We start from the raw sequence: 922746 nt of genomic DNA on the forward strand, positions 1-922746 counted from the left end.
AGAAGTCTTCGTTGACGCCCGCCTATTTGGCGCTGCGGTCGGCGATGCGCGCTTTGGCGGTGGGCAACCAGCGCGCCAGTGACGCGTACAGTTGCTGGATATTGAAAGGTTTGGCGAGGAAGTCGTCCATCCCGGAATCCATGCAGCGTTGCTGGTCGCCGGGCAGGGCGTTGGCGGTCAGCGCCACTATCGGCAAGCGTCGGCTGCCGGGATGGGATTGCTCCGCGGCGCGAATGGCCATGGCGGTTTCGTAGCCGTCCATAACCGGCATCTGGCAATCCATCAACACCATGTCGTAGTGGTTCTTGGCCAGGCGCGTCAGCGCTTCGCGACCATTCTCGGCGATGTCCGCGGTGATGCCGATCATATTCAGCAGCTCCACCGCATATTCCTGGTTGATGGGGTGATCCTCCACCAATAAAACGCGGCCGCTAAGCGGTGGATTCTGAGTGCGGCCAGTTGCGCCGCCGCCGGTTTTGGTGGTCAAGGTGGAGACGCCGCTGGTGGTGGGATCTTTTTCCAGCCATACGGAAAACCAGAACGTGGAGCCTTCGCCGGGACGACTTTCCACGCCCAGCTCGCCGCCCATCAGTTCCACCAGGCTCTTGGAGATGCTCAAGCCAAGTCCGGTGCCGCCGTAGGTGCGGGTGGTGGAGCCGTCCGCCTGAGAGAAGGATTCGAAGATCTTTTCCTGTTTCTCCAGGGGAATGCCAATGCCAGTGTCGCTGACCGATATTTTCAGCTTCATGTTGCGGGCGTCTTCATCGCTGATTTCCACAATGATCTGAATGCTGCCCTGCTGAGTGAATTTAAGGGCGTTGCCCACCAGGTTGGTGAGGATCTGCCGCAGGCGGCCGCTGTCGCCGATCAGGGTTTCAGGAATGCCGTCGCTGAGGGCGCAACCCAGTTCAATGTCCTTGCTGTGCGCCCTGGGTGAGAAGATATCCACGAGGTAGTTGAGCAACTCCGGCAGCTTGAACGCGTGATTATCCAGCTCCAGCTTGCCGGCTTCGATTTTGGAGAAGTCCAGAATGTCGTTGATGATATTCAGCAGCGACTCCCCGGAACTGACGATGGTGTCCAGGTATTTGCGCTGTTTCTCCGATAATGGCGTATCCGCAAGTATGCTCGCCATGCCCAGCACGCCATTCATCGGCGTACGGATTTCGTGACTCATTCTGGCCAGGAACTCGCTTTTCGCCTGATTGGCCTGTTCCGCCGCTTCTTTCTCGCGACAGGCTTCCTTGATGTTCTTTTTCAGCTCCACTTCCATGAAGATGAACGACTCCGCCAGACGTCCCACCTCATCGCGGGAGCGCACCGCCAACGATTGAATCGTGCTGTTCGGCTGGTCGTCCTTGAGGAAATCCTGCGACGGCAGTTGTTTGGCGTAATTGGTGAGAAAGTCCAATGGCCGGGAAATACGCGACACCCAGATGAAGGCCACGAGAATGCTGCCAATGAAGAAAAAGGCGATGACCAGACTCTGGCTCTTCACCAGATTCTCCGCCGGTGCGGAGATTTCCTCAACTGGCACCACCACGGAGAGATACCAGTCGAAAGGTTTGAAATAGCTGACGTAGGCTACGACTTGACGTTCTTCATCGCGTTTGGAGCCGGCCACAAAGGGGTCGTGGTAGTGATACACCACCTGGCCGATTTGCTCCTGCGCCCCAATTTGCCCGATCAATTCGGCCAGCAGATCCCGTTGCTCACCATTCAATGGCTTGGGCGCTTCGCCTTCTCCGCTGGCGCCTGGAGGCGGCACCAGCACTTCGCTCTGGCCGTCAAACAGGTAGGCGTAGCCGGTGTTGGCGACTTTGATGTCAGGGAACGTCTTACGCAGACTGTCGATAATAGCGCTCATTTTCTTGCGGCTTTCCGCTTCGACGTATTCGAAGTCCACCATGGCGACGAGGGTCAGTTTCCAGTCGGGCAGGGGAAGAAAGTAGCCGATATGGCGGCTGTCGCGGTCACTGCCGGGTTTGCGCCAGTTGAAGATGGCTTTGTCGCCGGAAGAGTCCAGATTGTCGTCCGACATGGTCTGGTAGATGACGCGGCCTTTAAAATCCCGCAGTGAAGTGATGTACGTCGCTTCCACGCTGGGGTCCGGGTGCGCCATGACGCCGCCCTGGCGATTGAACACAAAGACTTCCACTTCGCCGAAGCGTACGTCCCGCAGCCACTTGAACGCCATGGCCTCGGCCTCTTCCTGGGAGACCTTGCCTGACTTGTACAAATCCCCGTACACCTTGAAGGAGGACTGCGCGATCTCCGAGACGCTCTGCAAGTCGCTTTGCAGATTGGAGAGGATTTCTATTTTGTCGCCGGTCAACTGATCGTAACCGGCTTTGATATTCAGCTCGACCAGCTTCAATACGTTTTGCGCGGAGGATTCTTCAGCATGAAGCATCGCGCGTCCCACGTCACGATGCGTGAAATAAAGAATCGACAGCGCCGCTATGGACATGATCAACAGAATGAGAGAGATGATCCTGGTTCTTAGCGAGTAAAAACGGTAGCGGCTGAAAAAACGGCTGTTAGCTCGAACCATGTTTAATCGGGAACCTGTATTTCTCGAAAGATTTCGTCTGCAGCGGCAAGCCAGTCTGCGCGCAGGTAGATGCCAATGACTTCCGCCGTCTTAAGGTTAAGGGATATATTGGTCTTCTCCTCAAACAATTGTTTCAGGGCTCTGGGGCTCGCCCCGTTTATAACCTGACCCAGGCAGGAAGCCAGGTAATTACCGACGGATTCGAAGTCCGGCCGCGACATACTCATCAAAACGCCATATTTTACTTCTTCCGAGCCCAGTTGGGAAAAAGTGGGCAATTTATGCTTATTGGCGATCTTAACTATTTTCGGAATGCTGCGCTCATTTACGCCGCCTTGCATGGTAATGTACAGCGCGTCCACCTCCGGCGCCAGCTTGTCGATGCATGAAAGTACGCTTTCCACCGCTTTGCTGTTGTCCGGAATATCGCTTAGGGTATAACAACTTACCACTTTGAAGCGATTCTCCTTGGCGACTTTTTCGATATTCTCCAGCGCCGCATAGGCGCGCCCATCCACGGAGTTTTCGTAGGCCACCCCGAGGCGCTTGAAGCCCACCGCTTCGTGAAACACCCGCAGTTGCTTCTCGTAGCGCTGAGGCGACACCCGGGCGAACACGTGATCATAGCCGGAATCTTCGGCGCTTTTGATGATGCCGGACTGAATCGGATCGCTGGCGGAAATCACGAAAATGGGGGTGTGGTGGCGATTATTGGCCAAATCCTGACCTGCCCAGGTGCCCATGGCGAAGACCAGATCGATATCTTTCTGCCGGTTCATCCTGTCGATAATATCCGCACGAATTTTCTCCCTGGAATCCTGTTCCCAGTCTGCGGAGTAGTAGGCGTCGTCCAGAAACGTCAGGTACTGACTTTTGGCGTTATGCGCCAGCCAGGTCCAGAGCGTGCGGGCGTCGGCTTCGCTGCTTGGCAACTCCACCGGTTCGATCCACCCCAGCGCTATCAGGCCGCGGATGGTGGCTTCAAGGTAGTCGTGATAGTTGCCATGGGGGCCGCCTTCGTAATAAGCCAGACGCCATGGGGCGTGAGCGGGCGGATTTTGCGCCTGTGGCGTATCAGGCGGGTGCGAAGCGGCGGCAGGAGGCGTCATGGCGAGCAGGAGAGTGAGTCCCAGCACGCCTGTGAAGCGGAAGACAATCCTGATGATCGAATTGCGCATGAGATGCTCCATCTTGCTGGCGCCCGCTCTGCTCTGAGAGCGGGCGGTTACGCTTATTGGGGCGTTTCGACCTCTCTGTAAATCTCGTCGCTGGCGCCGAGTAACAACAGGGAGGGGTTGAACCCGATGATCTCTGCGGTCTTCAGGTTAAGCGCCATTCTCGCCGGTTCTTCAAACAACTGGGGCAGTTCGTTGGGCTTGGCGCCATTGAATATCCTGGCCATGGTCTGCGCGTGGAACTCGCCAAAATACTTGAAGTTGAACTGCGACAGACTGGCCAGCACGCCATAGCGAACTTCTTCGGAGCCGGACTGGGAGAACGTGGGCACATTGTATTTCTGGGCCGTTTTCACGATCACCGGCAAGGTCTTGCGGGTGACGCCGCCCTGTTCGGTGATGTAAATGGCGTCCACTTTCGGCGCCAGCTTCTGGAAGCAGTCGATGACGCTGTGCTCCGCCATGCTGACGTCGGCGATGTCGCTCTTGGTGTAGCAGGGCACGATGGTGAATTTAAGCTCTTTGCTCAACGCCTCAATGGTGTCCACCGCGGCGTAACTGCGGCCGTTCTGGGTGTTTTCGTAGGCGATGCCGAGCTTTTTGAATCCGGTGATGTCATGGAACACCCGGATATGGCGGTCATAACGGAAGGGGTCCATGGTGGCGTGCAAATGATCATAACCGGAATCATCGATGCTTTTGATGATGCCGGCGGAAAGAGGATCGCTCGCGGAAAACACCAAGGTCGGCGTGCTGTGCTCGTTGTTAGCCAGATCCAGCCCCGCCCAGGTGCCCATGGCGATCATCAGGTCGATGTCTTTCTTTTCGCTGAGCCGTTTGATGATGTCCGTCTTCATCTGGGCGCGCAGGTTGTCGTCCCAATTGGCGTTGTAGTGGGCGTCTTTGACGAACTCGATATAGTCGCTCTGGGCCGACTCAGAGAGCCAGCGCCATAGATCGCTGGTCTGATCGCCCTTTTGGGGAGGGATGTCCGCCTTTTTGATCCAGCCCATATCCATCAACGAGCGCACCGTGACGATCAGCTCCCGTTGATAATCCGGGTACTCGCCCCCTTCGTAATAGCCTATTCGCCAACGTTGCCCATTATTGGTCGTCGGCTCCATGCTGAACTTCGAGGCGGCTTCAGCCTTGGCGGATGTGGCCGCAGTGGCGACGCTGGTGAACAGCGTCAAGGTCAGTGATATCAGAGCGACCAGATAAAGTTTTATCCTCATTCGCTGTTCTCCTTATGCTCCCCAAACTCGTTTTCGCAATTATAGTTCCCTAACACCTCACTCGCTTTGACTGCTTTACTGCGCTACTGCAACTTTTCCATATAACCCTTTGTTTCTATTGCGCTCTTAATGGCGCACTATCAGGCATTCTCAGACCTTTAGGCGTTCTCAAGCCTCAATGGTCACCGGGACGCCCGCCAGGCGATGTCGGCATTCGCCCGCCAGGGTGGCGGCCCAGCCTTCCGGCATGGCCCCCTGACCGGTCATCACGTCCGCCGTCGTTTCCAGCAACGAGGCGATATGCGCCTGCTCCACCGTCATGGCGCGAATACGCGCCACGGCGCTGGCGTCCAGTCCGCCGGCGGCGATGATCTCAACCGGACCCGCCGGCACGTAGCCATCGTCGCGAGTGCGGGTGACTACGGTTTGCATGCCTGACAGATAGAATCCTGTGAAGGCCTGGGCGATGGCTTGAAAGCGGGCGTCTTCGCCAAAATGGCGTTGTAGTGCGTTCAGCACGCCGCGTTGCATCCGGGGCAGATAGGAAGCCTGATAGTAACCGCCGGCGCAGGTTACGCCGCGGGCCAGGGCGATGACAAGAAAATTCGTGAATAATGAGGGCAATAGACGACCTGAGCGCAGTTCCTGCAGTAACGGGCCGGCCGTCAAGGGAACTGCATAATCGCTTTGTTGTCCGTCCACTGCACGCAATGTCGCCGCGCCTCCGTCTTCAGCCGTCAGGCCGAGTGATACTCTGCGCCCGGCGTCGTCAACGCCCCAGAACAGAAAGGTGCCGGAACCGTTGACTCCCTTAAGTTCAGCGTCCAGAGCCCGCAACAAAGGCTGCTCGAAAAAGAGAATGGAAGCGAGACTATCCGGGTTAGCCAAGTCATATTCCAGAAGCATAGTCGCTATTTTTTCCATTTCCAGATAGACCAGCGTCGGCGCGGATACGTTGGCGGCGAACAGACGGCTCCAGACACGCTGGTTCAGCATCACCGCCTGATCCGAGTAATCCGCGGCGGCCATCACCGCTTCCGCCTCGTATTCCTCTTGCAGCAGGCTGAGAGCGGTCTCGGCCAGTCGGGGGGCGTCGTTGCTGACGGCGCGCAGGCGTTTCCGGGCGTTTTGCAGCATGGTTGCGTCCAGGGCGGGGGCGCGGGCGACGATGGTGCGCTTCAGGCGGTCGGGAAACAAGGGGATTTTCAGCGGAAAAGCGCCATTGGCGGCGCTTTCGGCGAAATTCGCCTCAGGATACAGCAACATTCCCCGGGGATAGGTGAGATTGTTGAGAGGAATATTGGCGCAGGCGAACACGGGCAGGGTGGTCGCCCCCGTGGAGAGTCCAAACAGCAGTGTGCCTTGCACGGATTGGGCGAAATAGTCCACACCGTGATGATTGGCGGTCAGGGCGACGGGATGACTAAGAATATCCGCACTGACCGCCGTGGCCACCGCTTCGCCAAGCAGGGGCGAGACATAGCGTTGCAATACGTCTGCCAGATCCTGGCGAGGCTGAAAACTGCTGGGGGCGATGCGAAATCCGCTACGGGTATAGTCACAGACCGGAGAGCGGGCATGCGCCTGCAGTGCGTCGTCGACGACGGGAAGACGCGCGCGAATCTGGGTCAGCAGCGAATCGGTCAGGCTGCTTTCCGACAGGAGTGATTCCATGATGAAGAGATCCTTATGCGGTTTTGCTGCGGCTGGAAATAGCGCTCTGGCTTTGACGGGAGGGCGACTGTTGCGACTTGGACTGCGCCGGCGCGGCGCTTTCCTCGGTCTTGCCGCTGTCGCCAGCGGGCGTCTCCCGCGCGGCCAGTAATTGGAACAGAATGACAGTGATCAGATATGCGCCCCCCAATACCGCCACGCCGTGACGGATATCGGACAACCCCACTAGCCCGGCGAACAACATCGGGCCAAGCATCTGACCGATACGGCTGGAGGCTCGGAACAGGCCGAGCGCTTTGCCTTCCCCCAGTTTTTTGCTGACGTCCAGATGCAGGACGTAGGCGCTCTGGGAGGACAGCACAAAGCAGTTGGATAATCCCAACAGAATGACGGCGCAAGAGGTCGCAGCGACGCCCTGCAGGCCGATAAAAGACAGAAACGCGACACTGCCAAGCAATCCCCCAATAAAAATGGGAATTTTCTTGCTTGGCATGCGATCCGCCAGTCGTCCGACCAGGGGACCGAGAAACGTCATGCAAAGCCCGAACAGCATCAGTATCTGCCCGATCTTGGCTTCCGGCGCGCCAATACGGCTCAGGTAGACCGGCGTGAAGTAGTGCATGAAGCCAATGGCGGCGATGGCGGCGGGCAGGCTGCTGAGCAGACTGACGGCGATCACATTGCGGTCGCCCAGGAAGCGCCAGATGCTGATCTGTCCGCCATGAGCGCCAGGAGCGCCTGAACCGGTTGCGGCGGCTTTGGGCGCGGCGGGACCGGATACGCCCCGGCGCAAGTAGATGACCGCATAGGCGACGACAGTGAACACCAGCAACGCGCCAGTAAGGAACACCGCCTCGTAGCCAAAGCGCTCGGCGATCAGGGCCCCGGTGGCGGCGCCGCAGATACTGCCTGAATAAAGGCCGGCGAACAGATGCGCCAGCCCCTGGGTTTTAGTGCGGGTGTCGGTGTGACGCACGACGAAGCCCTGCGCCGCCAGCAAGGTCAGGCCGTAACCGAAGCCCAGAATGGCGCGGGACAATACGAACTGCAGCGCATCCGGCGCCTGCCAGGAGTACAGACCTCCCGCCAGCGTCAGCAACAGCCCCACTGCGAAGGGCGGAACCCAGCCTTTGCGGTCCAGCCAGGCGCCGGAAACAAAGATGGCGACGCCAACGCATAAAAACTCCACCGCAACAGGCAACCCGAGCGCAAATTCTCTGGACACGCCGGGAATGACGTCATACAGCCGCTCCATGTGCAAAGGCAGTATCGACATGGACAGGTCCACGCCGAACAGAAACAGGAAAATCGCCGGCCGCATGGCTTTGTACAGCTCAGATGCCGCGGGTTGGGGCGCAGAAGGCGCAGTGTCAGGGGGATGTGAGGGCTCCGCCGGCGTGCGCCCGGCGAACAAAACCACAGACATTTCCACTGCGATCAGCAAGGCGATCAACATGATGGTGGCGTTATCCGCCACCAGCGCAATGAACTCCGCGCCGCTGTAGGCGGCGTCGCCCTGCGCCGAGGTCAGGTCAGCCTGAATGGAGAGCCAGGCGGTGACGAACAGGGCTCCATGGGCGCTGGCGGCGGTGAGAACGCCGGCCCCGGCGCGTGCGAGTCGGGCGAAACGACGGGCGCCTTTACTGTCGCCTTCCTCAATCGAGGTGTTGGCGACGCGATTCAGCAAAACCAGCAGCAGCGTCATGCCCGCCAGTACGGCGAACCCCGCTGCGAATCCTCGCGCCAGACTTTCCCACACCTGACGTGCGCGCTGTTCGCCATTGGCGGCGGTAACGGCCTTGTCCAGGGTCACCATGAGGGTGACGTCAGAATTTGGCTGCGTCGGAGAAAGAATGATTTCGAATCGATCCTGGGTGGTTGCGTACTTCAGTTCGTCGCCAGGAAGCCGCTTTAAGCGGTAAGCATTGGGAAGGTCGGCGCCGATCTGGCTGGCGTCAGTGCTCAGGGTGACGACGCCGTTCCGGGCCAGAGCAAGCTCCGGCCCGGCGAAGGAGGACGCATCGCCGGTTTGTCGGCCCAGATTCTGGACGGCGGCCTTGAACACAGCGGAGGTGCGCAGTTTTTCCGACAACTCGGTTTGACGTTGACTCAGATCCTCAAGATCTGTCGTATTTTGGATACGGATCTCTTTGATTCCCGCGTCAAACAGCGACGCGGACAGAAAGTGCTGCTCGTGCAAACGCTCGAACACAACATAAGAAAGGAAAGCGCTGAGGGGCAGTGTGAGAATCAGCAATAACGTCATTCTTGCGGAAAACCGCATCGGGTTTAGCGCGTCCATTTAGTGACGGTCCTCATAGCTAAGTGTGGCGATCGTAACTCATTGAAATACCTCCAGGCTACTACGGAAAAATCAGATTACTGCTTAGTCATCAAACGCTTACGGATGATTGACGAATTCGCCGCCTCCAGGGTGAGCTGCTGTTTGTATAAGCGCGCTTCGCTTTCCGCCATCAGGTACTCGTTGGCGGTTGGCGCCACCACATTGATCGGCTGCATACGGTATTGGCCTTCAAACAACATGTAAGGCTTGGTCGTCAGCACCCAACCGTTTTCCGTCTGCTGAATATTGATCACCGCATCGGGATCTTCCTCCCGGCAGCGGATAGGCAGCAGGTTGATGTTGGTGATCGGCATGGAGAACAACTGTTGCACCACGTAGGCCACCGCCAGAGCGCCGGTGCTGCAGGCCAGGGTCTCACGATTGATGCCGCGTTCGAAGCAACGGTTGGAGACGGAGTCCAGGTTGTGGATACGGGCGAAGTTGACGCTGACGCCTTCAGGGAAAATGTGTCGGCAGCGGCTGTTAATAAAAGAACCGATGCGATGCACCAGCCAGGCGCCCAGACCGCGGCGTCTGTCTTCCGGCGCATGACCTTCAGGCGTGGCGCCGAAAATGAAGTTGGCCAGCTCAGGCACTGAGAAGTCATGATCCGGGAAAATCACCAGATGGGGTTCACCGGTGAACACCAGATAGCCTTTAATGGTCAGCGTGGATTCATCCGTATAGGGCTTCAGATCGTCGCGACGGAACTGAATGGTGAGTTCCTCGATAACGTCGATCGTGTCGTCCAGCGGATGCAGGCTGTCGCGGTTGACCAACTGGGTTGGCGTATGACGGGGCATGCCCAGGTTGACCCAACTGCCGTCGTAGCCGAGGCTGCCGATGGAAATAATGTTGGGCGTGGACAACGGGATTTCAGTGGCGATATTGGACACTGTCACGCCGTGCTTGCGGCGCAAAAAGTCAGCGATGCATATCAAGCCATTGCCGCAGCAGGCGGCTTCTTCGCCGTTGGGCTCAAACATTCTGAAAACATAGTCCGCAGCGGATAAATCCGGCTTTGCGTCCCAGTAGTTTCTATCCTTAGCGATCGCGTCCAGCGTCCGTGCATTTGATCGTTGCACTACCAGCAGATTGTCGCAACCAATGCCAAAAGTCGTGCTTGTGGCCTTGGGAGCGAAAGCCGACCATTCCATTTCTGCCAATACGCTGTCCTCGGTAGCGTCAACAATAACGAAGTTATTGCCGCAGGAAGTGTATTTGACGAAGGGAACAGTTTTCGCGGCTACGTCTGCTGTTTCGTTCTTATCTATGAACATCTGGAGTGACCTCACTTGGTGACAAACAGTACAAATCCGCCATAGAAAATAGCATGGTCTAAATTCTTCGCCATTGCATAACGGCGATAATTGGAAATGATTGGTAAACTTAGATTATTAACTGTGATCGCGAAGGGCGCGAGGAAGTGATGGAAGTTTTGTGAGACATGTATTGTCAAATTCTGATACATAAGACGATTCAGCTCCCTATCTGTGTATCCGGACGGGGGATATCGCTTGCAAATTTCCACACAGGCTTACAGTCATTTGCGTTCGCTCTGCTATATCTTAGCGGCCTGCTGACATTCTGCAGTTGTGAGCGGTAAGCTAATTTTTATTATGATTATCGGCGACGCCCGCATAGCCGAAGGAGTCTGACATGCTGAGCTTGTACGCTAAAGATTCAATGGTGGATTTTTTAGTACAGAAATTGGACTACAAAATTCGTTGCGCGCTTTCCCCCTTTCCGGTGGCGAAGGAGTACAAAGCGCATCTGGATACCTTGAACAGGGACGGTTGTGTGGTATTCGAGGAATACTTTTCGCCGGAGCAGGTGGACGAGTTCCTGGAGGATATAGAGGCCGCCAAGAGACGTCAGGATCTTACCCTGGTCGCCAATGGCCACATCGATACGGGTATTTCGCGGGTTTATGATGTCGCCACTGTGGCGCCAATGACCCGTAAGATTTTTGAGGACCCGATGATCCTCAGCCTGATCAAAGGCTATTGCTCCAGTAAGTGTGAGCTGCTGAAAACGTTCTATGAAGAGAAGAGGGAAGTGGGGACATCCTCCCAGTCCAACCACCACCACTTTGACGACTGGCGTCATCGCATTAAAGTGTGGGTGTACCTGACTGATGTAACAGAAAACCAGGCGCCGACTACGATTACCCTGGGCAGCCACAAGAACCATCTGTGGCGTTACTGGCCGGAATACAATTATTTTCTGCACTTCCGCACCGACGAAAATAACCGCTACACAGAAATGACCGACTATTCCGGCATGTTCTGGCCCCATGAAGCGGCGACGATTCGAAAACTTTGGAAATATAAAGAAAAGACCATTACTGGCAAGAAAGGGACGATGTTTATCTTCGACTCCCGCGCTTTACACCGCTCAACCGTATTAAAAGAAGGCGAACGCAAGATTATTACCGGTTATTACACTTATAAAGGTTTGGGCCTGTAGTCGAGCCGAACCGCCTAAAAGACATATTCAAGATAAAGCGACGCGACGTAACACAGGAACGCGAAGCGGATAAAACGGGTAACTAAGACCAGGCGCTGAAAAAAAGCCGCTCCCGACAATGAATAAGTAGCAAACCGTAATGCGTCGGGAGCGGTCGATCGAAATCGTTGAAAGGGGCTATTGTGCGGAGACAATGTCTCCTTTGCGGCGTTGAACTTTGAATTCGCCTCTAATGTCGCCTTGCGCGTATCTGACCCAGCCGGTGTCGATGGCGTCGACAGTCGGCAGCTCCCGCACGAAAAGGTCCGCAGAGTCTTGTGCGCCAGCCAGCACGGCGAAATCGCCTTTTCCCACTACGTTCAGCCAGATCCCGCCATCGGGATTAACTTTCATCAGGTTGGGCGAATTCTTTTGCGGCCGGATGTAATCATGAGACGCCTCGCCACTGAGGTGATAGGCGGTTCCGTCCACGGTCATCGTCATGCCCGGCAACAGGTCGATACGCAAGTCCAGTGGATACTGATCCTGCGTCAATGTACCGACAGACATGCGCAGCTTGCCGGAGAAGTTGAACGCCTTGCCGTCGATATTGAGCGCGACATTGTCATAGGTGGCGCTCACCTCGTCAGTGCTGGGCGTCCAAAAGGTTTCCGACCACATTTCCAGGTCGCGGACGCCGCTGACGAACTCAACGAGGCCATCCACTCCGACGTTCAGCACACAGCCGTGAAAGCTCTGGCTGTAGAGTTTTTTCACCCTGCGACCGTCGTTGCGTTCGCCTTTGTAAGCGATGTCGTAATAGCCGCCGTTGGGGCAGTTGGTGGTAACCTCTGTCTGTATCCCGTCGGGGAGATCCGCGAATGCGTTCTGCATGGCGGAGAAGCTATACAGACGACTCTCGGCGATGGTCACATAGGATACGTGATACGCCTTGCGCGCCAGGGACGCCAGTTCGTTGCGTTGACTGTCTTCGGAAGAGGAGGGGGAGCCCCCTCCGCCGCAGCCGGAGAGCATGGCCATGCCTGCAACGAGACTTATTGTGCGTAGGAATAATCTCATGCCTCACCGCCTCAAATTTTAATTAGAAGTCATTGAAATGATCATTGAGACGAGAGACGACAGAGCGCCCGCCCAGGCCTTTATTGGTGGTGAAAATCACTCTTCCTTTATCCATCTCGAATAGAGTGTCGCGTTCAACGCCAAATACGCCGGTTTCTCCCTCTTTAACGCCTGGATAGACCAGCACTTGTTTAAGTGAAAGACTTTCCAGCAGGATGCTGCCGTCGGTTTTCACTTTCATGAGGTTTGGCAAAACACCATTTGGCTTGATAGTGAATTGGACTGGAGAAATGCTTTTATGCATATCGTTCAAAGTGAAAAACGCTTCAGAAAGGAGCGTGACGTTACCGCCAAGAGTAACTTCCATCTTGAATGGATAGTTACCGTCTTCATTGGTGCGAGAGACTTTGGTCGTAATAGTGCCCGAGTACTCCAGCGGCAAACCATCGATAGTGACGTTGACGTCGTTGTTGACGGACTCTGTCGTCAGTTCAAGGACGTCGCCCTCTGGCAGTATGAACGAAATGTCGCGGGAGCCGCTGACGTAAGTGATGGTGTCCATGAGGCCATAGTCCATAGAGCAGCTGTAAAACTTCTGCGTAAATGTGCTCGTTTTATCCTTAAGCGACTTGAACTCCGCCGTGTAATAACCGCCTTTGGGGCAGGTGACGGTTTTCGCGCCATCTAACAGACCAGGCAGCTTGTTATCTCTTAGCTCAACTGCGTGGAAGCTGTACAGTCTCGCATCCGCCAGGGGCACGTAAGTGATAGCGTACGCCTGTCTGGCGAGTGAGAATTCATACGCACTGATTGTGTTATTTGCTGTTGATCCATTACCCGATGAGGAGCCGCCGCCCCCACCGCCACATCCTGTGAGCAAAGCCAAAACCGATACCAAAGCAATGCTACGTGTTTTCATTCGTTATAATTTCCAGAGAACCAAAATAGAGATGTATACCGCGCACTAACCGCGCAGCCCTTGTTAGCAGGGAGTTGAACTTTAATTACCTTTCTGTAACACATCCCATACGTAAAATTACTAAAACGTTTAAGCTGGTATGCGCTATGCTTATTGAAAGAAACGAGAGGTGGAAAGGCTTCCGAGTTATGAAAGCGTTTCCTTTTTTATAAATTTACACTGTTAAGTTTTCTATTAAAAATGTGACCTGTGTCGCAAAAAGTGATGGACGGGATTCAACCAAAGGATTAATAATCTAATCATATGGAGTAATGCCGTTCGAAGATCTTGGAACAACCAGGAAGCGCTTTTGCGGTTTACAAGGAAAGGACACCATGAAAACAATATCGCTATGGCTCTTATTGTTATTGGCGTGGGACGCGGAAGCGGCTTATGTCACCTCTACGGACTCTGCGGAGTACGATCTAAAACGCCCCCTCGAAAGCATGAATATCAAGTATGCCTATGAAGAGCCGCAGCTTGATCGCTTGCCAGCAGGCAAGTGCGGAATCGGCGGTGGGCTATACGTGAACACAGATTTCTGCAAAACCTCCGACCTTGGGTCGACTGGCGCTGCGATCACGGCGACAGAGTCGGTGGCAGGCGCCTCGGCGTCCGCCAATCCGACCGTGGCGGCGGTGTTCGGGCTTAGCCTTATCGGCTTGGGATTATTGGGTTTGGGAGCGCTGCAAATACGGTCATAAGAGATAACAAACCGTTTCCCTAATTTACCAAATCCTCGCTTACTATCCGGGGACTGAGGCCTAGACTTGAATCACAATCAGGTGAAAGAGGGTGATTCTATGAACGGCGCAGTCCTTTTGGTTGATGATGAACCCGGGGTGACTCAATCCCTGACCCGTCTACTCCACCGACGAGGTTACCGCACTCATTCCGCTCATGATGGCGTGGCTGCGCTGCGGCTTATGCAGCAGCACGATTTTGACGTGGTGATCACTGACTTCAACATGCCCTACATGAACGGCGTAGAGTTTCTGCAAAAAGTCGGTCACAAGTACCCACGCATCGAGAGAGTGTTGATGAGCGGGTTAAGTGAATTCTCCATGTTGCGGGACGCCGTCAACAGCGCCCGCGTCAGCACTTTTATAACCAAACCCTGGGACGACGAAGATCTGGTGCGCGTGGTGACCCAGTCGTTGCGTTCCGCGGCGGGACGGGAGGATGCGCAGACGTTTCGCGATATTCTCGACAACGCCAGGGAAGGGGTGGTGGTGATCGATCGCAGCGGCGTGGTGACCGATATCAATGAGAAGCTGTGCTTCTGGCTGGGGTATGAAGCCCATGAGCTGATTGGCGTGGCCTCTTCCACCATGCGGTCGGACCAGCAGCCGCGCGAAGCCTATCAGGCGCTCTACGCCGATGTGGTGGACCGGGGATGTTGGGAAGGTGAGTTGCATCTGCGTCGCAAGGACGGCGGTTCACTGAAAACCGAGACTCTGATCAAGCCTTTCCGGGACGGAGACGGCTGCATCGAACGCATTGTCTTCTACGTCTTCCCGTCGGAATTTCAGTAAAAGTCACACAGGACAATAACCAAAACCGGGACAGTAAGTCCCGGTTTTGTCCATAGCAGCCAGTAGGAGCGTCATTTTAGTATCTAGGCTCAGTTGCAATTAACGCCTGGTAACTTCTATGACGATACAAGCGCCGCGTAAGAAATTCATTTGGGTTTGGCTGTTATGGCTGGTTGGTTTTTATAGCATCTGGGCGTTCCTGGTGTTCGGCCTCGATCAATGGGGAGCGGTGACGGAACACTGGCCTATCGCTCTGGCGATGGCGCTGGGGAGTTACGCCGCTGGTTCTACGCCCATGGGCGGCGGCACTGTTGGGTTTCCTGTGTTGGTGTTGTTGTTTGATATGCCGGCGACCTTGGGGCGGGACTTCAGTTTCGCCGTACAGGCGATCGGGATGACCAGCGCCAGCATTTTCATACTGGCTCGTCGCCAGCCTCTCGCCTGGTCCATGCTGTTCGGCGCTATGTTTGGCGCACTGATTGGCACGCCTTTGGGAATTTTCTTCATCGCCCCTTATGTTCCTGGCTTGTTGATAAAAGTCGTGTTTGCAGTGATCTGGGCCAGCTTTGGCATTCTGCATCTGTATCGTATTCGTGAGATCGCCGGCCATAGTGGCATGACCGAGTTCGACGAGAACTGGGATTTCCGTGTCGGCGCCATGCTTGGCCTGTGCGCTGGCGCATCGGTCGCTTCCGTCACTGGCGTTGGCATCGACATGGTGATTTATAGCGCGCTGGTGTTGCTGTGCCGCGCGGACCTCAAGATCGCGATTCCGACCTCCGTTGTGATTATGGCGTTCACTTCCGTGCTGGGCGTGGTGGTGAAAAATCTATCTACCGGCATGCAGCCGGGCGTGTATGAAAACTGGCTGGCGGCGGCTCCGATTGTCGCACTGGGTGCGCCTTTGGGCGCCTACATCGTAGATTTGATTGGGCGTAAACCGACGCTGTTATTCGTGGCGGTGCTGTGTGTGGGGCAGTTTATCTGGACCTGCTCGGTAGAGCGTCACACCCTTGGCGTGGCTGGCGTTCTGATGGCGGTGGGCGCAGTGGGCGTATGCCTGTATGGCTTTGAGCGTCTGCGCGCCTGGGGAGCGGTTCTGGTAGGAGAAGCCAAGGAGAAGCAGGCTGCGAAGACTCGTTTGGCGTATCTGGCGGAAATGTCTGGGCAGTCATTGTCTCAGAACCCTTATCCGCCACAGGGGTGCCCGGTGAAACAGGTGGAAGCGGCTGACGTAAGCTGAGGCGACTTTTCGTAGACGGCCATCATTGATAATCTCGTGGACGCACATCATCGACAATTCAGTTCTACATAATAGAGCAAACAAGCGGCCGGAAAGTCTCCCGCCGCTTTTCCCTGTTTCCATCAATGAAATCGCTGGATTGTTTAGACCGCATATTTTGACTTGGCGTTATTGCGCTCCTACCTTTAGTTAATCAGGGCCATAGATTTTGCCTGTTACAGGGTGATCTCCGGCTCCGTTTCAATTGCAAAAATCAGATCGCCCGGGATTGGCGCATTACCCTGGTTAGGGGAACCTTCGATGCGTTACAGGCTGTTGTTGTCGATTTTTATGCTTGCCTTGATGACCTCTCCACTACAGGCTGAACCGCGCCTGATCGCTGGCGAAGCGCCATTATTTTGCTATATGGAAAGGGGTAAAGTGCGCGGCGTGGCCTGTGACCTGTTGCGTGAGATGGCGCAGCGAGTGGGGCACTCCGGGGAAATTGAGTTGATGCCTTTCAAGCGGGCGTTGCATGAGACCAAAAATACCCAGGATGCGCTGATGGTTCCGGTGGCCCGCACAGACGAACGAGCGCGGGATTACCAATGGCTGACGGAAATACTGCAGGAAGAGTTTCTGCTGGCGGCCTTGCGTGAAAGTCAGGCGGACATTTCCAATTTCGATGCGGCCAGGAAGTTGAATATCGGCGTATTGATTGGCGGCGCTTCCGCACAGATCATCAAGGCTCAGCATTTGGTTCATGTGCAGGAAGTCTACACGGAAGAGCTGAACGTGCGGAAACTGGCGGCGGGGCGCATAGACGCCTGGCTGGGTTCCTGGAACGTCATGCGGCAGGCGCAGCGGGATCTGGGATATCCTGACGATGCACTACGCCGCGGCGCCGTGGGCATTCGGGTGCGCATTTATCTGGCGGGCTCGCCAGGGTTGGGGCCGTTGGAAGCGGCGAAGTGGCTCACCGCCTTCAAATCCATGCAGGACGACGGCGTGTACGCCCGTATTCTGGAACGCTATCGCTACCAACAGCCCTCGCAGCAGTAAGCTCGCGGCGATCTCACATGTGAGACTGCAGGTAATTCTGCTCGCCCACTTTGTCCATCAGTTCCAGCTGAGTCTCCAGCCAGTCGATGTGTTCTTCCTCATCTTCAAGAATGTCCTGGAACAGGTCCCGGCTCACATAATCCGCATGTTTTTCACAGTAAGCGATGGCGGCGCGCAGGTCTTTGGCGGCGTCCATTTCCAGGCTGAGATCGCAGGACAGCATTTCGCGCACGTTTTCACCGATGCGCAACTTGCCGAGTTTTTGTAGATTGGGCAGGCCTTCCAGAAACAGGATGCGGTTAACCAGATTGTCCGCATGCTTCATTTCATCGATGGACTCTTTGTATTCGTGCTCATTCAGTTCTTCCAGCCCCCAGTTCTTGTACATGCGGGCGTGCAGGAAATATTGATTGATGGCGATTAATTCATTGCCCAAGACAGTATTCAGATGAGTGATGACTTTAGGATCGCTTTTCATCGTCGTAACCTCCCTCCCATTGATCCTCAGGGGATAAAAGTCGACGCCCCTGAGGGATATGTCTCGTTGATCACGGTTTGATCATTATAGGCTAGTTGTCGCCATGCATAAAATGTAACCAGCTGATATATAAACAAAAACAGTGGTATATTTGATTCTCATTCGTGTTATGTTTCTCTTTTGTCGAAATCCGAGTTGGAGAGAGGAGTAAGAGGTTTCAGGGATATGAAGATATGGCTGTTTGTCTGTCAGGTCATGACACTGGCGCATACCTCGCAAGCCGTTGCTGCACCGCCAGCCATGGGCGAACTGACGCTGGATAAACAGGTGACATTGTCTGAGCAGACGATGCTGGATGAACTGACACTGGCAGCAGCGCTGTCCAACCAAAAGACGCGACCATTTAGCGGCGTTGTGGTGATCGCGCAAGGAGAGCGTATTCTGTTCAGCTACGCCCATGGCGCGAGTACGCCAATCACTCTAAACAGCCGCTTCCTTATCGGGTCGTTGAGTAAGCAAATCACCGCCGTTCTGGCGCTGCAGCAGGCGCAAGCCGGAGCGCTCCGATTAAATGCGTCTCCCTCAGACTATGACTTGTCGCTATCTGAACCCTGGTTTAAGCAAGTGCGGGTAGGCGAGTTGCTTAATCATACGTCCGGCGTCACTCGTCTTGGCGCGCCTCTGAAATTTCAGCCCGGCGACGGCTTCGCGTATTCCAATTATGGATATGAGATTGTGGGAGAACTGATTGCGCGGGTCTCCGGGCGTTCTTATCGCGAGTTGGCGACGAAATTGTTTGAGCGTTGCGGCATGACGGAAAGCGTCGTTCCAGAGGCGAATAATGCGACCTATCCAGACAGATTGGCGCAGGGCTATAGCGAGGACGAGCAAGGCGGTTTGGCTGCGGCGGATATAAAAGGCTCTTTTCAGCATGCGCCGTCTTCGGGCGTCGTCTCCACGGCGATGGATTTGGTCCGCTGGAATCAGTGCTTGCATGAAGGCGTCGCTTTGGCGCCGGAGTGGTATGGGAGGATGACGCAAGCGTCAGCCACGCGCAGCCACCGCTGGGGAGAGCTGGGATACGGGTATGGCGTGCAAGTGTCGCGACAGGGTCCGCGTGAATACAGTCATAGCGGTTATGTGCCGGGCTATATCTCAACCTTGTCTTACTTCCCGGAACGCAAAATCAGTTTGATGGTGTTGGAGAATATCTCCTGGTCGATACGGGATATGGGCAGGGTATTTCATCACCATGACCAAGTGCACAGCCTGTTAATGCGGGCGTTGCAAGCGTCTCCAGCTACCGTGGCCACCCAGGAGTGGCAGTAAACCTCGTGCCTGTTTGGTCTCGGACACAAGTGTGAGCTACTCTTTGATTTAAGTGGAAAATTTGTGGATCTGTTGTGTTTAGGGAGGTGAGCGGCGCGAAAGTGGGAATGTAGGGATAGGTATCAGAAAATGTCAGTCAACAGGAGTGATAAGGATGATGTGTCAAATCATGTTAATCGCAGCCGCGCTTATACTGTCCGGGTGTGAGTCCATCGCCAAAAATTATCTGCCCGGTGAGTTGATTCTGCCGGCGAAAAATTCCTCATCCCATCCCTATATCACCGATGAAGGGATGATCGACTTGTCTCAGTTGAACCTGAAAAGCAACAGTAAAACCTATCGCAATCAGGTGATGTCCCAGGCGATCGCGCTATCCGATAGAAAATGCACCCTGCACAAGGCCGGCATTATCTCAAACGCCAACGCCTGGAACGTGGGCACGGGCTCGGCGGCCATGCTGTTTTCCGGAACCGCCTCCGTGCTGTCTCACGCCAAAACCGCCGGCAATCTGGCCGCAGCCGCCACCGCCACGTCCGGCATTCAATCTTTAGTGAACAAAGAAGTCTACGCAGACGCCCTGGGCACGACCATACTGCGCTCCATCGACGTGGCCCGCTCCAAACACAAAGCGGTACTGGAAGCCGGTATGAAAAACACCACCGAGGACTATCCACTGTCCCTGGCCGTCCTGGACATGCAAGCCTACCACGACAGCTGCTCCCTCATGGCGGGCCTGGTGGAAGTCACCAAAGCCTTCGAAAACCGCAGCCCCTCGCGTAATGAGTTGAAAAGGGACATCAATTACCTCGGCGAAAGAATCGCCTCAATCAGGGAAGCGCAGCGCAGCGGCGTCACCCTGACAAAAGACGAACAAGACAGCCTCGACGAATTCACCCGCGTGCTTAAGATGAAGGAACTACAGTATGTCGGGGAGGGGGGGGCTTCTAAGGATTAAGGGCCCTATGTTAGTAAGAATCAAAATGACTATTGGATGGAATTGAAAATGAGCGCCAGACACCACGGCTCTTGCCTATGCGGTGAAGTACGATTTGAGATAGAGGGCGATTTTGAAAGTTTCTATCTCTGCCACTGCGAGCATTGCCGCAAAGACACCGGGTCGGCGCATGCTTCAAACTTATTCTCTACCACGGCGCAATTGGTGTGGCTGAGCGGTGAAGTGCAGGTCAAAACGTTCATGCTGCCAGGAACCCTACACTGCAAAAGCTTTTGTTCACACTGCGGTTCAGCGTTGCCGAATATTCAGATGAATGGCCAACTCCTGGCCGTTCCCGCCGGCAGCCTTGATAGCAAAGTCACGATAAGACCGAATGCGCATATCTTTGTCGAGAGTAGGGCTGAGTGGGATACAGAGTTGGAGAAGGCGCCGATGCTTGAGAGGGGGCCGCAGTGATGACATAAGCTTTAAAAAATAGTTTGCGATAGCATTGTATGTTTTGATTATTTAAAAATTGAAAAGTCTTCTGGTTGAACGCTAGTTGGCGCAACAACTGCATCGCTTAGAGTAACCTTATTGTTTAACAGGGCATTAAGCTGAATGTCGAATGAACTTAAGTTTGGGTGAAGCGCCATAGGCAGGTAAACATTAACGTTCTTTTTTTGGCCAATTCTATATACGCGATCAGTTGCCTGGGCTTCCTTGGCGGGATTCCAGTGACGCTCAAGGTGGATTACATTGTTGGCCCCTACTACAGTCAACCCAACGCCTGCTGCGACTGGAGACATAATTAAGACACGGAATCCTTTCTCTGCTTGAAAGCGGTCTATGATAGCCTTTCTGGTCAGGTCATCTTTGGGTGTCGCTACTGCTTTGGTATCGCCGTTGACGATTGGCGCTTGAATCTTGAACAACGTTGTAATTAATGCACTGGTATAAGCCTGTACGGCTTTCGAAGTGGCGAAAACTAGCACCTTCTCTTGCCGCTTCTCTATGTCTTTTAGGACATCTAGCATTGCTTGTATTTTTATAGAGTTTTCTGCATGTCTCAGAAACTCTTTAGGTGAATTTGATGGAGTGTAGCCTGAGCCAATATCATGATGAATACATGCTATTTTAAGTTTCAGTAAGCTAGGCAGAACTATCCTTCTTTTATCTTCAATTTTGCTGACATGTACGCTGGCAATTACCTCGTCGTAATACTTAAGTTGAGCGCCGCTCATCATGCCGCTTAATGTAGGGAGGTAGCTATCCGTGAGGTCGTTTGGGTCCCCAGAATAGATGGTTTTCTCTGGCATTCCAGGCAGTTTTTCTTCTTTTGTTCTACGCAACATAAAGTCGCCAACTCTATCTCGGAGCGCTTTGCCAATTCTCAATTTCTCATTGTTGATGCAATCCGGATCTGCGGAGGTTATTGGACTTATATATTCTTCCCGAAAAGTCTGCCATGCCCCCAATAACCCTGGAACTGCAGTGTCCATAAGGCACCAAAAGTCCTTCAAAGTATTTTCCACCGGAGTGCCAGTAGCTAATAGTTTAAAATCCGCCTTTAGTCCTTTGGCAGCCCTAGTAGCCAGAGCATTTGGGTTTTTTATGTTTTGAGCTTCGTCAAAGACAATTGCGCTCCAGTCTACTCTGCTCAATGAAAACTGATAGTCACGCAGTGTTTGGTAAGTCGTAAGAACAAGGCGACGAGGCATGTCCAGGCGATCTGATCCGTATAGTCCTCCCACTTTTAGGGAATAACGAATCTGTTCATAGTCTTCAATAATGTCTTTGTCTTCAAATACTTGCTGTGTCTCGCGACTAGCTCCTTTTATCTTAAAGCGCGATAACTCGCTCCCAGATTGAAGTATAACGATGTCACTAAATGGTGATTTTATGAAGGTGTCATTTACCTCCGCCTGCCAGTTTTCCAAGAGGCTCAATGGCGCTACGATCAACACCGGCTTATCGTATTTCCCTTCAGGCTTTTGGCGCCGAAGCCATTCTGAAATAGCAACTAGAGCCATATACGTCTTGCCTAGGCCCATGTCATCAGCCAGCAAAGCTCCTTTAGGCGCATCATGCTCTATGGCAATATCCATATGAGCAAGTAGCCATTTAATGCCTTCACTTTGATGTGGATAAGGAGAGCGCTTCAAGTTGTCGGTTGCGAAGCTCTGGATCGTTGCGTTGATGCCGCCAAGAGGAATATTGCTTACAAACTCTTCTTTTTCATCGTTGCTGTCAATTGATACAACGGCTTGCTCTTTTACCGATGTATCTGATTCTTTTTCATCTGTCAGTGCGGGAGGAGCTTTATCCAAATCGCCGCTGGCTAGGGCTTCTCGTATGCGCTCTATTGTCTGACTGACATTTTCTGTATCTGATATATCAAATTTTTTATCGGCGTACTCAATGAGCTCTGCGCCACCATTTTTTGCATCTGAGATGAGTTCATTAAGCTCCGCTAAATTGTCCTCAGAGACCACCAGGTCTTTTATCCTTTCAAATGGTTCTGGTATTGATTTATCTACGGCAAACCAATCAATACCAGACTTCTCAACATCACCGAAGTAACGGTGTGAAAACCTCTCTGCGCCATGCACGCGCAATGAAAAGCCAGTATCCAGGTCGATAAGGGCTGCATTAAGGTAAGCTGTCGGGGATCTTAGAAATGTGGCGACTTGCTCTTTCGGAATATGCCTGCTTGTTAGAATTTCACGGGCGGCTTCAAGTCTTTTGCTATCCAGTAATACAAACCTATTTTTGATTCGCAATATACAGTGATCGCCGTTCGTTGGTAGCTGGTCCAAGCGGGTCTTGATATCGTCTATAGCGATGTCCGCCCCGAATGTTGGTGTTAGGGATAAGTCTCCGTTAGGAAGCTCATCTACAGCAATACCAATGGAAGTTGGAAGTGAGATCTCTAACTTATTGAAGTGCGCTAAATTAAGCGGAACGCCAGCTTTTTTTGCTAACTGCAGCTGAAATATAAGCCAGTTATTTTCATATTCGTTCCTACTATCTGCAGGAAGTTCAGCATGTTTTTTTAGCGCGCTTAAAGCTTGCCATTCCGGAGGTGATAGCCGGTAGAGTTCTTCGTCAGCAAATTTCAAAAATGGGCCAAACAGTGCAATGTCGGTTATTACACAGCCATCAGGAAGCTCAGCATCCATAGACACATGAAACGCGGCTTGTCCCGTATTTCCTTCTATTCTGCATCGATACAAGCCCGGGTAAGGTCGCGGCAATTGAAAGAGCTCACAGAAGTCATCATCAAGCTCGGCGACAAACTGTGCTGGAATCGTATAGCCGTTAGCATTATTCCTTGCTACTCCTTCTTCATGCAGCCCTTTAAGGTAGGCGTATTGAATGCCAAACATTGGGTTATTGACGGCTTGGTTTTCGATATCTGTGAGGACATGGTGACTTATTATGAAGTCCAGCCCTTCATCAAGATCCACTTTCCAGGTGATGTCGGCATTTTTACCAGAAGTTATAAGCTTGCTGATGAATTCCCGAATACTCATTTAATCGCTACCAAACTTTTCTTTATAAGCACGATAAGACTCTGATCGTATTACTTTGGCTGCTCTAATTAAGACACCATTACTCTTCATAAATTGAAGTACACTGTTTTGCCAAATTAAGTCTCGATGTGTCTGACTTAGGCAACCGTTGAGTCCGTAAGCTCTGTGAAAGCGTTCCATTTCGCCATTTCGTAATTGTTCGTCAGTGACCTCATCAATATTATAGTTAGGCAAACGGCTTTCAGGAGCTAATTTGTTGAAAATCTTAATAGGAAAGCTGTGGCTACCTTCAACTAAATAGACTTTGTTTTTTATATTTAGGTAAATCATTGAAGTTCTAGAGGAACGAACTCTCGCATATGCTGGAAGGTCTTCCTTCTTATACCGCTGCTTTAAATATCGTGTAGCGTAAGTACTCAAAAATAAACGAGACTCGACTATAACGCCTTCTTCCAGTAAACCTTCCATGAATTTTTTACGGGGCGCGAACATGCGCTCCATATCCCTTTCCCCACTGTCTCTGGCGCTTTGTTCTAGGATGCTAAGAAACAGTTTGAGGTCGAAACGGCTCAGCCACCCCCGCATTAATGCAACTCTTTCTTCACCCAGTAACGACCACCATCGTTGATAGTTTTCTGCGCTTTTCGGTACGCGTGGATCTCCGGCAATCGCTAATATGGCATTGCGCCAATCGGTATGAATTACACTTCCTTTGGAGCGGTCAATGATGATCTCCAAAACGCCATGTCCAACTAGCCGATTTTCGTCCAAGGGAGTCGTGAAAACTTCCTTTTTACAGATTTCAGACAGGATTGAATGGCTTTGGTTGATTGGTAGGGTTTCCAGGGTTCGAAGATAGTATTGGCAGCGAGCCAGGGTGAGGTATCGACTTTCACCAAGTCCTGTGAGAGAGAGGCGCTTAAAAAGAACATCAAGGTCGATAGCTTCCTTTTGTGCTTTTTCTGCTAGCTTAGCAGGCCCTTTTTCGGAGAATACGAGAGAGGAGGCGCTTGCATAGGTGGATAGTCCTCCTTGTTTGCCTGTGCTGATAGTTCTGAGTTGGTCTTGTATTAGCGTAATCAGTGCTCTTAGGTCGGGAGGGGAAGCTAGATTATCGAAACGAAAAAAGAAAGCTCGGATTAACTGCATTAGAGAAAGTCGGCTCATTGGATTTTTTATTTCTCCCATGCGCTTAATTATTATCTCTGTTAGCATAATTGCCGTATGTTTTTCAGCTGGGACCGAGAGAATATATGTCAGTGCTCGGATTTCGATGGGCTCATTTATATTGGCTAAGAGAGCTGACTCACCCTGGTTGGCGGCCCGTCCTAATCTGCTGCAAGTATCTTGGAATCTCGTCGAGCCTTTCCCCGCGCTGCCCGCTATATCCGTCAGCTTTTTCTCTGCTTCACGGATGCCATTAAAAGCCTTGTCTGACCAGTCGGGTAAAGTAAATTCAATAAATCTTAGTTTAAGCGTCACTTTAGAGCCTGCTTAACTGCTTGATAATCCTCAAGCGCAGGACGGCGGACAGTAAAACGAATGTCTATGCGCCTGTTTTTCTGTTGAGACTCAGTTTCCTCAAGTAATCCAGCAGGACAAACTTCAGTGTTCATTACATCCGGATCGACGTTGGTGCAGGGGACTGGACGAGTATCTGCGTAACCACTGACGGAGAAGAGTGTTTTTCCCATATGGTTTCTCAGTAGCTCAAGTCGCTCGTTTTCTTCCAACATGGTATTCCAGTAGTTCCAGACGGATATCGCCCTAAAGGTCGATAACCCCCAGTTGCCTTTAATTGATGAGTTTCGATAAGGAACTTTATCGGTGTGCCCTTCAACAAAAATAGTATCCAAATACTGCCAACGACTGTCTTTACTGATTGTATGGAACAGGACTTTGCCAATCTCCAGCGCAATATCTTGATGTAGCTGGTCCTTGGGGATATCGAAGCGACCTTGGCGAAATGTCAGAACATCCTCGGGAATTCTCAGAACAGTGTCGTTGTCGCTGATTCTGACTGGAATATTCTTTTCGTTTAGTTCTTGCTCAATCTCCCTGAGAATATCTTTTCTGACTTGCTCCGCTTTAGCGATCTCTTTTATAGCGTCGTCCCATTGTTCACTCTTTTGAGTAAGCTCGAGAATCAAAGCAACCGCCGCCAGAACAAAGATCACTAATAAACCGGCCATGATGTCAGAGAAAGAAATCCAGTAAGGGTTTTCTTCATCTACTTGAGCGTTGGGGTATCGCTTGCTAACTGTTCTCATCCGTGACTTCCAGTGCGAATGCTAACTTTACTGTCTACCTCATCCACCACTTCACTGAGTGTACGAACGGCATCCGTCATGACTCCTAGATAGCTGTTTGTTTGCTCATTCCAGACGCTTAAGCGCTCTGAGGTTTGTGCTTGTACACGGTCGGCATAGTCAGCTAGCAATTCAGCAATCTGTTTTTCTAGGTCTTCAATATGAGCTTTTAGTGAGGTCGCCAAACGATCAAAGTGTGAGCCAACAATGGACATACCTTGGCTTGCTGTTTGTGCCGCCTTGTCCAAGTTGATGGCGGTGTCTTCCATCTGCATATTTGTAAGTTGGAGCTTGTCAGAAAGGTCTTTATAAGCCTGAAGGAGGGCTTGAGACTGTTCGGAAATGGATGCTGAAAGGGACACTGCATTCTGTATTTTGTCTGTCATAGCGTCAGTAGCGCTTTTGATATTTACGGAAAGTAGCCCTAGCTGATTTGATGAGGCTTTCATATCTGCTCCAGCTTGGAGAATCCCCTGTGTGGATTCTCTATGACTTTTAGAGAGATCTTTGAAATCCTCAAGTAAGGTCGATAATGCGCTTTGCAAAGACGCGTGTTGTTGCTCCTGGCGCGCCAATAGTTTCTCCACAGATTCAGTTAAAGCGACCTGACTGCTGTTAAAGCTACCTAGCTGGTCATGTAAAATTCTTTGTCTGGCGATTTCTCTCTTCTGTTGCTCTTCAACTTGTTGGCCCAAGGTTGCTTGAACGCCTTCGAGCATTTGAGCACTTTGCTGTGAGAGATTTCGCATCTGTTCTTCCATTGAAACAAGAAAGCCGCCGAATTCTTGTTGCAGTTGCTGTTGGCGAGAAGCATCAAGTTCTCTCTGTTGGGATAGTTGATGTGTCAACTGCGCTTCTATATCAGCGGTTACTGTTGCGCTTTGAGTGATAAGGCTTTTGACTTGCTGCTCAAGATTATTAGTGAACTGGCTCAGACCTTGAGTCATGCCGCCAGAAGCGTTAGATATTTCTTGCGCAGCCTGCTCCATCATGGCCCTTTGGCTTTCTCCAGCGGAACCAATACCAGTAAGAAATCGCTCTAGCAGGGATTCAAGCGCCTTCTCCGACCCAGAGTGCGCGCTATCAACCAATTTAGAAATTGCTGGGGCAAGAATGCTGTTTAAGCTTTGTGCAACGCTTGCACTGATAGCCCCTGATGCTTCCCGCATCGCTTCTTGCATTTTGTGCCCAATCTTTTCGTCCAGCTCAGCTAGCTTTTCCAAGCTTTGTCGAGAAGAGTCCTCAATGTTAGAGAGACTTTGTTCCGCTGTAATGCGAGGATATAAATAATCAACTTCATTTTGAAATTGGCTTATTTTCCCCCGAATGTTCCGCTCAAGGAGCTTTTCGTAAATATTAAAAATCACACTGGTTAACACGCCCCACACGGATGTCATGAAGGCGATAGATGCCCCTCCAATAAGTCCGGCTATCCCTGTTTTTAGCTCGTTGAAGTCTTCTGACGTAACATTAAGTTCAGCCAACCCCATCTGGAGACCGGCAAAGGTTCCAATTACACCAATGGCCGTTAGAAAACCTGGTACCGCTGCAATTAGCCGGTTTTCCGTTAAGCCACTTGCCAGCGTATGAGTATTGAAAAAGTGGGCTGCATCTAATGTATTGCACAAACGCCGCTTCTGAGGGATGTGAACAAGAGATTCGTCAAACTCACGCCAGAGCTTACCGTACTTAGTACTTTTCAGCGCATGATTGAGGATCTCGCGCTGTTTTTCGAGTAGTTCTTCTGGATCTAAACCAGCAAGTAATTTCGTATAAAACTGAAGGCGCCGAATAGCTCTGTCATAATTTATTAGGGACCAAACTCCCAGAGTTAGAGCAATGATAATTAATGCCAAAACTACCAGTGCGCTTAAGCCCTCTGGTGAAGTTATGTCCCATTGCAGAATTCTTCCAAATTCTGGCCATAAATTTCCTAAACTGTACTCAGTATTTTTCATACAGTCCCTCGCACGTGAGTCACTTGCTTACACTGAGATAAAGTAAAGTCTGTGAATCGCTTCACGCCCAATGAATTTGAAAGAAGAAGTGTAAAACTTTGTGATAGGTCGTAGGGAGGGGGGAGCTATTTGAAGCCTGTAATCGGAGTAAAACTAGCTTTCAATCAAAAGTCGGATCTTTAAATTTCTTAAAAAGAACAGACAGCTGGCCACTCTCCATCAAACGATCCATCTCCCTGTCCCATATCTCTGCGAATTTTCGTCCTTCGTCGTCGTATCTGAATCCGAGGTAGAATTTTGCGCCTGGGATGACGTCTTTCTGGATGACGACGCGGTGGGCCAGGCGGGTGTCGATGACGGCGTCGACGAGGCGTTCTTCGTAGTCGAGGATGTAGTCGATGCGTCTGAGGTCGAGCATTTTCAGGGCGGCGTCTATGTCGACGAATTCGTGGACCTGGACGGGAACGGTCAGGATGCCGCTTTGGTCGAATCCAGAGTTGGGTTCCCAGGAAACGCGTTGTCCTCTCAATTGCTCCTGGCCGATCCAGTGATCTATTTTGCCCTTGAGATGAGCTACGGAGAGGCTGCCCACATAGATGTGCCAGCGAGGCAGGTAGATGTCCCGCATGCCTTTGTAAGCGCCGGGAAAGGCGTCGAAGTTGAGTTTTGCGGTTTGTACGTTGGCCTGGCATCGTTTGGGAGGCATATAACTCACTTCCACAGAGACGCCGTTGTCCTCGTAAATAAGCTTCCACAGTTCGTGATATAACCCCGTGCCATCCGGGTTGGTGTAGCCCTCCCAGATGGGGGTGCAGATGCGAATGGTGGAGTCGGCGGCGAAGGCGGGTCGCCATAAGCTGCATGCCAGCAGGATGACGAAGGCGCAGAGTCCGCGCAAGGGTGTAATGGATCGCATGAGAGGCATGGACGTACTCGATTTGCGCGCTCTAACAAACGCCGAAAATATCGGACAAACTGGGTTCGGTAGAAGTATAGCAGTCGGTCGCTTGAGGAAGGCTACGACGTTGAAATTGGCGCCAGAGAAAGTGTGATTGAGAAAACGTGACAGAGAAAGGGCGGACAAAAAAACGCCCCCGACAGGCGAGTGCGGAAGGGCCCGGTCGGGGACGAAGGGTTAAATCGGTCAGTCGCGTCGTCTTTCGGTTAAGCCGGCGAGGTAGTTCATGACGAAGTGGGCGGCGACTTCTGCGGTGTTGGAGGCGTCGTCCAGGGGCGGGCTGACTTCCACAATATCCAGCCCGATGGTTTTGGTTTTGCGGGCGATTTCATAGAGCGCGTCGGCCACCTCGTACGCCATCAGGCCGCAGCCGTTAGGGACGCTGGTGCCCTGGGCGAAGGCGCGGTCGAGGCAGTCGATGTCCACGGACACGTATACGCCGTCGGTATCGCGGGAGGCGTGGGCGATGGCTTCCTCCAGCGTGTTACGCCAGCCGTCGCGGCGTATCTCATAGGGCGTGCGCACCATGACGCCGGCCTGTTCCGCCCGCTCCATATATTCCCGCGAATAAATCGGCGCGTTGACGCCCAGCTGTACGCTGCTGGCGTGGCTGTACACGTCTTGCACCGTATACATCCAATGCCCCGAATGCTCCTGACCTTTCACCGGGGGACGGGAGTCGAAATGGGCGTCAAACACGATCAGACCGAAACGCTGACCGCCGGAACGTTTAAGAAGTCCGCGCAGTATCGGATCAGTGACGGAATGATCGCCGCCCAGGAATACCGGCATGGTCGAAGGCGGCAGGGCTGTGACGGCTTCTTCGATGCGGGAATAGGTCTGGTGAATGTCATTGCTGACGGGCACCGGCGCGCCGCGACGAAAACGCAGGGACGAAAGGTCCGCGCGCTTGTCCGTGCAATAAAGACTGAAACCGTTCAGCGCCTCCAAAATGGCTGCGGGTCCGAATCGGGTTCCGGGTCGATGGCTCACGGCGAAATCGAAAGGAATCTCCACAAAGGTGATCAAGTCTGAACCGAAGTCGGCGCCGGCGGCGTCCTCTACATCCTTGACCCAGGCCTCGGACACCCATTTCAGCGACTGATCGTTGACAACTCTCTCGTACATGGCGGCTTCCTCATCACACCGGTTGCGTTGTTTGCGTTTTCACCATGGCCCCCTTGCGCGTCAGCTCCACGTGGCCAATGCCGACCGCCTGTTTGGCCCTTTCCACCACTGCGTCGTCGCCGTGTTTGGCGCGCCAGCGTTCGTATTCTTCAACCTTGCGGTTCATGGCGGACAGGTCGCGGCCTTGCCATTGGCGCTCCCGCACCAGACAAAAGCCGTTTTGATCCGGCGTGCGGATTTTTTCCGCATAGGCGGAGCTCCATACATTTTCCAGCGAATCCTGACGCAAATGGCCGACCAATCGGGATAGACCGTTGCAGTCGTACACTTCGCCAAACAGATTCACGAACAGGCCGCAGTTAACCTGCCGGCAGCGATATCCGCCGCCCATGGGACGACTGGGGGAATAGATCAGCCCGTATTCCTCTTCGTCGATTTTGCGCATCATCTCAATCAGGTCATTGGCGCGCTCTTTCTCCAACAACAGGGATTTATGATCCGCCATGCCTTCGGGGATCAGCGTCATGATGTAGCTGTGCACGTTGTTATCCCGGCACCAGCGAAACAGGTCCGCCACATCGTTCAGATCATGGAACTTGGGCGTCGTCACCACATCAATGGCGAGGCGGGTAGGTATTGATTTGTTAAAGCCTCGCTCCAGCAACAGACCCATGGCGCTGCGTGCTTTGTCCCCATAGCCGCGTACGCCCACCATGCGATCCTGCACGGCGGTGTCGATGTTGTTGTACTTGAGGAAAACGGATGCGCCCAGTTCATAGAGGCGATCCGCTCCAGCGGCGTCCAGATGATAGCCGCTGGTGAACAGCACGGTGGTCATGCCCAGACTATGAATGTATTCGACGATCTCCCAGAAGCCGGGATCGATCATCGGCTCGCCGGCGCCGGGAAACTCCACTGTTGTGGCGCCGAGGCGGCGCGCCTGCAGAATAATGTCCTTGCGCTCCTCCGTGCTCAGCTCTATCCGGTCCGGCACATCGCTGTAGCGGTCTGGAGTGCGGTCGCAATAGAAACACTTCAGCTTGCACTCGCCGGTCATATCAATGTCCAGGTGCAACAGACGATTCTCCGCCTGAGCCCGGCGAATCGTTTCCTGGCAGTAATCCGTACCCACCGCCCACAGATTCTCCAGCCGGCTCTGCGCAGCCTGGATATGCGGGAGGGATTTGCGGTCTACATCGGGGGAGAGACGCAGACTCGGAAGATTATCAGTCCGCTCTTCGGCGGCGTCGATCAGATGTACGTTCAACAGCGTTGAGTGATTCTTATCCATGACTGAATTCCTTTTTGATCCGTTTGCGTTACCGCTATTCCATGAGGCGTATCCCTTTCGTCTTCACCGCCGTGAGCCTTAGGTGGGCTTTGGCGGCTGTGGATTTAGTAGGCGTTCTGAGTGGGTTCTTGCAGTGTCCCTGAGGACTCGTCCAGTTCCTTTTTCGCTTTGTTTTTCTGGGACGAGGACTGGGCGTTTTTTTCTTTTATTGTGATGAGGCAGACGGCGACGATGATGACGCCGATACCGACCATATTGACGACGGTCAGGCGTTCTCCCACCAGCGCGTAAGCGACCAGCCCGGCCACCAGAGGATCGAACATGCCGATGATAGTGGCGGGTAGGGCGTCTACGTGACGCAATCCGTACATCAACAGCCAGTACGGAATGATGGTGGCGATAATCGCGATGAACGCGATGTAGAGGACAACGTCCCCGGAGTAATCAATGGTATGAACGGTGAGCGTGGGCAGCGCAGCGAGCCACAGCAGGGAGCTGACCAGAAACGCATAGAGCGTTACCGTGCTGGCGCCGACGCCCCGTTGCTTACAGGCGTTGCCGAGCATATTGAAGATGGCGAACGCCAGACCGCAGGCCAACCCCACCAGCACTCCCGCGTTGAGGGAGAACAACTCCGCTTCGCCGCCGGTGAGCAGGAAGCAGCCCGCCACGCTCAAAGCGACGATGCCTGCGTCGCGGAGGTCAACGCGGCGTGAGGCGAAAGCGACGCTGATCAACAGCACGAAAAATGGCGCGGTGTATTCCAGAGTGATGGCCGCCGCCACGCTGATCATGCTGATGGCGTAGTAAAAAGTGATGTTCACGGCGGTGAAAGCCAGGCCGGTGGCGATCAGCAGGGGAATCGCCGATTTGCTGACCCGAAAGGTGGCGGGCTGCGTCAGCAGCATGGCCAGCGAAAATACTGCGCAGGCGACCAGCGAACGCACCGCCGTTAGATCCAGAGGCGAGATATTCGCATGGAACAGTACTTTGGCGAGAGCGCCGGCGACGCCGAACAAAATCGCCGCGACGGTGATCGCGGTAATGCCGAGAGCAAAAGGGTGATTTCGCCACATATCGAGTTCCTTCCGTTGCAATCCATGTTTCTGGCAGCGATATACGGGCTTCGTAAGCCGCCCCGCCTGTTACGCCACACGCGCCGAACCCTATCGACGACGTTGCAGCGACCCTGTCAGGCGACGCTATCGTTGCGCGACAAGGCGAATAAAAAGGGGGACGAATTCATACTACGCCTGTTTCCAGCTCGCTGGCAACAGGCAAAGTTGTCACTAAAAACAAACGCTTAGGATCTTAGTTAGAGGCGTTTTCAGAGCGCCATGGCCTCCTGCAGACATTCCTCTATCACTGTCATCAGCCAGCGCAGGGCCGGGTCTTTATCGCGGGTGGCGCGCCATACCAAATCCACGCTGGTGTCCGCCAACGCCAGTGGCGGCTCCGTCGCCCGCAGCCCTGACGCAGCGCACATACAGCTGGCGACGACCTTGGGCACGGTGGCGAGCGCGGGAATCCGCTTAAGGATTGGGGGCAGGGTGGAAAAGCGCGGCAACGCGAACTGAACGGTGCGCCGCAGACCCATTTCCGCCAGAGCGACGTCCACATTGCTTTCAAACGCGCCTTTGTAAGTCACCATCAAATGCGGGTGACTGACATATTGCTCCAGTGTGAGGGGCTCTGTGATGGCGACCTGGGCGGGATCGTAAACGGAAAGAAAGCCCATGGAGCACAGGCGTTTGCGCAGCATCCAGGCGGGTCCGCCGTCCATGAAGCAGGAAACCCCCAGGTCCATACCATTCTGCTCCAGCATGGCGGGTCCCTGAAAAGGGTCGACGGATTTAATGGCGAGGCGGATCGACGGCGCCATCTGATGCAGCTTGGCGATCAAGCGCGGCCCCAGCCAGACTTCCACCCAGTCCGACATGCCCACGGTGAAGACGCCTTCGCTGGTGACGGGGTCGAAGGTCGACGGCTCGAACAGGGCGGAATGGATTTTCCCCAGTGCAGGCAGCAACTCTGCTTCCAGTTGCAGCGCTTTCACCGTAGGGGACATGCCCTGTGCGGTGCGCACCAGAATCGGATCGTCAAACAGCTCGCGCAGTCGCGACAGCGCTCCACTTACCGCAGGTTGCCCCAGATGCAGTTTTTCCGCCGCACGGGTGACGCTGCGCTCACGCAGCAAAACCAGCAGGGTGACCAGTAAATTAAGGTCGACGCCCCTAAAATCTCTTTCGGTGATATTCATTATTGTAACAATCGATTTGAGTGATAACTGCGAATATTGAATCATTGCATCCGGTCAAAGGCAATGGCGAAAGCGCCGCGCCGCAGTAAAAATTTTTTAAGGAACTACTATGTCTACCTCTTCTTTCCGCACCGCTTTCCATACTTCCCACACCACCCAAAAAACACCCCTGGCGCGCAGCCTGTTTCTGGGCGCTGCGTTACTGACCGCCGGAGTATCTATGACGACGCTATCCGCTTACGCTGAATCCGCCACGAACGCCAAATCCACCCAGGCTGTTGCGGCGGCGCAAAGCAACCCTGGCTATTACGGCATGAAGCTGGGCGACTTCAAAATTACGGCGGTTTCCGACGGCTCCGTGATGGTCGACTTCACCAAACTGATGAACAACACCACGCCGGAAGAAGTGACGCGGCTGCTGGCCCGCCATTATCTGGGGCCGCAGGTGGAAACCTCCATTAACACCTTCGTGATCGACACCGGCGACCATGTGGCCATAGTGGACACCGGCGCAGGAGATATCTTCGGCGACAAGGGCGGCCACTTGCTGGACAACCTGAAAGCCGCCGGATACCAGCCGGAGCAGATCGACGCCGTACTGCTGACCCACATTCACGGCGATCACTCATCCGGGCTGACTCGCAATGGCAAGATGGCGTTCCCCAATGCGACGGTCTATGTGGATCAGCACGATGTGGATTTCTGGATGAATCCAGCCAATAAAGCCAAGGTGAATGACACCCTGAAACGCGGCTTCGACTGGGCGGAACAATCCGTCAGGCCCTATATGAACGCCAATAAAGTGAAAACCTTTAACAGCGATGGAGAGTTGTTCCCTGGCGTAAGAACCGTCGCCACGCATGGCCATACGCCCGGACATACAGTGTACGAAGTGGAAAGCCAGGGACAGCGCATCCGTTTCCTGGGAGACCTGCTGCATATCCGGGACATCCAGTTCGCCAGACCGGAAATCACCATCGATTTCGACGTCGACTCGCCAGAAGCCGCCCGTCAACGACTCGCCGCCTTCAACGATGCGGTGGAAGACGGTTACCTGGTGGGCGCAGCGCACATTCCATTCCCTGGCGTCGGCCATGTGCAGCGAGACGGCGGCGCGTTTGAGTGGATTCCGGTGAACTATAGCGCGCAAGTGAAGTAACACCCGTTTTATCTCTTAACAGGGTCTGAGCGTTTCAGGCCCTGTCTTGCCTGCGCCTGCTCCCCGGCATGGGGGAATCCCCCCCTCACAAAACAACTTCTTCATCTATACTAAAACTAACGCCTTTCCTGGGCGCCGGATGTATTTGCGGGCTGTAGGCGATGGACGCGAAGGGAATTTCAGCCATCGATGCGGGATGAACCTTCGCCGTTATGGAAGGCGGCTTCTGAGAACATGTCATGGCAGGGTCAGCTTGAAGGAGGTGCGCATGTTCATTTCCAAAAACCATATCATCCACTTGGCGGACGGGCGATTACAGCCTGCATCCACCACCTCTGCGGCGGACGTGCGCCATATTGTGCGTCAGGCGCTGCAACAGAACCCGGCGGCGGGAATCGTCATCCACTTTCACGGTGGACTGGTCAATAAAAACAGAGCCCGGGAAACGGCCGAGCAGCGACTGTATCCCTTATATGCCGATAAAGCCGGCGCTTATCCCATATTCTTCGTGTGGGAGTCCGGCTTTTTCGAGGCGCCGCTGAACAACCTGAAGGAAATCGCCAACGAAAAAATCTTCAGGGAATTCGTGAAAAAAATCTCCGAATGGGTGCTGAAGAAGCTTCCCGCAAGCGTTGGTATAAAAGGCGCAGGGGGAGTAGGGGTTAATGAAATCAAGCTGCGGCAGGAATTCGACGACTGGTTCGCCGGGCGCAGAGACACACCGCCTGACGCCCTGCATAAATCCGCCAGCCTGTCTGACGCTGTGATCGCCGCCAATACCCGCAGCGCAGCGCTGGATGTGGACGAACTGAACGCGGATATTACCGATAGCATAGAGGGTGATCCGGTCTTTCAGGAGGCGGTGACGGAAGTCTATAACGGCCTGCAGCCGCGAAATGGTCTGCAATCGGCCACGCGGTCAGAGGGGACAAGGGTGGCCTCCAATTCGCAGATCAGCAAGGAAGCGGCGGATCGCCTGTTCGAGCCTCAGCCGGCAGAAACCACCAAAGGGTTTGGCGCTATCGCATGGTGGAAAGTCGCCAAGGTGGTCGCCGCTATAGTACTGCGCGTTATTCGGCGTTTTCGCGCCGGGCGGGCGCACGGGCCCTACGTTACTCTGGTGGAAGAGGCGTTGCGGGAACTGTATATCGACAAAATCGGACGTTCGCTCTGGTGGGACCGAATGAAGAAAGACACCGCCGACGCCTTTACCGAAGGGAATGAATATGGCGGCCATGTCTTTCTGTCTGCGCTGAAGGAAGAACTGGAGGGCGTGCAGACGCCGCCCAGAATTACTCTGGTGGGGCACAGCACCGGCGCGATCTATATCTGTCATCTGCTGAGAAGCGCCGCCCGTCTGTTGCCCAATCAGCAGTTTGACGTCCTATTCGAAGCGCCAGCCGCCACCCATGCGCTGATGGCGGCGACGGTCGCTGAACATGGCGGCAGGATCAGTCATTTCCGCCAGTTCGCCATGTGCGATGAGCGTGAGGCGGGAGATACTCTGGTTCCCATACTGTATTGCAGCTCATTGCTGTACTTCGTCTCAGGCATGCTGGAGAACGAACCGGACGAGCCGCTGGTCGGCATGCAGCGCTATCTGAGCGAGAGCGACGTCTACAACGCCGACGCCTTCCCGAATATCCAGGCCTGTCGCGAGTTTTACGCCAAATACCCCAACAGCCTGGTGTGGTCGCCCAGCGTTGCAGGGGATGGCCGCAATAGCGACGGCCGTAAACATGGGGACTTCGATGACGCCGACGCCGGCACCATGGGGAGCGTGGCGTACATTCTTCAACATGGGTACTAAGCGTCATGGCCACTAATGATTACGCTATTCTGGTGGGCATCAGCCGATATGCGGACCCTGATCGCCTGCCTGACCTGAAAGGCCCGGTTCGTGACGTTGAGCTGATGCGCAACTGGCTGACGTCGCCTGCCGGCGGGGATGTGCCGGCGGCTCAGGTCATAGAAATCGTATCCGACGAAACCGGCATGACGCTGGCTGATCTGACAGCGAGGGATGACGGTGACGACAGCGCCATGCCGCCGCTGTTCCAGGATTTCTTCAAGAAGTTCCTCAAGTTGATCAGCAAGCCGGATCGCAGCGGCTACGTTTATCGCCAAGGTCGGCTTTATCTGTATTTCTCCGGGCACGGCTTTTGTGAGAAATATCGCCGTGAAGCCCATGCAGCGTTATTCGTAGGTAATAGCAGCCCGATAGAAAACTGGAATATCTACGGCACCTATTTTGCGCAATGGACCAAGGATCAGGGGCTGTTTTCTGAGATCGTGCTGATCATGGACTGCTGCCGTGACGCGAAATTAACGCAACGTCCTATGCCGCCGCCACTGCCGCAACCCACCAATATTGGCGTCAGCGTCGCGCCAAAGCTGTTTGAACTGTATGGGGCGCCGCGAGGAGGCAAGGCGCAGGAGCGCGCCATCGCCGCTCGCAATGGCGAGGTGCACGGGCTGCTGACACACGCTTTTCTGGATGCGCTGGAGCATGCGGAGTGGGGAAAAACGGAGGTGCCTTCCCAGGCGGTGAAGAATTATCTGGAAAGTCAGTGGAGCATACTTTGCGAGGGAAGTCCGGCGGACCCGCCGGAGGTGGTGGTTCCCACCATTGGCGAAATCTATTTCCAGCGCAAGGCCGGTAAGTTGAAGCCGCAGCGCTTCAAAGTGAAGAGCTGGAGCGATGGCGAGAAAGTCCGAATCGTGAACGGCCAGTTTGAAGTGGTCGCCGAACTGATACTTAACGGGGATCAGGTAAAAGTTAAGCGTGAGGCCCAGTTTGGAGGCGACGACAGCGAGGAGTTGGTTATTGCCGTCGTCGATGGCGAGTTTGAACTGCCGTTGCCGGTTTCTCTATTGATGGCGACCGGCGGCGCTTCGATTCAACAGAAATTTGAAACCGGAGGTGACGATGTCGAACTCTAAAGCATCCGTTACCGTCAATATCGCCGACCGCCAGGGTGAAATCGAAGTGGTGGACAGCGCTTTTCAGGTGGTGGCTAACGGGTTTGGCGCATTGACGGTGGACCTGGCGCCGGGACTGTATAAAGCGCGCGCGCAGGCTGGCGGTGGTCGCACCGAATCGTTGTTCCTGGTTGAGCCGCAAGCAAAGACGCTGACAGTGCCTCTGAACGCTATCGACTTCGCCAACCCTGCACCGGTGCAGGAGGGCGAGGATTGGACCAGGCGTCAACAATCGGCGTTGTTTGATCTGGTTGCAAGTGAACCAGAGGACGTGGGACTGGGATGGGACGGCGGACTGTTACTGAGCCTGCGTCAGGATAGGGTTCCCGATCACAACGAGGGGCGAAGCGCGGACCGTTTGCGCATCGTCATGGATCGACTGCAGCTGCGGGACGCCATGGGTAATCAGCTCGCTGACTTTCGCCGCAAGGAAGTCCATTTGCCGGAGGTGGGGCTGTCCGCCGTCAACCTTAAGCTGAAGGCCGGATACTATCTGCTGGGCTATCAGGATGAGCAGGGCGAAACGGTTTTGACGCCTTTTTATGTTGTGACGGGGTGGCGTAGTCAGATCTATTTTCAGCTTCCTGACGAAGGACCTTTTGGTTATCAGGACTTCAGCGATCGGGCCATGTTGATGACGCCTTCGGGAATGGGTCTGCCACATTACGAACTGCGACGGTATTTAAGGCTTACCGAGATTGCCCGTTATGCATTGTTGCAGGGGCGGCAGGCCATTACCCGGGAGGAAATGAACGCGCTGTTGCAAGACAAGTTCTTTAACCCGCTGTTTGGACTGTTCGCCGCCCACTTGCTGCTTTTGAGTCCGCGCCCCAATCAGGACCTGCTAGAGACGGTGATACACAACACCGCAGGAATGATCGGCGTTGATAATCCGGATATCCAGGCGTTGAGGTTGGCCTTGGCCGGGCTCAAAGGGGAATCGCCGCTCGCCTCACAAGGCGTGAGCTTTCCACCTATGCTTAGCGCCAGTTGGAGAGCGCTGCTGGATTGTCCTGCCATGGTGGTCGCTAATCCCGTTTTGCGTGAAGTGGCGGCCAGGCAAGTCGCTCAGGGCCCTTGGCTGGCCTGGAAGCTGGAAGAGGAGGTGGGTGGTCGCATTGTGTCTCGCTCTGGCGATTCTGTGCTGTCGCCCAAAATATTGGAGCTGACCTTAAATGTCCCTTCCAAGGTATTGGAAAAACTGAATATTTTTACCAAAATCTATAATTTTACTACCCTGGCCAGTCCGTCATGGGAGCTGCCGGACACGACTCCCGCGTCAGAGGAAGATGTGCTGCAAGCCATCAAGGATCTTGCCTGCAATAATCCCTGGAACGAGATTATTCGGGCGCACAAGAAGGCGGTTCGCGAAGGGCAGGGAGGGCTTCATCTGACCAATCTGCAATTCTCTCTGCTGCCTATGCTGCAACTGATCAAGGAACAATTGGAAGAAGGAGACGATTTCACTGTGGAGGAGTTCAGGTTGATGATGTCAGGGTTGCATGTGCCCCTTGTCGTCGCAGCCGAGGCGTTGCAGGATTTGACCGAAAAGCTGGCGACCATTGCAGCGCCGTCCGGCGGCTAGTCGCCTGGCGCTCAAAAAAAGGGGGCTGGGAAGCCCCCGACTGAGTGGACATCTCAGGTGGAACCGTTGTGTGATGTCTGATCGTCCTAAATGCTAAGGGTGTTGGAAAAAGTATTAAGACTGGGTGTCGTTGCTGGGCGCGTCGTCAAATATAAAGCGCTTGTGCTGAACCGCAGTGTGGCCCATTTGATTGGCGACGGAGCTGCCGGACTTCGCTGTGGAATGCGTCTTTTGCTCCGCTTTCTTTTCCCACAGGTAACCGCCGCCTTCTTCGCTGGCGCTTGCAGTCATGGCGTAGCTGGTCGCCATCAGTGTCGCTAAAATCATTGCTTTGGTTTTCATCGTTTCAATTCTCCAGTTACAGGGTGTGTATCTCGTTAAACCTTTACGGACAGTATTTTTCGCTACGGGTTTGGCCCGGCTTAATCCGAATCCTTTTGGTTTCCGCCGCTAGCAACTCCCTCGCAACAGGCCGGCTGCGCCGGTAATTCGAAAAGGATGGCGACACTATGTCGCGTCGGCGCTGACGGAGGCATGACGCATGGATTACAGGGTCGTAATGCGGCCGTCATCTTTACGCACGGCGTCACGGGTTATCTTTGCGCCGCCGCGCCCGCACGCGCGGCTCGATTCCCCTCACATGTCCCTTATGCGACAACCCCATGCAGCCCGGAGGCGCAACATGAAACTGCTGGTCGTGGAAGACGAAGCGAAAACCAGGGAATACCTGCGGAAAGGCCTGACAGAAGCGGGCTTTGTCGTCGATACCGCCGCCAATGGTCTGGATGGCCGGCATTTGGCCATGACGGAGCAGTTCGACCTGATCGTGATGGATATCATGTTGCCCGATCTGGACGGCTGGCGTCTGCTCGCCTCTTTGCGGGAAGCGGGCAACGCCACCCCGGTTTTGTTTCTGACCGCCCGCGACAGCGTGTCGGACCGGGTGCAGGGGCTTGAATCCGGCGCCGATGATTACCTGGTGAAGCCGTTCGCCTTCTCCGAACTGCTGGCGCGCGTGCGTAATATTCTGCGACGAGGCCTGGCGCCGTTAAGCGGAAACCAGTTGAGCGTGGGCGATCTGACGTTGGATATTTCCCGCCGCAGCGCCCGTCGCGGCGACGCGGATATTCAGCTGACCACGAAAGAATTCACTTTGCTGGAGCTGTTCGTGCGGCGTCAGGGGGAGGTGTTGCCGCGGTCGCTGATCGCCTCCCAGGTCTGGGATATGAATTTCGACAGCGACACCAATGTCATTGATGTGGCGGTGCGTCGCCTGCGCATGAAAGTGGACGATGGTCATGATATTAAATTGATCCAGACCGTACGGGGCATGGGCTATCGGCTGGACGTGCGTAATGAGCTCCACTAAACGGCCATTGCCTCTCGCGGTCCGCATCACCGCGCTGGTGGGGATCGCCATCCTGGCGGTGTTTCTGGTATTCGGCTGGCTGATCGAGCGCACCATCGACCAGCACTTCATGGAGCAGGACAGCGCGGTGCTGAAAGAAGCCGCGGCGGTGGTAGAGGACATCCTGTTCCAGCACTGGCCCGCTGAAGATATCGATATGTTGCAGCGCAAGCTGGATCGCGCGCTGCCTGGCCGCCTTGGCGTTATCTGCAAACTCAGCAAGCCCTCCAGTGAAGTCATCTATGCGTCCCCTGAGTTTCGCGGCAGAGGGTCGCCAGGGGATCTGGAAGTGCTCACGGTCATCACCGCGGACAACCTGCGCATGTGGCGGGACGGCCAGAATCTGTACCGAGGCATTCGGCTCAAATTGAGCGCGCCGGAAGCCGCGCCGTCTTCCTACTATCTGGTGACGCTGGCGCTTGAAATCAGCGCTCACCGTAAATTCATGAAGAGCTATCGCCATACCTTATGGGCGTCCACTTTATTGGCGGCGCTGGTGGGGATCTGCGGCGTTTGGGTCGGCGTGGGCAGGGGGCTGGCGCCGCTGCGGCGGGTCAGTAATCGTATCCGCGGTGTCTCTTCGGATAGGCTGCACGTTCGTTTGGAGCTGGATGCCGCGCCAATCGAACTGGTGGAGCTGGCCGCTTCTTTCAATGACATGATGCAGCGTGTGGAAACCTCCTATCAGCGCCTGTCCAATTTCGCGGCGGATATCGCCCATGAATTGCGCACCCCCGTGACCAACCTGATGACGCAAACTCAGGTGGCGTTGAGCAAAGGGCGGGGCGTGGAGGAATATCGAGAGGTGCTTTATTCCGGACTGGAGGAGTTCGAGCGCATTTCCAAAATGATTGACGACATGCTGTTGCTGGCGCGCACCGAAAGCGGCCTGGGTCGTCTGTCGCTGGAAAAAGTCAGCTTACGCCAGGAAGTGCAGGACCTGTTAGACTACTTCGAAGCTTGGGCGGAAGCCCAGGGCGTATCGCTGACCCTCAAGGGACGCTGTCGCAAAGTGCGGGGAGACCGCATGATGCTGCGCCGCGCGGTCAGCAACCTGCTATCCAACGCCATACGCCACACTCCCGAAGGCGGAACCGTCTCAGTATCCCTGTGCGACACCCCCGGCTTCGCCGTGGTCAGCGTCGCCAACCCCGGCCCCGGCATACCGCCGGAACACCTGTCCCGCGTGTTCGACCGCTTCTACCGCGTCGACGACTCCCGCTGCCGCACCGACGAAGGCGCCGGCCTGGGACTGGCCATCGTCAAATCCATCGTAGAAGCCCACGGCGGCTGCATCGCCGCCAACTCAGAACAAAACCACACGCAATTTGTGATGAAAATGCCGGGTAAGTAAAGCGCGCCCTCAGGGCGCAAGAGTCTTATCCTCCGTGCGCCGTGGCGAACTCCGGGTAGAGAATAAAGTTATGGATGAGTAATGGAATCAGCCCGCCAAACATAATGACGGTGCTGACAACCAAAACATAACAGAGACAGATTTGAAATCTTGAAGCGTGAGCGCGAAAGTTAATGGTCTTCCTGTAAACGCTTTTCTGGTAATTAAAGCGCCCATCCACAAACCTTTTGGCAAGCCCTTTAAGAGGCCTGCCTTTGTAAGGCTGCAGCAAAATGCCTGATACATAGTTGAATAGTCGAATCAGGAAACTGACATAGAAGATGCCTTTCTCCAGCGTGAACTGCTGAATCTCAAACTTCTTATCGAAAGGCCTGACGATGGAGAAATAAGCCACAGGCAACTGAATAAGCAAAATTGAGAACATGACCAGCGCCCAGATAAGCAGCCCGTAATGCCAATAAATGTTCGGGCTTAACAAGAACTCTGGGGGCGACGTGGGCAATTTCTGTGACTCAAAACGGTAAAGAGGTTAGCTATTTCGCGCTGCGGCGAAGTCAGGGTAGAGAATAAAGTCATGTATGAGCAAGGGGATTGTTCCTACAAACAATATGACTGTGCTGACCAGCATGATATAGCACAATGCGATTTGAAACCTGGAGGCATCGGCGCGAAAGTTAACCGTCTTCTTGTAGACACGTTCCTGATAGCTGAGGCGCCCACTGACAAATCGTTGCGCGAGACCTTTCAAAGGCCTGTCTTTATAGGGCTGAACCAATATCCCCGCCACGTAATTGAAAAGCCGCAGCAAAAAGCTGACATAGAAAATTCCTTTTTCCAGCGTGTAATGTTTAATCTCAAACTTTTTATCGAAGGGCCTGACGAGCGTGAAATAGGCGACGGGAAGCTGGACTAATAATATTGAAAATAAAACCAGCCCCCAAAATACCCAATAGTAATGCCATAGTGGATTTGGACTGAGAAACATCTCAGGTGGGGCGTCAGCCAAGTGATTACTCCTATCAAACATGTCTCAGCTTGGCGTGTTCGGTGACGCCAAAACCGCCAATTAGCAGAGTCGAACTCTACCGACTAACAGCCTTTCTATCAAGCCGCCCGCACGCCGGTGCATTTCGGAGAGGCGCTGCAGCTGAAGAATTCGCGGCCGGCGCTGGGGCCTTTTTTGATTCGGCGGCTGACCATCTGTGCGCCGCATTGGGGGCATATTCTGATTCTGTTTGCGGGCTTGCGTTCGTTGGTCTCGGCGATGCGCATGACGGGTAGTGGCGTGGAGGTCGGCGTTTCCTCTTGCTGGATTAGGCGTTGTATCACGCTGTTGAACCAGGATGTTTGTAATAGGGCGATAATGACCGCCAATGGGGCTAAAAACCAGAATTTGAGCACCAGCTCAAGCGCTAATGAAGTGTCCATGTTGCTTCCTGCTTTTATCTTTCCGGATTGTTCTTGTTTTGGAGAAAGTATAGTCCATCGGCGTGGGGCCGGGCGGCGTTGGCAAGGCGAATCGTAGTTATTACGGTATGGAGAAGAGGGTTGTGCAAAATATGATCTTTCCTTGAAGGCTTCGCTTACTCATTCACGCCTATATTGATAATCGGCTCATGCAGTTTTTTGGCGCCGAAGGAGCTACCTTTCTTACTGCAAGGAGTGTGTCCCATGGCTAAAACCCACAAGCAAATCATCGAAGCGATCGCCCAGCGTATGTATAGACGTCGTCTGCGGGAGGCGAACACCAGCAGAAGCGGTTTCACGATGTGTTACGCGGTATCTGCAGTTACGGGCCGCTGCTATGTCGGCTACAACATGGCGGAATTGAATACAACAGACTGGGGAACTGGCGGGTGCGCGGAAAACCGCGCGGCTTATCTGGCGATGGCCTATGGCGAGGCGCTGGATGATATGGTGTTTTTCGCCATGAACGACAACAGCGAGTATTTTAACGCCTGCACCGATTGCCAGCGCTGGCTTTGCGGGGCCCATCAAGGGCGGGGATTTCTGAAGAACCAGAGTCAGGAATGGATGATCTGTACGACTCGATTTCATTCCGCATCAAGCGCTTATGTTGAGGCCCCGCTGACAGACGAAGAACAGGAAACGCTGTTCGCAGCGGGGGACGAGATTGATGAGGATTCCCGCGAATTCTACAGAGATATCCGCTACAGACAGGGCTGATCCGCCAGGGAATCTCTGAAAAACTATCTGTGGCCTCGCCAACATTTTTCAGGGCGGCTAGTTTTTCTAGTTTTTCGGATCATATTTCCCGGCCAGCAGATCCGCCATGTAGCGATCATAGATCCCCTCTGCGCGGATCTGCTTGAGTCCCTCATTGAACATCAGCATCAGACGTACGGAATCCTTGTGGACTTTGGGGAACAGCAAGCTCAGGCGGGTGGTGGCGAGGGGCTTTGGATTGTAGGTGATGGACTCTCTGATCGCCTTGGGAAACTTCTGGCGCAGCAATGTCAGGCCTGCGACCGGGCCCATCAGGCACAAGTCGATGCGATTCAACGCCAGCATATTGAAGTTCTGTTCGTCCTCGGGGACTGTGCTTACCCGCAACATGCCAGACTCCGCCGCCGCCCAAAACTCCTTTGTGTAGGTATAACCAATGGTGGCTCCGATACTGTATAGGCGAAGGTCGTCGAGAGAGTTCCAATCGTCTAACGGTGTGGTTTTTTGGTGGAAAAAGACAATGTCTTCCTCCGCCACGGGATCGCTGCAGAAGAAATCTCTCTGGCGTTCTTCGCTGCATATCCAGTACGAAGCGGCGTTGTGCAGCCCTTGGCGCGCCTGTTCATAACTGCGCGCCCACAGATAATACTCAAACGTGACGTCGATGCCCTGACGTTTAAAGGCCTCGGTAATGATGTGTCCGATAAAGCCGTTATGGGGACCTTTCTGAGAGGCCCAGGGAATATATTCGCCAGTGGCGATGGAAATGGTTTCCCGGGCCTGAGCGACATTGGATAGCGCCGCCTGTGCTATCCCCAACATGACAAAAAAGGCGCATAAAACGTGTTTAACGCAATGACGGTGCGTCTGTTTTGGAAGTACGGGGATATCCATGTGGCGCTTGCTGGCTTCGGCTGCGTGAGCGAGTCTAAATGCTTGTAAGAAAAGTCTAGTTGAATTTAAGGTCGCCGTGGTCGCGCATAGGATGCTTATCTCCTGACTTACTGATTTGTACAAGATACTGCAGATAGTTAGCTCCCAACTCCGGGCTAAAGTGATTGGCGTCCTGCCATAATCGAGGTTCATTAAGAAATTCGCGATCATATATTTTTGAATAAGACACCAGACTTTTATGTTCTCCCAATTCCCTGTCAATCTCTGCAATCAACTGGTCGACCTCTTCCGGGTTAACAAGATCTGGATGCACCGGAGGGATGAAAAGAATCACGTTGGTCTTGGGGCTGGCCTTGCTTTGTATACGCTTAATCGCCAGCGCTATGTCTGTCGCATATCGTGAAATATCGCGATATTGCCGGTACACCCTTTTGTCGAATGTGCTTACTTCCGTGAAGTAGGGGCCTGCGGCGCTGGAATGGCCGCAGTCAAACTTAGTCTGAGATTTGGGCTTGAACTGATCCAATAGGGCCCGTGAAGAAATGAAGAATGTCCTCAGGCTGATCAGTTTGGCGATAAGGTCTTTTTGCGCGGACAGGATCTTCTCTGGCGGCGTGTATGGCAAAGCCTCCACAAGAATGGCGTCAAACTTGTTCAGGTTTACCGCGTAGTCGACCAGGTATTCAGTTTGCGCGGAAGTAATACTGCTTACGCCAATGTTGAGTACTGTGTTAAGAGCGCAGGTGTCAAAGCCTCTCATGACGCGAGAGGACCCTATCAGCACCTTGGTGGCGGATGTTTCCGCAAGCGCTGTTTTTATCTCTTCAAAGTCAAGGCGCGTATTAATCTCATCGTATATCGCAGGTTCGTCTGCGATCTCCGTGGCCCATCCCAGACCCAGTGGGTCCATTAAAATATTCACCGGAAGAACCACGGCGTAACAGAGGAAGACGACACAGGCGATACACCTAATATAGCGGGTCACTGGTTACCCGCCATAGCTGAAGCTGGAGCCGTTATTGGCGAAGGATAGTGAGATGCACAGCAATACCCCCGCGGCGATGGCTGCGCGCATACGATTGCTCCAACGCGCTTTCATATTGTCCTCTTCGTTTTTCTCCAACAGACCGAAAATCTGCATTGAGTTTGGGCAGTAAAACGTAATCAGGGTGACGAGCAATATATGAAGCATGCTGAGGTCCGGCGAAAGCGTCGGTTGTGCTATTTCATAACGATTGACTGTGGTGAGAGTTGGAAAAAAACTGTAGTACTCGATCCATGCTCCATGGAGATACCCTGACAGGAAATCGAGTCTGTCGGACACGAAAAGAGTAGGGTTGTGAGTAAGCATATTGGTGAAGGACTGCACTATCTCAAAGTCAGGGTGGGTGAACTTCATGGCGCAGAGGCAGATAAATATCAGCAAAATAGCTCTTGATAGAAGGCTTGGCGTGCGAGCTGAGGCGGGTTTACGTCTTCTAAATACAAGCGATGAGGACTCTACGCCCACGATCGTAATGGCGACGCCCAGGCTGATGGCGACTGTAACGATATCCGGCGCATGCCAGACGCCCACCACGCCGAAGGAGCAGAATACGGCCCCGGCCCAGGCGAGCAGGTAACGCGTATTCAAGTCCTTTATCGGTGTCCTTTTCAGCATTAGATAGACGGGCTGAAATACATATTGCCTGACAAACGCCATGAAGCTCATATGCCAGGACATTACATATTGCTGGGGCGTTCTGGCTTTGAGAGGCGAATTGAAATTGACGGGCAGACGCACCCCGAATAGCAGAGCGATGCCAATGGCCATGTCAGAGTAGGCGGAAAACACATAGTAAAAACTTAGCATGCCGCCCCAGAAAATGTATAAAAGTTCTGAGATGGAATAGTAGGTTTCCGGATTGATATTGCTCACCTGCAATAGTGCGCCTGTCATGCTCTCAATAGGGTCTGCGATCAGAGTTTTCTTCGCGAAGCCGAGAATGAAAAGGCTGACGCCAAGGTCAATGTTATAGGAAGAAATGGACGACGAATCGTCCTGCTGCAACTGTCCCATCATGTCCTTGTAGGTAATGATCGGGCCCGAGGTCAGCGTGGCGAAGAAAAAGGAGAAGAACAGGTAATCGCTGATCTGAATTGGTTTTACCTGCCCGCTGGCGGAATCGACTATCGCTGTGACCTGCTGCAGCGAATAGAACGCCAGACCCAGTGGAAGCAGGAGAGACTGAGCCAGATCTCCATCAAAGTAGACCGTTCCGCCAAACAGTTTATAAAAGATAAGTGGCGTTAGGCTGAGCGAGACCCCGATCAGCTTATACAGGCGTTTCCGATGAGGGGCGACTTCCATGCCTCGAATCAAGTGGTAGTTGATTAATACCACGCCCAGCAAAATGCCAAATGAAACCCGATCTGCGATGGCGAGGAACAGCATCGAAGCCAGGGCGACGCAGAGTCTGGCGTATCTTGGGGCGACTCTTCTACACAGTGAGAAGAGGCAGAGGATCGCCGGAAACACCAGAAGGTAAAAGGTCAGGTAGGAGATTTTCATCCCTTCCGCGTTACCTCTTTTTCTGAATGTAATGAGCGTCCAGAAGAATCGCATCCAGGTCTGTGGACATCAGTACCGAAACGGCGTCGTGAGCCGAGTGGATAATGGGCTTTCCCATTACGTTGAAACTGGTGTTCAAGAGGACCGGCGCGTTGGTTATTTCGCCAAAAGCGTTTAGCAGACTATGGAACCAGGGCGATACGCTGGCGGAGACGCTTTGCAATCGTCCTGTCCCATCGTGGTGCACGACAGCGGGAACCAGAGAGCGCTTTTCTTCTTTCCACGGAAGCGCGAAAGACATATAGGGAGAAGGCTGTGCGTCATCAAACCAATCCTGAACCAGTTCTTCTGGTAAGGCGGGGGCGAAAGGGCGATATGACTCTCTACCTTTAATGATCCCGTTAATTCTGTCTTTCATCTCAGGCGCTCTTGGGTCCGCCAGAATGGATCGGTTTCCCAGCGCGCGTGGACCGAACTCCGCGCGCCCACGGGCCACCCCTATGACTTTTCCTGCGGCAAGCTCATGGGCGATCAAGTCCTCGCTTCCTTCAGGCAGCGGAGTGACTGTAAGCCCGGAATAACGCACTACGGCGTCAATCTCTGTGGCGGCGATTGACGAACCGAGGTAAGGCGATAGATGGCCATGTGGCAATTGGGTAGTTTTGTTATCCTCGGCCCAGGCGAGGATGGCTGCGCCTAGAGAGTTGCCATCATCCGCCGGCGCTGACGGAGCATGGACTTGCTCGAAACCATGTTGTCGTTTGACGCCGCCATTGTAGAGGGAGTTCAGCGCACACCCCCCGGAGAGCAGCAGGTTGCATGCGTCTGGGTATTGATCCTTTATGTCGTCGAGGATGTGGTCGACGAGTTCCTTATAGGCCTGTTGTGCGGACATCGCGAGGTGGGCTTGGCTTAAGATCGGATCTTCAGGCTTTCTGGCGAGCCGCTGCAAGGCGCTTACGACTGTCTTGATCCGGTCTTTGTCTGATAGCAGCAGCCGACCTGCGTCGACTTGCATGATTGATTTGATTTCCTCGACAAGTTTCTCATCCGCTTGGCCGTAGGCGGCTAATCCCATTACTTTCCATTCTTCGCCGTGACGGGTGCTAAACCCGCACAGCTCTGTCAGCCAACCATAAAGCGCGCCTAAACTACCGGGTCCCCACGAGCGCCAAGCCCTTCTCAGCACGCTATCGTTCAATTCGAATAAGCTGGCGGCGCCCACTTCTCCTTCGCCATCCAACACCAGGCAAAGACCGTCTGAAAATGGCGAGGAGTACAACGCGTTGGCGGCGTGACACATATGATGATCATAGTGGCGCACCTCGCCCAACATGCGTTCTCCCAAAATTATTCGACAATGATTTCCCGCTCTGGCCTGAATATAGCCCTGCTGGCGCCGAATCCATTCACCGAGCGAGGCGGGCAACAGCGCATCGGATATCTGTACGGGTAGTTCCTCCTTGATGGATTTCCAGCTGGTGGCGACTAGAAACTCTGCTCGGGGGTCGGAAGCTATTAAGGGTTTCAGGACGCTCTCAATGTGTCCTATATGGTCCGGCATGACGCCCCAGGCTCTCTTGTCCTGCAGAAAGCGTTCAGTCGCCTCGGCGAAAATCACCAGCCCATCGCTATTTACAATGCTGAAAGAAGGATCATGGCCGGAGGTGGACAGTCCAATGTAATAACGACTCATACAGGCTGCGCCATCTTCAGCAGCGCGTCGGCGACTTCATTGGCGGTGCGGTATTCGAACATGACGATGGGCTCAATCTCGATTCCGAAATGATCTTCAAGACGTCCGCAAATCAACACCGCATATAATGAGTCTACGCCAATCGAAGCCAGCGGCGTATCGCCAAATAGTTGTTCCCGGGACGTCTTGGTCAGTTCAGATGCGCGATCAAGGATAAAACTCACGATATATTCTTTTTCCAGTTTCATTGATCAGGGCTCACAGTTAATAAAGTTAATGCTCTGGCGATGTGATTACTCTCGTCGTACTGCTTATTGAGGACGCGCAAGCGAGGGAACTGCTTTAAAAACCTTGGAATAAATTCACTGGTAATGCGTTTGGAAAGCGGCGCGCCAATGCAGAAGTGCGCGCCATGTCCGAAGCTGTAGTGTCTCAAGCGCGACTCAGGTACATCAGATTCCGTCAGGGCCGCTTTGGCGATATTAATCATGACGGTATCGCCCTGACGAATAACGATGTTTCCTAATCTGCGTGGTTCCGCCGCCACTCGATGAATAAATCGCGGCGCGGCGCTTTGGTGAAGTAAGAGCGGCAGGCTTTCGAGAATATGCGCTGGTTCAGAAGGGGGAGGTGGGCCATCCCGGTACAGGATCTCAATCATATTGCAAAGCGTCTGCGCCAGAGGCGCTACCGCAGCATAGAGCGTGATGACGAGAGCGATTTTCTCCTCATGAGACAGCGGCGCGTCGTCATCCGCTAATAAGCTCGCCAAAACGCCGCTGGCTGGTGTTTCCAACTGAAGTTGTTGCTGGATCTGTTGGGTTAACCATTCCAGTTCGTTATTGATACGCGCCAGATTGTTCAGTGACAGCATAGGTTCGATCAAACGCTGCAGAACCATGGCCAAGCGGTCGAACTTTTCGGCTTCGAGGGGCGCTAATCCAAGCAGTGGCTTGATGATCAGGGTAAATATGGGTTTCCCGACAAGCGCGACAACATCAAAGGACGTATTGGGTAGTTTTTCCAGAATAAGGCCGGTTTGAGTGACGATGACGTCATCCATCTCTTTCAAAGCCTGCCCGCTGAGGTAGCGAAGGCAGATCTCTCTTAGCCGTTTATGTTTTGGACCTTCCAGGAAAAACGGCGAGTTATCGACGTACATTTTCAGAAAGCGCAAGTCCACAGGGGCGTGCGCTTCCAATTTGCGCAGGAAACCGGGGAGATCCGGGACCCTGAATGCCTTATCTGATAAAACGGTCGCGGCGTCATGATAATCGTCAAGAATGACGATGCCGTTCTTCTCTTCAAATTTGCTTCTGCGCGCCTGGATTTCTTCTTCAGCAAACATAGGCCGGGATACTCGCAGGTCGTTTGGCGAAGGTGGATTTCTTGTACTGCACTGCTTCGGGATCGATGTCGATAAGCTCCAGAGTTGAGTAGATGATGGGTATCACTGCGCTAAGAACGACCTTGGCCAGATTAGCCCCAGGACAGCGGTGGCTGCCGCCGCCAAAGGCGATGTGGCGGCATTGACGGCTGTGCTCCAGCCCCGAAAAGCGGTTGTCGGGATAATAATCGGGGTCACGGTTGGCGGAGGGGACATGGATGAGAATTTGCTCCTCCGCTGCGACGGCTAGGTCATCCAAATTGACTGGCTGTTTGGCGACGCGGGTCAAATACTCTGTAGAAGCGCAAAGCCTTACCATTCCCTCGATATGCTCTTCAACCCATTGAGGATTGCTTAGCAACACATGACGAATACCGGGTTCCTTACTGTTTTCCAGCATGATTCCCGCCAGCGTCTCCGTTGTGGTGCGAGACGCTATCACCAGCGTCGCCATGAGTATCAGCAGCTCTTCCTGATCCAGGTGGTCCCCCTGCTGTTGCATTGCGAGAAGGATTCCGGGGCTGAGCGTCCGCCATTGGCCGTTGATTATGTCCCTCAGTGATAAAAAGGCGTTTTGTAGCGCTTTCAAACGCCTTATTGGCAACAGTGGCTCGGTAATCGCGGCGGTTGCGTCGATCAACGCCAGAAATTTTTCTCGGTCAGGGATATCAAGACCAAACAGCTTGCTGATCATTGCAATAAACAGCGGGTCGCACAGGTCGCTGACCAAATCCACCTGCGGCCTGTGCTTTAGGCCCTGCAACAGCTCTCGCGTGACGGCCAGCAGACTTTGTTTATCCATCATCACAAGTCCCTGCTGCAGCGAGGACAGAACGACTTTCTTCAACGCGATATGCGCAGGGCCTTCCATAAAAGACAACATGGCGCGAACGACGCGGAGGAGGTAAGAGAAGTCCTCTCCGCTTTTCTTGTTCAGTTTTTCCACATAGTCTTCGATGGAAAATGCGGCCATCTTCTTATGGCTTAAAAGCTTGAGAGCTAACTCCTGGCTTTGTATCGCCTCTGGCCTCATACGACCTGTTCCGCGTAGCTGCGACGCACAAGTTCCGCCTGCACCTTACCGCTCGACGTTCTGGGCATTGAGCCTCTCGGAAGTATGGATACGTCGATAAGGCTGACGCCAAACTCATCAAATACCTGGCGTTTGATTAAGGCGACCTTCTCTTCATCAAACTCGGCGGTTTTGTTTTTGGTTTCAATTAACATTGTCAGACGATGGTCGGGCTCACGTTTGTAAAGCACGCAGGCGTTGGGGTTTAGTGTGTGGATTATGTTGGCTGCGTTTAGCGCCAGATCATTGGTGAATATGTTTTTGCCATGGATGACTACCATGTCTTTTTCACGTCCGGTGATGAACAGGTAGTTGTCTTTGATGAAACCGATATCTCCTGTGTCCAGCCAGGTTCTTCCATTCTCCACGAATGATGGCAATGGCGCGTTGACGTAACCTTCCGTCACGCTGTCGCTGCTGATGAAAATTTTGCCGGCTTCTCCTGCCTCCTTGTCGCTGCCTCCCTCGGTCGACAAAATTCTTATGTGATCAAACGTACGTCCAAGGTAGCAGCCTTCGCAAGTGGTGAGTTCGTTGCTGCGTTGGGCGAATACCTCAGGCAGATCTTCCCAGACCTTTTCTCCTCCCACATAAAGCGTACTCTCCGCGAGTCCATAACAAGCCAACACAGAACGGGGATGCAGCCCGGCTGCGCTGAACCGCTTCCTGACATTCTCCAGTAGCTGATGCGGCACATAATCAGCGCCGCAATACGCCGCTTGCCAGCAGGAAAGATCCAGTCCGTTGATAAACTCATCCGGTGCGATATCCAGACATAGTTGATAAGCGAAGGCGGGCCCGCCGCTGATGGCTGCGCGGTACTTGCTGACGGCGGCCAGCCAGCGCAACGGCTGCTTGATAAAATCAACGGGGCTCATCAAGACACACTGCATGCCCGACATGAGCGGGTAAATGATGCTCCCAAACAGTCCCATGTCATGGTAGTGAGGCAGCCAAGACAACATGTTCTTCTCGGGCGCGAAGCGCCACTTTTCAGCGGAAATACGCTGGTTTGCGAGGATATTTTTCTCTGTGACTTTGACGCCTCTTGGCGCTTTGGTTGAGCCGGACGTGTACTGAATAATGACGGGTTCGTGAGGAAAGGCGAACGGCGTTATCATCGGCTCTTGAACCGACGCGTTTTGCTGACCGTCGACGTCATCGCCGCTAGTGGGGATATGGATTAACTGAAGACCCTCGGCGCTTGCGGCATTCTCCTGAAAATACGCCAGAGTGTTTGCGTCGCAGATGACATGGCGCGTACGACTGTCCTCCATGATCGCCTGCAGTCGGCTCATCTCCTTGGTTGATCGGGGCGCTGGCACAGGAATAGCCGTTGTGCCGGAAAACAGACATCCCAGCAACGCCACTACAAAGTCGCAGCCTGGCTCCATGGAGAGTAAGGCCACGTGAGCGCCATTCATAGCGCGGCGCAAGCGTTCTGCATAGGCGGCGCTTGCGGAGAGCAGCTGACTTGGTGAATAGCGGGTTTCGCCAAGCTCTCCGCCTTTGTTCAGATAGGTCAGAATGTATTCTTGTGGGCTGCTCTTCAGCCCCTCGACAAGTAATGCGGCAACAGATTTTTCTTGGTTGTTATGACGTATTTTGTCGTCCATGAAGTTCCCTTGAAAAAGTTTATTGTTATACCTGACTGCACTCTTATGACTTCTGTTAATAAATCTAGCGCCCCTTCCTGGGATCTTCCACTTGGTACATGAAAAAAACGCGGCAGGATGCGGCTCGTTCTGCTTGCCTCATTAGACGCTTAAAAATTGCTCAGGTCTTCCGTAAGGTGTTGAATGGGCATATTAATAGCCCGGCGTAGCCTTTAATGATGGCGGGGTGTATAGGAAAGTTGATTGCGTACGCCAAAGCTGCGTGAAGGAAGCTAATCGCTTCCTGTTACGGACCGTGAAACCTAACGGCGGGTTCTCCTTTTCAGCTTTTGGAAGTCCTTCTTCAACTTCATTTCAATCAGTTCACTAATGGTGACGCCTTCGGCTTTGGCGAGGGCGCTGACGATCTGGTGGGCCATGACGTTCAAGTCGACGCCGCGGGTGGGGACGGCGGTTCCTCTTTGCTTTTCTCTACGCAGGCGGGCTGCGCGGATGGCGTTTTTCATTGAGTTCCATTCTGGTGACGTCATCCACTTTTCGCACCAGGCGTTCAGAGAGCCGTGGCTGGCGGCCCGGGTCAGCGCCTTGGCGGCGCGTCTGCGACGATCGGGTGAGGCATCGGCTCCGCCAGGGAAGGCGGCGTCGCGGAATTTATTGTCGATCCAGCGTTTGGCGTACTCATAGTCCAGCGCTTGAATGTCGTACTTCTTTCGCATTGTGGCAACCTGCTTGAGTTTTGCTCATTTTCCAATATGTTACCGGGTAACGCAATTGATTTAACTTAATACTTTAAACTACAACAATAATCCCCATTTATATCTCTGATATGCTTAGGGTATATTGCCGTTTCGATAGCAGCGGCGACGCCGAGACAACAATGAAGCTTAAGGATGCATCTCTTTTTTAGATCCAGGTGGTAATCGCTCCCATGACAGAAGAACAATTCCGGATCGCCATCTCCGGCATGGAACTGGCCGAATCCAATCGTATTATCGCGCACGACTTATTGGTCAAACGCGTTCGCAGGAAATTGATCGTGCGACGCACAGGGTTGTCGAACACCCGTATTGGCCAGATTGAAAAGAACGTACTGGCCAACTACGCCAAGCGTCTTGAAGCGCTGGGGCTGGTGCGTGTAGAGGTGTTGGTGAGTCCCGAAAACGTCGCCCAGGTGAGGGCGATGGAAGAACTGGATCGTTTCCCGATCCACTCGGAACAGGGCGCGGAGGAAGAGGCGCTGGAAGCGGCGACCAGCTGACGCATTGACCCGCTCAAAGCTCTTATTGACGTGCAACTATTGACACCCAGCCGGGTTATGATGAAATGAGTCGCCCCCGCTGCTCTCTGCGGCGCGGGCTAAGCCGTTCCGGCTTGTCTTTCTCGTTGTCATCCATCTTCTTTATATCGCTGGTTGTCTATGTGGCCGACTATTTCTCCTGTTGTGGTGAGCGTGTCTCTGCTGCTCGTCAGTAATGTTTTTATGACCTTCGCCTGGTACGCGCATCTGAAAGAGCTGAACAACAAGCCCTGGATTATTGCGGCGCTGGTGAGTTGGGGCATCGCCTTGTTCGAGTACCTGCTGCAGGTCCCCGCCAACCGTATTGGTTACGGCGAACTCAGCCTGGGGCAACTTAAGATATTACAGGAAGTTATTACGCTAAGTGTGTTCATTCCATTTGCTTTTTTCTACATGAAGGAGCCGCTTAGACTGGATTTTCTGTGGGCGGGATTGTGTATCCTGGGCGCCGTATTTTTTATCTTCAGGCCCACCATTATGCAGGCGCTGCAAAGCTAAAAAGTTATACTGGACCGGCGCGCCGATGTTTCAGGGCGCGCTTGGAATCTTCACTGACTCATCAAATGAAGGTCGCAGGGAACCTCGCCTTTTATGAAACTATTTACCTGTCCGGCATGCGGTAATCTCGTCTATTTTGAAAACGTCGCCTGCACCCGTTGCGGCGCCGCCTTGGGTTTCGTTCCTGGTGAGATGGTTATGGCGGCGTTTACTCCTGATGGAGACCGGTTGTGGCGGCGCGTTGGGGACACTCATGGGCAGTACAAAAAGTGTTCCAATTACGCCGTTCACGCCGCGTGCAACTGGATGCTGAACGCAAACGAGCCGGTGGAGTTATGCGCCGCCTGTCAGCTCAACCGGACCATTCCTGACCTGAGCATTGCGGAGAATCTCCCTTTGTGGCGGACGCTGGAGACGGAAAAGCGCCGTCTGGCGTTCACCATAATGCGTCTGGGACTGCCATTGACGCCCCGCAGTCAGGATGACGCCGGGCTGGCCTTTGATTTTCTGGCGGACCCTGACCCCAGTTTCAATGAGCGCGACCGAGTCATGACCGGCCATGCCCAGGGCGTTATCACCCTGAATATTGCGGAGGCGGACCCGGCGCTGCGGGTAAGCATGCGTGAGCAGATGGGCGAGCCATATCGTACGATTCTGGGGCACTTTCGCCATGAGTCCGGGCATTATTACTGGGACCGCTTGATACGGGACAGCCACCGATTAACGGAATTCCGCCGCCAGTTTGGCGATGAAACGCAGAATTACAGCGAGGCGCTGGAGCGTCACTATCAGTCCGCGCCGCCGCAAGACTGGTCGCAGCGTTTCGTCAGCGCCTACGCCAGCAGTCATCCCTGGGAAGATTGGGCGGAAACCTGGGCGCATTACCTGCATATGATCGACACCCTGGAGACGGCCTATCAGTTTGGCCTGATGATTCATCCCCGCGCCGGCGATGACGCCACCCTGGACGTAAGCCATGACTTCGATCCCTACAATCAGCAGGCGTTTTCCGTATTGCTGGACCATTGGCTGCCCCTGACCTTCGCGCTCAACAGCCTGAACCGCAGTATGGGCCACGCCCATGCGTATCCTTTCATGCTGGGGCCGCAGGTGTTGCAGAAACTGGAGTTTGTGCACCTGACCGTGCGCGAGGCCAGCTCGACGAATGCGCCAGGGATAAGCTGACGGATTGTTAACAGAGCCGTGTCGACATGAGTGATAGACTGCCAAAAAATGTAATCTATTACTTTAAAAACATGGCTTAACCATATGTTATTAAATATAAATAAACTGCTTTTCATGCTCGCGTTCTCCCTGGTGTCAGCGGCGGCCGTCGCGCAGGAAGCGTGCTCCTCGGAGGTCACGCCGACCTCCCAGTTCGTACTGAAGGGCGCAGAAGTCTATGATACGAAAACCGGGTTGACCTGGAGCCGCTGCAGCATGGGGCTGACCTGGCGGGAGGGTTCAGGCTGCGTCGGCAAAGTGAAAATCTCCACCCTGGAAGGCGCGCGTCACTTTGCGCAACTGCAGGGCCACGGCTGGCGCATTCCGACTATCGAGGAGTTATACAGCCTGGTGCGACGGGGCTGCTCGGAACCGGCGATCAACGCTGAGGTTTTTCCGGATGTGCAGGACCTGGGTGAAGGCAGTCCCTACTGGAGCCAGACTCCGGTCGAAGAGGTTCCAACCCTGTATTACTTCGTCGATTTTATGACCGGCGACATAGATGGACACACGGAAAGGTTTCCGTTGGCGTTGCGACTGGTGAGGGAGCAAGAGACGCCTAAAAATTAGTATTTTGTCTTATAAACAATAAGTTGGAACTGTTTCTTAAAGCATGGATAAGGAGCGTAAGATGCAAGCACAGACGCTTATCGCCGTCCGCGATGTGGCCGCCAGCAGCCGTTGGTATCAGACATTGCTGGATTGCCGAAGCGGGCATGGCGGCCCGGAATATGAACAGCTGGTGCAGGGTGAGGAGATGTTTATGCAACTGCACGCCTGGCATGCCCACGACCATCCTAATCTGGGCGACCCGGACGCCGCGCCCCATGGCTACGGCGTACTGTTATGGTTTCAGGTGGATGAGTTTGATGCGGCGGTGACGCGGGCAAGGGAGTTACAGGCGGACATTCTTGAAGGGCCAAAACTGAACTCCCGCGCCCAGCATCGGGAAATCTGGCTGCGCGACCCAGATGGCTACGTGGTGGTCCTGGCCAGCGCTTATGGGGATGTTGAATAGGGCGAACGACGCTGAATAGGCGCGGTCATGCGCCTTGTGGTGAACGAGCAACCCCAACGGGAGAACTTTGTGAATGCAACGCCAACGCCCACAGAAAGTCTGAATACAATCGACACGCCGTTTTTGGCGGTGGACAAAACCCGTTTCCAAGCCAACATTTCGCGCATGCGCGCTTATTTGCAGCCGTTTAAGGTGCGCTTGCGGCCGCACTTGAAGACGGTCAAGTCCGTCCCCGCTGCGGAGCTGGTGATGGCGAGCAAGCAGGACCCGGCGACCGTGTCCACCCTGAAAGAGGCGGAAGCCTTTGCGGAAGCGGGGTATACGGATTTGCTCTATGCCGTCGGCATCTCCCCGCAAAAACTGCCTCGCGTGCTGGCGCTACAGCGTACAGGCGTCAATATCTCTATTCTGCTGGACAGCCGCGAGCAGGCCGAAATGGTCATCGCCTTTTGTCGGGAAAACGACGCCAATATTCCTGTGTATATCGAGGTGGATTGCGACGGCCACCGCGCTGGATTGCCCGCGGATGATCCCGAACTGGTCGCCATCGGACGCCTGTTGCATGAAGCGGACGTGGAGGTGCGCGGTGTGATGAGTCATTCCGGCGGAGCCTATGACTGCGACACGCCGGAACAGTTGGCGACGGCCGCAGAGCAGGAACGCAGGGCGGCGGTGGCCGCGGCGCAGGCGTTGCGCAATGCGGGCGTGGCCTGTCCCGAGGTGAGCGTCGGCTCGACGCCGGCGGCGTTGTCTTACACTCACTTGGAGGGCGTGACGGAAGTGCGGGCCGGGGTGTATACCTTCTTTGATCTGGTGATGGCGGGCATCGGGGTCTGCAAGCTGAACGACATTGCGTTGTCGGTGGTGACCACTGTGACTGGACACAACAAAGCCAAAGGCTGGCTTTTTGTGGATGCGGGCTGGTCGGCCTTATCCCGGGATCGCGGCACGGCGGAGCAGAAAGTGGATCAGCTTTACGGCGTGGTGTGCGATGAACAGGGGCGGGTCATTGACGGCTTGTTAGTGAGCGCCGTCAACCAGGAACACGGCGTCCTTAGCATGCGAGAAGGGGGGAGCATGCGTGAAGGATGCAGGGAGGCGCTCCCGGAACTGCCCATTGGAACGCGCCTGCGCATTCTTCCCAACCACGCCTGCGCCACGGCGGGACAGTTTCTGCACTATCACGTGCTGGATGGCGCCAACCAACTGCTGGCAATCTGGCCCCGCATTCAGGGCTGGTAAACGCCTTTGCTTGTCAGGGGACAGTGCGACGCGCAATATGACGTAGCATCACCCTAAGTACAACTCACTAAGTCGAACAGGGCCCCAATTAATGGCGGTTCCTGACTTTCTTGACTACTCTGTGCTGTGACCCTCCAAGGATGTTCAGGAGAATCGAACAAAAATAAATCTATGTTGTATCTACTTACCGTATAACTGATTTCAGGCTGTAGAAAAATCAGTCAACACGATGTAAGTATCCAACCATCGTAAGGAGACTTCAGAATGAAAGGAGTAGACGCCTATCTCGCCGCAGTAATCACCGCCGTAACGCTCACTGGCTGCGCTTCGCAGACCGCGCTCACTGAGCAGGCCGCCTACCAGCAATATCCCGCCCTGGAAGAACTGAGAGATCAGGTCGAGCAGGGGAAATCACAGAATCTCAACGTATTGTCGCCGCAGCGCTACAGCCAGGCCAGAAAGTCCTATCAGGATGCGCTGCAGTGGGCTCAGGCCGATAACGCCAAAGCCACCGGCATCGCCAGACAGGGACTGGCCTCTATCAGTGAAGCCCGCACCAATGCGGAGGTCGCCGCCTATAATCTGGAAGATGTGCTCAACGCACGGCAGAAAGCCCTGGCGGCTAATGCGGACAAAGTTATCCCCGGCGAGTTTATGAAAGCGGAGGACAATCTCGTCAAACTCACCGGCATGATTGAAAAAGGCAGCGTCGAAGACGCCAAAGCCGGTCGTGCGGAAGTGGCGCGCCTGTATTCTCAGGCGGAGCTGAACGCGCTCAAGGGCAATATTGTGGACCGCGCCCGTGACGCGCTGGAATCAGCCAGAAGCCGCGACATTGACGACCTGGCCCCCAAAACCATGGAAATGGCGCAGGAAGAATATCAACTGGCTCTGAAAACCCTGGATGCGGACAGAACCGATACCGAAAGGGCGCAGACCCACGCGCAAAAATCCCTGTGGAACGTGATGCGCGCGGAGTACATCGCCGATACCGTCAAATACTTCGATGAGTCCGACTTCAACGAAGAAGACAAAGTGCTGTGGTATCAGCAGCAACTGGCGACAGCCGCCCGTCCGATTAACCAGCAGTTGCCTTTCGATCAGCCCAACAAGGAAGTGGTGCGTCAAGTCAGCGCCAATATTCAAGGCCTGATGACGGATCGCGATTCCGCGTTGCTGGCGCTGGAAAACGCCAAGACCCGTGAGATGAGAGCGGCGTCGGAAAAAGACGAACTGATGGCGCAACAGCAGCGGGAAGATCAGCGCAAGCAGGCCATCACCGCGAAATTCGCCGTAGTGCAGTCTCTGTTTACGGAGAAAGAAGCGGATGTGTACAGACAGAAAGACAACGTGCTGATTCGCGCCCACGGGTTTAACTTCCCCTCCGGCAAAAGCGAGATTCAGGGAGAAAACTTCGCCCTGGTGAACAAAATCATCGAAGCGGTGAAAGAGTTCCCCAATGCCCGGGTTGTGGTGTCCGGCCATACGGATAATCGCGGCTCCACTGAGCTGAACCAGGGCCTGTCGCAACAACGGGCGGAGGAAGTAGCCAAGATGCTGAAAGAAATCGGTCGCATCCCTTCCAATAAAATCACTGCGATGGGGTACGGCGAGCAACGTCCGGTCTCCACCAATGACACCACGGAAGGCCGCGCTGACAACCGTCGAGTGGAAGTACTGATCGTCAATGAAGGCGGCGTAGAACAGGTCTATTGATCTTTCCGTCAACGATGCGCGCCCTGTCCGGGCGCGTGTCGCCGGGGTTTTGCATGGATTAAACCGCCTTCGCCGGGGTGGCCTCCTGCGGCGGACGCTCGCTCAACAGCCAAAGCCGAAAGCGGGCGCCCTGTCCCGGCGTACTGTCCACCTCAATGCGGCCGCCATGGCGTTCAATGATGCTGTGAGAGATGGCCAGTCCCAATCCGGTGCCTTTGCCGACGGGTTTGGTAGTGAAGAACGGATCGAAGATGCGTTTGCGGGTTTCCTCCGGGATGCCGGCGCCGTTGTCCTGCACTTCCACCCATACGCCTTGCTCCCAGAATCCGGTGCGCAGCCAGATTTTTCCTGAACTCTCGATCGCCTGCGCGGCGTTGACCAGCAGATTCAACAGCACCTGGTTCAATTGCCCGGGCAGGCATTCGATTTCCCCCACGTCGCCATACTCTTTGATCACCTCAGCCTTGTATTTGATTTCATTCCAGGCGATAGCCAGGGCGCTTTCCAGTTGGGCTTCAATGGGGGAGTGACGCCATTCTTCTCCCTCGCCGGCGCGGGTGAAGTCGCGCAAATCCTGTACGATCTTGCGCACCCGCTCAAGGCCATTGCGTGTTTCGGCGATGACGTCGGGAATATCCTGGCGTAAATAGTCCAGCTCCAGATCGCTGATGATGGTTTTGAATTCATTCCAGCGCGGGTTTTCGTCATCGCTGTTTTGTCGCACGGCTTCCGCTGCGTCAATAATGCTCATCAGATCTTTAACGTAATTCTCCAGGGAGCCCAGGTTGGAGCTGACGAAGCCGATGGGGTTATTTATTTCATGGGCGACGCCCGCCGCCAATTGTCCGATAGAAGCTAACTTTTCACTTTGCAGAAGCTGCAGGTGGGTTTGCTCCAGTTCCTGGGTGCGGGCGACGACTTTTTCCTCCAGGGTGGCGTTGGCGTCCGCCAATTGGTTATGCAGACGCATATTGTGAAGACTGATAGCGGCTTTGGCGTCGAATACTTCCAGAAGATTGCGCGCCAGCCCATCAGGAGTATGTCCGTCCAGGTAAGCGACGAGACCGGGTTCGTCGTGACGGCCAATAAAAAGCACCGTTTCAGTCGAGGAGAACTGGCTTTCACCGGTTTGGAAGGCTGCTTTGATGGCTGCCCGTGCGGGGGCGGGTATGGGCGCCTGCGACCAGGGCGCGCCTGCGGTGATATCCTCTGAGCCGCACAGGATGGTGTAGGCGTCTGGGGGCTCGGATGGCGGTGGTGGGCTCAGCATCAGGCCCGTTCCTTCAAAGCCGGTGATGCGTAATAGTTGCGACAGAATGTCCTTCGCGAAATCCTGCAGTGTAGTTCCTGGCTGCAGGTAATCCGGCGCTTCAATGATTTGTCGCAGCCCCCGATGATGGGTCTCCAGGGCGCACAGGCTTTCATAAGCGCGCAGAGCGCTGATGACCGAGGTGTAGAGCTTTTGCGCGTCCAGCTCGGTCTTGTTTTTGTAGTCATTAATGTCGTAACGCAGAATCACGTCCCGTTCCGGCGCCATGCCCGGCTGTCCCGTTCGCAGGATAATGCGGACATTGTGGTCGCCCAGTTCTTCGCGGATATAGCGGGCCAGCTCCAGGCCGGCGTCGTCGCTTTCCATTACCACGTCGAGCAGGATAACGGCGACGCCCGCGTTTTCCTGTAGAGCTTTCCGCGCTTCCTCCGCACTGTAGGCGCTGGCGAGTTGCAGCTTGCGGTTGTGGAACTCCACATTGCGCAAAGCCAGGCGGGTGATAGAGTGCAGGTCTTCATCGTCGTCGACGATTAATATTAGCCAGCAAGGCGGCGGCTCTGGGAGAGCGCCATCGATGTCGCCGGAATGGCTGGAGCGTAGTTTTAGTCTCGTCATTCCAAATTCTGTCAGGCTGTAAAGTCACCGTCATGGCGACGCTTATCGCCGCCGTCCCTGGGGAATTCGATTGCGAAAGCGACGCCCTGTTCGGCGCCGGTATCGGCGATTCTTACTTTCCCATTCAGGACGTTGGTCACCAGGTTGTGAAGAATATGCAGGCCAAGGCCGCTACCTCCTTCATTACGTTTGCTGGTGAAAAATGGCTCAAAAACTTTGTCTCGTAAGGACTCGGGAATTCCCACGCCGTTATCGCACACCAGCAGCTCTACCTGATCGTCCACCACGTCAAAACGAATATCCACGATCCCCGGGCCTCCTGCGAAGCCATGAGTGAGGGAGTTCAATATAAGGTTAGTCAACACTTGCGACAGTGCGCCAGGATGGCTGTAAACCTCCAGCTCTTGCGGACCATGGATGCTGACGCTGGAGGAGGCTTTTTTCAGCGCCGGAGACAGGCTGGTGACGATCTCATGGAGATATTGAGAGAGATTGAAGCGCCGCTCCTCGCCTGCGGACTGATCGACTGCGACCTGTTTGAAAGACTGGATCAGGTTGGCGGCGCGGCTGGCGTTGGCCGCGATCAGGCGGGTAGAGTCTCTGGCGGCGTTGATATAGTCCGTCAGTTCTTCTTCTGACAATGACTCGCTGGCGTAGGTTTTCTGCAAGCGCTCGGTTTCCTCTGTCAGCAATGTGGAGGCGGTGACGATGACGCCGATGGGCGTGTTGATCTCATGCGCCACTCCCGCCACCAGGCGTCCCAGGGCGGCCATCTTTTCTCGTTGCATGAGTTGGTGTTGCGTTTCTTCCAGCTTGCGATTGGTCGCCATTAGTTCTTCATTGGAGCGCTGCAACTCCTGATTGATCCGGGACAGTTGCGCCTGACTGGGAATGGAGAGGGCGGCGGGAATCAGCTTCACCAGCAGCAGGGCGGTTATCACAGAAGCCGCCGCGGTGACGGCTTTCACCCCCCCGATCAGCCAGTAAGCGGGATACCAGGTCACCCAGATATTCATCACATGGGTGGCTCCGCAGGCCAGGATAAAGACGCCGAAGGACATAAACATCCAGTTGAACGGCACGTCCTGGCGTTTACGGATGAAGTAGATCAGCGTGATCGGGATGGTCATGTACGCCAGGGCGATGAGCGCGTCGGAGCTGATGTTCAGCCAGAGAATGCCGGGCTTCCAGAGGTAACAGTGTCCATGAGGCATGTACCCTTTGCCGGTGAAAAAATCGATGATGGATTCCATGGCCGCATCCTTTCTTCCCTTAACCTGTTAAACAACGTATAGCACGCTCCCGCGCTATCGCAAGATAACGGGATGTCTGCTTGGCGGCGCAGAAAGAGCGTTTCCGTTGATCTGGGTCAAAGCTGACCCGGGCTGCGCCTTAACCCCCCTAATCACTTGATCCAAATCATAATTATTCGCCGGCAAAGGCATAGACTCCCGCCCCGTCATCAATTCTTAATTTTGCAGTTGAATGTGAAGAGTAGGGGTATGTTATGCATAAGCTAAGTAAATCTATGTTGGCTCTGGGACTGCTGGCCTGCGCGGGCTCCGCGATGGCGCACCAGCCGGGAGATATGGTGCTGCGCGTCGGCGCCGCGATGGTGGACCCCCAGGATGACAGCTCAACCCTGCGTTTGAACGGCGCCTCCTTGGACGGCTCCAGCGTATCAGTGGACAGCAATACCCAGTTGGGTCTGACCTTCACCTATATGTTGCGTGAGCATATCGGTCTGGAAGTACTGGCGGCGACGCCGTTTTCCCATGAAGTCAGCGCTCATGGCTCAGTCGCAGGCGACAATCTGAAAACGGCGGAGGTTAAACACCTTCCTCCCACCGTCAGCCTACAGTACTACCCGATGGAAGCTGGCTCCGCCTTCCAGCCCTATGTGGGCGTTGGCGTGAACTACACCTTGTTCTTTGATGAAGAACTGACCACGGATTTTAAAGACGCCATGGGCGACGGCAAAATCAAGCTGGACAACTCCTTCGGCGCGGCGTTCCAGTTGGGCGTTGACTATCAATTGACCGATAACCTGGTGGTTAACGCGGCGGTCTGGAAGATCGGCATCGACACCACCGCCACCATCGACCTGGATTCCGGCGCGCAGATCAAAACCGACGTGGACATCGATCCGCTGGTGTACATGGTCGGCGTTGGCTACAAATTTTAATTCCAGCGACTTGCAATCGGCTTCGTGGCTAAGACTGCGGAGCCAACCGCCAATGAATTCTGCAGCCTGCGCTCAGGGATGAGAACAGGCCAGCTTCACCTCGCTTCATCCCCGCATGCGGCTCTACATTCGCCCATGCGGTTTTTTTGTTTCCGCATCCTTGCCTGCCGCTTAGATGAGACGGGTAGAAGTAGGTAGAGCCTGATCGCCGCCGTTTCACTTCTTTTCCCTGATCTATACTTATTGCTCAAGCTTCACCATTCGTTGACTGGGTTTAACTGATATGGGGGATGGCATGGGACGTTCTTTGACTTCCGCTGTCTTTGGGTTGTTTTGCATTGTGTTCGGCGCGCTGGTTCAGGCCGCGACCACGGTGCAGGTGTGGACCTACTATGATTCGCCGCCGTTTGCGATTGATCCCCAGGGCGATGATCTCACATCGACCCTGTGCCGGGTGCTGACGGAAAAAAGCGGAGGCGAATGGGTTTTTAAACCTCAGTATCTTCCCCGCAAACGCATTAATCACTACCTGGAAAGCGGCGCTGAGCAAGGGCTGGTGCTGTGGGCGAACCCCCTGTGGTTTCAGGATAAGGAAGAAACCAAATACGCCTGGAGTGATCGCGTCGTCTGGGGCGCCAATGAGATCGTGTCCCTGCGGGAAAGTCCGGTGGAGTATACCGGCCCTGAGTCCCTGGAAGGCAAACGCTTTGGCGGCGTGGCGGGGCATCATTATGTGGGGATCGACGATCTCGCGCAGTCCGGCCGCATCAAGCGGGAGGACACCACCTCGTTTTCCAAGAATCTCGACAAACTATTGAGCAACCGCCTCGACGCCATACTGATACCTCGCGGCGAGCTGTTTTACATGGTCTCGCAAGGCAATCTGGGCGACAAACTTTTCATCTCCTCAAAACCCCATCAGCAGTATGAGCGCAAGATCCTGGCGACGCAGAAGCTGGAGGCGGTGCGGGATTTCATCAACGCGCAACTGCCAGCGTTGAATGAGGACGCGGAATGGCGGGCGCTACTGGATAAATACGGCTTGAAGCCCTGAGGCGTAGAGTGCTGAGGGTTTTGTGACGCGGAACGATAGATTTGACGCTAAGGACTGACTGGCTATGTGGAGACTGTTCGGACTGACGCTGTGGATAGGCTTGACGACGAGCGTGAACAGCCGCGCGGAAATCGTTGTGCCGGTGTGGACCTACTACACCTCGCCGCCATACGGCCTGCACAGCGACGGCTATGATCTGACCAGCATTATGTGTGCTGAACTCAGCAAACTCAGCGGCGGCAAATGGCGCTTTGAGCCCCAGAGTTTGCCCAGAAAACGCATAGACAGCTATCTGGAGCGAGGCGATCAGGCGGTGGTGGCCTGGGTGAATCCTTCCTGGTTCGGCGATAAACAGGAGGAACATTACGATTGGACCCACGGCGTGGTAACGGGGCGCAATGAAATTGTGTCTCTTAAACTGCATCCGGTGGAATACCACGGCCCGGAGTCCCTGGTCGGCAAAAGCTTCGGCGGCGTGCTGGGGCATCGCTATGTCGGCATAGATGAGCTGGTGGAGGAAGGGCGCATCCAGCGGGAGAACGCCTCCTCATTCTCCAGCAACTTCGGCAAGCTCCTGCTGCGTCGTATCGAGGTCACCATGATTCCCCGGGAGGAATTGTTTTACCTGATGGCGAATGAACAGGTGGGCGCGCAGCTTTATATCTCCAAACAACCGCACCAGGAATATCAGCGTAAGATGCTGGTGACGAAAGGGCTCAAGGGCGTGAGGGATTTTATGGAAGCTCAGTGGTCGACGCTCAATGACCATCCTGACTGGCGTCACCTGCTGCAGCGCTACGGGCTGAATCAGTGAGGCCGTTAACGTCGGCGGCGGGAAGCATATTGGCTTCGGTAGCGAAATCGCCAGCTTGATCCTGTGTGCTCAGCAGATTGCGGACGGTCATTCGCAGCTTGGCGTTATCCGCCACCGTCTTGGTCAGCGTGGCCTGAACTTTACTCGATAGTTGCGGCGTGGCGGGGTAAGAGGAAAAAATCACCACGGGGGTTTCATCGGTATTGATTTCGTCCACCAGTTCGGCTCCGGAGCCGTCCGGCAACTCCAGATCCAAAAGCACCAGATCATAACTCTTTTCCTGCAGCATACGTCGCGCCTGCTCCAATGCGCCGGCCTGATGTATATCGGCGATCTCTTCCAGAACGGAGCGGGCGATTTGCACCAGATCGGGGTCATCTTCCACATGCAGGATACTAGGGCGTGTCTGCTTCAATAACACCCGATGAAGGATAGCCCTGAACTCATTTAGTTTGGGGTGAGTGCTGCTCAGCCAGGCAAGGGGAGCGACGCCGTCGATTTCCAGTCTGGAATCCGCTTCTGAGTGGTAGTTGTCCTCTGCTATCGCCACCAGCGGCAGTTGAGAGGCTGGATCAACATGGCGCAGGGATCTTAAAAAGGTGAAGCCGCCATCATCGGTCATCGTGCTGTCCACAACCAGCAGGCAGTATGAATTTTCCGAGAGAAGGCGTACTGCGCTCGCTGCGTCGGATGCAACATCGCAGCAAAGCCCCTCTGCCTGTACCGCTTTCGCTAACAGATCCGCCAGATCTTTATCCATTTCGCAAACCAACGCGCAGGGGTGTGGCGACGTTTTGAGCGGCTTTGGCGTCAGTCGAACGGGAAGGTCGAAAAAGAATTCCGTACCCTTGTTAGCCTTGGAAGTAAAACCGATTTCGCCGCCGTGTTGCTCCACGATGGCTTTGGCGATGCTAAGCCCGAGCCCGGTGCCGCCTTGTGCGCGGGTGTCGGAGCTGTCCGCCTGCGAGAATCGATCGAAGACGCGACATTGAAACTCCTCAGGAATGCCTTTGCCCTGATCTTTGACGTGAACGCGCAGCTTGCTCTTTAGACAGGAGATGGCTACGTCGACCTGTCCGCCTCGCGGCGAGTATTTGACTGCGTTGGAGATCAGGTTGGACATGACCTGATGAATGCGTCGTTCATCTACATGTACGCAGGATTTTGGCAAGGGATTGGCGAAGTGCAGGTCAACCTGATACTTGCCTGCGAACTCCTTGTGGTCTTCCAGGCTGCGCTGAATCAGTGTTGTCAGATCCTGGTCCTCCAGCTCAAACTTGAGCGAGCCGGACTCCAGTTTTTCAATTTCCAGAATATCGTTGATGAGCAGGGTGAGTCGGTCGCAATTACGGTAGGCGACTTTTAGCATTTTATGCACGACTTCCGGCAGTTCGCCGCCGTGCTTGCCCAGCACAAGCCCCAGTGCGCCGCCAATAGCGGTCAGCGGCGTGCGTAGTTCATGACTGACCGTGGCGATGAACTCATCTTTTTGCCGTTCCATGCGTTTGCGTTCCGTGATGTCGCGCACCACCCCGGTGAACATGCGGCGGCCGTCGACGGTCATTTCACTCACCGCCAGTTCCATGGGAAACGTCGATCCATTTTTACGGCGACCGGTGACTTCCCGGCCAATGCCGATGACCTTGGCCACGCCGGTGTGCATGAACTTGGCGAGATAGCCATCGTGTTCGCTGTGATAAGGCTCCGGCATCAGGACGCTGACATTGGACCCGATCACGTCGCTGGCGGCGTAGCCAAAGATGCGTTCCGCCGCCGGATTGAAGGTGTCGATCAAGCCTTTGCCGTCAATGGTGATAATGCCGTCGACGACTGTGTCGACAATGGCGCGGACGCGGGCTTCCCGGTCCTGCAGCGCCAGTTCGGAGGCTTTGCGTTCGCTGATATCGCGCACCACGCCGGTGAACATGCGACGGCCTTCCACCTGCATTTCCGTCACCGCCAGATCGAGAGGAAACAGGCTGCCGTCCTTGCGCTGGCCCAGCACTTCGCGGCCAATGCCGATGATTTGCGCCTTGCCGGTTTGCAGATAATTGTTGAGATAGTCGTCGTGATGTTCGCGGAAGGGGGAGGGCATCAGCATATGCACGTTGCAGCCGATGACCTCTTCTTCGTCATAGCCGAAGATGCGCTCCGCTGCGGGATTGAAGGTTTCAATAACGCCCTGGCTATCAATGGTGATGATGCCATCCACCACCGCTTCGACAATCGCGCGCACCCGACTGTCTGACTCTGGCGTAAAACCGTTCCTCACAGTCTTTGGTTTGGGCTTCTTGCTCACATAAATTCCCTTACATGAACGCCAAAACGTTCGTTTAATAAATATAGGCGGGGTCCAAGCTATTACAAATTTAAGGGACTAAATGGACAAGGAGGAACGGCAGCGGGAGCAACGGGAAAGTATGAAACGACAGGATAAATGGACCGGATGGACGGAAAGAGCGAATGGAAAGGGAGTAACCGAAATGAGGCAATGGAACACGGAGTAATAGATCACAGAGTAATGAAACACAGAGAAATGTGATACTGAGTAATCGAAATAGATGAAATCGAAAAAGGTTCAGTCGAAAAAGGTGAAATCACAAAAGGTATAACGGAAAAAAATGTAATCGAAAAAGGTGTAACCGAAAAATGGATGAATGTAAGAAGACTGTAATGGAAGAATTAAAAAATGAGGAGCGGAAAAGAGAAATGGAAAGCCACGCGTCCCTGCGAGGCCAAGATCACACCAACGCCATCACCTCTTCCACTGGGCGACGCACCTTCTGCGGCCAATTGCCTTCAGTCGGATAACCCACCGTCACTAACATCACCGGCACCTCCCGCTCCGACAGCCCAAACTCCTGCGCCAGCGCCTGTGGATCGAAACCACTCATGGCGCCAGTAGACAGCCCCATGCCTTGCGCCGCGAACATCAGCGTCATGGCGGCGAGGGAAGCGGAACGGAAAGCTTCGTCCCGTTGCAGCATAGGGTTGTTCTCATGAGAAGAACTGGCCTGTGCAACCCAGCCGTCACTGAACGCCTGCGGCAGAAAACCCGCAGCGACGGAAGGCTGCAACGCACTGGCCAGACCTTCATGCGCCGCCAGTGTTCCACAGATGATAAAGGTCACAGCGGCGTCCACCACCTGCTTCTGCCCATAAGACACCGCCTGCAAACGGGCCTTCGCTTCGGGCGAACGCACCGCGATGAACTTCCAGTTCTGAAAGTTGTAAGCGGAGGGCGCGCGGGTGGCCAGTCTCACCAACTCGGTGATCTGCTCTTCAGACAGGGATTTCTCGGCGTCGTAACGGCCAGTGGATACGCGGTTTTCGATAAGGTCTTTTACAGTCTCGTACATATCAGGTTCCTTGATTTACGGCTAAGCAATGCATTTATCTTCAATTCAAGATAAAATCAGTTTTGCACAGATAAATCTTGATATCAAGATAAAATAAATGGAGCCTCTGATGACTGAAAAACGACCGCCCGACGCCGTAGATAAGATTCTGGAACAATGGAACGCAGAACGCCCCGACCTGGACGTCACCCCCATGGCCGCCATCGGACGCCTGAAACGCTGCGCCGCCCTCATGCAACGCAGACTGGACGCCACCTTCAGTCAATTCGACATGACCGGCTGGGAATTCGACGTCCTCGCCACCCTGAGACGCTCCGGCAAACCCTACTGCCTGGCCCCCACAACCCTGTTCTCAACCCTCATGATCACCTCCGGCACCATGACCCACCGCCTGCAACGCCTGGAAGCCAGCGGCCTCATCGAACGCACCGCCAACAAAGACGACGCCCGCAGCAAACTCGTCCAACTCACCCCCAAAGGCCTCGAACTCATCGACCGCGCCGTCGACGCCCACGTACAAAACGAACACAACATCCTGCAACCCCTGAACCCAGAAGAACGCCAACAACTGGATGAGTGTATGAGGAGGTTACTAAGATTGTTGGAGGGGGAGGGTGGTTGAGTCTTTGTCCTTTGACGGTTTGGCGAAGAATGCATGGACTCACTGAAAGCAACCCCTTGTTCTGACGCCCAAAAACTACAGGCCCATCCGCAGACTTTACTAATACGAACGAGTATTAGTCCTGGGAGACCCTTTAGCCGCCACATAGTGTCCAGCGGATTTGCCGAAATGAGAGTAATAACTCCTGAAAACTGGACGGCTTTACGGGGAAAAGTGATTTAACGCTATAGTCTCAAGGAGTTTGTGTTTTGAAAGGCCTTTGAATAGGGGGGGGCTCTGGCTACAACGAGTCCATTTTTATATGGGATCATGGAAAGAGTAGACCACTCTTCTTCCATTGTACTCATCGAGCATAGCAAGACCTTTACTCCTAAAATTGCACCCGGCCGTATGTGCAATCCCATTTCCCATGCTGCCTAGCCGTATCGCTGTACCACTTAAAAAGGATGCCTTTAGCTTTTCCAGAGAATATATCTGACTTTCTCTAGAAACAAATAAGCCAGTTGTCTTTGTTGGTTTAAGCTCAAGAGTGAGCGTCGCTTCTTTGCAGTCGTATAGAAAGTGATCTTCAGGGATGACTTTTATGATGGCGCTTGTTTCCGATACCGTTTCATACGCTGACACTTTAAAGCTCCAACTTGTGCCGCCCGACACTGCGTATTGAGGTACAGCTAGTAGCGCTATTGATAATACGAGTTTTTTCACCCATTAACTCCTCATGATCTATTTTTGGTGTGTGGGGGCATGCCTGTATACATTGCCGCTAAACGTCCTTTCTGAAGCCGCTAGCGCCTGTGTCATTTGCTAATCGTAACCCAGCATAAATAGGCGAACATAACATTGCTAGTAGCCTCATCAAACTATACCGTGACCAGTGTAGGGGGGCTGAACATGTATGCGTAATAGACGGCCAGTGGACTCCTTAACCCGTTTGCCCTGAGCCCGTCGAAGGGCCTCCCAGAGCGCCAAAACAAACCCCGTGCGCTCCAAGCTATACGAGGCAGGACCAAATATTGGAAATAAAAAAAGCCATCGCCAAACTCAAACAATGGGACCAAGCCGCAGGTAACGTCGCAGTCACAATCATCCGACTACTCCTCCTGGGCTACGGCTTCTTCATTCTGGCAAGAAGCGCGTCGAGGTCGTTTGATCGCCTTAGCTTCCTGGAGTCCTATATGGAAACCATCGCTGCGCATTTCACTGAATACATTCTGCTTGTGTACTGGGTTTTTCCAATATTCACCGCACTATGCCTGACATACCTATTCAGAAAAACATCATTCAAAGGCGTAGCTCTCGTGTATTTGATTGCAGTAACAATGTTCATCATCACCGCATAGCCGCGGAAGCCTACTCAGCTAGACGACCAACTCAACACCACCAAACACTAAAGCCCCATCCCCAAAAACAAACCCCACCCCCGTTCGCCCTGAGCCTGTCGAAGGGCCTCCCAGAGCGTATGAGCGAGAAGCGCTTGAGCCGCACTGTCGCTGCATGAAGCAGACATTGGAGGGTGTGCTATCTTTTGCTCATAACTAGACATGTTATCGAAGTTTATGGCGATTGAACGCTGACGAGGGGCGGAAGCATGTTCAAACTATTTGATTTATTACAATTGCTTAGTCCCACATTGTCGCCAGCCGATTGTAAGTTACATATGGCTGTGTGGAATGGAAAAGAGCATCCCCTTGATGTCTTTCTTGCGGGAGATTTCGAGGAGTGGCAGCGATGGCAAACAAAACGAAATTTTGAACGCCGGTTTGTAGTCTCTCTTATTAACATTCATGGCACGGACAACTGGCTTTTTAGCGGTCTATACGAACAAATAGGGGTTGAGTTCAAGAGCGAAGAAAACTGTTTCTATTATGACTTAGGGCAAGTGCGAGACTGTGCCGAGCTCTCCGGCCGCTTGGTTATTAGATTTAGCCGAAATTTTCGGGCGACATATTTGTTGGCTGAACGGTGGAGTGAAGATCTATTTGTATCGGAACTCAAACCTGAGCGACTCACCTTATCGGAGTTTCCAGGCTTTAAATCTGTGAATTTGTCTAAGCGGGAATTAGATTGTGTTATTCGTCAGAACATCCCATCTTGGAAAGGCGCGCTCTCCTCAGTCTCAGGAGTTTATGTAATATCAGATACGATGTCGGGGAAACTCTATGTTGGTAGTGCATATGGAGAAGGCGGTATATGGAGCCGCTGGTCACAGTATTCGTCCTCGGGACATGGCAACAATGTAGAACTCCGGGCGCTCTTGAACAACTTTGGCGCCAAAAGTGCTGAAGCCTTCCGTTTTTCAATTCTTGAAGTGGCGGATGTGCACGCCAATAAAAATGAAGTTATTACGCGCGAAACTCATTGGAAGGAAGTCTTGTTGTCCCGCACACATGGCTACAACTCGAATTAACAGAAATGGTTAGAACCTATGGAGTCGATTGAAAGTAGAGTTCTATTTCCTTGAAATTCAGAAATACCAATTCTAGGAAATTCTAATCAGCCGTTCGCCTTGAGTTGAGAGCGAAGACGCTGTGTGTTGTAGTCGCCGCTGGCTGATGAAATATGAGCGGGACTACTATATTTGTAATCAGAGGGGTGCAAAAAAGCTGTTTCGTGTCAGGGGTGAACTTTGAGAACTTAAGTAGTTTCGTGTAAATTTTCTCCTAATGGACCTCGGTATGGCGATAGTAAACATGGCTTTGATTTATCCACTGTAAGAATAATTTTCGTTCTTGTTAAGAATGAAATAAATTTATAGAAGTCAACTCCATAGTTTGTTTTTTTGTGTTGATTTTATAAATTATTCTCTGGAGAATACTGCTGGAGGAGTGGACTGGGAAGTTTTTCCGATTAAAGTGGTTTATGAGGAAATAGAGTTTAGCGATAGGATAAGCAATGGACTTAGAAGAGTTTAGTGTAGAGCTTGCAGGCAAAAATGACGAAGATGATGTCCTCGATTTTTGCCGTAAGCATGTTTTACATGGCACACCCTATATATTTAGCTCACGGGATGAGGAGTTCTATGAATTTAGAAAAAGGGTAGCTAAGAAGTTTGGCATTCCCTTTTATGAAATATTTATTACAGGTTCCGCAAAGCTAGGTTTTAGTCCATTCAAGAAAAAAAGTTTTGACTATGACTCTGATATTGATGTGGCTATTGTGTCACCGATATTATTTGAGCAGTTGATGTCGAATATCGCTGAATATCAAATGATGGTCAGAAATAATAGAGACGTAATCCGAGATTCAGAATTAAAAATGTATCATTCTTTTTTAGAGTATGTGGCGCTTGGTTGGATTAGGCCAGATAAACTACCTGTATCTTTTCAGATGAAAGCAATTAAAGATGATTGGTTTGACTTTTTTAGAAGCATATCTAACGGAAAGTCTGAAGTCGGTAACTACCGGGTAAATGCAGGCGTTTTTAAAAGCTACGAGCATCTAGAAAATTATACCTTGTTAGGCATGAAAGATTTAAAGCGATCGAAATATCTGAGGAAGAAATAATGTCAGCGCAGATTAAGCCATCTGTTACCAATCCTACAATAGCGGACATCTATGAGAAGATTGATAGTAATAGATTGAATTTAAGTCCGGATTTTCAAAGGAAGTTTGTCTGGACACATGAACATCAAGAAGAGTTTTTGGATACAATACTTCATGGTTTTCCATTTCCTGAAATATATGTTTGCCAAGGGGCTACGGATACTAAGAAGCTACGGACTACTCAGAAGGTTATAGATGGTCAACAACGCCTGACTACAATTAAGAAATATATTGAAAATGATTTTAAAAAAGAACTTAAAATCGTACCTAGCTTTGATAATTTGACCGAAGGGCAGCGTGAGGACTTTCTTTCTTATCAGATTGTGGTGCGTGATATAGGTAAGGTTGAAGAAGGTTTGATTAGAGAGATATTTAGAAGAATAAACTTAACTAAATTCAAGCTTGATGATATCGAGATACATAACGCCATCTATGATGGGAAATTTATCCAAGTTGCTAAAGAGCTTGCAGACGAGGTCGCTCTTGATGAGTTTGGTGTATTTCATGAATCTGAGTTCACACGAATGGCAGATGTTCACTTCTTCTTGCAGGTCATGTCGACATTGGTAAGAGGAGGATACTTCCCCCGAGACAACGAGGTAGAAAAGTGCGTGGCAGAATTTAATGAGGAATTTCCTGAGTCGCATAGAGTAAAGTCACAAGTACTTAAAGCAATATCTATAATTCAAGGTTTAGGTTTAGAACTTGATTCCATCTGGTTTAGGAAATCTTGCTTTTTTACGCTTGTAGTTGAGCTTTGTTTGGCAGGCAATATTCCCCCAGATTTTACAAGACGGTTAAACGACTTTGACGAAGAAGTTCTTAAAAGCAAGAACATGAAAGAAACAGATCATGGGCTTTTCTATCACTCTATGTACTCTGGGACAAATGACAGAAAGGCGCGCGTTAATCGCTCTGAATTATTTAGGAAATATATGCTGGTGTAGCAGGTTGTAAAATAGGCTCGTATAGACAGGGGGCTCATATGATAGTTTGTCTAGGATGGGGGGCTGTAGTTTGGAATCAAGGTGCTCTACATACGAAGGGCCATTGGAATAATAATGGCCCGAATATATCTGTGGAATATTTGCGTCAATCTAAGGATAGTCGAATAACACTTGTTGTTGATAAAGAAGGTGCTCGTTCTCAGGTCTTATGGGCTGAGATTGTAGTGGTCTAATTATCCCGGACACCGAATTAGGTGGTACGATCGCCACCATATATAGAGAGGTGTACAATGACCAGAAAGCGACGCTCCTTTTCACCGGAGTGCAAGCAAGAAGCCGCCAAGCTTGTACCTGACCAAGGAGATACCTTATCCCAAGCCAGCACCTCACTCGATGTGGGAGAGAACGCCCTTCGGCGCTGGTTCTCACTGAAACACCATGCGTGACCAAATGATTGCTGACCCGTCCAAACCCGGCGAACAACTCAAGCGTTGCATGCCCTCTGCAAAAGTCCAGATAGTAATCCAGGTCGTCTGAGAACTCGCACGAATGCGCTTGATACAACTGATAGGGGTCCATCTTCCGGCGTAAATCCTTTCTCTATTAGATTAGTCGTCTAAAATCACTGAAACGTCGCCATTTTACCCAAAGCACCTTTGAAATTAGAAGGTTATGTTATCCAGAGATGCGGAGATAAAGCGCCACCACCGCCGGCTAGCATTCAGAATGAAATCCCTATATGGTGATTAATCTGCTACTACTTCACTGATTTATCTCGTTATTCGAAAACGAACCAGAAATCAGGCGAATACGGATTTGAGGAGGAATGATGGCGATCGTGTTGATGACGCTGATTGGCTTAACGGTGGTCGCGTGGCTTTGGCTGGCCCTAATGGCCATTCTGGCGGTGAAGAACGATGACACGCTGGAAACGAGCCAAAAAGCGCTACAGTTTTTTATCATACTCGTGGCCCCACTTTTCGGCTCCTTGATGGCGCTCTATCTGGTAAACCAGTACTCGCCGGAAGCCATACCGCACCGGCTGATTCCATGGCCGTTCAAAAGCTTCTTAAGCAGTTCGGCTCAAGCTTACAGCGGCGGCGTAGACAACTCAGCAGGCACTGCATATGACTTCGCCATCAGCGCGCGTCATGATAGTGGCATGTTCGATATGGGGTCTGATGGCGGCGGTGGTGGCGATGGAGGAGGCGGAGACTAACCCTTCTCTGATAACCACCTGGGTTCCTTCTCATCACCCCAAAATACGCCAATACGCACTCAGTTTCTTCCTGTAGCAAAAGCCAACCAAACATAACAACTTTCCGGGCTTGCAGCCCTTGCCAATTCCTCTTTCTAGCCTAGTTTTTAAACACGATGGTAATACTGGCTGAGGGAGGTTTTATGCGTTTGTATAGCTACAAAATGACCCACGATTCAGGCTTTGCGCCCAATCCTTTTGGTGAGTGCTTAACCTTGGCGACTTGCAAACCCTACATACGAAAAAATAAAAATGTTAAGAGCAGGGAAGAGAACAAGGATAAGGTCAAAGACGAAGACAAGTTCGGAACGTGGATTGCTGGCTTCTCATCCGCTACCTTGAACGGCGACGCAGTTGGTCACGAGCGACTTGTCTATTTGATGGAAGTGTCGGAGAAGCTACCAATCGGGGATTACTATAAAGACGCTCGCTTTCAGAATAAGATTCCAGATATTTCGGCGAAGAGCGCGATAGAGCGAGCCGGAGATAATATTTACGAATTACTGCCGTCAGGCGACCCAAAAGATTACACACACTATCGGCAGGTCAAGAATCCTAGCCACTGGGATATAAAGCAGGATAAGCCTCATATGGGGTGTCAGAAGGAAGATATCTCTGGTGAGAATGTGTTGATTGCGAAGACGTTTTATTACTTCGGCCGCGAACCGCTGGTGATTCCAGATGATATTCGCCCCTCAGTCCCAAAGGGTTCATCAGTCTATGGCAACCTAACGGAAGACGACAGGATTGAAAAGCTTATTTCCTTCATTGAAGAGAAGTACAAAAAAGGCCTGATTCATCTCCCCCACACATTCGACGCCGACGAAAAAATATGTAGTAGCTGCGCCCCCAAACCTACGAAAAAAGCGCCAAAAACGACCTGCGCGCCCCCTAATCAAAATCCCGCTCGCCGGGCAGCCACTCAATCACATTAAAACGTTCGGCGATCTCCCGGTATGCCGGTTGCTGGCGGAATTGTTTGTAGGCGATAGCGAATTCATAGGCGAGTTTCGTGTCGCTTTGGCGGCTGAAGCCAATGTACATGGGTTCGGAGGGGAATAGGGCGCCTTGCAGCGGTTGTACGACGTCTTCCAGGTTTTCGATGGCGGTTTTGCTGCGCAGCATGGCGTTGGAGCCGCCCAGTATGGCGTCGTAGCGGTCGTTGACCAGCATGAGAAAGAGTTGCGCCATGGTGACGGTGCGTTGTTGCAGCGGGTAATTGTTGCGGATTAACGCCACCGCCTCGTCATTGATGTGATAGCCGGTAGGGACGGCGACGCGCCAGCGGGTGACGAAATGCTCCAGCGGCGGATCGTAGAGAATTTCATTGGCGCGGGACTTTTTGATGTAGATCGTGCTCTGTGAAATGTGCAGAAGATTGTCGGGCAGATAAAGGGCGAACTTCTCGCGCTCAATGGACTTCGCCATGTAGGTCACGGCGTTCACTTCACCGCTTTCCAGCATCTTGATGACGCGGGTCCAGGGCAGACGCACGAACTCGACCTTCCATCCCAGACTGGCCGTCACCTGCTTGACGACCTCAGTATGAAAGCCAGTCAGCTCACCGGAATCCGTCACATACTCAAATGGCTTGTTGTTGGCGTCCTCCATGCCGATGATTAAGGTCTGCGCGAGCACCCCCTGCGAAAACAGCGCAAACCAGAGCCACAGACCATAACGCATTACTTTCCCTCCCAGGCAATAGTGACAGTATAGTTACGATCTCCCTGGCGCTCGATAAATCTGCATGAATCTGTCCGGGAACACCTTTTTGTATACAAAGACCGTGGGTTGAGATCGGCGGCTCCGTTTGGAAAACAGAAAAAAAACCGGCGCCGCTGCAAATTCAGCCTGGGCTATTTCTGTTCACCCAACCGGCCTAGCTCAAAAATCCCTGCGACATTTTGCCGCATCCATCTCCCGTAAAGGCTTCATTACTATGCCCTTTTTCTAACATTCAGAGTAAGGGGACATTATGCGCCTGAACCGCGCGATTGGAGCTGTAGCAAGCCTTGCGCTGCCATTGGGGGCCGCGGCGGAAGAGGCCACTGTATTACAAGCGGTGGAAGTGGTGGGAGAACGGCCCGCGTTGGTGACTGAGCCGACGGCTTTACAAACGGAAGTCATGGCGGAGAAACTGGAGAGCATCAACAGTCCAGAGGTATCCGATGCGCTTAAATACGAGCCTAACCTGATCGTGCGCAAACGCTATATCGGCGACCGTAACGCCACCTTATCCTTCCGTGAGACGCACACCACCCAGACTGCGCGCGCCGTGGTGATGGGGGATGGCATCATGCTGAGCAACTTCCTGGGCTCCAGCTTCAACTTCGCGCCGCGGTGGAGCCTGATGCAGCCGGAGGAAATCGAGTGGATCGAAGTGCTGTATGGACCTTACTCCGCGGAATATAGCGGCAACGCCATGGGCGGCGCGGTGATCATGCACGGCCGCATGCCGGAACAGCGTGAGGCGCAGGTGAGCGCGGGCGCGTTCCTGCAGGATTTCAGCGCTTACGGCACAGATGAAACCTACTTTGGCTACAAGACCCACGCCTCCTTTGGCGACAGAAAGGGACCCTGGAGTTACTTTCTGGCGACGGACTGGCTGCAGAACGAAGGACATCCACAAAGCTTCGGCATCGCCTCTGGCGCCGGCGGGGCCCCGGTGGGCAATCCTGTCGAAGGCGCTCATGACTATCCGGCCGGGGGCTATCTGTATAACTCCGCCGGGCGCAGCGACATCGGCGAAAGCGTCAGCAAAATCAAGCTGGGCTACGACATCAACGAGCGCCTGCAAGCCAGAGTGACGCTGGCGTATCTCGACCGTAACGAAGACAGCCTCAACCCGGAAACCTATCTGCGCGACGCCGCCGGCCAGCCCGTGTATAACGGCGACGTGGATATCGACGGCGCCAGTTACAAAGTCAGCAGTCAGCGCCTGGGCGAATCCGAAGCGAAAGACCTGATCTACGGCGCAGAACTGGAAGGCGCGCTGGGAGACGGATGGGAAATCAAGTCCGCCGCGTCCCTGTATGACGTGCTGGAGCAAAAGCAACGCCGTTCTGGAACCAACTATGAAGACGCGCAAGCCAACGGCGCGGGAACCCTGACGGAAGACCAGGGTACGGGCTGGGAGACCGCCGACGTCAAATTCGGCCATCGTCACGACGGCGGCTGGTTGGGCGACCGCGTTTTGTTTGGCTATCACTTTGATCGCTATCGCCTGGATCAGGCCAACTATAACACCACTCACTGGCGCAGCGACGACATCGCCAGCTTGAGCGGCGACACGGAAGGGTCCACCCGCACCCATGCGCTGTTCGTGGAAAACGAATGGACGCTGGCCCCGGCCTGGGGAATGACGCTGGGCGCCCGCCAAGAGTGGTGGCGCGCCTATGACGGCAAGCTGGCGCGGGATTTCGGCGCTGATCGGGTGAGCGCGGCCTATCCGGAAAGAAGCGAATCTGATCTGTCCCCCAAAGCCAGTTTCAGCTATCGCCCCAATGCGGACTGGAGCGCCACTTTGTCTCTGGCGCTTGCTTATCGTTATCCCACCGTGGGCGAGCTGTATCAGGGCTCCATCGACAATACCGGCGCCTTCAACGCCAGCTTCGATCCTGATTTGAAGAAAGAAAAAAGCTTCGCCAAGAACCTGACGGTCAAACGCAGTTTCGACAGCGCCTCGGTGACCGTCAGTCTGTGGGAAAACGACGTGGATGACGCCATCTATCGGCAGACCAATGTGCTCACCGGCGTCACCAATTATCAGAATGTCGATCGTGTGCGCTCTCGCGGCGTGGAGCTGGTGACCGACTTTCAGAACGTGCTGACGCCCGGGCTGGATCTGGACTTCAACCTGTCCTTCACCGATGCGGAAATCCTCAAGAACAGCGGCGCCCCGGAGTCTGAGGGCAAACAGTTTCCCCGCGTTCCCAAATGGCGCGCCAACGCGCTGGCGGGCTATCAGGCGACAGAGCAGTTGCGTCTGGGCGGCGGCGTTCGTTACGCCAGCGATCCCTATGACAGCCTGGACAACAGCGATGGCGACCGTAGCGGCTTTGGCTACACCGACAGCTTCCTGGTGTTCGACGCTCGCGCGGTTTACGCATTGGATGAGCATTTCTCTGTGGCCGGCGGAGTGGATAACTTCACCGACGAACGTTATTACGTCTATCACCCGTATCCGGGTCGAACCTATTATGCGGAGGTCAAATGGAAATATTGAATCTGCGCCTGTTGCGCGTCGCTGTGATGGCGGCTGCGGCGGGTCTTGCAAGCGGCGGCGTATACGCGCACGGCGACAAGCATGCCGCGCACAATGACAAGAGCGGCGGCCATCATGGCGCGGCGGCGCCCGCAGGCCCTTGCGCCGATCCCACCGCGCTGCCGTCATTAAACTGCGCCAAGTCGCCCACGCCGGCGTTCAGCCACGATGGGCGACTATGGATCACCTGGTATTCCCGCGGACATATCTACATCCAGCATTCCGACGATAACGGCGCCACATTCAGCGCCCCTCAGGCGGTGAACCCGATCCCGGAGCCAGTGGACGACCAGGGCGAGGATCGACCGCAAGTGGCGCTGGGGCCGCGTAACGAAATCTACCTGTTGTGGACCCGCAAGCTGGAAAAGCCCTACACCGGGCATATCCGTTTCAGCCGCTCCCTGGACGGCGGCCGCACCTTCAGTGCGCCGATCAATGTGAACGACGATAAAGACGTCATTGCCCATCGCTTTCCTACCTTCCGGGTGAATGACCGCGGCGAGATCTTTGTGGTGTGGGTGGATAAGCGGGATCTGGAAGCGGCCAAGGCCGCCAACAAGGAATATGCCGGCGCTGCGCTCTATTACGGCGTCTCCACGGATAACGGCGCGTCTTTCCAGACCAGCCGCAAACTGTCGGACAACTCCTGCGAATGCTGTCGCATCGCCATGGAGCTGGACGAGCAGGGGCTGCCGGTGATTCTGTATCGACAGGTGTTCGACGGCGGCGTGCGCGACCATGCGGTGATCACATTCAGCGATCTGACCACGCACTCCACGCCGCAACGGGTGAGCGACGACCAGTGGAAGCTGGATGGCTGTCCTCATCACGGCCCGGCGCTGGCGGCGAGTGGCGACCGACAACATCTGGCTTGGTTCACCGCGGGAGAGAACCGTCAGGGGCTGTTCTACGCCCATTCCTCTAAAGACGGCTTCAGCCAACCCATGGCCTTTGGTGGTCCTGGGGCGGAGCGTCCCATGATCGAAGCGCTGGGCGATCACGTTGTCCTCACCTGGAAAGCCTTCGCCGACGACCGCACCCGCACCTTCATGCAGATATCTGAGGACGGCGGCGATTCCTGGAGCGCCGCCACGGAAGTGGTCAATACCGAAGGCGCGTCGGATCATCCGTTGCTGGTTAACGATGGCGACAAGATTTATCTGTCCTGGCAGACGGCGCAGGAGGGCTATCGTTTGACGCCGTTGCCGGAATCCAATGCGGAAGTAGCGGCCAACGCCTCGATCAAGAACGCGGAGAGTCACCATGAACACAAGGAGTCGTTGTGATGGGACGAGTGTTGCTGACCCTGGCGGCGCTGCTGTTCGCCGCCGTCGCCAGCGCCGAGGTTAAGCCGTTCACGGCGGATAGCGTCAAAGCGGTGCAGCAACAGTGGGACGGCGAACCTTACCTGATGGTGTTGTGGTCCATTGACTGCCCGCCTTGTCACAAAGAACTGGAGACCTTGGGCGGACTGTTAAAGGACAACCCGGATCTGGCGGTGACCCTAGTGTCCACGGATCAGGACATGCCTGAAACTCAGGTTATGGAAACCCTGGCCCGTTATAAGATCGAATCCGCCGATAACTGGCGCTTCGCTGATCCAGTGCCAGCGCGTCTGCGACAGGCGATTGATCCCTCCTGGTATGGGGAATTGCCGCGCAGCTATTTCGTTTCCGCCAACGGCGAGCGCAAAGGCCGCAGCGGCCTGTTGTCCGAGGACGCCATTCGCGGCTGGCTGCAGAACGATTAAGTCCTTCTGCGGCGGGCCCGCCATCGTCGCCCATCGCCGCAACTTCTCCCTCCATCCGGTTACTGAGTCTGGGTGGAGGGCGCTCCAAGATTCCGATCGCCTGAACGCCTCAAACTGATTGATTCCAGTCGGTCGGAATTGTCGCCCATCCCGCATTTTGCAACCGCTAATCAAAATCAGTCAAAGAGGAAAGGCGATGGATATAAAAGAGTTTAATTCCTACCTGGATGACGTGAGCCAACGAAGTCCCGATTCGCAGGTGTCCGCGCTGGCGGAAATCTACCGCGATGAGTTCAACCGTCAGTACGACCAGCTGAAAAGCAACGGCGGCAATCTGGGAGCGATGCAGGAGCTGCTGGATATGATCATGCAGCAACTGCGGTCGATCCTGAAAATGGACGGCTCCCAGGATTCTAACCCGTCCAAGCATGATAAAACTGGCGGCATTGACGGCGTCTGTGGCGTCAGCGATCCGCCTGCATTGAACCTGGGCGTGCATAAGTCCAATAAAATCGCTGACGTTGATCTGAAAGATACGTCGGTCAGCTTCGACTCCACCCTGAGCAAAGCCATGCCGAAAGGGCGTCTGTCCGAGTCGGAAGGCAAGGATGTGGCGATGCAGGTCATGGATAACCTGATCAAGGATTTCGGCCTCACTCCAGAGCAGGCGGCGGGGGTAGTCGGCAACCTGTATATGGAAAGCGACGGCATGAATCCGCACATCAACCAATACTCCCAGTTCGGCCAGGGCGCTTCCGACCCTCGCGCATTTGGTTCACCCACGAATGACCGGGTGCAGGACAGCACGGGGTATGGCTGGGCGCAGTGGGGCGAGTCCCGCAAAGACGGACTCATCTCCTTCGCGGAGAATAACGGCATGGACCCTGGCAGCGCCGCCGCCAACTACGGCTTCCTGAAGCACGAGTTGTCGTCCACCTCGGAAAGTGCGGTGATCGACAAATTGAAGAAGACGGATTCCGTTTCCGACGCCATGGTGGTGTTCAGACAGGATTTTGAACGAGCGGCGGTAGGATCGTCGGCGGATCAGGAGCGCCTCAACAAAGCTAACGAAATATACGAGGCGTACAAGAGCAGAACCGCTTAAAACTTAACGAAGACGGACGGGCGCCGGCTCGCCGTCTTTTTTACTTTAGTCTCGCATTTACAATATGTTACATTCCTGTCGCTTCCCGTTGGCCATCGTAGGGGGGCGCGACAGTTCTCCGTTGTCGCCTTCCCAGATCAATGGTCATTTCACGCCGTCGGAACCGGGATTCCGATCATGTCCGTAATCATTGATGAGTAGAGAAGGGGCGACGATGCCGTTCATAGAAGGAATAAAACAAAGCCTGATTTATCCATTTGAGGACCGGGACTGGGTCAGCAAACTCTGGCCATTACCGTTGATCGCCGCCATTCCCGTGCTGGGTCTGATCAGCGTCATTCTTCTGAAAGGCTGGCGCTTCGAGATGGTGAAACGCATCGCGCAGGGCTCCCATGAACTTCCTCCCTTTCGTCCCATTCCCATGCTGAAAAACCGGCGCTTTGTTATGGGTGGTCATGATGGGACACATGTTCATTCCCGGCGTGCTGTGCTCAATTTTAGGGATCGGCGGACCTTTAGGTTTCGCGGCGGATATTTACGACATTCTCACCGACGGATTCAGCGCCTGGGCCAAATCGCAGCCGTCGGACTGGTTGTTGACCTTGTTGGTCTACTTCGTCTGGGGCGTGATTTCCTTTCCGGTATTTCAATCCGGCATGATCCGTTACGCCCTGAGTGGAGATTGGAAAACCTTGCTCAATGCGCCGGCGAATTTTCTGCTGTTTGTCCGGCATGCGCACTACTTTCTGAAGTTCTATATTTACTGGGTGCTGCTGTCACTGGGCATCTTTCTGGCGGATTCCGTACTGGCTTTTACCGGGATTGGCCTGTTGCTGGTTCCTGTCTTCACCGTATGCGCCTATTACATCACTACCGCTCACGAGCTGGGCCTGCTGGCGAGAAAGGTGAATAACGCAAAGGCGGCAAGCGAGATCGCTCCAACAGCATCATGAAGCCCCTCGTCGCAGTGTTTTCAAACTAACTCGGCAAGGAACAATCCCACTCTGCGCCAGCGTATTAGTGCCTTTGCGACGCCGGCGACCACTGCTAGGGTCAACCTACGCCTGCTGATAAAGCGCGGATGTCAGCCCGTTTGGAGCCGCGTTAAGCAGGCGCAGGCCGCCAGCCTGACGATAATGGGGCAGGGGTTGCGCCCCGGAGGTGCATCGACCAGCTTGCGGCGTTCATCCTCTCAACACACTCAGAAGGAGTCTGCGTTATGTTGAAGAAACTCATCGCCCTAATGTCCTTAATCGCCATGTTCAGTGTCGTGGCGCCGGTCAACGCTCAGTCCACGACTGCGACGAATGCAGTCAGCGCCGCCGCGACTATTGACGAAATTGGCGTCAGCCAACATCACTACTACCTCATCTGCATCGCTTATACCTGCTATAAGATCCCCATTCCTCACTGAGATGGTGGGCCGGGTGTGTAAGGCACCGGTGGCGCATTTATGTTGATCGTTAAGGATGGGAAACCATCCTTAACTTTTGTATGGTGAGGACGCCCGATTCAACCTGGCGCGGAGAGCAAATGTCCAAGGTGATTCTCAAGGGATATATCATTGTCCCCCATGAAGATTTAAGCGCTGTAGAGCAGGCGTTGCCCATCCATACGCAACTGACCCTTGAAGAGGAAGGCTGTCTGATCTTCGAAGTCACGAAGCATGACGGCGACCCTCGCCGATTCGACGTCTATGAAGAGTTCGTGGATCGGGCCGCCTTCAATGCGCATCAAGCCAGAGTGAAAAACTCCCATTGGGGCGGAGTGAGCCTCAACGTCGCAAGGCATTACGAAATCTGCGAGGAATGAAATTCTGCGCAATCTTTTTCGAGGCGATAGTCTATTTCGAGGCGATAGCGATCAGCATCTGACGAAGCCATAAATTTCCAGGGTCGGCGTCGTCCCGGGGATGCCAGGCCATGACAACCTCGAAGCAAGACTGTTTAAACGGCGCCTCGAACATATCCAGGTCTTCCGCAAATCGAGCCAGAAAACGGCGGGGCAGGGTCGCAATATAGTCTGTTTGCGCGAGAATCAGGGGCGCCAGACTGTAGTGCTGGACGGAAATAGCGACGCGCCTTTGCGCGCCCAGCCCATTCAATATGTCATCTATCTTGCTCTGAAATCCGCCTCCCATGCCGGACACCATGAGGTGGCCCCAGCGGCAATAGTCGTCCACATCGATGGCGCCCAGCCCCCTCGGGTGACCTTTTCGTTGCGCGACGCAAAACTGGTCTGTGAGCAGGGTTTGGCGCACTAACGATCCAGGTATGGACGCAGGCGTGGCCAGCATGAGGTCAATTTGGCGCCCCTCATGGCTGTCTTGTATAAGCTCTGGTCCCATCTGACGAATAGCAACTTTTATCCCCGGCCCGGCCTCACGACTGACCTGGGCGATGAGATCAACGCAGAGCATGACCGCAAGGTTGTCATTCGCGACAAGAGTAAAAGTGCGTTGAGCGGTTTGCGGATCGAAAGCCGGCGCACGCTCGACGAGTTCAGTCAATGCCCGAATCTCTCGATTCAGCGGCTCTTTTAATGCCAGAGCCCTGGCGGTCAACACCATGCCCCGGCCACTGCTCGCGGGGATGAGCAGCGGGTCATCGAATAACTTCCGCAGCCGCGCGAGTTGGGCTGATAGTGCGGGTTGCGTCATAAACAGCCGCTGAGCCGCTCGCGTGACATTCGCTTCTTCCAGAAGCACAGACAGAGATACCAATAACCCCAAATCCGACGGCCTCATATAATGATCTCTTATAGGTACTAGTCAAACAATCTATTTCAAGCATACCTCAATACCTCCTAAATTGGCTCCACATCAACCTAATCAGGAGAGTTTGAGATGACTACCTTGGATCAAAAAATCGCTATCGGCCGGCAGTTTCATGAAGCGCTGACCACACAGAACTGGTCGCTGCTGGAGGCTGTGCTAACCGATGACGCCACCTGGACATTGCCAGGCTCGAATGAGGCTTCTGGTTCAGGAATGATTGATGGTCGCGAAGCCATACTTGATCAATGTCGATTGATTGTCAGCTATGGCGTTAATTTCGACCTCAAACCCATCCTTGTCAGCCGCGATAATTTAGCCCTGCAGTTACACAACACCGCTGTGAACGGGTCCCGCCGGCTGGATGAGCATCTCGCAACGGTTTGCGTGCTAAGAGGCGACAAGATTGCAGCCATTGAGACATTTCTATCGGATGTGCCGGGGATGAACGCCTTTTTCTCAAAGGACTGATATGGACGCAGAAACCTTTGGAGTGATGGTAACGAGGGTAATGGTAGTAACGATGGAAATGGTAGTAACGAGGGTAACGGTGGGCAATGTTCAACAATGGCGGAGACGGGTATGAAAGCGGAAGAGTACGTCAAATATGACGGTATCGGGCTGGCGGAGTTGATTAAAAAAGGCGAAGTCAGCCTGTCGGAAGTCACGGAGGCGGCGACGGCCGCCATTAACGCAACCAACCCTGAAATTCTTGCGGTGGTGGAAAACTGGGAGGGCGTCACGCCGGCGGAAGCGCGCAAAGACTCGCTGTTATATGGGGTCCCATTTTTAATCAAGGATCTCGGGGTTGTCATGAATGGCAAGAAAAACGAGCTGGGCAGCAAGTTGGCGGAAGGCTTCACGCCAGACTTCGACAGCACCCTGATGACGCATTTCAAACATGCGGGTCTGGTGACGCTGGGACGGACTGCTACACCTGAGTTTGCGATCAGTACGACAACGGAAGCGCGCGCCGTCGGTCCAAGCCGTAATCCGTGGAATACGGACTACAACTGTGGCGGTTCAACAGGCGGATCAGCGTCGGCCGTGGCCGCTGGCATGGTTCCACTCTCTCACGCTACCGACGGCGGAGGCTCCATCCGCGTACCCGCGTCCGTAAACGGTATTTTTGGCCTGAAGCCCACACGCGGGCGGGTCTCTAATGGCCCTCATCTTGATGAGGTATGGAGCGGACTGGTCTCTCAGCTTGGCGTCAGTCGCACCGTGCGTGACAGCGCGGCGATGCTCGACGCGATCAGCATCCCCGGAGTAGGCGAACCCTATTACACTGCGCCGCCGGCGGAAAGCTTTTTAACCTCCGTGGACAAAGACCCAAAGCCGCTTCGTATCGGTCTGATGATGGACCCCGCCAACGGAGCGAAAACCTGCGCTGTCGTAGCGGAATCAGTCGCCAGGACCGCACGGCTGCTTGAAGGCCTCGGTCATCAGGTGGAGGCAGTCAAATTCGACCTTGGCGTGAGTTGGGAAGCGTTTGTACATGCTAACGCCCAGTTCTGGACTCTGAATACCGCCTCCTGGGTGGAACTGATTGCGGAACTCACTGGTCGCCCAATCAATGTAGAAACCCTGGAACAGGCGACGCTCGCGGTGCATGAATACGGCAAGAACGTCAGCGGAATGGATGTACTAGGTGCTTTGGGGACGCGCAACATTGTTTCGCGTAGTCTGGGCGCTTACTTCCAAAACTTCGACATTCTGATGACGCCCACCATGCCAGAGCTTCCGCTCAAGATCGGAGAGTACAACAAGGTTCAGAATCAGGTGGATGGCCTCGGCTGGATCGAACACGTCTTCAAACAATCGCCGTTCACGGCGCTGGCCAACCTCACTGGCGTCCCCTCAATGTCCGTGCCCTCAGGCTACGACAAACAGACGCAACTGCCGATCGGCGCCATGTACACCGCCCAGTTTGGCGATGACAGCGCCTTGTTCAGCCTGGCGGGCCAGATCGAAAGGGCGGCGCCGTGGAACACGAGAACTCCCAAGGTGTGGGCGGGAAGATCGTAGGAAGCTGTTTTCACGCTAATCGTATTAATCGCCGCGTTGACGTTACAGCGCGGCGATTTAATTTCATTGGGTTACAGTCTGGGCGGACAACGCCCCGGAAGGGACAAAACTGTTGAAAAGCCATACAAACTGTGGGTGGGGAGAAAGCGCTCAGGTTTGTAAGGTCTATGAGGTCGAGAGACGGCTCTGGCGTTTAAAAGGCTCCAGACGTATCTTCTCCCGATTTGATAAGCTGGATGTCGTGTTTAAATTTTTCATCCAGTTTGCATTAATTGCTGGTAAGTTAATGAGTGCGAACAGTCCCTGGAAGTAACAAGGTAATCGATGAACATCGTAGATAAAGTAAAAAGAAAAGACGCCATTCGCAAATATATCGGCGTATTGGGTCCAGAGCTGAGAAAGCGGCACGACAAAAAAAAATTCTACAGCGGCGACGAAGTAAAACAGGCCCTGGCCGCCCTGGAGTTGTCCGACAAATTCATCCCTTTTGCATTGGCGCTCTATTGCAGCAAAGACGAATACGAAAAAGCCACCCCGCAACCCGGCGGCAAGGTCATGAACTACGCCGAAGCCAAGACCATCGCGCTGAATATCGCCCTGGCGGGGAGCGCCTTGGGGAGTGGTAGTGACGAGCAAGAAGCCTAGGCGAAACCATTGAAGTAGATAGGTGCAATACAGCGCGGGCTTCTTTATAGCGTAAGAATCCGCTTGCCGCTCACAAGGCCGAATATGACTCAAACAATCACAAAATTTAAGGACGCCTTTGTTCAAGAGCAGGGCAATGGGCGTTTGAACGACGAGGCGAAGCTGGTCGTCGAATATCTGGAGTCTAACGACGTCGAGATCACGTTTTTTACGGATAAGTTTATCCGCCGTCGCAGCTTGGATCTGACGCCGCAATCCTTGGTCATGGCGGATATTCCTTGTATGCATGGCGCCATGAAACAGTTGGGAATCAATATCCCGGTTGCAAACTCCTATCCTGCATCGTTGAAACAATATCTGCGCCGCAATATATGGGAATCGGAGCTGTCACAGCTGCTCGCTGAAATAATGAACGGTCTGTCAGCGCCAGTTTTCGCAAAGCCTGGCGATACTCAAAAGAAGTTTACTGGCAGAGTCTTTGAATCGATGGCCGATTTGTATTTCGTTTCAGGATGCTCGAAGAAGACGCGTATCGTATGTAGCGACGTCGTGCATTGGATATCTGAATATCGAGTCTATGTTGTGAATTCTGAAATAGTCGATATTTCTCATTATGCAGGGAAGACCGACGTCGCTCTCGACGAGGCGGTTGTGAGCGCCGCCATCCAGGCGTTGGACAGAGCCGGTGAATCCTACGCGGGCTATGGCATTGATTTCGGCGTACTGGGTACTGGCGAAACGGCATTGATAGAGATGAACGATGGATACGGTTTGGGCGCTTACAATATCTCCGCCCAGGATTATGGGCGGTTAGTGAGTGCACGTTGGGCCGAAATCGTCGCAACCCTTTAAGGTTGAAACCTACGGCGATAACGTCAGGAGAGACAGTGTTGGCAGAGTAGTAACCTCAGCGTCAACACTCTTGCTCAGCGCGACTTCATAAGATATATCTGTTGTCTGAGGCGATGTTGAATGGAGATTAAGAATGATTTCATGGGCGGTCATTGTAATAGGACTGTTAACGTCCTTCTGTTTCACGGACTTGGGGTCATCATCAGTGATCGAAAGCGAAGTGTGCCCGGCGCTATTCCTACTTTTTGTATTCTATCTCATAGTCAAAATCACTTTTAGTCTTGACCGGCGTGAGGGGGGGCGGCGGATTGGTTCCGGGAGTCTATGTGTTAGGGGATTCGAGCCATGCCGGCGGTGGAGCGGACTCCTGCGGTAGTAGTGATGGCGGATGCAGTGGGTCATAGTGGTTGCGCCGTGTTATTAGCGATATTGAGGCGATAGATATGATTTCATGGGTCGTTAACATAGGCGGATTATGTCTGTCTTACTATTTCACCGATTTGACGTCTCAGTCGGTGTTCGCAAGCGTTATTTGTCCCATTCTGGTCACGTTGTTTTTGATCTCCACTGCGGTAAAAATCGCCTTATCCACCTCGGGTTATTCCGGCGGCCGCTACTCCGGTGATGGCGGAGGCGGCTTCTGTGGCGGAGACGGGGGATGCGGCGGCGATGGAGGGGGCGGGGACTGCTAGGCTCTCTAGAAACCCCCTCTGGCTTATCTTTGTTTCGGCGAATAACCGTAATACTTGCGAAAGGCCGCGCTGAAGTTCTCCGGGTGTCGATAGCCCAGGGTATAGGCGGTCCAGGCGACTTGTTTGCCGGCTTCCAGCAGGCGCTTGGCGCGTTGCATCTTCAACTCCAGTAATTTCCTTCCCGGCGAGACGCCGAAGTAGCGGCGGAAACCGGTTTTAAACCGATACTCGCTCATTCCCACCTGTGCGCTCAAAAAGGCGATGGACAATGGCTGCTCCATTGCGCTTTGCATGAGGTCCACTGCGCGCTCCAGTTTACGGATATCTTCGGCCTGCATGTCACATACGTCATCGATCAGTGCGGTTTGCCGCAGTGTTTCCGCCAGCAGTGTGAGCGCCTGAATACGCTGGCTGAGTGGATCGGCCTGAGATGCGCGTAAGGCATGTAGGTTGGCCAACTCCGCTTTGCTCGTCCGGCGATGCAGCAGGACAGACGTATCTTTAGTCCTGCACAACAAGTGGGCGATGCGCTGCATTCGCGGCGTTCCCAGATACTGCTCTAAACGATCCGCGGAGAAGGCGAGCCTGACTTGCTCTAGATTTTTCGTCGCATTGAACTGACGGAGCCCTTGGGCATCCTGATAAGAAGCAAAAGTAACGCAGCCTGTTTTGAACGGCGCCGTCACTGAACCGCAGCGACTGTGATAGGCGGACTCACCGGCCAGCCCAAAAGTGATGACATACAGCCGCGCGCCGCCCTCTCGTTGTTGGTGTTCTGAATAAGGGGCAGGGAAGCGCTGGCGTAGATGAATCAGACTGAATCCATCCTCCATGTCGGTAATGCGCGCGTTCAGGTTGGGACCGACGCGATCGCGCCAATCAGGGTCTGAACAGGGCTCACCTTCTATCACAGTGATTGCTCCTAATGGCACAGGCATTAAAATGATAATAATTATCATTAGCTGATAGGGTATGTCTACTATCTATCAGGAGACATGATAACTATGACGTTCAATCCTCCCCATCCCATGCAGGCATACTGGAATATTGCGGCGACGCCGGTACAGGGACAGTCGTTGAAACTGGCTATCGAAATGGACGTGTTCCGGTTGCTGCAGCATCCTGCTACCGCGTCTGAACTGGCGCGGAAAACTTCCACTCGCCCGGAGAAACTGGGGTTATTGCTGGAAATGTTGTGGAGCATGGGATTACTGCATCGCTGTGGCGAGGCGCCTGTAGGCGACTTCGAGTACAGTCTTACCTCAGTGGCGCGTGAGTACTTCGCTCCAGACGTTGAAGACAGTCTCGCTTCCGCTTGGCGCTTTCGTTTTGACGTGTTGAAAACCGCCGATGACGCGATGACGCGGGACCGGATAAGTGCAGATGAGATGCTGGAAAATGCTTCCCACGCCACCGACGCCGGATGGGCGGCAGCGGCGCAGGCGCAGATCGCCCACGAGCAAGCCAGCATCAGCGCGCCGGCCCTGGCGGAACTGCTGACGCAAATTCCGGCGCTTCCAAATACAGGACGTCTCATCGACCTGGGGGGCGGGCCAGGGATAATGACGCAAACGCTCGCCCGGGCTTTTCCGGATATGAAGGCATACCTGTTTGAAGGTCCCATGACGGCCGCCGTCGCCAGAGATTCTATCGGCGCCGCAGGTATGGCGGACAGAATTGACGTGCTGGAGGGCGACCTGGAGACAGACCCGTTCGGTGACGGTTACGCTCTGATTTGGTGTTCCTCCGTTCTGCACTTTATTCATAACCGAGTCGCCTTTCTCAAGAGAGTGAAAGACGCTTTGGCGCCGGGAGGCGTGTTTATCTGCGCCCACGGCGAGCGTTCCAACGATCCCGGTCGCAACGCAGAGATGCTGCCTTTTTATCTGCCCATGTTGCTGCGCGGCTGTTTTGTCCCTCGGCAGGGGGAAGTCGGGGAGTTGTTGGTTGAGGCGGGTTTCTCCGTGGTTCAGTCTGCTGGGCGCCGCCATTTCGCCCTGGCGCCGGTTCAAGTGATGGTGGCGCGCAAGGAGCCGAGGGCCTGACGGATTTTTTGGCCGCTGTGAAGGCGGCCTCATGTTTTCTCTTTTCAGTTCTTTCTATTTTCCTTTCTCTCCATGACCCCCTCCCTGAATTTCTCTTCGACTAAAGTGAAATTTAATCATTTTATCGCCGCCGCTTTCCTTTCATTTTTATTGTTTGGATCAATAAATGAACGACTTCCGGTTGGGTTACAAAATGAAACAAGTTATATGTTGTTATGAAATGCTTTTCATAGCGAGTCAGACAACGCTGTGTGATTGATAATTTAAATTTTAATGTTCGTTCTGTGGGTAGGGTGAATGAACATAATCTGTCTATCTGGACAAGTTTTATTGAACGTCGATTAATTAATTCTTATGAATATTCAATAAGTTAAATATTTCGACTTGTAATAGTTATCTGGATGGTAAATTAGATTCGGCTTAATTAGGTTTTTTGAATGTCAATAGGCATTAGACTAAAGGCTAATTTTCTGATTATTTTTTGATTGATTAACTGAATTCGCGTTTATTTGTTTGGATGCAATGATTACTGAAATAAACCATATGTATTAATCAATTAAACCACAGCATAGGCCTAATGATAGATATATAGAAACGTTTTGGTGAATCGTTCTCTAAATGAGTAAAAGGACGATAAATAAATATAAGGACCTAATTATGCATTACCTGTCGAAATCTTTTGTTCCTTCAGCGCTCGCAGCCAGCATCCTATCACTGTTAGCGCCCGTCTCGACCGCTCAGGCGAATGACGATATACCGAAGTATCAAGATAAAGTATACGCCGCCCAGGATCTCGCCTCCCTGAAGGATACTATCGTTCGCGATCCGGACTTCTATGTCCCTCTGGCTTATCTATCGCACTACTTGGGCTACGGCTGGTGCGGCGGAACCGCCTCTCAGAATGTGGGTGAAGATTTCAGTATTACCCGCAATGGCGACGAACAATATACATTACAGGCTAATTATAATAGCAGTGATCCCTACACTGACGGATACTGGGCGGATAAACGCTTAAAAATGTCGTTATCCGGACTTAAGTTTTATACCAACCCCGGCTCACTTAAACTGGGCGATCCCCAGGTCTATGACCGCGAGCCGTTAAAAACCATTACTGCGGTGGTATATAACCGTGGCAATACGGAAGATACCGCCGTCGCCACTTTACAATATGACGAAACCAAAAGTTGGTCGAAACAGGAAGATTATTCTTTCTCCGAATCAATAAGCATCAAAAATACATATAAATTTGATCTTAAGATTTTCGGAGGAAGTACGGAAATTACCGCAGGCTTTACCGCCAATCAGGGCTGGAGCGAATCCAACGGCAACAGTGAGACAGTCACCCAGTCCGCGCAGTATCGCGCGCTGATGCCGGCGAACTCCAAGCGCATCATCACTCTCACGGTCTTCAAACAGAAAGCCGATATTCCCTATGAGTCGGAAATGGTCCTGGGGTACAACGTCGCGTTGGAGAACTTCCTGCGCTGGGGCGGCAACGCCAGAAACGACCACCCGACAGATCGTCCCTGGGAGAATTTCACCTTCGGTGGTCGCAATAACCTGAACGGCGCGGAAGATATCCTGGATCAGTACGCGCATCGCGGTATCCAGAACTACGGGCAGTGGGATTGGAACTGGATGCTGAACCAGTATGGCGCCGACAACGTGAAGTGGGCGGTGGGCAATATCAGCAAGCGTCGTTTTATCGCGCCGCTGACTGGTAAATTCACCACAGTCGATGGCAGTCAGTTCAACATCGACGCCAGTGCGCCTATTTCTCTGGATAGTTCTGAAATGCAGATGGCGCAGCAGTCCGCTCGCACCAAACGCAGCCTGGGCGGCAATCTGGAGATGGAAATCGTGCGCGTGGATGACTACAGCTACGACGATACGGTCACCAATCTTACCTTCACTTTGGATGACGGCTTGAAATCCATGTAATTCAAGCGAGTTCGCACGCTGATTCTGATCAGCTCCCCTTTGGCGCGTCACTGCTCGGTGGCGCGTCGTTTTCGTTTTACTGCTTAAATTGCTTACGCTCTTGAAATGATTCGCCCGATCCAGATGAAAGCGTGCTATTTTGGAGGAATCAGGGCTTCCTAAGAGTCCATAAACTAAATGGACGCGAATTATGAAGTACTTTTCGATCTGGCGTAGCGTGGCAAGCAGCCTATTGTTGTTACTCTGCATTGTCGGCGGCGCCAATGCTAAAGAAGGGCATCCCGCCAACTCTCATCCTCTCCCATATGGCGACAACTGGGAATGCGATCGCGGCTATCGCCAGAAGAATAAATCCTGTATCGCCGTCGAAGTTCCTGCACATGCTTACTTGAGTGCTTACGGCCGTTCCTGGGACTGCGACAGAGGGTTTCGCAAAGAAAGCGAAAGCTGCGTGGCGATTACTGTTCCAACCAATGGCTATTTGGACAAAAGCGCCTTTCAGGGCTGGCGCTGTGAGATCGGTTTTAGAAAGCAGGACGATCAGTGTGCGGCTGTGCTAGTGCCGACTAATGCGTACCCCACCTATGAGACCCATGGCAGAGGCTGGAAATGTGAACGCGGCTTCAGGGAAGTCGATAACGCTTGTCTGGCGGTAAAGGTTCCTGCCAATGGCCATCCTGTCTATGAACTGTATGGAAATGGCTGGGCCTGCCTGCGGGGATTCAAGGAGGACGGTGATAGCTGTGTGGCGGTAAATATGCCCGCAAACGCTTTTCTGACGGAGAAAGGCGACGGTTGGGAATGCGCTCGCGGCTATAAGGCGGATAGAGACGCATGCGACCCCATTAAAATTCCCCAGCATGCCCATCTTGATAATTCCGGCAACGGTTGGGAGTGCAACAGCGGCTATCGTGAGAAAAGCGGTCGTTGCGATCAAAGCTGGTGATTTGAGTTTTTTATGACCGGAGACATTGAGATTTCTCTATTGGGTATTAGATTAATAATCTAAGAGAAATAGTCTGATAGGAGCTCTGAATGCATGCCGAGACATTAAGAAACGTTCTGCACTGGACCAAGGAATTTCATCAACAGCTTTCAAAATCCCTTTCGCAGTCCGCAGGGCTCCATGAGAATGAAGGGTCCCGTTTGCTGCTGGATTATCTGGCTCGGCACGAAACGCTGCTCTCCAGCGTCATCGACGGTTTTGAACATACCGGCGAGTTAAAGGCGCTCAATACCTGGTGCTACGAATACCTTGAGATGCATCCTACGCACCCGCTGGCGGACGGTCAGATTCACTATGAGTCGCTGAACTCCCAACAGATCATTGAAACCGTCATGGAGAAGCACCAGCACATTATCGAGCTGTATCGCTATCTGCACGCCAAAGCGGCGACGCCTTCCACCCAGGAGCTTCTGGAGAATCTGATGAAGCTGGAAGAGCACGAGGCGATGTTGATGTCGCAAAACGGCAATCGCCTGGACGAAATGTGATAAGCGTAATGAATGTGATGTAAACAAAGAGCGGCGCATTTTGGCGCTAGCGCAAGCCGCGCCGCTCTCCCTCCGACTTTTTCTCCTTCCACTGAAGACCCCCTCCACCTGAAGACTTCTGAGACACCATTTCCAGGTGTGCGCCAGTACGCTAAGAGAGCGGCCTAAGCGTTAGTTTAGCCCTAATGTCCCCGGTGACAGGTCTGGCGTTTACGCCGTAGACTGAACAAAAAGAAGTCAATGATAAAGGCTGTACATCGATTTCCTTGAGCTTTCGCCGCTTGCCTCAAAACATCGGACAAGGAGTGAAGGAATTATGCGATATACAGGCTTGGTACTGGCGTTGATGGTCTCTACCGTCGCATGGTCGACGGAACCTTCCAAAGTGGAGGCCAATCGCGCTTATTCATTGTCCGCGCCCGCCAATCTACGTGATTCACCGCCCAGCACTTTTTTCTACATCCTCGGAGATAAAAAAGGCTCCGTAGCGAAAGACGACAGCGTCGTCGTAAAAGAAGTCAAAAAGATCAATACCCTGACGGGAACTCAGTATTGGATCAACGTTGAGCAGGCACAGCCCGGAACTGCCAGCGACAGGAGCGGCTGGGTTTATATCGGCAAGGATGGCGGCGAATCCATTTTGATGGAGGAACGGCAGTGAACGAATTTACCCCTTTTATCACCCAGATTTTCTTTCTGGGCGTCATTCCTTTCGCCGCCTACTTTCTCGGCGTGTATATCCGCAAAACCGTTTTTCCATCCCCGCAAAGCCCGGTTATGAAACACCAGTTTCTAGTGGCGATTCCTTTGAGCGTCATGGTGATCGCCCCGCTGATTGCGACCCTGGGGCAGGCCATCAGCGACGCGGAAAGTATGTCCGCTTATCTGATCACCATCGGCGTGATCATCGAGCACGGCCTGTTCATGAACGAAGCCGTCTGTGAACGCTTCAAGGCCAAACTGCAACCTGCATAAGACGGCGCGCAAAACCTGTAAAAAAATCCAAAGAAAAGGAGACAACAATGAATAAGGCATTGGCGACCTTCGTTTTGGCGCTGTTTTTAAGCGCTTGCTCAGGAGTCACGCTGGTCAGTGATTATGACGAGGTTATCGATAAGGGCAGTATGGAGTTTTCCGAGCAATTAAATACCCACGTGAAGAACATGGCGGACCTGGCGGGTACGCCGGAAGGAACCTATGAGAAGAACAGACCCGCCTATAACGCGCTGGAATCCAAGCTGGATGCAATGATCGCCCGCGCCTCCGCCGCCTCGGAAGGCAAAGCCTGCAAGCTGGAGAAAAAGCTCTACAAGCGGGTGACCACGATGATGAACGAGAAGATTCCCACAGAGATCGCCCAGAGCGGCATGGAGGCAGACGGCAATGCGGACGGCTGTAATGAAAAGCTGTTGTCGTTAGTGAAAGACCAACTGCTGTTCATTGAAGAGATTCATCGCGAAAGCGATAAGTGCGGTCCCCAAAAGCTTTCCTGCCTGAGACCCGCCACCTCCAAATCAGCGATGGCTATCGCCAATCAGTCGATTAACGCCGTATCCGTCGTCGAAAACGCGAAGAAGAACTAGCACTTTAAATAACTAAGCTTTGAAGAACCAAGCCTTGGAAGAGCTAACTCTTGATAGAAAAGGAGACTGCTATGGAGATCAATGCGAACGATATCTACGAAAAAATCATCCAGGCGGCGGAAGCCTCATTCAAAGAAGGCTGGCTGGCCGTAAAGTCATACGCCCCCGCTGAGTTCAAGAAAATGTCCGTACAACTGGCGGACGTGGCGCAGAACGTGGCGCTGTATCAGATCGACAAAAACCAGGGTTACTCGCCGAAAACCGGCAAGATACTGGTCAGGATGCAAAAGACCTCCTGCGAATCAGTGCTGGTCGCCATTACCCAGCTCACCCTGATCACAGTGCAAAAAGCGCTGAACGCCATCCTGAAAGTGCTGAAGGACGCTTTTGGCGGCGTGTTGGCGGCGGTGGTTTAACCTGGCTGTTTTATAATTCACTCTTTTTGCGCGTCAATACAATGGTTCCATGACGCGCAACACTTTCCTCCAAAAAACAGATAAAAAGTCACAAAATCGCCGTCCAGTATTTAACTGCCCGCCAAACCGCCCATCCCTACACTCGTAATACATCCTGAAAGAGACCACCGCCGCAGGTTGGGATTTGCGTTAGCAGGCGCGGCGTCGGCTCTGTGAGATGGAACTCGGCGGGACGGCATGACGACATTTTTCTGCGCGCTCGCCGAATAATATCGACCTCCATGGATATAGGGGTTCTTTATGAAAACAACACTCATTTCTCTCGCCATGGGCGCGGCGATCACCGTTGCTTCGTCCGCCAGTTATGCAGACGTGGAAGGCTCCACCTCCTATCTGAATCATGTAATCACCGCCAACGGGGCGGCGCATTATTTGCCGATAAACCTGTCGTTTTATGCGAGCACAACCGGCACAAGAGCGATTTTCTTCAATGGCGAATGCGCGGTGCAGTCCAACGACAACTTCACCTGGTATGACGTCAATATCGAAGTCACCAGCCCCAGCGGCGTAGTGACCATTATCGCGCCGTCCAACAGCGACAACGCCTTCTGCACCGGCAAAGGCAATGGCGTGCTCGGCAACTGGTCCAGCAACGAAACCCACGGAACCTACTACGCCTCCGCAGTAGGCTGGTACCGCGTGCGAGTGCAGGGACAACTGATCGGATACGGCGCAGGGGAGAGCGTCGATATGGATGACATGTCTTTGATCGTGATGGATTGATCAAGGCGGTTGTACAGAAGCGCTGAGCAACGCCGACCTGCCTAAATAAGTTCGCCGCCCACGCTGGTTGTAGTGCGTGGGCGGTTTCTTGTTTATGAGCCGAAATAGTTTTACCGCTAGTTACCTGCAAGCAATCACCTTCCAAAGACTCCAAATAACTTGTGCTGACATTCAACGCCGTGGACAGTAGGCTGTTGCCGAGGATCTTATGCCGCAGAAGGGGAAATTAAGACGTTATGAACGTTAATAATGTGTTGGGCAACTTGGATGACTATTCTGGCCGAGCATTAAGGGTATCCGGCGTTTTGTTCGCGAACAAAACGTTGATGTTGCAGTGTGGTGCGGAGGAGAGTGCGGTAGATGACTGCATTACATTGGAGTCAGCTAAGGTATATGACGTTCTGTCTGAATACATTGAGCCCAGAACTGGCGGCGAATGGGAGTATGTCGATTTTTGTGAAGTCAGCGGAACCCTCCTGATATGCGATGGAAAAACGACGTTATCTGACATAAAACACATGACGCTGAAAACAAAGTGGATTAGCTATGATCTCTACTTTGATGGTCGCGAGAGAGATCTGAAAGCTGATGTGTCAGAGGCGATGCGGCGATTAGTGGTTGAAAAAGAAGGAAAAACATGGATAAGCGGCTATCTTATTGACGTAAAGGAGGGTGTTTATCTGTCAGATAGAATCGACGCCAATATTAGTGATGCTGACGTTATTAAAATCGTTCAACCTGATATTCACGAGGTGGTTGAGAATAACTTTAACCCGACGGTTGACTGGCCCGAAATTCGTGAGAAGGTGATGGTTCTGGCGGAGCTTGCGGAAAAAGATGGATCTGTTGAAGTCACTAATATTGAACGCTTTAAGGTTGATTACGGGGCGTTGGTCATAACCTTTGACGGGAAGGGCGAGTACACTTGGGGGGAATAATTGTTGTCATCTTTTGAAGACGCATACCAGGAAATGCTCACTGAAGGCATTATCTCTGGAGCGAACATTGGTTGCTCAAGCACTGAAATCGCTGCAATTGAACACAAGTACGGCATAACCTTGCCTCAGTCCTATAAAGAATTTCTGAGACGGTGTGGACGCTCCTGTGAAGCGCTTGACGATAATGAGTTCAATTATCAGTATGAGCATGTCAAAGACATGACGGAACTCCTGATAAAAGGTCGCCAGAGATTACTTGTTGAAGAAGATGAACTGACGGACCCTTTTCCTGACAGCATCTTTTTCATAATGGAACGGTATGGGGATGAGTTTAATTACATTATCGCCAATAGCGAGGCTGACTCTCCTGTGTACTATTACAATTACCCATTGGATACTGTCAAAAAAGTCTTTGACTCCGTAGGCGACTGGTTTAAGGCCCACGCAGCAGATATGAATAGCTTTAAAGAGCAAGGTTTGTAGCCTCTGCGTTGATGGCTGGCCGAATGCTGTAGTGAATAAGGGGGAGACGTGAATGAGTGTTCAGACGAAAGATAAGACGAGGATTCAGGGCGTGTTGGCGGTTCTGGGCGCCAGGACTCTTCGGCCCTTTTTGATTGAGGGCGGCGATGATGTGATTGAGTATCTGGGGTCTACAATCGATGCGGAATTTGAAAAGCATATCTCAGCAGTCAAACTAAATTTTATTAGAATTGCCGACGATAAATTCATCCGGAAACTCGGAGATACAGTTTTTCCTCTCTGTGGGAACTGCTATTCATATATAAATAAAGCCGTCCTGGAAGGAAGCTATAGCTATGAAGAGGACGGTGAAAGAGACTTTGGTAATATAGTTTATGCCCAAATCTTTAATGACCAAGGTGAAAATGTGGAGTTTCAGCCATAGGCTTTTAGTTGGCGGGAGTGGTTGATATGGCTTTGTCATTTTCTCATGATATTGACTATTCATATACTGAAAACCTATGTCATCAGGCGGCTGGCGCTTGAAGGGAGCCAAGAAGACTATGATCGTGTTCCCTCTTGGTTAAGGGATGAAATAAATAGAGATATAAAGAAATTTCACGAGACTGGAGTGTGGATGATCGTCTCAAATGAGGGCGTTGAAAATTTTGAAGTGATTGCGAAGAGATTTTCGACTAAATCCGGGGATTGTTAGCATGGCTAACATTGATGAAGTTGTTATCAAACTGAAGGAAAAAGAAAAGTTCTGCGTCGAGTATTATCAGCCAGAATGGATGTTGGCTGATGCGGTAGTCGTTGAATTGAGTCAGTTTGATGTCTCGGAATACAATATTTTTGATATTTTCTCCAGAGACGTGATTGAGAATTACATCCTTGCCCCAGCTGAACCATTTTTGAGTGTTAAAGAGGGTAGTGTTAAAGTTGAGAGATTTATTAAAGCCAGTGGGGCGGAGCTTAAAAATTCGATCATTCAAGCTTGGCTCCCTTGTATCAAAAACTGATTCACGAGTGGGAGAAGGCTGGTTGGATAACGATCATTAAAGATGCGGATAGCAATAACTCTCTAACCATATGCATTAATGAAAAATAAGACGAATATACCTTTTATTTTAACTTTACTCGTAAATTAAGAAGAGTGATCATGCCAGATGGGATGTTTGATAAAATTGGTGGCCTTGATGATCCCGAGTGGATTCTCAAACACTGCCTTTATAAACTGTTCACTTCACCCAGAGCACTCGAAAAAGTCGACAGATTTATCAAAGAAGGCTATGTAGCAGGCGAACTGAACTGGTCAATCCAAAAATGGTCAGATGAAGTGGGTGAAGAGTTTGAAGTCGAGCCATACGAGGGCTTTATGGCTTTTGTAGGAGGCGATGAGCATGGCTATTACGAAAATGATGAGTACTCGATTTTTCATAACGATGAAGTGTTTTACTCCAGACTAGCATCCGCTTTGGACTGGTATGCATCAAAGCATCCTGAGAAAAGCGACGTTGTTGACAGCCTTAAAGTCGCCATGGCGGTAGGGTTGTAAAAGGACGTCTGATATTGGTGGATATGACGATATAATCGGATAAAGCAGAATGTCAGTCTTAGCCTCAGAAATTAAAATTAATAAACTCCGTTACATTGACACGTTTCAAACCGTCAAAGGGTGTTTTTCAGGGCCGCCATTTAGTCTGGATAACACTATAAAACTTAATGTAGAGAGCTTTGAAGACTCTTTTTTCGAATTCTTGTCTGTTACAGTCGGTGGAGGATCTCTCCTTCACTATGATGTTAAATTGCACGGTAAGATTGCAGAGGACAGGAGCGATTTATACATAGACGAAGTTGGCTATATTAAATTCTGCGTGAGAATAGGAACTGCAGTTTTTATATATTCACCAGATAATATTCGCTCGCTTGAATCAGTTTTAACTGACTTTGAAAGTGATAGTGTGATTTGCGGTGATATAAGTCTGGATGGAGAAGATCTGTGCTTTCGTGCAGTAGATGAGGGTAAAGTGAGCTTTGATGAAAACCCTCGTCGTTTTCTGGAAAACTTCCTTAAACGTAGAGACTTTTTTGATAAGACAGTGACTGTCGTTGCGGATGTAGAGTCAGAAGAACATGATGGAGTGCGCCACATCACGGATATTCATAAAGCCAAAGCTGTTGTAGGAAATGCAGTGTTTGAATGGAGCGAAGAAGCTATTCATGCCTGATTCAGGGCAGGCAGGCTCCTTGGTCTATTTCTATAAGTATTTTGTTTTATTGGTTTTTTTTGGTTGAGCCTCAGATTATAAAGGACTATCAATGATAGATATTCGACTCACTTCAATGGATGATTTCGACGCTATGTGGAATATCTTCCAGTCAGTCATCGAAACCGGTGATACGCTTCCATTTGGCGAAAGCTTTGATCGGGAAGCATTTCATCAGAACTGGTTTGCTTCAAAACCGGCATATGTCGCAACAAATGAGTCAGGCGTTATCGGTATGTATAGTATGGGAGCGAACTATCCTGACCTGGGTGCTCATATTTCAAGCGCGACATATCTTGTGCGCCCAGATGCTCAAGGAAAGGGAGTGGGGCGGGCGTTAGTTCGCCATAGCCTCGAAAGAGCGCGTTCAGAAGGCTTTTCCGCCATGCAGTTTAACTATGTGGTCAGCACCAATGTCCCCGCGGTTGAGCTGTATAAGTCGTTAGGTTTTTTCATTGCAGGCACTCTGCCAAAAGCGTTCAAGCACAAGCGACTTGGGCTTGTCGATGCTTATGTTATGTATTGCTTCTTGTAAGCCGAGTGGAATGGACAAGCCCGTATCCTGTCTGTGGTTGTGACGCTCAGTTTAGTGAGGGGCTTTCTTCTGATGAGTGAAACAGTTTGGCAGAGGGGAGCGAACTCCCCCCTTGGAATTACAATTAGAACTCAACTCAAAATGACGCTGCGTCGTTCACTTGTATTTCCACTGACGCCAATACGTCGCGGAAGTGTTTGCAGCGTTCCAGTCGAAGGTTGTACACCACGCCTTCATCTGGGTAGTAGACTTTCCATTCGCCTTTTTCGATGGGAGTGAATGATACTTTGCTTCCTGATCTTCCCATGCTGACCGAGGTAGTAGACGCCAGCACCGGCAGGCCGATGGCGTTGCCGACGTCTATGTAAAGCCCTTCGCGATTGGTATGCGCGCCGCGACAGCCGGCCAGGAAGACAAATCCGAATTTTGAAGGGGCTAACTTGCGCGTGGCCACCAGGTGATTAACGACTTCGGCCCCGGTTTTGCGTTCGTTTGCGGTGGCTTTGAATCTGAGTTCATTGGCGTGGCCGAGTAGCACCAGAGGGAGCTTGCCGTCGCCGTTGCGTTCATTCAGGAGGGAGGAGCTTCGCCATGTCGTCCGATCCAGTGCGCCTTCAAGCGCTGAGAAGATATCGCCGATTTGACTGTCTCCGCTTGTTACCAAAACACCTAATCCGCTCGCCATCTTTCTTCTCCTTTTGACAGATGCATAGAGGGCTCGCTCTCTTAGCCAGAGCGCTGCGGGAGCGAGGCTGTGTAAGCAGAATATAAGGCGCTTTTGGAGGGTTAATTCCTTCATGCTGCGAGCTATATTTTTATCGCCCACCCGACAGGGATAGACGTTCCGTCAGGTACTTTAGGGAAGCCTGTTTGATATGAGCAAAGCAGCATAAAAAGCTAATCAGTGATCAGGAGCGCCATAGAACATGAAACGTCTAAGTAGAACCATTGTTTCCATCATCCTTGTCCTTGCTTCAATACAAAGCGCGTTTGCGGCTGAGGCCATTGTGATCGTCGCATCAGGTCAATCCAACGTATTAGGGCGAATCAGCGAGGGGCCCTTTGTCCATAACGAAAATCTGTACGTTTATAACAACGACTGGAATCAGTTCGAAGTCGCAGACCTTCAACACAAAAGTTATCGGACCGTGCTGGGCGATAGCTTTGGCGGCGGCAAGGCCAACGCTGCGATCGCTTTCGCTAATCGGATACAGCATGAAAAGCGCGTTCCGGTTTACGTCGTCATTGAAGGAAAAGGCGGCGCGAGTATCGAAAATTGGGTGACTGGCGACTATACGGCAAAAGTGAACAAAGTCGTTGATCAGGCGATTGCATCGGAGCCTGGGCTGAGTCGGGATAATGTCCAATACTTTGTGTGGTTGCAGGGAGAGGTGGATTTGCGCACTGGCATGGATGAAACCGAATACGCACAGGCGTTTTATCAAGTGGCGAACCAGATCGGCGCGCCCATGACCGTTACGGCGCCGATTTCACAAGGTTATATCGATAATAATGTGGGCCACGACAACCTGGGCGTACAGGATTTTTTCCACTCGCTCGGCAGACCTTATCGCGTCGCCAATGTTGATGGTTTAACGCTTGGCGATACTGCGCACTACGACGGTCGCTCCGTCTGGGAATTAGGTTATTTTCGGTTGTATGAAGCCTTGCCGCACTAAGCTTAGTTGGCGTTGAAGGGGCAATTAACGCCCCTTAAATCGTCCCCCCGGGAGAAATCACATACCCGAGATCCATTACTGGTTCGAAGTCGGCTTGCCCTTCCAGGCGGGCGAGGAGGGCTTCGGCGGCGAGGGCGCCCATTTCGTGACGAGGGGTGAGCACGCTGGCCAGTTGTGGAGTCATCACCTGACCGACGTCGTGGCCATGGAAGCCGGCAATGGCCATTTCCTGGGGGACTTTGATGCCGCGCCGCAGGCATTCGAAGTACGCGCCGATGGCCACGTCGTCATTGGTGCAGAAGATGGCGTCAGTTTCCGGCATTTCATCCAGAATGCGGGTCATCAAATGCGCCCCCACGCTGAAAGACGAACGCGCCGCATATTGCATGGTGCGCGGCTCCAGCCCCGCGTCGCGCATGGCCTGTTGATAGCCTTCCTGACGCTGAAGGGTTCGCGTGTCCAGTCGCACGGAGAGATACGCCGTGCGGCGATATCCCCGTTGAATCAACGTGCGGGTCATGTCGTAGGCGGCCTGCACGTTATCAAAACCAATGGCCTGATCCAGCGCGGGACTGCGGGTATCCATGATTTCCACTGTTGGCGTCCCGGCGGTTCTGATCATTTGCAGGGCGCGCTCAGTATGGCGGCTCTCTGACATGATCAATCCATCCACGTTATAGGCGAGCAAATTGGCGAGGTTCTGTTCCTCCAGTTCCGGGCTATAGCCGTAATGAGTGAACATCAAATGATAACCGCGGCTTTCCGTGACCTGTTCAATTCCCCGGATCACATCGGAAAACACCTGATTGGTCAGGGACGGAATCAATACGCCAATGGCGTGGCTGCGTGATTTGGACAATATGTCCGGCGCCCGGTTGGGGATATAGCCCAGTTCCCGCACCGCCGTCTGGATTTTGTGTCGCAAAGGCTCGGAAACCAGCTCTGGTTGTCGCAGGCAACGACTTACCGTCATTTTGGTGGCGCCGACCTGGTCGGCGATGTCCTGTAGCGTAGGTCTTCTTTTTTTCACTGGGTTCCCTTTCAATCTGATGCGGGGCGACTGCGCGATGCGTCACAATAATCCAGCGCCTGTAAACACGCCGTTAAAACCTCTTCCGCTGACTGACGAATATCAATAACGATGGCTTCGTTCTCATGAGGTTCCTCCAGTGCGGCGAACTGGCTCAGCAGCATTTCCGGTCCCTTGAAATAATGGCCGCGACGCTGGGTCAGGCGCTGCAGGATCGTATCAAAATCCCCCTGTAAATAAACATACCGCAAACCGGGCGTACCTGCCCGAAGAAGAGCGCGATACTCCGATTTCAAGGCGGAACAGGCTAACACCAGGCTGGGCTCATGCCGGATCAGGGCGGACAGGTCCGCCAGCCATTGTGCGCGGTCAGCGTCAGTGAGAGGCTCGCCGCGGGACATTTTCTCCACATTGGCGGCGCAGTGAAAATCGTCTGCGTCGAAGAACGGCAGCGCCAAGCGGTGCGCCAGGGCGGCCCCGATGCGACTTTTGCCGCAACCGGAGACGCCCATCACGATAATTTTCAAACCGTTTTTTCTCTCTACTGAACAGGTTTCACGGGTTTTTGAGCTGGCTTCATGAGCCTCTAAGTTGGCTTCCATCGAGTTGGGTTTCCTTTCCATCAGGCCCACCATAACGCCAGTTGCGGGAAGGCGATGAGTAGCGCCAGGGCGATCAACTGCAATCCGATAAACGGCAGCAGGGAGATAAATATTTCGCCAAGAGAAATATCCTTCGGCGCTACGGATTTAAGGTAAAACGCGGCGGGCCCAAAGGGCGGTGACAGAAACGACACCTGCATATTCATGCAGAACACCACGCCGAACCAGATAGGGTTGTAGCCCAGCTCCACCACGATAGGCACGAATATGGGCATGGTCAGCAACGCCACGCCCACCCAGTCGAGAAACATACCCAGCACCAATAGGATGGCCATCATCAGCAGAATCGTAGTGAGACCATCGCTGCCGCTGAAAGAGAGAATGGTCTCGCGCACAAAATCGATGCCCCCCATCAGGTTATAGACTCCCACCAGGGCGGTAGCGCCAATGCCGATCCAGATGATCATGCCGCAACTACGCAAGGTAGTGACGCAGCTTTGCTTCAGCATGGTTCGGTTCAGCTCGCCGCGAATCAACGCGCTGATGGCGATGCCGACCACGCCCAACGCGGACGCCTCAGTAATCGATGCGACGCCGGTGTAAATACTGCCCAGCACCACGGCGACGGTGAGGATAGGAAATACCAGCGCTTTCGCTAGGTTGGGCGTATCCGCCTGCGGCTCAAGATCTGGCGAGTTATCGGCGTTATCCGAAGGCAATGGCGCCCAGTGAGGGCGCAACCTGGCGGCGATGAGCACATAAGCGATATACAGCGCCGCCAGGATCAACGCCGGCGCAAAGGCGCCTTTGAACAGGTCGCCAATGGACACATTCGCGGTCAAACCATAAATGATCAGGACGATACTGGGCGGCAGCATGGTGCCCAGCGCGCCGCCAGCGCAGGTGACGCCGATGGCCAGACGACGGTGATAGCGCAGACGCAACATTTGCGGCAGCGCCAGCAGGCCCAGCAGGACGGTTTCACCGCCGATGACGCCGGACATGGAAGCAAGGATAACCGCCACTAACAGCGTCTGCACCGCCACCCCGCCGCGCACCTTGCGGCCAAGTCGATTCATGGCGTCGAACAGGTCCCGGGCGATGCCCGAATGATCGAGCAGGGCGGCCATTAACACGAACATGGGCACCGCCAGAAAAACGTAACTGCCGACAAAGCTATACATGCGGCTGCTGACCAGGGGCAGCGCCTGGGGGCCGAACCAGCCCAGAGCGAAGGTCAGCGCCACCAGCCCGGTGGCGAAGGCGAGTTGCATGCCGGTGAGCAGCAGAACGATCAACATAAACAGCATCAACAGACTGCCATAGGCGATGCCGATGGAAGATAAATCAAACATCCTCGGACGACTCCTTGGCGGACGAATTGTGAGTGGCGAACAGTCGTCTGATATCGCGAATCAGGTGCAGGATCATTTGCACCGCCAGTATGCAGAACGCGACGAATATCAGACCTTTCAGGTAAGCGGGAAAATGTGGGTTCCAGGCGGAGCCGGAGGACTCCAGACGCAGGTCGCCCCAGGGCGCGAACCAGGCTTTTTGCGCCATGAACCAGGAGCCGTAAATCATCATGCCGCAGAAACTCAGCCCTAGCAGATGATGCAGCAGTTTCAGCCAGGCGCGAACCTTGGGAGCGACGGCGTCATAGAGCACCACCACCCGCACATGCTGGTCATTGGCGAAGGCGTAAAGACCGCCGATGACGAACAGCGCCGCGCCGATAAAGGTGGCGGTTTCGTGCACCCAGATAGTGGGGGAATCGAACACATAGCGCATCGCCACTTCGTAAAAAGATATCGCTACAACCAGAATGAACAGCAAGCTGAGTTGGCGGCCCACCCAGTTGATGCAGCGGTCGAGCAGGTTGGCGGGAGCGGGAGTTTTCGCATCCTCCAGCTCTTGCATCAGATCGGACATGACAGAAGCTCCTGAGTCAGGGCGAAACAATACGGCGTTCGCCCAGGCTTGGTTTAGGACATATCAGAGCGCTTACAGCAGCCCTTGTTGCTGTAGATAGGCGGTCACAGACTCGTAGACCTTCTTGGCGTTGGGAGATTGCTTGGCGAACTCCTCCCATTGGCTACGGGCGATCTCGCGGAACTTCTTACGCTCTTCCGCCGGCCAGTCGTGAATGGTGATTTTGGGATTGGCGCGGGCGGTTTTGACCGCTTCGATATCCGCCATTCTGAGCTGCGTGCTGATGTCGTGGGCGAAATCCCGGGCGGAAGTGGTGAGAATTTCCTGGATGTCCGCCGGCAGTTTGTCCCACTGTTTCATGCCCATGGCGATTTCCAGCAAGGGCAGGGAGTGGAAGCCGGGGTACACCGGATGCGGCGCGATGTCATTCATGCCCGCCTCCTGATTGGTGGAGAACACGGTGTAATCCGCCGCGTCGATGACGCCTTTGCTCAAGGCGGTGAATACCTCAGAGCTGGGCAGGTTTACTGGCGCGGCTCCGGCGGCGGCGAATACCGACTGCACCAGACCTTCCGGCGCCCGCAGTTTCAGCCCTTTCAGATCCGCCACGCCATTCAATGGCTTCTTGGAAACGAAGGCCTCCAGTCCGGTAGCGCCGCCTCCGACGAATTTGACGCCGTAAGGTTTGTACAGCTCGTTCATGAGCTGATAACCGCCGCCGTAATTGATGTAGGTAATCAGTTGATCCGGCGACGACCAGGCGCCCACGGTGTTGCCGATCAGGCCGAATGCGGGATCTTTACCGGAGAAGTAACCGGTAACGGAAATATGCCCGTCAAGAATGCCCATGCCCATGGCGTCCAGGGTTTCCGTGTGGCTCACCACACTGCCCACAGGCAGCAATTCGATATGCAGGCGTCCGCCGCTCATACGCTCAACGCGCTCGGCCCATTCCTGCTGCACTTTGAAATTCTTTACCCCGGAAGGGTCGGAGGACTGAAACTTGAAATTGAAATCCGCTGCGCCAGCGGTTCCGAAGGACAGAGCAGTCGCCAAAGCGCCCGCTGCGAGAGAGGTCGATAACTTCATATGATCGCTCCAATTCTTATTTTTAACGGAGTATCGCCGCCGCGAGTTGCAGGCGGCTTCAGGGTTAACGCAATTCATGCTAGGCGTGTTACCGGTAACATTCTAATAAATTTGTTACCGGTAACTTTTTTAAATCAATAACTATTAACTATCGACTGAGTCGGAATAAAATCTCCGGCATTTTCGTCAAAAATAGAGCAAATTGTGATCAATATGCTAAAGTTAGGGTACTTATAGAACCGGGTTTTATGCGTTAATTCAGAGTTATAGCAGGAGCAGGGAATATAGGAAAAATGATTAGGGAATGTCGACGATGGAAAGTTATTACAAGACCATACTGAACTTAATAGCGCAATCTCCTAACTCAGACTCGTTATTCCAGTCTTTTTTGAAGCTGATTACTGAGATCGCCAGCTGCGACAGCGCAGTATTTCTGATCACCGACCTGAATAACCTGGGCGACTCTCACAGCGACTACATCTATAACGTTCCCCAAGAACATCAAAATATCTATGAAAGTTACTACAACCAGATAGACACGACGAACGAGACCATCTCAAAAAGCCAGCAGGATCTGGTGTTTGTGCAGGATCTCCCTGATGAACTGACCAGCCGGGAAGTGGAGTCGGAATTTATGGCGCCCAATGGCTACAAAGGGCGCGCCGTCTTTGCATTCCCACGCAGTAATAATTATGTGACGAATCTTTATCTGTGCCGGGATGGTTTCTTTTCGGAAAACGATAAGACAATGCTGATCCGCTCAACCCAATCCATTCGCTTAACGGTGCAGGAAATACTGAATAATGAGCGTCGCCGGAATTTTGCGCGCTCACTGCTCAACGCCACAGGGAGCCTGGGTGGTTTGCTTGGCTATGTCATCGTGGACGACAGGATGAATCTGGTGGATATGGATTCCGACCTGGTTTTCCTGTTCGTCAAAAAGCAGATAAAAATCGAGAACAAAAAGGTGCATATCTATGAGCCAGAACTGGCGAATATCATCGATATGTCCATCCGCTTCGGCGCTGCATTGACATACTCTGCGATAGATTCAGACTTCTCTTATGACATTGCGGTGGCGCCTACGTCGTTGTTGAAAGGGCTTCTTCCCTGGGAGATGCCGCCCAACGGCCTGGTGATCGCCGTTTATGACTGCCACCGCTGCGTGATTCATTTAAAGAAACTGATGGATTGCTATGGGCTCACCAAAACGGAAGCGGAAACCACGCTGCACTTTTCTCAAAAGCCCCATAACAAGCTGTTGGCCTCTGAGTTATCGAAGGCGCCGGAAACCGTCCGAACCCACGTCAAAAGAGCTATGCAGAAGATGGGCGTGCACTCGCAGTCGGAGTTGGTGCGTCTGGTGTTGACCATCACCATGCCATGATTTTGTGAAGGCCTACTCCTGAGGGGAAAGCGCCCCCAATTGGGGTATTTCCAGGCATTCGCATTCCTTCTAATCTTGTCATGACGACATCAAATGGCGGCATTGAAAACACAACAAGAGGGACCTAACAGTGACCAACTGGGAAGTGTGGCCGAATTGGGCTGATGAGAGTTCAGTCTGCCCGGTCGCAAGGCATGAAGACCTGTTGTCTTCGCGCCCTGGCGGTACAGACTCCACGTCAGCGCCCAAACATAATTCACAGACGTTGGAGCACTCGATAGAAAAATATAAGAAATTTCTGAGATCCGAAGCCGACAAGCTGAACACGCATAAAAACGAAATCGGAAAGAAGAGACAAGGCGACCAAGCCTGACCACTAACAGGCTGGGCAGTGACGATAAATGTCGGATTACTCACAGTGATACGCCGCGCTAACCGCCAATACCACTCGACAGCGCGGCTGGTTCTATAACCTTTTCAATCCTCAGGCGCCGCTTGGTCGATACATATCAGTCGCTGACGCTTCACGCTTGCTGCGGAAGCGTCAGCAGGGCTGGATCAGGTCACGTCTTCGATGCTGAGCCGGGTCGCCACAAGCCGCAAAAATTCCGGCAGGGGCACATAGCGGTCATACCCCGTGACATGTTCTTCACGGGTGGGAAAGGTCCACTCACCATCACCGCCGTCTTCCTCCCAGCTCAGTATGTTGTAGTGAGAGGGTAGGGAGACGACGTAGCCGATGGTCTTGTCCTCCGGCTCGCCGCTGCGCCATTGCAATCTCTCAGGGGCGCCGGAGTCGATATCCTGCTGGCATTCGACGCCAGTGGCCCACTCAACCGCGCGCGTCAGATCAATATAACCCACCACCTTCGCCGCCACGCTCTCCAGACCGCGCCAGAAATAGTAATCCGGCGGATCAAAAGCCCAGGGCGACACGTCATACACCAAACCGGCAGGGTATTGGATGGCGACGAGGTAGTGGACGCTGTGGGCTTTTCCTGGGAAAGCGCCTTGGTTCCATGTGGGTAACGAGGTCGTCATTGTAAAAATCACCGGATTAATAACAGGTCAGTATCATCGCCATATTAATAATGGCTGAGCACTTACAGGTATTGGGGCTGCGCAGATGGTTTTTTGTCCGCGTACTCGGTCGCTTCCGCGTTTGCGGGCATCAAGTCACGCCACCAATAGGTTTGCTGCGCGGGCTCAGACAGCACCAGAGGCGCGCCGATCATGGGTGTGCGCAATGTCACCTGATGTTCTCGCGCCAGCGCCGCAATGCGTTCAAGGGGGTCATACCAGGCGTGCATCGCCAGGTCGAAAGTGCTGTTGTGAATCGGCATCATCTGCTTGCCCTGCAGGTCGATATGGGCCTGCATGCTTTCTTCCGGCTGCATATGCACGCCGGGCCAGTTCTGATTGTAAGCGCCGGTTTCGATCATGGTCAGATCGAAGGGGCCGTACTTGTCGCCAATATCTTTGAAGCCGGGGAAATAGCCGCTGTCGCCGCTGAAAAACAGCCGTTCTTTGCTTCCCAGCATCACCCAGGACGCCCACAGAGTTTTATCGCCGTCGAACAGGCCGCGACCGGAAAAATGTTGCGCAGGCGTCGCCGCCAGGGTAACGGGTCCAACCTTCACGGATGACCACCAGTCCAGCTCGGTGATTTTTTCCGCTGGGACGCCCCAGGCTTTTAGCTGTCGTCCCACGCCAAGCGGGGTATAGAAATGCTCGACGCGGGAATGCAGCGCCTTGATGGAGCCTTCGTCCAGATGATCGTAATGATTGTGTGAAATCAACACGCCCTTGATCGGCGGCAGTTGCTCCATCTCAATGGGGGCAGGGTGGAAACGCTTGGGGCCGGCCCACTGTACTGGGGAGGCCCGCTCTGAAAATACCGGATCAGTCAGCCAGAAGTCGCCTTCAAAGCGAATGAGCACGGTGGAATGTCCCAAACGATAAACGGCGCTGCGCTCATCGCCAAGCAGTTGTTCCGTTTGCAATGGCTGCAGTGGAATCGCCTTATCGGGACGGGTGGCGGCGTTATTATCAAACAGGAAGCTTTTCAGTATTTTTCCCATGCCTGCGTTCGCCCGGGTCGGAATGGAATTATGAAATTTGCCTTCGCGGAAGTTGTCGCTGTAAGCGTCGGACGGTGATGGCGCGCCCAGGCCGGTCAAGGTGGCGAGAGTATCGTTGTTGTGCATGGCTAAAGCTCCCAATGTGATAACAACCAAGCCGAATAGCAGGCGTTTTTTCATGATGTGTATCCAACCGGTCCATTCAACTAATTTGTAAACTACACAGACATTTTTAAATTACACGGATATTTGTAAACTACACCGAGCAGTTTACTAGTAAATTTTTAAAAGTAAACTGGAGAGTGTAAACTTGTCCGCATTGTTCACTTCAATACGACCTGGATAAGGCAATGGAAAAGAAAAAAAGTCTGAGCGAGCGTAAACGGGAAGCGATTCTGGACGCGGCGATCAGTGTGTTTCAGGAGTCCGGCTTTCAGGGCGCCAGTATGGATCGCATCGCCGAGCGGGCGGAGGTGTCCAAACGCACGGTGTACAACCACTTCATCAGCAAAGAAGCCTTATTTATTGAAATTACCGATCAGGTTTGGCGCAAGGCGATGGACGCCACGGAGTTTCCTTACCAAAGCGACGCCCCCCTGGCTCCGCAACTGACCGCCATTGCGGAACAGGAACTGGAACTGCTGGGATCGGAAGGCTATATCGGCATGGCGCGCATGGTGCTGGCGGAATATATGCTGTCACCCGATTTGGCGCGGCAGGCGATGCAGAAAATGCAGGAGAACGAGGGCGGTATCAAACGCTGGTTAAAGGCCGCCATGGCGGATAAGAGAGTGATCAAAGTCGATCCGGAATTCGCCGCCACGCAATTCATGAGTCTGATAAAAGCGTTCTCCTTCTGGCCGCAAATCGTCGGCCACGCGCCTAACCCCACGCAGGCGGAGCGACGTGAGATCGTCGCCGCTGCGGTGGAGATGTTTTTGGGGCGTTATGCTGCGCCGAAGAAATCGTAGTAGGCCATTCTGACCCGGGTTAAGAAATCCTGCTCAACCGGTTTGGAAAGTGCCCCCGGTATTTTATCCGCCAAGGTCATGAGGTCATGTTTGATCTCAGGCGTTGCCAGATCATGTTTGCCTCTGATTTGTTGAATGGCCATCACTTCGACTGGGACAATATCAAATGGAGCGAACTTGAATTCCGGTATGGCTACCTGTTTTGAACGGTCGATATGGGATAAATGATAGTCACAAACGCCCGTGATGGCCGTTGTCAGAGCATCTGTTTTATCCCAGGCGTCGATGACCTGTTGGTACACGCTCAAGCTATTGTGTACAAGTTCTTTAGGGGCGCTGTCTCCAGTATGCATCCCATGAAGCCAGAGCATGAATGGCTCAAACGTCCGTTGCGCCCAGAAACCTGGGTCAATCGCATCGCTGGCGGCCATCCGGGTTAACAGTTGACTGGCCTCTGTGGCTTGGGAAGCCTGGCCTGTGGCGATAAACCAAGCCAGGACACAGGCGGTGTCTCCCGTGTAATTGGTCAGGTTTGGTCCGGCTTTCAGCGATTTCAGAAATTGGATTTTGAAAAAACTCTCTGAGCGGAGCTTTAAAGACCAAAAGAAATAATCGACCGCCGTATCAATGTCATCCCAACCGACGGACTCGCCATCAGCGACTCTGACGCATCCTCTGGCTCCATAGTAATTGGCCAACACGTCGAGGGTGTCGGACAGGTCTATAAAAGACTCGAGAGAGACTTCTTCGAAGCAATCCTCAGCGTCTTCTATTTCTTCGTCGATGAGATCATCTCGTTCGGAAAGCCATTTCCGCTTGTTCTTTAAAATTGTTTCTACTTTGCTCATAAGCTGCTCAATATCTGAAAAATCATTGGGAAATCATGCGTAACCACTTGGCTGTCCTGCTATCCATCGGGACATCTGGGCCAGGGAGAAACTCTGATCGCCCTCAACACAACAGGGTGCCCCTTTGAATTTCTATCCAGCTCAACGCCAATCAACAAGCCTGAAACACTTAACGGATCTTTCCTGAATTCTTTAAGAACCGATCTGGCCTGTCTCTGAAATTGTCTTGATGTGTTCTGGTAAGCGCCGGTTCCCGTTGAAGCCTCTCTTAACACCAACTCGACAAAGTTGTGAAAGTACTCCTGGCGGTTAGACGGCTTACCTACCGTATCTTTAACAGTGGCTTTAACTTCTGCGAATGTAAGGCGTCCCGCCGGCGAGCGGGCGACAATATCAATACCGTTGTTGCTGCTGTTCTGTATAGGAAATATTTCTGTGTACCCACTGTCCTCCAGCAATTTTACGGCGAACTCTTCGCCTTTATCCCCAACAATTTTGTTGAAGTTCACCAGACCGAATGGGTCCAGTTGCGAGAGGGGATCTTTTACATAGCCCTGTAGCCTCAGGCCGCCCATGAGTCCTGATGGGTCCTGGGCGACGTACTGTCCGCTCTGCGGATCGTAGTAGCGGAAGCGGTTGTAATATAGCCCCGTTTCCACATCTTCATACTGCCCCTCCCACCGGAAGGGACAGTCGGACTTACTTCCGCTGAGGTTTTTGAGATCGCCCCATACGCTGACATCCGCCGACCACACAGATTGACCGGTCTCGTCATACATGGCGCAGGGCGTACCCAAATAATCGGCGACGATGGAAAAATAGTCGTCTCCGACCTGTTTGGCCATTGGCGTAAAGCCTTCAGGTTCAAATAACCAGGTGATCAGTTTGCTCTCATTCGCCTCTGTTCCCTGCGGAGGGGCCTGGGCCTGAATCGGTTGGCTCGAAATATCCGGGCGTCCAGAGACGGTCTCCCTTGGCGAAGAGGATAAATCAAAAGCCGTGCGTGGCATGCTGGCATTAGGCGTTTCCACCCATTCATGCAGCGGCGTATCGCCGTCCCAGACCCATCGGGTGATGCGGCCGTTGAAAGTCTTGCTGAGGCGTCGGCCGAGGGCGTCGTAGGTAAATGCAACCTCGCGTCCATCTGGCCGCGAGACTTTCATCAACCTGCCTGAGACGCTCCATGTATAGCGCCAGACTTTGCCGCCAGGCTCGGATTTGGTGATCAGATTGCCTTCCAGGTCATACTCGTAGTGGACGACACCCTGATTAGTGCGCATCCACAGCAGTTGGCCGCCGGCGCCATACTCCCTGTCTTTGCGATTGTACGTCTGGAATAGATTCCCCACGGCATCCGGCATACGCAGGTCCATCTCGCCATCGCCATAGCGAGCTGAAACCAGATGACCCAGCTCGTCATTGCTAAATACGGTGACGCCGCGCTGGGAGTCGTGAATCTTTTCCAGGCGCGCATTCATACCCCAGAAGTAGGTTCTGGCAAGCTGATTCTTGTCGCCTTGAGACAGGGTGAGCTGGTGAGGACGTCCGAATTTGTCTCTTTTCCAGCGGCTTGATACGCCGCCAGGCAGATGGCGGGCCAGCTCGCTTCCCAAACTGTCCCGATCAATGGCAATCGTGAAGGCGTCCTCGCCCATGACGATCAGCGAAGGGTTGTTAAACTTGTCGCGCTGGATGCTTTGCGCAGCGCCCAGTGAGGAAGTGAGTCGAGTGCGTTTGTCCTCGCGATTAAACTCTGAAAGCACCCAGTGTTCGCCGTTGCTTTCTTTAATGATTCTTCCAATGACATCACGCTCAAACTCCAGGGACGCATCGACGTTTACCGCCTTCATGAGCTTGCCGTCTGCGCGATACTGATAACGTTCTTCTTCGCCATCGCTGTGCAGTACGCGCACAATTCTCCCCACCGCATCATAGGCGTAATCAGAATAGCGACCGCTGGAGCGCGTCACCCGTCGGATCTGTCCTGCGGGGTTGTATTCACAGCGGCGCAGCAAGCCGTCGAAGCCTGACTCGGTTAGTATTTCCCCTGAAGCACCAAGTTCGAAACGATAGGCGTGGCCGTGCTCGTTGATGATGCCGATCAGCTGCTCTTCCGTGTCGTATTCAAACTGCAGCGTGGTTCCCGCCTGGGTGCGAGACGCCATTTTGCCCAATCCCTGGTAACTGAAATGCACGTCTAAGTGGGCGTCAGTGGCGCGAACCACATTGCCTTCCGGGTCATACTGAAAGGTCTTAACATTGCCGTTCGCTTCAGCTATTTCAGTAACGCGGCCGAGCAAGTCGTATTGGACGCGCTTCTGATTTCCCTGCGGATTAGTGGAGATGGTGGTGCGTCCATGATTGTCATAAACCCACTCCTGCTTGACTCCTTTAGCCGACGACACAACGCAGGGATTGCCATAACCATCGTATTGAAGAGTGGTTTCGTAGCCTGATACGTTGATGACGGAGGTCAGTTTTCCATTCTGGTAGGCATAGCGGGTGCGACGATTGAGAGGGTCAGACTTCGCCACAAGCTGATCGTTCTCATCATATTCCCAGCGCCATTCGCCGTCGTTCAGATCTTTAGCCTTGATGAAGTTATCCCGCTCATCAAACTCCATCTGCAGCGTGGAGCCGTCCGGCTGGGTGATCTGGGTGAGGTTGCCGCGGGGGTCGTAGTCGTAGCGCGTCGACAGGCCCAGTTCGTTGGTTTCGCAGGTGACTTGGTAATACTCGTTGTATTCGTTGACGATCACGCCGCCGGAAGCGGTTTCGATTCTATGGGGCAGGGCGCCGTCGTGGTGGTAAACGGTCTGATAGCCGAGGGAGTTCTGTACGATGGTGAGGCTTTTCTCATCGTCGTAGACGAGCTGGTGGTTATAAATGCCGCCGTCGCCCCAGGTGTGAATACAGCGGGCGTTGTGGTCAGCGCCGTCATATTTGAAATAGAAGCTCAGTCCGTTGTAGCCGGTTTCCTGGCATAACAGGTGGTTCTGGTATTGATAGCTAAACTCGCTGCCCAGGGCGTCGCGGGTCGCCACCAGATCGCCGCCGTCGTATTCGTACTTCACGGCGCAGTAAAACTCGCCGGCGTTATCCGGGTGCGGCAGCAGAATGCGACGGATACGGTTGTCCGCATCGCTTTCGAACTGAATGCGCCGTCCGCCGCTGTCGATGATCCGGCTCAGACAGCCGCCAGCGGTGTAGTGAAACTGAATGCGGGCGTTTTCCGTGGGGTCGGTGATGGCGCTCAGATAATGCACCGCCGTTGCCTGCGGATGAGCGGAGGGCGCCGCCGGGGTGAACCGGTACCAGTTACCGTCGAGATGTTTGAGACGATAGCCCTGATCGTCCCGGTGCAAGGTCATGCGCTCCTGGCGGTTAAAGCTCTCTTCACCTGCCTTCAAGGCTGGAAACGCCATGTGCCGGCCGTCCTGCATCATCACAGCGACGGCGCCGTCTTCTTCGATCAGTTTCCAGTCATAGTTGTGATGCCAGCCGTGACCGAGGGAGCCCTGATAAGTCGAGGAGCTGAACCAGGTACGTTCCCAGGACAGAGGGATCGGGCCGGGCAACTGGAAGTCGATCCAATCCGTAAAAACCTTGCCGGAGGCGACATCCACTGGGTGTCCGGTGACCGCGCAGACGCCTTTGTGAACGCGGTTGCGGACGCTGGGTGGAGCGCCCAGTTTGTCCATGAGCTTGTCGGCTTTCTTATGGATAGCGTCGGAGATCTTTTTGACGCGCTTACTGCTTTTCTGCATCTTGCGTATCTTTTTGAATGCGGCGCCCAATCCCGCCAGTCCGGCGGTGGTGGCCACGCCCATGGCGTCCACGGTGGGAGGCCCGCCGATCATGACCGGCGCGCCAATGGGAATGGGCAATACGGTGGTGGTGGGCAGCACCATGCCATAGGACTTTTTGGGTTTCTTGGCGCGAATGGGCGCCAGCATGCCCACGCTCTGACAGCTCAGCACCGGCAGCGCGGTGAAACTGAAGGGGGCTCCGTCCGCCACTACAGTGGCGCCGCCCATGAAGATCTCGTCTTCGTTCCCCGGCGGCATGACGAACGGGCCGCCCATGGGAATGTGCGGGATGGGCTTGCCCGCCGTGCCTGCCGTCGCGCGGGGAACGCCGTTGACTTTCACCGTACCGCCAAAGATCGGCAGGTAATCCAGGACATCGAAAATAATGCCGATGTGCGGATGGGGAATAGGAATGGGCGTTCCTGGCGGCAGCGCCAGCAGGTGAATATCGATCCCCAGTATCGGGTCAAAATGTTTGGCCGCCAGCATCAGACTGTCTCCGCCCTGGCGGCGTGCGCTTCCCGCCAGCCTTCGCCCAGCAAGGCCGCCATGGCTTCATGGACGTAATCTTTATCCTCCCGGGTCGGCGCCACGCGCAACAGCGTTTCTCCCAGGTAAGGCAGGGTGGTGTATTGGCGCTGCTCAGGCTCGATCAGCCCCGCCGCCTTAAGTCCCCGTAAGGCGCTCTCCCAGGCGTAGCCTTTGAGCTTCAGGCGCTCCAGGCAATAACACTGCAAGCGCCAGCTCTCCATGCACATCATGGCGTCCTCCTGAGCCTCGGCGATATCCGCGCTGCGGCGATAACTCTTGGCGGCCTCTTCATAGCGCTTCTCGCTCAAATAGGCGCTGGCTTCACTTATGTGGGCCTGAAACAGTAATTTGTCGCAGCCGGGACGCTCAGCTTCGATGCCCTGCAACGCGCACTGCTGAGCCTGTTGATAATCCTGTAGCGCTTTCTCGGCTTGTTTCGCGTTCAGATAGCCGGAGGCGCGCAGCAGCAATACGGAGCATTGCATGTCGAACCATGCCTGCTCGCCGGCGATCGCCAGCGCGCGCTCGGAACGGCTTTGCAAAGCGGGGATATCGTTGTTCTGTACAGCGTAATTCATGTCCACGAAACACTGGCGAAACGCCGCGCCGGGCGAGCCGTCGTCCGCTTCCTCCATGATCTTGTTCATGGCCTCGCGCAGATTCAGAGGCGGCGTCTGGTTGAAAATCTGTGTGGGGTAATCCTGCGCCAGCTTGGCGAACGCAGGGCGCTGGGCGTTATCGATGATGATCCACTTCAGATTGCCGCCCCAGAGCTTGTAATCGCGATGAATCTCGCAGGCCAGTTGCAACCAGCGTCGCCACGCTTTGAGGTCTTTGACCTCGTGAGGCCAGATGGCGATCACCAGAGTGGAGAAGTAATCGGCGAACGCTTCCAGAATCTGGTGACAGCTTTTGTACAGCGCGTCGTGGCCGCTCAGCGCTTTTTTCGGGTCAGGGGCGCGCCAGGTGAAAGCGTCCTCCGGATTATTATCGTCCTCGTCTTCCGCACTGGCGGCGACGCCCGCTGCGATCTCCCGATTCAGCTCATCCGACAGGTCAAAGCCGAAACGCTCCAGGGAGGAAAACTCCGAATGCAGAGCGACGAAGAATTCGCCTGAGGTTTCGTCGAATTGCTCCCGCATCTTCAGAAATCCCGACATCAGCTGGTTGGCGTCCGGGTCGATATTCCAGCGCAGAATAGGGCGCCCGCTCTCCACGAACGTTTCCCATTGCGCGTCGAGTTTTTCCAGCTCTTTTTCGATTGGATTTTTCTCTGTCATGAGGCTCAGTTCAATTTAATCATCGGACCGGACACGGACACCCCGGCGCCATCGACTTTGATAGAGCTGCCGCCAATGGTGATGGTGACGCCGCCGTCGTTGATCTGGATGCTGGTTCCGCCCACCCGCAGGGAAATATTGCCTCCCGCCGCCAGATCGATTTCCGTGGCGGTGGTTGTGGTCTTGCCGGTGACGGTGACCGTCTGCGCGTCCGCCTGTGTGGTTTGCAGGCCGCTGATGGTGAACTTCTGGCTGGAGGCGCTGACCTCATGCGCCGCTCCCAGATTGATCTTCTGATTAGTGGCGCTGATAGTGTGGTCCGCTGACAGATTCAATGTCTGGTTGGTGGCGGTCTGGGTGATATTGCCGGAAACGCTCTCGGTCTGATCCGCGCCCACATTCAAGGTTTGCGCGCCAGTCACGGAATGCGTTTGCGCGCCGGTGATCGACACGTTCTGTTTGCCGGTCACGGCGACGGAATGATCGCCGCCGACGCTGAGGGAACTGTTTCCCGCCACCGAATCCGACGCATTGCCGCCAACGTTGCTGGTGGAATGGCCTTTGGCGTTGGCGCCGATGTTGTTTTTCACCTCCATGTTGAAGTCTTTTTCAGCATGGATATTGAGAGATTCCTCGCCTTTTTTATCGTCGAAGGAGATCTCGTTATAGTTGGATGTCTGTCCGCCTTTGGTGGACTGCGACTTCACGCCGAATCGGGATTTGTTGTCCGGCAGGGAGTAGGGAGGCATGTTGCCTTTGTTGTAGACGCCGCCAATCACCAGCGGGCGGTCTGGATCGCCTTCCAGAAAGGTGGTCACCACTTCCTGGCCAACGCGGGGTATGCCCATGCTGCCCCATTTCTTGCCTGCCCAGGGCGTGGCTACCCGCACCCAGCAGGAGCTGTTTTCGTTGCGTTCGCCGTAGCGGTCCCAATGGAACTGGACTTTAATGCGGCCGTATTCGTCGGTGTAAATCTCGTCGCCGCTTTTGCCGCAAACGATGGCGGTCTGGACGCCGTCTATGCGCGGCTTGGGCGTGTTCAGGGCGGGCCGGAAACTGACGTTGTCCGGCAGGCATTCGAAGCGGTTGAAGTACACGCTGTTTTCTTTGTCCGCGCTGTCTGGACTGTCGGCGCTGGTGTAGCCGCCTTCGTAGGCGTAGTGACGCACCGCTGTGACGACAAAGTTCTTACGGTTGTCCGTGACGCATTCTTCCGACTCCAGCGCGAACTTTCTGCCTACCAGCAAATGGGGCAGGTTGCTTCTGCCGCTCACCCGGGTGAACCGGCTTTCTTCTTCCTCCATGCGCAGTTTGGTCAGACGTCGGCCGCGGTCCTGGTCGCCAAAAGCGCCGGGATAGTCAAAGCGTTCGTAAGACGCGGCGCCTCGCAACTCAGTCAGCGCGGAGCATTCCGCCAGCAGGGACTGATCGGATTTTTCAAAGTTGAAGTCGCTCAGGCTCCATTTGCCGGAGAAATATTGATAACTGCGGCGCCACTCCTGGATATAGTCGCCATTGCGCGGCCGGGAGCTGTGTTCAATCTTGCGGGGCTCCATAAAAGCGTTGGTGGACTTATCGTCCGCCAGAATCAGCATGTGCCGCTTCTGCGCCTGTTCGAAATAGAAATAGATGCCTTCCTGCTCCATCAGACGCAGAGCGAAATTCAGGTCGGACTCCCGGTACTGTACGCAATACTCCAGTTCTGGATACTCGTTATACAGACCACTGAAACGAAAATCGGAAAAGCCCGCTTCCGTGAACACCGCTTCCAGAATTTTGGGGGCGGTCATGTTTTGAAACACCCGGCAGTCGGTATTCTTGTTCAGGAACCATAACCAGGGAACAAGAACGGCCTTGTAACCGTACAGCCCCCGTTTTTCCAGGCCGGTGGACTCGAAATAGCTCACATGCCCGCTGAATACGCGAGGCGCGCCGCCGTCGGCGCCAATGGTGACCTGCGCCAATTCGCCGATGATGTCTTCCGCGCGAATATCACGCTTGTGGGACAGCAGGTCCACGTCATACTGGAACAGCTGCGAATACCCTTCCTGACCCCGAAAATGGCGCAGCAGAAACACGTCTTTACCTAGAGGCGTGTCGATGCGGATGGGGCGGGTGTCCTGGGTATAGCGTCCCTCTTCGATAAATAAGGCGTCCATAAGGAACTCCATGTTGGCGAGAATGGCGTGGAGTTCCTCGCCATTCCTGCCGGAAATAGTGTGATAACCAAGGTTGCGCGCTGGCGGCCCGGACGGCTTATAAGGAAGCCTTGGCCATGGTGTGGGCGGGGATAGCGAAACAACTCTCCCGGCCAGACTGCAGCGGAAACGCAGTGGTTTGCTGAATTCATTAGATCATAAAGCCTCATAACGACGCTACGGGGCGAAACGCTACAAGTTGTTGTTATTTAACGATAAAGTGAGCGGCGAATTGAGTGAACCCCTGACGTGGCGGCGCTTGCGGGGCGGCGTTAAAATACAAAGGGAAGCGTGGCGAAGAAGAGATTGCCTACTCGTAATGCTTCAATGCGAGCGTCAAGGGCTGAACTTGCGTTTTGCACCCTAAAATACAATACTGCGCCCGTAGCCCTTGAGATAAGCGGCTTACGCCAGATTTCACTGATGACGAAGGTTAATACCGTGCCTACATCCACCCGTTTCGCCGTAGCGATTCATATTCTCGCCGACCTGGCTCTACACAAAGACAAGGCGGTGCGTTCGGAGGATATCGCTTGTAGCGTGAACACCAATGCGGCGGTGGTGAGGCGGCTTTTGGGCGTGTTGGCGGAGGCTGGCATGACCCGCTCGCAATTGGGCGTGGGCGGCGGCGCTTTGCTGGCCAGGCCGGCTCATGAAATTACGCTGCTGGATGTTTATCAGGCGGTGGAAGAGCCCAACTATTTCGTCCTGCACCGCTCCAAACCCAACCCCAAATGCTATATCGGCTGCAACATCACCTCGGTGCTGGAAGAAGAGTTTCAACGCATTTCCGCCACCATGGACGCCTCACTGGCGCAGACCACCATTGCGGATGTGGCGCGACAGGTCGCCGATAACGCGGGCGTGCATTATTACTGCGCCAAGCAGGAGATGTCTGAAGACGTCGATTAAGCGAGAAAAAATTTCTTGCTATGTGTAACCGTGTTGGTTACATTGTTTCCCATTGTCGGGGCGGCGACCAGTTTCTGTCAGCGGCCTCTTATTATTTTCATCGCTATCCAGGGAGACTGAATGATGGCTTCATTGTTTGATCCGATCCGCATCGGCGATTTTGAGCTTTCCAACCGTATCGTCATGGCCCCGTTGACCCGCAGCCGCGCAGGCGGGGAAGGGCGCGTTCCCAATGAACTCATGGCGCAGTATTACGCACAGCGCGCTTCTGCGGGTCTGATCGTCAGCGAGGCGACCGCGGTGATTCCACAAGGCGTGGGCTACGCCAACACTCCGGGCATCTGGTCTGCGGAGCAGGTGCAGGGGTGGCGGAAAGTCACTGACGCGGTGCACGCCGCCGGCGGCAAAATCATTCTGCAGCTCTGGCATGTGGGCAGAATCTCCGACCCGGTTTTCCTGGATGGCGAATTGCCCGTCGCTCCCAGCGCCATTGCGGCGGAAGGGCACGTCAGTCTGCTGCGTCCCATGCGTCCTTTTGTAACCCCCAGAGCGCTGGAGAGGGATGAAATTCCCGCTATCGTGGAAGGTTTCCGCAAAGGCGCGGAAAACGCCAAAGAGGCAGGCTTTGACGGAGTGGAAATCCACGCGGCCAATGGCTACTTACTGGACCAGTTTCTTCAGGATGGCGTGAACAAGCGCACCGATGATTACGGCGGCTCTGTGGAAAACCGCGCACGCCTGCTGTTGGAAGTCGCTGACGCCTGTATCTCTGTCTGGGGCGCTGGGCGCGTCGGAGTGCATCTGGCGCCGCGCAGTCCTTCGCACTCCATGTCCGACTCCAATCCGGTCGCCACTTTCGGCTATGTCGCGCAACAACTGGGCGAGCGCGGAATCGCCTTCATCTTCTCTCGCGACCCTATCGTCGATGACGAGCTGGGCGGAACCCTGCGAAAGAACTTCGGCGGCGCGATTATCGCCAATGAAGAGATGTCCAAGGAGCGTGCGGAGCAGTTGATCGCGGATAACAAGGCGGAGGCGGTGGCCTTTGGTCGTCTGTTCATCGCCAACCCGGATTTGCCGGCGCGCTTTAAAGCCGACGCTGACTTTAATGATCCGCACCCTGAGACATTCATGCAGCTCGGCGCGGAAGGCTACGTGGATTACCCCAGCCTGAGCGAGGCGATGGCTTAAAGCGATGCGCCCACAGGCATTCTGAGGATGTACTGTGGGCCGGCCTTGCCGCCTAGATATTGCTCGCCGGTATCGGTGAAACCGCCGCCGATATAGCAGTGGTAGGCGGCCGGGTTCCGGCAATTCACGGTGAGGGCGATGGACGATCTGTCGCTGTACGCCTTATCCAGATAGGGCTTTAACGCCCGCGTAGCGTTCTTGCCAAGGCCCTGTCCCTGTCTGCCTGCGTCGATCAGGAAGGCGCGCAACCCTAATTCGTCGGCCAGGGTGAAGTCGAATTTCTGATGATAGGCGACATCGATAATGAAAAAGCCGACCACGTCTTCGCCCAGCGTCAGCACATGACAGTGATGGTTGGGGCTCGCCACTTGCAGAATGTCCCGCGTGTGTCCGACATAGGGGACTTGCTCTTCGTGAACCTGTAGCGCCAGCACCGCAGGTCTGTCTTCGTCCCGCATTCTGCGGATCTCTAAATGCTTTACGATTACGTCCATACAGCAACCCTGTTTGCAGAGGTTCCTTAACTATTGAGCGATGAATTCGGCGGGCGCGTCAGCGGCCCTGTCCTGAGCACGCCAGTGATAGCGTGACTGGATTCAGCGATAAAAGCTCAAATATAACAATAAAGTAGCTTATCATGTTAAACGCCTTCATCATTCCGTCTCAAACCGATTTTATTAAATAGGCGCTCTCATGGATCAACCTGCCGCTACCTCCTATTGTCACGCCAGATGTTACCTGTTTATTCCCGCCAACCGGCCTGAGTTTGTCGTCAAGGCGGGCGGTCTGGACGCGGACGTGATTATCATCGACCTGGAAGACAGCGTGCCTCGCGACGATAAACCCCAGGCCCGAGCGGCGCTGCCGCAGATCGTGACGGCGCTGCGGGAGAAAGGTAAACGCGTGGCGGTGCGCATCAATGGCGATCTTGAGCATATGGCTGCGGACCTGCAGGCGCTGCCGCTGGCGGATCTGCATTCGGTGCTACTGCCCAAAACTCAGGAAGCCGGCGTGATCCGTTTGATCTGTCAGTATCTGAGCGTCCTGGAAGCGCGGCAGTCGCTGGAGCCGGGCTCCACGGCGCTGACGCCGCAGATTGAAAGCTGCAAAGGCGTACTGGAGCTACGCGACATTGCAGCGGCGTCGCCGCGGATAAAGGCCTTGGCGATGGGCTCAGAAGATCTGGCGGCGGAGTTGGGAGCGATGGCCTCGCCCGATAGTCTGCTGGCGGCCTGCCAGCAAATAGCGCTGGTGGCGGGAGAGCGGCGCATCGACGCCCTGGGGCTGCCCGGATCCATGGGCGAATTCAAAGATCTGGACAGCTATGCCGCCAATCTCGCCAAGGCCAAAGCCTTAGGCTTCAGCGGCGCTTTGTGCGTCCATCCCAATCAGATTCCCTGCGTCAATCACGCCTTCGCCTACACCGAGGAGCAGAAGCAATGGGCGCAGCGGGTTATCGCCACCCTGGCGCAGGCGGAGCAGCAAGGCCTGGGGGCGGCGAATCTGGACGGCCGTATGCTGGATGCGCCGGTGGCGGCGCTAGCCCGACGAATATTGGCGCAGGACTAGCGCAGATTTCACTGACATTGAACCCATCAAGATTGCCGCAAGATGAAACGTTACGAGCAGTTGGCGAATGAGATCGCGGACCTGATCCGCTCTGGCGTGCTGCCGGCGGGAAGCCGCGTGCCGTCGGTGCGTAACGCCAGTAAGACCTATGGCGTCAGCGCTTCCACCGTGTTTGAAGCCTATTACCTGTTGGAAAACCGCGGCCTGATCCGCTCCAGACCGCGCTCTGGTTATTTTGTCTGCAATCAGGCCAAGCAAGCGGCGCCGGCGGCGCAAAAACGTCCTCGGCAGACATTGGCCTCCACCTCGGTGGACGTCAGCGAACTGGTGTTTTCTGTACTGGGCTCCGTACGCGATCCCGCCATTACCCCACTGGGCTCCGCCTTTCCCAGCCCAACCTTGTTTCCCATGCAACGATTGGCGCGCTCCATGGCCAAGGCCACACGATTGATGGATTTACGCTCCGTGGTCGCAGATCTGCCCCCGGGAAACCGGGATCTGCGCCGTCAGATTGCGTTGCGATATGTCATGGAGGGCGTCTCCGCGCCGATGGAGGAGCTGGTCATCACCAGCGGGGCCATGGAGGCGCTGAATCTGTGTCTGCAGGCGGTGACGCAGCCGGGGGATCTGGTGGCCATTGAATCCCCCGCGTTCTACGCCAGCCTGCAAGTGCTGGAGCGTCTGCAGCTGAAAGCGGTGGAGATTCCCGTGGACGCCGGTTCAGGCATGGACCTGGACGTATTGGAGCAGGCGCTGGGCAATCACCCGATCAAAGCCTGCTGGCTGATGTCTAATTTTCAGAATCCGGTGGGCGTCACCCTGGCGGAGGAGAAGAAGCGTCGGCTGGTCGCCCTGTTGCGACGGCATCAGGTTCCGCTGATCGAGGATGATGTCTACGGCGAGCTTTATTTCAGCGCCCATGCGCCCAAACCCGCCAAAGCCTTTGATGAAGACGGCTGGGTGATGCACTGCGGCTCGTTCTCGAAGAGTCTTGCTCCCGGTTATCGTGTTGGTTGGACCTCCGCCGGTCGCTTCGCCCAGCAGGTGGAGCGTTTGCGTCTGATGACGACGATTTCCGCATCTATTCCCGCCCAGGCGGCTATCGCGGATTACCTGCAATTCGGCGGCTACGACCGGCATTTGCGCAAGCTGCGCCATAATCTGGAAGTGCAGCAGAACCAGATGCTGGCGGCGATAGATCGCTACTTCCCGTCGCAAACCCGGGTGACGCGGCCAGACGGCGGTTATTTTCTTTGGCTGGAACTGCCTGCCGCCGTGGATTCGCTGGCCTTGTTTAAGCTGGCGTTGGAGCAGGGCGTCAGCATTGCGCCGGGGCCAATATTCTCCGCTACGCGCCGCTTTCGCAATTTTATCCGGCTCAACTATGGCCACCCCTGGGGGCCGGAGTTTGAGCAGGCCATGGAGGTACTGGGTCGTCTGGTCCGTTCCTTTTAAAAAAAGTCATGTCTGTCAGCGATAAATCGCCATCTGATATGGTTTTTTAAATCTTTTCTGAAACTGTTTGTTTGCCGCGTACGCCTGAATAATCCCGCCTGACTTTTGGATGTAAAAAGGAAGGTGGCGGCGAATGAGCGAACATATCCCGGTTCACAATATCGAGGCGGTGACGGTTGATCTGTATGAGTCCCGCACCAAGGTTCATACCCGCAGTTTCAGCGGTCGCTTCAGGCGTTTGCGTCTGCTGGGCGGTTTTCTGCTGTTCGCCCTGTACTTCGGGGTGGCCTGGCTGAACTGGGAAGGTCGACAGGCGGTGCTGTGGGATATCGCTTCCCGCAAGTTTCATATCTTTGGCGGCACATTCTGGCCCCAGGACTTTATTCTGCTTTCCGGTATTCTCATCATTGCCGCCTTTGGCCTGTTTTTCCTGACCGTGTTCGCCGGGCGCGCATGGTGCGGCTACGCCTGTCCGCAGAGCATGTGGACCTGGGTGTTCATGTGGGCGGAAAAGGTCACGGAAGGCGACCGCAATCAACGCATCAAGCTGGACAAAGCGCCCTTGAGCCTGGAGAAAGCGACGCGACGCGGACTCAAACACGGGCTGTGGCTGTTGGTCAGCCTGGCGACGGCGGTGACTTTTGTCGGCTATTTCACCCCCATCCGCACTCTGGTTACGGAAATGGCGACCTTGGACGTTGGCGGCTGGAGTCTGTTCTGGATCGGGTTTTTCACCGTCGCCACCTATCTGAACGCCGGCTGGCTGCGCGAGCAGGTGTGTTTTCATATGTGTCCCTATGGGCGGTTCCAGTCTTCCATGCTGGATGAAGACTCTTTGGTGGTGACCTATGACGCCGCGAGAGGCGAATCCCGTGGACCGCGCAAGAAAAACGTCCCATATCGCGCGCAAGGCCTGGGGGATTGCGTGGACTGCAGCATGTGCGTGCAGGTGTGTCCCACTGGCATTGATATTCGTGACGGGCTGCAAATGGAGTGCATCGGATGCGCCGCCTGTATTGACGCCTGTGACGCGGTTATGGCGAAGATGGGATATGACGCGGGTCTGGTGCGCTACACCGGCGAGCGCGCATTGAAAGGCGGCGAGGCGCGCATACTTCGGCCGCGACTACTGGGATACGGCGCTGTGTTGCTGCTGATGATCAGCGTGTTCGCCTGGGTTATGGCGTCCCGTCCGCTGTTATCTCTGGATGTGGCCAAAGACCGCGGACTGTTTCGGTACAACTCGGAAAACCGTATAGAAAACGGCTACATACTGGATATTCTGAATAAAGAAAATGAGCCGAAAACCTTCCTGATCAGCGCATCGGGTCTGGAAGGCCTGGAGATGGGCGGCGAACGCAGAATACAGGTTGGGCCGGAGAGCGCCGTCAGCGTTCCTGTGACCCTGTCGATGCGGCCAGGCCAGATTCTGCAGCGCTCCAGCGATGTGTTTTTTGAAGTGAAGGACGCCTACCTGCCTGAGCGGAAAGTGGTCAAGCCCAGTCGCTTCACCGGGCCCACCGCAAAATAATGACGCGACGCAATGGCGAGGTCCAAGCGCCGTTGAGGGTCTATACTGGCAAGTAAGCACGGAAGTTCACCACGGCGACTTGCGCCCCCTCGTCGCCGCTCTGGATGAAACCAGCTTGGGGTATATCGTCGTCGACATGCGGGGGATGCCTGTGCAGTATCTGATTCTTCTTTTGCTTGCTTTGCTCCTGGGCGCGCCTTTTTCCTGGGCGAAAGATCATTTTCATCAACCTGGCGCGGATAAGCTGGTGAGGGTCGCCACCCTGACCAACAATCCGCCATTCACATTCGACAGGCGCTACGCTGAAGCCGTCCAGCAGGAAATCATCCCGCCCGGCCTGGATTCAGAGCGCCTGCAAGGCTATAGCTGGGATGTTCTGAGGGAGAGTTATCATGAAATGGGCTACACCATTCAGCTCTATATCTATCCCTGGATTCGCGCGTTTGATCAGGTGAAGGCCGGCAAGCTGGATATCCTGTTTCCTACGGGCTTCAATCAGGAGCGCGCCAGCTACTTCAATTACTCTAAAGAGCCCATCGATCATGTGGATTTTCTGGTTTACGTCAGTCCTGACGTCAAACTGAGCTGGAACGGACTGGCGTCTTTGGAAGGCAAAACCATTGGCGTGCTGCGTGGCTGGAATTACGGTCTGGAATGGGAACGTCAGTCCCGCATCGTCAAATATGACGTAGGGGAGATTCTGCAGGGCTTCGCCATGCTGGACAAAGGTCACCTGGATGGCCTCGCCGGGTATGAACTGAGCTTTGACTACGCCTTGCAGCAGGCGAACTGGCGCAATCACTACAAAAAGCTTCCCGTGTTCGACTCCACGGACGAATTCGCCGTCAGCGCCAAAAGAAATCCTAACGGTCAGAAACTGCTGGACATATTCGACGCGGGTAAACGACGTATCGTAGAGAAGGGGATCTTCTACAAGATCAATGCAAAGTGGCAGGGCGCCGGGGTGCAGGAGACCAACGCGGAGCGCGAGTAAGGCTTGGTGAAGTACACGATCGAGTTTCATGACGAAATTCGCTACGAACATGATGTCGCTATCTTTACCGCCATCGCGGAGATTGGAAACGCCTCGTTTACGGTCACCCAGCGCATTATGCAAAACGACCGGCTGCGCGCCACGGGGCGAACCACACTGGTCCACTTTGACTACCGCAACAGGAAAGCGGCGCCAATTCCTGAAGACATTCGGGCCAGGCTGCAAGAGATGGCCGAGGCATAGACGTCTGCAGTGCGGGCGTTTTTCTCCGACATAGTTGATCGCGCTATTGGCACAGAGACTTTTCTTTCGTGAATAAAGACTCAAGCCCTTGCATATAATCCTCTGATTTCTTCTCTGCTATGTTAGCGCAATTGTCGACGCTGAAGGCGCTGTTGAATGAGCGGTTTTCTGCGTTCCCCATAATAATGGGCGCGACCGCCGCCAGCTTTTCGCGTTCGACGCCGCAGTCGCCGTTAAGGGGGTTAAAGCAGGCCCGCGGGTCCATGTTATCCAGTTGCTTGAAAGGGAATGCATGCTTATGGGTAAATAAAGTCAAAATGCATCGTTTGACTTCTTCCCGGGTTGACCTGTTCAGGGAATCGATCCATCCGTTAAATGCAATGGATCTTATCCGCTTGGCGGCGTCTGCTTTGAAAAGGCTATAAAGGGTGATGAGGGAAACCTGACGAATCGTATTGCTATATAAATGCCTGCTTTCGGCAGCAGATAGATGCGTCTCTTCCAGGGTATCGTTAGCTGATGAATAAGCCACGCTTTTGACGCTGGGTAATGATTCTATATCTGGCAGAGAGTAATCAATGACGAGCGTCATGGATTCCGGGTTATAGCGCAGCTCCCAGCATTGTGGGAAGTATTCGGGATAATGTATGGAGCCTAAAACAACATCGCAATAATCAACGATTGCATGAGGGGCCCCTTCAAAGTAAGCCTCTTTGGTGCGGGATATATTGATGCCTATCTCCCGTTGAATTTTCTCATGCTTTAGCTTTCTCCAGCACCAGGCTTCTCTTTTAAGCGCAAATGAACTCAAGGAGGCTCTGTTGCTGCTTGTTGCGACTTTCTTTTGTCGCGCCCAGCACTCCTTGTCTGCCAGATATCTTTTCTCGGCCTCTTGCTCTTTTTTATATTTCCGATTGGGAAACAGCACATGCCAGAAGCTATGTGGAATCTGATAAATAGCGTCAGTTCTGGCCGGCTCTGGAGGAATATCCTGCAATTCAGGGAGGTCGGGCTCGGCGATAGCAAAAGCCTCATTGTCCAGAAGCCGGCACCAGGTGGACGTGTAGTTATCTGAGAGTTTCGTGTGTAAGAGATTCACCAGGTTGGCTATCTCTTTTTTCGTATCAATACTTATGCTATTGGCGAGCGCTATTTTTTCTTGCTGTGCGCGAGCTACCTTCATTTGTTTCTTCTTATCAGCAAGAGCGGCTTTCTTTCTCCACATCTCGTTCCATATCTGCTGCTGTATCGTTATTTTTTTATTAACCAGATATTTATCATGCCCCCTGATTATTCTGAACTTATCTAACTTTTGGTGTCTGACTTCAACCTCCCAAACATCCATAGTGTCCATGCGCTAGCTCTCCATCAAGTTGTCCTTTCGTAATAAAGATGAATTTCATTGGCGCATAATTTTGTCGATCTTATTATGGTTTTTTATTTGCTTCTTTAGAGATGCAATTATTTAAGCAATGGAGGAATCTTACTTTGGGGGCTGGCGATGCTGTTCATACTTTAGTACCACAGACATTAAAAATATAAGGGGACGTTCTGAAAAACGTTGGCGAGGCCGTCAGTGCAAGGGAAAAGTCGTATGAGTTATAGTTCCTGCTTGTCTTCGCCGTGCTTTTTCAGTATTCGCGCTTCGGTTCCGTCTTTGCGGATGATATCCAGGCCCAGGTTGAAGTCGTGAATGATTTTCTGGTAGTCGGGATTCACTTTTGACACGCAATTATGGAAGTAATTAGTGTGCAGGGGAGGGTTCACAAACGCCAGTTTGTGGGCCTCGGAGGCGAACACGGTATTCACCAGTTGTACGATCCGCTGTTTCTTCTCCACCACCAGATCAAGTCGTCCCGCCAGCAGCTTACGAATGTTGGTTTCCGCGTCGAACGCGTATTCCATGTTCAGATACTCCGCTTCCGCCTTGTCGAACTCAGGGCTGACTTTGGAGTTGCTGATGTGCCCGATGCGGTAGGGTTTGAGGTCTTCAATATTGTGATAAGAGATAGCGCTGTCTTTGCGCTTCAACAGGACGACTTGCGCGACGCCGATGGGTTTGGAGTACGCCAGTTTTTCCGCCCGCTCCTTGGTGTAGTAGGCGGCCAGCAGTACATCGTATTCCCCGGCGATGCTTTTGGTGAGCGCCCTGGACCAGGGAACAAAGCGAAAATCCGTGGCGTAACCGACGCGGCTGAACGCAGCTTCGGTAATCTCAACCAGATAGCCGCCTTTCTTTTCTTCATCGCCGGCGACTACGAGCGCTCTTTTTTCCGCGAAGACCGACCCGGAAAGGAAGAATACGCCAATGATCAGGGCGATAAGTCCTTCGGTTTTCCAGGTTCTATGATTCATAAAGGTTTACCCTTTGCAGTTAGAGCATAGTGTGGCGTGAGCGTCGCTGAGGAATATTTTCGGGTTGCAGAAAAAGTATAGCTTACCGGGTATAGGACGTTATTATTTATGAATTTTTCGGGTTCCGTAAAGGGAGGAGTCATAGGGTGATTAACGTTGTTGAATCAGGAGAGAAATGATGGAAATAGTGTCCGCCTGGCTGCTTTATCATCGGGCTTCCATGGAGCCGATGACGCCAGCTAATTTCGATGGTTCAGACTACATGGTCGGTGTCGCCGTTGTTCCCGCCACCTCCATGAAAGAGGCGCTGGAACTGTTTGATCAGTATCTGGCTGACAACAGGATGAAACTGATGGACCTTTGGAAGTGCGAACAGTATCGCGGCCCTATCGGGATAGGCGGACCTATTCATGTGCCGTCGTTGACAGAGCCTGAGCTGGGCGTCGCCGCGTCACAGGCGTTGGAAAATGAACGCATCTATTGTGTTGGCGGCATTTCCTCTGAAGCGTTGGCGTATGAAGAACAGTTTGGCCGTGATGAAGATTAGAGGCGCACTGACCCTCGCTGAAGGGCGCTATGACTGCAAAACCGATGTATCTCGCGCGCTGGATAACGAGGAGCAGGAAAAACAGGTTGTGTTAAGAACCTGCCTGCACTCCTATGAGGAATGGCGGGCGACCTGCCATGTTTACGGCTTTCCATTTCCGTTTCTCGCCTGGATACGCGGTGAAACCGTTGAGGCCGCTGTCGTGGACTGCCGCGAAGTCTGGGTTTTCAGTGTGAATGCAACGCGAACGCAAGATATCGTTCAGGCCGTTCGCGTGGGTATGTTCTTTTTCAGCGTGACGGCGGATGTTCTGCTGCGCGACGTCTACGCCAAGAATCTGGATGTGGGAGATGAGCCGTGTGCGTCCCTGGTCAACGTCAATAAAAGGTTATACGAAAACACATGCATTGCTCTCAGAGAAGCCGCTCACGCTTTGGCATACGAGGGGGATGTTAATTTCTGGACATACAGTCACCACAATAATCCGAGAATGCCGCAGAAAGCCTTGCATGAGGCTTTTTCCAATGCGGGAGCAAGGTCTGTCATAACCGATAGCATCAAGACCCACTGGACACGGGTCGGCAATAATCAGGGCGATCCCGGGTTAATCTGTAAATCGGACTTACATCGGGCGATTTTATAAAAGCGCCAGCGACATTCGCACTCATAGACGGCGAAACAGCCAGTCAGGCCGCAGCGAAATTTCAAAAAGAAGAGAGCGACAATGCAGGATAAATGGAATGTCTATCCCCGATTCACCGACGAGGGGCAAGCCTGGGTGTTGGTAAACCTGGGGTATGAGGAGATTGCGCGGTCGGACGCTCGTGACTCTCTATTGGCGGTAAAGCTGGAATTGCAGCGCGCCAACGCCCATGGGCTGCCAACCTCTGAGGAGTTTGCGGCGCTGGATAATATTGAAGAGGCGCTCCTTCAAGGCTTGGAGGCGCAAAACGCCGCCTATGCGGGACGCATCACCGTAAACAGCCAACGGTATTTCTTTTATTACATGAACTGCGATGAGGAGATCGCCGCCGCGATTATCCGCAACGTTGGTCGCCAATTCGGTTATATCCTGGAATTCGACGTGAGCGCAGATCCAGAAAAGCAGTCCTATTGGCGGGATCTCTATCCGTCAGAAGACGACTGGCAAGTCATTCAGGACCTGGAGGTGCTGCAAACGCTGGCGAAAAGCGGCGATGAACCGGACATTCAAAGAGAAGTCATGCACTGGGCGCACTTCCCGACGCAGGCTCAGGCGCAGCAGTTTGCGGATTGGGCGGCCGCCGAGCATTACGTGGTGAGTGACTGCGCCTGGGAAGAGGATGGAGACCGGTTTCAGGTGACATTCAGCCATAACGGCAGCATGCGGTTGGACGACATATCGTTTCATACGATGCGCTCTAATCGTAAGGCGCATGAATTCGGCGGCGAATACGACGGTTGGGAGACCAGCGTGGAAAAGGACGTGCCTTCCGCACCAGCGAAAACGCCGCTGTATACCGGGCGGCCTACGCATATTATCGGCAGCGTGGCCATCGCCAGTCTGGCGGCGGGCGGCATTGGCGGCGCAGCGCTGTTTGGCGCGGTAGGGATCGCTTCTCCTGTTGTGTTTTCTCTGGGTGACTGGTTTCCCAAATTGGCGGAAGGCGCATTGATGGGGATATTTATCCTGTTCGGAATGGGAATATTCGTGCTGACGCCCTTGCTGTTGATATTGCGATTTTTCGGCTATGCAGGGCCGTTCTTTGTGTATGCAATCAGCCTGTTTTTCTGTGTCCTGTTTATGTTGGACGAGCCTATCCTTGGCGTTGTCGGACTGACCTTATCTTTACCCGCCGCCTATGTTTTTTGCCGCTACGCTTATAGTCGCGGTCAAACGTATTAGTTGGAAGCAGTGCGTCAGCGGCTTGTGCAGACCGCAAAAGTTACAGCCGGATTGCACAAGCTACAAAGCCTCGCCGTCTAAGAGCCTGATCCGCATCAGCGGGACGGGCTGTGATCAAGCCCCTGCTGCGCTTTGTCGGATGGCTGGCATAGACTTTGATTGATAACTCCTGAAGTGAATGAAGCCTGTGGTGAATGCGGGCTTCTTCCGTTGCATTCGAACAGGAGGATACACAATGCATAAACTGGCCATTACCGCCGCGGCTGCAACCCTGGCGCTGAGCGGCGCCTTAAGCGTCCAGGCGCAAGACGCCACACGGGTTTCCATTAACAAAATCAGCGAGGAGGGCGTTGGCGACAAAATAGGCTCAATCATTCTGGAGCCCACTCCCAATGGCGTATTAATCCGTCCTATTCTGGAAGGGCTGGAGCCGGGAATGCATGGCTTTCACCTGCATGAAAAAGGGAGCTGCGAAGCGGCGGAAAAGAGCGGCGAGATGACCGCGGGCGCAGCAGCCGGAGGGCATTACGACCCTGACAAAGAGGGCGGACATACCGGTCCGTTCCGTCCGGGACACCAGGGTGATTTGCCAGCGCTATTCGTCGATGAAGATGGAAACGCCAACCAGCAGGTGCTGGCGCCCAAACTCAAAGTCGAGGACATGCGCGGACACGCCCTGATCATCCACGAAGGCGGCGACAACTACTCCGACAAACCTGATCTCGGTGGCGGCGGCGCGCGCATCGCCTGTGGCGTCGTCATCGACGAGGACTTCCAGTCGCAGTCCGCCGTACAGCAGAAAAAGCAGCAGAAACTACAACAGAAGGATGACAGCGCCAGTTAACGCGTAAGCGTTGATCACGAAAACCTCGAAACCGCCAGTCGTTTACCAGGAAGAAAAAGTACGTAAAAGGAAAGAAAGAGGGAAAAGAAAAGGCCTGCATTACGCAGGCCCTGTTGTAGAAGAGTAACAGCTTGTTTGATTAGCCAGCAGCCGGCTGAGCATGTCCAGATTCGATCTCGTCACCGACGGGATCGTCCTTATGCTGCCGCGCCAGCAACACATACAACGCCGGGGTCACAAACAGCGTAAACAGGGTGCCGATGGCCATACCGCCCACCAGCACCAGGCCGATGGAGTTACGGGCTGCGGCGCCGGGGCCTTCCACCAAAGTCAGCGGGAAGTGGCCCGCCACGGTGGCGACGGAAGTCATGAGCACCGGTCGCAAACGGGTCATGGCGGCTTCATGCACCGCGTTGAGCTTATCCATGCCCTGCATTTGCAGTTTGTTGGCGAACTCTACGATCAGGATGCCGTTTTTGGAGATCAGTCCTACCAGAGTCACCAGTCCCACCTGGGCGTAGATGTTCATGGTGGTGGTCCAGCCGTTGGTCCAATAGGGCATATTCGGGTCCGGCATCTTCAACGTGGTGAAGATCAGAGCGCCGAACATAGCCAATGGCGCGGAGCCCAACAGAATCACGAACGGGTCGCGGAAGGAGTTGAACTGCACCGAAAGCACCAGGAAGATCATCAGAATCGCCAGTCCCAATGCAGGCAGGAACTTGCCTCCTTCGGTACGCAGCTGACGGGACTCGCCCGTGTAGTTGATGGTGTAGCCTGGCGGCAGAACTTCTTCCGCCGCTTTTTCCAGCACCTTCAAGCCTTCGTCCAACTGGGCGGTCATGCCGGACAGTTTCACCGCATTAAGCTGTTGAAAGCGGTTCAGTGAACGCGGCACCGTGCTGTCGGTGATCGTGGCCACGGCGCTGAGGGGCATGAGTTGTCCCTCTGGGCCTGAGACATAGATGTCTTTGAGCTGATCCGGGTTCAAACGCTCCACTCGGGACACTTGCGGAATCACCTTGTAAGCGCGTCCGTCCATGTTGAGACGATTGACATAGTTGCCGCCCAGGGCCGCGCTCAGGTCCGCGCCGATTTGCGCGTTATTGAGTCCGAGGGCCGCCACTTTGCGATGGTCGATCACCACTTCAGACTGCGGCTGGTCGTACTTCAGGTCGATATCCGGCGGAAAGTAGAACAAGCCGCTTTCCATCGCCTTCATCTGCAGTTGTTGCGCGAGTTGCAGCATCTGTTCAGGTTCAGCGGTGGACGCGATGACGAACTCCACCGGGAAGTTGCTGCCGCCGGGCAGGGCGGGGGGCTGCGCCGCGAACACCTGTAGACCGGGAATCTGGCTCAACTGGTACTGCATGTCCTGCACGATTTCCGAGATGGAGCGGTCGCGCTGATTCCAGGGCTTCACCACCATGCCGCTGAAACCGCCGACGCCCAGCGCCGCGGCAAACGGATCGGAAGGCGACAGTAGTATCTGGAAGGTCAGATCCCGCTCCGGCGCGTTCAGGAAGATTTGCTCTGCGGCGTGACCGAAATGCGCCTTCTGGTCCGCCGAAGCGTTCGCGGCGTTATTGATGATGCCGAACATAAAGCCCTGATCTTCCAGCGGCGCCAGTTCTTTGGGGGAGAACATGTACATGGGAATCACCATGAGGCTGAGCCCCGCCCAGATGGTGTACACCGCCGGACGCGCATGCAGCACTTTCTCCAGCACAGAGCCGTACAGGTCGCGTAAACGGTCGAAGCGGTGATTCACCCAGCCGGTGAAGCCTTTTTCCTCGCTTTCGGCGCTGCGCAACAGCTTGGCGCTCATCATCGGCGACAAGGTCAGCGCGACGATGCCGGAGATGGTTACCGCTCCCGCCAGAGTCAGGGCGAATTCGCGGAACAAGGCGCCTGTCAGACCGCCTTGCAGGCCGATAGGGGTGTACACCGCCGCCAGGGTGATGGTCATGGCGATGACCGGACCAATCAACTCCCGCGCGCCGATGCGGGCGGCTTCAACCGGACTGCGGCCTTCGCGCAAGTGCCGCTCGACATTCTCCACCACGACAATGGCGTCATCCACCACCAGTCCCACAGAGAGGACTATCGCCAGCAGGGTGAGCAGGTTCAACGTGAACCCGAACATCTGCATCAGAAAGATTGCGCCGATCAGGGATACGGGGATCGCCACAATCGGCACCAGCACAGAGCGGAAAGACCCCAGGAACAGGAAGATCACCACCACCACGATCAGCAGGGTGTCAGTGAGGGTGCCCACCACTTCATGAATGGCGTTATTGATGTATTCCGACGCGTCATAACCGATGCCACCCTGCAGGCCGGGAGGCAGGTCTTCCTTGATCGCTTCCAGGTCCTTGCGCACTCGCTCCACTACTTCGATGGTATTGGCGCTGGGAAGCGGGAAGATGCCCATGAACACGGCGGTCTGACCGTTGAAGCTGACTTCGGTGTCGTACTCCTCCGCGCCCAGCTCCACGTCGGCGATGTCCTGCAGACGGATGATGGTGTCGTTCTCCTGGCGAATGACCAGTTCCTTGAACTGCTCCACGGTATGCAGGTCGGTGTTGGCGGTCAGATAGGTCTGAACAAAACTGCCCTTGGTGCTGCCCACCGGCGCCAGATAGTTGTTAGCGGCGAGGGCGGCATTGACTTGCGCGGGGCTGATGTTCAGCGCAGCCATGTGATCCGGCTTCAACCAGATGCGCATGGCGAAAGTGCGGGCGCCGAAAATATCCGCCCGCTGTACGCCGGACAGCGCCGCCAGACGTGGCTGCACCACGCGCACCAGATAGTCGGTGATTTCGCTCTGCGACAGCGATTCCGACCAGAAGCTGAGGTAGGCGGCGGCGAATTCCGAGTCGGCGGATTGCACGCTGATGGCGGGCAGCTCCGAGCCGGCGGGCAATTCGTTGCGCACCTGATTCACCTTGGCGGTAATGTCCGCCAGCGCTTTGGTGGGATCGTAGTTAAGCTTGAGCCGGGCGGTTACCAGAGACAGCCCCAGCATGCTCTTGGACTCGATGTAATCCACACCGTCGGCGGAAGCGATGGCGCGCTCAATCGCCGTGGTGACAAACCCCCGCACCACGTCCGCGCTGGCGCCCACGTAGGTGGTGGCCACTGTGACGGAGGCGTTCTCGCTCTGCGGATACTGCCGAACGCTGAGTGAGTTCCAGGCCTGCACGCCGGCGATGATAATCACGATGTTGACCACCAGGGCCAGCACCGGACGCCGCACGAAGATATCAGTAAAAGCTTTCATAATCGGCGGCCCTATCAGGTGTTCTTGGGTTGCGGATCAAGTTTGAAATCCGGCGCCAATTTGTTGTCGATGAGCACGGACATGCCGGGCATCAACTTGAAGGAGCCGGTGGATACCACACGGTCGCCGGATTTCACGCCTTCGACTACGATGACGAAGTCGCCCTGGGTTTCTCCCAGCCGCACCAGCTGCTGCCGCAATACCAGCGGCGCATCGCCGCCGTCTTTGGCTTCGCCTTCATCGACGATATAGACGGAAGAGCCGTAAGGGCCGTGCAACACTGCCGTAGAGGGGATAAACAGCACGTCGCGCGCCTGCGCGAGAATCATCTCAATCGCCACGAACATGCCCGGACGCAGTTTGCCTTCGGGATTGTCCAGGGTCGCCTGCACCCGTACGTTACGGGTGTTGGGGTCGACGTCCGGGTTGAACGCGGTGATTTTGCCGACAAACTTCTGCTCCGGGTAGGCGTCAGTGACGACTTCCACTTTCAAACCTTCCGCCAGCTCGCCCAGACGACGCTGCGACAGCGAAAACTCCACATACACCGGATTCAACGCTTGCAGGGACACGACGGGCGTACCCCTGTCCAGGAACTGGCCGACGCTGATCTGGCGAATCCCCAGTTTGCCGTCGAAGGGGGCGCGTAAGGTCTTCTTGGCGATCACGGCGCGATTGTAGTTCAGCCGCGCTTGCGCCTGTTTCACGTCGTTCTCCGCGTTGTCGAATTCGAGCTGGGAGATATTGCGCGTTTTGCTCAGTTCTTTGGCGCGGGTCAGGCTTAACTGGGCGCGGTCAAGGGCCACTTCAGCCTCCCGTAACTCGGCGCGTTCGATTTGATCATCGAACAGAACCAGAACATCGCCGGCTTTCACGTCCGCGCCGGCGGAGAATTTGATTTCTTTCACCGTCCCATCAATTTCCGTGTTGATCACCGTTCCCTGTACAGGTTTGACGGAACCCACCAGGGAGACGCGCGGTCGCCATTGCGACTGTTCGACGGTATAGGTGTTGACCGGCGTCGGCGGCATGGTCATCTGCGCGGCGGCGGCCCCCATGGTGTCGAACTGCTGCATCTTGACCTGGATGATCCCTCCAACGATGAGCGCCACGACAACCAGGCCAGCGAACACCCATAGGAGCTTTTTAAGCATATGCACTTCCTCTGCAAAGTGAGTTAAAGCGTTGGATCACATTCGCCAAATAGCCAGTGAAGTGGTGAAAATATGATCATAAACCTGTCAAATCCCTGTGTCCCGGCTGTCATCAATGGACTCCGGCAGGCAAGTGGAAGCCTGGAATAGAGTGGGGATTTACACCTTGTCGAACGGCGAGTGCGAATTTCGACAAAGTGAAATGAAAAAATTTTAATTGAGAATATGCTAAGGAAATCAAGTTATTGTGATAATTGCAAGAGGGCGTTTAATAGAATTTCACCCTATTAAGTAACAGCTGCAGGGGAAAAGTTACTAAGTAGGGAGCGCCTAATGCGCTTTTACGTTTTAAATCGCCGAGTGATACACGAACGGAGGCTTATCCAGAACCGGTTTCAAAGGATTGAATCATGAATTAAATGCGCAAAAATGCGAAAGACGGGAACGGTCCCTAATCGTAGATCCCACACAAGAAAGGCGTTACTCTTTGGGTCTTTGATATGGCTTCCGACAGAGTGAAAAGCATCGGTACTTAATTGGCCTGCAACGGAATACTACAAAGGATGACGGTGTGACTGAGTATTTAAGCAAAGAGTTGGCGAACCCGGAGTCAGTAAAGCGCTTGCGGCTGCACTGTGCTGATCTAACTGAACTGCCGGATGAGCTTTCGTGGCTAACCAATTTAGAATATCTGGAACTCTCGTTTAATAACTTTGAAGCGCTTCCATCGGTAGTATGCAAATTAAGACAGCTCAAAAAACTGCACATTCGACATAACAAGCTGCGACATTTAAACGACGAACTCGGAGAGTTACAAAATCTAAAGATGATTCACATGCCAAACAACGCGGATATTGACTCTGCAACGGTCTTTATACAACTGGCGAAAATTCCCAATCTGGAAAGATTAAGCCTGGGGAATTGTGGGATTCACAAAATTGATGCGTCGATTGGCGATTTCACCCAATTGAAAGTTCTCAATCTTTACGGCAATCAGATTGCTGATCTTCCTTGTGAAATGTTCGGGTTGAAAAAACTGCAATTCTTGAACCTGCAAGGTAACCCGATAGATATTTCCAACTATCGTAATAAATTCGCTTCCAAGTCATTGACTATAGTGTGCTAAATAAGCGCTTATTGGCGATATTCCTCAAAAAGTTTTATAACGCTATCCTGCCATATTGATAGGACCGAAGAATGAAGGAAGTCCATAAATCCGCCCTGTGGGCGCTAATCTGTATTCCAATCACCCTTTTTGCAGGCTATTTCAGCTATGCAATGGCGCATGGCTCTTTCACTTTTCTTGTTATCTTTTTAGCGCCAGGAGGGTTATTTATTTCGCTAATGGAAGGCGTTCTTGACTCTAACTGGTCATTGATTACTGTAGGAATACTCGGACAGTATCTGGGCTATTTCGCCATTATCCACGGAATTAGAAAGCTGGTGAGCTGGTTTCGGTTCCGAGCGCGTAAGGAAGAGCCGGCTAACTAAGCGTCCAGAACTTTCATACAACGAAGAGCATCACCATGGAATTGGACCATATTTTTATCTGCGTATCGGAAGAAGCTCCGGAAGGGGATTTGTTGACCGCCTTTGGTTTGACGGAAGGCTCCGCGAATACTCACCCTGGTCAGGGTACGGCTAATCGTCGTTTTTTCTTCCACAACGCTTTTATCGAGTTGTTGTATTTAAACGATCCTGAAGAAGCTGACAGTGCGCTGACTCGGCCGACGATGCTGCTGGAAAGACTCACCCAAAGAGGCGCCGCCGTTTCGCCATTTGGCTTTTGCTTTCGACCTGAGACAGGCAAGGAGCGAAGCCCCGCGCCGTTCAAAAGCTGGGACTACCGGCCTAAATACCTGCCGGAAACCCTGCGTGTGGAAGTCGGCGAATCGCCATTAAGCGAACCCATGTGGTTTTACCTGGAGTTTGCCGGCAGACCAGACCAAGCCGCCCCAGAGCGCGCACAACCACTAACGCACGCCACCGGCTTCAAAGAAGTCACGCGTGTTTGCGTCACATCCCCCAATAGAGAAACGCTCTCCGACGCCGCCATTAAGGCGACCACTGCGAGCGGATTTGAGATGGCGGCGGGGGATGAGAGCCTATTGGAAATAAGCTTTGATCACGAAAAAGAGGGAAAGCATCACGACTTCCGGCCTCATTTGCCGTTGGTGTTTCGGTGGTGATAGAAGCGACGGCTGGGCTTAGTCGAACAGTATGATTTCAAGGTCGGCGTCCAGCTGATCGCACAGCTTTCGTTGCTCTTCTTCAGGGATGTGGTTGCTATGAAGGCTCAATTCTTCCAGCTGCTTCAGATTCAGAATTTCTGATGGCAGCTCAGTGAGCTGGTTGTCATTCAGACGCAGGCGCGTTAACTGGGTGATCTCGCCAATTTCGGCAGGCAGCGTCTCGAGTTTATTGAAACTAAGATCTATCTCTTCCAGCTTGGGAAGCTGTTTCAGGCAACCGATTTCCTTTGGTAATTGCTTTAGTTTATTCCAACTAAGGTTTATCGCGGCAAGGTTGGGGAGGTTTCTTAAAACACCAATTGCTGGTGGTAGTGACTCCATGTTGTGTGTGTTCAGGGACAGGCGCGTTATATTTTCCAGATTCCGCAAATTTTTCAGCGCTGTTTCAATGTCGTCCGTATCGAGGTTGAGACGTAAGTGAGAGACATGGCGAACTCCATCGCTCGAAGCGTTTAGGCAACTGATATCAATCGCTAGATATTTCAGTTGGTCTAGCTCTGAAAGAACCATCGGGACGGATTTGAATCGGTTACCGATGAGAGACAACGACCTCAGTGAAGCAAGACGGGGGAGCCAAGGCGGCAGGTCGTCGAATTGGTTGTCATTTAGACCCAACGCGTAAAGGGAGTGCATATACTCCATTGTGACAGGCAGAACCGACAGTTTATTAAAGCCTAAGTCGAGATCATGAACGTTGGTTAAATTGCCAATCTCAATTGGGAGATCGGCAATCTGATTCCCATACAAATAGAGACGCTGAAGTTCTCTCAAATTTCCAATTTCTTCAGGCAAAGTGCTGAGTTGGTTATAGGAGAGGTAAAAACCTGTTAATTGAGAAAGGTCTCCAATCGAAGCTGGCAGGCTTGTGAGCCTGTTGTCACTTGCTTCGAGGCGAGTCAGCCTGGATAGCTTACCTATCGTCTTCGGCAGTTGTTGCAGTAGATTGCTGGACAGAGAGAGATGCACTAACTTTTCGAAAACACTGATAGCGGGGGACAACTCCTCTAGCGAACGATCCGCCAGATAAAGATCGGAAATCAATTTAAGCTCTCTAAGTGTGTAGGGAAGGCGCGGCGGTTGATTATCCGGAACATAATCCCTTAAAAAATCGAGCGCTCTTTGGTAATTATCACTGCTATTGATCAAGTCTAACTCCCCTCTAATTGAGGCCTATTATTTGAATTCGGAAAAGGCCTTGCTCATTCCTCAACGAGTTTTTGTTCGTGGATTATCTCGTGGACTATATAGGAGCAAACGTGGCGGTATTGCCGCGATGAACTTACAAAAGATAATCACGAGCTTGGAACAGAGAATGAACGGTTTAATCAAACAATATGATCCCCAGCTCGGCGTCCAGTTGATCGCACAGCTTTCGTTGTTGTTCTTCAGGAATGTTGTTGCTGTAAAGGTTTATTTCTTTCAGCTGCTTCAGGTTCAGAATTTCTGATGGCGCTTCGGTGAGCTGGTTGTCATTCAGGTGCAGGCGCTTTAACTGAGTAATCTCCCCAATTTCTGGAGGTACTTTCTTGAGTTTGTTGAAGCTTAGGTCTAATTCCTCAAGGTTAGGCATATTCTTCAGTAGCCCAATCGCCGGCGGCAGTGTCTCCATATTATGGGTTTTCAGCGCTAGAGATCTAACGCCAGCGAATTTTTCCAGGCATCGTAGCGCTTGGTCTATGTTATCCGTGTCAAGACTGAGGCATAAATGAGAGACACTGCGGGGCAGAACTGTTGAGGCGGTGATACAGCTGATATCCATAGACAGATAGGCCAGCTTTTCCAGTTGCAAAAGCACCTCAGGAACAGATCTGAATTGGTTGCCAATCAGAGATAGAGAACTTAATGAGGACAGGTTTTCAATACTCTGAGGAAGGCGCTCCAGTTTGTTGTCGTTCAGCTCCAGCGTGCTGAATGAATGCATGCGCCCAATAGTTTCGGGCAGCGCTACCAGGCGGTTGTTATGTAAGTAGAGCTGGCTCAATTTGGACAGCCCGCCTATTTCGTTGGGGAGCGCACTAAGGGCGTTCTGACTCAGGGAGAGAAGCTCAAGCTCCGCCAGATCACCCATCTCTTCTGGCAGGCTCTCTAGGCTATTATCCAAGAGAGTCAGGCTTTTTAGCCGAGATAGACTTCCGATCGAAGATGGCAGGCTTGTTAGTTTGTTGTTATCTAAATACAGATGATTGAGTCTGGATAACTTACCTATCGTTTCTGGCAGTTGTCGCAGCTGATTACCTGACAGGCTGAGTCGCTCTAACTTCTGGAAAGCGCTGATGGCGGGGGAAAGCTCCTCCAGCATTCGATCCGACAGATAAAGCTCGGAAAGCTGTTTAAGCTCTCCAAGTGCATGGGGAAGACTTGGCGGCTGATTATTTGGAACATAGTCTCTTAGAAACTCGAATGCTCTCTGGTAATTTTCACTGCTATTGATCACGTCTAACCCCTGCGGCCGGCCTGCAAGTATAGAATGCGGGAAAAGCCTTTATCATTTCAAAACTAGCGCATTGGTGGCGAACTATATAAGAAAAAACGTCTAATTTGTTTATCTTTTCAATGACTTTTGATATGAGTGCGAGATAAGCCACGTACCTGAGGACCCGGTTGATGACCATAGAAACAGAGCAAGATTTACTACACCTGAAACATATCGGCGGCATTGTCGCGACGATTTTGCAGGAGATGATAGCGCGCACCGAACCGGGGATGACGACCTCAGAGCTGGACGCTATTGGCAAGGCGTTGTTTGAAAAATATGAGGCTCAATCGGCTCCGTTACTCTCCTATAACTTTCCCGGTTACACCTGCATCAGCGTGAACGAAGAAGCGGCGCACGGCATTCCTCGCGATCGTGTTATTCGTCCCGGAGATATCGTCAATATTGATGTTTCGGGCGAAAAGAACGGTTATTTCGCGGACACTGGGGGCACCTTTATCGTGCCGCCATCCACGCCGCAAAAAGACCGGTTGTTACACGCGACCAAGTTGGCGTTGCGCAACGCCGCGGCGAAAGCAAGGGCGGGAGAGAATCTGAATGTCATCGGCAAGGAAATCCAGAAAGTCGCCAAGGACAAAGGCTTCAAAATTATCAGAAATCTGTGCAGCCATGGCGTAGGGCGCAGTCTGCACGAAGACCCGAAGGAGATTCTGGGCTATTACGATCCTCGCGAAGAACGGCGTTTGCACAAAGGGCTGGTCATCACCATCGAACCCTTCCTGTCCACCAAGAGCAAACACGTAACGGAAGCCCGCGACGGCTGGACCCTGATTGGCGCCGCAGGGAATTTATCCGCACAATTTGAACATACGATGGTAATCACCAACGGACAGCCCATATTGGTGACCGTGCCACATAGCGCTTAGCGCCTTTTTTGCCTCACGGTTGTGACTCTCCGAACTATCTAACCGTAGGTTGGATAAGCAAAGCGCCATCCAACGTGGGCGTCACAATTAGCTCAGGGGAAAGCGTATAAGCTACGGGACATTGCCCCATAGTTGGCGACAAAAAGCAAAACATGATCTGCTGATTTGGCGTGTCGGAAGGCGCTGCGCTTTTCCAACCTACAGGGTCTCATTCACAGAGTTATATACCGGCCATCTGCCGCCGATTAAGAATGAGATGTGTATACGGGCTGTTCCTGTGTGACGGCGATTGATTCTTCCAGGCGGATGGATTCTGTCAGGCCGTCGCAGCTTTCCGCCCAGATGGTGACCCATTCAGGTAAAAGGGGAGACATGGACGGTACGCCCAGATATTCGGCCAGGTCTTCCGGTTTTATGGCGCCTTGCGCCCCTTTGAAGAATCCACGCATGAACACGACGCCCGCCACGCGACCTTTGCGAACAAAGCGATGCTCCATATAGGACCACTTATCATCCCAGCCCACCAGGCGGGAGTGGATCTCGAAACGTTCGAAGAGCCGGAGTTCCTTGCGGAATTTGGCGGTTGCTTCCGCGACAATCGGCAGCGCCCGGTGTTTCAGCGCGACTTTGCCAACGCCGCTGCGCAGTATGTAATCTATGCGCCCAACATCCGCCATGGTGAAGTAACGGCCGTTATTAACATGAAGGTTGAGGTCCAGGTCATTGGGCCAGACGCGCATCTTAACTACGGTCGTATCGAACGGTTGCGCAGGCTTTCTCAGCATTGCCATGAATAACGCTTTAATCAGACGAAACCACAAATTCATTGTCTAACTCCATCGGGAATAAAAGGGCTGCCGGTCGATAGCTACGATAGTGGGAGATGGTTTTTGGCGATACATGCAGAAATGACATTTTTCATGCGAAAAGCGCAAATGGCGATAGCTCTCGCCATATTTTTGAAATGATTAACATGTTAGGCGCAAGCCCTTGACGACAGCGTTGCGTCAGTGCGCAAATGGCGCTAATAATGCGGTTTGAGTAATGGCTGATAAACGCTTTTGCAGGCTGAAATATCTCAAAATAAAATCAAATAAGCTCTGTAGTTATCGGATAAATAAGAGAATGATATGCATGTAACAGTTCTGATGGTGAATCAATGCTCATCCGCCAGTATTGCGATTACCTTGGAAACACTGGCGTGCGCGAATCAATTTCGTGCTTATCGGAATCGGTCGCAGGAGCCTCTTTTCAATATTCAGACCGCCTCGCTGGATGGTCACCCTGTCTCCTGTTCAGGCGGCCTCACGCTGACGCCGAATGTCTCGTTAGAGCAGATTACAGGCACAGACCTGATCGTCATTCCAGGGTTCTTATTCAACCTAAAGCCGGCGCTGCCGACCTTTAAGGATTTCGCCCCCTGGCTCAGAGCGCGGTTTGCAGAGCAGGCGGCTATCGCCACGATCTGCACGGGCGCTTTTTTACTGGCGGAGTCGGGCTTACTGGATGACATGGCGGCGACCACCCACTGGTATTACGTCAATGCGTTCGCCCAACGCTATCCCAAAGTGAAAGTGAGCAAGCAGCACATCATTACTGAGGATAACCGCATCATCTGTTCAGGCGGGGCTTCCGCCGCCATCGACCTGCTGCTTCATATCATTCGTCGCTATGCGGCCCCGGAGATTGCCGCCGAGTGCTCCAAAAAACTGCTCATCGACACCACCCGCAGAGAACAAACGCCCTATGTGATGTTGTCCTTCAACAAGAACCATGAAGACAGGGAAATACTCAAGGTTCAGGACTGGCTGGATCACCATTACGCCAGCGCTATCAATATTGAAGAGCTGGCCAAACAATTCGGCTTCGGCGTGCGTAACTTCAAACGGCGCTTCAAGGACGCCACCGGGCAAACTCCGATCAACTATTTGCAGAACTTACGCATTGAGAACGCGAAAAGGCTGATCGAAACCACTCGCATGAGCATTGAAAGCATTACCTTTGAGGTTGGGTATGAGGACAGTAACTCCTTTCGTCGTCTGTTCAGTGAGCGGGTAGGGACGACGCCCAGCAGCTATCGCAAGAAGTTTCAGGTTCCGCCTCCCGGGGGACAGACCAACCGCGCATAACCTTCGTAAGAGCCATGATCCGACCACAGCCACTGGAAGTTCGGCGGATTCTGACCAATTCTTATACATAGTCAGTCACAGGGATGAGCGGACAGGGATCTTGGACTTTCACCACGAAATTGAGACGCTGAGCCCTGGTCGCTGGCGGCCGGAAGGAGGGTCCTTTGTATAAAACCGTGGATTTGAGTCGTTTGCCGGTGCTGGCGTCTCACGCTGACGTTGCATTGTTTGACTTGCACCCTGACGTCATCTTCATCCTGGACCTGGATGTGCACGCTTTCTGGTGGGCCAATGCGGCGGGCGTGGCGTTCTGGGGCCTGGATAATGTCCAGCAGGTGATTGAAAAGGATATGTCGGGGGATACCGCCAGCGCGCGTCGCCGCATGCAGCAGACCTTCGAAAAGGCGCTGCGCTTTTCCGGCCTACCGGGCGTTAGTTCAATCAAGCTGCAGGTAAGGATGCAAATCCATATCTGGGCAGTCCCAGGAAGGGTCGTTCAACACTTCCCGGATTTTCGCTTTATTGAAGCGATGGATGTTGCCGCCGTATAGTTTTTTGAAGTCGTCATAACTTAACTCAACAATTTCCGAGAGCTTTTCACGCAACTCGTCCGTCAAAATGGCCTTGTTAAGCTTCTCACTCAAGGCATTGTTGTACTCAATAAAATTAATGTTTTCTAAGTCCCAATACTTAGAGTTATATACCTCGCAAATCGCCTCTGCTTCTACTTGATGTAAGTCTAGTCCTGGCGGGGGGGGGGAGTCCGAACATGAAGTAATAACTAAAAAAGTCGAAAAAAAAGCGAAATTTATAAGTTTATGCATGCCTAGTTTACTCTGTGCTTGAACTCTTTGAAAGCAGTAGTCAATCTCTCAAAAGAAGAATAGAATTCGCTGGGGTGGGATATTAACTCATTTAGCATAGTAAAAGCATCTCTCTCGTCAATATTAATGCCTGCTTCAAGGAAAAGTTTGACGACTTTTTGGGCTGCAGCTTTTTTATCGCTGGGGTTGGCCATGTTCAGGCTTTTGAGCTCACTTATTAGTCCCATGTATTTTTTGTCAATGGCAATTTTTAGGGCCTTTGGAGACTGAAGAAAAGAATTTATTATTCCCTGTGTTAATATAGTCAGGACTATTCCCATCATTGTGAATGTTTTTGGCTGATTTATATACTTTCCGTATAGAATCCCAACCACTTTACCTCTAACTGCTTCGTCCTTCACCACCGCGCCGGGGGTCTCAGAAATAGTTCTTTTCAGAATTAAGCTGCGCTCGTTTACCATGAAGTTAAGAAGAACTATTCTTGTGGTCGGTGCGTAGGATATCATCAGATCAGTTTCTTTCGTAATTGCTTTCGCAAGCTCATAATATGCAAATATGATGTTCTGGTTTTCTGCGATTCCGTATATAGATGAAGAACCTATTACGGCAAGAAATGCACCTATTCCTGCAGTTGAAATAAATCCCATCATGATGTTCATTTCATATTTGACAATTGTCTTTAGTGGAGATGTTAATTCATGAACCCTTTTGTATACTCGTTTATTGGTAATATCGTTGGCGAAGTTTGATATATTCTGAATAAATATTCTATTGTGTATTTTTTTGTTGTCTGGAGCAGATTGAAGGAAAATTATGGTAGTGCATCCAATTTCCAATATTAATCTCTCTCCGTCATAAGAAGGCCAAAGTTCGCCACTTTTAAAGTATATAGTGCCTTTGGCAAAACTATTCCTCCAACTAATTCCCGTTGAAAAAGTAGAGTCTAGCGGCAAAAAATTTTGAATCATTAATGTGATGTCGATCTTTTCATCAACAGGTGAAAGCTTGTCGTTACAGGCAAAAATACTCTCTTCTGGCATAACGTTCTCTTATTTGTTGGGAGAGATAAGGATGTGTAATGTTTTGATGAAATACAGTGTGGTGTATTGCGGGGAGATTTTTATGATTTTCATCCTTGATTGACACTCCTAAACAGGGACAGTAATAAATATATGAGTATTATACTGTTAATTCGGATGTTGATATAAATCGGACAAATGGATTAACCCTATGAGTAAGAATACAATAAAGGAAATTGGAACAGTTGCAGGCGCTTCAATGCAAAGTGATATTTTGATACTGATCTTTTCGTAAAAAATACTGGACATCAATAAAACTTTCTACATCTTCGCTCACCAACTAGATGTTGGCTATAGACTTGAAACGTTCATCTGTCCACGACTGGCGCTTACAGCTTTTTTGACCAATTCTTATACATAGTCAGTCACAGGGATGAGCGGACAGGGATTTTTGGACTTTCACCACGAAATTGAGACGCTGAGCCCTGGTCGCTGGCGGCCGGAAGGAGGGTCCTTTGTATAAAACCGTGGATTTGAGTCGTTTGCCGGTGCTGGCGTCTCACGCTGACGTTGCTTTGTTTGACTTGCACCCTGACGTTATTTTCATCCTGGACCTGGATGTGCACGCTTTCTGGTGGGCCAATGCGGCGGGCGTGGCGTTCTGGGGTCTGGATAATGTCCAGCAGGTGATCGACAAGGATATGTCGGGGGATACCGCCAGCGCGCGTCGCCGCATGCAGCAGACCTTCGAAAAGGCGGCGCTGGAAGGCGTGTCCGTCGATCCCTGGACCGCTTATCCCAACGAGCAACCCACACGCCTGCACATTCGCCACAAAGCGGTGTTATTGGGGCCTGAGCGCCATCGCGGCACCATCGCCTTTATTTCCGACGGCGGCCCTTCGGGGGACAACCCGGAGCAATGCCTGTTCGCGGAAGCGATTCATTACACCTCGGTTGCGGTGACCAGCTTCTCCCTGGAAGGACTGCCGCTGTTTGAAAATCCCATCGCCACCGAACTCTACGGGTATGCGGTGAGAGATGACGCGCCGGCGGGCGTATCCGTGTTCGAAAGTCGTTTTCATGATCTGCAAGAAGGTAGAGAAAGGTTGCGACAGGGGCAGGCGCTGCTGGACAGCTCTCAGGATCACTTGATGATCACCCGGCGCGGTGTTCGCAAGCATACCCTGGATATGCGCGCCAGCCGGCATCCGGTGAGCGGCGAATACGTGATACTGGTGTCCGAATACGATATCAGCGCCCTACAGCAGGCGCTGGATGAGTCGGAAAGAGCCAAGGCGGAACTGAAAAAGCTGGCCCACTACGATGCGCTGACTGGCGTGCCTACGGTGCGTTTGTGCAAGGACCGGCTCGACCGCATGATCGCTGTCGCCAGGCGCAATGAGGCGATTGCGGCGTTGTTGTTTATCGATCTGGACGGCTTCAAGGCGGTGAATGACCAGCATGGCCATGACGCCGGCGATTGTCTGTTGAAGGAAGTGGCGGTGCGTCTGCAATCCTCCGTACGCGCCTCGGACACGGTGGGCAGAATCGGCGGCGATGAATTTATCGTGTTGATCCCGGACCTGCAGCAGCGCGAGCATGCCGGCGTAGTCGCCCATCAGATCATCAAGACGCTCTCCATGCCGGTGACCGTGACGTCAAACGACGGCAGTGAAGTGGAAGTGTATATCGGCGCCAGTATCGGGGTGGCGTCGTTTCCTCATAACGGAGACGACCCGGAAGCGCTGCTGCGCAATGCGGACGCGGCGATGTATCAGATCAAACGTCAGGGCAAGAATAATTACGGCTACGCATAAAGATTGCAGTAATTGCAAGAGAAGGCGAGCGGTTCAAAAAACACGCGGCCGGGAAGGCGCGGCCGCGTGAAAAATACAGCAATTACACTTGATTACTGCATAGCATCTGTCTCGAACACTCTATTCATCTACGACACAACTTCCGTTGCGTCGATAGACGTTATTGACTGCACAAGAGGTTCACTTCTTTTCTCAGTTTCGGCAAAAAGATATCCGTAAAGAAGTTGTACAGCCCCATCTGGTCATGCTCATGGGTATAGATCGCCCATGGGTCCAGAATGACGGAACGGATACAGGGAATCGCGTTCACTTGCTGGGGATTTTCAAACAGGCGCTCGCCCAGGGCGTTCATGAAGTCGTCGCCGTAATCATCCCGATTGAACGTGGTCATCGATACGAACACCTGGTCTGGGGAGACAGGTTGTCCTGGCGGCACGCTGAGCTTGTCGAACAGGGCGTTGTTCAGCTGCAGCGTCCGCTCGACTGAGCGGTCATTCTTATCGACGAACACATAGTCCACGATATTCTGGTCGCCGGAGACTTTACGCAGGAACGCGCTGATTTCCCGATGTTGCAGCAGGTCACGCTTGGAAACCTGACGTTTCCACAACATTTCCGCGATAGCTTTACGCTGCATTTCCTGATCCTTGGGCATCGGGTTCAGCAGCGCCAGATCGAACTTGTCGTCCGGGAAGGCGATGTCCATGGTGGCCAGATACAGGTAGAACAACTTCGAGTTCAACATGCTCTGGTTGATGATATGGCCATAGCCGCGCTTGTCTGGACGAATGGTTTGATGGCTGAGGTAAACCGCGGTGGCCGCCGCGCCAGGCTTGGAGCCTTCCAGACCGGACTCGCCGATATTGCGGGTGTTGATGCTGTCGCTGTCGCCTTCAGAACTGATGTAAGGCGCGCTGAAGCTGAGCAGGTTGATGATCTTCTCGTTGCGGTAAGTCAGGCTGCCCGCCGGGTAGGGGATGTAGCCCATTTTGTGCGGATCGATTGTGGCGCTGTCGCAACGGTGGACATGAGCCATGCTGTCGTAGACGGACTGGCGGAACCAGGAGTCGCTGTTGTCGAACTGATCCGTCGGCAAATTGCCCTGCTGCGGCTCGGAACCCATCTCAAAGGGCTTGCGAATACAGGCCATGAAATAGCCGCCCCAGGCGCCGTCGGTATGCACCGCATACTCGAAGGGTTCTGCATCGCGACGGAAGTCCTCGCGGATCTGCAGTATTTTTTCCACTGGGTCCACGGCGCCTTCTTCGGTGGAGCCGAAGACAGCGACGTTCAGCAGGATGGGCTTTTTGTTCTGCTTACAGGTGTTCAATACGGTCTGCAGCAGATCGGTTTTCACTCTGCCTTCTTCGTCCACATAAACATTCAACACGGCGTCGTCGCCAATCACGTTGATGTCCGTCATCTGTGCTTCGGTCAGGCCTTTCTGACCGCCGCCCAGGCCGAGCACGGCGGCTGACTTCACCCAGGAGTAATGCTTGGTGGAGGGCACAATGATCGCCGGCGCTTTGATGTTTTCCGCCGCCAGGTATTTGTTCTGGAAGAAGGTCATGCCTCTGGCGTTGAGAGAGTAGTTTTCTCCCAGGGTTTTCCAGACAGTCGCTTCGTCCACCTTGAGCAAGCTGGCTATTTTGCCTGGCAGATTCAACGCGTCGTCCTGTATCAGGTTGAGCAGACGCCAGGCGCTGGCGTCGGCGACCCGCTGGCCGTCAGACAGGGTGAGGCTGCTGCGGATGGAGGCGTAGGGCTGTCCGTCCTCCAGCGCGTATTTAATGCCCAGAGGCATGTACTTGAGTTCACGGGCGGCCCACACGCTTTCGATGTTGGCGACCGTGCCGCCGCTGGTGATATGCGACCAGGAGCGAGGCACGGTGGACTCACTGTCATTCTCCAGCGGACGCACGTTGAAGCCGGCCATTTGCGCCACGTCATTGGCCGCGACGATTTCCAGCAATGTGGTTGCCGGCGCCGCCTGCGGCGTGACGTTATTCTGGTTCTGCAACATGCCGGACAGGTAGCCGATAATCGCCGGCAACGTGATGTCCCAGGTCATATGCCCCTGATAGCGCAGGCTGGAGAAGGGCACGGAGTATTGCGTCAACAGACTGAGCAGGTCGTCGCTGCGCTGCTCGATATTCTGCAGCGCCTGCACGTAGGCATCGGAAGACTTCACTTTATCTGTGATATATCCGGGATCTTCCGGAAACTGATTGGTGCGTCCTTCCAGGGTTTTCTCGACGACGGCGCTCAATAACTTCTTCACTACGTCAAGATTTTCGCCTTTTGTGCCCATAAACCAGCCGGCGATAGAGGTGTCGTCCAATAGGGGCGCACTGACTAGGCCTTGTTTTAAATGGGATTTAACTTGTTTTAGAACATCGCGTGAGACAAATTTCCTTCTTGGGGAAGTCATTTCCATTACGGGATCTCCGTTTATTGTGCTTTACATGCAATGTTGGGGAATCGCGATATTTAAGGCGGGTGTTTCCTAATCAGAAACAAGCTTGATCAGTACGGCGTGAAATCGTCCACTCAGAGACAGCGGTCGCGAGATGGCTATCTTAGTACAGTCAGGGGAATTAGCAACCGGAGAAAACTAGGTGGCGGCGCAGGCCTAAGCGGCGCTGTACGTCCGGTTTTGACGGGAGCGGGGAATGGCGCGAGACAGGCGGCGGATTGACTAACGGATGACGATAGATACCACTTATCAGTTTATTTTTGGCAGCGCTTTACTGGCGTTGCTGTGCGTGTTCACAAGCGTGCTGTCGCGTCGACTTGGAGCGCCATTGTTATTGGTGTTCCTGGTGCTTGGCATGCTGGCGGGGGAGGACGGGCCCGGAGGCATTAAGTTTGACGACTTCGGACTGGCGTTTCTGGTGGGCAACCTGGCGTTGGCGGTGATCATTTTCGACGGCGGCCTGGGGGCGCGCCGGGATACTTTCCGCGTCAGTCTGCGCCCGGCGTTGTCGCTGGCTACCGTAGGCGTTCTGGTGACCGCGGGTTTGACCGGGCTGGCCGCCCACTGGATTCTCGACCTGACCTGGCGGGAAGGCCTGCTGATCGGCGCCATTGTCGGCTCCACGGACGCGGCGGCGGTGTTCGGCCTGTTGCGCAGCGCAGGCCTGGAATTGAAAGAGCGAACCGGGGCGACGCTGGAAATTGAGTCCGGCTCCAATGATCCGATGGCGATATTTCTGACCATCACCCTGGTGCAGTTAATAAGCGCGCCCACAGGCAATCCCGGCTGGTCCCTGTTGAGCGAGCTGGCGATTCAAATGGGCCTGGGACTCGCGGCGGGGGGTGCGGGCGGCTATCTGTTGTCGTGGCTGCTGAGTCGTTTGCAGTTGTCCGCTTCGCTGTATCCGTTGTTGGCGTTGACCGGCGCGCTGAGTCTGTTCGGCGTGACCAACTTAATGGGCGGCAGCGGCTTTCTTGCGATCTATATTGTGGGCGTGATGATCGGCTCCAAATCGCTGCCTTATGGCGGGGACATCCATCGCTTCCATGACGGGCTGGCCTGGCTGAGTCAGATCATCATGTTTTTGATGCTGGGACTGTTGATCACGCCCAGCAAAATGACGTCGATTATCGCGCCGGCGATCGCCATCGCCTTTGTACTGATCTTTTTCGCCCGGCCTCTGGCGGTGTTGTTGTCTCTGGCGCCTTTCCACTTCCCGTGGCGAGAGCAGGTCTTTATCAGTTGGTGCGGGCTGCGCGGCGCCGTGCCGATCATTCTTGCGCTGTTCCCTTCTTTGGCGGGGCTGGAGCAAACCCGCATCTACTTTGACCTGGTGTTCTTCGTCGTGCTGATTTCGTTGATTCTGCAAGGCTGGACCATTGCGCCCATCGCCCGATGGCTAAGGGTGGAGCTGCCGCCGCCGGTGCGGGAACCGGAGCATCTGACCCTGAAAATTCCCGACTCTCAGGACAAAGAACTATTGCTGTATCAGGTGACGCCGAGCTGCCGCGCCCTGGGAATACAAGGCAAGCAACTGCCAATGGCGGAAGGCGCGCAGTTGGTCGGTGTGATGCGTCTGGGCGTCCTGTTGGCGGCGCCGGCGGAGCAAAAGTTGGCGGTAGATGATTATGTGATGGCGCTGGCGACAGAGGGAAGCAGTAGCGCTTTGGGGCGGTTCTTCGCCCCGGAACAGTCGCTCAATTTGGAGACCAGTCTGTTTTTCGGCGAGTTCGCCATCAACCCCGACGCCAGGCTGGCTGATCTGGCGCAGCTGTATTGTTTTGACGTGCGGGATAAAGATAGCGCGCTAAGCGTCGCCGACTTTGTGCTCACTCAATTTCACGGCAAGCCGGTGGTGGGGGACCGGGTCCAACTCGGACCCGTGCAGTTTGTGGTGAAGGAAGTCAAAGAAGGCGTAATCACCGCAATCGGGCTGAAGCTGGGGCGGAAGTGATCCGCCCACATGGCTGAGTAGATTTCAACCGCCTTTCTGATTTCTGGCCGGAATCAGACCAACACTATTCCTCTGCAAGTTTAGACGCTGCCTGTAATCTAGGCCATGTCGCCTTTTGCGGTGCTGAAACAGACGGCGTGACGGCGACACTATGAGGGAACGCCAGGCGGTAGCCGCCCAAAGCGACGAACCAGCAGATAGCGAGGGTCGAGATATCGTGGGAAATAAAGTGAGCGCCTCGCAGTTGTTGCGCGACGCCGAAGCTTGCCCCCAGGGCTAACGCAAACCCCAGCGCCCTGAAGCGCCAACGAGGCAAGTGAACCAGCGCGACAAAGTAAAGGCCGATCCAGGCGTAGCCGCCGCTGGCGTGGCCGGCGGGGAAACATTGTCCATCCTGGCTGGCGGCGTCAAAGGAGATCGCGCCGCCGTAGCGCAGCAAATCCCAGGGGCAGTTTACCTGGGTGAGGCGTTTGAGCAGGGAGACGCTGAGCAGGGAAATCGCCACGCTCGCAAACAGATAGACCAGGGCGCGTCGATAGGGGCGGAGTCGTCGCACGAAGAAGGAGCCTGACAGCAACGCCAACAGCAATATGGCCATAACGGCGACCAGACGTCGCCCGTCGTTGTGCAGGAGGTCGCTGGTGACCCAGGCGTCCCGTAAAAACCATTGATGTCCCTCCCAGCTATAGATTGCATCCGCCAGCGACAAATCCAGATGCAGGTCGTTGATCAGCATTATCAGAGCCAGAAAAGCCAGGAGCGGATACCAGAAGTGAGTTCGATAAAAATCCGTTGAATCGTCTTGCCAGTTTTTCAAAATCGTATCGTCCGTCTAACAGCTTGTATGGAGGCATTCTAGGAAAGGGCGGACCAAGCAAGTCTCAAGAAAATATCAAGCAATGATCAAGAGTCTCCAACTTTGATGTTTGCTTGATGTCACGTTGATAATTGGTTGCTCCCCGCCTGATTAGGATGAGGCTGTCATCTACTAATCGGCGTGTGACGTTAACCGTGAATAACCCGGCGGAAGGCGCAAACAAGACAAGCCCGCGCATGGGCGCAAACAGAAAGCTGCGAACCTTGGGCGTGAGCCTGTGCTGGTTGGCGACGCTGTGCGGCGCGCAGGCTGTTGCGCAGGAGAAAAAGGATCATTCTGACGCAGACTGCGAACCCATTTACGATGCGGAGAAAACCTCGAAATTCGATTTTGTCGGGCTAAGCGGCGCTTATTCACTGGAGGAGTACGCTGGCGCCGAGATAGGACAAATCTGGGTGGAGCCGCTGCCAGTGTTTGACGAGTCCGATCCAGAGGAAAATAACTTCCTGTATCGCCTGCTGAACAAGATTCATATCCTGACGCGCACGGATGTGGTTTCCGGACAACTCCTGTTTAAAAGCGGCGATCGACTGGATGTGGACCAGCTGCGGGAGTCGGAGAGGATTCTCAGGAAAAACAGTTATCTCATCGACGCGCGCATCGTGCCGTTTCGTCAGTGCAACGGCAAAATTGACCTGCTGGTGGTGACGCGGGATATCTGGACGCTGGAGCCGGGGGTGAAGTTCAGTCACTCGGATGGCGCCAGCAAGGTGGGTCTGGAGCTGAGCGATAACAATATCTTCGGGACGGGCAATCAAGTTTCCGTCGCCTACAACAAAGATGACGACCGCAGCAGCGTCGACTACATGTTCGGCTCCAATCATCTGTTCGGAACCCGTCTGAAAACCCAGATGCAATACGGCGACACCAGCGATGGGGAAACCAAACTGTTTTCTCTGGAGCGACCGTTCTACGCGCTCGACAGTCGCTGGGCCGCCGGCGGCGATCTGCATGAAGACTCTGTGGTGGACAAGATCAAAGATGAAGGCGAGGAGGTCAACGCTTATCGTCACGAGAGCAATCTCTACAATCTCTACTTTGGTCTTTCAGACGGTTTGCGGCGCGACTTCGCCAACCGCTGGTATGTAGGGATCACCCGCGAGGAAGATAACTTTTCCGCCGTGGACGCCACCCGCAGCGGCACGCCGCAAGACCGCGCCTTAACCTATCCCTGGGTGGCGTACGAAAGGGTCGAAAACCTGTTCGCCACCTATCGCAACCTGGACTTTATTGAGACCACGGAAGACGTGTCTCTGGGGAAAAATATCTACTTGAAATTGGGCTACGGCGGCGACTTTCTGGGCAATGATCGCACCCAATGGCGCTTCAATGGCCAGTACAGCGACGCCTACAGTTTTGGCGAGCATCACCTGTTCTTTGTCGGCGCCCATATGGACGGCTATTGGGATACGGAAGACAGCGCATTGGAAAACACCCAGGTTGGCGCTGACTTATCCTACGTACACCTTACCGATGACCAGCACCGCTGGTTTTTCGGTTTCAAGGCGGACCTTGGCGACAATCTGGATCAGGACAAAGAACTGACCCTGGATGATGAATTCGGCTTGAGAGGCTACCCGGGCGGCTTTGAACGAGGCGACCGCCGCTTCCTGGCCAGTATCGAACGGCGTTTCTATTCCACCACCCACGTATTCAACCTGTTCCGCTTGGGCAACGTCGCCTTTATCGACATGGGCCGCGCCTGGGAATCCGGCGACAGCGAGGCGCCGCCAGTCCTGTTCGACATCGGCCTCGGCATGCGCCTCATCTCCAGCAAAGCCCGCACCGGCAATGTCATCCACCTGGACTTCGCCATCCCCATCAACGAACGCAACAAAGTCGACGCCTTCCAATGGACGTTGAAGGTTTATGATAGTTTTTAACGTGGATTTTGCGCTCAGGGACGCGGGTTAGGGAGAGGCGTTAAAGAAAAATTTTCGACTTCATGTAAACGAAAAAGGCCTTCCGTTGTATTGGAAGGCCTTTCGGTTATCGCATCAGGGTGGACGCTTTCAGTCCGCTGCTGATTGTTACTGCCCCTGCGTCTCAACCTTCAGATAAGGTCCTGGCAGCAGGCCGTTGCTGGGCGAGTTGATGGTTCTGTAGTTGGCGTTGGCGGAGAGTTCCGGCGTTTTATCGCTTACGGAATTCACTACCTGCTCAATCACTGCGGCCACCAGCATGCCCGCCAGGCCATTGTTGCCGCCGTCGGAGGATTGCTGCGCGTAGGCGCGGCCTTGCCACAGGGTTTCGCCGGACCGGGCGTCAACCAGGCGCCAGGATGAAGACACTACCGCGACGGAGGAGATGATCTGGTATTGCTGTCCCCAATCGTCAATGGTGACGTACAGCACCGCGTCGGGACCGATATGCTCACGCAGTTTGTCCAGAGGGACGCTGTTCATTTCCGCGGGGGTGGGCAGGCCGTTGTCTTTCATGAACTGATCAATCACCGCAACCGGGAAGATGTAGTAGCCTTTTTCCGCTAATGGCGCGGTGATAGTGGACAGGAAGATGTAGGGCGCATTCACTTCCACCGTGTTGTTTTGCGGCGGAATCACCAGAATCGAGCGCGGTTTGCTCGCCAACAGCGCGGAGTAGTCATAGGGCTGTTGCGTGGCGCAGCCGGTGCTCAACACAACGGTCAGCGACAACAGGCCGAGAAGCTTCCAAAGTTGCAAAGATCTCATTTAGTCGCCCCCTTTTTGGCTCTCTCCAGAATACCGTCGATAAACTGCGCGGATTCAGGGTAGAGCGCTTTCTCCTGATTGAACGCCTCTACCGCCATGCCGGGCTCTCCGGCGCTGGCGTAGATCATGCCCAGATGCGCGTACAGTCCGGGAGGGACTTGCTGGCCGTGGTTGTTGGCCTGCTCAATGGTGACCGTCAACTTCTCGATCTGCGTATTGTTGTCCGCTTCGCCGGGCTTGGTGTACATGTCCAGCAAAACGTCCTGATAAGACCCCCAATAATAGAGGCTGCGCGGTTGGTTGGCGCACCCGGCCAATAAGGCGAGGGCCAAAGCCGGCGCAATAAGGCGCAAAGTATTCTTCATTCCAGAATTACCTGACAGCGAATGTAAGCGGTTATTTCAGTCTCAGTGAGCCTGAATCCAGGTCACGAACCAGGTTGTTGACCACCTCGGTAATGGCGAAGTTCAGTACCTTGCCGTTCAACGTGGCGTCATAGCCGGCAGTGCCGCCGAAGCCAATGATTTCCCGATTGCTCAGTTCATATTCGCCTGCGCCCTGGGTGGAATAAATGATGGCGGAGGTTTCTACGTCAACCACAGACAAGGCGACTTTCGCATAAGCCACTTGTTGCTTGCCGCGGCCCAGGAGACCGAACAATTGTCTGTCGCCCACTTCCTTACGGCCGAATTCGGTGACGCTGCCGGAGATAACGTAACGCGCGCCGGCGATCTTCTGTTTAACGCCTGCGATCTGCGCTTCTTGTTGCAGCTCCTGCATATTGTCGCGATCCACCAGATTGAAACGCTGAGTCTGCTGCATGTGGGTTTTCAGGATGGATTTGGCCTGATTGCCCAAGCGGTCTGTATCCGATGAAAACAGCCCTTGCATATAGTTGGAGCGGTTCTGGAAATTGCCGACCACCATAGTGGTGCGTTCGCCGTTGTAGGAGGTGCCGTAAGAGGCGACTTTCTGGGGTTCGATGGCGCGGTGGCTTTCAGTGGCGCAAGCGGAAACCATAATGGTCAGCGCAACCAGCGCTGCATTTTTCAAGGCCTTCATGGAAAAGTTACTCCTTAAGGGGGGATAGTCTCGAAGTGTAGTTGAGCGCGCTCAGTCGCTCAAAAGGTGACTTATACTTTTTACAATTAGCTTATGCAACCCCTATTCATGGCGCTAAGGGTTCTCCCTTATTAGATGCCGGCATGGAGGCGTACGGCCTGTCTAATAAATCACCATTACCTTCCCGCCGCTTAGCCCAAAATGTGAAAGACGCGAACCTTTCCGGCCCGGCGTATGTCAGCGCCAGATGCTTGAGATAGCGTTCCGCCACGCGCAGCATTTCACCGCGATAGGCCTGCCAGGCGCCAGCTTGAATGGGGAAACCTTCTTTAATGGCGTTGGCGGCGCTGACGGCGCTCGCCAGACAATGAAACAGCCCTTGAGAGGAGATTGGATCGAACGAAATCAGGGCGTCGCCGATAGCCAGAAACCCATGCTGCGCCAGCGCCTGCGTCTTGGAAGCGGTCAGTTCCAGTGTTGCGGCGCCGGCGGGATGATAGCGCAGGGGAGCTGGTTCTGACTCGGTAATGACTTCCCGCAGAATGGGATGGCGGCGAGCACGGGCCAGAAAAGCGCCTGCTTCCCGCCACTGATGTCGCAATGGATCATGGGCGTCAAAATGATAGCCGAGCACCCGTTTCCCGTGAGGAATGCGTGCGCTGTACCACCAGCCGTTTTCGTCCGCGCAGGTGCGCAGCGTCGCTTCCTGATCGTTGGGAAGACAAGGCAAAAACGTGAAGGCGCAAAGCAGATCGTCGTCAGCCTGTCGAGGCAGCCCTAAACGACGGGCAATGGCGCCGGAGCGACCGGTGGCGTCCACCAGCACGGGCGCAGTATGCACGAGGTTGTCTTGAGGCTGTCGTATTGACCAGACGTCATTGCTGCGATCAATGTCGTACTGGCGGAGGCCCTCCAGAATGCAGGCTCCGGATTCGAGCGCGCCCTCATATAACAGACGGTCGAATCCGCGTCGGTCCAACAGCCAGCCGGGCCCAGCCGGGTCAAATAACGCATCGCGCCACACAGGAGTCTCTGTGTCCCAAACCGATAACGCGGAGCCCCGTTGCAAATGGGGCCCTTCCAGGAAGCGCTCCCACAGACCCAGCTTGCGCAACAGTACGCTGGCGGCGCCGGGTAGCGATTCGCCAATGCGTGGACCTGTTTCTCCGGCCGCGCGTCGCTCAATCACCAGTACGTTATGAGACGGACGCAAGAGCCTCGCCAGCGCAGAACCGGCGGGGCCAGCGCCCAGAATAATGACGTTCCAGCGGCGCTCATCCTGAGCGCTTGTCGTTGTGGCCATGAACCACTATCGCCGTGGCGCCTTCTGCCGCATGAGTTCACGGCGCATGGCGTGGTCGGTGAGTCGACGTTCTTCTTTCGTCATATCGGGACCGCCGCGATCCTCGACCTGCATGACCGGCGGGAAATCCGGGTCATTAGGCACGCCGGGACGGACTTCCACAATGCCCATTTCCGGGAAGCGATCAATCATGTTCGCCAACTGGTTGTCGTAACCGACGCCAAGGGTGCGATCCCAATCCGAGCGCTCTTGATAGGCGGCGATACGCTCCTGGCGGGTCAGGCCGGTATCCATCACCTTGCTGTAGTTCTCTTCGCTCAACACCTGATTCGGCACCCGCGCAGGCCAGAAGGTGGGCAAGTAAGGATCATATTGCGAGTCATAGCCGGACCGGCAGCTCGCGGTGTCGGTTTGCCAGGGGATCGCCATCCAGCGGGTGATGGAGCCAGGGAACTGGGCGTAGAGCGGCCCGTTATAGGACAAGGCTTCCGCCGAGGTGAGCGTACTGCCGTAGTTCGGCTCTGGATTGTTGGCCGCGCGGTGACGCCACCGATAGGGTTCGCTATACATGGTGGCGTGACGCACTGGCCAGGTCATTTCACAGCCGGGGTGAAAGGCGTCCGCCAGACAGAATTCCAACGCGGCTTTGTCCAGACAGGCGGGCTGCTCGCTGATCGGCACGTCGTCGATGGAGCGGGGCGGGTTGGCGTCCGGATCGTAATCTGACTCAAACTGTCCCTGCGCCCAGTATCCCAGCATGGCCAACTGGGTTTCCGTCAACGCGTTCATGGCGTTGCTGACCGGCGGCATGGGGACGTTCATGGCGTCGCCATATACCCAGGGCCAGAGGTTCATTGATATGTCATTGCGGCCGGGATGGCGAAATGCGTTGGCGACGGTTCGCCGCAGCTCGGCATAGTCGTCGCCGGGCATGGAAAGCTTGCGCAGATAGTCAGGGTCGAGAAAATGTTGCGGCATGCCGAATCCGAAACCTGCCGCAAATCCTGCGTTCATCCACTGCAAGTCGCACATGGCTTTCAGGACAGGCAGGATGTCATTCTGAAAGGAAGGGCAGGTGGGAGCGGGCGCCATGCCGGCGTTGATCGCCAAGTCCGTCATCAATGCGTACATGGTGCGCACGGATTTTTGCTGCGGCCCGTAATTGGGAGGCGCGACCACCACCCAGGCTGGCGCCACATCCAGTTTTCTACCGTTGAAAACGACCGTAGCGGTGACCGGACCATCGCTGGTGTCGTCATACCAGCCGTCATTATTGGCGAAGGTAGTGGGCGGTTTGCCATCGTATGAAGCGGACTTGCCATGACCGCCGAACACCATCAGACGACCGGTCGAGTCCGTGCGTAATTCTCCCAAGGGCACATCTATGCCCATGAACTTGCCGCCGCGAAACTGGTACTCCGGGCCGTAGCTGGAGGTGGTGTTGATAGAACGGGGGCCAGGAGTAATGGATAGCTCGCTACGGTCTTTAACGCTGGCGTTACGCAAGGTGCTGGGCGTCGCCGCTGCGGCTTCCGGGATATCCAGCGCCAGTTCAAAGTTGTACCAGGCCGCCTTATGGTTGGCCAGCTCCACCGTCCACTCGATCTGGGTGACATCGTCAATCGACAACTCCCGCACCACTTGGCCGTTGCCGTCATAACCATAGATGCGGAACTCCGCCACTTCACGCTTCAAAGCGCCAGTGGCGTCACGATACTCACCGGGTTCCTTGGGAGGCGGGTTCGACACCTGCGGCCCAATATAAAAACCGTCTTCTGCGAGGGAATTACCAACACGAGCGATGCCGATGGAGGGATGAATCCTGGCGTAAACAATCTGGTCGTCGGATTTGCTGCTGTTCGTCATAACACACTCCCTTTGGTTAATCAGATACCCGCCATGCCATATCAGATGGCTGTTAAAGGAGTGTAGATGGTGGTTGGGGATTAACAAGCAAGGGAAATAACATTATTGAGGTCTGGCGAAACCCGGTTAGGATGTCAGACCGCCTAAAGTATTTTTTATCGCCATCTAGGGTCTTCCCTATCAGCCATATAGCCCCCGCCAGTTTGCCGATTGAGACAAGTGCTTATCTATCGTTAGGATAAAAATACTTTTGTCTCATTCTTTCGGAACACAACATGCAAGAAGGCATTCAAACAATATCCCTCCCAGATTCATGCCTTTTATGTGCTTTAGATTCCAGAAGCAAACTCAACTTGGTAAGCCGGCTTGTTTATACGAATAGGTTATAGGCCGTTGTTCTATGAAGGATTATGCTGAAGCAATCATGAGTGATAACATCCATCACCTTTGGCGCTCGCGGAGAGAAGAATTCCGCCGATTATCGTCTCAATTTATATAAACACTGTTAAACAAGGCCTTTCTATGCTTCAGCGCACTCTTGCTCTAATGATATTTACTCTGCTTGCCGGATGCGGACAATCCGAACCTCAAAAAGCTGAGCCTGAGGCTAATACTGCTCCTCAGTATTCTGAGGCTCAACTGAGGGAGCTTTCTAAACTATGTGATGCGGATGAGCCTTCAGAAACCAGCGCTATTTCCTGTATCGCACTAAATAGAATAAATAAGAATATAATTCTAGATTTGGAAGGCATGAGTATAAAAAAACTGCCGGAAGATATCTTCATGGGAATGGAGCATGTTCGAATATTAAGATTGGGAAATAACTCTCTTTCTGAATTGCCAAAGTCAATAGCTTCTCTAAATAAATTGAGACAAATATATATTGATGATAATGATTTTTCTGAGTTTCCTGCCGTTTTGCTCTCATTGAGTGGCCTGAAAGATATATTCGCGTCTAACAATCATATTGGCTCGATTCCTAAAGAAATAGAAAGGCTGAAGTCCCTAAGAAGAATAATAATTTCCTTGAATGATTTTAGAGAGTTTCCTGTTCAGCTAGAAAACAATAAAGAACTCAAGTTATTGGATTTGTCAATGAATAAAATATCCGTTATTCCGAAAGAGATCGGAAATTTTGATGCTCTTGTAGGTCTTTCTTTGTCGGGCAATAAGGTTAGGGATATATCTATAGAAATAGGAAAGGTGACAAAGTTAACCATGTTGGATCTGAGTGCGAATGATTTGAAAGAGTTGCCGGTGGATATAGCTGCATTGCCTGAGCTAAGAAGGTCTGTGGAAGGCCATCGCGGATTTGTCAGAGCATTTGTAAGTATTAGCTTTAATGAGGATGTTAAAGATATATATGGAAATGATGCCGCTAAAGAACATGATGTTTATGATAAGCCTGAAAAATTCTCAGGAATAAATATTCTCTTTAATAATATTGAAAAGTTGGATCCGGAGTTTTGCAATGTGTTCTTTGTCAAAAAGGACTCCGAAACTATTCTTAACTGTGACTAAGGAGTAGTGCAATGAGCAGTACTGAAGGTTTGAGCCTGGCTCAAGTTCAATATCAAGTAATTAAAATATCACAGGCTGTAACTAACGCAACTGCACATTGGGAGGCGGCCACCTGGGAGTTTGCATCAAATTATGACAGAGCTTTGATTAGATTTAAGTCGGTTATTGATAATCAGAAAGAGCTCGAGAAGAAAGCTGTTGACTACGCTTTTACAGCTATGTCTCTAGTCGGTGGCAGCGTTTTGACCGCAACTATAGCAAAATCCATTAAAGGATATCTATATGATAAATCGCTAAGTTTTGTCTGCAACAACAATCTCGAGAAGACCTTTAATAACGTTTACACAAATGAAAAAGTCCGTAGTATTGTTGGCGGGCTATACTCTGAAGCTGAAAGGGCTGTCGGACAAAGAATGGTAAGCTCTATCAAAGACTCTATTAAACGATACGAGCACATGTCTAAAGCTCCCGAAAACTCATCATTTTCAGCACTTTCTGGAATGATGAGCTATATCAAGCATAGGCAGGCGGACCTTGATGATGCACTTAATAACTCGGCTGAAAGCTATTTAAATTCTATAGGTACAAAATTTGAGAAGGCAAGGTTTGATGGTTACAATAAGATTGTAAGTGAGATTTTAAACTGTAAGTTTATGTATCCGCCGAAGAGAGCTTCTGCATCTCATGAATTTGAAATATCTGACTCCTCGCAGGGAGCAATTAGTAAAATTCAAGAGAGAATAGAGTTGTCAATGTATATTGCTAAACTGCTAGATACAGACTCTGTTGTCCGCTGTTATGCTCCTGATCCGAAAAGAAAAGTATTTCGAGAAGAAAAACCAATTCATTCTGCTCCGTCTGAAGTGAGATATCCTAATAATATACCATATCGCGGACAGGGACATAATGGAGAATTAACCATGCAATATATTAAGTATTCTGACTATGGGAGAAAAGTTGGAGAAGAACTTAATAGACTTGCGGACAAGCTCTATAATAGAGGGCAAATTATAAAGACAGGATGGATATTGCCATCGGCTGTTCCAGATAGGTATGCGTTAAGGAAAGCTGAAAGTCTTGCTAATATATTGGGTCAGCCATATAGTCAGTCGTTTATACCAAGTGACAAACCAGTAATTTCTACAGATTCCTATCTGTTGAATCTAACTGAGTATCAAAAGAGCGTAATCAAGAAGAATAGTAGATACTAATTTGAGAGCCGCTGATACGAGCACCAAATATGAATTTTTGAAAGAGTTACTTTATTGTTCGGACGGCGTTCTTTCTGTTATTAATTCGGCGGAAAAATAGCCTCTAGCCTCTCTCTTGCGGCGCAGCTTATCCACAAACACAGAGCAGAAAAAATAGATCCACAGACCGATACCTGCCTGTTCCCGCCCCGATTACTTTGCCTTTATGGCCCGCAGTTTTCTCGACTGCGGCGCCATATCAGTCATTTTCTTTAAGGTCGATAAGGCGAGGTATTTATTATGACTATTGGTGACGGCGGTGGCGTAGGGCCAATCGCCCCTCAAAATCATGTTCAGGCTGGCGGCGGCGTTGTTCATCAACCCGGCGCTCTTGCGTTGGCGCGTAACCCCAATCCTGTTGCCCATCAGGATCAGAACGCCCGTTCTATGTTTAGCGGCTTTTTTGAAGGCGTCGCAAATTTAAAGTCGGCGGTGTACAACCGACTGCCGAACAATCCACTGCGGGATATGTCCGTCAGGGAGCAGAACTACAGGGTTCCGCTATCTCGTATGGAAGGCAATGCGGAGACGCTTTTTAACGATATGGATCGATCCAAACACCATGAACGGCTCAAGGAACAGGCCTTGACCTCTTTCAGCGGGACGCATCACGCTACGGGCGACGCGGCGCAGGTGGCGGCGCAGTTTCAGGAATTTCTGGCGTTTGATGTTGATAATTTAAGCGCGGAGGAAGTCCAGCAAGCTGAAGATAATGCGCGGCAGCGGACTGACAATTGGTCTGATGGCGTACCTGGGACTGAGCATGATTTCAATATCAGGCTGCAGCAGGAGAAAGAAATCATCGCACTGGAGAAACTGGCGCAGTTCGATGATCTTCCGCCTCTGGATGAGTCCCAGGAGCATAATCAGATGTGGGGAGAGCTGAGTGTGGGCGCGTCTCTGCAAAGAAACGTCACCATGCAGGAAACCCGCGATCAGCTGTCCTTTTTCGGCCGTCAGCTTTCAGTCTTTATGAAGAAAGAAGGATTGGGATTCGATGGTTTGATAGACAGGAAGACGGCGCAGCTGGTGAGAGATCAGGAGTTGGACGCGAATACTCAATTCGATGACCTAAACAATGATCAGCAGATCGACGTTTATAAGGCGGTGTTGAAATCCGCGTCCACCGCTAACCCGAACCTTATGGATAAATTTCAGAAAACCATAAGCAACAACCTGCAAGCAGGCGCGACTAACTTTATGTCGTTGTTAAATCGCATCAATATTTTTTCCGGTTAAGGGGCGGTGATTGAGCGTCATCCTGGTTCGCTGGTGGTGAGACACATTGGCGAGACTTGATGGCGCTCGCTTCTTGTTTTTCCGCCATGTTGCACAAATACATCGGTAGGCTGATATGGCCAAACCGGCCGGACCTCTAATCTGAACTCAGTTTGAATCCGCAAGGCTGCCGCCTGCACAGACCAGAGGAATAGAAGATGAGGCCGCTACTGTCATTAATCGTATTGTTATTGTGCCTGTCGAGTGCGGCGGTGCGCGCCGAAGGATGGCCGTGGGCCAAACTTAGCTACGCCCATTATGCGGAAAATGAGCCCATCCAGGAGTTGTTGCAGCAGTTCGCCGCCGCGATCAACACGCCGGTTGTGGTCAGCGATAAAATTCAGGGCGTGGTCAACGGCCGCTTCGAAAAAGCGCCAGCCCGAGACTTTATCGACAGACTGGCCAAGCTGCACAGCCTGCTGTGGTACTACGACGGCCAGGTGCTCTACGTCTACGGCGCCAGCGAAGTGGAGACAGATCTGATTCATCTGCAGGACGTCTCATCTCAACGCCTGATCAAAACCCTGACGAATCTGGGCGTGCTGGACCGACGCTATACTCTCAGGGCCATCCCCGGGGAAGGAATCGTGATGGTGTCCGGGCCGCCCCGTTATACCCAGTTGGTCAAGGAAGTAGCGGATATTCTGAGCTCTGGACAACAGGGCAAGCCCAAAACCGGCGACGCCTTTGTGGTGCAGGTGTTTGAACTCAAGCACGCCTGGGCGGATGATCGCTCCATGGTGATTGGCGGGCAAAGAATAGCGGTTCCCGGCGTGGCCTCTTCGTTGCAGGCGATTTTAGGTCGGCGCATATCTGAACCGACCGTCAACGGGATTGCGCCGAGACCCCTTCCCAAACTGAAAGGACAAGGGCTGGCTCAGGGACGTTACGGGCCGACGGACATCACGCCCTCTCAGGAGACCAACCGAGAGATCGTCTCCGTGCGAAGCGAGGAGGGCGGCGTCAACTCGGAAACGGCGGGATACATCATCGCCAACGAGCGTCTGAATGCGGTCATCGTGCATGATCGCCAGTCGAAAATGCCCCTCTATCAGGAACTCATCGACTCCTTGGACCAACCTAGAAGCCAGGTGGAGATTGAAGTCTCGATTATCGACGTGAGTACGGATCGTCTGAACGAAATGGGATTTGAGTGGCAGATCAATGGACGTAACGGTAGTTTCACCAACGCGGATTTCTCTCAAGGCGCTTTGCCGCGCAGTGCCAACGAGCTGTCTTTCGTGGTGGGCGACGGCGCTAACTTCTCCACCTTGCTGACCAACACGCAAGACTTGTTTCTCTCGCGCATTCGCGCCTTATCGGAAGATGGCGACGCCAGCGTGCTGTCCCAGCCGACGATTCTGACCCTGGATAACATCGAAGCGGTGTTGGATCACAGCACCACCTTTTTCGTGCGGCTTGTGGGCGATCGGGAAGTGGACCTGTTTCCGGTGTCCGTCGGCTCAGTGGTCAGAGTGACGCCGCACATCGTGAAAGGCGATCTCAGCGATAAAATTCATCTGAATATCAATATTGAAGATGGCCAGCAGACCGGACAGGCCGTGGATGACATACCCGCCGTCAGCAAAAGCATCATCACCACCGAAGCCCTGGTGAACGACAACGGCAGCCTGCTTGTCGGCGGTTATTACTTCAATCAGGACTCCACCACCAGCAGCAAGATTCCCGTACTGGGCGATATCCCGCTATTGGGGCGCCTGTTCCGTACCGACGGCAGCCAGCTGCAGAAACGAGCCAGACTGTTTCTGATATCACCCCGCATCGTTGGCTCCAACACGGCTGAAATTAAATACAACCGCCGGCTGGAATCCCTGATCAACAAGTATCTGAGCACGGCCCCGGAACTCTTTACGCCATAGAAGCCAATTAGGCCTGTGGATATATGGTTGCAGGCGCCTTCCTAAGGCATTGTTAACACAAGCTACGGCACTGTTAACACAAGCGCGGCGACTTCCATACAACTCCGCCGCAACCCAAATGCTTCACTCACAAACCGGACACAAGTACAGCAATGACTAGCGCACAATGGATGATCAAGTTGCTCTCCGGGCCTCACGCAGGCGCGGAAATGCGCCTCGAAAACCGCGCCTACCGGGTCGGTTCTGCAGACGATGGCGACATTGTGTTGCACGACAAACTGCTGCCCGAGCTGGCGTTTACGCTGGATGTTGGAGTGGACGGCGTGCGCCTGCTACGGGAAGAAGCAAATGAGACGGGCAATGAGACAAGCGTGGCGTTGCTGTGCGAATGGCGGGAGGTCGACGAGCTGGATGTAAAAGTCGACGCATTCTCGATTTATTCCCTGGGGATGCTGCATTTTTGTTTTGGCCCGACCAACCAGCGCTGGCCGGACATTTCACCGCCCACGCCTCGTCACGCGGCGGAATCCAACGCGTCTAATCTTCCCGCAGCAGCAGAGTCGGAGCATGCGAAAGATCCCGTGGACAAGCGTCGGGACAACGTTCGCAGGGGACTGCCACGAAGCTCCAAACTCATGCTGCCGGTGTTTCTGTGTTTCATCGCCGGCGGCGTGATCTTCAACAGCCGCTTTCTCGATGCTGGCGTTATCCAACCGGAAGCGTCCCTGGATCTCGCCGGTATTGTTGCTCAGGACTGGCGTTTCGAAGGACTCGCCGTCAATCCTCAGACCCTGAGTAACGGCGCGAACAAATGGCTGATCAGTGGTTACGTCGACACCGCTGCGCAAGCGGCGGACCTAAAGCGGCGTCTGCAAGCGCTGAATGCGCCGTTTGAGCTGGATATCCGCGTCATGGAGAGCGTCAAACGCTCAACGGAAACCCTGCTACAACAGTTTCAGTTATCGCATCTGACGGTCAGTCTCGGAACTCAGCCCGGCGAGCTGGTGATCAGCGGCGTCGAAACAAACCTGGACAACTGGTTACGGCATAAAGAGCTGCTGCTCGCCGACATTCCCGGTCTGACTCACATTCAGGACCGCGTAGAGAGGCCGGAAAGCCGACTGAATCAACTGAAACAGTGGTTGCAGGAGGAAGGGCTCGATAAAGAAGTGCTGGTCAATGCGCAAGACGGGCGTTTGTCCATCACATCCGATATTCGTCTGGAGGACTCCGAGGCGTGGCGGCGGGTTCAACGCAAGTTTCAGGAACGTTTCGGCGGAACGCTGGACTTGGCTGTCATCGCCGACGCTCGGCCCACGCTTGCGATTCGTAGCGTCAGCCTGGGCGCGGTTCCCCATCTTGTGCTGGCGAACGGACGCCGTTACGGGCTGGGAGCTCACGTCAGCGATGGCTATTTTTTGGAGCAGGTCGTCAAGGACGCTGTCGTTCTGCGACGGGGCGAGGAATTGATCAAGTATCGCGTCGGTTCCGGCGCGGACGTATCCGGCGAAAATTAATCAGACCAATATCACTGCCGTGTTAACAACAACGGAACCACAGGAGAAGCAAATGGGAGACAACTTTAGCGAACGTACGCCCCAGGAGTGGCTGCAGCTGCTGGTGGATTATCAGCGGCAGTTACAAGCGCGCCTGAAGGTGGGATGTCAGCCGTCAGAGTATTACCTGCTGGCGGATCTGGATGCGGCGGTGGATCTGGTGATCCGCCGATTTAACCGCCCTCAATTTAACAACGCGTTATTTAACGATGCTCGAATAGACAACACTGACGATGGAGGAAGCCGATATGGCGTTCAATTTTGATGCAATCAACGATGCGATGGGTCGCCAGGCGACATTGAAGGAGGAGGAGTTGCGCTCCTTCGCCAACAGCATGGACCCCAATAACTCCTCGGACCTGATCAAATTTCAGCAGAAGGTCCAGGAGTGGGGGCTGATCACCAACCTGCAAAGCACGACGATCAAGTCCCTCAAGGACACCATCGCCAGCATCGTGCAGAAAATGCAGTGAGCGCAGACATGGACGCCAGCATCGACGACCTGATTCTACATAGAATAGTTCTGCGCAAACTGGCTCTGGAAGCCTTCGACATGCTGCTCGAAGGCGCTGTCGATGACGCTCGCAAAGTGCTCACGACGGTGAACCGGATCAAACCGGGCAACCCCGCGTCGACCCTGGGGCTGGCGTTGGCGGAGCGACTGCAGGAACCAGGGCGCGGCCGCGGACATAGCGTCGAAGGCGGCCACAACAGCGACCCGGTGTTGAGCTGTTTCCAGGGTTTGATCTGGTTGCAACAGGGGCGCGAAGAGGAGGCGAGGGCGCTGCTGGCCAAGACCTCCCAGTCGCCGGACGCCACCGCCGCCAAATTGGCCCAAGACATCATCCAGTATGAAATAGAAGGCAGGTAACCATGGACCCTATCAATATTCAATACAGCCTGAATTTTCTCAATTCAGATCAACTCGCCGCCCCGGAACTGACGGCGGACCCGGCGGCGTTGGAGCGTTTTCAGCAAAGTCTTCAGCCACAATCGGACATGTCTGCGCATTCAACATCAGACGGGTCGCCAGTCACTTTGGGCGTAGAGGCGTCGGATAACACGCTGGGAGATAAAGTGCTGCAGGGCATGCAGAACGTGAAGTCCGGCTATGACCAGCAAATGGAGGCGATGCAGCTCACCTTGAACAGCGCCGACCCACTCAATATGGGCGATATGCTCAAGCTGCAGATGGACCTCGCCCAACTGACGCTGCAGGGCGAGCTGATCAGTAAAACCGTCAGCAAGAGCACGCAGAACCTGGATACATTGCTCAAGAGTCAGTAGCCATGAAAAACACATCCACACCATACCGGTTCTCTCGTCGAATGCGGCTTTTGCTGGGCTTTCTGCTTGTCTTCGCCCTGAGCGGCTGTAAAGAGACGCTGTACAGCGATCTGACTGAGAAAGAAGGCGCGGAGATGCTGTCGATTCTGCTGGAGGAAGGCCTGGAGGCGGAAAAAGTCCCGGGCCAGAAAGGGCAGACTGTCGCTCTCAGCGTTGAGCGCGCGCAGTTGTCCCAGGCGATCCGCCTGCTCAAAAGCCGGGGTTATCCCCGCGATGACTTCACCAGCGTTGGCGAGCTGTTCAAGAAAGACGGCTTGATTTCATCGCCTTTGGAAGAGCGGGCGCGCTACATATACGGCCTGTCTCAGGAGATTGCCGCGACCCTGTCGCAACTGGACGGGGTGATTACCGCCCGCGTGCATGTGGTGATGCCGGAGGTGGAGAACAAAAAAGCGCCGTTGAAAGTGTCCTCCGCCTCGGTGTTCATCAAGTATGAAAGCACCGTCAATCTGGATGATTTCGTGCCGCAGATTAAGTTGCTGGTGAACAACAGCATTGAAGGGCTCAGCTATGACAATATCGCCGTCGCGCTGTTTCCGACTCAGGCAGCGCCGGTCGCTGGCGGCGCTGCGATGGAGAGTGTGTTTTCCGTGAATGTCGCCGCGGGATCGATCGATCGCCTTTACGGATTGCTCTCCGTTGGCGGGTTGCTGTTGATCTGCGCTCTCGGCGGCAATCTGCTGCTGTATCGACGTATGAAACAACGCAGTACTCACACACTGGCCTTAGAGCAGGCTTAATGTCCACGGTGACCTCAAGGTGAGTTCGTCAATGCGAGCAGAACTTCTTATTCAGGCGGCCCGTTTTAACGGCGCCCCGGGCATTTACGCCGACGCCAGCTGGTTCACCCCCTGGCTGACGCCAACGCGTTTAGCCGCCATGCGAGGTCGGACTGACGCAGCAAGAACCCTGAACCGCTTCTTACTGGAGCAGTCCGAGCCTTTAGAGCCGGTCGCCCCGGAGGCGTTTTCCGATCCGTTGCTGCAGTTGCTGACGCAAACCTCGCTGAACATCCCCCAACTCGCCATGTGGGCGGGACTGGCGCTCCATCATTTGAGCTTGAAGCGAATCATTTGCGGACGTCGTCAGCGCGAATTAAAAGTCGCATTGGGGGAGGAGGGTTATTGTTTCGCGCTGGAGCGGGCGCAGTTTATGGTGGGCGCCGCTTGGGATCATATCCCCGTGCTGGCCGACGAAGATACGCCGACTGTCTACAAAATGATCCAAAGTGCGGGAGTAACGTTGTTGGCGGCAGCGTCAGCGAATCTGCCGCTATCTGCGCAAAAACGCCTGCCGTTTTTCTTCCCCAAGCAACGGTCCCATTGCTTCACGCATTGTTCTACGAATGATGAAATGCCCAACATGACGTTGGACGTTAATCACCCTGACGTCGTGGAAAAGGCGAGGGGATTACTCTTTAAAATTGCTCAGGAGATCATGCCGTCATGGAAGCCAATTTCATTTTAATCAGAAACATACAAGAGAAAATTAAAGTTAGAAATAGCCTTGTTAAGGCGTCTGATTACCAGTCCTGGCATGATGCGGACAGGCTCCTCGACGCCGCTCGCGCCGAAGCGGATGCAATCCTGGCTGACGCGAAAAGACAGGCGCAGGCGGCGTTACAAAACGGCTATCAGGATGGCCTGGCGAAAGCCAAAGAGGAAAGCGCCGAGCGCCTGATCACCACCAGTATGCGGGCTCATCAGATGCTGCAGATGGCGGAATCGGATTTGATTGAGCTGGTGAAACTCAGCGTGGAGAAACTGTTTGGCGATATCGGCGATGAAGTGAAAATCGCGAGCCTCATTCAAACCGGCCTGGCGTCCTTGCGCGAGGACTATCGCGTCACCGTCCATGTCGCGCCCGAAATGGAAGCTCAAGTGAAAGCGGCGTTACCCGATGTCCTGTCTCATTTTCCGGGCATTGAATACTTCGACATCATCGCAGACCCGCGACTTCCCCGCGACGCCTACGTACTGCAAGGGGACGCCGGCATTATCAAAGGCTCCATCTCCGACCGCTTCGCCAAGCTGAATACGCTGGTGGAGCAAGCCTTGTCCGCTCCCCAAAACTAAACACTTCCCTGGGAGCGCGGGCGGCCCGCCCGCACTCTTATCAAACTATTTGTCTGCCGTGGCTAAACGCTCCAGAAAGCGGACACTCTTGCACTTCCCGAACACTTACCCTACAGGGCATTTATCTGCAGGACTGCACCTACGGCATATGCCGAATGGTGGATTGGGACAGCGGCAGGCCAAACGTACAATGTAGCGCGCCCGGTCGCCAATGCGGCCAGATTTTGTCGCTTTTCCAATTATCATTTGTCCGTCTCCGCCCCAGTGGCCTTTAACAAGGGATGTTTCCTGCATGCATTACCCCCGTCGCTTCCAAGTCAAACATCACTTGGATATCGTCGCCGATGAACTGACGCGCATTGAGTCGCCCACCACCGCCATTGGCTATATCGAGAAGTGTCTGAACGATGGGGACGGGCGCGGCAAAGATTTCGACGCCTTTATCGCCTCGCTGCAGGGAAGTCATTTTCAGTCCACCTCAAACAAGTTTCCCGGCCGCACCGCAGCGGCGTTTAATAGCTGGCGCAATACCCTGATTTGTGAAGCGCGCCATGGCAATGTGCTTCTGGTGGTGGATGCAAGCGAAAAACCTTTCCATCCACTGATTATTGAGAAAGACAAAAAGCTGACGCCAGGACAGTCGAACACCCACGCCGCCACCCAGTTGCTGAATCGCCTGAAGCCGGTGAAAACGCCCTCGCCGAAACGTCCGGCGGGGACTGCTGCGGGCGGCGCGGCCGCCTCCAATCCCATGGCGGAAAGCCATCCGTCGTTCAACGGCAATGTGGGCTGGGCCAGTGAAAAGAGCCCAAAAACCAGTTATGGAGCGCCGCCGCCTCCTGCTTCGTCAGCGCCCAGTGTTGAAGAGACGTCCGTCAGCGACGCCAGCGGCCATAACGACAACGGCGACACGCAAACCGCCAACGACGAAGCCTGCGTCAGCGGCGATCCAGTGAGCATGATCACCGGCGAGGAGCTGCTGGACCTGGTGGATTTCACCTTGCCCGGTCCCATGCCGTTGGTGTGGAAACGCACCTACAAGTCGTCCAACAACCATCAACGCGGCCTGGGCGTCGGCTGGACGCACCTGTTGTGTCAGACCCTGGAAGAGGACAACGGCCGCATCCCCTTCACCACCGACGAAGGCCGTTATATCGAATTCCCGCGTCCCCTGATCGAACAGTCCAGCCGCAACGCGGCGGAGCGCATGACCCTGCATCGGGTGGACGAGAACACCTACGCGCTGCAGCAGATGGGACAACCGGACAAGGTCTTTGTCGGCGGCAACGGCGCTTACCGCCTGGAAGCCCTGGTGGACGCCCTGGGCAATCGCATCGACATCGCTTACTGGCAGGACGTGGAAGGTTATGCGCGTCCCATCACTATCCTGCAAGCCAACTGGGGACCGCGTTTGCATATCCTGCACAACGCCCAGGGGCTAATGTGCGAAATCCAGTCGATCCAAACTAACGGCGCCGTCGCGACCTTGGCCACCTACGACTATGACGAACAGCAGGACCTGATCCGCGCCGCAGACCGGGCGGGCGCCAGCGAAACCTACGCCTACCGCCATCACGTCATCACCCGCCGCACCCTGAAAACCGGCTTCAGCTTCTATTTCGAGTGGAGTCAGTACAGCCCGAGCGGCAAGTGTCTGCGCCAGTGGGGCGATCGCGGCATTTACGATTACCGTTTTGAATGGGATATCGCCAATAAAGTCTCCCACGCCTTCGACAGCAACGGCGGCAAAACCACTTACTACTACGACCACCGCGGCAAGATCATCAAGGAAATCGATCCCGAAGGCGGGGTCACGCGTATGGCCTACAACAAACAAGGCCAGCTGATCGAACATATCGACCCGGAAGGCGGCGTCACCCGTTACGCTTACGACGAGCAGGGATTACTGACGCAACTGACCGACGCCACTGGCGCGTCTTACAAAATCCGCTACAACCACCGCGGCCAGCCGGTGGAGATGATCAATCCCCTGGGCCACAGCTGGCGTCGCGAGTACAACGGCCAAGGGCTGCTGACCTGCGTCACCGATCCGCTCGGCAACCAAACCCGCTACGCCTATAACGAACGCGGCCTGCCGCAGACCATCACCGACGCCGCCGGCAATGAAAAAACCTTCGTCTGGAATGCGCTGGCGCAATTAGTCAGCGAAAGCGTCAACGGCCGCCGCACCGAGTACCTGCTGAACGAAGACGGCGATATCGGCGCGGTTGTGGACGCGGAGCAGCGCACAACCGAATACGAATACGACCTGCTCGGCAACGTCACCCGCGTACAGCATCCGGACGGCTCCGCCGTGCAGTTGCGCTACAACGCCAACAGTCAACTGACCCACTTTATCGACGCCGCCGGCCGCTGCACGGAATACGTGTACGACGGCCTGTCCCAGGTGCGCAAAAAGATCGACCCCAACGGACAGGTGTTTGAATACCTGTACGACAAAGAACGCAACCTGATCGGTCTGATCAATGAAAAGGGCGAGCGCTATAAACTGGGCTACGATCGCAATGAACGCCTGATCAGGGAAATTGGCTTCGACGGCCGCATTCAGGAGTACCAGTACAACCGCGCGGGTCATTTGGTCTCTCATCTGGAAGGCGTTCACATCGACCTGCCGTCGGAACAGGCCAACACCACTCGCTTCCGCCGCGATCCGCTGGGCCGGCTGCGGGAAAAACACAGCCCGGACGGCGGGGTCAGCCAGTTCCACTACGATGCGGCGGGACGGCTCACTGAAGCCAGCAACCCTCACCGACAATTGCGCTTCGCCTACAACGCCCTGGGCCAGTTAACGGAAGAACGTCAGGACCAGCATGTGCTGCGCCATGATTACGATCCCCTGGGCCTGCGCACGCAAACCCAGTTAGCGGATGGAACCCGGCTTAACTTCGCCTACGATCAGCATGGCCTGTTCTGCGAAGCCCTCTACAATGACAACCTGCTGACGCAAATCACCCGAGATGAGCAGGGCCGCGAAGTCGCTCGCCAGCAGGGCGCGCTGCAATCCCAGTACGAATACGACCTGATGGGCCGCCTGAGCCGTCATCGCGTCAACCATGAAGCCAACAAGACGCAACTGATCGACCGTCGTTATCACTACGATCACCATGGCAATCTGGCGCTGATCGACGATCTGCAAAAAGGCGCGACCCGCTACCATTACGACGCCCTGGACCGTCTCAAGCAGGTGGAGAGCTACTGCAACGAGCAGTTCGACTTCGACCCGGCGGGCAATATCCTGAGCGGAGAAAGCGATAGCGCGGTGAAAAAAGGCAACCGCCTGCAATTCCATGGCGACCGCCACTTTGACTATGACGACGCCGGCAACCTGATCCGCGAACGTCGCGGCAAAGGCGGCAAACTGGAAACCCGCTACCTCTACAACAAGCAGAACCAGCTGATTGCGGTGGAGAAAGACGGCCAGCGCACCGAGTATCGTTACGACGCCTTGGGCCGCCGTATCTCAAAACAGGACGCCTTCGGGCAGACGGAATTCCTGTGGAACGGCGACGTGCTGCTGTCCGAACAACGCCAGCACCTGCGCAAGCTCTACGTCTACGAACCCGACTCCTTCCGTCCGCTGGCGTTCATCCAGGACGAAAAAGTCTACCACTACCACCTGGATCACCTGGGCACGCCCCAGGAAATGACCGACGCCGAAGGAACCCTGGTCTGGTCCGCCCGCTACAAAGCCTACGGCGCCCTGGCCCTGCAAGACGTAGAAAGCGTCCACAACCCGCTACGCTTCCAAGGTCAGTATTACGACGAAGAAACCGGCTTCCATTACAACCGCCACCGGTACTATGATCCCCAAAGCGGCCGCTTCATCAATCAAGACCCCATCGGCCTCCTGGGCGGCGCCAATGCCTACCAATATGCGCCAAATCCGGTGGGATGGGTTGACCCGTTTGGGTTGACGGCGAAGAAGGAAGATCCGGCTCGGCAAGCTAAGGCAATAACAAATGCCAATAGTTACCCCATTCCTTCTTATCGGGAACACGGCGACTTTGTCGGCGAGTTTAGTCCTGTTACCATCAAGCAGCTAAAAATGGCTCTTGGTAAAGCAGGGTTAAGTGTTAGAGATTACAATATCCGGCTAAATGATAAACTTCCTCCAGGTGTAAGTGGCAATATGCCGAATACGTTAGAGATGTTAAGGAACCTCTGAATAACTCCCAGAATCAGTCATAATACGGCAGTCCAACTCAGCAGGAACACTTTTCATGGATCAGATGACTTTCTCCGAAGCCGAATACCAGAATAAAAAGCGTAAGACCCGCCGGGAAATCTTTCTGGAGCGGATGGATAAGCTGATTCCCTGGGAACGGTTGGAGAAGAAGGTCGCCCGTCATTATCCCAAGGGTGAGAATGGCCGGCCGCCGTATCCGTTATCCGCCATGCTTCGCGTTCACTGCATGCAACTGTTCTATAACCTCAGCGATCCCGCGATGGAAGATGCGCTGTATGAGATTGAGTCCATGCGTCGCTTTGCTGGTCTGCGCCTGTCAGACCGATTGCCGGATGAAAGCACGATCCTCCATTTTCGTCACCTGCTGGAGCGTCACGGTTTAGGCAAGACGCTTTTCAAGGAAGTGAACAAACAACTACAGAAGCAAGGGCTGATGATGCGGGAAGGCAGCATTGTGGACGCGACGATTATTTCCGCCCCGAGCTCCACTAAAAACCAGAGCGGCCAACGCGACCCGGAGATGCGCCAGACCAAGAAAGGCAATGAGTGGCGCTTTGGTATGAAAATGCACATTGGCGTAGACAGCGCCCGGGGACTGATTCACAGCCTTGAAGCGACGGGAGCGAATGTCCATGACATCACAGTTGCGGGCAAATTGCTGCATGGAGAAGAAAGCGTCGTGTTCGGCGATGCCGGTTACCAAGGCATTCATAAGCGGGAGGAACACCAGAAGCGGGCGGGTGTCGCCTGGTTTATCGCGAGACGTCCAGGCGTGCGCCGCACACTGAGCAAAGAGCATCAGAGAATGGAGATGCTGAAAGCGAGCATCCGAGCCAAAGTGGAGCATCCATTCCGCTACATTAAGCAGGTGTTTGGTTATGGCAAAGTCCGCTATCGAGGCCTGGCGAAGAACAGGAATCGATTATATCTACTGGCGGCCTTCAGCAATCTTCTTACGGTGTGGAAAGAGCTGCGGATATAGGGCGATAGGCCCACTTCCGTCCTGAAAGGGGCGAAAGTTGTTGGAAAAAGCAGTATATGGTTGGGCCAAATGCACAATGGAGAGGGATATTGGGATAACTATGGGTTATTCAGAGGTTCCTTAGAGATACCCAGTACAGCTGATGCAGGCTTTCGGATTAAAACCTCTTACCTGCAACCTCCTAACTCTCCAACCCAGCCACCCACTTCAACACTTCCGCCACCGGCTCAATCAACTCTGAAGGGATGTAGTTCTCCAGTTCGGCTTGGGCGTATAAAGCGCGGGCGAGGGGGATGTTTTCCATGATGGGAATGCCTTCTTTGGCGGCGATTTTCTTTACTCTTTGGGCGGTGGTGTTTTTGGCTTTGAGGATGACAGTTGGCAGGCTGCGTTTGTCGCCGTCGTAGTAGATACCGATGGCGATGTGGGTGGGGTTGGTGACGATGACGGAGGCTTTTTTGATTTGGCTGATCATGCCGCCGTCCAGCATTTCTCGGTGAATCTGTTTGCGTTGGCCGATGACTTCCGGGTTGCCTTCGGCGTCTTTGTATTCCCGTTTCACTTCATCTTTGGTCATGCGCAGTTGCTTTTGGTGTTCATGCTTCTGATAAAGAAAATCCAGCACCGCTACGATCACAAACGCGAACATGGACACCATCGCCAGTTGCAGCATCAGGTGGCCGATAAAGGGCATGACGCAGTCTGAGCCGCAGTGGGGGAGTTTGCTGATGTCGTTGAGATTGGATGTGATCACCCAGTAGATCAGGATGGACAGGAACAGGATTTTTACGATGGACTTGAGCAACTCCACCAGGCTCCGTACTGAAAACAGCTTCTTAACGCCTTCCACCGGGTCGATTTTCTTCAGATCGAACTTGATCGATTCCATGGCGAACAACGGGCCGACATGCCCGACATTAGCGACCACCGCAGTGACGATCACCAGCAGGATAAAAGGGAGCAGGATGTCCAGACTCTTCTCGAACACGCCATTCAGCACCGCCTGTAATGCTTCCCTGAAAGGCTGACCGTAAAAGCGTGGGGGCAAATCGATCAGGCTTTGCAGCGCTTCCACCAAACCATAACCGGAAGCGAACAGGAGTCCGTACATGGCGATCATCATGGCGGTGGACACCAGCTCCTTACTGTGCGCCACCTGACCCTTTTTACGGGCGTCGCGGAGCTTCTTCGGGGTGGGCTTTTCGGTCTTTTCACTCATTGCTTTGGTCTTCTTACATTTTATCCGTATGGGGGGGCGTGAAGGTTTACGCTAATTGACGGTCGTTCAAGACAAGAGGTTAAACAGCGGTTGTAGCAGACCGTCGATATCCGCCAGCAACTCGCTGAAATAACGGATTACAAAGCCTGCGTAGACACACAACAGCGCCAGTCCCACTGCGCTTTTCAGCGGCATCGCCAGGATGAACACGTTCAGTTGCGGCGCGAAGCGGCTGATCAGCGCCAGGCCAAACTCGGTCAGAAACATCACAATCACCACCGGCGCGCCCAGCAGCACGGTAAGTCGCATCAAGGTGTCCAGTTGCGCCAGGAAGAAGCCAGGGCCGTCCAGTGAGAGAGAAGGGAAAAATGCAAATACAGGCCAGACCGCGTAGCTCTTGTACAGCACATAGAGCATCAGCAGAAAAGAACCGCTGATAAAGAACAGGGTAACCAGGGACTGCGTCAACAGAATGCCCAGTGGTGACGTTTGCGATCCAGACAGCGGGTTTAACGCACTCGCCATTGTCGCGCCGCGCTGGTTATCAATAAAAAAGCCCACCGACTCAATCGCCCAAAACGGCATTACCAATACAAATCCCATCGCCAGGCCAATACCGACTTCTTTGACGATGATCAGCAGCAGATGCAGTCCGTCCAAAGCTTGGGTGTCCAGACCATGCTCGACAAGCGGATAGGTAATGAGGGAAAAACTGGCGACCACGCCGTTGCGGATCATTGCGTTGCCCAAAGACTGTTTGGACAGAAACGGCAGCATCATAAACATCGCCAGCATGCGCGCGGACGACATAAAGAACACAAACAACGTGTGGGAGATCAGTTCAATATTCATCAGTCGTTCTTCGCTTGCATCGGCTCTTCATTTGCATCAACCGGCCACATCGGGAATGGCGTCGAACACCAGCACCGTGTACTGGTACATCTCGATGCCGAGCCAGCGCGCAGTCAGGTAAAGGGTGGCGACGATGGCCACCAGTTTTACGGCGAACCCCAGGGTCTGCTCCTGGATCTGCGTCACCGCCTGCAACAGGCTGACCAGCACGCCGGTAAAGGTCGCCACCAGGATCGGCGGCATGGAAAGGATCAGCACCAGCATCAGCGCTTCCGTGGTGTATTGAATAACGTCGGCTTCGGTCATAGCTTCACTCTCTGTCATCCGGTTTTATCGGTCTCTACTCAAACGCTTGTCCGTACTTGAGTCCGTTCTGCGCCTGTTCTGCGTATGGGATGAATGGCTGTCGGCTATTGATAGGCGAGCACCAGCCCATGGATAAGGCGCGTCCATCCGTCCATCAGCACGAATAACAACAGCTTGAAGGGCAGGGAGATGGTCATGGGGGAGACCATCATCATGCCCATGGCCAACAGGATGTTGGAGATGATCAGGTCAATCGCCAGGAAGGGCAGATAAATCAGAAACCCGATTTCAAAGGCGCTGGTGAGTTCGCTGGCGGTGAATGCGGGAATCAGCACGAAAAAGCTGTCTTTTTCCAGGCCTTTCGCGACGTCTTCCGGCCAGATTTCCGCCGCCGTTTCATGAAAGAACGTCTGCTCATCCTCCGAGCCGTGCCGTTGCAGAAACGCCTTGTAAGGTTGCGAGGCGGTGTCCACGAGCGCTTTCAACTCCTGCGTATTCTCCAGGGAGATCGGCTGGCTGCTGAGTTCGTTGTAGGCGCTGATGCCCACCGGCGCCATGATGTAGGCGGTCAGGATGATGGACAGCCCGTAGAGCGCCATGTTCGGCGGGATCTGCTGAATGCCTAAAGCGTTACGCAGTAACCCCAAGACTACGGCGATCTTCACGAAGGACGTAGCCATCACCGCAAAGAACGGGATCAGAGCGATGCCCGCCAACCCGAGGGTCAGGTAAAAAGGATCAGGCAACGTCATGCTCATTCTCCTGTTCTTTCTGTTGTTCGCTCTCCTGTATAGGCCCAGTCTCAGCAGAGACGGCAGGCGTGAGCGACAAACGTGTGATACGGGCGCCGATCTGATCGCCCACCTGCACCAGTTCGGCTTCCGCGATGGGCTGACCCTGAACCAGCAGCGTGACGGCGCCGGATAAAGGCTTGTCGAGGGTGAGCGTTTGCCCGGGCGCCAGAGACTGAATCTGGCTAAGGGTGGCGGTGCGTCGGGCGACCTCAAAGACCACCTCAACAGGAAGGTCATGCAGCGGCTGCAACGGCGCGTCGTTGTTGGGAGTCGTTGTGTGTGTCATAGGTTGATCCGTGTTGATATGGGTGAGAGTGATGTCCTGACGCTGCAATGTCCCGTAGCCCAAACGCCTGCCGCAAACGCTGAGTGCGACGGAAAAAACGCCAACGGCGGGTGAATCGCCGCTTGAATTGATCGAAGCCGGCGGAAGCAGAACTATGTCGTTCAACTGCAATTGGCGGAGTTCGTCATAGGTGAGTGTGGGACCATCGATGCACGCGCTGAGCGTCAGAGGCAGATGAGTGATGGCCAGCGTCGAAGACGATTGCGACCCGTGGCGTGGCCACCTTTCCTGCACCAAACCGAAAGCGCCTTGCACCAGGTCGAGAGTCTCATGAGAAAGGGCGACCGACGCCCAGCCTGTTTGGCGACCATAAACGCACCGGCAAAACAGGCTGTCGGAATCCTGCTCCTGAACAGGCGCGGGTAGCATCGCCTCGACCTCTATGTGCAAACCGCCGGCTGCGGATATCTGATCGATCAATGGCGCCAGCGCAGCCTGCAGCAACGCCAGTTGCAGCATTTCCGGGATTTTCTCAAACGGCAGCGACGCCAATGCTCCGTCATCGGGCTGGCCTGCACGCTCGTCTAACGCTGAAAGCAGGGCGTTCAGAAGGCGTTGGTCGAAGCGTAACAACGCTGAAGATTGCTCAAGTCGAAGTCGTACGCCGAAGGCGAGAGAACGAGTTTCTTTTGCTGCGGCGAACTGCACTTCAAGCGGCGTCGCCGCCAGTTCAAATATGGTTCCTGCGCCAATAGGAAATAACGACTGCAATCGCAGCGCTACCGGGTCTACCTGGGGGAGCGCCAACCGCTGCATGGCGACGCAAGCTGCATGTATACGCAAGGCGGTCATAGCGGCCTCCCGATAGATTTAGCAGACTGGGAAGAGGCGTCGACCATCGAATCCGTATCGCGTCCATGCACAATGTCCACTTTGACCTTGACGCCGTCTTGTCCGTAACGACGTTGCAATGATTGCAGCAGGCTCGCCCGACTCTGATGCAGTTGCTGATAACTGGCGGCCGCGGCGGTGGCGAACTGTACCGTCAAAACGCCGTCCACTTTGGCGATGCTGAGCGTGGTATCCGGCAGTTGCGGGCTTTTCAGGTCCATCCTGACTTCTTGCAGCCCAGGCGTTTCAGCGCGCTTCACGTACATCTGGTCAACCAGCTTCGCCACCAGATCCGCGAGCTCCTCCGTCGGCGAAGTTGGCGTCGCTGCGTTTGTCGTGGCGGGTTGATAGCGGGGATCATGCAATGGCGAGAGATACCCGCCTTGCAGTGGGTGAAGGGCTTCGTCGCCCGGATCGGAAATTTCCTGTTCCCCTTGTTCAAACTGACGCTGAAAACGCGCTAACGCTTCTTCATCCACCGTTGGTTTTCTGTGCTCATTGCCGCAGTATTCGGACGCGCCATGTTGCTCTTTTGCTGCGCTCCTGATTTCCCCTTGCGGGCGCTGCGCATTCATATCGACGCCTCCCTCCCCAAACCGAAACTAGTCGTAGCCCCGGCGGGAAATCGAAGGCTGTCCGTCGCCATTTCTTCCGCCTGCTGCTCCTCAAGGCGAATGCGGTCTTGCTGCAGCGCTCCCTGAAATTCCTCGGCCAGAATGGCGAACTTTTCCTGCGCTTTTTGCGCGGCTTTCAATTGATCCAGTGCGGCTTGCAGTTTTTGTTCGGCGGCGGCTTCTTCCGCTTGAATCTGTTTGAGCTGGACCGCCAGGTCGTTACTTTGAACTTTGAAATACGCCACCCGACTGTTGTAGTCGTCCACCTCTTGCAGGCTGGCGGGTTTACCGGCCAATTCCGCGAACAGGCGGTCGCTTTCGCGGCGACGCCATTGCTGGAAATCGGTGAATGCGTGAGCGGATTGACTTCTGCGCTCGCACAGGTCTGACAGTGCGATTTCGAGGCTTTTGACTTGTCTGGCCTGACGGTTTGTCCGGTGTTGTTTGATTTCGGCGATGCTGGCGATCATGGCTGAGTCTCCGTTAGTGTTGGGCCAGGGATTGCAGTTGAGCCAACGTGTCCGCCATGGAGCAGGGGGCGCCGTCATGCTGTCTCAGGAACTGGTTAATGGGTTCGATGGCCTTGATCGCGGCGTCGGCGAGCGGGTCCGTCCCTGGCTGGTATTCTCCGATCCTGACCAGCAGTTCGATTTCCTTGTAGCGGGCCAATAGCTGCCGCAGCCGCCGCGCATGTTGCCGTTGCTCCGGCGTGGCGATGTCATTCATCAGGCGGCTGCTGCTGGCGAGAATATCCACGGCGGGAAAGTGGCCGGATTCCGCCAAGGCGCGGGACAGCACGATGTGGCCGTCCAGAATGGAGCGCACTTCGTCCGCCACCGGCTCGGTCATGTCGTCGCCTTCCACCAACACGGTGTAGAGCGCGCTGATCGCGCCTTTGGCCCCAGGACCGGCGCGTTCCAGCAGTTTGGGCAGGGTGGCGAATACAGTGGGCGGAAAGCCTCTGCGCGCCGGCGGTTCTCCCGCCGCCAGGCCGATTTCCCGCAGCGCCCGGGCGAAGCGGGTGACTGAGTCCATGAGCAGCAGCACCCGTTTGCCTTGATCGCGGAAGTATTCGGCGATAGCGGTGGCCACGTAACCCGCCTTCACCCGCTCCATGGCGGGCCGGTCGGAGGTGGCGGCCACCACCACGGCGCGCTGCATGCCTTCCGCGCCCAGATCCCGCTCGATAAATCCCCTGACTTCGCGACCGCGTTCGCCGATCAAGCCGATGACGACGATGTCGGCGTCCGTATGGCGGGTGATCATGGAGAGCAGGGTGCTTTTACCCACCCCCGCCGCCGCGAACACGCCCATGCGTTGCCCCTCGCCACAGGTGAGCATGCCGTCAATCGCGCGCACCCCGGTGGTCATGGGCGCTTCCACCAGCCTGCGGGTCAATGGGTTAGGGGAGGCGCTGATAATGGGATAAGGGACGCCGCCCGTCAGGGGCTCGCCGTCATCAATGGGCGCGCCCAGGCCGTCCAGCACCCGCCCCAAAATACCTTCGCTGATCTGGATCTCATGACTGCGGCCGGTAGGAATCACTTCGGTATGAGCGGACAGACCTTCCATCTCACTCAACGGCGTCAACAACGCCTCCTGCCTGGAAAACCCGATCACCTCCGCAAGAATGGAACGCTGCGACTCCGGGTCCACCAACTCACAAATCTCACCAATCCGCACCCCATTCACAGACGCCTTAACAATCGTCCCCACCGCCTGCGTCACCCGCCCCCGCACCTGCGCAAAATCCGCCTGCTCCACCAACGACCGCAACAACCTGGTCCTCGACGCAGAAAACGCGCTATCACTGAAGACTGTCTGATCCATAGCATCCACACCCTGAAAAAACACCGCGAAAGCGGATTGATATTTGGTTTAGGGGCAGATTAAAGGGGGAGAGGGAGGGGCTGTATCGGCCGGGGGATCTAATTTTTGGGGGGCCGGTTAGGGTGCGGGGTGAAATAGCTTAGAGAGGGGGCAACCAGTGGGTTTAAAAGCGGCTAACGTTGTAAAGCACTGTCTTCCATTCGGTAATAAGCAAAAGCAAACACGGAACGCGCGCCATTTGTATTGGCGTTGCTAATAATCTCTTTTCAAATGAGGACGAATCATTATCTCAATTTCCTCAATAGCTGAATCTATTGCAGGGCTTAAAGAGTCACCTTTCAAGCCAGATGCATTTAAGTCTGATCTTACACGAACATCAAAATCGCTATTTGCTAAATCTTGGTTTCCTGAGTATTCGTTTCTAAGGAATGAATCAATAGCAACTCTGAGACGCATGGCCAATTGACGCAATGCTTGAGTTTTCTCCTTTGCATCACGGCCCCAGAGAGCTTCCACTTCCAGAGTGGACACGTCAAATTCTTGGATTGCATTAAAAACAGGATTCCAGCGATTGTTATAGACATAAAGCCAAGCATCGCCTTTTTCTCTGTTTGTAAGGCCAGCCATTCCATTTCTGTAGCCTTCAGGAAACTCTCCAGCAGACACAAATAGGGAGCGACAGCTCTGAATTTCATTTCTGAGTTTATATACTGACCTGATAAGATTTCTCGCGACGTCAAAATCTGCTTTGCCCGCAAGTTCCGACTTCCACTTCTCAAGTCCTCTGTAAGCAACATAAGCCATGGTCACAGCTGAACCAGCTAGAAATATATCTTTAAAAATGGTGAATAATTCTACTATGGACATTTTTAATATCAGTAATAATATCGCGATCTAAGGAAAGTATTCCCGACAAAGATGTACCGTCAGCCTGACATATATCAATACTCAACTCTTGCTTCTGAAAGTTTTCGGAAGGAACGCTGGTTTTCACGTAATATATCATTTTCCAGTTGCTCCAACTCTTGTGTTAGCTGATTTAGCCCTAACACGCTAGCATGCCCGTTAGTGAATATTTTTCTGTGTCCATCCGGAACCTCGATAGATTCACGAAAAGCTGAGTTAGACTGTAGCTCTTTGCAATAATCCAAGCATGAAGATAGGATTATCAACTCCCCTCCTCGAGGATAAAAAAGACTCGCATCAGGAATGTTAAAGGCAATGGATACTATGTCATAGCTAGATATATCAATTTTTTCTGAGTCATACTTTAACGACTTCATTAGGCGACAAGCTTTCCTCATGCCACCTTTTGTAATTGTATCTTTATTTTCTATATGGTAATTATGTAAGAATGGAGTATTTGCTAACCTTGCAGGAATGGATTTGTCTAGAATTTGAACGCCTCGATAGATGTCGTCTTCCGTTTCTGCATATTTGTTAGTGTTGTACCAGTTAGAAGGTACAATATCGACCTTCCTTGTTAATGATCCACCTTCTATGGATATTGACTTGCTGCCTCTCTTATCTACATCTGCCTGCGGAAAAGCTGTTTCTAGAGCGTACTCCGCTTCTCTTCTTAAATTCAATAAGTCCTCTATTGGATTACCTTTGTATGGTGACGTCGGTACTTGTGGTTTTTCCAAGGAGAAAAATTTTTCAATTATAACTAATAAATCTATATCACTTTTCGCCTTAATATGGGTGTCATTTGTTACGGAGCCTTGGTACTTAAATTCGCAAGAGTCTGTTAATCGACTCTCTAATTGTCCTCTAACTCGCTCAGCCTGTTTGTAAGTGTTATTTGTGTACTCCGGATCTATAGGTTGCATTGCTCCGATTACATACTTGACTGAATCTGACTGAGCAATTCTTCGATATACTTCGTTGATTAACTTAGCTTCAGTTATGCTATCGTCCGTTCTACGAGCATTTAACTTCTCTAATCTCGACATAACTACTTCTCCTTGTGAAGGGTCATTGTACCCACGGTCGTACGATGTCTGTCAGTATAGTATGAGCCAGTTGCAGACGTAGTATCTTCTGAAAATAGTAATTCAGCTGAGCCAGAATGATTTCTCAAGTCCAATTCGTTAGCATTTGGTTTGTTGTTATATTGATACAGAAGTCGATAACCGACTCCGGCCTCGTGAAATATACTTGCTGATATGCTTTTGGATTCTGATTGCTCAGTCTTAAGGTGGATAAGAATTTTTGACCATGACTGAGTTATTGATATTTTTGCATTCCAAGCGAAGTCTACGGGCTCTGCATTTTTTAAGCTCGTATGTCCATCACAAATCCATTTTCCATTTAGGTCTGGAACTAATAGAAATTTTCTTAACGATGAAATCTTCCAAAGATATTTGTCAAACAAAAAATAAAGCCCTGCGAATAGTCCAAATACTGGAATGGCGACAACAGGGGGAGAACTCCACCCCGTGCTGACTTTAAGAAATGATACAATGATTTCTGCAAGCTCTTTAATTATTGGTGCGGTAGTAATAGCAATAAAAGCTAGAGAGAATAGCACTGTTTGCTTTGGGTGTTTGTCAATTGAATAGTCGTGCATTCTTTCTCCTTTTGACTAATTTCTTGGCGTTATAAGTACTCAGATTTTTTAAGGGCTGTATAAAGCATAAATAGGAAGATCTTTTTTTCACTTTAAATATTGATGTGAAGATATCATCAACTAACTGGCGCAAAAATAAAAGGTAGCAGTCCTAAAGTTTTCGTTTTGAATTTGTCTTGTTACAGCACGATTGTGATGCTGACTTAAAGATAGCACACCTTTCAAAGTCCACCGCAGATGCTTAGTATAGGTTTTGTTCAAATATTGTTTCAGTTTTTTCCGGGCGAGCTGCCTGCGCTCCCAGTGTGGAAATGTGTTGGGAGAATTGCGGATTTTTGGTGTACTTTTATCGGATAGCTGAGTTTTATTTTTGAACAGCGTTTTGTTTATCCGACCTGTTTGATCATCAGGTCGTGGGTGGGATTCAACACAACAATACAAGTGAGAGCAAATATGAATCTGGATAAAGATATTGTGACGGTGAGGCCGGAGGGGACGATTGATACGATTCAGAAGTTGCCTAATTATTTGGGAATTTCCGGGAAAACGGCGGGTTCTACCGGGATTTCGATGAATATTGTGGTGATTCCGCCTTCGGCGCGGGCGGAGCCGCATTTTCATGATGGGTTTGAGACGGCGATTTATTTGTTGAAGGGGAATGTTAAGACCCTGTATGGCGAGAATTTGTCGAAGTCGGTGGTGAACAAGGAAGGGGATTTTATTTTTATACCTGACGGGGTGCCGCATCAGCCGATCAATTTGAGTGATACGGAGGAGGCCATTGCCTTGGTGTCCCGTAATGATCCGAATGAGCAGGAGAGCGTTCAGGTGTATCGGCCGGATCAGTCGGCTTGATGGGTAATGATTGATATGGCGACTGGGGATATGGAACAGGGCCTGAGATAGGCAGACCCTGTTGTCGTCAGGCCAGATCAGACCAGCAGAAAGAAATTGTCTGTCCGTTGCCTTAATAGCTCAGCGCGATTCTACCCAGCGGCTGAATGGTGATTTCCGGCGTCAGGTCCTGGTAGGAAAGGATGGGCAGTTGGCGCATGTCTCTTTCCAGTAGTTTGCGCAGGTAGCGGCGCACGTCCATGGAGGTGATCACCACGACTTTTTGCGCGCCGGGATTCAAGTCGCCCACAGTGCGTTTAGCGATGTCCACGATCTTGCGGGTGGTGTCCGGCTCCAGGGCGAGGTAGGCTCCGGAGGAGGTCTGGCGCACGCCGCCGCGAATGGCGTCTTCCAGAGACTGATCCAGCATATACGCCGGCAGGATATTCTGCCCGTTGCTGTATTTGTAGCTGATATAGCGGCGCAGGCTGTTGCGTACGTACTCCGTTAGCAGCACGGTTTCCTTCTCTTTTTGACCCCATTCCGCCAAGGCCTCCAGAATGCTGCGCAGGTTGCGGATGGAAATGTCCTCGGACACCAGACGCTGCAGTATCTCGGTGATCTTCTGAATCGGCAGCAGACGCTGCACTTCCTTCACCAGCTCGCCATAGCGTCCTTCCATTTTCTCCAGCAGGAAGCGGGTTTCCTGAATGCCGATGAACTCCTGCGCATACTTTTTCAGGATGATCGACAGGTGATAACTCAACACCCGGGGCGGGGTCAGATAGGCGACTTCCATCTTGTCCAGTGAGGTCTGATGACGTTGCTCCACCCAATAGGCGGGCGCGTCGGGCAGCAGTTCCACTTCGCTGTTATGCTCGATGGCCAGCAGATCCAGTTGCTCCTTCTGATCGCGCACCAATAACTGCCTGGGCTTGATAAAGCCTTCCGCAATTGGTGTCTCCTGCAGATGAATCTTATAGCGGCCGTCGCTCAAACCGTGATTGATGCGCAGATGAATACCCGGAAACGGCACGCCCAGATCGAGATACAGAGAGCGGCGGATTTTGAGAATTTCCTCATTCAACGCATTCGGGTCCAGGGCGTCTTCCGCGTCGGCGGCGATGTCCACCAACAGCGGAACGGTAAAGGTAAACTCTTCCGCTTCGTTGAGCTGCGCCTTGCTGGGAGGCTGGCCGGCGGCCGCCATGGCGGATAGAGGCGGATGTTTGTCCGCGCCGGCGTTTTTGGATTGTCGTAGAGTGAACACGCCAATGCCCGTCAAGGTTAACGCCAGCACGATAAAGGTGAGGGTGGGAAAGCCTGGAATCAGCGCGAAGGCGAACAGCAAGCCGCCGCCGATCAGGATCGCCTGGGGTTTGCTGACGATCTGATTGGCGATGTCCGCGCCCAGGTTTTCCGACTCGTCCGTGGTGACCCGGGTGACGATGACGCCAGCGGTGATGGCGATAAACAACGCGGGAATCTGCGCCACCAGTCCGTCGCCGATGGTGAGAATGGCGTATAACTCCAGCGCCTCGCCGGAGGTCATGCCGTTTTGCAGCGTGCCGATGGCGATACCGCCGAGGATATTCACCGCAATGATGATCAAACCGGCGATGGCGTCGCCTTTGACGAACTTCATGGCGCCGTCCATGGAGCCGTACAACTGGCTTTCTTTCTGTACCTGAGAACGGCGGTGGCGGGCTTCGTCCACATCGATCACGCCTGCGCGCATATCGCCGTCGATGCTCATTTGTTTGCCGGGCATGGCGTCCAAAGAGAAACGGGCGCTGACCTCCGCCACGCGCTCTGAGCCCTTGGTGATCACCAGAAACTGCACCACAGTGATGATCAGGAAAATAACCAGCCCCACCACCAGATTGCCGCCCACCACAAATCCGCCGAAGGCCTCGATGATGGAGCCCGCGTCCGCCTGCAGCAGAATCAGTCGCGTGGTGGTGATGGACAACGACAGACGAAACAGGGTGGTGATCAGCAGCACCGAGGGAAAGGCGACGAACTCCAGCGGCGAACGCAGATACACCCCCACCATCAGCAACACCACCGCCAGGCCCATATTGACGCCGATGAGGATGTCCACCAAAGCGGTGGGCAACGGCAGAATCATCATGAAAATAATCGCCACCAACATGGCCGCGAACAGAATGTCTTTGCGCCCGGCGATCACTTGCAGGGTCTGGTTCAGGCGTGCGAGGGTCATGACGGAGTCCTTGTGGCTAAAAATTGCAGATAGTGAGTCAGCGCGGGCTCTCTTTGTCCCAGCTTGAGATGGCAATGGCTGCGCAGCAGCGACAAACGCGCTTCCGAAGAGTCCTGCAATCGTTTCTCGCAGGCCTTACAGTATTTCAGCGCCAGTTCGTAGCGGCCGAGCTGATAGCACAGATAAGCCATCTGCCGCAGCGGCGCGGGGTCGTCCGGCGCCAGTCTGATCAGCAGCCGCAGCAGCGGTTGCGCCTTGGCGTACTGACGGCATTGCAGAAACACGGTGGTCACCTCCTGTAGCCAGGCCGCCTGTTGCGGCTGCAGGCTGCTCGTGGCGCTGGCGAGTGGAAGCGGGGCGATGGATTGAATTGGTCTCATGGTTTTTCCAGGGCGCTCAGATTGCTGCGCAGCAATTGCCGGTCTTCATACAGCGCGTTGAGAATGGCGACGGCGCTTTGCAGAGTTTGCCGGAATTCGGGATCGCTGCTGGCTTCTGCCTCTTGCTCCAGCGCCGCCAGTGCGGACTGGGTGGACGCGGCCACGTCGTCAAAATCCTGAGGGTCGACGCCAGTGGCGCCGGACGGCCCAATCAAGGTGCGCAGCATCTCCTGACTGGTCGCATGACGCAGAAACAGCTTTTCCGTGTGCTGGACGACGGATTCCCCTCGTGGCACAAAAGGCCGTGAAGGGGCGTTGGCGGTCGTACTGGCGTCCTGTCCGTCGTTGTCGTGAACGCGAATGCTTTGCACGCCTTCGGTGAAAGTCACCAGATCCATGGATCACCTGCCTATTGATTCAGTTGTTGATGAAGGTAATCGAGCACGCCCAGCGACTCGTTGAGACCGGCGATGGACAACTGCTGACGGGACAGCGCGACGATGAAGGCCAGTTGACTAGCGCCTTTCATCCCGGTGTGCGCCCGTAACGGCAAGGGTTGGTCGTAATGCACCGCGCGCAACGCTTTGGGGATCAAATCCGCACAGTCGTAGTCGCTGATTTCCTGCAGCCGCACCAGTAGCAAACCCTGTTCGTGAGGCTCGATCATCAGCGTTCCCGAGCGCTCAAACGCCAGCGTCAGCGGCTCGCCGCGCCAGATAAAATCGGCAAATCCCAATTGTTGCAGGAACTCGGTAATCGTTAGGTGAACGGCGGCGTCCTGCATCATGAGCGCGACTCCTTGGCGAATGGGAAAATGGCTTTCACTTTGGGCCTCGTTAAGGTTGTTCGGCTTCTTGCTCAATGCTGAGATCCAGACGCTCCTGGATAACGGTCAGCAGCTTTTCCCGCTCAAACGGGTCGCGGTACGCTTTCAGCGGAATGGCCCGCAACAGCTCCTTGAAGCCGCGCCAGAAGTAGATGGTCATGGCGGGCGGAATGTTTAACGCCTTCAGTACGCCGCCCAGTTGCTCGACGCCGACCCATTTCTTTTCCAGCAGGGCGAGCAGTTGCTCCATCAGCGTGTATTTATTGAGCGGGGCCTGAGAGCGGTAGATTCTCTCCAGTTGCGCGAGAAAATCCCGACACTCTGCGTCCAGTCCTTCCAGCGCCTGCAGCGCGTAGAGATCTTCGATAATCATGCGCAGGCGTTCTTTGGGCAGCGAAGGGCCTTCCGATCCGAGGTCAGCGCCCAATGCGGAAATCAGGTAGGCGACGGATTCAGAAAAACGCTCCTCGCCGTACTGGGCCAGGATCTTACGGAAGGTGTCGGTGAGACTGCCGTAGTCCAGCACGGCGTCACGGTAGAGTTGGCGCAGTTCATTCAGCGCGCCGAGCTGGCGGTCGCTGAACTGGGTGGCCACTTCCGCCACATTGACGCCCGCGAGAATGGCGGCGGCGTTTTCCTCCAGCATGTCATCCACTGCGGCTTCCACTGACGCCAACAGAGTATCCACGCTGGCGTCCCCCGCTTTGCGTTTGCGTCGCAACTGATCGCGGACGAACACTAGCGCCAGATACTGTTGGGAAATATCCGCAAACTGTTGCGCAGCGCGCTGACGCATCTCCGCTTTAGCGGGATCGCTCAGAGTTAACAGCTGATGCAGAAAGGGCTTGAGCTGCTTTTCCTTATCCAGCTCCCTGGCTTTCTCCACGTAGGCCAACGCCTTTTCCAGCGCCTGGGTTTTATGTAGAGGCCGTTCGCCAATCTTGCGTTTGCTAAGGTCCTCGCTCTTTTTCTCCGAGCGCAGAAAAGACATCTCCTCCGCCGCAGAAGCGAACAGCGACTTGTCATTGCTCGCCAGACTCACCCCCTCGCCACGCCAGTTCCCAGCCGCGACCGACGCGCTCAATGCGTCGGTGCGATAGCTCCTGTCCGTCTGAAATGAAACGCCGCCTGTGAGGTTGGACATAGACAAAACCTGTGTGATACCGAAAAACGACAGGGAGCGGGATCGCCGCCAAGCCCGTTTAAGTTGTTGCTAGTGTTGCGTTCAGAGTTAGGAAGAGAAATAGATCGGTGGATCTAAACGGAGGTCTTCCCATAGATATGAAGAAATATTGAGAAGAATGAATAGACATGAAGAGCAGAAAAGGTTGGCAATGTAACGATTTATAATTTTCATCCTATGCCGTACTAAAGTATGAACGCCTTCTTTAAATATTAAGACAAACTATCCATGAAATTTGAATTGCAGGAGAGATTGAGTGTCGTGATTCGTGGTTGCTCATGGTGTTGATCGTTGAGCGATTTAGCTCAACCTTATATAGCAAAAAGGATTAAGTTATATGAATATCATCTATCAGGAAAAAGAAGTGGAACTGGCCCCCTCCAAAGTGACTGCAACGGAGTTTTTGTTTACAAAATCTTACGATGTAAAAGTCTCGGCCTTAGCCATAGCGGTGGAAGGTTTTTATAACGGCTCTATCAGTCAAACCAGGCTTGTTGCAGTCGATCTGGCGCAGAAATCGCCTCTTTTCAAGGTGATAGGAAGAACAGTGGTGGATGAGCCTATCGTCGAGCAGTACAAGGTCAAGCATATATTTCATGGCGTCGCCCCTGACATTCAGGAAATCCGCATACAGTCGCAGTATGGAATAAAGTCCTACTGTGTTAACCATATTGGCGATGCCAGAGCGTTGGATCTAACGCCCCCATCGATACGCGCGCTTAATGACAAACAGGCCGTTGGATATGCGCCCGATAAATCCAGTATAGACATCGCTTTTAATAAGGCGGTCATGGAACTATATAATAAATTCCCGGGCCATATATCTACCAAAGTGGTTGATTCTGGAATTGTCGCCTCCGCAGATTTCGGGATTGCATTCACCTATGTGGTTCTTGAGAAAGAGTGGGGATAATAGAGGGTTTCTCTATTATATTTTTAGTGCGCAGTTTGAAATATATGCTAATACGGAGAGGCCCTGACGCGCCGAGTCCGGGCTTTTTGCCAATATTGCCAAGATAAACCGGCTCCTGTAGTCTTTGGCCGTCGCGAAAAACGACTGCTTGATTGCAAAACAGGCAGTCGCACATACGCCGCCCATCTTCCTTAAGCATGGTCCGCCAGCGTTTCCAATAAGTCGCCCGATATCCTCGGGTTTAATCCTAAGCAAGCCGTCGACCACGGTGTTGCGACTTGCACTAAACGGAACGCGCCATGCACAGATCACTCTTGGTTATTTACCTCGCTATTACTCTTGACGCCGTGGGCGTCGGCCTCGTTTTTCCTATTTTGCCCGCGCTGTTGCAGGACGTGGCAGGCGCTGACTCTGTCGCGCCTCTCATGGGCGTGATGGCGGCGCTTTACGCTGCGATGCAGTTTGTCTTCGCCCCGGTGTTGGGGGCGCTCAGCGACCGCCTGGGCCGACGTCCGGTATTACTGATTTCCATCGCCGGGGCTGTCGTCAACTATCTGATATTGGCGTATGCGTCCAGCTTCTGGCTGCTGTTGCTGGGCCGCGCCATGGCCGGTCTTACCAGCGCCAATACCTCCGTGGCGTACGCCTATATCACCGATATTTCCGCCGAAGCGCAGCGAGCGCGTCGCTTTGGTCTGCTCAACGCCATGTTCGGCGCTGGCTTTATTTTCGGACCCGTCCTTGGCGGCGTATTGGGCGACATCGGCGTGCGGCTGCCTTTCCTGGCTGCGGCAGGCCTTAACGCCATCAATCTGGTTCTCGCGTTATGCATGCTGTCGGAAACGCGTGCGCCCGGTGGAGAGACTACCCGCAGAGAACCCATTCGCGTGTCTGATTTGAATCCGGTTCGCCCTTTGGTTTGGGCGTTCTCCACTCGGGAGCTGCCGCTTCTTGTCCTGATCTTTTTTCTGCTCAGCGCGACGGGCGAGGCCTACGGCGTTTGCTGGGCCATGTGGGGCGCGGATGCGTTCCATTGGAGCAGCTTGGGAATTGGTCTTTCCCTGGGAACCTTTGGCGTCTGCCAGACGTTGGCGCAGGCTTTTTTACCGGGTCCGGCAAGTCGGCAGCTCGGCGAGCGCGGTGCGGTGTGCGTTGGGATCGCCTGCGCCAGCATGGCGCTTATCGCCATGGCCTTCATCCAGCAGGGCTGGCTGGTGTTCGTCATCATGCCCCTTTTTGCGTTGGGCGGCATAGGCACGCCCGCGCTACAGGCTTTAGCGACGCGACAGGTTGACACGGATCACCAAGGGCGGCTGCAAGGCGTGCTGGCCTCAGTGGTGAGCCTGGCGTCCGTGATCGCTCCATTGGTTTTCTCCAGCTTTTACTTTGTGATGCGGGATGCCTGGCCCGGCGCTATCTGGCTGTTGGTGATGACCATCTACGCGATGGCTTTCCCGGTGGTGATTCTGTCCACGCGGGGTTCTCAGAGGGCGCGAGTCTGAATCACGCGCATCAAAGATGAGTATTGCAATCGACTGCTCGAAAAGAAAAAAAGCCGGCGCAACAGGCCGCCGGCTAAGTCATGGCTAATCAACGTGGGACAACAAAAGGCGAGCGCTTTATCAGGCCATGATTTTGCTGTTGACCTGGGCGCGGGAGGTAATGAATTGATCCAGGAAGTCCTGGATGGCTTTGGCTCCTTCGCTGGCGGAGCGTACGAACTCCACTTCGCTTTCCACATCCGCCTGGGCTTTGGTGGCTTGCGCGTCCTGTTGCTCTTTCTCCGCCCGATCCAGTTCTGCGGAGTAGCTCAACGGCGCGGCGATCAGGCCGCCAAAGCCGGTAAAGAACTGGCCGACAACCATACCGATGCTGCTGTAGTTTTGCGCGTCGGACATCAACTCCTGGTGTTTCACTTCTGCAGATTTTGTCGGCGTATCAGGCCCGTCGGCGTGCTCTTTGGGCTTGTCCTCCGCCTTTTGGGGTTTGTTGGCGTTACCGGCGTCCGGGGCTTTCTCCGCATCCGCATGAGTTGTGGGTTTGTTGGGCGTCTCCGCGTTCACGGCAGGCTTGCTCTGACTGCTTTGAGTAGAGCCGCTGGCTGGCGTTTTGGACCCCGGAGCGGCGTTGGCGGTAGGAGGCGTTTGTCCGGCATTGCCTTTGCTGGCGGTCGTCGCGGAGGGGCCTGTATTGCCCGGAGTGGGCGGTTTAACCACAGGCGTAGGCATCTCCAGTTCCAGCGTTTTTGATGGCGCCGGAGCGTCCAGCTTGGGCTTGGCGATGTCCAGTTTCATAGCCTTGTTGGTCTGACTGATCGCTCTGGCTCCGCCGTACATGCCAAGAGCGCCGCCCACCATGGCCATGGAGCTGTTCACCACCGACGCGGCCAGGTCTTTCTTGGCGGCGCTTTTGATCTCTTCCGCTTTCGCTTCCAGGGCGGTCCACTGGGACAGATAGGCGTCCTGTCTGGACTCGGCGGCCTGACGGCGCATTTCGATAAAAATCTTATGGATCGCCTCCATGATTTTGAAGGTGTCAGCGCCGTGGTTGGTGCCGTTCAGCTTAAAACTGAGGGCGCCAGCGTCAAACTCTGATTCGAAGGTGGACGGTTCGTCCAGCAGTCTTGTCGCAGGCGGGAAGGGCGTCTCCGTGCCAGGCTGTCTTGACGCCGTGAGGGCGGGCGTTTGCGCTGAGCGGGTAGCCGATGTGGGCGCGCTTTGCGCCGAATACAGGGACGCCAGAGCCAGTTCGTTGGGCTCCAGACTATTGGTGATGTTCATGGTATTTCCTCAATCGTTATAGGTAAGGACAGTTTGTGCGCTGACAGGCTGTCGAGCCTGGGGGCTGGCCTCAGGCCATATCCCTGATCAACGCCTGATTGGTCTGCTGTTCCTGATTGATGTAATTGACCATCTGACTCAGGGTGCTTTCGCTGTTTGAAGTCAGACTCTTGATATGCTCAATCGCCTGCTCGATGCCGGCCTGATTCTGCATGATCACCTTGCGCACCAGGGCTTCCTCGGCTTTGGCGTCATTCGCCTCTTTCGTGTGTACGGCCGCATCGACGCCCGCCGCGCCGCCGCCCACTTGCGCGCCACTGGATACGAACAGAGACATGTTGCGGGCCTGATGCATCAGCGGCCATTCCCTGAGGGACTGCGCCAGCTTACTGAGGCTGTTCATTGTCGCCTGACTGGAGGACGAAGCGGTCGAACCCGCTTGGGTGGCCGCGCCAGCGGTCTTGCCTGTGGAAGCGGCGGTGGTGGCCGTTTTGCTGGAGTTAGAGGCGACCGAGGCGGCTTTGCCTGCGGAGGCGCCAGCGGAGGCGTACATGCCCGCTCCCGCCGTGCCGATGATCAATACGGCGGCCACAATCACCGAGGCGACGATGGCGTTAGCCGGTTCTCCCATGACGTTGGCCAGGCCTTTGGCGATGGCGTTGGTCAGTTCGGATACTGCGCTTTTGCCGGTGGCCATGCCGACCATTTGATCCACCGCCAACGCCATCATGACGCCGCCGGCGATGGCTCCAGCGCCGGTAGCGATCATCGCTGCGCCGGCGATCAGGGTGGCGGCCGCGGCGATCCAGCCGAATACTTTGGCGAACATGCCGGACTTCTTGGCCTTTTCCATCTCGTTGATGGATTTCTGCAGGGCTTCCATCACTTCCTTGTGGCGCGCCTCGTTTTCCTGGGCGAGAAACTTGGCGTCTTCTTTACCGCTTTTGACGCCTTCCTCGTCCAGTTTCACCTGCAGACTTTGCATGGCCAGCAACAGATCGACGGTGTTGTTGGGGGGCGTCAGCGCCACCAGGGACGGCGCGCTGCTGCTGTTGTCGGCGTTAACCGCTGGTAATTGGGTGAAGGAATCAGCCGCGCGAGACGTCCGCGTGGCGTTATGGGTGTCCTGACTGGCCAGAAACAGCTCCGCCAGATCGGCGTTCAGGACGTCTGTCGGCAATGCGCCTATCGTGCTCATAGGGTCTCTCCTTGATGGTTTTGAGTGCTGGATGGATGAGTGGTTTGAGAGCTGGACTGAGAGGGCGTTTTATTATCGATCGCGCCCAGCAGCTCCTGCGCCTTGTTGTACGTCGCCTGATGCTGGGGGCGGCCCTTAGACCAGTGCAGCGCCGCGGTGAGGCCGTTGCGGGCCTGCCGCCGATTGTTGAGCGCCAGATAGCACTTGGCGGCCTGCAGCGGCGGCATCGGATTGTCGTGCTGGAGCAGGGCGGAGTAGGAGTAGGCTTCAATCGCCTCCGCATACTTGCCCAGAGACTCGCGGCAGGCGCCCAGTCCGGTCCAGAAGCGCACGTCCAGGTGACTGTAGAGGCACAGAAAAGCGAAGGTCTTTTCCGACGGCTCGAACTTGCGTTGTTGGTAAAGGTTGTAGCTGATGGTATAGATCGCCTCAATCTCCGCCTGGGTGATGCCGCGGGCGATCGCCAGAGCCCCGCCGCCTTGCAGAATCTGCTCCAGCAAGGCGGGGATGTCGGCGTCAGTGAGTGTGTCGGGTTGCGTCACAATGAGTCTCCTTGTGATGTCAGATGCGGTTGATCAACCCCAGTTGAATGCGCGCCCGTTTAAGACTGGGCGGGGGTGGGGCGGAGTCGTCGGATCGCTCGAAGCGGTCGCGCCAATCCTGCTCCCGGCGTGCGAGTTCCACACGTTCGGCTTCGGACAATTGGCGCTTGCTGCGCTCGATCAAGGGCGCCAGGGTGTCCCGGTTCACGCCCCATTTCACCATCAGCGCGTCGGTGTCGGCGAACGAGGCGGTTACCGACGCGTGCAGCCGCTCCATCTCGTAAATAAGTTGGTAAGAGAGATTTTCCGTCGCGGTGGACATGGTTCCTCCTGTTTTCGTTTATTAAGTCTTTCAGGTATGCAGTCTCTCAGGCATACAATCCTCAATGACCAGGCAAGCCCGATCCGGGACCGGGCCTGACAACAGAGAGATCCCTAGATCTTGCCGAGGATGCCCTGATTGGTCTGGTGGATATTGCTGTTGGTGTTGGACGGCAGCGTCAGGGACTCATCCCTTTTCTTCATCAATGAGCTGATGCGGATCATCTCCAACTGACTGCGGCTGTTGAGGCCATCGATAAAGGCCTTCAGGTTCTCGATGGAGGTTTCCCACTCATCGCTGTTCTGACAGAAATCGTAGCCGTCGCTGTCCAGATACAAGCCGCTGTGAGGCACGCCTTTGTGCTCCTTGTCGTACTTGCTGAGACCCTGCTGGATGTCATTCTTCTCGAAGAAATCGATCATTTCCGGGGGCATGGTGCTATGGCCTTCGCCCTCCAGCTTGCCTTTCTCGGTGCGGGCGATGGATAGCATCGCGTTGGCCTGCTTGAGCAGGTTGTTCAGCGCGGCCATGCTTTGCAGCTCGTCCGCCAGTTGTTGCTCCAGGTTATTGGCGCGTTCGATCTCCAGAAACATGATCAGTTCCGCCAGGCTCATAACCTGTCCGTTGATTTGAAATTTGTCTCCGCCAAGGGAAGCAATGCCGCCGATATTTTCCATGGTGTTTCCTCTTTTGAATTTGTCATTAGCCCCTCCCGGCGATCGGGCGGGGCGCTGTGCTCACAGGGCAAGGGTTTAGATCTTGCCGAGGATGCCCTGGTTGGTCTGGTGGATGTTGCTGTTGGTGTTGGAAGGCAGCGTCAGCGACTCATCCCGTTTCTTCATCAATGAGCTGATGCGGATCATCTCCAACTGGCTGCGACTGTTGAGGCCGTCGATAAAGGCCTTCAGGTTTTCGATGGAGGTTTCCCATTCATCGCTGCTTTGAATGAAGTCATAGCCTTCGTCGTCCAGGCGCTGGCCGCTGGGGGCTGTGCCTTTGATGCGTTCATCGTTCTTGCTGAGCCCTTGCTGGATGTCGTGCTCTTCGAAGAAGTCGATCATTTCCGGCGGCATGGGGCTGGCGCCTTTGCCTTCCAGCTTGCCTTTTTCCGTTCTGGCGATGGACAGCATGGCATTGGCTTCTTTGAGCAGATTGTTCAGCGCCGCCATGCTTTGCAGCTCATCAGCCAGTTGCAGTTCCAGGTTATTGGCGCGCTCGATCTCCAGAAACATGATGAGCTCCGCCAGGCTCATCACCTGATTGTTGATTTGAAATTTATCTCCCCCCAGGGAGGAAATTCCGCCGATATTTTCCATTGCGTTTCCTCTTTCAAAGTAAGCGGCGAGTCGCCGGGTAATGCGCGGTTCGCCTGACCAGTTAGCTGAATGGCGGGGTGACTGATATAGGACGCACAGGACGTCGCCGCCGCAGTCTGACCCGCCGACAGGGCCAGTATTTTTGAAACCGGGGGCAGGGAGACATATATCGACCGGCTGATTTTGCCGCAGAAAAATTTTCGCGAGGCCCTGTAACTTTTTCTGAAGCGACGGCGTAAATGAGATAAATGGCCGCTGAGCAGCGGTCTGAAAACGCGCCACGCAACGATGGCCGATAACAAGACGAACAGATAACGACACAGGTAAACGACATGGACACAGGGCAGTTTTTGAAGGGAAAGTTTTCCTTCCCTTTGGCATCACAGATCGTTATTTCCCGCAGCCGTTTGACGCGGAAGCTGGATGCGGCCAGACAGGCGCAGATTCATTGTCTGACGGCGCCCGCCGGGTTTGGTAAAACCACCCTGATGCAGGATTGGGCCGCTCCGCAGAAAAGCCGCGTTATCTGGTTCACGGTGGAGCGCAGCGATAATCGCCTCTTGCGCCTGGGCGGCGGACTGTTGGCCGCTTTCGCCAACGCCGGTTATGGTTTTCTGGGCTGCAGGGAAGAGCTGGGCCTGTTGAATGAGCCGGGCGGCGTCGCGCGTTGGAGCAGCCTATTTATCGCTGAACTGGAGACCGCCGCCCGTCGGACTGACGCCTCATTGACGCTGGTGCTGGATAATCTGCATTTACTGGACGCCCCCGAGGCCATCGCTTTGCTTTCCTGTCTGGTGCGCGACCTGCCGGCTCCGCACCGCTTATGTCTGATATCCAGAAATCCGCTTGCTCCTGCGTTGTTCGCGTCCACGTCCTGGAATCGGATTCATCACCTTAACGCCGACGAACTGGCGTTTACGCTGGAGGAAGGCAAACAATATCTGCGGGCGTTGCAGGCGGAAGGTTGTCTGGGGCGTTATGCCGTTCCCGGTTCTCCCGGCATGCAGACGCAGCTCAGTGAACTGTGGCGACAAACCGATGGCTGGCCGATCTTCTTCTGCGCCATGGCGAACCGTATGGCTAACAGAACCACGCCGTTCGCCGCCAAAGATGAACTCAACGCGCTGCCTGATTTTCATCGCTACATGGAAGAGCAGGTGATGCAGCCGTTGCAGCTAATGCAAAAGGACATGGCGATGCGCTTACGAGAGCTGGCGCCGATTAGTGAGTTCAATCGGGATCTGCTGAGTCAGTGTCTGCTGCCCGGCGAATCGCCCGCCTTGATTCAGGCGATGATTCATCACACTGGCCTGATCGTCAAAGTGGCGCATTCAAACGGCGAGTATCGTCTGCGTCGCCCTTTGCGGGAGCATTTGCGCCAAGATAACGCTTTATCGAACAGAACGGCGTCAAACACAGCGGAAGCCTCCTCTCTGTTCGACAAGGCGTTTAGATGGCGTTTGGCCAATAACCAGGGCATGGCGGCGGTCACCCTGTGTATTGATAACGGTTATTGGCGGGCCGCCGTGCATATGCTGGAAAAGCTGTATCCCTCCCTTGTCAGCGCTGGATGCTGGACGCAGGTAGCCCAGTGGCTAGCGGCCATTCCGACCCATATCGTCGAGCAACGTCCGCTTTTGCAGATGTTGCTGGGGCGAAAGGCGTTGTTTGAGTCGGCCCCTGCGTCAGCCCTTAAACACTTCAAACAGGCGCAGACGCTATTGGCGTCAGATCAGGAACTGGAGCACCCCGACGCGGTGTATGACGCGGCATCCAGAGCGCGGCAATTGCAGGAGACGTCCGCATTGATCGCGTCCACTCAAGCGCTGTACGTCCCCCGTCAGGCTCTCCCTGTTGCTGAGCTTGAGCCGACTTGTCCAGTGACGCGCTATCACCAGGGGCTGCATGCACTGCATCAGGGGCGTTTGCATGAGGCCAGGCGGCAGCTTACGCAGGTTATGGACGCGGCGTTGGCGGATAATCCGGGGATGTTGATTCAGGTGATCCCGGTGTTGGGTTGGTTGCATTATCTGATCGGAGAAACGGACCTGTGGCGCAGTGGACTGGCCTCGCTGCGGGAGCGCGTCGCGCCAGGGTGCGACCTGCCGCACGGGTTCGCCTGGACCAGCGCATCGACCTTGTTCGGCCTGCTGGAAAACGCCTCGGCGGACGAAGTGACGCAAGGATTGCAAGACGCATCTGTGTTGCACGGCCTATGCGCGCCGGCGGAGCTGCGCTTCAATCTGGCGGCGGCGCAGGCGTTGCTGGCGATCCGTGAGGCCCGCTGGGATGACGCGGGAGAAGCGTTGCAGGAAGCGGAAGTGCTGCATCACTCAATACCCGATCCTGTGCGGCGGACGCTGTTTTCGTTGCCTGCGCTCAAGGCGCAAAGACTGCTGGCGCAAGGCGGCAAGAGCGAGGCGCTGCACCTGTTGCAAGCCTGGGGGGGGCGCTATGACCAAGCCTGTTTCGCCAGCCAGCACGAGCAATTAATACTGAGCGAGATTCTGTTCGCTCTGAACCGTCCCGAAGAAAGTCTGGACCCAGCGCGTCAGGTGAAAGTTTGGGCGGAGCAAGGTCGTTGCGGTCTGTTGTTGACGCGGGCGCTGGCGATCGAGGCGTTGGCGCTGCAAAAGCTGGGGCGAGAGGAAAAAGCGCAGCAGGTGTTTCACGATGCGTTGCATGTCGGTCGCATGACCAGCAGCGTGCATTCCCTGATGAGAAAAGACGCGCCGGAAATGAAATGCCTGTTGGCGGCGGCCAAACAGCAAGGGCGTTATCCCGCCTATGTCGGCAAGTTGATCGAGCATTATGGCCAGGATATCGCGCTGGATGACGATGACAGCGCCAATCTCGCCGCACTGAGCAAACGCGAGAAGCAAGTGCTGGATCTGCTGGTGACCGGCATGTCCAACCCCGAAATCGCCGACGCCCTGTGCCGCTCTCTGGGCACAATCAAAATTCACGTCCACAACATTTACCGGAAGCTCGGCGCCGCCAATCGGGTCGCGGCGATCAATAAATACAACGTCGCTATCGCCTGACGCCTTCCGGGAAAAACAGAACCAAATCTGAACAACCTCCGACGCCTCAAGGCGTCTGGAGCAGGATACTTACGTCTTAAATTCAAGGAGACGCCCATGCACACCTACAATCAGTTCGAAAGCCTGTTATTCCGCTTCTGTCAGCGCCACCAGATCGCCATGATCCGGCCGGACGCCAATCTGCATTATGTGGTGTATATCGATAATCTGGCGGTGCGCTGCTTTTCCCAAAGCGGGCGCATCTATCTGCAAATTGATCTGGAAGAACTGCCGGGAGCAGGCCCGGACCACTCCCAAACCGGCAAACACCTGATGCAACAGTCGCTACTGGACAGCCTGCAAACCTCCAGCGTAGTCGCACTGGACGAACAAAACCGCGTCATCCTGTTCCAGACACTCCCCCTGGACGACTGCCAGCTACACGACTTCGAAACCGCCATGGAAACCCTCGCCAATCAGGCAGAAGCTTATGGGGAGATACTGGGGAGTTGATGAGTATGGGTGCGATGACGAGAGCTGTGCTATAACGGAATTCAGTAGTAAGAGTCTTGGTCTCAGCAACTCACCCTGGACCAATAATTATGAGCTCAGGATTTCCCTTAATGCTCATACCGAAGATTCAGCATCTGAAAGTTTAGCCCTCAAGGTTTGTGAAGCAACAGCAATCCCGATGAAGCTTGCGAAAATATACTCAAGTGGCGGGTCCAAAGGCATAAATATCAGTGCCACAGCACAAACTGTCGAGCACAGAAAGGCCAGGGTTAACAGAAGCCGCGACCGAACCTTTAAAAGCAAGAGAGTGGGTAGAAGGAACGTAATGGTTGCTATCACGAGACTCATTAGAACAGCTCTCCAAGTGGATCATAAGCTTGACGCCTAACAACAACAGATGTGCCAGAATGTTGAGGGCCAATCCCGCCCTTAACCTCAGCTTCTAATTGGATCAAGATATCCCCTTCATTATATTCGCGAATGTTATCAAGGACGAAATTCCTCGCAACGACCGCGGCGCCTGCGCCAGTAGCTCCCTTTGCGACGGCTTCCTTTGCTTCAGTTTTCCCAACTTCCTTCACCCCGCGGGTTGGTTGGCCTCCTTTACCTTTACTAAATGGAAGCAAGCGCTGACTTGCGAAACCCACAACTCCACCTACTCCATTCGCGATTTTATTTCTTTGGCGGTTCAATATACTGACCTCTTCCGCTGTTAAAGGGCGATAGACAATAATGGTCATTGAACAACGAAAGTTTTTTGCCAGCATTCTGTCGTACAGCTTGGCGGCTTTGATCTTGATTACATAGTTCAACACGTCATTATGGGTATATTGCGTTTGAAAAATTTCTGAAGTTTCATTGGTAATATCAAATTGATATCGCTTAAGTATCTAAATAAAATTAATCTTATATTCCTGTCCAAACTTTGACAGGGTGTCGATGACTGACTCCTTCAGTCTCTCGAACGTCTCATACGAACCTAGCGGCAGCCAGTTGTACTTCACTTTTCGCCACAAAATCTCTATCAGGTTTAGCTCCGGTGAATATTTCGGCAAATAGATCGGCCATATGCCTTTGTCCATCCAGTCCCACCTGTGCCGACGAAACTCTGCTGAACGGTGCATGGGCGCGTTGTCCAGGAGCACGACGGCATTCTTAAGCGGATCTTTACTCTCCGCCAGCTTATTAAAAAGCGCCACTACTTGAGCGGAATCCACCCGCTCCTCTGTTGTGTGGAATATCAGCTTCTGGCGGCGGTTCATAAACCCCAGAACGTTCAGCCTCTTGCTGTGCGAGTATGATTTCAGCCGCGTCGACTGGCCCACGGGACTCCAGCCATAAGGCAGGTTGGAACGCTGGCTGAAGCCTGATTCATCAAAGTAGTAAAGGTCGATTTCGCCCGCATCCTCCCAGGATTGAAGCTCTTTCGCAAAACCCTGAAACTGGTGGAAGGCGTCTTCATCTCGCAGAGCGCTCAGCGAAAATCGAAATCGCTTGAAGCTATATTCTGATTTTTTTTAAGTTCCGTTTAACGGTCTCCAGACAGGCGCTTTTTCCAGTTTCTTTTTCCAGGCGCGCGTGGATGTCTCGTAGCTGGTGTGGCTGCTTATCAATCCAGTCACAGAGAAGCTTCTGTTCCCGCTCTGTGTAAATGGGCGGTCTTCCTGGGGACGCGTCGCTAATGAGGCCGCATATTCCCATCTTTTCCCACTGCTCAATCCAAATCGAAATAGTGTTGCGGTGGAAGTCGATAATCTCGGCAATGTTATCGATTTTATACCCTTTATTACTCAGCAATATGGCGTGACAGCGAATACGGAAACGTGAATTCGGGCTATAACGGAATCCATCGGTTAGCGTTTTGATTTCAGCAGGTTTAAGGTGATTAACGTACTTCACTGTGCGGGATTTAACCAGATCGAGGGTTTGTAAGTAGCCTATTTTATTAGGAAATTTTTATTTAGCTACTTAGCTATCTTATGGTGTCGGAAAACGTTTATACGTATCAATTGAGAATAAAGAGGAAAAGTCCATCGGTCACATCCTGGTAACAAAATAGACGAAATGGTTATTAATTAAGACAAGATTATCAATAGTCTTTCTAGACTAGCACAAGAGTTGAGAGGGGAGTCTATCTGACAATACTAACCCAGTAAAGTCGATCAGTAGTTGCCATAACTTGCTGAATTGATAAGAGGAGGGGCCGCCTAATGGTTAAACCATGTAAGCGGCAACTTCGATAAATTAATTGGACAAGCCAGCTTTCGACTTTATCTTTACCGAAATATTCTTTCCACTCTTTCATCTGATATTCTGCTTCGGAGAAATTCATCTGTTCCATGAAGGACTTCCTTATGGAGAAAACTATTTTTATAAGCAACACAAGGTGGTTAATAATTCGCCTACAATGTTGGGCGAGTGTTGGAGTGAGTGACAATGAATGATAGAGAAAGCGTGCTGATTTCGTTTTCAAATAATACTTATTCAGAAATTCATATTCTCAAAGACTTCATTGAAGAGCTGTTTGACAAGCGAGAGGTTCTTCTGACGCATGACTGTTTTGTCTCACATAACATGTTCTGTGTCCATAAGAGTGATGGCGGATACAGCCCTAGAATAGAGATTGTCCAGCTGAATGTAGATAAGTATGTGTTAGTGGGAAAAGTGATTGTAATTAAAAAGAAGGAGGATGGGATTGTGTATAAGCAAATAGAAGAGCTTGTCGCGCCAGTGGAAAAGGGGCTCGATATGTTTGACTATTTAATGGCGGTTTTTAAAAGATACGGCTAATTCTCAGTTGTCGATGAGCGGCTAGACGATCATATCGATCCGTGACTTGGTTGACACAGAGTTTTGAATACCCACTTTTTAGGACATCTATCCCTTCCACTCAACTACCCAATGAGACTCTTCGAAGTACTTTTTCAGCGAAGCCATGTTTTCCACCCAACCGTCGTGACCATCTTCAAATGACTCTTTCGCTGAGGTGATGATCAGGTAGCCGCCTGTATTCTCAGTATCATCAAGCACCTTCACGAATAAGCCCGCGTCATCTCCCGCTAATATCTTTCCTACAGTACTTAGCTTGATCGTTTCCATAGAGCTATCAGCCCACAAAAGGTATGTCATTATTGAGTGTAGGTGGGTTAAACCCGGTTTATAGGTTTCAGGATGTGGTGCGTGCGATTTGGTTGGCGCATGGCTACCAGATAAAGAACCCGTGTTGCGTTAGTGTACGCTGGGGAACGCCAGAAGAATATGCCCCTGTTTAGGGAACATGGATGGGCCGATACAAACTCCTTTCGCCCAAAATCAACCCTCCCAGCTCCACCTTGCACGCGCGTGCACTAAAAACCTTCAATCTGCCTTCACCTTGTTGTCATCTGGCGGACGCACACTGCATTTCGTGAGCGCCGCCACGTCTTATCAGCCTGTTACGGGTTCTGCGCCCGCAGTGAAAAAACTCTGCACGCGAGTGCAAGCTGCGGGGCGGCCGCCGGGAAAAACTGACATACATCGTTATAACAAGGGGTCCATCATGTTGAGTAGAAGTGCATTATCGCTGGCGCTGACTGCGTCTCTGACACTGAGCGCCGCCGGGGCGACTGCGGCGGATCTGGTGATCGCCGGACGCGACGGTATCTACGGTCAGGCACTGGAGGCCACCGTTGCGCGTTATAAGGACACCCACCCCGACACGGATATCGAATTACTGAAGCTGCCTTATGGCAGTCTCTATGAAAAGCTGGTGATCTCACTGCGCGAGAAGTCTGGCGCTTACGATCTGGTGTTGCTGGACGATACCTGGGCCACAGAGTTCATGGGTAACGGCTGGCTGGCGAATCTGGAAGAGCAGGGCAAGATCACCGGCGATTTCATCGCCGCCACTTTGGACATTTCCCGCTATCCCGTGGCGCAGGGCCCGGCTTATTCACTGCCCATCGTCGGCAACGTGGCCATGTTCGCCTACAACCAGGCGCTGTTTGATCAATACGGCCTGAGCAAACCCGCCAACTGGGATGCGGTGAAAGTCGCCGCCAAAACTATTTCCGCCAAAAACCCGGACACCAGCGGCGTGGTGTTTCGCGGCCAGAAAGGCAATCCCATCGTCACCGGTTTTCTGCCTCTGTTCTGGGCCCATGGCGGCGTCATCGTCGATGACAGCGGTCAGCCCCAGGTGAACTCCACCCAGGGCGTGCAGGCGCTGGAGTCGTTTCTGGAGCTGAAGCAGTACGCGCCCAAGGGCATCGAGGTCTATAACTCCACGGAAGTCCGCGACGCCATCCAGCAGCGCAAGGCGGCCATCGCCATTGAAGTCTGGCCTTCCTGGGCGCCGTCCATGGATGACCCCAGCCAGTCCAAAGTGGTGCAGGAAATGCAGGTCATGGCGGCGCCGGGTCAGGTGAATGGCTCTTCTCCCATGCTGGGCGTCTGGCAGATGGGCGTGACCGCAGACGCCAAACATGACAAGGCCGCCAGAGACTTTCTCGACTACCTGACCAGCGCGGAAAACCAGAAAACCCTGGCGCTGGAGCTGGGCCTGCCGCCGACCCGTCGCAGCGTGTACACCGACAAAGACGTCGTAGCGAAATACCGCTGGTATCCCAATCAATTGGAAGCGTTGGAGCACGGCAAAGCGCGTCCCCGCATCAAACAGTGGAACGAAGTGGAGAGCATCCTGGGCGATTACCTGCAACTGGCGATGATCGGACAGATGGACGCCCGCACCGCGCTGGATCAGGCTAATCGCAAGATCGACCGGGCGCTGAAGCGGTAACTCATCCAGTTCTGACTTTTCACTATTAACCAGGCAGACAAATAGCTTCCTTCTATTTGTCTGCAACGACATGGCCTGCACATGTCAGAACATAACACCGGGCGGCGCGGGATCTGACTGCGCCGCCGCTTTCACGGAGAGATGAATGCTGTTTCGTTCCCGCCTGCAGTTACTCCTGCTGATGTCGCCCGCCACGCTTTTGTTGGCGATGTTGACCCTGTATCCCATCAGTCAGATTCTGATCAATGCGTTTTCCTATGTGGATTATGTCGGCGCCGAGCGTCAGTTCGTCGGTCTGGACAACTTCGTGGAGTTGTCGGAAGACTGGTTTTTCGCCGGAGCGATAAAGAACTCCTTGAGTTTCTCGGTGCTGGCGTCGCTGCTGCAGGTCGGCCTCGGACTAGCTCTGGCGGTGTTGTTCGACCGTCAGTTCGCCGGACGGCGTTTTGCGCTGCCGGTGATCATCTATCCGATGATGCTGTCGACCCTGGTGTGTTCCGCCATCTGGCGCGCCTGGTATCACTATGACTTCGGCTTTTTGAACAATGCGCTGCTCAGCCTGGGGCTGGAGCCTGTGCAATGGCTGTTCGACCCGGACATGGCGCTGTTTTCCGTGATGCTGGTGGATATCTGGCAATGGACGCCGATGGCGTTCCTCATCATTCTCGCCGGCCTGCAATCCATTCCGGCGGATATCAAGGACGCAGCGTTGACCGACGGCGCGCGCGGCTGGCGACGGTTTCGTCATATCACCTTGCCGCTGATCATGCCGCAGGTGCTGCTGGCGTTGCTGCTCAGATCCATCGACACCTTCAAGCTGTTCGATAAAGTCTACGCCCTGACCGGCGGCGGGCCGGGGAACAGCACGGAAACCCTGTCGCTGTTTATCTACAAACAAGGCTTCAAGTTTTTCAATCTCGGTCTGGCGTCCGCCGCGGCGCTGCTGATGCTGACCATCGCCTGCGCGTTGAGTGCGGTGTATGCGTGGCGCTATGTGGGAGCTAAGTCATGAGTGCGATCAAGCAAACCTCCGTCCCGGTTTTTTCTGATTCCGTTGCGGCGCCTTTCTCCGGCGTCTCGCGACTGTCTGCGCGAACCCTGGGGTTTTACCTTGTTCTGGGCGCAGCGTTGACGTTTTTTGCGCTGCCGATAGTGTGGATGACCGGCATCGCCTTCACGCCGTCCGGGGAGTACGTTAGCGACAGCCTGAGTCTGCTGCCTGCGCATCCGACCCTGGCGCACTTTGAAGCCTTATGGCGCGACGGGTTTCCAGGACGTCTGGCGAATACGCTGATCGTCGCCGTGAGCGCCACGCTGCTGGCGTTGTCGCTGGGCTTTCTGGCCAGTTACGCGTTAGTGCGTTTTCGTTTTCCCCGCCGTCTGGATCACGCTTTTCTCCTGTTGGTGCTGGTGATCAAGATGATGCCGCCGATTGTGGTGGCGATCCCGCTGTTTCAATTGCTGAAAGGCCTGGGATTGCTGGACAGCAAGCTGGGTCTGATTCTGGTGTATCAGGTCTACACCCTGCCGTTTTGCATCTGGATGCTGCTGAGTTTTGTGCGCGACGTGCCCCTGAGTCTGGAAGAAGCGGCCAGTCTGGAAGGCGCCGGTTTACTGCGCCGTCTGTGGCATATCGTGCTGCCCCTGTGCGGTCCGGGACTGGCGGCGACCTTTATTTTCACCCTGATCATGGCCTGGAACGAGTTCCTGTTCGCCTTGCTGTATCTGTCTACGCCCAGTCACTTCACCTTGCCCCTGTATGTGTCCAATTTCATCACCGAAAACGAGACTTTCTGGGGGCAACTGATGGGGATTGGCCTGCTGTCTTCTTTACCCATGCTGTTGATGGCGGGGTATGTTCAACGTTACTTACTGCGTGGCTTCGCCATGCAAATGAAATAGGAATTTCGCTGATGGCTTCCGTCACATTGCAAAACCTGGGCAAGCAATACAAAAACCAGACCGTGCTGCGGGATATCAACTTACAGGTCAGAGACGGCGAGTTTCTGGTATTAGTGGGACCTTCGGGCTGCGGCAAATCCACGCTGCTGCGCATGATCGCAGGGCTGGAGACCGTCTCCGGCGGCGATATCCGGATCGGAGGCCGTCGGGTCAATCAACTGGACCCGGTGGACCGGGGCATCGCCATGGTGTTTCAGTCCTATGCGCTGTATCCCCATATGACCGTGTGGGACAACATGGCGTTCGGCCTGAAGATGGCCGGCGTCGCCAAACCGGAGCGGGAACAGCGCATTCAGCAGGCGGTGGAATTGCTGCAATTGCAGGCGTTGACGCAACGTAAACCGGCGGAGCTGTCCGGCGGTCAGCGTCAGCGCGTGGCCATTGGGCGCGCGATCGTGCGCAAGCCGGAGGTATTCCTGTTTGATGAACCGCTTTCCAACCTGGACGCCAAGCTGCGGGACCAGATGCGGGTGCAACTGTCCGAACTGCACCACCGTCTGGGCTCCACCATGATCTATGTCACCCATGACCAGAAAGAAGCCATGACCATGGCGGACCGCATCGTGGTGATGCGCAATGGCGTTATTGAACAGGTGGGCACGCCGCTGGAGTTGTACCATCAGCCCGCCAACCGTTTTGTCGCAGAGTTTATCGGCTCTCCGGCCATGAACTTTCTGCCTGTGCGCGTGGCGGCGCTGAACGCCCGCCATCTGTCTTTAGAATTGCCCTGGGGGCAGACGATGCAGACTGACGCGTCCAGGTTTGTTCCAAAAACCGGGATGTCTGGCCTGAATGACGACGCGCAACTGGCGCTGGGCATACGTGCTCAGGGCCTGGTCATCGACGACAGCAGCGACCTGCGCATGCAGGTGGACGTAGTGGAGGAGTTGGGCAATATCGCCTATGTGCACGGGCGTATTCAAAGCCATCGCCTGATCATGGAAACCCCTTGCGCGCCCCGCGCAGGAACCGAAGTGGGCGTCAGATTAAAGCCGGATATGCTGCATCTGTTTGACGAGCAGGGGATGAGTCTGGCCTCGCAGATGGAGCGCGCCCATGCTGCTTGAGATTATTGGAACCGGCGAAGCCTACGACCGTTTTCGGGTGAACGCCGCGGTACTGGTGCAGGAACAGGACTTCCGCCTGCTGATCGATTGCGGACCTACCGTGCCCCAGGCGCTGTGGCGGCGTCAGTTGGCGGCGGACGCCATCGACGCGATCTATCTGACCCACATTCATCCGGATCACGCCTCTGGCCTGACCGCGCTGTTGAATCAATGGGCTTCCGCCGGTCGGCGTCGGGACTTGCAGATACTCTGTCAGCCTGAGCAGCAGGCTCATCTGGAATGGATGTCCGCTTACGCCGCCTGGCCGCAGCGACTGCCATTCATTATTCACTGGCGCGACGCTGGCCAAACTGCGGAAATAGGTCCCTGGACGCTGCAAACGGCGCCGACCCAGCACAGCATCAGCAATCTGGCGTTGCGCCTGGAGCAAAAAGGGCCCGTTTCCCATCCTACGGGCTCTCTGTTTTACAGCGGAGACGGTCGTCCGACCGCCGCAAGCGCCAGCTTGATGCGGGGATGCGTGATGGCCATGCAGGAGTGTTTTTCTCCTTTGGAGCAGGGCGAGGGCAGCCATCATGGCGACTTGCCCGGCTGCCTGCGCCAATTGCAAAGCGCCCGTCCTCGCCACTTGTTGCTGTATCACATTGAAGACGGCCAGCATAACGCAGTGGCCGAAGCCATCCGACCTCGCGTCGATGTGTCGGTGGCGGAGGACGGGGAGCGCTGGTGTTGCATCACCGGCGCGCCACTGAACGCGCGATTAGATCAGCAAGGAGAACGCTATGCAGCGGGAGCAGGCTGAAGCCATATTGCGGGAGGCCGGCGATCTGGCGCTGGCCTTTTTCCGCCGCCGCGAATCTCTGCGGGTGGAGCGAAAAGCCCGTCAGGATCTGGTCTCGGAGGCGGACCGGGAAGTGGAAAGCCTTATTCGGCGACGTATTCAGGCGGCCTGTCCCCGAGACCGGCTGCTCGGCGAGGAATTTGGTCTGACGACATCCCCTCAGGACGCGGACGCCAGTACTTGGGTGATCGATCCCATCGACGGCACCACCAATTTTCTGCGCGGCATCCCGGATTTCGCCATCACCCTGTGCCGAGTGCGTGACGGCGCGCCAGATATCGGATTGATTTACCACCCGGTGCAACAGGAAATGCTCTTCGCCGCCCCCGGTCAGGGCGCCTGGCGCAACGGCGTGCGTCACCAGATCGAATCGACGCCGGTAACCTTGGATAGCGCCCTGCTGGGTCTGGGCTACAACCTCAGGCCAGGCAACGCGCAGCGGGCCATCGCCATGATGCGCAGCTGGACCGAGGCGGGTTGCGTTACGCGGCAGACGGGCTCGGCGGCGGTAGGCATCAGTCAGGCGATATTGGGAAGAACTGACGGCTTCTACGAGCCTCAGCTGAACAGTTGGGACGCCCTGGCGGGACAGTTGATCGCAACCGAGGCGGGCTTACGCAGTTCCACGTTTCTGTGCGGAGAACGTTTGACCCGGGGCGGACCAGTATGGATCGCCCGACCGGAACTGTTTGGTCTGGTCAGGGAAGAGGAGACCGCCTGGTGATGCAGGACAAACGCATTACATCCGATGATGTGGCGAGATTGGCGGGGGTGTCACGCTCCGCCGTCTCCCGCACCTTTACCCCTGGCGCCAGCGTGTCGGAAACGACGCGCAATAGCGTCATCGCCGCCGCCAGGAAACTTGGGTACCGTCCCAACGCCCTGGCGCGCTCACTCACCGGACAACAGAGCGGTCTGGTGGCAGTGGTGATGGCGGAATTCGCCAATCCCTATGAATCCCAGGTGTTTTACGCGCTGACTCAGGCGCTGCAAAAGCTGGATAAGGTTTCCATGCTGGTGACGCCGGATGAATCCGGCGACATCAACAACTCATTGCAGTTGGTGGGCGCCTATCAGGTGGACAGCGCGATAATCGCCGCGGGTTCTTTGTCGTTACAGGCCACGCAGATCTGTCTGACTATGGGGATTCCCTCAGTGCTGATGGGGCGCGACGATCCTTTCGGCAAAATCTGCTCGGTGCAGACCGATAACCGTATGGCAGGCCGTCTGGCGGCGGAGCATCTGACGGCCTGCGGCGCCCGTCGTCCCGCTTATATCGGCGGACGCCCGGACGGACAAGCCTCGCAGGAACGCAAAGACGGCTTCTTTGACAGCCTGCGCAGCCAGGGGGTTGAGCCGCTGGGCCATTGCGACAACCCGGATTACAGCTATCAAAGCGGTTATCAGAGCGCCCTGACGTTAATGCAACGACGCCCCGATATCGACAGCCTCTTTTGCGCCTGTGACGCCTTGGCTTTTGGGGCTATGGACGCCGTACGCCAGCAATTGGGCCGCAAGACGCCGCAAGATATCCAGTTTGTCGGCGCGGATAACGTGCCCATGGCGGAATGGCCGGGGTATCAACTGACCACTATCAGCCAGCCGGTGGACTTATTGGCGCAGGCGGTGATGGAAAACCTGGAGATTATTCTGACCCAGGGCCAGGCCATGGCCCGCTCCCGCCGCGTCGCCCCCTGGCTGGTGTCGCGGGCGACCACTAAATGTGGTTGATATCTTCATAAGGCGAAAACTTTAAAGCTCTAGCATATATTGAAAAAACATTAAGTATTTGCTGTTTATACTCCGACTAAATAACAATCCTAACTGCAAAAAAATAGATTAAAACCAAAAAAGCACTGCCTAAATTTCTAAGCCTAGTATTTAACTGAAAGGAGTGCTATGTTCTTGTGGCTTCCATGTTGGATATAGTAATGGCTCTCGCTAGAATCCCTTAAAGATGACAATTGATCTTAAACTCGTTTCTGAGCGGCTGCAGAAGGCTAGAACTCTTCAGTCGTTAGACATACAAAGAGTAAGTGATGACACTGGCATAAGTTTCGATCGTATAACGTTGATAGAATCGGGAAATCAAGCTCCATCTGGTGATGAGTTGTTGATACTTGCTAGCTACTATACTCGCGACTTTAGAGACTTTATTGACCCATCAAGACCTGAGCCATTTAAGCAGACCGACATCTTATATCGTAAGCATGGTAATGCATTCAAGGAAAATGATAGGCGAGCTATCCAAGAGTTTCTGTTTCTCTGTGAAATTGAGTCCCAACTTGTAAAAGAGCTGAAAATCACTTCCACTCCTTTCAAATTTTTCCCTTCAGGTAGCTTTTTCAAGGGTCATGGCGAGCAAGCAGCAGCAGCCTTACGTAAAGAGTTAGGTTACCAGTCTCGAGAGATAAAGTTGGATATATATTCCGACTTTCGAAGAATTGGGCTTCATATCTTTCGTAGGAAATTAGTTAGTTCAGATATCTCTGGTCTATATATAGAGCATCCAATTGCGGGGCATTGTATTTTGGTTAACTATGAAGAAGATATCTATCGACAACGATTTTCTGTGAGCCATGAAGTGGCGCATGCAATATTCGACTCCTCAGAGGCCGTAAGTGTAACTTACCGGCCCAGTAGCTCAAAGTATGAGTCTAAAGACCTTAAAGAAATTCGGGCTAATCGTTTCGCTTCTTGTTATTTAATGCCTCCTGAGATGCTACAAGGTTCAGTGAAGTGGACAAAAGAAACGGCGTTAGAATGGGCGAAAAAGCTAAAAGTAAGCACAGAAGCCTTGTCATATGCCCTTTTAGAGGCAAATGAAATCGATAAAATTACTGCAAATGAAATACGGAAAGTTCGCGTTTCTATTAAAGAAAAGATCGACCCTGAAGCCCCAGAAAACCTAACTAGAACCCAAATAAATATGAGGAATAATCTGCTTCAGCGAGGCTTGTCAGACTATTATGTTGGGCTTTGTTTTGAGGCCCACTATCAGGGGCTAATTTCAGCCGGGAGATTGGCTGAAGCTTTGTTGGTTGACAGCATTGAGCTAAAGGAAGTTTCTACTTTATACGGTCGGAGTATTAACCATGGACTTTGATCCCGCTGTGTTTCCAACTGCATCAGTGGCGGATACTTGCTCAGTTTGGAGTATGCTCTCATCGCAACTTTTAAGCAGAGCAATAGTTCAGGCCCAGCTTTATGTATGTATTACGCCAGTAGTGCTTTATGAGTGCCTACATAAACCACGCACTATTACTTCAGAGCAACAAGAACTAATGGGGCGCTTAAAAAAGGCACAATCTGATGGACGCTTTTCGATACAGGAATGTAGTCTGGAGGACCTACTTGCAGTTTCTGCTCAAGCTCCGGGACGTTTGGGGGCCGGTGAGCTATCGTGCATTGCTACATCCTATAGCATTCGTAGTATTGCTTTTATAACGGAGGAGCAGTTGGCGAAGAAGTATGCAAAAAGACTTAATATACGGGTTGAAAGCACGCCACGCCTCTATGGCTATCTACATTTCCATCGATATTTAACTGATGCAGATCATCCAGACGTAATTTCCGAGCATGAAAAATTTGAACGCCGTCCATTAACAAACTTTCTAGAGAAAACATATTATGAAGCCCTTCGTTGTCGTTTGATGAGCCAGCAAAGTACTGACATAAAGCCAAATCACTCGGCTAGCTCATCAGATAGGTCTGCTTAAACCCTATATTTCTCGAAGTTTCAAAAAGACGTCTGCGGCCAGTCGGATACGGATTCCAGATAGAATTTCTGGTTGTCTCCGCCGCTGCAGCGCCAGATTTGCCACTGTTCTGAGGATTCCGCAGTTCCGCCGGGGATATCCATGCAATGGCTGCCGTTGTTGTTCAGGTTCTGGAAGGCGCCGGATTCGGTGATGCGCCATTTCTCGGAACTACCGCCGTCGCAATCCCACAGGTGCACTTTGTCGCCGTTGTCCGCCGAGCCGGTATTGAAGTCAACGCAGTAGCGGTTGTCGCCTTTGGGGCGTAACTGGCCTTCCGCGGTGTACACGAACTTCTGGTTATCTCCGCCGCCGCAGGCCCAGGACAGCAGGTCGCTGCCATTGCCGTACTGCGCTTTATCGACATCCATACAGTATTCCGGTCTCACCTTGGGTTTGATTTTGAAGTATCCCGGCAAGCCTCGGCGCTGGCCAACCAGGGGAATCGAGCTGGCGGTCCAGGTTGGCGTGGAGGAGGGAGCTGCGAGGTCCCAGCTGATCACGGAGACGCCATGGGCCACCGCCAGCCAGGCGCTTTCGTAGGAAGTGTTGGCGAAATCGCCGGCGGCGCCCCACAGGTGAATGATCTGTTTATATTGAGCCGCGCGGTTGGCGGTGAGCTGATAATGGTCGCCAGCTTTCACGTTGCCGCAGAAAAAGTAGGCGGAATGCTCGGCGGACATGGAGTCAATGGCGCCGGAGAATTCGTCCGCGTCGGCGGTGTCGATGTCTGGACACAGAAAAGTGGACTGAGCGCCGAAACGGTTCATCAGCGCCGTCTCCATACGTCCGTTAACGTCGCCGATAAAGCCCCCGGTCAACACCACGATCAGTTTGCCTTTCAGCTCTGAGACCTTCGGCCAGCCCACGTTTTTCAAGGTGTTGCGATAGTTGGACTGAAAATGCGGATTAAGGCGGTTGATCAGGTCCTGATACTGGTAAAAACGTCCGCCGAGGCGGCTGTTCAGATAATTGCCGATGAACTCGTCGAGCTGCTCCACTTCCGAGGCGTACCAAGCGTTCAGCGGGTCCCAACTGGCCTTCATGTCGACGAACAGAACCAGCGGCATGGCGTTGGGGTGGCCGTTCATCCAGCTCACTACGTCGTCCAGGCAATGGCCAAGCTGGTCGTCGCTGCCTGCGCTGCAGTTCTGATTTCCAGGTGAGGCGCTGTGGGAGACGTAGGGGCCTTTATCCCAGCTTTCCCAGTCGCCGCGGTCGATGACATCCAGCTCCAGGGTGCGATAACCGCGCTCAAGCCATTCGCTCAAACGACTGCCGTGTTCGAAGCTGTTGTGAGGTTGCACGTAGTACAGCTCGTCGAAGCGATGATTGTCATTGGCGGTTTTCGCCTGAAAAGGCGGATAAAAGGTTTCGCCGGCGTTGGCGCCTGTGCTGAATCCGAATGACAGCATGGCGGAGCAAACGGCGGCCAGGACAGCGGGCGTTTTCCATTTGAATAACATGCGATATCTCAACTCTGCTCAAATTCCGGCCGAGCGCCGCCCAGGCTTGCAGTGGATAGACTGAAAACCTCGTCAGCGCGAAACGCGGAATGTGGGTGATATCCGGAGTCGGGAAGCGGACGCCTCTCGACTCCGGCGTTTGCAGTGGCCGCCACGGTTTCATCTTGGAAAAAACAAATGACAGCGCAGTGAAGCGGAGTTGAAGGTTATTCGTGCATGGGCGTGCAACGGGATGGCGGTCGACGTCGCCGGGATGGCTAGGCGGCGGCGCGACCTCTTTCCTGACGACGGCGCAGATCGGCCTGAGTAAGCGCTGGCGGCGTGTAGGGCGCATGCAGTGGCCCAATGTCGGTTCCCGGCGCGACGATGGCGTCAATCTGATCAAGAATGTCATTGCTCAAGGTCACTTCCGCTCCAGCGAGCAGGTCGTCAAGTTGCGCCATGGTGCGTGGCCCGAGATTCGCCGCGGTGACGCCGGGATGGGCGATGGCGAAGGCCATGGCGAGATGCGTCAGGGATAGCCCCGCCTCCTGGGCCAGAGCGGCAAGGCGCTCAATAGCGTCGAGCTTGCCCGTATCCGCGAAGTAGGCCGGGTTAAATTTCACGCGCTCGCTCTCGGTCTGCGCGCCCTTGCGGTAGCGCCCGGTGAGCATGCCCATAGCCAGGGGACTCCAGACCATGACGCCCATGCCGTATTTTTCGCAGACAGGCAGTACTTCCCGTTCAATACTGCGGTTGAGAATCGAGTAGGAAGGCTGCTCCACGCGAAAACGGGCCAGTCCGCGGCGTTCCGCCACCCATTGCGCCTCGACGATTTCTGCGGCGGGAAAGGTGGATGTCCCGATAGCGCGGATCTTGCCGGCGCGCATCAGGTCGGTCAGGGTGGCCAGGGTTTCCTCAATATCGGTGTCCGGGGCGGGGCGGTGAATCATGTAGAGGTCGACATGGTCCGTTTGCAGACGGCGCAGGGAGTCTTCCAGAGCGCGGGTCAGCCAGCGTCGGGAATTGCCTTGTTGATTGGGGTCCTGTCCCATCGGCAGATGCGCTTTGGTGGCCAGCACCACATCGTCGCGTCGTCCTTTAAGCGCCTTGCCGACAATCTCCTCGGATTCGCCCTGGCTGTAAAAGTCCGCCGTATCGACAAAATTGACGCCGGCGTCCAGGGCCTTGTGGATGATGCGGATCGCTTCGTCATGATCGGCGTTGCCCACCGCGCCGAACATCATCGCCCCCAGACAATAAGGGCTCACTTTAATGCCGGTTCTTCCTAAGGTGCGGTATTTCATGTGCTTTTCTCCTGGTTAGTCATCAAGACGATCGCCTTTCGGCGGTTGTTTACTCCCTCTATGCGGAATAAAATGGAGCAATGTTCCGGATAATACGGAACGATGTTCCGCTTATCAAGAGATAAATGGAGCATTGTTCCGTTTTTGAATTAAGTCGACGGCGTTCCGTTTAAAATTGAAACGGCAGTGTTCCAGTAAACGCTGAAACGTTGAAACGCTGGAAAAGATAGAAACCAAGGCTTCCCCTGAGGACTGACATTGAGTAAACAGACAAAAACAGAAAGCGCCGGCGGCGGGAAAAGCAAAGCGCGCCCCGTACGGGCGGACGCCCAACGCAATCTAGACGCCTTGCTGAACGCGGCGCTGGAAGTATTCGCCACCTCGGGCGTAGACGCGCCGGTGCGGGAAATCGCCGCCAAAGCGGGCGTCGGCATGGGCACGGTATATCGACACTTTCCGCAACGTTCAGACCTGATCGTGGCGGTTTTTCGCCAACAGGTAGACGCCTGCGCCGCAGCCGCCGATACGCTGGCGGCGCAACATACGCCGGGAGACGCGCTGGCGTGTTGGATTCAACGCTACGCCGACTTCATCGTCACCAAACGGGGACTGGCCACCGCACTGCATTCCGGCGACCCGGCCTACAGCACACTGCCAGGGTACTTCGACAAGCAACTGAAACCCCAGTTACAACGCCTACTCGACGCCGCCATCGCCACCGGCGAAGTACGCAAAGACGTTGACCCGGACGACCTGCTGAGAGCCGTAGGCAGCCTATGCATGTCCGCCCATGACGACCGCATCGACTACGCACGAAGAATGGTCGCGCTGCTTGTAGACGGCCTGCGTTACAACCCCGATTCACGGTAGGACGGTAGGTCGGAAAAGCGCAGCGCCTTCCGACGCTATGCTTTCATGTGAATATATGCGTTTTATATCAGAGGGATATGGTGGCTTTCTAAACCAAATTGTTGGATGGCGCTGCGCTTATCCAACCTACGTTTTATCTCTGTCATGCGCTGACCTGCGGGTACGAAAATGGATAAATCCGAGGCTTGCAACAACATGCTGTACATCGGCTGGGATGTTGGCGGTTGGAATTGCGATAACAACAGCAAAAGCCGTGACGCCTTGGTGGTGCTGGACGATCAGCGCAACCTGCTGGGCAAACCCTGGCGGGGTAATTTGCGGACGGTTATCAATCAGGCGGCCACCACGGCGGAGTGGATTCAGGCGCTGCTTGATGGCTGCAAGGTGACATGGCCGTCCCGGAAGCTTCCTGCTGTGATCCTGGCCATTGATACGCCTTTGGGATTCTCCCAGGCGTTGCAGCAACTGATCACGGGAGGGGCTCCTGTTGATCGACTGGATGAGTCCGCGGCTAATCCTTATCTGTTCCGCCTGACCGAGCGCTTTCTGTTTCGACATGGCTTGACGCCACTCTCTGCGGTCAAAGATATGATCGGCAGTCAGGCTACGAAAGGCATGCACGCGCTCGCCAAGTTCGCGCCGCGACGAAAGTCCATCGGCGTTTGGGAAGGGGATGGGTTGTTCCAGGCTATCGAAGCCTATCCATCTTCCTGCAAACGCTCCGATTGTATGGCGACGCTGCTGGCGCCATTTTTCTCTGAACGGACCAGTAAAACGCACCCCGTAGGTCCTCACTGGCGAGACGCCGCTTTTGTCGCGAATATCGACCATGACGACAAACGGGGCGCACTGATCTGCGCCCTGATCGCCTGGCTGTTCGCGAACCAGCCCGAACAACTACAACCGCCGGAACCAGATACCCCGATATCGGAAGGCTGGATTTTCGTCCCCAAAGACGGCTTGGACGCAGAGAAAAAAGGCGACAAAACCAAGTAGGCCGGAAAAGCGAAGCGCCTTCCGACGCTATGTTTTTGTGCCAATAAATACCTTTTATATCAACAGATTGCAGTGGCTTTCTTAGGCTGGTTGTTGGATGGCGCTTTGCTTATCCAACCTACAATTAATACCTCCTCCCAATACTTCCTTCCAAAGGTAGGTCGGAAAAGCGCAGCGCCTTCCGACGTCATGCTTCTATGTTAATAAATGATTTTAATTCAATGGATTGAGAAGGTTTATTAAACTTGTTTGTTGGATGGCGCTGCGCTTATCCAACCTACTTTGAGGTGTGAAATATGTCGGGAAGTGCGGGCGGGTCGCCCGCGCTTCCGGGTAGGGTTAGTTCTGCAGTTGTTTTTCTGCGTCGGTTTTCCAGGGGGAGGCCAGGCCTAGTCGCAGGGAGGATTTGAACAGGCTTTGCGCTTCCGCCGCTTGGCCGCTCTTCTGTTTCACTTTGGCGTAATGGTAATTGATCGTCGGGTTGTTGGCGGCCAGTTGGTAGGCTTTGCCGATGTTGGTTTCCGCTTCGGTGACTTTGCCCAGACGGAATTGTATCCAGCCCAGCGTGTCCAGAACCGTGGGGTTGATGGGGGCGAGTTTTGCGGCTTGTAGCGCCAGTTTCTCTCCTTCGCTGAGTTTGTCCGTTTCGCCCAGCAGGTACGCCAGATTATTCAGCGCGCCCAGGTGGGAGTCGTTCAGACGCAGGACGCGACGATAGGCGTCTATCGCCTGATCGGTTTTCTTGCCTTCCTCATACAGAGAGCCCAACAGGAACAACCCTTCGTGAGATTCTGGATTATTTTTGACCAGGATTTCCATTTCCTGCTGGGCCTTGTCCAGTGTTCCCAGTTGTTTCAGCGCCACGGCTTTGGCCATGCGCAAGGAACTGGAGTCCGGCGCCAGTTGCAACCCTTTGTCGAACAGGTCCGCGGCGGCGGCGTAATCCCGGGTGAAGGCGTGAAACGAGCCTGCGTACAGATAACTCTGCGGGTTGTCCGGGTAAGTCTTTAACAGGTCGCTGTATACCGCTTTGGCCTTAGTCGGGTCGTTCTGCACCTGATAGAGGCTGCCCAGGCGCTGATAGTAGGGGAAAGGCGCCTTGGACTGTTTGATGAGATCTTTGTAGACCTTCTCCGCCAGCTCATGTTTGCCGGATTGCGCGAAATAATCGCCCGCCTGCACCGCCAGATTTTCCGGCAGCTCTTTGTCTTTCAACGCCTTTTGATAGTCACTGACGGCTTTATCGTGATCGTCTTTCTTCGCGTAGGTCAGCGCGCGCTGGAAATACGCCAGTCCCCAGTCCGACTTCAATTTCAGCAACTGGTTGAAGCTGTCGAGGGATTTATCCAACTGACCGGCGTCGCGCTGGGCGATGCCCAGGGCCAACAGAGGCGCAGGTTGTTTCGGGGAGAGTTTCAGCGCTTTCTGGAACAGGGGGATGGCCGCTTCCGGGCTTTGATTGGCCACATAGGCGTTAGCGAGCAGCACCAGGGCGACGGCGTTGTCGCTGGTGGCGTCAATGATCGGGGAGAGCAGCTTGATGGCTTTGCCTGACTCGCCATTTCTGACGTATTGCTCCGCCAGATTAAGCTTTACTCCTACATAGTCCTCGGGGGTGTTGGCCAGGCCTTTCTCCAGATGCTCTATGGACTTGGCGACCTCGCCTTGTTCCTGATAGATCAAACCCAGCCGTTGATGCGCGCGGGAATCGTTGTCGTTGTAGCCGACGGCGGTTTTATATGCGTTAAACGCCTTCTTGGGTTCTTTCAAAGCGGTGTGAACATCGCCTTGCTTGGTCCAGGCGGAGCTTTGCGTGGGCGCTAATTGTGTGGCTTTTTGCAGTAGCTTGAGGCCGTCCTTGAGTTTTCCCTGTAACGCCAGCACCGTTCCTTTCAGTTCCAGCGCCAGTGAGTTGTTTGGCTCTTTGGCGAGAATCTGGTCCAGCAGTTTCTGGCTCTGCATAAATTTTTGTTGTCGGATCAGGTCCAGCGCAGTGGCGAGATCCTGATTGGCGGGTTGTAGCTCGCCGCCGGCGGGAGGCGCGTCAAGAAAGAAAAGGCTGGTGTCGGACTGAGCGGAGCTGGGTTGCGTAATGGCCGCGTGACCGCCGCCAACGGCGAAAAAGAGGGCCAGCGCTAAAGAGAGGCGTTTGTTCATCGATCGGGACCTTATAGTTCTCAGACATTTGGGAGCATCATGCTGTTGTCAGAGTGTAATCCAATATGAGGGATAAAAAAAAAGGGCGTTAAACAACGCCCTTTATTAGTAGCGGATTACTTAGCTTTTTCTGCGACGAGCCAGCAAGCCAACCAGACCCAGACCCATCAACGCCAGGCTGGCGGGTTCTGGAACAGTTGAGCTGACAACGATATGGTCGCGCTCGGTAGCGACTCTGCCGCCGTCAACAGTGGCGTAGATGTCGAAGTCGTAGGTGCCGGGAGTTGTGCCGGTGAAGGTGACTTCGAAATCATAGGTCGCAGCGCTGTCGCGGGTGTAGGAGCCGTTATAAGACGCAGGAGACACGGATACCATGCCGGGAGGCGCGCCAGAGATGTCGAGCGCCACTTCAGTATAGGAAGAAATAGCGGTCGAAATGGCGTCATTGATAGTGTCTACCAATGTGGTGGTGTCGATGCCTGCGTGATAGGTGCCGCCGGTCGCCGCAGTGATGCGGGAGGCCTGGCCAGTGCCATCTAAACAGAAGCCGAATGAGCAGTTGGCGACGTCAATCGCTTCTACCTGGATGCTGGCTGCCTGCAAAGCGGCGGTTGCGCTGGCTTCGGTTGAACCCAAAGAGGGGTCATGGCCCGTTGCGTCGCCGAACCACAGCAGGATGCGCTCAGCGTCTGGACGCCAGGAAATGGTGGTTGCGACCTGTTCCAAAGCGTAAATGTTCGCTTCAGGGAAATCGCCACCGCCGCCGGCGGTCCAGGTGTTGATCGCTGCTTGCGCCGCGGAGGTGTCGCTGGTCATATCGGTCAGGGTGCGATAAGCGAAGAAATCGGTGGCGTCACGATAGCCGCCTACGCCGAAGTTAATGTCGCCAAAGCCCGCTGCTGTGCCCAAGATAGAGCTGGCGGCGGCTTTAACCGCTGCAATCTCTCCACTCATACTGCCGGTTTCATCCATCAGGAAGAATACGTCTACCTTGGATGTGCTCGCTTCGGCGTCAACGGTGACTGTCTTGGTGATGGTCACGCTTTCGCCGACATCAAGCGTCGCAGAGAAAGTAGTGGGAGAGATGGAGTCCGCCATCGCCGTAAACGGCAGGAAAGCGGTAAAGGCGAGTGAGCACGCTAGTCTTTTCATTGTTACCTCCTGGTGTGGGTTGTAGTTAGATTTAGTACTGCAATGAAAAATTTCTTGAGATTGCTCAGGGAACCTATAAGGCACAAAACAGGCCAATCTCTTTAAAACCCCGCTTATTGGGGTGTTTCTTAACTCTTTTAGGAAGTGGCCAATCGGGAACTGTAAATTCGTTATATAAGTATTTCCACTAAAGGCCAAAAGGCTTATTCCATTAAGGGTAATTTCGCAAAAACCGAGGGTTTTGTATACAAAGCTAAGCGCCTGTTTTGTATCGTTTTTGTGTGATCTAACGATAGGCCTAAACGCCCCTGGCGCAAGGGTTAGATTGAATTTTAAACAACCTGAAATTTAAGAAGGTGTAAATTCTTTGAACGCTGTCGAAGGATCTACAGGAAACGCAGGTGAAGCGTTAACCGTTTGTGTGAGGGAGGAAAAAATAGCGCTGACGGCTTGGCCGCTATCAGCGCTCAAATATGGCTATTTAACCAGCAAAGGGAGAGGCTTTCTGTCTAACTATCTGACTAATTATCTCACTATATCTATCTGTCTGGCTGATTAACTTAAGGCTGAGCGGCGTACCACACGTTGCCTACGCCATGGCCCGTCGCGTCACCTTGCTGACGGTCGCCAACCCACAGATACAGAGGCTGGTTTTTGTAAGCCCACTGATAAGTCCCGTCTTTACGTTCGACGATCGTAAAGTCGCCCCAGGTTTTAGCTTCTTTCTTGGCGAAAAACGGAGGCCAGCTGTCTGCGCAGGAGTCGTAGCAGACAGACGCGCCATTGCTGTCTTTGGTGAAGGTGTACAGCGTCATGCCTTGTGCGTTGGCGAATACTTCACCGACAGAGGTAGAAACTTTAGTGACGACCTTAGAGGAGCTGGGGCTGGCTGAAGAAGTTTTCAGCAGTCCGCCGGTGTTGTCGTAGGCGTTGTTATAGCCGTCAGCGCTGGCGTAGCTGTTGGCGCTGTAGCTCTTGCTGGAGCTGGAATACTTTTCATCGCAATAACGATCCGCTTTGCCTTCCGCGAATACGGCGGAGGTGAAACCAGCGGCGGCGATCATCAGAGTGGTCAGTGCGGCGAACTTTTTCATCTTTCTATCCTTTATCTATCTAAGTGTGGCTAGCGGGTCTCGGACCTTGAATTTGAAACTCGTAGATAAAGACGACAGGGATGGGGCGTTTGGATGCAAAGAAATTAAAAAAATTTCTGATTTCTGAATTTCACTTTAAAAACAACTCTTAAGGTTCCGTTAAGAATGCGCCGTTAATCTGCGTACATGAAACAAGGAGAGGGCGCTAACCCGCCGCGGAAGTACGGCGGCTCTCTCTAAAAATCATAAAAGAACGAAACACCCTCAATAATGCATAAAAGGAACCTTAATCATGGCTAGTTACATCTATCTTCCCGTTGTCGGCCCGGAAATGATCGCACTGTCCGCGCAACTCGCCGGTGTATTGAACGCCACAGTGATTCAAAAACCGCGACTCAGATTGCCCACGTCGCCTGGCTGTCTGTCGCGTCTACACGCCACTGACACGCTGTATATTTTCACTCATGGCGCGGGCAGGGGCGATACGGCCACCATCGCCGCCAAAGAGAACGGCTGGTTGCCGAGAAACCGTCAGCACTACGATAGAGAGACGAAGCATTGGGTAGGCGGGGTGTTCAAAGCGTTCACCACGGAGCAGATGGCGGACGACTTGCGTGAGGAAGGTCTGCCCCTGAACTTCATCGATGTGCACGTACTGGCCTGCGGCGGCGGATACGCCGGCGCGTTGTCCCCCTGGGTGGAGCGTTTCTGCACCAAACTTTCCAGAACCCATGTCTTTGTTGAAGTCACCGGATATCAAGGGTTCGTGCATATCTCCACCGGCTCTATCCGCGTCGAAGACCGCAACGATCGCGGCGCCCGCAGCTTCTACAGCCTGGAGGAAAAAGCCGTGGTTTACCGCTCCGGTTATGCGGAAATGACCGCCGGCCGCGGCAGATCCTCCTTCGCCCGTCCCATCAATACGCGGGACCGGTCGCACCATAATACCTAAGGGCGATTGCACCAAATATGTAAGGGAAGTTGCAAAGGGGAGAGCGCCCTCTCCCCAGGCGCAATAAACGGATAAGCTGATCCTTGAGCGCCTGTTTCCTCACAACACCCCAATAAGATGCGAAGCCTTGCCCCAATAAGACACTGTCCATTCATTGTTCGAATACGTGATTTCGGAATAGGCGCAATTGAAGTGGGTGTATTGGCTGGCGCTGGTTTTATCTTGGGCATGTATCAACCAGATCAGCGCCTTTAAAAAGTTGCCGTGGGTGATCGCCAGGAGGGTGTCATCTTGATGATGGGTTGCAAGCCGATTCAGAAACTGACTTGCTCTTTGCGCGACTTCCGCCAGGCTCTCGGAGTTTTCGCCGGCTTTTTGGTGGGGGTGTTCTCCCCGGATAATGGCCCTGGCGGAAGGGTCTCTTCGGTCTATGTCATGCAGGGGCAGGCCTTCATAGGAGCCGAAGTTCTGTTCTTGCAGCAAGTCGCATACTTCAAAGTCCGGCGAAATGACCTTGCATGTTTCCATGCAGCGTAAAGCGGGCGATGAGTAAACCTTGGCGAAGCGGTAGTGCTTCACTTCCGTCGCCAGCCTGTCTGCTTGCGCTTTGCCCTGGTCCGTCAGGTCGGAGTTGAGGCGGCCTTGCAGGCGACCTTGTTGATTCCAGATCGTCTGGCCGTGCCGGGCAAGGATGACTTTCATGCTATCCATTCCATCTCGTTCCATTCCACTACTTCACTGATTCTCTATTCTGAACGACTGAAAGATTGGCACTGTATGGCTAACCTGGATTATTGTCGAGGGTAAGCAATTTCTTATTTCTTTTTGGGGGGAGAAAGAAAATGAACTTCGATAAGTTTAAAGAAGAGACGTTAAAGGGCCTGCGCGCTTCGGCGGAATCTTATGCGGAGATGATTCTGTCCGAACCGGAAACCATGGCGGAATTAACCGACGCCAGCGATGAGGCCACGCGGGAGGAACTCATTGACGAAATCGTCGACACCGCCTGGGAGCGCAACGGCGAAGCCTGGTTCGAACGCTTTGTTATCGAGCCGGGACTACCCGACGACATTGAGCCCGGCGATTTAATGAAAATGCTGAGGCCCAGCGCCAAATACCGGGAATGGGTGCAGGCGGTGATTGAGGAGAGGTGTTCTGGTCAAATCCCACCGGACACTTTCTTTAGAGAGTTTTCATAATTAACCGGCGACATATCATTGTTCGCCGTATGCAGTCTTTCGAGGTTGTAATACCTCATGTAGGCTGCGACATCCTGCTTCATGTGTTCCCGGGTGGGCTGGGGGATTTTTAATATCCAGTCATGCTTAAGGCTACCAAAAAAGCGTTCAACCACCGCATTGTCCCAACAGGCTCCTACATCGCCCATACTTGCCCTGATTTCATACTTTTCCAGCAGTTTTCGATAATGTCCGCTGGTGTACTGAGAGCCCCGGTCACTATGGAATACCAGGCCCTTGGGCGGCTTCCGCAAATTGTAGGCCTTGATCAGCGCCTGGCTGACCAGGCTCGTTGTCATGCGCTTATCGATGCGCCACCCGACGATCCTTCGGGAATATAAATCCATGACAATGGCCAGATATATCCAGCCTTCTCCTGTTTTCAGATAGGTCACGTCGCCAGCCCAAACCTGATTGGGCGCGGTAGGATTAAAATTCTGATTCAACAAGTTATCCGCCACCGCATGATGGTGTTTGCGCCTTGTAGTGGCTTTGTAAGCAACGCGTTGCGTGACCTGAAGACCAAGCCGCCTCATGAGCTTGCGAACCCGGTAGCGTCCCACCTGAAAGCCTTCTTCGCGTAGCTTCTTCATCATCTCTCGACTGCCCAGACTGCTTCGAGAAGCGTTAAACAGTCGCTTCATTCGCCGATGCAGATGCAGCTCATCAAACCGGATCACCGGCGCGGAGCGCCGTCGCCAGGCATAGAATGCTGATCGACTTGCACGCAGAGCCCGGCAAAGCACTTTCACAGGGAAGCGATTCGACTCTGCCTGAATGAAGGCGAACTTTATTTCATTTCTTTCGCGAAGAAGGCCGAAGCCTTTTTTAGAATTTCCTTTTCCATGCGCAGCTCTTTGTTTTCTTTGCGAAGCCGTTTTAACTCGGCGCGCTCGTCTTCAGCCAGAACCTGATTTTCAAGCTGAGCTTCAATCTTTTCCTTCCACTTGTAGAGCATATTGGCGCTAATGCCGAGGGATTTAGCCGCTTCTGGGACGGAATAACCTTGGTCGCGCACCAAGGAAACGGCCTCTTCTTTAAACTCTTTTGTATACTGCTTATACGACTTTTTCTGACTCATGCTGACACCTTAATCGTTGACGGGTATTGTCTCTTATTAATGTGTCCGGGACTATTAGACCACTACAAGGGTCTCGGAAAGTTGAAAGGCGGCGATTCGACTAGAAGGTGATATGTGTTAGAGTCCCGCCCCCAATTTAGTAAGGCAATGTCAATCAGACAACACATGCTGGTAGCAATATTAAAAGGTGCTCTCTTTTAGGTATTTTCCTAAAGGAGAGAAGAGTGAAGAAACGTGAAGTTCGTCTTATCAAGGCGTTTGGGCGCAATGAAGCAGGGCTGGCGGATTTACCTAAAAAGGTGTCGGGCACAGCGGTTTCGAGAGTAGTTCTGGGGGAAGAGTCCGGCTGCTCGCGCTGCTTTCCCCACGGTTTTGAAACCGTCAACGCCACAAGGCCTCAGCGCAGTTGGAAGACGCATCGTAAAACCAGATGGAAATAAACGGTGATAAGGGCGCCAAAGTGCGCTCAACATCGCTGCTTGCAAAAGAGAACGGGGCTTTACGCCCCGTTTTTTAATTCAACGCCGCCTTCAGCACTTTGTGTTCATCTTCGCTGACGCCGAGTTTCCAGTAGCTGGAGATGTACAGGTCGCTTTTTTCCAGTCCTTCCTGGGCGCGGAAGTGGTCCCGCAACTGGCGCATGCTGTTTAGTTCGCAGGCGCACCAGACGGAAGGACGTCCTTGCAGCCATGGCAGGTCGCGGACTTTGTTCAGCAGCAGGTTGCTGTCGACGCCGGGATGGGGATTAACCAGCCAGTGCACGTCGAGGTTGGCGGAGGTCTTGAGGGGCTGGATATCCGCCTCGCTGATCACCTCAATCACTGCATAGCCCCTCGCATTGGAGGGAAGCTGTTCCAGGTTGACGCTGATGGCGGGCAGGGCGGTCATGTCGCCGACTACCAGAAACCAGTCTGCTTCCACATCCACCAGTTTCTTCGGACCAGGGCCGCCGATCAGGATCTGCGAGCCGATTTCCGCCTGGATCGCCCAGGTGGAGGCGGGGCCGCCGTCTTCATGAATGACGAAATCTATGTCGATCTCATCCTCTCTTTGCGCGCGCACGGTGTAGGTGCGCATCAGCGGGCGCTGCTCGCCGTCGCGGGGGAACATCAGTTTGACGTATGCGCTTTCCTGATCGGCGGGAAAGCTGGCGATGCCGTCGCCGCCCAGGGTGACGCGCAACATGTTGGGAGTAATCGATTGTCTGCGAACCAGTGTCAGTTCGCGGGGCGCAGGTCTGCTCATTTCATCCTCTTGAATTCAGTAACAATAGGGCTCCGTCGTGAGGAGCGGCTGTATTCAGTGTTTGAGGTTTTCCGCCATCGCATTCGCGAGTTTGACGAACTCCCGGATCTCATCAGCATTGAGGCCTTGCGCCATGCGGCTTCCCGCCAGCGCTTCCACCTCTTTTATTGTCTTGTACGCGTCAACGCCTTTCTGGGTTAAATGCAGTAGTTGGCTGCGTCGATCTTCAGGGTTGTCCCGTTTTTCAATCAGCCCTTCCTCCAGCAGATCTTTCACCACCCGCGTGATCTGCGCCTTATCCCGCTGCAGGCGTTCTGCAATCACCTGGGCGGTACAAAGAGTGTTTTTTTCACGGGCATGGTTGATCACTTTCAGCGAGCGTATGTGGGAAACCGCCAAAGTCAGATTGACCTCCTGATACGCCTGACGCATCGCGCGTTTATAAGCATGAAGCAGGCGATGCAGGGACTCTCCGACGCTGGTTTCCGGGACGTTGTTTTCTGGCATGATTCACAGTTCAGGTTAGTTGACTATGTCAACCATAATGACATTAGTTGATACTGTCAACTAAAAAGGCTGTCAATGAAACAGTAAGCTTAAGCTGTTGGGAAATGAGCCCAAGGGCGTTGATTTACAGGACGTGCTTTAACAGTAGTTCAGTCAGATCCGCATGGGGCATGGGGCGGTAAAAGAAAAAGCCCTGCACCAGCGCGCAGTTATCCGTTTTTCCCCGCACGAATTCCAGGGTTTCAGCATCCTCGATGCCTTCCGCCACCAGTTCCAGATTCAGGTTTTTGCCGATATCGATAATGGTTTGCACAATGGCGGCTTTTTTCGCGTCTTGCAGCGCGCCCAGTAAGAATGAGCGGTCAATTTTCAGGTAGGAAAAGGGAAGTTCCTGCAGGTAGCTGAGGGAGGAGTAACCGGTGCCAAAATCGTCCAGGGCGAACCTGACGCCCTGGCTCTCCAACTGCAGCATGGCGTTTCTCACCAGGTCTTTATTCGCCATGAACAATGATTCCGTGACTTCCAGAATCAGTCTGGAAGGCGACACATTGAAGCGCTCAAGCTCGCCCATGATATCGTTAACCAGAGCGACATCATTAAAGTCGGCGATGGAAAGGTTCACGGAAATCGTGGTGTCCGTAATGCCCTGACTGCTCCACTGCGCCAGAATCTTGCAGGCTTCATGGACCACCAGGCGACCAATGTCTCTTATCATGCCGGTATTTTCGGCGATAGGGATGAACACTCCGGGAGGAATCACGCCGCCATCCGGCTTTATCCAGCGAATCAGTCCTTCAGACCCCTTAATGGCGCCGGTTCTAATATCCACCTTGGGCTGCAGATAGAGCGTCAGCTCAAGGTTTTCGATAGCTTTGCGCAACTGGTTTTCCACCGTCTGTTTGCGCACTTCCTCCTCGGCGATGCTGAAGCTGAAGAACTGAATGGCCGAACCATGATTAAAGCCATGGTATTTGGCCAGATCCGCGTGACGGACCAGATCATTGACGGTCTCGCCGTCTTCCGGGTAAATGCTGACGCCGATATGACAGGAAATGAAGTAAAGGTGATTGCTGAACTCAATGGGCTGACTAATATCTCGCTCTATGTTTTGGCAGATCGACATCACCTCATCGCTGCCGGGGATATCCCGCAAGATTGCGATCAGATCATCGCCGCCGAAACGGGCGACGATGTCCTGATCCCGCAGACGCAGCATGATGCGGTGCACGGAGTCGATCAGTATGGCGTCGCCGACTTCAAAGCCCTGGGTGTCATTGATTTTCTTAAGGCCGGATAAGTCGATGAAAAGGACCGCCAGCTTCATCAGGTGGAAGCTATGAAACCTGAGCTGCTTTTCAAGAAGCTGGTTGAGGCAGTTGCGATTGGGAAGCCCCGTCATGGTGTCATGCAAGGCTTGAAAACGGATGATGTCATCGGTGATTTTCTGCGAGGTGATGTCCTTGAAGCTCCAGACCCGGCCTTGCAGTTGGCCGTCCACTACTTTTGGAGACGAGTAAAATTCATAATAGCGCCGGCGTTTGAATTCGATGACGCCATTCACGTTGATAAAGGGGTCTTTGCGTATGGCCTCAAAGGTTTCCTCAAGCTCCGTGGGGTTCTTGCATATCAGAAGCAGCTGCTCCTCAAATATCATGTCCGCCTGTAACTGGTTGATGAAATCCTTGCCCTGCCGATTCAGGAGGGACAGCTCGCCGTTACTATCAAAGGAAATGATGGCTTCTCCGGTGGCGTCCAGAATGGCGGTTAATTCGGCGCCGGAGCGGCTGATCTGCGTATTGGCCTGGCTTAACTCGTTAACCTGCCGGGAAAGCAGCGTATTTTGCTCGTTCAATTCATTGGATACGACGAACAGGGAGTGCTCGATGAAGCGTATTTCATCCTCATGCTGGGTATAGGCGTCCGATATGCTCTCCAGAAAGCGGGGATGCGCCGCCAGGAGTTCGGCCAAGCCCGCTCGCTTCAGTTGGCGGTGTAACAGCTTGTGCATTATCCGACCTCTTCGAAAAGCGTCACCGTCATCGTCTGGTTCAGCAGGCCGCAGCGTCCGTCGCTGCAGATCACTGAGGAAATCTCCCCGTAAGAATAAAATCCCGCCATATGACATCCCTCGGATATCATCTCTTTGACCTCTTCCAGTTCTTCCTCGGTTCTGACGCCCAACACCATCCGCCGCCCGACGCAGCTGACCAGGATCGCCAGTTGTGACGGCGCGCCTTTTATGTCGTTGATGGCTTTCTCTGTGGCGTAGCCCGCGCCCGATATGAGGTTTTCGTAGTTGGCGTGCATAATCTGACAACTGGCGCCCTCCGGCACGTTGCCGGCGAACACCATGCTTTGATCTTCTTCATTGATGGAGAGAATGGTGCGAACGACCAGTTCCGTGGCGACGGGATGTTTGAGGCCGATAGGAAAGCGCAGGGCGGACGCCGGCAGCTCATTGGCGTACTCGCCGAGATAGGTCTTGTAGATTTCCAGGGCGGGCTTGTTATCCAGTTCGTACAGCACGTTTTTCTGCGATCTGGTGACCTTTCTGTTGGGACCAAACGGCTTCCAGCCGCCGAAGTTGCCTTTGCCGACCTTGAGGTTCGGCCCATAAAAACAGATAAGCGCCACCAAGCCGCCTTGATACTGATCGTTCAGCCAGACTTTGGTCTCTTTGAAATCCATGCCGTCCCCCGCCAGACCGCCCGTCATGTAGATATTGTCCGGTAACTTCTTGCAGACGGAGCGGATCAGATCGGAGCCGTTGACCACGTGCCCGTCCGACATGACGAAAATGTGCACCAGACCTTCGGTGTTCAACTGCTCCGCCAAATGCGCCCCCAGGGCGCCGCTGTCGCCAAAATCATGGAAGTCGGCGGACAGGGTCTCTATCCGAGAGGAAGCGAAGGTTGCTGCGGTCAGGCAGATACAGCTGTCGTACAGTTTGGTTCCCTCAATCGCCCCGCTGGTGGTGCAGCCGGTAATCTGCGCCTGTGGGAATGCCTGTCTGACCTGATCGCGAACGCCGGGATCGTCCATGATGTCTTTGGAGCCAAAAGCGATGACCCATTGGGCGGAGCTGGCCGAGGGCAGGGGCTGGCTCCAGGCGCCATTCTGGTATGTCGATTGATAAATCTCCGCCACTGCAACCTCCCTTTTGCCGCTATTACTGTCTGGTCTTCTTTCTCTTCTTTCTTTTCATGCTCGACTTTGCTACTTCACCACTGCTCTCGACTTTTACTTTTTTTGTAAAAAGTCCTCCTCAAAGAATAGACCCAGATCCGCGATACGCATCGCCGACAGGCAGAATTGGCGCGTTTCAGGCGTCTCTATCGCCGCATCGACAAAGGAAACGACAGTGTCGCCGTTAGGCCTGCGATTTTATGGCTATACTTCACAGCAAAGCGGCGTGAAGGTCTGAGCCATCAGCGAGGCGTGAAGTAATGGTGTGGCTGCGCAGAATGTTCTGGTCCGGCATCCTGATAAGCATCATGGCGACACTGCATGCGCGCGCCGAGGACAAAGTCTGGCTGTCCATCGGTGAGTTCCCGCCGTATTTCTCCTCGAAGCTGAGTCACTATGGCGTTTTCCCTCACATTGTCGAAGAAGCGTTCGCTGTCGAACACATCCAGGTCGAGTACATTTTTCTGCCCTGGAAGCGAGCGCTGCAGATGGCCGCAGAAGGAGACTATGACGGCACGCCGGGATGGGTTTACTCCAAGGAGCGGGCGCAGCAGTTTTCGTACAGCGATCCGGTTCTCAACGAAACCAAAGTGTTCTTCCATCTAAAAAGCCTGAACTTTGACTGGAACAGCATTGAAGACCTTAAGCCTTACAAAATTGGACTGACGCTGGGGTATTTCTATGGTCCAACTCTCGCCAAAGCTGAGGAGCGCGGTGATTTTTTATTTGAGCGCGTGTCGACGGACCTGCTGAATATGAGAAAACTGGCGGCAGGAAGAATTCAGTTGTTTGTCGTCAATCGTGAGGTCGGCTTGCAGATCGCCCGCAGCGAAATGCCCGCCCAGGACGCCGCCAATATCACTTATCACCCCAAACCGATCTCCGTGGACGCCCAGCACCTGCTGATCTCCAAGAACATTGACCCTGTCCGCGCGCAGTTTCTGTTGGATTCATTCAACCGGGGATTGCGGAAACTAAGGGAAAACGGCCGCTACGATTCGCTATGGAAAGAAGATATTGGAGGACCAGGCCCATGAGGCCTCCCACCAATTATTATGCCTGAACTAAACTTGATAGAACCCTGTCCGATACGCCAAGCGCTCAGGAGGCTCTGATGAAACAGCTGCTGATGCCCCTCATTTATTGCGCGTTACTTTGTCCATGTCTGGCGTCAGCGGAAGACCTGAGTTTGACCAATGGCGAGTGGCCACCATTCACTTCGGAAAACTACCAGGATTATGGGTTTATTTCCCATGTCGTCGCGGAGGCGTACAAGCTGGAGGGAATCGACGTCAAATATACCTTTCTGCCTTGGAAAAGAGCCTTACAGGAAGCGCAGGAAGGGGATATCTGGGTGGGGTCTGTCGCCTGGTCCAAGGCCGACGGCAGACCTGATCATTTTGTGTTCTCCGAGCCGATCATTGTGCTGACGGACGTCTTCTTCCATCGCAAAGATCTTCCTTTTGACTGGAACACGTTTGAGGATCTCAAGCCTTATCGCATTGGCGCCACGATTGGGTACTCTTATGGCAAAGCGTTCAGTGAAGCCGAAGCAAAGGGGCTGATCACCGTCGAAAGAATCTCTACCGATGAAAGCAACTTCAAAAAGCTGGCGCAGGGGCGCATCAATCTGTTTCCCTGCGTGCTTGAGGTGGGCTACGAAATTCTCGCCCATAATCTGCCGTCAGGCATCGCCACCAGCATCACCAACAATCCGAAACCGCTGCGCAGCGTCGGCTATCACGTCATCATCACCAAGAAAAATCCCCAGGCCGAGCGCTATATCGCCGCGTTTAACCGTGGACTGCAAAAACTGAAAGATTCCGGACGTTACGAGCAGTATTTGGAAGGCATCGTGGAAGGCCATTACCACAGGGAGTCAGAGAAAGCGGCGCAATAAAACGGTGAGATGAAACAATGATGCGAAACGATGGCGTCACTGCGCCGGATGTTCAGGGGGAATGAGGCTGGGGTCTATTTGCAGACGATTCAATCCACCAGAGGCAATCAGCTGCTGCATCCCTTTATCAAACTGCGCTTTCAACCAGGCATGCCGTGGTGATTTCTTCGAAAATATCAGATAAAGCTTGGCGGTATACAATTGCTCCGGCAGGTATCTGATTTGCTGACGTTCCGCCGCGTCAAAGTGCTTTCTTAAGACTTCCAGTCCCACTACCAGATCACTGGGAAACAGGTCGATATGGCCTTTGATCAATTGTTTGAAGTTGGTTGCTTCCGAGTCGCTGCGACGGACCGTGAATAATCCCGTCCGTTCCGCCTCATCCAGCTTATTCCCGTAGTTATAGCCCAGTATGGCGCCGACGCGCAGCCTGCTGGCGTCTTCTGGTGGCGTCCAGATTTCTTCCCATGACAAAGCGTGGCGCCTAGAGTAAAAGAACACCGTGCGTTCAATGATGATCGGCATCTCGCTGAAAACGAAATCCCGCTCCCGCTCTGCGGTTCTTTCCCACGCAATGGTGGCGTCCAAGTCTCCTTGCTGGCAGAGAACGAAACTGCGATTCCAGGGATGAAAGCGGTACTCTACATCGATATTCGCCAACGCAAACGCCTCGGAGACAATTTGCGAGGTGGGACCAAAATGAGGCGCTTCTTCGGAAATATACGGCGGCCACTCGCCGCTGCCGATAAGAATCGCCTCCTGCGCCAACAATGAAGCGCTCCAAAGCAACCCCAGGCACAGGAAAAGCCGAATCGGAAACATCTGTAAACGCCAACGGCGCATCGTCATCACCTAAAGTCATCATGCGTGGCTTCTAAAAGCGTAGCAGATTGGCAAGTTGGGCGGGGCCAGGCCTGAGGTTATTACTTCTTTTGACAGATTGCGTTTAACTGATAATTAGAGCGCAAAGACTCTGAACGAGGCGTTGGATGGCGCTTTGCTTATCCAACCTACGACAGGCCGGCATATTTTCGACCTGACTTTAACTCTGGATAGAGTCTGCCCTTCAAAATAGATCGGTCGATGGATAACCCGTCCCTTGCTTCCTCCATATTCTGACTCACGGAAACAACCACTTTTTAGATACCCGGTAATTCAGCATATGGAGCATCTACATGAACGGAAGAGAAAAGTTCTCCCTTCTCTTGGCGGATCTCGGCAGTTCCATTGGGCTGCCTGACTTTCATCTTAAGGATGAGCCGCCCGCCCAGCTTGTCTTTGACGACAATATCGTTGTCAATTTTGAGCTCTGCCCGAATGAAACGTTTTTGATTATCTACAGCAGTCTCGGTGAGATCGTCGACGCTTTCAGCCATTCGCTTGAACCCCTTAACGCCAGATACAAGCTGCTGTTGGCGGCCAATCTGTTCTGGCGAAAAACAGGCGGCGCTACGGTGGGGCTGAGCGACGACGGCCTCGCCATCATGAGCTACCAGCATCCCGTCGACGGGTTGGACGCCCGCGCGCTGGAGTCGCTGCTGGTGACTTTTGTGGACTGCGCGGAGTCGTTGCAGCGCGCTCTACAGGAGTTAGTCGAAAAAACTGAGGAACTGCCTGATCCACGCCAGACGTCCACCATTCACTCAACTGACCATTTAGTTAAAGTTTAAACCTCAGGAGTCCATCTCATGACCAATCCAATTACTCTATCCAGCTTTGTGACCGCCGCCCGTCAGAACGAGGGAAGGTTGGTGGTTAATAGCGATAACACTGTGACCGCTCCAGGAAATATGGGCGCGCGCCATGTCATGTCCTCCAGCGCAGACAAGAGAGTAAATAGTGAGAACCAAAACGCCAATAACCAATTTGAAAAAGTCGTGCGACAAGCCTTTGGAGCAAAGATAGCGGGGCAGGCGATAGGGACCGCTCTTCAAAACGGAACGCAGGCCTTAACCGGTAGAACGGTTTTAGCGGTCTTTCAGCACGCCAAACAGTTGCAAGACGACAAGGGGCTCTTAGGGAATATGTACGCGTCTCTGATGGACAGGATTGGCCTGGCGCCGAGCAGAAGTCATATCAGAGAAACCTGGCATGACTTAAAACCCCATGTGAATGTTGAACAAAGGGGCCGCGGCGAGAGCGACGCCACCGTCGAGTCTCTTGACCTGCATGACATACATTCTTTTGCGACCTTTGCCCCTAAAGGCGTATCAGAAGCGGAAGCGATGGAATTTCTGATGACCCATGACGACGGTAAGTTGCTGATGGCGAACATAGCTCGTAATACCGCCGATTGGGATGATTCAACCGCGGAGAAGAAAGCGAGCAATACTCAGACCCGGCTTAATATCGCCATGCAACAGGTCATGTCGGGGGAAAGACTCCCCACGCGATTACAGCTTAATGTAGGCGACGAACTGGTTAAGATTACTAAACGTGGAGATACGCCCAGCGCCTATTCGCCATACTTCACCACGCGGACCGCGCTCGAACAGGCGATCGGTACGGTGGACAATGAAGACCCGAACCGCTCCATCGCCGCCGTCTTCGGGTTGCCGCTTGGAAGCATGGATACTAAAGACGTGTATGACGTTCATGTGATCAGAGTGACCCAAGCGACGTCGGTTCTCACCTCCACTGTTGCGCCGACAGAAGAGCTGGGCGGTCATGTGAAGACCCCGGGAGGCGCCATGCAGATATTGATGAGCCGGGCGGACGCTGAGTCGGTAACCAGCACACTGAAAGAAAGAGCGGATACCAGCGGGGTTGGGGTCAGCGCCAAACGTACGCTAAGCGAAAATGTGGGCGCGGCGGTGAAAACAGCTTCCGATGGTATCAGCGCGGTCGTGAGCTCTATGAAAGACCTCGCGGGCTTCGTCAGTAACTTGAGGGCTTAGGAGTAATCTATTCAAGCCTGCTGTAGTAATCCGGCGGACGAATAGCGCTTCATCATTCGTCCGCCGGGTTTATAACGGCCTGTTTTATAGCAACTAAAATTCCTTAGATCACTGACCGTGATCATCTTGCAGAAAAGCAGCCAAAACGTCGCGCATGGTTTTGGCGGGCCGACTCAACAGATTCTCCAGTGCAGGGTGAGTGGTTGCGAAGTCGCCTCGACGGGAGGCTTGGAAGCTACCTAGAAGCAGTTCGGCGTAGATCTTTGGCATACCGGCAGCCATTTTTGCGTCAAGCCACTCCTGATCAGGCACCACTACATGGCGTATCCGACGCCCGGTGATGTCAGAAGCAAGCGCCGCAATGTCGGCCATTGTCCAGGCTTGCGACGCGGTGAGGGGCGGGGTGGAGCCATTCCAGTTCTCCGAGTCAATAATAATCTCGGCGTCAGCCTGCGCCAGGTCTGAACGAGCCGTCCAGCTAACGGGACCATCTTCGGGCGTGCGTAAGTCACCGCTTTTCAGACCGTCGCCGATCATGTTGAGGCAGCTCTCGGCATAAAACCCATGTCGCAACGACGTGTAAGCGACACCGCTTTTCGCAAGGTACGCTTCAGTGCCGGCATGCTGATCAGCGGGCGCAAATAGTGATCCCTCCCTGGCGCCCATGTGGCTGGTGTACAAAATTCGCTTAACGCCTGCCTGCTTGGCGGCGTCTATTGCATTACGATGAAGCCGCAGCGCCTCTTCACCCAGCGTGTTAGCTGAAACAATCAGCACTTGGCTGGCGCCTTCGAACGCTGTTTTCAGGTCGTCGATGCAATCGAAACTCCCCTTACGGACGCTAACGCTTTTTTCCTGATAGAAACTCGCCTTTTGTAAATCTCGAACACTAGCTATGAGCTGATGGGGGCCGCATTTTTGAATGAGGTTATCTATAACGCCTTTTCCAAGGTTTCCAGTTGCGCCAGTAATTACAATCATCCTATTGTCCTCACAGTTAAATTTGATGCTTGCCATACAAGTTATCATTGATATCATTATTTAGTTAACATTGATATAGGCAAACTCTAGAGATGCAAAATCAAGATACTTCGGAAGACACACTGACCACGCAGGAACGAATAATCGCGGCCGCGACTGAGCTTGTCGCCAGTGGCGGAATTTCCGCTTTAACTACGCGCGCAGTGGCGTCGGCGGCCTCTGTGCAGGCTCCGACGATATACAGGCTATTTGGTGATAAAAGAGGCTTGCTTGATGCTGTAGCCGAATTCGGCCTTACACAATTCATCGCGCAGAAGTTGGCGGCGGAGCCAAACCCCGACCCTGTTCAAGACCTCCGAGACGCTTGGGACGCCTACGTGGCCTTTGGCGTGAGCAATCCGGCTGTTTTTGCGATTATGAATGACATCGGTTCCTCCCATTCGCAATCAATGTCAGCAAAGACGGGCATTGGGGTATTGAGAACGCGCATTCAGCGTATCGCCCATGCAGGCCTGCTTTTAAAACCCGTTGAAAGCGCAGTGGCGCTCGTACACGCGGCCGGTGTCGGAACCGTGACGACGCTACTCTCGACGCCTGAAAACGAGCGCTGCTCGGCCTTGTCCATTGACGCGCGTGAAGCTGTTTTTTCTTCACTAATCGCAGACGCCCGGCCAGTGCGAAATAACAATCTGATCACGTTAGCGAATGGTTTACGTGAACGCCTGCACGAAGTGGACGAGTTGACTCCCGGAGAGCGGCTGTTATTAAGCGAGTTATTGGAAAAAATTGCGAAGTAACGAGAGCCCTATGTTCTCAGTTGGCGAACACTGGCGATGGCGTTTATTCCTGTTTACAGTGTCAGGCCTCTTTAAACTCTCAATCTCCAATTCGCCTGGTTACTGAGGAGATAACACATGGAACAATTCACCGGCGGCTGCCTTTGCGGCGCTGTGCGTTTGGTGGCGACGGGGCGTCCTTATCGGGTGGGGCTTTGTCATTGTCTGGATTGTCGTAAGCATCATGGCGCGTTGTTTCATGCGTCGGCGATTTTTCCTCTGGACGCGGTGACGGTGACAGGAGAGGTGGGCGACTATGAGGGTCGCTGTTTCTGTCCTCGTTGCGGCTCTTCGGTTTTCTCACGCACTGGCGACGAAATCGAGGTTAACCTGGGCGTGTTGGACGCGCCGGATCAACTCACGCCTACCTATGAACTTTGGACCTGCCGTCGCGAGTCCTGGTTGCCGCCGTTTCCAACCGTCCGACATTACGAGCGTGATCGCGACAACGCCAGTCGCGCTGAAGAATAGACGACGCGTGAATTACGATTGCTTGGCCTATTACGATTCCAGCGATTGAATGTAGCAACAAAACATGTCCGCCATGGAGTTAGTGTAGCCGGTGATTTCCTGCTTGCTCCAGTACGGAATTTCTGTTGAAAGAGCGCTCGCCGGAATGAGCGACCGGCTGATCAAGGATATCCCTATGGGACGTCTCGGCGAGTCGGATGACATTGCGAAGGTCGTTTCGTTACTGGCGAGCCCAGGGAGCGGGCAGGTCATTAAAGCGAAGGCGGACGCAACTAAGCTCCGGCGTCCACATTGCTGCCACAATAAACTCCCATTCCTAACTGCTCTGGCAGGACTGGCCAATGACAACCGTCCGCATTCAGTACAACAAGCCTTTCACCATCATTTGTAGTATGGGCTTGTTATAGATTCGCTCTTGCAGCATGATCTCTTTTAGCTTCGACCAAAGCTCATCACTGAGCATCAATCGGGGCATCGAAAACTCGTCTTGTTGTTGGTGTGGGAACCGCAATATGACGAGTTTGCGCCTATCTATCACCTATGACGAAACGTCAACACGCCTTAGGGTGAGCTAGCTGATGAGTATTTTAAAAAATGCCATAGACTCGATTGCGATCGGCCTTGAGGATTATGAATCGGCGGGTGCGGATGACCGGAGGATTGTTTCGTCTGCCAGAAATATATTTGCTGGAATTCTTCTGCTATTCAAACACAAGCTCTGTGAGCTCAGTCCTAATGATTCCGATGAGGCATTAATCAAGCAAAAGATCTTGCCTGAAATCGAGGAGTCTGGAGCTGTAAAGTGGGTGGGCAAGGGAAAGAAGACTGTTGATGTCCAGAATATCAAAGAACGCTTTGAATCGTTGGGGATCACCGTCGATTGGAAACGAATCGATAAAATCAATAAATATCGTAATGATATCGAACACTACTTTAGTACGTTGAATACTGACTCCGTCCACCAGCTAATATCTGACTCTTTCATCATAGTACGGGACTTTATTTCGGAGGAATTGAAGGACAACCCCAAAACGTTACTGGGAGATGATTGTTGGAATATTCTCGTTGAAATCAACGAAGTCCACGAAAAAGAGAAACAGGAGTGTGTTCAGTCCATTGATAAACTGAACTTTCTCAGTGATGAAATTGGACAGGCATTTAAGGAAGCTCAATGTGTTGATTGTGGATCAGACCTTATCGAAGCTGTCCTCGGAAAATCCAGAGATGCCATAAGTTCTAGTTTTCGCTGTCGTTCCTGTGATCATGAAGAAAGCTACGATAATTTAGTCAATGGCGTCGTCTCAAACTACTATGTCGACAAGGTCTATCTTTCCTATACAGACGGCGATGATGCTCCATACGTCGACTGCCCATCCTGCGTCAGCGGACTTTACATTTTTCATGAAGGTATATGTGCGGCCTGCGGTTACTCAGCAGCGCATATATGCCAACGATGTGGCGGCAACATTCCTCCAAGCGAAATAAGTGATACAAATTTCTGTGGCTATTGCTCGTATATGTTGGAAAAACTGAAGCGTGAATGAAGTCACCTCAGTACCTCTAGATTAATCTACACACCCAATTTTCGGAGGGACTGAAGCTGATCAAAGATGATGACTCTCCCGGTCATTGCACCTTGGTGCCGATTCGAAAACAGCTTCAGGCATCGCTCAGTCTCTGAATAGCTTGCTTGACTAAGCAATGATTAACCGTCTGCTTCAGTCAAGACTCGTCGTCCGGGCGAGCGCCGACAACGAGCCGCTTTTCCGTGAAGCCACTGCCATCGCCTGGATCAGCCATATAGGAAACTGTCCAAGACCTCGCGCCCGGCTGCCAGGTGATCCAGTTGTACGACAATGGCTTGCCCTCTATACCGAACGATGACCCACAACCGATAGCGCGAACCAGTCGGGCACGGCCATCGAATTCGACTTCGCGCCCAACAAAGCGAGGTCTGTGCTTGTGTCCGTGCAGGATCAGAGGGACATTACGCGAGGCGCACCATTTCACCAAGTCATCACCATTCTCCATACGGAGAAAGGGCTCTTCCTTGATTCGAAGAAAAGGTAATGTGTCGACCTCGTCTTCCTGTGTCGAGAATGGATGGTGATGGACGAGCGTTATGCAAATATGGTCGTCATACTTGCCTTGCCTCTTCATTACATCGAGTTTGGTTGCCACATCGATGAATTGGTCTTTTGTGATTTTTCCTTGCGCTAATTTCGCTTCCTTTGAGGTATCAAAGCAAACGAAAATAGTCTTGCAAACGTCGCTCGAGATTACGTTCTGCCATTCTAGTGATGAGACGTATTGCCAGTTCTTCCACAAAAAACCTTTCTTTCGCATGTCGTGATTACCAGGAATGCAGATCGTCTTGGTCTTGGCGGTGTCCTCAAGTCGATTTCGGAACGCTTCAAACTCAACGAGATTTTCCTTGGTTGGTGTGTCCATTAGATCGCCAGTAATGATGGGTTGGATGATGCCACCACCTCGATGGGTCTCTTCAATACGGCTACGAAGATGTTGCTCAACGTATGACATCTGCCTGGCTGAGACGGCTCTCGCACCGATATGTAGGTCACTCATGTGAAGAAGGTTAAACCCAGTCTGTGCGTCGTCGGAACGACTTGAAATCTCCCGCCAAAGATATTCGGCTGGAACGCTAGTTGTCAGGTGGAGGAGCTCATCCACAGACGCTTGACTTTGTGGAATCACCACGGTTTCCCCCGCCCAGTTCCAGCAAAGAGTTACCCCTCGCGAATTAGCGTCTCCCCCGGTTCGAGAAAGAATCGTCTGAATGCCGGGAAATGGGTCGAGGAGATCTCGGTTTGGCTGCCATCGGCGATCGTCAGAGCAAAGGAGCCAGAGTGTGAATCCCGGCGACTGACGCACTGAATCACGTGAAGTATTTGTGCCAAACGGCATAAAATAGAACGGCATGTCGAACCACAGGCGAAGAGGTGCCAGTACGCGCGCGACGTCAGTTGACGACAATGGCTCGACCTCAGATTCGCCATCATGCGACAAACCTCTGAGTACCTCTTTGCTACGCGCGACAAGGGACCTAAGTGTTTCTATGTTGGCTTTATCATGAGTGATGACAGCCTTCGGTAATGCGTGAAGGAATGAATTCAGTATACTCTGTGTGGCGCGAGGGGCACGCCAGGGCGGCAGCTGGCCAACCTCGGGGTCCAAGTGGCGAAGCCGACGGTAACGATGCTTGTTCCAGTACATTTCCCAGGGGGCTGGAAATCGGGCATGAGCTGAGAAAGGTGCAGGGAAATCTCGCCGCGTCAACCATCCGACGAGGCTTGCATGCTCGATATTGAACTCCATACCCATTGTCCTTCTCCTCAACGTGTCAAAATTGTCGTGGTTACTCTCCCTAACTGCGGCTTTTCGTGTCCGGCTTCTTACCAGTATAGGTCAGCTTCTTGCTAGCAACTCAACGCCACCCGGGTGCAACTTGCCCTAGTTGAATATGTTGAGGGGCCGGTACGGACGGCCAATCAGTCGCGCTCGTCCACCACGATCAGGTCGGTGAGTGTGTGGTAGATTTGTACCTGCTCCAGCGGTGCAGAGACGGGAAAGCACCACCAACAATGTGCGAGGTGCGGGACGCACCCTGACTTTCCCGAAGACGAGTGACCTTGAGCGAGTAGAGGCAGGCAATTCGCATGAGCGCCAGCACACTGCTTGGCTGCGCTTCGCTCAGATATCACGGCATAAAAAGAAACGGATTCTCCCGCAGCGTTTGCGTGGCCAGGTCGATGAAACAGCGGGTCTTGGCGTTGGTGCGGCGGCCTTCCATATGAATGATGCTGACCGGCAATGGCTCTTCCTCAAATTCAGTGAGCACTCGTTGCAGGCGTTTGTTTTTCAGCTCTTCCGCCGCCTGATAAGTCATCAAGGTGGTTATACCGTGACCCAGTAACGCCGCTTTTAGCGCCGCGCCGTTGTGATTGCAGCGTAGTCTGGGATTAAGCCGAACCAGTTCTTTTTTGCCTTGAATCTGAAAGTACCAGCCATTGGTGTGCTCGAAGCGGGCCGGGAAAATAATGCTGTGATTGGCCAGGTCTTGCGGCGTTTCAGGGTAACCGTGCTGCTCAAAATACGCCGGCGCGCCGCACACGATCTTCTTCACGTGGCCCACCGTGGTGGCGTACAGGCTGGAATCTTTGAGGTGGCCGATGCGTATCGCCACGTCAAAGTCTTCTTCCAGAAGATTGGTGACCCGATCCAGCAGGATGATCTTTACGGTGACGTCCGGATGCTTCCCCAGATAGTCCGTCACAATAGGCATGACGTACTTTTCGCCGAACAGCACCGGCGCAGTGATGGCGAGCGTCCCGGTGGGTGTTGCGTAGGTGCCTGAGGCGGCGGCTTCCGCCTCTTCCAGATCCTCTAGGATGCGTTTTGCATCCTGTAAAAAGCGGGCGCCGGGTTCGGTCAGCCTCACCAACCTGGTGGTGCGATTAAATAGCTTCACCCCCAGCCTTTCCTCCAGCGCGGCGATAGCACGACTGGCCGCCGGCGCGGAAAGCCCCAGCACCTCACTGGCGACACTGAAGCTCTGTTGTTTCGCCACCTCAATAAACACCTGCATGGTTTGCAGTTTATCCACGGCGTCACCCTGATTTTCGTTTTCTGATTATTGCGCTGAGTGTAAGAGTGAATTGTAAATTGCGTCAATTACTTCGGTATTTGCATGAATAATAATGCTTAACGACGACTCACTCAGCTCAACAGGAGAACACCGTGAACGCCCATTTTTCCAATACACAAGCGCCGATCAAACTCTATCGCAATCCCATGTCAGGTCACTGCCACCGCGTTGAGCTGATGCTTTCATTCCTGGATTTGCCTTATGAAACGATTGACCTGGATATGGCGAACGGCGCGCACAAGGCGCCGGAGTATCTGAAAATCAACCCGTTTGGACAGGTTCCCACCATTGATGACAATGGCTTCGTGCTGGCGGATTCCAACGCCATCATTACGTATCTGGCGCTGAAATATAGCAATGGCGATGAGTGGTCGCCGAAACAACCGGAGCAGGCGGCGCAAGTGCAGCGCTGGCTTTCTGTCGCGGCGGGAGAAATCGCGCAGGGACCTTGTGCGGTGCGCCTGGTGAAGCTTTTTGGCATGAAGCTGGATTATGACAGAGCCAAAACCATTACTGAGTCACTGTTTGGAGCCCTGGAGCCCCAGCTGTCCGGCCGTGACTATCTTGCCGGCGATCGCATCACCCTGGCGGATGTGGCGGGTTATAGCTACATCGCTCATGCGCCGGAGGGCGGCGTCAGTTTGCAGCCATATCCCGCCATTCGCGCCTGGCTGGAGAGAATTGAAGCGCATCCCGGATTTGTTGGCATGACGCGTTCTCCCTTGCCGACAGCGTAGATCTCTTAGACTTAATCCAATCGAGGAGCAGGTTATGACTCGGCAAGAAAACTCTCCGTTTCACGCGGCGGAAATCGCGGTGCAAAAGCGGCTTGGCGTTGCGGACCAGGTAGCGCAGTACAGCGGGGGAATCCGTAAGGCGATGCCGATGCAGCATCGGGAGTTTTTCTGCGAGCTGCCCTTTGTCATCCTGGGCCTTGTCGACCAGCAAGGCTTTCCCTGGTGCATGCCGTTGTTTCCGGGGGCGGCGGCGCTCTCCGGTCACTCCGGGTTTATCACTTCTCCCATTGATACTCGTCTGGAGCTGCAGGCATTGCCAGTCCTGACCCGTCTATTGAATCTGGATTTCGCGCCAGGCAGGAAAGTGGGGATGCTGGGCATTCAGCTGCATACCCGTCGTCGTAATCGTATGAATGGGGTGATTGCGGAAGTGACTGCGACAGGTTTCGGCATTGATGTGGAGCTTAGCTTCGGTAATTGCCCCAAGTACATACAAACCCGTGAACTGCGGTGGATAAAGGGGGAATCCGCCGCCCTGTCCGTTGATAGCGCAGCAGTTGTCGCCGGCATTGCTGAACAGGCAAAGTCGCTGATAGCGCAATCAGATACTTTCTTTATCGCCTCCCGCAGCAAATTAATGGACAGCGATCCTCGCCATGGCGTCGACGCCTCTCACCGTGGCGGCAAACCGGGTTTTGTGAAAGTGGAGGGCGATACCCTGTTGTTTCCGGACTTCAGCGGCAACCGCTTTTTCAATACGTTGGGCAATATCGAGTCTGACGGTCGAGTCGGTCTGTTTTTCCCCGACTTCTCGACAGGAAATGTGCTGTTGGCGGCGGGGCGCGCCGAAGTGTTATGGGATCATCCCTCTGTGAATGAGTTCGAAGGCGCGCAGCGCATCATTGCGGTCACAGTGGAAAAGTCTACCTACCTCGACCAGTTCATGCCGGTGACCGGTGAACTGCAAGAGTTTTCCCCGGCTCTCGACGGCACTGGCGTATGGAAAGATCGCAAGCCATCCGCCACAAGTACATCCAGCACAAGTACAACTCAGACGCTAAAGCTGGTGGAAAAACGTAGAGAGAGCGACAGGGTGATGTCGTTTTATCTGGCTCCAGACAACGGCGAAACGATCAAAGACTACATTCCCGGGCAGTTTCTGCCCGTCGAAATACGCCTTCCTGGCCATAAACAGCCGTTAAAACGTCACTATACCTTGTCCTCCGGCCGCGCTGACGGCCGTTATCGCATCACGGTGAAGCGGGAAGAAAACGGTGTGGTTTCCAAGGCGCTGCATGATCATATTCAGGTTGGCGATGTGATTCATGCAGGCGCGCCCGCTGGCCAGTTCACGCTCAAGCGAAACGACCATGCCGTCGTACTGATCTCGGCGGGCGTCGGTATAACCCCGATGATCGCCATGTTGGAGGGGCTTGTTCATGAGGTGAACCAGGGCGCAGCCGCCAGACCGGTCTGGTTTATCCATGCCACGCAAAACAGTCAGACTCATCTCTTCGCAGATGAGTTGGCGCAACTGGCGGCGCAGCACGATTGGCTGCATCTTCATACGATTTATTCCAGACCATTACAGCAAGATAAGATCAATAAACATCATGACTCGGAAGGACATCTCTCTATTGAACTGCTGAAACGCATATTGCCTTTTGATCACTATGATTTCTATTTATGCGGCTCTGAAGGGTTTATGAGAAGTATCTATAAAGCGTTGGTTTCAACAGGCGTTCAAACGGCCAATATATATTATGAATTCTTCGGTGAAGGAACTATCGAGGAAATCAGTCCCTCTATCCCTTCAATCAATATCGCCACAAAATCGCAAGTTAGTTTTTCCCAAAGCAGAGTATCGGGCGAATGGTCCCCTGATGACGGCAGTCTATTAGCGTTCGCGGAAAAACTGGGCGTCACGGCGCCATTCAGTTGTCGGTCGGGTAACTGCGGCGCCTGCATGACGCCCATTAAGAAGGGAAGTGTGGCCTATCAAACGCCCACAAGCTTTTCCGCGGAAGCAGGAAATGCGCTTCTTTGTTGCGCCAAACCCGCCGAAGGTAGCGCAGAGGTAGTGATTGATATTTAGCCTTTCAGGGGCATGGATGCTGTTCTTGGCGCGTTGCCAGCAGGCGGCCTGTAAGTAATCCTATTTCTAGATAAACAATTTATCTATCTGATATATAACATGCTGTTCTCTTTTATTTTCGTATTTTATAGATCTCTAAGCTCTCCTGGGCGTGAGCAAAATTTATGCATTCGTATATTGTATACAATATACAGTGGTAGTATATTGGCGTTGGTTGTTTGTTGATCGTCATGGCGCCAATGCCATACCTGAAGTGTTTGGTCGGGCGTCCACTCACTAACGCAAAACGAAGGAGAAGCCTATCGAAGAACGACTCTGTCACCACCCAAAGACGGCATGAATAGATTGAGAGTTAACCACTGCGGCCAGCAAAAACGCATAACGAATGATCTATCTGTCACTCATAGACTTTCATTTTGGCTTCACCATTAAATACAACTAAAAGCCGAAATGAATCATAGATTGACGGTTACTTTATTATGAAAAAGTATTCGACGTTATTTAATTTCGTTGCGGCAGCTGTTTGTTTCACCGGTTCCATTGCGCAGGCATCGACCCTGATGCCGGATCAGCCCAAAGATGTCCAATATTGTACGGCCAGTGGCGTATCCCAGGATGAATGGATTGAGAGTATTAATATTGATGGCGTAGTGAAAAAGTCTGGCCAGCCCGGTGAATTAAATCATCGCAACGGCTATTCAGATTTTTCAAATCAAGTTATCGAACTCACTTCAGGCTACATTACCCTGACTCCCGGATATCGTCTAAACCGCTATCCTGAACACTGGCGTATCTGGCTGGATTTGAATCAAAACGGCGTTTTCGAGGATGACGAAATGCTGCTTGATGATCTGTCAGGGGAGGGGGAAGTTAAAGGGAAATTAGCCATTCCTCAGGTTACTGAGCCCCTGCTGACCCGTATGCGGGTGTCGATGACTTATGAGGGCGCATCGGAATCCGCCTGCGGCGACGTGGGATATGGCGAGACGGAAGACTACACCGTTTTGTTGGGCGGTTCGGCTGAAGCCGACATTCCAAATGTTTGCAGCCAGGAAGCGCCATACACCGGCAGAACGCTGACAAACGGCAAGGCGGTCTGTATGCCGGATTCCGCGCCCAATTACCTCAGCATCGGTAACTCCGACAAATATCAAAGTATCGCCATCTCCACCGGACACGGCAGCGGCAATTTAAGCCTGTACGCCAAGAACGGCGGCTGGCCGAAAACGGACGGTTCTGATCCCAGCTCCACCAAGAGCGGCAACGGCGAGTGCGTGATCATCAAGACTCCCTCCAGCTATTGGACCTACATCACCGTAACGGGGGCCAAGTCCGCCGCCTCGGTCGTCGTGGACCTTGGCGCTACGTCATGTCGCGGCTCAACGGATACCCCTGATCCGACGGGCAATAACGGCTATCAGTATGACTCCGTGAATATTCTGGTCTATCGCTTTGAGTTCACGGACGCGCCCTTCAAGTGGGACACCCTGGAGCAGGATCTGCAAAAAGTGAACGAGTACTACAAGGAGCAGTCCTACGGCCGGTTTAATGTGACCTATGACTTGTCGCAGCCCGTCATCCGCATCAACGAGAGCAAGTCCAAATACGACAATGACTTTCACGCCTGGAGGAATTTGTACGAAAGTAAAATTCGTCAGACCGGCGTTGATCCCAGCAATCCCGGAGCCGCCAACATCATTATGATGACGGCCCCGCAGGTGGGTAACTTTAACTCCAGCGCCGGGCCGCCATTAATGTCCATCTACCATCACACACCGGGTGTCGTGGCTCATGAAATGGGGCACGCCATGGGGCTGAGACACGCCAAAGCCGTCGAGGCCGGTCCCGGAAAGGTTATCGGCACAGGCGATATCGACAAAGAAAGCCTCAATTACGGCAACGTGTACAGCATGATGGGCATGGGCGCGCATACGCTCGAAGAGTACAACCTGATGTACAAAAGCTACTTCGGATGGCTCACCGACAGCGAAGTTCCCCTGATCAACAGCTCAGGCGTGTATCGCATTTACGCGTTTGATTACGGAACCCGCAGCGGAACCAACGCGCCAGGCTACATCGGCCTCAAACTCAAATCCGGCAACGGCGCTTACACCTACTGGGTTGAGTACCGCACCACCCACTACCGCTACAAAAACACCAAAAACGGCGTGCTGCTCAACCTGCAGGGGTATATGGAAAACGAAAAGGACCCGGATTTCTGGAAACACACCTCCCACCTGCTGGACATGACCCCCGGCTCTCTGACTCCCGGCAAAGACTCCCCCTGGGCCCTGATCGACCAAACCGACTCAGAACTGGTGATCGGAAAAACCTACACCGACCACTGGGGCGGCTTCCGCATCACCCCCATCGCCAAAGGCGGCGTGGAAGACAGCGCCCAAGCCTGGATCGACGTGAAAGTGGAAATGCTGTAGCTGTAGACTTTGTTCCTTGATGTTGAAAACCTGGCTCCGTTTGGGGTCAGGTTTTTCTTTTCCGAAACACCTCTTAATTTACTCTTTCTAGCCTAAACTCAATGAGATATCCCATCCGTTTGAAGAGGGTGATCCGTTGAGAAGCGTGACGAGTATTGCTTTCCTGTTGTGTCTGACGCTTACGGCGTCGTGGAGTTACGGTAAAGAGCGTCTGATCATTCGTGTGGGGGAGTCTTTCCCCAATTATTACCAGGATGAGAACGGAGATTGGCAGGGCGTTGATGTGGAGTTGGCCCGGGCGCTGGTGTTGCGGGCGGGTTTTGATTATGAGTTTCGCTCTATTCCCTGGTCTCGCGCTCTGGTGATGGCGAAAGAGGGCCAGATAGACATTCTGGCGAACGCCAACATCACTGCGGAGCGCTCGGAATATATGTACTGGATTGGGCCTGAGCGCTATACCCAGCTAAATCTGGTTGTTCGGAAAGAGCTGCTGGACATGCCGATTAACAGTCTGGATGATCTGGTCACCCAGTGTAAGAAAAACCGCGGCCTGTTTGGTTATCAGCGCAACGTGAAATACACGCCGGAATTTCACCGGCGCTTAGAAACCGATCCAGAGTTCGCCGCCTGTTTGGAGTCCGTTGTGCAACCGCTTAACGACGACAAGGTGCTGCATCAACGGCTGCTGGGATATTTCGACGAGCCGTTCGACATCGTGCTCGAACGCAAACGCGACCCGCAATATGCATTAGTGGTGCATCCGTTTGTCTTGCTCAAAGAGCCTGTCTTTATTGGCGTGAGTAAAAAAGGCGTGAATGTGGATAGCTTGATCAAACTTTTTGAAGCCTATGAGTCCTTGTTGTTGGACGGAACTTTGGAGAAAATCCGAAGCCAATGGATGCAGGAAGGATAAACCGCCCCATGTTAACGACAGCAGAAATATTAAACCTGATTCGCCTTACCGAACTGGAAATCAGACGGCTCCAGGAGCAAATCGACGGCGATGACGAAGACAAGAGCAATGAGGCCGGCGAAGTGATCCTGCAGTTTGACGCGATGGCGCTCAAGCTTGAGCAGATGTATCTCGAATCGCAGCCTGATTACGATATTTACCCGCAGTATGACGACTATATTAAGCTTATAAACGGATAGCGTATGGGCTTGAGGGGGGGATTTGTCGGATGGCGCTTTGCTTATCCGACCTACGTTCTTTTCGCGGAGGGACACGGCGGCGCCAAGCAGGCATTGTGACTGCCGGGTGTCTCAATCATCAGGTAAAAAATAGAGTTGGTAGAGTTTTTCATACTCGCCAGAGTCCTTTAGGCGATCAAGGGCTTGTTGCCACTTATCAACGGTTTCGTCAGGAATGTTGTTGGAAAAAGCAATATATCCTTCTGATACTAACAGCACCACTGGCGTTCGCTGAATTTGATCTGGCGATATTTCCGCTTCTTTTAGCTTGCTTAATACCGTACTTGAGGCTGAAACCGTTAAATCAACCCTGCCTTTCTTCAGCATATTGAAACAACCAACATAGCTTACGTTGGTATAGATGTTATTAAATTTATAGCTGTTAAGGATTTTGTGGTGTATTGCGCCATTTAGAACGCATATTGAGGAAACATTTCTGGCGTCTTCTAATTTTGATATGCCTGTTGGAGCCGATTTCATTTCATAAAAATAATCTTCTTCTTTCTGAATGGGGCCAACCCATTTAACCATGTTTTCCCTATCTGGAGTTCTGCTGACATTAAACATCGCCAGGTCATTGTTTTTCGTGACCATCTGCATGCCTCTGGCAAAGGGGACTTCTTGAAACTTAGTGGGATGCTTCATTGCAAGCATCAATTCTCTAACGACTTCGATATTGAAAGCCCTTTTGCCGGAATGCTTTATGCCTCTAAGTTCACCAGCCTGGTCGGTATAAACCTGTCCTTCCACGTTATGAGTCAGGAAAAAAATTTCATCAGCCGTTACATTAGTGGTTATTAGAAGTGCGCCTAGCAACGCTAGTCTTATTCGCTTCATGGGAGCCTCCAAAGGGCGCGAAACACTGGGTCAGGGGTGTTTGGTTCGCCCAACGGCCGAGCTATGTTGCGCTGTAACGTCCATAGGGAGATAAAAACGGTTAGTGTTACAGGCCTGGATGTTGGAAGAGCAATCGATGAAGGTAATTATAGCAGTGATTGAGTATGGACGACCGCGTTATATTGTTGATTTCATAGCCCCCCATGCAGCGTTCGCTCCTAACCACTAGGCAACTAACTCCAGCGTCTGTTGATAGGGGAGGCGCAAGGCGGAGAGGGCGTCTTCTTTGGATTTGATATTGGTGTAGCCAATGACCAGTCCGTATTTCCTGTCTTTCTTCTGGGCGTACCACATTGAAAGCGGCAGCACCTGCAGATTATGCGACTGCCATAGGTTGCAAAGCTCTCTGTCTTTGGCGCTGTGTTTCAGGAAGGCGACAATATGCATGCCGCCATTCTGAAGCGGCATATCGAAGTAGTCGCCGTAGATTTCCATAAAGGCGTCATGCACCACTCTTCTTCTGGATTCATACAGAGATCGCATGCGCTTAAGGTGCTTGTAGAAAGCGCCGGAGGATATAAATGACTCCAGAATTTTCTGTGGAAGCAGCGGCAGTCCTGTCTCAACCATTTCCGCCGTTTCGTAGAACTGTGGCAGCACGGCTTTGGGGATCACTACATAGGCGGTACGCAATGACGGCATGATGGTCTTGCTGAAGGTTCCCACGTAGATCACCCGATCAAAGACATCCAGGCTTTTCAACGAGGGGATATTCTTGCGGGCAAAGTGGAACTCCCCGTCGTAGTCATCTTCGATGATCCACGCCTGATTCTCTTGCGCCCAGTTCAGTAACTGATGCCGTCTCGGTAAAGACAGGCTGACGGTAAGGGGGCTTTGATGGGAGGGCGTGGTGACGACAAATTTCGCATCGTTATGATGGGCGACCAGAAAGTCGACGTTGAGACCGTCCGAATCCACGGGCGCATAGAAGAGGTTTGGGACACGTCTCTCTAACAGCTTTTGACCAAAGAAATAGCCAGGCTCTTCAAAAACGACTTTATCGTGGTTTGACGCTATCGCCTCAAAGATAAGTCTAAGACTGGAATTATAGCCATTGGTGATGAAGATCTGGTCTGCGGAGCAGTCTATGCCCCGTGAAATATTCAGGTAGTTTGCGATCGCCTGCCGAAGGGGGAGGTGTCCCATCACAGACGGATGGTTCATGTCCTCATAGGTCATGGAACGGGCCACTTTTCCAGATAGAAGCAGCCACTTTTTATATGGAAACTCATCCAGCGACGGAATGCCGAGCTGAAAGAATCCCCGCGCATCCCGAAAATCCACGATCTTTCTTAAATCCGGGTCATCAAGCTTGTTTGGCGCATGATTCCGGTAAGCGGCATCAATGACCAAATCCGGATTAACGAGGGTTCCCCTGGGCCCTCGACTGACAAGGTAGCCCTCGCCAATCAAAATATCATACGCCGACTCGACGGTTTTTTTGGCGACGCCGAGCTCCTGCGCCAGGTTCCGTATGGATGGCGCCCGCTCGCCGGGCTTCAGATCGCCTCGATGTATGGAGTTTATAAAGCGATCATAGATATCTTTGTAGCCCACCCTATGTCCTACTTAAAAATACGAATTTTGTACCCTTAAAATACGTCATTTTTCCCCATAATTCATCACCAGTCCCCCAGGTTGATTGGCGTCTGCAGACCCGTAAAAAGAGACGCCATATCGTTGTCTGGCCACTAGCTGTCATAGATATCCTGATCCCGAAGGTGAGTAGTATGAATCTCTTGCACATCAAAGTGAGTCCAAATCTATATGGTTCCGCGTCGAGGGAAGTGTCCGACTACCTTGTCGACCGCCTGAAAATGAAATACCCGGATATCAATGAACATGTGCTCGACCTGTCGCAAGAACCCTTGCCGCATCTGGACGGATTCACGATTGAAGCCTTCTTTACCAGGCCTGAAGAACGGACCGAGCAGCAACAAAACGCCGTCAAACTCTCAGACAAAATGATCGACATGCTCTTCGCCAGCGACGTGATCGTCCTGTCGTCACCCATGTGGAATCTGGGATTGCCCTCTGTGTTAAAGGCCTGGTTTGACCATGTCACCAGAGCAGGGCGGACCTTCAAGTTTACGGAAGCGGGCGGCAAGGTAGGGTTGGTTCAGGATAAAAAAGTGTACGTCGTCATGGCGAGCGGAAGCGCCTTTTCAAGCGGCCCCTTTGTCAGTCATGACCAGTTTACCCCCTATGTAAAAGTGGCGTTTGAGTACATCGGCGTCACCGATGTGAATATCGTGCGGGTTGATGGCACGCACGATCCGCTGACCCGCAAATCCGCCGTTCCCAACGCGATTTCCAGCGTTGATGAAATGCATATCTAGTCACCCGGATTCCGATCTCCAAACTTTTACGTTTAATCATCAGGCGCATGCCTGATTAATCAATACCAGGAAAATTACCATGCGAGTACAACTTAAAGGCTTGATGAAAATACCGTTGATTGCGCTATATCTGAGTGTGATTTCCCAAGCCGGCTATGCGGAAGACGCGGATTATGCCGCCGAAGGCGAGCGACGGGCTAAGGTTGCCGGCGAATCGCTGTTGGGCGCGGCGGCGCCGACATTCAAGATCAAGGATATTGACGGCGGAACGATCGATCTTGCTCAAATTTACGGCGAAAAACCCGTTTATCTCAAATTCTGGGCGACCTGGTGCGGACCTTGTCGTGAACAGATGCAAGGGTTTGAAGAGATCTACAAAAAGTACGGCGATAAAGTTCAAGTGATCGCAATTAATACGGGGATCAGCGACACCCTGGAATCCGTTACTGAGTTTCGTAAAAAGGTGGGATTGACCATGCCAATTACCATCGACAATGGAGAATTGGCGCGCGCCTTTCAATTACGCGTTACTCCTCAGCACGTGTTAATTGATAAAAAAGGCGAGTTCGCCTATTTCGGGCATAAAGATGATCAGGCGTTCCATCAGGCGCTGGAGAGCGTCGTCGCTGAAAAGTCTGCCGGAAAACCACTCAACAACCCTGACCTGGCGCTCAACAATGAAGGCTATAAAAAAGGAGATACGGCGCAGGATGTGTCTTTCTCAACTATTGATGAGCAAGCGCTTAATTTTCGCTTTAACACGTCAAACAGCAAAAAAGTGGCCGTCGTGTTCTTCGCGCCATGGTGTGAATGGTATCTAGAGGAAACGGAACCCAAGACCTCAAAAGCCTGCACTCAGGTTCGCGAACTGCTGGAAAGCAAATCCAAATCGACCGATGTGCAGTGGGTGACCGTTTCGAGCAACCTATGGACGTCGGCTGCCGACCTTAAAGATTATCGCAAGAGCTATGCCGCCATCCCGCCAATCGTATTCGATGACGACGGAGAGCTGTTTAAGCAATTTGGCGTCAATCAAATACCCACTATCACCGTCATTGAGCCTAATGGCGTTATAAGCCTGAAATCTTCGATCCAAGACGAGGACTTTGATACCGCCTTACAAACTATTTCGTCCTTCAAATAAGCTGAATTAACCAGAAATAGCTGAACTAACGGGAAGCTGAACTAACGGGAAATAGCTGATCTAACAGAAAGTATAGGAAGCAGGCGCTGAATGAAACTCTTCATGCAATTAGTGACGACCTGGTTGGTTGTCTTGCTATGTTCGCAACAAGCCATAGCGAATGAACCACTGGAAAATCAGCGCCTGCTTTCGATCGCTATTGCGCTGGAATCAGATCACCCTGCCGCTGGCGGCACGCTGGAGCTGGCGTTAACAATGACGCCCCAACAAGGCTGGCATGGCTATTGGCTTAACCCTGGCGACGCAGGTTTTCCAACCAAGTTTAGCTGGCAGCTTCCGGATGGCGTGACAGTAGGGGAGATGCAGTACCCGGCCCCAAGCCAGCTCTTAACCGCTGACATCATGAACTACGTTTATCCCGGCGAGTTCACGCTGCTGACACGGGTAGAGATTGATAGCAGCGTTGCGGTGGGGAGTTCGCTACCTATTAAGCTCGATATCAGTTATCTGGTTTGCAGTCCCTCTGTGTGCCTGCCTGAACAGCAACGGGTTGAAACCACGCTGATTGTCGGTGACGGGCGCGTTTCCGAAGATCGCGCACAAAAATTCGCTCAATGGCGGCAAAAGTTAGCCAGACCACTGGACGCCAAAGGACGGTTTTCTGTTGAAAACGGCGAGTTTACTCTGGCCTTGCCGTTACCGGGCTCAATCGAGAGTGATAACGCTCATATCTATCCCGTCATTAATCATACGATTGCAAATAACGCCAAGCAGACTCTCTCCCATGACGGCGATGTTCTTCGCATGCAAACGCAAGCGGGCGATGAGCTGGGTGAACGATTTCAGGGCGTCCTGGTGCTGGATAACGGCGTGGCGCTGAGTTTTGAGGCGGATAAATCCGAGCGCGCGGCATTATTATCTGAAGCGAAAAACAACCGCAGCGATTCATCGATTAAAAATACGTGGCTGCTTGGAGCTACAGCCTTTTTCGGCGCAATCCTGGGCGGTTTATTGCTCAACATCATGCCCTGCGTATTTCCTATATTAAGTTTGAAGATATTAAGCCTCACGCATCAGGAATCTGAAAAAGACGCCAGGTCCGGCGCTGTAGCGTATACCTCTGGCGCTGTACTGGTATGTGTGTTATTGGGCGGCGTGATACTGGGACTGCGAGCGCTGGGGCATCAAATCGGCTGGGCGTTTCAGCTGCAGAGCCCAGCGGTGATCGCAGCGTTGATTGTCTTAATGAGCGCCATTGGATTCAATCTGGCTGGCCTCTTTGAAATCGGAACCATGACTTCCGGGTCGCGACTGCAAGATAAAAAAGGCCCGATTGGCGACTTTTGGACCGGGGTTTTAGCCGCTTTTATCGCCACGCCTTGCACGGGCCCTTTTATGGCGACTGCTTTGGGGGCGGCCTTGGTGTTGCCCGCCGGCATCGCATTTACGATCTTTGCGGGCCTGGGTTTTGGCATGGCTTTACCGCTGTTGCTGGTGAGTTTTATTCCCGCATTACGCGCACACTTACCGAAGCCCGGCGCCTGGATGACGACAGCCAGACGCGTACTTTCTCTGCCAATGTTTGTGACAGTCACTGGCCTAATCTGGGTTTTGATGCGGCAATCAAACAACGATTATGTTTTGTCCGTGCTTGCAGCCGCGATGTTGTCGGCGTTTGGTTTATGGATGACCGGCTTATGGCAACAATCGCAACGCCGAGGTGAATGGTGGCCCGCTATCTCATTAACGCTATTGCCTTTATTAGCTGTGATCAGCTGGATACCGCCCACTCATGCCTCTTCACAACTTGAGCAGAAGGAAGTCTCAGAAGCGGTTGCGTTTAATCAGGATCAGCTAAGCGCATTGCGTGAAAAACAAGACGTGTTTCTGTATTTCACCGCCGATTGGTGCCTGACCTGCAAGGTAAATGAAAAGACCTCCATCGATCAAAAAGACGTAAAAGAAGCATTTAAGCAAAGTAACGTCGTCACCATGGTTGGCGACTGGACCAGCGGCGATAGCAAGATAACCGAATTCCTGTCCCAACATGGCCGATCAGGCGTGCCTCTCTATCTATGGTATAAAAAAGGGGCAAGCAGACCGTTGACCTTGCCTCAGGTTTTGACTCCGTCGGTGTTGATTAATCAGGCCGGTGGGTAGGCGCTTCATGGTTAGAGCAGGGGAAGTGACAGAGGCCGGGGGGCTTGTCTCTGTTTTCACGACGGTGATTAATTTGGCTGACGGATACTGCATCTGCCCCCCCTGGTTCTGCAAACACTCCGCCAGCCACTATTCCTTATTTATGGATAAATAAGGTTACTATCAGACCGCCAGACCTTCTAAACCTACTGAGGTTCGTGACACTGGTCATTCACCCAGATGGTGCAGCCCTGTCCCGGACCTGGCGTGCCGGTTCCTCCGCCTACGGAACATCCCAAGGCGCCGTTTTGTGTGACGCTGCCGCCGTCGCTCAAAGTCGCCATGAAATAGTAACGGCCGTCTGACGTACTGGATGTGCAGCGCGCCACCATATAGCCGACGCCCTGATCTTCAATGACTGCGCCATATTCCGCGCGCCACGTTTGAGACGTTAAATAGGCGCCGCTATCGGAAACAAAGGTGTCGCAGGCTACTCGGCCTGAACCGAGGAACTCGCAGATGGTGTTGGTTCCAGCCGCCAGAGCGGCGTTGGTTCCCAGCAACAAAGCTGTAGCGGTCAGAAGTTTGTAGTTCATGATGTTTCGCTCCTATCCAAGTTATTTTTCCTGCCGCTTTCTGCGGCGAAATCAGTATCCCGGTTCGCGTTTATTGGGACCATGACCGCCTGTTTTGTTGTATTGATCTTCTGTTTTGACTGTTGAGGAACTCCATATCGATAAGAGGGTCTGAATAAGATTGGCAATTACCCATGATCCAAAGAAGGAGCGAAAATCATATGGATAGCGTGGGGCGTGAAGGGCTCGATGCGCATGCATCCCCCCTAGAGCAGTTGTTGCGTCAGGTGTTTTTCAATCTCAGGGTCGATGGGAGCTTATACTTTGATAGCCACTTACACGGCGATTGGGGAATGGCGGTCGGCGCTTCTCCATATATACAGTTTCATTGCGTCGCATCAGGCGTTTGCTGGTTAACCACCGCAACGGAGCAGGTTCGTTTGTCGCCTGGCGATATCGCCCTGTGCATGCGAGGACAAGTTCACACCCTTTCTTATACTCCTGATGTGGCGTTGGCGACGGATCAGGAGTATTTACAGAGTCTGCGACAAGGCGCGCCGCTATTCCGCGAAGGCGTGTTGAATAATCGGCTGCTGTGCGGTCACTTCGCCATTGCGGATCGAGATACAATTCCTTTTCTTACAGGACTGCCCGACTTGGTTGTTGTCCGCCAGCAACGTAAATCTGTGGAATGGGCAAGCGCGCTGAGAGGTCTCACGGAAAGCAACGAACTTGAAAACCATGGAAACCCAGTCAGCAATCGTTTGGCGGAAGCACTAATGATCCGTTTCCTGGAAGGGTATTTTCAGCAGCAGTCAAAGCAAGGCGAGTCGGCGATTGTCATTCAGGATAAGAGAATTGCCCGGGCGCTGAGTATTTTCCATCGTCGATACCACGAACCCCTTACCGTAGAGCAAGTCGCCGGCTCTGTGGGGATGTCTCGTTCTGCGTTTAGCGTTCTTTTTAAACGAAACTTGCAACAGGGTCCGATGGAGTACCTGAATAGCTGGCGTTTTTATCAGGCGCGCCAGATTCTTCGGCAGAGTCATCGTACTCTATTACAGGTTTCTCTTGAGGTGGGATACGCTTCCGAAGCCGCATTTATCCGCGCCTTCAAGCGCCGCTACGATATCACTCCCGGCGAATATCGGCTTGCGATGTTTGAGGCGTAGCGTCTTGCCGGTGGGCGAAGGGCGCAATTCTCTCTTTGCGGCACTGTTAGTTACTATGTCTACAATATAAGTCATAACCGACCCACTCATATAAAGGACAAAGAGGTAACTGATATGAAGGGCGAGTTAATATCGCGGCGGTTGCCTGACTTGTCACGGAGAAAACAGGGAAGGGGGCGTCACCCGTGCAGGCTATTACCATTCCAAGGTAAACCCCTCTCATCATTTTTAATGGATGCCTAATGCTGAATTCGCCACTTACCGATCCGAGATATCAGCGCTTATTTTGTGCTCAGGTCACGTCGCTATTTGGAACCGGATTAACAACAATAGCGCTGGCTTTATTGGCGCATGAAATTGCGGGGGGAGAGGCAGGGGCCGTTTTGGGAACCGCGCTGGCCCTCAAAATGCTTGCCTATGTGGCCATCGCTCCAGTGATTGGCGCGTATATTCAGCGATTCCCAAGGAGAAAACTGTTAGTCGCCCTGGATATTCTCAGGGCCGCCGTGGTCTGTGTGTTACCGTTTGTCGATCAGGTATGGCAAATATACTTGCTGGTGTTTCTCCTGAATGTATTTTCTGCAGGCTTTACCCCTGTATTTCAGGCGACTATTCCAGACATCATTAAAGACAAAGATCGCTATACGAAGGCGCTTTCATATTCCCGTTTAGCGTATGACCTGGAAAATCTGCTAAGTCCAATACTCGCTGCGGCTTTGATTTCGGTAACGAGCTTTGGCGTTCTATTCCAGCTTAATGCGCTGACATTCATGGCGTCAGCGTTACTGGTTCTTTCCATTAGGCTCCCTGACCAAAAGCTGCAAAATGCGGTTACAGGCTTTTGGCGACGGTTGACCTACGGAGTGGCTATATACCTGAAAACGCCGCGCCTGCGAGCGATGTTTGCGTTGTGTATGGCTGTGGCGGCGGCGGGCTCTATGCAGATTGTGAACACCGTTGTTTATGTGCGCACTGTTCTGCAATTGGATGAGGTCTGGGTAGCGTTGGCGTTTGCTGCGGCTGGAGCAGGCTCGATGCTGGTGGCGTTGACGCTTCCCCACGTGCTGTTAAAGGTTGCCGAGCGCAACCTGATGGTATGCGGCGGCTTTTTAATGAGCGCAGGGTTATTCCTTGGATTGCTGGAGCCATCAATAACTGGGCTGCTGTGCTTGTGGTTTCTGCTGGGCGTCGGCTCCTCGGCCGTTTTAACGCCTGTTGGTCGACTACTCACCGCGTCATGCCGGGAGACCGACAGGCCCGCTGTATTCGCCGCCCAATTTGCGTTGTCGCATGCCTGTTGGTTGATCGCATATCCGTTATCTGGCTGGCTGGGCGGCTTGAGTGGAATACAGAGCGCTTTCTTTGTTCTAGGCGTGATTACGTTACTCTCAACAGTCACGGCTGTTCTGATATGGCCGCGATTGGACGAATCTGAATTAGTGCATTATCACGCAGCGCACGCCCACCAACACATGCATTTCCATGACGAGCATCACCAGCATCAGCATGAGGGATGGGAGGGACCAGAGCCGCATAGCCATCCCCATCAACATTCCGGTGTAAAGCACAGGCACGTATTTGTAATCGATGATCATCATTTACAATGGCCAAAGTAGAGAAGAAACCGCACAAGGAAATGACGCCGCCTGTGAAATCCGCCCCCAAACCTCACATTTTGCTGGTAACGGCTATTGCAGCCAATGAGCTGGAGTCATGCGACTTTTCCTTCGAAATCACACATGAGATTGACTTTCCATATGATGACATAGAGAAAATCCGTTCTATCAACAGACGTCGCAAAAATTACGGCTTTGATCCTGCAAGTGCTGTCGATGAATCCTCAGGTAAGTCCGCATTGTTCGCCGCTCGCGTAGACAAACGTTTAGTCGGTTTCGCTCTGATCGTTGAGAGTTGGAATGGCATGGCGGAAATTGCAGAGATAGCCGTCGACCGTAACGCACGCGGCCAAGGCGTAGGTATGATTCTACTTGGCGCTACAGAAGAATGGGCGCAAGAACAGGGTTTCCATTTCATTCGCCTCGAAACTCAATCGACCAATCCAGCGGCGTGCAAGCTATATGCTCGTGCAGGATACAGGCTGGAAGGTTTTGATCGGATGCTTTATGCAAACAGCGAAAACGCGGGAGAAACGGCTTTGTTTTGGTATCGCAATCTAAAGGCGTGATCAACGAGTTTGGAAATTGGAAATCAGATGTGGCTTGTTGTGAACGACGAACAGCCTTTAACAGAAGAGCGATTCGAAAGGGCCAAAGCCTGTGGGGTTGTCATGACAAACAGAAACGCCGACACGCCATTCGTAATCCCAATATCCAATTTAACATAATATATATTATGCGCACTCATGGATGTGCATAGCGAGACAGAGGCGTCTGTGGATATAGCGCCTCAGTTATTAAGATCCCTCATGTCGACTCTTTAAGACTAAGCCTCGGGCTCATGGCAAACCGCTTCGATGTTGTGTCCGTCCGGATCAATAACAAATGCTGCGTAATAACTCGCGTGATATTGAGGACGCAAACCAGGAGCCCCATTGTCCTTACCGCCAGCTTCCAGGGCCGCCTGATAAAAATCCGCGACTGTGCAGGTTTTTCCTTGGCTTCGAATAGACACAGTGAGACTTACCGTCTGTGCTGAGCTCAATGCCAAGCGGACCTTCCTGAACAACAGTGACGCCGAGTGGCGTCAGCGCCTGGAGGTAAAATGCTTTGCTGACAGCATAATTACTGACTCCAAATACGACATGATCAAACACGAATAATTTCTCCTTTATGTGCGTGTTGGCCTCAATCACCATCGCTGGTGCGGGCGTGAATCATGTGAGGGATCTTAATAACTTTTGCTGGTGAAAGATAATTCGCCTAAGTCGGCTCACTCAGAACAGTTCTAATTGAACCTTGCACCTGCAAGCAGTGGCTTTGCGGTCGGTGATTTTTTGGATGGTGAATTTTGGATTTTGTGTGATGAGCGTAAATAAGGCGCAGTGCGAGCAGCAATATTCGTCATACACGCAATGTCCACTAATTGACATTAGTGGACATAAGAGCCGCAAAAGACACTATTTCATTTAACTCAAATGCTTAATTTCCAACTAAAGCACTTAATTCCGTGACCACTACATCATGGCAGCCTTATGTGATTGGAATTTTTTCAGCTGCTTTTTCTTCGAGCTGGGTTTGGGTTAAGTTAGTTGGTTAAGCAAAGCTTACTTTGTTTCTAACAACGTTGCGTACAACAGCGGCAGCTCCCGCGGCAGACGCTTGATATTGTTGACCAGCACATAGCCTTTGTCGCCAAACAAGTACGGCAGGTATTCCTCCGCCTCCTTATCCACCGTAATACAGAATGGAATCAGCCCTTCTCTTCTCGCTTCCATCACTGCCTGACGGGTGTCCTCCAGTCCATAGCGGCCTTCATAGAGGTCGAGGTCGTTGGGTTTGCCATCGGTAAGAATCAACAACAGTCTTCGTGATGCTTTCTGTTCCCGTAGAATCTTTGTGGATTGACGAAGCGCAGCGCCAATGCGGGTGTAAAATCCCGGTCGCAGTGCGACTATCCGGCCTCGCACCGCATCCGTGTAAGGCTCTGCAAAGTTTTTAATGACGTGAAAGCGAACATGCTGGCGTTTGCAGGAAGAAAATCCGTATAGAGCAAAGCGATCGCCAACGGCGTCCAAGGCTTCGGAAAACAGCAGTAACGCATCGCTGATGACGTCAATCACACGCCTGTCGTTATCCACATAGGCGTCCGTGGACATAGACAGATCCGCCAACAACAGACAGTCCAGATCCCGTAATCGTCCGTTAAAACTCTTGAACATGGGCTGCTCAACGGCGCCGCCAGCGATTCTGTCAGCGCAGAATTCGTTCCAGCGCTCCATTTCGATCTCTTCGCCATCCGCCTGATTGCGACGCCAAACCCGCATGGGGCGCATCATCTCGAAGCGAGCGCGCACCTCTCGCACCCCTCCGCGCAGACGGGATGGCGGCGCACAGGGCGGCGCGCGGTGATCCAACATCGGCTGTAACAGACAATGATCAGGAAGCAGTCGTCGGCTGCGGTAGTCCCATTCAGGCAGACGCAAACCGGGTCCCAATGGCGTGTCGTCTTCACTGGCGGAAGGCAGGTCCAGATTCAGCTTGATGCGCTGACCGCCGCCGAACTCCTGTGTGGACAAACTGAGATGGTCCAAATCTTCAGCGACGCGCGCCGCATCCTCATCAGGGCTATCATCTGCGGTGCGATCCAGCTTCAGGTATTCAGACCAGCTAAACAGATTCTCCAGACGAAACACCAATAGCCCTTTGTCGCCGTCGTGATCCTGCACATATTCTCCCCTCGCCTTCTTTTCCACTTTCTCTTCTGGCGCAGCCGGTGGCCGCTGCATCTGTGCGTCCGACGCCACATCTCGCCGCACCGACATATCAGAAGCCCGCAGGGAGGAATACAGCCAAAATGGAGGCGGCTGCAGGCCGTCAATGTCCGTATCCTGGATCAATGCTGTTTCGGGAGACAGCATTGCCGCACGCAAACGTGACTCTTTTTCCTGCAGCGTCGGCGGCAGGCTTTCAAGTGTCGCGCGTAAGGGGATATACGCAGACACCATGGCGTCATACCGCGCGCGCATCGCTGGATAGGCGGCGCGCAGAGCGGCATATCGAAGGCAGGCGTTTTGCGCCCAACCGGTAACATTCGGAAGCGACTGCGCCGCCATCGCCGCCAGCATCCTGTAGACTTCCCGATTCAGTTCAGCCTTGGGAAACAGGGCTATCTCCTCCGGCAGCGCCAGCACTTCCTCATCCAGATAAGCCAGCGCCAGACGTCGATGACTGCCCGCCACACGCTGCCATAATGTACGCGGCAGCGTAACGAGCCGCTCAGCGGCCGCCTCAATGCGCACAGCGCGTTCACCGCCCAGGGCGCGGTACAGGACGCCCACTTCCTTGCGCATCTGCGTCAAGGTTACCGCCGCCCCGGCGTAACGGTCGTCCGCATACCCGGTTACCACCCGATGCCAGAGACCGCCGACCCACTCTTCCACTTCAAACATAACGACTGGCTCAGGCAGACTGAGTTTGCGGGCCTTTTACGAAGAAACTGGCGAAGTAACAGACCAGTCCCACCAGAAACACCACTCCCGCGCCTTCCCGCAACCAGTAGAAAACGGCGATTTTTTCCTGGGTCACCATAAACGGCAAGGCTCCCGCCGCCTCCGGCAGACGCTGCAGCCACACCTGTAGAATGCCGGCCCCCGTCAAAAACAGCGTGATGAACACCATGGCGACAGTCATTAACCAGAATCCCCACATTTCCACCACCTGGGAGCGATTGCTGTTGCCCTCGGTGCGCCCGCTCAATACCGGCATTGCGTAGGAAATAATAGTGAGCACGATCATCGCGTAGGCGCCATAGAACGCCATGTGGCCATGGGCGGCGGTGATCTGCGAGCCATGGGTGTAATAGTTGACCGGCGCCAGTGTATGCAAAAAGCCCCAGACGCCCGCGCCCAGAAACGCCATCACCGCTGTGCCCATAGCCCAAAGCGTGGCGGCCTTGTTGGGATGAACCCGACGCCGACGGTTGACCATGTTAAAAGCGAAAATGGTCATAGCGAAGAAGGGCAAGGGCTCCAGTGCGGAGAAAAAGCCACCCAGCCAATGCCAATAAGGCTCTGGACCAATCCAGTAATAATGGTGCCCCGTGCCGATAATACCGGTAATCAGCGCCATGCCGATGATCACATACAGCCACTTTTCAATCACCTCGCGGTCCACGCCAGTCACCCGAATCAGTACAAACGCGAGAATCGAGCCCATGATCAGTTCCCACACGCCTTCCACCCATAGATGCACCACCCACCACCAGAAATACTTGTCTAAAGCCAGATTGCTGGGATTGTAGAAAGAGAATAGAAACATCACCGCCAGCCCAACCAAGCCCGTCATCAACACCACATTGATCACCGTTTTGCGGCCCTTGAGAATGGTCATGCCCACGTTATAGAGAAAGCCGAGGCACACGATCACGATACCCACTTTGGTCAGCGTGGGCTGCTCCAGAAACTCCCGCCCCATGGTCGGGAAAAACTTGTTGCCGGTGATCTCCGCCAGCTTGGCGTATGGAACCATGAGATAGCCCAGAATCGTCAGCACGCCGGCCGCGGCGAAGACCCAGAATAAGATCAACGCCAGTTTGGGACTGTGCAGTTCCGTTTCGCACTCTTCCGGGACCAGAAAATAAGTCGCCCCCATAAAGCCGAACAGCAGCCACACAATGAGCAGGTTAGTGTGCACCATGCGGGCGACGTTAAAGGGAATCTCAGGAAATAAAAAATCCCCGATCACATATTGCAGGCCCAGGATCAATCCAAACAGGATCTGCCCGGCGAACAGGATCAGGGCGAAAACAAAATAGGGTTTGGCTACCGCCTGTGACTGGTATTTCATGCCTTTTTCTCCGTGCTGTCCCGCTTAGCCTTCAATATTGGGCGGCCAATTGTTGTCATCGATTTTGGAGGTCCATTTGAGGAACTCCGCCAGATCTTCCACCTGCTCGTCGGTCAGGTTGAATTGCGGCATTTTCCGGCGCCCGGGCACATCCAGTGGCTGCGCCGCCATCCAGGCTTTCAGAAACGCAGTGAAAGCCTGGTCGCCGCCGCGGCGGTCAAACACATTGGCCAGCTCCGGCGCAAAATACGCGCCCTCGCCCATTAACGTATGGCATCCGATACAATTGTTTTCTTCCCAGATTTCCTTCCCTCTGGCCACCGCCTCAGTCAGTTGATCCCGGTGATCACGCTGCGGTAGAGCCTGGGTGGTTTGATAGGTCAATGCGAGAAACAGCAGAATAAAAAACAGACTGCCGCCGTAATAGATATTACGGGCGGCGCTCTTACTGAATTTTTCCGGCATGGCTTGCTCCCTGACGAAGTTGATGATGAGGTGGAAGCCCGGTACATCCGGACTTCGAGATAAACTTGGCTTTGTTACGGCGGCAATGAACGGCTCCTCACTTCCGCCCCCAAATAGACAGCGGACGACCGGCGTTTTCGCGGGTCAGCGCATATACGCCCCAGATTACGCAGGCGCCGTGCGTCGCCACCCAATAGACCAGGACCAAGGTGACAGTGATCGGCTCTCGGTCGCTCAACCACAACACGAGCAACGGAAAGACCACCAGCAGGACGCCATTGATAAGTCCGCCAATCAGCGCAATCCTCTGCGCCGCCAACAACGCGGCAGGCGCGCTCCGACGACTGCGCCAAAACCAGCCGAGCAAGATCAAAAACGACGCTCCCGGCAGCGCCAGCAGGTTCATCAGATACAAAATGTGCGGCCATAAATACGCTCGTTGCGGCATGGGATCTCCCATCCGGAGTTCCGGTCAGTCAATCTCTGCCGAAGTGAATATCGACCACCTGCGACAAGGCGCGCAGCGTCTCTTTGTCGTCGGTCAACGGCTCCACCAGACAGGCCTGGCAGGCCCGCGTCGGTTCGACCCCGCTGGCCATCAATCGCGCGGCGTAAATCAGCAAACGGGTGGACGCCGCTTCTTCCAGATCATGTTGCTCAAGACGCCGCAAAGCCGTTCCCACGTCGACAATCCGCCGCGCCAACGAGGGGCTGACGCCTCCCTCTTTTTCCACGATCCGGGCTTCCAGTTCCGGCGCGGGATAACTCAGACTGACGCCGACAAAACGCTGTCGAGTGCTGGGTTTCATCCCTTTAAGCGCGTTCTGATAGCCGGGGTTGTAGGAGACCACCAGCATGAAGCCCGGCGCGGCCTGCAATTGTTCCCCTGTGCGGTCGATGGGCAGGATGCGGCGGTCATCGGCCAGTGGATGCAAGACCACAGTGGTGTCCTTGCGCGCCTCCACCACTTCGTCCAGATAACACAACCCGCCTTCCCGCACCGCCCGGGTCAAAGGGCCGTCCTGCCAAAAGGCCCCGTCTCCGCCGATCAAATGACGCCCCACCAAGTCCGAAGCGGTCAGGTCGTCGTGACAGGCGACAGTGTATAAACGCCGACTCAAACGATGGGCCATATGCTGCACAAAGCGGGTTTTGCCACACCCGGTCGGCCCCTTGATCAGCACTGGCAAGCCATGGCTGTAGGCTTTTTCAAACAGCTCGATTTCACCGCCTTGGGGAAGGTAGAAAGGGGCGTCCTGAGTGGCGTTCATAGGCTGACGATCCTGTGCTGGGTCATGTCCGGTCTCTGTTTTTTTACCCTACCCGAAACCTGTTTTCGCTCATGTACCTACGATGGGGTATTTGCCCTTGCCGCTCGCAAAACATTGACCCTCATCAACTTTGCCCAGCCGCCGCTGACCTACTCTCGTTGCGCTCAAGGACATTCACCCAGCAGCAAAAAGGGGACAGCCATGGGAATATTCAAACCTGCAACACTCGTGTATTTACTCTCCGCCGCACTCTCAGGAAACGCCCTCGCCGGCGACCCGGCAGTCGGTAAGGCGAAGGCCGCCACCTGCGCCGGTTGCCACGGCGCGGAAGGAGTCAGCAACAACGGCGTATGGCCGAATCTGGCCGGACAGAAAGAGGGATACCTGGTCAAGCAACTGAAGGATTTTCGCGACGGCAAACGCAACGACCCGATGATGTCCAGCATGGCCAAGCCATTGTCGGACGATGACATCGCCAACCTCGCCGCCTACTACAGCCAACTCAAATAGGAGTCCTCGCCACCTGAATCGTCGTTAAAAAAAGCGCCGTAGTTTCGCAAGGCGCGTCCGGGATCGGACGGTTTTGCGTCAGTAAAGAATCGAAATAGCAAGACTCTGATGAGAAGGACAGTGCTATGCATACAGACAGCGCTCCAAAACGCAGCCAACGCTCGCCGTCCAGGCCACTGCGCCTGCGTTACTCCACCCTTTCACTCGCCCTGGTCGCCGGCTTGTCGAGCCATGCCTGGGCGGACACTAAAAGCGACCTTGTTAATTCCCCACCCGGACAATACGAAGGCGCCCCCACGGCGATGACCGGGGAAGGTCTGCGCGTTGTGCGCTCTCCCGGCGCTCCGGACCTGACGGAGGATGAGTTCCAGAAGGCGACGCGCATTTATTTTGAACGTTGCGCTGGCTGCCATGGCGTACTGCGCAAAGGAGCCACAGGCAAGCCTCTGACGCCGGACATTACTCAGGCCAAAGGATCGGACTATCTGGAAGCCTTCATTAACTACGGCTCCCCCGCCGGCATGCCGAACTGGGGAACTTCCGGCGATCTCACCGCCGATGAGGTCAAACTCATGGCGAAATTTGTGCAGCATGAACCGCCACAGCCGCCGGAATGGGGCATGGCGGAAATGAAGAACAGCTGGAAAGTGTTAGTTAAACCGGAAGATCGTCCCACCAAACAGCTCAACAAGCTCAACCTGAAAAACCTGTTCTCCGTTACCCTGCGTGACGCCGGCCAAATAGCGTTGATCGATGGCGACAGCAAGAACATCGTAACGATTATAAAAACCGGCTACGCCGTACACATTTCACGTTTATCTTCCTCTGGTCGCTACCTGTTCGTCATCGGCCGCGACGCCAAGGTCAATATGATTGATCTATGGATGAAAACCCCGGCCACGGTGGCGGAAATCAAAGTCGGCCTGGAAGCGCGCTCTGTGGAGACGTCCAAATACAAGGGGTTCGAAGACACCTACGCCATCGCCGGCGCGTACTGGCCACCGCAATATGTGATCATGGACGGCGAGACCATGGAGCCGCTGAAAATCGTCTCCACCCGCGGCATGACGGTGGACACTCAGGAGTATCATCCCGAGCCGAGGGTCGCCGCCATTGTGGCGTCCCATGAGAAGCCCGAGTTCATTATTAACGTCAAGGAAACCGGCAAAATCCTGCTGGTTAACTATGAAGACATCAACGCTCTGAAAGTCACCACCATCGACGCCGCGCGCTTCCTGCACGACGGCGGCTGGGACAGCACCCATCGCTACTTCCTCACCGCCGCCAACCAGTCCAACAAAGTGGCGGTCATCGATTCCAAAGATGGCGCGCTGGAGGCGTTGGTCGATGTCGGCGCGATTCCCCATCCTGGCCGCGGAGCCAACTTCACGGACGCCAAATTCGGGCCGGTCTGGGCCACCAGCCACCTGGGCGACGGCAGTATCGCCGTAATCGGCACAGACCCGGACAAACATGGCGATTACGCTTGGAAACAAGTGCGCTCGCTGTCCGCCCAAGGCGGCGGATCGTTGTTCATCAAGACGCATCCCAACTCCAGACACCTGTACGTGGACACGCCCCTGAATCCGGACGCCAATATCAGTCAGTCTGTGGCGGTATTCGACCTCAGCGATATCGAGGCCAAATATAAGGTGCTGCCTATCGCCCAATGGGCGGAGCTGGGCGATGGCCCCAAACGCGTTGTGCAACCGGAGTTCAACGAAGCTGGCGATGAAGTCTGGTTCTCGGTATGGAACGGCAAGGAACAGGAATCCGCCATCGTCGTGGTGGATGACAAAACGCTGGCCCTGAAAACCGTCATCAAGGACCCACGGCTGGTGACGCCGACAGGTAAGTTCAACGTGTACAACACCCAACACGATATTTACTGATTCATGACCAGGAGAACGCGCTCGCGACGAGACCCTCTCGCGCGAGCGGCGTCGGGATGCATCCATCATGAGAAAACCGGTAACCCTCATCACAGGCGCATTGGCGATGCTAATCGTCTGCGCTTCGCCATCCGTCCACGCCGCAGACGCCAATCACAGCGCAGCGCAATTACGCAATCTGGTGCGTCAGGACTGCGGCTCCTGCCATGGCCTTAGTTTGAAAGGCGGCCTGGGACCTTCATTACGCCCTGAGCGCATGCAGGCGTTAGGCGGCGAAGCCATTCGCCTCATCATCGCCGACGGTAAACCGGACACCGCCATGCCGCCCTGGCGCGATCTGCTGACGGAGCAGGACATTCGCCACATCGCTCAAGACCTGTTGAGCGGCGCCTACATCAGCGACAACACTAGCACTCAGGAAAGCCCATGAAAGCGAGTATCCCCCATCTGCGGTTATTCCAACGCCTTACCCTGCTGCTGATCAGCATAGGCCTCTGCGCTTGTACGCACCTCGACGCACGCGATGATGTGAGGTATCAGGGCGGTACGGGAGACCTTGGCCTGATCATCGAACGCACCGAGGGCAGCGTCCTGCTGGTCAACACCAGCCAGCGCCAGGTGATCAAACGCATCCAGGGCCTTGGCGATCTGTCCCACGCCTCCATCGTCTACTCCCGCGATCAACGTTATGGTTACGTGTTTGGTCGCGACGGCGGCCTTAGCAAAGTAGATCTGCTGCGCGGCGAAGTAGTCAAACGCATCATTCAGGCCGGCAATAGCATCGGCGGCGCCATCAGTCAGGACGGAGCCTATGTGGCGGTGTCCAACTACGACCCCGGTGGCGTGAATATTTTTAACAGCGAAGACCTGGCGCTCGTGGCGACTATTCCAGCCACATCGGTCATAAAAGACGGCGTCGCCAAAGGATCGAAAACCGTCGGCCTGGTGGACGCGCCCCAAAACCGCTTTGTCGTCAGCCTGTTCGACAGCGACGAAATATGGGTATTGGATATGGCGGATAGCGACCCCACGCCAGGTCTGCAACCGCAAATTACCAAGTTCACTCAGATCGGCCGTGAACCCTACGACGCGCTGATTACCCCCGAAGGCCGCTACTACCTCGCCGGATTATTTGGCGATAGCGGCATGGCCAAGCTCGACTTATGGCGACCGCAGGAAGGAGTGAAGCGCATCATGCCGACCTATGGTCCAGGCGAGCAACGCCTGCCGGTCTACAAAATGCCTCACCTGGAAGGATGGACTCAAGCTGGGCGCTACCTGTTCGCTCCCGGCGTGGGCCACCACGAAGTCATCGTGATTGATTCCTACGACTGGCGCATCCTGCGTCGCATCCCCACTTACAGTCAGCCGGTATTTGTGATGGCGCAGCCGGATGCCCGCAGAGTCTGGGTCAACTTCGCCCATCCGGATAACGACCAGGTGCAAGTCATCGATGTGGACAGTCTGCAGGTCATTAACACAATAGAAGCCGGAAAAGCCGTGTTGCATATGGCCTTTACGCCGAAAGGCGACCAACTCTGGATTTCACTGCGCGACGATAACCGGGTGGATATTTACGACCCGTACAGTATGCAGCGGACCGACAGCTTGCCCGCCATACACCCCAGCGGCATCTTTTTCACCGACAGAGCTAACAGGATCGGCTTATGAGCGCCCTCACCTCTCCGACTTCCACCCATACGCCATCAACAAACACTATTGAACTCAGTGGGCTGGAGAAAGCTATTCTGAGCGACTATCAAAAAGGTTTCCCGCTGACGCCGCGTCCCTTCTACACCCTGGCGAGCCAGCTTGGCTGCACCGAAGCCGAGGTGCTGGCCTGCCTGCAACGCTTGCAACAACTAGGCGTCATCACCCGCATCGGCCCGGTATTTAACCATCGACGCGCCGGCGCCAGCACCCTGGCGGCGCTGCGCGCGCCTGTCGGGCAGTTGCAGGACATCGCCGAGCTGATTAACGCCTATGACGAGGTGAATCATAACTATCTGCGCGAGCACGACCTGAACCTGTGGTTCGTCGTCACCGCGCCGGATGCGGATCATCTGGACGCCGTGATACGCAATATGGAGACGGCGACGGGGCTGAAGGTCCGGCGGTTTCCCATGGTCAGGCCTTACCACATCGACCTGGGCTTTCGTCCGGACTTTGATTGAAACACAGATGATGCAGGAGACGTCGACATGCATGTAATTTCGAGCCCTCCCCCTGATCAAACCTCAGCGCAGGAGCGATTGCGAATAGCGCTACAGGATGGACTGCCTCTGTCGCCACGCCCTTACCAGGCGCTGGCGCAGCAGTGCGGGCTCAGCGAGCAGGACGTAATCGAAGCGCTGCTAACCTGGGAGCAGTCGCGCCTGACGCGTCGTTTCGGCATCGTCATCAATCATCACAAAATCGGTTACACCAGTAACGCCATGGTGGTGTGGGAAGTCGCCGACAGCGAGGTGAACCGTCTCGGCGCCGCCATCAGCCGCACGGGATTGGTGTCGCTCTGTTATCAGCGCAGGCCGGACGGCCCTGACTGGCCCTACAACCTGTACTGCATGCTGCACGGTAAATCCCGGGAGGAAGTGCTGCAACGACTGCAGCGTCTGAAGACGCAGTGCGGACTGCAGGACACGCCCTGCGCAGTGCTGTTCAGCTTGCGGCAATACAAACAGTGCGGCGGCCGCTACGCCCATAAAAGACCGTCCGCACCGGTGAAGGAGGCACTATGACCGCCCAGCCAATACATCCCCACGCCACAGGGCGCATTACCCATGACTCCAGCGATTATCAACTGGACTCTGTGGATCGTCGCCTTATCAATACACTGCAGATCGGTTTTCCCATTTGCGACGAGCCTTACGCCGCAGTCGCCAGCGAATTGGATATCAGCGAAACGGATTTACTGGAGCGCCTGCAACGTTTGCTGCACACCGGTTACCTGACCCGGTTCGGACCGTTCTACCACGCCGAACGTCTCGGAGGCGGACTGACCCTCGCGGCGATGGAGATCCCGGCGCACGATGTCGAACGCGTAACGGCGGCGATCAACCGCCACGCCGAAGTCGCCCATAACTACGAGCGCGACCATGCCCTCAACCTTTGGTTTGTCGTCGCCACGGAAAAACCGGAACACATTGACGCCGTGCTCACCGCCATCGCGCTGGAGTCTGGATATCCTGTTCACAATCTACCGAAACAGAGGGAGTTTTATGTTGGCCTTCACTTCCATGCCTGACCCCGGCCAGACCGAGACCCCAGTTACGCTCGCGCAGCTGGATCGTCAACTGATTCTGTTGACCCAGGACGGCCTGCCACTGGTTCCACGCCCATTTGACGCCCTGGCGACCACGCTGGGCGTTTCAGCAGATGAAGTCAAAGCCCGTTTCGAACGCATGCTCGCCAACGGCTGCATTCGCCGAATCGGCGCCGCGCCTAATCATTACCGCCTGGGATATCGCGCCAACGCCATGACGGTCTGGGACGTGGATGACGCCCGCGTTATGGAGTTGGGCGAGCGTATCGGCGCGCTGCCCTATGTCAGCCATTGTTATCTGCGCCCCAGAATACCGTCGCAGTGGCCATATAACCTGTTCGCCATGATTCACGGTAAGAACCGTGCGGATCTGGATGGCTATCTGACGGAGATGACCGCCCTGCTGGGAAACGCACGCCGCGCCAGCGACCTGCTGCTCAGCACTCGAATCCTGAAAAAAACCGGCATGCGCTTCAGTGGAGGACAATGATGTTCAGGATCAGTCACTACATGCGCGCCCTCGTACATGAAGAAGCTTTCAATCCACGCCCGAAACCGTCAGCTCCCGTGGTGATCTGGAATCTGATTCGGCGTTGCAATCTGACCTGCCGCCACTGCTATTCCATCTCCGCCGATATCGACTTTCCCGGCGAGCTGACGACCGCGCAAGTGTTCGACACTCTTGAGGATCTCAAACAGATGGGCGCGCCGGCGGTGATTCTGTCTGGCGGCGAGCCTTTGCTGCGCAAGGACATATTTCTGATTGGCGCCTACGCCAAATCGCTGGGTCTCTACGTAGGGTTATCCAGCAACGGCACGCTGATGAATCGCGACACCGCCGCGGCGATCAGCGACACCGGCTTCGACTATGTCGGCGTCAGCATCGATGGAACGGAGGCCACTCACGATGAGTTCCGGCAGATGCCGGGGGGCTTCAAAGCCGCGCTGGCTGGGGTGGAGCACTGTAAGTCCGCAGGAGTGAAAGTGGGCCTGCGTTTCACCCTGACGGAGAACAACGCAATGCAACTGCCCGCTATGTTGGACCTGATGCGAGAGCGGGATATCGATAAGTTTTATCTGTCTCACCTCAATTACGCCGGACGCGGTCTTCGCCACCGCAAACGCGATGCGTTCCACCAAACCACCCGAAACGCCATGTTGCTGTTATTCGAACGCGCTCATGAAGACGCTCTCGCCGGGAGGAATAACGAATACGTCACTGGCAACAACGACGCCGACGGTCCGTTCCTGTTGAATTGGGCGGCGCAGCGCTACCCGCACAGACTGCAGGACCTGCAAACGCGACTGACGCACTGGGGCGGCAACGCCTCGGGAGTGAGCATCGCCAATATCGATAACACGGGAGAAGTACACCCGGATACGTTCTGGTGGAGTCACAACCTGGGCAATGTCAAAGAGCGGCCTTTCTCCGCAATCTGGCGGGACACTCAAGACGCCTTCATGCTGGGGTTGCGCGCCCGCCCCCGTCCGCTCCATGGCCGTTGCGGAGACTGCGCCGTTCGTCATCTATGCAATGGCAACACCCGCGTGCGCGCCTATACGCATAGCGGCGGCGACTTCTGGGCGGAGGACCCGGGCTGTTACCTGACAGATGCGGAAATCCGATCAAGCTCAGACGCACATTGATTATCACGGGAAGTCTTAATGAAATTATCCCCCATACACCTATTCGCCACACTGACTTTGAGCGCTTTCGTCACACCAGCCTCAGCAGCGGACAGCACCTCAAACAACGCCGCCAGCGACACGGAAGCGCTGTATCAAACGCATTGCGCCGCCTGCCATCACCCCCAACGCCTCGGCGGCGTCGGCCCGGCGCTATTGCCTGAAAGCCTGGGGCGCTTACGTCCACAACAGGCGCAGGATGTCATATTACATGGCAGGGTGGCCACGCAGATGCCCGCTTTCCAGGACCGCATAACGGAGAGTCAGGCGACGCAATTGGCCGCTTATCTGTTTCAGCCCGCGCCGACGCCGCCGCAATGGACGCAAGACGATATTCGCGCTTCGCATATCATTCATTTCCCCAAGTCCAGCCTGAGCGACAAACCCGTTTTCGAGGCGGATCTGATGAATCTGTTTATCGTGGTGGAAAGCGGCGACCATCACGCCACCTTGCTGGACGGCGACGCCTTCAAGCCCATCCACCGCTTTAAAACCCGCTACGCCTTGCATGGCGGGCCCAAGTTCTCACCGGACGGGCGCTATGTTTACTTTGCATCCCGAGACGGGTGGATTAGCCAGTTCGATATTTACAACCTGAAAACCGTGGCGGAGATTCGGGTCGGGCTGAATACCCGCAACCTGGCGCTCTCCGCCGACGGACGTTGGGTGATGGTCGCCAATTACCTGCCGCACAATCTGGTGCTGCTGAATGCGGACCGGCTCAGCCCGGTAAAAACCTTCCCCGTCAGCAACGACGAACAAGGCTCAAGAGTGAGCGCCGTGTACACAGCGCCCCAGCGTCACAGCTTTATCGCCGCCATGAAGGACATCCGGGAGTGGTGGGAGATCGATTACAATCAGCCGGATTTTCCCGTGCGCAAAGTCGCCACCGAAGACTATCTGGATGATTTCTTTTTTGATCAGGAATACCGTCATCTGATCGGCGCTTCCCGCAGTGGGGAAAGCGGTCTGGTTATTGAGCTGAACTCCGGCGCAACCATCGCCACGCTTAACCTTCCCGGCATGCCGCACCTGGGATCGGGCATCAGTTGGGAAACAGAGCAAGGCCCGCTGATGATGACGCCGCACCTCAAAGAGGGCGCATTGTCTGTGATCAATATGAAAGACTGGAGTCTGGTGAAAACCATTTCCACCCTGGGCCCGGGATTTTTTACCCGTAGCCATGACGGCTCGCCCTACATTTGGGTAGATGTGTTCTTTGGGCCCAACAAAGATAAACTCCATGTTATCGACAAAAATACGTTGGAAATTATCGCCACCCTCACCCCGGAGCCCGGTAAAACCGCCGCCCACGTAGAGTTCACCAAAGATGGCCGCTTCGCGCTGGTAAGCTTATGGGAGAACGATGGCGCTTTAATCGTCTATGACGCGCTAACGCTGAAGGAAGTTACCCGACTGCCCATGTCCAAGCCGTCGGGCAAATATAATGTGTACAACAAAACCCACTATGTGCGCGGGACGAGTCATTAACGAGTCAAAGGCCCGAATTACTGCGACCAAAAGATCAGATGGAAGCGCTCCCCACAAGAAATGGATAGAACTCCCCCACGAGAATTAGCCGGTCAGGCGGTTGGCTCAAGTGAGCGCGGTTTCGACGGCTCACTTTGCGAGAGAACTCAATCAAGCCTTCGGCGCGCCCGAATCCGCTATTGCCGAGCCGAAAATACAAGATAGTATCGACTTGGCTATAGCGACTCACTTGGCTTTGAGCACCACCCTTACCTTGCCACTGTTTCCTCCGCCGCAATAAAACCGGTCCCGGCCATTGGATTCAAGTCCGGAAACGCCGATATCAGGCGGCATACTTATACTCTCCAGCACGTTACCGTTATGGTGATCGACACGCCTGAGTTCGCTTTCCTCCCCCTCCCAGGTCCCGTGCCAGAGTTCCCCGTCAAGCCAGGTGACGCCGGTGACAAATCTATTGGATTCGATAGTGCTGAGTATCTCTCCGGTATCCGGATCGAGCTGGTGAATGCGGCGGTTTTTGTATTGTCCGACCCAAAGACGTCCCTCCGCCCAGGCAAGCCCGGAACAACAGCCGCCATCGGGCGCCGGGATGGTAGCAAGCCTGTGACCGTTGTCCGGATCGATTTTGCAGATGCTGTCATCGGTAATCTGGTACAGGTGCTTGCCGTCAAAGGCGGTACCGGCGTTGGCGATAACATCAAGCGCCTTTACCCGCTCGCCGCTGGTGGGATCGAGGGCATTGAGTCGGTCACCCGAGGCAAACCAGATCCGGCGGCCGTCATAACTGACGCCGTGCACGGCGTCAACGTCTGGAAACGGGCCATATTCATCAATGATTTGGGCGGTCTTCGGTTTAATTGCTGCGGAATCCATGGCGATATCCTCATTGCGTTAAATTGAGGTTTTTATGTTAATGACCCGGCAGTGCATTAGGGAGTAACAAGGTTGTCGCGAATCCTGGCAGTGGCGGCGACAACCAGCGGCGGGCGCGACCACGGCCGAAGAACTGTACTTTATCAGCCGCGGCCAGGGTGTCGAGGGCGCGTTGCACAGTGCGCTGGCTCATACCCAGGGCAAGAGCAATAGAGGCGCTCGACCACACCTCGCCATCGGCTAGCAGAGCGAGTAAGTTGGCGTGTTTGTCCTCAACGGGTTGCGCCAATACCGCCACATCACTCATATCGTTAGGTTCTATCATAAACCCCCGAGAGGTTGCGGTGATATTCGCCAGCGCCCCCAGTTTCGCACGTAAGCGTCCAATCTCCACACGCAGACGCGCGCGCAGTGGTTCATCCACGGTTTTTAATCGAAAAGCGCGGACCGCCAGGGCGTCTCTCGGCGCGTCTTCGGGCCAGGCTTCGGCCAGCGCCCTTGCCAGAGTAAAGAGTATCGGGCGGGTAGTCAGCGAAATAGTCTGGTCTTTGCGGCGCACTGTCATTCGGCAGGCATCAATGATCAATGTATTCGACGCCAGTAGCGCTTCGACAGCATCAAGCAACACCGGGCGATCCTCACCGTCGGCCAGCAAACGCGCGACGGGGCTTTCCAACCTCCGCAACGCGGTTTCGACTTCGGCCACCAGTGCTGGAATCCGCGCCTCCCGGGCGGCTACTCCGGCGCGGGTCAATGCGGCGCGCGACGCCTTTGCCTGCTGGCGGCGCATGGCAATACCAGCGACAGCCAGTTCGTGGACTGTTTTAAATACCGGCGGCAGCGTAGTGGAGTCAAATTCCACGAGTGCGGCCTCCGCCGCGTCGATATGTCCGGTTAATAGCAAATAGCGCACGTCGAGATAGCGCGCATGAATGGCGTTTATCCTGTCACCGTGGGCCAACAACGTCGCCCGCGCTGTTTCAAGTCTTGTACTTGGCTTACCGAGATCCCGCGAGGCGAGCGCAATCTCGGCGTCAGCGACAATACAGCGGGCTCTGGCCACCGCTTCCTTAGGTCCAAATGCGCGAGCCGCGTTTTTCAGCAGCACCCTTGCTCTGCTGAAATCGCCGAGCTGCGCCATAGCGATACCGCGCAAGGCCAGCGCCGACGCATCGTCACGCAACGCAACCCGATTCAGCGCCGCCAGGGGATCGCCTGCCGCCAGCGCCTGCGCCGCCTCGGTGATCAATGAGTCCATCGAAATTTCACCATTGGGTTGGTCAATTCACTATAAAGTTACTTACTCGTAACGAGCGGCCATTCACCGGATGTTTCCTCATAGTCGCTACATCATGCCGCCTAAACAGTGAATATTCACCGCAACCATTACACCGTTATTTGCACCCTTGGGATGCAGCTCATCCATCCGCTCCAGAAAGATTTCCCGGCGGGCCTTACATTTTTTTCTGGTATTCGACAGAGAGTTATTCGCCCTTTCTTATCCACAAACGCTTATAAATAGGCGGCGATCCTATGCCGCCTTGTTCGTTTTTTGCGACTATGCAAGCACTCTGGAGCTTATATCCCGCAAAGAAAGATATTCAACGAATTCTCCTTCCGCTGATACAGGAATGATCTTTACGGCGCAGGTTTTGTTGCCTTTTTCACTTGTTCCGCGTTCAAACTCAAGCTGACACCCGCTTTTTGCAATAGTTGTCATCTCAGAGTTCGTGGGGCGAGTTCCTCCTGAAAACCGGACATGTGATACATGAAAAAAGAGATCGCTCGTTTTTCCGGATTCATCTTTAACTGTTAAGAAACCAAACCCTTTGTCTTCTCTCCAGGAGCCAGCCTTGATGGTGGCGATCTCACGAACAGGCGTGGCGACCTTCTCTTTCTTTTCCGTCTTGGTTGGTTGTTTGAGGGCGGCTTGATTTTTTTTCAGAAAACCGTGGATCTTATGGCCATGTTCGCCATCCGGGCGGTAAAAGGTATCCACGCCTTGGCTCAGTTCAGTGGAAATATTGTCGAAAGCAAAGGCTTCCACCTTTTTGCCCTTGTGCTGTAATGCAGACACCACGCGGCAGAAATCACCGTCTCCACTTCCCAGTAGCACATAGTCAAGATTGTCGGTCTGGAGCAAGGCGTCTACGGCCAGTTCCAGGTCTACATTGCCTTTTGCGTATACGGTTCCGTCTTCTTGCTGGTACTTTTTCAAGGGTTTCTCGAACACCCTGAAGCCAGCATTACGGATATCACTGCGGTGTTTCCGTTGCTCCTGCCGATATTTAGCGTCTTTCTGTTCTCTGTCTTCATCAACCGCCATGTACGTATTGGCTCGAATGACAAGCATCCCCAGGTCTTCCACAAACTTTATGATGGCGTTGTAGTCCAGCCCCTCGCGATCCTGTCCATAGATCAAATTGTCATTGTCGATGAATATTCCGGCTTTTAGCCCATCGTATTTCATGTATCACTTCCGCTCAGAGTCACTTATAACCTTTTTACTCATTATATCTGGCGGAATCTCAGTCGCCCCCCCTAAATTCGTAACATTTAAGTTGGTGGCCTTGGGCTGTTGTGAGAGTTGCTCCCTAAATCGTTTTCTACGTAGACCCGCGTTCACCATGAGAGGCGTTGATATAGCCAATCGACTTAAACCATAAGAGCGTCCGCTTCACGGCGTCATCCAGTGAGACGGATGCTTCAAAGCCGAGTTCTCTCTTCGCCTTGTCTCCTGATAAAAACTGTCCGGATGACATGACTGCGATTGCGGTATCCGTAATTTTTGGCGTGGCCCCATTAAAGTAGCGGTATCTAAGCCTCTGAATTTTCGCCAAAGCCTTCACCACCGTTAACGGGATGATTTTAGGTCTGGTAATTTTTCTGTCTTGCGGGTTTACGCTGAAGAACAATGAATTACCGATATCCACGACTTTCGAAGCCAGATTCGACATGGCGATGTTTTCATTGGTCAATAGATAGCGCTCCCCGACCCTGCCTTTTTCGCATACCAGGGCGATGCCCAAACCCGCATCGCCCGCGTAGATGCAATTGCGATTTCCCTCCACATAGGCAGGCAGCGTCTGATTGACAATCCCGAGCAGAAACTGTCCGGTGCTGGGTCCATAGTCATACTCGCCGAAGGTCATTGACGGAATGGCGATATAAATCGGCAGTCCTTCCGCCGCCATTTGTAGCGCCAAATCATCCATCGCCCATTTCGCCTGTACATAGGCGTTTTTATTTTGCGGTTGGCCGGGGTAACTCTGGTCTTCGCCAGCAGGTTCGCCTGTGGGATTCTTTGGCAGGGCGATGGAGCCTCCCACATAAACGATCCTTTTCACCCTGGAAACTTTGCAGGCCTGATAAAACACCTTTTCCTGAGCCAAGGCCAATTCCACATCCCGCCGCCAGGGCTTTGGCGTTGTAGGATAATAGCCGGCGCAATTAATCACCGCATCGAGCCCGTGCATGGCGCCCGCCAGGGTCTCTACATCGCGAAGATCGCCGACTCTCGCCTCAAAATGCAGATCTTCGATCTTGCTGAGATCTGAGTCTTTGCGGTGAATGACAACGACTTCATGTCCTCTAGCGCGCAACGCGGCGGCTGTATGGTGACCTAGCATGCCTGTTGCGCCAATTACACCTACCTTCATCTTGGTTTTACCTGCTTGATACCTGGCTATGAAGCTCCCTCACCCGATCTGGCGCTTTTCATCCATTCATTCCTTCATCCTTCCACTACTTCACTGCGTCACTTCAATAAAGCCATTAAAGCCTTGGCTGTGCCTTCAGAGCTGGCGGGGTTTTGTCCGGTGACCAGGAGGCCGTCGGTGACAACGTGAGACTGCCAGTCCGCGCCTTTCTCATAATGGCCTCCCAGGCGTTGGAACTCGTCTTCAATCAAGAACGGTACGACAGAAGTTAATCCTACGGCGTCCTCTTCACTGTTAGAGAAGCCTGTGACTTTACGGCCGGCGATCAAAGGATTTCCTTTTTCGTCGCGTACTTTGATCAGCGCGCCTGGGGCATGACAAACCAGCCCGACTGGCTTGCCAGCTTGAGCAAATGTTTCGATGAGAGAAATGGAGTTTGCATCATTAGCCAGATCCCAAAGAGGACCATGTCCGCCCGGATAGAAAACAGCGTCAAAGTCTGCGCTGTCGACAGACGCCAGAGGGACGGTCGCCGCCAGCAGTTGCTGGGCTTCCTGGTCTTGATGAAAGCGTTCCGTCGCAGCGGTTTGGGCGCCTGGCTCATCGCTTTTGGGATCGATGGGCGGTTGACCGCCGGCTGGAGACGCCAGAGTTATCCTGGCGCCAGCATCCTTAAACGCATAATAAGGAGCCGCGAACTCCTCCAGCCAGAATCCCGTCTTGTGGCCTGTCTCTCCAAGCCGGTCATGTGAGGTCAACACTAATAAAATTTTCATAATTATCTCTCTGTTTGAGTTCATGAGGGTTTCTAACCATCCTAGGTCAAACCCATCTGCCGCAGAACAGGTTGAATGCTGAAATGACTTTTGTCTTAATGACAATAATCACAGTATGAGAACATGCGATGGACAAGCTAAGAGCCATGCAGTACCTGCTCAAGGTAGCGGATACCCTGAGTTTTTCACGGGCGGCGAAGTCATTCGGCGTACCCGCGTCTTCCATTTCCCGCCGCATCGCTGACCTGGAAGCGGATTTGGGAGTGGAGTTGCTTCACCGCACAACCCGTACTGTGCGGCTGACGGAGATTGGCTTGATTTATGTTGAAAAAGTGCGCAAGGGAGTGGCTCAGCTTGATGACGCCGAGGAAATGGTCAGTCTGCACAGCAGAACGCCAAGCGGCACATTACGTATTAGCGCCATGCCAAGCTTTAGCCAGTTGCTGCTGCCTGCCGTTATCGCTTTCAATGAACGTTATCCAGATATTCTTCTGGACCTGCATTTCAGTGACGCCGTGGTGGAAATGGGGCGCGATAGTATTGATATCGCCATTCGTAGCAGTCTTTTAACTCAAGAGCGGGTGGTCGCTCGCAAAATCCACAGTCACAATTATCTTCTTGCCGCGTCTCCAGAGTATTTAAAAAGAAATGGAACGCCTCGTACACTGGAGGATCTGCAGGATCACCCCGCCCTGCTCTACCGTGGACCAAGTTCCGTTCTGAAATGGTACGGCCAGGACGCTGACGGCTGGTATGAACTGCCAATTTCACCACTCATGATCAGTAACGATGGCGCCACGCTGGTGGCGATGGCCTGCCAGCATCGAGGTCTTGTATTGCTGCCTGAATGGGGACTTGAGAGGTACGTCAATCGAGGCGAGCTCATTCCTATCGATCTGAATCGGCCCATATCGGTGCGTCGTGGAACTGAGGCAAGCCTCTACCTGATGTACTTACATGCCAGATATCAGATACCCAAAGTTAAACTGGCGGTGGATTTTCTGTTTGAACATTTGACTCAGAATTCGACAGATCTGTGATTTCCGCTTTATGTGGAACGCGGCTGCAAAATCTAACCATTATCCCGATCATACTCCCGCCGAGCGCTGCGTATTTCATCATGGTGTGTGTTGGCCCATGAAACCAGTTTCCAGAGTGACTTGGCCAGGCCTTCTCCCAGCGGAGTCAGTTCATACTCCACCTTTACCGGGACTTCCGGGTAAACCGTGCGGTTAACGTATCCATCCCGCTCCAGATCTCTCAAGGTTTGCGTCAGCATGCGCTGAGAAATACCTTCGATTCTGGTTTTCAGCGAATTGAAGCGATCAGGCCCTTCAACGAGGCTGAATAAGATCAGCATCGACCATTTATCCCCTACCTGACTGACCACATTTCGAATCGGACAGTCTTCATTTTGCAGAAAAACTCGCTTGCCGTTTTTGGTCTTGGTGCTCATTGCTCTTCACTCACAGGTTATCAAAAGGTAACTAGGGCAGATTTTAGTGCCTAATTGTTGTCCAAAATTCTTTTCTGTATGTTAGTACACATTAGTAACCTAATTGAAGACAATTTTATGACTCAATCTCTACTTAATCTCGCGCTAAATGAATATGCAACACGCCGCGCAGAATCTGGAATCGATTTTTTTACCCCCAAATACGTAGCTGTCGGCAAGTTTAACGTTCGGTATGTACGTCACGTTAAAGAGAATGCCCCAACGTTGGTGCTGCTTAACGGCTTGCCTCAAAGCATCCGCATCTGGGAGAGTTTTTGGGAAAGGCTCTCCCATGACTTTGACCTGCTTGCCTTCGACATTCCTGGATTCGGGCTTACCAAAGCGGAAGAGAGCGATATGTCGCCGAGAAAACTGGGGCAAGCCGTCATCGACATAATGGACCACTTTGGCATTCAGAAAGCGCACCTGATTGGCCCCGATGTGGGTGTACCCACTACGCTTGCGGCCGTTATTGGTCATCCTGAGCGCTTCGAGAGTATTAATATTTTTGACGGCCCTGGCAGTTATCCGCCCAAGATGTCCCCCATTTTGACGGCGGTCATCAAATCAGGTTTCGTCAGATGGCTTGCGAAAGGGCTAAATAGAAAGGCGGTTATGAAGACTAACTTTATGGTCGCAGTGAAAGAAGGCTACAAGCGCTATCGGCCAACAAAAAATGCAATTCGAGAGTATTACCAGATAACCCATGACCTGCAGAGTCATCGTTGCGCCATGAGCTTCTTTGGCGTCTACGCTCAGGATCTTCCCTGGATTCAGGAACGCCTGCGGAGCATTGCGGTTCCTACTTTGGTTACCTGGGGAAAACTCGACCCGTTCGTTGACGTCAGCAACGCCGACTATCTTGCATCGCACATCCCCTTGAGCAAACTCGTCATCTTTGAAAACGCCTCCCACTTTTCATCTGAAGATGCGGGAGAAGAGTATTTAAAAACCCTAACGAACTGGTGTCTGGGTGAATACAAGGGGATACGGGGGAAAGCTTGATCCCCCTACTCCTTTATTTCCCATTCCTTCTCTTTTATTTGTGTCGACTATTTGTGTCTGCGTTGCCGAGACTCCGCCGTGCCTTTCCATCAGGTTGGCGGAGTCTCATCGGGCGCTCAGGAGATATCCGCCACTGCCGCGTCGAGTGTGGCGATATCGATCTTCTTCATAGTCATCATCGCTTCGAACGCGCGCTTGGCCTCGATCGGGTTGGAGCTTGTGGTCAGATCAAGCAGTCGTCTCGGCGTGATTTGCCATGAATACCCCCAACGGTCTTTGCACCAGCCGCAGGCGCTTTCCGCGCCGCCATTTTCAAGTATGGCATTCCAATAGCGATCCGTTTCTTCCTGATTCTCCGTCACGACCATGAAGCTGACGGATTCATTGGGAGTGAACACCGGACCGCCGTTCAGACCAACAAACTGTCGCCCAAGCACCGTGAACTCGACGGTTAACTCTGTCCCTTCCCGACCGCCGGGAAAATCACCAGGGGCCATGTTGACTCGGCCGACATGACTGTCGGGAAAAGTGGCGGCATAGAACTCAGCCGCCTTGCTGGCTTCACCGTGGTCAAACCACAGACAGGTAATGAGGTTGGTCATCTCTGCTCTCCTTATTTGTTGGGCGAAAACCCTTTGTTGCAATCACAGAGTAGTCGTTCAGCGACATCCCAATTCGACAGTCGTGCGTAAATAATTTATGCGGGAGACAATGCAGCTAAGTCACGACGCCAGTGGCGTTGTGACTATGTCTATTGAAGATAATCAATCCGCCCTCTCCCAGCTCAACTTACTTTCTACTGCAAAATCACTAAATGTTCTTGGCGGGCGATCAGTAACGTCTTCAACTTCGCAAGTAAGGCGTTCTTCAGCGCCTCCCGCTATAGCGGTATCCAGTGAGGATAGAAGACTGGCGTATTCAGGCGTCATCCCTATACGTTCATATCTTTCCTTCAACTGCCGCTCCGTCAACATCACATGTTTGACAGGACGACCAATAGCTGTGGAAATTATTCTCGCTGCATCAGTGTAGGTCATGAGCTGAGGTCCCGTCAGAATTAAGTCTCTATTCATCGGCTCCCGTTGAGTTAGCGCTGCAGCGGCTACTGATGCGATATCTCCCGCATCTATAAAAGGTATGCGGCCGTTTCCTGTTGCTGAATATATCGCCCCTTCGTCCCTGATTGTCAGTAGATGTTGTTGCTCGGAAAAGTTCTGCATAAACCAGGAAGGACGTAATACTGCCCATTCCGGTGCGTTTTCCGCCAGATATTGATGGACGGCTCCAAGCATTGGGCCGCCCCTAGGCAATGACGATGCGCTAAGTAACACGAAACGACGCACGCCGTTCTTAATCGCAAGGTCGATAAAGAGGCGCATCGCTTCCAAAGGCTCACTGACATTTGAGGGGGCGAGCAGGTAGACTGCATCGACTTGGGAAAGCGCCGCCTCAAAAGTGCTGGCGTCGCTCCAATCAAACAATGTGCTATCGCAAGACTCTACAACGGTTATAGAACGCGCCGCCAATCTAACTCTGACATCGGCGGAGGCCAGTCTGGAAGCAATGCGTCTACCGGTCTTTCCCGTACCTCCAGTTAAAAGCACTGTCCTCATAGCTTGTTCTCCACTTCGCCTTGCAGAGGTGCGAGGTTCCCCAACGCGTCGAGCGCCACAAGAGGATTCCAGTAATCAACATAGCGTTCAATCATCCCATCGCGAACTGTAATCACGGAGATATATCGTTGATAGTAAGGACGCTGGGTCTTGAGTGCGCGTCCTGCACATTCGAACTCCAGAATCACCACATTTGGAGTCAATGTGTGATGTATCTGGGGCTCGCTCAGTCTGTCGACGGCAAGAATATCACCCAGCCTGGATAAGTATGAGGAAAGCGCCATACGTCCCTTTATTTCTCGCACGCTGTCGGGCGGCGCATAGGGGAACTCCATAACGCCGTCAGGGGCCATCATCGCCACAAAATCCTCTGCGGTCTGGTCCACAAGCGAACCGAGAGAATGTTTGAGCATATCTGAGAAGCGAGCGAAACCTGCGGGGTGATCAACCATTATCTGTAACTCCTTGCTCATCGTTGGAACGGTATCGTATCATCGACAAAACCTTACTAGAGATATTCAATGGAACGCAACCGTGTCGACGAAAATAAAAACCGCCGCCGCCCTTCCGGGGCGGCAGTGAAGCAGGAGGCAGTTACTCAGGCGATTGAACGTGCTCTATTCCAGGTGTGGGCGAAAACAGGCTATGCGGCCCTGACCATGGAAGCGGTGGCGAAGCAAGCAGGAGTGGGCAAGGCTGCAATCTATCGGCGCTGGCCATCGAAACTGGCGATGGTGAATGATGTACTTACCCGTGTAGGAACCAGCCTGGCGGTAGCACCAGACACGGGTAACTTGCGCGGTGATATCCTGGCGCTTTTAAAGAGTTTACGGCGGCTTCTGAGGCACTCTATTGTCTCTCGCATACTTCCAGACCTTCACGCAGAGATGCCGCGAACGCCAGAACTCGCCGCCGCCATCCGATCAGAGTTGCAGGTGCAACGGAGAGCGCGAGCCAAGGAAATACTGAAACGCGCCAGCGCTCGCAATGAGCTATCTGCGGATACTGATTTTGATATCGCGGCGGACATGTTTGGCGCACTCATCTACTGGCGCATGATTATTACTCGACAGAAGGCCGATAACGCTTACTTGGAAAGGCTGTCCGATGTAATGATGAAAGCGTTGGGACCTTCTTGAGTACAAGCAACATCGCGGCGCTTTGATGTGCCGCCAAATAACTCAACGGTATTTATTTCAACTTTCAACGGAAATATAAGTCACCTGACCTGCTAAGTTAAAAACGACCGCCAGCAAATAGTGAGTGATGTCTGCTGAAAACTGGACATCAAAGACTGCGAAAGCTTCTTCGTCCTCTGGATACAGGCCGATCCTATGAAGCGATAGCGCCTTCATGAAAGACTCTTTATTAATCGGCGTGCCGCCAAAAACAGCTTTAGTCTCTTCTTCTGAAAATGCATCAAGATGATGTTGTAGATAAAATCTCGCCGCCTCTGACTCTTCTCCTTGGTCAAAATCATTTGATATGGCTGCAAAAGCACGGTCTGCATAGCTCTCCAGAGAATCTACAAACGTCGAGATGACTTCAAAATCACCTTTTTCCAATTCGTCGGACTCTAAGTTGAGATCAACCTCTACTTCTACGCCATTAATAACAACCGTTCCCTCGTAGTATTTCTCAAGGTTGTTTGGGTCAATTTGTCCGAAAATATCAATTCCCATCAGCATCAATTCCTTAGATAACAATACATTTCCATGGAGAGAAAGAGTTATAAACTATTCCTCACAAAAACCGAGCATCCACAAACTCCGGCGACTGCCAGCGATCAGCCTGGTTGTTACTGATGAAGTCGCCATACCAGGATTCGAGGTCTTTGTAGTTGGCGGTAATTTTCTTCTCATCAAGCCCCGCTGCCTTGAGCTGCGTCATGTCGGCGAACTGGCTTGTCTGGGGGTTCACCAGGGCCACTGACAGCATGCCTTCAAAGTCGATTACTCCGCTCAGTTCGGGCCAGTATAGAACCACATCCGGCGTATTAACGGTTTTAAACGCAGAGGAGGATCTTAGCAGCGCCATTAGTTTTTCCGCTAAGCGTTCATCCGGTCCCATCACCGACATTACAAAAAAGCGAAATGCTTCTGCATCAGCCTCGTATTTCAACAGGACAAAGTAAGGACCGCCCATGGCCAGTTTAAGCACATTAGACAGAGCCTGTTCCGTGGTCCCAGAAGCAGGCTCCCAGTCGATCCGGGGCGTCTTGTCACTCCAATACCAATTGCGATACATCGCATCCCAGTCCGATACAGAGTCGACGCCTACGGCGGGCGAGGCCAACCACGCCTCATACTCGGATTCAGACAGGTGTAACTTACCGGCGATAATAAATGCATCACTCATTGGAGCTGTCTCGCTAATCACTATTGGGGAAAAAATAGTAAGCGCTACAGCCTGATCTGCAAAGTGATTTATCGGTCCCTTCGCCTACGGTTGCGTCGTTCGCGACCAGATCAAACCGCCAGTGACGCCCCCACCAACAGCTCCTCCACCAGTGCACTGCGAAATGCTTCGCCGTCTTCATCGAGTTCCGAGTTGATCAGAACAAAGACGCCGTGGCTCAGGTCTTCGGTCAGAATCAGGATATTGGCGGCGCCCAGGTCTCGGCCGCTGTGTCCTACGAATTGGCGTTCATTGACGCCTTCCAAGATCCAGCCAAGGCCTTGATAGGGATAAACCGTGGATTTTACCTGTCGCCGCAGCATTTTCCTGGGAGCTCTTGACGACAGGATGTCTCTGCTGTTTTCGCCGCCGATCATGGCGCGCACGGCTTTACTAAGATCCGCCACCGAACAGCGCAGCATGCCGGCGGGCACATCCGGATAGCCTTGTTGCGGCAATTCAACCAGGTCGCCGTTCTGATAATCATAAGGTTTGGCGAGTATGTCAGGGTCGAACTGTCGCAGATACCAATGGGCGTTCCAGATTCCAAGAGGTTCAAGCACGTTTCTTTCCACGTATGAAGCAAAGGGCTGGCCGCTGACGCACTCGATCACATATCCCGCCAGCGCCATCGCCACATTGCAGTAATCCCACTTTTGTCCCGGCCGCGCCCGGCTATAAGACCCTTCAGGCGTGTAAGCGTCCCCACCTTTCACCAGATAATTTTTCAGAAAACTGTCCAGACTTTGTCTGGGATCGCCCTCGTAGGAAGGATCGCCATGCCCTTCATCGGAAATGCTGGACGTGTGCGTGAGGAGGTGACGCGGCGTGATGGGATCATGTGGACGATGTGGGTTTCTGACTGCAAAGTCGATGTACTCGTTCACATCACAGTCCAGATCTAGCCTTTCACGCTCAAATAATTGCACCAGCGCGGTGGCGGTGAATAACTTGCTGATTGACGCCAGATGCATGGGCGTGTCGACAGTGAGCTTGCGCCCCTTGCCGATATCGGCGTAACCAAAGGACGAGGAATAAAGCGTGCCGCGGTCTCTGGACATGATCGCCACGGAAGTTCCCGCCACATGAGCGGCATGCATGCGCGGTTGAATGCTTGATTCAAATTTCTCCCGCCACGCATCGAAAGAACGCGAAGCGTCTTGAGTCGATTTCGCGAAGGCGATTTGTGGAGCGATCAGGCCTGCTATTCCCATTTTGAGCAAAGAACGTCTAATTAAAATCATGGATAGTTCCCTTATATAAGTTGTCATATCAGCCGTCGTACGGTGGTCGTGCATTTGAGCAACTAGCGGCTCTTTGCCTGAGTCAGCTCATGATCCAGAAAGTTCACGGCATTCATTAATGCCTGCGCGGCTTCAGGCATGAATCCTGAAAAGAGATGCCACACATGGAACATACCGGGCCAGACTTCCAGATTGACCCGCACCCGGTTTTCTCCCAGATGTGACGCCAGACGGATGGCGTCGCTTAACATCACTTCGTTTTCACCAATTTGAATCAGTGTCGGCGCGATTCCGCGAACATCGGCGAATACCGGTGAGGCGTCTGGATCTGTCGCCAGCGCGTCACCCAAAAACGTACGTGCAAGTCGCTTTAACATCGCTACCGTCACCAGCGGGTCCAGGCCATCCCGATCTTGCGCTGATGCGCCGCTGTGGGTCAGGTTGGCCCAGGGTGAAAGCGCCGCGCCTGCGACGGGTTGCGGCAACCCGGCATTGCGCGCCTTGATCATCGTGGTAATGACCATGGCGCCGCCGGCGGAGTCGCCGGAAAGCGCCAGTGATTGAGGAGCGACGCCAGATTCCAGTAGATATCTGTATGCGGTAAATACGTCGTTAACGGGGGTAGGAAACACATGTTCCGGGGCCTGCCGATAATCCGGCACATACACTCTGGCGCCCAGCCAGGTGGCGTATCTCGCGGCAAGTCCCTCGTATCCCTTTATTCCGCCATGAACATAGCCGCCTCCGTGTATGTACAAGAGTGTGCGGTTATCCAACACCTTTTCAGGCGTAACAACTATTCCCGCAACGCCCCCCATGTTCACCGGCTCTATGTCGACCTTTTCCGTGACGGGGAAGAGCTTGTTCAAGGCGTTCATATAGTGGCTACGCACTTCCGCCCAGCTTGCTTCCGACACCCCCAGTAATTTATCGCCAATGGGCCCCGCCGCGTTTGTCCATCCATCAAGCGCCGCCTGCGTCTTATCATTTAACATAATCGCTCCTGACATAAGCCTGCGCACTATTACGCAGGGTTTTAAGGGGCTTTCATTAGAGAGTTCGGAGCTATTAAAAACAAATATACAACCTGTCTTTATTAATACTTTTTTGCACTTGTACAAACTGATACACAAGAACAGCATCTATCAACTTTCAAAATACTATGCGCAGGCATTTCTCGACTGAATTTAAATCAAATTAAACATTTAAAAAAACTGCAACCAATAGGTAGAGCCATTTCGAAATAATGTTATGATAAAGTCCTGTGTCATTGTGATAACAAAATAAGATATAGAGGTTCTCGCCAATGGAATATCCAATTAATGGTTCCTGTCAATGCGGACAGGTTACCTACACGCTATCCAAGCCGCCTATTGCGATAGCGGCCTGTCACTGCAAGCAATGCCAAAAGCTGTCGACCAGCGCGTTCAGCCTCACTGCCATGATTGAGTCAGACGCCCTTGATATTCGTGGTGAAATGAACGAGTGGAGCCGAGTCGCGGCCAGTGGAAACACCAGCTCAGCCAAGTTCTGTGCGGTATGCGCCAATCATATATACCATTACAACCCGAGCAATCCCTCGCATATAATGCTGAAACCATCCACCCTCTCTGACACCAGCATTATTAACCCGACCATTCACGTCTGGGTCAGTGAAAAACAAGACTGGTTTCAAATACCGGAAGGCGTTTTGGTTTTTGATACGCAACCATAAACACTGAAAAGTTATTTACGCCGCCCGCAAGCCACTGTCTATCCGAAAACCAATGGCTATTATGCGGGCGCTCAATGTATATATATGAAAAGAAGTTCGCCGACAGTTCATTAATTGTGCTGGTAATGCGACATCAAGCCTAAAGGGTCATACCAAAGCGCTTTATTTTCCAATGGGGTTTCCGTTGGCAAAAACGGATTATCTAACAGGAAGGTCCTCCGCTCAGTCAATCTGGCGTCCTTAATCGCTTTGCCATGATGTTTGAAGAATATTTCGTCAAACGATTTGTCGGCGATCATCAGAGTTAATCCGACTTCGATGCGCTGGGCAAGCTCCGGCGCGTACCTGGAAACAAAAAAGTAATAGGGCCAGGGGTAATAAATCAGAGTCTGCTGTTCTATCGCCAAATGCGGCAGGTCGTCACGCCGCGTTTTATATTCGGGGAAAACCTCATTAATGCCTCGTGGAAAGTGATCAAAGCGCCGCTGCACTAGCATTTTAAAAAGCCCGTCGTAGCTGCTGGCGGTTATGACATGGAAGCCGTTTTTCTCATACAGCGCCACATCCCCCCACCCCAATCCCTGACCAACGGTTAAACCGCGCAGGTCATCAAGCGTCTTCAGGTTATCAAATTTCGACTGCGAGTCCTTGGCGATAAGACTGATACGATAGCCAAGCAATCCCTTTCGCAAGGGGATGCGGATGGGGATAAAATCCGCCTCTTTGTCTTTGCTGGTGGAGCTCCAGATAACATTCACAACGGAGTCTTTACGCCTCAGTTCCACAATATAGCGCGCCTCCGACATCACAAAGGGCGCTTCCGACAAGCTATAGGCGCCAAATCTTGCGGTGGTTTTATCCAGCGCAACGGTTAACAGTTCCATTAAGTCGGTGTAGCGGGTGTCGTGAATGGACTGTGAGGCGGGAACCACAACCCTGATGGCCTCAGAGCCATGAGCCCTGAATGTCAGAAGAACAAAGAGAAAAACCGCCAGCAACTTCATATCTGAAACCTATCTGGACGCTGTCTTTAGCTCAAGTGTAGCAATTCAACTCTCAGACATGCTGAGAAGCCTCTATATAAATAAAGTATTAAAGTATTACGGAAAAAGGCCAGCATGAGACTGGCCTTTGTTTCATTTTTCAATGAATAAAATGTGGGTTAAATACTCCTATGGAGTCCCCTATAGTGAATTGTCCAACTTCACCATTTTGGCTTCCGAAGGCACGCCGTTCTCATTGAGCGCAAACAACATATAGTAGCCTGGAGGCGCAATATTGGAGTTCAACGGCGTAGTCAGTCGGTAATAGTTATTGCCCATGGCGTCCAGTTCCAATTCGATGCGTCGTTGATCGGTATTGGAAGAGTGGGTGACCGCAGACAAACGGATCAGCGCAACAGAGCTGATGGTTTGTTTAGAGCTAATGTCGAAAGCCTTGTTATAGCCGATTTCGCCGTTATATCCCGTCGGCCCATTGTCGACCAGGGAAATTTCAGGACGATCACCTTTGAACAGGTACGGAGGGCTGTAGATTTCCGCTGTGGTGTAGTTGAATTTACAACCTGCGCCACACGCGCCGCCGCCAGCGACCCAGATTCTGCCGTCAGGAAGCAGCACTGCGGTAGAGTGGTAGTCCCTGGGGTCCTGATGCTGAGCGACCTCCGTCCATTCATCGTTGACTGGATCGTATATTTCCGGCGTATACACCGCTTCGCTGGTATCGAACAAGTGGCTGTCCCGGGAACCGCCCACCGTGAAAACGCCGCCATCCGGCATCACCACCGAGTTGGCGTAGTACCTGGGATGGTGCATGTTTTCCTTACGCACGGACTCACCGGTTTTCAGGTCGATCTCGTAGACGGAATACAGTGACTCACTGACATTAATTTCCGCCTGATCGTCTTTATAGTCTTCAACACCGAACCGGGCGTTTCCGCCCATTAACAGCAGCTTATCCGCGCTGTACTGAACATTGGTGGCGCCCTGAATGTACTTCGGTCCATCCTCACGTCCCAGGCCGGTCAGCGTGGAGCTGCCCTCGCCTTCGACAGTGTGACGCACGAAGTTCTTGTAGGGCGCGTACTCCAGAATGCTACCGTCATGCATAACGGCGAGTTTACGGTAATACTGCCCACGGGCCAGGCCGTAATCACTGTTTTGTCTGCCGTCGATATCAATCACAGTGGATATCTTCTCGTAACCAATATCCCTGGTATTGCTCAAATACCTGAAACTGCGAGTGTCTGGATTCCAGATTTCTCCCTTCATATTTTCAAAGAAAGAATTTGGGTTGATAGAACCGTCCCCGTCGCCACCGGTTGTGAAGACAGAGCCGTCGCCCAGGATAACGGCGCTGTTATACCAACGCGCTTTCACCAGATCGTTTTCCCGGTTCCATTTGTTGGTGTCTGAGTTGTAGGTCACCACATATTTACGTTTGGACTGGTCGCCTCCGCCGCCCATAATCAGCAGGGAGCCATCCCGATCCATGACCGTGGCCGGGCAGAACATCTCGTAGGTATCTTTCACCAAATACTGAGAAAGTTCTCCGCCTTTAGGGTTGAACGTGCCGGTGTAGGTGACGTCATCGCCATGAAAACTGATCGGCGTGGACCCCGACCAGAACACCAGCTGCCCGTTGGGCAGAATCGCCGAGGCAATCGCCACCAGGCCCAGCTCGAAAGTGTCGCTCCATTCACCAACCACTGTTTTCGCGGCCGGTTTGAGGTCGAACTTTTCGTTGTCCCCGGTCGTGCAGCCGAACTGCATCAGTTTCGCCCCGTCAGTGAATCGATTGCCTGCGATATTCAGGCAAAGCTCCGTCCCCGCCTGAGTTATCCGGTAACCGTCCCTTAAAGGCGCGATATTCAGCGGTCTTGCGGTCTGGCAATCGCCCAGCTTGACGTCCGCTCCGGCGACGCCCGGCACGTTAATGCAGTACTCCCGGTTCTCTACCGTAGTAGTCAGTTGGTAACTCCCATCAGGATTCTGACGAGCGTTCCATAACAGGGAGTCCGCTGAGCAGGCCAACTGCACCAATCCCATCGTTGCGTTGCTTTGAAAGCACAGTCCGCTGTCCTTGCCGGCAAGGTTAAACAAGCCGGCCGGTATGTCAGCAAACGCCATCTGGGAGGTCACAGCTATGCCCGTACCTACAATTATTTCACGTATTTTCACGTGTACATCTCCAAATAATTAACTTCTTAGGTTTCTCATGCAGCTTGTTGTTTTTATTGACTAACATGAGCACCTGTTAGAAGGGCGTCTGGAGAAATGGTTCAATTATTTCGATTAAGTTAATCGATTATTTTGAAAAGTCGAATAAACGAAGCGACCCTGACCGCTCTGTTTATGCGATGGCTTTGCACGCCATTCACAGCCAGTGCGCCAGACAATCTGCAGAATTTACGCGCTGAACCTAAGTCGCGCTCAAGGCTTCCCGCAGACGTTGCGGAAGCGGCACAGGTCTTTTGCTTTCGGGAGATATGGCGACCTGGGTTAAAGTCGCGCGAAAGCTGATTTCATCGGCATGGTTGCGGGCTTCAACCAGAAAGCTGAATGAGGTCGTGGTCAGTTCTTTGCAGCTGACGCTAATGTCGATGACGTCATCCCAGGCCATGGGCGCCAGAAACTCAATGGAAAGCGCCCGCGCCGGCGGCAGAATCCCCATGTCCAATATCTCGCGGATTCCCGGCGCGCCGAGTTTATGGGACAGGAATTCGTGCACCGCCTCTATCACGAAATACGAGATACGGGGCGTATAGACAATCCCGGCCGGGTCACAGTCGCCAAACAGGATTGTCCGCTTTGTCATAAAACTCATCGCGTTCACTCGCTAATCATTTCTTTTCCGTTAATTTTTCGCCGCGCCAACCTTGGTCACGCGTCCCCTACTCGAAATCCTGAACTTTCGGCCTCATCTCTATGCCGAACAAGCATAGAATACTCGCTATCACGAAGATTTCAGGAGACCGCTGGACATGTATATCGGCAAGTTGGCGAAATTGACAGGAACCACGCCGAAGGCCATTCGCCACTATGAAACGTTGGGACTGTTGCCTGAGCCCCAGCGCAGAGAGAAATACCGCGTCTACTCTGACGACGATGTGGAAGCGGTCACGCTGATCAAGCAGGCCCAGGCTCTCGGATTTAAATTGTCGGAACTGAAAAAGCTGGTTGCAGGCATTAATGTATCCGACGGCTTTCCCTTCGATGCGGCGATAGCCATGGTCAAGATGAAACGGCAAACGCTACACGAAGAAATGCAGGCGATGCAAAGTCTGGACAAGCGCCTCAGGCAGCTTCAGGAAGATCTGCAAAACTCATCCTGTCGTTGTTGACTCTGCCCCTAAGGACAGGGTTTAGCATCTGCGCCATCAAACGGATATCTGATTAAGTGTTTGGAGGTAGTAGATGAAGAAAATACTGGTGCTCAATGGCAGCCCTAAAAACGACGGCTTCGCTTGCGCTTTATCTCAGCATTACGCGGCGGCGGCTGATGAGGCGGGTTTTCCCGTCACGCAGGTGAATCTGCGGGAGTTGGAGTTCGATCTCAATCTGGCGGCGGGATATGACGCCATCATGCCGCTGGAACCGGACTTATTGCGACTGCAGGAGCAGGTTCTGGATGCGGATCATCTGGTATTCGCCTATCCGGTTTGGTGGGGGTCGGTCCCGGCATTGATGAAAGGCGTGCTGGACCGCATTCTGTTGCCGGGCTTCGCATTCCGGTTTGAAAAAGGCGCCTCCTTTCCTCAGCAACTACTGGCGGGCAAAACCGCACGCCTGCTGGTCACGATGGATACGCCGCCCTGGTACTACAAGCTTGTTTATGGCGCGCCCAGTCATAAGATGATGAAGAAAACCGTGTTGGAATTCTGCGGCGTCAAACCAGTGAAAATCAGCGAATTCGGACCGATCGTCAAATCCACTCACGACATCCGCCGCCGCTGGCTGGAGCAGACATTACAGCTGGCGGCGGCGGGGAGCTGAGGTTTATTCAGCGTATTACGTAAGCCTTACTGCTCAAAAAGACGCACCCTGTTGCGACACAAAATGGATGAATTCCGCTTTGTTGAGCTTGTTATTTGGATATTGATTGGATGCGTTCTTGTAAGCCTTACAAAAGTCATTGCAAGTCTGACGGCGACAATCCCGTCAATCAGGCGAATCGCTCCTCGTCTCGCGCCAGATTCTCGCTTACCGACAGCCCATCATAATCGTCCCGTCCGCCATAACAAGGTTGCGGCAGCCGGGGCATGTTTCTTGCCCCTGTCACCAGTCAATGGAATGCAATAGCTGAAGCGAGGAAACCTATGTCTATACAGGAATCTCAACCCTCCGAGCCCGTCTATGTGGTGGACGGCGCCCGCTCCCCCTTCATTAAAGCCGGCGACAGACCTGGTCCTTTTCACGCCGGCGATCTCGCGGCGCAGACCGGCGCTGCGTTGCTGCTGCGCCAGCCGTTTAACGCGGAGGCGATTGATGAAGTCATACTCGGCAACACCATGGCCGGTCCGGACGAAGCCAACATTGGTCGCGTGGCGGCCTTGAGAAATGGGGTGCGGCGAGGCGACGCCCGGCTACACGGTGCATCGTAACTGCGCGTCCGGCATGCAGGCGTTGGACAACGCCGCCGCCAGCATCGCCGACGGGCGCTCCGATCTGATTCTGGCCGGGGGAGTTGAAGCCATGAGCCACGCTCCGGTACTGCTGCGCGAGGATATGCTCAACTGGCTGGCGGACTGGCGTAAAGCGGACTCTCCGCTGGAAAAAATCAAACTGATTCCCGAGTTCGAAACCCGATACGTAGAACCGGTTATCGGCCTGTTACGCGGCCTGACCGACCCCATTGTCGGCCTCAATATGGGCCAGACCACAGAAAAAGAGGCGGAACATTTCGGCGTATCGCGACAGGCCATGGACGAATACGCCGCACTTAGTCAGCAACGTCTGGCCCACGCCGACGAGGCCGATTACTTTAAGGAAGAGCGCACGCCGCTATACGCCCCGAATGGAACCTTTTACGGCAAGGATAACGGCATGCGTCCGGACACCACGCCAGAGTCCCTGGCGCGACTTAAACCCGCCTTTGACCCCTTTGGTCGCGTCACCGCCGGCAACAGCTCGCAAATCACCGACGGCGCCTGCTGGCTGTTGCTGGCCAGTGAACGGGGCCTGAAGAAGCATGGCCTTACCCCTATCGCCCGTCTCTCTCATACCGCCTGGGCGGCGCTTGATCCCTCCATGATGGGACTCGGCGTCACCCTCTCCGCAACCGCCATTCTCAAGCAACGCGGATGGGGCCTGAGCGATATCGACTACTGGGAAATTAACGAAGCTTTCGCCGGGCAGGTGTTGGCCTGCCTGAACGCCTGGGCCGACGACGCCTATTGTCGAGAGCAGCTGGGGCTGGAGCAGGCCCTGGGAGAGCTGGATATGACACGCCTGAACGTAGACGGCGGCGCCATCGGACTTGGCCACCCTATCGGCGCCAGCGGGGCCCGCATTGTCCTTCACCTGATCCACGTCCTGCGCCGTCATCAGGCGCGACGCGGCATCGCTTCATTGTGCATCGGCGGCGGACAAGGCGGCGCGATGTTGGTGGAAAATATTGAATCGTAAAGGGAGAACCTAACCATGGAGCAGACTCAAGAAACCCACCCTATCAGCGAACTGGAACGGTCCGCCTTTATGCACTGGCGTCTACAGCGGGACGCTGACAACATTCTCTGGTTGCGTCTGGATCAACAGGGCGCTTCCGCCAACCTGCTGGGGACGGAAGTGCTTGGGGAACTGGCCCGCATTGTCGACTTGCTGGAGCAACAGGCCGCAAGCTCCGGCGCACCAAGCGCCCTGGCTTTTATCTCCGACAAGGATGCGGGCTTTATCGCCGGCGCCGACATCAACCTGATCGAGCAACTGCAAAGTCTTGAACGACCTGTTGATCGTCTTCTGTCCATCCAACAGATTTTCAATCGTATCGAAGCGCTGCCCTATCCCACGGTGGCGGCGATTCATGGCTATTGCCTCGGCGGCGGATTGGAACTGGCTTTAGCGTGCCGGTTCCGCATCGCCGCGGCTGACGCTAAGCTCGGCTTTCCCGAAGTGAAGCTGGGCCTTCATCCCGGCTGGGGCGGCACGGTGCGTCTGCCCCGATTGATCGGCGTCACCGACGCCATGGACATGATTCTCAGTGGTAAACCGGTTTCCGGCGAACGCGCTCAGGAACTGGGGTTGGTGGACCACATCGCGCCCCGCCGTCAGTTCGCCAACGCCGTACTCGCCATCCTGCGAGACAATCCCAAGCCTCATGAACCCAGCCTCGGCGGCAAGATCCTGAACGCTTCGGTGCTGAGCGGCCCGGTGGCGTCGGAACTGGAGCGGCGACTGCGTAAACGCGCGGACCGTCGCCATTATCCCGCGCCTTACGCCGTGGTCGACCTTTGGGACCATCATGGCCGGGACACGGAAAGAATGCTGCATAAAGAAGCAGAGTCCTTTGTCGCCATGAGCCGCACCCCCGCCTCGCAAAACCTGCGGCGCATTTTCTTGCTGCAACAGGAACTGAAAGGCATGGGTAACAAGGCGCGGGATCAGATTCGTCATGTGCATGTCATTGGCGCAGGCGCTATGGGAGGCGATATCGCCGCCTGGTGCGCGCTCCAAGGGCTGCGCGTCACCTTGCAGGATCAAGACCCCGAAAGCATCGCTACAGCGTACAGGCATGCGGATACGCTGTTCCAGCATAAGCTTGAGGACAAGCGGCTGGCGATGGTCGCGCGGGATCGCCTGACGCCGGACCCCGAAGGTATCGGCCTGACCCGGGCGGATCTGGTGCTGGAGGCGATTCCGGAAAAACGGGAAGCCAAACTGCAGCTATACAAAGACATAGAGCCGCGCATGCAAGAAGACGCGATTCTGGCCACCAATACCTCCAGCATTCCTATTGATGAATTGGCGCGCGGACTTGCCCGTCCCGAGCGTCTGGTGGGCTGCCATTTCTTCAACCCGGTCGACAAAATGCAGCTGGTGGAGGTGATTAAAGGCGACCAAACCTCTCAACAGGCGTTTGAACGCGCTATGGCTTTCGCCTCTCTTATCAAACGCGTTCCCACTCCCGTTAACAGCACCCCTGGATTTTTCGTGAACCGGGTGCTGACCCCGTATCTGCTGGAGGCGATGATGATGTATGACGAGGGCATCCCTGCAGAGACGCTGGACGCGGCGGCGGAAGAGTTCGGCATGGCCATGGGACCGGCGGAAACCGTGGACCTGGTGGGTGTCGATATTTGTCTGGATGTTGCAGAGCACATGAGCGGATTGATTCGTGGCGACGCGCCGGAAATGTTCAAAAGCTGGATATCGAAAGGCCGTCTCGGTCGCAAAACCGGTCAGGGATTTTATGAGTACAAGGATGGCGAGCCGCAAAAAAACCGGGTTTCGCGACCAGAGGACCCGGAAATGGAAGCCATCCGTCAGCGCATGATCTACCGCATGTTGAACGAAGCCGTGGCCTGTTTGAGAGAAAAAGTCATTGAACACCCAGACCATGGCGATCTGGCGATGGTGTTGGGGGCGGGTTTTGCGCCGTTCAGAGGCGGTCCCTTTCGCTATATCGAGGCTCGCGGCCCTACGCAAATCAAGCGCCAGCTTATCTTAATGACGCAGGACTATGGCGACCGTTTCACTCCGGATAAAGGATGGGACATCTTCGCCCTGGGGACGAACGAGAGCGAAGAAATCTGATGCGGCTATAGGGTTCTCTGACTGCCAATATATATTCTAGGGCTGATGGGAGTTTGCGCGTTGTTCCCCGGCGTAGGCCTTCAGGCTCTCCAACGTTTCCGCTGATGGCGGGCCATTGTCATAAGGCCGCGATGAGAGCGCTTCGAAACTGTCGCTATAGTTGTAGTGGTTATATCGGTTGTAGTCGTCATCAGTCACGTCGTCTTCCATGGGGACAGTGGTAGTCTGGTTAGAATGCTGGAAAGACTGCAGGGGAACCGGCTCAGGCATGACAATCAACAGTCCGATCAGTGCGGCGCTCGCCATTCCCGCCACCCATGCTAGACTGGCTGGATGAAGTTGGCGGGCGTCGCGGGGAATCAGCAGGGCTCCCAGAATCAGTCCGGTAATGAGCCCTCCCCCGTGAGCGGCGTTGTCGATGCCGTCCACCAGGAAACCAAAGACAATGGTGAGCAGGGAAAAAATAGCGGCGCCGAAGAAAATCCAGCGGAACTCAATCAAAGGCACGCGGGTTCTATTCAGCCAGAGGTAACTGAGTAACGCTCCATACACGCCGAATATGCCTCCCGAAACGCCTGCGGAGATGACGCTGACGATATGGAAAGTGAGGGAAAACAAGTTGCCGACGAGTCCCGACGTTATAAAGATGAGTAAAAAACGCGTATGTCCGTACATGCGCTCCACCCACTGCCCCCCGTCCCACAGCGCCCAGACGTTCAGCGTCAGGTGGATAATGCCGAAGTGGAGAAAAACCGCCGTACCCAGCCGCCACCATTGTCCGTTCTGCGTCGCCGGGCTGAAGTTGGCGCCCCACTGCAGCATGACATGACTTGAGACATGCCAAAATTCACCGTTTTTTAACCATATAGAGACAAAAACGAGTATAATCCCGAGAATGATTATCATTGAAGTGTAAGTAACGGCGACTCTTTCTTTTAGCTGTTCATAGAAAGAAGGCATGGACGCGCTGGATTCCCTGCGAAAGTTTTTAACTTGTTGAAATTAAAAGGACATATTGGCTCGGTATAAATGGAAACTATCATACCCCGGGCGCAGACGCACGTTAACACGATGAACAGACACAGACTTTCACTGCGACGCCTGACGCCGCCTTTTTGGGGCCCGCGAACATTTGTTCCCAGCCCTCCCACCTCCGGACCCTAGAGGAGACTGACGCTCTTTCGATAGGACAAAGAACCAAGGAGTAAAGGATTAGATGTACACAAGGATTAGAGGTACACATGGACAACCTGCAACGATCAATGAAGATCGGCTTTGGCCGTAAAAATCTGCATCAGTTTTGCGAGGCGCTGTTAGACCCCCTCGCCCTGTTCATCAGCATATTGCTGGTGAGTTATCTATTCGAAGACGCGATTGAAGCGCCCGCGATGATCTCCGCGCTATTTGCATTCTGCGTCGCCTTCCCCGGGCAATCACGACTACACCAACCTTTGAGCCGTTGTCTCGTCGACATACTGTTGAGCTGGTTCGTCATCGCCTTTTTGATTCTGTCTTTAGGCTACGCCACGCGATCGATCGACTTATTCTCGCTGTCCACCATTCTTCACTGGCTGTGGATTGGCCCCGCTTTACAAGTCAGCGCGCATCTCGCGTTCCGCTACTTCACAGTATTGCTGCAACTGCGCGGCGATCGACAGAAAGTGGTCATCGTGGGCATGAACGAACAAGGACTGGAACTCGCCAAGCGCCTGTCCCGCAGCCCCTATTACAACGTCGAAATACTGGGCTTTTTCGATGACCGAACGGCGGACCGACTGCCCAAAGGCGCCGACTGGCCGGTGCTGGGGGATTTTTCTGAGCTATATGACTACTGCAAGGAGCAGCGCATAAACAGTATTTATCTGTCGCTGCCCATGACGACGCAGCCTCGCATTCTGGCGATTCTCGATAGCCTGGGCGACACCACCGCATCGATATCGTTCATTCCCGATATGTTCGTGACCAAGCTGATCCAGGGCAACGTCTATCAGGTCACCGGCATGCCGGTCGTCTCTGTTTGCGATACGCCGTTCCGGGGCGTCAATGGCTTGATCAAGCGTTGGAGCGACATTGTGCTTTCCGCATTGATATTAGTGATGATCGCGCCGGTGTTGGCGGTGATCGCGGTGATGGTGAAAGTCAGTTCGCCCGGTCCCGTGATTTTCAAGCAGCGTCGTTACGGTTTGGATGGCGAAGAAATCATCGTCTACAAATTCCGCTCCATGACCGTCTGTGAAGACGGCGATGTCATCAAACAAGCGCAAAACGGCGATAAGCGGCTCACGCCTATCGGTGGTTTCCTGCGCAAAACCTCATTGGATGAGCTTCCCCAGTTCATCAATGTGCTGCAAGGCAGGATGAGCATTGTTGGGCCCCGTCCCCACGCGGTGGCGCACAACGAGCAATATCGCAAGCTCATCAAAGGCTACATGGTTCGCCACAAAGTTCGGCCGGGCATCACCGGTTGGGCTCAGGTCAACGGTTTGCGGGGCGAAACACAAACCCTGGAGCGCATGCAGGCGCGGATCGAGTTCGATCTCGACTACCTGCGCAACTGGTCGCTGGCGTTGGACCTGAAAATCATCCTGATGACTGTTGGCATGGTCTACAAGGACGAATATGCATACTGAATCCGGACCTGGAACATCATCCGGGCGCCGCGCAATGGATATGACCTCCCACTTATTTGAGAGATATTTGCAATGAAAGGCCTGTACATTAACGTTACCAACGTGAAAGCCGAGGTAGAGTTATTTTCTTCTTCGATCGGCGCCCCCTCGGACATACATGAGTTCGACTCTCCTCTTGGCGCCCACATTTTAGTGGATGTGCATCGCGCCAATTGGCCAGAGGGCGTCGCCTACGCCGATGAAGCGTCGCGCTCGCTGGCGGTGGGCTGCGGACACTTCGTCTTCAACGGACGTTTAGGCAATATCAGCGAGTTCGCCCGCGCTTTCTTCCGGGCGGAGACGGAAGAGGAACGCACCGCGGTGTGCTCCCTGATCGAAGCCGGCAGCTACCTGTTCTATATCGAAACCGGCGGCGAGTACTATCTGGTGACCGATCCCTTCGCGCTGGTTCCGCACTTTCAGGATGTGCAATCCGAAACGCTGCGTGTCGCGCCGGCGCCTTGCTACATCGCGGACGGCAAGGACGTGGACCCGGTGCTGCAAAACATCCTGAACATCAAACGGCACCTGTTTGGCGGCTATACCTTGTTCAAAGGCGTCGAGCGGCTGGAAGTGGGCGCGATTATGTCGCGCGACCGCACGTCGTTCTATTTCGATTACCTGAACGGCTCCGGCGACCTGCACAACGTCAATGAAAAGATGCGCAAAGGCATGGGGATCTTTGGCGATCGCAAAAAGATTCTGCCTTTAAGCGGCGGACTGGATTCGCGATATTTGCTGTCTCTCGGCAAGACTCATTACGGGTACACCTACGGACCGGCGAATACCGGCGACCGCCCCGTCGCCCGCAAGTTCGCCGGCTTCTTCGATGACTACCGTGAGTTTTCTCTGCTCGATCTCAGCTATCCAAAACTCTCGCAACAGCTGGGCGAGAAAATGTTCAAAGGGTTGGTGTCGCGCCCGCTCTCCGAGCTGCTGGTGGTGTACCGTCACTTCTATGAAGCATGGGGCGACGGCAACCTGTTCGTCGACGGCTACCTGGGGGGCACCTTGCAAAGGGGGTATTACTTTAATATCGAGTCCACCTGGGGGACGTTGTTCCGTATCTTCCCTTCCCTGATGTTCCGTTTCATCACACCGGAAGACCTGATCCGTTACCGCTACCGTCAGTTGGACGCCGCCGGCAAAGAATTGTTGTTGAACAACTTCCATGCCGCCACGGCGCGTTTCAACTGCGACGGCTGGAAGAAAATATTCCTGTATGAAGCGCTGTACGGGCGCAGCGGGCGCTGGATCACTCACGGCGGCTGTGTAATGGCGAGCCAGTTCTTCACGCCGGTGCAGCCCTTCGTCTTCTTCGACGTCTTCCGCACTTTCATGTCTCTGGACGTGCGCAAGTTCAACAGTTTTTCCCTGCTCTCGCCCCTATGGAAAACACTGCCGAAAGGCCTGAGCGATGTGGCCACCCTCGATTTATATCGCCCGCTCTGGCCCGCCATGCTGAATCGCTGCCTGCACGTGGCGTCAAGGACAACCGACAAACTTTCCCTCAGCAATCGCTTTGATAACTACAAGGAAGAATTGCCCAAGGTGCAGTGGGAGTGAATTTGTCCGCAGCTGCAGTCCAGACGTAGATGACGCAGGCAAATTTTGTAAAGTAGGAAAAAAGTAAAGCAAGCAAAGTGAAGTGAAGTGAGAGAAGCGAAACAATAAAGAAGATAATAAAGACGTTACTGAATGGGTTCGCCGAGTCTGCCGTGACAGGCTCGGCGAACCGCTATTGAATCCTTCCGTTAATCCAACTCCAGACTGGGTCTTTTGGGAATCGCCATCCTGACTTTTTCCGGAATGGACGGATCGGGCTCGCAATCCGCAAGCGAGTTGCAGCCGATCATCTTCATATCATCCCACTGAATCGTCAGCAGCCCACCGTTGGCGGTGACGTAATCAATCAACTCCGCAGAAGTATAGAGTTTCATGGGGCTGATAATACTGATGCCATCCGGAGAGGGATCGAGAGGATGGCGGGTGTAGTTGTGAATGTCGAAAATAGTCTGGGGTTCCTGATTGTCCAGCGCCGCGGTCATCTGGAAACGACCGGTCTCCGCATCCCCCTCAATAAAGGTGTACTCAAGAGATATCCACTGTCCCACGGGGACTTCAAAAGTCTGGTTGACTTCACGCCATAGCGCGTCGTCCCACTTCTGTGTGGTCTGATTAAACGTGCGCGCCCGTATGGCGAAACGTAGCTGGTTCTGCCCCTCCTTTATGCTGGGTTTGTTGATATTCACGCTGACGACGAACGGATAAGGATTTCCATCCCAATGGGGATTGTTCCACCAGGAAGACAGAGACAGCCAGTCAATGGTTTTCGGGTAGGTCCGCAGCATGCTGAAGCTGTTGCTCAGATACATGCGCACCTTCAGCTTTAACTCTTTAAAGCCGGTCTTGCCAGTGACGTCTAACTGCACTCTGCCTTTCTCGTTATTGACGTTGGGTTTTTTCAACGCGAAAGCGAGCACCTTGTTGCTGGGATCATCCAGCGCCGGCTGCACCTGCGCCCAGCGTTCAGTGAGGTCGCCGCCTTCATAGTTAATGAATGCGCCGCCAAATCCCATGGTGGTTTTCTGTTCATTGATCCAATTGCGCACGCAGGAAAACTGATTGGTGCCTAGTTTGGGTTCTGCAGTTTTGCCCGGCTGGATGTCCTGGAAATATAAGCCTTCGTTGAAGTCTGAGCTGAAAACGACCCGATTTCCGTCGTTACATGACCAAAACCAGTCCAGTTGCGGCGTTTCCGCCTGGACCGAATCAAGGGGCGGAAGTAAACACCCCAGAGCGGTAAGTAGAAGCGCCCGTCGTTTCGTAACGTCGGGCGACTTGGTCGAGTTGGCTGTCGGCCTGTCCATAAGCACTCTGACTCCTGTTGGTTAGACTGACTAAAAAAATGGCGCTGCTCCGCAGCGACCGAGTACGGCTTGGCAGTGTATTAACCAAAGGTTCATCCGCGACCACGGATAGAAAAGGGCCCGATTGCAATGACGGGGACCTCCACCAATGCTTGGATAAGTCGAAGTCGTTCAGGCCCGATAATGCTTTTCCGGTTGGCCAGCCACTTCGCGGCGGACAACTGATGCTCTAAACAGCGCTCGCCGGAACACGCTTACGCGGCTGCTCGATGTCCGGCGCTGCGTCGCGCCGGCAAGCGGATTATGTTGAGGTGGCTGTAGGTTTCTCCTAGCGGAATGACTCCTGTTAGTTAGTCTGACCTTATTAATAGTAGTCGTCATTGCAGGGACTGAATGTAACGTGACAGCTTTTTAACCAAAGCGCCATCCGCCACTTCGGAGATCGCAGGGCCGGATTCCAGTTGCGCGCGCCGGTCCAGAATGCGCGCCAGATCCGACGCCTCCCAAGCCACAATGATGCCTTTGCGGTTGGCCAGCCATTTCGCGGTGGCCATTTGATGCTCATTGCGGTGTTCGCCCAGAGACGCTTTGCGCGGCATGATGATCACTGGCTTGCGCAAATACATGGCGGTAATGATGGAGCCCATGCCCGCGTGCGAGACGATCAGCTCCGCCTCGCGCATGTAGTCGGTCACCTTGCCCGGAGCGAGAAAGTCCGCAAATCCCATGTGTTGCGGCATGTATTCGGCCGGTCCGGTTTGCGCATAGACCACTACGTCCTGATTGCGCCCCGCCCAGTCGTCCAGCGCGCTGATCATGCGATCAAACGCAAGTTGAGTGCCTACGGTTGCGAAAATCACAGCACAGCCCCCCAGTAATGTGGCCCGCTGGGCTTGCTCAGGTGCTCCCATTGGGTCAGCCAGACATGCGCCCATCTGCCGACTTTGGCGCCGGACTGGGACAACGCCTCGCCGTTGGCGATGCTGTCTATCCAGATCGTGCGCGCCCCCAAAAGCCGACCATACAGAATGGCGGCGAACCCGGGCGCCGCGCCGGTGGTGACGACAATATCCGGTCGGGTCTTGAGCATTACCCACGCCACCTGCAGGAACATTTTCAGCAGCGCCAGTTTGTTCCACATATTGGCGTCCTGCACGATAAAACAGGGCTCGTTGTGAGGCGAACTGTAGTCCTTTACGGTGGTCATCCATAACAGTTTGTGGTCCTCAAACGCGCCGCGCAGTCTTTGTAGTTGCACCCAGTGTCCCCCACCTGAGGCGACTAAAAGTATTTTTTTCATTTTTATTCTCCTGTCATTCCCTGAAAGTTCCTTTTTTGAGACAGATTTCCGGCCCTGGGCCGGTTGACGATGCTCAACCACAGCGTCGCCAGTTTGGGGTACACCACCTTTGCGGAAAAAGTATCCGCAAAGCTGGCGTGTCCCCTTGCCGCCAGTTCCGCGCGCGCGTCATCATCGCTGATCGCGTAGCGCAAAGCCCGGCGCAATTCCTGAATATCCCCCGCCGGCGCCAGCAGGCCCCGGCCATCGCTCAATACATTTGCGATGCCGCCCACCGGCGTCGAGATCACACAACAATGCCGCGCCAGCGCCTCCAGAATAAACATCGGCATCGCCTCGTCTCTGGAAGGCAGCACCGCAATGGCGGCGCGGTCCAGTAGATCCATGAGCGCCTGATGGGACAGGCCCCCCACGAATTCAGCGTTGCGCAGCGTCTCGGGAACCACGCCCGCATCAATGATCGGCCCGGCGATGACCAGCTTCCAGGCGCCGACGTTAAGCGTCGGATCGACATCGCCCTCAGCCTGCAATTCTTCCCAGGCCTGCGCCAGCACATCCACGCCTTTGCGATAGGTGACGCCGCCGCCGAACACCGCCAGCTTCTCCTTGTCGCCCGGCCTGCCGGTGGCCACTGCATTGGGGATATACACAATGCGCTCCGGCGCCAGGGTTTGGGCCACGATAGCGCGAGTCTCTTCACTCAGAACATGAACATAATTCGCCCTCGAAAGGACGAAACGCACCAGTTTCGGATAACGCCGACTGAACTCGGCGAAACGGCTGCCGTGTAACTGTGCGACCACCCCAAAGCCCAGCAGTTGCGCCAGGGTTAGCAAACTGCCCTCACGCACGAAAGAACCGTCCTGGGACAGATGCACCACTATGGCGTCCTTGGTTCTGCGTCCACGCAGGCGCAGAATTCTCCACATGGCGCTGAAATACAGTCCCAGCGCTTTGACGCCTTTGGAGCCGTCCCGGGACGGGATTACCTCCACTTTGAGGTTTTCAAACGGCCAGTTCAGGTAGGCGTTGATCACCTGGGTCATACCGCCCGCCACCTCGCCATGTCGCCCTACGTGCCATACCACGGGCGTCGACTTGTTTAAGCTCATGCTTCACGCCTCCGCACCGCCTCCACGAAAGACACCAGCTCTTTGCGGATACCGTCCAGGGACACCCTGGCCTGCCCCAGCGTATTCAGATAACTTTCCCGCTGTCGCAGCGTATCCTCCAGAAACTGGCCTATGCGTTCCGCAGACCAGGTCGCGGCGCTTTGCCCCACGCCTTTCAATCCGATGGCCTCAAAATGTCGGTCCACTTTGCTGGAATTATCCGTGGTCAGACCCGCTGGCGCGGCGCCTTCCGTATAGGCGGCGATGAGTACATGGAGGCGGTCGCTGACCACCAGCGCCGCGCGCCGATAGACATCCCGCAAACGCATCTCCTGCTGCATATGGTCATGGCCGTCCCAGTCCAGAACCTGCCCGCCCAGGCTGCCGGCCAGCTCGCGGGAGCGCGCGGAGTCCATCAGCACCTGAGTCACCGCCATGATTTCCAGATGATGTTTCTGCGCGAAATCACGGACGGCCTTCCGCCAGGCGTCGTTGGGCGCCGGCCGGTCGCCGCGCATGGACACAATCAGATAGCGACGGTTCTCCATGGAGGAAATACGGCTGAGTTCGCCGCCTTCCGCAAACGCCAGATCCGGCATCACGCCGCCGTGTCCCAAGTATTGGAAAGAACCCTGATCGCGCCAATAGGTGAGATCGGACACTTTCAGCGAAGGCGTTATCAGGCGGCGATAGAAGCTGGAGAAATTACGTACGCCAGAGCCCAGACGCGCGACGCTGCCGCCGCGCGCCTTGAAGCGTTTCGCCATGGGCAGCACGCCAAGGTGCTCCTTCATGCCTTTCAGACTCAACTGGATTTCTCCGGGCTTGAACAGATAAATGCTTTTCTGGCGCCGACTGGCTTCCATACCGGCGCGATACCAGGACAGAAACGAAGTATAGACATGATCGTCCGGGCGCAGCTGCAGCGCCTCGGTATAGCCGGCGGGAGCGTCGCCGGTGAACACATGCAATCGCGAATCGCCCTGCAGCCACTTGGCTAACGGGCGTCTCAGGATGATGTCGCCGATGTTCTGGTATTGACCGATAAGAGGTAAAAAAATCGGGGTCATGATTTCAACTTCCTTGCTTCAGAGCCTCGTGACAGGCTTTCTCATGGATGGCGAAGTAGGTTCCAGCCAATTTCCTTGCAATGACTGGATAGTCCCTGTGGGTTCTTAGGTAGCGAATGGCGTTCTCCATTCTTTGCCGGCGCGTTTCCGTCGCTTCTTTGAGCAGCGTTTCCGCTGCGTTCGCAAAGTCTTCCGCGGTATAAGGAACGCAAAGTCCGGCGCCGGATTGCTCGATCACCATTTGCTGGTCCGGGTTGTCGTTACAGACGACGGGCACGCCCAGCGCCATGTATTCGATCAGTTTGGTCGGCGAGGAGCAGTCAAGCAGCTCGCCCCGGGGAATGGGCGACAAGCCCACTTCCGCCTGGCGAATGTAGCGCCAGGCTTCCTGAATCGGCAGCCAGCCGGTCCAGATCAGAATATCGTCGACGCCCAACTGGCGCGCCCGCTCCTGCAGCCACGCTTTGTGCTGTTGATCATGGGTGTCGCCGACGATCAGCAGCACAATATTGGGAAGGCGCCAGCGCAGCAGCGACGCCATTTCAAACAGGGTTTCGATATTGCGGACGTAATCCAGGCTGCCCAGATAAATCAGCGCGCGTCGGCCCCGCATGCGTTTATCGACGCTGACATCGTCTGTGGCGTCCGCATCAAAAGCCGCTACGGAAGCCTGCATGCGTTCCAGATCCACGCCCATGGGAACCGGGGTCATACGCTCGGCGGGCGCGCCCCGGCCCGCCATGTCCTGTTTCATTCGCTCCGACTGCACAAAGATATGATCCGCCCGACTCAGCACGAGTCGGTACAGAACAAAGCGTCCCAGCAGTCCGCGCAACAGCAAAGGCAGCGAAGCGAGCTTCTTCAAACCTGTGGCCCGGCGGGCGCGGTCTATCTGGCCTTCCGGATAGGGATAAGAGCACCAGTACAGGAACGGCATGCCTTTGAGACGGGCGAGTATCAGCGCCATTAACGCGATAAAGGGCATATCCCGCACCTGTACGCCGTCATGCCGGTCGCGTCGGGACTGCGCCAGCGCCATGAACATATGCATGAATACGGCGAGATGTTTGAGTCGGCGCGGCGGGTCCGCCAGAATCGCCTCGCCGCCGCCCCAGGCCTCCTCCTGTTCCTGCGCGCCGGGTTTGCGAAACGCGACAATGTCGGAATACACCCCATGGCGGGGTAAACCGTCGCCAAAAAGCAGGCCCACATCCACTCGTCGGGCGGGAAATAACCCTGGCGTCAGATAAAGCAGTCTCATCGTTCTCATGCCGCGCGCGCGCCTCTCTTAACTAGCGATTTCAACAATCCTGTCTCCTCTACGGTGAAAGGCCGGAGCAACCACACTGACACCACGAAAGCGCCGACGATCAGCAGTGAATAACCCAGCAATGGAATAAGGCCGGCGCCGAGCGCCGCGACGGAAACGTCCGGGCTGATCGCGCCGGGAATGATCGCCACCGCCATGGCCAGAATGAGTTTGGTCTGATTGAGCCAGTCGAAGGCGTAGTCGCACCGCTGCTTGAGCCCCGCGATGATGAAGCTGTTAAACAGCACATGTCCCAGCCCGATGGCGATCACCGCCGCCCACACGCCGATGCCCAAGTGCAGCAGCGCCCACAGGCTGGGCAACGTGATCAAGCCCAGGGCTGCGCCCCATTTACACAGGTTGGCCTGATCCATCGTCACGGCGGCGGTTTCCAGTAAAAGCCGCTGGCTGTATGGGATCAGGCACAACAGGAATCCGAAGAACAGGTAACCGGAGTCGCTGAATTTGCCGCCGGAAATAAGCTGGATGAGTTCGTCGCCGAATACCGCCGCCACAGACACCAACGGCAGCAGTATCACCAGACTGACTTTGCCGGCGGAATTGGTCAGGCGACTCAGCTCAGGGGCGCCGCCGCCGTTGACGTAGACCGCCACCAGTTTCGGCCGGATCAGGCTGAACAGCAGCGACGCCGGCAGGTAACGCGCAATCTGGTCATTCAAGGTGCGCAGAAAGCCGAACACCGCGGAGGCCTCCGGCCCCAGGTATTTCTGCAGCAGATTAACCAGCGCCTGCGGGCTGTAAAGCAAGGTCAGCAAGTGCGCGAAATACATGTGCAGGGATAGCCACCATTGCTGGCGAATGGACGGCTCCGTCCAGCCCGCCTCCCCCTGTAATCCGCGCATCGAGCGACAGAATTTGATCAGGCACGCCAGAGCGACGGCGGTTCCAAACCCGGACGCCGCCAGTTCGATCAGCACCACTGTGTACAGCCCCATCCCAGGCTGCGCCAAGGTTTGCGCTGATGGCAAAAGTATTGGCAGGGTAAGGTTGGAACCGGAAAGCCGCCACAGGACGAGTAACCCAGCCAGATAAAGCAGCTGCCGCCCCACCATGCTGGCCCGAATGCCGCCCTGCAACAGCAGCGGCCCGAGCACCGCCTCCCGCAGGAAACGGCCAACGCCCTCTACCAGAAAGACGCCCAGAAACACCAGTGCGGCGGGCCGGAACGCTTCCAGCCCCGCCCAGCTGAGATAGGCATCCATCAGCCCTGCGAATAGCAAGGCGCAGGCGATAAGCGCCGCGCTTTGCCATGCCACGACGCGGCGGCAGAACCCGATTAAACGGGGCCCGTCCGCCTTAAGGCGATACTCGGGAAGCTGCCGCGCGGTGAGCCAGGCCAGCCCCAGTTGCGCCAGGGAGCGGCCAATTTCCGTCATAGCCAGCAGAGTGACGTAGGCGCCGTATTCCGTCACCGGCAGCAAACGCACCGTCACCAACAGAATGCCGAGGGTCAGCAAGGCGGAGATAACTTTGCCGGACAGGAACTTCTTCGTGCCGGAAATCAGCGCCTGACGTGAATAAGGATGACTCATGCCGCCGCCTCCGCATGTCGGGATTCACGGTAAAGCCACGCCAGATACCCCAGCATGCCCCAGAACAGAATCTGAAAGGGCAAACCCTCCAGCAAGGTGCTGCGATAAACCGGATAGATCATGCAAAGACTCAGCGCCGCCTGAATGCCGGCGGCGTCCGCCATGATCCGGCGACCAAATCGCGCGGCGCGCAACCTGCCGGCGGTCAGCCAGGCCGACACTAATACGCCGTAGAACAGCAGAGAGCCCAACAGCCCCTGCTCCCACAACAAGGAAGACAATGCCGTGAGGCTGACTCCGAAGCCCGGATAACGCAGCGCAATGGTTCCGCCGGTGGCGTCGTGGGCGGAGCCGATGCCGCAGCCGAAGAAGAAAGAGACGGGGTCATGCAGGCCTTGCTGATGGAACCAGAACAGCAACCCGGTGAGACGATTCAAGTAGTAGCCGCCGTAACCCTTGTCGCCCATGTTGTACGCCATGGTGTCGGACAGCATTTCCGACAGGCTCTGCGCCTTCACCAGTTGCAGATAGGCGTAGGCGGCGCCCAGTGTCAGCAACGCGCCGACGATCAACGCCAGCACCGCCAGATGAGGTTTTCTCAACAACTCCCGGCCATACAGGGTGACGAACATCACCGGCAGAAAAATCACCACGACCTTGGTTTCACCGAGGAACAGCGGCGTCAGAGCGAACAGTCCCAGGACTGCAAAGTGGCGCGGCGTTATCAGCTTTTCGCTGCGTCTGGCCAGCAGGAAGCCCAGAGCGATCACCAGAAAACTCGCCATTTCGGCGTTGGCGCCGCCGGCGTAACGGGTTGCGCCGAAAGTGCCGGCCACCACGTCGATGGGGATCATACCGGGATAGGCGTATTGCAGGCTTTCCCTGACAGGCACGAGCTTGAGCAGCTCATAGAGCGCGAACGGCAATTGCACGATCACCAGCGCCGCGAACAGCCGCACCCAGCGGTCCATGTCCGCGCGGGAAAAACTTAGCCAGGCCAGTGCGAAACAGACGCCCATGACCTGAAAGTAGCGTTTGAATCCGCTGGCGAGTTCAAAGAGCGTCGATTGCGCCGCGCCGTTCAATAAGGCGTAGCCGACAAACACCAGCGCCAGCCAGATAAACAGCGGCTGCTTTTCGGCGCTGGCGGGATTGAGCAGGCGGCGCGAGGCGGCGCTGAGGAACAGGATCAGCCCCAGCACGGAAATGCCCCACACTGCTTTCTTGCTCAGGCCTTCCGCCCAGATGGGCGCCAAGCCGGCTACGAACAGGCCTAAAAACAGGATCAACCACAGGGTGATGGCGGCGTTGGCGAACGCCAGCAGGCCGACGATCATGCCCGCCGCCAGACCCGCCAGCAACAGGTTGCCGGTGGAGGCGACCACGCCGAATACAACGGCGGCGCCCAGCGCCCCCAGAATGATCAGCGCTTCCACCCCGTATCGCTCAAAAAATACCAACGCGCTGCCTGCGCCGGCTTGCAACTGCTGACTGAAAATCATCGAACATCCTTTCGATTAAAAGTAAGAGTCCTTCCGGTTATTTACTGCGTCAACCTGTTATGTGAATCCTTACTGAGTCAAACCCGCCAGACGCTGCCGCGACGCTGGCGATATTTCCGTTAAAAGCGCGTCCACCAGCTCCCGCTGTTTCTGAAACGCGCGCAGGGAATCTTTATCCACGGAGGACACGCGAAACAGCAGTCCATCCGGAATGTAACCACGGAAGCCGTAACTGACCTCCTTCAATTTCTTGTCCACCTTGTTGGCGATCACCTTCTCGCCCACCGTCGCCCAATAAGTCACCGGTTCATGGCGCTGCCCCTGTGACGTCAGCAGACGGGTGATGCGAATCTGGCCATAATCGGTCTGCAACAGCCCGGTGGTCTTGTCCGCCAAAGTGAACCCCTGGGCCGGATAGCAGACTTCCGGGTAGTGCATCTGAATGGCGTCGCGCTGGTCTTCGCCGTAAGCAATGGAAACCATTACTCGGTAACCCGATTCGTCCACATAGGTACGGGACAGCGTCTGGTTATAAATGCGATCGATCGTCTCCCGGGTCTGCGGATCGACGATCTGGTTAGCGGAGTGCGTGACTTCGCGCCACCCGCCGAACACCTCAGGAATCATCGCATCCAGCTTCACTTTGGCGATGTGATCCGAGAGCATTTCCCTTGGCGTCAGGGCATACGCCGACACCGCGGAAATCACCATGGCCGCGCAGGCGATCAGACTGGTCTTGTGATTACGCATTGGCCTGTCTCCTCCTTGTCGCCGGTTTCAGCGCCAGATGCAGGATTGAGTCGACGCCAATAATGAGCAACAACGCGCTGACAAACAGCACGATGCCGGCGAATCCATGCAGAAAGCCCTGCCCCGCCTCATCGCCGTAGTGATAGGTGATCAAGGTCAGCGCCAGCACCCTGATGAAATTGGCGACAAATGAAATCGGAACAATGGCGATGGCAAGGGCGACGTTACGCCAGATCGATTCGTGACGCACGATGTGCAGATAGAACAGCCCCATCGCCTCCAGCGTAAACAAGGTATGCAATCCCGCGCAGGCGTCGGCGATCAGCAGGCGGTATTGGCCGACCTGCAGAATCACTCCTGATCGGGATACCGGATAGCCCGCCCAGTAAAGCACCTGATCCACGGACCAGGACACCGCGGTTTTCATGGGCAGCGTCAGCGCGCTCACCAGCGGTCCCGGCAAGGGCGCCATAAAAATCATGAACAGCAGTGGAAACCACATCATTTTCACGGCTTCGCGACCTCGCAGCAGCAAAAGCAGCCCTGCGACCACCGGAATCTGCGAGCCCACTTCGAACAGCAAAATGTCCTGCGACCGCCCCAATACATATAGAACCAGGCCGCCGCCCAGGGCGACACAACCTTCCAGGGAGGCGGGAGCAAACTCAAGCCGGTGAATGTCCTGGCGTTTTTTCCAGAAAAACCACAGCACCAGAGTGAGAATAATCGGCTCATGCCCCTGCTCACCCGACGCCCACGAAGAACCGGCCAGATCGTAGTAGGTGGGCAGATAAAGCACGACAACGCCTAATAGTACGGGCGACCATTCGCTAATCGCCGGAATATGGGGTCGGGTGATCGTCTGCTGCATGATGTTTCAGTGCTTCGCGCGCGTGAGTGTCAGGTTTTGTTTAATAGACTCCCGGCGATGGCGACGCCGTTTTGCTCTAGATTCGCCACCAGGGATTTAAGGCCTCTGACGTCAGTTTTGTGCTGGCTCGCCACCACCAGCGCCCCGCCCGCCTGGGCGGATATCGGCTGCGCGTCGGAGACCGACGCTCCTGGCGGAGTGTCGAAGATGACGATGTCGTAGTGCTCCGTCAATTCCTCCATCAGACTGGGGAAACGCGGCCGGCTGAGCAGCTCCTGGGGATTGGGCGGAATCGCCCCGGCGGTCATCAGAAACAACCCCTGCAGGCCTTCGATCCGTCTCACCGCTTCCCGCCAGGGAATGCGATCAGCCAGCACCGTAGAAAAACCAAATTTATTGGCGCGCTTGAACAGCTCATGCTGCCGCGGCGTACGCAGATCGGCGTCCACAATCAACGTGCGCTCTCCCAGTTGCGAGAACACCACCGCCAGATTGGCGGCGACAAAACTACGGCCTTCGCCATGATTTGCGCTGACCACGGACAAGGCTTTGCGCCCGTTTTGCGCGTCAAACCAGCGCAGCAGCAATTGGCTGCGCAAAGCCCGCAGTTGTTCGACGATATGACTGAACGGGTTGAACGCGGCGACCACTTCCTGACTGATGCGGTCGTCGGACGCCTGCAAATAGGAGTAAACAAACTGCTGCGACAACGCGAACTGAATATCCTGGTCGTCCAACAAACCCAGTTGCATGGCGGCGTCGCCAAAACGCAGACCGGGCTTGCTTTGCTGCAAACGCAGAATCTGCTCCGCGGCGGCGGGCTCCAGACGCCCGCTGTCGATCAATATGGCGCCAATGGATGGCGAATGACTGCTGAGGTTTAGAGCTTCCATGTTCATCAGGCTTCTCCCGCCAATGGATAAGAGCCGCCCGCCATCGCGCCGTTCTTCAGTCCCGACGGTCTGGCGGTATCGGTCTTCCCTTCTTTTTTCTTCGTCATGGATACCGGCGCTTTACTCAATTGCGCCAATACGGGAACGCCAAGTGCGGATTGCAGATCTTCTACAGAGCGCACCCTAGGGTTGCGTAATTCCAGAATCAGCGCCGCGCCGACAGACAATAGTCCTCCCAGCATCACCGCGATAACAAGATTGAGAAACAACATGGGTTTGCTGTGCTTGAGGGGCGGCGACGCCGGCGTCAATACGGAGACATTGGTCTGCACCGTTTGCGCCTCCAGCTGACTTTGCGTGAGACGCTGGCTGATGGCGTCGAAATCCCGCTGCGCGGTTTCCACCTGATGGGACAGAATCTGAATCTGGTCGTGCTGACTTTTCAGCTCCAGCATTTTCTTTTTCTGTTCTTCGATGGCTTCTTTCAGTTCCGCCTGTTTGGCTTTGCTGACGCGTCCAACTGTAGAAATGGATTCCGCGATCTTGGCGGTTTCCATGCGCAGACGGGATTTCATGCTGGCCAGTTCGGACGCGGCGCTTTTGTATTGCGGGTGGTTGACGCCATAGTCTTCGGACAACTCCTGCAGCCGCGACTCCATGCGCGCAATGTCGGTTTTGAGCTGGATGATCAGCGGATTGCGCATGATTTCCGGCAGCGTGTCGCTACCCTGGTTGAAGCCCTGCTTGCTGGAGGAATCCGTGCCTTCCGCCAGGGCCAGACTCAGCTGCGCGGTCAGCTCGCCCAGTTTCTGGTTTTCGAAATCCAGGCGGTCATTGGTCACTACGATGCCGGTTTCCTGTTGAAAATTAGACAGCGCCTTTTGCGCTCTTTGCAGGCGCTCGCGCTGGGTTTCGTATTGCTGCTCAAACCAGGCGGCGTATTTTCTCGCCGGCTCCGCCCGCAGATCGATCGTGGTGTCGATATAGGCTTGTGCGAACGCGTTGGCGGCGGTGGCGGCGAAGCGGGGGTCCGTGGCGCTGAACTCCACGCTGATGACATTGCTTTCCCGGGCGGGACTGACTTCCAGATTTTTCTTCAGACCCGGCGCCATCCACACGGCGATGGTTCCCTGGCCGCCGGTTTCCTCCAGCCACTTGTCGCGGGTTTCAGGGTTTTCGTCCAGTTTCAGCAGGCGCACTACGCCCTGTGCGACGCGATCGCTGGTGATGATATCCATCTGCGTCGCCATATAACCCGGCGACATCATGCCCGGCAGCACCATGCCGACAATGCGGTCGGGGGTCTGCACGTCCAGCACCACAGTGGTGGAGGCGGTGTATTCTTTGGGAATGAGCAGGCTGACCACGGCGGTGGTCGTTATCGTGGCCAGCAGGACGCTCAGCACTACCCAGCGCCGCGCCCACAGAACCAGTAATACATGTTTCAAGGTCATTACTTATCTTTCCTGGAACAGATCTTTCCTAGAACAAACTTTCGCGAATGTAGATAACGTCATCGGCGCGCACGAGGTCGTACAGCTCCGATTCTTTCAACTCCACATCGCCTTTGGCGTCCTTGCGATACACCTTGATGCCATTGTCGGTGCCGCGCAGGCTGACTCCCCCGCCCTGGGCCAGAGCCTGTTGTACGGTCATGTTGCGTTCGACCCGATAGACGCCGGGACGCTGCACCTCGCCGTAGATGTAATACACCGGGGCCTTATCCACAAAGATCACATCGCCGCCAGCCACCAGGATGTTAGCGTTGCGTTCCCCCTGGGCGAAGATGGCGGGGAAATCCACCTCTCTGTGGAACGGCCTGCCTTCGCGAATCCCTGACACCACGACAATGTCAGAGCCTGAATCGGTGACGCCGCCGGCCATCGCCAATACGTCGGAAAGCCGGGTCTTTTGCGTCTCCAATGGAAAGCGGCCGGGGCGGCTCACCTGCCCCAACACCGACACCTGATTGCCGCGAATTTCCAGCAGCGTAATGGTGACCTGAGGGTCCTTCACGTACTTGCCTTGACGCAAACCTGCGGCGATTTGCTGTTCCGCCGCCGCCAGGGTTTCTCCACCCAGTTGCAGGCTGCCGATCAGCGGGTAAGTAATACTTCCGTTTTCGGAAATACGGGTATCCAGAGTCAGGTCCGGTTGTTGAAATACGTTGATGCGAATCGCGTCCCCGGGGGCCAGGCGGTAATTCAGGCCGGCGACCTCCGCCCGGACTGGCGTAAACAGGATCAGCGTCAACAGACCCAGCACTATCTTTGTTCGCATTTGCGTCAATTGCATGACGTAAGAAAATAAAGCTTCCATGTTTTTAGTCGCCGTTACGCATCACTTCCCAGTTGTAAAGAAACGGCGTCGGCATTGCGGATATCCTCTCCGCCCTCGACGCCGCTGTTTTCAGTTCCTATCTCCACGCCTGCCTCCCCGCCTGCGGCAGGGATGGCAAGCCGCTTGAAGTCGCCGACATACTCGATGGCGGCGCTGTGTTTTAAGCGCTCGACTTCTTCGGTAACGGTTTTTTGTACCTTCAGATTATGAAGATATTGTGTAATGCGGGGCTTGGCGTCTTCTTCGGACACTGGTCTTTCCTGCGAGGCCGCCACTCTGACGACCAAATAATTGTTGGGACCCTGGAACAAGGTCATCGCGCCGTCTTCCAGTCTTGCCACCTGGGTCAACAATTCCAGACCGATCTGCTCCGCGGAGCGGTTCGCCGCATTGACGCGGTATTGCACGCCCTCTGATTTCAGCCAGGAAACGATGTCTTCCAGTTGTTTGGCGTTATTAACTTTTTCATTAAGCGGCGCAAGCAGTTCCTGCCGCGGCTCAATGGCGACTTCCTGCAGGCTGTACAGCTTGCGCTCAGCGAATAACGCGGGATGTTCTTCGTAATATTGGTGAATGTCTTCCTGAGAAGGCTGCGACAGCGCGCCAATCACCTGTTGCAGGTACGCGCGGGCGATGATGCTTTTCTTCATGGATTCAATCGCCATGACCACATCGGGACTGCGGTCCAGCTTAAGCTCCACCGCTTTGTCGTAAGCGACTTGCTGCTCCACCAGCTCATCCAACGCCTGCGCCCGCGCCGTGTCGGAACTGACGCCCTGAGAAGGCTGCTTGGCGAGTATGGCGTTAAGCTGATGAATAGAAATTTCCGAACCGTTGACTTTGGCGACTACCTGGGTTGCGTCCGTCGCCTCGCCTGCGCCGCCGCACCCGGCCAAAGAACCCGTCAGGGCGGCCAGAAAGACAAACTTCGGATAGGAAGTTCTATGGAGAAACATTGCTAAATCCTTTAGTTAATATGTGCGGCGCGATTGACCACACAGTTACACATTCCTACATGTGGGCTACATACTAAACCTAAAAAATTTCCAGTGATAGTGATTCTCACTAAAAAGTAAAGGTTAACGACAGGGTCGCCATATCGCTGTTGAAATCTGCGTTCGCCTGGTTCGAAGCACGCCTCTCCCGCTGCAACGCCGCGCCTATCAGGACGCAGTTGGCGGGGCTCCAATCGCCCCCTAAAACCAGCGTTTGCAAGCGGTCTTTTCGCCCATCCAGTCCGGTCAGCAAACCGCCCTGGTAGTCCCTTTCTTCATAGCGCCAGCGGGCATGCAGACTCACTTTGGCGGAGTAACGCCACAGCGGCCCGATAGAGACCAAACGTCGCCGATAATAACTGCTGTTATAGTAAGCCTGACTGGCTATCACTTTACCGACATCCGTAACCGGCGAACTTTGATAGGACACCAGATTTTGTTCGACCGCCGCGGTCACACGGGTTGATCCTGTCCATTGATAATCCAGACTCAGCCCGCCAATGGCGCCTTGATAGTCCCGCTCGCCGTAGTGATCGTGTTCGCGTTCGACATAGCCAAGGTTGCCGCGGATTTTTGATTTACCGCTGAACATCCACAGGAAACGCATTTCCGCAAGACTCTGTTCGAAACCGGAATCCACACGATCCGTCGTGCTGATGACGCGATTGGCGTAATCGCCGTCTGTCTTGCGCAGCGAGACGGAAACATTACTGCCGGAAGGCGCCTCATATCCCATGCCCAGTTCGAGAGAATCAGATTGATAGTCCCCTTCAACGCGATACAGGGAGCTGTTTTCCTGTTGATAGTGGGCGCCGCCGGCCAGTAGCTTCCAGCCCCCGGCGACACGCCAGTCCGCGTCCAGGTAATAGCGACGAAGGGTGCGGATATTCTGCTCGGTTCCGGAAAAGTCGGCGAAGCTGTTGATGGATTCGTTGTAGTCGGCGCCGAGTACGCCCTGCAGTCGGCTGGTGGCCAGCCAGTCCCAGGCTGCTTCGGCTTCCCAGGCGGAGTAATCCAGGTAGTCGTAATGATGGTAGCGGTTATCGGAAAACCGGGCGTCCAGTTTCAGGTTCTGGCGGGAGATCGCCTGCTCGCCGCTGACCGCCGCGAAGGTGGAAACAATCTGCTCATTTCTTTCGTTATCGGAGGTCGACCGGAACAGGTTGTCTTCATGACGCAAAAGGCTGCCTGCGCTGAATTCCCAGGCGTCGCCGACTTTACCCTGCGCCGCCGTGCAGTAAAACAATGACAAGCCCGCTGTAATCCATGCGGTAGGTTTGATCGGACAGAACATTTGAATTCGTCACTCACATTAAGAACGCGATCCTGCGCTCCAAAGAATTTTAAGGCAGACGCCGAACACCCTGCGCTGAAGTCGTGAATGACCTGAATAAAAAGAGTCGAAGCCATGACGCACGCTTCAAGCGACGGAAAATCCAAGATCCCTGGATGGCGTCTGTGTAGCACAAAGCGAAGGCCATTCTAGAGGAGATTCCGTTTCCTTACTATTACGAAATAGGATGCTTATATTACGAAATCAGGATAAATCGGCGGAGTTGGTTGCAAGCCCGCAGCCTCTTCGTGGCGGGCCGCGTTGAGAATAGAGGTTTGCGTAATGACTCCACATCGGAGCGAGATGAGCTAGACTGGTTAGGTTAAGCAGTTGAACAACAAAACAGGCCATTAGGGACCACAAAGAGCTGTGATTAGGGAGAACAAAAAGGATGACTCAATCTTTGATTGACGGCGACTGGCGCCAGCTGCTCATTGACGACAACGTGTGCGACGCCCCCAAGCATCAGGTTATCGACGCCAAGCACAAGCAACTGCAGGACCTCAAAGCACGACCGGACACCCCCGTCCAGGTTCGGCGGCTGATTATCTCCGCCTGTGATGCACTGGAGCGTTTGAAGGGACATGTCGGCGCGGAGGAGTTTTATGTTTATTACGGGCGTCTGACTGACTTGCTCAGAGTCATTGGCAAGGAACTGGAGGTCTGCGGCATCGCCGTTGACTAGCCCTATTGCGCACGAGCCGTCGCCTTAATATTTGGATATTGGGTCGGCGACGCGCGGGCGTCTATGAGAGCGGGAGTATTGGTCGCCCATGTCTCCCGCTTAGGTTTCAGACTATCAATCCGTCAGACAAATAACGTCCGTCTATTTGTCTGCAAGCGACCTATCTGTCAGTGAACGACAAATTGTCTGCAAACTACAAAGTGAAAGCTTACGCTTTCTGGCTGCGTCGACGGGCCACGTAGCCCACGATGCCCAGGCCGGCCATCCACATGGCGTAGGCGTCGGCTTCGGGAACCATGGTTACAGCGGCTGCGCCGAACTGATTGGAAGCGAAGTAAACGTCACCGATCAAGATAGAATCCGTGGCGCCATTCAGGTTGAGGTTGATCTCGCCCAGCTTGGTTTTCCATCCATCAAAAACGCTGCTGTTATAAGCGCCGATAATGCCTTCGTTCGCCGGGCCCGCATACCATTGAAAGCTGGTGATGTTGCCGTCTACGATGGTCAATACGCCGCTGTCGCCGTCCTGGGTGCTGTCGGGAGTCCAGGTGACGCCATCCGGCGCCTCTTGACGAGTCCCTTCAATACCGCCAAGCATGCCGCTCACAATCGCCAGATTCAGGCCATTGGAGTTGAGGCTCACCTGGTGCGTACCAGTCAGGTAATTATCGAAGTTGGGAAGAATAATCTGACCGAGGAACGTCGCGTAGGATGCATCCTCCATGAATATGTCAGTGTATTCGTCAATCGTTTGCTGGCTGTGATAATTCGGGTCAAAAGTCAGGTCGACGCTTCCGGAAAAATCAAAAACCAGTGTGCTGGCGCTAACGCCCATACTCACTGCCGAAAGCGTTGTCGCCAGGACTGCCCCTCTAAAAGGATTCATGTTTAACTCCTTGTTTTATTGGGTTGAGGTCCATTTCCATAGGCGATACAAAGTTTCTAACTAATACGACTCATAATAGAAATACGACGTCGCCGACATGAATAATACTCATTCGTATAAAAAGAAAACAACTGTTGACACAATAAAAGTCCAACAACCGTTACGCGATTTTCCATTGGGTGATCAAGATATCGAGCGATGTGATAAAGCGTTCCGAATCCAGCCGGCATCCTTTGAATCGCCTGCCTGGACAGGGTCTACCACTGCTCGGACAACGTCATCAGTACTTAATACCATCGCCCCCGAAACCACCGAATAATCCGCGCTGTATTTGACTTTAAGCAGGCCAGCGCGCCTTTGTTTTTACCGCTTTATTCCATTTTCTTTATGGACGTTACAATCGCTTATATATGCAGCGTTCTCTTTTTATCTTTTAAAAACACAATAAATCAGATATGTATCAATTAGATTACGGATACATAATTATTTTTTAACTTTTTGCAGGTCTTTTCATACATAGCGCCTCATAACAATTGGTTATAAATTCGCCTTATCAGTGCGCGCCTTATATAAATATCTAATAAAAATAATCTGTTGCAAATTACGCAGTCACAGGAGCAATAACGGCTCTCCTGCCGGGGCGATGGATTTGGACTAAGCTGATGGAGTCGGGTTGTTTTGTTCTATCACTGGAATAAGGAAATTGCTATGAGCGACTATGTGATTGGCGGCTGGACGCAAAACCCTGCAGACTCTTCTCCTCAGTCTTTTTCTTACACCATGTACGGCATGGTGACCAACCTTTCCGGGCTAACGACCGGCACGCCTCAGTCTCCGGGGTGGAGTCCGGACACGACTGCTGCGCCTGGCGGATCAGGCAAAGTGCTTTGGACCTACGGCGGCGGTGGCTGTACGCCGAACAACATGCCCCAGAACGCGACGGAAGTGAGCGCCATCGTCAATGCCACCCAAACCAAAAACTGGGCCGGCGTGGATTTTGATGACGAGTGCTACATGAACGTGGACATGCTGGTTGAGACGATGAGCAAGCTGAAATCGCTCAGCAAAGAATGCAGCTACACCTTCCTGGCCGGTTGGGATTACAACAACCCCAGCGCCTCCAGCGAGGGAACCAAGATCAATCAGGCCGTGCAAACCATGGCGCAATCCGGCGCGGTCAACCGCTTCTGCCTGATGTGCTACGCCGAAGCCATGTGGAGCATGAGCGACATTGAAGCCAACGTGGGCCCGGCCATCAAACGCACCATATCCAACGGCGTTCCCGCCAAGCAGGTGATACTGGCGCTGACGCCCGCCGGATTGAATCAGCAGAACCTGACCTACTTCCTTGATCAGGTGACGCAAAACGGCATTGGCGGTCTTTTCATCTGGGACTACCCCGCTATGCCCAGCAGCTACCTGCAGCAGATTGAGCAGACGCTGTTGGGCTCCTGAATTTCAGGTTAAGCGACGGGACCTGCGCGGGGCAGGCTCCGTCTTTCATGGCTTGTCGTGTTAGTTAAAATAATAGCTAGTGAGGATCATAATTAGTAAGAGTAAAACCCCTTGCCGGTCTTGCGACCCAAATGGCCCGCATCCACCATGCTGCGCATTAACGGACAGACCCGGTATTTCGAATCCTGAAAAGTCTGATAAAGCACATCCAGCGAGTTCACCACGGTGTCGACGCCGATCAGGTCCGCCGTCTCCAACGGCCCCATTTTATGACCGAAGCACTCTTTGAAAATGGCGTCCACATCTGCAGGTTGCGCGATGCCGTCCTGAATGGCGAACGCCGCTTCATTCATAAAAAGGTGGGAGATGCGGTTGGAGACAAAACCAGGGCCGTCTTTCACCACCACCGCTTTTTTGCCCAGCATCGCCAGCATTTCCAGACAGCGGTCTTTGGTTTGCTCTGAGGTATTCAGGCCCAGTATCACTTCCACGGTATGCTTCAGGTAAACCGGGTTCATGAAGTGAACGCCGATGACCTGCGCTGAGGTTTTATGAAAAGACCCCAGCTTGGTGATGGGAATACAGGAGGTGTTGGCCGCCAGAACGGCGTTGGGCGCAATAAACTCGGCCATGCGAGTATACAGCGCCTGTTTAAGTTCAATGTTTTCCGGGATATTCTCGACCACGAAGGCGCAATCAGAGATCGCGCTCAGCTCATTCGTCCAGCGAATGTTGTCCAGAATATCCTGAGGTTTCTTCCCTTTCGCCAGTGGGCTGAACAACGGCGCGTAACCCGCCGTCTCCAGCACGCGCGCCCGACTTTGCTCGCAGGACGACTCGTCTTTTTCAACGACGACGACGTTATGGCCGCGCAGTGCGCAATCAAACGCCAGACTGGAGCCGATATTACCGCCGCCAATCACGGCAATGTTTAGTTTTGACATACAAACTTCTTCCTTGTTGTGCTTTAAAAATCTGTTTTCCGTTGACTCATCTGTTTTGGTTTACTCACCAGTTCGTCGCCCTTGATCAGTCGGCGGAATCCGGCGAGATAACTTCCCACTTTCCAAACCAGGTCAGCCCAACCGCCTTCGCCAATGACGCCGACGCCAGGTTATCGAACTGACAACGGTATTGCGGTTCATACCCCCTCTCACTGGCGCGTCTGCAAATCGCGCGCACGACTCTGCGGGCGTAGCCTTTTCCTCTGAAAGGCGGCAGCGTCAGCACGCCCAGGTCGGCGATGCGCGCGTCGTCGCCGGGATAGCTGTCCCAGGGATACATGCTGGCGGCGCAAACCAGGCTGTCGCCGATAAAAGCGCCGCAGACCTCCCAGTGATCCAGTTCAACGTAAGCGTCATCCAGGTCCTGCTCTGTTGCGGACGCCTGAAATTCAGCGAAAACGGCCTCATCCTTAATGTTTAACGAGCGGATGTCGCCTTCTGCGGCTTCCTGCATCAGTGTTTCTTTATCCTGCGCAGAGAAATAGAAAATCTCATCGGCGCCATGCAGAACCACTCCCGCGTCCTGCAGCATTTGACGCAGGTCGGCCGCCGACAGGCCGTCAAGCTGATAGACGCCCAGCTTATCCGCCATCGCCGGCGTCATGACCGCCATGACGCGCCCGTCCGACAATTCCAACACCATCAGCCGTCGTTCCTCCGGCAACGTCGCATTGGCGATCACCGTCAGGCTCCCGGTTTGCAGCAGAACTTCCCCATTTGTAAAAGGGGTCATCCAAAAATCCATTATCGTTGATGAAAATACAGACATACTTCTCTCTCGACTTCGTTGTCATTAATTCGGCGGACAGGTCGCTTCCGTCTGGTCCGCCAATCACTCAATCACAATACCTGTGATGTCAGGTCCTGTTTCTCACTGCTCGGCGCCGCGTGGGCGCGACTGTCCTGCAAGCCCGCTAATTCGCTGACCCGCGCTTCAATCCATGGCGCCACCTGATTATCGGAGAACAGATAAAAATGGCCGCCGGTGAACACCCGCTGCGTCACGGGCGCAGCGAACGCCCGCCGCCATCCCGCCAGGCGGGACACCAGCACGCGATTATCGCTGTCTCCTCCCGCGATAAACCCATGAACGTCCAGCGGCGGCTTCGGCATGCCGGCCAGGGCCGCCAACAGCGTTAGATCATTGCGCATCACGCCAATCACATAAGACCGCAACTCAGGGTCCGCCAGCACCTCCGGCGGCGTCCCTTCGTACTGCTCCAGCAAACGCAGGATCTCGTCGTCCGATAGAGACTCCCGAGGTTTTCCGCGCAGATCAACAGGATTGATGTAGCCGCGGGCGGAGAGCATCACTCCCAGGCGCATTTCCGGCGCTTCGCGTCTGAGTCTGTGCGCGGTCTGGTAAGCCAGCTCCGCGCCCAGGCTGTGACCGCATATCATCAACGGCTTATCGCGCCCCAGTTGCAATCGGCCGATGGCGTCGAGAATCTCCTCAAGGACTGCCTCGGCGTCGGCGTTAAGAGGCTCCAGAAAACGCGCGCCTCTTCCCGCCAGCTCCAGGCAATAGACTTCAATCGAATCGGACAGATTCTGCGCCAGTTGCATATAGGTGTAACTGGAGCCCCCCGCATGATGCATAAACAGCAATTGCGCGGCGGCGTCCGGCCTGTTTTTCGCAGCAAACAAGACTGAATCAGACAAGGCTCACTTCCTCCCTGGCGTCAATCCCGGAAACGGCGCGCTTCTGATATACCGACTTGAACGCCGACGCTGCCGCAATAGGAGCGCTGGCGATCCATCCCGGACCGCGCGCACTTTTGAATTGAAAGTAATCGTCGTACTCTGGGCTGGTGACGAAGTTATAGGTCAGGGAAATGCTGGGCGAGAGGGTGTGCACCTCATGGGGCAGCCCTTTAGGAATCAGCATGATCTCCCCTGGCTCCAGATCGAAGCGCCAAATCCTGTCCGCTTGTCCGCCAGGCTCATTGGCGGCGGCGGGCGAATGGGAGAAAGATCGTCCTTCCGCAAGGGTTCTGGCGGAGCCTTCCAGCGATGAAGAAAAAATCCATCCCGCCTTTTTGCCCACCACCTGACTCAACACCGCATTCGTGCGCATGCCGTCTACATGCAGACGGGTGCAGGCGCCAGGCGCAGAGAAATAGAGTCCCCAGTCCTGACACATGCGCTTGTTCGGCTCTAAGGAGCCCATCTGCACCCAGGGAATCCGGTAGCCGCTCTGTGGTAGAAAATAAGGTCGGCTCCAGTGCCGCTGAATGCGCTGAAACGCGAGGAAGCTGAACGACTGCGTTTTCACGCGATGGCCAAATCCCCAGGTAAACAACAGGTGCTTGAGGAAGGAGTCATAGGTATAGCGCAGGTAGTCCAGCTCATTGCTCATACACCCTAGCTCCACCTCAGGAAGCGTAGCAATCTGCTTCAGGTAGGCGCGCAACTCGACATTGTCTTTTGGTTTGAATCCCGCGTCCTGCAAGCGGACCGACAGGTCGCCGAACTCTTCACAAAAGAAGTCGAAGTTCCAAAGTTGCTGCGCCGGCCAGTCCTGCAATCCATCTGCGACAATCACGGGTTCATTGCGCATCAGATAGCGCTCACTGAACGCCGCCGAGTCAATACCCGACACTTTTTCCACCTGACGGTAATCCGCCCCTTGCAGGCGCGACGCCGCCTCGCTCTCTTCAATCAACGGCTGCGTTTCCCGTTTGCGCCGATAGATGCTGGCTTCTTCATAAGCCCATAACGCCACATCGCCCAGCGCATTGCATACATCGCCAATAAAACTCATAACCGCCCTTCCCTAAAAATCAAACTCTAAGTCCACATCCCTGTCCGCCGTTTGCACAGCGTCAGATTGGACGGGTTGGTAATCGAGGTTTTGCAATAAGTCCTGCACTTCCGTTTCCGGGTCCGCGAGGATGGCCCCCACCAGTTCGAAGTAGTATTGGAACATCGCTTGTATCGTCGTCTGGTCAAACATGTGATTGCGATATTGGATAGTGCAATCGAAGCCCTCCCGGGTTTCAGACACTTCCAGCACCAGATCAAACTTCGCCGTATCCGAGCCGATATCCAGTCGCGACAATCCTGCACTCTGGCTATCTTCCGCTGCGCCGTTGAGGCTTTGCGGCAAATACCCGAAAACCACATCGAACAGAGGGTGTTTACCCTGGCGATGCTGACAATAGGATTCCGCGCTCAAGTCCTGTAGAAGCGCACTCATTGTATAGGTTTGATAAGGCGCGCACTCAGACCATTGTTCGTTTAGATCCAGCAGATAATCCGCCACCGGGAACTCCGCCTCCGGCTCAAGCTTGAGGGCGAGCATGTTGACCAGATACCCGACCAGTTGCATTTCTTCCGGCTGCGTGCGTCCAGTGACTGGTACGCCAAGCAGGAAAGAATCCGCCCGCGCTATCTTGCTCATCAGCACGCCAAATGCGCCCATGAAGAACGTAAAGGTCGGCAGACCCAGGTCCTCACACAGCTGTTTGACGTCCTCGCTGATCTGCCGGGGCAGCGACTGGATCAGCGTCGCGCCCTGATTGCGCCCGGATTCATCACCGTCATCGCAGCTTTCCACCCGCGGCAACGCCAGCGGCGCCGGCAAGGGTAATAAGTTGGCGAGCCAGAACGCTTTGTCCTTGCGGATTTTCGCCTCGTCTTCAGCCGCCTGTCGCACCTGACGGAATGCGGCGTAGCTGTATTCCAAAGGCGCCGGCGAACGCCCGGCGAGGAAGTTCTGCAAATCGTCTGCGAGAATGCCGAGGGACACCGCATCGCAAACAATATGATGGACGACGATCAACACTTGATGCGGCCGCCCGGTCCCGGGGCTGGTTATCATCATGGCGCGAATAGGCAGCGTGGCGTGCAGATCGAACGGCATGGCGGCGAACTGCTCCAGGCGAGCCCGATTCTCCGTTTCCGCCGCGGCGGGTTCGAATACCGCCAAACTGGTTTTGGCCTGGACCTGGGGTTCCATCATCAGGTTGGCGCCCTGTCGCTTGAACAGGCACTTCAACACCAGATGCCGGGCAGCCACCAGCTCAATCGCCGCCGCAATATCTGTAGGGCTGTATGATGCGGGACATTCAAAGGCCACCGGCATGTTATAGCTGGCGTCCTGAAAAGTGGTCTGGTGTATGTAAAGCAGTTCCTGATCCGCGCTCGCCAATATGGGCGCGGCGGGATCAATGTCCAGCGCAGGGACTTTGACGTCCTCCTGCTCCAGCAGGCATTGGCGCTCGATCTCACGAATAGTCGGCTGCGCGAAAAAGTCCTGGATAGCAATCCGTTTACCCAGCTTTTTATACACTTTTTCCGCCATCACGATAGTTTTGAGACTGTCGCCGCCCAGCTCCATGAAACGATCGTCGATCCCTACGCCTTCCACGCCGAGGATGCCGCTCCAGATGGCCGCAATCTCTTCCTGCAATGTATTGCCGGGCGCGGTAAACGCCGCCGCCACGGTCGCTGGCCGCGGCTTCAGCTTAATGCTGTTGACCGAGGACGAAGCCTGTCCCTCGCCGTTCGCCGGGCGCCGACCGCCCCAGGCGTATAAACGATCGCTAAACTGTCCGGCGGAGAAGATCTTTTGATCCTCACGGTCGAACTCGCGCAAACTGCGTTCGAACAAGGCGGGAAACTCCGCTCCCAGCAACGCCGTTTCGTTGGCGCCCCAGGCGTTGGCGTCTTTTGGCGACGCTTCCTCGAAGTGGATGGTCTCCCAGTTCACCGTCACCCAGCGGGTCGCCGCCAGCCGGTTGTTGCGCCGTTGGCTCCAGCCATCCAGAAACAGGTTTGCGGCCGCATAAGGCGCGTGGGCGATTCCACCGAAAAACGCAGACATGGAAGAGGTGACAAAACAGGTCTCCACAGGCACGCTTTCGAACACCCGCGCCAGCGTCTGCGCAACCTGCGCTTTCGGCCTAAGCTGAGCCAGATAACGGTCTGCGTCGAGCTGGGCGAGCGGCGCAAAGGAATCGCCATCCGTCACCCCGGCGGCGTGAATCACTACCTGTATTTCGCCCAGACGCTGGCGAATGCTCTCAAACAGCGCCAGGGCGTCGCTTTCTGATTCCAGCGCATAGGGAAACACCTCCACCGCGCCAGCGCCGGCCGCCGTCAGTTCCTGCCGCAGGTCTTGCATGGCGGGCGAGTCCGCTGGCTGACGGCTGATCAGAGCCAGTCGCCCCTGAAAGCGCTGGGCGAGGGTTTTCGCCATCGCTCTGGCCATTCTGCCCCCCGCGCCGGTAATCACGAAGGTCCCGCCAGTAAAATGCGACGCCTCCAGCACCTCATTTTCGTCTGCGTCAGGACAGCGAAAACCCTCGACAAACAATCCTTCTTCGCTCAGCTTCAGAGGTCCATGCATGGGAGACGCCAACACGCTGGCGAGCGCCGCCGGCGTCCATCTCTCACTGGGATTGCAAATCTCCACACAGGCGCACGCGATGCCGGGGATCTCCTGAGGCGCCACTAACGCCAGGGATTTCAGCGCGGCGGCCGTCAGCACCTGATCGGCTTCCTGCTGCGGGTCGTCCACGGCTAAAAAGGAAGGCGCCAGCAAATAAATATGTACGGACGCATACCCTGAGAAATCCGCGTCCGTCAGCGCCCTGCCCAGTTCAGCCAGCGCCTGCAGGGATTCCGTATTCATTGACAGGCCGTCCGCGGGAATCGCCAGCGCCAAGGTCAGGGATTGCTCGCTGGGCGCGCCTGCGGCCAACTCCGTCAGTGCGCTGCGCAATTGCACTGAACATAAGGGGTTACAGTCCAGCACTTCGATATCATGCCGGGAGAGCCCTGCGGTAAGCGCCTCAGTCGAAGCCGGGGTGAGCATCACGCGCCGGGACCCGGGTTGCGCCCGGGTTTTGCGAAGACGTACGGGTTTCCAGAATGGCGTCAGCATGCCCGCCGCGTTTTTGGAGAGATTGCCGCCTTCCGGCGCCGACAGAACGTCCGCGATGCGCCCCCAGGTTTTATCCGAGACATGGCCTGCGCCGTGATCTTCGCGGGCGAAAGCGTAACCCGGAACATCCTTCAGGGGCGCTATGGATTGATCGCCGAATAGTGACGACGGCAACGCCTTTGTAGCGCCTGTGAGCCACTTTTCGATGCCTTCGTTATCAAGGGAAGCCTGTTTCCCATTCAAGGTCTCCGGCGCCAGTGACGCCAGGGTCGAACGGATCAGAGACGGTGCATCGCCATCCTCTGCAAGCGCCAGATAGCGCTCGATTTCCCGCATTAAGGCGAATTGGGAGTCCGCCGCCAGCAGCGCCCGACAGGGAAAGCTGTGACGTTTGCGCAGCGTAAGGGAGAGCGCGCGAAGATCAGGATTCTCCTGCGTCACCAGCCACTGGGACACGGCTTCCAGATGCTGCGTCAACGACGCTGAGTTGATAGCGGAAAAAGGGAAAAACAGCGGTTCGCCCTGCTCTTTTTCGACAGGTTTCTTCGTCGGCGCGGGCGCATATTCCTGCAGCACGATATGGGCGTTGGTTCCGCCAATGCCGAAACTGCTGACGCCGCCGGTGCGCAGCTTGCCGTCCTGTGATGGCCAGAGCTCCGCCTCAGTGTTGACATAGAAGGACGACTTTTCAAAATCCAGTTGCGGATTGGGACGCTGGAAATGCAACGTCGGCGGTATCACGCCGTGTTTGAGCGCCAGCACCGTCTTGATGAATCCGGCGACCCCGGCGGCGGAGTCCAGGTGGCCGATATTGCTTTTAACTGCGCCCAGCGCGCACTGGTTCGGCGTATCGCTGTCGGCGCCGCTCTCAGCGAACACCTCGCGCAAGGCCATAAACTCAATGCTGTCCCCCAATCCGGTGGCGGTGCCGTGACACTCGATGAAATCCACGTCGGCGGCGTCCACTTCCGCCAATTGCAGTGCGGCGCGAATCACCTCCGCCTGCCCTTTCACGCTGGGGGCGGTGTAGCCCACTTTGCGGGCGCCGTCGTTGTTAATGGCGGAGCCTTTGAGAATCGCCCAGATGGGGTCGTTGTCGGCGATGGCGTCCCCCGCCCGGCGCAACACCACCGCGCCCAGGCCGCTGCCGAACACGCTGCCGCTGGCGTCGGCGTCAAACGCGCGGGTTTTGCCGTCTTTGGAGAACAGCATGCCCTCCTGATAGAGATGTCCATTCTGTTGCGGCAACAACAGGCTGACGCCGCCGGCCACGGCGAAATCGCACTCGCCGTTCAACAGACTCTGCACCGCCTGATGGATGCTGACCAGACTCGTCGAACAGGCGGTCTGCATGGTGAAGCTCGGCCCTTGCAGCCCCAGTTTCCAGGAGATCAGCGTGCTCATGGCGTCTTTATTGGCCAATTGCGACGCCAGAAAGCCGCCTACGTTATCCACTTGTTCGGACAGCATCGCCTGCATGGTCCACTGCACGGTGCTGCGCGCCCCCAAAAACAGACCGATGCTGCGTCCGCGTTTGTCGGGGTCGACGCCGGCGTTCTCCAGCGCATGCCACACGCACTCCAGCATCAGCCGGGTTTGCGGGTCCATCAGCGCGGCTTCCGCCTGACTGTATCCGAAGAATTCCGCATCGAAATACTGCGCGCCGCCCAGCACGCCGTTGGCGGCCACGAAGTCCTTGTTGCGTATCTTGTTGGCGTCGTGCCCGGCCTTGAGCAGTTCTTCGTCGGTAAAATGAGAAATGCCGTCCACGCCCATGAGCAGGTTGCGCCAATACTCATGACAGTTATCGGAACCGGGAAAGCGACCCGCCAGGCCGATAACGGCGATATCCAGATCTTCTCTAATCTCTACAACACTCATAATTCCATACCTTGTTAAACTCTCAGACGAGGTCGTCTGATATAAATCCTTGTGGTCCTTGCGGCGCCCCTGATTACTAAACCGGCTCGGGCTGACTTGCCGAAACGGGCTGCGCCTGGGAGAAATCTGCGGGCGACACGTCATCGGCGCCCAACCTGCGCAAAAACTCAACGTGATCCCCATGCAGGCGGCGTATCAGCGCGTTCGCCGGCGCAGAACGCTGCAACGCGGCGGCGCTTTTCTCATCGGCGTCGTCGGAGAGAAACACCCGCGTCGGGATACAATTCAACGGGGACGCCGACAAACGCTCAGGGAAGCGCGCGGGCTGGATGAGCTGATGCTGCAACCGGTAGTAACGCCATTCCATAAACAGGGATGGCGAGGCTTCCCGCAACGCGGCTTCGTCTTCGATCGCCGCCAGCGCCCTTGCTGTCTCACTGTCTTCAGCGGACGCGGCGATGTCCTGGAACAACGCCAGGAACTCCGCATACAGCGCCGGCCCGTCGAACACGCTGGTTTGCAGATTGGGGTCAAGAAACACCAGCTGCTCAACGTCCTGGCCTAATTCCGGACGCTGCGTCAGCAACGCCGCCAGCATCTCCGCCCCTAGGGAATAGCCGCCCAGCCACAGGGGACGCGCGGACGTTTCTCGATGCGCTGCGGCCAGCGCCGACAATGCGTCCGCCAGCGCCATCTGCAACGCCTCTGCAGAAAGATCGACGGCCGCGCCGGGCTCCAGGGCCAGCACCGATAGCGTCACGGAACCCGCCAACGCATCCGCCAGCCCTTGCAGCTCAACCAATCCACCCAACGCGGGAGGCAGCAGCACCCACTTGGGAAGTCTGGCGTCGTCCGCATTCAGCAAGCGCTCCTGCAGACATCCCTCCGCCATGGGCCGGGACTGGCGACGGTTTTCGATCAGGGCCCGCTGGGCGTCCAGGGTGGCGTGGCGAAACACATCCACCGGACTGAACGGGACGCCGAACCGCCTCTCGATCTGGCTGGCCAGACGCACTGCACTCAAAGACGACCCGGACACCTGGAAAAAGTCCGAATCCGGCGTCAACGCGCCCTGGAAACCCAGACATTCGCGCCAGCACGCCGCCAGTTCCCCCAGCTCTCCGTCCCAGGCCGGGTCCGTGGCGTCCGGGGCTGCCTGCGCGCGTTCACGCCACGCCTGAAACAGGGCGACGATTTGCGCCCGATCCAGTTTGCCGGTTTCGGTGCGAGGCAAACGCGCAACCGGGAATATCGCGGAAGGCAGATGCGAGCGCGGGTAATGCCGGGCCAGATGGGCCTGTAGCCCCGCCCCGCCGCCCTCCTCGCCTTCTATTGCCAGCACCAGGCAGGCCTCCGGCGTTCCCGCCAGCGCCACCGCCGCCCCCGCCGCGATCACGCCGGGATGTTGTCCCGCCCGGCTCTCCAGCTCGCCAAGACCGATAAAATTGCCTCGCACCTTGCAGCTGTCGTCCATACGTCCTTTCAGGAAACACTGGCCACTGGCGTCCACCATGGCCATATCGCCGGTACGGAAATACGCGCCCTGATCATCGCTCCCGAACTTCTGCGCAGTCAGTTCCGCCTCATTCAGGTAGCCATGCTGCGCAAAGTCTCCGTAGATCAACAGCTCGCCCCATTGACCTGGGCGCAGGCGACGCCCTTGGGGGTCGATCACGGCGAAGGCGACGTGATCCAGAGGCGCGCCGATGGACAGCATCGGCGCCGAATCCATATCCGCGCAGTTCGCCATGGAGACGGCGATACAGGTTTCCGTCGGGCCATAGCTGTTCCAGATCTGGGTGCGCTCTAACAGGCGGTCGATATCGCCGAGGGTGAGAAAATCACCGCCGCTGATGCACACTTTGGGGAACGGCTCCAGGTTCTCCATACGGTTCCAGGCGGAAAACAGCGCCGGCGCCGCAGAAATCACATCGGGACGACGCTGCGCCAGAAACGCTTTCGCCCTGCGTTCGTCGAGCAGGCTGTAGCGGTCCGTCACCAGACTGGTTCCCTGCAGCGCCCAGGCCAGCAGCACTTCTTCCAGATAGCCGTCAAAGCTGGGGGAAAACTGCTGGGTCACACGCGCCCCGGGTTGCAGGTTCAGCGTGCGGACCAGCGAGTCCAGATATTGCGCGACGGTCTGCGCCGCAACGCAAATGCCTTTGGGGCGACCTGTGGTGCCTGAGCTGTACAGTATCCATGCGACAGGGTTGGCGTCGAGGGACTTCACACTCTTGAACTGGCCCCAATCGAAGTCCGGGTTAATGCCCTGGTCGGCGACAATTGCATCATCCGCGCGCACCACTATGTCCGGCTGCGCATGACGCATTACTTCCTCTACGCGGGCTTCCGGCGTTCCCTCTTCTAGGGCGAGATAAGTGGTTCGCGTCAGGAAACACGCCGCCAGAAACGCCTGCAACCGGCGTCCGGGACGGCCTTGGATCAGTGCGCGCCGAATTTCTGAGCGGTTCAGGCGCTCTGCATAGCTCCCGGTCAGTGACGCGAACTCGGCCCAACTCAGCTCGCCTTCGTCGTCAATCACGGCGGGGCGATCGCCCAGGGTCAGAAAACCATCGCGTAAAATATCTTCAATGGAGCGATACGCTTCACGCCGTTGCGCAGGCCGGAACGCCTGGGCGGCGGTTACGGCGGATACAAGCAGGTCCTGCAGCGACGGGGCTGAGTCGGCGCCCAACGTTTGTCGCAGAATATCGCGATAGCTCGCAGCAAGTTTCTCCATGCGCTCTTCCGGCAAAGCGGACGCCTGATACTCCAACGTCAGCCGGCAACTCTCCTCGGCGTGCAGCACCGTGAGATTCAACGGTCCGTGAGCTTCCTTGCCGACATCGTCGCCTTCTGCAGTCACATCGCTGGCCTCAACGGAGTCGAAATAGGAATAGGCGACATTCAGCAGCGGATTGGAGCCAAACATTCTGGGGTCGTGACGCAGTAACGCAAATACTTCCTCCACCGGGAAAAACAGACGTTCCGTCGCCCGCCACTGCGCTTCCGCCAGAGATTTGAGGTAAGCATCAAACCCCTCCGCGTCGCGATCAAAGCGAAACGCGCAAGGCGCCAGAGACACGAACATGCCTACGGTGTTTTGCGCCTGCGGTGGACGAAAGGCGTTCGCCACGGAAATAGAAAACGCGTCGCTACGGCCTTCCCGCGCTACGGCCAGCCCCCATATCCCCAGAAAGAACACGGACGGCGTGACGTTGTAGCGGGCGCATAGACGCTTAACCGCCGCCAACTCGGTTGCAGCCAGAGACCAGGAGTTATATTTCACCCCGTCATCGTCATCCACCGCGCCATGACCGAAGGGATCAAAATCGAGACCCTCAAGATAATCTTTCCAGAACGTCTGCGCTTCTTCCCAGAGCGGTTGCTGACGGGCTTCCGCCAACGCCTGCGCATAGTTGCGGTAGTTCAGGCCGGGTAAAGACGGCTGCTCCCCGCGCAAACGCTGCTCGAACTCAAGCTTGAGTATCTCCAGGGACGGCTTGTCCAGCAGAATGTGGTGGACTTGCAAACGTAAACAAGCCCGCAGCGTTTGCGGCTCCAGCAGGCGGGCGCGCAGTAACGGCCCCTGCTCCAAAGCAAACGCCTGCGTCCATGCCTCGTCAGAGGCGTTCAATATTTGCTCGGCGTGAAGCTGGGGAAGCGCTTCCGCGAAGGGCGACCCCCGTCCATCAAGAGGATAACGCGTGCGCAACATATCATGGCGGTCAATCAAGGCCTGTAGTGCTTGCGTCACGGCCTCGCTTCGGACTTCCCGAGGTATGGGAATATCCATCTCCAATACATAAGCCATTGAGTCGGGATGCAGACGGTACTGCGCGTACAAGCGGGCTTCCTGAGGGGACAGTTCGCCCCGAACCACCTCGCCGGATTCCGCCGCTTTATCCAACAGCCTGGAAAAAGTATCCGCAGCGTTGCCCTGCTGTCCGCCTGAGCGGGCGTCTATCAGCGCCGCCAGGCTGGCGATAGCGTCGTGCTTAAAGAACTCCAACAGTGAGACTACCTGACCGAATTCCTGCTGTATTTCCGCCAGCACTCTGCCTGCGCGCAAAGAGTGTCCGCCTAAAGCGAAAAAGCTTTTATCCGCGCCAATAGCCGTGGCGTCCAACTCAAGATGGCGGGCCCAGCACCCCGCCAGCCACTCTTGAGTCGGCCCCTGCGGACGCGGGCCCGCGTCGCTGGCGGCGGCGTCACTGAGCGTCTGTTTCAGTTTTTGACGATCAAGCTTGCCGTTGCGGTTCATGGGCAGTTCCGACGTCAGAATAATCTGACTGGGAATCATGTAAGCAGGCATCCGCAAGAGCAGCGCTTCACGCAGATTGCGCTCGGATAGCTTCTCTTCTCCAGCCACGATGAACGCGCCCAGGCGCGCATGACCACGGCTGTCGGCCATGCCGATCACCGCCGCCTGAGAGACGCCCGGCAGGCCCAATACGGCTTTTTCAATGGCGTCCAGCTCTACGCGGAAGCCATTTACCTTCAACTGACGGTCTTTGCGTCCCAGAATCTCCAGTTCGCCGTCCGCATTCCAGCAACACAGATCGCCGCTGCGGTAGTAACGTCCTTGCAAACGCCCTGTATTCAGCTGTAAAAACGCTTTTTCGCTCAGATCAGGCCGACTCAGATAACCCAGCCCCACCCCCGCGCCGCCGATTAACAGCTCTCCTGGGGCACCTATAGGACAGGGCTGCATCGTATCGGGAAACACCACCACGCATTGGTAACCATTAAATGGCTTGCCGATGGTTATCTTCTGACCATCGTCCTGGATTTGCTGACAGGTCGTGAGTACGCCGGTCTCGCTCGGCCCATAGACATTAAACAGCGCATAGTTGTGCTTCTGAAAAGCGCGGAGACTCTCACCGCCGAAATACAATTGTCGCAGGCCAGGAATATCGCCCAACGCCATGATGTCTTCCGCCAGCACGGTTGTGGTGAACATCAGGTCGATGTGTTTTTCACGCAGAAATTCAGCGCACTTCGTCGCATCCGCGCGCACCGCCTCTGGAGCGATAACGATCACCACGTCTTCGGTCAACGCCAGCACGCACTCCAGGACAAAATAATCAAACGTATGGTTGGCCAGAGAAGCGACCCGGGAGTTTTGGGTTGGGTAAAGCGCCCGTTTTTCCTGGCAGATATTGAGCAACGCCCTGTGCGTGTTGAGGCAGCCTTTGGGCTTACCTTCGCTGCCGGAGGTGAACACCACGCACAGCGCGTCGTCCGATTGTGCGGCCAACCCCTTGCTCAACGCCTCTTCTGTATTGAGAGTTCGCGCTGACGCCATGGTCTCCCCGGCATACTCCGGCAATAACAGTGTCCGACAACCCAGGGCGAGGAAACCCGCCTGCAGATTTTCACAGCCGGCATCCAGCAGTACAGTTTGTGTCTGATGCGTCCTGGCGATATCGAGCAGCTGTTCGACAGGAGTGATATGTGACTGCAGACAAAACGGCTTGCCAACTTGCATACAGGCCATCGCCGCCAGCGTGGTTTCCACCCCTTTCGCGCCGACGATCAGCACACAGTCTCCCAACGCATCCCACTGGGACCACTTGGGACTTTGGAGCAATGTCTCCGTGTAGGCCCGCAGCTGGTGAAAGTTAACCGTCCGTTCGTCGCATTCCAGAAACACCCAGTCACCTCTATCGCGGGTCGCCGCCACAACGGCTTCGGCGACATTGCGATAGCGCAGCGGCCGGGCCGGCGCGGGGGTAGACAGCGCGTCAATGCGCGCCTGTTCCGCAGGCGGAATCCAGGGCATGGACGCGAGCACGCCGCCCGGGTCGAACGCCATCGCCTCCATCAGCGTTCGCAGGCGCTCAAGCAACAGCGCCGCCAGCGCCGGGTCCACTTGATCCGGGTTGAAACGCAGATGCAGCCGGGTCGCTTCGGGGCGCGCCTCAACGCCAATACAAAGCCTGTACTGAGAAGCGTCCATGCCGGCGCAGGGGACGCCCGTTTCCGAATATCCCACCAGCACCTGCGGCCCCGCCGACATATCGGTGGACGCGCTTTGCGGCGACAGGCCAGCGACCAATCCGGCAACCTGCTTCCACTGCCTCAGCTCCGCGCCGATCAGTTGTTTGACCGGCTGCGCCAATTCTGTTTCCGTCAGCCGCCACTGGGCGGGAATGACGTAAAGGCCGTCATTCGGGCCTTGCCCCAGCTCTCCGGCGCCTATCGCCCAGTTCAGTGCGCCCAGGGGCTCGCGACTGTGCACAAACGCAAGATGCTTGATACAGGCGGAGAACAGCGATAACCGATGCATCGGAGAGGCGGACGCCATCGCGTAAATCCGGCGGTTAAGCGCCTCAGGAAGCGCGCAGGTAATGGTCGTCGTCGCGTCCGCCTCAGGCGTCGCCTGCGCCATCACAAAAAACGGGCACTCCTGATAGTCCGCCGCCAATTGCTGGCGGACATAGGCTTTGAACGCCTGTTTCCTTGCATTTATTGCAATGGGATCATTCGTGAGCATTTCCATGTTTTACTGCTTCTCCATTTCTTTCTGCTTATCCGTGGTTGCCTGCTAGTACGTGATTTTTTATCAGAACCCGTTTCATCGTTCCGTAGACTCGCCTTCCAGGGTGCGTCGCAATGCCTGCTGGAAGCGGGCGCCCCAGTCTTCCTGCGCCGCCTCGGCGCGATACGCCAACGCTTCAAGCCGGATGTCAAAGCCGGCGTCATGTTCCGCCACCTCGCAGGTCAGGCTCCACTGCGACTGCGCTCCCGCCACGCCGGCCAGCTCAAGCTGGCGACAGGGGACTCCGGCGATGCGGCCGGTAAAGCCGTCTTTATTGAAGTAGCCGAAAAAGGCGGAGGGATACAGCGCCTCTCTGGACAGGTCAAGATGACGGGCGCCGAGGTCTTCCGCATCGTACAGGTAATGGCGACAGGCCTCGCGAACCGCCGCGGACACCTCTTGCAACAAGGCGCTCCCCTGCTCCGACGCTATGGCCACCCGCACAGGCAACAGGGTCATCAGCGGCGCGATGACCGTCTGTTGCGCCAGATTGTCGCGGCCGTGGAAAATCATGGAGACCAGTTGCTCCGTCTGCTGGTCGAGTCCGCTCTTGAACTGGGTGAACACCGCCATGAAGTATTCCGGAACGCTGATTTTCAGTCTGGCGGTCAGCGCTTCAATGCGCGCCTTGCAGTCGGCGTCCAGAACGACCAGCCAGGCGCCGGTGCGCGGTTGGGACGCGACCGCTGGCGAGGTCGGCGCCCAGCCCTGCAGTTGCGCCAGCCAGTAATCCGCGTGCGTGCGTCGCTGAGCGGCGAAAGTCGGGCTGTAGAACAACTCGGAGTACGCGCTCAGATCGCCGCCGACGTCGGACTGAGGGGCGTCCGTCGTCAGCTCATGCAGAACCTGGGTCAGTCCCGAGCCGTCAATGCAGGCATGAGAGAAATCCAGCAACAACACGCCGCCCTGTGCATCGGACACCCAGCGACCGCGTACGTTTACGCCATCTTCCAGAGAAAACGGCCGCACAAAATCGCGCACGTCCTCTTCCAGACTCCCCAGGGTTTGCCGTTTTTCCAGACGAAACAGGAAGCGTTTGGCGGGGCGCAGGAAAAGCTCACCTTCCGCCAGCGTAAACTGCGCGCTGAGACTCTCATGGCGTGAAAACGCCGTTTGCAGCAGGTTGCGCAGTTGTTTCAGATCCGGCTCCACATCAAACGCCAGCGCAACGAAACTGTTGTTGCTGAGATCGCCGGGATGCAGTTTCACCGCCTTGTAAATCGCCCTTTGCGCAGGTAGCGCCCGGATGCCCTGGGTTGGCGACTGAGTCGAAGCAGGCGGCTTAGTTGACGCTGACATGAGTGTCGCTGATTGCGCGTCCGCAGTCTGTTCCGCCTGAGAACGGACCAATTCGGCTTCGATCAATTTAGCCTGACTCTCCAGATCCAGATGCGCCACGATCGCGCTCAGGGATAAAGCGAGATTGAACTCCCGCTGAATGCCCGCCATCAGCGCCACCGCCAACAAGGAGTGTCCGCCGGCTTCGAAAAAGTGCGTTTGACGGCCAATGGCGTCGGTGTTGAGCAGAGCGCGCCACAGTTGCGCCAGCCTCGCCTCCACGCCGTCCCTGGGCGCTTGCGCCTCAGAAGGAGCCGCGGCGCTGAAAGACGGCGCCGGCAACGCTTTGCGATCCAGTTTGCCATTGCTGGTGACGGGCATGGTCGCCAGCCAGACAAAGTTGGAAGGAATCATAAACGCCGGCAGGCGGTCTTGCAGATGTTCCCGCAGCGCAAGATTCAAAGCGTCTGCCTGGGCGCCCATGTCTTCGGCTCTCGTCAGGGCCAGTGCCGCCGCCGTGATATAGGCGACCAGACGGGCGTCTCCCGGCGCATCTTCGCGCACCAGCGCCACGCACTCCTTGACGTTGCCGTGGGATGCAATCGCCGCCTCCACCTCGCCCAGCTCAATGCGAAAACCACGCAGCTTGACCTGAAAGTCATTGCGTCCCAGGTACTCAATATCGCCATCAGCCAGGAAACGGGCCAGGTCGCCCGTGCGATACATGGCGCGCCCCGCATCAGCGCAGAACGGTTCGGCGACGAATTTTTCGGCGGTCAGCTCGGGTTGATTCAGATAACCCCGCGCCACGCCCACGCCGGCGATATACAGCTCGCCAACGACCCCGACGGGACAGGGTTGACGGTGCGGGTCAAGAATATAAAGGCGGATGTTGTCGATCGGGCGACCGATGGGAACCGTTGCGCCGACCTCATTGCCCACGCAATCCCAAACCGTCACGTCAATGGCGGCCTCGGTCGGTCCATACAGGTTATAGAGTTCAACGCCGGGGAATCGCTCCCGAAACCGGCGCACGCTTTGAGCAGGCAAGGCTTCGCCGCTGCAAAACACATGGCGCAGGCTGTCGCTGACACTGGCCGCCGCCTGATCCAGGAACGGCGACAGCATGGATGGCACGAAATGCAGAGTGGTGACGCGACGGGCGCGAATCAGGTCACTCAGATACACCGGGTCCTTGTGCCCCTCCGGCTTCGCCACCACCAGGCGCGCGCCGTACATCAACGGCCAGAAGAATTCCCACACGGAAACATCGAAGCTGAACGGCGTTTTTTGCAGCACCGCATCCTCCGCCGTCAAAGCGTGGGCCTTCTGCATCCAGGTCAAACGGTTCACCACGCCGCGATGTTCGTTCATCACGCCTTTCGGGCGCCCGGTGGACCCGGATGTGTAAATGACATACGCCAGATGAGAGGCGTTCACCGCCGTTTCTTCCCTGCTCAGATCTACGTTGCGCTTTTGCTCCCAGGCCGCCGTTGCGTTGAGATCAATCAGGCGCGCGTCGCGTTCTACGGCATAGGCCGTCAGCAGCGCATTAACGTCCGCAGGTACTTGAGCGTGAGTCAGCACCGCCTTCGGAGCAGCGTCGCGCAGCATGTAGTCGAGACGGTCGCCGGGATAATGGGGGTCCAGAGGCGCGTAGGCGGCGCCGGCTTTCAACACCGCCAGCAAGGCCACCACCATCTCCAGGCTGCGCTCCACGCAGACGCCAACGATGGCGTCCGGCCCAACGCCCGCATCTTCCCTCAGATAGCGCGCCAGTTGGTTGGCCCGGCGGTTCAATTGCGCATAGGTCAGCGTTTCCTCGCCGAATTCCACCGCGACGGCGTCCGGCGTGCGCGCTGCCTGCGCTTCGATCAGCCAGTGCAGACAGGCCTCACTGGGAAAGTCGGCCTGAGTCTGATTCCAGCGTCGCAGCACCTGATCACGTTCCGGCTCTGGCATAGCGCTCAGGCGGCCAAGTCGGGTTTCCGACGCCGATTCCAGGGCGTCGACGATTTCCCGCAGCGCCATCTCAAAAAAGTCGCACACCCGCTCCGGATCATGTCCCTGCGCCACCTGCGCGTTGACCACAAAATCAACGCCAAAATCGTCCACATTCACCGACACCGGATAGGTGGTGCGCTCCATTACGCCGGAGTAGCTGACGCCCGGCACGGCGGAGAGATTGAGGGCCTGAAACGGGTCCGCCGACGGAACGTTGCGCACGTCACTGTGACGGTAGTTCAACATGGTCGTGAACAATGGCGTCTCGCCCTGAATCTGCGCGGACTTTTGCGCCTGCGCCAGGGAGGCCTGTTCATGTTTCACCAGTTGCATCAGCCTGTCCTGGGCGTTCCACAATCCTTCCAGCACCGGCAGCGAACCCAGGCGCAGACGAATCGGCAGCGTGTTGATGAACTGCCCCATGGCGCTTTCCGCTTCCTCGCCGGCGAACATGCGACCCAGCAGCACCGTTCCGAACACCACGTCATCGCGCCCGCTCAGGCTGCCCACTACCTGCGCCCAGGCCAGATGAATAATCGCCGCGACGCTGACGCCGTGCGCCCTGGCCTGCCGCCGTATCTGCGCGGATTGCGCCGGAGAAAGCGAGCGCCAGGCTTCCGTGACCGCATCCTCGCCGGTCAGATACTGTTCCAGGCCAAGGGGCGCAGGCCCCGGTTCATAGTCCTGCAGCATGTCGTCGAAGAAGGCTTTGCGCCCCTCAACGTCGACATCGGAATACAGGCCGGACCGGGTTTCGGAGAACGACACGGCGGACGCCGGCGCAAGCGGTTGCCCCAGCAGTTGCGCTTCTATCTCCTGCTGCATTTTTTCTACAGTGGCGTGGTCCACGGCCAAGTGGTGCAGCAGGTGCAGCAACACCCATTGCCCGTTCTGCGCGTCATAGCAGTAATAACAACGCTGCAGGGGCGCCCTGGCGATATCGAAGCGTTGCGCGGACGCAGCGCAGCGTCGCTTCAGGGCGGTAACAGCGTCTTCGCCCTCGCGCTCCGCATGCACTTCCTCTACGGCCAACGGCGCCTCTCGCCAAACCACCTGCAACGGTTGCGTCAGCCCTTCATAGGCAATACTGACGCGGAAAGCGTCATGCCGGGAGATAGTGTTGCGCAACGCGTCCAGATAGCCATGCAACAGATCGGCGCTGGCGAACCGGGTCGCCTGCCATAACACATAAGGGTCCGCCGCCGGATTGGCGAGAGCATGATAGAACATGCCCTGCTGCAGCGGCCCCAAAGGACAGACGTCCTTGATATTGGCGGGTCCGCCAGTGACGGCGGCGATGGCGGCCTGTTCCTCCTGGCTCAGTTGCGACCACAACATCGGCCGGGTTTCGTTCGCCGCCGAAGTCGCTGCCCCCTGCTGCGGATCAAACCGTCGCAACTGCGTCGCCAGATCCGCCAGGACCGGGTGCTGATACAGGGTGTGCGCATCCACGATGAAGCCGCGACGACGCAGCGCCAGCATCATTTTTACGATAAGCAGGGAGTGGCCGCCCAGGTTGAAAAAGTGCGCATTGCGGCCGATGTCCTGAACCCTCAGCAGTTCGCTCCAGACCTCCGCCAGCAGGCGCTCCAGCGCAGTTTCGGGAGGCGTGGCGTCGCCGTTGTTCGTAGCCCTGTGGGCGATGATCGGAAAGGCTTTACGATCGACCTTGCCGCTGGCGGATAACGGAAAACGCTCCATGATGACCACCGCAGCGGGTCTCATGTAGTCCGGCGCCTGCTCCTGCATATAACGGCGAATGCTTTCCTGAACGCCTTCTGACGTCTGGCGTTGCTGCGCACGCTCCGAAACCAGCACGAAGGCCGCCAGACATTTGCTGTCCGCATCCTCTCCCTGCGCCACCACGACCGCATCGCGCACCGCCGGATGCCGCATCAGCATGGCTTCGACTTCACCCAGTTCAACCCGGTAGCCGCGTATTTTGACCTGAAAGTCGATGCGACCCAGAATGTCCAGCAGCCCGTCCGGCCGCCATCGCGCCAGATCCCCCGTGCGATACAGACGCCTCGGCCCGCCGCCGTCCACATCGATATCGACAAACCGGGCGGCGGTCTCCTGCGGGCGCTGATGGTAACCATAGGCGAGTTGCAGCCCGCCGATGCACAGCTCTCCCGGCGCTTCGTCCTGAAGCGGACGGTTGTTCTCGTCCAGCACATACAGCTCAACCTGATCGATGGCCGCCCCCACTGAGGGCAGATCCGGCCATTGCCGGGGATGTCCGCTCAGGGTGTGCGCCGTCACCACATGGCTTTCCGACGGACCGTAGTGGTTATGCAGACGGCAGTTCGGTAAAGCGCTGAAGAATTGCCTGATGGCGGGGGTGATCACCAGCTGCTCGCCGGCGGTCACCACATCAAGCAGCCCGCCGGGATAACGATCCTCCGCCACCGCCGCTAGCGCCAGGCTGTTCAGCGCCACATAGGGCAGGAATATCCGTTGCGCCTGCTGCGACTCGATCAGTGACAACAGCGCCAGCGGGTCCAGACGCAGTTCATTAGCCATCAACACCAGCTCACCGCCGCTGGCCAGCGTGGCGAATATTTCCTGAAACGACACATCAAAACTCAGCGGGGAAAACTGCAGGGTTTTCTTGCCCGCGTAATCGCCCTGCTCTCGAATCTGCCAGGCCAGCAGATTCACCAGCGCTTTATGGGGCATGCACACGCCTTTAGGCGCGCCCGTGGAGCCGGAGGTATAGATCAGATAGGCCAGATCATCCGGCGTGCAGGCGCGGGGCGGATTCTGCGTCCCGTCGTCGTTTGCGTCGCCGGAAAAGTCATAGGCGTCCATATCCAGGAAGGCGAAGGTATCGGGCAGCGTGCGGATAATCTCTGCGCTGGAAATCACCACCGAGACATTGGAGTCGCGCAGAATATAGGCCTGACGCTCAAGCGGATAACTCATATCCACCGGCGCATAGGCGGCGCCGGCTTTGAGCGCGCCCAGCACCGCCACGATAGCGTCTATGCCGCGATCCAGGCAGACGCCAACTACCGCGAGTTCGTCGCCATAACGCCGGCGCAGTTCATGCGCCAGTCTGTTGGCTCTGCGATTCAGGGAGTCATAGGTCAGGGTTTCCGCGCCAAAACGCAGCGCAACGGCGTCCGGGGTGCGCGCCGCCTGACGCTCGAACAGGTCGTGCACGCAATCGTCCGCGACGGCGTTTGCACCCGGGTCGGTTTGTTTGAGATGGCCAGAATTACTGTCTAACAACGATTTAGTAAACATAACTATCTTCTTTGAACTCGATAAGTTGACCGTTTTTCATGGTGATCAGGGCGTCCGCCTCGGAAAAATACTCATCATCATGGGTCACGACAAAAACGATGCGTCCCTGGGCTTTCAACATAGGGACCCATTCCTTGTAGAACCGGGATTTTGAGCGCGGGTCCTGGTCCGCGGCCCATTCATCCAGCACCACCACCGGACTGGGGTCCGCCAGCAGCATGGCCAACGAGAGACGTTTACGCTGCCCGGTGGACAGTTTGATATTGTCGAAGGCGCCGTCGTCCAGCAGCGTAGACTTATCCGCCATGCCCAGCAGCGCAATGTTGCGGTTGATGGCGTCCCGCGCCGTGATCAGGGCGGGATCGTATACCCGCTTGAACAGCCAGTTGTCGCTGAATATGGCGCGGGTGTGCTCCAGCAACTGGCTTTGCGACACCTCGACGCCGTCTATCCTGAGCGCGCCCTGGGCGGGGGCGTAGAGGCCCGCCAGAATCATCGCCAGGGTGCTCTTGCCGGAACCGTTGCCGCCTGTCAGGAAGTAGGCCTTGCCGCTTTCCGCCGTCATGGAGACCGGCCCGACCCCGAAGCTTTCGCTTTCCCCGCCCGGCGCGGGATAGTTGAAACGAACGCCGTCCAGTTGCAGGGTTTTGACCGATTGCAGGGTTTTGGCCTGTTGCAAAGTCGCGCCCGCCGAGCCGGACTCGGCGCTCTGAATGGACTGACTGAACGCCACCATGTTGCGCATCAGACTGCGCAGCCGCACCAGTTCGGGCATCGCCGACATGACTGCGTTCAGGGGGCCGATCAGATACAGCAGGATGATCAGATACTCTTTCGATGCTGCGCCGTCGAACCGGGGAATCAGCAACGGAAACAGCAAGGCCACCGCCACCAGCAGCACCGTCAGCAATGACTCGCCGATGAAGAATGCGCTCAGGAAGCCGCGGTCATACTGAATTCGCAACGCCTTGAAGCGGTCCGACACCGCCTGGGCATGGCGGTAAAAACTGCGCTTCACCGCTTCACGACGCAAACCTTTGTAGCCCTTCTGCAGGTCTTCGACGGTGTCCATGAACTCACTGCGGGTCTGCAACGCCTGCGGCATGATGCGGTTGGCGCGCTCGGACACATAGTAGTACAGGCCAATCATGGGAACCGCGCAGGCCAGCAGAATGGAGGTCGCCATCGCGGATTTGAACGCCATCAGATAGGCGAACAGAAACACAATCGTCAGCAGGTTGGCGAAGAACGGCACAAAGGCGAGCACGCTTTTGGCCAGCTCCTGGGAATCTTCACCCACCACAGACTGGATTTTGCCGGGGGACAGGCGTTCGACGCTTTTATAATCCGACGCCAGCAGCTTACGGATGATCTCCATGCGCCAGCCTTGCACGAAAGCGTGGCCGAACCGCATGATCTGCAGTTCCGCGGCCTTGCGGGCGGAAATATAGAAATAGATGCAGTTGAACAACAGCGCTGCGCTGTAGGCCAGATTAGCCGCCGGGCTGTCTATCGCCTGGATGATGCACAGCACCAGCGCCGAATTGAGCAGGCCGGAAACCACCGTCAGGCCGACCACTTTGGCGATCATCAGGGACGAAAAGGTTTTGCTGTCGAACTGTTCGCTGTGACGGGACGCCTGGAAAAAGAACAGGCTCAGAGCGTTAACGCAGACAACCAGTCCCGCCGCCGCCGCCAGCAGACTCGTTGGGCCCCACACCAGCAGGTTGGCCCATCCCAGTCCCAGGGTAAGAGGGGGCGCGATTATCAGCACCGACGCCAGCGCGACGTTCAGCACCAGCAGGCGTCCCAGGAATGCGCGCCAGCTCACCCTTTCCGCAGACTGCACGAAACTTTCCTGCACAATGGCCGCGTCCACCTGGGAGCCCTTGGCTTCGCCATCCACCGGCTCCGCAGAACGCGTTTGCAGACGCCGCAGTACAGGCAGCGTCAGCAGCGCGCACAACCAGAAAACCACCGCGGCGACGGTCGCGCCCCAGTCTCCCGTATCTGCGGCGAAGCGCTCCGGTAGAGGCTGCGGCGACGCGCCGCGCAGGTGTTCGAAGACCGCCCGGCCCAGCTGAATCACTTGCGGGCTGTTGCTGTTGCCCAGCAACGCAACGCCGACTCCGGTTTGCGGGTCGAACGCCACATAAGCGCCAGCGTTGGGGTTCTGTCCCGGATGACTCCAACTGGTGGTGGCGCCCGCCTCGACATCCCACCCGTAGGCGTAGCCAGAGTCGCTGTCGCCGCCATAGGGACGTTTCGCCTGCTGCAACGCCCATTGCAGGACGTCCAGACGCGCGTCGCTTTGTTTTGGCGGCGGCTGCAGCAGAAACTGCAACCACCGCGCCATGTCCTCCGGCGTACTGAGGATATATCCCGCCGGAGTGTTTTGCAGATAGCGCGGCGCCTCATACGGTCTGGCGACGGTAAAGCTGAGCTTATAGCCCGGTATGCGCGGCGCGGTGGCGGCGGGGTCGCCTTCCACGAAGGTGTCCTTCATGCCCAGGGGTAGAAAGATTTTCTCCCGTAACAGAGCCGCGAAGGATTTCCCCGTCGCCCGTTCCGCCGCCAGCCCCAACAGGCTGTAGTTCAGCGTGGCGTACTCCTCTTTGGCGCCAACCGGATAAGTCAGCGGCGTGTCCCGCAACAAGCCCGGCAATTGCTCCAGAGCGTTGGCGGCGTCGCTGGGGCGCAGCAGGTCCAGGGTATCCCCGGACAGACCGCTGCTATGGAACAGCAGATTATTCAGGCGAATGGCGGAATATCCCAATTCCGGACGCTTATTCAGCTCCGGAATCCAGCGTGTGATCGCATCCTGCCGGCTCAACGCGCCTTCCTGCTCCAGCACGGCGATCAACAGGCCGGTAAAGGCTTTCGAACAGGAGGCCAGCTCGAATACGCCGGCCTCCTGCTCCCCCAGACGCAGCGTGTGCGCCTGGCCATTGACGACCACGCTCAGTCCCCCGGTGGGGATCTGCGACGCGTCCCAGCGCCGGATCAGCTCGCTGACCGTCTGCGCCAGGTCCGCTGTGGGCTTGACGCTCGCCATGTCGGCGAACGCGCGCCCCGTCAACGCAAACAGGAGGCTGATCAGAAGAACGCCAATGCGGATTAAGCCGACATTATTCATTGACTTCGCTCTCCTGACGCTGGGTCGCGCCCCGCAACTTACGGCGAGCCTGCAGCGCCCGTCGCTTGTCGCCCAGATCCGCCTGCGCGGTCGGCGCGGGATCCACCGGCGCAGACTCCGCTGGCGCCAGTTCCTTGCTCAGCTCACGCAGGGAGGCGGCTTTAAACAACAAGGCCACCGGAATCTCACGGGCCAGCCTTTGCTCCAGCCGCTTGGCGAACTGGATCAGATCCAGTGAGGTCGCTCCCAGGTTGAAGAAGCTGGCGTCCACATCCAGCCCGTCCGTGCCCAGGAAGCTTTCCAGCATGGCGCGCATCGCCTGCAGCAGCGTCTCCGCGTCCGCGCCCGCCAGAGATTCCGCCTCATCCGCGGCGTCCGGCGCGCCCTGAGAAGCGCTGGCGCTGAACAGCATCTGCTGAGTGCTCAGTTGTTTCTCCAGCACCACGCCGATCGGCAGTTTGGATACAGCAGCAAAAGACGATGAGGTCTGCCGCGCCAGGGTCGCCATCGCCAGGGCGATTTGCGTACCTTCCCGATTCGACAGGCCCTCTTCCCGCAGTTTGGCGGCGAAGCTTCGCTCCTCCGAACGCGACTCCATCGCAATGACGATCTTTCCGATGTGCCTGCCCTGAGCCATAAACTGAAACGCGTCGGCGATGTCTCTGGCGGCGTAGGCTTTGGTGGGCAATGGTCTCAGCGCCTCCCGCTCCAGCAGCGCCACGACCTCGGCCCAGGCTTCTTTGTAAGCAGGGTGCTCAGCGCCAGCCTGCACGGCGTGGAAACTGCCGCCCTCCGCAAAAATCGACAATCCCAGCTTCCAATCCTGCAAGATGTCCCGCAGGCCAAGCTCCAGAAAACGACCTTGCGGCGCTAACAGAGACACGCTTTCTTCCAGAAGTTCTCCCGCCAGCGCGTTGAGTATCACCTGAAACGGCCTGTCACCGAGCTGACGTCGGAACGCCTCGCCAAACTCCCGCGTGCGGGAATTGGCGGCGCCCTTGGCGCCCATACTCATGAGCAGATTACGTTTCTCTTCCGTACCGGCGGTGACCCAGACTTCCGCCCCCAGATGCAGCGCGATCTGCATGGCCGCCATGCCCACACCGCCAGCGGCGGAATGGATCAGTATGCGTTCGCCCCGTTTGAGATTGGCGGCATGCTTCAGAGCGATCCAGGCGGTGGTGAACGCGACAGGGACGCCGGCGGCCTGCTGATATCCGAGCACAGGGGGGATAAGAGCCACGACTCTCTCCGGCATGATGACGTGCTCCGCCAGGCAGCTATGCCCCGCGCACATCACGCGGTCGCCGACGCGAACGTTGGTCACCTCCGCGCCAACCCGGGTGACGACCCCCGCCGCTTCCTGGCCGAAGGTCATGCTCGGGTCGGACGGCGCGGGTAAAACTCCCAGGGCGATCAAGACATCCTTGAAGTTAAGTCCCGCCGCCCTGACTTGAATCTCCACCTCCAGCGGGCCGGGCTCCCGGCGCGGCTCCTGGCGGGATTCGAAGGCGAAATTGCCGTCGCGGGCGTCGCCATTGCGTAAACGCATGACGGCATGACGGGCCGAGTCATTACTGCGTAACGCCTCCGACGCATCCACCAGCAGCAGATCGTCGATCGCCACCAACAAGGCGTTCGCATCCGAATAGATTTTCACCTGCAGCAATTTGCCGGCGCCCAGATCGCTGACCTGCACCCAGCTTCTGACCCGGTCGCCCATGGGCGCATACTGCGTGAACGCGCCGATGGACACCGGCGCATATTGCGCGTCCTCCTGTTCCGGAGAGGCGATCAGGGTGGCGGTGTCCAGCAACGCGACATGCAGCCCCTCCGTCGCCGCCTCGCCCTGATAAGCCGCCGGCAACTGCAATTGCACGGCGACGGCGTCGGGGGCGACGCGATCCACCGCGATCACATTGCGCCAGCGCGGTCCGAAGGCCAGCGCGCCGTTGGGGCTGACGCCGACGCCATCGCGAGCGCGGAACAGAGGCTCCCTCTGCCCAACGGGCTCCTCGTCACCCACTGACTCCTTGCTCCCGACTGGCTCCGGGCCGGCCAGTTGCGATGATATCGCGCTGTCGCCAAGGCGGATTTTGCCGGTTGCGTGGCGGGTCCAGGACTCGGTGGAGAATGCGCCAACACCGGAGAAAATCGTGAAAGCCGCGCGGTCGTCGGAGAACGCCACCGCCACGTCTAACTCTACTCCGTCCTGCACCACCAGCGGCCTTTCAATGGCGACGCCGTGCAGAGAAAACCGTTGCGCCAGCCCTTGCTCGGCGATGGCGCGATAGGCCAAGGTCACCATGCCCATGGCCGGCATCACTGTCGTGGCGGCGTCCATGCGGTGCTCGTCCAGCCACCACTCCCGCCTGGCGTCCAGAGGGCGTCGCCACAGCGAGGCATGCTCCGCTTCGGACCGCACAGGCTGTTTGAGGGCGTCATCCAGTTGCTGCGCCGAGCGCGTCGCCATGCCGGACTCCGCCCAGTCGTCCCAGGCGATGGCCAGGGCGCGCCCGCCACGGCGGCGCACCTGCTCTGCGTAAGCCTCCAGACAGGCATTGGCCGCCACATAGGCGACCTGCCCGACCTTTTCCTTCGGCAGTAAATTGCCCAGACTGGAGAACAGCAAAAGGGTCGGTTTCCCCAACCGCTCCACGTTGTCGCACAGGAAACGGGTTCCCGTGACTTTGGGCGCCAGGGTGGCGAGGGATTCCGCCTCCGAGCGCATCTGCATCATGGCCCCTTCGCCGCGACCGGCGGTATGGAACACATAGTCGACGCCAACGCCTTGCGCTGCGAGCTGGAACACCGGCGCGAAAGCCTTGCTCAGGGTCGCTTCGTCGCCAAGATCTCCCTGCAGCAAGGTGACGCGGCCGCCTTTGGATTCAAGGTTCAGCACCCATTGCAGAAACTCAGCGTTGGCGCTCTGACCGGCGATCTCCGCCGCCCAGTCCCGTCGCGGCGGTAAAGACTTGCGCACCAGCAACAGCAGATGACAGTGGTAGACCTCCGCCAGATGCTCCGCAATCGCCGCGCCCATGCCGCCATTGGCGCCGGTGATGAGCACCCAGCTGTTACGGCTGATGTCTGGGAGCGCGCGCGCCAGAGGTTGCTCCTGTATCCGTGCGCTCACACGTCGACGCCAAAACGCATCGTGTCGCAAGCAATAGAACTGGCCGCCGCGCCAGCCGTGCTCCAGCCAGGGTTTGAGAGCCTGGGCGACGCTTTCCCCGTCCGCCTGTCCACTCGTCAGGTCTATGCACAGGGCTGACAGATCCGTGTACTCTTCCGGCGCAATCAGCAATGGGCCCAACAACTGGCTTTTTTCCGCGCTCAGGGTTTCCGTTCCCTCCCAGGCCGCCATGCCGACGGCGGGAAATATCAGTCTTAATTTTGGCGAGGACGGCTGCGCCGCGCTCCACCTGGCCAGCGCCACCGGGAGCCAGAACGTCCAGAATTGCGCCTGTGTGGCGTCCAGGTCATCCAGCAACCCGGTGATAATCACGTCCATCGCCGCAGACGCCCGCAACTCCTGCTGCGTCAGCCAGTCCTGCAACTCAGCATGGATCTTGCTGAAATCGCCTCGCCACTCCCCGCACTCGATCACTCCGCAGCGCTGATCGCGGGTTTCCAGCGCCTGCGCCAGATCCCGTTCTCGTTGCGTCAATTGACGACAGATAATCCAGGTATCCGGGGTTTCATCCATCGGCAAACGTTCGGGCGGTTGCGCGCCAATGCTTTCCCATTCCTGCCCATAAAAATGCGAGCCAAAGAACAATGAGGCCACCGTGTCGGCGTTCTGCCTGGGAGCCGCCGCAACAGCGCTCGTCAACGGCGCGCAGACGCGACGCTCAAAGGCGTGGCCGGGCAGATGGCTGCGCAGGCTTTCTTGATCCCGCTCCTGCTGTGGATACAGCCGCGACCAGGCGATGCGCGCGCCCTGGGACCAGGTTTTGGCGATGAACTGGCGTAGCGCCGTCGCCTCTTGCTCCACGCCGGCGGCGCCCAGACTTGGCGTCAATCTTGACGCCTGCAGACGCAGCCATTTACGCGCATGCTGCAGCAAATCCACGCCGGTTCCGATTTGTGTATAGAGCACATCAGGAAACGCCGCATTCACTTCCGCCAGCGCCGCGCCCCACTGCACCGGCGACAGCATTTGCCGCACCCAGTATTGCGGATCGCACATGTCGCTCTCGTCGAGCTTGCGTCCCGTGGCGGTCGAAAAAATGGCGCATTGCGCCGGTTGTAGCGCGCAGGATTGCAGCAATTCGCCGAACGCCCGCGCCGCCGGTTCGATCAACGGCGTATGGAAGGCGTGGGACACCGCTACGCGCTTGAACGTCAATCCCTGGCGCGTCAGCCAGGCTTCCGCCGCCGCAGCGCCCTCCTCCGAGGTCGCCAACGTCCAGGTTCCCGGACTCAGTTCCGCAACCCGCCACAGCTCAGCCGGCAACGGGTCGTCAAAGCCTTGCTTGCAGCTCACGGCGAACACCGCGCCTTTGGGCGTGGCGTCCATCAGCCTCGCGCGGGCGACCACCAGGGCCATCCCCTCTTCCGGGGTGAAAACGCCTGCGACCGCCGCCGCGGCGAATTCACCCAGACTGAAACCGCACAAAGCTGCCGGTTGACAGCCCATCTCGCGCAACCAGACGCCCAGGGCGGTTTGCAGCGCATAAATCAGCGGTTGCAGATACAGCGTCGACAGGGATTCCGGCTGCTTGAGGCGCTCGATCAGGACATCCCGCTCAGCGCCGGGCTGTGCGCCCAATTCTGTGATCAGCAATTGCGCCGCCTGCTCCAGCAGACGGAAATACAGTTCGCCGAATTCGGGAAATTCCGCCGCCAGACGCAGCCCCATTTGCGCGGATTGCGATCCCTGCCCCGGGAACAGCCAGACCTGCTCGTCTCTGGGCTTCTCGGCGCCGTCCGTCCATTCCCATGCGTCCAGTTGCTGCGTCCAGTCCGCGCCGTCGGTGGCGACAAAGGCCGCACGACAGGCATACTCGCTGCGGTTGTCCTGCAACTGCCGGGCGATAAGCGACAGATCCGCGCCGCCCTCTGCAAGCTCCAGGTCCAGATGCAAGGCGTAGGCTTGCGCCAAACGGGCCAGCGCCGCCGGAGACGACGCCGACAACGGCAGAATATGCCCCTGCGCCGCTGTCTGTGTCTCAGCGGTCTTCACCGCTGTCTCCATGGAGTTGGCAGCGTCCAGATCCTCGATGCGCGGCGGTTGCTCTAGCAATACATGCACATTGGTGCCGCCGATGCCGAATGAACTGACTCCCGCCCGACGAATGGGCTGTTCTGCGGGCCAGTCCGCCGCCTGGGTCGGGGCCCAGAAAGGGGTTTTATCCAGTTCCAGATGGGGATTAGGCTTGTCGAAATGCAGCGTGGGGGGAATTTTGCCGTAGCGAACGCTGAGGGCCGCCTTGATCAGACCTGCGACGCCCGCCGCCGCATCCAGATGCCCCATGTTGGATTTTACGCTGCCGATGGCGCAACGAAACTGCGCCAGTTGCTCCGGCGGCGTCAACGCTTGCGCCGCTTTGTTCAACGCCTGGATTTCTATGGGGTCGCCAAGCACCGTGGCGGTGCCGTGGGCTTCGATCATGCCCAGACTGGAGAACGGAATATCCGCCAGTTGGTACACCTGAGAAATGACATCCGCCTGCCCCTGCACGCTGGGGGCTTCAAAGCTCACCTTGCGAGCGCCGTCGTTGTTCATGGCGGACTCCAGGATCACCGCATGAATCGGATCACCGTCCGCCAAAGCGTCTTCCAGAAGCTTCAGCAACACCACCCCCACGCCATTGCCGTTGACCGTGCCCTGGCCCTGATCCGAGAAAGTCTTACAGTGACCGTCCGGCGACAGGATCATGCCGTTCTGGTACAGATAGCCCCCCGCCACCGGGTCCGTAATGCAGGCGCCGCCGGCCAGCGCCATGTCGCACTCTCCCGCCAGCAAGGACTTGCAGGCAAAGTGCACGGCGGAAAGCGAGGTCGAACAGGCGGTCTGCACATGCACCGCCGGCCCCTGCAGTTTCATACGATAGGCGATCTGCGTGGCGAAGGCGGCGGGGTCGTTGTAGTTGCCGACGTCGAACATTTCCGCGATGTCCTGACTGGCGCCCGCGAACTGCTCCAACCGCTCCATGTTCAGCGTCGAACCGATGAACACGCCGGCGTTGAGAGAGGACGCGCCAGGATTCAGCCCGGCGTCGAGAAAGGCGTTGTAGCTGACTTCGTGCAGCACCCGCAATTGCGGGTCCATTTTCTGGGCTTCCCGCTGCGAATAGCCGAAGAACTCATAGTCAAAGCACTCCGCATCCTCAAGCGCGGCTTTGGCCGGCACGTAGTTGGGCAGGTCGATGAGGTCGGATGGCGCGCCGGCGGCCAACAGTTCGTCCCTGGAAAAAAACGACACCAGCTCGCGCCCCGCCAGAAGATTGCGCCAGAACGCGCGCCAGTCGGGGCTTTGGGGGAATCGGCAGGAAATACCAATTATGGCGACTTCGTTACCGCTAAATTCTCGCTTCATGATACTGAACTTCCTTTTACTTTACGCCGTCTGTCGGCCAGCCGGTTCTTGCCGGAACGGGCGGACGACAGGATATGTGCCTGGGTGGACGCAGCGCCGGCGTCAGCCGGGTCCGTCTGCGCGCCGGTATGCTCTGCGGACGCTTCGCTGCGCCTGATCCAGGCGGCGAAGGAGGCGATGGTCGGATGCTCAAAAATAACCGCCACGCCAATGTCCCGGGCGAATCGTTGCTGCAGTTGCGATTGCAGGGTAATAATTTTGATGGAGTCGCCGCCGGCGTCGAAAAAGTTGATGTCCGACGCCACTACCGGGGTCTCCAGAATGTCACGCCAGACCGCCTGCACCTGCGCCTCCACCGGGTCTGTCAGCGGCGCCTGCGCAGCCGCCGTCTGGGCGTCTTCCCGGGCCTGTCGGTCGGCGATATCGAGTAGCCGCCGGCGGTCGATCTTGCCGGTGAGCGTACGCGCAAAACCATTCACCGCCAGAATTCGCGACGGGGTCCATGACTCCGGCAGATGCCGGCGAATGTGCTCGCGAACACGGGGCTCCAGTTGCGCCGCTGGCGCAGCGCTGTCGACGAACAGCCGCCATTGCCGCTTCCCGCCCGGGTCGCGGACCGGCAACAGACAACTGGCCTGCACCTCCGCCATGGTTTCCACCACCCGCTCCAGCTCACGGGGTTCGATACGCACGCCGTTGATTTTCACCTGATCGTCGATGCGTCCCAAATAGTTGAATCCGCTCGCGGGAGAAAGAGTCACCGCATCTCCAGTGCGATAGAACCTTTGATCCTGGTAGTTGACGAAGGCTCTGGCGGTCTCAACCGCGTTCGTGGCGTACCCTCGGGCCACTGCGCGCCCCGCCACCCAGAGTTCACCGCGTACGCCGGGTGGCAGCGGCTTGCCGAATATATCCGCGCAATAGGCGACGACGTTCTGAATAGGCCAGCCGATGGCGACCGCCGTATCCGGCGTTTGTCTGGCGCTCAGGCAGTCCACGGTCGTCTCGCTGGGACCATAATGGTTGCTCACCGCATATCCCTGGCCCAGCAGCTGATCCCGCAAGCGCAACGGCAGTTCCTCCCCGCCGAAGATCCACAACCGCATGGCGGGCAGTCTGGGGGCGTCTTCCAGCAGCGGCGCAATGGCGCCAGGGATGAAATTGACCAGGGTCGTTTCTGTCTCCTGCATCATGCAGATAAACGCCGTGCGGTCCTGTAAAACCAGTGGCGCGGGGTATATCAGCGTAGCGCCCACGCAGAGGCTGCCGAACAGGTCTTCCACGCTGGGATCGAAATTCAGATCCGTCAGTCCCAGCACCCGGTCCGCCTGGGTGAGGCCGGTTTCACCAATGAACCAGTCCAGCAGATTCGCGACGGACTCGTTGCGAATGGAGATGCCTTTGGGCGCGCCGGTGGTGCCGGAGGTGAAAATGAAATAAAACTCGTCTTCGGGACGCCGTTGCGACCACAACGCCGGCAGTGGGAACGGGACATTGCTGTCCGTTTGCGTCGCCAGAGACGCCTCTATTTCCAATAGAAGACAACCGCTATCCGCGCCTAATTCGGCGATCAGCGCGCCATCGCACAGCACAATGCCGCAACCCGCCAGTTCCAATAAGGTCTGCTTGCGCGACGTCGGGTCTTTCGGGTTGAGATAAAAGTAGCTGCCGCCGCTGAACAGGATCGCCAGAATCGCCACCGTCGATCCTTCGCCTTTCGGCGCATGCACGCCTACCCGGTCGCCGACCACAAAGCCCGCCCGTTGTAATTGCGCCTGCACGCCGGCGATGCGTTGCGCCAGTTCGCGGTGGCTGATGCGGCGTTCGCCGTCGATCAGTCCGACGTGATGCGGCGCCTCAATCAGACGCTGACGAATGCCTTGCAAGGCGGCGTTGATGTCCGCCGTTGCCGTGGTCGCTCCCGCCACCAGATGGCTCGCCTGCGCCTGATCCGGGACCAGCTGTAACAGGCAATCCGCAATCGGCGCGTTGTCCGCCTGCGCGACCAGATCCGCCGCCAGACTGTCGAAGGCGTGAAACGCTGCGGTCACTGCGGCGGGATCGCCGCTGAAGGTTTCGCCCGCGCTTAACTCGACCTTCCAGGTGTCCGCACCGGAAACTGTGAGGGTCAGGCCGAAATGGGTGGTTTCCTCGGTATGCAGATCGGTCAGGCTGGTTGCATAGGACGCGTCCTGCAAACTGGGGTCGATAGGATAGTTGTCGAACACGACCAGCGAGTCATACAACTCTTCTCTCTGACCCGCGACTTCACGGATCAGCAGCGGCGGCGTTTTTTCGTGGGCCTGAGTGCGCTGCAAGGTCTCGAACATCGCGCGCAGCGCCTTTTCCAGGGTCCAGGCCCCGTCCAGGGTCAGCAACAGCGGCGTCGTGTTGGTGAACAGTCCCAACGGCTGCTGCTCGGCGTTCTGCGCCAGCGCCGCCTCGCGACCGGAAAACGCGCAGCCGAACGCCACGGTTTTCTGAAAGGTAAGCTTGCTTAAGGTCAGCGCCCAACACAGGTACACAAAACTCGCTGGCGTCACGCCGGCGCGACGGCACAGCGCCTCAATCTCCGCCTTACGCTCTTGCGGCCACAAACGCCCGGCTTTTGCGGTAGTCTCTGCGAGCGGCTCGTCGTCAGGGTTTGATTTTGATGTCGCACGACGGAACAGGGGTTCATCCAGTAATTTTGTGGTGACGGCCACATCCCTGTCGTCAGCGTCCTGCAACGCATCGCGCCAATACTCCCGACTGCGTTGCAACGCTTCCGGGTCAAGCCCTTTCCAAAGCTGCTGCGAATACAGCCGCGACGCCAGCGGCGGGATAGCCTGGCCGCGCAGGCCCTGCACCCACAGGGAGACCAGCAATGAGCTGCTCCAGCCATCCATCAGTATGTGATGGAAACAGAAAGCGATGCTCAGCGTCCCCGCTGCAACGTCATGCAGGCAGGCGATGCGGAACACTTCGGCGTCCAGCTCAAACGGCCGCGCCTTGGACTGCGCCAGCCAGTCGAGACAGCGGGCTTTGTGGTCTGACGCAGCGAGAGGCGAATAGTCCAAAGCAATGCGGGGCGCCGCGTACACCGCCTGATGCGGCGTGCGCAGGCCACGCCACAGGAAAACGGATCGCAGGGCGGGCTGCGCCGCCTGGATTCGCCGCCACAGGTCGCCAATCTCCGTCTGGCTCGCCAGCGTATTCAGAGTAAAGGACACGCCAATGTGATAGGCGCTGTTGCCGTCCTTCAACGCATGAAACAGCAAACCACTCGCTTGCGGAGTCGCCTGCAGCAACTCTTCAATGTAGTTTGACGACTTCATGCGCAGCGCTCCGCCGCGTCATAAAGGTGCTGCAGCCTGCGCTTGTCGATGGCCAGAGAGACGGCGCCAGCGTCTTCGATAATGTTCAGCCACTGCTGAGTGCGGGCGTGGATGAAGGCGGCCTGTCTGTCGTTTTGATCCTGATGGCGGTCCGCATCAGCCAGCGTCTCCTTTACCTCGTTTCTGATGCGACGCAGCTGTTGCAGGGCGCCGGGATCATCCAGAACCGGCAGTTTCGCGCTGTACAGGTGATAACAGCAGCGTTGCAGAAACTGCTCGCGGCGATTCTGCGGCGCGCTCATCGTTTGCGCGAAGGCGAACAGGTCCTGAGGTTCGCAAACCGATTGCATCGGCAGGTTCGCGCGCTGGGTCAGATAACTCAGGACGGATTTGGGGGAAATTTCCAGATAACGGGTGACGCCGTTTTGCGCCACATACTGCAAACTCCGCAACCACTGCACCGGCGACGTCAGGTGTTGCAAGATGGACGTTTTTATCTCCGCCGCCGGCGTTTCCGCGCCGCTCACATTACAGACCAGGCGGGACAGCTGTTCGACCGGTTGCGCGGTCGGCAGGAAGTCCAGCTGGCGCTCCAGTTGCGCACGCGCTTCCGCCATCAGCGGAGAGTGGAAAGGTCCGCCGATCTTCAGGGGATACAGCAGACCGCCCATGGCCTCCATCCGCGGCGCAAAACGTCGAATCTCCGCCATTTCTCCAGAGACCGTCGCCTGATCGAAGGCGTCTATGGCGGAGATGTAGATATTCACCCCGTCCTCTGCTCTCGCCTTCTCCACTTCCTGTGCGACGGTCGCGGCGGGGGCGTGCAGCACCCAGCACATTTCACCTTGCTCAAACTGACGCGCGCAGGCCTCGACGATTTCGGAACGCAGATTGACCACCTGAGTGAGCGTAGCCAGATCCAGATAGCCGGCGGCGCACATGGCGGGATATTGGCCCAGGCTGTGTCCCATCACGAAATCGGGAACCAGCCCGCAGTGCTTGCGCAATATATCGGCGATGGCGACGGTGGTCGCCGTCAGCGCCAACTGAGCGATGCGCACCTGTTTCAGCACGTCGCGGCGCTCGCCGTGAATCACGTCCTGCAGGTTGACCTGGGACAGCTCCGACACTTCCTGCAGGCGCTCCCGATACTCGGGATAAACCAGGAATTCGGCGAACATATCCGGCTGCTGGGCGCCCACTCCGGGAAAAAGAAAGACGGTTTTAGCTGAATCCATAGCGGTTCTCATACTGCGGCTCCGTTAATGATGAGATCCAGCTCCGTCTGTGAGAGCTGGCAAAAGGGAAAATCCGAGGGAAGCAGGACGGACGGCGCGGCAGAAATCGCGTCGCCCTCGCCCGCCAGTGCATCGCGCCAGGCTGACAGTCCGGCGTTCAGTTGCGTCAGGTACTGGATGGCGCGCGCCTCGCTGGCGCCGGGAACGCCTAGACGCAATTCCACGCTAACCGCGCCGGACTCGCGCTCGTCAAACACCAGCAGGTCAAAGTCGGCCACACTGCGTTCCTGCGGATGGCGGAAGCCCCCGGACAACGCCGGCGTCAGGGTGAAGTGACGCCACTGCCCGCTTAGCCCACCGCCAATATCGTTGATACAGAGCAAAGGTCTGACCCGCTGAGTCTGCGCGCCCAGGTGACGGAGCCAGTTCTGGCGTCCGTCGCAACAACGGGACTTGATCTCTCGCAACTGCGCCGACGCGCCTTGCGCAAGCGGATCCAGGCTCACCTGATGGAAGCCGGTGAACCAGCCCACCGCATTGGCCAGCGCGCCGTCCCATTCGTGGGGAACGTTCGCTTCCGAAAAAACGCGACCGTGATGTTCAAACAGCGCCACAGGCTGCGCCGGCGTGGCGTTGTCTTCATTCAGCGCCGCCATCAGCGCGGCGGCGAGCAACTGGGTGCGCTCCGCCTTAAGCCGCCGCTCCATGTCCTGAATGTCCGCGCCCGACAGCGTCAGCGTCAATCTGACTGGCTCCGCCGTCGCCGTTGCATCCCCGGAGTGCGCCGTTTGCGCCGCACCGCCGTGATCGCGCAACCATTTCCCCCACAGGAACGCGCCAGCCTCTACTTCTCCGCCAGCGGTAGTCGCATCGCCCAGGGCCTGATCCAGTTCGTCCAGTAAATAGATCCAGGAATGCACGTCGCAAATCAGGTGATGGCACACCCAGATCAGATAGTTCTGGTCCGACGCAGGGTCGTAAACAATTTCATGAACGCTGGGCTGATGTTGCAGGCTGACTGCGCCCTGCAACTCACGCAACCGCGCCATGAGCGACTCCCCTGTCGCCAGTTCATGTACGGCCAGCGAGGTTGAGGCGGACTCAAAATGACAGGCGCTAAGGTCGGCGTTGGTTCTTAGCGCAAAGATTTTATGACGCCCCTGCACCGCCTGAACGGCGGCGTGAATGCGCTCCGGCGCCAGCGACGACGGCGCCGCCAGGGTCACCCCCTGTTGCAGGCGATTCGGATAGTGAAAGCCTTGCTCCCGCATCCAGCGCACGCTGGGCAGATGGGTGATCCAGTTCGCATCGATATCCTCAATGGCGATGGCCTCGCCGGCATTCAGCGTCTGACTGTTCGCGCAGGCTTTCTCCAGCACGGCGCCCAGGGCGGCCATGGACAGCAGCTCCCCCGCGCCGACGCGGACGCCCTGCTTCGCAAGCAGCGCCGCCAGACGGATGGCTTTGATCGAGTCGCCCCCCAGCGCCAGGAACGACGCCTTCAGGTCCACGCCCTGGGGCCAGATCGGCGCGAAAAAGTCGTCATTCAACCACTCAGGCAGCGAATAGGTTTGTGCGGCGTCGGCGTCCTGCCCGCCGATGCTGCGCGAGGGCGTTAGCGTCGCCGCCAGGGCGCTGTGAGCCGCCGCCGTCAGCGCCTTCATATCCACTTTGCCGTTGGCGTTGACCGGCCAGGGCGACACCGTGCAATACAGGCCGGGCAGCCAGGCGTCGGGCAGTCTGTCCTGCAGGCGCGCCTGAAAATCCGGGTCGTCGTAAGAGATCGGCGCACTGCTGCACAGCGCCACCAGCTCGCGACTCTCGCCTGCCCCGTCCGACGCATGCGAGGCGTTGGCGGCCGCCAGCTTCAACGCTTTTATCTTGCCCTGGCGACCCTCCGCACCCAGCGCCGCCAGCGCGCTTTCCACCGCTTTTTCGATTTCCGTGGGATGAATGCGATAACCGCGCACTTTGAATTCTTCATCAATGCGCCCGAGACAGTGCAGCTGGCCCTGGGCGTCTTTTACGCCCAGGTCGCCGGAGCGATACCAGCGATGTCCGTCCCGACGACTGCGCACGAATTTGGCGTCAGTCTGCATGGGGTTGTTGAGGTAACCCTCCGCCAGCACCGGGCCGCCGATCCATAACTCGCCCTGAAATCCTTGCGGCATGGGTTCTCCTCTGGCGTCGCGCACCGACATCAGCGCAGCGCCAAGCGGCGCGCCAATGGGCGTGACGCCTCCGCTGTCTTCGGCGGCTACAGTCGAACTGTGACGGGTATGAATGCAGCAGCCCACCGTCGCTTCGGTAGGACCGTATTCATTCACCACGCAGCTGCCGGCGGGAAAAACGCGCAACGCCTGTCGCACCAGCCCCTCGGACAGGTTTTCGCCGCCGACCACAAAGGTCAGCGGGTGGCGCCGCGGAACGCTGTGCTCCGTGAGCAGAGACAAATGGGAAGGCGTGCATTTCACCCCGGACAAGCGCTCATCGGCCAGCAGCGTCCGCAGCAACTCGGGGTTATCGCGAATATCCTGTTCATGAGGCTGCATAAACCCGCCGGACAGAACAGGAACCAGAATGCTGGTCTGGGTAAGGTCGAATCCAAAGGAGGTGAACAACGGCGTATTGAACGGCTGCTCTCCCGCGTAAGCCTTGGCGGCCGCCACGGCGTAATGCGCCAGCGCCACAGGAGAGATCGCCACGCCTTTGGGCTCTCCCGTCGAGCCTGAGGTGTACAGGATATAAGCGGGTTTATCCTGGACTGCGTCCGTTAAGGCGTCCGGCGCCGTTGTTGCGGACCAAACCGATGACTCTGACGCCTGGTGAGTGGACCATTCCAGCAGCGCCAACGGCAGTTCCAGGCTTTCCGCCAGACTCTGATCAGGCGCTACGTACAGGCACAGAGACGCCCCGGAATTTTGGGCGATAGTTAACAGCCTGGCCGCAGGCGTCGTGGGACAAACGGGAACCACGGTGATGTTATCGATCAGACAGGCCAGATACGCCAACACTGTCGCCGGCGTGCGGCGCCCAAGGATCATGACGGGTCGATCATCGCCGCCGCGCTGCTGACGAAAGTGTTCGCGCAGCCCGCGCATCCAGTCCCAGCCCTGGCGGTAGTGAATAGGAGCGTCATCCGGGCCTGCGCTGAATAACAAGTGGTCGGAGTAACGCTGGAAAGCGTCCCGAATGCGCGCGCCGATAGGCGTCATGGTTTCTGCAACGGACTGCGAAGCTTCCTTCTCATGGGTTTTATGGGTTTTACGCGTTTTATGCGTTTTACATATTGTTTCCGCGGCGGTCATCACATCCGCAGCCGCTTCTATGGCGTAGTCCGCTACCGTCTGCAGAAAGGCGCGGCATTGAGGCTCCGACCACTGGCGACGAAAATCCGCTTCCAGCTTGATGCTTCCATCCTCGAAGCGATCATGAATATGTACGGTGGCGAACAGCGCTTCCACCGCCTGCAAATGGTCGATTTCCACTTGCGCGCCAGAGACGGAAGGCTGAAACGCGCCAGTCTGATAGGACACGCCGAACGCAGGAATGACCCGTTTCCAGTCTTGTGAGGCGAAGTCGCCCCAACGCGCGCCGGGGGCGTATCGGGAATGCGCCAGGGCTTTTTGCAGCCCCTTGCGCAGGACGCGATAGCAGTCCGCCACTGTCTCACCCGCAGCACGGGATACCGGAACCAGCACTGGCGCCACGGCCATCGCAATGGCGCGTTTTTCATCCTCGCTCCAGCGGTTCAACATCGGCGCCTGCACCAGGACCGCGTCGCCGTCTTCCACCACCATTTGCGCATAGGCGACCGCGGCGAAAAACAAACGGAACACGGAACCGCCATCCGCTCTGAACTGACCCAGCAACGCATTCTGATCGGCGCGCAGGGACAGGCGCACGCGTCTGCTGCGCGCTTCCCCGCCCCGATAGTCGCCAATGGGCTGGCGGCTGGTTTGCAGAGCGGCGGGAGCGGATTCGCCGAACAGGCTGCGCCAGTATTCCGCATCCCTGCTCCTCCGTGGAGACGCTTCGTACTCCTGCTCCCGCTCCGCCACGACGGAAAAAGCAGGGCTCCCGACCTGCCCACAGGCGTCGCCTTCCAGCGCCGCCGCCAGACGCTCCATTAATAACGCCAGCGCGGCGCCGTCTGCGGCGGCGTGGTGGGCCTTCACAAACCAGCCGGATCGCTGGTCGCGATACTGGACGGCGAAGACGCGGATCGGCGTTCGCGCCAGATCCTCTTCCAGCAGCAGCTGACGCTCGGCCCACTGGGAGAACGCCTGTTCCGGATCAGGATGCTGGCTGAAATCCACCTTTTGCACGTCCGACAGTGGCGCCTCATGACGCACGCCCCGCCACAGCGTGTCGGACGCATCGGCGACAAAGCCAATGCGGAAGACATCCTCGGCGTGAACGACCGCTTCAGCGGCCTGCGCCAGGCGCTCCAGCGACAGACCGCCATGCATGCGCGCCACGCCGCCCAGATAAAAGCGCCGCCCGGACAAATGAAAGGCTTCCATCTTGAAAACGGCCTGCTGCGACCGGGACAACTCAAATGTCAGCTTAGTCATAAGTTACGCCACCGCCTCCGCAAAGAAGTGGTCTCGCATGCTGTCCGCAATGGATTTACGGTTGAGTTTGCCGGAGCTGGATCTGGGCAACTTACCGGCCTGCCAGAATCGGGTCGGCAACATATAGGCAGGCATTTGCGCTGCGAGGAATTGGCGCAGCTCCTGGGCTTCCAGGGTTTCTCCCGTTGTAACGATGGCGGCGACCAGCCATTGTTCGCCTTCTTCATCGTCCACCACACAGGCGACCGCTTCCGTAATCGTTGGATGATTAAGCAGGTGATGTTCTATCTCGCCTAATTCGATGCGCAGCCCGCGTAGTTTCACCTGGGTGTCCTTGCGCCCCTGACAGAAAAACACATCTCCGTCTTCACGCCATCCCAGGTCGCCGGTCAGATAGATACGTTGTTGCAGCTCTGGATGAAAAACAAAGGCTTTGTCCGTCAAGTCCTGACGGTTGTAGTAACCTTCAGCCAGACAAATTCCGCCAATGGCGATTTCTCCCTGCTCCAGATCACCTTTCAGCGCTAATGTTTCCGGGTCGACAATGTATAACTCGCAACCGGTAAGCGCCTGTCCGATGGGCACGTTTTTGGGCGCAGGTGCGACGCAATCGTAGTAACTGACGTCGATAGCCGCTTCCGTCGGACCATACAGGTTAGTCAGCAGACAGCTAGAGCCGAGCTGCGCCTGGAACTGTTCGACCAGACTGGCCTGCAACGATTCGCCGCTGACATAGACATTGCGCAGCGTCGTTGCGTCATGCTGCAACTCCTGCAGCACCGGTTTGAGCAGGCTGGGAACGAAGTGCGCCACGGTGATATTTTCACTTTGCAGCGCCGCCACGATGCCTCTGGGAAAAGACTCCAGACCTGGGCGCAGCAAATAGTGACTGGCGCCGTTCAACGCAGGCAGGAAAAGCTCCCACAGTGACACGTCAAAGGTCAGCGCGGTGCGTTGCAGAATGATGTCCGACGCCGTCATCGCACTGTGTTGTTGATGCCATTGCAGACGGTTGATAAACGCGCCGTGATTGACCAGCACCCCTTTCGGGGTTCCTGTCGTGCCGGACGTAAAGATCAGATAAGCCGGGTCCGACGCCTGCAATTGCGGCGCATTCCGCATCGCGTCTATTTCAGGTTTGCATACATAAATATCCTCCAGCCGCTCCGCCAGAATCAGCGCCAGATCCGGTCCCGCCTGGGAAATCTGGCCAGCCTGGGCGGCGCTGCAAAACGCAACGCGACACTGCGCCGTCTGCAGCATGGAAGCCATGCGCGCAACGGGCGTTTTCGCATCCAGCGGAAAGTAAACGCCGCCTGCGAGCAGCACGGCGTAAGCCGCCACCACAAACGCCGGACTTCGCTCCAGACCAATGGCGACGCATTCGCCCTGGCGCAGGTCACGCTCATCAATCAGATATTGAGCCAGTAGCCGCGCGCGCTCATGCAGTTCGCGCCAGGATAGAGCCTCCCCCTTGCCCCAGCGTATCGCCGGGTTGGGGTTGTCTCGCGCCGTGTCCTCGAAAAAATCAGTAATAAGTCGCCCAGTGTCCATAGAGCCGGAGTCCTTTGATTGCTGGCTGTGTCGCTCCTGAGCCATAGCGCGCCCAGGGTTACAGACGAACCCGGGGCGACAGGCATCCGTCAGCCGAGACCTTGGGTCTCAAGCCTGGAGGATAGAAATGGTGAGAAGCGGATTATGAAATAGTCTATACAGCGCTATAGCTGTATCGATTACATACTTCCTTGCCGATCAGCATTTTTTGCAGTTCATTGCTGCCTTCGACGACCTGCAAAATTTTCGCATCCCGATAGAGACGGCTGACGCCGTTACTCTCATCGCAGCCATGGCCGCCGTGAATCTGGACGGCTTTGGCCGCCGCCGTACCGGCTTCATGTGATGCAAAAAACTTGGCCTGAAGAATCTGCTCCAGAGCGTCTTCGTCCCGGGATTCCTTGGCTTTTGTCGCTGACAGGCAAATGAGTTGGGAGGCAAGCAGACTACTGGACATTTCCGCCAGATAGCCGCGAATGATGCCTTGGTCCGCTAGCAGCGCACCAAAGGTGGAGCGGGCGTTGGCTCTGCGCGCAGAGGCCGCCAGCGCCGCTTGTTGAACGCCCAGCGCCGCCCAGGCCACGCTGATGCGGCCGTAGTCCAGAGCGCTGTTGGAAATGAGGTTCTGGCCGAAGCCCGGTTTCCCGATGATGTGCGATTTGGGAATCCGCACGTCGACGAAGTCGAGCACCGCCAGATAGGCGCTCTTGAAACCCAGCATGTTTTTCTTGGCGGTGATGGTGAATCCTGGCGTTTCTTTAGGAATCAGAGCGGCGGTGTCCAGCCCCTGATATTTACCGAACACCAGAAACAGGTCTGCGATCTGGGCGAACGTGATCCAGGTCTTTTGTCCGTTGACCAGCAAGGCGTCGCCGTCGTCGACAAACTGTGTCGACAGGTTCTTGGAATCGCCTCCGGCGCCGATCTCGGTTTGCGCGAACGCGCCAATGATCTCGCCTTTAACCAGCGGCGTCAGATACTGTTGCTTTTGCTCCGGCGTTCCCCAGTCCTCAATGGTTTTCAACACCATTGAATGGACGTTCAGCAAGCCCGTCAGTGAGCCGCTTCCCGCCCCGATCGCCATGTTGAGAAGTCCGAAAGTGGTGGCGTCGAAGCCAAGGCCGCCGCTTTCCTCTTTCGCCAGGCCGCCCAGCCAGCCGTTATGGGCGAGCTTTTTCACTACCGAGGCGGGGGTCGCCTCGTGTAGATCCCACTCATCGGCATAAGGCGCGACTTCATCGGCGGAAAACTGTTCGAAGGCGTGCAGCCACTGGTTTTGAGAAGGCGATAGAAAACGGTTAAGCATTTACCACCGCCTTTCTCTCCAAGAAATTACAGACAGCCTGAATACTACAAAAGTTGGCGTTATCAAGGTCGTCAATCTCTACCTTGATTCTGAAGTTTTTTTCGAGAAAGGAGATTAATTGGATAGCGGCCAGGGAGTTAACCAGACCTGTTTCGAAGATGTCGACTGAGTCGTCCAAATCCTGTTTTCCAGCGAGTTTGCTCAGGTATTCAGACACTAATTTTTTACGCGCAGATACGTCCATTACTACTTTCCTTTGCGAGCTAAAATTCCATTGGTCTTTCCATTGATAAATCGATTCGGCTTTTTATGAAAAGGCTTTCTTTTTCAAGCCCCATCTTGGGGCGCCGAACCAATCTGCAGCAATCATATATCAACCCTATCGATAGGCGCAATCTTCCAGTCAGCTGTTTTTATTGACAAATATTAATCATGTTTGGCTTCGCTGATAACACGGCGGAACGCTTCCAAAGGCAAGCTTTTAAGGATCGTGCGACATAGCAGCAAGCGACCGCATTGATCTTTTCCCACTCTGAAACGCTTCAGATGCAAACGCTTGCAGAACAAAAATGGGACAAGATTGGGAATTTGATAATACGGCTTCTGAGTGAAAGCCGCAGTGGCGACCGCAGCATCCGGTTCGGCGAAAATGAGATCGCCGATATGTTTCATTGCGGCGATATTCGCCCGCTGATAAACAGGCTAATGGGCGATCATCGCAAACGTTAATGAGAATGCTTCTTATTGATATTATTAGTCCCCCCAGCTAGACTGCGCGTATCCTTTCGTACGATAGAAACGCATACCGATGTTACCCAAATTCCGGCTAAGTCTATGGCCTTTCAAGGCTTCCTCATCGCGCCGCGGCCTCGTCGCGCTCACTGCATGTCTGATCGGTCTTGGCGCACTTCTGCTTGGACCTGGCTCCGCTCACGCCAATGATGAACCTATGCGTCGCATTGAGCATTCTATGGGGGTGACTGAGGTATCCGGTACACCGGTCAGAGTCGTCACGCTGTTTCAGGGAGCGACGGATACCGCCATCGCTTTGGGCGTTATTCCCGTGGGCGTGGTGGATTCCTGGGCGGAGAAGCCCACCTACAAATATCTGCGTCCTCATCTCCAGGGCGTTCCTCATGTGGGGCTGGAGACCCAGCCCAATCTGGAGGTGGTCGCCGGTCTCAAGCCGGACTTGATTATCGCCTCAAAGCGACGCCATGAGAAAATCTACGGCCACCTCACCCAAATCGCCCCGACTATTGCGCTGGAAACCGTGTTTGATTTCAAAGACACCGTAACCATGATGGGATTGGCGATGAACCGTCAGGCGCAGGCGGAGACGCTGCTGCGAAACTGGAACGACCGCGTGGCGGATTTTCAGCAGCGAATTCAGCTCAAGCTCGGCGACCAGTGGCCGCAGGAAGTATCCGCCATTAACTTCCGGGCGGATCATGCCCGTCTTTATCTTCAGGGCAGCTATACCGGCTCCATTCTGCATGAGCTGGGTTTCGCCAGTCCTCCCAATCATCCGCAAGACCAATGGATGCAGAAGCTGGCTACCAAGGAAAGCATTCCCGCGATGAACGCGGATGTCTTTTTTGTGTTTATGAACACCGAAGACCCCGCTGTGCTGCAGGGATATGCGGACTGGACCCGTCACCCGCTGTGGAAGAACCTGGACTCCGTGCGTAAGCATCAGGTTTTTCAGGTCGACCAGATAGCCTGGCATTTATCCGGCAGCATCCTTGGGGCGAATCTGATGCTGGATCAGATCTACGACCATTTCGGCCTCACCGGTTCGTCTCAATAAATGTCGTTCAAGCATTTACGGGCGGGACGGAATTCCGGTCGCGTCCTGCAACTTCTCCTCGCGTTGCTGATACTGGCTGTAGCCTTCAGCGCCAGCATCGCCCTGGGCCAGATCTCCATGCCGTTGAGCGTCGTGCTGAACGCTTTCACCGCTTTCGATCCGGGCTCCACGGAACATATCATCGTCACGACCACCCGCCTGTCCCGGGCGTTGACGGCGCTGTGCGTCGGCTCCGCGCTGGCGGTGGCGGGAGCGCTGATGCAGGCGCTGACCCGTAATCCCCTGGCCTCACCGGGAATCTTCGGCGTCAACGCCGGCGCCTTGTTCGCCATTGCGCTGTCGACCACGCTTTTCTCCGTCCCGTCCCTGCAACACTATATCTGGATCGCTTTCGCCGGCGCCGCCGTCGCGGGAACCCTGGTCTACTGCCTGAGCGCCCTCGGTCGCGATGGCCTGACGCCGGTCAGAACCGTGCTGGCGGGCGCCGCCATCACCGCCTTGTTCGTCTCCTTCACCCAGGGTCTGCTGGTGATCAATCAGGAAGGGCTGGACAGCATCCTGTTCTGGCTGGCGGGCTCGGTGGCGGGACGCAGTCTGGATCTGGTGGCGCCGGTAGCCCCCTGCATTCTGTTGGCCATCATCGCCAGCATGGCTCTGGGCCGTCATATCAATGTTCTGATGTCCGGCGATGAAGTAGCAAAGGGCCTGGGACAACGCACCGGGATGCTGCGGTTTTTGATGGGAGTTTTGATCATCGGTCTGGCCGGGGCTGCGGTGGCGATCGCCGGCAATATCGTCTTTGTCGGATTGATCGTTCCTCACATGGTCCGCGCCTGGCTCGGCGCGGATTACCGTTGGGTGCTACCGGGCTGCGCGGTGTTGGGCGCTGTCCTGCTACTGAGCGCCGACGTAGCCGCGCGGTTTTTGATACCGCCCCAGGAAGTCCCCATCGGCGTGATAACCGCATTGTTGGGAACGCCCTTTTTCATCTATCTGGCGCGGCGGGGCGTGCAGCATGCATAGGCTCATCACTCTGCGCTTTAACCGGTGGTCGGTGCAGGTTAACCCACGCTCGGCGACTCTCACTTTGGCGGTGCTGGCGGCGTCTTTGACGCTGGCGCTTATCGCTATCGCGACAGGCAGCCTCTGGATTTCCCCGCTGGAAGTGATCAAAGAATTGATCGCCAGTGAGCCGGGCGATCACGCCTTTATTATCGAAACCCTGCGACTGCCCAGAGTACTGATGGCGTTTCTGGCAGGTTCCGCGCTGGCGCTGTCCGGCCTGATCCTGCAGAGCGTTATCAGGAATCCCCTGGCCTCTCCCGACATTATCGGCATCACCAGCGGCGCGTCTGCGGCGGCGGTGTTTTTTCTGTCGTTTCTGGCGGGCGCCGTCAGCATCCACTGGCTGCCGGTAGCGGCCATTCTCGGCGCGGCCTGCACGTCCTTGTTGATCTATGCGCTGGCGTGGCGGCAGGGCGTATCCCCCATTCGTCTAGTGTTGATTGGCATCGGACTGTCCGCCGGACTCAGCGCGCTCACCACGCTGATGATCGTCATCAGCCCCATCGCCACCAGCATGAGCGCTTATGTGTGGCTGACCGGCAGCGTGTACGGCTCGGAATGGAGCGACGTGCAGGCTTTGGCGCCCTGGCTGCTGATCCTGGGCCCACTGTCGCTGCTGCTGGCGCGGACCATTGATATTCAGGAGATGGGCGACGCTATCGCCATCAACCTCGGCGTTCCGGTGCAGCGTAACCGCTTTATCCTGTTATTGATCAGCGTCGCCCTGGCCGGCTCCGCCGTCGCCTATACCGGCGCTATTGGCTTTGTCGGCCTGATTGCGCCGCATATGGCGCGCCATCTGGTGGATCGCTCCTTCTCCAGTCTGGCGCCGGTGGCGGCTATGATCGGCGGCGGCATGGTGGCGCTGGCCGACACCATTGGCCGCACCGTCTTTCTGCCGCTGGACATTCCCGCCGGGGTATTCGTTTCCAGTGTGGGAGCGCCGTTTTTTATCTATCTGCTGTATCGACAGCGTCATTATTAACATGGCGATGATACTGACATGTTAATGAACAGGCGCATGGCGGCGCCTAGCTGCAGGAAACAGGGCCTGACATGCACAGGCCTGTCGTTGCAGACAAATAGAAGGACGCATTTGTCCGCCTGATTAATAGTGAGATCGTCATGAGCATTACGACAACGACCGAACACCCGCTGGAAAGCCGCGACCTGACGCTGGGCTATGAGCAGAAGGTCATCATTGAAGCGCTGAACCTGAGAATTCCCCGGGCCAAGGTGACTGTGTTCGTCGGCAGTAACGGCTGCGGCAAGTCCACGCTGCTGAAATCTTTCGCCAGAGTGCTTAAACCCCAGCAAGGGTGCGTATTGCTGGACGGCCAGGAAATACAGCGAAGCCCTACCCGGCAGGTAGCGCAGAAGCTCTCCATGCTGCCCCAAGGGCCATTAGCGCCGGAGGGGCTGACCGTACATCAACTGGTCAGACAGGGCCGCTACCCCCATCAAGGCTTGCTGCGGCAATGGTCGCAGGAAGACGAACGGTTGGTTGAAAAAGCGCTGCATGATACCGGCCTCACCGCCCTACAGCATCAACCCGTGGATTCACTGTCTGGAGGCCAGCGACAGCGCGCCTGGATCGCCATGACCCTGGCGCAGAACACGGAGATTCTGCTGCTGGACGAACCCACCACCTACCTGGACCTCACCCATCAGATTGAAATTCTCGACTTGTTGCGCGACCTGAATGACCGCGAGCAAAAGACCATCGTCATGGTCCTGCACGATCTCAATCTGGCCTGTCGCTACGCGGACCACATCGTGGCGATCCAGCATCGCAACGTCTACGCCCAGGGCAGTCCGGAGGAGATCATCACCGAGGAAACCGTCAGTGCGGTGTTCGACCTGGGCTGCCGCATTATCCGCGATCCCCTGTTCGGCTCGCCGTTATGCATCCCCTTCGGCAAAACCACACGCATACCGACGCAAACTCAAGAGCATGACAAACGGAGCGAAGCATGCGTCTAGGCGCCGCCACGCCAAAGTTCTGCGCCCAGGCCAGTCAGGACGCCGATGAGCCTCTGGCGGGAACGGGCTTTCATCCGCAAAGCAATCTATTGCTGAGCTGGCCCATCGCCGGTTGGACGCGCACTTACCATCAGGCTAAGGATATGAGCGAAACCGAGTCCGGGCTTGTCGCAGAACTGGTCGCCCAAGGCCGCCGGGTGAACCTGATGCATCGGGCGGATCAGTCCAAGTCCCTGCGTCGCGCCTATCTGATGCCCGAACGGGAGGCGTACGATATTCCCTGCGAACAACTGGCGGCGTTTCTGCTGGCGTTGCAGCAGGGGCGCTCGTTGGCGGCATGGCGTAGCGGCCCGGCGCCCGCCAAGGTCGTGCTTTGCTGCACCCATGGCGTCAAGGACAAGTGTTGCGCCAAGTTCGGCGTCGCGGGCTTCAAGGCGCTGGAGCTGGCCGCGCAGAATTTCCCAGGCGTTGAAGTCTGGCAAAGCTCTCACCTGGGAGGCTGTCGTTTCGCGGCCACCGCCCTGGTGTTTCCCGACATGCGCAAATACGGGCGTATCGAGCCTGAGCGCGCCCAGCCCCTGCTGGAAAGCGAGATGAGCAACCTTCCTTATCTGCCCTGCTTTCGTGGAAACAGCGCTTTGACGCCAGTCCAGCAAATTGCCGAGATCGAAGCGCGCAAGCGTCTTGGCGCGGAGGGACATCAGCCGACTCAGTTGGAAATTGTCGCTGAACACAGCGACGGCGAAAACCAGGCGGAGATCGCGTTTTTCTGGCGATCCGATACTGCGGACGGACGTCTGATTATCCATCTGAAGGCCACGTCTTTCCTGCGCTACGACATGTGTTCGGATATTGACGCGGGCGGCGGCCCCTCAGATCGCCGCACATGGCGAGCAAGCGAAACGCAGGGAAACGCCTGAGTCAGGAGTTAATTCGTCAGTCGCCGCTTAATGCGATTGATAATAATTATCATTTTTATTACATTGCACTTCTGGCTATTTTTCTCCTTCATTCATGTCCCAAGACAATCATTAAGGAATTGTCCATGCTGTCAAAACCTTCCCTGCACGCCCTGGCGCTCACACCGCTGGCGGCGTTTTTCCTCTCCGCGCAGGCTCAGGCCGCGCAGCCGACTACGGTGCTGGATGAGGTCGTGATTACCTCCACTCGGTCCGCTACAGGGGAGAAGGACTCCCCTCAAGTCGTCACTATAATCACCAGGGAAGAGATCGAAGAACAGTTGGCGTTGACGTCCGATTCGTCGCAAATTCTGAGCAACCTGCTGCCGGCCTACTCGCCTAATCGACAAAAGCTGACCAGCAGCGGGGAAACCTTCCGTGGCCGCGCGGTGCTGTTCATGATCGATGGCGTGCCGCAGTCCAACCCGCTTAGAAACGCGTCCCGTTCTGGCCATACCATTGACCTGTCCATGGTGGAGCGCATCGAAGTGATTCACGGCGCCAACGCCATTCACGGCCTGGGCGCCACCGGCGGCATTATTAACTTCATCACGCGCCGTCCCAGCGGGGTTGAACTCAAGCAGCATGCAGGGGTTCAGGTCACCACTCCCGCCCGCAAGCTGGACTCCGACACACTGGGCTATAAGTTGGACTACCGGGTGGAAGGCGCGCAACAGGATTTTGAGTATCTGGCCGGCCTCAGCTACGAAACGCAAGGGTTGTATCTGGACGCCGACGGCTCCCCGGTAGGGGTCGACAACACTCAGGGCGACCTGATGGATTCACAAGCCTATGACCTGTTCCTCAAGCTGGGCTACTGGCTGGACGACGACCAGAATATCGAACTGGAAGTCAATCACTACCAAGCCAAAGGCGACATGAATTACGTGAGCGTCACGGGCGACCGCAGCGAGGGCGTTCCCACCACCTCTGAGAAAGGCGAGCCAGAAGGCGGAGCGCCCCGCAACAGGGTGCTCACCGCCAGCCTGAAATACGAGCATCACGATCTCAACGGCATGGTCTTTACCGCACAGGGATATAGCCAGCAGTTCGAAGGCCGCTTCGGCGCCACCCTCACCTCAACGTTCCAGGACGAGGACATTGCCCCGGTCGGCACGCTGTATGACCAGTCGCAGAATGAGTCGGATAAACTCGGCGCCAAATTCACACTGAGCAAGCAGGATCTGTTCGATAAAAAGTTGAAGCTGACCGGTGGACTGGATCTGCTGCGGGACACCACCCAGCAAAGACTGGTGCTGACCAACCGCAGTTGGGTGCCGGAAACGTCCTACAACAACTACGCTCCGTTCCTGCAGGCTCAAGTGCAGCCCATGGACAGTTTAGTTTTGCACGCCGGTGTGCGTTACGAGCACGCGGAGCTGGATGTAGACTCTTTCCAGACCCTGGCGTCCGCCAATGGCGTTACGGTGGAAGGCGGCAATCCCGACTTCAGCGAAACCTTGTATAACGCCGGCGTCGTGGTGACGCCATTGACCTGGCTCAGCGTGTTCGCCAACTATTCGGAAGGCTTTGGAATGCCTGACGTGGGCCGCGTGCTGCGGGGCATCAACAAGCCGGATCAGGATGTGGACGACTTCCTCAATCTGCAACCGATCTTGACCGACAATCGTGAAATCGGGGTGCGGATCGATTTCAAACCCGTGGATTTCGAGTTGAGCTATTACCAGTCCGACTCCGACCTGGGCTCACGCTTGGAAAATATCGACGGCGTTTATTTTGTGAAACGGGAAAGAACGGAAATCGATGGATGGGAAGCCACACTTGGCGTTCAGGTTCACGAACGGCACCGGGTGAAACTGGCCTACTCGCGCATCAACGGTGAGTACGACAGCGACGCCGATGGCGTGCTGGACAGCAAACTGGACGGACTCAACATCCCGCCGAACAGACTGACAGCAGGCTGGAATGCGCGCTGGACAGATGAGCTCAGCACCGCCCTGCAAGCCAGCCACGCCTTCGATCGCAGCTTCGATGATCCGGCAAAGGAGTTTGACGGCTACACCCTGGTGGACGCCACCCTCGACTATCAATTGAACGCCGGCAAGGTCTCTCTGGCCGTGGCCAACCTGTTCAATGAGGACTACTTCACCTACTACTCACAAAGCGCCCTGATAAACGACGACCGCTACTTCAAAGGCCGCGGCCGCACCTTCACCCTGGGCTATAGCGTGGACTTTTAAACCGTCTCGCTAACAGCCCCCTGCAAGAAGACCAGCGTTTGGCTGGTCTTCTTGTTTGGCTGCATACCGCCGCGCTGTTAGAAACCAGCTTTTACTATGCCGGCTCACTTAATTTGAATGACCTTTACGTAATTATCATAATCCTTGATCTCGCCGGAGAAGCCCGGCAGAAGCAGAATTGCTGGCCTGTGGGTCTGGTTCGTATTCTCGATGATTTCAACAGTATGGTTCCCCTGTCTTTCAGGATTCCATCCGGCTTGAATGCTAGCGCGAACAATCTCTGAAACGAGTTTGGGCTTAATGCTCACCAATTGGTCTATACCCAGAAAACCATCTACCACCAAACCAAAATAATTGACTGAAATGACCGAGACCGGGTCGTTTCTGAGTTCGACCGTTATTTTAAACACCACATCAGCAACTTGGCCCAATCCATACCTTTCCGCCGCCTTTAAGTATCTTTCATCCAATACCTCCGTCTCTTTCCGCCAGTCAGAAATAATTCTGTACCTGGAAACCCTCCATCGGTAATCAATACCGTCGACAGATATTTCTCTTGAGCCTTTTTTAGGCATCGCCATGGTATAAACCTATTTGTAAATGGCTAAACGAACTCTCAGTGTATTCCAATTCCCCCCTGTGAGACTCAGGATTTATGCGGCCTCTTGCTGGGTTTCATTACACAGCATTTTCGACCAGCGGCTAGCTATACGATTAAAGAGGTATTGAGGGGGAGTCAAAGTGTTGGATGGCGCTGCGCTTATCCAACCTACGGTTTATAGACTGTTCGCTACTTGTAGGTTGGAAAAGCGCAGCGCCTTCCAATAACTGAGTTACAGGCTGCGGCGGCTTCGTTATCCCTTGCTATACACGCAAACCGAGCGATTTCACATGACCGGTAACGACGAAATCGCTCTTTTTTATTTAAGGAATATCAGAAGGTATGCATCTTTCCCGAATAATTTGGGACAAAGTTGGGACTCCGCATATAGCAACCTCCGGGCAATGAAAACGCGCCTCAAAACGCGCCTGTTAAATCATCTGCCTAAACCTCAATGAAGACTAGGTCAACTTACCTTACCGAAAGGTTATGATGCGCTTCAGATCCCCTCCCCGCCCCAACGCTTTAGTTTAAGATAACCGGAGCATGACCGGGCGCAGTTTCATCATTGACTACCGCCTCAACTACCAGCCTGACCTTCGCCGTCGCCAGCGCCGACACATGTTCTGCTTCCGCCGGAGTTGCGCCCACGGTCATCAAATATCCGGCGCGGTCATTGCTGTCGTTCAGAGAGCTAACTCCGTCACCGATGCGGGGATAGATTTTTATATCCCTGACGCCATCCAGCGACTGAGCCTCCTCCAGGCCTGAGATGCTTTTTAATACGCCGTTTTCGGTGGTGAAAAACCTGAGCAGCACGGCGTTATTCCCGTCGGCGTCCACCAGGTCGTCGACGTTGAACTCCCTGCCCAAAGACGCCAGCAGGGTTGCTTTGGCGAGGTTAAATCCGGTTGCGGCGCGAACGAATCTGGCTTCTTCGCCGCCGCCGATTCTGGGCATGACTTCGATGATGCGATATTGCTTTGCGTGGGAGGACGTGACGATCACCTGGGCGAAAAACGGCGCAGTGTCGACGCCCATTTGTTGCAGCGCGGTTTCCATGTCGGCTCTGAGTTGATCGAGTAACTCAGCCGGAAGATCCGTCGGATATTGCTTGGTTAATGCGACGCCAAATCCCGCTTCCGTCCGCGATGGGCTGCCTCGGTATGAGGCGATGAAGGGCGCGACTCGCCCGCGATAGATAAAGCCGCTCAGACTGTATTCAACGCCTTCCACAAACTCCTGAATGATCGCCCGCGATTTCACGGAAGCATTCAGGGCGGACTGAACTACCAATTTCAACTGCTCGGGATCGGCGGCGGCTCCCACGCCCTCCTGTCCCGTACCGTCAACTGGCTTAACCACCACGGGATAACCCAAGGCTTCCGCCAGCGAGGCGGCCTGCTCATAGGACTCGACAAAATCATAGCGGGGTGTAGGCAAATCAGCGGCTCTCAACAACTCAGCCATACGCAATTTATCCAGCGGCAGCGCGGCGGACGCCTCCGACACATAAGTGCTGATTCCGCATTGGGCGGCGCACTCCGCCATCAACTTGATCGAGCGATCACTGCCGGCGGACACGATCCCGTCGAATGCATGCGTAGACGCGTACTCGACAATGCTTTTCTTATCATGACGGTTAAAGGGAACCCGCTGAATGCGCTCAACAAGCGCCGGATCAATCATCCCATCCCTGTCATCCACCACAAACACTTCAAACCCCAACTCCACGCCTTCCTCGATCAGCGGGAGCTGTATATGCCCTCCCCCAATCACCAGCACCTTGGCTTTCTTCACGCAAAACTCCTTAACTCACCACTCAGTCGGCGTTCCCCTGTGAAACAACCTCGACTCGCCTTTGCGAAGTTCAATATTAATGTGGTCTTTCATAGTGATTCCCAAGTGTTGCAATACACGGGATGCATTTCAGTGACATTGGGCAAGAGTATTGAGTAATTGCGTTGAGTAAGAATATTGAATAAGAGTGTTGGATGGCACTGCGCTTATCCAACCTACGGTTTATAGATTGTTCGCTACTTGTAGGTTGGAAAAGCGCAGCGCCTTCCAACAACTGAGTCTGAATCAAACCAGACAGGCCTGATCACCGAAATCAAAACTTCCCATTGTCATTTTTCCATTGCGACCTGGGAGGGATGGGTTCTATGGTGTCCCAGTGTTCGACTAGTTTGCCTTCTTGCACTCGGAACAGGTCGTAGAATGAGCTGTGCGTATCGCGCCACAGGCCTTCGCTGACGCTGAGTACAAAGTCGCCTTCCGCCAGGACTCGGTGCAAGGTGGTATAGGTCAAGGCGTAACGATCATTTTCTCCTAAGGACAGAGCTTCGTGGAGGGATGCAACGCCATCGCGCATCTCGGGATTGTGCTGGATAAAGTCTGTGCTGGAGACGAAGTCCTCCAGCCGTTGCAGTTGTCGATTTATCAGTACTTCGTTCACGTATTCCCGCACCAACGTTCTATTGGTCTCCGTCAAATGCAAGTCACTGGATTGTTGCGGGCCATCCAGCATGCCGTGCCCGGAAGGGTTTGGGCCCGCCAGTGGCTGGAGATTGTCCCAGTGCTCCACCGCCAGGCCGTCTTCGAAACGAAACACCTCAAACGCCGCCTTAACTGAGGAGAACTCGTATTTCATGTGGGCGAACACAAAATCCTGATCTTCAAACGCCCGCACCATCGTCACTTTAGGTCCGGTCTTGGCGATTTGCTTGAACAGCTCCGCCAGTCCCAGGCTGCCCTCGCCGGTATGAGGATTGTGCTGCACATATCGCTTCTCGTTGACGACGCTGGCGGCGTCCGGGTCGCCGGTTTCTATGCCTTTCAGCAGTTTGAAGACTTTCTCTTTGTTGCTCAGTTCACTCAACATGATGCGACTCCTTTTTTGGTTTTGATGCAGCCCCAGCTATACCCGGTTATAGCAGTTATATCAGTTTTACCAGCTGTAGAAGCCAGGCCCGACCTACGCAGACCTGGCTTTTTCGGAAGCACGTCTGCGGGATGATCAATCCTGCGCAGGACGCCAGGGGAACGGCCCCATGAATTCATCCGCCAGGATGCGCCAGACGTTCATCGACAGCCATTCATCATAGCCGACCCAATCTTTGTATTTGGGCAACCGCAATGTGGAGGCGATGGCCATGGGCGGCGCGCCTTTCTTAAGTTCAGCATAAAACTCGGCGCGCAGGTCCTGCAGGTAGGTCAGTTGCGCTTTGACATCCTCTTTGTCGCCGCCTTTTAGAGGCTCGGCTTTTTCGTTGTGAGAGAAAATGACGGTGTCGAAGTTGAGTTTAAGCACCTCATTCAGGGTTCTCTCCCACTCCCGCAGATTGAAGTCCGGCACGACGGAGAAGATAACCCGGTTCGGCGTCACGATATCCGCCAGATAGGCGGTTTTGCTTTGCGGCAGATAGAAAACGGTCATGCCCAGGCCGTGATTCATGCCGAAATAATGCAGGTCGATTTTCAGGCCATCCACATCGAACTGCTTGTAGTCGCCCTTCCAGGTTAATGTCGGCGCCGTCATGTCCGGATAGGGATTGGCCCGCATCCAGGCCGCCGCTTCTTCATGAGCGACAGTTTCCGCGCCGGCTTGAATAAACACCTGACCGCCGCTGGCGTGATCCCAGTGATTGTGGCTGTGAAAGGCGTATTTGACGGGCTTGGCGGTTATCTTTCTGATAGCGGTCAGCATGGCTTGCGCATGTTGTGAGTTCATCGTCTCGAAAACGACGACGCTTTTGTCCGTGATGGCGAACATGGAGATATAACCGCCGTCCAGGCTGAAGGAATACAGGTTGTCGGCGACTTTATAGACGGTTTCCTGCAGCGCCGCCTTGGCGGGCGCGCCAGTCAGAATGGTCGCTAGTGAAACGACGAGGGATGCAAAAATGCGTTTAAGTGAATGTTTCATACCAGATACCCAACTGCGAATTAATGTGAACCTGCATCCAGTATATTTAGTTGCACTTATTGATATGAATACCTAGGATTGCAAAACCTAAATGCAAAAAGTGCAATAAGATGAGCTCTCCTGAAGCGATCTTTATTCGCGTCGTCGAAGCCGGCGGCTTCAAACAGGCGGCGCAGCAACTGAACATGGAGCCTTCGACGGTGAGTCGCAAGGTCGCCAAACTTGAGCAACGCCTGAAGGCGAAACTGCTGAACCGCTCCACCGCCCAAACCACGCCTACCGAACTGGGCAAAGCCTACTATCAGGGCCTGCGCAGGCTGTTGGACGAGCAGGACGCTCTGGAAGAAGAGATTTTCAGCAACAGCAAAGACGTCAAAGGACATCTTCGAATCGCCACTACCGTGGATCTGGGTGACACCTTCATCGCTCCCATTGTCGAGCAGATGCTGAAGCTCGCACCCGAGCTAAGCGTCGAGCTGATCCTGGGGGCGGACATCGCTGATCTGCCAAGAAGCAATATCGACGTCGCCATCCGCCTCGGCCGCATCGAAGACTCGGAAATGTACGCCAAGTATCTGGGAGAAATCCCCCGAGTGCTGACGGCCAGCCCGGAATACCTGAAAGCCCACGGAACCCCGAAAAAGATCAGCGATCTGGCGCAACACCACTTCGTGCTCTACTCCCAACTGCAAGCCAAATCCGACATCCAATTCCAGGACGGCAGCCACTTCCCCGCCGCAAAAATCCGCAGCGCCATCATGGCCAACAGCCTCAAATCCATCGCCTACTTCGTAAAAAGCGGCATGGGCGTCAACTGGGGCCCAAGATGGCTCTACGAACAAGACCTGCAAGAAGGAAAACTAATCGAACTCCTCCCCGCCACCCCCACCGAAAACTTCACCGTCACCGCCCTCTACACCACCCGACAATTTCTGCCCTATCGGGTAAGGTGGTTTTTGGAGTTGTTGGGGGAGCGGTTGGAGTTGGGTTAGGGGAGAGTTTTGTATTCGTTGTAATAATATATATCTTTGCTAAAGGTTGAAGCACTCGTAAGCGCTGGACACTCATTTTATGCTTTCACCACCAACTACTTTTGGCTAGTTTGTCTGTCATTTTTTGTTGTTTTTTAACTCGAAAAATTAATGGCATCGGCTTACGTCAGATATCGTCTGCACCAATTTGTCGCTCAAATGCTTGTGTAACTAAAGCCAAGATATGAGGAATATCATTTAAGTTGTCGAGACCTACTTCGACATCACCGTTCCCCCAGCGCCCTAAGTTCGTGACATCTTTGCACAGTCCACGAGGGTCATCGATTTCGGCGAAAGGCATGTTGAGCGACAAGCGGAGTCTCTTCGCCTGAGGCACCACATCGACAAAATTGGTTTCGGCTTTAAAGGCGACATAAAGTTTTTTCACCTCCTCTGTCACACATGGGTCCAGCTCCAACACAGCTTTACGGAATGCCTGATAAATATCAGCCATTTTCCCAGTCACTAGCTGAGGGTGGTCCGCCAAACTATATTCCGTTGATTGCTCAATTTGTGGTTTATATGCATCGAAAATATCCTTAGGCAACTCAACCTTTACCCATACCTCGATCGCTTTATTTGCTAGCTTATTGGCACGCTTTTGAATAGCAGCTTCATCCCACTTGGCTTCAACAGCAATCCCTTCATTCATCTTAAGTGGACTGAATTTAAAACCATACTCATGTTCACACTTAGCGATGAACGCACTGTTGCTATATTCTGTGTTGTATCCTGTTAAAGTTAAGTTTCCTAGAGTATGGCGATAAATCTCCCAAACACGCTCCCACTCATCTCCTAACTCAGAGCGCCATACCAAAGGTAGCTTTTCTGCTTTATTGTCGGCTTGAGGCATGATGTGCTCAATTGTGTACTCATCGACCAAAATGCGCTCTTTACGACCAAAGTTTTCCATGCGCCTCAACCAGTAACTTTTACTGCGGAAGTTATAAATGTCTTTGGTTTGAATTTTTCTATGGAACTCTTCATCGCCAGGAAAACGTCGATAGGATGGTAACAGCATGAAAGCGGCTTTTATGCTTTCAAGATAACGATCCTTTTTAAGGCCTATACCCATTCGAGCAAAGGTTTTGTTCATGGAGTTTGTTGGGATCTCACAGATAGCGCGCCTGAATACATAGCTTTCGATGATACGCACAGCGGACAAAAACTCACTGTGGCTCAACAGGTCACCTGAGAAGTCTGAATACAACTCAAGTAACAATGGGTAGGCAACATCAACTTTGAGTTCTCGCAAATCTTTAAAGGCTAGCTTTAACTCCTCATCCTTTTCTTTACCCAAGGCGAAAGCGCAGAAGAAAACTGCATAGTTCCTAATATCTTTAACCAGTTCATCTACGCCTTTGGTTGCGATAAACGGTCGTCTCGAATACTCCTTGAACACCTCATATACTTCACCAATCTTAGGAATTTCACGAGTCTTTACGGTGAGGAAATGACGCATAAAGCTGTCAAAGTAATCGCTATATGCTTGCTGCCCAAATGTCAGCTCCATTGGTCGCCAATATTGTTCGTAGAGATGGGTTTGATGCTCAGGCTCTAGCCCCATGAGAATATAATTGCGGATCAAATCCGCTTGGCTCAACTCCCTTCCCGTTGAGTTCATACTCTCAAATATAAGTTGAGGGTTGTCTTGCTCCCGGTTAAGCGAAATATCAACAACCATCAGTTTTGCCAGTCCACTGCAAACTGGTTTCAGATCAATAAGCTTTTGCAGCTTCGACTTGAAGAACTCATAGTTTTCAACCACACGAATAGATCTATTATCTGGCTGCTCAAGCCCCTTTATAATAGCTTTTAATGACTTATCGTCGGCTTGAGACAACACCAGCTTGTAGAACTTCTCACCGCTTTCCAAAGGATTAGTTAAATAATAGCCCTTTAATTTGGTACAACTGAAATCTTCTAAAGGCTCTTGCTCACCAATCACCTCCGTTAACGCTGAAATTAAAAGGGTAATAGTTGTTAAACGTTGCTGACCGTCGATTACTAAGAGTGGTGTTTGAGACGATACAGAGTAGAGGCCTTTCTCGACATAAACAACAGACCCCATGAAATGGGCATTGATATCAACATTATTGCCGCTGCGAATGATATCATCCCACAACTGCTGGCATTCTTTTTCTTTCCAAGAGTACGTTCGTTGATAAATTGGAATGACAAATTGCGGTGACTTTTTCAAAAACTCCAACAGTTTCGCTTCAGTTGCTTTCATATCACATCAAGCTCCATCTAACATTGAACACACCTGCTCAGTTGTATTCAAAAGTATTCTCAGTAATCTGCATACCGCGTTTCCTGTCCTTAGGGCTTAATTCACTGAGACTGCAGATTGGACCAACAACAGATCACGAATGCCGCAGCCGAACAACAGCAGAGATAGTTTCTTGATTTACCCTCTGCGCCGCTTCTTTATAGCGCAATACCACTGTGGCGCGGCCATGTCCGGTTTCTCTGACGATGTACTCTTGTGTTCACTCCATACAGACAAGATGGCAGCAGCTTATGGGCTGCTGCTTCAAGTAATCAGGCTTTAGGAATTAAAGGAAGCATAACAGGACTTTTAAATTTTCCCAGCATTTCGTTAAAAGAAAGGCCCTATTCCTCCGTGTCCCACTCTGGCCATTCGCCGCGAAAGCGGGCGACTATTTCTGTAGTCGAGATGAATCCGACAATGATATGCGTATCAGGTACTTTTTCTTCGCCGGGCAGGTCATACCAGCAGTTGTCTTTCCACCGCAGTAGCTGGTTTTCTCCGAGCCCGTTGGGAAACTTTGTTGACGCTAGAAAAATCCCCTCCCATTTTGGAGAGCCTTTTTGCCATTTTACTTATCTATTCATTGATACCCGTCTTTAAGTTCGTTCATTGCTTGAGCAGGTTTTTTAGTTGGGGTGGGCGTTGCCCGACTTGGGCGTCCGGCAGGAAAATCATAACACTATTCAGTCAGCATCTTTTCTATTGCTTTAACGCTCCTGTTATTACCGATACCGCCCCCAAATCCCCTCAATCTCTCCACTATCAACCAACGCCTTAATCGCCGCATTCAACCGGTCCAGCGCCGCGGCTTTGTTGGGGTGGATGCGCAGCATGACGTCTACGCCGCCGACTTCGAAGCCGGGTTCGAGGCCTCGGTAGACGGGGTTTTCGCGCATTCGGTAGAGGACGAGGTCTTTGTTGATGATGACCTGGTCCAGGCGGCCGGCGAGTAGCATGGTGAGGAGTTGGGATTCGCCGTTGACGTCGTAGCGTTCGATGGCGCCGCTTTGGAATAGTTTGGTGAAGGTTGGATATTGGTAGCCGCGCACGACGCCGATGCGTTTGCCGATTAAGTCTGAGGGCGCTTCGACGGGCAGGCTTTTATTGCGGCCGAACAGCAGGATGTCGACGGATTGCGCATAGGGAATGGTAAACAGCCCCAGGGTTTTCTCCCCTGCCCGCCATGCGGGATTCACCCCCGACTCGATATCCACCAGATTTTCATTGAACATCATCAAGCCGCGGGCCAAGGGGTGTGTTTGAGAGATGAAGGTGTCGCCCGTGATGCGACTGATGGCGTCGAAAAAGTCTTTGTAGAAGCCGGTTGGGACTCCATCCTGGTAGAAATAATAGGGAGGGAATTCCGTGTTATGAGCCAGCACTCTGAACTCTTCCGCGTGCGCCCCTCCCTTCGGCGGCCATATCCCGATCAGGAGAACGACGAGGCTTCTCAGAAAGATACCCGCCAACAGCTTTCGTAGGGTCATTCTTGCTCTAACTTCTTTGACAAAGGCATGTGAAAAAGCGTGGCTTTCCCTGCGTCCGTTTGACGCCGCCTTAGCGTAACGCGCTTGCTGCCGGTAGACGCCTCGTACGTTAGGTGGCTACCGGTTAAAGCAGTCTGCTCTGATCATCTCCTTTTTGGCATGACACATTTGTAAATCAATGCAAATTCAGCCGCCAGATAGCCCCGCCCGTTCGCACGAGACCGGCTTGTCTGGCGGCCGATATGACAGTAGGCGGATTATTTGACTCCGTAATCCGCCAGGATCTTGTCGTAGGTTCCGTCCGCTTTGATGGCGGCGAGCCCCCGATTGTAAGCCTCGATGATTTTCTGGCCCTGAGAGTTGGCCTTGCCGGTGGCGACATGCAGGTCGTTCACAGACAGGGCGTTACTGGTGAACTCCACCGAGCCCAGGTCGATGCCGGCGTCCTTCATGACAGACTTGGCGACGATCTCATCTTCCAGAGTCAGGTCCACGCGATCGCTCAACAGCTTTTTAACGTTGGCCTCAATCGTGCCCGCTTCCGGTCTGGAGAAATTAGTGGCGTGGGTGAATTCGTCGCCATAGCCGTAGCCACTGACGATGCCGACTTTCTTCCCGCTGAGACTATCCAGCCCATTGAACTCAAACGGGTCGCCTTTGCGCTTGATAAACTTGATGCTGTTTTGCGCGTAATAGTTGCTGTAATTCAGCACCTTGGCGCGCTCCTCCGTGAACCAGGCGCCGGGCAATATGTCGATATTGCCGTTGATCACATCATTCAACGCCCGTTTCCATGGCAGGATTTTGAAATCCACCGTGTAGCCCTCTTTCTCCATCGCCGCTTTCAGCAGCGCAATGGAAATTCCGGGATCACTCCCCTCCTGTATAAACGGCGGCCAAGGGTCCTGCGCAGCTGTGACGGTCTCCGCCTGCGCGGAGAACGCAACGAGCATGGTCAGAATCAAGGTAGAAAGAGCCTTCATGCTTATACCTCTCTGTTTGAGATAGATCATTGGCGTAGGCCGATAAACCTCGGGGAGAAAGTTCATCAGGCGAAGGTCAAACGGCGTTGTTTACAAATCCCCAGGGTGGCGTGGCGCAGCGGCCAGTAACCGTAATAAGGTTAGTTTATAAACAGACCGCCAACAAATTGGAGCGCAGCAGTGTGTGGGCTTCTTGGGAGACAATTTTGGGGGTGGCGGTAGTTTTAAACGTGGGAGTCGCCTTGAACGTTTGGATGTTGGAAGGCGCTGCGCTTTTCCAACCTACCTTTGGGAGGCGGCGTTAATTGTAGGTTGGATAAGCAAAGCGCCATCCAACTGTTTTCGTGGAGCGAAAATACAGCGCGGTTCTTTGCAGGGCTTATTGAGAAGAAAGTTTGAACGCGGTGGTAGTTTTGAACGTTTGGATGTTGGAAGGCGCTGCGCTTTTCCAACCTACTTTGGGAGGCGGGGTTTATTGAGAAGAAAGTTTGAACGCGGCGGTAATCTTGTACGTTCGATGTCGGAAGGCGCTGCGCTTTTCCAACCTACTTTGGGAGGCGGCGTTAATTGTAGGTTGGATAAGCGAAGCGCCATCCAACAGTTTTCGTGAAACGAAAATACAGCGCGGATCTTGGCGGGGTTTATGGAGAAGAAAAGTCGAACGCGGCGGTAGTTTTGAACGTTTGATGTTGGAAGGCGCTGCGCTTTTCCAACCTACTTTGGGAGGCGGCGTTAGTTGTAGGTTGGAGAAGCAAAGCGCCATCCAACTGTTTTCGTGGAATGAGCGCCGGAGTTCAGTTCGACTCCGGCGCATGAGAAAGGCTAGCGATCGCTAATCAGATAGACGTTGTCGGCGGAGCCTTTGGGCAGTTCGGTGGCGCTTTGGAACAGGAAGTTCTGGAAGTTGTTTGCGCCGTTGAGCACATGAATTTCCGTACTGTTCACGCCATTGCGTTTAAAACCGATCAGGTCCGGCGCGCCGTCGCCATTGAAGTCAGACACGCGGAAGCTCCAGTTGTCATCGGTGGCGTGCAGCGCTGTGGCGGAGTGGACGATGAAGTTATCGTAGCCGCTTTGCGCGCTCAGGATGTGCACTTCCGTTCTGTTGGAGCCGCCTCGTTTGGCGATGTACCAGAGGTCGGGCCTGCCGTCGCGGTCATAATCGCTGATCAGGAACTCATCCGACGAGTTCGGTCGCAACCCCAGCCCTGTGGCGTCATGCAACAGGAAGTTCTGCGGGTTTCTACCGTCCAGCACATGCACCTCCGTGCGGCCGCTGCCCGTCGTGTTATGCAGGATGGCCCAGATATCCGGCTGGCCGTCGCCGTTGTAGTCCCGTATCGCCATGTGATCGTTGACGTTCATGTAGCCCAGCGCCGTGCCGGACTGGAAGATAAAACGCTGCAGCCCGCTCTTGCCGTCCATGATATGCACCTCCGTCGTTCCCGTGCCGGTGTTGCGCTTTTTGAAGCCGGCGATATCCATGTAGCCGTCGCGATCCCAGTCCGTCATATCGAACTGCCAGGCCTCGTTGGCGGCTTCCAGCGCGCTGTTCTGCGCGGCGGTGGAGATGAAACTCTTGCTGCGCAACAGCTTCTGGAACGTGGTTCTGGCGCCGCCTTGCTTGTTCAACACATAGACATTGGGAGCCAAAGGACGATTGGCGCCCGGCGCGCACCCGGGATTCAAGCACACGAAGATAGAGCCCAGCTCGCCGGGATTTCTGAAATCCGCGCCAGCAGGCGCTTTGAAGCGTACAAACAAGCTGCCGTTTTCATAAGCCCAGGCGTTGCCGTCAAACGCGCGCAACGCCGCCCAGGCGCCGACCGAACCCAACTGAATCAGCGGACCGGAGAAACCGTATTGCCCCGCCGGCGTTCCCAGATAGACATACACGTTGGGCGTCACGCCCGGCAGCTCCAAAGTCACATACTCGCCGCTGCTCATGCTGTGATAATCGAAGCGGGTGATGCTGGGAATCTGGTCGTGATAGATGTAGGCGTAGTTATAAGCGCCGTCGACCATGGGCAACAGACTGACGCCTTCGATTTCCTTGCGGGATTCGGTATAACGGGCGCCGTCGCTACGGAAAAAGGTGCTGTCCTGACGTCTGCGGCTGACCAGCGGCGCCGGCGGCAGCCAGATTTCATCAGAAGGACGCACCTCCACGTAGGCGAAACGATGGCGACTTTCCATGCCGCTCAGCCCTTCTTTGATGCGGCGGCTGTTACCGTCGACCAGCATGGGATGGTCCTGGGTGATGGCGGTCATGGGCTGGCCGGTGAATGTCCCGTCCACATCGTAAATCGCCCCGTTGAACCAGACCGGGCCAATGTAGTCGTTGCGATAGCGCACCTGATAACTGCCCGGAGATACCGTGGTGTTGTGCAGGGAGTGCCCGGAGTATTTGATGTTGGCGCCCCATTGGTCGAACAGGGTGAAATTATCCCGCTCAAAGCCGGTGAAATGGGAATCGCGAATACGCACTGGGCCGTCATACAGAATATGCCCGATCGCCAGACCGATCACGCCACTGGACGCGGATAGACCCAGCGGCGCCACAGGTTCGTAGTTTTCCGAAGCGCCCACCCAGAGCACGCGGTTGTAGTCCGTCACCCAAGTGCTGGCTTCGCCTTCATAGTTATCCGCCACGATCAGGTCGTTGTAGGTGCTTTTGCCGCGATTGCCGCCTACGCGGGAATACATCCCCAGGTAGTTTTTGTACACCGTCAGCCCATTGATGACCGGCTCCTGCTGGGGCATGTAGTCATTGTTCAGGTTAGGCGTTTGCGAAGCGTCATTGGGGGTGGGCGCCATGCCCAGCAGCCAGCCGTGGAAACTGGAATGCGCGGTGTTATTGTCAATAGCGCCGGCGGGCAGGTTCTGCACATTGGGGTTCAACCCCTGCTGAAAAACCGGGCTGTTCGGATTCTGATGAAAAGCGAACCAGAAACCGGAGCCGTCGGAACCGGCGGCGTGATTATTTTGCACGATGTTATTGGGATTGGTGATCCAGAAGGTGGACGGACCGCTGGCGTTTCTCAATCTGCCATTGGTGAAATCGCTGGGCAACAGCGCGTATTCCGGCGCGGGCTTGCGAGTCACCATGCCCAGATTGCCGACGATACGGTTGCCGGTCTCGTTGCCGTCCTCCATGAACAAGGCATGCCCCAAGTTGTCGTAGCAGACGTTGTTTTCCACTGCCGCGTTGTTCGTGCCATGAACGGTAATCGCGCGATTGTAGGTGTGGTGGATACTGGAGTTGCGAATGTACTGTCCGGCGGCGTTGCCGGCCAAATGCCAGTGGAAAGGATAACGTCCCAGCTTGCGGCGCTGCCCCATGCGGGTCAACTCGACATTGGAAAGACGACCGAAAGCGCCGCGCATCACCATGATGTTGCCGCCATAGGCGATGCGGCCGCTGTCTGCGTCCCCCTGAATCCGGAGATTACGGGACAACAGGCCTACTTCCGCGCGCTCGTCCAGCGTCCAGCTTTGTCCGTTGTCGCTGTATTGCTGCAGTTTGCCGAAGTGGTTATAGGCAAGGCGGTCATTGAGCGTGAGCGTCTTTCTGTCGCCGCTCAGGCTGACGATGGTGAATTCTTCCGCGTGATTCATGTCGAAATCGCTGGAGGCGATGACAATGCGATCTCCCGCGCGCCAGTTCACGGTCTCTTTCAGCGTGATGCTGTTGTCGCCAATCGCAGCGGATGCGCCCAGTTGCGTCCAGGACCGCTGGGGCTGGCCATGCATTTCGATGCGTCCGCCGTTCATGGCGTGAATCAGCTTGGATTCCGCCGCCGGATTATCTCCCAGCAAGGTAATCACGCCCTGGCCATTGAACGGCGCCTCTTCCCGGCCCAGCTCCAATAAGCCGCCCGCCATGACGTGGATTTCCGCCACATCCAGCGTAAAGTCGCGGTTGACGGGCGCGGTGAGAATCCCCTCGTTGATGATCACATTCGCCGCGTTAAGATTATCCAGCACCATGGTGGAGCCGGCGGGAATGTAGACTTCTTCGCCAGGCCCGGGAACCGAGTTCTCCAGCCAGGACGACGCCTCCGACCACATCGGCAGCTTCTCCAACTGCACGTCGTCGACAAAGGCGGTGTTATCGCCGCTTGCGCTCAGGCCGCTCAATAGTAATTGGTATTTGCCTGGCTCCAGCCACATCGTGGTGGAATGATACAGGCGATAGTTAGTGTCCTGCGGGCGGATTCGGCCAACCTGGCTGCCGGCGAGCGATACCCGCAGCGTTTGCCCTTGAGAAGAGTTGATGCAGCCCCGTTGCGCTCCACGCAGATTGACGCGATAAGCGCCTGCGCGAGAGATGGTAATGGTTTTCTGCACCTGCCCCGTCTGCTGGATAAACAGCGCCTGCTGACCCTGAGGCGTGATGGGATTGCATGAAGTAAACGCAGAGCCGTTTTCGGTAATGCCCGCGCTATCGGCGAAGGCCCATTCGCCGCCTTTGGGAAGATATTGATAGCCTCCCGAGGGAACATCCGGCGTCTCAAAACCGGAATCGCCAATGGGCGTCATCTCGCCCTCGCCGACCGCCGTCACCGCCATGGCGCTCTGATAAAACGTCAGCGCCGCGACGGTCGTCAGGATGGAAAGCGCCCTCTTGCGTTTTAAGACTGAGCCGCGCGCCGGCTCGTCAGTATGATTATTCGTGTCACCCAAGTTCATTTTATAGTCTTCCACAGTGCATTGATTCTTAGCTCTGGCTCGCCTGAACCCCGTTTAAAGGCGTTAGGAATCTATGCTTCAAACAGACATAGAAATCCCACATCCAAAATCACCCTTAAACGTTTCAGATTCGACATAGATAAATTAAGTAAAAAGTTCGGCATTGCTATCTTTGTCGCCGAAACCAGAACCTCATCCTTTAAGGCGAATAACTGAAATGCATCAAGCCAATAACCGCTGGCGCGGCAATCAAATTAATGCGGTGTTTCCGTTATCCGTATCCCAGGCGAACATTAACATAAGTTCACAGTCAATCCATTAGGGCAATGTTTATAACCCATACGGGATAACGATGAATGAAGAATTATCCGAATTAATATGCAACTTAATCTGCATCAACAATGATAGGTTTTCATGTTTTAATTATGCGTCTTGCAACCTGTTTCGTATGATCCCACAGTCCTGCTGACAGGCCCTGCAAGCCTGATTTAGGCTATTCAGCGACATAGCGACATAGCGACATAATATAGAAAGGGAGAGCTTTTCGTGTCAGAACTCATTAGTGAAAAGAAGAAATTCGACGAAACCTGGGAAAAGGAAGCGCTCAAGGCTTTTTCTCGTCTGTTTTCATCCCAGCAAATAACGGAGTTTGATCAGGCTTTGTTCGGCGATCAATTTGATAACTTTCGTCAGGGAATGAGCGTCATGTTTCCTGATTCGGATGATATTAATTTTAAAAGAATAAGGTCCAACAGATTAAAGCTTCTCGGTTATAGCTGGCAGGCGGATATAAAGACATGGATCAAAGTGTCGGGTTGATTACATCATGATGCATAAGCCGCCTGCTTTTCGTTTAAACAACCCGACAATCAGGCAGCGAGATTCAAACGCTGACCGTTGACGGGACAGCGTTGTTTATTGACTAATCCGCGTATTTCACCTGCCGCGCCAGACTCAATTGTTCTTTACAGCAAACCAGAATCGCCAGGCAGACGCAGAGCAGCGCGGAGACGATGGGGGCGCTGACGCTGATATTGGCTACAAAGCCAAAGGCGAAGCCGGAGAATCCTGCGCTGAAGGCGGCGATGGCGGCGGCCATTCCCATGATGGAGCCTTGCCTGCTCGCATCGACGCTCATGGATAACTGCGCCATCAAGCCGCTGTATGACAGGCCAAAGCCCACCGCACCCAATACCGCCAGCAGATACAGCACATAGGGATGGGTGTTAAGCAGAGTTCCGCCGATGCAAAGCGCCATCAGCGCCAACGCCAGTCCAACCATGCCAAGCGGCTTCAGCATTTTCATGGCGGCGCCCACCAGAAACAGGAAAGCCGCCGCCAGACCAAAGCCGACCCAGGAGACGAAACTGCTCACCTCCTGCTGGCCGAAACCGAGCCCGCCAGTCAGATACAGACCGATAAACTGGAAGAAGGTATTCCAGCCCACCAGCATCAACAGCAGGAGCAAGGCGTAAGTGCGGATATCCTTGATTCTGACTGCGTCTAGCAGGTTCGCAATGGGATTGGGCAGCGTCATCGCGCGGCTGTCGGCGTCCGCTTGCTGGTCCTGAAACACCAGCAGCAGGATCAGCAAGTTCACCACGGACAGCGCCGCCACAAAGATAAAAGGCGTCTGCAGATTGAACCAGGGAACTAGCGCAGGATCGCTCAGATAACCACCGATCAACGGGCCGACGACATAACCCAGGGAGACAAAGAACATGATGTAGCCAATGTACCTGGCCCGTTGTTTCTCCTCAGTGACATCGATAATGGAGGCCTGGGCGACGGGCAGACTGCCGGAAAAGAAACCGCCAATAAGCCGCCCGGTCATGAACAGCCACAGGCTCTTGAACGCCAGGGCGAGCGCCAGCAAGACATAGCTCATCGCCAGACCGCTGAGACACAGCAACAGCGTCTTCTTCCTACCCAGGCCATCAGACAAAGCGCCCAGCAAGGGCGCGCCAAAAAACATGGCGATGGAGAACGCACCCAGCGCCACGCCGTATACGCCGTTGCGGAAACCTTCCGATCCTTCGCTGATCAGCCCGGCCACGGGATCGTGGGCGATGGGCGTCAACATGGGAATAATCAGGCTGGCGCCCAGATTATCAATGAAGATAACCAGATAAATGCCGATTAAACTCAACATCCTTATGTTTGTCATAAAACCTCTCGTACTGGAGCGCCCTGCAAGGACGCCCTTTATTTTTCCCATTATTTGCTATTTGATTTGGCGCTTTATTGGCTTCTTAATCCTGGTCACTGCGCCGAAACGTCTTCGCCTTAACCGATAACCTCCCCATTGAGAAAGCGGAGTAATTGCGTATTAAAAAACCGGCTCGCAGTCAGGGGGATAAAATGTCCGTGTCCCTTCACGACCAGTTCGGCGGCTTGAGGAATGCGGCGTAACTGATCGAATGTGGCTTCATCGATAACGCAGTCGTTTTGTCCGTGCGTCAACAACACCGGCATGGCGATCCCGCCAAGGCGCGCATTGACGTCGAAGCGCATCAGCGCGTCGTAGTAATAGCGCAGCACGCTCATTGGCGCGCCAGCGCCCAGACTGGCGACAATATCCTCCGCGCCGTCAAACACGATCTCCAGCATGTCGCGATGCGCCTTCAGTTCATCATGCAGGTCCAGCGTGTTGCCGAATACGTCCTCGCCGAAGCTCGGCGCGGTGCTGATCAGGGTCAGCGAACGCACTAGATCCGGGTGATGAATGGCGATCAGACAGGACAGGCAGCCCCCCAGAGACCAGCCCACCAGATCGACAGCGCCGCTGTTTAACTCCTGTTGAATAAAAAACGCCATGTCTTCCGCCAGTCTCTCTAGCGAGAAAGCGGCGGCGTCGAAAGGACAGTCCTTGTGGCCGGGATAGATCGGAATTAACACCCGTCGCCCGGACTGAGTCAGGGCGTTGATCTGCTGTGTCCAGGCCTCTGCGCTGGTGTTCAGAGGCGGCGCCAGGATAACGGGCCGCCCTTCCCCATAGCTCAGCCATTGCGCCATGGGGCCGGAAGCGGTCGGAGACGCGCTTTCTTTCGGCGCTTCCGTTATCACTTTCTCCTCCACGACAGCCGCGCTATCAACTCCTGACGCAGCAATGGCGGCGGCGAGATCCGCCAGGGTTGCATACTTGAACAAGTCGTGAGCCTGCAATCCGGGGCCGCGCTGTTGATAGGGGGCCAGCAGTTTCAGGGCGGACAGGGAGTCCAGCCCCAGATCTTCAATTAAGACGTCCCTGGGCAGCTCATCCGGCGCAAACCCCAGCAGGTCTGACACCGCGGCGCGCAGCTCTTCTACTATCGCTTCGGTGGAAAGCGCCGAATCAGCCTGGGTGGACACAGAAGCGTCGGCAACTTGCTCGTCTTCCCGGTCATCAATCCAATAACGCTTGCCGTCAAACGGATATGCCGGCGCGTTGACGTCTGGATTCAGTGAGACGACCGCGTCCAATCGCCGCCGCACTTCCCCCTGCTCCCCCGACCGCCACAGCGTCATCAGGGCCAGTTTTTCCGTCGACAGGGTAAGTTCACGCACGGCCAAAGGCGCATTTCGCAACGCTTCTCCTGCGTCCAACTCCTGCGTCAGTTGCGCCAGTGCGGATAGCAAATCTGACTTATTCGCGGCGATAACAACGCAGTGCTGTCCATAGCGGGGGCGGCGCAACAGCAATTGGCTGAGGTCATAAAGCGCAACCTCGGCCATTGTCCCGACTACCTGACGAAGCCCCGCGATACTGGCGATCAGGCTGTGGCGACTCTGCGCCGAGAGGCAAAACGGCAGCGCCTCCCCTGTCCAGCGGTCATTCGATTCCCGCCTTACAGAGGGCATTTTTTGTAGTAATACGTGGCCATTGGAGCCAGTAAAACCAAAGGCGCTGACTGCGCACAAGGTTTTATCCTGCGGCCATGGCTGGGGGTCAAAATTCATGCGAAAGCCGGCGAAATCGATCAGCGCATTGGTTTTGCGCAGAGGCGGAAACGGCGGAATCGTCTCGTGCCTGAAACTCAGCAGCACCTTGATGACGCCGGCGAGCCCGGAGCACACCAGAGTGTGGCCGATAATCGGCTTCACCGCGCCTAATAGACAGTCGTAGTCCTTGCCGCTGTGTTTGAAAGCCTCGGTCAATCCGCGCATCTCAATAGGATCGCCCAAATGGGTGCCGGTGCCGTGGGTCTCCACATAAGCCAGCCGCTCGACATCCACCTCGTGACGACGATAGAGGTCGCGGATCAGCTTGCTTTGCGACAGGGCGTTGGGAGCCATTAAACCGTTGCTTTTGCCGTCATGATTCAAGCCCGTCGCGACAATCGCGCCGTAGACGCGCAGCCCCCGCGCCTTGGCTTCTCCGTAGCGCATCAGGATAACTGAGGCGCATCCTTCCGCTGGCGTGAAACCGTCCGCATCGTCGCTGAACGCCGCACAGCGCCCACTCGGCGACGACATGTTGGAGCGTTGCGCAAACTCAAACAGCTCCGGCGTGCTGAACACGGACGCCGCCGCCACGATCGCCGCGCCGCAATGGCCCGCCTGAATATTGAGGCAGGCTTCATGCAAGGCGCTCAGCGAAGAGGAGCAGGCGGTATCAAGGGTCAGCGACGGCCCGTTAAAGTCATAGAAATAGGAGATCCTGCCGGACAGGGTCGAGGTGGCATTGCCAAGAAAGCTGTGGGTGCTGAACGCCTGTTCAGGACGTCCCGCCACCACGAATTTATAGTCGCCGGGAAGACTGACTGCGAATACGCCGCAGTGCAGCTCCCGTAGTTCGTCCAATCCCAGGTAGCTGTCGTCAATGGCGTGCTGCGCGGACTGCATCAACAGGCGTTGCTGCGGGTCCATGCATTTGGCTTCATTGGGAGAGATTTTGAAAAAGCCCGCGTCGAAGTGATCGTAGTCGGGCAGAAAACCTCCCACAAACTCCCCTGCTCCCTGACAAGGCCAACGCTCTGTCGCCGCGAGTTGGGAAGTCCCCTGCATGATCGCCCGCCAATATTCATCCAGGCCGTCGCAACCGGCGAACTGGGCCGCCATGCCCACGACGACAATGGCGTCATCCTGGATAATGGCGTCATCCTGGATGTCGTCTTGCGGATCTTCGCCCCGGGCCTCATGTGTGGCCTCACTCGATAGGCCCGCCTGCGTGGCCTCATTCAATGGCTCCAATGCCCCTGTTTGCGGCTTGTCCGCCAGCGCCTTGCTGACGCGCACAGCGAGCCCGTCGATGCTGATGCACTCGTAGATATCCGTCGGCGTCATCGCAGTATCGAAATGGCGGTTGATCAGCTTGCTCAGTTGCGCCGCCAGAATGGAGTCCACGCCGAGGGAGGCGACTTCCGTCGCCGTCTCAATATCGCCTGGGTCCGCCAATAGAGCCTCTGCAAACAGCGCGACAAGGCGCTCTTTAACTTCCATGATTCACCTCTTTCATCGCGGCGCTGTCCGCCGCCTGTTCAAACCAATAAGGCTTCGTATCGAAGACATATCCGGGCAAATGCAAACGACGATAATCGCCGTCCGCAAACAAGGGCGTCCAATCAATCAGAGCGCCCTGTTGATATTGCGCCTGAGCCTCCCGTATCACGGTCGTCCAGTCGCTTTGCGACAGGTCCGGCGTCCAGTGCGAAGTTTTGCCTGCGCACTTTTGCTGATGGGCGGCGTCAGTTCCGCGAATCTGCTCCGCCAGATCCGCAGTGGAGTGCGCGATCCAACTCAGGCGGTAAGGAAACACTTCACGCCCGGTGTTCAGAGTAAAAGCAATGTCCGCCAACCCGTGATCGGAGGTTTGCAGACGTTCCAGTAATTGCGCCGCCATGCCCGCCAGGGAGTACGGCGTTTTGGCGCTGAGGGTCACCAGCCAGCAAGGCTTCTCCGACCGTTTGACGACCGGCGCAGGCTGACCCTCTGACACAATGACATGCGCATTGGAGCCGCCAAATCCGAACGAACTGATCCCAGCCACCCTCGGGACCGCCGTCTCCCAGGCGCAATTCTCGGTCAACAGGCGGAAGGGGCCTTCGCTGAGGCGAATCATGGGGTTCAGGCGATGGAAATGGATATTCGCCGGCAGTCGCTGATGTTGAAGACACAACAGCACCTTCAGCAGCGACGCAATGCCCGCCGCAGGCTCCAGGTGACCGATATTGGATTTCACCGCCCCCAACGCAATGCTCTCCTCGCGCCGGTTCGGGGCCAGCGCCCGGAACGCCTGATGCAGGGCGTCAATTTCAATGGGATCGCCCAGTTGTGTGCCGGTGCCATGGGTCTCGATGTAACTGACCCGCTGCGCCAGTTCCGGCGTGTAAGCCTTCTGCAACAGCGCTGACTGCGCCTGTGGATTTGGCGCAGTCAACGAGTTTGCGCGCCCGCCGTGGTTTTCCGCAGAGGCTTCAATCACCCCGTAAATGCTGTCGCCATCCCGTTGCGCATCCGCCAGACGCTTGATCACCACACACCCTACGCCTTCCGCCCGTACATAGCCGTTGGCGCTGTCGTCAAAGGTCGCACAGCGGTAGTCAGGGGAAAGCACGCCCATGCTTTGCGCCGCGTCGCTGATGGCGGGGTCGATCAGCAGACTCACCGCGCCTACCAAGGCCACATCGCATTCGTTGCGCTGCAATGACATCACTCCGCGATTCACCGCCACCAGCGCGCTGGAGCAGGCGGTGTCGATGGTCTGGCTGGGTCCATTAAAGTTGAGCAGATACGACACCCGGTTAGCCAGCATGGCGTGGGCGTTGCCGGTGGCGGCGTATGGGTGCGAGCTTTGCCCCCAAGTCTGCAGCAGGGTCTGGTAATCGTTGAACTGCACCCCGGCGAACACGCCTACATTACTCAGTAATGCCGGCGCGTACCCGGCGTCGGTCAGGGCGTTATAGCTGGTCTGCAAAAACAGACGGTGTTGCGGGTCCATCAACATTGCTTCGCGGGCGGACAAACCGAAGAAGCGGGCGTCAAAACGCTCGATATCGTCAATGGTTCCTGCGTAATAGGATTTTTCTCCCCAACGCGCCACAGGGCGGATAGCGCTGCGGTTTTCCGTCAACAGCTCCCAGAATGCGTCCAGATCCGCCGCCCCCGGCAGGACGCCGCTCATGCCAATGATGGCGAAGCGTTGCTCTGATAATGTCTCCTCGGAATGCGCTTCTGAGGACATCTGCTTTGTCGGCGCAACAACGCCTGTTTGGGAAGACTCGCCGGACAATGCCGTTTCAGTCTGCGCAGCAGCGCCGTCCGATTCGTTGGCGTCCGCCAGCGTGGCGCCCTGTTGCTGCAGATATTCCGCCAGTCGCTGGATGTTGTTGTAGCTGAACAAGGCGTTAGGCGGAACCTGAGCGCCAAAGGTCTTGCCAATATCCTGCGCCAGGGTCTGCATCATGACGGAATTCAGACCCAGGTCGCCCCAGCTCTTGTCCGCGCTGATATCCTCCTCCGAAAGTTTGGTTAAGACTTGCACCAGACGAGTCAGTCCCGCCCGGATCTGCGCTTCGGAAGCGGTCTGTGAGACATTTTGACTGGCGTTTTTCGCCTGACGTCCGGAGTCCTGTTGCATGGAATCCTGGACTGCAGACGAGGTAAAACGCTCGCGAATCTTCTCCTGATCACCCACCAGCCCCATGACCTGGTCATACTGATCGGCGACGCCGTTGATCCAGGTGATGAAAAGCCCTGCGCCCTGAGCCAGCGTCAACGGAACAAACCCGTAATGACGCCGCAGATAATCCGCCAGAGAGCGATACTGATCCATCAGGTTTTCGCTATCCTGATCATCGATCCACAGAGGCCAGTTGATGGACAGCGTATGGCCCTTGCGCGCCCCTTGCTTGACCGAACGATTGCGCTCCGCCGCAAACTCGTCAAGGAAACGATTGGCGGCGACATAATCGCACTGCCCCACGTTGCCCATGATGCTGGACATGGAAGAAAACAGGCAGAAGAAATCCAGTTCCAGATGGGCTGTGCAGCGATCCAGTTGCCGGGTTCCTTCCACCTTCGCCGCCATGACCGCGGAAAAGTCCGCCAGCGACTTGTTCTGCACCTGGGCGTCTTTTAATACGCCCGCGGACTGTATAACGCCATTTAAGCGACCGTACTTTTGCAGGACCTCGGCAATCAGCCGCTCCGCCTGAACCGGGTCGGCGATATCCGCCCGCAGGTAACTGATTTCGCCTTGCGGCCATTGCTGCAACCAGGCTTCCCGCTCTGGCGACAGGGCGGATCGTCCGACCAGAATCACTTTGGCGTTGTAGTCCGCGTGCAGACGTTGGGCGATTTCTCTGCCGATCATGCCCATGCCGCCGCTGATCAGATACACGCCATCCTGACGCAAACGCGTTCCTTGAGCCGGATCAATGCAGGTCAGGCTACGCTCACTTTGTTCACCTTCCCGGCGTTCCACTTCCTTGAATTCGTCCCCGGTTTCGGCCTGTTCCGCCAACAGCCAGCGCCAGTCCTCCAATTCCCAGGAACCAGCGGGTTTGGCGATCTGCGCCTGTCTGTAACGAACCGGGGTATTTTCCAGCGCCAGCACTCTGAAAACCCCGCCCATGGCGATGTTCTCCGGGGTCTGTCGGCTATCGTTGACGTTCAATATCACGCAGGGGCGCGAACAGGCCTGCATCGCCTTCGCCAGGTTCAGCGCCGACGCGTCGCTCCAGGAGACGTTACCGTTAATCCAATAAATCTCTTGCTGATTCAGTTCATGGGCGATGTAATCCAGCGCCTGGGTGAAATCCTCCAGGTGATCAGGCCGCAGGGTCAGGACGTCGTGTTGGAAACTCAACGCCGTTCCTGGACTGACGCGCAGAACCTGTGCGCCGTCGATCATCGGCGGCAACGCCTGCTCTGACGGCGCCATCACCGCCACCAGCGGGATTGGCTTCGACAATGCTGGAGGGTCCCTGTGTCGCCATACCGGCGTCAACAATACCGCGGGCGTCGAGTCCGGCGTCGGCGCTAAAGTTGGCGCGACGGGTTGAACAGGATTAATCGCCGCCGAAACGACTTCCGCCTGCAGCGTCGGCGCCCAGTAAACATCACGGGCGAACGGATACTTAGGAGCCCCTCGCAGCAGGGATTTCACTGGAAAGCTGCCGGCGAAGTCCACGCTGTCCCCTTGCAGGTAGGCGCGCATTAACGATGCAAATGCCCCGCTCGTCGGCCTGTTCGTTTCGGGCGTATCTACGCCTTCCAGTCTGCCAATCAATGCGGGGACTGACGCCACGACATAACACTCCCGCTCGGCGTGGTGTTGTCGGGCGCAACACAGGGTGTAGCTCAGACTGTATAAGCTGACTTGCGGTTGATCGCGCAAATACGCCGCCAGTTGCTGTTTCACCCGTCGCAGGCCGCTGCGATTGGGCGCCGACAAGGCGATAAGAGACTCCGATTGCGCCGGTATGGTTCCGGCGGACTCACTCGCAAGATATTGCTGCAGAATAACGTGTCCGTTAGCGCCCCCTGCTCCAAACGAGCTGAGCCCGGCGAAGCGGGTGGCCGCTCCCGCCAAAGGCCAGGGCTGCTTTTCCCGCACCAGTTGAAAGCGGGTTTGTTCGATATTCAGATAGGGATTCTCAATGGCGCAATGCAGCGTGGGAGCAAGCTGTTCATGGGCGAACTGCTGGACCACCTTGAAGAGTCCCGCCATCGCGGCGGCGGACTCCAGATGCCCGATATTGCTTTTCACCGAGCCGAGGTAACAAGGCGCGCCCGCACCCTCCAGATCAGCGCCGTATGCGTTTTGCAACGCCTGCAGTTCAATAGGGTCGCCCAGGCTGGTGCCGGTGCCGTGGGCCTCGATGTAGTTAACCTGGGCGGGATTCACGCCGGACTTACGCAAAGCGTCCTGAATCACCCGTTGTTGCGCCCGCGCTGACGGAACCGTAAAGCTGCTGGTTTTGCCGCCGGAATTAATCGCCGTGGCGCGTACGATGGCGTAAATCACGTCCTGATCGCGTATGGCGTCAGCGACAGTCTTCAACACCACTGCCGCCGCGCCTTCGCCGGGAACATAACCGTCCGCCTCCACGCCGAAAGCGTGACAATGTCCGCTGGCGCTGAGGAACTTGCCTTGCGACAGCAGCCGGTATTTGCCCGGGTGCGCCATGATATTCACGCCCCCGGCCAGGGCCATGCGGCACTCGCCCAGACGCAGGCTGTTGCACGCCATATGCAACGCGGTCAGAGATCCCGAGCACATGGTGTCCACGGTCAGGCTGGGGCCTTGCAGATCGAATGCATAAGACACGCGATTGGCGATGGCGGCGAAGGAACTGCTCACGACCCTGCCGGGGGCGTTCATGTCCTGATAATGGCCGAACATGGCGGCGGCGAACACGCCCACCTCCTGGCTGGGGGAAACAAAGTACCCCGCGTCTTCCAGGGCATGGTAGCTGACTTGCAGAAAACGTCTTTCCTGCGGATCAAGCAGCTCAGCGTCCACCGGCGCAATGTTGAAAAAAGCCGGATCGAACTCCGCGACGCCCGACATAAAACCGCCATGACGGCCATAGGCGGCGTCCGCCTGCGCCGCGGAGGCGGAGTAATCCCGCCGCCAATCCCAGCGATCTTGCGGGATGACGCGCACCGCGTCTTCGCCGTCCGCCAGAGACCGCCAGAACGCTTCCGGCGTCGCGCCATTGGGGAACTCCCCCGCCATGCCGATGATGGCGATGTCGTCGTCCCGATAAGCGTCCGTCGAGAGTTTGGGTTGGTTGGTCAACGTTGGTGTAGCGCCGCCGCCATGAGGTTTGACATGCTCAGAGTTAGCTTCTTTGGCGTCAGACGTTTTGTCTGTGGCGGCGATTTGCGCTTGTTCGGCAGGTGCTGTTTCCGCTTGCCGGGACGCCGCAGCGCCGTCCGTGTCCGCCAGACAGGCGCATAGCAGCGGCTGCGCCCGCTCCATCAAATGCTCCGCCAGTTGCCTGATGGTGGAGCACTCAAACAAGATAGCGCGGCTGAGTTTGAACTCGCATTGAGGCGACAACTGCGCCGCAATGTCCGTGCTGATCTGAATGCTGGCGACGCTGTCGAGGCCTTTGTCCAGCAGGTTGTCATCATCCTTCAGCGTTTTCAGCCCGCTATGGCGACGGACGATTGCTTTCAGCCAACGGCGCGTTTTTTCTTCCAATGCGCCCTGATCCATTGTCGATACAGGAGAGTCTGCGGACGCCTGAGATTGCGTCTCGCTCGCCGGCACCACAATGTCCGCGCGCAACGCCCCCATTCCTTCCGCCGCGCCTTCATAGATAACCAAATGGCGTTCTCCCGCGGCCAGGGCGGACAGCATGCGTTCACAGGCCGGCTGCGGCTCCATGGGGCGCAGCGCTGATTCGTCCGTCATTTGCATGCCCTGGGAGCGCCACAGGCCCCAGGCGAAACTGTACCAGTTGGGTAGCTGCTCCGACGCCAGTTCGACGAACTCATTGGCCGCCCCATAGGCGCATTGCCCCACATTGCCGATGGTCGCGGTCAGGGAACTGAAGTTGACCACGTACTGCGGCCGGTAGTCCTGCTGCAACGCCGCCAGATTCAACACCACGCCGACTTTGGCGAGCAGCGTCCTGTGCAGGCGCTCCGCATTCAGGTTGTGAAACAGACAGTCGTCCAGGGTTCCGGCCAGGTTAAACACCGCCTTGATAGCGCCGAATCCCTGCTCGATATGGGTGAAAGCCGCTTTCAGCACGCCATAGTCCGTGGCGTCGACGCGCAGGTAGCTTCTCACGCCATACGCCTTCAAGGTCTGCGTTAATTCGGCGTCAGGCGCTTTACGGCCCAATACGAAGACATTCAGACGACGGGAGGATTGCAGTACGCGGATCAGTTCCTGACCCACGCCGCCGGCGCCGCCGATCAGCACGATATTGTCGCCATGATTGAACGGGACGCCTCCGGCGTCACCCTGTCCGGCGGCGATCCAGGATTCTAAAGACAGGCCGGTCTCGTCAAAACACAGGCGGCGTCCCGGCCAGGCTAGCGCAGCGGCAATACGACCAGATAAAGAAGCGCCAATGGGTCCCGAGGGAATCCGTGCGGAAGTGAAAACACAACGGGGCATTTCCAGACAGGCGGAGCGCGCCAGCCCGTCGAATAACGCGGTGAGCGCATCTTCCTGAGCATGAAATGACAGCAGATGCATTGGACGGTTTTGCGCGAATACCCAGCGCAGCAGCTCAAGGCTGCGACGACTGCAGGACATCCAGCTCGCCTGAGTCAGCGACGCCAGGGGCTGATTGCGACCGACAATGACTGCAACGACGTCCCGACCGCCGTCGATGCCAGCCAGCTCCGCCCGCATCGCCGCCTCATCCGCAACCTGATCCAGGCGCAGAACCGCCGCGCCCATATGGCGTGCAGCCTCCGCCGCCTCGGCGCTGTCCGTCGCCACCAGCACTCGCTCCGCCTGAATTTCGCCGTAGGGAGGCGCGGCGACCTCCGTCAATTGCCGTTTTAATATTTCCATTCAAACACCACTGTAAATATGCGTTGAGTCTTCCGTGTTGCTGCGCCGAAGCCTTCTACAGCCAAACCATCCCCATAGCGCCGCCAGCGACGCTATGTTTTCGCCCACAGCCAGGCGCGATTAACGAATGTAGCGCCCATCCAGATATTTCATCGCCAGATCCAGATAATTGGGGTATTCGGAATGCCGGATCAGCTCGAAGAAGAACATTTCCCGGGTGATCAGTTGCACGCCGTTTTGCTCAAGACGTCGCAGCGCCGCCTGATGGTCGGTTTGCGAGCGCGCTGAGCAGGTGTCCGCCAGCAGAAAGACTTCTTTGCCCTGGGCTTTCAAACGCAGCGCGGATTGCAGGATGCAGACGTGGGTTTCCGCCCCCGCCAGCACGTAATGGTCGCGTCTGGCGGCTTCCACAGAATGGGCGACGGCCTGTTCCTGCATGAAATCGAAGTGGGTTTTCTCCAAATATTCCGCTTCTTTGGCCACTTCGGTCAGAGACTGCGACAGCTTGCCGAGCTTCTTGTGCTCGATGATCTGGGTAGGAACCTGCAGATCGCAACACATGTCAGCCAGCCAGCGGCAGTCGTTCAATAACTGGGTGCCGTTTTGCAGCAGCGGAATCAGTTCCAACTGCATATTGAAAATAACCACAGACGCTTTTTCTTTTTGTAACAACATTATCCGACTCCTTTAAACCATTAAGTCCTTGATGAATTTGTGAGATTGTTCTTTGTGCAGGGATAGCGCCTTGGCCACCTTGAAGATCGCGTCGCCGACCCAGGAGGCGAATTTTTCCCCCGGCTTGTTGACGCCCATGATTTCCTTGATGACTTTGAACTGTACGTAGGCCAGCGTGTTGTCCCGATAGGGATAGGCGGCGCCCAGCCGATCCGCGATCACCATCGCCGAGACAATGGCGCCTTCGTGCCCGGTCAGGCTGGTGTCTGTGCCGCAGAACCAAAGATTATTGACGCCCTGAATCTCTTTGATGCGGGTCTTGCGATAGAAGTCCACGGGCCTGAGCTTGGGCAGCTTCCACGACCTTTCGCAGGCAATGCGCTCTGGCCTGATCTCCGCCTTTGGATCGAACGTGACCAACAGCGGCTTGTCCACGCCCCGGTATGGCGGCAGCACGTTGTTGACCCGGGTCAGCGTGCCGAATTGCGCCTCCGGCGCCGAGATGTCGAAACTGTCCGGCATTTTGAACTGGCAATAGAGCCCCTCTCCCTGAGCGCTGATCCAACGTTCGTCATGATGCAGGTAGCTCTTCACGGGAACATGTTCGAAGCCGCCTAAAATCTCCTGATAGACGGTTTCCGTGGCGCCCAGCATGGAGAGCGTCACATCCGCGTGGGTGGCGAATATCACCTGGTCGAAGCGCTGGCTTTTCCCGTTGAACTCCACGGTGACGCCCGAAGCGGACGGAGTGACGCGCTGTACCGGCGTACTCAATTTCACCCGATCGCCCAGTTCCTGCTCGATGCGTTTCAGGTAGCCGTTTATCCCCCCCTTGGCCTTGCGCCAGTAGCCCGGCGAAAAGAACGACAACAGATTCATGTTGAAGGAAATGGCGACGTACATCAGCGTGTAGTCCAGGGACGGCGCGTTACAGCCGGAATAGACCGTCATCAACGGCGCCAGCGCCTGATGTTTGAACGCCTCCGAATAACCGTTTGCGTCCAGATACTGGCCGATGCTCATTTTCTTGTAGCGCTCGTCCCCGGAACTCAGCACGGCGGCCATGTCCAGATGAAAGCGGTCAAATTCCTGCAGCAGCTCTTCGCCCAACTCACCTTTGCCGTTGAGATTGTTCCAGAATCGCCCTTCCCCGGGAAAATCCACATGCATGGTCAGCGGCGCCACATAACTGTCGACGCCGAAATGCGTCAACAATGCGCACAAGTTAGGAGACAGGCGCTCGTTGAAATACTCCACGCCCATGTCGATATACTGCGTTCCCGTCTCGGTTTCGACAGGATGACTGTAGGCGTGGCCGCCCAGATAGTCGGCGGCTTCGAACAAGGTGACCTGATTGTCTTTACTGAGCAGCCACGCGGCCATTGCGCCGGCGCCGCCCCCGCCGATCACGGCGATGTTGCTTCCTTTCATTTTGATTACCTCTATGGGTTAAGCCTGTGCGTGCGTCGCAACCGCATGCTGAATTTTTCCCTGCAGATTGGTAAGCACCCGTCCCGGCCCCAGTTCGACAAAACGCGCCTGCGGGTAGCGCCGCAACAGGCTCTGAATGGTCAGCGACCAGCGCACGGGTTTTACCAGCTGAAACGCCATTTCCTCGATGAGATGCTCGCCGCCTATGGCGCCGCCGCTGGTGCTGGAAATCATGGTTTTCTGCGGCGCTTTCAACTCAAGGCCCAGCAAAAAGTCGGTGAACTGCACCCGGCAGGGCTCCATATAACGAGAATGAAACGCCCCACTGACCGGCAACGGCACACAGCGAAGCCCCTCCTTTTCCAGCAGCGGAGATAGCCGCCGTATGCGCTCTTCCTGGCCGCTCAACACCACCTGGCCCGGCGCGTTATCATTCGCCACATCGACATCAAAACAATCGAGCTGAATCAGCTTTTCTCTTAACCTGTCGGCGCTGACGCCCAACACCGCCAACATGCCGCCGCCACGGATGGCCTGCATCAGCTCTCCGCGTTTGGCGACGATGCGAAGCCCGGTCATCAGATCGAACACTCCTGCTGCGAACAGCGCCGGAAACAGCCCCAGGCTATGCCCGAGCAGGCGCCCGTCAAATGAGTCATGAAAGCGGCGGCCGGACTGACTCAGGTAGTCCAGGTAGGTCAGGCAGCACACAAAGTACAGCGCCGGCTGCGTATAGGCGGTCTGATTCAAACGCCCTTCCCGATCATGCAGACACAGGTCGACGAGGGAATAACCCAGGACCGCTTCCGCCTCCTGGCGCTGCGTCAGGTAGCGCTCGAACAAATCTTTTCCCATGCCCGGATGCTGCGATCCCTGGCCGGGAAACATCAGTATTTCCATGATTTCAACACTTCCATCATTGTGATTTATCAGGCGGTTTCACTGCCGTTTGGAGCGGCCTCAGCTAAGGTCAAACACTTCAAATCGAGGCTCCGGCCGCACCTGTCGGGGGCGCGTATCGACCTCGTCTTCCGCGTGCGGACGCACCACGACGGACACCATGTCTTCCAGCATGATCAGCACCTCTCCCCGCCTGTCGGTGAAGTAGAAATCAAAGCGTCTGGCTTTGCTGGGCTGGGCAGTGGTTTTCTCCAGGCAATAGCCGTACACCGCTTCGTTGTCCGGCAGCCGGTTCACCACCAGACGCCCCAGGTGATAAGGCATAAAGACCGCCGTTTCGCCATCGCCGCTGCTCTCTGCCGCGCCCGCCGGCGCCAGAATCGCCAGTTGCAGGCCAGCGTCCAGCAGCGCCGGAGACACCAATTGCCCCCAGTCGTGGTCGACCTGTAGAAACGCCCTGACCAGACCCGGTCTGATCTGCGCCCAGCGAATGCCCTGCAGGGGCGCGCCATAGTCATAACCGCGTTGCTGGAATTCCCCATAGATTTCCGCCTGAGAGCGGCGGGGAGCGTTATCTATGTCTATCGCCTGCAATGGGCTTTCCCTGCCCAGGCGCGCCAATACGGTCGAGATATGTTGTGGAGCGTTCTCGTCGCGGGTCCGCTCCGCGCTGCAATACTCGGTGAAGCCGCCGCGTCCGACGAAAAGCGTGCGACCGCCCTCCTCGATCACCTCCACGTTGTGGGGGTCAGTGATCATGTCTTTCCACATAATGTTGGCGAAGCCGCCGTCATCGGCGCGTTCACACAGGGTCGACAAGGTCCAGGCGGCGGGCGCCATGGCGCGGCCGTTGATGCGGTGCGCCTGCGTCAACGAGTGGAAGCCCTTGAAGTTGGATTCAACCGAGTCAATCCAGTGACGATGGCGAATGAACACATACTCCGGGACCGCCGCCAGCCGGCGCTGCGGATAGAAGTCGCGCCAGGGCAAATCGTTTCCGGCTTCATACATGGCGGCGACGTTTTCAGCATTATCGGTGGTCAGACGTTGTGGGGACGCCTGTGGCGCTTGTCCCGATGTCCCTTTCCGTGACGCGACGTCTGTCATTTGCAGATCCCGTCCCAGTTGTTGAATCAGATCAGCCTGATCGCTACACACCAGCGCCCGGCGGAAGCGCTCGTGATCCCGCGCGCAGGCCAGCGTGTACGCCAGCGCATCCATATCCACCGGCCCCTTCTGCAACCAATCGCGCAGGCCGTCCAGGGTCTGTTGCAGTCCCGCGCTGCTGTGATGGGACACCGGAATGACATAAATCTCTCGCCTGGTTGCGCCTTGTGCGGTGTCGGTGATCATCCCCGGGGAAGCTAGCGCCTGCGCCACGCCCTGTATCACCACATGGGCGTTGCCGCCGCCGGCGCCGAAAGAACTGATGGCGGAAACTCTGGGGGCCGCCGCGTCCCATTCTCTCCGCTCTCTGTTCAGCAGGAACGGAGTCTGAGTGAAATCCAGATGGGGATTGAGCTGCTCAGCGTGCAGTGAGGGAACCCACTCGCCGTGGTGCATTTGCAGAACGGCCTTTAGCACGCCGCAAAGTCCCGCCGCCGATTCCAGGTGGCCCACGTTCGACTTCACCGAGCCCAGACGAATACTCTGGGGCGCGGCCGCCCCGTAGCTTTTGCTTAACGCGCGCAGTTCAATGGGGTCGCCCAGCTCCGTACCAGTGCCATGCGCCTCCACATAGCCCACCTCTTGTGGGCTTACGCTGGCGGCTCGCAGCGCTTTGCCGATCAGCGCCGCCTGAGCCTCAGGATTAGGCGCGGTATAGCCGTTGGAGCGACCGCCGGCGTTGATGGCGGAGCCCTTGATGAAGGCGTACACGCGATCATTATCGCGAATGGCGTCCTCCGCCCGTTTCATCACCAGGCAGATCACGCCTTCGCCATCCACAAAACCGTCCGCATTGGCGCCGAATGGCTTGCACTGTTCGCTGCGGGACAGCATGTGCAGGCCGCACAGTTGCTCGTAATGACGTGGATGAGTAATGAGATTCACGCCGCCCACTACCGCCTGTTCGCAGTCGCCGTTTTTCAGCGCCTGACAGGCCAGATGCAATGCGGTGAGCGAGGCGGAGCACGCCGTATCCACCGCCATGCTGGGGCCGCGCCAGTCAAAAAAGTAGGACGCGCGATTCGCCATCGACCAGAACAAAGAGGTCGCTGGCGCTGTGGACGTTTCTACCGGGGTGTGCCAGGCGTAATCGCCGTTCATCACCCCCACGAACACCGCCGTGTCGCTGCCCGCCCATTGTTTGCGGGTATAACCCGCGTCCAGCATTGAGCGGTAAGTCTGCTCCAGCATAATCCGCTCTTGCGGGTCCATTCTGGCGGCTTCGTTGGGCGTCAGATTGAAAAACACATGATCGAAGGCGTCTACGTCGTCAATAAATGCGCCGCGATTGGTGTAGCTGCCGCGGCCATTAAGAGGAGCGTCCGTGAGGAATCCTTCCTGCTTCCAGCGTTCCGCCGGAATCACATCGGTGCAGTCGCGCCCCTGGCGCAGATTCTCCCAAAAACGCCCCACATCCCGCGCCTTCGGCAATCGCGCCGACATGCCGATAATGGCGATATCGCCGGGACGCCATAGCGATTTTTCTGGCGCGTCAGAGGGTGGCTGCGCATCCCGTTCAGGTTCATCGACACTACGGTTGCCTGCATGCTGGCCTGTCTCAGAAGACAGGTTTGGCGTGCTATCGGGTGTGGCCTCGTCTGAGGACGAAGTCGCCACCGTGGTCGCCAGATATTCCGCCAGCTGGCGCAGGCTGGGATATTCAAACAGCACCGTGGCGGGCAGATAGCCGAATATTTCCTTCAATGGACGAATCAGCTCCAGCGAAATAATGGAATCGACGCCGTATTCCTGAAACGGCGTATCCGCCTCCACATCCTCCGGCTCCATCATCATGGTGTCCGCAATGACCGTGCGAACCTGGTTCATGATTTCCGCCAAACTGTCCCGGCTCGGCAGCGTATCCTCCACCACTGGGGCCGCAGTCGGCGCTGCGCTCGACTCCCCTTCACGCCAGGCCAGCCCGGAGGTCAATATATGCTCCGCCAGCTGTCGGATAGTGGGATACTCGAACAGGATGGTGGCGGGCAAATATCCCGTTTTCTCTTTGATCGGCTTCAACAGCTCCATAGAGATCAACGAGTCGACGCCCATTTCACTGAAAGGCATATCGCGCTCGATTTCACTGGGATCAAATTGCAGCACCTCGGCGATAACCTGCTGCAAAAACGCTTCAATAGACGCCTGACTGGCGACCCCAACCTGAGACGTAGTTTGCGCCGCCTCACTGTCATGAGACGACTCGATGGGGACAGCTTCCGCCTGGGGCGCAGTGTTTTCGGACACAGCGCCTTGCTGCGCGTCGGCTCCGGCGAAGCCGACGATAACCTGCTGATCTTCGCCGCCATGGGCGTCCACGCCCTGGAACCCCGCCTGCACAATCAAACGCCGCCAGCTATCGCCGGACAGCAAAGGACTGTTGGGAATGCGATACGCGTCCTGACTCAGCCACCAGCCGTCCGTCAGGCCGAAGGTCAACGTCGCGTAATCCTGGCAGGAAGTGATTTCGTTGAGCACGAATACGCCGTCGTCACGCAGCAGGCGACGCACCTGGCGCAAGGTTTCCGGCAGGTCCGAGGTGGCGTGGATGACGTTGGTGGCGATGACCACATCAAAGAGTTCTTCGAACGCAGGCGGCTTCTCGATATTGCAGATTTTGTATTCCACAAAGGGATAGTCAGCGAACCGGCGTCTGGCTTTGTTCAAAAACGCGAAAGACAGATCAGTAAAGGTGTAGCTAACATGGTCCGGGGCCAGTTCCGGCAGCACAAACTGGGTGGTGCTGCCGGTGCCGGCGCCGATTTCGATAATGCGCAGAGGGCGTCCCGCGCGGGCCTTTTGCAAGTTGGCGACGATCCTCGCCACGACCTGGTTAAAGTAATCCGCAATGGGATTGTCCCGGTATACCGGTTCAACCAGCTCAAAGCCGCCATCGGGGAAAATCACGCTCAGCGGGTTGGTCTCCCCGCGCAAAATAGCGGGCAGATTCTCAATACATTGATCCAGCAGGCGGATATGCCCTTGCAGCTCTGGATAACGGCGTATTACTTCCTCGCGTTGCGGGGAATGTCCCGCCCTGATGCTACGGAGCGCCGCCGCCAGCTTGCCGAACTTCGGCGCAATGGTTTCCGGCATGGACGTTTGGCTCAAGCGCCAGCGCGCATAATCCTGCAAGGCGGCTGACATCGCCTCGTTGCGGGCGACTAACGGGTCCTGCGTGCGATACGCCGGGATCAAGTTGGCGTCGGAGCCGCTTGCGGGCGTTGTATTTTGATTTATTACATGAGGCGTAATATGCAGGCGTTTCAACGCCAGATCTGACGCCTTCACCACCGTAATTTGCCTGCCCTCCGTCACCAGAAAACGTTCAATAACGGCGAGGCCCTCTTCCACTTCGATAGAGCCGATTTGCAGCTTTTTCATGCGCTCGCGATAGTGCTCCGAGGCCACGACGCCCACCGAGCCCCAAAAGCCCCAGTTGATGACCTTGCTGTTGATCATCAGTCCGTTGTGCAATAAATCCGCAAAGGCGTCTTTGGCCACGCAGGCGGCGGTGTAGTTGCCCTGACCCGGATTGGCGATATAGGACTGAATGGAAGAGAAAAACAGGCAGAAATCCAGCGTCCGTCCCTTCAGCGCCCGAGCGAGATTGTAGGCGCCGTGAACCTTCGGCCGCAGCACATTGAACAGGGTCTGCTCAGACATCGCCGCCAGGGAGGCGTCCTCCAGCACCAGAGCGGAATGCACCACGCCATGAATCACGGCGTACTGGTCCAACACGGCCTGCAATGCAGTGCGGTCGCTGAGATCGACAGAGTGATAATGCGCCTCGGCGGCGCCCAGATCGCGCAGCCGCATCAGCAGGTCGTTCGCCTCAGACCGACGTCCGAGGATAACCAGTTTCGCCTGATAGCGGGCGGCCAGATATTCCGCCAGCTTGCCGCCCAACCCGCCGGCGCCGCCGAGAATCACATAGGTTCCCTGCTGACGAAAAGCGGATTGCGCCGGCCATGGACTCAATGTCGTCGGCTGCATCTCGGCGACGCCGTAGCGTCCGTCTGCGATACAGACCGGCGTTCCGGGGTGCGTCGGAAGCGATGCGCACAACAGGTCCTGCAGTGCGTCCGCCGTCAGCTTTTGCAGCGAGAAACTGCGCACGGTCCATTCCGGACGCTCCTTGGCCAGCGTCTGCGCCAGCCCTACGTAGACGCCGTCCACAGGATGGGTGACGCTCTCAAACAATGGACTGGCGACGGCTTTGTCCGTGAATACGTCCAGCTTGACTGCAGGCTTGTCGCCCAGCGCTTTCAGCAGATGGAAAAAGGCGCTGACGTCTTCATCCGGCACGGCGGCGCGCCAGGGAGTACGGGTTACGAAACATAGACGCAAAGCAGCGGAGCCCGCGACGGCCCGCGCCAGATCATCGATGGACTGAGGGGTTAGCAGACGCACGTCAGCCTGGGGCAAACGGTCAGCGATTTCCTGGCGCAACGCCGCTTGCGACAGTGGAACAATAATGATCCGGGGCTCCTTTTCTTGCTCCGTCTCTTGCTCCGCCGTGGACACCGCCGGTAAAGGCAGAATTTTCCATGCGGGAGAAAATACCAGCGAATCGATAGCCGTTTGAGAAATTCCGGCAAACTCCATATCCCTCATACTCCTTTATTGTAAATGTGATGGTTTGACGCCCAGGTCAAAAACAGACAGCAAGGGGGTGTAGGTTTCGTCAAAAATAGTGAGGTTGGTGCGAAACGGAGACAGTTTTTCCGTCAGCACGAAGGCGCTGCCCAGGGCCTGATCGGGCAGCGCGCGATGTAAGGTCAGTCGCCCCAGGGAATACGGCATCAGACTCTCCCGACGCTCGCCGATGGATATCGCCATACCCGCCTGAAACGCGCAATCCAGCAGGCTCGCCCAGCCCAAAAAAACGCCGTCGTAATTACTGAGCCAGGACAACGCCTTGTTGGACAGGCGTTGTACGTAGCTGATGCGTTGAAAGTAAGGGCCGTAGACGATCCCCATGTCGGCGAAGGCGGCGTAGACCTCGCTTCGCGGAAAGTGATCCCGGGTTTCCGCGCCGACCTGACTGCGTACGCACAACGGCGTCGCCAGAGGATCAGCGCGCCCAGATACCGCCTGCGCATTTAAAACACCGCCGCCGCACATCTCTCCCCCATGCTCTATGCGGAACTCAATGCGCGTCGGGCTGATCGGCGCCAGTTGCACGTCGATCTCCGTCTCAGGCGTATTGGCGAGAACTGGCCGCAGCCAGACCACTTCGTCGACAAATCCGGTTGTGAAATCCGGCCGCGACTTGGCGACGGCGCTCAGGGCCAGCTCCAGATACACCACACCGGGCAGGACTTTCCAGCCGCGCACGCGATGGTGTGAAAAGTAAGGGTGATCGTCTCTCAGGCTGACGCGGAATCCATCACCGGTTGGCAGGCTGCGCCAATGTCCTTCTGTATCGAAAAAAGAGTCTCTGGCTCTAATACTTGCGCTCATAATCTGTCTCGCCATCCTTAGCTGTTGTCGTTACCTGCGCCAATCCTGTTTGCTGTTTGGCGTACCGCCCGGTCTGGTTTTTGGCGTACCAATAGTCGCGTTCGTCGAACGCATAGGTCGGCAGCCTCATTTTGGCGGCGCCGGCGCACTCATACAGACGCAGCCAGTCGATATGGCGTCCTTGTAGAAAATTCGATCGCACCTGCGCCAGATAGTCTGGATCGCCCAGTTTTCCAGGATAGGTCGCCTCGTCCGCAGCCAGGCCTTGATTATCCTGGCTTTGTTCATTCAGGGATTGACCGTGTCGAGGCGCATGTACGCCAACGTGGCCTGAACGGAGTTGCGTCAGTAATTCATCCGCGCCGCTTACCAGCCAGGCGTGTCGATACTCGAAATGTTCGCGCCCGCAGCTCAACGTGAAGGCCAGATCAAGCAAGCCGCTCTCCCCGAGTTCTGCGCGACGTTCGGCCACGAAACGCGCCAGCGCCGCCATACTTTTCTGCAACGCGCTTTCAGTGCGGGCGGAAACGGGAATCAGGTATTGGTCAGGGTGATTCGCCGACCGCCGCTCCCGCCGCGGAGGCGCGGACAGAACGACATGAGCGTTGGCTCCGCCAAAACCAAAGGAACTGACGCCCGCCGTCAATGGCTGTTCGCTGCGCCAGGGAATACTGTCCGCCAACACCTGATACGGTGATGATGACAAATCGATTTCCGGGTTCAGTTGCTGGAAATGCAGATTGGCGGGCAGTTGTTCGTGCTCGAAGGCTTTGATGACTTTCACCACTGACGCCACGCCCGCCGCCGGCTCCAGATGGCCGATGTTGGATTTGACCGCGCCCAGCCAGACGGTTTGAGTCGCTTCGCCATCGGTGCGTTCCTGCAAGGCGCGTTTCAACGCCGCCACTTCAATGGGATCGCCCAGGCGGGTGCCTGTGCCGTGGGTTTCGATATAGCTGACCCGCTGCGCCAGTTCCGGCGTGTAAGCGTCCAGCAACAGGCGATATTGCGCGTTGGGATTCGGCGCCGTCAGCGAGTTGGCTTTGCCGCCGTGATTTTCCGCCACACTTTCAATGACGGCGCGAATGAGGTCTCCGTCCGCCTGCGCGTCCTGCAAGCGTTTCACCATAAAACAGCCCACGCCTTCCCCTCTTACGTAGCCATTGGCGCTGGCGTCGAAAGTGGCGCAGCGGCTGTCCGGGGACATAAAACGCCCCGCCTCCAATCCTTCGTTGATCTGCGCATCCAGAATCAGATTGACGCCTCCCACCATGGCGGCGTCGCAGACCTGCGCTTGCAGATCCCGACAGGCCTTCACTAGCGCCGTCAGCGCGCCGGAGCAGGCCGTATCCAGGGTAAACGACGGGCCATTCCAGTCAAAAAAGGCGGAAATACGATTGGCCAGGATGCTCAGTGAGTGTCCCGACAAGGAGTACGGCGTCTGTTTTTCGCCGTCGCGAGCCTGCAGTAAGGCATAGTCGCTGCCGGTGGCCGCCATATAGCATCCGATGCGGCCGCCAGCCAATTGAGATGGCGCATAGCCTGCGTCTTCCAATGTTCTCCAGGCGGCCTGCAGCAATAACCGCTGGCGCGGGTCCATCCTGGTGGCTTCCAGGGGAGAAATGGAGAAAAAGCGCGCGTCAAATCCTCTGACCGAAGAAATGAAACCGGCGCGGTAGCCAAGCAAAGACCGGTCCGCCGGAGCCTCGGAGATACAATCCTTACGGTCCAATAAGGCGCGCCAGAAACTTTCCGCATCGTCCCCGCCCGGCAAGGTGGCCGCCATGCCGACAATCGCCAGTCGGTCGTCTCCGTTGCCGTCACGACGACGGTCAACGCTACGCTCCTGCGACCTGGCGATCCGCTCCGGGGATTGACGTTGACGGATAGCTCCGGCCACCTCATTGATGGTGTTGAACTGATAGAACTCGTAGCTGCGAAACGCAATGTCGAAATGCTGCTGAATCGCGGCGGCCAGCAGGTTGTAACTGATGGAGTTCAGACCCAGCCACCCAAGAGGCTGATCAAGATCGAGGGCGGAAACATCCAGCGTATCCAGCAGAATGCGCTGGATCTCCGGCTGAATCCCCTGCTCCTGCGGAGCTGCGGCAGATTGCGCTGGTGAGGCAAACGACGGCTGCGTCCTAAGGGGTAAATCCGTCAACGCGGCTTCACTCAGGAGTTTGACGTCCGCTTTGCCGTTGGCGGTTAACGGAATACGGCTCAAACGATGCAGCGCTTTCGGCGTCATGTAATACGGCAAAGCGCGTCGACACCATTGCATCGCTGCGTCAACGTTGAATGCGCTGCTCTCTGGGGCCCAGACAAAGCAGCACAAATGCGCTTCCGGCGTGCGCCTGACCACGGTGAAAACAGCGGCGTCCGGGGCGAATTCTTTCAGGCGGTGACTCACCTCGCCGGTATCGACCCGATAGCCATTCACTTTGTACTGACTGTCCCGGCGACCAACGTACTCTATTTCCTGGTGGGACAGGTAATGCACGATGTCGCCGGTTTTGTAGGCGCGCACGCCATTCGGCAAGGTGACAAAAGCCTGCTCTGAGGGCGCGTTCAAATAGCCTTTGCCAACGCATTCGCCCGCGATCGTCAGTTCGCCCTGCATTCCCGGCGCTACGGAGTCGCCCTGGGCATCCAGTATGTAGTAGTCAGTGTTGAACACCGGTTGCCCCAAAGGAATCCGGTCCGCTTCCGTCACCCGGCGGCAGCTGGCCCAGATCGTCGCCTCAGTGGGACCATACATGTTGTATAGCTGTCCGGTCTGTTGCAGCAGGTATTGCGCCAGCTTTTTATCCAAAACTTCGCCGCCGCACAGAATGGTCATTTCGCCGGCGGCGCACCAACCCGCCTGCTGCAGCATACGCCAGGTTGACGGGGTCGCCTGCGCAACGTCCGCCCGCCGTTGATTGAGCGCATCCCCTAACAGCTCCGCGCTCACACGTGTCTGATCGGAGACGATATGCAGCTCGCCGCCGCACATCAGCGGCAATAGCAACTCAAGGATGGAAATGTCGAAACTGACAGGCGTCAGGGCGAGCATCCGTTCGCCAGCCTGAAACCCCGGCGAGGCCTGCATCGACAGGAGAAAGTTCGCCAGATTGCGTTCACTGATCGCCACGCCTTTGGGCCTGCCGGTGGACCCGGAGGTGAACATCACATAGGCGGTGGCGTCTGGGTTCGCGTCCTCCGCGAGCGCTTGTTCAATATCCTCGTCACCCTTGTCCTCACTGGTCGACGCCGTGGTCGCCAAAGCGAGTGAAGCGTCGACATTGATGATCGTCGCGCCGGGATACAGTGTTTCCGCTCTGGCGCGCGTGCGCTCATCCACCAATATGACACCGACATTGGCCACATCCATCATGTAGCTGAGCCGTTCATCCGGCAGCAGCGGGTCCATGGGCGTGAAGGCGCGCTGAGACGCCAGGGCGCTGAGATAGGCCACCGGCAACGCCACCGACCGCTCCAGAAATACGCCTATGCTGACGCGCCCAACAAAGACATTCGTCGAGGCATTCGTAGAAACATCCAGATGCGTCTTGATTTCGCTATACAGAAGACCGACGGCGGCGCAGGTTTGACGATAAGTCAGACTCGTCCCCTCATCGCTGATTGCAGGCGCATTGGCGTGCTGTTTGCCGGCCTGGGCCACCCTCGCCAGAATACGCGCATGCGGCGCAGCCTCGTTGCGTTCGCCGCAGATAACCGGCGTCAAAGGCTGACTGATACGGCATTCACGCAGTGGACGCTCTGGCGATGCGGCGATAAAAGTCGCGACCTTGATAAAGTTATCCGCCAGCGTCGTCAGGGTTTCCCGCGCAAGAAAGCGGGATGATGAATCGAAAGACAAAAACAGCTGATCGCCGTCGCTGCTGAAGTTGATGGCGAGATCATTCTGACCTCCGGTATCCGGGCGTTCGGTCAGCTCCAGGTCGCATCCCGTCAACACCGGAGCGGCATAAGGCACGAGTCCGTCAGAGGCGTTCACCACCAGATTAAACAAACGACCGCCATGATTGGCGCGCGGGTCCGCCCATTCAACCAACTGCAGCGCGGGCGTATGTTGATGCGGGCGTACAGCCTGTCGCGCCTGTTTGACGCAAGAGAGCAATGCCGCGCCGGCTTGATCGGGGTTAACCTTGACGAACAGCGGAATCAGGTTGGTGAAGCAGCCATAGGCTTGCGGCTCGCTCCGACAATTGACCGTATGAGCGACAGTAACAGGCGCTTCATCCTGATCTTCCGTCGCTGAATACAGTCTTATGACAGCGGCGGTAACCGCGACGACGAACTGAAACAAGGTGAGGTCACGCTGTTCCAATAGGGCGCCGATTGCAGCGACGCCCTCTCCCTCCGATGTCGTTTTCTCAGTCAGCGTATGCTTGATAGACAGCGTACGCTTGACCGAAAGATACACGCCTTTCTCTTTTGGCGTTTTGAAACAGAACGGCAGCGGTTGCGACAGACGCGCGCCTTGCAAGCCCGCTTTCCAATAATCAACGGACGTCTCTTTAACCGGCGACTCGCCGATTTGCAGGAACGATATGTCCGCGTCTTCCCTGGCCTCGCCATTCAGGCTTTCCCGACGATTCCAACAGTCAGACAATGTATTTATAAAGGGTTGATAACACTCGCCGTCAAAGACTAAATGGCTAAACTCTAATTTCAGACCAGTGATCTTTTCGTCTTCAATAAAGCAAGTAAATCTGAATAGCTTATCGCCGGCCGGATCAATAGGCTCTGATTGCGTCCATTGCGATTTATCAGTGACGATATCCACCACTTTATCCGGCAACCTATTGTCGCCAACTAAAAGCGCATCGCCCCTTTCTAAAAAGTAACTTAACAGGCCGTTAAATCCTTTTAAAAGCGTCGCTTTTAAAATGGCATTCAATACCTGAAACTCAATATTTCCGGCTACTTTAAACTGGTACTTTAGTGTCAGACCGGGGTCGTCAGGGTTACGTCGATAGCGCAGCCACTGAAACTGTTCATAACGGGTTGCCTTACGTAATTTCATGAAACTTTCTCAAGCATTAAAATCCCTAATTTCACTTGATACGATGCCGACGCAAAGTTGCAGGGAACAACTAGCGATAAAACAACAGCCGAAGGAAACAGCACGCAGTCGCCGTTCCTCTCAGAAGCGTTGGAAATGTTTGAATGGCCCGCGCCATCTGCGAAAAATAAGCCAAAAGTCGCTCAGATAGAGTTTCTAAGCACCTGTTTTTAAATGGCTATTTTTCTGAATTAAAGTGCGGGCGGACGAGTGCGTCCTGGTGAAAGTCGGAAAAGTACATCCATCACTTATTTACTCCTCGCGGGGAAACCCCAGCTTGATACCCTTCAAGTCACAATATTGATATGAGACTGCATGCAAAAAAAGAAAGTATGCTTTCCTTTATGTACATAACACCTGAAGACATCCTCATTCTGCTATGTCTTCAGTGAAAAGTTTATGAATTTAACATTAAAAAATGTTAGGAATTGGATGCATCAATGCACTCTATAAGCGCTACAGACACCGTGTGCAATGTATGTCACATCAGTCAATATACAGCCAACTTCCATAGACCATTTGCAGCCAATTGTTCACAAATGGCCAGCTCACGTTAGCGCATTATTTAAAACAGTTCAACCGGTAAAGAACAAGGTTATTAATACTTGGGAACGTTTACTTAAATTGATCTGATATTAATTTGATTTTGCGCATTCTTTTAAATTTTATCGTTGTCAACCGTAGAAAATAACGTTGCGCAGTATGAATTGTCAGCCAATAGCGGATTACCTATAAATATAGTAGCTCTATTTATAATCAATATTAAAAATTAGTTAACAAATACACGCCATTCGAGTCACAACATTGCCTCATCTTTTCAACGCTCCAGCGCCACGGCGCCCACTCCCTGACAGAGGCGGAACCTCACCGGCCCGCACACACAGGATCGCCAGCAAGTCCAACCAGACGAAGTACGAAAGAAACGGCAAAGCGCCATAGGCATATCGTGGTGAAGTATTGCGACCGCAGTCGCAATAACTGGCCTGGGTTCTGGCGGGCTTTCGATACAGGCCCAGGCTTACGCTTTTTTGCTAGCATCGAATGATAAAGACGTCTGGTATGATCCGAAGGTGTTAAACGCCTCTTGGGTGAGCATCCTAACAACAAAAATCACGGAGTCTGACGAGATGCATATCGGTCCGAAGTTTTTACTTGCCGCCATCAGAAGAAGAATTAAAGACGAGGGGCTGAGTTACGGTTATTTGTCCGAGAAGACCGGTATTCCCCTCTCCAGCATCAAACGTCACCTGCATAACCCGTCTCTGGGGCTGGACAAGATCCTCATGTACGTCAGCTTTCTCAATACCGATCTGGTGGAGCTGACCAAACTCGCCAACAAGCTGCAGCACGAAAACGAGCTGTTTATTTCCGACAAACAGAGCGAGCTGTTTCTGGAGCACCCCTACCTGCTCGACTTCATCAATATGGTGACCTCTCATAACATGACGCCGGACGCAGTGGCGGAGAAACATGGACTCAGCGAAACCAGCCTGCGCTTTTACCTGCGCATCGCTGAAATACTTGGCTATATCGATGACTTTGGCGACGGCTCCTTTTATCAGTCCGGACGTCGCTATCTATTAGAGGAAGGCTCCGCCCTGGACAGCCTGTTTCGCCGCCGCTTTCAGGAAGAATCCCTGTCCCACCCCATCCACCCCGGCGTCTGCGTCGGCCGCATCAGAATGACGGAAGCACAGAGAACCCAACTCGAAGACGACCTCTACGACAAACTGGTCGAACTCAACGCCGTGAACACCTCCAACGACGAAGGCGAACCCACCAACGTACTCATGCGCTGCACCCCAGGCAAACTGACCCAGTTTTCCGACGGCCTGCCGGATATCGATGGGCAACTGCTGAAGTATGTGTCGGAGATGTTTGCTAAGGCTTAGGGGGGGATTGGGCGTGATTGTGCAGGGAGGGTGTGGTTATGGATCTATTTGATCCTGACTGACCGTATCAATGCCAGGAATTCTGCATAGCGCTTACCGCCATATATTTATAATTGCGCTGATAAGCAGCCCAAAAACTAACACTGCAAATGTTTGCCATCCATAATCCCATATGCTTTTTTGGCGCCTCATTGAAATAAGCTGACATTTAACCAGACAGGTATCTTTTGGAATGTCCAACTCAAAAGATATAGGATATGGCGAGTACGCCAAGAACTCTTCAGCCCAAGTAGAGCCTTTATCCACGCCAAGAAAGTTATCGTCTTTATCGTAGTATGAGAACGAGGCATGAAAGTCGTCGCCTTCAAGAAGGCTTGGAGCCTCTATCCTCGCCTGAAAAAATGCTCTCAATTTTTCTTCATCACCGTCGATAAACGAGCGGTCTCGTACTACGTATTCAAGAATTTTGATTTCAGCACCGACTTTTTCTAGTTCAATGTTCAATTTAACGCCTCCAAAAACCATTTTTTGATATAACTTATTACCATTTCTGCATCCTCACAATTTACCATCCAGATTAAGATATAGACTTGATAAATGAGCAGCCCCCAAGCCTTAGGTTATGCCAAATTAGTACATTCAAATACTCTGAGAAAGCAATTTATTTTTATAGACAACCAACTTCACACTCATTCTTTTAAGTTGAAAGTAAACTTAATCCCATCAGGCAGAACGATAAATCTACCTTCTTGAAACCCTAAATATATAGCCCCTCCCTTTATGTTGGGGTTCCAGCCATTATTCAGACCAAAAATTATAGCTTCTCGAACAGTCTTTGGCCTAACCTCCATCCCCCAAGCGTATGGGTCTATATATAGAATTTGTCCGCTCGACTTTTTAAAAAATACAGTAATATGGCTAGCCCTGCTTTCTAAGCATCCACCTCGGATACACCAGCTATACTCAACTCCATTTACAACTATTTTCCGAATGTTTGTGCTAGTCATTTTAATCACTATGCCCTTTAACACCACAACCAAATATAAAGCTCAAACACTTAGCCAAACACTCACCTGGGTCATCCTGAGGCGATTGGACATTTATCAAATCAGAAACAAAGTAAATGGTTTCACTCTTCATTTTTGTCCACCAACCAGTTTTAAGTTCTAACTACGGCAATGATTTGTTCACAGTTTTGATGCTAATAACTGCTGACTATCATATGCCAATGAACCTGAAGACCTTGTCAGATTCAGTGTAGTCGCCAATGGATTGAGCAGTATGAATCCGACTTCCCACCGATATAAAGTTATAGCCGAGCGCTTCGGACGCCTTCCAATCCCAAGGCCCATCACCAAAGTAAGTTTTAGAGTCGTAACTCCCCTTGCTTGCACGCATTTCAGCCACCCTCATGATCTCCGTCCTGCAGTAATGGTCTGAAGATGAAGCCATCGCTATCCCTGGAAGGCTGATGCCAGCCGCGTCCAGCTTCATCCTGGCGGTTTCGGCCCAACCACCTGTCGCAAAAGCGATCGCCACATCCTGACGTTTTACGAGCCGTGACAAAAATTCAACCGCCCCACAAATGGGAGACAGTTCATGGTGCGAAATATATTCTTCTACGCGCCTAACAAATTGTGCTTTTACATCGAAAAAAATACGCTCCCGTTCCCTCTGAAGACCGGCTTTTTCAATTATCTCGGAAAGAATTCCTGCGTCAGTGACATGACGATACCGCCCCCAGTCAGAGCCAATCGAAATACCCATCACATCTTTTACGGCAGCCTGAAAGCACTCTGCATCGAAATCGTAGGATTCGACCAACGTTCCGTCTATGTCAAACATGACTAGATGCACGTCCTCTCCCCTAACCATCAAATTGCTGTCTGATTACCTGCCACTGCTCCCATGCCTTCTCGGGATCGATATCTGAGTACCCCCTCGATTCCTCAAGCGCTCTTACCTGATGAATCGTACCCATCTGGCATGTGGCGCTATCTCTTATTGCGATAACTTCATCTTCTGTAAGAGGTTCGCCTTTTTCACGCTCTTTATTGAGGAGCACCGCCACCAATGCCGGAATCGGTATTGGAATTAGATTATCAGCCATCTGTCACCTACCATTTTTAGCTATTTAGCCCTATAAACCCGATCATCCACTCGCTAAATACGATTTCAAGGAAATACTCTGTAGAAGAGAATCCCCGGAAACCATGGCATAGTGAGTAAAGTAGCGAATTTGAGATATTGAGCGCCATTTTCACCTCTCATGGCGGAAAATATGCACAATTATTCACCACATAGTGCGACTTGCCTGGATTAGGCCCCTTTCCTCAAGCCCTTTTTTTAGTAAACATTTCTTTCGCAGTTTTATCTTTGAAAGGGTTACCGAGGCCTTTACTCCTTGTAACATCAAATTATTGAGTAAATGTAATAGCACTGCACTTTTCCGCAATATCTCGCTGCTTGATTTCTGAACCGAGAGCAACCAGTTGTACTATTACTGAGCGAGATTCAGTACTTTTCGCAAATTCAAGCTGAATTCCATCAAAGTAGCCTTGCTGATTATGAAGCACCCAAGACCATAGCAGCGGATTTCCAATTGCTAATGACCAAGGCCGTCTTTTCATAAATGATATGGATTTCCATTTAGGGTCACTGCACCAATCGTTTGCATACAGCACAAAACTGTCATCCTCTTGGACCACAATGTAAAATTTTGACTCCTCGAAAATGAATCCCATCGCGCATAAAACACACTCGGTACTGCTCTCTTCAGAATTCTCAAAATACCCAATAACATCTACTAACTTTTGCTCAGAATTTGCGTAGTATGATAATATTTTTTGATTTACGCTCATGCCTAATATTTCTGCCCTTTATTCCCGCCGGTTTGATAGTCTTGATAACAACTGGGGAACGACCGCTAAGAGTCTTCTTTAAGGAATTTTAGCGGCTTGTTATGAGCGCTCGCCAGGTTGCCTCTACTCAGATTCTTTACAGTTTTAAATTTCGTATGTCTCAATAATAGGATCGCAGGGAGATAGAAGACTATCCTTCATTTTAACAACCTTCCCTCTCGCCATTCGCCACACTTGAAATTCATTATCGTAATCTGAATTTTCCTGGTCTCTAATATACAAAAGCCCATGCGAGCCTTTGGCTATTTCGCCGATACGAATGAACAGCTCTAAAACCCATGACTTGTAATGATTTCTATCCCCATCAAACCTTACATATGGCGAGCCATTTTGATAAAAGAGTTCGACTCTTGACATATTGTCTTTGTGTTTCACAATTTCCAACTGAATTTCACGGCAGTTTTCCTCACGAAGAACTGTGTCGTCTTCAGCCTCACAAGAGCCCTCCCAGACAGTAACCCAGCCGTGATATTCGAACATTTTTACACCTCATTCCGCATACACTGTGTGCTCAGATTTAGTCGCCCCTATGTCTAGGCGGTTTATAGAAAAGGCCTTGTATACGCCCAGGCCTGTAAACAGCAAAATACCAAAACACAACGGCTGACACAGCGCCAACGAAGCTGCAGAAAAGCGCTTGGATCAATAAGGATGGCTCAGCATCCTGACCGAAAGGCTTTAGCCAGTATACAAACACAAAACCAGGAAGAAGCGCGGGCGCGATATACCAAATCAGCTTGTCTTTCTTCAGTTTGTTTAGAAGCAAATGGCCGGGAATCGCCCAGACTACCAGAACCACTAGCGCCACCAATGTGGCCACGCCAGCGATCACGGCGGAAATTCGGAAATCAGAGAACTCATTATTAATGGAGTCAATCACTGCTGTGAGAAATACCAGCAAAAATACCGTGAGCAGCATGGCCAAGCTGGCTATTAGTGTGTTCTTCATAATATGTACGCCAACACTTACAACTGATGATACGCCCACCAATCATTGCTTCCGTTCAAATCTTAGTGGACGAATTAATACCCGATGAAGAAAGTAGACTACGTTGTCTTATAGACATACCAGTTCCCAACGACATGCTCTATGTAAATATAGTTATCATCTGACATGCTGGGGGCATTTGATCCAGCTGGCACGAATAGGTAACCAACTGAGTTGTCGAGCATTCCGCCTATGTTCACATCAACTATTCCGCTTTCCTTCTCGTAGCGCACAAGATTCAAATAAAGCGCTTTGGCCGCTACCGTGGCTTTATCTGTATCAGTTTGTGCTTCTGAGGCAATGGCGCTCAGGCTGTCAATGTTGCTACGTAAAAACTCTTTCAGCTCAGAGTCTAACCGCAAAGTAAGCAGCATATTCTGATACTGACGCTCTTCTTCTTTTGTTCTTTCGGATTTACTTTGCGCCTCATGTAAAGCCATAAAAAATAGGCCGGGTAAGGCGAGGTTTCTTACTGCGGAAATCTTCCATTTTTCCTGGTCATTTATTAAATAGATATACCAGTCCTGGGATTTCCCATCTTTTGAAAGCAATACCGCGTAGATTTCCCTCTCGGGCGTTTTCTCAAGCGCTCTTAAGCTAATTTCTATGCCTGTTGGCAGACTTTCACCTAAAGTGGGGCGATCTAAATAGTGCTCCAGCATTTCACCGGCATACACTTCCTTTTTATTCTTTATTCCATCCTGACTAAAAAATTGCTTCACAAGTTGCTGCTCATCCGCAAAAGCAACCAGTGGCAAAAACAAAAGAATGCTCAAAATTCGCACAGTATTTCCTCAGTAACCCTAACGAGCTATTCAACCACAGCCAATCCCAACTCCCCAACCGCTTTTTCACCCGACTTCAACACCCTGCAACGACACAAAATCCAGAATGAACCGATGACCGGGCGCTGTTTCTTGAGACGCAACTCAAGCTTCTAATGTTTCAACAATCGACTCGTCATCCTCCAGCCAGTCTCACTTTTTGAGACCGCCAAGCTCTGATTCTGATCCTTCATATTGAGGTTTTCAAAGGGTGTTGAGAACGAATTGTATACAATATACATTCCCTCGTTGCATAACGAAAATAATACGACGAGGTAGTCATGAAGATAAGCAAACTACTGATGCTGGGCGCTATTTCTCTGATAAGCAGCGTGTGTACGGTAAGCGCAGTGGCGAAGCCCTACCCTCCAGGAACTCAACTCGCAGCCCGACAGGAAATTACGTTGAACAATGGCGGCGAGGTCACGTCTGTCGATCCCGCCAAGTATGCGGCGGAGCCCGCTTTTAATCTGGGTCGCGATCTGTTTGAAGGCCTCGCGATTCAGGACAAGACCGGTAAAACCATTCCCGGAGTGGCGGAGAGCTGGTCGGTCAATGACGACAACACCGTCTACACATTCAAATTACGTCGCTCACAATGGTCAAACGGCGAGCCGGTGACCGCTCACGACTTTGTTTATAGCTGGCGTCGCCTGCTTGATCCCAAAACCGCCTCTCCTTACGCCTGGTTCGCCGCCATGCCGAAAATCAAGAACTCGGCGCAGATCATGAAAGGCGAAGCGGACCCCGCGACCCTCGGCGTGCGCGCGGTGGATGATTACACCTTTGAAGTCACCCTGGAGCAATCCGTTCCTTTCTTCCTCAAGCTCATCACCCATCCGGTGCTGGTCCCTCTGCATGAGGCTACCGTTGAGAAATACGGCGCTGCGTGGACGCAGCCGGCGAATATCGTCACCAACGGCGCTTTTACCGTGTCCGAGTGGAAAGTGAACGAAAAAATGGTGCTGAAGAAAAACCCTCATTACTGGGATGCGGATAATGTGGTGCTGGAAAAAATCACCTGGCTGCCCATCGGCGACGCCAATGTGGCCCTGAATCGCTATCTGGCTGGTGAGATTGATCAGGCGCTATCCATTCCTTCCGCGCAGAAGAAGCAACTGCTGAAGAAGTTCCCAGAAGAAGTGGCTAACACCAGCGCGTCCCTGGGCTCCGTTTACTACTACATGAACACCGTCGCCGGGCCCACCCAGGATGTACGCGTGCGCACCGCCCTGTCCTACGCCATTGACCGCGACATCATGACCAAGGCGATTCTGAATAACGGCGGCGTGCCTATGTACACCCTGGTGCCGCCGCAGACCGACGGCTACAAGCCTTACACGCCCGAGTACGCCACCTGGACGCAGAAACAGCGCAACGAAAAAGCCAAACATCTGCTGACGGAAGCAGGCTATGGCAAAGACAAGCCGTTGAAGCTGACCTTCACCGTGCCCACGTTCTCCAATGACGTGAAGATCGCCACCGCCATGGCTGGCATGTGGAAGAGCGTGCTGGGCGTGCAGGTGGAGATCAAGCAGCTGGAGCCGAAAGTGTTCTACGCCCTCAAAGAAACCGGCGACATTCACCGCGGCGGCTGGGTCGCCGATTACAATGAAGCCTCCTCCTGGCTGGACGTCTTCGTCTCCTCCGGCGAATTCAACGACTCCAAATACAGCAACCCGCGCTACGACCAACTCATGCAAGCCTCCAAGGTGCTGAGCGATCCCTCCAAGGAATACCGTGAGGCGGAGACGCTGTTGATCAACGATATGGCGATCATCCCGGTGTACCGCTACGGCAATGATCAGTACCTGATCAAACCCTATATCGGCGGCTATGAACGCACCAATCCGGAAGCCTCCTACTACCGCAAGAACGTGTATGTGAAAGCCCATTAAGTGGGCGATCTCTTGGCCTGGATGTCGGAAGTACAGAGCCGGTGCGTCCAGGCCCTTTTTAACGGATTCCTGAGAGCGTCATTATGTTGCTATACATTTTGCGTCGCCTGTTGATCGCCATTCCGACGCTGCTGTTCATCGCCCTGGTGTCGTTCTGGCTGATGCACGTCGCTCCCGGCGGCCCTTTCGACATGGAGCGTCCCATGCCGGAAATCGTGCGCGCCAATATCGAAGCCAAATACCATCTGAACGAGCCGTTTTTCACCCAGTTTTTCATCTATGTTCGCGACTTCATACAAGGCGATCTGGGACCCAGTTTCGTGTACCAGGACTTCACCGTGACGCAGCTGGTGGCTCAGTCCTGGCCAGTGTCGGCGACGCTGGGCGTGTTGTCCTTCTGTATTTCCGTGCCGGTGGGCATGCTGCTGGGAACCCTGGCGGCGTTCAATCGCAACAGCAAGCTCGACTACTTTCTGATGTCGTTGTCCATGACTGGCGTGGTGGTGCCCGCTTTCGTGCTGGCGCCAGTGCTGGTCACGATCTTCGCTATTCAACTGGACTGGCTGCCCGCCGGCGGCTGGGAAGGCGGCAAAACGGCCTTTCTGATTTTGCCTGTATTGAGCCTCGCCATCGGCTCCGTCGCCAGCATCGCCCGGGTCATGCGCGGCGCCATGATTGAGACGTTAAACCAGCCTTATATCCGCACCGCCATCGCCAAAGGCCTCTCCACGCCCTACTTGCTGTTTCATCATGCCCTGCGGCCCTCGTTGATCCCTGTGGTGGCGATGTTAGGCCCTGCGTTTGTCGCGGTGGTCACAGGATCAGTGATTATCGATATCTTCTTCGGCACCGGCGGCATGGGGCAGCACTTCGTCTCCGGTGCGCTGAATCGGGACTATGGCCTGGTGATGGGCATCACCCTGATCGTGGCCTCGCTGACCATCTTTTTCAATCTGGTGGTGGACCTGCTGTACACCGTCATCGACCCGCGCATTCGCATTTAGGAGGCCGTCGTGCTGACAACCAGAAAACTCGATCCGCAATGGTTCTCCGATCAAGTTACGGCTCCTGTCGAAGCGGTGGCGGGACGCAGTCTGTGGCAGGACGCCTGGATGCGTTTCCGCAAGAACCGCGCCGCCATGGCGTCGGTGTACGTGTTGCTGTTTATCGTCGTTTGCATCGTCATCGGGCCCCATGTCGCGCCTTTCAGCCACGATGAAATCGATTGGAACGTGGTGGCCGATCCTTACGAGCTGGGCAAGCCCTCCCTGGAAACCGGGCATTACTTCGGCACCGACGATCTGGGTCAGGATCTGTTCGCCCGCACCATGCAAGGGGGGCGTCTCTCCATCATGGTGGGCTTTATGGGCGCCCTCGTCGCCGTAGTGATCGGAACGGTCTGGGGCGCTATTTCCGGTTATGTGGGCGGGCTGGTGGACAGCGTCATGATGCGGGTCATCGAAGTGCTGGACTCCGTGCCGTTCATGTTCATGGTGATCCTGTTCGTCACGCTCTTCGGCAACAATATCTATCTCATATTTATCGTCATCGGCATGGTGTCCTGGCTCAACATCGCCCGCGTAGTGCGCGGCGTCACCTTCAGCATCAAGCGGCGCGAGTTTATCGAAGCGGCGCACTCCATCGGCGTGTCCAAACTCACTATCGTGCGTCGCCATGTGCTGCCCAACGTGCTGGGCATTGTGATGGTGTATTCGTCGCTGATGGTGCCTGGCTTCATCATGTTCGAATCCTTCCTCAGCTTTTTGGGTCTGGGCGTGCAGCCGCCGGACACCAGTTGGGGAATTCTTATCGCCGAAGGGGCGAAAACCATCGATGTGGCGCTCTGGCTGCTGATGTTTCCGTCTCTGTTTCTGGTCGCCACCCTGTTCTGTTTCAACTTCATCGGCGACGGCCTGCGCGACGCCCTTGATCCGAAGGACCGTTAACTCTCATGCGCCCCGGACCTCTCATGCATCTAATAAAAAAGCAATCAGCCAGCAAGCGCCAGGAGCTCTCATGACCATATTGTCCATCGAAAACATGAATGTTCGCTTCGAAACGCCGGACGGACTGGTGCAGGCGGTCAGCGATCTTTCCTTCACCGTGCGCGCCGGCGAAACCCTCGGCATTGTCGGGGAGTCAGGCTCCGGCAAAAGCCAGTCGGTGTTCGCCCTGATGGGACTCACCGCCGATAACGGCCGCGTGTCCGGCGTCGCCAATTTTCATGGCGAAAATCTGCTGGCCATGAGCAAACGACAACTCAACCGCATTCGCGCGGAGAAAATCGGCATGATCTTTCAGGACCCGATGACCTCTCTGCATCCATTCCTGAAGATCGACAAGCAGCTCACCGAAGTGCTGATGATTCATAAGGGCATGAGCAAAGCGGCGGCGCGGGCGGAATCCATCCGCATGCTGGACGCGGTGCGCATTCCCTCGCCGCAGGCGCGTATGGGCCAGTATCCTCACGAGCTGTCCGGCGGCATGCGGCAGCGCATCATGATCGCCATGGCGTTGCTGTGTCATCCAGAACTGTTGATCGCCGACGAGCCCACCACCGCCCTGGACGTGACCGTACAGGCGCAGATTCTGTCGCTATTGTGGGAGCTGCAGGGGGAATTCAATACCGCCATCCTGCTGATCACCCACGACATGGGCGTGGTCGCGGAAATGTGCGACCGGGTGCTGGTGATGTACGGCGGGCGCAAGATGGAAGAGGCGGACACGGAAACCCTGTTTGAGCGTCCGGCCCACCCTTACACCCAGGCCCTGCTGAAGGCGATTCCGTCGATCACCGAAGATATGCCGCGCCTGCCCACCATTCCCGGCAATCCGCCCAACGCGCTGATCAACAGCAAAGGCTGTCCGTTCCGGGAGCGCTGCGACTTGCAAAAGCCCACCTGCGAGACCGCCCTTCCGCCCCTGACGCGACTCGGCGCCACGCAACTGGCCGCCTGCCACGCACTGGCGCAGAACAAAACCACGCCCCTGGCGCGCACCGCCTGACGCCATCGACACAGGATCTGCTGGATGAACGCAAAAGAAGTCTTACTCTCCGCCCGAAACCTGGAAGTGCACTTTGCCATCGGCAAGCACATTCTGCCCAGCCGACGCCCGCGTCTGAAGGCGGTCAACGGCATTGACGTGGATGTCTATCGCGGCGAAACCCTGGGCATTGTGGGCGAATCCGGCTGCGGCAAGTCCACCCTGGCGCGCGCCCTGTTGCGGCTGATCGAGCCCACTCGGGGCGAGTTGCGCTGGAAAGGCGAAGACATGCGCGGTTTCGACAAAAAAGCTCTGGTGCGTCGTCGCCGTGAGTTCCAGATGGTGTTTCAGGACCCCACCGCCAGTCTCAATCCCCGTTTGACGGTATCGGAATGCATCGCCGAGCCTCTGTTGACCCATGAGCCGGGTCTGCAACGCCGGGAAATCGAGCGCCGGGTGATCGCCATGATGGACAAGGTTGGTCTGTCTGCGAGTCAGCGCAACCGCTATCCCCACGAGTTTTCCGGCGGCCAGTGTCAGCGCGTCGGCATCGCCCGCGCCCTGATTCTCAACCCGGATCTGGTGGTGTGCGATGAACCGGTCAGCGCGCTGGATGTGTCGATCCAGGCGCAGGTGATCAATCTGCTGGACGACCTTAAGCAGGAAATGGGACTGACCCTGGTGATGATCGCCCACGACCTGAGCGTGGTGCGTCATATCAGCGATAGAGTCATGGTCATGTATCTGGGCAAGCCTATGGAAGTGGGCCTGTATGACCGGGTTTTCGATCAGGCGCAGCACCCCTACACCAAGGCGCTGTTGTCCGCGGTCCCGATCGCCAATCCCAGACTGGCGCGGCAACGGGAGGTGCAGCTTTTGCCCGGCGATCTGCCCTCGCCGCTCAACCCGCCCAGCGGCTGCGTCTTTCGCACCAGATGCCCGGAGGCCACCGATCTCTGCGGGAGCCAGCCGCCCACTCAGAGCGGCTCTGACGAGCATCATATTTTCTGTTCCAACACCTTGTTATTGGCGGGCCAATGAGATCGCTCGCCAACATGCCGGCGCCGGGATGCGCTTATCGTGGGAGACAGCACCTGACACGCGCAGGGTCTGTCGTTTTCAGTTTTTCCGCCGATTTAATCGTCTGTCATTAGGAAGTTTTAAACTATGAACACGCCCTCAGTCACGCAACGACTCGAACACCTTCGCAAGGCGATGGACAAGCAGGCGTTCGCCGCCTATATCGTCACCAACAACGACCCGCATTCCAGTGAGTATTCGGCTGATCATTGGCTGACGCGGACCTGGATTTCTGGTTTCAACGGTTCGGCGGGCAATGTGGTCGTCACCGGCGATGGCGGCGGCCTGTGGACGGACGGTCGTTACTTTATTCAGGCGGAGGAGCAACTGGCGGGATCTGGCCTCAAGCTCTTCAAGGCCAGGCTGCCGGAGACGCCTACGATTCCCCAGTGGCTGGCCGCCACGCTGCCGGAAAACGCCCGCGTGGGCGTGGACGGTCGCTCGATCAGCCGCGCATTTTATCAGGAGCTGTTGGAAGCCTTCGCGCCCAAGTCGATTCAGTTGGTTCTGGATCAGGACCTGATCACGCCGCTCTGGTATGACCGCCCCGCCCGTCCCAAAGCGCCAGTGTTCAACCATGAGTTACGTTACGCCGGCGTGGACGCCCAGGAAAAAATGCAGCGCATTCGCGACTGGATGACGGAGCAACAGGTGGACGGTTTGCTGGTCTCCACGCTGGACGATGTGATGTGGGCGCTGAATATTCGCGGCGGCGATACGCCCTATTGCCCGATTTCCGAGTCCTATCTGCTGGTCACCGCGCAGCAAAGTCAGGTCTTCATCGATCGCGACAAATTGCCTGAAGCGGTGGAGTGCACCCTGGCGGAATATGGCGTGACGGCGCACAGCTATGAGCTTGTCGTCGAGGCGGTGAATCAATTGCCGGAAGGCTGCAAGCTGTCCATCAATCCCGCCAGCGCCAACAGCCTGTTGGTCAACCAGATCAAGCCTGAGATCACGCTGATGGAAACACCCTGCCCGGTCACCGACATGAAGGCGCAGAAGAATCCCACGGAAATGGAGAACTTCGAGCAGGCGCTGCGTCTGGACGGCGTGGCCATGGTGAATTTCATGTACTGGCTGCAGGTGCAGGTTCCCGGCGGCAAGGTCACCGAGTTGTCTGCGGAGAAGCAGTTGCGGGAGTATCGCCGCGCCACGTCCAGCTATATCAGCGACAGTTTCCGCACCATCGCCGGGTTTGGCCCTCACGCGGCGAAGATGCACTATTCCGCCGGCGCCGACAGCAACGCCACCGTGGATGAGAGCAACTTCTTCCTGGTGGATTCCGGCGGCCAATATCCGGGCGGCACTACCGACATCACCCGCACCTTTCATTTTGGAACGCCCACCGCGCAGCAATGCAAGGACTACACGCTAGTGCTCAAGGCGGTGATACGGCTGACGCAGACCGTGTTTCTGAAAGGGGCCACCGGCGCCAATCTGGATATCATGGCGCGGGGCATGCTGTGGCGTCATCGCATCGACTACAAGTGCGGCACCGGCCATGGCGTCGGTCTGTGTCTGAACGTGCATGAAGGCCCGCAAAATTTCTCGCAGAATCCCAAAGAAGTCGCCCTCAAACCTGGCATGGTCATCACCAATGAACCCGGCGTGTATCGCGAAGGCGAGTATGGCGTGCGCATCGAAAACATCATGAAAGTGGTGGAGCTGGAGGAAAACGAGTTTGGCGTCTTCTATGGATTCGAAACCATCACCCTGGCGCCCATCGCGGTCAACGCTCTGGATATGTCCATGCTCAGCACGGAGGAAACCGATTGGCTCAACGCCTATCACTGGCGCGTGTACGAAGCGCTCAGCCCCTATCTGGAAGCGGCGCAAACCGCCTGGTTGAGGAACGCCACCAAGCCGGTTTAACCGCGCAGATCAAACAAACACGCCGTTTTTAGCTTTACCCGTTTATCTGAAATTGACAGGGCCTGTTCATGTTCGGGCCCTGCCTCTCGCGGCGTATCGCCGCACCTGCGCATCCGTGCGCCCGGTTATTAACCTGTCAATGTTGGCGCCAGGTTAATAACAAGCAGTACAGGTAGTAGAAGTACAAGAAGGTCCATCCATGTATTGCCCGGCGTTCGCCGGGCTTTTTTTTGCGGGATTCGAAGCGCTTACTGCCCCCGCACAAACTCGGTCCGCCAGTTTTGGATATGGGTGAGATAACGCTGACAGGCGACATCCAGTTCCGCATCCGTCAGGTAGTCGGCCTGATACACCACAAACGGATCGCCCCAGGGCAGGCGGCAGCGATTGGCGGTCGCTTGCAGCGGTGTCAGCAGGGTTTCCATGGTGAAACGATTCTGCCCGCGAGGTTGATAAGCCGCCTCGGTATTGCCGGCGGTGGTGGCGATCATGATAGGCGCGCCTTCGAAGCGGCGCCCGGTGTTTTCGTAGTCCAGGTAGTACATGTGGGTCAGCACGAGGTCCTGCCAGCGCTGCAACAATGGCGGCGTGGAGTACCACTGAACAGGAAATTGCAGAATCAGACGCTCGCTTTGCAGCAGTCGGTCGATCTCAGTGGCGACATCAATGCGCTCATCCGGATACAGCCGATTCATATCCACCACTTCCAGGTTGTCGAGGGTTTGCGCCGCCGCCATCAGTGCAGCGTTGATGCGTGAAGGGCGATAGCGGGAGTGGAACATCAGCAGTGTGGTTTTCATCGTTGGCAGTCCTATTCAGTTGGTTTTCAGCGCGTTGCTGCGCTGTGTGTCGATAGGTGCTAGATTGCGCCACGGGCTTATATTAATCTAATCGATAGTTTATATATTTGATTATTCGTTTTATGAATTTACGCGGCGTCGATTTAAATCTGTTAGTGATTCTGGATGCGTTAATGGACGAGCGTCATGTCACGCGCGCAGCGAAGCGCCTGCACTTGTCGCAGCCAGCCACTTCCAGCGCCCTGGAACGCTGTCGCCACCTGTTTGGCGATCCTCTGCTGATTCGCGGTCGTGGCGAGATGCGCCTCAGCGCCAAAGCGGAATCCCTGCGCGAGCCCATCAAGGCCTTATTGACGCAGGCGGAGCGCGTGATTAATCAGGCTGATACGCCTCTGGCTGAACTGCGCCAGACCATACGCATCCTGATGGCGGACTTTCCCGTTTCCGCGCTGCTGGGGCCGTTACATCAACGCCTGCTGACCAGCGCCCCCAATCTGGATCTGATCGTGCAGCCCTGGCATGGCGCCAAGTCCGCCCTGGAGCAGCTCGCAAAAGGTGAAGCCGATCTGGCCGTATCGGTGTTCCCCAATGTCGGCGCCTCATTCCGCTGCGTTGAACTGTTGTATGAAGACTATTGCGTGCTGATGCGCAAAGACCATCCCGCCGCCCAGGACTTCAACCTGCAGCAATGGCTCGCCTATCCCCATGTCCTGGTCTCCGGCCGCGGCGACGCCGACAGCCCCGTCGACCAAACCCTGCAAGCCCACGGACTACGCCGCCGCGTCGCCCTCGTCGTCCCTTACTTCCAAATGGCCCCCGACCTCGTCGCCCAATCCGACTACATCGCCCTCCTCCCCATCCACTGCGTCCCCCAAGACACCACAAAATTCACCGTCTTCCCACCCCCCATACCAGTAGAAGGCTTCCCACTGCACCTGGCGTGGCATGTGAGACGCCAAGGGGATCAGGCGGTGAATCATGTGGCTGGGGTGATTCGGGAGGTTACTGGGGGGTGAATTGTGTAATTATCCCCCATACACTTAGGGAACCTCTGAAAAACTACCTGCGTTGCCATTGCGGCGTCAAAATTCGGCTCAAAATGCTCATTTATTCACGATAAACTGCGCTTTTTCGCCGACTTTTTCCTTGCACTGGCGGCCTCGCCGACGTTTTACAGAGGCTCCTTAGTTCCACAGAGCCTAACTCGTTATGTTTATTAAAAATATAAATATACCCATTAAATGTAGAAGCAAGAAAAGTTAAAACTTTTATACTTTAATGAGCTCAACCATAGACATGATACGTTTGGCATCTTCGTACATACGTTGATAACTCAACTTCTTATCACCGGCTTCTGACGTCATCCGAAAGTTAAATGTCAGATAATAATTATTGGTTAATGGGTAAGCCCAATAATAAGTAATACCAGTCCCCGGAATTCCTTCTCCGTCAATGCAATATTTCAACCACTGCACTCCATTGAGAGACAATCTTTCATATGTTTCAGGCAACTTTACGAGCAAAGGAGATAGTCCGTACCCATGAGGGTTTTCTTCACGCTTGTTACGTTTTTCCCAGTTGACTCCTACATTGCCATCATTGTTGCGCTCAGTTTCGTAGTACTCCCAATAGTCCCTTTTTAAATATGATTCAAGGCTATCAAGGCAACCCTCTTGAAGCGGGGTATGGTGCTCTACACGGTTTACGTCAATGTATAAGCACACACGGCTAAGTTGACCGAAATAGCCTTGTAGGAACGAGCCTTTATAGGCCCACCATTCAAATTCCATCCGTACGAATGTGCGATTGTATTCTTTTTCGCAACCATAAGAATTGAATATGTCGCTCCCCAGATTGACTTGTGCGGGTCTTGGTTTCTTGGGTCTGCCGATATCAATAGCGTTCCCCGGCAACTTATACCCTAGCCTGTAGTCACCTATACCGCACTCCTTTGCGGTCAGATTTGAAAAGTTCGGCCCTTTACCGGTTATAAGCGGCCTTACTAATTGCTTGATCATGATATGCCAAATTCCTTCATAGTAAGCTTCGCCAGCTTTTCCGCTCTCTTGTGATAACCGTTCATCTGTAAGTGGCGAATGGCTGACTCTCTACTGAGATAGGGTAATGTGTGTGGGCTGGCCTCAACAGGGCGCTTATCACCAAATACTAAATCCATGTTACTTAAACTACGCCAAAACGAACGAGGAGATAGGTCATTGAATCCCGCAAGGTTCGGCACCAAGTCGTTGGGATGATCCCGTTTAATCTCATCTATGATCATACCCGCTTTCATAAAGGCATTCTCTGCACGTGTCTTTTCATTTCCACCCGCATGTATAGATACCCTTTGCCCTTTCAGGCTAATGCCACGCATATTTACTAGTTCTACAGCGCGAGTCAGAATAATGCCGCCCTGACTGTGAGCGGTCCACTTCCGCGTTATGCCTTTCTGCTGAGTCTCTATCATCGTAACCGCCAAGAATTCAGCCACTTTTGTGGTTGAAACTTTGTCCTGAATGCACTCGAAAAAGTCGAAAACCGCGCCTCGGGTTGGGTTATACACTAACGTATAAGATTTCGCGTAGTCTTCCCAGTAAGCTGTGTCCACATGAACACCCATTAACCATCTGGCTTTGCCCAGGTCATTTGACATTCCATTAACGGCGACATGTTCTGTGTTAATTGTTCTAACTAGCTGAGGCTCACCCCATGCTCTTTCTAGTTCAGGGATGCTATCGGGGCCTAACTCTTCATGCCAGCGAACACCAGAAGTACGCTGTACCTCGAACAACCCCATTTGCTGCATTTTCTTTGGCGTCTCAAGATTTGTAGCGCCTCGCTCCAACCTCATCCGGTTAATAACTATCATTTCTGGGTTCACGTTGTACATGAAGCTGATTCCACCCGGACACCTCTTTTCACGCATGAACATAGGCTCTTTCTTGAACCCTTTACTATTCCATCCATAGCCACCGTCACTGGTCAGTTTGAGCGCCTCATTGTAAACCTTCGTTCTATCATACATGTTCAGAGTGCGCATGAAGGTATCGGCTTCTTTGGTGATCATCAATTTCTTGCCAGCCTTCTTTTGTTTTAGATTCCATGAAGGCAGAGGGTTTTCCAAGTCGATAAGCTGGTGTTGGGCGGGGAGATTGCTTTCTTGCATGGAGCTTTCCTTAGTTGAGTAGAAAAGCAAGAATGCTAGCAATATTCACCACCATGCCAATTACCCGCTTGACCGAGGCCGATTGACTGATAGGGCAAACCCTAAGTTAGTTCAGTAGGAGGGCTTCGCCAATTGAGTATCAGAATCCGTGGCGCCATGCTCCCAATCTCTCAACGCAGTTTTGGGCATCCATTCAGAAAGCGGGTATTCACATTAAAGACATTCAATCTAAGTTCAATAAAATCAAACACATAAACACTAAGAACTTATAATGATTGATAACTGCGGCGCGTTTAAATGCTGTTATTAACCCGAACAACACTTCCCGCTATATCTGGCGCGGCGCGAACGTTCTTTGAGTTTGTACAACATCACAAATCATTACGTTCAATATCCTCAAGAAAGTCACTGACATCGTAGTTCACACTAAAACCCTTTTTGGCCAGTAGGCCGTGAAATTCGAACTCGGAAATTCCCGCGACTTTTCCAGCTAATGCGCCGTGAATGCCACGGTCTTTGTACAAGGCGATTGCCAGTAGTTCCAGCGCTTCTTTCTCTGTGAGTTGCAGCTTTTGGGCTATTTCGTCATCTATTTCGATTTTCACGTTTCATCCTTCACGAGTTTCTGAAAGTTGGCCGGCATGGATACGTTAAGGCGGATAAGGAAGTGTTTAAGCTGAGCATCTTAGCATCTGCCCAGCCGCGTCCCCATCAGCCTTTTGCTCCTCTGTACTCCACCCTTGATATTTAATTGATATCTCCTTGATTTTTGCTTGGTCCCTGCTTTTCTACAATTCCTTAAAAGGCTTATCAAACAAGGCGGTTTGGCTATACGAGGGGGTTGGAGGCGGTCGGATGTGGGTGTTGTTTCGTTATCTTAATCGTCAGATCCTGACGTCGCTTTTTGGATTGACGTTTCTGCTGCTGTTTGTGTTCACCAGTACGCGTTTCGCTCAGTACCTGACTGAGGCGGCGACGGGGCAGATTTCTGCGGATGTGCTGGCGCCGATCATGGCTTATCGTCTTCCCGGTTTTCTGCAGTTGATATTGCCGTTGGCGCTTTTCCTGTCGATTTTGCTGAGCTACGGGCGCATGTATCTGGATGCGGAGATGACCGCTATATTCGCCAGCGGGGTGAGCAAGTCCAGGCTTGTCGCCGTGACCATGGGGTCAGGGTTTGCAATCGCCCTGATAGTGGGGTCGATGAGCCTTTATCTGAACCCGCTCGGGCGGCAACAGACGGAACGGATTTTACTGGAGCAAGCCAAGCGCTCCCGCTTTGAACTCGTTACTCCCGGACGTTTTCAACGTTTCTCCGAGGGAGAGGATGGCCGGGTGTCTTATGTGGAGTCGCTCAGCAACGATGACCGCGAGATGCGCAACGTTTTTATGGCGGAAACCGACAAGGAGAAAGGACAAACCGCAGTGCTGACCGGCGAGTCCGGGCATTTGTTTTATGACGCCTCCACAGGTAACCGCTTTCTGGTGATCAATAACGGGGCTCGCTATGTGGGAACGCCAGGACAGGCGGATTATCGCTCGGTCACGTTCGATACCTACGGCATCCGGCTTGATGAGCCGAACCTGGAGCGCGAAGCCTTCGACGAGACCATCCCCACCGCCACGCTATGGCGGAGCGATTCGCCCAAAGCGTCGGCGCTGCTGCAATGGCGTCTGTCGCTGCCGATGCTCGCGCCTATCGTCGCCCTGCTGGCGGTGTCCTTGAGCCGAGTGAACCCCAGACAGGGACGCTTCCACCGCCTCCTTACGGCATTGCTGGTGTACGTCAGTTATCTGGGATTACTGATCTACTGCAAAAAGGCCGTCGCGAAGCAGTCACTGCCGGAGTGGCTTGGCCTATGGTCCGTGCATGTCGCCTATTTTTGCTTCGGACTGCTGCTGTTGTACGGACAGGAGATCCGCTTGCGGCTGCAGCCGCGAAGCTCAACGCCGTCGGTTTGAATGCGAGCGGCACGCGTCGTCGACATCTTCTGATTCAACGTCGATTTGAAACCTCTGCTTACGCATAAATCACGCTAATGGTCGATCCTGCGTCTGAGTGATTCTCCGCGGTCAACCGCCAGCCAAGACGACTGCACATGATGGAGACGATATACAGCCCGAAGCCGTTCAAGCCAGAGCGATAGTGGGTGAGTTCGCGACCGTTGGACAGCGCGTCGAGCAGCTCCGGCGCCAGCCCTGAACCCGCGTCCGTCACCGCTATTTTTTCAGGTGTGATGTGGATGACGATGTTGTCGTCGGTGTGCTGCAAGGCGTTCTGCACAATATTGCGGATGATCATCTTGGCCATGACGCTATTGGTGGAAAGCGTGACTTTCCGGGTGATTTCCAGATCCACGCGGGTATAGACGGGATAGTCTTCATACAAGTCCTCCAGCACCTCTTCCACCAGTCCGGGAATGGACACGACCTGTCGACCCTCCCCTTCCTCGGACTTTTGCGCCATCATCAACAGCACCTTAACGTTGCGCTCCATTTCCTTATTGGCCTGACGAATGCGCATCAAGGTGGCGGCGTCTTTCTCCTGCAATTGCGCCCGCCTTTCCAGCACATCAAGCGCGCCGGTGATGACGGCTATCGGGGTGCGCAGTTCATGACTAGCCAGGTTCACGAACGCCTGCTCCCGCTTGATAAAGGTTTCCAGTTCATTCAGGAATTGATTGAAGACATCGGCGATCGCCTGTAGTTCGCAGTCTGAATATTGGGTCTGCAGACGCGGCATATTTTCTTTCACCGCCGTGCCTTTGATGCTTCTGGCCAAGTCCCGCAGCGGACGGATGATGCGACGACTGCTGACTTGCGACAGAATCAGACTGCCGCCCAGGGTCAGCAAGCTGACCAGCAATAAAACGCCGTCGAATATCATCTCCCTCGCTTCCAGTCGGGAGATATCCTTAGCGATATAGAACTTGCCGGCGGACTCGCCGCCAATATTCACCAGATAGGTATGATCGTTCTTTTCCACTTCCCCCATATACGGAAAGCCCAGGCCGTCAAAGATGCTGGGCAGCGCGACGCTGTCGCTGTAATTGGCGGGCACAAACACAATATCGATATCCCCCGCTTCCCATGCGTAAGGGCTTTCTAAACCATAGTGGCTGGCGACAAACTCCTTCTCTTCAGAAAAGTTTCGGTCCAGCGTCGCTTTCTCCAGCTCCTCGTTTAACAGCAACACGATAGCGACCATCACACTGATGGTGTAAAAGCTCATTAATATGTAGGTTTTTCTGATCCTGTTCGCGATAGATGTCATACCGGTTTATTTAAAAATCCTGATTCCATTTCCAACGTACAAATTCATTTTTATATCGGCACAAGCACGAGCAACACCCCCGGCGGGGAGACAAATGCATAAGTCGCGACAATAAAGACGCCTCACGCCGCGCCTGCAATGCCGGCGATCATATTGCTGACGCTCCCGAAGACAGTGTCCGTCGACAACCATCATCGAGCGCTGTGTGACAGGGGTTCGTTCACGATAGGACTGCGATCCGATTTTTTTTCCTTACATACTAATCAGGGTCGCAACAATGGATTATCAAAATTACGTCAAGAAAATATCAATTTGGGGAATTGGAGGTTTGAATGTCTTCGGGTTTCTTAGTTTCTTGTTTCCTTCAAGTAACCCGAGTTGATCATCTGATGTTTAATGAGCGCCTGGGACTGCTTCAGGGCTTCGTCGACGCTCATTTTGTTTTCCAGCACATTGGCGAAGTTGAGGCTGATTTGCGCGCCAAATGAGGAGAACTCGTTGATGCTGACGTATTGCGCGCCGGTGTATGGAACCGGGAGTGCGGAGACATTGCTGGCGTCCGAACGCTCAATGGCGTTCAGCACCAGATCAGAGAACGGCGCCGCCTGATGGTAGGCCGGGTTTTCATAGGTGGAGCGGCGGGTTCCCGGCGGAACCGCCACCCAGCCTTTGGTTTTCGCTACGAGGTCAATGTATTCCTTCGAAGTGGCCCAGGTGATAAATTTCTTCGCCGCCGCTTTGTGTTTGGACGCGGCGGGAATCGCCAGCGACCAGGCCCACAGCCAGCTTTGATCCACCTTGCCTCTCGGCGCGGGCGCAAACCCTGTTTTATCGCTCACCTGGGAGAACTCTGGATTATAGAGAAAACTCGCCGCTACGGTGGCGTCGATCCAGACGGCGCAATGGCCTTGCGCGAACAAATCCAGGCTTTCCCGATATCCCAGACTGGTGGGGTTCGGCGGGCCTTGAGTGGTAATCAGATCCACATAATAATCCAGGGTCTGACGCCACTCTTTTGAATCCAGTTGCGGCGCCCAGTTCATATCAAACCAGCGCGCGCCAAAGGCATGCGACAGAGAAGATAACAGCGCTACGTTTTCTCCCCACCCAGGCTTCCCTCTCAGACATAGCCCGTAAACCTGATTTTCAGGATCATGCAGAGTTCGCGCAATCAGCTCAATATTCGCGAAAGTTGGGTGCTCGGGCATCTCCAGTCCGGCTTTTTTCAGCAGATCCTTGCGGTAATAGGTCATGATGCTCTCGCCATAAAACGGCAGCGCATAGAGCTGATCTTTGTAGGCAAGCGATTGCCTGACCGTTGGTAAGATGTCATCAAGACGATAGGCCGTCGGCAGCGGATCGAGAGGAGATATCCACCCATTGCCCGCCCATAGGGGGATTTCATAGATGCCGATGGTCATCACATCAAACTGGCCGTCGGAAATGGCGAGATCGCCCAGCAGACGCCGTCGTAAAGTGCTTTCGTTGATGATTCGCCAGTCGAGTTCGATATCCGGATTTTGCGCTTCAAACGCCTTCGCCAGCCCCTGCATGATCACCATGTCGGGATTATTCACGGTGCCGATAACCAGTCTGATTTTGTCATCGCCGCGATCCACATTGGGCAGCAGGCCGTATTCAAAGCGCAGCCGGTCCAGCGTCCCATCCTCGCGCATTTTTCTGAGGCCTTGATTGAACGCAGTCACCCACTTGTCAGCGGACGCGCGATTGTTTGCAAAGGCGATATGAAACTGTTTGTCGGCGAGGGGCGGATAGACAAAATCCAGCTTCCCGATGTAGTGCGGCCGGTAACCGACGATCAGATCCGCCGCCGTGAACTTATCGATCAGCACGAACTGGATGCGGTTGATCGCCAGCTTGTCGATGTTTTGCAGTTCGCTGGTGACTTCCTCGATTTGAATGCCGGGAATGTTGCGCAACTCCTGCAACGTAGATTCGCCCCGGACTTGCCCGATAACGCCGCCGGACAAGCCGCTTAGCGCCTGCATTAAATTCACGGAGGGCGGCACGGAATACTGAAAGTAATTGTCCTTGCGTTTCAGAATCCCGATGGAGTCTCCCGGGAAAGGGTCGCTCAGCCGAAACTCCTGCTGCGAAAAGGCGCCCGCATAAACCGGCACAATGCCATCGACCTTGCCGCGCTGCGCCATCGCATTGGCTCTCGCCCAGGGATGAAACGAGATATGAACGGTCACGCCAGAGCGCTTGAACGCCTCCGTCACCACCTCATGGGCATAGCCGTTCTTCCATAGATTCACGCCAATGTAGGGCTCTTTCTCCCCGCTCACCAGCTCGACCACCGGCTCCGCTCCCTGCGTCGACATCCAGCCGCAAAGAAGCAGGCATAAACAGCGCTTTATTACCCTATGCAAGGCCATAGCTGATTCCTCCGGCGTCGCGTCTAACGACATTGCCCAACATTCCTTATTACTCCCTATCCACTACGCCATTTTTCATCAATACGCGTCAACGCCTTTCTGACGCAACCTTTCCGCAATATTGTGCGACGCCTGCACGAACTCAGACATATGAGACAATTCCTGCTCCAGATTAATCGGCTTGCCAGTGAGTTTTCGCTCCAGCAGGACGGACAGCTTTTTACCGATGAAGTCGCCAATCTGCTGGAATTCCTCCATCTGGATAAACTGAATGCCCCGGTATGGCGCGGGCTGAATGCTGGGGCGTTCGAAATCCGCGCTTTTGATGGCCTTCAGCGTAATATCCGCAAAGCTGGCGTACTCGCGGTACGACGGGTTTTCATACAAAGCGTGGCGGGCGCCCGGCGGCGTCTGCGAGATACCGAAATTACTTTCCACCAGACGATGATAGTCATCCGAGGTCGCCCAGCTCACGAAACGCCAGGCCGCGTCTTTGTGGAGAGAACCTTTCGGCACGGCGAAACCCCATGACCACAGCCAGTTGGTTCCCCTGTCGGTGACCTGCGAAGGCGCGGCGGCGTAACCCACCTGAGCGTAGAAGGACGCCTGGGCGATGGCGCCGCCAGCGGCGGTGGAATCCACCCAGATGTCACATTGGCCCGCGACAAAGGCCTGCAGATTTTCGGAATAGCCGTTGTTCCAGGAAGACGCCAGACCGTACTCCGCCATCATCGATAAGTAGAACTCGATGGTCTGATTCCAGGCCGGCTCCGCCAGCGCCGAACGCCAATTTTCATCGAACCAGCGACCGCCAAAACCGTTCAACATGGTCGCCAGGATAACGACGTTCTCCCCCCACCCCGGTTTGCCGCGTAGACACAATCGCCCATGCTCCCCTTGCGACTTCTGCCGCAACTGCGCCAGGGTTGACTCAATACCGCGCCAAGTCGGCTGCGGCGGCATCTGCAGGCCATAGCGACTCAGTACATCCTTGCGGTAATAGGTTATGGAACTTTCACCATAATACGGCAAGGCGTAATACTCGCCGTCGTAGCGAAACCCTTCGATAATCTCGGGAATCCACTTCTTCATTTCGCCATCGGTTTGATAGGCCGCCGGCAACGGCGACAAACGCCCTTTGCTTCCCCATATGGGCGCTTCAAACAAGCCCAGGGTGTAGACATCGTACTGGGCGCGTTTTTGTTTACTGTCGCTGGCCTGCATACGTCGCAACACGGACTCATCCACGATTTTCCAGCTAATTTGAATGTCCTGATTCTGCTCTTCGAAATGGTGCGACAGCGTCTTCATGTTCAACATATCCGCATTGTCGACGGTGGCGACGACAATCTCGACCGCCTGACTTGGAACGCTTGCGAACAGCGTCGCCAGACTCAACATCAACAAGGTTACAAACGAATAGTTACTGCGATGCTTCATGGCGTTTCTCTCTGGTTAAAGCAGTTCCTCGCCGCTGCGGCGACTGACTTCCACAGCGACGCGACCTTTCTGCAGGCGACAAGAAGCCCTGGCCCAAAAACGCGACAGCTTTGGGCGGGTTAACTTGTCAGATAGAAGATTCAGGTATCAGGAAAACAGGGAGCGTCGTCAGTTCGGTTTTTGACGTCGCAAAGTTTGGCCCATTGCTATTACAACAAAGGGAAACGGGCTTATCCGTGATGATGACAGGGACTGAACGCCAAGATGGAAACTGAAGACAAAGAAAACGTCTGTTTTGACTTTCATGACAGCGCCTTTGTTGTAGTTATTCTGTTAACAACCAGCCTGCCCCTTACATCAAGCGCCGATACTGACGCTCGCGGGAGAGCCTGAGAGTGTAATCATTAGACAACGGACGCCTATCTGGCTCAAATACTAACCAAGGGAATTACCTGTACATTTTTGTGCATTGTTTTTATCTGTTTTCCGGGTTGAGTCGCAGAAAAACCAAACCGGTTAATTCACGCTACACTAACTGTGCAGAAAGATTTTCCTTATCAACCCGACACAACAAATCGGCATTCCAGCGGCCCCCTTATGAAAGCAATCGGCATCATCAGCATCCTACTGGCGCTCCTCTACGTCGCTTACCTGTCCGTCGAACACAGCGAAGAAGCGGAGCGCCAGAAAGAGAAAGCCGAACAGCAGATCGATCAAGCCCAGAAGCAGATTGAAGAAGCCATGGAGAAGAACCGGGAGCGATTGGAGCAAGGGGCGCAGTAAGCCAACTGATCCTGGTCTCAGCATACCCAGACTAGCTAGACAGCCCTCTGTTTCCCTAATTACTCCGTGTCCCCTCGGCAAACGTGTGTGAGTGCTGTATAAACCCTGGCAGCCTAACCTCAACAGTTTTAACCCTTGTTGAGGATACTCATGAACGAGGAAGCCACTCCCTCCGAACCACCACTAACACTAGAGTCTGTGAAAGCCAAGTTTAATGCTTGGCGGCAACGACCAGGTACACGACGGCCATTTCCTAAAACCTTTTGGCGGGATGTCATTGCACTACAGGAACAATATAAACTCTCCAAAATTTTAACAACACTAAAAATCAGTCGTGCTCAGTTAAAAAGTAAAGAACGACAATTGGCAGGTAAAGCGAAGCCTGTTAAAAAAGCGAAGGCTCCAGCGAATGAATTCATTGTGGTTGATGTTGATATGTACAGCAAGTGCCGCTACCTGAGGTCACCGAACTCAATCTAGCCGAGGGTTTATCTATCGAAATAACACGTCCCGATGGTACAGTATTGAAGGTGAGTCAATTATCTGCCCAAGCCGTTGAGACATTAATTACTCAGTTTATTGCCTAATATTATTATGCTACAACTGACACCACTGTATGAGATTTAAACCACATCTAATTACAAAGATACTTATCTTTTACAAACTATCTAAAAAATGATGAAAAATGGAAGCGTATTGCGTAGATTGTTATTGAGCACAAGCTAATTAGCTTGCTTATATTATTATTTATTTCAACCAGGGTTTCACATGAAAAAAACTATCTTTATTTTGTCTTTTCTGAACAGTCTTTATTCTGTTCATGCAGTTGGGGAAGAGGTAATTTGCTATGCATATTCTCAGCAATCACTAAGTAATTGTGTTGCAAGTGTTCTTGAGGGGTCGGTTGAGAAAATTGAAATTGCTCAAGATATATACTGCGATGTGTCTGACCAAGAATGTACTTATAGACTTAACGACTTGAATTCTAATTCTAGGGAAATTGAAATATATGGCGCTCATGCAGATGTGACGATTTACAGAAACCCATCTGTTAATCTATTTAAAATTGAAAACTCTTCAAATATAACAATAAGAGATTTAAATATCGTTGACCGAGAGAAAAGGAGTCACGACTACCAAAGCTGCTCATATACTGCAACTGAATCTACACCAATATCAATTGGGATGGATATTTCTGGTGGATATGGACTATCTAGTAACATAACTCTAAAAAATTTACATATAGATACCAGGGAACCTCGTATTATTGATATAGATCGTGCTGATAATGTAAATATTTCAAACTCTTCATTTACTGGTAGTGGTCATTTTGGTATATGGATGTCAAATCAGCACCTTAAAAGTAGAATCAGGATATTCGACAATACCTTCTCTGATATTGGAACAAATGCGATTCTAACCGCAAATGTAGATAAAGCATGGATTAATGGAAATACTTTACATAATAACCATGATGACAATCCATTTTGCATGCCGGACGGAAAACATACAGGAGGCGGTCAGTTACTCATAGAGCAAGGAACAAGGGATCTTACTTTACAAAGCAATAAGATCTATGACGGTGGAAATTCTGCAGTAAGTGGTATTGAGTTTGCCAATGGATCTGTTGCCAGCATTACAAATGTCACCATATATGCTAATCATATTTACAACAACCCAGCTGGTGGTATTGTTTTTAACTCAGCAGTTTATGAAAATGGCATTCAAAAGGTTGTTATTAAAGATAATGCTCTCTATAACAATTTATCACCTCAAATTAAAATTGAAGGTCATATAGATGTAGATGTGTACGATAACTACTATACTCAGGACCTGTCGTCATCGCCCAGGGCCAACTTTAAAGGCACACCAAAAACATGCAAATTAAATGGTAATTCTATATGCTCCATCCCTGTAAAGTGGTCAACATATAATGCTAGTGACGTTAATGTAATAGTTGAGGATAAGGTATTCTCTTCAAACCCTTCTGGTAAACAAACAGCTCCCTGGATTGGAAGAGCCGGTGCTTCTTTTGAAATTATCAAAGAGGACAGTAGCAAAGAACTAATAGCTAGAATTTATGTGGAAGGTGAGTGAGTCCACGTAGTGTCTTTAGTCTGATAGTGCAACCTGTATTTGAGAGCCGCTTTAGCGGCTCTTTTCTTCAAACCGCCTCCTTCTGCTGCTCCAAAATCCTACCAGCTGCATATTCTGTGCAGGCTGTGACCCACATGACACTAGAGTGATGCACTGTGAAGTCATCTTCAGGCCAGCCTATTTTTTCAGGAATATCATTTTCGCTCATCAATCTAAAAAGCTCTGTGTCCCCTCTGCAAACGTGCAAAATGCAAAAAATTTAATTCTGCGCACGCCCACTAAGGAGACACATTACTCCAAAATCAAGTTACACCAGTCGGCGGTTGAACTCCCCTCGCCCAGTTCCTTGGCGAGGAAGAGATCAGGGAATTTTCTTCTTAGCCTGTTTATAACCTGGACGCATTCAGTGAAGAAACATATTTCTCTATAGCGTCGAGTATCTTTATGGATTTAACCGTTTTCGCCTTGTCGATAAGGGAAATAAGGTTGTGCAGGATTTCCTGATTTGGCTTAACGAACCAATAAGATTGATAGTGAAGTTCGAACCATTCTCTTAGCGCACTTTCTGGCAGATCGGACTCAGGATTCTTTAGATGGACATTTAGAAGAATGACCAGATAGTCCCATTTGCTTTTCTTCCTGGCTATCTTGACGATACGTCTAAGCCGCCCAGTTTCATTGCTCCTCCACAACAAGCTAACAAGATCCTGGGCGCTGTAGTTTTCATCCGCCGCCAAAATCTCACTCGCTATGCGCGCCTCTGATTCTGAGCCGGCAATCATCTTGTCTTCAAACCAGGCGGGAGGCATGCAACCAAGGTTCCCCGCCGCCCTGACGACGGCGCTGCGAACTCGCGGATCATTTGAGCTTTCGAAGTGGCTCACGTGCGCCCAATCGCCAGCATTGCCGACTTCAGACAAACCTAGTATTGCCGAAACGAGTTTTCTGGGGTTATCAGATTGCAGATGATTTATGTAGAAATCCGCGAAATTAACGGCTGACAAACGCTGAAGATAATACTTGCAGGTATTTCGGATGCCTTTGCTTTGATGGAGCAGGTTGGCGAGCAGGAGCGGTTCGGCATCATTTGGAAAAGCCTCCACAACTGCGTACAACGCCCTTTTACATATTAAAGGCTGTCGATCCGCGGCTAAGGTTTCCAGAAGCGCATATTGAGACTGTGGACTCTCCAGTCTGTGAATGAGATTAAACGACTTGCCCCGGATCACCACGTCTTTGCTGGCTGTCGAGATCTGTAGCAATGCGCCTGGATCGTATGAAAATTCCGTTAATACCTTGAAGGCCAACCGCGCCAGTTTGTAATCCGCGTTTTTGACGGCTGTGGCCAGCGCCTCGTGTCCTTTATCTGAATCAAGGCGGTCTTTCACCGCGCGTTGGATAGCGCTCAAATCACGTCGTGTCTTGTTGGTGAGCTGATCCACGAGGTGCAAATACTGGATGAGCTGACTTTCCTGAAGCCGCGGAAGATTTACGGCAGTGACGTCAAACGCAATCTGGCTGACCTGTGACACCCAGTCGTTGGCTCGCACAAAGGAGACTCTTATCGCAGTCTCCATGTCCACCGACGCCAGTCGCTCAAGCGCCTGCATACGGACATAACCGTTATTGTGACAACAGAAAAGCGTGAGCGCTGTGACGAGGAGTCTTCCCTCAAAGGGGAGATTATCTACCGTTGATACGGTTGCCTGGAACCAGTTTTCCAGCCAGCTTTTACAATCAGGGTCGTAATAAACCGAGCGAATGCTTTGATCCAGCCAATGCAGGTTTAGACTGTCATGGCCGTCCAGAATGCGGGCCATTTGCTCAAGCGCCATAGTGCTTATTGTGATATCGGGATGCGCCACGAATGGCGCCAGTGCAGCTATAGCTCCAGGGCTCTCCAGTTGACTAAACAGGGCCGAATTGATTTCAGCGGGCGGTGTGTTATTCCCGGTGAAGAATGTTCTCAGCTTCCTTTTTGGTTGGGTTGGTTGAGTTGGTTGGGCTGCGGCGTAGATCTGGTGGACTATCGTTCTCTCGGCGGGCGTCAGGTTTCTCATGTATAGCTAATCTCTGCGAAGTGAGCATTACACCCTACGTAATGCTACCAGCCGTTTTTTGGCCAGTCGGCCAGACTAAGGGAAGTTCATTCGCCAGGTCAATCTCTTATTCATATCACCAGATCGACCACTTTCCAGCTCCATCTTAAGACGGTCTTAATGCCCAGTGGCGTTTAATGCCGTTTACTGAACCAGATATCGATCACCTCACCCACACTCAGCAACAAAAGAACGATCGGGGCATAACGTTGAAAAAGTTCTCTCTGCTAACCAGTGTTCTCATGTTTTTAACCGCATGCGCCGATTCTCTTGGCTGGTTATCCAGACCACAAGATCCTAAAGACAGGAACTATCGAGTTGAGCAGGTGCGATTTCAGGGCGGCGACGCGGATGTCACGCTTGCGGGGGAGTTAACCATGCCTCTAGGGCAAGGGCCGTTCCCGGCGATTATATTGATTACAGGCTCAGGCCCTCAGGATCGCAATGAGGCGATCGCCGGCCATAAGCCCTTTCTGGTTTTGTCGGATTACCTTACCCGCAATGGATTCGCGGTGCTTCGTTATGATGACAGAGGCGTTGGCGAAAGCACCGGCGCCTTCTCAAGTGAGAACAGGTGGAAGCCCACCCTATCGGATTTTGCACAAGACGCCGCCGCTGCCTACCGGTTCATGCAGAACATCCCTGCAATCGACGTGCAGAAGATCGGTTTTCTTGGTCATTCGGAAGGCGGCTATATCGCTTCTGCGGCCGCGGAGTTTGTTCCCGCCGCATTCATGATTTTTCTCGCCGCACCCGCCCTTCCCCTTCTTCCCGATGTGATGGCCACGCAAGTAGTAGATATCGCGCGCTCGCAGGGTAAATCTCAACAGGACATAGAACGGGAGCAGGCTTTATGCAGGGACCTTACGGAGATACTGAGAACAAGCCCTTCCGTAGCGGATGCAAGAAACCAAATAGAGAAACGCTTGCAGTCCCATGGTCTCACGCGAGCGGAAATAAAAGCCAACATGGAAGTATGGGGTTCGGATTGGGGACGTCATTACGCAAGTTACGACCCGCTTCCTGCATTCAGGCGCTTTAAAAACCCCGTTCTGGCGCTGTTTGGCGGCAGCGACTTGCAAGTATCAGCGGCTGAAAATGCGCCCATCATGAAGTCTGTCCTGACTAATCCTGAATCTGAAGTGCTCGTATTAGACAAGCTCAATCACTTGTTTCAACCTTCGGAAACAGGACGAATAGAAGACTACATATTGATCGATACAACGATTGATCCCAGGGCGTTGAATGCGATCAGCGAATGGCTTTCTGGAATCTTGTAAGCATGGTTTTTAACTTAACTTTTTGATCTCGTTGATATCAGTTGACTCCAGTACTAACAGCGCCTCGCTATATCCTTCGATATCGTCGGACAACCACTCTTCTCCAACGCGGTCAACATGAAACCTGACAGTGCCGCCATCGTCGTCAATGCCCACGATAGTCTTCAGGTTGTATCTTTCAATATCCGCTTTCAAGCTACTTACAACAAATAGCGAATATGCCAGGAAATCTTTGTCCACGTAGTCATCAATATGAAAACTATTAACGAAGCACTCGAATCCAGTCTTATCAGGAAAATAACCGGGGCTGGTGTTGCTTCTCCTCTTAGCAAAATACGCAAGGAGAACGCCGTCGTTAGTTTCCACAAAACGCTTAGCGACTATATCGTCGAGAGTCTGGGGTGGGTTTATCCTAGCTTCCCCTAGCCCATCAAAAAGGGCCCTCATCCTCTTATTTAATTTCATAGCTGACAACCTTACATTTCGGCTCGTTCAAGGAAGGAGCATAAGTATCTTTCAGGGAGAAGGTCCAATAGTCCACCACTTCTCACTTACTTCTGCTACTTCTCCGTCTTCATATTCGTCTTCCCACGACACAAGCACGCCTCTTTGATCATAGCCATCAGGTATCTGGACATTAAATAACGTCCCTGGAGACTCATTGTCAGACCGGAGTGATTCGTCGGTGTAGAAAAAAGTCCGATAATATTCTTCGTCAAAAAAAGCCGTTCCAGTGCGCGCAATCGTCACTTCAATCCTCGGATTTTCTCGTCAGGCCGATGTATTGAAAGTTTTCTTATAGAGGTTAAGTCCTATCGCTTGCCGCTTAGACAAAATCATCGTTTTACTAAATACAGGCCCACACCACGAACCTGACCTGTTCCGGCTGATAACGGCCGCTGTCGATCAGCGCTTCAATCAACTTAATAACAGGTCCCCACTGAGTCCCGGCGAGGCGCCCGTATTCCTCAGCGAATGCTGGCCTCAGTAGTTCCGAGTAATACAAATGTGTGTAGCCAAAGTGTTCGTTAGCGCAGCCTTTCTCTTCATCTTCAAACGTTTTGATGTCCTGAATATCTCTGAGGGTTTGATAGCTGGGGTTCGCGGGCAGCCCTCTTTCTATTGCAATGGGACAGTCGTCTTTCCAACCATTTCCGATGCCGAAAAGTAAAACAGACCCTCTGTCACACACGTCGATTAACGGCGAGAGGTTCAGGAGTCCAGACCAGTGCTCACTACTGTCCGCGCTATGGGTAACTTCCACCCAACCATCGATATCAATACCCATGTCAGTCTCCCAGATCTTTGTCAGACTTGTTCTCCATACCCTCCCCACGCAACACCTCCTCCAACTCCTTCCGCACCGGCATGGGCGTAAACGCGTTGACGTTGGCGCCGCCGGTGTTGCCGATGGGGAGGCGGCCGGTCAGGTGGCCGAGTGGGGTTAGGAGCAGGCGCCATAGTTGGCCGAGGATTTCGCGTTGGTCTCGTTTCGCCCACCCTACCCGCAGCATCCAGAGGTGGACGTGAAAGTGCCAGCCCAGGCGGCGTTGTCCCAGAACGTGGGCGTTTTCCAGATGTGCAAACGCGACGTCGAGACGGCCCTGGCGCCAGTTATCCCGCGCGGCGTTCATTTCTGCGGAGAAGGCTTGTCGCAACGTCGTCGTCATAAGCCTGAAACCTATTGCGTCATAAGGGGTTTACACGCATAGGATAGGTCTCTGAAGTAAAAATTTCATAATTCGCTGACGGCCAGCTTCACTAATCTGGCCACTTCGTTTACTTCGTCCTGGGTATGAAACCTGAGCTCGATCCATTGCGAATTCAGCGATCTTTTGGGATGAACGGTCGAGTCTTGCGGATGCATGAGTTTTTCTTTTTTGATGTGCTTTTTCGTCAGTTTCAGATCCAGCTCATGATCGTGATGAAAATGCGCGAATTCTTTGCCGTTGTAGTGCAGCGCCGAGCCGCCCGCCACCGGCGAGGGCTGATCTTTTACGCCTGATATTTTTTCAACCTCTTCTATCAATATCTCTCTCAGCGAACGCATCTCATTGAATCCTTTTTAACTTCCAGTACATAACAATCTATTTGTGCGACTTTGAATAATCAACAACCGCCTCATCTAGTTCCAGAAAGGCTACGCCAGCCACTGGCGCGGGACTCCCGCCGTGCTAGACTTTACCGTTACACGGCAGTTTCTTCCGTTCTTCTCTCCGGGTATATCCATTGTTCGAAGTAGAGAGCGCTGCGACTAATGATCAAGCCTCGAAAGGAGTTGTCAAAGACCAACACGTCTGAACGTCTGCGCCATTCCGCCCGCGTCGATCTGGGGATAAGCGTCGCGATAGTCACCGGGTTGACCGCCATGACCAGCGTCTTTCAGATTGATCTCCTCGAAGGCCTTTATGAATACTCCCGCGCCCACGAGGACTGGGAACTGGATGAAATCATCATTGCGCTGGGCTGGGTCGGGATCGTCGCCGTGGTGTATGGCGTACGCCGCCTGCTCGATATCAGAACCCTGAACCACGAAATCGCTTCTCACGCCTACTACGACATAGTGACCGGCCTGCCCAATCGCGTGCTCGCCGTCGACAGGCTCAATCAAATGCTCGCCAGCGCCCAGCGTCGTGATTCGCAGGTGGCGGTGCTGTTTCTGGATTTCGATAATTTCAAAGCCATCAACGATAATCACGGTCACGCCAAAGGCGACATGTTGATCAAAAGCGTTGGCGAGCGTCTGGCGCTGCAAGTTCGCCAGGGCGACACTGTGGCGCGTCTGGGCGGCGATGAGTTTCTGATCTTGATTGACCTCGATATCTCAGATAGAGATATCCTCCCCACCGTATCGCGCATCGTCAAAACGCAGAAACAGCCTCACCTGCTGGGAGGCATTGAGGTCACTGTCGGCTTCAGCGTCGGCGTGGCGCTGTTCCCTAAGGACGCCAATACGCCGGAGAGTCTGTTGAAAGCGGCGGATATGGCCATGTACCAGTCCAAAAGCGACGGCAAGGGGCAAGTGCAGTTTTACTGCGACGACATCGGCATCCGCCTCTCCGAACGGTATAAGTTGGAAAAAGGTCTGAAACACGCAATCCAGAAGAAGGAGCTCTACCTCGTCTATCAGCCGCAAATCGATCTGCGGCAGCGGCGAGTGATCGGATATGAAGCCCTCTGTCGCTGGCGTCATCAAGGTGATCATATTCCCCCGGATATCTTTATCAAAATAGCGGAAGAAACCGGATTCATTCATGAGCTGGGACGCTGGGTCATGCAAACGGCGCTGGCGGAAAGCAAAGCCTGGACCGCCAGAAAGGACGCGGTGATCGCCGTCAACGTTTCCGCCCGCCAGCTTCAGCGGGACGACTTTGTCGACGAGGTGCGCCAGATTTTGGAGGAAGCGCAAATCCCCCCACAGCGTCTGGAGCTGGAAATCACAGAGACCGTCGCCTCCTCTGAGCATTCGTCCAATCGCAGGAAACTGCAGGAGCTGCACTATTTGGGCGTCAAAATTTCTCTGGATGACTTCGGCACGGGTTACTCTTCGCTGGTGAGATTGCGCGAACTTCAGGTCAACCAGCTCAAGATCGACCGCAGCTTTGTGTCCGGCACGGACGACCTGGACGTCAACAGGCAGATCATCAAGGCGATTATTTCCCTTGCGGAAAGCCTGGACCTGGCCGTCATCGCAGAGGGCGTGGAAACGGCCGAACAAATGGAGATGTTGCAGCAATTCGGTTGTGACTATGTGCAAGGCTATTTCTTTAGTCGCCCGGTGCGCGCAGAAGAAATAAGCGACACCACGCGCACGATCGAATATACCTCAGCCAGCGGCGCCAAAGTGGAAAAGTAACGCGGTTAACTACGTAGCGCTACGTAGTTTCCAGCAAAAAATTCCGTAGCGCTCCTAACCTCCCAAAATCTGAATACAGGCATATACTTAATTGTCGCGCTCAACTCATGCTGAACGAGGAAGATTCATTATGCGGGTCAACCAGCCTGTCACAGGTCGCAACCTGGAGCTGCCGCCGGACGCTAACATCCTGTCCACCACTACGCCGGACAGCCACATTACCTACGTCAATCCGGATTTCATCAAGATCAGTGGATTCTCAAAAGAAGAATTGGTTGGCCAGCCCCATAACATTGTTCGCCACCCCGACATGCCGCCCATGGCGTTCCAGCACATGTGGCAGACGTTGAAAAGCGGCCGCTCGTGGATGGGACTAGTGAAGAATCGCTGCAAGAACGGCGATCATTACTGGGTCAGCGCCTACGCCACGCCCATCACTAAAGACGGGCGCACTGTGGAATACCAATCCGTACGCACCAAGCCCACCAGAAAGCAGGTGGACGCAGCGGAAGAGCTGTACGCCAGCATCCGCGCCGGCAAAACGCCTTTGGCCTGGAAACTGCCGCGATTGGATGTGCGCCTGAAAATTTCCATATTTTCCACGCTCAGCCTGATCCCGGTGCTGCTGTTCCTCTCGCATATGCTGACGATCAGCGCCGCCGACACCGCCATCATGGGCGCCTCACTGGGCTTGATGAACGTATTATTTATCTATTTGTGGCTGTCGCCATTGCACAAGCTGGTGTTAAAAGCGCGCACTATTTCCGATAACCCGTTAAGCCAGGTGCTTTACACTGGTCGTCACGACGAGTTTGGCGAAATTGAGTTCGCTATGGCCATGGCGCAGGCGGAGACTACCGCTGTCATCGGACGCATGGCCAACGCGGCGGACCAGCTGGAATCCCTGACGGACGAGCTGGTGTCGGAAATCGAGGACTGCAATAACAAAACCAATGGCCAGCAGTCGGAAACCGATCAGGTGGCGGCAGCCATCAACGAAATGACGGCGACCATTCAGCAAGTGGCCGCCACCACACAGGAAGCCGCAAGCGCAGCGGACCACGCAGACCAGGAAACAGCCCAGGGGCAGGAACTGGTCACCAGCACCAAACGCATCATCAGTTCGCTGGCGGATGAGATTCATCAGGCGGCGGAAGTGATTCACGATCTGGACAAACACAGCAAAGACATCTCCACCATCCTCAACGCTATTCAGGACATCGCAGAGCAAACCAATCTGCTGGCCCTGAACGCCGCCATTGAAGCCGCCCGCGCGGGAGAAATGGGACGCGGCTTTGCGGTGGTCGCAGATGAAGTAAGACAACTTGCGTCTCGTACGCAGCAATCCACTACGGACACCCAAAAGATGATCAACTCTCTGCAGGATGGCGCCCGCTCAGCGGTGGCCGCCATGGAGAAAAGCCGGGAGAAAGCCAATAACAGCGTCGACCACGCCCATCAGGCGGCGGAGAAATTGACCGCCATCGGCCGCCGCGTCAATCAGATTTCGGATATCAGCACCCAGATCGCCAGCGCGGTGGAGCAGCAAGGCGCCGTCAGTGAAGGCATCAATAACAGCGTCGTCGCCATCCGGGATACCGCCAGCGCCAACGCCACCGTCGGCCAATACAACCGCAAGCGGGCGGAGGACGTGGCGCAACTCACCTCTGCATTGCAGGAGCTCGCCAAACAGTTCTGGAGTAAACGGCGCCAGTCATAAATTTTGCCTTGTTTTGCTTTATAGCGCTTCTGTTCAAACACTTAGGACGCAAGCCTAAACCAGCGACAATCACCGACATCCGTTCCTCTAACAGATGTCGGCCTTTTACAATCCCTCAGAATTCATCCGCGTTACCTTAACGGCGAGTCGCCTGTTCAACTCAGGCTATACGATATCTGACCGTCACTCATCGCGGAGGAAACACTGTGAAAACATCTCTTATAACAACCGCCCTCAGCTATGCCCAGCTCGGCGAAAACGAAGCCCGACAGTGGATGCTGTTGTCTCTGTTAGACGTCATCCGCGCCGACGCCATTACTGCGGAGCCCGCGGTACAACTGGCGCTGGGCGCCCTGTTGGGCCGTTTTAATGGAGAGATCGACGCCAGACGATACAACGAAGCACAACAGTTTTTCCTGGATTGGATGCGAGACAGCCAAAGCGAACTCGACGAACCGGCTTTGATGTTCGCTAATGCTGTCCGTGTTTGCCTGGAACGTGAGGAACCGTCAGATGGGCTGGAAGATGGACTGGAAGATGCGCTGTTTATGTTCGCTCACTATCTGGATCAAGGGGAGTTCAGCCAGTTCATCGAGGCGTAGATTTACCCTGCGGACGCAGTCAGTTTGCCAAGCGCGCCCTCAATAGACTCTCCAGCTAATCGCGAGACTTCAACGCGCAAGGCGGCCTCCAGCTCAGGAACCGCCTGCTTGACCTGATGCTCGCCCAGTCCAAAGGCGGCGATATCCCTTACAGTTGGGTCCTTATCCTGAAGACGGGCGATCAGCGCGCTTTCGAATAATCCCAACGCCAACTCCGGTATGCTCTCTCGCGGCAATCCCGCCAGGGTTTTGGTCGCTTCCTGGCGCACTTCCGCCTCCTTGTCTTCCATCAGCGGAGCCAGCATCGCCACGATGGCTTCGTCCGGCCAGCGTCCCACTACGCCGCAGGCGACACGGCGCACCGTTTTATTTCCGTTACTCAGTAGCGGAACAAAAGCGGCGCGAGCGCGATAGTCGGCGAAGTAGCGGTGCACGATGTGCGCTAACGCCAGAGCGGTTTCTTTAACAAGTCTGGCTTTGCCTTGGCTGAGCGCGTTAATCAATACGTCGGTGACGCGCGGGTCGCGAATCCAGGCGTAAGTCGCTTTATTCGTCGCCCTCGCCGCTTCTTTGGCGACGGCGGCGACCGCTTTGACGGCGCTGTCGTCAAAAGGCGGCTGTAGCGCCGATTTGAGTGGGCTGAGCTTTGCTTTCAGCGCTTCGTCTATCGGGATCAGCTCATAGTAGGCGTTTTGCAGCAATGGGTTGTCGCCCTGGACGAATCCCTCATGCAGCAGCAGTTCCCGGGCTTCTTCCAATGCGCCCTGCTGCAGCAGGGTTTGGGCTTTTGCGATGAGTTGCGTTTGCTCTGACGCATCCCGTCTTAGCATCAACGTCCTCCTGACGATCTATTCAATGAGTGTTGCGGCGTCTGCGCCTCAGGCGGAATCGATTTTCTTAACCACATGAATCAGGCGCTCCACCTCGGTATATCCCAGAGCGGTGTGCGCTTTCAGGCTGATTTCATTGTTGACCAGCATATCACTGCCGATTTCCCGCAGGCCGCGATCCAGGGCCCATTCTTCGGCGGCGTCCATCAGGCGGCGACCGACGCCCTGGCGGCGATGGGAAGGGAGCACATACCAGCCCTCCACATAGGCGACCGGATGACTGGCGCAGCCTTCGCCGTATGAGCGCAGACCAGCTTCCAAAAAGCCCAGCATGTCGCCGTTATCGTCGATGGCGACAAAGGTAGCGAGGTCCGGCATGCTGAAGTAGGCGTGAATTTCCCCTTCATGTTCCTGCGGCGGGGTTTCCGGCCAGAGTTCCTGACGTAAGGCCAGCCAGTTGGCTTTGTCGGCCTCCATGACGTATCGGATTTTCAAAGGTTTATCTCCCGTGTTCCGCAAGCGTACAAGCAGAGTTTTTCAGGAGCGGCTTTGTTTTGTCAAAGTAATTTTTATCATTTGTTCCCAGGCCGACACGCATCCGCCTGGGAACGGTTGTACAAGAGAGGTCTCAAGCCCTTTCACCGCGCTTCAGTCGCAGCTGCATTCTCCGTCCACGTCCACATCTTTGCAGGAGATGGTTGCGCCGTCTTTGCAGTGCAGTTTTCTCAGCTTCACCGTGCATACGTCGGCGTATTTGCAGTTCAGATCAATTTCGCCGCCATGCACCGATATTTTCTTGTAGGTGACGTTTTCAATGCTGGAACGGGCGTTTTTATCGCACTTGCTGCTGCCAGGGTCGTCACAGTGATCGTTGTGGTAGTCCGTTTTGATCTGGATCGGATTGCTGGAAATACGCTTCACCAGACTGTCTTTGAATTTGATGTTTTCCACTTTGCCGTTAGCGTATTTCTGCATTTTAATGCGCAAGCCGAAGTGTGAGTCCATCACCGTTACATTCTCGACTTCCACATCTTTGACCACGCCGTTCATCGCAATGGAGCCGATTGAAAGCCCATGGCCGTTGTGACAGGTCACGTTGGAGATGCGCACATTGGACGAGTTGGCCTTGACGGCGATGCAATCGTCGCGACTACGGACTTCCGAGTCTTTGATGCTGATGTCGTCCCCGCTGATATCCATGCCGTCCAGGTTGCAGGAGCTTTTTGAGCCGTTATGGTGCGTGTTGACCGTGACGTCCTCAATCTCGATGCCTCCGCGGGAGTGTTCGACATGCAGGTTGAATCCAGGCCCGTGGGATAAAGTAATGGACTTCACTAACAGATTCTTGGAGCCTTGCAGATCCATCATGATGGGCCTGACTTTGCCGTCATAGTCGCCACAGTCCTTGTCGCCCATCCAGGTATTATTGCGACCGTCGATCTCGCCATCCCCGGCAATGACCACGTTTTCCAGATTTTCCCCTTTAAACAGAGGCGGAAACCGCTTCTCGCCTTTGGGTATTGGCGGCCAGTCATCCTTGGAGGGCGCTTTCAGCTTATGCAGAATATACAGATTCAGGTTGCTGCAAAGCTGAATCGGCACATCCTGGCCATCCACTTTGGAGTCCTGATTGTCCATGAAGACGAACTTCTTCACCGAATCTCCCACCGCGCAGCAATTAGCGATAGCGGAAGGCAAGTTGTAGTTATAGTCCGACGCATAACAACACATGTTTCCCTGCTCCGAGCAAACTGGATTTTCATCCGCCTGCGCGAGACCGCTCCACAAGAAAACAACAACAGCGAGTAGTTTTATCCCTATCATCCTGTTCATGATGACTCCCTCTTCCTGCCATTGAGTGTTTGAGGTTGTATCCTTGGAAATGGCGTGTCGTCCTGGGCGACGCGCTCTGTTTCACCTCCTTTCATAGATGGATGAACAAGGCTCTATTATCTCCTCCCCATCTTCGCCACGTCACACATCGATTAGACGCATTGCGCATAAAACGCCCAAGGCTATAGCGGGATTTTCTATGGGGCCAGTCGTAGCCATAAAAACCAAACGGGGAAACACTGCGGCCAAGCTGGCTTGCCAAACCGCAGTGTTTTTAAGGAGAGGTCGCCCCCTCCAAAAGCGTGACTAGAGCGAATTCAGGAAGTGTTTCAGGGCGTCCCGGTCAGCCGAACTTAGCGCCTCATAAGTCTGTCGGCTGCCGGCGGCTTCGCCGTCATGCCAGAGAATCGCTTCGTCCAGGGTTCTCGCGCGGCCGTCATGCAGGTAGCGCACGTTTTCCTGGCCGCCTTGCACAAACTTGAGGCTGCCCAGCCCCCACAACGGCGGCGTGCGCCACATGGACGCCACAGCGTCGCCCTGCGGCAGGGTATCGGCCAGGCCGGCGCCCATATCGTGCAACAGCAGATCCGTATAAGGGTGAATCGTCTGGTTGCGCAGTTCCGCCATCGGATGCGTGTTCCCGGTCTTCAGGGTCGCGGTGTGACAGGCGACGCAGCCCGATTGCGCAAATACGTCTTTGCCCTGACTGATGCGCTCTGGATCAACGTCATGCTCTGGCGAGACCCGAATCCCGTCGGGATAACCACTGCGCAGACTGCGCTGTGCCGGCACGCCTAACAACGCCAGATACTGACCGACGCGATCCATCTCAGCGTTGTCGATATGGGTGTCGGCGGCGTTGTCATGGCAGTCCGTTTCGGTCTTCTGACAGGAGCGCGATGGGTAGGTCGGCGTGGTGACGCCCATGTCCTGCAGAAACGCAGTCCCCACCTGATGACGCAGGCTCAGTTTGGAAGCCTTCCAGCCAAAGCGTCCCAGCTGCACCGCGCCAGTCTCGGGGTTCTTGATCCAGTTGGGCTGACCGCGCACGCCATCGCCGTCCGCGTCATTTTCATCCACGCCCGCGAGAATCGTCGCTTCCGAAACAGCTTCCAGCAGCCCCATGCCGATGACCTGGGGCGCCTGCCGCACGGAATACAGCTCTGGCGTCGGCCCCTGGAAGGCGTAGTAAGGTTTGCGCAATTCAACCACTTCACCGCCATTCAGTTCCTTTGTGGTCACTTCATAGTGGCTGAGATTGACGGCGTAATTCTCCTGCCCGGCGTCTTTGGATTTCTGCAGCACATTGAAGCCATAGAATGGATCAGGCGCTGCGCCGTCTTGAGAGCCAAACGCAGCCGTCAGCACCGAATAGCCTTCCAACGCCTGTCCCGCCTGAGCGGGTTGGCTGCGGCCATTGCTCTGGTGACAGCCGATGCAGCTCTCGTTGTTGTAACGGGGTCCCAACTGGCCGACATGCGCGCTGAACACCGGGTTGGTGTCGGAGAATTCAGAGTGTTTGCCAGATGAGAATGAGGTGTGGAACAGGCGTCGTCCTTCAACAAAGCGCTGGCTGTTCTCGATGCCGATGTTGTTGGCCATCTGCTGGAACATCCGATGGGGTTCTTCTGAGTAGTTGTAGGACACGCTCGCCTGACCGCCCAACAGGGTGTCCGGCGGCAGCGGTTCGGAATCCAGATTAGGAGCGATTCCGTACCAGGGATGCATGCCCTTGCCCACCACATAAAGCTGCTCGAAGGAGTAATAGCGCTCTCCGCCGCCGTCGATCACGGGCGTCAGCAAGCGCGGCGCCGGAGCCAGCTCGATCTTATCACCGACTCGCAAGGGGCTATGCGGCGAGGTGCGCCAGTTGGAATTAAAATCCATCATGCATTCGCGCTTACCTGCATGACAGATAGGCTGTCCGCCCTCATTGGGATTGTTGAAGCCGTAGTTGAGGGACCAGCCGAAGTCTTTCACGTTCGGATTTTCGATGTTGCGGAACAAGCTGAAGGTCGTGCCGCGGAAGGTATTGGCGTTCACATGCAGCCAGACTTCAATCTTATCGCCGCCGGCGGGAACCGAGTCGTGAATCTCCAATCCGAAGGTGCGGTTCTGGAAGTAGAAAGGCGGGAACGTGAGATAACGCCCCGGCCCCTGATCCGGCGCATCCCAGGGCTCGCCCCGTTCACGGGCGTGGCGCTCGGTGGGTCGGGCTCCCATCAGGGTGACCAGCGTACCGTCCGCATCCACATACTGAATCCGTTCCAGCACCTCTGTGCCTTTGGGATACAGCGGTGCGAAGGCGGCGGGCAGGTTATCTGGCAAATCGGGTTCATCCGGCTCGTCGGGACCGTTTGGATCACCAGGGCCATCAGGTTCATCTGGATCGTCCGGCCCTGACAGCGGCGTTCCGTAGACCTCCAGGTCGAAAATGGAATATCCCCAGGCATTGCCGCGGCTGCGCTGGGTGGCGAAGATTCGCACGTAGCGATAGTCCCCGCTGACATCCACCGTATCGGTGCGATCACCGAATACGCCGCCGCTCTGGGCGGAAAGCCTGGTCCAGTTTTCGTTATCGTTAGAGCCCTGGATTTCGTAGGTTTCCGGGTTCGCCGCCTCCCAGTCGATGACGACCTGCTCCAGGCTGGTCGCTTGCCCCAGATCCACGGTCAGCCAACTGGGCGACACGCCATGATTGGATTCCCAGCGGGACCGGCTGTCCGCATCCACGGCCAACCTCGCCTGGCGCAGCTCCGTGCTGGCGAACGTGTTTTTACCCGCCGCCAGATTGACGGCGGCCTGCGCGGCGGGAAATGACGACGCCGCAGCGGCGACGCCGATAAGTGTTCTGGCGAGCTTGCGCCGAAGCGCATTGTGGCACGAATCATTCGTATACATATTGACCTCCTTTTAACGCTCCCGTTCTTTGTTTTTTTCTAAGTTGTCTGAGTCTGGGCATAAAAAATTCACAGCGGTAGTTAAGTGATAGCCGAACAAATGACAACGCTTTCATTTAGATCTCAAGCGCTACAAAAAACAAATACAATACCGGCTTAAATTAATATATTTTTGGCATCTCTTGTGTCGCCAGTCAGTATTTGAACGCTTTCAAAATGTAAACGCTTACACAAGACAAAGCTAACAACCCGCCATATCTCAAACAATCGCCCGAACGGACGAGAAAGCGGAAGTCTCACGGCCAATAAGCCACTGATCTTAAAAGGACAAATAACACTCACTCAGATATTGCATTCTTCATCACCCTACAAAAATGCAATGCGAAGAACTGGCCGGCGAACGGTTTATAAATCGCATTATTTAAAGCTGAAATTAATCGCCATGAGAAATTAACTAGACCCAACAAAACAGGACAAAATGTTTCGTTGATAGGTACAAGGAAAAGAAAGGAAGAAATATGTGGAATGAACTGGAAAGAGTGATGGCCTCACTTAGAAATACAACGCCTCTGTATACCACGCCCTACTTTGTAGATATCCCCGGCTCTACGTCGAAGGGCCAACGCGCCATCAAAATTGAGGCCTCGGAATCGCCGCTTCGTTTCAATTTTGTGCTCGGCGATGGAGCCAACTCCAGAACCGTAAAGTGGTTGCCATGGGAGGAAGGCGGCGTCACCAAATTGAAGCTGAACCGGGAAGGCGCCGACTATTGGTTCGTCACCGCCGCGTTGTCCGGTTGCTCTGTTGGTTTTGATCGTAACAAAGGCGAAGTCTTTCACCTCAACGGCGGCTACAGCGACATACCCGCCGACTTACGCCAGACCAGCGATTTCCTGTGTCCCCTGCAAAGCGCCACCGGATTAACCCTGGACGCCTGGGCGCAAGGCGCCGGCGTGCGCTCCAATGCGAACAGCAATATCACCCAATACGGCTCCATAAGACGCAAAGACGCCGTCCCCGCCCGCCCGGCAAAAACCACGGGTCCCGCATTCTTGCGCAGAGCCCGCCCAGCCGAACCCGCCAAATACATGACCGACATCGCCCGCGCCACCGTCATCGGCCGGGTAAGCGGCGGAACCCTCACCCTCGCCTACCAGGACATCTCCGAACAAGGCAAACAACTTTACCCCTGGTATGAAATTACAACGGCTGTGTTGGCCTAACGGAGAGAACGACAGGAGCATTTGAGCAAGTCGGATAAGCAAAGCGTTATCCGGCTTCTTGCTCTCCCAACGCTCAGAATTGTCGGAAGGCGCATCGCCGCCCGAAAATTCTACTTCTCCTTTATAGTAAAGGCTTATTACGAATGTTCATTTTATAAACATAATGTCCAACTGCAGGTAAGTCACGCGCTCCGAGGTGCCTCTCTCCACTCCCAGTTGTCTCCGTATGCCAACGAAATAGTATTAAGGCGGCGACAGGTTTAGGAATACCAGTCCAGGAAGCTGGCTTGGATGCTAAATGTTCAAAAATATTCAAGGCCTCAATCATACTTGTCTCAGTATCAAGGGCATTATTAAGAGGCGCTGGAATATGGGTTTGAGGATACAAAATGAGCTGTTGGCCTGCATGCATCTTGCTTGATAACTTCATTATATAGCTATCCTCTCTTCCGTAAATTGGCGCCCCATTACAACTCAAAAACTGGCCATAACAATTAAACCCAACCCAGTCCAAGGAAGCAGGCACAATATAGGTTTCTCTTTTTATAGTATCAAAAGAATAATTTAGAGCCACATTTACACCTGGCCACATAAGGTGAATACGAAGCGCACCCTTATTTATATATTCAACAATTTGACCACCAGATCCAAACCCTTTTGCTTTATATTGCACATACGGCTCATCCAATGGAAACATAGCGACAACCGTATCATTTAGATCATACTTGTTCATCTGATCTTTCAAACGCCACAGGCATCTGTCTAGCTCCAAGTCTGAAAATAGGCCTTTCACCTCATCAAACATAATATTAGTTAAGTGCAAAGCAACTTTCTTTCCCTTTACTTTCGCTTCAACCACCTTAGCCAGATAACCTGTCCATATCGCCTCATCGTAAATATCTGAATAGCATTTAGAACCACCATCCCCAACGCCGTGGTCGACAACTATCAAATCTGACTGATCATCAACCTCATCAATAAAGGATTGTCCAATTGCCGAGTCAAAATATCCTAGATAATAGTTTCTTCTTTCCGGATTGGAATATAGCCTCTCGTATATTTTCGAAACATGTTCCTTAACTATAGGTAAGTCTTTCACACCAACGTGACTAAATCCATTCAGACTATTTTCCGAATTCCAACGAAATAGAATCAAAGCTGCTACTGGCTTTGAAAGGCCATTTGAGAGCATTGGTTTAGAAGCCAGGAGTTCAAACGCAGATAGCGAGTTGACAATGCTTCCCTGAGTGCTTAGTGCGCCAGAATGAGGTGTTGGAATGTATGCTTGCGGATAAAAAACAAACTTTTGCCCGACGTGCATTCTCTTAGATAATATACCAGCATAGCTGTCTTCCCCACCATAAATTGGTCTGCCATGACAGTCTGAAATGGGGCCATAACAGCTAAACCCAACCCAATCAACTGAGCTGGGAATGAAGAAGTCACCCGTGTTGATTGTTTCAAATGAATAATTTATAGCGACATTAACCTTATTCCACATCAACTGTATACGAAGCGCTGCCTTATCAATATATCCGATAATTTCACTTCCAGAAGAGAATCCTTTTTCGGAAAATCTCAAATAAGGTTGATCAAGCGGAAACATCGCAACAACAGTATCATTTAGATCATATCGATTAAGCTGATCCTTTAATCGCCACAGACACCTATCAAGCTCCAAGTCCGAAAAACGTCCTTTAGCACCATCAAAAATAATATTCGTCAAATATATGGCAACCTTTTTTCCAAGACTTTTAGCTTTCACAATTTTACTTACATAACCAGACCAAATCTTAGTATCATAAAACTCCGAATAACATCTACTTTCATCGCCACCCACACCATGATCGATTACAATCAAGTTTGTTTGGCCACTTAGTTCTTCGATATCATTTTCACCAATTGCGGAGTCAAAGTAGCCTAGATAATAGGGTTCAGCCATAACTGAACGGGTCATAAAAAAAAGGAAAGCCAGATAAAAAACTACTGAAACTCGCAACTTGAAGCTCCTGATCAATAAGCCTAAAACTGTCCATTCTAATAGAAAGGCGCAAACTCCCAGCTTTACGCAGGGGCGCGGGAGTCTAACATATCGGATGATTAGGTCTAGCAGGATATGAAGCCCGCTCTAGGTTATTGAAGTTAACTTACAGATTAGACACTTGGCCTACCTAACAGGTTACTGATATGCCCCCGGATCGCCCAGGCTTTTGCTTTTAAGGGGATGGTTCCATCTGGTTGTATGGGGATTGTTTCTCTTAATTTGTCCGCTATGGCGTTTCTTAGGTCGGCCGAGAGGGAAGCGATGTAGGCCGGGGCGGGTCCGGTTGCGCCGAGGAAGGGGAGCCAGTAGTCGTCGAAGTGGGTGAAAAGGGTGGGAATTTCCACGGCTTCACATTGGATGTCATCAAGGCCGGCTTTGGTGAACAGTTCGATGAGTTTCTCGGGATGACAGAGAGGGAAACGGTAGCCTTCGTCCAGTTCTTTCGCGGCGTGATCTTGCGCTGTCGCCGCATCCCAGAAGTAGCGTAGAAACTCCATTCCCTGCGCGTAGTCCCATACGCAGGCGGAGACGATAGCGCCGGCGGCGGCGATGGTCTGCATTTCGCGAATAGCGGCGTCGGTATCCGGGAAAAAGTTCAGTGCGAACATGGAAGCGACGCAGTCAAATCCTTCAGGACGATGTGGCAGATTCCCTACTCCCGCCGCTATAAATGACGCCGGCGCCTCCAACGTCTGTTCTCGGGCGAAAGCGATAAAGGGTTCTGCGGGATCGCAGCCGAGGACAGAGGCAGGTTGGGCGACATTGCAAATCGTACGGGTCAGGGCTCCCGTACCGCAGCCTACATCCAGCCAGTGCAGTCCAGGCGGCGCATTCAGCCAGGACACGTATTCTAAGGCGATGCGTCGGCTCCAACGCCCCATGAATGCTTCATAACTCGACGCCGCCGCCCATTTGTCATCCGTATTCGCCATGGCTTTTCACGCCTCACGCAGCACTTCAAGGTCGCTCCAAAGATGTCCCCGCAACGAAGCAGGACGTTTCACTTATGACTCGCTGGAGTTGTCCACCAGATCACCCACTACTTGGGAGACGTATTCCGCGCCTTTGAAAATTTCCTCGATGATTCGGGAGGCTTCCGCGATCAGGTCCGCGTTCTTGCCGGCCTGTTTCGTCACTTCGACCATGCTGTCGCCCGCCTGCAGCACCAGTTGGTTATTGCGATCCACCATCTGGTTGATTTCCTCCGTCGATTTGGTCGTTCTGCCCGCCAGAGAGCGCACTTCATCCGCCACCACGGCGAAGCCCCGGCCATGCTCCCCTGCTCGCGCGGCTTCGATAGCGGCGTTGAGGGCCAGCAGGTTGGTCTGTTCCGCGATGGATTTGATGGTGGTGACAATGTTGGAAATTTGATTGGATTGCTCGTTCAGCTCCTCCACGAGTTTGGCTGAACGTCCGATATCCGTGGATATCTTCTCGGAGTTGGCCAGATTTTCCCTGAGGATACGCGCGCCTTTCTGGGAAACCTGCGCGGTTTCCACGGAAGTGCTGTGGGCGACTTCAGCGGCCTTCTGAACCGCTAACTGGCGTTCAATTCTTTCCGTCACGTCGCTGGCGACCTTGGTGATTTTGACCACCTTGCCCCTATGATCGAATACGGGGTTATAGGTCGCTTCTATCCAGACGGAACGCCCCTGCTTGCTGATGCGGAGAAACAAGCCGTTTTTGATTTCGCCGTTCGCCAGCTCGCGCCAGAAATTGGGATTTTCTCTGTAGAAGTCCTCCGGGCAGAATATCTCGTGATGTTTGCCCTTGATTTCCTTCAGGTCGCCATAGCCGAGCGCTCTGATGAAGTTTTTATTGGCGTTCAAGATGGTCCCGTCCGGCTTGAACTCAATAACTGCATTGGAGCGATCGATGGCCTTGATCAAGGCCTGATTATCCGCAGACTGCTGATGATCTTTGGTGACATCGTTGGCCACCTTCATGACGCGCATTACCTGTCCGTCCTGAACAATGGGGATATAGGTCGCCTCCAGCCACACATCCGAACCGTTTTTGTGTCGACGTCTGAATGTCCCCCGCTTGGTAACGCCCTTGGCCAGATCGGCCCAGAACTGGCGATATTCCGGGCTATCGACAACGTCCTCTGCGCAGAAAATGCGATGATGTCGCCCAATGATCTCGTCCAGCTTATATCCAACACTCGCCAGAAACAGTTCGCTGGCGTCAAGAACCTCCCCGGCGGGCGTGAAATAGATGGTGGCGCAGGACTTCGCAATACTGCCCAGTTCAGCTTGCAACGCTTTGGCCAGATTGTGGGCGTCGTGTTGTTGCTGTTTGTTTTTCTTGGTTGAGAACATATAACGCCATACCTCAAATAATTGACCTAACGTTCAGTTTGTATGCAACGGCGGACACTTCAATCATAGAACAAACCGTCATCTTTGGTAGGCCGCCCATTCGCGCAGGCCGGATGAGCGGGGCCAACGGCGAAACTCTTTCCGTGAGCCGTACAGTATTTATACGAGGCGCTGCGGTGAGCGGACCTTCGCCGTCGGAAGGCGCTGCGCTTTTCCAACCTACCTGGCTATAGGTCGTTTCTTCTTTGTAGGTTGGATAAGCGCAGCGCCATCCAACAAGCGACTATCCAACAAGCAGTCCCCCAACAAACCGCCACCCAACAAGCCGCCGTCCATCTGCGTCCCGCATTCGCAATTGCCGGCGGGTTCGGCGTACACTCCCTGTCATATTGTCCGTGGCCGATCAATGGCTTGCAGCCGGAAACCGAGGAGAATCAGGTATGTACGTAGGCGTGGATTGTGGGACTCAGGGAACCAAGGTGGTGGTGCTGGACCCGGAGCGGGAAGTCATCCTGGGAGAGGGTTACGCGCCTCATGCGCTGATCAGCGACGCCAATGGCCGCCGCGAGCAACATCCCGACTGGTGGACGCAGGCCTTCATCGACAGTTACCGGCAGGCGCTTGAGCGCTCTGGCGTCAACAGTCGTCATATTCGCGCTATCGGCGTATCCGGACAGCAGCACGGACTGGTGGCCTTGGACTCTCGTGGTGAGGTGATTCGGCCAGCGAAGCTCTGGTGCGATACAGAAACCGCGCCACAAAACGCGGCGTTGCTGGAGCAGATGGGTGGGGAGCAAGGCTCTCTCGAACTGCTGGGTTTGACGCTCGCTACCGGCTACACCCTCTCCAAGCTGCTCTGGCTGCGTCAACATGAGCCGGACGCCTTTCAACGCATCGCCCATATTCTGCTGCCTCATGACTACCTCAACTACTGGCTGACCGGCGAGATCGCCGCCGAGTATGGCGACAGCTCGGGGACCGGGTATTTCGATATCCGCACTCGACGCTGGGTCCCGGAAGCCCTCGAACTCATCGCCCCCGATGGACGCCTGGCCAGCGCCTTACCGCCGTTACTGCAGGCGCAGCAGCCCGTAGGCAGGGTCAGCCCCGCCATCGCCCGCTTGCTGGGTCTGTCGGATAACGTGTTGGTGGCCAGCGGAGGCGGCGACAACATGATGGGCGCCATTGGCACAGGCAATATAGATGAAGGCGTGGTGACCCTCAGCCTGGGTACTTCCGGCGCGCTTTACGCCCATTCAAACCGGCCGCCAAAACAAGGACACCCATCCCTGGCGGTATTCTGCTCCTCCAGCGACGGCTGGCTGCCCCTGATATGCACCATGAATCTGACGGCGGTGGTTAACCAGGTGCGAGGTCTGTTCGGCTACGATCTGGACCGCTTCAACCAGGAAGCGGCGCAAGCGCCCATCGGGGCTCAGGGCGTCACCCTGCTGCCGTTTCTCAATGGCGAGCGCGTGCCGCCGCTTCCCGATGCGACAGGCAGCTTATTGGGCCTGAACATGCAGAACCTGCAACCCGCCAATGTTTGCCGCGCCGCGCTGGAAGGGGTCACCTTTGGGCTGCGTTACGGCCTGGACCTTTTGCGGACATCCGGCATCCATTGCCAGGAAATCAGATTGATCGGGGGCGGCTCGAAAAGCCGGTTATGGCGTCAAATGGTGGCGGACATGATGAACGCCCGCGTCATTTGCCCCCAGGTTGGCGAAAGTGCGGCACTGGGCGGAGCGATTCAGGCGGCCTGGTGTGACGCGCACGCCCATGGCGACGGCATCCGTCTGCATGACCTGTGCCGGCGCTTTGTGAAACTGGATGAAGACGCCGCCGTGTCGCCAACACGGGAAGCCGTGGAGACATACGAGAGCGCCTATAAGTTGTACAGAACAAGATTGGCGACTATACACCCAATCGCCTAACCACCAGTTTCATTCATACTTTAAGTTTCCAGCTTATCTATATGTTTATAAAGCAGTTATCTTTCAACTTTGAATTGTCGCCGTTTCATCATTCCGCTATGCTTGCTCTTTCCCTATTGCAAAGGCAAGCATAGCCATTGGGGCGCTTAACCCCGCCCAATCACCGTTCCCGCGCATGGATAAGGAGTATTTATGCCATTTGATGAAAAATCGTACTGAGAGCCTTGGGCGTCATAGCGCTTTTCTCTCACTCAGAACTTTACATAAAACATTAAATATCAATCTTATATTATTGTTTTTAAATACAAACAAAACATAACCGTTACCCAAAGCCATGTCCGCTCCCGACTTTCCAGCTTTCCCCCTCTTTGACGCCCACCGCGAGTTCGTCAAGCTGCCTCTTGGCCTCGCCATGCTGGACGACTACCCGGACAGCAGACAATTTCTCGCTCGGCTTAAGGAAACCATTCCCGGCGTCAACGAGGACTTCATCAGCGCCCAGCGTTTTCTGAAGAGTTACTCCCGCAAAAGCGAGAAGACTTTCACCAGTTTCCGCAATGAGGTGGAGCGTTATCTGTTGTGGGCCTGGACGGTGGAAGGCAAAGCGGTGTCTCAGCTCCGCCGCTCTCATATTGAGAATTACTTCGACTTTCTGCACGCCCCGCCAACAGGCTGGATTGGCTCCGGCAGCGTGCGCCGTTTTGAGTTTATTGGCGGACAGGGCCTGTTTCGCAGCAATCCGCTGTGGCGGCCTTTCGTGATACGGGAGGCGGCGCGTTCGACCAACGACCCCAGGCCGGACAGCAAAGACGCCGCCTCTTCGGCGAAGAACGATAAGAAGGACAAAAAAGACATTCTGCAGCCGGAAAAGAAAGGCTATCGCCTGAGCAACAGCGCCACCGCCCTGGCCTATTCCGCCATCAGCGTGTTTTATGATCATCTGGTGCAGGAGGACATCGTTCTCGGCAACCCTATCCCTGGTATCCGCAAAGCCTCACCCTACCTGATCAAGGACGCGCAAGTGAAACAGATCAAGCGCCTGTCCGAGCTGCAGTGGGAGTATGTGCTGGAGACCCTGAAGGAAAAAGCCGAGGAGCAGCCGAGCTATGAGCGCACTATCTTCATTATCGCCTGCCTGAAATCTCTGTACCTGCGTATCTCCGAACTCTCCGACCGCCCTAAATGGACACCCATGTGGGAGCATGTGTGGAAGGACCATGACGGTAACTGGTGGTTCAAAGCCTTCGGCAAAGGCCTAAAGATTCGCGACGTCTCTGTTTCCAGCGCCATGTGGGAGTACATCCGTCGCTACCGCGAGCATCGCGGCCTCACTGCGTCGCCTTCGCCCGGCGACAAGGAGCCGTTGTTACAGAAAATGCGCGGCGGCGGCGGGCTCACCAGTCGACAGATCGCCCGTTTGGTGCGGGAGGCCTTTGAACTGGCCTATCACCGTATGATGAAAGACGGTTTCGAGAATGACGCCAAGGAGCTGCGCAAAGCCACCACCCACTGGCTGCGCCACACTGGCGCGTCCCAGGACATCGCCAACCGTCCGCTCAAGCACATGGCGGACGACCTCGGTCACGCCAGCATGGGCACGACCGACCGCGTGTATATTCAGTCTGATATGAAAGAGCGAGCCGCCACCGGCCGCTCGCGCAAGGTTTAGAGGCCTTTATTTCAAGGCCTCAGGACAACTCAGGCTTAATTGCTCTTGCTGACCTTGAACCAGTTGATGTTCCAGCCCCCGGACAGCGCCTTGATACCGAATTGCAATTGTCCGGCGGGCAGGTTCACTTTGTGCTGCACCGTACGCCAGTTCTGCCAGGCTCCGGTGGCGGGAATCGACAGGCTGCCATAGACCGGACTGCCTCCGGCTTTCTCCAGTTGCAGTCTGCCGCCGCCATTCAGGCTGGCTACCCGGTATTCCACAGTGTAAGTCCCCGCCTGGGGAATGTTCACCGCCGCGTAGGACATCCAGTCATTGGCGTCGATATAACCGACATTCTGGCCGCCGCCCGCGTCGGTGGTGGGCTCCACCTGCACGCCGCTCATATAGGTGTAGTTCTCCGCCTGAACGGTGATGCCGCCAGGGGTCGGGGGGTTACCGCCGTCGACAGTCTCCCAGATGGTTTTCATCAAAGAGGTATCGTCACGGGTATCCTGGGAAATTTCCCAGAACATGACGCCGCCCGCTTCGGATAGCGCCAGCTCGGTCTTCGCCCGGATAGTCGGCTGCCCGTTATAGTCGAGGCCGCCAGCGTCGTCCCGTTGCGCCGCGCCGGCGCCGTAGCGGGCGATCACGTCTTTATAGGCCACCCAGTCTTTATGGGAATAAAACGGCACGCCCAGCACCGCTTTGTGCTGAGGCAGGCCTTCGTTGAATTTCCAGTGAGTCAGCGCGTTCTGTGCGTGTTGATAGGTGGAATGCGGATACCCCAGGTCGTACACCATCAGGTTGAGGAAATCCACGCTGTTGATAACGTCTGCGTCCACGCTGCCGGGAAAGTCCGACGCAGTGACCGCCGCAGTCAGAATCTTGTTGCGGCTGTGCAGCGCCGCGCCCAGCTCCCGCATCAGAGTTTTGAAGTTATTGGCTTCGGCGCCAGCTTCCGGGTATTCCCAGTCCAGATCCACGCCATCCAGGCCGTAGGCGTCCACCATGTTCATCAGGTTGCGGATAAAGTTGGCGCGACTGCCGCTGTTGCCGGACAGCGCGGCGAAAGCGGAATCATCGCCGTTATTCCATCCGCCCACGGCGATCTGCACTTTCACCCCGGCGCCATGGGCGCGCTGCACCAGCGTGCGCAAGCGCTGCTCCCCGCCTTCGAGAGGCTGCAAGCCGCCATTGGCGGTGGGTATGGCGAAGGAATAGTTGATGTGGGTGACTTTATCGTAGGGGATGCTGTTTACGTCCCCCTGCCAGGTTGGAAAGTATCCCACAACTTTGAATTCAGCCATCGCCGGCGCGGCGATCATGGCGGTGGTCAGCGCGACTGCCGATGCAATGTGTTTGAGCTTGATAGCCATAATTATCACCTGTCCTTTTAAGGTCATGTTTGTCGTGCTGGTCGGATGGAAGGCGCTTGCGGCGTATTTTTCGGTTTTAGTATTAGCTTTTGATTTCTGCTGATCGCCCGAGTTTATTGAGAGAGCGACAATGCAAGCGCTTTCATAACATACTCAATCATTACGGATAAGGTAATCACTCAAAAAGCCTATAACCGGCATAAGTCAGGCTCGTTTCACCGGTATTTGCAGATCCCCTTCTGACAAATAAAAGACGCTTAAAGCATCAAAAGATCCAGCGGGAAAAATGCGTAATTCTTTCAACAGTTTTTGCAAGGCTTACGCTCGGACCTTTTGTAACCGGTTCTTTTTACTGACAAAAAAAATACCCTGTGCGGCCCTCGCCCCTTTGAATTCAAGGTTTGTAAGAGGTTGGCCCAGCGATTGCTCAAGCCTTATTGACAGTATGAGTAGTAAACCTTCAAACAGGATATTGATTAGAGGAAATGACCATGAGCGACGTAATTACAGGTATGTTTAAAGTTCCCACTAACGCCAGCGCGGCGATTCATATGTTGGAATACAAAGGGATCAAGTCAGATGACATCTCACTGGTGACCAACAGCAACTTCACCAAAGACAGCTTCGCCCTGACCGAGCACAGCAAACTGCCGGAAGGCGTGGCGGTTGGCGCAACCACCGGCGGCGTACTGGCGGCGGTGGCAGGCGGCCTGACCGCAGTGGGCGCAGTCGCTACAGCGGGCGCAGGCCTGTTGGCGGCAGGCCCCTTCGTCGCAGCCCTGGCGGCGGGCGGAGCTGGCGGCGCTGTAGGCGGTCTGATCGGCGGAGCCATCGGCCTGGCGATCCCTGAGCACGAGATCAAATACTACGAAGACGCCATCAAAAAAGGCGCTGTCCTGGTCGGCGTCCGCTACACCAGCGACACCAAGGACATGATCAAAGACGTGTTCAAACAATTTGATGCGGACAAAATAGCCACCGCATAAGCGCACGGCACACAGGCTTTTGGGAATTTCTTGAAGTCTGTGTGCGCTTTTTTTTCTTTTCGGAATCGATCATTCCCGCGTAACCATCATAGGCTTCATCGGAAATCGCCAACCATTCAATTGGGTTTGGTATGTCACCGTACCCCAGTTTTTCACCACACTTACAGTTAATTGAAGGCATTTAACCTACCTATAACGACCACTGGACTATTTCTCCGCTCTCTGGTCCATACATTAACTAATCGCTTGTTTTGTAACAAAGTACTTTCCCCGTTCTACGCATTACTTGGGGACAAGCGGCCGTCATCATCACGTATTAAAAAAGCCTGGCCCATTGCTGCGACCAGGCTAAACGCCTTCTCCCCGTATGTTTATCCGTCGTTCCTGTCCCAATAACGCAAGGCTCTGGCGCTGGTGAGGAAGTTTTCTATATCCGCTTTTTTTGACAGGCAGAACATGGCCTGGTCGCATTCGCGGCCGTTTAGCAATTGTTCCACGGTCTCTTGCAGATTGCTGGAGTACGCTATGTATTTGCTGTGCCGGTACGCATCTTCGATGAAATGTCTGGCTGCTGGCGTCGTGGTGAACAGGCCCCGTTGTTCGTCGCTGACAATCACTACGACGACGTCGTATAAAGCTGAGGGGCCACCTTCGTAGGTTTCGTCGCCGTTGATGACTTCACCATCGCTTAATGTCGTTCCCTGAATGGCGGGAGTGATCAAATCGTAATCCGCGCCCTCTTTTTTAAGCAGACGCTTTAAGTTTTTCAGCAGCTTGTTATCGGCGCCGTTGGACAGAAACACGCCGAACGTGCGCCCAGCCAGCGTCGGCTGTGAGCTTTTATTGATGCTCAACGCATCTGAAACAGGTAAGTCCATCATGGGTTTCCTGGCCGCCGGGGCCGGTTTAGGCATAGTACTGATCCCTAATTTGCTGGCGACGTTTTTCGCCAGTCCCCGGTCAATATTAAGCAAGTGTGAGACCACTCTTTCCCGAATGTCGCTACGCTCCACCTTGCTTAATTCAAACACCAGGGCGTCAGCGATATGGGCCTGCTCTACGTCGGTTTGACTGCGGTAAAACTGGTTGGCCTGGCTGTAATGGTCACTGAAAGTTTCGCTGCGCTGTCGGACTTTCTCCCCCGTCATCGGTTCCGGATAGCTGACGTAGCCCGTCTCGCTGTCCTCGCGCGGCCCGCCCTGCTCGCCTCCCCAGCTATTCGGCTCATAGTTGGCGCGCCCCGCGCGGTTGTGCATGGCCATATGTCCATCCTGCATGAAGTTGTGCACCGGACACTTGGGCGCATTAATAGGGATATGGGTGAAGTTGGGACCGCCCAGGCGTTTAAGTTGGGTGTCCAGATAAGAAAAATTGCGCCCCTGCAGTAGCGGATCGTTGCTTTGATCAATGCCGGGGATCAAATTCTGGGTGCAGAAGGCGACCTGTTCAGTTTCCGCAAAGAAGTTGTCGACCACCTTATTGAGCACCATTCTGCCGACAATTTTCACCGGAACCTGTTCTTCAGGAATCAGTTTGGTGGCGTCCAGCACGTCAAACTCAAACTGTTCGGCGAACGCCTCATCAAACAGCTGAACGCCCAGTTCCCAGGTCGGATAGTCGCCTGACTGAATCGCATTCCACATGTCGCGACGATGGTAATCCGGGTCGGCTCCGTTGATGCGCAGCGCTTCGTCCCAGGTTACAGACTGCATGCCCTGCGCCGGTTTCCAGTGAAACTTAACAAAGGTGGATTTGCCTGCGGCGTTGATAAAACGGAAGGTGTGCACGCCAAAGCCTTCCATAAAGCGCAGGGATCGGGGAATGGTGCGGTCGGACATGATCCACATCACCATGTGCATACTTTCCGGGGTCAGCGAAATAAAGTCCCAGAAATTGTCATGCGCTGTTTGCGCCTGCGGAAAGCCCCGGTCCGGCTCCGCTTTCGCCGCGTGAATGAGGTCGGGGAATTTCATCGCATCCTGAATGAAAAATACGGGAATATTGTTCCCCACCAAATCCCAGTTGCCTTCCTGGGTATAAAACTTCACGGCGAAGCCGCGCACATCGCGGGCCAGATCGGCGGAGCCTTTGTTGCCCGCCACCGTGGAGAAACGCGCGAACACCGGCGTCTTGAGCCCTTTGCGTTTGAACAGGCTCGCGCAGGTCACACCTTCAAGCGTGTCCAGCGTTTCAAAGTAACCGTGAGCGCCGAAACCCCGCGCATGCACGACACGTTCGGGGATGCGTTCATGATCGAAATGAAACAGCTTTTCTCGCAGTTGCCGATCTTCCAGCAAGCCCGGTCCACGCGCGCCGGCGCGCAGAGAGTTCTGATTGTCGGCAATGGGCGTCCCTTGGGGTGACCTGAGCACAGGCGCGCTCCGGGACTCCTGATGTATTTCTCCGCCCTTCCCTACATTTTCTTTGTAACTTTTACTTGCTTTAACGGATGTGGATTTTTTTATCGCCATGATCATTTTCCTGAAGTCTGTCCCTAAGTACTGGAGTTGTAAGAAGTACGGGGGGTTGCAAGAACTTGGCGGTAACCTGTTGGAATGGTTAAACAAAACCGCCCTTAACTCACCATGAACAGGGCAAGAACCGCACCAGGTCAGAAAATGCCTGGGCGGCGCAGGGAAATTGGCGCGGGAAGCTTGATAAAAATGCGCCGCTAACACAGCGGCGCAAAAAGTGAGGTTCAATTCAACGCGGGATCAGACCGGCAGCCCGGCGCTGGCCACCCAGCCTGGGATGGTGGTGTGGTCAATGAGTCGTTTCACTTCGCGGTTCTTGGTGGCGAAGGCGAACACGTCGATGGTGTCGCGGCTGACGCAGGCCAGCACCGCGCCAGTCTGGTAACTCATCAGTTCGTCCTGCGTCAACTTGCCCAGGCTGTCCCATTTATAAAGCAGCTTACCGCCTCGGGCCTTGAAGTATTCGGTGGGGTCCGCCAGCCTGCCGCCGCCCCGGTAGGCGTGCACCGCGTGCAGGTATCCCAGCGGTCCCCGAAACAGATAGAACACACAGCCGGAGAAGCTGTCGGAATAGATATAGCCGGGAGCCTCCAGGTCGGCGAAGGTCGCCTGGCGGTCGCGATATTTGATGTTCACCGCATCCGCCCCTTCCGGTCCCGGCACAGACTTCAGAAGCACCTCATTGTCGCCAAACTCCACTTTCGCGTGGGTGAAGTTGTCCATCATGCCGTCCCGTTGCGGGGCCTGAATGATTTGCTTGGACACCAGTTTTTCGTTGGCTGCGTTGTACCAGACCAGCCCGCCGTTGCGGATCACCTGGCCCACTCGTTCTGCATTAACAGTCATGCGTTATTTCCTTGAAAATTAAAACGTTCCACTTGGAGTTACCGCGTCTTGGGAACGACGCTGAGACTTCCGACAGGCGTCAGCGCCGCTAGTTCCCTTACCGCCTTCTGATCGTTCTTTTCCGGTTGCGACGATAGCCCGTGGTTTCTGCTAAGCTTCGCAAACAAAGTCAAAAAGCGACGGAAACGCTGAATTCGGAAAGGAGCGACGTCGACTCACCGGTTAGCGCCGTTGACCTTCGGCGGACCGTCATAGAATCGTCATATAGCTTCAATAGCCTTGTCGTATTTTTGGAATAGACCAGAAGAATCTTTGATGGAAAAGCAGATCGACAACCATTACCGCTACCTGCAACAGCACTTCAGCTATCTGATCCGCCAGCAAGCGCTCCTGCCTGGAGAGAAGCTGCCCTCTGAACGGGATATCGGGGAACGCTTCAATCTCACTCGCATGACCGTACGCCAGGGATTGCAGACGCTGGAGGCCGAGGGATTGATCTATCGCCAGAATCGCCGCGGCTGGTTCGTCTCGCCGCCGGCGGTGGTGTACAACCCGGCGCGGCGGCAGAGTTTTATTGAGTACGTGTCCAGTCAGGGCTTTGAACCCAGCACCGACCTGATCGGCGTCACCGTCAATCCTGCGGACGCGCGCATGGCGGAGCTGATGAAAGTCGACAAAGGCGCGCGCCTGTTGTTCTTGCAACGCCGTCGCTCCATTGATGGACGTCCCGTGTTGATCGAGCACATCTATATCAACACGGCGCTGCTGCCCGGAATAGAAAAAGAAGACATGTCACAGTCTCTGACCCATCTGCTACGCAGCAAGTATGGGCAGGCCTATCACAGCATGAACCTGACGTTTAAATCCACCGCGCTGCAGGAAGACGCCGCCCGCGAACTGGGTGCGGCGGCGGGTCTGCCTGGCCTCCATATCGAGCGCACCAACTACGACGCCTCCGGCCGGGTATTGGAGCTGGACTACGAGTACTGGCGCCATGACGCTGTGACGATCCAAATTGACGTAATCGACTAAAAATTCTGAAAAGCCAGCCGCCTCGCTATGGTGGCCAATCCCTGCTCTGGCGCACCCATACGCCGGTTAATCACAAAGTTCTTCAAAACGTCACCTTTCTGCAACATTCAGTCGCTACCGTTGCCTCTGGTATAGACCAGAAGCAACCTCCAACCCTCACCAAGGAGACTGAAAATGACGTTGAAGTATCTGTTGAAGCGTGTGAGCGTCCTGGCCGGCGCAGCTCTGTGTTCCCTGGCGGCCCAGGCGGCGACCACTGAATTGACCGTATATACCGCAATCGAAGCGGAAGATTTAAAGAAATACGCGGCGCGCTTCAATGAAGAGCATCCGGACATCAAAATCAACTGGGTGAGGGATTCCACCGGCATCATCACCGCCAAACTGCTGGCGGAGAAAGAAAACCCGCAGGCGGACGTAGTCTGGGGCCTGGCCGCCACCAGCCTGATGCTGCTCAACGACGAAGGCATGCTGCAATCCTACAAGCCCAAAGGCTATGACGCCCTTTCTCCGAAATTCCGCGATAACAATGCGGCGCCGGTATGGACCGGCATGGACGCCTGGATGGCGGCAGTGTGTTTCAACACCGTGGAAGCGGAGAAACTCAATCTGCCCAAGCCCACTTCCTGGAAAGACCTGACCAAGCCGGAATATCAGGGCCATATCATCATGCCTAACCCCAATTCCTCCGGCACCGGCTTCCTGGACGTGAGCAGCTGGCTGCAGATGTTCGGCGAGGAAAGAGGCTGGCAGTATATGAGCGACCTGCACCAGAACATCAGCCGCTATACCCACTCCGGCTCCAAGCCTTGCAAAATGGCCGCCGCCGGCGAAACGCCCATCGGCATCTCCTTCGCCTTCCGCGCCGCAAAGTCCAAGAAAGACGGCGCGCCCCTGGACATCATCTTCCCACAGGAAGGCTTGGGCTGGGACATGGAAGCCACCGCCATCGTGAAAGGCTCCAAAAAAATGGACGCCGCCCAAACCCTGGTGGACTGGACCGTCTCCCGCAAAGCCAATGAGACCTACAACGAAGGCTACGCCGTCGTCGCCATGCCCGGCGTCGCCAAGCCAGTGCAGTACTTCCCGGAAAACGCCGAAGCCCTGATGATCGACAATAACTTCACCTGGGCCGCCGCCAACCGCGAACGCATCCTGGCCGAATGGCAAAAACGCTTCGACGGCAAGAGCGAAGCCAAGTAGTCAGGGCTAACAGCTAACAGGACACCCACTTTAAGCACCAATACCGTTCGTCCTGAGCCTGTCGAAGGACGGCCGACAAACCCGGCCTAAAGTGGGTGTCCGATTAATGACTTTGATGATGACCGGAAGTTAGCAGGACACCCATAAGAGCGCTTCGACAAGCTCAGCGCGAACGGGTGGGTTTGGGATTGAGTTTTAGGGATAAAAGGCTGCTTGAAGCAGTGTTTTTGGTCGGACACCACCGTTCGTCCTGAGCCTGTCGAAGGACGGCCGACAATCCCGGCCTAAAGTGGGTGTCCGTTTAATGATTTTGATGATGACTGCAGTTAGCAGGACACCCATAAGAGCGCTTCGACAGGCTCAGCGCGAACGGGTGGGTTTGGGATTAAAAGTGGGTGTCCATTTAGTTTCAGCGGACACCGGTTAAATTTTGATAGACAGAACAAGAGTAATTAAAGATGTCCAAGTCCCCCGCACCTTATCTGCAGTTGACCGATATCGATCAGTACTTCGGCGATTTCCAGGCGTTGAAATCTGTTTCGCTGTCCGTGAATGAAGGCGAATTCGTCTGTTTTCTGGGGCCTTCTGGCTGCGGTAAGACCAGTTTGCTGCGCATTATCGCTGGACTGGATGTCCTCAGTGCGGGACAAGTGACGCAGGGCGGACGGGACATCACTCACGCGCCGGTGAAAGCGCGTGATTTTGGCATTGTATTTCAATCCTATGCCCTGTTTCCCAATCTATCTGTGGCGGATAACGTCGGCTACGGCCTGAAGTCCCAAGGCGTGAAAGCGGATGAGCGTCGCCAGCGGGTGCGGGAGCTGCTGAGCGTAGTGGGCCTGGACGGCAGTGAAGAGAAATATCCTTCGCAACTGTCTGGCGGACAGCAGCAACGGGTCGCCCTCGCGCGGGCGTTGGCCACTTCTCCGGGTTTGCTGCTGCTTGATGAGCCCCTGTCTGCGCTGGACGCCCGCGTGCGAGCGCATTTGCGTCAGGAGATCAAACAGCTGCAGGCGCGGCTCGGCGTGACCACCATTATGGTCACCCATGATCAGGAGGAAGCGTTGACTATGGCGGACCGCATTGTGGTGATGAACCATGGCCGCATTGAGCAGGTCGGCTCCCCTCAGGATATCTATACTCATCCCCGCACGCCTTTTGTGGCGGAGTTTGTGGGAGAAATGAACTTTTTGCCGGGCCGCGTCGGCCCCAATCACTCACTACAGGCGGGCCCAGTGACATTGCAGTGCGCCCGCGCCGTGGATATGTCGGAGTCCTCCTCGGTCAAAATCGCTGTGCGTCCCGAGGATATCCGTCTGCGTCTGAACAGCGACCGCCACAACGTACTCAGCGGCAGCGTGCTGGACATCCAGTTTCTCGGTTCCCGCGTCCGTTCGCGCCTCGCCCTGGACAGCCAGAACGCCGTATTGGTGGCGGATATTTCCATGAATGAGATGGCGGAGTTGGGATTGCGCCAGGGGCAGTCCGTGGAGTTTCAATTGCCTCGTGATCGCCTGCGCCTGTTCGCGGAGGCGTCATGAGTAGAGCGACCATGAGCCTGCCAGCCCGCCCCCGCGTCATCCTGCCGTCCATCACACTACGTCGCAGCCGCGACGAATGGGCGCTTGGCGGCGCGATGCTGATTGGTCTGCTGGCATTGCTGGCGGCGGTAGCCGCCCCCTTGTACGCCCTGCTGTCGAAAAGTCTGCAAAACCGGGCGGGAGATTTTATCGGCCTGGAAAACTTCATCGCCTACGCAAACACCCCCTCGCTGGTGGCGTCTATCGGCAACTCGCTGACGATCGCCTTATTGAGCACTGTCATCGTAATCACTTTGGCGTTCGTGGCCGCCTATTCGCTGACCCGCACCCGACTGCCCGGCAAAGGCGCGTTCCGTATGGCGCTGGCGGCGCCGATTCTGGCCCCTTCGTTATTGCCCGCCATTAGTCTGGTGTATCTGTTCGGCAATCAGGGCGTCATCAAAACATGGCTACTCGGAGAAAGCATCTATGGTCCGATCGGCATTGTCATCGGCTCCTGTTTCTGGACCTTTCCCCACGCCCTGATGATTCTGGTAACGGCGCTGTCCAATACCGACGGACGCCTGTATGAATCCGCCTCCGCACTGGGCGCGTCGCCCATTCGCACGTTTTTTACTGTTACCCTGCCCGGCGCAAAATACGGTCTGATCAGCGCCGCCTTCGTGGTGTTCACCCTGGTCATCACGGATTTCGGGGTGCCCAAGGTCATTGGCGGCCAATACAACATGCTCGCCACGGATATTTATAAGCAGGTGATCGGTCAGCAGAACTTTCAGATGGGCGCGGTGGTGAGCGTGATTTTATTGCTGCCCGCGATTCTTACTTTCCTGGCGGACCGCTGGGCGCAGCGACGCCAATCCGCAGCGCTGACCTCCAAAGCCGCGCCCTGGACGCCGCCTCGCCGTCCTTGGGCGGATAAGGGCTGCACGCTTTTTATGCTGCTGCTGACGGCGACGATCCTAGGGGTCATCGCTATGGCGATCTACGCCTCACTGGTGACATTCTGGCCCTATAACCTGAGTCTGTCGTTGAAGAACTATCAGTTCGACCTGATGGACGGCGGCGGTTGGGAGGCCTACTGGAACTCCATACGAATGGCGACCTATACCGCATTTTTCGGCGCTATTTTCATCTTTTTCAATGCCTATCTGGTGGAGAAGTTGCAAGGCTTCCGCCCCTTGCGCGCCCTGTTTCACTTTATCGCCATCCTGCCGCTGGCGGTGCCTGGCATGGCGCTGGGGCTGGCGTACATCTTTTTCTTCAACGCGCCGTCCAATCCTTTGAATGGTCTGTACGCCACCATGGCGATCCTGGTGATCTGCACCATCGCGCACTTTTACACCGTCTGTCATCTCACCGCGGTGACCGCCCTGAAACAAATCGATCCGGAGTTCGAGGCCGTGTCCGCCTCGTTGAAGGCGCCGCAATTATTGACGTTCTGGCGCGTGTCTTTGCCGGTATGCCTGCCGGCGGTATTGGAGATAGGCGGTTATTTGTTCGTCAACGCCATGACCACCGTGTCCGCCGTCATCTTTCTGTATTCCCACAACACCATGCTGGCGTCCGTGTCCGTTCTGAACATGGACGACGCCGGGGACATTGCTCCTGCGGCGGCGATGGCGGTCATGATCATGCTGACCTGTCTGGTCGCCAAGCTTCTGCAATGGCTGCTGGGCGGCCTGTTACTGCGACGCACCCAGAAATGGCGCTGCGCCTGAAGACTCCAATGGCGTCCCCAGGATTTTCTCTTTCGTTTTTTGAGGGCTCATTAATGAACCAACCCAATTATTACCTGCTCACCCCCGGGCCGATCACCACCTCACGCACGGTAAAAGAAGCCATGCTGACGGACTGGGGCTCCTGGGATCAGGACTTCAATCAGGTCACCCAGACGGTGCGGGATAAGTTGCTGGCCGTCGCCAATTCCCAGGACACCCATGTTTGCGTACCTTTGCAGGGCAGCGGCACTTTCGCCGTGGAAGCGACTTTGGGCGCCCTGCTTGGTCCGCAGGACAAGCTGCTGGTGCTGATGAACGGCGCCTATGGGCAGCGCATCGCCAAAATCTGCGACTACCTCAAGCGCCCCTACGTCTGCATCGACACCGGCGACTACCTGCCTCCCGACCCGAACGCCGTGGCGGAATTGCTGCGTCAGGACGCCAGCATCACCACCGTGGCGGTGGTGCACTGCGAGACCAGCTCCGGGATTTTGAATCCCATTGAGGCCATCGCGGAAGTGGTCAACGCCGCCGGCCGCAGGTTGATCATCGACTCCATGAGCGCCTTTGGCGCCCTGCCCGCTGACGCCAAGCGACTGGGCTACGCTGCGCTGATTTCCTCCGCCAACAAGTGTTTCGAAGGAGTTCCCGGCTTTGGCTTCGCGCTGATTCGCCAGGACCTGCTGGAGCAGGCCAAAGGCAACGCTCACTCGCTGAGCATGGACCTGTATGACCAGTGGGCTTATATGGAGAAGACCGGCCAATGGCGTTACACCCCGCCGACCCATACGGTGGCGGCGTTCGCTCAGGCGTTGCGGGAATATGAGGCGGAAGGCGACGCCCCCGGACGTCTGGCCCGCTATACCCGTAACCGCGATCAACTCGTCGCCGGCATGCGCCAACTGGGCTTCCAGACCCTGCTGGAGGAACGCTGGCTGTCGCCCATCATCGTCACCTTTTTATCGCCTGACGATCCCAACTTTGATTTCAAACGCTTCTATCAGGAACTGAAGCAGCGGGGCTTCGTGATCTATCCGGGCAAACTGACCCAGACCGAAAGCTTCCGCATCGGCTGCATCGGCAAAATCGACACGCCGGAAGTGGCGCGTCTGCTGGAAGCCGTCAAAGACACCCTTATCGCTATGGAGATCTCACTGTCATGAGTTACGCCTATCAACGTTTTTACCGCGGCCCCATTGAAGCCGTCATTTTCGACTGGGCCGGCACCACCTACGATTTCGGCTCGATGGCGCCGATTCGCGCCTTTCAGAATCTGTTCGCCGAGCAAGAGATTCCCATCACTCTGGCGGAAGCCCGTGAGCCGATGGGGACGGAGAAGCGTGAGCACATCACGCGAATCCTGACCATGCCGCGAGTGCGCGAAGCCTGGAGAGAAAAATACGGCGCGCTGGCGAGCGAGGCGGACATTGATCGCCTGTATCACGCCTTCGTGCCCATGCAGATCGAGGCCATTCGCGAATGCGCCCGCCCTATCCCCGGCCTGATGGAAACCGTCGCCTGGCTGGAGCGACGCAATATCAAAATCGGCGCGAATACCGGCTATAACCGCGACATGCTGGACGTTCTGGCGGACATCGCCGCAGCCCAGGGCTATCGTCCCGCCAGCAATGTGTGCGCAACGGGCGTCCCCAGAGGACGCCCTTATCCTCACATGAGCCTGAAGAACGCGTTGGAGCTGGGCGTCGGCGACGTGCGCGCCTGCATCAAAGTCGACGACACCCTGCCCGGCATCGAAGAAGGCCTGGCCGCAGGCATGTGGACCGTCGGCGTCACCACCTCCGGCAATGAAGTCGGCTTAAGCCAGGAAGACTGGATCGCCTTGGACAGCGCCAGCAAAACCGTCCTGCGGGAACAGGCGCAAGAGCGTTTTCGTCGCGGCGGCGCCCACGTCATTATCGGCAGCGTGGCGGATCTGCCCGCCGCAGTAGAGTATATCGAACGCTGGCTGGCGCAAGGCCACGGCCCGGACACGACCGGTCTGGCGGGCGTCACCTTAACCGCAGCGGGAGTTTCCCTAAGGTGACATGGACGGCTTTGGTTTTGGTGCTGATTTCCGCTGTCGCCCATGCGGGCTGGAACTTCTACGGCAAGAAGTCCAGCCCCACCATCGCCTTCTTCTTTCTGGTGACCCTGTTCGGTTTTCTGCTGTTCGCGCCGATTCTGTTCGCGCATACACAGCTGATCGCCGCCTTTGACGCCCGGATTCTGCTGCTGTTGCTGGCGACTGGCTTGTTTCAGGCCGTGTATTTGAGCGCCCTGGCGGCGGCTTATCAGGCAGGGGATATGTCCATTGCGTACCCCATTGCGCGCTCGTCGCCGCTGATTATCGTCTGCCTGACCGCCTTCTCTCTCGGTCAACGCGACAGCATCAGCGCGCAGGCGATAGTCGGCGTGGCGTTGATTGTAGGTGGGTGTCTGTTTATCCCCATGACCCGCTTCAGCGACCTGCGCTGGTCCAATTACGGCAACCGCACCACCGCCTTCGCCCTGCTGGCGGCGTTGGCCACCGCCGGATACTCCATTGTCGACGACGCCGCCACCAGTCAGATGCGAGGACTGCTCGATCCCATCAGCGGACGGCCCTGGGCGGACCCGCTTCAGGTATCTCTGGTCTACGTCACCTTGCAGTGCTTAAGCGCTGCGCTGTGGATGTCCTTGTTAATCGCTGTGGTCAGCAAAGAACGAGAACGCCTCAAGCCGTTACTGCGTCACTCTTTGATGCGTTGCGCGGGTACCGGCGCCTTTATGACGGGGGCCTATGCGTTGGTGATTCTGGCTATGGCGTTCGCCAGCAACGTCAGCTACGTGGTGGCGTTTCGTCAGGTCAGCATTCCCTTGGGCGTGCTAATGGCGGTAGTGGGGTTCAAGGAAAAACTCTATCCCCCCAAAGTCGCGGGGGTCTTCACCACCGTATGCGGGCTGGTCGCCGTGGCGCTTGGGTAGGGTCTGTTAACGTGATCGATGAAAAATGATGAGTACCACAAACCGACATTTTGACGTCATTGTCATCGGCGCCGGCATCCTCGGATGCGCCAGCGCCGACTATTTAAGCGCGCAAGGACAGAAAGTCCTGTTGCTGGATCGACGCGCGCCCGCCAGCGCCACTACCAGCCAGGCCGCCGCCTTGTTGGGACGCGCACGCGGCGACGCCACCGGGCTGGATATGGTCGACGAAACCTGGCGTGCGATTGAACGTCTGCAAACCAACCTGAAGGAAGACCTGGACGTGCGCGCGTGCGGCAGTCTGCACGCAGGCGTCAGCGCCGCCGCCAGCGCCAAAATTCACGCCCTGGCGGACGAGACGACCAAGCGTCACCGCGCCGCCCGCTATTTGGACACCCATGATTTGCAGGCGCGCCTCCCCTGGTTACAGGCGCCCAGGGACGCCGTAGCGGTATTCGTCGCCGAAGACGGCTATATCGACCCCTATCAACTGGCCAGCGCGTATCTGCGCCATGCTCGTCGCTGCGGTGCCAGGTTACAGCTCAATGCCGAGGTCGCGGAAATTCTGACGGGCAGTCAAGGCGTCTGCGGCGTAAGGTGCGCGGATGGCGTCAGCTATTATTCTCGACAGATTGTGGTGACGGGCGGTCCCTGGAGCGCACTGCTATTGCGCCCTTTAGGACTGGCGCCCGCCATGGCGCCGGTGCGCAGTCAATATTGGATCTCAGCCCCAGACGCACACATCCAGGCGGATACGCCAGTTCTGGTTCTACCAGACGCCAACGCCTATGCGCGCCCGGAAGTTGGCGGACTCTTATTCGGACTGCGTGACCGCCAGCGTGTGAATTGTTCGCCGGAGCAACTGCCGGAGGACATCCATCGCTTTAGTTTTGATCAGGACAGCGATGGTCTCGCCTCATTGGAAGACGGCTATGAAAGCCTCCAGCGCTGGCTGCCCATGCTGGACGAGTTAAGGGTCGCCGCCTATGTCAGCGGCGTATCCAGCTACACCCCGGACGGACGTTTCCTGATCGGCGCCTTGGAAATCCCTGGATTGTGGCTGGCGTCCGGATGCTGCGGCGGCGGTGTTGGCGCATCCGGCGGCTATGGACGTCTGATCGCCGAACTCGTCAGCGGCGTCAGGCCCTTTACCAACGCCAGCCTGTATGACCCGAATCGTTTTGACGCCCACGACGTCAATCCATTTGATCCCGCCTTTCGACTGCGTTGCGCTTTAGCCCGTGAAGGCAAAGTATCAGGCTAATATTTGTTCTTTTTATGACTTACGATTTTAGGTTTTTCTATGCCCTTAGCGCTTTTTGATCTTGATAACACCCTGCTCGCCGGCGACAGCGCGCAAGCCTTTTCCGAATTTCTCGCCGCCCGGGACGACATCGTCACGCCGCCCAACTTCCTGGAGCGCAATCAGGCTTTTATGGATGACTACGAAGCCGGGGCCCTGGATTTCAACGCCTACATGTCCTACACCCTCGCGCCCCTGGTGGGGCTGCCGCCAACGCAGCTGCAAACGCTGATCCACGCTTATCTGGACACCCACATTAACGCCATGATCCCCTCACGCGCCCGCACTCTTCTGGAAGAGCACCGCCGCGCCGGCGACCCTATCGCCATCGTTTCCGCCACCGGCGCGCATCTGGTGGAGCCAATCGCCGCGCGCCTTGGCGTGGAGCATGTGCTGGCGGTGGACATTGAGACTCGGGACGGTGTCATTACCGGAGCCCTTATTGGGACACCCACTTTTAGAGAAGGCAAAGTCACCCGGGTGCAGGCATGGGCGGCGCAGCAGGGTTGGGAGTATCACAGCGCCGCGTTTTACAGCGATTCCCATAACGACCTGCCGCTGCTGGAGGCTGTCCGCCGCCCGGTGGCGGTTGATCCCGACCCGGTGCTACGACGCATCGCCGCTGAGCGGAGCTGGGAAATCCTGTCGCTAAGAGATGACAAGGCGCATTCATGATAAGCCATCAATTTCTGACTGAACTGGAACGCCTGTTCAGGCTCTACGGAAACAGAAGCTACGGCGAACACTGCACCCAATACGAACACATGGCGCAATGCGGCTGGTGGGCGCAGCGTCAAGGCGGCTCAAACGCGCTAATAGGAGCCGCCTTTCTACACGACATCGGACACCTGCTGGCGGAAGATCGCGACCTGCCCGGCCGGGATCAGTGGGGCTATGTCCATCACGATAGTCTCGCTGAGTCCTGGCTGCGGGAACACGGGCTGCCGAACAGCCTGATCAGGCCTATCGGTATGCATGTGCAGGCGAAACGTTATCTGGTGGCGACTCGGCCTGAGTACGCCAAAGGACTATCCATCGCCAGCCAGACCACCCTGGCGCAACAGGGCGGACCGTTCACCGAAGAACAATGCCGCAAGTTTGAGGCTGACCCCGCCTTTCATGACGCCATTCGCCTGCGGGAACTGGATGAGTTAGGCAAGGCGGAAGAATTTGAATTGCCGCCGCTGAAAGAATGGGTGTCCTGGTTAGAGCGGCATTTTATCCACCAGACTCAATGAGTCATATCAAACAGCTTAAATTATTTGTATTCAATATATTAAAGGCATAACCTCAACCAATTTATAACTATAGATAAGACCCCTTTATTTGGTTAATCGCTGGTATGCCTCGACTAGTCACCGCCACTTTAAGATGGGTGTCCTGATAAGCTGGGGTTACATATTGAGACCCGCCACCGTTCGATTTTTGAACACGTCATCCTCCACCAGTTTGCAGATCTTGCCCGACTGGACATTGAAATTGACGTAACCAACGGACTCCAGCGGCATTTTGATCCACCAGGCGATAACGAAAGTGGCGGCGTAAGCGTGGGTGGAGATGATAGTTTTGTCCCCCAGGGTCAGGCCGTCGAGAAAGTCATAGATGCGGGAGACGAATTCTCGTTTGGTTTCGCCGCCGTCGATGACGGCATGATCCAGGCGATTGTCTCTTGCCAGAGGAACAATTCGCTCATCCAGCCACTGTTGCGGTCGCCCTTCGGCCACGCCGTAGGACATTTCTCTCAGCTGTGGCGTCAGCTCAACGATTGAGTTGATCGCTGCTGCGATCCGATCTGCGGTTTGCGCCGCTCGTTTCAGATCCGATGAATAGATATCCGCCTTGTGCGCATCCAAGAGTTGCAGGCGCTGTCCTAACTCGTCTGCATCCTTGCGGCCCTTTTCTGTCAGCTCAGAGTCGTACCAGCCTCCCACCCGTTTGTCGACATGATGTTGGGATTCGGTGTGAGTGACGACATACAGTTCTTTCATATGGAGTCCATATATATCATAGAGTTAGAAGGGAAAGTAAAAACCAGACTACGATAGTCCTTTGCTCTTTGGTAGTGCTTAAATATGGAAAAATAAGGATTGTAATCGCTAACTGGCTTTCTTAAGCCCAGACCTGTTTATCTAAATCATGGCGATTCAGGGGGTTGTGATGTAGCCATGGGATTGAACTGTGCGGTCAGACCTTCTTCCCGCATCGCCGTCAACGTCGCCTCCAGAGCGGGCGTCAGGTCCTGATTACGCTTGTGCACATACAAATAGGTCGGGACGCTTTCCAGCACACCGGCTTTGTGAATGCTGGCGTGAGAAAACTCCTCCGCGTGCAGCAACGGATCGACCACAAAGTCGAGATCGATGTACAGATCCGTCCGCCTCGCCTGCAGGCGGCGCAAGCCCAGGTTGGCGTTGGCGACGAATTCCACCGGGCCCAGCTGCTTGATTTTAGGAAGTTCCTCCTCACAGTTCCTGACGCCTAAGCGGCAATCCACACGCAAACCCTGTCCAGCGAGGCTACGCCAGCCGTTCACCCGCAAACCGGGAGACAACGCATAAGCGGTAAAGCTCACCTCCCACAAAGGCGCGTTGATTCTTATCAGGTTCGGGTGCGCCGCTTCATACCCCGCCACGCGGCTGGGCAAACCGTCCACCAGGCCAGAGTTAGCCAGCGCGCCACAGCGCTTGGAGGGGAAGGTTTTCATCTCAAACTCCAAGTTGAGGCGGCGAAACACTTCGGTATAGAACAGCTTGTACTGGCGACCCTGTTCGGTTTCCGCCACTTGAGAAGACACCACCAGCACCATTTTGCGGGCGGCATGAGTGGGCGTTGTACTGAGAGCGAGAACACAACCAAGCAGCATCAGGCGCAACGCCAACAGACGGGGTGCGCGGCTTCCAGATATGAGCATGAGGCAGAACGGCATAAATCGGCGGACAAACATACTTCAAGCATAGTTGGAAAACGTCAGGACGCCATGCTCGCGCAAGCCTCAAGCGATATCCCGCTTGAAACGGCTCATGGGAAAGCGAGAGCCAGGGCATTGCGTCGATTCCCCCGGAGTCATGCCATGGCCCGTGACATTCGCGGTAGGAATGTCGTAGCGGGTCATCAATGTCCGGGTCAGCTTGACTAAAGCCTGGTACTGAGGCTCAGGCACGTCGCGTTTTTCAAAGTCGCCGATCAGACATACGCCAATGCCGAGAAAATTACGCGTCAGATTATGCAGCGTCAGATGCCCGCCCCAGATGTCATATTCCTGTCGCCAGTCGCTGGCCACTTCTCCCATAGCGAGTCCATGACCGTTGCCGATGACGTAGTGATAAGGAATGGCATGAATGGGATCGTGAGGCTGACGCTCTCGATGCACCCGTTGCAGAAGCGCGATATCTCCAGAAGCGCCGCCGCTGTGGTGAATGACGATATAGCGCCAGCGACGCGGCCAGCTCCAGACTCCCAGCCCCGCCGCCGCAAGCAGCGACGAGGCGAGAATAAACTTGCGGCGATTCATAAGGTTCGTAGCGGCCTCGTCCTTCCCGGTGTTCCTGGCGCCTGGGATTGATACAGCGGCTTACTATAACTCGCTTACTAATGCTTACCAGCACTTACCAGGACACCCATATTAGTCGAAGCGTTCAGTACTACCTTCTCCTCTATCGCCGCGCAAGTTAAACGTCATTCAGCCGCTTGTTCTACGCTTTCGTGTGACGGTTCAGGCTGCGCTCAAATTGCGGCTTGCTTCGGGCGCTTCAAAGACGTGATACGCTTCAGGTCCAAAGGGGTCGAGCGCTGTATCAAGGTGGCAGTAGTTCTCCGGCACCGGCTCGCCTGACATCACCACGTAAAACAGCCGGGGTTGCGAAGGTATTTCCACCGCCAGGGGTTCCTCTACCCAGATAAACACCGCTTTCTCCGTCACCAGATATTCGGAGCGAACAATCCGGCTGCCTTCTCGCAGCATGATACGATTGGCGGTTTGCGGTCCTTCAAGACGATATTTGTGGATAGCTTTCATCATAACGTTTACCTGTTGCTTGCTTCGGTTTCAGTCTGGCAAAGCTAACAGATCGAGAAAAGCAGTTTTAAACGTCCTTTTAATACGGTTTTTTCGATCTCAAAGCCTTTTTAGATACTCAAGACGCCGAACGACGCAAACAAATCGCCTCCACCGCCGGATTACCTGAGCGGGCGCTACGTGTGACGGCATATAGCCGTTCAGTCACCGCTTCGATGCTGCCCACCAGCTCCACCTGATACTGCCGCAATACTTCCTCACAAATGACGGTCGGAGCGGCGAATACGCCCAGGCCGCGAGCGCCGAACACTTTGACCAATGCGCTGTCGTCAATTTCCGCTTTGATGACCGGCTTGACCCCATGATCCCCCAGCCATCGCATCAATTGCTGAAAATACGGAGACTCCAGAGTCATTGCTAATAGTGGCTGTCCATCTAAGCTAAGGGGGAAATTTTTGCGCAAGGTGCGCGCCAGATCAGGCCTGGCGAACAGGCTGATGCTGGAGCTTTCCAGCTCGCACCAGTGGGTCTGGCTGTCGCGTTGCAGGGGCGGTAAGCGGTCCGCCAGCACAATATCCAGGCGATAACTCAGCAGCTCCTGCACCAAATGCTCGACGGTCCCTGAGCGGCAAGATAGTTTGACCTCCCGATCCAGATGCAAGGCCGGCTCCAACATGCGATAGGCGAACAGTTTATGGATCGAAGCGGAAATACCCACCGCCAGACTGATGGAGCGTCCGCTGGTCACCAGCAACGCAACCTGTTGCAGCTCGCCAGCCACCCGGAACATATCGTCGGCGTAACTGAGGACCAGTCGGCCAAGCTGGGTCAGCGTCATGCGCCGTCCCTTGCGATTGAATAACAGGCCGCCCAGCGACTCCTCAAGGGAGGATAATTGCCCACTAAGAGTCTGCGGCGCCAGATTGAGTTCCTTGCTGGCGGCCACCAGCGAGCCCTCCCGCGCAATCACCCAGAAATAATAAAGATGTTTAAAGTTCAGCGATTTCAGCATCAATGCGGCTCTCCCTACCTGTCTGCTACCTCTCTGTTTAGCAGAAGCAAGGGGGATGTTGAAACCCGAAGAACATTAAAGCGCCCGCCTGTTGGCGCCATGATGTTTTCGCGCACAAAAAGTGGGTGTCCGTTTAGTGATTTTGATGATGACCGGAAGGTAGTAGAGTTAGTAGGAGTTAGTAAGAGATAGTAGGACACCCAGTAAAAGCGCTTCGACAAGCTCAGCGCGAACGGGTGGGTTTGGGATTGAGTTTTTAGGGATAGACAATTAGCTGGATTGGAGGCAAGCCTTGGGGAAACCGGATCGGACGGGGTTTACGATGGGTGTCTTGCTAACGTTGCGTTATTGGCGTTGAGACAGGAACCCCATCAAAAACCTGGGGTTCCGCCACACTCAAATTGTGGGTGTCCTGTTAAAAACACCACGGTTGAGCCCCGCAAGCATGGGGGCCCATCGCACCTTAGTGGTGGGTGTCCTACTAGTGCGATGGGTGTAAAAGTGGGTGTCCTGTTAACGAGGCGACTAGAAACTAACCGCTGCTTCCAGGGCGATTTCCACCATGTCGTTAAAGCTGGTGCGTCTTTCTTCCGGACTCAGTCTTTCACCGCTTAACAAATGGTCGCTGACGGTGCAAAGCGCCAGGGCTTTGCCGCCGCACGCGGCGGCCACGCCATAGAGTCCGGCGGCTTCCATCTCCACCGCCTTGACGCCATGTGCGGAGAGACGTTCTGTTAAGCCAGGATCGGCTGCGTAGAACAGGTCTGTGGTGAACAAAGCGCCAACATGATACCGCGTCTCCCGACGTCGGGCGGCGGTTACCACTGGCTCCAGCAAATCGTAGTCGGCTATGGCGGCGAAATCGTAATGATTGAGGCGCACGCGGTTCACCAAAGAGTCCGTTCCCGCGCCCATTCCGATAACTATGTCGCGCACTTTCACTTCATCGCGAATAGAGCCGCAGGAGCCGATGCGAACGATATTTTTCACGTTGAACTGGGTATACAGCTCATGGGCGTATATGGAGATGGAGGGCACCCCCATGCCTGACCCCATGACGGAAAGTCTGCGTCCACGGTACTCACCGGTGTACCCCAGCATGCCGCGTACATCGTTCACCAACACCGGTTTCGCCAGATAAGTCTCCGCGATGTGTTTGGCTCGAAGCGGATCGCCCGGCATCAGAACGGTATCTGCAAAGTCGCCAGGATTAGCGGCGATATGAGGAGTGGCCATAATCGTCTTCCTTATGTGATGAGGTGAAACAGATGGGCGCGCATCCCGGCGCCCGGGGATAATTTATTGGGCCGCTGGCGCGAGAAAGGATTCACCGAAGTCCAGTTGGCCAAGATGAAAGTATTCCGCCAGCGTCTGACCGATGTCGGCGAACGTCTTTCTGGCGCCGATAAAGCCATGTGGCGCGCGTTTACCGTACATCAGGATGGGAATATGTTCCCGTGTATGATCGCTGCCAGGCCAGGTAGGATCACAGCCGTGATCCGCCGTCAGAATCAGCAGGTCGTCATCTTTCATGGCGCCCAGGATGTCCGGCAACATGGTGTCGAAATCTTCCAGCGCCTTCGCATAGCCAGTGACGTCGCGACGGTGGCCGTAAAGCATGTCGAAGTCCACCAGATTGGTGAAAATCATTGTGTCTTGCTCATTTGTCGCGCCGTCAGTCTCGTTCATCGCTGTCAGGGTCGCCTCCACCAGCGCGCATAACCCGTCCGCCTTGACCGCACGACTGACGCCTTTGCCGGCATAGATATCGGAGATTTTGCCAATGGCGACCACCTCCCCTCCGGCAAGGCTCAGCTTATCCAGCAGCGTCGGCTTATGGGGCGGCGTGGCGAAATCACGGCGAGCGCCGGTGCGACGAAAATCTTCCGGCGAAGCGCCCACAAAGGGACGCGCGATGACGCGGGCGATATTATAGGGATCGATGTGCTTGCGGGTGATTCGGCACAGCTCATACAAGCGTTGCAGGCCAAAGGATTCTTCATGACAGGCGATCTGAACCACGCTATCCGCGCTGGTATAAAAAATCGGCTTGCCCGTCGCCATATGCTCCTTTCCCAGATCCACAATAATCTGGGTGCCGGAGGCATGAACGTTGCCCAGCACGCCAGGCAGCCCGGCTTCTGCGACAATGGCGTCAAGCAACTCCAGAGGGAAACTTTGCTGCTTATCGGTGAAATAGCCCCAATCGAAAAGCACGGGAACGCCGGCGATTTCCCAATGTCCGGAAGGAGTGTCTTTGCCGGAGCTCAGCTCTTCCGCAAAGCCATAGGCGCCAAGTATGGCGGGCGTCGACTCCAACCCCGGCGCCGCGACGCCGCAACTGGCTTCTCCCGCCTTGCCCAGGCCCAGCCGATTCATGTTGGGAAGCCGCAATGGCCCTGCTCTGCCTTGACTATCGCAAACGCCAGCGGCGCAGGCTTCGGCGATATGCAATAAGGTGTTGGCGCCGGTGTCGCCGAAACGCTCAGCATCGGCTGTGGCGCCAATGCCAAAGCTGTCCAGTACGATCAATATTGCCCTGCTCACACTCTCTCCTTAAAAGTAACTTCTGTCTCCATGACGGTTCGTTGTTATTGTGCTATCGGCGCTCGTTGGCGCGATCTGCGTCTTGCAGTGTAGATCAATATTCCAATGTGGCGTGGTCGGAACCGTGTCCCAACAACACCAGCAGGTTATGCAACAAGCTGCTGGCGCCAAAGCGGAAGTTGTCTGGAGACACCCAGTCGTCGCCCATGATATTCATCGCCAGACTGAGGTAGAGCCGCGCCTGTTCAGGCGTGCCGACTCCGCCTGCGGCTTTAAAACCGACTGAGGCGCGAGACTCGCGTATGCAGTTGAGCATGACTTCCGCCGCGTCCAGCGTGGCATTGACCTTTACTTTTCCAGTGGATGTCTTCAGAAAATCCGCGCCGGCGGCGATCGCCAGTTCACTGGCTCGCTGCACGTAATTCGGGGTTTTTAACTCGCCGGATTCAATGATGACCTTCAACGGCACAGCTTCGCCGCAGGCGGCTTTCACCGCGGCCACTAATTTACGCCCGGTGTTTTCATCTCCCGCCAACAAGGCTTTATAGGGAAACACAAGGTCGATCTCATCCGCCCCCGCGCGGATCGCTTCGGTGGTTTCCACAATCACCGCGTCGGCCGGCGATTCGCCGTGAGGGAAGTTCACCACGGTCGCCACTTTCACCGGCGCATCGCTCAAACTTTGCTTCGCCAACGCGACAAAACGGGGATATACGCACACTGCCGCCACCCAGCCTTCCGGGGTGCGGGCTTTCTGACAAAGTGCGGTGATGCTGGCGTCCGTGTCCGCTTCGTTAAGCGAAGTCAGGTCCAACAATGGGATAGATAATCGGGCGGCCTCTTGTAGTGTCAAACGTCTCATTCCTGGTTCCTTGGTCACATATAAAAATCCTAAAAGCGCATTATTATGCGCAGATACCCACGCTTCAAAACGGATATAAGTCAAATTGCATCGCCATACCGCAATTCTCCGCCTCAATTGCAAAAGCCGTCTACAGCCACCCCTTGCGCTTGAAATACAAATAGGGCGTCACCGCAGACACAATCATCAGACCGATCGCCCAGGGATATCCCAACAGCCATTTCAGCTCAGGAATATAGTTGAAGTTCATGCCGTAGATACTGGCGATCAAAGTAGGCGGTAGCAAAACCACAGAGACGATGGAGAAAATTTTAATAATCTGGTTCTGGTGAATATTGATGAAACCTTGTGTGTAGTCCATCAAGTAGTTGATCTTCTCAAACAAAAATGTGGTGTGAGACATCAACGTCTCCACATCGCGCATAATTTCCTGGCAGGTCTGCTGCATCTCCGGCCAGGGCTTGGCGTGGCGCTGCAGAAAGGAGATCGCGCGTTCCGTGTCCATCAGGCAAAGACGCACCTTGCCGTTTAAATTCTCCACTCTCGCCAGGCCGCCGATAGCAGCCTGCAAGTCCCCGCCCTGCTCCAGCACCTGATGGCTGATATGGTCGAGTTTACGATGGGTGTCCTCTATCACATCCGCCAGATTCCCCACTTTTTGCTCCAGCAGCGCCACCAACAGTTGGGCGGGGCCAGCCACTTCCACCTGACCTTTCTCCGCCCGCGTCCGGAACAATCCAAAATCGGCGCAATCGCTCTGCCGCAGGGTAATCAGCCGCTGTGTCTGCAATATAAAAGCAACCGTGACCGTTCTGGGTCGGCCGTCCCCATTCGACAAAAACAGCGAGTGCACGTGCACGCCGTTAGCGTCAGTGAAAAACCGCGCAGAAGACTCAATCTCCTCCACCGCCGATGACTCCGGCAAATCCTCAGGCAACAAAGCATTCAGCAGTTCGCGCTCCGCCGCATCCGGCGCCTGCGCATCAATCCAGGATGCCGCCTGCAGCGTCTCTTGGGACACAGAAGACGAAACCTCATGAACTCCGTTATCCCTGATCGTAAACAACTTCAGCATGCTGATTCCTTAATGTTGTGCAGGTTGGTTTGTGGCGAGGGCGTCTGGGGGGCGTCGATTAACAGCTGTCGCGTAACTCAGCTCTTGTTAAGGCACCCACGCTTATCACTTATCAGCACTTATCAGGACACCCATAATTAGCGCTGTATTTAAACCTCGACTTAGTAGGACACCCACTTTTGCCGGCAGAAAAACATTCGCCGCCGTGCAGGCTCTCATAATCAGCGAGCGCATCGCCGCCGTACAAATTACTGGGACACCCACAATTAGCCAGTTAAACAGATGTAATAAATCCCTGCATCTGAGCAGTAGGTTGCGCACCTTTGGACTAGATCCCTTTTAGCCCCTTTGGGTAATCGTTTGGGAACGGTTCCCAACCTAGACTCGAAAACGTATCACGTTAATAACAGGCATCGCCAAGCCTGACCGCCAATGAACCTAATTAAAGCAATAAGGAAGGACACCCATGATTTCATCCCACTGGCGCAGACATGCGCTCGCCCTCTCTATCGCAGCGGGAGCTGGCTTCGGCCATTGCGCTTTCGCTGCGGAAAATCTGGCGCACATGCGGCCTGTCACCACCTCTTCTGTCGAATCCAGCGATCTCAGCGGCTACATGGCCGTCGACGGAGACGCCAGCACTCGCTGGGGTAGCGCCTACGGAAATTCAGCCTGGATCTATGTGGACCTGGGTGAAAAGCGATCCATATCCCGCGTCCGGCTTACGTGGGAGGCGGCATACGCTAAAGCCTATGACATACAGGTCTCCAACGACGCCTCATCCTGGACGACAGTTCGCTCCGTCACTAATGCAGACGGGGATATTGACGATCTGAGCAACCTGAACGCAACCGGCAGATACCTCCGCATCAAAGGTAAAAAGCGCGGAACCGAATACGGCTATTCATTGTGGGAAATAGAAGTTTATGGCGCGGATTCAAACAACGGCGGAGAAAAATCCGTCATGCTTTACGAGGACACCCACTTTAAGGGCTATGCCGTTGAGCTCCCTGTTGGCGACTACAACTTAACCAGCCTGATTTCCCGTGGCGCATTGAATGACGACCTGTCTTCCGCGCGAGTTCCCAATGGTCTAAAGCTGGAAGTGTTTCAGCACAACAACTTCAAAGGCGTGCGTGACCTCTACACGTCTGACGCAGCGGAGTTAAACCGCGACGACGATGCCTCCTCAGTACGCGTCTCCAAAACGGAGACAACGGACGGTGGCTCCGATGAGCGCCCGGATTGGCAGTCGGGACATAACTACGTGGAAGGAGACATCGTCCGCTACAAAGGGAAGCTGTATATCGCCGTTCACGCCAATCCTGGCTATGACCCGGTCATCAGCCACTGGTTCTGGGATGAGTATCAAGGTGGCGAAGATGGTGGTGACTCGGGCGACGGCAATGATGATGGAGACAACGGAGACGACTCCGGCGCTAACTGCGCCGCGGGTAATAACTGGAACGAAGCCAATCTGACCAACTACGAATCTTACCCTGATCCCAACAGCGAAGAGTGCATCAAGTACAACGGCTGCGAATGGGCTGGCCAGTTCGCGGGCCTGGATGGCGTGCAGCCGGAAAGCTGGGTCAAAGCCCACAATATCGCGGCGGTTCACTCCAAAGACTTCAACTGGTTGAACGGTAAAACGCTACGGTTACGTCAGGGCGGTAAGGAAATCGATGTGATCGTGTACGACATGTGCGCCGATTCGGATTGCGATGGCTGTTGCACGCAAAACCTGGGTCGTACGGGTTATCTCATCGACATTGAGAAGTACACCATGCAACGTTTTGGGACCGGTTCAGGCACGGTCCAGTGGCAGGTGTGCGACTGATCTTTCTCGGCTCCATGACCTCAATCCGGTGGACAGCCACCGGATTTACTTTTTGCTGCTTTCCCTTCGCAAAATAGCTGCTATCTTTTTTACTCGCAGATAAAAACCAATGAGCCGTCCTTCAACCGCCGCCCGACTAAAACAAAAAGGATTTTTACGTGGTTGCCTACGTTATTTTCGATTTTGATGGGACTATCGCCGACACCTACTCCTGGTTTCTCAAAAATATCCAAGATATGTCAAAGACCTTCAACTTCCGCTATGTCACTGAAGAAGAAGGCGAAACACTGAGGGATAAAACCTACGGCGAAATTATGGATTTTTTGGGTATCAGCGCCTGGCGTACGCCACAATTGGCGAGGGAGTTCAGAAAGCGCGCCGCAGGCAAGATGACCAGCGTCAAACCCTTTCCTCATATCAAAGAGACGCTTCAGCGTTTGACCGATCACGACTACAAATTAGGCATTGGATCGTCCAATTCCGAGAGCAATATCCGTATGTTTCTCAAACATAATGATCTCGAAGTGTTCGACTACTTCAGTTGCGGCATGTCTTTGTCCGGCAAGGCGCATAAGCTTCGAGCGCTCCTCAAAAACGAAAAAATACAGGCCCACGAGGCGATCTATATCGGCGACGAGTTGCGAGACATAGAAGCCGCACGCAAAGCCGGCCTGAAATGCGGCTCCGTCGCCTGGGGCTACAACACCTTCACACGCCTGAAAGAAGAACAGCCGGATTATTGCTTTGAAACGCCACTGGAAATTGTAGAAAAGCTGGTGGATAGACTTTGATTCGGGCTCTTATTGTGGGTGTCCTGTTAACGGGATTCGTTTGATTCGTTCAGCTCCGCACGCTCTTGTGTTACTCAGACCAAAAGTAATCTGGAGTTAGCGCCGCCAGGAATCCGCCTGTAACCCAGCTTGGCGCAGACTGATTTCAGCCGATAGAAGGCGCCAACCCAACCTCTGAAGCGACTCTCAAATTTAAGACTAGCCGTCAGCCAGTGATCAGGATCGAAGTTCAAGCGTTGCAATATCGGCGGATAACTTTGATGGATATAGCCAGGTTTATCCTCTCTTTGCGCCCTTCCCGTCCAATCCACCAGCGCCAGATAGTCCTCCAGGGCGAATGGAATACCCTGAGAGGATTTATTACGATTTGAGCCTGTAAACGGCATGAGTTTAGCGGGCTGATGCGGTTGTTCACTTTTGAATGCATTGATGCGGCGTTGGATGGAGGTGTACGGGCTTTCTTCCGGCGTCCTCGCCAAATTAGCGCGCACGGGATTTAAGTCGACATAAGCCAGGCATGCCAGCAATGCTTTTTCGTCCAGCAGCGCTTGGGACTTGAAACGACCCTCCCAAAACCGGCCAGTACAGCCATCTTCCCGGTTCGCCATTCTTGCAATGGGCTCGTTCAGACAACGCATAAACCAACTGATGCAGGCAAGCCGCTGTCGCCAGACAGTAATCTGCTTTTTCAGAATCCGGAAGTGAGCGTCTTCTATTGGCTCGCCTCGCAAATAACGCCAACTCAGCTCGGTCCCGGTAAAAAGTTTATTCCAGCGATGTACGACTTCTCTGTCGCTCCATGATGCCGCATGACTTACGTTGACATGAAGCACGACATGGAAATGATTACTCATCACCGCGTAGGCGCACACATCCATGGCGAAGACAGAGGAAAGGAATAATATGCGGGACTCTACCCATTTGCGGCGATGAGAATAATCCCGGCCATCGGTATCCTGACCGCATAAATACGCTTGCCGCACACAGCGGGAGATACAGTGGTAGAAAGGCGTGGCTTCGACGGAAATCTGCGCACTCCGTGGCTTTGGCATGGTTTTCATCCTTGAATTAACGTCACAAAGTGCTGGCTATATAACCAGCATTATTGGTAATCGTCAAGTCTGGGGATCGGGCAATGAGGCCATAATAAAATGGACACCCACTCAAATACAGTGGGTGTCCTGATAAGCTCGTGCGTTTATTCGCAGCGCTTTTTCAGCCGCTTCAAGGCCCTACAGCTCTCTACAACCCCCTACAACTCTTCTGCAATCTCCAGCAGGTAGGCCGCCACTTCCGCCGGTTGAGTCAGGTTTGGGCAATGCCCGGTGGCCATCGAATAAGTACGACGAACGCCTCCTTGTGCGGCCATCTGCCTCTGCGCCGCAAGCGGTACCGCGTTGTCCTCTGTTGTTTCGATGTAATACTTCGGAATGGCGCCGCAACGCTCATCAGTGATGCTCAGCTTTTCAAACAGCGGAGCAGCTGGTTCCGCCACCATGTATTTGGCGGCTTCGCTAAAGGCTTCCGCAGACGCATCCTGAGCAAAGGCGGCGTGAACTTTTTCGGCAGCGACGTAGGCTTCCGTCTTATCGTCTGACAAGTAGAAGTTATCCACCGCTACAGAGCCCGTGACTCCCGCCACGGCATCGCCGAATGTACCGCCATTGGGTAACAAGAACGCTGTGAGATATACAAGACCGCGAATTTTCTCTGGTCGCGCCTCAGCCACCTGGCTGATGGTGACTCCTGCGAAGCTATGGCCGACCAGGATAACCGGCTGCTCTGCACGATCCACCGCCTCAAGCACTGTCGCCACATAGTTCTGCAGCCGGATATGTTTGGCTGGTGTTTGATCCGCTCCATGACCCGGTAAGTCTGGTGCGATAACAGTGTGTCCCTTGGCCGTCAATTGATCCGCCACCTGCTTCCAAGCCCAAGCGCCCAGCCATGCAGCGTGTACAAGAATATATGTGCTTTTCATAGATACCTCTGTGTTAAACGACAAACGTTGAAATGGGTGTCCGGTTACTAAAGTGGGTGTCCTGGTAAGCTCAGGCGCTTTGCTGTGGGTTCAGGCTTAGAACGCTGAAATCATCCTGCGCCAGCTTCCATTCGCCGCTGTCCTGCTTCACCCACAGCTCTTTGCTGATAAAGCCGTTGGCGATATTCATGCGCCAGTTCGCGGAAAGGACGGCGCTTTTGGCGTCGATGACTTTGACGTTGACGTCCAGATACTCAAGTTGCGAGGGATTGAGGTTGGCGAAATCGCGCCAGAATAAGGCGATAGCGCCGGCGCCTTTGAACTCTCCAACCGGGTCCACACGCATGGTGGCGTCGGGCAGGTAACCGGAGAGGCAACCTTCAACATCGCCACGGTTAAAGCAGGCAATCCATTCTCTGCTAGCGCTCAGGACTTCTTCGATAACGATTTGGGACATTTCACTTTCCTCTCTTGCTGTTTTGGGAGCGGGAGGAATAATATTCGAATCCAATAACGCAATAATTAGCTCGTTTTAAAACTCAATGTTTAGAAATAATGAACAAAAGGCGCTTCCCTATCGTATGCTGGTCTTTCATGAGGTGGTGAAGTGCGGATCTTTTACCGGCGCCGCAGAGAGCTTGGGACATACCCGGTCAGGTATCAGCACCTATATCAGTCAATTGGAAACCTTGGTGGGTACAAAGCTGCTGAGTCGCAGCACTCGACGACTGCATCTGACACCCGCAGGACGCCAGTTCGCATTGCGCAGCGCGCAAATGGCGGAAACACTGCAACTGGCGGTGGATGAGTTACAGGATTTTGAGCAAGAGCCTCAGGGACGGATCGCAATTACCGCTCCTCATGCCTTTGAATCCCTGCTGGTGGAGTCCGTGATAGTCGATTTGTGTCGGCAATATCCAAAGCTGATCGCTGATGTCACCTTTTCCGATCAGAAACTCGATCCGCTTGAACATAAACTGGACATGGCGATCACAGTCGGACCTCAGCAAGACAGCGACTACCACGCGCTAAAACTGGGTGTCCTGCGTTCGTTTCTGGTCGCTTCGCAAGCTTATCAGGACACCCATGGCAAGCCTGATCCCCAGCAGTTGCAAAACCACACGTTGATCCTCCTGCCCTGGCAACACAAAGCGTCTCTGTTCAACAACGGCGAGCAGATTCCTCTACAGGCGGGTAAGACAATGCAGGTCAATACGCTGCCGGCGGCGATCAACTATGCCCGCCATGGATTAGGTTTGCTGCTTGCCCCTTCCATTTTCGTGGCGGACGCCATTAGTCGCGGCGAGTTGGAAAGAGTAGCCCCGGATTGGCAGGCGGAAGACAGAGACGTCTACGCCCTGCATACTTTTGGCAAGCGCCTTCCTTTCATTCTCAGGCAGGCGACGGAGCGGTTGAAGTGGAAGTTGGAATCGTTGGGATAACGCCTGGTTTTCTATTTGGGTGTCTAAATGGACACCCACTTTTACCCCACTTTTACTCTTGTTAGGGCACATTGAGATTGATCGCGCAGCCATTCCCTGTTCACTCCTTACCAGGGCACCCATGTTTAATGTTTATTTATCAAGACACCCATAATTAGCCCGTCCCTCATGATTGCGCCAAACTGAGCGCCACGCCTCATTTTCCTGCGATAAACACAACCAAAGTTTCAAATTTCACCCATAACGCTTACGCCGCTTACACTAAACGGTATAGCAGATAACCCTTTACGGATAACCCCATCCCTGACCGGACGAGTCTAATTTCTGCCGTTTTACTGATTCCACCGGGCCCGTCCTTCATACAGACTGCGCAAGATAATTCTAATACTTACAACTCAATCCCAAAGAGAAACCTCATGAAAAGGATGATCAAGTCTATCCTGACCTGCGCGCTAACCGCTCTGCCGTTTTTCGCCCAAGCCTACGATAGCGATGCAATTCCCGACGACCAATTCATATATTCCTACGACGAGATGCGGAACTTCGACGTGGCGGCGTATCTGGAAGAACATGCGCCCCATCTGAAAGATCAAGCAGACGTGATTACGCACTGGGCCGGTTACAGCACCGTCAGCCCGAAGGTCCTGATGACCCTGATTGAGATGCAAAGCGGCTTGCTCAGCCATGGCGGACGTCAGTTCGCAGCTATGCAGCAGCCTATGGGCGAACTGTCCTCTGAATCCGGCTTCAATGCGCAAGTGCAGGATATCGCCACCCGCCTCGCCACCAACTACTACAAAACAGTAGGGCAAGAACAACAGAACCTGTCTTTCGTGGGTCAGGGAATTGCGACGCAGTCCTTGTCTGATGAACTGCGCAACAGCTCTGACGGCGATGTCGAGGAGTTCCAGGAGGTTTATCATCGCCTGTTCCCGGAAACAGCGCAGTCCGCCACAGCCTCAACCGCTCCGTCTCTTAATCGTTTCGCCGCATACACCCGTAACGCGGTACCGCCGGATAATTTATTGCAGCTGCCCTTCCCGGTTGGCGAGCAATGGTATTTCGGCGGCGCGCACACCTACACCGGCAGCGGCAGCTACCCGCTTTCCTCCCTGGACTTGAACAACGGCGGCTACTGGGGCTCCAACACCTCCAACAAATGGGCGGTGGCGTCAGCGGGAGGCACCGCGATTCGTCACTCTTCCTGTTTCGTTGAAGTGCTGCACGAAGGCGGATGGTCGACCACTTACTACCATCTGGACAACATTCAATTTCAGAATCGCGCCACAGTTTCCCGGAACCAGAAACTGGCGAACTACGCCAACAACCAATCTCAAGCGCTCTGCGACGGCGGTAGCTCGACTGGCCCTCACCAGCATTTCAGCTTGAAATACAACGGCAGCTACTTCCACCTCGACGGCGTCGCCCTGTCCGGCTACAAAGTGAAAACCGGTCGCTGGAGTTACGACGGCGACTGTAATTACTTCTGGTTGAGCAAAGATAACTATCGTTATTGCGCTAATCGCTCCCTCAGCAACCCCGGCGTTCCCAACGGCGGCGATCCCGATGATGGAGGCGATGACGACAACGGCGGCGACGATGGCGGTGATGACAACAACTCGGAAACCACTCTGCGCAACGGCCAGACCGTGCAGAACATGTCAGCCAATAAAGAAGATCTGAATTACTACGTGCTGGATGTCCCCGCCGGCTCCCGCAATCTGTATTTCAAAATCAGCGGCGGTCGCGGCGACGTGGACATGTACGTCAAGCGTGACGGTCGTCCCGGCTTCAACAACTACAACTGCCGTCCATACACCACCACTCAGGACGAGCAGTGCTATTACCGCACGCCACAGGCCGGCAAGTACTACATCATGCTGCACGCGTTCTCCAACTACTCAGGAATCTCTCTGCAAGTTGGCTATGAGAACGACAACGATCAGGGCAGTAACCGCGAAATGTCCAATGGCCAGGTGTACCGCAACTTGTCCGGCGCACAGGGTGAGAAGTCTTATTTCCGCCTGAACGTGCCCGCCGGCGCTACAGACCTGCGTATTGAGATGTCCGGCGGAACTGGCGACGCGGATATGCATGTCATGTATCAGTCCCAGCCAACGCTGAGCAACTACCACTGCCGCCCTTATTCGACCACTCAGGTGGAATGGTGCTCCTGGCGCTATCCCTACGCCGGCACCTTCCACATCATGCTGTACGCCTTTAAGCCTTATTCCGGCATTCAGCTGGTAGCCACCTATAAAACAGGCTCTGGCGCCAGAGCCTCGATGAATTTGACGGAGCATATGGAGGAATAACATTTTCCGTCATCCGAAGCCCCCAAGATGCCCTGGGGGCTTTTTTTATTCAGCTGACCCGTTTTACTTTTGGCCTTCGTCGACAATTTTCTTTTCAAGATCCCTCCGGCGGATCAAGCCTCCTTCGTGTTCCTTCTCAAGAATCCAAAACCGTTCTCTCACGATAGGGACAGCGCTGGAGACATCCATGCAGCGCTCGCGTTCGGCATCGTTCATCAAAGAAATATCCAGAGAAAATGAATCGCCATATTCCCTCGCCAAAAGCTCTACGGCCTTGTTTAAATCCAGCGTCATCAGCATTTTTAGAGAGTGGTATTTAAGGCAGGGATTTCTAGTCACTTTATCCATATTTTCATCAACTTAAGAGGTAAGCCAAGCATGAAGCGCAGAGAAGTACGGCCCTCGGTAAGGATATAGACCCGACTCCAATCTTTAGTGCTTCAACTAATATACATTCATGGTCCCAATCTCTGAATCTCCGGAGGCGTTTATGAACGCAGATGAACTCAAAGCCTTACAATCTCCCCTGAAGCAGCAATACAAGGAAAAGCCGGAGACGGCGCTGATTACGTTGAAAGCACAGGGACGTATTGGCGAAGGAATCACTTGCAAGGTGGACACAGGTAGAGCCATAGCGGAGGCGGGGCTGCATCCAGCGACGGGGGGCGATGGCTTATCGCTTTGCTCTGGCGATATGCTGCTGGAAGCTCTGGTAGCCTGCGCTGGCGTTACTTTGCGCGCTGTCGCCACAGCGACCGGAGTGGATCTGCAGGATGCGGTGATTCGCGCGGAGGGAGATCTGGATTTCAGGGGCACGCTGTCTGTCGCAAAAGACGCGCCTGTCGGCTTCAAATCCATCCGCCTGCATTTTGACCTCAAAAGCCAGGCGGATGCAGAGCAACTCGGCTCTCTGATGAAACTGACGGAACGCTATTGCGTGGTCTATCAGACTTTGGCTCGCTCGCCGGACATCCATGTTGAGTATGTCGTGGCGTCATAGGAGCAGTTGAAGACTCTGCTCCTCTCTTTTACTTTTACTTTTGCTTTTTGCTCTCGCCCTTCCGTTCTCATTGGCGGGTTTATGGGGCAAACGCCGTCGCACTGGCGTCCCGCCAGTCTCTCGCCCAGGCGCGGGGTAAGTCGTCGTCATCCAGCAGTTGGCCTGGAGTGAGAAATTCGTAGAGTTCCGCGAAAGTTTCTACGCGCATGTCGCCTATGCGCCGGAAAATCAGTTCCGGTGAGATCTGACTCAGGCTGTCCACACCCATGGCGTTCATCAGGTCCAGAAAGCTGTGGATGCTGCCTTGGTGAAAGCGGAAGACGCGCTCGGCTTTATCCTCCACCACCAGTCCTTTATACAGCCAGGGGTCCTGGGTCGCGATGCCGGTTGGGCAGGTGTTCTTGTTGCACCGCAACGACTGCACGCACCCCAGCGCGAACATCATGCCCCGCGCGCTGTTGCACAGGTCCGCGCCCAGCGCCATGGCGCGAATCATATGGAATCCAGTCATGATCTTGCCGCTGGCGATGAGGCGAATATGGTCTCTCTTGCCAACGCCAACCAAAGCGTTGTTGACGAACATCCAGGCGTCCCGCGCGGGCATGCCCAGTGAGTTGGAGAATTCCAGCGGCGCTGCGCCAGTACCGCCTTCACCGCCATCCACAGTGATGAAATCCGGCGTGACGCCAGTTTCCAGGATGGCTTTGCAGATGGATAAAAACTCCACCCGCCGCCCCACGGAGAGTTTGAAGCCTACCGGCTTGCCTCCCGACAGCTCGCGCAAGTGAGTGATAAATTCCAGCATTTGCGTTGGATTATGAAACGCCCGGTGACGAGGCGGACTGATGACGTCCTCACCCATGGGCACCTTGCGAATTTCCGCCAGTTCCTCATTCACCTTACAGGCAGGCAGTACGCCGCCATGTCCCGGCTTGGCGCCTTGAGATAGTTTCAGCTCGATCATGCGCACTTCGTCCCGCTGCGCCATGTCTTTAAACATTTCAGGATCGAAATCGCCTGTGCGGGTGCGACATCCAAAATAGGCGGTGCCGATTTGCCAGATCAGATCAGCGCCCGCTTCCAGATGGTAGGGCGAGACCCCGCCTTCACCAGTGTTGTGGGCGAACCCGCCTTTCTTGGCGCCCTTATTCAGGGCTTTGATCGCCGCCGGTGACAACGCGCCGTAACTCATCGCGCTGATGTTTAGCACCGAGGAAGAATATGGCTGTCGGCATTGCTCGCCGCCAATCACCACACGGGGCTCTTCTTTCAGAGGCTCCGTTTCTGACAGCGCATGGGCCGCCCACTCGTAGCCAACGCGATATACATCCCGTTCGGTGCCGAACGGCTTGGTTTCCAAAGCCCCCTTGGCGCGCTGGTAGACAATGGCGCGAATCTCCCGCGGAATGGGGTGCGCGTCGATATTGGATTCAATGAAGTACTGCTGGATTTCCGGGCGAATCCGCTCCAGCCAGTAGCGGATGTGGCCAATGACAGGAAAGTTTCGCAGAATCGCGTGCTCGCTCTGCATGACGTCATACAGACCTATGGCGATGATCGGTCCGATCAGAACCAGCAACCACCATACCGGCGGCCAGACCAGAGAAATCAAGGCCAATCCCGCCAGCAAGGCTATGGATATCTGGTAAAACCACCTTCTGATCATGCAAACGCTCCCTTTGTTTGTTAAGCGAAGATTGTCCAGGCAGACGGTTTTATCCGATTTCGCGCACTTGCTCGATTTCTATCTGAATCAATTCAAGCAAACGATTGGTGAAGATGTATTGAGGAAAATAATCGTTCGTGGAAATACTGCTCATCAGAAGGGAGAACTGGTCTTTACAGTCGTCCAGATTACTCAGTACGTTTTCAGACAAGTCCTCGGCGCTCCTTATCTCGTCAAGCTGTCTCAACTTGCAAGTGATGTACGCAGTCGCCTGCTCAGGACGACAGTCAGGCTTGCCAAGTTTGTGCCAACCTTCGTCAACCAATATCGCGTTGTTCATGGCCTGTCATTCATTGGCGCCCTAACCCGGAGATTTATGTTTTCCGCCCTATCAGCCGCAGCCTGACATAAGTATATGCCCTCAAGCTTCCAAGGGGAAAGACAGGGACCCCAATTGTAAGCTTTACAAGATAGTTGGAAAAAGTACCGTCAAAACACAAATGCGACGCCCTTTTCCATCCGCTCCCGAGCCCGCCATCACGTCATTTTGATCAAACTCAGCCATGGCAAGGAAATTGCCGCGTCTATCAGGACACCCATCGTAGCGCTGGTTCGAAGACTTGGAGCCGCGCCGCCAATACGGACAACAGAAAACGGAAGCATTAACTATGAATATCAACGAAGCCAAGGTTCTCATCATCGCCACCCACGGATTCGAGCAATCCGAGCTGGAAGTTCCCCGGGATCGACTGCGCGACGCAGGCGTCACCGTGCATGTAGCCTCTCTGCAGACAGGTCGCATTCGAGGGTGGAGCGGGAAAGATTGGGGCGAAGAAGTCCCAGTGGATAAGACCGTACAAGACGTAGATGTAGAGGACTACCACGCAGTGGTATTGCCCGGCGGGCAGATCAACCCTGACTTGCTGCGGGTGGAAAAGACGGTGATAGACCTGATCCATAAATTCAACATCGCGGAAAAGCCCATCGCCGCCATCTGTCACGGCCCCTGGCTATTAATTGAGGCGCAGATCGTTCGCGGCATTCGCGCCACCTCTTACAAGTCCATCATCACCGACATGAAAAACGCCGGTGCGGAATGGGTGGATGAGGCCACAGTGCGCGACCGCAACATTATCACCGCCCGCCACCCGGGCGATCTCGACGCCTTTGTAAGCGCCATCAAGGACGCCCTCGCCGCGCTTTAATCTCTCGCCTTCCCCCGTGAACACATAAAAGGGAGTTAGCTATGCAGGAACAGATTATCCGGTCATCAACGCCATTTTCGCGTTCCATCGTACATCGCGATCAATACCGGGCCCTGCATAGCCGCAACCTGTGGGCTCATTTCATGAACATGGCCCTGGCGCTCTGGCTCATCTGTTCACCGGCGCTGCGGGACTATAGCGAGCCAGGCATGATATACAGCGATGTGATCGCGGGCTTTGCATTACTGGTCTTCGCCGGGCTATCCCTATCCTGGCGTTTAAGCTGGGCGCGCTGGGTTTGCGCTGTACTGGGGTTGTGGCTGATGTCGGCGCCGCTGCTATTCTGGACACCCAACGCAGCCGCCTATTTGAACGACACGCTGGTGGGCATTCTGGTTATCGGCTTCGCCATTGCATTACCGCCCTCTCCCGGGATTTCCTCCCGAGCGGAGCTGGATGAGACGAATATTCCACCGGGGTGGGACAGCAACCCCTCCAGCTGGTTTCAACGCCTGCCGATTATCGCCCTGGCTATGGTTGGTCTGCTGATCTCGACGTATTTGTGCGCATACCAGTTAGAGCATATTCCCGAGGTGTGGGACCCGTTCTTCGCAGGCTCCCGCACTGATCCCCAAAACGGCGCGGAGGAAATCATCACCTCGTATGTATCTGAAGCCTGGCCTGTTCCCGACGCTGGCGTGGGCGCGTTAACCTATGCACTGGAAATCCTGTCCGGGCTGGTGGGGTCGCACAAACGCTGGCGCACCATGCCCTGGCTGGTGGCCCTGTTCGGATTCATGATTGTGCCTCTGGGCATTGTCTCCATCACCTTCATCATTATTCAGCCTATTTTGCTGGAAACCTGGTGCGCCCTCTGCCTGATTGCGGCAACTGCGATGTTATTGCAGATCCCCTATTCGCTGGATGAATTGGTCGCCACCGGCCAGTTTCTGTATCGACGCAAACTAGCGGGTCGCTCGCTGTGGAAAGTATTTTTCCTCGGCGATGAAGACAATGGCGGACGCGTCGCGCCAGAGCCCAGCTTCGAGCAACGCCCGGCCGCCATCATAAAAGACATCGTGGGCGGCGGCGTGGGGCTGCCTTGGAATCTTGCCGTGAGCATACTCATCGGCGTGGGGTTGATGTGCACGCGATTGCTGTTCGGAACGGAAGGCGCGATGGCGGACTGGGATCACCTGATAGGATCGTTGACCATTACCGTAGCAGTGATCGCATTGACGGAGGTCGCAAGACCCGTACGTTTTCTATTGGTACCGCTTGGCATTTGCCTACTGCTGACGCCCTTCGCTTATGGCCCGGGCCTGAACGCCTCTCTCGCCAGTTTGATCGCCGGCTTGGCGTTGATCCTGTTGAGCCTGCCGCGAGGCGATATCAGCAGGCGTTACGGCAACTGGAATCGCTGGATGTTCTAGTCGTTAATGACGCTATTTACGTCGCCAACGCCCTTCCCGCTTCACATATTTCTCTTTGACGGCAGACCATGCCACCCGGCGCGCTGTTTCATCCCGAGAGGCGTCGCCGCGGCGGTCTTCGGGATCTCGATACTGATCCCAGGCATGATTGAACGCGGCCAGATAGATTTCCTGCGCGTGCTTGGGCAGTACATGGGAGACATTGTTGGGCAGTTCGCTGAGGCGGTCATAAGGCATTCTCCATCCCTCCGTGAAACATTTCTCGGCGAGCCTCCTGGATGACGCCAGCCGGGAACGAACGTTGCCGAGGGTGACGACGCAAGACGTCCGTCTCCTTCAAGCATCAAAATTCAGGCCAGCTTATCCAGCCCGGCGTGCAAGTCTGCCTTGTCGCCTTATCAGGACACCCATCTTAACCTAATTAGGACACCCAACTTAGCCACATACACTCAAGCCGCTTTATATGGACACCCACCCGTTTATCGACGCTATCAGGACACCCATTGTTTTATTCAGACACCCACTGCAATCCTGTTATTCAGACACCCATTGTTTTATGAGGACACCCACAATAACGCCCAATCACCTCTACGCCACCGTCTTACCAGGACACCCACTTTAGACTGGCACGGCCCTTGTATCAGATAACGGACAAGGCGGTCGTTTTCCCGGGCGTTGTTCAGTCCGTAGCCAGCGCCTCACCAACGCAGTTTGCATAAGGAAGCGGTCGCATCACACATCAGATAAAGGAACGTTGGAAAGAGTCATGTCGGATACTACAAACACCTCAACACAACCGCTGGTCATCGTCACCGGTTCGGCTGGCGATATCGGGTCCAGTCTCATTCTTACCTTGACGGGAAAGTATCAGGTTATCGGTATGGATCGTGAAGAAACTCCTCTCGCGGATCACAGCTACACTCTGGACCTGACTTCCCCGGATGACGTCAAGAAAACCTTCGACGCCTTTCGGGAGAAATTTGGCCGTCACATCGCCGCAGTTTTTCATTTGGCCGCGTATTTCGATTTCACCGGGGAAGATTCCCCGCTCTACGAGGAAGTCAACGTGAACGGCGCACGTAATCTCATGGCGGCGTTGCAGAATTTCTACGTGGAGCGCTTCATCTACTCCAGCACCATGCTGGTCCATCGCGCTAGCGAACCTGATGGCGCGCCCATTACCGAGGATACGCCACTGGACCCGGATTGGGTGTATCCCGAATACAAAACCAAAGCGGAGATCATCATCAAGGAGAATGCCGGCGCCATGCCCTACAGCATCCTGCGTCTCGCCGGCCTGTATGACGACAAGCAGGCCGCGCCGGTCCTGTCGCAACAGATCGCGCGCATCTATGAGAAGGATCTGGAGAGCCATTTGTATCCCGGCGACACTGACGCAGGTCAGGCTTATGTGCACCGCCAGGATTTGATGCAGGCGTTTTTGAAGACATTACAACGCCGCCGCGATCTGCCCAGAGAAAACATCATGTTGATTGGCGAAGACCGCGCCGTGAGTTATGGCGAATTGCAGGATCGAATTGGCGAGTTGATTCACGGCAAGGATCACTGGCGCACCCTGCGCGTTCCCAAGCCCGTGGCCAAGGCCGGCGCCTGGGTGGAGGAAAAGGCCGAGCCGATAATTCCCGACAGCATCGATAAAGGCGAGAAGCCTTTCATCAAGCCGTTTATGGTGGATATGTCATCCGATCATTATGAGCTGGACGTCAGCCGCGCCGCCGACCTTCTCGACTGGAAACCGCGGCACGCCCTATACGATGACTTGGAGAAGCTGATCGCCAACCTGAAGAAAGATCCTCAAGGCTGGTATAAAGCCAACGACGTTACCCTGCCGGAATCCCTCAAGGCATCTTAATCGTTTAGGCTAAGCACTTGATTACTCGCTAAAAATCATTACCTCGCCGGTCATTCCGGCGAGGTTTTCATTTGTCTGAACGCTCACCAGATATACAACTTTGCTTTCAATACAGACTCTCACCTATCCGCCATTTGGCCGCCTTCCCTTGAAATACAAGCCAATTACAGTTGACATCAATCCTGTCATGCCTTTTAATTCGACTTGCTTATACTTGCATTTCAGCCCAGGTGTTGCATATGGATACGCAGTCTCAAAAATCTCCCCGCCAACTCGCCGAAGAGGCAATTCAGCGTTATCGCTCTGAATATCTGACCGACCTCGAAAAGTGGTCCGAAGAGGAACCGGTGATGTTAGGCGCTACCCCAGCCGCCAAAGAGCAAAGACGCTACAAGCAGCTGTCCCTGAAAGAGATCAGCCGCCTGATGGATCAATCATCCATGGAGTATCAGCTCAAGCGCATGAAGTCCCGGGGTTGGTGAAGGCGCCGGGGCGTTCGATAGCACGCCAGCGCCTTCCGCTCCCGTTTTCATCCCGTATTTTTCGGGATGGTAATGACGATTTCCTTGCCTTTGTTATTGATCGTCATCCCTGACTCAATCACCGGATCAGACAACGTCATGGATTGAGAAAACTGACTGGCGGACACGGTTTTTCCCGCCAAGCCGCCGGAGCTGGTCTCGCTCTCACTTCTTACCTTGCCGGAGATTTTTAACGTATCCCCATCCAGGTCCGCGTTCAGCTCCACCTTCCCCCCTTCTGGAACCGTCACCGTGACCTTGTACTCTTTAGCGTTCTCATTCACGTCAATGTTCGGTCCCGGCGATGACAATCCAAAGCCCTGCAGGCTGAAAGTTGAGTTGCCCGGCGCCATATGTTTCATCATCTCATCCATGCGCTTCTGCATTTCCGCAAACTGCCCGCTGGGGTCCCAATTATCCGACCAGGGGTCCCAGTTTTTGGGCCAGGGATCAGGCGCTGCGCTCAAGGGAAGATTGACGTTGGGCGTAGTCCGCGCCTCCAGGGCGGCAACTTTCTGATTCAGTTCCCAGGTGTAATAACCCAGGCCCGCTATCGCCGCCAATCCCACACCAGCGGCGACGCCGAGTAATGTCTTTTGGGTTTTGCTTTGCATGTTAATGACCTCCCTAGTTGATCAGAGGCCCTTACGTCTGGGTCGTCATGACGACTTCATGGCGGCGAACAGAGAGGCCGGGCCTCGTCGCCGGAGGCGGACCTCATAAGGCCCGCCCCGGTGCAGTGAAAAATGAGTGGTTAGGCTACAAATGCATAGCCAGGTTACGAGTGAATAGCGATACGTTTCACCTCCTTGGCGTCCGGTTCGCGCCGGGGAATCTCCAGCTTGAGCACGCCGTTTTTGAGTTGCGCATGAATGTCTTCCACATTGGCGTCGTCCGGCAGCGATAACGTGCGCTGAAACGCGCCGTAGCTGCGCTCAATGCGGTAAAACTGTTTGTCCTTACTCTCGCTGGTCTCTTCTTTGTGTCCACGAATCAATAGCTGATCGCCTTTTACCTCTATGGACAAATCCGACTCCGACAAGCCCGGGACATCCAGGGCGATTTCATAGCGCTTTTCATCGCCGGACACGTCGATCAAAGGCCGGTACTCCCGGCTCGCGCCAAGGCGTTCAAGGGGCGACGCCCCGCGCCGGGAAAGCATGGACGGCATACCAAAAGCGCTGAACACATCGTCGAACAGCCGATCCATTTCCTGATGCAAACGCAGCAGCGAGTCCGCGCCGGACGCTGTAGCCGGCGGGTTCACGCCAGCCGCCGCGTCTTGTCGGGATATCGGTAGTTGTTCACGCTGTTCCTGGCGTTCATCCTCGTGTTTAAACCAGTTCCAGGGATTGAGTTTGTTCAGTTTCATCTTCCGTTCCTCCACCTAGAGTCATGCATCACAGGCAAACAAAAGTACTGACAATGTCTTGCACCGGACTGCTGCGGCGCCGACACAATGGACGCCGGCGCCGCTCCGTCATCAGGCCGCTTCGTTGGCGGCGTCAGGCTTTTTCTCAGACTCTGCGTCGCTTTCATGCTCCAGCAAACGCCCACCGTCGTTGATCGCAATCTGCTTGGGCTTCATCGACTCAGGAATGTTCTGTTTCAGCGTAATCGTCAGCAGGCCATTACTGAGCGAGGCGTCTTTCACCTCCACGTACTGGGCCAGATTGAATGAGCGCTCGAATGTCCGTCCCGGAATGCCCTGATACAGATAATTGCGGGAGGCGTCCTGCTCCTTGCGGCCGCGCACAGTCAGTACGTTTTTCTCCACCGTGATATCAAGCTCGCTGCGTGCAAAGCCCGCCACGGCCAAGGTGATGGCGTATTGGTTCTCTTGCAACGCTTCGATGTTGTAGGGCGGATAAGCGGGCGAGTCGGTCTCGCCGGTGAGCGCGCGATCAATCAACGACGCCAGTCGTTCAAAGCCGACGCTGTTGCGATAAAGTGGGGTTAAGTCGATTGAGTTCATTGTATATCCTCCGCGTTGAAGCAATATAAACAAAGTCAAAAGACCAAGGGGGCTATCCCTGGCGTTTACCAATTTATGGTCGGAACGCGACTTTTCAAGCGGGAATTTTGTGACAATTTGGACAGGTTTTAAGCGACATCAGTAATGAGTGCGAGCAGCGCAGCGAAGCTATTGCGCCAGCTTGAGATAGTTGTCCGCGATGACTTCATAGCGTCCATTGTCTTTCAACTCCTGCAGCCGCTGATTGAATAAATCACGCAGCTTGGCGGACTTGAAAATGGCGTAGCGAGGGGCGCTGTTGAACAAGGGATGAACGGTGTAAGGCGCCTCATAAATCGGGCTGGTTGAATGCAGTTTATTCAGGTAGTAATGGAAAATGCGCTTATCGAGGATGATCGCGTCGGTACGCTTCAAAAACAGCATCTGCACTTGCGCCTGTTGATCCACAACTTCCTCAATGTGCGGATTCTGCGCCGCCATCTTGGCGTACTCAGGAGGCAGATAAAGGTGGGCGTTCTGGAACACCACCAGGCGTTTATCCTTGAGGTCATCCACTTTGATAATCCCATCCGCCTGATCGCTCAGGGTTACCACGACGTTCTGGTAGTAAACCACAGGATCGGAAAGGTAATAGCCGCCCTCGGAGTAATTGCCCGGAGGCAGATTAAAGGCGCCATCTACACGCTGGTTTCGTAACTCCGCAAACAGACGCCGGTTCGTGGTGTATATGAAGTTAACCGCATACTCCCGTTCCGACAGGGCCTCGCGAATGATATCCACCACCAGCCCACGGTTTTCCTCGGCGATGACATATGGCGCGATAGAAGAAGACGTGATCAATTCCAGTTGGCGCGAAAACGGTTGATCAGCGGCGAAGCCGTGACCGGCAAGCAGCAAGAAGCCAAACACATAAGAAAAGACACAGCGAATCATGAGCAACGCCACATAATCAAATGATCACCGACAACGTTAAATCAATGGACGCCAAGCACTTTCTCCAGTGAATCCTCCCTTATCAATCATAGACGTCCGCCGGGTTAGCGCAAGTCGCTCCCAGGTCCAGCGCCATCGCACTCAACTCTCCCACGCAGGGCCATCATTCCCTTAATACGACCGACTACCGCGCCCACCTAATAAGTACGTTAACTAACGATTATTGGTTCTTAGCCAGTGCGCCTTGAGGCTTCTACAACTGTGTAGGCATATGGTGAACAGTGGAAGGTCAGCATTGATTGACATGTTGTCCCAATGTCAGCCAACTCCTTTACTATTAATACCTTATACCGGATTATCTCACTCGTAACCGAGCCGTTCGCTTAAGACTGGTTCGCCTTGGACTTGAACCGATCACGACATGGAGACACAGGCATGAGCGCCGCACTTTTGATTATCGATATGCAAGTTGGATTATGCACGGGCGAGGAAGCCGCGTTCGATGTCGATAACCTGATTGCGCGTATCAATGACCTTACCGCTCAGCAGATCATTGCGCATCACAATCAATTGTTGCAGTTCATGGGTGGATTCGGCGTGGGAGTTGAGGTAGTAGCAGCATCCGCCGTGAGGTTCCAATAAACCCGCCTTAGGTGAGAGTCATTTAGCTTTCGCTCTCACTCCTCACAGGCGCTCTCCCCTATCTCCATCAACTGAAAATCATACCCGCCATAGCCTTTGTGGAAAGGACGGAGGTAGTCGATGGGAAACTGGTGCAGCACGCCTTTCATGCACACGGAAATCTGGCTGTCCGATAGCAGATTCGCGAGGCGTGTGGCGACTTCGTCTTGCGCTTCCGAATCGCTGTAGGGATAAATCAGATTGTTGACGTACTGCTGATATTTTTCTGCGCCGACGGACTCAACATCAAAAGCGATGCAGTTTCCTCGCGCGCAATTGTAGGTGACGGGGATCGCCTTGAGAGCGACAGCTTCATCGCTTTTGATTTGCCGCAAATAGGGCCCTAGCACACGAAAAACAAGAAGCACCAAAATAACGATTACAACCAGAGATATTGCCGTTTTCTTAATCATATCTACTACTAAAAATCTGTATTTCGCCGGGTTAACGCATTCCCTGCCATGACTCAAATCCAGCAACGCCATCCCCCAAGAGCAGCTTTGCAAGTGCTTGGTTTCAGGCGCAATCGAGTCAGTTTGTTATGTCTGTTCAAGTGGAGTTAACTATGTAAACTCAGTGGCGAAACAGTAACAGATGCGATCTCTTTCACAATATCGCAAACGGACTACGCCCCGATCAGGGGGCGCAATATTGGCTGAATTTTGTGCGCATCATGGATGATAACGGGAAGCTAAAGACCCTGATGCTTTCGCCACTCTCCCGGTGAGCATCCCACACAGGCCTTGAACGCCCGCGACAACGCCGCCTCGCTCCCATAGCCCACTTCCCCCGCAATTAACTTGAGCGGCTCCCCCTGCAGCAAGGCCCGTTGAGCCAGACTAATACGCCAGCGCTGCAGGTAAACGCCCGGCGTGCATCCGACGCGATCGCGAAACAGGTTGGCGAATACGCTGCGGGACATGCCGGCATGATCCGCCAGTTTTTCCAGTGACCAGTCCTCCCCAGGCTGTTCATGCATGGCCACTAACGCCAATTTTAAGCGCGGGTGCGCCATTCCCGCCAACATGCCGACCTGGGTGCGCCCGTCTTCCATTAAATACCGCAGCACCTGTATCAGGACGACTTCAAAGAGACGGTCCAGCACCGCCTGTCGTCCGCAGTTACCGGCGAACGCTTCCTGAAATAGTAAATCCAACACCGGCGCGGCGCCCGGCAATGACGAGAGAGGCAGGCAGATAAATTCCGGCAGCGCCGCGACAACCGGGTTGTTCGCCCCGCCCTCAAAACTCAGGTTGGCGCAGGCGAAATCAGCGCCAACCACTGGATCAGTGACAAAGCGGTGAGGCAATGGCCGCGGATAAAACAACAGACTCGGCTCCGCCACATTGGCGACGACTTTCCTGCCATGCCGCACTTCCACCGCCCCCTGGCGCACGAGATGAAGCTGCCCATATTGGTCCTTGCCGTATACGTCAGTAACGCCGCACAAAGGGCCGGTATTGAACACACGGGCATTAATAGAAAAGTGCTCCAGCAACGCCGCTAACCGATCGACCATAAAGATACTCAGGGTTAAATTATCAGGACTATTTGTGATATATCGTATCATGCATAGAGGTAAAGTTGCTCCTGCTTGTTGGCCAAAACCACTAGCGCCAAAAACATCAAAGCATTAAGGAGAAAACATGAAATCATTTACCCGTCCCCTCAACGCACTGACCCTGGCGTTTTTCACACTGGCTGGCGCCGCGCAGGCGTCCGCCGCCGAGACGCCTGTAATCAGGCAAGCCGCCGCAGCGGTATCCCAGACCGCCAATTACATCACCACCCGAGACGGCGTACAGATCTACTACAAAGACTGGGGTCCCAAAGACGCGCCCGTTGTGGTCTTCAGTCATGGCTGGCCGCTGAGTTCGGATAGCTGGGAGTCGCAAATGCTGTTCCTGGCTGACAAAGGGTATCGCGTTGTGGCGCATGACCGTCGCGGCCACGGCCGCTCCAGTCAGCCTTGGGAAGGCAATGATATGGATCATTATGCGGACGACCTCGCCGCCGTGATCGAAACTCTGGACCTGAAAGACGTCACCCTGGTGGGATTCTCCACAGGCGGCGGAGAGGTTGCGCGTTACATCGGTCGACACGGAACGCAGCAGGTCAAGAAGGCGGCGTTGATCTCCGCAGTGACGCCCCTGATGTTGAAGACGGACAACAATCCCATCGGTTTGCCTTTACAAGTGTTTGACGATATCCGCAATGCGTCTCTCAAAGATCGCTCCCAGCTCTATCTGGATATCGCATCGGGTCCATTCTTCGGCTTCAACCGTCCCGGCGCCCAAACGTCTCAAGGGATGATTCAGTCATTCTGGTCCCAGGGCATGCAAGGCGGACACAAGAACACCTACGACTCAATCGCCGCCTTCTCCGCCACAGACTTCCGCGATGACCTGAAGAAATTCGACATTCCCACGCTGATCGTGCACGGCGACGACGACCAGATCGTCCCCATCGACGCCTCCGCCCGCGCCGCGGTGAAACTGATTAAAAACGCCAAACTCATTGAATACCCAGGCGCGCCCCATGGCCTCACAGATACTCATAAAGATCGGCTGAATCAGGATTTGTTGGCCTTTATGAAACGATAGATAAACGTCATATGCCGCCCTGCCAGCTATCAGGGCGGCTTACCTATCGAGGAGATTTGCAATAGAAGATGACTTCTCCATATACGGACGCCAGCTTTTCATGACTTTCGATTAAATCTCTTCCTCGGTGATGGAGATTTCCGAATTGGCGATAGTGATTTTCTTTATCGAGAACTCCGCGTCGAAATCATCAATCTGAAAGTAACCGTTCAATTCGGGAATCAAAGCCGTAATTTTTTCCAGCTTCCAATAAACGTAATCAACATCTCGCGACCTGATGTCGTAGCCATAAAAGGCATAGCACATCCACCCTTTAGGCCTTGGATTAAGCACCCATCCAAAGGAATACTTTTCGACCTTAGTAGGCTCAATAGGAATATCTTCTAAATCAGGTAGTCGCTCAACAAGATCCCTTATCAGAACAACATCCTCCTCCGTGCACTCCAACCACCCTTTCACAGATAACGACCGACTCATATTCCCTCAACTTCTCTCAACACCATTAAAAACAGCCAATATACACGCAAAATCTCTTGGTACCTTCAATTCCGATAGCTTCATTTCAGCTTCAAATTCGTCTTTTTCTTCCCCTGACATAGCTGCAGGGTCAGCAAAAAGCTCGCACACGCGTAAAGCGCCCTCTAGACCGTATGCGCAATAATGTCATCCACCCATTCCCACGGAATCAAAGACTCAAACTCCGCATAAGAAGACGCTCTTTCCAGCTCGCACATCAGTTTTTCGTCGATATCCGTTTGAGCCACTCTGGCAATGCCTCTCAACGCCTCCATGCGAACGAAAAGGTCTTCCGTTTTATCTCGCAGCTGGTCGTTGAGCGTGAGAAGGACTGCTGGGTCTTTTGTCCCTGCGTAATACCCCACCCAGTTGATGAGCGCCGTCGCTCTGACGTCGTCGTCTTCATCTTTATTCATCAAAGGGATCAGTTCATTTTTGAAGTCCGGTATGCTCCAGTAGGTTCCGAGCACCATGATGGCGGCGCGCTGGAGATCCGGCTCCGGGTGTTGCAGAAAGCGCCTGACATCTTCCATCAACTCGTAACAGTCGGTTTTGCCGATATCAATTAACGCATCATAAATGTCGTCAATATCTTCAGAGGCAAGTTTTTCGTTGAGGCTGGCGATATTCGCCCTACAGTCCTGTCGATATTTCATATTTTTTCTGAATGGTCGGCTCTTGGCCCACCTCTCTTCTATTGCAAAAACGCCACAAAAGTTTCACCAAATATTCTACAAACACCACGACGCCGACTTCTAGAATTAACAGGGTTAGCGGTAGACCTTTTGTGTAAGTAATACCTCGGAATCAGCAGGCGTCTCTCGCCGCCTTGCTAAAAGGGAAGTCCAGGAGTGACAGGGTTCAAGCTAATCTGGAATCACCTCCGCATAAATGCTGAAGACTGAACTAACACCTCTTGGGGGCGGCCCAGCCCCCGTTTTTACTTTCTGCAATCTTGTCCACAAACTGCGGGGTGGCACAGCGTAAAGGTCATTTTGAGCCTCTTTGATCACCCTGTCAGCGCCGTCAACGCTGAACTTTCGATACAATCCCACGCTTTCGGTTCAGCCGTCTGTAGCTATCCAAGCGATAAGGGTTCGCCTCCCGATAGGCGTCCAACGGCGCCAACATGGTCCCGCCGCGGTTCAAGGCGTTGTCGATAACCTCAACAATGCGTCTGTTCGGCCAGGGCTTGCAGGTGATCTTGAGCAACTCGTTAAAAGCGTCGTCTTCCCGGCCAGCCCCATGTATTAACGCCAAAGCGCCGTACCCTATGGCCGTAGAGCGGCTCACACCGGCATGACAGTGGATGATCAGGCGGTTTGCGGGACCCTCAAGAATCGCCTGCAGGGTGTTCAGGACGTCGCTGATCACCGCATCGAAGTGGTGGGTGGCTTCCGCTCTCTCCTGGTCAAATATTCTGATGACGTGATGCGCTTCCACATGGGCGGTCAGCTTGGGTATCGCCTGCTCGCTGATATCAGGGTCGAGCAGAGAGATAACGTGTGTTGCCGGCCAGGCTTTCGCCAGCGCTTCCACACGGTATAAACATGAAATTTGCAACGGCAAGGCAGAGACAGTAGAGGTCACAACAATATCCTTATTGGTCATAGAGCTTGATTGCGCCAAAGCCTATCAGCCGCAGCAGAACATTGACAACCTCTGCGTCCAGCCGGGCCGACCGGACGCAAACCTGTTTTTATACCGACAACAACACCGCTCCAACCGTCTGCCCGCTTTGTAGCAAGGCATGGGCTTGGGCGGCCTGCTCCAAGGGAATTTTATCCGCGATATCCACGGTCAACCCATTCGCCAGCTGCTCCATGACCGCATTGCCGCTGATCCGGTAGTGGCGTAAATCCATCATATGCAGCAACACGCTGGGACGGGTGAATTGAACCGCCCGCGCCATGGCGTCCATCGGCAGGCTCTGCAACATGCCGGAGGGTTGCCCAATGTTGGCGACCGTACCAAAGGCCCCCACGCTCGCCAGGCTTTGCATTAGCGTGTCCGCGCCAACGCCATCGATGACGTAGTCTACGCCAGCGCCGTCAGTCAGCGTCTTCACTGCTTCAGCAAAGTCCTGCTCGCGATACAGAATCACGTCGTCGTAGCCTTTGCGGCGGGCGATTTCCGCCTTTTCCGCATTGCCAACGGTCCCGATCAATCTCACGCCCAGCCTGCTCGCCCACTGTCCCAATACCTGCCCCAGTCCGCCGGCTGCGGCGTGAACCAGCATCGACTCACCCGCCGCGACGGGTCTAACCCGGTTCAACAGCATGTGGGCGGTCATTCCCCGCAATAATGCGGACGCCGCCGCTTCATCAGAGACCGAGTCGGGAACCGGTAATAATCTCTCCGCCGCCACATTTCGATGACTGGCGTAGCTTCCTAACGGAAAGCCGGCATAGGCGACGCGCTGACCAATACTCAAGCCAGTGACGCCGTCTCCCAACGCCTCAACCACGCCCACCGCCTCAACACCCAATACGCGGGGGTCCTCGGCGATGGGATAAAGTCCGCAACGGAAATAGATATCCACGAAGTTCACTCCCACCATACGGTGGCGAAGGCGGACTTCTCCCGGGGCCGGAGGCGATAGTTGAAAGGTCGCCGGCTGCAATACGGACGGCTCGCCAATTTGGGACATTTCTATACGGATAGGCGTACTCATTCTGAACTCCTTATGCTCATACTGTGGTGGGTGTCCTGTTAGCTCCTTGTTAGCTACGTAAACTTTAACTGCGGCATGCTTTGCAGAAAATTCCCCAAAATCACACAGCATTTGTGCATAATTGCACAATGAAATCGATTAACTGGGATGACATCCGCTATTTCCTGGCGCTGGCGGAAGCAGGCGGCCTGTCCGCTGCTGCGCGCACGCTTTCTGTCGAGCACAGCACCGTTGCGCGTCGGGTGGATATGTTGGAGCGGGAATTGGAAGTGAAGCTGTTTGATCGTCTGCCGCGACGCTGGCGCCTCACTGAAGACGGTCAAAACTTATTGGAGCTTGCGCGTCAAATGGCGTCCCAGGCGCAAAGCTTTACTCGCATCGCTGACGGCATGTCTGGGCTATCGGGCAGCGTGCGCATTTCAACGCCGCCATTGCTGGCCAGCCTGATACTGGCGCCGCATTTAAGTGAGCTACGGAAGCAATTGCCGTACATCGAACTGGAACTGGTGGGCGATCTGCAAAACGCCGACCTTCATGAGCGCGAAGCGGATATCGCCCTGCGTATGCGCCGCCCGGAACAGCCGGATTTGGCGGCGCGCCCCTTGGCCAAGTTACAGTACGGCCTTTATGGCGGCCATGACTATCTGGCGACGCGCTCCCAGGAACAATGGGAGTACGTCGGTTACGAACGCAGCATGCAATCCGCTCCGCAGCAACAATGGCTGAATACACTGCCCCAATCTCCGCTGGTTTTCCGCTCCAATGATCTGAACGTCCTCGCCAGCGCGATTGTCGGCGGCGTAGGCGTTGGCGTCTTACCCTGTTTCATGGAGCGCTTTTATCCTCAGTTACAGCACATCCTTGAACCCGCCTGTCCGATTGTGCGAGAGCTGTGGCTGGTCATCCACCCAGACCTGCGACGATCACCACGCGTGCGCAAGGTTGCGGACGCCCTGATCGCCTTATTTGAGACCGGCGTCATATAAGGCTCACCTGCTTCTCGACGCGCTTTATCTTTACCGTCGGCCGTTCTATATTCGCTATCAGGACGTTGAGCTGTTGTTGATGCAGTTATTTCATGCCGCAGCGAACCACTCACACGCCACAAGGAGGCTCACAAATGGTAACCCAAGCCGATATCACCGCTCCGGAAAAGGTGATCAAATCTTCTACTTCCACAATCCAACGAGGCGTCGCAAAAGCCGACGGCAAGTTGTGGATGACCGCCGAAACCCTGCACTTCGCTCCCTATAACGAAGACTTCGGACTCGGCCCCTACAACATCCCCCTCACCGATATCGCCAAGGTAGAAAAACACAGCATCCCCCCATTATTGCCCGAGGGCTTTAAGGTCACACTGATGAACGACCACACCTACCAGTTCATCGTGGCCAATTCAGAAACCTGGATTGAGTTGGTCGAAAAATACCGGGACGCGCTCGGCGCTAACGTGATCGAATAGACAGAGAAGGCTGGCTTGAGTTCGTCTGAGAAAAGTCAGCCTATCGGCGCGCAACAACCTGAAAAATCAGGACGCAGAATAAGGCCCCCTCAGGCCTATGAGATTTCCAAACGGGTCCGTCACTTGACACATGCCCAACCCGTTTTCAATCTGCATAGGCCCACGATAAACCATCGATCCCAAGGCTAAAAACCGCTCAATCTCATCCGCCAAATTCCCAACGGACCAATACAACACCGTCCCCGCTTTTCCAGCAGGCACTTTTGCATCCGCCCAAACAATCTCAATATGAAAACCTTCAACATCAAGATACCGAAACCCGTCCACACAACGCTCCCGCGCTGAAGGAAAAGCCTTCTTGTACCAGGCCAAACCTGCTTCGATATCGTTGACGTGTATGAGAATGGCGGTGGGGGTGATCATGGTGTGGACAGAGTTACGTCTCAGTACAGTATTCCATTGCTAGGCCCAAGCACTTCTCGTGTGGACCCAATTATCCGATTGCCGGCCAACTCAATCGAAAAATCGGTAAGAGGCGTTGTAAGTCCTGCGCCTAATGCAGCAACACGCAGTTTCGAGCCATCAACTTTGATACGGAGTCCAGCACCACGATCAAGCCTTTGTAGACAATTATCTTTTCCTAGCCCCGCATTATTAAACAACCACTCCCCAAGTGATGAGTAATCAAGAAAGATCGTATAGTCATTATTGTAGAGTCCATGCCAGAAGCGCCCATAAGTAGGCAAAATGTGCGCGATGAAGAATGCGGAACATATTCCATCAATCGTTCTGTCAAAACGGGCGATATCGCTAAGGCCGACGTCCCTACCATTCAATGTCGCCACTATAGTTGTATCTCCTCCATGAGTCCCTCCTCGATAGTGGCCAACAACTTTTAGGTTCTTTATACCGTCCATTCCAGGGAAATTAAGGAAAGCCTTAGATATATCAACTAAGCGCAGCTCATCTTGTTCCATTTCTTTGGGCACTGAGAGTGATGAAAATAAGTCTTCAAGCTTTGACCAGCGCTCAGTAACAATTTTTGTTGGCAAGACCATCCAGTCTGACTGTCCACCTGTTGCTATATCATTGGCTATTGGCAACGCAGGAAGTTTATTTAGTATGGCTTCAACCCAATTGAACTTGTTTTGTATAAGCACACTACGTGCTTCAATCTCGGCAGTTGTGGCAGCTTCTTTCTCTTCTAGGGCTTTGCGCTCTCTCGCAAGCGAGTCGTTGATCACACGCGTCACATTGTGCTGAAGTATCTTTGCTTGTTCGTCCAGCCACCATAAGTCTGCTGCCCGAATATCTTTGGGAACAACACCTTTCTCAATGCTCAATTTTTCAATAAACGGCTCTAAATCATTGACACAATGGATCATTTTCTCGACACCTTTGATTGTCTGTTTCAATCTGCGGGCGTCGCTCAATAGTCGAGCGTGATCAGCCAAAACTCCAACTAAAGGAAGCGCCAAGGCTGTAAATAGTCCCGAAATGCTGTGTCTCAGTGTGGAGAACTCCCCATCCTGATTCACTATGCCCCAACTGTAAGGAATCCAGAACAATAAGCTATATGTACCGCAATAGACTATGCCGATAAAGCCAATCACAGCAAAGGTTAAATAAATGCGACTCTTTCCAAAACTCTTGCTTGCATCTTTGAAACGCTCAATAGCAGCTTCTGGTCGGCTAATTGCAGTCCAAACCGTTTCAATCATCGCAAATAGCGCGATAACTGTAATGATTGCTGCAAGTGCTAATAATAGAGGTCTCATCTTCCTCCCTCTGATCAGCAGTTACCTATCCAAAACTATGCGAGTATCTAGTTTAAGAAGGGTAACGTGTAACACTGTTCGATGTCGCTTCATGCTTCATGCGAATAAGCACTGGGTTGAAGCTTATAAAATTCGACAGAAATACAGCCGCCTAATAAATCTAGTACATTCTGGAATGGACGATAGAGGCAGTGCGAAGAGCAAAATGATGGCTGCTCTAGCGCTCATCTAATAAGCAACCTCAAGGCCTCTGAAAAACCTCTCGTGAGCGTTCCACTTCCGCCCTGACGGCGCATTCTTCCGCGTGATCGTTGATCAGTCCCATGGCCTGCATGAATGCGAATACGGTGGTTGGGCCGACGAACTTCCAGCCCTTTTTTTTGAGTGCTTTCGAAAGGGCGACGGATTCTGGGGAGGTTGAGGCGGTCTGTGGTTTTTGGCGTTGGTCGTGGGCGGGTTCAAAGCGCCAGATGAATGTCGCCAACGAGCCTTCTTTCTCCACCAGCGCCTGGGCGCATTTGGCGTTGTTGATGACAGCTTCGATTTTGCCTCGGTGGCGCACGATGCCTTCATCTTTGAGTAATCGATTAACGTCCTCTTCGGTGAACGCGGCTATTTTATTGAAGTCAAAGTGATGGAAGGCCGCGCGAAAGTTTTCCCGCTTGGCGAGAATCAATCTCCAACTGAGACCGGACTGAAAACTCTCCAAACAGAGTTTCTCAAATAGACGAAAGTCATCTCTCACCGGGAAGCCCCATTCATTGTCGTGGTATACATGAAAATCCGGCGTCTGGCTCCAGCTGCAACGAGGTTTGCGCTCTGCACTTTCTATCGTAACGGACATTAATCTTTATCCTTGTTGTGTGGGTCTGAAAATAGAGGCAAGTCGTCTCAATTCATCAAAAACTGCAGACGCGCATCGGTATTGGAAGGCGCTACTTCAATGATCTCCGCGGCGACGATATCCTCAGCCACAAAAGGGTCCGCATTGACTCTCTCATGCAGCTCCGCCAGAGAGGTATTGTGCGCTAATATTCCGCCCCCGGAGCTGGGCTGAAGGCTTCCAACCAGAAGAAAGACGCCATCGTCGAAGCCTTGATTGATCCAGTCTTTGTGACCTGACAGGTACTGGCCAGCCTGACTTTTATTGTTTGAAAATTTCAGCAGTACAATAAACATCAGTTATTTTTCTCCTGTTGGTTCCGGCGCGGAAGCAGATTCAGAGGACCTCAGGTTTTCCTCGCATCGCTTCAACCAGTCGAGCATCTGATTAACTTCGTTTTTAATAAACTTTTCGTCTTTGAACGCATTCGCCAGAGTGGCGACGCCCTGGCTGAAGGCCAGCACATGCATGGCCAACTGATCCGCGTCCGCCTCGCGGCCCAGCAACACGAATTGCTTGCGCAACCATGTTCGAAAGAGCGTGAGTAAAGCATTGGCGTCAACCAGGGAACCATGGTTCAGCTTCGCCAGCTCTGAGCACAGCGTGCCGACTGGGCAGCCGTAGCGCTTTATGTCCTTCTTATTCATGACCAGAATCTGAATGAAGCTTTGGATGCGTTCTCGCGGATGTTTACCTTCCGCCTCCCACTGATCCAGCATCTTTTGCGTCTTGGCCAGACGTAGCTGAATCACGGCGTCCAGGATTTCATCCTTGGTTTTAAAATGGTGGTAAAAATTGCCTCGCGAAATACTGATAGCGCCGGCGATGTGCGAGAAAGAAGTGTGCTCAAAACCTTGCTGATAGAACAGCTGATCGGCTGTTTCCACTATCAGCTCGCGCGTGGTGAGATTGCTCATTGTCTGATGACCGCCAAACAGAATAACGTTAACAGCGACGGCGATTTGACCGACCCACTCTTATTGAAAAATGCAGTCTATCAAGTCACGCCACAATTTAGGACACACGTCCTAGCCACATCAAAAATAGGACGAGCATCCTAACATGTCAACCAGTTTGTACAGCCTGCCAGTAGCTTCCCACCTCACAGAGTCAGCTCGAAATCACCAAGCGGATAGGACTCGCCATTAATAAGGACATCGATGCGGTGACGCCCAGGGTAATGGCGGCGTGTCTTCAATTCCGCGAAAGACACTATGGCGTTGAGGGTGGTTTTTTCGTTCGGTTGCAAGGTAAGAGTACGCAGTTTGAAGACCTTTGGCCGGGTTCCGCCGTTAGCTTTTACAAAGTGCACGGCATAATCAATCAGTAAGCGCTGCGCCTCGGTTGCGGTGCTTTTCATTTCAAAAGACAGACGCACGGCCTCCCCCAGCGAGACGCGCTGAGGCGTGATGGATATGTCGTCTATGTTCACCGAAGGATTCTTGGTTCCGCCCAGAATGCAGATTGCGTCCTTATTACCGGCCTTGACCAATGAACGCAGAGCATGGCGAATAATCCAGGTGCGGCCTTCAGATGCATCTACAGCCCAGCGCCGGCAGGTCTCAATGGTCAGCGCGGGATGGTCTTTAGCAATGTCGTTCAAATTGTTCGCTACGGAGCGGCGCACATAAAATATGGGATCGTCTTTTAACCGCTCCAGTATGTCCAGGACAGGACGCGGGTCTTGCTGATAAGCGTGTAAGCGCGGCGCCCATGGCAGACGCGGGCGGACGCCCTCAGAAGCAAGTCGGCGCAAGTGTGCGTTTTCGTGGCCTGTCCATGCAAGCATCTGGGCATAGGTGCGCTCAGGATACTTCACCAGAAAGGCGCGGATGCTGAATTCGGCGGTAAACCTTTTGGTCAGCTCCTCCTGTACCCGAATGGATGCCTCGTAATCATCAAGGCCATATTTCTGGACAAAAGCAAGATGCGGCATGTAGCGAAGCTGAATTAGACCAATTTCACCGGTTGCGGGTAACTCCGGGCCAAGCGCCGCTTCGATGACTGCCGCCGCTTCAGAAAATGGCTTAGGCAGATACTTGTGCAGGGCCTCCGCAATATGTGCGGCCCGGCCGGTGAGCTCCAACTTGTCCAAACCGTCCATTGAATGCGCGACAAAGGCTGTTGCATCAAACGGAGTATGGGCGCGGTGTAGCTCCGCAGCAATCTCGCTCACTAGCGTCAGATTAAATACGTCTTTGATGGCTGTTCCCATGCTTATTGATGCTCACTAATTGACGCCGTTTTTCGATACATAACCAGTTCCTCGTTAGTATTATTTTCACTGTGTTTTTATACAGCTATCCGTGTATTTAGTCCATTAAGTTTTAGAGAGTCTGGTTCACGGAGGCTTATACAAGCAGTATTGTCGGGTAACGCCCTGAAGAGGATAACCGGCTGCGCGCATGTCTGTCGAAGGGCTTGCGGCCCTAGGCTCTGAGATAGGGAAAACTGCCTGCAGACTCGCTGCTCCCTACTCCCCGATTCGCTAACGCCAACAGCGCCCCTTCAGCATAACTGATGGTCTCGCCAAAGTTCCGCAGGACATTACCTAGAGAGTGAGCGTCAAGCCCTTTGATTGGGACACGGAAACATAACAAAAGACGGGTTCGGCCGCTATCCATGGCGAAAGTTGAGCCAGCCAGGGAGTGGTCATTACAGTTCATAACCAAAAGCTCGGTCAGCCGTTCTGCATTCCCCAGGAACGACTCGGCGGACGCCACGGGCGACCATAGCGACAGCTCCTGCTCGTCATTGCTCAGGCCGAAAGACAGTTCATGATCATCCAATAGCAGGTGACATTGATTGCTTGCATCCAACGCCAGGCAGGTCAGCCCCCACTGGTTGTTAAGTTCCATTAACCACTGCGAGAAAACGTCTCTTTGCGTGCTCATTTGAACGCTCCTTTCCATCCATCGTTATTGCAGATTTATCGAAATCATTGCTGACAGATTAGCGATGGCGCGCGCAGTTACATACTGGCCGACAGATCTATTTCTATACCCGGCGACGCCTTTGTATCTATCCCGAGATTGAAGCTAAACACGGGCCGGAAAGACGTAAAAAAACGGCGTCTAAAAATTTTTTTAACTTTCTTGCATCCAAATCCCAACGCGGCGTCGTCTTTATCTACGAGATCGAAATACAGGGTCTTCAGGCCCGACCACATACATACAATTTTAAAAGGACAGACCCATGAAAAAGTTCGCCGCACTGACCGCTCTTCTGATCGCCGCTGGTTTCACTTCTATCGCTAATGCTGAAGGGCAAGCGGATCGGGGTGATTACTGCGATAACGACAAACCAGGTTACAACGTTAAAACCTCCGCCAGCGCGGGTTCCTATAACTACGGCGCTTCTAATGGTTATGGCGATGGCTACGGGAATACCGGCGGCTTTGTCAAAACGTCCACCGTCGCCAGCGCGCCCACCACCGTGGTCACCAAAGTTTCTACATCGGTTGGCGAAGTATTCGCGAATGCTCAGGGCATGACGCTGTACACCTTCACTAAAGACAGCAACGGCGTTTCCGCCTGCTACGACGGCTGCGCGGATAGCTGGCCTCCATTTTTGGCGAAACAGGACGCGAAAACATGGGGCGAGTTCAGCGTAGCCGCTCGCAAAGACGGCACGTATCAGTGGGCGTACAAAAACCAGCCGCTGTATCTGTGGGTGGGCGATCGCAAGCAAGGCGACGCAACTGGCCATGGCGTTGGCGATGTGTGGTTCGCCGCTAAGCCATAAAGATAGGACGCAAACAACAGAGACTGGACGCAAGCTACGCCCTTCTCTCCTCGCTCGCGCTGGCGTTGAAGTAGCCGCCAGCGCTTAGACCCAACTTAACCGACGGACGCTTAAGCGAACCTAATCGGAACCGCGCGTCCAAGAAAACACTTTCCCAGCTGTAACTTTTTTTCCTTCGGTGTCGTAAAGGTGATGACGGCCGTCAACACCCGACATCAATCGATGATCTTGATTTAAACAGCACGATTTAAACAACACTAAAGGATAAATGTATGAACCTGTCGAAAACATGTTTGGCGACCGCCGTTTCCCTCTCCCTACTGGGAGGAGCGCTGAATGCGCGGGCGGACATCGTCATTGGCAACGACCTCAATTCCATCAAAGGCGCAAACGAGGCCATCAACCAACTCTATTCCGCCAACCGCGGCTCCAATGGCGGCGGCGACCAAAGCCTGCAATTTGGCGATCAGATTTACGGCACGGACGGTAACGACATTCTGATCGGCGGTCTGGGTATTGATGTGCTCTTCGGCAATGACGGCGATGACATCATCATCGGCGGCACCGAGGACTTCAACAGCTTTAACCGCGACCGCGCCTTCGGCGGCAAGGGCAATGACATTTTCGTCTGGACGCCTGGGGATGGTAATGACTTCTTCGACGGCGGCGAAGGCCAGGACATTCTGGTTATCGGCCTGATTGGCGAGTCCCAGGATAATGACGGCAATATGGATTTGGCCCCTTTCTTTAACGTTAGTCCTCCCGGTACGCCAGGAAGCCAGGATTTCGACGGCATTTTTATCAACCCCAGCGTAGGCCTTCCAGAACTGAGGATTGAACAAACTCCCGGCTTTTGCCGAATTCTGGACAAGTCCACTGAGGGCATGAGCGAACTGAACCTCGATCATCTGGTTCAGTTTATCCTGACAGGCCCCGCCAATAACTTCGACGAGGCCATCGCAGCCGATCCCAATATCGATCCAGATACGCTGGATACAGGCTTGAGAATCTCGGTTCATTTGAAAAACACAGAGTTTGTTGTGTGCCCTTCGCGGTCCGGCGACGAAATAGAAGTCTATGACATCTCCCAGTCTCCTCCCGTCAGAGTCACGCTGGACGACTTGCCGCCCACGGCCGCCACAGCTCCAGCCAGCTTACGTTAAACGCGTTACTTCCACTGAACCGAGAATCGACCAAGGAATACAATATGAACCACTCAAAGCATGCGCTGAGCAGCGCGATCATTTTGTCTATCATGATGACTGCGGCCGGCTGTTCCAGCTCTGGCGACGGCTCCAAAGGACCCGACAACAACGACGGCCAGAACGGCGGCGATATCAATCAGAAGAACTTCACGGTTATCCAGGGGACGGACCTGAACACCAAGAGTTCCGCACTGTTGTCGTTCAATCCCGGCGGACCGGGTGGCTCCTCTAACCAGAGCCAGCGCGCAGGGGACGTCCTGCAGGCGGAAGACGGCGTTGACTCGATTCTGATAGGCGGATTGGGTGTGGATGTCATGCTCGGCGCCTCGGGTGACGACATTCTTATCGGCGGTACAGAAGACTTCAATTCCAGCGTCGACGGCGACAACAAAGGCGCCGACAACCGCGACAGAGCCTTCGGCAATGGCGGCGACGACCTCTTCATCTGGACGCCAGGGGACGGCAGCGACTTCTTCGATGGCGGCGATGGCGTGGATGTCCTGGTATTGGGCGTCATTGGCGAGCAACGGGACAACAACGGCGCCACAGAAGGCGCCCCGTTCTTTAACGTGAGCCCGCCCGGACGCGAAGGCAGTCAGGATTTCGACGGCATCTTTCTGGACCAGAACAATCAACCCGTGGTCAAAGTATCCACCTCACCGGGATTCTGCACCGTCGTCGATAAAAGCGAACATGCAGAGGAGCTGGAACTGTTGAATCTCGACCACATTGTGCGATTCACCTTGCGCGGCGTCGCGGAAGACTTTGAAGCCGGCGTACGCACCGACGATGACGGCTTGCGCATCGCCATCAGCGCGAAGAATGTCGAGTATCTGGTGTGCGCCCCCAAAGTAACCACCGACGGCTCAGCCACCGACAATATAGAAGTATTGGACCTGACGACCACGCCCCCCAGACTCGCTCTGCTGTCTGAGTTGCCTGAGCACATCGCGCAGATGATTCAATAATCTTTCAGGCTGTGATTCAGGAGCCGCCCTGCTTTCCTTGGAAGGCGGGGCGAATCCGTTCTACGCCTTAGCTTAATTCTGAGCGTCTATGGCGACGCATCGTCAAACGCGCTCTCTTCATCCCCCCCACCCCAAAAAATAATTAGAGAAATAAAAAGTATTTTGCATCCAAACACCGCGTCGGCGTCGTCTTAATCAATGAGATCACAACAACGCCATTCAACTTACAGATTAAAAGGACATTCTCATGAAGAACTTCGCCGCACTGACCGCCTTGATGGTTGCTTTCACTGGTTTCACTTCCGCCGCGCATGCTGAAGGAAAAGCGGATCGTTATTGCGATGACGACTATGCAAAGAAAACCTATAGCAGCGCCGCCTACACAAGCGCCAGCAACCAGGGCGACTATGTCAAAACGGCCGCTAACGACAGCGCCAATCGCGTCGTCACCAAAGTCTCCACCTCTGTCGGCCAAGTGTTCGCGAACGCCCAGGGCATGACGCTGTACACCTTCACGAAAGACAGCAACGGGGCTTCCGTTTGTTATGACGCCTGCGCAGACAGCTGGCCTCCGTTCCTGGCGCAACAGAACGCCAAAACCTGGGGCGAGTTTACGGTGATCGCCCGCAACGACGGGACTTATCAATGGGCTTACAAGAATCAGCCGTTGTACCTGTGGGTGGGCGACCGTCAACAGGGTGACGCCACTGGCCACGGCGTCGGCAATGTGTGGTACGTCGCGCAACCGTAACCGCCTTTTTAAGCGCCCTCTTCTCCTCTCTGCGCCGGCGTGACATGAACGCCCGCAGAGAGTCGCAGAATAAAAAACCGCTCCCAGAAATATACGGACGAAAAAGTTTTCCACCGCTGTAACTTTTTCTCTCTGGGTGTCGTAGATGGATGAGGGCCGCTCGTTTTTCTAATGGAGATGGCGACGTTTTTATCTGAGCGCACTTCAACTTGCGCTGCATTCAGACTCACCTGATCACGTCGTCCAAGTGACTCAACAATAAGGACGCCCCGCATTCCGCATGGGTCGGGGCGAGTTTTTTAGTGCCATGGAAAACACTTTCGACCCGGACGAACTGGAAAATCTGTTGGCGCGTATTGCGCTTAAAGATCAAAAGGCGCTGGAGCAGCTTTATAAACGCGTCGCGCCGAAGCTCAATGGAGTAGCCATGATAATTTTACGAGACACGGATTTAGCAAATGATGTTCTGCAGGAAGCTTTTTTGCAGATCTGGCATAAGGCGGACGAATATCGCCGCAGCCTTAGCGAACCCATGACCTGGATGACGTCGCTAGTGCGCTATCGCGCCCTGGATAAGCTGAAAGCGGAAAACCGGGAGCAGACGCGCCGGGAGCGCCATGATGAGATCGAGCAACTGCTTGAGCAGAACCTCGTCGACTCTCCCCTGCGCGACGTGCTGAACTCAAACGAAAAATGCCGCATCCACCGCTGCCTGAGATCGCTGGATGTGTTGAACCGCAACGCCATCCTCATGGCTTATTACTACGGCTACAGCCGCGAAGACATCGCCGTGCACATTGAAAAGCCCGTTAATACCGTCAAAGTCTGGCTGAAGCGGGGTCTTGGGAGGTTAGCGCAATGCCTCGGCCATTAAGATACAAAAATCCAGAGCTTCTGGACCGTCTGGCGTCAAACTACGTCATCGGCGCACTGCGAGGCAAAGCGCGCAAACGCTTCGAAGCCATCATGCGCCAAGACGAGACCGTCGCCAAACGGGTGCGTCAGTGGGAAGAAAAGTTTCAGCCGCTGCATGAGAAGACGGCGCCAGTAGCGCCCAAAACGGCGACCTGGAAAGCCATATCCGCCAGTATCAACGATGCGCCCAGTCAGTTGATGGAGAAGCTATTACGCAAACTGAGCTTCTACAAATACCTCTCCGCCGCCGCTCTGTCTTTGGCGCTGTGCATCGCGCTCTACCCTGCTCTGTCCGGTTCCGAACAGATCAGTCCCGAACTGGCGACGCTTGCGCCCAGCGTTAACTATGTCGCGGTGATGGAGAATGCGGACGAACAGGCGGTCATGGTGGTGACCGTCGACAAAGCGGCTCGCCAGTTGTCCCTGAACATCGTGGAAAAGCCCGTCATCGCCCAGAATGCGACGCTACAACTGTGGGCCGTTTCAAGGGATGACAATACCGTCAGCAGTTTGGGAACCATTGAACTGAAGGGGCAAACGCAAAGAAATCTGTCACAGCGGGAATGGGAGTTAATTCAAAGCGCGGAACATTTGCTCGTTTCCATCGAAAAGCCCGGCGGCTCAGCGACTGGCGCCCCCAGCGCACAACTGCTGGCCAAAGGGTTATGCGTGAAAGTGGCGGGTTGGCGAAGCTAACTGCTCCCGCCGTTTTGGGTCGGCTCTCATTAGCACTTTTTAAACAAGAGAACTCAACGATCTATTTTAGCGCCACAGACCACGCAACAGTGATTCGCCAGGGAACAGGCCTCACACATCTTCCACGCATTATTTCGATAATGACGGCTACCTTCCGGCTGCTGCGCATCCCATATCTGCTTGCAAACAGGACAGGCGCTGAACGACCTCACCCGCATTTTGCTCTTGCACGCATCACTGCAGTACAGCGGTTCTAACGCTTTCGGCATTATGTTTTATTCCTTGGTGGAAACCATTCAAGAAAGGGGAATTCTAGACATTTGCCGGGCGCTTATACAGGCACGCCCCTATCGTCTGTCGCCTGAGTCAATAAATGAACTCAGCGCCCAGAATCGAACCCAGTTCCTAAAACCGAATAAAGTACACATTACGTTAACCCCACTGTCACCAATCGCAGCTATTCTTTTTTGGCTGGTATATACCAGATAAACCCAAAAACTAGGAGAGATTATGCTTAACTGGAAGAGTTGCGCGGCGGGCGTTGGCCTGTTGGCGATGACGTCTTTGGCTGTGGCGGATAATAAAGTTCTCTTGATCGGGATTGACGGTCTGCAACTGGAGCAGGTTCAACGCTTGAACACGCCCAACTTTGACCGGCTCAACATCACCAAGGCCTACACTGGCGGTATTCAGGGCGCCGCGTCGGAGCAGCCAACGATCAGCGGGCCGGGTTGGGCGACCATATTGACCGGAGTGTGGCTGTCCAAGCACGGGGTCAATTCCAATGACGCGGGCCTGGCCAATCCTGAGTTTCCAGGCTTATTCAAACGGGTCAAGGACGCCAAGCCTGACGCCTATGTGGCCAGCATCGCCAACTGGGCGCCCATCAACACCAATTTCTTCGCCAATGAAGTCGCCAATATTGATGAGGTGGTCAGCGGCGTGAATGATGAAGAAGTGGTCAATCGCGCGCTGCAAACCCTCTCCCAGACGCCTGCTGACTTTGTGTTCCTGCATCTGGACGATCCCGATCATGCAGGACACGCCAGTTGCTTCGGCAGCGCCTACGATAAAGCCGTGCAGGACTCTGACCGCCGCCTGGGACAGCTTCTGGATAAAGTGGCCAGCCTGCAAAATCAGAACGCCGATAACTGGCTGGTGTTAGTGACCACGGACCACGGTCGCATGCCGATTGTGGGTTGCGGCCATGGCAATCAGACTGAGCCGGAAAAAACCATCTTTATCGGGTCCAATCAGCCGATGAACGCGGAGTTCTCGCAACAGGTGACGGACATTCCCAACACGCAGTTCAATTCGCTCTACGGCTATCCGTCGCAAGCCTCTATCGCTCCCACCGTGTTACGTCATCTTGGCGTGACCATTGACGCTTCCTGGCGCCTGGACGGCTTGCCGTTGATTGGCGATCTGGGGGTGCGCAAACTGATGGAGGACGGCTCCACCACCCAGCGTTTCACCTGGTATACCGATGAGCAGAAACCGGCGAATATCTACCGTAACGGCGAGTTAGTGGATCAGGTTTATTCCATGGATCGCGGCTGGTCTGATCCAGATATGACCGCCGCCGGCGTCATGGACTATGTGGTGGAGATCAACAGTACGCCATTGGCGCTGCGCCTGAATAATTTCCAGATTGACGCCGCATTGAGCAAAGACGCCTTCAAGGCCTATTTCTTCCGTAATGATCAACAGTATGTACGTTATGACAAGGTGCTGGACAAGTCAGACGGCGGCTATCCCAAAGCCATTAATAACCAGAACTGGCCGGGCATGGAAGCATATCGGGATTTGATCACCGCCAGCTTTCAGAAAGACGCCGGAACCAGCTACTACTTCCTCAAAAACGGTCAATACATCAATTACGACAACATCGGCGACAAGGTAAGAAGCGGTTACCCCAAGCCCATCAACAACGCCACCTGGCCCGGCCTGGAGCCCTACAAAGACCAGATAGAAGCCGCCCTGCGCTGGCACAATCAGAAAGTGTACTTCTTCCTGAGCAACGGCGATTACATTCGTTACGACATCAACAGCGACGCCGTGGACAACGGCTACCCCAAACCGATCAACGACAGCACCTGGCCGGGACTGGGCAGCTACGCCCAAGAAATCACCGCCGCCGTAAAATGGAGCGACAGCCGCGGCTACATCTTCCTGACCGGCCAACGCTACCTGCGCTACAGCATCAGCCAAGACAAAGTAGACGACGGCTATCCCAAGCCGGTGAACAGCTCCACCTGGCCTGGGTTGTTGAATCCGTAATTAGGGGTTGTTTCGTCGGGGGCATGCAGGAAGAGCAGTACCTGCCGCCCCCGATGATTATCTATTTAGAAGCTATCCATTCAGAAGCCATCTATTCAGAAACTATCCACCCTGGCGCTGCATTTGTTACAGAGCGGCCTTGTTTAGGTCAATACAGACGGAGCGTCAGCGAGGTTCAGCCCATGCGCTTTTCGCACGGGCAATTGCCCTTGGCTTTGCTATATATATTCGTATTTTCTGCCTATAAATGATTCAGTATCTGACCAAGCCATGTATTCTTGATTTAGATGTGAAAATTCTCGAAAGAGCTTGCCGAGCCTATTTATAGCTGCTGGTTCTGCTTCGATACAGAATTCGACTATTCCTCGGCATGGTAAATCTCTGTTGTTGCTAAATCGAATTTGAAGCGCCGAGCTACCACGTGAATCAGTAGTAAAAGCTCTAAGCCTGAAATAGTACGCAAAATTATCTTCGGGCTTCTCAGAGCCAATTTCATATAAGAAAACATCACTGCTATGCCGGGGAAAATTTTCTAACCCGCCAGCAATTTCTTCTAATGAATCCGCTTTGTCATAATATTCGAAGCACGTTGAAACACTACTATTGGATACGTTCCAAACAAGCTGCACATGGTAAGGTTCTTCATACGGGATTCGTTCAATTCTTATGTAATTGCTCATAACTCTCAAGGTGTATAACGCCAAGCACAGCGGTCACTTACTGCTGAGTGTTAGAGGCGAACTAGCCAACCAACTCAGCTCCAGGATTACTTCTTACAATTTCTTCGCCATGCCGAGGTATATCATGCCCCGCCAGCCATTGGTAATGCTCAATACCGAGAAGGTCAGCAAATTTATAAGCAGGCACCTCGCTCCCGATGTGTTTTTTTGCACTGGGTGATTGAGCTTGCCTTAGTTAGGCATAGTTCCAGGCTTTCTTTTGACAAAAATCGGACCAAGGATCTTCACCATTGAAGGCGCCGACGTAGAGCACCTTATTACCTCGAACAACCCATTCCATACCATGCTCTGGCTCCCACTCACAATTTAGCTCCATGTGAATTACTGGCTCGCGCTCATTTTCTGGACTTGGAACCAACAATACGCTCGGATAAATCAAGCTAAGAACTTCTGTAGGTTTTTCAAAGGTCTTTATCGGCTCACCAATTGCTTCAAGAAAGCCATTGCAATACCTGATAGAGGCCTCGCATAAAGAACTTATGACTTCATCGGTTAGCTCATTTAGGTATTCCGCACACATTTGCGCAAATTCGATATTTTCACCTTCTACGGATAGCGCAATATACTTATCGAAGCAGCGAAAGTAGACTTCGCCTTCTATACCAAATTCGCCCGACTCAATATTCTTGATTATTTCCACTTACGATCCTTGATGCCTAACATTTGTATAACCCGCATCCGTGTTTTACCTATTCTGATTCCTGAAGATACATCCACCAGCCCCATGGTTCCATTGGAAGATCACTGCGGGGACTTTCTCCCGCAATGCATCAACCGCCCGCTAGCTGACTGCCTCTTCACCAGCTTCCTTCCGTGTATCTTCCTCACGCACTTTTTCGAGGTGGCGCTGTAGCATGGCGTGAAGGTCTTCTAGCGCCTTGGCCTTGTTCGTCCACCAGTCCGTTGACCAGACTCTGAACAGCGTCCATCCCAAGCCTTCAAGCACCGCCTGGCGGATTTTGTCTCTCTCTCGGGCGTAGGCGGAGCTATGGTACATCGCTCCGTCGCATTCGACACCCGCCAGATACAGGCCCGGCGCATCAGGATGCACGATGCCTAAATCGATGCGGTAGGCGGAGACGCCAATCTGGGGATGAATAATCCAGCCTTTATCCTGCAGGGCTCTCGCTACGGCAATTTCGAAGGGCGATTCGAAGTCGCCTATTGAACCGTGAACCGCGGAGCCCAAGGCGGAAGCGCCCCGCTCCGCGTACTCGAGAAAATGCTTGAGATCGGCCACTGCCCTGGCCTGCGTTCTGGAAAGATCGATACGCTCTGGCGTCATTGTCGAAAAGACGATCATTTCAGAGCGCGCCCGGGTCATCGCCACGTTCAAACGTCGCTCTCCGCCATTGCGGTTCAGCGGCCCGAAGTTCATCGTCACATGGTCGCTTTCATCCGGGCCATAGGTAATGCTGAACAGTATGACGTCCCTCTCATCCCCCTGAACCGTCTCCAGGTTCTTCACGAATACGGGCTCCAGGGTCGACTCCTCGGAAAACGCCCATTCAATGGACGGATCATCGGAGCGGGCTTTATCCAGCAGATCTTCAATCAGTGTCTGCTGTTCCGTGTTGAATGTGACCACGCCAATGGATTGAGCGCGCACTTTCGCATCGGAAGAGGTGACTCTGCGTACAATCTCCGCCACGATCGCCTTCGCTTCGCCTTGATTGTGACGGGCTTTGCCTCGGGCGTAGAAACCTTCCGGGCGAACCAGTGAAACGCCTTTGTCCGGATGCACCGGCGCCGGAAAGGTGATCAGGGAGCTGTCGTAGTAGCGACTGTTGGAGAAGGCGATCAAGCTCTCCCGACGCGAGCGATAATGCAGGTTCAGCACCCGTTGAGGGATACTGGCGCCGATCAGCTCATCAAGGATACTTTCAAGATCGCCCTCAGCGTCGATATCCCCATCAGGATCATCGTCGGAGCGAGCGAAAAAGTTAGTGGGGGGCATCTGTTTCGGGTCGCCCGCGACAATGACTTGCTTGCCCCGCGCCAGAGAGCCTACCGCATCCCAAACTGTAATCTGCGAGGCTTCGTCAAAAATAACCACATCAAACAGCGCTTGCTCCGCCGACAGAAACTGGGCGATGGATAGCGGCGACATCATCAGACAAGGCGCCAGAGAGGTCACTACATCGGGAATTTCCTCCATCATCTCCCGAACCGGCTTATGTCGTGTTTTCTTCTGCAGCTCGTGACGTAAAACGCCCCAGGATGAACTGCGTTTGATGTCGTCCGGATCTGGAATATCCCCCGCCAGTTTCGCCGCAATATACTGCGCCGTGAGTTCACTGAATTGGGAGTCCAGATCTCTGAAATGGAGAATGGCCGACTCATGTTCCGGCGACGAGAACGTTCTGAGGATTTCATCCTCGCCAATCACCGCTGAAGACCACCAGGCGCAATAGGCGGCTTCGAAAATATCCATGACGTCCTCGGGGTTTACATCGCCTTTTTCAACCGCTTCCACCAACGGCCCCATCTGATGATCCAGGGCATCGGAGCGTCTGCGCACCCAGCCGCACCAGTCTTTCATGGAGTGATGATGTTCAATTATTCCCTGACAAAGCGCGTCCATCGCCGCTAACGCCGGCGTATTGCTCGGTAGATATCCATTCAGCGTATTGCCAATCAAGCCCTCAAATGGCTGGCTGATCGCCTTGAGTCGCTCCAGTGACGACAGCAAATCCGCAATGCCTCTTCCAACGGTCGCCTCCGGGGCCAGAAGGTCGTTGGCGTCGTATAGCAGCCCCCTGATTTTTGATCGCAGGAAGATCAACCCATCCGCGTCGTCGGCGAGCTTGCTCACCGCGATGCGAGCGCGAGACCCCAGCAGTTTGAGAGACGCGATCACATCGGGATCTGAGTCGTATACGTTCCAGTCGCGCAACCCTTTCAGCATTCCATCCAGACGGTCAATGTGGTCGCCTGTGGTTCGCAACTGCTTCAGAACCGGGATATCGTTGTTGGGGTCTGGATCACCCAGCGCGCCATGCTGGCGCATCTGTTTGAGTACTTTTCGTTTGGCGAAAAAGCTTTTGGGCCACCATGTCTGATTAGCGTCCCGCCACTGGACGTCGAGACTGTCAGCATCAAGCTTCTTCCACGCCAGAGCGTCATACTTACAACTCAACCTGGATTGCGCGTCGATATAGACTTTTAGCTGTCCAACCGCCTCTTCCAGCGCCTCCAGACGGTCAGGGCCGTCCGGCTCCAGGGCGAACGACGCCTGTGTCCTGTAGGAGTCCAGCAATACTTGCCCCAGTTCAGCCACCGCATCGAGCTTAGACAAGTCGGCGCCGCCAAAGCTAACTCCCAGGGCGCCCTCAAATACAGTCAGGTCTTTCGCTGCCTGTTTGGCGCCGACCTGTAATTGTCTGGCGGCGTTGACCACCTCTTCCTGCCATTGGGGACGCCAATCGAAATGAGCGATAACTTGCAATGGGTGATCAACCATTTCGCCCACGGCTTTTGCCTGAATGCCCAGCAACTCCGCGGCTTCCCGCAGCTTTTGCAACTGCGAGTCATCATGATAGTCCGCATTAGGCCAGTTTAGCTTCGCCTTCGCTGCAAGCTCGCTATCACGGACTTTAACGCCGATGGCGTAATGAGCCGTTAAGCCATTTCGGCGACGTTTGTGGAGGGCGTTGACGACTTGGTTTAGTCGATCACGCAGCGCTTTCAGTCGCTCCGCCTCCGTTTGCCACTCATTGACCTTCGACTGAGAAAAACTCTCCCAGGAGGTGCGCAGCTGATTCAGGACGTCAGCTTTTTTCGCCTTATTGGAATGCAGCTCCAGGCAGAAATGGCCCAGGCCGATGTCTTTCAGTCGCCGGTGAACCACTTCCAGCGCCGCGGTTTTTTCTGACACAAACAGCACTTTCTTGCCTTTGCCCATCATGTGGGCGATAAGGTTGCCGATGGTCTGACTTTTCCCTGTTCCCGGCGGCCCGATGATGACAAAATTTTTGCCCCGATCCGCCGTGGCGATAGCGGACATCTGAGACGAGTCCGCCGGCAAAGGCGTCAGCAAATCCGCCGGCGTGTACTCTTTATCAATATCCCCAGGGTCAACAAAGCGGATATCGCTCTCGTAAGGCTCTCTTGGCGTTTCCAGAAGATGCTTCACCACCGCGCTTTGTTTCAGGGACTCGGAGCGATCCACCAGATCTTTCCACATCAAGTACTTGGCGAAAGAAAAATGGCCAAGGACGACCTCCTCCACCACTTCGAATCCCGGCACGTCCTTGATCGCCTGCCTGATTTTGTTCCAGACGCCTTCCACGTCAATGCCGCTATGATCCTGCGGCAACGGCCCATGCAGGCCGCTAATTTCAATACCGAAGTCTTTCTTCAGCATTTCCAGCAAGGTCGTATTAAATCTGGGATCGTCTTCGCTGGCGGTCATCTTGACGCCACTGCGAACGGATTTTCGCTCCAGAGAAACAGGCAACAGGATCAACGGCGCGCGGTAGCGACGGTCGTCTTTGTCCTTCTGTTTCCAGAGTAGAAAACCAATTGCCAGAAACAGGGTGTTAGAACCGCCTTCTTTAAGGGAGGTCTGCGCTTTGCGATATATTTCAACCGCGCGCTTATCCAGTTCCTCTTGCGGAATTTCAACCAGCAGCTGCTTTTTCGACAGCGCGTGCCGGGCATATTCTTCCTTCAAATCGTCCCCGGTGCGCTGACGATAGATATCCTGATCTTGTTCCTGGACATGAAACTTGGGGAATGGCGCGATTGAAATTCGCGCCCCTGTGGCCAAAACATCTTCCAATGCGCCGGGATCGCTGCAGACAAAAGCCAGAGTGGTTTTGCCGGGCCTGTGATTAAGCAGCGGGTTACGCGCGGATAAATCCAGTAACTTGCGCTGCCAGCGTTCTAAACGACCGCTTGGGCTGCTATCGGAGAGATCTTCCTCATCAGGAACGGAATAAGAGGGCAACGACGGAGCCTCTTCCAACCCCGGCTCTATGCTCTCGTCCTCACTGACGGATTCATCGAACTGGGATCGCGGCGTCTGCAAACTGACTGGATTTATGCGATGCGCCCGCGCCCGGCGGATATCAACGGCCGCGACGAACTCGCTGTCTTTTTCCAACGACACCGCCTGGCTCCCGGCCTGCACCGCTTTGGAGAAAGGCGCGGCGGGATGCGACGTCACCAGCGTGGTTTCGATTAAAATTAGCTCTTTCAAAGGGATACGCTGGCGAAAAACCTCTGCTTCATACACCAGAACACTTGAGAGATCTTCAGGCTGCAGCCAGAGCCCCACTAACGCATGCCCTTTTGTTAACACCACGATGGGATTAAGCCCGGCTTGCTCCAACGCCGCAGCAAACAGCATCGTTGTGTCCAGACAGGTGGCCACCTTGTTGGCTTCTATCTGATTCGGCAGCCGAATTTTTTGGCCGTTGCGCTCAAAGCTGGCGGGAGGCAGCGCATACCCTATTTGTAATTTGACAATGGCGGAGTATATCGCGGAGGCGATCAGCCATACCCGCTCCCGGCTTTTAGAATGATAGCCGTCAATGGCGTCCGGTTTGCCCGCCTCCCTCAGCACTTTGCCGGCCTGTCCCAACAAACGATCTACAGCGGGGTCATTAGGCGTACAAAAAGCGGCTAAAAGCTCCGGCATAAAGCCTGCGCCGCCCCATTCATTGCAGGCCAGCAACTCAACGTCAACCGCCTGCTCGGCAAGCAGCTCATCCCCGCAATTGACGCGAATCGTCACGCTTCCGCGCATGGATTCGGTCAAACCAAACAGGAAACCGCCGTCCAGCTCCAGGTCACGATCCTTGATCACAACTTGTCCGTCCGCCGCAAGACTGTCTATCGTCCATGCTTTCTTTTTAAGAAACGCCGGCGCAGCGTCCAGTGTGACCACCAGATGGTGGAGATCCTCCGCGCCCGAATTCTCGATTTTCAACTCGCGCAACAGGGCGTAAGCGCTCTGATGGCAAGCAAAATTGATCTTTTCGACTAAGGTTGCGTGGATCTTGAGCGGTGACGCGTCCTGACCAGACATGGGTTTGTCCCTCATATCGACAATACATCTATAAAACGGCGGCGATCAGCCCCTGGCGGCGGTATAAATGAGCAACATTTTCCCAGGCCAGGGATTGTTGAATACAGTATAGGGATTTGAGTTCTTCACGCAGAACTTTATTACCGGCTTGCCTGCCCTGTGTCATGGTCGCGGCGTAAACAGGGCTCGAAAGCAGCCTTTTATGATTATTTATCAGGCGAAAGCTCACATCCTCATATTGAAAAACTCCCCAACCTCCCCCGCTGCAGCCAATTCTCCGGCGCATACTGACAAGCCCCGTCGACCACATGAAATGTCAGGGCGATGCGGGATTTGTCGGAACGGTTGGAGGCGCTGTAGTGCGGTAGATGACCATGGAAGACCAACAGACTGCCGGCTTCGACGGGCATGGGGGTTCCGCTGTCAGTTGGCCAGGGCTGGCCGCTCAATGGCTGCATGCGCAGGTCGTCCTGTTCGCACAAATAGCGTTCGCGCAAGGGGCCTTGATGGCCGCCGGGCTCCAGCCAAAGGCAGCCGTTTTGCAAGGTGGCGTCTTCCAGGGCGAACCAGTAAGTGATGACGCTGCTGGGTTCGGTATAGAAGAACGTGGCGTCCTGATGCCAGGTGACTTCACCGCCAATTCGCGGCTGCTTGAAGATCACCATAGTCTGATACAACGAAGGTCGCGATAGCCCCAGATCACGGGCCAGATCGCCGAATTCGCGGCGTTGCGCGAAGCGTTTGAAGACCGGGTCCAGGTCATGTAATGCATGACCGATTTTGTTGATGGACTGCGCCCGCGGCTGCAGCAACTCACCTTCCGGGCTGAAGGCTTCTTCTTCGAAAAAGCAGCGAATCGTTTCCGCGGAACCGAGAAAATATGCGTTATTGATCTGGGCGCGATCAATGGTGGAGAAACGGGCAGCTTGCGCCAGATTATCTTCTTCGATGATCTCGTAGGCGCGTGCGATTAACGCCTCACACTCCGGCTGCGTCACCAAATCCGGCAACAGTAAATAACCATCCTTTGCATACTGGGCTTTTTGTTGTTCTGACAGCATCTCATAAGTCCTTGGCTGATATCCCAAGCAGCCCACGCCTTTGGTCATCACGCTTAGCGCCGGGATAGGGGGAGATAAATTCAAACCAGTGTAACGGATGCGTTAAATTCGCGACAACTTTAAATTTATCAGCTGGTTATGCAAGAAACTAAAAGCAGTTGAGAGGAGATGACGGACAGCAGGAGGAGGTGAACCAAGGCGTATTCAATTGAAAAACGCCGGCTAACCACTCACAACCAGGGAGCGAGGGATGCTCCCCGGAAAGCGGTCTGACCGGCGGTCGAATTCTTATCCGATTTTTAGCTGGAATTTACTCATGTCCAGCTTACCGACGGCTTTTTTCGGCTCACCGCCGTATATGCCGCCATACCTGCCTTTGGCCTCTCTTTCAAAGTCCGATGCGATGCCTTTCAGGTCGTCGCGGCAGGCGAGCCAATGCACATGACAGACAGCGCCATTGGGCCTGATGGAATTCAGGATATCTTTAAGGTGTACGTACCAGTGGGTAACGCGATCTTTAACGGCGCAGTTCAACTGATCACGCAAGTTAGCGCCGATATAATGAGGGGGAATCAGGGGATGCAGAGAGTCGTAGCCGACTTTGGATTTAATGCCGCCAGGGTGCGCCAAACGATAGTTGCGACAACGCTGGGGACCTCTTTCATGACTGAAGTCCTGATGGGCGACAGCCTGCCCGGCTCTGACCGCATTCTCCCAACTGCTGTCGAACTTTTTGGTGTGAGGACAGTAAAGATGGAGCACCACATTTCTCGGCATGTCGAAATAACCATCTTCTTCCAGCCAGCCGCCATGTCCAATCAAATAGACTTCCATATTGTTTTCCTTTTTCTTGCTGTTGATGTGTTGATAAGAATTATCAATACAGGTAGCGAGCTTTCTAAAGCGCTCCCCGTCACCAACATTACAAATCGTTACGTTTTAGTTGGGAGTAAATTTAATCTCCCGGCAGCGGCGAGCAGGGCCAGATAGGAACTGGCCCTGTCGTTTATGGAAAAGTAAAAAGAATTAGGGGGGGCTATTTTTTGGCCGACCTATTTATTGGCCGGATTGTTAACGGCCTGGAACAGGTTCATTTGATCGGTCGCCCCTTGAGGATCGGCAGTAAGCCACCTTCCCGCCCAGGGTTGGTAGTATCGATATCCAAAATAATGAAGCCCCACGTCATCCAACGTCCTGCCGCTATAACGGATAGTTTGAAAGCTATCCTCCACCCTTTTCGTAGGATCAAATACTGTCGTGGCGCCATAGGGATGATACTCCTCTATGCTTATCTGAGCCGCGTTGTCGTCTGGTTGAAGTTCTTGATAAAGCTGAACCGTAGCGTCCAGTTTTTGTGAAATATCATCTGTCTCGGTCTGACCAAGTGTCACCTGGATAGAAAACGGAAATAGATCAATAGCCATGACGCCCCCTGCCAGGATTAGCGATTTTGAGGAAATGAAATCAGTACGTTAGACCGAGACTGACTATACGAAAACGGTAACTTTTACCTAAATCCGCTGTCTGCGTACTTCTCCTTACCAGATTTCTCCGTCTCTCACATTTACTTAGCTTGCTAAGCATATTATATTATTTAGCATGCTAACTAATTTGAGCGCCACGCCATGAACCCTCCCACCAATACCTTCAAAGACCTTTCCCTAGCGGAGCAGCTTGGCCGCGTTTCGCGCCTTTGGAAGATGACTGCCGACCGGGAGCTCGCCCCGCTGGGTCTGACCTACCCGCGCTGGACCGCGTTATTAAAGCTGCAGCGTCTGGGCGACAACATCAGCCAGAAGCAGTTGGCGGAAGCGCTTGAAATTGAGTTGGCGTCGCTGATGCGCACGCTAAAGCAGCTCGAGGATCAATCTCTCATCCAGCGGCATTGTTGTACTCACGACAAACGGGCGCGCATCGTGAGCCTGACGGATGCCGGCAAATCACTGATAACGCAAATGGAAGCCCACATACTCAAAGTGCGCCGGCGCCTGCTGAATCAAATCAGTGAAGACGATCAGAAAAAGCTCGGCGTCATGTTGGAGCAAATCGCCTTGAATGCCCTTGAGTTTCAGAACCCGTAGTTCCCTAATTGAAAGAAGTAAGAGTTTATGACCCCCGATCAAAAATTCGCGCAGTGGATAAAGTACTCCTGCATCGCTTTCGTTTTTGTTTTCGCCTACTTTCTTATCGCCGACATCGCCATGCCGCTGACGCCCCAGGCCATGGCGACGCGTATCGTCACCAAGGTGGCGCCGCGGATCAGCGGTCCCATCACAGCGGTTTATGTAGAGAATAATCAGCCGGTGCGCAAAGGCGATATTCTCTTCGACCTTGACCCAGAGCCTTTCAAGATCGCCGTCGAGCAGGCGCAGCTGAATCTGGAGCGGGTTAAACAAAACAACGCGCAACTGGATGCCTCCATCGCCGCCGCCAAAGCGGATGTGGAAGCCGCATCGGCGACGTTGAGTCAGAAAAACCGCGAAGCCCTGCGCTTGAAAACCTTGTTCCAACGCAATGTCGTATCTCAGCAGCAGCTGGACAAGGCGGAGAGCGACGCAAGCACCGCCCAGGCGAAGTTAACGTCGGTGAAAGCGCACTTGAAAGAGCTGGAAGTCAGCCGGGGCGAGCTGAGCGACGCCAACCTGACCGTTCGCACCGCAGAAACCCAATTGAAACAGGCGCAATTGAATCTCTCCTACACCCGGATAAAGGCGGAGGAAGATGGCGTTATCACCAACCTGCAACTTGAGGCGGGCGCCTACGCTGTCGCAGGAGCGCCGTTGGTGGCGCTGGTATCCGACAACCTGGACGTCATCGCTGACTTTCGCGAAAAAAGTCTGCGTAACTTTGACTTGAACAATGAAGCGCTGGTCGCTTTCGACGGCAAACCCGGACAGGTATTCCAGGCCCGCGTCAGCAGTCTCGACGCCGGCGTCAGCGCCGGCCAGTTCGATGCAGACGGTCGTCTGGCGACGCCCACGCAATCCAACCGCTGGGTGCGCGATGCGCAGCGTATGCGTTTGCATCTGCAACTGGACGCCGCGGATGCGCAACAACTGCCGTCCGGCGCACGCGCCACGGTGCAGCTGCTGCCGGATGGAGCAATTTTCTCCACCTTCGCCAAGGCGCAGATTCGTTTCCTCAGCTTGTTGCACTACATCTACTAAGCAGGCGTCGTTATGCGATTATGGGATCATCCACTCTCCGAGAATGACTTGCGCCAGAGCCTGCGCATCGCCACTGGCGCGGTGCTGGGGTTCACCATCAGTAAGTTGTTTGGCTGGAACTATGGCGTCTTCTTCACCGTCACGCCGGTATTGCTGCTTGGTCTGGCGCCGGTGATGAACGCGCACCTGGCGCGCCAACTGGTGGCGTCATCGGCGATCTGCGGCCTGGAAGTCGCTCTGCTGGGAGGCCTGTTCGGCGCGCATCCCGGAATCATGACCCTGATCGCTTTCGGGCTGTTTCTGTATAAATTCGCCTGCATGTCCAAAGGCCCATTGTTTCTGTTCGGCGCCAACAGCGTGCTCAGTTTAAGCATCATGCTGCACTTCGCCAGCTATCCTGGGGTGGACCTGAATGATCTGGTGGTCAGCAACATTCTGGCGGGACTGCTGTCCGTATTGATCGCCTACTTTGCCACCTTTTTAATACCGGACGCCTCCCCTCGCCTGCCTCCTCCACAACCGGCTGAGCCAAAGGGATCTCATCGCATGCGCCATGAAGCGCTGATGGGCGCGACGCTGGCGACCCTGTCGTTTCTGGTGTTTCAGATATTCGATCTGAATGACTCCATGTCCGCCCAAGCCACCACGTTGCTGCTGCTGTTTCCCATGCACTGGAACGGCGCGCTGGGCTACGCCCGCAAACGCGCCATGGGGACTCTGCTGGGCGTCGCCTTTGGCTTGCTGTGTCAGGTGATTCTGTATGATTGGACTGGCGTATTGCTGCTGGTGATCCCGCTACTGTGGATCGGCGCGTTGTTCTTCAGCTATCTGCATGTCAAAGAATCCAGCGGCTCCGGGGCGGGGTTCGGCGGGCTGACCACACTGGGCATCCTGTTCGGCCAGTATCTATCCCCCACCAACGACCTGGTTTTCAGCGGGCTCTACCGAATCAGCAGTATTTTCTTCGCCATCGTAGTGACCTTACTCGCCACTTATCTGGTGCATCGCATATTGAACCAGTTTGCGGCGACGCGGTTTAGTCATTGAGGCGTCAAGTGTTCTGGCCATTCCACTTTCGCAGCAGTGATAACTTCGCGGAAAGGTATATAAGCAATGACATTATCGTCCGAAGACCAGCCTCTGTTCAGACTATATCTATCAACAGAAATTACACCCAGACCATCTTCATACAATATTGCGACAACATAAGCGCCGTTTTTTTCCGGCTTTCCACTACGCCAAACCACTTCATTTTCCAATTTTATAAAACCTCTCGGCCTCTTCTGCATAATCGATCACGCGATTTATGTTTCTCGCCTTTTCATGAGAGACAATCCATAAAGTTTCTACAAGCAAATAGCCATAAAGAAAAAAGGGAGCAACGAATGCTCCCTTTTTCTTAAGCCTGCTCGGTGGACGTCACTTACGACTTACATAAGCAACGTAGCGCCGAAAGTAGCTTAGCCGTCGATCAGCGCGTTCAGTGTGTCGCTTGGACGCATGGCTCTGCTGACCAGTTTTGGATCTGCGTGGTAGTAGCCACCCATTTCCACTGCTGTGCCTTCGTTGGCCAGCAGTTCGCTGACGATTTTGTCTTCGTTTGCCGCCAGCTCTTTGGCCAGAGGAGCGAATTGCGCCGCCAGCTCAGCGTCGTCGGTCTGCGCTGCAACAGCTTCGGCCCAGTACATCGCGAGATAGTAGTGGCTGCCGCGGTTGTCCAGCTCACCGACCTTACGGGAAGGCGACTTGCCGTTCATCAGCAGTTTCTCTGTCGCTTTGTCCAGCGTCTTGGCCAGGATCTCGGCTTTCTTGTTGCCGGTCTTGACCGCGATGTCTTCGAAAGAAACCGCCAACGCCAGGAATTCGCCCAGAGAATCCCAACGCAGGTGGTTCTCTTCCGCGAACTGCTGTACGTGCTTAGGCGCAGAACCGCCAGCGCCGGTCTCGAACAGGCCGCCGCCCGCCATCAATGGAACGACAGACAGCATTTTCGCGCTGGTGCCGAGTTCCAGGATGGGGAACAAGTCAGTCAGGTAGTCACGCAGAACGTTACCGGTTACGGAGATGGTGTCTTTGCCGCGACGCAGACGCTCAAGCGTGGTGCGCATAGCAACGTCGTAACCCATGATATGGATGTCCAGACCTTCAGTGTCGTGCTCTTTCAGATACTCGACAACTTTGTTTTTCAGGTTCATATCGTGAGGACGGTCTTCGTCCAGCCAGAAAATAGCCGGCATGCCAGACAGACGAGCGCGGGTAACCGCCAGTTTCACCCAGTCGCGGATAGGCAGGTCTTTGGTTTGACATGCGCGCCAGATGTCGCCTTTCTCTACTTCGTGCTCCATCAACACATTGCCCTGGTCGTCGACGATGCGCATCACGCCGTCTGCGTCCAGTTCATAGGTCTTGTCGTGGGAGCCATACTCTTCCGCCTTCTGCGCCATCAGACCCACGTTAGGCACGGTGCCCATGGTGGTGGGATCGAACGCATCGTGGTGCTTACAGAAGTTGATGACTTCCTGGTAGATGGTGGCGTAGTTGGAGTCCGGGATAACCGCTTTGGTGTCTTTCAGTTTGCCGTCCGCGCCCCACATTTTGCCGCCTTCACGAATCATCGCAGGCATGGAAGCGTCAACGATAACGTCAGAAGGCACGTGCAGGTTGGAGATGCCCTTGTCGGAGTTCACCATCGCCAGTTCTGGACGGTGCTCGAAGCAGTTGAGGATATCCTTCTCAATTTCTTCGCGTCTGGACATCGGCAACTGTTGAATTTTCTCGTACACGTTGCCCATACCATTGTTGGGTTCAACGCCAAGCTCTTTGAAGGTTTCCGCGTGCTTCTTGAACACGTCCTTGAAGAACACCTTCACCGCGTGACCGAATACGATGGGGTGAGACACCTTCATCATGGTCGCTTTAACGTGCAGAGACAGCAGGATGCCGACGCGACGCGCGCCTTCGATTTCCTGCTCCAGGAACTGACACAGTTCTCTGACGCTCAGACGCATGCTGTCCAGCACTTCGTCTTTCTGCAGCTTCAGCTCACGCTTCAATTGCACCGCGCCGTCTTTGCCGACGAACTCGATTCTGGCGACCATGGGACGATCGATGATCACAGACTTTTCTGTCGCGTGGAAATCGCCTTCACGCATGTGCGCAACGTGAGTACGGGAAGCCTGGCTCCATTTGCCCATTTTGTGGGGGTACTTACGGGCGTATTGCTTAACCGCCGCAGGCGCGCGACGATCGGAGTTGCCTTCACGCAGAACCGGGTTTACTGCGCTGCCCAGCACTTTAGCGTAGGTTTGCTCGATTTTCTTCTCTTCTTCAGTTGTCGCTTCTTCTGGATAGTTGGGTATGTTGAAGCCCTGCTCCTGAAGCTCTTTGATGGTCGCTTTCAACTGTGGGATAGAGGCGCTGATGTTAGGCAGTTTGATGACGTTGGCGTCGGCTTGTTTTACCAACTCGCCCAGTTCCGCCAATGCGTCAGGCACTTTCTGATCTTCAGAGAGACATTCAGGGAAATTAGCGAGAACTCGCGCCGCCAGGGAAATATCGCTGGTTTCTACGTCTACGCCCGCAGCTGCGGCGAATTTCTTGATGATCGGCAAAAAAGAATAGGTTGCTAGTAGAGGCGCTTCGTCAGTAAGTGTATAGACGATTTTGGAATTACTAGGCATTAAGTCCCCCTAAGTTTGTGGAAAGGTCACCCAGTGTGGCAAAACGAACAGCTTTTGACCGTCGCTTTTTTATACACAAAAGGTAGTGTAAATTTTTGGCGCCGCATTATACCTGAAAACCGCACTTATTTTATATAAGTTCTATTAAAGGCGAGAACAACTTACCGCTGTTCACAGCGCCGCCAATTGTCAAAAAACTCTTCTTTTACAGGGAGGGTTTGATCGATAAGAGTAGGCTATGCGGCGCGACTCTGTTTAGGCCGGTTAGCTATAAGAGTATTCCGCCCATAGGTTGCGACGTAATGTAAACGCGCAACCTGCAAAATGCATAAAACAAACAAGCCTACCGTCATGGAGAAAAACAGATCGTAAACGATCCCCTCACCCTGAACGTTACCCCATACTAATACCATGGGAATACAAAACACGAAATAAGATATAAGTAGTGATACGAATGAGAAAAATGTGTCTTTGAATGCCGTCAGAACAATCCCGGCGGATGCTTGCACCCCGTCGAACAAACAGGCCAGCAGCATAAGAGGAACGATCTCAAGCGCCAATTCCGCGACACGACTATCAGGTGTATAAAAATAGACCAATTTATCGCTAATTAAATAAACAACGGCGATTAAAGACGACATCACAACGACGCCGTTAAACAGAAAAGCAATAAACCAGCGCCGCGGTTCCGCTTGCACGTCTATGACTGCCCCTACGCGGGACATTTGCGATTGCCCGTAGGCGATGGCGAAAATGAACGCTATAGAAGCGATACTGTTAAGAATGCCAAAGGCCGCAGCGGAATCTGCTCCAGAATAGGCCGCGATCATCGCGAGAACCGACATGGCTGCAAACTTGGCTATCACCGAGGCGGAAATCGGCGCGCCGATTCGGATGATGCGCCTCAGCATTTTCCTCTCTACCCGCAACGCGTCTTTTCCCGCCTGAAAGTTAAACAATCCAGCGCCGCACAAGCGATAGCCAAACGCCAGTGCAAAGACATACCCGATAACCGTTCCTATCGCCGCTCCCTGCTCCCCCATCGGCGCAAATCCCAGCCAGCCGTATACCAGCACCACCGTGCTCAGGGCGTTCATCGCAAAAGATAAAGCGCTTATTTTTAACAGAGGCTTGGTGTTCTTGGTCACCACAAACAAATTGGTCACCAGCATGCTGAGTGAAAGGGGAACCAGGCCCAAGGCCAGTACATCCAGATAGCGACTGGCGGCGAGGGCAATGTCCGCGGGCAGATTTAAAAACGTCAACGCCACCCCGTGCAACTGCAGCAGCAGACATCCCACTACCCCGGAAAACAACGCCAGTTGCGCGCCACTGCGTATCACCCGATGCTTACCCGCAGCATCTTCAGACTGAAAATACAGCGGGACCATTCCCCTGATTAAACCGTTTATCGCCGTCGCAAAAATAATAAAGACGCTGTTGCCGACCACAGCGGCGGAGAGTGAAACCGTTGAAAATCGCCCTAAGACGATCATATCCGTCAGCCCCGCTATCATACTGAGACTGAGAGAAATCAATATTGGGTAGGCGATGGTGAGAGAAGCGATAAGTTCTTTAAAGCAGTACTCAACTTCCGCTTTGACGACGGCCATTGTCATAAATAACGTCCTGTTTCCAAAATCTCCGATACATAGATCAGAGCCGCATTTCCTTGACTTGTTTACTTGTAACGCGATGGATATCAACGGCTGCGTAGAGTACCACAACATGGTTGCGTGGAGGGCGGCGATTTATAGCGAAAGACAGGGAATTAAAGCGGTTATTCACCTATATCTGGCGGCGGGCAATCAACGCCAATAACAACGCTATGCAAATCGATAGACAGGTCTTTCTTTAAAACAGAAAAAGCAACTTCAAAACCGCTATTGGGAATAGTGGAAATACAGGTGACGGAAAAACTGTCAGGCCTTTCCTCAATGGTAATTTTATATTCGTCTGTTAACTCATTCAGCGGTTTGGAGAAGTCGCCGTAACTTCCCCAATCGCCATGGCGCAATAGCGCCCGTTCAACGGACTCGATGGCGTTTTTTCTATCTGTTGTGCGTCCGTTATATTCAATACTGTCTGTCATCCAGGGAACCTTTGAAAAACGTTGGCGAGGCCTCAACTTTATACAGAGCGGCCCCGATACAACGCCGAGCGTCATATCGGGTCCAGCGTACAGCAAACTCAGTCTACTCGCCTGCGATACTGACTGTCGCCAAAGTCGACCGCCCCATTCCATCGCTCAGCTCCATCGTAAACTGGTCCTGCCCCGGGAAGCCTGGATCAGCGACATAGATAAAGTCAGCGCCCTGTAACGTCACGCTCCCATGCTGTGGCGGCGTCGCCACCGCGTAGGCGATTGCGTCGGTTTCCGGGTCATAGCCCGCCAGCGTCCCGTTGAGCGTTCCTGATGATGGATAAACAAATGCCTGATCCCATGAGACCGGCAGCTGGTTTTCGTGCGCGCCTATATCCGACGCAGGACCGCCGGGACGGGGATGGTCGGCGTAATCCGACGATGCAATCAGAGGCGGCGTCGCGTAGTCCACAATGTCGGCATTAGTCGCCGCCACCCGATAATCGCCCTGAGCGACGTTCACGAACTGCGCTTGCGCCGGATCAGCGTAGAACTGATTGCCTTCCACCAGGATGCTGAGGTTGCCTATATCGCGAATGGGGCTGATCAGATCCTGAATATCCACCAGCAGATTGTTGGCGATATGGGCGCTGTCCAGGTCGCTGTAGTAACTAATGCCGTATTCGCGCGCACCTACGATAGTGTTGTTGTAGAGGTTGGCGCTGTGGCCTGCGGAGATCAATATGCCGTGCCCCTTGCCGTTATCCGCGCGACCGGAGTCGATAATCAGGTTATTGAAAACCTCGAAGTGAGAGTCGTTGGTGTTCCCATACTCTTTGATATAGACGCCAGCGCGGTAAGACCCTGTTATCAGGTTGTTATAAATGCTCACCTGATGCACGTCATAGCCATAGATTCCGTGCATGTCGTTGGGTGCGCCGTCATGGGACCAGCCAGTGTTGATCACTTCATTATGGTGAATGTGATTGTTGGCGCCGCGCAGGCCGCGAATCTGAATACCTTCATAGCCAATGTCGCGCAGCCGGTTATAGGCGACCGTCAGGTCATGAGTGGTGGAGTAAGCGCCGCCGCCCTGGTCTGCGGCTTTGCCAAGATAGAAGGCCTCTTCGGAGATGTCGTGAATATCATTGTGGTGGATGTGAATACCATCGGTGGGCGGCGCAGCGCCCAGGGGATATTTGCTGCCGAAGCTGATCGCCATAACGGTATGATCGATCTCCAGATAGGCCAGCTCAATGTGCTGCGTATAGGCTTCCCCCATGCGAATGCCTTTGGTCGCCCCGCCATGAATATGAATGCCTGTATCCAGATCATCATCGCCCACGCCCATGATCTGCACATATTTGCAGGCGTCCAGTTCAATGGTGTGACCGCCCTTGCCCAGTTCCACCGCGCCTTGATTGATGATCACGATAGGGCGCTCAGGGGTTCCTTGCAAACCCCAGATGCGCAGTGTTTTGCTGCGGGTTCCCGGCGCAATTTCGATACGATCTCCGGGCTGAATATAGGGGAAGTTAATCGGTTTGCCAGCGCCATACACCGCATCCGCCACATAAGGGCCATACATATGCGAGACGCCGTTATAGCCATTGCCGGGAGAAAAAACATAGCGGTTGATCGCCCCATCTTCCGTGGAAACCGTCACTCGGGCCTGCGCCCTCTCCCCCTGTTGATCCTGAATGTAGAACTCAAACACATCGACGCCGACAAAATCCGTCTGCGGCGTATACCGCCATCTGGCGCCGTCCGCAGACTGCCCTGGCACAGGGCCCAAAGGACTGAGCGCACCGTGAGACGGCGGCGCGACAATGCCAAACTTAAACCCTTCCTGACTGGAGCTCAGACTATCCAGACTGATGTCCAGAGACGTATTAATTGCTGTGACATAGCTGACGTTTGACGCCTGGGGAGCGGCCTGCAAAGACGTACTGGCCAGTAACCATAGCAATGGCCATAGAAGGTTTGAAATCAAAACGCGTGAGTAATTCGACATGAGCATTATTCCTCCTGAAAAATGTGGGTGTCCTGAACGTAATAGCGGCAATTGCTCCCCAGGCTTCGTTTTTGGTTTTATTAGAAGTCTAACGACGGACGTTCGCCAGATGCAGACAATTATAGATGCATTCAGGCCGTCGCTTAGGTGGACGTTGTTGATGTTTTTTTACATTCTGTGAAGTATTTGCAAGAGTAGTGTCGGCGGGCGTAGAGCGTATCGAATCAGATTGCCGTCCCCTCTTCAGAGACTGACTATTTTCAGAGGCTCCTTAAAAGCCAAGGCGGAGATTGAAGTATGCACACGAAGGACAATGACGAGGACTTTCAGCGCCAGGTGGCGAATTGCCTCGCCGTCACCGACAACCCTTTCTCCCAGTCCGCCGAATCCTCTCAAGAAGAAACCATCAAGGCGATTACTGCACTGCTGCTCACCTGCGACAGCGGCCCTGTTTTGGCGGCGCTAAAGGTTGAGAGAACCCGTTTGGAGTCACTTCTTGAGCATAAGCCAGGGAGTATGACCGCCGCGGAGATCGCGATGCAGGATAAGGAGCGGCTCTGGAATTGTCGCGCCGCCATTGCCTGGATCGAAAAGCGCATCGCTTAAAACAATAAGCAAATCCTGTCTAACGAAAAACGCCCGACCGAGGCCAGGCAGGCGTTTAATCCGCGTTTGTAGCGAAAGGCTTGTTCTGGTTACGCCAAGTCGAAGCGATCCAGATCCATGACTTTGCTCCAGGCGGCGACAAAGTCTTTCAGGAAGCGCTCCTGCGCATCGGAGCTGGCGTACACTTCAGCCAAGGCTCTGAGCTGCGAATTGGAGCCGAACACAAGGTCCACCCGCGTGCCGGTCCATTTCACTTCTCCCGTTACTCGGTCACGCCCTTCAAACATATCCTCCTCTTTGGAGGTCGCTTTCCAGACTGTGCCCATATCAAGCAGATTGATAAAGAAGTCATTGGTCAACGATTCAGGCCGCTGGGTGAAAACGCCGTGTTTGCTCTGGCCGACATTGGTGTTGAGAACGCGCATGCCGCCGATCAGCGCCGTCATTTCCGGCGCAGTGAGCGTCAACAGTTGCGCTCTGTCCACCAGTAACTCTTCCGCCGACACGGCGTATTTGCCCTTCGTGTAATTACGGAATCCATCCGCAATAGGCTCCAGCACCTCGAACGCTTCAACGTCGGTTTGATCTTGCGAGGCATCCATACGCCCCGGTGAGAATGGAACCTTGATGTTATGTCCGGCGTTCTGCGCGGCTTTCTCAACGCCAGCGCAACCCGCCAGCACAATCATATCCGCCAGTGAGACTTTCTTGCCGCCGGATTGCGCGCTATTGAACTCACTCTGGATGCCTTCAAGGGATTTCAACACTTGCGCCAACTGGTCAGGCTGATTGACCTCCCACTCTTTCTGCGGCGCCAGACGAATACGCGCGCCATTGGCGCCGCCGCGCATGTCGGAGCCACGATAGGTGGAGGCGGACGCCCAGGCGGTGGACACCATCTGTGCGACGGACAGCCCTGACGCCTGAATCTTGCTCTTCAGCGCGCTGATATCCTGGTCGTTAATCAGGGGGTGATCCACTGCTGGAATCGGGTCTTGCCAGATTAAGTCTTCGGCAGGCACTTCCGATCCAAGGTAGCGTGCGCGCGGCCCCATATCCCGATGGGTCAGCTTGAACCAGGCGCGAGCGAAAGCATCCGCGAACTGATCTGGGTTCTCATAAAACCGTCTTGAGATCTTCTCGTACGCGGGATCAAATCTCAGCGACAGGTCCGTGGTCAACATAGTCGGAACGTGACGCTTCGAGGAATCATGCGCGTCGGGAATTTTATCCGCGCCAGCGCCGCCTTTGGGAACCCATTGATGAGCGCCGGCGGGGCTCTTGGTCAGCTCCCATTCGTAACCGAACAGGTTTTCGAAGAAGTTGTTGCTCCATTGGGTCGGCGTTTCCGTCCAGGTCACTTCCAGGCCGCTGGTAATGGCGTCGCCCGCTTTACCGGAACCATAGCTGCTGCGCCATCCCAGGCCTTGCTCTTCCAGCCCCGCCGCTTCTGGTTCCGGCCCTACATTCGCCGCATCGCCGGCGCCGTGGGTTTTACCGAAGGTGTGTCCGCCGGCGATCAGCGCCACGGTTTCTTCATCATCCATCGCCATGCGCGCGAAGGTTTCGCGAATGTCTTTGGCCGCCGCAATGGGGTCCGGGTTGCCGTTGGGGCCTTCCGGGTTCACGTAGATCAGCCCCATTTGCACGGCGGCCAGCGGATTCTCAAGGTCTCTGTCGCCGGAATAGCGATTGTCGTCCAACCAGGTTTTCTCGGCGCCCCAGTAGATGTCCTGCTCCGGCTCCCAGATATCCGCACGTCCGCCGCCGAAACCAAAGGTTTTGAAGCCCATGGACTCCAGCGCCACGTTGCCGGCGAGAATCATCAGGTCCGCCCAGGAAATCTTCTGCCCGTATTTCTGTTTGATCGGCCACAGCAAGCGTCTCGCTTTGTCCAGATTGACGTTATCCGGCCAGCTATTCAGAGGGGCGAAGCGTTGATTGCCGGTTCCGCCGCCGCCACGGCCATCGCCGGTGCGGTAAGTGCCGGCGCTGTGCCACGCCATGCGAATAAACAAGGGACCATAATGGCCGAAGTCCGCGGGCCACCAGTCTTGAGAGTCAGTCATCAGTGCAGTCAGATCCTGCTTTACCGCCGCCAGATCCAGACTTTTGAAAGCTTCCGCGTAGTTGAATTCCTCACCCAGCGGATTGGATAAAGAAGAGCGCTGATGGAGGATTTCGAGCCGCAACTGGTTGGGCCACCAATCCCGGTTCGATGTTCCCTCCGCTGGCGCGTGATGAAAGGGACATTTGCTATCAGACATTGCGTTCTCTCCATTCGTATTCAAGCTATTAACAGGTTTCGTCCAGTGATTCAGTTATAGTACGTGCGCAGTTGAGTTGACCAATATAGGTTCTCGATCATAACGATAGCTATTATCAGTCACAGGATAGCAGAGTTAGCGTTTGAGGCTGGTGGGGCGTGCGTGACAGCGTATTCACCCTGCCTGAATGAATACGCTGTCAGTGGCGATCTGGATTGGATGAGTGGGACTCCGCGCCTCTACGGCAACGGCAGACAGAAGGTGATCGCCAGCTCAGAATGTTTGTCTACGTGACGGGTGAACATGGGCAGACCCGGATTTTTGGCCGCGCGATAGGCATCGATAATTTGCTGTTTGGTCCACACGTAAGTGGGGTTGTCAGTCAGAATTTTATGGGCGGGTCGCACATTCCCGTCGGGAAATACCCACAACCAGGACAAACGCCGCCCCTCAACGGTTCGACGTCCTTTATCCACGCAAAAGTGAGCGCGACCGCGAGACTTGGGAATATTGCAATAGGTGCCGAATTTAGCGCGGTTATCGATAAATTTGATCAGGTCATCCAGGTTGATAAGGTCCATGCTGGCCTCATAACCCAATGTCTGGTGAACATCGCCCAAAGCGACGAATCCGCCTCCCAGTGAGCAGTCCCGTTGGTGCGTGGCGCGAATATCTGTGGAAGAAGCGATTCTGGTGCAGGGATAGGTGACGTCGCACAGGCCGCTATGCACCGCGCCTTGCTTCTCATTCTTGCATGTCATGTCGAGTAATCCTCCATGGTGCTGCATATTATCGGAAGCAACCCCGCCACGATCATGCGCAGTAAACTTCCTGATTAACTCACACTAATCAATGGATAAGCTGCGCTTCCCTTTACGCGCGGTCCGGACAATCGATAACCCAGACCTGCGGCCGGAGCGCGCAGCCCCAAAAATATATAGTTCGATTAGTGAGAACGCGCAAACCTCCCAGACTCCACCCCAAAACGCCATCATCGACGCCCCCTATTCGCCAAACGCCGCGCCCAAAGCCGCTACCCGGCCAACAGTGGCAACCAGACGCGCTATGTGCCCGGCCAAACAATCAATACAATAAACCCACAAAAGCAACAGAAAGACACAATCGCGAAAACGAGATCGGGAGCACGAGCACCACTCTGACTTCGTCGGCTCCCCTGATGACGAGGCGGATATCATCATCGCCTAACGCCTATCAAACACCCTTCTCAACAATATGCGTCTCTTTGCCGTCCAGGCTGAGTTCGTTCTTCTGTTTCCAGTAGTCTTTGATGCCCTCGTCGCCTTTCTTGGCGGCCCAGTTTTTCAGTAGTTCACGGTCTTCGACGTAGTCGTAGAAAGGAACCGCCATACCGCAGGAGGATTGCACCAGGTCGACATTCAGGTCGAAGATTTGTCTGGCGCCGGGAATCGGACCGAAATGGGCGAACAGTTCTTCCCATTCCGGGTCATTTCTATGAATCACTTTGGCCTCGCCGTACAGGCGTAGAATCAAAGGATTGCCTTCGAATGCGACGAACATGACGGTCATTCTGGGACATTCCTGAATATGCGCCGAGGTCTCATTGCCGCTGCCCGTGACGTTCAGCCAGATGACGCGATTAGGGCCAAGCACCCGCAAAGAGTCCATGCCTTTGGGAGAAATATTCACCCTGCCCTCACGGGCGGCGGTGCCTACGAAAAACAGCTTTTGTTCCTGGATAAACTGCGTCAATTTGTCTGAAATTTCTGAAAACTGCTGCCCCATTCTGTCTGTTCCTTTTTACTGTCCTGATACGCAAAAACCGGAAGCAAGCCAACAGGCTGTTTCCGGTTTTTCATCACACTATACTTGAAGTTCGCATGGACGCTTACTTGAAAGTTAACAGCAACTCGTCCAGTCGCTCCAATGTGGAGGTCAGGCCTTCTTTCATGCCCATCTGAATCACCGTTTCCAGGTCTTTCAGGGTGTTGTAAGCAATGACAGTGTGAACCAGCGAATGCCCGGCCTTATCTTCAAAGGTGACGTCCCACTTGGAGCGCGGCATGGCGGGGTTAACTTCGCCAGTGGCGTCGCTGAAGCCATCCAGCGCAGTGTAATTTTCAATGGGACGAATGGTTTGATAGTCCAACCTTCCCCAATACTCGGTTCCCTCTGGATCGATCATGGCGTAGTGCCAGCAACCGCCCTCGCGAAAATCCATGGTTTTGGTTTTCGTCGTGAACGGCTTGGGGGCAAACCACTGGTCAAGCAGCTCGCTTTTGGTATAGCAATCCCAGACCAGTTGACGCTTCGCTTGAAACTCTCTTTTGACAGTAATGGTGTTGTTTTCCTTATCAACGAGGAAGTCGAACTGAAGATTCGCGTTCATGGCTCTCTATCTCCTGATTTGAGGGTGTTTAACAGCGCATCGAGCTGGCTGAACCGGTCCTCCCACAGCTTGCGGAACTGCTCCAGCCAAACGTCAATTTCCTGCATTTTTTCCAGCCTGAGTTGGTAAATAATTTCCCGCCCCTGCTTCTGCTGCGTCACCAGACCGCATTCATTGAGGATCTGAATATGCTTGGATGTCGCCTGGCGGGTCATTTCGAAATGATCGGCGATGGCGTTGGGCGTCATGCCCTGCGCGGCGATCAACACCATAATGGCTCTGCGTGTCGGATCGGCGATCGCCTGGAAAATATCTCGTTTCATGGTATCGCAACAATTATGCAACTATTTGGTTGCAAGTGTATGCGCAACTTTTTGGTTGCGCAACAGTGCATGATGAAATTTTATGCGGTCTCAAGGAGAAAGATTGGGCGACGGGCGGCTCCCCATTCGGTTGCCGCCCATCTGTTTTTTTATACGAAGGGAATTCTCTTCATGACGGAAATCGCCATGCCCATATGATCGGTGAAAGCTACCGCGGAGTTGGTGGAAGTCGCCGCCTGAGAGATATAGTCGAACTTTTTGAAATCTATCGAGCGTGTATTGTAAACAGCGACATCGTAGACATCCTTACCGTTGCTGTTCGTGCCGTGAAAGAGATTGTCATGGGTATCGGCGGTAGTGAATTCGTGTGAATCGCCGGCGTTAGTGAACGGGATATCCAGCGCTTCGGAGATCGCCGTTGCGGTAAATCCTCGGCTGCTCTGATTAGTGTCCCCCATCACGACATCCAGTCCCCCTTTTCCTTTTGACATGAAGGCCTGGTTGATATCCCGGTAAAACTGCTGGACGCGCGCTTTATCTTTGGCGATGGCGTTGGGAACATGCACAAACGCAATGTTGATCCAGTCCTTCTTAACCGCTATCCAGCCATCCCCCGACCCGATTATTTCGGCTTTGAGCTTTGCGCAGTCATAGACGCTAAAACTATTGCAGGCTTTTCCCGTTGAAACGGCGTGTTGCAGATCTCCAAAGTGGTCTTTCAGGAAATTCCAGTCGGAATGGTTGCCGTCGATTTCTCCAAATACCCCCAAATCTATAGGAGCCCCGATGGACCTGATCACATCCTGGTGGATTTCACGCGCCTTGCCCTGCACCAGTGATTGAAACTGCACCACCGTCAGAGAGCCTTTGTTCATAGCCCCTGCCGGCTCCATAAACAAACGCATGGGCGGACCAAAAACAGGAATTGTCGGCGACGCGCCATTAGCGGTGGGCGCGGCCAGCTTCGCCACTTTTTTGGGCGGACCGGAAGCATCGCCGTCGTCTGGCGCCGGTCTTTTGCGGGCGGTCAAGATTTCTCCAGAAGCCATTTTGTCATGCGTGCTGCGCGCATGTGACTGCGACAAGGCTGCGATGGCGTCTCGAGTTTTACTGGCGTTTGAATTAAATGATTGATAGTAGAACACTGTCATTCGCGATTATCCTTAACACTTTAAACAGTTTAATTTGAAGGAGTAATTCTTACTGATGAGGCTTGATTCTATGGGAAAGTCGCACGCTTTTAATATCCGCCAAAAGCGCTAGATCAGTTTATAAAGCCGCCGCCACTCGTCCACTCAGTCTGTCTCCATTTTTTGACAGCCCAGGAATCTCAACGCTTTCACCAGGAGAACGGGTATTGTTCTTAAGCCGGTATTTTCCGATGCGGGACTGCCACAGCATTTCTTCGTAACGCCCGGAGTTTCGGAGACTTTCCAGGCCGTCATTGAGGGCTTTCAGTATCAGTTTCGCTCGGTCAGGATCAATCTTTCGGGAAATGGCGACGCAGATAGGCGTTTCCATTATCGGGCGATGATGATTCGTGATAAGTAAGGTTTGCACCGGCGATAGCTCCTGACTGATCAGGGAATAACCGACTTCAATCTCCATGGGGAAAATCTGAATCCGACCCGCCAGCAACTTTCGTATATTCAGCTTGTCGGAAACGACATATTCCACAGATATCCGTCCCGCCCTGGCCGCATTATCAAACGCTTCGCCGTAGGTGTAGCCGTCAGTACCGCCAATACGCAGCCCGACCAGGTCATCGATGTTTTTCCAGTCAAAATCAAAACTTTTCAGGTGGAATATCACCTTCTTGTTATAGGTGACGGCGTCGGAAAAAATAAAGTCCCGCTCCCTCTCTGGCGTGGGAGCCCAGGTCAACGAACCATCGGCTTTCCCTTCCTGCGCCAATTGATAGCTGCGTTTCCAGGGATGATATTGATATTCCACTTTATATTCCGACAGCGCGAAAGCTTCGGTGACGATATGCGTAAACACCCCGCCATGCCTGAGGGTTTCTGAGGTATAAGGCGACCATTCGCCATTGGTGAGCGTGACTGTTTTATCTGCGCCTGACGCGGAGAGAGATAAGATCGTCGCCAACAGGAATATGGTGGTTGTGTGAGTCTTTGTCAGCATCCTGCGCCTCCTCACTATTCCGTCCTGCAGTTTCTATTTTGGCCTCCTCCTTGAGTATAGTCCGCGATCCGCCCGGCGGAACGACTAAGTCATTCATACTGAGCCCTTCATAATGACAACGACGCCAGAACCCGGGAACATTCACTCCCCGTTTAAGGCGTCGCGTCTTACTGCAAAGTTACTGGTCTATCGCGCCATCGCTGTCAGCACGGTTTTGGCGGCTGGGCGTTGTCTCATGCGCCCGACATAAGCACTTAGCGTTGAATCTGGCGCTATCAATTCAGCGACATGCGGCAGGTTGGAAAGATAATCCAGCATAGGCGTGATCAGGGCGTCGGCGATAGTGTATTGCTCGCCGCAGATAAACGCAGCGTCGCCCAATTGAGCCGCTACTATCTGTAGCATTTTGATGACGTTGGGCTGCGCCTCAGACACCTTATTCCAACGCACTTCACCGTTTTCGCCTTTAGGAAACGCCAGCTCCGTCAGATACTCGCGCACAATCGCCTGGTCGACGTACAAAGAGATCGCCGCGGACCATTGATCCACCAGCGCCCGCTGATACAGGTCTTCCGGTTGCAATGCGGGCCCGTCGAACTGCGCGTCCAGATAGCGACAAATGGTGGCTGTTTCGTACAGTTTACGGTCGCCATGAATCAACACCGGCACCTTACCGAAGGGATTGAGTTTGATGTGTTGCTCGCCTTTGTACTCAACCTCTTCGCCATTGATGCTGAAGCCATGGCTATAGGAAACGCCTTTTTCCTCGCAGCACAACATGACGGTACGAACAAAGGTGCTGAATTGCGGTCCAAAAATATGTACTTGTGCGCTCATTATCGAATTTCCTGTCTTTGTTAGTGTCCGACAACATGCTAGCCTTCAACACAATATGATCAAGAACATATTTTTTGATTAACTTACTCTGTGATTTCCCACTGAACCTTCCCTGGAGCGAGCGCGATATGCCCTGGAGCCCCGAGCACAAGCAACAAACCCGAGAGCGAATTCTGGACAGCGCAGCGCGACTGTTCGCCCTCAACGGCTACGACAAAGTCGGAATCAACGACGTCATGGCCGACGCCGGCCTGACCCGCGGCGCCTTCTACGCCCACTTCTCCTCCAAGACTCAGCTTTACGCAGAGGCGATCGTCACCTCGGCCCTGCAGGGCCGAGCCATGTTGCACCCCGACGAGAATCAGCCGCCACAACTAGAGGCATTGATCAATGGCTATCTGAGCCTGGAACATCGCCAGGGAGAGCAAGTCCGCTGCCCACTGGCCTTCCTCACCACCGATATCGCGCAGCGAGAAGAGCAAGTACGCGACACCTACACCCGAGTTTTCAAAGGCTTCGTCAACGCCCTACAACAACACCTGAACCCGGAAGACGCCGCATCGGAACAACAAGCCCTGCGCACAGCCGTCGTCATGATCGGCGGCATGGCCATCGCCCGGGCGATTAATGATGAAGAACTGGCGGGATCGTTATTAGAGGTTTGTCGGGAGGCGGCTTTGGTGGAGCGTAAATCGTAATTGGCTCAACAGAACTTCACTCGAATAGTTTGCATCACAACACCGCAACCTGTTTTACCACCTCAGTGAGCAAGCATAGTTATCGGATTACGCCGCCCGCCGCTCCACTTATTAGGGCGCTGCTTTATTCACGCAGCTCAACGGCGGACATGATCCTGCGAGCATCATCCAGCATTCTATGTAGACGATCATCCTTATCGCCTTGCTCAAAGGTCATGTCAAAAGAGACCGTCAAATAATAGTCGTCACTAAGAGGAACCGCCCAGTAGTATGAGTTGCGTAACCCCGCCGTTCCTTCACCAGTCAAGCTATAAGAAAGCCAAGTAACGCCGTTTATTTTCTCCTGTGTATATTCATTGGGAATTTGCACCAGAAACTGACTGGGAACGTCATCAGGGTCCATTCCATTTTTTGCAAACCGGCGCCTGACTTCCTGATTAACGCCATCCTCAGCTTCATAGTAGCGCCAATAGTCTTCCTTTAAATACTGAGTGAAAGAATCAAGATCATCTTTCTTTACAGAGGAGTGGGACTCAATCTTGTTAACATCCATTGTTAAGCATAACTTTCCTAATTGACCAAGATCACCTTGAACAATCGTTCCCTTATAGGCCCACCATTCAAATGCAACTTGAATAAAAGTCCTATTTAGCTTTTCTGTCGAATACGGCTCAAAATAGTCTGATTTCAAGTTCACTTGAGAAGGCAGCGCATCTCTTGGTGTACCGGGCATGTAAACATTACCCGGCAACGTAAAACGTAACTCATAGCCGCCGATATGGCATACCTTGGTATTTCTTACTGTAAAATCAGGCCCTTTGCCGGTCATTAGCTTTCCAAACAGCTTTTTTAGCATCCGCCTAACCTGTTTTGCTCACCTGTCATTTTTCCTTTTCAGCTCTTTTTCCATACATACAGGCGCCCAAACCCGCCCTTATTGGAGTGACTTTTAGGACATCGATAAAAATCAACCACTATCAACCAATACGCTATGGCGTATCATTAAAAGTCACGTATTCGGAAAGTAATTCAGTCGCATCATCGGTCGCGTCATAAGAATCCAACCCATTATTATCGACCAACCATTTCTGGTATTTGAGTACTTCCACTGACATTGAGTACAACAATGTGAATAGCGCCTCGTCCCTCCCGTGCTCGCTTAACAGGACAGAATAATCGCCTACGGCTATTTTGATGTATGGTTCAACATCATTACTGTAAGGGGCAAAAAATATAGAAACGCAGGACTCTTTATTTTTGCTTATAACAAACTCTTTATCGTGCAGATAAACAGGCACTCTAACTGGAAAGCTATAGCGTTGCCTCAGCCATTTGGCGAACTTTGTAAATGCAGAACGAATAGCCGGATCTATTTTAGAAGCCTTGATCCTCAAGCCTTGTCTGGTTGCGGTCATTTCTTTTCCTCAACTTTCGCCTATGCCATCTCCTGATGGGGGGAGATTAAACCATCTTTGCGAAAGCTAAAGAATTTCTAGTAGAAGGCAAGCAAACATTAGCCCTCATGAAGTAAAGCCGTGATTATTTCAGATAGAAGATTGTTCACCGGGAGGTGAATCTCACCTCCACTATCACGCCGTGGTAAGAATCAAGGGCGCGCGCTCTTTACGCCAATACCCTGGAGCTTTTCCAGCAGTCTGTGATGACATGAAAGCTCCGAAAATAGCATTCGGAGCTTCGCAAGCCTTGTGGAGATATATCAATACCCCTTAAACCGCCATACCGCCCCTACTCCCATCAAATCCACATGCTGGCCATCGAAGAATGCGCGTTTCAGGCGTATGGAGGCGTCGATGTTTTTGTGGAGGCGGTAGTTGAGGCCAAGGCCCAGTATGGGGTCGGTGTCGCCTTTGAGGTCGGGATTGATGTCGGCGCCGCTGAGTTGGATGTCGCCTTCCCAGAGGAACAGTCCGACTTCCGCTGAGAGAGTGATTTGTTCTCGCACGGGCCATAGGAAGCGGTTGGAGAGCGTCCAACCGGAACCGCTGACGGGATAGTGCTTTTCAACGGCGTTTTTGAGCGCTTCCGAGGTCAGCGCGCTGGCGCTCATGCTGACTTTGACGTTGCCGAGATCCAGAAAGCCGATTTCCGCTGCCATGTAGGGGTGATAGCGATAGCCAGCGAGGAACTGGTAGCCATAGCGGGAGACGTCATAGTTGTTGATGCTCACTGTAACGTCTTCGCTTTCCAGGCCACGTTTGAACTCTCCCGCTTCCTGGGAGCCGCTGGCGTGATAAGCGCCGAACTCAAGGTATCCGCGGTCCATCAAACGCCCCTTCATGGCCTCCCAGTCCGCCGCCTGAGAGACGTCAGGCGCGCCCAGGCTGACCATCAGAAACGCCGCCAGGACTGATGCGCGCAATTGCAGGTAGCGCCGGGACAGAATGCTCAGCCCCAGCAGCGCTAACAATAGCGTCCAGTTAATAGCGCCGCCGCCGGAACCGCCACCCTCGCTATCTATGTCGGAAGGCGTCCGCTTGTCCACCGCCACAACGCCAGGGTCTTCCACGGCGGCGTTGACCAGTCCATCCGCATCGTTGGGTCCGCCATCTTCAATGGTCAATTGCAGACAGTAATATCCGCTGATCAGTCCTACTTCCCAACTGTCATCTCCCGGGGGCGGACAATACCCCGGATTACCCAGTGCGGAGTGCAACTCGTTGTTGGCGTCGACCACAAATGTCGTCCAGTTATTGTTCTGGAATTTCCTATAGACGCCTCCCTCCGGCAACGGCTCGTCTTGCGGCAACACGACGCGAACGCTTTGACCCAGTGTGGCCAGATCATGCACTTCGAAGTCAAACACGCCGCCCTGGGGCTCAAACAAATCGTCCGTGTTAATGTCTGGCAGCGTCTGCAATTCTTCCGGCTCCAGCCGCGCGCCGCCGTTGGAGCCCAGGATGGCGAATTGCCCCAGGCGACAACGCACGCCAGGGTCGCATTCCACCAGATAAGAGCTGGTTTCCGACGCTACTTCCGGCAGTACGTTGGTGGCGGTGATGTTATCCAGATAATCCGGTATGCCATCGTCGTCACCGTCAGCAACGCCCTCTTCCGCGTCATTCACGCCATCGCCGTCCGTATCTACCGTCGGGTCGAGCGTTGGCAGCGCTGCAACTACCCGGAAATACAACTTGGCTTCATCAGTGGCGTTGCTGGCGTCCGCGACGGTCAGCTGCGCTTTATAGCGACCGCTGGCGAGACTGGCGGGACTGAACACCAGTTGAGCGTTGCTGGCGTTGCCATCTGTATCCACCAGGGCGTTGTCCGTGGCGCTCCAGTTGTAGGTGTGCGTGTCGCCCGGGTTCGGATCAGTGACCGTCGCAACAACCGTTACCGGCCCTCCGTCAGGGGTGACCTGAATGGTGTCCACACCGTTTTGACGCAGGCGCAGCGTGACGTCAGGCGCCACATTGCGTTCAACAATGGTGATGACATGCCTGATTTTCGCGCCGGCGTTGATGTCATAGATATTGGTCGGATCGTAACCGCCCGCCAGATCTTCCGCATTGGTGGTGCGGTCATCCAGACGAATAATCAGGCGTTCATCATTCTCCGTAATGCTGTCGGCGGTAAGCGCAATGCTGACGCTGGCCTCCGTCTGCCCGATATTGCCGGACTTGGTGAAGGTGACGCTGCCGTCGACGAGATTATGATCGCTGGAAGAAGCGGTGCTCAGACTGTCGATGACGTAAGGAATCGTCAGCGGATAGAACGGCGACTGTCCATTCAGAATCACTCTGAACTGTACGGTGGCGCCCTCTACGCTGATCTGATCCTTATTCACCGACACCAGCGGCCGAATGTTGACGACCTGGGTGGCGGTCGCCGCATTACCTTTACGGTCCACGCCGCGATAGGTGATGAGATTACGTCCCGGCGGCAGCAATACTGTATTGTTCAACAGCCCCTGCGCCCGCACGCTGCAGCAGTCGTCGCCATCCACATTGTCCGTCGCCAATACCGCAAGCATGGCTTCCACATCGGCGTCCGAAGCATTGGATGACAGCCCCAGCATCTTCCGCAAAGTAACCGGCGTATACAACGCGATCGCGTCGATAGTGATGTCTTCCGGCGCGACCACCACCGGCGGCGTAATATCGACGTAATCGTTGGCGTCGTTCGGGTTGGTGTTGTCCACGAACTCCTGATAATTGCTGATGGTGTCTCCATCCAGGTCTCCAGCGGCATCGCTGCTGTCGAAAGGATTAAAGCCATATAGCAACTCGAAGCTGTCGCTCATGCCGTCGTTGTCGTCGTCCGTATCGACATCGTTGGCGACGCCATCTGTATCGTTGTCGCCAATGACGGTGATGCTGAACGCCGCCAGGGACGCAGAGGCCTGTCCATCACTGATGCTCAGGACAATGCCGCTGTAGACGCCGGCGCTGCCGACAGCAGGCGTTCCAGTCAATGCGCCCGTCGTTGCGTTCAGACTCAGCCAGCTCGGACGGTTCGTCGCGGTCACCGTCAGTGCGCCGCTGTCTACATCAACCAGCGTCGGAGTGAAGCTGTAGGCCTGCCCTTCCAAAATTGAGGCCGTAGCCGTTCCACTGATCGTCGGGGCATCGTTGACCGGCGCAATCGCGATAGTCACCGTGGCTTTGTTGGAGCTGTCGCCTGCGTCATCTTTCACGCTGTACTCAAAGCTGTCGGAGCCGAACACATTGGCGTTGGGCGTGTAGGTCAAAGTGCCGTCGCCATTGTCCGTCACCGCGCCTTTGCCTGGCGCGCTTTCGATACTGATGGCGGAGGCGTCCAGTACGCCGTCCACATCCTGGTCGTTATCCAGCACCTCGATCACTACGGCGGTGTCTTCATTGGTAGTTGCGCTGTCGTTATTGGCGAGCGGCGCGTCATTCAAGGAGCCGGTAGTCAGCGTCACGGTGGCGGTGTTCGACAAGGCGTCGCTGTCGTCCTTCACACGATATTGGAACTGATCCGTTCCGCTAAATGTCGAGGACGGCGTATAACTGACAGCGCCAGTGCTGACATTAATATTAACGACGCCATGCAATGGCGCCGCCACGATTTCCACCGTCGCGGGCTGCAAGACTCCATCCACATCCATGTCATTGGCCAATACATTGATCGCATGCGCGCTGACTTCCAATATTCTCGCTGCATCATTCTTCGCGACCGGCGCATCATTGACGCTGTTAACCGTCACCGCGACCGTGGCGATATTGGAAGCAGAGCCGCCGTTGTCCTTCACAATGTAGGTAAAGCTGTCCGCGCCATGATAATTCTCTTCGGGCTCATAACGTATGACGCCGGTAGTGGCGTTAACCGTTGCGGCGCCGTGAGACGCGTTCGCTATAAGCGTAACGGTGGACGCTTGCAACACGCCGTCAGAATCGGTGTCGTTATCCAGCACAGCAATATCGACGGCCGTATCCTCATCCGTCGTCGCACTGTCATCGGCGGCATTTGGCAAGACGTTGGAGCCATTTACGTTGACGATGACTATCGCCACATTCGACAAAGCCCCCTGCCCGTCTTTCACTGTGTAGGAGAAACTGTCGCTACCGCTAAAACCAGCAACCGGCGTGTAGTCGATCTTACCTGCGTTTACGACCGCAGCGCCCTGTGAAGGCGTGGCGACAATCGTCAGCGTGGTCGCATCCACCGCGTCATCAATATCGGTATCATTAGCGGCGACATCTATGGATACAGGCGCGCCTGTATTAGTAGCTGCGACATCCGCCACCGCTATCGGCGCATCATTGACCGCCCCTACCGTAATGGACACCAAGGCCGCAGCGGAAACCCCGCCATGCACATCCTCCACGGTATAGCTAAAGCTGTCGGCGCCGTTATAGTCAGCCTCGGGCTCATAGACGACGACACCTGAGGCTACGCTCACCTTGGCGACGCCATGGCTCGGGGCGGCAGTCACGAGAACGCTGGCTGGGTTGATCTGGCTGTCCTCATCCGTGTCGTTGTTAAGCACCTTGATGGAAACGGCGACATCTTCATCCGTCGTCGCCGTATCCGCCGTTGCTTCCGGAACATGGTTGCCGACGGTGAAAGACAATCCGCTGGTCAAGCCGGCGTAGGCGTTGCCCAGAGTATCGGTCAATGCTTCCGCGCCGATGCGCACATAGTAGCCCTGGTTTGGCGTGAAATTATCCGTCGGGTCAACAGTGACTGTAGCGCCGCTGATAACCACCTGAGAAGAGCTGACTTCAATCGCTTCCACCAGCCCATCGTCGGCGGAGCGATAGAGGCTGATCTGTGTCGCAGACCCGCTGCCTGTCGCTACATCCTCATCGAAGGTCAAGGACAGGGTCGCGTTATATTCCACATCCACAGCGCCGTTGGCCGGCGTTGAACTGCTCAACGTGGGCCCGCTGCCATCGTAACTGAGGCTGAACTGAGTCGCCGCCGCGCTATTATTGCCAGCGGTATCCTGGGCCGCGCTGGCGGCGATATCCAGGGTGACGGAACCATCCGCGGTCGGTGTAACCGTGACGCTGTAGTTACCACTACCGTTATCGGTAAACCCACTCAAACTCGCGTTGCCGGCGACGATATCGCTGACTGCAAATCCGCTCACGGTTTCGCCGAATGCGATGGTGGCGGAGAACGCAGCGTTAGTTGGATTGCTGGCGGAGGAGCTGATCACCGGCGTCGGCGCTGTGCCGTCGTAGACGATGCTGAACTGCGTCGCCGCCGTGTTGGCGTTGCCGGCGGTGTCCTGAGCCACGCTGGCGGAGATATCCAGGGTGACGGTTCCATCTGCGGATGGCGTCGCCGTCACGCTGTAGCTGCCGCCGCCATTGTCAGTGAAACTGCTCAGGCTGGCGTTGCCGGCGACAATATCGCTGACCACGAAGCCGTTGACAGACTCGCCAAAGCTTATGGAAACAGTGAACGCCGCATTGGTCGGGTCAGACGCCGTGCTGCTGAGACTCGGAGTCGGCGCCGTGGAGTCCAGTGTGGCGGCGGCGGTCTGCGCGGCGCTGACGTTGCCGCTGACATCCGTCAACGTTACGGACAGCGTCAACGAACCATCGCTCAGTCCGGACAGGCTGGCGAGAGTGATGCTCTGGCTTGCGCTGCTCAAGGTTCCGGAGCCAGTCACGGCGGTTCCTCCGCCACTGGACGTCACGCTGTAGTTATACTCTGAACCCGTTTCGCCGGAGGTAAATACAAAGGTGCTCGCGCTAGCCTCACTGGCGTTGATAAGCGTATCGTTGAAGGCCACCGAGAACCCGGAGGGCGCGGTGGAGTCAACCGTGAAGCTGGTCAGGGTCAGCGCCGCACTGGCGTTGCCGGCGGCGTCAGTCACTGTCAGCGTGCAATCGGAATAGGTTCCATCCGCGAGGACGCTGCTGTTATCCGTCCCTGTCAACGTGATTGTCTGAGTTCCCGAGGGCACGGCGCCTTCCGCTGCGCTGCCGCAACTACCGCCCACCGCCAGGGTTCCCGCCTCGGTAGTGGAGAAACCTACATTCGGGGTGGTGTCGGAGGTCGGCGTCAACACGGCGGTGGTTTCCGCCAGCGTCGGGGCCGTCGCATCCAGCGTGGCGTTGGCGGTTACGGCGGTAGCGGCGTTGCCGCTGGCGTCAGTGACCACCACAGACAGGGTCAATGTCCCGTCGGAGAGTCCACTCACATTCACCCCGGTCACCTGCTGCGTCGCACTGGTGAGTGAGCCGCTTCCTGTCACGTTGGTTCCACCACCTGAGCTGGAAATGCTATAGCTGAATGTCGCGCCCACCTCCGCACTGGCGAAAGTGAAGCTCTGACTGGCGGCCTCCGTGGCGTTGATTGTCCCATCGTCAAAACTGACGCTGTGTCCGCTGGGCGTTGTTGTATCCAGCGCTGCGGTATTAGTGACAGCCGTTGCGGCGTTGCCGGCGGTATCCGTCAAAATGACCGACAGAGTCAGGGTTCCGTCAGCAAGTCCGCTCAGATCCAGACTGGTGATTTGCTGGCTGGCGCTGGCGATGGTTCCGTTTCCGCTAACCGTCGTTCCGCCGCCAGAGCTGCTGATGCTGTAGCTATAGCTCGCGCCCACCTCCGCACTGGCGAAAGTAAAGCTTTGGCTGGCGGCTTCACTGGCGTTAATTGTGCCGTCGTCAAAGCTGACGCTATGACCGCTGGGCGCTGTGGTATCCACAGTGAACGCCGTAATCGCCAATGCCGTACTGGCGTTGCCGACCGCGTCAGTGACGGTAACGGTACAGTCGCTATAGGTTCCATCCGACAACGCGCTGCTGTTGTCGGTCTGCGTCAGCGTAATGCTGTGATTGCCGGTACTGCCGAGATTTAATGAGCTGCTGGTGCCGCAACTGCCGCCCAGACTGAGCGCTCCTGCTTCATCTGTGCTGAAGGTGATATTGGGCGTATTGTCATTGGTCGGCGTCGTAACCGGCGTGATCAAACTCAGAGTCGGCGCCGTGGTGTCAATCACCAGCGCTTTGTTGGCGCCCAGGGAATTCGTCGCGCCAGGAGTGGCCAAAGTCAGGGTCGCTTCGTTACCTGCGTCATCGACAATAGACCCGCCATTCAGGCCAAGCGCGCCGGTTCCTGTGTAATCCAGATCCGTACTGGTATCGCCGGACTGCACGGTATAGGCGAAATTCAACGTAGAGCCGCCGGAACCGGAGGCGTAATTGACGTTTTGATCGGTTGCGCCGGTTTCTAACTGCAATTGCGGCGTGCCGGAGACGAACACGGATTGGTCGAACAGGATTTGGATAGACACGCCATCTCCCGCTTTATAAGACCCGTTGGCGGTTGACGAGGTAACGGAGGAAACTGTCGGCGCCTGGGTATCCACGGTCGCATTGCTGGTGTCCGAAACGAAGGCGGTGTTCCCCGCGTTGTCCGTAGCGGTCACGGAGATATTCAGATTACTGCTGTCGATAGCCCCGGCGACCAGGGTGTAGGTCGCCGTCCAGGTGTCGCTGCTGTTGGAAGCGCTGACTGAGGCCCCGCCGCCAAAGGCGGTGAAGTTCACGGTCACAGTACTAATGGTGTCGCTATTGTTGTCCCCCGTCGCAGCGGTGTCGTTCCAGGTTGCCGTGACAATATCGCCAATCTTGTAGGCGCCGCTGGTTCCGGTAGCGCCCGAGATTGAGACCTTGGCGTCGGTCAGTGTCGGCGCAACATTATCCACCGTGACATTATCCGCGCCGGCGGTGGCTTTGGTGTTGCCGGCATTGTCGGTAGCGGTGACGGTGACATTCTGGTTTGTCGCGTCGATGGCGCCGGAGAGAATGGTGTAGGTCGCCGTCCAGGTGTTAGAGATGTTGCTGGCGGCGACGGAAGAGCCGCCAAAGGCGGAGAAGTCGACGCTCACGCCACTGATAGTGTCGCTGTTATTCTCTCCGCCGCTGGTATTGTTCCAGATGGCGGTAACGATATCGCCAGTTTTGTACGCGCCGCTGGTTCCAGAGCCGCCTGACAGGGAGATATTGCCGGAAGTCACCGTCGGCGCGACATTGTCCACCGTCGCGTTGGTGGTGTCAGATGTGGTTTTGCTGAGACCGTCTACATCCGTCGCCGTGACGGATACATTCAGGTTGGTTCCGTCAATGGAGCCGGACGTTATCAGGTAGGTCGCGGTCCAGGAATTCGCCGAATTGCTGGCGGCAACAGAAGAGCCGCCGCCGAATGCGGAGAAGTTAACAGTTACGCCAGTGATATCGCCATTGTTATCGCCGGAGCCCGTGTCATCCCAGGTGGCGGTGACGGTATCGCCAATTTTATATGCGCCGCTGGTTCCAGAGCCGCCAGAAATGGAAATCTTGGCGTCGGTGACGGTGGGCGCCACGATGGAAAGCGTGGTGTCGTTGCCACTGGAGCCGAGATAACTCACAGTCAGCGGCAGGCCATTTAGCGTCGTGGATTTATCCCCTTCCGACAGCCCGTTGAAAATGCCGCTGACCGCGTCGCTGGCGTCGTTATTGATGATCACGAAACTGTCGCCGCCACTGCCGGTGTAACTGCCAATGACGCTCAAGGTTCCGCCCAGGGTCACTGTACCGGTGACATTGTATTGATCATAGCTGGAGCCGGCGGAGGTTCCGTTGATGCGGGTAACCAATGTGCCGCCGCTGTTTACGGTGAGGCCGTTACCCAGGGTGAGATCGCCGGGGGAGCTTCCTATCTGCAGCGTACCGCCGCTGTTCACGGTCACCAGACCGCTGATGGAGCCCTCGCCTTGTAATGTGGTTCCGCTGGCGACGCTGACTGCGCCTCCGACCGCGCCGCTGACATCCATGGTTCCAGCGGACAGCGCAATGGACCCGGTATTGGTGTTGGTTGCGCTCAGCGTCAGCGTTCCCGCACCGGTTTTAGTCAGTCCGCCTGAGCCGCTGATCACGCCGGACCAGGTTAACGCGTTGGCATGGCTGATCGTCCCATTGCTGGCCCCTAGACTGAGAGCGTTGTCGATAGTTACCCCGGAGCCGGTCACAATGAGTGAGCCACCATCCAGCGTCAATGTATCTGACCCAAGGTTGCTGTCTCCGGCGATACTGACGCTTCCTGCGGTGACGTTAAGCCCGCCTGTCTGGGTCTGGGCGCCGGACAGCGTCAATGTTCCTGCTCCGGATTTGGTCAGGGAGCTGGAGCCGCTGATTACGCCGGACCAGGTAATATCGTTGGCGTTGCTTAGCGTAGCGTCGCCACCCATGACCAGATTGTTGGAGATAGTTACGCCAGACCCTGTCACAGTCAAAAGGCTGCTGCTGTTTAGCGTCACACTGCCTGATCCCAGATTAGAGCTATCTGTGACGCTTAAACCGTTTGTACCGCTAACCGTGGCTCCGCCGGAGAAGGTGTTGGTTGCCGATAGAGTCAATGCAGGACCGCCGGTTTTAGCGAAACTTCCGCTTCCTGAAATGACGCCGGACAGGACCTTGGCGCCACTTACCGCCCCGACTGTACCGCCTCCGGCCCCAAGGGAGATGGCGTTATCAACGGTAAAGGTTGCGCCGGTCAGGTTCAGCGTACCGCTATCCAGCGTAATGGCGCCGCTGGAGAGATTGCCGTCACTGGAAACCGCCAGCGTTCCCGCCGAGACAGTGATCGCGCCGCTGAAAGAAGCAGAGTTCCCCGTATTCGACAACGTCAGCGTTGACGCGCCGGTTTTCGTCAGTGCGTTGGAACCCGACAACAAGCCGGAGGCAGTGACACTGTTGCTGACGCTGAATGTGCTGTCCGCCGCGACATTGATGGCGTTGTTGATCGTGGTCGATCCAGTCACCGTCAGCGTCCCTCCGTTCAACACCAACTGCCCGCTTCCCACATTGCTGTCGGACGCTATGCTGAGCGCGCCTGCGCTGATCGTGGTGGTTCCGCTGTAAGTCTGAGTTCCAGTCAGCGTCAGCGTGCCCGCACCGGTTTTGCTCAGGCTGCCGGTTCCCGCAAATATGGTTCCGATAGACCCAGTATCGCCGCTGCCATTATTCATTGTCAGCGTGACGCCGCCGCCCAGGGTCAGCGTTCCACCGGAGATAGTCGCGCCGGTGGCTGAATCCAGATCCAGAGTCAGGCTCTCCGCCAGACTGGAAGCGGATGTGGCGGATATCGTCTGCCCCGCCATGGTGCTGGCGAGAATCAGGGTTTGAGTGCCGGTTCCGTCCGCATTGGCGATGGCGATGGCTTCGCTGAAACTTACGCCATCGGTCTGATCAATAGAGGCCGTATCCGTGGTGTTGGTGATGTAGATGCTGTCGGACTGCACGGTGGCGTCCGCAGTGGTGGATTTGGAGCCATCGCTTAAGGTGAAGCGGACCGAGGCGTCTCCTCCAGGCGTATCATTGCGATAGGTGACCCGGCTCATGACGTCCGACACCAGCGCCGTCGTCGCGGCAGTGCTGGAACTGTTAAACGTGATCGACAGGACGCCATTGGCGTTGGTAAATGAAGCGAAGGTTTGCCCCGAGGATTGCAAATCACTCCCATTGACCGAAAACGCAGCGCCGCTGCTGGTGTCAAACCCGAACAGATCGCTGGTAACAGCGCCGCCGACCCGCTGCACGGTCAAGGTTCCGCCGGAATAGTCTCCATTGCCGCCATTGAGCGCATCCAGCTCCGTATCGCTGCCGCTGGCGTCGCCGCCGGAGTCGAGATTCACGGTTGCGCCTACGCCAGCCCAGGAGACGGAGTCGCCGTTTAGATTGGAGATGACGGGAGCGTTGTTGGTGGTGGAGGTGATGGAGGAGCTGTTCGCGCTGCTCAACCCGCCAGAGGTGGCTTTGAGCGCAATGGTATCGGTGGCCCCGCCATTAGTGTACTGCAACGCCAGGTTGGTATAAGTGGCGGAGCCGCTGCTGGGCGTGAGCGTTACCGTGGTTCCAGAACCGTCGCCATCGCCGGTTCCCGACATGCTGTTGACGGTCCCATCCAATACGCCATCGTTGGGGTCCGTCACGCTAAGGACGATATCCGTGCTATAGCCGACATCCAACGTACTGGAGCCATCCACCGCCTGCACTACCGGAACGGTGGTAAAGCTGGTGGAAGAGCCGCTATCAATACTGGTCGGCGCCGGCTGCGTGGAAAATATCAACTGGGTCGCCACCACATCCGAGGTGACTGTGCTGGAGGTCCCATCGCTGAGCCCGGAAGCGGCGGCGGTCAAAGCGAAGTTTTCCTGGTCTGCAGTGGCGGTGTAGGCCACGTTTGTGAAAGTGGCCACACCGCTGACAGGGGTCTGCGTGGTGGTTCCAGACAAAACGCCGCTGCTGGATTCCGACAGGCTGATGTCGCTGGCGTAATCCACATCCACGTTGCTGAAAATATCCGTCGCAGCCACGACCGGCTGCGTGGTCAGCGCTGAACCTGAGGTGGAGCCCGCTGGCTGCGTCGAAAACGTCAGCTTGGACGCGGTGATATCCAACGTTGTGCCGGAACCATTGGTGACAGCGCTTTGACCGCTCGCCATCTGCGTGCCGGATGCCCCCACCACAAGATCGCTATCGCCATCCACACTGAGAATAATGGTGTGATCTTCGGTTAACCCTGTGGGGGTCCCGTAATAGCCGCTGACTGTGTAAGTTTCGCTGCTATTGTCCGCAACGGAAATGCTCAGGCTGGAAAAAGTGACGGTGTCCGAGGCGCCGTTGTAGCTGCCGGCGACGAAGCTGGCGTCATTTCCGTTCAGTCGCCAGATAATATTGCCTCGCTCTGTATCCGAGCTGGTGCCGGTGACATTCAGGACGACCTGACTGACGGTCATGGGCAGGCCATCCCCACCTCCGCCATCCGTCAGGGTGAAGTCGAACAGATTCACCGCCTCCCCGGCTGTGTCCACGGTGGAGCTTAACCCCACAGGTTCCGTGACGACGGCGGAGGCGGTCAGGGTTCCGTCGGAATCTTTCCCGGATTGCAGGTTGGTGAGGGCGATATTATCCAGCTTCACCCAGTGCATGGTGGTGCTGTCGGCATACTGGATCGTAAAGCTGGTGATGTCCGTCCACTGCGCGCCGGAAAAGCTGATCGTGGTTCCCGAACTGGCGCTGACCGGGCCGGATGAATCCTGGGTTCCGCCTTTGCTGGAGGTGATCCTGATCGTTTTGGTAGGGGCGCCAAAGCCTTGATAGATATAGATGCTGCTCAGACTGAAGGTTTCGCCGCCGGTGAAATAAACGCTGGTCGTGGTTTGCAAAGACGTGTTAGTGGAAACGTAGACATACCCGGTGTTGTAGTTGTACAGATCTTTGGAGCCGCTGCCGCCGGATTTAACTTTGATAGTGTATGAGGTGCCGCTGATCGTGTAGCTTTTGGCGTTGGCGTAACCTGTCGGCATATTGCCCAGGGCCAGCGTACCGCTGAATGGCAATATCGAGGTGTAATCCACCATCGCGATAGAGTCGAAACGCGGCCTGGTTTTGATGTCGCCTTTTTTGATTTCCAGGTCCCAATCGCCGCCCAGTCCTTCCGCGCCAGTGAGATCGTTGGAGGCGGCAACGTCCACATGAGCGGCTGCGGACACCAGCTCCAGCAACGCCTCCCCTTTTTCACTCTGCGCCAGATTACAGCCATAAAACATGACGTCCGCGCCATCCTTCATCGCCCGATCCATGGACGCCAGCGTGTTGATCTCCTGGCTTAGCGCCTCCTTGTTGACCACAGAGTCGCCGAGGTAAAGTGCCCCATCCTGAGCATGGGAAAAGATATGCAGGGCCTCAAGGTTGCGATAGCGAGACAGAATCGCCGTTAACTGCGCCAGACCACTTTCTCCCTCGCGCAATACTTCAAACGCCACGCCCGCCGCCCGCTGTTCATAGATTCGATGCTTCTCAGGCACGGCGGCGTCGATAATCACCAGCTCTTTGGTCGCCGTGGCGTTGGCCAGCTCCAGTTCGTCAGCCGTTGAGCGTGGCGCGGGAGTGCGCTCCCATCCCGCCGACAACGCATTTCCGACAGGCAGCGCCGCAGCAGAACCCTGCGCCAGCAATCCGGCATAGGCCCCGCCAGAACTTCCCCGCCGTCCGCCCTGATAGGAATACCCACCGCCTGCGCCCAAGCCCGCATGTGAAGCGCCGCTCAGTCCCAGGGAAACAAAGACAGAGGTTAATCCATTCAGCAGAAATCTATTCATAAGTCTGACTCGCTAGCGGACATCGCAGATGTCCGTGTTATCCATAAGTCTTCGCCTGACGCTGCTATTGCTTGGGCGCGATGCAACTCGCATTGGTCCCGGAGGTATCAAGCCAAAACGCCAGCTCACTGTATTTCTTGAAAAGATCGGGAGGCAAAATGCTGGGCCTGGGGCGAAACTCCACTTTCTTCTTCACCCGGTGCAGACCTTTTACGCCGATTGCGTGATCAAATTCATCGGCGTCGAATTCAACGTGGTCGAAATCATGGGGAAATTCTCGCTGCTCAATGAACTGATACAGGAGAGATATGGTTTTCTGGGGGTATTGGGTCAACAGATCGTAATCGATCAATAACAGCCGGTCGGACAACTCGCCATAGAACGCTTCTTTCAGCGCCGTTAACGCCATGCCGACCGAACCGCTTTCCGCGGCGAGCGCTTCACATCGCGTATAAACGGTCTGTCGGCTCTGCGGATTAAACATGCGACTGTATTCAAACGGATTGGAGCGACACACCCTTTCAAAGCTGTCCATGACCCACGCAGGATTACGCACACAGCAGATCACTTTGAAGTTATCGAACAGCTCCACCAATTGATGCAGACGGGCGGGCCACATGCGATTGGTGTCGAAAATCAACGCATAGTCCGCATTCGGCTGATAGTAGGCGTCAAAAATCCCCCTGCAGATCAGCCGGCGCCGGTTTTCGTCAAACAGCGTATAGAACTCCGACTCCGCGCCCATCTGCTCCAGACATCCACTCATCAGCGCGCAAATCGGGCTGCTGATAGCAGCGTAAAAACGGGGATTTTGTCTGAGAATAGCGGATAAAAGCGTAGACCCCGACCGGGGCAATCCTGCAATGAAGTGAACCTGGCTTTCCATGAAATAGATACTGTCTCCCAACCCTGGACCGAGATATGACCTCTCTCCGAAGAGGATTTCCAATCCATCTCGACCTGATTTTTATTGTGTTCAGAATATGATCAAGTATAGAGCACTCAGGTATTTCGCAAGCCGTGAGCAAAAAAGAAATAAAGTGGGTGAGAGTGTGAATGGGAGATAGGGGGCGATATCAACATGCATTTTGAAAACGTAGTAACCAGCGCTTGAACATGCCTGAGTCTGACTTTCTTGCTGCTTAAAAAAACGTCAACTAATCTTCCCTTTACGCATTTCCTTAAATGCAGACCATTCCGGCTGTTTAGTACTCTCGATACCAACCTGTTGGCTGACGTCCTGTCGGCGCAGCAGGGCTGTACAAGGATCAAACAAGGAGACGCCTCGATGACTCCGTATATCGGACAAATAAGCATGATGGGATTTGGCTTTCCACCTGAAAGCTGGGCGCAGTGCAATGGCCAGATCCAACAAATCACCCAAAACCAGGCATTGTATTCTCTCATTGGCACTTTCTTTGGTGGAAACGGCACATCAACCTATGCGCTACCAGATCTTCGTGGACGAACGCCAGTTCACCTCGGCGCGTCATATTCCTCCCAAGTAGGCGTCACCGGCGGATTAGAGCAAGTCACTATTACTGAGTCCACCATGGGGGCTCATATCCACCCCGTTTACGCCTCATCGTCTCCTGCGGATAAAGGCGGCCCCAAAAACGACCGCATATTCGCTGAAACACCAGATATTTACTGCTCTGCAGACAATCTGACCACAATGAACTCGCAAGCGATTGGCTCAAACGGCGGAAGCAGCGGCAGCGTAACGCCTCACGCTAACATGCAGCCGTCGCTGACGATTAATTTCTGTATCGCGTTATCCGGCGCATACCCTCAACGCAACTAGTCACAGCAAAGGAGATGCATCATGTCAGATTCTTTTCTTGGTGAAATCAGAATGTTCGCAGGACCTTTTGTTCCGGTGCAGTGGAGCTTTTGTAACGGACAAGTCCTTACCATTGCTCAGCAGTCCGCTCTATACAGCCTGCTGGGAACAGCCTACGGAGGAGACGGAACAGTAAGTTTTGCGCTACCGGACATGCGAGGGCGCGCGCCCATTCACACTGGAACCGGGTCGGGATTGACCCCTCGACCATTGGGCAGCGTCACGGGTACGGAAACGGTGACGCTGACCATGGCGAATATCCCTTCTCATACGCACGCCCTGCAGGCGTCTAACAACGCAGTGACGACGAATGTCAGTCCGTCGAACCAAGTGACAGGAGTCACAGACGTCAGTTTCTATACAACGACGACAGACCCGACAAGCATTACGACCTTATCGCCGCAAGCAATCGGCAACAACAGCGGAGATGGAGCACACTCTAACATCATGCCCTATCTCGCACTGGCTTTTATAATTTCCATGAACGGAACATACCCGACCCGCAACTAAATATAGGAGCAAGGAGCCATGTCTGACCCGTTTTACGGCGAAATCCGCATGTTCACCTATCAATTCGCACCTGCAAACTGGGCGTACTGTAGCGGACAAATATATCCAATTAGCCAAAACCCTGGGTTATATGCCGTCATTGGCACTCTTTACGGAGGAAATGGCGCGACTAATTTCGGTCTTCCAAACTTGCAGGGACGCGCCACTATCGCTTGGGGAACAGGGACTGGGCTGAGTGGATACCAACCTGGTCAAAGCGGCGGCAACTCTACGATCCAGCTGACATCCAGTCAAATTCCCTCTCATAATCATACGTTAAGCGCGGTGACCAGCGCAGGAACCACACCTGAGCCCGGAAACCAGTTATTTGCGTATCAGGGAGGTGACGTCCAGCCAGACTACAAGCAGCCTCCTTTGGGTACGCTGGTTACCATGTCTAACCAGATGCTTGCAGTCACTGGCGCATCGGCAGGACATGAAAATAAACAGCCCTTTCTGTCCATACCATTTTGCATTGCGCTAGACGGAGTGTTTCCACAGCGCAACTAGTCAACATACGCCGCAAAAAGGGCGCTACGCGCCCTTTCACTACTTAGTAAGGCGTCTTTACCCAAGTGTCTCTAACCTATTAATAACGAAGTAATTGTCATCACTAAATTGTACCCTCCGATCCCCTGGCGAAATGCTCCCGCAACCACTCATGCGCAGGGTCTCTGTGCGAGCGTTCGTGCCAGAACATGGACATTTCGAACCCCGGTATCTCCACAGGAGGTTCAACGACGCGGTATTTGTCGTTGTCGGCGACAAGTCGCGAGGGCAGCATCGCCACCAGGTCCGAGGTGGCGATGACTTCTCTCAGAAACAGGAAGTGAGGCACGGAGAGTACAACGCGACGCTCCAAGCCGGACTTCGCCAGCTGTTCGTCCGTAGCGCCATAAAATCCGCCTCCATCTTTGGAGACAATGACATGCTCCAGTCGGCAGAACTGATTGAGCGTCGGCTTGCGCTTGAGTTTTGGATGTCCTGCGCGCCCCACCAGCACGTAGCGCTCTTGAAACAGCGCCTGTTGATGTAATCCTCGCGGCGCGTCCTCCGTCGTGTGAAAGATCAGGTCAACCTCCCCTCTCTCCGCCTGTCGGGCGAGCATGGCCGGCACGATATCCAGCACCGCCAGCCTTGAATAAGGAGAGACCTCACGTAAACCGGGCAATGCCGGCTGTAAAACGGTTGACTCGCTGTAATCCGAAGCCGCGATGCGCCAAGTATGACTCGCAACAGAAGGGTCAAAGTCGCGAGTTGGCGCAACGGCCTCAGCCAAAGACGCCAACGCCAGACGCAGCGGCTCGCGCAGCTCTTCCGCTCTCGCCGTGGGACGCATCCCCCTCGGACCTGGCAATAGCAGCGGGTCGTCAAAGTATTCCCGTAATTTGGCGAGATGGATGCTGACGGAAGGCTGGGACAGATGCAGCCGCTCTGACGCTCGAGTCACATTGTGCTCCGTGAGCAGCACATCCAGCGTCAGCAGAAGGTTTAAATCCAATCTATGGAAATTAATCACAACAATACCTGGAATTTCAGAAATTCATTTCAGCAATACCTTAGCACTCCTTATTCTGAGTGAACACAATCTTCACGCTACGTAAGGAGCTGTAATGAAAGTTCTACTGGTTTACGCCCATCCAGAGCCAAAATCCTTGAATGGTTCAATCAAAGACTTTGCTGTCCGCCGCCTCGAAAACGCGGGTCATGAGGTTCAGGTTTCTGATTTGTATGCAATGAACTGGAAAGCAGCGCTGGATACTCAGGACAACACTGCGCGGAATCCGCAAGACCGCTTTAATCCGTCTATGGATTCCAAAAGCGCCTTCGAGAATGGCGCTCAGAGCAAAGACATCGAAGCGGAGCAACAGAAGCTGCTCTGGGCTGACGCCGTCATTCTGCAATTCCCGTTATGGTGGTTCTCCATGCCCGCCATCTTAAAAGGCTGGATCGACCGCGTGTACGCCTACGGTTTCGCCTATGGCGTGGGAGAGCATTCAGACTCCCACTGGGGCGACCGCTACGGAGAAGGAACCCTGGCGGGAAAACGCGCCATGTTGATCGTCACGGCAGGAGGCTGGGAATCCCATTACAGCCCGCGAGGCATTAACGGCCCCATCGACGACATTCTGTTCCCCATCCAGCACGGCGTCTTGTTTTATCCCGGCTTTGACGTGCTGCCGCCCTTCGTCGTCTATCGCACCAGCCGCACCGATGACGACACATTCTCCAACATCTGCGACCAACTCGGACAGCGACTCGACACTCTTTGGAGCACTCCACCCATCCCCTATCGCCAACAAAACAAAGGCGCTTACCGGATTCCAGAGCTGACGCTGCAACCAGAAATCGCGCCGCAGGCGACGGGTTTTTCTGTGCATGTAGGTGAGTGATTTTATTAAGGGAGGAATGACTTTCTTTCCTCCCAACCCCGACATTCTGGGCTATCCTTCCCAAAACAGTTGGAAATATCCATACCTCTATGACTGATACATATAATTGCTACGAAGAGCTATCAAAATCACAGCAAGAGGGACGAGATTTCTTAGTTAAGGTCGTAAAACGTGAACATCCGGTTGCCATAATAGGTCCTCACGCTGGCAAGATTGAACTTGGCACATCAGAACTTGTCATAGCCATCGCTGACGAAGATTGTCCCTATTATCTTTTCGAGGGAATCAAGGACAGAAGTAACAAAGACCTTCACATTACCAGTACGAATTTCGATGAGCCTCTGGCAATAGAGCTTCTCTCAATATGCAAAACAGCCATAGCTATACACGGTGAGGCAAGCAACAAAGAGGATGTATATATTGGTGGTTTAGATGAGGAGCTGCGAAGGCACTTAAGTAGAAGCCTAACCGCATACAACTTTAACGTCACAAGACATGAACGCCTGCAAGGTGTAGACCCAAGAAATATCTGTAATCGCACCTTGATGAAAAAAGGCGTTCAGATAGAGCTGCCCAAAGGACTGCGCCGCCGCATGTTCGAGTCTCTTACAGAAGCAGGACGTCCGCATAAACAAACAGCATTCTACTCATTTGTCACGTCAATAAGGGAAGGCATTCAAAGCTACGTACAATCAAGGCCATAGATTTTGGGGCTACACGGAGCATGAACTCTGTTTAAACATAACTAACGTGCATTACCTGCTCACTCTACGCAACAGTGAATTGACGATTCCCCGGTTTTTCCTCTCTTTTGTGCAATTTAAACTCCCTCCCCTGATTTAAATTCATACCGATTAACCCAGAATACAGGCGGAGGGTTTATGACCAATCTCGATATCATCAAAAGCACGTATGAAGGCGCCAATTCAGAGGAAAATGGCCGTAATTTGTTGAAGCACCTGGCGGAAGATGTCAGATGGACGGAAGCCGCCGGGTTTCCCTATGCCGGCACGTACATTGGCCCCGAAGCGATTGTTGAGAATGTATTTAAGCGTCTGGCGGCGGATTGGGATAACTATCAATTCACTGTGGAAGGCTACATCGCGCAGGATGACAAAGTCGCGGCCTATGGAAGTTATTCCGGGGTCCATAAACAGAGCGGTAAACACTTCACCGCCCGGGTCATGCATCTGTGGACGTTGAAGCAGGAAAAAATCGTCAGTTTTGAGCAGTTTGTCGACAGTTTGCCTGTCGTAGAGGCCACACGCTGAACCGCAACCTTTAAAAGAAATATCTATATTTGTTAATGAGTTAGCTATAGCAACAAAAACCGGTTTGAGCTACTCTACTCCCGGTTTTCCTCACGCGCCGCCCAACGCCATTTTCGCCCCCGTATTCATCAGCGAACTATTCCTGGCGTTATTCCAAGGCGCGTCTCTTTCCGCCATTTACAGGAGGTTTTATGGCCAGCATCAGCGTGCAAAATTTAACTTATCGCTTTGATAACGGCGACACCCTGTTTTCCGATCTGACGTTCACCCTGGACGATAAAATCACCGGGCTGGTAGGTCGCAACGGGGCGGGCAAGTCGATTCTGGCGGCGTTGCTGACAGGGGAGAAGACGCCCTATTCCGGTTCGGTCACTACTTTTTGCCGAGTGGGCTGGCTGCGACAGATTGGCGCGGAGGAAAAGCTTGTTCAGCATGAAACTATCAGCGATTTTCTAGGTGTTCGCGATAAGCTGGAAGCCCTCTCCCGAGTCGCTGAGGGCGGATGTGAGTCTCATGATTTCGAACTGATCGGCGACAACTGGCTGCTGCGGGAAGAACTGGAGCAGCAATTATTAGCGCTGGGACTGCCTGTAGACCCCTTTTTACCCTGTCAGGCTCTTAGCGGCGGTCAGCTGACCCGGCTCGCGCTGCATCAACTTTTCCAATCCAATTACGGCTATCTCATTCTCGACGAACCAGGCAACCACCTGGACGAACAGGGCAAACGCTGGCTGATCGAACAGATGCGGCGCTTCCACGGCGGCGTTCTGATCATCAGTCATGATCGCGATATTCTGCGTTGCGTGGACGACATTCTGGAGCTGAATAGCCTCGGCGTGCATCACTACGGCGGAGCCTATGACGTTTACGCCGAACAGCGCGCCAATGAACTGGCCAGCCAGGAACGACGCATCGACCATGCAAAGACGCAGATCAAACAGATGCGCCAAACCATGCAAAAGAACCGGGAAAAGGCGCAGCAACGGGCCGGCCAGGGCAAGCAGGTAGCGCGATCAGGCAGTCAGGCGAAGATTCTATTGAACAACAAAAAGCAGAACGCGGAACGCGCCGGCGGCGCCCGGGAAAGCAACCAGAACCGCCAAATGGCGCAGGCGCAGGAGCAGCTCAGCAAGCTGAACAAGCAGCATGAAATGCTCAAACAGCAGAGCCTGTCCCTGGGCAAAACAGAAAAACGCGTCTCCCGCATTCTGGATATCACTGAAGTGCGCCTGCCTTACATCCAACAGGAAAATGACATCACCTTCTCTGTCGATTTCGGAGAAAAAATCCGCCTTTCCGGCGCCAACGGCAGCGGTAAATCCACCTTATTGAAAGCTATCGCCGGACGCCTGTCGCTCCTTCAAGGAGATATTCAGGTCCGCGCCGGACTGTGCTATCTGGATCAGCATTTCACCCTGTTGGATACCGCCAAGTCCGCACAGGAAAACCTGGCGCATTTCTGCCCTCATCTGTCGGAGACAGACCAGCGCACGCTATTGGCGGGAATTGGACTAAGAAGAGAGCGAGCAGATCAAGCCGTGGCCACCTTGAGCGGCGGTGAAAAAATGAAAGTCGCCATGCTGGCTATCAGTCATCAACCCGGCGACACCCTATTGTTGTTGGACGAACCCGACAACCATCTGGATCTGGATTCCCGGCTGATGTTGGCGCAAGCCCTGCGTGACTTCACCGGCAGCTTGTTAGTGGTCAGTCATGACCAGGACTTTATCGCCGATATAGGCGTAAGTGGGGAGATAAGCCTGGACGGTGCAGCCTGAATAAGGCATGACGCAAAGGCGTCATTCAGGGCGTCACGCGTAAACGTGATCGCCCATGAAGTCAGTCCGGCAGGCCAATGGCGAGAAGCGCCTATCCTGTTACTGAGGAACCGGCACGCTGCTGTTAAAAATGTCCCGATGCAGCTTCCATTTCCCGGCTTCTTTTTTCCAGATAACAACGTATTTGCCTTGATCAAGCACTTGCCCGCCCTCGCCTTCAAGCGCGAACTTACCGACTTCAGACGCAGCGTCCCCATAACCCTCTACTTCGAGGGTCTCCAGTTTCATTTCCTTGACGCCCATGTCCATGAAGGCTTGAAACGCGCCTTGAATCGCCGGCTGCCCTTCCACAAAGTCGGCATGGGGAGGCATCAGTTGCGCATTATCGGTGTAGCAGGCGGCGATGCCAGCGGCGTCGCCCTGGCTGAAAGTGTTCATAAACACCTTCTCCGCCGCAAGAATAGCGGCCTGGACTTCTGTTGAAACGTTCATACTTACCTCCCGCTTCATCAGTTAGGGGTTGTTATTACACTCAGGCTATCGATTAAAAAGTAGACGCATGCGGACATTGAGGCAAATAACCAATAACGCGGAATTTAAGTGCATCGATATAAGCGCGCATTTTTAGCTCTATCGAAGCATCCCTTCTTCGATGAGTGACAAGCTCGCCACGACCATGGTTCATCGATGGTCGCCGAGTTGCTTTTTAGAGTCTGCTGTAAACAATCACCGTACGGTCAAGATAGGCTTCATCCGTCACCACATTCACCGTGCGCACCAGTCTATCGTCCACGCGATAAATCTGGTCACTGATGGTGGTGTCGCCATCGTCATAGCGGAGAATGACTGAATATCGATTGGTTGGGGCCGCCCACGAGGGAATGTCGTCCGCCTGCAGAAACACGCCGGACTTGTGTGATTTCACCACACCGCTGAACGGAACCACCTGCGGCGTTAAAACGCCGTCCGTGTCGAACCATTTAACCTGGGGCTCGCCCTCTTTTTCTTCAGTAAAGAAACCACTTTCTTCTATGGTTAACGTCAACCCGCTGGCCGGAGCGACTCTATCCACCAACTCTTCGCCGGAGCCGCGCAGCCCTGATTTGATTCTGTCGTCATGCTCGCCGCCCGGCTCCTGTGCAATGTCGCTGCTGACGGAAATGCTTCCATCCAGCAGCCATGTGCCGATAAGGGATTCTATGCTCATAGGGATACTCTTATAGGTAATATTCTATCTTGTTTCCTGCGCCTGATTTTTATTGGCGTCAGCGCCAATCCTACCTAATTTGCAGAGCGATTTGTTTTAAGAATTTCTAACGTTTTCGACAAGTTACACGTCGACGCTTAACGCTGACATTCATATTAGTTTTAACAGCCTCAGGAACTTGATTGTCTGGAAGTGATAGAGTCCTTTAAATCCTACTGGAACGTAGCGATATGGATCGGGAAATGATGAAAGAACTCGCAGACCAAGGCGCCAATAAACGCATTCGCAATCTGGCGAAACAGTATTCCGCATCAACGAAGCGCTGGTTATAAATAAGAAACTGCTTTCCTAGCCAAAGCCTGTCAGGGTCTCGCACAACCATGAAAATCACCTTATACGAATCTGTTGGAACCGCCATTATTATCAGTTGTAAATCCGGGGTGATTTACAGCAATCAAACCGGCGGAACCGCCTGCTTGCAGCCCGAATACGAAGGCGTATTGATCCCGATTGCGAACACAATTGGTATACCGGACTTGAATCTGGTCAGCCCTGAAAATGAACTGGAAAATTACTTCACCGGCCACCCTTGGTTCGGCGTAGGGGCGACACGCGGCCTATCCGAAGATGACGCCCGGGCGATAGAAGCGATATTGAAAGAGTATGCGCTTGATGACCAAATCAGCGTCGACCGAAGTATGCTTCGTCAATCCCATGAAGCATGGATACATATCAATATTGTCGAAGTGGAAGGCCGCTCACTTTTCAACGGCTTCGGCCCTTATCCCAGGAAAGGCGTGCTGACCTGGCAGAATAGCGATTGACGCCCCGTTCGCATTAAACCTGCCGAAGGACCTCCCAGCAAGATTATCCGACTCCCCCCCATCACTCCGTTCGCCCTGAGCCTGTCGAAGGGCTTTCCAGAGCGCCTCCAACCCAGTCGGCTCAAGTGGACGTTATTTCCCGTTGGGTCAGTTTTGCTCAAGGCCACTACGCGACTGCCGCCCTTCGACAAGCTCAGGGCGAACGGTTTCTTGGTGGTTGTTATTATCCAGACAGCCAGACAGCCAGATCGCTGCCGCCTTTCCGATAAAGGAGAGGACACGTAAGCAAACCAAAAACGACAATCCCCCCCGTTCGCCCTGAGCCTGTCGAAGGGCCTCCCAGAGCGACACACTTATCCCGCTTCCGCCCACTTTCGAATTTGATCAATCGTCGCTGTCGCCCCGCCGCAGACAATCACCAAAATCCTGTCGAACGTCGCCAGAACAGGATGGTTTTCATACACAGCCGCCAGACTGGCCCCGCACGCCGGCTCGACCAAAATACGGTGATCCGTCAGAAAGCGCTCACAGGCGGATAACGCGCTGGGGTCAGAGACGACAACACTATGAATACTATGCTGCCTCGCACATTCCAGGGCTCTTGCCGAGACCCGCTTGGCGCCCAGGGACGTGGCGATGCTGTCGATACGCTCAAGCTCCACACTATGACCAGCCTCCAACGCCGCGTGAAAGGACGCTGCGCCTTGAGTTTCAACAGCGATAACGGGAACATCCGCCCACTGATTGCGCTGCAAGCCCTCGACCACGCCAGAGAGCATGCCTCCTCCTCCCACACAGAGCAGCACCGCGTCCGGCTTCATTCCCGTCTTGGCGACTTCATCTATCATGGTCGCATGCCCCCGCCACAGCAGGGGATCATCAAAGGGATGAATAAAGGCGTCCGAGGCGCCAACCAGCGCCAGCGCATGCTCATTCGCCTCCTGCCAGCTTCCGCCGTGAACGATTACTTCCGCTTGCTCCAGACGCAGCAGCTCTTTGGCTCTTTCTGTCGTGGTTTCCGGCACGACCACGAGGGCGGGAACGCCCAAACGACGCCCCGCGTAGGCCACCGCCAACCCGGCATTGCCGCCGGATGAGGAGATAAAACGCTGCGCGCCCTGCGCTTTATGATGCTCACAGGCGGCGCCCACGCCTCTAATCTTGAAAGAGCCCGGCGGCTGCAGCGCCTCCAGCTTTAACCAGATCGAACGTTGCGACGCCATGCTCAATGGTCGCGATTCCAGCAAAGGCGTTTCGATATGCAGGCTCATTACGCTCCCCCTCATTTCCTCGTGATTTTGTATGGAAAATATTCCTGTCTGGACGGACGATAGCTCAGAAAGAACCACCTGCCTTGTAAAATATTGACGCTAGCCCCAGCCTTCCAGCAGATGATAAGGCTTGCTATAGTCCTTTTGCTCCGTAGGTTTCACGTCTGACTTCAGCTTTTCCAATCGCCCATGAATGACAGCATTCAGTATCAACGCAGCGCCGATATACCCGGACTGGTTCTAAGCGCAGGTCGCTTCGCCCAGTTTGATTTCGGCCGTCATTATCATCTGGATTATCACATCGGTATCGTTACTGAAGGCGTGCAGCGTCAGCAATACAAAGGGGAGACACGGGTTCTGGGCCCCGGTTTTATCTCGCTGATGCCACCGGGAGAAATTCATGACGGCGCCTGCGATAGCGACGCCTACACGCTAAAGACCTTTAGAGCGCCTTACAATCTGATGCAGGAGGCCAGCGCAGAACTGAGCGACGTGCATCTTGGCCCGGAACTGTTTGGCAATGTCTTTGAGGATTCAGCGACTGCGACCCGTCTTTTTCATCTTCACAACGCCATGCGCTCAGAGAGAGTTTCCACGCTGGCGGTTCAGTCAGAATGGCTGTCAGTGCTGGAGGCATTATTCACGCATACAAGGGCCATCAAACCCAGACGCGATCCCAATGCCCTCTCCCATGCCCGGTGGCGACGCATGCAGGATTACTGTCTGGCGAATCTATCCGAAAAAATCACCTTGGACGATTTAGCCACCCTATGCGGACTGGGCCGATTCCTCTTTCTCCGCCAATTCAAACGCACAGTAGGCATGACGCCCCACGCCTGGCTATTACGACTCCGCCTGGAACAAGCCTGCGCCCTGCTGACCCAAGGCTCCCTCTCCATCGCACAGATCGCCCAACGCGTCGGCTTCTACGACCAAAGCCATTTTAACCGGAGTTTCAGACAGGCGTTTGGGGTGGCTCCGTCGGGGTATTAGGTGTGAACAGACGCAATAGAACTACTGGCCATATTGGATTCGCTTGAAAGAAACGGCGCCTTTTGAATTTGCTGCTGTCGAAAAGAATGTCCCCGACATGCTGTCGCTTGACTCGGCGACTAAATGAACAAAGGTTGAGCTTTTTCTGATTAGCCCATCCTCCTTTAAAGTTAAGTCGACCAGATTATCAGAAAAGAATTTATACGTTATCGTGCCTGAAATTTCAGAATGGCTTCTCTTGGAAGGGTGATACGCAATGGACTCGCTATTTGTTTCTTCCGCTACCTTTTCACCTAAACCAGAAATACCAAGGCCATTTTGGATTAGAAAAATTTCATGAGTAGCTGTCATTCCCTTGTATGGGTTGTACTCGGAATTCTCAACATAGAACTCTACTTTCCAGCGCCCACTCAAACGATCAACTTTATAGAAATAGTCGTTCCAAAGCCCAAATATGATGGCTATCAGAACTGCGGAAATTATGTTCTCACCAACCCCCTTTAAACGACTTGGCAGTCCTTTTAATTTTCTAACCACTAATTTCATAACGCCAATCACTGTGGAATTGCCAAACGTAGCGCTATCATCACATTCCCTCCCAACTTTTGAGATTGAAGTGGTAAATGTTCCGGCTCAGAATAAAAACTTAGACTCGCCAACTCTGTACGGCAAATACAAATTCACGCGCAAGGTTATATAACCTCTTGCACTGACAAGGGTGACGCCTTTACTCATCATCTCATTACCTGCCAGATCAAAATCGCCAACAACGCCAACGATACCCCCTGCCAAAACATCACCGGATTACGCTCCATAATGGGAGGCCGGGTCTGGTTGAGGTAGGCGGGGTTTGGGTGGCGGAGGTCGTGGAGGAATTCCGAGATTTCGGTGTAGCGTTTGTGGGGATTGGGCTGGACGGCTTTCTTGAGGGTGGCGTCGATCCAGGCGGGAATGTCTCGTTCTTCGCTGAGCACGGATTTGTAGGTGAGACGTTTCTGTGCGCCAGCGGTGCGGGTTTTGGCGACGTCGGCGCCATAGGGGAATTCGCCGGACAGTAGATGATAGGTCAGTACGCCCAATGAATAGAGATCAGAGCCAGGGGAGCCGACTTCTCCCAGGAAGTATTCCGGCGCGGCGTACAAGGCGGCGCCGAGCAGGTTGGGCTGGCGCAGGCCTTGATCGTTCTCCGCAACACCGCCTACCCGGGTTGAGCCAAAGTCTATGATTTTCACCACGCCGGACGCATCAATCATCAGGTTGTCCGGTTTTAAGTCCTGATGCAGCATGTCCATGCGGTGAAAAGCCATCAGCCCTTTCGCCGCTTGCTCCACAATGCCCCTCACCGTTTCCAGATCCGGTCGCGGGTGATCCCGCAGCCACTGGCTCAGCGTTCGGCCTTCGATGTATTCACTCACCGTGTAGAGATAGCGCCGCGGTCGCTCGAATTGCGCGGCCTTCGCCACATGCAGGCTATTGATGCGGCGGGCGATCCATTCCTCCATGAGCAGGCGCTCGAGATAGGCAGGATCGCCCTGCTGATCCGTCGCTGGCGTCTTTATTATCACCTTGGTGTTCGAAGCGATATCCACCGCCAGATAAACATGACTGCGGCTGCTGGTTTGCAGGCAGCGCAGGATTTGATAACCATCGAACTCCGCTCCAGCCTGCAAAATCGGGGGAAGCGGCAGGGTTTCCACCTGTTGTTGGAACAAAGAATCCACGTCACAGGGTAACGCCTCAACGCGAATGATCTGCAGCGTCAGGTTGTCCTTGCTGCCCTGCTCCAACGCATGATCGACCATGCGTTTGGCGATGGCGTCCAGATCATCAGGCTCCTGTAACGCCTCGATCAAGGTATGAGCGTCACAATATTCATACACGCCGTCGGTGGCCATGATAAAGATATCGCCCAGCCTGAGCCGCAATGGCTGGTAGTCGATTTCAATATGCTCTCTGAATCCCAGCGCCCGGCTCAGATAGCTCTGACTTTGCGACACCCACAAACGGTGATCGTGGGTCAACTGCTCCAGAGCGCCGTCCCGCAGACGGTAAACGCGGGTGTCGCCGACATGAAGGATATGCGCGATGTCGGATTTGAACACCACAGCGCTAAACGTACAGACGTAGCCTTTTTCCTTGTCATAACGATAAACGCTGCGCTGCCCTTCCGCATACAGCCAGGAGTTGGTCGCCCGCAAAACTCGTTGGGCCGCATGCTGCACTGTCCAGGCGTCGGAGGTGCAGAAGTAGTCCTCCAGAAAGCTTTTCACCGCCGTCTCACTGGCGACCTGACTGACCGAGCTGCTGCTGACCCCATCGGCCATCGCAAACGCAGCGCCTTTCATCGTCAGTTGCGCGCCCTTGGGAACACAACCGCCATGAAAATCCTGATTGATCTCTTTGCGGCCTTTATCGGTCCATTGACCGAAGGAAAGCGTCAGCTCATTGCGCATAAATGTAGTGAGCCCCGACGTCCGTTCGCAGACGCCGGGGCCGGCAACTGTCCTCAGGTGTTGTGTAATCAGGCGCTCCGATCAAGCCATCGCTTCTTTACCGGACGCCGCCAGCTTGCGTTTCGGCGCTGTTTTGTAGTGAGTGCTGTACAGGGTCAGCCCGGTGAAAGCCAATCCACCCACCAGATTACCCAGCGCAGTCGGAATTTCATTCCAGATGAAGTAATCCATGATAGAGAAATCGCCGCCCATAATCATGGCCGAGGGAAATAGGAACATGTTCACAACAGAATGTTCGAATCCCATGAAGAAAAACAACATGATAGGCATCCACATCGCCAGAACTTTACCGGAAACCGTCGTAGAAATCATCGCGCCGACCACGCCCATGGACACCATCCAGTTACACAGCATGCCGCGCAGAAAAATAGTCAGCCATCCGGCCAGACCGTATTGCGCGTAGCCGAGAGTACGGGCCTCACCCACGCTGGCGATCTTGGTTCCCACCGCACCGGGGTCCGTATTAAAACCATAGGTGAACACGAAAGCCATCATGAAGGCCACCGTCAGCGCGCCGGCGAAGTTGCCCAGGAACACCAGCCCCCAGTTCCTCAAAACGCCATGGGTCGTCACGCCCGGACGTTTATCCAGCAAGGCCAGAGGCGTGAGCACAAACACGCCAGTCAACAGATCGAAGCCCATCAGATAGAGCATGCAGAAACCAACAGGAAACAACATGGCGCCAACCAGAAACACGCCCGTCTGCACCGCAACCGTGACAGCGAAAACCGCCGCCAACGCCAGTATAGCGCCCGCCATATACGCCCGGATCAAGGTGTCTCGCGTAGACATGAAGATTTTTGATTCGCCAGCATCGACCATCTTGGTCACAAACTCTGAGGGGATTAAGTAAGCCATTGCAACTCTCACATCATGTTATAAGTTTGGTGATGGCATTTGGCGTTGGCCGGTCACGACCAATTGGCGTCCTTTTCCAGGAATATCTGTCCATACTCCTTATGCCCTGCTCATTTACAGTGATGGACTCACTTTGGCGTCGGCCACGCAAATGCTGACTCCAATAACGCAATTTAGAGGCCAGGGGTTCATTAAACCTATTTAGAAACAGCAAGTTATATAGTGTCTCGCCCTATAATAGGGCAATTTGACAGCCACGCCGCATAGACCTTCGCTCGCATCCGGTGCAGCCTAGAGGGGACAGACATCAGAATTAGTGCAAAAAAATGGACCCGAACTCTCACGTCCGAGTCCATGGTATCAATATCGGTATCGGAGCCTTACCCCTTTACCTCCGCTTCAGCACCACAAGTGACGCCAGCTAAAGACCCCGGATATCACCAATGCTAAAGGCACGGTGATATATACGATGAGGACTCCTCCGGCGTATAGGCGCTGCTACCCCACCATGTTTGCCAATAATAGCTGAGACGATTATTGTCTTCTGGAACCCATCGCGGCTTCCATAGTCGCCATGCGGAAGACCAGTAGCGCAACATGTAACCGCCATCCGTGCGACGATATTCCGGTCTACCGCCATAGAAGGTATGGGTGAACACATAATCACCGTGAAAAATTTCTGGAAATTTATCCCCTACAGTCACACATGCGACGCCAGGGTTGATATCAGCGTCAGGGTTTGCGCTGGCGGGGTGACCGATATCGAAAATGCGTAGCCGCTTATCCTCAACGTCGACATAGTCGGCGAATAGCGCTTCCGCCTCCCTGTCACTTTCCGTTTCCTCCTCGTACCCGCAAAAGACGAATTCCAGGCTGTTTAGCCCAGTATCATCGCGGTCTCTTCCCTGAAAGGACTGAATCTTCCCTTTGACGCCGCAAATAGCCCGTTTATCGGAAGACAACGGATCGCTCCACTCTCCCATGTGGAGAACATTATCCGGCGCCACTTTCCTTCCACCACTACAGGTGAACTCAATGGCGTTAACGCCGGTTTCATCGCCTCCGTCGTGAACGCTATTCCTCCTGGCTTTCACATCCATGAAATGTTCCCCTGGGGGACAGGCTGACTTTAAGCCCCAGTCGGTAAAGACGCTTTCATCCTTTATTTTGACAATGACGGAACGGTTCCCGTTTTTGTCTGTACAGTACAGGCGCATAGCTTCGATACCGCGCTCATCTTCCCAGTTATTAGACTTGGAGGGCCCTAATGAGACTTGAACGCCTGACGCATAGGCGCCATAAGGACACAGCACGCCATGCCAGTCTCCTTCCTGTTCGATATCGCTGGGTATCGGCGCCTCGTCAGTCTGGCTCCAGCGCACCGGCCTTAGCGGCGGATGCACAACATCTGCAACTAAAACGACGCTATCCGCATTTGAATGATATACCTCCAAGGTATGAAAGCCTTTCGACAGATAGCCGTTGAACTGACTCCAACCCCCACTCTCTCCCGTATCTTCGAGTACGGAGAGTCCATCGATGTACACAGTCACTTTGCTGGAGAGACTCTGTGCATTTTCAAGTCTGTACTTAAATGTCACAAACCCAGGCTCAACGAAGTATCCATTGAGCAACAGCCCCTGGTTGTCGTCATTACTTTCCCATATCTCTCTTTGCTGCGAGAGCAGAGATATTTTATCTTCATTATTGTAATACTCACGCCAAAGCCCATGATTCAGAAAACGGCTCGGGTCCGGCGACCAGGAGCCTATACGTTTTGTCGGAGTTAAGTAGCTGTCATAACCTTGAATATTGGGATACTTTTCAAAACGTCTGAACAGATTCTCCCTACGCTTTATATAATTTATATAGAATCGTTCATCCTGATATTTAGCCAGCGCTTGATCACGCCCCTGATAGTGCGCTCTGTAGTTTAATGGATCAAACAACTCTCGATAGAATATAACGCCATGTAAACCGTCGCCACCATCTATCTCCTGTCTACCAAAATATTCAGGACTATTGTTATATATTCTGTAAAACCAAGCCTTCAAATCCAGATTTGAAAGCTCATTTCCTGTGTCGTCACTTACTTTTCTGGCGTATGGCAAAACAGTGGAGCGAATATAGAGTTGATTAAAATAGAGTTCTCTCTGCCGAAGGAGCCTTATATCCTGGGCGACGTCAACTTCACAGTCACTTTCCTCAATTAAATATATGTCCAGATTACCGTCTTTAAGAGTACAGTGCGTGTTTCCGGAAGAATCCAGCCACTGCTTGAGCTTTACATTTTCCGGCTCGCTTTCCACGAGCTGATTCCTCATTTCCTCATAGGCGGTAATAAAATAATTATGGACTTGACCTTCGTCTCCCAAATAGATTGACCAAGCGTCACTAGCCGCGTCAGCAATCTCTTGACTGGGCTGACGCACGCCGTCAATCAATCCTCCGAGCTTGTCCGCAGCGTCATTAAATTCAACAACCGCCCTGGACAAAAGCGTGTTTTGAATAGAGGTCAACTGTATGATTTGCCTGAGAAGACTGCTCAGCCCCTGCTTCGCCTCAAACCCTACGCCGCTGTTACGTATGGATCGGAGTTTGCCAATCTGTGGGTTGAACCCGTCCAGACCCGCCCGAAATTTATTAAGGGAGTGCGTTATTATCTGCTTGGCGTGCCGTCTTTGGGCTGTACAGGCGAGCTCCGTCTGGGGCATGTCGAGGCACCCCTGCGCCTGATAGTCCTTCACCTTTTCCAGAAATTGATAATAGCCAATGCGGGCGATATTCAATTCTGTGTTGGCATGATTAATTTCCGTCACCACCGCATCAATTGGCAACTCTTCAATCAAGCGGGACAATAACTCAAAAAGACTCTCATCGAGCTCATCAATAGTTATAAAAACCAGATCCAGAGGCGAGTCATCGCCTCTGCCGCATTCATATTCCGGAAACAGATATTTATATGTCACGTCTCCAACACCCCGAGTGGGTGAGTTGTTATGACTTTCAATTACTGCTTTGGGAAAGCTGGCGGCCCATGCCTCAACGCCATCCAGATTACATGGGGATGCGAGGGATTTAACTGAAATTAGAAATAGAATAGCTCCGAGCGCTTTCATGTTCATAATTTAGTCCTTTAAACATGATGAAAGAAACCGACTTCAAATTCATATTTAAAGCGGAGCGATACAATACCGCACAGAGAGCTTCGCAATCCGTGCGCCTATGATCTCTATATCGCCAAAATTTATACTAGTACCATATATTCAATACCGCCAAAAAATGAATATTATTTTTCGCATCAACCCATTTTCAAAAAGATACAATAAAGACACAAAATAATTACTTAAAAAAACCTGATACTCTATTGAAATTTTTACTTGATTGGACGCAGGCGATTTCTTTTTTCGCTTTAAGCAGAAAGGCATGGAGGGTGGTCTATTCTCACTGCTGAAATAGCTGCTTCATACATCCATATGCCCAAACTCATAATGAATTTTCCGCTCCGCCGCCAGCAATTGCACGGTGGCGTGTGCGTTCAGCGCGCAGAAAACTTCCTGTCTGAAGGACTCGTCATGGTCGGTAAGAGAATCTTTGCAACGCAAAAGCGCGTTCACCAAAGCCGTATAGTTGAGCACCCGCTCCAGGGCGCATTCCCCGCTTTTGCGCGCAATCCACTGCGCAATGTCTTTGATTTGCTCCAGCTTGCGATTGACCAGGGACAGCATCATCCCCGTATCCAGAGTTCCATCCCCGGCAGCCAACCATGAGTGATCAACCAACCGTACTTGCATAGATAAGTGACTTCTGTTGCGTATTTGAAGGGGCCATTCGTGGATCAGAATGGGCTTGAGAAGCGCTACTGGCTATTGATAGGTATACCCCATGAACATGACAGAATAACTACAACCGTCATCGGCATGCTCCAAGTGCGCAATATCTTAAGTCTCGCCTCTTTAATGGCGCCGTTTTTTTACAAGTCAGCAAAATGCCTCGTGGATAAGATGGCCTCGCTGCGTTGAAAGCGACCGCACCAAGAGGCGCTCAGCGCAGATCCAATCATAGTAAAAGGAAATTTATCTATGTCGCGTTCATCTCAATCAACAAAATCTAACCGTTCTTCACCACACTTATTTATGCGGACATTCCCCGGCGTTTTGGCGTTGGCGATAAGCGCTGCGGCTGCCGTTACGATCGCCCACGCTGGCGAGTCGCCGCAGAAAGCCTCTACCGTGCGCTTTGAGGACTATCACTTTAGCAATCCCTTGCGACAAGACCTGCAAAGCGGCGCTATTACCGAAGCGCAGGCCAGCAGCTTGTTTTACAGCAACCCGAAAGAGTTCGCCCGTCGCTACTATCCGAAAATCACCTTACCCGTAGAACGGAAAAAGTTCCGGGGCATCTGGCGCTATTACGACCATAGTCACTCTTCCAGCACCTTGCCGTACGACGGCGACGCCAGCAAACCGGTTTACGATGGGCACAGCGGAACGGACTTCTGGACCAGCTTCATTGATTTCGGCAAAACCGGCGAATCCGGCAACTATCTCGTTAACCCGTTCCCCAAAGGCGCCGACACATTTGTGACTGGCATTTACGACGGCGTGGAGGATGCGCCCAATCAACCAGTGGGGTCGGCCGGCAACCATCTGTACCTGACCACCTACCTGAACAAAACGCCGGAGGATTGCGCTCGCGCATTTCCATCAGGCCCAGCCCTGAAACAATGTATCGATGATATTCCCAGCTGGAGCAAAATGAGTACGCGTTTGCTGCATCTGGAGTGTGGGACAGTCATGATCAACGATGTGACTGGATACCCGGATAACTGCGCGCCTGCGCCCTCCTCCCGCATCCAGCTGCCTGCTCGGGTCGGCTCTCTGCAACGGCTGGCGCGAATTGGCTACTCTGGTGACGCGGGGCTACGCGGCACGCATACGCACATGGAAATTTCACCGCATTTGGTCGACCCTTTCAAAGGCCGCTACAACACGGATATTTCCGATTCGTACTTTTTCGACCAGAGCTGGGTGGAGCGCATTGAGAATTTCGCCGGCGGCGGCGATCCTCACTTCCGCATCAACGGCAGTTTCTTCCCTCAGGTGACCTATCAAGCGAGCAATAGCTATAAGTTCACTTCCCTGTCGCCGATTCAACGGCTCTGGCTGACGGAGAAGCCAGGGGGCGTATCCGTACCGTCAAAAACCGTTGATCTATTGACGACGGCGGTGACCACAAGCGCTCCGGAATTCTCATCCCGGGTAGAGTATGACAATGACTATCGTCCATACACGCTTTACAGCGTGTCTTTCAAAACCAAAGACAACCTGCTGCCGCAGTCCGGCGAATGGGGCGTCGTGGCGGAAGACAACCGCGGCAAATTGAGCAATACGGCGTTCATCAATGTCACTGGCGGCGCTTTCAAGTTGAGCCAGCTTACCTTGTCACCCAGTCGGGTCAGTAAAAACGACAGCAGCAATGTTATGTTTCGCTGGAACGCAAAAAGTTACGACAAAATCTCCCGCTTCCAGCGCAAGATTACTCGTAACGGACAATGCATTAATCCAGCGACAGGCTCGTCTACAAGCCAGTGCTGGAGCGACTGGAACGTGCTGGCCACCAGCTCCTCCAACGCCCCCTACTCATATACCTACAATGTGGAACTGGCGCCGTCCAGCGCATACCGCAACTGGCAAACCGGTAACTATGTTATTTCCATAAAAGGCGAGCATGCGACGGGCGTTTGGAGCGACGAGAAGACCGTTAACTTTTATCTCCAATAATCCGTTTCTTTAAGCCTTAGCTGCTTTATCCTTGGCGATAATGGGACCGTCACCATTGTCGCCTTTTTGCATTCTGACGTTCGAATAGCCTGTCGTTTCTGCTGATTTAATACTTTGCTGACAGCGTCCATACGCCCTTTAAACAAAGTGTATAAAGCCGCTCGTATCAGTGTAATCCCACCTTTACACTGGAAAACCCTAGGCTTTTTCTTTCATATACTCTCAAAAGACTATCCCTTAATGGAGAACCATTTTGGCAGACTCAAACTTATTAACTATAGGGTTTAGATTAGTTTTGCTAAACATTGTTTATTTCGGGCCATTTCATAATCAATTCACCCTGTTTAAGTAACTACTCATCACATTAAGATGACATTGTTTTCGCTTTATATTTTGTCAAACTAATTGACATTAAAAACTTGTTATACAGCCAAAACCGTTGATATATATGCATGGCATAGGAATTGCTGAGGTCGATTTGCTTTGTTAAGTAAATCTACAATGGAGAGAAGTATTCATATGCTAAAAACATTAACCAAGGGATTGTTATTATCAGCGCTGACGGCGTCTTCCGCCTATGCAAGCCAAATCACCTGGGACCTGACCGAAGGCGTTCGTTACGGTTCATACAATAACTCTCTTTCTTATTCGAAAGACGGTATGAACCTCACCGTAACCGGCTGGAGCGACACAAAAGGTCCTGCGGACGATAAAATCGAAGGCGCCCGTCTGGGTCGCTGGAATGGTCTTGGAGTCTGTAACGACGACGAATACCGCAAGACTCGTTGCGCCACCCCAGAGCACTCCACAGACAATGATCCAGGTCGCGACGGCGATTTTGACATGATCATGTTGTCCTTCTCTGAAGCAGTCAGCCTGAGTTCATTTCAAAACGGCTGGTACGCCTACGACTCAGATGTCTCCCTGCTCGCCTACACCGGCGGCGCTTCTTCCTACAATCTGAACGATAAAGATTGGGAAGGCCTGCTCAGCGACGGCTGGAGCGTGGCTGGCAACTACTCCAACACCATGACCAAAGAAACCGCGACCAGCACGGATCTGGTTTCCAAGTTCTGGTTGATTGGCGCTTACAATCCCGCGTTTGGTGAGTTGGGCGAGCTGTGCAACGAACTGAACGATCACTTCAAATTGAAGATGCTGACCATCGACACCGTTGAGTGTCCTGAGCCAACCGCACTGGGCCTGTTCGGCCTGAGCCTGGCGGGCCTTTTTGCGGCGCGTCGCCGCAAGGCCTCTTGATCTAGCATCTAAGTAGCGCCCGATTCCAAGCCGGCCTTGCGCCGGCTTTTCTTTTATCATGTATACGCTTATTTATTAGAGGGATTCTTTTATGTTGTAACCGGCCGCCAACACTTCCAGTTGGCCAGTATCATTAAAATTAAATTTGTAATGCCGGTGGCTTTTCTCATGCATTAAGCCTTGATCACAATGCAGCTTAATCCATTCGGAGTCACAGATTTCATAGCATGAGTCATCCCGCTCTCCGTCCAGTAACTCCATCGCTTCGCTCCACTGATATGCAACAACGTCGTTGAAGCATATTTCGACTTTTTGTTCCCGCCAGTCCTGATAGTGGAGCGTCAGCTCTCCATTTTCGCTATATATCTTTAAATCTTCGGCATCAGCAGTAGAAAAAGAGTCGTTCAAGTCTCTTATATATCCCATAAAAACACGCCTTTTGAATAATTTAATAGCGTAGTTCACCCATGTCCAAAAAGCGCCATTGGGAGCCCCTACGCTGACTGAACGGCCTTTATCGGAGGTTGGGAGAGCGGCGCCACCCCAGACTCAACTAGTTGATTTTTAATAATAAATATAAATTTGAGATAAATTGGAGAGAAACCGGATACCCGCGAGATTCATGAAAATCGTCGCCTCTCGATAATCGATCGCATTGACATTTGATCGATGCGTGAGGTGAAAAATGGATCAGTCGCTGTATTATCATTGGAACAATTTATGTCTTTATATGGGTCGCTTTGATGGGACCTATCATTGGCAACATATTGCGGATAGTTTTATTGTCAGTCTGGATAATGAGTTTGACGTTAAACTGGCGAATGGCGAGGTTATTTCCACGCGCTGTTTGATGATTCCTGCTAATGTCCGTTGCGATTTCATTTTAAGCAACCAACGTATTGCATTTGTGTCATCTCATTTCTGGCGCAATATTAAAACCACCCTGACCTATAACTATTATTGTTGTGAGCAAGACGGGCTTCTTTTTGATTTCCTGGACGCGTGTGATATTGCTCGCGCTTTCCGGGACTTATATAAGAGGCGTCCGTGCGCCAATGACGCCAAGGAGGTATTGGATCAGATTTTAAACCCTAAAAAATATCCGCTTTCTCCACCTTTAATGGATCGTAGAGTTCGCAAGCTGATCGAATTATTGTTGAAGAATCCGGATCTTTCCCAATCCATCGACGATTATGCGGAACTTATGCCGATTTCCGCCGCACATCTCAGTCGATTGTTCAAGCAGGAAACCAATATTTCATTCTCGCGCTTTCGCCTGGGGGTTCGTGTGTTGTATTTCATCAAGCAGTTTTCCCGCAGCCGTAATTTGACTACCGCCGCGCATGATTCCGGATTCGCGGATCTGGCGCACTTAAATAAGTGCCACAAGTTATTGTTCGGCATCTGCCCCTCGCAGTTATGGCTGAGCGAATCTGAACTTAAAATCTGCGTGGCCTGAGCAACCATAGGCGAGCCCAGTGAATTGAGAATAACTCTTAACTCCTGTGCTGATATCCGGTAAGAGATTTGTATAATGCAATCCAACCGTTTTCAGCGCAGGAGTGCCCCGTGTCCGACCGAGATTATGAAGAAATGCAAATTGGCGAGTGGCGCATCAATGTGGAAACGAACCGGCTCTATCGTGAAGCGGCGGAGCATCAGCTGAGCGATAAAGTCTGCAAAGTGCTTCTGGCGCTGGCGGAAAATCCCGGTCGTACAGTGAGCCGGGAAACACTGATACAGAAAGTCTGGAATGAAAACGAATATGTCGGCGAGCAGGCGCTGAATACCGCCATCTGGCAATTGCGCAAAGCGTTCAACGACAGCAGTGAAGCCCCTGAATACATCGAGACGATTCCTAAAAAGGGCTACCGCCTGCTCAAGGAAGTCTCCGTCATTCCGTATGCGCTCAAACCGGATATGGCCTCCCCACCTCCCGTTGAGCCTGTGGAAACTCCAGTTCCCGAACCGGAGACCAAAAAAGCGCCGAATAACACCATAGAACCGCCGCCTGCTGAACCAGCAACGGAGGCGACGCCTCACTCGACAACATCCATCGCCCCGCCACGGCGCAGAAGGTCCATGATCGTGGGCGGCTCGCTACTCCTGCTGGCGGGGGTCGCGCTTATCGTCAAGCTCATGTATGGCCGTGAGGATGCGCCGCCGGCGCTGACTTATTGGTGTGGCGTCGATGCAGGACGTATGGAGCGCCTTGGCATCGACCCCGCCAGCGCCTGCATGCTGGAGACGGATCAGGGGCAGTTTGGTCTGGCCATCGGTGAGCGCATGGCGCAGATCAGTTCCTCTTATTACCAATCCGCGGACACAGGCGATATCGCCGGCGACATCTTCTTCTGTGAGAACAACCACAAGCGACAGGGGCACAAAAACAACAGCCTGTTGAATTTCGTCACTTTAAAAGACCGCTGCATGGCGCAAGGCGACGGCGAAGTCGACATCGCCGAACGCGGCGGCGCTCGTGCGTCGCTGGTCTGTGCGGGATACCTGCCGCAATCCATTCATTTGCAGACGTCGACGGCGGAAAAACATTGCGCCCTGCCCGCCGCCCTAACCACGAATCACCCTAACGCCGTTAAAGATCCAGAGTACTGGTACGGGGTTCGCCGTGAAGAACTGGCAGGTCTTGGCATTGATGAAACCGCCAGTTGCCTTCTCAACGCTGAGGACCCCACCTGGATCGACGCCATTGAGTTCGGCTGGATATGGGGCTCACAACGCTGCACAGACAGCAGCTCCAACCCGGTTGGATGCGGCGTGGTCAGTCACAATGCGCAACGCACTGGTGCAACGGTGAGCGACTTCTTCACCCAGGAACAACTGCAAAGCCGCTGCGCCGACGGCGCGGACAAAGTCGCCTTAACCCCAACAGGCTGGTGGCGTTCTGAGCACAAAGACAAAACCTCGCTGGACGCCTATCTCCTATGCGAGCAACAGCAGCCCAAGGCGATTCAGTTGTCGTTCAAACCCGTCGTAGGCGACCCCGTTGAGAAGACCTGCGCGTTATATTATTAATCAGACGGACAAATAGCTTCCTTCTATTTGTCCGTCACGACAGGGCCTGCGCATGTCAGGCCATGTTAATAGTCCGATAGATGAATGTTCCATTGGGATCTTAAAGGTACTGATCATGAATGCTAAAACCTGGCTGCTTGGGATATGGATCGCTCTTATGTCGACGACTTCGCTTGCCGCGGAGCCCAAACTGGTGATCAAAGAGAATGATTCTCTGCAAGACGTGCTGCGCGGACAGGCGGACAAAAAGATCGGCGTGCTGCTGAATTCCGGCGTCGAGTTGCACGGGGTATTAAAAGAAGTCGGAGCCAAAGTGATTCGCCTGCAGGAGCTGCGCAATCGGGAAACGTTTGATGCGGTCATCCCTCTCAGCGAGGTCTCCGCCGTGCTGATCGACAATCATTTATTCGATTGAACCGCCTGATTTCAGACTCGCACGCGCCCTTCAATCCATTGATTTACAAGCATTAATATAAATTTGAGATAAATTAGAGAGCGATTGGATAGCCGCGAGATTCAGCGGCGCATGGGGTCGCCCTAACATCCGTTTCATCAACAACGCAAACGGAGAAACCCCATGAACATCGCGCTAATTATTGCCCTTATTCTGACCGCAGCCGCCATCGGCGAACTGAGACACCGCTACAACAAAACGCAACGCAGCAACCAGAACAAAAAGAATGGGACTCACTGAGCCCATTCTTCGACGGTCAGGATTTATGAACGGGCTTATCCTTCAGCAACGCCTCTGGTATGGGACACTGTTTTTCCTGTGTTTCCCCGACCAGAGGTTTAATCGCCAGCTTGATGCCCGTCGGCGCGCCTTTGACGCACTGGATATAGCCCTTTACGTAGGACAGGCTTTCATCATGGTTATCGAGACGTCGAAACGGTTTGGTGACCTCCACTTCGCCGTCTTTGGTCTTCTGGCACAGTTTGGCCAGCACCGGCTGGGCGTAAAAACTGGACATCTTCGAACCGCGCATGCCGTTGTCATTAGCGAACCAGCCGCAGGCATGCCTGTTCTTGTAGTAGTTGGTCAAATGACAGGCGACATCGCCCCAGACAAACGCAATGGTGAGATCTTCAGGGTAGGTCGGGTCCGTCACCGCCAGCGAACACAGCTCCTCTTCCGGCGCGATGCCCCGTCGCGTGACGTCCGCGCTGTCGAGGCCATACTTGGCTGACTCGATTTTGAAGTGCGGCGTCGCCACCTTCAGAACCTCCGGCATACCGCAGTCTTTTTCGCCAGCTTCCGTTTTAATTCTGATATTCGTAGCCTGATAGTTTTGGCACTCCACTGTCGCCTGAACGCCATCGGAAGTCAGTAGCTCATGCCCGCCATCTTTTTTCAGGCTGCAGATTTTCTGCAATTTGGCGGTGGTCAGCATGGTGTCCCCGGTTAATGTAGCCGCCTTGCCCCCTTCACACTTGCGCAAGACAGCGCCAGGGTGACGCCCTTTCACCGGCGTAAACCAGGTATTGCTGGATACATTGAAGTGTTTCTCGGCTTCGATCAGCACTAACTCCCCCGTTCCTGTCGGCAAGCGGCACTCGCTGGCCTTGTTGACCCGCCAGTCGCGGAGATTGTCATCACTGTAGCCGCACCAATATTCCGCATTCACATGAGCGGCGGCGAATAATAAACAGATGGGAGCCAGTACATATTTGAGAGTAGCCATGATGGGTTTTGTCAGTCTGCTTGCAGATGGTCAGGGGAAATCCGTTTTGTTGAATGATTATAGGCGTTTATCCGTGGTTTTAAACCAAGCCGGACAAGCCTGACGCAACAGGTTATTGCAAGCTGGCTTCGCGCGCATTTGCTAACATAACGCCTTGTCATCTCTTGTTTGGATTTTATTTTTATTCACGTTCATGCAGCCAAAGCTTTACGAGTGGGGCGATAAGTCCCTGCTCTTTTACAACGGTCGACCTCAGCCCCATCATTCAATGGGTATTACGCCCACCCTGTTAATGGGTAGTCAGCCGTTCATCATTGAATTCATGGGAGAGCGGTATTGTTCCAATACGTTTCTGCTGACGCCCAACAAACCGTTTACAGTGAGTTCGGAAGCGCCGCGAATGGCGTTGCTTCCGCTCAATCCCGCCGCCGAGGATCATGTTTTTTTGCTGCGCAATTACGCCTGGGACCTCTGCGTTGAAGGCGTTTTTTACAAGCAGGATAATGATTTGCTGCAGCAAACCTTATTCTATCTTGACGAAAGCGACATCCCCCATCCCATCGCCACCTGGTGTCTGTTCAACGCCATCTATGGGGAGGAAAGCCTCATTACGTTGAAGAAATACGATAAGCGTATCGCCAAGGCGGTCGCCCATATCATCCGCAATCCAACCAGCGATCTGTCCGTCGACGAGATAGCCGCGCAGGTGCATTTGAGCCCGACCCGATTCATGACCTTATTCAGCGCCTTAAACGGCCTGAGCTATAACAAATACAAGATCGTCAGTCGCCTGCAATATTTCTTCGAGCGCTACAGTATCGCCCATAACCTGACGCACGCCGCGGCGGAGGCGGGTTTCTACGATTTGTCGCATCTGAACAAGTCGGTGAAGATGTACTACGGCATGAGTCCAAGAGAGTTCCTGGCGGTTGGGCAAGATCTCATCACCATCAGCAGCCCTTCTCATAACCGCGCCTGGTACGCCGACTGGGTTCAATATGGCTACTTCGAACTGACGCAGGCTTATTCCGAAATCAGCGTACCGGAATTACTGGCGCATCTGCGTGACTATGTCAGAGCTGAATAGCTATTTCAGGGATGAATAACGCGCCTCGACACTTGTACTCGCTCTTAATGAGCGATTTTGACATGAAGACAGCGGAAATTGACAAGTAAGACCCGCGCCGAATCTCTTAAAGTTCACTCCAACGCAGAGCAACCATCGCTCGCAACTTACAACGCTCTTCCAGACCTCTGGGAGAATTGCTCATCAAAGGCATTGGAGTCACATTATGAATCCCCTACTGAAACAGCTCAGCCAATCCCTGGCGCCGACCATGTTCGCACTTTGCGCGCTTCCCGCATCCGCCACAGTGATCAATATCGACTTCACAGCGAACAACGCTGAAACCGCCTACGTCGGCGCGGACGGCGCTCTCAGCACTGGCGGCGCGCACTGGAATCCAGTGGCGGTGGGCGACTCTCCTGCGTTCTTGCGCGATGAACAAGGGCGTCAGTTTGACGCCAGCGTCGCCTGGACGGACCATGCAGGGGATGTCGTGTATCACCATGCCGACGGCAATGAACTTTCAAATTCAGGCGTCGGCGCCGCGCCGGACGCTATTGACGGTATCAACCGCGTCTTTTTCTCCGGCGCCAGCTTCTCGCCTTATCAGCTCACTATTTACGGCACTGACGATCTGCGCTTCGCCTTGCTGACGGCGTACAGTGAAATCGGTTATGCGCCGGATGCGCCCAACTCCCGCTACCGGGCGGACGGCGCCTGGGGCGACGGTATTTTCTATCAGGTGGACTTCGCCGAATATCCCGTGGATGGGAGCATTGCCGGCGCAGGCGATACGTTCGGACTGGGCTTTGGGTTCGCGATCTTTGAAGGCGCCATCACCGGTCTGCAGGTCGCTGGCGAGTTTACGCCCTTTGACGCCGGAGAGCCCCATGATGTGCCGGAGCCAGCCGCTTGGGCGCTGTTATCTTTAGGCTTGCTTGGCGCAGGCGTTAGAAAAGCGGCGCAATCAAAAGCGCGGACAGCCGCCTGATCACCTCGCCGCGTTAGACACTCATAAGAAGAGAGGCGGCAGGGATCGCCGCCTTAAACTTCATTGCGGGCGTTTTCCGAGATAAAACACCCGATTTCAATCTCGTTGTTCAACTTGGCGTCGGCATAGCTTTGGGGCAATTCAAACTCGTCCACTGCATCCCAGTGGCCGTTTTCATATAACACGGCTGATTGCACTTCCTCGACCAGAATGCCGTCGTCGGCAAGATAGCGCGTCAGATTCTCGATTGCTTCTTCCCGGGTCTGCGCAGGAACGACGCTGCGACCATAGTAATAGGCGCTGCCATCCTGCGGCAGAGTGCTCTCCGGCGCGACTTTGCATTTCGTATCCACCACCCAGAACGATGTCATAAACACCTCGATTTAACGCGTTATTATTAACATGGCAATGATATTGGCATGTTGATAAACAGGCCCATGAATGCGCCTGCGCGGCGGCGATATTGCGTGGTCAGTGGCTCGCGCCGCCCGCCTGTTCGATCAGTAAATCATGAATGGCCTGACCGGCTTCCAGAATATGTTTTTTCAACAACGCCGACGCCGCTTTCTTGTTGCGCTTGCGACAGAATTCCAATAAATCCGCGTGCTCCCTTTCGGCCTTTTCTATGCCGGTAGTGAACAACAATTGCAGACGGATATAGCGGTCGGATTTGATGTTAAGGCTACGCACGACTTCCATCGCCTGAGGCAAGTTGGCGGGATGATAGAGGGCGGCATGCAGTTCGTAATTCAGCTCGCTCCAGCTCTCCACCTGATCTCCACTCTCCACCGCTTCCTCAAAGGCTTTGAGTATTTTCTCCGCCGCGGCCAGATCCAGATCAGTCATGTTGTCGATGGCCTGCTCCAGCACATGACATTCAATCAACGCCCGCAGCTCAAACAGCTCGCGAATTTCCGAAGGACGCAACTCTGTCGCCGTGGCGCCCTTGTGGGGTTCAAAGCAAACCAGCCCCTGCGCTTCCAGTTGCAACAGCGCCTCCCGCACCGGGATGCGGCTGACGTTAAACTCTTTGGCGATGGCGTCCTGTCGCAAAGGTTCCCCCGCCACAATTTCTCCAGAGAGAATTTTCTTACGCAGAATATCTGCGACCATCTGTGTACGGGTTTTATAAACGGCTGCGGTGCTCATAACGGACAATAAATGATCCCGGGTGTCAAAAAAGGAGGCGATATTAACATGGCAATGATATTGGCATGTTAATACTCAGGCGCATGGATGCGCCTGCGCGGCGGCTAGCCGCGGGAGACAGGGCCTGACATGCGCAGGTCCTGTCGTTGCGGACAAATAGAAGGAAGCTATTTATCCGCCTGATTAATAGTATCATTTTAGGCGCTCGCCGCAGTAGTCAAGAAAATTTCCTTTGGGCGAGCGATGATTTGTGCGGGCGTGCTTATTATTTCACTTCAAATCCATGGGCGTAGGGGTCTTCGCTATCCACCCAGATAGTGTTATGACCATAGACCCTGGCCCAACCTTGCACGCTGGGTCGTATCCCCTGATAGGAGCCCACTGTCGCCACATCTTCCACCCGGCCCTGGAACAGGCTGCCGATGATGCTTTCATGCACAAAGGTATCGCCGACTTTCAGCTTACCTTTGGCGAACCATTGCGCCATTCGCGCGCTGGTGCCGGTGCCGCAGGGAGAGCGGTCGATAGCGCGGTCGCCATAGAACACAGCGTTGCGGGCGTCCACGCCGGGCTGCGTCGGCTTGCCGGTCCAGAGTACATGGGACACGCCGCGTACAGTAGGATCGTCAGGGTGCACGCATTCCACCACTTCATCGACAATACGACGAATCAACGGACTGAAGCGCAGAATCTGATCCACGCTGAAGTGCTCCAATCCGGGAAAGTTCTTTTGCGGATCGATGATGGCGTAGTAGTTGCCGCCATAGGCGACATCCACCACCAGTTCGCCAATGTCGGGAACCTGCACCGCCACCTCGCTGTGCGCAAGATAAGCCGGCACGTTATAGATTTTGACACTTTCGACTTTGGCGCCCTGCTGTTCGTAATCAATGGCGATTTTGCCCGCCGGCACGTCTAGGATCAGTTTGCCGGGAACTCGGGGACGAATAATCGCGTTCTCGATGGCCGCCGTGACCGTTCCAATGGTTCCATGCCCGCACATGGGCAGACAGCCGCTGGTTTCGATGAACAGGATCGAGGCGTCGGCATCCTCGGAACAAGGGGGATAGACAATGGACCCAGACATCATGGAATGCCCGCGAGGCTCAAACATCAGCGCCTGACGAATCCAGTCGTAGTGCTCCATGAAGTACTGCCGTTTCTGGCTCATGGTGTTTCCCGGCAAAGCCGGATAACCTCCCGCCACCAGTCGCACCGGATTGCCGCAGGTATGCGCGTCGATACAGAAAAACGTGCCTTCTCTCATATCCATATCCCTTCTTGTCTTATTTTTGCAGTGATGCTTGGGCTGTCATTAGAACGAATTCAACCATCAGCAGCCATCATGACTGGCGATGGATTGTCCGCCCTTAGATAAATGTATATTTTATACAATATTCAATTTCACAAATGAAGAGGACTTTCAATGCAAGAGCTGGACACGGACATCACGGTATTGGGAGGCGGTATAGTCGGCGTCTGTTGCGCCCTGTCGCTACAGCAGGCGGGTATGAAGGTCAGTCTCATTGACGGTCGTGGCGTCGGCGAAGGCTGCTCCCGGGGCAATGCGGGACACTTCGCCACAGAGCAGATACTGCCTTTGGCCACGCCGGGCCTCTTGTGGAAGATTCCCGGTATGCTGATGGACCCGCTGGGACCGGTGGCGATCCGCTGGTCCTATCTGCCTCATATCGCACCCTGGCTGGTTCGCTTCATGCTCAATACCCGCGAAGCCTCTTACAATCGCAGCGGTAAGGCGTTACAAGCCTTGAACGCCGCCTCCTTGCCCGCCTGGCGTCGCCTGCTGGCGGGCACAGGCGAGGAGAGCCAGATCCGGGTCAACGGCTCATTGCTGACCTTCGAACGCAACGCCAGCTTCCAAAGCTATCAAACTACGCTGGACACGCTACGCACTCGCGGCGTCAAAACCCAGGTTCTGAATGGCGCTCAGGCGCGAGAACTGGAGCCCGGATTGGGGGCGACAGTCAAACATGGCGTATTTTTCCCGGAAACCGGCCATACCGCCAACCCCTATCACCTCACCCGCACGTTGGGGGCGCTCTTTCGAAGCCGGGGCGGAACCGTGCTGAACAAGATGGTGAATAGCGCCACGCCAACGACCGAGGGTGTGCAACTGCATTGTGATGGGGGTCAGATTCGGGTTCCCAAACTGGTGCTGGCGGCGGGCGCCTGGTCCAAACCGTTGGTGAAGCAACTGACCGGGAAGTCGATCCCTCTGGATACGGAGCGCGGCTATCACCTGATGCTGCGCAACGCGGGCGCTTCTCTGTCGATTCCCGTCACCTCCGCCGAACGGCGCTTCATCATGACGCCCATGAGCGAAGGATTGCGTCTTGCCGGCACCGTTGAGTTCGGCGGTTTAAAACAGCCCGCCAACATGCGCAGGGCGACCATGCTCGCCACTCACGCCCGCGCATTACTACCCGGACTGGACGACGCCCAGGGCGAAACCTGGATGGGATTCCGCCCTTCTCTCCCCGATTCGCTTCCCGTCATTGATCGTGTCGGCGAACGCCGCCAGATCATTCTCGCTTTCGGACATCAACATTTGGGGCTCACTCAAGCCGCGCTGACCGGTGAGCTGGTGCGTCAGCTGGCGACGGATCAAACGCCAACCATCGATCTACAGTCTTTGCGTTTGAGTCGCTTTTAAGTGTCGAATAGTCAGGCGTCTACTCCACGCCTGACTTCTCTGACAGGAGTTTCCTAATAAGTATTACTCGAAATACGCCCAAACCATAAATATACACTTGTGCTTAAAATGCTTGTCGCACGGCCATTTAACTTAATACCATTTAATTAATAAAGTTAACTTAACAGAAGTTGACACCCAATTAAAAATCGCTCTCATCCAGCGCAACATAAGCTCCCATATAAAAATAAACCATTAGGCTTAACCCATTAAATATAAGCCTCAAATATATAATTATAAAAACAAAGTTAAGTTATCTTTTCCCGTGAAAAACCTCACAAAAGAAACTCTATTCCATATACTCTTCACCCCCATAAAAATATATTCAATTCGCCCCCTCGGTTTCTCAAATATACAAAGCAAGTCATTTCAGGATAAAAGATGAACATGAAAACACACAGGATAGGCTTTTGCGCAGTCAGCCTGTCATTACTCACCGCCACGTTATTGACCCCCTCTTTCGCTGAAGCGGCCAACTGTGAAGCAACGCCGGTCAGCGGCAAAATTTATAGCATTGTAAACAGAGAAACCGGATTGACGCTGGACATCGAAGGATACAGCAAGGCAGACGGCGCGGCGGTGATTCAGTGGCGCACAAAGGGCTCCGCCAACCAGAAATTCAGAGTCACGGATGTCGGCGGCGGCAACATAAAGATTGAAGCCACGCATTCCAATCTGGCGCTGGACGTTCTTAACCTGGCTCAACATGACAACGCCGATCTCATCCAGTGGCCTTATTGGGGCGGCCTCAACCAGCAATGGTTTCTGGTGAAATCAAGCACCGGCGGACACAGCATTCGGGCGCGCCATACCGAGAAGGCGCTCACCGCGCAAACGCCGGATATGGGCGCCCGCATCGTGCAGTCAACGGATACAGGCAGCGGCTTGCAGCGCTGGTATTTCAACCCTATTGACGGCGAATGCAGCCAAGTTAATGGATTCGCCGGGCAGCCCGGGTCTGACGGTCTCGCCACCACTAGCGGCGGGGCCGGCGGCGCGACGGTTATAGCCACCAACTGCCAGACGCTGACTTCCGCCTTGACGTCCGATGGCACAAAAACAGTCATCGTTCCTGACAACACAACGATTGACTGCCGTACGCCAGTACGTAAAGTCAGCGCCTGCGCCATGACCTGTCCCGCTTACCAGGACCAGAACAAAACCTTCTATAGAGTCCCGGTCGGCAGCCAGACATGTACGGAGCTCGGCGGCACATCCGATGACACCGTATCGGTCAACCGCGATGAAAGCCGGATACATATCAAATCCAATAAAACGCTGATGGGCCAAGGCGCAAACAGTCGCATCATTGGCGCTACATTAAATATCTACGGCGTAAAAAATATCATCGTCAAAAACTTAACGATCGAAGGCGTGAATCCACATCTGGTAGAAGCTGGCGACGGCATCACCATTGAGAACTCAAGTCATGTATGGGTGGACCATATTCGAGCCAAAATGATCAGTGACGGACATATTGATATTAAAAACAGCCGCAACTTGACGCTGAGCTGGAACCACTTCAATGGTTACAATCCCTATGTTTGCGGCAACCAACATCACTACACCATGCTGGTTCAGGATTCCCATGTCACGATAGATCACAACTTCTGGGATCGCGCATCCGGCCGCAATCCGAAGCTATATGGCTGGGATACTCGCGCGCACATTTATAACAACTACTGGAATAACATCACCTATTTCTCCATCAGCACCTCCAATGGCGCGCAGGGTCTGATTCAGAATAACCATTTTGAAAACGCCCGTTCCCCACACTGGAATGAATCCGGCTACATGAAAGCATCCAATAACCTTTATACCGGCTCATCGGCGACCGACCCTAAACGGGACAGCGGCGACGCCGTTCTCTATGACATCGACATGTATCCCTACAAACTGGACAACGCGTCTAATTTGCCGGGAATTCTGAAATCACAGACCGGTCCTCGCTAAACCACGCAATACTTCGGTTTCGCCCGTTTTTATAGGGACATTTCCCCCATGGCAAGGACGCCAACTCCCAGTCTCAGCTCTCTGCTTGGCAACCTCCCACTATCTCTTCTTTCTATCTCCTCTTTGGTTCTCACTCTCATGATCCGTCGTGAGGTTGACGCTCTATAGCGCCTGTTTTGCGATTCGCCGTAATCAATTTTTTTTCTGCAATGACTAACCTCTCAAATTTTGAATAAATGTATATTGTATACAATATACCGCTTGCATAAGATGAAGAGCGACGCCCCACTCAGTCGCCTTGGCTCAACAAAGGGACTGGGTGGGAAAACAAAAATGACCGATCGCAAAGGAAATAAGGATGAACATAGATGGCGTACTGGTTCCTGTCGTCACCCCCTTCGATGACCGGAATCAGATTGATTATCCGGCGCTGGGCCGATTGCTTGACCACCTCATAGACTCCGGCGTACGAGGGATCGTCGCCTGCGGCACCACAGGCGAATACTACACGCTCAGCACGGAGGAGCGCCGCGACCTGATGGCGTATATCGCCAGACAGGCAGGCGGCCGCGCGCTGTTGATCGCCGGCGTGAACGATACGCATACCGCTGGCTCCATCGCCAAAGCGAAGGAAGCCAGGGAGATGGGATATCAAGCCCTGATGCTGGCTCCTCCCATTTACTGCCTGCCTCAGCAACACGAAATCATTCAGCATTATCAAAGCGTCAGCGCGGCCGTGGGCATGCCGATCATCATGTACAACTTCCCCGCCCGTTCCGGCGTGGAGATCAGCATAGAAGCCGTTATGGAGCTTGCCAGTGACCCGAACATCATCGGCATCAAAGAGAGTAGCGGCGATTTCAGCCGCGCCCTGACCCTGATCAACGCGGACCTGCCGAACTTTCAGGTGGTATGCGGCTCGGATGATCAGGCGGCGGATTATTTCTTCTGGGGCGTGCGCTCCTGGATCGGCGGCGCGGCCAACTATCTTCCCAAGGAACATGTGGCGTTGATCGAGGCGGCGCAAGCGGGCGACTATCAACGCTTGCGGGACGGCATGCGCAAAATCCTTCCCGCTCTGAAGAATCAGGAGAAAGCGGATTATAACCAGAAAGCCAAAGTCGGCTGCGCTTACATCGGTTATCCCGTCGGCGACACCCGTCCGCCACTGGCGTCGATCAGCGAAGAAGACAAAGTGGAATTTCTGGAAGCCTTGGCGGCGGCCATCGTAAATCAATAACAACAAGGACGAAAAACAATCATGCCTATAAAAAAAGAAGATGTTTTTCAGTTGGCCAGAGACGCTCAACTCTACGCAGGCGCGCTGGTTCCCGGCCTCGACAATAGCCATGAACTTCACTTCGACACCCTGAACCCGTTCAATCAGCAGGTCATCGGTCGGGTGCAGCGCTGCAACGGCCGCCATGTGGATGCGGCGGTGAAAGCCGGTCGCGCGGCGTTCGAGTCTGGTGTCTGGTCAACGCTGCCGCCGGGGGAACGCAAACGCATCATGCTGCGTTGGTCGGCTCTGCTTCAGGAGCACCACGAAGAGCTGGCGGCGCTGGACTGTTTGGACGCAGGCAAACCCATCAGCGAGTGCCTGAATACGGACATACCCGACACCATTCACACCATCGCCTGGTACGCCGAAGCCGTCGATAAGCTGTTTGGAAAGATTTCCCCTACCGCCAGCGACAACCTGGGGCTGATCGTGAAGGAGCCCATTGGCGTAGTTGGCGCCGTACTGCCCTGGAACTTCCCCGCCCTGATGCTGGCCTGGAAGGCTGCGCCCGCTCTCGCCGCCGGCAATTCGCTGGTGATCAAACCCGCGGAGCTGACCTCTTTAAGCGCCTACCGCATCGTGCAACTGGCCCACGAGGCGGGAATACCAAAAGACGTACTGACGCTGGTCACCGGCCTGGGGGAAGAAACCGGAAAACCTCTGGGACTGCACCCGGACGTGGACATGGTGTCCTTCACTGGCTCAACCGAGGTGGGCCGCCTGTTCCTGACTTACTCCGCGCAAAGCAATCTCAAGGAAATCGTACTGGAGTGCGGCGGCAAGAGTCCGCAGATTATCTTCGAGGACAACTACGCCCTGGAGGAAATCGCGGATAATATTCTCTCCGCCGCCTTTTGGAATATGGGAGAAAACTGCAGCTGCGGCTCGCGTTTGATCGTTCACAAAAGCGTGAAAGAAGACCTGCTCAAAATACTACAAAAACGATTGGTCGACGGCTGGAAAGTCGGCGATCCACAAGACCCGGATACCGCCATCGGCCCCATGATCGAACCGGCTCACTTCGAAAAAGTCTGTGGTTATATCAAGGCGGCCAAAGAGGAAGGCGCCAAGTTAATACGAGGCGGCGAAGCTCTGAAACTGGGAGCGGGCATAAGCGTTGAGCCCACGATTTTTGATGGCGTCACGGCGGAAATGACGTTGTTTCAGGAGGAAGTATTCGGGCCCGTTCTCGCCGTCTCAACCTTCGAAACCGAGGCCGAAGCCATTCATTTGGCGAACGCCACCAGCTACGGTCTGGCCGCCTCTCTCTACACCTCCGACCTGCGCCGCGCGCAACGGGTCTCCCGCGCCATCAAGGCCGGCACGGTCTCTATCAACTGCTTCTCAGAGGGCGACATCGCCACGCCCTTCGGCGGCTACAAAACCTCCGGTTTCGGCGGCAGGGACAAAGGACTGGAAGCACTGGAGCAGTACGTGCAGACCAAGACAGTGTGGTATGGGGGATAAAATCTAATTACGCCAATAACGCTGCGCGTCACTGCGCAGCGTTGATCAGAATCCGTTGGCCCCTAGCCTGCCGAACGCTTAAACAGATTATAGGCGTCAACGCCCGGATCAAATCCCGTTTGCGCGAACTCCAACCCTTCACTGGCGGGATCGATGCAATTCCAAAACGAAGCCGCCGTATTCAACACAACGCCTCTCAGATACCAGTTAGGGTCCAAGGAGCTGATCGCGTTACTCAGCTGCATATCCTGCGGTTTACGCCATTCCCGCAACCAGTGCCAGGCTTCCCGTCTGTGCGCCGTGCTGGAAAAAATTACGCCGTCATTCGCTTTTCTGGCGTTTTCTATCACAAAGATGGCGCTTTGATCGCTCAAAGGCACTTTATTCTCCGCAAGAAACTTGTTCGTTCCGTACACCAACTGGCCAAACCAACTCGTGCTGGATTTAGTCGCCTCTGAAATACGCTCTCTCGCATCTGGCATTTCTGTTCTCCTTACTCGCCAAATTTTTAATCTCTTCCAAAGGAAATAAATCCCCTTCGGATACATCATTCTGCTCATACGACATGATCAATAACGCCAACGGAAATTGGCGCATTATTCTCCCAGCTCAAACACAGCCAAGATCCTGCAATAGTAAGTTAATTGCCGTATAAACAGTAAGTTAAGATGAGATTAAATGTTCTACATCACTTTCTGGAAGGGATTCGAGAGAATCAGAGAGAACCTGCTTGACGCGTCAATATCAGCGCATGGCGAGAGTCAGTAGCATTGCCATTCCAACGTCCATTCGTTTTTCTTACCAGAGGCGGTCCCGCGACCGAAATAACCGACTCCTTGATCTCCCCACATCCAGCCGCCCTTTTCAGTCGAGTCGATTTGAAAGACATAATCCGGAACGGCGTCGTGCTTATTCCAAGGAGCCCAGAAGATCTCAGATTGAATCAAGCTTGGCCAGCCCCCTAATTTGAAGCCATCGACATTTTCAAACAGGTCGTAATACTCATCTTCGAATTCATCAGGACAGTCGACAGGTAAGTCTTCCCAACAAGGGTAATCCTGCTCAATCAACCGAGGCCTCATAGGAAGGGCTTTGATCGAGCTTCCCGTTGCAATGTTCTGCAATGGGACAAGATCGGAAGTACTCGTATAAGTCCGGATCAGCCACTTCGTCCCATTTGGGTCGTGATCTGGAAGCTCATCAGGACAGATAAAGATGCAAATAAAAGCCAGGTCTTCAAGCCCTTTAGGTTTAAATGGAAGACCTGAAAGATTTATCTGCGCAAGCGCATGCATGGGGCATCCAGCGTATTCAGGCCAGGCTTCCCCTTTTCCACCAGAAGTCACTTTTCCAAACCAGGAACTTAACGGGTCCTCTGGAGGCTGAAACACGCCAATATCAAAGACAATCGCTTTACGGACAATTTGGCTCTTAAATTTTTCGATTGTTGTTTTCATTTTTTAAATTTGATTTGTACTTATTCCATTAGTCCAAAACTGAGCCCAAACCTAATCCCGAGAGCCTTACGGCCACGGAGGTAAAGATTTGTTCTGGTCAAATCCCACCGGACACTTTCTTTAGAGAGTTTTCATAATTAACCGGCGACATATCATTGTTCGCCGTATGCAGTCTTTCGAGGTTGTAATACCTCATGTAGGCTGCGACATCCTGCTTCATGTGTTCCCGGGTGGGCTGGGGGATTTTTAATATCCAGTCATGCTTAAGGCTACCAAAAAAGCGTTCAACCACCGCATTGTCCCAACAGGCTCCTACATCGCCCATACTTGCCCTGATTTCATACTTTTCCAGCAGTTTTCGATAATGTCCGCTGGTGTACTGAGAGCCCCGGTCACTATGGAATACCAGGCCCTTGGGCGGCTTCCGCAAATTGTAGGCCTTGATCAGCGCCTGGCTGACCAGGCTCGTTGTCATGCGCTTATCGATGCGCCACCCGACGATCCTTCGGGAATATAAATCCATGACAATGGCCAGATATATCCAGCCTTCTCCTGTTTTCAGATAGGTCACGTCGCCAGCCCAAACCTGATTGGGCGCGGTAGGATTAAAATTCTGATTCAACAAGTTATCCGCCACCGCATGATGGTGTTTGCGCCTTGTAGTGGCTTTGTAAGCAACGCGTTGCGTGACCTGAAGACCAAGCCGCCTCATGAGCTTGCGAACCCGGTAGCGTCCCACCTGAAAGCCTTCTTCGCGTAGCTTCTTCATCATCTCTCGACTGCCCAGACTGCTTCGAGAAGCGTTAAACAGTCGCTTCATTCGCCGATGCAGATGCAGCTCATCAAACCGGATCACCGGCGCGGAGCGCCGTCGCCAGGCATAGAATGCTGATCGACTTGCACGCAGAGCCCGGCAAAGCACTTTCACAGGGAAGCGATTCGACTCTGCCTGAATGAAGGCGAACTTTATTTCATTTCTTTCGCGAAGAAGGCCGAAGCCTTTTTTAGAATTTCCTTTTCCATGCGCAGCTCTTTGTTTTCTTTGCGAAGCCGTTTTAACTCGGCGCGCTCGTCTTCAGCCAGAACCTGATTTTCAAGTTGAGCTTCAATCTTTTCCTTCCACTTGTAGAGCATATTGGCGCTAATGCCGAGGGATTTAGCCGCTTCTGGGACGGAATAACCTTGGTCGCGCACCAAGGAAACGGCCTCTTCTTTAAACTCTTTTGTATACTGCTTATACGACTTTTTCTGACTCATGCTGACACCTTAATCGTTGACGGGTATTGTCTCTTATTAATGTGTCCGGGACTATTAGACCACTACACCCACAAAGAGTGACGCAGACATTACCCCCCCTCACAATGGCCTCTCTTACTGCGAAGGAGATAGCGCCCTCTTCCTCCGTAGCATCCTTGAACGGTTCTACATCCGTCCAGTTTTCCAGGACGAACGCTTCTATGTCCGCAAGTGAAATTCGCGGCTCTTCCGTGAACATGGGCATGGATATCATTAGTGTCATTGAGTTTCTCTTATTAATCTCTTTGTTAAACCCTTGTCTTGATTTAATGCATTAATCATTTGGCTTAACTCCCTGGAATATCACATATGCTTTTAAACCTTATAAAAAGCAATATTTTTAATAATAAAAACGCCATTTATTCGAAACTAAAAAATCATAAATCAATATATAACAATGGCCTGACGACCCGATATAACCGGCCGCGATCAGCCCATAAAAAGTAAGACAAAACTGTTTTAGTTTTTTCTCCATGGTCGCCTTGCTTAAACCGACAATCCTGACTAAACAGTTATGACGCATCAGGGGAGTCATTCCTCTGACTAACCGCCGAAAAGTATGGCGCGTTCCCGCGCGCGCTTCTCAGGGACATGCGAGAGCAAACTGAATTACCGCTGTTTTCTCGCGCCGTGAGGAAGGAAGCGCACGCACTGCCGCAAGGCGAAGTTTGTAGTACGAAGGACGCTTTCATTCACTACAACGATTCACAAGGACCAGTACCATGTCAACAGCCGCTTCCACCACTAAACCAGACCAAAGCAAAGAGTGTGTGATCACCAATAACTGCACCTCTGACATCGTCATTCTGTCTCCCACTACCGCTCAGGCTCCTGGCGATACCCAGAACGCCAGCGTTTACGATCAGGATCTGGAAATTCTCTCATTGCTCGAAGGCGGAACCGTCATCAGCCAGAATGGTTCCGGGACGGTTTACCTGGACCAGTATTACACCGATCCCAACACCAAACAGCAGCAGTATTCGCTGGTTTATAACCTGCTGGCCAGCACCTCCAGCTGGTATTTCCCGGTAGACAATATCGGCGTCATGCAAAATATCTTCGGCTCTCCCGTTACCTTCCCAGCACAGACGGTAACCACGGATGAGCAGCAGTCCATAGCCAATGCGGCCACGTTCTATCAGACCATCGCCGCCTACCCTACCTCACAGTTAACCCAGAACTATGAAACCGCCATGAACGGCGCGCAGACTACCGCGCAAGGACAGGCGGACGGCAGCGCGAATTCTTCCGACAATGTGGCCAATTCCATTACCGACAGCGTCAATGCTTTCTTTGCGTCCACCAAGGGCTTCCAGAACGTCACCCTGGCGGGTCTCGTCGCCGTGGAGTCCTACTACAGCAAATTCCCGTTCGTGTGGGCGCAATATGACAGCACGACCTATTACCTGTACAGCAGCGATGGCAATACCACCTCCTTTGTGGGCACGCTCTCTCTGACCAAACCCTCGGCGCTGGATCTCAGCAAACCCAATGCGGGATACGCCTGCACTTTCACTCCGGCGAAAGACCCTACTGACACCAGCACTGTGGATGTTGACTCATCACAGGCGAAAACCCTGACGTACAGCAATGCGCTGTTCGTCGACAACGTGAACGCGGATATCCCGGACGTAGCGGTGAAAGGCACCTTCCAATTGAAACGCGTGTTCACCCAAAACCCGTCCGATACTCAGATCATCCCCGTGCTGACCGGCACCATCGCAGGCGAAACCTGTATTGGTTTTGATTCGCCGCAACTGAGCACCGATCAGAGTTCCGAATTCTGGAACACCCTGTTCCACCCGAAAAACTCCGCGCAAGTGTTCAATTCCATCATGACCATTGGCGGCGCGGTGATGATGCTGCATTTCGTGGGGTCCACTCTGTACGGTATCTTCAAATGGGTCAAAAACCGCGGCAAAGCCAAAGAACCCACCACCGAGGATTTGTTCAAGCAACAGCAGGAAGCATTTGAGAAGGCCCTGAACGAGAAGATCGACACCGCCGTGCAGAAGCTCACCAACGGCAAACAAAACGCGCCGGAGGATACCGAAAGCGCACTGGAGGAGATCAATTCAGAACGGGGCTCCATTGATGACAACCTGAACGCCATCAACCTGGAAGAAGGCCTGAAAGTCGAAGCCAGCACGCTGGAAATTCAGGCGCAATATGAAAGTGAAATGAACGGCCAGCAACTGGAGCAACTGGAATCCAGCGCCACCAGCATCAAGAACTCCAATGACGCCCTAAACAGCGCCACAGAAGAGAATCTCCATGATGTCGTCACTGAGCAGACCAGCGCGTTCAAGGACATTCAGGCCAATACCTCCGCGCTGACGGAATCCCTAGATAAGTCCATCTCCAGCGAGCAGCAGGCGCAGATTGAAAGCAATCAGGCCGCCAGCGAAAAAGTCAGCGAAGATATCGAGAATTCGGAGAAAAATGCGGAAGAGGACGCCTCCAACAGCGATCCCAAAGCGGAAGACGAAATCAAGCCACTCGAAGATTTCTAAACACCCACTTCATTGACTACTGGCGACGGGATGCGCAGCGACGCGCATTCCCGTCGCCGCCTTTGTCACGCCCTACTCACGCTTGAAGGAGATCCGCATGGCCGCGAATGTGGTTAACATCGACAATCAATATAGCGAAGCTCTCGATATCTATACGTTTACCGTGCCTTCCGGCGCCTCGGCGGATAATCCCAGCACGATGTACCCGGTTTACACCAAAGTGGACTCCGTCGCCGCCAATTCCAAAAAGACCTATACCCCCTCCAACCCTCTGGAAAATCTGTCGTTTGCGCGCCAGTCGGACGGCATGCCGCTGCTGAATCAGGTCACCAACATCCTGGGCGACACCAATGTCACCATCACGGCGGACGACCTCACCAGCGCGCAAAAAGCCTTCGCTTTCTACCAGGCTTACAAGGGCAGTCCCTATAGCCCCAGTGCGCTGGCGGTCAACGATATCATTCTGAACAACAGCGATCTGACGCAACAGAACCAAAAACTGAATCAATGGTTCTCCGATAACAATGTCGGCTTTGACTACAACACCTTTTCCTCAGTTTCCTATTGGGCGGAAAACGACGTGCGCGCCTGGGCCGGCAGCGAAGGCCTGACCCTCTACTGCTACAACCCCCAACCGCCGCAACCCATGATTCCGCTGGTGCTGCCGAAAGACAGCAGCGGCCAGATTATTCTCGGCGCCGATGGCAGCGCTCTGTATCAACCCACCAGCGGAAGCACGGTGGAGCTGACGCTGAGCAAAGGGACACTGACCTCCAACGGCGCCACCGACACCAGCGGCGTCAATCTCAGCGCGGTGATGCAGGACATGATCATGCATGGCGGCGACGCCGGCGTTTACGAACTGTTCTTTACTGGCAAAGTCGATGGCGACGACGTCATTGTCCAGCCCTATCAGGTTCCGCAACTGGCCTGGTGGATGTCCGCCTATGACTTGGCGTACACCGCTTACACCGCCATCAACATCATCATGATCAGCCAAACGGTCATCGCCCTGGCGAAGAACCTTCCCACGCTGTTCAACGCATTGAAAACCGGAGGTCAGGCGGTCATCAGCGCAGTGAAGTCCGACCTCAGCAACGTCGCGCAATGGATATCCAGCAAGTTCACCAGTGCGGCGGCGGACAACGGCGATCTAGTGAATGTGGACGTGGATACCGATGTAGACGTGGATGTCGACGTGGATGTCGATACCGACGTGGACACGGACGTCGATGTGGACGTGGATATCGACGTGGACATTGACATAGATATCGACGCCCTGGTGGTGGTGGACGTGGATGTGGACATCGACGTAGACATCGACACTGACGTAGACACGGTGGTGGACAATGTCGTCGACAACGTGACCGATATCGACACCGACATCGATACGGATATCAATGTCGACAGCTCGGCGCTGGGCTCGCTGGTGAAGAACATCGGTCAGTCTCTTTGGGCCAACAAAGGCGCTATTTTCAAGTTTGTCCTGAAAAACGCCGCCGTGATGGGGGGCATGACCGCTGCCCAGAAGCTGTTGGGCATGTGGGGCAAAAAGGCCGGCGACAGTTACGCCGACGAACAGCCTTCCGAAGCCGCGCCGCTGGGCTTGCTGATGGATTACATGGAAAACCCCGCCAATACGATTCAGGAACGCTGGACCACCTTCTCTTATTACGTGGACCAAGGCGCCAGCGCTGACGAACAGAACATGGCGGTATCTGGCATCCTGTCCCTGAAAAACGACGCCGAAGATCAGGCCTTCAGCGCATGGCGCTGGAGTCAGGACGACGAGAACGCGGCGGTCAACGCCATGGCGCAGTATTCCTCGCAAAGCGACTGGCCCAAAGCCTACACCACTCTCGCCAGCTATACCTACCAGGGCAAAACGCTGCCGTTGAAAGTCGGCGCCAGCGTCGCCCTGAAATTCGTCGCCAAAATTCTGTAAGGGAGAACGTCACATGGCGAGCGCTTATCCAAAATATGAAGATCATCAGAAGCACTGGGAAGAACTGGCTCAGGGCATCGCCGCGCTGAAGGAGACTGTGAGAGAGGTCGAGGAAGGAGAAATCCCCCCCGGCTCAAAACAAGGCGAGCTCATCATACTGGGGACCGGGATCGAAACCATTGGCATCTCCGTCGGCGACATCCGCCTCATCGAAGAAGCGGACAAAGTGCTGTACTGCGTCGCCGACCCCGCCACCGTGGTCTGGCTCAAGCAGTTGCGACCGGACTCGTTGGATCTGTACGTGCTGTATGGAGAGGACAAAGTCCGCTACACCACTTACATGCAGATGACGGAAGCCCAGCTCTACTGGGTGCGGCAGGGACTCAAGGTCGTCGTGGTGTTCTACGGCCATCCGGGCATATTCGTGTTGTCCACGCACCGGGCGATCAAACTGGCGCGCCGGGAGGGCTATAAAGCCACCATGAAGGCGGGCGTCTGCGCGCTGGACACATTGTGCTCCGACCTGGGCATCGACCCTTGCTACCCGGGCCTGCAGACTCACGAAGCCACTGACTGCCTGGTCCGGCGTCGCCATTTGGACGCCAGTCTTCATGTGGTGTTATGGCAGGTTGGCCTGATTGGAGAAATGGGTTATCGCCGGCAAGGATACCTGAATAACAAGTTTTCCTATTTCATCCACTGGCTGCAGTCTATTTACGGAGCGGACTATGAAGTCACCCACTACATTGGTTCCCGTTATCCCACCATCGACCCGCTGATCGAAACCTATCGCCTGAGCGAACTGCATGATCCGGCGAATCAGATCAGGATCACCGGCCTGTCCACGTTCTACATTCCTCCTATGCAGGTGGTTCCGACGGATTATCAGACCGCCGTTGACCTGGGCGTCATCGAGCCTGGGCAGAAACTGATGACGCCCCGCTCGCCCCTGCGGGAAATCGACCGTTATGGTCCCCGGGAAATGAAAGCCTTCGACGCCTTCCAACGCTTTCGCATCCCCGCTTCCTACAAATGGCAGGATGAAACCGCCGCCAGTCGCTTCCTGATTGAACTGCGTTTCGATACGCGTTTGCAGGATCTGTATCGCCGCGATCCTGGCGCCGCGCTGCAAGACCCTCGTTTCAGCTCATTATCAGATCGTGAGCGGGCGATGCTGGCGTCACGGGATTCCGGCGCCATTCAAATCGCCGCCAAAGGCGCCTATATCCGCTCCCCCGCCACAGAAGCGACGGTGACCGCCTGTCTGACGCAAAAGTCCGTCGCGATAGAGCTGGTGAAAACACTTGGGGACCAGCCCAAAGCGGAAGCCAGGGCCGCCTTCGAGACTTGGCTGAAGTCGCGAAATTATCAAGTTGAGTGGGCGCATTTGGGCGGCGCCATTGATTTTATCTTCCGCAACAATCTGTTCCCCTGGACCGGGGTTTATATCGAACCCGAACAGCAGTTTGTGATAACCATTATCGGCGCCCGCAAACAGCGTCATAAAAGCGTTATCTACATCAATGGCGCCCGCATCCGATCTTTTGCGTTTGACTCCGGCGCCATTCGCTGGAAGGCGAGCAGCCAGGTCCCCCATCACGGTTTTCTGCGCCTGGACGTAGACGCCAACGGCGCACGCCGGCTGATCGGCAAGATCTGGAGCGACGCCAACAGCGACGGCGCCCAGTCCGCTTTTGTCGCCCTGGAAGCCAACCCCGAACGTAAAGCGCTAAGCGCCCAAGCCTGCGGTTTCAGCGGATGTGATGACCTTGGCGCCATCTATGGCGAATACGCCGTTCGCACCGATGGACGCTTTTACCGGGACATCAACGAGTTCAAAGTGTCAGAGGCTGGATTGACGATTAACCAGCGCGTGGTTCCAGAATTCTCTTTCAACAGAGGGACACTGCGCTGGCGCGGCGGCGACAAAGCCTGCTACGAAGGGGAAGCGACCTTTTTGCGCGACCCTATCATCAACTCCATTGAACTTTACGGCGCAACCCGCTCCCACGAAGAGGAAGGCGTTTTCACGTGCTACGGCTCCTCCATCTCTGCAACGACGCCCGATTATTGCGGACCGACTCTGCCTGACTGGGCCGCGCGCCACTTGGCGGATATCGCACACCACAACAGCCCTAAGGGAGGATTGCTGTTATGGCATAAGTGGGAAAAGTTCAATCTCACGACCTTTATCGTCAATCGCTATTTAACCCATCTTCTTTAATCCTTGAGGAGGAATGCGCCTTGAACGCCACACACGAACTCAGCGATCACCTCGAAGCGTCGGAAAATATCGCCAACGTCAGCCAGTTGGCGGGTGTTGTCGCCAGCCTGCCGCAGAGCGCCAGCACCACTCATTACGGGGCGGACGGCAAGCAAATCGCGTCCTATTCCAAAACCAGTTACGCCAACTTAAAACTGTCCCCGCAGGGCGACATTCAGGGTGGAACCCTGAGCCATAGCGCAACAGACGCCAATGGCAACGCGTTGAACAGCTCCACCCTCGCCTTCGCCAACGGCAATGTCGCCACGGCCAAAACACAGATCAACAATCGCTTCGCCAGTGGCGTCGCCAAGCAGGTGGAAGCGGATTTCAGTAATGTGAAATGGACGCCGGCCACCACTATTCACAGCGGTCAGGTCAAATTCACTTCACGCCGGGGTGATTCTCAAACCCTGCGCAGCGACGGCGTCGTCACTTACGCCAATGAACTGATAACGAGCGGATCGTTTCGCCATTACTCGCCGGAGGGACAAGGCGGCGTAGAGGGCTATACGGACATTGATTACAGCAACACCAAGTTCGTCGGCGACCGTATTATCGGCGGTTACTTCTCCGTCTCCTCCAAGAACGCCGCGCGCGCGGAGAACTCGCAATCCAATGTGTTCATGAACGCCAGCGGCGCCATAGACCAGATTCACACCAAAAATTTCGACCCGGCATCCGCTGCAATGAAGTCACAGGTTTTGACGGAGTTTCAAAACACCCAGTTCAACGCCCGTAACGAAATCGACGGCGGCGAAGCCCATTACAGCATCAGCGACCCCAACGGGGTCTTGCAGAACAAAACGGTGGTGACCTATCAAAACGGCGTCCCGTCGAATACCGTCACGCAAAACTACGCTAACAACCAGGTCCTCAGCAAAGTGGTTTCATCGTACGAAGGCGCGACTTTCGACAATGAACTGCGAGCCATCAACAGCACGGTTCATACCCGGGAATACAACGCGGCGGAGAAGCTGATGTCGATGACGGACGCCAGTTACAACGCCAGCGGCGCGCCTACCAAAATTCAAAGCCGCACTCTGGACCCGGACACACAAACGCCCCTGTTTTTGATCGAAACTGACTACGCCAACACGCAGTTTAACTATCGCCGCAAACCCATTGGCGGTCATGCCAAAATCACGACGACCAATCTGAAAGATTCCAGCTCCATCGAAACGATCAAAACCTTCACCTCGCCCACGGCAGCTAGCGCAACCGCCCACGCAGAAGAACTGATGGCGATGCCGACGCAACCTTCAGCGCCCCAATACTTGACCCACACCAGCACGATGAAAAACGCGGAGGGTCAAACGACCGCTTATAAGAAAACCATCACTCGCAGCGATGGCTCATTACTTAAAACCGTGGTCACCAATGTCACTGACGATAAGCCAACTTCCGTCGCTGTGACGCTCTACGCCGCCGATGGTAAAACCGTCGCAAAGACTTACGCCATGGATGTCAGCGGGATCGCCGTCAGCGGAGGAAAAGTCAGCGGCGCGATGAAGATAACCACCAAGTTTCGCGGCCAGACCCTCAGCAGCGAAAGCACCCTGGAGTTTTGATCTGATGCTCAGCCGCGCCCTGACACTGACTTACAATACAGAGCAGTATCCGTTCCAGAAAGTGTTGTCGCACTATGTCTTTAAAGTGCGGCGGCTGGATCAGTTGCATGTGGCGTGGCGGCGACAGAATAACCGGGAGGATCTGCATTATCAGGACAACATGGCGCTGCGCAGGCTGATGCAGCGCCTGCCTGACGACGCCCTGTTCTATAAGGTGTATCACGCCTGGATCGCCAATGTGCTGGCGCCCCGCTACGGCGGCAAGATCAGTTACTCCGCGCACCCGAAAATGCGCGTGCATCTGGCTGGAACCGGCTGTGTGAGCGACTTTCACCGCGACGCGGACGTCACCGGCAGGCTGGATCAGATCAACTGCTATCTCCCCTTCACCGACGTGTTTGAAACCTGCACGGTATGGTGTGAAGAGCGCTACGACAGCAACACCTACCAGCCGCTCACGTTGAAGTATGGAGAGGCCTTGATATGGGACGGCGGCTTGCTAAAGCATGGGACATACGCAAATCAAACCGATAAGACTCGCGTCAGTTGCGATTTCAGGTTCAAGGCGAAGGCCCCAGGCCGAGTCCGTTCGCCTTGGAGCGATGTCTTGGCTGACCGCCAGCCAGAGACCCAGGCTGAGCTATGAGCCGTCTTGATTCAGCGTCCTGACCATCTTTTCCAGCAAGACAAGCTCATCGGTGGTCAGACAATGGTGAGTGATATGATCGTCGCCGCCCAAATGGCGTTTGAGATTATCCATCCAGTTTTTGCAGATTCTGATTTGCCGCAGTATATCTTCCGTCAAAGCCGTATCACTCTCCAGAGCGGAAAGCTGCTGCATTTTCCCGTTTATGCAATTTAACGCTTCATGTTTCTGGCAAGTGACGCCAATCTTGCTCCACGTCTCGTCTATCAAAGGGGCGTTGATCATAGAGGACCTCAGCGCATAACGACTACTGGCTCTTTTGGAGCCGCCATTATTGAGTTTTCAGGATAGCGAAAGAAAAAAGAGTCTGGCGCAAAACGGATGACGCTGGCGCGCCAGACTTGTCCAGGGTTGCGTATCTTCGAGACCTTACTTTAGGGAATTATCAGCGAGGGAGTAATACGGGAGGCTACGGAACTTTTTCCGGAATATCTCAGTAGTATTACTGAACGCCTGCGACATTTTTCCGCCCAGTACATCTACTGCCTGTCCACTAGGTTCGCCAGCTTTCTGCGCTTTCTACATCTAATATTTCGCCCCTGCTCCGTAGCGCTACGGATATCAGCGTTCATTTTTGCGTAGCGGTACGAATATTCGGGCGGGCGATGAGTGTATATTGTAGATAGCATTAGAACTCGATTCACACTGATCGCACTGAAGTAGGAGGAAAACACCCCTTGTACATCAACTATTCGATTTTGACTGCTGGGATACAAGACTCCAGCGCAGCCCTCGTCCATACCCAGCAAAACGCAGCTCGTCTGGGCGCCATTCTCGATATTTCTATCGGGCGTATCGTGGAGGACTCAGGGAAGCGAAATGAATTTTCTATCGCCAAAAAAGCAGTGGAAGTTCGGCGCTGGTATGACGTTGCATCCCGCAATTCAGACGTGACGCAAATGCAACGCTTTGTCGAGGAGCGCCTGCAGGAAGATGGCTATCCCAAAAACAGCTTATTCAAGAAGTGGGCGACCCAGTATTTTCAGTTGTACCAAACCCATTGATAACACGCCATACGCGCCGGTGACGCCCGCCGCAGCCGGCTAGCCGATTGTCTTCAATAGATCGTCGCAATCTCCCAAAGCGGCGATGAAATCGAGCTGAGTCATATGCGCTTCCAGTTTACTGAAGTAATCTGGATAGCGTCGCTGGTATTTGGTTCGGAGTTCTTCGAAGTGAGTCATCGCGCTCATATCCGAGTTTTCAACCAGTTTCGCCAGTTTAATGACTTCCCTGCGCAACGTTATGGCGGAGGGAACATCGGCGTCATCCGGCGGAGCCAGTTGCTGGTTAAGACTGTTCAACAGCCCCTGAATGGCGTCGCTCATGATATCCAGCTCGCCTTGCAAACGACCCAGCGGACCACTGCTATAAGAGCCATGAATCGCCTCACGCTCCACTTGCTGCGTCAACCTGGCCAAATCGTCCGCGCCAACGGTGGCGGCGATGCCTCTAAACGTATGCAATACACGGGATAACTCAGATGGCGCTTTACTCAACAGAGCGCTGTCCGACAGGAAATCACGCACTTTGGCCAATTCAACGCTGAAGCAACTAACCGCCATACGAAACGCGCCCATATTAGAGCCAAATCGCTTCAAGGCAGAGCTAACGTCCAGGCCGATTCTCAACCCCGCATCGATCAACTCCTGCCATGGGGGGAGATTGTTATTGAAGGCTGATGCAGGGGCCTCTCCGCCGTTTGTGTGTTGCAGGATAATAGCCACCACTTCCTTGATGTCGAAAGGCTTGCCAATATGATCATTCATCCCCGCCATCAGGCAACACTCCCGATCGGAAGCCATGGCGTTGGCTGTCATCGCCACAATAGGCAGACGGGTTTCTCCCAGCGTGTTGCGAATTTCCCGAGTAGCGGTGTAGCCGTCCATATCCGGCATTTGAATATCCATCAACACCAAGTCGAATTGGGGCGACGCCTTTTTAACCGCTGCGATCGCCCACCTGCCGCCGCCCACGATCTCCACCTTCGCCCCCACCCGCGTCAAAAGTTCTGTCGCGACTTGCTGGTTGGTGAGATTATCCTCCACTAACAGTAAACGTAATCCAAGCAAGGGCTTACTGGCGGACGCGTCGGAAGCGGACACGTCTTCATCAAGCCCGCCTGATTGCGACGCCTGAGCGTTGACGACCGCATCCAACAGCATGGAGGCAGTAACCGGCTTGACTAACAGGCCGTCAAGAATCGATTTGTAGTTGAAGCCCACCTTATCCAGCACATTCTTGCCGTGGGCGGTCATCATGATGATCAGTGGGCGTTTTTCCAGCAGCGTCATGCCGCGAATGCGACGACAGGCCTTCAACCCATCCATGCCCGGCATACAGTAATCCATGAATATCGCATCAAACCGACCTGTGACTGGAGATTCCAACTGCGTAATGGCCGCAGCCGCCGACGCAGCAATATGCACCTCCCAACCGAATGAACGGGCGATGCCGGCAATGGCGGCTTGCGCATATTTATTATCGTCGACCACCAATACTTTCAAATTGCGCAGCTTTTGCGATAGCGGATAGGCCGTCGCAGCGCTCAGGCTGTGATTTTCATCCAGTTGCAATTCCAGCGTGAACGAAAACACACTGCCCTCGCCCAGACGGCTTTGGACTCGAATATCCCCTCCCATCAAGTTTACCAATTGGCGACAAATCGCCAGTCCCAGGCCAGTGCCGCCAAATTTTCTGGTGGTGCTGGTCTCCGCTTGCGAAAAGCCATCAAAAATTAACTGCTGATGTTCTTCGGAAATGCCAATGCCGGTATCGCTGACGTTGAACGCCAGCGCGGCGCTTTGCGCGGTCAGTTTCACCATGCGTATCGACAGCGTGACCTCACCTTCCTGGGTGAACTTAATCGCGTTGCTCACCAGATTCAGCAGCACTTGCTTGAGGCGCAGGCTATCGCCAATCAGATGTAGAGGAGCCTGTGGATCGATGTCAAATAACAGCTCCAATTCTTTGTTTCCCAAATTGGCGGACATCATGGCGCTGATCTCGCTCATTAGCCGGTCAATATTGAAGGGATGGGGGTCCAGCGCCAGCTTGCCCGCCTCTACTTTGGAGAAATCCAGAATATCGTTGAGGATGGATAACAAAGAACGTGAAGCGGCGGAGGTTTTCTCCACATAATCCATTTGCTGGCTATTCAGGGGCGTCATCTGCATTAACTGAAGCATGCCGATAATGGCGTTCATCGGCGTACGAATTTCATGACTCATATTCGCCACAAAATCTGATTTGGCTCGGGACGCCTTTTCCGCGCACTCCTTGGCCATGGTCAACTCCATGGTTCTTTGCTTGACCTTTTGCTCCAGGCTGAGATTAAGCTTGTATACCTCTTGCTGGATAGCTACTTGCTCTGAAATATCCCTGATAGCAAACGCGAAACCGACGACTCCCCCCTCCTCCTCTTTAATGGGCGAGGCCGCCACCGATACATCCAGCAGCTTGTCGTCCTTACAGCGGCGTTGCGTGTTAATGCTCCGCACAAGTCGCCCTTCCCGGATCATTTGCAGGGCGGAGTAGGTTTCTTCCCGCTCCTGTTTAGGAACAATTAACTCGTCTAACGGTTTGCCCTGAACTTCTTTCTCGGTGAATCCAAACATCTGCTCTGCAGATTTATTCCAGTCAGACACTCGGCCATTCAAGTCCAGACCGATTATCGCTTCACTGGAGCTATTCACAATCGCCGCCAATCGAGCTTGCTCCAGGGTCACCCGCCACCGGTGACGCATCAACAGCAAGTAGAAATACAGGATCAGCCCCATTGCGCAAATAACGCCGGCCAGCATTTCCAACGCAAATACGCCAGCTTGCCCCGCTGGGTTAAAAACATAGGCCTCCGGTACACTCACGATAAGCGTTACGCGTCTAGACGTATCCAAGGGATCAAGCGCCAGGGTGCGTCTAGCGGCAAAAACGAAACCGTCGGCGGTATCATGCAATTCCAGCCCGGAACGGTCTCCCACCAACCTATATTCGTCCTGCCATTGATGGCTCTCGCCTTTGTCGAAACCAAAGGTTTTGCTTAGATCCGGGTGCAGGAGGAAATCATTGTTTTCATTCAGGAGAAAAATGGTGAGTTCATTTGGCAGCCCATTAAGTAAGTCCGCAATGAGAGTATTCACATCCACGTTGATAATCACAATGCCGAACAAAGAATGCTGCTCATCATAGACCGGCGTCGCAACGCGCAATGTGGGTACATCCGGCCGCTCTACTTCACCGAACTCCCTATTCAGATTGAAGTCCGAGACATATACTTCATCCTCAGCCCGCTCAAGGGTAGCGAGAAAGTAATCCCGTCCGCCCTTCTGCTGCATTTGTCCTTCTGGCACAGCAATAATTTTGCCTTGCCGGTTGTTGACGCGAACCAGCTCAAGCCCGTTATTAGCCACTCCAATAAAACGGATTTGCGAAATTTCTCCGCTGGTCTCGATGAACTTGGAAAAAATAGTGGTCAGGCGCTCTTTTAATGTACTGATGGAGTTTTCTTCTTTGGGGTCAAATCCGCCATTGGCCGCGGCGCGGATGATGCCCTGTACGGGAGGCGTCTCGGCGAGAAAGAGGGTGTATCTCTTAAACTCATCAACTTCTTCATTAAGGGTTTCGACTCGGTGGCGCACCTGTTCATACAGCGCCCTCTGTTGTTGCTCCAAGACCCTCTTTTCTTCAACAGAGTAAGCTAACCAATAGACGGGGGCTGAGAGTAGCAGAAAAATCAGGAACGCCAACGACAATGCCTTCAAACCGAAATGCGAGGCAGAAGAAATCCAACGCTTCACCATTCCCTTACCTTCCCTTGCCGGCCTGAGTCACCTTGGGCGGCCCAATGGTATTTCCGATCGAATTACTTTTGGCGCTCATACAAGTCTAGTCTAGATATGGAAACAAGTTGTTACAGAGTGTAAGTACAACCTCGATATTCTGTATGTATCCTCATCGCATAACGTAGATAGATTACCCCTTATGAGAGGTTTGCGCGTTCCTGCCGGCTTAACTAATCTCTTAATATCCCCATATGGAATTCGTGGCTAGGACTGGCTAATGAAGCTCAAGTATTTGTTGATTGTCGCCTTTACGCTAGTCGCATCGTTGCCGCTCATGTTCACGTTGCAATACCTGAACAGATTCACCACCGAGCAATACCACGCCAAAATTGAATCCCGCCTGTCTGAAATTTCGCTTGCCCACAAAAACCGCCTGATTAGCGCCGTAGAAAGGCTGATGGAAAGCACAGCCCTCATTTCCAGCCGAACGCAAATGCGCGCCAGCCTTAACAGCTGGAATAACAAAGAGAGTCAAAACGAGGCGCACACTATCAAAAGCATCATTGAGGACGCCAAGACTGGCCGGGAGACGATTAAACGGATCACGATTTACGATAAAAGACGCCATCCTGTCTCCAGTACGGCGAGCGCGATGAAGCCACTGCGTGCGCCTCCGTCGGCAAACGGTAATATCTTCATTTTTTTCAATCAGGAAGAGAACGTCACCCAAGTGTCCGTCATCATGCGCCTCATTTACAAGGAAACGCTGATTGGCGCCATTAAGGTCGATTACGACTTGAGCAGCATCCTGCATGAGCAGAGCAAAGGACTGGGTAACAGCGAAAAGTGGATGTTCGCTTTGCGCGACCATGAAAAGTTCCTGCTGGTCGAATCCATAGATCAAAAAAAAGCGCGAATATCCTATCAAGTCATTCCATCTGGCCCCAAAAACACGCCAATTATCGAAGCGTTGCAAGGCAACGAAGTTATCATGCGCAAAGCCACAAATCTGGCTGGTACGCCAGTGATAGCCTCCACCCGATATTTGCCAACTCTGGGCTGGGGGCTGGTGTCTGAGCTGGACGAGTCTGAAGCAACCGCCATCATCGCAGTGGAAAAGCACCGTTTATTCTTCATTGAGGCGATGATCGTTATCTTTTCCATAGGATTGGGCGCCGCCGTCAGTATGTATGTCGCCAGACCCATTGAGAGCCTGATAAAACAGGTTGAGAACGCCGCAGACGGACGCCCCTATGAGAACACGCTCCCGGCGAGTCTATTCGAGGTAAAACGTCTCTCCGGCACCTTTAACAGCATGTCCAAATCCATTAACGAACTCAGGAATAATATTGAAAGTAAGGTCTTCGAGAGAACCAAAGAGCTCGACAAGGAGAACATCGAGTTACGGGAAATCGCCGCCCGGGACTCTTTGACCGGCCTCTACAATAGACGCTTCTTTCAAAACCGTTTGAACTATGAGTTCAGTCGGGCGAAACGCTATAGCTCGGGGCTGACGCTGGTGCTGCTGGATATCGATCACTTCAAAAAAATTAACGATACCAGAGGCCATGCGGCGGGAGATGAGGTGCTTATCCGGCTGTCCGCGTTTCTGAGTCAGTCGCTCCGAAGCTCCGACTTAATCGCCAGAATAGGCGGCGAAGAGTTTTGCATTATCCTTCCCGAACATTTGGACGACGGTGTGAAAACCTTCATTGACCGGCTGCGCATCGATATCTCCTTGCTGGAGTTTCAGCATGAGAGCGAGGCCTTTCAGGTCACCTGCAGTTTTGGCGTAGCTGGATGCCGCAATGACATCACTCACCCCAAAGAGATTCTAAAAAAAGCGGATGAAGCGCTTTATGAGGCCAAGCGCACCGGCAGAAACCGAATCGTGTATGAGTCGAGCTCCAACGTGATTGTGGATATAAAAAGCAGAAAGAAATAGCTTTCCGCCATACGTAAGTTTTGGCTGGCGCCACGAGCAATCAGACCCGCTCAGGGTGACGTAACCGTTATCAGGGATCGATAGCGGACTCAATGACAAATGACTTTTCAAACTTCGCTATTTCAAAAATCTTCCTGATTTCCCTGGAGCAGTTGATGATCTTTATCTTGGCGTTATTGCCTCCCAGATAACGCCGCATGTTCAGCAGCATACCCAGCGCCGAACTGTCTATGCGAACCGTCTGCCGCATGTCGACGCAAAAACTTCGCGCTTGCGGGTAGGCTTCATAAGCTTTCCTGAATTGATTTACCAGTCCGAAATCAAACTGACCCCGAATGGTGATAGTGACAGCGCCGTCGCTGGAGGATTTAGTCTCTACGGTCATAACCCGCTTTTCCCTGCATGATGTTCGGTTTCAGAGCCCAAGGACAGCCTGGCGATGTCATCCAGCATAACTAAAAGCGTGGATACAGGCTTCCCACAAAGACATATAGCGAGTGTAATAACTATAGTTCATCAAAAAGATTACAGCAGGCGTTGTTTGGCGATCCGTCTGTTTCCTGTATTTCCAGCCCTTCCCTCTCATTCCCCTGTATTCAGATCCAGAGCGATATCGTGCGCAAAGGCCAGTAAGAGCTAGAATGAACGAAACCTACTGGTATTCACTCAGTATGTTTATTCCCAAAGAATTCCCCATTCACAAAAACCGCCTCGTGCTAGGGCAAATTCGGCCTGTACCGTGACGATACGCCAGAAACTTACACCGTATACTACGATGAATACCGCTGCGGCCAGAGTCGGAAAGACGTGGATTTTTAACGAACTGACAGCGTTCAAAACAGGAAAAGATGGCTCTGCACTACTCGTACAGAGCGGATATTGAGAACCTGATCAGGCAAGAACGGACATGACGATGTCAACGTCAGAAAGATCAAGGCTTCGCCATACATCCCAGCAACGGACAGGTAGATGGCTCTTTCATTGCTTCACTATCCGCTCGCGCTGGCGTCAAAGCACTGAGTTCAGGCCTGACCGGTAAATGCTCAGGTAGCCGTACGTTCCACACCAATCCGACATTCATCAGCCGATTCAGCACCCACCAACCGGGGTCAGACTGTCCTTTATAGATCCCCAACATGGCCGAGCCGGGAAAAGCATGATGATTGTTATGCCAGGACTCTCCCATGGTCAGCAACCCTGCAAAGCGAACGTTATGGCCCTGAACCGCAGCGCCATTAACATGCCAGTCCCGCTCGCCGCTGTTATGCGCAAAGTATCCAATCAGCCAATGCCCCGTCACAGACACGGCGACACGCACAGAAATACCCCAAATCACCCAGCTAATGTCTCCGAGCCAATACAATAAAAGCGCCCAGGGCAACTGCTGCCACATCCAGGTCCTTTCCGTGAATCGATAGACCGGGTCATCTTTGATGGCGCTCTCAGGAGAAAACTCAGGGGGACGCTCCAGACGCAAATCACAATTCAGCTGCCGCCACCCGTCCGTCAAAAAACCTGTTCCATGGCGAAGATACGAATGACACTTGGCCTTTCTCTGCGCCCAGTCCCGCAGGTCATGCTGATACACCATTCCCAACGGCCCCGCCATCCCCACCAACACCCCGAGATGCACGAAGAAATACTCCATCCACTTCGGACACTCATAACTCCCATGAATCAACCGCCGATGCATCCCCAGGGAATGCCCCAGACAAAGCGTCGCAGCAGTAAACACAACAAAGACCAGCAACGCATCCAACGAAAAGGTCAAATACCCGCCAATAATCGCAATCAACAAATGCCCCAAATACCAAAAGGACTTCAAAGGCGCCCACACCACCTCCCCCGTGTACGGGCAGCAATTAGCCGTCTCTTGAATTCTGGGGACGCCGTGGTTTGTTTGCATATTTGGCTCGCTACTTTGGTTGAATGTCGGTTGGGGTAATAGTGTTATCTTAATCCGAATGGAATGTTGAGTTTTTTCTTATTATTAACATGGCAATAATATTTTTATGTCAATAATCAGGCGCATTGGTGGGCATGTTTGGGAGTTGGTTAACCAAACGAGAAGAACGCAAGGATCAACAGTTCAGACTCACCTATGAGCTAAAAATGGCCACGCTTCGCAAACAGGAAGCAGAGCTTCAGTACAGCCATGAACTGGCGCTGGCTGACAAACAGATTCTGCGTGCGGATACCAAAGGGAGAATAAACCGAGATATCGCGGAGACCGCGGCGTTCAAGGACGGGCTTAAAGAGCAGAGTCAAACTTATGGGATGTGGTTTGTGGACGCTATCCGGGGTCTGATTCGGCCTCTAATTACTGTCTATCTGCTTATTCTAGCGACCTTTGTGACCCTGAATATTAGCCGTCATCTCGGTGGCGTTGGCGCGCTGAGCCCGGTCGATTTAATGGCCCTGTACAAAGAGGCCATCGCGCAGATGTTATTTCTGACAACGACGGCCGTTACTTGGTGGTTTGGGTCAAGGCCAAGCCAAATACGAAAGAGTTAGTGTGTTCGTTACGTGCGTATCACAGGATTTTTGAATACTCTCCGACCCAGAGCTCCTTAACCTGCATACATCGTGAGAAATCATTTTTTTAACAATTCACAAAGCTCGGAAAAATTAGAAAATAGTTCCACCCATCCCAGCCGTTTTCCATTCTCATTCCATTTTTCTTTAATCACAATGGGTGCAGACAGCTCATCTTTATAATACACCCCCCAAAAAGAGTCACTACCAGCACCGAAATCACCAAGTATAATTAGCTTCTCTGGGTCAATATTTTCGTTGCTGTCAAACTTAGATAAAACTATATCATCTCCATACTCAATCCTTTTTTTGCATTTAGGAATGGAGGTTTATAGAAATAAATCTTTGCCTCATCAATAATCACTCTCGACAGCATACTTTTCTCTATTAGCATTTTTTCGTGCTGAGCAAACTCTTGATCATCAGTCAATGGCCATATTCCAGACTCAATCAAAGAGTCAATTTCTTTTGGTAGCTCATACTTACCGACTTTCATGACTTATTTCCAACTTAGGTAGCCTTAGAATAACTCCCTGCTGCGCCAAAAGTCGGCTCAAAATGCTCATTTATTCACGATAAACTGTGCTTTTTCGCCGACTTTTTCCTTGCACTGGCGCCCTCGCCAACGTTTTTAAGAGGTTCCCTAGCCCCAGGATCTTATATATCTATTCTGGAGAAAGTGTTGTAATGCTTATCAAAAAGCTGCCTTCATACACATCTACTGTCGCACAGCAACCCGGCTTTTTTGAACAGGATTATGACCAATACTTTTTTACGACTCCACTCCAAGGGCTCTACCGCCCAACATCAGATGAGCGGAGCCTAAATCCGTCTTTCGACAAGAAATGTTGCGCTAACTGATAACCGATCGAAGCAACTATAGATGGAAATGTACCAGACTGACTCTGACGTTTTTTTAGGTGTTAGTCAGATAAAAACCAATCTGCCACTTTTTAGTACATCTAATATTTAGGATATAAAGAATCATAGTCAACATCAAACTGGCATGATTCAAATTCATTATAGTCACATGGATCAAATTTTTTTGGCAATTTGGCTCTACTGCCTCCAACTCCTTTTTGAAGAACTTTTTCCGCAAGGTTTTTAAGTTCTTCCCACCATTTTGAACTCAATCCTTCTACTGAATGCAATTCCCAAGGGTCATGTTTAGAGTATCCAGCGTTAATAAAATCTGTTAGCGCGTGAATCTCGTCTTCTACTTCTGGTAAATCTACCCACCACCAACCACCTGATGTTGATACCAAAGACAGGAATGATATAAGAGGGTTGTATCTGCCATCTTCCAAGTAAGGGCTATCCTTACTTTGAATTCGACCAGGCAAAACACCTTCTATATCACTCTTTGTAGAACATATTATCGACAACATAATCCAGAAATTATCTAAACAGTCATCTTCTGGCCATTGTTTAGGTCTGTCTTCTAGAATCATAAGGTCTGCCGTTTATCTAACCATTCATTCCATAACTCGAAAAAAGTCTTGAATGCGAAATACTCATTTGGTTCTTGAAACGCCACAGCTCTTCTCCATGAAACATTAGCGCTTATAGATAGTTTTCCACAAACCCACTTATTGAATTCGTAATATATATCAGTAGCAGTTGAATCATTATCATTGATCTGCGAAGCAGCCATAAATCCTCTAAGAAAATAATCCAGCTCAGTAGAAGATTGGCTCTCTATATACATCCCCGGCCTTTTTTCAATCAATTTTACAAGTTCAAAAATATCCATTCAGACGCCTTTTCGGTTGATCAACGGCTATCGATACCCAAAACTTCGTAGCCGCCGGGAGCTTACAACCTGCGAATTGTATTTAGATGCCTCCTTTTCGGGACTTCATCAAGTGAAATACCAGAGTCACCGAAGCAATTCTTGCTTAAATAGGTGTCTACCGGAAGTACAAATTCAACACAAAACTTATTCACTACCAATCCCATAAAGTTCAAAGCACTCCCGCTGGTACTTTACTGATCTTTCATCATACTTCTCAGTATCTATATTTGAAATAGTATCCAATAAACGTTTTTTGACATCCCCATCAATGGGAAAATATTCTTCTGAAACTTTATTAGTAATTAATAGCAGAGTACATACGGTAAGAGCTTTGCTCGCGATATGCATATTCCCTGGCGTCAAAACACTCATAGCAGCCAAAATTAACTCATTTTGTCGACCGAAACACTTATTGCGGAGGAGGTCCCTCATAATATCCAGGGAATGCATCACTTGGTTTTCTGTAAACTCCTTGTTTTGCACACCGAGAATCAGAGCATCAAAAACTTCCGATGCGTTATCTCTTATTTCATCAATTAAGTCTCTAGAAATAGAGCGCCCTTTCATTTGATGAATAACATGCCTTAGTCTTTTTGGATGCATATATTATATCCTGGTTCTAGTTGTAGTAATCTTACGCACGAACATACACCCATTAAAAAGAGGAACTCTATTAGACCTTAATATTCGCTCTTGCCCTCTAAGTCCCATTTGAACATAGCTCATCTCACGTTCGACACCAATATCTTGCCCTTTATCAATCCCCAACGCTTGGGCAATTCTCTCAGGTATTTCGAAGGTAATAACTGTGAACTTCTTTGCAGGATCTTGTTTAATTCTGCACTTATGTCCTTCCCGAACTGTATGAGGGTATGCAGGTGGGCACTGAGTTGCAAAAAATCTAGCATCAGCAAACTCCTCAGCTAGAAATACGTCGCCACCAAGGCGAAAACCAGTTGTCACAATTTTCTGTGCTCGATTTGAGGACGCACCATGATATAGCTTAATCTTTCTGCCTTTATCCTCCTCATCATCCTTTGAGCTCACCATTACAGCAATTTTAGAGCCAGCTCCAGCCATACCCACCAAAGTTAGCAGTCCGAACTGTTTACTCGTGAGCGCTTTTTTTGCTCCTGCTTTAAATGCATTCCATATTATTACCCGACCAACGCTTGAACTTGCAAGGACACCTATATTTCCAGGTGTTATAGCCAATCCAAACATATTCAAATAGCCCGAAGGATCAGTACCGTTTACAGGATCGGCATGCACATATAGATATTTATGAAGAGTAACAGGCTCACCCACTCTGCCAAGATAAGTATCCATCTGCGTAAACCGCCCCTGATTCTGATCGTAATACCTCGCCCTTAGGTAATACTGATCCAGGGATGCATCGTATTGCTCTCCGGTGTACAGGTAGCTGTTCGGGGTGTTTCCTTCGCTGTGCAGCAGGATGCCGAAGGCGTCGTAGTGGTAGCTGTCGGTTTGGACGCCGGTCTGATTTGTTAAAGAGCGGACGGAGCCTTGCCCGTCGTAGACATAGTAGCTGACGTCACCGGCTCTTGCCTGGCTTAGCAGGTCGTCGCCGTAGACGTAGCTGACTTGTTTGGCGCCATTAACGACTTCTTGTAGCACTTGAGCGTAGTCGCGGTTCTGGTCGACGATAAAGTCGGTGGTTGCGCCGCTTCCCGCTTTTCGTGTGCGAATGCCGTCCGGGTTATAAGCGAAGTTCGTGGTCTCGCCCGCTTTTGTTACCGCGAGGAGTTTGTTCTTCGCGCTGTATGTGTAACGAGCGCTGACCAGACCGTCTTCGGTTTCCGTCAGTGTATTGCCGTTGGCGTCATACGCGTAGGTGACGCCGCCCTGTTGCGTCAGGCGGTCATTGTCGTCATAGCTGTAGGCGGTGTGCACGCCGTCGATGATGCTGTAGATGCGGTTGCCGACCTTGTCGAAGCGGTATTCCGCGTTGTAGTCGCCATTAACTGGATCGCTGATGGCGTCATGCGTCAGGCGATACAGGGCGTCGTAGGTATAGGTCGACACCCGGCCGCTGTGCAGCTCTTCAATTTGCTCCCGTCTCCCTGTGCTGTGCAGGGTGTAACGGTAGTCGGCGATGACATTGCCCGCCGCATCCGTCGTGGTCTGACGCGTCAGAATGAGAACAAGCTTATTGTCCTTATGCCCCAGCAAAGTTAGACAGTCATGTGTCGCAACACAAGCGCCTCACCCCCTCGTAACTCAGAGCCTGTTCGTTCTGCATGAGACCGCATTCTTAACTCCATTTCTCCACAAGGTAAGCTGCCTCAGGATTTTTCTCTTTTAAGTTAGAAAATATCTCATCAAAGTCCTCATATTCTCCTCGCTTTAATGCCAAATAACACTCTATAACATCTTCAGAAGCAGACTTGTCATTATGAATTAAGGAGAGCATCGTTTGTTGGAAATCAACTCTCATACTCCTGCTTAATACGTTACGTGAATACATCTCACACAAGGAGCTTAAAGCAATCGATGATAAGACCTTATTTCCTGAATAAAAGAAATCTTTCATTTTATTCTCGTAATCACCACCGCCTATCTCCCCTATAGTTCTTATGGCCAAAAACTTTTTAATACTATAAACATTGACGTCACCTTTTAAGTATTCATCAAGAAGCTTTGCATCATTCTCGGAAGCGACCTCAGCGAACTTTTCAAAAGCATAATTCAATACCCTGTCTTCAGTCTCCATATCCAGGCCAATATCTATTATTTTCAGAGGTACTGTCTTTTTTCCGTCTATGACGTCTTTATAAAAATGCACATCTTTCATTTTTTCTCAAAATCACTTTACATTCTTAAGATTAAACATACCAACGCAATTTGGGCAATACGGTTTCACCCCGCCTCTTTTGGTATAAGTCCCAGTTCTATCATTTATGTAATAAGCCAATGTCCAACGGATCCTTTTAGCTTTCGCCCCTCCGTTTAGCAGTTGGTTAGCTGCATGAAATTCCGCACAATTTCCAAACTTCATAGAAGTTCCGTATATATCTTCATCTGCACAACCTAGCGTCACCCCTAAATTTTCAACTTTCCCTTTCAATTTTTGATTAACATTGCTGGGCATAGCTCTCTTCCCTAAATTAAATGCCGCTGACGCTTTAGTCGTTTTCATATCAAATGCACCAACAATAGTTGATATTCTATTTTTCTTAGTCCATTTTGAAGGTGTACTAGCTAACAAAAACTCTACCTTAGCCTCCGCTTTCACATATCCAACAGCATATGTACATATATTACCCTTGTCTGCTTTGCCAGGTTTACACTTTTTAGCTATGCCTCTTAAAAACTTATAAGAGCGGGCCAGGATATTTGCAGCTCCAGACGCGGTACCACCACTACTCATTGCAGCAGACGCTAGTGACCTTATACGGACCACAGCCATGGCTGCTAATCTTCCTGTTGCCTGAACACCTGCCATCAGTTGCCCTATCGAGAACTTGCCCGAAGGGTCAATGTTGTTTACCGAGTCAGCATTAGCATAAAGATACTTATGCAACGTAATTGGGTCGGAGTTAACTCCCATCCACGTATCCATCTGCGTAAACCGCCCCTGGTTCTGGTCGTAATACCTTGCCCTTAGGTAGTACTGATCCAGCGATGCATCGTACTGCTCTCCGGTGTACAGGTAGCTGTTCGGGGTGTCTCCTTCGCTGTGCAGCAGGATGCCGAAGGCGTCGTAGTGGTAGCTGTCGGTTTGGACGCCGGTCTGGTTTGTTAAAGAGCGGACGGAGCCTTGGCCGTCGTAGACATAGTAGCTGACGTCGCCGGCTCTTGCCTGGCTTAGCAGGTCATCGCCGTAGACGTAGCTGACTTGCTTGGCGCCGTTGACGACTTCTTGCAGTACTTGAGCGTAGTCGCGGTTCTGGTCGACGATAAAGTCGGTGGTTGCGCCGCTTCCCGCTTTCCGGGTGCGAATGCCGTCCGGGTTATAGCCAAAGCTGGTGGTCTCGCCCGCTTTTGTTACCGCGAGGAGTTTGTTCTTCGCGCTGTAGGTGTAACGAGCCGTGACCAGACCGTCTTCGGTTTCCGTCAGCGTATTGCCGTTGGCGTCATAGGCGTAGGTGACGCCGCCCTGTTGCGTCAGGCGGTCATTGTCATCGTAGCTGTAGGCGGTGTGCACGCCGTCGATGATGTTGTAGGTACGGTTGCCAACGTTGTCGAAACGGTATTCCGCGCTGTAGTCACCATTGACCGGATCGCTGATGACGTCATGCGTCAGGCGATACAGAGCGTCATAGGTATAGGTCGACACCCGGCCGTTATGCAACTCTTCAATTTGCTCCCGTCTCCCCGTGCTGTGCAGGGTGTAACGGTAGTCGGCGATGACATTACCCGCCGCATCCGTCGTGGTCTGACGCGTCAGTCGGTTCAGAGCGTCGTAGACATAGGCGGTGGTTTGCCCGTTGGCTTGCGTCACGCTCTCACGGTTGCCCACCGCATCGTAGGCGTACAGAGTCTCGCCGCCCTGAGGATCGATTACTTTGCTCAGACGGTTTAACGCATCGTACAGGTATGTGGTCGTTTCCGCTTTACCCTGATGGGTGACAATGGCGGAGGTTTTATTGCCCGCCTTGTCATAGCTGTAGCTAAGCACCGCGCCAGTCGGCTGAGTCTCTTCCACCAATCGGTTCAATGCGTCGTATTGATAACTGGTCGTTCCCAAAGAATTCGTCGCAGTGAGACGAGCGCCCATGGCGTTATAGGTAAAGGTTTCGACCTCGCCATCTGCGTAGTCGATGCGGCTCACCTGATCATTCACATCGTAGGTATAGGCAGTCGCCTGACCATTAAAGTCCGTATGACTAAGCAACCTGCCCGCGACGTCATAGCTGAAGGACTCCATCTGTCCCATCGGTAGCGTTCGCGTCAGCACACGACCCATGGTGTCATAGGTCCAGCGCGTCGTACGACCTTCCGCGGCCGATCCGGATTCCTGTCCTCCCTCGGCACTGACACGTCCCTGTGCGGCGTCGGTCTGTGTCAGCTTATTGCCGGCCTGATCATAGGTGAATGAAGTGACGTTATTCAGCGCATCTGTCACCGCAATCAAACGGCCCAATTTGTCGTAACCGTACTGAGTCACTCGACCGGCTTGATCGATACTGCTCAGGCGACGATCCAAAGCATCGAAGGTTTCCTGCAGGCTTGAGCCGTCATGGAACAGGGTTTTAACCCGTTGATCCAAGATGTTGTACTCATACGTCGTCGTGTGACCGTTCGCATCCGTTTCACTGATCAGGTTGCCGTCCGCGTCGTAGACGAAGCTATGGCGCTGATTCAGCGCGTTGATCACGGCGGTGCGACGACCTGCCGCGTCATATTCGTAGTGAGTGACGTTACCTTTGGCGTCCGTCTCGGACTCAACCTGTCCGGCTGCGTCATAGGTCACGCTGGTGAATGAGCCGTCCGCCAGCTCAGTACGAACAACGCGATTCTGTTTGTCGTAGGTAAAGCCAGTGACCCGCCCCAGACGATCGGTTTCCGTCAGGACATTGCCTTCCACGTCGTAGGTTTTGCTTTCCGAGGTTCCATCTGGATAAGTCGTCGCCAACAGACGGCCATAGACGTCATACTCGTATTCCGTACGACGCCCCTGCGCATCGATGGTGACGATTTGGTTGCCCGTAAGATCATACTCGGTTTGCGTGCTGGAGCCGTCAGCATACTGGGTCTCGATAACCCGGTTACGCGCGTCGTAGACGTAACGAGTGGTTTCATCGACCTTGACGCCATCCACCGTACGCTTGCGGGTTTCCGACAGGACATTGCCGTTGTCGTCATAGGTGTAAATGGTGCGCTGCTCCAGCGCATTAACCTCGGTTAACTTATTGCCGTCTTTGTCATAGGTGTACTGGGTTTCATTCCCCAGGGCATCTTTGCTCTTCTCCACCAGGCCGTCACGATTCAGTGTATTTTCAGCGACATTCCCCAGCGGGTCCGTGACCGACAACATGTTACCGATAGAGTCGTAGACATTAGTAAAGGCGTCCCCGCTCGCATCGGTAATCGTGAGTTCCTGTCCCCGTTTGTTGTAGGTGAACGAAGCCGTATTGCCCAATGCGTCCGTTTGCGTCAGTTGATTGTTGCGCTCATCGAATGTCGCGGAACTGACATAACCGAGAGGATTCGTCTCAGTCAACTGATTGCCATGATCGTCGTAGGCATAGGACCAGGTATGGCCTTCCGCGTCGACCTTGGAGGTGACATTGCCGTGATCATCGTAATACAGGAAGGTCGTATTGCCGTTACGATCCGTCACGACGGACTGACGTCCTTCGATATCATGGTCAAACTCAGTACGGTTGCCTTCGGAGTCTTCCTGCGCCATCAGACGACCTGCATCGTCATAGATGTTTTTGACTATCGTACGGCCCAGCGGATCAATGATATCCAGCAAACCGTGAGAGCGGTTGTAGGTATAGCTGGTCTGCGCCGCCATGGGGTCGGTGCTGGCTTCCAGATCACCGTTGAAGTCATAGGAATAAGTCAGCTCGTTTCCATTAGGATCGGTCATGCTGACAATGCGACCTTGGCTATCACGAGTAAAACGCACCGCCTTGCCACTGGAATGGAAGATCCCATCGTTGGTGTAAGTCAGGGTGTGGCCATTGGGGTCGACCACTTTTTCTATGCCAACGCCTTGCTTCAGGTAATATTTGTAGCCGGCCTGAGTGGTTAGCAGGTAGCGGCTGGGGTCAAGCGCACGGGAAAATGTGTCATTATCCACCAGCTTGCCATTCACATAGCGGCCAGAGGCATCATCCAACGCCTCCAACGTGGACGCCGTATCGCCAACCGGCTTAAACGCCAGCTCAACATCTTCCATTGCCGTATAGGTATTGCAGCGAGGAGAAGCGGAGACTTCAAAGCGCTCGACATCGCCGTCCGGCAGCGTCACCGTCACCGTCGGCGCGCCCAGCGGCTCAACGCAGAAGTCGAGAATCAGACTGAATGGACCGCGCTTGTATTGATTTAACGCCCAGAGGCCGCCCAGAGTGCGCGATTCCTCAATCTTCACATCCTGATAGCCCAAACTCCAGCCATAACCAAAGTCCAGCGCCTCAGAGCGACGACGGCTGTCGTAGGTGCGCGTCACCCGAACAGGCATGCCCGCCACAGGAATATTCAGGTCTTCCAGAGTGATAGAGAAGTTGCCGACCTTCAGGTCGCCCTCTACAGCGATCACTGTATTGGCGGTTGCGCTCAAGCCGTTTACATCTTCAGCGTACAGCACAACATCGTACTGACCGTTAAGCAGCAACGTGGGATCAAAGGTGGCGATTTTGGCCTCGCTTACATTTTCACCGCCTTGAGCAATCACTTGCCAGGCCTGCTGTCCTCGTGGCGAAAGCATGACTTTATAAAGCGCCAGATTCGCATCCTGCACTGAGCCAATCACCTCCGTCGGCGCAGTGATGGTCGCATCCAGAGTAGGCGCGCTTAAACTCACCAGGGGCGCGTTCTCGTCAGCGGCGTCGCGGACCGCGAAGCGCGCGGTTTCAATCACCGTATCCACACCATCCGTCACGCCAACTTCGATGGTATGTACGCCAATGGTCTCTGCGTTAACGATCACTTGACCGAAATCGCCCATCGACGTCTCCACCCCATCCAGCCACAAAGCGATAGTTGGTGCGCTTTGACCGCCATCCACAAACACGTTGATGGAAAGGGTATCGCCAGGATTAACGAATTCGGGGGAGACAACGACCGTCGCCGTCAGGGGCTTAACTTTCTGAGTGACGTTAATGCTATAGCTCTGCAGTGAACGTCCGGCGCCATCTTCCGCATAGACAACCACGTCCTGGATGCCAACCTGATCAGCGCCCGGCGTCCAGCGCAGCGCGCCGTCGGCGGCGACAGACATGCCGACAGGCCCGGACATTAAGCCATATGAAAGGGTATCGCCATCCGCGTCCGTCGCCTGAATCTGATAGCTGTATTCCCGGTCAACCGACGCCTGATCGAAGGGACGACTGACGATAACGGGATACGCATTCGCATCATTCGCCGCAACCGCCTGCAATGTGAAGCGCTGCACAGCACGCGCCCGGCTATCGCTAACGATCACCGTGATCTGGTATTGGCCTTGCTGCTCTGCTGAGGCCGTCCAGCGAATAGCTCCCAACTCATTAATCGTCATGCCGGCTGGCGCATTTTCCAACTGATAAATCAGCGTATCGCCATCCGCATCGCGAGCGGTTACCTCGTAAATATATTCCACGCCAATGCGAGCGGGAGAATTGGGAATGCTATAAATGACCGGCGCAGTATTCGGCGCCAAGGGGTCGTTCACAACCACCCCAAACGTCTGCACAAAGGCCGCTCCTCGGGCGTCTTCAGCCCTCAGAATGACCTCATGCGCCTGACCGACCTGCGCCAGAGAGGGCGTCCAAGTAATCACGCCATCAGCCAGAGTCATGCCATTAGGCGACTGACTCAAGCTCAGAGAAACCGCATCGCCATCTTGGTCCACCACTCTAATAACATAGACATAACTATCGTTGGCCGCCGCGCTCAAAGGGGGCGCACTGGTAATCGCCGGCGCGTGATTCGCCCCTTGGTTGACAGGCAAGTTCAGGCTCTGCGTTGCGTAACCGCCCCTACGATCATGTACTTCAATCTCGGCTCGCGCGGTCTTACCGGCCCACTCCGCAGAAGGACGCCACGTGAATAGCCCTGTGTCGGAGATAGTCATGCCCTCTTCGGAAGCTAACAGGCGATAATCGAACTCGGTATCTGAGTCTGCATCATCGACAACAACCTGATATTCATATTGCTGGCCAACATATACAGAGCCGTTCGGCGAGGACACAATGCGAGGCGCGTGGTTGAGTAGATAGCCCCAGTTAACATCAATTACAAAATACTGCTTACGCACCGCGCCCTTTGCATCGATCGCGCTGATTTCCGCTGACTTTACGCCAATGTGCCGTTCTTCGGGCGTCCATTGCACCAAACCAGTATGACTATCGATGGTCATGCCGTCCTGTTTCCGGCTTAAAACGTAAATCACCTCATCGCCTTCTGGATCAACCGCCTGAGCTTGATACTCGTATTTGAAACCATGTTTGGCGGATGTGACTGGTGTAGAGGTAAACTCGGGCGCCAGGTTATCGGGACTGGAGACAACCAGGGAGACAACCTGTTCAGCCTTGGCGCCGGATAAATCGGTGGCGCGGACTCGGAAAAAGTAGCTGCCTTCTATTGGATTCTTAACTTTCAGCAAGCCTGAATAGCGCCCAATCGACACATTACCTGGCGGATCAATCAATTCAAAGGTATGGCTATCGCCGCTGTCCACGTCCTGGACACTGACCTGCATATCCGTGTAGACCCCGGCCGTCGCCTCAATAATGGTGGCGCTGACAATCGCAGGAGCAGAGTTCTCTTTCTGCAAAGACAGTGCGTAGACCTGGGAGTCGGACAAGCCAGCTTCATCCGACACAGACGCCCGAATAATCGCCGCGTACACTCGATTATTGTTAGTCAAACACTCAGGAAAGCTTCCGTCCGTAATGACTTCCGCCAACAAATCGCCGGTTAATCCGTCTATGTTCGCTGGGAAGTTCATGTTCAGCGCCTCGCTGGCGCTTAATTTTGCAATAGACTGCGAACCAAGCAGCTCTTTGTCGCCGCCAGGCGCAAGGTGGTACAGGTTAACATTGAAAGCGGTATTTACGGGTTTGCGGCCACGGTTTTTGACCGTCACAGAGATAGCGCCGCCATCCAGTCGCAATCCGTATACCGTCAAATCCGCCTGGCCTACGCCGGGCTGATCTGGAAATACATTGGCCCTGAAGCTGTTATGATCCAACCAGCTTTTTGTGGGATGCACAGGAACGCTTAGATCATTATTGATGTTATTAACGTTGTACGCATGCTGGTTCCAGATGCTGCGCGTTCCCACCCATGAATCCGTGGCGTCTTCAATGACATGCAACCCTTTGTTGGTCACATCAAAGAAGCTATTGCTGACGGCAATAATTTCCGCGTGATCATCGTGATCAATATCCGCAATGACTGGATATTCGTGTGCAGTCACACTGACATTCTCAATTTCGTAGATGACATCGCCACTGACGCCGTCATAGACGCGCAAGTAATACTCATCCCCGTACACAATCTCCATGCGTCCGTCATCATTGAAGTCAAAAGCGGAAGACGCGGTTACGCCAGAGGACTGGTCCCGGGTAGGCTGGCTCCAGACAACGTCGCCTTTGGCGTTGTAGACCCCGTAGCGGGTCTTGCCGGCGACGCCGATTTCAGGCACGCCGTCGCCATCCAAATCCGCCACCACAGGCGGGCCGCCGCGTCCGCCGCCCTCAATTTTCTTATCTTTCCAGATGACACTGCCATCATGGTTATACAGAGAGAGATAGCCGTCATAAACGTTGACGATTTCAGGGAAATCATCGCTATCGAAGTTTCCTAACGCGGATGTTCCCTCACCGTTGGTGATAATACGTCTGCCAGTGTGGTCATAGATGGTAGGGCCGGCGATCAGTTCCATATCGCCATCCAGATCGATATCCGCCACATAAGTTAGTGGACCGCTGCCGTTCATCCCCTGCGGGTTAGCGCCAAAGGGCGCTTTACCAAGCCATTTGAGATTGCCTTGGTTATCGTACAACGCACGCCCCAGGATAATATCCGGCGAACCGTCTTGGTCGAGATCCGCGATGGAAGGTCCGCCCCACTGAGCTTGCTCCAATGTATTCGCCTGCCATTCCAGCTTGCCTTCATGAGAGACGACACTCAGCTTTTCCGTGATGTCTATGATGACAATTTCCGTCGTCCCATCGCCATCCAAATCCGCCGCGGCCATTGATCTTAGTGGGTAAGGCCTGACGGACTCGGACGTCCAGATATGCGTCCCGTCTTTGGCCCAAATGGCGCGTAGGAATCCCGCGTTTTGGTAACCAGATCTCCTGAAAGACTGGAAAATAATGGCGATGTCGTCTTTATCATTCAGCTTGCCATCGCCATTTGTGTCATAGAGTGGTACAGCAAGTGGGGTATGCATGACTTGGTTATATTCGTCATGGGGTATGGACTCGCCGTCCAGTGGCCAGGACCACTTGATAACCGGATCAAGCGTTCGCAAGTCTTGTGGGTCTGCTGCGCAGTAACCATTATCGTCCGCGCGGTTATCCACGTAGCGCTCATCGCCAAGCCAGGTAATAAGACCGGACTTGGGCTGAATGCTCATGCCTGCCGGCTGATTCACTAAGGTATAAGTTAGTTTGTCGCCTTCATTAGGGTCTGTCGCCTCTACATCATAGGCGTACTGCAGTGTCGTACTGGCGGTTAATACCGGCGCACTCACAATCTGCGGCGGCAAGTTCTCAGCAATGGACAAAGTCAGCGTCTGTTGGGTCTTAGCGCCGCGCAGGTCTTCTACTTGCACGACGATCTGATAATCGCCAGCAGCCAGGTCGCCAATATTGGCGATCAAGCGGCCGGTGCGAGGATCAATGCTCAGGCCTTCAGGGCCGGACACCAATGTAAAGTGGTGAGCGTCGCCGATGTCTGCATCGGTGGTTTTAACTTGGAAGTTGAGCGTCTGACCGGCCTGATGTTGCAACTCCGTTTCGCTAGTAATGACAGGATCGGCATTGCGGTCTTCTACGTTGATGGCGAACAGGCGCGTGTCTGAAAGGTCGCTGGCATCGGATACGCGCAACGAAACCAGTGCGGCGCGCGCTTGGTTATTGCGAATGTCGCACTCTTCCACCACTTGGCTGACCGCCATGGTCACATAAATATCGTCAGTCAGCAGGTAGTCGTACACGCCCAGACTGAGACGAGCGGTTTCTCCGCTGGCCAGATGGGTCAGACGCTGCGTTCCCAATAGATCGCCGTTATCCGGCGCGCCTACATAAAGAGACACATCCACCGGCGCGCTGACGTCCGCCAAGCCACGATTCGATAACGCTACGCTAACTTGATACACATGGTCCGCCCCTGCTTCCAGCGCTATGGAGCCCAGGCGAAGATCGGGATGATTAACTTGGGCGCTGGTGGTTGAACCATTACTGTCCGTACTGACGTCGCCGATATGGGTGACGTAACACTGGCTGTTCAGCTCTTTAACGGATTGCACGTAATCTTGCGGCGGCGTCCAGCTGATCTGGCCGCTGGAGGTATCGATGGTCATGCCTTGCGGGGCTTGATCCAGGTGAAACGCCAAGGCGTCGCCATCTGGATCAGTAGCGTTCGCTGTATAAGCGTATACTAAACCTTCCGGCGTAACAGTGAGCGGCTCGCCAGTCAGCACTGGGGCGTCACTCACAGGGCGTACTGTCAACGTCACCGTGGCCACGGCTGAGTCAGCCAAGCCATCGTTAACTCGGTATGTAAAGGAATCAACGCCATTGAAATTTGCGCTTGGCATATAGCGCAGCGTAGGCGTTTCGCCGCTCAGCGTTCCGTGGGCCGGATCTTCAAGTACGGAGAACGTCAGGCTGTCGCTGTCAATGTCAGCGCCTTGCAAGGTCACATCGATAAAGGCGTCTTCATCCAGCGTCAGTTCGAGTGATTGAGCGACCGGAAGATCGTTAACGGGGGTGACGGTGATAGAAATTGTAGCCTGTTCAGACTGGCCCTGGCCGTCGCTGACGGTAAAGATAAAGGCGTCGTCGCCATGGAAGTTGGCTTTAGGCGTATAAGTCAGTGTTGGCGCATCACCCGTTAGAACGCCATTAACAGGTTGGCTCACCAAGGTGAAAGTCAGCGTATCTGCATCGTTGTCCTGTGCTGTCAGGATAATCGCCAGACTCTGATCTTCCGCAACCGTCAGCGCCTGATCGTTGGCGGAAGGCGCATCATTCACTGGAACGACAGAAATGCTGACGGTGGCTTCATTGGATTCAATGTCACCGTCGACCAATTTGAAACGCAAACTGTCCTGCCCGTGGAAATCTGCATTCGGGGTATAGGTAATCGCGTCACCCTGTTGCGAGATAGTCCCGTGTTGCGGGGCCTGGGTGATAACAAACTCCGCTTCGCCGGAGATTTCTCCGGTCGCCTTCAGTGTAAAATCAATCGATTGATCTTCTTTCGTGCTGACGTCCTGGTCCTGTGCAACCGGTGGTTCAACCGTCGCTTCCCCACAGTTCTCCTCGCCCAGATACTTGAACGTGAGATAGCCTTTACCGTTGAGCTTGTATCCCGTGATCGCTATTTTGGCGAATGCCGCCGCCTGATAAATACGGTTAGCGCCGCCACCCTGCAGGTCGCCCCATACCGGTACGATAATCTCTTTATTCAGCAATCCATCCATGGCGGTGCGTACGGCCTTGCTGTTCTTCACGCCAGGCACGGCGCTGATCCAGTCCATGCGGTTCAGGACGCGGTCCTGCGCGTCCAGTGGATTGATATAGGTATCGGCATTAGCGGAGGTGAGAGAGTTCACCAGATCGCTCTGCTTGACGCCGCCAGTCCAGGACAGCCAGCTGAAATTCCCTTGATCCATACCGGGATACAGGATCACGGTTTCTCCAACTCTGGAGGGCAGCGAGCCATAATCAAATGTGATGGGATAAAGCTGGCATTGCTCCGGCTTGGAGGGAGTGGACTCAGGCAGGAGCCCCGTAAAAGGAACCCAGTTGATCTGCATCTCCCCATACCAGGCCTTGGCGAACAGATGGCCGCGAAGTACGCCCTGGGGGTTAACCACTTCCGCCTTCGGCGCTAGTACGGAGCCTTCCACGCCAATAGACTCCAACTCCACCACATAGGCTTCATAGAAGTTAAAAACCACTTTATCGGCGACGTTCGCCAAAGACTGCAGGCTCATTCCGGACATACCGGTTTGTTGGCCATCAATATTGAAGATATAAGTGGCGTCGGCTGGCGCGCAGGAAAGGTCCACTTCAAAGGTATGCGCCGGAAACACTTGTGCGCCGGAGAGCTGGAAGACTTGCAGATTACTGTCGCACGCCGCCGTCAGATAAAGCCCGCCCCACTTGGACTCCACCTTGCCATTGGCTTTCAACTTGGATAGATCTTGCGACAGCTGCTCTAAATAGGCCTGCGCACTTGGAAAGTCGACGGAAGGCGTCGCTCCGCCCTTGATCTTGGCGCCTTTGGCCATGCCATGTCGCACGGCGTCGCCGATCTCTTTCACGGAGCCGCCGGCAATCACATTGCCATAGTAAACACGTCCACTGGGAAACTTGATATCGCCCCCGGCAATCAATACGTCGCCTGCTTCAGACGCATTCAGCTTATCGCCCACACTGTAGTTATTTAGAGTGATGCTGCCGCCAGCAGCGAGACGACCTTCCACATCGGAAGACAACGCCCAGAACTCGTCGAACACCAGAGCGTTATAGCGCTGTGCGGGTCCAAAATCTTTGGCGGAAACCTGAAAGCTGAACAGACCGAGAATTACGGTCGAGAGAAAGGAGGCGACATACTTAGTCATTTAACTATCCTGATTACATCCTGATCGTGGGGCGGTTCGCAACGCCCTGTCTAGGGGGCAAACCGAGCGACGGCGCGATTATACGGATATAAAACGACTTAAATAGTCTCTGATTAAACTTTTTTTAACTTTTCACAAAATATAATCCGATTGGGTTAGTGAATAGCTTGCGACAGCTGCAGCGCTCCAGGGAAATTTATGTAGCCCAAGATTCGCTCATCAATCCCAAAATAAGGGTATACAATGAACGACTTATGGTTAACCCATAGCCACTTGTGAGTTATCCAGCCTAAGGATTGAAATAACAACAAAGTGAGGAAGACGATGCAAATAGGCATACCCAAAGAGAGTAGACCTCATGAAAAGCGTGTGGCGGCGACGCCCAAATCAGTTGAGGAGTTGATCAAACTGGGGTTTTCGGTGGCGGTTGAGGCCGACGCCGGCTGGCTGTCCAGTTTCGGCGACGGGATGTATGAAGAAGTCGGCGCCAAGATCGTTTCAAGAGAAGAAGCCTGGGGAGCGGATATCGTTCTCAGGGTAAACGAACCCAATGACGAAGAAGTCGAACTGCTGAAATCCGGGGCGACGCTGATCGGGTTTATCTGGCCCTCCCAGCATGAGGAGTTACTGCAGAAACTGGCGCAACGGAACGTCACTGTCCTGGCGATGGATTCCGTTCCCCGCATCTCCCGCGCCCAGTCCATGGACGCGTTAAGTTCAATGGCCAACATCGCCGGATACAGGGCGGTGGTGGAAGCCTCTCACCACTTCGGACGTTTTTTCACCGGACAAATCACCGCCGCAGGCAAGGTGCAACCCGCCAAGATCCTGGTCATAGGAGCCGGCGTCGCCGGGCTGGCGGCGATTGGCACGGCGGGCAGCCTCGGCGCGATTGTGCGCGCCTTTGATACCCGTCCCGAGGTGAAAGAGCAAATCCAGAGCATGGGCGCTGAATTCCTTGAGGTGGATATTGAAGAGGAAAGCTCCAGCGGCGATGGCTACGCCAAAGTGATGAGCAAGGCCTTTATCGAAGCGGAAATGAAGCTGTTCCTGGAACAGGCGAAGGATGTAGATATCATTATCACCACCGCCATGATTCCCGGTAAACCGGCGCCCAAACTGATCACAGAGGAGATGGTAAAAGCCATGCGCCCCGGCAGCGTGATCGTCGATCTGGCGGCGCCCAATGGCGGCAACTGCGAGCTCACCCAGCCTGGCGAGATGGCGGAGATTCATGAAGTCAAAATCGTCGGCTACGTCGACCTCCCCTCACGCTTGCCCACCCAGGCCAGTCTGTTGTACAGCAACAATCTGGTCAATTTGATGAAGCTGCTGTGCAAAAACAAAGACGGCGCCGTCGACATCAACTTTGATGACGAAGTCATTCGCGGCGTCACCGTCGTGAAAGACGGCGAGATAACCTGGCCGCCACCTCCGATTAAAGTCAGCGCCGCGCCGCAACAGCCAAAGGCGGCCGCCGCGCCGCCTCCGCCCAAGTCGCAGCCGATGTCGACTCCCCTCAAACATGGCTTGCAGGCTGCCGGAGCCCTGGCGTTGATGTGGCTCGCCAGCGCGGCGCCCTCGGAGTTTCTGTCTCACTTTACGGTTTTCGTACTCGCCTGCATCGTGGGTTACCACGTCGTCTGGAGCGTCACTCATGCGTTGCACACGCCATTGATGAGCGTCACTAACGCCATCAGCGGCATTATCGTCGTCGGCGCGTTACTGCAGATCAGCAGCGACAGCCTGTTAGTGACCTTTTTGGCCGCCGCAGCAACGCTGATTGCGACTATCAATATCGTCGGGGGATTTGTCGTCACCCAACGCATGCTGAAAATGTTTCGGAAATAGGAGAAGCGACTCATGTCATACAGTGTAATCACCGCCTCCTATATCATTTCCGCCGTGCTGTTCATTCTCAGTCTGGCGGGTCTCAGCAAGCAGGAGACCGCAAAAACCGGCAACCTCTACGGCGTCATTGGTATGGCGCTGGCGTTGCTGGCCACTATCGCCAGTCCACAGGTGTCCACCGTCTGGTTGATCATTCTCGCCATGGCCGTCGGCGCCGTGATTGGCGTTAAAGTCGCCTTAAAGGTGGAAATGACGCAGATGCCTGAACTGGTGGCGATCCTGCACAGCTTCGTCGGGCTCGCCGCCGTGCTGGTCGGCTACAACAGTTACCTGGAACATGGTCCGCTGAGCGGCGCGCTGTTGAGCATTCATCTGACGGAGATCTTCCTTGGGGTCTTTATCGGCGCCGTCACTTTTACCGGCTCGATTGTCGCTTTCGGCAAGTTACGCGGCTCGATCAGCTCCAAAGCCCTCATGCTGCCCCATCGCCATAAGCTCAACCTGGGCGCGGGCGTCGTTTCCTTCTTGCTCATGCTGTATTTCGTCAAAGCCGGCGGCAGCGGATTCAGTCTGCTTCTGATGACATTGATCGCTCTGTTTATCGGCTGGCACTTGGTGTCATCCATCGGCGGCGCGGACATGCCTGTCGTCATCTCCATGCTCAACTCCTACTCTGGATGGGCGGCTGCGGCGGCGGGTTTCATGCTGTCCAACGACCTGTTGATCATTACCGGGGCCCTGGTGGGCTCTTCAGGGGCGATTCTCTCCTACATCATGTGTAAGGCGATGAACCGCTCCTTTATCAGCGTCATCGCGGGCGGTTTCGGTAATGATCCCGCGCCTGAAGACGCTGATGCGGAGTATGGCGATCCTCAGGAGATTAATGCGGAAGGCGTGGCGGACATGCTGAAAGGCTCGCACTCTGTGATCATCACTCCCGGATACGGTATGGCGGTGGCGCAGGCGCAGCATCCTATCTATGAAATCACCCAAAAGTTGCGTGAGCATGGCGTGGAAGTGCGTTTCGGCATTCATCCTGTGGCGGGCCGTCTTCCCGGACATATGAACGTACTGCTGGCGGAGGCGAAAGTCCCTTATGACATCGTCCTGGGCATGGATGAAATTAACCAGGATTTCCCGGAAACGGACACCGTCCTGGTGATCGGCGCCAATGACACGGTGAACCCCGCCGCGTCGGAAAATCCAGGAAGTCCGCTGGCGGGCATGCCGGTGTTGGAAGTATGGAAAGCGAAAAACGTCATCGTATTCAAACGCAGTATGAACGCAGGCTACGCCGGCGTTCAGAATCCGCTGTTCTTCCGCGATAACGCCTTTATGTTGTTCGGCGACGCCAAAGCCAGCGTCGACGCTATTCTAAAAGCGATTTGATAATGCACTCAGCTCAACAGGTTCGCCGTTAAGCGCCTGTTGAGCTGATCCGATGCCAGGGATTCTAGAAATACATCACGTCATTTACGCGATAGTCAGATAGATATCCACTTGCGAGTCCGGGCTGTCAGGGCCTGTGAATCGTCTGTCGTAAAGTTCAAAGTCAGGGCCTTCGATTCTTTCCAGATTGCTTTCCGGCAAGTCTCGGGAGCAGGCTTTGCGAAAGGTGGCGTTGAGCCCCGCAACCGGTCCGGTGTGAGTCAAAACGGCGTAACGCGCCGCCGCCACCTCAACGGACACCATGCCTTGGGGAACCGGACTCCCCGCCTCCACCTCGACGCCTGCGATATAGCGGAACTCGCCATCTTCCAACGGCAGGCACAGACCATAAGACGCTTCGTAATTAACCCGGCCGCGGATTTCATCCTCTCGGGGGAGATATCGGCCCCACAGCATGGGAATGGAATCCCGAATATCGCTGCTGCGATACTCCATACCAATAAGGGTGAATGCGGGAAGCTCTTTGACTAGCGGTTTTACTGCAGCGCCTTGTGTCGAATTCATACTATTGTTCTCCATAATGGGTTGCTTCAGGTAAATCAGCAATTCATTGAGAAGCTTGCGTTTATCTTCGATTTCCCGCTCCAGCCCGGTGGCGTGTCTACACAGCTTGTTGCGTAATACATGTTCATCGCTCAACGCCCCCTGCTCCTTGAGACTGCGAATGCTTTCCAACGGCACGCCCATATCGCGCAGCCATAAAATGCGTTGCAGTTCGTCGATTTGCGACGGCGCATAATAGCGATATCCATTTTCACGACCATATACCGCTGGATGAAACACGCCAGCGCTCTCGTAATAGCGCAAGGTTTTGGTGGATACATCGAATAGACGGGCCATCTGCCCTATCGTCAGCATGCTATTCCTCAACTCCGTCAATGAATGCTCACCCTCAGCTTGAAGCTTCCCCCAAGGGTAAGGTCAAGCGTGGCCCAGAAAGAACAAATCCATCATCAACTTTTATATACCAAACAGAACTCATCCCAAAGCACTAATAAAACACCCTATTTGGCTTAATGATAGCTTTAAGTAGATGTTTTATTTTATTGATTCATAGAGCAAAGGACTTCCGTCTCTCCGTCCGTAGAAGCAAACGTATTATGTCGAGAGGAGTTTTGAATGCAATTAAAATACATCGCCCACATGATGCTGCTGACTGGCGCCCTGTTCCTTGCAGGTTGCGGCGGCTCAGGAGGAGCTGGCGGCGATAACGTGACGGACAACGGCGACGACGACACCTCCCCTGCTGACTGCCAAATGACGGAGTTGGACAAGCAGTTGCTCAAAGCGCATAACCAGATCCGCGCACAAACGCGCACCTGCGGCGATAAAGAGTATGGCGATGCTCCCGCGCTGACCTGGAATTGCAAACTTGCCGCCGCCGCCAACGCCCACAGCCGCGACATGGCGGACAACAACTTCTTCGACCACATCGGCTCCAACGGCCTCGGCGTCGGCGCGCGGGTGAAGTATCAAGGCTATTTCTATCAGGTTGTCGGAGAAAATATCGCGGCGGGTTACGGCTCAGTCTCCCAAGTTATGCAAGGCTGGCTGGACAGTCCCGGACACTGCGCCAACATCATGAGCAAGAACTACACGGAAATGGGAGCCGCCAGAATCGACGCCTCCGGCGCAGACTATCCTAGCTATTGGACAACGGATTTCGGGCATAGATAACACCCATTACGCCAACACTGTCACATTAAATTCATAACGAAATAGTTTTTCGGCAAAATACAATTTTAATTAGGCCAAAAGAACTAAATTAATTTAATGTTTTTGGCTGAATGATCCTCCAATGGATATGTTTTATCCTCTTCAACTCTCTATTTATATCTCTCTAATTATCTGTTTTTAAATGCGATATTTTTAATATCGCCTCAATATCATTCGTTTACGGCTCGTTTGTTAAGTTTGATTTAAAATCAGCAATTCAATAACACATAAGTATACAAACAATTACATATAAATTGGCGGGACTTCACATTTTATAATTGTTGTCACGCCGCTTATAGCCCGCGTTTCTACCTCAGCGTAATATTGCGGGTTTTTTAACCAACGCCAATGTTGAAATGTGAGGAACTAAGATGTTGCGGTTTCATCCTTTAGCCGGATCAATACTCCTGGCAAGCGCCATCGCTTTGACCGGCTGTGGGTCAGACGACGACGCCAAATCCGGCGACAAGAATAAAGGCGGCGATAACGGATCTGAAGTTGTCGACGGAACAACCTCCGGCGGAAGCGATACCGGAAACGGCGACACTAATAGCGACGACTCCAACAGCAGCGGTGACGCCAGCGACGGCGGGTCTGATGGAGACAGCACGACGGGCGGCGACTCCAGCGGCGGAGACTCTGTTGATGGAAGCACTGGCGGCGACGATACCGACGATGGAGACGACGCATCTGACGATAGCTCCAGTGGAGACGGTGCGGGCAGTGACGACGACACAGGTAGCGACGACTCAGACGACGATAGCTCAGGCAGCGACGCCAACCAGCCTCCCACTATTTCCGGGACGCCCAGCCCATTAGCCAAAGAAGGCGAGCCCTTCAGCTTCACCCCCACTGTTAACGATATAGACAGCGACACCCTTACATTTCAGTTAGTGAACGGTCCATCCTGGATGAGCATCAACACTAACACCGGCAAAGTTACGGGCTCTCCCAGCGCAGATGACCTGGGCATGGCGAAAGGCATTGTCATCCGCGTATCTGACGGAGAAAAAAGCGCCGATTTGAAGTTTGATCTGGAAGTCGCCTTCAATCCCGTGGAACAGGCCATTCGTACCGGCGACGCACTGGTCGTCGAAAACAGCCGTGATCTGGCGTCCGCCGCGTTGCGCACAATTGAAGCCAACCGCACCCGCTACAATCAAGCCCGCATTGATCTGTTCCAGCTGAATACCGATGGAACCGCCAAAGGCGACAGTCTCACCGCCATTGATTGGGACCCTACTCACGACGCCGCGCAGATAAGCGCCATGTTTGGCGAAAACGAAGCCATTCTGATATCCAATGCGGCCAATGAAGGCAAAACGGTTTATAACCGCGGCTTTGGCGTTATCGGCGAAGACGATGCGCGCTATATGGTCCTCGGCGGCAACCCTATGCGCGAACGCGGCGGAGCCAATGAGCAAATGCACCAATTTATGCAAAACGCGATCGTCTGGCTGACTGGTAGAAATAATTTCGACGCACAGCCGCTTAAGCTGGTCATGGCGCAAATGGATGAAAGCTACTGGTTTCATGACGCCACCGGCGTGCGCAAGTGGCTGGACCAGCGCTATGGCGAAAACGTCAGCTATAACGCGCAGGGAGATTGCGATGGCTCCAAGCTGGCGGACTGCCTCAATACAAATCCGGACTTACTGATCATTTCCCAAAAAAGCGAGGAAGCGGACGTTGACGCCGTCACTGCGACGGTAGCCGCCGCCATGGCGAAAGGAACGCCAGTGCTGTATCTACACTGGGACGGCAATTTGACCAGCTTGGGAGGTAATCTTTTCACGCTGTTTAACGTGTCCTACCAGGAAGACAACTACTGGAAAAGGCTCTATCTAAGCGGTTATGACTCCATCGACGACATGGGCAAGATTCCGGAGAGCGTCACACAAGTTAAAACCATGCTGACTCACTTTGAAAACGAGGACTACGCTTTCGACTGGTCCGCCTGTGATGGCGAGAACTGCTCCGCCGTCAGCGGCCTGAATGCCGGTTTCTTCGAAGGCGCGGATGAAGTGCGCAGCATCATGTCCAATCTGGACAAGAGTAAGACGGATATTTTCGCCAACGAAGGTAAGCGCTATCAGAAGTTGCTCGCGCTATTGGGCGACCACTACCGCGCCAGCGCCACCTATCCTATGGACAAAATTACGACGGAAGATAATGCGTTCCTGAAATCGCTGTACGCGGACTACTCGGTCTACAACTACCGCGCGCTGAATCCCGCACAAAAGGATATGGGCAATTTCAGCCGCAGCAACTTCGATCATGTCTCAACCGTCAGCAAGACCATAGACATGGAAAGCAAGCGCTATTTCCGCGCCGCCGGCGTTTACGCTCTGCCTGGCCACACGGTCAAGGTGACTCGCCTGGACAGCGCCGACGTGGCCACGTCCATCTTTGTCAACACACAGCGTTCCGGCGCCACCCATCAGTTTGAGAAGAACGGCTATACCCGTCCGAAATTCCTGCAGACGCCGAAGTTCAATATAAAATCCGGCGAGAGCATTACCTTCACCTCCACCTACGGAGGCCCGGTGCAAATTGAATTTGGGAGCAACGGCAAGAACGTTTCTTTCCGATTCGAGAATGTGGGTGAGCATCCCTTCTGGAACGGCGAAGAAGACAACGCCAGCTTTGAACAGGCCTTGGCTCAGGGCGACTACGATTGGGCGGAACTCGTCACGCCAGGCTTCGAAGTACACTCAAAGCTGGATAAAATGCGTAAGTCCATGCAGGACGAAAACTGGAAAACCGGCGCAGCTTTGGCGGCGGGAACCATGCGCTACATCCATAACTTCCCGCACATCCTGGCGGGCTTCAAAGGACCTGGCATTGACGTAGTGGCGGAGATACATGACTTCGCGGCGGCGCACAGCCTGGAAATCGAGCATATCGATATCGTGAAGCACATGAATGCGGATCAGGCCACCTGTGGTTATGGCTGCTCAGGCAACCCTTATGACGCCTATTGGGAGTTCAGCCCGATTGGACACGGCGACATTCACGAGCTAGGTCATGGTCTGGAGCGCGGTCGTTTCCGCTTCAGCGGCTGGGAAGGACACGCAAGCACCAACCCATACTCCTACTATTCGAAGTCGCACTACTATCTGGATACCGGTAAAAACCCGAGCTGCCAGTCGTTGCCCTTTGAAAGCATGTTCAATGTGCTGCGCGACTCCGTCAGCGAATCCGATCCTCAAGCCTATGTGCAGAGCCAGAAGTTAACCGGATGGTCCAACGGCGCCGGCATCACCATCCAGATGATGATGACCGCTCAGGGCGAAGGCAAACTAAATGACGGATGGAACCTGTTACCCAGACTGCACATACTCGACCGCAACTTCAACGCGGCGTTAGCCAGCGAGGAAGCCTGGTCAGCGGCGAAAGCTAATTTGGGCTTCTCCCAATACAGTCTGGATGAAGCAAAAAGCATTAACAGTAACGACTGGATGACAGTGGCGGTATCCTACGCGACAGGCCTTGATTTCCGTGATTACCTGTCCATGTGGGCGTTGCCGTTTAGCGCTAAGGCGTCAGCCCAGGTTGCGTCCTTCAGTCTGCCCATGGCGCCGCGCAAGTACTATGCGTCTGGCGGCGACCAGTTCTGTTATGGCCTGGATAAGCCGAGCATTCTCGTAGACGGCGTGCAAACCTGGCCCAGCCTGTAAAACTTTACTCGTCTTCCTTAGCGAAGATCAGGTGATTAATAAAGCGGCGCATAGCGCCGCTTTTCATTTCAGGCGCGCCTAAACAAGTGTCCGGGAAAGCGCACAACCGTCAGAAAATTTACAAGGTTAAATTTAAAGAACTGGTTTTTCCTGTCCGGTTCTACTGACATGTCAAAGCGCCAAAATATTTTAACCCCCTCTTTTTATTTCTTTATTTTCAATAGGATAAGTGACTTTTATTAAGTGCTTCCGTATGTCTGTTTTCTCAGACTCGCCCCTCCCACTGTCAGTAAATTTTACGGATTAGGTAATACGGACTAGCTAATGACAGCCTGTCACATTGAAAAATAAGGTTAATTGGGTTTTGGCACAACCAATGCGTGAGAAAGCGGTGATGTACCCAGACCTACTTACCCCAATTAGAAAAAAAGGAGTTGGTTATGACCTCAAGAATAAAACACGCCCTTACAGCGCTGTCTTTGAGCGTAGCCGCAGTCAGCGCACACGCAGTCACCATTAACGATGGTTACAACGGGGCAGGACTTTCATACAACGGCGACGTTTACGGTAACCCAGACATCTACCAAATTACTCATATGGAAGTGACTCACGACAGTGACAACCTCTATGTGTCTATCTTCACAAACTTCTTCGAAGGCGCTGATAGCCTAGGCCATAAATATGGCGACCTGTTCATCAGCGTCGACGGCTGGCACCCATTCGGCAATGCAGCAGATCGTTATAAAGACGACGATATCACCAATGGCGAGAAGTGGGAGTTTGCTCTAGACACATCAACGGGCGATCTCTACAGCCTGTCCATGGTCGATTATATGGATCAGCTAGTTAGCTCCGGAACCAGCAGCAGCGTTCGAAAAAATCAGGAAGTCTTAGTAAATACCTCCAAGGCGACCCTGGTAGGCGGAGAAACCTCAAGCGTAGACTTGAGTGGCGTCAGCAACACCGTCGGCACACTAGGAGTTATTTCGTACACACTGACTCTGGCGGATTTGGGTCTTGACCTCAGCGCACCTACTTCACTTGGCTTCCGTTGGTCGGCCACTTGCGCTAACGATATCATTGAAGGCGGATTGAGCGTTCCAGAACCAGGCACACTGGCGATGTTGGGATTGGGGCTTGTCAGCTTAAGCCTATCCCGTCGTAAAAAAGCCTGATTTTTGCAAACTCGTACTATAAGTCGATAAGAACAGGGTGACAGGTGTAAGGCGCAGCGGAGAGTGTAGAGTTTTTTTACACTCTTGTTACACCCCTCCCGACTACAACCGAACAGGGACGTTTTACTTACTCCGTGACAAACTCCGACACCAGCGCCAGCGTGTCGCTCTCTCTGCCGATGAAAATCGTCGCCTTCCACAGCATACGTCCGGTAATGCATACGGGCAGGTATCCTTCCCCTTGATATGATCCGTCCGCCATCCGCGTTAGTTTGGTCTGGTTAAGCCCCATGTACATATCGGCGCCCTCAAAGTCGACACGGACCCGTTCCGCCTCTATGCCGTGTAGTTGGAGACGAATCGGAAATGCGCGCGCGGGATGAATCGGCTCATCGCCAAATGAAAAGCTTACATTGCCTGCATCGACCGGAAGGCTACACTGACCTCGTTCAGGCGTGCATTCAGTGACTTTCAAATACTGGATATTCTTGAATTGGTCGATATCGAGAGCGCCTGAGCTGGGAAGCCATTGCCGCACCAGACCTAACGACGCCAGAAACAACACCAGGGCGAGCAATACTGCTCCCCTCACCCAATAACGCTTGAACTGCAACGTCAAAACCTCATTCGCGCTGAAGATGGGAAGGATATGGCCGCGCAGTGTGCCTTTCGGATCAGAAATTGTCCAGCGACAATTTGACGCATAACTCCGCGTTAACGCTACATTTTCTCAGTGTGCGCCCTGTGTTAGGCTTGGGCCCTGATTGAATCCCCTAATTAATAATCGCCCTAGCCCCGTAACCGCACCTGATATCTCTCAATGATGATGAAAAAAAGCCTGATCCAAGCCCTTATCGCCACCACCCTAATGTCCTCGCCAGTGCTTGTCTATGCGCAGAATGAAGGCGCGCAGGCGGTTGAAACCAGTAACGCCTGGATTCGTTTTACGCCGGGAACCATACCCATGGCGGGCTACTTCACGCTCAACAATTCGTCCGCCGAGACTATCACCATTATCAGCGCCGAGAGCGCGGACTTCGGGCATGTCATGATGCATCAGACCGTCAACGACAGCGGTCAAATGAGTATGCAGCACATGGGGGAAGGCCTTGCAGTGACGGCGGGAAGCCACATCTCATTCGCTCCCGGCGGTATGCATCTGATGTTGATGCAGCGTCAGCGTCCGCTGAATCCCGGCGACCATGTCAACGTCACCCTGAATCTTGCCGATGGCGGCGCGGTTTCCGTGGAGTTTGAGGTCAAACCTATTTCCTACGAAGGCCCCTGACACAACGCTCTTCTCCCGCCTTTCGCGCAAGCGTATGGGCGCATCCTTGTCTACACTGGAAAGGAATGCGAACAAGGGAGTTGGACATGCAGCGCCTCGCCATATGGGTTTTCGCCCTCGCTCTGCCCGGCTGTGCGGGACAGGGATACTCCAATGCACACGGCCCCCAAGTGGATGTAGCGGTGCATCCCGCCTGGTACGACGGCGAGCGCGTCTACTACATCACCACAGACGTCTCCGATCGGGATATGGCGGCGATGATGCAGGCCAATTATGCGCCCCGCTTGAAAGATGCGATTCCAGATTATCCCAAGCCACCACAGGTTCGTACTGTGCTGGAAAGGGTCTACCGGGTTCGTAATTTCGACCAGCCCAGCATATTTCCCTCCGCGCCAGAGCCGCCAGGTTCGAAAAGCGTCAACATTCAATACAGTCCTTTGTGGCTGATGTATGAGGTGGTTTGGAAAGCCGGCGTCGCGCCTGTAGAGCTTAAATCCGAGGAGCAGGTATTCGTAGCGGAGAGCCAGGGAAAGCTGGAGATTCATCGCACCGACATCGTGGTGAACTGCCCTGTGGTGCATTACGAAGGCGAACGCATCGATCGCTATGAGTGGTGATTGCTATTCCAGCATGCCTGCCTGTGACTTCAACGCATCCATTTCGAGGATCTGGATTTCACCATAGGACGTGGCGATAAGCCCTTTCTGCTCCAGCTCTTTCAATATCTGGTTAACCGTCTGCCTGGACACCCCCAGCATCATGCCCAGTTGCTCCTGCTGTATATGTATCGCCCGTCGCGCCTGTCCGCTGAAGTCGCCATAGCCCTCCGCCATCACCACCAATCTGCGCGCCAATCGCAGAGGCGCAGGCAACAGAGTGGCGTCTTCCACCGCGCGAAACGCCAAGCGCAGCTTAAAACAAAGCAGCACACCGAAGTCCCGCCAGAAATGCGGCTTCGCCGCCAGTAGCGTTTCCAGACCTTTTTGCGGCAAGTGCAACAAGGTTGTCGGGGTTTCCGCCAGGGCGCTGTGAGTGCGGTCCAGTCTGTCAAACAAGGCGATTTCTCCGAACCAGTTAGGGGGCTCCACAAACGCAAGAATCGCCTCCTTACCATTTTCGTTAACGCCAGTGACTCTCAACGATCCTTTCACCACGGCGTAAATACCTGCAGGCTTGTCACCGCGTCGAAACAGAAACTCCCCCGTTCGAAGCCCTTTAATTTGCGCCAGATTCAGCAGGTCTGTCTTTAAGTCTTCAGGAATAGCGCGAAACCAGGCTCCGCGGTTTAGCAGGTCGTAATACTCGTGGGTGGACAGCTTGTCAGGCATGGCGCAGCGCTTATTATTTTGGGTTGATGGCAATGAAATTTTGCGCGATTCAGGCTCAGATCTTACAAAACTTCGATATCAATTGCGCGCTTATCGTTGGAAAGACTGCTGCAAAGGGCGGGTATTCAGGAAAGGAAAGGGAACAAGTGAAAAAGACCGCGCCGCAGGAGGGTCCGGGCGGCGCGGCGTGAAGGCTGGATTATTCTCCGCCGAACACGGAGGTCCAGTAATGCGGATAACTGGCCGAGGACGTGCTCACTTTCTTCGCGCCCATTTCGGTGTACTCCGCTCCCATGATATTGGAACAATGACCCGGGCTCTTCAGCCACCCAGCCATAACCTGCTGTGTAGACTCATAACCCGCGGCGATGTTCTCGCCTACGCGCCAGGAGTTATAGCCTTCCGCACGAGTGCGATCGCCGACCTGCGAACCATCGGAACCGGTATGGCTGAAGAAGTTGTTGTTCACCATATCTTCAGTGTGCTTGGTCGCCGCGGCGCCCAGCTTACAGTTCCATACCAATGGCTCTGCGGCCGGGAAGTAGGCTGAACCACAGTTACGGCCCTCGCTACGCGCCTGGTTATGCGCTTCTAACAGGGCTTTTTGTGATTCGGTCAGCTCGCAATCGTCTGGATTAGTAGGATCTGTGGGATCAGTTGGGTCCGTCGGATCTGTAGGATCGGTCGGGTCCGTTGGATCTGTAGGATCGGTTGGTTCACCTGGCTCGTTAGGATCATTAGGGTCATTTGGATCTGTCGGAAATCCAGGATCGTCCGGATCGATTGGATCAGTTGGGTCGGTCGGATCAGTTGGATCGGTTGGATCGGTTGGATCTGATGGATCTGATGGATCTGTTGGATCAGTTGGATCAGTTGGATCAGTTGGATCAGTTGGATCAGTTGGATCAGTTGGATCAGTTGGATCAGTTGGATCAGTTGGATCAGTTGGATCAGTTGGATCAGTTGGATCAGTTGGATCAGTTGGATCGGTTGGATCAGTTGGATCAGTTGGATCAGTTGGGTCCGTTGGATCAGTTGGATCGGTTGGATCAGTTGGATCAGTTGGATCAGTTGGATCAGTTGGATCAGTTGGATCAGTTGGATCAGTTGGATCAGTTGGATCAGTTGGATCGGTTGGATCGGTTGGATCTGTCGAGTCATCGTCATAAGAGGCGGTCAACGTCACGCCGCTATAGCGCAAATAACCGTGCAGCATGATGTGATACACGCCAGGTCTCACGACCAAGTCGTCACAGACCTCTTCATTGCCATTTTTGTAGGGACGGCAATCGTATTCGGTTAGCGTCGGATCTTCTTCCGCTCTGACGTACAGATCGACATCTCCGCGACCGCCTTCGATCTTGACGGAGAGATGCTTGGCGCCTTCAGGCACTTCGATAGTGTAATAAACCTTGCTGTCGGAAACGCCGTTCAAATCCTCAATCGGCTTACCGTTGCCCAGCACGTTATCGTCGTCGCCATCGCCGTCATCGGGACCGTCTGGATCATCCGGATCGCCGGGATCTGGCGTGTCGCCGCCGACATAAGAGGTTACCCAGTCCTTGAAGCTGGGCACAGCCGTGTATACGCCGTATTTTCCTGGTCTTGCGCAACCATCGCCCCAGCTTACGATACCCAACTGACGGAACTCACCGGCCTGGTTAACAAACAAAGGACCGCCGGAGTCGCCCTGACAGGAGTCTTTCCCGCCCTGCTCCAGCCCCGCGCAAAGGCTATAGTCATAGATCGCGTCGTCGCCGTAGGCCATACGACACTCATCGAGAGACACGACCGGCACATCCACTTTCTGCAGGATATCCGGGGAGCCGCCATTTTCACGTAGCGCGCCCCAGCCGATAACTGTCACATCGCTGCCGGGCATTATGTCATTAGAGTCGCCCAGAGTAATGCGGGTGTACTTCTCATCCACTTTTTCCGACAGCTTCAGCAAGGCGATGTCGTTCTCCAGAGTCTGTTCATTAAACTCTGGGTGATTGATCACTTCCACCACTTGGATTTTCTGTGCGTCGCGCATGTCGTTCTGGTCGTGCAGACCGATGACGGCTTTGAAGCTTTCAGCAGAAATACCAGCGGTACAGTGCGCCGCAGTGAGCACATAATAATCATCTATTACCGACGCGCCGCACCACTGGCCGCCGTTGTATTGCAGATACACCATAAAGGGAAATTCGCCCTCGGCGGCGTCTTCACCGCCGACGATCTTGGGCGTCAAATTGCGATATACGCTTAGATCTTCCGGCGCGCTTGGGTTCGCGTAGCTCGCGCCGCTAAAGGTGAGGCCGGCAATCATCCCTGCCAGCAGGTTCTTTTGAAACGGTTTCATAGTTCTATCAGTTCATTGGCGATTGGTGTTAATAACATCAGGCAGCTTCTTCTAGATTATTCTGACAACTGCTACCTGCTTGATTCTGAACGCTAATTTCGGGACACAGAGACGCTCCCGCAACAGCAAACCAAATCGGCGCCCAGCCTGACCAAGCTAACACGCTCACAAAGTGGCCTACAATTCGGACAGATATGCTAGGAACCAGGGCCTACTCGCAGCGTTTGAGAGAATACCGCCAAGGCTAGAAACGACAGGGGGTTCAGCCAGGGTCGATACAAATGAGACTAGACTCTAATGCATCGAATAAGCGGCGAAATCCGATAAGAAAAAGGGATATGCAACTATGTGATTGTGTCTCGGGTTTTCGCCGATATGTCACTGATGAAAAAGAGAAAATTGCTCGTTACGAACAATTGCCAGGGGAATGTTTGTAAAGACGCCGCACTGATGGCGGCGTCTGGTATGGAAAGCGGATTATCCCTGTACGGAGTCCAAGCTGTTCAACACGGATTGCGGAGCTTTCCCCATCCGGGAGCGTTGCGGGAACTCGCCGACGGGAATGCGGGCGGCTTCCTGAGTGGTAGTGTAGTCAAACACGCCCACCGTGCCCTCCACGCTATTGGAAACGAAGCAGTAGGCGCCATCAGAGCTGGTCGTCGCCCAATACGGAAGATCATAGCCATCCATAATGCGATCAGTGGCGAGGGTTTCCGTGGAAATGATCGCAACATAGTTATCGATGGTTCCCGCCAGACAGAGTTTCTTGCCATCGCCGGACAGCGCCAGACCATGATGCGCCGAGTTCTTCGGGAAATCGTCATAATTGGGATAGTTGGCTTTGCCGAATTCGCTGGCGGGCAATTCCACCGTATGAGTAATAGCACCCTGCTCCAGATCCACTTTCACAAATCCACGCAGATAGGAAAGCTGGGCGTACAAGGTTTTCTCATCCGGCGTAAACACATTGGGACGCACTCCCTGGGGAAACTTGATGGTGCGCAACAACTGCAGGGATTCCGCATCGACAATGCGTAATGAGCGCTCGCCTTTCATAAAGTTCAAGGCGTGAGGCAGCAATACGTTGCCGATACTGGTGTTGTAGATGCGCTTACCGTCCGGGGAGAAATCGTTTTGATGAGGAAAGTCTCCCGTAGCGAATTCGCCTGTGCGTCTGCCGGTGACGGCGTCTATCAGAAAGGCTTTCTTGGATGTGGAATCGGAAACCACCAGCGTCCCGCCATCGGGAGAAAGCGCCGCATGATCCGCATGAAATCCCGGCACGGGATGCCGCCACAGCATGCGATGTCCCGGCGCGGTAAGATCAAATGCGGCCACGTCTCCCAGATAGCCCCGGGAGACATACAACACCGTCCCGTCCGGCGACAGAAAAACGTCGTCCACATTGCGTTCGCCGCCGTTTTCATTAATAAACGCATCGTACAGCAGCTTCAGAATGCCCATCTCGCTGATGCGTTCCTCCTTATCTTCCGTCACATTCACCGACCCCAGATTGAGAAAGGTGTATGGATCGATAAAGCTGACAGTCCCGCTTTGCGCATTCCCCACCAACAGCACATCCCTCATTTCCGGAGCAGCCGCTGACGCCTCCGCACTCGCTACGCCAGAAACGCCCAACGCCAGCGCGAGGGCCGTCACGCCTAACGCCAGTTTCCTGAATCGCCTCTTCAGGCCAAAACCGCGGATATTCCCCTTGGCGCTTACCGCCCTCATCAGACCCGTTTTATTCTTGCGCATCGTTTCAGCTCCTTGATCTTGCATGCTTTATTAGGTCTTTTCTGGTACGGCTCACTTCTCCAGCAATGATTTAAAAGAGCTCTTTCCCCTTCAGCGAAAACAACCGCCGCTGAATGAACAGGGTTCAAATAAGCTCAACCCGACTAACACTAACTGCACTCAACAGAGCGATACTGTCGCCTTTCCGACTTTTCTGTAGAGGGGTAAGGTTCAGAAGCGATTGACGCCTGATTGATGAAAACCCTCTGCCTACTCCGTAGAGGATGACTATTTGGGTAATCTGGTGTTTGACTATCAACTCTTGTTAATTCATATTATTTCCGGGATTTCAATCAACAGTGTCATCATGTATGCGAAGGGAAACGCTATGCTAACACGTCGAAAAATCACTCCACTTCTTGTTTCATCATTCATCCGCGTCAGTAGTAGTCCGTGACAGTGCATCTCGGCCATATTCGAATCCGACATTAGTATTCCAAATATCAAAGAACACAAAGCAACATCTACAAAACGATCAGCCGTATTAACGCTTTCTCTAAATAACCAAGATCATTATTCATAGAAAAGTTGTTTCTTTAGAGTTGCACAGAAGACGGAAATGTAATGAAGCTATCGTGCTCCTGGAAAATACGCCTGTAGACTGATCTAAGGAGGCGCCTCAACATAGATTGGACTGAATGGACAAAGGCATAACGCCGAAACCTTTGATTAACTTTATTCAGCTAATTATTTAAAAACATGAAAAATATAAAAATTTTAATAGCCGATGATCATCAAGTATTTCGGCAGGGGCTAATTTCTCTTATTAGTAATAACTCAGAAATAGAGATAGCGCATGATTGTGATAACGGCACAGAGGCATTGACCTTTATTGAGAACCTTAAACCAGACATTGCCATATTGGATATTTCCATGCCTGGGATGAATGGCCTTGAAGTTATGTCACATGTTTTGGCGGCAGGACTCAACACCCGAATTATTTTTCTCACTATGCATAAAGAAATCAAGATCATCGATCACGCGATGATTCAAGGAGCATCAGGTTATTTGCTTAAAGACGAAGCGTTTGAGCATCTTTTGAGCGCTATCGAGCTGGTTTCACAAGGCAAAATATACCTTTCTATAGAACAGAATAGCGAACTGGCCACTTATCGGTTAAACCGGTCCCATGAAGGCTTAACCACAAGAGAAACGGAGATAGTTCACTATATTTCCAATGGACTTTCTAATAAAGAAATTGCCAAAGAGTTACATATTTCACCAAGAACAGTCGACACGCACAGAACGCGACTAATGAGAAAGCTTGGGCTACACCGAGCTACTGATTTAGTGCGGTACGCTATTAAAGAAGGATTAGATATATAGAGTATCAAAAAGAGCAGCCTGATTCAGGCTGCTCTTTTTAAGGATCCTATTCGGACTCTGGCTCTAACTCCATGCCATTTACACTCCCAAGCCTAGATATATAAAAACAACCAGTGTTGCTACCCGCATCGTTTCCAGTATTTTGCATAACCCCAGTGAAATTATTTACACCTGTATTTTTAGCTGCATAGACCGTATTGTATGTGTTATTACTCTTATATTGAAAAATAAGAACATGATCAAGTTTAACTTTCTTCTCCAAATACCGGCCTGATCCACCCCCTGAAGTTGCGAACACGCCTTTACTTTCAGAGGCGTCGCTGGATTCTTCCGTAAACGTTAAAACTGACGCCTTATTAGTGCCATCGCACCCGTAATCATAAGCCAAGGTCCATTTTCCAGACATGTCCGCCATCGCGGATGAAGACAAAAAAGTCATAGCAATCATTGCAAATAATTTTTTCATAAGAAACTACTCCTTTAGCAGTTAAAGTGGCGATCTAACATTTAATTCACTCCCTTTAAAGCTACAAGTGCTTTTTGAATTAAATGGCCGACTTGAACTTTACCCTGTGAGTCAGACCTTGTATTTCGAGTGAATACTGTATTTAGTGTAAGGAAGACGCTCTAAGTATTAATCAGATACGTAGCTTCTTCGGAGTAACTATCACTTTATTTGGCCGCTTTTAAAGGCCCGCTGAGATAACGAATTGAGCCTGGTTTATAGAAGGCTGACATTTACGACTGGCGGATCACAATAATCGATAAATCATCCGCCAATGCCCCACTTTTATTCCGCGCCAAATCAGCGAACTGCGACGCCGTCGCGTTACTGGCGAAGTTCGCCAACTGTTTGATTTGCGCCAGCGAGGCGTAATTGAAAAAACCGTCGCTACCGACGACTAATACTCCCTGGAGAATCATCGGACCAAAGCCGATAGGAACCGCTTCGCCACATCCTAATAAAGGCTTGCGATGTTGCAGTTGCGTCAATTCATACACAAAGTCAGGGTGGAACAGCCAACATTGAGAGTCGCCGACACTGGCGCCAATCACCTCGCCGTTGGTGACTTTACCAATCACCGCCGTCGTCTCACCCAAGGGGGACGTAGCCGCAATTTCACGATCCCAACGCCGTAAATGACGCTCAAATTCATCTGGCGAATTCAATTCTTCTTCAAGCAGCCGAGTGAATGCGTTAGCCACATAGTCTGAAGCTTCTTTACCTCCAGCCAGGCCACCTGCCCCATCAGCGATGCAGAACCAGATGCAACCGTCTTTTTCCTGTACAAACAACGCATCCTCACCGTGTGAGGAATTGGCTTCAAGGTAGTGGGACAAGTCGAAGGGGGAGAATTCTTCCACGATGGCGTTATACTCGGGAATATGGTTGAATTTTATCGATTTTTCATAGTGATAGTATAATCGCCGCCTAACAGGCGTTTCTCTTAAAGCTTGGCAATATCACGAGAAGCACAGCCCGCTCCGTCACCTTTTTTGCCGGCGACTGTTTGACTGCCTGACTGGAAATGAACAGCCGTCATTCCACTAACTTATATGGACTAACTTATGAAACTGGATATTCAGGAATACGCCAATAAAAGCGTACTTTGCTGGCTGGCTACATCAAGTCTTGAGGGAGAACCCAATGTCTCGCCGAAAGAGATTTTCCTCGCCCTGAATCCCACGACATTATTAATCGCCAACATCGCCTCTCCCATCAGTGAACGCAATATCCGCGCTAATCCCAGAGTTTGCGTCAGCTATATCGATGTCTTTGAGCAAAGAGGCTGCAAAATAAAAGGCGATGCGCGGGTAATCGAGCCTGCAGCTCCAGAATGGAATGACTATCTGGACCAACTTAAAACATTGGCGGGAGATAACTTCCCCATCAAGAGTATCTTTGAGATCAGCATATCCAAGTCCACCAACATTCTCGCCCCAAGCTACCTGCTTTTTCCTGAGATAAACGTTAAACAGCAGGTTGAAAGCGCGATGAAGACTTATGGCGTCGAGATGAAGGCCGATTGAGTATCGGCTGTCGCCAGGAGAGCTTAACGGAGCGTTAGGCTCTATCACTCACAATTTCCCACTCCTTTTCAAAGCCCTGGACGGTCAAATAACCACTGATGATCGTCATCAGCCTTTCCACCCAAAATGGAACGTTAGCATCGTAGAGTTTTCCACTCTCACCATCAGCAATGGACTGGTCCAGCATCCACCAGAAGAACTCCGCCAGTTCAGTTGCCTGCTCCGGCGTCGCCACTGGTACAGCGTTTTGTGAAAGGCCTACGATAAAGGGGTCGCCAAATCGCAGAGCATAATGCGCCATGACATCCTGAGCGGCTTCATCCCGACCACTGAAATCTATCATTTCTCACCACTCAAAACCTGTAACGCTTTCGGCGACTCAATAGAGAAACGATCTTTTGCAATAAAGCCTCTGGCGCCGCAGTAATAAGTACGGCAGGCGCCGTCGACATCCTCGAACACCAAGGACTCATCTTCCAGATAAATGCGGAACACACATTGGCCCACATCCAGGTCACGATATTCGTATACGCCGCTTTTCGCCTGCAATGCTTCGCCTTCAACGTTACAACTGTGACCATTCGCATGATTGGATTCGTAGGCGAATTGCAGCACTCCGCCGTTATCGCTGCTGACTTCCAGATAGTCGGGAACCTGCGGCGCATCTACCTCGCCCACCAGTTGGCGCTCATATCTGGCGCGGAATAAACCCCGCATGCCGCCTAACTTGCCCAGCAGCTCAATGCGTCGCTCATAGGCGTTGCGCAGGCAGTCTGCGTCTACACACAGGTTGCGCGCCTCTTTCAACCACAATGTCTGGCTGAATTTTATCTCTTTACCGAACTGAGACTCTCTGGCCTGCTTGTATGCAGCAGCCAGCTGTTCATCCAGGTTAGACAGGTTTTCGTCTTCGCATATCAGCGTTTCAACGCTGGACGACGCTTGAGCGCAATCAAAACTGGCCGCGGCGCATATCGCGCCGTTAAAAAGCAGGAATGCCGCGCTGACGGAGACAAGCCCGTATCTGCGCAGCCTAGAAATCAATTTCATGTAAGCTGAATTTACCTTTATCCAAATCTTCAAAAAACCGCATCAATCCATATTTTACGGTATAGAAGCCAACCTCATCCCAAGGCAGATCATCTTTATTAAACAATTGCGTCCCGGAGGTCTCAGGACCATGAGGGCCGGTATCCTTCAACTCCGCCAGATACAGCATATACACCTGATTGGCGTGCGGCAGATTGGCCACCAGAAACAGATCTTGCATCGCCACGATAGCGCCGGATTCCTCCATGGTCTCCCGCTTCGCCGCGTCCCGAGTGCTTTCACCATTCTCCATAAATCCCGCCGGCACGGTCCACATCCCTAACCGCGGCTCAATGGCCCGCTTGCATAACAGCACTTTGTCGCCCTGATACACCAGACAGCCCGTTACGACTTTGGGATTTTGATAATGAACATATCCGCACTGATCGCAGATATGACGGGAATGACTATCGCCGGCGGGTGTGGCCAGACTGACCGAACCTCCACATTGACTGCAGTACTTAATATCCACTGAACTACACCTCTTGAAATGATTATTAAGTCACTTGAGACTGATCAATCCGCACCCAAAAATCAATCATCAGGACAACGTCGTCTCCGATTTACCCTGGCGGACGGCATTGTAGCGAGTGGAGGTCCGGCAAGCCCGTAGTTTAAATATATGAGTTTTGGTGATTTGATTACGTAGTTTGATTGCTTAATGGGTCGCGTCATTTGAGGCGAGTCACCGCAGTAGATTCATGCGGCGCCTGCACCCTCGGCGTCAACGAACTTAGATAACGTCCCTTCTCATACGCAACCAGTAGAGTCCATAAACGCCATAGACACATGCGACGCCTATCAGAGGCACAAGAAGTACTTTCGGATTTGAAAAATCAGTTTGGACCCATTTAGTAACGATGGGAATTGCGAGCACGGCAAATACGGAAATGCCTAATATGTGCACAGACACTGGCGGCCGGGAGTTTTTAAAATACTTCATTCTGCGCAGTAAACTACCGGCGCTAATGGCGAACATTCCCCAAAATACGAATATCAGCCCTAAATAAAACGCTTCTCTGGTGCTGTTAAGTCCAAAAACCGCCCCCGCTAATCCCAATACACTTATGACAACAAAAAATACCGCTAAATACATGTGCTACCGACCAACGTTCCCTTATCTCTGTTTTAAATTCAGCCGTAGCGTTTCCAGTTCAATACTTCACCGCGCCAAGCTGCTATGGGGGCGGCATTGTAGCGATTAGCGGTTTCATAATCCCGTTGTTTATAAGAATTCCTGGGACCTAATTACGGTCGTCGATTTCTCGCCATTGTTGGTAGATATCATCCGGCCACAGGCTTTGGAAATAGGCGACCAACGCCAGTTTCTGCTCCTGATTGAACTTGTCGCCAAAGGCCGGCATTACGCCTCCTACCGGCGCACCGCCATTTTCGATCGTCGCTAACAGCGTTTCCATGGGATGGTGCCACGCATGCGCTGTTCCGTTCAGCGGTGGGGGCGGATAATGTCCATTGGCGTCCGGCTTCTTCCAATTCTCCGCCAGCCCTTGGGCGCGACGCCCATGACACACCCCACAATTGGCTTCAAATAAGGTTTTTCCTGTTTCAGCCTGAGCTTTTGTGTACCAACGGCCGGTGTCTGTTTGGGGTTGCGTGCAAGCCGATAATATCAGCGTTAAGCCCAGTCCTATCGCCATAGCGAACCGACGGTATGCCGCTCGACACTGCACTACTTTCATGTTTAAGGTCATAACTCCAATACCCTCTTGAGCCGCTCTGCAACTTCTCGCGAAGGCGTGCGAATATTTCCAGAGCTATTGATGTTATTTAAGTGGTAATTCGCGTGCGCCATAACATGATGGTTAATGTAGTGCAGGAAACTGTCATACCTATATTCGACTTCCTTTGCGCCGGGATACCAAAATACTATTCGATACTCCTGTATCGCCTCGTTCCAATCGCTTGTATCAATACAGTCACAACATCGATCATGACCATGATTAATCACTATATACGGCTTTGGTTTGGCGGCCCGCCATTTATCGCCATGAGCCCTTCTGCGCAACCTGCGAAATATCCTGTTTACTCTGATGATATGGTAGTGGTTGTAGTAGTCTTCCCCCAGGCTGGCGAAGAAACTGCCAAATTTAGCCGATAGCATTGCGAAATCTATCAGTCCTTGGGGCAACGAAAATCCAAAGTGTTCATTGACCCGGTTAATGCTGTCCAGGGTTGGCTTTTCTTGGTGACAGACATATCCGCTCACCATATCATTAACTTCGGCCAGCTTTTCCAGGCTATACATCATTTTCGCATCGAATAACCCCGCAAGGCGGAGATATAAGCCGTCTTGTCGAAGTAGAAAGGGCTGGTTCTTTTCATCCAGTTATTCTGACTGAAGCCTTGCTTCCAGTTTGATTCCCATCCAATGTCGCTCCATTTTATCCGGCCACCCAGGTCTTCAACCTTTACCGTTACTGCGCCGCAACCCAAGTCCGCACAACAACCGCACAAATAGAGGGGAACGCGTCCTGAGGCCAGACATGAAGGCATTCTCAGTAGTAGCTGCTTCGCATAATCACGGTCAACTTCAATAGCGCTGAAGTCGTCATTTATTCCGAGATGTTTCGCCAATCTGATATTGCCAATCTTGTAGTCAGCAAAGGATCTGGCCTTGTCTCTAGAACTTGGGGCGCTATATATTTCCAGTGTGTGCATGATATGTATGACGTTACAGCTTGCTTAAAAACAGGTGCTTTCAGCTTATCATTTTTCGCCGCACGAGACTCGACTACCAAGCGTTAAGCCACGCATCCCTGCGCAGCTTCTGGCGAAGTTATCGCGACAGGGATTATTTCACCGTCACGTCGCCGTGCATGCCCGCTTCATAGTGGCCGGGTAAGTTGCAGGCCATTTCGAAGGTTCCGGCGCTGGCGAAGGTCCAGACGATTTCGCGGCTTTCGCCGGGTTCCAGGGAGACGGAGGAGCCATCGTCGTGTTTCATGTCCGGCATGGTGCGCATCATTTCGCCGTGGGCGCGGTGTTCTTCTTCCGTACCCAAAGAGAATTCATGACGCACCTGGCCGGCGTTGGTAATCACCAGTTTCACGGTTTCTCCCGCTTTGACTTCGATCGCCCCCGGCTCGAATTTCATGGCGTCAGTGGCCTTTATTTCAATGGTGCGGCTTACTTTGGCGGCGTCGCCAGGGGCGCCGGCCGGGGAGGCTTTCGACTCGTGATGGTGGGAATGGCCATGGCCGCCGGAAGCAGCGACTGTCACACTGGCGCTCATAAACAGCGTGCCGATCATCCAGTTTTTTAATAACATCTTTTTCTCTTCTTGCTTCGTTTTACTTAAGGATTTGTTCACTGTATTACTCGATCCAGTCGTCCCTGCGGACATGACATCAGAGATGTTAAGACTCATGCCGATCTTCCCGTTGGAAGCCCCGTTCGCTTCCATAGAAAATACAACGCGGGTATCACCAGTAGCGCTAACGCTAATGTGCTCAGCATGCCGCCGATCATGGGGCCTGCGATGCGCTGCATGACTTCTGAGCCGGTTCCCTCACCCAGCATGATCGGAATCAGCCCCACCACGATCGCCGCAACGGTCATCATAATCGGCCTGACGCGCATCCCCGCTCCCTGCATTACTGCGTTCAGCAGGTCTTCACGGTTCAACGCCCGCCCCTCTTCAATCGCCTTCTCCCGCATCGCCGCAAAAGACTGATTCAGGTACACCAGCATCAACACGCCAATCTCCACCGCCACCCCCGCCAGGGCGATAAAGCCCACGCCAACGGCCACGGACAGGTTGTAATTGAGCAGGTACAACAGCCACACGCCGCCCACCAGCGCAAACGGCAGCGTGCCCATAATGATCAAAACCTCAATGAAGTTGCGGAAGTTCATGTACAGCAGCACCACGATGATCATCAAGGTCAGCGGTACCACCAAGGTCAGTTTTTCTTTGGCCCGCAGCATGTACTCATACTGACCTGACCAGGCGATGGAATAGCCTGGAGGGACTTCCACCTGCTCCGCGACCACCTTCTGCGCCTCCGCCACGTATGACCCCAGGTCTCGACCTTCGATATCCACCAGGGTCCAGCCGTTCAGGCGGGCGTTTTCGCTCTTGATCGCCGGAGGGCCGTCATCGATGTAGATGTCCGCCACGTCCGCAAGGGCGATGCGCTGTCCTGAGGCGGTGACGACCGGCAGCAGCTTCAACTGCTCCACGGAATCCCGGTAGGCCTGCGGATAGCGAATATTTACGGGAAAACGCTCCAGCCCTTCCACCGTTTCCGTCACATTCATGCCACCTACCGCCGCGCTGGTGACATCTTGAATGTCCGCCACCGATAAGCCATATCGCGCGGCGTCGGCGCGACGGATATCCACTTTGACGTAGCGCCCGCCCGCCACTCTTTCTGAGTACACCGAGGCCGTTCCCGCCACTTTCGGCAACACTTGCTCCAGGCGCTTGCCAATCTTCTCAATTTCCTTCAGGTCCGGGCCGGAGACTTTCACGCCCACCGGGGTTTTGATGCCCGTGGACAACATATCGATACGCGTCTTGATCGGCATGACCCAGGCGTTGGTGAGGCCGGGCAACTTCACCAGTCTATCCATCTCTTTACGCAGGCTTTCCGGCGTCATGCCGGCGCGCCATTCCTCACGGGGTTTCAGTTGAATAAACGTTTCGATCATGGTGAGCGGCGCGGGGTCCGTCGCGGTGTCCGCCCGACCGATCTTGCCGAACACGGAAACCACTTCCGGCACCGTGCGAATCAGCTTGTCCGTGCGCTGCAGCACTTCCCTCGCCTCTTCGATGGACACGCCGGCGTAGGTGGTGGGCATGTACATCAGATCGCCTTCATCCAGCGGCGGCATGAACTCTGCGCCCAGCTTGTTCACTGGCCACAGCCCCACCGCCAGGATCACGATACTGAACAAAATCACCAGCAACGGATGCTTCAGAACGCCTTTGATGACGGGACGATACATCGCCGTCAGCAGACGATTCAGAGGGTTTTTATGTTCAGGCGTCACCTTGCCACGGATAAAATAGCCCATCAGCACCGGAACCAGAGTGATCGCCAGTCCGGCCGCCGCCGCCATGGCGTAGGTTTTGGTAAACGCCAGAGGGGCGAATAATTTGCCTTCCTGCGCTTCCAATGTGAACACCGGCAGAAAGCTCATGGTGATGATCAACAGGGAGAAGAACAGCGGCGGCCCCACTTCCGATGCCGCGTCTGCGATGACTCGCCAGCGGTTTTCAGCGGTCAAAGGCGTGCGTTCCATGTGTTTGTGCACGTTCTCCACCATGACAATAGCGCCGTCCACCATCGCGCCAATAGCGATGGCGATACCGCCCAGGGACATAATGTTGGCGTTGATGCCCTGATGCTGCATGACGATAAAGGCCACCAATATGCCGATAGGCAGACTGACGATGATCACCAGTGACGAGCGCAGGTGGAACAAGAACACCGCACAGATCAGCGTCACCACGATAAACTCTTCCAGCAGTTTCTCGTACAGGTTGTGCACCGCTCTTTCGATCAGGTGGGAACGATCATAGGTGGGAATGACTTCCACGCCCTCAGGCAGGCCCTTCTTGAGCTCTTCCAGCCGTTCTTTCACTCCTTCTATGGTCTTTTGCGCGTTCTCGCTGAAACGCATGACGATCACGCCGCCGACCACTTCGCCTTCGCCGTCCAGTTCAGCAATACCTCGACGCATCTGCGGGCCGATGACAATATCCGCCACGTCTTCCAGCAGTAACGGCGTGCCGTTGACATTCAGGCCCAGGGGAATCTTTTTCAACTCGTCGATGCCCTGGATATAGCCGGTTACCCGCACCATATATTCCGCTTCCGCCATCTCAATGACCGAGGCCCCGCTCTCCCGGTTGCCCTTCTGGATCGCCGACTTGATGTGCGCCAGGGGAACGCCGTAGGCGCGCAGACGATTCGGGTCCACCTGCACCTGATACTGTTTGACCATGCCGCCCACCGTCGCTACTTCCGACACGCCGGGGACCGTCTGCAATTCGAACTTCAAAAACCAGTCCTGAATCGCACGTAACTGTCCGATGTCATGACCACCGCTGCGATCCGCCAGCGCATAGGCATATACCCAGCCCACCCCGGTGGCGTCCGGCCCCAGTTGGGGTTTGGCGGCGGCGGGCAGTTGTCCGGACACCTGACTCAGATACTCCAGTACACGCGAACGCGCCCAGTACAAATCGGTTCCGTCTTCAAATATCACGTAGACGTAGGAGTCCCCGAAAAACGAAAAGCCCCTCACCGTCTGCGCTCCCGGCACCGACAGCATGGCGGTGGTCAGCGGATAGGTCACCTGATCCTGCACCACCTGCGGCGCCTGCCCCGGGTAGGAAGTCTTGATGATGACCTGCACGTCAGACAGATCGGGGATGGCGTCGATGGGGGTATAGCGTAGGGAATGCCAGCCCCAGCCCACCAGAATAAAGGTCGCCAGCATCACAAAAAATCGGTTGGCGACCGACCAGCGTATGACGGCTGCGATCATTGCCCGCCCTCCGTTTGCATCGCGTCAGACGCCGGCATGTCATGGTCCATGGAGTGATCCATCTGCATATCCGCTTCCATCTCAGCGTCCTTTGCGCTGTTTTCCGCACTCATAGTCTGAGCGGCCGGAGCGGCGGCGATGATATCCAGCGCAGTCACCTGGAAGTCCGAAGGACTGCTGCGGGAGATTTCGAAACGCACGCGCTGACCGGGCGCGACATCTTCCAGCGGCAACCCTTCGACCGTCGTGAAGTCCATGTCCATGGAGGGCCAGTTCCAGGCCTTCACTGGGTCGTGGGAGATATTCAGCATGCCGTGGCCCGCCATCACGCTGTTGATGGTTCCAGTCGCCCACACCGTACTTGGCGCAGCATCCTGTTGCGCACTTTGGTTGGAGGATTCCAGCGCCGCCAGCGCGACATCAACTTTGGACTCCGAGTCGATCAGGAACTGTCCCGAGATCACCACTTGATCTCCCGCCTTCAGCCCTTCCAGCACTTGCACGCGATCGTCCGCTTCCACTCCCAGTTTCACGAAAGCCGGGCGATAGCGGCCGTCGCCTTCCGACAGCACCACACGATCATGGCTGCCAGTGCGTATCACCGCCTCACGGGGAATAGATAGTGCTTGGTCATCGACTTTCGCCTGCAAGGTCAGGTCCGCAAACATATTGGGCTTCAGGGTCAGGTCAGGATTCGGGAAACGCAGGCGCACGCGCAGAGTCCGTGTTTTGGCGTCCAGCACCGGGTACAGGTAGTCGACCTTGCCTTCCCAGGTGCGTCCCGGCGCCGCCGCCACTTGCATGACGACCGGCTGTCCGGCTTTCACCCAGCCTGCCTGCCGCTCAAACACCTCCGCAATCACCCAAACTTGCTCCAGCCCGCCAATGGACATGATTTCCGTCGCAGGTTTGATGAACATGCCTTCCCGCACCATCAACGCATCCACCACGCCGCTCTGTTCCGCGTACACACTGATGCGCTGGTCCACCGAGCGACGTTTTTCCAGGCGACTGACCTGCCCATTATTCAGGCCCAACGATAACAAGCGCTCCCGCGATGCTTTGAGCAAAATATTGTTGGCGCTGCGCAGCGCCGCCAGATACTCTTCCTGCGCATTCACCAGCGCCGGGGAATAGATTTCATAGAGCTTTTGTCCCTTGCTGACCGGGTCGCCGCTGGATTTCACATTCAGCGCCTCAATCCAGCCTTCCACGCGACTGTGCACATGGGTCAGACGGTCTTCGTCAAACGCCACATAACCCACGGTATGAATCGGCAACGTTAATTGCCCCTGCTCCACCTTGGCGACGCGCACGCCCAGATTGTGCTCCATGGTGGGGTTGATGGTGACGCCGCCGTCATCGTTCTGGCCCTGAGCGTCTTCTTCATAGACTGGCACCAGATCCATACCCATGGGGGACTTGCCGGGTTTATCGCGGCGGTAATTGGGGTCCATGGGCGCCACCCAGTACAACGGCTGCTTCTCCCCGCCTGACTCGACGGCGGCCATATCCCCCATCGCCCCTATGTCTCCCATCAGCGCAGTCAGCGCCGGATGCCGGCTGACGAACAGGCCGGCGACAAAGGCGACGACGATAAAAATTAAACTGATCACTAAACGCATGGGTCACTCCTTGAAGGGCAGGCTATCGATGGGGGATTCCGCGGCGAAGAAGTAATCGAGTCTCGCCAGCGCCGCGCGGCCGTCGATATCAATGCGTAACTGTTCCAGCCTGAGCTTCTGTACGGTCAGATAGGCGCGCATCACTTCCGCAAAGTCAGCCGTATCCGACTGATAGGAAGATAACGCCGAATCAGCCTGGCTTAACGCCTGAGGCGTGATCTGCTCCTTGTACAAGCGACCGCGCTCCTGAGCCTGCCGCCAGCGGCTGAAGGCCACTTGCGCCTCCGCATCCAACATGCGCAGCATTTCCAGGCGCCGACTGCGGCTCGCTTCCTGATTGCGCGCGGCGGCTGAGACGCGGCGATCCTGTCGCTGTCCAGTGAATAAGGGAAGTTGCACGCTTACCGCAGCGGAGAAAAAGTCTGCGCGCGCGGAGCCGTCCATGTTCTCGCCGTCGCGCCAGGCATAGCCGACGTCCACGCCCCAGGACGGCTTGTAGGACTGCTCGGCCAGCGCCGCATTGGTGACGGACATATCCACTTCCGCATCCAGGGCTTTTACCGCGGGATGCGCCAGCAACGCGCTTTCCAGCGCGCCGACATGAGGCGCATTCAGATCCGGCAACGCCGTGTTCAGCTCTCGGCTCATCACTTCCGGACCAACCCAGCGAGCCAGCCACGCCCGCGCTTCGTCTTCTTTCTGGCGAGCGTTGATCAAACGGTCGTTGAGCTGACTCAACTCCAGATCCGCCCGCAGCACGTCCTGCTGTTTGCTGCGGCCGACGCTATACAGGGATTGCGTGACTTCCTGCAGTTGCTGAAACAGTCCTTCATCCTGGCGATAAACCTCCTGGGCCTGCTTCCAATACAATGACTCCAACCAGGCCAGACGCACTTCGCGGCGCACCTGATGGGCGCGGTCCTGGGCCATCCAGCGTTGGACGACGGCGGTCTGCTCACCGCGACGGCGGGACAGGGCCAAGGTGTCCCCCGCCGGGAATTTCTGTCCCAGCCCGACGCGGAACTGCGTCATGGGTTCCTGGTCAGTGGCGAAGGTGTCGGTAGGCAGGTTCAAGGCGCCCAGAGACAGGCTTGGGTCCGGCAATTGTCCGTCCGCCACCGCCATGTCTTCACTGGCCTGGGATAACTGTTGCAGACGCGCGATATCCGCGTCTCTTTGCACCGCCAGGGTTTCCGCCTGCGACAGAGTCAGGCTCTGCGCGGACGCGGCGATGCTCCAACCCAACAGCAGGCTGGATAGAAACAGGTTTTGCAACGGCTTCATGGGAAGCTCCAATCTCAATGATCATGCCGTGCGACGCAGCGACAGCCGGTCGCAGTTCCAGAGCCGGCGCGCGCGTATGCGCGGAACGATGCCGACTACGAGTTCAATTGAGTATGGGCGCTATTTAAGATAGGTACAGTGGATGTCTTGCAGGGAGGGAGGCTTGGTGTCGAGCTTGTGTTCGCGGTAGCGTGCGCGACACACCCGCACCACGCGTGCGATCAATACCAGCCAGAAAATGAAAATGGCCGACGCTAGAATCAACTTCAATATTTGTGAAGGCTGTGCGCCGGTAGTGGAGTCATGCTCATCGCAGCAGTCCATGGATGGCGCCCCATCGGAGGCCTGGGCCATCTGCTGGCCGGCGATGTCTTTGCCGGTCATGTCTTTTCCAGATAACGGCATAGCGCCGCCATGATGCTCATGCCCGCTTTGCAGCTGCGGCGCACCCTGAGACGTTCCGGCCACCGGCGTCGACGCGCCAGCGCAGGCGACAAAGCTAGCGCAAAGCAGCCACAGGGCCAGCAATGGCTTTATCAACCAGCGATATCGTTGCGGGAAACGGCTAAGCATGGGGTAAGGAGAATCTCTTTCTAACTTCTACTATCAGTTACTAGCTTCGTTCTGGGAGTCACAGGGACAAACTGAGGCTAATGTTACTCTTTACATGCGCGCTCATGTCAACTTAAAAACTTGATATATGGAGCAAAATTAATGGTGATGTCATCAAGCTGAACCCAGTTCTCAATTTCCCGCCAGGGATTTGATGTGCAGGAAGAGATAATAAGCGGGCTCGGCTGAGGCCGGGGGCGAAAAGGAAACGGGAAAGAGAAAAGAAGACAATGGCGAACCAAAAAGTGACCGCGGAGAAACAGCGTCCGCGGTCAGACGGCATGGAGCCGTCGCTGGGGTCAGGTTACTTCAAAGGAGTATAGGTCACTTTCAGGTTGTAGTTGGAGGTGGCGCTGCTGTATCCGCGCACCATCACATAGGCTTCCTCCTTTCCTGCCGGAACCTTGAGGTCGCAGGTTTCGTCAGAACCGCCTTTGTAGGGGCGACAGTCGTAGTTGCGAGTGGTCGGCGCTGCGCCGAAACGCACATACAGGTCAGCATCGTTAGTACCGCTCATCGCCGCGCTGAAGTCCGTGCCCGGCTCCACTTTGAAAGGCCCATGATTATCCGCCTGGCTACGACCGACGCTGCCGCTGAACTCTTCAGTCACTGGATCTTCAGGATCTGGATCAGGGTCAGGTCCGGGGTCATCGCTGAAGTTACCCTTCGCCAGTTCCGCCACATACGCCGCCGCCAGTTTACCGAAGCTTACTGCGTGATTGGCGTTGCCGCCGCTCTTGTCCAGAGTGTCCTGAGCGGAGTGAATGTGAGGGTTGGAGCCGTTGAAAGTGGACTCAAACGGGAACGACGCCGCGTAGCCCTGGTTGGTCCAGGAAGCATGGTCGGAACAACCGTAGCCGCATTCACTGTATCCCACGGTGACGGTCGGCTGATAAGTGGTCACCAGATCCGCCAGGAAGTCGTTCTGACCGGAGTTGGTATAGTCCTGCATGATATAAATATCGCCGCTGGAGCCTTTGTAGTTGGTCATGTCCAACTGCAACACGCCTACCACGTTCTTGCCCTGGCTGCTGTAGGACTGAGCGATCGCCTGGGAGCCGCGCAGACCCACTTCCTCCGCCGCGTAGGCCATGAACGACACCGTGCGGTCCGGCTTATAACCCGCTTCCATCGCCGCCTTGATGACGGAAGTCAGCGTCGCAATGCCGGAGGCGTCGTCATCCGCGCCGGGAGCGCGAGTGCCCTCGCCAGTGCCAAAGCCTGCAGTAGAGTCTTGATGCCCGCCGAGCACCACGATTTCATTGGGTTTGGTTTTGCCCTGAATCGTCAGGATAACAGACGGCTGACGCCAGCTATGATTGAAAAACTCCACCGTCACATCGCTGCGCGAACCTGCCAGCGTCTGCCACTTGTCTTTGATCCACTGAGCGCCCTGCAGGCCGGTCTGGGTTGTGTAATAACGGTTGGTGAAGTTGGCCAGGCTCTCGATGGTGGAGCGAATATCAGATTCCTTCACCTTGCCCTGCATGGCTGCGACCACTTCCGCGTTATCAATGCTGTAGTCCACTATCCGTGGCGCGATGGCGGGCGCCATTAATGAATCATACAACGCCGCGCTCTGCGCGGACTCCTGAGAAGCATGCGCGATGAAACCGCCACAACGATTCAGCTCGTGGTGCATCATCTGTGAAATTTCAGGAATCCGATCTTCGCTCACTAGAAACGCGGACACGCCATTAGCGGTAAAAGTTCTCGCCCGGTTCGCCTCGATCACCTCCGGGAAATGCCGCTTAATGGCTGCAAAGCCATCGGCGTCCGTGGTGATCCATACATCATCTGCCAGAGCGAGTTGCGACGCCGCCAGCAAAGCCGGTACGGTCAGTCGTAGGTACTTGTTCATTAAGTATCTCCATTACTTAGAAGCCATTCCTACCACTACAGCCGGTCAACCACGGTCAGTGGGCCGCCGCAAGGAAAAGCAAACGTTTTATTAGGCCTATTTAGTAGTTATAGAGCCCGGGTTGTGCCCGGTCGCTCACGCCAGTGACCTGCCAGCCGGTAAGCCTGCGATCACTGATCAAAAAACACTCTAGTAACGGATCGTCAGTTTCACAATAGTCCCTACAACCTAAATTCAAAATTTGAGGTAAGAAACATGGATTAAGCTGATAACTATGGGCTTGCAAGGGTGTGACAAAATGTCGCGGGAGGCTAAGGAGAAAATATAGAAGGCGTGGCGGGTATTGGGAAAAGTGAGTGATGCGGGTGAGAGTGAGGTGTAATTTTACTCGCCTTTTTGCTCCATTCCTAATGTGCAGCCGGCAAACTATAACCCTACAACTCTATTCCAATCAGAAATATACATATAAATCCGACCAAATTCGCTAGGAAGTAACATTCTATTATGCGCTATGAAATTTCTTGCTTTTTCAAGCTCGTCCATTCTCTGCTTCAACCAATGCTGTGATGGCATAATATCTTCAAAAAATGTCCATTTTTCGACTATAATTGCTGCCAACATACCAAAATCAACGAAGCCCAGTAGATCTTCCTTTTCACCTTCTAACCATGAATCTTTGACCGAAGATTGCTGCCTTGACTCGGCATGCTTTTTTACTTTTGCGGGAAGACTATTCCACCAATCACTGCCCTCGTTCTCTTCAAGAGTTGATCTAATCAAAAACCTAACTTCATTTTCAAAGCAATGCAGAAGAGCATACAACCTAGCCATTTCTATGGCATTATTTCTCCTCAACAGACTAAATGGGGCTATCTGCTCTGCCAAGAGTCTTTCATCAACCTCAGCGAGATCGGCACCAATTTGTATACCCGCCTTTTGAAAAACAGTTGCTTCAGACTCAAACATCACGCCTCTAAAAAGAAAGTCTCTCAGGTCTTTTTTATAATCAATCAATTAAATGCTCCTTCAGTGACTTAAATATTGAATTATATACTTCAATATCCTTTGTAGCCGGCAGATGAATCTGAATATTATAGTGCAAACTAGGATTGACCTTAGCCGAATAAGTGAGGCTCAACTTATCAGCTTCGTCACCGCCTTTATTCTCTTTTTCTATACTCTTCGGAGTGTGCTCTACATTAACTGAATCAGCTTCATTACTGTGAGATATATGGGCTAGTGAAAGCAGCCCAAGAAAGGTACGAGTCATAAGCGAAGCGACTCTGTCACTACAGTTATGGACACTTTTAAACTTACCTTCAATAAGATCCTTGTCAGCTTCACTAGGATTAGACTTGATAGTAAATAAATCAGAATAAGCCTCCTTCAATGCACTCCCCATGACTCTCTTAGCTTGCGACTTATCTCGATAGGCTAAGTATTTACTAGTTGGAGAGCCTGTGGATGATAAAAACCCCAATGCCTTTAAAATCGGAATAAACGCACGGTGGCTCGTAGAAGTGAATCCAATATCTTTTAAATATTGCTGGGTAAAGATAGAAGGAGCTTGCCCATCCTGAATTTTCTTGAAAAAGTCCGGTATTTGGCCATTAGCTTGAGAATAAACACTGGGGAGAGCCATAACTAATCCCTTTGTGCATGTCACGTAAATTTTCGCACTTTTATTGAAAGTAGAATAGATGATTAAATTGGTCAAGAAGCGATCACCCAATCATTGGTTCCTGTTTATTTAACCAGCATTCCGATGAATAATAGGAGGGTATTCCCCACGATATAACCAACACTTTTCAAAGGAAAATATAACTAATTGTCTTGATTTAAATATATAAATTGAAGCGCCCCCCTGAGCACCGTCTCAAGGTCCGCAAGGGTTATTACGATTATCATCTCTCCTCCAGCCGTTATGATTATGGCGGTTTCAAACCCGTTCCCTGGATGTTGATTAAGGGTTATTGGCTGGAACAAGCCGGGTTTGGGGTGGATACTGAGGTTGAAGTCAGCGTCAGTGAGGGCAAGATCGTTTTCACCGCTGGGGCTGGTTAGATTTGGAGTAGCGCTCTGGGAAGCCCTTCGACAAGCTCAGGGCGAACGGGTGTTAGATTGAGGAGCCGAATAGGTGGATGAGGAGGCGTTTGGGCTTTAGCCTGGGCCTCCTTTGCTCTGATCCATGTGGGTCACCATGTGTAAGGCTCTCGAACTTGGCTAATGACAGGCTAAATAGTGACAACGATGGTGACGACGAGCCGCAAGATTTGGCATGGGCAGGCAAAAAGAACCGAGCATTGATGAAAATTTTCTGGGTCATAGACACCAAGGTAACAGCGCTGGAAGGATGTGGTCTCAGTGACGATGGTTCGGCGTATAAATTCGGCCGTACTGTTGTTCCCGCCAGTACTGAAGAAGAGGCTGTTTCTGCGCTGAAAGCGCATTTCGATCAAGGCCGGATTCAGCTGGAAGAAGTCATTTCTGTTGTCGTCTACGATGAAGGCGACTGGAGTAGTGATCGCCATCTCCTCGGCAAAGCCTATAAGCTAGCCAAAGTAACCAGCGAAATCAGGAGCGCCGCCTTTATTTCTGAAAGATCTCGTGAATACACTGAGCGGGAGCAGCAGAGGCGGTTGGATGGCTAGACACAATATGCGCCACTTGCGAAAAGTACTACAAAATTAAAACTTCAGGAGATTTACAACCAGTATGAGCAGCTTAGTCAAACGGGTTAGCGTAGAGCTAACTGAAAGCCAAGCAAGGTACGCAATCCAGGCTCTCATTCACTATCAGGAAATGTGTCATCTGAGAGCTACCAATCCAGACGCGACAGAAGACGATGAGTTCTTCTATGCAAATGACCAAATGGGGGCAGCGATGGCGTTAAAAAGCATCCAGAAAGCCTCTATAGAGGTATTCGGTGAGCAGATATTAGAATTTGGCCACGACTCGCTGTAAAGTTCTCGCCGATATTTTTTCGGCGCATAATGCGCCTGAATCTGCGCTTGTCCCCATCCATATTTTTGGGCTGCTCGTGTTGTTTCTATGTGAGCGCCCAACGAAACCGTTAACGTAAAAGGTGAAGTAAATATGCCGCATTTGACTTTGGAATATACCTCTAACTTGCGTGGCGCTGCTGATTTTCAGCGATTGTTCAGCAATATTCACACAGGAATGATGAGCACGGGTGAGTTTTCGTTGAATGACATTAAGTCGCGGGCGCATGAGACCACGGAGTATGTGATCGGGGACGGCGATATTGGGAAGTCTTTCGTTCACCTGAAGGTTGCGCTGCTTGCTGGCAGGAGTCAGGAATTGAAGCAGGTGGTGGGTGATTTGTGTTTGCAGGCCCTTCGCGAGGCGTATCAAAAAGAACTGACAAACGGTGGTTGTCAGTTGTGCGTTGAACTGTTGGATATCCATCGGGAAAATTACTTTAAGGCGCTGGCGTAGTTAAGGACAGGGTCGACAGGGCGGCCAGTTATCGATGAACTTCCGCCCTGCTCCGTTCGCCCTGAGCCTGTCGAAGGGTGGATCTATATAACCGCGTTCCATCTTACAATTGCGTTCTGTCTTCCGCCTGCTTAATTCTCCATGCTTCGCCTGGCCCACGATTCTCGCCTAAACTATGAGATTGCGTTCAAGCCGTCGTTATTTTGAGAGAACAATAATTAATGAGAATCCCCCTCGTCCTGTCGACTCTGGCTTTACTGGGCGTCGCTTTTATCCTGTTCCTGTATCAGTATCTGTTTGGCGCGGAAACGACCTTGCTGAATATCAGCTATGCCAATATGACCAACTCTCGCGTCCATATGCTCATAGAGGGCAAGCGCATATGGTATCCCTTTGGTGATTCCAGAACGATAGAACGACCTGCGTTCCTTTTGGATTATGACTTGGAATCGAAATCGCTCAGCCTATTCGAGCTGAAGCCTGATGATTATTTCTTTGACCACGCAAAAATCATGGACAACGGCAAACTGATTGCTCACTTCAAACTCACGAGAGTTCCACATAGCCCGCTCTATGGCGTTTGCGAGTTCCGTACAGTGCAGCTGAATACTTCCTCATATGTTTGGTCGCAAAAGCAGCGCTGCAAAGAGCAGACAGGGAATGGATCGGCAGCGGATAGTGGTAGTAACGGTGAAGGCAAAACGGACATATCGCCATATATGCCTTTGCCAAGCCTGCTGAGCAACAAAAAAACGGACCGAGTTTCACCGTCGCTGTTTTTTAAAAAACCAGAAACTGCCGGCGACGCTTATCAAATACTCGACGCCAATGGACAGGTCATCGCAGAGCGTAAGAGTCTGAGCGACGAGGACAAAGAACGGCTAATGACTGTCGGCCAATTGTTCGACTTCGACCCGAATGATCCCCTCTCACAGATGCCCGTCAATTACAGTAGTCGCGCGCTGGGCCAGTTACCCAACGGTGAGGTGTTGCTTGCGTTTGAATTTACCTGGGCGGCTGAAAAATCCATTGTGCTAATCGCCTGGGACTTGCAGACCAACAGGACGCGACTGGAAAACCGCATTTATTATGATTCGCTGTTCTCGCCATCACAGTTCCAGGCGCGCCAGTTAGGCTGGTGGTCGCAGTTTAAATACTTTGTGTCGCCAGAACGGCGGCCGATCATACCGTTGCATGCAATACCCGCTACCTAACCAGTGCTCAATAGACAGCTGAAGTACAAGAAAGCGATAACCCAAACATTTACAGCGCAATCCGTTTCCCACCGATGTATCCTAGGCGGAACTGGTCTGCGCGCAGCAGGCCCGCCCCTTGGGCGTTAGCGTTCCGTTGATTAATTGAGAAAGTGCATGAATCAAGATCAGATTGAGCAAATACTGCAACTAGCCTGCGATGAAAGATACGACTATTCACTGATGAACATGGTGGATAGCAAGGAGGTCTGGATTCTTATCAATGACGACAACCAGTTTTTGAAGCTGTTTTCGGAAGAAGAGGATTTTGAATACTTGCCGATCTGGCCTGCTGAGGAGTTCGCCAGAGAGTACGCCAATGACCTGGGCGAGAAGTTGACGCCCAAAAGCATCGCGCTCCCTCACTTCCTGAACAAATGGATTCCCGGGCTGCAACAGGATGGCCTGCACGTTAATGTCTTCCCCGCCCTGATGGATGATTCAAGCTGGATCATGCCGCCAGACGAACTAAGGGACGAGTTGAAGAACGAGCTGTCCAATCAGATGTAGGACCCGTTTCGCGGTCCTCCCGAGCCCCTCCAAGGGGCTCTGCTTTCAAGTCCAATACCCGCCGCAAAGCCAGATACAGCAAGCATTTCACGTCCTCGATCCTGTTTTAGGTCTCGCCATACGCTCTTCTCGCGCTTAATAAAGGCTCCTTGAATGAACGAGACCCAGTCATGCACAGACCCGTATTTTTTAGCCTCTTTTTAACCCTGCTCGCCAGCGCAAATCTCTTCGCCGAGCCCATTGGTTTTCGTGAAACGCAGGTGGCGGACGCCTCTGCGAATCGACCTTTACATGTCAGCATTTGGTACCCTGCGCAAGCAGTAAAGGCACCCCAAACAACAGAAGCATCGACAGTATCCATTGGCGAGAACCGGGCTTTTTTCGGCGCGCCAGCGATTCCCGACGCGAGCCCAACCCTAGGCGCTCACCCGCTAGTGGTGCTGTCCCATGGTTATGGCGGCAACTGGCGCAACCTGAACTGGCTGGCGGCGAAGTTGGCGGCACAGGGTTATGTGGTCGCCGCACCGGATCATCCGGGCACCACCACTTTCGACAGACGCCCAGCGGAAGCGGCGAGATTGTGGGAGCGTCCTCATGACCTCAGTCGGGTGATTGATTTCATATTGGACAACCCGAAGCTGGCGGGAGAGATCAATGCGGACAATATCGCCGCCATCGGCCACTCGCTTGGAGGCTGGACAGTTATGGCCCTAGCCGGCGCCCGCTTCGATCAGGCCCATTTCGCCACCGAGTGTCTGGCGCATCCCAATCCTCGCGTTTGCGGGTTAAGCGATGAGTTGGGCTTGAACTCTGAGGGCATGGCCAAAGCGTCTCTTGAAGCCAGTTTGACGGACCATCGGGTGCGGGTGGTGGTCTCGCTGGATCTTGGTCTTGCCCGCGGCTTTACGCCCGCCAGTCTGGCGGCGGCGCAAATACCCGTGCTGATATTCGGGGCGGGCGTCGACATTGGCGACTTACCCGCCAGGATGGAGTCCGGCTACCTTTCCGCCCATCTGCCTCCGGCGCGAAGCCAATACGTGGAAGTTTCCGACGCCGCCCACTTCAGCTTTATGCAACGCTGCAAGCCCGGTGCAATCGCATTATTGGAAGAAGAGGCTCCCGGCGATGGTATTATCTGCAAGGACGGCGATGGCCGCAGCAGAGAGGAGATTCATCAGCAGGTGGCAGGCCAGGTTATCGCCTTCCTGAAACAGACTTTCACAGCAAAAGGCGCAGCGCAATAGAACGTGAGAAATGCGTATTTATTCGCCAGATGCAACCGAGCGGCGATAGTCGCTCGGCGTCATATTGGCGACCCGCTGGAACTCACGATTAAAATTCGACTTAGTCTGAAAACCGGCTTCAAGAAAGATACTGGTGACGGGAAGATCCGTCTCCTGCAACAGCCTTTTCGCCTCTTCAATGCGGTATTCATTTACGACCTGAGAAACATTGCGGCCGTATACCCGATTAATCGCCCCGGAAATCTGCCGTGATGGAATCCCCGCTCGTCGCGCCAGACGATTCAGGTTCAGGTCCGGATCGCGAAACAGGTGGTGCTGACGCATTATCTGGTCAATGCGCTGAATGACCTGCTGGTCATCTTGGTCTGGCTCAGAGCTGGCCTCTGGAGGCGTTAAAGGCTCAATTGCTGGCTGAGGGACGCTCTCAACAAGGTTATCTGCGACTTCCTCCGGCGGAACGGAAACGCTCTCGCCAGCATGGCTAATGCTTTCCCCCTCACCTGCAGGAATACTTCTGCCGAACGCCACCACGCCATAGACAATCACCGGCAACAGCAACAACTGAACAACGGCGACAATCGTCGCGGCGTGGGCGCCCTGGTAAACATCAAAATCCCCGGCAATCAGCACATCGCTCACTGCGGAGATAATCAGCGTGCAACCTGCAATCCCGGTCGCTTTTAGCGCCTGAGACGCATCGCTGAAACGAGTGGAGGGCAACACGTCCGGACCACGGGACGCCCTGCGTATCAATGCCGCGCCATAACCGAAATACAAACCCGCTAACAACAGGTCAATAGGCGGACGCCAAAACGACCAAGTCGCAGAGAAAATCGTTATCACCACAACCGGCGCCAGATGGAGCCAATGCCTTGCGCGCAAAGAAGACGGGGCGCCGACAAAACAAAACCAGGCGATGACGGGCAACGTAGACGCCATGATGGGCTGGATAAAGCGAATAAAACGGATATCAAACGTCCAACGCAGTCCGCCAATAATCACCAGCACAATGCAAGCCGCAGTGAAAACCAAAGCCGGACGCAACGCCGCTTCGTTCTGCCTGATCAGCCGAAAAAGCAGAATCGTCAACAATAAGGCAATGACAAAAGGAAGTGGAATAGCGGGCATCATGGCGCTGAAAATCCGATATCAACAAGAAACGAAAAAGTGGGACGCAAATGCCCCAGCAACCGAGGCCTATGCTAGGGGCTGAGACGGGATTTCACAACCGCCACGAGCCCAACGACCTCCCTCCAGGAGCGCGGGCGGCCCGCCCGCAGAGGCGCCAAAAACGGTATTCCCACCGCATGAGTAGCATTAATCCCCCTTGCCCCTATAATGCCAAAAACACCAGATGTCCTTGGAAATATTATGCTCATAAAAGAACTCAACGCCCTAAAAGAAAACCAAGAGCTGGTCTCGATAGAAAGAAATTGCCACGATGAAGAGTTAACCGGCTTCATCCATACTGCGACGGAAGACGTCATCATAATGAGCCTGTTTTCAAACGATGGCGACTACGAAGGCATCGCCATTTTTGAAACAGACCAAATCAGTGAAGTTTACTGGGGCAACAGAGAACACAAAGCGATCGCCAGCCTGATCGACACATCCCAAGAGATTAACTTTCCCAAAGTTAAAGGAAAGATATTTCCAGATATTCTTATCGAGCTAAACAACGCCTACGGAAGCCTATGCCTGTATCAGCATCACTCAGAAGCCCGATTCGATGTGGGCCAAATTATTGACCATGACGACTGGCTAAAAGTGCATGCGCTTGGCAACAAAAAGTCACTATCGCCGCTATATAAACTGATTCAAAAAGACGATATTTCAAGAGTAGATATCGACTCGCCATATCAGAAGAAGATTGTGAATCTGCACAAGACTGCGGTGTGACTGGGGAAACTGGGAGAGGCACTGCTTTGGGGCCTCATCTAGAGCATCTAAATTCCAACGTCTGTAACTTCAAGAAAGCGCTTACTCAAACCAGCTGTATTTTGCTTTCTCTGCCTTGCAATGAATTGTCGGCAATTTCTACCAGTCCCTTCCAAGTTGACTTTTTACAAGACTCTAAAAAGTCCCTGGTTTCTTCTTGAGGCCAAAGATAAGCGACTGCCGCAATATAGCAGCGGGGCGTTATCACTGCCCCTTCGCTCTCTGTAAACAGTTGTATTCCAGAGAGAATACTTCGGATATCCTCTCGGGTCGGGATTACTTTTTTCTTCAATATACCTGCACAGGCGCCACATATTTGAAGCATATTGCCCTTATGGATTGACGTAAACAGGAACTCAAGACTCTCTCGCTCTGTACCTTCAAGCAAGAAAATGGCGAGCCCTAATTCTTTATAAAGGATAGTACTTTCAAACTCTTCGCTTATCAGCTGCTTGAGTGATGGCAAAGCTTCTGTGCAACCGGAGCCAGCTATGGCCTTGATCAGTTGGCATTGTGTTCGCCATGCCTTTTCCTTCTCAATTTCTTTTGTTAACGCTTGGATTAAGTAAGGGCAATAACCTTGCAGTTTATTCTTAAAGATGGCTTCAGCAGCTTTTCTTACTTTCGGAGAAGAGCCTGATTCTAAATCCTTTATATATTCCATTTCTCACCTGAGCGTTGATTCAAATGGGAGACTACGTCGCTTTAAGTGATCCTGTAAATCTATTATTGGCGGCGAACAATCCACTGGCCTTCAGGAATATCAAAGCATTGCTCCCCCCAGGCTAATACGTGCTCAAAATCAGAGAACGCCTGCTCATAATACTTGCATCCCTTCTCGTCATAGAAGAAAGCGTGAACTTTGACTTCGGGAATTTTCACCGCCTTAAGAACATGAGGCGGTTTCAAGGGTAATTTTGGGTAGTCGACACTGGTATGTCTCAACATCCGCTTGAAATCGAAGTAACGCTGATTCTGCGTCAGGGTTGCTTCTCCGAGCAACTGTATTTCCAGTTTTCGATGTGCGTCCAGACACTCAAAAAACACAGGAACCTGATATTCGCAATTTACTATCTGCTCTTTGATGATAGTCACCCAGGAAAACGGATAATCCTCTGGTAGCGAATACTTCTCCATTAAAAAACGCCTGAACTCGCCAGCAAAATCGTACCAGCCAAACTCCTTTCTGGCCATACTGTAACCCACCAAAATACCGTTCAGCGTATCTATATCATTGGCGAACATCTGGTATCGATGCCGGATCAGGTCCAGAAGCTCAAGCGCTGTTTTTGCTTCGTGAAACGCGATTAGTTTACCTGGTTGATCATAGGACATAAGCGCCATAGTTCCTCGCTGATTGGGGCCGCCAATTATATCAAAGTAACTCGCCGCTCTTTGCTTTAGGAGACTAAACTTTAAGCCCCCTACCCCGAATTCATTCCTTATAGTGACACCCCTCATCGAAAACGTTACATTCGCTCAGCTAAGGTTGCCTCATGGTAAACGATTAACTCAACGCGGCAGATTGAAAAATATAAAAGGGTGAAAATATGCAGTTTGATAAAGTGAGCTGGCTATTCCTGGCGGGGATAGGAAATTCTGGCGAGCAGCACTGGCAAAGGATGTGGGCGAATAAACTGCCTAATTCTATCTGGCTGGAGCATTCAGAATGGGAGGCGCCTCAGCGCGACCTGTGGGTTCAGGAACTGAACGAGGCGGTCGCTCAGCTCACCCAACCCACTGTAGTGGTATCGCATAGTCTGGGTTGTTTGTTGCTGCTTGAATGGGCCAGCATGCATCGTTGTGAGCACCTGATGGGCGGTTTTCTTGTTGCGGTTCCCGACCCGATGAGCGACGTATTCCCCACTGAGGCGACAGGTTTTCGTAGGGGTTTTGAGCACAACGCCCCGATGCCTTTAACCCTCATCGCCAGCCAGGACGACCCTTATGGCTCCATCGACTATGCGCAGCGCTGCGCCCAGCAATGGGGGGCCAGCATCACCAATATTGGTCCCAAAGGACACATTAACGCCAGCTCCAACCTGGGAGACTGGCGTGAGGGATTTGAGCTGCTGACAGGGTTTGTGGACGGCATTGAATATTAAGCGCGGTCTGTTAACATTTAAGCGCGCTCGACTCGCGCTTCCCCCCTTCACCGGGAAAGCACTTAAGTGCAGAGTTGTTCATCATCGCCTCTAACCTTTAATTGGGTTTGGAACAGAAGAAGGGAATGTTTAGAAACCCGCGATTAAAGGTTCAATATGAAACTTACCGCTCCCGTACATGTTCTAAAAGGCAAAGCTAAAGCCCTGAAACGCGCTCAGTCCATCACCATAACTGAAGCCTTGGATCAAATAGCCAGGGCTGAGGGCTTTAGCTCCTGGAGTCTCCTGCAATCCAAGGTGAAAACCTTCACTCCCCAAACAACAGAAGAGCTTTTAGATTACCTGCATCCCGGCGACTTGCTACTGATCGGCGCCAGACCGGGCCTGGGTAAGACGACCCTGGCTCTGCAGCTTGTATTACAAGCCATTAAAGAGGGGCGACAATGCTTCTTTTTTTCATTGGAATATTCGAAAACTGCGCTCATTGAAAAACTCTCAACGCTGGATCGACAGTTCGAGCCTGATCATCCTTTACTAAAACTGGATATGTCTGACGAGATATCTTCGGATTACATAGTAAAGCAAACAAAGGACTGGGTTACCGAAGGATCGCTAATCGCCGTGGATTATCTGCAGCTGCTTGATCAAAATCGTAACAAACCGCCTCTTCAGCAACAGATCGAAGAACTGAAAAGCTACGCCAGAGCCAAAAAGTGCATTCTGGTTTTCATCTCGCAAATAGACAGATGCTTTGATGAAGATGAGCGAGCGATACCGACGATCAAGGATGTCAGGCTGCCCAACCCTTTGGATATGGGGCTATTCAATAAATCCGTGTTTGTGAAAAACGGTCAGATATATATCTAACTGACGCATGTAAGACGGCAAGTCGCCCGTATGCGGGCGGCCTGTTATTGAATTGATTCAACAAGTGCAGCGGGGGTGTGGCTATACTGAAACGAAACGCCCGGCTCCTCAGGACTCCATCCCTCTGACAACGCCGCTCGAATACAAGCCTTGATCATTTTTGGCGTAACAGACTCTGCGGGTCTCTCAAGCCAATTATCACACCTGGGAAACGGAAAGCTAATCGCCAATACCGCGCCAGGATTATCCGCCAGCTGAACCCCGGCCAGCGCATCGGTTACAAACGCCGCCTGGGAATAGGTTGGTTTATGTCTGATTATCCAGCGATATTCCACCGAATCTACGATTATCTTTCTGGAGCCTTTCTTGGAGATCGCCATTAGCGCTTCACTTGTTCGTTAGAGAAGTGGTTTGTTTAAGCCTCGCACACACATTTCGATTAGCATATTAATTGATCGTGTATTTTTGCCTCGTGAATATGCCTGAGCTGACTTAAAGCCCCCATCCCCCTATACAGAAATCCTCTTAAAATACGCCTCGCCCTTACCTTCCACCTGTTTGATTTCAAAGCCGGTGCGTTCCAAATGGGCGCGTAATTTCAGGTTGGGATTGGCGCAGTGGATGGCGTGTACGACGCATTCTATGTGTTCGGCGTTTTTTATTTGCGCCGCCTTTTTCGCGATGCGGGTAATGGCGGGAAGGACGCCCTCACCTCCGCCGTCAATTTGCGCCAGTTCGACAGTCAGAATTTTGTCTGCGTATGAGAACTGCCCGAGTACGGATGCGGAGCCGATGTTAACCACCAGGGGTTTATCGGTCAGGACCAAGGCGTCAAATTCCGCTTCTGTCCAGCCGAGGATTTCCGCCAGTGATACGCCTTCTATCTGAATATCAGCCATTCGCCCTGTCTCCTCTTCGCTCAAGTCAACTCACAAATCAAACTAGGAAACGGTCTTGGCCTGCTGCTCAAGCCATTGCTTACGGCGCATGAATCGCGTCGCCTGCGCCTCTCTGAAGCGTTGTAGCTCCCGGTTTTTTCTGAATAGCACTTTCGCCAGCAAGCAGTACGAGAGTGCGACGGCGGCTGTCACGCCATAACGGGTCAAATCCGTGACGGTGATCATCCAGACTGAAGCCAGCAACATCATGGAAAGCGTCACTAGAAGCGCGCCGATTCTTTCTCCAAAATACTGCTCGCCCCATTCTTTTTGAGTTTGAAACTCATCTTTGCGGGTAAAACGCTTTTCTGCGTTTCTCAAATCGATCTGGCCCGCCGCCAAATCGCTGTATGCGCTATCGCTCATTTACTACCTCGATAATCCGTGCGCGTAATGGGGCGGCGATTATATGTCATATTTGCGGCAACAGCCCAAGAATATGCAGTCCTTCTGGCGCTCTGTTTCAGTCCGTTTAGGCAAGTCTTTGGTCAGATTGATAAACTTTTTGCGCAGTAGGTCGAATATAGGCGTTCGTATTCGCCAGTGAGCGCATAAATAGCCAAGTTACAGATAATCAAAGTATCGCGTCCACCAGGTTATTGGCGAGATATCTCCAGCATTGACGCCATCGTAAGGGCAGTCCAGTTCGCTCACGGGTATGTAGACATATCCCTGAGCTTCAAGATAGGCGATGCAGCTTTGCAACTGTCGCTGCTCGTCGCTGTCGCACGCCCTTTCGTTGAGAAGCGTGAATAGCCCGCCGTAGTTGGAAAAACGCAAGGCGAAATGATAAATCACGGCCTGGAGCGCCCCGCTAGCGGCGTACGGCGTTTCCAGCTGATAGATATCCGCAAAAAATGAAGCGTCCTGAGCGTTTGCGTCTAACTCAAGCTCCGCAGACATGATCTTTTCCAACGCCCCCTTATGTTTCTCAAGGCCCCTGACAGAGGACTCCCAATTAAAATCAGGAGGATACTCCCAACTCCCCCTGACGTCGGCGGATAAAAGCAGCGTATGAATTCTGCTATTCATTTTGTTAGCCCTGAAGAACGTCCAACTGAGACGCGTCGAACAACAATGCTTTCCACTTGCAATGCCTCGTAAAAGCCTGGCTGACTTATTCAAAGTCGCCATAAGCATCTATCGTTAAATTTTTGGCTTGCCGGTACGCATGAGGCGTATCGCCAATCAGTTTCTTAAAGTATCGAATGAGATGAGGCTGATCAGTAAAGCCAAATATGGCGGCCACATCCGCCCAGCTCATGGATTCGGTATTTTGCTGGTATAGATACAACAGTAGCTCATCCAGTCTCACCATGATCTGATATTGTTTCGGCGTCAGTCCGGTCACCCGCACAAAAGCGCGCTGCACCGCCCGCAAAGAACGATATAACCCCGTCTCAAGCTCGGACGCTTTCGTGGTTGCAAGCAGTGTCAGTGCATCTCGCGCCAGCCGGCTATGCCTATCTTCCCGGATGCAGTGCGAATGCGCCTTGAACCATGCATCCAGGTTCCAGCCTACGGTTACAGCGTCGTCGGCGGCGTTATTGAGAACATCCTCTCTCAGCAGATCAGGCATTGCAGCCAGAAAACCCGGCGGAGAGATGACGTCATCAATAGCGGCGAGACCATTGGCGATTGAATAGAGCGCGCCCGGCTTGAATTTAACCCCCAGGATGGCGAACGGCTCCGCCTGATGTAAAGTCATACTGCTGGTATTGGGAAGCTTCAGGTGCGTCCCTTTTCCAGAAAGCGCCCGCTCGCAAAGGCTATATGTATAGGACTGCTCCGGCGGGGCAATAATTAAATGGGCTTCTGGACAGGGATTCAGTTTGGGGCTGTCATGAGCGATATCGTCCTTGTCTTTGCGGAGAAACCAATAACACTCGATGTAGCGGGATACGAAGGCATCCTCTGGCTGGCGTTTCCAAGTTATCATCGTTATCCAACAACGCAATTTAGAGCGGCTTATGAAAGCTCGCTGCGCTATACCCCACTGTAAAACCAGCGATAAGCCATAACAAAAAACAGCAGCGTTGCGGCAATGCTCGCCCTGAAAATCTTATCGCCGTTCTCTTTCCCCTGAATTTTCAATTGCCCCGCATAGATCACCAGACCACCAAGTAAAGCCTGAAAGAGAGACATAAAATAGATGGATTCATCGCTAAGACCGGCATTCTCGCCGCTGAAGATTTTGATCAACAGGAGCGCCACTGCGATCACCGCCATTGCTGCGCCGGCAAACTGCGCGAGTCTGACCATGCCAGTTATCTCCCTGTGAAAAATTGAGATGTGAAGCGCTACGCTCGGCCCACGGTGGCCGTAGATAAGGATTTTGAGCGAGTGCAATTTTCAGGGCGGTAATTTAACACTCCCCATGGGCTTTCTACAGTCGTTATTAGGTAAACTAGGCAGCCGATTTATCTCTTTTTCATCTACGGAATAGAAGAATGCCCCCAGAATTACAGCTATTTCCCGGCGCAGGACTGCTGACAGAACGTCTTTCTCTACGTTTGGCCTCCCCTATTTACGCCCAAGGCGTGCTCGACTACTACACGCACAACAAAGCCCATTTGACGCCCTGGGAGCCCGCTCGGGATGACGATTTTTATACTTTCTCCGGACAAATGCAGCGACTGACAGACATGGCTCGCGTCATGGAGCAAGGCTACGCAGTGAGTTTACTGATGTTCCCCCGACAATCTGACGACGTTATCGGCATCTGCAACTTCTCCAACATCGTACGCGGCGCCTTCCAGGCCTGCCATCTGGGCTTCGCCATCGCAGGCCAGGAACAAGGCAAGGGATTGATGCAGGAGGCCTTGTCGGCGGGAATTTATTTCATGTTTCACCACTACGGACTCCACCGCATCATGGCCAACTACCGCCCGGAAAATCACCGCAGCGGCAAACTATTAGCGTCCCTGGGCTTTGAGGTAGAAGGAAAAGCCAAATCCTATCTGAAGATAAACGGCGAATGGACGGATCATGTTTTGACTTCGTTGATTAATGAGGCGATGACGTAGGACTCATATCAATGCCAAACACGTTAAGCCTGAATTCCAACAACCTCAGTTCTCCATCAGCCTGGATAAAAAAAGGTCAATATCCTGATTCATCAACTTATGCTCATCTGGGGACATTTCGATCGCAACGAAAAACGCTTCCCCACTTTTTTGGGTAACCAGATAAAACTCTTTGACATAGCTTGCATCGATATCCACAAACGCAGCGCTCCCACTTTGCTCAATACCATTTAAGCCAAGCCTGCTAATTTCCCTAAATACGGGCTCGCTTTTCTCGGTGGCCGCCACTAAAAACGAGTCCGAAAACCTATTGTATTGCGTAACCAGTTTCTGCAAATCAAAATTATTCTCTTCCTTTAAGTCCTGGACATTCTCAGCTGTGTATATCTCCACGTTTACAATGGCGTCATCCACGGCATCGAAAGACAAAAACCGAGTCCCCCAAATTTGATAGGAATCCTCCGTCGCGCGCCAACCACCGGGGATAGTCATCGTAAAACCATCTTTGGTATACGTTTTTACTTCTGCAGGCTCTCCTCCACACGAGATAATAAAAAACAGCGCAGAAAGCACAATAGAAATACGAACGCAATTAACTGCCTTTTCAGGCGTATTCGCTAAAGAAAAAAACACCATTTTCCGCCTTGTCGCTGCTGGATTGTTTGTCGTCATCATAAAAGGGCTTACCGAATGATAAATACCTTTGATCTGGATAACGAATAGACTTCTGGGTTAGCCTTCAGGCCTGTTCAGTTAATCTCGTTACGACTAGGTCCAGGAAACGTCCCATGCACGAACTCGTCAAAGACTACTACGGCAAACAACTGCAAAGTTCCTCTGACCTGAAAACTTCCGCCTGTTGCGACGTCAGCAGTGTTCCCGCCTGGTTGAAGCCTTTATTGGCGCGGATTCATCCAGAGGTGTCCGCCCGTTATTACGGGTGCGGGCTGGTGTGTCCGCCGTTGTTGGAAGGTTGTCGGGTGTTGGACCTGGGCTGTGGCTCCGGGCGTGATGTGTATGCGCTGGCTCAGTTGGTGGGACCCCATGGGCAGGTGGTCGGCGTGGATATGACGGATGAGCAGTTGCAGGTCGCCCGATCTCATCAGGCCTGGCATGCAGAGCAGTTTGGATTCGATAACGTGCGCTTTTTGCAGGGTTATATTGAGAAACTGGACGAGCTGGATCTTGAGCCTGGGTCTTTTGACGTCATCGTCTCCAATTGCGTGATTAATCTGTCGCCGGATAAAACGTCTGTATTGCGTGGATTACACCGCCTGTTAAAGCCCGGCGGAGAGTTTTACTTCTCGGATGTGTACGCCGACAGACGGGTTCCCGACGCCCTGCGGGAAGACCCCACCCTCTATGGCGAGTGTCTGGGCGGCGCGCTGTACTGGAACGACTTCCTGCGACTGGCGCATCAGACCGGCTTCGCCGACCCGCGTTTAGTGGAAGACAGGCCACTGGTTATTACTGATAACAGTCTTGCGGACCGTATCGGCAGTATTAATTTTTACTCCGCCACCTACAGGCTGTTCAAAATAGACGAACTGGAAACCGCTTGTGAGGACTACGGTCAGGCGGTTATTTACCAAGGAACCATTCCAGATCATCCCCATCAGTTCATGCTCGACAAACACCATGCGATAGAAACCGGCCGCGTATTCCCGGTCTGCGGCAATACCTGGCGTATGCTGTGCGACACGCGATTCGCCAATCACTTTCAGTTTATCGGGGACTTTAGCCGACACTATGGCATCTTTGAAGGATGCGGAACCGCGGCTCCCTTTGACGGCGCATCGCCTTCAGTCAGCGCAGACGCTCCCTGTTGTTAGCCTCTTGAGTGCGCGTCCGATCTGACGCGCACTCGCCTTTCAGATCCCGGCTACAGGTTCTCAATCTCGTACTGCAGGCTCGCCATGTAATCGCTCAAGCGGTAGGTCGAACCGCTGACATTACTGAACTGGGACGCCACATAGCGCGCCAGAGTCTGCTTGTTCTTTTCGCCGAATTGCAGATAGATCGTATTCAGGAAAGCGCTGTTGGGGAATTCGCGCAGGGCTTCATTAAGCGTGGGGATAAACGCCTTGTTTTCCCGCCCCAGCCCAACCACGTAACTGTTGGCGAACTTCTCCTTCTTGAGAATTTTCCAGCCGTATTCGTCCACTTCTTTCAGAGCGTCGCTCTTGCCCGCATTGGCGTATAAGAATCCCAGCAAGTCGTAATACAGCGGCTCTTGAGGGAACTGCGCCGCGTAGCTTTTCAGTTGCGCGCCATACCTGTCGAAAAGCTGGCTGGGCGTCGCCGCCTTTAACGTGGTCAATTGCGCGAAAATCTTGCGGATCAGCGTTGCGGAAACAGGCAATTGGTTATCTGGCGGTGAAATTTTCAGCGCCTGTAATCGTTGCAGCAGCTCCCCTTGCGAGAGCCGGTCGATATCCTGACACAAACGTAGTTGCGCAGCTTGCGGCGAGTTGGCGTCCGTCACCGTCCTGGCGATTAACGCTCTGTCGAACGCCAGGTAATCTTCTTTCGGGCGCTGATTCCACCAGTCTATTTCCCAGTTCGAATCCAACGCCCACAGGTCGCACAGCTTATCCGCCGCTCCCGCCTCAATATCACGAATAAACGCTTCCCGGCGCGCCTCCTGATGGCTATCGGAGAACAGCGTATACATGCCTTTTTCTATGGCGATATGGTGCTCGCTGAAGTCGGATTTACGCCAGGCGTTGAACGCCTTATCCACGTCCCCCTGCATCAGATAGGCATGGGTGATATACGCCCAGGCGATGGGATTCAGTCCCTCTGGTCTGGCCCTGACCAGTCTTTCGTAATAGCGCAGCGCACTCTGGAATTGGCTGTTGCGATGTTCATGCATGCCTCGTTCATAGAGGATCATGGGGTTGTCCGGCTCCAGGCGTTCGGCGCGAATCATATAGCTGTAGCTGACGTTCGGGTCGAGCTGGTAGAGCATGTTGCCGAGAATGAAATAGTCATAGACGGACTTGGCGTCGTCAGGGGTCAGGCTCTGCAGGCGATGTATCGCCTCACTGGCTTTCCCCTCGACAAAGAGCTGATGAAATTCTTCTCCGTCAGAATAGGCGATATACACCGCCCCAGCCTTCTCCGCTTCCTGTTTGAACGTATCAAAATCAACCGCCTGCAGATTCGCGATCCACAGAACGTTGATGAGAAGAGAAAACCACCATGGACAGACAGAAGGTAAATGCTTGGACTCTTTTCTGGTATCTCTCATAGACAGCACCCGCCGATGGCATCGGCCTTGTTGATGATCCATGCAGAGACGTTTTGCAGTGGTCCGGAACGTCGCCTCACGCGTAGTAAAACTAACTCCAGGCTTTCCCGGCTATACCTTAATTATAGTGGAGGGAAAAAAGCCTGCCGGGCGCGGATTAACAAAATTTACACCGAAAACATCCAATGGTTATTTACCGCAATTTTTCAATCACTTAACATCGACGTCTGACTCACCCAGGGGCGTTTTCGCTCAGGCGGAGCCATCTCATGCAGCCTGCGCTGTCCCCTAAACGCCCTGCGTCACTCACACCCAGAGAACAGGACTTCATCCCATGATCAAACTGCACCACCTCAACAAATCCCGCTCCCGCCGCATCATCTGGCTGCTGGAGGAAATCGGTCAGCCTTACAGCGTGATTCCCTATCAGCGGGATAAAACCACGTCGCTGGCGCCACCGGAATTGACCCAGATTCACCCCCTGGGCAAATCCCCGGTGATCGAAGTGGACGACATTGTGCTGCCGGAATCCGGCGCGATTACAGAGTTCCTGATTGAACGCTACGCCGCGGACAAACTGGCCCCAGTCCGCGACAGCAAGTCATACGCGGAGTACCTGTACTGGATTCATTTCTCGGAAAGCTCGGCGATTCTGCCGTTACTACTGAAGCTGTTTCTCGACATGGACGGGACTGAAACCCGCTTCCTGCAGGGATATGCGCAGTCGGAAATCAGCAAGGTGATCGGACATCTCGAGCAGTCTCTGGAAGGCAAAGACTATCTGGTCGATAACCGACTCACTGGCGCGGATATCATGATGTCTTTCATTCTGGATTTTGTGCAGCGCAGCGGCGCGATGGCCAAGTATCCCAATATTCAGCGCTATCAGGGCGTGTTGGAGAAACATGCCGGCTATCAGGCGGCGCTGGAGATTGAAGCCAAGTACGACGCGGCTTAGTTCGTAACAGCCAGCGCACGTTATCCTCAGCGTGCGCTGGGCTACAAGGGAGAGAGCCTGCTTACTGCAAACGCAGCTCGCAAGCGATCGGATAATGATCGGAAGGCGGATAATCCCCTTCACGATATTTTTCTAAAGCACAGCCCACCGCGCTGACGCCGGACCCGACCACATGATCAAGCTGAGGTCCGGGCTGTACATTCCAGCCGTTGAACGTGCCGCCAGTGAAGAAACTGGACAACGGGGTCTGATTCACCAGGGTATTCACCGGCCCGCTGCCGGGTGACGCGTTAAGATCGCCCAACAGCACTGTCGGCATGCTCCAGTTCTGATTCACCTCACCCAGACGGTCTCTCAGAATATTGGCGGAGCCCTGCTGGGAATTGCCGTCTACACCCCAGTGGGTATTGATGAACACCAGCTCACGACCGTCGGCGTTGCGGCGCATTTTCGCCCACTCCGCACTGCGTGGGCCCCACACATCCGCCACCAGATCAATCAGGCCGCCATCCACATAGGTGTAGAGGTCGGAGCGATAGAGAATCTGACGGTAGCTGGTGGCGCCCCAATTCGCGCCCAGGGTGTTTTTGATAAAGTCATACTGTCCGCCGGTTGGCTCCTGCAGGCCCAGTAAATCCGGGTTCTGGCGCTGAATCGTACGCACCACCTCGCCCTTGCGTTGGCTCCAGTTGCGTTCGCCCGGGTCGTTCGCCTGCTCCGTGCGAACGTTGAACGTCATCACGCGAACGCTGCCCCCCTCACCGCCGACAGGACAACCGCTGGCGTCAACCTGAGTTCCCGCTGGCGTATTGGGGCACTGATCCAGATTATCGGCGACGCCGTCATTGTCACTGTCAGAATCGCTATGAGTGAGAATATTCAGCCAGTTCAGATTGAACTCGCCCACGCTCGCCTCCACCCGCACACGATGCTCGCCCTGATCCACGGAGAAAGTTCCAATGGGAAGCGTGCGATAGGACTGCCAGCCTCCGGTATTGGCGACGGAGCCCTGTCCCACTTCCGTTCCATCCACCAGCACGCGGAAGCGACCGCCGCCCACAGCGGAGGCGACGCGGGCCGTCAGATCATACTCGCCGGCGCCCAGCGTCACGTTGTACTCCAGCCATTCAGAGCCGGCGATCCAGCCCACGTTGTGACCACCGTCGATATCGCCGCTGACTTCGATGTCCACGTCGTCATTACGATGAGCGCCGCCCTGATTGCCGGGGGTAGTGTCGAAGTAGGCGTCATAGTCTTCCGCCTGCACGGTGACATTTTCGGTTCGCACCACCGTACAGCCGTTCTCGTCCACCTCGTCGCCGGCGGGCGTGCCCGGGCACAAATCCCGCTCGTCCTTGACCCCGTCGCCATCGCTGTCGATGACATCCATGGAACGAATTTCCATCCAGTTAAGATTCAGCTCGCCGCCATACAGTTCAACCCGCATTGTGTGCTGCCCGCGTTCGACACTGAAGCTGCCTACTTCTTGCGTCGCGAACTGCTGCCAGCCGCCAGTGGCGTCGACGGTTTTTGAACCAACCAGATCTCCGTCAATGAATACGGCGTATTTGCCATTGCCCACCAGGGAGGCGACGCGCGCGTCGAGACTGTACTGCCCCTGGCCCAGCGTGACGCTGTACTCCAGCCATTCGTTGGCGTCGGTCCAGCCGATGTTGTAGCCGCCGTCCACGTCAGAGGTAGTTTCAATATCGACATCGTCTTCACGGTAAGCGCCGCCGTTGTTGCCGGGGGTGGTGTCGTAGAAGGCGCTGTAGTCTTCCGCCTGCACTTTCACCTTGTCGGTCACGATGATCTGACAGCCCACTTCATCCACGTCTGCGCCCGCCGGCGTGTTGGGACACTGATCGATGCTGTCCTCCACGCCATCGCCGTCCGCATCCTGCTCCAGAGGGCAACCGTCCGCGCCGACTGGCGTACCCGCAGGCGTGCCGGGACACATGTCCTCATTGTCGTTGACGCCGTCGTTATCGCTGTCCACCACTACGGGACCGCCTCCGCCTGTCCAAAGAATATCGTCAATGGCGAAAGCGAAGTCCGCTCCCGGCAATTGACCGTCTTTGCTCAGAATAGCGAAAGGATATTGGATAGAGCGCAGGTCAATCAGCGGGCCGCGCAGCTCTGACACAGGGATGCTGACTTCGCCCCATTCTCCGTTACGGGTCAGGCCGTATTTATCTTCAAAAGCGGGGAAATCCAGCCAGTTCTGGTTGGTATGGGTGTCTGTCACGCCGATGCGGAAAGAAACGTCGGCGGGAATCTTGATGCGGAATTTCAGCTCGCCTTCGTCAAACTTGCTCAAATTGACCGGTTGCCGCGCCTGAATACCGCCGCCAAACCAAGTGTTGGCCTTGGCTTTCCAGGAGATGACTTTGTCGCCTTCATAAGGCGCTTCCGAGCCGCCAGACGTGGTTTGATCCCACACATAGATATCGGATGAAGAGCCAGCTTCCAGTTTGTTGGTGGTGGCGCTTTCATCGGTAAACACGCCAAAGGTTCCGGTTTCCGGGCCAGGACGGCCGAGTTTGACTTCGCCTTGTCCATCCAGCTCATACACGCGGATGTAGTCCACCAGCATTTTGCCCGGCAGCGGCGCGGACACCTGACCGTTGTCATGCGCGTCGGTGAAATTCCCACCCACCGCCAGATTCAACAGGAAATAGAACGGCGCCTGGAATTCTTCCGCCTCTCCGCCAATGGCGATTGGGTTATCGTACAGGTCATGCTCCTGGCCGTTATCCACGATGGCGAAGCGGATCTGAGACTCTGTCCAGTACAGACGATAAGTGACGAAGCGATTGCTCAACGGCGTCGGCGCCACATAGGCGTTGTCAGTGTTCCAGGCGGTGCTGGCGGCGCAGGAGGGATTTTCCGGCACGCAGGCTGAGTCCGCATAGAAAATCAGGTTGGAGCCGACGTAGTTGTTGATGGGGGCGCCATCGTGCCCGGCGTTCTTGCGTCCCGCCGCGCTGTGGCCCATTTCCATGATATCGATTTCACCTTTGGCCGGCCAATTGGCGGTGCTGGTGCCCAGCATCCAGGCCGCCGGCCACAAACCAACGCCGACTTCCGGCGCCTGCATGCGGATTTCGATCATGCCGTAGCGAACGGAGACGGCGTCTTTAGTGGTGATTTTGCCTGACGTAAAGGCTTTGCCGCTGACATCCTGGCGACGAGCCTCAATCACCAAGGCATGATTGCCCGGCTCTGCGGGAATCTCTTCAATAGACAAATTGTCCTTGGCATACCACTGCAATTCCTGGTTGCCCCAACCGCACAGGCTCGGACAGCCATCGCCCTCGTCGACATTCCAGACGGAAGGGTTCAACGAGTCAAAATCTTCTTCCCACAACAACGCGCCGACATCCGCCTGCGCCATGGCAGCGGACAGCGCCGACAACATAAACAGCCCGGCCCTGGCGGCGGAACGCCGTGGTGATTCCTTGTTGTCCTGTACAAACGCCATGATTACCCCCTTTGTAATTCTATGATTTCCGTTAATGAAAACGCTTTCATAAATTGCCTAAAAAAAAGCCCGGGGGCAATGGGCTTTTTGGGTTAATCCTTCACCAGTTACAAATCTGTGAGGGGGATATCAGTTTTTTGATCAATGGGCGACCAGATCAAGATTCATGCAAACGCTTGCTGTCGGTATGGGTCGCGCTCATATCGCGTATCAGCGTCGGGCCGACTTTTTCTTCGATGGAAAGCAGAACTTCCCGCCGCATGCCGAAGTAGAAACAGGCTTCCGCCGCCACGAACAACGGTCCGATAATCAGACCACTCAGATCGTCCACAAACGCAGGTTTGCGCCCTTCATAATAATGGCCAACAAACTGAAACACCCAGCCCACCACAAACAATCCGATGCCTGCACTCAACCACACTGCCTGCGATTGCGCCGCCAGCGCAGCAGCGCCCCAAAGTGTCAGGGCATACAAAACCGCCATCAACAACGCAAAAGCGAAATCCAACATCAAATAAAAAACCAGCGAGGCGATCACCACAATCATCGCTGGCGTCGTTGCGCTACCGAACAGCTCGAAGCTCGTCCGCGACAGCAACGTAGCGATGGACAGCACTATCATGGGAATGCCGATAAAATGGGTGGCGATATTGCGGCGGTCACGGTGATAAGCCGCATACTGGGTCAAATGCTCGGACAGTGTTTTCATCCCGTTTCTCCCGTTCTCGGACGCCAACGATAATACTCAGGCGTCCATGGTTTATTTTTATGGGTTTAACGAGGAGTATAGGTGAACGACAAGCCCTACTCTGTCGTGTAGATGACACGCCTTGGCGACGCCGGCTTTTTCACCGATCAGGAATTATTGAGTATAAGAATGCGACCTTTTTTGATTGTCTGTTTAACTGCGCTCGCCGCCACGCCAGCATGCGCGGAATCGTCCGCGCAGGATTTGAAGAACGAAGCTGAGGCGTTTTGCGAAGTCCATAATCCCAAGTATTGGCCTGACGTTGATTCAATGAGTCTCGAACAGTACCGAACCAAGCTGGGTGATAAAATCTCCGAAGTAGTCAAATCCAAAGAATTCAGAGCCGCCTTGGCGCAGAGCGTCGATATGGGCTATGACGCATATAAAAAGAACTATCAGGGCAACATGTATGTATTCAGCCGCGATCAGGTCAGACGCGTCCTGAGCGATTCCTCCTGGGATTGCGAATACATGAAGTTTCATTACGAAGAGCCCGAAGCCGCCGATTAAGGCGGCTTGGCGATCACTGCGAAAGCGCCATCAGTCAGGCGCAATATAGAGCTTGATGGCGCCATGGCGCAGTAGCGCTTTGTCGTCCAGACCTATGCGCGCCACCTGGATTTTCCAGGCGCCGGCGGCGTTTTCGTCATGGAAATCCGTGATGAAATGATCCGCCAGTTGCAGGTCGTAGTCATTGAAGCTGCCGTTTTTATCGTGCAGCACATACTCCGTGCCCGCCGGGGACAGCAGAGTGACTTTATAGCCGCCCAACCAGGCGCCGCTGATCGCCAGATCCACGGCAACGCCTTTGACTTTGCCCACCGCATGCTGAGGCAGCACGATTTCCGTGGTCTCGCCTTTGGGCAGAGTGACGTCCTCGGTCTGCAACGTGCGCTCGGTCAGCTCCGCAGCGACCAGCGGACGCCCGCGCAAACGCAGGTCCCAGTGATTGAGCACGCCTTCCTGGAACGGCGAGGCGTCGATCACTTGCAGGAACCACAGCCCTTGCGAGGGGATATTGCGCATCTGCGGCAGTCGATATGAGCGCACCAGATCATCTTCCGTCAAGCCGCCCCGCTCCCGCAGACGAAAGCTCCGTCCGTCCGGCGACAACAGGTTGACCAGCAAATCGCCGCGCCAGGGATGAAGGATATCCAGACTCACTGCGGCGTCCCACAGCTCCAGATTCTCGGACACCAGCATCGGACTCCATAGCCCACGGGAATTATGGTCAGGAATGGGCGTCGCTTCGCCGTTGGCGTAATCGAAATCCCGCGTTCCTTGCGGCAGCACATTGACGGTGATGCGCTTGGCGCTTTTGAAGGGCTGGCTCGCCTTATCGCTTTCCACGCCTTTAAGCTCCACGAAATAGCGCCCCACCGGCGTCTCCGCGCCGACGCTAAAAGTCATATCGCCGCTTTCATTCGCTTGCAAGGCCCGGGGAAGCTGTACGTAAACGCCAGCCTGAGGCTGCGAAACGGACAGATCCGCCATTCCGCTCCAGTCGAACAAAGGCTGCAAACACGCCGTCAACGAACGCATCTCGCCCTGGGGAATATCCACCACGTCCGTTTCCGGGGCGATGCGAAAGCCCGGCCGATCATCCGCCGCCAGCAGCGCTTTTTCCAGATTCAGGCGGCGTCCGTCAGGAATTTTGCCCTGTAGCGCGGCGACCTGATCGGCGCCGTCCAGCAACGCCTGTTTCAGCGCTTGCGCGTCCAGGTCCGGGTTATGCGCCGCCATCAGCCCCAAGGTTCCGGTGATCATCGGCGCAGCCATGGAGGTGCCACTGAGAGAGCCGTAGGCGTGATTGGGCAAGGTGGAATAGATATCCGATCCTGGCGCTGCAATATGCACTTTCTCCAGCCCGTAATTGGAAAAGCCGGACAACTCCCCTTCCCGATCCGTGCTGGCGACCGAGACAATGGCCGGGTTGTCGTAATTCGAGGGAAAGTGTCCGTAATGATCATTGTTGCGGCCGTCATTGCCCGCGGAGAACACCATCAGCACGCCCGCGGCTTCCACTCGTTGGATAGCCTCTTCCATCGCCTGACCGGGCGCGCCGCCGCCCCAGCTGTTGTTGATCGCCGCCAGCGCTTCGCCGCGGCGCTTGAGGTCCACCATGTAGTCCATGCAGGCGATCGCGTCGGAGGTGTAACCGAAGCCATCCTCGTCGATGAAGGCGCAGGTGACCAAGGCGCCACGCCAGTTGACGCCGACGCCGCCCAGGCCGTTATCGCCCACCGCCGCCATGATACCGGCGACATGGGTGCCGTGCTTGTTAGCGTCCATCGGATCGCCGCTACGCTTCACCACGTTGACGCCATAGATATCGTCCACGTAGCCATTACCGTCGTCGTCGCGGCCGTTATTGGGGATTTCGCCAGGGTTGATCCACAGGTTGTCCTGCAAATCCTCATGGCGGTAGTCCACGCCGCTGTCGATCATGCCCAGCAGTACGTGCGTATCGCCGGTTTGCAGATTCCAGGCGTCCAAAGCGCGAATGTCGTTGTTGCGATCGTCGACGTTGAACAAGGCCCACTGCTCAGTCAGCGCAGGGTCGTCCGGCGTTGCGTCCATACGCAATGGATAATCCGGCTCGGCGTAGGCCACGGCGGGGTCTGCGGCGAAGTGCGCCACCGCCGCCTCCGGCGTCATGCCATTCAGATCGTAACGCACCAGAGCGCCATCCCGGGTGACCGGATCAGCGGCGGTAACGCCCGCCAACGGCGCAGCGCGCCGGACACCATGAGCCAGAGCATCGCTTTTGTATTTCACCAGCACCGCTTTCACCGGCGGCGCTTCCGGTTCCGCCCAGGCGACGGTGGACAAGGACAATAAACAGGGAAACAGCGCCACCCCGGCGCTGCAAAGATATTTACGCATATTGGACCTCCGACCAATCAATTAAATCCGATATTCCTTTCAGATCCGATTGCAAACGGCGCCATGACTCAATAAAAGTTCACAGCGTCATCGCGTCGATATTGTTAAATACCTTCTCATCAGCGTTTTCAGGCTTGGTGGGCGGATTATTTTTAAAAGAGTGAGCGCCCAGAACCGGGCAGTCTATCTGAGGGAGAAAATACTGTCTTGGGTAGAAAAGCAGGTGGCGCAGGGAGAAATCTGCTTGATCCCGCCGCGATGGCGGCGTCAGCAACGTCTATGTTTTCAGACTGGAACGCTCGTCCGCCCATACAATGCTGTCGCGGTACAACTTACTGATGGCGGGGCCGTTCAAGCCCAGCTCTTCCAGCTGCGCCCAGGGAATATTCTGCATATCACAGCGTTCATACAGACGCACGGTAATCAACGCCAGCCCGGCCTTGCCCTCGCCTCTAAGCAAAGCATCGATCACCATCGTGGAAAGCGGAAGTTTGCTGAGGATTTCCTCGATTGTGCGGTCAAAAAACGCATCCAGCGTGGAAAACAGGCCAATGGTGAAATAGGTGTCGCGCTTATCCGGTTCGATAGTCGCGGCAATCTGTTCGCACATACGGGCGCGAATCAGCGCAATGACAATCAGCGCTTTCGGTTTGTCTTCAATGCCGGACAGCGCCAGCAACATCACCCAGGCGCGCAGTTGCTCCAGCCCCAGCAACACCGCGGCCTTGTGAATGGAGTCAATCGGTTGCGGACGCCGGAACGAAATGGAGTTGATCAGTTGCAGCAGTTTGACGCTCAGGGGCGGATCGCTTGCGATGGTTTTCACAATCTGATCGAAGGAGGCGTCCGGATTCTGCACCATGGCGATCAAACGCAGCACCGCCAGCTTGCTCTGAGGCATTTTGCGACCGGTGACGATCTCCGGCTTGCTGAAGAAATACCCCTGAAACAGCTCACAGCCGTTATTGAGGCAGAATTCGAAGTCGTCATGCGTCTCGATTTTTTCCGCCAGCAAACGCACTTTCTTGCGTTTACGGATCTTGTCCACCAAGCCTTTAAACGCGCCCTTCTCAATCGCCGGAAACTCCAGCTTTACGATGGAGGCGTACTCCAGCAGCACTTCCTGTTTGCTATGCAGATCGTAGTCATCCAGGGCGATGGTGTAGCCGCGTTTGGCCAAGCGCGCCACGGCCTCACAGACTTCCTTAGTGGGCTCGACTGACTCCAGAATCTCGATGACCAACAGGTCTTTTGGAAACGGCGGCGGCTCCATCAACAACTGTTCAGTGAAGTTAACGAACGCCAGATGGCCGGAAGTAACTTCCTGAATGCTTTTTTCAGTAAACGCATTGAGCAGCACCACAGAAGTGGCTTTATCGCCATCCAGAATAGGACCGGCGGCGGGATCATTGGAACGAAACAGCAACTCATACCCCACTATTTCCAGCGATGCGTCGACGATAGGTTGGCGGGCGAGCAGTATCTGTTCCATGAGTGGTCGCGATATATCCTCGGGAGGGGTATGTTTGGAATGTAGAAGTGGACGCAGGTTACGTCAAGGCAGGGGTCCGATCAGTTTTGTCTATCGAAACGCCTGCTTAAAACCCGTCCCGGCGCGACCGTCATTGCAGCCTTGCACTTTGCAAATCCAAGTATCGAACTTGCTCGCCGGAGGCCATATAGATCAGGATTTCGCGCATACGCTCAGGGTTCAATCGCCTACCGTCCACTGCGCGCAACGGGTTCAGGGAAAAGCAGTGTTGCGACCAGGCGGCGTAGATATCCTGCTCAAATGTCGCGCTGCTCTTGTAGTTGACCGAGTCCGCATCGCCAATACGCACAACCAGTCTTCCTTTCCCTGTTTCAGTATGGGTTCTTACGGTCAGACAGAGCTGCGAATACCCGCCCCAGGAACGGTCTGGATTGACGAACTCAAACCCAAACCAACGCCCAGCTCCTGACCGCGCCCGAATAAACGCCTGCTTCCCGTTTTCCTCTTGCCCATTTCCTTCAGGCGCTTCCTGCAGCAGCAAAATCTTCGGCGTTCCCAACCCGCGCCAGGAGTTTTGTGTGGTCAACGGCGACGCCATCGCCAATAACTCAGGAAACGCCAGGCTCTGTCGCATCACCCACCAGAGTCCAGCGCCCCGCCAGCAAATCGCGCCTAGCATCAGGCCAATCGCCAGGATGCGAAACAACGCCGCCCGCCCCGAATGCTCGCTAAAGCCAATAGCGCCCCACAGCCACCCCGCCATCAGGCCCGCCATACCCATCAAGGCGTCCTCCAGGCTGCGGCTTCGTCCCACCAGAGGCTGCGCCAGCTCCAGCATGATCAGCAAAGCGGTCAACGCCAGGATGCGCGCAAGCGGACGTCTCGCCAACCAAGGGGCCAGCATGGGCGTAATCAGATAAAGAATGAACCCAGCCGGAAGGTGCGCGAGATTCATCAGCTCTCCCATAAAGCGCGGCCAGGGCCAGGACTTCACCGGCCAAAACGCGCCAGCCGCCAAGGCCGCTATGACCAGCAACGCGCCGGTGGTCGACCAGTAACGGGTCTGCTTTTCCGTCATGCTTTCGTTTCCTGGTGAGTTTTGCCTACATGCGTTTTACCCGCATGTGTTGTACCTGCATTAGCTTTACCTGCCAAAGCAGGTTTTATGCCCAAGTCCCATGCCCCGTCAGCACTGTATTTATCCGCCTTTAGCGATTTTGCATTGGCGGATTGCAATGCAAATCGGGAGCGGCTTTACCGAAAAGCCATCTATTCAACGTAACTTCGCAAGCCTAAAATTTACGTCAGTCCCTCTAAAACCCTTTTAAAAACAGAGCCCAATATCAGCACAGAAGCTTCTGGCTTGAATCTTGATTGAGTATGTATAAACACGTACCAGAAGGTGACGCCAATGCGACCGTTACATGTAAGTCCACACAGCACAATGCCGCCGAAAACTGTCCTGTTGACCTTGGACAGCCGTGGCTACGGCGGCATAGAAACGCACATCTCACACCTCGCCCCTGGCCTGCAGGCCCATGGCGTCAATGTGATTTTAGCGTTGCTGGCGGACTACGGAGCGCATCCTCTGGAAAAGCAACTTTCCGCCAGCGGCGTCCCGACTGTGAAGCTAAAACGGGGCTTGCGGGAGCTGATTGACCTGCTGAAATCGACCTCCGCCGATGTCCTGCATACTCACGGTTACAAGGCGGGAGTCATGGGTCGTCTGGCCGGCGCCGCAACAGGCGCGCCTTGCGTCTCGACGTTCCACAACGGCGATCGCGGCGCAGGCAAGCTCCGGCTTTATACATTGATTGATAAGCTAAGCGCGGGCCTCTCCACCAACATTTGCGTCAGTCGCGACATCCAACAAAGACTGCGTCCCTGGGCCAGCGAGCTGGTCAACAATTTTATCGACGCGCCGGAGCTGGACCTACCCTGGGAGAACGAGCAAAAGCGAGTGCTGTTTGTAGGCAGGCTGGAGAAAGAGAAAGGGCCTTCCCTTTTTCTCGATATCGCCGCCCGTCTGCCCGAGACGGAATTTCATATGTATGGCTCAGGTTCACTGGAATCCACGCTACGAACGCACGCGCCAGACAATCTGACGCTGCACGGTAGCGAGCCGGACCAGCAGAAAATCTGGCGTAACGCCGATGCGCTGTTGATCACGTCCAACACGGAAGGCCTGCCCTATGCGGCTCTGGAAGCCATGTCCCGCGGCGTCGCGGTGTTCTCCACCGCTGTCGGAGACCTGCCGCAGCTGATAGATCATGGCGAAAACGGGTTTATTTGCGCCGGCGCCGCGGACGCTTTCGTTAACGCTATTGAAAGGTGGCGCACGCAAACGCCTTATGAGCGCCGTTGTCTGCGTATCGCCGCAGCAAACCGCGTCGCGCGCCAGTACAGCGCCACGGCCTGCATTCCCAAGTTACTTTCCATTTACGAAAAAGCCTGCGCTGTTTAAGGCGCCACGAATATGAATACAATCACTCTGCTGAGGGCGTTTTTATGAAGTCGCCAACCGTGTCGAAGAAAGAGATCGAGAACTCAGGCCAACAGTCCGGGATGCAAGTGCTGCTCGTGGACGATGACTTTTTCTTCCGCGAGTACATTTCCCTGCTGCTGGAAGAAGCTGGCCATAAGGTGCTGAAAGCCGCCAGCGCTGAGGAAGGGTTACACATCCTGAAAACCCATCCCTGCTCAATCATCCTCACCGACTGGATGATGCCCGCGTTCTCAGGCCTGGATTTTTGCATACAGGTGCGACGCTGGGAGCAAGGCTATCACTACATCATCCTGTTGACCGGCAAGGAAACCTCTGCGGAAGTGGTGGAAGGGCTCAGCGCCGGCGCCGACGACTTCATCAAAAAATCCGCTTCCCCCAGCGAAGTGATGGCGCGGGTTAAATGCGGCGCGCGCATCATTCAACAACATCGCAAGCTGGAAGAGCAAAAAGAGAAAATCGCCCAGTTGGCGGAGCGCGACCCGTTAACCAACGTCTATAACCGGCACTTTCTGTACACCAAACTGCCTGGGGAGATTAAACGCTCCAAACGCTATCACATCGAGCTATCGGTGATCATGGCCGACATCGACTATTTCAAACGCATCAACGACGGCCACGGCCACCTGATCGGCGATCGCGCCATTAAATTTTTCGCCCACACCCTATCGGAAAACCTGCGCCAGAACGTCGACTGGGTCTGCCGCTATGGCGGCGAAGAATTCGTCATCGTTCTGCCCAACACAGAACTGGAAAAAGGCGTCCGCACCGCAGAAAAACTGCGCACCATTCTCGAACGCTCCGTGATGACCACCGAAAACGGCGAACTCAACTTCACCGCCAGCTTCGGCGTCGCCGCCCTCAGCTCCCTGAAAGGCGTCTACGAAATGGAGTCCCTGCTACAACTGGCGGACGAACGCCTTTATGAGAGCAAAAACAAAGGGCGTAATTGTGTTTCTTTTTGAGTTTTAGAGGGGGCAGGAAATCGTGGGGGTGAGGCTTTTTATAGGAAGATTGGACCGATTAATCCTGGGGAAACAGCATGCGTCTTTATGACGGAATAAACATGCGACCTGTTTTGAGATTAGCGCGCCAATGCTTAATCAAATGAACGGGATAAATCTTCAAACAACTCACTGCCTATCAACCTGGCAGTCGAATCACTATCGTCCATCTGAAAGAGGAAAGATTCAGGGTAAACCATACCCCGTTCGCCCTGAGCCTGTCGAAGGGCTTGAGTATCGTCACCTAGCTAATTTCAGCTCGGTAGGTCGGAAAAGCGCAGCGCCTTCCGACACTCAGCGCCTCACAACCAGGACAAGGAAAATACGAAATTAATTGCAATGCCGCTACTCGGCGCTATATCACGAGCCTATTTCGAACGCCGCTGTCGGAAGGCGCTGCGCTTTTCCGACCTACCCATGCTAGTCAGTTCTGTTGTCGATATTCCAGTCCAGACTTAATTCCGTGTCGCAGACTGCACAGTAAAAGATAGACTCCTTAATGAGGTTTATTGTGCTGCAGTGAGAGCATATCCTAAATTCAAATGACTCTGTAAATTCCGCTACCGCCTTGATGGAGGTATCTTCTAGAGATTTACTTAATGCATACCAGCATGATTTCTCAGGGCAATACCCTGTAGATTGATTTGTCGCGCCTACAATGGATACCTTCGCGGCCACTTCAAACGTAATTTCCCCAGCGGCTCTAACATAATCGCCAATAGCGCAGACGACATGCTCCATATGTCGGTCTCCAACATATAAGACGCCCTCCTTGTCGACAATGTAAGTCGCCACAACAGTCTTATCTCTGTTTAGGAACTGTCCGGTCCGCCTAACCCAGTCAAGTACATCTTGGCCGCTTCGAATTGCGAAGCGATCAACATCGTTACTAACCAGTGACAGCAAGTCCTCTGGACCAACGTATTTATAAAGAGGCGTAGCCACAAATCTATCCAATTAAAAATTTATTCAGAACAACGCATCATACTATTTAGTCATGACGGTTTAGTAGACTGAGTCATCCGACAAACAAGTCCGCACAGTCAGAACAGGAATAACATCAAGGTAATTTGCCCGCACTCTTTTCAGAAAAATATTCCAGCGCCGCTGTCGGAAGGCGCTGCGCTTTTCCGACCTACGCATACTTCTGCATGCGTCTTTATGACGGAATAAACATGCGACCTATTTTGAGATTAGCGAGCCGATGCTTAATCAAATGAACGGGATAAATCTTCCAGCAACTCCATGCCTTTTAAACCATGTTGATCTATCAACACCTTTAACGCTGACTGACAGTAAAGACTGTAGCCGTTGTCATAATCGGTTTTGAATATCATGGCGTCTGTAGGAGGAAACGACAGTTTCTCAATCGAAACAACTGCGCCAAAAGAGACAGAACGTTGACTTATTAACTCGTCCGCCGCCACCATTGTCAGGCAATTGAACAGGTAATAGATCTCCCCTTCACAGTTGACCGGCAGCAACTCTCCATAAGGCGCAATAGCCTCCGCCAAGACTCGATATGCTTTGGGTGATAGAACTATCGCCCCTGCGGTCCACATCCTTATATCGGGAATAGGTCCTCCTGTTCGCCCTTCAAAAGGTTTGAACGAGCCACTAAAGCTGTCATCCCATAGCGGTTGTAACGATAAATTGTGAGTAAAAAAGGACAAGTACCTTCTTTTTTCAGCCAATCCACTAACTTTGTTCAGGTACAAAAACCGATCAAAAATCAGTTCCTGGAAGTCACTTCCATTGGTTCGCATTCTGTAGATAGTCATATGCTTCGCCTGATGACCTATTAGCCCGAATATTGAATGTCGCTACTCCAACCTGCGACATCAAATTTAAGGCAGATAAGGCGCCTTATTGATCAAACGATCTGGACAGCTCCTCACTGACCTGCATGCCAGACAGGTGGCTCCTTTCGATAGCATCTTTCACGGCCTCCTGACAGTAGAGCCCCCATGTATTGTCATACGTAGTCTTAAAGATGGCGCGACTTGTAGGACTGAAATTCAGCTTGTCGATAGAAACAACACGCCCTCCCTCCATCGTTCTTCTGCTACCTGCTTCATCCGCGTTCACTATTGTCATGCAATTAAAAATGTAAAACCGCTCTCCCTGGCAATTAACGGGCAGTAATTCCCCGCATGTCGAAATCAGCTCTGCGAGCTCCTTATACGCTTTCGGCGAGAGGACCATCGTTCCTGGGGCCCACATGCTGATATCAGGAATTGGACAATGTGACTCATCGTCATCAGACCTAAACTCACCAACCCAACTCCCTTCCCAAAAGGGTTCTAACGGTAGGTTGTGAAGGCTAAAGGCTAAGTACTGTCGCTGTTCCTGAATATTTTTCGCTTTGCTCAGAAACAGACGCCGATCGAAATGAAGCTGTTGATAGTCGTAACTATCTGGCTGCAGCAAATATATTGTCATTATTTATTTGAAAAATTTGCGATTTTAAAACGTGCAGAGATTAGTCAATTAACAGTATTTTTTATATCAGCAGAAAGGTCGAAAAGCTGGCTTGCATCTATGTGCCGATAGGTAATATTGCCCGCCATCGCGGCGATATCACAGGCCCTTCGACAGGCTCAGGGCGAACGGTTTCTGGGTGGTTGTTGTCAATTCAGTAGTCAGATTTTTCCCGTTCCCATGGGGGAAAGGACATGTAAGCAAACCACAAGCGATACCCACTCATCCCGTTCGCCCTGAGCCTGTCGAAGGGCTTTCCAGAGCGTTCATCCAAATCCACCCCATTCAAATGGAAATTATTTCCCGTTGAGTTATTGATTTGCTCAAGATCACTGCGGGACTGCAGCCCTTCGACAGGCTCAGGGCGAACGGTTTCTGGGTGGTTGTTATCAATCCAGTATTCAGATCGCTCCCTTTCACATGATGAAGAGAACGTGTGAACAAACCACAAGCGATACCCTCATCCCGTTCGCCCTGAGCTTGTCGAAGGGCCTCCCAGAGCGTTCATCCAAATCCACCCCATTCAAATGGAAATTATTTCCCGTTGAGTTATTAATTTGCTCAAGATCACTGCGGGACTGTGGCCCTTCGACAGGCTCAGGGCGAGCGGTTTATTGGTGGTTGTTATCAATCCCGTATTCAGATTTTTCCCGTTCCCATGGGGGAAAGGACATGTGAACAAACCACAAGCGATACCCTCATCCCGTTCGCCCTGAGCTTGTCGAAGGGCCTCCCAGAGCGTTCATCCCAGTCCAGCCCCCTCAAGTGGAAGTTATTTCCCGTTGAGTTATTGATTTGCTCAAGATCACTGCGGGACTGTGGCCCTTCGACAAGCTCAGGGTGAACGGTTTATTGTGGTTGTTGTCATTCCAGCATAGCCAACTCGTTTTACTGCAAACGTACTTCCCGGTGCGCCAGCAGGCTGTTGATGACGCCTTTGAGGTGGCGGCGGGTGGGTTGTTTCAGGAAGGCGGACATGCCGGAGGTGGTTGCTTTCCACCACTCTCCCCGGCTGCGATGGTAATCGCGGTAGGCCGCCGCCAGTTGCGCCTGGGCCAGTCTGAGAGACTGGGGGTCCTGGGCTGTGGCGGTGTCCATGTGTCGCGATAAAATCGTTCTCACCGCCGCCAGGCGTTTGCCCATGCTGCGGGAGATGGCGCCGCGGCGAATGAGGTAGCGCATGTCCTGGGCCAGGGTGAATCCTACGTCGCCAACGGTGGATAGTTTCAGCCACAGATCCCAGTCGCTGGCGGACAGCAGGCTGACGTCGAAGCCGCCCACTGCGAAGAAGGCGTCTCGCGATACCATCACGCTGGAGGTGCCGACGACATTTTCGACATACAAAGTCGATGTGGCGCGCTCCAATGTGCAATAAGCGTGATCGCGTTTATCCCCTGCTCGCAGACCGCTTAAGGCGACTTCCTGAAAATGCGGCCAGAATTCGAAACAGCCGCAAATCACCGCGCTGTTGTTTTCGTGGACATGCACATAGTCAGTAAAGCTCAACACCGCATCCGGGTTCTGTTGATGATACGCCACCTGACGTTCCAGTTTGCCTGGCTCCCACAGGTCATCGGCGTCCAGAAAGGCCACCAGTTCCCCTTTGGCGTAGCTCACGCCCAGGTTGCGCGCACCGCCGGCGCCCAGGCCTTTGTCGTACAGCGCAGTGACTGCTCCGTCATATCCCAGGGTGAAATTACGCAACCACTCTCTGGAGCCGTCCGTTGAACCGTCATCAACAATAATCAACTCCAGGTTTGGATAGTCCTGCTCCAGTATGGAATTAACTGCATGGGGCAGATATTTCAGGCAGTTGAAAGAAGGAATGACGACGGAGATCAAAGGTAAAGGGGTGCTCATGTTGCTACCTCAATAGCGTTACGCTTCGCAGATTGCAAAAAAGCCAGACCAAACAACCTGTCTGGGTGTGTATAAGCAGGTATTTGCAGCATACGTACCAAGACGCCATAACACGGATCATCCCGGCGCATCGCATTGCGGCGTCCGCTCGGCGGCGCGCCCCGCCGCCACGGTCAACGCCAGCAGAATATACAGAGGCCAGATAAACCCTTGCGTCAGAAAGGTTCCGGACACGCAGAAGCCTGTCAGTCCGGATAACAATGCATTGGTCATCATGAGCTGAGTGCGGTCGGGCGTCGGTGAATAACTCAAGCGCCGCAGCAGACTGAAAATCTTGCGAAACATTCCCACCAGCAACACGATGAAAAAGCTGATGCCGATAAATCCCGTTTCCGCCAACACCTGAAACCAGGTCGAATGCACTGCATGATTTTTGCCGTCCCAATGCGGGCTGTAGAAGTAATAATTGGAGTAGAAATTATCGATACCGACGCCGGTGAAGGGATGCGCCAGCGCCATATTGAACGCGGCCTGCCACGCATATATTCGCCCCATGGCGGACTCATCAATGCCATCCTCCGCCGCGCCGCCGGAGGCGCGATCGGAAATGCCCGCGGCGGCGACCAGAACGGTCAACGCCATGCCGCCGAGCATCATCACCAGCATTTTGTTTTGCACCCGACGCCACACCAACACGCCGGTCACCGCCGTGATTCCCAACAGACCGCCCCGACTTTGAGTGCACAAGATCGCCCATACAATCACGCCATAAGCCAGCAGTCCCAGCAGAGTCGGCCAGCGGGTTTGCCCCCGGGTCAGCACCATGCTGGCGGCGAAACTGAGGGGAAACGTCAGCACCAGCGCCAGATCGTTGGGATCGCCGATCATGGACCCGATATCGCGTCCGATGGTGACCCGCGCGCCCTCCACCAACCCAATGCCGTTCAGCTTGTTGGAAATGGCGACCAACGCGATCGCCACGCCCGCGCCGATAAACGCCCAGGCGGCGACGGCAAAGTCCCTTGGCGTGCGCGTCAGCCAGGCGATGGCCAGCACCATGATGGCGATTTTGACGTAAGTGCCGGTAAATGCGCCCATGGCCGCGCCTCGATTAGTCGCCAGCATCACCCCGCAGGCGGTCAGTGCGAAGAAAAACGCAAACAGCGTCAGCTCACGGCTCCAGTACACCTCAATGGCCCTGGACACGAATAAGCGCCAGCTCAGCACCGCCAGCGACGCCAGCGCCAGCAGTTGCGGAATGCGAAACGGCCCCAGGACGGGAAACGCTTCATGCAGGCGAAAGAAAGAAAACAGAATAAAGCCCAGGCAAACCAAAAACGGCGCTCTGAACACGCCTACCGCCGCCAGTATTCCCAGGGGCGCCAGCCCCGCCAGCAAGGGATGGGGAGAAAAGTAGAACCCCAAAGACAACAGCGCCGCGCCGCCGGCGCCCAGCGTCAATTGGTTGCGCCGACTCAGGGCTTGCACAGCTCCGTCTCCATAGATGCGGCCAACAGACGCTGCTTACGCAATAAAGTCGCCCCGGCGCGCGCCAGCCCTACGCCACCGACACATAATGCCGCAGTAAACTGATCCATCTGAATCAACGCCGGGGTGAACACGGCGGCGCTCAATACGATGCTGAGATCACGCCAGGGATAATCCAGTCGCAAGCGACGCTGACTGGCGCAGACGAACACCGCGAAGCGCAAGGCGTATATCAACACGGAGGCGTACACCACGCCGAAGACGCCGCTGTGCGCCGCCGCAAGGGCGTATGCAGGAACGGCGACAACAGCGACCAGCACATTCAACCCCGTGGGCAGACGGGTGTTCGTTTCCACATAACAGCCGAGGTTCATCAAATGAGAGCACTGTTTCAGGCCCATGGCCAAGGCGAGCCAGGGCAACAACTGGGCCGCCATATCGTATTCAGGCGGCAGCAACCAGCGCAGCGCCCAAGGCCCTACACAGCCCGCGCCAATGGCTACGGACAACGCCATCATGGCGCCCGCCGCCGCGTAATGGGCGTTCAGGGCGACGCCATCCGGGCGACCCAACACGGTGAAGCGACGGGGAAACCACCAGAGCGTGTAGGGCTCGATCGCCAGCGCCACCACCAGCGCGAACTGAGCCGCCACGCCATATACCGCTAATTCTTCCGCACCGCCTAATCCCGCCAGCAGCCATCGTTCAGCGCCTTGCGTCAGGAAGATGCACAGACCGCCGCCGACCAGAGGCAAGCCGTATTTCAGCAAAGGCTTGGCCAGCGCCGCCGCAGAGGAAGGCGCCACATGACGACTCTGCACCGCCAAGGCCGCCAGAGCCAGCGCCGCATTGGACACAAGCGCGCCCCACAGCACAGCATCCAGTCCCATCCCCCTGCGCAGTAACACATACACCAACGCCGCGTGTAGACAAGCCTTGCCCACACTGAAACAAAAGAACCATTCCGCCCGGTCCTGCATACGCATCCAGGCCAGGGGCACAGAAATAAATCCGCTTAGCGCCAACGCCGCCAGACACAATGACAACTCCCGATCGCTGTAGCTGGCCGGCAACCATTGATTCAACCAAGACGTGGCAGGACGCGTGACAGCAAAGACCGCCACGCCCGCCAGACAGCTCAGGAAATACGCGCTGCCGATCACTTTGCGTCGCTGCTGTTCACTGGAGGCCATCCCCGCAAAGCGATACATGGCGTCCACCACCCCCAGGCCGATCACCAGCCCCAGCAGATTCATCAGCGTTAGCAGGACATCAAGACGGCCGTATTCGTGGGGCGACAGGTAATGGGTGATCACCGGCAGCATTACGAAGCTGACGCCCTTCATCAGCACCAGCCCCAACCCGTAATACACTGCCTGTCTGAACAGCGAAGACATGATTACAACTCTTGAATCGCCAGTGACAACAGGCGCGCCTGTCGCACGGAGGAATATTCCGCCACCACTCGTCTACGCGCGTTCAGCACCATCTTCTGTAACGCCCGATCCGAGGTATCCAGCAGATGTTGAAGCGCACAGGCCAGACTCTGGCTGTCTCCCGGCGCCGCCAGAAAACCGCAATCAGGCCGAACAATCTCTGCAGCGCCCATAAACCGGGTGGTCACCACTGGCAGCCCGACCGCCATGGCTTCCTTCAAAACCAGCGGTCCAGTGTCCCGGTCGCCATTAGGCGCTTCGCAAAACGGCGCCACTAAAGCGTGATAGCGGGTCATGGCGGCGCTGATCCATTCCGCCTCGCGGCCGCCCAGAAATGACACCTGCTCCTGCAGCCCCAGGCTGGCGACCTGCTCGCGCAGCACGGAAGACAGCGGCCCTTCGCCGACAATATCCAGACTGAGACGTTCCGCGGAAGGCATCGCCGCCAACGCTTCCAGTAAATGTTTGAGCCCCTTTTTCTCCGTCAGCCGCCCCACAAACAGAAGCCGACCTCTCGCCCCCAGGCCATGCTGATAAGGCAAACGATCCAGCTCCACGCCGCAGGGAATGTTAATAATCCCGGCTCCGCCACCGGCCAGGGAGCGAAACAGTCGTTCCATATCGCCGCAAACCGCCACGCTGAAATCCGCGCAGGACAGCTTGAGGCGAAGGTCCGCCGGGCTGACGTATACATCAAAGCCATGGCCGACAAATGAGCAGGACACGCCTATCAACCGCGCTGCGGCGATCGCCACGGCGGCGGAGTGCAATGCGAAATGCGCATGCAGATGACGACATCCTCTGTGCTGCGCCAGCGCCGCGACCTGGGCGGCCTGCAACAATAGCGAACGCGCGCGGATGCCATCCTGTCCCAACGCAAAACGGGCGCTGGGCCCCCAGCCGCGAAGGTTCTTCAACCAGGTGAACCAGCCCTGCCGACGACTGCAATCGCCAACGTACAGGGCGCCCGCCGCCAAAGCTTCATCCCGGGGTTGTCCATCCTGCTGCGGATAAGATAGCGAGATGGGCGTCACTTGATGCCCCAGGCGCTGCATCGCCCGCATTTCCACCCCTACGAAGGTTTCCGTGAGCACGGGAAATTGCGGCAGCACATAACCCACCGACTTCAGAGGCGCAGCCGCCGGCAGGTCCTGCGCACCTCGGCATATCGCGTTCATAACCCGCCCTCCGCCGACCGACGGCCTGAGTTCAAATAACCCAGCACCATGTTCAGACCGCGCACATGCAACGCTGAGGCATCCGTCAACAGGGCGTCGACGCCGCGTTTGAAGTCTCCTTCGCTGAGACCTTCCTGCAACAATGACGCGCGCATGGGCTCCACGTTATCCAGGTCCAGCCAGGCGGCGTAATCGAACACGCCACTGGACGCTTTACCCCAACAAGGCTGACGCCCCAGTCGGGCGGCCAGCCCCGGATAGCGTTCCCGCCAGCGCAGTCCCGAACGCAGGGGTCTGCCGGTTTTATCCCAGTCAACGCTGGCCAGCGACGGGCTTAGTTTGGCGATGGCTTTGCGGTGAAACAGACTGCCCAGGCGCAGACGCACCGGCAGCGCGCCCAGGGTCTCAAGCACGTTGGGATGCAAGAAGGGATGGCAGCGCTCGTAATCGTTGTCCAACAGTTGTTGGCCGGACACCACCATGCGCCCGACCCGCTCCGCCAGATAGACGTTGTCCATCAGATCCGCAGCGTCAGTTTCACAATCGTGATAGCGGTCCAGCATCATCTGAAAGCGCGCTTCCAGACGTCCCCCCAGTTCGGGGAATGCGCGAATGACCGGGTTGGCGAGCTTGCCGAATTCTTCCCGAATATATCGCCGCGCATAAGGCAGCAGGCGCGAGGCCAGCCTTTCCACCGCCATCAGCGAATAACCCGGCGCGCCGCGATCGTAGTAAAAGGCCCGGAACGTCTCCGCGCCCGTCCCCGTGATGACGGTAAAGCCCCGGGTCTGATCCAGCAGCGTTTCATCCGCCAGGGCGTGGCCGTGTTGCACCGGCACTTCACAGCCGCCCCGCAAGGCAATGCGTTTCATGGACGTCCAGCGATCCGAGCCGCGCATATCGCCGGCGAAAAAAGGCAATCCATGGGACTCGGCGATATTCCTGGCGATGCGCATGTCCGACGAGTCGGGACAGCCATAGCTGAACGCCACCGGTTTATGCCCCAGCTTCAACGCCGCCGCCAGAATCAAGCGCGAGTCGAGACCGCCGGACAGGGAAACCGCTACTCGTGGACTGGACTGAAAACACTTGTCCACCGCGCCGACAAAAGCGTCGACAGCCTCGTTGAGCGTAGCGCAACGCACTTTCTGCAGTCGATAAGGGGGAAAGTCCCGCAACTGTAGCTGGCCATCGCTGGAAAAATGGAAGCACCGGGACGCGCGCAATTGCGTGACGCCCCGCATGATCGACTGCTCGTCCATCACCTGCCCGAAAGCCAGCAAGTCAAGCATCGCCTGCGGGTTGATCTGCGCCTCGTCTCCTAACAACTCCAGCATGACGCCTCGATCCGAGGTCACTGTTAACTGGCTTGAACGGTGACAATAAAGAATCGGAAACAGACCCAGGCGGTCTGTGCAGCCGGCGACTTCATTGCGTTCCCGGTCGACATAAATCCAGGAGCGGCCCCAATAAGGCTTGAACAGACCGCGACGACAATTGCCTCTGATTTCCGCATCCTGATCGCAGTGCGCGGGATCTCCCCACGCCAGCAGATGAAATCCGGGACCGGAAAAGTGCGTCAACGCGCTGTGAGCATTGCGTTTGAACATAACGGATGCGTCACGCTCCAATGAAAGGACGGGGCGCCCCTGCTGTAGGGGAATGCTGATGCTGCAAATAGTCATACTCGTTCCTCATGGTTTTGCTACGAGTCGTTTCAACATCTGCGCCAGTTAGTTAAATTCCCGCGAATATTCTTTCACAGCAGTGACTTAGCGATACTCCCATCTCATTTTGATTTGGCGGATATCCCGCTCCATTTGTAATTTGCAAATCAAAACGCCATGACGAAGGCATCGCACTAAGGCCAGTTTCACCCTTGTCACAGGCTAAGATTCTGATCCCTCGGGGATAATTCGCTTTGGCCCACAAACTGCGTAGGACCTTTCAAACCATCCGAGGAGGTCGACGATGAACACATTCTCCGGGGCTACATTAAGAGCCCGCATCAAACACAGCGACTCCATGGCGGCGAGCGCACTGCGCGCCGTCTACTTCGGAATTCGTCGCTTTCAGATTCCTTGCATTCCCGTTCTGCACAAGCCGCTGTATCTGGCTCATCGCAGCCTGAGCGGCATGCTGGAGAATCTGTCACGCATTTTCTACTGGACGCCAATGTTTCAGTCGCGGCTGGAATCCCCCGCCCGCAACCTTTATCTGTACTCCGGCATGCCGCTGGTCACCGGGGCGCTGAGCGTGCAAATGGGCGCTGACTGTCGGGTATCAGGGCTCTCCACCTTTTCAGGCAGAACATCGTCTCCCAATACGCCCCGGCTGATCGTCGGCGACAACGTGGACATCGGCTGGCAAACCACCATCGCCGTGGGTTCCGAAGTCATTCTGGGAGACAACGTGCGCATCGCCGGACGCGCCTTTCTGGCGGGCTATCCCGGTCATCCTCTGGACGCGGCGGCGCGCGCCGCCGGCAAGCCTGAAACCGACGACCAGGTCGGCCCGATCATATTGGAGGACAACGTCTGGCTAGCCACCGGCGTCAGCGTGATGGCGGGGGTGCGCATCGGCCGCAATACCATTGTGGCTGCCGGCAGCGTGGTCACCCGCGACCTTCCTGCCAACGTGCTGGCGGGGGGCGTTCCAGCTCGAGTGCTGAGGACCCTGACGGAGGAGGAATGAGCCATGATGAACGCCACGCAAAAGCCGCAACTGATCGTTTTCGGCGAAGACTGGGGCGCCCATCCCAGCAGCACCCAGCACCTTATCCGTCATCTTGGCGACGACTATGAGGTCATCTGGGTCAACTCCATTGGACTGCGCCGCCCGCGCCTGACGCGACATGATTTACTGCGTCTGTGTCGCAAGCTGATGTCCCGTTTAGGCGCCAACGCTCAACGTACAAATCAACAGGGCGCGCAGGACGCCGCGCCTTGTCGCCTGATCAATCCGTTAGTGATTCCTCTGTTCGGCTCGCGACTGGTCAGACAACTCAACGCAGCGCTGCTCAAACGCCAGCTGACGCCCTATATCCGCAAAGACAGCGCGCTGATTCTGTGGTCCTCCCTGCCGTCAATGGCGGACCTGGTAGGACGCCTCGGCGAACGTGGCGTGGTCTATTACTGTGGCGACGATTTCCGCAGTCTCGCGGGCGTGGATCACGGACCCATCGCGGCGATGGAATCCGAACTGGCGGGCAAGGCGGACAAAATCTTTGTCGCCAGCGAAACCCTGGGGAATCGCTTCGCCGCCGCCAAAACCGAGTGGCTGCCTCACGGCGTGGACTACCGCCTGTTCAGCTCGCCGCAGCCGCGACCAGGGGATCTGCCGGCGGAAGGCCCGGTGGCGGGATTCTACGGTTCGGTGTCGGAGTGGTTCGATGTCGAGCTGATGAGCCATTGCGCCCGCGCCCTGCCCCACTGGACCTTTGTGGTCATCGGCGCCGTTCAGACTGACGTAGAGCCGCTGCGCCGCCTCGACAATGTCCGCCTGCTGGGACCACGTCCGCATCACGAGTTGCCCGCCTACGCGCAACACTGGCGCGCCTCCCTGCTGCCGTTTCGACGCAATGGCCAGATCATGGCCTGCAACCCGCTCAAGCTGCGGGAATATATGGCGGCGGGCGCCAGTATCGTCTCCACCCGTTTCCCAGCGGTGGAGAGCTACGGTGATCTGCTGCGCATCGCCGATTCCGCCGCGGACTTCGTCGATGCGTTAAAGCAGATCGAGGCCTGCCCGTTCCACGCCAGCGCCAACCAGCTCAGACAAGCCGCCGCGCAGGAGTCCTGGTCGCGACGGGCGCAAACCGTCAAACAATGCCTGAAGCAATTTGCGCATAGCGCCGCACAACTCGACGCAAAATGCGAGCAGCCAAACAAGGCGGCTCATAGTTCGTTGATTTAACGTACAAAAATAGTTGGAACGCTTTTTGGTTCTCTTCATCACAAGCCAGATATTCAGGCGCGCAAACTCACTCAAGCAGACGGACATCGACATGAACAAATGGGTTAAAACTTTACCAATCATCGCGGTTCTATTACAGACCGGATGCGCCATGCAAAGCGAACGGATGGACATAGAACGCGTCAACCAAACCCTGTTCGCAATGACGCAAACGCCCGCTGAAGAAACCGCGCCAGCCTTTCTGACCCTGACTATCGACGCCATAGACGCGCCCCTGCAAAGCCCAGGCTGGAAACAGTTGGAAGCACGCGCCATGGCTTTCGTCAGCCGTTGCGCCGCCTGTCTGGACAAGGGGTTGATGCTGCAAGTGGCGGCCACTGACGCCGCGCAACCGTTCCAGGCGCTCAATGAAAGCCTGCGTTGGGGCGGCAAGCTGCGCGCTTTGTTAGCGATGCAAGGCCTGCCAGTGGACATCCGCTTCGACCCCAGTCTGCCCGCCTCCAGCGCGCGCCTGAGCGCCAAGGGGTAAGCGATGCGCGTCGGCGTCTTCCTGAATTTGCACTACATGGCCGCGGCGGCCTGGCGACGCCGCTACGCCATCGTAGCGCCTTTGCTGGCGGCGCCGTTTCTGGCTTTGCTGATCGGCGCCGTCACACCGAAGAAATATCAGAGCTACACCACGCTGCTGATTCAGGAAACGTCAAAACTGAATCCGTTCCTGGCGGATTTCTCCGTATCCACCCAGCTCAAGGAGCGCATGGCGGCCCTGCAAGCGCTGCTGCATTCGCGCCATATGCTGGGTGAAGTCGCCATGGAAATGGGTCTGGGCGATAAAGACAGCGGCCGCATCGGCGACCCGGTGCTGAACCGGCTTTCCCACTCCCTGAAGGTCGAGCTGATCGGCTCCGATATCATCAAAATCAGCCTGACGGATTCCTCCCCTCATGATATGGCGCGCACGCTGGAGGTCACTTCCAAGCATTTTCTGAATGTGCTGCTCGCTCCGGAACGCTCTTCCATCGACGCTTCCGAAAACTTTCTGGAAGAACAACTGTTGGCGCAGCAGCAGGCGCTGCTGGCGGCGGAGAACACGCTGGCGACGTTTAAGTCCCAGTACAGCGGCAGCCTGCCCGGGCAGATGCACTTTGATATCGAGCAGTTGCGGGAGACGGAAAAGCAACTGCAGATCAAACAGGTCGAGCTGGCGGGCGCTGACGCCGCCATCGAGACGCTAAACACGCAGTTACTCAAGGCCAACCCACTGCTGGCGTCCATTGAGGCGGACATCATTCGCGCCAGCGCCGAACTGAACCAACTGCAGGCCCGCTACACCGACAAACACAGCCTGGTGGTGGCCGCCAGACACAGCCTGCAGCGGCTGCGTCAGGAGCGCGATACGCTGGTGACCCAGACCCGGCGCATGAGTCCGCAGAACATCGACGAACTCTGGCGTCTGGCGGCGGAATTCGCTGACGCAGGGGAAGACCGCAGCGCCACTGGCAGTCGGGTCAGCCCGTTACTGGTGTCGCAACTGGAATCCATTCAGCAGGCGCAGTCCCGCCAGCAGCAGCTAACGCAAGAGACCGCCAGCCTGCAGCAGACCCTGACGCGCCTGAAAACCAAGCTCGACAGCTTCGCCCAGGTAGAACAGCGACTGCGGGAGTTGGAGCGGGATATCGTGACCAAACAGCATATCTACGACGACCTGCTCAAGCGCTATGAAATGGCCAAAGTCACAGGCGCTCTGGGGCGCTTCGAAGAACACGACCGGGTCAAGATCATCGATCGCCCGTTCACGCCCCATGCGCCCATCAATCTGCCTCTGGTGGTCTATTTCATCAGCGGCGCCCTGGGCGGGTTGTTTCTCGGCGCAGCCATCGCCGTGATTCTGGAAATTATCGACACCAGCATTATCCGTCGCGATGTGGCGGAAAAAATTATCGGCGCGCCAGTCATCTCGCGCCTGCCGGACTTCAGGCAAGTCGCCATAGGATTTCAATCCGCTCGCGACCTGACGCCGGTTGAACCCTGATCGCAGTCCATTTAACGAGGTATACCCATGACATCGACATCTTCTCAGCGCAAAGTGGTCGTCCAGGTAGTGCAGCATTTGTCGCCGGGCGGCATTGAAAGCATTTGTCTGGAATTGCAGAGTTTCGCCGGCGCCAACGCCGAGGTGCATCTGGTCAGCCTGGAAGGTCGGGAGTCGCAAATGGTCTCCCTGTGGCCGCGCCTGAGTCAGTATGCCGGCGTCATGCACTTCCTCGATAAACCCCCCGGTCTACAACCGCGTCTACTGCTGAAGCTGGCGGCGTTGTTCAAAACCCTCAAGGCGGATGTGGTGCATACCCATCATATCGGTCCGTTGCTTTACGGCGGCGCGGCGGCGCGTCTGGCGCGCATTCCCGTGTTGATTCATACCGAACACGACGCCTGGCATCTGGGTCTGGACAACCATCAGAGCCTAGCCTCCAAATGCCTGAAATTCATTCGCCCGCAACTGGTGGCGGACGCCGAAATCGTCGCTGATCACATCAGGAGCCGTATTCCTCACGCGCAGCCACGGGTGATTCCCAACGGCATAGATACGCGTCGCTTCAAGCCTGGAGACAAGGCCGCCGCACGGCGCTCATTCGGGCTGCCGGATGATCAGGCGATCATCGGCTGCGCCGCGCGTATGCATGAAGTGAAGGGACATGACGTTCTGCTCGACGCCATGTTTCGCCTGCCGCCCAACGTGCATCTCGCTCTCGCCGGCAAAGGCCCGCAGGAAGCGCAACTGCAACGTCAGGTGCGGGATCTTAATCTCAGCGATCGGGTGCATTTTCTGGGCCTGGTGGATGATATGCCGCGCTTTTATCAGGCGCTGGATGTGTTCTGTCTGGCGTCGAAAGCGGAAGGAATGCCCTTGTCTCCCCTGGAAGCACAGGCCTGCGGCGCACGCGCAGTGATCACCGATGTGGGCGGCAGCCGCGAAGCGTTGTGTCCGACTACCGGCATTCTGGTGCCAGCGGATAACTCCGCGGCCCTGGCCAAGGCGCTGCGTTACAGCCTGCGCACCACGTTGAGCGCCGACCCCAGAGATTTCGTCATGCGACACCGGGATATCCGCGGCATGGTCGCCGCGTACGACCAGTTGCACAGCGTCGCCTGCTGAACGCGGACGACTGACACGACAAGAATCGCCACCAAAGAGGTAAATCATCATGACCGACACACTACTTTGGAGCTGCACGCTGATCCTCGGGTTGATCATCGTCTACCATCACGTGGGCTATCCCGTGCTGTTGCGCTACTGGGCCAACCGCAAGCGCCAGCAATCCCTGCATCATCATCAGGTTGAGGAGCATAGCGATTTCCCTGAACTCAGCATCATCATTCCCACCTATAACGAAGCGGAAGTGATTGCGGAAAAGCTGCGTAATCTGGCGTTTCTCGACTACCCCACTCATCGCTTTGAAGTCCGCATTTACGACGATGGTTCGCAGGACGACACACTGTCGATCATCCATCGCACGCTGCAGGAAGCGGATGTGAAAAAGTTGCGGGTGCAAGTCATCGCCAACGAGGTCAACCAGGGCAAAGTCGCCATCATCAATCAGGCCATGCGGGAAACATCCACGGAATTGGTGTTACTGTCCGACGCCTCTGCGCTGATCTCTATCGACGCCCTGAAAATCGTCGCTCGCCATATGCGCGACGCCAGCGTTGGCGTCGTGGCGGCCTCTTATCAGATACTCACTCCCGGTTCGGAAGGCGAGGAAACGTACTGGCGATATCAGACCAACATTAAAGAGATGGAAAGCGTCGTCGGCTCCACCATCGGAGCTCATGGCGCCCTGTATTGTTTTCGTCGCAGCCTTTTTGAGGAGCTGCCAGAAAACGCCATCAACGATGATTTCATCCTCCCCATGCGCATCGTCGCGCAAGGCCGTCGCTGCATCTATGACCGGGATATCGTCGCCGTGGAGCTGGAGCAGGCCAGCCTCACCATGGATCATCAGCGTCGCAAGCGCATCGCCGCCGGCAATGTGCAACAGGCGCTGATGCTCACGCCGCTGTTGAATCCGAAGCATGGCGCCACCGCGTTCAACTATATTTCCGGCAAGTTTTTACGGGTGTGCATGCCTCTGATTTTGGTCGTCTTTCTCTTGTGCACGCTACTGCTGTCGCTGCACTCCTGGCTGGCGATGGTTCTGTTGCTGGGACAGATACTGGTTTACGGTCTCGCCAGTATTCGCGCCCTGACGCCCAGTGCTCCCTGGCCCAAACCGGTCAATCTGGTGCACTACCTGGTCAGCGGCCACTTCGCCAATGCCCTGGGGGCGTTACGTTATCTGTCCGGACAGGAAAACGGCCGCTGGCAGCGCGTCAAACTGGAGGCCCATCATGATTGATTTTGTTTTCACCAAAGCAGCCAAGAACGCCTCGGAGCCGACCATGATGCAAACGCGCACAGCCGCCATTGATTCACCGACGAACTATATCCCCGCCACCACCCTGGCGGCCAAGCGCTGCTTCGACATTGCCGTCAGCCTGCTGGGGCTTGCCCTCAGCGCGCCAGTGTGGCCATTGCTGATTCTGGTTATTCGTCTTGATTCGAAGGGGCCCGCGTTGTTCCGGCAACTGCGCGTCGGCCGCGCGACGCCGACTTACACGGAGCTGTTCTACATGATCAAGTTCCGCACTATGCGCGTCGACGCGGAAAAAGAAACCGGCGCCGTCTGGGCCACCCGCAACGACCCGAGAGTCACACGAGTCGGCCGCTTCCTGCGCAAAACGCGCCTGGACGAACTGCCGCAGCTGTTGAACGTATTGCGCGGCGAAATGTCCATCGTCGGCCCCCGCCCGGAACGCCCAGGCATCAGCAACAACCTGGATCGGGCCATCCCCTACTACATCGAACGCACCTACTTCGTGACGCCAGGAATCACCGGCATGGCCCAAGTCCATCAAGGCTACGACGCCTGTCTGGAAGACGTGAAAAACAAAATCGGCTACGACCACGCCTATTCACTCTGCCTGTCCAGCTTCAGCTCATGGCTGAAAACTGACATAGAAATTATCCTGCTAACCTTCTGGGTAATGATACGAGGCCGGGGGCAATAGCCCCTGGTACCATGGCGCTGTATTGGGGCTCACTCATATCTCTCCAATCCCAATGGAACCATACTTTCATTTACAAAATTCGTTACATATTTCTCACTGTCTCTTTCAACCCATACAGTCAACAAAGGAGGTCCGTCCCAAAGCGTTTCAAATGACATATGAAAGCCATATCTTTTGTTAAACAAATCAAATCCATTCTCACGCAGAAATAAATGATCTGGATAAAAGAAAGAGCTTGCAGTGTCATATAACATCCTGCCAGTCTCAGCGCATTCTTCTTTCTGAACAAACTGACATATAGAATACACTCCATGAGATTTAAAATACTTAAAACCGGGGCATCTATCGTCAGGTTCTTCATTGCAAAGGTGTTCTACTGACTCGTATAGGTCTCGCCCTATAAGTTCCACTTTATTCATTTGCCTATAAAACAAGTAAACGCCGTTCTTAAAAGCGGGGTTAAATGCAATAACATCTCCAAGCCATGTTCTTCCAATTTCCACCATACCTTCTATCAACTCCCTCCCACCATTTCCCTCTGGCAGAGCGCCATCGTAGAATCTACAGTTTCCTACCTCGTGCTTATTTAAAATATAGTTTGGCGAGTGAATTCTAATTGAATCACATAGCTCGCCCTCTCCAAACCTTCGAATATACTCTTTGTAGCCCTTTGGAAACCTTCCTTTAAATTTATCCTCAATATATCCCACTGATTCATCATCCAATAGGGAAAACTGGTTAAAAACCAAGTACACACTATCAAATAAATTCATCTCTCAGGCCCCATATAAAAACCGATAAGCGCAAAGATAAACCTACCTGAGCTAATACAATACGCTCCTCTCGGACCCCGTACTGCATGCCATTCATCTATAAAACACAACTTCCACAAGGAACCACAAATTCCCGCCGTAACTCATACTCGATAGCAACTGTGCTTTTGTCCCCAAAAATTTCGCTCATGTTTTATCTGGCGGCAATTCTGCGATTGCGTAGCTATTCATTGAATCTGAAAGTAAAGTTAGCCGCTCGCATCGTCTTATGGCAAATCAATCGCAATTAGACCAGACAAGCACGCCAACGCCATTTGGGGTCTCAACAGGAACCCATGCCTCCATTATCTGGCGCTCCCTTCTATACTCGTCGGCATAGTGTATTTTTAATAAATTTCTCGTGGACTCTCTACTACCCTTCTCATTACTCCAGATGGGTATAGAGCCAACAATAGACTCCAGCTTCTTCAATCTTTCTGAATCAAGCAGAGTTGGCCAGCGCCCACAGGGCTCTCCTCCTGCCCAGCAGCTATTGCCGCGGTGAAAAACGCGTGTAAGTTCATCCACATCCACTGATAAACCCTCATTCCCCGCACCTCCAACAGGGATGTAGTAACCTTCCATTTCCATCAGACAGCAATCTGTGCCGCCGCACTGCTGTTGATAAATAACGCCTGTTGGGTGTTCAACTATCACTCCGAGATACCCAACATTTGTTCCATCTGGATCAAGAAATATTTTTGGTTTATTCATATACTTAAGCAGAATTTATTCACTGCGTGATCATACGCATCTTGTTTAAATGTACCTGTCGGATGGCGCTTCGCTTATCCAACCTACGGTTTTCCCTATGTCTATTCAGTTTGGCATGGGAGCGGCGTTTACGCTTTGCTGAGCAGCCAGTCTTTCAGCACGCTGGCGTTATGGCTGATCGCTTTGCCTTTGGGGGTGATCAGGTAATAGTTGCAACAGGAAGGCGTCGCGGGAAGCGGAGCGATGAGACGACCGCTGGCCAGTTCTTCTTTTACCAGGGAGCCGCGCGCAAGCGCTACTCCAAGGCCTGCATCAGCAGCTGCGATGGCCATATCCGAACGGTTAAAGTAATGGCCCTGCTGGCTGGGCGCATCAGGCAATCCTGAGCGGTCCAGCCAGTAGCGCCATTCTGCGTCCCGGGGGGAATCTGGCCAGGGCATCGCATCATGTAACAACGAGACGCTATCCCAGATTCTGGGGTCTCGCCAGTTCGCGCCCTTCATATACTCAGGGCTGATGACCGGCAGCAGGATTTCCTCCACCAGCAGCGTCGCATCAAAGTTCTGATACTCGCCGTCGCTGTAATCGATGGCCAAATCAAAACTAGCGGCGCCCAGTTTAAGCAGCGCCGCTTCCGCATAGGTTTCAATCTTGATATCGGGATGGCTGAGATTGAACTCTTTGAGCATTGGAATCAGCCATTTAAAAACAAATGACGGCGTAGAGGTAAGTCTGACGGAGGAATCGTTGGGGCTCGTTTGTAGACGATCAATAGTCAGCCTGATGGCGTCAATTGATTGCCGCGTCACGGTCAATAATTCGCTGCCTTTAGCCGTTAATTGGATACCGGACGGGCGACGCTCAAACAGCTTGATTCCCAGCTGTTCTTCCAGCTTGCGAATTTGCTGGCTCACAGCGCCGGTAGTGACATAGAGTTCCCGGGCGGCCTCAGAGAAGCTTAATAACCTGCCACAGGCTTCAAAATAAATCAGCGTGGAAAAGGTACGCGCACCCAGTCCTGACATCGTTAACCTTCCCGTTAGTGTTTAGCCATACTAAACAGCCGTTGAATTTCTATCGTTTGCTTTCCAAGTAACGAAAACCCAGAATTTCCAAACATATTAATACAAAGCCAGTCAAACATGGATAAACAATGAATCCTCTCAGTATCGCCCAAGACGGGCTTAAAGCCATCCAGAATAGCCAATCTATAGTATGGCTAAACAAAAATTATCAAATTCCGGCTTCAGCTCCCTCCACCCCAGACGTCGATGAACTCTACGCGGCGGAATCCCGCCTCAAACGATTTGCGCCGCTGCTACAGAGACTGTTCCCCGAACTCGAACCCAGCCACGGACTGATTGAGTCTTCTCTGATAAAAGCCGATCGGCTTAACAGCAGGATCAATCCAGTGGGCGGTTCGCTGTACCTGAAAGCGGATCATGACTTGCCGGTGGCAGGCTCAGTCAAAGCCCGCGGCGGCATTCACGAAGTGCTTTGTTTTGCTGAATCCCTGGCGTTGAAGCATGGTGTGCTTAAGGGCGTAGACAGCGACTACTGTACGCTCACATCCCAATCAGCTCGCGACCTGTTTTCACAGCACACCATCACCGTCGGCAGCACAGGCAACCTGGGTCTGAGCATTGGCGTCATAGGGTCTGCGCTGGGGTTCAAAACAGTAGTCCATATGTCGTCAGATGCTAAAGAATGGAAAATGGAGCGCCTTAGAAAACGTGGCGTGCGGGTGGTTGAGCATGACGCCGATTATGGCGCGGCGCTTGAGGCCGGACGCCTTGAGACGATTGCCGATCCGTGCGGTTATTTTGTCGATGATGAACGATCCCCCAACCTTTTCATGGGCTACGCTGTCGCAGCCAGGCGCCTTCAGGCGCAGCTTGAAACTCTGAACATTATGGTGGATGCCGAGCATCCTCTGTTTGTGTATCTGCCTGCCGGCGTGGGTGGAGCCCCAGGCGGCATTACCTATGGCCTGAAACATATTTTCAATGACCATGTTCACTGCTTTTTTGCCGAGCCGGTACAGGCGCCCTGTATGCTACTTGGCATGGCTGGCGCACCGGGCGCGGTTCCGACCTCCATCTACGAACTCGGTTTAAAGAACCGCACAGATGCTGATGGCCTGGCTGTCGGAGCCGCATCACAGTGGGTGTGCGACGCCACGCGCAACCTCCTGTCAGGCGTGTATACGGCGACGGATGAACAGCTTTACCAGCAGCTTTACCTGTTAAAAGACCTGGAAAATATTGAAGTTGAGCCCTCTGCGGCCATCGGCTGCCTCGGCCCTGAAATGCTGATGACCGAGGCCGGACAGAAGTATCTAGACTCACATCACCTCACCCACCGCATGTCGAATAGCGTGCATATCCCCTGGCTGACGGGAGGCTCTTTTGTTCCTGATGAGGAGTATCAGCGTTATCTCGCAAAAGCGGTAAAAATTTCTACATGAAAACGGGGTAGAACAGAGTGGCGGCCTTCATCTGGGATCAGATTAAAGTCGCTCTCCTAAAAATAACGGACAAATTTACTGAGGGACATTTCAGGTTTATTTAGTATGATGAAGATGGCAATAAATTCAGCCAGTTATGAAAGGCGCTCAGGAAGATTATGGGAGATCCTACTGGCGCTGTTCTCTGAAAAAATTCGGTGAAAGACTTCATTAAATCGACAAAAGGAAGGAGTTCTTATGTCTGGAGAGTTAGAGGCGAAAAATCACGCGGATGCGGTACTCAACGCCTATAAATTAACTTATCTGCCTTTAAACAAAAAAGGGTTAACGATTGACGGCATCGGGCTTATGTTGCCTGATCCTGGCATGCCGCTAGGGGTTATTCTAAAGAAGGACAGCAGCTTCATCGTCCTGCTTGGTGAGCAGCATAGTACGGAGACGTTATCGCCGCTTTTACCCGGTGATCAGACTTTGATGATTGCAGGCGCCAAAGCCGTGGTCGCCGCCATCGGCAAATTAGGGAGCAAACATACGACCATTGCGGCGGTCGAACTCCCTATCAAGAACGGAAGTATCGTTGGATCAGGCGCCGGACTGACCAAGATGGAGAAGCTCACCATTGCCGATCCCGCCGATAAAAACCTCGGATCAATCAATCACTCTCTGTTTTATTACAGGGCGACGCTTTTGAAAGACGTGTTGTTCGCCGAAGGTGAAAATACCGTCGAAGTCGTCGACCAGGGACTAGCGGCCAAATCAGACGAACGCAATCCGGGGATCGCCGCTCATTTGATCAACGCAGCCGCAAGCGTCAAAGGGCCCAGCGTAACCGTGCTGCCCGTCGGACTCTCGCACTTAGGCGGAAACAGCATACAGACACAACTGACCATGAAAGGATGGTCCATCACGACAAAGATTGTCTAAGCTGGCGATATAACTTCGTGTGAGTTTGTTCGTTATTTATGGAGCCTCATTGTGATGATGAGGCTCGACTATCCAGAATATTTACAGGGTCTTTACGGACGAATTTCAACAACTTCTGCGAAACCGTTTGGGCTTTAGCCATCAATTTGCTTGGCTCTACCAACGCCAAAGCGATATCTACATCTGGGCTTTTTCTCAGGATAAATCTGAAGCGTATGTGTTGGATGGCGCTTCGCTTATCCAACCTACGTTTCACTCTGCGCCCATATACAGACCAAAGAAAGCGCCAGGCGTTTTGACAGAACACCTACGTTTCCTCCCCCCACCCTCCGATCAGAAGTGGGTAGGTCGGAAAAGCGAAGCGCCTTCCGACATGCGGAGCTGAATGGCCACACTAGTTGTAACAGGCCCAGACATAACTTCTGTTGGCGAACGAGCTGAATGATTAATATAAGGCAGGGTATACGTTCCCATAAATTTCACATGCACAGAGCATTGCCGACTTGTGCAGGCAGTACGGCAGGAATACTTTTCCTTAGCTCACCACAGCCAATTCACCATCATTAATATCATGTAGATCAACGTCAGTTAAAATAGTCCCAGATAAGTCGGATTTTTTAAAACTCATTTCAAACAAGATTACCTCTTCATACGAGTCTGCTATCACGTACCTCTTTTCTCCGCTTTCCTCATCAATGAAGACATTTGACTCTAAGGGCCTTCTGGGATTTTTTTTAGCAACTATCGCAATCCGCCAGTAATCACCGTCATCTATAGTTCCAGGGCATGTTTTTTCAAAAAACCAGGCTGGAATATCGCTCTTGGGATGCTTCTGGAGGAATTCACCAATGAATTTTTCTATTGCAGCTTCAACAGCAGGATTATCTTCAAGCTTTTTACGCACAAACCACTTCCATTAAAATCTCAAATACCTACATGACCACTGCATCTACTCAGCCACCTTACAACGATCCCAAGAGCCTACTTGTATTTATCCGCCTATTCATTAACCATCAACTTTTGACCCAGTCCGCAATGCGCTCATTTTCCTTCAAGTTCTCTCTCAAGTAGTAGTAAACCGTATCCATGTTTACCACGATATCCAGCGCTGCGATGATGATGGATGCGCCATCATCCGTTGGAAACTCAAATACCTCAAAATATCCATTTACCTTTTTCTCCTGCAGTACTTTCAGCGCCTTACTTTCTTCGATCAAGGAGAAAACAGCTGTAATGTGAGGATTGCTACCCCAGGAAGGCGTCCCGGAAAAGTATGCGACATCTAAAAATTTAATCTCAAGTTGATGATAATAAGAAAAGTCCCTGCTACCCAGAATTATCAACTCGTTAGCATTAAAGCTGAAAACTTCGAAGTCGAACCAGGCGGAATTAGCCGTGGCGTTATTTACGGCATCAACCCTACTTTTAAGCCGCGCATTATTCATCAGCTTCACACTATGATTTTGTGACCAGTTAAACCGCCTCGCCCGCAGCAAAAACTACCGGCTTTCGTAATCCATCAGCATTTGATTAAACAGTTCTGTATCTTCTTCACTGAGTTCGTTTTCGGTATCTGCAAGCAATCCAGAGATCATGTGGTATTCCAATTCGTTGCGGATACGGCCTCGTTTACGTATGCCTGCTATTTTCGTCCAGTATCTGTAACGCAATGCGGAGAGTGTGATCAGGCCATTCGTACTCAAGTCGGCGTCGACCTGCTGCAAGGTTTCTGCGTCTACGTCCAAAGTGTCCTCTATGATATCCTTGATCGCTTCCCGTAATCCCGTTAGTGCGGCAGCAGCGCCAAACTCGTCCAGGGTGCTGTCCAGCGCGTGGGACGGGTGAACGGGGTCTTCGGGGGGAATATCTTCATAGACCGTGCTGAAATAGTCTAGAAACTGGCTGAGTTCTATAAACTCCTTCTGCTTAGGAGGAGAAAGTCTGCGTATCTTTTTCTCCAGTTCGTCGGTCATTTGTTCCGCCTTTTTTCAGCACATTCGGACGTTTCATCTTAATCGCAGGGTTAGTTTCGAGCTACTTCTCATGAAACGAAGTTCCGCGCACCACAGCCAATCAGGCGTGCTTTTTTCTGGTTTCAAGTCACAACGAACGCCACATCAAGCCCCCCAAAATCTTCGCAATCCGCAACTGCAAAAAGCGAATTAGCTCGTTCCCACTTCTGATGCCACCCATTAACCAATTGTTTTTATTGCAAAAATAATCTGGCACAGGGGTTGCTCCTAGTCTTGTGAGTTTTATCACTACGACCTGGGGACGTTATGAACATCACTGAATATTCTTGCAACGATTATCTCGTCATCGCGCTGGATGGGACTTTTGACGCTAATGCGGTGCAGCATTGCCGCGAGCAGTTGGAGGAGTCGGCTTTGAATCATGTTGGCGGAGTCGCTTTTGATTTGAGCGATGTGTCTTTCATGGATTCTTCCGGCATCGGCGCGTTGGTTTTCATCTATAAGCAGCTGCACGCCAACCGTCGGCAGATGGCGCTGGTGGGGTTGCAGGGGCAGCCGCAGCGGTTGGCGACGTTGTTGCGGATCGACCGCACCATTCTGTCTTTTGACACCATGAAAAGCTTTATCGCCTTGCAGCAACCTGCGCAGGAGCAGCGGGCATGAGACGCGCCCGTCTGCTGATCCTGGGAGCGGGTCTGTGCGCCCTCGCCGGCTGTCAGAGCTGGCCGGAGGAAGGCAAAGGCGGCGCGGCGGAAATCCGCAGCGGCGAGGTGCAGCGTTATCATCAGATCAGTTTCAAGCCGGATCAGGACAGTCTCGCCAAACAGGCCCAGTTGGAAAAGCTGGAGCTGGATGCGCTGACTTTGCTGGGGGGTGACTATTGCATTCCCGCCCAGCTTAAAACGCTTAGACAACGCCTAAATCGCGCATTCAGAGAGCTGGATGCGGGGCTGTTGCCGGACGCTTACAACAGTCTGGCGATTCTGCACAAAGAGACGAAAAGCGCCAACGCCCAGCTGGCTTACCTCAACGAACACACCACCTGCGCGGTCGCCGGCGACCATGATGGCTCTGACTCAACCTTGAACGGCTTTCCCATGCTGGTGCATTTTGATGTAAACCAGTCGGAATTGTCAGAGGGATATCAGGGCTATCTCACCCGTTTATCCGCTTACCTGCTGGGAGACGACTCTGTCTCTATCGAACTGATTGGACACACGGACCAGCGTGGCGAAAACGACGCCAACCAGCGTCTGGCCCAGGCCCGCGCCAAGGCGGTTGCGGCGTTTCTGGCGCAACAAGGGGTGGCGCAGACGCGCATCCAGATCCGAGCCGAGGGCGAAGAACAGACGTTGTTGCAGGACGCGGACAGCCACTCCCATGGCTTCAATCGTCGGGTGGAAATCTACCTCAATCGCCAGCAACAACGCGGCGCAATATCAACGCCCATTCCCCAGCGCGATTGGGAGTCCCATTTACAGGGACGCTACCTCTAAAACAGGACCCGGATCACTATGGCAAGTCAAACGCACCCTATCATCCCTCATTCGATCAGAAAGTCTGAGCAAGGCGCTCGCCTGACGCGGTTGACTATTTGGCTGACGGCGCTGATCGGAATACTGCTGACTTGCCGCCACGTAGGCGCTGAAGAGACGGCTGCTCCGTTACAACCGGGTGATCAACTCTATCTGGGACTGACGGGCGAACAGGCGTTCAATCGTAACTTCCCTGTGGATCGCGAGGGACGCATTCTGCTGCCGGAAGCCGGCCCGGTGAAAATCGCCGGACAATCGCTGAGCGCCGCGACGCAGATGATCCAGCTGGCGCTGGGACAGGTTTATCGGGATGTGGAGCGCCTGCAGGTGACTCTGGCGGAACGCAATCTCATCATTGACGTTTCCGGCTATGTGGAGAACCCCGGCAGCGTGCTGACGCCCATCGCCGGCGACGTGCAAACCGCTATCACCCTGGCGGGCGGACTGCTGCCCGGCGCGCAACTGGACCGCATGCAGATTCAACGGGGCGACGACATCATCTACTTCAGCTACAAGGCGTACCTGGACTCCGGCGACCGCTCCAGCCTGCCGCCACTGCGCTCTCTGGATCGCCTGTTTATTCCCGCTTCGCCGCTGATTGGCAATGTGCAGATCGACTTTGACGCGCAAACCCTGGCGGCCAGCGGCGACGCCAGCGACGACCGTCAGGCGGTGCGCATCTTCGGCGAAGTGAAAAGTCCGGGACGCTTCAATTACGAGCCGGATTACAGCGTCATCGACGCCATCATGCGCGCAGGCGGCGTGACCCGCTACGCCGCGGTCGAACAGATCAAAATCATCTCGGACAGCGCTCCATACAACTTCAATCTCAAGCGCTATCTGGAAAGCGGCGACGCGTCGCTGCTGCCGCAACTGAAGCCCAACTCCACCATTTTCGTGCCCATCCAGCAGGACGAAATCAAAGCCGGCGCTAATGTGGTCTACGTGATGGGCGAGGTGTTCAAACCCGGCGCTTTTGAAGGCAAGCCCGGGGCAACACTGCTGGACATCATGGCCAACGCCGGCGGTCCCACCCGCTTCGCCGAATCGCGGCAGATTCGCATCCTTAAGGCGGACGGCGCGGTGATTCCCTTCGACCTGCAAGCCTATACGGAAGGCGTCAGTCGCGTCGCCCTGCCGGAAGTGGCGCCGGGAGACGCGGTTTTCGTACCGGAAAAAACCGACGTCAACGAAGCCTCCTGGTTGAAAACGCCACCGGATCGCGCCGTGGAAATCATCGGTCAGGTCTACAATCCCGGCCGCTTTGAATGGTCCGACGAGATGACCCTGATGGACCTGCTGGGACACGCCCAAGGCCCTACCGCCCGCGCCGATATCGCCAACATCAAAATCATGCGTCGCAGCGGCGATAAAGTCCTGTCCAGCACCTTCAACCTGGACCGCTTCATCAAATACGGCGGCGACCTGAGCGAGATTCCACAACTCGACGCGGGAACCTCCGTGATCATTCCGGAACTGCCGCAAGATCCTTCGGACAACAAAGCGCAATGGGTGCGTCAGGCGAAAGAGAATTCCATCTACATCATGGGTCAGGTGGGCGCTCCCGGTCGCTATATGTTCAATGAAGAGATGACCTTTCTCGACATTCTTTCCGCGGCGGACGGTCCCAATGGCTCGGCGGACATCCACAACATTCGCGTGGTGCATCGGGACGGCGCTCAGGCGCGCATTTCCAAGCTCAACCTGGCGCTTTACTTTGAAACCGGCGATCAGACCCTGCTGCCCGTGGTCAAACCCGGCGATTCCATCTTCGTGCCGGAAAAAGACCGTAACTGGCTGGAGGAAAGCAAAGAGAACACCGTGAGAGTGCTGGGCTCCGTCAACAAACCCGGACGCTACCGCTTCAGCGACGACATGACCGTGCTGGACCTGCTGGCCCAGGCGGGCGGCGCCACCGCCAGCGCCTATATCGAGCGCATTGTGGTGGTGAATACCTCCTGCTGCGCCGACAGCGCCAGCAGCTTCGATCTGGAAAGCTTTGTAAAGGAGCCGGACATGAGCAAGCTGCCGGTGCTGCGCCCCGGAGACACGCTGTATATACCGGATAAGTCCGACAGCCACTGGGCCACGCTCAGCAGCAGTCTGGAAGGCGTGTTCAAGATCATTTCCGTGGTTGGAATCATAGGAGCGCTGTGATGCCCGCTATCGAAAACTTCGTCGAAATCGAACATGTTTACGCACAGACTCTGGGTAAAGGGTTGCGCACCCTGGCGGTGGCCGCCGTCAACTCCGGGGACGGCTGCTCCACCCTCGCCTACGCCCTGGCCCGACGCCACAGCGCCTCAGGAAGGCAAACCCTGCTGGTGGACATGAACCTGTTCCGCCCCTCCGCCGATATCCACTTTCAACTGCCGCGCGCCGCCTGGTCGCTGGACAACGGCTCCAGCCACAGCGCCATCGCTGAGGCCGGGCAAAACATGCAGGTTTTAACTGCTACACTGAATTCATCAATCGGCTTCAGGGACACAGGACTCATCAGGAAAGTCATTCAGGATTGGGAAAGCCAAGTGGACGCCATTGTCTTCGATACCTCGCCGTTAAAGGCGGTGAACCATCAAAACATTCCAGCAGAACTGATTTGCGCCGCCAGTCAGGCCTGCATTCTGATCGTGAAATCCGGCGCCACCACGGAGGCGGATCTGGAGCACGCCTGCCACAAGCTGAAGTCCCATGATGCGCGCATTCTCGGCGCGGTGATGAACGACATCGAAAACCCCGGCCTCGCCGCGGAACTGAAGCGGGAAATCAGCCGACTGGCGCGCCGCTTTCCCAACTTCGCCGCCCGCCTTCGCCGCTGGGTTCAGTCCAGCCGTTTTCTGAATCTGCCGTTATAGGGAGACATGCATGCGGATACTCGTCACCTTCCTCTGCCTGATCTACGCCGCACTCGTCAGCGCCAGCCTGAGCGCCGCCGAAACGCAAGGCTACGAGTTCGGCATCGTGCCGCAGCAAAGCGCCGACAAACTGGCGCGGGCCTGGGGCCCGGTGCTCAAGTACATAGAGCAGAAGAGCGGCGTGCGCCTGCTGTTCAAGACCGCGCCCAATATTCCAGAGTTTGAGTCACGACTGGGTCGCGGCCAGTATCACTTCGCCTACATGAATCCCTACCACTTTGTGGTCTACAACAAGTATCCCGGTTATCAGGCGGTGGCCCGGGAGAAAGACAAAATGATCAAAGGCATTATCGTGGTCCCTGCGGACAGCCCCATTCAGGACCTGGAGAGCCTGCAAAACGCCAAGCTCGCCTTTCCCGCTCCCGCCGCCTTCGCCGCCAGCGTTCTGCCCCAGGCGATCCTGGCGCGTCAGGGCATCCGTATTCAGCCGCAGTACGTGCTGACCCACGATTCGGTGTATCTCAATGTGATGCAGAAGCGCTTTGTCGCCGGCGGCGGCGTGATGCGCACCTTTAACGCCATGCCGGATGACGTCACCCGCAACCTGCGCATTCTATGGACCACGCCGGCGTACACGCCTCACGCCATCGCCAGCGCGCCCGGCGTGCCGCCGCAGGTAGTGCAAGCAGTGACGGAAACGCTGATCAGCATGGGTGACAGCGAGCAGGGTCGCGCCCTGCTGGAGCCCTTGAATATGCGCGGTTTCATTCCCGCCGCCAACGCCGACTGGGATGACATTCGCGCCTTACAGATTGATTTGCTGTAGCGGCGACAGGTGCAAAAAAGAGTGCTGTAAATAAGAGTGCAGAAACTATGTCCTTTCGTTTGAAAACCATACTGGGCGTCGCACTGATCGAAGCGGTTTTCGTGTCGGTGCTGATCTTCAATTTTCTGCAGATCATGAACCAGTCCCACTTGAAGCAGGCGCAGGAGGAAGCCGCCCGTTTTGGCGTGCTGTTCAGCGCCGCCGCCACCGATGCGCTGCTGTCCTCGGATATCGCCACGTTAAACAGCATGGTGGCCGAGCTTCTGACCAGTCCCCATGTCACCTATGTGTCCATTCATGACAACAGCAGCGTCCTCAGCAGCGGCGGCGTGCGCCCTTCTCCCGACGATGAGCTCGGCGCGACATTGCAGGAGATTCCCATCAAGGTAGGCGACGCGGTCTTCGGTAATGTCGAACTGGGACTCGACGCCAGCGCTCTGGACGAAGCCTGGCTACAGGCCCGCGATCAGAGCATCCGCATTGCGATCATCGGCGTGGTGCTGGTGGCGCTGGTGTCCATGATGTTCGGCTCCTACCTGACCCGACAACTGCAATTGATGCGCAGCGCCCTGCGCCGCCTGCAGGAAGGCGATTTCAGTCTGATTGAGGCCAACCCCGGACGAGATGAACTCGGCGAAACTATCAGCGCGTTCAACCTGATGAGCCGGGAGCTGGAAAGCGTGCATCAGGACATGCGGGAAAGCCTGGAGCAAGCCCGGGCGCTGGCGCATAAGCTGCATTTCAGCGAGGCGCAATTACGCGCCATTACTGACAACATGCTGGATGGCCTCATCACCCTGAACGCCGAGGGCAAAATTCGCTACATGAACCACGCCTCGGAAACCATGTTCGGCTACGCGATGAAAGAGCTTGAGGGACATCGGTATGACCTTATTATCGTCGACCAATTGCAGCGGGACCGCATCGAGGGGTTTATCCTCAAACTGTCTCATCACCGCGCGCCGGCCCATGTCACGCGGCAGACCGACGAGTGGGGTTATCGCCGCGACGGCGGCCGCTTCCCCATCGACCTGATCATCAACGCCGCCGAAATAGACGGAGATCAGGTCGCCATCCTGACCTTCCGGGATTTATCCAAAATCAAAGAACTGAAGGAAATGGCGGACATCAACCTGGCGGTGAAAGAGGCTATGCTGGAGTGCTCCCTCAACGCCATTGTTTCCGTCAACGACGGCGGCAAAATCGTTGAGTTCAACCCTGCTGCGGAAGACATGTTCGGCTACTCCAGGGACGACGTCATGTTTCAGCCCGTCGCCAATTATCTGGTGCCGACCGCCCTGCGAGGCGCCTTTCGGGAACAGTTGGATCAGTTCAAGGCGACGGGGCGCTCGCCCTTTTTGAATAAACGTCTGCAAGGGCAGGCCGAGCGCCGGGACGGGGTTAATTTCCCCATAGAGATATCCATCACCGTGTCCAGACTGGCGGGTTGCTACATTTTCACCGCCATGCTGGAGGATATCTCCGAACGCCGTCAGGAACAGGAGTCCCTGCGTAACGCTATTGAGGAAGCGGACCGCGCCAATCACGCCAAGTCGGATTTCCTCGCCTCCATGAGCCACGAAATCCGCACGCCTCTCAACGTAGTGCTGGGCACCGTCGAGCTGTTAAAAGACACGCCCCTCACCCGACATCAGCGTCACTATCTGCAATCCGCGGAAAGCGCCGGAAAGAATCTGCTGGAAATCATCAACGACGTCCTCGATCTGGCCAAAATCGAAGCCGGCAAACTGGAGCCTCATCTGGAGCCCTGTAACCTGCCCGCGAAGGTCGAATATGTCACCCGCCTGCTGTCGCAAAGAGCCCACCAGAAGGGACTGTTCATTCAAAGCGTGATCGACGCCAACACGCCCGCCAGCATCGTCACCGACAGCAGTTTCCTGCGCCAGATCCTGGTCAACCTGATCGGCAACGCCATCAAGTTCACTCAGCGCGGCGGCGTCAATGTGATGGTGTACGTCGCCCATCTGCACGGAACCCAACACCTTTGCATTGATGTCAGCGACACGGGTCCAGGAATCAGCGCGGAAGCGAAAAAGAAGATTTTTTCCGAATTCTTCCAAGAGCATAGTCACAGAGACGGCACGGGATTGGGGCTGATGATTTCACGCCATATGGCGAACATCATCAATGGCGACATCACCCTGGCCAGCAAAGTGGGCTCCGGCTCCACATTCAGTCTGCAGCTTCCACTTGCTAACACTGCGCCGCCCACCGTCAATCGCGCCAATCTGGACGCCCTGGTCGCGCCGCTGCAAGGCCATCGCATTATCATCGCCAGCGACAGCAGAGAGTGGCGGCGGGCCTTCCAATGGCAATTGCATCTATGGACCCTGGACAGCGTCTGCTGCCTGCAAGAAGAGGATCTGCGCAAGCAGCTCGATAGCGGTCTCAAGCTCATCGCATTACTGGACATGGAGAATCCACCGGACTGGATTGACGCAGCGTTCCAGGAGCCGGCTCTGACCCGTATCGCCGTTTATCGTCACGCCAGCCAACCCAAAACGGAAGCGGAAGGCTGTTACGGCGTTCTGCATACGCCCGCGACCCGCAAACAGACGTTGCAGGCTCTGCTCGCCTGCGCCCTGGGAAGGCCCATTGAAGCGCCGGAAAGCGCCGAAGAAGTCGAGCTGCGTCGCGACAATCTCTATGCGCCTTCGTCTCCGCAGTCTGTGGAAACAGATCTGGGTGAGATTCTGGTGGTGGACGATAGCGACGCCAATTTGCTTATCGCCCGCTCGTTTCTGGAGTACGCCGGGTTCCACGTCGACACTGCTCTCAGCGGCAAAGAAGCCATCGAGAAAATCGAAAGCAGCGCTTACGACCTGATATTCATGGACATGCGCATGCCCGGCCTGAGCGGCCGCGAAACCGTGGAAGTCATGCGCCGACGCGGACTCACCACGCCCATCGTGGCGCTCACCGCCCACGCCATGACCTCAGAGCGGGAGAGCTGCCTGGCCGGCGGCATGCAGGACTTCCTCACCAAGCCAGTGGACCGCGCGCGCCTGATTGAAATGGCCAGTCACTGGATCAGGAAAAGCGGCAAAAAGGCGTCTCCGCCAGCGCCGCTTTCCGGTCCGGCGTCACTTTTCAATCCAACGCCGCTTTCCGGTCCGGCGTCCACAAGCACGCCGCCAGCCGCCGAGCCTGGCGTCAACAATGCGCTGATTAATCCCAAAGCCTTGGAGCAACTGCTCAACGACACTTCGGCGGATACCCTGAAACGCATGCTGGGGATTTTCTCCACTGAGCTGACCAAGCGGGTGGACGCCATGCAGGCACACCTTGGCGACCAGGACTACGAGCAGTTTGAAATCTGCGCCCATGCGCTGAAAAGCAGCTCGCAGACTTTCGGCGCGCAGCGCATTCATTTGCACGCCAAAGCCATTGAGGAAGCCTGCAAAGCGCATAACTACACGGAGGCGGAGAACGAATATCTTTCCATGCGCCAACTGACCGACTCGACCTTAGAGGCGTTGAATGAACTCCACCCTTTTAACTAGCCATCCCGGTTACGACCGACTGTTCTATCAATCCCGCCCGGATCTCGCCGCCGTGGGCGCGGCGCGGGAGTGCGCGGCCCGTTTTCTGCTGGGTAAAGGCGTCGCTAATCAGACCAGTGAGGACATGCAATTGCTGGTGGCGGAGTATTTCACCAATGTGGTGAAACATGACGCCCAGGCGGATTTTATCGCGCTGGATAAACGCAGCGGAGATGGGTTTGTCGACCTGCTGCTACTGGATAATGGCGCGGATCTGTCCTCTTTGTTTGACGCCGAACGCAACATCGAGGATCTGTTATCGGAGAGTCCTTTGCATGAGAGCGGCATGGGGCTGACGCTGATTCGCAGTCTGGCTCCCCACGCGCGCTACCAGCGCATCCTCGGCAAAGACGGAGACTTCAACAGCTATTGCGTGCGCGTAAAACTGACTGGCGCAAAACCGCGCATCGCCGTGATCGACGACGATCTGACTCAGCTTCACCTGCTGCAGGCTTATCTGGCGGATGAATACGAGGTGACGACTCTGGAGGATCCCCGCGAAGCCGAAAAAGCGATCATCGAGCAACCGCCACAGCTGATTCTCTGCGACGTCAACATGCCCCATCTCAACGGTCTGGATTTACGTAAACGTCTGGCGGAACGCGCGGCCACCCGTATGATTCCGTTTATTTTCATGAGCGGATGCGCGCCCCAACAAGTGCAAAGCAGCGCCGCGCATCTATCCATTGACGGGTTTATCGAAAAGCCCATGACCAGGCAGCGACTGCAGCAAACCGTCGCCCAGGTCATCAAACGCTCTCAGGATGTGAGAAACACCCTCAACGCCGAACTGGACAACCGCGTGTCTTCCCTGCTGTGGTCGCCTATTCCCGAGCGCTTCAGCCAAATGCGGATTTCTTCCGGTTACCGCGTCGCCGCCAGAGGCGGAGGCGATTTCATCTTCCATCGCGACAGCGGCGACGCCTTCACCCTGATTCTCGGGGACATCATGGGGCATGGCGAGCAAGCCAAGTTCTTCGCTCACGCCGCGGCGGGCTATCTGCACGGGCTCTGCCACGCCGCGCCGCAGTCCGCCTCGCCGGGAAAGCTGCTAAATCAGCTGTCCCACTTCGTCGCCTCTTCGCCACTGCTCGCCCGCACCGGACTTACCTGCCTGGTCATTCAGCTGCGTCCCGGGAGCAACCGTCTCACCATCGCCTCCGCAGGTCATCCAGAGCCCTGGCTGCTGACGGATGGCGAACTGCGCCCTCTCGCCTGCGGCGGCATGATGCTGGGCCTGGCGCATAATTACTCTTATGAAGAATGTGAGCTGGAACTACCGGAAGATTCCATATTCATTGGCTACACTGATGGATTAACAGAGCATGGAGAAGGCGCAGTGGAGGACCGGGAGAACGCCGTCCGCACGCTGCTCGCCGCCAACCTGAAGCTATTTCCCCAGGCCCCGGCGCAAACCCAGTTGGATGAAGCTTTGCGCGCCGCCGGCTCCACGCTCGAAGACGATGCGACCCTGTTGCTGCTCAGAGCCAGCCCTTGAACGCTCACTCGTGGCGATGAGATGGATTCACCCATGACCCAATGGAAGCTGACGTGAAGAAACGGATATTGTTGATCGAAGACAGCCAGTCCCTGGCGTCCCTGTATCAAAGCTACCTGGAAGCGGGCGGCTACATGATCGTCACGGTGGAAACCGGTCGCGACGCCATCGTGCAAATTCTGCGGGAACCGCCGGACGTGGTGCTGCTGGACCTCAAGCTGCCGGACATGGACGGCATGGATATCCTCAAGCGCATCCAGCAGGATGACCTGCCCTGTACGGTGATCGTCATGACCGCGCACGGCTCCATCGACATCGCCGTCAACGCCATGCAATACGGGGCCTTCGATTTTCTGGTGAAGCCTTTCGACGCCCGCCGCCTGCAGGTCACCGTGAAGAATGCGCTGGCCAACAATAATCTGGTGAAGGAGGTGCAAGGCTATCGGGAGCAGTTCGCGCGCCGTCACTATGAAGGCTTCATCGGCGAGTCATTGCCCATGCAAGGGGTGTATCGCATCATCGACTGCGCCGCCCCAAGCAACGCAACGGTATTTATCACCGGCGAAAGCGGCGTCGGTAAAGAAGTGTGCGCCGAAGCGATCCATAATCGCAGTCCGCGCAAACCCGGCCCGTTCGTCCCCTTGAACTGCGGAGCCATTCCCAAAGACCTGATGGAAAGCGAGATATTCGGCCACGTCAAAGGCGCCTACACCGGCGCTCTGAACAACCGTGACGGCGCCGCCACTCAGGCCCACCGCGGCACCCTGTTTCTGGACGAAATCTGCGAGATGGATCTGGAGCTGCAAACCAAACTGCTGCGCTTTATTCAAACCGGCACGTTTCAGCGGGTTGGCGGCTCACAACAGGAAACCGTAGACGTCAGATTTGTATGCGCCACCAACCGCGATCCCTTGCAGGAGGTGCAGGCGGGACGTTTCCGGGAGGACCTGTACTACCGGCTCCACGTCATCCCTATCTATCTGCCGCCGCTCAGAGAACGGGAAACCGACATCAAACTGTTGATGGAAAGCTTTCTGCGGGAATACGCCAAACAGGAAAACAAACGCTTCACCCGCTTCTCGCCAGAAGCGGTCAATATCATGATGGCCCACAACTGGCCGGGCAATGTCCGAGAGCTGCAGAACGTTATCCGCAACATTGTCGTGCTCAACAATGATGAAGCCGTCACCCCGGACATGATCCCCTTTCACGCCGCCTCAAGGGCGTCGCCATCACCGCAACGCCCCTCCGCGCCACACCTCGAACAGCCCTTTTCCGCCGAACCAGGACAGGAAGACGCCCCCATCAAACCACTATGGCTCATCGAAAAAGAAGCCATCGAACAAGCCATCGAACACTGCGGCGGCAACATCCCCAAAGCCGCAGCAATGCTGGACGTCAGCGCCTCCACGATTTATCGCAAAAAGGAAAAGTGGGAGCAGGAGCAGGCAATAACTTAATCTATTTCACAGACTCAACCCACCCCTGCCCCACTGTGCTCTATAACAATCAGGGCTATACGAAAAGGGTTTGGGCAGGCCGAAGTCTCTCGCTGTTAATATCGTCACCAGGGGGCGATAAGGTATACCTTCCATACGATATCGTTTTCCTGCATGGACCTTGAACAGCAGGAGTTCGCGGATGTCTTTATTGAGTTCCAGCAACCTGTTTTGTAATTCACTTAGTCCAGGGTTCCCGCTGACTTCGGAGCGGCCTACCCAAAACAGAAAATCTTCTTCCTCCGTCGGGGTCATGGCCTTGAAAATATATCCTTCGGTGCAGTTAACCACCGCTACAAAACCAAGCACGCACGTGGGCGGACAGTAGCGCTCAAGCTCCAGTATCGGCGACTCCCCTAAAGCATGGCGGATAATGGTTTTCGCCAGCACCATTTGCCCTTTGTCAAAGGGCTCCAGACGCACAGAACTGCACATTTCAAAGGCTTTGAGGATTTCCTGCTGGCTATTGCCCTCTCCTTGCAGAAAGCGTATCCAGCCATACAGGTGGGAATAGGGAGACCGATGAACAGGGTTATCCATCTCCGTGCGCCAGAGTGCTGTATTCTTCTGGTTTACCATACCTGTCGGCGTTATGGTTTCTATCGATTGTCGGCATTTGCTCATATCCTTATGTGTGTTGTCGCCGTGCAAGGCTTACCCGGTTTTCGCTCCATAATCAGCAAGCAATTCATCCAGCCTCTCCAGCTCAATTTCGACATAGCGATGGAAGTTCAGATAGTCGTCACGTCCAATCAGAGAAGGCAGCAAACGGATAGCCCATTCACACTTTTTTGCTTGAAAGGTTAAGTTTTCCTGATGGCAAGCTACTTCCTGCAGCATTTTCAGACTTAGAAGCTTATTGGCGACACAATCCAGGATCGCGTTATACGGCGCCTCTCTGTTTCCGATTCGATTCCATTCTTCATCAACGAAACGTTGCGGCATGTGTTCACCTTATGGGTTCATCCCTATCCCTTAGACCATTCTGTATCTACCCGCCCATGTCCGTTCCTGACTCGATTCGCCTAATCTACGAGCCAAGTCCGTCTTGCAGTTCATTTTCGATCTGCCGCAGCAGGTAAATCACACGCCCATAAAGCAAAGTGCGCTCACTGGCTTCGAGATTTATCTTTAAATTAGTCAGCTCGTTTATCGTTATATCTATCAAGTAAATTTGTTTGTTGGACAGCTTTAATTTCTTTTTCAGCTTCATCAACTGCTGTTGCTTGGCTTCAATCAGACCAACTTTTGTTGCGGAGGGAGTCGCTTCATCTCCTAGACTCAGGCCCCAATCAGCGTCAACCAATATCTCGGCCATACCCATTTCCCCGCACTTCTTAAGCCCTAATGACAAGTAGGACTTCGCCGGAAGTTCTTATCTTAAAATCCGGCATAATGTCGCCGTGCAGGCGCGTCTGTACGTCTGGTTATTACCCAATGAAAGTCATTCAAAGCAAAAGCCGTCCGGCTCATTTCCTGGTTCTGATTCCCCGGTTTCAAGCAATCCATCCAGCTTTTCCAGTTCAACGTCCGCCAGAGAGAAATAGTGGGTAAAGTCAGCTTCTCCAATATGGCCCTTAAGATTATGCAGGCAGCTCTGACATGTCAGGATCTGACACATAATGTCGGGCATCTCCTCCGCCGCAACGGAGAGCTCACATAACTGGATCAACTTGCTGACAATCGTGTTGACCACTTGCTCCTGAGGAGTGTCGGCGCTTCCTGCTATGGCCCAATTAAAGTCGACATAAGGCTTAGTCATTATCGATATTCTTCAAGCGGAATTTAGCCAACAATTATAAATTTAGCTGATATTAAAGAGGCAGCGAGCCCGGGTTTATATTGATATGGCATAACAAAGCCTGCGATTGGGTTAAGGGCGCGCCTTTTGCTTATTCAGCCCCAGCCTTACGGACTTTAGGGAAAACAAAAATATAGGCTTTTTAAGCTTCGGATATAGGTTTATCTGTGCGGCTATTCCTATGGAGCCTCTGAAAAACGTCGACCTGGGAATTATTCAGCCCTATTTGCAAATGACGCATTAAGCGCTTTTTCGTACGCTTCTCTTGGCTGCATCCCGATTGGTGAGGCTTTCAACTTTAGCGATCAGTTGTTCCTGCACTTCTCCGAATTCAACTTTCGAAGGAAGAACTTTCCTTCCCATTTTTATCAGAGAAACCACCATTATCGCCCATGAGGTGAGGCTCAACGGAAGTCTATACACCTCGTAGTCCCCCGCCTCTCTGACAGTGATGACAGGAAGCACTCGCCTTCCTCCCGGAGTGGACTCAGCATTTAATCCTGCCTGCTCACACTCATATTTGGAGACCGCACAAAACGATACCTCCTCGACATCAAGAACAACCCCACTGATCCCCCGGCTGTAGTCAGCTCTTGGTATTACAAGTTCCGGCAAAGCCAGCCAATCATCGACGGTTGTGACCAATGCGTCATACATGGAGAAGACTCCTCTTCTTCGGGGTAATCGAGCGGGTCATAAATACAGCTTACAACCCCCACTTACAGGGAATAATAGGCTCGATTACGAATCTGCACAAAAAACAGTCAAACAAAAGTTTACCGCCTGTCTTTGATCATTAGCGTTAACGCAAACAGAGCTAAGCGTATTGCCGCAAAACCCGTTGTGATCTACTCAGATAGCGTGTGAGGCAGGAATGCCTCTCCGGCATATTTAATACGTGGTCCCGCCAGGTTGATCACGCCTCTCACTTTCTCAAATGAAGGCAGACATGCGGCTCATATCATCTATACTTTTACCTACACGGACTTACAAAAATTTGGGGCTTGATGGTGGAATCCTCTTCATGCGCCAAAGTCAGTATTTCTATGCGACTAGCCAACTTATGGAAGCTGCCGCTTCCCCATCTTCTCGCCGAGGCGGATCAGAGCGGCGATTGGATTAAGTGCAATACATTATGGCGCCAGTACTCTGGACTCTCTGCGGCCAGCTCTACCGGTATGAGATGGATCGAAGTCATCCACCAGGACGATATCTCAGCGGTTCAAAGAGGATGGCGAATCGGTATCGAAGCAAAAGGCCCTTTCGAGCTGACGATGCGCCTGCTGCGTGCGTCAGACTCATCATATCGATGGCATGTTTGTCATATCGTTCCTCTCGACGATGAACAGGGCGAAATTCCTGGCTGGCTCGTTTCTTTCACTGATATTCATGGCCGCAAAGCGCAACAAGAGGGTGATCACTCCTCCGTCGCCAAGTTACAGAGTGAAAGAGAGGTGCTGGCGACCTCCAATGACTATCTGCTCGAAGTATTGCGGGAATATCGCGAAACAGAAATCAGGCTGGAAAAAGCAACCGAAAAGCTAAACCAAATCGTTGAAACCCAGTCCCATCTGTCTCAAGCAGAAATAGACATGACTGCTTTTATGCAGCTTGTGACAGATAAAATGCTACTTCTCACTCCCGCTACGGGAGCTATTATCGAACTCATGAATGGGGACGAGATGGTGTATCAAGCCACCAGCGGCGCCGCGCATCAGTTCGAAGGTATGAGGCTGAATTTACTCAACAGCCTGTCCGGTCTCTGCATCACTGACCGCAAAGCCCTTATCGCCGAAGACACCGCCAATGACCCCAGGGTGAATCATGAAGCGTGCAAAAAAATCGGAGCGGCCTCAATGGTGGTCACCCCCCTCTATGAAGAGGGTAACGTGGTGGGCGTACTAAAAATTATTTCCGACACGCCCTATGCCTTTGACGATGAAGATTTGAAAACGTTGGAAATGATGGCGGGCCTCATCGGCTCAGCCATTGGCCGCAAGATCAGGCTGCAGGAAAAAGAGGATTTATTACAGGCGAAGTCTCTGACGCTGATGCAGTTGGAGCAGGAAGTAGAGCAGCGGAAGCGGATTGAAGAGCGGCTCAAAGCCAACGAAATGCGTACCCGGCGCATTATAGAAAGTTCTCATGAAGCCTTCGTCGCAATGAACGCAAGCGGCTTTATCACAGACTGGAATCTCAAAGCAGAAGAAACCTTTGGCTGGACGGCGGCAGAGGCGATCGGGCGTAAATTATCAGACTTAATCATTCCGACCGGGCTCCGTGAAAGACATGAGCTTGGCATGCGAAAATTTATTGAAACCGGCCAAGGGATCGTTTTAGGCAAGCGCCTTGAACTGCTCGCCCTCAATAAAAAAGGCGAGAAATTACCGGTAGAGATCACCATTTCCGCCATTTCGGTACGAGAAAAATGGCAGTTTTACGCCTTTCTGCATGATATCTCGGAAAGGAAGCAGACAGAGCAAAAGCTGCGTCATTTAGCTCAATACGACAGCCTCACCAGCCTGCCTAACCGCGCCTTATTCTATGACCGCCTCAATCAGGCTCTCGCGCGCTCTCATCGTAACGAAGCGCTGTTCGCCCTGATGTATCTGGATATCGACCGCTTCAAGTCGATCAACGACACTCACGGCCATGGCGTCGGCGACGAACTACTGACCGCGTTCAGCAGTCGTATTCAACTTATTATCAGAGAATCCGACACGCTGGCCCGACTGGGAGGAGATGAATTTGTCATCATTGCGGAGAACATTGGCGACCAGGGCGACGCAGAACACATCGCGCAGAAAATACTTTGGGCGATGAAACAGGCGTTTCAACTCAATGAATTGAGCATCCAAGTGGGAACCAGTATCGGCGTCGCTCTACTACCCGCTCACGACGTGTCAGCGGACGATCTGGTCAGGATGGCGGATAAAGCGTTGTACTCGGCGAAGGAAGCAGGAAGGAACACCTACAGGATATATGAAGAAACCGGTCAGGCGGCGGAAAAACCTCAACACTAATGCTTGACCGCCCCGTTAATGTGGAAGGCGGAAGAGTGTTCGTTGGCAGGCGCTGGGCTTCTACAATTTATGGCTATCAAAGTGAAGCGGTTCGACTATCACGCCTTACCGTCCGGCCATTCATGCTTGATAACCATGTCAAGCTCGCGCCACAGCTCCTGAAGCAACTGCAATTGCTCCTCGCGTAATTTCTTATCCTTGTAACTAGCGGGCGGCTGCGCATCCAGGGCGAGGGTCAAGCGGTAAATATCGTCAATAATTGAGGATTGTTCCGACTTCATAGCCTTCTCCAAATCCGGATAACGATGACTCCCGGCAAGTCTTTCACGATCAGAGCGGCATTTCAACGGCTATTCAAAACGGGGACGATCTGAGCTTGCACCCGTCGGTTTCGCTAACGCCTTCTATAATGAGTTAAAGTGAGTGAGAACAAGCCTCACCGCAAACATTGAATTTTCGGGCGGAGCATTATGACGAGACAGCTTGCGCTCACCCTGGCCTTATTCCTGTTTATCGCCGGCAGCTCGGCGCAGGCTATGGTGATCGCAGTCATCGGGAAAACCAAGAACGACAGTTTTTATGTCGCGTCCTTTAACGGGTGCCAGCGCTTTGCGGCGGCCTATACTGATGTAACCTGCATTTATGATGGCCCTGCCGACTTCCAGGACCCCAGGTCGCAAGCCATGGTGGTGCAGAAAATTATCAACCAGGGCGTCGATGGGCTGCTGATTTCAACCACGGACTCAGAGCATCTGGTAAATAGAGCCCTGACCATCGCCAAATCAAAATCCATCCCAACGATTATGTTTGACTCGGATTTGCTGCCGGAGCACCGCAGTTACAGGATGGCTTACGTCGGCACCGATAACGTGGATTTTGGCAAAGCGCTGGGCGACTACGCGAAGAAATATAAACGTCCGACAGGCATCACGGAATTCTGTATCCAAAGCGGTCATCCGACCACGCCGAATCTGAATGAGCGTATCGAGGGCGTCCGTCTGGCGCTGAGTGAAACAACCTCTGCAAACTTCTCTAGCAAAACCGTGGGATGGAGGGAAAACAGTCGCTGCCCTCTCTATTCGGAGGGCAAGAGAGATACCGCCATCTTCCAACTGGAGCAAATGATAACGGCGTACAAACCTCCCCCCGTCATTATCGCCGTCGCAGGCTTTGCACAGTTCTCCCAGGACTACATTCCCCGCATCAAAAAATATGCGCCCAGAATAGCCAGCCATGAAGTTGTCATCATTTCCGCCGATACCGAGCCGTTACAACTCAAAGCCCTATCAGAAGGGCTGTCTACAGCGAATATCGGGCAAAGACCGTTTGAAATGGGCAGGCTGGGCGCAGAGCTTCTGTACCGCTATATCAAACATGGCGAAGCGCCCGAAAAAGAGTTTTACCACCTGGACTACCATTACTGCACACCGGAGAATATTGATTCCTGTATTGTTGAGTAGATCAAACTCAGAGAGGAGGCCAAGTATATCGCCTATATGCTTGAGCTTATGCTCCAGTAGTGGCTGATAACCAAGATGTGTCCGGCGCGTAAGTAAGGACAACGTTGCTTTTTCTGAATCAAGTTGGGTAGCGGCCATATCTATACGAAAACTATCAACGGCTTAGTGGATGCGCAAGACTCTTCTCTGCCCTATCCACCAACTTCGAGACCAATTACCCGCGTTTGTTTAGCGATCAGTCTGTATGCCTTAATTGCTTGATCTCCCTTATAAATCCTATATATTGACGGCTTTTGTACTTTTTTGACGCCAGTGAGATTTCCTGTCAAAAGAGCCCTCATATTAACCATCAAAGATGTGGCCGATTACCTCAAGGTCAACGAGCGAACCATTTACCGGCTGACAGCAAGTATTGAACTGCCGGATTTTAAAGTAGGTAGCTCTTGGCGATTTAAGCAGAGCGAACGAGAGCAATACATCTCAGCCCAACACTACCGAGCCATTGCCTACGAACAGAATGAATTATCTGCACCACTACCACCCGCCCATCTTTTAGACGAATATATGCGAACTGTTCAAAGCAATTTCAATCAAACGCAATACTTGATGGCGAAGAATGCCAAGCTAAACCAAGCCCGCGAGTTAACCGTGTTAATCAAGGAGTGATTATGAACAAACCTCAAGCCCAGCAATTATTACAAACCGCCCTAGCTAATCCCACAGCAGAATTCCGTGATGGTCAGTGGGAAGCCATAGATGCACTAGTCAATCATCAGCAGAAACTACTCGTGGTGCAGCGCACCGGCTGGGGTAAAAGCTCAGTTTATTTTATCAGCGCGAAAATATTCCGCGACCGTGGCATGGGGCCAACCATTATTGTCTCGCCTTTACTAGCCCTGATGCGCAACCAAATTGAATCGGCGCAGCATTTGGGAATTGAAGCCGAAACAATAAACTCCAGCAATATCGCAGATTGGCAGGCGGTCACTCAACGCATTCTCAATAATCAAATCGACTGCTTGTTGATTTCACCTGAAAGGCTCGCCAATGATAACTTTATCGAAACAGTGTTACAGCCAATTGCCGACCGTATCGCCTTAATGGTGATTGATGAGGCGCACTGTATTTCTGACTGGGGCCACGACTTCCGCCCGGATTATCGCCGTATCGTAAATATTCTGCGTCAACTGCCTGCCAATATGCCAGTGCTAGGTACAACCGCCACTGCAAATAACCGGGTGATACAAGACATTCAAACCCAGCTTGGCGATATCCAGATACAACGCGGCCCATTGATTCGCGAAAGCCTTGCACTGCAGACTATGATACTGCCCGATCAGGCCTCACGTTTGGCGTGGTTAGCTCAAGTGATACCAACTTTACCCGGTACAGGTATTGTTTACACCCTAACAGTGCGCGACTCCGAACAGGTAGCAGAGTGGTTAGGCGCTAATGGCATTGATGCCAAGGCTTATCACGGCAGTGCTGAGGCTGATGGTTTCGAGAATAGCAATGCTTACCGCCAACATCTGGAGGAGCTGTTGCTCAATAATCAATTAAAGGTTCTAGTGGCGACTACTGCCTTGGGTATGGGCTATGACAAGCCAGATTTGGGCTTTGTGATTCACTATCAAGCCCCTGGCTCTATCATCGCCTACTACCAACAAGTTGGCCGCGCAGGAAGAGGTATTGATTATGCCGTGGGTGTGCTGATGTCAGGAGTGGAAGATCAGAATATCCACGAATTCTTCAGAGAATCTGCATTTCCATCAGAAGCTCAGGTCAATGAGATTTTACAAGCATTGACCAGCAGCGATGGCTTATCTATTCGTAATATAGAAGAACAGACTAACCTAAGTCATGCCCAGATTGAAAAGGTACTTAAGTTACTATGTGTGGAAAATCCCGCACCAGTTATCAAAGACGGTAGCCGCTGGGCCAGAACACCTGTGCACTATCAAATGAACCATACTCGGATTACACATCTGACTGGACAACGTGTTCAAGAATGGCAAGAGGTGCAGCGGTATCTGGAGGATACTGACTGCAAAATGACCTTCCTTCGCAGGGCTTTAGATGATCTTGCTCCAGCTCCCTGTGGAAAGTGTTCATCTTGCATAAGTCACCCAGTTATCAACGTAGCCATTGATCCAGCATTGGCGCATAGAGCCGGAGTCTTCCTTAAACGTGCAGAAATGGTTATTTCTCCAAAAGCACAGGTCGCAACTAACGCGTTTTTGGAATACGGGCTTAGAGGCAACCTGCCGCAAAATCTTCGTGCGCAAGAAGGGCGCGTCTTATCACGCTGGGGTGATGCTGGCTGGGGGCGTACGGTTGCAGACAACAAACATGCAGGGCTCTTCAGTGACGAGTTAGTAGAGGCCATGGCTGAAATGATTCAAGAGCGCTGGCAACCTACCCCATCACCTCAGTGGCTTTGTTGCGTACCTTCACGTAACCATCCAGAATTGGTGCCGGATTTTACACGTCGCTTGGCCACTCGGCTGGGGCTACCATTTTTGGATGTGGTTAGTAAAGTCAAAGACAACCAGCCTCAAAAAAGTCAGCGGAATCGCTTCCATCAGTGCCGAAACCTGGATGGGGCATTTACGATTAACCAGAAGCTACCGGCTACACCAGTCTTATTGATAGATGACATCGTGGATTCTGGCTGGACACTGACGGTCATCGCTGCGCTATTACAACAGGCAGGTAGCGGTGTAGTGTATCCCGTAGCGCTTGCTTCATCTTCGGTGAAAGATTAATGAATATATCCGGCTCCTTGTCTAAAACAGCCCAAGCTACCTTACTGCTGACCAGTTACTTTTCTAAGGGCAGCAGTGAAAATGCTAAGCCCCTTACCAATGCGGAATGGGGCAGATTCGCCTTGTGGCTGAAAGAGAAGTCAAAGACGCCAGCCGACCTGCTAGCTAGCGATTCGAAAACGTTTCTTAATGGCTGGCACGATGCGCAAATTAGTATGGATCGGATCGTGGAACTGCTTAATCGTGGCCATAGCCTCGCGCTTGCAATGGAAAAATGGCAGCGGGCTGGCCTCTGGGTGGTTACCCGCTCTGATCGAGAATACCCAAGACGCTTAAAGCTGCGACTGAAAACGGACTCGCCTCCTGTGTTGTTTGGCTGCGGCAATAAAGCCTTACTAAATGCGGGAGGTTTGGCGGTGATTGGCTCTCGTAGTACCAGTGACACAGACCTTTTGTTTACCGATCAAATAGGCGCTAAAGCGGCGACGGAGGGTATGGCCATTGTCTCAGGTGGCGCGCGAGGTGTAGATGAGGCCGCGATGTTGGGGGCCATAAAACAAGGTGGTATGGTTATCGGAGTACTGGCGGATAGCTTATTAAAAGCGGCTACCAACAGCAAATGGCGTAAGGGCCTGATGGATGGTCACGTAGTATTGGTATCCCCTTTCTACCCCGAAGCTGGTTTTAATGTGGGTAATGCTATGGCCCGCAATAAATACATCTACTGTCTAGCAGACAGCTCTCTTGTGATTCACTCAGGCAAAAAAGGCGGAACAATCAATGGGGCAGAGGAAAACTTGAAGAACTCATGGGTGCCTCTGTGGGTTAAACCCACTAATGATAAAAGTGCAGCAAACTCTGATTTAGTATTGAAGGGAGGCCGTTGGCTGAGTGCCGATGCACAAAGCTTAAATATCACTAATCTAGTGAAAAATGATGTCAGTGCTCCAAACCAAATAAAAGAAGGGCATCAAATTGACGCCTTTCCAAGGCATACGCCACCAGAATATTTTTCAGGCGCAGAGCCAAAGTTAGAAACAGAAGTTTCCAATACAGAACACTCTACACTGAGTAACGATGAACAAGCCGACAGTACAACCAGCTCGGAACAGATTACAGATACTGATGATCCATCATCAAGTTCAGTGGATTTTTATCAACTCTTCGTTATAGAACTCAAGCGACTGGCGAAATTACCGACCACCGTTGATATGCTTATCGAGAGTACAGGACTACATAAGTCACAAATAGGTAACTGGTTGAAGCGTGCAGAGAATGAAGGAGTGATCAAAAAACTCCCCCGCCCTGGAAGCTATCAAATACTAGAGAAAAACTGATTCAGGCAGTAACACCTAAGCGCGAATGCAAAAAATGGTCGAATCACTCAAAACCACGGTACCTGGGTAAGTAAGGTCCCGCCGCCATCAAAACTTATAAGACAACGCCGTGGTGAGGTCCGCCTGTTTCTTATCCACGCCGAACTTGGGCTGGTTGTCGTAACTCACGTTATAGCTGACGCTGACGGAGAGTCCATACGCCATGGGAACGGAGGCGCCGATCATGGAGCGGTAGCGATAGTCGTCGCTGTCTTCTTTATTCTGCGAGTAAATCACGCTCTGGGACAGACTCAGCGCTCCGCCCATCAACGCGCAGTCAAAGGCTTCGTAGGCGCCGTAGCGCCAGCTTTCTTCGTGCGCATCTTCACCCACCAGGATGGCGGTTTGCGAGTAGTCCTGGGACAGGTACACCGCGCCCGCCGCCGTGCTCAGCCGACAGGTCTTGGAGCGATAGGGATAAAATCCCGGCGCCAGAAACACTTCGTGCTCTCTGTCCACCAGTTGTATTTCATCAGTGGAATAACGATAGCCCGCCAGCAGGTAATAGCGCTCGGAGAAGTTGTACTGCCAGAAGTTGTCGCTGCTTTTTTTGTCCGATAACACCTGGGGACCGGTCTCGCTGCGTTGGATCTGGTTATAGGTCGAGATGATGTTCTTGGTCGTGGTCCAACTGGCTTCCAGCACATAGGTGCGGCTGTCGTAATCCGTCTGCCCTTTACTGGACGTAATGCTGGCGGAAGCGCCGATGGTCAGGGCGTCCGGCATATTCAGCATCTTCCTCAAGGGCGACTTGGTTTTGTCCTGAACGGACTGGGTTTTATCCTGAGCGGACTGGGCTGATGCAGTCATCGTGGATGTTGAGGCGGACTCGTCAGCGACGACAAAAGACGAAAACATCAGGGCGAAGACTGGGAAAAAGACAGACAGAGAGGCGACGCCGGAGGAACTTTCCATTGTTTTTCTTTGCTCCAGAGAATACCAGGGAGACCTGCGCGCCGGGCGCGCGCAGGCATGTCCGCGGCGCGCGAATGCACGCCGGGAAAATATGCGGTCAGAGTGAACGCGTCAGTTCGATAAAACGATCAGCGTCCGGCTTACGCCTTGGCGGTGGCCGTTTTAGCGGTCTTGTCGTCTTTGCCGAGATTTTCCGCGTAGGCTTTGCCCTTCTCCAGTTCTTCCGCGTAGAACGCGCGCACCGCTTCAGGGTCGAAGTTCAGGAAGTTGCCGCCGGACTCAAAGTGCTGGATGAACACCCGCGCCAGCGCATAAGTAGAGGCGCCCGCCATAATCGCCACGCTGGTGGAGCCCAACACTGTGCCGATGACCGGAATCACCTTGGTCAGGCTGGCCAGGCTCATACCAATAGGAACGGGAGCCGCAGAGCCGACCAGAGAAGCAATCAATGACTTACCGATGTCCTGGGAGAATTTGATCTCATAAGTCTTTGACATGCTGTGCAGCATTTTCAACTGCAGCGCCGTCAAACCGGCGAAATCAACTACAGGAATCGGCACCAGCCCTATGCCCATTGACCCCAGCACGTACTTTCTGGTCATTGCGCGCACGCCCGCCAAACGCTCTTCTACATTCACTTCCGTTTCTGTTGTGTCTTCTTTAGTTGCTGTTGCAGCCATACTGATGTTCCCATATTGATGATTATTAGACTTACGCAGGGTATATACGTCCGTAAAACATCAAATACAAATTCACGGGCGGTTATATATATCGTTACTATTTTATTTCCCGCCGCTGATAGCGATAGTAATAAAACAAACAACATATACAAAAAGAAGTCCTGGACCTCCGAAGTGTCCGTACTGAGACTAGTTCAATACCTATAGGCCCGCAAGTACTTTTTTTGTGCATTCGCGCCCTGTTTCAGCGCCGCCGTCGCTATATTTCAATTCTGCAAATCCCCTGTCATATAAGGCTTTCACGCCGGCCTCCCGATTTTTCGAATAACGCCCGCCAAACCGTCGCGCAAATGGGTCGCCAGGCCCATCGCCAAGCCTGCGGCATTATTTTTAATTGCTTAATTGATATCGTCATAATTTGGGTCTACCATTTGACTGCAGCTGGAGTTAGCCCTACATGCTATAGCCGTTACTTAGGATTGAATCGTCTCTCCGCCGGGGAGAGAGAAAGGCATGGAAAAGGATCAGAATAATTATGCTTCACGTCCTGTTATATCTGCTTGTATGCTTATTTGTGGCGTTCCTTGGCAAAAATAAGAAGTTCGGCTTTACCTTAAACTTTTTTATTTCCTTTTTATTCTCCCCCATCGTCGGCCTGATCGTTGTCTTCGCCCAGGCGGACAAGCACCTCGTCAAGACCTCGCCGTGATTCCCTCAATGGGCTTCATGGTCGTGTTTTCCAATATTTTTTCACCCGGGTGGCGTTAACGCGCCAGGCAATCACGCCGTCGCTATGAAGAAATATTAGAAGGCTTTACCGGAAGTAGCCTGAAGTCGTCCCGTGGCGTTTTGGCCGTGGGCCTCTATGCGGTAGGGAGGCGTGCGCCATGCGTCGGTTAAAAATAATAAATTACGACATCGAATCATGGTTACAGATACTACTCGCCGCGTTACAGACGCCGCTCGCCGTCCGTTTTACGCCGACATCAGTCGCGCGTTGCAGTCTCATGCGATCACTCAGGGAGACGCCGACGCTTTCGTCTTCCTGACCGAAGATCGCGACGCCCGTTTCCCGCTCACCTATGCCGAACTGGATCGACAGGCCCGACGCGTGGCCGCCTTGTTGCGACGTCACGCCCAGCCCGGAGAGCGGGCTTTGCTGCTGTTTCATCCCGGACTGGAATTTCTGGCCGCCTTCTTCGGCTGCCTGTACGCAGGCGTCACCGCGATCCCCATGCATCCGCCGAAAAAGAACCGCAGCGCAGAGCGTCTCGACAGCATTCTCGACGACGCCGACGCCCGCGTCATCCTCGCCAATGACTCCGTCGCAGCCGCCATCGCGGATGCGGACGCCGGCGACAAACGTTTACGGGAAGCGGTCTGGCTCACGGTGGACGCAAGTCTGTTAAACCCGGCGGATGCCGCAACAGACAACGGCGCTTACGACAGAGAGAGCAACAGAGAGAACAATACCGAGGACAGCGAACCCGCATCGCTGCACGCGGACGATCTCGCGTTTCTGCAATACACCTCCGGCTCCACCTCCGCCCCCAAAGGCGTCATGGTGAGCCATCGCAACCTGATTCTGAATCTCGACGAACTGCATCGCTGCTACGACCATGACGCCGACTCCATTGTGGTGAGCTGGCTGCCGCACTTTCATGATCTGGGGCTGATCTACGCCATTCTGACGCCCTTGTACGCAGGCTCGATCTGCTACCTGATGGCGCCGGCGACCTTCATCCGCAACCCGGTGCGCTGGCTGCAGGCGATCTCCGACTTCCGCGCCACACACAGCGCCGCGCCCAATTTTGCGTACCAGCTCTGTATCGATAAAATCAGCGCCGAGCAAAAGCAGGATCTGGACTTATCCTGCTGGCAAGCCGCCTGCAACGCGGCGGAGCCGGTACGCTATGAAACCCTGCGGGATTTCGCCGCCGCCTTCAGCGATTGCGGCTTCGACTATCAGGCCCTCTCCCCCAGCTACGGTCTGGCGGAAGCCACCGTCAAAGTTTCCATCACCCCTATATCCGAACCGCCCACGGTGTTGCATGTGGAGCGGGAGGCGCTGTCCCAGGGCGAAGTGAAAATCGTCGCCGCCGGCGCGCCGGGCTCCACGCCCCTGGTCGGGTCCGGGCGGGTGGACATGGACACCAAGAGCCTGATAGTGGATGCAACGACGCGGACGCCCTGTCTGCCGGACAGAATCGGCGAAATCTGGGTGCGCGGCCCTTCCATCGCCAGCGGTTACTGGGCGCGGCCGGAGGCCACCTCCGACATCTTCGACGCGCATCTCGCCGACCCGCAGGGCAGATATGCCGGCCCTTACATGCGCACAGGCGACCTGGGATTCATTCATGGCGCGCAGTTATTCATCACCGGCCGCCGTAAGGATCTGCTGATCATCGACGGCGTTAATTACTATCCCCAGGACATCGAAAAGACCGTTTTCGCCAGTCATCCAGACCTGACCGCCGACAACGGCGCCGCCTTCTCCGTGGATATCAACGGCGAGGAGCGTCTGGTGATCGTGCAGGAAGTGAAACGCACCGCCGTACGTCAGCTGGACGGCGACGCCGTCGCGCGCGCCATTCGTCAGGCGGTGTTTCAAGAGCACGAGCTGCCGGTGCACGCCATCGCCCTGCTAAAGCCGTTGCAGGCTTACAAGACCACCAGCGGTAAAATCCAGCGTCAGGCCAATCGCAAAGCCTGGCTGGACGGTTCGCTACAGCCGATCTATCAATGGCGCGCCGGCGCCCAGAGCGATACAACAGCGCAGGCTGCGACACCGGCTCAAACACAGGCCGCCACTGAAGCCACAACGCCCGTCATCGCGACGGAAAGCCCTAACGCCAAAGACATTGCCGACTGGTTAACCCAACAATTGGCGGCGATCACCGCCCTGCCCGCCGCCGACATTGACCCTAACGCGGATTTCGCCAGCTTCGGGCTGGCCTCCCGCCACGTGGTCGCACTGAGCGGCGAACTGGAGCGCTATGCGGGCGTCGCCACGCCACCCACCCTGTTTTATCAGCATCCCAATATCACCCGGCTGGCGGCGTTTGTCGCCACGTTGGCCAGCGGGTCGCCAAACCCCAAAGACAACGGCGGCGCAACCAGAGTGAAGCGCAAAAATGCGCGCCTGGTGGACGTGGAAGCCACGCCATTTGAAAGCAACGACCCCATCGCCATTGTCGGCATGGGTTGCCGTTTCCCCGGCGCGGACAGTCCACAGGCGTTGTGGCGCTTGTTGAACGAGGGCGTGGACGCGATTCGCGAGACGCCGCCGGAGCGCTGGAGCAGCGACGCCTATTATCATCAGGAAGCCGGCGTCGACGGGCGCATGAACACCCGCTGGGGCGGTTTTCTGGATGACATTGACCAGTTCGACCCGCAATTCTTCGGCATCGCGCCCCGGGAAGCGGAAACCATGGACCCTCAGCAACGCCTGCTGCTGGAAGTCTGCTGGGAGGCGTTGGAAGACGCGGGCATTGCGGTCAGCGCTTTAGCCGGGAGCGACGCCAGCGTATTTATGGGCGTCTGCAACACCGAGTTTCAACGCATCAGCTACGCAGACCGCAACGCCATTCGCATGCACACCGGCACCGGCGCCGCCGCCAGCGTGGCGTCTGGGCGCCTATCTTATTTGTGGGACTTACGCGGTCCCGCCATGACCATCGACACCGCCTGCTCGTCCTCCCTGGTGGCGGTTCATCAGGCCTGTGAATCCCTGCGCCGCAACGAATCCAGCCTGGCGCTGGCGGGGGGCGTCAACCTGATCCTGCTGCCCGGAGGCACTATTTCCCTGTCCCAGGGACGCATGATGTCCCCGACCGGTCGCTGCAAAACCTTCGACGCCGAGGCGGACGGTTACGTGCGCGGCGAAGGCTGCGGAGTTGTGATTCTGAAACGTCTGGCGGACGCGCGCCGGGACGGCGATGAAATCTACGCCCTGATCCGCGGCTCCAGCGTGAACCAGGACGGCCATAGCAACGGCCTCACCGCGCCCAATGGACAGGCGCAACAGGACGTGATCCGTTCCGCGCTGTTCAAGGCGGAAGTGCAGCCCTGCCGCATCCGTTATGTGGAAGCCCACGGCACCGGCACGGCCTTGGGCGACCCCATTGAGGTGAACAGCCTGCGGGAGGTGCTGGAAGAAAATCGCGACGGGAACCACCCATGCAGCATCGGCTCCATCAAAACCAATATTGGCCATCTGGAGGCGGCGGCGGGGGTGGCCGGGCTGATCAAAACCGCTCTCGCCCTCAAACACCGGGTGATTCCCGGCAGCCTGCATCTGCGCCAACGCAATCCTCTGATTGATATCGACGAGCGCCTGTTTCGCTTACCCCAGCGCAGCGAGCCCTGGGACGGAGAATTGTTGGCGGGGGTCAGCTCTTTCGGTTTCAGCGGCTCCAACGCCCACGTCGTGCTGCAAGGAATAGTGGATGCGCCCGCCGAATCCGCTTCCGACGCCGTGGCTGCAGCCACCGTGCCGCAAGGGGATGACGCGCCTTATCGCCTGTTGACGCTATCCGCCGCCGACGCCCAGGCGCTACAGGCGCTGGCGCGCCGTCATGGCGAACATCTGACGACCTTGCACGCCAACGCCCAACTGACTAACGGCGCTGGCTGGGCGGACTATTGCCATACGCTGAACAACGCCCGGGAGGCCTTGCCCTATCGCCTGGCTCTCAGCGCACAGAGCGCGCAGGACGCCGCCGGAACGCTCAAGACGTTTCAAGGACAGGAAGCGCCGAATCTGAGTCTCGGCGTGGCCCGACACGCTCCGGTGATTGTGTTCCTGTTCTCCGGTCAGGGCGCCCAGTATCCCGGCATGATGCGGCGTCTGTATGAGACCGAGCCGGTGGTGCGGGACACCCTGGACCGTTGTGAAGCGGTGGCTGCGCCGTTGCTGGGGCAATCGCTGCTGACGCTGATGTTCAATGCCGACCCGGACTCCGGCATCCATCAAACCCGTTTCACCCAGCCCGCGTTATTCGCCTGCGAAGCGGCGCTGGTGCGGCTATGGATGTCCTGGGGCGTACAGCCGCAATTGGCGTTGGGGCACAGTGTAGGCGAATACGCCGCCGCCCACGCCGCCGGTCTGTTCAGCCTGGAACAGGGCATGAAGCTGGTGTTGCGGCGCGGCGAGCTGATGCAGTCCCTCCCCGCCGGAGAAATGCTGGCGGTGTTCGCGCCTCGGGACAAAGTCGAAGCGCTGCTGCAGGATTCCGGCGTCGCCCTGGCCATAGCGGCGGACAATGGACCCGACCTCACCGTGATCAGCGGTCGCGGCGAAGCCATGGCGCAGATACGCCCTCTGTTGTCCCAACAGGACATTCGCTTCCAGTCCGTGCAGGTTTCCCACGCCTTTCATTCGCCGATGATGGCTCCCATTCTGCCGGATCTGCGCAAGGTGACGGAGTCGACGCCGCTGGGACATCTGCAATTTCCCCTGCTGTCCAACGTCACTGGCGACTTCATCGAAGCGGAAGATTTCGAACACGATTACTGGTTGCGGCACACCATGAATCCGGTGGAATTCCGCAAGAGCATGCTCACCGCCGCGGATCGCCATGTGGATCTGTTTCTGGAAATCGGCCCCGGCGCCAGTCTGTGCGGCATGGGCAAACGTTGCCTGTCGGACAGCAAAGCCGCCTGGGTGCACAGCATTCGCTATGGCGAAGACGAACAGGCTTCCGTGCTCAACGCATTGGGTCGCGTGTATTGCCATGGCGGCGCGCCGGACTGGCGCACGCTGCCGGGACGCCGCCGTCTGCGGGACGCCGCGCTGCCCAGCTATCCCTTCCAGCGTCATCGTTACTGGCCGCAGAACTATCAGGAATCTCACGGGAGCACTGACCGGGTCGCCGATGGCCATCCGCTACTGGGTCGCGCCACCTCGCTGGCGGAGCCAACGGGCGACCTGTACGACCAGCATCTCGACGCCAGCGCGCATGCTTTTCTGGCGGGACACAAAGTCAGCGGCGCCGTCGTATTCCCCGGCGCGGCCTACATCGACATGGCCCTGTCCGCCGCAGGACGACACTGGCCGGACGCCGGCGCGCTCTGCCGCAACATGCAATTCCTCGCGCCGCTGGTCGTCGACAATCTGGACCACTGGCGGCTGCAGACTCAGTTTATTCAAACAGGCGCGGACGCCGCGCAGATCAGGATATTCGCTCGTCGCGATGGGCGTGATCAGAACGGGGCTCCCTGGCGACTCCACGCCAGTTGTGAAGTCAGTCGACAGGACATTGCCGAGCATCAGGAACCACTGCGCCAGCTCCCTACTGAAGCCGCGCTGGCCCAATATGAAAGCAGCCTGTCCGGGGAGCAGTTCTACGCGCAATGGCGCCAACGGGGCAATGACTGGTCCGGCCAGTTTCAGGGCATTCAACGCATCTGGGCATCGCAACAGGAAGCCTGGGCGCTGATTCAGGCGCCTGAAGAGACCGCCGCACAGCTCGACGCCTACCGCACGCATCCCGCCGTACTGGACGCCTGCGCACAAACCCTGGCGGCGCTAGGAGGCGACGAGAAAGGTGCATTTGTCGGACATTCCGTACAAAATCTGCGATTTTTACGCAATTTCAGCAAATATAGCTATTGGGTGCGCGCCCGCCTGACGCCGCAGAATGCATCGTCGGAGCATCTGCTCAGCGGGTCGTTAGCCATTTTCGACAATCACGGCGACCTGTTGGCGGAAGTGGAAGGCTTACGCTTCAGCTTCCTCGACGCCGCGGCGGGACGCAACTCCGAGGACGAACAGGCGTTCTCCTTCAAGCTGACCTGGGAACGGACCGAGATCCCCGCAACGCCGGAGAAAACGCTCACGGAGGATCGTCAAACTGATTTTGACGCCGACGCGGTTTTCGCCAACGGGTCCTCTCAATTGGCGCTGCGTCGCTATGGCTCCGTCCTGCTCTGCATCGCGCCGGAGATTCCTGAAGACACCGCCGAACCAGACGAATTGCTGGACAACCTGGTGGAACAGCTTGAGGCCATTCTTGAAGCCCTGGCCGCCGCAGAGGAAGACGACGAGGACGCGCCCCGGCTTTGGCTGCTGACCCGTCGCGCCTACGCGGTGACGGAGACGGACGCCGCGGTCTGTCCCTACGCCGCTGCGCTATGGGGATTTGGGCGCGCACTGGCGGTGGAGAGGGCCAATCATTGGGGCGGCATGGTGGACCTGGATACAGAAACGTCCGCTAAAGACCAGCGCCTGTTGCTGGAGACCATACTGGATCAGGACAGCGGCGCAGACGCTCAGTTCGCGATTCGCCACCGCGCCATCTATCGCGCAACATTGGGTCGCACCGATCTCACCGCCGGCCAAAGTCGGACTTTTTCTCTGCGCGCCGACGCCAGTTATCTCATCACCGGCGGCCTGGGAGACTTGGGGCTGTGCTGGGCGCGCTGGCTGGCTGAGCACGGGGCGCGACGGCTGGTGCTGATGGGACGTAACGGTCTGCCGCCACGCTGCGACTGGACGCAATTGTCGCCGGACTCTCGCGACGGACGACGCGTCGCCGAGCTTCGGGAGATCGAAACTCTGGGGGCGCAAGTCAGCATCGCCGCCATAGATATCAGCGACAGCGCAACCTGCTCCTCCTGGCTGCATCAATATCAGCAACAGCAACCCGCCATTCGCGGCGTGTTACACGCCGCCGGCGTCGCCCACGCCATGGCTGTCGAGACGCTGGATCGGGAGGCGCTGCGCGGGGAAATCGCCGCCAAGATCTGCGGCGGCGAAACGCTACGCCGCTGCTTCCCGGTCGGCTCTCTGGATTTTCTGCTGCTGTTCTCCTCCACTTCCGCCGCGTTGCCGTCTCCCCGTCTGGCGGCCTACGCCGCCGCCAACGCCTGGCTGGATGGATTGGCTGCGCAACGGCGCGCGCAGGGAGAGCTGGCGCTGTCCGTGCAATGGGGCGCATTCCGTGAAATCGGCTTGATGGCGCGGGCGCAAAGAGACAACAACACCGCTAGTGTGGGTCTGACGCCAGACGCCTGCGTGGCGCTGACGCCTGCGCTACTGGCGGCGAACCAGGCCGTCATCGGCGTCACGCCAGAAGATCCCAATTTAGCGGCTTACGCCGGGGACAGTCTGTACTTACAAGGGCTCAAGCCCGTACAGGTTGACGCGCCCGCCAGTAACACAGCAGAGGAAAACCCAGCGTCCCTGGACTGGCTCGACCAGCCCCAGGAACAGCGCCAGACGGCGCTGCTGCGCTGGTTGACCGAGCAGGCCGCCGCCGTGTTGCGACTGAACCCGGACAACCTCGACCCTGCCGCGCCTTTAACGCAATACGGGCTGGATTCGCTGATGGCGGTGGAGTTGCGCAATCGCATTGAGAAAAACCTGAACGCCAACGTCAGCATCGTCGACATCCTGAAAAGCAATGGTCTGGACGATCTCACGCAGAGCGTCGCTGACAGGCTTACTGAGCGTGACGCGGACAAAGGCGCTTCCACTGCGCCGGAAACCCTGCCCGCGCCCCTGGATTGCGGCGCGCCCTGGGAGCTGTCTTACAACCAGCAGGCGCAATGGTTCCTGCATCAACTGGACCCGACCAGCCCGGCCTATAATGTCTCCTTCGCCGCCCGCCTGCGCGCCGGTTTTGCGGGAGAGCAGGATCACGCCTTCCTGCAGGCCGCGCTGAATCGGATCGCCCGCCGCCATCCGGCGCTGCGCACGGCGATTCAGGTGGACAGTAAACCGCGCCAGCAGGCTCGGGACGATATCGCGATCCCCTTACAGGTGGTGAACGCCCATGACCTTGACGCTTCCACGTTGTATCAGGAAGTGCGGCGCGCTTATCAAACGCCGTTCGAATTGTCCCGCGCGCCCCTGCTGCGCGCCTGCGCGTTCGTCACCGCTCAGGACAGCGTGCTGCTGCTGACCGCCCATCACGCGGTCTGCGACGGCTGGTCGCTGTGGGTGATTCTGGATGAGCTCAAAGCGCTGTACGAGGCGCGCCGTGCAGGCGTCGCCCCGGAACAGGCCGCGTTGCCGACGTTGACTCACTCCCAGGTGGATTTCGTGCGCTGGCAAAACGCCATGCTGGACACGGAACGCGGCGAGCAGCTCTGGCATTACTGGCGAGACGCTCTGGCGGACGCCGACTTCGAACTGAATCTGCCGGCTGACCTTCCCCGCCAGGGAGCGGCGCAGAAAGCGGTGGGCGAATCCATCCACTTTCAGCTCGCCCCGCAACTGGACACAGCGCTGCGCACCCTGGCGAAACAACGGGGAACCACGCTGTTCAGCCTGATGCTGGCGGCGTATCAGTTGCTGCTGCACCGCCTGTGCGGACAGCAACGCGTTATCGTGGCCACGCCGGTGCACGGACGCAGTCGTCCTGAATTTCAGCCGCTGGTGGGGGACTTTGTGAATCTCGCGCCGGTAAGCAGCCGCTTCGACCCCGAGCTGTCCCTGGACGACTACCTGCGCAACCAGCAGAACACCTTGCTCGACGCGCTCGCCCACGGCGACTATCCGCTGCCGCTGCTGGTGGAGCGGCTGGGCTTGCAGCGTAATGGCATGGGCCAGTCTCTGGTGAAAACCACCTTCATCATGCAGAAGCCGCAAACCGACAACGCCACCCTGGACCTGTTCCTGGCTACTGACGATAACCTGCGGGTGAACTGGGGCGACCTGCAACTGTCGCCCTTCCCCATGCCGCAGCAGGAAGGCCAGTTTGAGCTGTCCCTGGAAATCGCCGATAGCGCCAATGGCCTGCAGGGTTTCCTGAAATACGACGCCAATCGCTGGAGCCGCACCGGCGTGGCGCGCTTGATCCAACGCTATCGCCATATTCTGTCCTCGCTCAGTGTGGCCGGCCAGCTTGCCCAGCCGCTGACCGACTTGCCCTGGTACGATCAGGACGAGCGCCATCAGCTCGAGCAAAACGCCTGCGAGGCTGCGCCCACGGAAGCCAGACTCACGGCGCCGGATCTGGTCAGCGGATTTCTCGACATGGCGCAGGCGTATCCCGAACGAATCGCCGTCTCGGACAGCGCCCGCCAGCTCAGTTACGCCGAACTCAATCAACGCGCCAATGGCGTCGCCGCCTGCCTGCGTGAACAGGGGACGCCCGCCGGCGCCGCCGTGGGACTGTGCGTGTCCCGCAGCGTGGATCTCATAGTCGGTCTGCTGGGGATTCTGAAAAGCGGCTGCGGTTACCTGCCCCTGGACCCGGCGCACCCGCCCGCCCGTTTGAGCGCGCAACTGGCCGACGCTGGCGTCGCCGCCCTGGTCACCGACCGCGCCATCATGCCGACTATGGCCGCGCTGGAAGGCCTCGGCGCCGCGCAATGGCTGTGCGTGGAGGACGTCACCGCCACAAGCGAAGAACCACAGGTCGCTCTTGGGCCGGACAGCCTCGCCTACCTGATTTACACCTCCGGCTCCACCGGCGCGCCAAAAGGAACGCTGGTGGAGCACCATAGCGTCATCAATCTGGTCAACGCCCTGTGGGATCAGGTCTATCATCGTTACGACCAGCCCATCGCCGTCGCCCTGTGCGCCAATACCGTGTTTGACGCTTCAGTGCAGCAGATTTTCGCCGCCCTGCTGCTGGGTCATCGATTGCTGATCGTGGACGCCGACAGCCGTCGCGATCCCGCCCGCCTCGCCGATTTACTGAACGCCGAACAGGTGCGCTGCGCGGACTGCACCCCCAGCCTGCTAGGTATGCTCACCGGCGCGGATCAGGCCAGTCGTCTGACGCTGGACAGCCTGCTGGTGGGCGGCGAAGCCCTGTCGATGGAGCTGGTACGCGCCTTTTATGAAGCCAACCACCACAGCACACTGATCAATGTGTACGGACCGACGGAATGCTGCGTCGACGTCAGCGCCTGCGCCCTGCAACGCAACACCCTGCCGGAAGCCGCGATCACGCCGCTGGGTCGTCCTTTGCGCGGCGCCAGTCTGTTTGTGCTTGATCCCTGGGGGCAGCCTTTGCCGACAGGGGCCGTAGGAGAAATCGTGATCTCCGGCGCCGGCGTCAGCCGCGGCTATCTCAAGCGCCCGGAATTGCAGACGGAAAAATTCGTCGCCCTGCCCGAGCTAAACGCCTCCCGCGCCTATCGCACCGGCGACCTGGGCCGCTGGCTCGACGACGGCCAGTTACACTATCTGGGACGGCGGGACGCGCAGGTGAAAATCCGCGGTCACCGGGTGGAGCTGGGCGATATCGAAAATCAGCTGGCCGGCCATGACGCCATCGCTGAATGCGCCGTCGCCCTGTTCCCGCAACGCCAGCAACTGGCGGCCTATGTGGTGTATCGCCAGGATGCGACCCCGCCGCCCAGCGCTCAGGATCTGCAGACCCATTTACGGGACCGGCTTCCTGAATACATGATCCCCGCCTATATCCTGACGTTGCCGCGTCTGCCCATGAACGCCAGCGGCAAACTGGATCGCCGCGCCCTGCCGGAACCGGAAGGCGTCGCCGCCATGGACGGGGGCGCGCCGGTGTCGGAAGTGGAGCGGCGGGTGGCGGATATCTGGCGACACTGCCTCAATCTGTCCCGCGTGGGCCGTGACGACAATTTCTTCGACCTTGGCGGCCACTCCTTGTTGCTGGCCCAGGTACAGCGTCAATTGAGCGACGCCTTCGGACGTCCGGTGGCGATGGTGGACCTGTTCGCCAATCCCACCGTGGCGGCGACCGCGCGTCTGCTCAGCGCCGCGCCGGAGGAAGACGCGCTGTCCCAGGCGCCTCGTCGCAAAAACAACCGACTGGCGGGCCGTCGCAACGCCAAAGAAGCGCAAAGGAGTCTGCGTTCCAATGAACAGCTTTGAAGACAATCCCGAAGCCGGCGCCGACAGCGCTATCGCCATCGTCGGCATGGCCTGCCGCTTTCCCGGCGCGGACACGCCGGAGGCCTTCTGGCGCAATCTGGTCGCTGGCGTGGAAAGCGTCGCCGAACTTACCGATGCGGAACTGGACGCCGCCGGCGTGTCGAAAAGCGAATACCAGCGCCCGGACTACGTGCGCCGGGTGGCGGCGCTGGGAGACGTGAGCGGATTCGACGCCGCCCTGTTCGACATGAATCCCAGAGAGTCGCAATTGCTCGATCCGCAGCACCGATTGCTGCTGGAATGCGCCTGGGAAGCCCTGGAGCGCGCCTGCTGCAATCCGGATGAGTTCGCCGGTCCCATCGGGGTATTCGCCGGTTGCGGCATGCCCAACTATTTCTATCGCCATGTGCTGCCGAATACGGACGCCCGCCGAGTGTCGGATCTGTATCAGGCCATGCTGCTCAACGACAAGGATTTCCTCAGCACCCGCATCGCCTATAAATTGGGCCTCACCGGTCCCGCCGTGGGAGTGCAGACCGCCTGCTCCACCTCCCTGATGGCGGTGTATCTGGCCTGCCAGAGTCTGCTGGCGGGGGACTGCGACCTGGCCCTGGCCGGCGGCGCGTCAGTGCAACTGCCGCAACACGGCGGTTTTCGCAGCCAGAGCGGCATGATTCTGTCACCGCGGGGCCAATGCCGGGCGTTCGACGCTGAAGCGGACGGAACCGCCGTCGGCAGCGGCGCGGGACTGGTGGCGCTGAAACGCCTTGACGACGCCCTGGAGAACGGCGACCGCGTGCTGGCGGTCATTCGCGCCACCGCCGCCAATAACGACGGCCGTCGGAAAGTGGGTTTCACCGCTCCCAGTGTGCAGGGACAGGCGGAAGTCATCCGGGAGGCGCAGCTCACCGCCAATATCGACCCTCGTTCGATTCAGTATGTGGAGGCCCACGGCACCGGCACCCATCTGGGCGATCCCATTGAGATCGAAGCGCTGGCGCGGGCTTTCGACATCGCGCCCGGGGGCGGACGCCGTTGCGCCATCGGCTCGGTGAAAACCAATATCGGGCATCTGGACGCCGCCGCCGGCGTCGCTGGTCTGATCAAGACCGTGCTGTGCCTGCATTACGAGACCTTGCCTCCCAGCCTGCATTGCCAGCAACCCAATCCTCAGATCGACTGGCTGCGCACGCCCTTCCGGGTCTGCAGCGAAACTGAATCCTGGCCCCGGGGAGACGCGCCGCGACTGGCGGCGGTCAGCGCCTTCGGCATGGGCGGCTCCAACGTACACGCCATTCTGGAGGAAGCCCCTCTCGCAACCCGCGCCCCCCGCAACGCGTCACGTCAGCAAGACGAATCGGCGCCCAGTCAGTTACTGTTGCTGTCCGCCGCCGGCGAACAATCGGCGGATCAGGTGGCGGAACGTCTGGCGCAACATCTGGACGAGCGACCCCAGACTTCGCTCGGCGACCTCGCCTACACCCTGGCGCTGAGCAAGAAAGCCTTGCCCTATCGCGCAACCCTGGCGGTGGCGACGCCCGCGGAAGCCATCGCGCAGCTGCGTTTTCCCAACGACCTGAGCTGGCGGCGGGTGCAGGACAGCGCGCCGACGGCGGCCTTCATGTTTCCCGGACAAGGAGCGCAGTATGCGGGCATGGGCGCGGAGCTGTACCAGTCCGATCCGGTTTACCGCCAGGCGGTGGACCAGTGCCTGCAAGCCGCGCCGCCTCTTATTGCGCAAAAGCTGCGGCCGTTGCTGACCCGCCCCCGCGGCGCAGACGCGGAACAGGGAGACAAAGACCTGAAACAAACCGCGCTGGCGCAGCCGGCGCTGTTTATCGTCGATTACGCCATGGCCATGCTGTTGCAAAGCTGGGGCCTGACCCCGCAGGCGGTGATCGGGCACAGCCTGGGGGAATACGTGGCCGCCTGCGTGGCGGGCGTGTTCAGCCCGGAAGATGGCGTGCGTCTGGTGGCGGAACGAGGCCGCCTGATGCAGAGCATGCCCGCGGGAGCCATGATCGCCGTGCGCATTACCCGCCAGCAGGCGGAAGCCTACGCCGGCGCGGGAGTATCCCTGGCGGTGGCCAACGGCCCGCAAGCCAATGTATTCGCCGGTCCGCCCGGCCCCATGGAGGATTTCGCCGCCGCGCTGGAGGAAGCGCAGATCGGCTATCGCCGTCTACAGGCCTCCCATGCCTTTCACACGCCGATGATGGAGCCCATGCTGGACGCCTTCGCCGAGCTGCTCGACGCCATGACGCTGCAGGCGCCGCGGCTGCCGGTTTACTCCAACCTGAGCGGCGCGCGTCTCAGCGCCGAGCAGGCCGTCAGCGCGGACTACTGGCGTCAGCATCTGCGACGCCCGGTGCAGTTCTATCAGGGATTGCAGACCCTGTGCGCGGACACCCATGTGGATACTCTGCTGGAAGTAGGTCCGGGACGCGCCTTGACCGCATTCGCCGGCGCCTTGCCGCAAACCGGGGAGATGTGTCGGGATGCTATCGCAACCTTCGCCGCCGGTCCCGGCCAGGACTCGCGCAAAAGCGCCCTGGAGTGCGTCGGCCGTCTGTGGAGCAAAGGATTCGCCATCAACCGCCCAGCCCTGTTTGCAAACCTGGACGGGCAATTCGTCCCCACGCCCACTTATCCTTTTGACCGCCGTCGCTACTGGATTGATCCGCCCAAGCTCACCGGCGACGCCTTCTCCGAGGAACGCCAGGCTCTGGAGGACTGGTTCTACACCCGTTCCTGGAGCCGTTTGAGCGGGACGGCGAACAGCAACGCCAGGGGCGGCAAATGGCTGCTGCTGACCGACGCTGACGCCACTACCGACGCATTAATTCAGGGGCTGTCAGATCATCGACCGCACACATTGGTCACCGTCACGGACACCGCCGTCACCGCGCTGACGCCCCACGCCGAGCATCCCGACCAGCGCCAGACCATCGCCCTGCCCGCTGACGCCGCCAAAGATCCCGCCGCGCTGTTCGCCCTGCTGGCGGAGAATGACCTGTTGCCGGATCATGTGCTGTTCGCCCGCAACCTGAGTCCACAAACTTCAATCAGCGCAGAGTATGAGACCGCGTCTCAGGACCTGTCTCTGCTGAGCGCCTTATTACAGCAATTGGGCGCATTACGAGCCGACGTGCTCGTCGCCGTGGCGACCACCGGAACCCAGTCGGTGCTGGGTTCGGAATCCTTGCGTCCCGCACGGGGCGCGCTATTGGGTCCACTGTTGAGCGCAAGGCAGGAGTTTCCCGCGTTGCACACGCTATTGCTTGATGTGCAAGACGCTTCCGCCGTCGCCACCCTGGCGCGACAGGCCCCGGCGTTACTGACTTTGGCCGATCCTGACCAAGAGGCGGACTTTAACGCCGGACCGCCCATCGTCGCCCTGCGCGGACGTCATGCGTGGCGTTGCGAATGGCGGCCCTGTCGGATCGACGGTGAATCGAAAGCGGCAGGCTCCACCGCCGAGGAGCCCGCCGACAGCGGCGTTTATCTGATCACTGGCGGCCTTGGCAAAATCGGGCTCGCCCTCGCCACAGGTCTGGCGCAGCGCGGCGCGCGTCATATCAGATTAGTGTCGCGCACGCCTCTGCCGTCACCGGAGCAGTGGCCGCAATATTTGGATGATCCATCAATGCCTGACCAGCAACGCCACGCCATCGCAACCCTGCTGGACCTGCACGAAGCGGGCGCTTCGGTCAGCGTCACGGCGGCGGACGTCACCGACGTCAACGCCATGGGCGCGCTGCTGGATGAATTGTGCGACCGCTACGGCGCCATCGACGCGCTTATTCACGCCGCCGCCGACATGTCCCAGGCCCAGGAGCAACCCATCAACGCCGATTTGGCGCAAACCTGGGAAACCATGATCCAGGCCAAGGTCGAGGGCGTGCGCGCTCTGGCCGGACTGGCCGCGCAACGTCCGGTGCGGCGGGTGGTCTGCATGTCCTCGCTGGCGGCGCTGTTGGGAGGCTATCAAATGGGGGCGTACGCCGCCGCCAATCTGGTCATGGACCTGGAAGTCGCGCAGTGCGCCACCCGCAGTGACGCAAAGCAGGGCGCCAAATGGCTGTCGTTTAACTGGGATGCTTGGCGTCCACATAGCGCCAGCGGCCTGGGCATGGGCGCGAACGCAAAAATTGCGCAGGAATTTTTTGACAAATCCGCATTGGCCGCCAATGCTATAGATTCAAAGGAAGGGTTTTTGGCGCTTGAGCATGCATTGCGGCTATCCGACGCTGTGCTGCAGATGGAAGAAGAGCACCAGGTTGCGATATCCACACTATCGCTGAAGTCTCGGTTCTACCGACTTTACCATCCCCGGAGAATAGCTCCCGGCCATGACGCCGGAGCATGTTCTCGGCCACATTCAGTACCTCCCGGCAGTAGCGGTGACCTTGCGCCCGGCGATCACGCGGAGCTTATGCTGTGCGACATTCTGGGCGAACTTCTGGCTGTACCGATCCTTAACGTAAAGGACAATTTTTTTGACCTCGGCGGCGATTCCCTGATCGCAACGCAAGCGATTTCCCGTATTCGCGAACGTTGCGGCGCGGACCTGTCCCTGGCGGATTTTTTCAAATGTCCGTCGGTGCGGGAGCTGGCCGCGCTGACCCGTGACAAAACGGACGGGAACAGCGCCGAAAGCGGTCAGGCGCCATCTGCGGACGCGCCGACGAGGGTTGAAATAGAACTATAAAGACAACGACAGACAAAGGGAGTGTTGGGTGACTATGGAGTCAGGCATTCATAATTTTCTCGCCCAACTGGCGGCAAGCGATGTGCGCTTGCGACTGGATCAGGGCGCGTTGAAACTGAACGCGCCCGCCGAACTGCTGCAAGATCCAGTCGTCGCCGGACTGATTGACGAACTGAAGTCCCGCAAGGACGAAGTGATCCGCTTTTTGCAACGACAGAGCCGCGCCGAAGGCGACACAGTAGCGCCCGCCGGGCGCGAGCAACCGCCGCCTCTGTCATTCGGACAACAGCGCCTGTGGTTCCTCGACCAGCTTGAGGGCGGCGGTCACGGCTATAACATGCCCACCGCCATGCGCTTGCAGGGTCCGCTGGATGTGGATGCGCTGCGCAAGAGTCTGCGCGCCCTCATGGTGCGCCACGAAGTGCTGCGCACGCGCTACCCGGACAGCGAAGCGGTGTTTGTGGAGCCGCTGCCCTGCGTGGAGCTGGCGGAGCTGGATCTGTCCGCCCTGCCCGCGGCGGAACAGGATCGACGCATCCAGGAACTGGCGGCGTCAGCGGCGTTCGAACCCTTTAATCTGAAGCTGGGGCCGATACTGCGCATGCAGCTGCTGCGTAAAAGCGCGCAGGACCATGTGCTGCTCATCACCCTGCATCATATCGTCACCGACGGCTGGTCCATCGGCGTCATGGTGGAGGAAATCTCCGCCCTGTATAACGCCATATCCCAGAACCGGCCGCCCGCGTTGCCGGCGCTTCCCATTCAATACGGCGATTACGCGGCGTGGCAACAGCGACGCTACGCCCGCGACGCCAGCCCGCCGGAACTGGACTGGTGGCTGCCGCGGCTGCTGGGCGCGCCGTTGCGTCTGGAGCTGCCTCTGGATTATCCGCGCCCGCCGGTGCAGAACTTTCATGGCGACGTGGAGCATTTCACGATTCCCGCCACCTTGCTGCAACCGCTTAAAGACCTGTGCCGCCGTCACAACCTGACGCTGTACATGGCCACGCTGGCGGCCTTTGGCGTGCTGACGGCCCGTCACAGCGGTCAGGACGATCTGCTGATCGGCTCCCCGGTGGCCAATCGCAACCGCCGCGAAGTAGAAGGACTGCTCGGCTATTTCGCCAACACCCTGCCCCTGCGGCTGCGTCCCGGCGCTTGCGCCACCACTTCTGAATACCTGGATCAGGTGCAGGATTTCTGCGCGGGCGCCATGGAGCGTCAGGAGCTTCCCTTCGAAAAACTGGTGGAAGCGCTGCGGCCGGAGCGGGATCTCTCCCATAATCCGCTGGTGCAGGTGATTTTCGCCCTGCAGAACTCGCCGCGGCATACGCCGCACCCGGAGCTGAGCCTGCGCGGCTTGCTGATCGAGCCCCTGGCGCTGAAACGCCGCAACGTCAGCGTGGACCTGGAAGTGCATCTGTGGGAGGTGGATGGCGAGCTGCAAGGTCAGTTCGTCTACAACAGCAGCCTGTTCGAGACCGCCACGATCCGCCGCATGATCGGACACTATCGCAAACTGCTGGCGGAGCTGCCGAGAGGCCTGAATACGCCGCCGCTGCGTCTGCCCATGTTAAGCGCGGCGGAAACCCAGCAATGGAACGACGCCGCCGCGACGGCAAAAGCGCTGCCCAGCGACCGGCGCATGACCGACCTGTTGCGGGAAGCGACGCTGGCGCATCCTCATAAAACCGCCGTGGTCTGCGGCGACCAGCGCATCAGCTATCTGGAGCTGGACCGGCGCGCCACCCTCCTGGCGTTGCAGTTGCAACATCTTGGCGTCGCCCCGGACACGCTGGTGGCGGTCTACCTGGGACGCAGCGTCGACATGATCGCGGCGCTGGCGGGCGTGCTGAAATCCGGCGCCGCCTATCTGCCTATTGATCCGGCCAACCCCCGCGACCGCATCGCCGATATGCTCGCCAGCGCTGGCGCGGCGCTGGTGGTCACCCACTCGGATCTGGCGCTGGATCTGCCTGAGGGCTGCACCCTGGTGCGCCTGGACCGCCTGTTGCGCAATGATCCCGAGTGCAGCGATCCCCTGCGCCACCTGCATACAGACGACGCGTTGAGCCGCCAGCCCTGCCGTTGCGGCATACCGACGCCGAGCAACCCGGCGCGGCCGGATCATCTCGCCTACGCCATTTTCACCTCCGGCTCCACTGGCGCACCCAAAGCCACGCCTATCGAGCACCGTAACGTGCTCAACATGCTGGCGGCGCTGCAACCCATCGTGGAATTTTCAGCGGACGACGTATGGACGCTATTCCATTCCTACGCTTTCGACTTTTCCGTGTGGGAGATCTGGGGCTGTCTTTTATATGGCGGCACCCTGCTGGTGACCACTGAGGAAGAGCGTCATAACCCCCACGCTCTGGCCCGGCTGCTGCGCAGGGAGAACGCCACTGTGCTGAACCTGACTCCGAGCAATATGGAGAAACTGCTGGCGGCGACCCGGGAGGACGACGCATTTCCCTATCAATTACGCGCTTTCTGCTGCGGCGGCGAAGCGTTTCCCGGCCGCTTGGTTTCGCCGATATTAAAATTCGGCCTGCCGGTATGGAATTTTTACGGCCCGACGGAAGCCACCGTGTGGTCCTCCATTCATCGGGTCACCGGCGCGGACGCAGAGCTGGCGACGCTGCCTATCGGCGCGCCCCTGGCCAACTATCAACTGTACGTCATCGACGCCTTTGGCGAGCCAGCGCCGGCGGGCGTCGCCGGTGAGCTGTGCATCGGCGGCGCCGGCGTCACCCGGGGTTATCTGGGCCGGCCGGAGCTTAACGCGGAGCGCTTCGTCAAGATGACGCACCCGCTGTGCCGCGGTCGCGTCTACAAAACCGGCGATCTGGTGAGACGCCGCGCAGACGGGGCCATCGATTATCTGGGACGCAGCGACTTCCAGATCAAACTGCGCGGGTTCCGCATCGAGCCGGGAGAAATCGAATCGCTACTTACCGAGCATGCGCTGGTGAGTCAGGCGGTGGTGTGCAAACAATACGCGGAGGACGGCGGCGAATATCTGGCCGCGTTTCTGGTGCCGCGCCGCGCGCCGGACGATCCCGCCAGCCTGTTCGAGGAACTGCGCAAGCTGGCCCGCAGCAAGCTGCCGGAGTACATGGCGCCCACCAGTTATATGATCCTGTCGGAGCTGCCCCTCAACAGCAACGGCAAGATCGACCGCAAACGTCTGCCCCAGGCCACGCCCAGCCGGGTTTCCTCCGCCGTGTTCCAGGCGCCCCGCAATCGTCTTGAACAGGAAATCGCCGCGATCTGGCGCGAAGTTCTAGGGCAGGAACGCATCAGTATCTACGACAACTTTTTCGATATCGGCGGCTATTCCCTGCTGCTGACGCGAGTTTATGAACGCCTGCTGCGCCTGGAGTTCCGGACGCCGCTGACCGCCTTGTTCAATTATCCCACCATCGCCCAGCTCGCCGCCCATCTGGCGGACCAGGAAGGCGGCGGTGAGGAGAACGAACGCGCCGCATTGCGGGACAGCGTCGCCCAGCGCGTGGACCGGCAACGACAGGCGCGCCGCCGACAGGCCGACGCCCGCGCTGTGAGTCAATCGCTGCCAATCAAGTAAATGCAAGAACAATAAACGGAAGAAAAAGAATACAACCATGAAGGACACCCTATCCCAAGACATCCCAGCGGACGCTATCGCCATTGTCGGCATGGCGTGCCGCTTTCCCGGCGCGGACGACATCGAGGGGTTCTGGCGCAACCTGCTCGACGGCGTGATCTCCACCACCCGCTTCACCCGTGAACAACTGCTGCAGGCGGGAATTCCCGCCGCGCTGATCGACCACCCGGACTACGTTCCCATCAAAGGCGTGGTCAACGATTACGACAAGTTCGACGCCGCTTTCTTCGGCTATACGCCCCGGGAAGCGGAAATGATGGACCCGCAGCATCGTCTGTTTCTGGAAAGTTGCTGGCGCGCACTGGAAGACGCCGGCCACACCGGACAGGGCGAGGAAAACCGCATCGGCGTTTTCGCCGGCGTGGGCATGCCCACCTATATCCTGCGCAATATCATTCCGCACCCGCAATACACCGGGCCGGACATGGATTATCAACTACTGATCGGCAACGACAAGGACTTCGCCGCCACCCGTGTCAGCTACAAAATGGACCTGAAAGGCCCCAGCTTTAACGTCAACACCGCCTGCTCCACCTCCCTGGTGGCGGTGCATCTGGCCTGCCAGAGTCTGCTGTCCTGCCAGTGCGATATGGCCCTGGCCGGCGCATCCACCTTGCGCGTGCCCCAGGAAGAAGGCTATCTGTATCAGGAAGGCGGCATTCCCTCCCCCGACGGCCAATGCCGCGCCTTTGACGCCGACGCCCAGGGCGTGGTGGGCGGCAGCGGCGTGGGCGTGGTGTTGTTGCGTCGACTGGAAGACGCCCTGGAAGACGGCGATGATATCTATGCGGTGATTCGCGGCAGCGCCATTAACAACGACGGCGCCGATAAAATCGGTTACACCGCGCCCAGCGTGGACGGCGAAGCGGCGGTGATCGCGGAGGCGCAGGCCCTGGCGGACATCTCTGCGGACACCATCAGCTACGTGGAGGCCCACGGCACCGGGACGCCTCTGGGCGATCCCATTGAAGTGGCGGCGCTGACCAAAGCCTTCCGGCTGACCACCGCGCGCAAAGGCTTCTGCGCCCTGGGATCGGTGAAAACCAATTTCGGCCATCTGGACACCGCCGCCGGCATGGCCGGTTTGATCAAGGCCGCCCTGGCGATCAAGCATGACAAGATTCCCTCCACCCGCCATTTCCAGCGCCCCAACCCCAAGCTGGACCTGGAGAACAGCCCGTTTTTCGTCAACGCCAACGCCATCGACTGGCCCGCCGATTTACCCCGGCGCGCCGGCGTCAGCTCATTCGGCGTCGGCGGCACCAACTCCCATGTGGTGCTGGAGCAGGCCCCGGACGCCTGTGTCGACGCCAATGCCCTTCAAGACTCGGAGGCTGCCCTGCCGCAACTGCTGCTGGTCTCGGCCCGCACGGAAACGGCGCTGAAAAGCGCACAGGAACAGTTAAGCGGGCATCTGCGACACCTGCCGGCGCAGGCGCTGCCGGATGTCGCTTTCACGCTGGCCTGCGGCCGTCGACGCCTGGAGCGACGCGCCTATGCAGTCAGCGGCGGGGAGGCGACGCTATTCCGCGCAAGCGGAGGACAAAAAGAGCACGAAGGCGGAAACCAAGAAGAGCGTCCTATACACCAACTGGCGTTTCTGCTCACCGGCCAGGGTTCTCAATATGCGGGGATGGCCGGCTCCCTGTATCGTCGCTACGCGTCTTTTCGCCGGGATCTGGATCAATGCGCGGACCTGCTGCGGCCGTTGCTGAACCGGGATATCCGCTCGCTGCTTTGCGACGACAAGGAAAAAGACCGCGCCCTGACGCCCACCGCTCTGGCGCAACCGCTGAACTTCGCGCTGGAGTATTCCCTGGCGCGTCTGCTGCAAAGCTGGGGCCTGCAACCCAATGCGTTACTGGGTCACAGCCTGGGCGAATATGTCGCCGCCTGTCTCGCCGAGGTGTTTACTCTGCCTGACGCCCTGCGCCTGCTCAGCGAACGCGGTCGTTTGATGCAGGACACCGCCGCCGGCGCCATGCTGGTAGTTTCTCTTGGCGAAGACGGCGTCATTCCCTATCTGCGCGCCCACGCCGGCGACAAAGGCCAGGGCGAGCGTCTGTCTCTGGCGGCGGTCAACAGCCCGGAATGCTGCACCCTGTCCGGCCCGCCGGCGGCGATCGAACAGCTACAGGCGCGCCTGATCGCCGAGGGCGTCACCTGCCAGCGCCTCAACACCAGCGGCGCCTTCCACTCTCCGGCCATGGAGCCAGTGGCGGCCCCCTTGCGCGAGCTATTGCGCGGTATGCGCCTGCAGGCGTCGCAGATTCCCATTGTCAGCAACCTGACCGGCGACCTGCTGCGCCCGGAACAGGCCACGGACCCGGACTACTGGGTGCGCCATATGCTGGAGCCGGTGCGTTTCTCCGCCGGCCTGCAGACATTACGGCGGGAAGGAGTGGATGTGTGCGTGGAGGTAGGCGCGGGACGCGCGCTCACCGCCCTGGCCCATCAACAAGGCTGGCGTCACGACGCTTTATCGTTGATTCCGGCGGCGTCCCGTCGCGAGCATCCAGAGCGACTGCTGCTGGAAACGCTGGGGGAACTCTGGCGTCGCGGTTGCGACCTGGATTGGCGGGCCTATTACGCCGGCGTCATCAATGCCGCCGCGCCGGAGACCCGCCGTCGCTACCAGCGCCTGCACTTACCAGGCTACCCCTTCGCCCGGCAGCGCCATTGGATAGATCCTCCCAGCGGTCAGACGGCCTCGCCGAGCGCCCGTATCCATCAGGCGGAGCCGCCGTTACAGGACTGGTTCTATGCGCCGTCATGGCGGCGTCTGCCCATGACCGCCGACCTCTCAGGTCAGCCGTCTCCCGCTATGCTAGATACAGACAAGCCAGATACAGACGCCAAACCCCGTCACTGGCTGGTGTTGGTGGACGACGCCCCGCTCGCCCAAGGCTTGCGGGCGGAAATTGAGCGTCGCGGCGACAGTATGACGCAGGTGCGCTCCACCTATGCGCCTCAAGATCCACACTCGGCGAACGCACTCCATATAGATCCCGCTAAGGAAGAAGATTTCCAGGTCCTGTTCGCGCAATTGCAGGCGGACGCCCAGGCGCCGGATATCGTGTTGCACGCCTGGGCCTACGCACCCCACATCGACGCCACAAACACCACAAACGCCACCAACGAACAGCAACGCAGCGAGAAACTGCTGAACCTGGGTTACAGCAGCCTGATCCGGTTGATCCAGCAGTTCGATAGCCTGACCTCTGCTGCGCCTATGCTGTGCGCCGTCACCGCCACGGCGCAAACGGTGCTCGGAGATGAAACCATTACGCCGGAGCTGGCGGCGGTCATGGGACCGATCAAGGTGGCCCCGTTGGAGTACGCTGACCTGCGCAGTCTGTGCATTGACGTTATCCCGCCGCAATCGAAAGCCCAGCAGGACGCGCTCTGTCGCGACCTGATCGATCTCGCCCAGCGTCCCAGCGATGAACCCTTGCTGGCGTTGCGCGGCCTGGATCTGACGCAACCGCCCCGCCATCACCGCTGGGTCTGCGAATTCACGCCCACGCCCACCGCGGCGGTCAGCGCCCCTCAGCAATTACCCTTGCGTGATGACGGCGTGTACCTGATCACCGGCGGATTGGGCGGCATCGGCCTGCAACTGGCGGAATGCGTAGCGCAACAATGCCGCGCCAAGCTGATTCTGGCCGGTCGTCAGCCCGCTCCCGCCTGGAGCGAGGACGCCGACGCCACACAGGGCGGCCTCATCAAACAGTTGCCTGAGCCCAAGCGCATCGCCGCCATGGAAAGCGAGCTGAAGGACGAACTGGGGATTCAGATTGTCGACGCCCATCCGGGCCTGCGCAGCGATCTGCACGGCCTGTGCTCCGCCTATCTGGGCCAGTTTATCGCCACCCTGTGGCGCGACCATCTGGGCGAGACAGACACCGTCAGCGTGGACGAGTTCATCCAGGTCTGCGGTCTGGACGCCCGCTTCGACAAGTTCTTCCGCTGGATGTTCGCCATTCTGGCTGAAGACGGGTTGCTGCAACTGGACAGCGAGCAATTGCGCCTTCTGCCCGCGCTGCAGCAACTGCCTGACACCGCCGCCCTGCGCGAGGAAGTCAGTCAGCGACATCCGGGCTTCGCACCCATGCTCGCGTTTCTGGATCACTGCGTCAGCCACTATCGCCCCGCGCTCACCGGCGAAATCGACGCCATCAGCGTGCTGTATCCCTCTGGTCAGGGCGACAAGCTGCAGAAAGCGGCGGCGGAGACCGTGGAACATACGCATCACCGTCTGTACGGCCTGTTACTGCAACGCCTGCTGCGGGAACTGCATCAGGCCCGGGCGTCGCAGCCTGACGCCAAACCCTTGCGCATTCTGGAGATCGGCGCCGGGGCCGGCATCCTTACCGACTGGATCGCCCCCGCGCTGCGTGAAGCGAACGTGGAGTACTGGTTCACCGATATCGGCCGCAGCTTCGTGATGGCGGCGGAAGAACGCTTTCAGCAAGATCCCGATCTGGCGGGCAAAATGCGTTTCGCCAAATTCGACGCCTCGCTGCCGCCGGAGAAACAGGGGCTGGACCCGCACAGTTTCGATCTGGTGATAGAACTGGACGCGGTGCACGCCACGGCGGACCTGCCCGCCACCATGCGCCAGACCCAACGTCTGCTGGCTCCCGGAGGCCTGCTGTGCCTGCTGGAGTCCACCCACACTGAGCGCTGGACCAACATGGCCTATGGGCTGGCGGCGGGATGGTGGTATTTCGCCGACGGCCTGCGGGAGAACTGTCCGCTCCTGTCCCTACCGCAATGGCGCGCGCTGCTGGAAGAGCTGGGCTATCAGGACGTGCGCGCCTTCCCTGGCGAAGATATGCGGCCAGAGGAAGTCGACTGCGGCCTGATACTGGCCGCCGCTGGCGACGCCGACGTGGCGGAGCCCTTCGCCCTGGTCAGCCCCGACGTGGAACGGAGCGCCCGCGACCGCAGCGCCAAGCTGCGCCGACTGCGCAGCCTCGGCGCCCAGGTCATGACCTTGCAGACGGACATTGCCGACCTGGCGGCGCTACAGGAACAACTGGCGCAGGCGCAACAACGCTTCGGCCCCATCAACGGTCTGATTCATTGCGCGGCCTCCGAAAACCGCGGCCCCATTCAGCTCAAACAGCCTGATCCCGGGGCCGGCGAGTTCGCCGCCAAGACTCACGGCGTGCGCAATCTGTTGGCGACCTTGGCGGTCAAAGAGCTGGACTTTGTAGCGCTGTCCTCCTCCACCAGCGCCGTGGCGCCCGGGGTCGGCGACGCCGAGTACTGCGCCTCCAACTCCTGCGTGGACGCCTTCGCCCATCAACTTCGCAGCCAGGGCGTGGCGGCCGTGTCTATCAACTGGGAACGCTGGCGGCATGTGGGCATGGCATGCGCCTATGAAGCGCTGTATCGCCAGAAAACCGGCCAGGACCCGGAAGGCGGCATGGACCCCGCCACCGGCGCCGACGCCTTCCTGCGCATGCTGTCCCAACGCGGCCTCAGTCAGGTGCTGATGTCCCGCCGTCGCATCGACGTTCTGTTGCAGGACTCCCGCAACGTCAACCTGCAGCGCATCGTCGAGCAGAGCCGACTCAGCAACGCCGCTCAGGACGAGCAAGCCGGCGCCGATGCGCCCGCCACCGAGCTGGAACGGGACATCGCCGCCATCTGGCGCGAGGTGCTGGGAGTCAATCTGGTGGGACGACACGACAATTTCCATGATCTGGGCGGCGACAGCCTCATCGCCATCAAGATGGCGTCGCGGCTGAAAAGCCGGTTCTCGCCGGATATCAGCATGCAGGCCCTGTTCGACTACCCCAGCGTGGCCGCCTTCGCCGAATGGCTGCAGCGCGCCTGTCCGGAAGCCGTGGACACGGACCTGTCGGAAGAAATGGATGAAGGGGTGCTGTGATGGAAGTGTACGCCTTTCTGCGGGAAGTCGAACAAAGTGGCGTGCAGCTGTGGAATGATAACGGGCAACTGCGTTACCGGGCTCCGAAAAACGCCATGACGCCGGAGCTGGTCGCCCGTCTCAAGACCATGAAGGAGACCATTCTGCCCCTGCTGCCCAGGCAACCGGCTCCGCCGCGATTGCAGGCGGTGGCTCCGCGCCGGGGCATTCCGCCGCGCGCACCGGCTTACGCCAACAATGCGCCGTTGACTCTGAATCAGATGGGGCTCTGGTTCGTGATGGCCATGGCGGAGCCGAAAACCGGCCCTGAAGGCGACGCCGCCTGCAATATACCTGACGATGCCGCCTACGATATACCTGGCGATGCCGCCTACAATATTCCCGAAGCATTGCGCCTGGACGGCGTCATCGACGTCAGTTTGATGCGTCGCTGTCTGCAGCGTATTGCGGACCGCCACGAAGCCCTGCGGGTCAGCTTTATTGAAGGGCCGGACGGGCCCCGTCAGCACATCGCCGAACAGGCGAACCTGTCGATGACCCAGGAGGACCTGAGCAGTCTGGAGCCCGGCGCGGCGGAGCGCGCCGCCGCCAGACTCGCGGATGCGGAGGCCCTGGCCCCTTTCGATCTGAGCCGCGCGCCCCTGGCCCGGGCGCGTCTGTTGAAACTGGGACCGCAGCGCCATGTGCTGCTGTTCACCCTGCATCACATCATCGCCGACGGCTGGTCCAAGGGCATTCTCACCCGTGAGCTGATGACGCTTTACGCCGGTTCCGGCGAACTGCCGCCATTGTCCACCCAATACCCGGATTACGCCTGCTGGCAACAGCAAAGCTTTTTGCCGGCGGAGCTCCCGCGCCTGCGGGAATACTGGCTGCCGCGCCTGCAGAATCCGCCGCCGCCCCCTGATCTTCCCTATGATCACCCGCGCCCCCGGCAACGCAGCTATCGCGGCGCCAGCCATTTCATAACCCTGTCCGCGGACCGGGGCGACGCCCTGCAGGCCCTGGCCAAGCGGCAGGGGTGCAGCCTGTTCATGGCGCTGCTGGCGATCTTCAACATACTGCTGCAACGCTACAGTGGCGCCAACGATCTGGTGGTGGGCACCCAGGTGGCCAACCGGGAGCGTCCCGAGCTGGAAAACGTGGTGGGCTTCTTCGTCAATACCCTGGCGCTGCGGGTCAACCTCAGCGGGGTCGCCAATTACATCGAATTGCTGCAACAGGTGCGTGAAACCACCCTGGGCGCTTTCGCACATCAGGAAATGCCCTTCGATAAACTGGTGGAGGCGTTGCAACCGGAGCGCCGCCCCGGCTACGAGCCCATCGCCCAGGTCATGTTCCTGTTGCAAAGCGCGCCCATGGAGAGCCTGCGGCTGCCGCGCCTTACGATTGAATCCCTGCCGATCAACCGGGGCAGCGCCAAGTTCGACCTTTCGCTGCTGGTCACGGAGACCGACGGGGCCCTGCAATGCGAGTTTGAATACAGCCTCGACCTGTTTGAGTCCGGGACCATTGAGCGTATGGCCCGGCACTTCGCCACCCTGGTGGACAGCGTGATCATGGCGCCGCAAGCCGAGCTGGATCAGCTGACCATGATCGACGCCGAAGACCTGCGCCAGCTCCGCGCCTTCAACGAACACTGGCGCTCGCCTCCCGCCGCGGCGCGCCCGGTGGAGGAGCCCATTCTCGGAGACGACATCGTCAGTTGCTTCCGCCAACAGGCGGCCCGCAACCCGGAGCTGACCGCCGTCACCGCCGACGATGGCGAGTTAAGTTACGCCGAGCTGGACCAACGCAGCGACGCGCTGGCGGCGCGTCTGCGCCATCAGGGCGCGTTGCCGGACCAGCCGGTGGGGTTGTGCGTACAACCCAGCGTCAACCTGATCATCGGCATCCTCGGCATCCTGAAAAGCGGCGCCGGCTATATGCCCATGGACATCGCCCACCCCCGCGCCCGCCTGCACCATCAGATCCGCGACGCCAAGTTGAGCCTGATCGTGGTCGACCAGGCCACGCTGAACCCCGCCCGCTCCATCGTGGCGCCTTATCCCGCCGAGCTGATCTGCATCGAACAGGCCCTGACCAAACCCGTGGCCGCGCCGACCAGTCCACTCGCCATACAACGCAGCCAACTGGCGTACATCATCTACACCTCCGGCTCCACCGGCGCCCCCAAAGGCAGTCAGGTGGAGCATCACAATGTGCTGAATCTGGTGGAAGGGCTGCGGGAGCTGGTTTATCAGAACTATCAGGAGCCGGTGTGCGTGGCGCTGCTGGCCAACCCCGTGTTCGACGCCTCGGTGCAACAGATCTTCGCCGCCCTGCTGCTGGGACATAAACTGCTGATCGTGTCGCCGGAGAAGCGTCTGGAGCCCGCGCGTCTGGCTCAGTGTTTTCTGGACCACAATGTGTCGGTGGCGGACTGCACGCCGAGCCTGCTGTCGATCATGACGGCGGACAGATTACCGGCGACCCCCGGCTTGCGCCTGGACGCCCTGCTTACCGGCGGCGAGCCGCTGACGCGGGAGCTGGCGCAGTCGTTTTATCAGCAAAACCCCAGGGCCACGCTGTTCAACGTCTATGGTCCTACAGAGTGCACCGTGGACGTGACCGCGCTGCGGGTTCCCCGGGATAATCCCTATCACTATCCCATCGTTCCCATCGGGACGCCCCTGCCCAACGCGCAGGCATTCATTCTGGACAGGTTCTGTCAGCCGGTTCCTCTGGGCGCCCCCGGCCAGATATTCATCGGCGGCGACCCGGTCGGCCGCGGCTATTTGAATCAACCCGCCCTGACCCGGGAAAAGTTCTCCTATTACCCCGAAATTTCCGAACGCCGCCTGTACGCCACCGGCGACTGTGGACGCTGGCTTCCGGACGGGTCCATTCAATATCTCGGCCGCATGGATCAGCAGATCAAAATTCGCGGCCATCGGGTGGAGCCGGGGGAAATTGAGTCGCACTTACGTCAGCATCCCGCGCTGGCGGAAGCCGCGGCGATCGCCCTGGAAACCGAACCGGGACGCCACGAACTGGCGGCCTATCTCACCCTGCGGGAAGAGGCGCAGGCGCCCGCGGTGGAGGCCCTGCGCGGCTTTCTGCAGGATCGCGTGCCCGACTATATGATTCCGACGCACTGGTCGTTTCTGGAACAGATGCCGCTCACCGCCAGCAACAAGATCGACCGTCGCGCCCTGCCGCAATGCGAAGCTACCGCTCCCGACCAGGAAAAACGCCCGCGCCGCGCCCCTGAGGGCGCCAGAGAAACCGCGTTGGCGGAGGTCTGGAGCGGCGTGCTGAATGTCGCCGATATCAGCGCCGAGGACGACTACTTCGCCCTCGGCGGCGACTCCATCAAGGCGCTGCAGATCTCCGCGCGTCTGCGCCAGATGGGCTGGCGTATGGAAGTCAGACAGATTTTCGAATACCGCAGCATCGCCGAACTGGCGCCGCAACTGCAGGCCATCGTAGAGACCGTCGCCCTCAACGCCGCGCCGGCGGAAGCGCCGCTGACGGCGATCCAGCGCTGGTTCTTCAGTCACTTTGAAGGTCGTCACGACCATTACAATCAGGCGGTATTGCTGCGTCCGGCCCAGGCGCTGCAAATAGAGCCGCTGCAGCGCAGTCTGGCCGCCCTGCTGCGCCGCCACGGCGCGCTGCAACTGGCCTTCCAGGGCGAGCCGGACCAGTTGCGTCAGGTGCGTGTGGAAGTGGACCCCGACAGCGTACTGAGCGTCATTGACCTGCATACCTCGTCTGACTCCACAGACGCCTCAACAGACCCGACGGCGGACCTCACAGCGCAAATGGAAGCCCATATGGCGGATCTGCAAACCCGCTTCAACCTGCGTAAAGGCGGCCTCTTCAAAGCGGCGCTGTATCGCCTGGGCGACGGCGAGCAACGTCTGTTTCTGACCGCCCATCACCTGATCATGGACGCGGTGTCCTGGCGCATACTGCTGGAAGACCTGACCCAGGCCTACGAACAGGCCGTCGACGGATCGGAGATTACCCTGACGCCAGTGACGGATTTCGCCCAATGGGCGCAGGCCATCAACAGCGGCGCGCCGGTATTTTCCCAGAAAGAGCTGGATTACTGGCGGCGTCAGGAGAGCCTGCGCGCCAGTCAGCCAATGCCTGCGCGCCTGCAACGCCGTGACGCGGCCTACCACTACGTGGAAAGCCATCTTGACGGCGGCGCCACCGAACAATGGCTGCGCGACGCCAATCAAGGCTACCGCACCCGGGGAGACGAACTACTCATCACCGCTCTCCTGCGGGCGCTGATGCGACTGGATCTGGCGCCGCCCAGCCTGCTGCTGGAAGGGCATGGCCGCGAAGACCTGGGCTCCGGCCTCGATATCTCACGCACTCTGGGCTGGTTCACCAGCCTGTACCCTCTAGCCTTCGCGGTGAATGCTGAAGACGAGATCGACCGCCAGATCAAAGTGGTGAAAGAGACCTTGCGCAGCGCGCCGCAACAGGGGGCGGGCTACGGCATCCTCCGCTACATGCGCGACCAGAAGAATTTCGACAGCGACGACGCCATCGCCTTTGCGCCCTTGCCTGCGGTGGCGTTCAACTATCTCGGTCAGTTCGACCGCACTTTCACCGGCGACCTGTTCCATCTGGCGGAAGAAAACGCCGGACCGACCCGGGACCCGCAGGCGCAGAACCTGCAGGCCCTGGAAGTGGTGGCGCTGGTGCTGGACGGTTGCCTGCAGTTGCGTCTGACTGGTTGCGCCGGCTGTTTCAGCGCCGGCGATCTGGTGAAGTTCGCGGAAGCCCTGATGGACGATCTGCGTCGCATCATCCGCCACGCCGCCGGCAAAACCGAAGCGGAGCTGACCCCGGCGGACATTGATTATGACGGCTTCAACCTGGAGGAACTGGATGAGTTCATAGACCGGTTGAGTTAACCCGTTCCGCTCGTATGGGAAGACGTGCGGGAAAACGCCTTCAGCGGTCGCAAAGTCCGCGCCGCTGAAGGCGTCAGATCCAGAAGTCCCTGAACAACAAGAATCGGACAAGGACCATGACAGTTACCAAGAAGGACATCAAGAACATCTATCCCCTGACGCCGGTGCAGGAAGGCATGCTGTTTCATGCGCTGCTGGAACCCGAATCCAGCGCCTATTTCCAGCAGACCGCCTGGCGGCTGCGGGGCGAACTGGACGCGGACGCCTTTGAACAGGCCTGGCGTCTGCTGGCGCAGCGCCATGATCTGCTGCGCACCCTGTTTTCCCATCAGCAGAGCGACCAGCCCCTGCAAATCGTGCTGCATCAGCTGCCTCCCCTTATCGAACGCCAGGACCTGCGCCATATCGACTCCCTGCGCGCTGACGCCTACTGCCGCCACTTTCGCGACAACGAACGCCGTCAGGGTTTCGACCTGACCCAGGGACCGTTGTGGCGCATCAGCCTGCTGCGCCTGGAAGATAATCTATGGGAAGTGGTGTGGAGCCATCATCATATTCTGCTGGACGGATGGTCCTACGGATTACTGCTGAGTGAACTGCTTGCGACCTATCGCAGCCTGTGTAAGGGCGAGGACGCAGAGGCGCAGCTCAACCTCACGCCGACGCCCCCGTTCAGCCGCTATGCGCGCTGGCTGGCGGCCCAGGATCAGGACGCCTCGGCGCAATACTGGCGGACCTACATGGAAGGCTTCACAGAGCCGACAGAGCCGCCCTTTCGCAAATACCACGCAGACGCCCAGCCGGAAAGCGCCGAACTGAGCTTTCAGTTGAGCCGGGGCCAGACCGAGCGCCTGCAAAGCCTGTGCGCGCAACATGGGATTACCCTCAACGCCCTGTTGCAGGCGACCGTGGCGACCCTGCTGGCGCGCTGCTGCGATCAGGAAGACGTGGCCTTCGGAACCGTGGTGTCCGGCCGGCCGGCGGATCTGGCGAGCGTGGAAAACATGGTGGGGCCCTTTATCAACACCGTCCCCTGCCGGATTCGCGTCGCTCCCGATTACAGCCTGCTGCAACTGGCGCAGACGCTGCAGCAGCGTCATCTGGCGTCCGCCCCCCATCACTACTATCCCCTGGCTAAAATTCAGGCCGCCGCCGGTTTCGCCGGTCAGGATCAGGGCCTGTTCAATCTGGTGATGGCGGTGGAGAACTATCCGGTGGATGCGCTGGTGAAACGGGCCGCCGATCAGTCCGACCTGGGTTTCGCCGTGGAGGACGTGTTCAGCTTCGAAAAAACCCATTACGACTTCGACCTGCAATTCATGCCCGGGGAGCGCCTGCAAGGCAAACTGATCTACAACCGCAGCCGCTACGAACCCGCTTACGTGGAGTCCATTCCACTTATATTTCAAACTATTATCGAATCTTTCTGCAGTAATATCGAGGTTAAGATCGCCGCCATCCCCCTGCTTTCCGAAGCCAGTCTGGAGCTGCTGCGGGACGTTTGCGAGGGGCTGTCCTGGCGGCCGGACAGCGACACCCTGATTGACCGTTTCCTGCGTCAGGCCCAGGCCTCGCCTCAACGCATTGCGATCAGCGACAGCGACGCGCAACTGAGTTATGAAGCCCTGCGCGAAGCCGCCAACCGACTCGCGCGCCGCCTGGCGGAACAGAACGTCGCCGACGACGAGCCCGTCGGCCTGTGTACCGGCCGCTCCGTCAATCTGGCGGTGGGGGCTCTGGGAATACTGAGCGCCGGCGGGGCTTATCTGCCTCTGGATATCGCACAACCGGAAGCGCGTCTGCGCCAGCAAATCGTCGACAGCGGCTTGCGCGTCATCGTGGCGGATAACGCCACCCTGGCGGCGCTACGGGACATTGACGCCGGCGCCCCCGTGCAGATCCTTGCGCTGCCGGATGCGGTCCAGCACCTGGAAGCCGCGCCGGAATTGGAGCTGCAACGGACCCTGCGCCCGGACCAGCTCGCCTATGTGATTTACACGTCTGGCTCCACCGGCGTCCCCAAAGGCGTCGCCGTCGAACATCGCAACGTGGTCAACCTCAACGACGCGCTCTGGGATATCGCCTACCGCCGTTACAGCCGCCCCGTCAACGTGGCGCTGCTGGCCAACGCCGTGTTCGACGCCAGCGTGCAACAGCTGTTTCCCGCCCTGCTGCACGGACACAGACTGCTGGTGGTGGATCAGGATGCGCGGCAGGACGCCGCCCGTCTCACCGACCTGTTCATCCAGCAGCGCATCACGCTCAGCGACTGCACGCCCACGCTGCTGGCGCTGTGGCTGCCGGAGCTGGCGCGGCGCAGCGACGAACTGGCGCTGGACACTCTGCTGGTGGGCGGCGAAGCCCTGCCCACCACGTTGGCGCAAGCCGTTGGCGAGGCCCTGCCCGCCGTACGCCTGATCAACGTTTATGGGCCGACCGAATGCTGCGTGGACGCCACCGCCTACGTGATCGACAGCAAGCGCCTGCCGCAATCCCCCTACGTTCCCATCGGCCAGCCCCTGCGCAACACTCGCGCCTGGGTGCTGGATCGCCATGGCGCGCCGGTCCCGGCGGGGGTTCCCGGCGAAATTGTTCTGGCTGGCGCAGGGGTCAGCCGAGGGTATTTGAACCGGCCGGAGCTGAACGGAGAGAAGTTCGTCTTCCTCTCTTCTCCCTGTTCCGCTTCCGGTGCGGTTCGCTTTTACAAAAGCGGCGACCGCGGTCGCTGGACCATGGACGGCGCACTGGAGTTCCTGGGACGCATGGACGATCAGGTGAAAGTGCGCGGCCATCGTATCGAATTAGGAGATGTGGAGTCCCATCTGCGCAGCCATCCCGATGTAGAGCAGGCGGCGGCGTTGCTCGTCGCCCCTGACTCGGAGAATACAGCCGCCAGCGCGGAGCTGATCGCTTACATTGTTTTAAAACAAGAAGTTGGCGCAGATACTTTAAGAAGATACTTACAAGAACGTTTACCGGAATACATGTTGCCCAGCGGCTATGTCGCCCTGGACGCGCTGCCCCTGAACGCCAGCGGCAAGCTGGATCGCAAGGCGCTGGCGTCGCTGCGGCAAGGCGAGCGCCTCGGCGTGACCACCGCCTTCACCGCGCCGCAAAGCCCTCTGGAAACGCTGCTGGCGCATCTGTGGAGCGAGATTCTGGGACGGGATCAGGTTGGCGCCAACGACAACTATTTCGCCCTGGGGGGCGACTCCATCAAAGCCATCCAACTGGCGTCCCGGCTGCATCGGGAAGGCTGGAAAATGGCCATCAAAGATCTTTTCGCCAATCCGACCATCGCGGCGCTGGCGCCCTGGGTCACGCCACTGGAGCAACGCCAGGATCAGGATTGGTCGGCTCCGCAAGGCCCGGTTCCCCTTACCCCGGCGCAGAGTCGCTTCTTCCGGGAACATAGCGAGAATCCGCACCGCTTCAATCACGCGCTCCTGCTGCGCAGCGAGCAGCCCTTGTCCGCCTCGGCGCTACAGGCGGCCCTGGACGGGATTTACGCCGCCCACGAATCCCTGCGTCTGCGCTTCCTGCGGGACGACGACAACCGCTGGATGCAGGAGGCCCTGCCCCTGGACGAGGCGCCAGGGGTGCGACTACGGGACATCGATCTCAGGGACAGCAAAGACCTTCCCTCTGCGTTGATTCAAGAGGGCGAAAAGCTGCACGCCGCGATGCACCCGGAAAACGGACGCCTGTTCGCCGCCGCGCTGTTGCGCCGCCCGGACGGCGACCGGCTGCTGCTGGCGGCGCACCATCTGGCGGTGGACGGCGTGACCTGGCGCATTCTGCTGGATGACCTGCTGCAAGGCTACGCCCAGGCTTGCGACGGCCAGTCCGTGCACTTGCCGGAAGCCCCCGGATTTACGCGCTGGGCGGCGCAACTGGCCCGTTTCGGCGGCAGCCGCGAACTGCAGGCGGACATCCCCTACTGGGCGGCGCTGGAGGAGACCCATGATCTCGACGCTTCCGATAGCGAACCTTGCCGCTATGGCGACGCCCTGACTCTGACCCGGGAATTAGACCCGGAGCTGACCCAGGCGCTGCTGACCGCCGCCAATCAGGCTTACAACACTACGCCGGAAGACCTGCTGCTGACCGCCCTGGCCCGGGCCATGGCGCCCTCCGACAGCACAGCGGTCAATCTGTGCCTGTTGATGGAGAGCCACGGCCGCGACCTGCTGGAGACGGATCTGGACCTGTCCCGCTGCGCCGGCTGGTTCACCAGTCTGTGGCCGCTGTCCCTGACCTTGCCCGGCGACCGAGAACTGGCCTATCAGATCAAATCGGTGAAAGAGAGCCTGCGCCGCGTTCCCCGCAAGGGCGCGGGCTACTCCCTGCTGCAGGAATTCGGCGGCGACGCCGCCACCGCGGCGCTGCGCTTCAACCTGCAACCGCAGATCAGCTTCAACTACCTGGGACAGCTCGACGCGCCTCTCGCTGACGCCAGCCTGCGCTTCAGCGATGAACCCAGCGGCGACTGCGTTCCACCCGAAGCGCCGCGTCCCTGCGCCCTGGAGATCAGCGCCATGGCCCTGGGCGGACGCCTGCGCCTGCAGCTTTGCATTGATCGGGCGCGGCCTCTGCTGGACGCCGAGGTCCTGCTGACCCGCTGGAGCGAACAATTAGCGCATTTGGCTGAACACTGCCTGGGCTGCGCGGGAGCCACCGTCACGCCCTCGGATTTGACCTATTCTGATATCAGCCTGGATGAGCTGGAAGGAATCATTTCATGATAAAAAAGGAAAACCTCAAGGACCTGTATCCCTTATCCCCCATGCAGGAAGGCATGCTCTATCAAAGCCTGCTGCATCCCGACGCGCCGGTGTACCACGAGCAGGCGCTGTACCGGCTGCGCGGCGAGCTGCGGGTGGATCTGCTGGAGCAGGCCTGGGAGCGGCTATTCCAGCGTCACGATATCCTGCGCGTCCAGTTCATCGCCGAGAAAGTGTCCCGTCCTCTGCAGGCGGTGCTGCATCACCGGGTCGGCGAGTTTCATTACAGCGACTTGCGCAAGGCGTCGCCGGATTTTCAGGAGGAACTGATTCGTCAGGCCCAGGCGGAAGACCGCCAGCGCAGTTTCGATCTGCAACGGGAGCCGCTGATGCGTATGCGGCTGCTGCAACTGGCGGACGACCGCTTCGCCTTGTTGTGGAGCCTGCACCATATCCTCATGGATGGCTGGTGTCTGAGCCTGCTGCTGCGGGACTTCACGCTGATTTATGACGCCCTGCGCGAGGCGCGTCCGCTGGACTTGCCCGCGCCGCCGCCCTACAGCCGTTACATTCAATGGCTGGAGCGCCAGGACGCGACCCAGGCCCGGAATTATTGGCGCGGGCAACTGGAAGACTATCATCAGGCCGCCCAGGTCCCACGGCAGCAGACCCTCGCGCCCGCCAGCGCCGGCAAACGCACCTTCACCCACGCGCTGCCCAAGACGCTTAGTGAGCGCGTGCGACAGGCCGCGGCGGACTGGGGAATGACGCCGGGGGCCATTCTGCAAGCCGCCTGGGGCGCATTGCTGGCCCGCTACAACGATTGCGACGACGTGACGTTCGGAACCCTGGTGTCAGGGCGTCCGGCGGAGCTTCCCGGGGCCATGGAAATGGTGGGGGTCTTCATCAACACCCTGCCGTTGCGTTTGCGCGTCGGTCCCGACGCCACCCTGCGCGAACTGGCCCAAGCCACGCAATTGCGTCTGCTGGAAGCGGAGTCGCGCCAGTATCTGCCGTTAAGCGAGGTGCAACAGCTCAGCCCTCTCGGCAAAGATCTGATCACCCATCTGTTCGCCTTCGAGAACTATCCTGCGCCGGCGCAACCGGACGGGGCTTTCCGCGACGCCATTCAGGTGGAAAGCATCAGCAAGCACGAAGACATTCCCTACGATTTCGGCGTCACCGCCACACCGGAGCATGGCCCGCAGGGGACCACGCTGGTGATGCGCTACCTGTACAACCCGGCGCAGTTCGAAGGCGCCTTCGTCGAGCGTCTGTGCGGACACTATGAGCGCCTGTTGCGCCAGGGACTGGGCGCGAGCGGGGATGTGACCTCACCGCCACTGCAGCAAATAGACCTGCTGGATGCAGCCGAGTACGACCGCCTGCACGCCTTTCAGGGCGAGACTTATCCGTTGCCCACCTGCGACAGTTATCTGGATCTGTTCGAGCAGGCCGTCGCCGCCGCGCCGGACAGCATTGCGGTGGAAGACGGCGAGCGTCGCATCAGCTATCGCGAGCTGGATGAACGCGCCAACGCCCTGGCCGCGTTGCTGCAGGAGCGCTATGACGTGGGGGTGGAGGACCGCATCGGCGTCGCTTTGCCCCGCAGCGCCGCCCTGCTGATCGCCGAACTGGCGGCGGGCAAAGCCGGCGCGGCCTTTGTTCCGGTAGACCCGGACTATCCGCCTGAGCGCCGCCTGCGCACCTTCCAGCAGGCGCAATGCAAACTGGTGATCGGCGACGCCGAGGAAGCCGCATTGTGGGGCGAGCATAGGCTGTGGCGTGAACATAGCCAGATTCCGTTCATCCCCCTGGACGCCCTCGCCCCCAACAGCCGACGCGCCCAGGCGCCGGTTCGCGCCTGTGGGTTGCGCAGTCTGGCCTACGTGATCTTCACTTCCGGCTCCACGGGGGAGCCCAAGGGCGTCATGCTAGAGCATCTGGGTCTGATCAACCTGATCCAATGGAGCCGCCGTCAATTCGGCATCCAGGCGGACAAGCGCACCACCCTGCTGGCGTCGCCGGCGTTCGACGCTTCCGTATGGGAAGCGCTGCCGTCGCTGTGCGCGGGGGCGACCATTGTGATCACGCCGGAGGCGCTGCGACGGGATGTGGGCCCCCTGTGCGGATTTCTGCATGAGCAGCGCATTGATATCTCTTTTCTGCCTCCCGCCTTGTGCGAAGAGGCCTGCGTCAGCTTTCCGCACCTGTTACAGAACATCGTGCTGCAGTCCGGCGGCGACACCCTGAAAGGCATCCGCAACGGCGGCGCCAGCGACCGCATCAAGGTCTCAAATAACTACGGACCCTCCGAGTTCAGCGTGTGCGCCACCTCCTGCTATCTGGCGCCCCAGGAGCCCAGCCCCTATCCCATCGGCAAGCCCATCGCCAACGCCGAGGCGTTGATTCTGGACCGTCAGCAGCGTCTGGCGCCTCTGGGCGCAGCGGGAGAAATCGCCCTGAGCGGACCTTCCCTGGCGCGAGGTTACTGGGGACGCGCGGATCTCACCGCCGCGCGCTTTGTGGCGCATCCTTACAAGCCCGGCGAGCGGGTGTACCTGACCGGGGACAAGGGCCGCTGGCGCGAAGACGGCAATCTGGATTTTCTCGGACGCATCGACGACCAGTTATCCGTGCGCGGACATCGCGTGGAGCCGGCGGAAATCGAACACTTGCTGTCCCGTCATGAACGCGTGCGCGCAGCAGCGGTGGCGGCGACCCGGGGTGCGGACGGACACACGCTGCTGGCGGCCTTCGTCACGCCACGCAGCGCGGAGGACTCACCGCTGGACCTCAACGACATCCGCCAATGGCTGGCCCGGCAAGCGCCTGCTTACATGACTCCCGCCATTCTGAGGGAACGGGAGCGCCTGCCTTTGAACGCCAACGGCAAACTGGATCGCAAGGCCCTTGAGTGCGAAGCGGAGCAACTGCGCGCGGAAGCGCCTTACGAAGCCCCGCAAACGCAAACGGAAAAGCAGGTGGCGGAGATCTGGAGTCAGGTGCTGGATCGTCGCCCCATCGGCCGCAACGATCATTTTCTGGAGCTGGGCGGGCATTCTTTGAGCGCCACCCGCGTCCTGTCGCAGCTGCGCGGACGCCTGCAGCGTGACCTGCCGCTGGCGCTGCTGTTCGACAAGCCAACGCTCAAGGATCTGGCCGCCGCAATTGATGCGCTGGCGACCGCCGCAACGCCGGCGACCGAGAGCGGCATTCGTCGCGTCGACCGCTCGCGCTACGCCGTCGGCGCGCCAAAACCGGAAACCCAGACCCCGGAGACGCAGGACCCCGCCGCAGCGGAGTCATCCTGAAGACGGAAGAAAACAGACAACAGACAACAGACAACAGACAACAACCATAACGACAACCCAAAGAACATAATAACGAGCAAGTACGCCGCCATGACCGAAGCTTCCACCGCCGTACAGATTTATCAATTCCCCCTGTCCTTCGCCCAGGAGCGTTTGTGGTTCCTGCACGAATTCGAGGGGGACAACGTCGCCTACAACATCAGCGCAGCCCTGCAACTGGAAGGCCCCCTGGACCATGCCGCGCTGCAGCGGGCGCTGGATACCCTGATCGCCCGCCATGAAATTCTGCGCACCCTGTTCGTCAGCGACGGCGGTCTGCCGACCCAGCGGGTATTGCCGTCCCTGCACATCGCCATCGAGCGCGTGTGGTTCGCCGACAGCGACCTGGAAGCCCGTAAAGCCCGCGCCCAGGCGTACTTCGTGGAGAAGAACCGCCGTCCCTTCGATCTCACTCAGGGGCCGTTGTTGCGCGCCACTCTGGTGGAGCTGGACAGCAGCCGCTCGCACAGCCTGAGCTGGTTGAACCTGTGTATTCATCACATCATCGCCGACGCCTGGTCCGTAGGCGTGATCGTGCGGGAACTGGCGGCCCTGTACCGCGCCGCCCTGCGCCATCGCCCCTGCGAACTGCCGCCGCCGGCGCTGCAGTATGCGGATTTCGCCGTATGGCAGCGGGAACGCCTGCAGGGCGATCTGCTGCAACAGGAGCTGGACTTCTGGCGTCAACAGCTACAGGGCGCGCCGGCCCTGGTGAATCTGCCTCTGGACTACCCCCGCACCCAGCAGCCGTCGCCGGATGCGGACTACGTGCGCATCGACCTGCCCGCGCGTCTGGCGCATCAGGCCCGGCATTTCGCCGGCGCCTCCGGAGCCAGCCTGTATATGGTGCTGCTGGCGGCCTTCAACGTGCTGATCGGCCGTCTCAGCGGCCAGCAGGACGTGGTGGTGGGCAGCCTGATCGCCAACCGCAATCAGGCGGATGTGGAGGCCCTGGTGGGCTTCTTCGTCAACACCTTGCCTCTGCGTTGCGATCTGGCTGACGATCCCAACTTCCGCGATCTGGTGCGCCGAGTCAAACACACCGCCCTCAGCGCTTACAATCACCAGGACCTGCCCTTCGAGCGCATGGTGGAGGCGCTGCAGCCGGAGCGCGATCTCAGCTTCCCGCCGTTGATCCAGTTGCTGTTCGTCCTGCAGAACGCGCCCATGGACGCCTTCGAACTGGAAGGGGTGCAGGTGACGCCGCTGCGTCTGCCGCAGCCTGGCCAGATCCGCTTTGATCTGGAGGTGTACGGCGAAGAGGACGCCAACGGCTTCCATCTGGACTTCTGGTTCCGCTCGCAGCTGCTGCACAAGGACTCCGTACAGCGTATGGCGCGCCAGTATCTGACGCTGCTGGAGGCGGCGCTGAACCAGCCGCAGCGACCGGTGATGGGACTGCCCATGCTGGATCGCGACCAACACGGCGAGCTCAGCCGCGGCTTGTTTATGGAAGCGCAGCCTTACCCCGACACGCTTTGCATTCATCAGTGGTTCGAGCGCCACGCCGAGCTGCACCCGGAGCTGACGGCGGTCATGCGAGACGGCCGTTCTCTCAGCTATGGCGAGCTGAACCGCCGCGCCAACCGCCTCGCCCATCTGCTGATCGCCCGCGGCATCAAGCTGGAGGACCGCATCGGCGTCTGCCTGGATCGCTCTCTGGATATGGTGGTCGCCCTGCTCGCCGTTTTCAAAGCCGGCGCCGGCTACGCGCCTCTCGATCCAGCCTACCCCACGGAGCGCATCGCCTACATGCTGGAAGACAGCGGCGCGCGTCTGACGCTGACCCAACAGGCCGCCAGCGGGCGTCTGCCGGGGGGCGTCGCCACGCTGATGCTGGACGATCTTGAAACCCTGACCGCTGGCTGCGAAGACAGCAATCCTCAGCGTCCTGTGGCGGCGGACAATCTGGCCTATGTGATCTACACCTCCGGCTCCACCGGTCTGCCCAAGGGCGTGGCGATTGAGCACCGTTCTGTCGGCGCGTTGATTCACTGGGCGCAGACCCAGTATCACCTTGAAGAATTGGAGGAGGTGCTGGCCACCACGTCCATTTGCTTCGACCTTTCGGTGTTTGAGATTTTCGTTACCCTGTGCAGTGGCGGCCGCGTCCATCTGGCGGACAATATGACCGCGCTGGCGGAGCGCGCCGGCGATCTGGAGGTCTATTCCAGGGTCAGTCTGATCAATACGGTGCCATCCGCCATTCAGGCGCTGTTGCGGGCCAACGCCGTGCCGCCCCAGGTGCGCACGGTGAACCTGGCGGGCGAGCCCCTGAAGCAGGAACTGGTGGAGCAGCTGTACGCATTGCCGCATATCCGTCGCGTCTATGACCTCTACGGTCCGTCCGAGGACACCACCTACTCCACCTGCGCTCTGCGACGCCCCGGCGGCAAAGCCAACATCGGACGCCCCATCAGCAATACCCTGATCCATATCATCGACGAGAATCTGCAACTGGTTCCCCGGGGCGTGGCGGGTGAATTATTGATCGGCGGCCGCGGTCTGGCGCGGGGCTATCTGGGCAAGCCGGAGCTGACCGCCCAGCGCTTCATCGCCAATCCGTTTTCCGGCGATCTCAGCGAGCGTCTGTATCGCACCGGAGATCTGGTGCGGGTGAACAGTGACGATCAACTGGAGTATCTGGGGCGTATCGACCAGCAGGTGAAAGTGCGTGGATTTCGTATAGAACTGGGAGAAATTGAATCCTTTATCAATGAGTTACGTGACAATAGTAAGAAACTGGTTAAAGACTGTGTGGTGTCGGTGATCAAGGACGACAGCCTGGGTCCCTATCTGGCCGCCTACGTCGTGAGCGCGCCCGGTCGCAGCATCGACGCGGATGATCTGAAACGACGGCTGGCGCGCCGCCTGCCCGGCTACATGGTTCCCGAGGCGATCATTACGTTGGACGCCATCCCCCTGACCGCCAACGGCAAGACCGACCGCAAGGCGCTGCCGATTCCCCAGCGCAGCGCCCGCGAAACTGAGTATGTGGCGCCCGGCAATGGGTTTGAGCAGGCAGTGGCCGATGTCTGGGCGGAAGTACTGCAGCAAGAGATCATTGGCGTACGTGACAACTTCTTTCAACTGGGCGGCCACTCCTTGTTGGCGACCCAGATTATCGCCCGTCTCAACCAGCGCTTCGGCGCCGGCCTGACCGTGCGCAACCTGTTCGAATGTCCCAATGTGGCGGAACTCGCCGCCTTGGTGCGCGAACGCAGCGCCGCCGCCATGGAGACGCCCGCGGAGAAAGCCATCCGTCGCGCCCCCAGCGGCGGAGCCCGCAGCGCTTCGTTAGCGCCCGCGCAGATGCGTCTCTGGTTCCTCAGCAAAATCGACGGCGGCAGCAGCGCCTACAACCTGCACATGACCGTACGCATCAATGGCGAGCTGCATGCGGACCGTTTGCAGGAGGCCTTCGCCTGCGCTTCGGCGCGCCATGAGATTCTGCGCACCACCTTCCATGAAGACGAGGCCCTGGGGGCGGATGGCGCGCCCTATCAACGCATTCACCCGGAACTTCCCTGCGAGTTTCTCCGGGCCAGCGTGGAATCCCACCCGTCCGATCGACGGGAGGCCGAGGCGGAACGGCTGGCCGTGGAAGCGGCGCAGACGCCTTTCGACCTGAGTCGCGGCCCCCTGGTGCGGGTGCTGCTGGTGCGGCTGGCGCCGCGTCGCCACGTCATGTTGCTGGCGATGCACCACATCATTTCCGACGGCTGGTCCATTGGCGTCCTGTTTAACGAAGTGAAGGCGTTCTATCAGGCCATCAACCCGGAAACCTTCACCCTGGACGCCGCCGCGACGCTCAGTCTGCCGCCCCTGTCCCTGCAATACGCCGACTACGCCGCCGAGCAGATTTTGCGCCTGGAGCGGCCGGAAGCGCAGAGGCAACTGGAATACTGGCGCACGCAACTGGCGGACGCGCCGCCCCTGCTGGAATTGCCCCATGACCGTCCGCGCCCGGCGCAGGCGGATTTCGCCGGCGACACCTTGCCCTTTCATATCGACAGCGGCCTCACTGCGGCGTTGCGCCGTTTCGCCGACGCCGCCGGCGCCAGCCTGTTCATGGTGAGCTGCGCCGCCTTCGCCGCCCTGATGAAGGTGTACAGCCGCCAGCGCGATATCGTCATCGGCGCGCCGGTGGCGAACCGCACCCGGCCCGAGCTGGAGCCGCTGATCGGCTTCTTCGTGAACACTCTGGCGCTACGCATTCGCAGCAAGGAAAACTTTACTTTCAATGAGTTATTGAAGGAAGTTAAAACTGTTTCTCTTGACGCTTATGAGCATCAGGACCCGCCTTTCAACAAAGTGGTGGAGTCACTGGAGCTGGACCGCGCCCTCAATCACAACCCGTTGTTCCAGGTGATGTTCGTGTTGCAGAACGCGCCCACGGTGACTCGGGAAACGCCGGAGCTGGAAATCACCCCGTTCCCGATTCGGCAGCAACGCGCCGCCTTCGACCTGCTGTTCTCCCTGACCGAATCCCAGGGACAGATGCACGGGGAGGCGGTCTACAATCGCACCCTGTTCGACCGCGCCAGCATCGAACGCATGCTGGAGGTATATCTGAGCCTGCTGGAGCTTTGCGTCAACCGCCCAGATGAACCGGTGCTGGGCCTGCCCCTGGCGGCGCCGGCGGAAATTCCCGCCCAGCCGGCTCAGGGGGCGACGCCGCTGCCCGCCCTGATTCAGGATCAATGTGAACGCACTCCTGATCTGGAAGCCTTGAGCTGGAGTCCTCAGGCCGGCGCGCTGACGGAATGGTCCCGGCTCAACTCCCACGTCAGCTACGGGGAGTTCGCCCGTCTCGCCAATCAGGCGGCGGACTGGCTGCGAGAGCAAGGCGTGGCGAGCGGCGATGTGGTCGCGCTCTGGCTGCCCCGCAGTCCCGAGCTGTTCGTGCTCAAATACGCGGCGCTGAAAATGGGCGTCGCCTACACACCCATCGATCCCGAGTTCCCGTTGCCCCGGGTGCGGCAGATGGTGGAAAGCGCCGCTCCGCGCCTGCTGGTGACAGTGAACGCGCAGCATGGCTGGGAGGACGCGCCCTGCGCCATCGCGCTGCTGCCGCAACTGTGGGCGCAGCTGTCCCGTCGCCGCGCGGAACCGCCGCCGCTGCCGGACCCGGACTGCATCGCCTATATTTTGTACACCTCCGGCAGCACCGGCGTTCCCAAAGGGGTCACCATGCCCCAGCGCGCCCTGAGTAATCTCGTGGTCTGGCATCGTCAGCATCCCCGTCTGAGCGCGCCAGCGCGCACCCTGCAATTCGCCGCCGTCGGCTTCGACGTCTGCTTCCAGGAATTCGCCGCCACCCTGGCCTGCGGCGGTTCGCTGGTGCTGTGTCCGCCCCGCTTGCGGCAGGACCCGCGCGCCTTGATGGCGTTTATCCGAGAGCAAGGGGTAGAGCGTCTGTTTCTGCCTTTCGTCGCTTTGCAGCAACTGGCGGAGACCCTGACCGAGAATCAGCCTGACCAGAACGCCATCGTCAGCGACAAGCTGCGCGATGTGGTCACCGCCGGCGAGCAGTTGCAGATCTCCGCGCCGGTGCGTCGTTTCTTCCGGGAACGCCCGCACTGTCGCCTGCATAACCATTACGGTCCCACCGAGGCCCACGTGGTGAGCGCCCTGCAGCTGGACGATCAGCCTGACCGCTGGCCGGTCCTGCCCGGCATCGGCGCGCCCCTGTGCGGCGTGCAACTGCATATTTTCAACCCACTGGGACAACCTGTGCCCGCCGGCGCCCCCGGCGAGCTGTACATCGGCGGCGTGTGTCTCGCCCAGGGCTATGTCGGACGCGATGACCTCACCGCCGAACGTTTCATCACCACCACGCTCCTGAGCTCCCACGGCGAGATCAGTCAGCGCCTGTATCGCACCGGCGATCTGGCGCGCCGTACTGCCCAGGGCGAGTTCCTGTATCTGGGACGCATTGACGAGCAGGTGAAAATCCGCGGTTTCCGGGTGGAGCCCGGCGAAGTGGAAGCGGTGCTGAACAGCCATGACGACGTCAAGGCCGCCGCGGTGATCGCCCGGGACGACGGCGCCGGCATGCGCCTGCTGGCCTATGTGGAGCCCCGCCAGACCGCTGGATTCGACGTCGCCGATCTGCGCGCCTGGCTGCGCAAACGTCTGCCCGACTACATGGCGCCCGCCCGCATCCTGACTCTGGAGAAAATGCCGGTCACCGTCAGCGGCAAGATCAACCGCCGCGCCCTGCCCGCCCCGGACGCGTTGAGCGACGTCCCGGAACTGCTGGCGGAGCCGCGCAGCGCTTTGGAGCGCAGTCTGCATGATATGTGGAGCGAGTTGCTGGCGCTGCCGCATATCGATATCCGCGCCAACTTCTTTGAACTGGGGGGCCACAGTCTGCTGGTCACCCGTCTGCTGAACCGCATTCGCGCGCGTCTGGGCGTGGACGCCACGGTCAGAGACGTCTTCGAAAATCCCAGCATCGCCGAGCTGGCGGAAAGACTGGCGGCGCTGGCTCCCGCGGCGACGGACGACGGCGAGCGCTTATGCGCGCAGACCCGTCCCGCCGCGCCGCCGCTTTCCTTCGCCCAGGAGCGCTTGTGGTTTCTGCACCAACTGGAAGGCGCGGCGGCGGGATATAACATGCCTCTCGCCATGGAACTGAAAGGCTCCCTGGACGCCCAGGCGCTGCACGACAGTTTCCGCGACATCATCGCCCGCCATGAGGTGCTGCGCACCCGTTTTCATATGGCGGGAGACGCGCCGGTGCAGGAGATCCACAGCGACACTGCGCCGGACTGGCGCTTTTTCGATCTGTCCGCGCTGCCGGAGCCGGAGCGCGCCGAGCAGGTTCGGGAACTGGCGCGCCTGGAAGCCAACTATGCGTTCGATCTGGAAAGCGACCGCCTGTTGCGCATTCGTCTGGTGCAATTGGAGGATCAGCGCCATGTGCTGCTGGCGACCATGCATCACATCATCTTCGACGGCTGGTCCAACGGCGTGTTCGTGCGGGAGCTGCAGGCTTTCTACCACAGCCGGCGCACCGGCTCCGCCCCCGGCCTGCCGCCCATGCAGCTGCAATATGCGGACTTCGCCTGCTGGCAGCGCCGCCTGCTCACGCCGCAACGGGTGCAGCAGCATCTGGACTATTGGCGTCAGGAACTGCAGGACGCGCCGGAGGCCATCCGTCTGCCCCGTCGTCCCCACAGCGAGGCGGCGGGTCTGTGCGCCCTGGCGGTGCAGGATCTGCCAGCATCGACAGTGACCGCGTTGCAGGATTTCAACCGTCAGCAAGGCAGCTCGCTCTATATGACCATGCTCGCCGCCTTCGCCGCCCTGCTGCAGCGACTCAGCGGGCAGTCGGACATTGTGGTGGGAACCACGGTCGCCAACCGTAATCGCCAGGAGCTGGAGAGCCTGATCGGCTTCTTCGTCAACTCCCTGCCGATCCGGCTGCGTCTGGACGCCAGCGCCAGCTTCCTGGATCTGCTGACCCAGGCGCGCGACAAAACCCTGCAGGCGCAGGCGCATCAGGAACTGCCTTTCGACCTGCTGGTGCGTTCGCTGCAATCACCGAGAGTGGCGGGCCGTCAGCCTATCTTCCAGGTGGTGTTCGACTTCCAGAACAGCGATGCGCCGGCGTCCGCCGCGCCGCCCAAAGGGAGCTTCCTGGACGATTTGGAAGTGTCTTATCTGCCGGGACAGCGCGGCTCAGCCAAGTACGATCTGGTGTTGTCCGTCAACGCCCAGGCGGAGCAGGTGCGCATTGTCTTCGAATATGACCGGGAGCGTTTCACCGCGGAAGAAATCGCCGCGCTGCAGGAGCACTACCAGCATCTGCTGGACGCCGCCGCGCAACGTCCCGGAGACAGTCTGCTGTCTCTGGCCGGCGCTGACGGCAAGCCCGCCACCGGCGAAGCGGACGCGGCGGAGGAGTTTGATTTTTAAATTTTTGCACGATTTCTAAGCGACCTGAACAGGTCTCTGCGACTGAACGAGCGTCGTCCAGCGCGAGCCAATAACAATAAAGACCCGCCGCCTGCAAACAGCGGTGACGCGGCGGGCTAACAAGGAAGGAAAGCGGATATGATCGATTGCCTGATTGTCGGAACCAATATGCCGCCCACTCCCGAACACGTGGAGATGGTGCGTTCCGTCGATAATCACGGCGGAGCCTGGCGCGATCTGCGGCTGGCGTTTGTGGAGCACCAGGGGCAGCCGTATACGGCGCTGGATCTGATTAACCATATCTATGACGAAGCCGGCCAGTCCCATCGGCAGTTCAACAACCTCGACTTTCTCTGGCCGGCGGTGACCTATCTGGCGTCATTCCTGAGGCGGCGCGGCTTCACCGTGGACTGGGTCAACCTGTTTCAACAGGAAAAAGACGAGATGCGCCGCATACTGCGCAGCGGTCAGGTGCGCACGGTGGCGGTCACCACCACGCTGTATGTGTCGCCTCAGCCCATGATCGAAGTCATCAAGTTCGTACGCGAGCACAGCGACGCCCATATCATCGTGGGCGGGCCCTATATCTCCGGTCAGGCGGAGGTGCGCAACGCGGATGAGCTGGCCAGTCTGTTTGAATACCTGGGGGCGGATACCTACGTGATCAGCTCCGAGGGCGAACAGGCGTTGGCCCACATCATCAGCGCGCTGCAAAAAGGAGAGCCGTTGGACGGCGTCGCCAACCTGGCCATCCGCGATCCCAAAAGCCTGCTGCGACCGTTTTCCCGCACCCTGGTGGAGACGGAGTACAACCCTCTGGAGGAAAACCCCGTCGACTATGGCCTGTTTCCGCCGGATCAGCTGTCCCAGTTTATTTCTCTGCGCACCGCCAAATCCTGTCCCTACAGCTGCGCGTTCTGCGGCTTTCCGCAACGGGCGGGGGCTTACAAGACGCTGGCGCCGGACCTGGTGGAGCAGGAGCTGGACCGTATCGCCGCGCTGGGCAATGTGGACACCCTCACCTTTCTCGACGACACCTTCAACGTGCCGAAAAAACGCTTCAAGGAAATTCTGCGCCTGATGATCCGCAAGCAATACGGCTTCCGCTGGAATTCGTTCTATCGCAGCGATCAGGGAGATTACGAAACCATTCAATTAATGCGCGAAGCGGGCTGCGAAGGCGTGTTCCTGGGCATTGAGTCCGGCAGCGACACCATGCTCAAAAACATGAACAAAACCGCGCGCCGGCGCAATTTCGCCGAGGCCATTCCGCAATTGCAGGAAGCCGGCATTTCCGCCCACGCCAGTTTGATCGTCGGCTTCCCCGGCGAAACCGAAGACACTATTCGAGAGACGCAATCCCTGATCGAGCAAAGCAAGCCGGACTTCTACCGCGCCCAGTTGTGGTATTGCGATCCGCTGACGCCGATCTGGAAAAACCGCCAGGAGTATGACCTGGAAGGCAACGGCTTTTCCTGGCGGCATCGCACCATGAACAGCGAAACCGCCTGCGACTGGGTAGAGCGATTGTTCTTCGATATTCGCAATTCCACCTGGTTGCCCCAGCACGGATTCGAACAATGGTCTACTTTCTATCTGCAGCGTCGCGGCTATACCCGCAAACAGGTGATCGATTACGTGGCCTTGTTCAATTCCGCCATCAAGGCGCAGATGGCCGATCCCACGTTGAAGGCGATTCCCGCGCCGATACTGCAGCGCATGCGCACTCTATTGTTGGAAAAAACCACTGATGACGCCTTTATGGCGAATATCCATCATAGAAGTAACGAGACAGTCAGCCAGGACGCGCTGGAGAGCTTTGCTTTCTAGGGCGGTTGCGCGGCCGGCGACCATAACAATAAGACTCTCATGAACGGAACAAGGAAAATAAGGAAAGACCATGGCGCAACAAGAAAGCGGTTTTCTGCTTGACGCAAACTCACTCGCGGCAAGGGACTACTGGCGCAAATCCCTGACCAAGGCCATCAGCCCCAGCAACCTGCCGCGGGATTACGACCTCCCCCATAAAGGTCCCAAGTCTTATCAGATATACGGTCTGGCGCTGGACAGCCACCTTTACGACCTCATCATGAAGGTCAGCAAGGGCGGACACTTTCTTATTTACACGATCGTCACCGCCGGCGTGCAGTTATGTCTGCAGCGCTACAATCAGGCCTTCTGCGCCGACAGTGACGCCAGCGGCGTGGAAACCCTGGTCACCGGCTCCCCGGCGCGACGAGAGGAGAACGGCGCCGAACCGGGCTTTATCAATGCCCTGCCCATCATCAACAGCATTGATCCCGAGGCGTCGTTCAAGACGCTGTTACTGCAAACCCGCTCGCAGCTGCTGGACGCGTATCAGCATCAGCATTATCAGTGGCGGGAAATGGCGGAGGACTTCGGTCTGTCCTGGCGTCACCACTGTCCGCTGTTCGACGTGGCGGCCCATTACGACGCCCTGCACGGCGAGCTGCCCGCCAATCTCAACAATGATGTGACGGTGAGTCTGCTGCAAAGGGCCGGCAGCCTCAGTTTCTCCATCGCCTACAACGAGTCGCGCTTTCATCTGCATCGCATCGAACTGTTCGCCGAGCACCTGCAGCAAGTGTTGACCATGGCGCTGGAGCAGCCGGATTTGCCGGTGAAACAACTGGACATGCTCACCACCCGCGACTGGAGTCTGCTGGCCAGTTTCAATCTGACTGAACAGACGACGCCCGCCAACGCCAATGTGTTGATCCAGTTCCGCGAAGTGGTGTCCCGCTATGGTGGGCATATCGCGCTGCAAACGCCGGGCGTGCAGCTGTGTTATCGCATGCTGGACGAACAATCCAATCAACTGGCGCGGGAGCTGCAGGTCTCCGGCCTGGAAAAAGGCGGCCTGGTAGGCGTCTGCTGTCGCCCCGGCTGCGATATGGTGATCGCGCTGCTGGCGGCCCTGAAGGCCGGCGGCGCCTTTCTGCCCCTGGACCCGGATTACCCGGCGGAGCGCCTGCGCTATATGGCGGAGGACTCCGGCTGCCGCCTGTTCCTGGTGGAAAGCCCGGAGGTGGATGCGCCCTTCATTGAAGTGCTGGAGGACCGCGGCGGCTCCGTCATTTATCTCGACGATATCACCTCCTGGCGTCAACAGTCGCCGCGGCCTCTGGACTACGCGCCCGCGGCAGACGCCGCCGCTTACATGATCTATACCTCCGGCTCCACCGGCGCGCCCAAAGGCGCTTTGCTGCATCACAGCGGCTTGATCAACATGCTGGAGGCGCATATCAAGGCGTTCAGATTACGCAGCGACAGCCGGGTATTGCAGGTGGCGTCATTCAGTTTCGACGCCGCAGTGTCGGAAATCTTCACCGCTCTGTGCGCCGGCGCCCGTCTGGTGCTGGCGCCCCGCGACCGCATCATGCCCGGACCGGATCTGGCTCAGGCGCTGCAAGAGTTCGAAATCACCCACATTACCCTGACGCCGTCGTCTCTGGCGCTGTTGCCGGAAGACGCCGCTCCCGGCCTGCAAACCCTGGTGGTGGCGGGGGAACCCTGTCCGGCGGATCTGGTTCCGAAGTGGAGCAAGGGGCGTCTGATGATCAACGCCTACGGCCCCACGGAAGCGACGGTCTGCGCCACCCTCGGCGAAGTGGTGTACAGCGGCCTGCCGCCGGATGTGGGGCAGCCGATTCAGAATATGCAGTGTCATGTGGTCGACGCTCTGGACCGTCCCTGCCCGGTTGGCGTGCCCGGCGAGCTGCTGATCTCCGGCGTCGGCCTGGCCCTGGGCTACCATAACCGACCAGATCTGAATGAAGCCCGTTTCGTGGAGCTGGCGCTGCCCGGGTTATCCGCGCCAAGGCGCTATTACCGCAGCGGCGACCGCGCGCGCTGGCGTCCGGACGGCGCATTGGATTTGCTCGGCAGAACGGATCGCCAGTTTAAAGTGCGCGGTTTCCGTATCGAAGCCGGCGAACTGGAAACCCAGTTGCTGAGCCGAGAGGAGATTCAGCAAGCGGCCGTCGTCGCCCAGGGCGAAGAGGCGGACCGCCGTCTGCTGGCCTATGTGGTGCTGGCGCGCACGGCCAAAAAAGGCGAGCTGCAGACGGAAGCCATTCTGGCCTATCTGCGTGAGCGCCTGCCCCCTTACATGCTGCCTGACCTGCTGGTTCCGCTGGACGCGCTGCCGTTGACGCCCTCCGGCAAGACAGATTACGCCGCCCTGGAGGGAATGCACGCCGCCGCGTCGCAAAACGAATTCGTCGCGCCTCGCGACGACGTGGAGTTAGGCGTGGCGCGCATCTGGGAACGTTTGCTGGAGCGCAGCCCGGTGGGCGTGACGGACAACTTTTTCGCCCTGGGGGGTTTCTCCCTGCTGGCGGTGCGCTTGATGAGCGCGATTCAGCAGGAGTTTCATGTCGCCCTTCCCCTGACCACTCTGTTCCAGCATCCATCCGTGGAGAAGCTGGCGGAACAGGTGCGCAGCGCCCGCAAAGCCCATCCTGAAGACTGGTCGCCCCTGGTGACGCTGACCGCCCGCGGCGAACATCCGCCGTTGTTCTGCGTACACCCTACCGGCGCCACGGTGCTTTGTTACTACCATCTGGCCGCCAGTCTGGGCGAAGAACGCCCGTTCATCGGCGTGCAGGCCCGAGGCATCGAGCCGGAGCAGCTCCCCTTCGACAACATCCCGGAGATGGCGGCCTACTATGCCGACGCACTATGTGAGCGTCAGCCCACCGGTCCGTTTTATCTGGCGGGATGGTCATTCGGCGGCGTGGCGGTGTTCGAGGTCGCCCGCGTATTGCAGGCGCGGGGTCGTGAGATCGCCTTCCTGGGTCTGCTGGACTCTTACTCGCCGGACGTGTTCGATGGCGGATTCGAAGCCCATGACGATGCGGAGATCATCAGTTCGCTGCTGGGCGGCATTGCGGATGTGGACCCGGATACGTTGCGCGGGCTGTCCACAGAAGATCAGTTGCAGGTGGCCATTCAAGCCACCCGGGAAGCCCAGGCCCTGCCCCAGGGATTCAGTCTGGAGCAGGCGCGCCGCATTCTGCAGGTCAGTAAGTTGAACTATCACGCGGTGGAGTCTTATCAACCGCAGCCTTACAACGGCAAGATCACCCTGTTCCGTCCTCTCGGGGAGGAACAGTTGGCGAAGTCCGTATGCCCGGACGATCCCAGTCTGGGCTGGTCCAAGTGGGCGCAACGGGGCGTGGAGGTGGAGTACGTTCCGGGTCGGCACCAGACCATGGTGCAACCGCCCAATGTTGAAACCTTAGCCACGCGTCTGCTGGTGCATCTGCAGCAGGCGGAATCCTTTACTCCCATGACGACGGAACGGAAGGAGCAGACAGCATGACCACAACCTCACCCATCACTCACCGCATTCCTACCGCCCCGCGCAAAGCGCCGGAGCGCCAGCTCGCCTTCACCGGCTATCTGGTGCAGGCGCAGGAAGGAGATACGCTCGACAGCGTCAGCGCCGACGACTTTCACTTCGCCATGGAGCAGAAAGGCGTGGCGCTGTTTCGCGGCTATGAAGCGACGCCGGAGCGTTTCGGCGACTTCGTGGAGAAGTTCAGCTCACGCCTGATACTCGATCCCACCCGGCAATCCTACGACCGCCGCGTGCAGCGCGTGCTGTCGGGAACGCCGGGCATCGAGCTGCACAGCGAACACAGCAACAGCCCATTCACCCCGGACTACATCTGGTTCTACTGCCGCCGCGCCGCCGGCGACCGCGGCCAGACCACCTATTGCGACGGCCTGGAGATCTGGCGCTCCCTGAGTGAGACCAGCCGCACGTTCATTGAGAACGTCCGCTTTATCTATCGCCGCCTGTTCCCGGAAATGTTCTGGAAAGTGTTCGTGGCCTTCATGATCGACGAGGACATTCCCGTGGAGGAGATCAACCGCGATCATCTGGAAAAATTATTCAACGGCCTTGAGGGGGTGCGAATCGAGCTTAACGCAGACAACCAGCTCGACTTCAGCTACTCCACCTACGTCTACAACCAACTGCCCGGCGGCCACCGCGCCCTGGCCAACAGCCTCACCGGCCCCTACCCCGGCCAGACCGTCACCATGGAAGACGGCTCCCCCATCCCCCACTGGCTGATGGGAGAACTCAAATCCCTGTACGACCTCCACACCCGCGACATCCCCTGGCGCGACGGCGACATCGCCGTCCTCAACAACAAACGCATGATGCACGGCCGCCGCCCATCGGAAGACATGGGAAGGGAATTGTTTTCTGCGTTGAGTTATGGGTGACGGGGGGTTAGTTTGCAGGCCTCATCTCCATTAATCTTGGGGGGGTGAGGCCTGGCATGGAGGGCTAGCTGACAGCCTCGACTCTTTCGCTCCAGAACTCTGGCAGTTCTATTTCAAATCCCCCTTCATCATCCAACTCGCAATTAAAAACCCCTTTTTGCAAGCCTGATTTCAAGTTACTGAGGTGCTCGCTGAGGCTCGGCGCGAAAGAGCTAACGCCGTAGTCCTCCGTCACAATAACGATCTCTGTTTCCTGATTGTCTTTGAAGAATAACGCCATGTAATAGCCATCCCCATCAAATAGAGGCAAAAGCCGCTTTAGGTCGTCCACCAAGACCTCATCATCCACCTCTCCTTCGAGATCATTGAGTAGCGACAACTCACTTCCCTCCTCTAAGATCCACTCCTTATTAAACTCGTAATTGGCTAAGAACTGGCAGCCATGTTTAGTCTGAGGATTTTTATACATGTCAGAAATTGCTTTCACGGGAATAGGATCGTATCCCATAAACAGCAATGCAGAGTCTTCGGGCAAGCCATCAGCATTTATTAGCAAAGCAACGATTTCTGATGGCAGCTTTCTTCTGATTACACCCTCGATCCCCTGCACCAGGGCGAGGGCTTCAGCATTCCATGCATGATCTGTTTGCAATGCCTTTTGAGCCTGATCAATACCTTCGTAAATGTCTTCCACTCTGCCAGCCTCCCTTCACCAAATAACAAACTAAGCCCGTGTAGTGTATCCCCATATAATTTAGCAGAGATTCAAAAAGCCCATTACTGAGAGCGTCGCTTAAAACATGCCTTGAGAAGGCCGCGTACAGCGGGCGCTGTCCCACGCCAAGCATCATGTACCACCGGCGACTCTTGGAAGAGATGGTAAGGGAATGGTTTCCTGCGTTGAGCTATGGGTGTCAGGGGAAACTTTCAGTCCTCATCCCCGTTATTCTGAGAGTGAAACGTCGCGCTTTCGCATTCTGCGATCGCTTTGTACGCGTATTTCAATGTACTTTCTTTTGATGAGGATTCCGGCTCTGCGCGACGCCATTCATCGATAAACTCTCTGGCGGCGGCGAGATCTTCAAAATAGAGACTGCGACGAAACAGTGTCATCAGGTGCTCATCAGATTGTTTTTGAGGGTGGTCCAGCACCTGTCTGTTCCACCAGCTCTCCATTCTGCCTTTATCGAAGAAATCTATAATTTCTTCGTGCAAGTCAGGGTAGTGCTCAAGCACATAACTTTCTGTATTTTCTCCAAGCGCCACATACATGTATTCTCTATCGAATCCACAAGCCGTATCGAAGTTAGCGAATTTAGCGTCATAAAAAAGCGGAATGTCGCCGGGTCGTTTGAAGCTGGCCAGTAAATAGGCTCCCAAGGGCAGCGCTTCCCCTATTCCTTGATAATCATCATTCTCACGCGCAAGTATCTCTTGCTCGAAAAGAAACCGAACCAGCGTCTCATCGCTATTCTTAAGATCATATTGAAGCGCCAGCATGGCTGCGTATCTTGGCTTCTCATTAAGGTCGTAAGAATCTCCTTCCGCAGAAGTCCCTTCCGCGTATGCGAGGTCGCTCCAACGCTTTTCATTATGTCTGTAGATATCAATATCAAGCATATGTTCTTCCGTCAGCCTTATAATTCCTGACTCAAATCGTCTTTTACAGGGGTGTTACTGAATGCCTCCAGCAACCGCTATGTCACATCAACACTGAAACAATTACAGGCGCAGCTAAACATAACAATCTTTGGCTTCTGAGGCGTTTGGCCTTTTCTGCGGGCTTGCGAGTTGGCGATATCGATTGTCCGTCGAATCTCGGAAATATTGTCCCGAGACAAACGTCGGCCGCGACCATGAACGGGACAACGCTCTCTTTCACCACTGCTGTCTTTTTTGCCGGACATTTATCTACCTTTTTTCAGAAACCTTTTAGCGCCAGTTTAATAACCATACTTTTCCCGCCGAATTTTCTTCGCGTGTTTCTCATTGCCGCGTTTGTAGTTTCCGGTGAGTCTGGCCATCAGTTGTTGCATGTCTCCGAATGAGGCGCTGTCCGCCTCTTCGGCGAATTGGCGTGCTTTGTCGCCACGCAGCGTCGTGGCTTTCCTGCCGTGATGATAGATAGTGACTTCGTTGTCTTTGACAATATAAGTAAAGTTGAGGTCTTCCATTGTTATTCTTCTCTGTGTTGCGAGGAACCGGGCGGCAATCTAGCTGCGCACTTTCACCAGCTTCACCAGTCTGGCGCTGAAAAGTTTGCCCCAGACTTTTTTGTATAGCAAAGCGGGGATCACGAGAATCAGGTGAATGATGATAGAGAGCAGTGCGTACAGGACAAAGGGGATCATCTTCAACGCAATCCAGCCGTCGCTGCAGCGGCAGTTAACAAACTCATTGCGCAGTTGCGCGATGTCGTTCAGCTCGCCGCTATCGATGCGACGGCGCACTTTGGGACAGTATAGATTGCGGCTTTTACAGCCCAGCAGATACGCCTTGAATACCCGTCGCGGGCTGACCGCCAAGGCGGTGGAAATGGCGATCAGGTTCATGAACATCAGAATGGGATGCAGCATGCTGCCCGTCCCTAACTCCCAGGCGCTGACCTCGCCTTCGCCGACTTGCGAGGCGCCATAGCCGGTAATCACATGATGCAGATCGTGGTACTTGATGTACTTGCGGCGCGTCTCTACGTTCGGCAAAGGAACCAGCAGACAGCCTACGAAAACTTCAACAAAAGCCGGCCGTTTACCGGTTTCGAGTTCAAAACCGCTTTCTATGTAGAAGGCGTTCAAGGCTTGTTCGATATTCATAGAACCCACAGACAGCATTTACTGCAAAACAGGTGTTGAACGACGCGCCCATTCACTCCCAACTTGCCGACAAAGAGGAAACCCATCCAGGCTGGGGAAGCTGCGCAAACTCAGTTCAGCAGTATAGCCGGAGCCATGGGGAAATAACGACGATTTTTAGTGAACGCGCTTATCCCCAACGCCGCAAAAATTCCTCTTTTGTCAGCTCGAAGTATTTGCAGGCCACGCCTTCAAATTCGCTGTCGCGGATATACTTAAAGCCCAGTTTCTCCATCACATTGATGGAACCCTGGTTTTCGATATGGGCGGTTGCGGTCAGCATGTCCAGTTCGGGGTCTTCGAATGCGTATTGAGCGAGCCTGATCGCTGCTTCGGTTGCGTAGCCTTTGCCCCAGGCTCTGCGCACAAGACGCCAGCCCATCTCCAGCTCAGGGCCAACGGCGTCGAGAGGGATGTAGGAAACCCAGCCCAGCAGTTCATCAGGGTTGTCTTTGGCGAAGATTGACCAATAACCGCAGCGCTCGCCAAAGTCGCCATTGATGCGCGAGAGAAGGAAGTCTACGTGCGCTTTCGATCCGTCATAAACGCCCGGGATATAGCGAGTGACTTCCGGGTCTTTATCCATGGCGATACAGGCCTCAACATCCTGCAGTCCCCGGGGTCTGAGAATCAGCCTTTCCGTTTCAAATATCTGCGCCATGAACTATTACTCCTTTCACACTTCAACTAACTGTGGACGTGAGCTAAATAATACAGTCTTTTGCGCTTTACTCTATTGAATTTGTGGGGAAATTTTGTGATTTCAAAGGCTGGCCGCCGCATCAACCGGTAATACACGACGGCCGGTTTCCTGCGTTCACCTACTAACGGTCATTAAGTCCTTTGCCGTCCATAATCTGCTGCATGTGCCTGGCGACTCGTGAGGCGCGGGTTTTGGATTGTTTGGGCGAGGAAAAATGCAGGAGGTAGCCTCGCTGCCGTCCTGGCGTCAGGGCATTGAAAGCCTCTTTAAAGGCGGGGATTTCATCCAGTTTTGCCTGCAGCTCTTCGGGAATAGCGTAGTCTTCCATGGTCTTAAAATCCACTTTCAGGCCCGCGTTTTCCACTTCCACCGCCTCGTGGATATACGCCTTGATCACGGCCTCCATATCGGCGATGTCCTCGGCTTTGGTAAAGGGAATCCGGCGCGCGCTTTGGGTGTTTTCGCCCGGTTTCTCCAGCACGGATCTGGGGTCTTTCAGTAAGGCGCCTTTGGGGAACAGTATGGCGCAGAAATCCTTGAACCCCTGCAGAATGACGATGTTGTTTTGCTGCGAGGTATAGCAGGGTTTCCCCCATTTCAACTCTTCCACCAGCTCACAATCGAGGGCCATGCGCCGCAGCAAAGCCAACTCATCGCTCCAGCGTTCGGTTCTATCCAGAAAACTATCGACCTTGGGATTACTGCTTTGCTTAACGTTAAGGCTCATGGGAACTCCTTGTTATATTTGAGGGAAAAACCGCCACGCTGACCACGCCTCACAAGGGAGACTCTGTTACTTCCTTCACGTCAGCGCGCTATCGAACACATAGACTGCATAGTCATTTTTCGTAGACTAATACATCCGCCGCCTCGGGATAACCCCTTTCGCGTCCCCAAATTTCCACCTTGGCGGCAAAGCTGTTGAGAACTCGCTTCGCCTCTTCCAGCGCGTCGCAGAGAGACTGTCGGGAAACTCTGTAACTCAGGGGCGCGGGCATTTCGAAGGGCTCCCTATCCTCAATACATTGGATCTCCACCTCGACAGAATCGGAAATCGCCTGGGGACAGGGATGCCCTTCCAGACAAAAAGGCTCCGCAAACGCCTCGGGTCTCGTAAGCGCCTCCCAGAAGGTTATATCGGCAAGCATGCCGCAGCACTGAGGAATCAATATTGGCGTAGCGCCTTCCATCAAAACCAATCCGCCGAACAGCCCACAGGACTCTTGTAACGGAGTATCTCCGAGGTGCAGATCAATCGCCAAAGCGACATCCGTCTGCGTCAGATCGGCAACGGGATACCTTCGTGAACCAAGGGGAAATGAACGTAGATCGCTAAAGCCCATACGCCGATTGAGCCGCCTCAGATAAGCATCCCAAGATTCCGGCTCCGCTTGCCAGGAACCATTCGGCGCCGCCCCCTCCGCCTCTTTGACTTCTGCTGGATACAGAATTTCGATAACTGGAATGAGGGCGATTTTATTCATGATGTCATTCTGCAGTTAGGCGAGCCTAGAGCTAAGGGAGAAAAGCAACGGTCCGTCTGCATGCTGACTCGTCTCAATCTGGACGAATCACAATGACAGAGACACTAAACGGAACTTCCAGCGCCTGAAAGATCGTGAGACTCTGATACGGCACATCAAAACCTGCATGATCGCAATCAGAGCGATAACCGCAAAAAATATCCACTTTTAGCTTTTCCTTAAGCGCTTTTATGTTCTCAACATTAGCGCTAACTGTCGCCCATAATGAGTCCAGGTGCTCAGCAAGTGGTTTATGCTCATCAATCTCGGGCTTATAAATCCATACGTCCCGTTCAAACGGCTTACTTCGTGGTGAGCGTTTATCGCCTTTCTTATGTGAGTAAGTTGGCTTTACTCCTACAACCTTTGTGATTTCATCGAAATGCTCAATATCTCCGATGATTCTCAATGAGACCATGTAGCAAAAATAATAATCTTCTTCCATAGCAGCTTTAAATTATTGGCAGTGAGGGGTTTGTCGCCTTCGGGTATTGAATAAGGCAGGTGTCTTTGAGTCAACTCTCTGGGAGGCCCTTCGACAGGCTCAGGGCGAACGGTGGATAAGGGCATCACACAGTTGAAAGTTGGCCACAGAAATCTTCCATGATTATCATGTGTCGGAATAGCGGATTCATATCCGCTGAATGCCTTCAATCGGGAAAGAAGTTGTCGCCCATGCTCGAAAGACTGAATGCTCTACTTATAGTGAAAGCACTTTACCCATAATTCTTACTTCTTTAACCGAATCCGCCGGTATATCGAAGTGGAAGCGCTGCTTTCTGCCTGCATTGCTGGGAATGGTGACGTCCATGGGGTTATCGCCCGCTCTGGCAAGATTGGTGGCATAACCATCGGCGTCAATGGCAATAATGTTTTCGGAATCTTTCAGGTTGATAATGCGTACGGGGTTGTCGTTGGCATTCTTGAAACCGAGTTCGATATAGGAACCATTGTCCCCTTCTTTGTTGACGGACAGCAGTTCGACGCTCAGGTTCTTCTCCAGATCGGCGCCGTTATCAACGATGATCGCCCCATCCTGGCTTTGCCCTGTTTTTCTGCCCTCATCGACGCCTTCGTCCGCGCCTTCCAATAAATCCTTGCCAAATTTGACGATACCGGACACAACGGATTTGGTTGCGTCCGTGACTGTATTTTCTTTCGTTTCTTCCGCGTGGGAAAGCGAGCTCAGCGCCAGTAAAGAGATAACCAGTAACTTTTTCATTCTTCTTCCAGGATTAGTAATAGCTCTAAAAAATCATCATTCTATGTAACATTAAGTAAATTACCAGACCAAGACGCATGCATCCATAAGCATGGCTGTTCAAGCAACCCCTTAAGCTGATCGATATTACGAGGACTTCGCCACTGCGCTTTGCTGGAAGGTTCTCATCACCAATGCGCAAATGCAGAACAGGAACGGCAGGAAAGAGGTCGCCACCCGTATGGCGTTGGCGTCATTCCAGCTGTTTCGGGTCTCCATCCAGTCGGCAGGCAAGCTGGTGGGATTCCAGGATTCAGTGTAGTAATTCAAAGGCAGATTGACTTGTTTGGTGAATATGATGACGCCTCCGATATAGGTCGCAGCCGCCAGCATAATAAGCCAGAACGACAGTGTTTTACGTTGTCGCAGATTCGCCGCTAATGCAATGATTGAAAACAGGCCGCCGCCAAAAAAGAAAGCAAAAAACATGGGATGCCGGACATTTTGATTAAACAGAGACTGCACCCGCGCATAGGTCTCGCCATCCACCTGCATCATCGCCAGATTCACATTGAAAGTATAAGTCCAGAAAAACCCCGCCATAACGCCAAACACCAGCGTAGCCAGACCCAGGGTTCCGTTTTCAAGGAGGGTGAAGGGATGTTTGTTTTGCATTTGACGCTCTCCCTCAATCTTTCGTTCGGTACGGAGAATCTCTCATCATAGCCAGCCAATAGCACTGGCTCACAAGAGTCACTGTCGAATAGTATTCGGCTAAAGTGACGACTCTGAGTTGGAAGATAGCCTTCTAATTCCATTCAGAAATCAGAAGCCCAACTCCAATGACTGCCTGTGCAATATTTCATGAATGAAGTACAGAGTAAAGACGTTCACTTTGGCTTATACGGACATGGTGGAAGATGCTTTAAGGAGATCAAAGCCTGACAGTCAACGTCTTGAAATGGTTACGTAATGCTCGTCTGTGTTTCCGTCCTCGCCATTCCAGCTCACACAAAGACTAAAGTCTTTTTTTACCGCATAGAGATGCCATCGGTTCGAACAATCACACCTATTGATATACGAAATATATTCCTTAAGACTGCTCTCAAATAACTGAGATCGCTTGCCAAACTCAGAGTAGATATAGCACTCATCAAATAGCGTATCGTCAAATTCGCTGACTTCAATCCAGTCAGTCTGATTCTTCAAGTTGAGCCAGACTGGACCATGAGTGCTCGGCTTTTTTCTTTCAAACTTAACTCTGAATATATCAATAAATTCTTGATAGAAATTCCTGCACTTTTCATCGGAAAGCGGCTCTCCGAATGTAAATGGTATATCCATGTTTTCTCAATCTCGATGAATAACAAATTCAGACCAATCAGAGACTAGATGGAGCACGTCGCAGTTTCAGCTAAAGCGTTATTAGCGAATCCACACTACAAGACTCAAATTTCGAACGCCAATAGCGAGTGTTTTGGTCCCAGCTGGCGCGGATGATATTAGAATCGTCCAAATGTTGCATCCATGACCAGTACAGACGCCCTTTCACTTCATATGTGAAACGAATGACGGGCGCAAAACGATAGCGTTACGAAGTCACTTCACTTGACCTTTATTTCAACTCCGTTCGCCCTGAGCCTGTCGAAGGGCTTTCCAGAGCGTTTGAAAGTAGCATATCCCCTTCCCCATCAACACTATCCAAGGTCTGCAAGATTTTTATCTCGCTTCCGGCATTGTTAATTAAGGGCCAGTGTCTTTGCGTTAACTCTCTGAGAGGCCCTTCGACAGGCTCAGGGCGAACGGTGGATAAAGACAGGACATGGTTGATTTATCGCTCCAGGTTATCCAGCCGCCAGCCTCCTCTTTACGTCACCCTCTTTACGCCACTGCTTTTTCGCAATATCATCCATACCATACCTAACGGTATGTTTTAAAAATTCAGGAGGACGCCATGTCAGGTTTTAAGCTTTTTCGCGTTTCCGCTGTACCGATTCCTACCGATGACTATCTCGGCCAACGCGCCGCACGTCCCTATTTTCGCGACGCGCTTGCCGCGCCAGTCTCCAATAAGTCGTTGACGCCCGGACAATTGCAGAATGCTATTTTCACGGTAATGCCTCTGTGGGTGCAGGCGTTGATGGCGCTGCGCAATAGAATTGTCGGCGTGTTGGGGTTTGAGGTTGGGCGGACATTTACGGATGATCGCAGTGTCTTCCCTCCCCGCGACCTCCAGGTTGGCGACGCAGTAGCGTTCATGCACGTTATCCATGCTGACGCCAGCGAAGTCGTCAGCTTTACGGAAGACAAGCATATGCAGTTTTATCTGTCCGTCTCCAAACAAGGCGAACAGGTGGTGGTCTCCACACTGGTGAACCTGAAGACGCTCACGGGACGCCTGTATATGGCGATGATCAAGCCCTTTCACTGGCTGATCGCCCGGGTAGTCATTCATAACGCGGTCAAAGATGGACGCATCTAATCATGGTCAGCAAGAAAGTCAGAGCCCCGCTTCCCGCAAAATCCAAGCAGTTGTCGAAAACGGATTGGTTGGAGTTTGCGCTTAAACAACTGGTGAACAAAGGCCCGGACAGCCTGAAGATCATGCCGTTGTGTGAGGCGTTGAAGGTCACCAAGGGCTCTTTCTATCACCACTTCGAGAATCGCCAGGACTTCAACGACGCCTTGATGAGTCACTGGTACGAGCGCATGACCATGGAGTTCATTAAACAAGCGGACGCCGCCGGCGCGCCTCTGGAACGGCTGAAAAAACTCGATCAGGTCATTGCCGCACACAATATCGAAGCGGAAATGCATATCCGCGCCTGGGCGTTGAAAGACGTCCAAATCGCTGAACACCTGGTGAAGATTGACAACCAACGACAGCAATATCTTAAACAGTGCTATGTGGATCTGGGCGCTGAAGACCGCCTCGCCGGGGAACTCGCTCAAATCGCCTACGGCCTGTTCCTCGGACTGCAACAAATTCATCCCAAACCCGGTATTGAAACCGCATTACACCTGGCGGCGATGGTTAGCGGGAAGTTTGTCTCCACTATCGGGTCGCAGGAAGGCTAAGCATCCATGGCTGACAAAAGCCTTGAAGCCCAGCTTCACGCTACCGATTGGCGGCAGTATTCTGGACCCGACCTCTATGCGCCGGACAAAGTAATTGCGTCATTGCTTGCTCTCATTGAGCTACATGATCAAAACGCCTCGAAAGCAGTCGGCGAGACAGTATTGAACACCCTCGGGAATAACCATCAGGGCGTTTATTATCCTGTGGTGCTTGCCGCGCTGGACCTTCTAATCAGCATGGCGGAAGCCGCGGATCAGCCTGTCAGAATGCGCTGCGCACGCGCCCTATTGAATGACCTGTATTATTTCGAGCCGGAGCTGGGATATTACGACGGCTGTTCCAATGAGGAACTGAAACGCTTCGTATGCACAAAACTACAGCCCTACTCCGACGCAGAATTTTCACGCTGATCGTTCTTATCCCCGCCGTACATACTGATAGGGCGTCTGTCCAGTGTGTTGGCGGAAGAAGCTGATGAAGGCGCTGTCGCTGGAGAATTCCAGGGCGTAGGCGACGTCGTTGACGCTCAGGCCTTCGGATAGTTTTTCGATGGATTTGAGCAGTCGCCACTGCTGGCGCCAGGACTGATAGGACATGCCCGTCTCTTTGTTGAAAAGTCGGGTGATGGTTTTACTACTGGCGCCGACACGGTTCGCAAGCTGGTTCAAGGGGTCTGGCAATGCGTCCGGGTGATTCAGGCTCGACAGCCAGCCGGACAGGCGTTTATCCCGCGGTAACGGCAGTTGCAGCGCTTCCGTTTTCGCCAGGCTGAGTTCTTCGCAAAACAGCGCGCGCGTATTGCGCTGCTTATCTTCGGAAATATCCCAGGGCCAGAACGCCATTCGTTCTATCAACTCACGCATGAGTCCGCTAACGCAAAAAATACTGATACGGCCGGGCAGTGGCCCATTGCGGGATAAGTCGAAATACAGCGAGCGATAAGCAACCACGTTGGTCATTCTGACGCAGTGCGGGGTGTTGGCCGGAATCCAGGCGGCGCGGGTCGGCGGCAGCACGCAGTGCATAGTATCCAGCGTGATGTTCATACATCCCTTGGGAGCGTACAACAACTGCGCTTTTTTATGGTGGTGCATGCCCGAATCATGGCTGCCCACCTCCGCCGCCACACCGATGACAGCGTTATGCAGTTGGTCTGCGTCGAACTGGGCTTCTCCGTCTATTAGCGCCATCTGTCTCTATCTTGTGGTTTTATGATCCGGTTATGTTATTTGACCACAACTTCCGTCCCTAAAATAGCCGCCTTTATGTGCTCATTGGAGGAAGTATGACATCGCACAAACCGGCGACAGGACTGCTGTTCACCTTGTTGATGTTCCCACAGATTGCGGAAACCATTTATAGCCCGGCGCTGACAGATATCGCCCATCACTTCGCCACGCCCGAACACGCCGCGGCGCAGACGCTTTCCATTTACTTTATCGCCTTCGCCCTGGGAGTGGGATTCTGGGGCGGCATGGCTGATCGCATCGGCCGTCGCCCCGCCATGCTTTGCGGGCTGGGCCTGTACAGCCTCAGCGCTGCGGCGGCGCTGATCGTGGATCAGTTCGAAACGCTGTTGTTCGTGCGCGCCCTGAGCGCCTTTGGCGCGGCGGTCGGGTCAGTGGTGACGCAGACCATGTTGCGCGACGCCTACCGTGGAGCCGACCTGGCGAAGATGTTCGCCGTCATGGGACTGGGTATGGCGATCAGCCCTGTGCTGGGATTTTTCGCCGGCGGACTATTAACGGCGTTCGGCGGCTATCTGAGCGTATTTATCGGCTTATTCGTCATGTCGACAGCGTTGCTGGGACTCAGTGCCAGACAATTGCCGGAAACCCGCCCGTCTACATTGAACGCGGCAACATTCAAAACCCTGGCGTCACAGCTGGTGCGGGATGGACACGTCTTGCGCCATATGGCCCTGGTGGCCCTGTTCAACCTCATGCTGTTTTCATACTACTCCCTGGCTCCGTTTATATTCGAGTCACTGGGATATTCCTCCGTCGAGTTCGGCTACAGCGGCGTCATCCTGGCTATCGGTTCGCTGACGGGCAGCCTGCTAAACCAAGCGGGATTAAAGCGCGGCATGCCCCCGACGCAACTGATCCGCGCCGGCATAGGCATGGCGATGCTGGGCGGCCTGGGCGTCCTGCTGACTCAACAAAGCCTTTGGTTCCTGGCGCCGATGTCCTTGAGCCTGATGAGCTACAGCATCGCTATCCCCAACATTCTCAGTCAGGCGCTGGTGCGTTATCGGGCGAACGCCGGCGCGGCGGGGGCGCTGTTTGGGTTGGCTTATTATCTGTTACTGGGTATTGGATTAATTGCTTCCGGATGGCTGCAAAACCTTGGCGCCGTGATCCTGAGCGCCGCCACAGGCTGTCTGCTACTATGTGCATGGGCGGCGACGCCACAGCCCGATATGGCGGAAAACAGTGTCTGAGGTCTCAGGCTTTAATGGCGGGCCAACACAAGGAGAGAATGCGCAAGCCGAAACTATTTCTGGGATTACCAGGAGTAGTCATATTGGAGGAATTCGCCAGTTTCCGGATCGACATATCTAAGAAAGCTGATATTGCGGTCCGCCATTCTCTCGCTTTTCAAGCCGAGGTCCCTAGCGCTGGTTTTGAACTCTTCCACCAGGTACGCTTGCTCGCCCCGCGTGACATTCCAGACGCTGTTCCCCTCTCTGATTTCATTGTCGAGCAATTGGTTCAGCTTGGCTGATCTGAATCTGAAGTCGCTATGCATTCTGTTTCCTCTTCACTTCTTTGCGGCTGGCGGGGTTATGTTATTGAATATCCGGCGGCACCGTCAGGTCATACTTGGCGACAATGGCGTCGAACTCGCCGCTCTCCTTCAGTCTTAGCAATTCCTTGTCGAAACGATCGCGCAAAGCCGTCAAATCTCGCGCCTTGGAAAAGGCGATAAAGCTGGGCAGGCGCTCCACTTCCAGCGGCAATCGGGAGATATGCTTGTTGAAGCCGGTCTTCTTCAGCTCCCAGTCCGCGACGTAAATGTTGCTGATCAGAATATCAATCCGACCCAGCATCAGTTTCTTGAAGTTCTGTTCGATATCTTCGACTCGCTGCACTCTCAGTTGATTGCGCATTTGATCAAACACCGCGCCATAGCTGATGGTGGAGACCACGCCGAATTGCTTGTCCTGCAGCGCGAGCAAGTCGCCATTGAAGTTTATGGGGGAGTCTTTCCTGGCGTACAACGCGATAACCTGGGGAATCAGCACCACATTGGAGTAATCCAGAAACTGCTCTCGCTCCGGGGTTTTGTAGGCGGTGAATATGGCGTCCGCATCCCCTTTACGCACCCGGTCCAATGAGCGGCTCCAGGGATGCACGTCTATGCTCACCTGCAACCCTAACGCCGCCATAATACGATGCACCACTTCTACGGCGACGCCTGTAGGTTCGCCATTCTCCCCAGTAAATTCCAGCGGAGGAAACTCCAAGGTGACAAAACGATACGCCCTCTCTTCAGCCCAGGCGCTTTGACAAGCGATCCCCCAGGCAAACAGAAACAACAGTATCGTTTTAAACATGCAGCCGACATTCTCTAGAGTTTTATTCGTTGATTAAGAGTAGCTTAGGGCGATAGCGCACTCAACCGATGGCGAACCATAACGCGCCGGAACCTGGCCCGCAGCAAACAAACCACTTAAGATTGCTTGATCTTTAACTATTGATACGCCGGTGGCGATTACGAGCCCATCAGCAACTGGATATAGCTCACCCCATCCTTTGTTCCAACTATTTCAAAGTCTTCCAGATAGACATGGTGGTAATCGCCGGTGGTGTGAATCATCTGGTTCGCTGACTTGGCCAGATCCAGCCAGGTTGGATTTTGCAAGGGTTTGCTCTGGTAGCCCGTTCCCTCTCCCCAGAACGCATCATGAGGCTGCACGACTATCACTTGTCCCTCTACGGCCACTTCGTGCAGATTATTAACCGGCATCCCTTTGGCGTCTTCTCCATAGGCGCTGTAAATCACCACGCACTCTTCCGGTATGTCAACGCAGACCTGATTGGCGATGGCGTCCATTTTCGCAACCCATTCATCATCCTGAGCATCCGCGCGGGCGATATCGCCCCATAACAACAACGCCAGACAGACTATTCCTATCTTCATGTGTTAAGCGCCTCTATTTAGGTAGTAATTCGGAAGGCGGGGCCGTATTGGCTTGGGCTCCAACCTTGATCCAATGCAGTTTTGATGAGTTTCGCCACGTACGCAGGGGCGATGCGGCTTTTCTTTTTCTGCATCGTCATGTTGTCGCCCTATCTACTCAATCCTGCTGACTCAACCTCGCGTTATTAAACAACAGATTGACAAAGGCCCCAACAGATTTCAGGCGGAGACGGCCATTTCTCCGATGCTCCTCAGGGCGCGCAGGACAAGGCTGTTCGGGACATTGCCCTAAATTCAGGCTGCTATACTTGGCCTTATAGGCATTTTGTGTTCAACCAACCAGCATCAAGGGAGGCGGCCATGAAAGCGCTGAAGAAGAACCTAAGCTCATTGGATCGCACCCTGCGTGGCGTCATTGGCGTTGTCGTAACGGGGGCGGGCGTGTTTGGCGGAGAGTATATTGGCGAGCCGATTGTGCAGGCGATCCTGATTGCTTTTGGCGTATTAAATCTGATCTCTCTCGCCACCGGTTGGTGCGTCGTTTATCAAATCGCCCATATCAGCACCCTGAAACCACCGGCGGAGCAGTCCTGACGTCGCCGGGAGCATTTATCAATGGACGCGCAGGCGCTCCAGGTCGACCCAAGACTCAGATCCCATCTGCTGCTGGCCACTTTGAGTCTCGCCATTTTCGTCTCCACCGTTTTTGTGGTGGTCGCCTATCGCATCGCGTCAGATCTTGGCGTTAATTCCGAACTGAAAGCCGCCGAAATCAATGTCGCCTTACTCAGTGCGCAAACCGACCTCGCCAATAGTGAGAGCGAGCTTGAATCCCTGTTGGCGCCGAGCGGGCATTACATCGAAGAATTGCAGGTTAAAGAAAATATCGGGGTTCTGGTAAGAAACGACTCAGACTTCGTCGTCTTTTCCAGCGGAGTAGCTCAATCCACAATAGAGGCGGTTACCGCCCTGCTCGGCGAAGAAGCGACCGGCTCAGGTCTGATCGAGCTGGAGGGGGAAACCTACCTGTGGGCGGCGATCAAGAGCCATCATAACAAGCAGAATTACTCCCTGTGGGTGCAGGAAACGTCTTCTCTGGACACGCTTCTGCACTATATCGCCACACGCTTGACCGTGACGTCGTTTCTGACCTTTTGGGTGGCGGTATGGGGCGCGTTGATTCTATCCGGCATCATCACCAAGCGTATTGAGAAACACAATGAGGCCCTCGCCTACATGGCCTCGCACGACCACCTGACGGACCTGCCCAGCCGCCGTTATGTGTTTGAACAAATGTCGGCGCATATCGAAAAGGCCCGTGGCGCAGACGACTGCAGCCACTGCGGCGCCCTGCTGCTGTTGGACCTGGACCAGTTCAAGGAAATCAACGACACGCTTGGACACTCTTATGGCGACGAAATATTGAAGAAAATAAGTCGTCGCTGGCGGGATGCGCTGCCCTCTTCCCATATCCTGGCCCGCACCGGCGGCGACGAATTCGTGGTCTGGACAGCGAACCTGAATACTGACAACGCGGCGAAAATCGCCACTCCGCTCATTGAAGCCTGCCAACGTCCCTTCGAGGTCAGCGGCATGTTGCTGAATGTGGACGTCAGCATCGGCGCCGCCTACTTCCCCAAAGACGGCGACACCATCGAAGAGTTAATGAAGAATGCGGACATCGCCATGTATCACGCGAAAAGAAAACGCTCCCGGCTGGAAGTGTACGCCGCCGCCGACAACCCCTACACCGAATTACGCGTGCGGTTGTCGGGAGAGGTCGCCCAGGCGCTCAGCGAACAGCAATTCGTGCTCCATTACCAGCCTAAAGTGCACTTGCAGACCTGTCAGGTCACCGGCGCCGAGGCGCTGGTCAGGTGGAACCATCCACGGGAGGGCCTTATCTATCCCGGAGCGTTCATCGAACTGATAGAGCATAGCGACTATATTCACGCCTTCAGCCGGTACGTGCTGAGCCACGCCATTCAGCAGATTCAGAAGTGGCGCGAGCAGGGCCTTGAAGTCTCCGTCGCCGTGAATCTGTCCCCCTACAATCTGCTGGATCGCAGCATGACGGCTTTCATTCGCGAGCAACTGGATCACTATGGCGTTACGCCGGAGATGCTGGAAATCGAACTCACGGAAACCGCCACCATGATTGATATCCAGACCACACAGGCTGTGTTCAAATCCTTCCGCGAGCTGGGCGTGAAGTTATCATTGGATGACTTCGGGGTAGGCATGAGTTCGCTGTCCTACATCAAGAACCTGGAGCTTGACTGCATCAAGCTGGACCGCAGCTTCGTATTGAACATGCTGAGCGATCCCTGTGATAAAGCCATTGTCCAGACGATGCTCGACTTGTGCGCGAACCTCGGTTATCAGGCGGTCGCAGAAGGCGTTGAAACCCAGGAACTGGCGGATCTATTGACCAATCTGGGATGCGCCTACGGTCAGGGGTACTTTTTCGCCAAGCCCATGCCGGCGGACCAGTTTATCAGATTTATGCTGGACTCCCCCAAACGACGCTCCGCCTGAGACGGCATAGCGTCTCCTCTTACGTCTCCAATGATGAAAGTCGAGCCGTTCTACGCCTTGGCGTAGCTCACGCCGACGGTTCAACCTCATTTCGTTCAGGCTCTTTACGCATCCTCTGCTATATAATTAATCGAGAAGTCGTTTTACTCTCGGACAACCCTAAACTTTGCAGTTAATCCGCAACACGGACACCCATGCGTTATTTGCTACCAGTTATCGCCTTGCTGCTGACGGCCTGCTGCGTTCAGGCCGAGAGTCATGCGGCCAACGCCTCCTCTGTGACCTGGAACGGGCCAACCACGGGTCCTGCAGCGCAGCGGAACAAAAATATTGTGTTCGTGTCCCAGGATTCCAATAACGGCGGCATTTCCAGTCTATATCGGCATTTCCAGCTGGCGGCGCAACAGCTCGGTTGGAAGCTGGAATATATCGACAGCAAGAACAATTTACATAGCGCCAAGTCCGCCTTATTGCAGGCGGGCCACGCCAATGCCGACGCCATTGTGCTGGGCGGGGTTTCTCTCTCCAGCCTTCGGGATGAAGCGCGCATCGTCAAGCGCAAAGGCATCATCCTGGTGGGCTGGCATGCGGCGGCGGAACCAGGGCCAACTGAGGAGCTGTTTAACAACATCGCCACCCCGTCCTTCGCTGTCGCGCAAATGGCGGCGCAATACGTGGTGCAGCATAGCGAAGGCAAAGTGGGCGTGGTGATTTTCAACGACGCGCGCTTTGAGGTGGCCAACGCCAAAACCGAAAGCATGCGCAAAATCATCTCACAATGCGATCGCTGCCGCGTGTTGTCCATTGAGAACATCAGCCTTGGACAGACGGTGACGGAAATCCCCAAAGCCGTGGACCGGCTGGTGACGGAATACGGCGCCGCCTGGACCCACAGCCTGGCGATCAACGACCTTTATTTCGACTCCATCAGCTTCCCGCTGCGCAAACACAACCGCACGGATATTCGTAATATTTCCGCCGGAGACGGCTCCTTTCAAGCGTTGAACCGCATTCGTAGCGGCCTGTCCACTCAGGTGGCGACGGTGGCGGAGCCCGCCGGCGTACAGGGCTGGCAACTGGCGGACGAACTCAACCGCGCTTTCGCTGGCGCGCCTCCCAGCGGCTATGTGACTGAGCCGCTGCTGATCACTTACGAGAGCGTGCATAAAACCGATATCTACAACCTCGGCGGCGATATTCCCTACCGGGAGTGGTACGAAAAAATCTGGTTCGGCGCGCCGCTTCCCTCCACGCAGTAAAGAGTTGTCAGCCTTCTATATCCGTTCACTGACAGGGAGACGCCGTGATGAGGGAGATAACCGCACAATTTGACCGTGACGGCTATGTCCATATCCCCGCCTTCTTAACGTCCGATTTAATTCATCGTTATAACGCGAGACTGACGCAAGTGATGCAGGACTGCGCGCAGGCGCCGGTACAACATGTGGCGTTCTGCGGCGCTCAGGCGCTGTTTCGCGTTAATGAGCTGCTGCGCTATTTCGGCGCGCATACGCTATACATCCTGGGCATGCCTGCGCTACAGCGCCTGACTCAGACCCTGTGCGAAGACGAAGTGGTCTGCACGTATGAGTCGATGTTGGTGCGCTCGGCCGCCAACGCCACCCGGGTTGACTGGCATCGGGATATGAATCATCAGCAGAATGGTCGGATCTTTACCTTGGGAATTTATCTCGACGCCGCGCTGGCGGAAGAGGACGCGTTGCAGGTTTTGCCGGGTCATCATCTATCCGACGCCGCCATTTCCACATTAACGTCAATGTTAGCCGGCAAAATGATGACGCCGTTACGGCTCCCCACCCGACCGGGAGACCTGTTGCTCCATGACGTCAGGTTGCCCCACGCGTCTCCGCCAGTGGTCAGCGAGCGCATGCGCAAGACTTTGTACTTTGAGTTCCGCCCTGTGCGGCTGCTGCAAAACGCTAATCCGCATTGGCTGACGCAGCGTCGACGCCTGAACGACATCGCCCAGCGCCTGTATGCGCGCCTTCATGATAAGGATGAATCAGAGTGGTCGTTAACTCAGCAGGAAACAGACTGGCTGGAGGTCTTATATCAACATAGGCAACTGCTGGAGGGGGCGGAATATGCGTCTAATTCAGGATCGCAGGCCAGCCTTAAAAAGCCACCAGTGAGGACAGAAAGAAAACAATCACGCCCAGAATCAGCAACTCCGCCAGACCGATAATAACGCCGTACAGTATGCGCAGCGAACCAGGCAGTTTGCTGACGAACTTTCTGTCGTACATCCAATGACTCGCCTCAATGGCTCCCAGCAGCGGCAACCCCATCAATACAGCGCCGATCCAGAATGTCATCGAAGGATATTCAACGGGCCCATTCACTAACCAGAGACCCAGTCCAGTCAGGAAACTCATAACGAGGCATAGAACGAGCGTGAATGCGCTGACGCCCCTTTTTCCATAAGGGTTCGCGTCTTTCAGACTCCAGGAGTCCTCTTTGTTCATTTTTCTAATTTTCCATAATGCGGATTCGAAATAGCAGGCCATATCATAGGAGCTAACGTCCTTGTTGAGAACCTAAAGATAACAAATTATCTTATTTTTCATTTAAATTTCATAAAAATCAGCCATTTGCATCTCCCTTTTAACCTAAGCCGCGTTCGCTCTTCGTCGTAAGTACATATGAGGACTTAAACGTTTTAGATCGTTTGCGTATATTGCCCGCCCTTTTTAAATACAACTATTACTTGTGTGCTTTTAAAACAATGATTCAATTAAGAAAAACACTGGCTATCGCTGTAGGCTCCTGTTTATCCCAGTTTACCTGGGCGGCCCCCACCCACAGCGTGGACGTTATGGTGGTTTACAGCGCTCAAGCGCAAGATGAGTACATCAGCAACGGCGAAGAAATCCAGCAAAAGATCGCCGACTACGTGGCTTTCACAAACCAGGCTTTCGTTAACAGCAAGGTGGATATCCAGCTAAATCTGGTCCATAGCGAAGTGATCTCCGACGCCACACTCAGCGTGGACAATCAGGACATCAGCGATTCTCTGGCATCCTTGCAGCAAAACCGTTACGTCCGTGAACTACGCGGTCGCTATCAGGCCGACCTGGTAATGATGCTGTACGATCAAAATAATACTCGGTCAGACACCTGCGGCGTTACCGCTCCAGGCGTGCTATTGGCCAATAAAGGCGTCTTCTCCGTAAGCAATATCGATAGCGCTTACGGACTGATTGATGTGGACCCGAGTTGCGCCATTGATAATAATGGCGACAGCATCACCCCTTATCATTTTGCGCACGAACTGGGCCATCTGTTTGGATTGGGGCACGGCTTGCCCACAGAGCAAACAGAGTTCGTCAGCATTCAGACGAGGCTGGAAGAGATATTCCAGGCGCTGGATGGCGAAGGCTTCTACAACAACCGTCCAGCATTGCCATTCGCCACGCTTTCCACACTTGAGGAAGCCGTCGAAGCGCAGGTATATCCTCTGCAACATGCTTTTGCTTTCGGTTATGGCGGCCCGACCAACAGCGAAGTTTCCACCATCATGGCCTACCCTCACGATCATGATTACGCGCCATGGGTTCCCTATTTCTCCACGCCAGACGTTAAGGCTTGCCGGAATGGCGGCGCGACTTGCCAGGAATCCGAAAAAGTGGCGATCGGCGGTAATCTTGGTAACGGCCTGCAAGCCAACAACGCCCTCGCGTTGAATCTGGCGGCGCAGCAGGTCGCCAATTTCTGTAAGAACGATCTGCAGCTCGCAGGGGCCAAGGGAACGCCGATGCAGTTTGCCGTGGGCGCGCCCAAAGCGGGCTGGCACCTGGACAACCTTGAAATTGACTTCTCAGACAATAAACCGGGGGCGGTCTATCCCTGGATTGAGGGCGAGGACGAACTCTCTGTCGTCGAGGTGGATATCAACGGTAAACTGACCAATGTGCTGCAAGTGGAGAACGCCGCCAACCTTCCTACGGCAGGCGTTAACCTGACCTGCGATCTGAAGCCCGGCGACGTTTACCAACTGAAGGCGAAGGTCAAAGGCCTGGAAGACGGCGCAGCGACGCTGTGGCTCTACTATGAGACCCTGAGCGGCGCGAAAGAATGGTTTGAAGTGAGCAGACAAACCGTCACCGCCAGCGACTGGACCACACTGGAAGCCGCGGTGCAAATGCCGGACGACCTGACTCACGTACAAGCGGTGATTTACGGCGTAGATCAAGCCAAGGGCTTTATGCTGAAATCACTGGAAGTGTCTGAGGATCGGGCGCTTTAATGTCTTACGCCCATCAGAACCTTTCTGGTGGGCGCTTTCTTGCTCTTGCGCTTATTCTTGTTCTTGCTCTTACGACCACCCTCTCTAAGGCGACAAAGTGGTAGACGCCTCCTGTTCTACCTGCCGCAACATTTCTAGGCAATGACCGTAGGCCGCGTCAAAGTCCAGTTGATTGATATCTTCTTCCAATACGCTAAAAGCCACCGGCAGTTGCTGGCGATAAACGGCGTTCAACTCCGTAAATAGCTTCAATGCATTCATATTGGACAACTTGACCAACTGCGCCAGTTCCCTCAGCCCGGCTTTCAGTCCATCAAGCGTCTGATTGGCGGAGATAAGCTCATCCTCTGGCGTCTTAGGGTTCAGCAGGGGAACGATTTGATTCAGCAGGTGATACGTACGCTCAAATTCCGCCCGGATATACGCCACGGCATTCTGCTCCGGCATCCATTCGTCGCCTCCACGCAATCCCCGCTCCTGCGCCCCGGCGGCTTCCGCCAATGTTGGCGCGCCTACCGCGCCCGCCAGTCCTTTTATCGTATGCAGTATATCCGCTGCGCGCCGCGTATCCCCTCGGGACAACAGGTCAGGCAGCTCCTTCAGCATCGCGCTGACATCGCGAATAAAGCCCTGCGTGGCGTTGCTGTAGGCGACGGTATCCTGCCCAAATCGCCGCAACGCATCCCACAGTTTCAAGCCTTGCGCATCCGCCAGCGATAACGCCGGTTGTAAGTGCGGCGGGGCACCCGATATCGAAGTCATCCTTGAGTTCGCTGCAGAAGCGGGTGATGCAACCACTTTTGCGCGCTCCTCAGGCTGAGTGTGCTTCAGAATTACAGTAACGAGGTCGCTCAGATCAAAAGGCTTGCCGACATGGTCGTTCATGCCGGCGGCCAGGCAGCTTTCCCGATCCGCCGGCATTGCGTTGGCGGTCATCGCGACGACAGGCAGATCCTTGAACGCGGCATGGTCGCGAATCTCACGGGTGGCGGAGTAGCCATCCATATCCGGCATTTGAATGTCCATCAGCACCAGATCGTAAGGCGGCGACGCTTTCTTCACCGCAGTTACGCCAGCAAATCCTCCGTTTGCGATATCGACCAGCGCGCCGCAACCACTCAACAGCTCGCGCGCCACCTGTTGATTGGTCAGATTGTCCTCCACCACCAGGATACGCAATCCCTTCAATTGAGCGTCCGCCTGCGCGGAGCTGCGATTGATCTGTAGCCGTTGTCGATAGCCGGCGCGTGCGTCAGTCACTGCTTCCGATAACATGGCGGCGGTGATGGGCTTCACCAGATAGCCATCCAGCAGGCCCGCTTCCCCCTCACGCGGGTAGGATAAAATTTCCCTGTCCTGGGTCGTCACCATCATGATGAGCGGCATTTTAATGCCCATCAGGACCCGGCGAATGCGCCGAATGCTCTCCCAGCCGTCCAATCCCGGCATGCGCCAGTCCATCATCACGACATCATAGTCGGCGTTCGTCTCCCTGGCGGCCTTCACCATGGCGATCGCCTCTTCGCCGGAGGCAGCCCCTTCTCCATGCCAAGAGAGATGTTTGACGATATTGCAGTGGATGTCCCGCGCGCATTGATTGTCATCGACGACCAGCACCTTCAGCGGCCCCTGGAGCGCTGGCTCCGGTTTCCGCGCCACTTCGTCAGAGCAGGTCAGGCGCACAGTGAAATAGAACTCACTGCCCTCGCCGAGCGCGCTTTCCAGTTGCAGTTCGCCGTCCATCATGCGAATGAGGCGTTGGCAGATCGCCAATCCCAGTCCGGAGCCGCCATAGCGTCTGGAGGTAGAGGCTTCCGCCTGAGAAAAGCCATCGAAGATATGTTTTTGTTGCGCTGCGGAAATACCGATGCCGGTGTCGCGCACGCTGAAATAAAGCCACAGATGTGTGGCTTCCATCTTGTGCAACCTGATGGTCAGCACCACCTCGCCGGACTCCGTGAACTTGATGGCGTTGCCCGCCAGGTTGATCAGAATCTGTTTCAAGCGCAGGGAATCCCCCACCACTTGTTCCGGTAGCGCGGGATCGATATCGAACAACACCTCCACATTCTTCTTGCCCAGACTGGCGGACAACAGCACGCCCACTTCCTGCACCAGTTTTTCCAGATAAAAAGGATGCAGATCCAACTCCAGCTTGCCCGCCTCCACCTTGGAAAAGTCCAGTATGTCGTTGAGAATGCCCAGCAGCGTGCGTGCGGCGGATTCGGTTTTGTGAATGTAGTCGGACTGCCGCACGGTCAGATCCGTTTGTTGCACCAGCTGCAGCATGCCCAGAATGGCGTTCATGGGAGTGCGGATTTCATGGCTCATATTGGCGACAAAATCTGACTTGGCGCGACTGGCGGATTCCGCCGCTTCCTTGGCCTGGCGTAATTGCTCGGTGCGTTCGGCGACCTTCCGCTCCAGGTTAACGTTAAGCAGCTGCACCTGGGTTTCAATGGCTTTTTGTTCCGTGATGTCGCGAATCGTGGTGGCGGCGCCGACGATCCGGTTATTGGCGCCTTTGATCGGAAAAACGGTAACGGACACGTCAAAATGACTCCCGTCCGCGCGACTGCGAATCGTATGAAAGTTAGGCACTACTTCGCCCTGAGTCACCCGCTCCATGATGTCTTTTTCTTCTTCGCGGCAATTGGGCGGCACGATCAGACTCATCAGCGTTTTTCCGATAGCCTCCTCCGCGGGAAAGCCCAGCATGGATTCCGCGCCCTGGTTCCAGTTCGTAATTTCACCTTCCAGAGTGACGCCGATAATGGCGTCGTTGGAGCTTTCCACGATGGCCGCCATACGCGAGCGCTCCAGACCGATATGCACCTTGCGCTGCAGGTTGACCAAAAAGATATAGAACAGTCCGGTCATCAACACAGAGATCAGCGCCAGGGTGAGCGCCACCTGAACTGGCGACAGCAAATGCAGACTCTCGACAAACGCCGGCAGCGCCTTGATGCGCATGCGCCAGGTGCGTTGGTACAGATCCAGATTGATGACGGTCTCCAATCCGTCTGCGGCGGGTCGATCAAAACCGGCGGAGGTGTAGAAAACATCCTCCGCGCCGGATTCAGGCGCGTCAGTCAGAGAAAAAGCGAAGGCCTCGCCATGGAAATCCATATCCTGCAACACTTCGTCCGTCACCAGCGGCGTATAGGCCCAGCCGAAGGTTTCCCGCTCTCTTTCCTCCACCGTGGCGGGAAACAGGTCAGTACGATAGATCGGAATCAACAATAGAAAACTGCGCTGCTGCTTTCCTGACGCCTGCACCAGGGTAATGGGTCCTGACAGCGTAGCCTGGCCGCTGCGCATCGCCGCCAGCGCCGCTTCGCGTCGAGTGGCTTCAGAGCCAATATCCAGGCCCACCGCCTGCAAATTATGTTGCTCCGGCTCCACAAAACGCACCACAAAACGCTCTGCGTCGTTCACCTTAATTTGCTTTATAGCAAAGTCGCCGCCCCGCTCCCGCCGCGCCATCTCCACAAAGGCCGCTTCCTGCTCCGGAGTGACCCGTTGAATCAGTCCATACCCCCTGGAGCCGGGGAACTCCCGCTCCTGCTCACGAGAGTGGGAATATTCAAGGAATTTGCGATAGCTGACGTTTTCACGGCCGCCGCCGATGATGGCGCCGCGGGCGCCGCGCAGGCCATATTCGTATATCTGCATGCGCAACTGCACCTGACTGGCGACGCGATTAGCCAGCATATCCAGTCGCGCTCTGGCCTCACTCTGATTCATCTTGGCCCGGCGCACGCCTTCCTCCAAGGCCAGTAGTACGCCTACCGCCAGCAACCCCCAAAGAAACCATCTCATACGTCCAAGCATCATTGTCTCCGTCCGCGCTACTGGACTTGGCGTTCTCTTGCCGCGTCAGGCATGGCCGTTCTCATGCATCAGCGCATCCAGCTCATCCAAAACCTCGTCGAATTGAAGATTGGCCACTTTTTCGCGGATGGATTCGAACTGAGCAGCGCCGCACAGGGTCTGCAAAGAGGAGCGAATACGGTCGAAATAATCCAGCGCCTCCATATTGCTGCCCTCCAGCAGCTCGCGCCAATGTTGCAGCATATCCAGGTCCAGCTCGACATTAATCGGGCAACCCGAGGACGGCGGGAACTGTTGGGACCACTCCATCAACTCTTTCAGCATGGCGTCCATCCGACGCTCCAACGCGTTCAGCAGGCGGCTTTTGTCCGTATCCTGGTCGGCCCGTATGCTTTCCTCCAATTCGCCGGCGCACTCCGCCACCTTCTCAGCGCCCAGGGTGCCCATGGAGCCCCGCAGCGTATGCGCCAGACGCAGCGCCTCCGTCATGCTCCCTTCAGCCATGGCCTTGCGAATATTCGTCACCGGTTGTTTGCCGCGGCCTAACACCTGACACACCAGTTCACGCACATGATTACCCAAAGAGCCTTCCTGTTGACCCGCCAGCAGTAACTTGGAGTAATCCAACGTGCTTTGTTTCGGCTTTATCCCATCCTTCACTTTCGCGCCTCACCTCGCCATTTCATCTTCTATTTTTTCAGGTCCCCATTTAAAGCATCCGTTGTTCCTCTGCGTTATCTTCAGCGCAGTGGACACGCCCTCTTCCCGCCTGTTTCGCCGCGTACAGCTGCTGATCCGCCTCTTTGATCAAGTCCACAATCTCGATATGCCGGATCGGATAGATCTCCGCCACGCCAATGCTGACAGTCACCACATCGGCGATTTCCGAAGCCTGGTGTTCGATGCCCAGCGCTCTGATGGAAGCCTCTAGTTCGCGACCCAACTGACATGCGCCGGCGATTTTCGTTTCCGGTAATATGCAGGCGAACTCCTCGCCCCCATAGCGGGCCGGGAGATCGTCAGGACGCTGCAATACCTGTTTCATACAGCCCGCCACCATCTTCAGACATTCGTCGCCAGCGATATGACCGTAGCGGTCGTTGAACTTTTTAAAATAGTCTACGTCCAGCATCATCAGGCTTAATGGGTGGCCATTGCGTTTACAGCGACGCCACTCTCGTTCCAGACGTTCATCAAAAAAACGTCGGTTGGCGACGCCGGTCAGCCCATCCAGAAACACCAGTTGCCGCAGAAGATCCGCCTGAAACTTAAGCGTCAGGTGAGCGCGCACCCGGTTACGCACCGTGGCGGGGTTAATCGGTTTGGTGATGAAATCGACGCCGCCGGCGTCCCAGCAGGCGTCCTGCTCTTCCGGCGTGTTGTGGGCGGTGACGAAAATGATCGGGATGTCTTTGGTTTCTGGAGAGAGCTTCAATTGACGGCACACCTCCAACCCGTCGGTATCCGGCATAATGACATCCAGCAGAATCAGGTCAGGAATGTCTTTCTTGCAGAATTCCAGCGCCTGCGCGCCGTTAGTCGCCATGAAGACGTCATGCTCGCCTGCGAATAATCGATAGATCGCCTGGATGTTAATCGGCTGGTCATCCACCACCAGAATACGCGCCCGTTTTTTTTCAATCTGCATTGGCATGTCAGTTACCGATACAGTCCGAAGACTCCAGCTGTTTCAACATGTCGTTACACAAAGTCAGCGCCGTGCTGAAATCGAGCTGGTTGATGCACTCTTCCAGTTCGTTGACAGCTTCCGGCAACTCCGACCCGTATTTCCTTTTGAGATTCTCAAAAAACGAAATCGCCTCCATATTTGACGCACGCACCAGCGACGCCAGCTCTTTGAAATCCTGATGCAGACTTCGCTCCGGCTGACCAACGATATCCGGCGGGGACTCCATCGCTTGTTTGACCGCCAGCAGATTATCGATTTCCACCACGATCTGAGGGGTTCGCTCCAGTTCGCGTCGCAACGCCGCCAACAGATTTTCATCCAGCTCGTGATTACGCAGCGCCAGTTCCACATCCTGGATAATATTCATATGCCCCCCTGAACCGATGGAGCCAGCCAGACCTTTCAGGGTATGCAGGATATTCGCCGCCAGCTCGGGATCGCCGCTCGGCGCGAAGTATGCGTCCCATTCCTCCAGCAAAGTCAGCACTTCCTTCTTGTAACCAGACACCGCCGTGCGGTAGGTGCCCAGGCTGCCGCCAAAACGAGCCAGCGCGGAAGCGACGTCAATCTGCAGACTGTTGGCGAATTGCAATTCTTCTTCCGTAAACAGAGACGTCGTCGTATGCAGCGACGCGACTTTTTGCAGCCGACTTTCCAGTCCGGTCTGCTTGAGAATGACTTCCACCAATTGCCCCAGCTCAAAGGGTTTGCTGACATGATCGTTCATGCCCACGGACAAACAGGCATTCCTGTCCGAGGACATGGCGTTGGCGGTCATAGCGACAATGGGTAAATCCGCCAGTCCCAGGCGATTGCGTATTTCTCCTGTGGCGCAATAACCATCCATCACCGGCATTTGAATATCCATCAACACCAGGTCATAGCCCGGTTGCGCCCGCTTGACCATCTCCAGGCACTCCGCCCCATTGCAGGCGATTTCCACCTGCGCGCCTTCGCTGATTAACAGCTCCTGGGCGACCTGCTGATTGGTCGGATTATCCTCCACTACCAACAGTTTCAGCCCTTTCAGCATCTGACCGGAGCTGCGCCAATGGTAAGAAGTTGAAGAGCCTTTTCGCCCCGCCGCGCGGGCGTCCGCCACTGAATCCAGTAATACGGAGGCCGTTATCGGTTTGACGATAAAGCTGTCGAGCATGGCTTCGTCGCCGCTCTGGCTGTGGCGCTCCAGTATTTCCCGTCCCTGGGCGGACATCATCACCAGGATAGGCCGGACATCGCCAAAGTCCATGGAACGGACTTTCCGGCAAACCTCCAGCCCGCTTTCTTCCGGCATCAAATAGTCCACGAATATCACGTCGTAGGGACGCGCACTGTCGCGACTGGCTTCCAGATAGACGACCGCCTCCGCTCCCGACGCCGCCAAATCCGTGCGCCAGCCAAACCCTTGCGCCATACCGGCGACGATTTCTCTGGCGGTGTCGTTATCATCCACCACCAGCACATTGAGCTTGTGCAAGTTGGGAATGGTGCGCCGCAGGTCCTGGGTATCTCCCACTACTCCCAACTTGACCGTGAATTTGAAGGTGCTTCCTTCGCCTGGCGTACTCTCCACGCTCATCTGGCCCTTCATCAGGTCCACCAGCCGACGACAGATAGCCAAGCCCAGGCCGGTGCCGCCGAAGCGCCGTGAGGTGGACGCCTCCGCCTGGGAGAATCCGTCAAAGATGTTCTGCAGGTTCTCTGGAGAAATGCCGATGCCAGTGTCCCGTACGCTGAAAAAAAGCTCTAACTCACGTTCTGTGCGCTTCAGCAGCCTGGCGGATAGTACGATTTCGCCAGCGTCCGTGAACTTGACGGCGTTGCCGACCAGGTTAATGAGTATTTGTTTTAGCCTCAGACCATCCCCCAGCATGTCGTAGGGTATGTCAGGGTCGATATCGAACAGTAATTCCACGGGTTTGCCGCCCAGATTGGCGGACATGATGACGCCGACTTCACGAAACACCTGATCGATATTGAAGGGATGCATATCCAGACTGAGCTTACCCGCCTCTACTTTGGAGAAGTCGAGAATATCGTTGAGGATGCTCAGCAAGGTGCGTGCGGCGGCGTCGAGTTTATCCGCGTAGTCATGCTGGCGGCTGGTCAGCACCGTACGCTGCAACAGCTGCAACATGCCCAGAATGGCGTTCATCGGGGTGCGGATTTCATGGCTCATGTTGGCGACGAACTCGGACTTCGCCATGCTCGCCGCTTCCGCCACATCTTTAGCCTTTTTAAGCTCTCCCGTACGTTCCCTGACCTGCAGCTCAAGGTTGGAGTTCAGCTCAATCACTTGCTTTTCAATGGCTTTTTGCGCCGAGATATCGCGGATAGTGGTGGCGGCCCCCAGTACCGCGCCGTTGGGGCCGCGCACTGGCGATACGGTGATGGACACGTCAAACTCGCTGCCGTCGCGTCGTTTACGAGTGGTATCAAAATGACTCACCGGATCGCCGCGACGTAATCGCTGTAATATGTATTCTTCCTCAGCCATGCGCTCCGCGGGCATGATCAGGGACGCCATAGTCTGCCCGACCGCCTCTTCCGCCGAGTAGCCGAACATTTCTTCCGCCGCTCTGTTCCAGCTCGTGACAACCCCTTCCAGGGACTTACTGATAATGGCGTCGGTGGAGCCGTCGACAATCGCCGCAAGCCGCGCCTGCTCCTGACTGATCTGCATGTGGCGGCGCAGGTTCAGCATAAACAGATAAAGCACCACGCCTAATATCGCCACCACTACCAACACCGCGCCGATCGCCACTCTGCCGGTTTGCGACGCATGTGCGTTCAGAAACTCATCGCTGACTGATTTCACCAGCGTCAGATGTCGAGACGGGTTATTTTTGTCCAGCGGAACGTCGACCATGACAGCATGAATCAGACCTTTCGGTCCCTTGAAGATTTTCATGTGCTCATAGGTGTCATATTCGTCCGAGGTGGCGAAATAGTCAGTCCAGCGGTGACGCTTACCGATATCAAAACCAAAGACTTTTCTGCGGTCGGGATGCACCAGAAAGTCGCCATCGCTGTTGAGCAAATAGGTGGTGTATTCCGGCGCCAGATCGGTAACCAGCTCCGTAAAGATTTCAGCGAACTCCACGTTGATCACCACCATGCCGAACAGATCGCCTTCCGCATAGATAGGCACCGAGACCCGAATTACTGGTCGATGGGGCGTCTCCAATTGATTATCCTGCTCCCGATTCAGGGTGATGTCGGAAACATAGGTCTCTCCTGCAGGCAGTTTGAGCGTTTCCTGGAAGTAGTCTCGCCCCGCTTTGCTTTGCAATTCCCGCTCCGATACGGCGACCACTCCTTCCGGCGTGCGATCCACACGCACCAGCTCCCTTCCCTTGTCCGCCACGCCGATATAGCGCACTTGCGCAAAGCGGGGGTTTTCTTTCATAAATTCGGAAAAAATGACCTGCAAGCGCCTTTGCCACACAAGCAGTGAGTTCCCTTCTTGCGGGTCAAGGCCATTATTATCAATGGCGCGGATGATGCCTTGAATAGGAGGCGTGTTGGACAGGAAACGCACGTCGCGACGATATAGATCCAACTTGCTCTGTATGGCTTCCGATCTCAGCTCCGCCTGTTCCGCCAGCCTGAGGTCGTAGTTGTGATGTTCCTGATCGAGTTGATAGAAATACGCCAGATAATAGAAGGGAATCGCCAGCGTGCAGAAAGCAAGCGTAACCGCCAGCAAGGTTCGCATGCTGAGCAATGATGCATCAGAAAGTCTGGCGGACGCCATGAAAGCCCCTCCCTTAACACCAGAAGTTTTCTGGTTATCCCTACGAACGCAGGCGGCCCCTGAACGTTCGTTTTGATCGCTTCTCCCCCTTTACAGCTTAGACTGTATTGAGAGACATGCGAGGAATGGCGCGACTGACAGCCTGATCAGGGAATACAAGGGGGAAACAGGCTGCCGGAAGGCGACGCTGGGCAAGGGACGATAAAGGGAAGAGACAGGGAAATCTGCGCGTGGCGTCACGCAGATCAGTGACGCCTTAAACCGCTTCCCATTTGAAACGCCGTGCCCACTCCCAGGAATAAAAACAGGATATCCAGGAGACCGAAATCCTCTCGCATCAGCTGAAAAGTGGAGTATTCCTTGAATTCCTGACTGAACGTGGCTTGCACCCATTGCTCAAATGAAGGGTTTTCCAGGGCCACTTTGCGTAGCTCCGGCTCGAACTCCCGTTTGAAATCATCAATTTCAAATTGCACCACTTCGCTGGGTTCACTGGCCTCGGTGTAGCCGTACTCAATCATGAAATTGCGCAGCGAGTCGTCATCGGTCACATTGGTTTGATAGCTGTGCGCGGCTTGAATAACCGAGTCATAGACCGGGCGAAAATCCTGCAACTCGATTTCCCCCGAATCCGCCAGGATTTCAAACCAGTTCTCCTGAATACTCTGAATAGCCATGTATTTACCACCAGTGATGGCGAGAAAAGCCAGGACGCCGCAGGCTATCCCATTAGCGAGACCTCTTCCTCCCAACGCCAGCGCAGCGAATCCCACTGCGCCGCCAATCCCCCAGGCGATCAGACCGTATTCATGCCCTGTCGACAAGGCGATCACTTTCCACAACAAAGCGCCGATTAACGCTGCGCCTGCAGCGGCGCCGACGGCCTTGGGGTTGAGCGCTTCGACATCGTCCGTCGCGTAGGTGACTTCGTCCTCTTTGCCGGGTTTGGCGCTAGAGTTGCGGATATTGCCGCCGGGCCTTGTTGCCGTCGCCGCAGTTGGCGCCGCTTCAGTAGGTTCCTGCGCAGGGGCGACTTTATGCATGTATACGCCACAGCCGGCGCACTGCTCCGCTTTGGGTTGCTCCAGGTTACATTTCGGGCAGGTGACCCTTTCGTCAGTAGGTTTGACTGCCTCCACCTCCTTCGCCCGGAGTTCTTCCTCTGTTGGTTCCAACGAGAGAGTACGCCCTTTAAAAGTGGGCTCCGGTTTCACCTCCTGCACCGTCGCCGCCATGCCGATGCTATCCAGCTTGCGTACGTATGCGCGCGCCGTTTCCAGGTCCAGACCTTTCTTTAAAACGAGTTTCTTACTAAGCAGCGCCTGGGCCTTTTCTGGCGTGGTCTTGAATAATTTCGCACAACTATTCGCCACTTGCTGAGCGTCAAAGCCCGCATTGATTTCCCCGCTGCTTACAACGTTATAAGTTGGGGTCCGCCCCATAAGCTACTCCTCGCCATTAACGACCGTTAATGAAGGATAGCCTGATAATTACTTAACTCCAAGTTATTAGATTAATTGAAGTTTCCAGGCGTAAAACGAAAATCTCAATGTCCTCCGGCGTGTTCCTCCACCAGTGGCGTCACGCTGGGCTTGAGGTTGGATTCTATATCAGATTGATAACAGCGATGCTTGGGGTCCCATCTCAGGCATAAGCCCATAGCGGACTTACGCATTTGCTGAGCCTGATAGTCATTGATGACGAAATAAAGGCTGCTGAGCTTTTGTAGTCGTCCGGATCCTGCGGGTTTGGCGAGTATCACCATCTCATAGGGCCCAGACTTGAACTCAAATTCAGGTCCTTCCGTTTCGGTCAGGAAATGATGCTCAAGAACGACGCCTTCCTTCGGCGCCAGCAAGCCGCCGCTTTCCCGCAGGCATTGCTTGTTAAGGTAAGCCCAGATGCTGAAGTTGGCTTCCTCTTCGCCCCGACGCAGCCACAGGGTCAGGTAGTCGATCACCACCCCGCGTTTGGATGCGCTGAACAAAGCCGTCCGCAAACGCACTTCGCTGATGCGTTTACCTTGGGACGTGGTGTCCTGGTCAAGCAGGATATAGCTGGGTTGGGCTAGCTTCACATCTCCGCGATAGGTTCGGAAAGCCCAAAGAGCGATGGAAAATCCAATCAGCGCCGCGCCAAGCGCAGCGAAAATTTCCGGTGACGGCACGATTCCCTCCTTCCTTTACGTCCATGCAAGCAGCGAAGCTGCCTTGATTCAGTTATAGCTCAACTGGCGTATTTTTGCACAACGGCGCCAGTCAGTTTCGCGGACTGGTTCCGAAAGGACGGATACGTAACCGGGAAGGGGGCGAGTTTTCAACGATCGGACGCCATGACGAAAAAAGGGTGAAGCCTGCCCCACCCTTTTTCAATCCGAATTAGACTATGTCGCCGTTAACGGCAGGTGATAGTTCTATACAAGGGATAGCACTGATTTTTACTGCCAGTGCTCTTAGGGAACCTCTGAATAACTCCCAGAATCAGTCATAATACGGCAGTCCAACTCAGCAGGAACACTTTTCATGGATCAGATGACTTTCTCCGAAGCCGAATACCAGAATAAAAAGCGTAAGACCCGCCGGGAAATCTTTCTGGAGCGGATGGATAAGCTGATTCCCTGGGAACGGTTGGAGAAGAAGGTCGCCCGTCATTATCCCAAGGGTGAGAATGGCCGGCCGCCGTATCCGTTATCCGCCATGCTTCGCGTTCACTGCATGCAACTGTTCTATAACCTCAGCGATCCCGCGATGGAAGATGCGCTGTATGAGATTGAGTCCATGCGTCGCTTTGCTGGTCTGCGCCTGTCAGACCGATTGCCGGATGAAAGCACGATCCTCCATTTTCGTCACCTGCTGGAGCGTCACGGTTTAGGCAAGACGCTTTTCAAGGAAGTGAACAAACAACTACAGAAGCAAGGGCTGATGATGCGGGAAGGCAGCATTGTGGACGCGACGATTATTTCCGCCCCGAGCTCCACTAAAAACCAGAGCGGCCAACGCGACCCGGAGATGCGCCAGACCAAGAAAGGCAATGAGTGGCGCTTTGGTATGAAAATGCACATTGGCGTAGACAGCGCCCGGGGACTGATTCACAGCCTTGAAGCGACGGGAGCGAATGTCCATGACATCACAGTTGCGGGCAAATTGCTGCATGGAGAAGAAAGCGTCGTGTTCGGCGATGCCGGTTACCAAGGCATTCATAAGCGGGAGGAACACCAGAAGCGGGCGGGTGTCGCCTGGTTTATCGCGAGACGTCCAGGCGTGCGCCGCACACTGAGCAAAGAGCATCAGAGAATGGAGATGCTGAAAGCGAGCATCCGAGCCAAAGTGGAGCATCCATTCCGCTACATTAAGCAGGTGTTTGGTTATGGCAAAGTCCGCTATCGAGGCCTGGCGAAGAACAGGAATCGATTATATCTACTGGCGGCCTTCAGCAATCTTCTTACGGTGTGGAAAGAGCTGCGGATATAGGGCGATAGGCCCACTTCCGTCCTGAAAGGGGCGAAAGTTGTTGGAAAAAGCAGTATATGGTTGGGCCAAATGCACAATGGAGAGGGATATTGGGATAACTATGGGTTATTCAGAGGTTCCTTAGATACCCACTGCTGCTGGTACCAGTCGAAAGTGATGTAGGAACTCTCGTCCTCGCCGCAGAGGATGGAGCCGCCAACCGAGTTGTTATAACCCTCTTCTTTACAGAACTGGGTTCCGTTGGTGGCGTCGATAAAGATGTAATCAGTACGGCCATACTGATTCATGCGCTGCGGATAATAAAAACTTCTCTCCGCCGCCGCCATTTGCGCCACATCCACCTGGGCGACGCGATCACTCGCGCTGGCGATCTGATTCAAAGAAAGAGTGCAAACCATGCAGGAAGCGGCCAAAGCCAATACTTTTGTTTTTAACATTGCAGAAATCCTTTCATAGCATAACGTAGTGTTTAAACTCCCATGAGGGAGCCGCTTAGTGTGCAGCGGCTACGTTACAATCCGTTGAAAGGACGCATGTCCAGGGAAACACGGAATATAAGCGAGACACGGCGAGTCAGTTTGAGGAAGATTGCCGAAAGACATGTGATAGGCAGGATATTCAAATGTCAGCTTGAGTTTGTCGACAACGGAGCCAAGGCGCTTTATTAAGTACTACAGGCAAAAAGGGCGCTTATGCGCCCTCAATACATTCCCTAATAAGGTGATATGAAATTCACTTTTGCGTAGAGCGATGGGCGATTAAGCTTTCTTCTTGCCATCATTACTGTGAACCAAGCGTGGCTTTCTCTCCTCGGGGCGATACTCTTCAACTTCGTCAGGAAACGCTTCAGCATCACTGGAATTTAGAGACTTTTCTCCGCCGAATATCACACCACTTTCGTCGAAATCAGCAGGGCCGTGTTTGAACATATCATCAACAACGGACTGGGTCTCTTTGCGTACCCATTCCTCAAACTCTTTCGTTCCAGGCTTCGGACGTTGGTTACTCATGACAGTTTCCTATAGCAATAGTCTCCTCTCTCATTGTAGGAGAATCCAGACAGGCGCTTAAGGTAATAGTTGCGGACGGTCTCATTGATAGGATTCATCATCCGTATCTCTACAGCCCCAATATATCTGGCATATGCTACTGCAGCAGCTATGGTTATGTCTGTGATTGTACCAGATAACGGCGTCCGTTCGGGACTGGCCTCCAAAAAGTCAAGCCGGAGCTTATTGCCACTCCAAGTAGGTCTACCTAATGACAAACCACACAGAAAGTCGTTCCGATACCAAATAGCTAGTTCGAAACGTTTTGGGCGCCGATAAGCGTATTCTGCAGTCCCCTCTCTCCATTCCCAATCAACCTGACGTATCGGAGAGTTTTCCCAGTATTTAGCCTGCAGCTCAGAATGAAAATCTATACTGGTTAGGCGGACAGTATCACGCAAGTTGATAACTTGGCCCTGGCTATTACGCATTGCTGTGGGGAGTGTTGAAACTGCAACGTTCCTTGACTGCTCCCTTAGTGTCTCGTATTTGTCTTAGGCACGTTTGTGCGTAGCTCTCATTCTTCAGCTCCTTCTGGACTCGTTTACAAAGCCGCGATTGTACAGCCAAAGGCTAACCTCTCGAATCCACCGAATGGATCAGATGAAATTCACGGTATTCAACCACGATGATAGGAGCCTTAGGTCCAATAGCCGAAGGGTATTCCGTCAGCAATTCCTTTCTTCAATTAAATTGATGAGCGATCGACCCAAGGTAGTATCCAACAGCTATTGCAGGGGGAGAGCATACTAAGAGAACTATCGCCATATTTCCTACCGCCTTCCATGCGCTATAACCCTGCACCTGCGCTAACGCTTTGGTAAACGCTACGTAACCCCATATACCAATAATTCCGTGCGCCACGGAAAATGCTGCACGTACTTTAAGATCCACCAAGTTATAGTCCCTGGCTTCGGCCCCAAGGAACATTTCTCTCCCATAAAGCATCATTTCGAGCATTATAAGTAGCGCGCCCCAAAGAGCCGGGATACAACTCCAGGCTATTGCCGCACGGATTTCATCCTGAGAGCCGCGCCCGCCAAACCATTTACCAACCCATTGAATAAATGGAGCGCCGATATATAGCAAAATCACACCTAAAACGCAGCCCACCACGATGCAAACACCTAGCAGAGACATCAGGCCCATATATTCGGCCATATTGTAGAGGCGGGCGTCTTTTATCCTCGTTAACACCGAGGTCATGCAGGTAAGCCCTATCACAAGGTGAACCGGGTCATCGTCAATAATTTGCTGGATTGTCGCCCTAGGCTGCAGCCACATTGAAAACCAAGGATTTAAATACTTTTTTGGTGGGCTTCGGTTTTCCTCAATGAGAGGCGTGTTAGGAGAGGAATAAGGATTTACATCTTTCATTATCTGGAGCTTTCTGAACAAAATACAAGCAGGCGCAGATAATACACCTTCAAATCAATTTTTCTGTAAAAATCCCTAAAATATCCCATTATTTTTTGTAAGATCCGCGACTTTTGTCTTTTGCATCGTTAAAATCGCCGCGCTGGGCGACTTCCAGGCTGTATTTTCCCCTTCTGACGGATTCACGATGACTAATAGTTCCCTTACCCTACAATCGCATTCACTTCCTGAAGATCTGTTTGCGCTGATCAGCGGCACGGCGTTTGTGGCTTTCGGCGTATTTCTGTTCAACGGAGCCGGCTTGCTGACAGGCGGTACGGCGGGGTTGGCGCTGTTATTGACGCATGTGCTGCATATCAGCTTCGGTAAGATTTTCTTCCTGCTTAACCTGCCGTTCTATTGGCTGGCTTTCAAGCAGATGGGATGGCGTTTCTGTCTCAATACGTTTATTTCCGTCGCCATCGTTTCGCTGGTTGTGGATCACACCGGAGATGTCGTCTCCATTGAATCGATAGAGCCCTGGTTCGCAGCAGTTTTCGGCGGCTTTCTGATCGGCATGGGCATGCTGATTCTGTTCCGTCATAAATCCAGCCTGGGCGGCGTCGGCATCCTCGCGCTATACCTGCAAAAGCGCAATATCATGCGCGCCGGAAAATTTCAGATGATGGTGGACTGTATTATCGTGCTGGCGTCCTGCTTCATCGTCACTCCCATGGTTCTGATTTACTCAGTGCTCGGCGCAGTAGCGCTGAATCTGTTGCTGACAGTCAACCACAAACCCGGTCGTTATCAAGTCGGCTAACTCCGTTCCGGCGGCGTCTTGAGTAACAGGCGCCGCGCCCTTCATAACTTTTCACGCACAAAACAAAACCCCTGCTGGGCCGCCCAGGCGTTTACCCGCTGCCTTAACCTATGCCTGGTTTGTTGCCTGAACTGTTTATTCTGCGACGCAGCGAACAGCAACTCCGCCTCCTCATGCGTCAGTTCGATATCCCATAACCAGTCCGATGCGTCATCAGCCCAGTTGCGCATGTCATGCTGAAACGGAAATAAAACAGGGACTTTAAAAGGAAAAGATTCGGCATACCTTCAATTACTTAAAAAAAGCATTGAACAACATAATTTTAATTGCTCGAAAGCCCAACATAAACAGGATAACAAAGACGATCGGCGCAACGAACGCAATTAGAAGCATCCACCACGGCACTGCATGAATATCAGTATTCATTTCTATACCTAGAACTTTATCGAAGAAGAAAAAGGTAAAATAGACTCCTACGCCGCCGCCAAACACCATTGTCAATTTATCAAAAAAAGAATACTTATCATTCATATACGCTTCTCTTAATCTACTCCGTATATTGCGGCATCAAGAAAAAACCTGAAAAGCCATAGACGTACAAGGTATTATCCAGCGTTTCTCTTTCCAGGTGAAAATCATTTTAAAAGTCTCCTAGCTATTTTTTATTTCCACCTTGGGTAGTGTTCAGAAATCTGTGTCATTTCAGTATTCTATGCAAAACAGGAATGACACAGATTTCTGAACAGCACCCGCAAACTACTTATAATTTGTCCAACACATACCCACGACTCATCCGGCCACTGTCAAGCATAACGGCCAGGCCTTGCGCTTCCGTATCGCTGGCGCTGGTCAGGATGAATTTTTTACCCAGTTCTGTTTGCACCAAGGCTTTATGAAGTATTTCATCATCCAGCATGGTGTAGGCGTAGCGTCCAATGCTTTGTTTAATTCTTGGTGAGGCTTTCCCGTAGGATTCATCCGAGAACACCACTTCAACGGCAAGTCCGTCGCCAGCGGGAACGGCAGCGGACTCCACGACGTCTTGATCGCTATACCAGATATCATCCGGTTCCGTTCCCCTGAATACGAGTTCGCCGGGATGCCCGCTTAGAAATGCGACCAGTTCAGCGTCAGGGGCGCCCCGTGAAAATTCAATCACGCCCTTGCCTTCCACGTCTTTGAACTGGACCGATGACAGTTTACTCGGGAGAACGGCGTTCAGGCGTTTCAACAGAATGTCCATATCCTCTTTCGAACCTTTGTCAGCCAGGTAATCCTGCACTTGGTAGGTGACTTTCTCAGCTCTCAGATACTCCAGTTCCTTGCAGCCCGTCACGGTAAACAGGGACAGCATGAGCAGGGCCAAGGTCAGGCTGTGCGTATGGGTTTTTGTCAAAGTGGATTTAGAGCTATTCAATGAATGTCCCTGGAATGTATGGATTTTCTTCTCGTATCGCACGTTCTGGAAATGATCCTATTAAGGCTCAAAGTAGTGTTTCAGAACGCGTTCGCCGCTTTCGATCTGCTTAAACAGTTCTGCAACCGTAGCGTCGCCAGCGATGTGCTCTTCCATTGTTTTTACACTGGCGGCATCCGTGACGTACTGTTCCGCCTTTTGTTGATAGTACCCTGGCAACAAGTCATGCAAAGCAATCATCGCATAAAGCTGGGCCGGCTTGCTGCCTTCCGTTTGCAACCTGATAAGCTGCTCTTGAGCATCCGCCCGACTTAGCAGGCACCGATACGCATTAATATGGTCCGGAACATCCCCAGCATAACCAGTACGCGCACTGGTGAATTCCTCCGCGTTCTTCAACACTTCATAATCATTTTCGGAGCACTGCCACTCCGCCAGAGACTGACTGGAAAACAGGCAAAACAATATCGAGGCGGCAATTCTTGAACGGGATGTCTTCATGAGTGGAAACTTCTGTAAATCCTTTAAAAAAGCGCCTGAGCCAGCGCGCGGCTATTTAACCACAGAGCCGGTGCGCGGGGAATCAAGTACGGGAGATATATGAGATAAATTAATGGATTTGGCCGTACTAGCCATACAAAAAAGAGGCTTAACCGACATTTGCTTAGCACTTTCTTAGCGCACGTCCTGTAGCGCGCCCGCAAAATGCTAAAGGTAATGCTTTAGGACGCTCCCGCCATCATTAATCTGTCTGAAGAGCGTTGCAACCTCAGTGCTACCGCCTTTACACCCGTTCATGGTCTTTACTACAGCGCGTATAATACAAAAGAGAACTTTTGCTATAAGGTGTTGAGATGAGCAATCGCAAAAAAACAGGTCCAGACTCTGTCGACATGAAAGAGTTTGAAGACTACGTGCGCCGGCTCCGCGATAGGATAAAAGACGGCTTCGGTCCCCCCATGGAAAACGAACCTGATAGCCCGTTCGGCTCCCCAGACCTGCTATTCAAATCAGATTCAGAGCTTTTCCCGAGCGATATAACCGAATACCGACCGGAAGTAAAGAAGTTGCGGCTGGTGAAGACAAGCTCGCGCAGTAAGCAGGCTGACGACAATAAAGCCGAAGAATAGACACAATCACAGCTAATGAATAACGGGCGTTATCGCTCGTTTTCTTATTCTCCGGCGGCGTCGCCCAGGCGAAAATCATCCATCATCGCGCCAGATGCTAAACTTAACCCGCATCTATTATCATCAGCATGCGAATAGATCATCCTGCAGCAATTACCGCCACTTGCGCCTGCTCGGCCACTGCGGATAACACACGCATAACCTAATCCCCCCATATTCTGTCCATAAAACAACTAATTGGCCGGTATAAATTTCATTCAACAATCCCGTGGGTGCGACAAACTGCCGCATTGCCCCCTGCCCGTCCCTCCGCATATAAAAATAAGCGGTGTTGGACCTTACAAAAAACATTAGAAATTAACGGCATGGATCGCGCTTTAGCTGTTGTTCGTCACGCATCAATGTCGGCGACCGCTTTGAGGGAAATTCGTTTTCTCTCCGCCTTCCTTCCGTCGATGACGGTCCTCGCAGCCTTATCCGGCTGCATCCGGTGATATAACCAAACTAATAAATAGGGAGCCTCTGAAAAACGTTGGCGAGGCCGCCATTGCATGGAAAAAGTCGGCGAAAAAAGCGCAGTTTATCGTGAATAAATGAGCATTTTGAGCCGACTTTTGACGCCGTAATGGCGGCCGCAGGTAGTTTTTCAGAGGTTCCCTAGAAATCGCATCAATCGATAGAGGGACATATGTCGATGAAGCTCCCCCCCCTCGTAGAACCCGCTGCGGAGTTGTCCGCGGAGGAAATCGCCCGCTATAGCCGTCATCTGCTGCTGCCGGATGTCGGACTGGATGGGCAGAAACGCCTGAAGAACGCCAAAGTGCTGGCGGTTGGCGCCGGCGGTCTGGGCTCTCCGGTCTTACTCTATTTAGCCGCCGCCGGGGTCGGAACCCTGGGCATTGTAGAGTTTGATCTGGTTGACGAATCCAACCTGCAACGGCAAATCATCCACGGCGTGTCCGATATCGGACGTCCCAAAGGCGAAAGCGCCAGAGACGCTATTCACGAGATCAACCCGCACATCGCGGTGCGGCTGCATAGCGAGCGCCTGGACTCAGCCAACGCCCTTGAAATCATCGCCCAATACGATCTTATTGTGGATGGAACCGACAATTTCGCAACTCGCTATCTGGTCAATGACGCCTGCGTGCTGGCAGGAAAACCTTACGTCTGGGGTTCTATCTATCGCTTTGAAGGACAAGCGTCGGTCTTTTGGGAAAACGCTCCCGAAGGCGCAGGCCTGAATTATCGCGATCTTTATCCGGAACCGCCCCCGCCCCATCTGGCGCCCTCCTGCTCGGAAGGCGGAGTGTTGGGCGTCCTGTGCGCGTCCATCGGCTCCATCATGGCCACGGAAGCGATCAAGTTGATTACCGGATTAGGCGAATCCTTGTTGGGCAGATTGGCGGTATACGACGCACTGGAAATGAGCTTCCGTTTTATCAAACTGCGCCGCGACCCGCAAAGACGCGCCATCACCGAACTGGTGGATTATCAGGCCTTCTGCGGGCTGGCGACAGCCGTTCAAAACGAAAACAACAGCGTCCCCAGCATTGACGCTCATGAACTCAAGCGGTGGCGGGACAGCGCCAGAGACTTCCAACTGATCGATGTTCGCGACGCGTTGGAGCGGGACATCGTGCGCATTCCGGGATCGCAACATATTCCTGCCCACAGGCTGCTGGACCGCGACATGCTGGACTCTCTCAGCAGCAACGCGCCCATCGTGCTGCACTGCAAATCCGGCGTGCGTTCGCAACGGGCGTTGCAGTCTCTGCGCGAATGCGGTTTCGATAACGTCCATCATCTCGACGGCGGCATTCTCGCCTGGATTCGGGATGTCGACCCTTCATTGCCCAGCTACTGATCCGGGAGGAAACCCAACATGCTGACGATTCTTTCCGAACTCGTAGACGCCATGATCCAACAGGCGCAAACAGATCACCCCATGGAAACCTGCGGCGTTATCGCCGGCCGGGAGGGCGCGGAGCGTCCCATGCGCCTCATTCCCATGCGCAATGTAGCGGCGTCAGAGGATATATTCATGTTCGACGCCCGTGAACAACTGCAAGTCTGGCGAGAAATGGAGGCAAACGGCGAAGAGCCCGTAGTCATCTATCACTCACACACCCACTCGCGCGCCTATCCCAGCAAGGATGACATTCTTTGCGCCGCGGAGCCGCACGCCCATTACGTCATTATCCCCACCGATCCCGCGTACGGCGGCGGCATTCGCAGCTTCCGCATCGTCAACGGAGCCGTGGTGGAAGAAACCATACGCGTCGTCGAGCAATACGCTGGCGAAAAATCCTTACCCCTTGCTGAAAACAGGAGTTCTCATGTCAATCACCATCCATATTCCCACCGTTCTGCGTCCGCTGACCAACGATCAGAAGCGCATTGACGGCGACGGCGCGAATGTGCGGGAAGTGATCGAGAACATGGAGATACAGTTCCCAGGCGTCAAAGAGCGACTGATGGCGGACGGCAAGGTGCACCGCTTTTTGAATATTTACGTGAATGACGACGATATTCGCTTCGCCGAGAACCTGGACACATCCGTACAAGCTGGCGACGCCATCACCATCCTGCCGGCGGTGGCGGGCGGGTGCGGCGACAGGTTGAGATAACCGCCATGGCCGTGTTACTGGAAAACTGCTATCTCTGCGGATCGTTACGCGACCCAACGCCGGCCCTGGCGCCGCTGTATGCGTCGTTGCGATATCAGGCCAACGCTCTCGGCGTCGCCTGGGAGAATGTCGATACGGAATCTGGCGCCGCTTTCGCGTTGCACGTGGCTGAAAATGTATATGTCGACTGTGTATTGGAAGGCTGGTCGGACGCCGTGGAGCGTCCCATATCAGAAACGTTGGCTCAGGCGACGACAGGGTTGATGTCGGTACATGGACGCGCCAGCGGCGGCGCGCAGCCCTTGGGAGTGGATTATGTCTCCACCCTCACCGCCGCGCTTTCCCTGCAAGGCGCGATGGCCGCCGCGATTGGCCGTCTCCGGGGCGTATCGACGCGCACAACCACGACCAGCCTGACCTCCAGCGCCTTGCTCAGCGTCGCGCAATATCTGGCTGGAGCCACCGCCCCGGAAATGCCGGAGCGACTGCTGCCCGGCGCAGCCAGTGTGCAGGAACGCCCGCCCTTCACGTCCGCCGATGGCGTAGCGTTTGAACTGGAAACCCTGGACGCCGTCCCCTGGCGCGATTTCTGGACCCAGATCGGCGTCGACGCCGCCAGCGCCGGCAAAGGCTGGAACGGTTTCCTGCTGCGCTACGCCAAAGCCATCGCCCCGGTTCCCGCCACACTCTGTGAAGCGCTTGCAGTGCTGCCATTCGCACAGATCGAACGTCACGCCCAGCAAACCGGCGTCGCCATTTGCCGAGTGCGCTCGCTACAGGACCGCGCTCAGGACAAGGACGCAATGGCTATGTGGCGCGAAGGCCCCTGGCGTTTTCATTGTGATGGCGACATCGCCCAGGCCAGGCCGCTGAAGCCCTGCGATCCGTCCTCGCCCCTGCCTCTGGCCGGATTAACTGTGGTTGAGTCCTGCCGCCGCATTCAGGGTCCATTGGCGGGACGCTTACTGTCCCTGCTCGGCGCAGAGGTGATTCGCATCGAACCGCCCGGGGGCGACCCTTTGCGCGGTATGCCGCCTATGGCGGAAGACGTTTCCGCCCGTTTTGACGCCCTGAATCGAGACAAAAACGTACGAGAGATCGACATCAAATCCGCCGCCGGCAAGGCGGAAGTGATGGCGTTGATCCAGCAGGCGGATGTGTTTCTGCACAACTGGGCGCCCGGCAAAGCGGCGGAAATGGGACTGGATTATGACGACATGACACAGGTAAACCCCGACCTCGTTTACGCCTATGCGGGAGGCTGGGGAGAGAATGCGGAGCACGATCTGCCCGGCACCGATTTCATGGCTCAGGCATACTCCGGCGTCGCTGCAAAAATCGCCGCCGCTTCGGGACTGCCGGGCGGCGCATTGTTTACTGTGTTAGACGTATTAGGCGGCGCCGTCGCTGCTCAAGGCGTCACCGCCGCACTGCTGGCCCGCGGACTGGGTCGCGCCCGCTCCATCAGAGTGGATACCTCCCTGCTGGGCGCCGCCACCTTGTTGTGCGCAGACGAACTTGGCGCGCTGTTGCAACAGCCGGGGTATCAAAATCATGCCCTGGACGGTGAACCGCCCTCACCTGCATGGACTTCATTGAATGGCGTTTACGCCACCGCGCAGGGGCTGCTTGCTCTGGACTGTCTGGATGAACGCGCCTTTTCCAGGCTCGCCCACACCATCGTCGACGCCGCGTCTGAACTTCAGATAGACCTTAACGACGACACCCCGGATCGAGAGCATCTACAGCGCGCTCTTCTTCATCGCAAGGCCCAGGAGTGGGCGGCGTTGTTCGAAATGAGCGGCGTTCCCGCCGCCGTAGTAGTCGAAGATTTGACTGAGCTTAGCCGCGACCCGCGTCTGGCGCCCGCTCTCAACAAGGACATCTATGTTCGAGTGAATTCACCATGGAGGTTTCAATGAACCACTCAGGCATCATCGATCTGGTTCCAGCGGCGCTGCGCAAGCAGTGGGCGACGCAAGGACTGTACCCAAACCGCACCGTATTCCAGATGTTTCAGATGTATGCGGTACAGTCCCCGGCCAAAACCGCGGTGCTCTCGCCAGATTCCAGCATGACTTACGGCGACCTGCTGGATAAGGCGCTGCGGTTGGCGACGGCCTTTCAGGAGATGGGCATCGTCGCCGGCGACGTGATCGCCTATCAATTGCCCAACAGTTGGCGTTGCTGCGCCGTCGATCTCGCCGCCGCCGCCATTGGCGCGGTGGTGGCTCCGTTTCCACCGGGTCGCGGACGTCTGGACATCCAGTCATTACTGAAGCGCTGCGACGCCCGCGCCATCGTGGCGACGCCGGAATACGGCGGTGTGGACATGTGCGAGCTGATTGAGTCATTGCGCCCCACCACTCTGTCATTGCGCTGGCTGATTGCGGACAGCGATCAGGCGCCGGAAGGCTGGACCAGCCTGGAACAGTGTTTTCAAGCGGAGCCGATAGCACTGCAGCGCCTGCCTCATGTTGACCCGGACTCGCCAGTGCGCCTGCTGGTGTCTTCCGGCACCGAGTCCGAGCCCAAACTGGTGGCTTACTCTCATAATGCGCTGCTGGGTGGGCGCGGACGTTTTCTACAACGTTTACACCCCGATGGCGCGAGCTTTCGCGGCATGTATCTGGTGCCTCTGGGATCATCCTTCGGCTCCACCGCCACCTTTGGCGTGCTGTCCTGGCTGGGGGGCTCCCTGGCGGTGCTGCCGCGATTCGATGCGGAAGACGCCATTCGCGCCATCGAATCCCTGCGCCCCACCCACCTGCTCGGCGTGCCCACCATGATTCAGCGCATGGCCGCCGAGCCTCTCTTGGCGGACATCGACAAATCCAGCCTGGTCGCCATCGTCAGCGGCGGCTCGGTTATTGACCCCGCCAGCATCCAACGATGCGTGGACGCCTTTGGCTGCGGCTTTATCAGTCTGTACGGCTCAGCGGATGGGGTGAACTGTCATAACACGCTGGATGAAGCGCTGGACGTGGTGTTCCGCAGCGTTGGCCGCCCCAACCCGGATGTTTGTGAGATTCGCATCGTCGACGACGCGGGCAAGGAAGTCCGGCGCGGCGAAGTCGGCGAAATTCTCGCCCGGGGCCCGATCAGCCCCATGCAATACGTCAACGCTCCAGAGCTGGACGCCCGTTATCGCGATCCTGAAGGCTGGGTGTACACCGGCGATCTGGGTTTGCTGGATCAGGACGGCTATTTGCGCCTTTCCGGCCGCAAGAAAGACGTTATCGTGCGCGGCGGCGCCAACATCAGCACGGTGCAGATCGAGAATCTGGTCACTTGTTTTCCAGATGTGATCAGCGCCGCCTGCGTGCCGGTTCCAGACCCGGACCTGGGGCAGCGCGTATGCCTGTGTCTAAGCATGCGCAGCGGCGCGGAGCGTCCCTCTCTGGCGGAAATCGCCAGCTTTCTGCGCGATCAGGGGCTGGAAGTGAACAAACTGCCGGAGTACCTGCGCTTCATCCGTCATTTTCCACTCACGCCGGCGGGCAAAGTTGACAAGAAGCGGCTCACCGCTGAAGTCGCCTTTCTGGAGCGCAGTGCATGCGCAGTCTAGACAAAGGAAAGGTCGCAAATATGCCCATGGATAACAGCGGCTCCAGCGTCGCCAACAAGACATCCAGCGAGCTGGCGCAGCGCATACACGCCTTCGTCAATGAGCGGGTGATGCCCAACGAGCCCTTGCTCGCCAAAGACGACGACGCGGCGCTGACGCTGCAGTCCGCCTTGGCCGCCGAGGCCCGCGCTCAGGGACTGTGGGGTCTGTACTATCCCGCCACCCTGGGAGGCGAAGTCGCCACGTTAAGCGACTATCTGCCCTTGGCTGAACAGGAGGGACGCTCCGAGTTCGGCCCTGAAATCTTCGGCGGACGCGCCGCTCTGGATGTGCGCATGCTGTCTCTGTATGGTAGCGAGACCATCGCAGGACGCTTCCTGCAACCGCTGGCGGCGGGAAAGGCCGTGTCCGCCTATGGCATGTCGGAACCGGACAGTATCGGCTCCATTCCCGCCACCATCCAGCTGCGGGCGCAGCGCGAGGGAGACGGCTGGCGCCTTGACGGCCGCAAGTGGTTTATCTCCCGCGCCCGTCGTGCGGATTTTATCACCGTGGTGGCGCGCACCCAGGCGGAGGCGCCGCCGCAACACGCCCTGTCCATGCTGGTGGTTCCCACCGACGCGCCCGGATTCAGCATCCTGCAGGATCTGGATATCCTGGGCCGCCGTAATGGCCAGCATGAGCTGCTGTTCGACAATGTCTGCATTCCTCAAGACTATCTATTGGGCAAGCTGCACGGGGGCATGGCGTTGATGAAACAGCGGCTATGCCTGGGACGCACCATCAACTCCGCCCACTGGGTAGGACTGGCGCAACGCTGCCTGGACCTGCTTGGCGAGCGCGTGTGCAGCGAACGCGGTCAGTTGGCGCGACTGCCGGACAAACAACTGATCCGCCGTCTGGCGTTCCTTAGCCAACAAAGCATCGTCAGCGCGCGGGCGCAGTTACAACTGGCCGCCGCCAAGCTGGATGCGGGCGAGGATAGCGATATTGAAGTGAATATGGCGAAGATCGCCGCCTCTCACGCGCTCAATCAAGCCGCCGACAGCGCCATTCAGGTCTTCGGCGCCGAGGGACTGTGCGACGCGACGCCGCTCTCCAATATTTTTCGCTACGCTCGCGCCACGCGCATTCTGGACGGCGCTGATGAAGTACTGATCAATACCGTGGGGCGGCGGATTCTGGAGGGTTATCTTCCCCGGGAAGAACAAAACAGCTCACCTGTCGCCCAGGCGGAGCGGGAGACGGCTCAAGTATGAACGCCATCGCGCCGCCGCTGCGACAATCGCCTTTGCGCGCCATCAGCCTGCATGTCGTGCTGCTGTTATCCATGACCTTGCCGATGCTGATCCTGTACACCATCGGCGCGCTGGGGCCCTTGTTGATCGCCGATCTGGGCATTGAACCCGGCTGGCTCGGTTACGTCACCATGAGCGCTTTCGGCGTGGCGGCGGTGCTGTCCCTCGCCGCAGGCCCGCTGGTTGAGCGGCTGGGATCGCGACGCGGCCTGTGGATGCTGTTTCTCAGCGTGGCGCTGGCCTATGGCCTGATGATCACTCTCCCCGGTTTTGCGGGAATTATCGCCGCTGTGGCGGTGTGCGGCGTGGCGCAGGCGTTGTCGAACCCGGTCACGAACCTGTTGATCGCACAACGGATTCCCCCTGCGCGCAAGGCGTTCGCCGTGGGACTGAAACAATCCGGCGTACAGCTTGGCGCTCTGATTGCCGGCGGATTGCTGCCGCTGATCGCGGTTCCGTTCGGGTGGCGCGCCGCCATGGCGACAGTCATCCCAGCCGCGCTGTTATTGGCCTGTTTTGCTCCGTCCCTGGCTCCACCGCCATCGTCCGAAGGTCCGCGCCGCTCCTGGCTGCCCGCGCGCCCAGGCAAACTGCTGCTCAACCTGATGGCGGTGCAAGGCTGCGCTGGCGTCACCCTGTCCGCCTTCGTAACCTTTTTGCCGGTCTTCGCCACCCAGCAAGGCGTCAGTCAGCATGACGCCGGTTTGATGGTGGCCGTCTTCGGCGTCATGGGCTTTACCTCGCGCCTCACACTGACGTCCCTTTCCAGCAAACTCAAGGATGAATCCTGGCTGCTGCTGGGATTAATGGCGCTCACCGCGCTGGCGCTTTGGGTCACCCAACGGGCATCGCCGGAAAGCCACTGGCCTTTGTGGGTCGGCGTGCTGATAGTAGGTCTCACCGCCGTGGCCACCAATGCGGTGGCGATGGGCATGCTGCTGAGGGACAGCGTTTTCGGCGCGCCGGCGACGGCGTCCGGCTTACTGTCCGCGGCATTTTTTGGCGGCTTCGCAATGGGCGCGCCCCTCTTTGGCGCACTCTCCGGTTCCGCGTCAGGTTTCAGCGGCGCCTGGAGCGCGCTCGCTGTAGTTTCCCTGCTGGGGGCCGCTGCCGCCTTGAGCCTGGCTCTGTTACGACGCAGGAGCGCGTCATGAATAACCTGCGTGTACCGCCCTGGGACGCCGCAGCGCTGTCGCCATGGGAAATCAGTCAGGCTATGACGCTGCTGTTACGCCGCCTCGACACCATAGAAGCTCATTGCGACGGAAGCTTTCCCCTGTTCTCCCGCGACGGCCAACACTGGAAAACCTCCGCTGGAGGTTCCTGGATGGGAGGTTTTTGGGCGGGCTGCTGGGGGTTGCGGGCGTTGATTTCCAAGTCCACGGCAGATCGCGATAAAGCGCTCGCCCTCTGCGCCGCGCTGACGGACAAACTGCACATCGACACGCTCAATCGCAGCATGATCTTCTGGTATGGCCCCGCGCTTTGCGGCCGTTGGCTCGTAGATAATTCAGCTCTGGATCTGGCCGATCAGGCCGCCGCCGCCATCGCCTCCGGTTTTGACCATCGCCTCGGATATCTCCCTCTGGGTTGCGCCATGGGCGGCGGCGCGGACGGGGGCCAACGTCTGTCTGTAGACTCGCTGGCGGCCACGGTGCAACTCCTCGGCGGCGTCAGCCATGCGTCTCATCAGGACGCCGCCCGCGCGCACACGGACGCCCTGATCGCCGCCTGCTTCACCGCTAATGGCGCATGCAGTGCGGAAGCCTGGTCGACCCAACAGCAAAACTCACAACAGGTTATTTTACAGGCGCTGGACCGCCCCGGCGGCTGGTCCCGTGGCCAGGCCTGGGCGATGCTGGGGCTGTGCCATGCGGCCAGACGCTGGGGCTCGCCCTATCTCGATTACGCCAGAGCCGCCTGCGTGTACTGGCGTCGCTCTCGTCGCACGCCCTATCCCGCCGACAGACCGGAACGCAGTGACAGTTTGTCCGACCCGTCCGCCACGCTGATCGCCGCTATCGCCATGCTGTCGCTCTCTGAGTTACTGGACGACGGCGACAGTTGGCGCGCCTATGCGGCGCAGCAAATCGCCGCGCTCGTACGCAGCTCATACTTCGTTCGTCGCGATGGCGCCGCGCACGCCGGGGCTTTCATCGGCGCCTGTTACCGCACCAGCGCCGGCGGTTGCGAACTGGTGGAGTCGCCCTGGAGCAGCTTTTTCCTGCTGGAAGCATTGTGCATGCTCGCCGGCCTGATTGATGGAGAAGAACAAGGAACTCAGTCTCACTCGATGAACCCAGCAGATGACTAGCCACGTTCTCTTTGTCTGCAACGACAGAGCCGGCCCATGTCTGGCCCTGTCTTTTCGCGGCTTAACTCCGCGCAGGCGCGTCCACGCGTCTGATTATTTACTTGTATAAAACACCGCCAAACTCTTCTGAGGAATAACATGAAAAATCGTCATAACAACAGGATGTCTTCACCGCCTCTCCCTTTCCGCAGCCTGCTGGCCGCCCTCACGTTAAGTTCAGCGCTGGTGGCGCCCGCGTTCGCCAACGACGGCCTGACCCAAGAACAGCAGCAAGTGGTCAAGCTGATCTCCGCCACCTACGACCAGCCCCACCACAAGGTGGAGACGGCGCCGGTCATCGTGGTGAACGACTACGCCATCGCCGACTGGATTCAGGGCGAACGAGGCGGACGCGCGCTGTTGCGCCGGGATGGCGACAAGTGGATGGTGCTGGCCTGCGGCGGCGACGAGTTCAAGAAAGTCGACCTGCTGCACAAAGCCGGCATCCCTCAGGACACCGCCTCCCAGCTCATTTCCGAACTGACTGAAGCGGAACAGTCCATCGCGCCGCAAAAGCTGGCGCAGTTCGGGCTGTTTGGCACGCCGAATGATCCAGGCATGTCCGCGCATCATCAAAATCATCCACAAAACTGATCCTTTCAGGCCGATTAAGCAGTCAATCAAGTCAGTATTATGAAATTTTCACCCAAGAAACTTACCGTGGCGGTCGCTCTGACCGCTGCGGGCGGCGCACATGCGCAAACCACCGTTCTGGAGCCGATGATAGTGACCGCCAAGCCGGTCATTGAAGAAGTGGAAGTGGATATGTTCTCCAGCACATCCGCCGTGGTCACAGAGGAACAGATTCGCGATCAAAACGCGGTGGATCTCACCGCCGCCCTGCGCCGGACGCCCGGCGTACAGATTTCCCGTTACAACCCGGTCGGCGCTTTTGGCGGCGATCAGGGCGGTGCGGTGTTTATCCGCGGCATGGGCGTCACCCGTCCCGGCAGTGAGATAAAGACCTACATCGACGGCCTGCCACTCTACATGGGCTTATGGGGACACCCACTGTTGGATCTGCTGCCCGTCAACGCCATGCAATCCATGACCGTGTATAAAAGCCCGCAACCGCAGATCAACGGCAATAACTTCGCCTCCATTGATCTCCACACCAAACGGGCGACTGAAGACGGAACTCACGGCGCCGCGCGCATCTCCGCCGGCTCCTACCATACCCTGGTGCAGCAGGCGGAACTGACCAGCCGCAATGGCGATCTGGATTTTACTCTCGCGCAAGGTTACGCCACTTCCGACGGCCATCGGGACAACGCCGACGGTGAATTGAAAAATATCTTCGGGAGGGTTGGCGCGCAGTTAAATGAACACTGGGCGGCCTCTTTCAGCGGACTCTATGTGGACAACGAAAGCACGGATCCAGGCAAAGAAGGAGACCCAAAGCCGGATGTCGCGCCGGAGTACAACACCCAGGCCTTCATGCTGGCGACCACATTGTCCCATGAACATGGCGACTGGACCGGCGAGTTCAGCCTGCACCACAGCTCCGGCGAGGGTAACTGGTATCACCAGAGCGCCGGCGATGGCGATACGCTTTCCGACTTCACCATGAGCGGCCTGCGCTGGCGCGAGCAGTTCTCCCCCTGGATGGATGGAACCCTGGTCGCCGGTCTGGATTACGATCGCGTGTCCGGCGAAGCGCACTTTAATCGTGATGATCCCGCAAGGCGCGCTTACCTGGACGCGCCGACGTTCAAGTTGTGGTCGCCCTATGTCGGTCTCAGTCACTTGTTGATGCTTAACGACGACTGGATGCTATCGCCGTCCATCGGCGTGCGTTATTACGATCACAGTGAGTTTGACGCCCAGGCCGCGCCTTACGCCGGTCTGTCGCTGATGTCAGACGCCCTGACCTTGTTCGTCAACGCCTCCCAAGGCGTCAACTACCCCGGGCTGGAAGCGCCAACCCTGGCGACGGCGATACCGCCCCTGGCCGACAGTTGGAAGCAGTTGGAGGCGGAGGAGCTGAATCACCTGGAAGTCGGCGCCAAGTTCGCGTTAACGACCACCACCCAGATCGACCTCAGCGTGTTCAAGGACAAGGTGAAAAACCGCTACGTCTTCGCTTTTCCTCCGCAAGTCTCCAGCCCACAGTTCATTAACTTCGGCGACTACAGCATGCGTGGCGTTGAACTGTCGGTCAGTCAGGCGTTGCCAGCGGGATGGTCCCTGTTTGGCGGGCTGACGCTGCTCGATCCGGATATCGACAACCTTCCCTACACACCAGAACGAGCGGTTACCGCAGGTCTGAACGGCCAGATTGGCCCCTTCCGCCTCGCCCTGGACGCCCAGCATCAGTCGGAAGTCTGGGCGCTAACGCGCAAGCGGGCGTCAGGCGACGTTAATGGGGAAAAAGTCAGTGGTTTCACCGTGGCCAATATGCGCCTTTCCTATCCTCTGACGCCATTGGGTCAGGATGGTGAAGTCTTTGTCGCCGTGGAGAATCTATTCGACCGTGAATACGCCTATCGCCCAGGCTATCCCATGCCGGGCCGCTGGGCGCAAATCGGATTGTCCGCGAGCTTTTAGAATGGGAAACAGGGACAGGGATGTCCCGCAAGGTGAATACAGACAAATACCGAAATACGCTTTTACTCTTGCGCCGCCTGCGTGCAGGCGGCTTCCGACTTGGCGAAAACGATATACTGGTATCGCAACCCGGAATAGGAAGCGTCCTCGCAATCGCTATACCCCTGTTTTTTCAAGTACGCAGACAAGGGGAAGTAAATCAGCACCGGCAGCAGAAAAATCGCCACCACTCCTCCAAACAGGACAGGCTGCAGTATTTTGAAAATGCGGTTTTCGGTGTTTTTCCGTAAAGGCTTTTTTAGTCTCGCCAACAGCTCCAGCAGTCCCATTACACACAAAGAAAGCAGGCCCAGGCCAATCCCCAGCATGCCGTATAACGCCGGCTCAAGATACAGACTGGGCGGGAGCGCCATCACCTGACTAATCGTTGACGCCACCGCAAAGCCAAACCACACCAAAGCCCCCAAAGAAAGCGAAGTGAGTACGATCAAAATAGCGACTTGCTTTGCAACAGGCGGAAGGTCTTTTTGAGACAAAACAGAGTTCCTTGTGAGTTTCGGATTGATGTGAGCGCGCAGGTTACCAAGTGGGTATCTAATCAGACTGTGGGGTAAAAAACGAGATGCTGGACAGGGTCGGTGTTGATACTTTGGTTGAATCCAGCCCTGTGTGCTTAATGCGAAAGGAAGTGGCGCGTCTCAAGCATCCGCCTTGTGTAACTTGTTAAATGATCAGCGGTCCAGTTTCATGTTCGTATATAAACGAGGCACTCGAGACACTGCGAATTTTTTTCTTGTCCTGGCCAAATCCATGATGATTCGAGTAGAAGTGTAAATGACCATCTAGAGCCTGCTTTCTCTTTTCCTCAAATTCTGCTTTCGAATGCAACGGGTAATAGTGGTCTCGATATCTGACATACTTTCCTGGAGAACCTTCAAGGGAGAAGACAACACGTTGGATGGAGTCTTGAATACCGAAAAGTTCTTCTCCATTGCGGCTTCTTCCGGTGACAACCCAGAGAATCTCTGAGTAGTGCACTCTTTCTCTAGTGTCGCCTTTCAGATCACCCATGACCATATCTCCCTTCATTTAACACAGTGGTTTGGGCTGGACTCCGCAACAGGCCGTTGCAGCCAATTATTAAGTGCTGACTAAGACTGTGCATGACCACACCTATGACAACACATACCTTTTAAACCACGCCAAACTCGATTGGCGCCGCAACGCTGACATTTTAGTTCTTTGGCCAATACTGCGTTACAAGACAGACACTGATTCTTCCGTCGTGTACCTTTATCAATTTTTTCGAGCTTAGCGGTACAAACAGGGCAACGCTTTGGATCTTTATGCAAAGCCAACTTGGCTGTTTTTGATTTGTGCTTAGGAATCTCGTTTACTTCAAGATTCTCAAATTCTCTATTATCCATCATATCCTCAAAAGCACTTAACACCGCCAACAGCGGCCGAGCGCAGCGAGATCCAGCGCACGTAGTGCTGTGCGATGCTGCTTAGCCTTGTTAACGGTCTTGTATTTGTTGGTTATAGAATTCACATCGTTCCTCTAGACCTATAGATTTGCAGCCTCTTTCTAGAAATGGAAGGCCATAGCTTCATATCGGTTAAATTTAATACCTGGACAGTCTGCGCTGCAGAGCGTCAGGTTGATACCTTTGTTATGTACAGAACTTATGCGCTCCGCCTGAGAATGATTCAAACTCCAATCTACCGTCAGTCTTTACTGAAACATGGTACTGCATACCATAATGGTTCAAAATACCAAAAAAACCAATTCCCGCCCCGAACCAACATTGGATTTCCATATCAAACCTCTCATGAGATACAGAGTACTCATATATATCAACCTCATCATCTGACGCAGAGTCTAGCTGTTCGGCACTTGTGCATTGAGAGTACACTTCAATTAAAGTCTCAACCATTTTATCGATAGGAGCTTTCTTGTAATCATTGGTCCAACTTTCGTCAAGAAACAATCTTTCCTCCGACGATAGACCTTTCCACCAACTCCTGATATCTGCATGCATATGATTTTTATAATACTGCAATTTTACTATACCCCTGATAACACGGAATACCCGCATGTAGCGACGAAGAAGCCGAGTTGACGCGCTTGTTATACTCTATTTGCACTCTGATGCCCCGTCGACTGAAGCTACAACCTGACCATTGGAATCCAGGTAGCTTAACTTACCATGATTGTAGATCGCGTTTAGAGACGTGCTAAACATGTGAGTTTCATAGACACTACTTGGCAACTCAGTACCATCAAAATAATAAATAACACCATTATCACTGATAGCAAAACAATAATGACTCCAATGTTCACGTCCTTCACCATTAGCAGGAATACGCAAAAGTTCAGAATCATTGTAATGATAAAAAATGGCTATATCTGTCGACGTTTCATTTCGTAAATTTACCTTATAAACAGGAGGGCAACCTGCTAACAATCCGCAAGCAGTAAGTATTAACAGAAGACTAATTTTATTCATGAGCATATCGCCCGCATTAGATGGAAACCGTAGTGAAGCCATATTTGAAGCAAATCTGCCTTTGGCTTTATGTTCAAATATTCAGTTTTCATGAAAGCGTTCAATAATCAAATATGCGCATAACGCAAAGCATTGGAGCGACTGAAGCGTAGCGTATCCCGGCCACGATAATGGCGACATTAGCGCCTTATTAAGCAAGGATCTGGCACATTACTTTTTATCACTTCATTTGGTATTACAAGACGTAAATCAATACGCACCAGCTCACCAGCAGATCTATTTTTCAGAACCGGAGCTTTATCATAGGATTGACTTTGTGGAAAAACTACCAGAGATAAATATGGGTGTTCCCTGATTGTGGAATACATAAGCACTTCCCCCATGTCTGTACTTTTCAATTGATTGGGGCCTTCTAGAATATTGCCTACAGCATGGTAGATAACCCTTATGCTAGATCCATCTTCGTCACTTTTAAATTCGTACAGATCAGTAGGATGGTCTAGCTCCACCCCAACCCTTTTAAGTTGCTCCTGCAACTCTTCAGGAAGAACAACCTTCCAGTAATGCTTCCAGTTAAAGCACCACTCACAATCACAACCGTAAGCTGGCACACCCTTTTGATTCTGAATTTCCTGGGTTGCCTCTAGGTGTGTAGCCAATTTCCATTTAGCAATTGGAATTGTGGGACGTCGCATTTTCATAATCGCCTACCGCTAAGCTGTTGGGGTAACCGGAGCAACGTGCAAGTTGTCCCAGCCGCGAAAGTGGCGACAACGGCGCCTTATCAGGCGATATCTTGCTAGTCTCGTGGTGTGTCCCATAAATCTTAAAACCCATTGTAACGATCTGTAACGCCCTTATCTTCGTGTAGTGTCACACTTAATATCACCATCTGTTTCAACTATTTGACGAGTAATTACTCCATCAATCATTTCCAAGTTGTTAAAGCCGTCCGAGCCTTAACCTTACCAAATACATTTTCAGTACCGCGAACGCATTTCTTTCACCTAGCGCTTCAAACACCAACTTTGCCAAGTCCGCGTGCTTTGACTTGTTAACCGTTGCTTGGAGCCAAACCATTTAATAACCATTCTTCTAATGAAGACGCCAATTGATAAATCTCACTATCGGCCTCCCACTCCACAATTATTCGGCCATCGGGATCTATTGCAATAGGACTTCCTGAGCCGTCCCATCCGATAATAAAACAATTACCAATAGTCCAGCCGTTTTCAGTAGCACACTCTTCATCGAATTTAATATGGGTTGAATGCAACTCGTCGATTCGATCTACCCACTCAGAGCCAATGACGCCACCACCGCAGTTTAAAAGAAACCATTTATAGTCTTCAGGTATCTCTCGACATGCAACCTCGAATTCTTCGATTTGCGATTTACTCGCGGCAGGATAAGTAATATCTGGCTCTCTTGCCGCCCAGAGATCAAGGATTATTTTCTTCGATTCTTCGCTGATCATATTTTTACGGTTAACGCCCTTGTTCAGCTAATTTTTTGGAGTGGAGCATTTTTGGTTAAAACTGCAAAGCAGTTCCAAAGTCCGTAACGGAACAAATTTCGTCTGAAAAATATTATTAAGCGCAGCCAGACTTTGATTTAATCAAATACATTTTCCAATTCGTTACATAAAATCCTACCTGATCTGACATCGGCCTTATAATTACTTCCGTTATACAGCACCTCTATCCATGAATTTCTATATCCCCCTCCAATTGTCCACCACTCTATTATCTCTGTCTCAAACTTTTCATGAGCAACCGTATGCCCATATATATCTACGCAACCATAATCATATATCGCAAACTCCTCACAATTTAAACCGTCGAGCTTTGGACAGGCTTCTAGAAAATAGACTTCCTTTATCGTATTTAACATTTCTTTCACGATATCAATAGATACTTCCGGACTCCACAGAAGATCAATCTCATCCTTATCTTTGGGGCTCAATTGCTCCCACCAGGCACATATTCTTTCATCACTCATGTCATACATATTTTGTCTTTATATGGGGAATCGAGTTCTATTTAAGTACCTGAGAGGTACATAACATTTGCATATCGCACATGCACGTTCTTCGATTACTAAGCTTCGGAGATATCCCCTTCAGCCCACCGATTCCAGTGTAAAAATCACAAAAAGTCAAACTATCTGATTTACGAAAAACCGTGCGTGCATATATACATTTTCTCTGGGGGGCCGCTATCACCACAGGCCAGATCCCAAGTTATTGAATCGCATAATTTTTCAGGAAAACATCACTCTAATCTTCCCAATAAAACAACGCGTCGTACAACTTACAAGCGCCTTCATTCAACACCGTAGGAACCTTGATCTGGCGAGGCAGCGTCTTATTCAGATCAGATTTATACAAGCGCAACAGCCCAAAGCCTTCCAATATGGGTTGAATTGTCTGAGCCAGCTGTATGACATTCGGCGTGCGAAGCTGATCCAGGCCATTAAAAGAGGGTAGCGAACGAAAACCGGAGGTGGGAACGGGGGTTTCCATCAATACAAAATAAGGCGACAAACGGCTGAACAGGACTTCCAGCCCCATTTGTTCAGGGGCGTCTTGTCCCTGCGCCGCCTTACCCTGGTAAAAACAGACGTCGACAAATGACGCGTAGCCGGAGCCGTAGTGTTTCCATTCGGCATGAAACTGGGCCATCGTCAATTGCGAAACCCTTGCGCAGACGTACTTATAGAAACTATCGACAGCTCGCTCGTCTCCGTCGCACCAGGGCGGCGCGTCTGAAATCGGCTGCTGATTGAGTAACCGGGTAATGTGCTCGTCGGTGAACAAAGAATCCTCCCTGGCGACTACGAATTACCTTAACAAGCCAGCGCGCCGATGGTTATGGCGTCGCCGGAGAACAGTTGAAAGTTCATGTTCTGACCGGGACACACTTGCTCGCCGGAGTGGCGGTGAATATGAATATCGACGATAGCTTCGCCGTGCACGGAGTTTTTGTCCAGATAATAAAAGTACTTGGACTCCCCTTCTGGCAGCGGAATATTGTCATCGCCGTCATAGGGCCGAATGCTGGCGCTGAAAGCGTTGGCGTAATGCGTCAAGGCCTCGCCCAAGGTGGCGGCGGGGGTTTCAAATGGAGCGTTCTCAACCAGGACGTATTTATCCTGAACGGGACATTTTTCAAAACGATATCTGGGACTTGCCGGACCAATAATTCTGACCATGAATACTTCTGTCTGATTATGAGGAATTGGCGTCGCCACGGGGCTTGGCCGGGTTGCCGAGGCTACTGGATACACCCTAATGCGACAGTCCGCCACGAAACCCGGAGCTGGTTAGCGTTAACGGCCGTATTAAGGTATAACACCCGTGGAGCACAGGGTGAATCGGCCATTTGTCCGTGAATTTACAGAGAGATCCAAGAGGATATTCAGTCGTGAAAAAATTGGAGCAACTTTTAACCGCTTCCGCCATTCAAGACGCCAACTGGGCGTCGGATTTGCTCGCTCACATGTCAACCAATGACGACGACGCTGTCGAAGCCGCGAATGAGGTCTGCAGCGCCATACTCGCCCATCCAGACGCCGTCGCTCACCCACGCTGGCCGGAACTGGTGGAGGCGGCGATCAACGCCTCCCGCGACTTCGAGGACGTAGCGGAAGAAGTCTACGGTGAACGCATTTCTTTCGAAGATGACGAAGGAGGGTTATGTCAGGGATTTGATGGATACAGCACCACCTACAGCGTCGCTCAGTTGCTTGGCGAGAAAACCACCCGCGTCCACCCAGAGTGGTTTGATTTGGTCCTCGCGCTGATGGACTTTAGCGACTGTTCCGAGCACCAGGCGCCTGTCGTTGAAGAAACCATATTGCCGGCCATTCTGGATAACTATCCGCAATGGGATCAGTTAATCCCTCATGTGCTAGAGTTTGATCCGCACACATTTATTGGGGACCTGTTGCCCCTGCCCCAAGTGCTGTCGCATCCGGATCTAATACAGTGGGTGGAGCCGCTCACAAGCTACCGAATGATGGTGGATGCCGTTGCTCACCCAGACGTGGCGGCCCATGATCGCTGGCGGGAGCTGGCCTTATTAGTTAAAGACGATCCCAGTATTCACAGTTACAGCGAATACCCCGCTCTGCAAAAACTCTTGCAGGAAAGGGGCTTGGAGTAGGTTTGGCATAGTCTGTAAAAGACTCTGCTTTGTCATCAAAGCGCAATACAACAGACTTAGCATTTCGCACTTTTTGATTCACAAACGCCGCTATGAACGACCTCACTGACGCTCCTGCTCAATCCTCCACGACCGGCGATATCTTTCGCGCGTTTCTAAAGCTGGGACTGACGTCTTTTGGCGGGCCGGTGGCGCATCTGGGGTATTTTCGGGATGAGTTCGTCACCCGGCGACGCTGGTTGAGCGAAGAGAGTTACGCCGATCTGGTGGCGTTGTGTCAGTTCCTGCCGGGGCCGGCAAGCAGTCAGGTGGGGTTTGCGTTGGGGATGCGTCGTGGCGGCCTGCAAGGCGCGCTGGCCGCCTGGACCGCTTTTACTTTGCCATCCGCGTTGTTTCTGTTGCTCTTCGCGCTTAGCGCCGACGCATTGGCCGGAGGCATCGGGCAAAGTCTGATCCACGGATTGAAGCTGGTTGCAGTCGCAGTGGTTGCGCAGGCGGTGTGGGGGATGGCGCGTAATCTGTGTCCAGATAGACAGCGCGCCGGCATCGCCCTCGTCGCGGTGATTCTGACCGCCGCCCTGCCCTCGGCCTTCGGACAGATAGGCGTCATTGCGCTTGGCGCCGGAGCGGGCTTGCTTCTTTGCGGTCATGCGCAACGCAAAGAGGAGGAGCATCGGCCGGTGGAGTTTCCTCACGGCAAGTCCTACGTGGCGCTGGCGACCTTTTTTCTTCTATTGCTGATCCTGCCTGCGCTTACCCTCTCCACCGGCTCCAATGCCCTGGCGCTGTTCGAAGCCTTTTATCGGGCCGGAGCGCTGGTGTTTGGCGGCGGTCATGTGGTGCTGCCTTTGTTGGAGGCCAGCGTGGTCGACACGGGCTGGGTCAGCGCCAACAGTTTCATTGCGGGATATGGCGCTGCGCAGGCGGTTCCCGGGCCGTTGTTTACGTTCGCCGCCTACTTGGGCGCCTCCGTGTCGCTGACGCCAAACGCCCTGCTCGGCGCCGCCATCAGTCTTGTCGCCATTTTCCTGCCCGGTATGCTGCTGGTCGTCGCTGTACTGCCACACTGGGACCGTTTCCGCCAGCAAACCCGCGCGCAGGCCGCCATGGCGGGCGCCAACGCTGCCGTGGTCGGGTTGCTGGGTTCTGCGCTTTACCATCCCGTATGGACCAGTTCCATACTGTCGCCAAGTGACTTCGCCATCGCCCTCACCGCGTTCTGCTTATTAACCATCTGGAAACTGGCGCCGTGGAAGGTCGTTATCGCCACCACCGTCGCTGGCGCATGGATTTATTACCTGTAAACCTGATTCTTTCCCGCTTCGTACTAGACTGAGTAGTGTCGCCGGCCAACCCTGCGCCGGCGCGCCTCACAATAAAAACTAATACGGAGACCGGTTATGAGAAAGCCACTACTCACCCTGCTAAGCCTTGTCGTTTCCTGCAGCGCCCTCGCCGCAGGCAAAACCGTCACCTATAAGGTCGACGGCGACGCCTACGAAGGTTATTACGTCAGCCCCGGCAAAGACGCGCCTCTGGTGCTGCTAGTGCACGACTGGGATGGACTGACCGACTACGAAGTCAAACGTGCGGAAATGTTATCGGACATGGGCTACTCGGTATTCGCCGTCGATCTGTTCGGCGCAGGCGTACGCCCCACCAAAGACGAAGACAAACGCCAGCATACCGGCGAGCTTTATAAAGACCGCAATAAAATGCGCAAGCTGTTGCAGGCGTCGCTGGATACGGCGAAATCTGAAGGCGGAAACATCAACAACGCCGTGGCCATTGGGTATTGCTTCGGTGGCGCGGCGGTATTGGAGATGGCGCGTTCCGGGGCGGACCTGAAAGGTTTCGCCACCTTCCATGGCGGACTGCAAACACCGGACGGTCAGGACTACAGCAAAACCCACGGCCAGCTCCTGATCATGCACGGCAGCGCAGATTCCGCCATCACCATGGATCAGTTCGCAGCCTTGGCCAATGAGCTTGAAAAAAGCGGCGTGCGCCACGAAATGATTACTTATAGCGGCGCGCCTCATGCTTTCACGGTATTTGGATCGGATCGATACAGGGAAGATGCGGACAAAAAATCCTGGCGCCGTTTCGGTGAATTTCTCACCAGCGTGACGCAGTAAATCCGTTCAATCAGGAACAGGCTTTTTAGGGAGAGGATTCATGGGATTTGCTTTATCCAACATGCAGCTTACCAGCGCGGCGTTCAGCAATGACGGCCGCATCCCAAGCAAACATACTGGCGAAGGCGAAGATGTCTCGCCGGCGCTATCCTGGTCGGGAGAACCGGCGGGAACGCAGAGCTTCGCCGTGGTCTGTCACGATCCGGACGCGCCCTTGATCGGCGCGAAGGGAACCTACGGCTTTGTGCATTGGGCGTTGTATAACATTCCTTCCAACGTGCACAGTCTTCCGGAAGGCGTCGACGCCTACGCCAGCGGCAGAACGGACTTTGGTAAAACCGGTTATGGCGGCCCCATGCCGCCGCCAGGGCACGGGACTCATCGCTACTACTTCTGGATTCTGGCGCTCAACGCCCAGCTGGATCTGCCGGAAGGACTCACTCTCTGGCAACTGCTGGAGAAAGTGGAGCCCCATGTCATCGGCATGAATCGACTGGTTGGCGTATATAGCCGCGGCTAGCCCCCGTGGCGGCCGGCGAGGATAAATACATCCATCGTCACCGGGCGGGTCTCCACCCCGCCCCAGGCTTCCTTCATTCGGGCGTAACTATCCGCGAAGAAGCTATCGCCGCGATCCTCCATACAGCGTCGGGTCGCCGACCAGCTATGCAGGTAGGAGAAAAATTCGTCCAGAGTCCAGGGCATGATCAATTCAAACCGCGGCGTACGAATGGGTTCAAACGGAAAAGGAACCTCTTTGTATTCATTCCACAACAACAGGTTTTGCGGCGCCCAATAGGGTTCGATCACCTGCAACAGACTCTGCTCCAGAACGCCATCCAATTCCATACCTAGGTGCGGCCAGCTATAACCCCAAGCCGCAAACAGCCCGCCCGGACGCAACACCCGCTTCACCTCCGGCCAAAACTTCTCATAATCGAACCAGTGCAAGGCCAAAGCAACGCAGACAGCGTCGAAATAATCATCGGGATAACCGGTTTTTTCACAGGGTTGCACGGCGTAGTGAACGCTATGATACGTCGGCGCGTTTTCAATCTGCGCCGCACTGACGTCACTAGCTTCCACGACGGAAAAATACTCCCGCAAATCAGCCGCCGCCTGCCCGTTGCCACAAGCCGCATCCCACACCCGCTCATGCCCGTCGCACGCATCCGCCAACCACTGATACAACGCCTTGGGATAATGCGGCCGCGCCTTCGCGTATATCTCCGCCTTATCATCGAACAGCTTCTGAATATCCATGTCCCCTCATCCTTAACAGTTTGAAAAGCATCAAAGATTCATTAGTGACTATTACTTGTTTGAGGGGAAATCGCAAATGCGCGAGGCAGGATAATGGTTGGCTAAAGCGGCTTTAAATAACGCTAGAGTTCGTAGTCTTCCGCACAGTAAATATGGCTACCGGATAAGGATATTTTTTCAATGAACGACCGCCGACCAGAATAAAGGGTCGGGTATTTTATGAGGCGAAGCCGTGCATGCCTAGCGAAAACACAGACAGTGTTTCCGTTTGATGGTACCCCTCAGCAAGGCCACCAAAACTCATCTGGGCTAAACTGGCCAAGTTGATCCTCAATCTAAGCCTTCAAGCAGGAAGCGATACGATACCTAAAACGACACCCGCATTAACGCACAGTTTCAATCCACGCCTCCGCGTGGGAGGCGACGCCGCGCGCTACCGAGTTATTCGAGCTTTACAAGTTTCAATCCACGCCTCCGCGTGGGAGGCGACCATCCTCGCCGACCGAGTGGCGATGCTCCGTGAAGTTTCAATCCACGCCTCCGCGTGGGAGGCGACGTGCCCACCTCGACGTCATATGTGCTGTCTCCCAAGTTTCAATCCACGCCTCCGCGTGGGAGGCGACCTTGGGCCGTCCGCGGCAAGGACGGCCATTAATGGTTTCAATCCACGCCTCCGCGTGGGAGGCGACAAGACTTATCAGCTTTGTCCCACTGACTACAGGGTTTCAATCCACGCCTCCGCGTGGGAGGCGACATGATGATAGACGTTACGACGCTATCGATGATGTGTTTCAATCCACGCCTCCGCGTGGGAGGCGACGCAACTCGCAGGCGGCGGAGCCGCGCAAGAGTCGGTGTTTCAATCCACGCCTCCGCGTGGGAGGCGACTTGTGGGCGCCGCACTTTTTGATATCAACGGTTGAGTTTCAATCCACGCCTCCGCGTGGGAGGCGACCTCCCACCGGTCCCCGTCGTCCGCCTTGCCCATGTTTCAATCCACGCCTCCGCGTGGGAGGCGACTACCCCCTTGTTCACTGCGGAGTCATACGTGCTGTTTCAATCCACGCCTCCGCGTGGGAGGCGACACGTCAAAGAGTTTCCGGGAGAGTTTCAGATAGAGTTTCAATCCACGCCTCCGCGTGGGAGGCGACGCGACGCCGAAGTACTGGACGGCGTGAGGTTGGGTTTCAATCCACGCCTCCGCGTGGGAGGCGACTCATTGCATAGCAATTTGTGCAGCCTGGCGATTTGTTTCAATCCACGCCTCCGCGTGGGAGGCGACCATTACGCCAGCCATCATTGCAACAGGGCCTTACCAGTTTCAATCCACGCCTCCGCGTGGGAGGCGACTCACGGGGGAGAGAGTTGCTTTAGCTGTTGGAGCAGTTTCAATCCACGCCTCCGCGTGGGAGGCGACGGGAAGCGGCCACTCCCGGTGATCTGCGCGAGAGGGTTTCAATCCACGCCTCCGCGTGGGAGGCGACAGTATAACCGGCTTCGTGCGGGCGTACTTGTGGGTTTCAATCCACGCCTCCGCGTGGGAGGCGACGTGTCAACGTGGAATTCGCCGGAAGCCGCGCCCCAGTTTCAATCCACGCCTCCGCGTGGGAGGCGACTAACCACTACTACGTGGCTAATGCAGTGTCTGCAGTTTCAATCCACGCCTCCGCGTGGGAGGCGACTTTTAAACCAGGCGATCACTATTGCGAGAGCCGAAGTTTCAATCCACGCCTCCGCGTGGGAGGCGACACGAATGCGAACGCCGGGTGGAGCTGGTCAACAAGTTTCAATCCACGCCTCCGCGTGGGAGGCGACTTGTGCCGCCCCAATACGCAGAGTTAAAAACACTGTTTCAATCCACGCCTCCGCGTGGGAGGCGACGGCCTTTATCGCAACGTCATAGCTGACGCTGACGTTTCAATCCACGCCTCCGCGTGGGAGGCGACGGCGCTGGCGGAACAGTAGGCGGCGACGTTGGCGTTTCAATCCACGCCTCCGCGTGGGAGGCGACCAGCCCCCCTTAGCGATAGTCGTCACAGGCTCTAGTTTCAATCCACGCCTCCGCGTGGGAGGCGACCACCCGCGAAGACGCCGCCTTAATGATCTCGTATAGTTTCAATCCACGCCTCCGCGTGGGAGGCGACAACTACAGTGTAACCACCTCCGCCAACTGCTGTGGTTTCAATCCACGCCTCCGCGTGGGAGGCGACCATATCTCAAAGGACGCCCTCTTACATGGCCAGGTTTCAATCCACGCCTCCGCGTGGGAGGCGACCGCAACACCTACCCTGAATTACTCACAACGACGCTGTTTCAATCCACGCCTCCGCGTGGGAGGCGACTGCCTTACTATAACTCGATGTTTTCAGGCGTGTTAATAGCGCTTTTGCGCTAACCTGCATGATTCCTGATTGTTAAAGAGCGTTGGTTGCAACTCTGGAAATTAAACTGCTTATTTTTCAAATAACTATAATTGCGCTAACCTCCCGGGGATTTTATGGGAGCCTGGGGTTAGCGCTAGATGATCAGGGAGTCTCTGAAAATATCTGGAGTGGGTTTGGCGCCATAGTGTTCGACTTTCTGGCGGCCTTTTTTGCCAAGGAAGTAGAATCGCAGGCTATCTTCGTCGGGGTGATAGATATCCAGCAGTTTTTGTTTGAGAAAGGTGAATTGCGCCGGGTCGACTTCGCATTCAAATACGGAGTTTTGCACTCTCATGCCGTAGTCCACGCAGACCTTCGCGATATGACGCAACCGGCGTTGGCCTTCTGAGGTTATCACACTGACGTCATAGGTAATCAACACCAACATGGCTTTACCTCACAGAAAACGGCGGGTAGTGCTGGAGATCGCCGCGTAAATGACGCGCCAGAATCAGCGCCTGACAGTGCGGCAGCAATCCGACCTGTACCTTTTCGTTCAAAAACGGATGGGAAATTTCTTCCTGCTTTTTCTCCTGATATGCGACCAGCACCTTACGTCGGGCGTCCTCTTTTAAACGCACAGCGCCGCTGGCCTCAATATCAAAGTCGTTGGTTTTGACTTCCTTTCGGTTAATCAACGTCAGCGCCAAACGATCGCACCACCATGCCCGAAACTCCTCCAGAATATCCAGCGCCAGTCCAACCCTGCCTGGACGATCGACATGTAGGTAGCCCACATAGGGGTCCAAACCGACGCCCTGCAGCGCAGAGGAAATTTCCTGGGTCACCAGGGTATACAGAAATGAAAGCAGCGCGTTTACCGGATCTGTTGGCGGTCGCCTCACTCTGCCCTTGAACTCAAACCCATCCTGCTTGAGCAGCTGATTGAAAACGCCAAAGTAGATGGCGGCCGCCTCGCCTTCAAGTCCACGAAGTACGTCCAGGCTATCTGGGCGCTCGCACCTGCGCAGACAGTTGGCCAATCTGGAGACAGCTTCATCCAACGCTGGATGCGCCCCCTTATTGCGCACTTCTCTTTGCAACACTCGCCGACTGTTGGCGATTTTCGCCAGCACGATGCTGCGGGCGATATCCAGACGCGGCGTTTCTTTATCGCTGACGCGATATTGCTCGCGGCGCAGCAGGACATTGCCACTTTGTCGGCCTTGGATGCGCGCCAGAAACTTTCCATATTCCGTGAAGAACACCAAGCCAATGCCCTGCTCGCCACAATAGCCCATTAAAAATGGCGAGACTGAGATTTGCCCGAAGCAGAAAATATTCGCCACCGCATGCGCTGGGAATTGCGCCAGCTTATCCTTGCCTTGTTTGATGACAATCGTTTCACGCTCTTTATGCAGGTAACTTTCCTGTCGGGTGACATAAAGACTGTTCTGCAATTTTTTCATGGTTCCAGCATGCCCCGCAGATATTGGTCCGCCGTATCCTCCTGCATGGCTTTGGGCTGACATTCGTCCCTCAGCGAGCAGGCAAGGCAGTGTTTTCCATACACAGCGCGCGGCGTTCGCTGACTTGAAAACAACGCCTGAACCTGACTGATAACATCCTGCGTCTCTGTGCGCAGCGCAGCGTCCAATTCCACCCACTCACGTTGGCGCACCTCCCAATACCATATCGCCGCTCTGTCTATCCTGACGCCTCGCATCTCCTCCAGGCAGAGCGCCTGGGCGCATAATTGCACTCGGTCGCAGTTGGTGACTTTGGGCTTGCCGCGCTTGTACTCCACCGGCGTATAAACCATGTTTTGTAGATTGATCTCCAATACGTCCAACACACCCTGGACGCCAAGCTCATGGCTGATTACCTCCACACTACGTTCTATGCGAGTATTTGCACGCTGCTCCGGCTTACCCTCATCCGTCCGCTGATGCAGCACCCTGCCCTGAGCGGTCCAATAGTTTTCCGCCCAAAACCGCTCAATATGAATGAGCGCGCATTGTCGCGGGCAGAAGACGTAGTGCTGGAGGGCTGATAATGGGATCAGCCGTTCTTCTTCCACATCAGAATCCGCTTTCAATTATTGGCTCAAGTCCTGGAAGAGCTTGCTTAAGTACGTCATTCAGAGCGGATTTGTCGATAGGTCGTCCCTGTTCAAGATGATCGCGCAAAATGTAGTCGCGTAAGGTTTGATGTACCTTTGCCGAAGAATATTGACCCGACTTAGAGCTATGCTTCCACCAAATGAGCCATTCCACCGCCATTGAACCTTCGGGACGAGCGGAGGAGGCATCCCCTTCAAATAGCTTAAGCAGTGCGGCCCTGATTTTTTCAGCATCTTCATCGCTGAATCCAGTACGCTCAGCCAATTGGGGAGACATAGCGCCGTAGGCAACGTAGGTCGCGCTATCCACCCTGTGTTTCATTCCCATTGTGTCTGAGCTTTTCTTAGTGCCATCCCCCTCCCCACTGACGCTTTTGGTGATTTGCGTACTGGTGATTGAGACTGGTCTGATACTGAAGGCGGACTGAATAGAAACAGGTCCGCGGATAGGAATGCTTACACCATCCTTAGCTTCGCTTTTAAAAGCGAATAACTGTCCGAAGGCCCGGACATCAAGCCACTTTGCGCAAGCTGACTTAGCTGTCGCTTCCGGTGTAGTTTTCTTGGCGTTAAATGCCTCCTTCCCTAAGCCAAACTCCTCCGATTCAGCCCGATTTTTCAAACTGGTCATACCATCGGTTTTCTTTTCATCCGACTGAACAAAGATACTTTCGCCCGCATCCTGCAAGCGATCACGGATTTTCCGTTTAAGGCAAACGTCAGATATTTCTCCATATCCTTCATAGTCTGTACGTGGACGATTGCCGTTCAGTGGATCTCCATTCGGATTGGCGTTTCTTACCGTGAAAATGACCGCAAAATCGATTTTATTACCCAATGTCGCCATCATTCATCTCCTTCCTGAGTGCTGGTTTCAATTTCGTTCGCCGCTTTGAGACTCCATTGCCCTTTATCGAGCTTATGCTCCCTGAGCCATTTGCGCTGACAATGAAAGCCCAATAAATACTCGCCTGACAGTCGGGACTCAGATTTAAAGTCCTCAATTTCAAAGGCGTCGTGAATATCATCAAGTAGGCGTTTATAGGCTGATTCCAACGAAGACCGCTTGCTTTTGAGTCTCTGTTGATAGGGCGCCAATCCCTTTTCAATGGTGAGCCATGTAGAAGCGGGTCGATCCGCAAAGCGCTGCATCAACCGGCTCGCCAGGGTGGTTCTGGCTGGCTCGGATGCGACAAACATGGCCATTTCTTCAATTCGTTCAGCCACGGCAAGCAAGCGGCCATACAAATAGTCCCGTGATTTGGATTCTTGATCTAAGGACATGGAATAATCCCTCCGTTGATGAGTGACCGGATGACGATTGTGATAACCCCGATACAGCGCACAGGCGACCCCTAAGTTGCGTTCCCACTCCCAATTCTCGCCCCTGTTTCGATTACTTGCGTGACTTACGGCAAGGCTGACCAAGTCCCAGGGAAAGGAGCGTCCTTCCGCTATACAGGGCATCAAACGCTCATATAGGTTTTTCTTCAGGCTCTCATTGCTTTTGATCACATCGCCATAAGCTGCATTTAGAATCGCCCAAGGCGCTGGCGCGCTTATCAACCAGCGAACCTCTGTTTTTGGCTTTTTACCGTCAGATTGAGGGACCTCTTTAGGAATTCGCTGATGCCATGCGAATTGGCGATGCCATTGCTCAACATAATGGAGGTAATCTTTCGCCATAAAGTCGCGATAATAGGTGATCGCCATCCGGCCCGGCGTCGCGGAGTCCAGCGCCATAATCACAATGCTTTCAGTTGGGTCCAGTTTTGCGTGATAACCCGCCATATATCGGGCTAAAGCCAAAGCAAACCTTTGCCCCAAATTGCGGCTGTGATCTATCGATGGCTCACTGTGGTGTGATGTGTTTTCAGCAGCTACCTCCGACAGATCATCTATGTCAGCAGGCAGTTCTTCAAGATTGTCTATGTCAGCCCCAAGCGACTGCGTATCTGTTAGCAACTCAGGAATAGGCCGCCCGGAAACCGCCCATGCAACAATAGCCTGATCCCCGTTTCTAAAAGCTTGTCTTGTGATCAGCCAACGCAGGGCGTTATGCGCTTTCTGGGTTACTTCAAAGCTAACGCCGGCGGCGTCCTGACTTTCCAGAAAGCGGCCTCTAAAGGTATATCCTGAACTATCGTTAGCCGAAATGAGTTTAGCTTTATCACCGGTGTGACGTAATTTGGCAGGGTGATTGGATGAGAGAGCTTTAACCTCCCCCGCAACGTAACACAAACCGCTTGCCTCGGAATGGGATGCATCAAAATCAATCCAACTTTTCTGCAAGCCGGAATCTTTCCAAGTGGCGGAGCAGGGATCGCCTTCTATTTCCACTGTCCAACATACCAATGCATTGCCTTGGTCCAGTTCGCCTTTTTCTTTGGGTAACACTTTGAACAGTAGCGGGGCCGGATGCTCAGCGTTATCGTCATATGGCCAAGACGTTAGCAATTGATTATTTTCATCGACATGACACACCTGACAGGCTATTAAATCAGCGATGACGTGGTCTTTTGAAACATAACGATAGACAGCCCGCGCCTTAGGGTGACCGTATTCAGAATCACACCACGTCTTAAGCTGAGTTTTATAACCATCAGCATATGGTTTCTTCTTTCCGCCAAAGTTCGCATAGTCCGCCGCGACATATTGCAACTTATCCGCCAGCGGATGCGGCGCTTCTCCACTGCTTCTGCCTGCAGATTTCTCACTCGCTGGGAGCGCAATCTGCGTCTTTTCCAGAACTTTGGCTCTTTTAAAGTTTCCTTCTCCGTCTATCACAATATTGATATGCGCGTTCTGTAACGTATGGCTGACAGGCATGGGCTTTTCGTCTTCTGGAAGATCCAGTTTCATTCCCTGCTCATAAGTCTCATAAAGCTTGTCCAACCAGCTCATGACTGCGCTTCCTCTGCATCCACGCCAAGCAGGCTTTGTCCTGGATGGAACCTCTTAGGCTCCATCTTTCTCACAAAGCGGCGAATCTCACACTGCTCTGGCCGCGGATACTCCAAAACACCCGCCTTCATCGTCGCCCGCCAGAATCGGCTGTGCAGCTCATTGACTCCCGTTTCATCGGGATAATCAAAGCCATGAAACATCACCCCAAAGCTCAGCTCTGGCACATCATCATAAGCGCCCGGGCCATCGCCAAATGAACAAGGTTCGATATATCCCTGACAATCGCGAACGCCTAAAAAGATATCCTGGCGCCCCCCTCTTTCCAATGAACGTTGGGCTATCGCGAAATGCTTACCGTCAACCCGGTCGTGAACCAGCTCAGGACGGTGTTCATTCCATTCAAAGTGCGCCTCAACCTGGTACTCTACATCATGGAGAAAGGTATAAATTGCGAGACTGTTTCCACCTCCCCAGACCAATGGCTTTACTCCTTTGGTCTGCGTACTCAGAGGTTTCATTACCCTGACTCTGTCCACATGCCAAACCAGAGTCGGCTTCCAATATACTGATTTCAGAACCCCTTTAACTGCTTCATATGTGGGCACATGATACGAGCACTTTTCTCCCCCCACTTTGGTGATGGGGTCGGTAAACAATGCATATCGCCCCCACAGCTTGAAGCTGATGCTGTTTTTCATGGCGCGTCCTCCTTAAACACATAAAAATGATTGCTTTCCAGTTCGCTCCGTACTTAATCCAAACTCTTCGCTATAAAACTCTTCTTTGAGGTAATACACGCCATCCCCTGGCTGAGTTTCCTGAACGGCTTCGTTCTCAACCAGTTGACGCCATACATTAGGAAATACATTGACGCTATATTTTTGCGCCGCTCTCAATAGTTCGTAATAGCGGTGAGCATCGAACTCTTTCGCCACGGCGCACAACTCCGTCACCAGTTGTCGGCCCTGTTCGTATTGCACAATGACAGCTTGCGTCGGCGCATCAATCGCTTTGAACTGTCGTCCGGCTTCCATAAACGATTGTTGAAGCAGAGGGAACTTGGATTTGCGATCAACACAGCCAGTATTTCGGCTGTTATTGCTCAGCAAGCTTAATAGGTGATCCTCATAACCAATGCTCTTTGGGCTTAGCGGATAGGTCATATCCTTTGCGCGCTCAAAAAAATAATATTCAAAGTAGCGTTTGATCGCAGAGGGAGCCAAGAAACTATCATGGGGCTCCGTCAGCACTCTCTCGGTTTTCTCCTGGCCTACTTTTATATCCGGCAACAGGTCGATGGTTTCCTGGTAAGGGTTGACGATATAGACCTGCCCCTTAATCAGGTTACCGGAGGCGTCTTTTAGCTTTCCATTGCGATTGCAGCGACCTGCGGCCTGGGCGATAGAGTCCAGGCCAGCAAGGAAACGCACGACTGCTGCAAAGTCCACGTCTACACCAGCTTCAATAAGCTGAGTGCTGATACAGAGCACAGGTAAACCAGACTCCAAGCGCTCAATAATATCGCCTAATAAAGCTTTTCTGTGTGCAGGACATTGGTTAGTGCTGAGATGAAACAATGCGCCCTTATCCACTTCTTCGCTGCATTGCTGAAAAAGACGTTGCGCCCAAGCTTTCGTATTTACAATGACCAGACAACTTCCCTTACTCTCAAGTTCATCTATGGCGAGCTTGGCAATTTCTTTCGCCTGCCAGCCTCCAACCTTGAGACAGTTATTAATCTCAACCCGCTCCAACTCTCTAAATAACGCCCCAACATCACCGGCAAGTTCATTTTCTTCCGGGATGCTGAGTTGTCCGTATCTGGATGCCTGCAGCTCATTGAGTAGCGGCTGCGTAGCCGTACACAGGACAGCAGTAGTATTGCAGTGATCTATAAAAAAATTCAGCGCGTTGCAGAATAGATGAACGCATCTGATAGGTAACGTTTGAATTTCGTCGAAAATCAAAATGCTGTTGGCAAGCTGGTGTAAACGGCGAGCGCCGCGAGTACCGCCACTAAACAAGGTCTCAAGAAATTGCACCATAGTGGTCAACACAATGGGCGAATCCCAGTTTTCTGAGACGAGCTTCATTCGCCATGTCTGCTGCTCCGGCTCCAAATTGGAATGATGTTCCAGTACCCAGGGATCATTCGCGTCGCTCCGGATCGCGTCGCGAATTGCAGTAGCGTTTTGCTCAATAATAGACGTGTAAGGAATGATATAAATTATGCGATCTAGCTGATGCTTACGGGCATGGTGTAGCGCATAGCGCAAACTGGCGAGCGTTTTGCCGCCGCCCGTGGGTACGGTTAGTGTGTAAATGCCCTGTGCGTCTGCTGCTTTGTCCAGACACCGTTGCGATATTTGACGTCGAAGCCTGTCTACGCTGTTACGCTCAGGCAGCGCACCAAGGTAACTTTCCAATCTATCGATAGCAGCCTGCCACGGGATAGGAGTCACCCGCTCCTCTCTTAGCTGTTTCCGTATAGGATCTTCAAACTCCGCACTGTTCAAACGATCTGCGTCTATCAGGCAACTGAAAAGAAAACGCGTCAACATGCCGAGATTAAAAGCATCAATACAATTCAGTTCTTTGTTGCTGATGAAATTGTCGCTAACCACTCGCCTTATCAGGCTCCAAAGTTGTGGAGCTACATCATTTTTGGCAAGTCTTTTCGCTGATATTGATACTTCCTGGTCCGCCGACTTTATGCACTCCGCATAGTGGGTTAACTCATCATCCTTTCCCATGCGTTTGTCAAAGGTGAGTACACCATCAATGCTCAGACAATCAATGAGTCCGCTGTGATGAGATGCAATACATAGCGCAAGAATCTGTCCGCATAATTCTCCCTGGCCCTGTCCCCCGAGCTTTTTAAGTTCATGCCAAACGAATAGAGCGCCAGCAGTGGAATGATCTATTTTCCCCTTAAGCCCTTTTACGTTTACATAGTCATCTTCATCGGGATTAATCAGGTCTGTCGCGGACTGAATATAGCGTTGGAAGGCGAGACTGTATTTGCCAAAATCATGAAGCAGACCAATCAATTCTCCCGCTTGGGGAGCATTAATTTTTTCCGCTAGTTTGCGAGCGATAGAGGCGACTTCCGTCAGGTGCTCATGCAATGGCTGCTTATGGCCATCAGCCTCGCGTGTATGAGCGATAAAATCTCGACTGCGACTATTCACCTCAAAATCCTTTTCATTTAATGAATGCCTTCCCGTTAAACGTTAAAACGAGAAAGCTTTAGAAGGATCAATGTTGTTTGCTGACCTCATACTTGGAGCTTCAAGCCCCTCCATAAGATGAGAGATAACCAGCAGCTTCACAACCATTACTGCCCAATCAGGCGACACCCCGCCCAACGGACAACAGCAATGACTAAGAAGTATAGGAGAGCACGCAGACAATGCCTTTACAGCGTGTAATGAGTTTTTGAAATCTGTCTGCTTCCTGTAGAAAAAATTAACTGCTTCCTCCTCGTTTCCTGATGATCTACATCAATCCAGACGAGAGAATTTTATTTGAATAAACCATCAACGCATTGAGCAATCAAAATTGCGACACATTGCTCCCCGGGGCGCCGCCCAGCACAACTTTCCGACCCAGAGTCATAACGAAAGTTTTGTCCCAACCACTCAATAATACATGCGCCTTGCGCAACTGCGCTTCGAGCGTCAGAGGAACCTCTCTGAATGGCTTACGCGAAAACAACACGAAGGTTTTAAAATACCGATGTCCATAGGGAGTTCCATCTGCAATCTCGACATTAGCGCCAGCGGAAAGCTCATAAGGAATGTCTTCAAAAAAGCGTTCGTAGCGATCCCCGTTTTCATCAAGCTCCATCCACAACTCAATCCAACGACAGATCTCCCCTGGCCGCTGAATCCTGATCCGCGGATAACGTCCCAGCGCGCGGCGGTCAACATACTCATACCCGGCAACCTCACAGAACCGATCCATACAAGGCATCACCCGCTGCAGATGCTCATTCAGCTCCTCAAACTGACGCTCGTTCATTTGTTTCCCCTGGTAAAGTGTTGCCGTTTTCCTTTAAAGCATAAGAGGCCCATGCCTCCACATGGGAGGCGACCCAGGTTGGCTGGGTGCAGTGTAAGCCAGGTTAAGTTTCAATCCACGCCTCCGCATGGGAGGCGACGTGCGGCGGTTAAACAGTGGAAAAAGATTTGTAAGGTTTCAATCCACGCCTCCGCATGGGAGGCGCCCCCGATAGCCCCGAAAGCCGGAATTAACGTAACAGTTTCAATCCACGCCTCCGCATGGGAGGCGACCAGTTGAATTTATGTAACAGTACCCCTTGCACTGGTTTCAATCCACGCCTCCGCATGGGAGACGACAAACACCGGCTGTACCCATTCATTGGGGACTAAATGTTTCAATCCACGCCTCCGCATGGGAGGCGACGTTCGCCTGGCTGTGACCTCTCTCTGATGGATAACAGTTTCAATCCACGCCTCCGCATGGGAGGCGACTGGCGTGGCTTACACCACGCCTGCGGAAATGCAGGTTTCAATCCACGCCTCCGCATGGGAGGCGACTCAAAATCAAAGCGTAATCGAGGGGGCGCGTTATGGTTTCAATCCACGCCTCCGCATGGGAGGCGACTCCGCTTCCTGAGTGGACCTGACATAGTCAGGGTGGTTTCAATCCACGCCTCCGCATGGGAGGCGACTTAATGTTAATGAAAGACAAGGGGGAGCAAGTGGTTTCAATCCACGCCTCCGCATGGGAGGCGACGGTACAGCGGCCAGCCTGGACCTGATCTCCCAATGGTTTCAATCCACGCCTCCGCATGGGAGGCGACTTTTAGCTATCTGGCTACCCCGCTGCGAAATAAAGTTTCAATCCACGCCTCCGCATGGGAGGCGACGATTGATGTATCAGCCATTATTGATGTGGCATCAGGTTTCAATCCACGCCTCCGCATGGGAGGCGACTGGGCTTGGATAAAGTATGATGATGATGGACATGTTTCAATCCACGCCTCCGCATGGGAGGCGACGCCCCAAATCGCGGGCGATGATGGCCGGATTGAAGTTTCAATCCACGCCTCCGCATGGGAGGCGACAATGCTTGCAAACATGATCGCGGTCAGGATCCCAGTTTCAATCCACGCCTCCGCATGGGAGGCGACATACCGGGGGTTACCAGCGGGCCACGCTTGTACATGTTTCAATCCACGCCTCCGCATGGGAGGCGACCTTTCTTTCGCGGCATTATGGGGCCGATTGGTTCCGGTTTCAATCCACGCCTCCGCATGGGAGGCGACCCATTTTCAAGGCGAGGTGAATCATGAAATCAGCAGTTTCAATCCACGCCTCCGCATGGGAGGCGACTCAGCCAACGGCTTTTTGCGCTCGAAGATGCTTGTTTCAATCCACGCCTCCGCATGGGAGGCGACAAGTACTGCGCCAGGCGGCGAGAACATATCAGGCGTTTCAATCCACGCCTCCGCATGGGAGGCGACCAATGAGTGAAATAGATGATGTTTATTTGGAGAGGTTTCAATCCACGCCTCCGCATGGGAGGCGACGGATCATTAGGGCCGTAGACGTTATGGCCCTGCAGTTTCAATCCACGCCTCCGCATGGGAGGCGACTTGTTAATCTCCCCTACTATCCGCCAAGTCTTTGTTTCAATCCACGCCTCCGCATGGGAGGCGACTACCGTGTGATCGGCATTGTTGCTGCCGTCAGAGTTTCAATCCACGCCTCCGCATGGGAGGCGACTGTACCGAATGCCGTCATCCGCCGCCTGCTGCTGTTTCAATCCACGCCTCCGCATGGGAGGCGACCCACCATTGAGCAACAAATCGAGCTGGCGAAAGAAGTTTCAATCCACGCCTCCGCATGGGAGGCGACGATATCTCCCAATGGTCAATTACGCATCATCCGTGTTTCAATCCACGCCTCCGCATGGGAGGCGACTGCCTAACTATAATGCAATGATTCCAAAGGTGTTAATGGCGTGTTTGCGCTAACCTGGGGAGTTTTGTGTTGTTAAAGAGCGGTTTTTCTCTGTCTGCGGTGAAAAGCTTTTGTCTTTCAGTGTTTTGCATGATCGCTAACCTCCCAGGGATTTTATGGGAGCCTGGGGTTAGCGCTGTGTGGTTTAAGTATAGGAAAGAAATGAGCTTTTACTTGGGGGTGAATAGCTTAGTTCAAGCGAGTCTGCAGAAGTAGCCATCCCCCGCTCGCACGGGGGATTTTTGTTGAGGGTCACAGAGGTTTATTGGATCAAATGCCCACGTTTTCCGGGTACAGGCTGCCCAGGCTTTTTTCCCATTCTTTCTTCTCATCCACTTTGCTGGATTCCTGGGCGACGGCGGCTTTTTCGATCAGGCAGTCGTCGATGACCAGTGCGTCCAGGGCGCATTCCATGAAGAAGTCGAGGGCTTCTTTGGGGGTTTCTACGATGGGCATGCCTTTCTTGTTGAACGAGGTGTTGAGCAGCACGGAGACGCCAGTGAGTTCGCCAAATTTGTTTAGCAGCCGATAGTAGTTGGGCGACACGGACTCGGTCACCGTCTGCACTCTGGCGGAGCCGTCGGCGTGGACAACGGCGGGGATTTCTTTTTTCCACTCTTGCCGGGTTGGCGCCACCAGAATCATGTAGGGGCTGGGATAGTCGCAGTCAAAATAGACGCCAGCTTTTTCCAGCGGCACGGAGGGTGCGAACGGCCGGAAGTCTTCGCGGAATTTAACGTTACGGTTGATATGCTCGCGTACGTCCGGGTTACGTGGGTCCGCCAGGATACTGCGATGCCCCAGGGCGCGCGGCCCAAATTCGGAGCCTTTTTCAAACCAGGCGACCACTTTGCCGGCGGCCAGCAATTCGGCGGTACGATTGATCGCTTCGTCTTCCGGCAGGCGTCGGTAACTGATTTTTCCGGCGTACGTCTGCATGGCGGGATACAGTTCCTCCGCTTCGTAGGACTTGCCAAAATAAGGCGACGCGTCGTGCTTGATCCGCTCCTGTCCCAGCACTTCCAGCCAGCCGTAATAGGCGCAACCGATAGCCAGACCGTTATCCGCCGCGGCAGGTTGAAAATAGAAATCCTCGAAGCCGGTCTGCTTCAACAGCTTGGCGTTGGCCACCGCATTGAGCGCCACGCCGCCGGCGTATCCCAGTTTTTTGTGGGGTTGATGCTCGAAGCGATGGTTCACCAGATACAACAACGCGCGCTCAATCTCCCGCTGCATCCAATAGGCGATATCCGCGTAGTAGTCGAAATTCTCCGCCAGATCTTCATAGCGAACCCGCGGCCGATCGAAGTGCTTCATCCAGTCATAATTGACGAACACGCGTCCGTCGCGACATTCGAAGGCCTGAAAATCATAAACGCCAGGACGTCCATAAGGCGCCAGCCCCATCAGTTTGCCCGGGTCTTCCATACCCTGAAACACATACTGACTCACTCCGGAGTACAGCCCACCGATGGAGTGCTTGGTGGTCGGCGGGCACATGGAGTATCCCTTGAGAAAATAGCCGAAAGGAGAGAAATCTTTGTAGACCGGACGCAGCTTCCCTTTCTCGTACAGGTAATAACTGTCCTTTTCGAAGAACAGATGATTATTGTCAGAACCCGGTTGCGGCTCCGGCAGATGAGCGCCGTCGAGGTCCAGACAGTCGTCCCAACTACTGCCGCAGCCATCGATCACCAGCACCGCCATTTCATCAAAGGGACTGGTTCCCACTACGCTGTAGGCATGCGCCATATGGTGAGAAATGGTGACGGTTTTAACGTGATCCGGAATGATCCGCGGTTGCCCATGAAAGATCTTGTTGCCGCGATCGAAGTTGCTGAAATTGGCGTTCTGCACCACCACCGCCACATCGTCAAAGCCGATGCCTTCTGCATCCAGACAATATTGCATCGCTTCGCTGTCACAAAAACCGTCATGCTTGATGCGGGTGATCCGCTCTTTCTCGATGGCCACGCACACCTCGCCATCTTTCAACAGGCACGCTGAACCGTCATGGGACAGTCCGGTTCCCAGCACATAAATTGGTTTAGACATAAGCATTCCTTTATTCGGTTTTTGTCAGTCGTTTGGGTGCGAACAGCAAGTCATAAAGCAGCTTGCCGGTAGGAGGCGTACTGAATAATCGCTGGTTGTAGGCGCGGCCTAACACACCGTGCCAGAGGAAGTCGCGCAGGATGCGAAACCACAAATGCCGTCCCGCCAGATTCACCCCGCGCGCCTGCTCGGCGATGGTGAGCGGCGCGCCATACCAGCAGGACAGTGAGATCGACGGCCCGGGGGACGAAAAGTGATGCCACCAGCCACGGGGGAAAAATAAAATGTCGCCGGGTTGCAGACGGGCAATCAGGGTTTGCGCCTTGGCGAAGCGGGGATAATGCATCAGATCGGGACGTTCCGGGTCCACCCGACTCTTGGAGATGCAGTCGCCAAAGGGATATAAATTACGCGCTTCCTGCGGGGCCAGCAGGATCGCTTTTTTCTCTCCGTAAACCTGCACGAACAGGTTGTCCATATTGTCGTAATGAAGTCCCGAGCGGGTCTTGGAGCCGATCCAGAGACTAGTGAAATTCAACCCCGGAGAAATAAACTGCTGGTAGCAATAATCCTCCTCCAGACCGCTAAAAGAGTGCACGTCGGTCTGGTCGACATAACAGGCGTCGCCTGTCTCCAGAATGTCGATAAACTCACTCAGATACATCTCTCTGCGGTGATGTTTTTCGGTGCTGAAATAGGGAGCGCCATAGGCGGGCAACTGCAAAGACGGGCGCACTCGTTGCGAGGCGAAACGTCGTCGAAAGTAATCCGGCGTCCATTTCTCCAGCGCCGGCCACGCCAGCGCGCCTCCGGTCAGAATCACCGGTCGCGATGACTCCTGACATAACGCGGCGAACCTTTCACTGTCCTCTGCATCCAGACGTTCCACCTCGGACTGCAAGCCGTAACTCTTTTCCTTGTTCATGACAGGCATCTCCTTGGGAAGAGATTTTATTGGGGGCGTGGCGGAAGATACGACAGAGCGACGACGGAGCCTCAGGCGATCATCCTGATAACCCCGTCGCGTTCTAACCCCTAAACCACATCAGCCGGTCTGCGCAAACCGTCGATAACGCCATTAACGGTCATCAGACCCAGTTGGGACAGGTACAGCGCCAGTCCCAGTTTATTGCTGGTCAGACGGGAGAACGGCTTGACCCGCCAGAAGCGATTGACCGAGCAGGTATAAAAATCCTTACCGATGCTGGACAGTTCATGCCACCAGTACACGGGAATGAACAGCACCTCGCCTTTACGCAGCACCAGCTCGATTTTGTGTTTCATGGCTTCCCGCAGTTTCGGGTAGGCGTCGTAATCAGGCTTCGCCACGTAGACCTTGCTGAACCAGGGCGCAGCGGGGCTGCCATAGAGCGAAAAGGGATACAGGTTTTCACTTTGCTCCGGCGGAAACAGCACCACTTTCTTGGCGCCGTGCAGCATCAGCACCGTGCCCTCCCCGCAATCCCAATGCAGCGGTTCGGTGTGGCCGCTGGGCCCCAGCCAGAGGAACATGTCCGTGGCTTTCTGCATATCGCAACGCTCGGAAATATTACCCAGCGCGCCTCGCAGCACATTGGCCAGCGGCGTATCGCCGATGGCGACCTGTCCCATGTAATGATTGTTCTTGCGCGCGTAATCGCTGGTCAGCTGCAATGCATAATCAGCGAGTTTCATCTCCTGATAATCGCAGTATTTGCTCCATTCCGATTTGGGCTTGTTGAAGTGTCCAGGGCCGTAGCAGCGCACGGGAAATTTACGATCGCCGACTTCACGACACATAAATTCAAGGGACCAGTTTTTGGCGTCGTTCAGGGCGCCGGTGATAATCAGGGGGCGGCTTTTGCGCCGGTATTCCGAGTGAAACAATTGGGGGGTGATTTGAGAGATATCCAGACGATCAACGGGACACGCCTCGACGTCAGCAAGTTTTTCCATGTCGCTTATCAACTTTTATCTTGTTGTTATATGAGGTTACCTCCGCACGTTTTTGGCGCCCATACGTGCGGCTGCGACAGCCCTTGTTGAACTCCCTGACGGGCTGCGTCCTGCTCTGGACGGGCTTCCCGGAAAAATTAATTTTTCCTTCTAAATCAGTCCTTTCTATAAATTTTGGACCAGACGGGACGCCCCCTGCGCGAGCAAGGTAGCGATAAGTATAGTTAAGCGAGAAAAAATCGGTAGCGGATTCTCAGAAAATATTTTTCCGCGCGCGCAAGTGCAGGAAATATTAGAAATATCGGCGCAAAGCTCCTAGAATGATTTCGCACACTATGGAAGGGTGATCGAAAAACAGGAAAAATGCTGTATTTACAGGGCTTTGTCCGCTCTCTATCTATTCTTCCCCCAGCACCCGTCTGACAGAAATACAAAAAGAATCCCTTATCACCCGGACATGGGCGGTCGCTGCGTTATATGGAATTTCTGAACTTTATTAAACGGGAACACGCGGACTTCAATTATTACGCGCTGGCGATGGTGGTGGTCAGCGGTATGCTCAACGGCGTCATCGCCGTCATCGTTATTCACGCCGCGCAACACGCCGCCCCCCATGAACTGAACTTCCGCTACCTGCTGATGTTCGCCGTCGCCCTCGCCGCATTCTGGCTCAGCAAACGCTATACCCTCAATTACAACACCACCCAGGTGGAGCATGTCCTTGAGCGTATCCGCACCCGCATCGCCGATAAAATCCGTAAAACGGACCTGCGCGCGTTTGAGAAAGTGGGCCGCGGTCGTATGTATTCGGTTTTGAATACGGAAACCCTGACGCTGTCGCAATATACGCCCTTCATCATCAACGCCATCGGCTCTTTTGTGATGGTGATATTCGCGCTGATGTTCATTGCTTATGTGTCCACCACCGCCCTGCTCCTCACCGTGCTGACCACTGCGCTCTGTCTGCTCTATTTTTTCGCCCGACAGCGCGTATTGCACCGTAAGCTGCACATGGCGTCGGAGAAGCAGAATGAGTATTTCGACGCCCTTGGCGAACTGTTGGACGGCTTCAAGGAGCTGAAGATCAACCCGTCGAAAAGCAACTGTTTCTACCAGGAGCGTTTGCTGCCGCTCTCCAACAGTATGGAGACGCTGAAAATAGAAACCGGTCTGGCGTACAACAACCTCAACGTCTTCACCCAGAGTTTCACCTTTATTCTGATGGCGTCCATCATCTTCCTGATTCCGATGATCAGCGCCTCTTCCACAGAGAGCATTCCCAAGCTGGCGGCCATCATGCTGTTCGTCATCGGCCCCTTGAGCGAAATCGTCGGCGTGGCGCCATTGATCGCCAAAAGCAACGTGGCCATCGTCAATATTCAGCGCCTGGAGACAGAGCTGGACGGTTTGCGCAGCATCGAATCAGACCAACTGACGCACTTCTCCGATGAGGACGCCCTCGCACAGAATCAGGAAGCGCCGTTCCAGGAAATCTGTTGCGACAACCTCAAATTCAGCTACAACGAAAACGGACAGCCAGGCCCGGGGCAAGCCAAAGGCTTCACCGTCGGGCCTATCGATCTGACGATCAAACGGGGCGAGATCATCTTCATGATCGGCGGCAACGGCAGCGGCAAGTCCACCTTTCTCAAGCTGCTGACGGCGCTATACCAGCCCGATACCGGCAGTATTTTACTGGACGGAAGCCCCCTGCACGCCAACAACATGCTGCTATACCGCAGCCTGTATTCCGTCATCTTTTCCGACTTCCATTTGTTCAAGCATCTGTATGGCGTGGACGTCAAAGATCGCAGCAAAGTGAAGCGCCTGCTGGAGCTGATGAAACTGTCGGAGCGTTGCCAGATCAAGGACAACGAAATCAGCGACATCAAGCTGTCCACCGGCCAGAAGAAACGTATGGCGCTGATTGTGTCCTTGCTGGAGGACAAACAGATCTATGTTTTCGATGAATGGGCTGCGGATCAGGACCCGGATTTCCGGCGCTATTTCTATGAGACCATCCTTCCCGAAATGAAGGCGCAGGGTAAAACCATTATCGCGGCCACCCACGACGATCATTATTTCGATATCGCTGACCGGGTGATCAAACTCGACGCTGGCAAAATAATCACAAATCCTAGTCTGCACATTTAACTCTCCAGCGTCAGGAGAGTGCAGACGTTTGGTTCAAGAAGGGACTTTTGGGTATGAATGCGACGGCATCCATGAGAAGTAAGGGAAATAAACGCTGGAGAGAGAGATTCATGACGCGCTGGCGGCCATTCTGGCGCCGCGCCAAGGTCCCTCTCATCGTGTTGTTTTTTATCTTCCTGTTTCTTGTCGCCTACTTATTTCACCGCATCTTCATCAATATTTACCCCGGGGAAGCCGGCGTGCTCTGGAAACGCTTCGACGACGGCGTGGAGCAGCGGGTCTACGGCGGCGGGCTGCACATCATTAACCCGTTCAACATCATGTACAAATACGAAGTGCGGGTGCAGCAGCGGGAAACCATCTTCACCGTGCTCAGTAAAAACGGCCTGCTGATTCGGGTGCGCGCGTCCGTGCGTTTCTCGCCCAATCGCAAGACGCTGTACCTGTTACATGAGTATGTAGGACCGGAGTACATCGACCGGGTGGTGATACCGGAAACCCAGGCCATTATCCGTCGGGTGCTGGGCGAGTATGAACCGGACGACATTTACGCCACCCAGGGCAACATCATTCAGAACATCGTGCTGATGGCGCTGACCGAACTGCAACAACGGCATATCGTGCTGGACGATCTGCTGATCAAGGAAATTCATCTGCCGGACACCGTCGCCTCCGCCATAGAAACCAAACTGGAAGAGGAACAAAAGGCTCTGGCGTACACCTATATTCTGGAGCGGGAGCAGTTGGAGATTCAGCGCAAGCAGTATGAGTCGCAAGGGATTCAGCTGTTCCAGAAAAACGTCAACGAAGGGCTGACCCCAGAATATCTGCGCTATCAGGGTATTCGCGCCACACTGGAGCTGGCGAAATCCAACAACGCCAAGCTGGTGGTGATTGGCGGCAGCGGCACCGACGGTCTGCCGTTGATTCTGAATACCGCCGGCGACACGACCACTGCGGCGGCGCCCAGTTCTCCCGTGGGCATTTCGGACCTGTCCTCCGTGTTCGCCTCCAGCCTGAAGTCCACCAACATCGCTCAGACGGACGACGCCCTGACCTCCTCCGCAACGCCGACTGCGCAGCCGAGAGCAAGCGACCCGTCCGCGCCTTCCAACGTCATCATCCCTTCAACGCCAACCGCCAAACCCAGCACCAAGAATCTGGGGGAAGGCATTGAACAACGTCAGGATGTGGGGGTGACCGTCGATTGACGGTCGCCTCAGAACTTCCAGAGCTGGTGCTGGCTGCGTTCGGTTTTGTAGTAGTTCTGCTTGCGTAGATGTTCGAAGTAAAAGCGCATGACGTCGCGCCATACGGTGTCATAGATCTTCTCGTCATCTCCAAGGTATTGGCGGATAAACACAGGACCGGTGGTGGTGGGCAGGAAGTAGGCCGGGCCATTCACGATCTCAGTCTTCACATAAGGCTCCGCCTGTTGATTGACGGTGGCGAAGTAGGAGTAATTGGTGACGTCCGCCGACATGAAGGGATCGAGCAGGCAGTTGATGTATTCCAACGCCAGTTCCTGCTTGGTGGAAGTTTTGGGAATCGCCAGCGCGTCGAAATACACCAGAGCGCCCTCGTCCGGTAAAGAGAAACGCACGATTTTCGCCGCCAGGCTGTTAATGCCGCTGACGTCCGGGTCTTCATTGAGCGCTTCCGCAATTTCACCGCTCCAGGCCATGGTCAGCAACAAGTCCTGACTGGCCAGCATGTCGCCCATGCCGGAGTTCATCATGCGTATATCGTACTTGGCGATAGCCGTTTTCAGATATTCCCCCGCCTTTTGTACTTCGTCCTCATCTGTGGAATTGGGCGACTTGCCCATGGCGAGCAGCGCAATGCCAAGGCTAATGCGGGCGTCCGGCGAAATCGCTATCAACCCTTTCAGAGACGTGTTCGACTGTGGTTCGAACAGCATCTTCCAGTTAAAAACGATATTGCCGATTTCCCAGTAGTTATAACCAATGCCCAGGCTGCCGTAGATATAAGGCACCGAGTAATCGAACAGGCTTCTGGCGAAATCCTGACGCCGCAGGTTCATCGCGATATTGCGGTAGTTGGGAATCTTGTCGTAATTGATTTTCTCGATCAGCCCTTTCTCCGCCAGACTCAACACCATGTAGTCGGTGGGCATGATGATATCGAAGGGAATTTCCGGATCGTTGGGATTCTTGTCGTCGTTGCCGTGAAGATTCAGATGTTTTTTGAACTCCGCATCGGAATCAAAAGTGGTGACCTCTATGTTGATATTCAGATCCTGCTGAATTTTCTTGTGCACGGAGTCGGGAATATAGCCCTTCCACAGCAGCACCTTCAGGGTTTCCCTGTATTTCATCTTGGTGCCGCCCAGGGCGAGCGTATCTTTGGCGTCGACGCTGCGTTCGATTTCCTGCCAGTACACGCCGACCAGCAAGGCCATCAGGGCGGTAAAGACGACTAAGAAAAAAAGCGTTCCATGTTTTTTCATATTTCCTGTCCGGGATATCCTTTTTTGTCCGCCATAATGGCGCGGATGACGAGAAAATTATAGCGGATTTTATGCTCTCCCGACCTCCTGTTCTGGAACAATTAATCCTGCGAATTACTGGCTTCCTTTAGATGTCTGAAACGACAGCGCTGACGCATTTCAAAATGCCGGAAATATACAATATTTCGTCACAATAACTGTGTTAAAAATACATCCGCACGCTCCCCCTCTGGATGTCACCTGGAGTGGAGCGCAGCAAAGCGCAGAAGGCGTCAGGATACGTCTCTGCGCGGTCGTTTTAAGCCAATCAATAGGACTAGGCGAACATAATAAAGGAGAAAAAATGACTTATTTCAAACAAGGCATGATGCTGACGAGCGCGCTGTTGTTAAGCGCAGCGATACAGGCTCAGGAATTCGCCACAATAGAGGGAATTCAGGTGGTCGACGAGCAATATAACGCCGCTGTGATGGCGGGAGAGGAAACCAAGTGCGCGGGCTTATGGACTTTGTCCTGTATCTGGCCCGAGGACTGCCGCTATGTGAAAACCTCTACGGGGTTTGTCGACAACGGCGGCTGTGATGTGCACTGGAACCTGAACGAGCCGAACCCCGATCGGGGCTGCGGCTACACGAAGACGACGGATGGTTCATTGCATGCAAAATGGTATGACTTTGATGCTAAAGGATGTCCCGGTCGGGCCTTCGTGTTCGAAACGGGTCAGGAGTTTGAAGTGCTGACTCCTTGATCTGAATAACTTCAGACATTTTCTCAGGTTTTATGCCTGAAACGACAGACTCCGCGCATCTGCGCGGAGTCGCCGCAATCTCATCTCAGTTCCGCTCATCTCAGTTCTGTTCCGCCTTCTCTAGCTGATCCAGATAAAAGTCGTGCAAGACTTTATCCGATCCAGGGCGGGTATAGGGCTCCAGTCCATAACGGCTGAGAATATATTTATATTCATCCGACTTAACAAACGTCTGAATAGCGCTGTTCAGCACCTCCCGGTCCTGCGGCGTCGTGGATTTCTTGCTTAACAGGAAATGCACGAAATCCTGATTCAACAGGTGTTCATGAATGGCCACCTTCTCCGCAATGCCCAGCGTTCGCGCCATGACGCTCAAACTGACCCGGTCGCCTGCGATAGCGTCCAGACGGTTCAACACCAGTAAATCCAGCAGCCGTTCGTTGTCTTTCATCAGGATCAGGCGGTTGTCTTTCGCCAGCGAGGCGTGATCCAACAGCTCGTACTCCGCCCCATAATAGGCGCCGATGACTGCGCCGAAGATCAGCTGATAGTTATTCAACAGCTCATTCAGGCTTGAGGCGGGGTAATAGTTCTGCTGTTCCTTGCGGATGAAAATCACCATGGTTTCATCCCGATAACTGACGGTGAAGCGCCCGTACACTTCCCTTTCCGGCGTAATGGAGGCGCCCGCCACCATGTCCACGCGCCCTTTCTCCAGTTCCAATAACGCCCGCTTGGAGGGAATCCGCACGAACGTATACTCGCAGCCGGCGAGATCCAATATGGCTTTGACCAGTTCATAGTCCAAACCGGCAAGTTCTCCGTTTTCCTTCACGTACATATAAGGCTTCCAATTCGCCTGATTGATGACCAGGGATTTGGAGCAAGCGGAATAAGCAGGCGCAGCCAAAAACAACAGGCTAAACATGAGCGCCACGGTGAGCTTGGAAACTTTCACAGGGGACATTGTTGAAGCTCCGAGGTAGCCAAGGAGAGATGGTGGGCTGAATTGCAGAAGAGGCATTCCTCTCATAACGCCAGTTCTGTTGTTAATTATAAAACACCCGAACAAATTTTGACCGATATTCTTGTTTCCCTTTGTGAGTTTTAACTTTGTTGACAAAATAGTCTTTTTGTTATGTTATAACATTTAAAAAACTCACTATTTATCTCCCCAGGAGTCATACCATGCGTAAATTACCTGTGACCGTGCTGTCGGGATTTCTCGGCGCAGGAAAAACCACCCTGCTCAACCATATTCTGCAAAACCGGGACGGCCTCAAAGTCGCGGTCATCGTTAATGACATGAGCGAAATCAACATTGACGCCAACCAGATCAATCGCGAGGTGAATCTGAATCGCGCGGAAGAGAAGCTGGTGGAAATGAGCAATGGCTGTATCTGCTGCACCTTGCGTGAGGATCTACTACAGGAGGTGTCCCGTCTGGCGCGGGAGGATCGTTTCGATTATCTGGTCATTGAATCCACCGGCGTCTCCGAACCCCTGCCGGTAGCCGAGACATTTACGTTCAGGGATGAACATGGCGAGAGCCTGGCGGATATCGCCCGTCTGGATACCTTGGTCACGGTGGTGGATGGCGTCAATTTCATGCGCGATTATGAAAACGCCGCTACGTTGCAGGAGGTCGGCGAGTCGTTAGGGGCTGAAGACGAGCGCAATGTCGCCGAACTGCTGGTGGAACAGATCGAGTTCAGCGACGTGCTGGTAGTGAGCAAGCTTGACCTGATCAGTCAGGCGGAACGGGAAGAGTTATTTTCCGTACTGCGCAAACTTAACCCGGACGCGGATATCGTGGCGGCCTTGATGGGACAGGCGCCGCTGTCTAAAGTGTTAAACACGGGGAGATTCGATTTTGAGAAAGCCTCCCGCGCGCCGGGTTGGCTGCAGGAATTGCGCGGCGAGCACAAGCCGGAGACTGAGGAGTATGGCATTGGCAGCATCAGTTTCCGCGCCCGTCGCCCTTTCCATCCTGAACGCTTCCAGCAATTTCTGGAAAGAGACTGGAATAATGGCCGCCTGCTGCGCTCCAAAGGGTATTTCTGGCTGGCCAGCCGCCCGTATGAAGCCGGAAGCTGGTCCCAGGCCGGCGGCGTGATGCGTTACAGTTACGCAGGCCTGTTCTGGGCGGGCGCGCCACAGGAATACTGGCCTCAGGATGAAGAGTCCCTGCGTCTGATTCGCGGTAACTGGCTGGAGCCTTACGGCGATCGGCGACAGGAGCTGGTGTTTATCGGACAGGGAATCGATTGGGACCGATTACGAAGCGAACTCGACGCCTGTTTATTGACGGATGCGGAACTGGCTCAGGGCGAAAAAGTCTGGGTGACCTACCCTGACCCGCTGCCGGCCTGGCGTTCGTTTCAAGATGAAAGGGAATCGGCGTAGTTGCAGGATCAGCCTGTTGGCGTCCGCAACTGCGCCTGACCGGCAGGATGCCTTAAAGCCCCGCGCGCCCATCCGCGCGGGGCTTTTTTATGAGGTGACGCCAGGTCTGTCTATCAAGCGCCGACAGCGATAAAGGCTTTCACCACCGCGTCGATGTCGCTTTCTCTCAGGCCCGCTACATTCAAGCGGCCGCCGCCGACCAGATACACGCCATGTTCCTGGCGCAGCATAGCGATTTTCTCATCGCTCAGGCTGGTGACGGAGAACATGCCTTTGTGACGTTTGAAGTAGTCAAAACGATCACTGCCAGTCGCAGCCTGGAACGCCGTCGCCAATTGTTCACGCAGACGTTTGATGCGGGCGTTCATGTCCTGCAGTTCGGTTAACCAGGTTTCCTTCAACTGCGGGTTATTCAAAATCATGGCGACAATCGCCGCGCCGTGATCTGGCGGCATGGTGTAAGTGGAGCGCGCCATTTCCAGGATACGTCCCCGGGCCTTCATGGTCTCTTCCATGGTTTTGCCGATAACGATAGCCGCGCCGGTGCGCTCGCGATAGAGGCCAAAGTTTTTCGAGCAGGAGGTGGCGATGATCATCTCTTCCACGCTGTCAGCCAGGATGCGCAAACCAGCCGCGTCTTCCATCAGGCCATCGCCGAAGCCCTGATAGGCGATATCGACAAACGGTAGAAACCCTTTCGAGTTGGTCAGTTCCGCAATGCGTTTCCAGGCGTCCAGGGAAATATCCGCGCCGGTGGGGTTGTGGCAGCAGCCGTGCAGCAACAGCACATCGCTTTCGCCCAACTGCTCAACCTGAGCCAGCATGGCGGCTTCGTCCACCGCTTTGGTTTCGGCGATAAAATACGGGTACTCTTTCACGGTCAGACCCGCCGCTTCCATCACCGGACGGTGATTCACGTAACTGGGCGAGCTGATCCAGACGGTGGCGTCCGGACGCGCTTGTTTCAGCAGATCCGCCAGCATACGCAACGCGCCGCTGGCGCCAGGCGTCTGCACGCCCGCAGCGCGGCTGTGCAATTTGGTTCCCTGCAACAACAGGTCAACCATCGCCTTGTTGAAGACTTCGTCACCCGCCAGACCGACATAGCTTTTCGATTGCTGCGTGTTCGCCAGCACCAGTTGCGCCTCGCGCACGGCGGCCATGATCGGCGTTTGCCCCTCGCTGTTGCGGTATACGCCGATGCCCAGATCGATTTTATTGGGTCGGGGGTCTTCCTTGAATGCAACGCTGATGGACAGGATCGGGTCCTGCTTGGGGGCGCTTAAACGCTCGAACATGTTTTTTACTCCATCTGATAGAGTGATTGACGTTGGAAATTCAGTGATTTTCGGCGCCGCCGCTTAACCTGCTCAGGCTTTCTCCCGGTTCAGCAGACCGCTGGCGCAAATGACGCCTGAGGTTACCAAGCCCAGTCCCAACAGGGAAGCAAATTCGACGCTTTCCTGTAACATAACCGCCGCCAGCAAAGTGGCGCAAACTGGCGTCATGGAGCCAATGGCGGAGGTAATTTCGGCGCCCAGTCGCGAGATCGCAAAACTGTACAGAAAGCCCGCTCCCAGCCCTACTCCAATGCCTTGCACCAGCATCTGCGCCGTTAACTCCATCATAGGCATGTCGCTCCAGGCTAATTCGGGCTGGCTCCATAGCGCCCAGATCAATAGCAGCGCCGCATTCGGCGTCGTTACTACCGCTGCCGCCTCCAAGGGCTTCAAGCCGCTTTGACGAACGGAAATCGTAAACACCGCCCACATGGCGCTACAGAATAAGAACAGCACATGGCCGCGCCACAGGTCACCGGAAGGATTGGATAAGGAGGAATAGAGAAAACAGGAGGCGCCCACCGCCACCGCCAGTAGCCCGTATCGACGCCATACCGACAAAGGCTCCTTGAAGATCAGCACCGCCATACCCGTGACGAACAAGGGCGCAGCTCCGGGAATCAATGTGCTGCCGTCCGCCACCGGGGCCCAGCCCATGGCGGCGGCGCTCAACAGAAAGAACGGCAGCCCCGCCCCCAACATGACGCCTAACAGGTACAGTTTGGGCGCCGCGAGAATGCGATGCCGGCGTTTGATGAGCAAGGGCATCAGGATAAGACCGGGAATACAGAAGCGAAACAGGGCAAGATCGAAAATCCCCAGGGGCGACAGCGCGCCAAACTTAAGGGAGAGAAAATAGCTGGACCAGATCAACACAGTGAGACAAGCAGCGCCATAACCCAGCAATTTTTGCTTCGAGTCAGACAGGATTGGAGTGACTCGGGTCAGGGACGCCTCAGAGTGAGCGTTAATGGACGCACTGGCGGACATAGGGATGCCTCGTTAGTTGTTTTTCCCATTATCATGGAAATTAAGAGGCGAAAACGGGCAACTTTCACGATCAAATAGCGCATAATTAGCTCATTAAGCCAAGAAATTATCAATTTGTAGTGATTGGAGCTAATCGCATGCAGAGAGCAAATCTTGACCGGATAGACCGACAGTTATTGGATCTGTTGCAACAGGACGCCCGACTCACTACGGCGCAACTGGCGGATAAAGTCGGCCTTTCCGCCTCGCCTTGCGCCCGACGCGTCAGACATCTGGAGGAAAGCGGACTGATACAGACCTACCGGGCGCAATTGGACAGAACCAAGCTGGGACTGGGGGTCACCATCTTCGTGCATGTCCGTTTAAGCCGGCACACAGAGTCCGTGGTCGCCGACTTCGAAGAAAAGGTGCGCAATATGGACGAGGTCGTGAATTGCCATACGGTATCAGGTCCGTTCGACTACCTGTTGCAAGTGGTCAGCGCAGATCTACCGGGATACGAACGCTGGGTGCGCCGCCTGCAAAGCCTGCCCGCCGTCAATAACATCGACAGCAGTTTCGCCATCCGCTCCGTGAAAGAGCATGGCCCTCTCCCCATCTACTGAGTGCGGGGTCGACGCCGTCCCGCCAACTTGCATTTGGGAACACTTTGGGAGATGACAATGGCTCTCCCAAACTCACCAATTCACTTTAAAAACAATCCATAACCAATTGTTTTTAAATTAATTAGACAAAGAATTACGGCTTATTCCAAACGAAATATCACCTACTCCTTAGGCCATCCAGGGTATTGGAGCAGCCGTCATCTTTTTACACTCTTGTTGTTTCGCTGCAGTGCGCCATGATTTTCATTGTTGGCGGAACTCATCCGTACTGCCGCCCAAACCGCCCGGATATAAGAACAGCAGGAAGGAACTACTATGAACACCTCAACCGTCCCCCCTATCCCGACGCCGCCCTGCGCCGTCGTTCGTAAACCGTGGCGCTCATCCGCCTCCGCTCTGGCGGCCTCCTTCGCACTGACCGCTCTGGCCAGCGCCACCGCCCAGGCGGCGGTCACCGTTTCCGCCGATGGTCCGGGCAACACTTATGAACTCTTCGCCGAAAAACTCGGCGCTGACCCTGAAACGCCGGACTGTCGCCATGCCGGCAGACATATTGCGGAAGAATGGAATGCTGAACTGAACACTCATGTATTCGCCTTTCTTGCCCATGTGGACGAAGACGACGACCGTTGCATCAACAGCGACCGTCAGCGCTCAGAGGTAAAAACAGCATCCTCTTCGCCTGACGAATTAAAAGGAACCCTAGGCGAAACACATACTTACAGATGGAAGTTCAAGCTGGACTCAGGCTTCCAGCCGTCTTATAGCTTCACTCACGTCCACCAAATCAAAGGGGACGGCGGCGGCATGCCGTTGATAACCTTGACGCCTCGCGCCGGCAGCCCCAACAAAATGGAGCTCATTCACAACTCAGACAGCGTCAATCTCGGCAAGGTCAAAATCGTGGACCTGGAGCCCTTTATGGGTGAATGGGTGGAGGTCATCGAAACCTCCCGCTTTGACGACCACGGCACTTACAGCATCCGCATCAAGCGTCTGCGCGATGGCCAAGAGTTAATGTCCTGGAGTTCCAATGACATTGATATGTGGCTCAACGACAAGCCTTTCGTTCGCCCCAAGTGGGGCATTTATCGCAGTCTCAACCACAAGGCGTCTCTGCGGGACGAAAAGGTGCTGTTTAACGATTTCTGCATCGCCGAGGGCGATGACCAATGCTCTGGAGACGGACCCGGCGACGGCGAGCCCGACGTCACAACCATAGAAGCGGAAACTGCCGGGTTGCACGGTCAGGCCAAAGTCCTGTCGAAATCCTTTATGTCCGGCGGAAAAGGCCTGGGCTACATCGGTAATGGCGATAACTGGGCGGAGTTCAGAGTCAACGCCAAAAGCGCCGATTACTATCCCATGACACTGCACTTCACTTCGGGCAAAACCCGCACCCTGTACTGGAGCGTCAATGGCGCAGGAGAGGACTCCGCCGCGTTGAACTCAGGCGGCTGGAGTCAGGTTAAGGCGTACGAGGACAGCTTGTTCCTCGACGCCGGGGACAACGTTATACGCTTCTACAACACCAGCGCCTGGGCGCCGGACCTGGATAAAATCGAATTCGGCGCGCCCGCCGGAGGCGAGCCTCCCAGCGACGGCGGCTCAACCACAGTGGCCAATCTCGCCCAGGGCAAACCGGTTTCCTGCACCGATGAAGAGGACGGCAACGGCTGTAGTCGCGCCGTGGACGGCGATGTGGAGACGCGCTGGTCGGCGAAATATTTTCCCCAAGCGCTGACCGTGGATCTTGGCTCAAAGTCCCAAATCAGCGCGGTTGAATTAGTCGCCTACAAAGATCGCGCTTATCACTATGTGGTGGAAATCAGTGACGCCGCCGCAGGCCCCTGGACGCAGATCGTGGATCGCAATGACAACGCCACTCCGGGAACCATCGAGGCGCCTAACCACGATGAGGTCGATGCCGCGGGGCGCTACGTGCGCATCCGCGTCAACGACGCCAATGTCTATGACGGCGACTGGACCAGCTTGCTGGAATTCCGCGTATTAGGCGTCTCTCTGTAGCCAGTAGCCAGTAGCCAGTAGCCAGTAGCCAGGACGTCATAGTAATGGGACGGCGTGAGCCGTCTCATTTTCCCGTTACTCTGCAAGTCGCTACTCTGCCAGCCATTAGTCTGCCAGCGCCGTCTCATGAGCAGATTCGCGCCCAACAGCATCCACTGAGTTGGCGACCGCCAGCGCTTCCCTCACGATCGCAACGATATCTTCCCGCGACGCCAGCGCCTGCTCACCGCCACGTCGACGCACTACGATGGAGTTGTCCGCCATTTCCTGCGCGCCGGCGATCAAGACAACGGGCGTTCTGCTCCGCCTCAGCAGCTTCATTTTTTTCGCCAGGGAAACATCGTCCAGGTCCATTTCAACGGGGACGCCGTGACGCCTCAACAAATCGCCAACGCTTTCACAATAGGCGACTGAGTCTTGCCCCACTGAGGCCAGCACCACCGGTTGCGGATGCACCCAGGCCGGCAGCGCCGCCTGATAAGACTCCAGCAGCACGCCGATCCAACGCTCAATGGAGCCATACACCGCCTGATGCAAAATCACCGGCCGGCGCCGTTCGCCGGCGGCGTCGATATAATGCAGGTCAAAGCGCTCCGGCATGTTGAAGTCCAGCTGGATAGTGCCCATCTGCCATTGACGCCCCTGCCCGTCCTTGAGCGCCAGTTCAATCTTGGGACCGTAAAATGCGCCCTCGCCTTCCTGCCGGACAAACTCCGCGCCAGCCGCTTCACAGGCCGCCGCCAGCATGAGTTCGGCGCGCTCCCAATCTTCCGGCGCGCCAAAGTAGTCCCGCTGCGGGCGAGTGGATATGAATACCTGTGGGCGTCCGTATCCGTAATCCGCATACACGCGCTCGGCCCGGCGCAAAAACGCCTGAATCTCGTCGCTGACCTGATCCCAGCGACAGAAAACGTGTGCGTCGTCCTGAGTGAACTGGCGCAGACGCATCAACCCGTTCAAGGCCCCGGAGCGTTCATTGCGGTGCACCGAGCCAAACTCGAACAAACGCAATGGCAGAGACTTGTAACTGCGCACGCCTCGCTTATACAGCAGAATATGCGCTGGACAGGACATGGGCTTCAGCGCATATTCCGGCTCGTCGCCAAACCCGGCGCCGACAAACATGTCATCGGCGTATTTTTCCCAATGTCCGGAAGTCTCCCACAGCTCCCGCTTCAAAAGCTGCGGCGTGGCCACTTCCTGGAAGCCTTCGGCTTCATAGGCGGCGCGAATATGGTTTTTAACAGTCCGGAACATCCGCCAGCCGCGCGGATGCCAGAACGCCATACCGGGCCCCTGTGGTTCTGAATGGAATAGATCGAGTTCTTCTGCGATATCGCGATGATTTTTCATGGTTCGCCTCCTACGGCTTCGTTTTCAGTACAAGTTCAGGACCCGAAACGAAAACAAGAAGGCGAAAAAAAACCCTCCGGCTCTCGCTCGGAGGGTCCTTTTTCTTCAGACGCGCACTACCCTCCAAGCCATTTGGTGGTGGTGCGGGTGGTCGAAAAAAGATTGATGAGTTTCATGTGGGCAAACATAGCATCGAAATCAATGCAGCGGCAATCCTAATGAGGAATAATTTTAACGCCCAATGGACGCCCTGCGGCGAAAAACTAAACTTTACTATGCAGTCGTTAGAAATGGAGGTCCGATATGTCACGCACATTTGAGCGTCAAGACGCCCCTTTCCCTTCCGATCGTTCTACTTCCGACCATTCCGATATACCTGCTCCCCCCTTACACACGCCGTTTATGCGCCGTCACATTCGCGCAGCGGCGGATCACCTGCGCAATGACTCCGAGCAATTGCGACAATGTTCTCCCGAACAGCAGCTGTATCATCACTATATCGACGCCGGCGAGCCTCATGGCCCGCCGCTGTATGCAGTAAAAGGCGAACACTGGAACGGGGTCTGCCCGGGATTTCTGGATTTTATCAACCAGTTCACCTTTCGACCTGAAGACATGGGATACGCGGAGTGTGGTTACGGCATTCAGCGTCATCGCGACTTCCTGCATCGCCTGATTCTCGCCGAGCATGATCTGTATTCGCTGCTGCAAGGCTTCGCCGGCCGTATTGACGTTGGTTGTCTGGCGATGACGACGCGCATGGCCATGTACGATCTGGCGAAAGTCGCATATCGGCAATTTAAGGCTCGCTGGCCCGAAGCCGCGCCAGTAGCTCTGGTTCCCACCCCCAGCTGGGACTATCGAGGGATTTTCAAAGATGTGGGCTTTGAAGTGGTCTACCTGCCCATCCGGCCGCAACATGGCTGGCGGCCCAATTTGTCGGAATGGAAAGACATTATCGGCGACCTGCGCGGACTGCAAAGCCGACGTATTGCGCTCGCCGTCAGCAACCCGCAGCATAATCCCACCGGCATGCAGTGGCCGACGGAAGTGACGGAGCACCTGTTACAGGTTTGCGCCGAGGAGTCCGCTTACTTGCTCCTGGATGACGCCTACTTCAACGTGCATGACCCCAGAACGCCGATAGTGAACCATCTGAAGGCGCTCTTGCATGCTTTTGATCAAAATGGCGGAGACAACGCGCTGGTTCGCTCCGGCATGTTTGAGCGCTGGGTCTCCACACGCCCCTTCGGCAAGCAATTCAGTTGCAACACCATGGGCGTGGCGGCGATAACGACATCTCCCCTGCTGTTGCGTCAGCTAGCGCGAGAATCCTGGATCAACCGCTATCACTGCAATACCCACAACGCGGAAGTCATGTGCGCCTGGCTGGCCACCCAGGACGCCGCGGACTGGACGGTAGAAACCGGGTTGCAGTACGCGCGACAGAAAGAACATGTGAAGCAGTTTCTGGTGACGCAACTGGGTTGGCCGCAAGACGAAATCTGCATCGGCCCCTCCACGTCTTACATGATTTTCGCCGTGCCCGAGGTCTACCAGAAAGAACCCGCCGGCATTGATCGTTTCCGCGACGACCTGTTTTACGCCACCGGCACGATGTTGTGCGCGTCGCTGTTCAATCAACAGGCCCCGGCCCCCTATGTGCGGCTTCACCTGGGAAGTCATCCCGATATCATTGATGAGATTTTGAGGCGCTGGAGCACAGGCGGATTGCACTATCGACAGAAAGGCCCATTTGCAGGCCAGGAAGCGCTAAAGACGCCGCTGCCTCAGCAGCGTTTTCGAACGCAGGCTGAAAGCTGAGCGTTAATCTTCCCGTTGCGGCAGGCCTTTAAGCGCCGCAGCGGGAAGAAATCGCCGCGGCGCCGGAATAGCCTGATCCACCGGGATACCGGCGCCGCGGCATTCAAAGTCCGGCGCATAGGCGTAATAGTGGGTGGTCAAATGCAAACGGCTGCCGTCGTTCAGCATGAATTCCTGCTGGGACCAGCATTTGCCGTAGGAAGGCGCCCCCGCAATAGGAACGTCCAAATGCGTCTTCAGCGCGCCCGCCATCACTTCGCATGCGCTGGCGGTTAATTCGCTTTGCAGGATGACGCCTGGAACCGCCGGGTGGTTTGCGGTTTTCTGGCTGTAATACTCATACTTTTCCCCGCTGGCGGCGATCAACTCCGCGACTTTCTTGTCTTCGGGCAGCCAATCGGAAAGTATGTCGATGGTTTCGTATAAGTCGCCGCCCTGACAGTAACGCAGATCCAGGGTATACCCTTCCTTCAACCTTACGCTGAGACGATTGAGGGTGGCGCGGGTTGAGCGGGCGTCGATACGGAACAAGGTCAGCGTTTGTTGCTTCGCGTCGATGATCATATCCGGCGCGTTAAAGGGCTCTAAACGCACTTGGCGGGACCAGCTTTCTGACTGGTCAGGCCAACGACCTTCGACAAGGACGATTTCACTATCAGGACTGATTTTACTGGGATTTAGCCAAATGAAAGGACGGTTGACTCCCGCTTGCTCCAATCCGCCGTCCGGAAGCGGGTATATCAAGCGCTGACGACCTAGCGCGAATTCCACTCCGCCCAGTCCGCGCCGCGCGCGCTCGGGGGGAATCACCAGACCATAGGGGTCCAGCAATGGCAGCAGTCGCGCCAAATCCTTGCGCTCCTGCAATAGCAGCGCTTTGGCGGCATCGCTCGCATACCAGTTTTCATTGACGATAGTGTCGAGAGAAGCGGCCGCCGCAGAAGCGCAGGCGGCCGCCAATAACAGGCATGGAAGCGCAGTGCGTCTTCCCGGGATCATTGCAATTGAAGGTCCGCGCGTTCCTGCAGCAACTGATATTCATCCAGCAGACTGTCGCGCTGATTTTCCAGCGAGGCCATGTCCGCCGCCGACATGACTTCACTGCCGACTTCGGCGCGCCCGAGCTTAACCTTCAGGTTATTCATGGCGTACTCCAGTTCGGCGACTTTATCCTGCAGCTCCTGCTTGCTGGATTCCTGCACGCCCACTTTTTGCTTGAGCGCGGACAGGTTATTGGAAGCCTTGTCCAATTGCTTTCTCAGTTTGTTCAACTCTGCGCGCTGAATCTTGAGCGCCGCCGTGCGCTCGGCTTTGGTCATTTCCAGCTCGCGGTTGCCGGCTTCGACTTCCGCAGTCTCCGCGTTAACCTCGCCCAGCTCACGCTCTTTGCCGACCTTACGCGCTTCGTAATCGCCGCCGTACACCCCATACAGGCCTTCAAAAAAGCCGCCTTTGCGGGGATTGTTGTCCGTATTCGGCTGATGCGCGCATCCTCCCAGCAGGAAGGACGCGGCGATCAGGCCGGCAGACAGAGTTCGCAGAGTCATACGCGCTTCTCCTTGTCCGGCCTGAGATTAGATCAGGTTCTGCTGGATAGCCGCCAACTGCTCTTCCTGCACGCGCATGGAGCGGATAGCGTCAGTCAGTGCGACGATTTCTTTCTGCAGCGCGTCTTTTTCAGGCGTCGGCGCAGGGTTTTCAGCCAGCATGGCGTCGAACTTGGTCACCAGGTGCTGATGGTAGTCTTCCAACACTTCGATCTGGCCGGCGTTTTCTGCGGAGACTTTTTGCAGACGCTCATTCTGCTTGGCGTACACCAGCTTTTTGTTCTGGTTGGACACTTTGGTCTTTTTGACTTGAGCGATTTCTTTTTCGATGGACTCGATTTCTTTCTGCAGATTGTTTCTGGTGTCCAGTGCGTACTCGCGCTGTGCGGTGGACTTGGCGATCATCACGTCCAGCGTATCTTCCTGGGAGATGGCTTCTTCACGCTGGTCCTGCACGTGGCTGCCCAGCAGACCGCCCAATAGACCACCCGCCGCTGCGCCGACCAGTGCGCCGCGTCCGCGTTTGTCCTTATCCACCAGAGCGCCAGTCACCGCGCCCAAAGCCGCGCCGGTCACCGCGCCTTCAGTCACGGTTTGGGTGCGCTGGTCGCTGGTGGATTGAGCGGTTTGCTGATCTGCTTTCTGGTCCGCATTCTGCGGCTTGGCGTTTTGTTGCTGGCAACCGGTAGTGGCCAGTGCGCCTGCGAGGATAAGGAGGCTTAATTTCTTCATCGTTACTAATCCTTATAGCTAGTCGTTTAATTCAAGATTGCGTTCAATTGATCTTTCAATTCGTCGTCTCCAGCCTCAGCAGTGGAAATGCATTGGCCGAGATGATCCAGCAGCAGGCGGGTAACAGGCTGATCGGATAGATTTGCGGTTGTCACTCCGTTGTCCTTTAAATGACGGGTAAACTTCTCTGCGCTCAGATTCTGATCGCATGCATTCGCCAAAGCTGTTTTGTATTCCCCTAAACTCTGCGCCGCCTGATCCTGCGCAACATTGAGCTGCGCACGCGTCTTCTGAACATCCTGCTCGTAACGGCTACCAAAACGCTCCCGTAAATCTTCGTTCACTTTGAGACGTTTTTGCAGAGTGAATGTATTGCTTTCGGCCTTCACCCAACTACTGTAATGCTGATAGAGGAACAGGCTGAGGCTGGGACTGAGGTCCTGCGTCACTGTTCCATTGGCGGGCGCTGGGCCGCCAAGGCCGGTTATTGTAGCGATTGGAGAAGGAATTAGCACTATTACGGCTAAAATTCCCCCAGCCGAACCTAACCCGGCCACTCTCGCCAGACGTTGTCCGAAACGTCCGTCCGGCGCTTTGGCGAACACCTGCCGAATGCCGATGCCCGCCACGAAGCCGCCCAACGCCAGGGTAATAAGATACTGCATGGGTCCGGCAAGATTTGTCCCCAACCGTTTGATGGAGGACAACATATCTCCCACCGAAGAGAGATCCACGGGTGATCCTTCCACCAGGGCCAGCCCGCACACCAGCGCGCTCAAACTCAGCCCGTGCAGCAACAGATATTTCGGGCGGAACGGAATGCAGCCCAGCAATACGCTGAACATCAGGCCGAACACCAGCCCTTTTTCCGCCTGCAGGTAGGAGGCGTGATTGCGCAAGGTGAACAGGATGAAGCCGGTGGACATAGCGGCCCACAGCGAGCCGAAAATAACACGCTCAATCAATGCGCGCTTGTAGCGCCTCTTCTCTTCCCGCTCATCCGCCAGTTGCGCCTCCGCCATCGGCAGCAGATCAAGGATGAATCTGGCCTCGGCGATACTGGTCGGCTCCGCCCGATAGATACGTCCGAACCACTTGACCTGAGAGGCCTCCCGGAAACGTTCAATGGAAACCTGCGCCATAATCTCGGCGGGAGACTGGTGCTTGAGTATCGCTTCCAGGACATGGGCCATGAAGGCCATGCCGGGCATTTTTTCGAACGCGCCAGGCTGGGTGAAAGACCCCATTTCGGCGAACTTCAGCGGAATATTCAACAGCGGATTGGCTTCCACTCTCGGCATCAGCGTCTCGGTTCCGCTCTGCTGCCGCAGTCCTTTCAGAGACGTCAGATAGGCGATAACTTCACGCTGCCAATTGTGGGCGTACTGGCGCAGGGTGACGTCTCGTTGCGTCTTGCCCGCCTGCTCCAATAAATTGTGGCGATAGACCCCGGTCAGGGTTTCCAGGTTGCTACGGGTCAGGTTCTTGGCGCCTTGCCCTAGAAACGCCTGCAGCCCTTCCCGGGTCAGCTCCAGTTCTTTAAATTTGGCCTTGAGACTGGGATTCAGATAACTGATGAACTTGAACAGACGCAGGTTGGGATCGCTACTTTCCTGGGCGAAGTGACGCACCCGTTGCGCCGCCTCCAGGTTATCCTGTGAGGAAAACCAGTTTTCCAACTGCTTGGCCAACACCTTGTCCACCAGAGGGTTAACGTCCCACTCCGATTGCAGCGCCTTGCCGACTTCCTCCAACGTCATGCAATCATGCAGACCAATTCGGAAAGCCCCTTCCGGCACCTTGCCGCGTGCGGACACACGCCGCGCCTTCACCGGCTCCAGGTCCCGATACACAGGAATGTCGTTGTCGCCAGCCAGCCAGCGGCCTATTTGCTCCGTTCCCCAACGCAGCTCATTGTTACGGGTCAGCAGGCCTGCGCATAACAAGCGCCAGCGCACGTCGGCGACGCCGCTCACATCGATGTCATGCAGGATCTTATAGTCCACCACAGTTTCGTGGTCGATTTGCTCGAAAACGCCCTTGCCGCGCAGACACTCCATAATGATCATGCCCACAGACCACCAGTCCAGAGCGGCGGATTTGAGACCCGTGCTGGCCTCCGGCGCCGCATAGCGCTCGGTGCGGGAGATCGTGGTGCGGTTGCTTTCGGTATTCATCATGGAGGAAATACCAAAGTCCACCAGACAGATATCCAAAGGCGAGGTGGTGCGCAGCAGGATGTTGTCAGGTTTTAAATCCCGGTGGACGATGGCGTGTTCATGCAGACGGGTCAGTGCGTCATGCAATTGCGCCAGCAGCTTGTGCACCATGGTCAGCGACATGGGGCCGCTGAGAGATTTCAGGTAGGTTTTTAAGGTTCCGGCCTGTACAAATTCCATCACTTCGAAGAAGCGATGGGTGCTCATACAAAACTGAGCTTCTATCAGGTTAACAATGTGGTGCTTGCCCTGATTCCCCAACAGATAACGCACCACTTCGTCCTTAGGGCGCATATTCGGGTTGTACAGTTTAAGAATGCAGTCTTCGCCGTTGTCGTGACGGGTGACGATGCCGACGGTGGCTTCCGCGCCGATGGTGGTCAGCCATTCAACCAGATCATAATTCTGCAGAATCGCCGGAGGGATCACCCCCCATGTGGAAGCTTTACCGGTGGCGGTATTGTCTGTGCGGCGCGAGGTGTTTGACGACACCGCCGTCGCGGGCTGCGGCACCACTTTGGTTTCCGGGGCCGCTTCAGGTTGCGGTTCGGTCCGCTCCTGGGGCTCCGTGCGCAATTGCGGCTCGGTGGGCTCATCCTCCTGCGCAGCGTCTTCCTCGACGGATCGCGCCTGCGCCAGTTGAGTCGGCTCCATCCCCGGCGCTACTACCGTCGGTTCACAGTCCTGTTGCGGTTGAGTGGGATCCACCACTTCGTCCAAGCTATCCTGTGAAGGGCGAGAATCCTCAGTCACTGCACCACTCCGTCAGACCTCTGAGTAAAACGTACGTCAACGGCCGCTGTTTAAACGCAAGCCGCATGAACACCAAAATACAATCCCGGGAAAGACGAGTCGGCGTCTCCCGGGACAGGTCGCACACACCGGATTCAATCATCCAGTCTTTCTATAAGAATAAACGAAAAATTGTCATGCGCTCCGCCAGCTTTGATACGAGCGCTCAACCAGTCGCCAACCTGCTCTGTGTCGCCGGACATCATATTGGCCTCAAATTCAGAGGCGGAGACGATATCCGTCACCCCGTCGGTGCAGATCAGCAATCTGTCAGTGACGCCGAATCGAATCGGGCGGTAGTGGGCGAAGGGAGCATTGTTAACCGGCTCTACTCCCAGGGCGGCGATCAGTTTGTGACCGTCCAGCCCGGTTAATTCAGGTGGGTCATCATCGTCGTATCCGAACACATCGTCAATACTGACCTGACGTAAGTACCCGAATTGCCAATGATAAATACGCGAATCTCCAATATTGAACGCATGCAGCGCGCCCTCTTGCTCGTAGACGCCCGCCAGAGTGGCGCCCAGCCCGTGGGTCTCGGGACGATTATGCATCAGCTCCGCCAGACGGGACTGACAACGGTCCAGTACGCTTTGTAAATCCGGCGCAGCGCTGAGATTGCACGCCGCCAGAGTGGAGCACAGCGTATAGCTGGCTAACGCGCCGCAGGCATGACCGCCAAGACCGTCCGACACGGCCCAGCTTTCCGCTCCTGCGGTTTCAAAATACCGGGTGACGGGCTCCGGCATGGATTGATTAATAACCTGACCGCAGATCAGCACAGTGTCTTCATTGTGCTCTCGTTGCAGTCCGGTATTGGTTTGAAACGTTACCTTTAATTTCACTCTTTGCGATCCCTGACTTTACTATCGAACCCTTATGCGCCCTGTCGTATTATCGTTTGACTTCACCGACGCGCCGGCTATCATTTTGTGGCGGGCCGCTGCGCGCCCTATTTGTTACAAACTCTCGTTTTCACAACGAGTTGCGCGGCCACCCCGTTATTCTTCAGAAGCCCCTCCACATTGGCAAGCAACTTATTACTATGGAAGTATCAAACGCCCTCTCGGCAGTGCGCCAAGCCGTAAAAGAAGCCACCCAAGGGCTGGTTGAGCGCGAAACGATCGTTGACCTCATTCTTCTTTCCGCCGTGGCGCGGGAGCACCTGCTGATAATCGGTCCTCCCGGCACCGCCAAGAGCGCCGCCGTACGACGGATTTCCCAGGCGCTGGGAGGAAAATACTTTGAATATCTGCTGGGACGCTTCACCGAACCCAGTGAAATTTTCGGGCCTGTGGATATCCGCAAACTGTCCGAAGGCGTCGTGGAAACCGCCACTGACGGCATGTTGCCGGAGGCGGAAATTGCGTTCCTGGATGAGGTCTTCCTCGGATCGACGGCAATTCTAAACACCTTGCTTGGGGTTCTCAACGAGAGACGCTTCAAGCGTGGGCATACGCATATAGATTGTCCGCTGCGTATCTGCGTGGCCGCCTCTAACCACTTACCGGAAGATGAAACGCTCGCTGCTTTCGCCGACCGTTTCCTGGTGCATTGTTTTGTGGAGCCCGTGGCGGATGCGCAGCTGGAAGAGTTGCTACGCCAGGGCTGGTGGGCGGCGACCCATCCTCCGGTCAAGAGTTGCGAAATAAAGCTGCTGGATACTCTGGCCGAACAGGCGCGACAGGCGGACATGTCCCTGGTTCAACCTTTGTTGGCGAAGTGCGTGCGCCTGTTGCGCAAGGAAGGCATTCAATTGTCTGACCGCAGAGTGGTGAAAGCGCAAGGTCTGATCAGCGCCGCCGCCACGCTGGCGGGTCGAAGCCAGCCCACTGAAGCAGACCTGTGGCCGTTACTGTACGCGGTTCCCACTCGGGAGAATCAGGAAAGCGCCCGCGAAATTCTTAGCGACGCCTTGCGCCATTGTGAAAATGACGCCCTGTCCGCCGCCGCGGAGGCCGCCGCCAACAGCCCAGCCGCTCGCGCCGCGCGATTGGCGGAGAAAGCGGAGGCATTGTTACAGGAAGAAGCCTCTCATGAACGCCGTAGTCGCCTGGAAGCGCTGGGGCGGGAAATCGACGCAGGCTTTGCGCCGGACGCCCTGCCCGAG

General features: G+C 54.8%; 753 protein-coding genes, 1 pseudogene and 2 CRISPR repeat arrays (1 of these 756 cut by a window edge). Of the genes and pseudogenes, 341 read left to right on the plus strand and 413 right to left on the minus strand.

Annotated features, from left to right (window positions below):
- Window positions 1-22: 22 nt before the first annotated feature.
- The 6 genes from ACQYWX_RS14355 to ACQYWX_RS14380 all read right to left on the minus strand — a co-directional run bounded on the left by ACQYWX_RS14355 (window position 23) and on the right by ACQYWX_RS14380 (window position 10262).
- The gene (locus ACQYWX_RS14355) at window positions 23-2554 is read right to left on the minus strand and encodes a cache domain-containing protein (RefSeq protein WP_279506560.1); all 2532 of its coding nucleotides are present in this window, start codon (window positions 2552-2554) and stop codon (window positions 23-25) included.
- Between the two features lie 2 nt (window positions 2555-2556).
- The gene (locus ACQYWX_RS14360; RefSeq protein WP_216736228.1) at window positions 2557-3732 is read right to left on the minus strand and encodes an ABC transporter substrate binding protein; all 1176 of its coding nucleotides are present in this window, start codon (window positions 3730-3732) and stop codon (window positions 2557-2559) included.
- 53 nt (window positions 3733-3785) lie between these two features.
- Entirely contained in the window at window positions 3786-4964 is a 1179-nt protein-coding gene (locus ACQYWX_RS14365; RefSeq protein ID WP_431689282.1) for an ABC transporter substrate-binding protein, read from the minus strand.
- A gap of 168 nt (window positions 4965-5132) precedes the next feature.
- Entirely contained in the window at window positions 5133-6638 is a 1506-nt protein-coding gene (locus ACQYWX_RS14370; RefSeq protein WP_431689283.1) for a hypothetical protein, read from the minus strand.
- Window positions 6639-6651: 13 nt separating this feature from the next.
- The gene (locus ACQYWX_RS14375) at window positions 6652-8940 is read right to left on the minus strand and encodes an MFS transporter (RefSeq protein WP_431689284.1); all 2289 of its coding nucleotides are present in this window, start codon (window positions 8938-8940) and stop codon (window positions 6652-6654) included.
- A 77-nt stretch (window positions 8941-9017) separates the two neighbouring features.
- On the minus strand, window positions 9018-10262 hold the full coding sequence (locus ACQYWX_RS14380) for a diaminopimelate epimerase (RefSeq protein WP_216736232.1): 1245 nt from the start codon (window positions 10260-10262) through the stop codon (window positions 9018-9020).
- A 379-nt stretch (window positions 10263-10641) separates the two neighbouring features.
- On the opposite strand from ACQYWX_RS14380, the gene ACQYWX_RS14385 reads away from it, so the two are divergent.
- On the plus strand, window positions 10642-11451 hold the full coding sequence (locus ACQYWX_RS14385; RefSeq protein WP_216736233.1) for a phytanoyl-CoA dioxygenase family protein: 810 nt from the start codon (window positions 10642-10644) through the stop codon (window positions 11449-11451).
- Between the two features lie 177 nt (window positions 11452-11628).
- Here the strand turns inward: ACQYWX_RS14385 and ACQYWX_RS14390 are convergent, their stop codons facing one another.
- Both ACQYWX_RS14390 and ACQYWX_RS14395 read right to left on the minus strand, forming a co-directional pair.
- Window positions 11629-12510, minus strand: a complete 882-nt coding sequence (locus ACQYWX_RS14390) for a hypothetical protein (RefSeq protein ID WP_431689285.1) — start codon at window positions 12508-12510, stop codon at window positions 11629-11631.
- Between the two features lie 22 nt (window positions 12511-12532).
- Window positions 12533-13429, minus strand: a complete 897-nt coding sequence (locus ACQYWX_RS14395) for a hypothetical protein (RefSeq protein ID WP_431689286.1) — start codon at window positions 13427-13429, stop codon at window positions 12533-12535.
- A 374-nt stretch (window positions 13430-13803) separates the two neighbouring features.
- On the opposite strand from ACQYWX_RS14395, the gene ACQYWX_RS14400 reads away from it, so the two are divergent.
- The 4 genes from ACQYWX_RS14400 to ACQYWX_RS14415 all read left to right on the plus strand — a co-directional run bounded on the left by ACQYWX_RS14400 (window position 13804) and on the right by ACQYWX_RS14415 (window position 17287).
- Window positions 13804-14172, plus strand: coding sequence for a hypothetical protein (locus ACQYWX_RS14400; protein WP_431689287.1), 369 nt, complete (start codon window positions 13804-13806; stop codon window positions 14170-14172).
- Window positions 14173-14271: 99 nt separating this feature from the next.
- A complete protein-coding gene (locus tag ACQYWX_RS14405) occupies window positions 14272-15003 on the plus strand; it encodes a response regulator (protein WP_216736237.1) in 732 nt (243 codons plus the stop codon).
- A 118-nt stretch (window positions 15004-15121) separates the two neighbouring features.
- Window positions 15122-16246, plus strand: coding sequence for a sulfite exporter TauE/SafE family protein (locus ACQYWX_RS14410; RefSeq protein WP_431689288.1), 1125 nt, complete (start codon window positions 15122-15124; stop codon window positions 16244-16246).
- A 300-nt stretch (window positions 16247-16546) separates the two neighbouring features.
- Window positions 16547-17287, plus strand: coding sequence for a substrate-binding periplasmic protein (locus ACQYWX_RS14415; protein WP_431689289.1), 741 nt, complete (start codon window positions 16547-16549; stop codon window positions 17285-17287).
- A 13-nt stretch (window positions 17288-17300) separates the two neighbouring features.
- Here ACQYWX_RS14415 and bfr read toward each other — a convergent pair whose 3' ends face one another.
- Window positions 17301-17765: a bacterioferritin gene (bfr, locus tag ACQYWX_RS14420; RefSeq protein ID WP_431689290.1), complete on the minus strand. Its 465-nt coding sequence runs from the start codon at window positions 17763-17765 to the stop codon at window positions 17301-17303.
- Window positions 17766-17990: 225 nt separating this feature from the next.
- On the opposite strand from bfr, the gene ACQYWX_RS14425 reads away from it, so the two are divergent.
- The 3 genes from ACQYWX_RS14425 to ACQYWX_RS14435 all read left to right on the plus strand — a co-directional run bounded on the left by ACQYWX_RS14425 (window position 17991) and on the right by ACQYWX_RS14435 (window position 20505).
- Complete coding sequence (locus ACQYWX_RS14425; RefSeq protein WP_431689291.1) at window positions 17991-19094, plus strand: serine hydrolase domain-containing protein; 1104 nt, start codon at window positions 17991-17993, stop codon at window positions 19092-19094.
- Between the two features lie 169 nt (window positions 19095-19263).
- Window positions 19264-20049, plus strand: a complete 786-nt coding sequence (locus ACQYWX_RS14430; RefSeq protein WP_431689292.1) for a hypothetical protein — start codon at window positions 19264-19266, stop codon at window positions 20047-20049.
- A 48-nt stretch (window positions 20050-20097) separates the two neighbouring features.
- On the plus strand, window positions 20098-20505 hold the full coding sequence (locus tag ACQYWX_RS14435; RefSeq protein ID WP_431689293.1) for a GFA family protein: 408 nt from the start codon (window positions 20098-20100) through the stop codon (window positions 20503-20505).
- Between the two features lie 47 nt (window positions 20506-20552).
- Here the strand turns inward: ACQYWX_RS14435 and ACQYWX_RS14440 are convergent, their stop codons facing one another.
- The 9 genes from ACQYWX_RS14440 to ACQYWX_RS14480 form a co-directional block, all read right to left on the minus strand.
- Window positions 20553-23564: a DEAD/DEAH box helicase gene (locus ACQYWX_RS14440; protein WP_431689294.1), complete on the minus strand. Its 3012-nt coding sequence runs from the start codon at window positions 23562-23564 to the stop codon at window positions 20553-20555.
- Window positions 23565-25046 (minus strand): EH signature domain-containing protein, encoded by a 1482-nt coding sequence (locus tag ACQYWX_RS14445; RefSeq protein ID WP_431689295.1) that lies wholly within the window; start codon window positions 25044-25046, stop codon window positions 23565-23567.
- Complete coding sequence (locus tag ACQYWX_RS14450) at window positions 25043-25834, minus strand: OmpA/MotB family protein (RefSeq protein WP_431689296.1); 792 nt, start codon at window positions 25832-25834, stop codon at window positions 25043-25045. The genes ACQYWX_RS14445 and ACQYWX_RS14450 overlap by 4 nt, the downstream gene beginning before the upstream one ends.
- Window positions 25831-27831, minus strand: coding sequence for an anti-phage ZorAB system protein ZorA (gene zorA, locus ACQYWX_RS14455; RefSeq protein ID WP_431689297.1), 2001 nt, complete (start codon window positions 27829-27831; stop codon window positions 25831-25833). The genes ACQYWX_RS14450 and zorA overlap by 4 nt, the downstream gene beginning before the upstream one ends.
- 160 nt (window positions 27832-27991) lie before the next feature.
- The gene (locus tag ACQYWX_RS14460; RefSeq protein WP_431689298.1) at window positions 27992-28756 is read right to left on the minus strand and encodes a substrate-binding periplasmic protein; all 765 of its coding nucleotides are present in this window, start codon (window positions 28754-28756) and stop codon (window positions 27992-27994) included.
- A 219-nt stretch (window positions 28757-28975) separates the two neighbouring features.
- A complete protein-coding gene (locus tag ACQYWX_RS14465; RefSeq protein WP_216736249.1) occupies window positions 28976-29917 on the minus strand; it encodes an agmatinase family protein in 942 nt (313 codons plus the stop codon).
- A 13-nt stretch (window positions 29918-29930) separates the two neighbouring features.
- Window positions 29931-31208 (minus strand): radical SAM/SPASM domain-containing protein, encoded by a 1278-nt coding sequence (locus ACQYWX_RS14470; protein WP_431689299.1) that lies wholly within the window; start codon window positions 31206-31208, stop codon window positions 29931-29933.
- A gap of 104 nt (window positions 31209-31312) precedes the next feature.
- Window positions 31313-32284, minus strand: coding sequence for an EamA family transporter (locus ACQYWX_RS14475; protein WP_431689300.1), 972 nt, complete (start codon window positions 32282-32284; stop codon window positions 31313-31315).
- A 251-nt stretch (window positions 32285-32535) separates the two neighbouring features.
- Window positions 32536-33468 carry a LysR substrate-binding domain-containing protein gene (locus ACQYWX_RS14480; RefSeq protein ID WP_431689301.1) on the minus strand — a complete coding sequence of 311 codons (933 nt, stop codon included), beginning with the start codon at window positions 33466-33468 and terminating at the stop codon, window positions 32536-32538.
- Window positions 33469-33577: 109 nt separating this feature from the next.
- Between ACQYWX_RS14480 and ACQYWX_RS14485 the strand changes: the two genes are divergently transcribed.
- The 4 genes from ACQYWX_RS14485 (at window position 33578) to ACQYWX_RS14500 (ending at window position 39194) form a co-directional block, all read left to right on the plus strand.
- Complete coding sequence (locus tag ACQYWX_RS14485; protein WP_431689302.1) at window positions 33578-34627, plus strand: MBL fold metallo-hydrolase; 1050 nt, start codon at window positions 33578-33580, stop codon at window positions 34625-34627.
- A 268-nt stretch (window positions 34628-34895) separates the two neighbouring features.
- Window positions 34896-36437, plus strand: a complete 1542-nt coding sequence (locus tag ACQYWX_RS14490) for a hypothetical protein (protein WP_431689303.1) — start codon at window positions 34896-34898, stop codon at window positions 36435-36437.
- Window positions 36438-36442: 5 nt separating this feature from the next.
- Complete coding sequence (locus tag ACQYWX_RS14495) at window positions 36443-37570, plus strand: caspase family protein (RefSeq protein WP_431689304.1); 1128 nt, start codon at window positions 36443-36445, stop codon at window positions 37568-37570.
- On the plus strand, window positions 37557-39194 hold the full coding sequence (locus ACQYWX_RS14500; RefSeq protein ID WP_431689305.1) for a hypothetical protein: 1638 nt from the start codon (window positions 37557-37559) through the stop codon (window positions 39192-39194). Before ACQYWX_RS14495 ends, ACQYWX_RS14500 begins: the two co-directional genes overlap by 14 nt.
- Before the next feature lie 114 nt (window positions 39195-39308).
- Here the strand turns inward: ACQYWX_RS14500 and ACQYWX_RS14505 are convergent, their stop codons facing one another.
- The gene (locus ACQYWX_RS14505; protein ID WP_279506605.1) at window positions 39309-39536 is read right to left on the minus strand and encodes a hypothetical protein; all 228 of its coding nucleotides are present in this window, start codon (window positions 39534-39536) and stop codon (window positions 39309-39311) included.
- Between the two features lie 340 nt (window positions 39537-39876).
- Here ACQYWX_RS14505 and ACQYWX_RS14510 point away from each other — a divergent pair, with 340 nt between their 5' ends.
- Together ACQYWX_RS14510 and ACQYWX_RS14515 are read left to right on the plus strand one after the other, a co-directional pair.
- The gene (locus ACQYWX_RS14510) at window positions 39877-40563 is read left to right on the plus strand and encodes a heavy metal response regulator transcription factor (RefSeq protein ID WP_279506607.1); all 687 of its coding nucleotides are present in this window, start codon (window positions 39877-39879) and stop codon (window positions 40561-40563) included.
- Window positions 40550-41956, plus strand: a complete 1407-nt coding sequence (locus tag ACQYWX_RS14515) for a heavy metal sensor histidine kinase (protein WP_279506608.1) — start codon at window positions 40550-40552, stop codon at window positions 41954-41956. Before ACQYWX_RS14510 ends, ACQYWX_RS14515 begins: the two co-directional genes overlap by 14 nt.
- Before the next feature lie 25 nt (window positions 41957-41981).
- Here ACQYWX_RS14515 and ACQYWX_RS14520 read toward each other — a convergent pair whose 3' ends face one another.
- The 3 genes from ACQYWX_RS14520 to ACQYWX_RS14530 all read right to left on the minus strand — a co-directional run bounded on the left by ACQYWX_RS14520 (window position 41982) and on the right by ACQYWX_RS14530 (window position 43384).
- Complete coding sequence (locus tag ACQYWX_RS14520) at window positions 41982-42380, minus strand: hypothetical protein (protein ID WP_431689306.1); 399 nt, start codon at window positions 42378-42380, stop codon at window positions 41982-41984.
- Between the two features lie 105 nt (window positions 42381-42485).
- Window positions 42486-42962 (minus strand): hypothetical protein, encoded by a 477-nt coding sequence (locus ACQYWX_RS14525; protein WP_431689307.1) that lies wholly within the window; start codon window positions 42960-42962, stop codon window positions 42486-42488.
- A gap of 98 nt (window positions 42963-43060) precedes the next feature.
- Entirely contained in the window at window positions 43061-43384 is a 324-nt protein-coding gene (locus tag ACQYWX_RS14530) for a topoisomerase DNA-binding C4 zinc finger domain-containing protein (RefSeq protein WP_431689308.1), read from the minus strand.
- A 243-nt stretch (window positions 43385-43627) separates the two neighbouring features.
- On the opposite strand from ACQYWX_RS14530, the gene ACQYWX_RS14535 reads away from it, so the two are divergent.
- On the plus strand, window positions 43628-44143 hold the full coding sequence (locus tag ACQYWX_RS14535) for a hypothetical protein (protein WP_431689309.1): 516 nt from the start codon (window positions 43628-43630) through the stop codon (window positions 44141-44143).
- A gap of 66 nt (window positions 44144-44209) precedes the next feature.
- Here ACQYWX_RS14535 and ACQYWX_RS14540 read toward each other — a convergent pair whose 3' ends face one another.
- The 9 genes from ACQYWX_RS14540 to ACQYWX_RS14580 form a co-directional block, all read right to left on the minus strand.
- A complete protein-coding gene (locus tag ACQYWX_RS14540; RefSeq protein WP_431689310.1) occupies window positions 44210-44965 on the minus strand; it encodes a substrate-binding periplasmic protein in 756 nt (251 codons plus the stop codon).
- Between the two features lie 127 nt (window positions 44966-45092).
- Window positions 45093-45947 (minus strand): hypothetical protein, encoded by an 855-nt coding sequence (locus ACQYWX_RS14545; protein WP_431689311.1) that lies wholly within the window; start codon window positions 45945-45947, stop codon window positions 45093-45095.
- A 78-nt stretch (window positions 45948-46025) separates the two neighbouring features.
- Window positions 46026-47588, minus strand: a complete 1563-nt coding sequence (locus ACQYWX_RS14550; RefSeq protein ID WP_431689312.1) for an MBOAT family O-acyltransferase — start codon at window positions 47586-47588, stop codon at window positions 46026-46028.
- 10 nt (window positions 47589-47598) lie between these two features.
- Window positions 47599-49284 (minus strand): carbamoyltransferase family protein, encoded by a 1686-nt coding sequence (locus ACQYWX_RS14555; RefSeq protein WP_431689313.1) that lies wholly within the window; start codon window positions 49282-49284, stop codon window positions 47599-47601.
- Window positions 49281-49532 carry an acyl carrier protein gene (locus tag ACQYWX_RS14560; RefSeq protein WP_216736267.1) on the minus strand — a complete coding sequence of 84 codons (252 nt, stop codon included), beginning with the start codon at window positions 49530-49532 and terminating at the stop codon, window positions 49281-49283. Before ACQYWX_RS14560 ends, ACQYWX_RS14555 begins: the two co-directional genes overlap by 4 nt.
- Window positions 49529-50632, minus strand: a complete 1104-nt coding sequence (locus tag ACQYWX_RS14565; protein WP_431689314.1) for a hypothetical protein — start codon at window positions 50630-50632, stop codon at window positions 49529-49531. The genes ACQYWX_RS14560 and ACQYWX_RS14565 overlap by 4 nt, the downstream gene beginning before the upstream one ends.
- A complete protein-coding gene (locus ACQYWX_RS14570; RefSeq protein ID WP_431689316.1) occupies window positions 50622-51644 on the minus strand; it encodes a cytochrome P450 in 1023 nt (340 codons plus the stop codon). Before ACQYWX_RS14570 ends, ACQYWX_RS14565 begins: the two co-directional genes overlap by 11 nt.
- Window positions 51645-51700: 56 nt before the next feature.
- Entirely contained in the window at window positions 51701-53359 is a 1659-nt protein-coding gene (locus ACQYWX_RS14575; RefSeq protein ID WP_431689317.1) for an AMP-binding protein, read from the minus strand.
- Between the two features lie 302 nt (window positions 53360-53661).
- Window positions 53662-54075 (minus strand): hypothetical protein, encoded by a 414-nt coding sequence (locus ACQYWX_RS14580; protein WP_431689318.1) that lies wholly within the window; start codon window positions 54073-54075, stop codon window positions 53662-53664.
- Window positions 54076-54287: 212 nt separating this feature from the next.
- Here ACQYWX_RS14580 and ACQYWX_RS14585 point away from each other — a divergent pair, with 212 nt between their 5' ends.
- The 7 genes from ACQYWX_RS14585 (at window position 54288) to ACQYWX_RS14615 (ending at window position 60354) form a co-directional block, all read left to right on the plus strand.
- Window positions 54288-54617, plus strand: a complete 330-nt coding sequence (locus tag ACQYWX_RS14585; protein WP_431689319.1) for a transcriptional regulator KorA — start codon at window positions 54288-54290, stop codon at window positions 54615-54617.
- A 159-nt stretch (window positions 54618-54776) separates the two neighbouring features.
- Window positions 54777-55154: a DMT family protein gene (locus tag ACQYWX_RS14590; RefSeq protein WP_253938244.1), complete on the plus strand. Its 378-nt coding sequence runs from the start codon at window positions 54777-54779 to the stop codon at window positions 55152-55154.
- A gap of 93 nt (window positions 55155-55247) precedes the next feature.
- Window positions 55248-56339 (plus strand): zinc-binding metallopeptidase family protein, encoded by a 1092-nt coding sequence (locus ACQYWX_RS14595; protein WP_431689320.1) that lies wholly within the window; start codon window positions 55248-55250, stop codon window positions 56337-56339.
- A gap of 84 nt (window positions 56340-56423) precedes the next feature.
- Window positions 56424-56948, plus strand: a complete 525-nt coding sequence (locus ACQYWX_RS14600) for a DUF1566 domain-containing protein (RefSeq protein ID WP_431689321.1) — start codon at window positions 56424-56426, stop codon at window positions 56946-56948.
- Between the two features lie 61 nt (window positions 56949-57009).
- A complete protein-coding gene (locus ACQYWX_RS14605; RefSeq protein WP_431689322.1) occupies window positions 57010-57396 on the plus strand; it encodes a VOC family protein in 387 nt (128 codons plus the stop codon).
- Between the two features lie 27 nt (window positions 57397-57423).
- Complete coding sequence (locus ACQYWX_RS14610; RefSeq protein ID WP_431689323.1) at window positions 57424-58638, plus strand: DSD1 family PLP-dependent enzyme; 1215 nt, start codon at window positions 57424-57426, stop codon at window positions 58636-58638.
- Window positions 58639-58902: 264 nt separating this feature from the next.
- Window positions 58903-60354: an OmpA family protein gene (locus ACQYWX_RS14615; RefSeq protein WP_431689324.1), complete on the plus strand. Its 1452-nt coding sequence runs from the start codon at window positions 58903-58905 to the stop codon at window positions 60352-60354.
- Between the two features lie 58 nt (window positions 60355-60412).
- On the opposite strand, the gene ACQYWX_RS14620 is transcribed toward ACQYWX_RS14615, so the two are convergent.
- The gene (locus ACQYWX_RS14620) at window positions 60413-62239 is read right to left on the minus strand and encodes an ATP-binding protein (RefSeq protein ID WP_431689325.1); all 1827 of its coding nucleotides are present in this window, start codon (window positions 62237-62239) and stop codon (window positions 60413-60415) included.
- Between the two features lie 11 nt (window positions 62240-62250).
- The gene (locus tag ACQYWX_RS14625) at window positions 62251-63492 is read right to left on the minus strand and encodes a sensor histidine kinase (protein WP_431689326.1); all 1242 of its coding nucleotides are present in this window, start codon (window positions 63490-63492) and stop codon (window positions 62251-62253) included.
- A 254-nt stretch (window positions 63493-63746) separates the two neighbouring features.
- Here ACQYWX_RS14625 and ACQYWX_RS14630 point away from each other — a divergent pair, with 254 nt between their 5' ends.
- The 3 genes from ACQYWX_RS14630 (at window position 63747) to ACQYWX_RS14640 (ending at window position 66292) form a co-directional block, all read left to right on the plus strand.
- The gene (locus ACQYWX_RS14630; protein ID WP_431689327.1) at window positions 63747-64424 is read left to right on the plus strand and encodes an OmpW/AlkL family protein; all 678 of its coding nucleotides are present in this window, start codon (window positions 63747-63749) and stop codon (window positions 64422-64424) included.
- A 295-nt stretch (window positions 64425-64719) separates the two neighbouring features.
- Window positions 64720-65478: a substrate-binding periplasmic protein gene (locus tag ACQYWX_RS14635; RefSeq protein WP_431689328.1), complete on the plus strand. Its 759-nt coding sequence runs from the start codon at window positions 64720-64722 to the stop codon at window positions 65476-65478.
- A gap of 64 nt (window positions 65479-65542) precedes the next feature.
- A complete protein-coding gene (locus ACQYWX_RS14640; RefSeq protein WP_431689329.1) occupies window positions 65543-66292 on the plus strand; it encodes an amino acid ABC transporter substrate-binding protein in 750 nt (249 codons plus the stop codon).
- On the opposite strand, the gene ACQYWX_RS14645 is transcribed toward ACQYWX_RS14640, so the two are convergent.
- Both ACQYWX_RS14645 and ACQYWX_RS14650 read right to left on the minus strand, forming a co-directional pair.
- Entirely contained in the window at window positions 66237-68591 is a 2355-nt protein-coding gene (locus ACQYWX_RS14645) for a PAS domain S-box protein (RefSeq protein WP_431689330.1), read from the minus strand. The genes ACQYWX_RS14640 and ACQYWX_RS14645 overlap by 56 nt on opposite strands.
- Window positions 68592-69033: 442 nt before the next feature.
- Window positions 69034-69651, minus strand: a complete 618-nt coding sequence (locus tag ACQYWX_RS14650; protein ID WP_431689331.1) for a nitroreductase family protein — start codon at window positions 69649-69651, stop codon at window positions 69034-69036.
- Between the two features lie 109 nt (window positions 69652-69760).
- Between ACQYWX_RS14650 and ACQYWX_RS14655 the strand changes: the two genes are divergently transcribed.
- A complete protein-coding gene (locus ACQYWX_RS14655) occupies window positions 69761-70273 on the plus strand; it encodes a MarR family winged helix-turn-helix transcriptional regulator (protein ID WP_431689332.1) in 513 nt (170 codons plus the stop codon).
- Between the two features lie 297 nt (window positions 70274-70570).
- Here ACQYWX_RS14655 and ACQYWX_RS14660 read toward each other — a convergent pair whose 3' ends face one another.
- Window positions 70571-70978 (minus strand): hypothetical protein, encoded by a 408-nt coding sequence (locus ACQYWX_RS14660; protein WP_431689333.1) that lies wholly within the window; start codon window positions 70976-70978, stop codon window positions 70571-70573.
- Window positions 70979-71286: 308 nt separating this feature from the next.
- On the opposite strand from ACQYWX_RS14660, the gene ACQYWX_RS14665 reads away from it, so the two are divergent.
- The 7 genes and pseudogenes from ACQYWX_RS14665 (at window position 71287) to ACQYWX_RS14695 (ending at window position 76956) form a co-directional block, all read left to right on the plus strand.
- Complete coding sequence (locus ACQYWX_RS14665) at window positions 71287-71613, plus strand: hypothetical protein (protein ID WP_431689334.1); 327 nt, start codon at window positions 71287-71289, stop codon at window positions 71611-71613.
- Window positions 71614-71861: 248 nt separating this feature from the next.
- On the plus strand, window positions 71862-72680 hold the full coding sequence (locus tag ACQYWX_RS14670; protein ID WP_431689335.1) for a GIY-YIG nuclease family protein: 819 nt from the start codon (window positions 71862-71864) through the stop codon (window positions 72678-72680).
- A gap of 485 nt (window positions 72681-73165) precedes the next feature.
- Complete coding sequence (locus tag ACQYWX_RS14675; protein WP_431689336.1) at window positions 73166-73777, plus strand: hypothetical protein; 612 nt, start codon at window positions 73166-73168, stop codon at window positions 73775-73777.
- Entirely contained in the window at window positions 73777-74763 is a 987-nt protein-coding gene (locus ACQYWX_RS14680; RefSeq protein ID WP_431689337.1) for a DUF262 domain-containing protein, read from the plus strand. Before ACQYWX_RS14675 ends, ACQYWX_RS14680 begins: the two co-directional genes overlap by 1 nt.
- Before the next feature lie 290 nt (window positions 74764-75053).
- Window positions 75054-75185 (plus strand): annotated as a pseudogene (locus ACQYWX_RS14685) (transposase); the annotation flags it as partial.
- Window positions 75186-75589: 404 nt separating this feature from the next.
- Complete coding sequence (locus ACQYWX_RS14690; protein ID WP_431689338.1) at window positions 75590-75982, plus strand: hypothetical protein; 393 nt, start codon at window positions 75590-75592, stop codon at window positions 75980-75982.
- 182 nt (window positions 75983-76164) lie between these two features.
- Window positions 76165-76956 carry a hypothetical protein gene (locus tag ACQYWX_RS14695; RefSeq protein ID WP_431689339.1) on the plus strand — a complete coding sequence of 264 codons (792 nt, stop codon included), beginning with the start codon at window positions 76165-76167 and terminating at the stop codon, window positions 76954-76956.
- On the opposite strand, the gene ACQYWX_RS14700 is transcribed toward ACQYWX_RS14695, so the two are convergent.
- On the minus strand, window positions 76913-77704 hold the full coding sequence (locus ACQYWX_RS14700) for a substrate-binding periplasmic protein (protein WP_431689340.1): 792 nt from the start codon (window positions 77702-77704) through the stop codon (window positions 76913-76915). The genes ACQYWX_RS14695 and ACQYWX_RS14700 overlap by 44 nt on opposite strands.
- 292 nt (window positions 77705-77996) lie before the next feature.
- Between ACQYWX_RS14700 and ACQYWX_RS14705 the strand changes: the two genes are divergently transcribed.
- From ACQYWX_RS14705 to ACQYWX_RS14735, 7 genes are all read left to right on the plus strand, one after another.
- Window positions 77997-80246, plus strand: a complete 2250-nt coding sequence (locus ACQYWX_RS14705; RefSeq protein WP_431689341.1) for a TonB-dependent receptor — start codon at window positions 77997-77999, stop codon at window positions 80244-80246.
- Window positions 80234-81571, plus strand: coding sequence for a sialidase family protein (locus ACQYWX_RS14710; protein WP_431689342.1), 1338 nt, complete (start codon window positions 80234-80236; stop codon window positions 81569-81571). Before ACQYWX_RS14705 ends, ACQYWX_RS14710 begins: the two co-directional genes overlap by 13 nt.
- Window positions 81571-82035 (plus strand): TlpA family protein disulfide reductase, encoded by a 465-nt coding sequence (locus ACQYWX_RS14715; protein WP_431689343.1) that lies wholly within the window; start codon window positions 81571-81573, stop codon window positions 82033-82035. The genes ACQYWX_RS14710 and ACQYWX_RS14715 overlap by 1 nt, the downstream gene beginning before the upstream one ends.
- A gap of 196 nt (window positions 82036-82231) precedes the next feature.
- The gene (locus ACQYWX_RS14720) at window positions 82232-83140 is read left to right on the plus strand and encodes a phage tail tip lysozyme (RefSeq protein ID WP_431689344.1); all 909 of its coding nucleotides are present in this window, start codon (window positions 82232-82234) and stop codon (window positions 83138-83140) included.
- A gap of 455 nt (window positions 83141-83595) precedes the next feature.
- The gene (locus tag ACQYWX_RS14725) at window positions 83596-84093 is read left to right on the plus strand and encodes a hypothetical protein (protein WP_431689345.1); all 498 of its coding nucleotides are present in this window, start codon (window positions 83596-83598) and stop codon (window positions 84091-84093) included.
- A gap of 266 nt (window positions 84094-84359) precedes the next feature.
- Complete coding sequence (locus tag ACQYWX_RS14730) at window positions 84360-84554, plus strand: hypothetical protein (protein WP_279506659.1); 195 nt, start codon at window positions 84360-84362, stop codon at window positions 84552-84554.
- Between the two features lie 119 nt (window positions 84555-84673).
- The gene (locus ACQYWX_RS14735) at window positions 84674-84952 is read left to right on the plus strand and encodes a putative quinol monooxygenase (RefSeq protein ID WP_431689346.1); all 279 of its coding nucleotides are present in this window, start codon (window positions 84674-84676) and stop codon (window positions 84950-84952) included.
- A 31-nt stretch (window positions 84953-84983) separates the two neighbouring features.
- Here ACQYWX_RS14735 and ACQYWX_RS14740 read toward each other — a convergent pair whose 3' ends face one another.
- Window positions 84984-85886, minus strand: coding sequence for a LysR family transcriptional regulator (locus ACQYWX_RS14740; protein ID WP_431689347.1), 903 nt, complete (start codon window positions 85884-85886; stop codon window positions 84984-84986).
- A 99-nt stretch (window positions 85887-85985) separates the two neighbouring features.
- Here ACQYWX_RS14740 and ACQYWX_RS14745 point away from each other — a divergent pair, with 99 nt between their 5' ends.
- The 5 genes from ACQYWX_RS14745 to ACQYWX_RS14765 all read left to right on the plus strand — a co-directional run bounded on the left by ACQYWX_RS14745 (window position 85986) and on the right by ACQYWX_RS14765 (window position 90130).
- A complete protein-coding gene (locus ACQYWX_RS14745) occupies window positions 85986-86384 on the plus strand; it encodes a nuclear transport factor 2 family protein (protein WP_431689348.1) in 399 nt (132 codons plus the stop codon).
- Window positions 86385-86495: 111 nt separating this feature from the next.
- Window positions 86496-87941 carry an amidase gene (locus ACQYWX_RS14750; protein ID WP_431689349.1) on the plus strand — a complete coding sequence of 482 codons (1446 nt, stop codon included), beginning with the start codon at window positions 86496-86498 and terminating at the stop codon, window positions 87939-87941.
- 324 nt (window positions 87942-88265) lie between these two features.
- Window positions 88266-88586 (plus strand): DUF6559 family protein, encoded by a 321-nt coding sequence (locus ACQYWX_RS14755; protein WP_279506668.1) that lies wholly within the window; start codon window positions 88266-88268, stop codon window positions 88584-88586.
- 84 nt (window positions 88587-88670) lie between these two features.
- Window positions 88671-89438: an ATP-grasp domain-containing protein gene (locus ACQYWX_RS14760; RefSeq protein ID WP_431689350.1), complete on the plus strand. Its 768-nt coding sequence runs from the start codon at window positions 88671-88673 to the stop codon at window positions 89436-89438.
- A 443-nt stretch (window positions 89439-89881) separates the two neighbouring features.
- Window positions 89882-90130 carry a hypothetical protein gene (locus ACQYWX_RS14765; protein WP_431689351.1) on the plus strand — a complete coding sequence of 83 codons (249 nt, stop codon included), beginning with the start codon at window positions 89882-89884 and terminating at the stop codon, window positions 90128-90130.
- A gap of 23 nt (window positions 90131-90153) precedes the next feature.
- Here the strand turns inward: ACQYWX_RS14765 and ACQYWX_RS14770 are convergent, their stop codons facing one another.
- Complete coding sequence (locus ACQYWX_RS14770) at window positions 90154-91041, minus strand: helix-turn-helix transcriptional regulator (RefSeq protein WP_431689352.1); 888 nt, start codon at window positions 91039-91041, stop codon at window positions 90154-90156.
- Between the two features lie 93 nt (window positions 91042-91134).
- Here ACQYWX_RS14770 and ACQYWX_RS14775 point away from each other — a divergent pair, with 93 nt between their 5' ends.
- The 16 genes from ACQYWX_RS14775 (at window position 91135) to ACQYWX_RS14850 (ending at window position 102597) form a co-directional block, all read left to right on the plus strand.
- Complete coding sequence (locus ACQYWX_RS14775) at window positions 91135-92175, plus strand: methyltransferase (protein WP_431689353.1); 1041 nt, start codon at window positions 91135-91137, stop codon at window positions 92173-92175.
- Window positions 92176-92832: 657 nt separating this feature from the next.
- Entirely contained in the window at window positions 92833-94116 is a 1284-nt protein-coding gene (locus tag ACQYWX_RS14780) for an aerolysin family beta-barrel pore-forming toxin (protein ID WP_279506677.1), read from the plus strand.
- Window positions 94117-94306: 190 nt separating this feature from the next.
- Entirely contained in the window at window positions 94307-95062 is a 756-nt protein-coding gene (locus ACQYWX_RS14785; protein WP_431689354.1) for a hypothetical protein, read from the plus strand.
- A gap of 89 nt (window positions 95063-95151) precedes the next feature.
- Window positions 95152-95610, plus strand: a complete 459-nt coding sequence (locus tag ACQYWX_RS14790) for an ATPase (RefSeq protein WP_431689355.1) — start codon at window positions 95152-95154, stop codon at window positions 95608-95610.
- Between the two features lie 316 nt (window positions 95611-95926).
- Complete coding sequence (locus ACQYWX_RS14795; protein WP_431689356.1) at window positions 95927-96271, plus strand: hypothetical protein; 345 nt, start codon at window positions 95927-95929, stop codon at window positions 96269-96271.
- Window positions 96268-96585 (plus strand): hypothetical protein, encoded by a 318-nt coding sequence (locus tag ACQYWX_RS14800; RefSeq protein ID WP_431689357.1) that lies wholly within the window; start codon window positions 96268-96270, stop codon window positions 96583-96585. Before ACQYWX_RS14795 ends, ACQYWX_RS14800 begins: the two co-directional genes overlap by 4 nt.
- A gap of 47 nt (window positions 96586-96632) precedes the next feature.
- Entirely contained in the window at window positions 96633-97193 is a 561-nt protein-coding gene (locus ACQYWX_RS14805; RefSeq protein WP_279506684.1) for a hypothetical protein, read from the plus strand.
- Between the two features lie 71 nt (window positions 97194-97264).
- The gene (locus ACQYWX_RS14810; RefSeq protein WP_431689358.1) at window positions 97265-97609 is read left to right on the plus strand and encodes a hypothetical protein; all 345 of its coding nucleotides are present in this window, start codon (window positions 97265-97267) and stop codon (window positions 97607-97609) included.
- A gap of 300 nt (window positions 97610-97909) precedes the next feature.
- Window positions 97910-98392, plus strand: coding sequence for a hypothetical protein (locus ACQYWX_RS14815; RefSeq protein WP_127970415.1), 483 nt, complete (start codon window positions 97910-97912; stop codon window positions 98390-98392).
- A 236-nt stretch (window positions 98393-98628) separates the two neighbouring features.
- Complete coding sequence (locus ACQYWX_RS14820; RefSeq protein ID WP_431689359.1) at window positions 98629-99330, plus strand: hypothetical protein; 702 nt, start codon at window positions 98629-98631, stop codon at window positions 99328-99330.
- Between the two features lie 3 nt (window positions 99331-99333).
- Window positions 99334-99813, plus strand: a complete 480-nt coding sequence (locus tag ACQYWX_RS14825; RefSeq protein ID WP_431689360.1) for an SMI1/KNR4 family protein — start codon at window positions 99334-99336, stop codon at window positions 99811-99813.
- A gap of 52 nt (window positions 99814-99865) precedes the next feature.
- Entirely contained in the window at window positions 99866-100237 is a 372-nt protein-coding gene (locus tag ACQYWX_RS14830; RefSeq protein WP_431689361.1) for a hypothetical protein, read from the plus strand.
- Window positions 100238-100508: 271 nt separating this feature from the next.
- Window positions 100509-100814: a hypothetical protein gene (locus ACQYWX_RS14835; RefSeq protein WP_431689362.1), complete on the plus strand. Its 306-nt coding sequence runs from the start codon at window positions 100509-100511 to the stop codon at window positions 100812-100814.
- 140 nt (window positions 100815-100954) lie between these two features.
- Window positions 100955-101350, plus strand: a complete 396-nt coding sequence (locus tag ACQYWX_RS14840; protein WP_431689363.1) for a hypothetical protein — start codon at window positions 100955-100957, stop codon at window positions 101348-101350.
- A gap of 49 nt (window positions 101351-101399) precedes the next feature.
- Window positions 101400-102023, plus strand: coding sequence for a hypothetical protein (locus ACQYWX_RS14845; protein ID WP_431689364.1), 624 nt, complete (start codon window positions 101400-101402; stop codon window positions 102021-102023).
- A gap of 91 nt (window positions 102024-102114) precedes the next feature.
- Window positions 102115-102597: an N-acetyltransferase family protein gene (locus tag ACQYWX_RS14850; RefSeq protein WP_431689365.1), complete on the plus strand. Its 483-nt coding sequence runs from the start codon at window positions 102115-102117 to the stop codon at window positions 102595-102597.
- 136 nt (window positions 102598-102733) lie between these two features.
- Here ACQYWX_RS14850 and ACQYWX_RS14855 read toward each other — a convergent pair whose 3' ends face one another.
- Entirely contained in the window at window positions 102734-103282 is a 549-nt protein-coding gene (locus tag ACQYWX_RS14855) for a hypothetical protein (RefSeq protein ID WP_431689366.1), read from the minus strand.
- A 241-nt stretch (window positions 103283-103523) separates the two neighbouring features.
- Here ACQYWX_RS14855 and ACQYWX_RS14860 point away from each other — a divergent pair, with 241 nt between their 5' ends.
- Window positions 103524-104276 (plus strand): sialate O-acetylesterase, encoded by a 753-nt coding sequence (locus ACQYWX_RS14860; RefSeq protein ID WP_431689367.1) that lies wholly within the window; start codon window positions 103524-103526, stop codon window positions 104274-104276.
- A gap of 34 nt (window positions 104277-104310) precedes the next feature.
- On the opposite strand, the gene gntR is transcribed toward ACQYWX_RS14860, so the two are convergent.
- The 5 genes from gntR to ACQYWX_RS14885 all read right to left on the minus strand — a co-directional run bounded on the left by gntR (window position 104311) and on the right by ACQYWX_RS14885 (window position 108929).
- The gene (gntR, locus tag ACQYWX_RS14865; protein WP_431689368.1) at window positions 104311-105306 is read right to left on the minus strand and encodes a gluconate operon transcriptional repressor GntR; all 996 of its coding nucleotides are present in this window, start codon (window positions 105304-105306) and stop codon (window positions 104311-104313) included.
- An 11-nt stretch (window positions 105307-105317) separates the two neighbouring features.
- Window positions 105318-105908: a gluconokinase gene (locus ACQYWX_RS14870; RefSeq protein ID WP_431689369.1), complete on the minus strand. Its 591-nt coding sequence runs from the start codon at window positions 105906-105908 to the stop codon at window positions 105318-105320.
- 20 nt (window positions 105909-105928) lie between these two features.
- Entirely contained in the window at window positions 105929-107263 is a 1335-nt protein-coding gene (locus ACQYWX_RS14875; RefSeq protein WP_431689370.1) for a TRAP transporter large permease, read from the minus strand.
- A complete protein-coding gene (locus ACQYWX_RS14880; RefSeq protein ID WP_431689371.1) occupies window positions 107256-107840 on the minus strand; it encodes a TRAP transporter small permease subunit in 585 nt (194 codons plus the stop codon). Before ACQYWX_RS14880 ends, ACQYWX_RS14875 begins: the two co-directional genes overlap by 8 nt.
- 72 nt (window positions 107841-107912) lie before the next feature.
- Window positions 107913-108929, minus strand: a complete 1017-nt coding sequence (locus tag ACQYWX_RS14885; protein WP_431689372.1) for a TRAP transporter substrate-binding protein — start codon at window positions 108927-108929, stop codon at window positions 107913-107915.
- A 304-nt stretch (window positions 108930-109233) separates the two neighbouring features.
- Between ACQYWX_RS14885 and ACQYWX_RS14890 the strand changes: the two genes are divergently transcribed.
- Window positions 109234-110316 (plus strand): helix-turn-helix transcriptional regulator, encoded by a 1083-nt coding sequence (locus ACQYWX_RS14890; RefSeq protein WP_431689373.1) that lies wholly within the window; start codon window positions 109234-109236, stop codon window positions 110314-110316.
- A gap of 558 nt (window positions 110317-110874) precedes the next feature.
- Here the strand turns inward: ACQYWX_RS14890 and ACQYWX_RS14895 are convergent.
- Together ACQYWX_RS14895 and ACQYWX_RS14900 are read right to left on the minus strand one after the other, a co-directional pair.
- Window positions 110875-111357, minus strand: a complete 483-nt coding sequence (locus tag ACQYWX_RS14895; protein WP_431689374.1) for a hypothetical protein — start codon at window positions 111355-111357, stop codon at window positions 110875-110877.
- Window positions 111358-111419: 62 nt separating this feature from the next.
- On the minus strand, window positions 111420-112577 hold the full coding sequence (locus ACQYWX_RS14900) for an MBL fold metallo-hydrolase (RefSeq protein WP_431689375.1): 1158 nt from the start codon (window positions 112575-112577) through the stop codon (window positions 111420-111422).
- Window positions 112578-112747: 170 nt separating this feature from the next.
- On the opposite strand from ACQYWX_RS14900, the gene ACQYWX_RS14905 reads away from it, so the two are divergent.
- Complete coding sequence (locus tag ACQYWX_RS14905; RefSeq protein ID WP_431689376.1) at window positions 112748-113368, plus strand: TetR/AcrR family transcriptional regulator; 621 nt, start codon at window positions 112748-112750, stop codon at window positions 113366-113368.
- On the opposite strand, the gene ACQYWX_RS14910 is transcribed toward ACQYWX_RS14905, so the two are convergent.
- The 4 genes from ACQYWX_RS14910 to tssI are packed head-to-tail and all read right to left on the minus strand — an operon-like array spanning window position 113344 to window position 121995.
- Entirely contained in the window at window positions 113344-114216 is an 873-nt protein-coding gene (locus ACQYWX_RS14910; RefSeq protein ID WP_431689377.1) for a hypothetical protein, read from the minus strand. The genes ACQYWX_RS14905 and ACQYWX_RS14910 overlap by 25 nt on opposite strands.
- 59 nt (window positions 114217-114275) lie before the next feature.
- Window positions 114276-118514 (minus strand): DUF6531 domain-containing protein, encoded by a 4239-nt coding sequence (locus tag ACQYWX_RS14915; RefSeq protein ID WP_431689378.1) that lies wholly within the window; start codon window positions 118512-118514, stop codon window positions 114276-114278.
- Window positions 118514-119836, minus strand: a complete 1323-nt coding sequence (locus tag ACQYWX_RS14920; RefSeq protein ID WP_431689379.1) for a hypothetical protein — start codon at window positions 119834-119836, stop codon at window positions 118514-118516. Before ACQYWX_RS14920 ends, ACQYWX_RS14915 begins: the two co-directional genes overlap by 1 nt.
- A gap of 5 nt (window positions 119837-119841) precedes the next feature.
- Window positions 119842-121995 carry a type VI secretion system tip protein TssI/VgrG gene (gene tssI, locus ACQYWX_RS14925; RefSeq protein ID WP_431689380.1) on the minus strand — a complete coding sequence of 718 codons (2154 nt, stop codon included), beginning with the start codon at window positions 121993-121995 and terminating at the stop codon, window positions 119842-119844.
- A 462-nt stretch (window positions 121996-122457) separates the two neighbouring features.
- On the opposite strand from tssI, the gene ACQYWX_RS14930 reads away from it, so the two are divergent.
- Window positions 122458-122946, plus strand: coding sequence for an Rrf2 family transcriptional regulator (locus ACQYWX_RS14930; protein ID WP_253938248.1), 489 nt, complete (start codon window positions 122458-122460; stop codon window positions 122944-122946).
- Window positions 122947-123066: 120 nt separating this feature from the next.
- On the plus strand, window positions 123067-124137 hold the full coding sequence (locus tag ACQYWX_RS14935) for an alkene reductase (protein ID WP_431689381.1): 1071 nt from the start codon (window positions 123067-123069) through the stop codon (window positions 124135-124137).
- Here the strand turns inward: ACQYWX_RS14935 and ACQYWX_RS14940 are convergent.
- A complete protein-coding gene (locus tag ACQYWX_RS14940; RefSeq protein WP_431689382.1) occupies window positions 124134-124631 on the minus strand; it encodes a GNAT family N-acetyltransferase in 498 nt (165 codons plus the stop codon). The two genes, ACQYWX_RS14935 and ACQYWX_RS14940, sit on opposite strands and share 4 nt — an antisense overlap.
- 199 nt (window positions 124632-124830) lie before the next feature.
- Between ACQYWX_RS14940 and ACQYWX_RS14945 the strand changes: the two genes are divergently transcribed.
- The 5 genes from ACQYWX_RS14945 (at window position 124831) to ACQYWX_RS14965 (ending at window position 129929) form a co-directional block, all read left to right on the plus strand.
- Window positions 124831-125706 (plus strand): HpcH/HpaI aldolase/citrate lyase family protein, encoded by an 876-nt coding sequence (locus tag ACQYWX_RS14945; protein ID WP_431689383.1) that lies wholly within the window; start codon window positions 124831-124833, stop codon window positions 125704-125706.
- Between the two features lie 42 nt (window positions 125707-125748).
- Complete coding sequence (gene mapR / locus ACQYWX_RS14950; protein WP_431689384.1) at window positions 125749-127161, plus strand: GntR family transcriptional regulator MpaR; 1413 nt, start codon at window positions 125749-125751, stop codon at window positions 127159-127161.
- Between the two features lie 133 nt (window positions 127162-127294).
- On the plus strand, window positions 127295-128692 hold the full coding sequence (gene ccoG / locus ACQYWX_RS14955; protein WP_216736340.1) for a cytochrome c oxidase accessory protein CcoG: 1398 nt from the start codon (window positions 127295-127297) through the stop codon (window positions 128690-128692).
- A 79-nt stretch (window positions 128693-128771) separates the two neighbouring features.
- The gene (locus tag ACQYWX_RS14960; protein WP_431689385.1) at window positions 128772-129686 is read left to right on the plus strand and encodes a substrate-binding periplasmic protein; all 915 of its coding nucleotides are present in this window, start codon (window positions 128772-128774) and stop codon (window positions 129684-129686) included.
- Window positions 129687-129692: 6 nt separating this feature from the next.
- A complete protein-coding gene (locus tag ACQYWX_RS14965; RefSeq protein WP_431689386.1) occupies window positions 129693-129929 on the plus strand; it encodes an acyl-CoA thioesterase in 237 nt (78 codons plus the stop codon).
- 43 nt (window positions 129930-129972) lie between these two features.
- Here ACQYWX_RS14965 and ACQYWX_RS14970 read toward each other — a convergent pair whose 3' ends face one another.
- Window positions 129973-131283: a hypothetical protein gene (locus tag ACQYWX_RS14970; RefSeq protein WP_431689387.1), complete on the minus strand. Its 1311-nt coding sequence runs from the start codon at window positions 131281-131283 to the stop codon at window positions 129973-129975.
- A 245-nt stretch (window positions 131284-131528) separates the two neighbouring features.
- The gene (locus ACQYWX_RS14975) at window positions 131529-132284 is read right to left on the minus strand and encodes a substrate-binding periplasmic protein (protein ID WP_431689388.1); all 756 of its coding nucleotides are present in this window, start codon (window positions 132282-132284) and stop codon (window positions 131529-131531) included.
- A 175-nt stretch (window positions 132285-132459) separates the two neighbouring features.
- Between ACQYWX_RS14975 and ACQYWX_RS14980 the strand changes: the two genes are divergently transcribed.
- From ACQYWX_RS14980 to sodC, 4 genes are all read left to right on the plus strand, one after another.
- The gene (locus tag ACQYWX_RS14980) at window positions 132460-132831 is read left to right on the plus strand and encodes a hypothetical protein (RefSeq protein ID WP_431689389.1); all 372 of its coding nucleotides are present in this window, start codon (window positions 132460-132462) and stop codon (window positions 132829-132831) included.
- A complete protein-coding gene (locus tag ACQYWX_RS14985; protein ID WP_431689390.1) occupies window positions 132800-133474 on the plus strand; it encodes a hypothetical protein in 675 nt (224 codons plus the stop codon). Before ACQYWX_RS14980 ends, ACQYWX_RS14985 begins: the two co-directional genes overlap by 32 nt.
- Before the next feature lie 81 nt (window positions 133475-133555).
- Window positions 133556-134716 (plus strand): DUF695 domain-containing protein, encoded by a 1161-nt coding sequence (locus ACQYWX_RS14990; protein ID WP_431689391.1) that lies wholly within the window; start codon window positions 133556-133558, stop codon window positions 134714-134716.
- Window positions 134717-134951: 235 nt separating this feature from the next.
- Complete coding sequence (gene sodC / locus ACQYWX_RS14995) at window positions 134952-135560, plus strand: superoxide dismutase [Cu-Zn] SodC (RefSeq protein WP_431689392.1); 609 nt, start codon at window positions 134952-134954, stop codon at window positions 135558-135560.
- Between the two features lie 139 nt (window positions 135561-135699).
- Here sodC and ACQYWX_RS15000 read toward each other — a convergent pair whose 3' ends face one another.
- Window positions 135700-138843 (minus strand): efflux RND transporter permease subunit, encoded by a 3144-nt coding sequence (locus ACQYWX_RS15000; protein ID WP_216736349.1) that lies wholly within the window; start codon window positions 138841-138843, stop codon window positions 135700-135702.
- Between the two features lie 14 nt (window positions 138844-138857).
- Window positions 138858-139997: an efflux RND transporter periplasmic adaptor subunit gene (locus tag ACQYWX_RS15005; protein WP_431689393.1), complete on the minus strand. Its 1140-nt coding sequence runs from the start codon at window positions 139995-139997 to the stop codon at window positions 138858-138860.
- A gap of 571 nt (window positions 139998-140568) precedes the next feature.
- Between ACQYWX_RS15005 and ACQYWX_RS15010 the strand changes: the two genes are divergently transcribed.
- From ACQYWX_RS15010 to ACQYWX_RS15020, 3 genes are all read left to right on the plus strand, one after another.
- Window positions 140569-141123: a leucine-rich repeat domain-containing protein gene (locus ACQYWX_RS15010; RefSeq protein WP_431689394.1), complete on the plus strand. Its 555-nt coding sequence runs from the start codon at window positions 140569-140571 to the stop codon at window positions 141121-141123.
- Window positions 141124-141194: 71 nt separating this feature from the next.
- Complete coding sequence (locus ACQYWX_RS15015; RefSeq protein ID WP_431689395.1) at window positions 141195-141488, plus strand: hypothetical protein; 294 nt, start codon at window positions 141195-141197, stop codon at window positions 141486-141488.
- 35 nt (window positions 141489-141523) lie between these two features.
- Entirely contained in the window at window positions 141524-142186 is a 663-nt protein-coding gene (locus tag ACQYWX_RS15020; RefSeq protein ID WP_431689396.1) for a VOC family protein, read from the plus strand.
- 18 nt (window positions 142187-142204) lie between these two features.
- Here ACQYWX_RS15020 and ACQYWX_RS15025 read toward each other — a convergent pair whose 3' ends face one another.
- Window positions 142205-143395: a leucine-rich repeat domain-containing protein gene (locus tag ACQYWX_RS15025; RefSeq protein ID WP_431689397.1), complete on the minus strand. Its 1191-nt coding sequence runs from the start codon at window positions 143393-143395 to the stop codon at window positions 142205-142207.
- Between the two features lie 175 nt (window positions 143396-143570).
- On the minus strand, window positions 143571-144683 hold the full coding sequence (locus ACQYWX_RS15030; protein ID WP_431689398.1) for a leucine-rich repeat domain-containing protein: 1113 nt from the start codon (window positions 144681-144683) through the stop codon (window positions 143571-143573).
- 170 nt (window positions 144684-144853) lie between these two features.
- Between ACQYWX_RS15030 and map the strand changes: the two genes are divergently transcribed.
- A complete protein-coding gene (gene map, locus ACQYWX_RS15035; protein ID WP_431689399.1) occupies window positions 144854-145609 on the plus strand; it encodes a type I methionyl aminopeptidase in 756 nt (251 codons plus the stop codon).
- Between the two features lie 245 nt (window positions 145610-145854).
- Here map and ACQYWX_RS15040 read toward each other — a convergent pair whose 3' ends face one another.
- Window positions 145855-146436, minus strand: a complete 582-nt coding sequence (locus tag ACQYWX_RS15040; RefSeq protein ID WP_431689400.1) for a thioesterase family protein — start codon at window positions 146434-146436, stop codon at window positions 145855-145857.
- Between the two features lie 303 nt (window positions 146437-146739).
- Here ACQYWX_RS15040 and ACQYWX_RS15045 point away from each other — a divergent pair, with 303 nt between their 5' ends.
- On the plus strand, window positions 146740-147738 hold the full coding sequence (locus ACQYWX_RS15045; RefSeq protein WP_431689401.1) for a GlxA family transcriptional regulator: 999 nt from the start codon (window positions 146740-146742) through the stop codon (window positions 147736-147738).
- A gap of 164 nt (window positions 147739-147902) precedes the next feature.
- Window positions 147903-148289, plus strand: a complete 387-nt coding sequence (locus tag ACQYWX_RS15050; protein WP_431689402.1) for a hypothetical protein — start codon at window positions 147903-147905, stop codon at window positions 148287-148289.
- 275 nt (window positions 148290-148564) lie between these two features.
- On the opposite strand, the gene ACQYWX_RS15055 is transcribed toward ACQYWX_RS15050, so the two are convergent.
- Window positions 148565-149602 (minus strand): hypothetical protein, encoded by a 1038-nt coding sequence (locus tag ACQYWX_RS15055; RefSeq protein ID WP_431689403.1) that lies wholly within the window; start codon window positions 149600-149602, stop codon window positions 148565-148567.
- 494 nt (window positions 149603-150096) lie between these two features.
- On the opposite strand from ACQYWX_RS15055, the gene ACQYWX_RS15060 reads away from it, so the two are divergent.
- The gene (locus tag ACQYWX_RS15060; protein ID WP_431689404.1) at window positions 150097-151398 is read left to right on the plus strand and encodes a diguanylate cyclase domain-containing protein; all 1302 of its coding nucleotides are present in this window, start codon (window positions 150097-150099) and stop codon (window positions 151396-151398) included.
- Window positions 151399-151558: 160 nt separating this feature from the next.
- Here the strand turns inward: ACQYWX_RS15060 and ACQYWX_RS15065 are convergent, their stop codons facing one another.
- The gene (locus ACQYWX_RS15065) at window positions 151559-153739 is read right to left on the minus strand and encodes a pyridoxal-dependent decarboxylase (protein ID WP_431689405.1); all 2181 of its coding nucleotides are present in this window, start codon (window positions 153737-153739) and stop codon (window positions 151559-151561) included.
- 364 nt (window positions 153740-154103) lie between these two features.
- Between ACQYWX_RS15065 and ACQYWX_RS15070 the strand changes: the two genes are divergently transcribed.
- Window positions 154104-155828: a potassium/proton antiporter gene (locus ACQYWX_RS15070; RefSeq protein ID WP_431689406.1), complete on the plus strand. Its 1725-nt coding sequence runs from the start codon at window positions 154104-154106 to the stop codon at window positions 155826-155828.
- Window positions 155829-155892: 64 nt separating this feature from the next.
- On the opposite strand, the gene ACQYWX_RS15075 is transcribed toward ACQYWX_RS15070, so the two are convergent.
- Window positions 155893-156645 carry a phosphatase PAP2 family protein gene (locus ACQYWX_RS15075; RefSeq protein ID WP_431689407.1) on the minus strand — a complete coding sequence of 251 codons (753 nt, stop codon included), beginning with the start codon at window positions 156643-156645 and terminating at the stop codon, window positions 155893-155895.
- A gap of 236 nt (window positions 156646-156881) precedes the next feature.
- On the opposite strand from ACQYWX_RS15075, the gene ACQYWX_RS15080 reads away from it, so the two are divergent.
- Window positions 156882-158588, plus strand: coding sequence for a hypothetical protein (locus ACQYWX_RS15080; RefSeq protein ID WP_431689408.1), 1707 nt, complete (start codon window positions 156882-156884; stop codon window positions 158586-158588).
- A gap of 147 nt (window positions 158589-158735) precedes the next feature.
- Here ACQYWX_RS15080 and ACQYWX_RS15085 read toward each other — a convergent pair whose 3' ends face one another.
- From ACQYWX_RS15085 to ACQYWX_RS15105, 5 genes are all read right to left on the minus strand, one after another.
- Window positions 158736-159395: a DUF799 domain-containing protein gene (locus ACQYWX_RS15085; protein WP_431689409.1), complete on the minus strand. Its 660-nt coding sequence runs from the start codon at window positions 159393-159395 to the stop codon at window positions 158736-158738.
- The gene (locus tag ACQYWX_RS15090; protein WP_216736366.1) at window positions 159392-159760 is read right to left on the minus strand and encodes a DUF4810 domain-containing protein; all 369 of its coding nucleotides are present in this window, start codon (window positions 159758-159760) and stop codon (window positions 159392-159394) included. Before ACQYWX_RS15090 ends, ACQYWX_RS15085 begins: the two co-directional genes overlap by 4 nt.
- Window positions 159761-159791: 31 nt before the next feature.
- Window positions 159792-160457 carry a CsgG/HfaB family protein gene (locus tag ACQYWX_RS15095; RefSeq protein WP_127970457.1) on the minus strand — a complete coding sequence of 222 codons (666 nt, stop codon included), beginning with the start codon at window positions 160455-160457 and terminating at the stop codon, window positions 159792-159794.
- Between the two features lie 106 nt (window positions 160458-160563).
- Window positions 160564-161760, minus strand: a complete 1197-nt coding sequence (locus ACQYWX_RS15100) for an NAD(P)/FAD-dependent oxidoreductase (protein ID WP_431689410.1) — start codon at window positions 161758-161760, stop codon at window positions 160564-160566.
- Between the two features lie 6 nt (window positions 161761-161766).
- Window positions 161767-163626, minus strand: coding sequence for a LodA/GoxA family CTQ-dependent oxidase (locus ACQYWX_RS15105; protein ID WP_431689411.1), 1860 nt, complete (start codon window positions 163624-163626; stop codon window positions 161767-161769).
- A 522-nt stretch (window positions 163627-164148) separates the two neighbouring features.
- Between ACQYWX_RS15105 and ACQYWX_RS15110 the strand changes: the two genes are divergently transcribed.
- The 14 genes from ACQYWX_RS15110 (at window position 164149) to ACQYWX_RS15175 (ending at window position 179722) form a co-directional block, all read left to right on the plus strand.
- Window positions 164149-165147: a leucine-rich repeat domain-containing protein gene (locus ACQYWX_RS15110; RefSeq protein WP_431689412.1), complete on the plus strand. Its 999-nt coding sequence runs from the start codon at window positions 164149-164151 to the stop codon at window positions 165145-165147.
- 11 nt (window positions 165148-165158) lie between these two features.
- Window positions 165159-166358, plus strand: a complete 1200-nt coding sequence (locus ACQYWX_RS15115) for a hypothetical protein (RefSeq protein ID WP_431689413.1) — start codon at window positions 165159-165161, stop codon at window positions 166356-166358.
- Window positions 166359-166637: 279 nt separating this feature from the next.
- Entirely contained in the window at window positions 166638-167636 is a 999-nt protein-coding gene (locus ACQYWX_RS15120) for a hypothetical protein (protein ID WP_431689414.1), read from the plus strand.
- Window positions 167637-167833: 197 nt separating this feature from the next.
- Window positions 167834-169555, plus strand: coding sequence for a type III secretion system outer membrane ring subunit SctC (gene sctC / locus ACQYWX_RS15125; protein WP_431689415.1), 1722 nt, complete (start codon window positions 167834-167836; stop codon window positions 169553-169555).
- 152 nt (window positions 169556-169707) lie between these two features.
- Complete coding sequence (gene sctD, locus ACQYWX_RS15130; protein ID WP_431689416.1) at window positions 169708-171072, plus strand: type III secretion system inner membrane ring subunit SctD; 1365 nt, start codon at window positions 169708-169710, stop codon at window positions 171070-171072.
- 52 nt (window positions 171073-171124) lie between these two features.
- On the plus strand, window positions 171125-171376 hold the full coding sequence (locus ACQYWX_RS15135) for a hypothetical protein (protein ID WP_431689417.1): 252 nt from the start codon (window positions 171125-171127) through the stop codon (window positions 171374-171376).
- Window positions 171360-171584 (plus strand): EscF/YscF/HrpA family type III secretion system needle major subunit, encoded by a 225-nt coding sequence (locus ACQYWX_RS15140; protein WP_011397073.1) that lies wholly within the window; start codon window positions 171360-171362, stop codon window positions 171582-171584. The genes ACQYWX_RS15135 and ACQYWX_RS15140 overlap by 17 nt, the downstream gene beginning before the upstream one ends.
- Window positions 171581-171982: a hypothetical protein gene (locus ACQYWX_RS15145; protein ID WP_431689418.1), complete on the plus strand. Its 402-nt coding sequence runs from the start codon at window positions 171581-171583 to the stop codon at window positions 171980-171982. The genes ACQYWX_RS15140 and ACQYWX_RS15145 overlap by 4 nt, the downstream gene beginning before the upstream one ends.
- Window positions 171983-171984: 2 nt before the next feature.
- Complete coding sequence (gene sctI, locus ACQYWX_RS15150) at window positions 171985-172398, plus strand: type III secretion system inner rod subunit SctI (protein WP_431689419.1); 414 nt, start codon at window positions 171985-171987, stop codon at window positions 172396-172398.
- 2 nt (window positions 172399-172400) lie between these two features.
- Window positions 172401-173198, plus strand: a complete 798-nt coding sequence (sctJ, locus tag ACQYWX_RS15155) for a type III secretion system inner membrane ring lipoprotein SctJ (RefSeq protein WP_431689420.1) — start codon at window positions 172401-172403, stop codon at window positions 173196-173198.
- Window positions 173199-173229: 31 nt separating this feature from the next.
- Window positions 173230-173925 carry a SctK family type III secretion system sorting platform protein gene (locus ACQYWX_RS15160; protein WP_431689421.1) on the plus strand — a complete coding sequence of 232 codons (696 nt, stop codon included), beginning with the start codon at window positions 173230-173232 and terminating at the stop codon, window positions 173923-173925.
- Complete coding sequence (gene sctL / locus ACQYWX_RS15165; RefSeq protein ID WP_431689422.1) at window positions 173904-174533, plus strand: type III secretion system stator protein SctL; 630 nt, start codon at window positions 173904-173906, stop codon at window positions 174531-174533. Before ACQYWX_RS15160 ends, sctL begins: the two co-directional genes overlap by 22 nt.
- Window positions 174534-174825: 292 nt before the next feature.
- A complete protein-coding gene (locus ACQYWX_RS15170; protein WP_431689423.1) occupies window positions 174826-178719 on the plus strand; it encodes an RHS repeat-associated core domain-containing protein in 3894 nt (1297 codons plus the stop codon).
- 55 nt (window positions 178720-178774) lie between these two features.
- Window positions 178775-179722, plus strand: coding sequence for an IS5 family transposase (locus ACQYWX_RS15175; protein WP_431685803.1), 948 nt, complete (start codon window positions 178775-178777; stop codon window positions 179720-179722).
- 181 nt (window positions 179723-179903) lie between these two features.
- On the opposite strand, the gene sctU is transcribed toward ACQYWX_RS15175, so the two are convergent.
- From sctU to ACQYWX_RS15230, 11 genes are all read right to left on the minus strand, one after another.
- The gene (gene sctU / locus ACQYWX_RS15180) at window positions 179904-180941 is read right to left on the minus strand and encodes a type III secretion system export apparatus subunit SctU (RefSeq protein ID WP_431689424.1); all 1038 of its coding nucleotides are present in this window, start codon (window positions 180939-180941) and stop codon (window positions 179904-179906) included.
- A 66-nt stretch (window positions 180942-181007) separates the two neighbouring features.
- Window positions 181008-181793 (minus strand): type III secretion system export apparatus subunit SctT, encoded by a 786-nt coding sequence (gene sctT / locus ACQYWX_RS15185; RefSeq protein WP_431689425.1) that lies wholly within the window; start codon window positions 181791-181793, stop codon window positions 181008-181010.
- A 36-nt stretch (window positions 181794-181829) separates the two neighbouring features.
- A complete protein-coding gene (gene sctS / locus ACQYWX_RS15190) occupies window positions 181830-182117 on the minus strand; it encodes a type III secretion system export apparatus subunit SctS (RefSeq protein ID WP_431689426.1) in 288 nt (95 codons plus the stop codon).
- Between the two features lie 86 nt (window positions 182118-182203).
- Entirely contained in the window at window positions 182204-182851 is a 648-nt protein-coding gene (gene sctR, locus ACQYWX_RS15195) for a type III secretion system export apparatus subunit SctR (protein WP_279508582.1), read from the minus strand.
- Window positions 182838-184031, minus strand: a complete 1194-nt coding sequence (sctQ, locus tag ACQYWX_RS15200; RefSeq protein ID WP_431689427.1) for a type III secretion system cytoplasmic ring protein SctQ — start codon at window positions 184029-184031, stop codon at window positions 182838-182840. The genes sctR and sctQ overlap by 14 nt, the downstream gene beginning before the upstream one ends.
- On the minus strand, window positions 184028-184645 hold the full coding sequence (locus ACQYWX_RS15205; protein WP_431689428.1) for a type III secretion HpaP family protein: 618 nt from the start codon (window positions 184643-184645) through the stop codon (window positions 184028-184030). The genes sctQ and ACQYWX_RS15205 overlap by 4 nt, the downstream gene beginning before the upstream one ends.
- Window positions 184642-185154, minus strand: coding sequence for a type III secretion protein (locus ACQYWX_RS15210; protein ID WP_431689429.1), 513 nt, complete (start codon window positions 185152-185154; stop codon window positions 184642-184644). The genes ACQYWX_RS15205 and ACQYWX_RS15210 overlap by 4 nt, the downstream gene beginning before the upstream one ends.
- Window positions 185155-185167: 13 nt before the next feature.
- Window positions 185168-186514 (minus strand): type III secretion system ATPase SctN, encoded by a 1347-nt coding sequence (gene sctN, locus ACQYWX_RS15215; protein WP_431689430.1) that lies wholly within the window; start codon window positions 186512-186514, stop codon window positions 185168-185170.
- A gap of 252 nt (window positions 186515-186766) precedes the next feature.
- A complete protein-coding gene (locus tag ACQYWX_RS15220; RefSeq protein WP_431689431.1) occupies window positions 186767-187381 on the minus strand; it encodes a hypothetical protein in 615 nt (204 codons plus the stop codon).
- A gap of 74 nt (window positions 187382-187455) precedes the next feature.
- Window positions 187456-188469, minus strand: a complete 1014-nt coding sequence (locus ACQYWX_RS15225; protein WP_431689432.1) for a hypothetical protein — start codon at window positions 188467-188469, stop codon at window positions 187456-187458.
- Window positions 188470-188471: 2 nt separating this feature from the next.
- The gene (locus ACQYWX_RS15230) at window positions 188472-189086 is read right to left on the minus strand and encodes a hypothetical protein (RefSeq protein ID WP_431689433.1); all 615 of its coding nucleotides are present in this window, start codon (window positions 189084-189086) and stop codon (window positions 188472-188474) included.
- A 453-nt stretch (window positions 189087-189539) separates the two neighbouring features.
- Here ACQYWX_RS15230 and ACQYWX_RS15235 point away from each other — a divergent pair, with 453 nt between their 5' ends.
- Window positions 189540-189941, plus strand: coding sequence for a cupin domain-containing protein (locus ACQYWX_RS15235; RefSeq protein ID WP_127970494.1), 402 nt, complete (start codon window positions 189540-189542; stop codon window positions 189939-189941).
- A gap of 112 nt (window positions 189942-190053) precedes the next feature.
- Here the strand turns inward: ACQYWX_RS15235 and sctV are convergent, their stop codons facing one another.
- The 5 genes from sctV to sctW are packed head-to-tail and all read right to left on the minus strand — an operon-like array spanning window position 190054 to window position 194494.
- Window positions 190054-192144 (minus strand): type III secretion system export apparatus subunit SctV, encoded by a 2091-nt coding sequence (gene sctV / locus ACQYWX_RS15240; protein ID WP_216739901.1) that lies wholly within the window; start codon window positions 192142-192144, stop codon window positions 190054-190056.
- Window positions 192141-192524 carry a tetratricopeptide repeat protein gene (locus tag ACQYWX_RS15245; protein ID WP_431689434.1) on the minus strand — a complete coding sequence of 128 codons (384 nt, stop codon included), beginning with the start codon at window positions 192522-192524 and terminating at the stop codon, window positions 192141-192143. Before ACQYWX_RS15245 ends, sctV begins: the two co-directional genes overlap by 4 nt.
- A complete protein-coding gene (locus tag ACQYWX_RS15250; RefSeq protein WP_431689435.1) occupies window positions 192521-192922 on the minus strand; it encodes a hypothetical protein in 402 nt (133 codons plus the stop codon). Before ACQYWX_RS15250 ends, ACQYWX_RS15245 begins: the two co-directional genes overlap by 4 nt.
- An 11-nt stretch (window positions 192923-192933) precedes the next feature.
- Window positions 192934-193311, minus strand: coding sequence for a YopN chaperone SycN-like protein (locus tag ACQYWX_RS15255; RefSeq protein ID WP_431689436.1), 378 nt, complete (start codon window positions 193309-193311; stop codon window positions 192934-192936).
- 49 nt (window positions 193312-193360) lie between these two features.
- Window positions 193361-194494 (minus strand): type III secretion system gatekeeper subunit SctW, encoded by a 1134-nt coding sequence (gene sctW, locus ACQYWX_RS15260; RefSeq protein WP_431689437.1) that lies wholly within the window; start codon window positions 194492-194494, stop codon window positions 193361-193363.
- 376 nt (window positions 194495-194870) lie between these two features.
- On the opposite strand from sctW, the gene ACQYWX_RS15265 reads away from it, so the two are divergent.
- A complete protein-coding gene (locus tag ACQYWX_RS15265) occupies window positions 194871-195446 on the plus strand; it encodes a hypothetical protein (RefSeq protein WP_431689438.1) in 576 nt (191 codons plus the stop codon).
- A 299-nt stretch (window positions 195447-195745) separates the two neighbouring features.
- Window positions 195746-196948, plus strand: a complete 1203-nt coding sequence (locus ACQYWX_RS15270) for a TCR/Tet family MFS transporter (RefSeq protein ID WP_431689439.1) — start codon at window positions 195746-195748, stop codon at window positions 196946-196948.
- Window positions 196949-197068: 120 nt separating this feature from the next.
- Here the strand turns inward: ACQYWX_RS15270 and ACQYWX_RS15275 are convergent, their stop codons facing one another.
- From ACQYWX_RS15275 to ACQYWX_RS15300, 6 genes are all read right to left on the minus strand, one after another.
- A complete protein-coding gene (locus ACQYWX_RS15275) occupies window positions 197069-198226 on the minus strand; it encodes a hypothetical protein (protein ID WP_431689440.1) in 1158 nt (385 codons plus the stop codon).
- A 70-nt stretch (window positions 198227-198296) separates the two neighbouring features.
- Complete coding sequence (gene sctE, locus ACQYWX_RS15280) at window positions 198297-199424, minus strand: type III secretion system translocon subunit SctE (protein WP_431689441.1); 1128 nt, start codon at window positions 199422-199424, stop codon at window positions 198297-198299.
- A complete protein-coding gene (locus tag ACQYWX_RS15285) occupies window positions 199421-199966 on the minus strand; it encodes a SycD/LcrH family type III secretion system chaperone (protein WP_431689442.1) in 546 nt (181 codons plus the stop codon). Before ACQYWX_RS15285 ends, sctE begins: the two co-directional genes overlap by 4 nt.
- A gap of 19 nt (window positions 199967-199985) precedes the next feature.
- Entirely contained in the window at window positions 199986-200288 is a 303-nt protein-coding gene (locus ACQYWX_RS15290) for a hypothetical protein (protein ID WP_431689443.1), read from the minus strand.
- Between the two features lie 113 nt (window positions 200289-200401).
- Window positions 200402-200965 carry a hypothetical protein gene (locus ACQYWX_RS15295; protein ID WP_431689444.1) on the minus strand — a complete coding sequence of 188 codons (564 nt, stop codon included), beginning with the start codon at window positions 200963-200965 and terminating at the stop codon, window positions 200402-200404.
- A gap of 75 nt (window positions 200966-201040) precedes the next feature.
- Window positions 201041-201604, minus strand: a complete 564-nt coding sequence (locus ACQYWX_RS15300) for a hypothetical protein (RefSeq protein ID WP_431689445.1) — start codon at window positions 201602-201604, stop codon at window positions 201041-201043.
- A gap of 374 nt (window positions 201605-201978) precedes the next feature.
- Here ACQYWX_RS15300 and ACQYWX_RS15305 point away from each other — a divergent pair, with 374 nt between their 5' ends.
- Both ACQYWX_RS15305 and ACQYWX_RS15310 read left to right on the plus strand, forming a co-directional pair.
- Entirely contained in the window at window positions 201979-204648 is a 2670-nt protein-coding gene (locus ACQYWX_RS15305) for a LuxR C-terminal-related transcriptional regulator (RefSeq protein ID WP_431689446.1), read from the plus strand.
- 96 nt (window positions 204649-204744) lie between these two features.
- Complete coding sequence (locus ACQYWX_RS15310; protein ID WP_279508304.1) at window positions 204745-205140, plus strand: CesT family type III secretion system chaperone; 396 nt, start codon at window positions 204745-204747, stop codon at window positions 205138-205140.
- 347 nt (window positions 205141-205487) lie between these two features.
- Here ACQYWX_RS15310 and ACQYWX_RS15315 read toward each other — a convergent pair whose 3' ends face one another.
- From ACQYWX_RS15315 to ACQYWX_RS15325, 3 genes are all read right to left on the minus strand, one after another.
- On the minus strand, window positions 205488-205955 hold the full coding sequence (locus tag ACQYWX_RS15315; protein ID WP_431689447.1) for a hypothetical protein: 468 nt from the start codon (window positions 205953-205955) through the stop codon (window positions 205488-205490).
- A gap of 75 nt (window positions 205956-206030) precedes the next feature.
- Window positions 206031-206618 (minus strand): IS630 family transposase, encoded by a 588-nt coding sequence (locus tag ACQYWX_RS15320; RefSeq protein WP_431689515.1) that lies wholly within the window; start codon window positions 206616-206618, stop codon window positions 206031-206033.
- 22 nt (window positions 206619-206640) lie between these two features.
- Window positions 206641-207039, minus strand: coding sequence for a helix-turn-helix domain-containing protein (locus ACQYWX_RS15325; RefSeq protein ID WP_431689448.1), 399 nt, complete (start codon window positions 207037-207039; stop codon window positions 206641-206643).
- 537 nt (window positions 207040-207576) lie between these two features.
- Here ACQYWX_RS15325 and ACQYWX_RS15330 point away from each other — a divergent pair.
- Complete coding sequence (locus tag ACQYWX_RS15330; RefSeq protein ID WP_431689449.1) at window positions 207577-207930, plus strand: hypothetical protein; 354 nt, start codon at window positions 207577-207579, stop codon at window positions 207928-207930.
- Between the two features lie 87 nt (window positions 207931-208017).
- Here the strand turns inward: ACQYWX_RS15330 and ACQYWX_RS15335 are convergent, their stop codons facing one another.
- Complete coding sequence (locus tag ACQYWX_RS15335) at window positions 208018-208239, minus strand: hypothetical protein (protein ID WP_431689450.1); 222 nt, start codon at window positions 208237-208239, stop codon at window positions 208018-208020.
- A 439-nt stretch (window positions 208240-208678) separates the two neighbouring features.
- Between ACQYWX_RS15335 and ACQYWX_RS15340 the strand changes: the two genes are divergently transcribed.
- The 9 genes from ACQYWX_RS15340 (at window position 208679) to ACQYWX_RS15380 (ending at window position 217506) form a co-directional block, all read left to right on the plus strand.
- Window positions 208679-209917, plus strand: a complete 1239-nt coding sequence (locus ACQYWX_RS15340) for an ABC transporter substrate-binding protein (RefSeq protein ID WP_431689451.1) — start codon at window positions 208679-208681, stop codon at window positions 209915-209917.
- Between the two features lie 145 nt (window positions 209918-210062).
- Window positions 210063-210929 (plus strand): carbohydrate ABC transporter permease, encoded by an 867-nt coding sequence (locus tag ACQYWX_RS15345; protein WP_216739884.1) that lies wholly within the window; start codon window positions 210063-210065, stop codon window positions 210927-210929.
- Window positions 210926-211819, plus strand: coding sequence for a carbohydrate ABC transporter permease (locus ACQYWX_RS15350; RefSeq protein ID WP_431689452.1), 894 nt, complete (start codon window positions 210926-210928; stop codon window positions 211817-211819). The genes ACQYWX_RS15345 and ACQYWX_RS15350 overlap by 4 nt, the downstream gene beginning before the upstream one ends.
- An 11-nt stretch (window positions 211820-211830) precedes the next feature.
- Window positions 211831-212946: an ABC transporter ATP-binding protein gene (locus ACQYWX_RS15355; protein WP_431689453.1), complete on the plus strand. Its 1116-nt coding sequence runs from the start codon at window positions 211831-211833 to the stop codon at window positions 212944-212946.
- The gene (locus ACQYWX_RS15360; RefSeq protein WP_431689454.1) at window positions 212936-213748 is read left to right on the plus strand and encodes an MBL fold metallo-hydrolase; all 813 of its coding nucleotides are present in this window, start codon (window positions 212936-212938) and stop codon (window positions 213746-213748) included. The genes ACQYWX_RS15355 and ACQYWX_RS15360 overlap by 11 nt, the downstream gene beginning before the upstream one ends.
- Window positions 213729-214511, plus strand: coding sequence for an inositol monophosphatase family protein (locus ACQYWX_RS15365; protein ID WP_431689455.1), 783 nt, complete (start codon window positions 213729-213731; stop codon window positions 214509-214511). Before ACQYWX_RS15360 ends, ACQYWX_RS15365 begins: the two co-directional genes overlap by 20 nt.
- On the plus strand, window positions 214454-215518 hold the full coding sequence (locus ACQYWX_RS15370) for a LacI family DNA-binding transcriptional regulator (protein ID WP_431689456.1): 1065 nt from the start codon (window positions 214454-214456) through the stop codon (window positions 215516-215518). The genes ACQYWX_RS15365 and ACQYWX_RS15370 overlap by 58 nt, the downstream gene beginning before the upstream one ends.
- Window positions 215519-215744: 226 nt before the next feature.
- The gene (locus ACQYWX_RS15375; protein WP_431689457.1) at window positions 215745-216893 is read left to right on the plus strand and encodes a helix-turn-helix domain-containing protein; all 1149 of its coding nucleotides are present in this window, start codon (window positions 215745-215747) and stop codon (window positions 216891-216893) included.
- On the plus strand, window positions 216883-217506 hold the full coding sequence (locus tag ACQYWX_RS15380; protein ID WP_431689458.1) for a hypothetical protein: 624 nt from the start codon (window positions 216883-216885) through the stop codon (window positions 217504-217506). The genes ACQYWX_RS15375 and ACQYWX_RS15380 overlap by 11 nt, the downstream gene beginning before the upstream one ends.
- A 20-nt stretch (window positions 217507-217526) precedes the next feature.
- Here ACQYWX_RS15380 and ACQYWX_RS15385 read toward each other — a convergent pair whose 3' ends face one another.
- Complete coding sequence (locus tag ACQYWX_RS15385; RefSeq protein ID WP_431689459.1) at window positions 217527-219011, minus strand: ricin-type beta-trefoil lectin domain protein; 1485 nt, start codon at window positions 219009-219011, stop codon at window positions 217527-217529.
- 257 nt (window positions 219012-219268) lie between these two features.
- Window positions 219269-220297, minus strand: coding sequence for an aldo/keto reductase (locus ACQYWX_RS15390; RefSeq protein ID WP_431689460.1), 1029 nt, complete (start codon window positions 220295-220297; stop codon window positions 219269-219271).
- A gap of 258 nt (window positions 220298-220555) precedes the next feature.
- Here ACQYWX_RS15390 and ACQYWX_RS15395 point away from each other — a divergent pair, with 258 nt between their 5' ends.
- Both ACQYWX_RS15395 and ACQYWX_RS15400 read left to right on the plus strand, forming a co-directional pair.
- Window positions 220556-221167: a TetR/AcrR family transcriptional regulator gene (locus tag ACQYWX_RS15395; protein ID WP_431689461.1), complete on the plus strand. Its 612-nt coding sequence runs from the start codon at window positions 220556-220558 to the stop codon at window positions 221165-221167.
- A 168-nt stretch (window positions 221168-221335) separates the two neighbouring features.
- On the plus strand, window positions 221336-222163 hold the full coding sequence (locus ACQYWX_RS15400) for a DUF429 domain-containing protein (protein ID WP_431689462.1): 828 nt from the start codon (window positions 221336-221338) through the stop codon (window positions 222161-222163).
- 339 nt (window positions 222164-222502) lie between these two features.
- On the opposite strand, the gene ACQYWX_RS15405 is transcribed toward ACQYWX_RS15400, so the two are convergent.
- The 3 genes from ACQYWX_RS15405 to ACQYWX_RS15415 all read right to left on the minus strand — a co-directional run bounded on the left by ACQYWX_RS15405 (window position 222503) and on the right by ACQYWX_RS15415 (window position 226566).
- Window positions 222503-224320, minus strand: coding sequence for a tetratricopeptide repeat protein (locus ACQYWX_RS15405; RefSeq protein WP_431689463.1), 1818 nt, complete (start codon window positions 224318-224320; stop codon window positions 222503-222505).
- Between the two features lie 120 nt (window positions 224321-224440).
- The gene (locus ACQYWX_RS15410) at window positions 224441-225472 is read right to left on the minus strand and encodes a VWA domain-containing protein (protein ID WP_279508283.1); all 1032 of its coding nucleotides are present in this window, start codon (window positions 225470-225472) and stop codon (window positions 224441-224443) included.
- Between the two features lie 560 nt (window positions 225473-226032).
- A complete protein-coding gene (locus tag ACQYWX_RS15415) occupies window positions 226033-226566 on the minus strand; it encodes a COG4315 family predicted lipoprotein (RefSeq protein WP_431689464.1) in 534 nt (177 codons plus the stop codon).
- A 292-nt stretch (window positions 226567-226858) separates the two neighbouring features.
- Here ACQYWX_RS15415 and ACQYWX_RS15420 point away from each other — a divergent pair, with 292 nt between their 5' ends.
- Window positions 226859-227518, plus strand: coding sequence for a hypothetical protein (locus ACQYWX_RS15420; RefSeq protein ID WP_216740176.1), 660 nt, complete (start codon window positions 226859-226861; stop codon window positions 227516-227518).
- 99 nt (window positions 227519-227617) lie between these two features.
- Here ACQYWX_RS15420 and ACQYWX_RS15425 read toward each other — a convergent pair whose 3' ends face one another.
- The gene (locus ACQYWX_RS15425) at window positions 227618-228220 is read right to left on the minus strand and encodes a histidine phosphatase family protein (protein WP_431689465.1); all 603 of its coding nucleotides are present in this window, start codon (window positions 228218-228220) and stop codon (window positions 227618-227620) included.
- Window positions 228221-228360: 140 nt separating this feature from the next.
- On the opposite strand from ACQYWX_RS15425, the gene ACQYWX_RS15430 reads away from it, so the two are divergent.
- A complete protein-coding gene (locus tag ACQYWX_RS15430; RefSeq protein ID WP_431689466.1) occupies window positions 228361-228717 on the plus strand; it encodes a hypothetical protein in 357 nt (118 codons plus the stop codon).
- Here the strand turns inward: ACQYWX_RS15430 and ACQYWX_RS15435 are convergent.
- A protein-coding gene (locus ACQYWX_RS15435; protein WP_431685671.1) for an IS3 family transposase occupies window positions 228678-229837 on the minus strand; the annotation gives its coding sequence in 2 pieces (ribosomal slippage) (window positions 228678-229573 and window positions 229573-229837; 1161 coding nt in all). The genes ACQYWX_RS15430 and ACQYWX_RS15435 overlap by 40 nt on opposite strands.
- Before the next feature lie 224 nt (window positions 229838-230061).
- Here ACQYWX_RS15435 and ACQYWX_RS15440 point away from each other — a divergent pair.
- Window positions 230062-230277: a hypothetical protein gene (locus ACQYWX_RS15440; protein ID WP_431689467.1), complete on the plus strand. Its 216-nt coding sequence runs from the start codon at window positions 230062-230064 to the stop codon at window positions 230275-230277.
- Window positions 230278-230350: 73 nt separating this feature from the next.
- Here the strand turns inward: ACQYWX_RS15440 and ACQYWX_RS15445 are convergent, their stop codons facing one another.
- The 4 genes from ACQYWX_RS15445 to ACQYWX_RS15460 form a co-directional block, all read right to left on the minus strand.
- The gene (locus tag ACQYWX_RS15445) at window positions 230351-231082 is read right to left on the minus strand and encodes a siderophore-interacting protein (RefSeq protein ID WP_431689468.1); all 732 of its coding nucleotides are present in this window, start codon (window positions 231080-231082) and stop codon (window positions 230351-230353) included.
- 54 nt (window positions 231083-231136) lie between these two features.
- A complete protein-coding gene (locus ACQYWX_RS15450; protein WP_279508272.1) occupies window positions 231137-231589 on the minus strand; it encodes a MarR family winged helix-turn-helix transcriptional regulator in 453 nt (150 codons plus the stop codon).
- Between the two features lie 124 nt (window positions 231590-231713).
- Complete coding sequence (locus tag ACQYWX_RS15455; RefSeq protein WP_431689469.1) at window positions 231714-233597, minus strand: putative bifunctional diguanylate cyclase/phosphodiesterase; 1884 nt, start codon at window positions 233595-233597, stop codon at window positions 231714-231716.
- Complete coding sequence (locus ACQYWX_RS15460) at window positions 233597-234736, minus strand: FIST signal transduction protein (protein ID WP_431689470.1); 1140 nt, start codon at window positions 234734-234736, stop codon at window positions 233597-233599. The genes ACQYWX_RS15455 and ACQYWX_RS15460 overlap by 1 nt, the downstream gene beginning before the upstream one ends.
- 299 nt (window positions 234737-235035) lie before the next feature.
- On the opposite strand from ACQYWX_RS15460, the gene ACQYWX_RS15465 reads away from it, so the two are divergent.
- Window positions 235036-235812: a substrate-binding periplasmic protein gene (locus ACQYWX_RS15465; RefSeq protein ID WP_431689471.1), complete on the plus strand. Its 777-nt coding sequence runs from the start codon at window positions 235036-235038 to the stop codon at window positions 235810-235812.
- 77 nt (window positions 235813-235889) lie between these two features.
- Window positions 235890-236675, plus strand: coding sequence for a substrate-binding periplasmic protein (locus tag ACQYWX_RS15470; RefSeq protein WP_431689472.1), 786 nt, complete (start codon window positions 235890-235892; stop codon window positions 236673-236675).
- Window positions 236676-236711: 36 nt separating this feature from the next.
- Here ACQYWX_RS15470 and ACQYWX_RS15475 read toward each other — a convergent pair whose 3' ends face one another.
- Window positions 236712-237518, minus strand: coding sequence for a substrate-binding periplasmic protein (locus ACQYWX_RS15475; protein ID WP_431689473.1), 807 nt, complete (start codon window positions 237516-237518; stop codon window positions 236712-236714).
- Window positions 237519-237850: 332 nt separating this feature from the next.
- Here ACQYWX_RS15475 and ACQYWX_RS15480 point away from each other — a divergent pair, with 332 nt between their 5' ends.
- Together ACQYWX_RS15480 and ACQYWX_RS15485 are read left to right on the plus strand one after the other, a co-directional pair.
- Entirely contained in the window at window positions 237851-238345 is a 495-nt protein-coding gene (locus ACQYWX_RS15480) for a type III secretion system chaperone (protein ID WP_431689474.1), read from the plus strand.
- Between the two features lie 18 nt (window positions 238346-238363).
- Window positions 238364-239572: a hypothetical protein gene (locus tag ACQYWX_RS15485; RefSeq protein ID WP_431689475.1), complete on the plus strand. Its 1209-nt coding sequence runs from the start codon at window positions 238364-238366 to the stop codon at window positions 239570-239572.
- Between the two features lie 108 nt (window positions 239573-239680).
- Here ACQYWX_RS15485 and ACQYWX_RS15490 read toward each other — a convergent pair whose 3' ends face one another.
- Complete coding sequence (locus ACQYWX_RS15490; protein ID WP_431689476.1) at window positions 239681-240553, minus strand: SDR family oxidoreductase; 873 nt, start codon at window positions 240551-240553, stop codon at window positions 239681-239683.
- Between the two features lie 92 nt (window positions 240554-240645).
- Here ACQYWX_RS15490 and ACQYWX_RS15495 point away from each other — a divergent pair, with 92 nt between their 5' ends.
- The 3 genes from ACQYWX_RS15495 to ACQYWX_RS15505 all read left to right on the plus strand — a co-directional run bounded on the left by ACQYWX_RS15495 (window position 240646) and on the right by ACQYWX_RS15505 (window position 243404).
- Entirely contained in the window at window positions 240646-241350 is a 705-nt protein-coding gene (locus ACQYWX_RS15495; protein WP_431689477.1) for a TetR/AcrR family transcriptional regulator, read from the plus strand.
- 117 nt (window positions 241351-241467) lie between these two features.
- The gene (locus tag ACQYWX_RS15500) at window positions 241468-241860 is read left to right on the plus strand and encodes a GFA family protein (RefSeq protein ID WP_431689478.1); all 393 of its coding nucleotides are present in this window, start codon (window positions 241468-241470) and stop codon (window positions 241858-241860) included.
- Between the two features lie 578 nt (window positions 241861-242438).
- Complete coding sequence (locus ACQYWX_RS15505) at window positions 242439-243404, plus strand: hypothetical protein (RefSeq protein WP_431689479.1); 966 nt, start codon at window positions 242439-242441, stop codon at window positions 243402-243404.
- A 178-nt stretch (window positions 243405-243582) separates the two neighbouring features.
- Here ACQYWX_RS15505 and ACQYWX_RS15510 read toward each other — a convergent pair whose 3' ends face one another.
- Together ACQYWX_RS15510 and ACQYWX_RS15515 are read right to left on the minus strand one after the other, a co-directional pair.
- Window positions 243583-245196: a metallophosphoesterase family protein gene (locus ACQYWX_RS15510; RefSeq protein WP_431689480.1), complete on the minus strand. Its 1614-nt coding sequence runs from the start codon at window positions 245194-245196 to the stop codon at window positions 243583-243585.
- Window positions 245197-245578: 382 nt separating this feature from the next.
- Complete coding sequence (locus ACQYWX_RS15515; RefSeq protein WP_431689481.1) at window positions 245579-246484, minus strand: LysR family transcriptional regulator; 906 nt, start codon at window positions 246482-246484, stop codon at window positions 245579-245581.
- A gap of 134 nt (window positions 246485-246618) precedes the next feature.
- Between ACQYWX_RS15515 and ACQYWX_RS15520 the strand changes: the two genes are divergently transcribed.
- From ACQYWX_RS15520 to ACQYWX_RS15540, 5 genes are all read left to right on the plus strand, one after another.
- Window positions 246619-247263: a glutathione S-transferase family protein gene (locus ACQYWX_RS15520; protein ID WP_431689482.1), complete on the plus strand. Its 645-nt coding sequence runs from the start codon at window positions 246619-246621 to the stop codon at window positions 247261-247263.
- 34 nt (window positions 247264-247297) lie between these two features.
- Window positions 247298-249358 (plus strand): pyridoxamine 5'-phosphate oxidase family protein, encoded by a 2061-nt coding sequence (locus tag ACQYWX_RS15525; protein WP_431689483.1) that lies wholly within the window; start codon window positions 247298-247300, stop codon window positions 249356-249358.
- 479 nt (window positions 249359-249837) lie between these two features.
- Window positions 249838-251793: a GEVED domain-containing protein gene (locus ACQYWX_RS15530; RefSeq protein ID WP_431689484.1), complete on the plus strand. Its 1956-nt coding sequence runs from the start codon at window positions 249838-249840 to the stop codon at window positions 251791-251793.
- Window positions 251794-251938: 145 nt separating this feature from the next.
- Window positions 251939-252706, plus strand: a complete 768-nt coding sequence (locus ACQYWX_RS15535) for a substrate-binding periplasmic protein (protein ID WP_431689486.1) — start codon at window positions 251939-251941, stop codon at window positions 252704-252706.
- 8 nt (window positions 252707-252714) lie between these two features.
- Window positions 252715-252945, plus strand: a complete 231-nt coding sequence (locus ACQYWX_RS15540; protein WP_431689487.1) for a hypothetical protein — start codon at window positions 252715-252717, stop codon at window positions 252943-252945.
- Between the two features lie 111 nt (window positions 252946-253056).
- On the opposite strand, the gene ACQYWX_RS15545 is transcribed toward ACQYWX_RS15540, so the two are convergent.
- Both ACQYWX_RS15545 and ACQYWX_RS15550 read right to left on the minus strand, forming a co-directional pair.
- On the minus strand, window positions 253057-253821 hold the full coding sequence (locus ACQYWX_RS15545) for a substrate-binding periplasmic protein (protein WP_431689488.1): 765 nt from the start codon (window positions 253819-253821) through the stop codon (window positions 253057-253059).
- A 225-nt stretch (window positions 253822-254046) separates the two neighbouring features.
- The gene (locus ACQYWX_RS15550; protein ID WP_431689489.1) at window positions 254047-255438 is read right to left on the minus strand and encodes a PLP-dependent aminotransferase family protein; all 1392 of its coding nucleotides are present in this window, start codon (window positions 255436-255438) and stop codon (window positions 254047-254049) included.
- A 173-nt stretch (window positions 255439-255611) separates the two neighbouring features.
- On the opposite strand from ACQYWX_RS15550, the gene ACQYWX_RS15555 reads away from it, so the two are divergent.
- From ACQYWX_RS15555 to ACQYWX_RS15565, 3 genes are all read left to right on the plus strand, one after another.
- Window positions 255612-256220, plus strand: a complete 609-nt coding sequence (locus ACQYWX_RS15555) for an FMN-dependent NADH-azoreductase (RefSeq protein ID WP_431685436.1) — start codon at window positions 255612-255614, stop codon at window positions 256218-256220.
- 103 nt (window positions 256221-256323) lie between these two features.
- Window positions 256324-257364: a TlpA family protein disulfide reductase gene (locus ACQYWX_RS15560; RefSeq protein WP_431685437.1), complete on the plus strand. Its 1041-nt coding sequence runs from the start codon at window positions 256324-256326 to the stop codon at window positions 257362-257364.
- 90 nt (window positions 257365-257454) lie between these two features.
- Complete coding sequence (locus tag ACQYWX_RS15565; protein ID WP_431685438.1) at window positions 257455-259524, plus strand: protein-disulfide reductase DsbD family protein; 2070 nt, start codon at window positions 257455-257457, stop codon at window positions 259522-259524.
- A 185-nt stretch (window positions 259525-259709) separates the two neighbouring features.
- Here the strand turns inward: ACQYWX_RS15565 and ACQYWX_RS15570 are convergent, their stop codons facing one another.
- Complete coding sequence (locus ACQYWX_RS15570; RefSeq protein WP_431685439.1) at window positions 259710-260099, minus strand: hypothetical protein; 390 nt, start codon at window positions 260097-260099, stop codon at window positions 259710-259712.
- Window positions 260100-260299: 200 nt separating this feature from the next.
- On the opposite strand from ACQYWX_RS15570, the gene ACQYWX_RS15575 reads away from it, so the two are divergent.
- The 3 genes from ACQYWX_RS15575 (at window position 260300) to ACQYWX_RS15585 (ending at window position 263435) form a co-directional block, all read left to right on the plus strand.
- Window positions 260300-261250: an AraC family transcriptional regulator gene (locus tag ACQYWX_RS15575; protein ID WP_431685440.1), complete on the plus strand. Its 951-nt coding sequence runs from the start codon at window positions 260300-260302 to the stop codon at window positions 261248-261250.
- Window positions 261251-261492: 242 nt separating this feature from the next.
- Window positions 261493-262866: an MFS transporter gene (locus ACQYWX_RS15580; protein ID WP_431685441.1), complete on the plus strand. Its 1374-nt coding sequence runs from the start codon at window positions 261493-261495 to the stop codon at window positions 262864-262866.
- Window positions 262854-263435 (plus strand): GNAT family N-acetyltransferase, encoded by a 582-nt coding sequence (locus ACQYWX_RS15585; protein ID WP_431685442.1) that lies wholly within the window; start codon window positions 262854-262856, stop codon window positions 263433-263435. The genes ACQYWX_RS15580 and ACQYWX_RS15585 overlap by 13 nt, the downstream gene beginning before the upstream one ends.
- 257 nt (window positions 263436-263692) lie before the next feature.
- On the opposite strand, the gene ACQYWX_RS15590 is transcribed toward ACQYWX_RS15585, so the two are convergent.
- The 6 genes from ACQYWX_RS15590 to ACQYWX_RS15615 all read right to left on the minus strand — a co-directional run bounded on the left by ACQYWX_RS15590 (window position 263693) and on the right by ACQYWX_RS15615 (window position 269450).
- Window positions 263693-263881 carry a glyoxalase gene (locus ACQYWX_RS15590; RefSeq protein WP_431685443.1) on the minus strand — a complete coding sequence of 63 codons (189 nt, stop codon included), beginning with the start codon at window positions 263879-263881 and terminating at the stop codon, window positions 263693-263695.
- A 592-nt stretch (window positions 263882-264473) separates the two neighbouring features.
- Window positions 264474-266318, minus strand: coding sequence for a nitric oxide reductase activation protein NorD (locus ACQYWX_RS15595; RefSeq protein WP_431685444.1), 1845 nt, complete (start codon window positions 266316-266318; stop codon window positions 264474-264476).
- Window positions 266319-266328: 10 nt separating this feature from the next.
- Entirely contained in the window at window positions 266329-267714 is a 1386-nt protein-coding gene (locus tag ACQYWX_RS15600; RefSeq protein WP_127972026.1) for a cbb3-type cytochrome c oxidase subunit I, read from the minus strand.
- A 24-nt stretch (window positions 267715-267738) separates the two neighbouring features.
- A complete protein-coding gene (locus ACQYWX_RS15605) occupies window positions 267739-268179 on the minus strand; it encodes a c-type cytochrome (protein ID WP_431685445.1) in 441 nt (146 codons plus the stop codon).
- Between the two features lie 97 nt (window positions 268180-268276).
- On the minus strand, window positions 268277-268627 hold the full coding sequence (locus ACQYWX_RS15610) for a hypothetical protein (protein ID WP_216740156.1): 351 nt from the start codon (window positions 268625-268627) through the stop codon (window positions 268277-268279).
- A gap of 28 nt (window positions 268628-268655) precedes the next feature.
- Complete coding sequence (locus ACQYWX_RS15615) at window positions 268656-269450, minus strand: CbbQ/NirQ/NorQ/GpvN family protein (RefSeq protein WP_431685446.1); 795 nt, start codon at window positions 269448-269450, stop codon at window positions 268656-268658.
- A gap of 201 nt (window positions 269451-269651) precedes the next feature.
- On the opposite strand from ACQYWX_RS15615, the gene ACQYWX_RS15620 reads away from it, so the two are divergent.
- The 10 genes from ACQYWX_RS15620 (at window position 269652) to ACQYWX_RS15665 (ending at window position 278291) form a co-directional block, all read left to right on the plus strand.
- Window positions 269652-269960 carry a c-type cytochrome gene (locus ACQYWX_RS15620; RefSeq protein ID WP_216740158.1) on the plus strand — a complete coding sequence of 103 codons (309 nt, stop codon included), beginning with the start codon at window positions 269652-269654 and terminating at the stop codon, window positions 269958-269960.
- Window positions 269961-270085: 125 nt separating this feature from the next.
- Window positions 270086-271852: a nitrite reductase gene (locus ACQYWX_RS15625; protein WP_253938726.1), complete on the plus strand. Its 1767-nt coding sequence runs from the start codon at window positions 270086-270088 to the stop codon at window positions 271850-271852.
- 67 nt (window positions 271853-271919) lie between these two features.
- The gene (locus tag ACQYWX_RS15630) at window positions 271920-272282 is read left to right on the plus strand and encodes a c-type cytochrome (RefSeq protein WP_216740159.1); all 363 of its coding nucleotides are present in this window, start codon (window positions 271920-271922) and stop codon (window positions 272280-272282) included.
- Window positions 272279-273523 (plus strand): cytochrome D1 domain-containing protein, encoded by a 1245-nt coding sequence (locus ACQYWX_RS15635; protein WP_216740160.1) that lies wholly within the window; start codon window positions 272279-272281, stop codon window positions 273521-273523. Before ACQYWX_RS15630 ends, ACQYWX_RS15635 begins: the two co-directional genes overlap by 4 nt.
- Window positions 273520-274026, plus strand: a complete 507-nt coding sequence (locus ACQYWX_RS15640; RefSeq protein ID WP_216740161.1) for an Lrp/AsnC family transcriptional regulator — start codon at window positions 273520-273522, stop codon at window positions 274024-274026. The genes ACQYWX_RS15635 and ACQYWX_RS15640 overlap by 4 nt, the downstream gene beginning before the upstream one ends.
- 27 nt (window positions 274027-274053) lie before the next feature.
- Window positions 274054-274590, plus strand: coding sequence for a siroheme decarboxylase subunit beta (gene ahbB / locus ACQYWX_RS15645; protein WP_216740162.1), 537 nt, complete (start codon window positions 274054-274056; stop codon window positions 274588-274590).
- Window positions 274587-275096 carry an Lrp/AsnC family transcriptional regulator gene (locus tag ACQYWX_RS15650; RefSeq protein ID WP_216740163.1) on the plus strand — a complete coding sequence of 170 codons (510 nt, stop codon included), beginning with the start codon at window positions 274587-274589 and terminating at the stop codon, window positions 275094-275096. The genes ahbB (ACQYWX_RS15645) and ACQYWX_RS15650 overlap by 4 nt, the downstream gene beginning before the upstream one ends.
- Window positions 275071-275604, plus strand: a complete 534-nt coding sequence (gene ahbB, locus ACQYWX_RS15655) for a siroheme decarboxylase subunit beta (protein WP_216740164.1) — start codon at window positions 275071-275073, stop codon at window positions 275602-275604. The genes ACQYWX_RS15650 and ahbB (ACQYWX_RS15655) overlap by 26 nt, the downstream gene beginning before the upstream one ends.
- A gap of 20 nt (window positions 275605-275624) precedes the next feature.
- Window positions 275625-276761, plus strand: a complete 1137-nt coding sequence (gene nirJ, locus ACQYWX_RS15660) for a heme d1 biosynthesis radical SAM protein NirJ (RefSeq protein WP_431685448.1) — start codon at window positions 275625-275627, stop codon at window positions 276759-276761.
- Window positions 276762-276779: 18 nt separating this feature from the next.
- Window positions 276780-278291, plus strand: a complete 1512-nt coding sequence (locus tag ACQYWX_RS15665; RefSeq protein ID WP_216740165.1) for a cytochrome D1 domain-containing protein — start codon at window positions 276780-276782, stop codon at window positions 278289-278291.
- Window positions 278292-278516: 225 nt separating this feature from the next.
- Here ACQYWX_RS15665 and ACQYWX_RS15670 read toward each other — a convergent pair whose 3' ends face one another.
- The 5 genes from ACQYWX_RS15670 to ACQYWX_RS15690 all read right to left on the minus strand — a co-directional run bounded on the left by ACQYWX_RS15670 (window position 278517) and on the right by ACQYWX_RS15690 (window position 283599).
- Complete coding sequence (locus tag ACQYWX_RS15670; protein WP_253938728.1) at window positions 278517-279164, minus strand: Vgb family protein; 648 nt, start codon at window positions 279162-279164, stop codon at window positions 278517-278519.
- Between the two features lie 37 nt (window positions 279165-279201).
- Window positions 279202-280422, minus strand: a complete 1221-nt coding sequence (locus ACQYWX_RS15675) for a helix-turn-helix domain-containing protein (RefSeq protein ID WP_431685449.1) — start codon at window positions 280420-280422, stop codon at window positions 279202-279204.
- A 300-nt stretch (window positions 280423-280722) separates the two neighbouring features.
- Window positions 280723-281634: an NYN domain-containing protein gene (locus ACQYWX_RS15680; RefSeq protein WP_431685450.1), complete on the minus strand. Its 912-nt coding sequence runs from the start codon at window positions 281632-281634 to the stop codon at window positions 280723-280725.
- 136 nt (window positions 281635-281770) lie between these two features.
- Entirely contained in the window at window positions 281771-282823 is a 1053-nt protein-coding gene (locus tag ACQYWX_RS15685; protein WP_431685451.1) for an NAD-dependent epimerase/dehydratase family protein, read from the minus strand.
- Between the two features lie 98 nt (window positions 282824-282921).
- The gene (locus ACQYWX_RS15690) at window positions 282922-283599 is read right to left on the minus strand and encodes a type 1 glutamine amidotransferase domain-containing protein (protein WP_431685452.1); all 678 of its coding nucleotides are present in this window, start codon (window positions 283597-283599) and stop codon (window positions 282922-282924) included.
- A gap of 128 nt (window positions 283600-283727) precedes the next feature.
- On the opposite strand from ACQYWX_RS15690, the gene ACQYWX_RS15695 reads away from it, so the two are divergent.
- Entirely contained in the window at window positions 283728-284639 is a 912-nt protein-coding gene (locus tag ACQYWX_RS15695; protein WP_431685453.1) for a LysR substrate-binding domain-containing protein, read from the plus strand.
- 32 nt (window positions 284640-284671) lie between these two features.
- On the opposite strand, the gene ACQYWX_RS15700 is transcribed toward ACQYWX_RS15695, so the two are convergent.
- Window positions 284672-285055 (minus strand): winged helix-turn-helix transcriptional regulator, encoded by a 384-nt coding sequence (locus ACQYWX_RS15700; protein ID WP_216740536.1) that lies wholly within the window; start codon window positions 285053-285055, stop codon window positions 284672-284674.
- 117 nt (window positions 285056-285172) lie between these two features.
- Here ACQYWX_RS15700 and ACQYWX_RS15705 point away from each other — a divergent pair, with 117 nt between their 5' ends.
- Window positions 285173-286099 (plus strand): alpha/beta fold hydrolase, encoded by a 927-nt coding sequence (locus ACQYWX_RS15705; protein WP_431685454.1) that lies wholly within the window; start codon window positions 285173-285175, stop codon window positions 286097-286099.
- A gap of 116 nt (window positions 286100-286215) precedes the next feature.
- On the opposite strand, the gene ACQYWX_RS15710 is transcribed toward ACQYWX_RS15705, so the two are convergent.
- From ACQYWX_RS15710 to ACQYWX_RS15720, 3 genes are all read right to left on the minus strand, one after another.
- Window positions 286216-286701: a VOC family protein gene (locus ACQYWX_RS15710; RefSeq protein ID WP_431685455.1), complete on the minus strand. Its 486-nt coding sequence runs from the start codon at window positions 286699-286701 to the stop codon at window positions 286216-286218.
- A 162-nt stretch (window positions 286702-286863) separates the two neighbouring features.
- Window positions 286864-287712 (minus strand): ergot alkaloid biosynthesis protein, encoded by an 849-nt coding sequence (locus ACQYWX_RS15715; protein ID WP_431685456.1) that lies wholly within the window; start codon window positions 287710-287712, stop codon window positions 286864-286866.
- Window positions 287709-288164, minus strand: a complete 456-nt coding sequence (locus ACQYWX_RS15720) for a nuclear transport factor 2 family protein (RefSeq protein ID WP_431685457.1) — start codon at window positions 288162-288164, stop codon at window positions 287709-287711. The genes ACQYWX_RS15715 and ACQYWX_RS15720 overlap by 4 nt, the downstream gene beginning before the upstream one ends.
- Before the next feature lie 69 nt (window positions 288165-288233).
- Between ACQYWX_RS15720 and ACQYWX_RS15725 the strand changes: the two genes are divergently transcribed.
- Window positions 288234-288851: a TetR/AcrR family transcriptional regulator gene (locus tag ACQYWX_RS15725; RefSeq protein WP_431685458.1), complete on the plus strand. Its 618-nt coding sequence runs from the start codon at window positions 288234-288236 to the stop codon at window positions 288849-288851.
- Between the two features lie 57 nt (window positions 288852-288908).
- Here ACQYWX_RS15725 and ACQYWX_RS15730 read toward each other — a convergent pair whose 3' ends face one another.
- From ACQYWX_RS15730 to ACQYWX_RS15745, 4 genes are all read right to left on the minus strand, one after another.
- Entirely contained in the window at window positions 288909-289394 is a 486-nt protein-coding gene (locus tag ACQYWX_RS15730; RefSeq protein ID WP_431685459.1) for a DUF2004 domain-containing protein, read from the minus strand.
- 61 nt (window positions 289395-289455) lie between these two features.
- Window positions 289456-290070: a hypothetical protein gene (locus ACQYWX_RS15735; RefSeq protein WP_431685460.1), complete on the minus strand. Its 615-nt coding sequence runs from the start codon at window positions 290068-290070 to the stop codon at window positions 289456-289458.
- Between the two features lie 110 nt (window positions 290071-290180).
- The gene (locus ACQYWX_RS15740; RefSeq protein ID WP_431685461.1) at window positions 290181-291353 is read right to left on the minus strand and encodes a serine hydrolase domain-containing protein; all 1173 of its coding nucleotides are present in this window, start codon (window positions 291351-291353) and stop codon (window positions 290181-290183) included.
- Window positions 291354-291415: 62 nt separating this feature from the next.
- Entirely contained in the window at window positions 291416-292348 is a 933-nt protein-coding gene (locus tag ACQYWX_RS15745; protein WP_431685462.1) for an alpha/beta hydrolase, read from the minus strand.
- A 311-nt stretch (window positions 292349-292659) separates the two neighbouring features.
- Between ACQYWX_RS15745 and ACQYWX_RS15750 the strand changes: the two genes are divergently transcribed.
- On the plus strand, window positions 292660-293067 hold the full coding sequence (locus ACQYWX_RS15750) for a GFA family protein (RefSeq protein ID WP_216739990.1): 408 nt from the start codon (window positions 292660-292662) through the stop codon (window positions 293065-293067).
- Between the two features lie 110 nt (window positions 293068-293177).
- On the opposite strand, the gene ACQYWX_RS15755 is transcribed toward ACQYWX_RS15750, so the two are convergent.
- The 3 genes from ACQYWX_RS15755 to ACQYWX_RS15765 all read right to left on the minus strand — a co-directional run bounded on the left by ACQYWX_RS15755 (window position 293178) and on the right by ACQYWX_RS15765 (window position 296883).
- Window positions 293178-294071 (minus strand): substrate-binding periplasmic protein, encoded by an 894-nt coding sequence (locus ACQYWX_RS15755; RefSeq protein ID WP_431685463.1) that lies wholly within the window; start codon window positions 294069-294071, stop codon window positions 293178-293180.
- 180 nt (window positions 294072-294251) lie between these two features.
- On the minus strand, window positions 294252-296246 hold the full coding sequence (locus ACQYWX_RS15760; protein ID WP_431685464.1) for a galactose oxidase-like domain-containing protein: 1995 nt from the start codon (window positions 296244-296246) through the stop codon (window positions 294252-294254).
- Between the two features lie 241 nt (window positions 296247-296487).
- Entirely contained in the window at window positions 296488-296883 is a 396-nt protein-coding gene (locus tag ACQYWX_RS15765; RefSeq protein WP_253938707.1) for an acyl-CoA thioesterase, read from the minus strand.
- Between the two features lie 166 nt (window positions 296884-297049).
- On the opposite strand from ACQYWX_RS15765, the gene ACQYWX_RS15770 reads away from it, so the two are divergent.
- The 5 genes from ACQYWX_RS15770 to ACQYWX_RS15790 all read left to right on the plus strand — a co-directional run bounded on the left by ACQYWX_RS15770 (window position 297050) and on the right by ACQYWX_RS15790 (window position 301817).
- On the plus strand, window positions 297050-297409 hold the full coding sequence (locus ACQYWX_RS15770; RefSeq protein WP_216739994.1) for a MerR family transcriptional regulator: 360 nt from the start codon (window positions 297050-297052) through the stop codon (window positions 297407-297409).
- Between the two features lie 73 nt (window positions 297410-297482).
- On the plus strand, window positions 297483-298061 hold the full coding sequence (locus ACQYWX_RS15775; protein ID WP_431685465.1) for an NAD(P)H-dependent oxidoreductase: 579 nt from the start codon (window positions 297483-297485) through the stop codon (window positions 298059-298061).
- Window positions 298062-298384: 323 nt separating this feature from the next.
- Window positions 298385-298669 carry a hypothetical protein gene (locus ACQYWX_RS15780; protein WP_431685466.1) on the plus strand — a complete coding sequence of 95 codons (285 nt, stop codon included), beginning with the start codon at window positions 298385-298387 and terminating at the stop codon, window positions 298667-298669.
- Window positions 298626-299693, plus strand: a complete 1068-nt coding sequence (locus tag ACQYWX_RS15785) for an acetyl-CoA C-acyltransferase (RefSeq protein WP_431685467.1) — start codon at window positions 298626-298628, stop codon at window positions 299691-299693. Before ACQYWX_RS15780 ends, ACQYWX_RS15785 begins: the two co-directional genes overlap by 44 nt.
- 15 nt (window positions 299694-299708) lie before the next feature.
- Window positions 299709-301817 carry a 3-hydroxyacyl-CoA dehydrogenase NAD-binding domain-containing protein gene (locus ACQYWX_RS15790; protein ID WP_431685468.1) on the plus strand — a complete coding sequence of 703 codons (2109 nt, stop codon included), beginning with the start codon at window positions 299709-299711 and terminating at the stop codon, window positions 301815-301817.
- A 36-nt stretch (window positions 301818-301853) separates the two neighbouring features.
- Here the strand turns inward: ACQYWX_RS15790 and ACQYWX_RS15795 are convergent, their stop codons facing one another.
- Window positions 301854-302639, minus strand: a complete 786-nt coding sequence (locus ACQYWX_RS15795) for a rhomboid family intramembrane serine protease (RefSeq protein WP_431685469.1) — start codon at window positions 302637-302639, stop codon at window positions 301854-301856.
- 419 nt (window positions 302640-303058) lie between these two features.
- On the opposite strand from ACQYWX_RS15795, the gene ACQYWX_RS15800 reads away from it, so the two are divergent.
- Both ACQYWX_RS15800 and ACQYWX_RS15805 read left to right on the plus strand, forming a co-directional pair.
- The gene (locus ACQYWX_RS15800) at window positions 303059-304447 is read left to right on the plus strand and encodes an undecaprenyl-phosphate glucose phosphotransferase (protein ID WP_253938708.1); all 1389 of its coding nucleotides are present in this window, start codon (window positions 303059-303061) and stop codon (window positions 304445-304447) included.
- 72 nt (window positions 304448-304519) lie between these two features.
- Entirely contained in the window at window positions 304520-306052 is a 1533-nt protein-coding gene (locus tag ACQYWX_RS15805) for a hypothetical protein (protein ID WP_431685470.1), read from the plus strand.
- Window positions 306053-306240: 188 nt separating this feature from the next.
- Here ACQYWX_RS15805 and ACQYWX_RS15810 read toward each other — a convergent pair whose 3' ends face one another.
- From ACQYWX_RS15810 to epsL, 15 genes are all read right to left on the minus strand, one after another.
- On the minus strand, window positions 306241-307356 hold the full coding sequence (locus ACQYWX_RS15810; RefSeq protein ID WP_431685471.1) for a hypothetical protein: 1116 nt from the start codon (window positions 307354-307356) through the stop codon (window positions 306241-306243).
- Window positions 307357-307733: 377 nt separating this feature from the next.
- Entirely contained in the window at window positions 307734-308216 is a 483-nt protein-coding gene (locus ACQYWX_RS15815; protein WP_216739999.1) for a glycosyltransferase, read from the minus strand.
- Window positions 308213-308656, minus strand: coding sequence for a UDP-N-acetylglucosamine--LPS N-acetylglucosamine transferase (locus ACQYWX_RS15820; RefSeq protein ID WP_216740000.1), 444 nt, complete (start codon window positions 308654-308656; stop codon window positions 308213-308215). The genes ACQYWX_RS15815 and ACQYWX_RS15820 overlap by 4 nt, the downstream gene beginning before the upstream one ends.
- A gap of 2 nt (window positions 308657-308658) precedes the next feature.
- Window positions 308659-309768 carry a glycosyltransferase family 4 protein gene (locus tag ACQYWX_RS15825; RefSeq protein ID WP_431685472.1) on the minus strand — a complete coding sequence of 370 codons (1110 nt, stop codon included), beginning with the start codon at window positions 309766-309768 and terminating at the stop codon, window positions 308659-308661.
- Window positions 309765-310838: a polysaccharide pyruvyl transferase family protein gene (locus tag ACQYWX_RS15830; RefSeq protein WP_431685473.1), complete on the minus strand. Its 1074-nt coding sequence runs from the start codon at window positions 310836-310838 to the stop codon at window positions 309765-309767. Before ACQYWX_RS15830 ends, ACQYWX_RS15825 begins: the two co-directional genes overlap by 4 nt.
- 4 nt (window positions 310839-310842) lie before the next feature.
- Complete coding sequence (locus ACQYWX_RS15835; protein ID WP_431685474.1) at window positions 310843-312108, minus strand: glycosyltransferase family 4 protein; 1266 nt, start codon at window positions 312106-312108, stop codon at window positions 310843-310845.
- A complete protein-coding gene (locus ACQYWX_RS15840) occupies window positions 312105-313700 on the minus strand; it encodes a lipopolysaccharide biosynthesis protein (RefSeq protein WP_431685475.1) in 1596 nt (531 codons plus the stop codon). Before ACQYWX_RS15840 ends, ACQYWX_RS15835 begins: the two co-directional genes overlap by 4 nt.
- Window positions 313697-315202: a hypothetical protein gene (locus tag ACQYWX_RS15845; RefSeq protein ID WP_431685476.1), complete on the minus strand. Its 1506-nt coding sequence runs from the start codon at window positions 315200-315202 to the stop codon at window positions 313697-313699. The genes ACQYWX_RS15840 and ACQYWX_RS15845 overlap by 4 nt, the downstream gene beginning before the upstream one ends.
- Before the next feature lie 69 nt (window positions 315203-315271).
- A complete protein-coding gene (gene epsI / locus ACQYWX_RS15850; protein ID WP_431685477.1) occupies window positions 315272-315952 on the minus strand; it encodes an exosortase-associated protein EpsI, B-type in 681 nt (226 codons plus the stop codon).
- On the minus strand, window positions 315945-316823 hold the full coding sequence (gene xrtB, locus ACQYWX_RS15855; RefSeq protein WP_431685478.1) for an exosortase B: 879 nt from the start codon (window positions 316821-316823) through the stop codon (window positions 315945-315947). Before xrtB ends, epsI begins: the two co-directional genes overlap by 8 nt.
- 29 nt (window positions 316824-316852) lie before the next feature.
- Entirely contained in the window at window positions 316853-317722 is an 870-nt protein-coding gene (epsG, locus tag ACQYWX_RS15860; protein ID WP_431685479.1) for a chain length determinant protein tyrosine kinase EpsG, read from the minus strand.
- The gene (gene epsF, locus ACQYWX_RS15865; RefSeq protein ID WP_279504924.1) at window positions 317722-319170 is read right to left on the minus strand and encodes a chain length determinant protein EpsF; all 1449 of its coding nucleotides are present in this window, start codon (window positions 319168-319170) and stop codon (window positions 317722-317724) included. The genes epsG and epsF overlap by 1 nt, the downstream gene beginning before the upstream one ends.
- Window positions 319171-319198: 28 nt before the next feature.
- Window positions 319199-320035, minus strand: a complete 837-nt coding sequence (gene epsE / locus ACQYWX_RS15870) for a polysaccharide export protein EpsE (RefSeq protein WP_216740010.1) — start codon at window positions 320033-320035, stop codon at window positions 319199-319201.
- 14 nt (window positions 320036-320049) lie between these two features.
- Window positions 320050-321012, minus strand: coding sequence for an EpsD family peptidyl-prolyl cis-trans isomerase (locus ACQYWX_RS15875; RefSeq protein WP_431685480.1), 963 nt, complete (start codon window positions 321010-321012; stop codon window positions 320050-320052).
- Between the two features lie 109 nt (window positions 321013-321121).
- A complete protein-coding gene (epsL, locus tag ACQYWX_RS15880) occupies window positions 321122-322303 on the minus strand; it encodes an XrtB/PEP-CTERM-associated polysaccharide biosynthesis outer membrane protein EpsL (protein ID WP_431685481.1) in 1182 nt (393 codons plus the stop codon).
- Window positions 322304-322775: 472 nt separating this feature from the next.
- On the opposite strand from epsL, the gene ACQYWX_RS15885 reads away from it, so the two are divergent.
- Window positions 322776-323069, plus strand: a complete 294-nt coding sequence (locus tag ACQYWX_RS15885; protein ID WP_431685482.1) for a hypothetical protein — start codon at window positions 322776-322778, stop codon at window positions 323067-323069.
- Between the two features lie 208 nt (window positions 323070-323277).
- On the opposite strand, the gene ACQYWX_RS15890 is transcribed toward ACQYWX_RS15885, so the two are convergent.
- Window positions 323278-323955 carry a PEP-CTERM sorting domain-containing protein gene (locus ACQYWX_RS15890; RefSeq protein ID WP_216740014.1) on the minus strand — a complete coding sequence of 226 codons (678 nt, stop codon included), beginning with the start codon at window positions 323953-323955 and terminating at the stop codon, window positions 323278-323280.
- A gap of 708 nt (window positions 323956-324663) precedes the next feature.
- Between ACQYWX_RS15890 and ACQYWX_RS15895 the strand changes: the two genes are divergently transcribed.
- Window positions 324664-325410 (plus strand): hypothetical protein, encoded by a 747-nt coding sequence (locus ACQYWX_RS15895; protein WP_431685483.1) that lies wholly within the window; start codon window positions 324664-324666, stop codon window positions 325408-325410.
- Between the two features lie 92 nt (window positions 325411-325502).
- Here the strand turns inward: ACQYWX_RS15895 and ACQYWX_RS15900 are convergent, their stop codons facing one another.
- The 16 genes from ACQYWX_RS15900 to ACQYWX_RS15975 all read right to left on the minus strand — a co-directional run bounded on the left by ACQYWX_RS15900 (window position 325503) and on the right by ACQYWX_RS15975 (window position 369604).
- Complete coding sequence (locus ACQYWX_RS15900; protein ID WP_431685484.1) at window positions 325503-326354, minus strand: 3-hydroxyacyl-CoA dehydrogenase family protein; 852 nt, start codon at window positions 326352-326354, stop codon at window positions 325503-325505.
- A gap of 85 nt (window positions 326355-326439) precedes the next feature.
- Entirely contained in the window at window positions 326440-327147 is a 708-nt protein-coding gene (locus tag ACQYWX_RS15905; RefSeq protein WP_431685485.1) for a GNAT family N-acetyltransferase, read from the minus strand.
- Window positions 327148-327254: 107 nt separating this feature from the next.
- The gene (locus ACQYWX_RS15910) at window positions 327255-328076 is read right to left on the minus strand and encodes a thioesterase II family protein (RefSeq protein ID WP_431685486.1); all 822 of its coding nucleotides are present in this window, start codon (window positions 328074-328076) and stop codon (window positions 327255-327257) included.
- Window positions 328069-329178, minus strand: a complete 1110-nt coding sequence (locus ACQYWX_RS15915; RefSeq protein ID WP_431685487.1) for a cupin-like domain-containing protein — start codon at window positions 329176-329178, stop codon at window positions 328069-328071. Before ACQYWX_RS15915 ends, ACQYWX_RS15910 begins: the two co-directional genes overlap by 8 nt.
- Window positions 329179-329190: 12 nt before the next feature.
- A complete protein-coding gene (locus ACQYWX_RS15920) occupies window positions 329191-334185 on the minus strand; it encodes an SDR family NAD(P)-dependent oxidoreductase (RefSeq protein ID WP_431685488.1) in 4995 nt (1664 codons plus the stop codon).
- 76 nt (window positions 334186-334261) lie between these two features.
- A complete protein-coding gene (locus ACQYWX_RS15925) occupies window positions 334262-340690 on the minus strand; it encodes an AMP-binding protein (protein ID WP_431685489.1) in 6429 nt (2142 codons plus the stop codon).
- Between the two features lie 75 nt (window positions 340691-340765).
- On the minus strand, window positions 340766-347260 hold the full coding sequence (locus ACQYWX_RS15930; RefSeq protein WP_431685490.1) for an amino acid adenylation domain-containing protein: 6495 nt from the start codon (window positions 347258-347260) through the stop codon (window positions 340766-340768).
- On the minus strand, window positions 347250-350396 hold the full coding sequence (locus tag ACQYWX_RS15935; protein WP_431685491.1) for a serine hydrolase: 3147 nt from the start codon (window positions 350394-350396) through the stop codon (window positions 347250-347252). The genes ACQYWX_RS15930 and ACQYWX_RS15935 overlap by 11 nt, the downstream gene beginning before the upstream one ends.
- Entirely contained in the window at window positions 350389-356940 is a 6552-nt protein-coding gene (locus ACQYWX_RS15940) for a beta-ketoacyl synthase N-terminal-like domain-containing protein (RefSeq protein ID WP_431685492.1), read from the minus strand. Before ACQYWX_RS15940 ends, ACQYWX_RS15935 begins: the two co-directional genes overlap by 8 nt.
- A complete protein-coding gene (locus ACQYWX_RS15945; protein WP_431685493.1) occupies window positions 356937-360257 on the minus strand; it encodes an AMP-binding protein in 3321 nt (1106 codons plus the stop codon). Before ACQYWX_RS15945 ends, ACQYWX_RS15940 begins: the two co-directional genes overlap by 4 nt.
- A complete protein-coding gene (locus ACQYWX_RS15950; RefSeq protein ID WP_431685494.1) occupies window positions 360254-361507 on the minus strand; it encodes an ACP S-malonyltransferase in 1254 nt (417 codons plus the stop codon). Before ACQYWX_RS15950 ends, ACQYWX_RS15945 begins: the two co-directional genes overlap by 4 nt.
- Window positions 361504-366072 (minus strand): AMP-binding protein, encoded by a 4569-nt coding sequence (locus ACQYWX_RS15955; RefSeq protein WP_431685495.1) that lies wholly within the window; start codon window positions 366070-366072, stop codon window positions 361504-361506. Before ACQYWX_RS15955 ends, ACQYWX_RS15950 begins: the two co-directional genes overlap by 4 nt.
- Window positions 366073-366075: 3 nt before the next feature.
- The gene (locus ACQYWX_RS15960) at window positions 366076-367626 is read right to left on the minus strand and encodes an amino acid adenylation domain-containing protein (RefSeq protein WP_431685496.1); all 1551 of its coding nucleotides are present in this window, start codon (window positions 367624-367626) and stop codon (window positions 366076-366078) included.
- Between the two features lie 154 nt (window positions 367627-367780).
- Window positions 367781-368932, minus strand: a complete 1152-nt coding sequence (locus ACQYWX_RS15965; protein WP_431685497.1) for an acyl-CoA dehydrogenase family protein — start codon at window positions 368930-368932, stop codon at window positions 367781-367783.
- On the minus strand, window positions 368925-369176 hold the full coding sequence (locus ACQYWX_RS15970; protein ID WP_279504892.1) for an acyl carrier protein: 252 nt from the start codon (window positions 369174-369176) through the stop codon (window positions 368925-368927). Before ACQYWX_RS15970 ends, ACQYWX_RS15965 begins: the two co-directional genes overlap by 8 nt.
- 182 nt (window positions 369177-369358) lie before the next feature.
- Window positions 369359-369604, minus strand: coding sequence for a hypothetical protein (locus ACQYWX_RS15975; RefSeq protein ID WP_431685498.1), 246 nt, complete (start codon window positions 369602-369604; stop codon window positions 369359-369361).
- A 136-nt stretch (window positions 369605-369740) separates the two neighbouring features.
- Here ACQYWX_RS15975 and ACQYWX_RS15980 point away from each other — a divergent pair, with 136 nt between their 5' ends.
- From ACQYWX_RS15980 to ACQYWX_RS16005, 6 genes are all read left to right on the plus strand, one after another.
- Complete coding sequence (locus tag ACQYWX_RS15980; protein WP_431685499.1) at window positions 369741-370742, plus strand: ABC transporter substrate-binding protein; 1002 nt, start codon at window positions 369741-369743, stop codon at window positions 370740-370742.
- Window positions 370743-371765, plus strand: coding sequence for a FecCD family ABC transporter permease (locus ACQYWX_RS15985; protein WP_431685500.1), 1023 nt, complete (start codon window positions 370743-370745; stop codon window positions 371763-371765).
- On the plus strand, window positions 371758-372792 hold the full coding sequence (locus ACQYWX_RS15990; protein ID WP_431685501.1) for a FecCD family ABC transporter permease: 1035 nt from the start codon (window positions 371758-371760) through the stop codon (window positions 372790-372792). The genes ACQYWX_RS15985 and ACQYWX_RS15990 overlap by 8 nt, the downstream gene beginning before the upstream one ends.
- Before the next feature lie 140 nt (window positions 372793-372932).
- Window positions 372933-373790 (plus strand): ABC transporter ATP-binding protein, encoded by an 858-nt coding sequence (locus ACQYWX_RS15995; protein WP_431685502.1) that lies wholly within the window; start codon window positions 372933-372935, stop codon window positions 373788-373790.
- Window positions 373781-374710 carry a sucrase ferredoxin gene (locus ACQYWX_RS16000; protein WP_431685503.1) on the plus strand — a complete coding sequence of 310 codons (930 nt, stop codon included), beginning with the start codon at window positions 373781-373783 and terminating at the stop codon, window positions 374708-374710. Before ACQYWX_RS15995 ends, ACQYWX_RS16000 begins: the two co-directional genes overlap by 10 nt.
- 125 nt (window positions 374711-374835) lie before the next feature.
- Complete coding sequence (locus ACQYWX_RS16005; RefSeq protein ID WP_431685504.1) at window positions 374836-376950, plus strand: TonB-dependent receptor; 2115 nt, start codon at window positions 374836-374838, stop codon at window positions 376948-376950.
- 104 nt (window positions 376951-377054) lie between these two features.
- Here ACQYWX_RS16005 and ACQYWX_RS16010 read toward each other — a convergent pair whose 3' ends face one another.
- The 4 genes from ACQYWX_RS16010 to ACQYWX_RS16025 form a co-directional block, all read right to left on the minus strand.
- On the minus strand, window positions 377055-377531 hold the full coding sequence (locus ACQYWX_RS16010; protein WP_431685505.1) for a hypothetical protein: 477 nt from the start codon (window positions 377529-377531) through the stop codon (window positions 377055-377057).
- A gap of 545 nt (window positions 377532-378076) precedes the next feature.
- Entirely contained in the window at window positions 378077-379351 is a 1275-nt protein-coding gene (locus ACQYWX_RS16015; RefSeq protein ID WP_431685506.1) for an ATP-grasp domain-containing protein, read from the minus strand.
- Between the two features lie 313 nt (window positions 379352-379664).
- Window positions 379665-380435: a nuclear transport factor 2 family protein gene (locus ACQYWX_RS16020; RefSeq protein ID WP_431685507.1), complete on the minus strand. Its 771-nt coding sequence runs from the start codon at window positions 380433-380435 to the stop codon at window positions 379665-379667.
- A 135-nt stretch (window positions 380436-380570) separates the two neighbouring features.
- Window positions 380571-381479 (minus strand): MBL fold metallo-hydrolase, encoded by a 909-nt coding sequence (locus tag ACQYWX_RS16025; protein WP_431685508.1) that lies wholly within the window; start codon window positions 381477-381479, stop codon window positions 380571-380573.
- Window positions 381480-381589: 110 nt separating this feature from the next.
- Between ACQYWX_RS16025 and ACQYWX_RS16030 the strand changes: the two genes are divergently transcribed.
- Entirely contained in the window at window positions 381590-382471 is an 882-nt protein-coding gene (locus ACQYWX_RS16030; protein ID WP_431685509.1) for a LysR family transcriptional regulator, read from the plus strand.
- Window positions 382472-382637: 166 nt separating this feature from the next.
- Here ACQYWX_RS16030 and ACQYWX_RS16035 read toward each other — a convergent pair whose 3' ends face one another.
- From ACQYWX_RS16035 to ACQYWX_RS16050, 4 genes are all read right to left on the minus strand, one after another.
- Entirely contained in the window at window positions 382638-384743 is a 2106-nt protein-coding gene (locus ACQYWX_RS16035; protein WP_431685510.1) for a GmrSD restriction endonuclease domain-containing protein, read from the minus strand.
- A gap of 764 nt (window positions 384744-385507) precedes the next feature.
- Window positions 385508-386272: a substrate-binding periplasmic protein gene (locus ACQYWX_RS16040; RefSeq protein ID WP_431685511.1), complete on the minus strand. Its 765-nt coding sequence runs from the start codon at window positions 386270-386272 to the stop codon at window positions 385508-385510.
- A 257-nt stretch (window positions 386273-386529) separates the two neighbouring features.
- A complete protein-coding gene (locus tag ACQYWX_RS16045; protein ID WP_279504875.1) occupies window positions 386530-387255 on the minus strand; it encodes a transporter substrate-binding domain-containing protein in 726 nt (241 codons plus the stop codon).
- An 822-nt stretch (window positions 387256-388077) separates the two neighbouring features.
- Window positions 388078-391947: a G8 domain-containing protein gene (locus tag ACQYWX_RS16050; RefSeq protein ID WP_431685512.1), complete on the minus strand. Its 3870-nt coding sequence runs from the start codon at window positions 391945-391947 to the stop codon at window positions 388078-388080.
- Window positions 391948-392493: 546 nt separating this feature from the next.
- Here ACQYWX_RS16050 and ACQYWX_RS16055 point away from each other — a divergent pair.
- Window positions 392494-392766, plus strand: coding sequence for a hypothetical protein (locus tag ACQYWX_RS16055; RefSeq protein ID WP_431685513.1), 273 nt, complete (start codon window positions 392494-392496; stop codon window positions 392764-392766).
- 103 nt (window positions 392767-392869) lie between these two features.
- On the opposite strand, the gene ACQYWX_RS16060 is transcribed toward ACQYWX_RS16055, so the two are convergent.
- From ACQYWX_RS16060 to ACQYWX_RS16100, 9 genes are all read right to left on the minus strand, one after another.
- Entirely contained in the window at window positions 392870-394114 is a 1245-nt protein-coding gene (locus ACQYWX_RS16060) for an MFS transporter (protein ID WP_431685514.1), read from the minus strand.
- 119 nt (window positions 394115-394233) lie between these two features.
- Window positions 394234-397368, minus strand: coding sequence for an alpha/beta fold hydrolase (locus ACQYWX_RS16065; protein ID WP_431685515.1), 3135 nt, complete (start codon window positions 397366-397368; stop codon window positions 394234-394236).
- Entirely contained in the window at window positions 397358-404413 is a 7056-nt protein-coding gene (locus tag ACQYWX_RS16070) for an SDR family NAD(P)-dependent oxidoreductase (protein ID WP_431685516.1), read from the minus strand. Before ACQYWX_RS16070 ends, ACQYWX_RS16065 begins: the two co-directional genes overlap by 11 nt.
- Window positions 404414-404533: 120 nt before the next feature.
- Window positions 404534-405088 carry an isochorismatase family protein gene (locus tag ACQYWX_RS16075; protein ID WP_431685517.1) on the minus strand — a complete coding sequence of 185 codons (555 nt, stop codon included), beginning with the start codon at window positions 405086-405088 and terminating at the stop codon, window positions 404534-404536.
- A 12-nt stretch (window positions 405089-405100) separates the two neighbouring features.
- A complete protein-coding gene (locus ACQYWX_RS16080) occupies window positions 405101-406519 on the minus strand; it encodes an FAD-dependent oxidoreductase (protein ID WP_431685518.1) in 1419 nt (472 codons plus the stop codon).
- Between the two features lie 18 nt (window positions 406520-406537).
- Window positions 406538-407419: an ACP S-malonyltransferase gene (locus ACQYWX_RS16085; RefSeq protein WP_431685519.1), complete on the minus strand. Its 882-nt coding sequence runs from the start codon at window positions 407417-407419 to the stop codon at window positions 406538-406540.
- A gap of 60 nt (window positions 407420-407479) precedes the next feature.
- Window positions 407480-413191 (minus strand): SDR family NAD(P)-dependent oxidoreductase, encoded by a 5712-nt coding sequence (locus tag ACQYWX_RS16090; RefSeq protein ID WP_431685520.1) that lies wholly within the window; start codon window positions 413189-413191, stop codon window positions 407480-407482.
- A gap of 15 nt (window positions 413192-413206) precedes the next feature.
- Window positions 413207-414049: a polyketide synthase dehydratase domain-containing protein gene (locus tag ACQYWX_RS16095; protein WP_431685521.1), complete on the minus strand. Its 843-nt coding sequence runs from the start codon at window positions 414047-414049 to the stop codon at window positions 413207-413209.
- A complete protein-coding gene (locus tag ACQYWX_RS16100) occupies window positions 414033-419084 on the minus strand; it encodes a beta-ketoacyl synthase N-terminal-like domain-containing protein (RefSeq protein ID WP_431685522.1) in 5052 nt (1683 codons plus the stop codon). Before ACQYWX_RS16100 ends, ACQYWX_RS16095 begins: the two co-directional genes overlap by 17 nt.
- Window positions 419085-420151: 1067 nt before the next feature.
- Between ACQYWX_RS16100 and ACQYWX_RS16105 the strand changes: the two genes are divergently transcribed.
- Window positions 420152-421015: a transcriptional regulator gene (locus tag ACQYWX_RS16105; RefSeq protein ID WP_431685523.1), complete on the plus strand. Its 864-nt coding sequence runs from the start codon at window positions 420152-420154 to the stop codon at window positions 421013-421015.
- A gap of 93 nt (window positions 421016-421108) precedes the next feature.
- On the opposite strand, the gene ACQYWX_RS16110 is transcribed toward ACQYWX_RS16105, so the two are convergent.
- From ACQYWX_RS16110 to ACQYWX_RS16140, 7 genes are all read right to left on the minus strand, one after another.
- Window positions 421109-421519: a hypothetical protein gene (locus ACQYWX_RS16110; protein ID WP_431685524.1), complete on the minus strand. Its 411-nt coding sequence runs from the start codon at window positions 421517-421519 to the stop codon at window positions 421109-421111.
- Window positions 421520-422233: 714 nt separating this feature from the next.
- On the minus strand, window positions 422234-422860 hold the full coding sequence (locus tag ACQYWX_RS16115) for an HAD hydrolase-like protein (RefSeq protein ID WP_431685525.1): 627 nt from the start codon (window positions 422858-422860) through the stop codon (window positions 422234-422236).
- Window positions 422861-422882: 22 nt separating this feature from the next.
- A complete protein-coding gene (locus tag ACQYWX_RS16120; protein ID WP_216739705.1) occupies window positions 422883-423125 on the minus strand; it encodes a hypothetical protein in 243 nt (80 codons plus the stop codon).
- Between the two features lie 307 nt (window positions 423126-423432).
- Complete coding sequence (locus ACQYWX_RS16125) at window positions 423433-423876, minus strand: DUF6334 family protein (protein WP_431685526.1); 444 nt, start codon at window positions 423874-423876, stop codon at window positions 423433-423435.
- Window positions 423877-424020: 144 nt separating this feature from the next.
- Window positions 424021-424416: an Imm7 family immunity protein gene (locus tag ACQYWX_RS16130; RefSeq protein WP_431685527.1), complete on the minus strand. Its 396-nt coding sequence runs from the start codon at window positions 424414-424416 to the stop codon at window positions 424021-424023.
- Between the two features lie 37 nt (window positions 424417-424453).
- Window positions 424454-424927 (minus strand): hypothetical protein, encoded by a 474-nt coding sequence (locus tag ACQYWX_RS16135; protein ID WP_431685528.1) that lies wholly within the window; start codon window positions 424925-424927, stop codon window positions 424454-424456.
- Window positions 424928-424983: 56 nt separating this feature from the next.
- Window positions 424984-425709, minus strand: coding sequence for a hypothetical protein (locus ACQYWX_RS16140; RefSeq protein WP_431685529.1), 726 nt, complete (start codon window positions 425707-425709; stop codon window positions 424984-424986).
- Window positions 425710-426029: 320 nt separating this feature from the next.
- Here ACQYWX_RS16140 and ACQYWX_RS16145 point away from each other — a divergent pair, with 320 nt between their 5' ends.
- The 6 genes from ACQYWX_RS16145 to ACQYWX_RS16170 all read left to right on the plus strand — a co-directional run bounded on the left by ACQYWX_RS16145 (window position 426030) and on the right by ACQYWX_RS16170 (window position 433586).
- The gene (locus ACQYWX_RS16145; RefSeq protein ID WP_431685530.1) at window positions 426030-427646 is read left to right on the plus strand and encodes a peptide ABC transporter substrate-binding protein; all 1617 of its coding nucleotides are present in this window, start codon (window positions 426030-426032) and stop codon (window positions 427644-427646) included.
- Window positions 427647-427729: 83 nt separating this feature from the next.
- Entirely contained in the window at window positions 427730-428650 is a 921-nt protein-coding gene (oppB, locus tag ACQYWX_RS16150) for an oligopeptide ABC transporter permease OppB (protein WP_431685531.1), read from the plus strand.
- A gap of 9 nt (window positions 428651-428659) precedes the next feature.
- The gene (locus ACQYWX_RS16155) at window positions 428660-429592 is read left to right on the plus strand and encodes an ABC transporter permease subunit (RefSeq protein ID WP_127970628.1); all 933 of its coding nucleotides are present in this window, start codon (window positions 428660-428662) and stop codon (window positions 429590-429592) included.
- Window positions 429593-429662: 70 nt separating this feature from the next.
- A complete protein-coding gene (locus ACQYWX_RS16160) occupies window positions 429663-430652 on the plus strand; it encodes an ABC transporter ATP-binding protein (RefSeq protein WP_431685532.1) in 990 nt (329 codons plus the stop codon).
- Window positions 430653-430676: 24 nt separating this feature from the next.
- The gene (locus ACQYWX_RS16165; protein WP_216739713.1) at window positions 430677-431672 is read left to right on the plus strand and encodes an ABC transporter ATP-binding protein; all 996 of its coding nucleotides are present in this window, start codon (window positions 430677-430679) and stop codon (window positions 431670-431672) included.
- A gap of 126 nt (window positions 431673-431798) precedes the next feature.
- Window positions 431799-433586: an aminopeptidase P family protein gene (locus ACQYWX_RS16170; protein WP_431685533.1), complete on the plus strand. Its 1788-nt coding sequence runs from the start codon at window positions 431799-431801 to the stop codon at window positions 433584-433586.
- Between the two features lie 248 nt (window positions 433587-433834).
- On the opposite strand, the gene ACQYWX_RS16175 is transcribed toward ACQYWX_RS16170, so the two are convergent.
- Window positions 433835-434386, minus strand: coding sequence for an NAD(P)H-dependent oxidoreductase (locus ACQYWX_RS16175; protein ID WP_431685534.1), 552 nt, complete (start codon window positions 434384-434386; stop codon window positions 433835-433837).
- 122 nt (window positions 434387-434508) lie between these two features.
- On the opposite strand from ACQYWX_RS16175, the gene ACQYWX_RS16180 reads away from it, so the two are divergent.
- Window positions 434509-435402, plus strand: coding sequence for a LysR family transcriptional regulator (locus tag ACQYWX_RS16180; protein WP_431685535.1), 894 nt, complete (start codon window positions 434509-434511; stop codon window positions 435400-435402).
- Between the two features lie 252 nt (window positions 435403-435654).
- On the opposite strand, the gene ACQYWX_RS16185 is transcribed toward ACQYWX_RS16180, so the two are convergent.
- The 3 genes from ACQYWX_RS16185 to ACQYWX_RS16195 all read right to left on the minus strand — a co-directional run bounded on the left by ACQYWX_RS16185 (window position 435655) and on the right by ACQYWX_RS16195 (window position 438157).
- Complete coding sequence (locus ACQYWX_RS16185) at window positions 435655-436404, minus strand: hypothetical protein (RefSeq protein WP_431685536.1); 750 nt, start codon at window positions 436402-436404, stop codon at window positions 435655-435657.
- On the minus strand, window positions 436401-437552 hold the full coding sequence (locus tag ACQYWX_RS16190) for a hypothetical protein (protein WP_431685537.1): 1152 nt from the start codon (window positions 437550-437552) through the stop codon (window positions 436401-436403). The genes ACQYWX_RS16185 and ACQYWX_RS16190 overlap by 4 nt, the downstream gene beginning before the upstream one ends.
- Before the next feature lie 371 nt (window positions 437553-437923).
- Complete coding sequence (locus ACQYWX_RS16195) at window positions 437924-438157, minus strand: UPF0175 family protein (protein WP_216738082.1); 234 nt, start codon at window positions 438155-438157, stop codon at window positions 437924-437926.
- A 250-nt stretch (window positions 438158-438407) separates the two neighbouring features.
- On the opposite strand from ACQYWX_RS16195, the gene lptF reads away from it, so the two are divergent.
- Window positions 438408-439514, plus strand: a complete 1107-nt coding sequence (lptF, locus tag ACQYWX_RS16200; protein WP_431685538.1) for an LPS export ABC transporter permease LptF — start codon at window positions 438408-438410, stop codon at window positions 439512-439514.
- Between the two features lie 58 nt (window positions 439515-439572).
- Here the strand turns inward: lptF and ACQYWX_RS16205 are convergent, their stop codons facing one another.
- The 3 genes from ACQYWX_RS16205 to ACQYWX_RS16215 all read right to left on the minus strand — a co-directional run bounded on the left by ACQYWX_RS16205 (window position 439573) and on the right by ACQYWX_RS16215 (window position 444665).
- Window positions 439573-440826: an ATP-binding protein gene (locus ACQYWX_RS16205; RefSeq protein ID WP_431685539.1), complete on the minus strand. Its 1254-nt coding sequence runs from the start codon at window positions 440824-440826 to the stop codon at window positions 439573-439575.
- A gap of 347 nt (window positions 440827-441173) precedes the next feature.
- A complete protein-coding gene (locus ACQYWX_RS16210) occupies window positions 441174-443258 on the minus strand; it encodes an extracellular solute-binding protein (RefSeq protein ID WP_431685540.1) in 2085 nt (694 codons plus the stop codon).
- Between the two features lie 45 nt (window positions 443259-443303).
- Window positions 443304-444665, minus strand: a complete 1362-nt coding sequence (locus tag ACQYWX_RS16215) for an ABC transporter substrate-binding protein (RefSeq protein WP_431685541.1) — start codon at window positions 444663-444665, stop codon at window positions 443304-443306.
- A 597-nt stretch (window positions 444666-445262) separates the two neighbouring features.
- Between ACQYWX_RS16215 and ACQYWX_RS16220 the strand changes: the two genes are divergently transcribed.
- The 3 genes from ACQYWX_RS16220 (at window position 445263) to ACQYWX_RS16230 (ending at window position 447545) form a co-directional block, all read left to right on the plus strand.
- Entirely contained in the window at window positions 445263-445448 is a 186-nt protein-coding gene (locus tag ACQYWX_RS16220) for a hypothetical protein (RefSeq protein ID WP_216738087.1), read from the plus strand.
- A 150-nt stretch (window positions 445449-445598) separates the two neighbouring features.
- On the plus strand, window positions 445599-445928 hold the full coding sequence (locus ACQYWX_RS16225; RefSeq protein ID WP_431685542.1) for a hypothetical protein: 330 nt from the start codon (window positions 445599-445601) through the stop codon (window positions 445926-445928).
- Between the two features lie 288 nt (window positions 445929-446216).
- Entirely contained in the window at window positions 446217-447545 is a 1329-nt protein-coding gene (locus ACQYWX_RS16230) for a right-handed parallel beta-helix repeat-containing protein (protein ID WP_431685543.1), read from the plus strand.
- 386 nt (window positions 447546-447931) lie between these two features.
- Here ACQYWX_RS16230 and ACQYWX_RS16235 read toward each other — a convergent pair whose 3' ends face one another.
- Complete coding sequence (locus tag ACQYWX_RS16235; RefSeq protein ID WP_431685544.1) at window positions 447932-449605, minus strand: HEAT repeat domain-containing protein; 1674 nt, start codon at window positions 449603-449605, stop codon at window positions 447932-447934.
- 176 nt (window positions 449606-449781) lie between these two features.
- Between ACQYWX_RS16235 and ACQYWX_RS16240 the strand changes: the two genes are divergently transcribed.
- Window positions 449782-450924: an alpha/beta hydrolase family protein gene (locus ACQYWX_RS16240; protein WP_431685545.1), complete on the plus strand. Its 1143-nt coding sequence runs from the start codon at window positions 449782-449784 to the stop codon at window positions 450922-450924.
- Window positions 450925-450933: 9 nt separating this feature from the next.
- Here ACQYWX_RS16240 and ACQYWX_RS16245 read toward each other — a convergent pair whose 3' ends face one another.
- From ACQYWX_RS16245 to ACQYWX_RS16260, 4 genes are all read right to left on the minus strand, one after another.
- On the minus strand, window positions 450934-451389 hold the full coding sequence (locus ACQYWX_RS16245) for a hypothetical protein (protein WP_431685546.1): 456 nt from the start codon (window positions 451387-451389) through the stop codon (window positions 450934-450936).
- A 382-nt stretch (window positions 451390-451771) separates the two neighbouring features.
- A complete protein-coding gene (locus ACQYWX_RS16250; RefSeq protein WP_431685547.1) occupies window positions 451772-452212 on the minus strand; it encodes a hypothetical protein in 441 nt (146 codons plus the stop codon).
- A 1-nt stretch (window position 452213) separates the two neighbouring features.
- Window positions 452214-452582: a DUF3703 domain-containing protein gene (locus ACQYWX_RS16255; protein ID WP_431685548.1), complete on the minus strand. Its 369-nt coding sequence runs from the start codon at window positions 452580-452582 to the stop codon at window positions 452214-452216.
- Between the two features lie 77 nt (window positions 452583-452659).
- Entirely contained in the window at window positions 452660-452974 is a 315-nt protein-coding gene (locus ACQYWX_RS16260; protein ID WP_216738094.1) for a luciferase family protein, read from the minus strand.
- Between the two features lie 207 nt (window positions 452975-453181).
- On the opposite strand from ACQYWX_RS16260, the gene ACQYWX_RS16265 reads away from it, so the two are divergent.
- From ACQYWX_RS16265 to ACQYWX_RS16275, 3 genes are all read left to right on the plus strand, one after another.
- Window positions 453182-454780, plus strand: coding sequence for a putative bifunctional diguanylate cyclase/phosphodiesterase (locus ACQYWX_RS16265; RefSeq protein WP_431685549.1), 1599 nt, complete (start codon window positions 453182-453184; stop codon window positions 454778-454780).
- A gap of 130 nt (window positions 454781-454910) precedes the next feature.
- Complete coding sequence (locus ACQYWX_RS16270) at window positions 454911-456500, plus strand: methyl-accepting chemotaxis protein (RefSeq protein ID WP_431685550.1); 1590 nt, start codon at window positions 454911-454913, stop codon at window positions 456498-456500.
- Between the two features lie 206 nt (window positions 456501-456706).
- Complete coding sequence (locus tag ACQYWX_RS16275; protein WP_431685551.1) at window positions 456707-457102, plus strand: hypothetical protein; 396 nt, start codon at window positions 456707-456709, stop codon at window positions 457100-457102.
- A gap of 2 nt (window positions 457103-457104) precedes the next feature.
- Here the strand turns inward: ACQYWX_RS16275 and ACQYWX_RS16280 are convergent, their stop codons facing one another.
- From ACQYWX_RS16280 to ACQYWX_RS16295, 4 genes are all read right to left on the minus strand, one after another.
- The gene (locus ACQYWX_RS16280; RefSeq protein ID WP_431685552.1) at window positions 457105-457932 is read right to left on the minus strand and encodes a HEAT repeat domain-containing protein; all 828 of its coding nucleotides are present in this window, start codon (window positions 457930-457932) and stop codon (window positions 457105-457107) included.
- A gap of 48 nt (window positions 457933-457980) precedes the next feature.
- Window positions 457981-458427 carry a GNAT family N-acetyltransferase gene (locus tag ACQYWX_RS16285; RefSeq protein ID WP_431685553.1) on the minus strand — a complete coding sequence of 149 codons (447 nt, stop codon included), beginning with the start codon at window positions 458425-458427 and terminating at the stop codon, window positions 457981-457983.
- 153 nt (window positions 458428-458580) lie between these two features.
- Entirely contained in the window at window positions 458581-459765 is a 1185-nt protein-coding gene (locus ACQYWX_RS16290; RefSeq protein WP_431685554.1) for a glycosyl hydrolase family 28 protein, read from the minus strand.
- Between the two features lie 306 nt (window positions 459766-460071).
- Entirely contained in the window at window positions 460072-462666 is a 2595-nt protein-coding gene (locus tag ACQYWX_RS16295) for a di-heme oxidoredictase family protein (protein WP_431685555.1), read from the minus strand.
- Window positions 462667-463183: 517 nt separating this feature from the next.
- Here ACQYWX_RS16295 and ACQYWX_RS16300 point away from each other — a divergent pair.
- A complete protein-coding gene (locus tag ACQYWX_RS16300; RefSeq protein ID WP_431685556.1) occupies window positions 463184-463888 on the plus strand; it encodes a hypothetical protein in 705 nt (234 codons plus the stop codon).
- A 121-nt stretch (window positions 463889-464009) separates the two neighbouring features.
- Here the strand turns inward: ACQYWX_RS16300 and ACQYWX_RS16305 are convergent, their stop codons facing one another.
- The 3 genes from ACQYWX_RS16305 to ACQYWX_RS16315 form a co-directional block, all read right to left on the minus strand.
- On the minus strand, window positions 464010-465887 hold the full coding sequence (locus tag ACQYWX_RS16305) for a hypothetical protein (protein ID WP_431685557.1): 1878 nt from the start codon (window positions 465885-465887) through the stop codon (window positions 464010-464012).
- 155 nt (window positions 465888-466042) lie between these two features.
- Entirely contained in the window at window positions 466043-466864 is an 822-nt protein-coding gene (locus tag ACQYWX_RS16310; protein ID WP_431685558.1) for a class I SAM-dependent methyltransferase, read from the minus strand.
- A gap of 72 nt (window positions 466865-466936) precedes the next feature.
- The gene (locus tag ACQYWX_RS16315) at window positions 466937-468253 is read right to left on the minus strand and encodes a methyl-accepting chemotaxis protein (RefSeq protein ID WP_431685559.1); all 1317 of its coding nucleotides are present in this window, start codon (window positions 468251-468253) and stop codon (window positions 466937-466939) included.
- 440 nt (window positions 468254-468693) lie between these two features.
- On the opposite strand from ACQYWX_RS16315, the gene xylB reads away from it, so the two are divergent.
- Together xylB and ACQYWX_RS16325 are read left to right on the plus strand one after the other, a co-directional pair.
- Window positions 468694-470187 (plus strand): xylulokinase, encoded by a 1494-nt coding sequence (gene xylB / locus ACQYWX_RS16320; RefSeq protein ID WP_431685560.1) that lies wholly within the window; start codon window positions 468694-468696, stop codon window positions 470185-470187.
- A gap of 334 nt (window positions 470188-470521) precedes the next feature.
- Complete coding sequence (locus ACQYWX_RS16325) at window positions 470522-471856, plus strand: tyrosine-type recombinase/integrase (protein ID WP_431685561.1); 1335 nt, start codon at window positions 470522-470524, stop codon at window positions 471854-471856.
- A 35-nt stretch (window positions 471857-471891) separates the two neighbouring features.
- Here the strand turns inward: ACQYWX_RS16325 and ACQYWX_RS16330 are convergent, their stop codons facing one another.
- Window positions 471892-473217, minus strand: a complete 1326-nt coding sequence (locus ACQYWX_RS16330; protein ID WP_431685562.1) for a glycosyl hydrolase family 18 protein — start codon at window positions 473215-473217, stop codon at window positions 471892-471894.
- Window positions 473218-473708: 491 nt separating this feature from the next.
- On the opposite strand from ACQYWX_RS16330, the gene ACQYWX_RS16335 reads away from it, so the two are divergent.
- The gene (locus tag ACQYWX_RS16335; RefSeq protein ID WP_216738110.1) at window positions 473709-474203 is read left to right on the plus strand and encodes a hypothetical protein; all 495 of its coding nucleotides are present in this window, start codon (window positions 473709-473711) and stop codon (window positions 474201-474203) included.
- Window positions 474204-474574: 371 nt separating this feature from the next.
- Here the strand turns inward: ACQYWX_RS16335 and ACQYWX_RS16340 are convergent, their stop codons facing one another.
- Together ACQYWX_RS16340 and ACQYWX_RS16345 are read right to left on the minus strand one after the other, a co-directional pair.
- Window positions 474575-476575 (minus strand): catalase, encoded by a 2001-nt coding sequence (locus ACQYWX_RS16340; RefSeq protein WP_431685563.1) that lies wholly within the window; start codon window positions 476573-476575, stop codon window positions 474575-474577.
- Between the two features lie 342 nt (window positions 476576-476917).
- Window positions 476918-477523, minus strand: a complete 606-nt coding sequence (locus tag ACQYWX_RS16345) for a hypothetical protein (RefSeq protein WP_216738112.1) — start codon at window positions 477521-477523, stop codon at window positions 476918-476920.
- Window positions 477524-477838: 315 nt separating this feature from the next.
- Between ACQYWX_RS16345 and phnR the strand changes: the two genes are divergently transcribed.
- The 10 genes from phnR to ACQYWX_RS16395 all read left to right on the plus strand — a co-directional run bounded on the left by phnR (window position 477839) and on the right by ACQYWX_RS16395 (window position 488522).
- Entirely contained in the window at window positions 477839-478555 is a 717-nt protein-coding gene (gene phnR / locus ACQYWX_RS16350; protein ID WP_216738113.1) for a phosphonate utilization transcriptional regulator PhnR, read from the plus strand.
- A 174-nt stretch (window positions 478556-478729) separates the two neighbouring features.
- Window positions 478730-479758: a putative 2-aminoethylphosphonate ABC transporter substrate-binding protein gene (locus tag ACQYWX_RS16355; protein ID WP_216738114.1), complete on the plus strand. Its 1029-nt coding sequence runs from the start codon at window positions 478730-478732 to the stop codon at window positions 479756-479758.
- A 458-nt stretch (window positions 479759-480216) separates the two neighbouring features.
- Window positions 480217-481299 (plus strand): putative 2-aminoethylphosphonate ABC transporter ATP-binding protein, encoded by a 1083-nt coding sequence (locus ACQYWX_RS16360; protein ID WP_431685564.1) that lies wholly within the window; start codon window positions 480217-480219, stop codon window positions 481297-481299.
- The gene (locus ACQYWX_RS16365; RefSeq protein ID WP_431685565.1) at window positions 481296-483017 is read left to right on the plus strand and encodes a putative 2-aminoethylphosphonate ABC transporter permease subunit; all 1722 of its coding nucleotides are present in this window, start codon (window positions 481296-481298) and stop codon (window positions 483015-483017) included. Before ACQYWX_RS16360 ends, ACQYWX_RS16365 begins: the two co-directional genes overlap by 4 nt.
- Before the next feature lie 53 nt (window positions 483018-483070).
- Window positions 483071-484180, plus strand: a complete 1110-nt coding sequence (locus ACQYWX_RS16370) for a 2-aminoethylphosphonate aminotransferase (protein ID WP_431685566.1) — start codon at window positions 483071-483073, stop codon at window positions 484178-484180.
- The gene (gene phnX, locus ACQYWX_RS16375; RefSeq protein WP_431685567.1) at window positions 484177-485061 is read left to right on the plus strand and encodes a phosphonoacetaldehyde hydrolase; all 885 of its coding nucleotides are present in this window, start codon (window positions 484177-484179) and stop codon (window positions 485059-485061) included. Before ACQYWX_RS16370 ends, phnX begins: the two co-directional genes overlap by 4 nt.
- Entirely contained in the window at window positions 485058-485981 is a 924-nt protein-coding gene (locus ACQYWX_RS16380) for an EamA family transporter (protein WP_431685568.1), read from the plus strand. The genes phnX and ACQYWX_RS16380 overlap by 4 nt, the downstream gene beginning before the upstream one ends.
- Before the next feature lie 25 nt (window positions 485982-486006).
- Entirely contained in the window at window positions 486007-487245 is a 1239-nt protein-coding gene (locus ACQYWX_RS16385; protein ID WP_431685569.1) for an NAD(P)/FAD-dependent oxidoreductase, read from the plus strand.
- Between the two features lie 39 nt (window positions 487246-487284).
- Entirely contained in the window at window positions 487285-487959 is a 675-nt protein-coding gene (locus ACQYWX_RS16390; protein WP_431685570.1) for an HAD family hydrolase, read from the plus strand.
- The gene (locus tag ACQYWX_RS16395) at window positions 487956-488522 is read left to right on the plus strand and encodes a phosphonate degradation HD-domain oxygenase (protein ID WP_431685571.1); all 567 of its coding nucleotides are present in this window, start codon (window positions 487956-487958) and stop codon (window positions 488520-488522) included. The genes ACQYWX_RS16390 and ACQYWX_RS16395 overlap by 4 nt, the downstream gene beginning before the upstream one ends.
- A 156-nt stretch (window positions 488523-488678) precedes the next feature.
- On the opposite strand, the gene ACQYWX_RS16400 is transcribed toward ACQYWX_RS16395, so the two are convergent.
- From ACQYWX_RS16400 to corA, 9 genes are all read right to left on the minus strand, one after another.
- Complete coding sequence (locus tag ACQYWX_RS16400; protein ID WP_431685572.1) at window positions 488679-489272, minus strand: histidine phosphatase family protein; 594 nt, start codon at window positions 489270-489272, stop codon at window positions 488679-488681.
- A gap of 146 nt (window positions 489273-489418) precedes the next feature.
- Entirely contained in the window at window positions 489419-490195 is a 777-nt protein-coding gene (locus ACQYWX_RS16405; protein WP_431685573.1) for a hypothetical protein, read from the minus strand.
- Window positions 490196-490276: 81 nt separating this feature from the next.
- Window positions 490277-490795 carry a peptidoglycan recognition protein family protein gene (locus ACQYWX_RS16410; protein ID WP_431685574.1) on the minus strand — a complete coding sequence of 173 codons (519 nt, stop codon included), beginning with the start codon at window positions 490793-490795 and terminating at the stop codon, window positions 490277-490279.
- Between the two features lie 201 nt (window positions 490796-490996).
- Window positions 490997-491302 (minus strand): DUF7352 domain-containing protein, encoded by a 306-nt coding sequence (locus tag ACQYWX_RS16415; protein ID WP_253938468.1) that lies wholly within the window; start codon window positions 491300-491302, stop codon window positions 490997-490999.
- Between the two features lie 115 nt (window positions 491303-491417).
- Complete coding sequence (locus ACQYWX_RS16420) at window positions 491418-492311, minus strand: LysR family transcriptional regulator (protein ID WP_431685575.1); 894 nt, start codon at window positions 492309-492311, stop codon at window positions 491418-491420.
- 525 nt (window positions 492312-492836) lie between these two features.
- Window positions 492837-493547, minus strand: coding sequence for a purine-nucleoside phosphorylase (gene deoD / locus ACQYWX_RS16425; RefSeq protein WP_431685576.1), 711 nt, complete (start codon window positions 493545-493547; stop codon window positions 492837-492839).
- A 63-nt stretch (window positions 493548-493610) separates the two neighbouring features.
- Window positions 493611-494858: a phosphopentomutase gene (locus tag ACQYWX_RS16430; RefSeq protein ID WP_431685577.1), complete on the minus strand. Its 1248-nt coding sequence runs from the start codon at window positions 494856-494858 to the stop codon at window positions 493611-493613.
- 94 nt (window positions 494859-494952) lie between these two features.
- Window positions 494953-495720 (minus strand): deoxyribose-phosphate aldolase, encoded by a 768-nt coding sequence (deoC, locus tag ACQYWX_RS16435; RefSeq protein WP_431685578.1) that lies wholly within the window; start codon window positions 495718-495720, stop codon window positions 494953-494955.
- A 130-nt stretch (window positions 495721-495850) separates the two neighbouring features.
- Window positions 495851-496795 carry a magnesium/cobalt transporter CorA gene (gene corA, locus ACQYWX_RS16440; protein WP_431685579.1) on the minus strand — a complete coding sequence of 315 codons (945 nt, stop codon included), beginning with the start codon at window positions 496793-496795 and terminating at the stop codon, window positions 495851-495853.
- Window positions 496796-497261: 466 nt separating this feature from the next.
- Here corA and ACQYWX_RS16445 point away from each other — a divergent pair, with 466 nt between their 5' ends.
- Window positions 497262-498635 (plus strand): discoidin domain-containing protein, encoded by a 1374-nt coding sequence (locus ACQYWX_RS16445; protein WP_431685580.1) that lies wholly within the window; start codon window positions 497262-497264, stop codon window positions 498633-498635.
- A 158-nt stretch (window positions 498636-498793) separates the two neighbouring features.
- Window positions 498794-499426: an HAD-IA family hydrolase gene (locus tag ACQYWX_RS16450; protein ID WP_279504742.1), complete on the plus strand. Its 633-nt coding sequence runs from the start codon at window positions 498794-498796 to the stop codon at window positions 499424-499426.
- Window positions 499427-499500: 74 nt separating this feature from the next.
- On the opposite strand, the gene ACQYWX_RS16455 is transcribed toward ACQYWX_RS16450, so the two are convergent.
- From ACQYWX_RS16455 to ACQYWX_RS16465, 3 genes are all read right to left on the minus strand, one after another.
- Window positions 499501-500478 carry a transposase gene (locus ACQYWX_RS16455; RefSeq protein ID WP_431685581.1) on the minus strand — a complete coding sequence of 326 codons (978 nt, stop codon included), beginning with the start codon at window positions 500476-500478 and terminating at the stop codon, window positions 499501-499503.
- Between the two features lie 200 nt (window positions 500479-500678).
- Entirely contained in the window at window positions 500679-501407 is a 729-nt protein-coding gene (locus ACQYWX_RS16460) for an alpha/beta fold hydrolase (protein ID WP_431685582.1), read from the minus strand.
- A gap of 70 nt (window positions 501408-501477) precedes the next feature.
- Window positions 501478-501864 (minus strand): YybH family protein, encoded by a 387-nt coding sequence (locus ACQYWX_RS16465; protein WP_431685583.1) that lies wholly within the window; start codon window positions 501862-501864, stop codon window positions 501478-501480.
- A gap of 124 nt (window positions 501865-501988) precedes the next feature.
- Between ACQYWX_RS16465 and ACQYWX_RS16470 the strand changes: the two genes are divergently transcribed.
- Window positions 501989-502849 (plus strand): LysR family transcriptional regulator, encoded by an 861-nt coding sequence (locus ACQYWX_RS16470; protein ID WP_431685584.1) that lies wholly within the window; start codon window positions 501989-501991, stop codon window positions 502847-502849.
- 416 nt (window positions 502850-503265) lie between these two features.
- The gene (locus ACQYWX_RS16475; protein ID WP_431685585.1) at window positions 503266-505164 is read left to right on the plus strand and encodes a pre-peptidase C-terminal domain-containing protein; all 1899 of its coding nucleotides are present in this window, start codon (window positions 503266-503268) and stop codon (window positions 505162-505164) included.
- A gap of 63 nt (window positions 505165-505227) precedes the next feature.
- On the opposite strand, the gene ACQYWX_RS16480 is transcribed toward ACQYWX_RS16475, so the two are convergent.
- Complete coding sequence (locus tag ACQYWX_RS16480) at window positions 505228-505512, minus strand: hypothetical protein (RefSeq protein WP_431685586.1); 285 nt, start codon at window positions 505510-505512, stop codon at window positions 505228-505230.
- 142 nt (window positions 505513-505654) lie between these two features.
- Between ACQYWX_RS16480 and ACQYWX_RS16485 the strand changes: the two genes are divergently transcribed.
- Complete coding sequence (locus tag ACQYWX_RS16485; protein WP_431685587.1) at window positions 505655-506164, plus strand: OsmC family protein; 510 nt, start codon at window positions 505655-505657, stop codon at window positions 506162-506164.
- Between the two features lie 79 nt (window positions 506165-506243).
- Here ACQYWX_RS16485 and ACQYWX_RS16490 read toward each other — a convergent pair whose 3' ends face one another.
- Together ACQYWX_RS16490 and ACQYWX_RS16495 are read right to left on the minus strand one after the other, a co-directional pair.
- On the minus strand, window positions 506244-507830 hold the full coding sequence (locus ACQYWX_RS16490) for an FMN-binding glutamate synthase family protein (protein WP_431685588.1): 1587 nt from the start codon (window positions 507828-507830) through the stop codon (window positions 506244-506246).
- Between the two features lie 49 nt (window positions 507831-507879).
- Entirely contained in the window at window positions 507880-508170 is a 291-nt protein-coding gene (locus tag ACQYWX_RS16495) for a hypothetical protein (RefSeq protein ID WP_431685589.1), read from the minus strand.
- Between the two features lie 328 nt (window positions 508171-508498).
- Here ACQYWX_RS16495 and ACQYWX_RS16500 point away from each other — a divergent pair, with 328 nt between their 5' ends.
- Window positions 508499-509035, plus strand: coding sequence for a type 1 glutamine amidotransferase domain-containing protein (locus tag ACQYWX_RS16500; protein ID WP_431685590.1), 537 nt, complete (start codon window positions 508499-508501; stop codon window positions 509033-509035).
- A gap of 41 nt (window positions 509036-509076) precedes the next feature.
- Complete coding sequence (locus ACQYWX_RS16505; protein ID WP_431685591.1) at window positions 509077-510468, plus strand: vitamin K epoxide reductase family protein; 1392 nt, start codon at window positions 509077-509079, stop codon at window positions 510466-510468.
- A gap of 12 nt (window positions 510469-510480) precedes the next feature.
- On the opposite strand, the gene ACQYWX_RS16510 is transcribed toward ACQYWX_RS16505, so the two are convergent.
- Entirely contained in the window at window positions 510481-510705 is a 225-nt protein-coding gene (locus tag ACQYWX_RS16510) for a ChaB family protein (protein WP_431685592.1), read from the minus strand.
- Between the two features lie 529 nt (window positions 510706-511234).
- Between ACQYWX_RS16510 and ACQYWX_RS16515 the strand changes: the two genes are divergently transcribed.
- Complete coding sequence (locus ACQYWX_RS16515; RefSeq protein WP_431685593.1) at window positions 511235-512341, plus strand: NAD-dependent epimerase/dehydratase family protein; 1107 nt, start codon at window positions 511235-511237, stop codon at window positions 512339-512341.
- Window positions 512342-512580: 239 nt separating this feature from the next.
- On the plus strand, window positions 512581-512823 hold the full coding sequence (locus ACQYWX_RS16520; RefSeq protein ID WP_216738145.1) for a hypothetical protein: 243 nt from the start codon (window positions 512581-512583) through the stop codon (window positions 512821-512823).
- A gap of 47 nt (window positions 512824-512870) precedes the next feature.
- Here ACQYWX_RS16520 and ACQYWX_RS16525 read toward each other — a convergent pair whose 3' ends face one another.
- From ACQYWX_RS16525 to ACQYWX_RS16555, 7 genes are all read right to left on the minus strand, one after another.
- Window positions 512871-513476, minus strand: coding sequence for an Hsp20/alpha crystallin family protein (locus tag ACQYWX_RS16525; RefSeq protein ID WP_431685594.1), 606 nt, complete (start codon window positions 513474-513476; stop codon window positions 512871-512873).
- A 164-nt stretch (window positions 513477-513640) separates the two neighbouring features.
- Window positions 513641-514234, minus strand: coding sequence for an Hsp20/alpha crystallin family protein (locus ACQYWX_RS16530; protein WP_431685595.1), 594 nt, complete (start codon window positions 514232-514234; stop codon window positions 513641-513643).
- 111 nt (window positions 514235-514345) lie between these two features.
- Entirely contained in the window at window positions 514346-514837 is a 492-nt protein-coding gene (locus ACQYWX_RS16535) for an Hsp20 family protein (protein ID WP_431685596.1), read from the minus strand.
- Between the two features lie 168 nt (window positions 514838-515005).
- Window positions 515006-515770: a substrate-binding periplasmic protein gene (locus tag ACQYWX_RS16540; protein WP_431685597.1), complete on the minus strand. Its 765-nt coding sequence runs from the start codon at window positions 515768-515770 to the stop codon at window positions 515006-515008.
- Between the two features lie 474 nt (window positions 515771-516244).
- A complete protein-coding gene (locus ACQYWX_RS16545) occupies window positions 516245-516409 on the minus strand; it encodes a hypothetical protein (RefSeq protein WP_431685598.1) in 165 nt (54 codons plus the stop codon).
- A gap of 38 nt (window positions 516410-516447) precedes the next feature.
- Window positions 516448-516864, minus strand: coding sequence for a hypothetical protein (locus tag ACQYWX_RS16550; RefSeq protein ID WP_127970730.1), 417 nt, complete (start codon window positions 516862-516864; stop codon window positions 516448-516450).
- A 278-nt stretch (window positions 516865-517142) separates the two neighbouring features.
- Complete coding sequence (locus tag ACQYWX_RS16555) at window positions 517143-517970, minus strand: cupin domain-containing protein (protein ID WP_431685599.1); 828 nt, start codon at window positions 517968-517970, stop codon at window positions 517143-517145.
- A gap of 127 nt (window positions 517971-518097) precedes the next feature.
- Here ACQYWX_RS16555 and ACQYWX_RS16560 point away from each other — a divergent pair, with 127 nt between their 5' ends.
- Complete coding sequence (locus tag ACQYWX_RS16560; protein ID WP_431685600.1) at window positions 518098-519054, plus strand: alpha/beta fold hydrolase; 957 nt, start codon at window positions 518098-518100, stop codon at window positions 519052-519054.
- Window positions 519055-519165: 111 nt separating this feature from the next.
- Here the strand turns inward: ACQYWX_RS16560 and ACQYWX_RS16565 are convergent, their stop codons facing one another.
- From ACQYWX_RS16565 to ACQYWX_RS16580, 4 genes are all read right to left on the minus strand, one after another.
- A complete protein-coding gene (locus tag ACQYWX_RS16565; RefSeq protein WP_216738152.1) occupies window positions 519166-519531 on the minus strand; it encodes a hypothetical protein in 366 nt (121 codons plus the stop codon).
- 164 nt (window positions 519532-519695) lie between these two features.
- Window positions 519696-520226 (minus strand): HEAT repeat domain-containing protein, encoded by a 531-nt coding sequence (locus tag ACQYWX_RS16570; RefSeq protein WP_431685601.1) that lies wholly within the window; start codon window positions 520224-520226, stop codon window positions 519696-519698.
- 370 nt (window positions 520227-520596) lie between these two features.
- Window positions 520597-521160 carry a protein tyrosine phosphatase gene (locus ACQYWX_RS16575; protein WP_431685602.1) on the minus strand — a complete coding sequence of 188 codons (564 nt, stop codon included), beginning with the start codon at window positions 521158-521160 and terminating at the stop codon, window positions 520597-520599.
- Between the two features lie 109 nt (window positions 521161-521269).
- The gene (locus ACQYWX_RS16580) at window positions 521270-522244 is read right to left on the minus strand and encodes a quinone oxidoreductase family protein (protein ID WP_431685603.1); all 975 of its coding nucleotides are present in this window, start codon (window positions 522242-522244) and stop codon (window positions 521270-521272) included.
- A 128-nt stretch (window positions 522245-522372) separates the two neighbouring features.
- Here ACQYWX_RS16580 and ACQYWX_RS16585 point away from each other — a divergent pair, with 128 nt between their 5' ends.
- Complete coding sequence (locus ACQYWX_RS16585; protein WP_431685604.1) at window positions 522373-523230, plus strand: LysR family transcriptional regulator; 858 nt, start codon at window positions 522373-522375, stop codon at window positions 523228-523230.
- Window positions 523231-523364: 134 nt separating this feature from the next.
- Window positions 523365-523706 (plus strand): hypothetical protein, encoded by a 342-nt coding sequence (locus tag ACQYWX_RS16590; protein ID WP_216738158.1) that lies wholly within the window; start codon window positions 523365-523367, stop codon window positions 523704-523706.
- 66 nt (window positions 523707-523772) lie between these two features.
- On the opposite strand, the gene ACQYWX_RS16595 is transcribed toward ACQYWX_RS16590, so the two are convergent.
- The 7 genes from ACQYWX_RS16595 to ACQYWX_RS16625 all read right to left on the minus strand — a co-directional run bounded on the left by ACQYWX_RS16595 (window position 523773) and on the right by ACQYWX_RS16625 (window position 529261).
- The gene (locus tag ACQYWX_RS16595) at window positions 523773-524129 is read right to left on the minus strand and encodes a VOC family protein (protein WP_431685605.1); all 357 of its coding nucleotides are present in this window, start codon (window positions 524127-524129) and stop codon (window positions 523773-523775) included.
- A gap of 20 nt (window positions 524130-524149) precedes the next feature.
- Entirely contained in the window at window positions 524150-525484 is a 1335-nt protein-coding gene (locus ACQYWX_RS16600; protein WP_431685606.1) for a hypothetical protein, read from the minus strand.
- Between the two features lie 241 nt (window positions 525485-525725).
- Window positions 525726-526328, minus strand: a complete 603-nt coding sequence (locus ACQYWX_RS16605) for a DNA-3-methyladenine glycosylase I (protein ID WP_431685607.1) — start codon at window positions 526326-526328, stop codon at window positions 525726-525728.
- Window positions 526329-526375: 47 nt separating this feature from the next.
- Window positions 526376-526663 carry a YciI family protein gene (locus tag ACQYWX_RS16610; protein ID WP_431685608.1) on the minus strand — a complete coding sequence of 96 codons (288 nt, stop codon included), beginning with the start codon at window positions 526661-526663 and terminating at the stop codon, window positions 526376-526378.
- Window positions 526664-526666: 3 nt separating this feature from the next.
- Entirely contained in the window at window positions 526667-527284 is a 618-nt protein-coding gene (locus ACQYWX_RS16615; RefSeq protein ID WP_431685609.1) for a TetR/AcrR family transcriptional regulator, read from the minus strand.
- Between the two features lie 185 nt (window positions 527285-527469).
- Complete coding sequence (locus ACQYWX_RS16620; RefSeq protein WP_431685610.1) at window positions 527470-528582, minus strand: DNA alkylation repair protein; 1113 nt, start codon at window positions 528580-528582, stop codon at window positions 527470-527472.
- A gap of 214 nt (window positions 528583-528796) precedes the next feature.
- Window positions 528797-529261 carry a CesT family type III secretion system chaperone gene (locus ACQYWX_RS16625; protein ID WP_431685611.1) on the minus strand — a complete coding sequence of 155 codons (465 nt, stop codon included), beginning with the start codon at window positions 529259-529261 and terminating at the stop codon, window positions 528797-528799.
- 301 nt (window positions 529262-529562) lie between these two features.
- Here ACQYWX_RS16625 and ACQYWX_RS16630 point away from each other — a divergent pair, with 301 nt between their 5' ends.
- From ACQYWX_RS16630 to ACQYWX_RS16660, 7 genes are all read left to right on the plus strand, one after another.
- A complete protein-coding gene (locus ACQYWX_RS16630) occupies window positions 529563-530111 on the plus strand; it encodes a COG4315 family predicted lipoprotein (RefSeq protein ID WP_431685612.1) in 549 nt (182 codons plus the stop codon).
- A 272-nt stretch (window positions 530112-530383) separates the two neighbouring features.
- On the plus strand, window positions 530384-531274 hold the full coding sequence (locus ACQYWX_RS16635; RefSeq protein ID WP_431685613.1) for a calcium-binding protein: 891 nt from the start codon (window positions 530384-530386) through the stop codon (window positions 531272-531274).
- 44 nt (window positions 531275-531318) lie between these two features.
- Complete coding sequence (locus ACQYWX_RS16640) at window positions 531319-532284, plus strand: hypothetical protein (protein ID WP_431685614.1); 966 nt, start codon at window positions 531319-531321, stop codon at window positions 532282-532284.
- Window positions 532285-532531: 247 nt separating this feature from the next.
- Window positions 532532-533035 carry a COG4315 family predicted lipoprotein gene (locus ACQYWX_RS16645; RefSeq protein ID WP_431685615.1) on the plus strand — a complete coding sequence of 168 codons (504 nt, stop codon included), beginning with the start codon at window positions 532532-532534 and terminating at the stop codon, window positions 533033-533035.
- Between the two features lie 307 nt (window positions 533036-533342).
- Window positions 533343-533909 carry a sigma-70 family RNA polymerase sigma factor gene (locus ACQYWX_RS16650; RefSeq protein WP_279504677.1) on the plus strand — a complete coding sequence of 189 codons (567 nt, stop codon included), beginning with the start codon at window positions 533343-533345 and terminating at the stop codon, window positions 533907-533909.
- Entirely contained in the window at window positions 533894-534646 is a 753-nt protein-coding gene (locus tag ACQYWX_RS16655; RefSeq protein ID WP_431685616.1) for an anti-sigma factor, read from the plus strand. The genes ACQYWX_RS16650 and ACQYWX_RS16655 overlap by 16 nt, the downstream gene beginning before the upstream one ends.
- 510 nt (window positions 534647-535156) lie before the next feature.
- Entirely contained in the window at window positions 535157-536926 is a 1770-nt protein-coding gene (locus ACQYWX_RS16660) for a hemopexin repeat-containing protein (RefSeq protein ID WP_431685617.1), read from the plus strand.
- A gap of 218 nt (window positions 536927-537144) precedes the next feature.
- Here ACQYWX_RS16660 and ACQYWX_RS16665 read toward each other — a convergent pair whose 3' ends face one another.
- The 6 genes from ACQYWX_RS16665 to ACQYWX_RS16690 form a co-directional block, all read right to left on the minus strand.
- Window positions 537145-537606 (minus strand): hypothetical protein, encoded by a 462-nt coding sequence (locus tag ACQYWX_RS16665; protein WP_431685618.1) that lies wholly within the window; start codon window positions 537604-537606, stop codon window positions 537145-537147.
- Window positions 537607-537841: 235 nt separating this feature from the next.
- Window positions 537842-538306, minus strand: a complete 465-nt coding sequence (locus ACQYWX_RS16670; protein ID WP_431685619.1) for a DUF6985 domain-containing protein — start codon at window positions 538304-538306, stop codon at window positions 537842-537844.
- A gap of 141 nt (window positions 538307-538447) precedes the next feature.
- Complete coding sequence (locus tag ACQYWX_RS16675; RefSeq protein WP_431685620.1) at window positions 538448-543700, minus strand: DUF4011 domain-containing protein; 5253 nt, start codon at window positions 543698-543700, stop codon at window positions 538448-538450.
- A gap of 233 nt (window positions 543701-543933) precedes the next feature.
- Window positions 543934-544761: a phytanoyl-CoA dioxygenase family protein gene (locus tag ACQYWX_RS16680; RefSeq protein ID WP_431685621.1), complete on the minus strand. Its 828-nt coding sequence runs from the start codon at window positions 544759-544761 to the stop codon at window positions 543934-543936.
- Window positions 544762-545049: 288 nt separating this feature from the next.
- Window positions 545050-545595: a putative adhesin gene (locus ACQYWX_RS16685; RefSeq protein ID WP_431685622.1), complete on the minus strand. Its 546-nt coding sequence runs from the start codon at window positions 545593-545595 to the stop codon at window positions 545050-545052.
- 218 nt (window positions 545596-545813) lie between these two features.
- Window positions 545814-546185, minus strand: coding sequence for an RHS repeat-associated core domain-containing protein (locus ACQYWX_RS16690; RefSeq protein ID WP_431685623.1), 372 nt, complete (start codon window positions 546183-546185; stop codon window positions 545814-545816).
- A 201-nt stretch (window positions 546186-546386) separates the two neighbouring features.
- Here ACQYWX_RS16690 and slyA point away from each other — a divergent pair, with 201 nt between their 5' ends.
- From slyA to ACQYWX_RS16705, 3 genes are read left to right on the plus strand one after another with little or no spacing between them, the layout of a single operon-like run.
- Complete coding sequence (gene slyA, locus ACQYWX_RS16695) at window positions 546387-546842, plus strand: transcriptional regulator SlyA (protein WP_431685624.1); 456 nt, start codon at window positions 546387-546389, stop codon at window positions 546840-546842.
- Between the two features lie 27 nt (window positions 546843-546869).
- The gene (locus ACQYWX_RS16700) at window positions 546870-547928 is read left to right on the plus strand and encodes an HlyD family secretion protein (protein WP_431685625.1); all 1059 of its coding nucleotides are present in this window, start codon (window positions 546870-546872) and stop codon (window positions 547926-547928) included.
- A 12-nt stretch (window positions 547929-547940) separates the two neighbouring features.
- Entirely contained in the window at window positions 547941-548975 is a 1035-nt protein-coding gene (locus ACQYWX_RS16705; RefSeq protein ID WP_431685626.1) for a DUF2955 domain-containing protein, read from the plus strand.
- Here ACQYWX_RS16705 and ACQYWX_RS16710 read toward each other — a convergent pair.
- The 5 genes from ACQYWX_RS16710 to ACQYWX_RS16730 form a co-directional block, all read right to left on the minus strand.
- Window positions 548969-549187 (minus strand): hypothetical protein, encoded by a 219-nt coding sequence (locus tag ACQYWX_RS16710; protein ID WP_431685627.1) that lies wholly within the window; start codon window positions 549185-549187, stop codon window positions 548969-548971. The two genes, ACQYWX_RS16705 and ACQYWX_RS16710, sit on opposite strands and share 7 nt — an antisense overlap.
- Before the next feature lie 201 nt (window positions 549188-549388).
- Window positions 549389-551608 carry an NADP-dependent isocitrate dehydrogenase gene (locus ACQYWX_RS16715; protein ID WP_431685628.1) on the minus strand — a complete coding sequence of 740 codons (2220 nt, stop codon included), beginning with the start codon at window positions 551606-551608 and terminating at the stop codon, window positions 549389-549391.
- 236 nt (window positions 551609-551844) lie between these two features.
- Complete coding sequence (locus tag ACQYWX_RS16720; RefSeq protein WP_431685629.1) at window positions 551845-553227, minus strand: MATE family efflux transporter; 1383 nt, start codon at window positions 553225-553227, stop codon at window positions 551845-551847.
- Between the two features lie 161 nt (window positions 553228-553388).
- Window positions 553389-553775: a hypothetical protein gene (locus tag ACQYWX_RS16725; protein ID WP_431685630.1), complete on the minus strand. Its 387-nt coding sequence runs from the start codon at window positions 553773-553775 to the stop codon at window positions 553389-553391.
- A 28-nt stretch (window positions 553776-553803) separates the two neighbouring features.
- Window positions 553804-555705, minus strand: coding sequence for an Ig-like domain-containing protein (locus ACQYWX_RS16730; protein WP_431685631.1), 1902 nt, complete (start codon window positions 555703-555705; stop codon window positions 553804-553806).
- Window positions 555706-556002: 297 nt separating this feature from the next.
- Between ACQYWX_RS16730 and ACQYWX_RS16735 the strand changes: the two genes are divergently transcribed.
- Complete coding sequence (locus ACQYWX_RS16735) at window positions 556003-556311, plus strand: hypothetical protein (RefSeq protein WP_431685632.1); 309 nt, start codon at window positions 556003-556005, stop codon at window positions 556309-556311.
- An 89-nt stretch (window positions 556312-556400) separates the two neighbouring features.
- Here the strand turns inward: ACQYWX_RS16735 and katG are convergent, their stop codons facing one another.
- The 8 genes from katG to ACQYWX_RS16775 all read right to left on the minus strand — a co-directional run bounded on the left by katG (window position 556401) and on the right by ACQYWX_RS16775 (window position 564248).
- A complete protein-coding gene (katG, locus tag ACQYWX_RS16740; protein ID WP_431685633.1) occupies window positions 556401-558578 on the minus strand; it encodes a catalase/peroxidase HPI in 2178 nt (725 codons plus the stop codon).
- 239 nt (window positions 558579-558817) lie between these two features.
- Window positions 558818-559339 carry a hypothetical protein gene (locus ACQYWX_RS16745; protein ID WP_431685634.1) on the minus strand — a complete coding sequence of 174 codons (522 nt, stop codon included), beginning with the start codon at window positions 559337-559339 and terminating at the stop codon, window positions 558818-558820.
- Between the two features lie 451 nt (window positions 559340-559790).
- Complete coding sequence (locus tag ACQYWX_RS16750) at window positions 559791-560342, minus strand: pyridoxamine 5'-phosphate oxidase family protein (RefSeq protein WP_431685635.1); 552 nt, start codon at window positions 560340-560342, stop codon at window positions 559791-559793.
- Window positions 560343-560445: 103 nt separating this feature from the next.
- On the minus strand, window positions 560446-560946 hold the full coding sequence (locus ACQYWX_RS16755; protein ID WP_216738189.1) for an SRPBCC family protein: 501 nt from the start codon (window positions 560944-560946) through the stop codon (window positions 560446-560448).
- Window positions 560943-561269 (minus strand): ArsR/SmtB family transcription factor, encoded by a 327-nt coding sequence (locus ACQYWX_RS16760; protein WP_216738190.1) that lies wholly within the window; start codon window positions 561267-561269, stop codon window positions 560943-560945. Before ACQYWX_RS16760 ends, ACQYWX_RS16755 begins: the two co-directional genes overlap by 4 nt.
- Before the next feature lie 149 nt (window positions 561270-561418).
- Window positions 561419-562420 carry a hypothetical protein gene (locus ACQYWX_RS16765; RefSeq protein ID WP_279504622.1) on the minus strand — a complete coding sequence of 334 codons (1002 nt, stop codon included), beginning with the start codon at window positions 562418-562420 and terminating at the stop codon, window positions 561419-561421.
- 118 nt (window positions 562421-562538) lie between these two features.
- Window positions 562539-563411: a substrate-binding periplasmic protein gene (locus tag ACQYWX_RS16770; protein WP_431685636.1), complete on the minus strand. Its 873-nt coding sequence runs from the start codon at window positions 563409-563411 to the stop codon at window positions 562539-562541.
- A 186-nt stretch (window positions 563412-563597) separates the two neighbouring features.
- Window positions 563598-564248 carry a glutathione S-transferase family protein gene (locus ACQYWX_RS16775; RefSeq protein WP_431685637.1) on the minus strand — a complete coding sequence of 217 codons (651 nt, stop codon included), beginning with the start codon at window positions 564246-564248 and terminating at the stop codon, window positions 563598-563600.
- Window positions 564249-564376: 128 nt separating this feature from the next.
- Here ACQYWX_RS16775 and ACQYWX_RS16780 point away from each other — a divergent pair, with 128 nt between their 5' ends.
- The gene (locus ACQYWX_RS16780; protein WP_431685638.1) at window positions 564377-564946 is read left to right on the plus strand and encodes a TetR/AcrR family transcriptional regulator; all 570 of its coding nucleotides are present in this window, start codon (window positions 564377-564379) and stop codon (window positions 564944-564946) included.
- A 124-nt stretch (window positions 564947-565070) separates the two neighbouring features.
- Here ACQYWX_RS16780 and ACQYWX_RS16785 read toward each other — a convergent pair whose 3' ends face one another.
- The 4 genes from ACQYWX_RS16785 to ACQYWX_RS16800 form a co-directional block, all read right to left on the minus strand.
- On the minus strand, window positions 565071-565802 hold the full coding sequence (locus tag ACQYWX_RS16785; protein WP_431685639.1) for a hypothetical protein: 732 nt from the start codon (window positions 565800-565802) through the stop codon (window positions 565071-565073).
- Between the two features lie 133 nt (window positions 565803-565935).
- Complete coding sequence (locus tag ACQYWX_RS16790) at window positions 565936-566361, minus strand: hypothetical protein (RefSeq protein ID WP_431685640.1); 426 nt, start codon at window positions 566359-566361, stop codon at window positions 565936-565938.
- A 302-nt stretch (window positions 566362-566663) separates the two neighbouring features.
- Window positions 566664-579530, minus strand: coding sequence for a tandem-95 repeat protein (locus tag ACQYWX_RS16795; RefSeq protein WP_431685641.1), 12867 nt, complete (start codon window positions 579528-579530; stop codon window positions 566664-566666).
- A gap of 64 nt (window positions 579531-579594) precedes the next feature.
- On the minus strand, window positions 579595-580416 hold the full coding sequence (locus ACQYWX_RS16800; protein ID WP_431685642.1) for a sulfotransferase: 822 nt from the start codon (window positions 580414-580416) through the stop codon (window positions 579595-579597).
- A 402-nt stretch (window positions 580417-580818) separates the two neighbouring features.
- Here ACQYWX_RS16800 and ACQYWX_RS16805 point away from each other — a divergent pair, with 402 nt between their 5' ends.
- From ACQYWX_RS16805 to ACQYWX_RS16815, 3 genes are read left to right on the plus strand one after another with little or no spacing between them, the layout of a single operon-like run.
- Window positions 580819-581334 (plus strand): phage tail protein, encoded by a 516-nt coding sequence (locus ACQYWX_RS16805; protein WP_431685643.1) that lies wholly within the window; start codon window positions 580819-580821, stop codon window positions 581332-581334.
- Between the two features lie 21 nt (window positions 581335-581355).
- Window positions 581356-581883: a tail fiber protein gene (locus tag ACQYWX_RS16810; protein WP_216738199.1), complete on the plus strand. Its 528-nt coding sequence runs from the start codon at window positions 581356-581358 to the stop codon at window positions 581881-581883.
- Between the two features lie 18 nt (window positions 581884-581901).
- Window positions 581902-582432 carry a phage tail protein gene (locus tag ACQYWX_RS16815; RefSeq protein WP_216738200.1) on the plus strand — a complete coding sequence of 177 codons (531 nt, stop codon included), beginning with the start codon at window positions 581902-581904 and terminating at the stop codon, window positions 582430-582432.
- 103 nt (window positions 582433-582535) lie between these two features.
- On the opposite strand, the gene ACQYWX_RS16820 is transcribed toward ACQYWX_RS16815, so the two are convergent.
- The gene (locus tag ACQYWX_RS16820; RefSeq protein WP_431685644.1) at window positions 582536-583441 is read right to left on the minus strand and encodes a LysR family transcriptional regulator; all 906 of its coding nucleotides are present in this window, start codon (window positions 583439-583441) and stop codon (window positions 582536-582538) included.
- A 94-nt stretch (window positions 583442-583535) separates the two neighbouring features.
- Here ACQYWX_RS16820 and ACQYWX_RS16825 point away from each other — a divergent pair, with 94 nt between their 5' ends.
- From ACQYWX_RS16825 to ACQYWX_RS16840, 4 genes are all read left to right on the plus strand, one after another.
- Complete coding sequence (locus tag ACQYWX_RS16825) at window positions 583536-584315, plus strand: NAD(P)H-dependent oxidoreductase (protein ID WP_431685645.1); 780 nt, start codon at window positions 583536-583538, stop codon at window positions 584313-584315.
- Between the two features lie 89 nt (window positions 584316-584404).
- Window positions 584405-585019 (plus strand): poly-gamma-glutamate hydrolase family protein, encoded by a 615-nt coding sequence (locus ACQYWX_RS16830; RefSeq protein ID WP_431685646.1) that lies wholly within the window; start codon window positions 584405-584407, stop codon window positions 585017-585019.
- Window positions 585020-585196: 177 nt separating this feature from the next.
- Complete coding sequence (locus ACQYWX_RS16835; RefSeq protein WP_431685647.1) at window positions 585197-585586, plus strand: nuclear transport factor 2 family protein; 390 nt, start codon at window positions 585197-585199, stop codon at window positions 585584-585586.
- A gap of 191 nt (window positions 585587-585777) precedes the next feature.
- On the plus strand, window positions 585778-587364 hold the full coding sequence (locus ACQYWX_RS16840; protein WP_431685648.1) for an ABC-F family ATP-binding cassette domain-containing protein: 1587 nt from the start codon (window positions 585778-585780) through the stop codon (window positions 587362-587364).
- A gap of 99 nt (window positions 587365-587463) precedes the next feature.
- On the opposite strand, the gene ACQYWX_RS16845 is transcribed toward ACQYWX_RS16840, so the two are convergent.
- Together ACQYWX_RS16845 and ACQYWX_RS16850 are read right to left on the minus strand one after the other, a co-directional pair.
- A complete protein-coding gene (locus tag ACQYWX_RS16845; protein WP_127970847.1) occupies window positions 587464-587856 on the minus strand; it encodes a YybH family protein in 393 nt (130 codons plus the stop codon).
- 214 nt (window positions 587857-588070) lie between these two features.
- A complete protein-coding gene (locus ACQYWX_RS16850; protein WP_431685649.1) occupies window positions 588071-588571 on the minus strand; it encodes a hypothetical protein in 501 nt (166 codons plus the stop codon).
- 380 nt (window positions 588572-588951) lie between these two features.
- On the opposite strand from ACQYWX_RS16850, the gene ACQYWX_RS16855 reads away from it, so the two are divergent.
- Complete coding sequence (locus ACQYWX_RS16855; RefSeq protein ID WP_431685650.1) at window positions 588952-589395, plus strand: DUF6210 family protein; 444 nt, start codon at window positions 588952-588954, stop codon at window positions 589393-589395.
- A gap of 353 nt (window positions 589396-589748) precedes the next feature.
- Here ACQYWX_RS16855 and ACQYWX_RS16860 read toward each other — a convergent pair whose 3' ends face one another.
- A complete protein-coding gene (locus ACQYWX_RS16860) occupies window positions 589749-590666 on the minus strand; it encodes a serine/threonine dehydratase family protein (RefSeq protein ID WP_431685651.1) in 918 nt (305 codons plus the stop codon).
- Window positions 590667-590855: 189 nt separating this feature from the next.
- On the opposite strand from ACQYWX_RS16860, the gene ACQYWX_RS16865 reads away from it, so the two are divergent.
- Window positions 590856-591659 (plus strand): helix-turn-helix domain-containing protein, encoded by an 804-nt coding sequence (locus tag ACQYWX_RS16865; protein ID WP_431685652.1) that lies wholly within the window; start codon window positions 590856-590858, stop codon window positions 591657-591659.
- 21 nt (window positions 591660-591680) lie between these two features.
- On the opposite strand, the gene ACQYWX_RS16870 is transcribed toward ACQYWX_RS16865, so the two are convergent.
- The 5 genes from ACQYWX_RS16870 to ACQYWX_RS16890 all read right to left on the minus strand — a co-directional run bounded on the left by ACQYWX_RS16870 (window position 591681) and on the right by ACQYWX_RS16890 (window position 598824).
- Window positions 591681-592205: a hypothetical protein gene (locus ACQYWX_RS16870; protein ID WP_431685653.1), complete on the minus strand. Its 525-nt coding sequence runs from the start codon at window positions 592203-592205 to the stop codon at window positions 591681-591683.
- Window positions 592206-592393: 188 nt separating this feature from the next.
- Entirely contained in the window at window positions 592394-594112 is a 1719-nt protein-coding gene (locus tag ACQYWX_RS16875) for a protein kinase domain-containing protein (protein ID WP_431685654.1), read from the minus strand.
- Between the two features lie 81 nt (window positions 594113-594193).
- Window positions 594194-595030 (minus strand): formate/nitrite transporter family protein, encoded by an 837-nt coding sequence (locus tag ACQYWX_RS16880; protein WP_216738213.1) that lies wholly within the window; start codon window positions 595028-595030, stop codon window positions 594194-594196.
- A gap of 446 nt (window positions 595031-595476) precedes the next feature.
- On the minus strand, window positions 595477-598155 hold the full coding sequence (locus tag ACQYWX_RS16885) for a hypothetical protein (RefSeq protein ID WP_431685655.1): 2679 nt from the start codon (window positions 598153-598155) through the stop codon (window positions 595477-595479).
- A gap of 339 nt (window positions 598156-598494) precedes the next feature.
- Window positions 598495-598824: a hypothetical protein gene (locus ACQYWX_RS16890; RefSeq protein WP_216738215.1), complete on the minus strand. Its 330-nt coding sequence runs from the start codon at window positions 598822-598824 to the stop codon at window positions 598495-598497.
- A 288-nt stretch (window positions 598825-599112) separates the two neighbouring features.
- Between ACQYWX_RS16890 and ACQYWX_RS16895 the strand changes: the two genes are divergently transcribed.
- Together ACQYWX_RS16895 and xdp1 are read left to right on the plus strand one after the other, a co-directional pair.
- Window positions 599113-600813, plus strand: coding sequence for a hypothetical protein (locus tag ACQYWX_RS16895; protein ID WP_431685656.1), 1701 nt, complete (start codon window positions 599113-599115; stop codon window positions 600811-600813).
- A 519-nt stretch (window positions 600814-601332) separates the two neighbouring features.
- Window positions 601333-602073 (plus strand): exosortase-dependent surface protein XDP1, encoded by a 741-nt coding sequence (xdp1, locus tag ACQYWX_RS16900; RefSeq protein WP_431685657.1) that lies wholly within the window; start codon window positions 601333-601335, stop codon window positions 602071-602073.
- Window positions 602074-602148: 75 nt separating this feature from the next.
- On the opposite strand, the gene ACQYWX_RS16905 is transcribed toward xdp1, so the two are convergent.
- Window positions 602149-602499 (minus strand): hypothetical protein, encoded by a 351-nt coding sequence (locus ACQYWX_RS16905; RefSeq protein ID WP_431685658.1) that lies wholly within the window; start codon window positions 602497-602499, stop codon window positions 602149-602151.
- A gap of 259 nt (window positions 602500-602758) precedes the next feature.
- On the opposite strand from ACQYWX_RS16905, the gene ACQYWX_RS16910 reads away from it, so the two are divergent.
- From ACQYWX_RS16910 to ACQYWX_RS16920, 3 genes are all read left to right on the plus strand, one after another.
- Window positions 602759-603532, plus strand: coding sequence for a helix-turn-helix domain-containing protein (locus ACQYWX_RS16910; RefSeq protein ID WP_431685659.1), 774 nt, complete (start codon window positions 602759-602761; stop codon window positions 603530-603532).
- Between the two features lie 110 nt (window positions 603533-603642).
- A complete protein-coding gene (locus ACQYWX_RS16915; RefSeq protein WP_431685660.1) occupies window positions 603643-605106 on the plus strand; it encodes a winged helix-turn-helix domain-containing protein in 1464 nt (487 codons plus the stop codon).
- 115 nt (window positions 605107-605221) lie between these two features.
- Window positions 605222-605521 (plus strand): hypothetical protein, encoded by a 300-nt coding sequence (locus ACQYWX_RS16920; RefSeq protein WP_431685661.1) that lies wholly within the window; start codon window positions 605222-605224, stop codon window positions 605519-605521.
- Between the two features lie 295 nt (window positions 605522-605816).
- Here the strand turns inward: ACQYWX_RS16920 and ACQYWX_RS16925 are convergent, their stop codons facing one another.
- Window positions 605817-606788, minus strand: a complete 972-nt coding sequence (locus tag ACQYWX_RS16925; RefSeq protein ID WP_431685662.1) for a hypothetical protein — start codon at window positions 606786-606788, stop codon at window positions 605817-605819.
- Between the two features lie 193 nt (window positions 606789-606981).
- Here ACQYWX_RS16925 and ACQYWX_RS16930 point away from each other — a divergent pair, with 193 nt between their 5' ends.
- Entirely contained in the window at window positions 606982-607875 is an 894-nt protein-coding gene (locus ACQYWX_RS16930; protein WP_431685663.1) for a helix-turn-helix domain-containing protein, read from the plus strand.
- Window positions 607876-608080: 205 nt separating this feature from the next.
- Entirely contained in the window at window positions 608081-608845 is a 765-nt protein-coding gene (locus ACQYWX_RS16935) for a PEP-CTERM sorting domain-containing protein (protein ID WP_431685664.1), read from the plus strand.
- Between the two features lie 53 nt (window positions 608846-608898).
- On the opposite strand, the gene ACQYWX_RS16940 is transcribed toward ACQYWX_RS16935, so the two are convergent.
- From ACQYWX_RS16940 to ACQYWX_RS16950, 3 genes are all read right to left on the minus strand, one after another.
- Complete coding sequence (locus tag ACQYWX_RS16940; protein WP_216738225.1) at window positions 608899-609216, minus strand: hypothetical protein; 318 nt, start codon at window positions 609214-609216, stop codon at window positions 608899-608901.
- 100 nt (window positions 609217-609316) lie between these two features.
- Complete coding sequence (locus tag ACQYWX_RS16945) at window positions 609317-609994, minus strand: GntR family transcriptional regulator (RefSeq protein WP_431689516.1); 678 nt, start codon at window positions 609992-609994, stop codon at window positions 609317-609319.
- A gap of 265 nt (window positions 609995-610259) precedes the next feature.
- Window positions 610260-611267, minus strand: a complete 1008-nt coding sequence (locus tag ACQYWX_RS16950) for a 4-hydroxyproline epimerase (protein WP_431685665.1) — start codon at window positions 611265-611267, stop codon at window positions 610260-610262.
- 153 nt (window positions 611268-611420) lie between these two features.
- On the opposite strand from ACQYWX_RS16950, the gene ACQYWX_RS16955 reads away from it, so the two are divergent.
- The 4 genes from ACQYWX_RS16955 to ACQYWX_RS16970 all read left to right on the plus strand — a co-directional run bounded on the left by ACQYWX_RS16955 (window position 611421) and on the right by ACQYWX_RS16970 (window position 617409).
- Window positions 611421-612668: an NAD(P)/FAD-dependent oxidoreductase gene (locus tag ACQYWX_RS16955; RefSeq protein WP_431685666.1), complete on the plus strand. Its 1248-nt coding sequence runs from the start codon at window positions 611421-611423 to the stop codon at window positions 612666-612668.
- Window positions 612669-613088: 420 nt separating this feature from the next.
- Window positions 613089-614660 (plus strand): RICIN domain-containing protein, encoded by a 1572-nt coding sequence (locus ACQYWX_RS16960; protein ID WP_431685667.1) that lies wholly within the window; start codon window positions 613089-613091, stop codon window positions 614658-614660.
- Window positions 614661-615018: 358 nt separating this feature from the next.
- Entirely contained in the window at window positions 615019-615900 is an 882-nt protein-coding gene (gene dapA, locus ACQYWX_RS16965) for a 4-hydroxy-tetrahydrodipicolinate synthase (protein ID WP_431685668.1), read from the plus strand.
- 21 nt (window positions 615901-615921) lie between these two features.
- The gene (locus ACQYWX_RS16970; protein ID WP_431685669.1) at window positions 615922-617409 is read left to right on the plus strand and encodes an aldehyde dehydrogenase; all 1488 of its coding nucleotides are present in this window, start codon (window positions 615922-615924) and stop codon (window positions 617407-617409) included.
- 62 nt (window positions 617410-617471) lie between these two features.
- Here ACQYWX_RS16970 and ACQYWX_RS16975 read toward each other — a convergent pair whose 3' ends face one another.
- The 3 genes from ACQYWX_RS16975 to ACQYWX_RS16985 all read right to left on the minus strand — a co-directional run bounded on the left by ACQYWX_RS16975 (window position 617472) and on the right by ACQYWX_RS16985 (window position 620123).
- Entirely contained in the window at window positions 617472-617891 is a 420-nt protein-coding gene (locus ACQYWX_RS16975; protein WP_279504546.1) for a hypothetical protein, read from the minus strand.
- Between the two features lie 279 nt (window positions 617892-618170).
- Window positions 618171-618866 carry a DUF1963 domain-containing protein gene (locus ACQYWX_RS16980; protein ID WP_431685670.1) on the minus strand — a complete coding sequence of 232 codons (696 nt, stop codon included), beginning with the start codon at window positions 618864-618866 and terminating at the stop codon, window positions 618171-618173.
- Window positions 618867-618963: 97 nt separating this feature from the next.
- Window positions 618964-620123, minus strand: a protein-coding gene (locus tag ACQYWX_RS16985; RefSeq protein ID WP_431685671.1) for an IS3 family transposase whose coding sequence is annotated in 2 segments (ribosomal slippage) — window positions 618964-619859 and window positions 619859-620123 — 1161 coding nt in all. Because the reading frame shifts where the segments join, the coding sequence is not laid out codon by codon here.
- Window positions 620124-620884: 761 nt separating this feature from the next.
- On the opposite strand from ACQYWX_RS16985, the gene ACQYWX_RS16990 reads away from it, so the two are divergent.
- From ACQYWX_RS16990 to ACQYWX_RS17010, 5 genes are all read left to right on the plus strand, one after another.
- The gene (locus ACQYWX_RS16990; RefSeq protein WP_431685672.1) at window positions 620885-622675 is read left to right on the plus strand and encodes a hypothetical protein; all 1791 of its coding nucleotides are present in this window, start codon (window positions 620885-620887) and stop codon (window positions 622673-622675) included.
- A gap of 97 nt (window positions 622676-622772) precedes the next feature.
- Window positions 622773-624620: a hypothetical protein gene (locus tag ACQYWX_RS16995; protein WP_431685673.1), complete on the plus strand. Its 1848-nt coding sequence runs from the start codon at window positions 622773-622775 to the stop codon at window positions 624618-624620.
- A 13-nt stretch (window positions 624621-624633) separates the two neighbouring features.
- Window positions 624634-626844 (plus strand): SAM-dependent methyltransferase, encoded by a 2211-nt coding sequence (locus ACQYWX_RS17000; protein WP_431685674.1) that lies wholly within the window; start codon window positions 624634-624636, stop codon window positions 626842-626844.
- A gap of 20 nt (window positions 626845-626864) precedes the next feature.
- Window positions 626865-628454 (plus strand): hypothetical protein, encoded by a 1590-nt coding sequence (locus ACQYWX_RS17005; RefSeq protein ID WP_431685675.1) that lies wholly within the window; start codon window positions 626865-626867, stop codon window positions 628452-628454.
- Window positions 628455-628458: 4 nt separating this feature from the next.
- Window positions 628459-629100 carry a streptomycin biosynthesis enzyme StrG gene (locus ACQYWX_RS17010; RefSeq protein WP_216738239.1) on the plus strand — a complete coding sequence of 214 codons (642 nt, stop codon included), beginning with the start codon at window positions 628459-628461 and terminating at the stop codon, window positions 629098-629100.
- On the opposite strand, the gene ACQYWX_RS17015 is transcribed toward ACQYWX_RS17010, so the two are convergent.
- Window positions 629095-629385 carry a hypothetical protein gene (locus tag ACQYWX_RS17015; RefSeq protein ID WP_216738240.1) on the minus strand — a complete coding sequence of 97 codons (291 nt, stop codon included), beginning with the start codon at window positions 629383-629385 and terminating at the stop codon, window positions 629095-629097. The genes ACQYWX_RS17010 and ACQYWX_RS17015 overlap by 6 nt on opposite strands.
- 452 nt (window positions 629386-629837) lie before the next feature.
- Here ACQYWX_RS17015 and ACQYWX_RS17020 point away from each other — a divergent pair, with 452 nt between their 5' ends.
- Entirely contained in the window at window positions 629838-630164 is a 327-nt protein-coding gene (locus ACQYWX_RS17020; protein ID WP_431685676.1) for a hypothetical protein, read from the plus strand.
- A gap of 39 nt (window positions 630165-630203) precedes the next feature.
- Here ACQYWX_RS17020 and ACQYWX_RS17025 read toward each other — a convergent pair whose 3' ends face one another.
- A complete protein-coding gene (locus ACQYWX_RS17025) occupies window positions 630204-633830 on the minus strand; it encodes a response regulator (RefSeq protein ID WP_431685677.1) in 3627 nt (1208 codons plus the stop codon).
- Window positions 633831-634218: 388 nt separating this feature from the next.
- Here ACQYWX_RS17025 and ACQYWX_RS17030 point away from each other — a divergent pair, with 388 nt between their 5' ends.
- On the plus strand, window positions 634219-635886 hold the full coding sequence (locus ACQYWX_RS17030) for a diguanylate cyclase (RefSeq protein ID WP_431685678.1): 1668 nt from the start codon (window positions 634219-634221) through the stop codon (window positions 635884-635886).
- Window positions 635887-635956: 70 nt separating this feature from the next.
- Here ACQYWX_RS17030 and ACQYWX_RS17035 read toward each other — a convergent pair whose 3' ends face one another.
- Together ACQYWX_RS17035 and ACQYWX_RS17040 are read right to left on the minus strand one after the other, a co-directional pair.
- Window positions 635957-636271, minus strand: a complete 315-nt coding sequence (locus ACQYWX_RS17035; protein WP_216738244.1) for an STAS domain-containing protein — start codon at window positions 636269-636271, stop codon at window positions 635957-635959.
- 546 nt (window positions 636272-636817) lie between these two features.
- The gene (locus ACQYWX_RS17040; RefSeq protein WP_431685679.1) at window positions 636818-637792 is read right to left on the minus strand and encodes an acyl-CoA desaturase; all 975 of its coding nucleotides are present in this window, start codon (window positions 637790-637792) and stop codon (window positions 636818-636820) included.
- 134 nt (window positions 637793-637926) lie between these two features.
- On the opposite strand from ACQYWX_RS17040, the gene ACQYWX_RS17045 reads away from it, so the two are divergent.
- Complete coding sequence (locus ACQYWX_RS17045) at window positions 637927-638400, plus strand: hypothetical protein (protein WP_431685680.1); 474 nt, start codon at window positions 637927-637929, stop codon at window positions 638398-638400.
- A 301-nt stretch (window positions 638401-638701) separates the two neighbouring features.
- Here the strand turns inward: ACQYWX_RS17045 and ACQYWX_RS17050 are convergent, their stop codons facing one another.
- From ACQYWX_RS17050 to ACQYWX_RS17080, 7 genes are all read right to left on the minus strand, one after another.
- Window positions 638702-638917 carry a hypothetical protein gene (locus tag ACQYWX_RS17050; RefSeq protein WP_431685681.1) on the minus strand — a complete coding sequence of 72 codons (216 nt, stop codon included), beginning with the start codon at window positions 638915-638917 and terminating at the stop codon, window positions 638702-638704.
- 466 nt (window positions 638918-639383) lie between these two features.
- Window positions 639384-639872 (minus strand): hypothetical protein, encoded by a 489-nt coding sequence (locus tag ACQYWX_RS17055; RefSeq protein WP_431685682.1) that lies wholly within the window; start codon window positions 639870-639872, stop codon window positions 639384-639386.
- On the minus strand, window positions 639869-640174 hold the full coding sequence (locus ACQYWX_RS17060) for a hypothetical protein (protein ID WP_216740551.1): 306 nt from the start codon (window positions 640172-640174) through the stop codon (window positions 639869-639871). Before ACQYWX_RS17060 ends, ACQYWX_RS17055 begins: the two co-directional genes overlap by 4 nt.
- A 186-nt stretch (window positions 640175-640360) precedes the next feature.
- A complete protein-coding gene (locus ACQYWX_RS17065; protein WP_216740552.1) occupies window positions 640361-640819 on the minus strand; it encodes a hypothetical protein in 459 nt (152 codons plus the stop codon).
- Between the two features lie 3 nt (window positions 640820-640822).
- A complete protein-coding gene (locus ACQYWX_RS17070; protein WP_431685683.1) occupies window positions 640823-642409 on the minus strand; it encodes an RHS repeat domain-containing protein in 1587 nt (528 codons plus the stop codon).
- Between the two features lie 82 nt (window positions 642410-642491).
- The gene (locus ACQYWX_RS17075; protein WP_431685684.1) at window positions 642492-643031 is read right to left on the minus strand and encodes a hypothetical protein; all 540 of its coding nucleotides are present in this window, start codon (window positions 643029-643031) and stop codon (window positions 642492-642494) included.
- Between the two features lie 12 nt (window positions 643032-643043).
- On the minus strand, window positions 643044-654695 hold the full coding sequence (locus tag ACQYWX_RS17080; protein WP_431685685.1) for an Ig-like domain-containing protein: 11652 nt from the start codon (window positions 654693-654695) through the stop codon (window positions 643044-643046).
- Window positions 654696-655019: 324 nt separating this feature from the next.
- On the opposite strand from ACQYWX_RS17080, the gene ACQYWX_RS17085 reads away from it, so the two are divergent.
- Both ACQYWX_RS17085 and pntB read left to right on the plus strand, forming a co-directional pair.
- Window positions 655020-656546, plus strand: coding sequence for a Re/Si-specific NAD(P)(+) transhydrogenase subunit alpha (locus ACQYWX_RS17085; RefSeq protein WP_431685686.1), 1527 nt, complete (start codon window positions 655020-655022; stop codon window positions 656544-656546).
- A 12-nt stretch (window positions 656547-656558) separates the two neighbouring features.
- The gene (gene pntB, locus ACQYWX_RS17090) at window positions 656559-657935 is read left to right on the plus strand and encodes a Re/Si-specific NAD(P)(+) transhydrogenase subunit beta (RefSeq protein WP_431685687.1); all 1377 of its coding nucleotides are present in this window, start codon (window positions 656559-656561) and stop codon (window positions 657933-657935) included.
- 84 nt (window positions 657936-658019) lie between these two features.
- Here pntB and ACQYWX_RS17095 read toward each other — a convergent pair whose 3' ends face one another.
- Window positions 658020-658853 carry a MerR family transcriptional regulator gene (locus ACQYWX_RS17095; RefSeq protein WP_431685688.1) on the minus strand — a complete coding sequence of 278 codons (834 nt, stop codon included), beginning with the start codon at window positions 658851-658853 and terminating at the stop codon, window positions 658020-658022.
- Between the two features lie 261 nt (window positions 658854-659114).
- Here ACQYWX_RS17095 and ACQYWX_RS17100 point away from each other — a divergent pair, with 261 nt between their 5' ends.
- The 3 genes from ACQYWX_RS17100 (at window position 659115) to ACQYWX_RS17110 (ending at window position 664566) form a co-directional block, all read left to right on the plus strand.
- Window positions 659115-659672 (plus strand): CAP domain-containing protein, encoded by a 558-nt coding sequence (locus tag ACQYWX_RS17100; RefSeq protein ID WP_431685689.1) that lies wholly within the window; start codon window positions 659115-659117, stop codon window positions 659670-659672.
- A 410-nt stretch (window positions 659673-660082) separates the two neighbouring features.
- The gene (locus ACQYWX_RS17105; protein WP_431685690.1) at window positions 660083-663391 is read left to right on the plus strand and encodes an ImpA family metalloprotease; all 3309 of its coding nucleotides are present in this window, start codon (window positions 660083-660085) and stop codon (window positions 663389-663391) included.
- A 440-nt stretch (window positions 663392-663831) separates the two neighbouring features.
- Complete coding sequence (locus ACQYWX_RS17110; RefSeq protein ID WP_216740443.1) at window positions 663832-664566, plus strand: PEP-CTERM sorting domain-containing protein; 735 nt, start codon at window positions 663832-663834, stop codon at window positions 664564-664566.
- A 127-nt stretch (window positions 664567-664693) separates the two neighbouring features.
- Here the strand turns inward: ACQYWX_RS17110 and ACQYWX_RS17115 are convergent, their stop codons facing one another.
- Window positions 664694-665179 carry a hypothetical protein gene (locus ACQYWX_RS17115; RefSeq protein WP_431685691.1) on the minus strand — a complete coding sequence of 162 codons (486 nt, stop codon included), beginning with the start codon at window positions 665177-665179 and terminating at the stop codon, window positions 664694-664696.
- Window positions 665180-665386: 207 nt separating this feature from the next.
- Between ACQYWX_RS17115 and ACQYWX_RS17120 the strand changes: the two genes are divergently transcribed.
- Entirely contained in the window at window positions 665387-665854 is a 468-nt protein-coding gene (locus tag ACQYWX_RS17120; RefSeq protein ID WP_216740445.1) for a copper chaperone PCu(A)C, read from the plus strand.
- Window positions 665855-665940: 86 nt separating this feature from the next.
- A complete protein-coding gene (locus ACQYWX_RS17125) occupies window positions 665941-666471 on the plus strand; it encodes a DUF7482 domain-containing protein (protein ID WP_431685692.1) in 531 nt (176 codons plus the stop codon).
- Between the two features lie 3 nt (window positions 666472-666474).
- Here ACQYWX_RS17125 and ACQYWX_RS17130 read toward each other — a convergent pair whose 3' ends face one another.
- From ACQYWX_RS17130 to ACQYWX_RS17140, 3 genes are all read right to left on the minus strand, one after another.
- On the minus strand, window positions 666475-667182 hold the full coding sequence (locus ACQYWX_RS17130) for a Crp/Fnr family transcriptional regulator (RefSeq protein WP_431685693.1): 708 nt from the start codon (window positions 667180-667182) through the stop codon (window positions 666475-666477).
- Between the two features lie 199 nt (window positions 667183-667381).
- Entirely contained in the window at window positions 667382-669526 is a 2145-nt protein-coding gene (locus ACQYWX_RS17135; RefSeq protein WP_431685694.1) for a trypsin-like serine protease, read from the minus strand.
- 477 nt (window positions 669527-670003) lie between these two features.
- A complete protein-coding gene (locus ACQYWX_RS17140; protein ID WP_431685695.1) occupies window positions 670004-671284 on the minus strand; it encodes a hypothetical protein in 1281 nt (426 codons plus the stop codon).
- A 738-nt stretch (window positions 671285-672022) separates the two neighbouring features.
- Here ACQYWX_RS17140 and ACQYWX_RS17145 point away from each other — a divergent pair.
- Window positions 672023-672649 (plus strand): response regulator, encoded by a 627-nt coding sequence (locus ACQYWX_RS17145; protein WP_431685696.1) that lies wholly within the window; start codon window positions 672023-672025, stop codon window positions 672647-672649.
- 46 nt (window positions 672650-672695) lie between these two features.
- Here ACQYWX_RS17145 and ACQYWX_RS17150 read toward each other — a convergent pair whose 3' ends face one another.
- Both ACQYWX_RS17150 and ACQYWX_RS17155 read right to left on the minus strand, forming a co-directional pair.
- Window positions 672696-673115, minus strand: coding sequence for a hypothetical protein (locus tag ACQYWX_RS17150; RefSeq protein WP_431685697.1), 420 nt, complete (start codon window positions 673113-673115; stop codon window positions 672696-672698).
- A 272-nt stretch (window positions 673116-673387) separates the two neighbouring features.
- Window positions 673388-674014: a protein phosphatase 2C domain-containing protein gene (locus ACQYWX_RS17155; RefSeq protein ID WP_431685698.1), complete on the minus strand. Its 627-nt coding sequence runs from the start codon at window positions 674012-674014 to the stop codon at window positions 673388-673390.
- Window positions 674015-674218: 204 nt separating this feature from the next.
- On the opposite strand from ACQYWX_RS17155, the gene ACQYWX_RS17160 reads away from it, so the two are divergent.
- Window positions 674219-674680 (plus strand): pyridoxamine 5'-phosphate oxidase family protein, encoded by a 462-nt coding sequence (locus tag ACQYWX_RS17160; protein ID WP_431685699.1) that lies wholly within the window; start codon window positions 674219-674221, stop codon window positions 674678-674680.
- A gap of 34 nt (window positions 674681-674714) precedes the next feature.
- Here ACQYWX_RS17160 and ACQYWX_RS17165 read toward each other — a convergent pair whose 3' ends face one another.
- From ACQYWX_RS17165 to ACQYWX_RS17230, 14 genes are all read right to left on the minus strand, one after another.
- Complete coding sequence (locus ACQYWX_RS17165; RefSeq protein WP_431685700.1) at window positions 674715-675023, minus strand: hypothetical protein; 309 nt, start codon at window positions 675021-675023, stop codon at window positions 674715-674717.
- Complete coding sequence (locus ACQYWX_RS17170; RefSeq protein WP_216739208.1) at window positions 675020-675730, minus strand: lysozyme inhibitor LprI family protein; 711 nt, start codon at window positions 675728-675730, stop codon at window positions 675020-675022. Before ACQYWX_RS17170 ends, ACQYWX_RS17165 begins: the two co-directional genes overlap by 4 nt.
- On the minus strand, window positions 675714-676235 hold the full coding sequence (locus ACQYWX_RS17175) for an NUDIX hydrolase (RefSeq protein ID WP_216739282.1): 522 nt from the start codon (window positions 676233-676235) through the stop codon (window positions 675714-675716). Before ACQYWX_RS17175 ends, ACQYWX_RS17170 begins: the two co-directional genes overlap by 17 nt.
- Before the next feature lie 778 nt (window positions 676236-677013).
- Window positions 677014-677481, minus strand: coding sequence for a c-type cytochrome (locus ACQYWX_RS17180; protein WP_216739209.1), 468 nt, complete (start codon window positions 677479-677481; stop codon window positions 677014-677016).
- Window positions 677478-678038 carry an SMI1/KNR4 family protein gene (locus tag ACQYWX_RS17185; RefSeq protein WP_431685701.1) on the minus strand — a complete coding sequence of 187 codons (561 nt, stop codon included), beginning with the start codon at window positions 678036-678038 and terminating at the stop codon, window positions 677478-677480. The genes ACQYWX_RS17180 and ACQYWX_RS17185 overlap by 4 nt, the downstream gene beginning before the upstream one ends.
- Window positions 678035-678448, minus strand: a complete 414-nt coding sequence (locus ACQYWX_RS17190) for a hypothetical protein (RefSeq protein WP_431685702.1) — start codon at window positions 678446-678448, stop codon at window positions 678035-678037. The genes ACQYWX_RS17185 and ACQYWX_RS17190 overlap by 4 nt, the downstream gene beginning before the upstream one ends.
- Window positions 678449-678581: 133 nt before the next feature.
- Entirely contained in the window at window positions 678582-679058 is a 477-nt protein-coding gene (locus ACQYWX_RS17195) for a cupredoxin domain-containing protein (RefSeq protein ID WP_431685703.1), read from the minus strand.
- Window positions 679059-679153: 95 nt separating this feature from the next.
- Complete coding sequence (locus ACQYWX_RS17200) at window positions 679154-682288, minus strand: efflux RND transporter permease subunit (RefSeq protein WP_431685704.1); 3135 nt, start codon at window positions 682286-682288, stop codon at window positions 679154-679156.
- Window positions 682285-683913 carry an efflux RND transporter periplasmic adaptor subunit gene (locus tag ACQYWX_RS17205; RefSeq protein WP_431685705.1) on the minus strand — a complete coding sequence of 543 codons (1629 nt, stop codon included), beginning with the start codon at window positions 683911-683913 and terminating at the stop codon, window positions 682285-682287. The genes ACQYWX_RS17200 and ACQYWX_RS17205 overlap by 4 nt, the downstream gene beginning before the upstream one ends.
- Window positions 683914-683916: 3 nt before the next feature.
- Window positions 683917-685197, minus strand: a complete 1281-nt coding sequence (locus ACQYWX_RS17210) for a TolC family protein (protein ID WP_431685706.1) — start codon at window positions 685195-685197, stop codon at window positions 683917-683919.
- 120 nt (window positions 685198-685317) lie between these two features.
- Entirely contained in the window at window positions 685318-685770 is a 453-nt protein-coding gene (locus ACQYWX_RS17215) for a hypothetical protein (protein ID WP_431685707.1), read from the minus strand.
- Window positions 685771-686113: 343 nt separating this feature from the next.
- Window positions 686114-687670: a M20/M25/M40 family metallo-hydrolase gene (locus ACQYWX_RS17220; RefSeq protein ID WP_431685708.1), complete on the minus strand. Its 1557-nt coding sequence runs from the start codon at window positions 687668-687670 to the stop codon at window positions 686114-686116.
- Between the two features lie 426 nt (window positions 687671-688096).
- Window positions 688097-688684, minus strand: a complete 588-nt coding sequence (locus ACQYWX_RS17225; protein WP_431685709.1) for a Swt1 family HEPN domain-containing protein — start codon at window positions 688682-688684, stop codon at window positions 688097-688099.
- A complete protein-coding gene (locus tag ACQYWX_RS17230; RefSeq protein ID WP_431685710.1) occupies window positions 688677-689312 on the minus strand; it encodes a DUF5343 domain-containing protein in 636 nt (211 codons plus the stop codon). The genes ACQYWX_RS17225 and ACQYWX_RS17230 overlap by 8 nt, the downstream gene beginning before the upstream one ends.
- Before the next feature lie 209 nt (window positions 689313-689521).
- On the opposite strand from ACQYWX_RS17230, the gene ACQYWX_RS17235 reads away from it, so the two are divergent.
- From ACQYWX_RS17235 to ACQYWX_RS17265, 7 genes are all read left to right on the plus strand, one after another.
- Window positions 689522-689734, plus strand: a complete 213-nt coding sequence (locus ACQYWX_RS17235) for a SymE family type I addiction module toxin (protein ID WP_431685711.1) — start codon at window positions 689522-689524, stop codon at window positions 689732-689734.
- Window positions 689735-689889: 155 nt separating this feature from the next.
- Complete coding sequence (locus tag ACQYWX_RS17240; RefSeq protein WP_431685712.1) at window positions 689890-690321, plus strand: hypothetical protein; 432 nt, start codon at window positions 689890-689892, stop codon at window positions 690319-690321.
- A 64-nt stretch (window positions 690322-690385) separates the two neighbouring features.
- On the plus strand, window positions 690386-690634 hold the full coding sequence (locus ACQYWX_RS17245) for a hypothetical protein (protein WP_216739265.1): 249 nt from the start codon (window positions 690386-690388) through the stop codon (window positions 690632-690634).
- Between the two features lie 132 nt (window positions 690635-690766).
- The gene (locus tag ACQYWX_RS17250) at window positions 690767-691129 is read left to right on the plus strand and encodes a 5-carboxymethyl-2-hydroxymuconate Delta-isomerase (protein WP_431685713.1); all 363 of its coding nucleotides are present in this window, start codon (window positions 690767-690769) and stop codon (window positions 691127-691129) included.
- Between the two features lie 314 nt (window positions 691130-691443).
- Complete coding sequence (locus tag ACQYWX_RS17255) at window positions 691444-692343, plus strand: hypothetical protein (protein WP_431685714.1); 900 nt, start codon at window positions 691444-691446, stop codon at window positions 692341-692343.
- 156 nt (window positions 692344-692499) lie between these two features.
- The gene (locus ACQYWX_RS17260) at window positions 692500-692892 is read left to right on the plus strand and encodes a DUF2750 domain-containing protein (RefSeq protein ID WP_431685715.1); all 393 of its coding nucleotides are present in this window, start codon (window positions 692500-692502) and stop codon (window positions 692890-692892) included.
- Window positions 692893-693062: 170 nt separating this feature from the next.
- Entirely contained in the window at window positions 693063-694136 is a 1074-nt protein-coding gene (locus tag ACQYWX_RS17265; protein ID WP_216739269.1) for an alpha/beta hydrolase family protein, read from the plus strand.
- Window positions 694137-694154: 18 nt separating this feature from the next.
- On the opposite strand, the gene ACQYWX_RS17270 is transcribed toward ACQYWX_RS17265, so the two are convergent.
- Window positions 694155-695267, minus strand: a complete 1113-nt coding sequence (locus ACQYWX_RS17270; protein ID WP_431685716.1) for a helix-turn-helix domain-containing protein — start codon at window positions 695265-695267, stop codon at window positions 694155-694157.
- A 240-nt stretch (window positions 695268-695507) separates the two neighbouring features.
- Here ACQYWX_RS17270 and ACQYWX_RS17275 point away from each other — a divergent pair, with 240 nt between their 5' ends.
- Entirely contained in the window at window positions 695508-696035 is a 528-nt protein-coding gene (locus ACQYWX_RS17275) for a hypothetical protein (protein WP_216739272.1), read from the plus strand.
- A gap of 85 nt (window positions 696036-696120) precedes the next feature.
- Here ACQYWX_RS17275 and ACQYWX_RS17280 read toward each other — a convergent pair whose 3' ends face one another.
- Both ACQYWX_RS17280 and ACQYWX_RS17285 read right to left on the minus strand, forming a co-directional pair.
- Complete coding sequence (locus tag ACQYWX_RS17280) at window positions 696121-696738, minus strand: hypothetical protein (RefSeq protein ID WP_431685717.1); 618 nt, start codon at window positions 696736-696738, stop codon at window positions 696121-696123.
- Between the two features lie 62 nt (window positions 696739-696800).
- Window positions 696801-697409: a hypothetical protein gene (locus tag ACQYWX_RS17285; protein WP_431685718.1), complete on the minus strand. Its 609-nt coding sequence runs from the start codon at window positions 697407-697409 to the stop codon at window positions 696801-696803.
- Window positions 697410-697624: 215 nt separating this feature from the next.
- Between ACQYWX_RS17285 and ACQYWX_RS17290 the strand changes: the two genes are divergently transcribed.
- Both ACQYWX_RS17290 and ACQYWX_RS17295 read left to right on the plus strand, forming a co-directional pair.
- Entirely contained in the window at window positions 697625-698179 is a 555-nt protein-coding gene (locus ACQYWX_RS17290; protein ID WP_431685719.1) for an RBBP9/YdeN family alpha/beta hydrolase, read from the plus strand.
- 156 nt (window positions 698180-698335) lie between these two features.
- The gene (locus tag ACQYWX_RS17295) at window positions 698336-699046 is read left to right on the plus strand and encodes a DNA helicase (RefSeq protein WP_431685720.1); all 711 of its coding nucleotides are present in this window, start codon (window positions 698336-698338) and stop codon (window positions 699044-699046) included.
- 44 nt (window positions 699047-699090) lie between these two features.
- Here the strand turns inward: ACQYWX_RS17295 and ACQYWX_RS17300 are convergent, their stop codons facing one another.
- The 6 genes from ACQYWX_RS17300 to ACQYWX_RS17325 all read right to left on the minus strand — a co-directional run bounded on the left by ACQYWX_RS17300 (window position 699091) and on the right by ACQYWX_RS17325 (window position 702213).
- A complete protein-coding gene (locus ACQYWX_RS17300; RefSeq protein WP_431685721.1) occupies window positions 699091-699426 on the minus strand; it encodes a hypothetical protein in 336 nt (111 codons plus the stop codon).
- Between the two features lie 129 nt (window positions 699427-699555).
- Window positions 699556-699945: a hypothetical protein gene (locus ACQYWX_RS17305; protein ID WP_431685722.1), complete on the minus strand. Its 390-nt coding sequence runs from the start codon at window positions 699943-699945 to the stop codon at window positions 699556-699558.
- A 42-nt stretch (window positions 699946-699987) separates the two neighbouring features.
- Window positions 699988-700350 carry a hypothetical protein gene (locus ACQYWX_RS17310; protein ID WP_431685723.1) on the minus strand — a complete coding sequence of 121 codons (363 nt, stop codon included), beginning with the start codon at window positions 700348-700350 and terminating at the stop codon, window positions 699988-699990.
- A 198-nt stretch (window positions 700351-700548) separates the two neighbouring features.
- Window positions 700549-701016, minus strand: coding sequence for a hypothetical protein (locus ACQYWX_RS17315; protein ID WP_431685724.1), 468 nt, complete (start codon window positions 701014-701016; stop codon window positions 700549-700551).
- Window positions 701017-701101: 85 nt separating this feature from the next.
- Complete coding sequence (locus ACQYWX_RS17320) at window positions 701102-701923, minus strand: helix-turn-helix domain-containing protein (RefSeq protein ID WP_431685725.1); 822 nt, start codon at window positions 701921-701923, stop codon at window positions 701102-701104.
- Between the two features lie 47 nt (window positions 701924-701970).
- Window positions 701971-702213, minus strand: coding sequence for a hypothetical protein (locus tag ACQYWX_RS17325; protein ID WP_431685726.1), 243 nt, complete (start codon window positions 702211-702213; stop codon window positions 701971-701973).
- Window positions 702214-702434: 221 nt separating this feature from the next.
- On the opposite strand from ACQYWX_RS17325, the gene rimJ reads away from it, so the two are divergent.
- The gene (gene rimJ, locus ACQYWX_RS17330; protein WP_431685727.1) at window positions 702435-703010 is read left to right on the plus strand and encodes a ribosomal protein S5-alanine N-acetyltransferase; all 576 of its coding nucleotides are present in this window, start codon (window positions 702435-702437) and stop codon (window positions 703008-703010) included.
- 45 nt (window positions 703011-703055) lie between these two features.
- On the opposite strand, the gene ACQYWX_RS17335 is transcribed toward rimJ, so the two are convergent.
- Window positions 703056-703685 (minus strand): hypothetical protein, encoded by a 630-nt coding sequence (locus tag ACQYWX_RS17335; protein ID WP_431685728.1) that lies wholly within the window; start codon window positions 703683-703685, stop codon window positions 703056-703058.
- A gap of 113 nt (window positions 703686-703798) precedes the next feature.
- On the opposite strand from ACQYWX_RS17335, the gene ACQYWX_RS17340 reads away from it, so the two are divergent.
- Window positions 703799-704842: a methyltransferase domain-containing protein gene (locus ACQYWX_RS17340; protein WP_431685729.1), complete on the plus strand. Its 1044-nt coding sequence runs from the start codon at window positions 703799-703801 to the stop codon at window positions 704840-704842.
- Window positions 704843-704892: 50 nt separating this feature from the next.
- Here ACQYWX_RS17340 and ACQYWX_RS17345 read toward each other — a convergent pair whose 3' ends face one another.
- Window positions 704893-706263 carry a hypothetical protein gene (locus ACQYWX_RS17345; protein WP_431685730.1) on the minus strand — a complete coding sequence of 457 codons (1371 nt, stop codon included), beginning with the start codon at window positions 706261-706263 and terminating at the stop codon, window positions 704893-704895.
- A 334-nt stretch (window positions 706264-706597) separates the two neighbouring features.
- Between ACQYWX_RS17345 and ACQYWX_RS17350 the strand changes: the two genes are divergently transcribed.
- Window positions 706598-707221 (plus strand): glutathione S-transferase family protein, encoded by a 624-nt coding sequence (locus tag ACQYWX_RS17350; RefSeq protein ID WP_431685731.1) that lies wholly within the window; start codon window positions 706598-706600, stop codon window positions 707219-707221.
- Between the two features lie 61 nt (window positions 707222-707282).
- On the opposite strand, the gene ACQYWX_RS17355 is transcribed toward ACQYWX_RS17350, so the two are convergent.
- Together ACQYWX_RS17355 and ACQYWX_RS17360 are read right to left on the minus strand one after the other, a co-directional pair.
- On the minus strand, window positions 707283-710705 hold the full coding sequence (locus ACQYWX_RS17355) for a carbohydrate-binding domain-containing protein (RefSeq protein ID WP_431685732.1): 3423 nt from the start codon (window positions 710703-710705) through the stop codon (window positions 707283-707285).
- 157 nt (window positions 710706-710862) lie between these two features.
- The gene (locus ACQYWX_RS17360) at window positions 710863-711414 is read right to left on the minus strand and encodes a DUF962 domain-containing protein (RefSeq protein WP_431685733.1); all 552 of its coding nucleotides are present in this window, start codon (window positions 711412-711414) and stop codon (window positions 710863-710865) included.
- Window positions 711415-711582: 168 nt separating this feature from the next.
- Here ACQYWX_RS17360 and ACQYWX_RS17365 point away from each other — a divergent pair, with 168 nt between their 5' ends.
- The gene (locus ACQYWX_RS17365; RefSeq protein WP_431685734.1) at window positions 711583-711963 is read left to right on the plus strand and encodes a hypothetical protein; all 381 of its coding nucleotides are present in this window, start codon (window positions 711583-711585) and stop codon (window positions 711961-711963) included.
- 30 nt (window positions 711964-711993) lie between these two features.
- Here ACQYWX_RS17365 and ACQYWX_RS17370 read toward each other — a convergent pair whose 3' ends face one another.
- The 3 genes from ACQYWX_RS17370 to ACQYWX_RS17380 all read right to left on the minus strand — a co-directional run bounded on the left by ACQYWX_RS17370 (window position 711994) and on the right by ACQYWX_RS17380 (window position 716909).
- Window positions 711994-714339: a S8 family serine peptidase gene (locus ACQYWX_RS17370; protein ID WP_431685735.1), complete on the minus strand. Its 2346-nt coding sequence runs from the start codon at window positions 714337-714339 to the stop codon at window positions 711994-711996.
- Window positions 714340-714616: 277 nt separating this feature from the next.
- Window positions 714617-715831 (minus strand): EAL and HDOD domain-containing protein, encoded by a 1215-nt coding sequence (locus ACQYWX_RS17375; protein WP_431685736.1) that lies wholly within the window; start codon window positions 715829-715831, stop codon window positions 714617-714619.
- A gap of 130 nt (window positions 715832-715961) precedes the next feature.
- Entirely contained in the window at window positions 715962-716909 is a 948-nt protein-coding gene (locus ACQYWX_RS17380; RefSeq protein ID WP_431685737.1) for a hypothetical protein, read from the minus strand.
- 333 nt (window positions 716910-717242) lie between these two features.
- On the opposite strand from ACQYWX_RS17380, the gene ACQYWX_RS17385 reads away from it, so the two are divergent.
- Together ACQYWX_RS17385 and ACQYWX_RS17390 are read left to right on the plus strand one after the other, a co-directional pair.
- Window positions 717243-718295, plus strand: a complete 1053-nt coding sequence (locus ACQYWX_RS17385) for a glycosyltransferase family 4 protein (RefSeq protein ID WP_431685738.1) — start codon at window positions 717243-717245, stop codon at window positions 718293-718295.
- A 44-nt stretch (window positions 718296-718339) separates the two neighbouring features.
- Complete coding sequence (locus ACQYWX_RS17390; RefSeq protein WP_431685739.1) at window positions 718340-719299, plus strand: GGDEF domain-containing response regulator; 960 nt, start codon at window positions 718340-718342, stop codon at window positions 719297-719299.
- Window positions 719300-720546: 1247 nt separating this feature from the next.
- On the opposite strand, the gene ACQYWX_RS17395 is transcribed toward ACQYWX_RS17390, so the two are convergent.
- The 6 genes from ACQYWX_RS17395 to ACQYWX_RS17420 form a co-directional block, all read right to left on the minus strand.
- Window positions 720547-721119, minus strand: a complete 573-nt coding sequence (locus tag ACQYWX_RS17395) for a hypothetical protein (RefSeq protein ID WP_431685740.1) — start codon at window positions 721117-721119, stop codon at window positions 720547-720549.
- A 1588-nt stretch (window positions 721120-722707) separates the two neighbouring features.
- A complete protein-coding gene (locus ACQYWX_RS17400) occupies window positions 722708-723679 on the minus strand; it encodes a glycosyltransferase family A protein (protein ID WP_431685741.1) in 972 nt (323 codons plus the stop codon).
- Between the two features lie 117 nt (window positions 723680-723796).
- Complete coding sequence (locus ACQYWX_RS17405) at window positions 723797-725167, minus strand: O-antigen ligase family protein (protein WP_431685742.1); 1371 nt, start codon at window positions 725165-725167, stop codon at window positions 723797-723799.
- The gene (locus ACQYWX_RS17410) at window positions 725155-726564 is read right to left on the minus strand and encodes a lipopolysaccharide biosynthesis protein (protein ID WP_431685743.1); all 1410 of its coding nucleotides are present in this window, start codon (window positions 726562-726564) and stop codon (window positions 725155-725157) included. Before ACQYWX_RS17410 ends, ACQYWX_RS17405 begins: the two co-directional genes overlap by 13 nt.
- Before the next feature lie 2 nt (window positions 726565-726566).
- Window positions 726567-727781: a glycosyltransferase gene (locus tag ACQYWX_RS17415; RefSeq protein ID WP_431685744.1), complete on the minus strand. Its 1215-nt coding sequence runs from the start codon at window positions 727779-727781 to the stop codon at window positions 726567-726569.
- Window positions 727778-729466, minus strand: coding sequence for an asparagine synthase-related protein (locus ACQYWX_RS17420; RefSeq protein ID WP_431685745.1), 1689 nt, complete (start codon window positions 729464-729466; stop codon window positions 727778-727780). The genes ACQYWX_RS17415 and ACQYWX_RS17420 overlap by 4 nt, the downstream gene beginning before the upstream one ends.
- A gap of 286 nt (window positions 729467-729752) precedes the next feature.
- Between ACQYWX_RS17420 and ACQYWX_RS17425 the strand changes: the two genes are divergently transcribed.
- From ACQYWX_RS17425 to ACQYWX_RS17455, 7 genes are all read left to right on the plus strand, one after another.
- Window positions 729753-730475: an acyltransferase gene (locus tag ACQYWX_RS17425; RefSeq protein WP_431685746.1), complete on the plus strand. Its 723-nt coding sequence runs from the start codon at window positions 729753-729755 to the stop codon at window positions 730473-730475.
- A gap of 3 nt (window positions 730476-730478) precedes the next feature.
- Window positions 730479-731696 carry a glycosyltransferase gene (locus ACQYWX_RS17430; protein WP_431685747.1) on the plus strand — a complete coding sequence of 406 codons (1218 nt, stop codon included), beginning with the start codon at window positions 730479-730481 and terminating at the stop codon, window positions 731694-731696.
- A gap of 91 nt (window positions 731697-731787) precedes the next feature.
- Window positions 731788-732225 (plus strand): hypothetical protein, encoded by a 438-nt coding sequence (locus ACQYWX_RS17435; RefSeq protein ID WP_431685748.1) that lies wholly within the window; start codon window positions 731788-731790, stop codon window positions 732223-732225.
- Between the two features lie 3 nt (window positions 732226-732228).
- The gene (locus tag ACQYWX_RS17440) at window positions 732229-733728 is read left to right on the plus strand and encodes a GumC family protein (RefSeq protein ID WP_431685749.1); all 1500 of its coding nucleotides are present in this window, start codon (window positions 732229-732231) and stop codon (window positions 733726-733728) included.
- Between the two features lie 27 nt (window positions 733729-733755).
- Complete coding sequence (locus ACQYWX_RS17445) at window positions 733756-734853, plus strand: glycosyltransferase (RefSeq protein WP_431685750.1); 1098 nt, start codon at window positions 733756-733758, stop codon at window positions 734851-734853.
- 49 nt (window positions 734854-734902) lie between these two features.
- Complete coding sequence (locus ACQYWX_RS17450; RefSeq protein WP_431685751.1) at window positions 734903-736093, plus strand: glycosyltransferase family 2 protein; 1191 nt, start codon at window positions 734903-734905, stop codon at window positions 736091-736093.
- Window positions 736086-736805, plus strand: a complete 720-nt coding sequence (locus tag ACQYWX_RS17455; RefSeq protein ID WP_431685752.1) for a sugar transferase — start codon at window positions 736086-736088, stop codon at window positions 736803-736805. Before ACQYWX_RS17450 ends, ACQYWX_RS17455 begins: the two co-directional genes overlap by 8 nt.
- 29 nt (window positions 736806-736834) lie before the next feature.
- Here ACQYWX_RS17455 and ACQYWX_RS17460 read toward each other — a convergent pair whose 3' ends face one another.
- From ACQYWX_RS17460 to ACQYWX_RS17470, 3 genes are all read right to left on the minus strand, one after another.
- Window positions 736835-737578 (minus strand): hypothetical protein, encoded by a 744-nt coding sequence (locus ACQYWX_RS17460; protein WP_431685753.1) that lies wholly within the window; start codon window positions 737576-737578, stop codon window positions 736835-736837.
- A gap of 276 nt (window positions 737579-737854) precedes the next feature.
- Entirely contained in the window at window positions 737855-738331 is a 477-nt protein-coding gene (locus ACQYWX_RS17465; RefSeq protein WP_431685754.1) for a DUF6210 family protein, read from the minus strand.
- Between the two features lie 128 nt (window positions 738332-738459).
- The gene (locus ACQYWX_RS17470; RefSeq protein ID WP_431685755.1) at window positions 738460-739356 is read right to left on the minus strand and encodes a LysR substrate-binding domain-containing protein; all 897 of its coding nucleotides are present in this window, start codon (window positions 739354-739356) and stop codon (window positions 738460-738462) included.
- Window positions 739357-739484: 128 nt separating this feature from the next.
- Between ACQYWX_RS17470 and ACQYWX_RS17475 the strand changes: the two genes are divergently transcribed.
- Window positions 739485-740798, plus strand: a complete 1314-nt coding sequence (locus ACQYWX_RS17475) for a D-serine ammonia-lyase (protein ID WP_431685756.1) — start codon at window positions 739485-739487, stop codon at window positions 740796-740798.
- 237 nt (window positions 740799-741035) lie between these two features.
- Complete coding sequence (locus ACQYWX_RS17480) at window positions 741036-741722, plus strand: hypothetical protein (protein ID WP_279508468.1); 687 nt, start codon at window positions 741036-741038, stop codon at window positions 741720-741722.
- 535 nt (window positions 741723-742257) lie between these two features.
- Here the strand turns inward: ACQYWX_RS17480 and ACQYWX_RS17485 are convergent.
- The 3 genes from ACQYWX_RS17485 to ACQYWX_RS17495 form a co-directional block, all read right to left on the minus strand.
- Window positions 742258-742626 (minus strand): hypothetical protein, encoded by a 369-nt coding sequence (locus ACQYWX_RS17485; RefSeq protein ID WP_431685757.1) that lies wholly within the window; start codon window positions 742624-742626, stop codon window positions 742258-742260.
- 109 nt (window positions 742627-742735) lie between these two features.
- Entirely contained in the window at window positions 742736-743176 is a 441-nt protein-coding gene (locus tag ACQYWX_RS17490; RefSeq protein WP_431685758.1) for a hypothetical protein, read from the minus strand.
- 45 nt (window positions 743177-743221) lie between these two features.
- Window positions 743222-743695: a hypothetical protein gene (locus tag ACQYWX_RS17495; RefSeq protein WP_431685759.1), complete on the minus strand. Its 474-nt coding sequence runs from the start codon at window positions 743693-743695 to the stop codon at window positions 743222-743224.
- Between the two features lie 306 nt (window positions 743696-744001).
- Between ACQYWX_RS17495 and ACQYWX_RS17500 the strand changes: the two genes are divergently transcribed.
- From ACQYWX_RS17500 to ACQYWX_RS17535, 8 genes are read left to right on the plus strand one after another with little or no spacing between them, the layout of a single operon-like run.
- Complete coding sequence (locus ACQYWX_RS17500) at window positions 744002-744358, plus strand: STAS domain-containing protein (protein ID WP_216738704.1); 357 nt, start codon at window positions 744002-744004, stop codon at window positions 744356-744358.
- Window positions 744355-745191, plus strand: coding sequence for an OmpA family protein (locus ACQYWX_RS17505; RefSeq protein ID WP_431685760.1), 837 nt, complete (start codon window positions 744355-744357; stop codon window positions 745189-745191). Before ACQYWX_RS17500 ends, ACQYWX_RS17505 begins: the two co-directional genes overlap by 4 nt.
- Window positions 745192-745209: 18 nt before the next feature.
- Window positions 745210-747387, plus strand: a complete 2178-nt coding sequence (locus ACQYWX_RS17510; protein ID WP_431685761.1) for an SLBB domain-containing protein — start codon at window positions 745210-745212, stop codon at window positions 747385-747387.
- Entirely contained in the window at window positions 747387-748085 is a 699-nt protein-coding gene (locus ACQYWX_RS17515) for a tyrosine-protein kinase family protein (protein WP_216738707.1), read from the plus strand. Before ACQYWX_RS17510 ends, ACQYWX_RS17515 begins: the two co-directional genes overlap by 1 nt.
- Before the next feature lie 10 nt (window positions 748086-748095).
- A complete protein-coding gene (locus ACQYWX_RS17520; RefSeq protein WP_279502474.1) occupies window positions 748096-748911 on the plus strand; it encodes a phosphate/phosphite/phosphonate ABC transporter substrate-binding protein in 816 nt (271 codons plus the stop codon).
- Window positions 748912-748958: 47 nt separating this feature from the next.
- Window positions 748959-752435, plus strand: a complete 3477-nt coding sequence (locus tag ACQYWX_RS17525) for a PAS domain S-box protein (protein ID WP_431685762.1) — start codon at window positions 748959-748961, stop codon at window positions 752433-752435.
- A complete protein-coding gene (locus tag ACQYWX_RS17530) occupies window positions 752413-753972 on the plus strand; it encodes a SpoIIE family protein phosphatase (RefSeq protein WP_431685763.1) in 1560 nt (519 codons plus the stop codon). Before ACQYWX_RS17525 ends, ACQYWX_RS17530 begins: the two co-directional genes overlap by 23 nt.
- A gap of 53 nt (window positions 753973-754025) precedes the next feature.
- Window positions 754026-755432, plus strand: coding sequence for a sigma-54-dependent transcriptional regulator (locus ACQYWX_RS17535; protein ID WP_431685764.1), 1407 nt, complete (start codon window positions 754026-754028; stop codon window positions 755430-755432).
- Window positions 755433-755438: 6 nt separating this feature from the next.
- Here ACQYWX_RS17535 and ACQYWX_RS17540 read toward each other — a convergent pair whose 3' ends face one another.
- The 5 genes from ACQYWX_RS17540 to ACQYWX_RS17560 form a co-directional block, all read right to left on the minus strand.
- Entirely contained in the window at window positions 755439-756050 is a 612-nt protein-coding gene (locus ACQYWX_RS17540) for a hypothetical protein (RefSeq protein ID WP_431685765.1), read from the minus strand.
- 75 nt (window positions 756051-756125) lie between these two features.
- Window positions 756126-756416, minus strand: coding sequence for a hypothetical protein (locus ACQYWX_RS17545; protein ID WP_216738713.1), 291 nt, complete (start codon window positions 756414-756416; stop codon window positions 756126-756128).
- Window positions 756417-756501: 85 nt separating this feature from the next.
- The gene (locus ACQYWX_RS17550) at window positions 756502-756789 is read right to left on the minus strand and encodes a hypothetical protein (RefSeq protein WP_431685766.1); all 288 of its coding nucleotides are present in this window, start codon (window positions 756787-756789) and stop codon (window positions 756502-756504) included.
- A gap of 126 nt (window positions 756790-756915) precedes the next feature.
- Window positions 756916-757233, minus strand: a complete 318-nt coding sequence (locus tag ACQYWX_RS17555) for a hypothetical protein (RefSeq protein WP_279502485.1) — start codon at window positions 757231-757233, stop codon at window positions 756916-756918.
- A 279-nt stretch (window positions 757234-757512) separates the two neighbouring features.
- The gene (locus ACQYWX_RS17560; RefSeq protein ID WP_431685767.1) at window positions 757513-757929 is read right to left on the minus strand and encodes a hypothetical protein; all 417 of its coding nucleotides are present in this window, start codon (window positions 757927-757929) and stop codon (window positions 757513-757515) included.
- A gap of 389 nt (window positions 757930-758318) precedes the next feature.
- Here ACQYWX_RS17560 and ACQYWX_RS17565 point away from each other — a divergent pair, with 389 nt between their 5' ends.
- A complete protein-coding gene (locus tag ACQYWX_RS17565; RefSeq protein ID WP_431685768.1) occupies window positions 758319-760295 on the plus strand; it encodes a diguanylate cyclase domain-containing protein in 1977 nt (658 codons plus the stop codon).
- Window positions 760296-760393: 98 nt separating this feature from the next.
- Here ACQYWX_RS17565 and ACQYWX_RS17570 read toward each other — a convergent pair whose 3' ends face one another.
- Window positions 760394-760576 carry a hypothetical protein gene (locus tag ACQYWX_RS17570; protein WP_431685769.1) on the minus strand — a complete coding sequence of 61 codons (183 nt, stop codon included), beginning with the start codon at window positions 760574-760576 and terminating at the stop codon, window positions 760394-760396.
- A gap of 189 nt (window positions 760577-760765) precedes the next feature.
- Between ACQYWX_RS17570 and ACQYWX_RS17575 the strand changes: the two genes are divergently transcribed.
- The 4 genes from ACQYWX_RS17575 (at window position 760766) to ACQYWX_RS17590 (ending at window position 765857) form a co-directional block, all read left to right on the plus strand.
- The gene (locus ACQYWX_RS17575; protein ID WP_431685770.1) at window positions 760766-761755 is read left to right on the plus strand and encodes a substrate-binding domain-containing protein; all 990 of its coding nucleotides are present in this window, start codon (window positions 760766-760768) and stop codon (window positions 761753-761755) included.
- A 312-nt stretch (window positions 761756-762067) separates the two neighbouring features.
- Window positions 762068-762421 carry a helix-turn-helix domain-containing protein gene (locus ACQYWX_RS17580; protein ID WP_431689517.1) on the plus strand — a complete coding sequence of 118 codons (354 nt, stop codon included), beginning with the start codon at window positions 762068-762070 and terminating at the stop codon, window positions 762419-762421.
- 2 nt (window positions 762422-762423) lie between these two features.
- The gene (locus tag ACQYWX_RS17585) at window positions 762424-764520 is read left to right on the plus strand and encodes a RecQ family ATP-dependent DNA helicase (RefSeq protein ID WP_431685771.1); all 2097 of its coding nucleotides are present in this window, start codon (window positions 762424-762426) and stop codon (window positions 764518-764520) included.
- The gene (locus ACQYWX_RS17590) at window positions 764520-765857 is read left to right on the plus strand and encodes a DNA-processing protein DprA (RefSeq protein WP_431685772.1); all 1338 of its coding nucleotides are present in this window, start codon (window positions 764520-764522) and stop codon (window positions 765855-765857) included. The genes ACQYWX_RS17585 and ACQYWX_RS17590 overlap by 1 nt, the downstream gene beginning before the upstream one ends.
- Window positions 765858-765944: 87 nt before the next feature.
- Here ACQYWX_RS17590 and ACQYWX_RS17595 read toward each other — a convergent pair whose 3' ends face one another.
- Complete coding sequence (locus ACQYWX_RS17595; RefSeq protein ID WP_431685773.1) at window positions 765945-766811, minus strand: DUF481 domain-containing protein; 867 nt, start codon at window positions 766809-766811, stop codon at window positions 765945-765947.
- A 140-nt stretch (window positions 766812-766951) separates the two neighbouring features.
- Complete coding sequence (locus ACQYWX_RS17600; RefSeq protein WP_127971198.1) at window positions 766952-767491, minus strand: YcjF family protein; 540 nt, start codon at window positions 767489-767491, stop codon at window positions 766952-766954.
- 925 nt (window positions 767492-768416) lie between these two features.
- On the opposite strand from ACQYWX_RS17600, the gene ACQYWX_RS17605 reads away from it, so the two are divergent.
- From ACQYWX_RS17605 to ACQYWX_RS17655, 11 genes are all read left to right on the plus strand, one after another.
- Complete coding sequence (locus tag ACQYWX_RS17605) at window positions 768417-779303, plus strand: amino acid adenylation domain-containing protein (RefSeq protein ID WP_431685774.1); 10887 nt, start codon at window positions 768417-768419, stop codon at window positions 779301-779303.
- Window positions 779290-784014 (plus strand): SDR family NAD(P)-dependent oxidoreductase, encoded by a 4725-nt coding sequence (locus ACQYWX_RS17610; protein ID WP_431685775.1) that lies wholly within the window; start codon window positions 779290-779292, stop codon window positions 784012-784014. The genes ACQYWX_RS17605 and ACQYWX_RS17610 overlap by 14 nt, the downstream gene beginning before the upstream one ends.
- Window positions 784015-784048: 34 nt before the next feature.
- A complete protein-coding gene (locus tag ACQYWX_RS17615) occupies window positions 784049-787603 on the plus strand; it encodes an amino acid adenylation domain-containing protein (protein WP_431689518.1) in 3555 nt (1184 codons plus the stop codon).
- A 37-nt stretch (window positions 787604-787640) separates the two neighbouring features.
- Window positions 787641-793565, plus strand: coding sequence for an SDR family NAD(P)-dependent oxidoreductase (locus ACQYWX_RS17620; RefSeq protein WP_431685776.1), 5925 nt, complete (start codon window positions 787641-787643; stop codon window positions 793563-793565).
- Window positions 793565-798484, plus strand: coding sequence for an amino acid adenylation domain-containing protein (locus ACQYWX_RS17625; protein WP_431685777.1), 4920 nt, complete (start codon window positions 793565-793567; stop codon window positions 798482-798484). The genes ACQYWX_RS17620 and ACQYWX_RS17625 overlap by 1 nt, the downstream gene beginning before the upstream one ends.
- 116 nt (window positions 798485-798600) lie before the next feature.
- Window positions 798601-803229 carry an amino acid adenylation domain-containing protein gene (locus ACQYWX_RS17630; RefSeq protein WP_431685778.1) on the plus strand — a complete coding sequence of 1543 codons (4629 nt, stop codon included), beginning with the start codon at window positions 798601-798603 and terminating at the stop codon, window positions 803227-803229.
- A complete protein-coding gene (locus tag ACQYWX_RS17635; RefSeq protein ID WP_431685779.1) occupies window positions 803226-806522 on the plus strand; it encodes a non-ribosomal peptide synthetase in 3297 nt (1098 codons plus the stop codon). Before ACQYWX_RS17630 ends, ACQYWX_RS17635 begins: the two co-directional genes overlap by 4 nt.
- Before the next feature lie 90 nt (window positions 806523-806612).
- Window positions 806613-814487 (plus strand): amino acid adenylation domain-containing protein, encoded by a 7875-nt coding sequence (locus ACQYWX_RS17640; protein WP_431685780.1) that lies wholly within the window; start codon window positions 806613-806615, stop codon window positions 814485-814487.
- Window positions 814488-814625: 138 nt separating this feature from the next.
- On the plus strand, window positions 814626-816317 hold the full coding sequence (locus ACQYWX_RS17645) for a PhpK family radical SAM P-methyltransferase (RefSeq protein WP_431685781.1): 1692 nt from the start codon (window positions 814626-814628) through the stop codon (window positions 816315-816317).
- Between the two features lie 70 nt (window positions 816318-816387).
- Window positions 816388-819834 carry a non-ribosomal peptide synthetase gene (locus ACQYWX_RS17650; RefSeq protein ID WP_431685782.1) on the plus strand — a complete coding sequence of 1149 codons (3447 nt, stop codon included), beginning with the start codon at window positions 816388-816390 and terminating at the stop codon, window positions 819832-819834.
- On the plus strand, window positions 819831-820748 hold the full coding sequence (locus tag ACQYWX_RS17655; protein WP_431685783.1) for a TauD/TfdA family dioxygenase: 918 nt from the start codon (window positions 819831-819833) through the stop codon (window positions 820746-820748). Before ACQYWX_RS17650 ends, ACQYWX_RS17655 begins: the two co-directional genes overlap by 4 nt.
- A 64-nt stretch (window positions 820749-820812) precedes the next feature.
- On the opposite strand, the gene ACQYWX_RS17660 is transcribed toward ACQYWX_RS17655, so the two are convergent.
- The 10 genes from ACQYWX_RS17660 to ACQYWX_RS17705 form a co-directional block, all read right to left on the minus strand.
- Window positions 820813-821442, minus strand: a complete 630-nt coding sequence (locus ACQYWX_RS17660; protein WP_216738734.1) for a hypothetical protein — start codon at window positions 821440-821442, stop codon at window positions 820813-820815.
- 233 nt (window positions 821443-821675) lie between these two features.
- Window positions 821676-822368, minus strand: a complete 693-nt coding sequence (locus tag ACQYWX_RS17665) for a hypothetical protein (protein ID WP_431685784.1) — start codon at window positions 822366-822368, stop codon at window positions 821676-821678.
- A 323-nt stretch (window positions 822369-822691) separates the two neighbouring features.
- Window positions 822692-822922 carry a hypothetical protein gene (locus tag ACQYWX_RS17670; RefSeq protein ID WP_216738736.1) on the minus strand — a complete coding sequence of 77 codons (231 nt, stop codon included), beginning with the start codon at window positions 822920-822922 and terminating at the stop codon, window positions 822692-822694.
- A gap of 39 nt (window positions 822923-822961) precedes the next feature.
- Window positions 822962-823561 carry a hypothetical protein gene (locus tag ACQYWX_RS17675; protein ID WP_431685785.1) on the minus strand — a complete coding sequence of 200 codons (600 nt, stop codon included), beginning with the start codon at window positions 823559-823561 and terminating at the stop codon, window positions 822962-822964.
- A gap of 169 nt (window positions 823562-823730) precedes the next feature.
- On the minus strand, window positions 823731-824261 hold the full coding sequence (locus ACQYWX_RS17680) for a GNAT family N-acetyltransferase (RefSeq protein WP_216738738.1): 531 nt from the start codon (window positions 824259-824261) through the stop codon (window positions 823731-823733).
- A 163-nt stretch (window positions 824262-824424) separates the two neighbouring features.
- Window positions 824425-825030, minus strand: coding sequence for a YdeI/OmpD-associated family protein (locus ACQYWX_RS17685; protein ID WP_431685786.1), 606 nt, complete (start codon window positions 825028-825030; stop codon window positions 824425-824427).
- Window positions 825031-825142: 112 nt separating this feature from the next.
- The gene (locus ACQYWX_RS17690) at window positions 825143-825787 is read right to left on the minus strand and encodes a hypothetical protein (RefSeq protein ID WP_431685787.1); all 645 of its coding nucleotides are present in this window, start codon (window positions 825785-825787) and stop codon (window positions 825143-825145) included.
- Window positions 825788-825860: 73 nt separating this feature from the next.
- Complete coding sequence (locus ACQYWX_RS17695; protein ID WP_431685788.1) at window positions 825861-826271, minus strand: DUF4279 domain-containing protein; 411 nt, start codon at window positions 826269-826271, stop codon at window positions 825861-825863.
- Between the two features lie 255 nt (window positions 826272-826526).
- The gene (locus ACQYWX_RS17700) at window positions 826527-827048 is read right to left on the minus strand and encodes a hypothetical protein (protein ID WP_431685789.1); all 522 of its coding nucleotides are present in this window, start codon (window positions 827046-827048) and stop codon (window positions 826527-826529) included.
- Between the two features lie 126 nt (window positions 827049-827174).
- A complete protein-coding gene (locus ACQYWX_RS17705; protein ID WP_216738743.1) occupies window positions 827175-827702 on the minus strand; it encodes a DUF1772 domain-containing protein in 528 nt (175 codons plus the stop codon).
- A 1279-nt stretch (window positions 827703-828981) separates the two neighbouring features.
- On the opposite strand from ACQYWX_RS17705, the gene ACQYWX_RS17710 reads away from it, so the two are divergent.
- The 3 genes from ACQYWX_RS17710 to ACQYWX_RS17720 are packed head-to-tail and all read left to right on the plus strand — an operon-like array spanning window position 828982 to window position 830516.
- Window positions 828982-829509: a DUF2867 domain-containing protein gene (locus ACQYWX_RS17710; protein WP_279502522.1), complete on the plus strand. Its 528-nt coding sequence runs from the start codon at window positions 828982-828984 to the stop codon at window positions 829507-829509.
- 2 nt (window positions 829510-829511) lie between these two features.
- Window positions 829512-830105 carry a TetR/AcrR family transcriptional regulator gene (locus ACQYWX_RS17715; protein WP_431685790.1) on the plus strand — a complete coding sequence of 198 codons (594 nt, stop codon included), beginning with the start codon at window positions 829512-829514 and terminating at the stop codon, window positions 830103-830105.
- A 6-nt stretch (window positions 830106-830111) separates the two neighbouring features.
- A complete protein-coding gene (locus ACQYWX_RS17720) occupies window positions 830112-830516 on the plus strand; it encodes a hypothetical protein (protein WP_431685791.1) in 405 nt (134 codons plus the stop codon).
- 6 nt (window positions 830517-830522) lie between these two features.
- Here ACQYWX_RS17720 and ACQYWX_RS17725 read toward each other — a convergent pair whose 3' ends face one another.
- Window positions 830523-831296 carry an AraC family transcriptional regulator gene (locus ACQYWX_RS17725; RefSeq protein ID WP_431685792.1) on the minus strand — a complete coding sequence of 258 codons (774 nt, stop codon included), beginning with the start codon at window positions 831294-831296 and terminating at the stop codon, window positions 830523-830525.
- 95 nt (window positions 831297-831391) lie between these two features.
- On the opposite strand from ACQYWX_RS17725, the gene ACQYWX_RS17730 reads away from it, so the two are divergent.
- Window positions 831392-832549, plus strand: coding sequence for a multidrug effflux MFS transporter (locus tag ACQYWX_RS17730; protein WP_431685793.1), 1158 nt, complete (start codon window positions 831392-831394; stop codon window positions 832547-832549).
- A 65-nt stretch (window positions 832550-832614) separates the two neighbouring features.
- Here ACQYWX_RS17730 and ACQYWX_RS17735 read toward each other — a convergent pair whose 3' ends face one another.
- The 4 genes from ACQYWX_RS17735 to ACQYWX_RS17750 form a co-directional block, all read right to left on the minus strand.
- The gene (locus ACQYWX_RS17735; RefSeq protein ID WP_216738750.1) at window positions 832615-832857 is read right to left on the minus strand and encodes a hypothetical protein; all 243 of its coding nucleotides are present in this window, start codon (window positions 832855-832857) and stop codon (window positions 832615-832617) included.
- Window positions 832858-832897: 40 nt separating this feature from the next.
- Window positions 832898-833665, minus strand: coding sequence for a substrate-binding periplasmic protein (locus tag ACQYWX_RS17740; RefSeq protein ID WP_216738751.1), 768 nt, complete (start codon window positions 833663-833665; stop codon window positions 832898-832900).
- A gap of 158 nt (window positions 833666-833823) precedes the next feature.
- Complete coding sequence (locus ACQYWX_RS17745; RefSeq protein ID WP_216738752.1) at window positions 833824-834252, minus strand: hypothetical protein; 429 nt, start codon at window positions 834250-834252, stop codon at window positions 833824-833826.
- A 17-nt stretch (window positions 834253-834269) separates the two neighbouring features.
- Window positions 834270-834392: a hypothetical protein gene (locus ACQYWX_RS17750; RefSeq protein WP_431685794.1), complete on the minus strand. Its 123-nt coding sequence runs from the start codon at window positions 834390-834392 to the stop codon at window positions 834270-834272.
- Between the two features lie 220 nt (window positions 834393-834612).
- Here ACQYWX_RS17750 and ACQYWX_RS17755 point away from each other — a divergent pair, with 220 nt between their 5' ends.
- From ACQYWX_RS17755 to ACQYWX_RS17770, 4 genes are all read left to right on the plus strand, one after another.
- Window positions 834613-834846 (plus strand): YgaP family membrane protein, encoded by a 234-nt coding sequence (locus tag ACQYWX_RS17755; protein WP_216738754.1) that lies wholly within the window; start codon window positions 834613-834615, stop codon window positions 834844-834846.
- A 21-nt stretch (window positions 834847-834867) separates the two neighbouring features.
- On the plus strand, window positions 834868-836790 hold the full coding sequence (locus ACQYWX_RS17760; protein ID WP_431685795.1) for a putative bifunctional diguanylate cyclase/phosphodiesterase: 1923 nt from the start codon (window positions 834868-834870) through the stop codon (window positions 836788-836790).
- A 194-nt stretch (window positions 836791-836984) separates the two neighbouring features.
- Window positions 836985-838049: a substrate-binding domain-containing protein gene (locus ACQYWX_RS17765; RefSeq protein ID WP_431685796.1), complete on the plus strand. Its 1065-nt coding sequence runs from the start codon at window positions 836985-836987 to the stop codon at window positions 838047-838049.
- 47 nt (window positions 838050-838096) lie between these two features.
- The gene (locus ACQYWX_RS17770; protein WP_431689519.1) at window positions 838097-838996 is read left to right on the plus strand and encodes a phytanoyl-CoA dioxygenase family protein; all 900 of its coding nucleotides are present in this window, start codon (window positions 838097-838099) and stop codon (window positions 838994-838996) included.
- On the opposite strand, the gene ACQYWX_RS17775 is transcribed toward ACQYWX_RS17770, so the two are convergent.
- Entirely contained in the window at window positions 838926-839276 is a 351-nt protein-coding gene (locus ACQYWX_RS17775; protein ID WP_216738759.1) for a hypothetical protein, read from the minus strand. The genes ACQYWX_RS17770 and ACQYWX_RS17775 overlap by 71 nt on opposite strands.
- A gap of 260 nt (window positions 839277-839536) precedes the next feature.
- Here ACQYWX_RS17775 and ACQYWX_RS17780 point away from each other — a divergent pair, with 260 nt between their 5' ends.
- Window positions 839537-841057 (plus strand): zinc-dependent metalloprotease family protein, encoded by a 1521-nt coding sequence (locus ACQYWX_RS17780; protein ID WP_431685797.1) that lies wholly within the window; start codon window positions 839537-839539, stop codon window positions 841055-841057.
- 84 nt (window positions 841058-841141) lie between these two features.
- On the opposite strand, the gene ACQYWX_RS17785 is transcribed toward ACQYWX_RS17780, so the two are convergent.
- The 6 genes from ACQYWX_RS17785 to ACQYWX_RS17810 all read right to left on the minus strand — a co-directional run bounded on the left by ACQYWX_RS17785 (window position 841142) and on the right by ACQYWX_RS17810 (window position 852505).
- Window positions 841142-844879 carry a CHASE domain-containing protein gene (locus tag ACQYWX_RS17785; protein ID WP_431685798.1) on the minus strand — a complete coding sequence of 1246 codons (3738 nt, stop codon included), beginning with the start codon at window positions 844877-844879 and terminating at the stop codon, window positions 841142-841144.
- Between the two features lie 57 nt (window positions 844880-844936).
- Entirely contained in the window at window positions 844937-845551 is a 615-nt protein-coding gene (locus ACQYWX_RS17790; RefSeq protein ID WP_279502553.1) for an Hpt domain-containing protein, read from the minus strand.
- A gap of 49 nt (window positions 845552-845600) precedes the next feature.
- Window positions 845601-846539 (minus strand): diguanylate cyclase, encoded by a 939-nt coding sequence (locus tag ACQYWX_RS17795; protein WP_431685799.1) that lies wholly within the window; start codon window positions 846537-846539, stop codon window positions 845601-845603.
- 7 nt (window positions 846540-846546) lie between these two features.
- A complete protein-coding gene (locus tag ACQYWX_RS17800) occupies window positions 846547-850338 on the minus strand; it encodes a response regulator (RefSeq protein WP_431685800.1) in 3792 nt (1263 codons plus the stop codon).
- Between the two features lie 245 nt (window positions 850339-850583).
- On the minus strand, window positions 850584-851780 hold the full coding sequence (locus ACQYWX_RS17805) for a hypothetical protein (protein WP_431685801.1): 1197 nt from the start codon (window positions 851778-851780) through the stop codon (window positions 850584-850586).
- 104 nt (window positions 851781-851884) lie between these two features.
- On the minus strand, window positions 851885-852505 hold the full coding sequence (locus ACQYWX_RS17810; protein ID WP_431685802.1) for a hypothetical protein: 621 nt from the start codon (window positions 852503-852505) through the stop codon (window positions 851885-851887).
- Between the two features lie 355 nt (window positions 852506-852860).
- On the opposite strand from ACQYWX_RS17810, the gene ACQYWX_RS17815 reads away from it, so the two are divergent.
- Entirely contained in the window at window positions 852861-853808 is a 948-nt protein-coding gene (locus ACQYWX_RS17815) for an IS5 family transposase (protein ID WP_431685803.1), read from the plus strand.
- Between the two features lie 98 nt (window positions 853809-853906).
- Here the strand turns inward: ACQYWX_RS17815 and ACQYWX_RS17820 are convergent, their stop codons facing one another.
- The 3 genes from ACQYWX_RS17820 to ACQYWX_RS17830 form a co-directional block, all read right to left on the minus strand.
- Complete coding sequence (locus ACQYWX_RS17820; protein ID WP_431685804.1) at window positions 853907-854245, minus strand: hypothetical protein; 339 nt, start codon at window positions 854243-854245, stop codon at window positions 853907-853909.
- Between the two features lie 321 nt (window positions 854246-854566).
- On the minus strand, window positions 854567-854818 hold the full coding sequence (locus ACQYWX_RS17825) for a hypothetical protein (protein WP_431685805.1): 252 nt from the start codon (window positions 854816-854818) through the stop codon (window positions 854567-854569).
- A 723-nt stretch (window positions 854819-855541) separates the two neighbouring features.
- A complete protein-coding gene (locus ACQYWX_RS17830) occupies window positions 855542-856234 on the minus strand; it encodes a Yip1 family protein (protein WP_431685806.1) in 693 nt (230 codons plus the stop codon).
- Between the two features lie 187 nt (window positions 856235-856421).
- On the opposite strand from ACQYWX_RS17830, the gene ACQYWX_RS17835 reads away from it, so the two are divergent.
- Window positions 856422-857036 carry a YitT family protein gene (locus tag ACQYWX_RS17835; protein WP_127971292.1) on the plus strand — a complete coding sequence of 205 codons (615 nt, stop codon included), beginning with the start codon at window positions 856422-856424 and terminating at the stop codon, window positions 857034-857036.
- A gap of 291 nt (window positions 857037-857327) precedes the next feature.
- Here ACQYWX_RS17835 and ACQYWX_RS17840 read toward each other — a convergent pair whose 3' ends face one another.
- The 3 genes from ACQYWX_RS17840 to ACQYWX_RS17850 form a co-directional block, all read right to left on the minus strand.
- Window positions 857328-857567, minus strand: a complete 240-nt coding sequence (locus tag ACQYWX_RS17840; protein ID WP_216738769.1) for a hypothetical protein — start codon at window positions 857565-857567, stop codon at window positions 857328-857330.
- A 229-nt stretch (window positions 857568-857796) separates the two neighbouring features.
- A complete protein-coding gene (locus ACQYWX_RS17845) occupies window positions 857797-858453 on the minus strand; it encodes a hypothetical protein (RefSeq protein ID WP_431685807.1) in 657 nt (218 codons plus the stop codon).
- Between the two features lie 60 nt (window positions 858454-858513).
- On the minus strand, window positions 858514-858954 hold the full coding sequence (locus tag ACQYWX_RS17850) for a hypothetical protein (protein WP_431685808.1): 441 nt from the start codon (window positions 858952-858954) through the stop codon (window positions 858514-858516).
- Between the two features lie 353 nt (window positions 858955-859307).
- On the opposite strand from ACQYWX_RS17850, the gene ACQYWX_RS17855 reads away from it, so the two are divergent.
- The 11 genes from ACQYWX_RS17855 to ACQYWX_RS17905 all read left to right on the plus strand — a co-directional run bounded on the left by ACQYWX_RS17855 (window position 859308) and on the right by ACQYWX_RS17905 (window position 871979).
- Window positions 859308-859583 (plus strand): hypothetical protein, encoded by a 276-nt coding sequence (locus ACQYWX_RS17855; protein WP_431685809.1) that lies wholly within the window; start codon window positions 859308-859310, stop codon window positions 859581-859583.
- Between the two features lie 688 nt (window positions 859584-860271).
- Complete coding sequence (gene moeZ / locus ACQYWX_RS17860; protein WP_431685810.1) at window positions 860272-861450, plus strand: adenylyltransferase/sulfurtransferase MoeZ; 1179 nt, start codon at window positions 860272-860274, stop codon at window positions 861448-861450.
- An 18-nt stretch (window positions 861451-861468) separates the two neighbouring features.
- Entirely contained in the window at window positions 861469-861987 is a 519-nt protein-coding gene (locus ACQYWX_RS17865; RefSeq protein ID WP_431685811.1) for a Mov34/MPN/PAD-1 family protein, read from the plus strand.
- Complete coding sequence (locus tag ACQYWX_RS17870; RefSeq protein ID WP_216739136.1) at window positions 861923-862213, plus strand: MoaD/ThiS family protein; 291 nt, start codon at window positions 861923-861925, stop codon at window positions 862211-862213. The genes ACQYWX_RS17865 and ACQYWX_RS17870 overlap by 65 nt, the downstream gene beginning before the upstream one ends.
- Before the next feature lie 5 nt (window positions 862214-862218).
- A complete protein-coding gene (locus ACQYWX_RS17875; RefSeq protein WP_431685812.1) occupies window positions 862219-864135 on the plus strand; it encodes a CoA transferase in 1917 nt (638 codons plus the stop codon).
- On the plus strand, window positions 864132-865781 hold the full coding sequence (locus ACQYWX_RS17880) for a class I adenylate-forming enzyme family protein (protein ID WP_431685813.1): 1650 nt from the start codon (window positions 864132-864134) through the stop codon (window positions 865779-865781). The genes ACQYWX_RS17875 and ACQYWX_RS17880 overlap by 4 nt, the downstream gene beginning before the upstream one ends.
- The gene (locus tag ACQYWX_RS17885) at window positions 865769-867040 is read left to right on the plus strand and encodes an acyl-CoA dehydrogenase family protein (protein ID WP_431685814.1); all 1272 of its coding nucleotides are present in this window, start codon (window positions 865769-865771) and stop codon (window positions 867038-867040) included. The genes ACQYWX_RS17880 and ACQYWX_RS17885 overlap by 13 nt, the downstream gene beginning before the upstream one ends.
- Window positions 867037-868233 carry a CynX/NimT family MFS transporter gene (locus tag ACQYWX_RS17890; RefSeq protein ID WP_431685815.1) on the plus strand — a complete coding sequence of 399 codons (1197 nt, stop codon included), beginning with the start codon at window positions 867037-867039 and terminating at the stop codon, window positions 868231-868233. The genes ACQYWX_RS17885 and ACQYWX_RS17890 overlap by 4 nt, the downstream gene beginning before the upstream one ends.
- A complete protein-coding gene (locus ACQYWX_RS17895; protein ID WP_431685816.1) occupies window positions 868230-869393 on the plus strand; it encodes a hypothetical protein in 1164 nt (387 codons plus the stop codon). Before ACQYWX_RS17890 ends, ACQYWX_RS17895 begins: the two co-directional genes overlap by 4 nt.
- A gap of 138 nt (window positions 869394-869531) precedes the next feature.
- Complete coding sequence (locus tag ACQYWX_RS17900) at window positions 869532-870026, plus strand: copper uptake system-associated protein (RefSeq protein ID WP_279502584.1); 495 nt, start codon at window positions 869532-869534, stop codon at window positions 870024-870026.
- 39 nt (window positions 870027-870065) lie between these two features.
- On the plus strand, window positions 870066-871979 hold the full coding sequence (locus tag ACQYWX_RS17905) for a TonB-dependent receptor (RefSeq protein WP_431685817.1): 1914 nt from the start codon (window positions 870066-870068) through the stop codon (window positions 871977-871979).
- A 62-nt stretch (window positions 871980-872041) separates the two neighbouring features.
- Here the strand turns inward: ACQYWX_RS17905 and ACQYWX_RS17910 are convergent, their stop codons facing one another.
- From ACQYWX_RS17910 to ACQYWX_RS17950, 9 genes are all read right to left on the minus strand, one after another.
- Window positions 872042-872515 (minus strand): hypothetical protein, encoded by a 474-nt coding sequence (locus tag ACQYWX_RS17910; RefSeq protein WP_279502588.1) that lies wholly within the window; start codon window positions 872513-872515, stop codon window positions 872042-872044.
- A 187-nt stretch (window positions 872516-872702) separates the two neighbouring features.
- Window positions 872703-873050 carry a hypothetical protein gene (locus ACQYWX_RS17915; protein ID WP_431685818.1) on the minus strand — a complete coding sequence of 116 codons (348 nt, stop codon included), beginning with the start codon at window positions 873048-873050 and terminating at the stop codon, window positions 872703-872705.
- A 602-nt stretch (window positions 873051-873652) separates the two neighbouring features.
- On the minus strand, window positions 873653-873970 hold the full coding sequence (locus ACQYWX_RS17920; RefSeq protein ID WP_431685819.1) for a hypothetical protein: 318 nt from the start codon (window positions 873968-873970) through the stop codon (window positions 873653-873655).
- Between the two features lie 147 nt (window positions 873971-874117).
- A complete protein-coding gene (locus ACQYWX_RS17925; protein ID WP_431685820.1) occupies window positions 874118-874489 on the minus strand; it encodes a hypothetical protein in 372 nt (123 codons plus the stop codon).
- 179 nt (window positions 874490-874668) lie between these two features.
- Complete coding sequence (locus ACQYWX_RS17930) at window positions 874669-875190, minus strand: hypothetical protein (RefSeq protein ID WP_431685821.1); 522 nt, start codon at window positions 875188-875190, stop codon at window positions 874669-874671.
- Between the two features lie 353 nt (window positions 875191-875543).
- Entirely contained in the window at window positions 875544-875966 is a 423-nt protein-coding gene (locus ACQYWX_RS17935; protein ID WP_431685822.1) for an SMI1/KNR4 family protein, read from the minus strand.
- A 137-nt stretch (window positions 875967-876103) separates the two neighbouring features.
- Window positions 876104-876490, minus strand: coding sequence for a hypothetical protein (locus tag ACQYWX_RS17940; protein ID WP_431685823.1), 387 nt, complete (start codon window positions 876488-876490; stop codon window positions 876104-876106).
- Window positions 876491-876767: 277 nt separating this feature from the next.
- Window positions 876768-877307 (minus strand): hypothetical protein, encoded by a 540-nt coding sequence (locus ACQYWX_RS17945; protein WP_431685824.1) that lies wholly within the window; start codon window positions 877305-877307, stop codon window positions 876768-876770.
- A gap of 29 nt (window positions 877308-877336) precedes the next feature.
- Window positions 877337-877702 carry a hypothetical protein gene (locus ACQYWX_RS17950; RefSeq protein ID WP_431685825.1) on the minus strand — a complete coding sequence of 122 codons (366 nt, stop codon included), beginning with the start codon at window positions 877700-877702 and terminating at the stop codon, window positions 877337-877339.
- Window positions 877703-877914: 212 nt separating this feature from the next.
- Here ACQYWX_RS17950 and ACQYWX_RS17955 point away from each other — a divergent pair, with 212 nt between their 5' ends.
- The 4 genes from ACQYWX_RS17955 (at window position 877915) to ACQYWX_RS17970 (ending at window position 881313) form a co-directional block, all read left to right on the plus strand.
- Entirely contained in the window at window positions 877915-878655 is a 741-nt protein-coding gene (locus tag ACQYWX_RS17955; RefSeq protein ID WP_431685826.1) for a hypothetical protein, read from the plus strand.
- A gap of 92 nt (window positions 878656-878747) precedes the next feature.
- Window positions 878748-879959, plus strand: coding sequence for a chromate efflux transporter (gene chrA / locus ACQYWX_RS17960; RefSeq protein WP_431685827.1), 1212 nt, complete (start codon window positions 878748-878750; stop codon window positions 879957-879959).
- A gap of 96 nt (window positions 879960-880055) precedes the next feature.
- Entirely contained in the window at window positions 880056-880793 is a 738-nt protein-coding gene (locus ACQYWX_RS17965) for a dienelactone hydrolase family protein (protein WP_279502614.1), read from the plus strand.
- 40 nt (window positions 880794-880833) lie between these two features.
- The gene (locus ACQYWX_RS17970; RefSeq protein ID WP_279502616.1) at window positions 880834-881313 is read left to right on the plus strand and encodes a YbhB/YbcL family Raf kinase inhibitor-like protein; all 480 of its coding nucleotides are present in this window, start codon (window positions 880834-880836) and stop codon (window positions 881311-881313) included.
- Here the strand turns inward: ACQYWX_RS17970 and ACQYWX_RS17975 are convergent.
- From ACQYWX_RS17975 to ACQYWX_RS18030, 12 genes are all read right to left on the minus strand, one after another.
- On the minus strand, window positions 881310-882056 hold the full coding sequence (locus ACQYWX_RS17975; protein ID WP_216739154.1) for a class I SAM-dependent methyltransferase: 747 nt from the start codon (window positions 882054-882056) through the stop codon (window positions 881310-881312). The two genes, ACQYWX_RS17970 and ACQYWX_RS17975, sit on opposite strands and share 4 nt — an antisense overlap.
- A gap of 393 nt (window positions 882057-882449) precedes the next feature.
- A CRISPR array of direct repeats spans window positions 882450-884398; the repeat unit is 32 nt; unit sequence GTTTCAATCCACGCCTCCGCGTGGGAGGCGAC.
- A gap of 175 nt (window positions 884399-884573) precedes the next feature.
- Window positions 884574-884867, minus strand: a complete 294-nt coding sequence (gene cas2 / locus ACQYWX_RS17980; RefSeq protein WP_011396666.1) for a CRISPR-associated endonuclease Cas2 — start codon at window positions 884865-884867, stop codon at window positions 884574-884576.
- Window positions 884868-884871: 4 nt separating this feature from the next.
- Window positions 884872-885888, minus strand: coding sequence for a type I-C CRISPR-associated endonuclease Cas1c (gene cas1c, locus ACQYWX_RS17985; protein WP_431685828.1), 1017 nt, complete (start codon window positions 885886-885888; stop codon window positions 884872-884874).
- Entirely contained in the window at window positions 885885-886517 is a 633-nt protein-coding gene (gene cas4 / locus ACQYWX_RS17990; protein ID WP_431685829.1) for a CRISPR-associated protein Cas4, read from the minus strand. Before cas4 ends, cas1c begins: the two co-directional genes overlap by 4 nt.
- Complete coding sequence (cas7c, locus tag ACQYWX_RS17995) at window positions 886501-887391, minus strand: type I-C CRISPR-associated protein Cas7/Csd2 (RefSeq protein ID WP_431685830.1); 891 nt, start codon at window positions 887389-887391, stop codon at window positions 886501-886503. The genes cas4 and cas7c overlap by 17 nt, the downstream gene beginning before the upstream one ends.
- Window positions 887388-889445 carry a type I-C CRISPR-associated protein Cas8c/Csd1 gene (cas8c, locus tag ACQYWX_RS18000; protein WP_431685831.1) on the minus strand — a complete coding sequence of 686 codons (2058 nt, stop codon included), beginning with the start codon at window positions 889443-889445 and terminating at the stop codon, window positions 887388-887390. Before cas8c ends, cas7c begins: the two co-directional genes overlap by 4 nt.
- Window positions 889442-890146 carry a type I-C CRISPR-associated protein Cas5c gene (cas5c, locus tag ACQYWX_RS18005; protein ID WP_431685832.1) on the minus strand — a complete coding sequence of 235 codons (705 nt, stop codon included), beginning with the start codon at window positions 890144-890146 and terminating at the stop codon, window positions 889442-889444. The genes cas8c and cas5c overlap by 4 nt, the downstream gene beginning before the upstream one ends.
- 12 nt (window positions 890147-890158) lie before the next feature.
- On the minus strand, window positions 890159-892639 hold the full coding sequence (cas3, locus tag ACQYWX_RS18010) for a CRISPR-associated helicase Cas3' (protein WP_431685833.1): 2481 nt from the start codon (window positions 892637-892639) through the stop codon (window positions 890159-890161).
- 364 nt (window positions 892640-893003) lie between these two features.
- A complete protein-coding gene (locus ACQYWX_RS18015) occupies window positions 893004-893471 on the minus strand; it encodes a hypothetical protein (RefSeq protein ID WP_431685834.1) in 468 nt (155 codons plus the stop codon).
- A gap of 107 nt (window positions 893472-893578) precedes the next feature.
- Window positions 893579-895399: a CRISPR direct-repeat array (repeat unit 32 nt; unit sequence GTTTCAATCCACGCCTCCGCATGGGAGGCGAC).
- Between the two features lie 309 nt (window positions 895400-895708).
- Window positions 895709-897493 carry a carbamoyltransferase family protein gene (locus ACQYWX_RS18020; RefSeq protein WP_431685835.1) on the minus strand — a complete coding sequence of 595 codons (1785 nt, stop codon included), beginning with the start codon at window positions 897491-897493 and terminating at the stop codon, window positions 895709-895711.
- A 10-nt stretch (window positions 897494-897503) separates the two neighbouring features.
- A complete protein-coding gene (locus ACQYWX_RS18025) occupies window positions 897504-898418 on the minus strand; it encodes a cupin-like domain-containing protein (RefSeq protein ID WP_431685836.1) in 915 nt (304 codons plus the stop codon).
- A 110-nt stretch (window positions 898419-898528) separates the two neighbouring features.
- Window positions 898529-899428, minus strand: a complete 900-nt coding sequence (locus tag ACQYWX_RS18030) for a cupin-like domain-containing protein (protein ID WP_216739158.1) — start codon at window positions 899426-899428, stop codon at window positions 898529-898531.
- Between the two features lie 477 nt (window positions 899429-899905).
- Between ACQYWX_RS18030 and ACQYWX_RS18035 the strand changes: the two genes are divergently transcribed.
- Both ACQYWX_RS18035 and ACQYWX_RS18040 read left to right on the plus strand, forming a co-directional pair.
- Window positions 899906-901582: a cyclic peptide export ABC transporter gene (locus tag ACQYWX_RS18035; RefSeq protein ID WP_431685837.1), complete on the plus strand. Its 1677-nt coding sequence runs from the start codon at window positions 899906-899908 to the stop codon at window positions 901580-901582.
- A gap of 110 nt (window positions 901583-901692) precedes the next feature.
- Window positions 901693-902793 carry a prohibitin family protein gene (locus ACQYWX_RS18040; RefSeq protein ID WP_431685838.1) on the plus strand — a complete coding sequence of 367 codons (1101 nt, stop codon included), beginning with the start codon at window positions 901693-901695 and terminating at the stop codon, window positions 902791-902793.
- Between the two features lie 8 nt (window positions 902794-902801).
- Here ACQYWX_RS18040 and ACQYWX_RS18045 read toward each other — a convergent pair whose 3' ends face one another.
- The gene (locus ACQYWX_RS18045) at window positions 902802-904052 is read right to left on the minus strand and encodes a polyamine ABC transporter substrate-binding protein (RefSeq protein WP_216739161.1); all 1251 of its coding nucleotides are present in this window, start codon (window positions 904050-904052) and stop codon (window positions 902802-902804) included.
- A gap of 343 nt (window positions 904053-904395) precedes the next feature.
- On the opposite strand from ACQYWX_RS18045, the gene ACQYWX_RS18050 reads away from it, so the two are divergent.
- Window positions 904396-904800, plus strand: coding sequence for a hypothetical protein (locus ACQYWX_RS18050; RefSeq protein ID WP_431685839.1), 405 nt, complete (start codon window positions 904396-904398; stop codon window positions 904798-904800).
- A gap of 100 nt (window positions 904801-904900) precedes the next feature.
- Here ACQYWX_RS18050 and ACQYWX_RS18055 read toward each other — a convergent pair whose 3' ends face one another.
- On the minus strand, window positions 904901-905767 hold the full coding sequence (locus ACQYWX_RS18055; RefSeq protein WP_279502627.1) for a substrate-binding periplasmic protein: 867 nt from the start codon (window positions 905765-905767) through the stop codon (window positions 904901-904903).
- 221 nt (window positions 905768-905988) lie between these two features.
- On the opposite strand from ACQYWX_RS18055, the gene zigA reads away from it, so the two are divergent.
- A complete protein-coding gene (gene zigA, locus ACQYWX_RS18060) occupies window positions 905989-907206 on the plus strand; it encodes a zinc metallochaperone GTPase ZigA (protein WP_431685840.1) in 1218 nt (405 codons plus the stop codon).
- 113 nt (window positions 907207-907319) lie between these two features.
- Here the strand turns inward: zigA and ACQYWX_RS18065 are convergent, their stop codons facing one another.
- Both ACQYWX_RS18065 and ACQYWX_RS18070 read right to left on the minus strand, forming a co-directional pair.
- Window positions 907320-908504 carry an aromatic amino acid transaminase gene (locus ACQYWX_RS18065; protein WP_431685841.1) on the minus strand — a complete coding sequence of 395 codons (1185 nt, stop codon included), beginning with the start codon at window positions 908502-908504 and terminating at the stop codon, window positions 907320-907322.
- A gap of 72 nt (window positions 908505-908576) precedes the next feature.
- A complete protein-coding gene (locus ACQYWX_RS18070) occupies window positions 908577-909536 on the minus strand; it encodes a DMT family transporter (RefSeq protein ID WP_216739166.1) in 960 nt (319 codons plus the stop codon).
- 137 nt (window positions 909537-909673) lie between these two features.
- Between ACQYWX_RS18070 and ACQYWX_RS18075 the strand changes: the two genes are divergently transcribed.
- Complete coding sequence (locus ACQYWX_RS18075; protein WP_279502636.1) at window positions 909674-910141, plus strand: Lrp/AsnC family transcriptional regulator; 468 nt, start codon at window positions 909674-909676, stop codon at window positions 910139-910141.
- A 315-nt stretch (window positions 910142-910456) separates the two neighbouring features.
- Window positions 910457-912169, plus strand: a complete 1713-nt coding sequence (locus ACQYWX_RS18080; protein WP_431685842.1) for a discoidin domain-containing protein — start codon at window positions 910457-910459, stop codon at window positions 912167-912169.
- Between the two features lie 105 nt (window positions 912170-912274).
- On the opposite strand, the gene thrS is transcribed toward ACQYWX_RS18080, so the two are convergent.
- Window positions 912275-913522 carry a threonine--tRNA ligase gene (gene thrS, locus ACQYWX_RS18085; RefSeq protein WP_216739169.1) on the minus strand — a complete coding sequence of 416 codons (1248 nt, stop codon included), beginning with the start codon at window positions 913520-913522 and terminating at the stop codon, window positions 912275-912277.
- Window positions 913523-913825: 303 nt separating this feature from the next.
- On the opposite strand from thrS, the gene ACQYWX_RS18090 reads away from it, so the two are divergent.
- Window positions 913826-915346 carry an aminotransferase class I/II-fold pyridoxal phosphate-dependent enzyme gene (locus ACQYWX_RS18090; protein ID WP_431685843.1) on the plus strand — a complete coding sequence of 507 codons (1521 nt, stop codon included), beginning with the start codon at window positions 913826-913828 and terminating at the stop codon, window positions 915344-915346.
- A 3-nt stretch (window positions 915347-915349) separates the two neighbouring features.
- Here ACQYWX_RS18090 and ACQYWX_RS18095 read toward each other — a convergent pair whose 3' ends face one another.
- From ACQYWX_RS18095 to ACQYWX_RS18115, 5 genes are all read right to left on the minus strand, one after another.
- Window positions 915350-916345: a S41 family peptidase gene (locus tag ACQYWX_RS18095; protein WP_431685844.1), complete on the minus strand. Its 996-nt coding sequence runs from the start codon at window positions 916343-916345 to the stop codon at window positions 915350-915352.
- Window positions 916342-916893 (minus strand): hypothetical protein, encoded by a 552-nt coding sequence (locus ACQYWX_RS18100; RefSeq protein WP_431685845.1) that lies wholly within the window; start codon window positions 916891-916893, stop codon window positions 916342-916344. The genes ACQYWX_RS18095 and ACQYWX_RS18100 overlap by 4 nt, the downstream gene beginning before the upstream one ends.
- A gap of 27 nt (window positions 916894-916920) precedes the next feature.
- Entirely contained in the window at window positions 916921-917625 is a 705-nt protein-coding gene (locus ACQYWX_RS18105) for a glycine zipper domain-containing protein (RefSeq protein ID WP_127971371.1), read from the minus strand.
- A gap of 26 nt (window positions 917626-917651) precedes the next feature.
- Window positions 917652-920597 (minus strand): protein kinase domain-containing protein, encoded by a 2946-nt coding sequence (locus ACQYWX_RS18110; protein ID WP_431685846.1) that lies wholly within the window; start codon window positions 920595-920597, stop codon window positions 917652-917654.
- 134 nt (window positions 920598-920731) lie between these two features.
- On the minus strand, window positions 920732-921481 hold the full coding sequence (locus ACQYWX_RS18115; RefSeq protein WP_127971375.1) for a PP2C family protein-serine/threonine phosphatase: 750 nt from the start codon (window positions 921479-921481) through the stop codon (window positions 920732-920734).
- A gap of 200 nt (window positions 921482-921681) precedes the next feature.
- Here ACQYWX_RS18115 and ACQYWX_RS18120 point away from each other — a divergent pair, with 200 nt between their 5' ends.
- Window positions 921682-922746, plus strand: partial view of an AAA family ATPase gene (locus ACQYWX_RS18120; RefSeq protein ID WP_431685847.1) — the 5' portion only. Its footprint extends 69 nt past the window's final position; only the first 1065 of its 1134 coding nucleotides appear in the window; it begins with the start codon at window positions 921682-921684; its stop codon lies beyond the right edge, outside the window.

This window comes from Hahella sp. NBU794 (assembly GCF_050749805.1).
GTDB lineage: Bacteria > Pseudomonadota > Gammaproteobacteria > Pseudomonadales > Oleiphilaceae > Hahella.

Bases quoted from the DNA above. Each gene is read 5' to 3' on its own strand.
- ACQYWX_RS14355 (WP_279506560.1), bottom strand. From the start codon at position 2,554: ATGGTTCGAGCTAACAGCCGTTTTTTCAGCCGCTACCGTTTTTACTCG.
- ACQYWX_RS14360 (WP_216736228.1), bottom strand. From the start codon at position 3,732: ATGCGCAATTCGATCATCAGGATTGTCTTCCGCTTCACAGGCGTGCTG.
- ACQYWX_RS14365 (WP_431689282.1), bottom strand. From the start codon at position 4,964: ATGAGGATAAAACTTTATCTGGTCGCTCTGATATCACTGACCTTGACG.
- ACQYWX_RS14370 (WP_431689283.1), bottom strand. From the start codon at position 6,638: ATGGAATCACTCCTGTCGGAAAGCAGCCTGACCGATTCGCTGCTGACC.
- ACQYWX_RS14375 (WP_431689284.1), bottom strand. From the start codon at position 8,940: ATGGACGCGCTAAACCCGATGCGGTTTTCCGCAAGAATGACGTTATTG.
- ACQYWX_RS14380 (WP_216736232.1), bottom strand. From the start codon at position 10,262: ATGTTCATAGATAAGAACGAAACAGCAGACGTAGCCGCGAAAACTGTT.
- ACQYWX_RS14385 (WP_216736233.1), top strand. From the start codon at position 10,642: ATGCTGAGCTTGTACGCTAAAGATTCAATGGTGGATTTTTTAGTACAG.
- ACQYWX_RS14390 (WP_431689285.1), bottom strand. From the start codon at position 12,510: ATGAGATTATTCCTACGCACAATAAGTCTCGTTGCAGGCATGGCCATG.
- ACQYWX_RS14395 (WP_431689286.1), bottom strand. From the start codon at position 13,429: ATGAAAACACGTAGCATTGCTTTGGTATCGGTTTTGGCTTTGCTCACA.
- ACQYWX_RS14400 (WP_431689287.1), top strand. From the start codon at position 13,804: ATGAAAACAATATCGCTATGGCTCTTATTGTTATTGGCGTGGGACGCG.
- ACQYWX_RS14405 (WP_216736237.1), top strand. From the start codon at position 14,272: ATGAACGGCGCAGTCCTTTTGGTTGATGATGAACCCGGGGTGACTCAA.
- ACQYWX_RS14410 (WP_431689288.1), top strand. From the start codon at position 15,122: ATGACGATACAAGCGCCGCGTAAGAAATTCATTTGGGTTTGGCTGTTA.
- ACQYWX_RS14415 (WP_431689289.1), top strand. From the start codon at position 16,547: ATGCGTTACAGGCTGTTGTTGTCGATTTTTATGCTTGCCTTGATGACC.
- bfr (WP_431689290.1), bottom strand. From the start codon at position 17,765: ATGAAAAGCGATCCTAAAGTCATCACTCATCTGAATACTGTCTTGGGC.
- ACQYWX_RS14425 (WP_431689291.1), top strand. From the start codon at position 17,991: ATGAAGATATGGCTGTTTGTCTGTCAGGTCATGACACTGGCGCATACC.
- ACQYWX_RS14430 (WP_431689292.1), top strand. From the start codon at position 19,264: ATGTTAATCGCAGCCGCGCTTATACTGTCCGGGTGTGAGTCCATCGCC.
- ACQYWX_RS14435 (WP_431689293.1), top strand. From the start codon at position 20,098: ATGAGCGCCAGACACCACGGCTCTTGCCTATGCGGTGAAGTACGATTT.
- ACQYWX_RS14440 (WP_431689294.1), bottom strand. From the start codon at position 23,564: ATGAGTATTCGGGAATTCATCAGCAAGCTTATAACTTCTGGTAAAAAT.
- ACQYWX_RS14450 (WP_431689296.1), bottom strand. From the start codon at position 25,834: ATGAGAACAGTTAGCAAGCGATACCCCAACGCTCAAGTAGATGAAGAA.
- zorA (WP_431689297.1), bottom strand. From the start codon at position 27,831: ATGAAAAATACTGAGTACAGTTTAGGAAATTTATGGCCAGAATTTGGA.
- ACQYWX_RS14460 (WP_431689298.1), bottom strand. From the start codon at position 28,756: ATGCCTCTCATGCGATCCATTACACCCTTGCGCGGACTCTGCGCCTTC.
- ACQYWX_RS14465 (WP_216736249.1), bottom strand. From the start codon at position 29,917: ATGTACGAGAGAGTTGTCAACGATCAGTCGCTGAAATGGGTGTCCGAG.
- ACQYWX_RS14470 (WP_431689299.1), bottom strand. From the start codon at position 31,208: ATGGATAAGAATCACTCAACGCTGTTGAACGTACATCTGATCGACGCC.
- ACQYWX_RS14475 (WP_431689300.1), bottom strand. From the start codon at position 32,284: ATGTGGCGAAATCACCCTTTTGCTCTCGGCATTACCGCGATCACCGTC.
- ACQYWX_RS14480 (WP_431689301.1), bottom strand. From the start codon at position 33,468: ATGAATATCACCGAAAGAGATTTTAGGGGCGTCGACCTTAATTTACTG.
- ACQYWX_RS14485 (WP_431689302.1), top strand. From the start codon at position 33,578: ATGTCTACCTCTTCTTTCCGCACCGCTTTCCATACTTCCCACACCACC.
- ACQYWX_RS14490 (WP_431689303.1), top strand. From the start codon at position 34,896: ATGTTCATTTCCAAAAACCATATCATCCACTTGGCGGACGGGCGATTA.
- ACQYWX_RS14495 (WP_431689304.1), top strand. From the start codon at position 36,443: ATGGCCACTAATGATTACGCTATTCTGGTGGGCATCAGCCGATATGCG.
- ACQYWX_RS14500 (WP_431689305.1), top strand. From the start codon at position 37,557: ATGTCGAACTCTAAAGCATCCGTTACCGTCAATATCGCCGACCGCCAG.
- ACQYWX_RS14505 (WP_279506605.1), bottom strand. From the start codon at position 39,536: ATGAAAACCAAAGCAATGATTTTAGCGACACTGATGGCGACCAGCTAC.
- ACQYWX_RS14510 (WP_279506607.1), top strand. From the start codon at position 39,877: ATGAAACTGCTGGTCGTGGAAGACGAAGCGAAAACCAGGGAATACCTG.
- ACQYWX_RS14515 (WP_279506608.1), top strand. From the start codon at position 40,550: ATGAGCTCCACTAAACGGCCATTGCCTCTCGCGGTCCGCATCACCGCG.
- ACQYWX_RS14520 (WP_431689306.1), bottom strand. From the start codon at position 42,380: ATGTTCTCAATTTTGCTTATTCAGTTGCCTGTGGCTTATTTCTCCATC.
- ACQYWX_RS14530 (WP_431689308.1), bottom strand. From the start codon at position 43,384: ATGGACACTTCATTAGCGCTTGAGCTGGTGCTCAAATTCTGGTTTTTA.
- ACQYWX_RS14535 (WP_431689309.1), top strand. From the start codon at position 43,628: ATGGCTAAAACCCACAAGCAAATCATCGAAGCGATCGCCCAGCGTATG.
- ACQYWX_RS14540 (WP_431689310.1), bottom strand. From the start codon at position 44,965: ATGTTGGGGATAGCACAGGCGGCGCTATCCAATGTCGCTCAGGCCCGG.
- ACQYWX_RS14545 (WP_431689311.1), bottom strand. From the start codon at position 45,947: ATGGACCCACTGGGTCTGGGATGGGCCACGGAGATCGCAGACGAACCT.
- ACQYWX_RS14550 (WP_431689312.1), bottom strand. From the start codon at position 47,588: ATGAAAATCTCCTACCTGACCTTTTACCTTCTGGTGTTTCCGGCGATC.
- ACQYWX_RS14555 (WP_431689313.1), bottom strand. From the start codon at position 49,284: ATGAGTCGTTATTACATTGGACTGTCCACCTCCGGCCATGATCCTTCT.
- ACQYWX_RS14560 (WP_216736267.1), bottom strand. From the start codon at position 49,532: ATGAAACTGGAAAAAGAATATATCGTGAGTTTTATCCTTGATCGCGCA.
- ACQYWX_RS14565 (WP_431689314.1), bottom strand. From the start codon at position 50,632: ATGTTTGCTGAAGAAGAAATCCAGGCGCGCAGAAGCAAATTTGAAGAG.
- ACQYWX_RS14570 (WP_431689316.1), bottom strand. From the start codon at position 51,644: ATGGCCGCATTTTCCATCGAAGACTATGTGGAAAAACTGAACAAGAAA.
- ACQYWX_RS14575 (WP_431689317.1), bottom strand. From the start codon at position 53,359: ATGGACGACAAAATACGTCATAACAACCAAGAAAAATCTGTTGCCGCA.
- ACQYWX_RS14580 (WP_431689318.1), bottom strand. From the start codon at position 54,075: ATGCGAAAGAAGTACGACATTCAAGCGCTGGACTATGAGTACGCCAAA.
- ACQYWX_RS14585 (WP_431689319.1), top strand. From the start codon at position 54,288: ATGACAGAAGAACAATTCCGGATCGCCATCTCCGGCATGGAACTGGCC.
- ACQYWX_RS14590 (WP_253938244.1), top strand. From the start codon at position 54,777: ATGTGGCCGACTATTTCTCCTGTTGTGGTGAGCGTGTCTCTGCTGCTC.
- ACQYWX_RS14595 (WP_431689320.1), top strand. From the start codon at position 55,248: ATGAAACTATTTACCTGTCCGGCATGCGGTAATCTCGTCTATTTTGAA.
- ACQYWX_RS14600 (WP_431689321.1), top strand. From the start codon at position 56,424: ATGTTATTAAATATAAATAAACTGCTTTTCATGCTCGCGTTCTCCCTG.
- ACQYWX_RS14605 (WP_431689322.1), top strand. From the start codon at position 57,010: ATGCAAGCACAGACGCTTATCGCCGTCCGCGATGTGGCCGCCAGCAGC.
- ACQYWX_RS14610 (WP_431689323.1), top strand. From the start codon at position 57,424: ATGCGCCTTGTGGTGAACGAGCAACCCCAACGGGAGAACTTTGTGAAT.
- ACQYWX_RS14615 (WP_431689324.1), top strand. From the start codon at position 58,903: ATGAAAGGAGTAGACGCCTATCTCGCCGCAGTAATCACCGCCGTAACG.
- ACQYWX_RS14620 (WP_431689325.1), bottom strand. From the start codon at position 62,239: ATGACGAGACTAAAACTACGCTCCAGCCATTCCGGCGACATCGATGGC.
- ACQYWX_RS14625 (WP_431689326.1), bottom strand. From the start codon at position 63,492: ATGGAATCCATCATCGATTTTTTCACCGGCAAAGGGTACATGCCTCAT.
- ACQYWX_RS14630 (WP_431689327.1), top strand. From the start codon at position 63,747: ATGCATAAGCTAAGTAAATCTATGTTGGCTCTGGGACTGCTGGCCTGC.
- ACQYWX_RS14635 (WP_431689328.1), top strand. From the start codon at position 64,720: ATGGGACGTTCTTTGACTTCCGCTGTCTTTGGGTTGTTTTGCATTGTG.
- ACQYWX_RS14640 (WP_431689329.1), top strand. From the start codon at position 65,543: ATGTGGAGACTGTTCGGACTGACGCTGTGGATAGGCTTGACGACGAGC.
- ACQYWX_RS14650 (WP_431689331.1), bottom strand. From the start codon at position 69,651: ATGTACGAGACTGTAAAAGACCTTATCGAAAACCGCGTATCCACTGGC.
- ACQYWX_RS14655 (WP_431689332.1), top strand. From the start codon at position 69,761: ATGACTGAAAAACGACCGCCCGACGCCGTAGATAAGATTCTGGAACAA.
- ACQYWX_RS14670 (WP_431689335.1), top strand. From the start codon at position 71,862: ATGTTCAAACTATTTGATTTATTACAATTGCTTAGTCCCACATTGTCG.
- ACQYWX_RS14675 (WP_431689336.1), top strand. From the start codon at position 73,166: ATGGACTTAGAAGAGTTTAGTGTAGAGCTTGCAGGCAAAAATGACGAA.
- ACQYWX_RS14680 (WP_431689337.1), top strand. From the start codon at position 73,777: ATGTCAGCGCAGATTAAGCCATCTGTTACCAATCCTACAATAGCGGAC.
- ACQYWX_RS14690 (WP_431689338.1), top strand. From the start codon at position 75,590: ATGATGGCGATCGTGTTGATGACGCTGATTGGCTTAACGGTGGTCGCG.
- ACQYWX_RS14695 (WP_431689339.1), top strand. From the start codon at position 76,165: ATGCGTTTGTATAGCTACAAAATGACCCACGATTCAGGCTTTGCGCCC.
- ACQYWX_RS14700 (WP_431689340.1), bottom strand. From the start codon at position 77,704: ATGCGTTATGGTCTGTGGCTCTGGTTTGCGCTGTTTTCGCAGGGGGTG.
- ACQYWX_RS14705 (WP_431689341.1), top strand. From the start codon at position 77,997: ATGCGCCTGAACCGCGCGATTGGAGCTGTAGCAAGCCTTGCGCTGCCA.
- ACQYWX_RS14710 (WP_431689342.1), top strand. From the start codon at position 80,234: ATGGAAATATTGAATCTGCGCCTGTTGCGCGTCGCTGTGATGGCGGCT.
- ACQYWX_RS14715 (WP_431689343.1), top strand. From the start codon at position 81,571: ATGGGACGAGTGTTGCTGACCCTGGCGGCGCTGCTGTTCGCCGCCGTC.
- ACQYWX_RS14720 (WP_431689344.1), top strand. From the start codon at position 82,232: ATGGATATAAAAGAGTTTAATTCCTACCTGGATGACGTGAGCCAACGA.
- ACQYWX_RS14725 (WP_431689345.1), top strand. From the start codon at position 83,596: ATGATGGGACACATGTTCATTCCCGGCGTGCTGTGCTCAATTTTAGGG.
- ACQYWX_RS14730 (WP_279506659.1), top strand. From the start codon at position 84,360: ATGTTGAAGAAACTCATCGCCCTAATGTCCTTAATCGCCATGTTCAGT.
- ACQYWX_RS14735 (WP_431689346.1), top strand. From the start codon at position 84,674: ATGTCCAAGGTGATTCTCAAGGGATATATCATTGTCCCCCATGAAGAT.
- ACQYWX_RS14740 (WP_431689347.1), bottom strand. From the start codon at position 85,886: ATGAGGCCGTCGGATTTGGGGTTATTGGTATCTCTGTCTGTGCTTCTG.
- ACQYWX_RS14745 (WP_431689348.1), top strand. From the start codon at position 85,986: ATGACTACCTTGGATCAAAAAATCGCTATCGGCCGGCAGTTTCATGAA.
- ACQYWX_RS14750 (WP_431689349.1), top strand. From the start codon at position 86,496: ATGAAAGCGGAAGAGTACGTCAAATATGACGGTATCGGGCTGGCGGAG.
- ACQYWX_RS14755 (WP_279506668.1), top strand. From the start codon at position 88,266: ATGAACATCGTAGATAAAGTAAAAAGAAAAGACGCCATTCGCAAATAT.
- ACQYWX_RS14760 (WP_431689350.1), top strand. From the start codon at position 88,671: ATGACTCAAACAATCACAAAATTTAAGGACGCCTTTGTTCAAGAGCAG.
- ACQYWX_RS14765 (WP_431689351.1), top strand. From the start codon at position 89,882: ATGATTTCATGGGTCGTTAACATAGGCGGATTATGTCTGTCTTACTAT.
- ACQYWX_RS14775 (WP_431689353.1), top strand. From the start codon at position 91,135: ATGACGTTCAATCCTCCCCATCCCATGCAGGCATACTGGAATATTGCG.
- ACQYWX_RS14780 (WP_279506677.1), top strand. From the start codon at position 92,833: ATGCATTACCTGTCGAAATCTTTTGTTCCTTCAGCGCTCGCAGCCAGC.
- ACQYWX_RS14785 (WP_431689354.1), top strand. From the start codon at position 94,307: ATGAAGTACTTTTCGATCTGGCGTAGCGTGGCAAGCAGCCTATTGTTG.
- ACQYWX_RS14790 (WP_431689355.1), top strand. From the start codon at position 95,152: ATGCATGCCGAGACATTAAGAAACGTTCTGCACTGGACCAAGGAATTT.
- ACQYWX_RS14795 (WP_431689356.1), top strand. From the start codon at position 95,927: ATGCGATATACAGGCTTGGTACTGGCGTTGATGGTCTCTACCGTCGCA.
- ACQYWX_RS14805 (WP_279506684.1), top strand. From the start codon at position 96,633: ATGAATAAGGCATTGGCGACCTTCGTTTTGGCGCTGTTTTTAAGCGCT.
- ACQYWX_RS14810 (WP_431689358.1), top strand. From the start codon at position 97,265: ATGGAGATCAATGCGAACGATATCTACGAAAAAATCATCCAGGCGGCG.
- ACQYWX_RS14815 (WP_127970415.1), top strand. From the start codon at position 97,910: ATGAAAACAACACTCATTTCTCTCGCCATGGGCGCGGCGATCACCGTT.
- ACQYWX_RS14820 (WP_431689359.1), top strand. From the start codon at position 98,629: ATGAACGTTAATAATGTGTTGGGCAACTTGGATGACTATTCTGGCCGA.
- ACQYWX_RS14830 (WP_431689361.1), top strand. From the start codon at position 99,866: ATGAGTGTTCAGACGAAAGATAAGACGAGGATTCAGGGCGTGTTGGCG.
- ACQYWX_RS14835 (WP_431689362.1), top strand. From the start codon at position 100,509: ATGGCTAACATTGATGAAGTTGTTATCAAACTGAAGGAAAAAGAAAAG.
- ACQYWX_RS14840 (WP_431689363.1), top strand. From the start codon at position 100,955: ATGCCAGATGGGATGTTTGATAAAATTGGTGGCCTTGATGATCCCGAG.
- ACQYWX_RS14845 (WP_431689364.1), top strand. From the start codon at position 101,400: ATGTCAGTCTTAGCCTCAGAAATTAAAATTAATAAACTCCGTTACATT.
- ACQYWX_RS14850 (WP_431689365.1), top strand. From the start codon at position 102,115: ATGATAGATATTCGACTCACTTCAATGGATGATTTCGACGCTATGTGG.
- ACQYWX_RS14855 (WP_431689366.1), bottom strand. From the start codon at position 103,282: ATGGCGAGCGGATTAGGTGTTTTGGTAACAAGCGGAGACAGTCAAATC.
- ACQYWX_RS14860 (WP_431689367.1), top strand. From the start codon at position 103,524: ATGAAACGTCTAAGTAGAACCATTGTTTCCATCATCCTTGTCCTTGCT.
- ACQYWX_RS14870 (WP_431689369.1), bottom strand. From the start codon at position 105,908: ATGGAAGCCAACTTAGAGGCTCATGAAGCCAGCTCAAAAACCCGTGAA.
- ACQYWX_RS14875 (WP_431689370.1), bottom strand. From the start codon at position 107,263: ATGTTTGATTTATCTTCCATCGGCATCGCCTATGGCAGTCTGTTGATG.
- ACQYWX_RS14880 (WP_431689371.1), bottom strand. From the start codon at position 107,840: ATGTCCGATCTGATGCAAGAGCTGGAGGATGCGAAAACTCCCGCTCCC.
- ACQYWX_RS14885 (WP_431689372.1), bottom strand. From the start codon at position 108,929: ATGAAGTTATCGACCTCTCTCGCAGCGGGCGCTTTGGCGACTGCTCTG.
- ACQYWX_RS14890 (WP_431689373.1), top strand. From the start codon at position 109,234: ATGTCGACGATGGAAAGTTATTACAAGACCATACTGAACTTAATAGCG.
- ACQYWX_RS14895 (WP_431689374.1), bottom strand. From the start codon at position 111,357: ATGACGACCTCGTTACCCACATGGAACCAAGGCGCTTTCCCAGGAAAA.
- ACQYWX_RS14900 (WP_431689375.1), bottom strand. From the start codon at position 112,577: ATGAAAAAACGCCTGCTATTCGGCTTGGTTGTTATCACATTGGGAGCT.
- ACQYWX_RS14905 (WP_431689376.1), top strand. From the start codon at position 112,748: ATGGAAAAGAAAAAAAGTCTGAGCGAGCGTAAACGGGAAGCGATTCTG.
- ACQYWX_RS14910 (WP_431689377.1), bottom strand. From the start codon at position 114,216: ATGAGCAAAGTAGAAACAATTTTAAAGAACAAGCGGAAATGGCTTTCC.
- ACQYWX_RS14915 (WP_431689378.1), bottom strand. From the start codon at position 118,514: ATGCTGGCGGCCAAACATTTTGACCCGATACTGGGGATCGATATTCAC.
- ACQYWX_RS14920 (WP_431689379.1), bottom strand. From the start codon at position 119,836: ATGACAGAGAAAAATCCAATCGAAAAAGAGCTGGAAAAACTCGACGCG.
- tssI (WP_431689380.1), bottom strand. From the start codon at position 121,995: ATGGACGCCTTATTTATCGAAGAGGGACGCTATACCCAGGACACCCGC.
- ACQYWX_RS14930 (WP_253938248.1), top strand. From the start codon at position 122,458: ATGACGAAGGTTAATACCGTGCCTACATCCACCCGTTTCGCCGTAGCG.
- ACQYWX_RS14935 (WP_431689381.1), top strand. From the start codon at position 123,067: ATGATGGCTTCATTGTTTGATCCGATCCGCATCGGCGATTTTGAGCTT.
- ACQYWX_RS14940 (WP_431689382.1), bottom strand. From the start codon at position 124,631: ATGGACGTAATCGTAAAGCATTTAGAGATCCGCAGAATGCGGGACGAA.
- ACQYWX_RS14945 (WP_431689383.1), top strand. From the start codon at position 124,831: ATGGATCAACCTGCCGCTACCTCCTATTGTCACGCCAGATGTTACCTG.
- mapR (WP_431689384.1), top strand. From the start codon at position 125,749: ATGAAACGTTACGAGCAGTTGGCGAATGAGATCGCGGACCTGATCCGC.
- ccoG (WP_216736340.1), top strand. From the start codon at position 127,295: ATGAGCGAACATATCCCGGTTCACAATATCGAGGCGGTGACGGTTGAT.
- ACQYWX_RS14970 (WP_431689387.1), bottom strand. From the start codon at position 131,283: ATGGACACTATGGATGTTTGGGAGGTTGAAGTCAGACACCAAAAGTTA.
- ACQYWX_RS14975 (WP_431689388.1), bottom strand. From the start codon at position 132,284: ATGAATCATAGAACCTGGAAAACCGAAGGACTTATCGCCCTGATCATT.
- ACQYWX_RS14980 (WP_431689389.1), top strand. From the start codon at position 132,460: ATGATGGAAATAGTGTCCGCCTGGCTGCTTTATCATCGGGCTTCCATG.
- ACQYWX_RS14985 (WP_431689390.1), top strand. From the start codon at position 132,800: ATGAAGAACAGTTTGGCCGTGATGAAGATTAGAGGCGCACTGACCCTC.
- ACQYWX_RS14990 (WP_431689391.1), top strand. From the start codon at position 133,556: ATGCAGGATAAATGGAATGTCTATCCCCGATTCACCGACGAGGGGCAA.
- sodC (WP_431689392.1), top strand. From the start codon at position 134,952: ATGCATAAACTGGCCATTACCGCCGCGGCTGCAACCCTGGCGCTGAGC.
- ACQYWX_RS15000 (WP_216736349.1), bottom strand. From the start codon at position 138,843: ATGAAAGCTTTTACTGATATCTTCGTGCGGCGTCCGGTGCTGGCCCTG.
- ACQYWX_RS15005 (WP_431689393.1), bottom strand. From the start codon at position 139,997: ATGCTTAAAAAGCTCCTATGGGTGTTCGCTGGCCTGGTTGTCGTGGCG.
- ACQYWX_RS15015 (WP_431689395.1), top strand. From the start codon at position 141,195: ATGAAGGAAGTCCATAAATCCGCCCTGTGGGCGCTAATCTGTATTCCA.
- ACQYWX_RS15020 (WP_431689396.1), top strand. From the start codon at position 141,524: ATGGAATTGGACCATATTTTTATCTGCGTATCGGAAGAAGCTCCGGAA.
- map (WP_431689399.1), top strand. From the start codon at position 144,854: ATGACCATAGAAACAGAGCAAGATTTACTACACCTGAAACATATCGGC.
- ACQYWX_RS15040 (WP_431689400.1), bottom strand. From the start codon at position 146,436: ATGAATTTGTGGTTTCGTCTGATTAAAGCGTTATTCATGGCAATGCTG.
- ACQYWX_RS15045 (WP_431689401.1), top strand. From the start codon at position 146,740: ATGCATGTAACAGTTCTGATGGTGAATCAATGCTCATCCGCCAGTATT.
- ACQYWX_RS15055 (WP_431689403.1), bottom strand. From the start codon at position 149,602: ATGCCAGAAGAGAGTATTTTTGCCTGTAACGACAAGCTTTCACCTGTT.
- ACQYWX_RS15070 (WP_431689406.1), top strand. From the start codon at position 154,104: ATGACGATAGATACCACTTATCAGTTTATTTTTGGCAGCGCTTTACTG.
- ACQYWX_RS15080 (WP_431689408.1), top strand. From the start codon at position 156,882: ATGGGCGCAAACAGAAAGCTGCGAACCTTGGGCGTGAGCCTGTGCTGG.
- ACQYWX_RS15085 (WP_431689409.1), bottom strand. From the start codon at position 159,395: ATGAGATCTTTGCAACTTTGGAAGCTTCTCGGCCTGTTGTCGCTGACC.
- ACQYWX_RS15090 (WP_216736366.1), bottom strand. From the start codon at position 159,760: ATGAAGAATACTTTGCGCCTTATTGCGCCGGCTTTGGCCCTCGCCTTA.
- ACQYWX_RS15095 (WP_127970457.1), bottom strand. From the start codon at position 160,457: ATGAAGGCCTTGAAAAATGCAGCGCTGGTTGCGCTGACCATTATGGTT.
- ACQYWX_RS15100 (WP_431689410.1), bottom strand. From the start codon at position 161,760: ATGGCCACAACGACAAGCGCTCAGGATGAGCGCCGCTGGAACGTCATT.
- ACQYWX_RS15105 (WP_431689411.1), bottom strand. From the start codon at position 163,626: ATGACGAACAGCAGCAAATCCGACGACCAGATTGTTTACGCCAGGATT.
- ACQYWX_RS15110 (WP_431689412.1), top strand. From the start codon at position 164,149: ATGCTTCAGCGCACTCTTGCTCTAATGATATTTACTCTGCTTGCCGGA.
- ACQYWX_RS15115 (WP_431689413.1), top strand. From the start codon at position 165,159: ATGAGCAGTACTGAAGGTTTGAGCCTGGCTCAAGTTCAATATCAAGTA.
- ACQYWX_RS15120 (WP_431689414.1), top strand. From the start codon at position 166,638: ATGACTATTGGTGACGGCGGTGGCGTAGGGCCAATCGCCCCTCAAAAT.
- sctC (WP_431689415.1), top strand. From the start codon at position 167,834: ATGAGGCCGCTACTGTCATTAATCGTATTGTTATTGTGCCTGTCGAGT.
- sctD (WP_431689416.1), top strand. From the start codon at position 169,708: ATGACTAGCGCACAATGGATGATCAAGTTGCTCTCCGGGCCTCACGCA.
- ACQYWX_RS15135 (WP_431689417.1), top strand. From the start codon at position 171,125: ATGGGAGACAACTTTAGCGAACGTACGCCCCAGGAGTGGCTGCAGCTG.
- ACQYWX_RS15140 (WP_011397073.1), top strand. From the start codon at position 171,360: ATGGCGTTCAATTTTGATGCAATCAACGATGCGATGGGTCGCCAGGCG.
- sctI (WP_431689419.1), top strand. From the start codon at position 171,985: ATGGACCCTATCAATATTCAATACAGCCTGAATTTTCTCAATTCAGAT.
- sctJ (WP_431689420.1), top strand. From the start codon at position 172,401: ATGAAAAACACATCCACACCATACCGGTTCTCTCGTCGAATGCGGCTT.
- ACQYWX_RS15160 (WP_431689421.1), top strand. From the start codon at position 173,230: ATGCGAGCAGAACTTCTTATTCAGGCGGCCCGTTTTAACGGCGCCCCG.
- sctL (WP_431689422.1), top strand. From the start codon at position 173,904: ATGGAAGCCAATTTCATTTTAATCAGAAACATACAAGAGAAAATTAAA.
- ACQYWX_RS15170 (WP_431689423.1), top strand. From the start codon at position 174,826: ATGCATTACCCCCGTCGCTTCCAAGTCAAACATCACTTGGATATCGTC.
- ACQYWX_RS15175 (WP_431685803.1), top strand. From the start codon at position 178,775: ATGGATCAGATGACTTTCTCCGAAGCCGAATACCAGAATAAAAAGCGT.
- sctU (WP_431689424.1), bottom strand. From the start codon at position 180,941: ATGAGTGAAAAGACCGAAAAGCCCACCCCGAAGAAGCTCCGCGACGCC.
- sctT (WP_431689425.1), bottom strand. From the start codon at position 181,793: ATGAATATTGAACTGATCTCCCACACGTTGTTTGTGTTCTTTATGTCG.
- sctS (WP_431689426.1), bottom strand. From the start codon at position 182,117: ATGACAGAGAGTGAAGCTATGACCGAAGCCGACGTTATTCAATACACC.
- sctR (WP_279508582.1), bottom strand. From the start codon at position 182,851: ATGACGTTGCCTGATCCTTTTTACCTGACCCTCGGGTTGGCGGGCATC.
- sctQ (WP_431689427.1), bottom strand. From the start codon at position 184,031: ATGACCGCCTTGCGTATACATGCAGCTTGCGTCGCCATGCAGCGGTTG.
- ACQYWX_RS15205 (WP_431689428.1), bottom strand. From the start codon at position 184,645: ATGAATGCGCAGCGCCCGCAAGGGGAAATCAGGAGCGCAGCAAAAGAG.
- ACQYWX_RS15210 (WP_431689429.1), bottom strand. From the start codon at position 185,154: ATGATCGCCAGCATCGCCGAAATCAAACAACACCGGACAAACCGTCAG.
- sctN (WP_431689430.1), bottom strand. From the start codon at position 186,514: ATGGATCAGACAGTCTTCAGTGATAGCGCGTTTTCTGCGTCGAGGACC.
- ACQYWX_RS15220 (WP_431689431.1), bottom strand. From the start codon at position 187,381: ATGTCCATAGTAGAATTATTCACCATTTTTAAAGATATATTTCTAGCT.
- ACQYWX_RS15225 (WP_431689432.1), bottom strand. From the start codon at position 188,469: ATGTCGAGATTAGAGAAGTTAAATGCTCGTAGAACGGACGATAGCATA.
- ACQYWX_RS15230 (WP_431689433.1), bottom strand. From the start codon at position 189,086: ATGCACGACTATTCAATTGACAAACACCCAAAGCAAACAGTGCTATTC.
- ACQYWX_RS15235 (WP_127970494.1), top strand. From the start codon at position 189,540: ATGAATCTGGATAAAGATATTGTGACGGTGAGGCCGGAGGGGACGATT.
- sctV (WP_216739901.1), bottom strand. From the start codon at position 192,144: ATGACCCTCGCACGCCTGAACCAGACCCTGCAAGTGATCGCCGGGCGC.
- ACQYWX_RS15245 (WP_431689434.1), bottom strand. From the start codon at position 192,524: ATGAGACCAATTCAATCCATCGCCCCGCTTCCACTCGCCAGCGCCACG.
- ACQYWX_RS15250 (WP_431689435.1), bottom strand. From the start codon at position 192,922: ATGGATCTGGTGACTTTCACCGAAGGCGTGCAAAGCATTCGCGTTCAC.
- ACQYWX_RS15255 (WP_431689436.1), bottom strand. From the start codon at position 193,311: ATGATGCAGGACGCCGCCGTTCACCTAACGATTACCGAGTTCCTGCAA.
- sctW (WP_431689437.1), bottom strand. From the start codon at position 194,494: ATGTCCAACCTCACAGGCGGCGTTTCATTTCAGACGGACAGGAGCTAT.
- ACQYWX_RS15265 (WP_431689438.1), top strand. From the start codon at position 194,871: ATGAATATCATCTATCAGGAAAAAGAAGTGGAACTGGCCCCCTCCAAA.
- ACQYWX_RS15270 (WP_431689439.1), top strand. From the start codon at position 195,746: ATGCACAGATCACTCTTGGTTATTTACCTCGCTATTACTCTTGACGCC.
- ACQYWX_RS15275 (WP_431689440.1), bottom strand. From the start codon at position 198,226: ATGAACATCACCAATAGTCTGGAGCCCAACGAACTGGCTCTGGCGTCC.
- sctE (WP_431689441.1), bottom strand. From the start codon at position 199,424: ATGAGCACGATAGGCGCATTGCCGACAGACGTCCTGAACGCCGATCTG.
- ACQYWX_RS15290 (WP_431689443.1), bottom strand. From the start codon at position 200,288: ATGTCCACCGCGACGGAAAATCTCTCTTACCAACTTATTTACGAGATG.
- ACQYWX_RS15295 (WP_431689444.1), bottom strand. From the start codon at position 200,965: ATGGAAAATATCGGCGGCATTGCTTCCCTTGGCGGAGACAAATTTCAA.
- ACQYWX_RS15300 (WP_431689445.1), bottom strand. From the start codon at position 201,604: ATGGAAAATATCGGCGGAATTTCCTCCCTGGGGGGAGATAAATTTCAA.
- ACQYWX_RS15310 (WP_279508304.1), top strand. From the start codon at position 204,745: ATGCACACCTACAATCAGTTCGAAAGCCTGTTATTCCGCTTCTGTCAG.
- ACQYWX_RS15330 (WP_431689449.1), top strand. From the start codon at position 207,577: ATGAATGATAGAGAAAGCGTGCTGATTTCGTTTTCAAATAATACTTAT.
- ACQYWX_RS15335 (WP_431689450.1), bottom strand. From the start codon at position 208,239: ATGGAAACGATCAAGCTAAGTACTGTAGGAAAGATATTAGCGGGAGAT.
- ACQYWX_RS15340 (WP_431689451.1), top strand. From the start codon at position 208,679: ATGTTGAGTAGAAGTGCATTATCGCTGGCGCTGACTGCGTCTCTGACA.
- ACQYWX_RS15345 (WP_216739884.1), top strand. From the start codon at position 210,063: ATGCTGTTTCGTTCCCGCCTGCAGTTACTCCTGCTGATGTCGCCCGCC.
- ACQYWX_RS15350 (WP_431689452.1), top strand. From the start codon at position 210,926: ATGAGTGCGATCAAGCAAACCTCCGTCCCGGTTTTTTCTGATTCCGTT.
- ACQYWX_RS15355 (WP_431689453.1), top strand. From the start codon at position 211,831: ATGGCTTCCGTCACATTGCAAAACCTGGGCAAGCAATACAAAAACCAG.
- ACQYWX_RS15360 (WP_431689454.1), top strand. From the start codon at position 212,936: ATGCTGCTTGAGATTATTGGAACCGGCGAAGCCTACGACCGTTTTCGG.
- ACQYWX_RS15365 (WP_431689455.1), top strand. From the start codon at position 213,729: ATGCAGCGGGAGCAGGCTGAAGCCATATTGCGGGAGGCCGGCGATCTG.
- ACQYWX_RS15370 (WP_431689456.1), top strand. From the start codon at position 214,454: ATGGATCGCCCGACCGGAACTGTTTGGTCTGGTCAGGGAAGAGGAGAC.
- ACQYWX_RS15375 (WP_431689457.1), top strand. From the start codon at position 215,745: ATGACAATTGATCTTAAACTCGTTTCTGAGCGGCTGCAGAAGGCTAGA.
- ACQYWX_RS15380 (WP_431689458.1), top strand. From the start codon at position 216,883: ATGGACTTTGATCCCGCTGTGTTTCCAACTGCATCAGTGGCGGATACT.
- ACQYWX_RS15385 (WP_431689459.1), bottom strand. From the start codon at position 219,011: ATGTTATTCAAATGGAAAACGCCCGCTGTCCTGGCCGCCGTTTGCTCC.
- ACQYWX_RS15390 (WP_431689460.1), bottom strand. From the start codon at position 220,297: ATGAAATACCGCACCTTAGGAAGAACCGGCATTAAAGTGAGCCCTTAT.
- ACQYWX_RS15400 (WP_431689462.1), top strand. From the start codon at position 221,336: ATGGATAAATCCGAGGCTTGCAACAACATGCTGTACATCGGCTGGGAT.
- ACQYWX_RS15405 (WP_431689463.1), bottom strand. From the start codon at position 224,320: ATGAACAAACGCCTCTCTTTAGCGCTGGCCCTCTTTTTCGCCGTTGGC.
- ACQYWX_RS15410 (WP_279508283.1), bottom strand. From the start codon at position 225,472: ATGAAAAGACTAGCGTGCTCACTCGCCTTTACCGCTTTCCTGCCGTTT.
- ACQYWX_RS15415 (WP_431689464.1), bottom strand. From the start codon at position 226,566: ATGAAAAAGTTCGCCGCACTGACCACTCTGATGATCGCCGCCGCTGGT.
- ACQYWX_RS15420 (WP_216740176.1), top strand. From the start codon at position 226,859: ATGGCTAGTTACATCTATCTTCCCGTTGTCGGCCCGGAAATGATCGCA.
- ACQYWX_RS15425 (WP_431689465.1), bottom strand. From the start codon at position 228,220: ATGAAAGTCATCCTTGCCCGGCACGGCCAGACGATCTGGAATCAACAA.
- ACQYWX_RS15430 (WP_431689466.1), top strand. From the start codon at position 228,361: ATGAACTTCGATAAGTTTAAAGAAGAGACGTTAAAGGGCCTGCGCGCT.
- ACQYWX_RS15445 (WP_431689468.1), bottom strand. From the start codon at position 231,082: ATGAGCAGACCTGCGCCCCGCGAACTGACACTGGTTCGCAGACAATCG.
- ACQYWX_RS15450 (WP_279508272.1), bottom strand. From the start codon at position 231,589: ATGCCAGAAAACAACGTCCCGGAAACCAGCGTCGGAGAGTCCCTGCAT.
- ACQYWX_RS15455 (WP_431689469.1), bottom strand. From the start codon at position 233,597: ATGCACAAGCTGTTACACCGCCAACTGAAGCGAGCGGGCTTGGCCGAA.
- ACQYWX_RS15465 (WP_431689471.1), top strand. From the start codon at position 235,036: ATGGTGTGGCTGCGCAGAATGTTCTGGTCCGGCATCCTGATAAGCATC.
- ACQYWX_RS15470 (WP_431689472.1), top strand. From the start codon at position 235,890: ATGAAACAGCTGCTGATGCCCCTCATTTATTGCGCGTTACTTTGTCCA.
- ACQYWX_RS15475 (WP_431689473.1), bottom strand. From the start codon at position 237,518: ATGCGCCGTTGGCGTTTACAGATGTTTCCGATTCGGCTTTTCCTGTGC.
- ACQYWX_RS15480 (WP_431689474.1), top strand. From the start codon at position 237,851: ATGAACGGAAGAGAAAAGTTCTCCCTTCTCTTGGCGGATCTCGGCAGT.
- ACQYWX_RS15485 (WP_431689475.1), top strand. From the start codon at position 238,364: ATGACCAATCCAATTACTCTATCCAGCTTTGTGACCGCCGCCCGTCAG.
- ACQYWX_RS15490 (WP_431689476.1), bottom strand. From the start codon at position 240,553: ATGATTGTAATTACTGGCGCAACTGGAAACCTTGGAAAAGGCGTTATA.
- ACQYWX_RS15495 (WP_431689477.1), top strand. From the start codon at position 240,646: ATGCAAAATCAAGATACTTCGGAAGACACACTGACCACGCAGGAACGA.
- ACQYWX_RS15500 (WP_431689478.1), top strand. From the start codon at position 241,468: ATGGAACAATTCACCGGCGGCTGCCTTTGCGGCGCTGTGCGTTTGGTG.
- ACQYWX_RS15505 (WP_431689479.1), top strand. From the start codon at position 242,439: ATGAGTATTTTAAAAAATGCCATAGACTCGATTGCGATCGGCCTTGAG.
- ACQYWX_RS15510 (WP_431689480.1), bottom strand. From the start codon at position 245,196: ATGGAGTTCAATATCGAGCATGCAAGCCTCGTCGGATGGTTGACGCGG.
- ACQYWX_RS15525 (WP_431689483.1), top strand. From the start codon at position 247,298: ATGACTCGGCAAGAAAACTCTCCGTTTCACGCGGCGGAAATCGCGGTG.
- ACQYWX_RS15530 (WP_431689484.1), top strand. From the start codon at position 249,838: ATGAAAAAGTATTCGACGTTATTTAATTTCGTTGCGGCAGCTGTTTGT.
- ACQYWX_RS15540 (WP_431689487.1), top strand. From the start codon at position 252,715: ATGTTAACGACAGCAGAAATATTAAACCTGATTCGCCTTACCGAACTG.
- ACQYWX_RS15545 (WP_431689488.1), bottom strand. From the start codon at position 253,821: ATGAAGCGAATAAGACTAGCGTTGCTAGGCGCACTTCTAATAACCACT.
- ACQYWX_RS15555 (WP_431685436.1), top strand. From the start codon at position 255,612: ATGAATCTCTTGCACATCAAAGTGAGTCCAAATCTATATGGTTCCGCG.
- ACQYWX_RS15560 (WP_431685437.1), top strand. From the start codon at position 256,324: ATGAAAATACCGTTGATTGCGCTATATCTGAGTGTGATTTCCCAAGCC.
- ACQYWX_RS15565 (WP_431685438.1), top strand. From the start codon at position 257,455: ATGAAACTCTTCATGCAATTAGTGACGACCTGGTTGGTTGTCTTGCTA.
- ACQYWX_RS15570 (WP_431685439.1), bottom strand. From the start codon at position 260,099: ATGAACTACAAACTTCTGACCGCTACAGCTTTGTTGCTGGGAACCAAC.
- ACQYWX_RS15575 (WP_431685440.1), top strand. From the start codon at position 260,300: ATGGATAGCGTGGGGCGTGAAGGGCTCGATGCGCATGCATCCCCCCTA.
- ACQYWX_RS15580 (WP_431685441.1), top strand. From the start codon at position 261,493: ATGCTGAATTCGCCACTTACCGATCCGAGATATCAGCGCTTATTTTGT.
- ACQYWX_RS15585 (WP_431685442.1), top strand. From the start codon at position 262,854: ATGGCCAAAGTAGAGAAGAAACCGCACAAGGAAATGACGCCGCCTGTG.
- ACQYWX_RS15595 (WP_431685444.1), bottom strand. From the start codon at position 266,318: ATGTTTGAAGTGGAAGAGTGGGTCGGCGGTCTCTGGCATCGGGTGGTA.
- ACQYWX_RS15600 (WP_127972026.1), bottom strand. From the start codon at position 267,714: ATGAAATACCAGTCACAGGCGGTAGCCAAACCCTATTTTGTTTTCGCC.
- ACQYWX_RS15605 (WP_431685445.1), bottom strand. From the start codon at position 268,179: ATGCCGGAAAAATTCAGTAAGAGCGCCGCCCGTAATATCTATTACGGC.
- ACQYWX_RS15610 (WP_216740156.1), bottom strand. From the start codon at position 268,627: ATGCCGCAACGAGCGTATTTATGGCCGCACATTTTGTATCTGATGAAC.
- ACQYWX_RS15615 (WP_431685446.1), bottom strand. From the start codon at position 269,450: ATGAACGCCACTCAGGACGCCCCTTTCTACCTTCCCCAAGGCGGTGAA.
- ACQYWX_RS15620 (WP_216740158.1), top strand. From the start codon at position 269,652: ATGGGAATATTCAAACCTGCAACACTCGTGTATTTACTCTCCGCCGCA.
- ACQYWX_RS15625 (WP_253938726.1), top strand. From the start codon at position 270,086: ATGCATACAGACAGCGCTCCAAAACGCAGCCAACGCTCGCCGTCCAGG.
- ACQYWX_RS15630 (WP_216740159.1), top strand. From the start codon at position 271,920: ATGAGAAAACCGGTAACCCTCATCACAGGCGCATTGGCGATGCTAATC.
- ACQYWX_RS15635 (WP_216740160.1), top strand. From the start codon at position 272,279: ATGAAAGCGAGTATCCCCCATCTGCGGTTATTCCAACGCCTTACCCTG.
- ACQYWX_RS15640 (WP_216740161.1), top strand. From the start codon at position 273,520: ATGAGCGCCCTCACCTCTCCGACTTCCACCCATACGCCATCAACAAAC.
- ahbB (WP_216740162.1), top strand. From the start codon at position 274,054: ATGCATGTAATTTCGAGCCCTCCCCCTGATCAAACCTCAGCGCAGGAG.
- ACQYWX_RS15650 (WP_216740163.1), top strand. From the start codon at position 274,587: ATGACCGCCCAGCCAATACATCCCCACGCCACAGGGCGCATTACCCAT.
- ahbB (WP_216740164.1), top strand. From the start codon at position 275,071: ATGTTGGCCTTCACTTCCATGCCTGACCCCGGCCAGACCGAGACCCCA.
- nirJ (WP_431685448.1), top strand. From the start codon at position 275,625: ATGCGCGCCCTCGTACATGAAGAAGCTTTCAATCCACGCCCGAAACCG.
- ACQYWX_RS15665 (WP_216740165.1), top strand. From the start codon at position 276,780: ATGAAATTATCCCCCATACACCTATTCGCCACACTGACTTTGAGCGCT.
- ACQYWX_RS15670 (WP_253938728.1), bottom strand. From the start codon at position 279,164: ATGGATTCCGCAGCAATTAAACCGAAGACCGCCCAAATCATTGATGAA.
- ACQYWX_RS15675 (WP_431685449.1), bottom strand. From the start codon at position 280,422: ATGGACTCATTGATCACCGAGGCGGCGCAGGCGCTGGCGGCAGGCGAT.
- ACQYWX_RS15680 (WP_431685450.1), bottom strand. From the start codon at position 281,634: ATGAAATACGATGGGCTAAAAGCCGGAATATTCATCGACAATGACAAT.
- ACQYWX_RS15685 (WP_431685451.1), bottom strand. From the start codon at position 282,823: ATGAAGGTAGGTGTAATTGGCGCAACAGGCATGCTAGGTCACCATACA.
- ACQYWX_RS15690 (WP_431685452.1), bottom strand. From the start codon at position 283,599: ATGAAAATTTTATTAGTGTTGACCTCACATGACCGGCTTGGAGAGACA.
- ACQYWX_RS15695 (WP_431685453.1), top strand. From the start codon at position 283,728: ATGGACAAGCTAAGAGCCATGCAGTACCTGCTCAAGGTAGCGGATACC.
- ACQYWX_RS15700 (WP_216740536.1), bottom strand. From the start codon at position 285,055: ATGAGCACCAAGACCAAAAACGGCAAGCGAGTTTTTCTGCAAAATGAA.
- ACQYWX_RS15705 (WP_431685454.1), top strand. From the start codon at position 285,173: ATGACTCAATCTCTACTTAATCTCGCGCTAAATGAATATGCAACACGC.
- ACQYWX_RS15710 (WP_431685455.1), bottom strand. From the start codon at position 286,701: ATGACCAACCTCATTACCTGTCTGTGGTTTGACCACGGTGAAGCCAGC.
- ACQYWX_RS15715 (WP_431685456.1), bottom strand. From the start codon at position 287,712: ATGAGGACAGTGCTTTTAACTGGAGGTACGGGAAAGACCGGTAGACGC.
- ACQYWX_RS15720 (WP_431685457.1), bottom strand. From the start codon at position 288,164: ATGGTTGATCACCCCGCAGGTTTCGCTCGCTTCTCAGATATGCTCAAA.
- ACQYWX_RS15725 (WP_431685458.1), top strand. From the start codon at position 288,234: ATGGAACGCAACCGTGTCGACGAAAATAAAAACCGCCGCCGCCCTTCC.
- ACQYWX_RS15730 (WP_431685459.1), bottom strand. From the start codon at position 289,394: ATGGGAATTGATATTTTCGGACAAATTGACCCAAACAACCTTGAGAAA.
- ACQYWX_RS15735 (WP_431685460.1), bottom strand. From the start codon at position 290,070: ATGAGTGATGCATTTATTATCGCCGGTAAGTTACACCTGTCTGAATCC.
- ACQYWX_RS15740 (WP_431685461.1), bottom strand. From the start codon at position 291,353: ATGATTTTAATTAGACGTTCTTTGCTCAAAATGGGAATAGCAGGCCTG.
- ACQYWX_RS15745 (WP_431685462.1), bottom strand. From the start codon at position 292,348: ATGTTAAATGATAAGACGCAGGCGGCGCTTGATGGATGGACAAACGCG.
- ACQYWX_RS15750 (WP_216739990.1), top strand. From the start codon at position 292,660: ATGGAATATCCAATTAATGGTTCCTGTCAATGCGGACAGGTTACCTAC.
- ACQYWX_RS15755 (WP_431685463.1), bottom strand. From the start codon at position 294,071: ATGAAGTTGCTGGCGGTTTTTCTCTTTGTTCTTCTGACATTCAGGGCT.
- ACQYWX_RS15765 (WP_253938707.1), bottom strand. From the start codon at position 296,883: ATGACAAAGCGGACAATCCTGTTTGGCGACTGTGACCCGGCCGGGATT.
- ACQYWX_RS15770 (WP_216739994.1), top strand. From the start codon at position 297,050: ATGTATATCGGCAAGTTGGCGAAATTGACAGGAACCACGCCGAAGGCC.
- ACQYWX_RS15775 (WP_431685465.1), top strand. From the start codon at position 297,483: ATGAAGAAAATACTGGTGCTCAATGGCAGCCCTAAAAACGACGGCTTC.
- ACQYWX_RS15780 (WP_431685466.1), top strand. From the start codon at position 298,385: ATGTCTATACAGGAATCTCAACCCTCCGAGCCCGTCTATGTGGTGGAC.
- ACQYWX_RS15785 (WP_431685467.1), top strand. From the start codon at position 298,626: ATGGGGTGCGGCGAGGCGACGCCCGGCTACACGGTGCATCGTAACTGC.
- ACQYWX_RS15790 (WP_431685468.1), top strand. From the start codon at position 299,709: ATGGAGCAGACTCAAGAAACCCACCCTATCAGCGAACTGGAACGGTCC.
- ACQYWX_RS15795 (WP_431685469.1), bottom strand. From the start codon at position 302,639: ATGCTGCAGTGGGGCGCCAACTTCAGCCCGGCGACGCAGAACGGACAA.
- ACQYWX_RS15800 (WP_253938708.1), top strand. From the start codon at position 303,059: ATGGACAACCTGCAACGATCAATGAAGATCGGCTTTGGCCGTAAAAAT.
- ACQYWX_RS15805 (WP_431685470.1), top strand. From the start codon at position 304,520: ATGAAAGGCCTGTACATTAACGTTACCAACGTGAAAGCCGAGGTAGAG.
- ACQYWX_RS15810 (WP_431685471.1), bottom strand. From the start codon at position 307,356: ATGGACAGGCCGACAGCCAACTCGACCAAGTCGCCCGACGTTACGAAA.
- ACQYWX_RS15820 (WP_216740000.1), bottom strand. From the start codon at position 308,656: ATGAAAAAAATACTTTTAGTCGCCTCAGGTGGGGGACACTGGGTGCAA.
- ACQYWX_RS15825 (WP_431685472.1), bottom strand. From the start codon at position 309,768: ATGAGCTTAAACAAGTCGACGCCCGTGGTATGGCACGTAGGGCGACAT.
- ACQYWX_RS15830 (WP_431685473.1), bottom strand. From the start codon at position 310,838: ATGACCCCGATTTTTTTACCTCTTATCGGTCAATACCAGAACATCGGC.
- ACQYWX_RS15835 (WP_431685474.1), bottom strand. From the start codon at position 312,108: ATGAGAACGATGAGACTGCTTTATCTGACGCCAGGGTTATTTCCCGCC.
- ACQYWX_RS15840 (WP_431685475.1), bottom strand. From the start codon at position 313,700: ATGAGTCATCCTTATTCACGTCAGGCGCTGATTTCCGGCACGAAGAAG.
- ACQYWX_RS15845 (WP_431685476.1), bottom strand. From the start codon at position 315,202: ATGATTTTCAGTCAGCAGTTGCAAGCCGGCGCAGGCAGCGCGTTGGTA.
- epsI (WP_431685477.1), bottom strand. From the start codon at position 315,952: ATGCGTAATCACAAGACCAGTCTGATCGCCTGCGCGGCCATGGTGATT.
- xrtB (WP_431685478.1), bottom strand. From the start codon at position 316,823: ATGCAGCAGACGATCACCCGACCCCATATTCCGGCGATTAGCGAATGG.
- epsG (WP_431685479.1), bottom strand. From the start codon at position 317,722: ATGAACATGGAAGCTCTAAACCTCAGCAGTCATTCGCCATCCATTGGC.
- epsF (WP_279504924.1), bottom strand. From the start codon at position 319,170: ATGACCTTGAAACATGTATTACTGGTTCTGTGGGCGCGGCGCTGGGTA.
- epsE (WP_216740010.1), bottom strand. From the start codon at position 320,035: ATGGAAGCTTTATTTTCTTACGTCATGCAATTGACGCAAATGCGAACA.
- ACQYWX_RS15875 (WP_431685480.1), bottom strand. From the start codon at position 321,012: ATGTTTCTCCATAGAACTTCCTATCCGAAGTTTGTCTTTCTGGCCGCC.
- ACQYWX_RS15885 (WP_431685482.1), top strand. From the start codon at position 322,776: ATGACTCAATCTTTGATTGACGGCGACTGGCGCCAGCTGCTCATTGAC.
- ACQYWX_RS15890 (WP_216740014.1), bottom strand. From the start codon at position 323,955: ATGAATCCTTTTAGAGGGGCAGTCCTGGCGACAACGCTTTCGGCAGTG.
- ACQYWX_RS15895 (WP_431685483.1), top strand. From the start codon at position 324,664: ATGAGCGACTATGTGATTGGCGGCTGGACGCAAAACCCTGCAGACTCT.
- ACQYWX_RS15900 (WP_431685484.1), bottom strand. From the start codon at position 326,354: ATGTCAAAACTAAACATTGCCGTGATTGGCGGCGGTAATATCGGCTCC.
- ACQYWX_RS15905 (WP_431685485.1), bottom strand. From the start codon at position 327,147: ATGACCCCTTTTACAAATGGGGAAGTTCTGCTGCAAACCGGGAGCCTG.
- ACQYWX_RS15915 (WP_431685487.1), bottom strand. From the start codon at position 329,178: ATGAGTTTTATTGGCGATGTATGCAATGCGCTGGGCGATGTGGCGTTA.
- ACQYWX_RS15920 (WP_431685488.1), bottom strand. From the start codon at position 334,185: ATGAGTGTTGTAGAGATTAGAGAAGATCTGGATATCGCCGTTATCGGC.
- ACQYWX_RS15925 (WP_431685489.1), bottom strand. From the start codon at position 340,690: ATGGAAATGCTCACGAATGATCCCATTGCAATAAATGCAAGGAAACAG.
- ACQYWX_RS15930 (WP_431685490.1), bottom strand. From the start codon at position 347,260: ATGTTTACTAAATCGTTGTTAGACAGTAATTCTGGCCATCTCAAACAA.
- ACQYWX_RS15935 (WP_431685491.1), bottom strand. From the start codon at position 350,396: ATGAATAATGTCGGCTTAATCCGCATTGGCGTTCTTCTGATCAGCCTC.
- ACQYWX_RS15940 (WP_431685492.1), bottom strand. From the start codon at position 356,940: ATGAAGCGAGAATTTAGCGGTAACGAAGTCGCCATAATTGGTATTTCC.
- ACQYWX_RS15945 (WP_431685493.1), bottom strand. From the start codon at position 360,257: ATGAAGTCGTCAAACTACATTGAAGAGTTGCTGCAGGCGACTCCGCAA.
- ACQYWX_RS15950 (WP_431685494.1), bottom strand. From the start codon at position 361,507: ATGAGAACCGCTATGGATTCAGCTAAAACCGTCTTTCTTTTTCCCGGA.
- ACQYWX_RS15955 (WP_431685495.1), bottom strand. From the start codon at position 366,072: ATGACTAAGCTGACATTTGAGTTGTCCCGGTCGCAGCAGGCCGTTTTC.
- ACQYWX_RS15960 (WP_431685496.1), bottom strand. From the start codon at position 367,626: ATGGACACTGGGCGACTTATTACTGATTTTTTCGAGGACACGGCGCGA.
- ACQYWX_RS15965 (WP_431685497.1), bottom strand. From the start codon at position 368,932: ATGCTTAACCGTTTTCTATCGCCTTCTCAAAACCAGTGGCTGCACGCC.
- ACQYWX_RS15970 (WP_279504892.1), bottom strand. From the start codon at position 369,176: ATGGACGTATCTGCGCGTAAAAAATTAGTGTCTGAATACCTGAGCAAA.
- ACQYWX_RS15975 (WP_431685498.1), bottom strand. From the start codon at position 369,604: ATGAAACATATCGGCGATCTCATTTTCGCCGAACCGGATGCTGCGGTC.
- ACQYWX_RS15980 (WP_431685499.1), top strand. From the start codon at position 369,741: ATGTTACCCAAATTCCGGCTAAGTCTATGGCCTTTCAAGGCTTCCTCA.
- ACQYWX_RS15985 (WP_431685500.1), top strand. From the start codon at position 370,743: ATGTCGTTCAAGCATTTACGGGCGGGACGGAATTCCGGTCGCGTCCTG.
- ACQYWX_RS15990 (WP_431685501.1), top strand. From the start codon at position 371,758: ATGCATAGGCTCATCACTCTGCGCTTTAACCGGTGGTCGGTGCAGGTT.
- ACQYWX_RS15995 (WP_431685502.1), top strand. From the start codon at position 372,933: ATGAGCATTACGACAACGACCGAACACCCGCTGGAAAGCCGCGACCTG.
- ACQYWX_RS16000 (WP_431685503.1), top strand. From the start codon at position 373,781: ATGCGTCTAGGCGCCGCCACGCCAAAGTTCTGCGCCCAGGCCAGTCAG.
- ACQYWX_RS16005 (WP_431685504.1), top strand. From the start codon at position 374,836: ATGCTGTCAAAACCTTCCCTGCACGCCCTGGCGCTCACACCGCTGGCG.
- ACQYWX_RS16010 (WP_431685505.1), bottom strand. From the start codon at position 377,531: ATGGCGATGCCTAAAAAAGGCTCAAGAGAAATATCTGTCGACGGTATT.
- ACQYWX_RS16020 (WP_431685507.1), bottom strand. From the start codon at position 380,435: ATGTTGAGTGAACTGAGCAACAAAGAGAAAGTCTTCAAACTGCTGAAA.
- ACQYWX_RS16025 (WP_431685508.1), bottom strand. From the start codon at position 381,479: ATGAAACATTCACTTAAACGCATTTTTGCATCCCTCGTCGTTTCACTA.
- ACQYWX_RS16030 (WP_431685509.1), top strand. From the start codon at position 381,590: ATGAGCTCTCCTGAAGCGATCTTTATTCGCGTCGTCGAAGCCGGCGGC.
- ACQYWX_RS16035 (WP_431685510.1), bottom strand. From the start codon at position 384,743: ATGAAAGCAACTGAAGCGAAACTGTTGGAGTTTTTGAAAAAGTCACCG.
- ACQYWX_RS16040 (WP_431685511.1), bottom strand. From the start codon at position 386,272: ATGACCCTACGAAAGCTGTTGGCGGGTATCTTTCTGAGAAGCCTCGTC.
- ACQYWX_RS16045 (WP_279504875.1), bottom strand. From the start codon at position 387,255: ATGAAGGCTCTTTCTACCTTGATTCTGACCATGCTCGTTGCGTTCTCC.
- ACQYWX_RS16050 (WP_431685512.1), bottom strand. From the start codon at position 391,947: ATGAACTTGGGTGACACGAATAATCATACTGACGAGCCGGCGCGCGGC.
- ACQYWX_RS16060 (WP_431685514.1), bottom strand. From the start codon at position 394,114: ATGACAAACATAAGGATGTTGAGTTTAATCGGCATTTATCTGGTTATC.
- ACQYWX_RS16065 (WP_431685515.1), bottom strand. From the start codon at position 397,368: ATGGAAGTTAAAGAGCGCCTTGTCGCGCTGTTTGCAGAGGCTCTATTG.
- ACQYWX_RS16070 (WP_431685516.1), bottom strand. From the start codon at position 404,413: ATGGAAATATTAAAACGGCAATTGACGGAGGTCGCCGCGCCTCCCTAC.
- ACQYWX_RS16075 (WP_431685517.1), bottom strand. From the start codon at position 405,088: ATGTTGTTACAAAAAGAAAAAGCGTCTGTGGTTATTTTCAATATGCAG.
- ACQYWX_RS16080 (WP_431685518.1), bottom strand. From the start codon at position 406,519: ATGAAAGGAAGCAACATCGCCGTGATCGGCGGGGGCGGCGCCGGCGCA.
- ACQYWX_RS16085 (WP_431685519.1), bottom strand. From the start codon at position 407,419: ATGGAAATACTGATGTTTCCCGGCCAGGGATCGCAGCATCCGGGCATG.
- ACQYWX_RS16090 (WP_431685520.1), bottom strand. From the start codon at position 413,191: ATGGAGTTTGCCGGAATTTCTCAAACGGCTATCGATTCGCTGGTATTT.
- ACQYWX_RS16095 (WP_431685521.1), bottom strand. From the start codon at position 414,049: ATGAGCGCAAGTATTAGAGCCAGAGACTCTTTTTTCGATACAGAAGGA.
- ACQYWX_RS16100 (WP_431685522.1), bottom strand. From the start codon at position 419,084: ATGAAATTACGTAAGGCAACCCGTTATGAACAGTTTCAGTGGCTGCGC.
- ACQYWX_RS16115 (WP_431685525.1), bottom strand. From the start codon at position 422,860: ATGTTTGACATAGACGGAACGTTGGTCGAATCCTACGATTTCGATGCA.
- ACQYWX_RS16120 (WP_216739705.1), bottom strand. From the start codon at position 423,125: ATGGCTGATAATCTAATTCCAATACCGATTCCGGCATTGGTGGCGGTG.
- ACQYWX_RS16125 (WP_431685526.1), bottom strand. From the start codon at position 423,876: ATGAGCGTAAATCAAAAAATATTATCATACTACGCAAATTCTGAGCAA.
- ACQYWX_RS16130 (WP_431685527.1), bottom strand. From the start codon at position 424,416: ATGTTCGAATATCACGGCTGGGTTACTGTCTGGGAGGGCTCTTGTGAG.
- ACQYWX_RS16145 (WP_431685530.1), top strand. From the start codon at position 426,030: ATGAAGATAAGCAAACTACTGATGCTGGGCGCTATTTCTCTGATAAGC.
- oppB (WP_431685531.1), top strand. From the start codon at position 427,730: ATGTTGCTATACATTTTGCGTCGCCTGTTGATCGCCATTCCGACGCTG.
- ACQYWX_RS16160 (WP_431685532.1), top strand. From the start codon at position 429,663: ATGACCATATTGTCCATCGAAAACATGAATGTTCGCTTCGAAACGCCG.
- ACQYWX_RS16165 (WP_216739713.1), top strand. From the start codon at position 430,677: ATGAACGCAAAAGAAGTCTTACTCTCCGCCCGAAACCTGGAAGTGCAC.
- ACQYWX_RS16170 (WP_431685533.1), top strand. From the start codon at position 431,799: ATGAACACGCCCTCAGTCACGCAACGACTCGAACACCTTCGCAAGGCG.
- ACQYWX_RS16175 (WP_431685534.1), bottom strand. From the start codon at position 434,386: ATGAAAACCACACTGCTGATGTTCCACTCCCGCTATCGCCCTTCACGC.
- ACQYWX_RS16180 (WP_431685535.1), top strand. From the start codon at position 434,509: ATGAATTTACGCGGCGTCGATTTAAATCTGTTAGTGATTCTGGATGCG.
- ACQYWX_RS16185 (WP_431685536.1), bottom strand. From the start codon at position 436,404: ATGATCAAGCAATTAGTAAGGCCGCTTATAACCGGTAAAGGGCCGAAC.
- ACQYWX_RS16190 (WP_431685537.1), bottom strand. From the start codon at position 437,552: ATGCAAGAAAGCAATCTCCCCGCCCAACACCAGCTTATCGACTTGGAA.
- lptF (WP_431685538.1), top strand. From the start codon at position 438,408: ATGTGGGTGTTGTTTCGTTATCTTAATCGTCAGATCCTGACGTCGCTT.
- ACQYWX_RS16205 (WP_431685539.1), bottom strand. From the start codon at position 440,826: ATGACATCTATCGCGAACAGGATCAGAAAAACCTACATATTAATGAGC.
- ACQYWX_RS16210 (WP_431685540.1), bottom strand. From the start codon at position 443,258: ATGTCGTTAGACGCGACGCCGGAGGAATCAGCTATGGCCTTGCATAGG.
- ACQYWX_RS16215 (WP_431685541.1), bottom strand. From the start codon at position 444,665: ATGAAGCATCGCAGTAACTATTCGTTTGTAACCTTGTTGATGTTGAGT.
- ACQYWX_RS16220 (WP_216738087.1), top strand. From the start codon at position 445,263: ATGAAAGCAATCGGCATCATCAGCATCCTACTGGCGCTCCTCTACGTC.
- ACQYWX_RS16225 (WP_431685542.1), top strand. From the start codon at position 445,599: ATGAACGAGGAAGCCACTCCCTCCGAACCACCACTAACACTAGAGTCT.
- ACQYWX_RS16230 (WP_431685543.1), top strand. From the start codon at position 446,217: ATGAAAAAAACTATCTTTATTTTGTCTTTTCTGAACAGTCTTTATTCT.
- ACQYWX_RS16235 (WP_431685544.1), bottom strand. From the start codon at position 449,605: ATGAGAAACCTGACGCCCGCCGAGAGAACGATAGTCCACCAGATCTAC.
- ACQYWX_RS16240 (WP_431685545.1), top strand. From the start codon at position 449,782: ATGCCGTTTACTGAACCAGATATCGATCACCTCACCCACACTCAGCAA.
- ACQYWX_RS16245 (WP_431685546.1), bottom strand. From the start codon at position 451,389: ATGAAATTAAATAAGAGGATGAGGGCCCTTTTTGATGGGCTAGGGGAA.
- ACQYWX_RS16250 (WP_431685547.1), bottom strand. From the start codon at position 452,212: ATGGGTATTGATATCGATGGTTGGGTGGAAGTTACCCATAGCGCGGAC.
- ACQYWX_RS16260 (WP_216738094.1), bottom strand. From the start codon at position 452,974: ATGCGTTCGCTGAGAGAGATATTGATAGAAGAGGTTGAAAAAATATCA.
- ACQYWX_RS16265 (WP_431685549.1), top strand. From the start codon at position 453,182: ATGATCAAGCCTCGAAAGGAGTTGTCAAAGACCAACACGTCTGAACGT.
- ACQYWX_RS16270 (WP_431685550.1), top strand. From the start codon at position 454,911: ATGCGGGTCAACCAGCCTGTCACAGGTCGCAACCTGGAGCTGCCGCCG.
- ACQYWX_RS16280 (WP_431685552.1), bottom strand. From the start codon at position 457,932: ATGCTAAGACGGGATGCGTCAGAGCAAACGCAACTCATCGCAAAAGCC.
- ACQYWX_RS16290 (WP_431685554.1), bottom strand. From the start codon at position 459,765: ATGAACAGGATGATAGGGATAAAACTACTCGCTGTTGTTGTTTTCTTG.
- ACQYWX_RS16295 (WP_431685555.1), bottom strand. From the start codon at position 462,666: ATGTATACGAATGATTCGTGCCACAATGCGCTTCGGCGCAAGCTCGCC.
- ACQYWX_RS16300 (WP_431685556.1), top strand. From the start codon at position 463,184: ATGTGGAATGAACTGGAAAGAGTGATGGCCTCACTTAGAAATACAACG.
- ACQYWX_RS16310 (WP_431685558.1), bottom strand. From the start codon at position 466,864: ATGGCGAATACGGATGACAAATGGGCGGCGGCGTCGAGTTATGAAGCA.
- ACQYWX_RS16315 (WP_431685559.1), bottom strand. From the start codon at position 468,253: ATGTTCTCAACCAAGAAAAACAAACAGCAACAACACGACGCCCACAAT.
- xylB (WP_431685560.1), top strand. From the start codon at position 468,694: ATGTACGTAGGCGTGGATTGTGGGACTCAGGGAACCAAGGTGGTGGTG.
- ACQYWX_RS16325 (WP_431685561.1), top strand. From the start codon at position 470,522: ATGTCCGCTCCCGACTTTCCAGCTTTCCCCCTCTTTGACGCCCACCGC.
- ACQYWX_RS16330 (WP_431685562.1), bottom strand. From the start codon at position 473,217: ATGGCTATCAAGCTCAAACACATTGCATCGGCAGTCGCGCTGACCACC.
- ACQYWX_RS16335 (WP_216738110.1), top strand. From the start codon at position 473,709: ATGAGCGACGTAATTACAGGTATGTTTAAAGTTCCCACTAACGCCAGC.
- ACQYWX_RS16345 (WP_216738112.1), bottom strand. From the start codon at position 477,523: ATGACTGTTAATGCAGAACGAGTGGGCCAGGTGATCCGCAACGGCGGG.
- phnR (WP_216738113.1), top strand. From the start codon at position 477,839: ATGGAAAAGCAGATCGACAACCATTACCGCTACCTGCAACAGCACTTC.
- ACQYWX_RS16355 (WP_216738114.1), top strand. From the start codon at position 478,730: ATGACGTTGAAGTATCTGTTGAAGCGTGTGAGCGTCCTGGCCGGCGCA.
- ACQYWX_RS16360 (WP_431685564.1), top strand. From the start codon at position 480,217: ATGTCCAAGTCCCCCGCACCTTATCTGCAGTTGACCGATATCGATCAG.
- ACQYWX_RS16365 (WP_431685565.1), top strand. From the start codon at position 481,296: ATGAGTAGAGCGACCATGAGCCTGCCAGCCCGCCCCCGCGTCATCCTG.
- ACQYWX_RS16370 (WP_431685566.1), top strand. From the start codon at position 483,071: ATGAACCAACCCAATTATTACCTGCTCACCCCCGGGCCGATCACCACC.
- phnX (WP_431685567.1), top strand. From the start codon at position 484,177: ATGAGTTACGCCTATCAACGTTTTTACCGCGGCCCCATTGAAGCCGTC.
- ACQYWX_RS16385 (WP_431685569.1), top strand. From the start codon at position 486,007: ATGATGAGTACCACAAACCGACATTTTGACGTCATTGTCATCGGCGCC.
- ACQYWX_RS16390 (WP_431685570.1), top strand. From the start codon at position 487,285: ATGCCCTTAGCGCTTTTTGATCTTGATAACACCCTGCTCGCCGGCGAC.
- ACQYWX_RS16395 (WP_431685571.1), top strand. From the start codon at position 487,956: ATGATAAGCCATCAATTTCTGACTGAACTGGAACGCCTGTTCAGGCTC.
- ACQYWX_RS16400 (WP_431685572.1), bottom strand. From the start codon at position 489,272: ATGAAAGAACTGTATGTCGTCACTCACACCGAATCCCAACATCATGTC.
- ACQYWX_RS16405 (WP_431685573.1), bottom strand. From the start codon at position 490,195: ATGCTCATATCTGGAAGCCGCGCACCCCGTCTGTTGGCGTTGCGCCTG.
- ACQYWX_RS16410 (WP_431685574.1), bottom strand. From the start codon at position 490,795: ATGAATCGCCGCAAGTTTATTCTCGCCTCGTCGCTGCTTGCGGCGGCG.
- ACQYWX_RS16415 (WP_253938468.1), bottom strand. From the start codon at position 491,302: ATGATGAAAGCTATCCACAAATATCGTCTTGAAGGACCGCAAACCGCC.
- ACQYWX_RS16420 (WP_431685575.1), bottom strand. From the start codon at position 492,311: ATGCTGAAATCGCTGAACTTTAAACATCTTTATTATTTCTGGGTGATT.
- deoD (WP_431685576.1), bottom strand. From the start codon at position 493,547: ATGGCCACTCCTCATATCGCCGCTAATCCTGGCGACTTTGCAGATACC.
- deoC (WP_431685578.1), bottom strand. From the start codon at position 495,720: ATGAGACGTTTGACACTACAAGAGGCCGCCCGATTATCTATCCCATTG.
- corA (WP_431685579.1), bottom strand. From the start codon at position 496,795: ATGCTGAAGTTGTTTACGATCAGGGATAACGGAGTTCATGAGGTTTCG.
- ACQYWX_RS16445 (WP_431685580.1), top strand. From the start codon at position 497,262: ATGATTTCATCCCACTGGCGCAGACATGCGCTCGCCCTCTCTATCGCA.
- ACQYWX_RS16455 (WP_431685581.1), bottom strand. From the start codon at position 500,478: ATGCCAAAGCCACGGAGTGCGCAGATTTCCGTCGAAGCCACGCCTTTC.
- ACQYWX_RS16460 (WP_431685582.1), bottom strand. From the start codon at position 501,407: ATGAAAAGCACATATATTCTTGTACACGCTGCATGGCTGGGCGCTTGG.
- ACQYWX_RS16465 (WP_431685583.1), bottom strand. From the start codon at position 501,864: ATGTCCCAAATCGTTATCGAAGAAGTCCTGAGCGCTAGCAGAGAATGG.
- ACQYWX_RS16470 (WP_431685584.1), top strand. From the start codon at position 501,989: ATGCTGGTCTTTCATGAGGTGGTGAAGTGCGGATCTTTTACCGGCGCC.
- ACQYWX_RS16475 (WP_431685585.1), top strand. From the start codon at position 503,266: ATGAAAAGGATGATCAAGTCTATCCTGACCTGCGCGCTAACCGCTCTG.
- ACQYWX_RS16480 (WP_431685586.1), bottom strand. From the start codon at position 505,512: ATGGATAAAGTGACTAGAAATCCCTGCCTTAAATACCACTCTCTAAAA.
- ACQYWX_RS16485 (WP_431685587.1), top strand. From the start codon at position 505,655: ATGAACGCAGATGAACTCAAAGCCTTACAATCTCCCCTGAAGCAGCAA.
- ACQYWX_RS16490 (WP_431685588.1), bottom strand. From the start codon at position 507,830: ATGATCAGAAGGTGGTTTTACCAGATATCCATAGCCTTGCTGGCGGGA.
- ACQYWX_RS16495 (WP_431685589.1), bottom strand. From the start codon at position 508,170: ATGAACAACGCGATATTGGTTGACGAAGGTTGGCACAAACTTGGCAAG.
- ACQYWX_RS16500 (WP_431685590.1), top strand. From the start codon at position 508,499: ATGAATATCAACGAAGCCAAGGTTCTCATCATCGCCACCCACGGATTC.
- ACQYWX_RS16505 (WP_431685591.1), top strand. From the start codon at position 509,077: ATGCAGGAACAGATTATCCGGTCATCAACGCCATTTTCGCGTTCCATC.
- ACQYWX_RS16510 (WP_431685592.1), bottom strand. From the start codon at position 510,705: ATGCCTTATGACCGCCTCAGCGAACTGCCCAACAATGTCTCCCATGTA.
- ACQYWX_RS16515 (WP_431685593.1), top strand. From the start codon at position 511,235: ATGTCGGATACTACAAACACCTCAACACAACCGCTGGTCATCGTCACC.
- ACQYWX_RS16520 (WP_216738145.1), top strand. From the start codon at position 512,581: ATGGATACGCAGTCTCAAAAATCTCCCCGCCAACTCGCCGAAGAGGCA.
- ACQYWX_RS16525 (WP_431685594.1), bottom strand. From the start codon at position 513,476: ATGCAAAGCAAAACCCAAAAGACATTACTCGGCGTCGCCGCTGGTGTG.
- ACQYWX_RS16530 (WP_431685595.1), bottom strand. From the start codon at position 514,234: ATGAAACTGAACAAACTCAATCCCTGGAACTGGTTTAAACACGAGGAT.
- ACQYWX_RS16535 (WP_431685596.1), bottom strand. From the start codon at position 514,837: ATGAACTCAATCGACTTAACCCCACTTTATCGCAACAGCGTCGGCTTT.
- ACQYWX_RS16540 (WP_431685597.1), bottom strand. From the start codon at position 515,770: ATGATTCGCTGTGTCTTTTCTTATGTGTTTGGCTTCTTGCTGCTTGCC.
- ACQYWX_RS16550 (WP_127970730.1), bottom strand. From the start codon at position 516,864: ATGATTAAGAAAACGGCAATATCTCTGGTTGTAATCGTTATTTTGGTG.
- ACQYWX_RS16555 (WP_431685599.1), bottom strand. From the start codon at position 517,970: ATGGTCGATCGGTTAGCGGCGTTGCTGGAGCACTTTTCTATTAATGCC.
- ACQYWX_RS16560 (WP_431685600.1), top strand. From the start codon at position 518,098: ATGAAATCATTTACCCGTCCCCTCAACGCACTGACCCTGGCGTTTTTC.
- ACQYWX_RS16565 (WP_216738152.1), bottom strand. From the start codon at position 519,531: ATGAGTCGGTCGTTATCTGTGAAAGGGTGGTTGGAGTGCACGGAGGAG.
- ACQYWX_RS16570 (WP_431685601.1), bottom strand. From the start codon at position 520,226: ATGAAATATCGACAGGACTGTAGGGCGAATATCGCCAGCCTCAACGAA.
- ACQYWX_RS16580 (WP_431685603.1), bottom strand. From the start codon at position 522,244: ATGAGTACGCCTATCCGTATAGAAATGTCCCAAATTGGCGAGCCGTCC.
- ACQYWX_RS16585 (WP_431685604.1), top strand. From the start codon at position 522,373: ATGAAATCGATTAACTGGGATGACATCCGCTATTTCCTGGCGCTGGCG.
- ACQYWX_RS16590 (WP_216738158.1), top strand. From the start codon at position 523,365: ATGGTAACCCAAGCCGATATCACCGCTCCGGAAAAGGTGATCAAATCT.
- ACQYWX_RS16595 (WP_431685605.1), bottom strand. From the start codon at position 524,129: ATGATCACCCCCACCGCCATTCTCATACACGTCAACGATATCGAAGCA.
- ACQYWX_RS16600 (WP_431685606.1), bottom strand. From the start codon at position 525,484: ATGAGACCTCTATTATTAGCACTTGCAGCAATCATTACAGTTATCGCG.
- ACQYWX_RS16605 (WP_431685607.1), bottom strand. From the start codon at position 526,328: ATGTCCGTTACGATAGAAAGTGCAGAGCGCAAACCTCGTTGCAGCTGG.
- ACQYWX_RS16610 (WP_431685608.1), bottom strand. From the start codon at position 526,663: ATGTTTATTGTACTGCTGAAATTTTCAAACAATAAAAGTCAGGCTGGC.
- ACQYWX_RS16615 (WP_431685609.1), bottom strand. From the start codon at position 527,284: ATGAGCAATCTCACCACGCGCGAGCTGATAGTGGAAACAGCCGATCAG.
- ACQYWX_RS16620 (WP_431685610.1), bottom strand. From the start codon at position 528,582: ATGGGAACAGCCATCAAAGACGTATTTAATCTGACGCTAGTGAGCGAG.
- ACQYWX_RS16625 (WP_431685611.1), bottom strand. From the start codon at position 529,261: ATGAGCACGCAAAGAGACGTTTTCTCGCAGTGGTTAATGGAACTTAAC.
- ACQYWX_RS16630 (WP_431685612.1), top strand. From the start codon at position 529,563: ATGAAAAAGTTCGCCGCACTGACCGCTCTTCTGATCGCCGCTGGTTTC.
- ACQYWX_RS16635 (WP_431685613.1), top strand. From the start codon at position 530,384: ATGAACCTGTCGAAAACATGTTTGGCGACCGCCGTTTCCCTCTCCCTA.
- ACQYWX_RS16640 (WP_431685614.1), top strand. From the start codon at position 531,319: ATGAACCACTCAAAGCATGCGCTGAGCAGCGCGATCATTTTGTCTATC.
- ACQYWX_RS16645 (WP_431685615.1), top strand. From the start codon at position 532,532: ATGAAGAACTTCGCCGCACTGACCGCCTTGATGGTTGCTTTCACTGGT.
- ACQYWX_RS16650 (WP_279504677.1), top strand. From the start codon at position 533,343: ATGGAAAACACTTTCGACCCGGACGAACTGGAAAATCTGTTGGCGCGT.
- ACQYWX_RS16655 (WP_431685616.1), top strand. From the start codon at position 533,894: ATGCCTCGGCCATTAAGATACAAAAATCCAGAGCTTCTGGACCGTCTG.
- ACQYWX_RS16660 (WP_431685617.1), top strand. From the start codon at position 535,157: ATGCTTAACTGGAAGAGTTGCGCGGCGGGCGTTGGCCTGTTGGCGATG.
- ACQYWX_RS16665 (WP_431685618.1), bottom strand. From the start codon at position 537,606: ATGAGCAATTACATAAGAATTGAACGAATCCCGTATGAAGAACCTTAC.
- ACQYWX_RS16675 (WP_431685620.1), bottom strand. From the start codon at position 543,700: ATGTCTGGTCAGGACGCGTCACCGCTCAAGATCCACGCAACCTTAGTC.
- ACQYWX_RS16680 (WP_431685621.1), bottom strand. From the start codon at position 544,761: ATGCTGTCAGAACAACAAAAAGCCCAGTATGCAAAGGATGGTTATTTA.
- ACQYWX_RS16685 (WP_431685622.1), bottom strand. From the start codon at position 545,595: ATGGAAGTCTATTTGATTGGACATGGCGGCTGGCTGGAAGAAGATGGT.
- ACQYWX_RS16690 (WP_431685623.1), bottom strand. From the start codon at position 546,185: ATGGCTATTGATCTATTTCCGTTTTCTATCCAGGTGACACTTGGTCAG.
- slyA (WP_431685624.1), top strand. From the start codon at position 546,387: ATGAACCCTCCCACCAATACCTTCAAAGACCTTTCCCTAGCGGAGCAG.
- ACQYWX_RS16700 (WP_431685625.1), top strand. From the start codon at position 546,870: ATGACCCCCGATCAAAAATTCGCGCAGTGGATAAAGTACTCCTGCATC.
- ACQYWX_RS16705 (WP_431685626.1), top strand. From the start codon at position 547,941: ATGCGATTATGGGATCATCCACTCTCCGAGAATGACTTGCGCCAGAGC.
- ACQYWX_RS16715 (WP_431685628.1), bottom strand. From the start codon at position 551,608: ATGCCTAGTAATTCCAAAATCGTCTATACACTTACTGACGAAGCGCCT.
- ACQYWX_RS16720 (WP_431685629.1), bottom strand. From the start codon at position 553,227: ATGACAATGGCCGTCGTCAAAGCGGAAGTTGAGTACTGCTTTAAAGAA.
- ACQYWX_RS16725 (WP_431685630.1), bottom strand. From the start codon at position 553,775: ATGACGCTCGGCGTTGTATCGGGGCCGCTCTGTATAAAGTTGAGGCCT.
- ACQYWX_RS16730 (WP_431685631.1), bottom strand. From the start codon at position 555,705: ATGTCGAATTACTCACGCGTTTTGATTTCAAACCTTCTATGGCCATTG.
- ACQYWX_RS16735 (WP_431685632.1), top strand. From the start codon at position 556,003: ATGCACACGAAGGACAATGACGAGGACTTTCAGCGCCAGGTGGCGAAT.
- katG (WP_431685633.1), bottom strand. From the start codon at position 558,578: ATGTCTGATAGCAAATGTCCCTTTCATCACGCGCCAGCGGAGGGAACA.
- ACQYWX_RS16745 (WP_431685634.1), bottom strand. From the start codon at position 559,339: ATGACATGCAAGAATGAGAAGCAAGGCGCGGTGCATAGCGGCCTGTGC.
- ACQYWX_RS16750 (WP_431685635.1), bottom strand. From the start codon at position 560,342: ATGGGGCAGCAGTTTTCAGAAATTTCAGACAAATTGACGCAGTTTATC.
- ACQYWX_RS16755 (WP_216738189.1), bottom strand. From the start codon at position 560,946: ATGAACGCGAATCTTCAGTTCGACTTCCTCGTTGATAAGGAAAACAAC.
- ACQYWX_RS16760 (WP_216738190.1), bottom strand. From the start codon at position 561,269: ATGAAACGAGATATTTTCCAGGCGATCGCCGATCCGACACGCAGAGCC.
- ACQYWX_RS16765 (WP_279504622.1), bottom strand. From the start codon at position 562,420: ATGACAGTGTTCTACTATCAATCATTTAATTCAAACGCCAGTAAAACT.
- ACQYWX_RS16770 (WP_431685636.1), bottom strand. From the start codon at position 563,411: ATGCTGACAAAGACTCACACAACCACCATATTCCTGTTGGCGACGATC.
- ACQYWX_RS16775 (WP_431685637.1), bottom strand. From the start codon at position 564,248: ATGAGCGCACAAGTACATATTTTTGGACCGCAATTCAGCACCTTTGTT.
- ACQYWX_RS16780 (WP_431685638.1), top strand. From the start codon at position 564,377: ATGCCCTGGAGCCCCGAGCACAAGCAACAAACCCGAGAGCGAATTCTG.
- ACQYWX_RS16785 (WP_431685639.1), bottom strand. From the start codon at position 565,802: ATGCTAAAAAAGCTGTTTGGAAAGCTAATGACCGGCAAAGGGCCTGAT.
- ACQYWX_RS16790 (WP_431685640.1), bottom strand. From the start codon at position 566,361: ATGACCGCAACCAGACAAGGCTTGAGGATCAAGGCTTCTAAAATAGAT.
- ACQYWX_RS16795 (WP_431685641.1), bottom strand. From the start codon at position 579,530: ATGAATAGATTTCTGCTGAATGGATTAACCTCTGTCTTTGTTTCCCTG.
- ACQYWX_RS16800 (WP_431685642.1), bottom strand. From the start codon at position 580,416: ATGGAAAGCCAGGTTCACTTCATTGCAGGATTGCCCCGGTCGGGGTCT.
- ACQYWX_RS16805 (WP_431685643.1), top strand. From the start codon at position 580,819: ATGACTCCGTATATCGGACAAATAAGCATGATGGGATTTGGCTTTCCA.
- ACQYWX_RS16810 (WP_216738199.1), top strand. From the start codon at position 581,356: ATGTCAGATTCTTTTCTTGGTGAAATCAGAATGTTCGCAGGACCTTTT.
- ACQYWX_RS16815 (WP_216738200.1), top strand. From the start codon at position 581,902: ATGTCTGACCCGTTTTACGGCGAAATCCGCATGTTCACCTATCAATTC.
- ACQYWX_RS16825 (WP_431685645.1), top strand. From the start codon at position 583,536: ATGAAAGTTCTACTGGTTTACGCCCATCCAGAGCCAAAATCCTTGAAT.
- ACQYWX_RS16830 (WP_431685646.1), top strand. From the start codon at position 584,405: ATGACTGATACATATAATTGCTACGAAGAGCTATCAAAATCACAGCAA.
- ACQYWX_RS16835 (WP_431685647.1), top strand. From the start codon at position 585,197: ATGACCAATCTCGATATCATCAAAAGCACGTATGAAGGCGCCAATTCA.
- ACQYWX_RS16840 (WP_431685648.1), top strand. From the start codon at position 585,778: ATGGCCAGCATCAGCGTGCAAAATTTAACTTATCGCTTTGATAACGGC.
- ACQYWX_RS16845 (WP_127970847.1), bottom strand. From the start codon at position 587,856: ATGAACGTTTCAACAGAAGTCCAGGCCGCTATTCTTGCGGCGGAGAAG.
- ACQYWX_RS16850 (WP_431685649.1), bottom strand. From the start codon at position 588,571: ATGAGCATAGAATCCCTTATCGGCACATGGCTGCTGGATGGAAGCATT.
- ACQYWX_RS16855 (WP_431685650.1), top strand. From the start codon at position 588,952: ATGAAAATCACCTTATACGAATCTGTTGGAACCGCCATTATTATCAGT.
- ACQYWX_RS16860 (WP_431685651.1), bottom strand. From the start codon at position 590,666: ATGAGCCTGCATATCGAAACGCCTTTGCTGGAATCGCGACCATTGAGC.
- ACQYWX_RS16865 (WP_431685652.1), top strand. From the start codon at position 590,856: ATGAATGACAGCATTCAGTATCAACGCAGCGCCGATATACCCGGACTG.
- ACQYWX_RS16870 (WP_431685653.1), bottom strand. From the start codon at position 592,205: ATGAAATTAGTGGTTAGAAAATTAAAAGGACTGCCAAGTCGTTTAAAG.
- ACQYWX_RS16875 (WP_431685654.1), bottom strand. From the start codon at position 594,112: ATGCGCAATGAGCTGACGCTTTCCTTCGGTCAATGGACCGATAAAGGC.
- ACQYWX_RS16880 (WP_216738213.1), bottom strand. From the start codon at position 595,030: ATGGCTTACTTAATCCCCTCAGAGTTTGTGACCAAGATGGTCGATGCT.
- ACQYWX_RS16885 (WP_431685655.1), bottom strand. From the start codon at position 598,155: ATGAACATGAAAGCGCTCGGAGCTATTCTATTTCTAATTTCAGTTAAA.
- ACQYWX_RS16890 (WP_216738215.1), bottom strand. From the start codon at position 598,824: ATGCAAGTACGGTTGGTTGATCACTCATGGTTGGCTGCCGGGGATGGA.
- ACQYWX_RS16895 (WP_431685656.1), top strand. From the start codon at position 599,113: ATGTCGCGTTCATCTCAATCAACAAAATCTAACCGTTCTTCACCACAC.
- xdp1 (WP_431685657.1), top strand. From the start codon at position 601,333: ATGCTAAAAACATTAACCAAGGGATTGTTATTATCAGCGCTGACGGCG.
- ACQYWX_RS16905 (WP_431685658.1), bottom strand. From the start codon at position 602,499: ATGGGATATATAAGAGACTTGAACGACTCTTTTTCTACTGCTGATGCC.
- ACQYWX_RS16910 (WP_431685659.1), top strand. From the start codon at position 602,759: ATGGATCAGTCGCTGTATTATCATTGGAACAATTTATGTCTTTATATG.
- ACQYWX_RS16920 (WP_431685661.1), top strand. From the start codon at position 605,222: ATGAATGCTAAAACCTGGCTGCTTGGGATATGGATCGCTCTTATGTCG.
- ACQYWX_RS16925 (WP_431685662.1), bottom strand. From the start codon at position 606,788: ATGGCTACTCTCAAATATGTACTGGCTCCCATCTGTTTATTATTCGCC.
- ACQYWX_RS16930 (WP_431685663.1), top strand. From the start codon at position 606,982: ATGCAGCCAAAGCTTTACGAGTGGGGCGATAAGTCCCTGCTCTTTTAC.
- ACQYWX_RS16935 (WP_431685664.1), top strand. From the start codon at position 608,081: ATGAATCCCCTACTGAAACAGCTCAGCCAATCCCTGGCGCCGACCATG.
- ACQYWX_RS16940 (WP_216738225.1), bottom strand. From the start codon at position 609,216: ATGACATCGTTCTGGGTGGTGGATACGAAATGCAAAGTCGCGCCGGAG.
- ACQYWX_RS16945 (WP_431689516.1), bottom strand. From the start codon at position 609,994: ATGAGCACCGCAGCCGTTTATAAAACCCGTACACAGATGGTCGCAGAT.
- ACQYWX_RS16950 (WP_431685665.1), bottom strand. From the start codon at position 611,267: ATGGATATGAGAGAAGGCACGTTTTTCTGTATCGACGCGCATACCTGC.
- ACQYWX_RS16955 (WP_431685666.1), top strand. From the start codon at position 611,421: ATGCAAGAGCTGGACACGGACATCACGGTATTGGGAGGCGGTATAGTC.
- ACQYWX_RS16960 (WP_431685667.1), top strand. From the start codon at position 613,089: ATGAACATGAAAACACACAGGATAGGCTTTTGCGCAGTCAGCCTGTCA.
- dapA (WP_431685668.1), top strand. From the start codon at position 615,019: ATGAACATAGATGGCGTACTGGTTCCTGTCGTCACCCCCTTCGATGAC.
- ACQYWX_RS16970 (WP_431685669.1), top strand. From the start codon at position 615,922: ATGCCTATAAAAAAAGAAGATGTTTTTCAGTTGGCCAGAGACGCTCAA.
- ACQYWX_RS16975 (WP_279504546.1), bottom strand. From the start codon at position 617,891: ATGCCAGATGCGAGAGAGCGTATTTCAGAGGCGACTAAATCCAGCACG.
- ACQYWX_RS16980 (WP_431685670.1), bottom strand. From the start codon at position 618,866: ATGAAAACAACAATCGAAAAATTTAAGAGCCAAATTGTCCGTAAAGCG.
- ACQYWX_RS16990 (WP_431685672.1), top strand. From the start codon at position 620,885: ATGTCAACAGCCGCTTCCACCACTAAACCAGACCAAAGCAAAGAGTGT.
- ACQYWX_RS16995 (WP_431685673.1), top strand. From the start codon at position 622,773: ATGGCCGCGAATGTGGTTAACATCGACAATCAATATAGCGAAGCTCTC.
- ACQYWX_RS17000 (WP_431685674.1), top strand. From the start codon at position 624,634: ATGGCGAGCGCTTATCCAAAATATGAAGATCATCAGAAGCACTGGGAA.
- ACQYWX_RS17010 (WP_216738239.1), top strand. From the start codon at position 628,459: ATGCTCAGCCGCGCCCTGACACTGACTTACAATACAGAGCAGTATCCG.
- ACQYWX_RS17015 (WP_216738240.1), bottom strand. From the start codon at position 629,385: ATGATCAACGCCCCTTTGATAGACGAGACGTGGAGCAAGATTGGCGTC.
- ACQYWX_RS17030 (WP_431685678.1), top strand. From the start codon at position 634,219: ATGAAGCTCAAGTATTTGTTGATTGTCGCCTTTACGCTAGTCGCATCG.
- ACQYWX_RS17035 (WP_216738244.1), bottom strand. From the start codon at position 636,271: ATGACCGTAGAGACTAAATCCTCCAGCGACGGCGCTGTCACTATCACC.
- ACQYWX_RS17040 (WP_431685679.1), bottom strand. From the start codon at position 637,792: ATGCAAACAAACCACGGCGTCCCCAGAATTCAAGAGACGGCTAATTGC.
- ACQYWX_RS17045 (WP_431685680.1), top strand. From the start codon at position 637,927: ATGTTTGGGAGTTGGTTAACCAAACGAGAAGAACGCAAGGATCAACAG.
- ACQYWX_RS17050 (WP_431685681.1), bottom strand. From the start codon at position 638,917: ATGAAAGTCGGTAAGTATGAGCTACCAAAAGAAATTGACTCTTTGATT.
- ACQYWX_RS17055 (WP_431685682.1), bottom strand. From the start codon at position 639,872: ATGATTCTAGAAGACAGACCTAAACAATGGCCAGAAGATGACTGTTTA.
- ACQYWX_RS17060 (WP_216740551.1), bottom strand. From the start codon at position 640,174: ATGGATATTTTTGAACTTGTAAAATTGATTGAAAAAAGGCCGGGGATG.
- ACQYWX_RS17065 (WP_216740552.1), bottom strand. From the start codon at position 640,819: ATGCATCCAAAAAGACTAAGGCATGTTATTCATCAAATGAAAGGGCGC.
- ACQYWX_RS17075 (WP_431685684.1), bottom strand. From the start codon at position 643,031: ATGAAAGATGTGCATTTTTATAAAGACGTCATAGACGGAAAAAAGACA.
- ACQYWX_RS17080 (WP_431685685.1), bottom strand. From the start codon at position 654,695: ATGACTAAGTATGTCGCCTCCTTTCTCTCGACCGTAATTCTCGGTCTG.
- ACQYWX_RS17085 (WP_431685686.1), top strand. From the start codon at position 655,020: ATGCAAATAGGCATACCCAAAGAGAGTAGACCTCATGAAAAGCGTGTG.
- pntB (WP_431685687.1), top strand. From the start codon at position 656,559: ATGTCATACAGTGTAATCACCGCCTCCTATATCATTTCCGCCGTGCTG.
- ACQYWX_RS17095 (WP_431685688.1), bottom strand. From the start codon at position 658,853: ATGCTGACGATAGGGCAGATGGCCCGTCTATTCGATGTATCCACCAAA.
- ACQYWX_RS17100 (WP_431685689.1), top strand. From the start codon at position 659,115: ATGCAATTAAAATACATCGCCCACATGATGCTGCTGACTGGCGCCCTG.
- ACQYWX_RS17105 (WP_431685690.1), top strand. From the start codon at position 660,083: ATGTTGCGGTTTCATCCTTTAGCCGGATCAATACTCCTGGCAAGCGCC.
- ACQYWX_RS17110 (WP_216740443.1), top strand. From the start codon at position 663,832: ATGACCTCAAGAATAAAACACGCCCTTACAGCGCTGTCTTTGAGCGTA.
- ACQYWX_RS17120 (WP_216740445.1), top strand. From the start codon at position 665,387: ATGATGATGAAAAAAAGCCTGATCCAAGCCCTTATCGCCACCACCCTA.
- ACQYWX_RS17125 (WP_431685692.1), top strand. From the start codon at position 665,941: ATGCAGCGCCTCGCCATATGGGTTTTCGCCCTCGCTCTGCCCGGCTGT.
- ACQYWX_RS17130 (WP_431685693.1), bottom strand. From the start codon at position 667,182: ATGCCTGACAAGCTGTCCACCCACGAGTATTACGACCTGCTAAACCGC.
- ACQYWX_RS17135 (WP_431685694.1), bottom strand. From the start codon at position 669,526: ATGAAACCGTTTCAAAAGAACCTGCTGGCAGGGATGATTGCCGGCCTC.
- ACQYWX_RS17140 (WP_431685695.1), bottom strand. From the start codon at position 671,284: ATGCGCAAGAATAAAACGGGTCTGATGAGGGCGGTAAGCGCCAAGGGG.
- ACQYWX_RS17145 (WP_431685696.1), top strand. From the start codon at position 672,023: ATGAAAAATATAAAAATTTTAATAGCCGATGATCATCAAGTATTTCGG.
- ACQYWX_RS17150 (WP_431685697.1), bottom strand. From the start codon at position 673,115: ATGAAAAAATTATTTGCAATGATTGCTATGACTTTTTTGTCTTCATCC.
- ACQYWX_RS17160 (WP_431685699.1), top strand. From the start codon at position 674,219: ATGAAACTGGATATTCAGGAATACGCCAATAAAAGCGTACTTTGCTGG.
- ACQYWX_RS17165 (WP_431685700.1), bottom strand. From the start codon at position 675,023: ATGATAGATTTCAGTGGTCGGGATGAAGCCGCTCAGGATGTCATGGCG.
- ACQYWX_RS17170 (WP_216739208.1), bottom strand. From the start codon at position 675,730: ATGAAATTGATTTCTAGGCTGCGCAGATACGGGCTTGTCTCCGTCAGC.
- ACQYWX_RS17180 (WP_216739209.1), bottom strand. From the start codon at position 677,481: ATGACCTTAAACATGAAAGTAGTGCAGTGTCGAGCGGCATACCGTCGG.
- ACQYWX_RS17185 (WP_431685701.1), bottom strand. From the start codon at position 678,038: ATGATGTATAGCCTGGAAAAGCTGGCCGAAGTTAATGATATGGTGAGC.
- ACQYWX_RS17190 (WP_431685702.1), bottom strand. From the start codon at position 678,448: ATGCACACACTGGAAATATATAGCGCCCCAAGTTCTAGAGACAAGGCC.
- ACQYWX_RS17195 (WP_431685703.1), bottom strand. From the start codon at position 679,058: ATGTTATTAAAAAACTGGATGATCGGCACGCTGTTTATGAGCGCCAGT.
- ACQYWX_RS17200 (WP_431685704.1), bottom strand. From the start codon at position 682,288: ATGATCGCAGCCGTCATACGCTGGTCGGTCGCCAACCGATTTTTTGTG.
- ACQYWX_RS17205 (WP_431685705.1), bottom strand. From the start codon at position 683,913: ATGCGTTTAGTGATCAGTTTAATTTTTATCGTCGTCGCCTTTGTCGCC.
- ACQYWX_RS17210 (WP_431685706.1), bottom strand. From the start codon at position 685,197: ATGAAGCCGTTGCAAAACCTGTTTCTATCCAGCCTGCTGTTGGGTTGG.
- ACQYWX_RS17215 (WP_431685707.1), bottom strand. From the start codon at position 685,770: ATGCTTAGCCGTTTCCCGCAACGATATCGCTGGTTGATAAAGCCATTG.
- ACQYWX_RS17220 (WP_431685708.1), bottom strand. From the start codon at position 687,670: ATGAACAAGTACCTACGACTGACCGTACCGGCTTTGCTGGCGGCGTCG.
- ACQYWX_RS17230 (WP_431685710.1), bottom strand. From the start codon at position 689,312: ATGGCTCTCCCCAGTGTTTATTCTCAAGCTAATGGCCAAATACCGGAC.
- ACQYWX_RS17245 (WP_216739265.1), top strand. From the start codon at position 690,386: ATGAGCAGCTTAGTCAAACGGGTTAGCGTAGAGCTAACTGAAAGCCAA.
- ACQYWX_RS17250 (WP_431685713.1), top strand. From the start codon at position 690,767: ATGCCGCATTTGACTTTGGAATATACCTCTAACTTGCGTGGCGCTGCT.
- ACQYWX_RS17260 (WP_431685715.1), top strand. From the start codon at position 692,500: ATGAATCAAGATCAGATTGAGCAAATACTGCAACTAGCCTGCGATGAA.
- ACQYWX_RS17265 (WP_216739269.1), top strand. From the start codon at position 693,063: ATGCACAGACCCGTATTTTTTAGCCTCTTTTTAACCCTGCTCGCCAGC.
- ACQYWX_RS17270 (WP_431685716.1), bottom strand. From the start codon at position 695,267: ATGATGCCCGCTATTCCACTTCCTTTTGTCATTGCCTTATTGTTGACG.
- ACQYWX_RS17275 (WP_216739272.1), top strand. From the start codon at position 695,508: ATGCTCATAAAAGAACTCAACGCCCTAAAAGAAAACCAAGAGCTGGTC.
- ACQYWX_RS17280 (WP_431685717.1), bottom strand. From the start codon at position 696,738: ATGGAATATATAAAGGATTTAGAATCAGGCTCTTCTCCGAAAGTAAGA.
- ACQYWX_RS17285 (WP_431685718.1), bottom strand. From the start codon at position 697,409: ATGTCCTATGATCAACCAGGTAAACTAATCGCGTTTCACGAAGCAAAA.
- ACQYWX_RS17290 (WP_431685719.1), top strand. From the start codon at position 697,625: ATGCAGTTTGATAAAGTGAGCTGGCTATTCCTGGCGGGGATAGGAAAT.
- ACQYWX_RS17295 (WP_431685720.1), top strand. From the start codon at position 698,336: ATGAAACTTACCGCTCCCGTACATGTTCTAAAAGGCAAAGCTAAAGCC.
- ACQYWX_RS17300 (WP_431685721.1), bottom strand. From the start codon at position 699,426: ATGGCGATCTCCAAGAAAGGCTCCAGAAAGATAATCGTAGATTCGGTG.
- ACQYWX_RS17305 (WP_431685722.1), bottom strand. From the start codon at position 699,945: ATGGCTGATATTCAGATAGAAGGCGTATCACTGGCGGAAATCCTCGGC.
- ACQYWX_RS17310 (WP_431685723.1), bottom strand. From the start codon at position 700,350: ATGAGCGATAGCGCATACAGCGATTTGGCGGCGGGCCAGATCGATTTG.
- ACQYWX_RS17315 (WP_431685724.1), bottom strand. From the start codon at position 701,016: ATGAATAGCAGAATTCATACGCTGCTTTTATCCGCCGACGTCAGGGGG.
- ACQYWX_RS17320 (WP_431685725.1), bottom strand. From the start codon at position 701,923: ATGATAACTTGGAAACGCCAGCCAGAGGATGCCTTCGTATCCCGCTAC.
- ACQYWX_RS17325 (WP_431685726.1), bottom strand. From the start codon at position 702,213: ATGGCGGTGATCGCAGTGGCGCTCCTGTTGATCAAAATCTTCAGCGGC.
- rimJ (WP_431685727.1), top strand. From the start codon at position 702,435: ATGCCCCCAGAATTACAGCTATTTCCCGGCGCAGGACTGCTGACAGAA.
- ACQYWX_RS17335 (WP_431685728.1), bottom strand. From the start codon at position 703,685: ATGATGACGACAAACAATCCAGCAGCGACAAGGCGGAAAATGGTGTTT.
- ACQYWX_RS17340 (WP_431685729.1), top strand. From the start codon at position 703,799: ATGCACGAACTCGTCAAAGACTACTACGGCAAACAACTGCAAAGTTCC.
- ACQYWX_RS17345 (WP_431685730.1), bottom strand. From the start codon at position 706,263: ATGAGAGATACCAGAAAAGAGTCCAAGCATTTACCTTCTGTCTGTCCA.
- ACQYWX_RS17350 (WP_431685731.1), top strand. From the start codon at position 706,598: ATGATCAAACTGCACCACCTCAACAAATCCCGCTCCCGCCGCATCATC.
- ACQYWX_RS17355 (WP_431685732.1), bottom strand. From the start codon at position 710,705: ATGGCGTTTGTACAGGACAACAAGGAATCACCACGGCGTTCCGCCGCC.
- ACQYWX_RS17360 (WP_431685733.1), bottom strand. From the start codon at position 711,414: ATGAAAACACTGTCCGAGCATTTGACCCAGTATGCGGCTTATCACCGT.
- ACQYWX_RS17365 (WP_431685734.1), top strand. From the start codon at position 711,583: ATGCGACCTTTTTTGATTGTCTGTTTAACTGCGCTCGCCGCCACGCCA.
- ACQYWX_RS17370 (WP_431685735.1), bottom strand. From the start codon at position 714,339: ATGCGTAAATATCTTTGCAGCGCCGGGGTGGCGCTGTTTCCCTGTTTA.
- ACQYWX_RS17375 (WP_431685736.1), bottom strand. From the start codon at position 715,831: ATGGAACAGATACTGCTCGCCCGCCAACCTATCGTCGACGCATCGCTG.
- ACQYWX_RS17380 (WP_431685737.1), bottom strand. From the start codon at position 716,909: ATGACGGAAAAGCAGACCCGTTACTGGTCGACCACCGGCGCGTTGCTG.
- ACQYWX_RS17385 (WP_431685738.1), top strand. From the start codon at position 717,243: ATGCGACCGTTACATGTAAGTCCACACAGCACAATGCCGCCGAAAACT.
- ACQYWX_RS17390 (WP_431685739.1), top strand. From the start codon at position 718,340: ATGAAGTCGCCAACCGTGTCGAAGAAAGAGATCGAGAACTCAGGCCAA.
- ACQYWX_RS17395 (WP_431685740.1), bottom strand. From the start codon at position 721,119: ATGACTATCTACAGAATGCGAACCAATGGAAGTGACTTCCAGGAACTG.
- ACQYWX_RS17400 (WP_431685741.1), bottom strand. From the start codon at position 723,679: ATGAGCACCCCTTTACCTTTGATCTCCGTCGTCATTCCTTCTTTCAAC.
- ACQYWX_RS17410 (WP_431685743.1), bottom strand. From the start codon at position 726,564: ATGTCTTCGCTGTTCAGACAGGCAGTGTATTACGGGTTGGGGCTGGTG.
- ACQYWX_RS17415 (WP_431685744.1), bottom strand. From the start codon at position 727,781: ATGAACGCGATATGCCGAGGTGCGCAGGACCTGCCGGCGGCTGCGCCT.
- ACQYWX_RS17420 (WP_431685745.1), bottom strand. From the start codon at position 729,466: ATGACTATTTGCAGCATCAGCATTCCCCTACAGCAGGGGCGCCCCGTC.
- ACQYWX_RS17425 (WP_431685746.1), top strand. From the start codon at position 729,753: ATGAACACATTCTCCGGGGCTACATTAAGAGCCCGCATCAAACACAGC.
- ACQYWX_RS17430 (WP_431685747.1), top strand. From the start codon at position 730,479: ATGATGAACGCCACGCAAAAGCCGCAACTGATCGTTTTCGGCGAAGAC.
- ACQYWX_RS17435 (WP_431685748.1), top strand. From the start codon at position 731,788: ATGAACAAATGGGTTAAAACTTTACCAATCATCGCGGTTCTATTACAG.
- ACQYWX_RS17440 (WP_431685749.1), top strand. From the start codon at position 732,229: ATGCGCGTCGGCGTCTTCCTGAATTTGCACTACATGGCCGCGGCGGCC.
- ACQYWX_RS17445 (WP_431685750.1), top strand. From the start codon at position 733,756: ATGACATCGACATCTTCTCAGCGCAAAGTGGTCGTCCAGGTAGTGCAG.
- ACQYWX_RS17450 (WP_431685751.1), top strand. From the start codon at position 734,903: ATGACCGACACACTACTTTGGAGCTGCACGCTGATCCTCGGGTTGATC.
- ACQYWX_RS17455 (WP_431685752.1), top strand. From the start codon at position 736,086: ATGATTGATTTTGTTTTCACCAAAGCAGCCAAGAACGCCTCGGAGCCG.
- ACQYWX_RS17460 (WP_431685753.1), bottom strand. From the start codon at position 737,578: ATGAATTTATTTGATAGTGTGTACTTGGTTTTTAACCAGTTTTCCCTA.
- ACQYWX_RS17465 (WP_431685754.1), bottom strand. From the start codon at position 738,331: ATGAATAAACCAAAAATATTTCTTGATCCAGATGGAACAAATGTTGGG.
- ACQYWX_RS17470 (WP_431685755.1), bottom strand. From the start codon at position 739,356: ATGTCAGGACTGGGTGCGCGTACCTTTTCCACGCTGATTTATTTTGAA.
- ACQYWX_RS17475 (WP_431685756.1), top strand. From the start codon at position 739,485: ATGAATCCTCTCAGTATCGCCCAAGACGGGCTTAAAGCCATCCAGAAT.
- ACQYWX_RS17480 (WP_279508468.1), top strand. From the start codon at position 741,036: ATGTCTGGAGAGTTAGAGGCGAAAAATCACGCGGATGCGGTACTCAAC.
- ACQYWX_RS17495 (WP_431685759.1), bottom strand. From the start codon at position 743,695: ATGACCGACGAACTGGAGAAAAAGATACGCAGACTTTCTCCTCCTAAG.
- ACQYWX_RS17500 (WP_216738704.1), top strand. From the start codon at position 744,002: ATGAACATCACTGAATATTCTTGCAACGATTATCTCGTCATCGCGCTG.
- ACQYWX_RS17505 (WP_431685760.1), top strand. From the start codon at position 744,355: ATGAGACGCGCCCGTCTGCTGATCCTGGGAGCGGGTCTGTGCGCCCTC.
- ACQYWX_RS17510 (WP_431685761.1), top strand. From the start codon at position 745,210: ATGGCAAGTCAAACGCACCCTATCATCCCTCATTCGATCAGAAAGTCT.
- ACQYWX_RS17515 (WP_216738707.1), top strand. From the start codon at position 747,387: ATGCCCGCTATCGAAAACTTCGTCGAAATCGAACATGTTTACGCACAG.
- ACQYWX_RS17520 (WP_279502474.1), top strand. From the start codon at position 748,096: ATGCGGATACTCGTCACCTTCCTCTGCCTGATCTACGCCGCACTCGTC.
- ACQYWX_RS17525 (WP_431685762.1), top strand. From the start codon at position 748,959: ATGTCCTTTCGTTTGAAAACCATACTGGGCGTCGCACTGATCGAAGCG.
- ACQYWX_RS17530 (WP_431685763.1), top strand. From the start codon at position 752,413: ATGAACTCCACCCTTTTAACTAGCCATCCCGGTTACGACCGACTGTTC.
- ACQYWX_RS17540 (WP_431685765.1), bottom strand. From the start codon at position 756,050: ATGGTAAACCAGAAGAATACAGCACTCTGGCGCACGGAGATGGATAAC.
- ACQYWX_RS17545 (WP_216738713.1), bottom strand. From the start codon at position 756,416: ATGCCGCAACGTTTCGTTGATGAAGAATGGAATCGAATCGGAAACAGA.
- ACQYWX_RS17550 (WP_431685766.1), bottom strand. From the start codon at position 756,789: ATGGCCGAGATATTGGTTGACGCTGATTGGGGCCTGAGTCTAGGAGAT.
- ACQYWX_RS17555 (WP_279502485.1), bottom strand. From the start codon at position 757,233: ATGACTAAGCCTTATGTCGACTTTAATTGGGCCATAGCAGGAAGCGCC.
- ACQYWX_RS17560 (WP_431685767.1), bottom strand. From the start codon at position 757,929: ATGTATGACGCATTGGTCACAACCGTCGATGATTGGCTGGCTTTGCCG.
- ACQYWX_RS17565 (WP_431685768.1), top strand. From the start codon at position 758,319: ATGCGACTAGCCAACTTATGGAAGCTGCCGCTTCCCCATCTTCTCGCC.
- ACQYWX_RS17570 (WP_431685769.1), bottom strand. From the start codon at position 760,576: ATGAAGTCGGAACAATCCTCAATTATTGACGATATTTACCGCTTGACC.
- ACQYWX_RS17575 (WP_431685770.1), top strand. From the start codon at position 760,766: ATGACGAGACAGCTTGCGCTCACCCTGGCCTTATTCCTGTTTATCGCC.
- ACQYWX_RS17585 (WP_431685771.1), top strand. From the start codon at position 762,424: ATGAACAAACCTCAAGCCCAGCAATTATTACAAACCGCCCTAGCTAAT.
- ACQYWX_RS17590 (WP_431685772.1), top strand. From the start codon at position 764,520: ATGAATATATCCGGCTCCTTGTCTAAAACAGCCCAAGCTACCTTACTG.
- ACQYWX_RS17595 (WP_431685773.1), bottom strand. From the start codon at position 766,811: ATGGAAAGTTCCTCCGGCGTCGCCTCTCTGTCTGTCTTTTTCCCAGTC.
- ACQYWX_RS17600 (WP_127971198.1), bottom strand. From the start codon at position 767,491: ATGGCTGCAACAGCAACTAAAGAAGACACAACAGAAACGGAAGTGAAT.
- ACQYWX_RS17605 (WP_431685774.1), top strand. From the start codon at position 768,417: ATGGTTACAGATACTACTCGCCGCGTTACAGACGCCGCTCGCCGTCCG.
- ACQYWX_RS17610 (WP_431685775.1), top strand. From the start codon at position 779,290: ATGAACAGCTTTGAAGACAATCCCGAAGCCGGCGCCGACAGCGCTATC.
- ACQYWX_RS17615 (WP_431689518.1), top strand. From the start codon at position 784,049: ATGGAGTCAGGCATTCATAATTTTCTCGCCCAACTGGCGGCAAGCGAT.
- ACQYWX_RS17620 (WP_431685776.1), top strand. From the start codon at position 787,641: ATGAAGGACACCCTATCCCAAGACATCCCAGCGGACGCTATCGCCATT.
- ACQYWX_RS17625 (WP_431685777.1), top strand. From the start codon at position 793,565: ATGGAAGTGTACGCCTTTCTGCGGGAAGTCGAACAAAGTGGCGTGCAG.
- ACQYWX_RS17630 (WP_431685778.1), top strand. From the start codon at position 798,601: ATGACAGTTACCAAGAAGGACATCAAGAACATCTATCCCCTGACGCCG.
- ACQYWX_RS17635 (WP_431685779.1), top strand. From the start codon at position 803,226: ATGATAAAAAAGGAAAACCTCAAGGACCTGTATCCCTTATCCCCCATG.
- ACQYWX_RS17640 (WP_431685780.1), top strand. From the start codon at position 806,613: ATGACCGAAGCTTCCACCGCCGTACAGATTTATCAATTCCCCCTGTCC.
- ACQYWX_RS17645 (WP_431685781.1), top strand. From the start codon at position 814,626: ATGATCGATTGCCTGATTGTCGGAACCAATATGCCGCCCACTCCCGAA.
- ACQYWX_RS17650 (WP_431685782.1), top strand. From the start codon at position 816,388: ATGGCGCAACAAGAAAGCGGTTTTCTGCTTGACGCAAACTCACTCGCG.
- ACQYWX_RS17655 (WP_431685783.1), top strand. From the start codon at position 819,831: ATGACCACAACCTCACCCATCACTCACCGCATTCCTACCGCCCCGCGC.
- ACQYWX_RS17665 (WP_431685784.1), bottom strand. From the start codon at position 822,368: ATGCTTGATATTGATATCTACAGACATAATGAAAAGCGTTGGAGCGAC.
- ACQYWX_RS17670 (WP_216738736.1), bottom strand. From the start codon at position 822,922: ATGGAAGACCTCAACTTTACTTATATTGTCAAAGACAACGAAGTCACT.
- ACQYWX_RS17675 (WP_431685785.1), bottom strand. From the start codon at position 823,561: ATGAATATCGAACAAGCCTTGAACGCCTTCTACATAGAAAGCGGTTTT.
- ACQYWX_RS17680 (WP_216738738.1), bottom strand. From the start codon at position 824,261: ATGGCGCAGATATTTGAAACGGAAAGGCTGATTCTCAGACCCCGGGGA.
- ACQYWX_RS17685 (WP_431685786.1), bottom strand. From the start codon at position 825,030: ATGAGCCTTAACGTTAAGCAAAGCAGTAATCCCAAGGTCGATAGTTTT.
- ACQYWX_RS17690 (WP_431685787.1), bottom strand. From the start codon at position 825,787: ATGAATAAAATCGCCCTCATTCCAGTTATCGAAATTCTGTATCCAGCA.
- ACQYWX_RS17695 (WP_431685788.1), bottom strand. From the start codon at position 826,271: ATGGAAGAAGATTATTATTTTTGCTACATGGTCTCATTGAGAATCATC.
- ACQYWX_RS17700 (WP_431685789.1), bottom strand. From the start codon at position 827,048: ATGAAAAAGTTACTGGTTATCTCTTTACTGGCGCTGAGCTCGCTTTCC.
- ACQYWX_RS17705 (WP_216738743.1), bottom strand. From the start codon at position 827,702: ATGCAAAACAAACATCCCTTCACCCTCCTTGAAAACGGAACCCTGGGT.
- ACQYWX_RS17710 (WP_279502522.1), top strand. From the start codon at position 828,982: ATGTCAGGTTTTAAGCTTTTTCGCGTTTCCGCTGTACCGATTCCTACC.
- ACQYWX_RS17715 (WP_431685790.1), top strand. From the start codon at position 829,512: ATGGTCAGCAAGAAAGTCAGAGCCCCGCTTCCCGCAAAATCCAAGCAG.
- ACQYWX_RS17720 (WP_431685791.1), top strand. From the start codon at position 830,112: ATGGCTGACAAAAGCCTTGAAGCCCAGCTTCACGCTACCGATTGGCGG.
- ACQYWX_RS17725 (WP_431685792.1), bottom strand. From the start codon at position 831,296: ATGGCGCTAATAGACGGAGAAGCCCAGTTCGACGCAGACCAACTGCAT.
- ACQYWX_RS17730 (WP_431685793.1), top strand. From the start codon at position 831,392: ATGACATCGCACAAACCGGCGACAGGACTGCTGTTCACCTTGTTGATG.
- ACQYWX_RS17735 (WP_216738750.1), bottom strand. From the start codon at position 832,857: ATGCATAGCGACTTCAGATTCAGATCAGCCAAGCTGAACCAATTGCTC.
- ACQYWX_RS17740 (WP_216738751.1), bottom strand. From the start codon at position 833,665: ATGTTTAAAACGATACTGTTGTTTCTGTTTGCCTGGGGGATCGCTTGT.
- ACQYWX_RS17745 (WP_216738752.1), bottom strand. From the start codon at position 834,252: ATGAAGATAGGAATAGTCTGTCTGGCGTTGTTGTTATGGGGCGATATC.
- ACQYWX_RS17750 (WP_431685794.1), bottom strand. From the start codon at position 834,392: ATGACGATGCAGAAAAAGAAAAGCCGCATCGCCCCTGCGTACGTGGCG.
- ACQYWX_RS17755 (WP_216738754.1), top strand. From the start codon at position 834,613: ATGAAAGCGCTGAAGAAGAACCTAAGCTCATTGGATCGCACCCTGCGT.
- ACQYWX_RS17760 (WP_431685795.1), top strand. From the start codon at position 834,868: ATGGACGCGCAGGCGCTCCAGGTCGACCCAAGACTCAGATCCCATCTG.
- ACQYWX_RS17765 (WP_431685796.1), top strand. From the start codon at position 836,985: ATGCGTTATTTGCTACCAGTTATCGCCTTGCTGCTGACGGCCTGCTGC.
- ACQYWX_RS17770 (WP_431689519.1), top strand. From the start codon at position 838,097: ATGAGGGAGATAACCGCACAATTTGACCGTGACGGCTATGTCCATATC.
- ACQYWX_RS17775 (WP_216738759.1), bottom strand. From the start codon at position 839,276: ATGAACAAAGAGGACTCCTGGAGTCTGAAAGACGCGAACCCTTATGGA.
- ACQYWX_RS17780 (WP_431685797.1), top strand. From the start codon at position 839,537: ATGATTCAATTAAGAAAAACACTGGCTATCGCTGTAGGCTCCTGTTTA.
- ACQYWX_RS17785 (WP_431685798.1), bottom strand. From the start codon at position 844,879: ATGAGATGGTTTCTTTGGGGGTTGCTGGCGGTAGGCGTACTACTGGCC.
- ACQYWX_RS17795 (WP_431685799.1), bottom strand. From the start codon at position 846,539: ATGCAGATTGAAAAAAAACGGGCGCGTATTCTGGTGGTGGATGACCAG.
- ACQYWX_RS17800 (WP_431685800.1), bottom strand. From the start codon at position 850,338: ATGGCGTCCGCCAGACTTTCTGATGCATCATTGCTCAGCATGCGAACC.
- ACQYWX_RS17805 (WP_431685801.1), bottom strand. From the start codon at position 851,780: ATGGGGCGGACCCCAACTTATAACGTTGTAAGCAGCGGGGAAATCAAT.
- ACQYWX_RS17815 (WP_431685803.1), top strand. From the start codon at position 852,861: ATGGATCAGATGACTTTCTCCGAAGCCGAATACCAGAATAAAAAGCGT.
- ACQYWX_RS17820 (WP_431685804.1), bottom strand. From the start codon at position 854,245: ATGTTAAAAACAAAAGTATTGGCTTTGGCCGCTTCCTGCATGGTTTGC.
- ACQYWX_RS17825 (WP_431685805.1), bottom strand. From the start codon at position 854,818: ATGAGTAACCAACGTCCGAAGCCTGGAACGAAAGAGTTTGAGGAATGG.
- ACQYWX_RS17830 (WP_431685806.1), bottom strand. From the start codon at position 856,234: ATGAAAGATGTAAATCCTTATTCCTCTCCTAACACGCCTCTCATTGAG.
- ACQYWX_RS17835 (WP_127971292.1), top strand. From the start codon at position 856,422: ATGACTAATAGTTCCCTTACCCTACAATCGCATTCACTTCCTGAAGAT.
- ACQYWX_RS17840 (WP_216738769.1), bottom strand. From the start codon at position 857,567: ATGAATGATAAGTATTCTTTTTTTGATAAATTGACAATGGTGTTTGGC.
- ACQYWX_RS17850 (WP_431685808.1), bottom strand. From the start codon at position 858,954: ATGAAGACATCCCGTTCAAGAATTGCCGCCTCGATATTGTTTTGCCTG.
- ACQYWX_RS17855 (WP_431685809.1), top strand. From the start codon at position 859,308: ATGAGCAATCGCAAAAAAACAGGTCCAGACTCTGTCGACATGAAAGAG.
- moeZ (WP_431685810.1), top strand. From the start codon at position 860,272: ATGTCGATGAAGCTCCCCCCCCTCGTAGAACCCGCTGCGGAGTTGTCC.
- ACQYWX_RS17865 (WP_431685811.1), top strand. From the start codon at position 861,469: ATGCTGACGATTCTTTCCGAACTCGTAGACGCCATGATCCAACAGGCG.
- ACQYWX_RS17870 (WP_216739136.1), top strand. From the start codon at position 861,923: ATGTCAATCACCATCCATATTCCCACCGTTCTGCGTCCGCTGACCAAC.
- ACQYWX_RS17875 (WP_431685812.1), top strand. From the start codon at position 862,219: ATGGCCGTGTTACTGGAAAACTGCTATCTCTGCGGATCGTTACGCGAC.
- ACQYWX_RS17880 (WP_431685813.1), top strand. From the start codon at position 864,132: ATGAACCACTCAGGCATCATCGATCTGGTTCCAGCGGCGCTGCGCAAG.
- ACQYWX_RS17885 (WP_431685814.1), top strand. From the start codon at position 865,769: ATGCGCAGTCTAGACAAAGGAAAGGTCGCAAATATGCCCATGGATAAC.
- ACQYWX_RS17890 (WP_431685815.1), top strand. From the start codon at position 867,037: ATGAACGCCATCGCGCCGCCGCTGCGACAATCGCCTTTGCGCGCCATC.
- ACQYWX_RS17895 (WP_431685816.1), top strand. From the start codon at position 868,230: ATGAATAACCTGCGTGTACCGCCCTGGGACGCCGCAGCGCTGTCGCCA.
- ACQYWX_RS17900 (WP_279502584.1), top strand. From the start codon at position 869,532: ATGAAAAATCGTCATAACAACAGGATGTCTTCACCGCCTCTCCCTTTC.
- ACQYWX_RS17905 (WP_431685817.1), top strand. From the start codon at position 870,066: ATGAAATTTTCACCCAAGAAACTTACCGTGGCGGTCGCTCTGACCGCT.
- ACQYWX_RS17915 (WP_431685818.1), bottom strand. From the start codon at position 873,050: ATGGGTGATCTGAAAGGCGACACTAGAGAAAGAGTGCACTACTCAGAG.
- ACQYWX_RS17925 (WP_431685820.1), bottom strand. From the start codon at position 874,489: ATGAATAAAATTAGTCTTCTGTTAATACTTACTGCTTGCGGATTGTTA.
- ACQYWX_RS17930 (WP_431685821.1), bottom strand. From the start codon at position 875,190: ATGAAAATGCGACGTCCCACAATTCCAATTGCTAAATGGAAATTGGCT.
- ACQYWX_RS17935 (WP_431685822.1), bottom strand. From the start codon at position 875,966: ATGATCAGCGAAGAATCGAAGAAAATAATCCTTGATCTCTGGGCGGCA.
- ACQYWX_RS17940 (WP_431685823.1), bottom strand. From the start codon at position 876,490: ATGAGTGATGAAAGAATATGTGCCTGGTGGGAGCAATTGAGCCCCAAA.
- ACQYWX_RS17950 (WP_431685825.1), bottom strand. From the start codon at position 877,702: ATGGTCAGAATTATTGGTCCGGCAAGTCCCAGATATCGTTTTGAAAAA.
- chrA (WP_431685827.1), top strand. From the start codon at position 878,748: ATGAACGACCTCACTGACGCTCCTGCTCAATCCTCCACGACCGGCGAT.
- ACQYWX_RS17965 (WP_279502614.1), top strand. From the start codon at position 880,056: ATGAGAAAGCCACTACTCACCCTGCTAAGCCTTGTCGTTTCCTGCAGC.
- ACQYWX_RS17970 (WP_279502616.1), top strand. From the start codon at position 880,834: ATGGGATTTGCTTTATCCAACATGCAGCTTACCAGCGCGGCGTTCAGC.
- ACQYWX_RS17975 (WP_216739154.1), bottom strand. From the start codon at position 882,056: ATGGATATTCAGAAGCTGTTCGATGATAAGGCGGAGATATACGCGAAG.
- cas2 (WP_011396666.1), bottom strand. From the start codon at position 884,867: ATGTTGGTGTTGATTACCTATGACGTCAGTGTGATAACCTCAGAAGGC.
- cas1c (WP_431685828.1), bottom strand. From the start codon at position 885,888: ATGAAAAAATTGCAGAACAGTCTTTATGTCACCCGACAGGAAAGTTAC.
- cas7c (WP_431685830.1), bottom strand. From the start codon at position 887,391: ATGATGGCGACATTGGGTAATAAAATCGATTTTGCGGTCATTTTCACG.
- cas8c (WP_431685831.1), bottom strand. From the start codon at position 889,445: ATGAGCTGGTTGGACAAGCTTTATGAGACTTATGAGCAGGGAATGAAA.
- cas5c (WP_431685832.1), bottom strand. From the start codon at position 890,146: ATGAAAAACAGCATCAGCTTCAAGCTGTGGGGGCGATATGCATTGTTT.
- ACQYWX_RS18015 (WP_431685834.1), bottom strand. From the start codon at position 893,471: ATGAACGAGCGTCAGTTTGAGGAGCTGAATGAGCATCTGCAGCGGGTG.
- ACQYWX_RS18020 (WP_431685835.1), bottom strand. From the start codon at position 897,493: ATGTCTAAACCAATTTATGTGCTGGGAACCGGACTGTCCCATGACGGT.
- ACQYWX_RS18025 (WP_431685836.1), bottom strand. From the start codon at position 898,418: ATGAACAAGGAAAAGAGTTACGGCTTGCAGTCCGAGGTGGAACGTCTG.
- ACQYWX_RS18030 (WP_216739158.1), bottom strand. From the start codon at position 899,428: ATGGAAAAACTTGCTGACGTCGAGGCGTGTCCCGTTGATCGTCTGGAT.
- ACQYWX_RS18035 (WP_431685837.1), top strand. From the start codon at position 899,906: ATGGAATTTCTGAACTTTATTAAACGGGAACACGCGGACTTCAATTAT.
- ACQYWX_RS18040 (WP_431685838.1), top strand. From the start codon at position 901,693: ATGACGCGCTGGCGGCCATTCTGGCGCCGCGCCAAGGTCCCTCTCATC.
- ACQYWX_RS18045 (WP_216739161.1), bottom strand. From the start codon at position 904,052: ATGAAAAAACATGGAACGCTTTTTTTCTTAGTCGTCTTTACCGCCCTG.
- ACQYWX_RS18050 (WP_431685839.1), top strand. From the start codon at position 904,396: ATGACTTATTTCAAACAAGGCATGATGCTGACGAGCGCGCTGTTGTTA.
- ACQYWX_RS18055 (WP_279502627.1), bottom strand. From the start codon at position 905,767: ATGTCCCCTGTGAAAGTTTCCAAGCTCACCGTGGCGCTCATGTTTAGC.
- zigA (WP_431685840.1), top strand. From the start codon at position 905,989: ATGCGTAAATTACCTGTGACCGTGCTGTCGGGATTTCTCGGCGCAGGA.
- ACQYWX_RS18065 (WP_431685841.1), bottom strand. From the start codon at position 908,504: ATGTTCGAGCGTTTAAGCGCCCCCAAGCAGGACCCGATCCTGTCCATC.
- ACQYWX_RS18070 (WP_216739166.1), bottom strand. From the start codon at position 909,536: ATGTCCGCCAGTGCGTCCATTAACGCTCACTCTGAGGCGTCCCTGACC.
- ACQYWX_RS18075 (WP_279502636.1), top strand. From the start codon at position 909,674: ATGCAGAGAGCAAATCTTGACCGGATAGACCGACAGTTATTGGATCTG.
- ACQYWX_RS18080 (WP_431685842.1), top strand. From the start codon at position 910,457: ATGAACACCTCAACCGTCCCCCCTATCCCGACGCCGCCCTGCGCCGTC.
- thrS (WP_216739169.1), bottom strand. From the start codon at position 913,522: ATGAAAAATCATCGCGATATCGCAGAAGAACTCGATCTATTCCATTCA.
- ACQYWX_RS18090 (WP_431685843.1), top strand. From the start codon at position 913,826: ATGTCACGCACATTTGAGCGTCAAGACGCCCCTTTCCCTTCCGATCGT.
- ACQYWX_RS18095 (WP_431685844.1), bottom strand. From the start codon at position 916,345: ATGATCCCGGGAAGACGCACTGCGCTTCCATGCCTGTTATTGGCGGCC.
- ACQYWX_RS18100 (WP_431685845.1), bottom strand. From the start codon at position 916,893: ATGACTCTGCGAACTCTGTCTGCCGGCCTGATCGCCGCGTCCTTCCTG.
- ACQYWX_RS18105 (WP_127971371.1), bottom strand. From the start codon at position 917,625: ATGAAGAAATTAAGCCTCCTTATCCTCGCAGGCGCACTGGCCACTACC.